This is a genomic window from Streptosporangium sp. NBC_01639, from assembly GCF_045209755.1.
Lineage (GTDB): Bacteria > Actinomycetota > Actinomycetes > Streptosporangiales > Streptosporangiaceae > Streptosporangium.
In genome coordinates this window covers 5316455-6239200 of sequence record NZ_CP109272.1, presented here as the reverse complement: position 1 = coordinate 6239200, position 922746 = coordinate 5316455, and the positions used below count along the sequence as shown (strand labels likewise).

At 69.3% G+C, this 922746-nt stretch carries 827 protein-coding genes, 10 tRNA genes, 3 rRNA genes, 6 pseudogenes and 1 riboswitch (2 of these 847 only partly in view); of the genes and pseudogenes, 389 read left to right on the top strand and 457 right to left on the bottom strand.

From position 1 onward, the window contains the following. Window positions 1-97: the 5' portion of a hypothetical protein gene (locus OHA77_RS28550; protein ID WP_406312489.1), read on the bottom strand. It extends 353 nt beyond the left edge of the window; the window shows 97 of its 450 coding nt (coding positions 1-97); the start codon lies at window positions 95-97; its stop codon lies beyond the left edge, outside the window. Beyond that, window positions 87-716: a MerR family transcriptional regulator gene (locus OHA77_RS28545; RefSeq protein ID WP_406312488.1), complete on the bottom strand. Its 630-nt coding sequence runs from the start codon at window positions 714-716 to the stop codon at window positions 87-89. The genes OHA77_RS28550 and OHA77_RS28545 overlap by 11 nt, the downstream gene beginning before the upstream one ends. A gap of 275 nt (window positions 717-991) precedes the next feature. Here OHA77_RS28545 and OHA77_RS28540 point away from each other — a divergent pair, with 275 nt between their 5' ends. Both OHA77_RS28540 and OHA77_RS28535 read left to right on the top strand, forming a co-directional pair. Beyond that, entirely contained in the window at window positions 992-1387 is a 396-nt protein-coding gene (locus OHA77_RS28540) for a hypothetical protein (RefSeq protein WP_406312487.1), read from the top strand. A 21-nt stretch (window positions 1388-1408) separates the two neighbouring features. After that, complete coding sequence (locus OHA77_RS28535) at window positions 1409-2776, top strand: hypothetical protein (RefSeq protein WP_406312486.1); 1368 nt, start codon at window positions 1409-1411, stop codon at window positions 2774-2776. On the opposite strand, the gene OHA77_RS28530 is transcribed toward OHA77_RS28535, so the two are convergent. From OHA77_RS28530 to OHA77_RS28490, 9 genes and pseudogenes are all read right to left on the bottom strand, one after another. Next, window positions 2701-2874 carry an arylamine N-acetyltransferase gene (locus OHA77_RS28530; protein ID WP_406312485.1) on the bottom strand — a complete coding sequence of 58 codons (174 nt, stop codon included), beginning with the start codon at window positions 2872-2874 and terminating at the stop codon, window positions 2701-2703. The genes OHA77_RS28535 and OHA77_RS28530 overlap by 76 nt on opposite strands. Window positions 2875-2988: 114 nt before the next feature. Next, entirely contained in the window at window positions 2989-4158 is a 1170-nt protein-coding gene (locus OHA77_RS28525; RefSeq protein ID WP_406312484.1) for an acyltransferase family protein, read from the bottom strand. Between the two features lie 513 nt (window positions 4159-4671). Next, a complete protein-coding gene (locus OHA77_RS28520; protein ID WP_406312483.1) occupies window positions 4672-5682 on the bottom strand; it encodes an alpha/beta hydrolase in 1011 nt (336 codons plus the stop codon). Window positions 5683-6009: 327 nt separating this feature from the next. After that, window positions 6010-6669: a peptide chain release factor H gene (prfH, locus tag OHA77_RS28515; protein ID WP_406312482.1), complete on the bottom strand. Its 660-nt coding sequence runs from the start codon at window positions 6667-6669 to the stop codon at window positions 6010-6012. Further along, on the bottom strand, window positions 6666-7856 hold the full coding sequence (locus OHA77_RS28510) for an RNA ligase RtcB family protein (protein ID WP_406312481.1): 1191 nt from the start codon (window positions 7854-7856) through the stop codon (window positions 6666-6668). The genes prfH and OHA77_RS28510 overlap by 4 nt, the downstream gene beginning before the upstream one ends. Before the next feature lie 429 nt (window positions 7857-8285). Beyond that, window positions 8286-8915: a hypothetical protein gene (locus OHA77_RS28505; protein WP_406312480.1), complete on the bottom strand. Its 630-nt coding sequence runs from the start codon at window positions 8913-8915 to the stop codon at window positions 8286-8288. A gap of 173 nt (window positions 8916-9088) precedes the next feature. After that, window positions 9089-11020 carry a hypothetical protein gene (locus OHA77_RS28500; protein WP_406312479.1) on the bottom strand — a complete coding sequence of 644 codons (1932 nt, stop codon included), beginning with the start codon at window positions 11018-11020 and terminating at the stop codon, window positions 9089-9091. Window positions 11021-11147: 127 nt separating this feature from the next. Beyond that, window positions 11148-12037, bottom strand: a pseudogene (locus OHA77_RS28495) (IS5 family transposase). 220 nt (window positions 12038-12257) lie between these two features. Beyond that, window positions 12258-12791, bottom strand: coding sequence for a Pycsar system effector family protein (locus tag OHA77_RS28490; RefSeq protein WP_406312478.1), 534 nt, complete (start codon window positions 12789-12791; stop codon window positions 12258-12260). An 868-nt stretch (window positions 12792-13659) separates the two neighbouring features. On the opposite strand from OHA77_RS28490, the gene OHA77_RS28485 reads away from it, so the two are divergent. Then, on the top strand, window positions 13660-15990 hold the full coding sequence (locus OHA77_RS28485; protein ID WP_406312477.1) for a DUF262 domain-containing protein: 2331 nt from the start codon (window positions 13660-13662) through the stop codon (window positions 15988-15990). 167 nt (window positions 15991-16157) lie between these two features. Here the strand turns inward: OHA77_RS28485 and OHA77_RS28480 are convergent. Then, window positions 16158-16240, bottom strand: a tRNA-Thr gene (locus tag OHA77_RS28480). A gap of 688 nt (window positions 16241-16928) precedes the next feature. Here OHA77_RS28480 and OHA77_RS28475 point away from each other — a divergent pair. Further along, complete coding sequence (locus OHA77_RS28475) at window positions 16929-17756, top strand: transposase family protein (protein ID WP_406311874.1); 828 nt, start codon at window positions 16929-16931, stop codon at window positions 17754-17756. Window positions 17757-19109: 1353 nt separating this feature from the next. Next, window positions 19110-19538, top strand: a complete 429-nt coding sequence (locus OHA77_RS28470; protein WP_406312476.1) for a hypothetical protein — start codon at window positions 19110-19112, stop codon at window positions 19536-19538. A gap of 193 nt (window positions 19539-19731) precedes the next feature. Here the strand turns inward: OHA77_RS28470 and OHA77_RS28465 are convergent, their stop codons facing one another. The 3 genes and pseudogenes from OHA77_RS28465 to OHA77_RS28455 form a co-directional block, all read right to left on the bottom strand. Continuing rightward, a complete protein-coding gene (locus OHA77_RS28465) occupies window positions 19732-20382 on the bottom strand; it encodes an HAD family hydrolase (protein WP_406312475.1) in 651 nt (216 codons plus the stop codon). A gap of 358 nt (window positions 20383-20740) precedes the next feature. Then, window positions 20741-21514, bottom strand: a pseudogene (locus OHA77_RS28460) (IS5 family transposase); the annotation flags it as partial. Window positions 21515-21769: 255 nt separating this feature from the next. Next, entirely contained in the window at window positions 21770-22681 is a 912-nt protein-coding gene (locus tag OHA77_RS28455; protein WP_406312474.1) for a hypothetical protein, read from the bottom strand. 301 nt (window positions 22682-22982) lie between these two features. On the opposite strand from OHA77_RS28455, the gene OHA77_RS28450 reads away from it, so the two are divergent. Beyond that, entirely contained in the window at window positions 22983-24416 is a 1434-nt protein-coding gene (locus tag OHA77_RS28450) for an aldehyde dehydrogenase (RefSeq protein WP_406312473.1), read from the top strand. Between the two features lie 210 nt (window positions 24417-24626). On the opposite strand, the gene OHA77_RS28445 is transcribed toward OHA77_RS28450, so the two are convergent. From OHA77_RS28445 to OHA77_RS28435, 3 genes are all read right to left on the bottom strand, one after another. Next, window positions 24627-25763: an acetate/propionate family kinase gene (locus OHA77_RS28445; RefSeq protein WP_406312472.1), complete on the bottom strand. Its 1137-nt coding sequence runs from the start codon at window positions 25761-25763 to the stop codon at window positions 24627-24629. A gap of 70 nt (window positions 25764-25833) precedes the next feature. Beyond that, on the bottom strand, window positions 25834-27879 hold the full coding sequence (gene pta, locus OHA77_RS28440) for a phosphate acetyltransferase (RefSeq protein ID WP_326825129.1): 2046 nt from the start codon (window positions 27877-27879) through the stop codon (window positions 25834-25836). Between the two features lie 80 nt (window positions 27880-27959). Beyond that, on the bottom strand, window positions 27960-28751 hold the full coding sequence (locus OHA77_RS28435) for an alpha/beta hydrolase (RefSeq protein ID WP_406312471.1): 792 nt from the start codon (window positions 28749-28751) through the stop codon (window positions 27960-27962). A 379-nt stretch (window positions 28752-29130) separates the two neighbouring features. On the opposite strand from OHA77_RS28435, the gene typA reads away from it, so the two are divergent. Next, on the top strand, window positions 29131-30984 hold the full coding sequence (typA, locus tag OHA77_RS28430; protein WP_406312470.1) for a translational GTPase TypA: 1854 nt from the start codon (window positions 29131-29133) through the stop codon (window positions 30982-30984). 96 nt (window positions 30985-31080) lie between these two features. On the opposite strand, the gene OHA77_RS28425 is transcribed toward typA, so the two are convergent. Continuing rightward, entirely contained in the window at window positions 31081-31671 is a 591-nt protein-coding gene (locus OHA77_RS28425; protein WP_406312468.1) for a hypothetical protein, read from the bottom strand. A gap of 239 nt (window positions 31672-31910) precedes the next feature. Between OHA77_RS28425 and OHA77_RS28420 the strand changes: the two genes are divergently transcribed. Continuing rightward, a complete protein-coding gene (locus OHA77_RS28420) occupies window positions 31911-32570 on the top strand; it encodes a superoxide dismutase family protein (protein WP_406312467.1) in 660 nt (219 codons plus the stop codon). Window positions 32571-32677: 107 nt separating this feature from the next. Here OHA77_RS28420 and OHA77_RS28415 read toward each other — a convergent pair whose 3' ends face one another. Next, on the bottom strand, window positions 32678-32848 hold the full coding sequence (locus OHA77_RS28415; protein WP_406312466.1) for a hypothetical protein: 171 nt from the start codon (window positions 32846-32848) through the stop codon (window positions 32678-32680). Window positions 32849-32884: 36 nt separating this feature from the next. On the opposite strand from OHA77_RS28415, the gene OHA77_RS28410 reads away from it, so the two are divergent. Continuing rightward, window positions 32885-33133 carry a DUF397 domain-containing protein gene (locus OHA77_RS28410; RefSeq protein ID WP_326825134.1) on the top strand — a complete coding sequence of 83 codons (249 nt, stop codon included), beginning with the start codon at window positions 32885-32887 and terminating at the stop codon, window positions 33131-33133. Between the two features lie 33 nt (window positions 33134-33166). Here the strand turns inward: OHA77_RS28410 and OHA77_RS28405 are convergent, their stop codons facing one another. From OHA77_RS28405 to OHA77_RS28395, 3 genes are all read right to left on the bottom strand, one after another. After that, window positions 33167-34030, bottom strand: a complete 864-nt coding sequence (locus tag OHA77_RS28405; protein ID WP_406312465.1) for a polysaccharide deacetylase family protein — start codon at window positions 34028-34030, stop codon at window positions 33167-33169. Between the two features lie 47 nt (window positions 34031-34077). Beyond that, complete coding sequence (locus OHA77_RS28400; RefSeq protein WP_326825136.1) at window positions 34078-34383, bottom strand: hypothetical protein; 306 nt, start codon at window positions 34381-34383, stop codon at window positions 34078-34080. Between the two features lie 141 nt (window positions 34384-34524). Then, window positions 34525-35100 carry a helix-turn-helix domain-containing protein gene (locus OHA77_RS28395; RefSeq protein ID WP_406312464.1) on the bottom strand — a complete coding sequence of 192 codons (576 nt, stop codon included), beginning with the start codon at window positions 35098-35100 and terminating at the stop codon, window positions 34525-34527. A gap of 85 nt (window positions 35101-35185) precedes the next feature. Between OHA77_RS28395 and OHA77_RS28390 the strand changes: the two genes are divergently transcribed. Continuing rightward, window positions 35186-36016 carry an EamA family transporter gene (locus OHA77_RS28390; RefSeq protein WP_406312463.1) on the top strand — a complete coding sequence of 277 codons (831 nt, stop codon included), beginning with the start codon at window positions 35186-35188 and terminating at the stop codon, window positions 36014-36016. A 40-nt stretch (window positions 36017-36056) separates the two neighbouring features. Here OHA77_RS28390 and OHA77_RS28385 read toward each other — a convergent pair whose 3' ends face one another. Both OHA77_RS28385 and OHA77_RS28380 read right to left on the bottom strand, forming a co-directional pair. Next, window positions 36057-36644 (bottom strand): sigma-70 family RNA polymerase sigma factor, encoded by a 588-nt coding sequence (locus OHA77_RS28385; protein ID WP_406319887.1) that lies wholly within the window; start codon window positions 36642-36644, stop codon window positions 36057-36059. Between the two features lie 926 nt (window positions 36645-37570). Further along, complete coding sequence (locus OHA77_RS28380) at window positions 37571-38581, bottom strand: ABC transporter substrate-binding protein (protein WP_406312462.1); 1011 nt, start codon at window positions 38579-38581, stop codon at window positions 37571-37573. 99 nt (window positions 38582-38680) lie between these two features. On the opposite strand from OHA77_RS28380, the gene OHA77_RS28375 reads away from it, so the two are divergent. The 4 genes from OHA77_RS28375 (at window position 38681) to OHA77_RS28360 (ending at window position 45082) form a co-directional block, all read left to right on the top strand. Next, window positions 38681-39733 (top strand): FecCD family ABC transporter permease, encoded by a 1053-nt coding sequence (locus tag OHA77_RS28375; RefSeq protein WP_406312461.1) that lies wholly within the window; start codon window positions 38681-38683, stop codon window positions 39731-39733. Beyond that, on the top strand, window positions 39730-40806 hold the full coding sequence (locus OHA77_RS28370; RefSeq protein WP_406312460.1) for a FecCD family ABC transporter permease: 1077 nt from the start codon (window positions 39730-39732) through the stop codon (window positions 40804-40806). The genes OHA77_RS28375 and OHA77_RS28370 overlap by 4 nt, the downstream gene beginning before the upstream one ends. Next, entirely contained in the window at window positions 40803-41585 is a 783-nt protein-coding gene (locus OHA77_RS28365) for an ABC transporter ATP-binding protein (RefSeq protein ID WP_406312459.1), read from the top strand. Before OHA77_RS28370 ends, OHA77_RS28365 begins: the two co-directional genes overlap by 4 nt. Before the next feature lie 314 nt (window positions 41586-41899). Next, window positions 41900-45082, top strand: a complete 3183-nt coding sequence (locus OHA77_RS28360; RefSeq protein WP_406312458.1) for a penicillin acylase family protein — start codon at window positions 41900-41902, stop codon at window positions 45080-45082. Between the two features lie 104 nt (window positions 45083-45186). On the opposite strand, the gene ftsY is transcribed toward OHA77_RS28360, so the two are convergent. Beyond that, window positions 45187-46368, bottom strand: a complete 1182-nt coding sequence (gene ftsY / locus OHA77_RS28355; protein ID WP_326825144.1) for a signal recognition particle-docking protein FtsY — start codon at window positions 46366-46368, stop codon at window positions 45187-45189. A gap of 46 nt (window positions 46369-46414) precedes the next feature. Further along, the gene (gene smc, locus OHA77_RS28350) at window positions 46415-50098 is read right to left on the bottom strand and encodes a chromosome segregation protein SMC (RefSeq protein WP_406312457.1); all 3684 of its coding nucleotides are present in this window, start codon (window positions 50096-50098) and stop codon (window positions 46415-46417) included. Window positions 50099-50269: 171 nt separating this feature from the next. Here smc and OHA77_RS28345 point away from each other — a divergent pair, with 171 nt between their 5' ends. After that, window positions 50270-51079 carry a hypothetical protein gene (locus tag OHA77_RS28345; RefSeq protein ID WP_406312456.1) on the top strand — a complete coding sequence of 270 codons (810 nt, stop codon included), beginning with the start codon at window positions 50270-50272 and terminating at the stop codon, window positions 51077-51079. Between the two features lie 117 nt (window positions 51080-51196). On the opposite strand, the gene OHA77_RS28340 is transcribed toward OHA77_RS28345, so the two are convergent. The 10 genes from OHA77_RS28340 to OHA77_RS28295 form a co-directional block, all read right to left on the bottom strand. Next, window positions 51197-51391 carry a hypothetical protein gene (locus OHA77_RS28340; RefSeq protein WP_326825147.1) on the bottom strand — a complete coding sequence of 65 codons (195 nt, stop codon included), beginning with the start codon at window positions 51389-51391 and terminating at the stop codon, window positions 51197-51199. A 188-nt stretch (window positions 51392-51579) separates the two neighbouring features. Continuing rightward, window positions 51580-51855: an acylphosphatase gene (locus tag OHA77_RS28335; protein ID WP_406312455.1), complete on the bottom strand. Its 276-nt coding sequence runs from the start codon at window positions 51853-51855 to the stop codon at window positions 51580-51582. Further along, entirely contained in the window at window positions 51852-52718 is an 867-nt protein-coding gene (mutM, locus tag OHA77_RS28330) for a bifunctional DNA-formamidopyrimidine glycosylase/DNA-(apurinic or apyrimidinic site) lyase (protein ID WP_406312454.1), read from the bottom strand. Before mutM ends, OHA77_RS28335 begins: the two co-directional genes overlap by 4 nt. A 20-nt stretch (window positions 52719-52738) precedes the next feature. After that, window positions 52739-53470, bottom strand: coding sequence for a ribonuclease III (gene rnc / locus OHA77_RS28325; RefSeq protein WP_326825150.1), 732 nt, complete (start codon window positions 53468-53470; stop codon window positions 52739-52741). A gap of 212 nt (window positions 53471-53682) precedes the next feature. Further along, entirely contained in the window at window positions 53683-53862 is a 180-nt protein-coding gene (gene rpmF / locus OHA77_RS28320) for a 50S ribosomal protein L32 (RefSeq protein WP_068926486.1), read from the bottom strand. 1 nt (window position 53863) lies between these two features. Continuing rightward, window positions 53864-54292 carry a YceD family protein gene (locus OHA77_RS28315; RefSeq protein ID WP_406312453.1) on the bottom strand — a complete coding sequence of 143 codons (429 nt, stop codon included), beginning with the start codon at window positions 54290-54292 and terminating at the stop codon, window positions 53864-53866. A gap of 192 nt (window positions 54293-54484) precedes the next feature. Further along, the gene (gene coaD, locus OHA77_RS28310; RefSeq protein WP_326825152.1) at window positions 54485-54961 is read right to left on the bottom strand and encodes a pantetheine-phosphate adenylyltransferase; all 477 of its coding nucleotides are present in this window, start codon (window positions 54959-54961) and stop codon (window positions 54485-54487) included. Between the two features lie 15 nt (window positions 54962-54976). Then, complete coding sequence (gene rsmD / locus OHA77_RS28305; RefSeq protein ID WP_406312452.1) at window positions 54977-55546, bottom strand: 16S rRNA (guanine(966)-N(2))-methyltransferase RsmD; 570 nt, start codon at window positions 55544-55546, stop codon at window positions 54977-54979. Between the two features lie 438 nt (window positions 55547-55984). After that, a complete protein-coding gene (gene recG, locus OHA77_RS28300; RefSeq protein ID WP_326825154.1) occupies window positions 55985-58156 on the bottom strand; it encodes an ATP-dependent DNA helicase RecG in 2172 nt (723 codons plus the stop codon). A 218-nt stretch (window positions 58157-58374) separates the two neighbouring features. Beyond that, entirely contained in the window at window positions 58375-59943 is a 1569-nt protein-coding gene (locus tag OHA77_RS28295; RefSeq protein ID WP_406312451.1) for a DAK2 domain-containing protein, read from the bottom strand. A 197-nt stretch (window positions 59944-60140) separates the two neighbouring features. On the opposite strand from OHA77_RS28295, the gene rpmB reads away from it, so the two are divergent. Beyond that, on the top strand, window positions 60141-60326 hold the full coding sequence (gene rpmB, locus OHA77_RS28290) for a 50S ribosomal protein L28 (protein WP_184753437.1): 186 nt from the start codon (window positions 60141-60143) through the stop codon (window positions 60324-60326). A 263-nt stretch (window positions 60327-60589) separates the two neighbouring features. Here rpmB and thiD read toward each other — a convergent pair whose 3' ends face one another. The 3 genes from thiD to OHA77_RS28275 form a co-directional block, all read right to left on the bottom strand. After that, window positions 60590-61387 carry a bifunctional hydroxymethylpyrimidine kinase/phosphomethylpyrimidine kinase gene (gene thiD / locus OHA77_RS28285; protein ID WP_406312450.1) on the bottom strand — a complete coding sequence of 266 codons (798 nt, stop codon included), beginning with the start codon at window positions 61385-61387 and terminating at the stop codon, window positions 60590-60592. Window positions 61388-61410: 23 nt separating this feature from the next. Further along, window positions 61411-62424 carry a hypothetical protein gene (locus OHA77_RS28280; protein ID WP_406312449.1) on the bottom strand — a complete coding sequence of 338 codons (1014 nt, stop codon included), beginning with the start codon at window positions 62422-62424 and terminating at the stop codon, window positions 61411-61413. 97 nt (window positions 62425-62521) lie between these two features. Continuing rightward, entirely contained in the window at window positions 62522-63427 is a 906-nt protein-coding gene (locus OHA77_RS28275; RefSeq protein WP_406319886.1) for a thiamine-phosphate kinase, read from the bottom strand. 102 nt (window positions 63428-63529) lie between these two features. On the opposite strand from OHA77_RS28275, the gene OHA77_RS28270 reads away from it, so the two are divergent. Beyond that, on the top strand, window positions 63530-63763 hold the full coding sequence (locus OHA77_RS28270) for an Lrp/AsnC family transcriptional regulator (RefSeq protein ID WP_306865049.1): 234 nt from the start codon (window positions 63530-63532) through the stop codon (window positions 63761-63763). A gap of 17 nt (window positions 63764-63780) precedes the next feature. After that, window positions 63781-64218, top strand: coding sequence for a DUF3515 domain-containing protein (locus OHA77_RS28265; RefSeq protein WP_326825159.1), 438 nt, complete (start codon window positions 63781-63783; stop codon window positions 64216-64218). Here OHA77_RS28265 and OHA77_RS28260 read toward each other — a convergent pair. From OHA77_RS28260 to OHA77_RS28250, 3 genes are all read right to left on the bottom strand, one after another. Continuing rightward, entirely contained in the window at window positions 64210-65319 is a 1110-nt protein-coding gene (locus tag OHA77_RS28260) for a D-alanine--D-alanine ligase family protein (protein ID WP_326825160.1), read from the bottom strand. The genes OHA77_RS28265 and OHA77_RS28260 overlap by 9 nt on opposite strands. 147 nt (window positions 65320-65466) lie before the next feature. Continuing rightward, the gene (locus tag OHA77_RS28255; protein WP_406312448.1) at window positions 65467-66477 is read right to left on the bottom strand and encodes an NAD(P)H-dependent glycerol-3-phosphate dehydrogenase; all 1011 of its coding nucleotides are present in this window, start codon (window positions 66475-66477) and stop codon (window positions 65467-65469) included. 20 nt (window positions 66478-66497) lie between these two features. Then, the gene (locus OHA77_RS28250) at window positions 66498-67211 is read right to left on the bottom strand and encodes a lysophospholipid acyltransferase family protein (protein WP_406312447.1); all 714 of its coding nucleotides are present in this window, start codon (window positions 67209-67211) and stop codon (window positions 66498-66500) included. A 78-nt stretch (window positions 67212-67289) separates the two neighbouring features. On the opposite strand from OHA77_RS28250, the gene cofC reads away from it, so the two are divergent. After that, entirely contained in the window at window positions 67290-67961 is a 672-nt protein-coding gene (gene cofC, locus OHA77_RS28245; protein ID WP_406312445.1) for a 2-phospho-L-lactate guanylyltransferase, read from the top strand. Between the two features lie 40 nt (window positions 67962-68001). Here the strand turns inward: cofC and OHA77_RS28240 are convergent, their stop codons facing one another. Further along, the gene (locus OHA77_RS28240; RefSeq protein ID WP_406312444.1) at window positions 68002-69459 is read right to left on the bottom strand and encodes an MFS transporter; all 1458 of its coding nucleotides are present in this window, start codon (window positions 69457-69459) and stop codon (window positions 68002-68004) included. A gap of 270 nt (window positions 69460-69729) precedes the next feature. On the opposite strand from OHA77_RS28240, the gene OHA77_RS28235 reads away from it, so the two are divergent. Then, the gene (locus tag OHA77_RS28235; RefSeq protein WP_406312443.1) at window positions 69730-70494 is read left to right on the top strand and encodes a TetR/AcrR family transcriptional regulator; all 765 of its coding nucleotides are present in this window, start codon (window positions 69730-69732) and stop codon (window positions 70492-70494) included. Here OHA77_RS28235 and OHA77_RS28230 read toward each other — a convergent pair. Together OHA77_RS28230 and OHA77_RS28225 are read right to left on the bottom strand one after the other, a co-directional pair. After that, window positions 70474-72414, bottom strand: coding sequence for a hypothetical protein (locus tag OHA77_RS28230; protein WP_406312442.1), 1941 nt, complete (start codon window positions 72412-72414; stop codon window positions 70474-70476). The genes OHA77_RS28235 and OHA77_RS28230 overlap by 21 nt on opposite strands. Next, the gene (locus OHA77_RS28225) at window positions 72399-73154 is read right to left on the bottom strand and encodes an ABC transporter ATP-binding protein (protein WP_406319885.1); all 756 of its coding nucleotides are present in this window, start codon (window positions 73152-73154) and stop codon (window positions 72399-72401) included. Before OHA77_RS28225 ends, OHA77_RS28230 begins: the two co-directional genes overlap by 16 nt. Before the next feature lie 329 nt (window positions 73155-73483). Here OHA77_RS28225 and OHA77_RS28220 point away from each other — a divergent pair, with 329 nt between their 5' ends. After that, on the top strand, window positions 73484-73693 hold the full coding sequence (locus tag OHA77_RS28220; protein ID WP_406312441.1) for a hypothetical protein: 210 nt from the start codon (window positions 73484-73486) through the stop codon (window positions 73691-73693). Between the two features lie 203 nt (window positions 73694-73896). On the opposite strand, the gene OHA77_RS28215 is transcribed toward OHA77_RS28220, so the two are convergent. The 4 genes from OHA77_RS28215 to leuC all read right to left on the bottom strand — a co-directional run bounded on the left by OHA77_RS28215 (window position 73897) and on the right by leuC (window position 76549). Further along, entirely contained in the window at window positions 73897-74196 is a 300-nt protein-coding gene (locus tag OHA77_RS28215) for an HU family DNA-binding protein (protein WP_326825168.1), read from the bottom strand. A 141-nt stretch (window positions 74197-74337) separates the two neighbouring features. Next, the gene (locus tag OHA77_RS28210; protein WP_326825169.1) at window positions 74338-74592 is read right to left on the bottom strand and encodes a hypothetical protein; all 255 of its coding nucleotides are present in this window, start codon (window positions 74590-74592) and stop codon (window positions 74338-74340) included. Next, on the bottom strand, window positions 74571-75158 hold the full coding sequence (leuD, locus tag OHA77_RS28205; RefSeq protein WP_326825170.1) for a 3-isopropylmalate dehydratase small subunit: 588 nt from the start codon (window positions 75156-75158) through the stop codon (window positions 74571-74573). The genes OHA77_RS28210 and leuD overlap by 22 nt, the downstream gene beginning before the upstream one ends. An 11-nt stretch (window positions 75159-75169) precedes the next feature. Then, window positions 75170-76549 (bottom strand): 3-isopropylmalate dehydratase large subunit, encoded by a 1380-nt coding sequence (gene leuC, locus OHA77_RS28200; protein ID WP_326825171.1) that lies wholly within the window; start codon window positions 76547-76549, stop codon window positions 75170-75172. A gap of 71 nt (window positions 76550-76620) precedes the next feature. Here leuC and OHA77_RS28195 point away from each other — a divergent pair, with 71 nt between their 5' ends. Together OHA77_RS28195 and OHA77_RS28190 are read left to right on the top strand one after the other, a co-directional pair. After that, window positions 76621-77337: an IclR family transcriptional regulator gene (locus OHA77_RS28195; RefSeq protein ID WP_326825172.1), complete on the top strand. Its 717-nt coding sequence runs from the start codon at window positions 76621-76623 to the stop codon at window positions 77335-77337. 51 nt (window positions 77338-77388) lie between these two features. Further along, the gene (locus tag OHA77_RS28190) at window positions 77389-79128 is read left to right on the top strand and encodes a hypothetical protein (RefSeq protein ID WP_406312440.1); all 1740 of its coding nucleotides are present in this window, start codon (window positions 77389-77391) and stop codon (window positions 79126-79128) included. Between the two features lie 295 nt (window positions 79129-79423). Here OHA77_RS28190 and OHA77_RS28185 read toward each other — a convergent pair. The 3 genes from OHA77_RS28185 to OHA77_RS28175 form a co-directional block, all read right to left on the bottom strand. Further along, a tRNA-Glu gene (locus OHA77_RS28185) sits at window positions 79424-79496 on the bottom strand. A gap of 14 nt (window positions 79497-79510) precedes the next feature. Continuing rightward, a tRNA-Glu gene (locus tag OHA77_RS28180) sits at window positions 79511-79586 on the bottom strand. 61 nt (window positions 79587-79647) lie between these two features. Then, window positions 79648-79719, bottom strand: a tRNA-Gln gene (locus OHA77_RS28175). Window positions 79720-79893: 174 nt separating this feature from the next. On the opposite strand from OHA77_RS28175, the gene OHA77_RS28170 reads away from it, so the two are divergent. Further along, window positions 79894-81870, top strand: a complete 1977-nt coding sequence (locus tag OHA77_RS28170) for a M3 family metallopeptidase (protein ID WP_406312439.1) — start codon at window positions 79894-79896, stop codon at window positions 81868-81870. A 135-nt stretch (window positions 81871-82005) separates the two neighbouring features. Here OHA77_RS28170 and OHA77_RS28165 read toward each other — a convergent pair whose 3' ends face one another. Further along, complete coding sequence (locus OHA77_RS28165; RefSeq protein ID WP_326825176.1) at window positions 82006-82542, bottom strand: PadR family transcriptional regulator; 537 nt, start codon at window positions 82540-82542, stop codon at window positions 82006-82008. A 55-nt stretch (window positions 82543-82597) separates the two neighbouring features. Between OHA77_RS28165 and OHA77_RS28160 the strand changes: the two genes are divergently transcribed. Continuing rightward, window positions 82598-83926: an MATE family efflux transporter gene (locus OHA77_RS28160; RefSeq protein WP_406312438.1), complete on the top strand. Its 1329-nt coding sequence runs from the start codon at window positions 82598-82600 to the stop codon at window positions 83924-83926. Here OHA77_RS28160 and gltX read toward each other — a convergent pair. Both gltX and OHA77_RS28150 read right to left on the bottom strand, forming a co-directional pair. Next, window positions 83840-85171, bottom strand: a complete 1332-nt coding sequence (gene gltX, locus OHA77_RS28155; RefSeq protein ID WP_406319884.1) for a glutamate--tRNA ligase — start codon at window positions 85169-85171, stop codon at window positions 83840-83842. The genes OHA77_RS28160 and gltX overlap by 87 nt on opposite strands. Before the next feature lie 28 nt (window positions 85172-85199). Beyond that, window positions 85200-85976, bottom strand: coding sequence for a fumarylacetoacetate hydrolase family protein (locus OHA77_RS28150; RefSeq protein ID WP_326825178.1), 777 nt, complete (start codon window positions 85974-85976; stop codon window positions 85200-85202). Between the two features lie 272 nt (window positions 85977-86248). Here OHA77_RS28150 and OHA77_RS28145 point away from each other — a divergent pair, with 272 nt between their 5' ends. From OHA77_RS28145 to OHA77_RS28115, 7 genes are all read left to right on the top strand, one after another. Continuing rightward, window positions 86249-86755 carry an Asp23/Gls24 family envelope stress response protein gene (locus OHA77_RS28145; protein ID WP_406312437.1) on the top strand — a complete coding sequence of 169 codons (507 nt, stop codon included), beginning with the start codon at window positions 86249-86251 and terminating at the stop codon, window positions 86753-86755. Further along, window positions 86752-87018: a hypothetical protein gene (locus OHA77_RS28140; protein WP_406312436.1), complete on the top strand. Its 267-nt coding sequence runs from the start codon at window positions 86752-86754 to the stop codon at window positions 87016-87018. Before OHA77_RS28145 ends, OHA77_RS28140 begins: the two co-directional genes overlap by 4 nt. Then, window positions 87015-87203 (top strand): hypothetical protein, encoded by a 189-nt coding sequence (locus tag OHA77_RS28135; RefSeq protein WP_326825181.1) that lies wholly within the window; start codon window positions 87015-87017, stop codon window positions 87201-87203. Before OHA77_RS28140 ends, OHA77_RS28135 begins: the two co-directional genes overlap by 4 nt. Beyond that, on the top strand, window positions 87200-87667 hold the full coding sequence (locus OHA77_RS28130; protein WP_326825182.1) for an Asp23/Gls24 family envelope stress response protein: 468 nt from the start codon (window positions 87200-87202) through the stop codon (window positions 87665-87667). Before OHA77_RS28135 ends, OHA77_RS28130 begins: the two co-directional genes overlap by 4 nt. After that, window positions 87664-88344 (top strand): DUF6286 domain-containing protein, encoded by a 681-nt coding sequence (locus OHA77_RS28125; RefSeq protein ID WP_406312435.1) that lies wholly within the window; start codon window positions 87664-87666, stop codon window positions 88342-88344. Before OHA77_RS28130 ends, OHA77_RS28125 begins: the two co-directional genes overlap by 4 nt. Window positions 88345-88349: 5 nt before the next feature. After that, window positions 88350-88934: a hypothetical protein gene (locus tag OHA77_RS28120; protein ID WP_406312434.1), complete on the top strand. Its 585-nt coding sequence runs from the start codon at window positions 88350-88352 to the stop codon at window positions 88932-88934. A 97-nt stretch (window positions 88935-89031) separates the two neighbouring features. Beyond that, on the top strand, window positions 89032-89382 hold the full coding sequence (locus OHA77_RS28115; RefSeq protein ID WP_406319883.1) for an antibiotic biosynthesis monooxygenase family protein: 351 nt from the start codon (window positions 89032-89034) through the stop codon (window positions 89380-89382). 21 nt (window positions 89383-89403) lie between these two features. On the opposite strand, the gene OHA77_RS28110 is transcribed toward OHA77_RS28115, so the two are convergent. Beyond that, window positions 89404-90000: a cyanamide hydratase gene (locus OHA77_RS28110; RefSeq protein WP_406312433.1), complete on the bottom strand. Its 597-nt coding sequence runs from the start codon at window positions 89998-90000 to the stop codon at window positions 89404-89406. A 213-nt stretch (window positions 90001-90213) separates the two neighbouring features. On the opposite strand from OHA77_RS28110, the gene OHA77_RS28105 reads away from it, so the two are divergent. Beyond that, entirely contained in the window at window positions 90214-90822 is a 609-nt protein-coding gene (locus OHA77_RS28105; RefSeq protein WP_406312432.1) for a cysteine hydrolase family protein, read from the top strand. 177 nt (window positions 90823-90999) lie between these two features. Continuing rightward, complete coding sequence (locus tag OHA77_RS28100; protein WP_406312431.1) at window positions 91000-92685, top strand: heparinase II/III family protein; 1686 nt, start codon at window positions 91000-91002, stop codon at window positions 92683-92685. Window positions 92686-92741: 56 nt separating this feature from the next. Here OHA77_RS28100 and cimA read toward each other — a convergent pair whose 3' ends face one another. Beyond that, window positions 92742-94319, bottom strand: coding sequence for a citramalate synthase (gene cimA, locus OHA77_RS28095; protein WP_406312430.1), 1578 nt, complete (start codon window positions 94317-94319; stop codon window positions 92742-92744). A 311-nt stretch (window positions 94320-94630) separates the two neighbouring features. Here cimA and OHA77_RS28090 point away from each other — a divergent pair, with 311 nt between their 5' ends. Then, on the top strand, window positions 94631-95284 hold the full coding sequence (locus OHA77_RS28090) for an O-methyltransferase (protein ID WP_326825192.1): 654 nt from the start codon (window positions 94631-94633) through the stop codon (window positions 95282-95284). 102 nt (window positions 95285-95386) lie between these two features. Further along, complete coding sequence (locus OHA77_RS28085; RefSeq protein ID WP_406312428.1) at window positions 95387-95974, top strand: Uma2 family endonuclease; 588 nt, start codon at window positions 95387-95389, stop codon at window positions 95972-95974. A 57-nt stretch (window positions 95975-96031) separates the two neighbouring features. On the opposite strand, the gene OHA77_RS28080 is transcribed toward OHA77_RS28085, so the two are convergent. Both OHA77_RS28080 and OHA77_RS28075 read right to left on the bottom strand, forming a co-directional pair. After that, entirely contained in the window at window positions 96032-97126 is a 1095-nt protein-coding gene (locus OHA77_RS28080; protein ID WP_406312427.1) for a branched-chain amino acid aminotransferase, read from the bottom strand. A 172-nt stretch (window positions 97127-97298) separates the two neighbouring features. Further along, a complete protein-coding gene (locus OHA77_RS28075; protein WP_406312426.1) occupies window positions 97299-98345 on the bottom strand; it encodes a 3-isopropylmalate dehydrogenase in 1047 nt (348 codons plus the stop codon). 142 nt (window positions 98346-98487) lie between these two features. Continuing rightward, a riboswitch (cyclic di-AMP (ydaO/yuaA leader) is annotated at window positions 98488-98718 on the top strand. Between the two features lie 2 nt (window positions 98719-98720). Here OHA77_RS28075 and OHA77_RS28070 point away from each other — a divergent pair. After that, the gene (locus tag OHA77_RS28070; RefSeq protein ID WP_406312425.1) at window positions 98721-99404 is read left to right on the top strand and encodes a C40 family peptidase; all 684 of its coding nucleotides are present in this window, start codon (window positions 98721-98723) and stop codon (window positions 99402-99404) included. A 71-nt stretch (window positions 99405-99475) separates the two neighbouring features. Here OHA77_RS28070 and OHA77_RS28065 read toward each other — a convergent pair whose 3' ends face one another. Together OHA77_RS28065 and OHA77_RS28060 are read right to left on the bottom strand one after the other, a co-directional pair. After that, a complete protein-coding gene (locus tag OHA77_RS28065) occupies window positions 99476-99916 on the bottom strand; it encodes a hypothetical protein (RefSeq protein WP_406312424.1) in 441 nt (146 codons plus the stop codon). Window positions 99917-100039: 123 nt separating this feature from the next. Beyond that, the gene (locus OHA77_RS28060) at window positions 100040-101689 is read right to left on the bottom strand and encodes a helix-turn-helix domain-containing protein (protein WP_406312423.1); all 1650 of its coding nucleotides are present in this window, start codon (window positions 101687-101689) and stop codon (window positions 100040-100042) included. A 215-nt stretch (window positions 101690-101904) separates the two neighbouring features. On the opposite strand from OHA77_RS28060, the gene OHA77_RS28055 reads away from it, so the two are divergent. From OHA77_RS28055 to OHA77_RS28045, 3 genes are all read left to right on the top strand, one after another. Then, on the top strand, window positions 101905-102165 hold the full coding sequence (locus OHA77_RS28055) for a hypothetical protein (RefSeq protein ID WP_406312422.1): 261 nt from the start codon (window positions 101905-101907) through the stop codon (window positions 102163-102165). Between the two features lie 142 nt (window positions 102166-102307). Continuing rightward, entirely contained in the window at window positions 102308-103159 is an 852-nt protein-coding gene (locus OHA77_RS28050; protein ID WP_406312421.1) for a helix-turn-helix domain-containing protein, read from the top strand. A gap of 119 nt (window positions 103160-103278) precedes the next feature. Further along, on the top strand, window positions 103279-103545 hold the full coding sequence (locus OHA77_RS28045) for a hypothetical protein (protein WP_406312420.1): 267 nt from the start codon (window positions 103279-103281) through the stop codon (window positions 103543-103545). Between the two features lie 129 nt (window positions 103546-103674). Here the strand turns inward: OHA77_RS28045 and OHA77_RS28040 are convergent, their stop codons facing one another. Beyond that, complete coding sequence (locus OHA77_RS28040) at window positions 103675-103797, bottom strand: hypothetical protein (protein ID WP_326825199.1); 123 nt, start codon at window positions 103795-103797, stop codon at window positions 103675-103677. Window positions 103798-104109: 312 nt separating this feature from the next. After that, the gene (gene serA, locus OHA77_RS28035) at window positions 104110-105699 is read right to left on the bottom strand and encodes a phosphoglycerate dehydrogenase (protein ID WP_406312419.1); all 1590 of its coding nucleotides are present in this window, start codon (window positions 105697-105699) and stop codon (window positions 104110-104112) included. A gap of 208 nt (window positions 105700-105907) precedes the next feature. On the opposite strand from serA, the gene OHA77_RS28030 reads away from it, so the two are divergent. Beyond that, a complete protein-coding gene (locus OHA77_RS28030; protein WP_326825201.1) occupies window positions 105908-106873 on the top strand; it encodes a hypothetical protein in 966 nt (321 codons plus the stop codon). Window positions 106874-106921: 48 nt separating this feature from the next. On the opposite strand, the gene OHA77_RS28025 is transcribed toward OHA77_RS28030, so the two are convergent. The 4 genes from OHA77_RS28025 to OHA77_RS28010 all read right to left on the bottom strand — a co-directional run bounded on the left by OHA77_RS28025 (window position 106922) and on the right by OHA77_RS28010 (window position 111711). After that, entirely contained in the window at window positions 106922-107458 is a 537-nt protein-coding gene (locus tag OHA77_RS28025; protein ID WP_406312418.1) for a hypothetical protein, read from the bottom strand. Between the two features lie 380 nt (window positions 107459-107838). Then, entirely contained in the window at window positions 107839-110430 is a 2592-nt protein-coding gene (locus OHA77_RS28020) for an FtsX-like permease family protein (RefSeq protein ID WP_406312417.1), read from the bottom strand. Continuing rightward, window positions 110427-111134: an ABC transporter ATP-binding protein gene (locus tag OHA77_RS28015; RefSeq protein ID WP_406312416.1), complete on the bottom strand. Its 708-nt coding sequence runs from the start codon at window positions 111132-111134 to the stop codon at window positions 110427-110429. The genes OHA77_RS28020 and OHA77_RS28015 overlap by 4 nt, the downstream gene beginning before the upstream one ends. A 49-nt stretch (window positions 111135-111183) precedes the next feature. Then, window positions 111184-111711 (bottom strand): PadR family transcriptional regulator, encoded by a 528-nt coding sequence (locus tag OHA77_RS28010; RefSeq protein WP_326825205.1) that lies wholly within the window; start codon window positions 111709-111711, stop codon window positions 111184-111186. An 88-nt stretch (window positions 111712-111799) separates the two neighbouring features. Between OHA77_RS28010 and OHA77_RS28005 the strand changes: the two genes are divergently transcribed. Next, window positions 111800-112345 carry an FHA domain-containing protein gene (locus OHA77_RS28005; RefSeq protein WP_406312415.1) on the top strand — a complete coding sequence of 182 codons (546 nt, stop codon included), beginning with the start codon at window positions 111800-111802 and terminating at the stop codon, window positions 112343-112345. Here the strand turns inward: OHA77_RS28005 and OHA77_RS28000 are convergent. Beyond that, on the bottom strand, window positions 112326-113669 hold the full coding sequence (locus OHA77_RS28000) for an MFS transporter (protein WP_406312414.1): 1344 nt from the start codon (window positions 113667-113669) through the stop codon (window positions 112326-112328). The genes OHA77_RS28005 and OHA77_RS28000 overlap by 20 nt on opposite strands. A gap of 122 nt (window positions 113670-113791) precedes the next feature. Here OHA77_RS28000 and dacB point away from each other — a divergent pair, with 122 nt between their 5' ends. Both dacB and OHA77_RS27990 read left to right on the top strand, forming a co-directional pair. Beyond that, on the top strand, window positions 113792-115342 hold the full coding sequence (gene dacB / locus OHA77_RS27995; RefSeq protein ID WP_406312412.1) for a D-alanyl-D-alanine carboxypeptidase/D-alanyl-D-alanine-endopeptidase: 1551 nt from the start codon (window positions 113792-113794) through the stop codon (window positions 115340-115342). Window positions 115343-115740: 398 nt separating this feature from the next. Next, window positions 115741-116592, top strand: a complete 852-nt coding sequence (locus OHA77_RS27990; RefSeq protein WP_406312411.1) for a CAP domain-containing protein — start codon at window positions 115741-115743, stop codon at window positions 116590-116592. A gap of 102 nt (window positions 116593-116694) precedes the next feature. Here OHA77_RS27990 and ilvC read toward each other — a convergent pair whose 3' ends face one another. From ilvC to OHA77_RS27965, 5 genes are all read right to left on the bottom strand, one after another. Continuing rightward, window positions 116695-117675, bottom strand: a complete 981-nt coding sequence (gene ilvC / locus OHA77_RS27985; protein WP_326826914.1) for a ketol-acid reductoisomerase — start codon at window positions 117673-117675, stop codon at window positions 116695-116697. Window positions 117676-117714: 39 nt separating this feature from the next. Beyond that, window positions 117715-118239 carry an acetolactate synthase small subunit gene (ilvN, locus tag OHA77_RS27980; protein WP_326825210.1) on the bottom strand — a complete coding sequence of 175 codons (525 nt, stop codon included), beginning with the start codon at window positions 118237-118239 and terminating at the stop codon, window positions 117715-117717. 52 nt (window positions 118240-118291) lie between these two features. Continuing rightward, a complete protein-coding gene (locus OHA77_RS27975; RefSeq protein ID WP_406312410.1) occupies window positions 118292-120034 on the bottom strand; it encodes an acetolactate synthase large subunit in 1743 nt (580 codons plus the stop codon). Window positions 120035-120275: 241 nt separating this feature from the next. After that, window positions 120276-122942 (bottom strand): putative bifunctional diguanylate cyclase/phosphodiesterase, encoded by a 2667-nt coding sequence (locus OHA77_RS27970; protein WP_406312409.1) that lies wholly within the window; start codon window positions 122940-122942, stop codon window positions 120276-120278. A gap of 258 nt (window positions 122943-123200) precedes the next feature. Next, a complete protein-coding gene (locus OHA77_RS27965) occupies window positions 123201-124109 on the bottom strand; it encodes a 2-hydroxyacid dehydrogenase (protein ID WP_406312408.1) in 909 nt (302 codons plus the stop codon). A 72-nt stretch (window positions 124110-124181) separates the two neighbouring features. On the opposite strand from OHA77_RS27965, the gene OHA77_RS27960 reads away from it, so the two are divergent. Beyond that, window positions 124182-125261 carry a PQQ-dependent sugar dehydrogenase gene (locus OHA77_RS27960; RefSeq protein WP_406312407.1) on the top strand — a complete coding sequence of 360 codons (1080 nt, stop codon included), beginning with the start codon at window positions 124182-124184 and terminating at the stop codon, window positions 125259-125261. Window positions 125262-125682: 421 nt separating this feature from the next. On the opposite strand, the gene OHA77_RS27955 is transcribed toward OHA77_RS27960, so the two are convergent. Then, window positions 125683-126519, bottom strand: coding sequence for an alpha/beta fold hydrolase (locus tag OHA77_RS27955; RefSeq protein ID WP_406312406.1), 837 nt, complete (start codon window positions 126517-126519; stop codon window positions 125683-125685). 139 nt (window positions 126520-126658) lie between these two features. On the opposite strand from OHA77_RS27955, the gene OHA77_RS27950 reads away from it, so the two are divergent. Continuing rightward, window positions 126659-127777, top strand: coding sequence for an IS630 family transposase (locus OHA77_RS27950; RefSeq protein ID WP_406311807.1), 1119 nt, complete (start codon window positions 126659-126661; stop codon window positions 127775-127777). Here OHA77_RS27950 and OHA77_RS27945 read toward each other — a convergent pair whose 3' ends face one another. From OHA77_RS27945 to OHA77_RS27935, 3 genes are read right to left on the bottom strand one after another with little or no spacing between them, the layout of a single operon-like run. Next, on the bottom strand, window positions 127778-128011 hold the full coding sequence (locus tag OHA77_RS27945; protein WP_406311808.1) for a hypothetical protein: 234 nt from the start codon (window positions 128009-128011) through the stop codon (window positions 127778-127780). A 50-nt stretch (window positions 128012-128061) separates the two neighbouring features. After that, the gene (locus OHA77_RS27940) at window positions 128062-128328 is read right to left on the bottom strand and encodes a hypothetical protein (RefSeq protein ID WP_406312405.1); all 267 of its coding nucleotides are present in this window, start codon (window positions 128326-128328) and stop codon (window positions 128062-128064) included. Next, window positions 128325-129401, bottom strand: a complete 1077-nt coding sequence (locus tag OHA77_RS27935; RefSeq protein WP_406312404.1) for a sigma-70 family RNA polymerase sigma factor — start codon at window positions 129399-129401, stop codon at window positions 128325-128327. The genes OHA77_RS27940 and OHA77_RS27935 overlap by 4 nt, the downstream gene beginning before the upstream one ends. 270 nt (window positions 129402-129671) lie before the next feature. On the opposite strand from OHA77_RS27935, the gene OHA77_RS27930 reads away from it, so the two are divergent. Then, a complete protein-coding gene (locus tag OHA77_RS27930; protein WP_406312403.1) occupies window positions 129672-130523 on the top strand; it encodes a glycerophosphodiester phosphodiesterase family protein in 852 nt (283 codons plus the stop codon). 522 nt (window positions 130524-131045) lie between these two features. Here OHA77_RS27930 and OHA77_RS27925 read toward each other — a convergent pair. The 3 genes from OHA77_RS27925 to OHA77_RS27915 form a co-directional block, all read right to left on the bottom strand. Next, a complete protein-coding gene (locus tag OHA77_RS27925) occupies window positions 131046-133112 on the bottom strand; it encodes a VanW family protein (RefSeq protein ID WP_406312402.1) in 2067 nt (688 codons plus the stop codon). 87 nt (window positions 133113-133199) lie between these two features. Next, the gene (locus OHA77_RS27920) at window positions 133200-133871 is read right to left on the bottom strand and encodes a response regulator (protein WP_406312401.1); all 672 of its coding nucleotides are present in this window, start codon (window positions 133869-133871) and stop codon (window positions 133200-133202) included. Next, the gene (locus OHA77_RS27915) at window positions 133868-135511 is read right to left on the bottom strand and encodes a sensor histidine kinase (protein ID WP_326825221.1); all 1644 of its coding nucleotides are present in this window, start codon (window positions 135509-135511) and stop codon (window positions 133868-133870) included. The genes OHA77_RS27920 and OHA77_RS27915 overlap by 4 nt, the downstream gene beginning before the upstream one ends. A 181-nt stretch (window positions 135512-135692) precedes the next feature. Between OHA77_RS27915 and OHA77_RS27910 the strand changes: the two genes are divergently transcribed. The 3 genes from OHA77_RS27910 to OHA77_RS27900 are packed head-to-tail and all read left to right on the top strand — an operon-like array spanning window position 135693 to window position 138718. Beyond that, window positions 135693-136658 carry a Bug family tripartite tricarboxylate transporter substrate binding protein gene (locus OHA77_RS27910; protein ID WP_406312400.1) on the top strand — a complete coding sequence of 322 codons (966 nt, stop codon included), beginning with the start codon at window positions 135693-135695 and terminating at the stop codon, window positions 136656-136658. Next, complete coding sequence (locus tag OHA77_RS27905; protein WP_406312399.1) at window positions 136658-137194, top strand: tripartite tricarboxylate transporter TctB family protein; 537 nt, start codon at window positions 136658-136660, stop codon at window positions 137192-137194. The genes OHA77_RS27910 and OHA77_RS27905 overlap by 1 nt, the downstream gene beginning before the upstream one ends. Further along, on the top strand, window positions 137195-138718 hold the full coding sequence (locus OHA77_RS27900) for a tripartite tricarboxylate transporter permease (protein ID WP_406312398.1): 1524 nt from the start codon (window positions 137195-137197) through the stop codon (window positions 138716-138718). Between the two features lie 120 nt (window positions 138719-138838). Here the strand turns inward: OHA77_RS27900 and gatB are convergent, their stop codons facing one another. The 8 genes from gatB to OHA77_RS27860 form a co-directional block, all read right to left on the bottom strand. Continuing rightward, window positions 138839-140326 (bottom strand): Asp-tRNA(Asn)/Glu-tRNA(Gln) amidotransferase subunit GatB, encoded by a 1488-nt coding sequence (gene gatB / locus OHA77_RS27895; RefSeq protein ID WP_326826915.1) that lies wholly within the window; start codon window positions 140324-140326, stop codon window positions 138839-138841. 17 nt (window positions 140327-140343) lie between these two features. Continuing rightward, window positions 140344-140922: a hypothetical protein gene (locus tag OHA77_RS27890; RefSeq protein WP_406312397.1), complete on the bottom strand. Its 579-nt coding sequence runs from the start codon at window positions 140920-140922 to the stop codon at window positions 140344-140346. Then, window positions 140919-142007: an AAA family ATPase gene (locus OHA77_RS27885; protein ID WP_326825226.1), complete on the bottom strand. Its 1089-nt coding sequence runs from the start codon at window positions 142005-142007 to the stop codon at window positions 140919-140921. The genes OHA77_RS27890 and OHA77_RS27885 overlap by 4 nt, the downstream gene beginning before the upstream one ends. Before the next feature lie 55 nt (window positions 142008-142062). Beyond that, window positions 142063-143553, bottom strand: coding sequence for an Asp-tRNA(Asn)/Glu-tRNA(Gln) amidotransferase subunit GatA (gene gatA, locus OHA77_RS27880; RefSeq protein ID WP_406312396.1), 1491 nt, complete (start codon window positions 143551-143553; stop codon window positions 142063-142065). Then, window positions 143550-143849 carry an Asp-tRNA(Asn)/Glu-tRNA(Gln) amidotransferase subunit GatC gene (gatC, locus tag OHA77_RS27875; RefSeq protein WP_400708132.1) on the bottom strand — a complete coding sequence of 100 codons (300 nt, stop codon included), beginning with the start codon at window positions 143847-143849 and terminating at the stop codon, window positions 143550-143552. The genes gatA and gatC overlap by 4 nt, the downstream gene beginning before the upstream one ends. A 197-nt stretch (window positions 143850-144046) precedes the next feature. After that, complete coding sequence (locus OHA77_RS27870; RefSeq protein WP_406312395.1) at window positions 144047-146128, bottom strand: putative bifunctional diguanylate cyclase/phosphodiesterase; 2082 nt, start codon at window positions 146126-146128, stop codon at window positions 144047-144049. Between the two features lie 128 nt (window positions 146129-146256). Next, a complete protein-coding gene (gene ligA, locus OHA77_RS27865) occupies window positions 146257-148446 on the bottom strand; it encodes an NAD-dependent DNA ligase LigA (protein WP_406312394.1) in 2190 nt (729 codons plus the stop codon). 143 nt (window positions 148447-148589) lie between these two features. Further along, window positions 148590-149594: a methionine synthase gene (locus OHA77_RS27860; RefSeq protein WP_406312393.1), complete on the bottom strand. Its 1005-nt coding sequence runs from the start codon at window positions 149592-149594 to the stop codon at window positions 148590-148592. Window positions 149595-149792: 198 nt separating this feature from the next. Between OHA77_RS27860 and OHA77_RS27855 the strand changes: the two genes are divergently transcribed. From OHA77_RS27855 to eccB, 4 genes are all read left to right on the top strand, one after another. Beyond that, complete coding sequence (locus OHA77_RS27855) at window positions 149793-150941, top strand: S8 family serine peptidase (RefSeq protein WP_406312392.1); 1149 nt, start codon at window positions 149793-149795, stop codon at window positions 150939-150941. 101 nt (window positions 150942-151042) lie between these two features. Beyond that, on the top strand, window positions 151043-153214 hold the full coding sequence (locus OHA77_RS27850; protein ID WP_406312391.1) for a serine/threonine protein kinase: 2172 nt from the start codon (window positions 151043-151045) through the stop codon (window positions 153212-153214). Window positions 153215-153462: 248 nt separating this feature from the next. Further along, window positions 153463-155688 (top strand): protein kinase domain-containing protein, encoded by a 2226-nt coding sequence (locus tag OHA77_RS27845; protein WP_406312390.1) that lies wholly within the window; start codon window positions 153463-153465, stop codon window positions 155686-155688. Window positions 155689-155769: 81 nt separating this feature from the next. After that, complete coding sequence (gene eccB, locus OHA77_RS27840) at window positions 155770-157215, top strand: type VII secretion protein EccB (RefSeq protein ID WP_406312389.1); 1446 nt, start codon at window positions 155770-155772, stop codon at window positions 157213-157215. 107 nt (window positions 157216-157322) lie between these two features. On the opposite strand, the gene OHA77_RS27835 is transcribed toward eccB, so the two are convergent. From OHA77_RS27835 to OHA77_RS27810, 6 genes are all read right to left on the bottom strand, one after another. Then, entirely contained in the window at window positions 157323-158039 is a 717-nt protein-coding gene (locus OHA77_RS27835) for a hypothetical protein (RefSeq protein ID WP_406312388.1), read from the bottom strand. Window positions 158040-158072: 33 nt separating this feature from the next. Next, entirely contained in the window at window positions 158073-159212 is a 1140-nt protein-coding gene (locus tag OHA77_RS27830; RefSeq protein ID WP_406312387.1) for a hypothetical protein, read from the bottom strand. A 142-nt stretch (window positions 159213-159354) separates the two neighbouring features. After that, entirely contained in the window at window positions 159355-160737 is a 1383-nt protein-coding gene (locus OHA77_RS27825) for a WXG100 family type VII secretion target (protein ID WP_406312386.1), read from the bottom strand. An 11-nt stretch (window positions 160738-160748) separates the two neighbouring features. Further along, the gene (locus OHA77_RS27820) at window positions 160749-161186 is read right to left on the bottom strand and encodes a hypothetical protein (protein WP_406312385.1); all 438 of its coding nucleotides are present in this window, start codon (window positions 161184-161186) and stop codon (window positions 160749-160751) included. Window positions 161187-161302: 116 nt separating this feature from the next. Next, window positions 161303-161641: a WXG100 family type VII secretion target gene (locus OHA77_RS27815; protein ID WP_326825240.1), complete on the bottom strand. Its 339-nt coding sequence runs from the start codon at window positions 161639-161641 to the stop codon at window positions 161303-161305. 10 nt (window positions 161642-161651) lie between these two features. Continuing rightward, the gene (locus OHA77_RS27810) at window positions 161652-162011 is read right to left on the bottom strand and encodes a WXG100 family type VII secretion target (protein WP_406312384.1); all 360 of its coding nucleotides are present in this window, start codon (window positions 162009-162011) and stop codon (window positions 161652-161654) included. A 357-nt stretch (window positions 162012-162368) separates the two neighbouring features. Between OHA77_RS27810 and OHA77_RS27805 the strand changes: the two genes are divergently transcribed. Both OHA77_RS27805 and OHA77_RS27800 read left to right on the top strand, forming a co-directional pair. After that, a complete protein-coding gene (locus tag OHA77_RS27805; protein ID WP_406312383.1) occupies window positions 162369-163844 on the top strand; it encodes a hypothetical protein in 1476 nt (491 codons plus the stop codon). An 11-nt stretch (window positions 163845-163855) separates the two neighbouring features. After that, window positions 163856-164755, top strand: coding sequence for a hypothetical protein (locus tag OHA77_RS27800; protein WP_406312382.1), 900 nt, complete (start codon window positions 163856-163858; stop codon window positions 164753-164755). Between the two features lie 78 nt (window positions 164756-164833). Here the strand turns inward: OHA77_RS27800 and OHA77_RS27795 are convergent, their stop codons facing one another. From OHA77_RS27795 to OHA77_RS27785, 3 genes are all read right to left on the bottom strand, one after another. Next, window positions 164834-165280: a YbaB/EbfC family nucleoid-associated protein gene (locus OHA77_RS27795; protein WP_406312381.1), complete on the bottom strand. Its 447-nt coding sequence runs from the start codon at window positions 165278-165280 to the stop codon at window positions 164834-164836. Between the two features lie 106 nt (window positions 165281-165386). Beyond that, a complete protein-coding gene (locus tag OHA77_RS27790; RefSeq protein WP_406312380.1) occupies window positions 165387-166166 on the bottom strand; it encodes a hypothetical protein in 780 nt (259 codons plus the stop codon). A gap of 92 nt (window positions 166167-166258) precedes the next feature. Further along, the gene (locus OHA77_RS27785; RefSeq protein ID WP_406312379.1) at window positions 166259-166606 is read right to left on the bottom strand and encodes a hypothetical protein; all 348 of its coding nucleotides are present in this window, start codon (window positions 166604-166606) and stop codon (window positions 166259-166261) included. A gap of 124 nt (window positions 166607-166730) precedes the next feature. Here OHA77_RS27785 and OHA77_RS27780 point away from each other — a divergent pair, with 124 nt between their 5' ends. After that, window positions 166731-167165, top strand: coding sequence for a YbaB/EbfC family nucleoid-associated protein (locus OHA77_RS27780; protein ID WP_406312378.1), 435 nt, complete (start codon window positions 166731-166733; stop codon window positions 167163-167165). A gap of 114 nt (window positions 167166-167279) precedes the next feature. Here the strand turns inward: OHA77_RS27780 and eccD are convergent, their stop codons facing one another. Next, entirely contained in the window at window positions 167280-168725 is a 1446-nt protein-coding gene (eccD, locus tag OHA77_RS27775) for a type VII secretion integral membrane protein EccD (RefSeq protein ID WP_326825248.1), read from the bottom strand. A gap of 146 nt (window positions 168726-168871) precedes the next feature. On the opposite strand from eccD, the gene eccCa reads away from it, so the two are divergent. Beyond that, window positions 168872-172864, top strand: a complete 3993-nt coding sequence (eccCa, locus tag OHA77_RS27770) for a type VII secretion protein EccCa (protein ID WP_406312377.1) — start codon at window positions 168872-168874, stop codon at window positions 172862-172864. Window positions 172865-173175: 311 nt separating this feature from the next. On the opposite strand, the gene OHA77_RS27765 is transcribed toward eccCa, so the two are convergent. The 4 genes from OHA77_RS27765 to OHA77_RS27750 form a co-directional block, all read right to left on the bottom strand. Next, window positions 173176-173493, bottom strand: coding sequence for a hypothetical protein (locus OHA77_RS27765; RefSeq protein WP_406312376.1), 318 nt, complete (start codon window positions 173491-173493; stop codon window positions 173176-173178). Beyond that, the gene (locus OHA77_RS27760) at window positions 173490-173894 is read right to left on the bottom strand and encodes a YbaB/EbfC family nucleoid-associated protein (RefSeq protein ID WP_406312374.1); all 405 of its coding nucleotides are present in this window, start codon (window positions 173892-173894) and stop codon (window positions 173490-173492) included. The genes OHA77_RS27765 and OHA77_RS27760 overlap by 4 nt, the downstream gene beginning before the upstream one ends. Before the next feature lie 221 nt (window positions 173895-174115). Further along, entirely contained in the window at window positions 174116-179701 is a 5586-nt protein-coding gene (locus tag OHA77_RS27755; RefSeq protein WP_406312373.1) for a hypothetical protein, read from the bottom strand. Window positions 179702-180280: 579 nt separating this feature from the next. Further along, window positions 180281-180469, bottom strand: coding sequence for a hypothetical protein (locus tag OHA77_RS27750; RefSeq protein WP_406312372.1), 189 nt, complete (start codon window positions 180467-180469; stop codon window positions 180281-180283). 203 nt (window positions 180470-180672) lie between these two features. On the opposite strand from OHA77_RS27750, the gene OHA77_RS27745 reads away from it, so the two are divergent. From OHA77_RS27745 to OHA77_RS27735, 3 genes are all read left to right on the top strand, one after another. Then, window positions 180673-180975, top strand: a complete 303-nt coding sequence (locus tag OHA77_RS27745; RefSeq protein WP_326825254.1) for a hypothetical protein — start codon at window positions 180673-180675, stop codon at window positions 180973-180975. 118 nt (window positions 180976-181093) lie between these two features. Next, window positions 181094-182173, top strand: coding sequence for a transglycosylase SLT domain-containing protein (locus OHA77_RS27740; protein ID WP_406312371.1), 1080 nt, complete (start codon window positions 181094-181096; stop codon window positions 182171-182173). A gap of 44 nt (window positions 182174-182217) precedes the next feature. Beyond that, a complete protein-coding gene (locus OHA77_RS27735; RefSeq protein ID WP_406312370.1) occupies window positions 182218-182859 on the top strand; it encodes an MBL fold metallo-hydrolase in 642 nt (213 codons plus the stop codon). 57 nt (window positions 182860-182916) lie between these two features. Here OHA77_RS27735 and mnmA read toward each other — a convergent pair whose 3' ends face one another. Both mnmA and OHA77_RS27725 read right to left on the bottom strand, forming a co-directional pair. Beyond that, on the bottom strand, window positions 182917-183987 hold the full coding sequence (gene mnmA, locus OHA77_RS27730; RefSeq protein ID WP_326825257.1) for a tRNA 2-thiouridine(34) synthase MnmA: 1071 nt from the start codon (window positions 183985-183987) through the stop codon (window positions 182917-182919). Between the two features lie 112 nt (window positions 183988-184099). Next, a complete protein-coding gene (locus OHA77_RS27725) occupies window positions 184100-185263 on the bottom strand; it encodes a cysteine desulfurase family protein (protein WP_406312369.1) in 1164 nt (387 codons plus the stop codon). A 113-nt stretch (window positions 185264-185376) separates the two neighbouring features. Here OHA77_RS27725 and OHA77_RS27720 point away from each other — a divergent pair, with 113 nt between their 5' ends. The 3 genes from OHA77_RS27720 (at window position 185377) to OHA77_RS27710 (ending at window position 188622) form a co-directional block, all read left to right on the top strand. Continuing rightward, on the top strand, window positions 185377-185883 hold the full coding sequence (locus OHA77_RS27720; protein WP_326825259.1) for a TetR/AcrR family transcriptional regulator: 507 nt from the start codon (window positions 185377-185379) through the stop codon (window positions 185881-185883). Between the two features lie 108 nt (window positions 185884-185991). Continuing rightward, window positions 185992-187185 (top strand): MFS transporter, encoded by a 1194-nt coding sequence (locus OHA77_RS27715; RefSeq protein ID WP_406312368.1) that lies wholly within the window; start codon window positions 185992-185994, stop codon window positions 187183-187185. Window positions 187186-187425: 240 nt separating this feature from the next. Then, window positions 187426-188622 carry an MFS transporter gene (locus tag OHA77_RS27710; protein WP_326825261.1) on the top strand — a complete coding sequence of 399 codons (1197 nt, stop codon included), beginning with the start codon at window positions 187426-187428 and terminating at the stop codon, window positions 188620-188622. 104 nt (window positions 188623-188726) lie between these two features. Here the strand turns inward: OHA77_RS27710 and OHA77_RS27705 are convergent, their stop codons facing one another. The 21 genes from OHA77_RS27705 to OHA77_RS27605 all read right to left on the bottom strand — a co-directional run bounded on the left by OHA77_RS27705 (window position 188727) and on the right by OHA77_RS27605 (window position 206885). Further along, window positions 188727-189056, bottom strand: coding sequence for a type II toxin-antitoxin system death-on-curing family toxin (locus OHA77_RS27705; RefSeq protein ID WP_406319882.1), 330 nt, complete (start codon window positions 189054-189056; stop codon window positions 188727-188729). Between the two features lie 41 nt (window positions 189057-189097). Next, window positions 189098-189301, bottom strand: a complete 204-nt coding sequence (locus OHA77_RS27700) for a CopG family transcriptional regulator (protein ID WP_326825116.1) — start codon at window positions 189299-189301, stop codon at window positions 189098-189100. A gap of 450 nt (window positions 189302-189751) precedes the next feature. Further along, window positions 189752-190051: a helix-turn-helix domain-containing protein gene (locus OHA77_RS27695; RefSeq protein WP_184755100.1), complete on the bottom strand. Its 300-nt coding sequence runs from the start codon at window positions 190049-190051 to the stop codon at window positions 189752-189754. Further along, a complete protein-coding gene (locus OHA77_RS27690; protein ID WP_406312367.1) occupies window positions 190048-190404 on the bottom strand; it encodes a type II toxin-antitoxin system RelE/ParE family toxin in 357 nt (118 codons plus the stop codon). The genes OHA77_RS27695 and OHA77_RS27690 overlap by 4 nt, the downstream gene beginning before the upstream one ends. Window positions 190405-190750: 346 nt before the next feature. Continuing rightward, a complete protein-coding gene (locus tag OHA77_RS27685; protein ID WP_406312366.1) occupies window positions 190751-191665 on the bottom strand; it encodes an LLM class flavin-dependent oxidoreductase in 915 nt (304 codons plus the stop codon). 90 nt (window positions 191666-191755) lie between these two features. Further along, window positions 191756-192046: a hypothetical protein gene (locus tag OHA77_RS27680; RefSeq protein WP_406312365.1), complete on the bottom strand. Its 291-nt coding sequence runs from the start codon at window positions 192044-192046 to the stop codon at window positions 191756-191758. 85 nt (window positions 192047-192131) lie between these two features. Beyond that, window positions 192132-192614, bottom strand: a complete 483-nt coding sequence (locus tag OHA77_RS27675) for a MarR family winged helix-turn-helix transcriptional regulator (RefSeq protein WP_406312364.1) — start codon at window positions 192612-192614, stop codon at window positions 192132-192134. Window positions 192615-192764: 150 nt separating this feature from the next. After that, window positions 192765-193010 (bottom strand): hypothetical protein, encoded by a 246-nt coding sequence (locus OHA77_RS27670; RefSeq protein WP_406312363.1) that lies wholly within the window; start codon window positions 193008-193010, stop codon window positions 192765-192767. A gap of 9 nt (window positions 193011-193019) precedes the next feature. Beyond that, entirely contained in the window at window positions 193020-193343 is a 324-nt protein-coding gene (locus OHA77_RS27665) for a DUF6247 family protein (RefSeq protein ID WP_406312362.1), read from the bottom strand. A 288-nt stretch (window positions 193344-193631) separates the two neighbouring features. Further along, the gene (locus OHA77_RS27660) at window positions 193632-193988 is read right to left on the bottom strand and encodes a hypothetical protein (protein ID WP_406312361.1); all 357 of its coding nucleotides are present in this window, start codon (window positions 193986-193988) and stop codon (window positions 193632-193634) included. After that, a complete protein-coding gene (locus OHA77_RS27655; protein ID WP_406312360.1) occupies window positions 193985-194455 on the bottom strand; it encodes a hypothetical protein in 471 nt (156 codons plus the stop codon). The genes OHA77_RS27660 and OHA77_RS27655 overlap by 4 nt, the downstream gene beginning before the upstream one ends. Before the next feature lie 148 nt (window positions 194456-194603). Then, window positions 194604-195557 carry an electron transfer flavoprotein subunit alpha/FixB family protein gene (locus OHA77_RS27650; RefSeq protein WP_406312359.1) on the bottom strand — a complete coding sequence of 318 codons (954 nt, stop codon included), beginning with the start codon at window positions 195555-195557 and terminating at the stop codon, window positions 194604-194606. An 18-nt stretch (window positions 195558-195575) separates the two neighbouring features. Next, entirely contained in the window at window positions 195576-196355 is a 780-nt protein-coding gene (locus tag OHA77_RS27645; protein ID WP_326825272.1) for an electron transfer flavoprotein subunit beta/FixA family protein, read from the bottom strand. Between the two features lie 325 nt (window positions 196356-196680). After that, window positions 196681-198012, bottom strand: coding sequence for a serine/threonine-protein kinase (locus tag OHA77_RS27640; RefSeq protein WP_406312358.1), 1332 nt, complete (start codon window positions 198010-198012; stop codon window positions 196681-196683). Window positions 198013-198070: 58 nt separating this feature from the next. Next, window positions 198071-200116 carry a protein kinase domain-containing protein gene (locus tag OHA77_RS27635; protein ID WP_406312357.1) on the bottom strand — a complete coding sequence of 682 codons (2046 nt, stop codon included), beginning with the start codon at window positions 200114-200116 and terminating at the stop codon, window positions 198071-198073. Then, the gene (locus OHA77_RS27630; protein ID WP_406312356.1) at window positions 200113-202125 is read right to left on the bottom strand and encodes a protein kinase domain-containing protein; all 2013 of its coding nucleotides are present in this window, start codon (window positions 202123-202125) and stop codon (window positions 200113-200115) included. The genes OHA77_RS27635 and OHA77_RS27630 overlap by 4 nt, the downstream gene beginning before the upstream one ends. Before the next feature lie 131 nt (window positions 202126-202256). Continuing rightward, window positions 202257-202778 carry a YbaK/EbsC family protein gene (locus tag OHA77_RS27625; RefSeq protein ID WP_406312355.1) on the bottom strand — a complete coding sequence of 174 codons (522 nt, stop codon included), beginning with the start codon at window positions 202776-202778 and terminating at the stop codon, window positions 202257-202259. A gap of 56 nt (window positions 202779-202834) precedes the next feature. Beyond that, window positions 202835-204394, bottom strand: coding sequence for a flavin monoamine oxidase family protein (locus tag OHA77_RS27620; protein ID WP_406312354.1), 1560 nt, complete (start codon window positions 204392-204394; stop codon window positions 202835-202837). A gap of 6 nt (window positions 204395-204400) precedes the next feature. Then, a complete protein-coding gene (locus OHA77_RS27615) occupies window positions 204401-205243 on the bottom strand; it encodes a M55 family metallopeptidase (protein WP_406312353.1) in 843 nt (280 codons plus the stop codon). Continuing rightward, window positions 205240-206463 carry a DUF6395 domain-containing protein gene (locus tag OHA77_RS27610; protein WP_406312352.1) on the bottom strand — a complete coding sequence of 408 codons (1224 nt, stop codon included), beginning with the start codon at window positions 206461-206463 and terminating at the stop codon, window positions 205240-205242. Before OHA77_RS27610 ends, OHA77_RS27615 begins: the two co-directional genes overlap by 4 nt. Beyond that, entirely contained in the window at window positions 206460-206885 is a 426-nt protein-coding gene (locus OHA77_RS27605) for a hypothetical protein (RefSeq protein ID WP_406312351.1), read from the bottom strand. The genes OHA77_RS27610 and OHA77_RS27605 overlap by 4 nt, the downstream gene beginning before the upstream one ends. A 104-nt stretch (window positions 206886-206989) precedes the next feature. Between OHA77_RS27605 and OHA77_RS27600 the strand changes: the two genes are divergently transcribed. Then, window positions 206990-207187: a hypothetical protein gene (locus OHA77_RS27600; RefSeq protein WP_406312349.1), complete on the top strand. Its 198-nt coding sequence runs from the start codon at window positions 206990-206992 to the stop codon at window positions 207185-207187. Here OHA77_RS27600 and OHA77_RS27595 read toward each other — a convergent pair. The 5 genes from OHA77_RS27595 to OHA77_RS27575 form a co-directional block, all read right to left on the bottom strand. Next, window positions 207174-207947: an enoyl-CoA hydratase/isomerase family protein gene (locus OHA77_RS27595; protein WP_406312348.1), complete on the bottom strand. Its 774-nt coding sequence runs from the start codon at window positions 207945-207947 to the stop codon at window positions 207174-207176. The two genes, OHA77_RS27600 and OHA77_RS27595, sit on opposite strands and share 14 nt — an antisense overlap. 47 nt (window positions 207948-207994) lie before the next feature. Further along, a complete protein-coding gene (locus OHA77_RS27590; protein ID WP_406312347.1) occupies window positions 207995-209104 on the bottom strand; it encodes a glycosyltransferase family 4 protein in 1110 nt (369 codons plus the stop codon). A 44-nt stretch (window positions 209105-209148) separates the two neighbouring features. Continuing rightward, window positions 209149-211284: a glycogen debranching N-terminal domain-containing protein gene (locus OHA77_RS27585; RefSeq protein ID WP_406312346.1), complete on the bottom strand. Its 2136-nt coding sequence runs from the start codon at window positions 211282-211284 to the stop codon at window positions 209149-209151. Between the two features lie 167 nt (window positions 211285-211451). Next, window positions 211452-211883, bottom strand: a complete 432-nt coding sequence (locus tag OHA77_RS27580; protein ID WP_406312345.1) for a TA system VapC family ribonuclease toxin — start codon at window positions 211881-211883, stop codon at window positions 211452-211454. Beyond that, window positions 211883-212113 (bottom strand): ribbon-helix-helix protein, CopG family, encoded by a 231-nt coding sequence (locus OHA77_RS27575; protein ID WP_406312344.1) that lies wholly within the window; start codon window positions 212111-212113, stop codon window positions 211883-211885. Before OHA77_RS27575 ends, OHA77_RS27580 begins: the two co-directional genes overlap by 1 nt. A gap of 283 nt (window positions 212114-212396) precedes the next feature. Here OHA77_RS27575 and OHA77_RS27570 point away from each other — a divergent pair, with 283 nt between their 5' ends. Further along, complete coding sequence (locus OHA77_RS27570) at window positions 212397-214331, top strand: N-acetylmuramoyl-L-alanine amidase (protein ID WP_406312343.1); 1935 nt, start codon at window positions 212397-212399, stop codon at window positions 214329-214331. A 121-nt stretch (window positions 214332-214452) separates the two neighbouring features. Here the strand turns inward: OHA77_RS27570 and glgP are convergent, their stop codons facing one another. Further along, window positions 214453-217035, bottom strand: coding sequence for an alpha-glucan family phosphorylase (glgP, locus tag OHA77_RS27565; RefSeq protein ID WP_406312341.1), 2583 nt, complete (start codon window positions 217033-217035; stop codon window positions 214453-214455). 352 nt (window positions 217036-217387) lie between these two features. Between glgP and OHA77_RS27560 the strand changes: the two genes are divergently transcribed. Genes OHA77_RS27560 through OHA77_RS27550 form a run of 3 tightly spaced genes read left to right on the top strand, consistent with a single transcriptional unit; the run spans window position 217388 to window position 222662 of the window. After that, complete coding sequence (locus OHA77_RS27560) at window positions 217388-219595, top strand: alpha-1,4-glucan--maltose-1-phosphate maltosyltransferase (protein WP_406312340.1); 2208 nt, start codon at window positions 217388-217390, stop codon at window positions 219593-219595. Between the two features lie 45 nt (window positions 219596-219640). Continuing rightward, window positions 219641-221344, top strand: coding sequence for a maltose alpha-D-glucosyltransferase (gene treS / locus OHA77_RS27555; RefSeq protein WP_326825288.1), 1704 nt, complete (start codon window positions 219641-219643; stop codon window positions 221342-221344). A gap of 4 nt (window positions 221345-221348) precedes the next feature. Continuing rightward, window positions 221349-222662 (top strand): maltokinase N-terminal cap-like domain-containing protein, encoded by a 1314-nt coding sequence (locus OHA77_RS27550; RefSeq protein ID WP_406312339.1) that lies wholly within the window; start codon window positions 221349-221351, stop codon window positions 222660-222662. A gap of 112 nt (window positions 222663-222774) precedes the next feature. Here OHA77_RS27550 and OHA77_RS27545 read toward each other — a convergent pair whose 3' ends face one another. After that, complete coding sequence (locus OHA77_RS27545; RefSeq protein ID WP_406312337.1) at window positions 222775-223683, bottom strand: MerR family transcriptional regulator; 909 nt, start codon at window positions 223681-223683, stop codon at window positions 222775-222777. A gap of 213 nt (window positions 223684-223896) precedes the next feature. Here OHA77_RS27545 and OHA77_RS27540 point away from each other — a divergent pair, with 213 nt between their 5' ends. Further along, a complete protein-coding gene (locus OHA77_RS27540) occupies window positions 223897-224394 on the top strand; it encodes a hypothetical protein (RefSeq protein ID WP_406312336.1) in 498 nt (165 codons plus the stop codon). A 33-nt stretch (window positions 224395-224427) separates the two neighbouring features. Here OHA77_RS27540 and OHA77_RS27535 read toward each other — a convergent pair whose 3' ends face one another. Beyond that, on the bottom strand, window positions 224428-224661 hold the full coding sequence (locus OHA77_RS27535; protein ID WP_406312334.1) for a hypothetical protein: 234 nt from the start codon (window positions 224659-224661) through the stop codon (window positions 224428-224430). A gap of 81 nt (window positions 224662-224742) precedes the next feature. Here OHA77_RS27535 and OHA77_RS27530 point away from each other — a divergent pair, with 81 nt between their 5' ends. The 3 genes from OHA77_RS27530 (at window position 224743) to OHA77_RS27520 (ending at window position 228172) form a co-directional block, all read left to right on the top strand. After that, on the top strand, window positions 224743-225438 hold the full coding sequence (locus OHA77_RS27530; RefSeq protein ID WP_406312333.1) for a ThuA domain-containing protein: 696 nt from the start codon (window positions 224743-224745) through the stop codon (window positions 225436-225438). A gap of 191 nt (window positions 225439-225629) precedes the next feature. Beyond that, window positions 225630-227204, top strand: a complete 1575-nt coding sequence (locus tag OHA77_RS27525; RefSeq protein ID WP_406312332.1) for a hypothetical protein — start codon at window positions 225630-225632, stop codon at window positions 227202-227204. Window positions 227205-227320: 116 nt separating this feature from the next. Then, window positions 227321-228172 carry an alpha/beta fold hydrolase gene (locus OHA77_RS27520; RefSeq protein WP_406312331.1) on the top strand — a complete coding sequence of 284 codons (852 nt, stop codon included), beginning with the start codon at window positions 227321-227323 and terminating at the stop codon, window positions 228170-228172. A gap of 81 nt (window positions 228173-228253) precedes the next feature. Here the strand turns inward: OHA77_RS27520 and OHA77_RS27515 are convergent, their stop codons facing one another. Then, on the bottom strand, window positions 228254-229030 hold the full coding sequence (locus tag OHA77_RS27515; RefSeq protein ID WP_406312330.1) for an NAD(P)H-dependent oxidoreductase: 777 nt from the start codon (window positions 229028-229030) through the stop codon (window positions 228254-228256). Window positions 229031-229160: 130 nt separating this feature from the next. On the opposite strand from OHA77_RS27515, the gene OHA77_RS27510 reads away from it, so the two are divergent. After that, complete coding sequence (locus tag OHA77_RS27510) at window positions 229161-230075, top strand: helix-turn-helix transcriptional regulator (protein WP_406312329.1); 915 nt, start codon at window positions 229161-229163, stop codon at window positions 230073-230075. A gap of 213 nt (window positions 230076-230288) precedes the next feature. Here the strand turns inward: OHA77_RS27510 and OHA77_RS27505 are convergent, their stop codons facing one another. Continuing rightward, window positions 230289-231164 carry a cyclase family protein gene (locus OHA77_RS27505; protein WP_406312328.1) on the bottom strand — a complete coding sequence of 292 codons (876 nt, stop codon included), beginning with the start codon at window positions 231162-231164 and terminating at the stop codon, window positions 230289-230291. Between the two features lie 115 nt (window positions 231165-231279). Beyond that, a complete protein-coding gene (locus OHA77_RS27500; protein ID WP_406312327.1) occupies window positions 231280-232890 on the bottom strand; it encodes an FAD-dependent monooxygenase in 1611 nt (536 codons plus the stop codon). A gap of 71 nt (window positions 232891-232961) precedes the next feature. On the opposite strand from OHA77_RS27500, the gene OHA77_RS27495 reads away from it, so the two are divergent. Continuing rightward, window positions 232962-233402 carry a MarR family winged helix-turn-helix transcriptional regulator gene (locus OHA77_RS27495; protein ID WP_406312326.1) on the top strand — a complete coding sequence of 147 codons (441 nt, stop codon included), beginning with the start codon at window positions 232962-232964 and terminating at the stop codon, window positions 233400-233402. 120 nt (window positions 233403-233522) lie between these two features. Here OHA77_RS27495 and OHA77_RS27490 read toward each other — a convergent pair whose 3' ends face one another. From OHA77_RS27490 to OHA77_RS27480, 3 genes are all read right to left on the bottom strand, one after another. Further along, window positions 233523-233864: a hypothetical protein gene (locus OHA77_RS27490; protein ID WP_406319973.1), complete on the bottom strand. Its 342-nt coding sequence runs from the start codon at window positions 233862-233864 to the stop codon at window positions 233523-233525. Window positions 233865-233999: 135 nt separating this feature from the next. Continuing rightward, window positions 234000-234212: a DUF397 domain-containing protein gene (locus OHA77_RS27485; protein WP_406312325.1), complete on the bottom strand. Its 213-nt coding sequence runs from the start codon at window positions 234210-234212 to the stop codon at window positions 234000-234002. Continuing rightward, window positions 234203-234994: a helix-turn-helix domain-containing protein gene (locus OHA77_RS27480; protein WP_406319881.1), complete on the bottom strand. Its 792-nt coding sequence runs from the start codon at window positions 234992-234994 to the stop codon at window positions 234203-234205. Before OHA77_RS27480 ends, OHA77_RS27485 begins: the two co-directional genes overlap by 10 nt. A gap of 514 nt (window positions 234995-235508) precedes the next feature. On the opposite strand from OHA77_RS27480, the gene OHA77_RS27475 reads away from it, so the two are divergent. Further along, window positions 235509-236000, top strand: coding sequence for a hypothetical protein (locus OHA77_RS27475; RefSeq protein ID WP_406312324.1), 492 nt, complete (start codon window positions 235509-235511; stop codon window positions 235998-236000). Further along, window positions 235997-236722, top strand: a complete 726-nt coding sequence (locus tag OHA77_RS27470) for an ATP-binding protein (protein WP_406312323.1) — start codon at window positions 235997-235999, stop codon at window positions 236720-236722. The genes OHA77_RS27475 and OHA77_RS27470 overlap by 4 nt, the downstream gene beginning before the upstream one ends. Window positions 236723-237239: 517 nt before the next feature. On the opposite strand, the gene OHA77_RS27465 is transcribed toward OHA77_RS27470, so the two are convergent. Further along, the gene (locus OHA77_RS27465; protein ID WP_406312322.1) at window positions 237240-237836 is read right to left on the bottom strand and encodes a TetR/AcrR family transcriptional regulator; all 597 of its coding nucleotides are present in this window, start codon (window positions 237834-237836) and stop codon (window positions 237240-237242) included. Window positions 237837-237926: 90 nt separating this feature from the next. Between OHA77_RS27465 and OHA77_RS27460 the strand changes: the two genes are divergently transcribed. Then, a complete protein-coding gene (locus OHA77_RS27460; RefSeq protein ID WP_406312321.1) occupies window positions 237927-238853 on the top strand; it encodes a TIGR03564 family F420-dependent LLM class oxidoreductase in 927 nt (308 codons plus the stop codon). Window positions 238854-239085: 232 nt separating this feature from the next. Here OHA77_RS27460 and OHA77_RS27455 read toward each other — a convergent pair whose 3' ends face one another. Together OHA77_RS27455 and OHA77_RS27450 are read right to left on the bottom strand one after the other, a co-directional pair. After that, entirely contained in the window at window positions 239086-239448 is a 363-nt protein-coding gene (locus tag OHA77_RS27455; protein ID WP_406312320.1) for a YbaB/EbfC family nucleoid-associated protein, read from the bottom strand. 4 nt (window positions 239449-239452) lie between these two features. Next, a complete protein-coding gene (locus OHA77_RS27450) occupies window positions 239453-239884 on the bottom strand; it encodes a YbaB/EbfC family nucleoid-associated protein (RefSeq protein WP_406312318.1) in 432 nt (143 codons plus the stop codon). A 101-nt stretch (window positions 239885-239985) separates the two neighbouring features. On the opposite strand from OHA77_RS27450, the gene OHA77_RS27445 reads away from it, so the two are divergent. Both OHA77_RS27445 and OHA77_RS27440 read left to right on the top strand, forming a co-directional pair. Next, window positions 239986-240294 carry a hypothetical protein gene (locus tag OHA77_RS27445; protein ID WP_406312317.1) on the top strand — a complete coding sequence of 103 codons (309 nt, stop codon included), beginning with the start codon at window positions 239986-239988 and terminating at the stop codon, window positions 240292-240294. Next, window positions 240291-241226 carry a hypothetical protein gene (locus OHA77_RS27440; RefSeq protein WP_406312316.1) on the top strand — a complete coding sequence of 312 codons (936 nt, stop codon included), beginning with the start codon at window positions 240291-240293 and terminating at the stop codon, window positions 241224-241226. Before OHA77_RS27445 ends, OHA77_RS27440 begins: the two co-directional genes overlap by 4 nt. Window positions 241227-241514: 288 nt before the next feature. On the opposite strand, the gene OHA77_RS27435 is transcribed toward OHA77_RS27440, so the two are convergent. Both OHA77_RS27435 and OHA77_RS27430 read right to left on the bottom strand, forming a co-directional pair. Then, window positions 241515-241964, bottom strand: coding sequence for a hypothetical protein (locus tag OHA77_RS27435; RefSeq protein ID WP_406312315.1), 450 nt, complete (start codon window positions 241962-241964; stop codon window positions 241515-241517). A 205-nt stretch (window positions 241965-242169) separates the two neighbouring features. Then, window positions 242170-243108: a hypothetical protein gene (locus OHA77_RS27430; protein WP_406312314.1), complete on the bottom strand. Its 939-nt coding sequence runs from the start codon at window positions 243106-243108 to the stop codon at window positions 242170-242172. A gap of 425 nt (window positions 243109-243533) precedes the next feature. Here OHA77_RS27430 and OHA77_RS27425 point away from each other — a divergent pair, with 425 nt between their 5' ends. After that, a complete protein-coding gene (locus OHA77_RS27425; protein WP_406312313.1) occupies window positions 243534-244208 on the top strand; it encodes a hypothetical protein in 675 nt (224 codons plus the stop codon). Next, a complete protein-coding gene (locus tag OHA77_RS27420) occupies window positions 244205-245527 on the top strand; it encodes a copper amine oxidase (protein WP_406312312.1) in 1323 nt (440 codons plus the stop codon). Before OHA77_RS27425 ends, OHA77_RS27420 begins: the two co-directional genes overlap by 4 nt. A gap of 46 nt (window positions 245528-245573) precedes the next feature. Here the strand turns inward: OHA77_RS27420 and OHA77_RS27415 are convergent, their stop codons facing one another. Continuing rightward, window positions 245574-246215: a DUF4328 domain-containing protein gene (locus OHA77_RS27415; RefSeq protein WP_406312311.1), complete on the bottom strand. Its 642-nt coding sequence runs from the start codon at window positions 246213-246215 to the stop codon at window positions 245574-245576. A 225-nt stretch (window positions 246216-246440) separates the two neighbouring features. Between OHA77_RS27415 and glgB the strand changes: the two genes are divergently transcribed. The 4 genes from glgB to sppA all read left to right on the top strand — a co-directional run bounded on the left by glgB (window position 246441) and on the right by sppA (window position 254474). Beyond that, on the top strand, window positions 246441-248783 hold the full coding sequence (gene glgB, locus OHA77_RS27410) for a 1,4-alpha-glucan branching protein GlgB (RefSeq protein WP_406312310.1): 2343 nt from the start codon (window positions 246441-246443) through the stop codon (window positions 248781-248783). 212 nt (window positions 248784-248995) lie between these two features. Next, window positions 248996-250603 (top strand): glycosyl hydrolase family 18 protein, encoded by a 1608-nt coding sequence (locus OHA77_RS27405; RefSeq protein ID WP_406312309.1) that lies wholly within the window; start codon window positions 248996-248998, stop codon window positions 250601-250603. Window positions 250604-250751: 148 nt separating this feature from the next. Further along, on the top strand, window positions 250752-252743 hold the full coding sequence (locus tag OHA77_RS27400; RefSeq protein ID WP_406312308.1) for a S8 family peptidase: 1992 nt from the start codon (window positions 250752-250754) through the stop codon (window positions 252741-252743). 30 nt (window positions 252744-252773) lie between these two features. Beyond that, the gene (sppA, locus tag OHA77_RS27395) at window positions 252774-254474 is read left to right on the top strand and encodes a signal peptide peptidase SppA (protein ID WP_406312307.1); all 1701 of its coding nucleotides are present in this window, start codon (window positions 252774-252776) and stop codon (window positions 254472-254474) included. 168 nt (window positions 254475-254642) lie between these two features. Here the strand turns inward: sppA and OHA77_RS27390 are convergent, their stop codons facing one another. From OHA77_RS27390 to OHA77_RS27365, 6 genes are all read right to left on the bottom strand, one after another. Beyond that, on the bottom strand, window positions 254643-255122 hold the full coding sequence (locus OHA77_RS27390; protein ID WP_326825328.1) for a flavin reductase family protein: 480 nt from the start codon (window positions 255120-255122) through the stop codon (window positions 254643-254645). Window positions 255123-255303: 181 nt separating this feature from the next. Next, window positions 255304-257550 (bottom strand): transglycosylase domain-containing protein, encoded by a 2247-nt coding sequence (locus OHA77_RS27385; RefSeq protein WP_406312306.1) that lies wholly within the window; start codon window positions 257548-257550, stop codon window positions 255304-255306. Between the two features lie 241 nt (window positions 257551-257791). Next, window positions 257792-258709, bottom strand: a complete 918-nt coding sequence (locus OHA77_RS27380) for an ABC transporter substrate-binding protein (RefSeq protein WP_406312305.1) — start codon at window positions 258707-258709, stop codon at window positions 257792-257794. A 37-nt stretch (window positions 258710-258746) separates the two neighbouring features. After that, window positions 258747-259418 (bottom strand): ABC transporter permease, encoded by a 672-nt coding sequence (locus tag OHA77_RS27375; protein WP_326825331.1) that lies wholly within the window; start codon window positions 259416-259418, stop codon window positions 258747-258749. Continuing rightward, window positions 259415-260077 (bottom strand): ABC transporter permease subunit, encoded by a 663-nt coding sequence (locus tag OHA77_RS27370; RefSeq protein ID WP_326825332.1) that lies wholly within the window; start codon window positions 260075-260077, stop codon window positions 259415-259417. The genes OHA77_RS27375 and OHA77_RS27370 overlap by 4 nt, the downstream gene beginning before the upstream one ends. Then, on the bottom strand, window positions 260070-261173 hold the full coding sequence (locus OHA77_RS27365; protein ID WP_406312304.1) for an ABC transporter ATP-binding protein: 1104 nt from the start codon (window positions 261171-261173) through the stop codon (window positions 260070-260072). The genes OHA77_RS27370 and OHA77_RS27365 overlap by 8 nt, the downstream gene beginning before the upstream one ends. A 291-nt stretch (window positions 261174-261464) precedes the next feature. Between OHA77_RS27365 and OHA77_RS27360 the strand changes: the two genes are divergently transcribed. The 3 genes from OHA77_RS27360 to OHA77_RS27350 all read left to right on the top strand — a co-directional run bounded on the left by OHA77_RS27360 (window position 261465) and on the right by OHA77_RS27350 (window position 265199). Beyond that, complete coding sequence (locus tag OHA77_RS27360) at window positions 261465-263318, top strand: hypothetical protein (RefSeq protein WP_406312303.1); 1854 nt, start codon at window positions 261465-261467, stop codon at window positions 263316-263318. A gap of 391 nt (window positions 263319-263709) precedes the next feature. Then, the gene (locus tag OHA77_RS27355; RefSeq protein WP_406312302.1) at window positions 263710-264270 is read left to right on the top strand and encodes an RNA polymerase sigma factor; all 561 of its coding nucleotides are present in this window, start codon (window positions 263710-263712) and stop codon (window positions 264268-264270) included. Next, complete coding sequence (locus OHA77_RS27350) at window positions 264267-265199, top strand: hypothetical protein (protein ID WP_406312301.1); 933 nt, start codon at window positions 264267-264269, stop codon at window positions 265197-265199. Before OHA77_RS27355 ends, OHA77_RS27350 begins: the two co-directional genes overlap by 4 nt. A 158-nt stretch (window positions 265200-265357) precedes the next feature. Here the strand turns inward: OHA77_RS27350 and OHA77_RS27345 are convergent, their stop codons facing one another. From OHA77_RS27345 to OHA77_RS27325, 5 genes are all read right to left on the bottom strand, one after another. Then, entirely contained in the window at window positions 265358-266530 is a 1173-nt protein-coding gene (locus tag OHA77_RS27345; RefSeq protein ID WP_406312300.1) for a lipid-transfer protein, read from the bottom strand. A 168-nt stretch (window positions 266531-266698) separates the two neighbouring features. Beyond that, the gene (locus OHA77_RS27340) at window positions 266699-267109 is read right to left on the bottom strand and encodes a MaoC/PaaZ C-terminal domain-containing protein (protein ID WP_406312299.1); all 411 of its coding nucleotides are present in this window, start codon (window positions 267107-267109) and stop codon (window positions 266699-266701) included. Then, the gene (locus tag OHA77_RS27335) at window positions 267109-268068 is read right to left on the bottom strand and encodes a bifunctional MaoC family dehydratase N-terminal/OB-fold nucleic acid binding domain-containing protein (RefSeq protein WP_406312298.1); all 960 of its coding nucleotides are present in this window, start codon (window positions 268066-268068) and stop codon (window positions 267109-267111) included. Before OHA77_RS27335 ends, OHA77_RS27340 begins: the two co-directional genes overlap by 1 nt. Continuing rightward, complete coding sequence (locus OHA77_RS27330) at window positions 268065-269219, bottom strand: acyl-CoA dehydrogenase family protein (RefSeq protein ID WP_406312297.1); 1155 nt, start codon at window positions 269217-269219, stop codon at window positions 268065-268067. Before OHA77_RS27330 ends, OHA77_RS27335 begins: the two co-directional genes overlap by 4 nt. Then, a complete protein-coding gene (locus tag OHA77_RS27325; RefSeq protein ID WP_406312296.1) occupies window positions 269219-270304 on the bottom strand; it encodes an acyl-CoA dehydrogenase family protein in 1086 nt (361 codons plus the stop codon). Before OHA77_RS27325 ends, OHA77_RS27330 begins: the two co-directional genes overlap by 1 nt. Window positions 270305-270585: 281 nt before the next feature. Here OHA77_RS27325 and OHA77_RS27320 point away from each other — a divergent pair, with 281 nt between their 5' ends. From OHA77_RS27320 to OHA77_RS27275, 10 genes are all read left to right on the top strand, one after another. After that, window positions 270586-271299, top strand: a complete 714-nt coding sequence (locus tag OHA77_RS27320) for a TetR family transcriptional regulator (protein WP_406312295.1) — start codon at window positions 270586-270588, stop codon at window positions 271297-271299. 128 nt (window positions 271300-271427) lie between these two features. After that, window positions 271428-272585, top strand: a complete 1158-nt coding sequence (locus OHA77_RS27315; protein WP_406312294.1) for a steroid 3-ketoacyl-CoA thiolase — start codon at window positions 271428-271430, stop codon at window positions 272583-272585. 131 nt (window positions 272586-272716) lie between these two features. Further along, on the top strand, window positions 272717-273736 hold the full coding sequence (locus OHA77_RS27310; protein ID WP_406312293.1) for an MBL fold metallo-hydrolase: 1020 nt from the start codon (window positions 272717-272719) through the stop codon (window positions 273734-273736). Between the two features lie 37 nt (window positions 273737-273773). Then, on the top strand, window positions 273774-274448 hold the full coding sequence (locus tag OHA77_RS27305; RefSeq protein ID WP_406312292.1) for a FadR/GntR family transcriptional regulator: 675 nt from the start codon (window positions 273774-273776) through the stop codon (window positions 274446-274448). Window positions 274449-274524: 76 nt separating this feature from the next. Next, window positions 274525-275523: an Lrp/AsnC family transcriptional regulator gene (locus OHA77_RS27300; RefSeq protein ID WP_406312291.1), complete on the top strand. Its 999-nt coding sequence runs from the start codon at window positions 274525-274527 to the stop codon at window positions 275521-275523. Between the two features lie 519 nt (window positions 275524-276042). Then, window positions 276043-276447: a GntR family transcriptional regulator gene (locus tag OHA77_RS27295; RefSeq protein ID WP_012891422.1), complete on the top strand. Its 405-nt coding sequence runs from the start codon at window positions 276043-276045 to the stop codon at window positions 276445-276447. After that, a complete protein-coding gene (locus OHA77_RS27290) occupies window positions 276444-277331 on the top strand; it encodes an ABC transporter ATP-binding protein (RefSeq protein WP_406312290.1) in 888 nt (295 codons plus the stop codon). The genes OHA77_RS27295 and OHA77_RS27290 overlap by 4 nt, the downstream gene beginning before the upstream one ends. Continuing rightward, a complete protein-coding gene (locus OHA77_RS27285; RefSeq protein ID WP_406312289.1) occupies window positions 277328-278371 on the top strand; it encodes an ABC transporter permease in 1044 nt (347 codons plus the stop codon). Before OHA77_RS27290 ends, OHA77_RS27285 begins: the two co-directional genes overlap by 4 nt. Then, window positions 278368-279786 (top strand): S41 family peptidase, encoded by a 1419-nt coding sequence (locus tag OHA77_RS27280; protein ID WP_406312288.1) that lies wholly within the window; start codon window positions 278368-278370, stop codon window positions 279784-279786. The genes OHA77_RS27285 and OHA77_RS27280 overlap by 4 nt, the downstream gene beginning before the upstream one ends. A gap of 12 nt (window positions 279787-279798) precedes the next feature. Continuing rightward, window positions 279799-280971, top strand: coding sequence for an alpha/beta hydrolase family protein (locus OHA77_RS27275; protein ID WP_406312287.1), 1173 nt, complete (start codon window positions 279799-279801; stop codon window positions 280969-280971). Between the two features lie 114 nt (window positions 280972-281085). Here the strand turns inward: OHA77_RS27275 and OHA77_RS27270 are convergent, their stop codons facing one another. Beyond that, window positions 281086-282423 (bottom strand): carotenoid oxygenase family protein, encoded by a 1338-nt coding sequence (locus OHA77_RS27270; protein WP_406312286.1) that lies wholly within the window; start codon window positions 282421-282423, stop codon window positions 281086-281088. Between the two features lie 77 nt (window positions 282424-282500). Between OHA77_RS27270 and OHA77_RS27265 the strand changes: the two genes are divergently transcribed. Next, complete coding sequence (locus OHA77_RS27265) at window positions 282501-283052, top strand: PadR family transcriptional regulator (RefSeq protein ID WP_406312285.1); 552 nt, start codon at window positions 282501-282503, stop codon at window positions 283050-283052. Window positions 283053-283079: 27 nt separating this feature from the next. Here OHA77_RS27265 and OHA77_RS27260 read toward each other — a convergent pair whose 3' ends face one another. The 3 genes from OHA77_RS27260 to OHA77_RS27250 form a co-directional block, all read right to left on the bottom strand. Beyond that, a complete protein-coding gene (locus tag OHA77_RS27260) occupies window positions 283080-284288 on the bottom strand; it encodes a zinc metalloprotease (RefSeq protein WP_406312284.1) in 1209 nt (402 codons plus the stop codon). Between the two features lie 12 nt (window positions 284289-284300). Then, complete coding sequence (locus tag OHA77_RS27255) at window positions 284301-284627, bottom strand: hypothetical protein (protein WP_406312283.1); 327 nt, start codon at window positions 284625-284627, stop codon at window positions 284301-284303. Window positions 284628-284871: 244 nt separating this feature from the next. Continuing rightward, window positions 284872-285282, bottom strand: a complete 411-nt coding sequence (locus OHA77_RS27250) for a cupin domain-containing protein (RefSeq protein ID WP_406312282.1) — start codon at window positions 285280-285282, stop codon at window positions 284872-284874. Between the two features lie 59 nt (window positions 285283-285341). On the opposite strand from OHA77_RS27250, the gene OHA77_RS27245 reads away from it, so the two are divergent. Next, window positions 285342-285812, top strand: a complete 471-nt coding sequence (locus tag OHA77_RS27245; protein WP_406312281.1) for a MarR family winged helix-turn-helix transcriptional regulator — start codon at window positions 285342-285344, stop codon at window positions 285810-285812. Between the two features lie 111 nt (window positions 285813-285923). On the opposite strand, the gene OHA77_RS27240 is transcribed toward OHA77_RS27245, so the two are convergent. Then, window positions 285924-286646, bottom strand: coding sequence for a TetR/AcrR family transcriptional regulator (locus OHA77_RS27240; protein ID WP_406312280.1), 723 nt, complete (start codon window positions 286644-286646; stop codon window positions 285924-285926). A gap of 91 nt (window positions 286647-286737) precedes the next feature. Between OHA77_RS27240 and OHA77_RS27235 the strand changes: the two genes are divergently transcribed. Then, a complete protein-coding gene (locus tag OHA77_RS27235) occupies window positions 286738-288129 on the top strand; it encodes an MFS transporter (RefSeq protein WP_406312279.1) in 1392 nt (463 codons plus the stop codon). A 67-nt stretch (window positions 288130-288196) separates the two neighbouring features. Here OHA77_RS27235 and OHA77_RS27230 read toward each other — a convergent pair whose 3' ends face one another. From OHA77_RS27230 to OHA77_RS27200, 7 genes are all read right to left on the bottom strand, one after another. Next, the gene (locus tag OHA77_RS27230; protein WP_406312277.1) at window positions 288197-289141 is read right to left on the bottom strand and encodes an aldo/keto reductase; all 945 of its coding nucleotides are present in this window, start codon (window positions 289139-289141) and stop codon (window positions 288197-288199) included. Between the two features lie 67 nt (window positions 289142-289208). Then, complete coding sequence (locus OHA77_RS27225) at window positions 289209-290219, bottom strand: ABC transporter permease (RefSeq protein ID WP_406312276.1); 1011 nt, start codon at window positions 290217-290219, stop codon at window positions 289209-289211. Further along, complete coding sequence (locus OHA77_RS27220; RefSeq protein ID WP_406312275.1) at window positions 290216-291712, bottom strand: sugar ABC transporter ATP-binding protein; 1497 nt, start codon at window positions 291710-291712, stop codon at window positions 290216-290218. Before OHA77_RS27220 ends, OHA77_RS27225 begins: the two co-directional genes overlap by 4 nt. Then, entirely contained in the window at window positions 291712-292764 is a 1053-nt protein-coding gene (locus tag OHA77_RS27215; RefSeq protein ID WP_406312274.1) for a sugar ABC transporter substrate-binding protein, read from the bottom strand. The genes OHA77_RS27220 and OHA77_RS27215 overlap by 1 nt, the downstream gene beginning before the upstream one ends. 106 nt (window positions 292765-292870) lie before the next feature. Next, complete coding sequence (locus tag OHA77_RS27210; protein ID WP_406312273.1) at window positions 292871-293617, bottom strand: SDR family NAD(P)-dependent oxidoreductase; 747 nt, start codon at window positions 293615-293617, stop codon at window positions 292871-292873. After that, window positions 293610-294905: an L-fuconate dehydratase gene (locus OHA77_RS27205; protein WP_326825367.1), complete on the bottom strand. Its 1296-nt coding sequence runs from the start codon at window positions 294903-294905 to the stop codon at window positions 293610-293612. The genes OHA77_RS27210 and OHA77_RS27205 overlap by 8 nt, the downstream gene beginning before the upstream one ends. Next, window positions 294902-295765, bottom strand: a complete 864-nt coding sequence (locus OHA77_RS27200; RefSeq protein WP_406312272.1) for a fumarylacetoacetate hydrolase family protein — start codon at window positions 295763-295765, stop codon at window positions 294902-294904. Before OHA77_RS27200 ends, OHA77_RS27205 begins: the two co-directional genes overlap by 4 nt. 429 nt (window positions 295766-296194) lie before the next feature. Here OHA77_RS27200 and OHA77_RS27195 point away from each other — a divergent pair, with 429 nt between their 5' ends. Together OHA77_RS27195 and OHA77_RS27190 are read left to right on the top strand one after the other, a co-directional pair. Beyond that, window positions 296195-298600 (top strand): glycosyl hydrolase family 95 catalytic domain-containing protein, encoded by a 2406-nt coding sequence (locus OHA77_RS27195; protein ID WP_406312271.1) that lies wholly within the window; start codon window positions 296195-296197, stop codon window positions 298598-298600. Window positions 298601-298832: 232 nt separating this feature from the next. After that, window positions 298833-300038, top strand: coding sequence for a cytochrome P450 (locus OHA77_RS27190; protein ID WP_406312270.1), 1206 nt, complete (start codon window positions 298833-298835; stop codon window positions 300036-300038). 48 nt (window positions 300039-300086) lie between these two features. Here the strand turns inward: OHA77_RS27190 and OHA77_RS27185 are convergent, their stop codons facing one another. Together OHA77_RS27185 and OHA77_RS27180 are read right to left on the bottom strand one after the other, a co-directional pair. Beyond that, entirely contained in the window at window positions 300087-302261 is a 2175-nt protein-coding gene (locus OHA77_RS27185) for a WD40 repeat domain-containing serine/threonine protein kinase (RefSeq protein WP_406312269.1), read from the bottom strand. 173 nt (window positions 302262-302434) lie between these two features. Continuing rightward, window positions 302435-302812: a winged helix-turn-helix transcriptional regulator gene (locus OHA77_RS27180; protein WP_406312268.1), complete on the bottom strand. Its 378-nt coding sequence runs from the start codon at window positions 302810-302812 to the stop codon at window positions 302435-302437. A gap of 102 nt (window positions 302813-302914) precedes the next feature. Between OHA77_RS27180 and OHA77_RS27175 the strand changes: the two genes are divergently transcribed. Further along, entirely contained in the window at window positions 302915-303550 is a 636-nt protein-coding gene (locus OHA77_RS27175; RefSeq protein ID WP_406312266.1) for an NAD(P)-dependent oxidoreductase, read from the top strand. A gap of 131 nt (window positions 303551-303681) precedes the next feature. Here the strand turns inward: OHA77_RS27175 and OHA77_RS27170 are convergent, their stop codons facing one another. The 3 genes from OHA77_RS27170 to OHA77_RS27160 all read right to left on the bottom strand — a co-directional run bounded on the left by OHA77_RS27170 (window position 303682) and on the right by OHA77_RS27160 (window position 306743). Further along, complete coding sequence (locus OHA77_RS27170; RefSeq protein ID WP_406312265.1) at window positions 303682-305271, bottom strand: ABC transporter permease; 1590 nt, start codon at window positions 305269-305271, stop codon at window positions 303682-303684. Then, on the bottom strand, window positions 305268-306176 hold the full coding sequence (locus OHA77_RS27165; protein WP_406312263.1) for an ATP-binding cassette domain-containing protein: 909 nt from the start codon (window positions 306174-306176) through the stop codon (window positions 305268-305270). Before OHA77_RS27165 ends, OHA77_RS27170 begins: the two co-directional genes overlap by 4 nt. Before the next feature lie 78 nt (window positions 306177-306254). Further along, window positions 306255-306743 (bottom strand): GbsR/MarR family transcriptional regulator, encoded by a 489-nt coding sequence (locus OHA77_RS27160; protein WP_406312262.1) that lies wholly within the window; start codon window positions 306741-306743, stop codon window positions 306255-306257. Window positions 306744-306943: 200 nt separating this feature from the next. Between OHA77_RS27160 and OHA77_RS27155 the strand changes: the two genes are divergently transcribed. Both OHA77_RS27155 and OHA77_RS27150 read left to right on the top strand, forming a co-directional pair. Further along, window positions 306944-307144, top strand: a complete 201-nt coding sequence (locus OHA77_RS27155) for a hypothetical protein (RefSeq protein WP_406312260.1) — start codon at window positions 306944-306946, stop codon at window positions 307142-307144. Between the two features lie 103 nt (window positions 307145-307247). Beyond that, window positions 307248-307556 carry a hypothetical protein gene (locus tag OHA77_RS27150; RefSeq protein WP_406312259.1) on the top strand — a complete coding sequence of 103 codons (309 nt, stop codon included), beginning with the start codon at window positions 307248-307250 and terminating at the stop codon, window positions 307554-307556. A gap of 85 nt (window positions 307557-307641) precedes the next feature. Here OHA77_RS27150 and OHA77_RS27145 read toward each other — a convergent pair whose 3' ends face one another. After that, a complete protein-coding gene (locus OHA77_RS27145; protein WP_406312258.1) occupies window positions 307642-308223 on the bottom strand; it encodes a DedA family protein in 582 nt (193 codons plus the stop codon). 328 nt (window positions 308224-308551) lie between these two features. On the opposite strand from OHA77_RS27145, the gene OHA77_RS27140 reads away from it, so the two are divergent. Further along, a complete protein-coding gene (locus OHA77_RS27140) occupies window positions 308552-309232 on the top strand; it encodes a TetR/AcrR family transcriptional regulator (protein ID WP_406312257.1) in 681 nt (226 codons plus the stop codon). 109 nt (window positions 309233-309341) lie between these two features. On the opposite strand, the gene OHA77_RS27135 is transcribed toward OHA77_RS27140, so the two are convergent. Beyond that, a complete protein-coding gene (locus OHA77_RS27135) occupies window positions 309342-310370 on the bottom strand; it encodes a GDP-mannose 4,6-dehydratase (protein ID WP_326825385.1) in 1029 nt (342 codons plus the stop codon). Window positions 310371-310649: 279 nt separating this feature from the next. Between OHA77_RS27135 and OHA77_RS27130 the strand changes: the two genes are divergently transcribed. From OHA77_RS27130 to OHA77_RS27120, 3 genes are all read left to right on the top strand, one after another. After that, window positions 310650-311894 (top strand): glycosyltransferase family 4 protein, encoded by a 1245-nt coding sequence (locus tag OHA77_RS27130; RefSeq protein WP_406312256.1) that lies wholly within the window; start codon window positions 310650-310652, stop codon window positions 311892-311894. A gap of 56 nt (window positions 311895-311950) precedes the next feature. Next, on the top strand, window positions 311951-312664 hold the full coding sequence (locus tag OHA77_RS27125; RefSeq protein WP_326825387.1) for a methyltransferase domain-containing protein: 714 nt from the start codon (window positions 311951-311953) through the stop codon (window positions 312662-312664). A gap of 106 nt (window positions 312665-312770) precedes the next feature. After that, complete coding sequence (locus OHA77_RS27120) at window positions 312771-313811, top strand: prenyltransferase (RefSeq protein WP_406319880.1); 1041 nt, start codon at window positions 312771-312773, stop codon at window positions 313809-313811. Between the two features lie 29 nt (window positions 313812-313840). On the opposite strand, the gene OHA77_RS27115 is transcribed toward OHA77_RS27120, so the two are convergent. The 5 genes from OHA77_RS27115 to OHA77_RS27095 all read right to left on the bottom strand — a co-directional run bounded on the left by OHA77_RS27115 (window position 313841) and on the right by OHA77_RS27095 (window position 323395). Further along, on the bottom strand, window positions 313841-317644 hold the full coding sequence (locus OHA77_RS27115; RefSeq protein WP_406312254.1) for a hypothetical protein: 3804 nt from the start codon (window positions 317642-317644) through the stop codon (window positions 313841-313843). A gap of 46 nt (window positions 317645-317690) precedes the next feature. Beyond that, window positions 317691-318506 carry a carbohydrate ABC transporter permease gene (locus tag OHA77_RS27110; protein WP_326825390.1) on the bottom strand — a complete coding sequence of 272 codons (816 nt, stop codon included), beginning with the start codon at window positions 318504-318506 and terminating at the stop codon, window positions 317691-317693. Beyond that, window positions 318503-319429, bottom strand: a complete 927-nt coding sequence (locus OHA77_RS27105; RefSeq protein WP_326825391.1) for a sugar ABC transporter permease — start codon at window positions 319427-319429, stop codon at window positions 318503-318505. The genes OHA77_RS27110 and OHA77_RS27105 overlap by 4 nt, the downstream gene beginning before the upstream one ends. A gap of 70 nt (window positions 319430-319499) precedes the next feature. Further along, window positions 319500-320804 (bottom strand): extracellular solute-binding protein, encoded by a 1305-nt coding sequence (locus tag OHA77_RS27100; protein ID WP_406312253.1) that lies wholly within the window; start codon window positions 320802-320804, stop codon window positions 319500-319502. Next, the gene (locus OHA77_RS27095) at window positions 320801-323395 is read right to left on the bottom strand and encodes a family 78 glycoside hydrolase catalytic domain (protein WP_406312252.1); all 2595 of its coding nucleotides are present in this window, start codon (window positions 323393-323395) and stop codon (window positions 320801-320803) included. The genes OHA77_RS27100 and OHA77_RS27095 overlap by 4 nt, the downstream gene beginning before the upstream one ends. 288 nt (window positions 323396-323683) lie before the next feature. Between OHA77_RS27095 and OHA77_RS27090 the strand changes: the two genes are divergently transcribed. The 3 genes from OHA77_RS27090 (at window position 323684) to OHA77_RS27080 (ending at window position 327227) form a co-directional block, all read left to right on the top strand. After that, window positions 323684-324469, top strand: a complete 786-nt coding sequence (locus tag OHA77_RS27090; protein WP_406312251.1) for a DeoR/GlpR family DNA-binding transcription regulator — start codon at window positions 323684-323686, stop codon at window positions 324467-324469. Window positions 324470-324650: 181 nt separating this feature from the next. Next, window positions 324651-326252: an alkaline phosphatase D family protein gene (locus OHA77_RS27085; protein WP_406312250.1), complete on the top strand. Its 1602-nt coding sequence runs from the start codon at window positions 324651-324653 to the stop codon at window positions 326250-326252. Window positions 326253-326267: 15 nt separating this feature from the next. Continuing rightward, entirely contained in the window at window positions 326268-327227 is a 960-nt protein-coding gene (locus OHA77_RS27080) for a discoidin domain-containing protein (protein ID WP_406312249.1), read from the top strand. A gap of 151 nt (window positions 327228-327378) precedes the next feature. Here the strand turns inward: OHA77_RS27080 and OHA77_RS27075 are convergent, their stop codons facing one another. Beyond that, window positions 327379-328593, bottom strand: a complete 1215-nt coding sequence (locus tag OHA77_RS27075; protein WP_406312248.1) for a CaiB/BaiF CoA transferase family protein — start codon at window positions 328591-328593, stop codon at window positions 327379-327381. A gap of 85 nt (window positions 328594-328678) precedes the next feature. After that, window positions 328679-329878: an acyl-CoA dehydrogenase family protein gene (locus OHA77_RS27070; RefSeq protein WP_406312247.1), complete on the bottom strand. Its 1200-nt coding sequence runs from the start codon at window positions 329876-329878 to the stop codon at window positions 328679-328681. Window positions 329879-330206: 328 nt separating this feature from the next. Between OHA77_RS27070 and OHA77_RS27065 the strand changes: the two genes are divergently transcribed. From OHA77_RS27065 to OHA77_RS27050, 4 genes are read left to right on the top strand one after another with little or no spacing between them, the layout of a single operon-like run. Next, window positions 330207-331946: a DUF1702 family protein gene (locus OHA77_RS27065; RefSeq protein ID WP_406312246.1), complete on the top strand. Its 1740-nt coding sequence runs from the start codon at window positions 330207-330209 to the stop codon at window positions 331944-331946. 17 nt (window positions 331947-331963) lie between these two features. Next, a complete protein-coding gene (locus tag OHA77_RS27060; RefSeq protein ID WP_406312245.1) occupies window positions 331964-334060 on the top strand; it encodes an FG-GAP-like repeat-containing protein in 2097 nt (698 codons plus the stop codon). Between the two features lie 2 nt (window positions 334061-334062). Next, window positions 334063-335070, top strand: a complete 1008-nt coding sequence (locus OHA77_RS27055) for an enediyne biosynthesis protein UnbU (protein WP_406312244.1) — start codon at window positions 334063-334065, stop codon at window positions 335068-335070. A gap of 30 nt (window positions 335071-335100) precedes the next feature. Beyond that, window positions 335101-338454 carry an SDR family NAD(P)-dependent oxidoreductase gene (locus OHA77_RS27050; protein WP_406312243.1) on the top strand — a complete coding sequence of 1118 codons (3354 nt, stop codon included), beginning with the start codon at window positions 335101-335103 and terminating at the stop codon, window positions 338452-338454. Window positions 338455-338469: 15 nt separating this feature from the next. On the opposite strand, the gene OHA77_RS27045 is transcribed toward OHA77_RS27050, so the two are convergent. Further along, on the bottom strand, window positions 338470-339117 hold the full coding sequence (locus tag OHA77_RS27045; protein WP_406312242.1) for a class I SAM-dependent methyltransferase: 648 nt from the start codon (window positions 339115-339117) through the stop codon (window positions 338470-338472). Window positions 339118-339194: 77 nt separating this feature from the next. Here OHA77_RS27045 and OHA77_RS27040 point away from each other — a divergent pair, with 77 nt between their 5' ends. Genes OHA77_RS27040 through OHA77_RS27030 form a run of 3 tightly spaced genes read left to right on the top strand, consistent with a single transcriptional unit; the run spans window position 339195 to window position 340959 of the window. Then, a complete protein-coding gene (locus OHA77_RS27040; protein WP_406312241.1) occupies window positions 339195-339659 on the top strand; it encodes a pyridoxamine 5'-phosphate oxidase family protein in 465 nt (154 codons plus the stop codon). Between the two features lie 9 nt (window positions 339660-339668). After that, window positions 339669-339863: a ferredoxin gene (locus OHA77_RS27035; protein WP_326825405.1), complete on the top strand. Its 195-nt coding sequence runs from the start codon at window positions 339669-339671 to the stop codon at window positions 339861-339863. Window positions 339864-339873: 10 nt separating this feature from the next. Continuing rightward, window positions 339874-340959, top strand: a complete 1086-nt coding sequence (locus tag OHA77_RS27030) for an alcohol dehydrogenase catalytic domain-containing protein (protein ID WP_406312240.1) — start codon at window positions 339874-339876, stop codon at window positions 340957-340959. A 67-nt stretch (window positions 340960-341026) separates the two neighbouring features. Here the strand turns inward: OHA77_RS27030 and OHA77_RS27025 are convergent, their stop codons facing one another. The 7 genes from OHA77_RS27025 to OHA77_RS26995 form a co-directional block, all read right to left on the bottom strand. Next, complete coding sequence (locus OHA77_RS27025; protein WP_326825407.1) at window positions 341027-342034, bottom strand: sugar phosphate isomerase/epimerase family protein; 1008 nt, start codon at window positions 342032-342034, stop codon at window positions 341027-341029. Further along, the gene (locus OHA77_RS27020) at window positions 342031-343218 is read right to left on the bottom strand and encodes a Gfo/Idh/MocA family protein (RefSeq protein ID WP_406312239.1); all 1188 of its coding nucleotides are present in this window, start codon (window positions 343216-343218) and stop codon (window positions 342031-342033) included. The genes OHA77_RS27025 and OHA77_RS27020 overlap by 4 nt, the downstream gene beginning before the upstream one ends. Next, complete coding sequence (locus OHA77_RS27015) at window positions 343218-344282, bottom strand: substrate-binding domain-containing protein (RefSeq protein WP_326825409.1); 1065 nt, start codon at window positions 344280-344282, stop codon at window positions 343218-343220. Before OHA77_RS27015 ends, OHA77_RS27020 begins: the two co-directional genes overlap by 1 nt. A gap of 33 nt (window positions 344283-344315) precedes the next feature. Next, complete coding sequence (locus OHA77_RS27010) at window positions 344316-345407, bottom strand: ABC transporter permease (protein WP_406312238.1); 1092 nt, start codon at window positions 345405-345407, stop codon at window positions 344316-344318. Beyond that, window positions 345404-346933 (bottom strand): sugar ABC transporter ATP-binding protein, encoded by a 1530-nt coding sequence (locus OHA77_RS27005; RefSeq protein WP_406312237.1) that lies wholly within the window; start codon window positions 346931-346933, stop codon window positions 345404-345406. Before OHA77_RS27005 ends, OHA77_RS27010 begins: the two co-directional genes overlap by 4 nt. A 503-nt stretch (window positions 346934-347436) precedes the next feature. After that, on the bottom strand, window positions 347437-348222 hold the full coding sequence (locus tag OHA77_RS27000) for an SDR family NAD(P)-dependent oxidoreductase (protein WP_406312236.1): 786 nt from the start codon (window positions 348220-348222) through the stop codon (window positions 347437-347439). 68 nt (window positions 348223-348290) lie between these two features. After that, window positions 348291-348962, bottom strand: a complete 672-nt coding sequence (locus OHA77_RS26995) for an FMN-dependent NADH-azoreductase (protein WP_406312234.1) — start codon at window positions 348960-348962, stop codon at window positions 348291-348293. 96 nt (window positions 348963-349058) lie between these two features. Here OHA77_RS26995 and OHA77_RS26990 point away from each other — a divergent pair, with 96 nt between their 5' ends. Continuing rightward, a complete protein-coding gene (locus OHA77_RS26990; RefSeq protein WP_406312233.1) occupies window positions 349059-349568 on the top strand; it encodes a MarR family winged helix-turn-helix transcriptional regulator in 510 nt (169 codons plus the stop codon). On the opposite strand, the gene OHA77_RS26985 is transcribed toward OHA77_RS26990, so the two are convergent. The 4 genes from OHA77_RS26985 to OHA77_RS26970 form a co-directional block, all read right to left on the bottom strand. Continuing rightward, a complete protein-coding gene (locus tag OHA77_RS26985; protein ID WP_406312232.1) occupies window positions 349485-349889 on the bottom strand; it encodes a hypothetical protein in 405 nt (134 codons plus the stop codon). The two genes, OHA77_RS26990 and OHA77_RS26985, sit on opposite strands and share 84 nt — an antisense overlap. Before the next feature lie 200 nt (window positions 349890-350089). Beyond that, window positions 350090-350536 carry a MarR family winged helix-turn-helix transcriptional regulator gene (locus OHA77_RS26980; protein ID WP_406312231.1) on the bottom strand — a complete coding sequence of 149 codons (447 nt, stop codon included), beginning with the start codon at window positions 350534-350536 and terminating at the stop codon, window positions 350090-350092. Between the two features lie 12 nt (window positions 350537-350548). Further along, complete coding sequence (locus OHA77_RS26975; protein WP_406312230.1) at window positions 350549-351949, bottom strand: MFS transporter; 1401 nt, start codon at window positions 351947-351949, stop codon at window positions 350549-350551. Window positions 351950-352002: 53 nt separating this feature from the next. Continuing rightward, window positions 352003-352845: an NAD(P)H-binding protein gene (locus tag OHA77_RS26970; RefSeq protein WP_406312229.1), complete on the bottom strand. Its 843-nt coding sequence runs from the start codon at window positions 352843-352845 to the stop codon at window positions 352003-352005. 99 nt (window positions 352846-352944) lie between these two features. Here OHA77_RS26970 and OHA77_RS26965 point away from each other — a divergent pair, with 99 nt between their 5' ends. Beyond that, window positions 352945-353442 carry a MarR family winged helix-turn-helix transcriptional regulator gene (locus OHA77_RS26965; RefSeq protein WP_406312227.1) on the top strand — a complete coding sequence of 166 codons (498 nt, stop codon included), beginning with the start codon at window positions 352945-352947 and terminating at the stop codon, window positions 353440-353442. A 106-nt stretch (window positions 353443-353548) separates the two neighbouring features. On the opposite strand, the gene OHA77_RS26960 is transcribed toward OHA77_RS26965, so the two are convergent. Continuing rightward, the gene (locus tag OHA77_RS26960) at window positions 353549-354151 is read right to left on the bottom strand and encodes a CGNR zinc finger domain-containing protein (RefSeq protein WP_406312226.1); all 603 of its coding nucleotides are present in this window, start codon (window positions 354149-354151) and stop codon (window positions 353549-353551) included. A 134-nt stretch (window positions 354152-354285) separates the two neighbouring features. On the opposite strand from OHA77_RS26960, the gene OHA77_RS26955 reads away from it, so the two are divergent. Together OHA77_RS26955 and OHA77_RS26950 are read left to right on the top strand one after the other, a co-directional pair. Continuing rightward, complete coding sequence (locus tag OHA77_RS26955) at window positions 354286-355029, top strand: phosphodiesterase (protein WP_406312225.1); 744 nt, start codon at window positions 354286-354288, stop codon at window positions 355027-355029. A gap of 137 nt (window positions 355030-355166) precedes the next feature. Continuing rightward, entirely contained in the window at window positions 355167-355787 is a 621-nt protein-coding gene (locus tag OHA77_RS26950) for a LysE family translocator (RefSeq protein ID WP_406312224.1), read from the top strand. 121 nt (window positions 355788-355908) lie between these two features. On the opposite strand, the gene OHA77_RS26945 is transcribed toward OHA77_RS26950, so the two are convergent. Further along, window positions 355909-356805 carry an SDR family oxidoreductase gene (locus OHA77_RS26945; protein WP_326825421.1) on the bottom strand — a complete coding sequence of 299 codons (897 nt, stop codon included), beginning with the start codon at window positions 356803-356805 and terminating at the stop codon, window positions 355909-355911. A gap of 218 nt (window positions 356806-357023) precedes the next feature. Here OHA77_RS26945 and OHA77_RS26940 point away from each other — a divergent pair, with 218 nt between their 5' ends. After that, entirely contained in the window at window positions 357024-358082 is a 1059-nt protein-coding gene (locus OHA77_RS26940) for a dihydrodipicolinate reductase (protein WP_406312223.1), read from the top strand. Between the two features lie 81 nt (window positions 358083-358163). Here the strand turns inward: OHA77_RS26940 and OHA77_RS26935 are convergent, their stop codons facing one another. From OHA77_RS26935 to OHA77_RS26910, 6 genes are all read right to left on the bottom strand, one after another. After that, window positions 358164-358670, bottom strand: a complete 507-nt coding sequence (locus OHA77_RS26935) for a flavin reductase family protein (RefSeq protein WP_326825423.1) — start codon at window positions 358668-358670, stop codon at window positions 358164-358166. 198 nt (window positions 358671-358868) lie between these two features. Then, on the bottom strand, window positions 358869-359390 hold the full coding sequence (locus OHA77_RS26930; RefSeq protein WP_406312222.1) for an NADPH-dependent FMN reductase: 522 nt from the start codon (window positions 359388-359390) through the stop codon (window positions 358869-358871). Continuing rightward, window positions 359387-360715, bottom strand: a complete 1329-nt coding sequence (locus tag OHA77_RS26925; RefSeq protein WP_406312220.1) for an LLM class flavin-dependent oxidoreductase — start codon at window positions 360713-360715, stop codon at window positions 359387-359389. Before OHA77_RS26925 ends, OHA77_RS26930 begins: the two co-directional genes overlap by 4 nt. Then, complete coding sequence (locus OHA77_RS26920) at window positions 360712-361740, bottom strand: ABC transporter permease subunit (RefSeq protein ID WP_406312219.1); 1029 nt, start codon at window positions 361738-361740, stop codon at window positions 360712-360714. Before OHA77_RS26920 ends, OHA77_RS26925 begins: the two co-directional genes overlap by 4 nt. After that, window positions 361733-362527, bottom strand: a complete 795-nt coding sequence (locus tag OHA77_RS26915; protein WP_406312218.1) for an ABC transporter ATP-binding protein — start codon at window positions 362525-362527, stop codon at window positions 361733-361735. The genes OHA77_RS26920 and OHA77_RS26915 overlap by 8 nt, the downstream gene beginning before the upstream one ends. Then, window positions 362524-363504, bottom strand: a complete 981-nt coding sequence (locus OHA77_RS26910) for an ABC transporter substrate-binding protein (protein WP_406312217.1) — start codon at window positions 363502-363504, stop codon at window positions 362524-362526. The genes OHA77_RS26915 and OHA77_RS26910 overlap by 4 nt, the downstream gene beginning before the upstream one ends. Before the next feature lie 339 nt (window positions 363505-363843). Between OHA77_RS26910 and OHA77_RS26905 the strand changes: the two genes are divergently transcribed. The 4 genes from OHA77_RS26905 (at window position 363844) to OHA77_RS26890 (ending at window position 376291) form a co-directional block, all read left to right on the top strand. Next, window positions 363844-364737 (top strand): glutathione S-transferase family protein, encoded by an 894-nt coding sequence (locus OHA77_RS26905; RefSeq protein WP_406312216.1) that lies wholly within the window; start codon window positions 363844-363846, stop codon window positions 364735-364737. A gap of 882 nt (window positions 364738-365619) precedes the next feature. Next, window positions 365620-374097 carry an RHS repeat-associated core domain-containing protein gene (locus tag OHA77_RS26900; RefSeq protein ID WP_406312215.1) on the top strand — a complete coding sequence of 2826 codons (8478 nt, stop codon included), beginning with the start codon at window positions 365620-365622 and terminating at the stop codon, window positions 374095-374097. Between the two features lie 209 nt (window positions 374098-374306). After that, window positions 374307-374780, top strand: a complete 474-nt coding sequence (locus OHA77_RS26895; protein WP_406312214.1) for a hypothetical protein — start codon at window positions 374307-374309, stop codon at window positions 374778-374780. Between the two features lie 206 nt (window positions 374781-374986). Continuing rightward, a complete protein-coding gene (locus tag OHA77_RS26890; RefSeq protein WP_406311517.1) occupies window positions 374987-376291 on the top strand; it encodes an ISAs1 family transposase in 1305 nt (434 codons plus the stop codon). A gap of 161 nt (window positions 376292-376452) precedes the next feature. Here OHA77_RS26890 and OHA77_RS26885 read toward each other — a convergent pair whose 3' ends face one another. From OHA77_RS26885 to OHA77_RS26865, 5 genes and pseudogenes are all read right to left on the bottom strand, one after another. Continuing rightward, on the bottom strand, window positions 376453-376638 hold the full coding sequence (locus OHA77_RS26885) for a helix-turn-helix domain-containing protein (RefSeq protein ID WP_406312213.1): 186 nt from the start codon (window positions 376636-376638) through the stop codon (window positions 376453-376455). A gap of 52 nt (window positions 376639-376690) precedes the next feature. Beyond that, window positions 376691-376921: pseudogene (locus OHA77_RS26880) on the bottom strand (recombinase family protein); the annotation flags it as partial. A gap of 190 nt (window positions 376922-377111) precedes the next feature. Further along, window positions 377112-378065 (bottom strand): tyrosine-type recombinase/integrase, encoded by a 954-nt coding sequence (locus tag OHA77_RS26875; protein WP_406312212.1) that lies wholly within the window; start codon window positions 378063-378065, stop codon window positions 377112-377114. 156 nt (window positions 378066-378221) lie between these two features. Then, window positions 378222-378539: a hypothetical protein gene (locus OHA77_RS26870; RefSeq protein WP_406312211.1), complete on the bottom strand. Its 318-nt coding sequence runs from the start codon at window positions 378537-378539 to the stop codon at window positions 378222-378224. 289 nt (window positions 378540-378828) lie between these two features. Next, window positions 378829-379209 (bottom strand): hypothetical protein, encoded by a 381-nt coding sequence (locus OHA77_RS26865; protein ID WP_406312210.1) that lies wholly within the window; start codon window positions 379207-379209, stop codon window positions 378829-378831. A 180-nt stretch (window positions 379210-379389) separates the two neighbouring features. Here OHA77_RS26865 and OHA77_RS26860 point away from each other — a divergent pair, with 180 nt between their 5' ends. Further along, a complete protein-coding gene (locus OHA77_RS26860; protein WP_406312209.1) occupies window positions 379390-380577 on the top strand; it encodes a hypothetical protein in 1188 nt (395 codons plus the stop codon). Between the two features lie 30 nt (window positions 380578-380607). Further along, window positions 380608-380916: a 4a-hydroxytetrahydrobiopterin dehydratase gene (locus OHA77_RS26855; RefSeq protein ID WP_406312208.1), complete on the top strand. Its 309-nt coding sequence runs from the start codon at window positions 380608-380610 to the stop codon at window positions 380914-380916. Between the two features lie 146 nt (window positions 380917-381062). Here the strand turns inward: OHA77_RS26855 and OHA77_RS26850 are convergent, their stop codons facing one another. After that, window positions 381063-382418 (bottom strand): carotenoid oxygenase family protein, encoded by a 1356-nt coding sequence (locus tag OHA77_RS26850; RefSeq protein ID WP_406312207.1) that lies wholly within the window; start codon window positions 382416-382418, stop codon window positions 381063-381065. A gap of 513 nt (window positions 382419-382931) precedes the next feature. Between OHA77_RS26850 and OHA77_RS26845 the strand changes: the two genes are divergently transcribed. The 3 genes from OHA77_RS26845 (at window position 382932) to OHA77_RS26835 (ending at window position 386876) form a co-directional block, all read left to right on the top strand. Further along, window positions 382932-383906 (top strand): hypothetical protein, encoded by a 975-nt coding sequence (locus OHA77_RS26845; RefSeq protein ID WP_406312206.1) that lies wholly within the window; start codon window positions 382932-382934, stop codon window positions 383904-383906. A gap of 179 nt (window positions 383907-384085) precedes the next feature. Next, on the top strand, window positions 384086-384634 hold the full coding sequence (locus OHA77_RS26840) for a TetR/AcrR family transcriptional regulator (protein WP_406312205.1): 549 nt from the start codon (window positions 384086-384088) through the stop codon (window positions 384632-384634). Window positions 384635-384713: 79 nt separating this feature from the next. After that, complete coding sequence (locus OHA77_RS26835; RefSeq protein WP_406312204.1) at window positions 384714-386876, top strand: MMPL family transporter; 2163 nt, start codon at window positions 384714-384716, stop codon at window positions 386874-386876. Here the strand turns inward: OHA77_RS26835 and OHA77_RS26830 are convergent. Beyond that, the gene (locus tag OHA77_RS26830; RefSeq protein ID WP_406312203.1) at window positions 386866-387111 is read right to left on the bottom strand and encodes a hypothetical protein; all 246 of its coding nucleotides are present in this window, start codon (window positions 387109-387111) and stop codon (window positions 386866-386868) included. The genes OHA77_RS26835 and OHA77_RS26830 overlap by 11 nt on opposite strands. 81 nt (window positions 387112-387192) lie before the next feature. Further along, window positions 387193-388503 carry an MFS transporter gene (locus OHA77_RS26825; RefSeq protein WP_406312202.1) on the bottom strand — a complete coding sequence of 437 codons (1311 nt, stop codon included), beginning with the start codon at window positions 388501-388503 and terminating at the stop codon, window positions 387193-387195. 183 nt (window positions 388504-388686) lie between these two features. On the opposite strand from OHA77_RS26825, the gene OHA77_RS26820 reads away from it, so the two are divergent. From OHA77_RS26820 to OHA77_RS26770, 11 genes are all read left to right on the top strand, one after another. After that, window positions 388687-391218 (top strand): glycoside hydrolase family 9 protein, encoded by a 2532-nt coding sequence (locus OHA77_RS26820; RefSeq protein WP_406312201.1) that lies wholly within the window; start codon window positions 388687-388689, stop codon window positions 391216-391218. A 246-nt stretch (window positions 391219-391464) separates the two neighbouring features. After that, on the top strand, window positions 391465-392007 hold the full coding sequence (locus OHA77_RS26815) for a GNAT family N-acetyltransferase (protein WP_406312200.1): 543 nt from the start codon (window positions 391465-391467) through the stop codon (window positions 392005-392007). A 178-nt stretch (window positions 392008-392185) separates the two neighbouring features. Further along, the gene (locus tag OHA77_RS26810; RefSeq protein WP_406312199.1) at window positions 392186-392806 is read left to right on the top strand and encodes a cyclodeaminase/cyclohydrolase family protein; all 621 of its coding nucleotides are present in this window, start codon (window positions 392186-392188) and stop codon (window positions 392804-392806) included. A gap of 34 nt (window positions 392807-392840) precedes the next feature. Beyond that, a complete protein-coding gene (locus tag OHA77_RS26805) occupies window positions 392841-393683 on the top strand; it encodes a bifunctional 5,10-methylenetetrahydrofolate dehydrogenase/5,10-methenyltetrahydrofolate cyclohydrolase (protein ID WP_406312198.1) in 843 nt (280 codons plus the stop codon). Between the two features lie 118 nt (window positions 393684-393801). Further along, a complete protein-coding gene (locus tag OHA77_RS26800; protein ID WP_326825449.1) occupies window positions 393802-394167 on the top strand; it encodes a type II toxin-antitoxin system RelE/ParE family toxin in 366 nt (121 codons plus the stop codon). Between the two features lie 5 nt (window positions 394168-394172). Next, a complete protein-coding gene (locus OHA77_RS26795; protein WP_326825450.1) occupies window positions 394173-394451 on the top strand; it encodes a helix-turn-helix domain-containing protein in 279 nt (92 codons plus the stop codon). 95 nt (window positions 394452-394546) lie between these two features. Then, entirely contained in the window at window positions 394547-395212 is a 666-nt protein-coding gene (locus OHA77_RS26790; protein ID WP_406312197.1) for a B3/4 domain-containing protein, read from the top strand. Between the two features lie 170 nt (window positions 395213-395382). Next, window positions 395383-399060, top strand: a complete 3678-nt coding sequence (locus OHA77_RS26785; RefSeq protein WP_326825452.1) for a multifunctional oxoglutarate decarboxylase/oxoglutarate dehydrogenase thiamine pyrophosphate-binding subunit/dihydrolipoyllysine-residue succinyltransferase subunit — start codon at window positions 395383-395385, stop codon at window positions 399058-399060. A gap of 66 nt (window positions 399061-399126) precedes the next feature. After that, the gene (locus OHA77_RS26780) at window positions 399127-399303 is read left to right on the top strand and encodes a DUF6104 family protein (protein WP_326825453.1); all 177 of its coding nucleotides are present in this window, start codon (window positions 399127-399129) and stop codon (window positions 399301-399303) included. Between the two features lie 69 nt (window positions 399304-399372). Then, complete coding sequence (locus tag OHA77_RS26775; protein WP_406312195.1) at window positions 399373-400170, top strand: DUF4097 family beta strand repeat-containing protein; 798 nt, start codon at window positions 399373-399375, stop codon at window positions 400168-400170. After that, on the top strand, window positions 400167-400898 hold the full coding sequence (locus OHA77_RS26770; protein ID WP_406312194.1) for a helix-turn-helix transcriptional regulator: 732 nt from the start codon (window positions 400167-400169) through the stop codon (window positions 400896-400898). The genes OHA77_RS26775 and OHA77_RS26770 overlap by 4 nt, the downstream gene beginning before the upstream one ends. Window positions 400899-401023: 125 nt before the next feature. Here OHA77_RS26770 and OHA77_RS26765 read toward each other — a convergent pair whose 3' ends face one another. After that, window positions 401024-401986 carry a zinc-binding dehydrogenase gene (locus tag OHA77_RS26765; protein WP_406312193.1) on the bottom strand — a complete coding sequence of 321 codons (963 nt, stop codon included), beginning with the start codon at window positions 401984-401986 and terminating at the stop codon, window positions 401024-401026. Between the two features lie 487 nt (window positions 401987-402473). Between OHA77_RS26765 and OHA77_RS26760 the strand changes: the two genes are divergently transcribed. The 4 genes from OHA77_RS26760 (at window position 402474) to OHA77_RS26745 (ending at window position 408967) form a co-directional block, all read left to right on the top strand. Then, a complete protein-coding gene (locus OHA77_RS26760) occupies window positions 402474-403589 on the top strand; it encodes a trypsin-like serine peptidase (protein WP_406312192.1) in 1116 nt (371 codons plus the stop codon). Window positions 403590-403905: 316 nt separating this feature from the next. Further along, window positions 403906-405462 (top strand): trypsin-like serine peptidase, encoded by a 1557-nt coding sequence (locus OHA77_RS26755; RefSeq protein ID WP_406312191.1) that lies wholly within the window; start codon window positions 403906-403908, stop codon window positions 405460-405462. A 207-nt stretch (window positions 405463-405669) separates the two neighbouring features. After that, window positions 405670-406848, top strand: coding sequence for a trypsin-like serine peptidase (locus OHA77_RS26750; RefSeq protein ID WP_406312190.1), 1179 nt, complete (start codon window positions 405670-405672; stop codon window positions 406846-406848). 601 nt (window positions 406849-407449) lie between these two features. Continuing rightward, window positions 407450-408967 carry a hypothetical protein gene (locus OHA77_RS26745; RefSeq protein ID WP_406312189.1) on the top strand — a complete coding sequence of 506 codons (1518 nt, stop codon included), beginning with the start codon at window positions 407450-407452 and terminating at the stop codon, window positions 408965-408967. A 162-nt stretch (window positions 408968-409129) separates the two neighbouring features. On the opposite strand, the gene OHA77_RS26740 is transcribed toward OHA77_RS26745, so the two are convergent. Both OHA77_RS26740 and OHA77_RS26735 read right to left on the bottom strand, forming a co-directional pair. Further along, window positions 409130-410488 carry a hypothetical protein gene (locus OHA77_RS26740; protein ID WP_406312188.1) on the bottom strand — a complete coding sequence of 453 codons (1359 nt, stop codon included), beginning with the start codon at window positions 410486-410488 and terminating at the stop codon, window positions 409130-409132. Between the two features lie 326 nt (window positions 410489-410814). Then, window positions 410815-412005: an NADP-dependent malic enzyme gene (locus tag OHA77_RS26735; protein WP_406312187.1), complete on the bottom strand. Its 1191-nt coding sequence runs from the start codon at window positions 412003-412005 to the stop codon at window positions 410815-410817. 200 nt (window positions 412006-412205) lie between these two features. Between OHA77_RS26735 and OHA77_RS26730 the strand changes: the two genes are divergently transcribed. After that, the gene (locus tag OHA77_RS26730; protein WP_406312186.1) at window positions 412206-412811 is read left to right on the top strand and encodes a CGNR zinc finger domain-containing protein; all 606 of its coding nucleotides are present in this window, start codon (window positions 412206-412208) and stop codon (window positions 412809-412811) included. Here the strand turns inward: OHA77_RS26730 and OHA77_RS26725 are convergent. Continuing rightward, a complete protein-coding gene (locus OHA77_RS26725) occupies window positions 412778-413083 on the bottom strand; it encodes a S24 family peptidase (protein WP_406312185.1) in 306 nt (101 codons plus the stop codon). The two genes, OHA77_RS26730 and OHA77_RS26725, sit on opposite strands and share 34 nt — an antisense overlap. An 88-nt stretch (window positions 413084-413171) precedes the next feature. Between OHA77_RS26725 and sodN the strand changes: the two genes are divergently transcribed. The 3 genes from sodN (at window position 413172) to OHA77_RS26710 (ending at window position 415064) form a co-directional block, all read left to right on the top strand. Next, window positions 413172-413573, top strand: coding sequence for a superoxide dismutase, Ni (gene sodN, locus OHA77_RS26720; protein ID WP_326825465.1), 402 nt, complete (start codon window positions 413172-413174; stop codon window positions 413571-413573). Window positions 413574-413841: 268 nt separating this feature from the next. Further along, the gene (locus tag OHA77_RS26715; protein WP_406312184.1) at window positions 413842-414267 is read left to right on the top strand and encodes an anti-sigma factor; all 426 of its coding nucleotides are present in this window, start codon (window positions 413842-413844) and stop codon (window positions 414265-414267) included. A gap of 17 nt (window positions 414268-414284) precedes the next feature. After that, window positions 414285-415064 (top strand): RNA polymerase sigma factor SigF, encoded by a 780-nt coding sequence (locus tag OHA77_RS26710; protein WP_221465310.1) that lies wholly within the window; start codon window positions 414285-414287, stop codon window positions 415062-415064. A 155-nt stretch (window positions 415065-415219) separates the two neighbouring features. Here the strand turns inward: OHA77_RS26710 and OHA77_RS26705 are convergent, their stop codons facing one another. Beyond that, on the bottom strand, window positions 415220-415603 hold the full coding sequence (locus OHA77_RS26705; RefSeq protein WP_406312183.1) for a hypothetical protein: 384 nt from the start codon (window positions 415601-415603) through the stop codon (window positions 415220-415222). A 92-nt stretch (window positions 415604-415695) separates the two neighbouring features. On the opposite strand from OHA77_RS26705, the gene OHA77_RS26700 reads away from it, so the two are divergent. Together OHA77_RS26700 and OHA77_RS26695 are read left to right on the top strand one after the other, a co-directional pair. Further along, window positions 415696-416646, top strand: a complete 951-nt coding sequence (locus OHA77_RS26700; RefSeq protein WP_326825467.1) for a diacylglycerol kinase family protein — start codon at window positions 415696-415698, stop codon at window positions 416644-416646. 280 nt (window positions 416647-416926) lie between these two features. Then, the gene (locus OHA77_RS26695; protein WP_326825468.1) at window positions 416927-417181 is read left to right on the top strand and encodes a WhiB family transcriptional regulator; all 255 of its coding nucleotides are present in this window, start codon (window positions 416927-416929) and stop codon (window positions 417179-417181) included. A 28-nt stretch (window positions 417182-417209) separates the two neighbouring features. Here OHA77_RS26695 and OHA77_RS26690 read toward each other — a convergent pair whose 3' ends face one another. Continuing rightward, a complete protein-coding gene (locus OHA77_RS26690; RefSeq protein WP_406312181.1) occupies window positions 417210-418673 on the bottom strand; it encodes a histidine kinase N-terminal domain-containing protein in 1464 nt (487 codons plus the stop codon). Between the two features lie 68 nt (window positions 418674-418741). On the opposite strand from OHA77_RS26690, the gene OHA77_RS26685 reads away from it, so the two are divergent. The 3 genes from OHA77_RS26685 (at window position 418742) to OHA77_RS26675 (ending at window position 421969) form a co-directional block, all read left to right on the top strand. Then, entirely contained in the window at window positions 418742-419419 is a 678-nt protein-coding gene (locus tag OHA77_RS26685; RefSeq protein WP_406312180.1) for a hypothetical protein, read from the top strand. Between the two features lie 76 nt (window positions 419420-419495). Further along, a complete protein-coding gene (locus OHA77_RS26680) occupies window positions 419496-420215 on the top strand; it encodes a GntR family transcriptional regulator (protein WP_406312179.1) in 720 nt (239 codons plus the stop codon). Window positions 420216-420316: 101 nt separating this feature from the next. After that, window positions 420317-421969 carry an acetolactate synthase gene (locus OHA77_RS26675; RefSeq protein WP_406312178.1) on the top strand — a complete coding sequence of 551 codons (1653 nt, stop codon included), beginning with the start codon at window positions 420317-420319 and terminating at the stop codon, window positions 421967-421969. A gap of 124 nt (window positions 421970-422093) precedes the next feature. Here OHA77_RS26675 and OHA77_RS26670 read toward each other — a convergent pair whose 3' ends face one another. Further along, complete coding sequence (locus OHA77_RS26670; protein ID WP_406312177.1) at window positions 422094-423617, bottom strand: serine/threonine protein kinase; 1524 nt, start codon at window positions 423615-423617, stop codon at window positions 422094-422096. 626 nt (window positions 423618-424243) lie between these two features. Between OHA77_RS26670 and OHA77_RS26665 the strand changes: the two genes are divergently transcribed. Then, window positions 424244-424624 (top strand): thioesterase family protein, encoded by a 381-nt coding sequence (locus tag OHA77_RS26665; protein ID WP_406312175.1) that lies wholly within the window; start codon window positions 424244-424246, stop codon window positions 424622-424624. Between the two features lie 45 nt (window positions 424625-424669). Here OHA77_RS26665 and OHA77_RS26660 read toward each other — a convergent pair whose 3' ends face one another. The 7 genes from OHA77_RS26660 to OHA77_RS26630 all read right to left on the bottom strand — a co-directional run bounded on the left by OHA77_RS26660 (window position 424670) and on the right by OHA77_RS26630 (window position 430012). Beyond that, window positions 424670-424882 carry a biotin/lipoyl-binding carrier protein gene (locus tag OHA77_RS26660; RefSeq protein WP_406319879.1) on the bottom strand — a complete coding sequence of 71 codons (213 nt, stop codon included), beginning with the start codon at window positions 424880-424882 and terminating at the stop codon, window positions 424670-424672. A 179-nt stretch (window positions 424883-425061) separates the two neighbouring features. After that, the gene (locus OHA77_RS26655) at window positions 425062-425157 is read right to left on the bottom strand and encodes a hypothetical protein (protein WP_406312174.1); all 96 of its coding nucleotides are present in this window, start codon (window positions 425155-425157) and stop codon (window positions 425062-425064) included. 38 nt (window positions 425158-425195) lie between these two features. Continuing rightward, entirely contained in the window at window positions 425196-426479 is a 1284-nt protein-coding gene (locus OHA77_RS26650) for an HD-GYP domain-containing protein (protein WP_406312173.1), read from the bottom strand. Window positions 426480-426593: 114 nt separating this feature from the next. Further along, window positions 426594-427940: an HD-GYP domain-containing protein gene (locus OHA77_RS26645; protein WP_406319878.1), complete on the bottom strand. Its 1347-nt coding sequence runs from the start codon at window positions 427938-427940 to the stop codon at window positions 426594-426596. A 207-nt stretch (window positions 427941-428147) separates the two neighbouring features. Next, window positions 428148-429092, bottom strand: coding sequence for an NAD-dependent epimerase/dehydratase family protein (locus OHA77_RS26640; RefSeq protein ID WP_326825476.1), 945 nt, complete (start codon window positions 429090-429092; stop codon window positions 428148-428150). A gap of 49 nt (window positions 429093-429141) precedes the next feature. After that, a complete protein-coding gene (gene rsrA / locus OHA77_RS26635) occupies window positions 429142-429408 on the bottom strand; it encodes a mycothiol system anti-sigma-R factor (protein WP_326825477.1) in 267 nt (88 codons plus the stop codon). 67 nt (window positions 429409-429475) lie between these two features. After that, complete coding sequence (locus OHA77_RS26630) at window positions 429476-430012, bottom strand: sigma-70 family RNA polymerase sigma factor (protein WP_231509598.1); 537 nt, start codon at window positions 430010-430012, stop codon at window positions 429476-429478. A 353-nt stretch (window positions 430013-430365) separates the two neighbouring features. Between OHA77_RS26630 and OHA77_RS26625 the strand changes: the two genes are divergently transcribed. Beyond that, entirely contained in the window at window positions 430366-431106 is a 741-nt protein-coding gene (locus OHA77_RS26625; RefSeq protein WP_406312172.1) for a class I SAM-dependent methyltransferase, read from the top strand. A 97-nt stretch (window positions 431107-431203) separates the two neighbouring features. Here OHA77_RS26625 and OHA77_RS26620 read toward each other — a convergent pair whose 3' ends face one another. Together OHA77_RS26620 and OHA77_RS26615 are read right to left on the bottom strand one after the other, a co-directional pair. Continuing rightward, window positions 431204-431536: a TraR/DksA C4-type zinc finger protein gene (locus OHA77_RS26620; RefSeq protein ID WP_326825479.1), complete on the bottom strand. Its 333-nt coding sequence runs from the start codon at window positions 431534-431536 to the stop codon at window positions 431204-431206. 178 nt (window positions 431537-431714) lie between these two features. Beyond that, complete coding sequence (locus OHA77_RS26615; RefSeq protein WP_326825480.1) at window positions 431715-432440, bottom strand: SOS response-associated peptidase; 726 nt, start codon at window positions 432438-432440, stop codon at window positions 431715-431717. A 95-nt stretch (window positions 432441-432535) separates the two neighbouring features. Between OHA77_RS26615 and aroA the strand changes: the two genes are divergently transcribed. Both aroA and rsgA read left to right on the top strand, forming a co-directional pair. Beyond that, window positions 432536-433813 carry a 3-phosphoshikimate 1-carboxyvinyltransferase gene (aroA, locus tag OHA77_RS26610; RefSeq protein ID WP_406312171.1) on the top strand — a complete coding sequence of 426 codons (1278 nt, stop codon included), beginning with the start codon at window positions 432536-432538 and terminating at the stop codon, window positions 433811-433813. 82 nt (window positions 433814-433895) lie between these two features. Further along, a complete protein-coding gene (rsgA, locus tag OHA77_RS26605; protein WP_406319877.1) occupies window positions 433896-434969 on the top strand; it encodes a ribosome small subunit-dependent GTPase A in 1074 nt (357 codons plus the stop codon). A 24-nt stretch (window positions 434970-434993) separates the two neighbouring features. On the opposite strand, the gene OHA77_RS26600 is transcribed toward rsgA, so the two are convergent. Beyond that, window positions 434994-435452 (bottom strand): DUF4442 domain-containing protein, encoded by a 459-nt coding sequence (locus tag OHA77_RS26600; protein WP_406312170.1) that lies wholly within the window; start codon window positions 435450-435452, stop codon window positions 434994-434996. 141 nt (window positions 435453-435593) lie between these two features. Here OHA77_RS26600 and hisN point away from each other — a divergent pair, with 141 nt between their 5' ends. From hisN to OHA77_RS26570, 6 genes are all read left to right on the top strand, one after another. Next, window positions 435594-436397: a histidinol-phosphatase gene (gene hisN, locus OHA77_RS26595; RefSeq protein WP_406312169.1), complete on the top strand. Its 804-nt coding sequence runs from the start codon at window positions 435594-435596 to the stop codon at window positions 436395-436397. A 344-nt stretch (window positions 436398-436741) separates the two neighbouring features. Beyond that, window positions 436742-437857: a phosphate ABC transporter substrate-binding protein PstS gene (gene pstS, locus OHA77_RS26590; RefSeq protein WP_326825484.1), complete on the top strand. Its 1116-nt coding sequence runs from the start codon at window positions 436742-436744 to the stop codon at window positions 437855-437857. A 4-nt stretch (window positions 437858-437861) separates the two neighbouring features. After that, entirely contained in the window at window positions 437862-438839 is a 978-nt protein-coding gene (gene pstC, locus OHA77_RS26585; RefSeq protein ID WP_406312168.1) for a phosphate ABC transporter permease subunit PstC, read from the top strand. Then, a complete protein-coding gene (pstA, locus tag OHA77_RS26580; RefSeq protein ID WP_406312167.1) occupies window positions 438836-439711 on the top strand; it encodes a phosphate ABC transporter permease PstA in 876 nt (291 codons plus the stop codon). The genes pstC and pstA overlap by 4 nt, the downstream gene beginning before the upstream one ends. 13 nt (window positions 439712-439724) lie before the next feature. Then, window positions 439725-440501, top strand: coding sequence for a phosphate ABC transporter ATP-binding protein PstB (pstB, locus tag OHA77_RS26575; protein WP_326825487.1), 777 nt, complete (start codon window positions 439725-439727; stop codon window positions 440499-440501). A gap of 23 nt (window positions 440502-440524) precedes the next feature. After that, entirely contained in the window at window positions 440525-441244 is a 720-nt protein-coding gene (locus OHA77_RS26570) for a response regulator transcription factor (RefSeq protein WP_326825488.1), read from the top strand. A gap of 165 nt (window positions 441245-441409) precedes the next feature. Here OHA77_RS26570 and OHA77_RS26565 read toward each other — a convergent pair whose 3' ends face one another. After that, window positions 441410-442297 carry a phenylalanine 4-monooxygenase gene (locus OHA77_RS26565; RefSeq protein ID WP_406312166.1) on the bottom strand — a complete coding sequence of 296 codons (888 nt, stop codon included), beginning with the start codon at window positions 442295-442297 and terminating at the stop codon, window positions 441410-441412. A 120-nt stretch (window positions 442298-442417) separates the two neighbouring features. Here OHA77_RS26565 and OHA77_RS26560 point away from each other — a divergent pair, with 120 nt between their 5' ends. Continuing rightward, the gene (locus OHA77_RS26560) at window positions 442418-442885 is read left to right on the top strand and encodes an Lrp/AsnC family transcriptional regulator (RefSeq protein WP_406312165.1); all 468 of its coding nucleotides are present in this window, start codon (window positions 442418-442420) and stop codon (window positions 442883-442885) included. 444 nt (window positions 442886-443329) lie between these two features. Here OHA77_RS26560 and OHA77_RS26555 read toward each other — a convergent pair whose 3' ends face one another. Then, the gene (locus tag OHA77_RS26555; protein WP_406312164.1) at window positions 443330-443908 is read right to left on the bottom strand and encodes a TetR/AcrR family transcriptional regulator; all 579 of its coding nucleotides are present in this window, start codon (window positions 443906-443908) and stop codon (window positions 443330-443332) included. A gap of 139 nt (window positions 443909-444047) precedes the next feature. Between OHA77_RS26555 and OHA77_RS26550 the strand changes: the two genes are divergently transcribed. From OHA77_RS26550 to OHA77_RS26540, 3 genes are all read left to right on the top strand, one after another. Further along, window positions 444048-444854: an SDR family NAD(P)-dependent oxidoreductase gene (locus OHA77_RS26550; RefSeq protein WP_406312163.1), complete on the top strand. Its 807-nt coding sequence runs from the start codon at window positions 444048-444050 to the stop codon at window positions 444852-444854. Then, entirely contained in the window at window positions 444851-445795 is a 945-nt protein-coding gene (locus tag OHA77_RS26545; protein WP_406312162.1) for a DMT family transporter, read from the top strand. Before OHA77_RS26550 ends, OHA77_RS26545 begins: the two co-directional genes overlap by 4 nt. 181 nt (window positions 445796-445976) lie before the next feature. Continuing rightward, on the top strand, window positions 445977-446345 hold the full coding sequence (locus tag OHA77_RS26540; RefSeq protein ID WP_406312161.1) for a recombinase family protein: 369 nt from the start codon (window positions 445977-445979) through the stop codon (window positions 446343-446345). 329 nt (window positions 446346-446674) lie between these two features. Here OHA77_RS26540 and rrf read toward each other — a convergent pair. From rrf to OHA77_RS26525, 3 genes are all read right to left on the bottom strand, one after another. Then, window positions 446675-446791, bottom strand: a 5S ribosomal RNA gene (gene rrf / locus OHA77_RS26535). A gap of 76 nt (window positions 446792-446867) precedes the next feature. Then, window positions 446868-449995 (bottom strand): 23S ribosomal RNA (locus OHA77_RS26530). Between the two features lie 411 nt (window positions 449996-450406). After that, window positions 450407-451927 (bottom strand): 16S ribosomal RNA (locus OHA77_RS26525). Together the 16S, 23S and 5S rRNA genes form the textbook arrangement of a ribosomal RNA operon. Before the next feature lie 635 nt (window positions 451928-452562). Here OHA77_RS26525 and OHA77_RS26520 point away from each other — a divergent pair. Next, the gene (locus tag OHA77_RS26520; protein WP_406312160.1) at window positions 452563-452964 is read left to right on the top strand and encodes a hypothetical protein; all 402 of its coding nucleotides are present in this window, start codon (window positions 452563-452565) and stop codon (window positions 452962-452964) included. A 75-nt stretch (window positions 452965-453039) separates the two neighbouring features. On the opposite strand, the gene OHA77_RS26515 is transcribed toward OHA77_RS26520, so the two are convergent. From OHA77_RS26515 to OHA77_RS26485, 7 genes are all read right to left on the bottom strand, one after another. Then, a complete protein-coding gene (locus OHA77_RS26515; protein ID WP_406312159.1) occupies window positions 453040-453468 on the bottom strand; it encodes a PH domain-containing protein in 429 nt (142 codons plus the stop codon). Between the two features lie 179 nt (window positions 453469-453647). Then, window positions 453648-453724, bottom strand: a tRNA-Met gene (locus OHA77_RS26510). 119 nt (window positions 453725-453843) lie between these two features. Continuing rightward, window positions 453844-453920, bottom strand: a tRNA-Met gene (locus OHA77_RS26505). A gap of 74 nt (window positions 453921-453994) precedes the next feature. Continuing rightward, window positions 453995-456916: a UPF0182 family protein gene (locus OHA77_RS26500; RefSeq protein ID WP_406312158.1), complete on the bottom strand. Its 2922-nt coding sequence runs from the start codon at window positions 456914-456916 to the stop codon at window positions 453995-453997. Between the two features lie 227 nt (window positions 456917-457143). Further along, window positions 457144-458190, bottom strand: coding sequence for a PDZ domain-containing protein (locus OHA77_RS26495; RefSeq protein WP_326825507.1), 1047 nt, complete (start codon window positions 458188-458190; stop codon window positions 457144-457146). An 83-nt stretch (window positions 458191-458273) separates the two neighbouring features. Further along, a complete protein-coding gene (locus OHA77_RS26490; protein WP_406312157.1) occupies window positions 458274-458699 on the bottom strand; it encodes a molybdenum cofactor biosynthesis protein MoaE in 426 nt (141 codons plus the stop codon). 157 nt (window positions 458700-458856) lie between these two features. Further along, window positions 458857-459930 (bottom strand): NAD-dependent epimerase/dehydratase family protein, encoded by a 1074-nt coding sequence (locus OHA77_RS26485; protein WP_406319876.1) that lies wholly within the window; start codon window positions 459928-459930, stop codon window positions 458857-458859. Between the two features lie 79 nt (window positions 459931-460009). On the opposite strand from OHA77_RS26485, the gene OHA77_RS26480 reads away from it, so the two are divergent. The 3 genes from OHA77_RS26480 to OHA77_RS26470 all read left to right on the top strand — a co-directional run bounded on the left by OHA77_RS26480 (window position 460010) and on the right by OHA77_RS26470 (window position 462958). Further along, entirely contained in the window at window positions 460010-461326 is a 1317-nt protein-coding gene (locus OHA77_RS26480; RefSeq protein WP_326825509.1) for a zinc-dependent metalloprotease, read from the top strand. Beyond that, a complete protein-coding gene (locus tag OHA77_RS26475; RefSeq protein WP_406312156.1) occupies window positions 461323-461868 on the top strand; it encodes an NUDIX hydrolase in 546 nt (181 codons plus the stop codon). Before OHA77_RS26480 ends, OHA77_RS26475 begins: the two co-directional genes overlap by 4 nt. 181 nt (window positions 461869-462049) lie before the next feature. After that, the gene (locus tag OHA77_RS26470) at window positions 462050-462958 is read left to right on the top strand and encodes an endonuclease/exonuclease/phosphatase family protein (RefSeq protein ID WP_406312155.1); all 909 of its coding nucleotides are present in this window, start codon (window positions 462050-462052) and stop codon (window positions 462956-462958) included. Window positions 462959-462996: 38 nt separating this feature from the next. Here OHA77_RS26470 and OHA77_RS26465 read toward each other — a convergent pair whose 3' ends face one another. The 3 genes from OHA77_RS26465 to OHA77_RS26455 form a co-directional block, all read right to left on the bottom strand. Further along, window positions 462997-463596 carry a DUF2064 domain-containing protein gene (locus tag OHA77_RS26465; RefSeq protein WP_326825513.1) on the bottom strand — a complete coding sequence of 200 codons (600 nt, stop codon included), beginning with the start codon at window positions 463594-463596 and terminating at the stop codon, window positions 462997-462999. After that, window positions 463593-464108, bottom strand: a complete 516-nt coding sequence (locus tag OHA77_RS26460; RefSeq protein WP_406312154.1) for a M48 family metallopeptidase — start codon at window positions 464106-464108, stop codon at window positions 463593-463595. Before OHA77_RS26460 ends, OHA77_RS26465 begins: the two co-directional genes overlap by 4 nt. A gap of 142 nt (window positions 464109-464250) precedes the next feature. Further along, on the bottom strand, window positions 464251-465036 hold the full coding sequence (locus OHA77_RS26455) for an enoyl-CoA hydratase/isomerase family protein (protein WP_406312153.1): 786 nt from the start codon (window positions 465034-465036) through the stop codon (window positions 464251-464253). Window positions 465037-465240: 204 nt separating this feature from the next. Here OHA77_RS26455 and OHA77_RS26450 point away from each other — a divergent pair, with 204 nt between their 5' ends. Both OHA77_RS26450 and OHA77_RS26445 read left to right on the top strand, forming a co-directional pair. Then, window positions 465241-466341 (top strand): ThiF family adenylyltransferase, encoded by a 1101-nt coding sequence (locus tag OHA77_RS26450; protein WP_326825516.1) that lies wholly within the window; start codon window positions 465241-465243, stop codon window positions 466339-466341. Between the two features lie 64 nt (window positions 466342-466405). After that, entirely contained in the window at window positions 466406-467743 is a 1338-nt protein-coding gene (locus OHA77_RS26445) for an AarF/UbiB family protein (protein WP_326825517.1), read from the top strand. Between the two features lie 324 nt (window positions 467744-468067). On the opposite strand, the gene OHA77_RS26440 is transcribed toward OHA77_RS26445, so the two are convergent. The 4 genes from OHA77_RS26440 to OHA77_RS26425 all read right to left on the bottom strand — a co-directional run bounded on the left by OHA77_RS26440 (window position 468068) and on the right by OHA77_RS26425 (window position 472043). Continuing rightward, entirely contained in the window at window positions 468068-468262 is a 195-nt protein-coding gene (locus tag OHA77_RS26440; protein ID WP_406312151.1) for a hypothetical protein, read from the bottom strand. A gap of 39 nt (window positions 468263-468301) precedes the next feature. Next, the gene (locus OHA77_RS26435; RefSeq protein WP_012894732.1) at window positions 468302-468571 is read right to left on the bottom strand and encodes a WhiB family transcriptional regulator; all 270 of its coding nucleotides are present in this window, start codon (window positions 468569-468571) and stop codon (window positions 468302-468304) included. Window positions 468572-469110: 539 nt separating this feature from the next. Continuing rightward, the gene (locus OHA77_RS26430) at window positions 469111-469977 is read right to left on the bottom strand and encodes an acyl-CoA thioesterase II (protein ID WP_326825520.1); all 867 of its coding nucleotides are present in this window, start codon (window positions 469975-469977) and stop codon (window positions 469111-469113) included. 11 nt (window positions 469978-469988) lie between these two features. Then, complete coding sequence (locus tag OHA77_RS26425; RefSeq protein WP_326825521.1) at window positions 469989-472043, bottom strand: ATP-dependent DNA helicase UvrD2; 2055 nt, start codon at window positions 472041-472043, stop codon at window positions 469989-469991. A gap of 226 nt (window positions 472044-472269) precedes the next feature. On the opposite strand from OHA77_RS26425, the gene OHA77_RS26420 reads away from it, so the two are divergent. Further along, window positions 472270-473307, top strand: a complete 1038-nt coding sequence (locus OHA77_RS26420) for an alpha/beta hydrolase (RefSeq protein WP_406312150.1) — start codon at window positions 472270-472272, stop codon at window positions 473305-473307. A 72-nt stretch (window positions 473308-473379) separates the two neighbouring features. Next, entirely contained in the window at window positions 473380-473616 is a 237-nt protein-coding gene (locus tag OHA77_RS26415; protein WP_326825523.1) for a mycoredoxin, read from the top strand. Here OHA77_RS26415 and nudC read toward each other — a convergent pair whose 3' ends face one another. Then, window positions 473617-474594, bottom strand: a complete 978-nt coding sequence (nudC, locus tag OHA77_RS26410; RefSeq protein ID WP_406312149.1) for an NAD(+) diphosphatase — start codon at window positions 474592-474594, stop codon at window positions 473617-473619. 378 nt (window positions 474595-474972) lie between these two features. Between nudC and OHA77_RS26405 the strand changes: the two genes are divergently transcribed. Together OHA77_RS26405 and OHA77_RS26400 are read left to right on the top strand one after the other, a co-directional pair. Then, window positions 474973-475335, top strand: coding sequence for a YciI family protein (locus OHA77_RS26405; RefSeq protein ID WP_406312148.1), 363 nt, complete (start codon window positions 474973-474975; stop codon window positions 475333-475335). 28 nt (window positions 475336-475363) lie between these two features. Continuing rightward, window positions 475364-476611, top strand: coding sequence for an RNA polymerase sigma factor (locus OHA77_RS26400; RefSeq protein ID WP_406312147.1), 1248 nt, complete (start codon window positions 475364-475366; stop codon window positions 476609-476611). Between the two features lie 81 nt (window positions 476612-476692). Here OHA77_RS26400 and OHA77_RS26395 read toward each other — a convergent pair whose 3' ends face one another. Next, window positions 476693-477259: a dihydrofolate reductase family protein gene (locus tag OHA77_RS26395; RefSeq protein ID WP_406312146.1), complete on the bottom strand. Its 567-nt coding sequence runs from the start codon at window positions 477257-477259 to the stop codon at window positions 476693-476695. Between the two features lie 414 nt (window positions 477260-477673). On the opposite strand from OHA77_RS26395, the gene OHA77_RS26390 reads away from it, so the two are divergent. The 3 genes from OHA77_RS26390 to OHA77_RS26380 are packed head-to-tail and all read left to right on the top strand — an operon-like array spanning window position 477674 to window position 482306. Further along, window positions 477674-478948, top strand: coding sequence for a siderophore biosynthesis protein (locus OHA77_RS26390; protein WP_406312145.1), 1275 nt, complete (start codon window positions 477674-477676; stop codon window positions 478946-478948). After that, the gene (locus OHA77_RS26385; protein WP_406312144.1) at window positions 478945-480648 is read left to right on the top strand and encodes an IucA/IucC family protein; all 1704 of its coding nucleotides are present in this window, start codon (window positions 478945-478947) and stop codon (window positions 480646-480648) included. Before OHA77_RS26390 ends, OHA77_RS26385 begins: the two co-directional genes overlap by 4 nt. After that, window positions 480645-482306 (top strand): IucA/IucC family protein, encoded by a 1662-nt coding sequence (locus tag OHA77_RS26380; protein WP_406312143.1) that lies wholly within the window; start codon window positions 480645-480647, stop codon window positions 482304-482306. Before OHA77_RS26385 ends, OHA77_RS26380 begins: the two co-directional genes overlap by 4 nt. Before the next feature lie 158 nt (window positions 482307-482464). Here OHA77_RS26380 and OHA77_RS26375 read toward each other — a convergent pair whose 3' ends face one another. Continuing rightward, complete coding sequence (locus tag OHA77_RS26375) at window positions 482465-483223, bottom strand: ATP-binding protein (RefSeq protein ID WP_406312142.1); 759 nt, start codon at window positions 483221-483223, stop codon at window positions 482465-482467. A gap of 639 nt (window positions 483224-483862) precedes the next feature. Between OHA77_RS26375 and OHA77_RS26370 the strand changes: the two genes are divergently transcribed. From OHA77_RS26370 to OHA77_RS26360, 3 genes are all read left to right on the top strand, one after another. Further along, window positions 483863-484738 carry a helix-turn-helix domain-containing protein gene (locus OHA77_RS26370; RefSeq protein ID WP_406312141.1) on the top strand — a complete coding sequence of 292 codons (876 nt, stop codon included), beginning with the start codon at window positions 483863-483865 and terminating at the stop codon, window positions 484736-484738. A 27-nt stretch (window positions 484739-484765) separates the two neighbouring features. Beyond that, window positions 484766-484969: a DUF397 domain-containing protein gene (locus OHA77_RS26365; protein ID WP_406312140.1), complete on the top strand. Its 204-nt coding sequence runs from the start codon at window positions 484766-484768 to the stop codon at window positions 484967-484969. Window positions 484970-485318: 349 nt separating this feature from the next. Then, window positions 485319-485471 (top strand): hypothetical protein, encoded by a 153-nt coding sequence (locus tag OHA77_RS26360; RefSeq protein WP_406312139.1) that lies wholly within the window; start codon window positions 485319-485321, stop codon window positions 485469-485471. Window positions 485472-485613: 142 nt separating this feature from the next. Here OHA77_RS26360 and OHA77_RS26355 read toward each other — a convergent pair whose 3' ends face one another. The 3 genes from OHA77_RS26355 to OHA77_RS26345 form a co-directional block, all read right to left on the bottom strand. Then, window positions 485614-486174 carry a hypothetical protein gene (locus OHA77_RS26355; protein WP_406312138.1) on the bottom strand — a complete coding sequence of 187 codons (561 nt, stop codon included), beginning with the start codon at window positions 486172-486174 and terminating at the stop codon, window positions 485614-485616. 23 nt (window positions 486175-486197) lie between these two features. After that, window positions 486198-486578 (bottom strand): hypothetical protein, encoded by a 381-nt coding sequence (locus tag OHA77_RS26350; protein WP_406312137.1) that lies wholly within the window; start codon window positions 486576-486578, stop codon window positions 486198-486200. Between the two features lie 133 nt (window positions 486579-486711). Then, on the bottom strand, window positions 486712-486936 hold the full coding sequence (locus OHA77_RS26345; RefSeq protein WP_406312136.1) for a hypothetical protein: 225 nt from the start codon (window positions 486934-486936) through the stop codon (window positions 486712-486714). A 339-nt stretch (window positions 486937-487275) separates the two neighbouring features. Here OHA77_RS26345 and OHA77_RS26340 point away from each other — a divergent pair, with 339 nt between their 5' ends. Beyond that, a complete protein-coding gene (locus OHA77_RS26340; RefSeq protein WP_406312135.1) occupies window positions 487276-488130 on the top strand; it encodes an alpha/beta fold hydrolase in 855 nt (284 codons plus the stop codon). Between the two features lie 28 nt (window positions 488131-488158). Here the strand turns inward: OHA77_RS26340 and OHA77_RS26335 are convergent, their stop codons facing one another. The 11 genes from OHA77_RS26335 to OHA77_RS26285 form a co-directional block, all read right to left on the bottom strand. Further along, window positions 488159-491659: a UvrD-helicase domain-containing protein gene (locus OHA77_RS26335; protein WP_406312134.1), complete on the bottom strand. Its 3501-nt coding sequence runs from the start codon at window positions 491657-491659 to the stop codon at window positions 488159-488161. A 136-nt stretch (window positions 491660-491795) separates the two neighbouring features. After that, the gene (locus OHA77_RS26330; RefSeq protein WP_406312133.1) at window positions 491796-494951 is read right to left on the bottom strand and encodes an ATP-dependent helicase; all 3156 of its coding nucleotides are present in this window, start codon (window positions 494949-494951) and stop codon (window positions 491796-491798) included. A 376-nt stretch (window positions 494952-495327) separates the two neighbouring features. Next, window positions 495328-498282, bottom strand: a complete 2955-nt coding sequence (locus OHA77_RS26325) for a CDP-glycerol glycerophosphotransferase family protein (RefSeq protein ID WP_406312131.1) — start codon at window positions 498280-498282, stop codon at window positions 495328-495330. Between the two features lie 8 nt (window positions 498283-498290). Continuing rightward, window positions 498291-498611, bottom strand: coding sequence for an MGMT family protein (locus tag OHA77_RS26320; protein WP_326825545.1), 321 nt, complete (start codon window positions 498609-498611; stop codon window positions 498291-498293). After that, a complete protein-coding gene (locus OHA77_RS26315) occupies window positions 498599-498967 on the bottom strand; it encodes a hypothetical protein (protein ID WP_326825546.1) in 369 nt (122 codons plus the stop codon). The genes OHA77_RS26320 and OHA77_RS26315 overlap by 13 nt, the downstream gene beginning before the upstream one ends. Before the next feature lie 126 nt (window positions 498968-499093). Then, a complete protein-coding gene (locus OHA77_RS26310) occupies window positions 499094-500326 on the bottom strand; it encodes a S8 family serine peptidase (protein WP_406312130.1) in 1233 nt (410 codons plus the stop codon). Next, entirely contained in the window at window positions 500320-501273 is a 954-nt protein-coding gene (locus tag OHA77_RS26305) for a hypothetical protein (protein WP_406312129.1), read from the bottom strand. Before OHA77_RS26305 ends, OHA77_RS26310 begins: the two co-directional genes overlap by 7 nt. A gap of 109 nt (window positions 501274-501382) precedes the next feature. Then, window positions 501383-502633: a S8 family serine peptidase gene (locus tag OHA77_RS26300; protein WP_406312128.1), complete on the bottom strand. Its 1251-nt coding sequence runs from the start codon at window positions 502631-502633 to the stop codon at window positions 501383-501385. After that, complete coding sequence (locus OHA77_RS26295; RefSeq protein ID WP_406312127.1) at window positions 502627-503361, bottom strand: hypothetical protein; 735 nt, start codon at window positions 503359-503361, stop codon at window positions 502627-502629. Before OHA77_RS26295 ends, OHA77_RS26300 begins: the two co-directional genes overlap by 7 nt. Window positions 503362-503526: 165 nt before the next feature. Further along, complete coding sequence (moeZ, locus tag OHA77_RS26290) at window positions 503527-504708, bottom strand: adenylyltransferase/sulfurtransferase MoeZ (RefSeq protein WP_406312126.1); 1182 nt, start codon at window positions 504706-504708, stop codon at window positions 503527-503529. 78 nt (window positions 504709-504786) lie between these two features. Then, entirely contained in the window at window positions 504787-505695 is a 909-nt protein-coding gene (locus tag OHA77_RS26285; RefSeq protein ID WP_406312124.1) for an alpha/beta fold hydrolase, read from the bottom strand. A gap of 298 nt (window positions 505696-505993) precedes the next feature. Here OHA77_RS26285 and OHA77_RS26280 point away from each other — a divergent pair, with 298 nt between their 5' ends. The 4 genes from OHA77_RS26280 (at window position 505994) to OHA77_RS26265 (ending at window position 509386) form a co-directional block, all read left to right on the top strand. Next, complete coding sequence (locus OHA77_RS26280) at window positions 505994-506359, top strand: hypothetical protein (RefSeq protein WP_406312123.1); 366 nt, start codon at window positions 505994-505996, stop codon at window positions 506357-506359. Window positions 506360-507043: 684 nt separating this feature from the next. Next, window positions 507044-507370, top strand: a complete 327-nt coding sequence (locus OHA77_RS26275) for a hypothetical protein (RefSeq protein WP_406312122.1) — start codon at window positions 507044-507046, stop codon at window positions 507368-507370. Window positions 507371-508044: 674 nt separating this feature from the next. After that, window positions 508045-508365 (top strand): hypothetical protein, encoded by a 321-nt coding sequence (locus OHA77_RS26270; RefSeq protein WP_406312121.1) that lies wholly within the window; start codon window positions 508045-508047, stop codon window positions 508363-508365. A gap of 658 nt (window positions 508366-509023) precedes the next feature. Beyond that, entirely contained in the window at window positions 509024-509386 is a 363-nt protein-coding gene (locus tag OHA77_RS26265; protein WP_406312120.1) for a hypothetical protein, read from the top strand. 314 nt (window positions 509387-509700) lie between these two features. Here the strand turns inward: OHA77_RS26265 and OHA77_RS26260 are convergent, their stop codons facing one another. Then, window positions 509701-510582: a Ku protein gene (locus OHA77_RS26260; protein WP_406312119.1), complete on the bottom strand. Its 882-nt coding sequence runs from the start codon at window positions 510580-510582 to the stop codon at window positions 509701-509703. Window positions 510583-510776: 194 nt separating this feature from the next. Between OHA77_RS26260 and OHA77_RS26255 the strand changes: the two genes are divergently transcribed. From OHA77_RS26255 to OHA77_RS26245, 3 genes are all read left to right on the top strand, one after another. Continuing rightward, window positions 510777-511070, top strand: coding sequence for a hypothetical protein (locus OHA77_RS26255; RefSeq protein WP_406312118.1), 294 nt, complete (start codon window positions 510777-510779; stop codon window positions 511068-511070). A gap of 69 nt (window positions 511071-511139) precedes the next feature. Then, window positions 511140-511769, top strand: coding sequence for a TetR/AcrR family transcriptional regulator (locus OHA77_RS26250; protein WP_326825559.1), 630 nt, complete (start codon window positions 511140-511142; stop codon window positions 511767-511769). Between the two features lie 99 nt (window positions 511770-511868). Then, complete coding sequence (locus OHA77_RS26245) at window positions 511869-512099, top strand: DUF3107 domain-containing protein (protein WP_326825560.1); 231 nt, start codon at window positions 511869-511871, stop codon at window positions 512097-512099. A 357-nt stretch (window positions 512100-512456) separates the two neighbouring features. Here OHA77_RS26245 and OHA77_RS26240 read toward each other — a convergent pair whose 3' ends face one another. Continuing rightward, window positions 512457-513107 carry a ferritin-like fold-containing protein gene (locus tag OHA77_RS26240; protein WP_406312117.1) on the bottom strand — a complete coding sequence of 217 codons (651 nt, stop codon included), beginning with the start codon at window positions 513105-513107 and terminating at the stop codon, window positions 512457-512459. Window positions 513108-513498: 391 nt separating this feature from the next. Here OHA77_RS26240 and OHA77_RS26235 point away from each other — a divergent pair, with 391 nt between their 5' ends. Then, window positions 513499-515394, top strand: coding sequence for a DEAD/DEAH box helicase (locus OHA77_RS26235; protein ID WP_406312116.1), 1896 nt, complete (start codon window positions 513499-513501; stop codon window positions 515392-515394). A gap of 99 nt (window positions 515395-515493) precedes the next feature. Further along, complete coding sequence (locus tag OHA77_RS26230; protein ID WP_406312115.1) at window positions 515494-516366, top strand: alpha/beta fold hydrolase; 873 nt, start codon at window positions 515494-515496, stop codon at window positions 516364-516366. 117 nt (window positions 516367-516483) lie between these two features. Here the strand turns inward: OHA77_RS26230 and OHA77_RS26225 are convergent, their stop codons facing one another. The 3 genes from OHA77_RS26225 to OHA77_RS26215 all read right to left on the bottom strand — a co-directional run bounded on the left by OHA77_RS26225 (window position 516484) and on the right by OHA77_RS26215 (window position 518852). Then, window positions 516484-517365 (bottom strand): RecB family exonuclease, encoded by an 882-nt coding sequence (locus OHA77_RS26225; RefSeq protein ID WP_406312114.1) that lies wholly within the window; start codon window positions 517363-517365, stop codon window positions 516484-516486. Window positions 517366-517371: 6 nt separating this feature from the next. Continuing rightward, window positions 517372-518088 (bottom strand): MBL fold metallo-hydrolase, encoded by a 717-nt coding sequence (locus tag OHA77_RS26220; protein WP_406312113.1) that lies wholly within the window; start codon window positions 518086-518088, stop codon window positions 517372-517374. A gap of 122 nt (window positions 518089-518210) precedes the next feature. Further along, window positions 518211-518852, bottom strand: coding sequence for a DUF6758 family protein (locus tag OHA77_RS26215; protein ID WP_326825566.1), 642 nt, complete (start codon window positions 518850-518852; stop codon window positions 518211-518213). An 89-nt stretch (window positions 518853-518941) separates the two neighbouring features. On the opposite strand from OHA77_RS26215, the gene OHA77_RS26210 reads away from it, so the two are divergent. Continuing rightward, entirely contained in the window at window positions 518942-519325 is a 384-nt protein-coding gene (locus tag OHA77_RS26210) for an NUDIX hydrolase (RefSeq protein ID WP_406312112.1), read from the top strand. Window positions 519326-519361: 36 nt separating this feature from the next. On the opposite strand, the gene OHA77_RS26205 is transcribed toward OHA77_RS26210, so the two are convergent. After that, the gene (locus tag OHA77_RS26205) at window positions 519362-522718 is read right to left on the bottom strand and encodes a hypothetical protein (RefSeq protein WP_406312111.1); all 3357 of its coding nucleotides are present in this window, start codon (window positions 522716-522718) and stop codon (window positions 519362-519364) included. 410 nt (window positions 522719-523128) lie between these two features. Between OHA77_RS26205 and OHA77_RS26200 the strand changes: the two genes are divergently transcribed. Beyond that, window positions 523129-523788, top strand: coding sequence for a hypothetical protein (locus tag OHA77_RS26200; RefSeq protein ID WP_406312110.1), 660 nt, complete (start codon window positions 523129-523131; stop codon window positions 523786-523788). Continuing rightward, the gene (locus OHA77_RS26195) at window positions 523788-524357 is read left to right on the top strand and encodes a DUF6529 family protein (protein ID WP_326825570.1); all 570 of its coding nucleotides are present in this window, start codon (window positions 523788-523790) and stop codon (window positions 524355-524357) included. Before OHA77_RS26200 ends, OHA77_RS26195 begins: the two co-directional genes overlap by 1 nt. Here the strand turns inward: OHA77_RS26195 and OHA77_RS26190 are convergent. Beyond that, a complete protein-coding gene (locus tag OHA77_RS26190) occupies window positions 524347-525288 on the bottom strand; it encodes a CoA ester lyase (RefSeq protein WP_326825571.1) in 942 nt (313 codons plus the stop codon). The two genes, OHA77_RS26195 and OHA77_RS26190, sit on opposite strands and share 11 nt — an antisense overlap. Window positions 525289-525447: 159 nt before the next feature. On the opposite strand from OHA77_RS26190, the gene OHA77_RS26185 reads away from it, so the two are divergent. Both OHA77_RS26185 and OHA77_RS26180 read left to right on the top strand, forming a co-directional pair. Further along, window positions 525448-526017 carry a biotin transporter BioY gene (locus OHA77_RS26185; RefSeq protein ID WP_406312108.1) on the top strand — a complete coding sequence of 190 codons (570 nt, stop codon included), beginning with the start codon at window positions 525448-525450 and terminating at the stop codon, window positions 526015-526017. A 64-nt stretch (window positions 526018-526081) separates the two neighbouring features. Continuing rightward, window positions 526082-526447, top strand: a complete 366-nt coding sequence (locus tag OHA77_RS26180; RefSeq protein WP_406312107.1) for a hypothetical protein — start codon at window positions 526082-526084, stop codon at window positions 526445-526447. Here OHA77_RS26180 and OHA77_RS26175 read toward each other — a convergent pair. Beyond that, window positions 526422-527366 carry an EamA family transporter gene (locus tag OHA77_RS26175; protein WP_406312106.1) on the bottom strand — a complete coding sequence of 315 codons (945 nt, stop codon included), beginning with the start codon at window positions 527364-527366 and terminating at the stop codon, window positions 526422-526424. The genes OHA77_RS26180 and OHA77_RS26175 overlap by 26 nt on opposite strands. A 92-nt stretch (window positions 527367-527458) precedes the next feature. Here OHA77_RS26175 and OHA77_RS26170 point away from each other — a divergent pair, with 92 nt between their 5' ends. From OHA77_RS26170 to OHA77_RS26160, 3 genes are all read left to right on the top strand, one after another. Then, on the top strand, window positions 527459-528739 hold the full coding sequence (locus OHA77_RS26170; protein ID WP_406312105.1) for a magnesium transporter MgtE N-terminal domain-containing protein: 1281 nt from the start codon (window positions 527459-527461) through the stop codon (window positions 528737-528739). Further along, on the top strand, window positions 528732-529220 hold the full coding sequence (locus tag OHA77_RS26165; RefSeq protein ID WP_326825575.1) for a DUF1003 domain-containing protein: 489 nt from the start codon (window positions 528732-528734) through the stop codon (window positions 529218-529220). Before OHA77_RS26170 ends, OHA77_RS26165 begins: the two co-directional genes overlap by 8 nt. A 417-nt stretch (window positions 529221-529637) precedes the next feature. Then, the gene (locus OHA77_RS26160) at window positions 529638-530780 is read left to right on the top strand and encodes a P-loop NTPase (RefSeq protein WP_326825576.1); all 1143 of its coding nucleotides are present in this window, start codon (window positions 529638-529640) and stop codon (window positions 530778-530780) included. A gap of 107 nt (window positions 530781-530887) precedes the next feature. Here the strand turns inward: OHA77_RS26160 and OHA77_RS26155 are convergent, their stop codons facing one another. From OHA77_RS26155 to sigE, 5 genes are all read right to left on the bottom strand, one after another. Next, window positions 530888-531259, bottom strand: coding sequence for a sec-independent translocase (locus tag OHA77_RS26155; protein WP_326825577.1), 372 nt, complete (start codon window positions 531257-531259; stop codon window positions 530888-530890). A 105-nt stretch (window positions 531260-531364) separates the two neighbouring features. Then, window positions 531365-532888, bottom strand: coding sequence for a S1C family serine protease (locus tag OHA77_RS26150; RefSeq protein ID WP_406312104.1), 1524 nt, complete (start codon window positions 532886-532888; stop codon window positions 531365-531367). A gap of 95 nt (window positions 532889-532983) precedes the next feature. Continuing rightward, window positions 532984-533973 carry a sigma-E factor regulatory protein RseB domain-containing protein gene (locus OHA77_RS26145; RefSeq protein WP_406312103.1) on the bottom strand — a complete coding sequence of 330 codons (990 nt, stop codon included), beginning with the start codon at window positions 533971-533973 and terminating at the stop codon, window positions 532984-532986. 35 nt (window positions 533974-534008) lie between these two features. After that, window positions 534009-534539, bottom strand: coding sequence for a zf-HC2 domain-containing protein (locus tag OHA77_RS26140; RefSeq protein WP_326825580.1), 531 nt, complete (start codon window positions 534537-534539; stop codon window positions 534009-534011). Window positions 534540-534591: 52 nt separating this feature from the next. Further along, window positions 534592-535155 carry an RNA polymerase sigma factor SigE gene (gene sigE, locus OHA77_RS26135; protein ID WP_326825581.1) on the bottom strand — a complete coding sequence of 188 codons (564 nt, stop codon included), beginning with the start codon at window positions 535153-535155 and terminating at the stop codon, window positions 534592-534594. 240 nt (window positions 535156-535395) lie between these two features. Here sigE and OHA77_RS26130 point away from each other — a divergent pair, with 240 nt between their 5' ends. Continuing rightward, window positions 535396-536046 carry an O-methyltransferase gene (locus tag OHA77_RS26130; protein ID WP_326825583.1) on the top strand — a complete coding sequence of 217 codons (651 nt, stop codon included), beginning with the start codon at window positions 535396-535398 and terminating at the stop codon, window positions 536044-536046. Here the strand turns inward: OHA77_RS26130 and OHA77_RS26125 are convergent. Together OHA77_RS26125 and OHA77_RS26120 are read right to left on the bottom strand one after the other, a co-directional pair. Next, a complete protein-coding gene (locus OHA77_RS26125) occupies window positions 536036-537520 on the bottom strand; it encodes a leucyl aminopeptidase family protein (protein WP_406312102.1) in 1485 nt (494 codons plus the stop codon). The two genes, OHA77_RS26130 and OHA77_RS26125, sit on opposite strands and share 11 nt — an antisense overlap. A 174-nt stretch (window positions 537521-537694) precedes the next feature. Further along, the gene (locus OHA77_RS26120) at window positions 537695-537862 is read right to left on the bottom strand and encodes a DUF3117 domain-containing protein (RefSeq protein WP_326825585.1); all 168 of its coding nucleotides are present in this window, start codon (window positions 537860-537862) and stop codon (window positions 537695-537697) included. Between the two features lie 189 nt (window positions 537863-538051). Here OHA77_RS26120 and OHA77_RS26115 point away from each other — a divergent pair, with 189 nt between their 5' ends. Together OHA77_RS26115 and OHA77_RS26110 are read left to right on the top strand one after the other, a co-directional pair. Beyond that, the gene (locus OHA77_RS26115) at window positions 538052-538834 is read left to right on the top strand and encodes a PaaX family transcriptional regulator C-terminal domain-containing protein (protein ID WP_406312101.1); all 783 of its coding nucleotides are present in this window, start codon (window positions 538052-538054) and stop codon (window positions 538832-538834) included. Between the two features lie 104 nt (window positions 538835-538938). Continuing rightward, window positions 538939-539721, top strand: a complete 783-nt coding sequence (locus tag OHA77_RS26110) for an enoyl-CoA hydratase-related protein (protein WP_326825588.1) — start codon at window positions 538939-538941, stop codon at window positions 539719-539721. Between the two features lie 3 nt (window positions 539722-539724). On the opposite strand, the gene OHA77_RS26105 is transcribed toward OHA77_RS26110, so the two are convergent. Together OHA77_RS26105 and OHA77_RS26100 are read right to left on the bottom strand one after the other, a co-directional pair. Further along, a complete protein-coding gene (locus tag OHA77_RS26105) occupies window positions 539725-540294 on the bottom strand; it encodes a DNA-3-methyladenine glycosylase I (RefSeq protein ID WP_406312100.1) in 570 nt (189 codons plus the stop codon). Then, window positions 540291-540806, bottom strand: a complete 516-nt coding sequence (locus OHA77_RS26100; protein ID WP_406312099.1) for a hypothetical protein — start codon at window positions 540804-540806, stop codon at window positions 540291-540293. Before OHA77_RS26100 ends, OHA77_RS26105 begins: the two co-directional genes overlap by 4 nt. Before the next feature lie 41 nt (window positions 540807-540847). On the opposite strand from OHA77_RS26100, the gene OHA77_RS26095 reads away from it, so the two are divergent. Then, window positions 540848-541147: a hypothetical protein gene (locus tag OHA77_RS26095; RefSeq protein ID WP_406312098.1), complete on the top strand. Its 300-nt coding sequence runs from the start codon at window positions 540848-540850 to the stop codon at window positions 541145-541147. Here OHA77_RS26095 and OHA77_RS26090 read toward each other — a convergent pair. The 3 genes from OHA77_RS26090 to dapE form a co-directional block, all read right to left on the bottom strand. After that, window positions 541124-541711 carry a TIGR00730 family Rossman fold protein gene (locus OHA77_RS26090; RefSeq protein ID WP_406312096.1) on the bottom strand — a complete coding sequence of 196 codons (588 nt, stop codon included), beginning with the start codon at window positions 541709-541711 and terminating at the stop codon, window positions 541124-541126. The two genes, OHA77_RS26095 and OHA77_RS26090, sit on opposite strands and share 24 nt — an antisense overlap. A 9-nt stretch (window positions 541712-541720) precedes the next feature. Further along, a complete protein-coding gene (locus OHA77_RS26085; RefSeq protein ID WP_406312095.1) occupies window positions 541721-542515 on the bottom strand; it encodes a TIGR00730 family Rossman fold protein in 795 nt (264 codons plus the stop codon). A 188-nt stretch (window positions 542516-542703) separates the two neighbouring features. Further along, window positions 542704-543765 (bottom strand): succinyl-diaminopimelate desuccinylase, encoded by a 1062-nt coding sequence (gene dapE, locus OHA77_RS26080; RefSeq protein WP_406312094.1) that lies wholly within the window; start codon window positions 543763-543765, stop codon window positions 542704-542706. A gap of 208 nt (window positions 543766-543973) precedes the next feature. On the opposite strand from dapE, the gene OHA77_RS26075 reads away from it, so the two are divergent. Continuing rightward, window positions 543974-544798: a hypothetical protein gene (locus tag OHA77_RS26075; RefSeq protein WP_406312093.1), complete on the top strand. Its 825-nt coding sequence runs from the start codon at window positions 543974-543976 to the stop codon at window positions 544796-544798. On the opposite strand, the gene OHA77_RS26070 is transcribed toward OHA77_RS26075, so the two are convergent. From OHA77_RS26070 to fdxA, 3 genes are all read right to left on the bottom strand, one after another. Beyond that, window positions 544795-545466 (bottom strand): DUF4178 domain-containing protein, encoded by a 672-nt coding sequence (locus OHA77_RS26070; RefSeq protein WP_406312092.1) that lies wholly within the window; start codon window positions 545464-545466, stop codon window positions 544795-544797. The genes OHA77_RS26075 and OHA77_RS26070 overlap by 4 nt on opposite strands. 11 nt (window positions 545467-545477) lie before the next feature. Further along, window positions 545478-546575, bottom strand: coding sequence for a succinyldiaminopimelate transaminase (gene dapC, locus OHA77_RS26065; RefSeq protein ID WP_406312090.1), 1098 nt, complete (start codon window positions 546573-546575; stop codon window positions 545478-545480). Between the two features lie 155 nt (window positions 546576-546730). Next, window positions 546731-547057: a ferredoxin gene (gene fdxA, locus OHA77_RS26060; RefSeq protein WP_326825598.1), complete on the bottom strand. Its 327-nt coding sequence runs from the start codon at window positions 547055-547057 to the stop codon at window positions 546731-546733. 428 nt (window positions 547058-547485) lie between these two features. On the opposite strand from fdxA, the gene OHA77_RS26055 reads away from it, so the two are divergent. The 6 genes from OHA77_RS26055 to cysS all read left to right on the top strand — a co-directional run bounded on the left by OHA77_RS26055 (window position 547486) and on the right by cysS (window position 556973). Beyond that, window positions 547486-548535 carry an ABC transporter substrate-binding protein gene (locus tag OHA77_RS26055; RefSeq protein WP_406312089.1) on the top strand — a complete coding sequence of 350 codons (1050 nt, stop codon included), beginning with the start codon at window positions 547486-547488 and terminating at the stop codon, window positions 548533-548535. 105 nt (window positions 548536-548640) lie between these two features. Further along, entirely contained in the window at window positions 548641-549417 is a 777-nt protein-coding gene (locus tag OHA77_RS26050; RefSeq protein WP_406312087.1) for a class I SAM-dependent methyltransferase, read from the top strand. 112 nt (window positions 549418-549529) lie between these two features. After that, the gene (locus tag OHA77_RS26045; protein ID WP_406312086.1) at window positions 549530-551614 is read left to right on the top strand and encodes a hypothetical protein; all 2085 of its coding nucleotides are present in this window, start codon (window positions 549530-549532) and stop codon (window positions 551612-551614) included. 3 nt (window positions 551615-551617) lie between these two features. Further along, window positions 551618-553675, top strand: a complete 2058-nt coding sequence (locus OHA77_RS26040) for a UvrD-helicase domain-containing protein (RefSeq protein ID WP_406312085.1) — start codon at window positions 551618-551620, stop codon at window positions 553673-553675. A gap of 49 nt (window positions 553676-553724) precedes the next feature. Further along, window positions 553725-555575 (top strand): sigma factor-like helix-turn-helix DNA-binding protein, encoded by a 1851-nt coding sequence (locus OHA77_RS26035; RefSeq protein WP_326825603.1) that lies wholly within the window; start codon window positions 553725-553727, stop codon window positions 555573-555575. Between the two features lie 15 nt (window positions 555576-555590). Then, the gene (gene cysS / locus OHA77_RS26030; RefSeq protein ID WP_406312084.1) at window positions 555591-556973 is read left to right on the top strand and encodes a cysteine--tRNA ligase; all 1383 of its coding nucleotides are present in this window, start codon (window positions 555591-555593) and stop codon (window positions 556971-556973) included. Between the two features lie 21 nt (window positions 556974-556994). On the opposite strand, the gene OHA77_RS26025 is transcribed toward cysS, so the two are convergent. Continuing rightward, complete coding sequence (locus tag OHA77_RS26025) at window positions 556995-557393, bottom strand: hypothetical protein (RefSeq protein ID WP_406312083.1); 399 nt, start codon at window positions 557391-557393, stop codon at window positions 556995-556997. Window positions 557394-557756: 363 nt separating this feature from the next. Between OHA77_RS26025 and OHA77_RS26020 the strand changes: the two genes are divergently transcribed. Further along, window positions 557757-558233, top strand: coding sequence for a GNAT family N-acetyltransferase (locus OHA77_RS26020; RefSeq protein WP_326825605.1), 477 nt, complete (start codon window positions 557757-557759; stop codon window positions 558231-558233). Between the two features lie 65 nt (window positions 558234-558298). On the opposite strand, the gene rraA is transcribed toward OHA77_RS26020, so the two are convergent. Then, entirely contained in the window at window positions 558299-558778 is a 480-nt protein-coding gene (gene rraA, locus OHA77_RS26015) for a ribonuclease E activity regulator RraA (protein WP_406312082.1), read from the bottom strand. Window positions 558779-558887: 109 nt separating this feature from the next. Between rraA and OHA77_RS26010 the strand changes: the two genes are divergently transcribed. Beyond that, window positions 558888-561428, top strand: coding sequence for a penicillin acylase family protein (locus OHA77_RS26010; RefSeq protein WP_406319875.1), 2541 nt, complete (start codon window positions 558888-558890; stop codon window positions 561426-561428). Here OHA77_RS26010 and OHA77_RS26005 read toward each other — a convergent pair. Together OHA77_RS26005 and OHA77_RS26000 are read right to left on the bottom strand one after the other, a co-directional pair. After that, window positions 561418-562389 (bottom strand): MBL fold metallo-hydrolase, encoded by a 972-nt coding sequence (locus OHA77_RS26005; RefSeq protein ID WP_406312081.1) that lies wholly within the window; start codon window positions 562387-562389, stop codon window positions 561418-561420. The two genes, OHA77_RS26010 and OHA77_RS26005, sit on opposite strands and share 11 nt — an antisense overlap. Window positions 562390-562461: 72 nt before the next feature. Beyond that, window positions 562462-562899 (bottom strand): hypothetical protein, encoded by a 438-nt coding sequence (locus tag OHA77_RS26000; RefSeq protein WP_406312080.1) that lies wholly within the window; start codon window positions 562897-562899, stop codon window positions 562462-562464. Between the two features lie 123 nt (window positions 562900-563022). On the opposite strand from OHA77_RS26000, the gene OHA77_RS25995 reads away from it, so the two are divergent. After that, window positions 563023-563649 carry a TetR/AcrR family transcriptional regulator gene (locus OHA77_RS25995; RefSeq protein WP_406312079.1) on the top strand — a complete coding sequence of 209 codons (627 nt, stop codon included), beginning with the start codon at window positions 563023-563025 and terminating at the stop codon, window positions 563647-563649. Window positions 563650-563788: 139 nt separating this feature from the next. After that, the gene (locus OHA77_RS25990; protein WP_326825609.1) at window positions 563789-564277 is read left to right on the top strand and encodes a cupin domain-containing protein; all 489 of its coding nucleotides are present in this window, start codon (window positions 563789-563791) and stop codon (window positions 564275-564277) included. A gap of 34 nt (window positions 564278-564311) precedes the next feature. On the opposite strand, the gene OHA77_RS25985 is transcribed toward OHA77_RS25990, so the two are convergent. Next, window positions 564312-564764, bottom strand: a complete 453-nt coding sequence (locus tag OHA77_RS25985) for a DUF6113 family protein (RefSeq protein WP_326825610.1) — start codon at window positions 564762-564764, stop codon at window positions 564312-564314. Between the two features lie 5 nt (window positions 564765-564769). Further along, window positions 564770-565675, bottom strand: coding sequence for an N-acetyl-1-D-myo-inositol-2-amino-2-deoxy-alpha-D-glucopyranoside deacetylase (gene mshB, locus OHA77_RS25980; protein ID WP_326825611.1), 906 nt, complete (start codon window positions 565673-565675; stop codon window positions 564770-564772). Window positions 565676-565837: 162 nt separating this feature from the next. On the opposite strand from mshB, the gene OHA77_RS25975 reads away from it, so the two are divergent. After that, on the top strand, window positions 565838-567898 hold the full coding sequence (locus OHA77_RS25975) for a prolyl oligopeptidase family serine peptidase (RefSeq protein ID WP_406312078.1): 2061 nt from the start codon (window positions 565838-565840) through the stop codon (window positions 567896-567898). Window positions 567899-567943: 45 nt separating this feature from the next. Here OHA77_RS25975 and OHA77_RS25970 read toward each other — a convergent pair whose 3' ends face one another. Then, entirely contained in the window at window positions 567944-569689 is a 1746-nt protein-coding gene (locus tag OHA77_RS25970; protein WP_406312077.1) for an ABC transporter ATP-binding protein, read from the bottom strand. Between the two features lie 67 nt (window positions 569690-569756). Further along, window positions 569757-571448, bottom strand: a complete 1692-nt coding sequence (locus tag OHA77_RS25965) for an ABC transporter transmembrane domain-containing protein (protein ID WP_406312076.1) — start codon at window positions 571446-571448, stop codon at window positions 569757-569759. 109 nt (window positions 571449-571557) lie between these two features. Here OHA77_RS25965 and OHA77_RS25960 point away from each other — a divergent pair, with 109 nt between their 5' ends. Further along, window positions 571558-571791 (top strand): RNA polymerase subunit sigma-70, encoded by a 234-nt coding sequence (locus OHA77_RS25960; RefSeq protein ID WP_184753850.1) that lies wholly within the window; start codon window positions 571558-571560, stop codon window positions 571789-571791. 2 nt (window positions 571792-571793) lie between these two features. Beyond that, window positions 571794-572372: a Clp protease N-terminal domain-containing protein gene (locus OHA77_RS25955; RefSeq protein WP_406312075.1), complete on the top strand. Its 579-nt coding sequence runs from the start codon at window positions 571794-571796 to the stop codon at window positions 572370-572372. An 89-nt stretch (window positions 572373-572461) separates the two neighbouring features. Here OHA77_RS25955 and OHA77_RS25950 read toward each other — a convergent pair whose 3' ends face one another. From OHA77_RS25950 to OHA77_RS25940, 3 genes are all read right to left on the bottom strand, one after another. Next, window positions 572462-573199, bottom strand: coding sequence for a succinate dehydrogenase/fumarate reductase iron-sulfur subunit (locus tag OHA77_RS25950; protein ID WP_326826922.1), 738 nt, complete (start codon window positions 573197-573199; stop codon window positions 572462-572464). 87 nt (window positions 573200-573286) lie between these two features. Next, window positions 573287-575209: a fumarate reductase/succinate dehydrogenase flavoprotein subunit gene (locus tag OHA77_RS25945; protein WP_406319874.1), complete on the bottom strand. Its 1923-nt coding sequence runs from the start codon at window positions 575207-575209 to the stop codon at window positions 573287-573289. A 2-nt stretch (window positions 575210-575211) separates the two neighbouring features. Beyond that, window positions 575212-575976 carry a succinate dehydrogenase cytochrome b subunit gene (locus OHA77_RS25940; protein ID WP_406312074.1) on the bottom strand — a complete coding sequence of 255 codons (765 nt, stop codon included), beginning with the start codon at window positions 575974-575976 and terminating at the stop codon, window positions 575212-575214. Window positions 575977-576173: 197 nt separating this feature from the next. Between OHA77_RS25940 and OHA77_RS25935 the strand changes: the two genes are divergently transcribed. The 7 genes from OHA77_RS25935 (at window position 576174) to OHA77_RS25905 (ending at window position 584293) form a co-directional block, all read left to right on the top strand. Continuing rightward, window positions 576174-577112 (top strand): LysR family transcriptional regulator, encoded by a 939-nt coding sequence (locus tag OHA77_RS25935; RefSeq protein WP_406312073.1) that lies wholly within the window; start codon window positions 576174-576176, stop codon window positions 577110-577112. 253 nt (window positions 577113-577365) lie between these two features. Then, window positions 577366-578520, top strand: a complete 1155-nt coding sequence (locus OHA77_RS25930; RefSeq protein ID WP_406312072.1) for a PP2C family protein-serine/threonine phosphatase — start codon at window positions 577366-577368, stop codon at window positions 578518-578520. Then, complete coding sequence (locus OHA77_RS25925; protein ID WP_406312071.1) at window positions 578517-580103, top strand: ATP-binding protein; 1587 nt, start codon at window positions 578517-578519, stop codon at window positions 580101-580103. Before OHA77_RS25930 ends, OHA77_RS25925 begins: the two co-directional genes overlap by 4 nt. Further along, window positions 580096-580545 carry a response regulator gene (locus OHA77_RS25920; protein ID WP_406312070.1) on the top strand — a complete coding sequence of 150 codons (450 nt, stop codon included), beginning with the start codon at window positions 580096-580098 and terminating at the stop codon, window positions 580543-580545. Before OHA77_RS25925 ends, OHA77_RS25920 begins: the two co-directional genes overlap by 8 nt. 295 nt (window positions 580546-580840) lie before the next feature. Then, window positions 580841-581626, top strand: coding sequence for a hypothetical protein (locus OHA77_RS25915; RefSeq protein ID WP_406312069.1), 786 nt, complete (start codon window positions 580841-580843; stop codon window positions 581624-581626). Between the two features lie 9 nt (window positions 581627-581635). Further along, a complete protein-coding gene (locus OHA77_RS25910) occupies window positions 581636-583528 on the top strand; it encodes a fumarate reductase/succinate dehydrogenase flavoprotein subunit (protein ID WP_406312068.1) in 1893 nt (630 codons plus the stop codon). A 3-nt stretch (window positions 583529-583531) separates the two neighbouring features. Next, on the top strand, window positions 583532-584293 hold the full coding sequence (locus OHA77_RS25905) for a succinate dehydrogenase/fumarate reductase iron-sulfur subunit (RefSeq protein WP_326825623.1): 762 nt from the start codon (window positions 583532-583534) through the stop codon (window positions 584291-584293). 89 nt (window positions 584294-584382) lie between these two features. On the opposite strand, the gene OHA77_RS25900 is transcribed toward OHA77_RS25905, so the two are convergent. The 11 genes from OHA77_RS25900 to OHA77_RS25850 all read right to left on the bottom strand — a co-directional run bounded on the left by OHA77_RS25900 (window position 584383) and on the right by OHA77_RS25850 (window position 601267). After that, window positions 584383-586320, bottom strand: a complete 1938-nt coding sequence (locus tag OHA77_RS25900; protein WP_406312067.1) for a hypothetical protein — start codon at window positions 586318-586320, stop codon at window positions 584383-584385. Between the two features lie 78 nt (window positions 586321-586398). Further along, complete coding sequence (locus OHA77_RS25895) at window positions 586399-587925, bottom strand: hypothetical protein (RefSeq protein WP_406312066.1); 1527 nt, start codon at window positions 587923-587925, stop codon at window positions 586399-586401. 163 nt (window positions 587926-588088) lie between these two features. Next, the gene (locus OHA77_RS25890; RefSeq protein ID WP_326825626.1) at window positions 588089-588487 is read right to left on the bottom strand and encodes a (deoxy)nucleoside triphosphate pyrophosphohydrolase; all 399 of its coding nucleotides are present in this window, start codon (window positions 588485-588487) and stop codon (window positions 588089-588091) included. A 14-nt stretch (window positions 588488-588501) separates the two neighbouring features. Next, window positions 588502-589590 carry a bifunctional lytic transglycosylase/C40 family peptidase gene (locus OHA77_RS25885; protein ID WP_326825627.1) on the bottom strand — a complete coding sequence of 363 codons (1089 nt, stop codon included), beginning with the start codon at window positions 589588-589590 and terminating at the stop codon, window positions 588502-588504. After that, entirely contained in the window at window positions 589587-590258 is a 672-nt protein-coding gene (locus tag OHA77_RS25880; RefSeq protein WP_406312065.1) for a hypothetical protein, read from the bottom strand. Before OHA77_RS25880 ends, OHA77_RS25885 begins: the two co-directional genes overlap by 4 nt. A gap of 2 nt (window positions 590259-590260) precedes the next feature. Next, complete coding sequence (locus OHA77_RS25875) at window positions 590261-592663, bottom strand: type IV secretion system protein (RefSeq protein ID WP_406312064.1); 2403 nt, start codon at window positions 592661-592663, stop codon at window positions 590261-590263. Beyond that, the gene (locus OHA77_RS25870; protein WP_326825630.1) at window positions 592660-595152 is read right to left on the bottom strand and encodes an ATP-binding protein; all 2493 of its coding nucleotides are present in this window, start codon (window positions 595150-595152) and stop codon (window positions 592660-592662) included. The genes OHA77_RS25875 and OHA77_RS25870 overlap by 4 nt, the downstream gene beginning before the upstream one ends. Before the next feature lie 100 nt (window positions 595153-595252). Beyond that, window positions 595253-597751, bottom strand: a complete 2499-nt coding sequence (locus OHA77_RS25865; RefSeq protein ID WP_406312062.1) for a TcpE family conjugal transfer membrane protein — start codon at window positions 597749-597751, stop codon at window positions 595253-595255. 46 nt (window positions 597752-597797) lie between these two features. After that, on the bottom strand, window positions 597798-598061 hold the full coding sequence (locus tag OHA77_RS25860) for a hypothetical protein (RefSeq protein ID WP_326826924.1): 264 nt from the start codon (window positions 598059-598061) through the stop codon (window positions 597798-597800). Between the two features lie 163 nt (window positions 598062-598224). Beyond that, window positions 598225-599046, bottom strand: a complete 822-nt coding sequence (locus OHA77_RS25855; protein WP_406312061.1) for a conjugal transfer protein — start codon at window positions 599044-599046, stop codon at window positions 598225-598227. Window positions 599047-599848: 802 nt separating this feature from the next. After that, window positions 599849-601267 carry an ATP-binding protein gene (locus OHA77_RS25850; RefSeq protein ID WP_406312060.1) on the bottom strand — a complete coding sequence of 473 codons (1419 nt, stop codon included), beginning with the start codon at window positions 601265-601267 and terminating at the stop codon, window positions 599849-599851. A 581-nt stretch (window positions 601268-601848) separates the two neighbouring features. Here OHA77_RS25850 and OHA77_RS25845 point away from each other — a divergent pair. Together OHA77_RS25845 and OHA77_RS25840 are read left to right on the top strand one after the other, a co-directional pair. Continuing rightward, on the top strand, window positions 601849-602079 hold the full coding sequence (locus OHA77_RS25845) for a CopG family transcriptional regulator (protein ID WP_406312059.1): 231 nt from the start codon (window positions 601849-601851) through the stop codon (window positions 602077-602079). Next, the gene (locus OHA77_RS25840) at window positions 602076-602483 is read left to right on the top strand and encodes a PIN domain-containing protein (RefSeq protein WP_406312058.1); all 408 of its coding nucleotides are present in this window, start codon (window positions 602076-602078) and stop codon (window positions 602481-602483) included. The genes OHA77_RS25845 and OHA77_RS25840 overlap by 4 nt, the downstream gene beginning before the upstream one ends. Window positions 602484-602640: 157 nt before the next feature. On the opposite strand, the gene ychF is transcribed toward OHA77_RS25840, so the two are convergent. Then, window positions 602641-603729: a redox-regulated ATPase YchF gene (gene ychF, locus OHA77_RS25835; RefSeq protein ID WP_406312056.1), complete on the bottom strand. Its 1089-nt coding sequence runs from the start codon at window positions 603727-603729 to the stop codon at window positions 602641-602643. Window positions 603730-604027: 298 nt separating this feature from the next. On the opposite strand from ychF, the gene OHA77_RS25830 reads away from it, so the two are divergent. Both OHA77_RS25830 and OHA77_RS25825 read left to right on the top strand, forming a co-directional pair. Continuing rightward, window positions 604028-605332: a DNA recombination protein RmuC gene (locus OHA77_RS25830; protein WP_406312055.1), complete on the top strand. Its 1305-nt coding sequence runs from the start codon at window positions 604028-604030 to the stop codon at window positions 605330-605332. Between the two features lie 133 nt (window positions 605333-605465). Then, window positions 605466-605987, top strand: a complete 522-nt coding sequence (locus tag OHA77_RS25825) for a DUF6542 domain-containing protein (protein WP_406312054.1) — start codon at window positions 605466-605468, stop codon at window positions 605985-605987. A 43-nt stretch (window positions 605988-606030) separates the two neighbouring features. On the opposite strand, the gene OHA77_RS25820 is transcribed toward OHA77_RS25825, so the two are convergent. Continuing rightward, window positions 606031-606999 (bottom strand): 4-hydroxy-3-methylbut-2-enyl diphosphate reductase, encoded by a 969-nt coding sequence (locus tag OHA77_RS25820; protein WP_406312053.1) that lies wholly within the window; start codon window positions 606997-606999, stop codon window positions 606031-606033. Window positions 607000-607107: 108 nt separating this feature from the next. Between OHA77_RS25820 and OHA77_RS25815 the strand changes: the two genes are divergently transcribed. Further along, a complete protein-coding gene (locus OHA77_RS25815) occupies window positions 607108-608172 on the top strand; it encodes a hypothetical protein (RefSeq protein ID WP_406312052.1) in 1065 nt (354 codons plus the stop codon). Between the two features lie 26 nt (window positions 608173-608198). Beyond that, window positions 608199-609407: an exodeoxyribonuclease VII large subunit gene (xseA, locus tag OHA77_RS25810; protein ID WP_406312051.1), complete on the top strand. Its 1209-nt coding sequence runs from the start codon at window positions 608199-608201 to the stop codon at window positions 609405-609407. Here xseA and OHA77_RS25805 read toward each other — a convergent pair. Continuing rightward, window positions 609385-609855: a GNAT family N-acetyltransferase gene (locus OHA77_RS25805; RefSeq protein ID WP_406312050.1), complete on the bottom strand. Its 471-nt coding sequence runs from the start codon at window positions 609853-609855 to the stop codon at window positions 609385-609387. The two genes, xseA and OHA77_RS25805, sit on opposite strands and share 23 nt — an antisense overlap. Before the next feature lie 100 nt (window positions 609856-609955). Here OHA77_RS25805 and OHA77_RS25800 point away from each other — a divergent pair, with 100 nt between their 5' ends. After that, window positions 609956-610195: an exodeoxyribonuclease VII small subunit gene (locus OHA77_RS25800; RefSeq protein WP_406312049.1), complete on the top strand. Its 240-nt coding sequence runs from the start codon at window positions 609956-609958 to the stop codon at window positions 610193-610195. Between the two features lie 44 nt (window positions 610196-610239). Here the strand turns inward: OHA77_RS25800 and OHA77_RS25795 are convergent, their stop codons facing one another. After that, window positions 610240-610773, bottom strand: coding sequence for a DUF4245 domain-containing protein (locus tag OHA77_RS25795; RefSeq protein ID WP_406312048.1), 534 nt, complete (start codon window positions 610771-610773; stop codon window positions 610240-610242). 39 nt (window positions 610774-610812) lie between these two features. Beyond that, entirely contained in the window at window positions 610813-611418 is a 606-nt protein-coding gene (locus OHA77_RS25790; protein WP_406312047.1) for a TetR/AcrR family transcriptional regulator, read from the bottom strand. A gap of 82 nt (window positions 611419-611500) precedes the next feature. Between OHA77_RS25790 and glpX the strand changes: the two genes are divergently transcribed. Further along, window positions 611501-612535, top strand: a complete 1035-nt coding sequence (glpX, locus tag OHA77_RS25785) for a class II fructose-bisphosphatase (RefSeq protein WP_326825646.1) — start codon at window positions 611501-611503, stop codon at window positions 612533-612535. 19 nt (window positions 612536-612554) lie between these two features. Here glpX and OHA77_RS25780 read toward each other — a convergent pair whose 3' ends face one another. Continuing rightward, window positions 612555-613157, bottom strand: coding sequence for a DUF1707 domain-containing protein (locus tag OHA77_RS25780; protein WP_406312046.1), 603 nt, complete (start codon window positions 613155-613157; stop codon window positions 612555-612557). A 104-nt stretch (window positions 613158-613261) separates the two neighbouring features. Here OHA77_RS25780 and OHA77_RS25775 point away from each other — a divergent pair, with 104 nt between their 5' ends. Beyond that, window positions 613262-614428, top strand: coding sequence for an MFS transporter (locus OHA77_RS25775; RefSeq protein ID WP_406312045.1), 1167 nt, complete (start codon window positions 613262-613264; stop codon window positions 614426-614428). A gap of 225 nt (window positions 614429-614653) precedes the next feature. Here the strand turns inward: OHA77_RS25775 and iolD are convergent, their stop codons facing one another. The 6 genes from iolD to OHA77_RS25745 form a co-directional block, all read right to left on the bottom strand. Beyond that, window positions 614654-616504, bottom strand: a complete 1851-nt coding sequence (gene iolD, locus OHA77_RS25770) for a 3D-(3,5/4)-trihydroxycyclohexane-1,2-dione acylhydrolase (decyclizing) (RefSeq protein WP_406312044.1) — start codon at window positions 616502-616504, stop codon at window positions 614654-614656. Between the two features lie 49 nt (window positions 616505-616553). Then, complete coding sequence (gene iolB / locus OHA77_RS25765) at window positions 616554-617375, bottom strand: 5-deoxy-glucuronate isomerase (protein ID WP_406312043.1); 822 nt, start codon at window positions 617373-617375, stop codon at window positions 616554-616556. Beyond that, the gene (locus tag OHA77_RS25760) at window positions 617372-618322 is read right to left on the bottom strand and encodes a deoxyribose-phosphate aldolase (RefSeq protein ID WP_406319873.1); all 951 of its coding nucleotides are present in this window, start codon (window positions 618320-618322) and stop codon (window positions 617372-617374) included. The genes iolB and OHA77_RS25760 overlap by 4 nt, the downstream gene beginning before the upstream one ends. 143 nt (window positions 618323-618465) lie before the next feature. Continuing rightward, complete coding sequence (gene iolC, locus OHA77_RS25755) at window positions 618466-619431, bottom strand: 5-dehydro-2-deoxygluconokinase (protein ID WP_406312041.1); 966 nt, start codon at window positions 619429-619431, stop codon at window positions 618466-618468. 48 nt (window positions 619432-619479) lie between these two features. Next, window positions 619480-620361, bottom strand: a complete 882-nt coding sequence (locus OHA77_RS25750) for a TIM barrel protein (RefSeq protein WP_406312040.1) — start codon at window positions 620359-620361, stop codon at window positions 619480-619482. A gap of 437 nt (window positions 620362-620798) precedes the next feature. Then, window positions 620799-622244, bottom strand: a complete 1446-nt coding sequence (locus tag OHA77_RS25745; protein WP_406312039.1) for a PLP-dependent aminotransferase family protein — start codon at window positions 622242-622244, stop codon at window positions 620799-620801. Between the two features lie 67 nt (window positions 622245-622311). Between OHA77_RS25745 and OHA77_RS25740 the strand changes: the two genes are divergently transcribed. From OHA77_RS25740 to OHA77_RS25695, 10 genes are all read left to right on the top strand, one after another. Continuing rightward, window positions 622312-623397 carry a DMT family transporter gene (locus OHA77_RS25740; protein ID WP_406312038.1) on the top strand — a complete coding sequence of 362 codons (1086 nt, stop codon included), beginning with the start codon at window positions 622312-622314 and terminating at the stop codon, window positions 623395-623397. A 357-nt stretch (window positions 623398-623754) separates the two neighbouring features. Continuing rightward, a complete protein-coding gene (locus OHA77_RS25735) occupies window positions 623755-625407 on the top strand; it encodes a fumarate hydratase (protein WP_406312037.1) in 1653 nt (550 codons plus the stop codon). Window positions 625408-625482: 75 nt separating this feature from the next. Then, on the top strand, window positions 625483-625899 hold the full coding sequence (locus tag OHA77_RS25730) for a TIGR03668 family PPOX class F420-dependent oxidoreductase (protein WP_406312036.1): 417 nt from the start codon (window positions 625483-625485) through the stop codon (window positions 625897-625899). A 242-nt stretch (window positions 625900-626141) separates the two neighbouring features. Then, window positions 626142-627275, top strand: a complete 1134-nt coding sequence (locus tag OHA77_RS25725) for a serine/threonine-protein kinase (protein ID WP_406312035.1) — start codon at window positions 626142-626144, stop codon at window positions 627273-627275. Window positions 627276-627310: 35 nt separating this feature from the next. Further along, on the top strand, window positions 627311-628867 hold the full coding sequence (locus OHA77_RS25720; protein WP_406312034.1) for a serine/threonine-protein kinase: 1557 nt from the start codon (window positions 627311-627313) through the stop codon (window positions 628865-628867). 36 nt (window positions 628868-628903) lie between these two features. Continuing rightward, the gene (locus OHA77_RS25715) at window positions 628904-630295 is read left to right on the top strand and encodes a class II fumarate hydratase (RefSeq protein WP_406312033.1); all 1392 of its coding nucleotides are present in this window, start codon (window positions 628904-628906) and stop codon (window positions 630293-630295) included. Between the two features lie 25 nt (window positions 630296-630320). Further along, window positions 630321-630707 carry a tautomerase family protein gene (locus OHA77_RS25710; protein WP_406312032.1) on the top strand — a complete coding sequence of 129 codons (387 nt, stop codon included), beginning with the start codon at window positions 630321-630323 and terminating at the stop codon, window positions 630705-630707. 128 nt (window positions 630708-630835) lie between these two features. Continuing rightward, window positions 630836-631582, top strand: a complete 747-nt coding sequence (locus OHA77_RS25705) for a 3-hydroxybutyrate dehydrogenase (protein WP_326825663.1) — start codon at window positions 630836-630838, stop codon at window positions 631580-631582. A 32-nt stretch (window positions 631583-631614) separates the two neighbouring features. Next, window positions 631615-633531, top strand: coding sequence for a helix-turn-helix domain-containing protein (locus OHA77_RS25700; RefSeq protein WP_406312031.1), 1917 nt, complete (start codon window positions 631615-631617; stop codon window positions 633529-633531). A 184-nt stretch (window positions 633532-633715) separates the two neighbouring features. Further along, entirely contained in the window at window positions 633716-635044 is a 1329-nt protein-coding gene (locus OHA77_RS25695) for an MFS transporter (RefSeq protein WP_406312030.1), read from the top strand. A gap of 274 nt (window positions 635045-635318) precedes the next feature. On the opposite strand, the gene OHA77_RS25690 is transcribed toward OHA77_RS25695, so the two are convergent. Continuing rightward, complete coding sequence (locus tag OHA77_RS25690; protein ID WP_406312029.1) at window positions 635319-636713, bottom strand: PLP-dependent aminotransferase family protein; 1395 nt, start codon at window positions 636711-636713, stop codon at window positions 635319-635321. Window positions 636714-636893: 180 nt separating this feature from the next. Between OHA77_RS25690 and OHA77_RS25685 the strand changes: the two genes are divergently transcribed. Further along, window positions 636894-637709, top strand: coding sequence for an SGNH/GDSL hydrolase family protein (locus OHA77_RS25685; protein WP_406312028.1), 816 nt, complete (start codon window positions 636894-636896; stop codon window positions 637707-637709). Between the two features lie 104 nt (window positions 637710-637813). Here the strand turns inward: OHA77_RS25685 and OHA77_RS25680 are convergent, their stop codons facing one another. The 3 genes from OHA77_RS25680 to OHA77_RS25670 all read right to left on the bottom strand — a co-directional run bounded on the left by OHA77_RS25680 (window position 637814) and on the right by OHA77_RS25670 (window position 642176). Next, window positions 637814-639181, bottom strand: coding sequence for an RNA-guided endonuclease InsQ/TnpB family protein (locus OHA77_RS25680; RefSeq protein ID WP_406319872.1), 1368 nt, complete (start codon window positions 639179-639181; stop codon window positions 637814-637816). A gap of 253 nt (window positions 639182-639434) precedes the next feature. Then, window positions 639435-641414: a glycosyltransferase family 2 protein gene (locus OHA77_RS25675; protein ID WP_406312027.1), complete on the bottom strand. Its 1980-nt coding sequence runs from the start codon at window positions 641412-641414 to the stop codon at window positions 639435-639437. A 60-nt stretch (window positions 641415-641474) separates the two neighbouring features. Next, on the bottom strand, window positions 641475-642176 hold the full coding sequence (locus tag OHA77_RS25670; protein WP_406312026.1) for a lytic transglycosylase domain-containing protein: 702 nt from the start codon (window positions 642174-642176) through the stop codon (window positions 641475-641477). Window positions 642177-642500: 324 nt separating this feature from the next. On the opposite strand from OHA77_RS25670, the gene OHA77_RS25665 reads away from it, so the two are divergent. The 3 genes from OHA77_RS25665 to OHA77_RS25655 are packed head-to-tail and all read left to right on the top strand — an operon-like array spanning window position 642501 to window position 645153. Continuing rightward, complete coding sequence (locus tag OHA77_RS25665; RefSeq protein WP_406312025.1) at window positions 642501-643175, top strand: response regulator; 675 nt, start codon at window positions 642501-642503, stop codon at window positions 643173-643175. Next, window positions 643172-644578: an ATP-binding protein gene (locus OHA77_RS25660; protein WP_326825671.1), complete on the top strand. Its 1407-nt coding sequence runs from the start codon at window positions 643172-643174 to the stop codon at window positions 644576-644578. Before OHA77_RS25665 ends, OHA77_RS25660 begins: the two co-directional genes overlap by 4 nt. Continuing rightward, entirely contained in the window at window positions 644575-645153 is a 579-nt protein-coding gene (locus tag OHA77_RS25655; protein WP_326825672.1) for a hypothetical protein, read from the top strand. The genes OHA77_RS25660 and OHA77_RS25655 overlap by 4 nt, the downstream gene beginning before the upstream one ends. Before the next feature lie 104 nt (window positions 645154-645257). On the opposite strand, the gene OHA77_RS25650 is transcribed toward OHA77_RS25655, so the two are convergent. From OHA77_RS25650 to OHA77_RS25605, 10 genes are all read right to left on the bottom strand, one after another. Further along, window positions 645258-646487, bottom strand: a complete 1230-nt coding sequence (locus tag OHA77_RS25650; protein WP_326826925.1) for a PhoH family protein — start codon at window positions 646485-646487, stop codon at window positions 645258-645260. A 336-nt stretch (window positions 646488-646823) separates the two neighbouring features. Continuing rightward, window positions 646824-647591, bottom strand: a complete 768-nt coding sequence (locus OHA77_RS25645) for an isoprenyl transferase (protein ID WP_326825673.1) — start codon at window positions 647589-647591, stop codon at window positions 646824-646826. 80 nt (window positions 647592-647671) lie between these two features. Next, window positions 647672-648151 carry a hypothetical protein gene (locus OHA77_RS25640; RefSeq protein WP_326825674.1) on the bottom strand — a complete coding sequence of 160 codons (480 nt, stop codon included), beginning with the start codon at window positions 648149-648151 and terminating at the stop codon, window positions 647672-647674. 262 nt (window positions 648152-648413) lie between these two features. Further along, window positions 648414-648683: a hypothetical protein gene (locus OHA77_RS25635; RefSeq protein ID WP_406312024.1), complete on the bottom strand. Its 270-nt coding sequence runs from the start codon at window positions 648681-648683 to the stop codon at window positions 648414-648416. A 48-nt stretch (window positions 648684-648731) separates the two neighbouring features. Further along, window positions 648732-649208 (bottom strand): hypothetical protein, encoded by a 477-nt coding sequence (locus tag OHA77_RS25630; protein WP_406312023.1) that lies wholly within the window; start codon window positions 649206-649208, stop codon window positions 648732-648734. After that, the gene (locus OHA77_RS25625) at window positions 649201-650013 is read right to left on the bottom strand and encodes a DUF692 family multinuclear iron-containing protein (protein ID WP_406312022.1); all 813 of its coding nucleotides are present in this window, start codon (window positions 650011-650013) and stop codon (window positions 649201-649203) included. The genes OHA77_RS25630 and OHA77_RS25625 overlap by 8 nt, the downstream gene beginning before the upstream one ends. 2 nt (window positions 650014-650015) lie before the next feature. Beyond that, a complete protein-coding gene (locus OHA77_RS25620) occupies window positions 650016-650144 on the bottom strand; it encodes a hypothetical protein (protein ID WP_406312021.1) in 129 nt (42 codons plus the stop codon). Window positions 650145-650180: 36 nt separating this feature from the next. Continuing rightward, window positions 650181-651170: a TIGR04222 domain-containing membrane protein gene (locus OHA77_RS25615; protein ID WP_406312020.1), complete on the bottom strand. Its 990-nt coding sequence runs from the start codon at window positions 651168-651170 to the stop codon at window positions 650181-650183. An 85-nt stretch (window positions 651171-651255) separates the two neighbouring features. Further along, window positions 651256-653055 carry a phosphoenolpyruvate carboxykinase (GTP) gene (locus OHA77_RS25610; RefSeq protein ID WP_406312019.1) on the bottom strand — a complete coding sequence of 600 codons (1800 nt, stop codon included), beginning with the start codon at window positions 653053-653055 and terminating at the stop codon, window positions 651256-651258. Between the two features lie 290 nt (window positions 653056-653345). Beyond that, window positions 653346-653873 carry a hypothetical protein gene (locus OHA77_RS25605; protein ID WP_406312018.1) on the bottom strand — a complete coding sequence of 176 codons (528 nt, stop codon included), beginning with the start codon at window positions 653871-653873 and terminating at the stop codon, window positions 653346-653348. A 115-nt stretch (window positions 653874-653988) separates the two neighbouring features. Here OHA77_RS25605 and OHA77_RS25600 point away from each other — a divergent pair, with 115 nt between their 5' ends. Then, window positions 653989-654588, top strand: coding sequence for a TetR family transcriptional regulator (locus OHA77_RS25600; RefSeq protein ID WP_406312017.1), 600 nt, complete (start codon window positions 653989-653991; stop codon window positions 654586-654588). Window positions 654589-654719: 131 nt separating this feature from the next. Here the strand turns inward: OHA77_RS25600 and OHA77_RS25595 are convergent, their stop codons facing one another. The 3 genes from OHA77_RS25595 to OHA77_RS25585 form a co-directional block, all read right to left on the bottom strand. Then, the gene (locus tag OHA77_RS25595; protein ID WP_406312016.1) at window positions 654720-655958 is read right to left on the bottom strand and encodes a C40 family peptidase; all 1239 of its coding nucleotides are present in this window, start codon (window positions 655956-655958) and stop codon (window positions 654720-654722) included. 212 nt (window positions 655959-656170) lie between these two features. Next, window positions 656171-656671 carry a transcription elongation factor GreA gene (gene greA, locus OHA77_RS25590; RefSeq protein WP_326825683.1) on the bottom strand — a complete coding sequence of 167 codons (501 nt, stop codon included), beginning with the start codon at window positions 656669-656671 and terminating at the stop codon, window positions 656171-656173. A 105-nt stretch (window positions 656672-656776) separates the two neighbouring features. Beyond that, window positions 656777-657205 carry a DUF4307 domain-containing protein gene (locus tag OHA77_RS25585; protein WP_406312014.1) on the bottom strand — a complete coding sequence of 143 codons (429 nt, stop codon included), beginning with the start codon at window positions 657203-657205 and terminating at the stop codon, window positions 656777-656779. A gap of 229 nt (window positions 657206-657434) precedes the next feature. Here OHA77_RS25585 and mca point away from each other — a divergent pair, with 229 nt between their 5' ends. Both mca and OHA77_RS25575 read left to right on the top strand, forming a co-directional pair. Next, on the top strand, window positions 657435-658319 hold the full coding sequence (gene mca / locus OHA77_RS25580) for a mycothiol conjugate amidase Mca (protein ID WP_326825685.1): 885 nt from the start codon (window positions 657435-657437) through the stop codon (window positions 658317-658319). A 34-nt stretch (window positions 658320-658353) separates the two neighbouring features. After that, complete coding sequence (locus OHA77_RS25575; RefSeq protein ID WP_326825686.1) at window positions 658354-658530, top strand: hypothetical protein; 177 nt, start codon at window positions 658354-658356, stop codon at window positions 658528-658530. A gap of 129 nt (window positions 658531-658659) precedes the next feature. Here the strand turns inward: OHA77_RS25575 and OHA77_RS25570 are convergent, their stop codons facing one another. The 3 genes from OHA77_RS25570 to OHA77_RS25560 form a co-directional block, all read right to left on the bottom strand. Beyond that, window positions 658660-659805, bottom strand: coding sequence for a hypothetical protein (locus OHA77_RS25570; protein WP_406312012.1), 1146 nt, complete (start codon window positions 659803-659805; stop codon window positions 658660-658662). Window positions 659806-659972: 167 nt separating this feature from the next. Beyond that, entirely contained in the window at window positions 659973-661466 is a 1494-nt protein-coding gene (locus OHA77_RS25565; RefSeq protein ID WP_406312011.1) for a hypothetical protein, read from the bottom strand. A 256-nt stretch (window positions 661467-661722) separates the two neighbouring features. Then, window positions 661723-662721: an Lrp/AsnC family transcriptional regulator gene (locus tag OHA77_RS25560; RefSeq protein WP_326825690.1), complete on the bottom strand. Its 999-nt coding sequence runs from the start codon at window positions 662719-662721 to the stop codon at window positions 661723-661725. 132 nt (window positions 662722-662853) lie between these two features. Between OHA77_RS25560 and OHA77_RS25555 the strand changes: the two genes are divergently transcribed. The 7 genes from OHA77_RS25555 (at window position 662854) to OHA77_RS25525 (ending at window position 671682) form a co-directional block, all read left to right on the top strand. Next, a complete protein-coding gene (locus OHA77_RS25555) occupies window positions 662854-664164 on the top strand; it encodes an MFS transporter (RefSeq protein WP_406312010.1) in 1311 nt (436 codons plus the stop codon). Then, the gene (locus tag OHA77_RS25550) at window positions 664161-665213 is read left to right on the top strand and encodes a dipeptidase (protein WP_406312009.1); all 1053 of its coding nucleotides are present in this window, start codon (window positions 664161-664163) and stop codon (window positions 665211-665213) included. The genes OHA77_RS25555 and OHA77_RS25550 overlap by 4 nt, the downstream gene beginning before the upstream one ends. Window positions 665214-665251: 38 nt before the next feature. Continuing rightward, window positions 665252-666439 (top strand): amidohydrolase, encoded by a 1188-nt coding sequence (locus tag OHA77_RS25545; protein WP_406312008.1) that lies wholly within the window; start codon window positions 665252-665254, stop codon window positions 666437-666439. A gap of 20 nt (window positions 666440-666459) precedes the next feature. Further along, on the top strand, window positions 666460-667707 hold the full coding sequence (locus OHA77_RS25540; protein ID WP_406312007.1) for an amidohydrolase: 1248 nt from the start codon (window positions 666460-666462) through the stop codon (window positions 667705-667707). Then, window positions 667704-668753 carry a ketopantoate reductase family protein gene (locus OHA77_RS25535; protein WP_406312006.1) on the top strand — a complete coding sequence of 350 codons (1050 nt, stop codon included), beginning with the start codon at window positions 667704-667706 and terminating at the stop codon, window positions 668751-668753. Before OHA77_RS25540 ends, OHA77_RS25535 begins: the two co-directional genes overlap by 4 nt. Next, window positions 668735-669529 carry an SDR family NAD(P)-dependent oxidoreductase gene (locus OHA77_RS25530; RefSeq protein ID WP_406312005.1) on the top strand — a complete coding sequence of 265 codons (795 nt, stop codon included), beginning with the start codon at window positions 668735-668737 and terminating at the stop codon, window positions 669527-669529. Before OHA77_RS25535 ends, OHA77_RS25530 begins: the two co-directional genes overlap by 19 nt. 158 nt (window positions 669530-669687) lie before the next feature. Then, a complete protein-coding gene (locus tag OHA77_RS25525) occupies window positions 669688-671682 on the top strand; it encodes a thioredoxin domain-containing protein (protein WP_406312004.1) in 1995 nt (664 codons plus the stop codon). A 131-nt stretch (window positions 671683-671813) separates the two neighbouring features. Here the strand turns inward: OHA77_RS25525 and OHA77_RS25520 are convergent, their stop codons facing one another. Next, window positions 671814-674012, bottom strand: coding sequence for a transglycosylase domain-containing protein (locus OHA77_RS25520; protein ID WP_406312003.1), 2199 nt, complete (start codon window positions 674010-674012; stop codon window positions 671814-671816). A 102-nt stretch (window positions 674013-674114) separates the two neighbouring features. Then, a complete protein-coding gene (locus tag OHA77_RS25515) occupies window positions 674115-674594 on the bottom strand; it encodes an Lrp/AsnC family transcriptional regulator (RefSeq protein ID WP_326825699.1) in 480 nt (159 codons plus the stop codon). Between the two features lie 102 nt (window positions 674595-674696). Here OHA77_RS25515 and hppD point away from each other — a divergent pair, with 102 nt between their 5' ends. The 3 genes from hppD (at window position 674697) to OHA77_RS25500 (ending at window position 677967) form a co-directional block, all read left to right on the top strand. Further along, the gene (hppD, locus tag OHA77_RS25510) at window positions 674697-675806 is read left to right on the top strand and encodes a 4-hydroxyphenylpyruvate dioxygenase (RefSeq protein WP_406312002.1); all 1110 of its coding nucleotides are present in this window, start codon (window positions 674697-674699) and stop codon (window positions 675804-675806) included. Window positions 675807-675894: 88 nt separating this feature from the next. After that, complete coding sequence (locus tag OHA77_RS25505) at window positions 675895-676428, top strand: RDD family protein (RefSeq protein WP_406312001.1); 534 nt, start codon at window positions 675895-675897, stop codon at window positions 676426-676428. Window positions 676429-676512: 84 nt separating this feature from the next. Continuing rightward, window positions 676513-677967, top strand: coding sequence for a M1 family metallopeptidase (locus tag OHA77_RS25500; RefSeq protein ID WP_406312000.1), 1455 nt, complete (start codon window positions 676513-676515; stop codon window positions 677965-677967). A gap of 64 nt (window positions 677968-678031) precedes the next feature. Here the strand turns inward: OHA77_RS25500 and ilvA are convergent, their stop codons facing one another. Continuing rightward, window positions 678032-679240, bottom strand: a complete 1209-nt coding sequence (gene ilvA, locus OHA77_RS25495; RefSeq protein ID WP_406311998.1) for a threonine ammonia-lyase — start codon at window positions 679238-679240, stop codon at window positions 678032-678034. An 84-nt stretch (window positions 679241-679324) separates the two neighbouring features. Here ilvA and OHA77_RS25490 point away from each other — a divergent pair, with 84 nt between their 5' ends. The 8 genes from OHA77_RS25490 to OHA77_RS25455 all read left to right on the top strand — a co-directional run bounded on the left by OHA77_RS25490 (window position 679325) and on the right by OHA77_RS25455 (window position 686545). Next, window positions 679325-679666, top strand: a complete 342-nt coding sequence (locus OHA77_RS25490; protein WP_184753930.1) for a PadR family transcriptional regulator — start codon at window positions 679325-679327, stop codon at window positions 679664-679666. Further along, the gene (locus OHA77_RS25485; RefSeq protein WP_406311996.1) at window positions 679663-680595 is read left to right on the top strand and encodes a hypothetical protein; all 933 of its coding nucleotides are present in this window, start codon (window positions 679663-679665) and stop codon (window positions 680593-680595) included. The genes OHA77_RS25490 and OHA77_RS25485 overlap by 4 nt, the downstream gene beginning before the upstream one ends. 99 nt (window positions 680596-680694) lie before the next feature. Continuing rightward, window positions 680695-681555: a hypothetical protein gene (locus OHA77_RS25480; RefSeq protein WP_406311995.1), complete on the top strand. Its 861-nt coding sequence runs from the start codon at window positions 680695-680697 to the stop codon at window positions 681553-681555. Between the two features lie 46 nt (window positions 681556-681601). Beyond that, window positions 681602-683383 carry a peptidoglycan-binding protein gene (locus OHA77_RS25475; RefSeq protein ID WP_406311994.1) on the top strand — a complete coding sequence of 594 codons (1782 nt, stop codon included), beginning with the start codon at window positions 681602-681604 and terminating at the stop codon, window positions 683381-683383. A 22-nt stretch (window positions 683384-683405) separates the two neighbouring features. Beyond that, window positions 683406-684179, top strand: a complete 774-nt coding sequence (locus OHA77_RS25470; RefSeq protein ID WP_406319871.1) for an ABC transporter ATP-binding protein — start codon at window positions 683406-683408, stop codon at window positions 684177-684179. 220 nt (window positions 684180-684399) lie between these two features. Further along, window positions 684400-685575: an ABC transporter permease gene (locus tag OHA77_RS25465; protein ID WP_406311993.1), complete on the top strand. Its 1176-nt coding sequence runs from the start codon at window positions 684400-684402 to the stop codon at window positions 685573-685575. Window positions 685576-685850: 275 nt separating this feature from the next. Then, window positions 685851-686228, top strand: coding sequence for a type II toxin-antitoxin system RelE/ParE family toxin (locus OHA77_RS25460; protein ID WP_406311992.1), 378 nt, complete (start codon window positions 685851-685853; stop codon window positions 686226-686228). Beyond that, window positions 686225-686545 (top strand): helix-turn-helix domain-containing protein, encoded by a 321-nt coding sequence (locus tag OHA77_RS25455; protein ID WP_406311991.1) that lies wholly within the window; start codon window positions 686225-686227, stop codon window positions 686543-686545. Before OHA77_RS25460 ends, OHA77_RS25455 begins: the two co-directional genes overlap by 4 nt. 73 nt (window positions 686546-686618) lie before the next feature. On the opposite strand, the gene OHA77_RS25450 is transcribed toward OHA77_RS25455, so the two are convergent. After that, window positions 686619-687734, bottom strand: coding sequence for an ROK family protein (locus OHA77_RS25450; protein ID WP_406311989.1), 1116 nt, complete (start codon window positions 687732-687734; stop codon window positions 686619-686621). After that, the gene (locus OHA77_RS25445) at window positions 687735-688934 is read right to left on the bottom strand and encodes an FIST N-terminal domain-containing protein (RefSeq protein ID WP_406311988.1); all 1200 of its coding nucleotides are present in this window, start codon (window positions 688932-688934) and stop codon (window positions 687735-687737) included. Window positions 688935-689087: 153 nt separating this feature from the next. Here OHA77_RS25445 and OHA77_RS25440 point away from each other — a divergent pair, with 153 nt between their 5' ends. Beyond that, entirely contained in the window at window positions 689088-690485 is a 1398-nt protein-coding gene (locus tag OHA77_RS25440; RefSeq protein WP_406311987.1) for a sigma 54-interacting transcriptional regulator, read from the top strand. Window positions 690486-690494: 9 nt separating this feature from the next. Next, window positions 690495-692480 (top strand): vWA domain-containing protein, encoded by a 1986-nt coding sequence (locus OHA77_RS25435; RefSeq protein ID WP_406311986.1) that lies wholly within the window; start codon window positions 690495-690497, stop codon window positions 692478-692480. 118 nt (window positions 692481-692598) lie between these two features. Here OHA77_RS25435 and OHA77_RS25430 read toward each other — a convergent pair whose 3' ends face one another. Beyond that, on the bottom strand, window positions 692599-693021 hold the full coding sequence (locus tag OHA77_RS25430) for a DUF6292 family protein (RefSeq protein ID WP_326825717.1): 423 nt from the start codon (window positions 693019-693021) through the stop codon (window positions 692599-692601). A 474-nt stretch (window positions 693022-693495) separates the two neighbouring features. Here OHA77_RS25430 and OHA77_RS25425 point away from each other — a divergent pair, with 474 nt between their 5' ends. Further along, entirely contained in the window at window positions 693496-693921 is a 426-nt protein-coding gene (locus tag OHA77_RS25425; protein ID WP_326825719.1) for a hypothetical protein, read from the top strand. A gap of 39 nt (window positions 693922-693960) precedes the next feature. On the opposite strand, the gene OHA77_RS25420 is transcribed toward OHA77_RS25425, so the two are convergent. Continuing rightward, window positions 693961-695100, bottom strand: coding sequence for a cystathionine gamma-synthase (locus OHA77_RS25420; protein WP_326825720.1), 1140 nt, complete (start codon window positions 695098-695100; stop codon window positions 693961-693963). A 131-nt stretch (window positions 695101-695231) separates the two neighbouring features. Between OHA77_RS25420 and OHA77_RS25415 the strand changes: the two genes are divergently transcribed. Then, window positions 695232-696434, top strand: coding sequence for a sensor histidine kinase (locus OHA77_RS25415; protein WP_406311985.1), 1203 nt, complete (start codon window positions 695232-695234; stop codon window positions 696432-696434). Between the two features lie 168 nt (window positions 696435-696602). On the opposite strand, the gene OHA77_RS25410 is transcribed toward OHA77_RS25415, so the two are convergent. The 3 genes from OHA77_RS25410 to OHA77_RS25400 all read right to left on the bottom strand — a co-directional run bounded on the left by OHA77_RS25410 (window position 696603) and on the right by OHA77_RS25400 (window position 700791). Then, a complete protein-coding gene (locus OHA77_RS25410) occupies window positions 696603-697862 on the bottom strand; it encodes a hypothetical protein (protein WP_406311984.1) in 1260 nt (419 codons plus the stop codon). Then, window positions 697859-698938: a TOMM precursor leader peptide-binding protein gene (locus OHA77_RS25405; RefSeq protein WP_406311983.1), complete on the bottom strand. Its 1080-nt coding sequence runs from the start codon at window positions 698936-698938 to the stop codon at window positions 697859-697861. Before OHA77_RS25405 ends, OHA77_RS25410 begins: the two co-directional genes overlap by 4 nt. Window positions 698939-699420: 482 nt before the next feature. After that, a complete protein-coding gene (locus OHA77_RS25400; protein ID WP_326825722.1) occupies window positions 699421-700791 on the bottom strand; it encodes a cystathionine beta-synthase in 1371 nt (456 codons plus the stop codon). Window positions 700792-700925: 134 nt separating this feature from the next. On the opposite strand from OHA77_RS25400, the gene OHA77_RS25395 reads away from it, so the two are divergent. From OHA77_RS25395 to OHA77_RS25385, 3 genes are all read left to right on the top strand, one after another. Next, window positions 700926-701900 carry an SGNH/GDSL hydrolase family protein gene (locus OHA77_RS25395; RefSeq protein ID WP_406311982.1) on the top strand — a complete coding sequence of 325 codons (975 nt, stop codon included), beginning with the start codon at window positions 700926-700928 and terminating at the stop codon, window positions 701898-701900. 53 nt (window positions 701901-701953) lie between these two features. Continuing rightward, window positions 701954-703303: a PQQ-binding-like beta-propeller repeat protein gene (locus tag OHA77_RS25390; protein WP_406311981.1), complete on the top strand. Its 1350-nt coding sequence runs from the start codon at window positions 701954-701956 to the stop codon at window positions 703301-703303. Between the two features lie 154 nt (window positions 703304-703457). Further along, on the top strand, window positions 703458-704678 hold the full coding sequence (locus OHA77_RS25385; RefSeq protein WP_406311980.1) for an acetyl-CoA C-acetyltransferase: 1221 nt from the start codon (window positions 703458-703460) through the stop codon (window positions 704676-704678). On the opposite strand, the gene OHA77_RS25380 is transcribed toward OHA77_RS25385, so the two are convergent. The 15 genes from OHA77_RS25380 to mfd all read right to left on the bottom strand — a co-directional run bounded on the left by OHA77_RS25380 (window position 704679) and on the right by mfd (window position 720994). Beyond that, complete coding sequence (locus OHA77_RS25380) at window positions 704679-705089, bottom strand: PPOX class F420-dependent oxidoreductase (protein WP_406311979.1); 411 nt, start codon at window positions 705087-705089, stop codon at window positions 704679-704681. It abuts the gene before it with no gap. 228 nt (window positions 705090-705317) lie between these two features. Next, the gene (locus tag OHA77_RS25375) at window positions 705318-705545 is read right to left on the bottom strand and encodes a DUF4287 domain-containing protein (protein ID WP_326826927.1); all 228 of its coding nucleotides are present in this window, start codon (window positions 705543-705545) and stop codon (window positions 705318-705320) included. Window positions 705546-705777: 232 nt separating this feature from the next. Further along, the gene (locus tag OHA77_RS25370) at window positions 705778-706560 is read right to left on the bottom strand and encodes a Bax inhibitor-1/YccA family protein (RefSeq protein WP_406311978.1); all 783 of its coding nucleotides are present in this window, start codon (window positions 706558-706560) and stop codon (window positions 705778-705780) included. 303 nt (window positions 706561-706863) lie between these two features. Continuing rightward, a tRNA-Leu gene (locus OHA77_RS25365) sits at window positions 706864-706936 on the bottom strand. A 160-nt stretch (window positions 706937-707096) separates the two neighbouring features. Beyond that, window positions 707097-707954: a PRC and DUF2382 domain-containing protein gene (locus OHA77_RS25360; RefSeq protein WP_406311977.1), complete on the bottom strand. Its 858-nt coding sequence runs from the start codon at window positions 707952-707954 to the stop codon at window positions 707097-707099. Between the two features lie 192 nt (window positions 707955-708146). Next, a complete protein-coding gene (locus OHA77_RS25355; protein WP_406311975.1) occupies window positions 708147-709463 on the bottom strand; it encodes an NAD(P)/FAD-dependent oxidoreductase in 1317 nt (438 codons plus the stop codon). Between the two features lie 169 nt (window positions 709464-709632). Further along, entirely contained in the window at window positions 709633-710430 is a 798-nt protein-coding gene (locus OHA77_RS25350; RefSeq protein WP_406311974.1) for a uracil-DNA glycosylase, read from the bottom strand. A gap of 160 nt (window positions 710431-710590) precedes the next feature. After that, window positions 710591-711916 carry a hypothetical protein gene (locus OHA77_RS25345; protein WP_406311972.1) on the bottom strand — a complete coding sequence of 442 codons (1326 nt, stop codon included), beginning with the start codon at window positions 711914-711916 and terminating at the stop codon, window positions 710591-710593. A gap of 230 nt (window positions 711917-712146) precedes the next feature. Then, window positions 712147-713106, bottom strand: coding sequence for a Ppx/GppA phosphatase family protein (locus OHA77_RS25340; RefSeq protein ID WP_326825732.1), 960 nt, complete (start codon window positions 713104-713106; stop codon window positions 712147-712149). Then, window positions 713103-713669, bottom strand: a complete 567-nt coding sequence (locus tag OHA77_RS25335) for a DUF501 domain-containing protein (RefSeq protein WP_406311971.1) — start codon at window positions 713667-713669, stop codon at window positions 713103-713105. The genes OHA77_RS25340 and OHA77_RS25335 overlap by 4 nt, the downstream gene beginning before the upstream one ends. Window positions 713670-713710: 41 nt before the next feature. Continuing rightward, on the bottom strand, window positions 713711-714118 hold the full coding sequence (locus OHA77_RS25330) for a septum formation initiator family protein (protein ID WP_326825734.1): 408 nt from the start codon (window positions 714116-714118) through the stop codon (window positions 713711-713713). A gap of 195 nt (window positions 714119-714313) precedes the next feature. Then, entirely contained in the window at window positions 714314-715591 is a 1278-nt protein-coding gene (eno, locus tag OHA77_RS25325; protein ID WP_326825735.1) for a phosphopyruvate hydratase, read from the bottom strand. Window positions 715592-715780: 189 nt separating this feature from the next. Next, entirely contained in the window at window positions 715781-716794 is a 1014-nt protein-coding gene (locus OHA77_RS25320) for a MazG family protein (RefSeq protein WP_406311970.1), read from the bottom strand. A gap of 9 nt (window positions 716795-716803) precedes the next feature. Continuing rightward, window positions 716804-717436: a SurA N-terminal domain-containing protein gene (locus OHA77_RS25315; protein ID WP_406311969.1), complete on the bottom strand. Its 633-nt coding sequence runs from the start codon at window positions 717434-717436 to the stop codon at window positions 716804-716806. 27 nt (window positions 717437-717463) lie between these two features. After that, entirely contained in the window at window positions 717464-720994 is a 3531-nt protein-coding gene (gene mfd / locus OHA77_RS25310) for a transcription-repair coupling factor (RefSeq protein ID WP_406319870.1), read from the bottom strand. A 169-nt stretch (window positions 720995-721163) separates the two neighbouring features. Between mfd and OHA77_RS25305 the strand changes: the two genes are divergently transcribed. From OHA77_RS25305 to OHA77_RS25295, 3 genes are all read left to right on the top strand, one after another. Beyond that, a complete protein-coding gene (locus tag OHA77_RS25305) occupies window positions 721164-721898 on the top strand; it encodes a class I SAM-dependent methyltransferase (protein WP_406311968.1) in 735 nt (244 codons plus the stop codon). Between the two features lie 79 nt (window positions 721899-721977). Then, a complete protein-coding gene (cysC, locus tag OHA77_RS25300) occupies window positions 721978-723207 on the top strand; it encodes an adenylyl-sulfate kinase (protein WP_406311967.1) in 1230 nt (409 codons plus the stop codon). A gap of 45 nt (window positions 723208-723252) precedes the next feature. Next, window positions 723253-724215 carry a sulfite exporter TauE/SafE family protein gene (locus tag OHA77_RS25295; protein ID WP_406311966.1) on the top strand — a complete coding sequence of 321 codons (963 nt, stop codon included), beginning with the start codon at window positions 723253-723255 and terminating at the stop codon, window positions 724213-724215. On the opposite strand, the gene OHA77_RS25290 is transcribed toward OHA77_RS25295, so the two are convergent. Beyond that, on the bottom strand, window positions 724099-725190 hold the full coding sequence (locus OHA77_RS25290) for a glycoside hydrolase family 26 protein (RefSeq protein ID WP_406311965.1): 1092 nt from the start codon (window positions 725188-725190) through the stop codon (window positions 724099-724101). The genes OHA77_RS25295 and OHA77_RS25290 overlap by 117 nt on opposite strands. Window positions 725191-725479: 289 nt before the next feature. Here OHA77_RS25290 and OHA77_RS25285 point away from each other — a divergent pair, with 289 nt between their 5' ends. From OHA77_RS25285 to OHA77_RS25260, 6 genes are read left to right on the top strand one after another with little or no spacing between them, the layout of a single operon-like run. Continuing rightward, window positions 725480-726628: a Wzz/FepE/Etk N-terminal domain-containing protein gene (locus tag OHA77_RS25285; protein ID WP_406311964.1), complete on the top strand. Its 1149-nt coding sequence runs from the start codon at window positions 725480-725482 to the stop codon at window positions 726626-726628. Continuing rightward, complete coding sequence (locus OHA77_RS25280; protein WP_406311963.1) at window positions 726625-727917, top strand: O-antigen ligase family protein; 1293 nt, start codon at window positions 726625-726627, stop codon at window positions 727915-727917. Before OHA77_RS25285 ends, OHA77_RS25280 begins: the two co-directional genes overlap by 4 nt. Further along, window positions 727914-728813, top strand: coding sequence for a hypothetical protein (locus OHA77_RS25275; protein ID WP_406311962.1), 900 nt, complete (start codon window positions 727914-727916; stop codon window positions 728811-728813). Before OHA77_RS25280 ends, OHA77_RS25275 begins: the two co-directional genes overlap by 4 nt. Beyond that, entirely contained in the window at window positions 728810-729667 is an 858-nt protein-coding gene (locus OHA77_RS25270) for a sulfotransferase domain-containing protein (RefSeq protein ID WP_406311961.1), read from the top strand. Before OHA77_RS25275 ends, OHA77_RS25270 begins: the two co-directional genes overlap by 4 nt. Then, window positions 729655-730950 (top strand): lipopolysaccharide biosynthesis protein, encoded by a 1296-nt coding sequence (locus tag OHA77_RS25265; RefSeq protein ID WP_406311960.1) that lies wholly within the window; start codon window positions 729655-729657, stop codon window positions 730948-730950. Before OHA77_RS25270 ends, OHA77_RS25265 begins: the two co-directional genes overlap by 13 nt. Further along, complete coding sequence (locus OHA77_RS25260) at window positions 730947-731849, top strand: sulfotransferase (protein WP_406311959.1); 903 nt, start codon at window positions 730947-730949, stop codon at window positions 731847-731849. Before OHA77_RS25265 ends, OHA77_RS25260 begins: the two co-directional genes overlap by 4 nt. A gap of 52 nt (window positions 731850-731901) precedes the next feature. Here the strand turns inward: OHA77_RS25260 and OHA77_RS25255 are convergent, their stop codons facing one another. From OHA77_RS25255 to OHA77_RS25225, 7 genes are all read right to left on the bottom strand, one after another. Continuing rightward, the gene (locus OHA77_RS25255; protein WP_406311958.1) at window positions 731902-732741 is read right to left on the bottom strand and encodes a WecB/TagA/CpsF family glycosyltransferase; all 840 of its coding nucleotides are present in this window, start codon (window positions 732739-732741) and stop codon (window positions 731902-731904) included. Next, the gene (locus tag OHA77_RS25250; RefSeq protein WP_406311957.1) at window positions 732741-733682 is read right to left on the bottom strand and encodes a glycosyltransferase family 2 protein; all 942 of its coding nucleotides are present in this window, start codon (window positions 733680-733682) and stop codon (window positions 732741-732743) included. Before OHA77_RS25250 ends, OHA77_RS25255 begins: the two co-directional genes overlap by 1 nt. Further along, window positions 733679-734641, bottom strand: a complete 963-nt coding sequence (locus OHA77_RS25245) for a sulfotransferase (protein ID WP_406311956.1) — start codon at window positions 734639-734641, stop codon at window positions 733679-733681. The genes OHA77_RS25250 and OHA77_RS25245 overlap by 4 nt, the downstream gene beginning before the upstream one ends. Before the next feature lie 308 nt (window positions 734642-734949). Further along, entirely contained in the window at window positions 734950-736212 is a 1263-nt protein-coding gene (cysN, locus tag OHA77_RS25240; protein ID WP_326825752.1) for a sulfate adenylyltransferase subunit CysN, read from the bottom strand. Next, a complete protein-coding gene (cysD, locus tag OHA77_RS25235; RefSeq protein ID WP_406311955.1) occupies window positions 736212-737126 on the bottom strand; it encodes a sulfate adenylyltransferase subunit CysD in 915 nt (304 codons plus the stop codon). Before cysD ends, cysN begins: the two co-directional genes overlap by 1 nt. A gap of 19 nt (window positions 737127-737145) precedes the next feature. Further along, window positions 737146-737913 carry a 3'(2'),5'-bisphosphate nucleotidase CysQ gene (locus OHA77_RS25230; protein WP_406311954.1) on the bottom strand — a complete coding sequence of 256 codons (768 nt, stop codon included), beginning with the start codon at window positions 737911-737913 and terminating at the stop codon, window positions 737146-737148. Then, the gene (locus OHA77_RS25225; RefSeq protein ID WP_406319869.1) at window positions 737913-739298 is read right to left on the bottom strand and encodes a sugar transferase; all 1386 of its coding nucleotides are present in this window, start codon (window positions 739296-739298) and stop codon (window positions 737913-737915) included. Before OHA77_RS25225 ends, OHA77_RS25230 begins: the two co-directional genes overlap by 1 nt. A gap of 156 nt (window positions 739299-739454) precedes the next feature. On the opposite strand from OHA77_RS25225, the gene OHA77_RS25220 reads away from it, so the two are divergent. Beyond that, the gene (locus OHA77_RS25220) at window positions 739455-740000 is read left to right on the top strand and encodes an exonuclease (RefSeq protein ID WP_326825755.1); all 546 of its coding nucleotides are present in this window, start codon (window positions 739455-739457) and stop codon (window positions 739998-740000) included. Window positions 740001-740049: 49 nt separating this feature from the next. On the opposite strand, the gene pth is transcribed toward OHA77_RS25220, so the two are convergent. The 5 genes from pth to OHA77_RS25195 form a co-directional block, all read right to left on the bottom strand. Continuing rightward, window positions 740050-740655 carry an aminoacyl-tRNA hydrolase gene (pth, locus tag OHA77_RS25215; RefSeq protein WP_326825756.1) on the bottom strand — a complete coding sequence of 202 codons (606 nt, stop codon included), beginning with the start codon at window positions 740653-740655 and terminating at the stop codon, window positions 740050-740052. 63 nt (window positions 740656-740718) lie between these two features. Next, complete coding sequence (locus OHA77_RS25210) at window positions 740719-741321, bottom strand: 50S ribosomal protein L25/general stress protein Ctc (protein ID WP_406311952.1); 603 nt, start codon at window positions 741319-741321, stop codon at window positions 740719-740721. Between the two features lie 149 nt (window positions 741322-741470). Then, window positions 741471-742448, bottom strand: a complete 978-nt coding sequence (locus tag OHA77_RS25205; RefSeq protein WP_326825758.1) for a ribose-phosphate diphosphokinase — start codon at window positions 742446-742448, stop codon at window positions 741471-741473. Next, entirely contained in the window at window positions 742445-743896 is a 1452-nt protein-coding gene (gene glmU / locus OHA77_RS25200; protein ID WP_406311951.1) for a bifunctional UDP-N-acetylglucosamine diphosphorylase/glucosamine-1-phosphate N-acetyltransferase GlmU, read from the bottom strand. Before glmU ends, OHA77_RS25205 begins: the two co-directional genes overlap by 4 nt. 163 nt (window positions 743897-744059) lie before the next feature. Next, window positions 744060-744134, bottom strand: a tRNA-Gln gene (locus OHA77_RS25195). Between the two features lie 324 nt (window positions 744135-744458). Here OHA77_RS25195 and OHA77_RS25190 point away from each other — a divergent pair. From OHA77_RS25190 to OHA77_RS25175, 4 genes are all read left to right on the top strand, one after another. Further along, the gene (locus OHA77_RS25190) at window positions 744459-745400 is read left to right on the top strand and encodes a fatty acid desaturase (RefSeq protein WP_326825760.1); all 942 of its coding nucleotides are present in this window, start codon (window positions 744459-744461) and stop codon (window positions 745398-745400) included. Between the two features lie 280 nt (window positions 745401-745680). Then, window positions 745681-746706 carry a TetR family transcriptional regulator gene (locus OHA77_RS25185; protein WP_406311950.1) on the top strand — a complete coding sequence of 342 codons (1026 nt, stop codon included), beginning with the start codon at window positions 745681-745683 and terminating at the stop codon, window positions 746704-746706. 34 nt (window positions 746707-746740) lie between these two features. Further along, window positions 746741-748804, top strand: coding sequence for an RNA degradosome polyphosphate kinase (locus OHA77_RS25180; protein ID WP_406311949.1), 2064 nt, complete (start codon window positions 746741-746743; stop codon window positions 748802-748804). Next, window positions 748797-749675 (top strand): NUDIX domain-containing protein, encoded by an 879-nt coding sequence (locus OHA77_RS25175; RefSeq protein ID WP_406311948.1) that lies wholly within the window; start codon window positions 748797-748799, stop codon window positions 749673-749675. Before OHA77_RS25180 ends, OHA77_RS25175 begins: the two co-directional genes overlap by 8 nt. A gap of 13 nt (window positions 749676-749688) precedes the next feature. On the opposite strand, the gene OHA77_RS25170 is transcribed toward OHA77_RS25175, so the two are convergent. Both OHA77_RS25170 and OHA77_RS25165 read right to left on the bottom strand, forming a co-directional pair. Then, window positions 749689-751167 carry a CHAD domain-containing protein gene (locus OHA77_RS25170; RefSeq protein WP_406311947.1) on the bottom strand — a complete coding sequence of 493 codons (1479 nt, stop codon included), beginning with the start codon at window positions 751165-751167 and terminating at the stop codon, window positions 749689-749691. A gap of 89 nt (window positions 751168-751256) precedes the next feature. Beyond that, window positions 751257-752009 carry a trans-aconitate 2-methyltransferase gene (locus tag OHA77_RS25165; protein ID WP_406311946.1) on the bottom strand — a complete coding sequence of 251 codons (753 nt, stop codon included), beginning with the start codon at window positions 752007-752009 and terminating at the stop codon, window positions 751257-751259. 69 nt (window positions 752010-752078) lie between these two features. Between OHA77_RS25165 and OHA77_RS25160 the strand changes: the two genes are divergently transcribed. After that, window positions 752079-752621, top strand: a complete 543-nt coding sequence (locus OHA77_RS25160; RefSeq protein WP_326825766.1) for a MarR family winged helix-turn-helix transcriptional regulator — start codon at window positions 752079-752081, stop codon at window positions 752619-752621. Window positions 752622-752652: 31 nt separating this feature from the next. Here OHA77_RS25160 and OHA77_RS25155 read toward each other — a convergent pair whose 3' ends face one another. The 3 genes from OHA77_RS25155 to rsmA form a co-directional block, all read right to left on the bottom strand. After that, a complete protein-coding gene (locus OHA77_RS25155) occupies window positions 752653-754458 on the bottom strand; it encodes an ABC-F family ATP-binding cassette domain-containing protein (RefSeq protein ID WP_406311945.1) in 1806 nt (601 codons plus the stop codon). A gap of 298 nt (window positions 754459-754756) precedes the next feature. Then, the gene (locus OHA77_RS25150; RefSeq protein WP_326825768.1) at window positions 754757-755659 is read right to left on the bottom strand and encodes a 4-(cytidine 5'-diphospho)-2-C-methyl-D-erythritol kinase; all 903 of its coding nucleotides are present in this window, start codon (window positions 755657-755659) and stop codon (window positions 754757-754759) included. A 94-nt stretch (window positions 755660-755753) separates the two neighbouring features. Next, a complete protein-coding gene (rsmA, locus tag OHA77_RS25145) occupies window positions 755754-756599 on the bottom strand; it encodes a 16S rRNA (adenine(1518)-N(6)/adenine(1519)-N(6))-dimethyltransferase RsmA (protein WP_406311944.1) in 846 nt (281 codons plus the stop codon). Between the two features lie 219 nt (window positions 756600-756818). On the opposite strand from rsmA, the gene OHA77_RS25140 reads away from it, so the two are divergent. Both OHA77_RS25140 and OHA77_RS25135 read left to right on the top strand, forming a co-directional pair. Beyond that, a complete protein-coding gene (locus OHA77_RS25140; RefSeq protein ID WP_406311943.1) occupies window positions 756819-758531 on the top strand; it encodes a serine/threonine-protein kinase in 1713 nt (570 codons plus the stop codon). Next, entirely contained in the window at window positions 758528-759901 is a 1374-nt protein-coding gene (locus OHA77_RS25135; protein WP_406311942.1) for a hypothetical protein, read from the top strand. The genes OHA77_RS25140 and OHA77_RS25135 overlap by 4 nt, the downstream gene beginning before the upstream one ends. A 115-nt stretch (window positions 759902-760016) precedes the next feature. Here OHA77_RS25135 and OHA77_RS25130 read toward each other — a convergent pair whose 3' ends face one another. The 3 genes from OHA77_RS25130 to OHA77_RS25120 form a co-directional block, all read right to left on the bottom strand. Continuing rightward, entirely contained in the window at window positions 760017-760877 is an 861-nt protein-coding gene (locus OHA77_RS25130; protein WP_406311941.1) for a TatD family hydrolase, read from the bottom strand. A gap of 103 nt (window positions 760878-760980) precedes the next feature. Further along, window positions 760981-762762: a methionine--tRNA ligase gene (gene metG, locus OHA77_RS25125; protein ID WP_406311940.1), complete on the bottom strand. Its 1782-nt coding sequence runs from the start codon at window positions 762760-762762 to the stop codon at window positions 760981-760983. A gap of 25 nt (window positions 762763-762787) precedes the next feature. After that, window positions 762788-764032 (bottom strand): glycosyltransferase family 2 protein, encoded by a 1245-nt coding sequence (locus OHA77_RS25120; RefSeq protein WP_326825774.1) that lies wholly within the window; start codon window positions 764030-764032, stop codon window positions 762788-762790. Window positions 764033-764132: 100 nt separating this feature from the next. On the opposite strand from OHA77_RS25120, the gene OHA77_RS25115 reads away from it, so the two are divergent. Then, window positions 764133-765668, top strand: a complete 1536-nt coding sequence (locus tag OHA77_RS25115) for a hypothetical protein (RefSeq protein WP_406311939.1) — start codon at window positions 764133-764135, stop codon at window positions 765666-765668. Here OHA77_RS25115 and OHA77_RS25110 read toward each other — a convergent pair. Both OHA77_RS25110 and rsmI read right to left on the bottom strand, forming a co-directional pair. Next, on the bottom strand, window positions 765616-767178 hold the full coding sequence (locus OHA77_RS25110) for a dolichyl-phosphate-mannose--protein mannosyltransferase (RefSeq protein WP_406311938.1): 1563 nt from the start codon (window positions 767176-767178) through the stop codon (window positions 765616-765618). The two genes, OHA77_RS25115 and OHA77_RS25110, sit on opposite strands and share 53 nt — an antisense overlap. 21 nt (window positions 767179-767199) lie before the next feature. Beyond that, window positions 767200-768054, bottom strand: coding sequence for a 16S rRNA (cytidine(1402)-2'-O)-methyltransferase (rsmI, locus tag OHA77_RS25105; RefSeq protein WP_406311937.1), 855 nt, complete (start codon window positions 768052-768054; stop codon window positions 767200-767202). Between the two features lie 217 nt (window positions 768055-768271). On the opposite strand from rsmI, the gene OHA77_RS25100 reads away from it, so the two are divergent. The 5 genes from OHA77_RS25100 to OHA77_RS25080 all read left to right on the top strand — a co-directional run bounded on the left by OHA77_RS25100 (window position 768272) and on the right by OHA77_RS25080 (window position 774649). Next, window positions 768272-769789, top strand: a complete 1518-nt coding sequence (locus tag OHA77_RS25100; RefSeq protein ID WP_406319868.1) for a dolichyl-phosphate-mannose--protein mannosyltransferase — start codon at window positions 768272-768274, stop codon at window positions 769787-769789. A gap of 112 nt (window positions 769790-769901) precedes the next feature. Then, window positions 769902-771116 (top strand): hypothetical protein, encoded by a 1215-nt coding sequence (locus OHA77_RS25095; protein WP_406311936.1) that lies wholly within the window; start codon window positions 769902-769904, stop codon window positions 771114-771116. A gap of 71 nt (window positions 771117-771187) precedes the next feature. Continuing rightward, the gene (locus OHA77_RS25090; protein WP_406311935.1) at window positions 771188-772405 is read left to right on the top strand and encodes an AI-2E family transporter; all 1218 of its coding nucleotides are present in this window, start codon (window positions 771188-771190) and stop codon (window positions 772403-772405) included. Window positions 772406-772537: 132 nt separating this feature from the next. Further along, a complete protein-coding gene (locus tag OHA77_RS25085; RefSeq protein WP_406311934.1) occupies window positions 772538-774052 on the top strand; it encodes an ArnT family glycosyltransferase in 1515 nt (504 codons plus the stop codon). Between the two features lie 87 nt (window positions 774053-774139). After that, window positions 774140-774649, top strand: coding sequence for a peptidase inhibitor family I36 protein (locus OHA77_RS25080; RefSeq protein WP_406311933.1), 510 nt, complete (start codon window positions 774140-774142; stop codon window positions 774647-774649). 81 nt (window positions 774650-774730) lie between these two features. Here OHA77_RS25080 and OHA77_RS25075 read toward each other — a convergent pair whose 3' ends face one another. Together OHA77_RS25075 and OHA77_RS25070 are read right to left on the bottom strand one after the other, a co-directional pair. Further along, window positions 774731-774877, bottom strand: coding sequence for a hypothetical protein (locus OHA77_RS25075; RefSeq protein ID WP_406311932.1), 147 nt, complete (start codon window positions 774875-774877; stop codon window positions 774731-774733). Between the two features lie 503 nt (window positions 774878-775380). Next, window positions 775381-776037, bottom strand: a complete 657-nt coding sequence (locus OHA77_RS25070; RefSeq protein WP_406311931.1) for a TetR/AcrR family transcriptional regulator — start codon at window positions 776035-776037, stop codon at window positions 775381-775383. A 79-nt stretch (window positions 776038-776116) separates the two neighbouring features. Here OHA77_RS25070 and OHA77_RS25065 point away from each other — a divergent pair, with 79 nt between their 5' ends. From OHA77_RS25065 to OHA77_RS25040, 6 genes are all read left to right on the top strand, one after another. Continuing rightward, window positions 776117-777325, top strand: coding sequence for a cytochrome P450 (locus tag OHA77_RS25065; protein ID WP_406311930.1), 1209 nt, complete (start codon window positions 776117-776119; stop codon window positions 777323-777325). A 13-nt stretch (window positions 777326-777338) separates the two neighbouring features. After that, complete coding sequence (locus OHA77_RS25060) at window positions 777339-777533, top strand: ferredoxin (protein WP_406311929.1); 195 nt, start codon at window positions 777339-777341, stop codon at window positions 777531-777533. A 272-nt stretch (window positions 777534-777805) separates the two neighbouring features. Continuing rightward, window positions 777806-778813 (top strand): NADP-dependent oxidoreductase, encoded by a 1008-nt coding sequence (locus OHA77_RS25055; protein WP_406311928.1) that lies wholly within the window; start codon window positions 777806-777808, stop codon window positions 778811-778813. A gap of 141 nt (window positions 778814-778954) precedes the next feature. Further along, window positions 778955-779770, top strand: a complete 816-nt coding sequence (locus tag OHA77_RS25050; protein ID WP_406311927.1) for an SDR family oxidoreductase — start codon at window positions 778955-778957, stop codon at window positions 779768-779770. Continuing rightward, window positions 779767-780156: a pyridoxamine 5'-phosphate oxidase family protein gene (locus OHA77_RS25045; RefSeq protein WP_406311926.1), complete on the top strand. Its 390-nt coding sequence runs from the start codon at window positions 779767-779769 to the stop codon at window positions 780154-780156. The genes OHA77_RS25050 and OHA77_RS25045 overlap by 4 nt, the downstream gene beginning before the upstream one ends. A 12-nt stretch (window positions 780157-780168) precedes the next feature. Next, a complete protein-coding gene (locus OHA77_RS25040) occupies window positions 780169-781032 on the top strand; it encodes a haloalkane dehalogenase (protein WP_406311925.1) in 864 nt (287 codons plus the stop codon). 146 nt (window positions 781033-781178) lie between these two features. Here OHA77_RS25040 and OHA77_RS25035 read toward each other — a convergent pair whose 3' ends face one another. Continuing rightward, window positions 781179-782666, bottom strand: coding sequence for a PLP-dependent aminotransferase family protein (locus OHA77_RS25035; protein WP_406311924.1), 1488 nt, complete (start codon window positions 782664-782666; stop codon window positions 781179-781181). Between the two features lie 62 nt (window positions 782667-782728). On the opposite strand from OHA77_RS25035, the gene OHA77_RS25030 reads away from it, so the two are divergent. From OHA77_RS25030 to OHA77_RS25015, 4 genes are all read left to right on the top strand, one after another. Further along, window positions 782729-783535: a YitT family protein gene (locus OHA77_RS25030; RefSeq protein ID WP_406311923.1), complete on the top strand. Its 807-nt coding sequence runs from the start codon at window positions 782729-782731 to the stop codon at window positions 783533-783535. 299 nt (window positions 783536-783834) lie between these two features. Then, a complete protein-coding gene (locus tag OHA77_RS25025) occupies window positions 783835-784092 on the top strand; it encodes a hypothetical protein (protein ID WP_406311922.1) in 258 nt (85 codons plus the stop codon). Window positions 784093-784372: 280 nt separating this feature from the next. Then, complete coding sequence (locus OHA77_RS25020; RefSeq protein ID WP_406311921.1) at window positions 784373-784522, top strand: hypothetical protein; 150 nt, start codon at window positions 784373-784375, stop codon at window positions 784520-784522. Between the two features lie 33 nt (window positions 784523-784555). Beyond that, window positions 784556-785149: a hypothetical protein gene (locus tag OHA77_RS25015; RefSeq protein WP_406311920.1), complete on the top strand. Its 594-nt coding sequence runs from the start codon at window positions 784556-784558 to the stop codon at window positions 785147-785149. A 321-nt stretch (window positions 785150-785470) separates the two neighbouring features. Here the strand turns inward: OHA77_RS25015 and OHA77_RS25010 are convergent, their stop codons facing one another. The 5 genes from OHA77_RS25010 to OHA77_RS24990 all read right to left on the bottom strand — a co-directional run bounded on the left by OHA77_RS25010 (window position 785471) and on the right by OHA77_RS24990 (window position 792502). Next, window positions 785471-786388, bottom strand: a complete 918-nt coding sequence (locus OHA77_RS25010) for a hypothetical protein (protein ID WP_406311919.1) — start codon at window positions 786386-786388, stop codon at window positions 785471-785473. Further along, window positions 786385-787425: a CU044_5270 family protein gene (locus tag OHA77_RS25005; RefSeq protein WP_406311918.1), complete on the bottom strand. Its 1041-nt coding sequence runs from the start codon at window positions 787423-787425 to the stop codon at window positions 786385-786387. Before OHA77_RS25005 ends, OHA77_RS25010 begins: the two co-directional genes overlap by 4 nt. After that, entirely contained in the window at window positions 787418-788023 is a 606-nt protein-coding gene (locus tag OHA77_RS25000; RefSeq protein WP_326825791.1) for an RNA polymerase sigma factor, read from the bottom strand. Before OHA77_RS25000 ends, OHA77_RS25005 begins: the two co-directional genes overlap by 8 nt. Before the next feature lie 116 nt (window positions 788024-788139). Continuing rightward, window positions 788140-791367 (bottom strand): S8 family serine peptidase, encoded by a 3228-nt coding sequence (locus OHA77_RS24995; RefSeq protein WP_406311917.1) that lies wholly within the window; start codon window positions 791365-791367, stop codon window positions 788140-788142. A 586-nt stretch (window positions 791368-791953) separates the two neighbouring features. After that, the gene (locus tag OHA77_RS24990) at window positions 791954-792502 is read right to left on the bottom strand and encodes a neutral zinc metallopeptidase (protein WP_406311916.1); all 549 of its coding nucleotides are present in this window, start codon (window positions 792500-792502) and stop codon (window positions 791954-791956) included. Window positions 792503-793101: 599 nt separating this feature from the next. On the opposite strand from OHA77_RS24990, the gene OHA77_RS24985 reads away from it, so the two are divergent. After that, window positions 793102-793653 (top strand): hypothetical protein, encoded by a 552-nt coding sequence (locus tag OHA77_RS24985; protein WP_406311915.1) that lies wholly within the window; start codon window positions 793102-793104, stop codon window positions 793651-793653. 397 nt (window positions 793654-794050) lie between these two features. On the opposite strand, the gene OHA77_RS24980 is transcribed toward OHA77_RS24985, so the two are convergent. Together OHA77_RS24980 and OHA77_RS24975 are read right to left on the bottom strand one after the other, a co-directional pair. Beyond that, window positions 794051-794599 carry a MerR family transcriptional regulator gene (locus OHA77_RS24980; protein ID WP_326825794.1) on the bottom strand — a complete coding sequence of 183 codons (549 nt, stop codon included), beginning with the start codon at window positions 794597-794599 and terminating at the stop codon, window positions 794051-794053. Window positions 794600-794609: 10 nt separating this feature from the next. Further along, window positions 794610-795470 carry an SDR family NAD(P)-dependent oxidoreductase gene (locus OHA77_RS24975; RefSeq protein WP_406311914.1) on the bottom strand — a complete coding sequence of 287 codons (861 nt, stop codon included), beginning with the start codon at window positions 795468-795470 and terminating at the stop codon, window positions 794610-794612. Window positions 795471-796401: 931 nt separating this feature from the next. On the opposite strand from OHA77_RS24975, the gene OHA77_RS24970 reads away from it, so the two are divergent. From OHA77_RS24970 to OHA77_RS24960, 3 genes are all read left to right on the top strand, one after another. After that, window positions 796402-797229, top strand: coding sequence for a transposase family protein (locus OHA77_RS24970; protein ID WP_406311874.1), 828 nt, complete (start codon window positions 796402-796404; stop codon window positions 797227-797229). A 74-nt stretch (window positions 797230-797303) separates the two neighbouring features. Beyond that, complete coding sequence (locus tag OHA77_RS24965) at window positions 797304-797708, top strand: YbaB/EbfC family nucleoid-associated protein (RefSeq protein ID WP_406311913.1); 405 nt, start codon at window positions 797304-797306, stop codon at window positions 797706-797708. Next, window positions 797705-798046 (top strand): hypothetical protein, encoded by a 342-nt coding sequence (locus tag OHA77_RS24960; protein WP_406311912.1) that lies wholly within the window; start codon window positions 797705-797707, stop codon window positions 798044-798046. Before OHA77_RS24965 ends, OHA77_RS24960 begins: the two co-directional genes overlap by 4 nt. 39 nt (window positions 798047-798085) lie before the next feature. On the opposite strand, the gene OHA77_RS24955 is transcribed toward OHA77_RS24960, so the two are convergent. The 5 genes from OHA77_RS24955 to OHA77_RS24935 all read right to left on the bottom strand — a co-directional run bounded on the left by OHA77_RS24955 (window position 798086) and on the right by OHA77_RS24935 (window position 802097). Beyond that, complete coding sequence (locus tag OHA77_RS24955; RefSeq protein WP_406311911.1) at window positions 798086-798649, bottom strand: type VII secretion system-associated protein; 564 nt, start codon at window positions 798647-798649, stop codon at window positions 798086-798088. Beyond that, window positions 798646-799719, bottom strand: a complete 1074-nt coding sequence (locus OHA77_RS24950) for a hypothetical protein (protein WP_406311910.1) — start codon at window positions 799717-799719, stop codon at window positions 798646-798648. Before OHA77_RS24950 ends, OHA77_RS24955 begins: the two co-directional genes overlap by 4 nt. 268 nt (window positions 799720-799987) lie before the next feature. Then, window positions 799988-800308, bottom strand: a complete 321-nt coding sequence (locus tag OHA77_RS24945; RefSeq protein ID WP_406311909.1) for a hypothetical protein — start codon at window positions 800306-800308, stop codon at window positions 799988-799990. Window positions 800309-800649: 341 nt separating this feature from the next. Then, a complete protein-coding gene (locus OHA77_RS24940; RefSeq protein WP_406311908.1) occupies window positions 800650-801681 on the bottom strand; it encodes a hypothetical protein in 1032 nt (343 codons plus the stop codon). An 83-nt stretch (window positions 801682-801764) separates the two neighbouring features. Further along, a complete protein-coding gene (locus OHA77_RS24935) occupies window positions 801765-802097 on the bottom strand; it encodes a hypothetical protein (protein ID WP_406311907.1) in 333 nt (110 codons plus the stop codon). 664 nt (window positions 802098-802761) lie between these two features. Between OHA77_RS24935 and OHA77_RS24930 the strand changes: the two genes are divergently transcribed. The 4 genes from OHA77_RS24930 (at window position 802762) to OHA77_RS24915 (ending at window position 806193) form a co-directional block, all read left to right on the top strand. Beyond that, window positions 802762-803589, top strand: a complete 828-nt coding sequence (locus OHA77_RS24930) for a hypothetical protein (protein ID WP_406311906.1) — start codon at window positions 802762-802764, stop codon at window positions 803587-803589. 73 nt (window positions 803590-803662) lie between these two features. Continuing rightward, window positions 803663-804037, top strand: coding sequence for a hypothetical protein (locus tag OHA77_RS24925; protein WP_406311905.1), 375 nt, complete (start codon window positions 803663-803665; stop codon window positions 804035-804037). Window positions 804038-804547: 510 nt separating this feature from the next. Then, the gene (locus OHA77_RS24920; RefSeq protein WP_406311904.1) at window positions 804548-805516 is read left to right on the top strand and encodes an ankyrin repeat domain-containing protein; all 969 of its coding nucleotides are present in this window, start codon (window positions 804548-804550) and stop codon (window positions 805514-805516) included. 83 nt (window positions 805517-805599) lie between these two features. Continuing rightward, window positions 805600-806193 (top strand): hypothetical protein, encoded by a 594-nt coding sequence (locus OHA77_RS24915; protein WP_406311903.1) that lies wholly within the window; start codon window positions 805600-805602, stop codon window positions 806191-806193. Window positions 806194-806390: 197 nt separating this feature from the next. On the opposite strand, the gene OHA77_RS24910 is transcribed toward OHA77_RS24915, so the two are convergent. The 7 genes from OHA77_RS24910 to galU all read right to left on the bottom strand — a co-directional run bounded on the left by OHA77_RS24910 (window position 806391) and on the right by galU (window position 811485). Then, window positions 806391-806464, bottom strand: a tRNA-Ala gene (locus tag OHA77_RS24910). 57 nt (window positions 806465-806521) lie between these two features. Then, entirely contained in the window at window positions 806522-807133 is a 612-nt protein-coding gene (locus OHA77_RS24905; RefSeq protein WP_406311902.1) for a hypothetical protein, read from the bottom strand. Between the two features lie 124 nt (window positions 807134-807257). After that, window positions 807258-807911, bottom strand: coding sequence for a GNAT family protein (locus OHA77_RS24900; protein ID WP_326826930.1), 654 nt, complete (start codon window positions 807909-807911; stop codon window positions 807258-807260). A gap of 252 nt (window positions 807912-808163) precedes the next feature. After that, the gene (locus tag OHA77_RS24895) at window positions 808164-808637 is read right to left on the bottom strand and encodes a molybdenum cofactor biosynthesis protein B (protein ID WP_406311901.1); all 474 of its coding nucleotides are present in this window, start codon (window positions 808635-808637) and stop codon (window positions 808164-808166) included. A 226-nt stretch (window positions 808638-808863) separates the two neighbouring features. Beyond that, complete coding sequence (gene moaC / locus OHA77_RS24890; protein ID WP_406311900.1) at window positions 808864-809337, bottom strand: cyclic pyranopterin monophosphate synthase MoaC; 474 nt, start codon at window positions 809335-809337, stop codon at window positions 808864-808866. A gap of 46 nt (window positions 809338-809383) precedes the next feature. Continuing rightward, window positions 809384-810571, bottom strand: a complete 1188-nt coding sequence (glp, locus tag OHA77_RS24885; RefSeq protein ID WP_326826931.1) for a gephyrin-like molybdotransferase Glp — start codon at window positions 810569-810571, stop codon at window positions 809384-809386. Window positions 810572-810585: 14 nt separating this feature from the next. Beyond that, window positions 810586-811485, bottom strand: coding sequence for a UTP--glucose-1-phosphate uridylyltransferase GalU (gene galU, locus OHA77_RS24880; RefSeq protein WP_326825807.1), 900 nt, complete (start codon window positions 811483-811485; stop codon window positions 810586-810588). A gap of 25 nt (window positions 811486-811510) precedes the next feature. On the opposite strand from galU, the gene OHA77_RS24875 reads away from it, so the two are divergent. The 3 genes and pseudogenes from OHA77_RS24875 to OHA77_RS24865 all read left to right on the top strand — a co-directional run. After that, window positions 811511-812092: a 5-formyltetrahydrofolate cyclo-ligase gene (locus OHA77_RS24875; RefSeq protein WP_406311899.1), complete on the top strand. Its 582-nt coding sequence runs from the start codon at window positions 811511-811513 to the stop codon at window positions 812090-812092. Window positions 812093-812142: 50 nt separating this feature from the next. Then, window positions 812143-813648, top strand: a complete 1506-nt coding sequence (locus OHA77_RS24870) for a potassium/proton antiporter (protein ID WP_406311898.1) — start codon at window positions 812143-812145, stop codon at window positions 813646-813648. Between the two features lie 10 nt (window positions 813649-813658). Then, window positions 813659-813850: pseudogene (locus OHA77_RS24865) on the top strand (FmdB family zinc ribbon protein); the annotation flags it as partial. A 62-nt stretch (window positions 813851-813912) separates the two neighbouring features. Here the strand turns inward: OHA77_RS24865 and OHA77_RS24860 are convergent. Beyond that, on the bottom strand, window positions 813913-814158 hold the full coding sequence (locus OHA77_RS24860; RefSeq protein WP_406319972.1) for a hypothetical protein: 246 nt from the start codon (window positions 814156-814158) through the stop codon (window positions 813913-813915). Between the two features lie 84 nt (window positions 814159-814242). On the opposite strand from OHA77_RS24860, the gene OHA77_RS24855 reads away from it, so the two are divergent. Both OHA77_RS24855 and OHA77_RS24850 read left to right on the top strand, forming a co-directional pair. Continuing rightward, a complete protein-coding gene (locus tag OHA77_RS24855) occupies window positions 814243-815052 on the top strand; it encodes an S-methyl-5'-thioadenosine phosphorylase (RefSeq protein WP_406311897.1) in 810 nt (269 codons plus the stop codon). Window positions 815053-815253: 201 nt separating this feature from the next. Then, window positions 815254-815859 (top strand): Flp pilus assembly protein CpaB, encoded by a 606-nt coding sequence (locus OHA77_RS24850; protein ID WP_406311896.1) that lies wholly within the window; start codon window positions 815254-815256, stop codon window positions 815857-815859. Between the two features lie 52 nt (window positions 815860-815911). On the opposite strand, the gene OHA77_RS24845 is transcribed toward OHA77_RS24850, so the two are convergent. Next, window positions 815912-816931: a D-alanyl-D-alanine carboxypeptidase family protein gene (locus OHA77_RS24845; protein ID WP_406311895.1), complete on the bottom strand. Its 1020-nt coding sequence runs from the start codon at window positions 816929-816931 to the stop codon at window positions 815912-815914. A gap of 990 nt (window positions 816932-817921) precedes the next feature. Between OHA77_RS24845 and OHA77_RS24840 the strand changes: the two genes are divergently transcribed. The 6 genes from OHA77_RS24840 (at window position 817922) to OHA77_RS24815 (ending at window position 821282) form a co-directional block, all read left to right on the top strand. Further along, window positions 817922-817994, top strand: a tRNA-Arg gene (locus tag OHA77_RS24840). A 251-nt stretch (window positions 817995-818245) separates the two neighbouring features. Then, window positions 818246-818899, top strand: a complete 654-nt coding sequence (locus tag OHA77_RS24835) for an HAD family hydrolase (protein ID WP_406311894.1) — start codon at window positions 818246-818248, stop codon at window positions 818897-818899. A 49-nt stretch (window positions 818900-818948) separates the two neighbouring features. Continuing rightward, the gene (locus OHA77_RS24830; protein WP_406311893.1) at window positions 818949-819293 is read left to right on the top strand and encodes a hypothetical protein; all 345 of its coding nucleotides are present in this window, start codon (window positions 818949-818951) and stop codon (window positions 819291-819293) included. Between the two features lie 79 nt (window positions 819294-819372). After that, window positions 819373-819849 carry an NUDIX hydrolase gene (locus tag OHA77_RS24825; RefSeq protein ID WP_406311892.1) on the top strand — a complete coding sequence of 159 codons (477 nt, stop codon included), beginning with the start codon at window positions 819373-819375 and terminating at the stop codon, window positions 819847-819849. 186 nt (window positions 819850-820035) lie between these two features. Continuing rightward, on the top strand, window positions 820036-820644 hold the full coding sequence (locus OHA77_RS24820; protein WP_406319867.1) for an RNA polymerase sigma factor: 609 nt from the start codon (window positions 820036-820038) through the stop codon (window positions 820642-820644). Beyond that, a complete protein-coding gene (locus tag OHA77_RS24815; RefSeq protein ID WP_406311891.1) occupies window positions 820641-821282 on the top strand; it encodes a hypothetical protein in 642 nt (213 codons plus the stop codon). Before OHA77_RS24820 ends, OHA77_RS24815 begins: the two co-directional genes overlap by 4 nt. Window positions 821283-821410: 128 nt before the next feature. Here OHA77_RS24815 and OHA77_RS24810 read toward each other — a convergent pair whose 3' ends face one another. From OHA77_RS24810 to OHA77_RS24800, 3 genes are all read right to left on the bottom strand, one after another. Next, window positions 821411-822445 carry a tyrosine-type recombinase/integrase gene (locus OHA77_RS24810; RefSeq protein WP_406311890.1) on the bottom strand — a complete coding sequence of 345 codons (1035 nt, stop codon included), beginning with the start codon at window positions 822443-822445 and terminating at the stop codon, window positions 821411-821413. 71 nt (window positions 822446-822516) lie between these two features. Further along, window positions 822517-822816: a hypothetical protein gene (locus tag OHA77_RS24805; RefSeq protein ID WP_406311889.1), complete on the bottom strand. Its 300-nt coding sequence runs from the start codon at window positions 822814-822816 to the stop codon at window positions 822517-822519. Window positions 822817-822820: 4 nt separating this feature from the next. Beyond that, on the bottom strand, window positions 822821-823057 hold the full coding sequence (locus OHA77_RS24800; RefSeq protein ID WP_406311888.1) for a hypothetical protein: 237 nt from the start codon (window positions 823055-823057) through the stop codon (window positions 822821-822823). A 77-nt stretch (window positions 823058-823134) separates the two neighbouring features. On the opposite strand from OHA77_RS24800, the gene OHA77_RS24795 reads away from it, so the two are divergent. The 9 genes from OHA77_RS24795 (at window position 823135) to OHA77_RS24755 (ending at window position 841971) form a co-directional block, all read left to right on the top strand. Continuing rightward, a complete protein-coding gene (locus OHA77_RS24795; protein ID WP_406311887.1) occupies window positions 823135-823572 on the top strand; it encodes a GntR family transcriptional regulator in 438 nt (145 codons plus the stop codon). A gap of 631 nt (window positions 823573-824203) precedes the next feature. Beyond that, window positions 824204-824794 carry a DUF1643 domain-containing protein gene (locus OHA77_RS24790; RefSeq protein WP_406311886.1) on the top strand — a complete coding sequence of 197 codons (591 nt, stop codon included), beginning with the start codon at window positions 824204-824206 and terminating at the stop codon, window positions 824792-824794. Between the two features lie 171 nt (window positions 824795-824965). Next, window positions 824966-825511 (top strand): DUF4365 domain-containing protein, encoded by a 546-nt coding sequence (locus tag OHA77_RS24785; RefSeq protein WP_406311885.1) that lies wholly within the window; start codon window positions 824966-824968, stop codon window positions 825509-825511. Window positions 825512-825531: 20 nt separating this feature from the next. Further along, window positions 825532-826692, top strand: a complete 1161-nt coding sequence (locus OHA77_RS24780) for a hypothetical protein (RefSeq protein ID WP_406311884.1) — start codon at window positions 825532-825534, stop codon at window positions 826690-826692. A gap of 87 nt (window positions 826693-826779) precedes the next feature. After that, complete coding sequence (locus OHA77_RS24775) at window positions 826780-830346, top strand: helicase-related protein (protein WP_406311883.1); 3567 nt, start codon at window positions 826780-826782, stop codon at window positions 830344-830346. Window positions 830347-830497: 151 nt separating this feature from the next. After that, window positions 830498-833293: a DUF1156 domain-containing protein gene (locus tag OHA77_RS24770; protein ID WP_406311881.1), complete on the top strand. Its 2796-nt coding sequence runs from the start codon at window positions 830498-830500 to the stop codon at window positions 833291-833293. 151 nt (window positions 833294-833444) lie between these two features. Continuing rightward, the gene (locus tag OHA77_RS24765; RefSeq protein ID WP_406311880.1) at window positions 833445-836897 is read left to right on the top strand and encodes a Swt1 family HEPN domain-containing protein; all 3453 of its coding nucleotides are present in this window, start codon (window positions 833445-833447) and stop codon (window positions 836895-836897) included. 610 nt (window positions 836898-837507) lie between these two features. Next, window positions 837508-840486, top strand: a complete 2979-nt coding sequence (locus OHA77_RS24760; protein WP_406311879.1) for a hypothetical protein — start codon at window positions 837508-837510, stop codon at window positions 840484-840486. A gap of 249 nt (window positions 840487-840735) precedes the next feature. Continuing rightward, window positions 840736-841971 (top strand): IS701 family transposase, encoded by a 1236-nt coding sequence (locus OHA77_RS24755; RefSeq protein WP_406311878.1) that lies wholly within the window; start codon window positions 840736-840738, stop codon window positions 841969-841971. A 148-nt stretch (window positions 841972-842119) separates the two neighbouring features. On the opposite strand, the gene OHA77_RS24750 is transcribed toward OHA77_RS24755, so the two are convergent. From OHA77_RS24750 to OHA77_RS24735, 4 genes are all read right to left on the bottom strand, one after another. Continuing rightward, a complete protein-coding gene (locus OHA77_RS24750) occupies window positions 842120-842251 on the bottom strand; it encodes a hypothetical protein (protein ID WP_406311877.1) in 132 nt (43 codons plus the stop codon). Window positions 842252-842423: 172 nt separating this feature from the next. Further along, on the bottom strand, window positions 842424-845087 hold the full coding sequence (locus tag OHA77_RS24745) for a hypothetical protein (RefSeq protein WP_406311876.1): 2664 nt from the start codon (window positions 845085-845087) through the stop codon (window positions 842424-842426). Next, window positions 845084-846742: a hypothetical protein gene (locus OHA77_RS24740; RefSeq protein ID WP_406311875.1), complete on the bottom strand. Its 1659-nt coding sequence runs from the start codon at window positions 846740-846742 to the stop codon at window positions 845084-845086. Before OHA77_RS24740 ends, OHA77_RS24745 begins: the two co-directional genes overlap by 4 nt. Before the next feature lie 511 nt (window positions 846743-847253). After that, window positions 847254-848081 (bottom strand): transposase family protein, encoded by an 828-nt coding sequence (locus OHA77_RS24735; RefSeq protein WP_406311874.1) that lies wholly within the window; start codon window positions 848079-848081, stop codon window positions 847254-847256. 754 nt (window positions 848082-848835) lie between these two features. On the opposite strand from OHA77_RS24735, the gene OHA77_RS24730 reads away from it, so the two are divergent. The 6 genes from OHA77_RS24730 (at window position 848836) to OHA77_RS24705 (ending at window position 853360) form a co-directional block, all read left to right on the top strand. Continuing rightward, window positions 848836-850116: an MFS transporter gene (locus tag OHA77_RS24730; protein WP_406311873.1), complete on the top strand. Its 1281-nt coding sequence runs from the start codon at window positions 848836-848838 to the stop codon at window positions 850114-850116. A gap of 98 nt (window positions 850117-850214) precedes the next feature. Continuing rightward, on the top strand, window positions 850215-850739 hold the full coding sequence (locus OHA77_RS24725) for a hypothetical protein (protein ID WP_406311872.1): 525 nt from the start codon (window positions 850215-850217) through the stop codon (window positions 850737-850739). Between the two features lie 33 nt (window positions 850740-850772). Continuing rightward, a complete protein-coding gene (locus tag OHA77_RS24720; RefSeq protein WP_406311871.1) occupies window positions 850773-851078 on the top strand; it encodes a hypothetical protein in 306 nt (101 codons plus the stop codon). Window positions 851079-851492: 414 nt separating this feature from the next. After that, complete coding sequence (locus tag OHA77_RS24715; protein WP_406311870.1) at window positions 851493-852146, top strand: HAD family hydrolase; 654 nt, start codon at window positions 851493-851495, stop codon at window positions 852144-852146. Window positions 852147-852270: 124 nt separating this feature from the next. Continuing rightward, window positions 852271-852540 (top strand): hypothetical protein, encoded by a 270-nt coding sequence (locus OHA77_RS24710; protein ID WP_406311869.1) that lies wholly within the window; start codon window positions 852271-852273, stop codon window positions 852538-852540. A 202-nt stretch (window positions 852541-852742) separates the two neighbouring features. Continuing rightward, window positions 852743-853360: an SMI1/KNR4 family protein gene (locus tag OHA77_RS24705; protein WP_406311868.1), complete on the top strand. Its 618-nt coding sequence runs from the start codon at window positions 852743-852745 to the stop codon at window positions 853358-853360. 142 nt (window positions 853361-853502) lie between these two features. Here the strand turns inward: OHA77_RS24705 and OHA77_RS24700 are convergent, their stop codons facing one another. Further along, window positions 853503-853850, bottom strand: coding sequence for a VOC family protein (locus tag OHA77_RS24700; protein ID WP_406311867.1), 348 nt, complete (start codon window positions 853848-853850; stop codon window positions 853503-853505). A gap of 208 nt (window positions 853851-854058) precedes the next feature. Here OHA77_RS24700 and OHA77_RS24695 point away from each other — a divergent pair, with 208 nt between their 5' ends. Beyond that, the gene (locus OHA77_RS24695) at window positions 854059-854232 is read left to right on the top strand and encodes a hypothetical protein (protein WP_406311866.1); all 174 of its coding nucleotides are present in this window, start codon (window positions 854059-854061) and stop codon (window positions 854230-854232) included. Window positions 854233-854237: 5 nt separating this feature from the next. Here the strand turns inward: OHA77_RS24695 and OHA77_RS24690 are convergent, their stop codons facing one another. Then, a complete protein-coding gene (locus OHA77_RS24690; RefSeq protein WP_406311865.1) occupies window positions 854238-854414 on the bottom strand; it encodes a hypothetical protein in 177 nt (58 codons plus the stop codon). After that, window positions 854411-854626 (bottom strand): hypothetical protein, encoded by a 216-nt coding sequence (locus OHA77_RS24685; protein WP_406311864.1) that lies wholly within the window; start codon window positions 854624-854626, stop codon window positions 854411-854413. Before OHA77_RS24685 ends, OHA77_RS24690 begins: the two co-directional genes overlap by 4 nt. 152 nt (window positions 854627-854778) lie before the next feature. Between OHA77_RS24685 and OHA77_RS24680 the strand changes: the two genes are divergently transcribed. From OHA77_RS24680 to OHA77_RS24670, 3 genes and pseudogenes are all read left to right on the top strand, one after another. Then, window positions 854779-855519 carry a helix-turn-helix domain-containing protein gene (locus OHA77_RS24680; RefSeq protein WP_406311862.1) on the top strand — a complete coding sequence of 247 codons (741 nt, stop codon included), beginning with the start codon at window positions 854779-854781 and terminating at the stop codon, window positions 855517-855519. A gap of 2 nt (window positions 855520-855521) precedes the next feature. Beyond that, window positions 855522-855985, top strand: a pseudogene (locus OHA77_RS24675) (NUDIX hydrolase). 337 nt (window positions 855986-856322) lie between these two features. After that, the gene (locus tag OHA77_RS24670; protein ID WP_406311861.1) at window positions 856323-857108 is read left to right on the top strand and encodes a hypothetical protein; all 786 of its coding nucleotides are present in this window, start codon (window positions 856323-856325) and stop codon (window positions 857106-857108) included. 34 nt (window positions 857109-857142) lie between these two features. Here the strand turns inward: OHA77_RS24670 and OHA77_RS24665 are convergent, their stop codons facing one another. Continuing rightward, on the bottom strand, window positions 857143-857334 hold the full coding sequence (locus OHA77_RS24665) for a hypothetical protein (protein ID WP_406311860.1): 192 nt from the start codon (window positions 857332-857334) through the stop codon (window positions 857143-857145). A 312-nt stretch (window positions 857335-857646) separates the two neighbouring features. After that, window positions 857647-859044 (bottom strand): PLP-dependent aminotransferase family protein, encoded by a 1398-nt coding sequence (locus OHA77_RS24660; RefSeq protein ID WP_406311859.1) that lies wholly within the window; start codon window positions 859042-859044, stop codon window positions 857647-857649. Between the two features lie 117 nt (window positions 859045-859161). On the opposite strand from OHA77_RS24660, the gene OHA77_RS24655 reads away from it, so the two are divergent. From OHA77_RS24655 to OHA77_RS24630, 6 genes are all read left to right on the top strand, one after another. After that, entirely contained in the window at window positions 859162-860100 is a 939-nt protein-coding gene (locus OHA77_RS24655) for an ornithine cyclodeaminase family protein (protein ID WP_406311858.1), read from the top strand. A gap of 41 nt (window positions 860101-860141) precedes the next feature. Next, entirely contained in the window at window positions 860142-861038 is an 897-nt protein-coding gene (locus OHA77_RS24650; protein WP_406311857.1) for a PhzF family phenazine biosynthesis protein, read from the top strand. 12 nt (window positions 861039-861050) lie between these two features. After that, a complete protein-coding gene (locus OHA77_RS24645) occupies window positions 861051-861725 on the top strand; it encodes a hypothetical protein (RefSeq protein WP_406311856.1) in 675 nt (224 codons plus the stop codon). A 265-nt stretch (window positions 861726-861990) separates the two neighbouring features. Next, entirely contained in the window at window positions 861991-862248 is a 258-nt protein-coding gene (locus OHA77_RS24640; RefSeq protein ID WP_406311855.1) for a tyrosine-type recombinase/integrase, read from the top strand. 129 nt (window positions 862249-862377) lie between these two features. Next, window positions 862378-862761 (top strand): hypothetical protein, encoded by a 384-nt coding sequence (locus OHA77_RS24635; protein WP_406311854.1) that lies wholly within the window; start codon window positions 862378-862380, stop codon window positions 862759-862761. Between the two features lie 33 nt (window positions 862762-862794). Further along, entirely contained in the window at window positions 862795-863466 is a 672-nt protein-coding gene (locus OHA77_RS24630; RefSeq protein ID WP_406311853.1) for a DNA alkylation repair protein, read from the top strand. 153 nt (window positions 863467-863619) lie between these two features. On the opposite strand, the gene OHA77_RS24625 is transcribed toward OHA77_RS24630, so the two are convergent. From OHA77_RS24625 to OHA77_RS24615, 3 genes are read right to left on the bottom strand one after another with little or no spacing between them, the layout of a single operon-like run. Continuing rightward, complete coding sequence (locus OHA77_RS24625) at window positions 863620-864084, bottom strand: VOC family protein (protein ID WP_406311852.1); 465 nt, start codon at window positions 864082-864084, stop codon at window positions 863620-863622. Continuing rightward, window positions 864081-864590, bottom strand: a complete 510-nt coding sequence (locus tag OHA77_RS24620) for an SRPBCC family protein (protein ID WP_406311851.1) — start codon at window positions 864588-864590, stop codon at window positions 864081-864083. The genes OHA77_RS24625 and OHA77_RS24620 overlap by 4 nt, the downstream gene beginning before the upstream one ends. Beyond that, window positions 864587-864943, bottom strand: a complete 357-nt coding sequence (locus OHA77_RS24615) for an ArsR/SmtB family transcription factor (protein WP_406311849.1) — start codon at window positions 864941-864943, stop codon at window positions 864587-864589. The genes OHA77_RS24620 and OHA77_RS24615 overlap by 4 nt, the downstream gene beginning before the upstream one ends. Before the next feature lie 104 nt (window positions 864944-865047). Here OHA77_RS24615 and OHA77_RS24610 point away from each other — a divergent pair. From OHA77_RS24610 to OHA77_RS24580, 7 genes and pseudogenes are all read left to right on the top strand, one after another. After that, a pseudogene (locus OHA77_RS24610) lies at window positions 865048-865209 on the top strand (NUDIX hydrolase); the annotation flags it as partial. A gap of 321 nt (window positions 865210-865530) precedes the next feature. Further along, a complete protein-coding gene (locus OHA77_RS24605; protein ID WP_406311848.1) occupies window positions 865531-866535 on the top strand; it encodes a zinc-binding alcohol dehydrogenase family protein in 1005 nt (334 codons plus the stop codon). 318 nt (window positions 866536-866853) lie between these two features. Continuing rightward, a complete protein-coding gene (locus tag OHA77_RS24600) occupies window positions 866854-867651 on the top strand; it encodes a S1C family serine protease (RefSeq protein ID WP_406311847.1) in 798 nt (265 codons plus the stop codon). Between the two features lie 27 nt (window positions 867652-867678). Continuing rightward, complete coding sequence (locus OHA77_RS24595; protein WP_326825865.1) at window positions 867679-868668, top strand: MoxR family ATPase; 990 nt, start codon at window positions 867679-867681, stop codon at window positions 868666-868668. A gap of 6 nt (window positions 868669-868674) precedes the next feature. Continuing rightward, window positions 868675-869559, top strand: coding sequence for a DUF58 domain-containing protein (locus OHA77_RS24590; RefSeq protein ID WP_406311846.1), 885 nt, complete (start codon window positions 868675-868677; stop codon window positions 869557-869559). 147 nt (window positions 869560-869706) lie between these two features. After that, window positions 869707-870657 carry a VWA domain-containing protein gene (locus tag OHA77_RS24585; protein ID WP_406311845.1) on the top strand — a complete coding sequence of 317 codons (951 nt, stop codon included), beginning with the start codon at window positions 869707-869709 and terminating at the stop codon, window positions 870655-870657. Then, a complete protein-coding gene (locus OHA77_RS24580) occupies window positions 870658-871713 on the top strand; it encodes a VWA domain-containing protein (protein WP_406311844.1) in 1056 nt (351 codons plus the stop codon). An 81-nt stretch (window positions 871714-871794) separates the two neighbouring features. On the opposite strand, the gene OHA77_RS24575 is transcribed toward OHA77_RS24580, so the two are convergent. Further along, window positions 871795-872838 (bottom strand): saccharopine dehydrogenase family protein, encoded by a 1044-nt coding sequence (locus tag OHA77_RS24575; protein WP_406311843.1) that lies wholly within the window; start codon window positions 872836-872838, stop codon window positions 871795-871797. A gap of 101 nt (window positions 872839-872939) precedes the next feature. Between OHA77_RS24575 and OHA77_RS24570 the strand changes: the two genes are divergently transcribed. Then, complete coding sequence (locus OHA77_RS24570) at window positions 872940-873887, top strand: helix-turn-helix domain-containing protein (protein WP_326825870.1); 948 nt, start codon at window positions 872940-872942, stop codon at window positions 873885-873887. Between the two features lie 195 nt (window positions 873888-874082). Here the strand turns inward: OHA77_RS24570 and OHA77_RS24565 are convergent, their stop codons facing one another. Continuing rightward, a complete protein-coding gene (locus OHA77_RS24565; protein WP_406311842.1) occupies window positions 874083-874946 on the bottom strand; it encodes an NAD(P)H-binding protein in 864 nt (287 codons plus the stop codon). A gap of 88 nt (window positions 874947-875034) precedes the next feature. On the opposite strand from OHA77_RS24565, the gene OHA77_RS24560 reads away from it, so the two are divergent. Further along, window positions 875035-875775, top strand: a complete 741-nt coding sequence (locus OHA77_RS24560) for a TetR/AcrR family transcriptional regulator (RefSeq protein ID WP_406311841.1) — start codon at window positions 875035-875037, stop codon at window positions 875773-875775. A 104-nt stretch (window positions 875776-875879) separates the two neighbouring features. Here OHA77_RS24560 and OHA77_RS24555 read toward each other — a convergent pair whose 3' ends face one another. The 8 genes from OHA77_RS24555 to OHA77_RS24520 form a co-directional block, all read right to left on the bottom strand. Continuing rightward, entirely contained in the window at window positions 875880-876185 is a 306-nt protein-coding gene (locus tag OHA77_RS24555; RefSeq protein WP_406311840.1) for a hypothetical protein, read from the bottom strand. 7 nt (window positions 876186-876192) lie between these two features. Beyond that, window positions 876193-877521, bottom strand: coding sequence for a High-affinity nickel-transporter (locus OHA77_RS24550; RefSeq protein ID WP_406311838.1), 1329 nt, complete (start codon window positions 877519-877521; stop codon window positions 876193-876195). Further along, window positions 877518-878819, bottom strand: a complete 1302-nt coding sequence (locus tag OHA77_RS24545; RefSeq protein ID WP_406311837.1) for a tetratricopeptide repeat protein — start codon at window positions 878817-878819, stop codon at window positions 877518-877520. The genes OHA77_RS24550 and OHA77_RS24545 overlap by 4 nt, the downstream gene beginning before the upstream one ends. 40 nt (window positions 878820-878859) lie before the next feature. After that, window positions 878860-880239: a DUF4331 domain-containing protein gene (locus tag OHA77_RS24540; RefSeq protein WP_406311836.1), complete on the bottom strand. Its 1380-nt coding sequence runs from the start codon at window positions 880237-880239 to the stop codon at window positions 878860-878862. A gap of 74 nt (window positions 880240-880313) precedes the next feature. Next, window positions 880314-880826 carry a hypothetical protein gene (locus tag OHA77_RS24535; protein ID WP_326825876.1) on the bottom strand — a complete coding sequence of 171 codons (513 nt, stop codon included), beginning with the start codon at window positions 880824-880826 and terminating at the stop codon, window positions 880314-880316. Between the two features lie 420 nt (window positions 880827-881246). Beyond that, window positions 881247-881915, bottom strand: a complete 669-nt coding sequence (locus tag OHA77_RS24530; protein ID WP_406311834.1) for a Mu transposase C-terminal domain-containing protein — start codon at window positions 881913-881915, stop codon at window positions 881247-881249. A gap of 22 nt (window positions 881916-881937) precedes the next feature. Next, on the bottom strand, window positions 881938-882720 hold the full coding sequence (locus OHA77_RS24525; RefSeq protein ID WP_406311833.1) for a MerR family transcriptional regulator: 783 nt from the start codon (window positions 882718-882720) through the stop codon (window positions 881938-881940). 146 nt (window positions 882721-882866) lie between these two features. Beyond that, window positions 882867-884444 (bottom strand): serine hydrolase domain-containing protein, encoded by a 1578-nt coding sequence (locus OHA77_RS24520; protein ID WP_406311832.1) that lies wholly within the window; start codon window positions 884442-884444, stop codon window positions 882867-882869. 136 nt (window positions 884445-884580) lie between these two features. Between OHA77_RS24520 and OHA77_RS24515 the strand changes: the two genes are divergently transcribed. Beyond that, on the top strand, window positions 884581-884835 hold the full coding sequence (locus tag OHA77_RS24515) for a recombinase family protein (protein WP_406311831.1): 255 nt from the start codon (window positions 884581-884583) through the stop codon (window positions 884833-884835). A gap of 115 nt (window positions 884836-884950) precedes the next feature. Here the strand turns inward: OHA77_RS24515 and OHA77_RS24510 are convergent, their stop codons facing one another. From OHA77_RS24510 to OHA77_RS24495, 4 genes are read right to left on the bottom strand one after another with little or no spacing between them, the layout of a single operon-like run. Next, complete coding sequence (locus OHA77_RS24510) at window positions 884951-886252, bottom strand: MFS transporter (RefSeq protein ID WP_406311830.1); 1302 nt, start codon at window positions 886250-886252, stop codon at window positions 884951-884953. 36 nt (window positions 886253-886288) lie between these two features. Further along, window positions 886289-887242: a threonine/serine dehydratase gene (locus OHA77_RS24505; protein ID WP_406311829.1), complete on the bottom strand. Its 954-nt coding sequence runs from the start codon at window positions 887240-887242 to the stop codon at window positions 886289-886291. Further along, on the bottom strand, window positions 887239-888069 hold the full coding sequence (locus OHA77_RS24500; protein ID WP_406311827.1) for a fumarylacetoacetate hydrolase family protein: 831 nt from the start codon (window positions 888067-888069) through the stop codon (window positions 887239-887241). Before OHA77_RS24500 ends, OHA77_RS24505 begins: the two co-directional genes overlap by 4 nt. After that, a complete protein-coding gene (locus OHA77_RS24495) occupies window positions 888066-888836 on the bottom strand; it encodes a hypothetical protein (RefSeq protein ID WP_406311826.1) in 771 nt (256 codons plus the stop codon). Before OHA77_RS24495 ends, OHA77_RS24500 begins: the two co-directional genes overlap by 4 nt. A gap of 121 nt (window positions 888837-888957) precedes the next feature. Between OHA77_RS24495 and OHA77_RS24490 the strand changes: the two genes are divergently transcribed. Continuing rightward, on the top strand, window positions 888958-889863 hold the full coding sequence (locus OHA77_RS24490; RefSeq protein WP_326825886.1) for a LysR family transcriptional regulator: 906 nt from the start codon (window positions 888958-888960) through the stop codon (window positions 889861-889863). A gap of 299 nt (window positions 889864-890162) precedes the next feature. On the opposite strand, the gene OHA77_RS24485 is transcribed toward OHA77_RS24490, so the two are convergent. Next, on the bottom strand, window positions 890163-890705 hold the full coding sequence (locus OHA77_RS24485) for a GNAT family N-acetyltransferase (RefSeq protein WP_406311825.1): 543 nt from the start codon (window positions 890703-890705) through the stop codon (window positions 890163-890165). A gap of 88 nt (window positions 890706-890793) precedes the next feature. Between OHA77_RS24485 and OHA77_RS24480 the strand changes: the two genes are divergently transcribed. Beyond that, entirely contained in the window at window positions 890794-891168 is a 375-nt protein-coding gene (locus OHA77_RS24480; RefSeq protein ID WP_406319866.1) for a DUF1214 domain-containing protein, read from the top strand. Window positions 891169-891458: 290 nt separating this feature from the next. On the opposite strand, the gene OHA77_RS24475 is transcribed toward OHA77_RS24480, so the two are convergent. Continuing rightward, complete coding sequence (locus tag OHA77_RS24475; RefSeq protein WP_326825889.1) at window positions 891459-892235, bottom strand: alpha/beta hydrolase; 777 nt, start codon at window positions 892233-892235, stop codon at window positions 891459-891461. Between the two features lie 131 nt (window positions 892236-892366). Here OHA77_RS24475 and OHA77_RS24470 point away from each other — a divergent pair, with 131 nt between their 5' ends. After that, the gene (locus OHA77_RS24470) at window positions 892367-892765 is read left to right on the top strand and encodes a winged helix-turn-helix transcriptional regulator (RefSeq protein WP_406311824.1); all 399 of its coding nucleotides are present in this window, start codon (window positions 892367-892369) and stop codon (window positions 892763-892765) included. A 302-nt stretch (window positions 892766-893067) separates the two neighbouring features. On the opposite strand, the gene OHA77_RS24465 is transcribed toward OHA77_RS24470, so the two are convergent. Further along, window positions 893068-893889 (bottom strand): helix-turn-helix domain-containing protein, encoded by an 822-nt coding sequence (locus OHA77_RS24465; RefSeq protein WP_326825891.1) that lies wholly within the window; start codon window positions 893887-893889, stop codon window positions 893068-893070. Window positions 893890-893966: 77 nt separating this feature from the next. Here OHA77_RS24465 and OHA77_RS24460 point away from each other — a divergent pair, with 77 nt between their 5' ends. Beyond that, complete coding sequence (locus OHA77_RS24460) at window positions 893967-894716, top strand: dienelactone hydrolase family protein (protein ID WP_406311823.1); 750 nt, start codon at window positions 893967-893969, stop codon at window positions 894714-894716. Between the two features lie 90 nt (window positions 894717-894806). Beyond that, complete coding sequence (locus tag OHA77_RS24455; RefSeq protein ID WP_406311822.1) at window positions 894807-895229, top strand: helix-turn-helix domain-containing protein; 423 nt, start codon at window positions 894807-894809, stop codon at window positions 895227-895229. A gap of 243 nt (window positions 895230-895472) precedes the next feature. Here the strand turns inward: OHA77_RS24455 and OHA77_RS24450 are convergent, their stop codons facing one another. The 4 genes from OHA77_RS24450 to OHA77_RS24435 are packed head-to-tail and all read right to left on the bottom strand — an operon-like array spanning window position 895473 to window position 900215. Continuing rightward, window positions 895473-896897: a mannitol dehydrogenase family protein gene (locus tag OHA77_RS24450; protein WP_406319865.1), complete on the bottom strand. Its 1425-nt coding sequence runs from the start codon at window positions 896895-896897 to the stop codon at window positions 895473-895475. Then, window positions 896894-898102 carry a D-mannonate dehydratase ManD gene (gene manD / locus OHA77_RS24445; RefSeq protein ID WP_406311821.1) on the bottom strand — a complete coding sequence of 403 codons (1209 nt, stop codon included), beginning with the start codon at window positions 898100-898102 and terminating at the stop codon, window positions 896894-896896. The genes OHA77_RS24450 and manD overlap by 4 nt, the downstream gene beginning before the upstream one ends. After that, window positions 898099-898872 carry a 6-phosphogluconolactonase gene (locus OHA77_RS24440; protein WP_406311820.1) on the bottom strand — a complete coding sequence of 258 codons (774 nt, stop codon included), beginning with the start codon at window positions 898870-898872 and terminating at the stop codon, window positions 898099-898101. Before OHA77_RS24440 ends, manD begins: the two co-directional genes overlap by 4 nt. Continuing rightward, window positions 898869-900215 carry an AGE family epimerase/isomerase gene (locus OHA77_RS24435; protein WP_406311819.1) on the bottom strand — a complete coding sequence of 449 codons (1347 nt, stop codon included), beginning with the start codon at window positions 900213-900215 and terminating at the stop codon, window positions 898869-898871. The genes OHA77_RS24440 and OHA77_RS24435 overlap by 4 nt, the downstream gene beginning before the upstream one ends. Before the next feature lie 102 nt (window positions 900216-900317). Here OHA77_RS24435 and OHA77_RS24430 point away from each other — a divergent pair, with 102 nt between their 5' ends. From OHA77_RS24430 to OHA77_RS24410, 5 genes are all read left to right on the top strand, one after another. Further along, window positions 900318-901307 (top strand): LacI family DNA-binding transcriptional regulator, encoded by a 990-nt coding sequence (locus OHA77_RS24430; RefSeq protein ID WP_326825897.1) that lies wholly within the window; start codon window positions 900318-900320, stop codon window positions 901305-901307. An 81-nt stretch (window positions 901308-901388) separates the two neighbouring features. Beyond that, the gene (locus OHA77_RS24425) at window positions 901389-902150 is read left to right on the top strand and encodes a sugar isomerase domain-containing protein (protein ID WP_326825898.1); all 762 of its coding nucleotides are present in this window, start codon (window positions 901389-901391) and stop codon (window positions 902148-902150) included. Continuing rightward, window positions 902141-903403 (top strand): neutral/alkaline non-lysosomal ceramidase N-terminal domain-containing protein, encoded by a 1263-nt coding sequence (locus tag OHA77_RS24420; protein ID WP_406311818.1) that lies wholly within the window; start codon window positions 902141-902143, stop codon window positions 903401-903403. The genes OHA77_RS24425 and OHA77_RS24420 overlap by 10 nt, the downstream gene beginning before the upstream one ends. Then, window positions 903400-904524 carry an N-acetylglucosamine-6-phosphate deacetylase gene (locus OHA77_RS24415; protein ID WP_406311817.1) on the top strand — a complete coding sequence of 375 codons (1125 nt, stop codon included), beginning with the start codon at window positions 903400-903402 and terminating at the stop codon, window positions 904522-904524. The genes OHA77_RS24420 and OHA77_RS24415 overlap by 4 nt, the downstream gene beginning before the upstream one ends. Before the next feature lie 110 nt (window positions 904525-904634). Continuing rightward, window positions 904635-906131 (top strand): sodium:solute symporter family protein, encoded by a 1497-nt coding sequence (locus OHA77_RS24410; RefSeq protein WP_406311816.1) that lies wholly within the window; start codon window positions 904635-904637, stop codon window positions 906129-906131. A gap of 57 nt (window positions 906132-906188) precedes the next feature. Here the strand turns inward: OHA77_RS24410 and OHA77_RS24405 are convergent, their stop codons facing one another. Beyond that, window positions 906189-907595 carry an FAD-dependent monooxygenase gene (locus OHA77_RS24405; protein ID WP_406311815.1) on the bottom strand — a complete coding sequence of 469 codons (1407 nt, stop codon included), beginning with the start codon at window positions 907593-907595 and terminating at the stop codon, window positions 906189-906191. Window positions 907596-907642: 47 nt separating this feature from the next. Between OHA77_RS24405 and OHA77_RS24400 the strand changes: the two genes are divergently transcribed. Beyond that, window positions 907643-907981 carry a winged helix-turn-helix transcriptional regulator gene (locus OHA77_RS24400; RefSeq protein ID WP_406311814.1) on the top strand — a complete coding sequence of 113 codons (339 nt, stop codon included), beginning with the start codon at window positions 907643-907645 and terminating at the stop codon, window positions 907979-907981. Here OHA77_RS24400 and OHA77_RS24395 read toward each other — a convergent pair. Continuing rightward, entirely contained in the window at window positions 907959-908954 is a 996-nt protein-coding gene (locus OHA77_RS24395; protein WP_406311813.1) for an NAD(P)-dependent alcohol dehydrogenase, read from the bottom strand. The two genes, OHA77_RS24400 and OHA77_RS24395, sit on opposite strands and share 23 nt — an antisense overlap. Before the next feature lie 128 nt (window positions 908955-909082). On the opposite strand from OHA77_RS24395, the gene OHA77_RS24390 reads away from it, so the two are divergent. Next, window positions 909083-909817: a TetR/AcrR family transcriptional regulator gene (locus OHA77_RS24390; RefSeq protein ID WP_406311811.1), complete on the top strand. Its 735-nt coding sequence runs from the start codon at window positions 909083-909085 to the stop codon at window positions 909815-909817. Between the two features lie 51 nt (window positions 909818-909868). Here the strand turns inward: OHA77_RS24390 and OHA77_RS24385 are convergent, their stop codons facing one another. Beyond that, the gene (locus OHA77_RS24385; protein WP_406311810.1) at window positions 909869-910909 is read right to left on the bottom strand and encodes an FUSC family protein; all 1041 of its coding nucleotides are present in this window, start codon (window positions 910907-910909) and stop codon (window positions 909869-909871) included. A 294-nt stretch (window positions 910910-911203) separates the two neighbouring features. Here OHA77_RS24385 and OHA77_RS24380 point away from each other — a divergent pair, with 294 nt between their 5' ends. After that, window positions 911204-911437 (top strand): hypothetical protein, encoded by a 234-nt coding sequence (locus tag OHA77_RS24380; protein WP_406311808.1) that lies wholly within the window; start codon window positions 911204-911206, stop codon window positions 911435-911437. On the opposite strand, the gene OHA77_RS24375 is transcribed toward OHA77_RS24380, so the two are convergent. The 4 genes from OHA77_RS24375 to OHA77_RS24360 all read right to left on the bottom strand — a co-directional run bounded on the left by OHA77_RS24375 (window position 911438) and on the right by OHA77_RS24360 (window position 914911). Beyond that, window positions 911438-912556 (bottom strand): IS630 family transposase, encoded by a 1119-nt coding sequence (locus tag OHA77_RS24375; protein WP_406311807.1) that lies wholly within the window; start codon window positions 912554-912556, stop codon window positions 911438-911440. Window positions 912557-912720: 164 nt separating this feature from the next. Then, window positions 912721-913044, bottom strand: coding sequence for a putative quinol monooxygenase (locus OHA77_RS24370; protein WP_326825907.1), 324 nt, complete (start codon window positions 913042-913044; stop codon window positions 912721-912723). A 345-nt stretch (window positions 913045-913389) separates the two neighbouring features. Continuing rightward, a complete protein-coding gene (locus tag OHA77_RS24365) occupies window positions 913390-914184 on the bottom strand; it encodes a neutral zinc metallopeptidase (RefSeq protein ID WP_406311806.1) in 795 nt (264 codons plus the stop codon). 178 nt (window positions 914185-914362) lie between these two features. After that, complete coding sequence (locus OHA77_RS24360) at window positions 914363-914911, bottom strand: hypothetical protein (protein WP_406311805.1); 549 nt, start codon at window positions 914909-914911, stop codon at window positions 914363-914365. A gap of 434 nt (window positions 914912-915345) precedes the next feature. Between OHA77_RS24360 and OHA77_RS24355 the strand changes: the two genes are divergently transcribed. The 6 genes from OHA77_RS24355 to OHA77_RS24330 all read left to right on the top strand — a co-directional run bounded on the left by OHA77_RS24355 (window position 915346) and on the right by OHA77_RS24330 (window position 921547). Continuing rightward, window positions 915346-916764, top strand: a complete 1419-nt coding sequence (locus OHA77_RS24355) for an FG-GAP-like repeat-containing protein (protein WP_406311804.1) — start codon at window positions 915346-915348, stop codon at window positions 916762-916764. 575 nt (window positions 916765-917339) lie between these two features. After that, on the top strand, window positions 917340-918794 hold the full coding sequence (locus tag OHA77_RS24350; RefSeq protein ID WP_406311803.1) for an ATP-binding protein: 1455 nt from the start codon (window positions 917340-917342) through the stop codon (window positions 918792-918794). 105 nt (window positions 918795-918899) lie between these two features. Further along, a complete protein-coding gene (locus OHA77_RS24345) occupies window positions 918900-919319 on the top strand; it encodes a roadblock/LC7 domain-containing protein (protein WP_326825912.1) in 420 nt (139 codons plus the stop codon). Continuing rightward, the gene (locus OHA77_RS24340; RefSeq protein WP_326825913.1) at window positions 919316-919675 is read left to right on the top strand and encodes a DUF742 domain-containing protein; all 360 of its coding nucleotides are present in this window, start codon (window positions 919316-919318) and stop codon (window positions 919673-919675) included. Before OHA77_RS24345 ends, OHA77_RS24340 begins: the two co-directional genes overlap by 4 nt. A 13-nt stretch (window positions 919676-919688) precedes the next feature. After that, window positions 919689-920264 (top strand): ATP/GTP-binding protein, encoded by a 576-nt coding sequence (locus tag OHA77_RS24335; RefSeq protein ID WP_326825914.1) that lies wholly within the window; start codon window positions 919689-919691, stop codon window positions 920262-920264. Next, window positions 920261-921547 (top strand): cytochrome P450, encoded by a 1287-nt coding sequence (locus tag OHA77_RS24330; protein WP_406311802.1) that lies wholly within the window; start codon window positions 920261-920263, stop codon window positions 921545-921547. Before OHA77_RS24335 ends, OHA77_RS24330 begins: the two co-directional genes overlap by 4 nt. Here the strand turns inward: OHA77_RS24330 and OHA77_RS24325 are convergent. Continuing rightward, a protein-coding gene (locus OHA77_RS24325; protein WP_406311800.1) for an acyltransferase family protein crosses the window boundary here: on the bottom strand, window positions 921531-922746 show its 3' portion. The gene runs 116 nt beyond the window's last position; the window shows 1216 of its 1332 coding nt (coding positions 117-1332); its start codon lies beyond the right edge, outside the window; its stop codon occupies window positions 921531-921533. The genes OHA77_RS24330 and OHA77_RS24325 overlap by 17 nt on opposite strands.

Sequence of the window (922746 nt, the reverse complement as noted above, 5' to 3'; positions counted from 1 at the left end):
AATCACCGACAAAGGCGACGAACGACCTGAGATCCGCCCCGCGCAAGGTCTCAGCGTGCTTCTCCGCGAGAACCGAGAGGTAGACCTCAGTCTTCACTGGCAGTCAGCTCCGAATTCTTGGAACTCCACTCCGCCCTGATCTCCCGCCACGGACGGCCCTCGCCCTGTTCCATCTGCCGAACACCGTCGGTCAGCTGATCGTTCTCCAGAAGCTCTCGGTCCTGCAGGCGCTGCCAGACCGCCTCGACCAGATTCCGGGTGCGGCCGGCCCGGCGTAGATCCTGGACGAGTGTTGCCACGGTATACAGACGCTCGGCTTCAAGCATCAGGCGGGGTCTTCCCCTGACCGGAACGAGCAGCCCTTCCTTGGCCCACGCGCGAACCGTCTTCTCGTCAACACCGAGAATCTTCGACGCGATCGTCGCCCGCACCGGCTCGGCGTGAGCGAGCAGATCCTGGACGACCTCCCGGACCGTGTCACGAGTGCCGGTCTCATGAGTCCTGGCAGCCACCCCGTCCAGCCGTTGTGCCTGCTCGAACAAGACCAGCGCCGCCCGCTCCTCGATCTCTTTCCTACGAGGAGCCTGCGCCGTGCCACCCGTCTCATGATCACTTTTCAGCGGGAGCGTCCGATGCTTTCGCTTCTTAGCCGCTCCCGGCGAAGACTTCCGGGGTCTGACATCAGTCATGAGGCTGGTTCTCCTTCCCCCTTTCATACTACTCCCTGTTTCAGGCCCAAAATCGGGAGTCAAGCTTTGATCTTTTGGCAAGACGGGTCGCCTGGCTTGACGTTGGTGCCGACCAGTGCATCATGTCCGCTTTTTGCGCGACATGGCCTTTTTTTCTGTACGTCATAGATCTGTTCCAGTAAGCTCCGTGATCAACCGGTTCCGTGGACGAGGGGTGTCGAGGCGTCCTGCGGGTCACCGGAAGGGGGCGAGGCGAGCCCGTACAGCTGCGCTCACCTCGGACGGTCGTGTGGAGGTGCACTGTGGCGGAGCCTCAAAAGGATCATGCCGAAGACAGCAGCTGGCTGGCGTCATGGCCGGGACTCGATCCCAAGCCGGACGAGATCGAGCACGAGCCCATCAAGCTCAGGAACCTCGCGATAGAGCTCCAGACCATGCTGACCCGCCTGCAGGGGAGCGAGACCGGTTCCCTCAGCGACGTGACCATGCGTACCACCGTCATGCCGTTGCCCACCGTGACCGAGGACTGGCCGGCGGGCAAGTTCCTCTTCGAGACCCTGGAGAACGGAAACAAGGAGTTCACCAAGGTGTACCAGGAGATCATCGACAAGCTCACGGCCGCCATCGCGCTGGTTCAGGCCGGGGCGGGCATCTATGACGGCGTCGGTCTCGCCAACGGCGGCAAAGAGCAGGTCTAGGCCCGTTGGAGGGGTGCCGACATGGATATTTCCAAAACGACGCATTTCATCAAGACCTCCTGCGTCGACTTCACCGTCAGGGGCAAACAGCCCGTGGCCAGGGTCAGGCAGATCGTTGAGGGCCTGGACGGCCATGCGGTCGAGAAGGCGGGAACCGCCTACCTGGACGCGTGCTCCCTGCTGGCCGAGTGCCGGAACGTGATCGAGGACGTCAGCAAGGCCATGGCCGAGTCCTGGGGGGACAAGGCCTCGGTCGAGGCCCAGACCGCGCTGCGGTACATCCACGCGACGGTCCGGGAGCTTTCCGGCAAGGGCAATGAGATGGGACGGCCCCTCGAGTCGCTCGGCAAGGTCATCCACGAGTACAAGAACACCGGCGACTCCTTCTGGGTCGACTCGTGGAATAACGGCGGTACCACCATGGACAACGACATAGTGGGCTGGTACGCCACCAAGAACCACGGCAAGGAGTGGGGAACGGAGAACGGGCTCGCGAAGCAACATCTCGAGGAGCTGACCGCAGAGGTCAAGAAGTGGACCGACCTGCTCCCCGACTCGCTGCGTAAGGAACTGCCCAAGATCGAGACGCCGACCGCCCCCGACTCCGACTACAAGACGCTGAAATACCCCACCGACGGCAACCCCTACAGCGGAAACAATCCCTACAGCGGGAACAACCCTTACGGCGGGAACGATCCTTACGGCGGGAACAACCCCTACGGCAGCGGGAACGCGTCCGATCCGAACGGGCCGGGCAGCATATCCGCGGGCGGCTACCCGACCGGGAACGGAAGCTCGGGTCCCTCCGGACAGCTTCCCTCCGGACAGGAGTATCCGGACGGAACGCAGGGGCCCAACGGATCGGGTGCGGCCGGCATCGATCCCAACGGGGGCGTGACCGATCCCTCCAAGGGCTTGACGGACCCCACCGCGGGCTTGACGGACCCCACGAAGGGCCTGACCGACCCGTCTGGAGGCGCGAACGACCTCGGCAAGGGGCTCGACGCCAACGACTCGCGGTCCACCGACCTCGCCGCGTTCAACCAGCCCACCCTGCCGGACAGCACGGCCAACCCGTATCAGAACGCCTCCACATCGAACCCCTACAACGCTTCCACCACCACCACGACGCCGTCCACGAGTTCCCCCACCACCTCGGGCAGCGGAACCAGCAGTGGAATCGGCGGCAGCGGCGGGCTGGTCAATCCCGCCGCCGCGCGAGCCGGGGCGGTGAACGGCATGAACGGCATGCCGATGATGCCCATGGGCGGAATGGGCGGCGGTGCGGGCCAGGAAGGGCAACCGAGGGAGACTCAGACCTGGCTGCACCAGGACGATGACGTGTGGTCCAGCGACGAGACAGGCGTCGTCAGCGACAAGATCGGATAGCACGCGCCGCCGGGCCGCCTATGAACGATCTTCTGCACTGCCGCGGCACCGATGCCCCTGGGTTTGCGAAGCCGGACGTCGATGTTCTCGAACGGCAACGTATCGACGTGCCGCCCGTGGAGCCCGCGCAGGGCGGTGACGGTCGGCCGCGCCGGTCGCGTACCTCCGGCGCGCCGGAGGTACGCTTCACGGTCCGGTCGTCGAGCGAGGGCTCATGAGGGGGCGTCAGGCGTCGAACCCTCATCCGCTCGAGCGTGATCGGCCCCGGCCCCGGCGCCGACGGCGGTTCCGGCCGGAACGGCGGCCGGCTGCTCCGATGCGGCGAGACGGTCGCGCCGCGGCCCGGCGAACCGCCGCATGATCGGGCGCTCGACCAGGGTGAACAGCATCCAGGAGAGCGCGAGCGTGAGGGCGAACAGCAGGACGACCACGCCCAGCGCGACCGGGGTCGACAGGCCTCGGCTCCCGCCCAGCCACTGGCGGCCGTACGTCAGCACCAACTGGTGCCACAGGTAGAGGGCGAAGGAGATCTCGCCGAGCCGGACCGCGACGCGTCCGGCCAGGCTGGTCGGCGGGTGGGGCCGGGCGGCGGCCGCGCCCGCCGCGATGACGAGGCCCAACGGCACCACCATGACGGCCGTCAGGGTGTAGACCCATGGGAACAGCGGCGCGAGCGCGTACGCCGCCACGGCCAGCGCGACCGAACCGCCGAGGTCCAGCGGCAGCCGCCGGCGGGTCATGACGATCCGCGCCAGAATCATCCCGAAGACGAAATCCAGCATCCGCACCGGCGGGAACTGGTAGATGAACCAGAAGTCGTAGGACGAGTTGGTCCCCATCGGAAGGAACGGCTCCCGCGGCAGCAGGCTCGACACCGCCGGGACAAGGAAGATCACAACGGCCACGCCGGCTGCCCATGCCCACAGCCGGTCGGGCCGGATCGCGCGGATCGGCCGGATCAGCAGAGGGAACGCGAGGTAGAACAGCATCTCGCAGGAGAGTGACCACGCGACGCCATTGAGGCTGGCCCGGATCTCGAGCTGGGGGAACCACGACTGCACCAGGAGCAGGTTGAGCAGCGCGTGCCCGCCGTCGACATGGACCCCCGCCGCCCAGGTCAGCAGCACGAAGGCGACGACCAGGGTGACCAGGTGATTGGGGTAGATCTTGAAGAAGCGCCGCCGCCAGAACCGGCGGGCCGGGCGCCCCGGGCGGTCCGACCAGGTGAGGACGAAGCCGCTGAGCACGAAGAAGAAACCGACACCCGTCCAGCCGGCCTGGGTGAAGACGGAAAGGAGGGTCTGCTGAGCGCCCTGGTCCGCGAAGAACTGCTGCATGGCGACGTGGAAGACGAAGACCATTGCCGCAGCGACGAAGCGCATCGTGGTCAGCGTCGGCAATTGTCGCGGTAGGGGCGGTGGGGAAGGCGGCGCTCCGGGAGGCTCATCGAAGGTTTTGGCCCTTACGATCATCAGAAGGCTCCTTACTTCATCCTGATCGTTATCGGAATCGTTCGGCCGACGGTCTCGCGGCCATTCTTCGGTGCTTCCGGAATCGCGTCCGCCGGTTTGACGCCCTTAGGGTGTCGCCCCTCGGCTCTGACGGCATCTTGTCAAGTGCTGAATTCACCGCCAGTTGGGAGCATGGCAATGCGGGAGATGCGCCGAGGCCGGTCGGCGGCGACCATACGGCGCGAGCGAATCAGCCGTGAAGGACATGTTCCGCACCGCTCTTCCTGCCGGCTTTCAGCACGATGCCGCAGCGGCCGTGCCAGGCGTGCGAGGTCCCCGTGCGGCGGGCGACATGCCGCCCGCCGCACTGCCGCGTACGACCGGGCGAGCGGCCGGCGTGTCCGCTGCCTCGGCCTGCTCGCCATGGGTGGTGTGCGGTGGGGTTCAGGAACGGCTTGCGGCGGCCCAGTGCTCGTCGACGAAGCGGCGGATCTCCCGGGCGTGGTCGCGGTCTTCGGGGGCTTGTCCGAGGAACACGCCGTGGCCGGCGGCTTCGAAGACGTGCAGTTCGGCGGGTACATCCGCGGCGCGCAGGGCTCGGTGCATGCGGATGGTGTCCGACAGCAGCAGGTCGCGGGTGCCGGACAGCAGGATGGTGGGCGGGAAGCCCTTGGTCAGGTCGCCGAACACCGGCGACAGGTACGGGTCGCGCAGGTCGTGACCGTCGGCGTAGAGCAGGATGGCCGGCATCAGACTCGCGGTGAGCACGATGTCGAGGCCGAGGTTGGTCTGCCAGGTGTCGCCTGACATGGTCAGGTCGGTGGCCGGGGTGCTGAGCATCGCCGCGGCCGGGAGCGGCAGACCCTCGTCACGGGCCCGCAGGATCAGCGCGGCGGCCAGGTTGCCGCCGGACGACACGCCGCCGATGATGATCTCCTCGGGGCGGTGCTCCTGCAGCAGTGCCCGGTAGGCGACCAGACAGTCGTCCAACGCCACGGGGAAGCGGTGGTCGGGCGGCATGCGGTAGTCGACCGACCACACTCGGGCCCCTACCAGGGCGGCGGTGGCGGCGGCGACGGCTCGGCACATCTGCCCGCCGCCCAGGGTCCAGGAACCGCCGTGAATGTCGAGATACACGCGCCGGTCATCGGACGAGACGCCTTCCGGGGTGACCTTGTAGACCGGGAAACCGCCGAGGTCGATCTCCTCGACGCCGTCCCCGCCGGAGGTCAACGCGGCGCCGAACAGCTCCAGCATCGCTTTCTGCTGTGCGGCGATCATCTCCCGCCAGCCGTCCACGTCGTCGATCGCGGGCAGCGGCGCGGCCGGCGGCCACTGATAGGGCGGTCCCACGATCCCTCGGGCCAGTACGGCCTGGGCCTCCGGGCTCACCGATGTGGGTACCGCGATGTCGCGGGCCGGCAGATGGAATGTCGGGCGCGCATCATCAGCCATGGTCGTTTCTCTCCTCGCCGTGATTATCGCTCGGGGATTCACCCCGAAATGGGGGCACCGACTTTCATGCAGCGATCAGCACCTTATCCGGCTGCCATTCATATCGGAGGGGGCTGAGGCATTTCGGGCGAGAATGCTTCCTGCGCGCGGTGCAGCGGGCGATCCACCTGAAGATCGCCAGACGGGCCTCACGGGCCGGGGCCCACCGTTCGACACCTCGCGAAGTCGCGCGCTTTCAGGGAATGGACAGGCACCCGGATCCCGGTTTCACTCTGCGGACTCGCACTGCGATTCTCCTTCCGCGGCAGGACATGGCCGGGTGGGCTGTCACGGTCGTCGGCGCGTCCGCTCCTGTGAAACCAGGTCCTGCTTCGGCGTTTCCGGACGTTCGACACGGATGGGGTCACCGCGTACGAGCTCATCGTGGACGCGCCGGCGGGCGGTGGTGACGGCGCGCCCCGCCGCTTCGTCGCCGTGCTCGATGCGCTGTCGCAGCAGCCGCATGGCGATACGGCGGTTGAGGCTGAACTGCCGCTCGGTGTCGACCACGACGACGATCCCCGAGGGCCGGTGGGTCGCCCGTACCGCCGTACTGGCCTTGTTCCGATGTTGACCGCCGGGGCCGCCGGTGCGGCAGGCGACGATGTCGACATCCGCTTCCGAGAACGTCGTGCGCGGGATGTCGACCTGGCACGGTCGGGCGATGACGTACCAGTTCTTCCGGCCGGTGCCGGCCCGGTACGGGCTGGGGGCCTGCCAGCACAGAGTCCCGGTCCACGAGGCGGCGAACGCCTCGGCGCCGGCACCCGAGATCTGGATCAGGACCGATCGGTAGGTGCCGGGCCGGTCACCGGGAACGGTCTCGGCCCGATGGGTCTCCACGTTCTGCCGGGTGGCGTCGGATTCCAGGCGGCGCAGCAGCCGGGCCAGCGCCCAGGCACACTCCTGCGGGCCACGCCCGGCCGACAGGAGCAGGTGGACGCTCATCGCCGGCCTCGCTTGCGGCGCTGGTCCCGCTGGGGTGCGGACCCGAGGTCGGGCGTCTTGTAGGTGACCAGAGGAACCGTGGTGGCCACGGGCGTGGCCAGGTCATGCTCGACGAGGTCGGCGATCACCTGCTCGATGCGCTTGTAGGCCGTCGGCGCCTCCTCGAAGAGCAGTTGGCGGTCGCCGCACACCACCAGCGACCCCACCGGCGTGCGGCGCAACTCCTCGACCGTGTGCTTGGCCCGGCCCCGGCGCAGGGCGTCCGCCCGCGACATCTTGCGGCCCGCGCCGTGCGCGACGGAATGGTTGGCGTCCGGCCCCGCGTGGGCGGCCACGAGGTAGGAGGGGGTGCCTCGCGTGCCGGCGATGAGCACGTCGCGGCCGTCACCCGGTGCCGCCCCCTTGCGGTGCAGGTAGACCCCGTCGCGGATCTCGACCAGGTTGTGGCACTGGTCGACGAGCGGCTCGGCGGGCTCGGCCCCCAGGGCATGGGCGACCCGGGCGGCCATCAGCCGCCGGTTGAGCGAGCCCCAGCGTACGGCGTCGTCATGCATCGCCAGGTAGGCAGCGGGATCAGGGGCGGGGCCCGCGCCGTGGACCGCGGTGTGCGCCCGCAGAATCCGTTCGCCCAGCCCTCGGGAACCGCTGTGGACGATGAGAACCAGGTCGCCGTCGGCGAGTCCGAGACGGCTCGCGTGGCCGGGCTCGAAGACGGTCCCGATCCGCGCCAGCTCGACGAAGTGGTTGCCCCGGCCGACCGTCCCGAGGCCCTCGACGTGACCGGCGGGGATATCGCCCTTCACAACGGCCCAGGCCGGGTCGTCGGCCTCCTGCTCGGGATCCAGCGCACGATCGAGATCGGGGAACCGGGCGGCGAGCCTCTCGGGTACGGCGCGCTTGAGCTTCATGGGGAACACGGCGATGCCGCAACCGATGTCGGAGCCCACCAGGAACGGGTACAACACGGTCGACGCCATGGCGGCGCCGATGGGGGCGCCCTTGCCGGGGTGCAGGTCCGGCATGGCGGCGACGTGCATCATGCCGTCGAGGGCGGCCACCTGCCGGCACTGCGCGAGGGCGTCGGACTCGATCCAGCTCGCGGGGGAGGCGAACACGGTGACGGTTGCCGACCCCATGGCCGCGGTGGACGGCAGCGGGGACTCCTGCGGGGAGTGTTGCTGAGACAAAAAGGCTCTTTTCCCTTAAAAGGGTATGGGCTGACGACGTTGCGCGGCGCGTCGGCGCCGTGGCATCTCGGAGTGGCGGGGTGCTGTCCGTCAGAGCGTCATGGACATCACGTTCCCTGAGCCCACCGCACGAGGCAACCGGTTTTCGGTCGTACGAGCCTGTATGCCTGCCGTTGAGACGGCTGGGATCAAGGAGCGGTCGGCACGCTTTTCAGAACATCGAGATCTGATCCGCCATGGCGACCGACCTGCAGTGATCTCTTAGAACACGTTCTGAGCTGAACTTTTGGCGTTCACTGGTTCTCATCGTTCCGTAGTGCTTCTCGCGCCCATGTGCCCTGGGTGTGCCCTGCCCTCGTAGATCCGGGTGGCCCTGGACGAGCGCATCAGCTGACCCGCCTTAGCCGGCGGAACTCCCACTGCCTGGGACTACGAAACGCCTCCGAGATACCTTCCGTTTCCCTGATCACTATCCGGTGTTGGCTCCGCAGCACCGTCACCAGACGTCGCGACTAGCCGATCCGCCAGTTCTGGACGCTCGTAGCCTCGGAAGACCTTGTCCAGCTGGTGAATCAGGAGTCGGCGGTGTTCCGGTCCCAGCTCCGCCAGGAAGAGCTCGACAAGCTCGGCCACGGACGTCTTCCCCGCCCCCGGCATGCTCGGCCGCGTGCCGTGGCCGTCGGAGACCAGGTTGATGGCCTTCTCGAACTCGTCCCCGTGTTTCACCAGCTCCATCAGCTTTTTCGGATCCGATTGGAGCCACCACAGCCGTGCGATGGAGCCATCCCGCAACATCGTGTCCCGCAGGGCCGTCAGCCGGGTGACCTCGGCCTGCTGCGCCATTCGATGCCGTTCGGTCTCCAGATCTCTCGCCATCTGCTCACGGGCGAACTCGACCGCCTCGGCCTCGACGCCGAGCACCGCACGTGCTCGGCGGAAATAGGGATGGGTCTCGACACGGCCCAGCGCCAGGTTGACCGCGCTCTCCGCCTCCTCCCGGTGGAGCACCGAGAACGGCGTGGCCGCCTGACAGGCGGCCACGATAAGTCTGTCACACACTGAGGTTTCGATATCGACGGGCAGTTCCGTTCCCCAGGGCAGGAGCCATGTGAGCGTGATTCGCGCCCGGAAGTCCCGGTTCTCCCGCTCGCTGCGTAGCACCTGCGCGAGCTCTGTATGGTGCGGGACGGAGTCACCCCGATGCCTGCGGGCCAGAAGCGTTTCCAGCCAGTCTAGGAATCCCACTCGGTCGTCTCCTCGACATCGTAGGCGTCCAGCAGTGAGATACCGGAGGTGAGCCTGTCCGCTTCACCGATCCGTCGCATCAGCTCGATACAGAGGCTCTCGCGGTCGACACCGTCCTCCGGGGCGGTGCGTGCCCAGTGCCAGATAAGGGGCGCGAGCACACCGACGTCTATGCTGGACCTACACGCCTTGGCTAAGACCTGGCAGATGACCTCGCCGTCGGCGACGCCCTGAGCGACCTCTTCCAGCCAGGCGACAGCCGCCGTCTTGGCCTCGTGGGAGCTCGCGGGGTCGCGAAGGCTCGCCCGCCATCCGCTGGCAAGATCGCCGATGAGCGTCTCCTCCCGCGTCGAGTGTGGCATCAGTACCAGACGTCCTTCGCCTGAGCGCAGGGCGGCCAGCTTCACGAAGGCACGCAAGCCGGTGCGTTGGACCTGTCCTGCGGTGCCAGTCCACTTCACGATCTCTGTCACGGTTGGAACGCGTAGTTGCGGACGAGTGACAAGCCCAGCCAGCGCGGTGAGCACTGCGTCTTTGACCCGTTCGGAGTCACGCCCGGCCAGATGCTTCAGACGAGTGAGTGCAATTCGGTCGAATACGTCGGCCATCGGACCGCCACAAACCGCCGCGACCACCAGATGAAGTGACTCCTGGTTCCCCTCCCGCGCCCAGACATACATCCTGCTGCGTACTGCGCGGCCGAGCTCGTCGCTCATCGCCGCGGCCGTCAGCATGTCGACTGCCCGCTTCGGATCTGTCCCCGACCACCCCTGGACTGTCTCCAAGACCAGATCGGTCAGGCCGTGGCGCATCGCCAGGCGCAGGAGTATGGCGGTGGGCTGATCCTCGCGTAATTTCGTGAGCCAAGTGGTCAGATGGCTCTGGAAATAAGGCCGATCCTCCCACACATGATCCAATACGGCCACACCGTATCTGGGACGGGTGAACTCCACCCGTCCTTTCACATATCGGGCATCGACATCCTGCAAATGATCACTTACGCCCGGACCGATCAGGCCTCGGCCAGGGGGATATGGAATGCCGACGGCCTTGCATAGCATGTCGGCCGCGTCGAAGACCTCCGCTACGGACGAGCCTTCCATCGTGGCGACCGACAGCAGGAGAGCACGCTGGTATCCCTGCTCCGGCCCTTTGGTTTTCGCAAACCAGCTGTCGAGCTCCTTTTCCCAATTGCAGTAGGCGGCAAGAACCTCCTGCGCTCCCTCCTGCGGCGTTCGGTGTCCTGACTCGCGCACGTGCTCGGCGAGCGTCACGGCGTCCTGCGAAGAAGCGCCGGTCAAAACACCGCTGATCCGATCGTCAGCCGCCCAGACCTGGGACTCTTCGCGCGAGCGCCACTGGGCCAAATGCGCGAGGAACACCTCGCGCGCGTTGCTTGCGCTCAGCTTGACGATTTCGGGTTCGACGGCGAGGTCGAGCGTCCTCAACTCACGCTCCGTGGCCAGTACAACGAGGTAGGAGCCAACCTCGCGCAAGCGCGCGATGTAATTCGCCAACTCCTTCCCTACTGTGGGGATCACCTCTGGGGCGCTCTCCTGAAGGTTCAGCAGGTAGGTCTTGTGCCCCTTGCCGTGCAGCGAAGCGTAGACATCCTCCTCGTCGATGACCAGCCACTCGGGGGTCATTCCAAGGTCGACTGCTATGTTCACCGCAGTGATGCGCCGGCCGTTCCCTGGTTCCGCGCATAAGATGACGGCTCCCCTCTCACGTGCCGCGGCGATGGCACGCGAGAGGGTGTCGCCACACGGCACGTAGATCGCCCGCATCCTGTCGACGTCTTCCGGGTTCAACCGTCGCGTGGTAATCAGTTTGCGTAGGTTGAAGTTGAAGTCGCCGTTGAAGGTGCCGCCTATGAAAGCTGCCTCTACCCGTTCTCGGAACTCGGCGTTTGGATACACGCTTAGCTTTCCCGGTAATTGAAGTCGCCGTGGAACGTTCCGCCGGTAAATGCCTGGCCGACCCGCTCATGGAAGACCGCCGAAGCGCCCGTAGCCTGCTCCCCTGTGCTAGGGCCTGTCCTGCGGATCATGAGAGCCAGTCCAGGGTGGCGATGAGCAGGATCTGGGAGCGGTAGATGAGGGCGCGTTTGGCGTAGCGGGAGGCCAGTGCGCGATAGCGCTTGAGCCGCGCGATCGCCCGCTCCACCACGTTGCGCCGCTTGTAGATCTCCGGGTTGAAGGCGTACGGCCGGCCGCCGTGTGAGCCGCGTTTCCTGCGGTGGGCCAACTGGTCCTTCTTCTCCGGGATGGTGGCGGCGATCCGCCTGCGGCGCAGGTAGCGGCGGGTGCTGCGGGCGCTGTAGGCCTTGTCGGCGATCACCCGAAACCGCCAGCCCCGGCGACGGGCGGTAGGGGCGGGCGCGATGACCTGGTCGATCAGCGGGATCAGCCGCGGGTTGTCACCTGCCTGGCCGGCGGTGAGGACGACGGCCAGTATTCGGCACCCGGCGTCCACCGCCACGTGCAGCTTGCTGGTCAGGCCGCCCCGGGAGCGGCCCAGCGCCTCCCCGTCGACGGCCGCCACCGTCGCTCCCGAGACGCCGATGGCGGCAGAGCCCCCTTTTTCCGGGCGCCAGCGGCATGCTGGTGCGCCCGGGTGACGGTGGAGTCGACCGACACCTCCCACAGTTCGGCCGCGTCGTCCTCCTCGGCGAGCTGGACGTTGTCCTTGACGTGCTGGAAGATCGCCTCCCAGGTGCCGTCCGCGGTCCACCTGCGCAGCCGCTCATGCAGGGTCTTCCACGGCCCGTACCGGTCGGGGACATCCCGCCACGGCGCACCGGTCCGGGCCTGCCACAAGATCCCGTTGATCACTTGCCGATGGTCACGCCACTGACCGCCCTGCCCGCCGCCTTCCGGCAAGACCGACTTGATCATCTCCCACTGCTGATCGGTGAGTTCCCCCCGATGAACCATGCCTTCAGCATGACCGACCAGGCCAAATGCTCTGACCGAAGATTCACAGGACAGGCCCTAGCACGTGACTGCCCTGTGCGCCCTGCCGCAGGAGCACGTCCCCGGCTTCGTACCGGCACGGCGTGCCACTCTCGATCAGAGAGTGCCAGACGGGCTGGGAGAAGGGCCGCATGATCCATGCGTACGTCGGGTACGCCGTTTTGGCAATCACACGAGCGTGTCAAAGGGCCAGTTGGATCACCGCCGAGCCGACCGTCGACCCGATAGAGATCAGAAGCAGCCAGAAGCCCCACCGGATGAGCAGGTACTTCCTGGTGACGATCACGCTGACTGCTCGGATCTGTTCGGCCAGACCGGTCAGATCGTCATTATCGTGGTTGCGCAGCGCGTTGGCGATTTCTACCGCGGAGCCGTACCGCCTGATGTCACCGAAGTAGGCGATACCGAGCGCGCGCTTTGTGATACGCGGGTATACCGCGCTCGCCAGGCAGACCAAGGCTGCGAGCGCGCATGCTGCCCCCACCCACCACAGCCATTGCAAACCTGCGTGCAACTTCAGCGGCGACCAGTTTCCCGCGAGCAGGCCACCGGCAACCGCGCCGATGCCTAGCCCCGCGACACCGAGAAGTACTTGCGCCTTCGTGTCTGCTCGATTGAGTTCTTCACGGGCTTCGGCGAACAGTTGGACACCATGAATACGCGCCTGCGCATCATGGTCCTGCGGCGGCGGTACAGACACGACCGCCCTGGTCATCCACCGGAACACCTGTGCCCCCTGGGTGAGTGAACCTTGAGTCATCCGGCTGTGGAGATGGCGAAGGGCATCGAAGACCGATTCATGACGAACGCTCTCAATACCCTTTGGGTGGCACTCTACGTGACGATCAACGGCTGGTGCCGAATACGGCTATTGCCGTTCTCGGACGCGCTACTCCTGCTCACCCACTGTGGTCGCTGAGTTGCGTACACCACCTCCGCAGACGCAACCAGTTGCGCCTTGCCCTCGTAGATCTGGGTGATCTCCGACCCCGGACCTGACTACCTGCGGCAATCACTCGATCATGTGGCTGAGCAAGCATTACGCTTGCGGACGCCTCACATCACCTCTCGCTGTTTCGACGCTCCCACGGAACAGCGACGGAACACGGCACCTCATCAGCTGGGCGGCCATGCCTGACCGGCCTGCAGATTCATCGGGTGCAGACGGCCCAGTTCCTCGAAGAGCTCCTGTTCACCGATTCACCGAGCTCGTATGGCGCGAACTCGTCGAGGTCCAACTGAGCGTAGGTCAAACCGCCGTACTGGTCTTCATCATGCTCCGTGTCATAGGCGATCACCGTCCCATCGGCGTAGGCCTCGACGTTGAGGCGCCCAGCAGATTCCAGACTTCTGTCAGTTTATGTAGCCGACTGTCCGGAATCTGCTGGACACCTCAACGGTCTTAAGCAGAGTGCCGGTTCGCAACAGCAGGCGCGTGGTCAGCTGCAGATGAATGGCATCAACGATTGTTTCTGAAGCAGTGTGCGTGCGGGAGTGACTCCTCAGAAGGTGTTAATCGTGGCGTCCGCCTGGGCACTTTCGTCTACCCTGTCGCGAGAGCGTGTCTGTGGGGAGGAACCGGAGTGGCGAAGACGTTCGAGAGTGGCGACATTCCACTGGCGGACCTACTCAACCAAGCACACCAGGGAGTACTGCAGCTACCCGATTTCCAGCGTGGGTGGGTCTGGGACGACGACCACATCGTAAGTCTGCTGGCCTCGGTCTCCCGCTCGTTCCCGATCGGCGCCGTGATGACGTTGGAGACTGGAAACGCTGACGTGCGATTCCAGCCCCGGCCACTTGAGGGAGTTCCGAGTTCGGCGACGAGCGCCCCGAGGTACCTGTTGCTCGATGGGCAGCAGCGCGCGACCTCGCTCTACCTGGCGCTCCGTTCCGGAGCACCGGTCCCAACCAGGGATACCCGGAAGAAGGACGTTGAGCGTTGGTACTTCGCCGACATCGATGCGTGCATCGACCCGGACGCAGACCGGAATGATGCCATCCTGTCGCTACCGGCGGACAAGCGACGGGTGAACGCCCGCGGCGACGTCGTGCTCGACGCCTCCACGACCGAGGCACAGGTGCGAGCTGGGAAGGCCGGCCTCTTTCCGCTCGGCATCGTGCTCGACCCGGCTGCCATCACCGATTGGCAGGTTGCCTATTTAATGGCGGGACCACCGCAGGAGCAGGTGAAGATCTGGAAGGGATTCCAGGAGACGCTGATCCTGCCGTTCCTCCATTACAGCGTTCCGCGGATCGCGCTTGATCAGAAGACGACCAAGGAGGCCGTCTGCCAGGTCTTCGAGAAGGTGAATACTGGCGGTGTCGAGCTGACGGTCTTTGAGCTGCTGACGGCGACGTACGCCGCTGAAAACTTCCGATTGCGCGACGACTGGGAGAGTCGGCAGGCGACCTGGGCGGACGAGCCGCTGCTCGTAGACCTGGACGCCACGACCTTCTTGCAGATCGTCACGCTGCTCTGGACTCGTAGCCGCTGGGAGGAGCGCACTCGGGAACGTGTTCGCGGTGACCGCGTCCCGGCGGTGTCGGCCAAGCGCCGCGACATGCTGTCGCTTCCACTGAGCGAGTACCGGCGCTGGGCCGGTGCCGTCACTGAGGTGCTGCAGGGGGTGGTGCGGTTCTTCCACGGTGAGCGCATCTTCTGTGCCCGTGACCTCCCGTACAGCACCCAGCTCGTTCCCTTGACGGCGATCCTCACGTTGCTTGGCGAGCTCGCGTTCACGCCGAAGCCGATCGCGAAGTTACGTCAGTGGTACTGGTGTGGGGTGTTCGGTGAGTTGTACGGCGGCACCACTGACACCCGCTTCGCCAACGACCTGCAGGACGTGCTCGCGTGGATTCAGGACGACGGCGAGGAACCGCGCACGGTCCGCGAGTCGCAGTTCCAGGCTGAACGGCTGCTGGGGTTGCGCACCCGCAACAGCGCCGCCTACAAGGGCCTCTACGCACTCGTAATGAAGCGGGGCGGTCGCGACTTCCGTACCGGTGAGACGATCGACGCGAAGGCGTACGCGGCCGACTCGATCGACATCCGTCACATCTTCCCGCAGAAATGGTGCGCAGCGAACGGCATTGACAGCGCGTACGCCAACTGCATCGTTAACAAGACCGCCATCGACGGGCAGACCTGGGGATATACGGGCGCGAGCGCGCCGAGCAAGTATCTGGCTGCGATCGAGATCGGCGTGCCGGTGGATCCGCAGGACCTGGACGCGATCCTCACCAGCCACGACATCGACCCGGTTGCACTTCGTCAGGACGACTTCGGCGCCGTCTTCGACGCGCGCTACGAACGACTGATCCGTCAGCTCGAGGATGCGACCGGCCGGCCAGTGAACCGGAGCGACGGTCAAGGTAGCCCATTCGCCGGGCAACGCGGCGGTGACGCGCTGGCACGCGATATCCAGTCACTGATCAAGACAGGGGAGAGCAAGGTCGTCGAGTTCAAGTCGACCGGCCGCAAGAACCTGGACACCGGGCAGAAGGATCGGGCGATGGAGTGGGCAGTGATCAAGACGATCGCCGGCTTCATGAATGGTCACGGGGGGACGCTGCTCGTCGGCGTCCGGGACGATGGGTCGGTGCTGGGTCTGGAGGAGGATTTGACTGTCTTCTTCAAGAAGAACACCGACGGCTGGGAGCAATGGCTGACCGAGCTGCTAATTCAGACCTTCGGGAAGGCCGTGACGGCCAACGTGACTGTCGTGTTCGGCGCCATTGACGAACGCACGATTGCCCGGATCGACGTCGCGCCTGCCTCAGGGCCGGTATATACAACCAGGACGAAGACCGGGGCGAAAGGAACAGTATTCCTCGTCCGGCTCAACAATACGACACACGAGTTCGACGGGCCCGAGGCATCCAAGTATCAGCATGACCGGTGGTTCAAATAGTTGTGGGCCGAAACGATACGTTCGAAGTTCATGATGGCGCCCTCTCATCAGTATCCACAACTGTTGCTGGTAGGAACCATAAGCAGATCGGCCTGTAGTCCACGGAGTCTAGTCGCGTAGTTAGACACGCAAAAGGCCCTCACGATCTTTGTAGGGGCCTTCTGACCTGGAGCCCCTTGGGGAATCGAACCCCAGACCCCTTCATTACGAGTGAACGGCGAAGCCATGGCAGGAAGCTTGGCGCGCTGGCCAGGCGTGCGTCGTTGTACTTATGTGCTATACAGCAGAGGCGAGAACGCCATATGTCCAGTGACAAGCGAACGTACCGCAGAGGCTGCCCAGGCCCGAGGAACGGAAGCCGCACGGCAGCAAAGACATCGCCTATGGAGAGTGACTTCCAGTACCCGTGGCCTACCTCGTGAGGGTGTCGGCGAGAGTCTGTGTCGCAGGGGCGTGTTGAATCGTTCGCCTACCTCGTTGGGCAGGGAGAACGGTGGCTAGAGCTGGATTAGGCCCCTGCGTAAAGGAAAATGTCATCCTGACTTCAGTCGTTCAGTGCGCGATTGTAGCGAAGTGATATGTTCCCCCGCATTCTCGTATGCTTTCCACGCTGCTCTAAGACGATCCAGTCATTGATCGTCCAGTTCGGTGTATTGAGTGATACTTTAAGGGGCATTCCAAATTTTTCATCCAACAACTCTCTGCAGACTTGTGGCGCTGTTCTGCCGTTAATCCACTCGAGTTGCAAGAGCACTTCATGTTTCATTCCGCCACTGAGGTGATCTCAGCAAGATCAATAGGGGCAGTTGCGATTCGATGCCTTCAAAGCGACGTCGGCAGACATGAATCGGGATGGATCGCGATGCCCCTGAAATAGGCGTGGAGCTTTCGGTAGAAGAGGTCTCACCACAAGCCGTCTTCAGTCCAGAAAGCCCCACGTGATCACCTATCGTGCCACGCTCGACGTCCCTCGGGAGCTGGTTTGCCACCTCTCCCTGCTCCTGGCGGCCGAGCGCCGCCGACTGGGCACCCGCGCGGGTTCTCGGGCGCTGACCTGCTTTGAGCAGGCGGTGATGGGGTTGCGCTGGTTTCGCGACCGCACCGACCGGGGCGCCCTCGGCCGTGACCACGGCGTCTCCCGCGCGACCGCCTACCGCTACATCGACGAGGTCATCGAGGTCCTGGCCGATCAGGCGCCCGACCTGCACCAGGCCTTGCGGCGCGCCGTCGATGAGGGCCTCACCCATCTGATCCTGGACGGCACCGTCATCGCCACCGACCGCTGCGCCGAGAAGACCATCAGCGTCAAAGGCGAACCCATCGACCTGTGGTACTCCGGAAAGGCCCGCCACCACGGCGGCAACATCCAGGCGCTGTCCGCGCCCTGCGGCCTGCCGCTGTGGGTCTCGGCCGTCGAACCCGGATCGGTGCACGACCTGACCGCCGCCCGCGCACACGTCCTGGGAGCGCTGTACAAAGCCGCCGCCGACGGCCTGCCCACCCTGGCCGATTCCGGCTACGACGGCGCCGGCATCGGCATCTTCACCCCGGTCAAACAACCCTCCGACGGCCGACCCCTCGACCTCGACACCCGTACCCGCAACGCGCTCCTGCGCGCCCTGCGCTGCCTGGGAGAACGCGGCTTCGCCCTGCTCACCCAACGCTGGCGCACCCTCCAGCGCATCACCGCCAGCCCCAGCAGAATCGGCGACATCATCAAAGCCGCGCTCGTTCTCACCCATTTCGAACACGGCTACCTGACATGAAAGTCGCTGAGATCACCTCACTGTCCCATACGTCAATCCATCTAGGCTTTTTGTCGCCTCCTGGTTCCGGATAGAAGACATGCACTCTGCGCATAATCCCGCTACAGAGGCGCGAACCTCCTATGCGGTTGATGCGAAAGAACTCGATAGCCTCAGCTTCATGCTTCGTTACTAAATCCGGCGACTCTCTGTGAATGTAGTAGGGACTTTGAACGAGGTCCTCTGCGATTCTCAACGCCTTGCGCCATTGTGATCGCATGATCGTCTCACGAGCACCGCGAAGACGTATACATGAGTTACTGCCAGGACGGTAGAGGCTCATGTGTCGCTCATGAATCTCACACCTTAAACCCGGTATGCCGAGTATATTGCCATCGTCTGCTGCTTGAGCGTGAGGGATGATTGCGGATAGAACGCCTGGGAGATCGTCCCTAGTTACAGCTACGGTTAGGCGCTCAGCTTCCGGCTGTACGTACGATATGAGGGCCAGATTGCTACGACTTGACTCCGGTACGTCGTTCGCAAAAGTGCTGGTTGACAACGTTTTACGCATGGCGAGCAAGAAATCCGTTTCCAGAATTTCTTGATCGAGAGAGTTTGCGTACGGTATTGAAATAGTGCGCGGGGAGCTTCCTTCAAGAGACTGAAGCACCGCACGAAACGGCTCTCCTGTGTATATAGCTCGCTTCCGCGCGATGTCGTGGATGTGAACGTACTTCATCGTCGTGGTGGCTTTCCCTGTGAGCAACGGTCGAGAATATCTGTGCTCCAACCCTGGAGGAGATTGATGATCGCCTTGAGGTCATCCCTCCGGCTCCCTATGAAGGGGAGGATTGCGAGAGCTGGAAGCATCGGCAGGACTACCAGAACGAGGGGAATGTGGGCGAAAACAGCAATAGCTGTACGTGCCCACGCCGCTGTGAGAATGGTCTGCGGCTGGAAGAGGTCAGGGAGCTGCGGATTGGCAACCATCGCACACCGATCAGGACTGCCCGGTCTCAGTCGCAATCAGGAACGACGGCCACGTGTAGCAACTCATGTCGGTTGTGGGCCTGACCGCCAGTGGATGACCGGGAGCACTAGCACAGGCAGGTGACCGAATGCACCCTGTCGGGATACTACCGCAGGCAACTGGACGTCGTACGACATTCCCGGAAGCGGCGCCGCAGCCCCGCCCATGACCTTCCACTTTTCAGGCGGACCAATCACCTTGGTCGGGTAGCGGAGACCGTGGTCAGAGGGTGGTGGACGGTAGCCGGAGTGAGTCCGCGTGTGGGGACGTTGCTGTCAGCGCTGCTGTCACCGCTCCGCCGAGACCTGCCAGATCGTTCCGGCCTGTAGGACCATGTCTTCATGTCAGTGATCGAGTTCGCCGGCGTGACCAAGGATAAGCATCTCGGTATCACGTCCAAGGGAGGGCTGTACGAGTTCCGGACCGAGGAGGGTGCCCACATCTACCTTCACGACACCGACTTCAGGCGCCTGACCTATGACCCCGGCAGGCCGCCGACGTTGGAGCTGGAGTTCGTCTACGACCCACAGTGGACTCCACCCGAACTGTCGAATACGCCTGTCGTGGTCTTCCGGTTTGAGGACGTCCGCCTCGTCGAGTGGCACGAGGACCAGGAGGGCCACGATTCCGTGAACGCTCACCCTGACGCTCCACTGGGGCAGGTCGAGCTGTTCGACTGGGACGGCACCAACCGGTTCACACTGGACACCTTCATACTGCGCTTGGTATTTCACGCGCCGCGAGCAGCGGTGACCATGCGCGCCAAGTAGAACTGGAACCTCACGGCTTTCCTGTTCAAACCCATATCCCTTCATGACGAGTGAACGGCGCGTCCCAGGTGAGCAGGCTGACGTCCTGGTCAAGCGGTAAATGCGGTTCGGTGGCGTGTGATCGTGTAAGGCGGTGTTGCTGTATGAGCTGCTGTACAGCACTCCCCCGCGGAACTACGGCCTGGCCGCTCGATCACCGCTCGGCGTGCAATATCTCCATCGCCTGAAGCACGTCAGTGACGACGTGATCCGCGTCGTGTTCGTGGCCCGGCCATGTTCCTCGGTCGATCCAGATCGTCCGTAGACCGGCTGCGCGTCCTCCGCCGGTGTCCGCAACGAGATGATCTCCGATCATCCATCCCCCGGCTATGAGCGTCACGCCGCAGCGCTCGGCGGCGATCTCGAACAAGCCAGTGTCGGGCTTGCGGACGCCCTCGACTCCGGACAGCGCGTAGGCGTCCACGGCCTCAGCCAGTCCCGTGCGTTGGATCTTGCCGAGCTGATTGTCCGCCGTCCCGTTGGTGACGATCGCCACCCACCAGCCCGACGCGCGTAGCCGAGACAGACCGTTCATCACCTCGGGCCGGCAGTGAACGAGGTGCGGTATGCGCCGACGGTAGCGACTCCACAGCTCGTCGACCGGCTCGGCCAAAGCGAAGTGCTCGCGTGCCTTGGTAAAGAAGACCTCACGATGCGGGTAGCCGACCCGGTCCAGAGCGATCAGCCAGCCAACCGCCTCACGCCCCAGGCCGTGCTCGCCGGCGAACTCCCCCGCCCACACCTGGAACGCCTCGTCCAGGTTGATGAGAGTGTTGTCCAAGTCGAAGAGCGCGAGGGGCTGCATGGCAACCCACCCTAATCAGGTCGCTTCCCTGAGCTTGCGGGGTGTGAGGATTTCTCCACGCAGTCATAAACAGGTCTTAGAGCCTGCTGACGAAGGCTTAAGCACTCGCGGGGATGGGGCCGTAGAGGGCTGGTCCGATCTTGTTGATGTAGCCCTGGTGTGACCATTGGGACAGCTGGACGCGGAAGCTGTTGATGTTCGCGATTCCGAGGATGGCGGCCAGTTCAGTTCCCTTCCAGGCCCGCCAGGGCTGGGCGGCCAGGAGTTCCAGGACCTTGCCGCGCCGGTCGGGACTGGACAGGTCCGCAAGCGGGGGCAGGTCGCTCCAGCGGCCATGAGGCGGTTGGCCTGCCAGTTCGCGGGTCAGACGGCGGGTCATCTGGTGCACGGTGGCCCACCAGATCAGGGCTTCGTGGTGGTCAGAGCGGCGTTCGTAGATCCGCACCAGCCGGCGGTAGCGGCCCAGCCAAGCGAATGTTCGTTCTACCACCCATCTGCGGGGCAGGACGACGAAGCCGCGCAAGTCGTCGGAGCGCTTGACGATCGTCACGACCAGGCCGAGGACCTGCCTGGCCCAGGCCTGCAGACGTCCGGCGTAGCCGCCGTCAGCCCACACCAGCGCGATGGTGGAGAACTTCTCCCGCAACAGGGCAAGCAGCCGGGGCGCGCCATCGCGGTCCTGGACCGACGCAGCGGTGACGATCACACACAGCAGCAGCCCGAGCGTGTCGACCGCGATATGCCGTTTCTGTCCCTTGATCTTCTTGCCCCCGTCATAACCGCAGGCCGCAGCCCCGACGGTCTCGGCGACCTTGACCGTCTGGGAGTCGATGCACCCGGCCGTCGGCAACTCGCCGCGTCCGGCCATGACCCGCAGGCGGCCGCGCAGCCGCCCGGCCAGCCGTTCGGGCAGGCCGCGCCCAGACCACCGCAGGAAGAACGCATACACCGCCTCATGCGGCGGGAAGTCAACCGGCAGGGCCCGCCACTCGATCCCGTATCGAACCAGGTAACCGATCGCGTCCAGCACCGCCCGCAGATCATGCACCATCGGCCTGCCCGTGGCCGCGACCAGCTCGGCCATCACCGCCCGCGCCTCGCCTTCCAGCACCGCCCACTCGGCATCGGTCAGATCCGACGGATATGACGGCTTGCGGCCATGACATCGGCACCCCGGTGAGGCGCAACCACTGGCGTCCGAGGACGCGGACGTGTAAACAGACAACCACGGGCTCCTGGCCGCCGAGATGCGTAGACAACACCTCAGCTACCAGGAGCCCGCTCCTGTCCGCGGGCCTATCACTCGAAGATGGCCTCGACCAGGGCATCCCTGGCCCCGGCCTCAGCGACCAAATCCTTTGTCAACAGGCTCTTACAGACCGGCGGCTCAGAACATCGAGATGTGGACGTGGTCCATGTGGTTGGCGGTGTTGCCGCCCCGGTTGGACATCAGCTTCCAGCCGGTACCGGTCCGGACGTCGTAGTACCTCTGCTGCCAGATGATGTACATGACCCCGATCCTGGGGCCGTTGGTGATGGCCCACTGGGCCAGGCGGTCTCCGCGCTCCTTCGCCTCGGTGGTCGGCAGCCGGCCGCCGGTGCTCATCATGAAGTCGCAGGCCCGGCCGCTGCCGTGGTCGCCCGGGTCGCCAGAGCGCAGGCAGCCGTAGCCGTAGGGCATCGGGAAGTTCTGCAGCACCAGGTTGCGCACAGTGACCGTGCGGGCGGTCAGGCCGTCGCTGCCGGAGGGGGTCTGGAACCCGTACTTGGCCAGCAGCCCCTCGATCCGGACCCGGTCCTTCTTGAGCTTGGCGATGTCGTTCTTGAGATTGACGATCTTCGCTTCGGTGGTCTTCTCCGCCGCCTTGGCCTTCTTGATCAGTCCCTGGATCCGGCTGAGCTGGACGGCGCGCTGGTCGGCCAGGTAGGACTTGATCGCCGCCTGGCGGAGGACGGAGTCGGCGTCGCCGTCGAAACTCAGCATGTTGGTGTCGTCCAGGGCGCCGTTCATGTAGCTGGTCTGCGCGAAGCGGATGATGTCGGCCTCCGCGGCGGCCAGCGCAGCCCTCAGGCTCTTGGCGTTGGCGGTGGCCTTGCCGGCCTGGACCCGGGTCTCCTCCAGGCTCTGCACCTGGCCTCGGTAGTCCTTGTTGAGCTGGCTCGCCTCGCGGGTGAGCTTGCGGAGCTCGACCTCGGGGTCGGGCTTGGCCGCGCGCTGCACGGCGGCGCCTGCCATGACCGGGGTCAGCAGCAGCAGAGCGGACACGGCGCCCAAGACGGCCGAGCGAGCCGATCTCACGCTTCGCTCACCTCCGGGGGCCCCTCATGGACGGAGCGAAACTATAGAAGACGATCTTTACTACCGCCACCGAAACGGGGGAACTCGTGCACCATTGACGAACTATCTACCGTTCTGTACCACCTTGGTCAATGCGACGGTGGAATCGCCGCCCGGCGCGCTCCCCCTTGTCACTGTTGACAGAACATGATTCGGTTTTAGCCGTGGCAGGCCTTGTGGAGCCCTTCAACGGGGACAAGACTGTCCAAGCAAGCGGTGGTTCGATTACCGACTCCGGCTCCCCATCAGGAGGCAACACATCATGCGCCAGTACGACACGCTGTTCATCGGGGGCGACTGGGTGGCGCCTGCAGGCACCGGGACCATCGACGTCGTCTCGCCCCACACCGAGGAGGTCGTCGGCCGCGTCCCGGACGGGACCCCCGCCGACATGGACCGCGCGGTGGCCGCCGCGCGCCAGGCGTTCGACCACGGCCCCTGGCCCCGGATGACGATGGCCGAGCGCGCCGCCGTCGTCGGCAGGCTCGCCGAGATCTACGCGACCCGGCAGGCCGAGATGGCGGAGATCATCACACTGGAGATGGGCTCCCCGATCACCTTCTCCAACCTGGCCCAGGCCCCCCAGCCACTCGGCATGCTGCAGTACTACGCCGAGCTCGGAAAGACGTTCGCCGTCGAGGAGGAGCGGCCGGGCACCTTCGGCCCGGTGACCGTCCGCCGCGAGCCGGTCGGCGTGGTCGCCGCCGTGGTCCCGTGGAACGTCCCCCAGTTCGTCATCATGATCAAGCTGGCCCCGGCCCTCGTCGCGGGCTGCACGATCGTGGTGAAGCCCGCACCCGAGACCCCGCTCGACTCCTATCTCCTGGCCGAGATGGTCAGGGAGGCGGGCATCCCGGACGGCGTCGTCAACATCGTCGCCGCGGGACGCGAGGCCGGCGAGCACCTGGTCTCCCACCCCGGCGTGGACAAGGTCGCCTTCACCGGCTCCACCGCGGCCGGCCGCCGTATCGCCGCGATCTGCGGCGAGCAGCTCAAGCGGTGCACCCTGGAGCTCGGCGGCAAGTCGGCCGCGATCATCCTGGACGACTGCGACCTGCCCTCGGCGATGGGCTTCCTGTCGATCGCCTCGCTGATGAACAACGGCCAGGCGTGCGTCGCCCAGACCCGCATCCTGGCCTCGCGCAACCGCTACGACGAGGTCGTGGACGCGGTCGCGGGGATGGTCCGGAGCATGCCGGTCGGCGACCCCGCCGACCCGGCGACCGGCATCGGCCCGCTCGTCGCCAGGCGGCAGCAGGAGCGCGTCGAGGGCTACATCAGGATCGGCATCGACGAGGGCGCCAAACCGGTCGTCGGCGGCCTGGACCGTCCCCACGACCGGGGCTGGTACGTGGCCCCGACCGTCTTCGCGGGGGCCACCAACGAGATGCGCATCGCGCGCGAGGAGATCTTCGGCCCGGTCCTGACCGTGATCCCCTACGAGGACGAGGCCGACGCGGTCCGGATCGCCAACGACAGCGACTACGGCCTGCACGGGACGGTGTGGACCGCCGACACCGGCCACGGCATGGAGATCGCCCGCCAGGTGCGCACCGGCTCCTACGGCGTCAACCTCCTGATGATCGAGAACAGCTCACCGTTCGGCGGCTTCAAGAGCAGCGGCCTCGGCCGTGAGCTCGGCCCCGAGGGCCTGTCGTCCTACCTGGAGTACAAGTCGATCGCCCGCCTGGGCTGAACCGGGCCAGGCCGGAACCCCCCGTCGTGCTTGTACGGCTCCGCGGAGCCGTACAAGCACGACGACGGACGGATGGCCCACCACGCCCCCGCGACGCTGGGCTACCGCCTGACTACTCGAAGTATGTCCCATGGACACCGCTACGCGATGGTTCGCGGCCCATGGACTTCTCCCAGTGGATTTCATCCATCCGCTGTAGGTAGACGCCGTTTATCCGCGATTGGTTCGCGAAATAACCTCAAGAGTTTGGCGGGCGATTTCCAGCTCCTCGTCCGTGGGGATCACCGCGACCCGCACGGCCGCGCCGTCGGTGGAGATCAGCCGGTCCCCGCGCCGGTTCCGCACCGGGTCGACGACGATGCCCAGCGCCTCCAGGCCGGCCAGCGCGGTCTCCCTGACCAGCGACGAGTTCTCGCCCACGCCTCCGGTGAACGCGATCACATCCACCGTGCCGAGCACGGCGTAGTAGGCGCCGACATACTTGCGCAGCCGGTGGCAGTAGACCGAGAAGGCGAGCCGGGCGTCCGGGTCTCCGGCGGCCAGCCGCTTCTCCACCGCCCGCATGTCGTTGTCTCCGCAGAGGCCCAGCATGCCGCCGCGCCGGTTGAGCAGCGTGTCGATCTCGTCCGGCGACATTCCGCCCGTCCGCCCCAGATAGAGCACCACCGCGGGATCCAGGTCGCCGCTACGGGTGCCCATGACGAGCCCCTCCAGCGGGGTCATGCCCATGGAGGTGTCCAGGCACCGCCCGGCCGACACCGCGGAGGCACTCGCCCCGTTGCCGAGGTGCAGCACGATCACGTTGCCCATCGGCCTGTCCACGGCGCGCGCGGCCTCGCGGGAGACGTAGGCGTGTGAGGTGCCGTGGAAGCCGTAGCGGCGGATGCTCAGCCGCTCGGCCAGCTCACGGTCGATCGCGTAGGTCGCGGCGGCCGGGGAGATCGTGGAGTGGAAGGCGGTGTCGAAGACCGCCACCTGCGGCAGGTCGGGACGGAGGCGCCGGGCGACCTCGATGCCCGCCAGGTTGGCCGGGTTGTGCAGGGGGGCGAGCGGAACGAGCTCCTCGATCTTTTTGATCACCTCCTCGGTGATCAGCGTGGGCTCGGTGAAGGTCGTGCCGCCGTGCACCACCCGGTGCCCGATCGCGGTCAGCTCGGGGGAGTCGAGCCCGAACCCCCCGTCGGCGAGCTCGGCCGCGACGGTCTTCAGCGCCGCCCCGTGGTCGGCCGCCGGGGAGCCGGCCTCGCCGATCCGGTCGACCATCCCGGACGCCAGCCGCTCCGCACCGGACAGCAGGCGGTACTTCACCGACGACGACCCGCTGTTGAGCACCAGTACGCGGCTCATCGAGCCTCCTCCGTCCGCGGGGTCGCCGGCCTGGGCGGACGGCCGGCGCCGCCCGGCGCTGACGGCTGGTTCACGAGCTGACCTCCTGGGCCTGGATGGCGGTGATGGCGACGGTGCTCACGATGTCGGTGACCAGTGCGCCCCGCGACAGGTCGTTGACCGGTCTGCGGAGCCCCTGCAGGACGGGCCCGATCGCCACGGCCCCGGCGGAGCGCTGCACGGCCTTGTAGGTGTTGTTGCCGGTGTTGAGATCCGGGAAGATCAGCACGGTCGCCCGGCCCGCGACCTTGGAGCCGGGCAGCTTGGCGGCGGCGACCCTGGCGTCCACCGCCGCGTCGTACTGGATGGGCCCCTCGACCAGCAGGTCCGGCGCCCGGTCCATGACCAGGGCGGTGGCGTCGCGGACCTTGTCCACGTCGGCGCCGCTGCCGGAGTGGCCGGTGGAGTACGACAGCATCGCGACCCGTGGTTCGATGCCGAACCGCTCCGCCGTGCGGGCGGAGGAGACGGCGATGTCGGCGAGCTGCTCGGCGTCGGGGTCGGGGTTGATCGCGCAGTCGCCGTAGACGAGCACCCGGTCGGCCAGGCACATGAAGAACACCGACGAGACGATCGAGGTCCCCGGGACCGTCTTGACGATCTGGAACGCGGGCAGGATCGTGGCGGCGGTGGTGTGCGCGGCACCGGAGACCATGCCGTGCACGGCTCCGCAGTGCAGCATCATCGTGCCGAAGAAGTTGACGTCGGTGACCACGTCCCTGGCCCGTTCGACGGTCATCCCCTTGTGCTCCCGCAGCGCGAAGTACTTCCGGGCGAAGGACTCGCGCAGCGGGGAGGTCAGCGGATCGACGACGGTCACCCCGGACAGGTCGAGGCCCAGGTCGGCGATCCGCCGGCGGACCACCTCCTCCCGGCCCAGCAGGGTGAGGTCCACGATGCCGCGCCGCAGGAGGATGTCGGCGGCCCGCAGGATCCGGTCCTCCTCCCCCTCCGGCAGCACGATGTGCCGCCGTGCGGCCCTGGCCCGCTCCAGCAGGGTGTGCTCGAACATCATCGGGGTGACCCGGTCGGAGCGGGCCAGCTCGATCCGGCCGGTCAGGCCGGCCGTGTCCACGTGCGCCTCGAAGTGGCCGAGGGCGGTCTCGGCCTTGCGCGGGTTGTCGGCGGTCAGCCGCCCCTCCAGCCCGCCCAGGGTGGTGGCCACGGTGAAGCTGTCCGCGGCGGCCGACAGCACCGGCATGCCGGGCGCCAGCCGGGCGGTGAGCGTCCTGACGGCCTCCGTGGGCTCCTCCCCCAGCGTCAGCACCACTCCGGACGGCCGCGCCGTACCGGCCGTCTCGGCCGCCACCGAGACGAGCAGCAGGTCCGCCCGGTCGCCCGGGGTGATCACCAGTGCGCCGTCGGCCAGGTGTTCCAGGAACACCGGGAGCGTGGCCCCGCCGAACACGAACCCGAGCACGTCCCGGCGCAGGCCCTCCTCGTCCCCCTGGAGCTGCCTGGCGTTCACCGCCCGCATCACCTGGCCGACGGTCGGCGCCGACAGCACCGGGTTCTCCGGGATGACGTACCAGGGCACCGGCAGGTCGAGCTCGACGACCGTCCCCTGCGGCGCCCGGTTGGCGACCACCGCCAGCACCGTGCTGCCCAGATCGGAGAAGACCTGGTAGCCGGTGCGCATCTCCATCGCGATCTCGTCGGCCTGCTCGCCGTACGCCCCCACCACCACGATCACCGGGGCGCCGAACTCGGCGGCCAGCCGGGCGTTGAAGGCCAGCTCGCGCGGGAGCTCGTCGGTGTCGAAGGAGCTGCCCAGCACCAGCAGCGCGTCGCACTCCTCCTCCAGCGTGTGGAACCTGGCCACCAGCCGGGCGACGAGCTCCTCGACGCCCAGCCGCGCGTAGATCTCCGCGGCGTCCTCGGCCGTGACCCCGATCGCCGAGGCCGCCAGGCGGTAGCGGGAGTTGAGCAGTTCGAGGGTGCGATCGTCCTCGTCACCGGTGATCGGCCGGAACACCCCGACCCGATCCACGTGCCGGGTGAGCAGCTCCATCAGGCCGAGTTCGACGATCTGCCTGCCGTCTCCACGCCCGAGACCCGCCACGTAAACGCTGCGCATGCGCACCACCACTCCTTGTTCCGACATCTCCCTCGTCACCCCTGATCGCCGGAGGTAAACACTTCCTGGTGATCGGAAGGTCAGGAGTTGGCACGCACCCATTCTCCGATGCGGCGGACCAGCCCCGGGGTGGCCGCCGACTCCGCGTGGCCGTACCCGGGTTCGACCCACAGCTCCTTCGGCTCCCGGGCGGCCTCGTAGATCTGGTACGCGTGGTCGAGCGGGAAGAAGCCGTCCGCGTCCCCGTGCACGACCAGCAGCGGGGTGGGCGCGATGTGCGCGGCCGCCTCGTAGGGCGCCGACGGCACCGGATCCCACACGCCCTTCCTGATCCGCGTCCTCTTGCCCACCCGCGCGGCCCAGCGGCCCAGCGGCTGCTCGATCGCCCAGTGCACCTGGCGCATCGGCCGGGTCCCCCGGTAGTACCACCGCGCGGGCGCGCTGACCGCCACCACCGCGTCCGGCCCGCCCCGTGGCCGGCCGTGCCCCTCCGCGGCCCCGGCCTGCCCGTGCCGGCCCGCGTGCCGTACGGCCACCGCCGCGCCCATCGAGAACCCGACGACGGCGACCCGGGTGTAGCCGATCGTCCGCGCGTGCCGTACCGCCGCGTCCAGATCGAGGATCTCCAGATCTCCCACGGTCGACTCCCCGCCGGAGCGGCCGTGTCCCCGGAAGTCGAACGAGACCACTCCGCCGAACCCGCTGAGCACATGGGTGATCCGCCGGGTGGGGCGCTCCCGCAGCGATCCGGTGAACCCGTGCGCCAGCACGATCCCCAGGTCATCCGCGCCGCGCGGCGGGGTGTGCGCGGCGTCGATCCGGATGCCGTCCTCGGTCGTGAACATGGCGGCGAACGATGGGGCCAGAGGCATGTCCCGAGCTTAGGACGGTCGCCGCCGCCCCACGGACCCGGCCGGGTGCCGGAGAGCGGGGACGGCGCCGGGTGGAAAACCCGTCGTTCCCGGTCACGGGCCCTCCGGACTGCGGGACTCGTCGTTCCCGGTCGCGGGCCCTTTCGGACTGTGGGACTCTCGGAAGGTCGGAGACGGCCCGTACGGAGGCCGGCGGAAGCGTGTTCCGGCAGTTCCGCTACCGAAGAATGTCCGCAAACCACGCGTCCGGCGAGTGGCCGCGAGGTGAATTGGCACGCTTCGTACGGTGGACGAGTGAGAGCGATTGCGCGGATCAACTAAAATGGTAGGGCCGCACAGTCCGCGGTCAGCCTCCACGATCACAGAGTGAGACTCCATCATGCCTTTGAACAGCCGCGACGACCTGCGGAACATCGCGATCATCGCGCACGTCGACCACGGCAAGACCACTCTCGTGGATGCCATGCTCTGGCAGTCCGGAGCCTTCCGGGCCAACCAGGACGTAGATGACCGCGTCATGGACTCCAACGACCTGGAACGCGAGAAGGGCATCACCATTCTCGCGAAGAACACCGCCGTCAAGCACGGCGACATGACCCTCAACATCATCGACACCCCCGGGCACGCCGACTTCGGCGGCGAGGTCGAGCGCGGCCTGTCGATGGTCGACGGCGTCGTGCTGCTGGTGGACGCCTCCGAGGGGCCCCTGCCGCAGACCCGGTTCGTGCTGCGCAAGGCGTTCGCCGCCAAGATGCCGGTCATCCTGTGCATCAACAAGGTGGACCGCCCCGACTCCCGGATCAAGGAGGTCGTGGACGAGGTCTACGAGCTCTTCATGGATCTGGACGCCACCGAGGAGCAGATCGACTTCCCGATCGTCTACGCCTCGGCCAAGGCCGGCCGCGCCTCGCTGAACCGCCCCGACGACGCGGGGATGCCCGACTCCGAGGACCTGGAGCCGCTGTTCCAGGTCATCAAGGACACGATCCCGGCTCCGGTCTACGACCCGTCGGCCTCGCTGCAGGCGCACGTCACCAACCTGGACGCCTCGTCCTACCTGGGCAGGATCGCGCTCTGCCGCGTCCACCAGGGCACCATCAAGAAGGGCCAGCAGGTCGCCTGGTGCCGCACCGACGGCACCATCCAGAAGGTGAAGATCACCGAGCTGCTGATGACCGAGGCGCTGGAGCGCAAGCCCGCCGAGCAGGCGGGCCCCGGCGACATCATCGCCATCGCCGGCATTCCGGACATCATGATCGGTGAGACCCTGGCCGACCCCGACGACCCGCGGCCGCTGCCGCTGATCACGGTGGACGAGCCGGCGATCTCGATGACCATCGGCACCAACACCTCGCCGATGGTCGGCAAGGTCAAGGGCTCCAAGGTCACCGCCCGCATGGTCAAGGACCGGCTTGAGAAGGAGCTGGTCGGCAACGTGTCGCTGCGCGTCCTGCCGACCGACCGTCCCGACGCCTGGGAGGTGCAGGGCCGTGGTGAGCTGGCGCTGGCCATCCTGGTCGAGCAGATGCGCCGCGAGGGCTACGAGCTGACCGTCGGCAAGCCGCAGGTGGTCACCAAGACCGTCGACGGCAAGGTGCACGAGCCGGTCGAGCGCGTGACCATCGACTGCCCCGAGGAATACCTCGGCGCGATCACCCAGCTCCTGGCCGTCCGCAAGGGCCGTATGGAGCACATGACCAACCACGGCACCGGCTGGATCCGGATGGAGTTCGTGGTCCCGGCCCGCGGCCTGATCGGCTTCCGGACCGAGTTCCTGACCGAGACCCGCGGCACCGGTCTGGTGCACCACGTCTTCGAGGCCTACGAGCCGTGGTTCGGCGAGCTGCGCACCCGTAACAACGGCTCGCTGGTCGCCGACCGCTCCGGTCCGGTCACCGCCTTCGCGATGACGAACCTGCAGGAGCGCGGCATCCTGTTCGTCTCGCCGACCACCGAGGTCTACGAGGGCATGATCGTCGGTGAGAACTCGCGCTCCGACGACATGGACGTGAACATCACCAAGGAGAAGAAGCTCACCAACATGCGCTCCTCCACGGCGGACGTGACGGAGACCCTGATCCCGCCGCGCCAGCTCTCGCTGGAGCAGGCGCTGGAGTTCATCCGCGAGGACGAGTGCGTGGAGATCACTCCGGAGACCGTGCGCATCCGCAAGGTCGTCCTGGACGCCGCGGCCCGCGGGCGCTCCGCGGCCCGGGCCAAGCGCGCCAACTGACCCTCCTCGGGGAGACCGTACGACGGAGGCGCCGGACCATGGGGTCCGGCGCCTCCTCCTGCCGACCCTCAGGCGGCCGGAACGGAGCAGGGACGGTCAGGGCAGACGGATACCGGAGATGATCTTGTCGAGCTCGGCGACGAGCGGCGTGCTGGCCATCACGGTGACGACGACCCCCTTCCGCTCGACCCAGCCGACGTACCGCCCGGCGCCGAGCGCACCGTCGCCCTCCTTTGTCAGCACCCGGCGACCACCGATCGTCGCGGTCTTCACGTCTCCGGTGAAGGTCCCGTAGGTCACGGGGAGGCGCTTCAGGTTCGCGAGCTTCTTGGCGTCCGGCCAGCACAGCACGCGCACCCACAGACTCCGCTGTTCGAGGTCGGCGTTCGCCCGATCGTCCCCCCACTGGTAGCCGTACTCGGTGACGCCCCCGTGCCTGCCGGCCACCACCCCGCCGTAGGTGAAGCCCTTGGGGATGTGGCCGACGCGTACACCCTTGACAGCGGTGGCACCCCTCGCGGGCTTGTCGACCTTGGAATCATAGGAACGCTTGATCTCCGCCTTGCTCGGAGTGGGGCAGGCGGCCTTGCTTCCGGTGGCCGCGTGGGCGGAGGGCGCGGCGAACAGCGTCGCGGCGGAGGCCACGGACAGGGCGGCAATCGTGAGCGTCTTCGTCATTGTGTTCATGTACGGATTTGATGCGGCGGACGGGACAGAAGTTCGCCCCCTTCCACCACTCGGGACATCGTCGCGGCCCGGCAGGATCACGACCGCCAGGACTGACGCTGCGGCAACACGGCGGCGGCCGTACGTTCACCCCTCCTGTCCAGGTGAAACAGCCGCCGTCCGATACTCGGAAGAGGAGAAACCATCCAGGCTCCCACATGACGGGGCCGCGAAACGTACGGGGGGATCTCATGCTTCCCATGCCTCACCTGGCATTGGCGATCGCGCTCAGCGCGGGTGTGGCCGGTGTCGGGGGCACCGCCGCGGCCACACCGACGCCGCCGCCCGCCCCGCCCGGCACGTCCGTGTCGCCCCCGCCCGAGCCGTCCGGCCCGCCGGAACCGTCCACGCCGCCGGGCCAGGCCGACTCGGCACGTGCCCTCATCAAGGACGTCCAGGGCAACGTCGTCGGCATGATGCGCGTCGACAGCAGGGACGGCAAGACCCGGATCAGGGTCGCCGTCAGGGGACTGCCACCGGGATTCCACGGCTTCCACATCCACAACAAGGGCGTCTGCGATCCCAAGTCGACCGATCCCGCCACCGGCAGCCCGTTCTTCAGCGCGGGCGTCCACCTCAACCCCGGCTCGGACTCGCACCCCGGCCACTCCGGTGACCTGCCGTCCCTCCTGGTCGGCAAGGACGGCGCCGGTAGGGCCACCGCCGTGACCGACCGTTTCCAGGTGCGGCAGCTCCTCACCGGGAACGGCACGTCCATCGTCATCCACGCCCGGCCGGACAATCAGGCCAACATTCCCGAACGCTACGGCGTCAACGGCTCGCCCGGCCCGGACGCCGAAACGCTCAAGACCGGCGACTCCGGTGCCCGTATCGCCTGCGGCGTGATCAGCGCGCAGTAGCAGCCCGGATCGGGAGGCCCGCGACCGACGCGTCATGACCGCGATCGCGGGCTTTCCTGAGCGTCCACGTCCGGTGGCCGCCGCCGGGATGAACGTATCGGTGCGGATCAGCGCATCGCGCCCAAGCAGATGAGATTTTCCGCCGCTTTGAAATGGTTACCGGGGTAGCGTATCCAGACACGGCCCTTCACGGACTTCACCACCGGCGGCATGCCGGCGATCGCGAAAACGGTCTGGCCATTCGAGGTCATCTCCGTCGAGACGTCACCGCCCAGCATGCCAACGGCCCTCAACGAGAGAATGGCAGAGGAGAGATGGACTCGAACGATCTCGCGTGGCGGAAATCGAGCCTCAGCGGCAGCAACGGCGGCGACTGCGTCGAGGTCGCCGCGCTCGAGGACACCTCCTACCGGCCGGTGCACAAGCAGGGCGCCACCCATGCCGTGCGCGACAGCAAAGACCCGTCCGGCCCCGTCCTCTACTTCGACCTGGTCGAGTGGAATTCCTTCATCGACCGCGTGAAGACATCTGAATTCCACCTTGCGCCGCTGACCGTTCCCTGACATTCGATTCCCGCGGGCAGGTCCCCCGGGTTTTCACGATCCGGTGTTCCTCAACCGGATGGATTCCCGGCGCTCGCCCGCGGTCCGCCGGTCGAGTTCGGTGTCTCCGAAATACTCCCTGCCCGGGGTGAGCGCCTTGCCGTACATCTCGGAAAGTGTCACGAACGTGTAGCCGGCGGCGGTGAGCCGCTCCAGCACCTGGGGAGCGGCCTCGACGGTGGTGGGGTGGATATCGTGCATGAGCACGACGGAGCCCCGCGCGGCGCGGCTCGCACGCTGGATGACGACCAGACTGTCGCGGTCGCGCCAGTCCATGGTGTCGAGGCTCCACAGGATCTGGGCGAGGCCCTTGCGGCGGGCCACCGCGGTGACGCGCTGGTTGGTCGCTCCGTACGGCGGGCGCATGAGGCTCATCCAGCGGCCGGTCGCGTGGTGGACGATCTGCTGGGTGCGGCTCAGCTCGCCCCTGACCCCGGCGTCCGACAGCGCGGTGAGCTGGGCGTGGCTCCAGGTGTGGTTGCCTATCTCGTGCCCTTCGCTCACCATCCGGCGGAGGGTGAGCGGGCCGTCCGCCGCCACCATCTGGCCGATCACGAAGAAGGTCGCCCTGGCGTGGTATTCGGCGAGGACGTCGAGCAGTCGCCCGGTGTACGGTCCCGGGCCGTCGTCATAGGTCAGGGCCACGCACCGGACCTTCCTGCAGTCGATGTGGCGCTCCGCCGGGGAGGCGGGATGCCCGTTCCCGGGCCACTGGGGCTGGATCGCGGTCAGCTTCTCGGCCAGCGCCCTGGGGTCGACCCGCGGAGGGGTGAGTGCGGGAGGGGCCGGCGGAACGTCCTGGGACCTCATCCGGGCGATGGGAGGGGCGCATCCGCCGAGAGCCAGGATCAGAGCCATCGGAACGATCCATAGCCGCATGCTTCCCCCAAGAAAGCAGCGCGGGGCTACGGATAATCCTCAGCCGCGTCACCCCGCAAGATCTTGGCCAGGTCCTCCCACCAGGATGGGACATCGCCCTGTAATTCGGTGTATCGACGCGCCACCCGAACGGCACATCCACCGGGATCCGTACCCAGATGCCGACGTTTTACCTGACCTTCCTGCCAACGGTAGAAACCGTCTCTGAAACGTATGACCAGCCCTATCCATACGGACAGGATTCCGTCGTCCCCCACCTCATGGACACCGGTCACGCCGAGCTCTTTCAGCTCGATGCGGAGCCGGTCTATCGCGGCCTGGGGCTCGCTCACCGGTCACCTCGTGTGTCAGATGGACGAGTGCGGCTGGGCACGTGTTCGCGGCCCGGCGGAGTCGACACGCCGATACGGAAGACCGAAAGCGACATAGTGTAATGATGCGGCTTCGGCTTGTGGTCGGAAAGCCGTTCAACACTATTGGTCGGGAGTCCCCTGAGGCTCCGTGACCACCATGGTGAAGCGCAGCGGCACGTCTCCGTGGTTGGCGTATCTGTGCGGCCGGTCGGCACTGAACACCACCGCGTCGTCCACCCGGACGACGTGGCTCGCGCCGTACACCGACAGGGTCAGCTCCCCGGCGAGGACGGTCAGCATCTCGCGGGTGCCCGGCGGGTGGGCGTCACCGTCATAGTGCTCGCCCGGGGCCTGACGCCAGTCCCACAGTTCCAGGATGGACGGCGAGTCGGTGCCGACCAGCAGCCGCGCGGAACTCGCCTCGCCGTGCGGGAAGGTGACGACGTCGGCGGCGTGGACGACCTGGACGACGGGGGTGTCGGAGACCTCCACCATCCGCGCGACCGTCACGCCGAGCGCGTCGGCGATGCGGGTGAGCGTGTTGATGCTGGGGTTGGTCCGCCCCTGCTCGACCTGGATGAGCATGCCCCGGCTCACCCCCGAGCGTGCGGCAAGCTCGTCGAGCGTCATCCGCCGGTGGGCCCGCTGGGCCCGGACGTTGCTGGCGACCGCCGCAGTGATCGTCTCTGGATCCATGAGTCCAGTCTAGTGAACTGGATTTGCAGTGGAGTGCCCTCCATCTGATGTACTAGGAGTTCAATCTATTGAACTGGGGTGAAGGATGAGCGCTGTGGTGCTGGCGACGGTCTGCGCGGTGGTGTACGGCACCGCGGACTTCTTCGGCGGCCTGGCCACCCGGCGCTCGCGGGTGCTGGCCGTGGTGGTGCTCGCTCAGACGGCCGGCCTGGCACTCGTGACCGCGCTTCTGCCGTTCCTGCCGGGGGCCCTCACCATACGAGGACTGGCCTGGGGGGTGGCGGCCGGATTGTCCGGCACTGTCGGGCTGGTGCTGTTCTACCGGGCGCTCGCCACCGGCGTGATGTCGGTGGTGGCGCCCATCACCGCGACCACCTCGGCCGCGCTGCCCGTGGTGTTCGGACTGGCCACCGGGGACCGGCCGGAACCGATGGCGCTGGGCGGCGTGGCACTCGCCCTGGCCGCCATCCTGCTGATCAGCCGCGACTCCTCACCTGCGGCGGCCGGCCGCGGCCCGGTCCTGGCCGCGCTCGCCGCGGGGGCGGGTTTCGGAGGCTTCTTCGTCCTGCTGTCGCAGGCTCCCGACGACAGCGGCATGTGGCCGCTGTTCGGCGCGCGGCTGGTTTCGATCACCGTCATCGCCCTGCTGGCCCTGGGCACCCGCCGCACGCTGCGGCCCGGTCCGGGCGCTCTGCACATCATCGTCGCCGCCGGGAGCCTCGACATGGTCGCCAACGTGCTCTTCATGCTCGCCCAGCAGCGCGGCATGCTGAGTCTCGTGGCCGTCGTGGTCTCCCTCTATCCGGCGAGCACCCTGCTGCTGGCCCGTCAGGTGCTGGGCGAGCGGCTCAACACGGTCCAACTGGTGGGAATCGGCTGCACGCTCGCCGCCGTGGCGCTGATAGCGGCGAGCTGAAGGACCCGGACACGTCCCGCGGGGCGGGAAGAGCGGGGAGTCAGGCGGCCTGCGGCTGCGCGGGGATCCGGAACCCGCCCTCTTCGACGGCGTAGTCCTCAAGCATGGTCCGGAGCTGACGGCGGCCCCGGTGCAGGCGGGACATGACCGTGCCGATGGGCGTGCCCATCCGCTCGGCGATCTCCTTGTAGGCGAAGCCCTCCACGTCGGCCAGGTAGACCGCGACCCGGAAGTCCTCGGGCAGGGAGCGCAGCGCGTTCATCACGGCACTGTCGGGAAGCTGCTCCAGAGCCTCGGTCTCGGCGGACTTGAGCCCGGAGGACATGTGGGACTCGGCGGCGGCGAGCTGCCAGTCCTCGACCTCCTCGGTGGCCGAGAGCTTGGGCGAACGCTGCTTCTTGCGGTAGTCGTTGATGAAGTTGTTGGTGAGGATGCGGTGCAGCCACGCCTTGAGGTTGGTGCCCTCACGGAACTGGTGGTAGGAGGCGAACGCCTTGGTGACGGTCTCCTGGACGAGGTCCTCGGCGTCGGCGGAGTTGCGGGTCAGACGCATCGCAGACGCGTAGAGCTGGTTGGTGACCGGCACGACGTCGCGCTCGAACCAGTCCTGGCGCTGCTCTTCGGTCATCGTGATCACGCGTTCCCCCTCGTACTGTTCCCCCCGTCACCGGCCGGCACAGGCATGACGTACCCTTCCCGACGGCTTATGGCATGCTCGCAGGCTCTCCGTAAAGGTGCCGTTAAGAGCGGTCATGGCTGGTCAGGGGGGCAGATGGTCGCTGAGCCGATGGCGGGTGCAACACGCCCCACAGCCAGACAAGTCTCATTAGCGTAACATCTCCCTCCAAAATTCACCGATCGTGTGTCCATCATCACATAACCCCAGCTAGCGGTAGCTTTGCGCCATGGAATCCATGGATCGACACGACCTCGGAACCCGCCCGTAGGTGGCCGAGGCCATCCGCCGAGTCGGGGCCGCCGCTCATCGGCGCTGCGACACTCATCTTCACGTCTTCCCGCTTCCCCCGCGGCGGGAGGTAAACCTCTATCCGAAGGACGAGTCCGGCCACCCGCCCGGTTCCCTCCCCGGCTCCCGTATCCAGGGCATCGACCGCCGAACGCGGACCGGACGGCGCCCCCACCCGGAGGAGCCGAGGTCCCTCCCCACCCGGCTCCAGCCTCGATCCCGTCAGGCGCCGTCCCGCTGCGCGTTCTTCCTGGCGATGGCGTCCACGACCTCGGAGACGTGGGGACCGCACACGGGGTCGAGGGAGCGACGGCCGGAGAACCAGGTGGTCTGGATCACGAAGTCGGCCGGATGTCCACATAGACACGTACCGGGAAATTCCGGGTCTGCCGGTAGGACCGCTGAGCGGTGAGTCACCATGGCCCTGACTTTAGTCCGCTTTGACCGGGTGCCTGAAAGAAGCGGGAAACTCGGCGCGGGATCCTCAACGGAGGGTCCCGCCACCTGCGCCGTCAGACCGCTTGCACGGCACAGGCGGCCGGGTCGGACACTCCTGGAGTGTCCCCGGCCGCCTGTGACCGGACGGGTCAGGCCGCCTTCGCCGGATCGACCTCGAAGGTGGTGGCGAGGTCGTCGAGGATGGCGTGGGCGCCCTGGATGCCGACGGCAGTCATCCAGGTGACGTCGGCCACGTCGTGCTTGGTGCCCTTGAGCTTGTCCCAGAGCGGGTTGGCCTCGAACTTCTTCTTGATCGGCTCGACCGCCGGGTCGGCGTAGGCCGCGACGAAGATGTGGTCGGCGTCGAGCTGGGAGATGTTCTCCTGGCTGATGTTCACGGCGATCGTCTCGGTGGTGGTCGGCTGCCCCTCGGGGCGGGGGAACCCGACGTCCTTCAGCACCAGGCCGGAGTAGGAGTTCTCCACGTAGAGGCGGACGGTCGGCTCACCGGCGAAGCGGACCACCGAGACGGTGGGCAGCGCGCCGTCCTTGGCCTTGATGGACGCCCCGATCGTGGCGGCACGGTCCTGATATGCCGTGATCTTCTGATCGGCGAGGTCCTCCTTGCCCAGGGCCTGCCCCACGAGCCGGAGGTTCTCCTTCCAGATGGCACCCGTGGTCTCGCTGAACACCGTCGGCGCGATCTGCGACAGCTTGTCGTACAGCGCCTCATGGCGGACCTTGGCAGAGACGATCAGGTCGGGCTTGAGCGCGATGATCTGCTCCAGGCTCGGCTGCTCCAGGGTGCCGACCGGCTTGGCCTCCTTGGCGTGGCCGAGGACCGGAGCCAGATAGTCGGGAAGCTTCTCATCGATCGCCCGGTAGGTGGTGAAGCCGACGACGTCGGTGTCCAGGGTCAGCACCGCGTCCACGAAGCTCTGGTCGAGGGCCACGACCCTCTTGGGCTGGGCCGGGATGCTCGTCTCGCCCATGGCGTGCTTCACCGTGCGGGGGAACGCCGTCGCGCCGCTCGCCGCCGGTGCGGCGGTCGTGTCACCGGCACCGGCCGCCGGGCTGGGAGTGCTCGACCCGCAGGCGGCGAGGCCGACGGCGAGTACGGCTCCCGCCACCCCGGCGGTCAGGGCGCGCAACGCTCTCATTTCAAGGATCCCCTTCAAAGTAAGGCCAACCTAATTTAGCTTAGCCATACCTAAACTGACATACTTATCCAGGATCCGGCAAATGAGGGAGGAAAACGGGTGAGCACCGCGGTAGCCACCGCGCGGCCATTGCCGCCCGGCAGGCCTCGAAAGTCCGGAAGGAAGCGCCTGGCCGTGCTGGCCGTGCTGCTCGGCGCCCTCCTGGTGACGATCGTACTGAGCTTTGCGATCGGTGCGAAGCCGGTCCCGCTGAACGACGTGTGGCACGCGCTGACCGGTCCGACAGGCACCGAGAACGACATCGTCATCAGGTCGCTGCGCATCCCCAGGACCGCCGTCGGCGTGCTGGCCGGGATCGCGCTCGGCGTCGCGGGCGCGCTCATGCAGGGCCACACCCGCAACCCGCTGGCCGATCCCGGGCTCCTCGGCGTCACCCAGGGCGCCGCGTTCGCGATGGTGCTCAGCATCATCGTGCTCGGCGTCACCAATCTGTACGGCTACATCTGGTTCGGCCTGGCCGGAGCGCTGGTCGCCAGCGTGGGGGTCTTCGCCCTCGGCATGGCCGGCGGGCGCGGCGCCCCCACCCCCGTGACGCTGGCCCTCGCGGGCACCGCGGTCAGTGCCTTCCTCTACGCCCTCACCTCGGCGCTGGTCCTGATGGATCAGCAGGCCATGGACGTCTTCCGCTTCTGGCAGTCGGGCTCGATCGCGGGGCGGGGCACCGACGTCGTCTGGCAGGTGCTTCCGTTCATCGCCGTCGGCCTGGTCCTGGCCATGGTCAACGCGCCCGGCCTCAACGCGCTCTCCCTCGGCGAGGACGTCGCCCGTTCCCTCGGTCAGAACGTCACCCTCACCCGGACCGTCGGCGTGACCGCGATCACGCTGCTCAGCGGGGCCTCCGTCGCGGCCTGCGGCGCGCTGGCCTTCCTCGGCCTGATGGTCCCGCACCTGGCCCGCCCGCTGTCCGGGCCGGATCACCGGTGGCTGCTGCCGTACTCCGGACTGATCGGCGCCGCCGCCCTGCTCGGCGCCGACGTGGTCGGCCGGATGGTCGCCCGTCCCGGCGAACTGGAGGTCGGTGTCGTGCTCGCCCTGCTCGGCGCGCCATTCTTCGTCGCCCTGGTCCGTCGCAGAAAGCCGATCCGCCTGTGACCTCTCCCTCCGTACGGCTCACGCACGAACGGCCGCTGCGGGCCGGCTCGGCCTCCTGGCTGCTGCGGGTGCGTTCCGTCGTCGTGGCGCTGATCCTGCTGGCCGCCGCGGTGCTGCTGATGGCACTCGGCATGCGCATCGGCGACATCCCGATGAGCGTCCCCGAGGTGTTCCAGGCGATCACCGGCGACGGCTCGAACCACTTCGTCGTGATGGAGCTCCGGCTCCCCCGCGCCCTGACCGGCGTCCTCGTCGGCGCGGCCCTCGCCCTGGCCGGCGCGATCACCCAGGCCATCGCCCGCAACCCACTGGCCAGTCCCGACATCCTCGGCGTCACCACCGGCTCCAGCGTGGCCGTGGTCGCGGCCATCGTGACCGCCGGAAGCACGGCGGGCGGGGCCAGCGGCACCCTGGCCTCCGTGGGCGTCCCCCTCACCGCCCTGCTGGGCGGCCTCATCGGGGCACTGGCCGTCTATCTGCTGGCCTGGCGCAAGGGACTGGACGGTTACCGCCTGGTGCTGGTCGGCATCGGTGTCTCGGCGGTGTTCACCAACGTCAAATACTGGCTGCTGACGATCGGGGACGTCACCGACAGCAGCCGGGCCATGGTCTGGATCAGTGGTTCGCTGAACGGCCGGGGCTGGGAGCACGTCGTCCCGGTCACGCTCGCACTCGCCGTGCTCGTCCCGCCCGCGCTGGTCGGCACCCGCTCGCTCGGCGCGCTGCGCTTCGGCGACGACACCGTGACCGGGCTGGGGATCCGGATGAACCTGGCCAGGGGCCTGATGATCCTCGCCGCCGTCCTGCTCGCAGCGGTGGCCACCGCCGCGGCCGGGCCCATCGCGTTCGTCGCCCTGGCGGCTCCGCAGATCGCGCTGCGGCTGGCCGGGGTGGCCCAGCCGCCGCTGGTCGTCTCGGCCCTCGCCGGAGCCGTGCTCACCGCCGCGGCCGACCTGATCGCACGGACCCTGTTCAGCCCCGCCGAACTGCCGGTGGGTGTGGTCACCGCGGTCCTCGGTGCTCCCTACCTGATCTATCTCCTGATCCGTGTACGCAGAAAGGGACGATCGTGAGACTACAGGCCGTCGACGTCAAGCTCGGCTACGGCGACCGCGTGATCGTCGAAGGGCTCGACCTCGGGATCGAGCCCGGGACGGTGACCACGATCATCGGGCCGAACGGGTGCGGCAAGTCCACCCTGCTGCGCGCGTTGGGACGATTGCTGCGGCCCTCGGGCGGCGAGGTGCTGCTGGACGGCAAGCGCATCGACAAGATGCCCACGAAAGAGGTCGCCAAGGTCCTGGGCGTGCTGCCGCAGGCGCCGACTGCCCCGGAAGGGCTGACCGTGGCCGACCTGGTGACCAGGGGACGGCATCCGCATCAGACGTGGTACCGGCAGTGGTCGTCCGACGACGAGGCCGCGGTCAATGAGGCGCTGTCCATGACCGGCCTGCTGGACCTGGCGGAGCGTCCGCTGGACGAGCTGTCCGGCGGGCAGCGCCAGCGGGCGTGGATCTCGATGGCCCTGGCCCAGGGCACCGACCTGCTGCTGCTCGACGAGCCGACGACCTTCCTCGACCTGGCCCACCAGGTCGAGGTCCTGGAACTGGTCCGCAGGCTCCACCGTGAGCACGGCCGTACCGTCGTCATGGTCCTGCACGACCTCAACCTGGCCGCCCGCTACGCCGACCGCCTGGTGGCCATGCGCGACGGCAGGATCATCGCCGCCGGACCGCCGCACGACGTGCTCACCGAGCCCCTCCTCGCGGAGGTCTTCGACCTCGACGCCAAGGTGATCGAGGACCCGGTGGCCGGGACTCCACTGGTCGTCCCGGTCGGCATCCGGCACTGACCGGTCGCGGGACCCCCACCCGCGTCACGGGAACCGACCTCCGTCACCGTCCGGGCACGGACTCGCCCGCGTCACGGGAACCGGCCTCCGTCACCCTCCAGGCACGAGACCCCACCCGCGTCATGGGAAGGGACGGCGCCGCCCCGTGGGAGGCGACGGACGCTCCCGCACCCGCCGGCGGCCCCGCAACCGGCGGCCTGACGCCGAGTCAGGACCGGATGCGGCGATTATCGCGGCGGCCCTTGATCCGCTGTTGGTCCGAGCGTATGTTCCTCCCAACATTCGAGTGCGCCTCATGTTTTGGGGGTTCTCACATGCACGCACGTCTCCGGCGGACGATCACAGCGGCCTCAGCGCTCGCGATCTTCGCGCTGGCATCCCCCGTCGTGCCCGCATCCGCAGCCACCTTCACCACCGACGACTACTGCCTGGGCCAGTGCGCCGACGTCATGACGCCCGGCGAGAACGGCAACGCGACCCTGGTCGAGATCCTCGCCAACCAGGCGGCGGGGACGAAGCCCCGCCACAGCGACGACCAGCTCGGCAAGTACGCCAATCTCATCTCCGGCTACACCGGCCTGACCGAGGACCAGATCACCACGTTCTTCAACGACAGCTCGTTCGGCGTGCCGGCGGGTCAGGTGGAGAGCACGACAAGCCCCCGGTCGGACGTGACGATCGTCCGCGACAGGGCCACCGGCGTCCCGCACATCACCGGGACCACCCGGGAAGGGACGATGTTCGGCGCCGGGTACGCCGGAGCACAGGACCGCCTGTGGGTGATGGACCTGATGCGGCACGTCGGCCGCGGCGAGCTGACGCCGTTCGCCGGCGGCGCGCCCGGCAACCGCGCGCTGGAGCAGAGCGTCTGGCGCAACTCCCCCTACACCGAGGCGGACCTGCAGGCACAGATCACCAGGCTCCGGGACTCCAGCCCGCGGGGGGCGCAGCTCTACGCCGACGTGCAGAACTACGTGAGCGGGATCAACGCCTACATCGACCGCTGCATGGCCGACCGGAACTGCCCCGGCGAGTACGTCCTGACCGGGCATCTCGACGCGATCACCAACGCCGGCGGACCCGAGGACTTCACCCTGACCGACCTGGTCTCGGTCTCCGGGGTGATCGGCGGCCTGTTCGGCGGCGGTGGCGGGGCGGAGATGCAGTCCGCGCTGGTACGGGTCGCGGCACGGGCCAAGTACGGCACGGCGGCCGGCGACCTGGCCTGGGCGGCTTTCCGGGCGCAGAACGACCCGGAGGCCACGCTCACCCTGCACGGCGGCCAGAGCTTCCCCTCCGGGAACGTGTCCGGCGCCACCGGGACGGTCCTCCCCGATCCGGCGACAGCGCCGGTGGACATCACCCAGAACGAGCGCGGATCGGCCACCACCTCGGTCTCGGCCACCAGGGGCGTGCTGGACGGCCTGCTCGTCGACAACTCCAAGCCCGGTATGTCCAACGCGGTGGTGGTCTCGGCGGCCGAGTCGGCCTCCGGGCACCCGGTCGCGGTGTTCGGTCCGCAGACGGGATACTTCGCCCCCCAGCTCCTCATGCTGGAGGAGCTCTCCGGCCCCGGTATCCGGGCGCGGGGCGCGGCCTTCTCCGGGCTCAACCTCTACGTGCTGCTCGGCCGGGGCACGGACTACGCCTGGAGCGCGACCTCCAGCGGCCAGGACATCACCGACACCTACGCCCTCCAACTGTGCGAGCCCGGCGGCGGCCCGGCGACCACGGCGTCGGAGCATTACCTCTACCACGGCACCTGCACGGCGATGGAGACGCTGAAGAAGACCAACACGTGGAAGCCCACCGTCGCCGACTCCACCGCCGCCGGTTCATACGACCTCGTGATAAAACGCACGAAGTACGGCCTGGTGAGCTGGCGCGGCACCGTCAACGGGCAGCCCACCGCCTTCGCCACCCTGCGGTCGACCTACCGGCACGAGGCCGACTCGGCCATCGGGTTCCAGATGTTCAACGAACCCGCCCAGATGGGTGACGCGGCGGCGTTCAGGAACGCGGCCGCAACCATCGGCTTCGCCTTCAACTGGTTTTACGTCAGCTCCTCCGACGCGGCCTACTTCATGTCGGGCAACACCCCGGTGAGATCCGCGGTGTCCGACCCGAACCTCCCGATGACGGCCGACGCGGCCCACGAGTGGGCGGGCTTCGACCCGGCCGCCAACACCGCGACCTACACCGCCCCCGCCACCCACCCGCAGTCGGCCGACCAGGACTACTACGTCAGCTGGAACAACAAGCAGGCCAAGGACTACGGCGCCGCGGACGGCAACTTCAGCTTCGGCCCGGTCCACCGCGCCGACCTGCTGGACGCCCCGGTCAAGGCGGCCCTGGCCGGACCCGGCAAACTCGACCGGGCGGGCACCGTGAAGATCATGGCCGAGGCCGCCACGACCGACCTGCGCGGCCGGAAGGTCCTGCCCGACCTGCTCCGAGTGATCAACAGCAGTGCGGTGACCGACCCCGCTCTCGCCTCGGCGGTCTCCAAACTGTCCGCCTGGGCGTCGTCGGGGGCCAGGAGGCGCGAAACCTCCCCGGGCAGCAAGGCCTACGCCGACGCCGACGCGATCCGCGCGTTCGACGCGTGGTGGCCGAAGCTCGTCCAGGCGCAGTTCAAGCCCGGCCTGGGTGACGGCCTCTACCAGTCTCTGGTCAACGCCATCCAGATCAACGAGTCCCCCTCCGGCCACCAGCAGGGCGACGTCTCCAGCCTGCCCGGCTCCGCGAACGAGGCCCAGGCGCACAAGGGCTCGTCGTTCCAGTACGGCTGGTGGGGCTACGTGAGCAAGGACATCCGGACTGTGCTCGGCGATCCGGTCTCCGGCCCGCTGCCCGTCAGGTACTGCGGGAACGGCACGGTGGCGGGCTGCCGTACGGTCCTGCTGAACAGCCTGTCGGCGGCGCTCACCGAACCCGCGACGACCACCTACCCGGCCGACGACGCGTGCTCGGCGGGCGACCAGTGGTGCGCCGACTCCATCCGGCACTCACCGCTCGGCGGGATCAAGCAGTCGCTGATCTCCTGGCAGAACCGGCCGACCTACCAGCAGGTCGTGTCCTTCCCCGCTCACCGGGGTGACACGATCACCAACTTCGCGGTCGGAGGCACGGCGAAGGCGTCCAGTTCGGAGTTCGTCCTTCTCTACCCGGCGGGCAAGGCCGTCGACGGGGATCCGACGACCCGCTGGTCGAGCGCGGCCGGCGACAACCAGTATCTCCAGGTCGACCTCGGGTCCGCCAGGACCGTGGCCCGGACCGTACTGCGCTGGGAGGCGGCCTACGGGTCGGCGTACTCGATCCAGACATCGTCCGACGGCTCCACCTGGAGCACCGTCTTCTCCACGACCACCGGGAACGGCGGTGTGGACAACATCACGTTCAACCCGGTCACCGCCCGCTACGTCCGCATGCAGGGCACCACGCGCGCGACCTCCTACGGCTACTCCCTCTACGAGATGGAGGTCTACTCCCGGTGAGCCGACCCGGAATGCCGGGACGCCCCTGACCGGAGGGACGTCCCGGCATTCCGCGAACTCAGGCCGGCTTCCGGGAGAAGACGGGTCCGGCTCCCGGGGTGGGCTCAGTCTCCGAGGAGCGCGTCGACGAAGACCTCGGGGTCGAACGGGGCCAGGTCGTCGGGGCCCTCGCCGAGACCGACCAGCTTGACCGGGACGCCCAGCTCCCGCTGGACGGAGATGATGATGCCGCCCTTGGCGGTGCCGTCGAGCTTGGTCAGGGCGATGCCGGTGATGTTGACGACCTCGGCGAACACCTGGGCCTGGCGCATGCCGTTCTGACCGGTGGTGGCGTCGAGGACGAGCAGGACCTCGTCCACCGTGGCCTTCTTCTCGATGACGCGCTTGACCTTGCCGAGCTCGTCCATCAGACCGGTCTTGGTGTGCAGCCGCCCGGCGGTGTCGACGATCACCACGTCGACCTTGTCCTGGATGCCCTTGGCGACGGCGTCGAAGGCGATCGAGGCGGGGTCGCCCCCCTCCGGACCGCGCACGACCTCGGCTCCGACCCGGTCTCCCCAGGTCTGCAGCTGGTCGGCGGCGGCGGCACGGAAGGTGTCGGCCGCGCCGAGCACGACCTTGTTGCCGTCACCGATCAGCGAACGGGCCAGCTTGCCGCTCGTGGTGGTCTTTCCCGTGCCGTTGACGCCGACCACCAGCACCACCGCCGGACGCTCACCGTGCGGCGAGACGTGCAGGGTGCGGTCCAGGTCCGCGCCGAGCTGGGTGAGCAGCTCCTCCTTGAGCAGCTGGCGCACCTCCTCGGGCGTCCGGCTACCCAGCACCTTCACGCGGGTGCGCAGATCCTCGACCATCGCCTGCGTGGGCGCGATGCCGACGTCGGCGGTGATCAGGGTCTCCTCGATCTCGTCCCAGGTGTCGTCGTCGAGACGATCCCGGGAGAGCAGGTCGAGAAGGCCCTTGCCCAGGGTGCTCTGCGACCTGGCCAGCCGGGCGCGGAGCCGTACCATCCGGCCGGCGGACGGCGGCGGGATCTCGATGACCGGGCCGGGGACGACCACCGGCTCGGCCGGCCGAGCCGGCGGAGGCGGCAGGGTGGTGGTCGCCGCGTCGTCGTCGGTCGCCCCCCGGGGAGGCGCCTCCTCCTTGGGGATCGGCCGCACCTCGGGCGGAGTCACCGGCGGCGGCGCCGTCCGGCCTCGCGGCCGCAGCAGCAGGAACATGCCGCCTGCCGCGAGCAGGGCGACGACGAGAACGATCGCGATTATGCCGAGATAGGCTTCCACAAGACCATAGTTTTCCAGACGGCCCAGGATGCTCCGACCCCCGGTGTCAGACCGGGTCGTGTTCCCTGAGGCGCTGGCTGATCACCTGCGTGACGCCGTCTCCCCGCATGGACACCCCGTACAGCGCGTCGGCGATCTCCATCGTGCGCTTCTGGTGGGTGATGATGATGATCTGCGACGTCTGCCGCAGCTCCTCGAACAGGGTCAGCAGACGCTGGGTGTTGGTGTCGTCCAGCGCGGCCTCGACCTCGTCCATGACGTAGAACGGCGAGGGCCGCGCCTTGAAGATGGCGACGAGGAAGGCGACGGCGGTCAGCGACCGTTCACCGCCGGACAGCAGCGACAGCCGCTTGACCTTCTTACCCGGCGGCCGGGCCTCGACCTCGACCCCGGTGGTCAGCATGTCCTCCGGGTCGGTGAGCAGCAGCCTGCCCTCACCGCCGGGGAACACCCGCGTGAAGATCGTCTCGAACTCGCGGGCCACATCGTGGTAGGCGGCGGTGAACACCTGCTCGACCCGGTCGTCGACCTCCTTCACCACGAGCAGGAGATCACGCCGGGTCTTCTTCAGGTCCTCCAGCTGCGAGGTGAGGAAGGCGTGCCGCTCCTCCAGCGCGGCGAACTCCTCCAGCGCCAGCGGGTTGACCTTGCCGAGCTGGGCCATCTGGCGGTCGGCCGCCTTGGCTCGCTTCTGCTGCTCGTCCCGGACGTAGGGCACCGGGTCGCCGTCCGCGGTGGAGACCGGCTGATCCGGGCCGTATTCGGCGATGAGGGTGTCGGACTCGACGCCGAACTCCTCCACCGCCCGGGTGTGGAGCTGCTCAAGGCGCATCCGCTGCTCGGTCCTGGCCACCTCGCTGCCGTGCGCCCGGTTGACCAGCTTGTCCAGCTCCCCGGAGAGCTCGCGCACCCGGAGCCGGACGGACTTGAGCGAGGCGTCGATCTGCCCGCGCGCCTGCTCGGCCTCGTCACGCTCGGCCGCGGCACCGGCCAGTGACACCTCCAGGGTGCGCAGCGTCAGCTCGGTCCCCCGGACCACCGCCTGGGCCACCTGTGCCTGCCTGCGCCGCCGCTCGCGCCGGTCGGCGGCCCGGGACCGCTCCTCACGCTCCCGCTCGGCCGCGCGCACCAGCTCGTCGGCTCTGCCCGCGAGGCTCTTGACCCGCTCCTCGGCCGTCCGTACGGCGAGCCGGGCCTCCATCTCCGACTGCCGGGCCGCGGAGCAGATCTCGGCGAGCTCGTCACGGATCTCGGTGGTCGGTTCGTCCTCGGCGTCTCCGGTGTCCTCCGCGGCGGCAAGCCGCTCCTCAAGCTCGGTGAGCCCGGCCGCGTCCCGGTCGCGTGCCTCCTGCGCCGCCCGGACCCCTCCGGCCAGCCGCTCGCACTCGTCCCGGGCCGCCTTGGCCGCGGCACCGAGCTGGGCGAGCCTCCTGGCCGCCGCGGCGACCTGCTGGTCGGCGTCCCGCTGCCGGGCCCTGACCTGGTCCAGAGCGGCCTGCGCGGCGTTGACCCCGGCCTGCGCGGTCTGCACGCCCGTCTGCGCCTCGGCCACCTTCGCCTGGGCGGACTCGACCGCGGCCTGCGCCTCCCCCTCGGCCTCGGCGGCCTCCTCCATCGCCGTCGCGGCCTGCTCGGCGGCCGACCTGGCCATGGTCAGATCGGCCGCCGCCTCGTCCAGCGCGGCCCGCATCTGCAGCGCCGACGTGCCACCGGCCGAACCGCCCTTGGCGGCGTAGGCGCCCAGCAGGTCACCGGAGCGGGTGACGGCCCGCAGCTCCGGCCGCTGGTCGACCGCCTTCCTGGCGGTCGGCAGATCGTCGACGACCAGCACGCCCGCCAGCAGGTGTGCGGTGGCGGCTCTCAGCTCGGCGGGGACGGTGACCAGGTCGACAGCCCATTCGGCGCCGGACACCGGCACCGGTCCCGACGGGCTCCGCCCGCCGTCGGCGGCGATGACCATGGTGGCCTGTCCGCCGTCGGCGCCCCGGAGAAAGTCGATGGCGTCCGCCGCGCTCTGCAGGGACTCCACGGCCACGGCCTCGGCCGCCGCGCCCAGCACGGTGGCGATGGCCACCTCGGCGCCCGGCCGGACGGTCAGCATGGTGGCCACCGGGCCCAGCACGCCGGCCAGATCGGCGGCGAGCAGCGTCGCACCGCCGTCCGCGCCCCTGGCCAGGCTCAGCTCCAGCGCCTCGAACCTGGCCTCCAGCGCGGCGACCTGGCGCTGTGCGTCCTGGTCTGCCTTGCGCGCCGTACCGAGAGCCGCCTTGGCGGCGCCGAGAGCCGAGTTCGGGACCGTGACGGCCGCCTTGGCCTCCTCCACCACGGCCCTGGCCGTCTCGACGGTCTGCCGGGCCGCTTCCACGGCCTCCAGGGAGATCTCCAGCTCCTCGGCGAGAGCGGGATCGGCCGCCGGGTCGGCCTGTTCCTGGCGGTCGTGCTCGGCCTGGGCGCGCTCGGCGCGCTGCTCGGCCTCCTCCAGAGAACGTGCCAGCCGGCCGATCTCCTCCTCTGCCGCCCCCGCGCGGCTGCGTACGGCTCCGACCTGCCCGCGGAGCCTGGCCAGACCCTCACGCCTGTCGGCGGCGGCTCTGGCCAGGGCGGCCAGCCGCCGCTCCTCGGCCGCCAGCGCGCCCTCGGTCTCGGTGCGCTCGGCCACCGCCCGGGCCAGTGACTCCTGTTCCTCGGCGAGCAGCTCGGCCAGGACCCGCTCCTGCTCGCGGACCTCCTCGGCCTCGCGCTCGAAGTCCTCCGGGTCGCGCCCGCGCCGCTCGACGGCGGTGTCGGTGGCGTTGCGGTGCCGCTCGGCGGCCAGCCCGGCCAGGCCCCGCAGGCGCTCACGCAGCGAGGAGAGCCGGAAGTAGGTCTCCTGGGCGGCGGCGAGACGCGGCTGCGCCTCGGCTTCGGCGGCCTCCAGCTCGGCCTCGGTGAGCTGCCCCTGCTCCAACTCGGTCTCCACCGCCGTACGGCGGGCGAGGACGGCCGCCTCGTCGGCGGTCTCTCGTTCCAGGGTGGTCCGCAGGGTCAGCACGTCGTCGGCGAGCAGCCGGAGCCGGGCATCGCGGAGGTCGGCCTGGATGACGGCGGCTCGGCGGGCGATCTCGGCCTGACGGCCCAGCGGCTTGAGCTGGCGGCGCAGCTCGGTGGCGAGGTCCTGGACCCGGGTCAGGTTGGCCTGCATCGCGTCGAGCTTCCGCAGCGCCTTCTCCTTGCGCTTGCGGTGCTTCAGGACGCCCGCCGCCTCCTCGATGAACGCGCGGCGTTCCTCGGGTCCGGCGTGGAGCACCTGGTCGAGCTGCCCCTGCCCGACGATGACGTGCATCTCGCGGCCGATACCGGAGTCGGACAGCAGCTCCTGGATGTCGAGCAGGCGGCAGACGTCGCCGTTGATGGCGTACTCGCTCTGCCCCGCCCGGAACATCAGGCGGCTGATCGTGACCTCGCTGTAGTCGATCGGGAGCGCGCCGTCGGTGTTGTCGATGGTGAGCGTGACCTCGGCACGGCCCAGCGGCGCCCGCGAGGAGGTCCCGGCGAAGATCACGTCTTCCATCTTGCCGCCGCGCAGCGACTTGGCGCTGTGCTCGCCCATCACCCAGGCCAGGGCGTCGACCACATTGGACTTGCCGGACCCGTTGGGGCCGACGACCGCGGTGATGCCCGGCTCGAAGCGGAGGGTGGTGGCCGAGGCGAAGGATTTGAAACCGCGCAGGGTGAGGGTCTTCAGGTACATACGGAAGGTCCCCCCTGCCGGTGTGTGGTGGCGACCGGGGCGCCGCACCGCGCGCCGCGGCCCGGGCGCCGGCGACGGGTGCCTTCCCTCGTCGCTCACCTGGCCTGCCCTGCCTGGGAAGACTACCGTTCTTCCCCCGCGCTCGCCTGTGCACCGCCTATGGTGCCCTCCATGAATGCGGAACGCGGCCAGGGTGAGGCTCCACCACCCCTTGGAGCGGGGAAGACTCCCCTCAAACGGCGCGCTTTTCTCATAGGCGGCGGACTGGCCACCCTGGGAGTCGGCGGCGTCGCGCTGGCGTCCGGCCCGGAGGGCGTCCGGGAGGCGTACGCAAAGATCGTCTGCGGTGCGATCCCCGAGCCGCCGGTGACGGCGCCGGGCATGCTCCAGCGCAGCAGGGTGAACGGCCGCCGGGTGGTCATCGGGCTGCCGCCGGACGCGCGGGGCGTGCTGTCCGTTGTGATCATGCTTCACGGCGCCACCGGGAACGCGCGCACCCCGTTCGACCGCTATGCGATCGCCCGCCATCTGGCCGCGAGCGGCGGGCACTTCGCGGTGGCCTCCATCGACGACTGGCCATCGGCGGACATCGCCGGGACGCTCCTTCCCTACCTGCGGGAATGCGGCCTGGACATCCGGCGGATCGGGATTCTGGGCTGGTCGTCGGGGGGCGCCGGAGCGCTCAAGCTGGCGGCGGAACTGGGCCCGGAACGGGTGTCGGCGGTCGCCGCGACCGCCCCTGCCGTCACCGCGGCGCGGGCGCCGTTGCAGGAGCTGGTGGACATCCCGATCTGGCTGGGCTCCGGCGAGCGCGACATGTGGGCTCCGCAGACGGAGACGATGTTGAAGGGCCTGAAGGCGCTGGGCGCCACGGCCGAAGGAGGGATCTCCGGCGGATGCCGGAATACGGCCTACCGCCGCCGGGTCCTGCCCGAGCAGCTGGCCTTCTTCTCGCGTCACATGGCAACGGCCCCGGCCTGAAGACCAGGACGGCTCCGCGAGGACCTGGCGACGTCGCGCACGAGGTCATGTGTGACCCTGGGTATGACAAGGGACGCCTCTAGAGGCGTCCCTGGACGGTGGTTGCGTCCCGGCCCTTTAGGTAAGGGCCGGCTCACGATCCTGCAGGCGGTTGAACGCTTCGTCACGGGTGTTGGCCGCGAGTTCGTCGTTCTGGGCCTGGAGCCGGGTAAGCTCTGCCTCAAGATCACGGATACGCTGCTGGAGACGGCGCATTTCCGAGACCATTCGAGGGTCAGGACCGCCGACGTGGCCGAGTAGAGCCTTCGCCATGGTTAAGGGTCCTCCACGCTGAGTGACCAGACTGGTTCGCGCACTTCTTGCCGCGGGAGGGGTGCGCGTGGTTCTTATCAAGAGTCGCACTGGTGAGGGAGACGGTCAAGTTGAACGCTCCACTCGGATGCACCTTCGGGCACTCCCAACGGTAAAATATACCTCATTTCAGGGGGTTAAAGGAACGGTTAGCGTTCCTCAAAACCCGAGATCCCCTCCTTGGCCTCGCTCCAGCGCTCCACGACCCCGTCGACACGGCCGGGCGCGCCACCGTTCCGGAGCAGTTCGAGCAGCCGGGCGCAGGACTCCCGCGAGCCCTCCGCCACAATCTCCACCCGCCGGTCAGGGGTGTTCCTGGCCCAGCCGACCAGGCCCAGCTCCAGCGCCCGCGCCCGCGTCCACCAGCGGAAACCCACGCCCTGCACGTGCCCCCGGACCCAGGCGGTCAGCCGGACGTCCGTCATGACACGGCCTTCCTCGGGCGGGGCTGGCAACGGGGGCAGCTGTAGGAGGAGCGGTTCATGAAGGACTCTCTGATGATCGGCGTGCCACATCTGGGGCAGGGTTCGTCCCGCCTGCCGTACACGGCGAGCGACCGGTCGAAGTAACCGCTCTCGCCGTTGACATTCACGTACAGACTGTCGAAGGATGTGCCGCCCTCCGACAGCGCCGCCGCCATCACCTCCCGGGCCGCGGTCAGCAGCTCGGTGATCCTGGGCCGGGTCAGCGCCCCGGTGGGCCGGGCACCGTGCAGGCGGGCCCGCCAGAGCGCCTCATCGGCGTAGATGTTGCCGACCCCGCTGATCAGCGACTGGTCGAGGAGGGCCCGCTTGACCTCGGTCTGCCGGGCCCGCAGACGGCGGCTGAACAGCTCCTCGTCGAAAAGCTCCTCGAAGGGATCGGCCGCGATGTGCGTGATCGGCTCCGGCACGGCTCGGCCGCCCGCGTGAGCCAGCGCCGTCACCAGCACGTGGCCGAAGGTCCGCTGGTCGACGAAGCGCAGCTCCGCGCCTCCGTCGGTGAAACCGATCCGGACCCGGAGGTGCTTCTCCATCGGCGAGCCGGGCTCCACCACCAGCAGCTGGCCGCTCATGCCCAGGTGGGCCAGGATCGCGTCGGAACCGTCCAGGGGCAGCCAGAGGTATTTACCCCGGCGCTCGGCGACACCGACCGTGCGGCCCGTCAACCGGGAGGAGAACTCCTCGGCTCCGGGGACGTGCCGCCGGACGGCCCGCGGGTGCAGGACCTCGGCATGGACGATGACCCGCCCGGACACCCAGCGCTCCAGGCCACGCCGTACGACCTCGACCTCGGGCAACTCGGGCATGCGGTCCCTCCTCGAAGGGGTCAGCCGGCTTCGCGCTTGTCCCGGCTCTGGCGGATGCGGTTCCAGGCCGCCTCGGCGGCCTGCTGTTCGGCTTCCTTCTTCGAGCGGCCCGAGCCGGAGCCGTAGTCCTCGCCGCCGAGACGGACGACGGCGGTGAAGGACTTGGCGTGGTCGGGTCCGCTCTCCCCGACGTGGTATTCGGGCACGCCGAGCGACTCCGCGGCGGTGAGCTCCTGCAGGGAGGTCTTCCAGTCGAGACCGGCGCCCAGCGAGGCCGAGCGGGTGATGAGCGGGTCGAAGAGCAGATGGACGACGCGGAACGCCTCGTCCAGGCCCCTGTTGACGTAGACCGAGCCGATGAGCGCCTCAAGGGTGTCGGCGAGGATCGAGGACTTGTCACGCCCCCCGGTGCCCTCCTCGCCCCGGCCGAGGCGTAGGAAGCGGCCCAGGTCCAGCGTACGGGCCACGTCGGCGAGAGCGCGCATGTTGACCACCGCGGCCCTGAGCTTGGCCAGCTGCCCCTCGGGCAGGTCGGGGTGGTTGCGGTAGAGGGTGTCGGTGACCACCAGGCCCAGCACCGAGTCGCCCAGGAACTCCAGGCGCTCGTTGGTGGGCAGGCCGCCGTTCTCGTAGGCGTAGGAGCGGTGGGTCATCGCCCGCTCCAGGATCGCGATGTCCAGCCGCACGGCCAGGAGCTGCTCCAGCTCGTCCCTGACAAGCTCGACGGCCACCGGCTTGACGCTCGTACCCATGTCTTCTCCTCGCACTTCTTTCGTCGAATGTGCGATGGCGAAGGGGAACACGAGAAGTGCCCGAAGATGTGGTGGGCGCCGGGAGGGTGCGGTCCTACCGCGAGACCCGGCGTCCACCACAGCCGCGGGCGGACCGCCATCGCATGGTGTGCAGACGGTGACGCCGACCGGGGCCAGAAGGACCCGGCCGGCATCCGTCAGTCAGAATGCGATCAGGCGGAGGGCTCGATCACCTGACGGCGGTTGTAAGTGCCGCAGGTCGGGCACGCCATGTGCGGCCGCTTCGGCGAGCGGCACTGGGGGCAGCTCACGAGCGAAACCGCGGCGGCCTTCCACTGCGACCTGCGGGAGCGGGTGTTGCTCCGCGACATCTTGCGCTTGGGGACAGCCACGTCAGCTCTCCTGATCGTTGTTATGTTCCGGAATCAGACCTTGCAACTTGGCCCAGCGAGCGTCGACCACCTCGTGCTTGTGACCAGGCTCGGCATCCGCCAGCCTGACCCCGCATTCCACGCAGAGACCGGTGCAGTCCTCACTGCAGACCGGACTCAGCGGCAGTGTGAGAACCACCGCGTCGCGGAACGTGGACTCGAGATCGAGAAGTTCACCGTCGAGGATCGAGTCACCCTCGGCGGCTTCGTCCGCCGAGTAGAAGAACAGCTCCTGGAAGCCGACCTCGGTCTCCGAGACCACCGGCTCCAGACAGCGTGCGCACTCCCCCCGCAACGGGGCTCGTGCCGTGCCCGTGACGAGCACACCTTCCATGACCGCCTCAAGCCGGATGTCCAGCTCGACATCGGCGTCTTTGGGGACGCCGATCATGTCAACGCCGATCTCCGCCGGTGCCGGGAGAGTGCGGGTCATCTGAAGCATCGACCCCGGTCGCCTGCCCAGGTCGTGGGTGGAGATGACCCAGGGGGCTCGAGGGTTGAGACTGTGCAGAGTCATTCCGCTCTCATCAGGCATGGCGAATAACCGCCGTTGTGCAAGGCCAAAACAAGAGAATACCAGTGCCTAGCCCCTGAGCCGTTCGACCAGGAGTTCCTGCACGAGGTCGGGGACCAGCCCGGCCACGTTCCCGCCGTATCGGGCGATCTCCTTGATACGGCTGGAGGACAGGAACGACACCTCCGGCCCGGTCGCCATGAACAGCGTCTCAACGCCCGACATCCGGTAGTTGAGCTGGGCCATCTGGAGCTCGTAGTCGAAGTCGCTGACGGCGCGCAGACCCTTCACGATGGCGGGGATCTCCTGCTGCCTGCAGTAGTCCACCAGCAGGCCGTGGAACTTGTCCACGCGCACATTGCCGTACTCCTTGGTCACGGTCTGGAGCATCTCGATGCGCTCCTCGACCGTGAACAGGCTTTTCTTCTCGATGTTGATCAGGACGGCCACGACGACCTCGTCATACTGCCGGGAGGCCCGGCCGATGATGTCCAGATGGCCGTTGGTAACGGGATCGAACGATCCCGGACAGACAACGCGACGCAAGGCGAACCCCCTGGTCTATGGATTCCCGGCGGCGCGACCGTACCAAACGGACGCTTCGCCGTAACGACGGACCCTCTCCTCTTCATATCCGGCGGGCCATATCAGGTCATTACCCCGGCTCTCCCGTTCCACCGCGACCAGCGCGTCCGGGGCCAGCCAGCCGTGGTCCCGGAGCTGCCCGAGCATCGCGTCCACCGCCTCGCCGGTCACCGCGTACGGCGGGTCGGCGAACACCAGGTCGTACGGCTCCGCCGCGTCCCGCCCCAGCACCCGCTCGACCCGGTCGGCGGCGAGCACGGCTCCGGGCAGCCCGAGGGAGTCGATGTTGGCTTTGATCGTCCTGGCCGCTCTGGCGTCGGACTCCACGAGCAGCGCGTGGACAGCGCCCCGCGAGAGCGCCTCCAGCCCGACCGCGCCGGAGCCGGCGTAGAGATCGAGAACCCTCGCCCCGTCCAGCGCCCCGAACAGCGATCCCACCGTGGAGAAGATCCCCTCCCTGGCCCGGTCACTCGTGGGACGGGTCCCCCGCCCCGGCGGCACGGCCAGCCGTCGTCCTCCTGCGCTTCCCGCGATGACTCGACTCACCCGTCCATTGTCCCAGCACCGATCAGGACGTCCGCCTTCGTGCCGATCGAGGCGGCTCCGCACCGGCCGGAACAACCGGCACAGGACCCCACCCCTCGGTGCGCGGCAGCACGGCGTGTCGCGGCGGATTACATAACCGCAGGTCAAAAGGGTCTGGGTAGGTGATCTAGGTCAAGAGTGGGCAAGGAGTGGCGACGAAAGCGCAAGGGTCGTTCCACCCACTCCCGACGCCTTGCATGATGAGTGCTGCGGCCTTCAAGTGACCCAGGGGGAGGCCGACCGGCGTGATCGTGAGCCCTTCCGCACGCCGGTGCTCTCGGCACCTGACCCGAGAGTGGGCCCAGGCGGGGACGGCATTCGGGGGGAGGCCGTCCCCGCAGCTGGGCATTCGCCCACGCGCGTTCTTTCGACACCCGTCTTCCCCGGGGTGTCGCGCCCTCAGGTCTTCTCGAGGTATTCCGCGCGCTCGTCGGCGAGGAGCCTGTCGATCTCCGTCCGGAGGACGGGATGATCCGCCAGCCCGGGATCCGCCTCCAGCATGGCCTCGGCGTCCAGGCGGGCCGCGTGGATGACGTCCTCGTCACGGAGGAGCTGGAGCATCTTCAGCGACGATCTGCGGCCCGACTGGGCCACCCCCAGCACATCGCCCTCACGGCGCTGCTCCAGGTCGACCCGGGACAGCTCGAAGCCGTCCAGCGTCGCCGCCACGGCGTCGAGCCGCTGGCGGGCCGGGGTGCCGCCCGGGGAGTCGGTCACCAGCAGGCACAGCCCCGGCAGGCCGCCCCGGCCGACCCGGCCCCGGAGCTGGTGGAGCTGGGAGACACCGAACCGGTCGGCGTCCATGATGACCATGACCGAGGAGTTGGGCACGTCCACGCCGACCTCGATGACCGTGGTGGCCACCAGGACGTCGATCTCACCCCGGGTGAAGGCCCGCATGACCGCGTCCTTCTCCTCCGGCGGCAGCTTGCCGTGGAGCACCGCCGTACGGAGTCCGCGCAGCGGCCCCTCCGACAGCATCTCGGCCACGTCCAGCACCGCCAGCGGCGGGCGCCGCTCGTCGTCGTCCTTCGACAGGTCGCCCTCGTCGCCCTCCAGGTCGCCGATGCGGGGGCAGACGATGTAGGCCTGCCGTCCGAGCTCGATCTCCTCACGCAGCCGCGTCCAGGTGCGGTCCAGGAAGTGCGGTTTCTCCGCGGCGGGCACCACGTGGGTGGTGATCGGCGCGCGGCCCGAGGGCAGCTGGGAGAGCGTGGAGACCGTGAGGTCGCCGAAGACCGTCATGGCGACCGTGCGCGGGATCGGGGTGGCGGTCATGACCAGCACGTGGGGACGGCCGCCCCCGGCCTTCTCCCGGAGCGCGTCCCGCTGCTCGACGCCGAACCGGTGCTGCTCGTCCACCACGACCAGGCCGAGATCGGCGAACTGGACGCGCTCCTGGAGCACCGCGTGGGTGCCGACCACGATCCCGGCCGTCCCCGAGGCCGCGTCGAGCATGGCCGAACGGCGGGCCGCCGCACCGAGCGACCCGGTCAGCAGGGCGACCGCGGTCCCGCCGAACATGCCTCCGGCGGCCAGGTCACCGAGCATCCCCGAGATCGACCGGTGGTGCTGCTGGGCGAGCACCTCGGTGGGCGCCAGCAGCACGGCCTGCCCTCCGGCGTCGACCACCTGGAGCATGGCCCGCAGCGCGACGACGGTCTTGCCCGCGCCGACCTCGCCCTGAAGCAGCCGGTGCATGGGATGGGCGAGGGCCAGATCGGCCGCGACCTCCTCCCCCACGCTCTGCTGCCCCTCGGTCAGCTGGAACGGCAGGCGCCCGTCGAAGTCGGCCAGCAGCCCGTCGCCGCGCGGGGGCCGGGGGGTGGCGGGCCAGGAGGCGGCGGCCATCCGCCGCTGCAGCAGCACGGCCTGGAGCAGGAACGCCTCGTCGAACTTGAGCCGCTTGCGCGCCCGCGTCACGTCGCCGTGATCACGTGGCCGGTGGATGGCGAGGAGGGCCTCGGCCAGGCCGGGAAGCCCGTGCCGGGCCCGCAGGCCGGCGGGGAGCGGATCGTCGAGGGCACCCATGGTGTCGAGGACGACCCCCAGGGCGCGGCGGATCGCCCAGGGCGTGACATCCTTGCCCGCGGGGTAGATCGGCACCAGCGCGGCGGCGAACTCCTCGGCTCCGGCTTCGGTCTCGTCGAACATCTCGAACTCGGGATGGGAGAGCTGCCACCGGCGCTTCTCGCCCTGGCCGAACGCGCCGACCCGGCCCGCGAACATCCCCCTGGCACCCGGCCGCAACCGCGATTCCGCGAGGTGGGACGTCCTGCCGAAGAAGGACAGATAGATCTTGCTGCGCCGGCCGTCGACGACCTCGACCTCCAGCCAGGTGCCGCCCTTGTTGCGCATCGGCTTGCGCATCGCCCTGGTGACCTCGCCCACCACGGTGACGTGCTCGTCGACCTGCAGGTCGTCGAGGTCGGTCAGCTCACCCCGCTCGGCGTAGCGCCGGGGGTAGTGCCGCAGCAGGTCACCGACGGTGCGCAGACCGAGGACGCTGTCCAGCAGCTTGGCCGTCTTGGGGTCCAGTGCCTTGGCCAGCGGCTCGTCGAAGCTCGTCACCCCAAGTTTCTACCGCGTCCGGACGACAGAATTCACGCGGCGCCCGCATCCGCCCGCCACCGGACACCGGCCGGCCGTACGGAGAACCCGCTCACCGGACACCGGCTGACCGTACGGAGAACCGCTCATCGCCCGCCGCCCGCCGTACGGAGAACCCGCTCGCCTCTGGCCACGGGGAAGCCTCCCCGGCCGCCCGCCGCCGTCCTGCCGCGCTCGGTTCACTCGACGCCGATGAGCAGCGGATAGCCGCCCTGGCCGCCCACGTAAAGGACGACCTCGACATCGGGCCGGGTCGCGGCCAGGTGGTCCCGTACGGCCGCGGCCAGCCCCTCCGGCGCGTTGACGCCTTCGAGCATGGTCACCAGCTCGCTGCTCGGCGACACCATGCGGCGGACGGTGTCCAGGGCGGTGCCCACCAGGTCCGTGCCGATCACCGCGGCGTCGCCGTCGATCACGCCCAGCACGTCTCCCGGCCCGGTCAGGCCCGCGCTCGTCATGACCTCGCGGTCGGCCACCCAGACATGCCCGTGGCGGGTGTGCGCCGCGGCGTCCGTCATGGCCACCACGTCGTCGTCGAAGCGCCGTAGCGGGTCGTGGACGGCCAGCGCCGCCAGGCCCTGCACGGAGGCCCTGGTGGGCAGCACGCTGACCGTCAGGCCCTCCTCCCGGGCGATCTCGGCGGCGGCGGCCGCGACCTCGCGGGCTCCGCCGTCGTTGGGCAGCACCACGACCTCCGAACCCGCCTCGCGGATCGCGGCGAGCACCGCCGCGAGGGGCGGGCCGGCGCCGGGCTCCCTGCGGACCACCACGGCGCCCGCCTGCTCGAACACGGTGGCCAGCGCGGGGCCGGCGGCCACGGCGACCACGCCCCTGCCCCGGGCCGCCGGATGGGTCCGGCCGGAGTCGGCCAGGTAGGTCACCCTGATCCGGTGGGGACGTCCCGCCCGGATGGCGGCCTCGATCGCCGCGCCCGCGTCGTCGGTGTGGACGTGCACGTTCCACAGGCCGTCACCGCCCACGATCACCAGGGAGTCGCCGAGCGCGTCCAGCTCCCGGCGCAGCACGCCGACCGCGGCCTCGTCGGCGTCCAGCAGATGCATGACCTCGTAGCCGGGGCCCTCCTCCGGCTCGGGGGCGGTGATCCGGCGGGCCGGTGCCGGGATGTCCGCCCGCCCGCCGTAGGAGTCGGTGACCACCGCGGCGAGGCTCTCCAGGATGAGCGCCAGTCCCGCTCCGCCCGCGTCGACGACGCCGCTGCGGGCGAGCACGTCGAGCTGGCCGGGGGTACGGCGGAGCGCGGAGCGCGCCTCCTCCGCGGCCCGCCCGGCGATCGAGGCGAGATCTCCCGGCAGGTCGCGCACGGCCCCGGCGACCGCGGTGAGCACACTGAGCACCGTGCCCTCGACCGGCCTGGCCACCGCGTCGCGGGCCAGCTCGGCCGCTCTGACCAGCCCGCGTCCGAGGTCGGCGCCGCGTCCCTCGGTCACCCTGAGCACCTCGGCGAGGCCGCGCAGCGCCTGGCTGACGATGACGCCGGAGTTGCCGCGGGCACCGAGCAGCGCCCCCTGCGCCAGGGTCTGCCAGGTGGTCGCGGCGTCGGCGTCGCCGGGCAGTCCGTCGAGCGCCTCGGCCGCGGAGAGCATGGTCAGGTGCAGGTTGGTGCCCGTGTCGCCGTCGGGCACGGGGAAGACGTTGAGCGCGTCGATCTCCTCACGCGCCCTCCCCAGGGACTCCGCGGCCAGCCGCGACCACCGGCGGATCGCGGACGGGTCGAGAACCTGCAGCATGCCTGCCCTCCGCCCTTCGGGGATGCGCTACGGTTGCTCCGGAGATTATCCCCGTTCGGCCAGTCATGGCGGCCCCGTGTTGGCATGCATGGCCGGACATCGGATACCCTCGTATGGCCAGCCGGTTGTCCCGGCGTGCCCGATGACCGCCGCTCATACGGCGGATCGAGCCTCTCGACTGATCTAAGGAGCGAACCGTGGCTTCCGTCTGCGACGTTTGCGCTAAGAAGCCGACCTTCGGCAACAACGTCTCCCACTCGCACCGCCGCACCCGCCGCCGCTGGAACCCCAACATCCAGACCGTGCGTGCAGTGGTGAACGGCGCGCCGAAGCGGCTGAACGTGTGCACCTCCTGCATCAAGGCCGGCAAGGTCACCCGCTAGTCAGACCTTCGCGCAGCCCGCCGCTCCCGCAGGGGAGCGGCGGGCTGTCGCTTTTCCCACGAACCGCCTTCCCGTGGACCGGCACCTTCGCTACGGACCACTTCCCACGGACCGGCGCCCCGCCCTCGGACCGCCTTCCCGTGGACCGGCACCTTCGCTACGGACCGCCTTCCCACCGACCGTCGCCTCGTCCGCGGACCGCCCGTCTTCACCCGTGGGCGAGGATCACCGGCACGGCCTGTTCCACGTGTCCCGGGCGACGATCACCCGCGCAGTCGCCAGGCGTGGTCCACCGGCCCGATCCCCCCGCCCAGCGGGAACCCGTGGGCGATCGCGCCCGTGACATACGCCTTGGCCTTCTCCACCGCGGCCGGGACGTCCTCGCCGAGCGCCAGGTAGGAGGCGATCGCCGAGGCGAGGGTGCAGCCGGTGCCGTGGGTGTGGCGGTTGTCGTGGCGCTCGGCGGTGAAGCGGAACTCCCGGCTGCCGTCGGTCAGCAGGTCCACCGGGGCTCCGGGCAGATGGCCGCCCTTGATCAGCGCCCAGGCGGGGCCGAGCTCCAGGATCGCGTCGGCGGCCCGGCGCAGGTCCCTCTCGTCCTCGACCTTCACCCCGGTCAGCTGGGACACCTCCCAGAGGTTGGGGGTGACCACGGTGGCCGTCCGCAGCAGGCGCGACTTCACCGTGTCCACCGCCTCGGGGGCGAGCAGCGCGTCACCGTGCTTGGAGACCCCCACCGGGTCCACCACGACCGGCGCGTCCACTCGGGCCAGCACCTCGGCGACCGTCTCCACCAGCACGGGCGAGGCCAGCATCCCGGTCTTGATCGCCTGCGCGCCGATGTCGCCGAGCACGGAGTCGAGCTGGGCGCGCACCGCCTCCGGGGACAGTTCCCAGTATCCCTGGACGCCCAGCGAGTTCTGCGCGGTCACCGCGGTGATCACGCTCATGCCGTGCACGCCCAGGGCCAGCATGGTTTTCAGGTCAGCCTGGATGCCCGCACCCCCACCGGAGTCGGAACCGGCGACGGTCAGCACGCGAGGAGGGGTTGAAACGGTCATGTCCCCATCCAACCAGCTCCACGTCAGACGACCGCGCACTCCGCCTGGGCGCTCTGGCAGGTCTGGGGCTGCTCGGCCCGGCCGTACGCGGTGAAGGTGAGGACCAGGTCCTCCCCCGCCTCCAGGTCGGCGGTCGGCTCCAGCACCAGGGTGGTGCCGTCCTGCGTCCAGCCGGCCCCGCTCACCGAGGCGACCTCCCCGCCGACCGGCAGGCTCAACGTCAGGCCGGCGAGCGTCTCGTCGGCCGTGACCACGAGCCTGGCGGTGTAGATCTCCTTCTTCTCCTTCACGACGCCGAACCCGACCCTGAGCGCCGCCGCTGCGGCGGCCGGGGCGGGCGAGGTCTCGGGGACGGCCGTCTGGGCGGGCGGGGTGGCCGGAGACTGGGTGGCGGTCGGGGCCGGTTCCTGCGTGCGGGTGCCGGTGACGAGCGACTTGTCGGTCGAACTCGGCTCGGACTCCGGGCTCTCGGTGCGCCGGGCCGGCTCGCTGCGCCGGGCGGTATGCGTGGCCTCCGGCGTCGGGGTGGGCTTCGCGGTGGCGGTACGGCCGGGCCGCCAGCGGGTGACCGAGGGGCTGGGAGTGGGGCTGGTCTTCTCCTTCTTCGCCGTCTTCTCGGGCTCGTCGGTCGGCACGGGCTGCTCGGCCGGATCGGCCTGCTCGGTGGAGGAGGGCTCCGTCCGTCCCGGCGTCTCCGCCAGGCAGCTGCCGGTCGGGCAGTCGGCGCTCGGCTCGGCCGCACCCATCATCTGGACGCCGGCCACGGTCCCGCCGAGCACCACGGCCATCGCCGCGACGGCCAGCACCACCGTCCTGACCCGTCCGCCGGGCCGGCGCTTCTCCTCGGGCCAGACCGGCTCGGACAGCTCGGTCGTGGCCGACCATCCCGACCCCAGGAAACCGGTCTGGGTCTCGGTGACCGCCGACTCCTCGGGCCGGAGCCGACGTCCGACCGACCTGTCGGAACGGTCGGGTTCGGGTCCACGTTTACCCCGGTTACGGGGGGCGTCTTCGCCATGTCCACCGTGACGGCCCATGGTGCCCCTTTCTCTAGGGAATATCGGCCGCCCATCTTCATACCAGTTCAGTAACCGTTTGTCGCAAATTTCACTGATGCCACATGGGTGGCAAACGTCACTTTCTGAAGTGGTCCCAGCCGCCGCGCTCCGGCGAACGGCCTCTGACCTGCACACCGTCGCCCTCGACCACCTGGCCGACCACCGTCCACTCGGGCGGGAGCCGTACTCCCTCCGGGAAGGTCGCGGCGAGGGCGTGGTCGTCCCCGCCGGAGAGCACCCACTCCAACGGGTCGGCCCCGAGCAGCCGGGCCGCCTCCTCCATGAGGGGAGGTACGGCGAACGCCTCCGGGGCGAGCATGATGCCGACCCCGCTCGCCCGCGCCACGTGTCCCAGGTCCTGCAGCAGGCCGTCACTGACGTCGAGCATGGAGGTCGCGCCGAGCGCCGCCGCCTGGGGACCGCGGGCGTAGGGCGGTTGCGGACGACGGTGGGCGTCGATCAGCTCCACCGGCTCCGTCCGGCCGCCGTGGAGCAGCGCGAGCCCGGCGGCTGCGTGCCCGAGCCGGCCGGTCACCGCCACCACGTCGCCCGGACGCGCCCCCGCGCGGGTGACCGGCGCCCGCCCGCCCAGGTCTCCCAGCGCGGTGACGGCGACCACCACCAGATCGCACCGGGTGACGTCGCCGCCCACCACGCTGGCGCCGACGAGGTCGCACTCGTCGCGGAAGCCGTCGGTGAGATCGTCCAGCCAGTCCGTGGCCGCCTCGGGGGGCAGACCGAGGCCGACCACGATGCCGGTGGGATCGGCGCCCATCGCCACGACGTCGGCCAGATTCTGCGCTGCGGCTTTTCGACCTATTTCGTAGCCACTGGACCAATCGCGACGAAAGTGCCTACCCTCGATCAGTAGGTCCGTTGTCACGACGACCCGTCCGTCAGGAGCGCTGACCAGTGCGGCGTCGTCTCCAGGCCCGAGTAATACGGCCCCGCCCTGAGGCAATCGTCCAGTGATACGTGCAATAACTCCGAATTCGCCGAGATCTCCGACTGCGATGACGCACCTCCCGTTCGTCACAGGGTACGGTGGCCCTTCGGCACTGATCCAATCGCCCGGGAGGACGTTATGGTGCAGGCCTACATCCTTATCCAGACCGAGGTCGGCAAGGCGGCGAACGTGGCCGGCGAGATCTCCGGGATCTCCGGTGTCACGCAGGCCGAGGACGTCACCGGCCCCTACGATGTGATCGTCCGCGCCGAGGCACGGAACGTGGATGAGCTAGGCAAACTTGTGGTGGCTCAGATTCAGGCGGTCGAGGGGATTACGCGTACCCTTACGTGTCCCATCGTCCATATTTGACCTTTCGGGATCCTACGATGTCACTCCGGTTCACTCGATGGACGGCCTGCGCCTGCGCCCTGCTGATCCTGGCGGGATGCGGTGGCACGGTCCGGGTGGATCCCCCCACCCCGGAGGGAGCGGCCGCCGCCGGGTGCGACGCACTCGGCGAGCGGCTCCCGCAGAAACTCGACGGCGCCTCCCGGGTGGAGAGCACTCCCGCGTCGCCGTACGTCGCGGTGTGGGGAGAAGGGGAGATCGCGCTGCGCTGCGGGGTGCCGCGACCGGCGACGATGACGGCCACGCAGCAGGTGCCCGAGATCAACGGGGTGGCGTGGTTCTCCGACCCCGCGAGACCGCTGCTGTTCACCGCCATCGGCCGGGAGGCCTACGTGGAGGTGACGATCTCCCGGCGGCACACCCCGGAGAACATCCTCGTCGACCTCGCGGCCCCCATCAAGGCGGCGCTACCGTAGGCCGGGCGAGCGCTGCAGCGCCAGCTGGATCAGCCGGTCGACCAGACCGGCGTAGGGCAGGCCGGTGGCCGCCCACAGCTGCGGCGCGACCGACATCGCGGTGAAGCCCGGCATCGTGTTGATCTCGTTGAGGATCAGACGGCCGTCGGGGGTGTAGAAGAAGTCGACCCGGGACAGGCCCTCGCAGCCCAGTGCCTCGAACGCACGCACGGCCATGGCCCGCAGGTTCTCGGCCACATCGGCGGGGATGTCGGCGGGCACGGACAGGGACATGTCGTCGCCGATGTATTTGGCCTCGAAGTTGAAGAACTCATGCCCGCCGTGGACCAGCACCTCACCGGGCAGGCTGGCCCGTGCGGCCTCGTCGCCCAGCGACTCCAGGACCGCGCACTCGATCTCGCGGCCCACGATCGCGGCCTCGACCAGCACCTTGGGGTCGTGCTCGCGGGCGGCCTCGACGGCCCGCTCCAGCTCCGCCAGGTCGTGTGCCTTGGAGATGCCCTGGCTCGACCCGGCGCGAGCCGGCTTGACGAAGACCGGCCAGCCGAGCTCCTGGACCTCCTTGAGGATCCGGTCGCGGTCGATCCGCCAGTCACGGTCCCGGATCACGACATACGGGCCGACGGGCAGGCCGGCGGCGGCGAGCACGATCTTCATGTAGGCCTTGTCCATGCCGACCGCGCTGGCCAGCACCCCGGAGCCGACGTAACGGACCCCTGCCATCTCCAGCAGACCCTGGATCGTTCCGTCCTCGGCGAACGGCCCGTGCATCACGGGGAAGACGACGTCCACCTGGCCGAGCTCGACCGGGATGCTGCCGGAGTCGTAGGCCACCAGCGAGCCGCCACCGGACGGCAGCGCCAGACCGGCGCCGTCGGTCTCGACGGACGGCAGCACGTCGTCCTCGATCGCATAGCGCTGGTCGCCGGAGGCGAGCACCCACCGCCCGTCCTGGGCGATCCCGATGGGGATCACTTCGTACTTGGATCGGTCGATGGCCTCCAGCACGCTTCCGGCTCCAAGGATGGAGACCGCGTGCTCGGAGTTACGGCCACCGAAGACGATTGCGACCCTCGGGCGGGTTCCGTGCTGCTCGCTCATGATGACCGAATCTACCCCCTCTGGGGGGTCAAGCCTCCTGTCAGACGCGCCTATCCGACCGTTTTGGGAAGGGAACCCGGGACGCCGGTCGCATCCCGCCCCCACACCGGCGGGGAGGTGCCATCCCGCCCCGGCGCGGGTGCCGGCTCACCCGCCGTACCGTTCCGGCCTGGGAGCCCGGGACATCAGCAGCGTCCCGGCCTCGCTGGGCGGCATCCCGTCATGGACGACGGCCACCACGACCTCGGTGATCGGCATCTCCACATCGTGCTTTCTGGCCAGCTCCAGCACCGACTCGCAGGACTTGACGCCCTCCGCGGTCTGTTTCGTCGCGGCGACGACCTCGGACAGGGTCATGCCCTGGCCGAGATTCTTACCGAACGTACGGTTCCGGGACAGCGGGGAGGTGCAGGTCGCTATGAGGTCGCCCATCCCGGCGAGCCCGGCGAAGGTGTGCGGATCCGCGCCGAGCACCTCGCCCAGCCGGGAGGTCTCGGCCAGCCCGCGCGTCATCAGCATCGCCCCGACGTTGTCGCCGAGCCCCATGCCGGCCGAGACACCGACCGCCAGGGCGATCACGTTCTTGACCGCTCCGCCGAGCTCCACACCCACCACGTCGGGGTTGGTGTAGGGGCGGAACCACGGCGGCAGGTGGCAGGCCTCCTGGAGGCGCTCCATGACCCGCTCGTCGGTGCAGGCGACCACGGTCGCGGCGGGCTGTCCCCGGATGATCTCGCCGACCAGGTTGGGACCCGACACCACGGCGACCTGCTCCTGCGGCACCTCGGCGACCTCGCAGATCACCTCGCTCATCCGCTTGGTGGTGCCCAGCTCGACCCCCTTCATCAGGCTGACCAGCACCGCGTCGGGCGGCAGGGCCGCCTTCCAGGCGATCAGGTTCGACCGCAGGGTCTGGGAGGGGACCGCGAGCACCACGAAGTCGGCGCCGTCGAGCGCCTCGGCGGGGTCGGTCGTGGCGCGCAACGTCTCGGGCAGCGTCGCACCAGGCAGGTAGTCGGGGTTCTCGTGGCGCCGGTCGATCGCCTCCACGACCTCCGGGCGCCGCCCCCACAGGGTCGTCCGGGTGCCCGCCCTCGCCATGATCATCGCGAAGGTGGTGCCCCACGATCCCGTGCCGAATACAGCCGCCTTAGTCATCTCATCACCGTATGCCGAATTCAGCGGTCAGCAGGTTTCCCGAACGGCGCATCGGGCGCCTCCTCCTCGCGCAGCTCGGCGAGCAGGGACGTGATGGCCGCCATGATGTCGGCGGTCGCATCACGCAGGACGTCGGCGCTGAGCTCCTGCCCCGTGTATTTCGACAGGTCGACCGGCGGCCCCGTCAGCACGCGGAAGGTCGTACGCGGGAGGAGCCGGGGCTTCTTGCTGCCGTAGGGGAGGATCTCCTGGGCTCCCCAGTGGGCCACCGGGATCACCGGCGCGCCGGTGGCCAGGGCCAGCCGCGCCGCACCCGTCCTGCCCTCCATCGGCCAGAACCGGGGATCGCGGGTGCAGGTGCCCTCGGGGTAGAACAGCACGCACGCCCCGTCGGCGATCCGCTCCTCCGACTCCTTGAGCGAGCGGGCGGCGTCGGCGCTTCCCCGGTAGACCGGGATGGCCATCAGCGACTTCACCATGTGCCCGATCACCGGCACCGAGAAGAGTCCCGACTTGGCCAGGATCGTCGGCCAGCGCCCGTTGGCGTAGAGGTAGTGCGACAGCAGGATGGGGTCCAGCCACGAGAGGTGGTTGGTCGCCAGGATGATCCCGCCGGACCCGGGCAGGCGGTCGGCCCGGCGCCAGTCCTTCTTGACCAGCAACCACGCGATCGGCTTGACGATCGTGACGGCCACGGTGACCCAGAATCGGGAAGGCCATCCAGGACGTCTCATGGGCTCCTCCAATTGAGCGGGATGCGCCACAAGTGTCCCGGTTGGCTCTGTGGGATGTCGAGGCGAGATGCTAAGGCTATGCCTGCATCGGAGAGCTCTGGCTGGACCCTCGTCGTCCCGGTCAAGACACTGGTCGCCGCCAAGACACGGCTCTCGGAGGCGGCCGGCCCGCACCGGGCGGAGCTGGCCGTGGCGATCGCCTGTGACACGGTCGAAGCCGCGCTGAGCTGTGCGCTCGTCACGCGGGTCGTGGTGGTGACGGGTGATCCGGTGGCGGCCGAGCCGCTCGACGGCGTGGGCGCCCATGTCGTCGGCGATCCGGCGGCGGGGCTGAACGCGGCGCTGCGGCACGGCGCCCAGGAGGCGGTACGACTGGCGCCCGGCGCCCCCGTCGGCGCCCTCCAGGCCGATCTGCCCGCTCTCCGCCCGGCGGAGCTGGCGCTCGTGCTCACCGCCGCCGCGGAGTTCGACCAGGCGTTCCTGCCCGACGCGACCGACGTCGGCACGACCTTCTACGGCGTACGGCCCGGCATCCCGTTCACCCCCGGGTTCGGTGGCCCGTCACGCGACCGCCACCTGCGGCGGGGCGCCAAGGAGATCTTCCTGGACGGGATCGACTCGGTCCGCCGGGACGTCGACACCCCCGATGACCTGCGGGCGGCCCTGGCCCTCGGCCTGGGACCGCGCACGCTGAAGATGGTCGCAACGATCAGAGGAGGGTCCCCCGCCGGAGGACCCCCCGCTCCGTGACCTCGGCGCTCGGTGGCCGGCCCGTCCGCGGCACCGCCGATCAGTGCCCCTCGATCGCCTCTTCACGCGCCTTCCGCGGCAGCAGGAAGGCGGTGACGAAGGTCAGCAGCAGCATTCCGGCCACCACCCACAGCACGACCCGCATCGCACCGGCGAGGTCGGGGTTCGGCCCGCCGGCCACCAGATCGAAGAAGACCGTGCCGAGCAGGGCGACGCCGAAGGCTCCGCCGAGTTGCTGGACGGCGGTCAGCGTGCCAGAGGCCGAACCGGTCTCGTGCTGCTCGACGCCGGCCAGCACGATGTCGAAGAACGGCGCCATCAGCAGGCCCATGCCGATGCCGGCGACCGCGAGGGCCGGGACGAACTGCCAGGCGGTCACCGTCGCCCCCGCCATGGTGATCGTCAGCAGGACGCCGAGCGTGCCGAGTGTCATGACGAGAACACCGCCCTGCAGGACCTTGCGGCCGAATCTCGCCACCGTCTGAGCCAGGCCGAAGCCGGCGACCATGCCCAGCGACCAGGGGATCATCACGAGACCGGCCTTGAGCGTGGAGTAGCCGAGGCCGATCTGAGTGTAGAGGTTGAACACCAACATGAAGCCGGACATCGCGGAGAAGAAGACCAGACCGGTCAGCAGGCCGCCGGTGAAGGCCCGCTTGCGGAACAGGCTCGGCACGACCAGCGGGTCACCGCCCGTGCGGCTCTTGCGGGATTCGAACCATCCGAAGCCCGCGAAGACCACGGCCGAGGCTCCCATCATGACGAAGGACCAGACCGGCCAGCCGTCCTCTCTGCCCTGCACGAGCGGGAAGACCAGGAGCAGCCCGGCCATGGAGGCCAGGATCACCCCGGGGACGTCGAGCCTGAGCGGGTGCGGCGAGCGCGACTCGGGCAGGAAGCGCAGTCCGGCGATGACGGCGGCCAGGCCGAGCGGCAGGTTGATCAGGAAGATCATTCGCCAGCCGGTGCCGAAGAAGTCGGCGTCGATCAGCCATCCGGCCAGGATCGGGCCGCCCACCGAGGACAGGCCCATGACGGGGCCGAACATGCCGAACGCCGCGCCCATCTCCTTCGGGGGGAACATCTCCTTGATCATGCCCAGTCCCTGCGGCAGCATCACCGCGCCGAACAGACCCTGCACAACGCGGGCGCCGACGAGCAGTTCGGGTGACTGGGCGATCGCGCAGAGCAGTGAGCCCACGGTGAATCCGGCCGCACCGATGAGGAACATCCGCCTGCGGCCGAAGATGTCCCCCAGCCGTCCGCCGGTGATCAGGCCCACGGCCATCGAGAGCGTGTAGGCGGCGCCGAGCCACTGGATCGTGGCGGCGGTGCCGCCGAGTTCGGCCTGGATGGTGGGCGAGGCGATGTTGGTGACCATCGCGTCGAGCAGGTCCATCACCTCGGCGGCCAGGATCACGGCCAGGGCGGCCCAGCGCCATCGGTAGGCGGGCGGTTCCGCCACCGGTCGAGCCGGAACCGTCACGTCTGCGGCCATGGGGGGACTCCTTGTCTGTCTGTCGAATGTCGTCGTGCCAGTGGGAAGGGCACGTGTTCCGAGATGCCACGCGGGGCGTTCGCCGGGAGACGCCCGGCATGGGAGAACGCCGTTCACCATACATGAACGCTGATACTTTGATGAACAGTGTTCTTCGATACGTTCAGCGTTCTCAAGATATGTCGCAACGAGCCCACAGACAAGATATGTCGCGAAAATGAGCAGCGTTCTCTTCGACGATCGGTGTTCAGCCGAAGTTACACTGGCGACATGAGTGACGAGCTGCCCGCGCTGCCCTGGGAGCGGACACGCCGGAGGACTCCCCCCGCGCGGATCCCGCTCACCCGTGACCGGATCGTCGACGCCGCCTACGTGGTGCTCGACCGCGAGGGATACGAGAAGCTGAGCATGCGCCAGGTCGCCGCCGAGCTCGGCGTGGCGGTCTCGGCTCTCTACGCCCACGTGCGCAGCAAGGACGAGCTGTTCGATCTGATGTACATCCGGACGTTCCGCGGATGGACCCTGCCCGATCCCGACCCCGCGCACTGGCCCGAGCAGATCATGGAGTTCGCCAAGGGCAGCCGGGCCCGGCTGCGGGAGCACCGCGACCTGGCCAGGATCTCCATGGGCTCCGTGCCGTTCGATCCCGAGGTGCTGCCGCAGCTGGACCGGCTCCTCGGCATCTTCCGGGCGGCGGGGCTCCCCGACCGGGTGGCGGGCGCCGCGGGAGACGTGATCTCCACTTTCATCGACGGCTTCGCCTACGAGGAGAGCATGTGGGACGACCGCCGCCGCGAGTCCGAGGAGGTCACCTGGAAGGAGCTCCAGTCCAGCCTGGAGCAGTATTTCAAGGACCTGCCGGCCGACCGCTTCCCCAACCTGGTCGCGCTCTCGGACTTCCTGCTCGACAAGTCCAACGACGACCGGTTCACCCTGGGCATGGAGATCATCATCCGCGGGCTGGCGTCCTTCGCCGCGGAGACCGGGGCCTCGAAGTCTTCCGACGCACCGGAATCAGGCGAGGGGCAGGGCTGAGACCGAGCCCTCCTTCGGCTCCTCGGCCCGCGCCGCCTCCGTACGGACCTTCAGCTCCGTCCTCGCCTTCTCCTTCGCCTTCCGGCTCTCGGCGAGGTACACCGCCAGCATGCCGCCGAAGCCCGCCAGACCGATCAGGATCATGCCCGCGATCACCGGCCACTGCCACGGATTCGGCATGTACAGCGCGAGAAACCACAGCCGGTCCGTCGAGCCGCTGAGCTTGATGCCGAGCGGCACCAGGCCCTGCGGGAACAGCCCGAGGATGCCGATGGCCATGCCGCCCCACATGAGGAACTGGTTCTTGGCCCCCATCGTCTCGAACACCGACGGCGCCTTCGCCGTCCCCAGGTCGTCGACGACGGCTCGTTGCCTGCCCGACCGCATCAGCTGCAGCAGGTCGGGGCCCTTCTCACGCAGCCGCCGCGCGGCCAGGGCACCGAACCACACATAGCAGACGACGCCGACCAGTAGACCGGTCGGCACGCTCGCCCACAGGAGCAGGGGCCGGTCGAGCAGCTGCCCCGCGAGGGCCACGCCGAGCGCGGGGAGGACGGCGGCCAGCGTGGGGAAGAACATCAGGAACGACTGGCCGGTGACGTCTCCGTGGTCCAGCGGCGAGTTCTTGCTCCTGTGCGGGTCCGGCCCCGGCACGAGACTCACGACGGAGATCCAGACCAGCAGGCCGGCACCGCCGCCGAGCGCGGCGAGATCGGCCGCCAGCGCCCACGGCACCAGGGAGAGGTCCCCGTGCAGGACCGAACCCGCGGCCGTCATCACGAGTGTCATGGGGCCGAACACCGTCAGCCAGGCGAGCTGCCGGGCCCGTACGTCGGCCTTCTCCTTGCCGGGCAGCATCAGCGTCATCCACAACGCGGTGCCGTCCTGCCCGTAGAGGTTCGCGCACGTCGCGGCACCCATCAGCGCGGTGGCCGCGCCGACGAACGGGAAGAACCCGGTGAAGTCGAGCATCAGCGGGAACAGCGCGGTGATGACCGCGTACGCGGCGGGCATCGCGATGTTCTGGGTGCGCAGCGGATCGCGCCACCACGTGCGCATCTCCTTGAGGTAGAGCGCGCCCAGATCACTGCGCGCGGCCCAGCCCCTCGGCGCCGCCCGCTCCGCCGAGGACCCGCGCACCACCGCGCGAGCGAGCCGCTGCGGTCCGAGCAGCCTCGTCCACACCAGGAACAGCACCACGACGAGGACGGCGAGCGCCACCAGCGGTCCGACGGTCCACCACCAGTCGCCGCGGCCTGCGGCCTCCACGGAGAGCAGGCCCCAGCTGAAGGGCAGCGACCGCAGGACCGTGGAGAGCCGGGGCGGGAACCCCTGCTCGAGCAGGACGTAGATCCCGATGAAGATGATCCAGGAGAACGAGGCCAGTGCGATCATCGCCGCGGTCACCGTCGCGGTGACGACGCCTCCGAAGCGGGACCTGGCCAGCGCGCCGAACAGCAGCGAGACCACCCGCGACAGCAGCACCACCAGCAGGAGCAGCAGGATCACCGCCGGGACCGAGACCACCACGGCCCTCAGGTTCAGCCGGGCGGCGAAGACGATCAGCGAGGTGAACGCGAGGAGTGTGACCGCCGTGGTGACGGCCACCATGGCGGAGGCGAGCAGGCCCAGGGCCAGGGTGCCGCGCGGTATCGGCTGGCGGTGGAAGTGCTGACCGTTGAGCGGAGGTTCACCGGCGAATGTCGGGCCGACCATCCAGCCCAGGGCCCACAGCGCGAAGGTCACCGCGAGCAGGTCCATCAGCATCCGCGGATGCGCGAAGTCGAAGAATGCCAGGACGACGGTGGCGATCGCCAGGCAGAGACCGACGGTCCCGCCCACGACGACCCACGCCGTCTTGCCGGCGGTCGCGGTGTTCCGCAGCACGGCGAGCTTCATCCGGATCAGGACACCAACCACGACAGTCCCTCCCCGCCGCCGATCTCGACGCCGACCAGGTCGACGAAGGTCTCCTCAAGCGAGCGGCCGCCGCGCACCTCGTCGAGCGGCCCCGCGGCCACGACCCGGCCCTTGGCCATCACCCCGACCGTGTCGCACAGCTGCTCGACCAGCGCCATGACGTGGCTGGAGATCAGCACCGAACCGCCGCCCGCGACGAACCGCTTGAGGATCTGCTTGATCGTGGCCGCGGAGACCGGGTCGACGGCCTCGAAGGGCTCGTCGAGCACCAGCAGCTTCGGTCCGTGCAGCAGCGCGGTGGCCAGGCCGATCTTCTTGCGCATGCCCGTGGAGTAGTCGACGACCAGGGTGCGCTCCGCCGGGCCGTCGAGCTCCATGACGGCGAGCAGCTCGCCGCTGCGCTGCGCGGCCTCGGCGGCGTCCAGACCGTGCAGCTGCCCCAGATAGGTGAGCAGTTCCCGTCCGGTGAGCCGCTCGGGCATCGCCAGCCCGTCGGGCAGCACCCCCATGAGCCTGCGGGCCCGCAACGGCTCCTTCCACACGTCGACGCCGTAGACCGAGGCGCGGCCCTCGTCCGGCCGCTGCAGCCCGACCGCCATGGACAGCATGGTGGTCTTCCCCGCACCGTTCGGCCCGACCAGCCCGTAGAAGGACCCCGGAGCGACCGTGAGGTCGGCGTGGTCCACCGCCGTGTGCTCGCCGAACTTCTTGTGCAGACCCACCAGGCGGAACGCCGCCACCTCATCCTCGCCGGACGCGGCGGTGGCCGCCTTCTGCTCCGCGGGCCGCGAGATTCCTGAGTGCACGCCGATTCCCTCGGTACCGGGCCCCGTGCGAGGAGGAGATGTCATGGTCCTCGACGCTAGGGTTCGCACCCGGCACGAGGAATGGGCGTATCCCCCGAGTGGGGGTGTACCTAGCTACACGGCCACTCGGCCCTCCTGGCTCTGCGGATCGTCACGAGGGCCCGGTCGCACCGCACACCGGCGTCTCCGCTCCGCCGTACGCGGAGGTGATCATGCCGGCCCTCCGCAGGGCGGACCTTTTCCGCAGGGGCTACGCTGGTCGGGTGCAGGCGACGGTGCGGACCTTTGACGCGGCGACCCGGTCGGGGTCGGTGTTTTTGGACGACGGGAGCGAGATCCCGTTCGACGCGGCGGCGTTCGACGCCGGACCGCTGCGGCTGCTTCGCTCAGGTCAGCGGGTGAACATCCTCGTGGCAGGCGAGCGGCTCACCTACATCACGCTCTCGACCTTCCCGCTCCCGGAACAGGCCTGACTCTCTTCCCGCACCCGGAGAGCGGGCCCGAGGTCTTCCGCGGCCGCGGGGCGGGTCCACCGGCACCCCCTGACGGGCCGGACCCCGGCATCCGGTGGGACGGGCCTCGCCCGCTCACCCATGCCAAGCCGGACGCCCGCTCATCCGCGAAGAGCCGGACGCCCGGACTCCCCGATGGGAATCCGGGCCGCCCATGTGAGGCCCTACTTTTTCTTCGAGGCCTTCTTTCCCTCCACGTTGACGAGCTCCTTGAAGTCGGAACCGGGCCGGAACTTCGGGCCCCAGCTCTCGGCGACCTTGATCTCGGCACCCGTCGAAGGGTTCCGTGCCGTGCGAGCCGGCTTGTGCACCATCTCGAAAGCACCGAAGCCGGTGATGGAGACCTTGTCCCCGCTGGCGACAGCCTTCTGGATGGCGTCGAGCACCGCGTTCACGGCCTCGGTGGCTGTCTTCTTGTCGCCTACCCGATCAGCGATCGCGTCGACGAGCTCTTTCTTGTTCATAAAGGTTGCTCCCCCTGTTACCGATGTCTGGGAGTGGGTCATGAGGCAGAAAACCCGTCTCACCCGATTTGTCACGGCACGGGGTCTCAACAGAGCGAGAAACCCCTTGCCGCTTGAAATTAGGGGACGGAGCCGTGCGACTCAATCACCTTCCGCAATGTTTCCAGCACTCGGCGTATCTGAAACCAGAGCATCAAGGTCGAGAAGGAATAAATCAAGACGCCCCGCTGCATGACTGAGGTCACGCTTGGCGACATCACAGATCGAAAGCAGGCGCTTGGTCAGACGTTCCCTCTGCGCAAGAGGCGCGCGCAGTGAACGGACGCGGCGATGCGCCTCGCGCAGTCGCCACGCCAACTCATTCTCCGAACGCGTCAGACGGTCGTCGGCAGCCATGACTGCCGTCCATTCTCGTATGTTTCGACGGCATCGGCATTGCGGAGGGTCAGCCCGATGTCGTCCAATCCCTCCAGCAGTCGCCAGCGGGTGTAGTCGTCGATCTCGAACGCGGCGATCTCGCCCGCCCAGCGAACCTGGCGCTCCCCCAGGTCAACGGTGATTTCCAGCGCGGGATCCGCGTCCACGGCCGCCTGGATCGCCTCCACCGTGGCGGCCGGAAGCACCACGGGCAGCAGTCCCATCTTGGTGGAATTATTACGGAAGATGTCGCCGAAACGGGCCGCGATCACGACGCGGAAGCCGTACTGCTGCAGCGCCCAGACCGCGTGCTCGCGTGAGGAACCGGTGCCGAAGTCGGGTCCGGAGACGAGGATCGAGGCGCCCTCGCGGACGGGGTCGTTCAGGACGAAGGCCGGGTCCTCGCGCCAGGCCGAGAACAGCCCCTTCTCGAATCCGGTCCGGCTGACCTGCTTGAGCCAGACCGCCGGGATGATCTGGTCGGTGTCCACGTTGCTGCGGCGCAGCGGCACGGCCCGGCCGGTGTGGGTGGTGAAAGCTTCCATGATCGGTTCTCCTAGGCCAGGTCGGCGGGCGCGGTCAGTTTGCCGGTGACGGCGGTCGCTGCGGCGACCTGCGGGGAGACCAGATGCGTACGGCCGCCCTTGCCCTGACGCCCCTCGAAGTTGCGGTTGGACGTCGAGGCGCTGCGCTCGCCGGGGGCGAGGGTGTCGGGGTTCATGCCCAGGCACATGGAACAGCCCGCCTCGCGCCATTCGGCGCCCGCAGCCTTGAACACCTCGTGCAGCCCCTCCTGCTCGGCCTGGAGCTTGACCAGCATCGAGCCGGGGACGATGAGCGTGCGGGTGACGACCTGACGGCCGCGCAGCACGTCGGCCACCGCCCGCAGGTCCTCCAGGCGCCCGTTGGTGCAGGAGCCGACGAAGACCGTGTCCACCGCGACCTCGCGGAGCGGGGTGCCCGCGGTCAGGCCCATGTACTCCAGCGCGCGCTCGGCGGCGGCCGGGTCGTCGGTGTCCTGCGGGGCGGGCACCGCGGCCCCCAGGGGAGCGCCCTGGCCCGGGTTCGTGCCCCAGGTGACGAACGGGGTCAGCGTCGTGGCGTCGATCTCCACGACCGTGTCGAAGACGGCGTCCTCGTCGGTCGTCAGCGACTTCCAGTATTCGACCGCGGCGTCCCAGTCGGCGCCGGACGGCGCGTGGGGGCGGCCCTTCAGGTAGGCGAACGTGGTCTCGTCCGGAGCGATCATGCCCGCCCGGGCGCCCGCCTCGATGGACATGTTGCAGACGGTCATCCGGCCCTCCATGGAGAGCTTGCGGATGGCCTCGCCGCGGTATTCGACGATGTAGCCCTGACCGCCCCCGGTGCCGATCCTGGCGATGACCGCCAGGATCAGGTCCTTCGCGGTGACCCCGGCCGGCAGGTCGCCGGAGACCTCGATGGCCATCGTCTTCGGACGGTAGGCGGGCAGGGTCTGGGTGGCCAGCACGTGCTCCACCTCGGAGGTGCCGATACCGAAGGCGATGCCTCCGAAGGCGCCGTGGGTGGAGGTGTGGGAATCGCCGCAGACGATCGTCATGCCCGGCTGGGTGAGGCCGAACTGCGGCCCGATGATGTGCACGACGCCCTGGCCCGCGTCACCCATGGGGTGCAACCGGATGCCGAACTCGGCGCAGTTCTTGCGCAGGGTCTCGACCTGGGTGCGGGACACGGGGTCCTTGATGGGACCGAGTACGGTCGGGACGTTGTGGTCCTCGGTGGCGATCGTGAGATCCGGCCTCCGGACGGGACGCCCCGCCAGGCGCAGGCCGTCGAACGCCTGCGGGCTGGTCACCTCGTGGATGAGGTGAAGGTCGATGTAGAGGAGATCGGGTTCTCCGTCGGCACGTCGCACGACGTGCTGCTCCCAGACCTTCTCCGCCAGCGTTCGGCCCATGTCGCCTCCTTGCGATCGGCTCTTCCACACCTCACTTGCTTTCTCATATGTCGAGACGGCAATATCGGTGTATGGACAACTCTAGCGGAGTCGGCGTACTCGACAAGGCCGTGCTCGTGCTCAATGCCCTCGAAGCCGGTCCGGCGTCCCTCGCACAGCTCGTCCAGGCCACCGGCCTGGCACGCCCCACCGCCCATCGGCTCGCCGTCGCGCTGGAACACCACCGCATCGTCTCCCGGGACACGCAGGGCCGGTTCGTACTGGGCCCGCGACTGTCGGAGCTGTCCACGGCCGCCGGGGAGGATCGGCTGCTGGCCGTCGCCTCGCCGGTGCTGGCCCAGCTCCGGGACCTGACCGGGGAGAGCGCACAACTTTACCGGCGGCAGGGTGACGAGCGGGTGTGCGTGGCGGCCGCCGAGCGGTCCAGCGGACTGCGCGACACCGTGCCGGTCGGCTCGGCCCTGCCGATGCTCGCCGGATCGGCGGCGCAGATCCTGCTGGCCTGGGAGGAGCCGGACCGGCTCCACCGCGGCCTGCGCGGGGCCAAGTTCACCGCGGCGACGCTGGCGAGCGTCCGGCGCAGGGGCTGGGCGCACAGCGTCGGCGAGCGCGAGCAGGGCGTGGCCAGCGTCTCGGCTCCGATCCGGGGCACGGGCGGCAAGGTGGTCGCCGCAGTCTCGGTCTCCGGACCGATCGAGCGCCTGACCAGGACTCCGGGCAGGATGCACGCCGCCCCCGTGGTCACCGCCGCAGAGCGGATCACCGAGTCGATGCGACGGGCCAACTGAACCATGCGATATGGGGAGGCGAGCACCCTTGCGGCCCCCTAGGCTGGGGAGGTGACAGATCGCATCGAGGCCGCTGCCGTTGAACTGCGTCCCCTGCTCCAAGAATTCATCCTCTGGGCGCGCGAGAACGCACCCGGCAGCGATTCCACCCTGGTCGGCCCGGTGGCCCTGTGGCACCGGCTGATCGCCTCAGACGACGTCGGCCGCTGGAGGCAGGACGATCTGCGCACCGTGCTGCTCGACCGCATGCCGCAGGTCGTGGAGGACCCGGACACCGCCGCCGACGGCATGGTGCCGTCGGTCCGCGCCTACCTCACCTTCCTGTCGGAGACCGACCGGCTGGTCAGGGGTTCCGCCTCGCTCAAGGATCTGCTCGCCGAGCTCGACGACCTGGAGGACGACTTCGTCGACGCGATGGAGGACCTCGTCGTCGATCAGGACGACGACGAGGAATACGACGACGAGGAGTCCGAGGGGCTGGGCGACTTCGAACCGTTCGCGGACGAGCTCGCCGAGCTGCCGACGATCCGGCTCCGCCCCGATGCCGAGCTTGCCGTGGCCACCCGGCGGGCGCCCCTGATCGCCAAGGCGCGCGACCTGGCGATCTGGGTCGGGTCCGAGCGGCAGGTGGGCGAGGCGAGCCTGCTCACCGACGCCGAGATCCTCCAAGCCCTGGCCGCTCTGGGACTGCCCGCGCCCGAGGACAGCGGCAAGCCGCTGTCCGACTCGGTGCCCGCGCTCTGGAACATCTGGAACCTCGCGATCGACCTGGACTTCCTCCAGCCCGAGGGCGAGGACACCGTCAGCGCCGACGCCGACACCGCCGACTGGCCCTTCGACGAGGACGACGACGCCCTGGACGTCTGGATGGCCGGTCTCCATTCGGTGGACTACGGCGATCCCGAGCTGGAGGACGAGGACGCCACGATCGCCCTGTCGGGGCTGACCCGGGCGCTGCTGGTCCGGGTGCTCCTGGCGACCGGCTCCAAGGCGCTGGACGAGCTCCGCACCGAGCTGGCGGAGGCCGTCGCCGAGTACGACGAGCAGGGTGCCGACGCCTGGACCGCGGCCACCGCGCAGTACGGCGACCCGCTCGCCCCGGTGCTCGACTGGCTGGCCGGCTACGGCATGGTCGAGGTCGAGCACGATCAGGTACGGCTGACCCCGCTCGGTATGGAGGGCGTGGTCCACCTGGCCGACGACGCCGACATCGAACTGGACGCCCGTCCCGCCATCGACGCGATGACGGCCCTGGACCTGCTCTCCTTCAGCGCGGAGCTGCCCGAGGAGGAGGCGGACGCCGAGTTCGCCGCCTGGATGGAGCTGCGCGAGCCCGACCAGGCCGCCAAGGAGCTGCTGGAGGCGGCGGCCGAGGACGACGCGGACGCCCTGGTCCGAGTCCAGGCGGCCAGCATGGTGGGCTCGCTGGGCGAGGCGGCCGTGCCCGCGTGGCAGGACGCCCTCGACGAGCCGTCCCTGCGCCCCTACGCGGCCACCCATCTGGCCCAGCTCGGCGTCGACGACGCTCCCCCGCCCACCCAGGCCGACACCCACTGGCTGATCCTCGACATGCTGACCATCTCCGCCGGTCTCGGCCGTCCGGAGTTCGTCAGCAGCCTGGACGACATCGGCAACGTGCCCAACCTGGTCAACCTGCTCGACGTGATCTGGAAGGTGCCGCACCCGCACCTGGAGGAGCTGCTGGAGGCGATCGGCAAGGCCCACCCGGACAAGCAGGTGGGCAAGGCCGCCAAGCGCGCCCTGTTCAAGGCCCGCTCCACGCACAACTGACGTCCTGCCGGCCGGGCCGGCCTGGAGCCGGTCCGGCCGGCAGGACGCCCACCGGCCCGCCGGACGTGCGGACAGGTGCTGCGCCGTCTGGTCGGTCAGCTCGCTCACGAGGATCGCCGCCCCGTACGGCACGACCGGTCCGTCGATCTTCTCCTCGCGCCCGCCGACCGGAAAAGTGATCGTCTTCAACCCTCATCGGACAGCAAGGGCATCCAATAAGGGAATGACTCCGGCAACCGGTCCGGAAAAGCAGAAAACCCCCGAAAGCAGATGCCTTCGAGGGGGTTCACCGATGTAGCCCCGACCGGATTCGAACCGGCGCTACCGCCTTGAGAGGGCGGCGTCCTAGGCCACTAGACGACGGAGCCTTGCGAAATGACAGTGGTAGTCCCGACCGGATTCGAACCGGCGTTACCGCCTTGAGAGGGCGGCGTCCTAGGCCACTAGACGACGGGACCATACACACTGTCGTCGGATCCGGGGGGCCGGATCCGCAGCACCCTCCAAGAGAGGGTGCAGCTGGGGTACCAGGACTCGAACCTAGAACAACTGAACCAGAATCAGCCGTGTTGCCAATTACACCATACCCCACCGCGCTTGACCCCCTTGCGGGGCTCGTTGGCGACTCCGAAAGAATAGCCCAGGTTGGGGGCCAAGACCAAAACGATTGGCGACGACCCGACCCGGGTGACGCCGGAGTGCGGCCGCGGGTCCGTTATGTAACGCTGCTAGCTGAGATCTATCCGCATGTGAGGAGCCTGTCCCTTGGCTGAGAACCCCTTCTTCGCCCCCAGCGCGCTGCCCTACGCGCTGCCGAACTTCGGTGAGATCCGGGAGGAGCACTACCTGCCCGCGTTCGAGCGCGGCATGGCCGACCAGCTGCGGGAGGTCGAGGCGATCGCCGGTGATCCCGCCCCGGCGACCTTCGCCAACACGATCGAGGCCCTGGAGCGCTCGGGCCAGATCCTGAAGCGGACCGCGACGGCCTTCTTCAGCATCGCCTCCTCCGACGCCACCGACGGCATCCGGAAGATCGAGACCGAGATCTCCCCCCGGCTGACCAAGCACGGCGACGCCATCCACCTCAACCGCGCCCTCTACCGGAGGATCAAGCAGGTCACCACCGAAACCCCGGAGGAGGCTTGGCTGCTGGAGAAGTACCGGGTGGACTTCGTCCGGGCCGGCGCCGACCTGTCCGAGTCCGAGCAGGAACGGCTGAAGGGGCTCAACGAGGAGCTGACCAGGATCGCCACCGCCTTCCCGCAGAACCTGCTGACGGCCTCCACCGCCTCGGCGCTGGTCGTCCAGGACGTCAAGGAGCTCGACGGTCTCTCTGCGAGCACGGTCAAGGCGATCGAGAAGGACGGCACCTACACCCTGCCGCTCCTCAACTTCACCAACCAGCCCGCCCTCGCCGAGCTGACCGACAGGCGGACCCGCCGGAGGCTGTACGAGCTGTCGGTGAACCGGGCGCCGGAGAACTTCGACCTGGCCGTCAAGCTGGCGACGCTCCGCGCCGAGCGGGCCGCCCTGCTCGGCTACCCCAACCACGCCGCCTACTCCGTCGCCGACCAGACGGCCAAGACCACCGAGGCGGTCGAGGAGATGCTCGGCAAGCTGGTGGGCCCGGCGATGGCCAACGCCCGCCGCGAGGCGGAGCTGTTGAGCGAGGAGGCCGGCTTCCCGATCGAGGCGTGGGACTGGTCCTTCTACGCGGAGAAGGTGCGCAAGGCCCGCTACGACTTCGACAGCTCCGAGCTGCGCCCCTACTTCGAGCTGGACCGGGTGCTGCGGGACGGTGTCTTCCACGCGGCCGGCGAGCTGTACGGGATCACCTTCACCGACCGGGACGATCTGGCCGGCTACCACCCGGACGTGCGGGTCTTCGAGGTGTTCAACGCGGACGGCTCAGCGCTGGGCCTGTTCCTGTTCGACCCCTACGCCCGGCCGACCAAGCGCGGCGGCGCGTGGATGAACAACCTGGTGGACCAGTCGCACCTGTTCGGCGACCTGCCCGTGGTGATGAACAACCTCAACATCACCAAGCCCGCCGAGGGCCCGACCCTGCTGACCTTCGACGAGGTCAACACCGCCTTCCACGAGTTCGGCCACGCTCTGCACGGCCTGTTCTCCGACGTCCGCTTCCCGCGGGTCTCCGGGACCGAGGTACCGCGCGACTTCGTGGAGTACCCCTCGCAGGTCAACGAGATGTGGGCCACCTGGCCCTCGGTGCTCGCCAACTTCGCCAAGCACCACGAGACCGGCGAGCCGGTGCCCGCGGAGCTCCTGGAGAAGATGAGGGCAGCCGAGAAGTTCAACCAGGGCTTCGCGACCGTGGAGTATCTCGCCGCGGCGCTGCTCGACTGGGCCTGGCACAAGCTGGCCGCCGGAGAGACGGTCGAGAACGCCGAGACGTTCGAGACGGCGGCCCTGGAGCGCGCCGGGATCGCCTTCGACCTGGTCCGCAGCCGTTACCGGACCAACTACTTCGCGCACATCTTCTCCGGCGGCCTGGGCAGCTACAGCGCGGGCTACTACTCCTACATCTGGAGCGAGGTGCTGGACGCCGAGAGCGTCGAGTGGTTCAAGGAGAACGGTGGCCTGCTGCGCGGCAACGGCGACCACTTCCGGTCCACCCTGCTGTCGGTCGGCGGCTCCAAGGACGCGCTGGAGGCGTTCCGCGACTTCCGCGGCCGCGACCCGCGCATCGAGCCGCTCCTGGAGCGCCGCGGCCTGGCCTGACGGCGCCACCGCACGTACGGCCCGCCCACCGGACGGGCCGTACGGCTCCACCCTCCGCGTGCCGCTTGACCGCGACGCTCCACGGCGTCGAGCTCGTCGAACATTCGTCACGCATTCGTGGAACGACCGTCGGGATCAGCGGCCGAGTTCGGCCAGCGCGGCCCTGAGCCACTCCTTCTCGGCCTCGCCGGTGGCTCGGGCGATCAGGAGCATGCCGCGGTGGAACGGATCGGGGACCTCCTCGGCCCGCAGCGGCCTGCCCCCTTCGTAGAAGAAGCTGGCGGGAGCCTCCAGGAAGTCGAGGCGACGGCGGAGCACCCGGGCCCGGTCGGTGCGGTCGGGGAGCTGCGACAGGAAGGTCAGCAGGCCGAAGAACCGGGTCTGGTCGCTGATGTCCAGGTCCGCGGGCTCGCGGAGCCGGCGCAGGAGCTCCGCCCGTCCCGCCTCGGTCAGGGTGAGGACCTGGCGGCGGGCGGCGCCCGCCCCCTCCTCCTCGTGCCGCTCCAGCAGCCGGGCCTTCTCCAGCCTGGCGATCGCCGGGTAGAGGGCTCCGTCGCTGACCGGACGGAGGTGGCCGCTCAGCTCCAGAATCCGGGTTTTGAGCTCGTAGCCGTGCATCGGTCCCGCCCCGAGAAGACCGAGGATCGACAGGGTCAGGTCGCCACTTGCCATGAAAGCATCGTAACGCTATACCTCTAAAAGAGATAAATCGAAACGAGGTATAACTGTGAAGCTGGTCCGCCTTGCCCTGCCCGTCTACGTGGAGTTGCTGACCGCCGTGGTCGCGGTCGGCCTGATCGACCTGCTCTGGGTCTCCGGCTTGGGCAGCCGGGCCGTGGCCGCGGTGACGGTCGCGACCACCGCCGAACACCTCGCCCTGGGCGTCATCCTCGCCGTCCAGACCGGGACCACCGTCCTGGTCGGCAGACGCGACGGCAGGGAGCCGATCCAGCCGGTGATCCGTACGGCGTGGCTGCTCTGGGCGGTGACAGCCCTGGTGGTGGCGGTCCCCGGCGTGCTGCTGCGTGAACCACTCGCCCGGCTCTTCACCGCCGACGCGGTGACGGCCGGCCTGACGGCCGACTTCTTCCTGGTCTCCTTCGCCGGGATCCCGGTCTTCTTCGCCCAGTCACTGGTGGACGGGATCTTCAAGGGACGCGGTGACACCACGACCCCGATGCGCACCGCCCTGCTCTGCAACGTGCTGGTGATCGGACTCGACCCGCTGTTCATCTACGGGTTCGGCTTCGGCGTCCAGGGAGCGGCGGCGGCGACCGTGCTGGCGCGGGCGGTCACCCTCGCCGTCGCGCTGATCCTCCTGGCACGACGGACGCCCCGCGACCGGACGGCACGGGCCAACCGCGTGGACGCGGTGGCCATCGTCCGCACCGGCCTGCCCATGTCCGGGGACTTCCTGGCCAGGTCCCTCGTCGGCATGGTCCTGGTGGAGGTGATCGGCGGGTTCGGCACCGTGGCACTGGCGGGCTACGGCATCGGGACGAAGATCATGCTGGCCGGGGTGATGGCCTTCTACGCCCTCCGCCAGGCCGCCATGGTCCTGACGGCCCGCTCAGGCGAACCGGGACCCGCCCTCCGGTACGGCCTGACCGCGGGCCTGGCCGTCGCCGTCGTGCTCAATGCCGTCGCCGTGCCCGTGGCCGGTCTGTTCACCGGCGACCCGGCGGTGGCCGCCGAGGCGGTGAGCTTCCTGCGCTGGATGACGCTCTATCTCGTCCCGTTCGGCGGGCTGATCTCCGTGGGCGGGGTGCTCCAGGCGAGCGGGAGGGGGAGCAGGCTGCTCACCGCCACTCTGGCGGGTTTCGCGATCCAGCTCCCTCTCGCCTACGTCCTCAGTGCCGTACTCGGTCCCACCGGCGTCTGGCTGGCGATGGCCACCGGCGCCGCGCTCACCCTCGCGCTCATCGGGGGCCCGGCCCTCCGGTCCCGGCCCCCGCGCGACGGTGCCGGCTCAGCCCTGGAGCCGGGTGAGGGCGGCGCGGATCCGGTCCATCGTGCGCTCCCGGCCGAGCACCTCGATCGACTCGAACAGCGGTAGGCCGACGGTCCGGCCGGTGACGGCCACCCGGACGGGCGCCTGGGCCTTGCCGAGCTTGAGGCCGTGCTCGGCCCCGACCTCCTCCAGTGCCGACTTGAGCGACTCCGGGTCCATGTCGACCTTCTCCAGGCGGCCGAGGTAACCGGTGAGAATCTCCGCGGCGGAGGTCTTCATGGCCTTGTCCCACGACGCCTGGTCGAAGACGGGCTCGTCCAAGAAGAGGAAGTCCACGTTCGCGGTGATCTCCGACAGGACCGCAATGCGGGTCTGGGCGAGCTCGGCGACCCTGGTGAAGGTCTCCCGGTCCCAGTCGGGCTCCAGCCACGGCTCGCAGCGGGCGACGAAGGTCGCGAGCGGCAGCGCCCGGATGTACTCGCCGTTGAAGGCGCGGAGCTTCTTCTCGTCGAAGAAGGCGTTGGAGGAGATGACGTTCTCCAGGCGGAACAGCGGGACCATCTCCGACCACGGCATGATCTCGCGGTCGCCGCCGGGGCCCCAGCCGAGCAGCATCAGGTAGTTGACCATCGCCTCCGGCAGGTAGCCCTCGTCGCGGTAGGACTCCAGGGCGACCTTGTCGCGGCGCTTGGACAGCTTCTTGCGCTGCTCGTTGACGATGACCGGGGTGTGCGCCCAGACGGGGGGCTGCGCGCCCAGCGCGGGCCACAGCAGCTCCTGGCGGGCGGCGTTGGGCATGTGCTCCTCGCCGCGGATCACGTGGGTGACCCGCTGCGTGATGTCGTCGACGGCGTTGGCCAAGACGTAGAGCGGGGACCCGTCGCTGCGCGCGACGACGAAGTCCTCCTGCGCGTCGTTGGGGAACTCCACCCTGCCCCTGATGACGTCGTCGACCACGGTGACGCCCTCGTCTGGGGTGCGGAAGCGCACCGCCCCACCGGTCAGGCCCCTGTCGCGGCAGAAGCCGTCGTAGCCCCGGTGCTCGGAACCGGTCCGCGCCTGGACCTGCTCGCGGGTGCAGTCGCAGTGGTAGGCCTTGCCGTCGGCGAGCAGCTTGGCGACGGCCTCGCGGTGCTGCGGCTCGTAGGCCGACTGGAAGTAGGGGCCCTCGAAGATCGGGTTGTCGCCGTCGATCCCGATCCAGGCGAGGGCCGAGAGGATGCCCTCGGTCCACTCGGGACGGTTGCGGGTGGCGTCGGTGTCCTCCACACGCAGGATGAACGTGCCGCCGGACTGCTCGGCCAGCGCCCAGTTGAACAGCGCCGCGCGGGCGCTGCCGACGTGGAACATGCCGGTGGGGGACGGAGCGAAACGAACCCTAGTCACGGGAGACCACCCGGTTGGTGAGAGTGCCGATTCCTTCGATGCCGACGCTGACCTCGTCGCCGACGTCCAGCGGGCCGACCCCGTCGGGCGTCCCGGTGAGGATGACGTCGCCGGGGATCAGGGTCATGACCGCGCTCACGTGGGCGATCAGCGTCGGGATGTCGTACATGAGCTTGGAGGTGCGGGAGCTCTGCTTGACCTCGCCGTTCACCGTCGTGGTGATGGCCAGGTCGGCCGGGTCGAGATCGGTCTGGATCCACGGGCCGAGCGGGCAGAACGTGTCGAAGCCCTTGGCGCGGGTGAACTGCACGTCCTTCTTCTGCAGGTCCCGGGCCGTGACGTCGTTGGCGCAGGTGTAACCGAACACGACCTCGTGGGCCCGCTCGGCGGGGACCTCCCGGCAGAGCCTGCCGATGACCACGGCCAGCTCACCCTCGAAGTCGACATGCCGGGTCAGCCCGGTCGGGTAGGCGATGGCCTCCCCCGAACCGATCACCGAGGTGGACGGCTTCAGGAAGACCAGCGGCTCGTCGGGGACCTCGCCGCCCATCTCACGGGCGTGGTCGGCGTAGTTCTTGCCGATCGCGACGACCTTGCTGGGCAGCATCGGCGCGACCAGTTTGACCTGCGAGAGCGAGTGACGCTCACCGGTGAGCTGGATCGGGCCGAACGGGTGCCCGGAGATCGCGGCGATGAACTCCTCGCCGGGTCCGCCCTCGACCACACCGAAACCGACACCGTCGCCTGTGGAGAACCTCGCTATACGCACACGACAAGGCTAACCGCGCGCGGAGTGCCGCCGGACCACCGCCCGGGTGCCGGGCCGGGGGCGCCGGGCACCACCGAGGACGTATCACATATCACTATATAAACCATCAAAGCACATACAAACCATACAAAAGTTATTAAACATATCAATCATGTACATACAGGATTTCCCCAGGAAAAGGTATGTGATGGTTGCTGTTCTTATGGGGGGTATGACGCCTTATAGGCAATATGGGGAAGCACACGATCTTCCCCCCGGGGGAAGGAACCGACGTGACCGAAGCCAACACGGTGAACACGCCGTCAAGGGGCGACGAGACATCGGTGCCGCGAGCTCGGCCCGGCACCGGCGGAAACCAGGGGAACCTGGTGACCTCCAAGGGAACCACGACCATCGACGGCGGAGTCGTCTCGAAGATCGCCGGAATGGCGGCCCGCGAGGTGTCCGGTGTCTACGACATGGGCGCCGGCACCGCACGGGCACTCGGCGCCGTCCGCGGCATGGTGGGCGGCGAGAAGAGCGTCACCCAGGGCGTGTCCGTCGAGGTTGGCGAGCGACAGGCGGCGGCCGACCTGGACCTGGTGGTCGAATACGGAGTGGCCATCCCCGACGTCGCCGCCGCCGTGCGCCGCAACGTGATCATGGCCGTCGAACGCATGACCGGGCTCGAGATGACCGAGGTCAACATCAAGGTCAACGATGTCCACATGCCCGGCCAGGAGAAGGAAGACGAAAAGGGGAAGGCCGAGGAACTCGAACAGGGTCCGCGCGTCCGGTGAGCGATCTCGCGCAGGAGATAGCCGACACCGTACGGCGATGCCCCGATGTCGCCGACCTGTCGAGCGGCCCGTTCGGCACCGTGGCGACATATCTGCCCGGCGAGAGGGTCTCCGGCGTCGCCGTCCGGGACGCCGACGTCGAGGTGTCCATCGTCGCCCAGTTGGGGCGGCCGCTGCCGGAGATCGCCGAAGAGGTGCGGACGGCGGTCGCCCCGCTGGTGGGCGACCGTCCGGTGAATGTCTATATCGGAGGTATTCGATGAACCAGTTCCCCGTATGGAGCGTCGCCGGCATGTTCGTCGGCATCATCCTGGGTCTCGCCGGAGCCTTCGGCGGTCTCGGCGCGTTTCTCCTGGTGCTCGTTCTGGGCGCCGTCGGACTCCTGGTCGGCCGCATCGTCGAAGGCGGCGAGATCGACCTGTCCCGGATGGGTGTGAAGCGCCGATGACCACCCCGGTCGAGCACCGCGCCGCGTCTCCCGAAGCGACCGCGGACACCCACGACCTCCCCGCCCAGCGGCCGGAGGGCGACTCCGCCATGGAGGCGGCCGGGCAGTCCATTCGGCCGGTGCGGCCCGCCGTACCGGCCGAGCGGCGGGGGAAGACCGACATCCCGGGGCGGGTGGTGTCACGTATCGCGGCCCGCGCGGCCGGAGAGGTCGCGGGGGTGCGAGAGGTCCGTGAACGGAAGCCGCTGGCCTTCGGGGGAGGCACCCACGCCGCCGTGGACGGAGAGCTCACGACGCTGCACCTGGACGTGTCCGTGGAGTATCCGACTCCGCTCCTGCAGGTCACCGAGGCGGTCCGGAGGCACGTCGCCGACCGGGTCCACATGCTCACCGGGCTGCACATCGGCCATATCGACATCGACGTGACCGACGTGCTGCCGCCCCAAGGAGAGGATCACGGATGACGGTCCCCGCCTCCTCGTCGCCGACCCCGGCCTCCGGTGCGCATCCCGCGCCGGAGAGCACGACCGCACCCGGCGCGGAGATCATGGAACGGCCCTCGCCCCCGTCCGCCGGAGTCCCCAGGAACCGGGCGGCGGACCGGGCGGCGAACCGGGCCTTCCGCCCGCGCCGGGTGGTCCCCGCTGTGATCACGGCCGCCCTGATGACCCTGCTCGGCGTCCTGGTCGCGGTGGAGGCGGTCTCCGCCCTGCTGGGCAGGTCGGTGCGCTGGATACCGTACGACCGGATCCTGGGCTGGGCGTCGTCGACGCCGTGGAACAGCCCGCAGGTGCTGCTGGGCGGGAGCGTGCTCACCGCCCTGGGCCTGCTCCTGGTGCTGCTCGCGCTGGTTCCGGGGCAGCCCCGGCTCATCCCGGCCAGAACCGGCGACCCCGACCTGATCATCGGCATGCAGCGCCGGGGCTTCACCCGTTCCCTGGCCCACGCCGCCCGGCAGGTGGAGGGGGTCGACCACGCCCGGGTGACGCTGCACGGCAGGACCGCGCAGGTGCGGGCGGACAGTTCCCTGCGGGACACCACCGGGCTGGCCGAGGCCGTCCGGCAGGCCGTCACCGGCCGGATCGCCGCGCTCTCTCCGGTCGACGACCATCCCGTACGGGTGAATGTGCGAGGACGGTGATCGCCATGGACAGGAAGACCCCGAGGGGCAACCGGCTGGGACTGCTGATCGTGGGACTGCTGCTGACGGTCCTCGGCGGCCTCGCCGTCGCCCGTGGCACGGGTGCCTTCTCCCGGATCGGAGGTCCGGCCGGGGAGCCGCTCGTCAACGGCCCGGTACGCGACACCTTCATCCGCTCCCCGTGGCTGTGGTGGGTGGTCGCCGGTGCCGGAGTCGTACTGGCCCTGCTCGGCCTGCGCTGGCTGCTGGTCCAGGGACGGCACTCCAGGCTGGGCGACATGCGCCTGGCGAGCGGCCCCGGCGGTTTCACCGACGTCCACACCGGTGGCGTGGCCGCCGCGATGGCCGCCGACGTCAGCGCGCACCCCGCGATCCTCGGCGCCAGCGCCGCGATGGTCGGCACGGACGCGCATCCGGCGGTACGGCTGCGCGTGGTGGCCGACGAGACCCTCCCCATGGAGGCGATCCGCGAGCAACTGGACGGGGTGGCCATCCCGCGCATGCGCCGGGCGTTGGAGACCGAGCACATCCCGGCCGTCGCCCAGGTGAGCCTGGAGGAACCGCCACGGAACCGCAGGACCGTCGCCTGACGGAGCGTTGACCGTAGAGTGGTCGGCGGAACCAACGCTTCGAGGAGACGATGTGCCTTCGGTCGTGAAGATAAATGCACTGACGGTTTCGGCGGAGATGCGCCAGGAGCTGGAGCGCCGATTCTCCGGGCGCGCCGGGATCGTGGAGTCGGCGGACGGGTTCGAGTGGTTCGAGCTGCTCCGCCCGGTGGACGGCACCGACCGGTATCTGGTCTACACCCGCTGGCGCTCCGAGGAGGACTTCAAGCGCTGGACCGACAGCCAGGCCTTCCAGAGGGGTCACGCCCAGGCCGGCGGACAGCAGGGGCCGGAGGGGCAGCAGGGTCACGGCCACGGCCAGGGACCCGCCGGGCAGGGTCACGGCCACGGCCAGGGACCCGCCGCCAGCGGGGCCGAACTCTGGTCGTTCGAGGTCGTCCAGAGCACCGGTCCGGCGTCCGGGTCCTGACCGTCGGGCGAGCGCGCCGGCTCAGCGGTCCAGCGCGTTCGCCTCGATCCGGCCGGCGAGGCCGTCACGGACGAACCTCGCCGCCAGGCTGTCCGGCTTGCGTCCCGCCTGGTCCCTGAAGCACGCGAGGAACTCCTCGCCGAATCCCAGCCGGGGGTGGCGCTCCAGCACCTCGGCCCGGAGCCCGGCGGGGAAGTCCTCCGGCCGCCGGCCGGAGACGTCCAGCGCGGTGGAGAGCTCCAGCAGGTGACCTTCGGGGTCCTGGGCGACGTCCACCTCGTCCCACATGTGGCGCACGATCACCTCCGAGGCGCGCACGCGCCGCTCGACCGGCCAGCCGGCCCCGGCGCCGAAGACCCACGCCAGGTGCCCACCGGCCTCCTCGAACGGCACGGTGTGGCTGTCGAACTCCTTGACCAGGCCGATGTCGTGCAGCATCGACGAGACGTACAGCAGCTCGGCGTCGAAGGCGATGCCGTTCATCGTCCCGTAGGCCGCCGCCCACAGGTAGGCCCGCACGGAGTGGTTCAGCAGGGCGGGCGGACAGTAGGCGGTGGCGACCTCCAGCGCGCCACGGGTGGCGGAGGTGTCGGGGATCACGATGTCGGCGAATCTCATGGGTCCACCCTGCCGTGGCGGGGAACGGCAGGCGAACGACGCCCTGTCCGCTCGTGCCCCGATGCGCCGCGAGGCCTTCGGCGGGCCCGCGTCGACGGACGTGGCGGTCCCCGTGCCCGGCTGATGAGCCGGAACTGGCGCGATCATCGTGCTGGATGGCCGGAATCGCTCTCCCGAGTACGGCCGGCGCCGGCGGACTGTCAGACTGGAGTAATGAAGCGAGCACTGATCGTTATCGATGTCCAGAACGAGTACTTCACCGGCAACCTGCCCATCATCCACCCTCCGCGCGAGGAGAGCCTGGCGGCCGTGCTGACCGCCATGGACACCGCACGCGAGCACGGTGTCCCGGTGATCCTGGTCCAGCACACCTCACCCGCCGGAGCTCCGCTGTTCGGCGCCGGCGGCCACTCGTGGGAGCTGCACAAGGAGGTGGGAAGCAGGCCGTACGACCACCTGCTGGAGAAGACGATGGCCTCGTCCTTCGCCGGGACGGATCTGGCCGGGTGGCTGGACACCCGGGGGATCGACACGCTGACCGTCGCCGGCTACATGACGCAGAACTGCGACGAGTCCACCGCCCGCGACGCCTACCACCGGGGCATGACCGTGGAGTTCCTGTCGGACGCGACCGGCACGCTCGCCCTGGCCAACCGGGCGGGCAGCGTGACGGCCGAGGAGCTGCACAACCACGTGCTGGTGGTGATGGACTCCAACTTCGCCTCGGTGGCCACCACCGCCGAGTGGGCCGCCGCCGTCAAGGCCGGAGAGCCCCTGCCCCGCCCCAGCATCTGGGCCAGCACGCGGGGGACGGGCGGATGAGGGAGCCGGGGGAGATCGCCGCGCACCGGTGCCGGTGATCTGATTCAGAGGGCGTCAAACGTCGGGTGCGCATCTAGTTGCTAACGATGTGCTGGAAGAGGTCCGTCCAACTTGACCGGTTTGATCGTATTCGGACAGCATGATCCGCCCTCTTCGTTCGGCCCGGAAGGAACTGGCGTGCGCCGCCGCACCGAAGCATTCGTCCTCTCGCTCATCCTCCTCGTGACCTGCGGCGCGGTGACCGGCGCGGCAGGAGCCGCGGCGCAGGTCAAACGCACGACCGAGTGTCAGGGCGACTGGTTACCGGCGACCCCGATATCTCCGGACATCATGAGCGGCGAGCTGGGGTTCCTGGACCTCGATCCGGTGAAGGTGGGCAAGAACGTCAACTGGCGTACCGACCCTTACCACAACCGCTCGTGGAGCATGGTGTTCCACTCCCTGCGCTGGATGGGCCGCCTGGTCGCCGACTACGAGACCACCGGGGAGGCCGCCTACCTGACCCGTGCCACCGAGATCGCCAAGGACTGGGTGACGGACAACCCCCGGCGCGGAGGTCCCAATGCCAGCCCCTACGCCTGGCAGGAGCACCCGATCGCGCTGCGGGCCCCCGCCCTGGTCTGCCTCAGCAAGCACGTCAACGCACCCTGGCTGTCCAGGAGCCTGGCCGAGCACGCCGCGATGCTGTCCGACCCGAAGCTGTACGAGAAGGGCCACAACCACGGCATCGACCAGGACATCGCACTGCTCGGCATCGGCTGCCGGTACGGCAACGGCACGTGGTCCGGGCTCGCCGTCAAGCGGCTGACCGAGACGGTGAAGCTCGACGTCGACTCCCAGGGCGCGCTGCGCGAGCAGGCCCCGCGCTACGCGATCTACGTCCATGAGCGGCTCAGCGTCGCCATGGACAGGATCAAGGCGTGCGGCCGGAAGGTGCCCGGCGAGATCACCCGGCGGTGGCAGTCGCTGGAGGACTTCATCTCCCACTCCACCCAGCCAGGCGGGTTCATGGTCCCGATCGGGGACGGCGGCGCGGACGTACGGCCGGTCGGGTACGACCACCCGAAGCAGACCGTGCGGGTGTTCGGCAACGGCTACGTCTACGGGCGCACCGCCTGGGAGAAGCCCGAGTCCGCGTTCTACTCCATCCGCTTCGGTCCCGGCCAGAAGTACCACGGCCACGAGGACCACCTCGGCGTGACCTACTACGCCCAGGGCCACGACGTCCTGGTCGACGTGGGCTTCCACTCCTACGAGAACACCGGCTACCGCCGCTGGACGATGTCCACCGAGGCGCACAACACGCCGGCCGTCGCCGGCGCCGCGTTCCGGGGCGGTACGGCCACCAAGCTGAGCAGATCCTCGATCGGGGACGACCGGCAGAGCTACCGGCTGACCGACAGGGCCTACGGCGTGCCCAGGACCCGTTCGGTGCTGGTCAACCACGAGCAGGACGTGATGGCCGTGCTGGACACCGTCCCCAAGGGTGCCAAGGTCACCAACCTCTGGCACCTCGCCTCCGAGCTGTCGGTCGTGTCCGACGGCGGCGGCCAGGTCGTCGTCAAGGACAAGGCGGGCTGGAAGGCGACGCTGGTCCAGGTGTCGATGCCCTCCTGCAAGCCCGTCAGCGGCCTGAAGGTGGTCCGTGGCCAGTCGAACCCCTACCAGGGCTGGGTCTCCCCCGCCTACCTGCAGAAGCAGCCCGCTCCCACGGTCGTCTCCCCCGCCTCCGCGGACCCGCTGCTCACCGTCGTGGTGCCCGGCACCGACAAGCCCTCGGTCTCCTGCTCCGGTGGCAAGGTGAAACTGGAGACCTCCACCGGCCCGGTCAGCTTCCGGGTCGGCGGCGCTGACCTCTCCTGAGCCCTCCTCGGAGCCCGCCCGGGGTACGGGCCGGCCGTACCCCGGGCGGGGGCGGATCAGCCGGCGGAGTGGCCCGCCTTGAGCAGCCCGTAGGTGACGGCCTGCTCAAGGGCCTGCCAGGAGGCCTCGATGATGTTCTCGTCGACGCCGACGGTGGTCCATGCACCGGTCGCGTCACTGGAGGTGAGGAGCACCCGGGTGACCGCGTCGGTGCCGTGGGTGCCCTCCAGGATCCGGACCTTGAAGTCGGTCAGCTCGACCTCGGCCAGCTCGGGGTAGAGCTGCTCCAGCCCCAGCCGGACGGCCCTGTCCAGGGCGTTGACCGGGCCGTTGCCCTCGCCGGTGGCCACGATGCGCTCGCCCTTGGCGTGCAGCTTGACGGTGGCCTCGCTGACCAGCTCGCCGCCACGGGTGCGCTCGACGATCACCCGCCATGACTCCACCTCGAAGTGGCGCCTGCGCTCGCCCGCCACGGTGTCGCGCAGCAGCAGCTCGAAGGAGGCGTCGGCGGCCTCGAAGGTGTGGCCCCTGGCCTCCAGGTCCTTGACCCGGTCCACCAGCTCGCGCGACGTCTCGGGAGAGAGCTCGTAACCCAGCTCGCGCCCCTTGAGCTCGACGGACGCGCGACCGGCCATGTCGGAGACGAGCATGCGCATGTCGTTGCCGACCTCGACCGGGTCGATGTGCTGGTAGAGGTTGGGGTCCACCTTGATGGCGCTGGCGTGCAGCCCCGCCTTGTGTGCGAAGGCGGAGACGCCCACGTAGGGGGCGTGCGAGTTCGGGGTGACGTTGGTGACCTCGGTGACCGCGTGCGCGATCCGGGTCATGTCGGCCAGCGCCTCCCGCGGGACGAGGTCGAAGCCCCGCTTGAGCTGGAGGTTGGCCACGACGGTGAACAGGTTGGCGTTGCCGGACCGCTCGCCGTACCCGTTGGCGCAGCCCTGCACGTGGGTGGCGCCCGCCTTCACCGCGGCCAGGGTGTTGGCCACCGCGCAGCCGGTGTCGTCGTGGCAGTGGATGCCGATCCGGGCGGAGGTCTGCACGGCCGCGTGGACGACCTCGGCGAGCTCGTCGGGGAGCATGCCGCCGTTGGTGTCGCACAGGGCGATGACCGAGGCGCCCGCTTCGGCGGCGGTGCGCAGGACCTCCAGCGCGTAGGCCGGGTTGGAGGCGTAGCCGTCGAAGAAGTGTTCGGCGTCGAGGAAGACCCGCTGCCCCTCCGCACGGAGGTGGGAGACCGTGTCGCGGATCATCGCGAGGTTCTCCTGGAGAGTCGTGCGGAGGGCCAGTTCCACGTGCCGGTCGTGACTCTTGGCGACAAGGGTCACGACCGGCGCGCCGGATTCGCGCAGGGCGGCCACCAACGGGTCGTCGGCTGCCTTCACTCCGGCTCGGCGGGTCGCGCCGAACGCGGCGAGCTGCGCGTGCTTCAGGTTGAGCTCTGTTTGAGCCCGTCTGAAGAACTCGGTGTCCTTCGGATTGGCGCCGGGCCAGCCCCCCTCGATGAAACCGACGCCAAGACCGTCCAGATGGCGTGCGACGGCCAGCTTGTCGGTCACCGTGAGGTTGAGACCCTCCTGCTGGGCGCCGTCACGCAGTGTGGTGTCGTACACATGGAAGCGGTCGTCGGCCATGTCAGTCTCCTTCGCGGGTTCGATGATTCGCCGCGCGCTCATCCGGCTCTGAGAAACAAAAAAACCCCTCACGGACGTGAGAGGTCTGCGCGCTGGCGGTGTCCCTTTTCAGCCAGCGCGCCTGCCGATAATGAGCAGACCGTAGAACATGATGCTTCGGAGTCTGCCATACGCCGACACCATTTGACACATCGATCTCAGGATCCGAGATGTACGGCCCGCCGGCCCGGCGCCGGACCGCTCCTTCACGGCCGCCGACACGGGGGCGGGTTCCCGCCCCGGGCCGGCGATCGATGAGGAGAATGGCGGCCATGAAAGCGACTTATCTCGACCCGGCCATCGGGCAGTACCTCAGCGCGCACACCACCCCGCCCGACGACGTCCTCGACGCGCTCGCCATGGAGACCCGCGAGGCCACCGGCGAGAGCGCGGGCATGCAGATCTCCCCCGACCAGGGGCGGTTCCTGACCATGATCACCCAGCTCGGCCGCGCACGGAACGTGGTGGAGGTGGGCACCTTCACCGGCTACTCCTCCATCTGCATCGCCCGGGGACTGCCCCCCGGCGGCAGGCTGAGCTGCTTCGACGTCAGCGAGGAGTGGACGGCGATCGCCCGGCGCTACTGGGAGAAGGCGGGGGTCGCCGACCGCATCGAACTGCGGGTCGGCCCCGCCGCCGAACGCCTGAAGGAGCTCGCGCCCGAACAGGCCGTGGACCTGGCGTTCATCGACGCCGACAAGATCGGCTACCCCGTCTACTACGAGGCCCTGCTGCCCCGCCTCGCCCCGGGCGGCCTGATCCTCGTCGACAACACCCTGTGGAGCGGGCGCGTCGCCGACCCCACCGCCGACGACGACAGCACCCGGGCCATCCGCGAGTTCAACGACATGGTCATGGCCGACGGCCGGGTGACCTCACTGATCCTGCCCATCGCCGACGGGCTCACCATGATTCGAAAGCACTGACGAGAACTTCCCCGAACCCCGGGCGGGCGGGAATCTTTGCGATTACTTTTAGTCGCGTGTCAAACACGTTGCGCCCACCCGCGCGGAGGGGAAGATGAACCCATGGGACTGCTCATGGACAGACAGGTCACCTACCAGATCAACGATCGAGCAGAGGTCGAACGGCTCTACCTGGAGCTCGTCGATCGATTCGAGAAGCATCGGATCGAGATCATCGACGGCCGGATCGTGGTGAGGGAGTTGCCCACGCTCACCCATGCTCGAATCGTCTACCGGTTGCTGCTCCAGCTCGTCTCGGTCGCCATCGAGCAGGGGTGGGAGCTCCTGCAGGAAACCAAGATCTTCCTGAACAGCCAGGCGGATCGCTATGAGCCTGATCTCATCGCCGTCCCGGCCACGGCACGTCAGTGGGATCCCAACCACGTGTACGCGGACGCCACCTTCCTGGTCGTCGAAGTGGTCTCTCCAAGCAGCATCCACGATGATCATTTCGTCAAGCCTCGGAACTGCGCCCGAGCGGGCGTTCCGCTCTATCTGGCCATCGACGCACTTGAGAACAGGGTCAGGCTGCTCAGTTGTCCAAGTGAGGCTGGATACACCGACGAGGTATCGGTGAAACTCGGTGATCCCCTCGATCTTCCGGCACCGTGGAATCTCACGATCGACACCGGCAAGCTGATCGAGGAGTAGGCCGTACGCACAGGGAAGCCCGGCCGGGTGGGAGGCCGGGCTTCTCTCGTGTGCCGGTCAGCAGATCTTGTGGACCCAGCTGTGCGCGTCGGGGCGGGAACCGTACTGGATGCCGACGAGCTCCTCGCGGATCCGGGCGGTGACGGGACCCTGGGTGCCGTCGCCGACCGTCCAGGCGCGGTCGGCGCCCTTGACCGAACCGACGGGGGACACGACCGCCGCGGTGCCGCAGGCGAAGACCTCGGTGAGCTCGCCGGACTCGCAGCCCGCCTGCCACTCCTCGATCGACAGGCGCCCCTCCTCGGCGGTCAGGCCCAGGTCGGCGGCGAGGGCGAGGATCGAGTCGCGGGTGATGCCGGGCAGGAGCGTGCCGGTGAGGGCCGGGGTGAGCAGACGGTCGCCGTAGACGAAGAACAGGTTCATCCCGCCCATCTCCTCGACATAGCGGTGCTCGTTCGCGTCGAGCCAGACCACCTGGGCGCAGCCCTGTTCGACGGCCTGGCGCTGGGCCACGAAGGCCGCCGCGTAGTTGCCGCCGCACTTGGCGAAGCCGGTGCCGCCCGGGGCCGCGCGGGTGTACTCGGTGGACAGCCAGACCGAGACGGCCTTTTCGGCGCCGAAGTAGGCGGCCGCCGGGGAGGCGATCACCATGTACCGATACTCCCTGGAGGGGTAGTTGACACCCAGCGCGGCCTGCGTGGCGATCATGAAGGGGCGCAGGTAGAGGCTATGGCCCGGGGCGGTGGGGACCCACTCGCGATCGGTCTGGACGAGGAGCTCCAGCGACTCGACGAACGTCTCCTCGGGCAGCTCCGGCATGGCCATCCGCTGCGCCGACAGGTTGAACCGGGCGGCGTTGGCGTACGGCCGGAAGGACGCGATCGCGCCGCCCTCCTGGCGGTAGGCCTTCAGTCCTTCGAAGAACTCCTGGGCGTAGTGGAAGACCGCGGTCGCCGGATCCAGGCTCAGTGGTCCGTACGGCATGAGCCGCGCGTCATGCCAGCCCTCGCCCTCGGTGTAGTCGATCGAGATCATGTGATCGGTGAAGGTCTGCCCGAAACCCGGGTTCGCCAGTACCTGCTCGCGCTCGGCTGCGGTGCGCGCGTGGTCGGAGGGCTGCACGTCGAAGCTGAGCTTCTGAGCGGTGGTCATGACGGAAATCCTTCTCTTTGTGATGGTCTGCCGTTGAGTCCATTCTGCAATGGACCGGCTAACGGGAAACTACTGCATTGATGTCGCAAACCGGCAGGGCCGGGACAGACGAAGACGCGCCTGGCGGCTCGAGAGCCGCCAGGCGCGTCTGAGGTGGAGGAAGGCGGCTCTCTCAGCCGGTTACTCGGGCGGCGATGTCGTCGCCGATCTCATCGGTGGTCCGCCCGGCCCGGCCGGCCAGCCGCTCGACCAGATCATCGGCCACCGCCTGCTCGACCCTGGCGGCCTCGCCGGACAGGCCGAGGTGGTCCAGGAGCATGGCGACGGACAGGACGGTCGCGGTCGGATCGGCCTTGCCCTGGCCCGCGATGTCGGGGGCACTGCCGTGCACCGGCTCGAACATGCTCGGCGCGGTGCGGTCGGGGTTGACGTTGCCGCTGGCCGCCAGGCCGATGCCGCCGGCGATGGCGGCGCCGATGTCGGTGAGGATGTCGCCGAACAGGTTGTCGGTGACGATCACGTCGAACCGCTCCGGCTGGCTGACGAAGAACATCGAGGCCGCGTCGACGTGGCAGTAGTCGGTCTCGACGTCGGGATATTCCAGGCTGACCCGGTCGAACGTGCGGGCCCAGAGGTCACCGGCGTAGGTGAGCACGTTGGTCTTGTGGACCAGCGTCAGCTTCCTGCGCGTCCGGCCGAGCGCCTTGTCGAAGGCGTAACGGACGACCCGTTCGACGCCGAAGGCCGTGTTCACCGAATCCTGGGTGGCGACCTCGTGCGCCGTGCCCCGGCGCAGCACGCCGCCGGCCCCGGCGTACGGCCCCTCGGTGCCCTCACGGACGACGATCATGTCGACGTCCTCGGGGCGGGCCTTGCCCAGCGGGGACTCGACCCCGGGGAAGAGCTTGACCGGGCGGAGATTGACGTAGTGGTCGAGCTCGAAGCGGATCTTGAGTAGCAGATCGCGCTCCAGGATGCCCGGGGGCACGCTGGGGTCGCCGATCGCGCCGAGCAGGATCGCGTCGTATCCCCGCAACTCGTCCAGGACCGTCTCGGAAAGGATCTCACCGGTCTTGTGGTAGCGCTTGGCGCCAAGATCGTAGGTGGTGGTCTCCACCTTCGCGCCGACCGCTTCGAGGACCTTCAGGCCCTCGGTGACGACCTCTGCTCCGATCCCGTCTCCGGGGATGACTGCCAGGCGAATGTTACGCGCGTCCATACCGGAACCCTACCGCCCCGTCTCGGTAGACGAACACCCATCTCACCCATCGGACAGTCTGCGCCCGCAAAACCCCCTGATCGTTTTGTCCGCTTTTGCGCGGTCTTGACCCTTTCGTGAAGTTTCGTTATGGTCCTCTGCATTCGAACCGATGCCTAATCCGTGCAGGTCGTCCCCCCTTTCGGTCTGCACGGAGCCGGGGAACCACTTCCGGGGTCCACGGCCGCCCGGGACATCGCTCCGCATGCCGGAGCCGTGTCTCAGGCCGCCTGCACGGGATCCCTTGGGGCGAATCAGCGCTTTTCTCGCGCCGTAGGGCGGCCTCCACGCCCGAGCCCGACAGCTAACCCGGCCGGCCTTATGGAAGGAACCATCTTGTCCGGCAAGATCTACCCCCGTGTCCTGCCCCTTTTCGTGGCCGGCGCCGCCGTGTTCGCGACCCCCTCCCTCGCCCTGGCGGACGCCCCCCTCCCCTCCCCCGAACCCGCCGCCGAGGCTCCGACGATCCCCGGCGCCAAGCCCGCGGCCGAGATCCCGATGCTCACCCCTCCCAAGCCCGCGACCGGGACGCAGACGCTCACCGGCGCCAAGCTGAAAGAGGCCCTCACCGCCAAGGCCCCGGTCCCCGCCTGGAAGAAGGCCGTGAAGTGGGCCCTGTCCAAACGTGGCACGCCGTACGTCTGGGGCGCCACCGGCCACGGCGGCTTCGACTGCTCCGGCCTGATGCTCCGTGCCTACGGCGCCGCCGGGATCAAGCTGCCCCGCGTCACCTACGACCAGTACGCGGCGTTCTCCAAGAAGGTCTCCTGGAAGAACCTCAAGCCCGGCGACCTGGTCTTCTTCCACGGTCTCGGCCATGTCGGCATGATCAGCAAGCCCGGCTACATGGTCCACGCCCCGCAGACCGGCGACGTGGTCAAGGAGGAGAAGCTCACCGCCTGGCGCCGTGACAGCTTCGCCGGCGCCGTCCGCCCCGACCGTGAGGGCGTCAAGCTCTCCATCGAGCAGGCCAAGCTCGCCGCCGCACCCGCCCCCACGACGCTCGCGGCCCAGTCCTGAGCAGTGGGGCGCCGCGTGAACGGGAGGCGAGGCACCCGGCGCATCGGGTGCCTCGCCTCCGTGTACTGCGGCTATTCCTTCTTCCACTCGCCGCATTTGACGTCGCCTGTGCGGTACTTGACGCACGCCCGGACACCGTATCCAGGATTGGACAGGTACTGGACCCCCGCGAAGTAGGTGCCGTCCCCTTGCGAGACCACCGTCTTCGGTCCGCAGATCCGCCCGTCGGTGCGCTCCAGGTAGATCTTCATTCCCTTCCACTTGGTCGTTACCGTGGCAGCGTTCTTGTCCGAGATACGCAGCTGTGAATGCTTCACCTTGGTCGATCCGAACGTAAAGCTGTAGGGAGAGCCGAAGGTGTAGGAGTAATCCGGATACCCCGGTCCTGATGCACACTTGCTCGCCGCGGCGAACTCTCGATCTTCTGTCATTTCAGCATGTGCCGCGGGCCCAACGGACAGTGCGACGACCGAAGCCAAAGCCGTGACAGCGGCCGACCTCCATCGGTTCATGCCAACCACCCCTTGCCGTGTTCGGCACCGCAGTTGCGATGCCTCCACCACCGTCTCCGGCGGTGGCCACGAGTGACAAGCGGTTCATCGTCCCGTGTCGTGGTGGGACATCCGTGCACGCGACTACCAGCCATTTCGTCCCGAGCGCGGGACGGCATCATCGGCCCGATAAGTGATCAGCAAGGGCGTCTCGGTCACCCGAATCGAGTCGCCTGGTCGCAGCGCTGCGGTCGTGCCGTCGATGCCGGTGAGTGATTCGGCACCGGGGCCCGCAGTGGTATCCGCCGTACCCGTATGGGTCCAGCGGACGATCAATCGGCGGTCCGTCTCGTCGATGAACTCACACTGCCACGCGTTGCCGGGCAATCCTGCGGGAGACCCCTGCCCGCAGCCGCGCAGCCGGGTCCCGACCAGCCACCGCTGGAGCGTCTCCACCGCGAGTCCCGCCCCGGTCGGCGGGGTCCCCTCCGCCTGCAGCACCAGCGGTAGCCGACCGGATCCCCAGTTGTAGAAATACATCCGCGCCAGGCCGAATTCTCTGCCGTAGAGCCCGGCGAGATAGAAACGCATCGCGTAGTCGACGGAGCGTCGCCGATCGAGCGAGCCCTGCAGGGGGATGTCATACGTGGTGCCCGTATTCCACAACGCAGGATGGACGCCGGCCGCGTGCATGGTGCTGTCAATCTCGGTGAGCAGCCGCACGAGCGTCTCCGGCGGGTCGGTGGCGTGGCGCTGGTGCAGCTTCACGCCGGCGGCGTCGCAGTGCTCATAGCCTCCCAGCTCGGCGAACCTGCGCAGGATGTCGCGCCCTTTGGCCTGCCACAGCTGTCCCATGGAGGGGCACACGATGACAGCGTCGGGGTCGGCGGAACGCACAATCGTCGCTGCCCTTCGCGTCATCTCCACCAGAGTGTCGACCGACCCAGAGTAGAACCTCGGGTCGGTGGCATAGGCCCACAACTCGTAGGCTTCCAGCCTGCCCCGATATCGCTCGACGAGAGCACGGACGAATCGGTCCCAGTCGGCTAGGTCGTCCGGCGGCGCGGTACGCGAACCATCAGGGTAGGCGCCTTTCGGCGAGTTCGGTGCTGCCCACTGCGGCGTACCGCCCAGCACGAACAGCGCGGGCAGGTCCGCGTGCCGCGCACCGTCGACCAGCCTGTCGAGCGTGGCCCAATCGAAACGGTCCCGCTGCGGCTGCAGGTTCGCCCATCGCGTGTGGCTGTCCCACAACCGCACGCTGCCAACCCTGAACGACGGCATCGCGCCGGTGGTGCTGTTCGTCGTCACGCCGAACAGCGCCGAGGGCACCGAATCCGGATCCGTCACCCAGGAGAGAGCGGCAATCGGTTCGGTGGACGCGACACCAGTCGTGTTCGGCGTGCTCGAATGGACCAGGAGGAACGTGAGTAGGACAAGCGCGGCGAGCGCCCCGACCGTCAACCGCCTGTGGCGCCGACCGGCGGCCTGTGGCCTGCTTGCCCTTATGGCGGGCGGGTCCTTCATCGGTCGCGACGGCTGCGGAGATTTCCCGGTCGAGCACCGCCACCGGAGTAGCAGGTCGTTCAGCTCCTGGCCGGAGGCGCCGCATGCCTGACCGATCTTCGCCACCAGTTGGTAGTCCGGCGGGTTGCCACGCCCGGTGCAGTAGCGATGCAGCGCGGAGCTACTGGTGTAGGTCCGCCGGGCCAACTCCGCATAGCTCAGGCCGCTGCGCTGCTTCAACTCCGACAAGAGCCCGGCAAGGTCATCCCGTTGCCGCTCCACGGCCATGCCGATGCCCCCCGTGGCTAGCGCCTCCGCGACAGGCTGCCACGATATGTCCCATCGTGAAGCCGAAACGGCGGACTAACTAATGTCCTGCGCCGTAAATCCTTCGGGTTGTGCGGCAGGGTCCACGGCTGGCTGATGGTCGCAGTCATCGTGCTGCTGAAGGTTCGACCCCTTCTGGTCGTGTCGCTCGATCCGGGTCCGCAGGTCCTCGAGGGATGAAGATCCACGACTGGTACTGCCAGGGCTTGAGTGCGTCGGCGGCCAGGATGCGGCGGACGGTGTCGACGTTCACTCCTTGGCTGATGCGACTGCGCTACGGAGGCTCAGCCCACCGCTGGGACTTTGCCATCTATTCGGCAGGCAAGGACAGCTATGAGGACCGGATCTGGTCCACCGGCAGCCCGCAAGAGGCCCTCGACCTTGTCTGCGACATCTACGCCACGAACACCTGGCCGCTGAGCCAGCCCGGCACATGATCAGCTTTCAGGTCAACCGCCGAGACTTCCAAAGTCGACCACTTAGCCGACATGGCGCAATGATTCGCAACATAACAAGATATTTCACAACTTCGGGCGTACCGTCGCAGCCAACACCCCCCAACAGTGACGAAGTGGCTCGATGGCAACCTCCACACGCATCGACGAGGCAAAAGGCATTCTCGCGGCGCGTCTGCGCGCGCTCCGCTCGGACGCCGGCCTGACCGGGCGGGCACTGGCCGCGCGGACCGGTCTGGACCACACGAAGATATCCAAGATCGAGAACGCCGTTCAGATGCCGAACCAGACGGACATCCGGGCGTGGTGCAGGGCGTGCGACGCCGACGAGCAGGTAGTCGATCTGATCGCGGCGGCCCAGAACATCGACGCCATGTACACGGAGTGGCGGCGTCTGGAGGAGACGGGACTCGGACGTGTGCAGCGTTCGTTCCAGCCTCTGTACGAGAAGACCAGCCGGTTCCGCGTGTGGCAGCACTCGGCGATCCCCGGCCTGCTCCAGACCGCCGGATACGCGCGGGGACATCTGCGGACCGTCATCGACTTCCGCAACATCCCGGACGACATCGACGCAGCGGTGGCCGCACGGCTGCGGCAGCAGGGCGTGTTGCGTGACGGCACCAAACGGTTCGCGTTCATCGTCGGTGAGCAGGCGCTCCGCACACCGCTGGTCGGGCCGGCGGAGATGATCACCCAGCTGGAGCGGCTCGCCGAACTGACGAGCGGCGTCGCGAACCTGTCGTTCGGGATCATTCCGGCGTCGGCGAAACCGTCGATGATGCCGCCGGAGAACTTCTGGATCTACGATGCCGCGCGGGTGCGCGTCGACACGGTGCCCGGCCAGATCCAGCACAAGGCGCCCTCGGACGTCGCCGTGTACGAGAAGGCGTTCGAGGCGCTGCACAGCACCGCGGTGTACGGCGAAGCCGCCCGCGCGGTGCTACGGACCGTGGCGAGCGGGTTCCGCGCAACATAACGCAACATCATTGATGCCGGCACGCCGGTTACCTAGCGTCGTTAGCGTGCTCTCGCCCCCCTTTCCCCCGGCTGGCCCGTCCCAGGACGGGATCATCCGAGTCCCGAGGATGGTCTGTCATGGCCGCCGGGCGTGACCCCGAGAAGATCGACGCGGCCGCCAGGATCCAGGCGGACGCGCCGGGCTGGCTGGTCATGTGGCGACCGTGGCGGCGGTGCTTCACCGCGTTCGAGTGCCGCGACCCGCGACAGGTCCGGATCGTCGAAGCCGGCACCGCCGACGAACTGCGCGATCTCATGCAGCACGTCGAAGTCGAACTCTGGCAGACCCTGCCCCCGGCCGAGTCGCCCGCCACGCGCGACCTGCCGCTGAGGTCCGCCAGGTAACAGCCCTGTGGCCCCGGGGCGAGGACTCGTTCTCGGAGGGGTGCTCTTCAGGGAGAGGGGAGCCTCCCGGGGCCACAGGCGCCACCACCGTCCCGCCGGGTCATGGGCGGGACTCGTCCTCTGAGAGGGTCACCGGGTGGGAGCGCCTCCGTTGTCCCGGCGGTCCAGCGCGGTCTGGAGGGCGTCGGCCGCCTCGTCCTCGGTCTCTTCGGGACGGTTCCAGGGATACATGTCGTACATGGCGATTCTCATCTCGGTCGCATGCGAGCAGGGAGATGGCCCGGACTCCGGTCGGGAGCCCGACCGGGCCTGAATGTCGCGGATCCGGGTCGCGGATCGGCGACGAGGCGTGGAACCGGCGAGCGCCGTGACACCGCGGCGGGCCGCCGGTCTGTCCTGTCAGACCCCGCCGCGGCAGGTAATGAGTACGAGAACCTGGCGCATTTCCTACCACGGTACCCGCTCATGGACATACGGTCTCGCCCACCGTACGCATTTCTCACATGCTGAGACGCGTACGGCTGCCGCCCCGGTCTGCGGGGCGGCAGCCGTACGGAGTGAAAGCTATTCGGCCAGGTCGACCGAGCGTCCGCTGTCGGCGCCGATCTCGGCACCGATCTGGTCGATCACGTCGGCCGGGATGCCGGTGTCGACGGTCAGCGCGATGAGGGCCTTGCCGCCCTTCGCGTCCCGGGCCACCTGCATCGAGGCGATGTTGATGCTGTGGTCGCCCAGGATGCGGCCGACGACGCCGACGACGCCGGGACGGTCGGTGTAGGAGAAGAACGACAGGTGGTCGGTCGGCTCGATCTCCATCTGGTAGCCGTTGACCTCAACGATCTTCGTGATCTGGCGCGGGCCCGACAGGGTGCCGGAGACCGAGACCGTACGGCCGTCGGCGAGGACGCCGCGGACCGTCACGACGTTGCGCCAGTCGGGGCTGTCCGAGCTGGTGATCAGCTCGACGGTCACGCCGCGGTCCTTGGCCAGGAGCGGGGCGTTGACGTAGGTGACGGAGTCCTCGACCACATCGGTGAAGATGCCCTTGAGCGCGGCCAGCTCCAGCACGCGGACGTCCTGGGAGGCGATCTCGCCGCGGACCTCGACGTCGAGCCTGGTGGCGACCTCGCCGGCCAGGGCGGTGAAGACCCGGCCGAGCTTCTCGGCCAGCGGCAGGCCCGGCTTGACGTCCTCGGCGACGACGCCGCCCTGGACGTTGACCGCGTCCGGCACGAACTCGCCGGCCAGGGCGAGCTTCACGCTGCGCGCGACCTGGGTGCCGGCCTTCTCCTGGGCCTCATGGGTGGAGGCGCCCAGGTGCGGGGTGACGACGACCTGGTCCAGCTCGAACAGCGGGCTGTCGGTGACGGGCTCCTTGGGGAAGACGTCGATGCCGGCGCCGGCGACGCGGCCTTCCTTGATCGCGGAGTAGAGGGCGTTCTCGTCGATGATGCCGCCGCGGGCGACGTTGATCAGGCGCACCGACGGCTTGACCGTGTGGAGCTCCTTGTCACCGATGAGCCCGATGGTCTCCTTGGACTTGGGCAGGTGCACGGTGATGAAGTCGGCCTCGCGCAGGGCCTCCTCCAGCGACACCAGGCGGACGCCCATCTGCGCGGCGCGGGCCGGCTGCAGGTAGGGGTCGTAGGCGATCAGCTCGACGCCGAACGGCTGCAGGCGCTGGGCGACCAGCTGCCCGATCTTGCCGAGGCCGAGGATGGCGACGACCTTCTCGTCGAGCTCGACGCCGGTGTACTTCGAGCGCTTCCACTCGCCGTCCTTGAGCGCGGCGTGCGCCTGGGCGACGTTGCGGGCCGAGGCGAGAATCAGCGCGACGGTGTGCTCGGCGGCGCTGGTGATGTTGGAGGTGGGCGCGTTGACGACCATGACGCCGGCCTTGGTGGCGGCCTCCACGTCCACGTTGTCCAGGCCGACGCCGGCGCGGGCGACGACCCGGAGCTTCGGCGCGGCGGCGATGGCCTCGGCGTCCACCTGCGTGGCGCTGCGCACGATGAGCGCGTCCACGTCGGCGAGAGCGGGCAGGAACTGGGCGCGGTCGGCGCCATCGGTGTGGCGGACTTCGAAGTCCGCGCCCAGGACCGCGAGACCGGCTTCCGAGAGTTCCTCTGCGACCAGTACGACGGGCTTGTTCACAGGCTGGATCCTTTGAGACGTGGAGGCTGCTGCACGGACCTCACGTAGTCTATCGGCGCTTGTGAATGCGTTCACGAGTGTCCCGCGATCCGAGACGGTTACCCGCCCCTGTCACAACTCATGCGTAGAAAATTCAAGTTGGTATTGATCCGGAGAAAACTTCACGATTACCCTCATAAGCCGTGGTCCCCTACCTATCGTTCCTCATATGAGCATCGGGAACCCCGCCCTCGGCGATGTGCTCGCACAGCACGGCGGCCCGCACCGGCTGCTGGCAGCGCTTGCCGAATGGGGACTCCTGGTTGCCGTGCGACCGGATCGCTCCGTCGTGCTGGGCACGACGCAGAGCGGTGATCGGGTGCTGCTCGGATACACCTCGGCGAGCACCTACGCACGGCACCGTGGCAGCCACTCGTTGTCGGCCTGCGACGCCGACACCATCCTCGACATCCAGCGCGTCACCGGTGTGCGGGAAATCGTGATCGACGCCGCGGGCCCGGCGGCCGCCGCCGTGCCCATCGAGGATCTCCAGCGCTATCTGCGCTCGACCCGCACCGGCCCCACGCCGGCGCTGTCGGGCACGACTCCGACGGCGTACGCGACCGGGGCCATGGCCACGGTCCCGCGCTCCCCGGCTCCTCCCGTGACCCGCCCTCCGGCTCCCCCGGTGGCGCGTCCCCCGGCTCCCCCCGTGGCGCGCCCCCCGGCTTCCCCCGTGGCACGCCCCCCGAGGACCCCGGACCCGGCCCCGGTGGCTCGGCGGAACTCGGGGCCGGCCGCGCCCGCCCAGCCGTGGATCCCCTCGCCCCGGCCCCATCTGTCGGGGCCGATGCAGATGGTGGACCCCGGCTACCGGCGGTGCGAGCACCCGATTCTGCCCGCGCTGCGCGTCGCGATCTCGCACCTGCTCGCCGACTACCCGCTCGTCCACCACGTGTGGATCTCCGAGTCCCGGACCTCCTCCGGCGCCCCGGGCATCATGCTGCACGTCAAGGTGCACATGTCGGCGGCCGAGGACGTGGTCAGGGACATCCACCGCGGTGTCCGGGCCCGGCTGCCGCAGCTCGCCTCCAGCGAGGCGCCGATCCTGATGGCCAGGGTCGCCGACGCGCACAGCGAGCAGCGGATGGTCGAGCTGGGCGCCCACGTGGTCTGCGCCGACGTCACCGACTGAGGACATCACCGGCCCGGGGTCGTCGTCCGCCGGACGACGGCCCCGGGCTTATTTGATCAAAGTGTTCGCGACGACGATGGCCAGGCCCAGCAGCATGTCGACGCACCCCACCTTCCAGGCGGCCGGCCAGGAGCCGCCGGAGGCCCTGGTGGCCCACATCCCCCAGCCGAACAGCGTGACCGCGTTGAACACCAGGACGACGCTGACGGCGGTGTACGGATCCCACCACCCCGCGTGGGCCACGAGGAGCACGCCCGCGGTCGGCAAGGTGGCCACCACTAGCGGCCACTCGGTCAGCACCGAACGCGCCGCGTGAACAAGGGGCTTGTCGCCGGTCACGGTGTGGTGGGCGAGCACGTGCGCGTACCCGTGGGCGACGGCTGCCACCAGCCCGGAGATCAGCACCCACAACGCGTCGTATCCGGGATTGGCAGGGGCCTGGTCCAGGGCGGCTGCCAAGCTGCTGGCCAGAACGGTGCCGTAGACGGCGCCGAACAGCAGCCTTTCGGACGGCTCGCGCCGCCGGATCCGGCCCAGCATGCCCGAGCGCCTGGGGGATCTGAGATGTTCGGTGCTGTCGGCCATCGTCTCGCTAGCTGCCGTGAACTGGGATACCACCACACCTACCAGCTCTCCCGCCCGGCCCGGCGTACCCTCGCCGTCGCCCGGCCGGAAGCTTCGCCTACCCCATCCGGCGGGTCAGCGTAGTCCTGGTCCTGGCGAACGCCATCGCGATCAGTGCCGCCAGCGGCAGGCCGATCCCCACGGCTGAGCGTGCTGCGCGCCCTGGCTCGCCCGATTCCGCGCCGGGAGATGCGCAGCGCTGCGAGGAGGGCGCTCATCGGACGCTCTCCGGAGTGGAGGTGGAACCAGAGGTGGGCAGGTCGAAACTCATCGTTGTGTCTCCTACGTTCGGGGAGGCTGCCGACGGGCTCACCGCTTCCTCGCGGGGCCGTGAACCGAGATCAGGTGTGGCGGCGGGTGAGCAGCATTTTCGTCCGGACGCACAGCGCCACCATCAGCGCCGCAAGCAGAGGCAGGCCAACCAGCACACTCGCCAGCGCGAGCCACGGCACGTCGACCTCGGAGGCGAACGAGCCGACCGGCCCACTGTTCACCCACACTCCCTCGACCCGACCTCCGGAGAACTTGCTGAGGTAGCCCACCACGCCGAAGACCAGCCCGATGAGCATCCCTCCCGCCACACCCAGACCGGAGACGAACGCGGCCTGACCCGCGACGAGGAGACGCTGGACGAGGCCCGTCGCCCCCACAGCCGCCAGCGTGGCCCTGTCGGGGCGGCTCTCCGCCGCGGCCAGCCCGGTCGCGGCGAACGTTCCTCCGAGAACCAGGACGGCCGCACCGAGGGCGAGGGCGAGCAGCATCGCGGCGCTGCCGTCCTGGAAACCCCGCTCGGTCCTGACATAGGCCGAGCGGCTGAGGGTCCGCACGGCGGCGTCCAGCCGTGCCTCCTGCTCCGGCGTCACACGCGGCGCGGCCGGATCGACGATGAGAGTGTCGTACCCGACGGTGAGGCCAAGCTGGGCCGCCAGCGAGACGGGCAGTATTGCGCTCACCAGCGGCTCACCCTGAGGGCGCCGGACGACGGCCGGCACCGAGTGCGAGGTGCGCTTCTGCAGCTCGGCCGTGAAGACGAGCATCCCGTCGCGCAGCACCCGCGGGTCGAACACGACCGCCTTACCGGCCGCGAGGGCGGCCTCCGCGACGGGGTCGGGGCCGCGCAGGAAATAGCGGGCCAGGTCGGTCCCGCCCACGAGCGGCTCCCGGAACCCCATGAAGGGTGTCGGGCAATCTCTCGTGCAGCCGGGTTGAACCACGATATTGACATGCGAGAAGCCGGGCTTGGCGAACTCTCCCGCCTCGATCAGCGGCACTCCCGGCAGGGCGGAGGCGGTGGCTCGTTTGATCTCGCGCCAGATCGCCGGGCTGGACCCGTTGGAGGTCACGACCGTGCTCCCCATCAGGTACTGAGGCTCGTACCTCGTCCCCCTCTGAGCGCTCTGACTGGAAATCACCACCGCCACACCTGCGAAGACCGCGGTCGCGGCGAGCACCGCGGCCACGGCAGGGGCCGTGCGGCCCCGGTTGCGCGCTGCGTCCCTGGCGGCCATCCGGAACGGCAGCGGCAGCCGCGTCGCCAGGCGCGCGGCGGCGCCGATCAGCCACGGCGTCAGCAGGACCAGCCCGAGTTGCCCGAGCACCGCGCCCGCCAGCAGGCTGACCTGGTACAGCCCGAAGCCCATACCCCGCCTCGGCAGGACGGGGCCGATGACGATGATCGCTATCGCTCCCGACAGCAGCACCAGGCCCAGCACCGGCAGGCCCCGGCGTTCCCTGGCCCGGCCCCGGCGACCGGCCAGCGCCTCCGCCACGTCCGCCCTCGACGCCTGGACCGCAGGGACGACCGCCGCGAGCAGGGCGCTCACCACCCCCAGGAGCACGACGATCGCGATCCGGCCGATGGGCACCTCGAAGGGGCCGTGCAGAGCGAGCGGCGTGACGGCCGCGCCGATCCCGATCCCGCCCGCAGCTCCGAGCAGGGAGGCCGCGAACCCGAGGGTGAGTCCGTCGGCGAGGACGACGCCGCGCAGGTGGCGGGGCGAACCGCCCTGCGCGGCGATCAGCGCGAGCTCGCGCTGGCGGCGCCGGATGCCGACGGCGAACGCCGGGCCGGCCAGGAGGACGACCTCCAGCCCGATGATGATGGCGCCCAGGGCCACCGTCGTGATGTCGGAACCGTCCACCGCCCCTTGGGGGACGGGGTCCTCCGGGCCGTTCCCCGAGGGCGGAGCATCGACCACCTCTCGCGAGAGGACCGCGACGCCGTGCCGGTTCATCTCGCGAACCCGTTGCCAGGAGACGGGGGCGGGAGTGTCGATGAGCCAGTTCGTGCTGACCTTCCTGCTCCCGTCGAACACGGTTCCCGGAAGCGCGACGATCTCCGGACGTTCGGGCTCGCGCTGGGGTTCGACGACGCCGACCACGGTGACGGCGGCGGCCGTACCGCTCACCGTGACGGTGCTTCCCTCCCGCAGCTCCGCGCCGGGACTCGCCGCGACCTCCCCCGCGACCCGCGGCAGGCGCCCGGACAGAAGCTTGTACATGCCCTTGGTGATCGGGTCGCGCAGGTCGATCTCCCGGAAGTCGTGCTCCCGGTAGCCCTTCGCCCCCTGGTAACCGGTCCAGGCTAGGCGCGAGGGGACAACCCGGCTACCCGGCCCGAAGAGGGTGAGAACCTCCTGCTCCGTCAGATTCCTGTACTGGACGCCACTGCCTCTCGCGTCGATCCGAATAGACCCGTCGGCGCTCTGCCTCACCGGTTTGCTGGAGGCCCTCTCCCGGACGTGGGCATCGGCCGCGCCGATGTTCCAGTCCAGCCCCTCCCTGGTGGTGACGTCCCCGGTGGCCTGCCATGTCACGCCGACAGTGAGCAAGAGCACCGGCAGACCGATCATGACCATGATGAGCGCGCTGCGCGCTCTGGCCTGCCCGATCCCCCGGCGAGAGATCCGAAGCGCGGCGAGGAGAGCGTTCATCGGGCACTCTCCAGGGGCGTGGCGGTGGAATCGGCGATCTCGCCGTCGCGCAGGAAGATCACCCGGTCGGCCCAGGCGGCGTAGCGGGGTTCGTGGGTGACGAGCAGTACGGTGGCCCCCGCGTCGCACCGGGCGCGCAGCAGTTGGAGGACGTCGTCGCCGGTCGGGGTGTCCAGGGCGCCGGTGGGTTCGTCGGCCAGGATCAGCCGCCGCTCGCCGACCAGGGCGCGGGCGATCGCCACCCGCTGGCGCTGGCCGCCGGAGATCTCGTCGGGGAAGCGGCCGGCGATGTCGGCCAGACCGACCTCGGCGAGGGCGTCCCCCGCCTCGCGGCGGGCCTGCCCGGCTCTGATTCCGTCCAGCTCGCGCGGGAGCATGACGTTCTCCGCCGCGGTCAGCGACGGGATCAGGTTGAGGTCCTGGAAGACGTAGCCGATGTGGCGGCGGCGGAGCCCGGCGAGCTCTCCGGCCGACATGCCGGACAGCGGTGTGCCCTCCACCACGACCTCACCCGAGGTGGGCCGGTCCAGCCCGCCGGCGAGGTTGAGCAGGGTGGACTTGCCCGACCCCGAAGGCCCCATCACCGCGACCAGCTCTCCGGCGGCGACGTCCAGGCTCACCTCACGCAGCGCCGGTACGGCCTGCGGCCCGTCTCCGTGTACGCGGCTCACGTCCGCGAGCCGTACGACCGGATCGAAACTCATCGAATCTCCTTGGGCGTGGAGACCCCGGGCTTCAGCCCTGGGAAGGAAGTCAACTCTGCTTCTCCTGTGTCTGGGGGGAGGCCGTGAGCACGGCCTCGCAGTGGTCGAGCCAGCGCTGTTCGGCCTCGGCCTGGAAGATCATCGAGTCGAGCACCAGCCGCTGCGCGGGACCCGCCGCGCTCGCCCGCTTGGCGCGGGTCAGCTCCTGCAGCGTGCGCATGGTCGTGGTGCGTTGGGCCTGGATGACGGGCCGCACGTCCGCGGACGCGGTGACCGCCAGCGCGAGCTTGATGACCAGCTCGTCCCGGGGCCGGTCGGACTGGGTGACGGGGGTGCTGAACCATCGCTCCAGCTCGGCCCGACCGGCCTCGGTGATCGTGTAGACGACCCGGCCCTGATCGTCCTGCTCGCCGGGGGCCACCAGGCCGTCACGTTCCAGGCGGGAGAGCGTCGTGTAGACCTGGCCGATGTTGAGCGGCCAGGTCGCCCCGGTGGACGCCTCGAACTCGGCCCGTAACTGGTAGCCGTAGCGGGGGCCCTGACTCAGCAGGGCGAGTAGGCCTTGTCGGATCGCCATAGATACTGAGTATGCATACTCAGTATGTCCTCCGCAAGAGATCCGCATATTCTGGACAGGCTCCGCCCCGGGGGCTGATACTCGGGGGATGAGCTCGCCCCCTCCCCCGTCCCGCGCGTCCGACGGGGACCGCGATCGTGCGATCAACGAGCTCCGCGACCGCGCCGTGGAGGGCCGGCTCTCACATGACACGTTCCTCGGCCGCGTCGACATGGCGCTGCGCGCCCGCAGTCAGGGCGAGCTCGACGACCTGATCGCCGACCTGCCGCCCCGGGGCCGGTTCCGCCGCGCGGTGACCGAGATCGTCTCCTCGGCCTCCGACTTCACCAAACGGGTGGAGTCGGCCTGGCGGCGCCCCCGGCTGCCCCGGCTCGCGCTGCCCGGCGACAGCCGCATCCGCTACGTGGTCGGCCGCGGTTCGGCCTGCGACCTGGTGCTGGCCGACCTGACCGTGTCCCGGGTGCACGCCGAGCTCCGGCGCGACGAGGACGGCTGGATCGTCATCGACCTCGGCTCGCTCAACGGCACCCGGCTGAACGACTGGCGCCTGGTCGGACCGGCGAAGGTCCGTCCGGGCGACGTCCTCTCCTTCGGCGACTGCATGTTCCTGGTGATCACTGCCCAGCTGATCTGAGCGTCTCCGCGTTCAGGGTGTAGCGCATCGTCAGCAGGACGCTGATCCCCGCCAGCAGCGCGGGCAGCAGCGTGGCCCCGTAGAGCGCGGCCGTGATCGCCGACTCGGGCTGGGCGACCGGGGTCGCGGGGTCGGACTCCACGAATCCGGTCGCGCCGAGCAGCCAGCCGAGCACCAGCGCGCCGAGCGCGAAGACCACGGTCTCGCAGGCCGTCCAGAGGCCGGTGAACACCCCGGCGCGGCGCTTGCCGGTGACCGTCGCGTCGTAGACGATCACGTCCGACAGCATGGAGAACTGCAGGAGCTGGAACCCGGCGTAGCCGACGCCGACGACGAGCACGCACGCGTGCGCGTACACCGACCCGAACTGCTCGGCGAACGCCATCCCGACCGTGCCCGCGGTGAACAGCGCCGCCCCGAGGATCATCGCCCCGCGCTTCTCGTAGCGCTTGGACAGCCAGACCCAGGCCGGCATCGTGACCAGCAGGGGACCGACGACGCACACGAAGAGCGTGGTGGTCGTGCCCGGGTCGCCCAGGACGTAGGTGGCGAAGTACGGCGCGCCCGCCAGCAGGATGCCCGCGGCGAACATCTGGGCGCAGCTCAGGCCGAGCAGCACCATGAACGGCCGGCTGGAGCGGGCCGCCGCGAACTGGGCCCGGATCGACGTCTCGGCCTCGACCCTGGCGACCATCGGGGCACGTGCCGTACCCGCGAAGGAGGCGAGCATGGACACCAGCAGCACGCCCCCGATGATCAGGCCCATCAGCCGGTAGCCGGAGGCCTCGGTGCCGGCGATCACCGGTGCGACGGCTCCCGACAGCAGGATCGCCAGGCCGACGAAGAACATCTTCCACTGCAGCAGCGACGAGCGCTCGTGGTAGTCGTCGGTCATCTCCGCGGCCATCGCCTTGTAGGGCACCTCGTAGAAGGCGTACGCCGTCGCGGTGAGGAAGTAGCAGACGGCGACGTACAGCGCGGCGGGCACGCCGGTGAGCGGCGGGCCGGCGAACGTCAGCGCGAACGTCACGGGCAGCGTGACCGCGCCGACGAGCATCCAGGGGCGGCGCGCGCCCAGCCGGGAGACCGTGCGGTCGGAGCGCTGTCCCACCCAGGGGTTGACGAACATGTCCCACAGCTTGGGCAGGAAGACCACGAGGCCGGCCAGCCACGCGGGGACCGCCAGCACGTTGGTCATGTAGAACAACAGCAGCAATCCCGGGACGGTGGAGAACGTCGCGGTGGAGACTGAGCCGACGCCGTAGCCGATGCGGACGCCGCGGGGCACGGTGACGACGGCGGGAGCGGGCTCCGATGTGACCATGCGCACATTCAATCGCAGCAAGCAACCGCTTGACAGGCCCGAAAGATACGAACATTTCCGTATTGTCGCCAGGCCTGCGATTCCTCATGATCTCCGCAGACACCTAGGCACAGGGAGAAACCGTGCGGTCCTCGCGACGAACCACCATCTCCGTATCCGCCCTCCTGCTCGCCGGTCTCGCCTGGAGCTCGGCCCCGGCGAGCGCACTCGAACCCACCTCCGGCGTCACCGACCTGGTCAAGGACATCGACCAGATCCTCAGCGACGCCCGGTTGGCCCCCGGTCGGACGGGGGTGGTGGTCAAGAGCGCCGCCTCCGGCGAGAAGCTCTACTCCCAGGATCCGGACAAGATCCTCACCCCCGCCTCCAACGCCAAGCTGGTGACCTCGGCCGCCGCGGTCGACTCCCTCGGCCTGGACTACCGTTTCACCACGAGCGTGCTGTCCACCGGTCGGCGCGCCGGCTCGGTCCTCACCGGGAACCTGTACCTCAAGGGCACCGGCGACCCGACCATGCTCGGCGCCGACTACGACGCGCTGGCCGCCCGGGTGGCCGCCTCGGGGATCAAGGTGGTCACCGGCAAGCTGGCCGCCGACGACACCTGGTTCGACTCGGTGCCCCTGGGCACCGACTGGGCCTGGGACGACGAGCCGTACTACTACTCGGCGCAGATCTCCGCACTGACCGCCTCGCCCGACACCGACTACGACGCCGGGACCGTCATCGTCTCGGTCTCCCCCGGAGACGCCGCCGGCAAGCCCGTCAAGGTCTCCACCACCCCCGAGACCGGCTACCTGAAGTTCGACAACCGGGCGACGACCGGGGCCGAGACCGACGTGACGATCGAGCGGCAGCACAGCACCAACACCGTGCTGATCACCGGGACCGTCGCGGAGAAGTACGACGACTGGGTCACCGTCGACGACCCCACCGGATACGCCACCTCGCTCTTCCGCAAGGCGCTGTCCAAGCACGGCGTGCGGGTGCTGGGCAGCACGGCCCGCGAGGCCGCTCCGGCGGGGGCGGCCACCGTGGCCTCGCACGATTCGATGCCGCTGAGCGAGCTGCTCATCCCGTTCATGAAGCTCAGCAACAACATGCACGCCGAGATCCTCACCAAGGCGATCGGCCGCAAGGTCTCCGGCGCGGGGACCTGGAGCGCCGGGCTCGCCGCCGTCACCTCCTTCGGCCAGGCCAACGGCATGCCGGCGCTGCGCATGCGGGACGGCTCCGGCCTGTCCCGGGTGGACGGCCTCACCCCCGACGGCATCACGAACCTGCTGACCGCGCTGCGCGCCAAGCCCTGGTTCTCCACCTGGTACGACGCGCTGCCGATCGCCGGCGACCCCGACCGGATGGTGGGCGGCACGCTGCGGAGCCGGATGCGCGGCACCCCGGCCGCCGGGAACGTCCGCGGCAAGACCGGCTCGCTGACCGGCGTCACGTCCCTGTCCGGCTACGTGACCAGCGCGGACAACGAACCCCTGGTCTTCTCCGTGATGCTCAACCAGTTCCTGTCCGCCTCCCCCAAGGACATCGAGGACAAGATCGCCATCCGGCTCGCCCAGTTCAGCCGGACCGCCCCCGCCGACGTCGCGACCGTCCAGCTCCGCCAGGTCCGGCAGGACTCCGCCGACGTCGAGTGCTCCTGGCTGAAGCCCGCCGAGTGCTGATCCACCGACCTGCTGACCGCTGACCTATCGACCCACCGACCCACCGACCCACCGACCCACCGACCCACCGACTCACCGACTCACCGACAGAAGAGAGTGCAGGACACGGCGGCGCCCCCGTGACGGTCATTCGTCGCGGGGGCGCCGCCGTGTCCCCCGGAAGCCGCCCCCCGATCTCCGCCGAACAGCCGGGAGCCGGCGATCCGTAAGGGGGTGCCGCCCGACACCGCTGGATTTTCCTGCCCGCCGGCGTGCGGCCGGGAGCGGTCCCAGACGCCTCTGGAGGCTCTTCGGTTTACCGGTAACTCAAAATTAATGTCTGAAATTTGATGACAAAGGGTATCCATCACCGGCAGAATGCGGGGCCATCCAGCGTCCCTTCCACTGGAGGAACCGATATGCGTAGACCGCTAGGGGTACTCGCGTGCCTCGGGAGCCTGGCGGCGCTCAGCACGCCGATCGCCACGGCCCAGGCCGCGACAGCGCCCCAGAGCGTGTGCGGCGTGTACGCGGCCGCTCCCCACGTCACATCCACGGGTAAGATCCAGGCGTCCGCCGCCCGACTCGGCTGCAAGGACACCGCCCTGGTCCGTGTCCGGATCAAGCGCGCCGAGGCCGGTCCCGACCCGATCGTCAGGAGCGCGTCCAAGAGAGGCGGCAACGGTCGGGTCACCGTCGCGCTGCGGTGCACGCCCGGCGTCTACTACACGGTCGTCACCGACTACCGCGGTCACTCCGGCACGTCCAAGGCGGCGCGGCTGTCCTGCTCCCCCGCCGGGACCCCCTCCCCCGTGCCCACCGCGACGGCCAAACCCACGGCGAAGCCCACCGCCACCCCCACCACACCCCCGCCCGCCAGCACGGTCGGCACGGCCGACGAGAACGAGGTCCTGCGGCTGGTCAACGCGGAGCGGGCGAAGGGCGGCTGCCAGCCCCTCAAGCACGACGCGCAGCTCCGCAAGGCCGCCTACGGCCACTCGGCCGACATGGCGGCCCAGAACTACTTCAGCCACACCTCCAAGGACGGCCGCAGCTTCATGGACCGCATCCGGGCGGCCGGCTTCACCGGCGGGTCACGCTGGGCGGAGAACATCGCCGTGGGACAGACGACCCCGGCCGCCGTGATGAGCTCCTGGATGAACAGCTCGGGTCACAAGGCCAACATCATGAACTGCAAGTACACCCTCATCGGTGTCGGCGTGGCCAAGAGCTCCAAGATCTACTGGACCCAGGACTTCGCCGCCAGATAGGCGCCGAGTCTCCCACCGGAAACAGCGGCGCCCCCGCGACGGTCATCCGTCGCGGGGGCGCCGCCGTTCACCCCGAAAACCGCCCCAGGGGCGGGATCCGTCCTACTTGAGCCAGCTCATCATCGGGCGCAGCTTGGCACCGGTCTTCTCGATCGGGTGCTCGGCCAGCTCCTCGCGGTAGGCGGTGAACTTCTTCTGGCCGCTGTCGAACTCGTCCACCAGCTCCTTGGCGAACTCGCCGGACTGGATCTCGGCGAGGATGCGCTGCATCTCCTTCTTGGTCTCCGGCGTCACGATGCGCGGGCCACGGGAGTAGCCGCCGTACTCGGCGGTGTCGGAGACCGACCAGTACATCTTGGAGACGCCGCCCTCGTACATCAGGTCGACGATCAGCTTCATCTCGTGGAGGCACTCGAAGTAGGCGACCTCGGGCTGGTAGCCGGCCTCGATCAGGGTCTCGAACCCGGCCTTGATCAGCTCGGACACGCCACCGCAGAGCACGGCCTGCTCACCGAAGAGGTCGGTCTCGGTCTCCTCGGTGAAGGTCGTCTTCAGCGCGCCGGCGCGGGTGCCGCCGATGCCCTTGGCGTAGGACAGCGCGAGGTCCCAGGCCGCGCCGCTGGCGTCCTTCTCGACGGCGACGAGACACGGCACGCCGCGGCCCGCGGTGTACTGGCGGCGGACGAGGTGACCGGGGCCCTTGGGGGCGACCATGGCCACGTCCACGCCCTCGGGCGCCTCGATGAGGCCGTAGCGGATGTTGAGGCCGTGGCCGAAGAAGAGGGCGTCGCCCTCGACGAGGTTCGGGGCCACGTGCTCGGCGTAGAGGTGACGCTGGATGTGGTCCGGCGCCAGGATCATCGTCAGATCGGCCTCTTCGACGGCCTCGGCGGGAGTGAGCACCCGCAGGCCGTCGGCCTCGGCCTTCTCCCGGCTCTTGGAACCTTCGGGCAGACCCACCCGGACGTCCACGCCGGAGTCACGCAGCGACAGCGCGTGGGCGTGTCCCTGGCTTCCGTATCCCAGGACGGCCACATGCCGGCCCTGGATGATCGACAGGTCGGCCTGGTCGTCGTAGAAGATCTCAGTCACTTGCTTAACCTTTCGGGTTTCTCGTACGGCTTACGCAGTCCGGTCCAGGGCCCGGAGAGAACGGTCGGTGATGGAACGGGCGCCGCGGCCGATGGCCACCATGCCCGACTGGACCAGCTCCTTGATGCCGAACGGCTCCAGGAGCTTGATGAAGGCCTGCAGCTTGTCCGGCGTCCCGGTGACTTCTATGGTCACCGCGTCAGAGGCGACGTCGACGCAGCGCGCGCGGAAGAGGTTGACCAGTTCCAGCACGCTGGAGCGGGTGTCGGCGTCGGCACGCACCTTGATCAGTGTGAGCTCGCGCTGCACGGCCTGCGCCGGGTCGAGCTCCACGATCTTCAGCACGTTGACCAGCTTGTTGAGCTGCTTGGTGACCTGTTCCAGCGGCAGCTCCTCGACGTTGACCACGATGGTCATCCGCGAGATGTCCTCGTGCTCGGTCGGCCCGACCGCCAGGGAGTCGATGTTGAACCCCCGGCGGCTGAACAGCGACGCGACGCGCGCGAGCACGCCGGGCTTGTTCTCCACCAGCACGGAGAGCGTGTGCCTGCTCATGCCTTCCTCCTCGCCTGGCGGCCACGCATGCCCGCCCGCCCGCTTCGATCACTCACAGCTGGTCCTCGCCGTCCCAGGCCGGCGCCATGTCGCGCGCGAACTTGATCTCGTCGTTGCTGGTCCCGGCCGCCACCATCGGCCAGACCATGGCGTCCTGGTGGACCACGAAGTCGATCACGACAGGCACGTCGTTGATCTCCATCGCCTTCTGGATGGTCGCGTCCACATCCTCGGGACGTTCGCACCGCAGGCCGACGCAGCCGTAGGCCTCGGCCAGCTTCACGAAGTCCGGGATCCGGCGGACCGTCTGCAGGTTGGTGTTGGAGTAACGCTGGTTGTAGAACAGCGTCTGCCACTGCCGGACCATACCGAGGTTACCGTTGTTGATGACGGCGACCTTGATCGGCACACCCTCGATGGTGCAGGTGGCGAGTTCCTGGTTGGTCATCTGGAAGCAACCGTCACCGTCGATGGCCCAGACGGTGGCGTCGGGGCGGCCCATCTTGGCACCCATGGCGGCCGGGAGCGCGAAGCCCATCGTGCCGGCCCCGCCGGAGTTGATGAAGCTGCCGGGGTTCTCGTAGCCGATGAACTGGGCGGCCCACATCTGGTGCTGGCCGACGCCCGCGGTGTAGACGGCGTCCGGTCCGACGATCGCACCCAGCCGCTCCATGACGTACTGGGGAGCGAGGGAACCGTCCTCGAACTCCTCGTAGCCCAGCGGATAGGTCGTCCGGTAGGCGTCGAGCTGGGTCCACCACTCGCGGTAGTCGCCCTCGCGGCCCTCGTTGCGCACCGCGACGATCAGCTCGGAGATGACCTCCTTGCAGTCGCCCACGATCGGGACGTCGGCCTGCCGGTTCTTGGAGATCTCCGCCGGGTCGATGTCCGCGTGGACGATCTTGGCATGCGGGGCGAAGGTGGAGAGCTGCCCGGTGACGCGGTCGTCGAAACGGACGCCGAGCCCGATGATCAGATCGCTGCGCTGCAGCGCACCGACCGCCGGCACCGAGCCGTGCATGCCGGGCATGCCCAGATGCTGGCGGTGGCTGTCGGGGAAGGTGCCGCGCGCCATCAGCGTGGTGACCACCGGGATGCCGGTCAGCTCGGCGAACTCCAGCAGCTCCGCGGCGGCCCCGGCCTTGTGCACGCCGCCGCCGACGTAGAGCACGGGCCGCCTGGCATCGGCGATCAGCTTGGCCGCCTCCCGGATCTGCTTGGAGTGCGGCCGGGTCACCGGCCGGTAGCCCGGCAACTGCATGACGACCGGCCACTGGAAGGTCGTCTTCGCCTGGAGCGTGTCCTTGGCGATGTCGACCAGCACCGGGCCCGGCCGTCCGGTCGAGGCGATGTGGAATGCCTCCACGATCGTCCTGGGGATGTCGTCCGGGTCGGTGACCAGGAAGTTGTGCTTGGTGATCGGCATGGTGATGCCGCAGATGTCGGCTTCCTGGAACGCATCGGTGCCGATGGCGTCACTGGCCACCTGGCCGGTGATCGCGACGATCGGGACCGAGTCCATGTAGGCGTCGGCGATCGGGGTGACCAGGTTGGTCGCACCCGGACCGCTGGTGGCCATGCAGACCCCGACCCGGCCCGTGGCCTGCGCGTAGCCCTGGGCCGCGTGCCCGGCGCCCTGCTCGTGCCGTACGAGCACGTGCCGGATCTTGGCCGAGTCGTAGAGAGGATCGTAGGCGGGGAGAATCGCGCCGCCCGGGATCCCGAACACGGTGTCGACCCCGACGTGCTCCAGTGCTCTGACGAGGGCCTGGGCACCTGTCATCTGTTCGGTCATCGGCTCGTTCCTTGTGGCTCAGCATGTTTGGCGGCATAAAAAATGCCCCATTCCACCGGAGACGGCGGAGCTGGGGCGGCGCGCAGGTCGAAGTGCTTCGCTATCGGCCTGCGCGCCGGCGAAGTACTACGAGAATCCCACTGTGATGCATGGCTCCACCATGACCGACAGACCCCGTCCACGTCAAATTCATGGGACGGGAGTCTCAATATCCGAGATGGCGATCAGGGTCGCGACGCCCTCAGACCCCGCTGTGCAGGCTGGAGAGAGTGGTGGTCATAAGACCGTCGATACCGCGAGCGGCCATCGGCCGGGCCACCAGGAAACCCTGACCCCGGGTGCAGCCCATCTCACGCAGCAGTGCGAGCTGCTCCGGGCGCTCGATGCCCTCGGCCACCACGACCAGCCCCAGGTCGTGTCCGAGCCGCACGATCGTGCGGGTCAGCAAGGTGAGCGTCTCGTCGCGGCCGAGCCCGGACACGAACGACGGATCAATCTTGATCATGTCCACCGGGAGCTGCCGCAGGAACGCCAGCGAGGCGTAACCGGTGCCGAAGTCGTCGATGGCCAGCCGTACCCCGAGCCTGCGCAGCTCCGAGAGCCGCGTGATGGTCTCGTCGGCGTCCTCGACCAGCATCTCCTCGATGACCTCAAGGGTCAGCGCGCCAGGCGGCAGGCCGCTCTCGGTCAGCGCCGACTCGACGGTCTCCACGAAGCGCGGCGCCATGATCTGCCGGGCCGACAGGTTGAGCGACAGCCCGATGTCCCAGGAGGACGCGCGCCATGCGGCCACCTCGCGGCAGGACTCACGCAGGATCCACTCACTCAGCGGAACGATCAGACCGGTGTCCTCGGCCGGACCGAGGAACTGCTCGGGTGGGACGAACGTGCTCCCCCGCCACCAGCGCACCAGCGCCTCGACGGCGGTGACACGCGACGTGGCCAGATCCACCACCGGCTGGTACTCGATGACGAACTGGTTCTCCAGCAGGGCCCGCTGCAGGTCGGCGGCGAGCTCCAGACGGCGCACCACATCGGCGTGCATGTGCGCGGCGAACACCTCGACCCGCCGTCCGCCGAGGTCCTTCGCCCTGGCCATCGCCACGTCCGCGTTCCGGATCAGATCCGCGGAGGACACGTCGTCCTCGGCGAAGGCCACCCCGACGCTCGCGGTCAGCGCGATGTCACGGTCGGCCACCCGGAACGGCTCGGAGGAGACCGTGCGGACCAGCCACTCGGCCAGATCCACCGCCGTCTGGGCGTCCACCCCGGCCTCCAGCAGCACCGCGAACTCGTCGCCGCCCCAGCGGGCCAGAGTGTCGTCGGCCCGTACGGCGGCCCGGAGCCTGCGGGCGGCCTGGCCGAGCAGGTAGTCACCGCTGGCGTGGCCGACCGAGTCGTTGACTGCCGTGAAGCCGTCGAGGTCCAGGAACACCACGACGGCGCTGCTCGCACCCGGACGGGCCAGCACCTCGCGGGTGCGCTCCTCGAAGTAGGCCCGGTTGGGCAGGCCGGTGATGCCGTCGTGGAAGGTCAGGTGGGCGACCTGGTTGCGCAGTGCCTCCTGGTCGCTGACGTCGCGGGTGGTGACCAGCAGCAGTTCCTCGCCGCGCACGTGGCGGGTGGCGACCGACTCGGTGGGCCGCCAGGTGCCGTCCGACGCCCGGACCCGGCAGGAGATCATGCAGGTGCCCGGCCCCTCGACCGGATCCTCGTCCAGGCTCATCGCACGGAGCGCCACCTGGATGCCGGGCACGTCCTCGGGGTGGATGTAATCGAAGATCGTTCCACCGACCAGCTCGTCGGGGCGGTATCCGTACGTGATCTCGACGCCCTCGCCGATCTCCCGGACCACGCCGTCCTGGTCGCACAGGAAGACCACGTCACCGGTGCTCTCCGCCAGATCCTGAAGCTGCCGCTCGCCGAGGTCCACCAGGCGCCGCATCCGGCTCGACTCCACCAAGGTCACGAACAGGCGGACCACGAGGACTCCGACGACCGACGCCGAGACGAGTGCCAGGACGCCGACCGGGCCCTGCACCCTGCCTCCGAGCACGCGGAAGAGCAGGACCGCGGTGGCCACGACGACGAGGATCAGCGGAACGGCGGCGATCAACGAGGAGGCGGTGTGACCGACGGACGGCTCCTCCTCGTCCTCCGGGTCCTGTGCGCGTGCCGTACGGGACCGCCATGGGATCACCGCGAGCACCAGGAAGGCCACCGGGACCGGCCACATCCCGATCGGCGACGGCGTGTCGCCGTTCACCCGGGCCAGCGCGGTGGCCGTCTCGGCCGCCGTGATGGCGGCCAGTACGGCCAGCGCCGCCAGGCCCGCCGGCCAGGCGGACCGCCGTACCGGCACCACCGCCGGGCCCACGGCGCACGCGAGGATCAGGCAGAGCAGCGGTGGGGCGATGGTGGCCGCGAAGGTGCCCGCGTCGTCGGCCTGACGATAGGCCGGACCGAGCAGGAGGACCCAGCCGATCACGAAGAGCGAGGCGGCGCACACGTACGAGTCTGCGAGATCACGCAGCAGCGCCCGCCGCCGGGCGGGCCGGGTGGCCGACAGGCCGGTGCCCACCGTGAGCATCGCCGTACCGACGAGAACGACCAGGTCGGCGAAGGTCACCGCGAAGGGCGTGCCGTCCGCGAGCGGTCGCACCCCGACCCCGACCAGCCAGGTGACCGAGCCACCGGCCAGCCAGCGCCAGGCCGGCGCCCTGCGCCGGTCGGTCCCTCGCAGGAGCGTGGTGAACAGCGACGCCGCCGCGAGGGCGGCGGCGACGACACCCGCGACCAGGCCGACGATCACGGCCGAGGCGCCGCTGAGAAGAGCGGCAACGAGCCCCACCGCGCCGGTTCCGGCGGCGATGGTCAGCGGTACCCGGGGGTCACGCCAGCGGATCAATGTCGTCTGCCCATCAGTGTCGGTTCGTCTCGCTTCCGCGACGGCACACGGTCAGTCTCTGCTCTCCAACCGGTGCCGGTGGTGACAACGCCGTAGTCGTCACCGATCTGATAACCACGCGAGTGATCGAGGTGGCAGAATTCACCGTACGTACTCCAGGTCACGAGGCAGCCACGTTCGGGATTCCTTTCCTGGTCGGTACGGATTCCAGTGGGTAAAGACCTGGTCAGCGGGGGTTCAGGGCGGCGCGGACGCCGATCAGTATGATCCGGTGATGATGTTTTTGAGTGGTTCGCCCGCCAGATAACGCAGAAGCTGGGAGCGGAGCAGCCGCAGCATTCGACGCCCGGACGCCGGGGTGCTGCCCGCCACGTGCGGGGTGATGAAGACCCCCGGTGCCGTCCACAGCGGATGCCCCGGAGGCAGCGGCTCGGGGTCGGTGACGTCGAGCGCCGCCAGGATCCGCCCCCTGCCCAACTCGGCGACGAGCGCGCCGGTGTCCACCACACCGCCTCTGGCGGCGTTCACCAGCAGGGCGCCGTCCTTCATCGCGGCCAGGAAGCCCGCGTCGACCAGCCCTGTGGTCGCGGGGGTGGACGAGACCAGCAGCACCACCACATCCGCCCCGGGCAGCAGCTCCGGCAGTTCGTCCTGGCCGTGCACACCTTCCCGCGCGGTCCTCGCCACCCGGACGACGTCCACCTCGAACCCGCCCAGCCGCCGCTCCAGCGCCTCACCGATCGAGCCGTAGCCGACGATCAGCACCGTGGAGTCGGCCAGCACACCCGTGTGGTGGTAGGTCCACTCGCCCTCCCGCTGCGCGGCGGCGAATCCCGGGAACTCCCGGAGCACGGCGATCATGGCGCCCACCGCCCACTCCGCGGTCCCCGCGTCGTGCACTCCCCGTGCGTTGCACAGCACCACGTCCTCGGGGAGGTGCGCCCGGTAGGCGTCCACCCCGGCCGTGACGGTCTGCAGCAGCCGGAGCCGGGACATCCGGCCGAGCAGTTCCGGGGTCCGTGCCACCGGCATCAACGGCGGGATCCAGACCTCGACCTCCGCCGCCCCGTCGGGGGCCGGTCCCGTGCCGTCGTAGACCACGCACTCCACATCGGGTAGGTCACTCAGGACATCGGCAGCGGCTTTGGAGGGGACCCAGATCTTCATGGCGACATTATCCAAGGGATCGTCCGGGAACCTCCTTCCACGGGGAACCGTAGAAACGGAGAAGGAGATTCCATGATTCAGATGACACGACTGACGTCCCTTTTCGCGGCGGCCCTGCTGGTGGCGGGATGCTCGGCGACACCGGCCGACACGGCGCGGGATCCCACTCCCGCCGCCACGGACACCGGCGCCCCCCTCGGCGAGCCGCGCACCGTGGTGAAGGATCTGGCCGTGCCCTGGGGAATCGCGTTCCTGCCCGACGGCGACGCCCTGGTGACCGAACGCGACACCGCCAGGCTGCTGCGGGTCACGGCCGCGGGAAAGGTCACCGAGATCGGCACGGTCGACGGCGTACGGCCCGACGGCGAGGGCGGCCTGCTGGGCGTGGCGATCTCTCCCGTTTTCACCGAGGACCACTACGTCTTCCTGTACTTCACCTCTGCCCATGACAACCGGATCGTGCGCTACCGCTACGACCGGGGTCTGACCGAAGCCACCGTGATCCTCGACGGCATCCCCAAAGGCTCGATCCACAACGGCGGCCGCCTGGCCTTCGGCCCCGACGGATACCTTTACGCCAGCACCGGTGAGACCGGGAACCGCGCCCTCGCCCAGGCCCTCGGCTCCCTGGCCGGAAAGATCCTCCGGATGACCGTCGACGGCAAGCCCGCCCCCGGAAACCCGTTTGCGAACGTGCTCTGGAGCTACGGCCACCGCAACGTCCAGGGCATGGCCTGGGACCCGTCCGGACGCATGTATGCCAGCGAGTTCGGGTCCAACTCGTTCGACGAGATCAACCTCGTCAGGAAGGGCGGCAACTACGGCTGGCCCGAGGTCGAGGGCGTCGGCGACGACCCGCGCTTCATCAACCCACTGATCACCTGGAGCACCGACCAGGCCTCTCCCTCCGGCATGGCCTACGCCGACGGTTCCCTCTGGGTGGGCGCACTGCGGGGCGGCAAGCTCTGGCAGGTTCCTCTCGACTCCGGCGGCAGGGCCGACACGCCCGTCGCCAGGTTCGACGGCCGCTACGGCAGGATCCGCGCGGTCGCCGTCGCCCGTGACGGCTCCCTGTGGTTCGGGACCAGCAACAAGGACGGCCGGGGCTCCCCCACTGCCGACGACGACCGCATTTTCACCGTGACCCCGTAGCTCGGTTGCGGGTGTTTCGGTGCGCGCTGCGGTGGGTGTTCTCTTGCGCTGCGGGGTTCACTGGCCGCGGGGTGTTTCCGGGGGTGGGTGGCCGTTCGCGCTGCGGTGGGTGGGTGTTCCGGCCGGCCGTCGCAGTCACCGTCTCGTTTTTCAGGCCTCCGGCCTGACGGGCGCGGTGGTTACGCTTTTTTATAAGCCGGCCGGAACACCCACCCACCTCCGCGCCAGACGGCCCCGCCGTACGGCGTGCAGACCGTAGCCGCTCACTCTCCGACCGCCCATGGATCTCACGGACGCTGAAGCAATCCGTACGGGACCGTTCAGGGCCGGTCGCCGTAGCTGACGCGTTCCTCTCCGACCAGTGCAGGGCCGAGCACCGCAGAGACAGGAGTCCGACCGGTGCAAGGAACCGATGCCCGGCTCAGCCGCGCAGAAATTCCACTAGTACGGGCACGAGCTTTTTAGGGGCCATAACCACGGCGCCGTGGTTGAGGCCGGGCAGGGTACGGAGTTCGGCATCGGGCAGGATGTCGGCGAGTGCTCGTGCGGCGTTGTGGAATCCGGCCGGGCTCTTGCCTCCGGTCAGCACCAGGGCGTGCGCTTTCGCGGCCGACCAGCGGTCTGCCTCCAGCGGCTTGCCCTGCTGGGTCTCGCCCATCACCGCGGCGTCGTAGGGCAGCGTGTGCGCCAGTGCCTTGAGGTTCGACCACACGCCCGGCATCAGCCGCATCATGGTCACCATGAATGCGGGCATGCCCTGGGCCTTGGTCATGAAGTATGTGACCGCGTCGCCGCGCCGGTCGGCCGCCAGCAGCGCGTCGAGATGCCGGGCATAGTCCTTGGGCGGGCCGAAACCGTCGTCGCTGATCACGAACGGCGGCTCGTAGAGCGCCAGTCTCTCGATGGTGAGCCCGGCCGCCGCAGCACGCAACGCCAGCACCGCCCCTGACGAACTCCCGAACACCGACGCCGAACCCCCGACATGGTCGATCAACGCTGCGATGTCCTCGACCTCGCGTTCGGTCGCGTAACCGGCGGCGTCGCCGCTGGTGCCCCGGCCACGCCGGTCGTAATTGATCACAGTGAAGTGCTCGGCGAGCAGGCCGGCCAGCTTACGGGCGTCGGAGCGGTCAGCCAGTGCCGAGGACACGAGGATGACCGCAGGACCGGCACCGAGCCGCTCGAACGTGATCTCGGTTCCGTCCCTGGAGATGACTGACGCGTTCACCGTGACCGCCTTTTCGCTGGTCGTAGACATGATTGTTCTCCGTTCTGGGCGTTATGTCGCGTTCTTTGCTCTATGACGGCGCCTAGTGCTGTGACCGGATTGGTTCGCCGGGTTGGTGGTCGGGGCGGTTGGATGTGCGGTGACGTCCGATCCGACCCGTGGAGGTGCGGTGGCCGAGCCTGTCCGTGTGCGCAGACTGACCGACCAGGAAGGGCAGAAGCTGCAGCAGATCGTGCGCCGGGGTAGCACCAGTTCGGTTCGCTACCGGCGGGCGATGATGCTGCTGGCCTCGGCCGGCGGGAACCGCGTCCCGGTCATCGCCCAGCTGGTGCAGGCGGACGAGGACACCGTCCGCGACGTGATCCACCGGTTCAACAAGATCGGCCTGGCCTGTCTGGACCCTCGCTGGGCGGGAGGCCGTCCCCGCCAGCTCACTCCTGACGACGAGGACTTCGTCGTCGCGACGGCCACCACCCGCCCGACCAAGCTCGGCCAGCCCTTCACCCGCTGGTCCATCCGCAAGCTCGTCATTTACCTGCACCGGGTCCATGGCCGCGTCATCCGGATCGGCCGCGAGGCGTTACGGTGCCTGCTGGCCCGCCGCGGCGTCACCTTCCAGCGCACGAAGACCTGGAAGGAGTCGCCCGACCCAGACCGTGACACCAAGCTCGACCGGATCGAGCACGTCCTGGACCGCTTCCCCGACCGCGTTTTCGCGTTCGACGAGTTCGGTCCGCTGGGAATCCGGCCGACCGGCGGCTCGGGGTGGGCAGCTGCCGGGCACCCTGAACGGCACCCCGCGACCTACCACCGCACCCACGGGGTCCGGTACTTCCACGGCTGCTACTCGGTCGGTGACGACACGCTCTGGGGCATCAACCGGCGAAAGAAGGGCGCCGGCAACACGCTGGCCGCCCTCAGGTCGATCCGGGCGGTCCGCCCAGACGGCGCCCCCATCTACGTGATCTTGGACAACCTGTCCGCGCACAAGGGCGAGAAGATCCGCGCCTGGGCCAAAAAGCACCAGGTCGAACTGTGCTTCACACCGACCTACGCGTCCTGGGCAAATCCGATCGAGGCGCACTTCGGGCCGCTGCGGCAGTTCACCATCGCCAACTCCAACCACCCCAACCACACGGTCCAGACCCGGGCTCTGCACGCCTACCTGCGCTGGCGCAACGCCAACGCCCGCCATCGAGATGTCCTGGCGGCCGAACGCCGCGAACGCGCCCGTGTCCGCAGCGAGAAGGGCGTCCGCTGGGGCGGACGAGCGCAGATGGCAGCCTGATCACTCGCTGACATCCAAGGTCGCGTGGTCCGCGACTCCCAGTTCAGACAGCACAGCCCAGAGCCGCTCCAGGACCGCGGTCGCGTCCGAGCCCTCCGCGATCTCAAGGTCAAGATGGCAACGACCCATGCCGCTGCCCGCGCCCGTGATCTCGCCGTCGAGCTCGAACGCCGCTTCCAATGCCTCCTCGACCTCATCACGGTCGATCGGCAGCCCCACGAAGACGATCTCCACAAACACCACGGTCCTCCGTCTCAACCCGGCGAACCATAGCGGTCACGGCACTAGCCGGAGAAGGAATCGGCCCTGTCACGACTTATCGCGACCAGGGTGACCGGCCCCGGTCCCGGGCTCCGCAGCACGCGCAGTGGCAGGCCTGCCAGACACAGCACCGCGCCGACGCCGAAGCGATGCCAGGTGCCGTCGATCGTCTCGAGTTCGACTTCCCCGCCCTGCACCCAGACGATCGCGTCGTGCCAGGCAGCCACGTCGTAGCCGCGGACCTCACCGCAGGCCAAGACCACCTCGCGCCGCCGGAACCCGGCGCTCATGACAGGACCAGGGGTAGGCCGAACGCGGCGAAGTAGCGCGGTTCAAACGACGTGATCGCAGTGATCCGGCCACCATCGATCCGCAGCACATCCAGCACCTGGCCGCGGAACTGTCCGGCCAGGTGCTGGGTCTCGTCCGCTGTGGGGTGTTCGACGTAGTGCGCCACCGCGGGCTGCAGATTCGCGCCGGTGACGACGCTGCGCCAGCGGCCGTGCGACCACTTCGAGCCGGTATCGAAAACCTGTCCGGTAAGAGTCAGCAGCGCACTCCGCCCGACCAGCCACGCCGGGTGCGGTGGCATCGTCATCTGTACGTCCTCGGCGAGCATGCCGGTGAGCGCGCCCAGATCGGCTCGCTGGTGCGCCTGGACATAGCGTCGCAACAGCGCGCGCTCGTCCGCGCTCGGCTCGGCCGGCGGCGCCCAGTCCTCGCGCCGCTGCGGAAGATGCTGCTTCAGCGTCGCCCGTGCCCGCTGCAACGCGCTCTTCACCGATGCCAGGCTGGTGTCCAGCAGCGCGGCCGTCTCGGCGGCCGACCAGCCCAGCACATCCCTGGTGATCAACACGGCCCGCTGCCGGGCAGGCAGGTGCTGGATCGCCACCAGGAAAGCGAGCTCGATCGTCTCCCGTGCGACCGCCGCCGACTCCGGCCCCTCGGCATTGTCGACGACCGGCCCCAACAGCCGATCCGGGACCGGCTGCAACCACGACACGTCAGCGGGCGGCCGCACCGGCGCGCCCGAATCGACCAGCGGCGGAACCTGGTAAGGGGCTGCCCGCCGCTTGTTCCGGTCGATCATGTCCAGGCATGCGTTCGTCGCGATCTTGTACAGCCAGGCCCGGAACGTCGACCGCCCCTCATAGGTCTCCCGGCGACGCCACGCCCGCAGGAACGTCTCCTGAACGATGTCCTCCGCATCGTCGTAGGAGCCGAGCATCCGGTAGCAGTGCACCCGTAGTTCCCACCGCAAAGGCTCGACAAGCGCTCCGAAGGCCCCCTCGTCACCGGCCACAGCGGCACTCAGCACCGCCTCGTCCTCCACCCGACCATCACTGCCTCGGTCCTCGACCACGGCTACCTCCACCTGCACCGAAACGTGCCAACGACCATAAGACGGCCACCACCACCAGAAGGAATCGGATCGCCCACAGCCTCAGAGGCCGTAGCGCCCACCCAAAAGGTGACACAGAGACTCTTGTCGGCATTGAGAGCCAAGGAATCGAATCGCCCACAGCCTCAGAGACCGTAGCGCCCACCCAAAAGGTGACACGGAGACTCTTGTCGGTATTGAGGGCCTTCTGAGAAGGTGATCCAAATTGCGAAGATCGAAAGGCTGCGACCCGTGACGATCTCCGTCATCTCATCAGCCGGAGGCTTCCGGCGATCCTCCGTTCAGGGCTCGCTCGCCGCACTCGCCGTCGGCGTACTCGCGGCTCTCGTTCCCGCCTCACCCGCCGCGGCCCTGCCCGCCTGCCCTCAGATCTTCGGCCATGGCGGCTATCCCAGCGGGGCCAAAGGTTCGGACACCTGGAATCGGGACAAGGTCCGACAGCCCAACCACCCGACCGGCATCCAGCAGCAGAAGAGCTGGGGCGCCGCCGGGGTGGAGGCCGATGTGCAGCTCACCAGGGACGGCACCAAGGCGGTGATGTGGCACAACACCTCGACCTGGGGTCTGGACGGGGTGAAGAGACCCATCACCGAGATCTGGTGGGCCACAGGCAGCGACAAGCTTCAGGGGCGGCACATCAACAGGGGTGTGTACGTCGGCGAGACCGTTTACACGCTCCGGGAATGGCTGGACTCCGCGAAGTCCAAGAACATGATCGCCCTCCTTGAGCTCAAACCGGAGGCCAGGCAGTCCCTGTTCAACAGTGATCCTGCGATCAAATCCCGCGCCTGGTCGGAGGTCCTCAGCCCGATCAAGGAAAGGTACGGATCTCAGGAAATCATGATCTACTCGCACGACGCCGCCATCTGGACCGAACTCCAGAACCGTGCCAGCGCCCAGGGCCTCTCAGCCGTACTCCACAACAGACCCACGTGGACAGACGCCCTCGCGTGGGAAGAGCCGCCCTCCGCGTGGACGGGGAACGTCTCCAAGTGGCAGCAGGTCCTCAACCAGGGACCCAAGCGCGTGGCCACGACCTACACCGACGACTACCGCAAATGGCTGACAGGAAAGTGCGGATAGGACACGCCCCCTCATCGGGCGCCCCGACCCTGGCACCGCTCGGATTCCGGCGGTGCTCAGCCCTGGCACCGGCCGGATTCCTGTCTCTGCGGTGCTCGGCCCTGCACTGGTCGGAGAGGAACGCGTCAGCTACGGCGACCGGCCCGAACGGTCCCGTACGGATTGCTTCAGCGTCAGCGAGATCCATGGGCGGCCGGAAAGCGAGCGGCTACGGTCCGCACGCCGTACGGCGAGGCAGCCTGGCGCGGAGGTGGGTGGGTGTTCCGGCCGGCTTATAAAAAACCGTAACCAGCGCGCCCGTCAGGCCGGAGGCCTGAAACACCGGACGGTGACTGCGACGGCCGGCCGGAACACCCACCCACCGCAGCGCGCACGGCGAAAACCGAACACCCACCCACCGCAGCGCATACGGCCACCCACCCCCGGAAACACCCCGCAGCCAGTGAACCCCGCAGCGCAAGAGAACACCCACCGCAGCGCGAACGGAAAACCCCGGAACAGCGTGAACAGCCAAGCCGGAAGTCACTCGTCCTGAGCGGGACCCGACGTGGAGGTGCATGTGAGATTGCTCTCGGGCTTGTAGACGGTCTTCTTCGTCTCCCGCTTGACCTCTTTGCCGTCCTGCTTGAAGATCCGGGTCACATCGATCGTGAACCCCTGCTGGCCGGTCATCGCGATGCAGGACGGACCGCTGTCGGTGGCGTTCTCGAACGGGGTGATGTCGTAACGCTGGGAGGAGATCGATTCAATGTCGTAGCGCTTGGTGCTCCAGAAGGCGACCGTGACCGAGGTGGCCGTGGAGGAGGTCTTCACCAGCACGCCGTACTTGGAGTCGTTCTTCCATCGGAAGTCCGGCTCAGGCCAGGAGACCGTGGACTCCCGGCCGGCCGGGTAGCGCGAGATGTAGAACTCGTGAGCCACGTGCTGGACATCCTCGAGTCCACCGAAGAAGACCGCGTTGTACATGGTGGTGACGTACTGGGAGATGCCGCCACCCACCGAGTCCATCAGCCGGCCGCCCTGGATCATGGGGGCCGGGACGAAGCCGCGGGCCGTGTCACGCTGACCGATCACGTCGTTGAGGGAGAAGGTCTCGCCGGGCTTGACCAGGTATCCGTCGAGGAGCTTGGCGATCGTACGGATGTTGGTCGCCCGGGGCACGCAGCAGTCGTACGTCGTGGTGAACTCGCTGATCTTCTCCTTGATCCCGAGCTTGCGCGCCTCGGCGTCGGAGACGCGGGGCTTGACGTTCGTGAGGGCGACCGGGATCGTCCGGTTGCCTCCCTCGGCGACCATCCGGCTCACGGCGTCGGCGAGCTTCTCTGCGTTGACACCCTTGCCGGGACGGCCGGGGATCAGCTCCGGCGTGACGCCGACGATCTGGAAGGTGGGTTCCCGAGGCGCCTGAGCGGGGTCGACGAGCTTGCTCTCCACGGTCGCGAGCGCGTTCTTGGCGTCGAACACCGGGACCATGGTGCCGGCACTTTCGGCCTCGAAGGACAGGTGGGCGGCGAGGGTCTCCACCGGGAGTTGGACCTGCCGGCCGTCGGAGGTCAGGGTGACCGGGCCGGACAGAGCCTCGGCGGCGTCGTCGGCGGCCTTTTCGACCGTCTCCTCCGTCACCTTGGGCTTGATCACCGAAACCGGCAGCTGGACCTCGGCACCGGTGCCGAGGAAGGCCTTCCTGAGGACCTCGGCTGTGGCCGTCTGCTCCAGCTCGCGGCCGTCACGAGGGGAGACCGCGACCGGCTTGGTGTCCTTGAAGGTGACCTCGCCTTCGCGGACCTTGAGGTCGATCTTCTTGGCGAGGGCCGTGACGGTGTCGTCCATGCGCCCGGAGTCGACGGAGATCTGAGGGGACAGCTCGGTGGTGCCGGTCAACGCCCGCCAGACGTCCGTCGGGGAGGGGAAGCCGCTGGACGCCTGACCGATGGTGGCGACGACGTCGAACTCCAGGCCGGCGTCCTCGGGATCGAGGGAGTATTTCCGGCCCGCGGCCAGGAGGGTCATCTCCTTGCCGGCTTTACCCGGCAGCCGATCCCGGAGCCTGTCCGCAGCCTCGGTCGCGGTCAGCCCGCCGATGTCGACGCCGTGGACCCGGGTGCCGGGCAGCATCTTGCCGGACATGACGATCGCCGGTATGGCATAGGCGAGGCCGGCCAGCAGGAGCAGGACGGTGACGACGAGGAGAAACCTGCGTCCCCGGCGAGGGGGAGGCTCCTCGAAGCGTGACAGGTCGGGCTGCTGGGGACCGCCGGACGCGGACAGGAGTTCGTCATGCTGCGAGGATCGCTCCGGCGGGGCGGCCATCTGCCACGGCTGGGGCGGGGATGCCGCGGGCGGCAGTCCGGCCGGGCCCTGGGCGGAACCGCCGAGCCGGCCGAAACCGGAGGGTGCCGCGGGCTGACCCGGCCCGGAGGAGCCGAAGATGTCGGGCGAGACTCCCGGGGGGAGTCGCGAGCCCCCCTTGGACTGCTCACCGGGAGATGCGTTGGGATCGCGGGCGCCCGGCCGGACCGGGCGTGAAGGAAGGGGAACCGCCGCGAACGGGTCCGTCGGTGGGTCTATCGACGCTCCGGCGTTCCGCACGGCCTCCGTCTCCTCCTGCTCCGCAGTTTTTACCTTTGTTAACCCTAAACCACGTTCATCAGTCAAGAACCGAAAAGCAGTAACGAATCAGCCCGTCCACCGGTAGCGGTGTTCGGGTCGGCCCGCCGTGCCGTACTTCGGCCGGAGTTCGGCCTGGCCCGTCGCGCAGAGATATTCCAGGTAGCGGCGGGCGCTGACCCGGGAGAGGCCGGTGAGCGCCGCCGCCTCGGCGGCCGACAGGTCGGTGCCGGTCTCTCTGAGCGCGTCGGCGACCAGGCCGCAGGTGGTGGCCGACAGCCCTTTGGGGAGCGGTGGCGGCCCTCCTCTGGCGTTGCCGAAAACCCGGTCCACCTCGTCCTGGCCGATCGTGGAGCCGATCGCGGCGAATCGCCTGCGGGTGTCGGCGTACTGTTCCAGGCGTTCGGTGAGCGCGCCGGCGGTGAACGGTTTGATCAGGTAGTTGACCGCGCCGCCGCGCATGGCCGCGCGGACCGTGGCGACGTCACGCGCGGCGGTGATCACCAGGACGTCCACCGGGTGGGAGACGCCCCTGAGCGTCGTGAGCACATCAAGGCCGGACATGTCCGGCAGGTAGATGTCGAGGAGCACCAGGTCGGGCCGGTGCTCGGCCACGGCGGCGACCGCCGCCCCACCGGTGTGCACGGCGTTGACCACGGTGAACCCGGGCACCCGGGCCACGTAGCCGCTGTGGATCCGGGCCACCATGAAGTCGTCGTCCACGACGAGTACGCGGATCACTCCGGCCTCCCCGTGGAAGCCGGTTCTTCTCGCGCCCCGTCCGTCGCGCCGCCCGGCCCGGCGTCGTCGCGCCGGGGCAGCAGGGCCGTGAAGACGGCGCCGTCCGCGTTGTGCACCCGCACCCAGCCGCCCCTGCGCGCACATGTCTGACGGGTCAGGGCCAGGCCGAGTCCGCGCGGACCCGCATGAGCGACCTTGGTGGTGAACCCCTCACGGAACACCTCCTCGGCCAGGCCCGGGGTGATCCCCGGCCCGGAGTCACCGACCCGGACATGCAGGCCGTCGGCCTCGGTGCGGACCGAGACCTCGACCGTGCCCCCGATCCCCTGGAGCGCGTCGAGGGCGTTGGCGACCAGGTTGCCGACCACCAGTACGGCGTCGCGGGGGTCGCCGAGCGTGTCCTCCTCCACCCGGGCGTCTTCGGCGAGCACCAGGGAGGCGCCCCGCTCGGCCGCTTCGGCGGACTTGGCCAGCAGCAGCGCGGCCAGTGTCGGGTCGGCGACCTTCTCCCGGATGCCGGACGCGTGCCGGCCGTATGCCTCGGAGGTCTGGGTGATGTAGTTGACGGCGGTCTCGTGCTCGCCGAGCTCCAGCAGCCCGACCACGGTGTGCATCCGGTTGGCGAACTCATGGGCCTGGGCGCGCAGCGCGTCGGTCGTGCTACTGGCCCGGTCGAGCTCACGCGCGAGCTCGACCAGCTCGGTGCGGTCGCGCAGGGTGACCACCCAGCCGCGTCGCTGCTCGCGGACCGCCACCGGGGTGCGGTTGAGCACCAGCACGCGGTCGCGGTGGAGCACCACCCGGTCGTCACCCGCGTCGACACCGTCCAGCACGTCCCGCATCCGTTCCGACAGGGGTATCTCGTGCAGGCCCCGGCCGACGTCGTGGACGGACAGCCCGATCAGGTCGCGGGCCGCGTCGTTGATCAGCGTCACCCTGCCCTGGAGGTCGAGGGCGAGCACCCCCTCCTTCACCCCGTGCAGCACCCCTTCGCGCTGTTCGAGCAGGGCCGCGATCTCCCGGGGCTCCAGTCCGAAGGTCTGGCGACGGACCCGCCGGGCGATCAGCCCGGTGGCCGCGGAGCCGGCGAGCAGTACGGCGAGCACGGTCCACAGCAGCGGCGGCAGCGCCGAGCCGAGCTCGTCGGCGACGGTGTCCTGGAGCACGCCGACCGAGGCCAGGCCGATGACCTGACCGGAAGGACCGAAGATCGGGGCCTTGCCGCGGACGGAGCGGCCGAGGGTGCCCGTCTGGATGCCGGTCCAGGTGTGGCCGCCGGCAAGGATCTCCGAACCGTCGGTGGACAGCCGTTTGCCGATCAGGGCCGTGTTGGGATGGGCGTAGCGGATCTGGTCCCGATTGGCGATCACCACGTAGTCGGCGCCGGTGGCCGCCTGCACTCCCACCGCGATCGGCTGCAGGATCCGCTCGGGACGGGTCTGCGCGAAGGCCTCGCGGACCTGGGGCAGTCCCGCGACGGACTCGGCGATCGCCAGCGCGCGCTGCTGGTACTGCCGGTCGAGCTGGCTGCGGGTGTGCTCTACCCAGACGCCCGCCGTACCTCCCACCGCGAGAAACACGATCACCGTCTGCAGCACGAACAGCTGGGTGCCGAGGGAGGCGTTGAGTATCCGTCGCACAAGTGAACTCCCAGGTCAGGCTGCTCATGAAAGCAGCCGGAGGTAACGGCGGGGTCGCGGTGGCCGTGGCCGACGTGACCAATACGACCGATACGACGGCAACCTCACAAAGGATCGACACGGCTGCCTGCGGCGCCCAGCATCCTCACCACGCTTTTCTTTCCGTTGTTTGGAGTTGACCATGCGCCTTCGGAGACTCGCCGCCCTGGCGGCCCTGTCCCTCGCCGCTCTCACCGCGTGCGGCTCGGGCTCGGGCTCGGGCGTCGGCACGCTGAAAATCATGGCTCCGGCGTCGCCCGGCGGAGGCTGGGACCAGACCTCCCGTACGGCGGAGCAGGCCTTCAAGTCGGCCGACCCGTCCCGCACGGTGGAGGTCTACAACGTCCCCGGTGCGGGCGGAACCATCGGCCTGGCCCAGCTCGCCGCCGCGAAGGGCAACGGCAACCTGCTGATGACCATGGGCCTGGTGATGGTGGGCGCGGTGGAGCAGAACAAGTCGAAGGTCACCCTGGCCGAGACCACGCCTGTCGCGAAGCTCACCGAGGAGTACGAGATCGTCGTGGTCCCGGCGGCCTCGCCGTACAGGACGCTGGCCGATCTGGTGGCGGCGTGGAAGGCCGATCCGGCGAAGATCGCGATCGCGGGCGGGTCGGCCGGGGGCACCGACCACATCGTGGCGGGTCTGATGGCCAAGGCCGCCGGGATCGATCCCGGGCGGGTCAACTACATCGCCCACTCGGGTGGCGGTGAGGCCCTCAACGCGCTGCTGGGCAACAAGGTCGCGCTGGGGATCTCCGGAATCGGCGAGTTCGCCGAACACGTGAAGTCCGGCAAGCTCCGGGCGCTCGGTGTGAGCTCGCCCGCCCGGGTCGACAGCGTGGACGCGCCCACCCTGAAGGAGGCGGGTCTGGACGTCGAACTGGCCAACTGGCGTGGGTTCGTGGCCCCGCCCGGCCTGGATGACACCGCCAAGAAGAACCTGACCGACCTGGTCACCAGGATGCACGACTCGCAGGCGTGGAAGGACGCGGTGGCCAAGAACGGCTGGATCGACTCCTTCCAGACCGGCCAGGAGTTCGCCGACTACCTCGCGGCCGAGCAGACCAAGGTCAAGACCATCATCGCGGAAATGGGACTCGTCTCCTGATGGACTCCACCGAAGAGCCGACCGGCGCCACCGACGGTGGCGCCGGTCCGGCGTACTCATGGCGGCGGCCGGAGCTCGCCCTGGCGCTGACCGTCCTCGGACTGGGCGTGTTCGTGATCGTGGGGACCGCCGACGTCCACGCCGCGGGCTCCGCGCTGGGGCTGGGTCCCCGGTTCTTCCCGGTCATCGTCGGTTCCGCGCTGCTGCTGATCGGGCTGTTCTATGCGATCGACGTGGTCCGGGGCGGACGCGGTGAGCCCGAGGAGAGCGAGGACGCCGACGCCGGCGCGCGGGCGGACTGGCGGACGGTCGCGCTGGTGAGCGTGATCTTCCTGGCCTTCGCCGGGCTGCTGGACCTGCTCGGCTGGATCATCGCGGGCGCACTGCTCTTCTTCGGCCTCTCGCTGGTGCTCGGGGCTACCCGGCGCCTGCACGCGGGGGTGATCGCGATCGTGCTGTCCACCGTCACCTACCTGGCGTTCGTCAAGGGACTGGGCGTGACGCTGCCCGCCGGGCTGCTGGCGGGGGTGATCTAGATGGAGTCGTTCCAGCTCCTGATGGACGGGTTCACGACCGCGCTGACCCCGGTCAACCTGCTCTACGCGCTGGTCGGCGTCACCCTCGGCACGCTGGTCGGCGTACTGCCCGGCATCGGCCCGGCCATGACCGTGGCCCTGCTGCTGCCGATCACCTTCACCGTCCCCCCGGCCAGCGCGTTCATCATGTTCGCCGGGATCTACTACGGCGGCATGTACGGCGGGTCGACCACCTCGATCCTGCTCAACACGCCCGGTGAGAGCTCCTCGATGATCACCGCGCTGGAGGGCAACCAGATGGCCAAGCGGGGGCGGGCCGCCCAGGCGCTGGCCACCGCCGCGATCGGCTCCTTCGTCGCGGGCACGATCGCCACCGGGCTGCTGGTCGTCGCGGCCCCGCTGGTGGTGGACTTCGCGATCTCGTTCGGCCCCGAGGACTACTTCGCGCTGGCCGTACTGGCCTTCACCGCGGTCTCGTCGGTGCTGTCTCGCTCGGTCGTGCGCGGGCTGGCCTCACTGGGAATCGGCCTGGTCATCGGGTTGATCGGCATCGACCAGCAGACGGGGCAGGCGCGGCTGACCCTGGGCATTCCGCAGTTGCTCGACGGCATCGACATCGTGATCGTCGCGGTCGGCCTGTTCGCGCTGGGTGAGGTGCTCTACGTGGCCTCCCGGCTGCGGCACGGCACACCGGAGGTCATCCCCGTCGGCCGGGCCTTCCTCGGCCGCTCCGACTGGTCGCGGTCCTGGCGGCCCTGGCTGCGCGGCACCGCCCTCGGCTTCCCGTTCGGGGCGCTGCCGGGCGGCGGAGCGGAGATCCCCACTTTCCTGTCGTACTCGATCGAGAAGCGCCTGGCCCGGGGAGTGGCCCGAGAGGAGTACGGCAAGGGCGCCATCGAAGGCGTCGCCGGTCCCGAGGCAGCCAACAACGCGTCGGCCGCGGGCACCCTCGTCCCGCTGCTCACCCTGGGCCTGCCCACGTCGGCGACGGCTGCGATCCTGCTGGCGGCATTCCAGCAGTACGGCCTGCAGCCCGGCCCGCAGCTGTTCGACCACAACCCGGCACTGGTCTGGGGCATGGTCGCCTCGCTGTTCGTCGGCAACGTCATGCTGCTGGTACTCAACCTGCCGCTGGCCCCGCTCTGGGCGCGGGTGCTGAACATCCCCCGCCCCTACCTCTACGCGGGCATCGTGCTGTTCGCCGCCCTGGGCGTCTACGCGCTCAACTCCTCCTGGGTGGAGCTGGTCATCCTCTACATCCTGGGCATGCTGGGCTTCGCGATGCGCCGCTTCGGGCTTCCGGTGGCGCCGGCCGTGATCGGCATGATCCTTGGTCCGATGGCCGAGATCCAGCTCCGCAGGGCCCTGGCGATCGGCGCGGGCGACGTGACCGTGCTGGTGCGGAGCCCGATCGCGGTGGCGCTGCTGGTGGTCTCCGTTCTGGTGCTGCTGGCCCCGGCGGCCAGGAGGCTGTTCACGCGTCCGTCGCGTGTCACCACCTCGGGACGGGAATCCGGGGAGTAGGACCGTTCTCCCTTCCTGGAAAGGACGCCTTTCCAGGAAGGGAGACACCGGCGGGCAGGCGTCACGTCGCAGAGGGCCGGCCCGGCGGCGGCGTGACCGCTCACCCCGCGACCCGTCGGACTACTCGGAGACGCCGAGCTTCTCCAGCAGCAGCTCACGCGCCCGGCCGGCGTCGGCCTTGCCCCGGCTGGCCTTCATGACACCGCCCACCAGCGCACCGACTGCGGCGATCTTGCCGCTGCGGACCTTCTCGGCCGCCGCGGCGTTCTCAGCCAGGACCTGGTCGATGATCGCCGTCAGCTCGCCCTCGTCGTTGACGATCTGCAGACCGCGCGCGGCCACCACCTCGTCCGGGGAGCCCTCGCCGTTCAGCACGCCCTCCAGCACCTGGCGGGCCAGCTTGTCGTTCAGTGCTCCCCCGGCGACCATCGCGCACACCCGGGCGATCTGGTCCGGGGTGATCCGCAGCTCGCTGAGCGGGACCGCGGCCTCGTTGGCCCGGCGGGCCAGCTCGCCCATCCACCACTTGCGGGCGTCCGCGGGCGGGGCCCCGGCGGCGACGGTCGCCTCGACCAGGCCGATGGCGTCGGCGTTGTGCATGGCCTCCATGTCGAGGTCGGAGACGCCCCACTCCTGCTGGAGCCGCTTGCGCCGGACGCTCGGCAGCTCCGGCAGGGCCGCCTTGAGCGAGGCCACCCACGCGGTGTCGGGAGCGATCGGCACCAGGTCGGGCTCGGGGAAGTAGCGGTAGTCCTGCGCCTCCTCCTTGGAGCGGCCCGAGGTGGTGGTGCCGGTGTTCTCGTGGAAGTGGCGGGTCTCCTGGAAGATCCGGCCACCGCCCGCCAGGATCGCGGCCTGGCGCTCGATCTCGCCGCGGACCGAGCGCTCGACGCTGCGCAGCGAGTTGACGTTCTTGGTCTCGGTGCGGGTGCCCCATTCGGAGGAGCCACGCGGCATGAGGGAGACGTTCACATCGAACCGCATGGAGCCCTCCTCCATGCGCACGTCCGAGACGCCGAGGCCGCGCATGACCTCGCGCAGCTCGGTGCCGTAGGCACGGGCGATCTCGGGAGCGAGCCGGTCGGTCCCCGGGATCGGCTTGGTGACGATCTCCACCAGCGGGATGCCCGCGCGGTTGTAGTCGACGATCGAGTAGTCGGCGCCGTGGATGCGGCCGGTCGCGCCACCCATGTGGGTGGACTTGCCGGTGTCCTCCTCCAGGTGGACCCGCTCGATCTCGATCCGCACCGTCCGGCCGTCCACCTCGACGTCAAGGTAGCCGTCGAAGCAGAGCGGCTCGTCGTACTGGCTGATCTGGTAGTTCTTCGGCATGTCCGGATAGAAGTAGTTCTTCCGGGCGAAGCGGCACCACTCGGCGATCGAGCAGTTGAGCGCCAGGCCGATCCGGATCGTCGACTCGATCGCCGCGACGTTGGCCGTCGGCAACGCGCCGGGCAGGGCCAGGCAGACCGGGCAGACGTGGGTGTTCGGCGGGGCGCCGAACGTCGTCGGGCAGCCGCAGAACATCTTCGACGCCGTACCCAGCTCGACATGCGTCTCCAGGCCGAGCACGGGCTCGAAGCGCTCCAGCGCCTCGTCGTACGGCATGAGCGTGTTGGTGGTGCTCACAGGTAACCAAGTCCCTTCAGTGCGTTCCTCGTCTCGGCGACCCAGTCGGCGTACGCGGGCACCTGGGCCAAGACCGCGAGATCGATGTTCCGTCCTATGTATTCGAAGTAGTCGCGGATCGGCTTTCCCCGCTGCGGAACGGTGGCGGCCAGGATTCCGGCCGGGTCGGTGATCCGCTCGACGTCACGGGGGCGGGCGGGCAGCAGGCCGAGCTCGCTCCCCTCCAGACCGGCCCACACCCCGCGGTCGGCGAGCAGCCAGGCCTCGGTCTCCCCCAGCCCGATCACCGGGACCAGGTAGTGCGAGTGGTAGCGGACCCCGTCCGCCTTGCCGCCCACTTTTCCGCGCTCCCGCAGGTCGTCGTGGGTGAAGAGCAGATGGCAGTCCGCCGCGAGCTCCTCCAGCGCCGTGACCATGTGCTCCCGGTCGCACGAGACGACCTCCGTCGCCTCGACGTCGACCGCGTAGGGCGACATCCAGGTGAGCTCGCGGAGCTGCCGGGAGATGACGATGCCGAGGAAGCCCTCGTCGGCCTCCCCCTCCGCGACCAGACCCGGGACCAGCGGACGGCTCATGCAGCCGCGCCCAGGTATTTGCGTACTTGCCGGGGTGAGACGAACGTGCCCGGCTCGCCGTCCGGCAGGATGGGCTTGGCGACGGTCACCCGTGAGACCCGGTCGTTGTCGGGGTCGACGCGGACCGCGGTGTCCAGGAAGGTCAGCGCGTCGGGATCGGTCTGGTAGATCTCGGCGACCACCACCGGAGAGTGGCTGGTGAGGATCACCTGCCGGAACGGTTTCACGCCACCGGGCTCGACGACGCGCTGCCGGATCCGGCGGATCAGCTCGCCGAGGCTGCCCGGGTGCACGCTGTTCTCGATCTCCTCCACCAGGAGGGTGCCCGGGTGATCCGGATCGTGCAGGGCGGCGAGCAGTCCGAGGGTCCGCAGGGTCCCGTCCGACAGCAGCGCGGCCGGCACCTTCCCCTGACCGTCGACGACCAGTTCGAAGGAGCACTCCTCACGGTCGACGCGGGGCAGCAGCTCGACCACGTCGGGAAGCACCCCGGCGAGGTCGACCCGGAGATCGACCAGCGCCGCCGATCCCGCCATCCGCCCGAGCACCGCGGCGAGGTTGGCGCCGTCCGCCGCGAGCGGGCCGCGGTCGGCCGGGGAGCACCGGCGGCGCATAGCGGCCGGCGACGGGACGTAACGGCGCCACGACTGGACCGTACGGCGAGGCGTGATCTCCGGTTCCGGATCCTCGACGATGAGCTCCAGCAGCTCCTCCGGGAGCGGTTGGACCGCATGGCTGACCACGGGCCCGCTGGACCTGGGAATCCTGAGCACCATCTCCGCGCCCACGTCGAACCGGATCGGCAGCAGCGCGCCGGGCTCCGGGGAGACCAGGGCCTCCACGGAGACGACGAACCCGGGGATCGGGGCTCCCCGCGCCACCCGGTGGAACTGCTCCCCGGGCAGGCCTCTGCGCGCGTCGAGCAGCCCGCCGGAGCCGGCGATCTCGTCCGCGACGAACGTGACGGCGTCGAACAGGTTCGACTTGCCGCTGGAGTTGGGACCGACCAGCGCGAGGAAGGGCGGCACGTCGAGGCCGAAGTTCAAGAAGGACTTGAACCCGTCGATCTCGATCCGAGTGATCATGCCGCCTTTCCCCCCTGTCGCCCTGTCGCTCTGTCGCTCTGTCGCCTTGAAGCCCTTAGAGCGCCGGGGCCTTGGACAGCAGGCTGCCGCCCCAGCGCCCTTCGAGGGCCTTCTCCACCGCGGCGCCGACCCGGTAGCAGCGGTCGTCGCCGAGCACCGGAGCCATGATCTGCAGACCGACCGGCAGGCCGTCCTCGTCGGCCAGGCCGCACGGCACGGAGATGGCCGCGTTGCCCGCCAGGTTGGTCGGGATGGTGCACAGGTCGGCGAGGTACATCGCCATCGGGTCGTCGGCGCGCTCGCCGATCGGGAACGCCGTGGTCGGCGTGGTCGGCGAGATGAGCACGTCCACCTGGTGGAAGGCCGCCTCGAAGTCACGTGCGATCAGCGTGCGGACCTTCTGCGCCTGGCCGTAGTAGGCGTCGTAGTAGCCGCTGGACAGCGCGTAGGTGCCGAGGATGATGCGCCGCTTGACCTCCGGGCCGAAGCCCGCGGCCCGGGTCAGCGCCATGACCTCCTCGGCGCTCCGCGTGCCGTCGTCGCCGACCCGCAGGCCGTACCGCATGGCGTCGAAGCGGGCCAGGTTGGACGAGGCCTCCGACGGGGCGATCAGGTAGTAGGCCGGGAGGGCCGTGGTGAACGACGGGCAGGAGACCTCGACGACCTTCGCGCCCAGGGACTCCAGCAGCTCGACGGTCTCGTGGAAGCGGGCGAGCACGCCCGCCTGGTATCCCTCGCCGCCGAACTCCTTGACCACGCCGATGCGCAGCCCGGCCACGTCAGCGTTGCGCGCCGCCTCGACGACCGAGGGCACCGGGGCGTCGATGGAGGTCGAGTCCATGACGTCGTGGCCGGAGAACGCCTCGTGCAGGAGCGCCGCGTCCATGACGTTGCGGGCGAAGGGGCCCGGCGTGTCCAGGGAGCTCGCGAAGGCGATCAGGCCGTAGCGGGACGAGCCGCCGTAGGTCGGCTTCATGCCGACGATGCCGGTGACGGCGGCGGGCTGGCGGATCGAGCCGCCGGTGTCGGTGCCGGTGGACAGCGGGGCCTGGTAGGCGGCGACCGCGGCGGAGGAGCCGCCGGAGGAACCGCCCGGGATCCGGCCCAGGTCCCACGGGTTGCGGGTGGGGCCGTAGGCCGAGTTCTCCGTGGAGGAGCCCATCGCGAACTCGTCGAGGTTGGTCTTGCCGAGGATCACCAGGCCGGCCTCGCGCAGGCGGCGGGTCACGGTGGCGTCGTACGGCGGGCGGTAGCCCTCAAGGATCTTGGAGCCGGCTGTGGTCGGCATGTCGACGGTGGTGAAGACGTCCTTGTGCGCGATCGGCACGCCGGCGAGCGGGCCGAGGTCCTCCCCCGCGGCCCGGCGTGCGTCGACCGCACGGGCCTGTCCGAGAGTCGTCTCCGCGTCGACGTGCAGGAAGGCGTTGATCTTCGGTTCGACGGCGGCGATCCGGTCGAGGTGGGCCTGGGCGACCTCGACGGCCGAGACCTCACCGCTTGCGACCAGCGCGCCAAGCTCGGCGGCGGACCTGTGGACGAGGCTCATGCTTCCTCCCCGAGGATGCGCGGAACGCGGAAACGGCCGTCCTCGACTGCCGGGGCGCCCGAGAGCGCCGCCTCAGGCGTCAGGCCGGGGCGTACCTCGTCGGGACGGTAGACGTTGGTGAGCGGGAGCGCGTGCGAGGACGGCGGGATGTCGTCGGCCGCCACCTCGGCGACGCGGGCGACCGCACCGATGATCACATCGAGCTGGGCGGCGAAGTGGTCGAGCTCCTCGTCGGCCAGCGCCAGCCGGGACAGCCGGGCGAGGTGAGCGACCTCGTCGCGGGTTATGGCGGACATGAGTCGTTGAACCCGTTTCGTGGAATGGCAATTGGACACTGTCATCTTAGGGCTCGTGACCTAACGTGCCTGACTCATTAACCGCCCGATAACCGCCCGGGGCCCGTGGCCGGGAGCGAGGCGCCCGCATCGGCGGGCCATCGGCGCGGAACCGCAGGTCTCCGGGCCCGTCCTCGGACCGGGGAGCGCGGGCTCCCTCAGGCCCGCTGGGAGTCGAGCACCTCGGCGGAGCTCAGGAGATAGAAGCCGGGCGTGGCCGGGGCGCGGTGTTTGCGGAGCCAGGCGGTGGCGTCGGCGGCGGACATGGGTTCGGCGAACAGCCAGCCCTGGGCGAGGTCGCATCCCATCCGGGTCAGGCGGGTGGCCACGTCGGCCGACTCGACGCCCTCGGCCACGGAGCGCAGGCCCAGGGAGCGGACCAGGTCGACGATGGAGCGGACGATCCGCTCGTCGTCCTTGGACTCGCCGATCCTGCGGACGAACGAGGAGTCGATCTTGACCTCGGAGACCGGCAGACGCTGCAGGCGGACCAGCGAGGAGTATCCGGTGCCGAAGTCGTCCAGCGCGAGCGGCACACCGAGTGAGGTCAGGGCGCGGACCGCGTCCGCGGTGTATGCCTGGTCGGTCATCAGGATGCGCTCGGTGACCTCGAGCTGGATGGCCTTGGGAGGCAGCCGGTATTGGGCGAGGCCCGCCTCCAGCCGGTCGGGCAGGGCGGAGTCGAGCAGATCCCGGGCGGAGATGTTCACCGACACCTGTTCGTGCAGACCGGTGTGCCACCAGTGGGCCGTCTGCTCCAGCGCCGCGTCGATGACGTACTGGGTGAGGTGCCGCATGAGATACGACTGCTCGGCCATCGGCACGAACTCTCCCGGAGAGATCATCCCCCGTTCGGGATGACGCCACCGCAGCAGTGCCTCCACCCCGCGCACCTGCCCGCTGGCCAGGTCGAACTTGGGCTGGTAGTGGAGCCGGAGCTCGGAGCGGTCGATGGCCCTGCGCAGGTCGCCGATGAGGTTGAGCCGTTCCGGGCTGTTGCGATCCTTGTCGGCGACGTAGATCTCGACACCGGTCCGCCCCTCCTTGGCCAGATACATCGCCACGTCGGCGCGTTGCATCAGCAGTTCGAAGTCCGGTGCGTGATCGGGGTGGAGGGCGATGCCGACCGAGGCGTCCAGGTCGAAGGTCATCCCCTCCAGACGGACCGGCTCGGTGAGGGCCACCCGCAGCCGCGCGGCCACCTCCCGGGCCGCGCCGTCGTCCCTGACCGAGGGCAGCAGCACCGCGAACTCGTCGCCGCCGAGCCGGGCCACCACGTCGCCCGGCCGCACGCTGTGGGTGAGCCGATGCGCCACGATCTGCAGCAGCCGGTCGCCCACCGGGTGGCCCAGCGTGTCGTTGACCTCCTTGAACCTGTCGAGATCGAGCAGCAGCAGGCCGACCCGCTCGCCCGTCCGCGCCTCGGCGAGCGCCTCCTGGGTGCTGAACACCAGCATCTTGCGGTTGGGCAGGCCGGTGAGGACGTCGTGCGTCGCCTGGTGGTCGCGGCGGAGCGACATGGTCGCGGTGATGTAGACGGCGGCCAGCGGCGCGATGAACAGCGGCACCAGCGCCGGGGAGTGGTTCATCACCACCACGACCAGCGGGGACATGCCGAGCAGGCCGGCGTAGACCAGGCTCTGGTGACCGATGGTGGTCCTGATCACCCGGCTGATCGACCGGCGTTCGTGCAGCGCCACGGCGCCGGAGACCAGCAGCCCCCGGACCACGAAGTAGGCGACGCCGGCCAGCCCGATGGCGAGCAGGTCGGGCCCCCTGGGCACCCAGGACGCGTCCGGCGCCGGACCGCCCCGGATCAGCGCGAGCACCACCCCGGCCGCGGAGCAGGCCAGGGTGGTCTGGGCGATGTTGAACATGACGCGATGCCACGCCTTGCGGGTGACGGCGCTGTTGACGATCATGCCGACCGCCTGCATCAGCACGGCGACCGGCAGGCCGTAGTGGAGCAGCGCGGCGAAGGTGAACATCGCCGACGGATAGGTGCCGCCCACCGTCACCGACGACGACAGCAGCACCGGCCGCAGGTCACCCAGCACGACGAGGACCGCCAGCATCCAGAACAGCGGGCTGTGCGCCAGGTCCGCCATCTCCGATGGGCTGATCCACCACTGGGCCAGGACGAGGGTGCTGAACCCGATCGTGATGACGGTGGCGAGATAGGCCCACAGGGGTGACCCGGCACGGGGTCCGGTGTCGCGTGTGTCATTTGGGTCGGCCATGAGTTACAAAACCCCCATTAGTTCACTATGGGAGAGTACGGCCTCTGGGCCACTTCGCGAAACCGGTTGGGCACGTTCCGTTACCGGTCATTTGAAACATTTGCGACACCGCACCCCTTGTCTCCTGACTATTCTTCCGGCTTGACCGCCACCTCGGCCGCCGCCTCCGGCCCTTGATCCAGGAGGACCCCCAGGCCGCTCTCGTCGAGGACCGGCACGCCGAGCTTGGCCGCCTTGTCGAGCTTGGACCCGGCGTTCTCCCCCGCCACCACGAAGGAGGTCTTCTTCGACACCGAGCCCGACACCTTGCCGCCCCTGCTCGCGAGCACCGCACCGGCCTCGTCGCGGGTGTAGGCGGCCAGCGTGCCGGTCACCACGAAGGTGAGCCCGGCCAGGATCTGCGGGAGCCGGTCGGCGGGCGCCTCGTCCTCCATCCGGACCCCGGCGGCCTTCCACCGGTCGACGATCTCCTTGTGCCAGCCGACCTGGAACCACTCGTGGATCGCGGCGGCCACCCGCGGGCCGACGCCCTCGACCGCGGCGAGCTCCTCCTCCGTGGCCGCCGCGATCGCGTCGATCGAGCGGAACTCGGCCGCGACGGCCTGAGCGGTGGGCGGCCCGACGTGCCGGATGGAGAGCGCGACCAGAATGCGCGCGACCGTCGTCTCCTCCTTGGTCTTGGCCCGCTCCAGCTCCTGGAGCATCTTCTCGGCGTTCCTGCTCAGCTCACCGCTCTGGTTGGCGAAGAAGGAGACGATCTTCGGCTCGCCCGTCTCCGGGTCGGTCCTGGGCAGCCCGGTGTCGGGGTCGCGGACCACCGAGCGGATCGGCAGCAGCCGCTCGGCGGTCAGCTCGAACAGGTCGGCCTCGGTGCGGACCAGCGGCTGCTGCGGGGGCAGCGGCTGGGTCAGCGCGGTGGCCGCCACATATCCCAGGCCCTCGACGTCGAAGGCCCTGCGCCCGGCCGCGAAGAAGATCCGCTCGCGGAGCTGGGCGGGGCACGCTCTGGTGTTGGGGCAACGCAGGTCGGCGTCGCCCTCCTTCTCGTAGGCCAGCTCGGTGCCGCACTCCGGGCAGTGTGTCGGCATCGTGAACTCCCGCTCGGTGCCGTCACGCAGCTCCTCGACCGGCTTGACGATCTCCGGGATCACGTCGCCCGCCTTGCGCAGCACCACGGTGTCGCCGATCCGCACGCCCTTGCGCTCGACTTCCGAGGCGTTGTGCAGGGTGGCGCGCTCGACCGTGGAACCGGCCACCACGATCGGCTCCATGACGCCGTACGGCGTGACCCGGCCGGTGCGGCCGACGCCCACCTGGATGTCGACGAGCCTGGTGTTGACCTCCTCGGGCGGGTATTTGTAGGCGATCGCCCAGCGCGGCGCCCGGCTGGTGGAGCCCAGGTTCCGCTGCAGCTCGACGCGGTCGACCTTGACCACGACGCCGTCGATCTCGTAGGCGGGGTCGTGGCGGTGCTCGCGGTAGAACTCGACGAAGCCGTCGATGCCGTCGAGGTCGTCGACGACCCGGTAGAGGTCGCTCACCGGCAGGCCGAACTCCCGCAGCCGCTCGTAGATCTGCGACTGGGTCGGCGGCAGCGGGACGCCCTCCCACGTGCCGACCCCGTGCACGAGCATCCGCAGCGGCCGCCGCGCGGTCTCCCGGGGGTCCTTCATCCGCAGCGAGCCCGCGGCGGCGTTGCGCGGGTTGGCGAACGGGGACTCGCCCTTCTCGACGAGCCGCTCGTTGAACCTCTCGAACCCCTCGACGGGCATGTAGACCTCGCCCCGCACCTCGACCAGGTCGGGCACGCCGTCGCCGGTCAGGCGGTGCGGCACGTCGGCGAGGGTGCGCACGTTGGCCGTCACGTCCTCACCGACGCGGCCGTCGCCGCGGGTCGCCCCCCGCACCAGGCGCCCCTTCTCGTAGACCAGCGCGATCGCCAGGCCGTCGATCTTCAGCTCACACAGGTAGGGGGCCGGGTCGCGCTCGGCCAGCCGCTCGGCCCGCGTCCGCCAGGCGGAGATCTCATCGGCGTTGAACGCGTTGTCCAGGCTCTCCATCCGCCGCAGATGCGCCACCGACGCGAAGTCACTGGTGATCGGCGCGCCGACCTTCTGCGTCGGCGAGTCAGGGGTGCGCAGGCTCGGGTGCTCCTGCTCCAGCCGCTGCAGCTCGCGCATCCACGTGTCGTACTGGGCATCGCTCGCGGTCGGCGCGTCGAGCACGTAGTAACGCCAGTTGGCCTCCTCGACCAGCTCGGTCAGCTCCGCGTGCCGCTCCAGCGCCGCCACCGGAACACCTTCGACCTCAGCAGCCATCGCCCAGCTCTCCCCTCGTCGATCCGACCAAGGGAAACGCTATCGCCGGGCACCGACATCGTGAGAAGTCCTTACCCGGAGGTGGGAAGCCTCTTCCTGAGCCCTGGAGCCCCGGAGGCCCGGAGCGGCCGGAGCCCTCCGGGTCACCGCTCGGGGTCGTCCCTCAGCACCAGGGCCGCCTCCCGGACCCTGGCCAGCGCGGCCCTGGCGTAGGCGGGCGAGGCCCCGGCCAGCCCGCAGGCGGGAGTGAGCACGACCTGCGAGGCCAGGGTATCGGCGGAGAATCCGAGCCGGCGCCAGAGCTCGACGGCCGGCCGGGCGACCACGCCGACGTCGGGCAGCCGGGAGTCCACCCCGGGCACGACACCGAGGAAGAGGGCCGTCCCGGCTTCGATCGACTCGCCGATCGCGTCCTCGTCCCGGCGCCTGAGCAGGGAGAGGTCGAGCGAGACGCCCCCGGCGCCCGCGGCGCGCAGGACGGCGAAGGGCACCTCCGGAGCACAGCAGTGGACGACCGTGAACGTGCCGGCGGGCAGCACCGAGCCGAGCCGCTCGGCCGCGATCGAGGCGTCGACGGCGGCGAGCCTCCCGAAACCGGACGCGGTCGGCACCCGGCCGGTGAGGACGCCCGGCAGTCCGGGCTCGTCGAGCTGCACCACGATCTCGGTGGCTCCGGGCACCCTCCGGCGTACGTCGGCGACGTGCGCGGCCAGCCCATCGGCGAAGGAGGCCATGAGATCGCGTACGGCTCCCGGGTCGGCGAGCGTCTTGTCGCCGTAACGCAGCTCGACCGCCCCGGCCAGCGTCCACGGCCCGCACACCTGGATCTTGAAGGGCCCCCGGTATCCCTGGACGGCCTCCTCCAGCGCGTCGAGGTCGCGCACGAGGTGGTCACGGGCCCGCTTGGCGTCGCGCCCCGGCCGGTCGGCGAACCGCCAGCCGGACGGCTGCACCTCCACCGGCAGCTCCACCAGCAGCGACGCGGTGCGCCCGATCATGTCGGCGCCCACCCCGCGTGCGGGCAGCTCCGGCAGGTACGGCAGCGCGGGCAGCTCGCCGAAGACGACCCTGACCGCCTCCGCGTGGTCTGTTCCCGGGTGCGACCCGACACCGGTCGCCGCCGCCTCACCCCACGGATATCCACTCATGTCCGCTGCTCCCCGCCACGCTCGTCGGGACATGGGCGATCGCCGCCGGACCCGCTGGCCCGCCCGCCTCGCCCATCCACGACAGCCAGCTTAGGACCGCGGACGCCGCGTCCGGCTGGGCGATCTCTCTCTCCCGTGACGGGAGTTGATCGAGTTGAGTATGGTTCTGTCCGGTATTCACCCGCCTTAGGGGGACGCATGGTGATCGGTCGGGCGCTCGTCGCGGTGTCGGTACTGGTGGCGGTCACGGCTCCGGCCGCGCCGGCGGCCGCGGAGCCCGAGAAGTGCCAGCCCGAACGCGGCACCGGGACCATCGCGGAGTCGTGGGGCCAGCGGCGCCTCAACCTGCCCGACGTATGGCAGCTGACCAGAGGTGCCGGGGTGACCGTCGCGGTCGTCGACAGCGGCCTGGACACCTCGCATCCCCAGCTGACGAAGGGCAGCACGGAAGACGTCACCGGCACCGGAGGACTCGACTGCTACGGCCACGGCACGGCGGTGGCCGGCATCATCGGCGCCGCCCCGGTGGCCGGCAGCCCCTTCGTCGGGGTGGCGCCGTCGGCGAAGCTGATCTCCGTCAAACACACCACCGGCCGCGAGGGAGACGTCGGCAAACTGGCCCAGGCCATCGTGAAGGCCGCCGAACTCGGCGCCGGTGTGATCAACGTGTCGGTCCAGGCGAGCGACCAGCCCGATCTGCGCACCGCGGTCAACTATGCGCTGGCCAAGGACGTCGTGGTGGTCGCCGCGGTCGGCAACGTCCAAAAGGACGACGACTCGCCCGCGCCCGCCTATCCGGCCTCCTACCCCGGGGTCCTGTCCGTCGGCTCGGCCGGCCCCGACGGGAGGCGGGCCGACTCCTCGAACCCGATCACGCCCGTCACCGTGCTGGCTCCGGGCGTGGACCTCACCAGCACCTGGCCCTTCCGGGTCTACAAGGACAAGCTGGAGGGCACCAGCTTCGCCTCGGCGTACGTGAGCGGGACCGTGGCGCTGGTCCGCTCCCGCCATCCGGCGCTGACCAACGAGGAGGTACGGCGGCGTGTCGAGCTCACCGCCGACGGCGGCTCGGGGACCGGAAGCGGCGCGGGCATGGTCAATCCGCTGCTGGCGGTCTCGGCGATCGTGCCCTCGGAGACGGTCGCGCTCGCGCCGCAGGAGCCCGCGCCGCTGCCGGCCGACGCGATCCGGCCCGCGCCGCCGAAGGACTCCCGGAGCATCTCGATCGCGACCTGGGTCGCCCTGCTCGCGCTGGCGGCGGCCATGGCGATAACGCTGGGTAGCATCGCGATTCCGATGGGGAGACGCCGCAGGTGGCAGCCGGGGCCTCTGGAGAACGGTTCGTGAAAGAGATGTGAAATCGGTGAACGAGAGGTCCGACATTTGCTTTGATATACGCGGATAAACCTATCAGTAGCTTTAACGGTAGTTGAGGTGGAAGGAATCCAATGGGGGATTTGAACCCATTACTGCCCGAGGATCCGGAACGCGTCGGCGTTCACATCCTCGTCGGGCGACTCAGCCAGGACCCTCAGCAGGCCGTGTACCTAGGTCACCTGCCCGACGAGGACACCCTCCGCGTCATCCGCGTGCTCGCCCCCCGCCCGGAGGCCACACCCCAGGCCCGCGAGCAGATCACCAACGGACTACACGCCGCCAAACGCGTCTCCGGCGCCCACACCGCCAAACTCATCGACGTCGGCTGGTTCGACGACGCCCCCTACATCGTCCGCGAACACGTCGAAGGCCGCACCCTCCGCGAAGCCGTCACCACCGACGGCCCACTGACCGGCGACGCCCTCGAACGCCTGGCCATCGGCACCCTCACCGCACTCACCGCCGTCCACCTGGCCGGCCTCACCCACGGCGCCCTCACCCCCGACACCGTGATCCTCGGCCCCGACGGACCCCGCGTCTGCGACATCGGCCTCAACCTCACCACCCCCGAACCCGACTACCGCGCCCCCGAACACCTCCACACCGAACTCAACCCCGGCAGCCCCCCCATCCCCGGCACCGGCACCGGCCGACCCGGCGACCTCTTCTCCTGGGCCGCCACCCTCGCCTACGCCGCCACCGGCCAACCCCCCTTCCAAAACCAGCCCACCCACGTCATCGAAGGCCCCGCCAACCTCACCGGAATCCCCCCGGAACTGGCCCCCCTCCTCATCGCCTGCCTCGACAAATGGCCCGCCCAACGCCCTGACACCAAAACCGCCATGCTCCGCCTCCTCGGCGAGGAATCGGCGATCCAGATCACCGGGGACGACGAGTGGCAGGACGAGGTGCTGGCGGCCGTACCGCAGCAGCCCGTCTCCGAGCAGCCCCATCCGACCGCGCCGTCCGGCTGGGGCGCACCGCCGCTCCCGCAGGACGCGCCCCCGGCACAGACGACGTTCGTGCTCCAGGGGGCGGCTCAGTCCGCCGACCGCCCGAAGAAGAAGGGCGGCGTCTCCCTGGTGCTGGCCGCCTGCGTCGGTGTGGTCGCCCTGCTGTCCGGGCTCGGCCTGTGGGCCGCCGGAAGCTACTCCTCCCTCGGCGACACGCAGCAGGCGGCGGCCAACGAAGCGGCCCCCCATGCGTCGCTGGGGCTGGTCGACCAGTCCCAGAACCCGACGCAGGGCAACGTGACCGGGAACGACAGCGGGAACGGGAACGGGCAGGGCATCGGGAGCGAACCGACCGAGAAGGTGACCGTACCCTGGGTCTCCACGGCCGATCCGGAGGTCCCGGACGTCGGCCCCATGCAGCTGGCCACGGAGACCCCGGCGGTCCCGGTCCCGTCGTTGACCTCGTTCGTCACCCCGCCGCCGATCCCGCCGACCATCGCGCCCACGGTGCCGAGCACCACTCCGGCCCCCACCGCGACGGCCACCACCCAGGCACCGGCCACTCCGGCGCCGACGGCGACGGTCACCGCGACCGCCACCGCGACGACGACGGTCGAGCCGACCCCGGTGCCGACCGCCACCCCGAGCGAGCCGCCGACCCCGGAACCGAGCGCGACCCCGGCTCCGCAGCCGAGCGAATCCGCCGCACCGGAACCGAGCGCGAGTGAGACGCAGCCGGCTCCGGCACCGACGGCCACCGCCAAGCCGACGGCCAAGCCGACCGCCACGGCCACCGCCAAGCCGACCGCCAAGCCGACGCCGACCCAGCCGACGGCCACGGCCAAGCCGAAGCCGACGGCCACGGCCAAGCCGACGCCCCCTTCGACCCCGCCGACCATCAAGCCGACCTTGACCGCCAAGCCGACGCCGAAGCCCTCCGCGTCGACCCCGCCGGCTTCGCGTCCCAACCCCTACAGCCCGCAGCAGGTCTGTGGTTCGGGCTACTCCGTGCAGCGGTCCGCCTCCTTCAGCGGCGGAACCACCTACCAGCTCTACAACAACTCCACCGGCTCCAACTGCGTGGTCACCATGAAGAGCGCCGGCGTGGGCACCGCCACCTCCGTCTTCGCCACCCTCGAAGTCCAGGGCGGCGGAACCAAGACCGACCGCGGCAACTACGAGTACTACGCCGGACCGGTCTACCTTCCCGCCAAGGGCAAGTGCGTCCGCTTCTCCGGCGGCGGACCGGCCGGCAGCACCGGCACCGCCTCCTGGGCCAACTGCGGATGACACCCGGTCAACATCTGAACAGGACCGGAACCCTCTCCTGACCTGACGGAATACCCCGATGAAGGCCCCCTCCCCCGACCGGGGAAGGGGCCTTCGCCATGGTCCGGGCAGCTTACGGACGAGGTCGGCGGGCGAGCCGGAGCGGAGTCGGCGTCCGAAACCGGAGATACGGATGTGACATCTTTGGTTAAATACTGCTAGTTGGACCGATGGTGACAGTTATCGGTAGTTGAGGTGGAAGGAATCCAATGGGGGATTTGAACCCATTACTGCCCGAGGATCCGGAACGCGTCGGCGTTCACATCCTCGTCGGGCGACTCAGCCAGGACCCTCAGCAGGCCGTGTACCTAGGTCACCTGCCCGACGAGGACACCCTCCGCGTCATCCGCGTGCTCGCCCCCCGCCCGGAGGCCACACCCCAGGCCCGCGAGCAGATCACCAACGGACTACACGCCGCCAAACGCGTCTCCGGCGCCCACACCGCCAAACTCATCGACGTCGGCTGGTTCGACGACGCCCCCTACATCGTCCGCGAACACGTCGAAGGCCGCACCCTCCGCGAAGCCGTCACCACCGACGGCCCACTGACCGGCGACGCCCTCGAACGCCTGGCCATCGGCACCCTCACCGCACTCACCGCCGTCCACCTGGCCGGCCTCACCCACGGCGCCCTCACCCCCGACACCGTGATCCTCGGCCCCGACGGACCCCGCGTCTGCGACATCGGCCTCAACCTCACCACCCCCGAACCCGACTACCGCGCCCCCGAACACCTCCACACCGAACTCAACCCCGGCAGCCCCCCCATCCCCGGCACCGGCACCGGCCGACCCGGCGACCTCTTCTCCTGGGCCGCCACCCTCGCCTACGCCGCCACCGGCCAACCCCCCTTCCAAAACCAGCCCACCCACGTCATCGAAGGCCCCGCCAACCTCACCGGAATCCCCCCGGAACTGGCCCCCCTCCTCATCGCCTGCCTCGACAAATGGCCCGCCCAACGCCCCGACACCAAAACCGCCATGCTCCGCCTCCTCGGCAAGGAGCCGACGGTCCAGACCGGCGGAGAGAATCGGGAGGGCCGTACGGCCGGCGCCGAGGCGGCACAGGACTCTCCGGACGGGACCGGACCCGCAGCGGGAACCGCTCCGCTCGCCGAGACCGAGGCCGGAACCGGGACCGTGACGCCACAGCCGGTGACGCCGCAGCCGATGACGGCGCCCGCCTGGGGCGCTCCGGCGCTGCCGGCCGATGCTCCTCCCGCGAACACCGCGCTACCGATGGACGGTCCTCCCGCGAACCCGGCGTCGCCGGCCGCGCCAGCCGGGAAACGGCCGAAGAGCGGTCGCTTCCTGCTCGTGCCCGCCGCCTGTGTCGGCGTGTTCGTCCTGCTGTCCGGGCTCGGAGTGTGGGTCGCCGGTAGCTCCACCTCGCTCGGCGACACGCAGCAGGCCGCGGCCAACGAGAAGATCATCGACGTCCTCTCAGCACCGGCGGTCCAGCAGCAGCGCGGGGATGCCCCCGTAGGCCCAGTAGACAAGGTGACCACGCCCGGAGGCACCACGGCCGATCCGCAGGTCCCGGACATCGGCCCCATGCAGCTGCCCAAGGAGAGCCCCGCGGTCCCGTCGCCGATCGCATCCGTCGCCCTGCCGCCGATCACGGTGCCCACCGGACCGGTGCCGACGATTCCGGTGCCGACGGCGCCGGCGCCCAGGAAACCGGGTACCGGAAAGTCCCCTGCGCCGACGGCCAAGTCCAAGAAGGCACCCAAGAGCACGGGGAGTCCCAAGTCCGGCCGTACGGCCAAGCCGACCGCCAAGCCGACCAGCCGGACGGGCAAGCCGACCGCCAGACCGACCAGCCGGCCGACCGCCAAACCCACTTCGACGCGGGCTCCCAAGACGGACCCGACGCAGAAGCCCTCGCAGGCTCCAAAGCCGACCAAGTCCGCGCAGCCCACCAAGTCCGCGCAGCCCACCAAACCGGCGCAGCCGACCAAGTCCGCGCAGCCCACCAAGTCGGCGAAGCCCAGCACCGCGCCGAAACCGACACCTAAACCGACACCGAAGCCGACGCCCAAGCCGACGCCCAAGCCGACACCTAAACCGACGCCGAAGCCGACACCGAAGCCGACACCACCGCCTTCGCGTCCCAACCCGTACAGCCCGCAGCAGGTCTGTGGTTCGGGCTACTCCGTGCAGCGGTCCGCCTCCTTCAGCGGCGGAACCACCTACCAGCTCTACAACAACTCCACCGGCTCCAACTGCGTGGTCACCATGAAGAGCGCCGGCGTGGGCACCGCCACCTCCGTCTTCGCCACCCTCGAAGTCCAGGGCGGCGGAACCAAGACCGACCGCGGCAACTACGAGTACTACGCCGGACCGGTCATCCTTCCCGCCAAGGGCAAGTGCGTCCGCTTCTCCGGCGGCGGACCGGCCGGCAGCACCAGCGCCGCCTGGGCCAACTGCGGATGACATCCCGGGCGCGGTGAGACCATTCCTTGATCACGCTTCTATGCTGATCGGTGACACCGCGCCCGGCGAAGTGGAGGTGAGATGCAGACCCGTCGCGATCTTTATCAGGCGTACAAGCTGATGACTCAGCGGATGGGCCTGGCCCTGCTCCAGGGGGAGCCGGACCTGGCGGAGTCACCGATGCGCAGACAGAACGTGGCGATGTTCGGCGGCATCCTGGTCGCGGTGCTGGTGGCCGCCGTCTTCGGCATATTGGGCCTGCTCCGTCCGGGCAACGCGACCGCCCTCACCGACCCGGGGACCGTGATCGTGGAGGAGGAGACAGGCGCCACCTTCGTCTACAGCGATCCGCAGAAGAAGATGATCCCCGTCACCAACGTGACCTCCGCCAGGCTGCTGCTGGGCGACCAGGAGGTGAAGGTGCGCACGGTCACCGCCGCCTCGCTCGCGAAGTACGCACGCGGCAAGCTGGTGGGCATTCAGGGCGCCCCCGAGTCGCTGCCCGCCCACGACCGCCTGATCCGCACCCCGTGGTCGGTGTGCGTCGCCGAGGGCGTGGACACCAACGGCGAGCGCAGGCCGTACACCTCGCTGATCGGCGGGTACGGCGTCGGCGGCACCCCGATCGGGCAGAATACGGCCATGGTCGTCCATGAGGGCGGGCAGGCCTGGCTGCTCTGGGCGGACCGGCGGTTGCGCGTGCCCGTCAGGGGTGTGCGGGCGCTGACCCAGGAACAGCCTCGCCAGGTCCCGGCGGCCTGGCTCAACGCGCTGCCCGAAGGACAGGCCTTCCAGAGCCCGTCGATCCCGGGTCTCGGCCGAGCGATGCGCGGGCCCGACGGCAGGAGGTCCGCGGTGGGCAGGGTCTACACCGTGCCGGCGGTGACCGGTGGACCGGTGAAGTGGTACGTCCTGCTCGCCGACGGCCTGGCGGACCTCACCCCGACGCAGGCCACCCTGCTGCTGGCGGACCCCGCCATCAAGAAGGCGTACGGCACCGCGGAGCCGCTGCCGGGCGAGCTGGCTCCTGCGACCGCGAACGGAGCGCGGCAGTCGGCCACCCGCCTGGACGGCAGCGGACTGCCCACGACCATGCCGAGGATCACCCCGTCGTCGCCGGCAAGCCCCCTCTGCGCCGTCTACTCCGACACGGAGCACGGCTCGACCCGGGCGTCGTTGACGGTCGGCAGCACCGCGCCGATCCCCCAGCCCCCCAAGGGGTGGTTCAACCAGAGCACGGTCGACCAGGTGACGCTCTCGCCCGGTTACGGCGCCCTGGTGGGGGTGCTGCCGGGGAACGGCAGGACGGACGCGGTGACGTCCCTCTACCTGATCGGCGACCAGGGGCGGCGGCACGCCATCCTGTCCGCGGATGTGCTGTCGCGTCTCGGCTACGCGGCGGAGGACATCGCCCCGCTTCCGGCGCAGCTCGTGCACCTGATCCCTGAGGGGCCCGCTCTCGACCCCGCGGCCGCTCTCAATCCCATCCAGGCCAACCCGGCTGCGACGACTCCCCCGCAGCGGTAGGCAGCCGGGTGTCCACCGCTTCCGCGGGCCTCGCTCTACGGGCATGGGGGCCCGCGTGGTGTGACGCCGGGAACGACGCCGCCCGTCGGCGGTGACAGCCTCGCGGCCTAGGCGATGACCTTCTTCCTCAAGCCGAACTCCTCGTCGTACTGCAGGCCCACCTGGGTGAAGTCGGGCTCCTTCTCCGGCATGGCCTTCATCCCCAGGAACAGATGCTTCTGGTCATACTGGAAGCCGTTGACCGCTGCGAGGACGGCCCCGGCGCCGGCGACGAGCGTCATCTTCTTATTGACGACGGCTTTGACGACGGCGTCGATCCGGTTGAGGACGGGATTGATCATAAGATTCACCGCCGCCCTGAACTGAGGAGAGGGGTAGCTGATGAGGTAGGCCGCCGCCATCATGCTCATCGCCGCGGCCACGGCGGCGGCGAAGTCGGCACCCACGTGGTAGGCGAACGCGGTCTGGTCAAGGGTGTCGGCTGCGCAGGTGCGATACTTATGGTCCTCGTCCAGCGCCGCAAGGAGTGCGTCCGCCGCGGCGTTGAAGGTCTCAGCGTCTTCGCCCTCCCAGTGCTCGTCCGCCTTGATCTTGTTCTTCAGGCTGGTTATCTCATTTCTGATGCGGTGGGCATCGGCCTCCGTGCCGCTCTTGCCCTCGCCCCGCCATTCCACCGCGCACTTCTTCATGCTGCCGGGGTTGGACACCATCAGGCCGATCGCCAGGGAGATGGTCAGCGCTTTCTTGCGTTTGAGGATCAGTGCCGCTCCGGCCGTCGTCGCCGCCGCCGCCGTGTATTTCCAGACGTCGATCTCATACTCCACGACGACTCCTCTCCGTCCCGCCACCCCGCCGCATCACGCCTCCTGGCCGAGCACCGGGACGGTCACGTCGATGTCGTCGTCCCAGTCGCTCTCGTCCCCGGTCAGCACAGAGGACGTTTCCTGGCCGCCCTGGTTGCCGGCGGGGGCGCCTCCCATCGGGGGCATCATGGGAGGCATCATCGAGCTGCCGTTCATGCCCGCCGCACGTGGGCCGGCCAGCGGAGAGGCACTGCCGCCGCTTCCCGATCCGCTGGGGATGGTGGTGCCGCGGGCCGTCGCGCCGGCTCCCGTGGACTCTCCCGGCGATGTTCCGGCGTCCGGAATCTTCACTTGAGGTGTCTCGGGCATCTGGGGCATCTGGGACGCCGCCGGGTTGTTCGGATCGACGCCGGCCAGGTCGGTCAACCTCGGATCCTTGGTGGCGAGGTCGCCCAGGTCTGGACTGGGCAACTTGGTGGCGGCGCCGTTCGCACCAAGGTCCGGGGTGTTGGGGATGTTCGGGTTGAGGGAGTTCGGGTTGAGGGAGCTCCCCAGATCATCATTCGTTCCCGGCATATCCGGCACGGTGTAGTTCGGGTCAGGCACCTTGAGGTTCCCCTGGTCCGAACCGGGCAGCGCGCCGAGATCCGAACCCGATGGCATATCTCCGAGATCGTAACCAGACGGCGAACCCCCACCGAGACCCGAACCCGGCGACATGCCTCCGAGATCGTAACCAGACGGCGAACCCCCACCGAGACCCGAGCCCGGCGTCGAACCCGACAAGATATCTCCGAGATCAGAACCTGTACCCGTTTTCTCACCCGTTTTGGCGCCGGACTTATCCGAAGCAGATTTCTTGCCACCGGATTCGGTCTTTTCCTGCCCCGTCTTGTCGGAGATCGAGCTTTTCTCGTCAGCCGTCTTGTTGTTCCGTTCCACCTGTGCAAGGGCCGTCTTCCATGACTCCAGCACAGACGCAGCGGCATCGAGGGCGTCGGCCGATCCCGCACAGGTGTTCTCGTAGGCGAGATCCAGCCCAATGCCAATAACACCGCATTTAGGAAACTGCAAACTGTTGTTGCGGGTTTTGTTGGCTTTTTCTCTTACGTCAGGGGCATACCCGCCGATGGAATCGCCCAGGCCCTTCACCTTGTCCTCGGTGAAGCTCACCTTGTCCGATTTCTGACCCATCTCACCCCTCCGTTTCACGCCTCCCAGGAGGATTCCCGGATCTCCGAGGCGTGATCACATCATTGACGCAGACCGGTCGGATCCCGTCGCCGCCCTGCCGATCGCCGCCGCCGACCAGGTCGGCGGCGGCGTCGCATGGGAGCTAGCAGAGCAGTGGAGGAGTGCCGTTCTGACCGCAGCCCCAGACGTCGTGGACCTCCTTGTGTCCGGGGCGGGACATGTCGTTCTGCTGTTCCCCGTCCGCCGGAGCGCCACCCATCCCCGACATGAAAGGCATCATCGGCGCACCGTTGCTCATCACGCCCCGCGACAGCACCGGAGAGGTCACTCCTCCCGCGCCAAACCCCGCTCCGGGGAAACTGGTGCCCGCTCCGGGCCCGCCCAGCACCGGCGAGACGTTCGGAACGCCGGTCGTGATGTGCGGAAGGTTGGTCGTCGGCCCGACAGTGTTGAGCGGTGACACAAGGTTCGGCGTCTGCGGGGTGTAACCCACCGTCTCGGTGCTCCGAGGATCGTGCCTCTCGTCCCCGCCGATCACCGGCGACACGGTGCCGTCGCCGTCCTTGCCGGTGCCGCCGTCCGAACCCGAACCACCGGATCCCTGGCCACCGGAACCGTCCGCACCAGCACCTTCCGCTCCGGAGCCGTCCGCCCCCGGGTCGGTCGAGCCAGGGCCGTTCGCTCCCGGGTCGTTCGCATCGGAGCCGTCCTGGCCGGAACCGTCGGACCCCACCGGGTCACCGGCGCCCGGACCGTTCGCCCCCGAACCGACGGAACCCGGCCCGTTCGCACCAGAGCCGTCCGAGCCCGTGCCACCCGTGCCGCTGCCTCGGGAGGAAGCCGCCCCACCCGATCCGTCGGATCCGGAGCCTTCCGGCCAGGGGGAGGAGCCGCTCCCGCCCGTGCCCTGCGGACCGGACCCGGGGGCGCCGCCCTGGTAGGCCGGGCCCCCGCCGTAGTCGACGTTCTTGTGCTCGGACGTTCCACCCGGTAGCGACACGGTCGGCAGCTCGTACGACACGTAAGGGGGGACCTGGATGCTGTAGATCTCGACGATCTTCTCGTTCAGCTCGCGCATCGCCTTGCGCGCCGTCTTGGTGTCCTCCGATTCCATCCCCGTGCCGGCGAGCTCGATGAGGTCGAGGCCGGGAGGGAGTCCGGCGACCTTCGCCCTGGCCTCGGGAAGGTAGGTCTCGCCGTACAGCCGGAGCGCGGTGGACATCATGTCCATCTTGGAGGACAGCTCGGTGCCGGTGGCGTGCAGCAGCTGCATCGCCTTCTGGACCTCGATGGCGGTGTCCCCGCCCCATACCCGCGCGAGCTCCTTGGCGACCCGCTGGATGGCGCCGCAGGCGAGATCGACCGTCGACGCCGCGTGCCCGTAGGCGAACCCCGCGTCGTTGACGGCGGCGGGCGCGGTGTCGTTCAACCACTTCTGGATCTGGCTCCTCGATGCGACGACCTCGCCCGCTTCGGGGACCGCGGCGCCAGATCGGATCAGCAGGAATTTCGATTCGCTACCCACAACGACCTTCCCTACGCCTTCGTGCTGTTCCCGCCGTTGTTCGCCTGGGCGGCCTTGCCATACTCGTCGGCGTTCGCGTGGATCGCCTTGACGACCTCTTCCAGCCGGGTGATGAACAGGTTGTACACGATCCCGAGGGCCCTGCCCCCGTTCTCACCTGAGGAGGAACCCACCGTCTGGACGAGCGCGCTCGCCGCCGGCCAGGCTCCCAACTCCGCCTCGGTCAGCAGGCGGTCCCCCTGAAGCCCTTCCTTTGACCCGGTGGTGTAGCCCTCCGAGTAGGCGGGTCCCTTCATCGACCCGATGTACTCTTCCAGCTCGCCCGCGAGCGTTCGCAGCTTGACGGGGTCGAACTCGGAGACGGGAGCGCCCCCGTCCAATCCGGGCCAGCGCGGGTCGATCGGAAGAGGCTCCGCCCCTCCGGACTCCATGGCGTCCTTGCTGGTCATGTTCCTCCTTCAGCGGGAAGCGGACCACGGGTCGTTCAGACGTGCCGGATACGAAAGATCTCGGCCACCGCATCCTGCGCGATGACCGAGAGAAAGACGATCATTCAATGACCGAGTCAGCCGGCGGACCAGATGGCCTTGTTCCTCGCCTCGGCCGCCCGGTAGTTCGCAGTGGCGATGCCGAGGGCCTTGGCGGCCTCGCTGAGCTGGCGCCCCATCTCCTGCTCGGCCTGGTCCCACTTGGCCCTGTGCTGCTCGAAGTATTCCGATGCTCCACCGGACCAGCTCTCCTCACCCAGAGTGTTCCTGAGCTGGGTGATGAGATTGTCGGTGACTGTGTCCATGGCCGTGACGACCTTGAGGAGCTCTCCCTCGACTCGCTCCATCTCCACGAAGTTGACCTTCGTGTAGTCGGCCGCGAAACCGCCCTTGGTGTAGTCGGTTGACTGGCTCATTCGGCTCCCCTTACCCGTTCCTCGAACCGTCTGCGTTGATCTGCGCGTCGACCGAGCCGGTGTTGATGAGCGCGTCGACGCGCCCCATACCCGACTGCACGTCCTGGTCGGCTGCGCTATAGACGACGACGTTCTGGCCCATCCGGTCGGCGATGTTCTCCAGATCGTTCCGAACAATCAGCATCTGCTTGTCCCAGGCGGTCATCGCCTGCAGGAACTTGGCCGACGCCGTTCCGAGCCACCCCGAAGCAGTCAGCTCCTGCGTGGTGACCGAAACTCCCCTACGCAGACCTTCGACATGCTGCGCGGCGTCAGCAACAAGCCCCGCCCCTGTTCTGATCTTATCGGGGCTAGCACCGTAAAATTCCACCGGTCACCTCCGTGACATGGGGCCGTCTATTCGTCGCGGTGCCATGCCCTCACGCCGGTCCGATGACCGTGGCATCGCACAGACGGACAGACGGGACTACAGCCGCGAACATCATCGAATGGCATGTTAGCGATCTACTGCCCCATAGATAACATGCATATATGTCACGGATATATAACGCTTTGATCTCTCTAAGAGAAACGCCCAGGTCGGAGGCTCGCCCCTAGGCAGTGGGCCCTGTGGCGCAAGAGCTCTGACCGATGCACGGAAGGTAGAGATTTCTACCTTTCTGTACGGCCTAGCATGGTTGGGCTACTCTTGGCGATCATTTGAAGGGCCGCGGGGTGGAGGCTGGGCTTGGCTGGCAATCTGGACATCGACAAGTTGCTCAACTGGGGCGACACTCCCTCCGATCTCCCCACCACCGGTCCGGTGGAGATCCACCATCCCGAGGTCGGTGAAGCCGGAGCCCCCTCCTCCTTCGCCGAAACATTCGAACCGGCCGTGTTCTCCACCCCTCAGGAGGACCAGGCGGTCGACGTCTTCGGCACGCAGTCCGGGGCGTCCGATCCTCCTGACGACGCGTCCCGGTCGCTTTCCGCCGACGCCGGAGACCTCCCGGATGACGGGGCCAAACATGAGGTCATCACCGACCCGTACGCTGCGGACCAGAACGGCCCGCGCAGCGAGGCGCAAGGATCGGATGACGGACAAGGCCCGGTCGACGACGCGCGGGACTCGGACGGCGTGCATGAGGTGGGCGGCGGCGAGGGGCCGGAAGACCTCGAACCCGGCCAGGTCGAGCCCGGCGAACCGGATGACGGGGCCAGCTCCGACAGCCCGGACAGCCCGGCCGATGAGATCTACCCTGACGATCCGAACGGTGATGTGACCGAGGACCCGAATCCTCCCGCCGAGGACGGCTCGGGCGACTCCGACGGGTCCGGGGATTCCGACGGCTCCGGGGAATCGGATGACCCGGCCACCCCCGAGACCCCGGGCGGCTCGGACGATCCCACGGATCCCACGGATCCAGGAGTCCCTGTCGATCCAACGGACCCGGAAGTCCCCGGCGACCCCACGGACCCGGACGACCCCACGGATCCCACAGACCCGGAAGTCCCTGTCGGTCCAACAGACCCGGAAGTCCCCGGCGACCCCACAGATCCGGATGACCCCACGGATCCCACAGATCCAGAAGTCCCCACAGACCCAGAGATTCCAGAGGTCCCGGACCCAGAGGCCACAGACCCAGGGGGCACGGATCTCCCTGCGGGTTCCGGCGGGGCCGGCGACGGTTCCGGCGACCCGTCGGTACCGGACGTTCCCACATCGTCCGGCGGCGGCGGTGGCATCCCGGGTGCGTCCGGTGGCGTCCCGAGCGCGACCGGTGGAACTCCCAATGGCGGCGACACAGCGGCACAGGAAAAGGCAGCGCAAGAGCAGGCGGCGCGAGAGCAAGCAGCGCAAGCGCAGGCGACTGCCGCTCAGCGGCGGGAACAGATCCTCACAGACGGCGGCGTGGAGGGTGGCTGGCGCAATGCCGATGTCGATTCGATGGACAAACTCGGAAATAAAGTAAAGGCCATCGCCGACGGCGGAGAGATGTCCAAAGTGGATAGCGGCGCCGAGGGGCTCGGCATGGGCTTCCCCGGGTTCGGCGTGATAGGCATGATGGGGCTCACGTCCGCACACCAATCTGCCCGCACCACTACCATTGAATACATCAAAGCCGCCCAAAAACAACTGGGCACAGCGTGGGTCGATCAGCTCAAGGGCGGGGCCAGCACCATAAGGGCGGCCGACGAAGCCAGCACCGTTAAAGAAAGCTGACAAGAACGCTCATGGATACTTACCAGGCTGGCTCCACCATGTATCTCACCGGTATGGCCTTGACCGGCGCCGCCATCAGAGTGGGAGGCCTCGGCAATCCTCTCTTCTCGCTCACAAGCAGAACTTCGCTGATGTGCATGGGCTCCTGCTATTCCAGTCCGAGCGACATCCAAGATGATGTACAGAGACGGGAAAAGCTGAACAAGGACGTCATCGACGTGAACACTGCGATCGACGCCGCCAGTTCGGCGGTGACCGAGGAGCAGTGGAAGAAGATGGGGAGAGAGGAGTTCGAGAGATCGAAGGCGTCGTTCAAGGAGGAGAACGATAAGTTCACGGAATACAACACGGACATGAGTCGTGCCCTGAACGGGATCGCCAACCTGTCGTTCGGGGGGGCGGTCGTCACCTTGGCGGGAGGTGGCGCGCTCCTTGGGTGCGCATTCGTGGTAAGAGCCAGCGCCGCCGGCGGACCAGTCACTCTGGTGATGGGCAGCAGCGCCGCCGCGTTGGCCTCCGCAAGAGTTCGGATGACCATGGCAAACATGCTGAGGAGAGGCGTGATGGCCTGGGGTGTGGGAGCAACAATTGTTTATATGATCGACAGTCAAATTTCATCGATGCTTCAGGGAAAGCTCAGCAAGACGGAGTCCACCGGTTCGGGCACCGCACCCGCGTTCGAGCAGGTCTTCATCGAAAACCTGAAGCAGCCGGTTTCGGGGCAGTCGCAGTCATCGGCTCTGGGAGAGTCGCAGTATCCGACCTCGGGTCAATCGCAATACACGAGCACCGGACAGTCGCAGTACCCCACCACGGGTCAATCGCAATACACGAGCACCGGACAGTCGCAGTACCCCACCACGGGTCAATCGCAATACACGACCACGGAGCAGCCATCCAAGAACGTGTAGCCGGGCCCCTCGCATCCCGTCCTGCAGACAGACCGGATTGCCAGATCGGAAGTTCACCGATGTGGCAATCCTCTGCGGCTACAGGTCGAGACGGCGGCGGATGCGGTCGAGCTCGCCCATCACGTCCTCGAACGTCCGGTTGTAGGCGGCCTCCGCGTCCTTGATCTGGTTGAGCGCCGCGTCCGGATCGTTGATGAATTTCATCGGGTTGTCCTCTTCACCGAACACCTCGCCCATGGCCTCGTTGACCTGCCTCTGCAGATCCTCAGTAGCGGCGGCGATGACCATCTTGATCTTCTCGGCGAGTTCGCTCGCGCCCAGCCGCAACGCCTTGGGATGGAGCACGAGCTCGCGGACCCCTTCAGCCGCGTACTCCACGGTGACCAGGCGGTCTTCGTCCTGCGCGTGCCCGACGAGCGTCCCCATGCTTTTCTGGAGCTCTTCCATCTGGGCGAACTGACTATCCGCCCCGTTCAGCAGCTTCTCAATGTCAATGTTGGCGAAATCGCCGAAACCAGCCGTCATCGACCGTTCTCCCCCTGCTCGGGCATCGCCGGCCCCATAAGTAACAACCGGCCACTTCCGGAGCAGGCTAACCGCACCGCCTGTTTCTTCGCAATCCAGGCACCGGCTACGGTTTCGGCTCGTCAACCTTGGGCGCGATCCAGTCGAAGTCCTGGTAGTCCTCCGGGAGCCGGCCCGGGGCGGGAGGCTGCTGGTAGGACGGATACTCACCGGAGTCGATGGTCGCCTGCTCGAAGTCCACCTTCGCGTCGCCGGACGGCATGATGTAGCCGAACTGGTGGTCCTTCTTCAGCATGGTCGACATGACGTCGCCGGCCGCCTTCAGGGCCGATCCCAGCGTCAGGGTCAGGACGGCGACCGCCCCGTTGGCCGCGGTCGCGACGAACTTCTCCAGCAGCATCCCCCAGAACGTGGTCTGCGGCATGAGCTGCATGCGCTTGGCGAAGACCAGCAGGGTGACCGTGGTGACGCCCAGCTCCGCGAGCCTCAGCCAGTAGCTCCGGTATCCGGCGGCCACCTCGTCGAGCATGCCCCCGATGTCGCCGAAGATGCCGCGCAGGACGCCGATCTCCCGGTGGAAGAGCCAGATGACCCGCTCGAACTCCTGCTGGTCCATCGCGATCCAGTTGGTCCGGGACGCCGCGACGATCTGCGGGAGAAGCTGTTTGATCCCGTCGTCCAGGCGGCCGGCGATGCCGTACTTCCAGTTGCTCGCCGCCTGTGCCATACCGGGCTCGTTGACGATCGCCGTACTCGCGATGACGATCGCCGGAGCGAGGTACAACGACCACTTGCCGACCTTCTTCAACGCCTCCAGCACCTTCGGGCCGATCGGCTCCGGCATCTGGGGAGGCGGCCCGAAGACCCCCTGCGGGGGCTGTGCCACACCGTAAGAAGAATTCCCATAAACCGACACATACGGATTCGGCACATGGGGCTGCGGTACCCCGCCGTAGGGAACGTTCCCATAACCCGACATCAGCGATACCGGACGATGCTGTGATCCTCGGCCGTCCGCCAGTTGCGCTCCGCGACGACGAGTGCCTGACACCAGCTGTCCACGGCCTTCTCCGCGTCGCCGAGCAGCGCGTCCGCGTCCCGGCAGATGCCCTCGTAGGCGCCGCTCATCAGCATTCCGCCCACGACCCCGAATCCGGGGGAGTCGACGTGCACCGTGCCGATCAGGCTCCGGACGAATTTCACCGTCCCCTTGAGCTCGTTCTCGACCCGGCTGCGCGTGTGGGAGATCGTCGCCGACGTGATGTGGATCTCCTGGCCGGCGGAGCCAGCGGGCGAAGAGGTGATGACGGCACCGGTTCTGTCCATAATCCGATCCTCACCGACGGCCCGCTCGGCTTCGAGTCCCACCAGGGGAACTTCGTGATCATTTAACCGTCCGGACAGCCGGTGATGGCTGCCGATTAACCCTGAGCGGGTGGCCTGACATGCTATGGAATCCAATGACCCAGAGTTCCGCCTCGACGAACTCGACCAGGTCGTACAGGACAGCGAACGCTCCCTGCGTGACCTCGCCGCCGCGATGACCGGTCTCGGTGAGGTCACCGGGTCGGGCGAGAGCCGCAGTGGCCTGGTCTCGGCGCGGGTCGGCGCCGACGGCCGGGTGACCGATGTGGCGATCGCCTCTCGGGGGATGCGGCTGGACAGCGACGCCCTGTCCAAGGAGGTGCTGGAGGCGGTGCAGGCCGCGCAGGACGCCCAAGGACGGCAGGCACGGGAACTGGTGGCCTCTCCGCTCGGCGGGGAGGACGCGGTCCGGACGATCCAGCGTCAGTTCGAGGAGATCCAGGAGTCCTTCGCCGCGGAGATGGGCGAGCGGATCAGCCGGTGGGAGCGGATGAAGAACCGCGACCACTGGGAGCGGTGACACCCACCGCCCCTCAGCCGGCCTTCCGCCCGCCACCCCTCAACCGGTCCCCCGCCCAGCGCGGCTCAGCCGGTCTCCCACCCACCGCGGCTCAGGTCCCCCGCCCACCGCGGCTCAACCGGCCAGGCCCCGCACCCAGGAGTAGACGTCCAGCACACCGAGGGCGAGTGGGAACAGCGAGATGATCAGCAGGAGTTCGACGATGTCCCCGGCACGCCCCCAGAACGGGGACGGCTTCCCCGTCTGCAGCCACAGGCCCATGCTCGCGGAGAGCGCCGCCACACACAGCAGTCCCATCAGCACGGCGATCGCGATGGCGCCTCCCACCCCGGCGGCCTGCATGATCGCGAACATCGCGAGACCGGCGAACCCGGCGATCGTCAGCCAGAGCCGCTGGCCGGCCCCCTGGAAGACGCGGATGCGCAGCAGGAGGACCAGCGACAGCACCAGCGCGTTGACCACGGCGATCCAGTGGCCGTCCAGCAGGAGGTATACCTCCGCCACCAGTGCCACCAACGCGATCCCGACGACCATCCCGGTCGAGTAGGCCCGCGCGTGCCCGGTGCGCTCCTTGATGTCGGCGCCGTCGACCTTCTGGTTGTCGCTGCGCAGTTCCTCGGCGCTGGTCGGCATGGCGGGCATCGGCAGGCCGGCGAGCCGGAACGACAGCATCGGGATCAGCGAGCTGAACCCCACCAGGATCGACAGGGCGACCGCCGCCACCCCGGCCGGAGGGGCGGCGGACACCATCACGATGGCGGCGCTCACCGCTCCGACCATCGCGGCGATGGCGGACCCGAGAAAGAGCGGCACACCGTCGGCGATCGCGATCATGCTGACGGTGGCCACGAGACCGACGGAGGCGAACCCGGCGAGCATGTGCGCCGAGCCGAGCCCGGCCAGGCTCCCGGTGCTCATCGGCGCGAGGAGGCCGGCCAGGAAGCCGTACGGCAGAGCCGCGTAACCGACCAGCGCACCCGCCGACGAGTCGCCCACCACCCGGGACATCAAGGTACCCGCGACGATCATGAGGAGGGCGAACACCCCTGCGATCACGGCGGACACCGACCACGGCGGTCCCGCCAGCACCAGCGCGGCCACTCCGGTGAGGAGGAACGCGACCGCCGTACCCACCCCGACCAGGCGGGTGTGCCGCGGGGTCCACTTGTCAGGCCCCTCCTTGACGCCCGAAGCGACGACATCGGGCACGTCGTCGTACAGGGTCGGGGGCAGTTCGGCCTCACGTGGCCGCAGATAGAGCACCTCGCCGTCGAGCACACCCAGAGCTCCCAGGCTCTGACCGAGATCGAACGGGGTGCCACCGAGCCGCTGGAGCACCCATCCCGGGCCCGACGCCGCCTCCCCGCCGACCTCTCCGACCGCGCGGAGCAGGCCGGGCAGGACGTGGGGCAGCGGAATATCCGCAGGCAGTGCCAGGTCGGCCTTCTTGCGCGGCGCCACGATGGTGACATGGCACAGCGGCGCCAACGGCGCGGCGAACTGGGCCAGCGCACCCTGCGGCATCGGCCCCTGAGCGGGCGTTTGAGCCAGCGACCTCACAGACGTACTCCCCGTCAACCACAAGCATCACGGACATCACCGACATCACGGATACGGTATCGGGGAGAGTGGGGCTCCCGCGCGACGGCCGCAGATAACCGTTTTCTGGTAGAAGTAGCGCAAACGATCAGGAAGGCGATTTCAGGGTGAGCATCGTCATCGTACGGCGCCCAGAGCGACGGCCGCCGCCCAAATCTCCTCGGGGCGAGATCCTGCTCGAGTCACCGCCGGAGGTCCCCGAGGTCCAGTCGCAGGGCTTCACCGCGGTGCTCACCTACCTGCCGATGGTCGCGGGCGCCGCCGCGATGGGCCTGATGTTCACCTCCAACGGGAACAGCAACCCGATCATGTACGTCTCGAGCGGCCTGTTCGCCATATCCATGCTGGGCATGAGCCTCGGCCAGATGGGCCGGCAGTCCGGCGAGCGCAAGCAGCAGCTGAACGGCCAGCGCCGCGACTACTTCCGCTACCTGTCCCAGATCCGCAAGAAGGTACGGCGGGCGGCGAGGCAGCAGCGCGAGGCTCTCGAGTGGAGCGGCCCCGCCCCAGACACGCTGTGGTGGGTCGCCATGAGCCAGCGGCTGTGGGAACGGAGGGCCCGCGACGAGGACTTCGGCACGGTACGGCTCGGCACCGGTGTCCAGAAACTCGCCATCCAGCTGATCCCCCCGGACTCCAAACCGGTCGAGGACCTGGACGCCCTGACGTCCGGGGCGCTGCGGAGATTCATCCGGGCACACTCGACGGTGTCCGGGCTGCCGGTGGCCGTGGCCCTGCACTCCTTCGCGCGGATCAACCTGACGGGCGATCCGCTGGCCGTACGCGAGCTCGTGCGCGCGATGATCGCCCAGATGACCGTGTTCCACTCCCCGGACGACATGCGGATCATGGTGTGTGCGAACAAGGAGTGGATGACCCAGTGGGATTGGGTCAAGTGGCTCCCCCACGCGCTGCATCCGGACGAGGTCGACGCCGCCGGCCCGGTGCGGCTGATGGCCGACAACCTCGCCCAGCTCGACCAGCTGCTCGGTCCGGAGCTGAAGGAGCGGGCCCGGTTCCGGCCCGGCGCCTCCGGCGACGCGCTGCCGTACCACGTGCTGATCATCGATGGCGGGCACGTGCCGCGCGACTCCCAGCTCGGCATGGACGCCATCGACGGCGTCACCGTGATCGACCTGTCCGGAGCGTCGGGGCCCATCGAGGAGAAGAACACGCTGCGGCTGGACATCCAGCCGGACGGCTTCTTCATGATCAAGATTGACCACGCGGGCAAGAAGACCTCGACCCGGCTGGGCGACCCCGACAAGCTGGACTTCCTGCGGGTGGAGGGCCTGGCCCGGCAGCTCGCCCCGCTGCGCGTGTCGACCGCGAAGGGAGGGGAGGCGCAGGACGTCCTGGCGATGAACACCTCCCTGACCGACCTGCTCGGCGTCGGTGACCCGGGCCGCCTTGACCCGGCGGCGACCTGGCGGCCCCGGGCGGGGCGCAACCGGCTCCGGGTGCCGATCGGTCTCGGCGTGGACGGCCGTCTGGTCGAACTCGACATCAAGGAGTCGGCGCAGGGCGGTATGGGGCCGCACGGCCTGGTCATCGGCGCCACGGGATCGGGCAAGAGCGAGCTGCTGCGGACCCTGGTACTCGGCCTGGCGATCACCCATTCGTCGGAGATCCTGAACTTCGTCCTGGTCGACTTCAAGGGCGGCGCCACCTTCCTCGGCCTCGACACCCTCTCCCACGTCTCGGCGGTCATCACCAACCTCGAAGACGAGCTGCCCCTGGTCGACCGCATGTACGACGCCCTGCACGGGGAGATGGTCCGCCGCCAGGAGCTGCTCCGCTCCGCCGGCAACTACGCCTCCCTGCGCGACTACGAGCGCGCCCGCGAACAGGGCGTCGACCTGCGGCCGATGCCCACGCTGTTCGTCGTGATCGACGAGTTCAGCGAGCTGCTCTCGGCCAAACCCGAGTTCATCGAACTGTTCGTGATGATCGGACGGCTCGGCCGCTCGCTCGGCGTCCACCTCCTGCTGGCCTCCCAACGCCTGGAGGAGGGACGGCTGCGCGGCCTGGACACCCACCTGTCCTACCGCGTCGGTCTGCGGACATTCTCCGCGATGGAGAGCCGGGTCGTGCTCGGCGTCGCCGACGCCTACGAGCTGCCGTCCGCCCCGGGCAACGGCTACCTCAAGTTCGACACCACCGGGATGACCCGGTTCAAAGCCGCCTATGTGTCCGGCGCCTACCAGGCGGATCCCCTCATGGCGGCGGCGGTGGACGGGCAGGGGCCGATCCGGCAGGTCGTGGAGTACAGTCCGGAGTTCTCCCCGGTCCCCGTGGCGGAGGAGCCGAAGAAGGAGCTGACGGCGGCGGAGGACGCGCCGGCCGACAGAGGGGCGCTCAGCATGCTGGACGTCGTGGTCAGCCGGTTGAACGAGCACGGACCGCCCGCCCACCGGATCTGGCTGCCGCCGCTGGGCGACGCCCCGACCCTCACCCACCTGCTTCCGCCCCTGTCGGCGACACCCGAGTTCGGCCTGAGCACGACCGGATGGGCGGGCCGGGGACAGCTGCACGCCGTCGTGGGCATCATCGACAAGCCGTTCGAGCAGCGGAGTGACCCGTTCTGGCTGGACCTGTCGGGAGCGACCGGACACGTCGGCGTCGCCGGGGGGACGCAGAGCGGCAAGAGCACGGTGCTCCGCACGCTGATCACCAGCATCGCGCTCACCCACACCCCACGCGAGGTGCAGTTCTACTGCCTGGACTTCGGCGGCGGCGCCCTCTCCTCGCTGGAGGGGCTGCCCCACGTGGGCGGGATCGCCAGCCGCCTCGACGGCGACCGCGTCCGCCGTACGGTCGCCGAGATCGCCACCCTGCTCCAGCAGCGGGAGCGCGACTTCACCGAACAGGGCATCGACTCGATCGTCACCTACCGGCAGCAGGTCGCCGACGGGACGATCCAGGGCGACCGGTTCGGTGACGTCTTCCTGGTGGTCGACGGCTGGCTGACCGTACGACAGGAGTTCGACTCGATCGAACCCGTGATCACCGACCTGGCCGCACGCGGGCTCGGCTACGGCATCCACGTCGTGGCGGCCACCAACAAGTGGTCGGAGTTCCGTCCCGGCATCCGCGACCTCTTCGGCAACCGGATCGAGCTGAAACTCGGAGACGCCTACGAATCCGAGGTCAACCGCAAGGCGTCGCTGGCCGTGCCCGAAGGCGTTCCGGGCCGGGGACTCACCCGGGAGGGTCTGCACTTCCTGTCGGCCCTGCCGCGGATCGACGGCGTCCAGAAGGCCGAGGACCTGTCAGCCGGGGTGCGCACGCTCGTCCACGCCGTCCGGGAAGCCTGGCAGGGAGCCCCCGCTCCCGCCGTACGGCTGCTGCCGGCCGTGCTGCCCGCCGAGACGTTGCCCGACGCGACGCAGAGCGGGCCGAACCGGATCCCGATCGGCATCGACGAGGCCAACCTGGCGCCCGTCATGATCGACTTCGAGGTCGACCCGCACTTCGTCGTGGTGGGCGACACCGAAAGCGGGAAGTCCAACATGCTGCGCCTCATCACCGAGGGCCTGGTCGCCCGGCACACGCCGCAGGAGGCCATGATGATCGTGATCGACTACCGGCGGGCACTGCTGGACTCCGCCGCCACCGAGCACCGCATCGGCTACGCCGCCTCCAGCGCGGCGGCGACCGACCTGATCCAGGACGTGCGCAGCGCACTGCTCAAACGGCTGCCTCCGGCGGATCTCACACCCGACCAGCTACGGGCCAGGAACTGGTGGCAGGGCTCGGACCTGTACATCGTCGTCGACGACTACGACCTGGTGGCGACCTCGTCGAACCCGCTCCAGCCGCTGGCCGAACTGCTGCCGCAGGCCCGCGACATCGGCCTGCACCTCGTCATGTCCCGGGCGATGGGCGGTATCGGCCGGGCCATGTTCGACCAGGTCATCCAGAAGGTCAAGGACATGGCCAGTCCCGCCATGATCCTGTCCGGCAACAAGGACGAGGGCTTCGTGTTCGGCAACGTACGCCCCCAGCCCTTCCCGCCGGGCCGGGGCATCTACGTGGACCGGAAGTACGGAGCGCGCCTGGTGCAGACCGCCCTCATGCCGCCCCCGGAGGTCGGCTGACGGATCTCCCACCGGTCCTCCCGCCTCCTGGCCGGAGGACCGGCGGAGCCCGTTGAGCGCGTGCCGGGCGGTGACGGGGTCCCCGTCGCCGCTGTGGTGACCGCGGGCGGCGATGCGGTGGTGCAGGTTCGTGTCCGGGCGGATCCCGTGCACCCGCAGGTGGTAGGTGACGGTGCCGGTGCCGGTCCACGCGCCGTCGGCGTGGAAGCTCAGCGGCACGACCTGCCCGCGTGACGGCTGCAGCCGGTCGACGTCCAGGCCATCGGCTTGAACCGGTCCAGGACGATGAACCAGCCGAAGCCCACGAACGATCAGACGTCAGCGGAGGAAAGAGAACTCGCCTGGTTGGCCGCCTCATACACCGCGGCATTCGCCCTCAACCGCTCTTGGACGTCGCCGATCTCCTCGATGTAAGCGTCGAAAGCGTCGAATATCTCCTGCTTGACGCGTGGGAGGTTCTTCTCCAGCTCCGCGCCGTACTGGTCGTCGCCCAGCGGACGGCCCTCTCGCAGAAACGCCTCATTCAGTGCGGCGTACTCCTCCCGGAGGAAGTCGCGCTCGTCACCGTAGTACTGGGCTCTGCGGCGCAGTCCCGCCCACTCCGCGTAATAACCGCCGGGCACCGTCACCGTCGGCTCTCCGACTCCCTGGACGGCAGCTCCACCGGCTGTGGCAGGAACGACTCGAAGCTCGCACCCTCTCCGAAGAGCTCCTCGTACGGCAGGCCGTCCGGCACGAAGGGGGCCATCAGCTCCTGCGTCCGAGCCGACACCTCACCCGTCGCCGCGCCGATCTGCTCCATGATCGACTGTGCGAGCTCCGACGCCGACAGCTTCCGGTAGACACGCGGATCAAGCTCGATGTTCTGCACCTGACCGCGCGGCCCCACCGTCACGGTCACCATCCGGTCCTCCGAACGGGCGGTCGCCACCAGCTCGTTCAGCTTGCCGTACGCATCACGGAGCTGCGCCGCCTGCCGGTTGTACTCGTCGGCCAGCTCATCGATGGCCAGCCGAAACTCATCACTCACCGCGATCACCCCTGATAAGCCGATAAGTCACAAAATTACCAATTACCTCACAGATACCAGCTATTTTCCAGCGGAGCGGACCTGGGCACCCGGGAATCCCTGTGACGCTCCTCGCACCCGGTCAACAGGCTCAGCGTGCAGCCCGCCTCCATGCCGTCTCCGGAGCCCGGACGCGTCCACCCGCGCTCCTCCGCCGCGGCGGCTCATTCGGCGAACGGCGTCTACGCCGACGGGCCCGGACGACGGCCGACGGCTTCCCCAGACTCCTCATTGCTCTCATTGGTCTCCGTGAGGACGGCGGCGGAGGGACCACTCCAGTTGATCAGCCCATCGATGCGATTCAGACCTGGGCGCACGGGCGGAGCGTCGTCCGGTACGGCGTGCGGCGGATTCGCCGCCGCGGCGGACTCGTCCCCCCTGCGGGTCGCCGGGCCGCCCTCAGGGCCAGGGGGACCCGACCAACTGCCGTCGGCCGGGAGGCTCACTCGCTCCGCGGTCTCGCCGTTCGGGCGTTTGATTCTCTCCCAACCATTGGGAATCGGGTCATCCGGCAGGAATATCTTCATCTCCCCGCGCCCGCCGAGGTCCAGCGAATCGCTGAAATTATCGCGGTTATGGGGTTGCATGCTCTCGGGTCCGCCATACCACAGCACATCAGTGGAGGCGATCACCGCCCGCCCGGTCCCCTGGGACAATTTCACCCCGAAAGACACTTTTCCTCCGCCCAAATTGCAGGAGTAAAGGAAGATCGCGTCGTTCGGCCGCAGGCCGGGCTCGTTCAGCAGCAGCGGTACAAATCTCCGGGGGGAAAGTCCCCGATGACCAATCCCGAGCCTCCCCCGGCCTCCATGAGCGAGCGGCTGGAATGCACCATCCACGGGGAGCAACCGGTCGGCTAGAGGTTTCAATCCCATGTCATGTTTGCTCCCCTGATCGCGATACCACACTCCCCCATTAATTTGTTCTCGATGCGCTTTGAAATGATGGGCGTTCTCTCCGGTGAGCTTCGGAGGAGCGTGTGCGACCTGGTTCTTCTCTGCAGCGGAAACGGCACGCTGACTTACCTCACCATGGGTCAGGAAGTAATGCCTGTTGCCATTCGGACTCTCGTGGATCGCGAGAACCCGGAACGGCGAGTCCGGACTGAAGACCACCTGATGCGGCCTGCCCGAGATATCCGAAACCGGGATGATGTCGTCGGAGCGGATGGTCAACCGTACGCTTCCCTGCATGTCCGGCAGGTAGCCAGGGTCATCGACCCCCTCGAGAAGTCCCTTGAAGGTGAAGGTGCGACCAGCGGCCAGATCGCCCGGCATCCAGTCCGCCGGCACGCGCACCTGGACGTGTCCCTCGCTGCGCGGCCGCGAAGCCAGCTCCAGCGCCGCTCGTTCCACCCAATCATGTGCCCTGGCCAGTTCCGCGGGGTCTCCCCGACCGGCCGCCGCCTCGTTCACCTGGCGGAGATTGTCACCCATCATCAGGCGGGGCAGCACATCACCGGGATTCACCGTTCGCGGGTCGCGCATGGACCACTGGAAGGGATTCCCACCGTGATCGCGACTCGCCTCGCGTACGGAGGCACCATCGGGGTCTCTTAACAGGGGGCGATCCCCATCGGCGTTGCGCGCGACGTGCCCGAACCGGTCCATGACATCGTCATGCCAGTCCAGCCAGTCCAGCCAGTGCTGCCAGTACACCTTCCTGCTTTTGATGTCTCTCCCGCCTTCGATGTCCAGCCTGCGTTTGAGCTCCGGCCTGAGTGCCTCCAACCGCTCCGCCACCGCGGCGACATCCACCTGACTCAGCGCGTTGCGGCCGAACGCGAAAGAAGTGGATCCTTTGCTCTGCTCACCCTGGAGTGGGGTGAGAAACTCCCGCGAGAGTGCCGGGTCCAGCGCGGACAGACGATCGGCGTCGATCGTAAGGCGGCGGGCACCGCCGCCGTCCGGACCCTCGGCCCAGGAGCCCTCTCTTGTGGTCAGCACCCTGTGCAGGGCAAGCGCCACCCGCTCGTCGGCCGTCGGGGAGGGGTGGGTGAAGTAGACGGCCGTCTCGCTCGCGCGGAAGACCCCGCCGCCCGCCTCGCCGACGGATCCGTGCGAAAGGAGCGCCGCCTCATGGTCATCGGCACCACGCGAATCGTTGTGCTCGAAGCGGAAAGCCTGGTGTCCGTCGTTGAAGGTGACGAGTTCCCGTGCTTTACCGTCCTCGCCCATGACCTGCTCGAAGCGGAAGATCCCCGTCGCGACGCTTCTGCCCAGAGCGCCATTGTCATAGCGCAGATAGAGAGTGTCACCGGAACGGCGACTCGGGACCTCCTTCAGCCCGAGGACGCGCCCGACCATCGCCGACGCCTCAACCTGGAGGGCTTGTCCTCCGGTGAAACGGACTGCGGACACCCCGTCGTTGAAGGTGACGATCTCCACCTCTCCGAGGTTGCCGCCTTTGATGACGCGAGTGTCGCGGATACCGGTGTTGACGCTGCGTTCCAGCCGCCCGCCGGGATCCAGGACAGCGGGATCGGGAGTGGCGGCCCGATCCGCTTGTCCGCCCTCGCTCAGGGACCTGACCTGCTGCCGGTCTCCGCCGGGAATCGGGGTGTCGGGCAGGAATATGCGCAGGTCTTCGCGCTCGGCGAGTCCCCGCGGACCAGTGTTCCCCTCAGCGGGGTGGACGGTTGTGGCACCGTGCCGCGTCTCGGGCACCCCCGCGGTAACGGTGACTACCACGTGCCCGGTCCGCTGGGCCAGTTCCTGTGCGAAAGCCGTCTGGCCCAGGCCCCCGTTGTCGTGGTGAAGGAAGATCGTCGTGTGGGGACGCAAGTGGGAATCGTTCAGCAGCAGCGGCGCGAACTCAGCGGCCGTGAGCTGCTTTCCACCGATGAGAACCCCGTTCTGGTCTCCATGGACGAGCACCTGGAACCCGCCGTACACCCGGCGGAGCGCGCCGGCCGCCGCCCACAGGTAATTTTCATGGGGGTTGCCGGAATCGAGGTACAAAATCCCTTTGTTGAAGGGTCGTCGATGCGATTTAAGGTGATCAGCGTTCTGCCGGGTGAGAACCGGAGGAGTGCTCGCGCTCCGGGCCCCCTCTACGGCGGAAGCGGCGCGCTGGCTTTCCCCGCCATGGGCCAGGAGGTAATGCGTGCCGCCGTTACCGTCCTCCTCGGCGAGCAGCCGGAACCGTGAGTCCGGGCCGAAGAGCACATGACGCGGCCTGCCCGAGATATTCGAAACCGGGATGATGTCGTCGGAGCGGATGGTCAACCGCACGCTCCGCTGCACGCTCTGCTCCATGTCCGGCAGGAAGAAAGGGTCATAGACCCCTTCGAGAAGTCCCTTGAAGATAAAGATGTGATCAGAGCCCGGATGGGTCAGATCACGAGAAATCCAGTCCGCCGGAACCCGCGCATGGACGATCCCCTCACCGCGCGGCCGCGAAGCCAGCGCCAGCGCCGCTCGTTCCACATAATCGTGTGCCCTGGCCACTTCCGCAGGGTCCCCCCGACCGGCCACCGCTTCGTTCACCTGGTGGAGATTGTCGCCCTCCAGCAGACGGGACAGCACCTGACCGGGATCCACCGTTCGCGGGTCACGCTCAGACCATCGAGGGACATTTCCACCGTGATCCGCACCGCGATCACGGCTTCCTTCGTCTACCGAGACACCGTCGCGGTCTCTCGGCAGGGGCCGATCACCGTCGGCATTCCGCTGGCCATGGGGGCCGGGCGGGCCGCCGGGATCGTGGTGCGCCTCCGCGCCGGGTCGAGCGGGTTGTCCATCCCCCCGACCATGTTGTCCATTCCCCCAGCCATGCGGATTGGGCGGGTTTTCTGCGGGGTTGTGGTGGTACATCACCGCGCCGTCCGGTAGCCCCGGGTAGCCATCCGGCCGAGGATTGCCCCTGACCGGCGGCCCGATCACCGTGTAGGGCCCTCCCGTCGCCCGGATGTCGGAGACCGTCGTGGTCTGCCTTTCGGGTACGGAAGGCTGCCCGGCCGACTCCCCCTCACGAGCGGGAGGTGCGGTGTCGGGCCCGGGGTGGGACGGTACCAAGCCGCCGTCGTGCCCGGCGGCGGGCACGACCGGCCCGCCCTGCTGGGCGGCCGTGTGCGGCACCGCCTGACTGCCTGAGCTGTCAGTTGCCCGAGGTGCGGGCTGGCCGCCGTGTCCTTCTGCCGTCTTGGGTGCAGTCTGACCGTTTTGCTCTCGCGCCGGCCGGGGTGGGGCCTGGCCGCTCTGCTCGGCGGGCGCGTGCGGCGTTGCCGCGCTCCCGGCCGCGGGCTCGTCGACCCCGGTACGCGCCGCAGGGGCGCCACCCTTCGCCGGACGGGCGGGCAAGACCTCATCGGCGGCAGCGGCGGCCTTCTCTCCCGGCGCGCCACGACCGGGCACCCCGTCGCCGCCTTCCGGCGCCACCCGCTCACCCGGCCTGCCGGCGCCCTCCGCACCGACCCTGCCCACCGGATGCGCGGGTGTGGCTTCACCGGCCGCTCCATGGGCGGGCGCAACCCCGTCGGCCCCCGGACGGGCGAGCACGACTCCCACGCCACGATCAGCACCCACCTGACCAGTCGAACCGCCGCTGTCGCGGGACGCCACAGCGTGATCACCGGCGGCGCCCCCCACGTCAAGCGCGGCCAAAGACGTCCGGTCCGACGACACCGGCGACCCCGGCCCCGGCGACTCCGGCCCCGGCGACTCCGGCGACACCGGCGGCGAACCCTCCGGCGGCGGTGTCGGGCCCCGCCCCTCAGGCACGCCACCGGACCTATCGCCGGACCCACCGCCATGCCCACCACCGCCACCGCCACCGTGCTCGCCGCCGGACCCGGGAGCGCCGGTGACCGCGTCCGGATGCACCGCGGTCGGCCCCACCCCCCCCAACACACCCGAGACGACGGAGTAAAACAGGTGCTCGGAGTCCAACTGCCCGTTCATCGCCAGCATCGGCACACTCGCCACGATGGCCGCCGTCCCACTCAGCGCCGCCTGCCCCGCCACCGTGTTCGGCGCCCCCGCCAGCAGGCCACGCACACTCCCGGCCCCGTCCTTGGCGACCACCCCGACCATGTCATCGGTCACCAACTTCGACGCACCGAACGTCATCCCACCAAACAGCAACCCGGTCAACGCCCCCGTGCCCGCCGACCACACCAGCGAGCCGCCATTGAACTCCTCCCGGTGCCCGGCCAGCCACTGCCCCCCCTGCACACCGGCATCCAACCCGCCCATGATCCCGCCGAACAACCCCATGTTCTTCAGCAGATGAGCCTTGATCATCTGGTTTTCCATCCGGGTGAACGCCAGCCTGCTCCAGATCAACGGCGTGACCCCGGGATTGGCCAGGGCGAAGATCCGCAACTTCGCGATCATCACAGCGGCCAAAAACGCCCCCACGATCATCATCCACTGGGTGTGATCGATATCGGTCGCGTGCCGCCGCGTCGCGGCCGCCTCCCGGCTCACCAGATCCTTCACATACGCCAACACCGCCACCGGATCCCCACCACCCGGCCCGCCACCCGGCCCGCCACCCGGCCCGGCCGCACCACCCGCCGACGCCACCAACCTGCCGAACAGCCGCGCGAACTCCTCCTTGGCCGCCCCGTCCCACGCCCCCGCCTCCAGCAGATGAGCCACCGCCGCACCCGACTCCAGCTGGAAACGCCCCAACGCCTCCGCCAACCCCTCCAACTCCGCCGCCTTAGCGGAGATCTGCGCGTAAGACCCCTCCGGGAACGCACCCCCCGCGATGAACGGCCAGAACGGCTTGATCAAATCCGGCACGAAAACATCCGGATCCATCAACGCCCCCCGCCCACAGGGCCCGAAACCCCAGCGCCCGCACCCGCAGCACCCGGGCCCCCAGCATCTGGGCCCCCGCCCCCCAACTTGCTCACCATGTCGCTCAACGCCAGCAACTGACGCTCGGCATAGGCCATACCGTCGAAAGAGCTCAAGAGGCAGCCTTCCTCGTCAGCCCGCCGCATCCCCGGACGCGACTCAGAGGGCGACCGAAGGGCGAGCGGCCCGGCATACAGGGTGAGTCTGAAAGTCCCGAACGATCACTTTCCATCCAGCTGGGCTGTGAACGCAAGCCGTAGGACCGTTCCAATCGCCATTCCCCCAAAACGGACCGTCACGATCCATGGTCAACTCAGGAGGCGGGACCGGTAGGGGGGCCATCGATCGGGTAGCCGGTGTCCCCTCGCCGAGCTGCGCCGCCTGCCGGTCGTACTCATCGCCGGCCGACCGAAAGTCGTCACTCACCGCGATCACCTCTAATAAGCCGAACAAGCCCCTGCGTCACAGAAACAGCAATTGACCCAGAATTATCAGGTGATATCCGCCAAAGCGAGCATAGAAGGGCAGAGCGGCCAAGGATCACATGTCTTGGTCGAAGTCGGCGGTCTCACGGCGCATCTGATCGAGGATCGCGAACTCCTCGGGAGTGAGATCGGCCGCGACGCTCAACCTCCCCGTCGAGGTCTCCAGCACGATGGGCGGCTTCGACGCATCGGGTGCGGAGACGACCGTGAAGACGGACGTGACCGGATCCATGTCTTCGCTCATGGCGGATCCTTGAAATAGAGAACGGACCGTACATCGTCCCATTCTTCCGGGTGGCGGACGACGGCCGCCGAGGACCACAGGTCCGGATTCCGGTCTGATCGACGCACCGGCCGGACTCCCCCGCCGCGGCCTCCCCCAGAAGATCTCTGTCCACTATCATCGGCTTTCATCGGCTTTGCGCCAAGCCGGAAGGGGGCAGCTGGGTGGCTGGTACAGATATCCACTTCGACGCGCTTGAGCAGTGCCGCACGACCACGAAGAAGCTGGCCGGGAAGTACGGCGACCTCGCCGACACGTACCCCGCCACGTCGACCGACTCCTCCATCTTCGGAAGGTTGACGGACTCCAGCTCGCTGGCCAGTGCCATCGACACGATCGAGAAGACGATCGACGATGAGCTGGGCCAGGTCAAGAGCAAACTCGAAGGCGTGGAGCGCGCGCTGGACACCGTGCAGGAGAACGTCCACCTTGCCAACAAGGCTTCCGGCGGGGAGGACGGCTCATGACGGCAGGCACCGTACCGCTGCTCACCAGAAGGATGGTGCCCCAGTGACCGACAGGGGTGGCGACAGGGAGCCGATCACTCCCACCGTTCCGGGCAGCTCGGAACTGCTCAACATCGCCATGAAGGTCAACGGCGACAAAACGTCGATCACCGCGATCGCCACCCGGTGGCGGGCCGCGGCGGGCAAGGTGAACGAACACGCCCGCGAGCTCGGTGGCGCGGTGAACGTGGTGGACGGCGCCTGGGAGGGTGAGTCGGCAGACGCGTTCGACACGTATATGCGCAAGTACGGCAAGGCCGGCGACGCGTTGCACGATGCGCTGTCACACTGCGCGCTCTCTCTCGACACCGCCGCTGGAACGCTCGCCACCGCCGAGACCAAAGTGAACAACCTCGTCGGCAACCTCGTCACCCAGTGGAACAACTACTGCGCCGACAATCCCAAGAAGACGGAAGCGGAGCTCGCGCCGGGGATCAAGGGGGCAGTCGACCAGGCCGTCAGCGATGCCCGCGTCCATCTCGCCGACGCCGACGAGGCCGTCTCCACGGCGGTGACCGATCTCAAGAAGCACATGGACGAGCGGTCGATCACCTTCAAGGACATTCCCGCGCCCGGTGACGAGAAGTTCGTCCCGGCGCCCGGGCGCACCGTCGTCTGGAAGCCGACCCCCCAGCCCGATCCGGGACGGACCACGCTCGCCGGTGCGAACGGCGGTGGCTCCGGCGGATACGGCGGATATAGCGGATACGGTTCCACCACTTCATCGGGTGGGACCGTGCCCCAGCCGAAAGAGAAGGTCGTGGATTGGATCAAGCAGGCAATCACGATCATCAAATCGGACGAAATGGCGGGCATCCTCAAAAAAAGAGGGATTGACGTCAGCGATCTAGACCCGAACGACCCGAAGGCCATCGATCGGATCTGGACGATCATCTATCACGAGTCCGGCGGGAACCCCAATGCCCAGAACAACGAGGACATCAACGCACGCAACGGCGTCCCGTCCCAGGGGCTGATGCAGACGATCCCGCCCACGTTCGACGCGAATGCCCTTCCCGGCTACAACAAGATCAAGGAACCGGTCGACAACATCATCGCCGGTGTCCTGTACACCTACAAACGCTACGGATCTCTCGCCGAACATCCCGGAATCTATTCCTTGGAGAATGTCCCCGGGGGCGGGTACAAGCCGTACTGACGGCCGGACGGGATCGGCCAAGGCGTCCCGGTTAGGCTGTGGTGATGAAACTAACCAAGTTCGGCCACGCGTGCGTCCGTCTGGAGAAGAGCGGCTCGATCCTGGTCGTCGACCCGGGCTCCTTCAGCGAGGAGTCCGCACTCGACGGAGCGCAGGCCGTCCTCATCACCCACGAGCACTTCGACCATGTGGATGCCGACCGGCTGCGCAGAGCCGCCGAGGCCAACCCGGCACTGGAGATCTGGACCAACGAGGCCGTGGCCGCCACACTGGCCGACGTCCCGGCGAAGATCCAGGTCGTACGGCACGGCGATGCCTTCGACACGGCGGGGTTCGGGGTGAAGGCCGTCGGCGAGTGGCACGCCCCCAACCACCCGGACCTGCCGATCGTGGGCAATGTCGGTTTCCTGGTGGACGAAGAGGTCTTCTACCCGGGCGACGCGCTCACCCCGCCCGGGGTCGAGGTCCCCACCCTCCTGGTGCCGACCAACGCGCCGTGGCTGAAGGCGTACGAGATGGTGGAATACCTGCGCCTGGTCCGGCCGGCCAGGGCCTTCTCCACCCATGACGGCCTGCTCAACGACATCGGTCTCGGCTTGATCGACTCGTGGCTGGGCATGGAGGCGGACAAGCAGAAGGCCGAGATGCGCCGGCTGAAGCCGGGCGAGTCGGTCACGCTGCCCTGAGAGCCGCCCCCGGGTAACCGCACCGGCCCGGCCCCGAGCGGCACCGCCGCGGCCTCCTCACGCCGCCGTGGCGATGGTGGCCGACCCGATCACGGTGTCGCCCAGGTAGAGCACGGCCGCCTGACCGGCCGCCACCCCGGTGGCGGGGGTGTCCAGCGTGATGTGGACCTCGTCACCGGAGAGCTGGGCGCGGCAGCCGTACACCTCGCCGTGGGCGCGGAGTTGGACCGTGCAGGCCAGCGGCTCGCGCGGCTCGGCGGCCGGGCCGTTCCAGACCGGCCGGGTGGCCACGATGGTGGTGACCTCCAGCGCCGAGCGGGGGCCGACCGTGACCGTGTTGGAGACGGGCTCGATGGACAGCACGTAGCGGGGGCGGCCGTCGGCGGCCGGGCGGTCGATGTGCAGGCCCTTGCGCTGGCCGACGGTGAAGCCGTACGCGCCCTCGTGCGCGCCGACGACCGCACCCGACTCGTCCACGATCGGGCCCTCGGCCGTGCCGAGGCGGTCGGCGAGGAAGCCGCGGGTGTCACCGTCGGCGATGAAGCAGATGTCGTGGCTGTCGGGCTTGTCGGCCACCATGAGCCCGCGCCGCGCGGCCTCCTCGCGGACCTGCGCCTTGGTGGAGTCGCCCAGCGGGAAGATCGCGTGCTTGAGCTGCTGCCTGGTCAGCACGCCGAGCACGTAGGACTGGTCCTTGCCCGCGTCGGGGCTGCGGCTCAGCACGCCGTCGGCGATCCGCGCGTGGTGCCCGGTGGCCACCGCGTCGAAGCCCAGCGCGAGGGCCCGGTCGAGGACCGCCTCGAACTTGATCTTCTCGTTGCAGCGCAGGCAGGGGTTGGGCGTGCGGCCCGCGGCGTACTCGCTGACGAAGTCCTCGACGACGTCGCGGTGGAACCGCTCGGCCATGTCCCAGATGTAGAAGGGGATGCCGATCACGTCGGCGGCCCGGCGGGCGTCTCGCGAGTCCTCGATCGTGCAGCATCCCCGGGCACCGGTCCGGTACGACTGGGGATTGGCCGAGAGCGCCAGATGCACGCCGGTCACGTCATGGCCCGCCTCGGCGATGCGGGCGGCCGCCACGGCGGAGTCGACGCCGCCGGACATGGCGGCAAGCACACGGAGTCTCATAACCCCTTGAGCCTACCCGCGTCGGCGGACGTCCGTCGTGCGGGAGATCCGGTGGCCGTGCGGTCCGTGCCGCTCCTCCGCTGACGGCCTTTCCCGGCACCGGGATCCGGCATCAGCTCAGGCCCGCGCGGCGGGCCCGCTCGACGACGAGGGCGATGACGCCGACCAGCCGGTCGACGTCGGCCGAGGTCGAGGTGTGGCCGAGGGTGAAGCGGAGGGAGCCCCGCGCCCGGACCGCGTCGGCGCCCATGGCGAGCAGGACGTGGGAGGGCTGGGCCACCCCCGCCGAGCACGCCGAACCCGTGGAGCACTCCACCCCCTTGGCGTCCAGCAGCATGAGCAGCGCGTCGCCCTCGCAGCCGGGGAAGGAGAAGTGGGCGTTGCCGGGAAGCCGGTTCACCGGGTCGCCGTTGAGGATCACATCGGGCACCGCCTGGCAGACCCGGCGGATCAGATCGTCGCGGAGGCCGGTCAGCCGGGCCGCCGTCTCGGCCTGACGGGACACCGCGATCCGCACCGCCGCCGCGAAGCCGGCGACCGCCGGGGCGTCGAGCGTGCCCGAGCGCACGTCGCGCTCCTGGCCTCCGCCGTGCAGCACCGGAACCGGGTCCACGCCCCGGGCGAGCAGCAGCGCGCCGACGCCCATCGGGCCGCCGACCTTGTGCCCGGAGATCGTCATCGCGTCGACGCCGGAACCGGCGAACCCCACCGGGAGCTGACCGACGGCCTGGACGGCATCGGTGTGGAAGGGGATGCCGTGGTCGCGGGCGATTCCGGCGAGCACCCGGACCGGCTGAACGGTGCCGACCTCGTTGTTGGCCCACATCACGCTGACCAGCGCGACACTGTCCGGGTCGCGCTCGATCGCGGCGCGGAGCGTCTGCGGGTGCACCCTGCCGAACTCGTCGACGGCGAGGCGCTCGACGGTCGCACCCTGGTGCTCCGCCAGCCAGTGCGCCGGGTCCAGCGCGCCATGGTGCTCCACCGCGCTGATCAGGATGCGGCTCGCGCCCTTCGCCCGGCGGGCCCAGTAGAGGCCCTTGATCGCCAGGTTGTCGGCTTCGGTGCCGCCGGCGGTGAAGACCACCTCGCTGGGCCGGGCGTCGAGTGCGTCCGCGATCGTCTCCCGCGACTCCTCCACCACCCGGCGGGTACGGCGGCCCGCCGCGTGCAGCGACGACGCGTTGCCGACCCGGCCGAGGTGGGCGGTCATCACCTCGATGGCCTCGGGAAGCATCGGCGTGGTCGCCGCATGATCGAGATAGGCGGACTCCACGACCGCACTCCCCTCCCAGCTCTGTTCTGCCTTCCAGGCAAGGGTATCCGTGCTCCCGGTGAACACCGTCACGGGTTTGACCGCTAAACCGTCCAGACGGTACAGTAATCGGCATGAGACGGGAGGAGTTGTTGGACGCGGCAGAGGATCTGCTCTGCGACCAGGGCTCCGCAGCGCTCACCCTCGCGGCCGTCGCCGAGCGCGCCGGATGCAGCAAGGGTGGCCTCCTTTACCACTTCGGCACCAAGGAAGCCCTGATCAAGGGCATGGTCGAGCGGCTCATCGAGGACTTCGACCAGCTCGTCGCCGCCCAGGGCCGCGGCACCTACACCAAGGACTATCTGGCCGCCACGTTCGCGGCCGTGCAGAGCGGCCGGCTGAGACGCTGGGCGGTGGTCACCGGGGCGTCCGGCAACCTCTACCTGCTCGCCCCGCTGCGCACCGCGATGGCCCGTTGGCACCGTGAGGGACTGGACACCGAGCCCGACCCCGTAGCCGCGCAGATCGTCCGTCTCGCCTGCGAGGGGCTGTGGGACGTGGCCAGCCACGACCCCGATCTCTACGACGACGCGCACTACGCCGCGTTGAAGCAGCGCCTGCTGGACCTGCTGCCCGCCTAGCCGGGATCACTTTCCGCACTGTCTGGTGGTCGCTTCCGCTTACGGAAGCGACCGGTTTATGTGTGCCCGTTTTCACGTGGCAGAAACATCATTGAAGGGACTTCAAGCATGACCCGCGACCTGAGGACGGCCCGCACCGGTGCGGTTCTCACATTCCTGCTCGCCGGACTTATGTGTGGATCGATGACCGTGCGCATCCCCGCGCTGTCCGACAAACTCGGCCTTTCCGAGGGGTCGGTCGGCGTCATCCTCCTCGTGTGGGGTCTGGGAGCGCTGGTCACCATGCAGTCGATGCGCGGCGTGATGACGCGCTTCGGCAGCCGGAGCATTCTGCGGGTCGGCGCCCCCCTGTGCGCGGCCGCTCTGACCCTGATGGCGTTCGCACCGACGTTCCCGACGCTGCTGGTGGCCGCCGGGCTCTTCGGCATGGCGTTCGGCGCGGTGGATATCGCGATGAACGCGCAGGGCTCGACGGTCGAGCGCGCCTATGGCCGCCCGCTGATGAACGGCATGCACGCGGGCTGGTGTGTGGGCGCGATCTCCGCGGGTCTGCTGGGCACCGCGGCCATCGCGGCGGGACTGTCGTTCACCGCCCACCTGACCCTGATCGCCCTGCTCTCCCTTCCCCTGCTGATCGCCATCAGCCGCACCTACCTGCCGGATCCGGCCCTCGCCGACGGCCACGAGACGGGTGCCCGGCGCCGGCGGATGCCCCCGGTCGTCTACCTGCTCGGCGTGATCGCGTTCTGCGCGTTCATGGTGGAAGGCACGGTCGCCGACTGGAACGGGCTCTACCTGCGTAACGTCCTCGGCGCTCCCGAGGCCGTGGCCGCACTGGGGTATCCGATCTTTGAGGTGGGCATGCTGCTCGGCCGCCTCACCGGTGACCGCGTCCGGGCCCGTTTCGGCGCCCGCGGCATGATCATCACCTCCGGGCTGGCCACCGCCGCCACCTTCAGCGTGGTCATCACGGCCTCGACGGCCCTGGTCGCCATCTCCGCCATGCTCTTCGTGGGCGTCGCGGTGGCCACGGTCTCCCCGATGGCGATGTCCCTGGCGGGCGACGCGGTCGACAACCCGGGCCCGGCCATCGCCCAGACCGGTGCGATGGGCTACGCCGGACTGCTGCTCGGCCCGGTGATCATCGGCTTCCTGTCGGACGTGGCCACACTCGGGACGGCACTCGGCATCGCCGTCGTGCTCGGGGTGCTGATCGCGCTGGTCGCCCGGTTCCTCCCCCGGCGCGGCGCGGCCTCCGCCCCGGCCGGGTCCTCGGAGCGCGAATTCTCCATGGCCGCCTGACCCGTCCCCGCGCCGGAAAGACCGGGCCGGTCAGACCGGTGCACGGCCCGGCCCCCCCGGCGGCCCCCGGCGGTGCTCCGGCGGTGCTCCGGCGCCCCCGGCGGCGCTCCGGCGGATCCCGCTCTCGCCTCTCCGACGGACGCGCACCGTTCCACCGCATCCCCAGCTGGCTCCATAGCTTCTTATCTCATCATTTAAGACAATTTGGCTCAAAAAATGAGATTCTTCTATGGTGTCTCCATGAGAACCCCCAACCGTTGGGCCATGCTGAGCCTGGGCGTGGCCGCGCAGGGTTCAGGCTGCGTGTTCATGTACGGGCTGCCGTTCCTCCTCCCCGCGCTGCAGGCGGAGCGGGGTCTGAGCCTGGCGCAGGCGGGAATCCTGGTGGGCGCGCCCAGCGCCGGGATGCTCTTCACCCTCATCGCCTGGGGCTGGATCGCGGACCGCTACGGCGAGCGGCTGGCCATGACCACCGGACTGGCCCTGGCGACGGTCTTCCTGGCGCTGGCCGCCCTGACCGGCACGCCGGCCGTACTGGCGATCATGCTGGCGCTCGCGGGAGCCGCCGGCGCGTCGGCGAACGCGGCCAGCGGCCGGGTCGTCCTGGGCTGGTTCCCCAAGGAGAGACGCGGCGTCGCCATGGGCTGGCGGCAGACCGCCCAGCCGCTCGGGGTCGCCGTCGCCGGGGCCGTCGTCCCACCCTCCGTCCACCTGTGGGGAGTGCGGGGCGCGCTGCTGGTCATGGCCGCCATCACCCTGGTCACCGCCGTGTCGGTCGGACTCCTGGTCGTCGACCCGCCGAGAGGCGACCGGGCCGCGGGCGAGCGTACGGCCTCGCCGTACCGCGACCCGGCCCTGTGGCGGATCCACGGCGCGAGCATGCTGCTGGTCGTACCCCAGTTCGTGACGGCCGGGTTCGCCCTCACCTATCTGGTCGCGGCGCGCCACTGGGAGGTGGCCTCGGCCTCCCAACTCGTCGCGGCGGCCCAGTTCGGCGGCGCGGCCGGGCGCCTGCTGTGCGGCAGGTGGTCGGACCGGGTGGGCAGCCGGGTCCGGCCGATGCGACAGCTCGCCCTGGTCAACGGCACGGTGATGGCCCTGCTGGCGACGGCCACGCAGATCGGTGCCGACGCCGCCACACCGCTGCTGATCGCGGCACTGATCATCTCCATGAGCGGCAACGGCCTGGCCTTCACCGCGGTCTCCGAACTGGCCGGGACCTCCTGGGCCGGCCGGGCGATGGGTGTCCAGAACACCGCCCAGAACCTCGTCTCCGCCGCCACCCCCGGAGTGGTCGGCGCCCTCATCACCGGAACCGGCTTCGCCACGGCGTTCGGGCTGGCCGGCGCCCTGGCACTCGCCGCCGCCCTCGCCACCCCGGGCCAGGCGGGGAGCAGCCCCGAGGTCCCCACGCCTCAGGTCGCGACCGGCAACTGAACCCCGGTGCCACCGACCCCGCAGTAGCCGTTCGGCACCTTGAACAGGCATTGCTGGTGGTAGCGGTGCGCTTCAGGCAGTAGATGGTGATCGTGCGTCGATCTTCAGTCACGAAGTTTGCGAAGTCGCTGCGCCAGGTCGGGGATGTCTTCCAGCTCGCCTGTGGTTACGGCGATGACGAGCCTTTCGGCTTCGTCCACGTCCCGGTACTCCAAGATCTCCCCGTTGTCCTCCAGAAAGACGACGGCCGCCGCCCAGGCGAGCCGCTTGTTACCGTCCACCAGCGGGTGCCCGATCAGAATGCTCTGCATCAGAGCCGCCGCCTTCTCCCACAGGTCCGGATAGGCGTCATCGCCGAAGACGGTGGTCTGCGGGCGCAGCACCGCTGCGTGCAGTTGGCCACCATCGCGGAGAAGGACCTCCGGCAGCACCACCTCGGCCAAGGCAAGAAGGTCCGAGGTGGTCGGATAGAGCGTCATCGAGCGAGCCGCTCAAGCAACTCCCGGTCCCGCTCAGCGACCTTCCGGCCCATCGCCTGGTAGCGTTCCCGCCTCCGTCGGGCGATGTATTCCTCGATGGCCACCACCATCGCCGAGTTGACGCTCTGCGCGTCACCGCCGGCGATCTGCTTGATCTGCTCGTACGTCTCATCCGGCAGCCGAAGCCGTGTCTCAGCCATACGACCGACGGTACCACTTTTTGGTACCACTTCTCGGTGACATGACGGGCCTTGAACCCCCATTCCTTCGAACCGGTCTTGCTTCAAGCGAAGTACCCATAGTGCAGCGTGGCGGACAGGGCTGCCCCAGGCCGGGCATGAGCCCCGGCGAGCACAGACCGAACGGAGCAGCTCCGCCTGCCCGTACTGGCCCCGACCCTCGGCCGGCTCGCCTTCGCCTGGATCGCTTGAGGGCGACGACAAAGTTGCACAGGCAGATGTCGCTCACACCCCGGAGGCGCGTGAGCTGCAATAGGAAAGTCGACGCTACTCCTCCCTCAGTACCAGACCCGTCTGACAGGCGTTCTACCCGGACGGGTCACCTAGCTTGCCGTTGGTGCCACCGACCCCGCAGTGCCCGTCAGGCTCTCAACAGCGTGACGGTGGTTTTCGGGTGTATTGGAGCTCAGCTCAAGCAGCGGGAGCCCGAGGCGTCAGACGGACCTCGACATCCGCATCCAAAGCACGCGCCAGGCGCTCCAGCACCGGCAACGTCGGGATCGTTCCGCCTGCCTCGAATCGCGCCACCGCCGACTGGGTCATGCCGGCCGCGCGCGCCAGGTCGTTCTGACTCCAGCCTCGCCCTTCACGCATCGCCCGGACCGTCTTACCCAGCTCGTAGGCGATACGTGTGGCCTCGTAGGCCTCAGCCGCACCTGGCTCGGCCATCCGGCGATCTCTGAGCTCTCGCCAGCTCCCTTGCCCGCTCATACCGCTTCTTCTCCCTCATCGACGGTGTGCGCCAGCTCAGTACAGCGACGCATGGCTCGCCGAGCCCGCTCAACCTCACGATCATCGCGCGTCCGCGTCTTGTGGAACACGGTCAAGAGCACGATCCGGCGGCCGGTCGCGATCCAGTAAGTGATTCGCACAGCGAACTCGTCGAGGTGAAAGCGGAGCTCGCGAAGCTTTCCGTCAAGTTGCTTCGTGTAGGGCTCCCCCAGCACAGGGCCCTCCGCCGCCAGCAGATCGACATAGAAAGCCACCCTCGCGAACGACGCCGCAGGCAGATCTTCGAGCCACTTCCGAACTTCTGGTTCCAGCTCTACGGTACCCCAGCTCATAGCGTTGATGCTATGAGCCGTACCTCTGTCGTACCTTGCTTTCGCCTCAACAGGCGCTCCACTCGGACGGGTCACCTAGCTTGACGCTGGTGCCACCGAGGCTGCAGTAGCAGGTATGTGCATACGACATGAAATGCTCACGGCACAGTCCGCAGTCGTTGCGCGTGTGCGGACAGTGCGGAACGGGATACGAGACCGGCCAGAGGTGGGGTACCGGTACCGCTCGGTCCTGCGGTCTTGCTGGAACGCGTCACCCGCCGGCATCCCCGGTTCGCTGCCCGCCGGGCATGGACCGCATGTCACCGGTGATCAGGATGACCAAGAACGGAGTGACGAGAGACCGACCTCAGCCGTTTTCCCTCGCGATCGCTTCGCGTACGGCCGGGACGATCTCCCCGGCCCAGCGGCCGAGGGTGCCGATGTCCTGGGCGCCGTGATCGGTCGAGAAGAGAATGAAGCCCGACGCGTCGTGCTCCAGCACGGCTCCGGTCAGTTCCTCGACCCACTGGCCGACCGAGCCGCCGATCCATCGGCCCTTGTGGTCACGGGTGGCGGGCAGTGGCCGGTCGGTGATGCGGCCGGGGAAGTTGTAGATCGTGCGAATCTCGCGCGGATCCCGGTTCACGACTGCCGCCGCCTCGTCGATGATCGGCCGCGAAGTCCGGTAGCGCTCGCTGAGCCAGTCCGCCGCGTGGCCGGGGATCCAGCCGTCGGCCACCCGGCCGGTGGCAGCCAGGGATTTCGGCCCGTTCGATCCCGTCCACACGGGAGGCGCGGCCACGGGAGCGGGCTCGATCTGGTGCACCTGGTAGTGGCGGCCCTGGTAGGTGACCGGCGATCCACCGCCCGACAGCTTCTTGACCAGGACGATCGCCTCCTCGAAGGCGTCCACCGCATCGGCCGGTGGCAGCCGGGGCACACCCATGTCGGCGATCCGGTCCCACAGCCCGCCCGCGCCCATGCCGAGCACGACGCGGCCGCCGGACAGCGCCGACAGCGACGTCGCGGTCCTGGCCAACATGGGAGCGGGCCGGGTCGGCAGGTTGGTGACATTGACGAGGCCGGCGATGTGCTGTGTACGTCCGAGGATGAAGCCGAGTGCGGCGTAGGCGTCCAGTCGTTCGCCGATGTAGGGATGGTCCGACAGCGAGAAGAGGTCGAGCCCGTCGCGGTCGGCCTGCTGAGCCATGCGCGTCAGCTCTGGCGCCTCGCCGATGCCGCTGTGCGCGCCGAAGCCGAAGACGACGTCGTGTCCGAACAAGGGTCTGCCTTTCCTCAGTGGTGTCCTGGTGTCTGGTGAGTGTGGCGGCCGAGCGTTCCGAGCCGCCGCGGAAAGCGCGATCCGTCGCCTTCAGGCGGAGCTGAACTGTTCGGTGAAGCGGCCGGGGAACAGGTCGGCCCCCTTGTACTGGACAACCGTCTCGGCCTGGACGCGGACCACCGTGCCCCGGGTCAGGAATTCGGCGTAGGGGAAGAACATGTTGCTCCCCCAGTCGGGCCGGGTCAGCGTCCGCAGCGATCCCGCCGTGTTGACGAACGCGTCCCCGGGATCGATGAGGACGACCTTTGTCTCGGCGACCAGCGCCTTGGCGAGTGCCGACCCTCCGTAACCGCCGCCGGCGACCGCCACTGTACGGCTCATGATGCGCACCCCGATCGACAAAAGAGATTGAGTTCGCGACACGAACCATATTAGTTCGTGTCGCGAACTGCAACCCGGGGCGATTTCAACGTTCGCGTTCCGGGGGTGCTCCCCCGCCGGGCTCCAGGAAGACCACGGGGACCTTGTTGTCCAGCACGACGCGGCCGAGCAGGTCGGCGAACGTGTCGCGGTCGGCGTCGGCGAGCCCCGTCGCCAGGTTCTCGATTCGCCCGCAGGCCTCTCCGTAGAACTCCTCCGCGAGCCCGTCCCCCTTCCTGGTGAGCGCGATCCGCACCGCACGCCAGTCCTGCGGATCCGGTATGCGTCGAACCAGGCCGTTGCGCTCGGTGCGGTCCACCAGGCCGGTGAGGCTCGACTTGGCCAGCCCCAGCATCGCACCCAGCTCGCTCATGCCGTACGGCTGCGCCATCAGTACGCACAGCAACCGCCCCTGCTGCGAGGTGAGGCCGTACTCTCTGGCGGACTCGGCGTACACGGCGTTCACCAGGAACGTGGACCGTACCAGCGCGGCCACCACGCCGATCCGTCCCTCGTCATGCTTTCCCACGCGTTCAGGGTAACATTCAAATGCTTTATAATTCGCAGGACGAACTACCATCATCGGTGGGCCACCGATGCCGCGATGACCGTAGGAATAGCAAGCCATGAATCCGGCTGATCAGGCCCTTGGCAAACCGCCGTGCGCGATCGACTGCTGTCAGCTAAGCCAGAGAACCCGTAGGACAACTACGCGCAGTTGGTCTTCGAGTATGAGATAAACGGCCAGGCCTTCTCGACAATCACCAAAGGCGTGCGCACGCATGTTCGCATCGGGACGTTTCCTGTTATAGGAGTCCCCGCTCCACGGATGGATCTCAAGCAGGTCGACGAGCGACGCGAACGATAGCAGCCCTTCCTTGGGAAGGGTTGCTATCCCCTCGGCCGCGCCGTCCTCGATCTCCACCGCATACATTTACAGCCCCAGCCGCGCCTTGGTCTCGGCCCAGGATCGGGCGGCCACGTTTTCGCCCCGGACCAGCCGATCCGCATGGTCGAGCATCGCGCGGTGGCCCGCGACGTCAGCCGACGACCAGGCGACTCGCCACCATCGCTCGACGAACGAGGTCACCGCCGTTAGGTCAAGGGTCTCCGTCGCCTCGGCCATGACAGCCCGGAACTCCCGGTCGAAATCTCCGACTTCTTCGGGAAGCAGAGCGGCCCGGATCGCACGCGGTGTCTTGTCCGGCGCGGGCAGAAAAGGCGCGACAGCCCTGTTCCCGTGTGGTTCTGCGGTCATCATGTCGGTCACCTCCTTCCGTCAGGCTAGAGGATCCTCCCGACACTTCACAGGCAACCCGGCAGGCCGATCGGCCACAACATCCATGACGCCTCTCGGAGCCACATGGCAGAAGCCTCCGGTCTTCGGCAAATCAACCATGATGGAAGACCCGCAGCCTCAGTCGTCTCGCTCGGACGGGTCACCTGGCTTGACGTGGGTGCCGCCGAGGCTGGGGTATCCATCGGAGCTCCGGAGGCCGCCGCGATCCGAGTGGGAGATCACCTGATCGGATTCCAGCCTTCGGCTTCAGACATCGGTGTCCTTCGGGTGACGAGGTGATGCGTAGACGACCCAGACAGTTCGGGTCGCGTCGTCGACGACATAGCGGACGCACCCGCCGCTGGTGACTTCGAATTCCCATTGCTCCAGTTCATGGCCATTGTGGCGATGAGTCGCGAGGTCGCCGCGTAAGCGATGTTGACGCTCATGATCAGCCCGTGAGCGTGGATCGGCGCGCAGTACCTCAAAACACCGGCGCGTGTTGGCCAAGGCGTGACGGCACAACTCCTCCCACCCCTTGACCGCGTCACTGCTACCGAACCGGATATCCCACTCGTCATCCGGAGGCGGGACCGTGACCCGATCACCACGCTTCGGACTCATCCTGAGACCTCCACCGGTCCGAAGTCACCGCTTGTGGCCTTGTCAGCCTGGGCGTAGCGCACAGGGTCGGCCTTGATCCGAGCGGTCGCCCGCCAGCCCGCGATGACTTTCTGGGTGGTGACGTCGACATCCAACTCCGCGGCGTCGGAGAGCGCCTCTACCAGTTCGAGGGTGAAGGCACGCAGTTCGGCGGAGGTGAGGTGGCGAACCCAGGGGAAGACCTCGGGCATGGCGATGACCAGAGCGCGGGCGGTCGGGTCGTGCTTGATGAGGGCGAGGAACAGACGGGATGCGGTAGCCAGTGTCTGCCCGCGCTGATCCTCGCGGTCGGCGGCGGTCAGGTAGAAATCGGGAGCGTCGCGGTGAGTGACGCGTACTCGACCGAGGCGCGCGGCGCGTTCGGCGACGGCTCGGGGGTTTCTCGACAGGTCCGAGAAGGTGACGGCGTCGGCGTTACTGGTGCTCACCCTGCCATCGTAAGTCAGAACACATTCTGATAGATGGTGAACCACTGGAGAGAATGCCCTGCCGTCGCCTGCCGTCGAAGCATCCGGGAATGGAGAACGGCGCCGCACGTCAGGTGCGGCGCCGTCTCCCTGTACGGCCGGTAGGGCCCTACTTGCGCTTGACGACCTCGTCGGTCAGCTGCGGGACGACCTGGTTCAGGTCACCCACCACACCGAAGTCGGCGAGCTCGAAGATCGGCGCCTCGGGGTCCTTGTTGATCGCGACGATCGTCTTGGCGGTCTGCATGCCGGCCCGGTGCTGGATGGCACCGGAGATGCCCGCCGCGATGTAGAGCTGCGGCGACACGGTCTTGCCGGTCTGGCCGACCTGGAACTGGTGCGGGTACCAGCCGGCGTCGGTGGCGGCGCGGGAGGCGCCCACTGCCGCGCCGAGCGAGTCGGCCAGCTTCTCGATGATCGAGAAGTTCTCCGCCGAACCCACGCCACGGCCGCCGGAGACCACGATGGCGGCCTCGGTGAGCTCAGGGCGGGCGCCCTTCTCCTCCTTGACGCGCTCCACGACCCTGGCGCCCTTGGCGGCCTCGGAGACGGTCACCGAGACCTGCTCCTCGGCACCGGCGCCCGCGGCGGCCTCGATCGGCGTCGCGTTGGGGCGGACCGCGACGATCGGGGTGCCCTTGGTCACCCGCGACTGGACGTTGACGCCGCCGCCGAAGATCGACTGCTCGGCGATCAGGCCGTCCTGGAGGCCCACGACGTCGGTGAGGACACCAGAGTCGATCTTGATGGCCAGCCGGCCCGCGATCTCCTTCGCCTCGGCCGTCGCGGCGACGAGCACCGCGGCCGGGGCCTTCTCGGAGACGAGCTGGGCCAGCAGCTCCGCCTTCGGCGCGACGACGTAGTCGGCGATGTCGGCGGAGTCGGCCAGGTAGATCTTCTCCGCGCCGTACTCGGCCAGCCTGGCCTTGGCGTCAGGAGAGTAGCCCGGCCCCGTCCACACGGCCGACGGCGTGCCCAGCTTGCGGGCGAGCGTCAGCAGCTCCAGCGTGACCTTCTTGACCTGGCCTTCGACGTGCTCGACCAGAACGAGAATCTCAGACATGTCAGCCAACCCCCGTTCTCAGACGAACTTCTTCGACGCGAGGTAGTCGGCGGTCTTCACGCCGCCGTCGCCCTCGTCCTTGACGACCGTGCCGGCCGCGCGCGGCGGGGCGACGGCGAAGTCGGCGACCTCGCTCCAGGAGTTGGCCAGGCCGACCTGGGCGGCGTCGATCTCGGCGTCGGCGAGGCCGAGCTTCTCGACCGGCTTCTTCTTCGCCGCCATGATGCCCTTGAAGGACGGGTAACGCGGGTCGTTGATCTTCTCGACCACGGAGACGACGGCGGGCAGCGATGCCTCCACCTTGTCGTAACCGTAGTCGGTGACGCGCTGGACGGCGATGGACGAGCCGTTCACCTCGACCTTGTTGGCAAAGGTGAGCTGCGGCACACCGAGACGCTCGGCCAGCATGGCGGCGAGGACGCCGGTGCGGGCGTCGGTCGACTCGGAGCCGAGCACGACCAGATCGAAACCGATCTTCTTGAGCGTCTGTGCCAGGGCGTAGGAGGTGCCCAGCGCGTCGGAGCCGTGCAGTGCGTCATCCACCAGGTGGACCGCCTTGTCGGCACCCATGGCCAGGGCCTTGCGAATGGTGTCACTGGCCTTGTCGGGGCCCATGGTGAGGACGGTCACCTCACCGCCGTGGGCCTCCTTCAGGCGCAGCGCCTCCTCGACCGCGTACTCACACAGTTCGTTGATGACGCCGTCGGCGGCATCGCGGTCGAGTGTCTTGTCATCGGACCTCAGCTTGCGCTCGGTCGCCGTATCGGGGACCTGCTTCACGCAGACGACGATGTTCATGGCCGGTGGCCGACCTCCCGTGTTCACGTGCGCCACCGCGTCGCTGCGGTTGGCGCCGGATGCTCGGTACGCACACGCGGGGCACGTGCGCGCGATGCCAAGACTGCCAGGTGCCCGAGGGCGGTATGACAGTGGGTGGCCCGGACGGAAACATACCCGCCCTGACTCCCGCCATCATGTTACCCATCGGTAGCTTAGGTGCAAACCACCAGGCTGTACGGCTCGCACCGGGCAGCCGGTGGCCCTCCCACCATACCGAACTATGTTCCGGAATTGGTGCGCGAATCCCCGCCCCCCGGCGAGCCGTCGGGAACACCGGAGGATCTCAGCTGGCTATCAGGATCGCCACCAGGACGAAAACCACCGTGCCGAGGGCCAGCGCGAGGGTGAGGGTGCTGAAGAACGCACCGAGGACGGCCCAGAGCACTACGGCGCCGGCGGCGCTGCCCAGGTCGACGATCATGCGCGGACGGTTCCGCCGGGCGAACAGGGCGATCGCCCCGTCGACGAGCGTCACCAGGCCGTAGCCGGTGAGCAGGAGCAGCGCCACCTCGGGAAGCGGCTCCCTGGCCGTGGCGGCCATCAGAGAGACGAGCAGACCGGTGCCGACGACCCAGCGGCGGTGCAGGACCACCCGGCGGCGCTCGCGGAGCTCCTCCGCCGAGAGCCTGCCGGACACCGGCCGCCGCCCGCGACGCCACTCACGGGTGGTGAGCTCCTGTACGGCGTTCCCCGCCCCTCCCGCCTCGTGCAGGGCGACGTCCTGGACCTCGGCGGGCTCCCGGCCTCCGACGGCCTCATGGACCCGGGTGGCGACCGGGGAGGGCCGGGGCCGGGGCCGCGGGATCACCGTGTGGGCGGCCGGGCCCGCGGCACCCAGACGGTCCAGCAGCTCGCCCGCGATGGGCCGGTCGGCCGGATCCCGCCGCAGGCACTCCTGGAGCACCGGATCCAGCCAGCCGGGCACCCCCTCCAGGTCGGGGGCCTGATGGACGACGCGGTAGCCCACCGCCGAGGCCGGACCCGTGCCGAACGGATGCCGGCCGGTGGCCGCATAGGCCAGCGTGGCGCCGAACGAGAAGAGGTCGGCCTCCGCCCCGGAACCAGTGCCCTCGATCACCTCGGGCGCCAGGTAGCCCGGTGTGCCGAGAATCACACCGGACACGGTGACCGAGACGGAGTCGAGCGCGCAGGCGATGCCGAAGTCGATCACGACCGGCTCGCCGTCGGTCAGGATCACGTTGGCGGGCTTCAGGTCGCGGTGCACGACCCCGGCCGCGTGCACCGCGGCCAGCGCCTCGGCCAGGCCGCGCGCCAGCCGTACGAGACCGTCGCCCTCGACCGGCCCGTCACCGGCGACCACCGCGCTGAGCGGACGGCCCTGCACGTATCGGGTGACCAGGTAGGGGCGATCGCCTTCCAGCGAGGCGTCCAGGACCTCGGCGACGTGCGGGCCCTCGACCCGCCGCATGGTCTCCACCTCTCGGGCCAGCCGCGCGAGGGCCGTCGCGTCGGCCGCGACCTGCGGGTGCAGGATCTTGACCGCCACCGTGTGCCCCTCGGGGTCCAGCGCCAGGTGGACCTCGCCGAACCCGCCCGCGCCCAGTGTCGACAGCAGGCGGTACGGGCCGAGGCGTGCACCGTCCGGCGCTCCCATGCGACTCCCTCCGGCGTGTCTCCCCCCATCGTGCCCTAGAGGGGCCGATCTCGCACGATCACCGTCCGAAGGTGAGGAACCCGAGGCCGAGGCTCCGCATCAGGTCCTTGACGAGACCGCCGACGAGGTCGATGACACCCATCTTGCCGTTCTCCACCTGGAGCTGCCACTGTCTGGTGAGTTGCTTCACCACGTCGCTCGGCTGGTCCCACGGGGTGAAGGACGCCTCCACTCCCAGGGTCGCCATCACCGCGAAGAACGCCAGCGTGCCCAGGATGATCGTGGTCACCATGGCCGCCCCGGGGCTGCGGATCACGCCGGTCAGCGTGCGGGCGACGGCCTTGCGCGGCTTTCCGCCGCCGGGCAGCACGAACAGCCCGGCCACGAACCCGCCCGCCGCGTAGGCGGCGGCCGGGTCGGTGTCCATCTTCACGCCGTAGGCCAGCACACCCCACACGCACATGCCGAACATCGCGGCCAGCGGGGCCGTCAGCAGCGTGGCGAGCACCGCCTTGATGAGCGCCCACGGGGTGCCGAGCACCGCCAGCAGCGGGTCGGTGGCGCTGTTGCCCCGCACCGAACGGCGCTGGGCCAGATCCCCGAAGAGGTATTCGCCGACCCGCAGGCAGGCCACCGCGACCAGCGCGAACGCGCTGACCATGACCGGCAGCACGCAGGCCAGCGCGACGACGATCGTCAGCAGCAGCAGCGCGGCCAGCGGGTGGCCGGTGCGGTAGCGCGGACGGTCCTGCGGCGGCTGGACGGCCGGCGGGGTATGGGGCCGGGGCTGGGTCGCCGGCGGGGCGTACGGCCGGGCCGGGCCGGTCGGCGGGGGCGGCGGGTAGCCGGCGACCCGCTGGTCGGCGTAGGGCGGCGGCGGTGCGCTCCTCGACTGCCGCGCCGAGGGCGATGCCGGGACATAGGGCGGGGGCGGGGTGGCCGGGACGTAGGGCGGCGGGGTCGTGGAGCGGGCCGGCTCGGCACGCGGCCTGCGTTCCCGCTCCCGCCGCTCAGGTCGGGCGTACTCCACCGGGGTCAGCAGGTCGGAGTAGCTTCCGTCCTGCGGCAGCGCCCGGGTGCCGCTCGGCGCGGGCTGCCCGGCCGGCGTGGACGGGGTCTGCCCGTCCAGGATCCTGGTGCCGTCGGCGTTGAGCTTGGCGCCGTCGATGTCGAGCACCCTGGTGCCGTCGGCGTTGAGCTTGGCGCCCTCGGTGTCGAGCACCTTCGTGCCCTCGGTGTTGAGCACCCTGGTGCCGCTGTCGGGGACGGCGGTGGCCGACGTCTCCTGGAAGACCGTCACCGAGGGGTCGAGGGCCCGCGCCATCCGGTACAGCGCCTGCGCGCTCGGCCGGGCGGCGGGGTCCACCGCCAGGGCCTGGCGCAGCCAGCCGCGCAGCCAGGCGGGCGCCAGGTCGATGTTGGCCCGCCCCTCCATGATGTTGAAGCAGACGACCTCGAAGCTGCCCGTGCCGAACGGCGGCTTGCCGGTCGCTCCGAAGAAGACCGTCGAGGCCAGCGCGTGCACGTCGGCGGCCTGGGTGATCTCGGTGTCCCGGATGATCTCCGGGGCGAGGTAGCCGGGTGTGCCGACGAACATGCCGGTCTGGGTCAGCCGGGTGGCGTTGACCAGGTGCGCGATGCCGAAGTCGATGACCAGCGGCTCGCCGTCGACGATCATCACGTTGGACGGCTTGAAGTCACGGTGGATGACGTCGGCGGCGTGGATCGCCACGAGCGCCGCGCACATGCCCCGGGCGAGGTTGATCACCTCTTCGGGCGAGAGCGGCCCGTCGGTGAGGACCGTCTCCTCCAGCGTGCGGCCCGGGGCGAAGCGGGTCACCACGTAGGGCTGCTTGCCGGACAGCTCGGCGTCGAGGACCTCGGCCACCTGCGGGCTGCGCACCCGCCGCATGGTCTCCACCTCACGGGTGAGCCGATCGCGGGCCTTCAGGTCGGCGGCCACGTGCGGGTGCAGGACCTTGACGGCCACCTCCCGCCCGTTCTCGTCGAGCCCCAGGTGGACGACCCCCATGCCGCCCTCGCCGATCTTTCTGAGCAGGCGGTACGGTCCCAGCCGCTCAGGCGCCTGCGTGTCCCCCGTCATCGCGCCGCCTTCCGTAGATCCGTCAGTTCCGTCACCACCGTCCCGACATCGACCGGCGCCCACAGCGCCTGCCGTGCCCCGCCTCTCACGGTGCCGATCGCAAGAAAGATCATGAGTACGGCCACCGCACCCAGCACCGAGACCATGATCATGGCCGCGCTGCGTGAAGGCAGCGATGATGCCAGCGTACGTCGCATCTGGCGGCTGGGGCCCTCCACGCCGGGTCCCGCGCAGACCGTCCAGAGCGCGACCGCCGCGCCCCAGCTCAGCGCGTTCGCGGCGGGCATCCTCCCGACGACCACGGTGAGCAGCAGTGTCACCGGCAGGCCGAGGATCAGCGCGTACGGCACGAGCGCGACGGTGATGCCCACCGACTTCAGCAGCGCGGACGGCTGGCTGAGCACCCGGAGCACGTCCGCGGCGGCCGCACCCGCCGGGCGGCGGGTGTTGAGCCTGGGCTGGGCGATGTCGGCGGCGCGGAGCAGGACCGCGACCGGGATCGCCACGACGGCGACGGCGACCGGCATCATCACGGCCGCGGCCGTCATGACGATCAGCATCATCGCGCTCGCGACGCCGTACGCCCTGGAGCGCTGCAGCGTGTGCCCCGGCCGCACACCGAGGTGCGGGGCCGCGGGCATCTGCGGCTGGGGCGGCTGCGGGTGCGCGTACGGGTAGGGCGGCGGCGCGGGCCGGACGGGTGGCGTCTGCTCGAACAGGGCCTGCTGCTGCGGGTACGGCGGCGGGGCCTGGCCGGGCTGGGGAAAGTTGTTGCGGACGTAGTCCTGCAGGTCCTGCGGGCGGACCCGCTGGGTGGGGACGTCGTCGCCGGCCATCGGGGCGGCGGCCTCCCGCCGGTCGGGAGGGGCGGCCTCCGGTCTGGCGGGAGGGGAGGGCCTGAACTGGTCGCCGGTGGAGAAACGGCCCCGGCTGGGGATGTCCTCCGGGCTGAGCACGCCGGTGGGCAGGTCGCGCGGGTCCTGCTGGGCCGCGGCCTGGCGCAGCTCCTCGGCCGTCACCCGGCGGGTGGGCGACGGGTCGGGGGGCTGCTCGCCGAGCAGTGAGACGTATTCGCGCGGCTGTGCCGCCGGGGCCGGGGGCCACGGCGAAGACTGCGGCGGGCCGCCCGGTCGGGAGGCCACCGGTGTCGGCATGTCGCCCGGATCGCCGAAGTGCGCGACCGTGGCGGTCTCGTCGGACACCCGGGGACGGCCCGGGCGGGGCAGCAGGCGCTCCACCTGGGCGGCCAACTCGGTGGCCTTGGGCCGCTTGGCCGGGTCGCGCTGCAGCGCGGCCCGCAGCACCGGCCGGAGCTCCGGCGGGACGGCGTCCACGTCCGCCTTGCCCGCGGTGATGTTGTAGAAGATCATTTCCAGCGTGCCCTTGCCGAAGGGCGGCTGGCCGGTGGCCGCGAAGATCAACGTGCCCGCCCAGGCGTGCACGTCCACCTCGGGGCCCGCCTCGTGGCCCTCGATGATCTCGGGGGCGAGATAGCCGGGCGTGCCGATGAACATGCCGGTCTGGGTGAGCCGGGTGGCGTCCACCGCCTGCGCGATGCCGAAGTCGATGAGGACGGGCTTGCCGTCCAGGATGAGGACGTTGCCCGGTTTGAGGTCGCGGTGGATCACTCCGACGGAGTGCACGGCGGCGAGCGCCGTCGCCACCCCGTACGCGACCTTCAGCAGCCCGGACAGCCCCATCGGGCCGTCCTGCTTGATCAGCTCGTCCAGTGGCTGGCCGGGGACGTATCGGGTCACGATGTAGGGCCGCAGACCGGTCACATCGGCGTCGAGCACCTCGGCGATGTGCTCGCTGCGGACCCGCCGCATGGTCTCCACCTCGCGCGAGAGCCGTCGGCGCGCGACATCGTCGCCGGCCACCTCGGCGCGCAGGACCTTCACGGCCACCTGCCGCCCCTGTGGGTCGACCGCGAGGTGGACGACACCCATACCGCCCTCACCGAGCCGCCGGAGCAGTCGGTAGGGGCCCAGTCGGTCGTCCTGATTCATGGCATGAAGAACCATACCGGCTTAAACACCGCCCATGAGATGAACCATCAGGCCATATTCTTCAACTGAACAACGTGTGCCAGAGCTCAACGGTTTCCCAAACACCGGCAACACTCAATCTCTTTTCGGCGTCAGTTGGCCAACCGGAGCACCTCGGCGGTTTTCAGGCCGGCGAGCACCGCACCCGGGACCGCCAGCTTGGAATGCCGGACGCCACTGCCGATCACGACCCCCGGATGGGCCGCCACGGCCTCGTCCACGAGCACCGGCCATCCCTCGGGCAGTCCCAGCGGAGTGATCCCGCCGTACTCCATCCCGGTCAGGCCGACCGCCTCCTGCTGCGGCGCGAAGGAGATCTTCCGCGCGTCCAGGTGCCGGCGGATCACCCCGTTGACGTCCGCCCTCGTCGTGGCGAGCACCATGCAGGCCGCGTAACGGACCTCCCCGGCCCGCTTGGCCGCCACGATCACGCAGTTGGCCGACTCCCCCGGCGCCACGCCGTAGCGCTCGCAGAACGCCGCCGTGTCCGCCAGCGCCGGGTCGATCTCCGCGACCTCGACCCCGTCGAGCCCGGCGACCGCCCGTGCCACCGGCTCCGCCAACAGGTCGGGCCGGCCGGCCGCCCCCACCCAGTCCAGTGTCCCGATCGCCATCGTCGCCCCCCTCGGATCATCCGTACCTGAGAGACTGTACGGCCCCCGCGGACGACTCAGGACGGCGTCCGGACAACCCGGCGGTGGAGTTCGGTGACGGCCTTCCTCGCCGACTCCATGGCGCCGGCCTGCCATGCGATCAGGTGGGTGAGCCAGTCGCCCGCGAAGTGGACCCGGCCCGCCGGGCGCTGCAGGAGGGTGAAGGCGCCCTGGTGGGAGGGCCAGGCGACCCAGCCGCCCTCGATGTGCGGCTGGCGGTGCCAGGCCATCGAGACGCTGGAGCGGAGCTCGCTGCGGTATTTCTCACCGTGGATCTTCTTGCCCTGGGTGAGCGCGCGGTTCAGCCGGTCGCGGTGGGACATCCCGCCGTACCGCACGGCGCCGTCCCCGGTGTTGTAATAGCCGACGACCAGGCCGCTCCTCGCGTGATAGCCGTAGGAGGGGTACCAGATGTGGGTGATGTCCAGGTCGGTCTCGGTGATCCCGCCGTAGATGCGGTCGTCGATCTCCCACCACCGCCTGCCGTACTCCAGGCCGATCTTGCCCGCGGCCACCGGGACGGGGGTGCGGAGCGCGGCGGTGACCGGGGTGCCCAGGTTGTGCGGGATACGGGCGAGCAGATGGGGCGGGAGGGTGGCGATGCAGTAGTCGGCGCGGAGCGTGCCGCCCCGGTGGGTCACCTCGACGCCGTCGGGCAGGTCCTTGATGCCGGTGACCGGGGCGCCCGTCTTGATCCGGTCGCGGCCGACCTCCCGCACCAGCGCGGTCACGATCGCGTCCATGCCGCCCACCGGCTGGAACATGGGCATGGCCTGCTCGTAGCCGAAGTCCATGGTGAGCGCCCGGCCCGTGCCGGCGGCGAGCACGTCGGTCAGGGAGGGCGGCGTGCCGGCGGAGACCCCGCCGGTGACCCCCGGGTAGGTCTCGAAGCCCCGGCGGGTGGAGCCCCGGTAGGTCAGGTCGGGTCCGAGGTCGCCGAAGCTCCGCAGGAACTCCGCGAGCCGGTCGCGGTCGTCCTTGGTCAGCCGCCGGTTCAGCGCGCCGGTGTGGGCCGCCTTGGCCAGCAGTTCCGCGATGTACCCGTAGGCGTCGGCGCGGGCCGTCCGCGCCCGCGCGGGCGCGGTCATACCGGCCGTGTAGAGGTAGGCCGAGGCGTTGTTGTTGACGAACGCCTCGATGGGCACGCCCAGTTCGCGGCAGTAGTCCAGGGTGACCATCCACTGCGCGATCCGTCCCGGTCCGGCGTTGAAGTAGGTCCCCTCCTCGAACTCCGCCGTCTGGGTCTCCCCGCCCGTCTCGGTCAGCCGGTCCCCGGCGCGCAGTGTGAGGTTCCTGCCGCCCACCCGGTCGGCCGCCTCCAGGACGGTGCAGTCGTATCCGGCCTTGCCCAGCTCGTAGGCACAGGTCAGACCGGCGACCCCGGCCCCGAGGATCACCACCTTGGCCGCGCCCCTGCCGTGCAGGGAGAAGTCGGAGGGCCGCGGCGGGACGAAGGCCTTCTCCTGGGAGTCGGGGGCCAGGCCGAGCGCCCCCATGGCCGCGAACATCGCCCCGGCGCCGCCCGCCGCGCCCACGCCGATCAGCAGTGCCCGGCGTGTCATCACAGAGTCGGTCATCGCGCGTCAGCCGTACCCGTGGCTGCCGCAGGCGATCTGGCCGCCGATGGTGGCGAAGAGGCCCATGAGACCCATGATCTGGGCGAAGTCGTCGGTGGTGAACTCGGTGTGGCGGGGTCCGGCCGACCGCACGCCGGGAATGAGCGCGCAGCCGGCGGCGATCGCGGTGGAGTTCCACTCGACGCCGAGGGTGAACGGCGGTTCGGGGGCGCAGAGGCGGAAGTCGGCGACCCGGTTGAGCGCACGGACGGTGGCCTGGTAGATCCGGGCCTGGGCGACGGCGGGCGGCAGGAGCTCGGCGGAGAACCGGTTGACGCCCGTCTTGACCGCGACGGTCTCGACGTCGCCGAGCAGTTCGCGGGCCTCCTCGCAGACGGCCTCGTCCCCGGTCACCAGGGCCACCGGCACGCCGAGCGACCCGGCGAACGACGCCACCAGGCGGGTCTCGCCGCAGACCTCGCCGTTGAGGTAGACGTTCTGGATCTCCTTGCCCATCCAGGTGTGGTTGAGGACGCCGTCCGGGACCCCGGCCCGCGCGTGGTATCCGGCGAAGCAGGCCGCCCGGTGGCTCCGGTCGAGTCCCTGTCCCATCCGCAGCGGCTTGCCCGGCCCCCGGATCAGCGTGGCCCGCTCGTCGAGCAGGTCGATCCTGAGGTTCTTGGTCGATCCGTGGGCGTCGTTGACGCGTACGGCCTCGGCCCCGGCGTCGAAGGCGCCCCGGATGACGGCGTTGGCGTCGGCGGTCATCAGCTCGCAGCCGCGCTCGTAGCCTCGGCCTCCGGCCTGCATCTCCTCCGGGTCGGTCAGACCCGTGACGCCCTCCATGTCCACCGAGACGTAAACCTTCACGACATCCCCCAGGTCTCGACGCGGCGCGCCTCGTCGTCACTCATGAAACCGATCTTCTCTGCGACGAAGTCACGGACCTGCTTGCGCCACGGCTCGGGGATCTCCTCGATCGCGGGCGGGTAGCAGCGGTCGAGCCAGGCCGTCGACGCCTCGGTCGCGCCCAGGAACGCCGCGGCTCTGCCGAAGAGCGTGTCCTCGATGCCGGGCACCCGTGCGCAGCCGTACTCGATCATCTCCTGGCCGCCGTACGGCGGGGGCTCCTGCCATTTTCGCGCGACCGGCCGGCCCGGAGCGACCGTGGTGCGCAGCGGGCGGCGTTCGACGGCGGCCTGGATGAGCTCCTTGTAGAGGCACTTCCCGCAGGTGCCGCAGGGGCCGTTCACGCCGCGCAGGCACCAGCGGACCTGCTCGCGCAGGTCCGACTCCAGGGCGAGGCGCATGGTGACGGCCTCGCTGACCCCGCCGACGGGGAGCACGATGTGCAGGCCGGCCGCGGCGAAGGCCCGGCCCCAGGCGCCGTCCGGGGACCACATCGGGTTGTCGGGGGTGTAGCGGAGCAGGTAGCGGTCGCCGCCCAGCCAGCGCGAGCCCAGCTCGTAGCCGAAGGCGAGGCCGCCCAGGTCGAGCTCGTCGGCCAGCAGCAGCGCCCCGGCGGCCACCGCGTGGTGCTCGGGGTAGCCGGGCCGGGGCTCGGCGAGGGTGAACTCCAGGTCGGAGCGGACGACGGTCAGCTCGCGGCCGGTCTTCTCGGCCAGCGAGGCCAGCACGTCGGCGCGGTAGTGGGTCCAGCGGTTCGGCACCCGCGGGTGGGAGACCCGTTGGAAGTGCACGAACGGCGCGTCGGGCAGCATCGCGGCCACGGCCGCGGAGTCGGCGCCGCCGCTGTAGGAGATCGCCAGCCTGCTGCCGGTGCGCACGACCTCGCCGACCGGTCCCGCCTCGACCCCCCAGCCCGCCTGGATCGCCGCGGCGAGCTCCGGCGAGATCGGCCGGTCGAAGGCGATCGCGCGCCGGGTCCACGGCGCGACGACGGTCCACGCGGCGAGCGCCGCCAGGTCGGGGTGGACCGCGCGCGGCTCGCGCGGCAGCTCGACCCGGAAGGAGTTCGTGGCCAGCTTCAGGGGCTGGCCGTCGGCGCAGAACCCGGTGATGGCGTCCTCCGGGTCCAGCCGGAAGACGAGATGCCACACGGCGCCGTCGGCCGTCCAGGTGGCCCTCATCCGGCGCTCCCCGGGAAGCGCACCAGGCTCACCGACGCCGGACTCCCGGAGGACGGACTGCCGGAGGACGGACTGCCGGAGGACGGGCTCGCGGAGGACACGCCTCCGGGGAGGCGGTCCACCGCCTGCCAGAGCATGACCTCGTTCTGGAGAACCCCATCCAGCGCGGTCGCCGTCTCCCGGGCCAGCCGATGGGCGTCGTCCCAGCGCTCCGCCCGGTCCTGGGCGACGCCGGACTTGGCCACCTGCGCCCGGAGCCGGTCGACCTCGGCCCGGAGCGCGGTCACCTCCCGGCCCAGTGTCTGAACCTCCCAGAGGGCATCCTTGATGTCCTGCCGGTGATCGGCGAGGGAGATGTACCGGGAGTCGAACCACCCACGCACCGCCCGCCGTAGCCGGGCGGGCACCAGAGCACGCTTCACCAACCGAACCATAATCCGGCACGATACCGGCAAAGCTTGATCTACCAGGACGGTCCTGTCACGGATTGATTCCAGCGGCCGCAAGAGAGCGGCATCGGTGGCCGGTGAACGCGGCCCGGACCCGCTCCGCGAAGGCGCCCACCGGCCCCGGCACCGTCGCCGGACCGCAGCTCAGCGGCCGGTGGAACATGGACCGGGCCTCCCTCTCGAAGGCCGCGCACCCGACCCCGGCGCCGCCTCCGAACCGGATCTCCCTCGAAGGCCGCACACCGACCTCCGGGCCGGAGCTCAGCGGCCGGTGAACGTGGCCTGAGCCTTCTCCGCGAAGGCGCGCATGCCGATCCCGGCGTCGTCGGTGGCGAACAGGGCCGCGAACTGGAGCCGCTCGATCTCCAGGCCGGTGGCCAGGTCCACCTCGAGGCCGCGGTCGACGGCCTGCTTGGCGGCGCGCAGGGCCAGCGCGGGACCGCCGACGAACCTGGCGGCGTAGGAGAGCGCCTCGTCGTAGACGTCGGTGTCGGGGACGACCCTGTCGACCAGCCCGATCTCCAGCGCCTCCGCGGCAGGGACGTGGCGGCCGGTGAAGATGAGGTCCTTGGCCCTGGCCGGGCCGACCAGCCGGGGCAGCCGCTGGGTGCCGCCCGCGCCGGGGATGATGCCGAGCAGGATCTCCGGCTGGCCGAACTTGGCCGACTCGCCGGCGATCCGGATGTCGGCGCAGAGCGCGAGCTCGCAGCCGCCGCCCAGGGCGTAACCGGTCACAGCGGCGATGACCGGCTTGCCGATTTGCGCGACGGCGGTGAAACAGTCCTGCAACGCCCCGGAGTGCACCGACATGTCGGCATAGGACATGCCGGCCATCTCCTTGATGTCGGCCCCTGCCGCGAAGACCCGCTCCCCGCCGTAGACGACCACGGCATGGACGCCGGTGTCGGCGTCCACCTGCCGGGCGCACTCCGCGATCTCCTCCTGCACCTGACGGTTGAGCGCGTTCATCTTGGGCCGGTCCAGCCTGATCGTCGCGATCCCCTTGGCCGTCTCCACCCGCACGAACTCGCCCATGACCGTCCCTCCGCCGAAAATGCCGTCCCCCCAACATAGGGCGCGCGTCAGTTGACGGGCAGTGCCAGATCCCTGGTTTCCCCAGGAGGCTCGACAAGCCCTCCGGTCAGCCGGCAGTAGATCCTCTCGTACTTCTCGCTCATCGCGTCGATGCCGAACCGGCGGGCGACGTGGGACCGGCACGCATGCGGGTCGATCATGTCCGCCCCCTCGATGGCCTCGGGGAGCTCGTCGGCACGGGCGCGGACGAAACCGGTGATCCCGTCCACGACCACCTCGGGCACGGCTCCCCGGCCGAGCGCGACCACGGGCGTCCCGCAGGCCATGGCCTCGATCATCACCATGCCGAACGGCTCCTCCCACAGGATCGGGAAGACCAGGCAGCGGGCCGCCGCCAGCAGCTCGCGCTTGCGGTCGGCGTCAGCCTCGCCGACGTACTCGGCGTCGGCGCCGAGCCGGGGCCGGACGTACTTCTCGAAGTAGTCGTGCTCCACCTGCTCGGTGAGCTTCCCGGCGAGCAGGATCCGCCGCCCGGCCGTCCGGGCGGCGTCGATGGCCAGGTGGGCGCCCTTGTCCTCGTTGAACCGGCCCAGCCACAGGACCCAGTCGTCCTTGTGCTCCCGGAAGGGGAAGGACTGGGTCTCGACGGCGTTGTGGACGACTCCGGCCCAGTTCAGCTTCGGGGCGAGCCGCCGCTGCGCCGTGGAGATGGCGACCATCGACACGGTTTCGGAGAGGACCCGGTAGTACGCGCCGAGCTCACCGTCCACCTCGCCGTGGCAGGTCACCAGGGTGGGCACGCGCCGGGTGGCCGCGGTCAGCGGTCCGGCCAGCGAGTGGTCGTGCACGATGTCGGCGTCGAGGTCGGCGATGATGTCCTGCGCCATGGCCGCGTGCAGCACCTCGGGCATCGCCTCGCCGATGCGCCCGGAGGGCGCCGGATCGTAGGTGCATAGGAAACGCGCGGGTGTCCCCGGCTTGCCCGCCCCGATCAGGGTGATGTCGTGCCCGCGCCGCGAGAGCCCGGCGACGAGTCCGGCCAGCATCGACTCGATGCCGCCATAGCCCAGGGGTGGCACGTCGTACCAGGGCGGCGCGATCATCACGATGCGCATCCCGCCGCCGCGCCACCCCTGAAGTTCTGTTGTGGAGATCATGCCCACCTCGCTTCCGGGCCCCTCGGCCCTCGGGAACCTCTGGATTAACCGATCAGGGTGTCGGGGGAGGTCCGGCAGTGAGCCGACATGGGTGGGCGCGGCTCGTTGCGCAGGGTCATGCCCTTGGGCAGCCCGGTGACGGACACCTTGCCGCCCTTGACGTCGATCGTGATCCGGGAGTCGGCGAAGGGGAGCGCGGTGATCCGTATGTCGTCCAGGCCGGTGGGGTCCAGCCAGACCTGGCCGTAGGGGACCCACGGGTCGAAACGGAGCAGGTTGCGGACCAGGTGGATGGGGGTCGCGGCGGCCCAGGCCTGCGGGGAGCAGGAGGTGGGATACGGCACCGGCATGGGGAACTGCGCCCGGTCGAACCCGCAGAACAGCTCCGGCAACCGCATGCCGAAGGCCTCGGCCGCGTCCAGCATGCCGTAGGCGATCCGCTGCGCCTCCTCGACGAAGCCGTAGCGCATCAGGCCGGCGACGGCGATGGAGTTGTCGTGCGGCCAGACCGAGCCGTTGTGGTAGCTCATCGGGTTGTAGGCGCCCATTCCGGCGGCCAGGGTGCGCATGCCGTACCCGGTGAACATCTCCGGAGACAGCAGGTGCCCGGCGACGGAGGCCGCCCGGTCCTTCTCGATGATGCCGGTCCACAGGCAGTGCCCCATGTTGGAGGCCAGGCTGTCGATGGGGCGGCCTCCGCCGTCGAGCCCGATGGCGTAATAACCCCGGTCCGGCAGCCAGAACCTCTCGTTGAACGCCTCCCGGATCCTGGTCGCGCGGCCGATCCAGTGGTCCTCCCGGTCCTGGTCGCCGGCCTCGTGCGCGAAGTGGGCACGCGCGTTGTAGGCGGCGTAGACGTAACCCTGGACCTCGGCCAGGGCGATGGGCGGGCGGGCCAGGGTGCCGTCGGCGAAGTTGACGCCGTCGAAGGAGTCCTTCCAGCCCTGGTTGACCAGGCCGTGGTCGGTCCTGCGGCGGTAGAAGAGGAAGGGGTCCGCGGATCTGGTGATCCAGTCGAGGGCGTCGTCGGCGTGCGGCAGGAGCTCCTCGACCTCCTTGCCGTGCAGGCCCCACCGCCGCAGCTCGCCCAGGAGCATCACGAACAGCGGGCTGGAGTCGACCGACCCGTAGTAGGCGAGGCCCCCGTGCGGTGAGACGCCGGCCTGCACCCCGAAGCGGAGCTCGTGCAGGATCTTGCCCGGCTCCTCCTCGGTGAGCGGGTCGTCGACCCTGCCCTGCAGCCGGGCCAGGCGCCGCAGGGTGCCGATCGCCAGCGACTGGTCCAGCGGCAGCGCCATCCAGGACGCCAGCAGCGAGTCGCGGCCGAACAGGGTCATGAACCACGGCGCCCCCGCGGCGATGCTGGGCGGTTCGTCGGGCTGGTCGGGATCGAACAGCCGCAGCGCCCCGAGGTCCTCCCTGGAGCGGTGCAGGATCTGGGCCAGCGCACGGTTGGAGGTGCTGACGGCCGGGCTGTGCCGCCGCCAGTCGGCGCGGCGCCGGACGGGCTCGGCGTGCTCCAGCGGATGGCGGGTGGAGAACCAGCCTGGCGTCTCCTCCCCCTCCAGGATCGGGTTGACCTGCAGGGTGACGGTCCAGTCGGCTCGGGCGGGAACGACGATCCGGAAGATGAGCATGCCGGGGACGGCGAACGGGGCGGGGTCGGCCAGTACCCGGGTGCCGCGTGACCGGAGGGCGGAGAAGATCATGAATCCTGACCGGTCGGGCGTCACCTCCACATCGGCCACATAGTGGACCCGGCCGCTTTTCACCTCGAACAGGTCGGCCATGTCGGAGCCGACGTACATGTCGAGCACGCATCCGGCCGGTTCGTCGGACAGGTTGCGCAGGGTCAGATCCTCCCGGAGGCCCGCGCCCACATAGCGGTCCCTGATCACCAGCAGGGTGCTCTCCACCCGCCCCGGCCGGGGAGCGGCCCGGCCGACGAACGTCGCGTGGTACGGCTCACCTGCGATCACGGTGAGCGGCTCGACCGGCGCCTCGTCCACCCGAAGCTCCCAGCGCGACACCAACCGGGTGTCGGCGTGGAAGATCCCCTGTGCTCCGCCCTGCACGATGTCGCCGTTGCCGGCGCACACGCAGAAGGACCCGTTCTCGACCAGGGTCACCGTGGTGTCGCCCAGGGTGCCGGGCTGACCTTCGAAAGTCCACCCGTCCAATGGCTTCTCCCGGTGTGAGTGGATGCCCCTGGAGAACTTCCCCCCTCACACGGAAGAGGAACGGCACATCAGCCGCTCACCGCAACGTTTTGCCTGATCAGAACGGTTATCACGCCTTCTCCCACCAAGAAGGACACGCGCGAGCCAGACTCTCTTCAGCCCGAAGGTCACCCGGCCGTGAGCGGATTGAACCAGTCCAGCTTCGGGAAACGGGCGAAGTCGGAGTCGGCAGAACAGACACCCATGCCATGCTCGATCGCAAGTGCGGCGAGATGAGCATCCGTGACCATGTTTCCCCTTAGGTCACCATCGACGAGAAGCTCGCGCAACACCTCGGCGTGCCGACTCGTCGGCACCGGAATCCATACGGCCTCAGCAGCCAGCCACTCTTCGACGAAGCTCCACGCCTCGCTTATCGCCAGCGGATTGGCCGACGCCCGTGGATGGGTCGAGATTCTCAGAAAGGCGGACAACGAGTTCCACGGCAGGCCGACACGGACCGGACCGTTGAGGGCAGTTTCCAGCCACGCTTTCGAGGCGCCGTGAAACGGGTTTCCGCTGTCCACCGCATAAAGCAGGACATTAGCGTCCACGATCATCAGCTGTGATCCAGGTCATCGAGCAGGTCGAGGGCCTCTGCCACATTCGACACATCCACCCGCAGCCCTATCGCCCGTGTCCGCTGCTGGAAGGGGCGGCGTTCAGGGCGGGCACGCATGCCCGCGCGGGCGAGCTCGTTGAGCGCTTCGCTGAGGCCGATATGCCTTTCATGCCTCAGCCGCTCGACTGCGGCGATCACATCCTCGTCAAGACGCACAGTCGTCCTCATTTCATGAGCCTGACATCAGGGATGCCTGCAATCAAGCATCAAGATGAGCCTCGACTCTACATCAAATGATTACTCTCCGTTTGCGATCGGGCGCTGTCGGCAACCGATCCTCCTGGTAGGTCTGACGCTCACCGGGACGGGCCAGGGGCGGCTCAACCTCGTCGACCCCGGATGGTGAAGGAATTCTTCGCTAACCGTCACAAATATGAAGAAACTTATTGACATCGCGATCTTAACTTCGCAGTCTGACTTGCACCGGATCCCCCAGCCGAGGAGCACCCCCATGCAACGATCCACGCCGCTCCGGATGGCGGTCGCCGCCGTCATGGCCGTCGGCGGCCTCGCCCTCATCCAGCCGGCGTCGGCCCAGGCGGCTCCCGACGACCGGCAGGCGGCCTTCACCCAGGCGGCCGAAACCTACGACGTGCCCGAGAGCGTCCTGCTCGGCGTGTCCTACCTGGAGTCCCGCTGGGACGCCAACGCGGGCCTGCCGAGCAACTCCGCCGGTTTCGGCCCCATGCACCTCACCGACGCCGCCGCGCTCAACACGGCGCCCGCCGCCGACCACCACGGTCAGGGCGAGGAGGATCCCCGCGGCGACGACAGCCGACCGCTCACGCTGCGCGAGCACCTGGCGGCGCCCGCCGCGATCCCCGCCTCCCTCCGGACGCTGGAGAAGGCCGCCGAACTCACCGGCGCGAGCCGCGAGGAACTGCGCGCGGACCCGGCCGCCAACATCCGCGGCGGCGCCGCGCTGCTGGCCGACTACCAGAAGCAGCTCGGCGCGCCGCTCAGCGCCGACCCGGCCGAGTGGTACGGCGCGGTGGCCCGCTACTCGGGCGCCGACGAGGCCGACGCGGCGAAGTTCTTCGCCGACGAGGTGTACGCCACGATCGAGTCCGGCGCCGAGCGGGTCACCGACGACGGGCAGAAAGTCGGCCTGAAGGCGGTGCCCGGCCTGAAGAAGATCGAGAAGTGGCTGGAGAGGCTCGGGCTGCACCCGGCCCGCCGCGACGGCGTCGAGTGCCCGCCCACGATCTCGTGCGAGTGGGTCCCGGCGCCCTACCAGGCCCTGCCGAACGACGACTACGGCAACCACGACCTGGCCGACCGGCCGCGGAGCCAGAAGGTCGAATACATCGTCATCCACGACATGGAGGGCTACTTCGACCCCTCCGTGCGGCTGGTCCAGGACCCCACCTACGTGAGCTGGCACTACTCGCTGCGGTCCAACGACGGCCACATCGCCCAGCACGTCAAGACCAAGGACGTCGCCTGGCACGCGGGCAACTGGTACATCAACTCCAAGTCCATCGGCCTTGAGCACGAGGGCTTCCTCGGCGAGGGCGCCGCCTGGTACACCGAGGCGATGTACCGCACCTCGGCCAGGCTGGTGCGTTACCTGGCCCTGCGGCACGGCGTCCCGCTGGACCGCGCGCACATCATCGGCCACGACAACGTGCCGGGCACCATTCCGAGCACCGTGCGGGGCATGCACGAGGACCCGGGCCCCTTCTGGGACTGGGCGCACTACTTCGAGCTGCTCGGCAGGCCGCTGCACGGCTCCGGCGGGCCCAAGGCGGAGTCGGTGATGATCCTGCCCGACTTCGACAAGAACCAGCCGTACTACTACGGCTGCGACCGCAAGAACCCGTCGGCCGACTGCGTGCCGCAGGGCTCGTCGTCGGTCTGGCTGCGCACCGAGCCGCGCGAGGACGCCCCGCTGGTCAAGGACATCGGCAAGCACCCGACCGGCGACTCGCTCTACAGCGTCTTCGACCACAGCGCCCGCGCCAACACCGGCCAGCGCTACGCCCTGGCCGACCGGCAGGGCGACTGGACGGCGATCTGGTATCTCGGCCAGAAGGCCTGGTTCCACAACCCGGCCGCCCAGCCCACCGCGGTCCCCTCGCGCGGCCTGGTGGTGACGCCCAAGCCCGGTCTCGCGAGCATCCCGGTGTACGGCAGGGCGTACCCGGAGGCGGAGGCCTACCCGGCGGGCGTGCCGTACCAGGCGGTCACCCCGCTGCAGTACACGTTCGCCGCGGGCCAGCGTTACACCCTCGGCCTCGCCGCCCAGAGTGAGTACTACCGGGCGGTGACCTTCGACGCGTCCCAGCACCTGGTGGTCCGCGGCAAGCTGAAGTACTACCAGATCCAGTTCGGCCACCGGGTGATGTTCGTCAACGCCGACGACGTCGTGGTGTCCGTCGCCTGATCCCGGAACGGCCCCGAGCGGGCCGGGGGAACCGGGCGTGCGCCCCGCTCCCCCGGCCCGCTCATCTCACAGCCCGACGGCCCCGGCCGGACGGGGTTTCTCACCCGTCCGGCCGCCCGCCTCAGCGCAGGGTGCCGTTGGTCATTCCCGCGGGTTCCTCCGGCACGGCGATCAGGCCGAGCTCGGAGGGCGCCGCCATCAGGGGATGGCTGGGGACGACCCGGACGGTGTAGCCGAAGGCTCCGGTGCGGTCCAGCGGGATGGTGCCGCCGAAGACGGCCTTGCCGTCGTCGCCGACCGTCTCCAGGGCGAGGTCCGCGTACGCCGGGCCGACCAGCTCGTCGTGCAGTCCGACCAGGCCGTAGGCGGCCTGGACCCGGATGTCGCCGGGCTCCAGCTCGCCCAGGGCGATGGTGGCCCGCAGCTCCAGCGCCGCCCCCACCTCGGGGGTGTCCGCCAGGTTGGAGGCCTCGACGTGTTCGACCCGGATCCCCGGCCACGCCTGGGAGACCTTCAGCCGCCACGCGGCGAAGGCCTTGGCCGGCTCGTACCCGTCCGCCAGCAGAGCCCGCGCGGACTCGGCCGCCGGGGTGTAGAGGCCGACCACGTAGTCGCGGAGCATCCGGCCGGCCAGCACCTTGGGACCGAGGGAGGTCAGGGTGTGCCGGACCATCTCCAGCCAGCGCAGCGGCAGGCCGTCGGAGGCGCGGTCGTAGAACCGGTCGGCCACCTCGTGGTCGATCAGGTCGTAGAGCGCGCCGGCCTCCAGCTCGTCACGGCGGTCGGGGTCGGTGACGCCGTCGGCGGTGGGGATGGCCCAGCCGTTGGTGCCGTCGTACCACTCGTCCCACCAGCCGTCGCGGATCGACAGGTTGAGCCCGCCATTCAGCGCGGCCTTCATCCCGGACGTGCCGCACGCCTCCAGCGGGCGCAGCGGGTTGTTCATCCATACGTCGCAGCCCTGGACGAGCAGCTGGCCCAGGGCCATGTCGTAGTCGGGCAGGAAGACGATGCGGTGCCGGACGCCCTCGGAGTCGGCGAACTTCACGATCTGCTGGATGAGCTTCTTGCCGCCCTCGTCGGCCGGGTGCGCCTTGCCCGCGATCACGATCTGGACCGGCTTGTCCGGGTCGAGCAGCAGCTCGCGGAGCCGGTCGGGGTCGCACAGCATCAGGGTGAGCCGCTTGTAGGAGGGGACCCGGCGGGCGAATCCGATGGTCAGCACGTTCGGGTCGAGGGCGTCGTCGATCCAGCCGAGCTCGGCCTTGGAGGCGCCCCGGTCGAGCCAGGAACGGCGCAGCCGCTCGCGGGCCCCCTCGACCAGCCGGGCCCGCAGCCGCCCGCGGATCTCCCAGATGTCGGCGTCGGAGATCTTGTTGACGCCCTCCCAGCCCTGGGCCCGCTCGACCAGCGTGGGCAGCTCGCGGCCGGCCAGCTCCATGATCTCGCGGCCGACCCAGGTGGGCGCGTGCACGCCGTTGGTGATCGAGCCGATCGGGATCTCGTCGAGGTCGAAGCCCGGCCACAGGCCTTGGAACATCTCCCGGCTGACCTCGCCGTGCAGCTCCGAGACGCCGTTGACCCGCTGGGCCAGCCGCATGCCCATGGCGGCCATGTTGAACTTGCCCGGCTCGTCCTCGGCGCCGAGTGCCAGGATGCGGTCCACCGGGACCGTCGGCCAGGCGTTGTCGCCGCCGAACTGGCGGGCGATCATGTCGCTCGGGAAGCGGTCGATGCCGGCGGGGACGGGGGTGTGGGTGGTGAAGACCGTCCCGGCGCGGACCGCCTCCAGAGCCTCGTCGAAGGAGAGCCTGCTCTCGGTGAGCTCGCGGATGCGCTCCAGCCCGAGGAAGCCCGCGTGGCCCTCGTTGGTGTGGAACACCTCGGGCTCGGGGTGGCCGCTGACCCGGGAGTAGGCCCGGATGGCGCGGACGCCGCCGACGCCGAGCAGCAGCTCCTGCATCAGCCGGTGGTCGGTGCCGCCGCCGTACAGGCGGTCGGTGACGTCCCGGGCGGCGTTGTCGTTCTCGGCCACGTCGGAGTCGAGCAGCAGCAGCGGCACCCGGCCCACCTGGGCCACCCAGACCTGGGCGTGCAGCGTGCGGTGCTCGGGCAGGGTGATGCCGACGCGCACCGGTGTGCCGTCCTCCTCCTTGAGGAGGGTCAGCGGCAGGCCGCCGGGATCGAGGGACGGGTAGTGCTCCAGCTGCCAGCCCTCCGGCGAGAGGGACTGGGTGAAGTAGCCGTGGCGGTACAGCAGGCCGACGGCCAGGATCGGCACGCCGAGGTCGCTGGCCGTCTTGAGATGGTCGCCGGCGAGGATGCCCAGGCCGCCGGAGTACTGCGGCAGGGCGGCGGCGATGCCGTACTCGGGCGAAAAGTAGGCGACGGCCCGTGGGGCGTCGGGAATCGTCTGATACCACCGCGGCGCGGTCATGTACTCACGGAGGTCGTCCGCCGCGTCGGCGACCCGCCGGAGGAACCGGCGGTCGGCGGCCAGCTCGCGCAGGCGCGCCGGGTCGACGGCGCCTAGCAGGGCGACCGGGTCGTGGCCTACACGCTCCCAGACGACCGGGTCGACCTCGGCGAAGAGATCAAGCGTCTCGGGATGCCACGACCAACGAAGATTGTGGACAAGCTCGCCGAGGGAGGCCAGCTCCGGAGGAAGGACGGTGCGGACGGTGAACCTGCGGATTGCTCTCACGCTGCCAGACCCTAGTTACTCAGCGCCACGAGGGCGACCCCAACACTCACGCGACTCCCCCTCACCGCTATCAATAGCCCCCAAACACCCCGAAGTCAGGTTGATCGTGGCCCAGTGCAACGCGCCGGGAGGAAGAGGTCCCGCATTCTTCCTCCGACAGGCATGAAGATGGACTATTAGGGCAACGCATCTATGGACTGCAGTGCTCTGCTCCCCGGACCCGGCCGTTCGCAGGGGGAGCGGGACGCCGACCCGCCCCCGGGGCCGATGGCGGGGTGTTTGAAAACGCGAAGATCTTTTTTGCCGACTTTCTCCGGCGGTACCGGGCGTGCCGTCGCTACCTTGAGACGCGATGATCGGACGAATCCCAATCCAGGACATCCAGCCCACGGTCGACTGCGGGCGCCGCCCCGCCAAGGCTGCCGCGGGCGAGACCTTCGAGATCGCCGCCACCGTGTTCCGGGAGGGACACGACGCGGTGGCCGCCGGAGCCGTTCTCATCGGTCCCGACGGCGTGCGCGGCCCGCTGCTGCGCATGAGTGAGCATGCTCCGGGCACCGACCGCTGGGGCGTCGAGGTGACGCTGCCCACCGAGGGCGACTGGCACTTCCGCGTCGAGGCGTGGAGCGACCCCATGGCCACCTGGTTCCATGACGCGGGCATCAAGATCCCACGCGACATGGACGCCGAGCTCATGTGCGAGGAGGGCGCCCGGCTCTTCGAACGCGCCGCCAGGGCCGTACGGCCCGCGGACTGCGGAGGTGTGCCCCGCAGACCCGCCGCCAGGCCCGGAGCCGCGGGCGGCGGGGCCGCGAAGGGCAGAACGGCGAACGGCAGGACGGCGAAGGGGGCGAAGACTCCGGGGAAGGCCGCCCGCGGCGTGACCCTGAGCACCGGGCGGGCCGAGGCGGCGGTGCTGGAGGCGGCCGCGGACGTCCATGTCTGCGGGCACCGGGCCGCGTTCCTGGCGGTGGCGGCCAAGCTGCGCGACCGGGATCTCGACCCGCGCGCCCGGTTCTCGATAGCCCAGCTTCCGGAGACGGCCGAGCTGCTGCACGCGCACCCGCTGCGCGACCTGGTGACGAAGTCGCCCCGGCGGATGATCCGGGTCGACCGGCGCAGGGCGCTGTTCGGATCGTGGTACGAGTTCTTCCCGCGCTCCGAGGGGGCGATCGTCGAACAGAGCACCGCCCCCAAGTCCGGAAATTTCACGACTGCTGCGAAGCGGCTGCCCGCGGTCGCCAAAATGGGCTTCGACGTCGTCTACCTGCCGCCGATCCACCCGATCGGCCGCAGTTTCCGCAAGGGCCGTAACAACACCCTGACGCCCGAGTCCTACGACCCCGGCTCCCCCTGGGCGATCGGCTCCGAGGAGGGCGGCCACGACGCCATCCACCCCGATCTCGGCAGCTTCGACGACTTCGACGCCTTCGTGGCCAGGACCCGCGAGCTCGGCATGGAGGTCGCCCTCGACTTCGCCCTGCAGTGCGCGCCCGACCACCCGTGGGTCAAGGAGCACCCGGAGTGGTTCAACATCCGCGCCGACGGCTCCATCGCCTACGCGGAGAACCCGCCGAAGAAGTATCAGGACATCTACCCACTGAACTTCGACAAGGATCCGGAGGGCATCTACGCCGAGGTCAAGCGGGTGGTCCGGCTCTGGATGGACCACGGCGTACGGATCTTCCGGGTGGACAACCCGCACACCAAGCCGGTGGCGTTCTGGGAGCGGCTGCTGGCCGACATCAACTCCACCGACCCGGACGTGCTGTTCCTGGCCGAGGCCTTCACCCGCCCGCCGATGATGCAGGCGCTGGCCAGGGTCGGTTTCCACCAGTCCTACACCTACTACACCTGGAAGAACTCCAGGCAGGAGGTCGAGGACTACCTGGGCGAGCTCTCCGGCGAGACGTCGCACTTCCTGCGCCCGAACGTATTCGTCAATACCCCCGATATTCTCCACGAATACCTCCAGCACGGGGGAGTCCCGGCATTTCGCATCAGAGCGGTCCTCGCGGCGATGGCGATGCCGACCTGGGGGGTATACGCCGGATATGAACTTGCGGAGAATGCCCCGGTTCGTCCGGGTAGTGAAGAATACCTAGATAGCGAGAAATATCAGTACAAACCTCGCGATTGGGCAGCAGCCGAACGTGAGGGCCTTAGCCTGGCTCCCTTCATCACGCAACTTAATTTGTTGCGAAGAGCACACCCGGCGCTCCAGGAACTGCGTAACCTACGGTTCCATAGCGTCGACCATCCGGACGTGGTCTGCTTCTCCAAGCGGCTGCCCGGCGCCCATGACACGGCCACACGACGGCACGGCATGGGCGACGTGGTTCTGACGGTCGTGAACCTTGATCCACACAACACCCATGAGGCCACGGTGTCCTTGGACATGCCGGCCCTCGGTCTCGACTGGCGTGCCGAGTTCGTCGTGGACGACGAACTGTCGGGCGAGTCGTATCGCTGGCGGCAGGACAACTACGTGCGCCTCGATCCCCATATCCACCCAGCGCACATCTTCACTTTGCGTGCCGCGACGGCGAACCAGCGGTGAGCCGGCCGGGTGCGCGATACCGGCAGAACAGCGGGGAGTCCACTGGTGAGTCAGCTACCTGAGCCCATTCCGAACACCTTCGACGAGGAGAAGCCGCGCGATCCCTACTGGTTCAAGCGCGCCGTTTTCTATGAGGTGCTCATCCGGGGATTCGCCGATTCCAACGGAGACGGCACCGGAGACATCCGCGGTCTCATCAACCGGCTGGACTATCTCCAGTGGCTGGGGGTGGACTGCCTCTGGCTGCTGCCCCTGTACGAGTCTCCGCTCCGCGACGGTGGTTACGACATCGCGGACTTCATGAAGATCCTTCCCGAGTTCGGGGATCTCGGGGACTTCGTGAAACTGGTGGACGAAGCGCACAAGCGGGGCATGCGCGTCATCGCCGACCTGGTGATGAACCACACCAGCGACCAGCACCCCTGGTTCCAGGCCTCCCGCCACGACCCCGAGGGGCCGTTCGGCGACTTCTACGTCTGGAGCGACTCCGACGAGAGGTACCAGGACGCCCGGGTCATCTTCATCGACACCGAGACGTCCAACTGGTCGCACGATCCGGTGCGGGGCCAGTACTACTGGCACAGGTTCTTCTCCCACCAGCCGGACCTCAACTACGAGAACCCGGATGTCCAGGACGCGATGCTGGAGGTGCTGCGGTTCTGGCTCGACCTCGGCATCGACGGCTTCCGGATGGACGCCATCCCCTACCTGTTCGAGCAGGACGGCACGAACTGCGAGAACCTGCCCAGGACTCACGAATACCTCAAGCGGGTCAGGGCCGAGGTCGACCGCCTCTACCCGGACAGGGTGCTGCTGGCCGAGGCCAACCAGTGGCCGGCCGACGTGGTCGAATACTTCGGCGACCCCGCGACCGGCGGCGACGAGTGCCACATGGCGTTCCACTTCCCGCTGATGCCGCGCATCTTCATGGCCGTCAGGCGGGAGTCCCGCTACCCGATCTCGGAGATCATGGCCCAGACGCCGAAGATCCCCGAGAACTGCCAGTGGGGCATCTTCCTGCGCAACCACGACGAGCTCACGCTTGAGATGGTGACCGACGACGAGCGCGACTACATGTACTCCGAGTACGCCAAGGATCCCCGGATGCGGGCCAACGTCGGCATCCGGCGGCGGCTGGCACCGCTGCTGGAGAACGACCGCAACCAGATCGAGCTGTTCACCGCGCTGCTGCTCTCCCTGCCCGGATCTCCCGTCCTCTACTACGGCGACGAGATCGGGATGGGCGACAACATCTGGCTGGGTGACCGCGACGGCGTCCGTACCCCGATGCAGTGGAGCCCCGACCGCAACGCCGGGTTCTCCGACTGCGACCCGGGGCGGCTGTATCTCCCGGTCATCATGGACCCGATCTACGGCTACCAGGCGATCAACGTCGAGGCGCAGCAGAAGAGCTCCGGTTCGCTGCTGCACTGGACCAAGCGGATGATCGACATCCGCAAGCGGCATCCGGTCTTCGGGCTGGGGGCGTTCACCGAGCTCAACTCCTCCAACCCGAGTGTCCTGGCCTACGTGCGCGAGCTGGGCGACGACCGCATCCTGTGCGTGAACAACCTCTCGCGGTTCCCGCAGCCGGTGGAGCTCGACCTGCGCCGGTTCGAGGGATCCGTCCCCGTCGAGACCATGGGCGGGGTTCCTTTCCCACCGATTGGTGAACTTCCGTATCTTTTGACGCTCCCTGGGCATGGGTTCTACTGGTTCACTCTGCCGCCCTCAAACCAGGAGGCGTAAAGCCGTGTTGACGGAGCTCCTTACCGGCTGGATCACCCATCAACGATGGTTCGCCGGTAAGGGGCGGCCGATAGACGAGCTCGTCGTCGACTCCGACATCGAGCTCGCCCACCGGCTCCGTCATCTGATCATCTCGGTCCATCAGGCCGGGACGCACGACCGCTACCAGCTCCTGCTCGGCACCGACGGAGACACCTCCGGCCGCTACAGCCACTCCCGGATCGGCGACGGCTGCTACGACGCCGCCTACGACCCCGACCTCACCGCCACCCTGCTCACCGGGATGGCCGAGGGCCGCGACCTCGGCCCGCTGCGTTTCCGCCACCTGGAGGGGGTGGAGATCGACACCTCCCTGCGCAGCCTGGTGCTCGGCGCCGAGCAGTCCAACACCTCCCTGGTGTACGGCGACACCTACATCTGCAAGCTGTTCCGCCGGCTGATCCCCGGCCTCAACCCCGAGCTGGAGATCGTCACCGCCCTGGCCCGGCACGGCTCCCAGCACATCGCGCAGCCGTACGGCTGGATCGAGACCGAGCTCGACGGCGCGCCCACCACGCTGGCGATGACCCAGGAGTTCCTCGCCACCGCCAACGACGGCTGGGCCCTGGCCCTGGCCAGCGTCCGCGACCTGTACGCCTCGCTCGACCCCTCCGCCTCCGACGCGGGCGGCGACTTCAGCTCCGAGGCCTACCGGCTCGGGGTGGCCACCGCCGAGGTCCACCACGAACTGGCCGCCGCGTTCCCCACCGACGTGATGGACGGGCAGGAGGTCAAACAGATGATGGAGGACCACCGCCGCCGCCTGGCCGCCGCGATCCGTGAGGTGCCCGAGCTCGCCGAGCACGCCCGGGTGGCCCAGGAGGCCTACCAGCGGGTCGCCGACGTGGTCTCCGAGATCCCGGTCCAGCGCGTCCACGGCGACTACCACCTCGGCCAGGTGATGCGCACGACCGGCGACTGGGTCGTCCTGGACTTCGAGGGCGAGCCCGGCCAGCCCCTCGACGAGCGCCGCGCCCTGTCCTCGCCGCTGCGGGATGTGGCCGGCATGCTGCGCTCGTTCGACTACGCCGCCCGCCACCTGCTGGCCGACCACCCCGACGCCGAGGAGCTGCGCCCCCGCGCCGTCGAGTGGGCCGAACTCAACCGCTCCTCCTTCCTGGCCGGCTACTCCGCTGGCGGCGGTCGCCTGCACGCCGAGGACGCCGTCCTGCTCCGCGCCCTGGAGCTGGTGAAGGCCGTCTACGAGGTCACCTACGAGGCCCGCAACCGCCCGACCTGGCTCCCCATCCCGCTGGCCGCCTTCCAGATGGGCCGCTGACGTCCTGCGGTGGTATGTCGTATGTTGGGACCCGGTCCGCCATCTCTCCTTACCACGGCGCACCACGACCGTCCCAGGACCGTCGTTTCCGGCGGCTTCCCGCTCCCGGGGCTCAGGCCGCCGTGGCGCGCAGCGCCGCGATGAACCACTCGAACGCCGGAGCGCTGGACGGGAACGGCGGCCGGCCATTGATGATCCCCATCAGCTGCCAGTAGCGCTCCACTCGCCGGTCGGTGAACGTCTCCAGCTGGTCGGCCAGCCGTACGCGCTCGTCGGCGGGGGTGGCGGCGTCGACGATCCGGCCGAGGACGGCCCCGCCCTCGGCGGAGTCCGGGGCGATCCCCGCCGCCACCGCGCCACCGGCGTGCTCCAGGACCGGTGCGGGGTCGTACGGCCGCTGCTCGGCCGGCTCCGCGCCCGTCACCGCCATCTGCCGCACACGCTGCTGGAACGCCTCGTCGGCGACGAGCTCGGCGAGCTCCACCCAGGCGTCCACCTGCTCGGTGGTGGGGTCGTCCGGCAGCTCCGCCGGCATCTGGCGCATCGACCGCGCGATGTGGGTCCCCGGCGCGTCGGGGGCGAGACCGGCGAAGGCCTGGTCGACGAAGTCGTCGATGACGCGCTGCCGCTCCTGTGCGGACAGCCGGGAAAGCTTGTGCATGAGTCTCATCTCCTCGGTGGTGCTTCCTCTGCGTGCGACCGACCGCAGCACCGCGCGCCGTAACTGGAGGATCCGGATCTCCGCGTCCAGGGCGTCGGCGTGTGCCCCGGCGAGGTCGGCGACGGTGCCCTTCCCGCGCAGCACCCGCCGGACCGTGTCCAGGTCCAGGCCCAGTTCGCGGAGCGTCCGAACCAGGTCCAGGCGGGCCGCCGCCTCGGCGTCGTAGAGCCGGTAACCGCCGGCCGAGCGACACGTCGGCGGAACGACGCCGATGTCGGACCAGAAACGGATGGTCCGCACCGGCAGGCCGGTGCGATGGGCGAGCTGTCCGATGGTGAACAGCTCGGTGCGGTCGTTCACGGGACCAGCTTCGACCTTCCAGCCACTGGAGACTCAAATTCATTATCGCGCGGAGTTCTACCGTCCGACGATTTCCCCATGGCGCCCGGTACCGGACAGGCCCGAGACTGGTCCCGATGCGCACGACGGCACCGGAGTCGGACCGAGACGGCGGAGGCGGCTCGACTCCTCCCCACGGCCGAAGCCCGGGGTCTCCACGCTCAAGGAGATTCGATGACGACCGAGCCCACCGGACCACCCCCGACGGTGCGGCGACCGGAGCTGGATGCGATCCGCACCCTTGTGGTGGTCGGACTGGTGTTCTTCCACTCGGCGCTGGTGTTCGACACGCGCGACGACTACTACGTCAAGAACGCCGACACCACCGAGGTGACCACGATCCTCGCCGGCCTCGGCGTGGTGTGGGCGATGCCGATGCTCTTCCTCATCGCCGGCCTGGGCTCGTGGTATTCGCTGCGCAGGCGCGGCCCCGCCGGATCCGCGACCGGCTGGCCAGCACGGCGGAGCGGCGCGGCGCGATACTGCTGCCTGCCGTCCCGGTCGCGGCGGTCAGCGCGCTGGCGGGCTTGGAGGAGGGGTTCGCCGCCTGGAGCCGCTGGGCGTACCTGCTCTTCTTCCTGTACGGCTTCGTGCTCGCGGCCGACGAGCGGTTCTTCTCGACCGCCGCCGCCCGGCGCCGGACACCGCGCGGGGTCCGGCGGACAGCCGTAACCAGGAGCGGGGCCGGGGGCGTCGGCTGTACGGCTATCTGGCCGCCGCCGCGCTGCCGCTGTACGTCCTGCACCAGCCGATCGTCGTCGCGGTCGCGTACGGCGTGGTCGGCTGGCATGCGCCGATCCCGGTCAAGTACGTCGTGATCGTCGCGGTCTCGCTCACGCTGACCGTGGCGGCGTACGACCTGCTGGTACGGCGCACCCGGGTGACCCGGTCCCTGTTCGGGATACGCGGGTAGGCGCCCCGGCCCGTGACACGATCCACCGGCCGCCGGCTCCCGGCCTTGTTCGGCAACGAACCTCGACTACTACGAAATTTCTTGAAATCGACTGAAAAGTAGGGCATATGACATCGAAGCAGGCACTCATCGTGCGGGGCGGCTGGGACGGCCACCAGCCCGTCGAGGCGACCGACCTGTTCATCCCCTTCCTTGAGAAGAACGGCTACTCCGTCCGCATCGAGGACTCACCCCGGATCTACGCCGACACCTCCGTCATGGGCGGTGTCGACCTCGTCGTGCAGTGCTTCTCGATGGGGTCGATCGAGCCGGACGCGCTCAGCGGGCTCCGGTCCGCCGTCGAGGCGGGCACGGGTTTCGCGGGCTGGCACGGCGGCATCACCGACGCCTTCCGCGACAACCCCGACTACCTCCAGCTGGTCGGGGGCCAGTTCGCCTGCCATCCGGGGAAGCCCGAGGCCGAGCGGACCGGTGAGCAGAGCGACAACTACGTGCCGCACCGGGTGAACATACTGCCTGCGGCGGCCGACCACCCGATCACCCGGGGGATCGAGGACTTCGACCTGGTCACCGAGCAGTACTGGGTGCTGGCCGACGACTACTGCGACGTGCTGGCCACCACCACCCAGGCGGTCCGCGACTTCGACCCGTGGCACCGGCCGGTCACCTCGCCGGCGGTCTGGACCCGGTCGTGGGGAGCGGGGAAGGTCTTCGTCTGCACCCCCGGACACCGGGTGGAGGTCCTGGAGGACCCCAACGTCCGGACCATCGTCGAGCGCGGTCTGCTGTGGGCCGGCCGGTGAGCACGGTCAGCGCACCCCTCGGAATCGGGATCGTAGGTTGTGGCCGCTCCTGCTGACACGCCGGTGTCGAACAGGACAGCGGGGGCGGCGTATCCGGGCTTTTCCCACGATGCCCACACCCTCTGTAACATAGGGAAACGTATCGACTACGCTAGGTGACCATGCATGAAGATCATGCTTGGCTGGCGAGCATGACACTGAACAGGGGTTTCATCGCGATCGCGATAGTGGTCGTGATCACCGGAGGGGTGGCGGGGTCGGGGTCCGCCATCGACGGTGCCGCCCGGAACGCCGTCCCGCGGGTCGCCACCCGAAGTACGGTCCCCCAGGTCGAGGCATACCTTGACGCCATCCGCCACGAGCCGGGGCGGCTCCGGGAGTTCGTGTCCGATCTCCCCAAGGGCGCCGACCTGCACGCGCACCTGTCGGGCGCCGTGTCCACCGAGTTCCTGCTCCGCTCCGCCGGACGCGACGGGCTGTGCGTCGACACCACCTCCTTCGCCGCGTCGGCGGCACCGTGCGGTACCGGCCGGCGACCGGCCAAGGACGCGACCACCGACACGCGCTTCGCCGACGAGGTCATGCGAGCGTGGTCGATGCGGGGGTTCACCCCGGGGACCGAATCGGGCCGCGACCACTTCTTCGCGGCGTTCGGCAAGTTCGAGGCCGCGAGCTCCCACAAGGGAGAGATGCTGGCCGCGTTCGCCTCCCAGGCCGCGGCCCAGCACGAGTTCGCGCTGGAGGTCATGCTGTCCCGCCAGTCGGCGGCGGTCCACAAGCTCGTCAAGAAGGTCGGGGCCGGCACCGACCTGGCGCAGCTGCGCAACCGGCTGCTCGCCGGCGGCGCGATGGCCAAGATCGTCAAAGCGGCGCGCACGGACGCCGACACGGACATCGCCCGGATGCGCACCGGTCTCCGCTGCGGCCGTACGGGCGCCGACCCCGGCTGCGAACTGCCGCTCCGTTTCATCTTGCAGGTCACCCGCACCTCCGCGCCCGAGGTCGTCTTCGGCCAGATGGTGCTGGGATTCGAGCTGGCCAAGGCCGACAAGCGCCATGTCGGCGTCAACCTCGTCGCCCCGGAGGACGACCCGGTCGCGCTGCGCGACTACCGGCTGCACATGCGCATGCTCGGTTACCTGCACAGCCTCTATCCCAAGGACCCCAAGGCCCACATCGCCCTGCACGCCGGTGAGCTCGTTCCCGGCCTGGCTCCGGCCGCGGACCTGCGGTTCCACATCCGCGACGCCGTGGAGACCGGCCACGCCGAACGCATCGGGCACGGCGTCGACGTCAGCGGCGAGGACGACCCGGACGGCCTGCTGACCGAGATGGCCCGCAAGCACGTGCTCGTCGAGATCGCCCTCACCAGCGACTGCCAGATCCTCCGGGTGTGCGGGGCCCGGCACCCGTTCGCGACATACCGCAAGGCGGGCGTGCCCGTCGCCCTCGTCACCGACGACGCGGGGATCGAACACACCGACATGACCGACGAGTACATCCGGGCGATCACCGACTACGGGCTGCACTACACCGACCTGAGGACCATGGCCAGGGCCGCGCTCGACCACAGTTTCCTGCAGGGCCGCAGCCTCTGGCGGGCGACCGACGACCACACACCGGCGCCGGAGTGCGCGGGCTCGCCCCTCGGCGGCGCCAAACCCGCCACGACCTGCCGCACGTTCCTGAAGGGCAGCGCGAAAGCCAGAGCCGAGTGGCGGCAGGAGGCCGCCTTCGCCACGTTCGAGACCCGTTACGACGGCTGACGGCGAACGGCACCCGGCGACCCTGTCCATCGGGTGATCCACCCCGGCGGAGACGGGCACCCGGGGTGCGGGAGTAGGAGGCCCACCTGCGGGGAGACTTACGCCGAGGAGGGGCGATGCCGAGCACATCGACGGTGGACGGGTTCCGGCTCCGCTACGACGTCGCGGGCGAGGGACCACCTGTCGTGCTGCTGCACGGGTGGCCCGGTGACCGGACCGACTACCGGCACGTGGTCCCCCTGCTCGCGTCCACCCACCAGCTCGTCGTACCCGACCTGCGCGGATTCGGGGAGTCCGACAAACACCTCGCCGACCCGTCGGAGCAGTACGGCGCCGCCGGGCAGGCGCGCAGCGTCGTCGGCCTCATCGAGGAGCTCCGGCTCGACCGGCCGGTGCTGGGCGGGTACGACATCGGAAGCCGGATCGCCCAGCAGGTCGCGCTGACCCGTCCCGACCTCGTCGGCGGCCTGGTCCTGTCTCCGCCCCTGCCGGGCATCGCCGAGCGGGTGTTCGGCGAACAGGCTCAGCGCGAGTTCTGGTACCAGGCGTTCCATCGGTTGCCGCTGGTCGAGCACCTGATCGACGGCAGGCCCGAGGCCGTACGCGCTTATCTGACACATTTCTGGTCACACTGGTCGGGTCCGGATTTCGAGCCCGACATCGACCACCTGGTCACCGACTACGCGGAGCCGGGGGCGTTCGCCGCCTCCATCGCCTGGTACCGCGCCGGCGCCGGGACCGTCGCCGCGTCGGCCGCCGAACGCCAGCCCGACCCGGCGCGTCGCGTCGCCACCCCGGCCATCGTGCTGTGGCCCGAGCACGACCCGCTCTTCCCCCGGGACTGGTCCGACCGGCTGACGGCCTTCTTCAGCGATGTCGAACTCCGGCCGGTCGACGGAGTCGGCCACTTCATCCCCCTGGAATGCCCCAGAGAATTCGCCGATGCCGTGACGGCGGCCGGCCCCTGACCCCGGTGGCGGGTTCGGAGGCTGTCGTGAACCTCGTCGGCGATCGCCGTCAGCTTTCCAGGAGTGGCAGGACCACGATCGTCATCGCCGGTCCGGGTCGGCGACGTGCAGAGCGAATCCGCTGGTGCCGGGAGATTCTCGACCCGGTACCAGCTCCGAACCGTCCTGGTATGTCAGGCCGGTGTAGTCGCCGCCGGACTCCGGGCGGTACGGGATCGGTTCGGTGGTGAAGGCGGTCGCGAGTCGTTGCCGGTACCGTTCGGCGATCTCGGTGTAGTGCTGGTCGTCCAGGTGGCCGGCACTGTGCTCGACGAACGGCGGCAGCACGTCGAACCCGGTGAAGGACAGCACGCCGTGGTTGATCGGGAACAGCAGGTCGTCGATGGGGCCGTTGACTCCCCGTTCGGTGTAGTGCCCGATCCTGCCGCCTACGGTGGTGGCGACCATGGCGCGTTTGCCGACGAACGGACCCGCACCGTAACGCGGTATCTTCGCGCCGTACGCGAAGTCGTAGGTGAACACCCGGTCGATCCATCCCTTGAGGATCGCGGGGGCGGTGAACCACCACAGCGGGAACTGCAGGATGACCAGGTCGGCGTCGAGCAACTTCTGCTGTTCGGCGCGGATGTCCTCGGTGAGCCGCCCGGATCGGTAGGCCTCTCCGGAGGCATGCATGAAATCCGGACCGGTGATGTCGTCGAAGTCGGTGAAGTCGGCCGCCGCCTGCCATTTCATGGCGTACAGGTCGGTGACCACGACATCGTGGCCGTCCGCGCGCAGGGCGCTGACGGCGAGGTCCTTCAGGGAGCCGGTCAGCGAGTTCGGGTCGGGGTGTGCGTAGACGATCAGTACGTTCATGCCGACGATCCTGCGCCCGCCGCCGGGCATCGGCCAGAGACCTCGTTGTCCACCGGACACGGGTTCCTAGGACTGGCAGGGCCACCATCGTCACGACCGGTCCGAGTGATCTATGGGCATACTGGGATGTATGGATGACCTCGGGGATCTCGGCGCATTCCTGCAGTCGCGTCGAGCGCACGTGCCGCCGGAATCGGTCGGCGTCATCGTCGGTGGCCGCCGACGGGTGGCCGGTCTGCGACGCGAGGAGCTGGCGCACCTGGCGGGCGTGAGCGTCGATTACTACACCCGGCTTGAGCAGGGCCGGGCGACACAACCGTCGGAGCAGGTGCTGGACGCACTGTCACGGGCGCTGCAACTCGACGACGTGGCCCGCGAGCACCTGCACAAGCTGGCCAGACGGCGCAACCGCCGGCCGCAGCCGACCAGCTATCCGGCCACGACGCGGCCGCACCTGCGGCAGCTCCTCGACACGATGTCGGAATATCCAGCGATGATCCTCAACCACCGCATTGACGTGCTGGCGTACAACCGGCTGGCCGGTCTGCTGTACTGCGATCTGGACCAGGTGCCGGTCGACGACCGCAATCTGGCCAGGATGATCTTTCTCGACGCCGACCGCTTCGACCTGTACGCCGATCGACCGTCGTGCACCGCCGACACCGTGGCCCACCTGCGCCACGCCGTCGGCGAGTTCCCCGATGACCCGGAGCTGGTCGCGCTCATCGGTGAGCTGTCCATCGGCAGCCGCCGGTTCAGCGAACTGTGGGCCGCCGCCGAGGTCAGCGTGCGCGGTCACGGATCGCAACGCCTTCGGCACCCGATGGTCGGCATGATCACGTTGCATCAGGAACGCTTCATGCTGCCGGACGGTTCCGGCCAGGAGCTGATCACCTTGATTCCCGAACCGGGCAGCATCGATGAGGACAATCTTCGACTGCTCGCCAACCTGGGCGCCGACGACACCGGCGCACCGCGGTCGCGGCCCTCAGTCGACCGGTTTGCTCTCCCCGACCGGATCTCGGACGGTGAGCCGTCCTTCTGACGTGTCCGGTGCAGATGGAGGCTGCAGCGCTGGCCGCGGGTGACCAGCGGGGCGAAAGATGTGCCTTCACGGAGCCGCCGACAAGCGTGCAGATCTACCTTGCGGATCCGACGGGCGGCGACTCGTCCGGACGACCTGTCGGGCGCAGAGTCTGTGTCAATGGACGGCCACGCACTCAGAGGGATCCGCGGTGGACCTGAGCTCGGTTCGCGATCAGAAGATCGCGATCGGATTGACCGCGAGCCCCGTGGTGCCCGTGATGCGAGGCGGCGCGAGAACGAGCATGAAGCTCCACCGCTGCAGGGAGGCGCACCGGTCGGCGAGGTCGTCGAGGTCGGCGGCGTCCACCAGCGGCAGACCGAGCCGTGCCAGTGCGACCTGATGCATCGGCATCGGGAAGCTCGGTGGGCGGGCGTCGCTGATGTCACCGATATAGAGGGCCGCACCGTGCTCGTCCAGCCAGTCGACGGCGCTGAGGTCCAGCCCTGGTACGGGCTGCGTCATGGGCTGGTTCACGTCCCAGCCACCGCGGACGACGATCGCGTCGCCTGGGTGCACCGACGTACCTGCTCGGTCGAGCGCCGCGTCGAGGTCTGTTCCGCTGACGCGGTAGTCCGCGTCGAGACTCCCGCCATCGGGGGCCAGGTCCAGGAGGACGCCCCGCGTGACGATGCCCCCAGCGGCGTGGTCAGCGGAGGCGTGACGTACCCCGGTTGGTGTGATGGCGTCCTGCAGCGGGACGCCGGGATAGACCTTGTCGCCGACAGGAATGTGAGAGAGCGCGTCGAAGTGCGTCAGTCCGGCGTTGTGCGTGTTGATGAGCAAGGAGTCCGTGAGGGCCATGGGTCGGGCTCCGTTGAAGTTCACGACCTGCATGACGGGTGCAGGCATCGTGGCGGGACTCCCAACGGGCGCGAGGCCGGTGGTGAGCGGTATGGGGGTAGTGGGACGCGCAAGGCTCACCGAGGTCGCGTCGTGTACTTCGGCCGCGGCGCGTGACCGTGCCGCGTCGTCGATGAGGTTCAGCGCACCGATCTCGTCGGTGTCACCCCAGCGTCCCCAGTTGAGGGGCAGATCGTTCTCGGTCATCCGAATCTCTTTCCTTGTGTCCGGGGGCTTCGCCGCAGCATCGTGCCGCGGCGGAGCCCCACCGAATCCACCTGCCCTGCGTGCTCCCTGCGACCCGGAGGGCGGTATCCGTTGATCACGCGCGTGCCGACTCCGGCGTGTGGAGGCTCGTCAGCCGGTTCAGGGCGGCGCGGAGGCTGGTGCCTCCGGTGCCACGGGCGCTGAGGTAGCCGTCGGGGCGGACGAGGATCCAGTCCCCGTCGGTCGCGGCCAGTGTGTCGTGGACCCGGCCGTCGGGGTCCCACACGCCGTGGTCGTCGTCCGGGCGCTCCCGGCTGATCGTCACGGTGCCCACCCAGGCCGGTAGCGCCCCGGTCTCGGCGGTGAGGTGATCCTGCCCGGTGGTGTCCTCGCTCCCGGTGAAGACGAGCAGGTGCCAGGCAGGCGACCTGAGTTCCGCCCGCAGGATTGTCCAGCCGGGTGACTGGGCGTCGGCAGCTGAGAGCTGTGTGAGTCGCTCGCCGGGTCGCGGACCCTCCCCCGGTTCGTCGCCGGCCACCGTCAGAGGGCTGTCAGGGTAGGAGATGGCCAGACCCGACATGTTCCGGATGAGCTGGCGCTGGAAGCCACGAGCGGTGTCCACGGAGTGCGTGGAGCCTTGGGTGTCGTGAGTCGTGTCGACCATGACGGTGTTCATGACCTCGCCGGTGGAGGCGAGCAGGGCCTGGCCGATGGGCACGCGCTCGGCGTCGTAGGTGTCGAGCAGCGTGGCATCGGCGTGGCCGTGAATGACCATGGCCAGCTTCCATGCCAGGTTGTACGCGTCCTGGATGCCGGTGTTGAGGCCCTGTCCGGACGCCGGGGAGTGGACATGGGCCGCGTCTCCCGAGACGAAGCACCGTCCGACGTGCATCGCGGGGACCGCGCGCTGCTGGATGGTGAACTTCGACGTCCAGCTGGGACTGTCCACGACGGTGTCGCGCCGCAGGGCCTGTGACAGCTTGGTGCTGAACTGGCGGGCGATCTGCTCGGGGTTCTCCGGCTGCCCTTCGCCGGTCGTGTCCAGCAGCCGCCACTTGCCCGGCTCGGGGAACGGGAACAGCATCAGCGTGCCGCCCGGCGGGAACAGCCAGTGCACGCCATCGATGTCCACATCGGTGTGCACGATCGCATCGGCGATCAGCCACGTGTGGGCGGGTTCACCCGTCAAGGGGAGCTGGAGGGTCTTGCGGACGGTCGAGTGTCCGCCGTCACAGCCCCACAGGTACCGTGCGCGCACGGTCTCCTTGGCCGCTCCGGCGCCGTCGCCGCTGCGCAGCACGGCCGTGACGGCGTCGTCGTCGTGCTGGAACGACTCCAGCCTCGTGTGCCACTCCACCGCGACCCCGGCCGACGCGGCATGTCCTCTAAGGACGCGTTCGATGATCACCTGATCGACGTTGAACATGTACGGGAAGCGCGTCGGCAGGCCGGCGAAGTTGAAATCGAGCCGATTCGAACGACCGTCCTGATGGATGACGAACGTGTTGATCCGCGTTCCGTGCGGCGCGATCTCGCCGAGAATCCCGAGTTGGTCGTAGATCTCCAGGCTCCGGGCATGGCAACCCAGCGCACGGCTGGTCGTCGCCGGGCCAGCCGCAGCATCCACCAAGCGAACCGACACCCCCGACCGTGCCAGCGCTGATGCCGCCATCAGCCCCACTGGACCGGCCCCTGCCACGAGGACGTCGACGTCATAGCCTGTCATGCAACCACGCTCCCTGCGTTAGCTTAGCTGACACAGGGACGACATCTCACGAGCGAGGAGACCCGCGAACCATGACGGCTGAAGATTCCTCGGAGGCATACCTGCCGCTGCCCGCACTCATGCAACGAGGCGTCAGATGGTTCTCCGACGAGCTCGTGGCGCGCCTGGACGCCGCGGGAGTGGCCCTCGTGACGCCGGCGCACACGACCGTGCTCGCGCACCTGAATCACGACACGTCCCTGAGCATCGCCGAACTGGCCCGCCGTGCCGGCGTCACCCGCCAGACGATGCACCGTGCCGTCACGCAGCTCATCGACGAAGGCCTCCTGACCAGCACACCGGGGCCCGGGTTTCCGCGCAGCACCCTCATCCGGCTGACCGATGCGGGCTGCCAGCGTCGTGACGTCGCCCTAGGAATTCTTCGTGACCTGGAACAAGTTCTCGGTAGCCAGCTGGGATCTACGACAGTGGCGGAGCTTCGCGACACCCTGACGCGAGCGTGGCCGCGCTGAAGGCTCGCCCACGCCTTCGACGTCACCTGGGACGACGCCCACCGCAGGCCGCGCAGCAGACGTTCTCCACGGAGCGCGACCCGCGAGATCCGTACCACCGGCCGCTCCAGCGCGACGTCCTCAGCGATCAGGACGCGGCCGTGCTGTTCCAGGCTGCCCGTTTGCAGTTCGACTTTGCGGGTGTGCCCGCTGACTACCTCGGCTCGGCGGGCGCCAGGAGTCGGCGAGCGCCCAGTGCGCGATGGCGTCACCGCTCCGGTCGGGCGGGCTGTAGGGGTAGGTGACGTGGTTGGCGACCTCCGCGAAGAACCGGGCCTGCTCGGCTTCGGTGCCGCCGGCCGAGGCCGGCAGCATCATCGCGCGCCGATAGCGCACCGAACTCGTGCTGCCCCGCCGTACGATCTGCTGCAGCTTCTGCCCCTCCTGGTCGGTCAGGCTGCGCACACGGACAGGCTCAGCCACCGCGCCTCCAGCGGTCGAATGGGCGTCACCGCACATCCAACCGCCACAACCGCCAAGCTATGCGGTCAGAGCACTAGCGTGTGATTCAAGGAAAGCCCCTGCGGCCAGGGGCTTTCCTTGCTTCCTGAGGTTGGGTTAGAAGTCGAACTCGCCCTTCTTGGCTCCGTCGACGAAGGCGTCCCAGACACTGGCGCTCACCACGAAGGGCGCCTGCTCGGGGGCCTCGGTGTCACGAAGACCGACCCGGCCACCCGACAGCGGAGCCACCTCAAGGCAGTCGCCCTGGTTGGACCCGCTCTTGGTGGCCTTGCGCCAGGCCGCGGTCTTCAGTTCCTCGTTCAGGTCCACAGCTTCTCCGCCTCTCTGATCAACGCGATGGACGCATGCCGAGGCTGCGCCTCAGCTCGCAGGGCGTCATATCTGCTCTGTATAACTTCGACATCTTCCAGGCGATTTGTCACGTGCCCGTTGGTCGCGGAATCGATGTAGACCGTGTCCGGGCTTCCGGGAAGCTGGGCGATCACGAAGCCGCCGAGGATTCCCGTCGTCATGCCCAGCTCCAGCGGGACGATCTGGATGCCGATCCGCGGGGACTCCACCGCCTCCGCGAGGCGTTCGAGCTGGCGACGCATGACCTCCCGGCCGCCGATGGGCCGATGCAGGACACCTTCGTCCAGCACCGCGCGGAACAGCGGCGGGTCGGCGCGGGTGAAGATCTCCTGCCGCTCCATGCGGGCGGCGACGGCCCGCTCCACCTGCCGCTCCGAGATGCCGGGCTCGCCACGGATGACCGCCCGTGCGTACTCCTCGGTCTGGAGAAGGCCCGGCACGACGAGCGGCTGCCAGGTGTGCAGGGCGCGCGCCTCCTGCTCGACGTCCAGCCAGCCCCGGAACCACCGGGGGCTGGCGTCCCGGGTGGCGTGCTCCCAGAGGCGGACGAGCTCTCCGCCCGCCTTCAGGGCGTCGTCGCAGCGCTGCGCGAAGTTACGGCTCGGCGTGCGCTCACCTCTCTCGATGAAGCCCAACAGGCTCCTGCTGAACTGTGTTATTTCAGCTAAGCATTCTTGCGTTAGATTGGCCGCTTTTCGGCGCCTGCATATTTCAGCACCGAAGAAGACCAGCGGCTTCATCGTGGGGTCAAACTCGGAAGATGCGGACATTTTTGCTCCGTCCGACGGGGGGACACCGTCCGGGCACACTGATGGCACAGCTCCGCTACAAACTGTCGCACTGATGTGCCTCGACTTCTACTGCACAACGTAGCCGGTCGGGAGCACTCTGTGAAAGGGCTTCGGCAGCCCGTTGGGCCACCGAACGGGCCCTCTCGTGACCGCCGACAAGACTCTTATAGAGCCCTCGCAAAAATCACGGTAAATGTCCGGATTAAAGGGACGAAAAATGGGCGACGGGGTCGTGGAAATGCGTGATCCACCGGGACGTACGCGTGGTGCGAAGCAACAGAGATGTCACCTGCGCGTCAGCCGTACGAACACTGACGAAAGCCACCGAGCGGTTCGAGCGCGCACCGAGAGGTGACGGGGCGGACACCCGGCACGCGCTCCGCAGATCCCACACGAAAACGGGGCCCGCCACGGCATCACAGGCCAGGCGAGCCCCTTGACCGGACACAGGAGGTCCGATCCGATGCACCACCATAAAGGTTTCCGCCCCATCCGGGTCCGCTGGCACGCAGATCGGCCGCCCATGCCGCTCGGCTGCCGCTGGTGCGGGCACCCGCCGTACGCCCACGAGGCCGCGAGCCTGCCGCACCGCACCCACCACGACTGGCACCAGCCCACCACCGCCCAGGTCCACGCCCGGATGTCCGTACGGCGCCGCCTCGGCCTGGGCGGCCGTCCACCGGCCGTGACACCGCCCCGCCCCGCCCACCCCGGCACCCCGCCGCACCGGCCCGAATCCCCACCCCGCCCGCCATACCGGCCCAGCCTCCCGCCGCCCGGCCCCGGCACCCCGCCACCGCACCGGCCCGAACCCCCGATCCTCTCCCCCGGCAGACACCGGCGGCTGGAACGGCCCGCGACCCCGGCCACCGGCCCGTATCGGCACGGCCGGCCACCCGGCACCCGGCCCCCGTCCGATGCGCGCGGGCCGTACGGGAAGGAGGTGACGGTGTGAACGGGGCATGGCGGAATGGGCGGCACCGGCGGGGGCTGCCCGCCATACAGGTCCGCCCGGCGGAATGGGATGTCGCCGACCGGGCGTCCGCCGAGCAGCTGGATCGGCTGGAACCCACCTGGGCCGTCTGGTACGGCGTGGGCGCGCGACGCTTCTACGCCGTCGCCGCCTGGCCCGCGCCCGGCCCCCTCCTCGTATGCGCCCGCACCACCGCCGAACTGCGCGACCTCATCCGCCAAGCCGAACAGGCGCCGGCCTCCAATGCCCTGAATGCTCGTCCCGCGCTCCGCCGACCGCAGCAGACACCCCTGGGAGCCCCGATGCCCGAGACCCCGGACGGCGCGCAGACCGTCTGCTGGCAACTGCCGCACGACCTGTCGGTCGTCGGCAAGGCCCGCGCTCTGGTGAACGAGACCCTCACCGCGTGGAAGCTGCCGGACCTCGCCGACGACGTGGTCCTGGTGGCCGGAGAGCTGCTCGCCAACGCGATCGGCTACGGCGAACCGGTGGTCGGACTCGCCCTGCGGACCGGAGACGGCGAACTCCGTGTCGAGGTCGGCGACCGCGGCCTCGATCTACCGCGCCGCCTCGACCTCGGCATCGAAGCCGTCCACGGCCGCGGCCTGGCCATCGTCGAAGCCCTCGCCGACGACTACGGCGTCACCCCGTTCCCCGACCGCCCCGGCAAGGCCGTCTGGGCCCGCTGGCGCCTCCCCCGCTGATGTCCCGGCCCGTCCGGCGAGCGTCCGCGCCCCGACGGGCTCGCCTCCGTGGCGGGAGCCCGACCGTCCTCAGGTGTATGAAGGGTCGGGGTCCGCCTGTTTCGTGTCGGCCTGAAGAAGTGCCATCAGTTGCCAGCTGTCGGTCGAAGGGTTCCTCGAATGCTCTTTTCCGTCGGGGTCGAGCCTTCGAGCCCTGTCACACGCGGCGTCGGACGACCCCCAGATCTCAGCGATTCAGCCGCCGTCGAAACGGAAGATGAAGATCTCGTTGTACGTGATGGATCTGCCGGTTGGCGGGCCGTCCGTCAGGGCGCGGTCGGCCACTCAGGCTCCCCATAGCCCATGAGCACTTGCAGCATGGAGGCCGGCAGGAAATTCCTCAGCTGCAGGATCCGCCGCTCAACCGAGAAGACCCTCGAACGCGCTTGCCGTCCGGCATGGGTGCAGCTCTTCTACAGGGACTGGTTCGCCCGGCTCACAGGGCCTCTACAGAAGAGCTGCACCTTCTTGCCGCGGATCATGACGGTGGGGGGTGGGGAACGCCGATGTTGATCAGAGCCAGGAGGCGGTCAAGGAGACCAGTGTCTGCGGGGGTCTGCTCGCTGGCCCAGGCGATGGCGTTGGCGAGCATGAGGAGGTCGGCTATGTCGAGCTGCGCAGGGGAGTTGCCGTGGTGTTGAGCGCGGCCAAGTAGGGCGGTTCCGGTGGCGTGGATCATGTGGTGGCAGGCGGCCAAGGCGGTGCTGGTCTCAGGGGTGGGCTGGGCGATCATCTGGGTCGCGACCAGACCCCGCATGGCGGTCGCGTGGCGGGCGATGGCACGTAGCCAAATGCGCAGCGCCTCGTCTGGGGACGGATGTTCCAGCAGTTCACGGCCTTGGGAGCAGAGGGCCTCGACGTCGCCGCCAATGATCGCGACCAGGAGGGCTTGCAGGTTGGGGAAGTGGCGGTAAAGCGTGCCAGGTCCGACGCCCGCCCGTTGGGCGATCTTGTTAAGTGAGGCATGGGGGCCTTGTTCGGTGAACACGGCCCGTGCCGCCTGGAGGAGCCGCTCACGGTTATCGCGGGCGTCGGCGCGCTGTGGACGACGACCGTCCCCAGGACTGCTCTTCATGGATGCCCCCGGGTTGATAAGCGGAGAAGTTCTCCGTACTCTAGCCGAACCTAAGCGGAGACATTCTCCGTATGTGAGAGGAGCGGCAGGATGAGGATCGGGTTGGCAGTTGGCGATCTGCGGGGACCGGTGACGGCTGCGGAGCTCGTCGGCCAGGTTCGCAGTGCCGCCGAACGCGGGTTGAGCGGCGCATGGGCGTCTCAGGCATTCGGTTGGGACGCTCTGACCGCCTTGGCGGTGGCTGGTGTCCAGGTGCCGGAGATCGAGCTGGGGACGGCGGTCGTGCCTGTTCCGCAGCGCCACCCCCTCGTCCTGGCCAGTCAGGCGCTGAGCGTCCAGGCGGCCACAGGCAACCGGCTCACCCTGGGCATCGGGGCGGGGATCTCGATGATGGTCACCGACATGTACGGCCTGCCCGCCGATCGCCCCGCCGCTCGGATGCGCGAGTACCTGTCGGTCCTGGGTCCGCTGCTGCGGGGCGAGGCGGTCTCCCACCAAGGCGAGACCCTGACGGCCGCGGGCCAGGTGGGTGTCGCGGGTACGACGCCGCCGCCGGTGCTGCTGGCCGCTCTGGCTCCTGCGATGCTGCGCCTGGCCGGAGAGCTCGCCGATGGGACCGTGACCTGGATGACCGGCCCCCGGACCCTGGCCGACCACATCGTGCCCTCGATCACCAAGGCCGCCGAGGCCGCGGGCCGCCCGTCGCCGCGCGTAGTCGCCGGGCTGCTGGTCAGCGTGACCGACGACGAACACGGTGTTCGCGGGCGGATCGCCGAACAGTTCGGTCTGGCCGGCCAGGTCCCTGAGTATCGGGCGGTCCTGGACCGGGAAGGGGCCGCCGGTCCCCAGGATGTCGTCATCGTGGGGGACGAAACCCAAGTCGAACGCCAACTTCGACGGCTTCAGGACGCAGGAGTGACCGACTTCTTCGCCGCACCCTTCGGCAGCCCGGATGAACAGGACCGCACCATCGAAGTGATCGCGGCCCTGGCCCAAACCAAGCGCCACCAGAGCTGACCCGGCACGGCCCGTGAGCTACCCGCAGACGGCGGCACCGCATCGGACTCGGTGATTGGCTGAGCTGGGTGGACAGGTTCCTACAGAAGAGTCACACCCGTCCGGCATGGATATCCATTTGAGGTCGCCGCCTCTTTCCGGTTCGCACGGATCGGGGATGCCACCCGGGATTGGGCCCTATGGCGGATATGAGCACACGATGCCTTCCTGGCTCCGTGAAACAGGAGGTCGTTCACCAGCGGGACTGTGAGATGCGATCGAGCGTGGCCCTGGCCTCAGCGGGGTCGAAGCCGTCCAGCGCCTCCCGCATCAGGTCATCCGCCTTCCGCCCGGCGTCTCGCTGCGCCTGCTGGACGGCCGACAGCACCTCCTCGGCCAGCGTCGCGCTGTCCAGCCGGAGGGACCGAGGTCCGAACGTGACGTCGAGCACCTTCCCGTCCGCGGCGACCTCCGCCCTGACCTGACCGGACGCCCCTTCGCCCACACCGACGATCTCGTCCATCCCGGCCTGTGCCCCTTCGAGCCATGCCACCATCGCATCGGCCTGGCGAGCGGTCTGTTCCAGGTCTTCGTCGGGGACGTAACCAGAGTCCATGGGATCAGGATTCACCCTTCAGGAGCTCACGGGCCACTTGCTCCACCCGTTCACGGACAAACGTCGCATCCAACGGCTCCGGCAGGGTCGCGGTGCCGTCCAGAGCCACGCCCACTATCTCTTGCGTCTGGCGCTCCGCGTCGGACTGGGCCTGCTGGAGCGCGGCCACCACCTCCTTGCCGAGGGCTGAACGGCCGAGCCGCATCACACGGGGATCGAACCGAACCTCGGTGATGCCGCCCCGCCCGTCGGAGGCGACCCGGATGAGGTCGTTCGCACCCCGGCCCTCCCCGACGACGCGGCGGACAGCCGCCTCCGCCTCCTGAAGCCTCCCCATCGCCTCCCTCGACTGCTTCAAGATCTGTTCGAGCAGCTCGTGGTCATCCTCGGGCCAAGGTGTCATTCGTCGGACTCCCAGCGGTTCAACGTCCGTCAAGCGGCCGGTCCGGTACGGGGCCGATGACCGAATCACGATGGTAGATCCTTAAATCGAGCGAAGGCGACCGATCCCGTGATGATCGCGTTAACGTTGGCGGCATGAGCGCAGAGCTGTACCTGGACCACAGCGGGGTGGAGGGGTCCTCCCGCGAGATCGCACTCCATGGCGAGGACTACCGGACGCACGCCGGCACAGGTCAGGGCCTGAGCGGTGACTCCTGGGGTGACACCAGCCTGATCCGTGGCTTCGTCGCCGAACTCGACGACTGCCCGTTGACCGAGGTACGGCAACGCCTCGCCGCGTTGGTCCTTCAGACCGGCGACGACCTGAACACCGCCGTCGGCCGCTCCCGGGACGCCGAGACCGCCAACTGGCAGGCCGCCCGGCGACTGGAGGAGCGGCCATGACGATCACCGAGCCGCACGGACTGCAGCCGATACTCAACGCCATGGGGGTAAGCGTCCCCCGCATCGACACGGACGGCATGCAGCGTGGCGGCGCCGAGCACGCCGGCCGGCAGGCCGGCACCGACCAGGCCGCCACCCACACCCTGGCCACGATCGACCGCACCATCGGATCGGCCGGGCAGAGCGGACCGGCCTACACCGGTGACGCCGCCGACGCCCTGGGCCGTCATTCCGCCCACACCCGAGAGCTCCTGGCCCAGACCAGTGCCGCCACCCAGCACATCCCCGCAGTGCTCAACGGCGCGGCCAAAGTGGTGACCAGCGCCCAGACCGCGGTCATCGCCATAGCCGTCTCCACCGCCGTGTCCGCCTATGTGAAATCCCTGTCCGGAGGCCCTCTCGGCCCCGCACAGGCGACCGCCGTAATCCTTCAAGGCCGCCAGAGAGCGGGACTGGTCCTGAACGAAGCCAGTCACGGCGCCAACACCACCATCGCCGGCATCTTCCGGCGGCTGGTGACCAAGCCGCTCCAGAACGTCCTGGAACGGCTGCGGTTCCCCTCCGGTGGGGGCCCGCTCCCGGCCACCGGCCCCACCATCTCCCGCACCGGTCCTGTCAGATTCGGCGGAAACATCCAGCCGAACCGCGGCCACACCCTGCAAATGAAGTGGGGTAAAAACAGGGGCGGAGATGGTGCGTCGAACACCCCTTCCAAAGAATTGCTGAATAGCGATCCCCTGGTAGGCAAAAATGGGAGTGCAAAAATAACGTCAAAGGTGGAGGGGCACGTTGACGATAACAACACGGCAGCGATCAGAGCGGCGAATGAGCGTGATGCCATAAAGGAAATGCCATTTCAAACTTCTAGGATGAAAGGTAGAGCAAATGAGCTCGATGAAGACGTCAAGAGCCGGCAGAGGGGACCGAATTGAGATCACCACGATGCCGGACGCCGACAATCCAGAACTTCGCTGGCCGAATTTCCGAGGCCGCCGTCTCAGATCTTTCGCGGCCATGAGCGCGATACCGCCCATGTGAAGTTGATTTCCCGGGGCCGGCGTCGCGGCACCCGTAGCATGCAAACGGCCCGGCCGGCGCCGGGTGTGACCCGTGACAACCCCTGGCGGGCCGGGGACGGGGACTTTCCTCCGGCGGGACGGTGGGCGGACGGGCTGCCCGCATGGAGACACCCCGCCCGCCTCACCGGCGGGCCGCGCGGCTCAGTTGATCCTGGTCATGGCGGAGTCGTAGCCTCCGCCGCCCGGATAGACCCAGGCGCCGGAGACGGTGCCGCCGTCGGCGCTGAAGGTGCCCCGGTAGTACGCCGGAGAACCCTTCTCGCCACCCCAGATGGTCAGGGTGTCGCCGTCGAGTTCGTAGACGTAGTCGAAGGTGTTGCCCTGGCTGTCGTAGAAGCGGGACTTGATGTCCTCGCCGGCCCTGTCCGCGCCGAAGGGCTTCTCCCGGCCGATCACTTCGAAGCCGGTGATGCGCCGGCCGTACTGTTCCAGCTCAATGTCCTGGATCAGGAAGAATCCTCCCTCCAGTCGGCGGAAGGTGACCGTGCCCTCCGCGCCGCCGCTCACACGCCAGGAGCCGATCAACCGTTCCAGCGCCTTGACCTGCTCGTCCGGCTGCGCGACCTGCATGTCCTCGGTGGTTTCCGGCATGGTGTTCCCTTTCTCGCGTTCCGTCATCGACGCCGCATTGCTGCGTTGTTGCCGATATGACAGCCAGGGTCGGGAAAAGGAATCGGTTGGCGGAAGCGACCCGTGTCACACACCGATCTCCGGAACACGGTCGTCAGGTGCGTTCCGATCAATGCCGCCGTGGCCCCGGGTGCGGCGGATGCGCCGGGGCCACGGCGGCGGCGGGTCAGCAGCGGACGAGTAGGCCCGTGATGGCGGAGCAGGTGGCGGAGGCGGTGTCGTTGGCAGGCTGGGGATCGGCCGGGGTGCTGTCGAGGCGGGCGGCCGTGACGGTGAGGTGGTTGCTGATGGTGAGGAGTTGGGTGTGCAGGCCCAGCGTCCTGGTCACCGAGCCGCCCGCGGGGAGGGCGCCGAGGTCACAGGTGGCGGTGCGGGCCGAGGTGTTGACGGTGCAGCCCGGAGCGCTCGGCTGGGCGAAGCCCTTCGGGTAGGTGAAGCGCAGGCGTGCCGCGGTCGCGGCGGCGGGGCCCTGGTTCTTGACGGTCGCGGTGAAGGTGGCGTAGAGGACGCCCAGGTTCTTGGGCGAGGCGTTCAGCGAGACGGCGAGGTCGGCCGCGGGCGGGATGGTGTTGATCGTCAGGTCGCCGAGGTCGGTGGGGACGGGCCCGTCGTCGAAGTTCTCGGTCAGGGTGGCGTGCAGCGGGACGGAACCGGACGCGGTGTTCTTGAAGGGGAGATAGACGACGGTGCGGTTCGTGTCGCCCGGGTCGAAGGAGCTCCAGCCGACGGTGACGGTGCGAGTCACGCCGTCGCCGGTGACGGTCTGCGTGTGGCCCTCCGGGTCGGGCGACCACCAGGAGAGGCTGCCCGCGTCGAGGCTGCTGTCGGCCTCCGGCGCGAAGGTGATCGTCAGCGAAGCCGCCCCGATCGCCCGGCCCGAGGTGTTGGTGTAGTTGAGGTCCAGCAGGGCCTCGTCGCCGGGGGCGACGGTCTTGGGCGCGGTGAGCGTGATGTGTCCGGGCTGCCCGATGGTGATCGTGGTGTCGTCGGCGGCGGCGGGCTGCGGGCCCGCCAGGCCGACGGCGGCCAGGAGCGCCAGCAGGACGCCCGACACCATGGATATCCGGCGGGTACGGCCTGGCGCGGTGCTTGTCGTCGAGGACACGTCTTCTCCTTGGTTCGGCGGAAACAGCCCGGTGGCCGCCGTGCGCGGAGCTCGCCGGTCCCGGTCCGGCACAGGGCCGGAGCGGATGGGTGAAATCGCTCCGTACATGACGACATGCAGAGTGTGACGAATCTTCGTGAAAGAGGAGGCGGTTCTGGCATTTCAGATGAGATCGGCATGATTTTTCTTCAGTCGGAGCGAGCCGCCGGCTGCCGTTCAGCCATCACCGGCTCGCCGTTCGACCGCCGCCGATTCGCCGTTCGACCGCAGCCGGCTCGTCGCACGGTCACCGCCGCCACCGGCCCACCGCACAGCCGCCTCCACCGCCGCAGTGGAATCCCACCGATTACCCGTTCGGGATGACCAATCGTTACGGCGCGACTACAATGCGCGATCATAGGTCAACAATCGGTAAAGAGGTGCTCGTGGGGCGACGGCAGATCATGATGGCGCTCGCAGGGGCGGGGGTGGCCGTCGCCGCCGGGGCGGCGTTCCTGCTGTCCGCCGGACAGGGGTCGCAGGCGGCCGGGGTCGCCCCGAGAGCACCCGCCCCCGGGGATCCGCTGACCGGCGCGGAGGTCGCGCGGGCGACCACCATCGCGTCGGCCACTCTGCGGGCGCACATGACCACCGGGCAGGTCGACCTGCTCTACGTCGAGCGTGACGACGACAAGGACGCCGAGCAGCGGCGGCGGGCCGACGCCTACCTGTACGACTACGCCGGCGACAAGCTGATCGTGCGGACCGTGGACCTCGCCCAGGGCAAGGTCGTGGAGGAGACCGCGACGCGGGGGGTGCAGCCGCCGCCCTCCCCCGCGGAGGAGGTCAGGGCCGCCGAGCTGCTGCTGGCCGACCCGTTGTACGGCAGGGGCGTGCGCGAGTCCTACACCAGGGCCTCCGGCGGCGGGCGGTTGCGGTCCGCCGCCGACCTGGGACTGCGGGGGCTGATCTTCGTCCCCGGTCAGGAGGGCGGGGGTGCGGCGTGCCGGACCCACCGGTGCGTGCGGCTGTTCGTCCGCCTCCCCGGTGCCACCTGGCTGGACACCAGCCGGATCGCCGTCGACCTGTCCGCCAAGAAGATCTACACCCTGGAGTGGTGACCGTGTTCCCGCGCCTGGCTCTCTCCCTGCTCTCCCTTTCTCTTTTCCCGCTCGTCGGCGCCCCCGCCACCGCGCACGCCACTCCTGCCGCGCGTCCCTCGGCCGCAGCCTCAGGACAGGCCCTCGCCCCGGTCTCAGGACAGGCCATCGCCCCGGTGCCCGCCGCGCGTCCTCTGCCCGTCCCGCCCGTACCCGCCGCACCGACGCCCGCCGGGCCGACGCAAGCCGGACGGGCGCCGGCCGTACGGGCACCGCAGGCTCCGTGCAGCGCGCCGTACCGGGTCGACAAGACCCTGCCGAACGGCGCACGCTGGCAGCTCTGCTGGGAGATGCGCACCGTCGAGGGGCTGACGCTCACCAAGGTCGTCTACACGCCCAAGGGCAGCCGCCCGGTCAGCGTGCTGCGCAGCACCGCACTGGCCCAGATCCACGTGCCCTACGACAGCGGCAATCCCCGCTACCACGACATCGGCGCCCTCGGCCAGGCCGCCGTCCCGTTGCAGGCCGCCGACTGCCCCGGGGGCGAGCGCCGGGGGCAGTACGTCTGCGTGACGACCCGGGCGCGCGGCCACGCCTATCTCAAGTCCGGCTTCGACGGGCCGAACAGCTCGGCGCAGGGCCGTGACCTGGTGGTGTTCGCCGCCTTCCAGGTGGGCTGGTACACCTACCTGGCCGAGTGGGCCTTCTCCGACGACGGGGCGATCACCCCCCGCGCGGGCGCGACCGGCTCGCTGGCGGGGACCACCACCGCGCCCGAGCACGGCTGGCCGATCGGCGTGGGCAGCACGGCCTTCGAGGAGAGCCACAGCCACAACATCTTCTGGCGCCTCGACTTCGACATCCAGGGCGAGGCGGGCGACGTCGTCGAGCAGTACGACTTCACCGGGTCCGGTACGGCCAAGCGGAGCCTGAAGCGGACGGCCTTCACCACCGAGACCAAGGCCGTCAACAGCCGGATGCGGTGGTGGCGGGTGCTGGACAGAGGGGTGCGCAACGCCGACGGGCACCCCGTCTCCTGGGAGATCAACAACTCCGACAGCGCGGAGTATCGCGGCCCGGCCGGCGAGACCTTCACCCGCGCCGACGTCTACGTCACCCAGTACCGCTCGTGTGAGCGCCTGGCCACCGTCAACCCGGCACCCGGCTGCGCCACGTCCGTCGACCGCTACGTCAACGGCGAGCGGCTCGCCGATCCCGTGCTCTGGGTCAACGTCGGCTTCCACCACGTCGCCCGCGACGAGGACGCCGACCCCATGCCGACCCACTGGCAGGGCTTCCGGATCACCCCCCGCGACGTCACGGCGAAGAACCCGTACTGACTCACGGGCAGGGCTTCCGCGACGTCACGGGATCACTTCCGTGACGTCACAGCGGAGGACCCGCGTCGACCCACGCGCGACGGCCCTCCTGATACCCGGTGATCCGCAGCACCACCAGGATCGCGAGGACCGCCGCGAGCAGTGTGGGGGCGAGGACGCAGAGCTCGAACCCGAGTGTGCCGCGAGAGAGGGCCCGCCCTCTCATCGCCATGAGCGCCCCGGAGAGCGGCGGCAGCACCCAGATCCCCAGCAGCCAGGACACCCACCAGGCCCAGACCAGCCAGGAGTGCGTCTCCCCGCCGATGTGCTCGCCGCGCACGCCGCCGGGCCTGGACGACACCCAGACGTCGTCCACGATCTGCTTGGGGATCCACCAGTTGACGACCGGGAGGAACCAGCCCAGCACGATGAGGACCCGGAACCAGCGGTGCCGGGCCTGGCTCAGCGTCTCGGCGTTCGCCCGTGCCCGGAAGAGCCAGGCAAGGAAGGCGGTCCCGCCGACGAGGTAGGCGAAGGGCCGCAGGAGGAGCAGCACGACCACCGGCAGATCATCCCAGCCGGTCAGGAAGCCGTCCTCGGACGCCCTGAGCAGCAGCACCTCGAGGCCTGGTCCACCGAGCGTCCAGACGGTGTCGGCGAGGGCGGCGACCCCCAGGGTCACCACCGCCGCGGTGGCGAACCCGCGCACGGGCCGCAGGGTACGGGGTGGTGGGGGGAAGGAATGCATCGCCGTCCTCTATGTGATCAATGGATCGGCGACAGTATTTCCGTAAGCGGCAAGGGCTGACAATCACGATTTCGCCGCTCGCTTCTCTGCACTTTTCACGACACGCATGGTGATAGTGGACAGGGGCATGGGATGGAGCGCCCGGATAGGGCAGGGTTAGGGGATACCGATCAACGGGAGTAATCCATGAACGCGCACTTGGACCTGGAGCGCCTCGCGGGTGGGGCACACCACGACCCGCACTCGATCCTGGGAGCACATTCCGGGCGGGGCGGCGTGACAGTCAGGGCGCTCCGGCCCCTGGCCAAGAAGGTCCAGGTCCTCGCGGACGGCCGGGAATACGACATGAAACATGTCGCCCACGGGGTGTTCGCGGTGACGATCCCCGACCTGGACAAGATCCCCGACTACCGCCTGCGGGTGACCTACCCCGGGGCGGAGCCGTACGAGACGGGGGACCCCTACCGGCACTGGCCCACGCTGGGTGAGGTGGATCTGCACCTGATCGGCGAGGGGCGCCACGAACGGCTGTGGGAGGTGCTCGGCGCGCGGGTGATGCGGCACGAGGACGTGGACGGCACGGCCTTCGCCGTGTGGGCGCCCAACGCGCGCGGCGTCCGGGTGATCGGCGACTTCAACCACTGGGACGGCACCGCGTACCCCATGCGCTCGCTCGGCAGCTCCGGCGTCTGGGAGCTCTTCATCCCCGCCCTGGGCGCGGGCGACCGTTACAAGTTCCAGGTTCTCGGCGCGGACGGGGTCTGGCGGGCGAAGGCCGATCCCATGGCCCGGCGGACCGAGGTCCCGCCCGCGACCGCGTCGGTGATCGAGCGCTCCTCCTACGACTGGCAGGACGACGCGTGGCTGCGGGAGCGCACGGACCACAACGCGCTGGGCCGGCCGATGAGCACCTACGAGGTGCATCTGGGCTCGTGGCGGCCGGGCCTGTCCTACCTGGAGCTGGCGGACCAGCTGGTCGACTACGTGGTGGACATGGGGTTCACGCACGTGGAGCTCATGCCGGTGGCCGAGCACCCGTTCGGCGGCTCCTGGGGCTACCAGGTGACGTCCTACTACGCGCCGACGGCCCGGTTCGGCAGCCCGGACGAGTTCCGTCACCTGGTGGACCGGCTGCACGGGGCGGGCATCGGCGTGGTGGTCGACTGGGTGCCCGCGCACTTCCCGATGGACGACTGGGCGCTGGCCAGGTTCGACGGGACGCCGCTGTACGAACACGCCGACCCGGCGCGGGGCGAGCATCCCGAATGGGGCACCTACATCTTCGACTTCGGCCGCCGGGAGGTGCGCAACTTCCTGGTCGCCAACGCGACGTACTGGCTGCGTGAGTTCCACATCGACGGGCTGCGGGTGGACGCGGTCGCCTCGATGCTCTATCTCGACTACTCGCGGCGTGAGGGCGAGTGGACGCCCAACGAGTACGGCGGGCGGGAGAACCTCGACGCGGTGGCGTTCCTGAAGGAGATGAACGCGGTCGCCTACCGGGACCAGCCGGGGATCGTCACGATCGCCGAGGAGTCGACCGCCTGGCCGGGGGTCTCCCGGCCGGTGCACCTGGGCGGGCTGGGCTTCGGTTTCAAGTGGAACATGGGCTGGATGCACGACACCCTGGCCTACCTCAAGCACGAGCCGGTCTTCCGGCAGTACCACCACCATCAGATGACGTTCTCCCTGATGTACGCCTACTCGGAGAACTTCGTGCTGCCGCTGTCGCACGACGAGGTGGTGCACGGCAAGGGGTCGCTGCTCGGCAAGATGCCGGGCGACGAGTGGCAGCGGTTCGCGAACCTGCGCGCGCTGTTCGCCTTCATGTGGGCCCACCCCGGCAAGCAGCTGCTGTTCATGGGCGGGGAGTTCGGCCAGGGTTCGGAGTGGTCGGAGGAGCGCGGGCTCGACTGGTGGGTGCTCGACTTCGACGGGCACAAGGGGGTCCAGCGGCTGGTCCGCGACCTCAACCGGGTCTACCGCGAGACTCCGGCCCTGTGGAGTCTCGACGCCTCTCCCGACGGTTTCCGCTGGATCGACGCCGACGACGCGGCGGGCAACGTGTTCTCCTTCATCCGGCGGGCCCCGGACGGCTCGGCAGTGGCCTGCGTGGTCAACTTCTCCGGTTCGCCGCACGAGGACTACCACCTCGGCCTGCCCTTCGGCGGCTCATGGGACGAGGCGATCAACACCGACGCCTACGACTACGCGGGCAGCGGCGTGGGCAACCTCGGCCTCGTGACGGCGGTGGAGGAGCCCCACCACGGCCTGCCGTACTCCGCTCGCCTGCGTGTCCCGCCGCTGGGCGCCGTCTGGCTCAGGCATGCCGGCGACAACGTCGTGGAGGTGCCCGTCACGGAGGTCGCGGCCGTCGAGGCGGAGGCGGAGCAGATCCTGGAGGACGCCGCCAACGGGGAGGCCGTGGACGGCACGGTGCCCGGTACTGCCGCGGAGGAGCCCCGGACGGTCGCGGAGGAGCCCGCCGCGGCCGTGCCGTCCCTGTCGCCCGTCAACCGGGCGGAGTAAGTTTTTCCACTCGGTTCCGCAGGGCTGCGGGCCGGTCACGCACCGCGTGACCGGCCCGTTTCGCATCCGGCGAAGGTACGGCGGGCGTACGGCCGGCCGGCGGCGCTCGGAAGACCATTGACCGCCCGGAAACGAGAATCTACTCTTTAGAAATTAATAGGAAACTTTCCTATGAATACGGGGGCTCGGCACTCTCTGACCTGGAGCGACCCTTGCGACGAATCACCATCGGCTCCCTGATCGCAGCCGCAGCGCTGCTCATCCCTTTGGGAATGAGCAGTGCCACAGCCGCCACTCCGGCCACCGCCGCCTACGCCACCGTCACCGACTGGGGCTCCGGCTTCGAGGGGAAGGTCACCGTGAAAGCGGGGACCAGCGCCCTGACGAGCTGGAAGGTCGAGTTCGATCTCCCCGCCGGCATCTCGATCCCCTCCGCGTGGGACGCCGACCTCACCAGGAGCGGCAGCCACTACACCTTCGTCAACAAGTCCTGGAACGGAGCGGTGGCGGCGGGAGCCTCCGTCAGCTTCGGCTTCAACGGCGCGCCCGGCGGGCTGACCGGGGTGCTGAACTGCACGCTCAACGGCGCCGCCTGCACCGGCGGCGGAAACCCCACACCGACGCCCACCCCGACCCCGACCGTCACCCCCACGGTCACTCCGACCCCCACCCCGACGCCGACCGTCACCCCGACCGGCGGCCCCTCGGGTAAGAAGGTCGTCGGCTACTTCACCGAGTGGGGCGTCTACGGCCGCAACTACCACGTGAAGAACCTGGTCACGAGCGGTTCGGCGGCGAAGCTGACGCACATCCTGTACGCCTTCGGCAACACCGCGGGCGGCCGGTGCGCGATCGGCGACTCCTACGCCGACTACGAGAAGGCCTACACCGCCGACCAGAGCGTCGACGGCGTGGCCGACACCTGGGACCAGCCGCTGCGCGGCAACTTCAACCAGCTCCGCAAGCTGAAGAAGGCCTACCCGAACCTCAAGGTGATCTGGTCCTTCGGCGGCTGGACCTGGTCGGGCGGCTTCACCCAGGCCGCGGCCAACCCCGCCGCGTTCGCCGACTCCTGCTACAACCTGGTGGAGGACCCGCGCTGGGCCGACGTCTTCGACGGCATCGACGTCGACTGGGAGTACCCCAACGCCTGCGGTCTCACCTGTGACAGCAGCGGCCCGAACGCGTTCAAGAACGTGATCTCGGCGCTGCGTGCCAAGTTCGGCGCCAACGCCCTGGTCACCGCGGCGATCACCGCCGACGGCTCCAGCGGCGGCAAGATCGATGTCGCCGACTACGCCGGCGCGGCCTCGAACCTCAACTGGTTCATGCCGATGACCTACGACTTCTTCGGCGCCTGGGACGCCACCGGCCCGACCGCTCCGCACTCCCCCCTCACCTCCTACACCGGCATCCCCAAGGCCGGCTTCAACTCCGACGCCGCGATCCAGAAGCTGAAGTCCAAGGGCATCCCCGCGAGCAAGCTGCTCCTCGGCATCGGCTTCTACGGCCGAGGCTGGGCCGGCGTGACGCAGGCGGCTCCGGGCGGCACCGCCACCGGCGCGGCCCCGGGCACCTACGAGGCCGGCATCGAGGACTACAAGGTCCTCAAGACCAAGTGCCCGGCCACCGGCACCGTCGGCGGCACCGCCTACGGCTTCTGCAACGGCCAGTGGTGGAGCTACGACACCCCCGCCACCATCGCCGGCAAGATGACCTACGCCAAGAACCAGGGGCTGGGCGGCGCGTTCTTCTGGGAGACCAGCGGCGACACCGCCAACGGTGAACTCATCAGTGCGATCGCAAACGGCCTCAACTAATATTTCGATCACTCGGCCCTCCGTGTGCGTCACGCCGCGGGGGGCCGAGCCGTTTGTGAAAAGATCCTGATAATCCGGATCAAGCTATTCACTCGCGACAAAAGGCTGCTTAGACTCCGAATCGCCCGTTTGATCCCCCGGAGGACGTGTGCGACTTCGAGCCCTCGTGGCCCTGGCGATCGTGTGCACGATCGCCCCCGGTGTTCCCGCGTCCGCCGACACCCCGTCCGCGCCTCCTCCGGCCGTCGCCCAGGACCCTCCAGCCTCCGTGACGACGCCGGCCCCCACCGAGCCACCGGCACCCGTGACGACGCCGCCGCCCACCGAGCCACCGGCACCGGCACCCAAGTTGGAACCCGGGCTCGCCGCCGACGGGGACGGCGCCCGGGTCATCGTCGAGGTGACCACCCCCGCGGAGGCCGTACCGGTCGCGGGCGAGGCGCGGGAACTGCCCGGTGCCGAGGTCGTCCTCCAGCCGCCGGACACCTCGTTCATCGTGGTCGACGGCACGGGCGAGTCCCTGGCCGCGCTGGCCGCCGACCCCCGGGTCGTCTCGGTCCGCCGGGACCGCACCTACTCCCCCGTCTCGCTGGCCTCGGGCCTGACCCTGATCGGTGCCGACCGGGCCCAGGCGGAGGGGACCACCGGCGAGGGCAAGATGATCGCGGTCATCGACACCGGGATCGACCGGGACCACCCCGCGCTGAACGGCAAGGTCGTCGAGGAGGCCTGTTTCTCCGCGACGGACGACGGTGCGAAATCGCTGTGCCCCGGCGGCGGAGAGACGCAGACCGGCCCGGGCTCCGCCGACGCGGAGACCCCCGCGTGCGTGAACGGCTCCGTCAACCTGTGCGACCACGGCACCCATGTGGCGGGCATCGCGCACGCCGTCGCGCCCGGCGCGGAGATCGCGGCCGTCCAGGTGTTCAGCCGCATCGACGACTGCGACGAGGGGGGAGCCTGCCTGAGCGCCTACGAGTCCACGATCCTGCTCGCCCTCGACCACGTCGCCAGGCTGAAGGACACCCACCCCGGCCTGGTCGCGGTGAACATGAGCCTCGGCGGCGGCCTCTACGACGGGGCGTGCGACGGCGAGGCCGAGGTCGGGCCGATGAAGGAGAAGATCGAAGCCCTCCGCGCCAAGGGCGTGGTGACCGTCGCCGCCGCCGGGAACGAGGGGTTCGCCGGGGCCGGCGCTCCGGGATGCGTCTCCAGCGCGGTGACCGTGGGGGCGACCGACGACGGCGACCGCATCCCCGAGTGGTCCAATCGCGGGTCCGTGCTCGACCTCTTCGCCCCGGGCGTCGAGATCGACTCCTCGGTACCGGGCGGAGCGACGGCGGTCTACAGCGGGACCTCGATGTCGACCCCGCACGTCACGGGCGCGCTGGCGGCGCTGGCCCAGAAGTCCCCGGGCGACGCCCCGGACGCACTCGTCGGCAAGCTCACCGCGGCGGGCCGTCCCGTCGTCTACGACGGGGTGACCACCCCCCGCCTCGACCTGTACGGCGCGCTCACCGGCCGTGCCCCCTCGCCACCCGCCACCCAGCAGCCCGGCTTGGACGACCCGGCTCCGGACCCGGACCCGAGCTCCGGCCCGTCGCCGGAGCCCGATCCGGCGGACACCCCGGCGCCGGCCGACCCCGCCCCGATCCCGCTGCCCACGGTGACGGTCACCGTGACCGTGACCGCCACCCCCGCCGCAACCGCCGCCGCGCCGGCCGTCTGCACCCGGGGCACGGCGAAGAAGACCCTGACCGCGGCCCGGTGGGCCACGGAGATGACCCGGGGCAAGGGGGAACTGACGGACGGGACGCTCGGCTGTTATCTGCGGCTGGTCGCGAAGGCCAGCAAGGTCTTCCCCGAGCTGACCCGCGCCGCCACGCCGGGTACGGCCTACCGGGTGCTGCGGCCCGCCGCGAAGACCAAGCTCACCGGGAAGATCAAGCTGGAGAGCGAACTGCTGGCCGCGTGGCTGAACTGGGCGCACGGCGGGGTCAACTTCACGGCGAAGATCAACGAGTCGACCACGGTCAGGCAGGCTCTCACCGCGGCGGAGCAGCAACGGCTGAAGAGCACTTACTCCTCTAAATACCTCACCATGCTGAAAAAACATGTGAACTCGCGACGTATCGCGTAAGCATGGGATGGGTCGCTTAGGGTGATATCCATGGATGCGACCAAGGTGATCATCGACGGCGTCGACCGGTTCCGGCAGCGGCGCACCGCTCCACTGGTTCTTGAACTCGACCTCACCGAGGGCCTGACCGAGGGTCCTCCGGCCGATCCGCTCAGCGCGCTGCTGGCCATGCGCAGGACGAGCCTGACCGACGTGCTGTCGGCGCTGAAGCGCGCCCGTACCGACCCCCGGGTCAAGGCGCTGATCGTCAAGATCGGCACCCGGCCGCTGGGACTGGCGATGGTGCAGGAGCTGCGCCAGGCCGTGGTCAGCCTCAGGGCCGCCGGCAAGCTCACGGTCGTCTTCGCCGAGACGTTCGGCGAGTTCGCCACCGGGACCATCCCCTACTACCTGGGCAGCGCGTTCGAACGCGTCTACCTCCAGCCGTCCGGCGACGTCGGGCTGACCGGCGTGGCGATGGAGCAGCGCTTCCTGCGCGGCGCGCTCGGCAAGCTCGGCGTCGAGCCCCAGATGGGCCAGCGGCACGAGTACAAGACCGCGGCCAACACCTTCACCCAGGACCACATGACCGACGCCCACCGCGAGTCGATGGGCCGGATCACCGAGTCGGTCACCGAGCAGGTCGTGGCGGGTGTCGCCGAGGGACGCGGGCTGGAGCCGGCCCGGGTCCGCGAGCTCGTCGACCAGGGCCCGTTCATCGGCGCCGAGGCCGTCGAGGCGGGGCTGGTGGACCGGCTGGCCTACCGGGACGAGGTCTACGACGAGGTCAAGCAGGCGGTCGGCGACGACTCGCTGCTGCTCTACGTGGGCCGTTACGGCAAGGGCCCGATCGCCAAGAAGCTCCCGCGCCCCGGCGAGCAGACCGTCGCGCTGGTCCACGGCCACGGCTCGATCCGGCTCGGCCGGAGCGGGCGCAGCCCGCTGGGCGGTGGCAGCTCGATGGGCTCCGACACCGTCTGCGCCGCGCTGCGCGCCGCCCGCCGCGACGAGCACGTGAAGGCCGTCGTCTTCCGGGTGGACAGTCCCGGCGGTTCCTACGTGGCCTCCGACGCCATCTGGCGCGAGGTCGTGCTCACCCGCCGGGCGGGCAAGCCGATCGTGGTCTCGATGGGCGACCTGGCCGCCTCCGGCGGCTACATGGTGTCGATGGCGGCGGACGCGATCGTGGCCCAACCGGGCACGCTCACCGGTTCCATCGGGGTGTTCGGCGGCAAGGCGGTCATCGGCGGGCTGCTGGAGAAGCTCGGCGTGACCTCCGAGACGGTCGGTGAGGGCGCCAACTCCGCGATGTTCTCCCCCACGAACGGCTTCTCCGAGGCGCAGTGGGCACGGATCAACGCCTGGCTCGACCGCGTCTACGACGACTTCGTGAACAAGGTGGCCGAGGGCCGCGGCCTGACCCGGGAACGCGCCCACGAGCTGGCCAAGGGCCGGGTCTGGACCGGCGCCGACGCCCAGGCGGGCGGGCTCGTCGACGAGCTCGGCGGCCTGGAGGACGCCCTCGCCCTGGCCCGGCGGAAGGCCGGCCTCGCCGCCGACTCCCCGGTGCGCGTCTACCCCAAGCTCAACCCGCTGGAGCGGCTGCGCCCGGCGGAGTCCAGCGAGGACAGGACCGCCGCCCTGGCCAGGGTCCGTCTGGAGGCCTGGGGTCCGCTCGCCCACCTGGCCACCGAGCTCGGTCTGCCGTCCTACGGCCCGCTCATGCTCCCCGGCTCCTGGACGATTCGCTAGGACCAATTGATCGACGCCGATAGCCCCATATAGGTTGATCCGCGCTGCCCACCCGGGCGGCGAAGTGCGCAATCGGGGGTCAATCGATTCTGGGCGCTCAAGCCTCTCTGACGCCGGGCCGGGCGGCGTTCCGCCGTGGCACCGGCGCTGCCGGCCGGTACCGCCGGGTCAGCCGACCGGGCGGTACCGGCCGCGGAGCCGTACGAGCGGGAGGACGCCCGGGTTGACGTAGCTCACGTCCAGCACCCGGGCGATGTAGAGGGTGTGGTCACCGGCCGGGACGACCTGGGTCGTCTCGGCCTCCAGGGCGGTCACGCCGCCGTCCACGACGAGCGCCTCGCTCAGTTCCCCCCGGTGGTGCGGGGTGCCCGCGAGCAGCAGCCGGGCACCGGGCCGGCCGGCGGTGGCGAACCGGCTGGCGATCGCCTTCTGCCCGGCGGACAGCACGCTGGCGGCCCAGCGGTCGCGGCGCAGCAGCAGCTCGTTGAGGTAGCCGGTGTTCTCCATGCTCACCATCACCAACTGGGGATCGAGCGAGACGGAGAGGAGGGTGCCGACCGTCGTCCCCACGTCTTCGCGCTCGTCCTTCACGGTGATGACCGTCACCGCGGTCGGCACCTGCGCCATGGCCTCGACGAACGCGTTCATCTCAATCCTCCAGCGTGCAGACCCCGGATATCGGTCCGGGGAGGAGTCGGACCGCCATCCTCCCGGAAACCGGGAGCCTCCCGGCTCCCGGGGGCGGCCGACACCGAGGGCGACCCGCCCGGCCGTCACCCCCGGTTCGTGCCCTCCCCGTCAACCCCGGTTCCGGCTGTCCCCGGTTCCGTCAGCCCCGCTTCCGGCCGTTGCCGTGACCCCGGCCGGGGCCCCGGTTCCAGTCGTTCACGTTGCGCCCGACGTCCTGGGGGCCGTTCTGGACCACCCGGCTTTCGGGTTCCACGCGCTTGGGGGAGCACGACTGGCCGCAGCCGCCGAAGCGGGCGGAGTCGATCGGGTGGAAGGAGGTGGCCTTGACGCCCTTCAGCGCCGCCATCATGGTGTCCTTCCAGATCGGGCCGGGAAGGCTGGCGCCGGCGACGATGCCGTAGTACGTGCCGCCGATGGTGACCCCGGTGAGCTTGTATTTCGTCGAGCCGCGGGGGTCGCCGATGCTCACCGCGCCGGCCAGGTCCGGGGTGAACCCGGCGAACCACGCGGTGGAGTATGCGTCCGTGGTGCCGGTCTTGCCCGCCGCGTCACGGCCGATGCCGCCCACCCCGCGCATGGTGCCCTTGGTGAACACGCCGGACAGGATGTCCGCTGTGGCGTCGGCGACCGCGGGGTCCAGCGCCTGCCGGCACTGCGGCGCGTAACGGGTCACCTTGCCGTTGCGGTCGGTGATCTGGGTGATGGCCATCGGCGCGCAGTACTTGCCGCGCGCGCCGATCGCGGCGTACGCGTTGGCCACCGTCACCGGGTCCATCTCGTTGATGCCGAGGGTGAAGGTCTCATACTCCTGCAGCGCCTGCCCGTCGGCCCGCTTGATGCCCAGCGACTTGGCGGTCTGCACCGTCTCGCACAGCCCCACCCGCTGCTCCAGGGAGACGAAGAAGGTGTTGACCGAGCCCCAGGTGCCGGTCTGCAGCGTCTTGAACCCGGGCGAGCCCTCGTCGTTGGTGACGGTGTGGGTCGGGTCGCCGATGTTCTCACCCTTGCAGTTCTTGAACGCCGCGTAGCCCGGGGCGGTGTAGCCGGCACCGGTGGTGATGCCGTCGCTGATCTTCATGCCCTTCTTCAACGCGGTGATCAGGGTGAAGGTCTTGAACGTCGAGCCCGCCTGGAACCCCGTGCCGCCGCCGTGCGCCGCGTCGGCCACCACGTTGTAGGACATCTCGTTTTTGGCCTTGCTCCCGCCGTACTTCCGGCTGGCCGCCATCGCCTTGATCGCGCCGGTGCCGGGCTGCACAAGCGCCTCGGAGGCCATCGCGTTGTCGGAGGCGTACACCCGCTTTTTGATCGCGCTGTCCGCCGCGGCCTGCATCTTCGGGTCCAGCGTCGTTTTGATCGTCAGCCCGCCGCGGTTGAGGAACCGGAGGCGGGCCGTCTCGGTCTTGCCGAACGCCGGGTTGCCGGAGATCTCGTTGCGCACGTAGAAGCAGAAGTAGGGGTACGGGCTGGACTCGCACCCGCCCGGCAGCGGCGTGCCCTTGTAACCGAGCTTCGCCTTCTTGGCCTTCGCGGCCTCCTCCGGGGTGATCTTTTTGAGCTCCGCCATCCGGTCGAGCACGACGTTGCGCCGGTCCAGCAGTCGCTCACGCTGCTTTTTGCCCAGGTCGGGATCGGTGCTGTTGGGAGCCTGCACGGCCGCCGCCAGGGTCGCCGCCTGCGCCAGGGTGAGCTTGGACGCCGGCACTCCGAAGAACCGTTTGGCCGCCGCCTGGACCCCGTTGGCCTTCGCCCCGAAGTAGGCGATGTTCAGATATTTCTCCAGGATCTGGTCCTTGGAGTACTTCTTTTCGACCGCCATCGCGTAGCGCAGCTCGTTGAGCTTGCGCCCGTAGCTGGCCTCCAGCGCCTTGTCCTTGTCCTTGTCAGTGTCAGCCGAGTTGAACAGCACCTGCTTGACGTACTGCTGGGTGATGCTGGAACCGCCCTGGCTCACCCCGCCCGAGGAGAGGTTCTTGGCCAGGGCCCGCATGGTCCCCTCAAGGTCGATGGCACCGTGCTCGTAGAACCGGTAGTCCTCGATCGCGACGATCGCCGTCTTCATCTCCTCGGAGACCTCGCCGAGCGGCACGACCTCGCGGTACTCGTCCCAGAACTGCGCGATCTGGTTACCCCTGGCGTCCAGGACCGTCGTCTTCTCGGCCAGCGGAGGCTCCTTGAGGTCCACCGGCCTGAGGTTCAGCTCGTCCGACGCGGAGACCACCACCGCTCCCGCTCCGCCCACGGCCGGCAGCGCGATGAGACCGGCCAGCACCCCCGCGGCCACTCCCACTCCGGCAAGTCGTGCGATCTTCCACCCGGCCGACGTGCCGGTTCCGGCCTGCTGCGACCTGACGGCAGTGAGCAGTTGTGCGACAGGCGCACGCATAACAGTCCTCCCCATAATCACCCCTTGGACCCGCCTTTAACCTATAGGCAAAGTGATGGGATATGACCTGTATGCGGAGTGGAGGCACCTTCCGGTCCGGCGACCCGCCGGCCGTCCCCGCGCCCGTCGGTCTCCGTCCGCCCGGCCGCTCGCGCACCCCGAACCGCCGCAGGCACCCCGGACACGGTACGGCCCGCGCACGGAGTCCGTGCGCGGGCCGCAGCCGATGGGACCGGAGGAGCTAGGCGAGGCCGTTCTTGGTCAGCCAGTCCTTGGCGACCACGGCGGCGTCGTCCTTGTCGACCGAGATGCGCTTCATCATGTCGACGAGGCCGGGGGTGTCGAGCTTCGCGGAGATCGCGTCCAGCGTGGTCTTCGCGGTGTCGTTCAGACCGGCCTTGTTGGCCAGCGGCACGATGTTCTCGGAACCGAAGGCGTTCTTGGTGTCCTGGAGCGACACCAGGCCGTTGAGGACGATCTTGGGGTCGGTGGTGAAGACGTTGCCGACCTGGACGGTGCCGTCCTTGATGGCGTCGGCGGTGGCGTCACCGGTCTTCTTCCACTCCTTGAACTCCAGGCCGTAGGTGTCCTTGAAGTTCTTCTCCTGCCGGGACTGGAACTCCGGCGGGCCGCCCACGGCGTAGTTCTTGGAGACCTTCACCAGATCCTCGATCGTGGTGAGGCCGTCCTTGGTGGCGGTCTCCTTGGTGACGGTCAGCGAGTTGTTGTCCTCGGCCGCGGCCGGCTCCAGGACCTCCAGCTCGGCCGGGAGCTTCTCCTTGAGCCCGGCGACGATCTCCTCCTTGGTCTTCGCCGTGGTCGTCTTGTCGACGAAGGCCAGGAGCGAGCCGGCATACTCCGGCAGAACCGTCAGGCCGCCGCTCTTGACCTGGTCGTAGAGCACCTCGCGACTGCCGATGTTGAGCTTCTTCTCAACCTGGACGCCCTTGGCCTCCAGGGCCTGGGCGTAGATCTCGGCGAGCAGGACGTTCTCCGGGAAGTTCGCCGACCCGACGACGACCTTGCCCGCCGGGGCCGCCGACCCTGAGGCCGCCGGACTCACGGACGCGCTGGTGAGCGGGTCGCCGCCGCCACCGCATGCGGTAAGAGTAAGCGCCGCGGACAGGAGGATCACCGCGGAGCCGAAAAGGCGCTTCATCGTGCTTTCCCTTCCAAAACAGGGGGTAATGAGGAGATTAGCGTATGGACTGGCGCTGGCTCACCCCCGCGGAGACCGTGAAACGCTGCACCAGCCCGAAACCCAGCTGGACGATCAGGGCCAGCAGCGCCACCAGCACGGCCCCTCCGATCGTCCGCGGGAAGTCCTTGGTCGCGAGACCGTCGACGATGTAACGTCCGAACCCACCCAGCCCAACATAGGCGGCCACCGCCGCCGTCGAGACCACCTGGATCGCGGCGATCCGCAGGCCGAGCAGGATCAGCGGCAGCGCGACCGGCACGAGCACCCGGCCGAGGACCTGGCCGCCGCGCAGGCCCATGCCGTACGCGGCGTCGCGCAGATCGGGGTCCACCCCGCGGATGCCCTCGTAGGTGTTGACCAGGATGGGCGGGATGGCGAGCGCCACCAGCGGGATCAGCACCGGGATGATGGTGCCGACGCCCATCAGCAGCACGATGAGCACGAGCAGGCCCAGCGTCGGCAAAGCGCGAGCGGCGTTGGCGCTCAGGATCGCGAACAGCGCACCCTTGCCCGTGTGGCCGATCCACAGTCCCAGGGGGAGCGCGATCAGCATGGCGAGCAGCAGGGAGAGCCCGGAGAACTCCAGGTGCTCCAGCAGCCGGGTGGGGATGCCGTCCGGGCCGGACCAGTTGGCGGAGTCGCCGAAGAAATCGATCAGCCAGTTCACGCGGACCCCCTTGCCCGAGACCACGGGGTGAGCAGCCGCTGCGCCAGCACGAGGAGCAGGTCGGCGACCGCCGCCAGCGCCACGACCAGCACGATGCCCACGATGATCGGGGTGTAGAACTGCCGCTGCCAGCCGTCGATGAACAGGTAGCCCAGTCCGCCCCTGCCGACCAGCGCGCCCACGCTGACCAGGCTGATGCTGGAGACCGCCGCCACCCGGAGCCCGGCCAGCACGACCGGGACCGCGATCGGCAGCTCCACCTGGAGCAGTCTGCGCAGCGGGGTGAAGCCCATGGCCACCGCGGACTGGCGCACGTGGTCGGGGACCGAGGTGAGCCCGTCGACGACGGCCGGGATCAGCACCGCCATGGCGTAGAAGGTGAGCGGGATCATGACGGTCGTCCGGGTGGCGAGACCGGTGATCGGGATGAGCACGATGAAGACGGCCAGCGAGGGCAGCGAGTAGATGACGTTCATCAGGCCGACGGTCGGCTGGTAGAGCCAGCGCCAGCGGACACCGGCCAGCCCGAGCGGGAGCGCGACGAGCAGCCCGATGACGATCGGCACCAGCGCCATGACGACGTGGTCCTCCAGCAGGCCCTGGATGGTGGGCCAGTTGCGCCCGATCCAGTCCCAGCGGACCAGGGGTTCCTCATGCACCGACGCCTCCGGCGACCTTGCCCAGCGCCTCGTCCAGCGCCTCACGGGTGACGACGCCCACGGCCACGTCGTCGCCGTCCACCGCGATCGCGCTCCCGGAGGGTGACAGCAGCGCCGCGTCCAGCGCGGCGCGCAGCGAGTCGCGGCCCTTGACGAACGTCCCGTACGGCGCGAGCGGCGCGTCCGCCAGCGTGCCCGACTCCGGCAGGTCCGCCACGGCGGCCCAGCCCAGCGGCCGGCCCTTGTCGTCCACCACGGCCAGCCAGGGGTCGGTCGTGCCCCGCACCGAGGAGACCTCGGCGGAGGCGGGCACGGTCAGGTCGGTGCGTAGCCGCAGCCCCTCGTCGGAGACGAACGACAGCCGCCGGATGCCCCGGTCCCGGCCGAGGAACTCGCGGACGAAGTCGTCGGCGGGCCGGGTCAGCAGCGTCGAGGGGTCGGCGAGCTGCGCCAGGTGCCCGCCGACCCGCAGCACGGCCACCCGGTCGCCGAGCTTGATGGCCTCGTCGATGTCGTGGGTGACGAACACGATCGTCTTGTTGAGCTCGGCCTGCAGCCGGAGCAGCTCCTCCTGCAGGCTCGTCCGCACGATCGGGTCCACCGCGCTGAACGGCTCGTCCATCAGCAGCACCGGCGGGTCGGCCGCCAGCGCGCGGGCCACGCCGACGCGCTGCTGCTGGCCGCCGGAGAGCTGGAAGGGGTAGCGGTCGGCCATCTTGAGGTCGAGGCCGACGCGTTCCAGCAGCTCCATCGCCCGGTCCCGGGCCTTCTTCTTGTCCCAGCCGAGCAGGTGGGGCACCGTCGCCACATTGTCGACGATCTTGCGGTGCGGAAAGAGCCCGGCCTGCTGAATGACGTAGCCGATACCTCTGCGCAACGTCGGCGGGTCGATGGTCTTCACATCCACGCCGTCGAGGAGGATCCGGCCCTCCGTGGCGTCGATCATCCTGTTGATCATCCGGAGGGAGGTCGTCTTGCCGCACCCCGAAGGGCCGACGAACACGGTTATCTCACCCGTGGGCACCTCAAGGCTGAGGTTGTCGACGGCGACGGTTCCGTCGGCGTAACGCTTGGTGACACCAGCAAATTCGATCATGTGCAACCTCTTGCTTCCCGGCAGGACTGCGGCTGCCGGCCACAACTGCCCCATGATTCAGCACGGGCCACCCTATTGCCGACATTCCCGATCTGTCTTCCTGCCTTCCGCAGAGGACCTCAGCCAAGCGCAACAACTATCGAATGGGCATTTAATCCTGCGGAGAACCTCAACAGATCGGCATGATTACCCATATCGTGGAGATTGACACCTCCAGTGCCACACGTATCACCGGGCCCCACGGCCCCGCTCTTCACCACGCTCGCCCGAACTCCCAGAGGAACCGGTCTCGTGCCCCAACCGCTCCTCGGTCAGCGCACGCGCGGCGAACTGATCGCCGAGCTCTACGACCGTCATGCCGCCGGACTGTTCGCATACTGTCACGACCAGCTCGGCGACCCCGGATCCGCCTGCGCCGCGCTGGCGGCCGTCCTCGACTCCGTCACCGAGGTGGAGCCCCCGCGTGCCGCGCTCTACGCGGCCGCCCGTCGTGAGATCTACCTGCGGGACGTCGTCTACGCCCCACCGGCCGCCGGCACCGACCCGGTCGCCGCCTTCGTCGAGCGGGTGCTGCGCGACCTGCGCCCGCACCAGCGCGAGGTGCTGTACCTGTCCGGCGTGTGCGAGATGGGCACCGCCGAGCTGTCCTGGGTGCTCGACGTGGCGGCCGACACCGCCGACGAGCTGACCGTGAGCGCCTGCCGCCGCTTCGCCCAGTCGCTGAACCTGGCGCTAGCCTCGGTCCAGGTGCCGGACCAGCTGGCCGACGTGTTCGGCGCCCTTCCCGTCGCCCCGGTCCGCGACGTGCTCGTCCGCGCCCCCTGGGCCGTCCCGCCCGCGGCCCTGCGCGCCGCCGCGCTGAGATCCCAGCCCGGTACGGCCCCCGCCCCGTCCTCCCCCGCCCTGCGGGTCAAGCCGCTGTGGCCGACGGCTCCGGCCTGGCCGCCGCCGCTCCCCGAGGCCGCCGACGACAGGCCCGCTCCCTCGGAGGACTTTCCCGACCCCTTCTCCTTCCGTGGCGTTCCCGCCGCCTTCGCCGCCCCGAACCCCGGCGAGGTCTCCGCACACGAGGCCACCACCGAACCGATGCCCAAGCTCAGGGACACCGTCCTGACGGCCCTGGACGACGTGGTCTCCCGGCCCCGGCGGCCGAGGCTCCAGCGGCCGCGACCGCGCGGCGCGGCGCCCCTGCCCGCCGCCCCGTCCGCGTCCCCGCTGTCCGCCCCGCTCCCGGCCGACGTGCTCGACGACCTCCCGTCGGAGAAAGCGTTCCGCCCCCTCACCCCCGAGGCGCGGGCGGCCCTGATCCACACCGACCGGCTGGTCGCCGCCGCGCCCCGCGAGGAGGCGGCCCCCGCCGCCTTCCGGGACGACCCCGCCGAGGCGCCCGAGCACCTCGCGGGATCGGCACCCGCGCCGGCCCACGATGGGACCGCCACCGCGCAACCGCCCCTGCCCGGCTGGCCGCTGCGGCTGGACGAGCTGGACGTCCGGGCCGACGTCGGCCCGGCCCTCGCCGCGGACCGGCCCGGAGCCGGGCGGGAACCGCACCCCGAACGGCCGGCGACCGGCCGGATGCCGTCCCCGGAGTGGCCGGACATCGAGCGGACGCCGTCCCTGGAATGGCCCGCTACCGAGCGGATGTCATCTCCGGGGTGGTCGGAAGCCGAGGGAATGCCGTCCCCGGAACGGCCGAAGGCCGAAGGGATGCCGTCCCCGGAGTGGCCGGACATCGAGCGGACGCCGTCCCTCGAATGGCCGGAGACCGAGCGGACGCCGTCCCCAGAGTGGCCCGAGGCCGGGGGGATGCCGTCCCCGGGGTGGCCGGACGTCGAGTGGGCGCCGTACGCCAAGCAGCCCAGGAAGGACACCAGGCGCCCCAAGCATGCCGCCCGGACCGACGCCCCACGACGGCCGGAGTCTGAGGCGGAGCCGGAGACGGACACGCCGGACGGGACCGGCGAGGCGGCCGACGCCGGGACGGCGCAGGTCAGCCGCCCGAGGCGGGCGGACAGGCGGGCCCGCCGGGAGCAGCGGCAGGCCGGGCGCGGCGAACGCCACCACGACTGGGTGTGGGAGCTGGTCGGCTTCCTCGTCTGCGTGGCGATCGCGATGATCGTCTTTTTCCTGATGCCGACCAGGTGACGGCGGAGGCCCGTCCAGGCCGTCAGAGCCGGCGCTCCCGGACGGCGGGCGTCGCCCTGGTACTCCTCCGACGACTGCTCCACCGTACGCCGCGCCCCGTCAAGCGACTGCTGCCGGCGTAGCAGCAGTGCCCAGCACGATGTCGGGGTCACCGGAGAGCCGCCATGGTGAGCGGAGACACGGGGAGCCTCCGGCACCCGTTCAGGCGGCGGTCCACCGTCGGCTGTCCCGAGCCGTCCAGCACTGCGGACTCGGCCTCGTCCTACCGGCGAGACCGGAGCAAGGGACATTTCCCAAGGTTTCGCTGATTGCGGAGAAATGATCCTGGCATCTTCGACATGAAGGGGTGCACACGACCCCATCACCGAGGAGGCCACCGTGGGAACCGCCCATGGGTGACGACCGAAGAATCCTGTTCGAGAGGGTCTATCTCGATACCTATGGACAGATCCTCGGCTACGCGATGCGCCGCTGCGACTCCCCGGAGGACGCGGCGGACGTGGTGGCCGAGACGTTCGAGATCGCGTGGCGGAAGGTCGACGACCTGCCGTCCGGCGAACAGGCCCGGCTCTGGCTGTACGGCGTGGCACGCAACGTCCTCGCCAACCATCGCCGGGGCCGGCTCCGCCGGCACACCCACCAGACGGCGCTGCGCGAGGACATCGCCGATCGCTACGCCCGGACGCCCTCGCCCGAAGAGCACGTGGAACTCGGCGCGATAGGCCATGTGTTCCGTGAGCTGTCCGACGACGACCGCGAGCTGCTGTCGCTCGTCGTCTGGGAGGGCCTGGACGCCGGGGAGATCGCACGCGTCCTGGGCGGCTCCCGCAACGCCGTACGCATCCGGCTGCACCGCGCCCGCAGGCGCTTCTCGCGCGGGCTGGCGGCGGCGGGCGTCGAATCCATTCCGATGGGCCGGGACCTGCGGCTCACCACGGGGAGGTCACTGTGAGAAACATCCATGAGCCGCTGGACCGGCTGGCCCGCGTCCGCGACGGCGAACTGACCGATCAGGCGTCCGCCGCGGGGGCGCGGGCACTGCTCGCCTCGATCGTCGCCGGCCCTGGCGCGACCACCACCGCCGTCACCGCACCGGCACCGTGGCGGCTGCGGATGCCGCGCCTGGCGGCCGGAGCGCTCGCGGCCGGCGTGCTCGTCACCGGCGTCATCGTCGGCCCCGGCGTGCTCGGCAGCGGAAGCGCCACGAGCTACGCGAACTCCGCCATCGACATCGAACGGGACGGCGACCAGTACGTGGCCCGCATCAAGGACCCGTTCGCCGACCACGCGAAGTACACCGAGGCGTTCCACGCGGTCGGCCTGGACATCGAACTCCGCCTGGTGCCCGCCTCGCCGACCGGAGTGGGGAGGTTCCTGAGCTTCATGTGGGGGAAATCCTCCGGTGCCGGACCGGCCCGCTCCACCTCGGGCGGCTCCTTGCCCACCCTGGCGTTCACCCCCCAGAGCTGCCGGCCGGATCAGGACGACTGCGGGATGACGGTGCGGGTCCCCGCCGACTACACCGGCAGTATGCGCCTCTCACTGGGGCGCCGGGCAGAGCCGGGAGAGGAGTACGAGAATCGCGAGTGGGCCACCGCGCCCGGCGAGATGTTCGACGGAGTGCGGCTGCAGGACGGCCGTCCGGTGGACGCCATGCTGGCCGAGGCCCGCAGGCGCGACCTGACCGTGGAGTTCAGCCGCATCCGGCCGGATGCCGAGCCCGGCGCCCTGTCCTTCGAGCCGCTCCCCGCGGACCAGGTCGGAGCCGACTGGACCGTCTGGCACGCCTGGCAGGTGAAGGCCGGCGTGATCCGATTGCTCGTGACGCCCGAGCGCCTGCCGGAGAACCCGTTCGAGAAGGGAGCGCACCTCCCCTCCTGACCTCACAGGCGGGTACGGCCGCCGCGCGCGGCAGCCGTCCAGGTTGAGCGCGCACCGCCGGACACGGCCCTCGCCCACCACACGGGCGGGAGCCGTACCACCGCCCCGGTCACCGGCGCGGCCGATCACCCGGCTCGCCGCGGGCACCGGGGCGGCCGTCACTCCGCCGACAGGACCAGGCCGCTGGTCGGGACGCCGGTGCCCGCGGTGACCAGGACGTTGCGGACGGCGGAGACCTGGTTCACCGAGGTGCCCCGGATCTGCCGGACGGCCTCGGCGATGCCGTTCATCCCGTGGATGTAGGCCTCGCCGAGCTGGCCGCCGTGCGGGTTGACCGGCAGATGGCCGTCGAGCTCGATGCCGCCGCCGGCCACGAGGTCACGCGCCTCGCCCCGGCCGCAGAAACCGAGCTCCTCCAGCTGGGTCAACACGAACGGGGTGAAGTGGTCGTACAGGATGGCGGTCTGGACGTCGGCGGGTCCGAGGCCGGACTGCTCCCAGAGCCGGCGGCCGACCACCCCCATCTCCGGCAGACCGGTCAGGTCGTCGCGGTAGTAGCTGGTCATCATCATCTGACCGGCCCCGGCGCCCTGGGCCGCGGCGGTGATCAGGGCCGGCGACCGGCGCAGGTCCCTGGCCCGCTCCGCCGAGGTGACCACCAGCGCCACCGCGCCGTCGCTCTCCTGGCAGCAGTCGAGCAGGTGCAGCGGTTCCACGATCCACTTGGACGCCTGGTGCTCCTCCAACGTGATCGGGCGGCCGTGGAACCACGCGGCGGGGTTGGCGGCCGCGTGCCGGCGCATCGCCACGGCCACCCTGCCGAAGTCCTCGGAGGTCGCACCGTAGGTGTGCATGTAGCGCCGGGCGAACATGGCGACCCAGCCCGCCGGGGTCATCAGCCCGTACGGCACGTGCCAGCTCATCTCCAGGCCCAGGGAGGACGGCTCCCCGCCGACCCGGGCGTCGGGCTGGCCGAACCTGCGCCCGGAACGCTCGTTGAACGCGCGGTAGCAGACCACGGTCTCGGCCGTCCCGGTGGCGACCGCCATCGCGGCGTGCAGCACGGTGCCGCACGCCGCGCCGCCGCCGTAGTGCACGCGGGAGAAGAACGTCAGGTCGCCGATGCCCACCTCGCGGGCGACGGCGATCTCCTCGTTGGTGTCCTGGGTGTAGGTCACCAGCCCGTCCACGTCCGAGGGGCTCAGCCCCGCGTCGTCCAGCGCCGCGGACACCGCCTCGGCCGCGAGCCGGAGCTCGGACCGTCCTGACTGCTTGGAGAACTCGGTCGCGCCGATGCCGGCGACGGCCGTACTCCCCGAAAAGGAGACCACGTCGGTGAGAGCCTTTCTACCGGGGACCGCGGAGGGGCCGCCCGCCGGACAAACCGCCGCCGGGGGGCGTCCACCGGCGGCCCGCCTGCTGGGGACCGTCTGCGGGGAAACGTCCTGCTGGAGACCGTCTACGGGAGACGTCTGCGGGGATCGCGGAGCGGACCGCGGTCAGTGGCCGGGGAGGACGAACCGGACGGTGCCGGAGGCGTGGTCGCCGAGGCTCACCCTGCCGCGGACCTCGACCGTGAACTCGCCGTCCTCGCACGCGGCCACGGTGCCGGTGAAGGTGAGCGTGTCCCCGGCGTAGGCGGGGGCGCCCAGTTTGACGTTGATGCCGCGGATCAGCGCTTCGGGGCCCGCCCAGTCGGTGACGTAGCGTTCGACGAGGCCCATCGTGGTCAGGATGTTGAGGAAGATGTCCTTCGAGCCCTGTGCGCGGGCGCCCTCGACGTCGTGGTGGACCGGGGTGAAGTCCATCGTGGCCAGCGCCGTCGAGACGATCACGGTGGGGCTGAGCTCGATCACGAGATCGGGGAGGAGGGATCCGACCTCCACCTGATCGTCGGTAAGTGTCCGCATCATGTCTCCCGGGGGGCCCACATCGGCAGGATCAGCTCGTCGTCCATCTGGCGGTAGGTCACACGCAACGGCATACCGATACCCACTTCTTCAAGCGGGCAGTCCACGACACCGCCCACGATCCGCACGCCTTCCGGCAACTCCACCACAGCGACCACAAAAGGCGCCTTCAGCCCCGGAACCGGGGGGTTGTGGTGCACGACGTAGCTGTAGAGCTCGCCCTCGCCACCGGAGACGACGTACGTCCGGTTGGCCGAACGGCACGACGGGCAGACCGGGCCCGGGGGGTGCCGGAGTTCGCCGCAGTCCGCGCATCTCTGGATCCGGAGCTCCCCCTTGGCGACACCTTCCCAGAAGAACGCCGTGTCTTCGTTGACGGCGGGCCGGAGCGGATACGGCTCGCGGACGCCGGAGGTGGTTTCCCGCTCCCGGGGATGAAATTTCAGTATCCGGAACAGCATGCGGGCCACCGGCTCGTCCCCGGAGTACCAGGTGATGTTCCAGGTGACGAAGTAGCCCTCGCCGAGCGCCGTCCGCTTCGGCCCGGAGAGCCCGGTGAACCGGGTGGCCGGGACCAGCCGTTCGCCGAGCCGCAGGTAGCGGTGGTAGGTCTGCTCGCAGTCGGTCGCGACCACGCCGGTGTAGCCGCCCGCGTCCAGTGTCCCGAGCACCTCGTCGATCGGGCTGCTCTCCTGCTTGTCCCTCCCGTCCACGCCGGGCATGTTCCAGACCTGGATCATCGCCGGAGGCGCCACGATCTCCCCGTGCACGCTGCCCGCCGCCGCCTCCGCGTCGGTGTAGACCGGGTTGGCGTCGCCCATCGCGGCGGTCCAGTGCCGGATCATCGGGAGGTTCACCGGGTCCGCCGCGGCGACGCCGCGCACCTCGCCGACCGCCACCTGCCGCTCCGCCAGGGCCGTCAGCAGGTCGTGGAGGCCGGGCCCGGCCGCCGCGCTCATCGGGGCGGCCTCGGCAGGTTCAGGCCGAGCATCGCGATGAGCTCGCGCTGGACCTCGTTGACGCCGCCGCCGAAGGTGAGCACGATCGCGCCCTTGACGCCGCGGTCGAGCCGGTCGACGAAGTCGGCCGTCGCCGGGTCGTCCGGGTCCCCGAAGCGGGCCAGGACCTCGCCGACGACCCTGCCGACCTCCTGCATCCGCTCCGAACCGTAGATCTTGGTCGCCGAGGCGTCCGGGGCGCCCAGCCAGCCCAGGTCCATGTTGGCCGCGACCTGCCAGTTCAGCAGTTCGTTGGTCCGGAAGCAGGCGTAGACCCGGGCGAGCGCCCGCCGCACGGCGGGCTCCTCGACCAGGCCGGTGTCGCGGGCCCAGCGCAGGAACCTGTCGTAGGTGTGGGCGATGTTGCCCGCCGGGCCCAGGGTGACCCGTTCGTGGTTGAGCTGGTTGACGATCAGGTCCCAGCCCTTGTTCTCCTCGCCCACCACCATGTCCACCGGCACGCGCACGTCGGCGTAGTAGGTGGAGTTGGTGTGGTGGCGGCCGTCCATGGTCATGATCGGGGTCCACGAGAAGCCGGGGTCGGCGCAGTCGACGATCATCATCGTGATGCCGCGGTGTTTCTTCGCGGCCGGGTCGGTGCGGGCGGCCAGCCAGATGTACTGGGCGTGGTGCGCACCGGTGGTGAAGATCTTCTGGCCGTTGACGACGTAGTGGTCGCCGTCGCGGACCGCGGCGGTGCGCAGGGACGCCAGGTCGGTGCCCGCTCCGGGCTCGCTGTAGCCGATCGCGAAGTGGCACTCCCCCGCCAGGATGCGCGGCAGGAAGAACTCCTTCTGCGCCGCGGTGCCGTACTGCATGAGGGTCGGGCCGACGGTCTGCACCGTGATGATCGGGTAGGGCACCTCGGCGCGGGCGATCTCGTTGGCGAAGATCTGCTGCTCCAGCGGCCCGTACCCGCCGCCGCCGTACTCCTTCGGCCAGCCCAGCCCGAGCTTGCCGTCCCGGCCGAGGGTGCGGCAGTGCTCCATGTAGACGTGGCCGAACGGGTCGGCGGAGATCTCCTCGCGGTCCTCGGCGGTCAGGCAGGACCGGAAGTACTCGCGCAGTCCGTCGCGGAGCCGCTTCTGCTCGGGGGTCAGGTCGATCAGCATCAGACGAGCGCTCCGATCGTGTCGAGCCGGGCCTCGACGCCGCCCAGCAGGTGGGCGTGGTGCTTGCCCCAGGCGAAGTAGCGGTGCAGCGGGTAGGTCACGTCCAGGCCGACCCCGCCGTGCAGGTGCTGGCAGGTGTAGAGCGCCGCGAGCGCCGAGTCCGTCACGGTGAGGGCGCCGACGGCCAGGTCGGCCTCGGCCTCCTCCGCCGGCCCCTCGGCCAGCCGCCACACCCCGGCCCACATGGCCACGTCCAGCGTCCGGCCGGCGATGTAGACGTCGGCGATCTGCACGGTCACCGCCTGGAACTCGGCCAGCGCCCGGTCGAACTGCCTGCGCGTCCTGATGTACTCCGTGGTCAGCGCGAGCGCCCCGGCCAGCACGCCGGAGGCGACGGCGACGGTCCCGGCCAGCGCCAGCCGGCGCAGCCCGCCGAACGCCTCGCCGTCCTGGCTCCCCAGCGGCTCGCCCGGGGAGCCGTCCAGCGTGAGCGTGGCGGCGGGCTCGCCGGTCGAGACGCGCAGGGGCCGCAAGCCCGCCGTCTCCGGGGCGACCAGGAACACGCCGACGCCGTCCTCGGTGGCGGCGGGGACGAGGACCTTCGACGCCTCGGCCGCGTACGGCACCGCGCCCGTCCGCCCGTCCAGCACCCATCCGCCGCCGTCCCTACGGGCGGTCACCGCGGGCGTGGCGCCGAGGGCGCGGCCGGGCTCACGCAGCGCGGAGGTCAGTACGGTCTCGCCCTCGGCCAGGGGTGCCAGCGCCTCGCGCTGCTCGCGGGAGCCGTACCGGGCGACGGCCAGCGCCGCGACCAGGCTCTGCTGGACGGGGACCGGGGCCACGTGCGCGCCGATCTCCCGTAGCACGACCGCCAGTTCGACCGGCCCGAACCCGGCGCCGCCCGCCTCCTCCGGGAGGCAGACGCCCAGCAGCCCGGCCTGGGCGAGGGCGCCCCACAGCTCCGCGTCGTACGGCGCGCCGCTCTTCTCATGGGCTTCGAGCCTGCTCCCTGTCACCTCCCGGCCGAGCAGCTCCACCGCGAGTTTGCGCAGGTCACTCTGTGTCTCATCAAGATTGAAGTCCACTAGCGCTCCAGAGGGTGCCGCCGGCGGTGCCGGATGAACTCGTCGATCTCGGTGATGCCGCCGGGTGCCGAGGTCCGCCCGTCCCGGACGCCGCGCTCCCGGCGATGATGCTCGGACCAGCCGTTCCGAAAAGTAGAACGGATTCTATTATTTGTCCATAGGCAACCGATCGCAATAAGCGGCGACACATCGCCGTAACGCATATGCCGTGAAAGGGCGGGTCATTTTTGTAACTGGCGGGTAACCCATCGGAGTATTCGGAAATCAGATAACGTGTTCTCATGCGTACCCCGCATCTGACCATCGAGGCGCCTCGCGCCTCGCGCCTCCCCGGCCCGCCGCCCCCCAGCGCCGCCGGACGGGCCACGACCAAGGGGGCACCCGGCGTGCAGAGCGAACCGGCGTCCTCGGGCGTCCGCACCAGGAGCCAGCACCAGCGGCGCAGGCGCATCGTCCAGGCCGCCGCCGCCCTGGCCTCGCGCGGCGGCGTCGAGGCCATGCAGATGCGCACCGTCGCCGAGCGCGCGGGAGTCGCCCTCGGCACCCTCTACCGCTACTTCCCCTCCAAGATGGATCTCGTCGTCGCCGTCGTCAGCGAGGAGCTCGACCTCCTGGAGAGCAGCATCGAGCGCCGCCCGCCCGGCGCCACCACGGCCCCGGGCCGGGCCGTCGACGTCCTGATGCGGGCCACCCGCGGCCTGATGCGCGAGCCCGAGCTCGCCGACGCGCTCATCCGCTCACTGATCATGGCCGAGGTGGACACCCCCTTCGGGGACCGCATGACGGGCCTGCTGCTGCGCGTCGCCGGGGACGAGCTCACCGCGGAGACCGCCACCGAGGAGCAGTTCGCCCTCGCCGGCTCGCTGGCCAGCGTCTGGGTGCACGAGCTGCTGGAGATGCTCCGCGGGCGCCGCACCTACGAACAGATCCAGCGCCGCATCGAGATCGCCGCCACCCGCCTGCTCGCCGATCTGCAGCCGCCCGCTCCGGCCTGAGACCTTCCGCCTGAAACTGGAACGCGTTACGGTCGCAGTCGGAAGGTGACCAGAGCGACGTTCTAGAGAAACGCGCCAAGGGACCGGCGCGCGGACGCCGGCTCCAAGCCGCCGGGCGAGGGGATCGTATGGGTGCAGTGATCGTCGAGGCCGTGAGAACCCCGATCGGCCGGCGCAACGGCCTGCTGGCGGGGCTGAAGCCGCAGGCCCTGCTCGCCGCGGCGCTGAACGGCCTGCTCGGCAGGGCGGGGATCGACCCGTCCGTCGTGGACCAGGTCTTCGCCGGATGCGTCACCCAGGCGGGCGAGCAGGGCGGGCACGTCGGACGGTACGCCTGGCTCTACGCCGGCCTGCCGTACCAGACGGGCGTGACCACGGTCGACGCCCAGTGCGGCTCCTCCCAGCAGGCCGTGCACCTGGTCGCGGCCCTCATCCAGGCGGGTGTCATCGACGTCGGCGTCGCCTGCGGCGTCGAGGTGATGAGCCGCGCACCGCTGGGCAGCAACGTGCTCCCGGCCAACCCCCGGCCCGACGACTGGACCGTCGACCTGCCCGACCAGTTCACCGCCGCCGAGCGGATCGCCCGCCGGCGCGGGCTGACCCGCGAGCGGCTCGACCGGTTCGGCGCCCGGTCACAGCGGCTGGCCGCCGAGGCATGGGCGCAGGGCCGGTTCGACCGGGAGATCGTCAAGGTCACCGCACCCGTCCTCGGCGAGGACGGGCAGCCGACCGGGGAGAGCCGGACCGTGCACACCGACCAGGGGCTGCGCGAGACGACCGTCGAAGGGCTGGCCAGGCTCAAGCCGGTGCTGGGCGACGGCACCCTGCACACCGCGGGCACCGCCTCCCAGATCTCCGACGGCGCGGCGGCCGTGCTGCTGATGAGCGAGGAGGCCGCCGCCCGGCACGGCCTGCGCCCCCGGGCCCGCATCCTCGCCCAGACCCTCGTCGGCGCCGAGCCGTACTACCACCTGGACGGACCGGTGGACGCGACCGCCAGGGTCCTGTCCGCCGCGGGCATGACCGTCGCGGACATCGACCTGTTCGAGGTGAACGAGGCGTTCGCCTCGATCGTCCTCTCCTGGGCGTCGGTGCACGGACCGGACATGGACCGGGTCAACACCGGCGGCGGTGCCATCGCCCTCGGCCACCCGGTCGGTGCGACCGGCTCCCGGCTGATCACCACCGCCCTGCACGAGTTGGAGAGATCCGACTCGTCCACCGCCCTGGTGACGATGTGCGCGGGCGGGGCGCTGGCCACGGCGACCGTCCTCGAACGGTTGTAGGAGTCCGTCCCGATAATGAGCAGCCGTCCTGGACAGCCGTGAAAACGGTCCCAGGACGGATGGAAGAACCGTCCCGGACGGCTGAGGAGCCGGTTCCGGGCGGTTGTGAGCAGGAATAAGGAGCACCACCCGTGAAGTCCCGCCGCAGGCCGTACAGCGAGCAGCGCCCGATCGACACCGGCGGCGGGGTGTGGAGCGTGCCCGTCCCGATCCCCGGCAGCCCGCTCGGCTACACCCTGGTCTACGCGATCGAGTCCCCCGCCGGGCCGGTGCTCGTCGACACGGGCTGGAACCATCCGGAGGCCTGGCTGGCGCTGCGGGACGGGCTGTCCTCCGTGGGCATGGACGTCCGCGACGTCCGGGGGGTCGTGGTCACCCACTTCCACCCCGACCACGCCGGGCTGGCCGGGCAGGTCCAGGAGGAGTCCGGGGCCTGGATCGCCATGCACGAGGCCGACATCGCGATGGTCAAACTGCTGCGCGGGTTCGGCTCCGAGGGGCACCGCGAGTTCCGGGCCGACATGCTGCGCCGTGCGGGCGCGGCCGTGGTCGAAGTGGAGGAGGCGTCGGCGCACCAGCCGAAGCCGCCCGCGCTGCCCGACCGGACGCTCCACGACGGCGACCTGATCGACCTGCCCGGCCGCAGGCTCCGTACGGTCTGGACCCCCGGCCACACCCCGGGCCACATCTGCCTGCACCTGGAGGACGCCGGCCGGATCTTCACCGGGGACCACGTACTGCCGGCGATCACCCCGCACATCGCCGTCTACCCCTACGACCGCGCCGACGTGGACCCGCTCAGCGACTTCCTGGAGTCGCTGGAGAAGGTGGCGGGCCTGGGCGACCTCGAAGCCCTGCCCGCCCATGAATGGATATTTCAGGATGTGGCAGCCAGGGCGACGGAGATCCACGCCCACCACGAGGAGAAGCTCGTACGGCTCGCCGCCCTGCTGGCCGAGGCCGGAGAACCTCTCACCATCTGGGAGACCGCCGCCCGGATGACCTGGAACCGTTCCTGGGAGGAGCTGTCGGCGATGCTGCGGGGCATGGCCGCCGGGGAGGCCGCGGCCCATCTGCGCACCCTGGAGGCCCGGGGCGTGATCCGCCGCACACCGGAGGTGGACCCGGTCCGCTTCGCCCTACACTCATAGACATCCGATGTATGAGGGACCCAGGGGATGGTGAAGCGTGGCGGTCACCGACGCCGCTATCGACAAGATCAAGCAGATGATCCTCTCGGGTGAGCTCTCCCCCGGCAGCAAGCTGCCGAAGGAGGCCGACCTCGCCGAACGGCTCGGCCTGTCCCGCAACTCCCTGCGGGAGGCCGTCCGGGCGCTGGCCCTGATCAACGTGCTGGACGTGCGCCAGGGCGACGGCACATACGTGACCAGCCTGGAGCCGCGGCTCCTGCTGGACGCGATGTCGTTCGTGGTGGACTTCCACCAGGACGCCACCGTGCTGCAGTTCTTCCAGGTCCGGCGGATCCTCGAACCGGCGGCGACCGCGATGGCCGCGTCGCGGATGACCGAGGCCCAGGTGGACGGGCTGCGCAGGATCCTCGCCGAGTTGCCCCCCGATCCGAGCGTGGAGCAGCTCGTCGCCAACGATCTGGAGTTCCACCAGCACATCGCGGCGGGATCGGGCAACGCGGTGCTGTGCTCCCTGATCGAGAGCCTGTCGGGCCCCACCACCCGGGCGCGGATCTGGCGGGGCCTGACCCAGGAGAACGCCCTGGAGAAGACCCGCGAGCAGCACGCCGCGATCTGCGACGCCATCGCCTCCGGACAGCCCGAGGTCGCCCGCGCCTGGGCGACGGTCCACATCGCCGGGGTGGAGGAGTGGCTGCGTAGCGCACTCGCCTGAAAACGCACATATCCGGAAAGATCATAAAGCCGTACGCTTGGGGCGGACCGATCCTGCGATCATGAGGATGAGCCCTATGCAGCCACTCGACGGAGTCGACCTGAGGGTGGTCGCCGCCCTGCAGGTGAACGGCCGGGCCACCTGGGACCGGATCGGCCGGGTGCTGAACGAGCCGACCCGCAGCGTGGCGCGGCGGGCCGCCCGGCTCCGGGAGTCGGGGATGCTCTCGGTGGTCGGACTGCTCGACGACCGGCGGCTGGGTTCGGCCGTGCTCCGGCTGCGCTGCCGCCCCGGCTCGGCGGTCGCCGTGGGCGCGGCTCTCGCCGAACTGCCGCAGACCCGGTCCGTCACGCTGGTCTCGGGGGCGGTGGACTGCGTGGCGGAGCTCGCGGTGGCCGACGACGCCCTGGAGGACCTGCTCCTCCTGGTCATCCCGGAGATCGACGGAGTGCTGGAGATCATCGCGTATCCGGCGCTGAAGTATTTCAGCACTCCCCTGGACTGGCATCTCAGCGTGCTCACCCGGCAGGAGGTCGAGGGGCTGCGCGAGCAGTGGACCTCGGCTCCGGGGCGCGCACAGCGCGCATCCGAGGCCCTCTCCGCCGAGGACGGACAGATCATCGCGGCGCTGGTCGGCGACGGCCGCGCCACCCACGCCGAGGTCGCGGCGGCCACCGGGACCAGTGAGTCGACGGCCCGCCGCCGCCTGGACTCGCTGCTGCGCCGGGGCACCCTGCGCATCCGCGCCGAGATCGAACCCGCCTACCTGGGGCTGCCGACCGAGGCCGTGCTCTGGATCCGGGTCGCCGAGAGCGAGGTGGAGGCCATCGGCCACACACTGGCCGGCCGGCCGGCGGTCAGGTGCGTCGTGGCGGTGGCGGGCGACCACCAGCTGGTCGCGCAGGTCGCCCTGCCCAGCCGGGCGGAGCTGTACGCGCTCCTGCGGGTGATCGGCGGGCTGCGGGGCATCCGGGCCATCGAGACGACCGTGATGCTCCGCTCGCTCAAGCGCGGTTTCATGATCAAGAAAGACGGCCGGGTGGAGCGCCGGGCCGGCCCGACCGGCTCCTCGTGACGCCGGGCAACGGGCCGTGCAGCACGGCGGGATAGGCATAGGCGGCAAGGACGCCCCCGTACGGCTCGACGGAGGACATCCCGCGGATGCCGCCGCCGTACTCCCCTGTGGCCGGGGCACGGGCGGGAGCTTTGCGGTCGGCGAGGAGGACCGGACCCCGGGTGCGGCCGCCGCGGAGACGGGGTAGGAGCCGGGCGGTGCCCGACTGCCGGCGTACCCAGTCGGTCGCGCCGCCCTTGGACAGGACCCTGCTGCGTTTGCCGTCCGGCTGGAGGTCGGCGATCCCGGCCGAGGGGGATCACATCGGCGGTGCCGGCGCTCATCATTTCCAGCCTTCTGCCCTGCCGCGGGAAATCCGGTATGCACTGCGGCAGCCCTTCGGCGCGGCAGCGGAAAGGTCTGCCCCGGCGTGGGGCTGAGGAGCGATGGACCGCTTCGGGCGCCGCCGGGCGAGGCCTGTACAGCGATCCTTATGATCCTTTAACATCTGGGATTCTAAAGTACTAGCAGGCTAGATAAATGGAGAAGCCAGTGATCGAGTTCCATCTGGACGGTAGGTCGGGTGTTTCGCCGTACCTGCAGCTGGTCCAGCAAGTACGGCATGCGCTGCGGCTCGGCGTGCTGCGCGAGGGCGACCAGATGCCGACTGTCAAGGAGGTCGTGGCGCACTTGGCGATCAACGCCAACACCGTCCTGAAGGCCTACCGGGAACTCGAGCACGAGGGTCTGGTCGCCGCCCGGCCGGGGGTGGGGACGTTCGTGACGGCGACGCTCACCAACGCCTCGCTGGCCGCGCACGGCCCGCTGCGGCTGGAACTGCAGCGCTGGCTGGCCAAGGCCCGCCGGGCCGGCCTCGACGACGAAAGCATCGAGGCCCTCTTCATGACCACCTTTCGGACCACCGCCCAGGAGGACATCGCGTGAACACCGTCTTACAGGCCCAGGGCCTGGGCAGGAAGTACGGCAAGCGCTGGGCGCTGCGCGAGTGCACCATCGACATCCCGGCGGGCCACGTCGTCGGGCTGGTGGGTCCCAACGGAGCCGGCAAGACCACGCTGCTGAAGCTGGCCAGCGGCCAGCTGGAACCGACGGCGGGCGGCATCACCGTGCTGGGCGGCCGGCCCGCCAGTGGCCCGGCGCAGTTGGCCAGGGTCGGGTTCGTCGCCCAGGACACCCCCGTCTACGCCGGGCTGACCGTCGCCGACCACCTGCGGCTGGGAGCGCGGCTCAACCCCCGCTGGGACGCCACCATGGCGCGGGACCGGATCGCGCGACTCGGTCTCGATCCCGCCCAGCGGGCAGGCAGGCTGTCGGGCGGCCAGCGTGCTCAGCTCGCCCTCACCCTGGGCCTGGCCAAGCGGCCCGAGCTGCTGATCCTGGACGAGCCGGTCGCCTCGCTCGACCCGCTCGCCCGCCGCGAGTTCCTGCAGGGCCTGATGGAGGCCACGGTCGAGCACGAGTTCAGCGTGATTCTCTCCTCCCACCTGATCTCCGACCTGGAACGGGTGTGCGACTTCCTGATCGTGCTCGTCGACTCGCGCGTCCAGGTGGCCGGGGAGGTCGACAAGCTGCTGGCCACCCACCACCGGCTCACCGGCCCGCGCCGCGACCCCGACCGGCTCCCCGCCGACCAGCACGTGGTCTCCGCGCGCCACACCGACCGGCAGAGCACCTACGTGATCCGTACCGACGCCCCGGTCCACGACCCCGCCTGGACGGTCACCCAGCTCAGTCTGGAGGACCTCGTCCTGGCCTACATGGACAAGCACACCACCGACCGGCGAGTGGCCCTGGAGGTACAGCGATGATCTGGCTGACCTGGCGCCAGTTCCGCGGTTCGGCCGCGATGATGGCCGCCCTGCTCGTCATCCTCGCCATCGCCCTGGCCCTGACCGGCCCCGGCTTGGCCTCCGACTACTCCGCCGGGATCGCAGCCTGCACCCAGGACAACACCTGCGACCGCTTCTACGACCGCTTCTTCGGCGGGCACGAGACCTCGTTCATGGCCCTGACTCTCGTCGTGCTGCTCCTGCCCGCGCTCGCCGGGCTCTTCTGGGGAGCACCGTTGATCACCCGCGAATTGGAGGCGGGCACGCACCTGATGGTGTGGAACCAGAGCATCACCCGCGGCCGCTGGCTGGCGGTCAAGCTCGGGCTCATGGGCTTGACCGCCATGGCCGTCACCGGCCTGTGCGGCCTCATGGTGACCTGGTGGTCCGACCCTCTGGACAGATCAGCCGCTGAGAACCTGGCCCTGATGGCTCCCCTGGTGTTCGGCGCGCGCGGCATCACCCCGATCGGATATGCGGCCTTCACCTTCGTCCTGGGCGTGACCGTGGGCATGCTGATGCGCCGCACGCTGCCCGCCATGGCCATCACCCTGGCCGTCTTCGCCGCGTTCCAGCTCGCCATGCCGCTGCTGGTCCGCCCCCACCTGATGCCCCCGATCACTGCGACCTTCGAGCTCGGCAAGGCGAACGTGGACGGCATAGGCATAAATCGGGACCGAGGCGGATATGTGGATATTCGCCTGAGGTCGGCCGTTCCCGGCCACGCGGGCGCCTGGGTCCTATCCGGCAGCCTGGTCGATCCGTCCGGCCGTACGCTGGGCACCGGCGGCGAAGCCGCCGCCCAGGTCTCCACGACATCGGGACCCTGCGCACCGTCGGCAGGCGCCGGGGACGGCTGCATGGTCGAGATCAACCGGCTCGGCTACCGGCAGCAGGCGACCTACCAGCCCCTTGAGCGCTTCTGGCCCTTCCAGTGGATCGAGACCGGGATCTACGCCCTGCTCACCCTCGGCCTCTCGTGGTTCTGCTTCTGGTGGATCCGCAGGCGCCTGTCATGACCATCAGCAGGATCGCGACCGCCGGGCTCGCCCTCGTCCTGGCGGCGGCCTGCACGGCACCGACGCCGCCGCGCAGCCAGGCGAGCACGGCAGCCGGTACGGCCTGCGCGCAGCCGCAGGGGCGCCCCGGGGCGGAGACGGCCACCACGATCGACGTCATCGAGCAGGCCTACTTCTGCATCCTCGGCAACTACTACAGCGGTGCCACGCTGGACGCCCGCGCGCTGCTGAGCGCCGGATTCGCCGCCCTGACCCAAGAGCTCAACCGCAGCGGGCGCGATGTGCCCGAGGCGGGCATGCCGGCGCTGACCGGCGACCACAAGACCGACTGGACCGCCTTCGAGGCCGCCTACCGCAAGACCACCGATCAGGTCCCCGGCCTCCGCGACAAGCTGGCCGTCGTCACCCTTGAGGCCATCGTGGCCGGCCTCGGCGACAACCACGCCCGCTGGACACACGACGTCAAGCGGCCGCCCGACTACTACGACGGCGACGGCTACGGCCTGGGTCTCCAGGCGAACGTCAACGGCCCGCAGGTGGACGGCAACCCCGGCGTCGCCCTCCCCCCGCTGTTCGTCACCACCGTGCAGGGCGGCGCGGCGCAGGCCGCCGGGCTGCGCCCGGGCGACATCATCGAATCGATCAACGGATCGGCGCCCTTCCTCGACGGGAAGGCCACTCCCGCGATCGCCGTCCTCTACCCGCAATATCCGCAAGCGCGTCCGGTCCGGCTGCGGCTCCTGCGGCAGAGCACCGGCCGTCGCTGGAGCGTGACGCTCAAGCCCGGCCTCTACCAGCGGGATCTGGCCGCCCTGCAAGTGGTGCGGTCGAAGCTGCTGGAAGACGGCATCGCCTATGTACGGCTGACCGGGTTCGCTTCCGACTCCGCCGACAGGGTTTTCAAGGCGATCTCCAGGCTGCGCACCGGCCGGACGCTGTCCGGCGTCGTGCTGGACCTGCGCGGCAACGGCGGCGGCAGCCCTGTGGAGGCGATCCGGCTGGTGAGCGCGTTCGGCCACGGCAAGGTCACCGCCTACCAGTGCACTGTGGACGGCAAGTGCGCGACATCGTGGACCGACGACACCGTCGAGCTGCTCAACCTACCGCTGACGGTGCTCACCGACCGTAGTTGCGCCTCGGCCTGCGAACACTTCAGCTCCGCGGTCAAGGACCTGCGCCTCGGCCGGCTGGTCGGCACCAGAACCGCCGGGGTCATCTCCGGCCCGGCGCAGCCGTACCTGCTCAGCAACAACACCACGCTGAGCTTTCCCGCCAGGCACCACCTGGGACCCAACCGCGAGGTGATCGACCGGATCGGCGTGCCGCCCGACCACCACGTGCCCCTGACCCCGAAGGACGCGGCCGCCGGGCGCGACCCCGCGCTGGCCAAGGCCCTGACCTTGCTGAACAAGTGAATGGACCTCGCGATGAGACAGATCCTGGCAGTCGCCGCGGGACTGGTCGTCCTGGCCGCGTCCGCCTGCTCCGCGCCCACGCCGCCCCGGACCGCCGCTCTGCCGGCCACACCGACCGGCCCCGCCACCCTGCCCGCCCCCACCGGCGCCTATCCGGTCGGCACCACCGCCCTGTATCTGAAAGACGCCTCCCGCCCCGACCCCTGGAACCTCGACGTCGACGCCAGAGAGCTCAAGGTCACCCTGTGGTATCCGACCAAGCAGCGGGACGGGAAGCGCGCGCCGTACATGACGCCGAAGGAATCGGAACTCGCCATGAGGCGCTACGGGATCGCGGACGTCCCGGACGACACGCTGAGCAAGACGCGCACGAACGCCATCGAAGACGCCGAACCCACGGGGCGGAGGCTTCCGCTGGTGGTGCTCTCCCCCGGCTTCACCAATCCGATGAGCACACTCACGTCCCTCGCCGAGGATCTGGCCAGCCGAGGGTATGTGGTGGCCGGGATCGACCACACCTACGAGAGCTACGCCACGGCCTTCCCCGACGGTCGGGTCGCCGAATGCCTCGCCTGCGACAGCGACACCGACCCCGGCTTCGGCACCGGAGTGGTCCAGGGCCGGGCGGCTGACGTCTCCTTCGTCCTCGACCAGCTCCCCTCGAAGTGGGACGGTTCCGACCGGATCGACCGCTCCAGAATCGCGATGGCCGGCCAGTCGATCGGCGGAGCCGGCTCCGTGGCAGCCATGCTGAGGGACTCCCGCGTGCGCGCCGGCATCGACATGGACGGCACCACCTACGCCCGCATCCCCAAGAGTGGGCTCTCCCGGCCGTTCATGTTCCTGGGTTCGCCGCAGCACGCCCCCAGCGGCGGCGACACCTCGTGGGAGCGCGACTGGAAGCTGCTGACCGGATGGAAGCGCTGGATCGTGCTGTCGGGCGCGGAACACCAGTCCTTCACCGACGGCCCGCTGCTGGCGGGCGCCCTCGGCATCAGCCCCGTCTCCGGTGTTCTGCCCGCGGCGCGCTCCGCCGAACTCACCCGCACCTACGTGGCGGCCTTCCTCGACCAGCACCTGAAGTCCAAGCGGCAGCCCCTCCTGGAGGGGCCGTCCTCGCGCCACCCCGAGGTCACGTTCTGCCCCGCGACCTGCGGCCCACCCACCGGCCGGCCGCGTTCCTGACCTCTCAGGTCAATACGGCCAGGGCGTCATGGTGATGTGGGAGATCGGAGCGAGGCAGCGCCGGTCGGCGCCACCGGCACTGTGACGGCGCCGAGGACTGGGCTCACCCGAGCGTTACGGTGCCGGCCTGTCGGCGATCCATGAGCCGTGGAAGCCCGCTGGGACGGCGCGTGGCAGGTCGACGGCCGCGACCGGTCGTGCGGCCAGGTCCGACGCGTCGAGCACCAGGAGCTGGGAGGCGCTGCCGTCGTGCCGGGTGGTGATGGACAGCAGCCAGCCGTCGTCTTCTCCGCGTGGACCGGAGGTGGCCGGTACGAAGACCGCCTCGCCGATGACGGTTCCCGGCTTGAGCCGGTGGCTGCTGGTGCCTCCGCTGGTGAGGTCGTATTTGACGATCGCGGAGTCGTCGCTGGTGTAGAGGTAGCGGGCGGCGCGGCCGATGCGGTCGTCGTCCAGTGTCGGGAACTCTATGGCGCGGTCGTCGAGCGCTTGTTCGGTGATGGTGCCGGCGGTGGGATCGAGGGTCCAGCGGTGCAGCCGTGCCGTACCGTCTGGAGCGGCGGCTGCGGCAGCGGCAGGGCCGGCCGGATCGGCGCCGCCGCCTGCCATGCGCCAGACGGCGGTGAAGTCGGCGGGGCTGTAGCGGACGGCGTGGAGCACGATGCGCCCGAAGGCGTCCTCGTGGGCGTTGCCGACATGGAAGACGTAGCAGGGTTCGATGTCGAACCAGCGCACCGGGGCGTCGGGCTGGTCGTGGCGCATGACTCCGAGCCGGGCACCGTAGGTGTCGTCCCATCGGTAGGGCATGGTCTTGCCGACCAGCTGCGGCTGGAAGGTGACCGGCAGGTCGAGCCAGACGACGTGGTGCTCGGTGATCGCGAAGTCATGCATCATGGTGCCGCCGGGGACCGTTACCTCGCGGCTGTGCACGAGTGCGCCTGAGGCGTCCAGGCGGTGGTAGGTCAGGTAGGGCGGGCGCACGCCGTAGCCGAAGAAGTGCAGGTCACCGGTCACGGGGTCCTGCTTGGGATGGGCGGTCATGGCGGTGGTCAGCCGTCCATGGAAGTCCAGGGCCCCGACGGTGTCGAGGTCGGGGGTGATCTGGTAGGGCAGGCCGTTCTCCACCAGCGCGAGAATGCGCCCTGCATGCTCGATCACATGGGTGTTGGCCGACACCGCCGTCAATTCACGGCCGCCGTCAGCTCTCACGTATGGCAGGCCGGCGAGTTTGCCGGTGCGGACCCAGCGATTGCGATACCACTCGGCGCGGCCGTCGCGCAGCCGGACGCCGTGCAGCATGCCGTGCCCGTTGAACCAGTGGCCGGGCCGCTCACCGGGCAGCGGGTTGGGGCCGTTGCGGAAGTAGCGGCCGGTCAGCTCTGGCGGCAGGGCGCCTGATACGGGCAGATCATAAGCGTCGATCTCATCGGGCACGGGGGCCATATAAGACATGTCATCTCCTTGGTGAGGTTCTCGAGTCTTCTCCTATCCAATTGGATATGTCAACCTGGAGAGGTAGAGTCGGGGTCATGGCACTGCGATACGCCCTGCTCGGTCTGCTGTCGGAGCGGCCTGCGAGCGGCTATGACCTGGCCAAGGTGTTCGAGGGAGAGCTGGGGAGTTATGCGTGGCAGGCCGGCTACAACCGGATCTATCCCGAGCTGGCACGCCTCGCCGACGAAGGGCTGATCGAACCCGCCGGCGAGGGTGCGCGAGGCCGTCGCGCCTATGCCCTCACCGATGCGGGGCGCAGCGAGTTGCGCGCCTGGCTGCTGGCGCCCCGCAAGGGTGGCGCGGTCCGCAACGAGCCGGTGCTGAGGCTGTTCCTGCTGTCCGCGCTCGAACCAGAAGACGCTCGCAGAGTACTGCGCGAGATCGCCGACAACAGCGAGATCCAGATCGCCGAGCTCGGCCACGCGATGGCGGCAGACACGCCGGTCTCACCCGACGGAAGTCTGCCTTTCGGCTGGCTCGCCGCCGGCTACGGACTACGCCAGTACCAGGCGTCCCGCGACTGGGCCGTATGGGCGCTCGGCGAGCTCGACAAAACAGAGTATCGACGCCCGGCACCGCCCCCCTGACTCCACACGCACACGGAGGACGGGCGCTCAGCCGAGCAGGGCGACGAGCTGCGTGTAGACGGCCGAGAGTTGCTGCCACCGCGCCGCGTCCCGGGCTTCAAGCCGTCCCTCGGCCGCGGCCGAGGAGTAGCCGGCCAGGACGGCACCGAGCTGCTGCACGACGACGATCAGTGGGTCGATCTCGGCCGCCGCCCGGCCGCCGAGCACGAACGGCACGGCGCCGTCGTCGGGGGGCTCTTCGACGAACTCTTCGGGGGGATTGCCGCCGCAGGGACCGGTGACCCCGATGCTCGACCGCGGGCCGTCGAGCGCCGCCTGCATCCGATCCACCTGTCCCCTGGTGAACATGAACATCGCCACGTCGTCCACGTAGTCCATGTAGTTCATGAACAGGTCGCCGCCGGGTCCGTTCTCGCACGAGACGTGCGGGAACGTCGGCGTCCCGAAATTGGGTCCGCCGGCGTTCGGCGTGTCCGCGACGAAGTCGGAGCCGGTGCACCCGGTCCCGTCGTCGCCCCAGATGTGGCGCAGATTGAGCCAGTGCCCGATCTCGTGGGTGGCGGTGCGCCCCAGATTGAACGGCGCGGTCGCCGTCCCCGTCGCACCGAACGCGCTGTGCAGGATCACGACGCCGTCGGTGGCCGCCGGGCCCCCGGGGAACTGCGCATAACCGAGCAGCGCCCGGCCCGCCGTGTCGCGGAGGTTGCCGCAGGTCCAGATGTTGAGATACCTGTCGGCGGGCCACGCGTCCGCGCCACCGGTGGAGGCGAACTTGACGTTGTCGGTGTCGGAGGTGAACGAGGAGTTCGAGGTCGAGGTACGGGTGATCCCGTTGGTCGGGTCGCCGTGCGGGTCGACGTCGGCCAGTTCGAAGGTGACCCGGGCATCACCGATCAGGGGGGCGAAGTCCGGGGGTGTCGACGACCGGTCGGGGTTCGTCGCGCGGAAGTCGGCGTTGAGCACCTCGATCTGGCTCCGGATCTGGTCGTCGGAGATGTCCTCCGCCGCTGTGCGATGGAGAACGTGGACCACGACCGGGATCCGCGTGCACCCGGTGCGCAGGACCGCCGCACCGAAGGCGAGCACCCGGCTCGTGCGGTTCTCGATCTCCGATCTCACGTCCGCGTAGCCCGGGACCGTACGGAGCAACCGCTCGTTGACCTCGTCGGTGGCACACACCCTGCGGGTGGGCATCTCGTTCTGCGGCGTCTCCTTGGTGCGTTCCTCGGGTGGCATGGGGGGCCTCCTCTACGCCTGGTGAACCGGCCGCAGATCCAGTCGCCGCCGGGTCACGGAAATGACTTCGTATCTCGCTGTCCATCCGGGACAGCGGATGTGCAGGACATCGCCCTGGAGTTGCCAGACGCCGTCACCGGTGGTGATGCCACGGTCGTCCGGGCCAGGCGATCCGGCTGTGGCGATGCCGTCCGGGCGCAGAGTGAACGTCTCCCGTCCTCGCGACGGAGGGAGGTCGTAGTCGACCGGGCGGAAGACCTGGATTCCTTCGGCATCCTCCTCGTGGGAGTGCGACCACGAACCGACGAGAGAGGAGGGATTCATACTCGACGCTGCCATGGCACCTCCCCGTTCGTGCTCGTCGTCGTCAACCCGCCGCATACATATGATCGGAGTTGATCAAGTTGTCGCTACCGGTGTTTTCCGGGCGGCTTCTGCTCCCTCCGGGTCGACGGCTTCTTCGTCTGATTCCGCCGTACGGCGGGCGGCTCACCGCCAGGGTTTTCGCCCCGGCGGCGAGCCGGCCCGCACAAGGCGGTGCCGGCCGCGCGGAAGCGTGGTGGTCCGAAGCCTCCGACGCCCCTCAGACGACCCAGGCCGGCAGGAGCTTGTCGCCGTCGGGGACGGCGCAGTGCGCCGAGACGCGGGTGTCGTCGACCACGTAGGCGCGCATGCTCGCGGGGGCGACGACGATGGCGGCGAAACCGGTCACCGGGTCCGAACCCAGGCGGCGCGGCACGTCGGCCGGGATGACGAGGGTGTCGCCCGGCCCGACGGTGAGCTTCTCACCGCCGAGGTCGACGGTCGCGCCGCCGTCCAGCACGGTCCACACCTGCTCGGCGTCGATGACGTGCGGCGGGCCCACCTGACCGGGGCCCATGTCGACGCGCCAGACGGCCTGTGCCGAGCCGCCCTGGGTCGGGGAGGCGAGCGTGGTCATGACGGCGTTGGGCGTCTCGGTCCGGCGGCTTTCCGCATGGCGGATGACAGTCATCGCGTGATCCTCTAAATTAGACAACGTGGTTGCCGAAATAGTGAACCAGGTTGTCTATCGTGTCAAGTGACCCACCGGGATTCGAGCTGCCGCTCCGGCTGTTCCTCGGCTTCCGCGTCCTCATCGACGAACTCCACGCCGAGCTGGCCAGGCAGGGCCATCCGGACATGCGGCCGATGCACGGCTTCGTCTTCCAGGCGATCGGCATCGACGGCACGACGGCGGCCGAGCTCGGCCGCCGCCTGGGGGTGTCCAAACAGGCGGCGGGCAAGACCGTCGACGCGCTGGAGCGGCTCGGCTACGTGGAGCGCGGCTCCGACCCGCACGACGCGCGGCGCAAAGTCGTACGGCTCACCGAGCACGGCGTCGACTCCCTGGTGCGCTCGGCCCGCATCTTCGACGACCTGCGGGCCCGCTGGGCCGAGACGCTCGGCGAGGAGCGGCTGCGCGCGCTGGAGGCCGACCTGCGCAAGGTCACCCCGCTGGACGTCTTCCCGCTCGACGTCCCCGGCTGGTTCGGCGGCCACTGACCGGCGGCCGCCCGAGGGCCTCCGCCACGCGAGCAGGCCCGGCCGGCTCCCACGCACCCAGGCCCGGCCGGCTCGGTCGGCGATCGTCGGCCGATGAGGGGCGACGCCCCTTCAGGCCGGGGCGGCCGATCTCTCCCCAAGCCCCAGGCTCCGGGTGAGATCACGCAGTTCGTCGAGGTAGACCCGGCCCGCGTCCCTCGTCTGGCCGCGCAGGTGGCCGTAGACCTCAAGGGCGACCAGACCGTGCATGCGGCCCCAGACGCGCAGCGCCAGCGCCACCGCCGCGGGAGGCAGGCCGGGGAACTCCGCACGGACCAGACCCGTCAGGATCGGATCGAAGTCGGTCCAGTCGTATCCGCCCGGCTGCCGGGCCACGGCCTGCGGCCAGGCCGCGGCCACCAGGCCGGTGAGACCCGCGCAGGCGCGGTGCGCGGCCTCGGCGGCGGCCCCGCCCTCCGGCGCCTGGTAGCCGGGGACCGGGTCCCCGTAGATGAGCCGGAAGCCCTCGGGATTGGCCAGGGCCCACTCCCGCAGCGTCTGCCCCCAGGCCAGGATCCGGCCCGCCGCGTCGTCGGCGGGCACGGCGTCGCGCGCCGCCTCCACCGTGTCGACCAGTGAGGTGTAGACGTCCGTGATCAGTGCGCTGACCAGCGTGTCACGTGTCTCGTAGTAACCGTAGATGGCTCCCGCGGTCATGCCCATCTCGCGGGCGATGGCCCGCAGCGTGATGGCGTCGGGCCCGCCCTCGGCCATCAGCCTGAGCGCGACCGTCTTGATCTCGGCGGCCGTCTCCGCTCGCAGGCGTTCTCTGCGGCTCGGTGTTGAGACTCCCATGGCCGACACTCTACAGGGTTGCGCTACCGAACGCCGTGTTCTAGCTTAACGCCGTGTAGTAAATATTCGGCATGCAGAGAAAGCTCGACACGTGAATGTGAAACGACTGATCCTCCTGGCGTTCTCCCAACTGATCGTCGCCCTCGACTACAACATCGTTTATGTCGCGCTCCCCGACATCGGGCGTGAGCTCGGTTTCTCCACCCAGAGCCTGCAATGGGTCGTCAGCGGCTACGCCATCGGGTTCGGCGGCTTCCTGCTGCTCGGTGGCCGTGCGGTCGACCGCCTCGGCGCGCGGCGTATGCTCGTCCTCGGCCTCGCGCTCTACGGCATCTCGTCGCTGGCCGGGGGGCTCGCCGCCGATCCTGGCCTGCTCGTGGCCGCCCGCGCGGTCCAGGGACTGGGCGGCGCGCTGCTCGCCCCCGCGACCCTGGCGCTGATCTACTCCGGCTTCGCCGAAGGGCCGGCGCGCAACCGGGCGCTGGGTGCCTGGGGAACCGCGGGCAGCGCCGGCCTGGCCGCCGGTGCGCTGCTCGGTGGTGTGCTCACCGCGACGTGGGGCTGGCAGTGGGTCTTCTACGTCAATGTCCCGCTGGTCCTCGTCGCGATCGTCGCGGCACTGCGGCTGCTGCCCCCCGACCCCGCACGCGGGCACGGCGGCTTCGACGCGCTGGGCGCGCTGCTGGCCACCGCCGGCTCGACGCTGATGGTGCTCGGCCTCGTCAGCGGCCCCGAGGCGGGCTGGACCAGCCTCCGCGGCCTGGGTTCCCTGGCCGCCGGGGTCGTCCTGATCGGCGCCTTCCTCATGGTCGAGGCCCGCGTCCGGGAACCACTCGCCCCGCCGCGTCTGCTCGGCAACCGCAACCTGGCCACCTCGATGCTGGTGATCCTGTTCTTCCAGAGCGCGCTCGGCGGCGGCTACTACCTGCTCACGATGTATCTGCAGCCCGTGCTCGGCTACAGCGCCCTGCAGGCCGGTCTGGCCTTCCTGCCGCTGACGCTGCTGTCCATGGTCGCCGCCGGCCGGCTCGCACCCGCCCTGTTGGGACGATGGGGAGTGCGGACCACCCTGATCGCCGGAATGCTGGGCAGCGGTGTCGGAATGGCCGCCCTCTACGCGGGCATGTCGGCGGACGGCTCCTTCTGGGCGCTCATGCCCGGCACCGTGATCTGGGGCCTGTCGGGCGGCTTCACCTTCGTCGCCATGTTCGCGGCGGCCGGGTCCGGCATCGCCCCGACAGAGCAGGGCGTCGCCTCGGGGCTGGCGACCACGGCCCAGCAGATCGGCGGGGCCATCGGCCTGGCCGTCATCATCGCGGTGGCCAACGCGGGCGAACCGGGAGCCGGCAGCCTGCGTACGGCCGGCTGGGTGGCGGCCGCGGCCTCCATCGCGGGCGCCCTCATCGCCCTCACCCTCAGGCGGCGGCCGACCGCCGCCGCGCAGGAGACGACCACCAGCTCCATGGAAGGGATCAACAGGTGAACCGCACCGACCTCGTACAGAAATACATCGAGATCTGGAACGAGAAGGACGCCGGCCGCCACCCTGTTCAGCCCGGGATCAGCTCCTCGGCCGCCAGTTCGGTCCAGAGGTCCTCGGGGACGGGCCGGGCGACCAGGGCGGCGTTGCGGGCGACCTCGGCGGCGGACCGGACGCCGACCACCACCGAGGCGACCGCCGGATGGCGGAGCGGGAAGGCCAGCGCCGCCTGGGGCAGGGTGACGCCATGGCGTTCGCACACGGCCGCGATGCGGCGGGCGCGGGCGAGCAGCGGCTCAGGGGCGGGGGCGTAGTCGTAGGTGCCCGACGGCTCGTGGGTGGCGAGCAGCCCGCTGTTGAACACCCCGGCGGCGAGCACCGAGACGCCCCGCTCCTGGCAGAGCGGCAGCAGCTCCTCCGCTCCCGACCGGTCGAGGAGGGTGTGGCGGCCGGCCAGCATGACCATGTCCACACCGGTCTCCCGGACGAACCGGGTGAGCATCTCCGCCTGGTTCATGCCGACCCCGACGGCCTTGACGACCCCCTGGTCGCGCAGCTCGGCCAGGGCCGGATACGCCTCGGACACGGCCTGTTCCCAGTGGTCGTCCGGGTCGTGGATGAGCACGATGTCGACCGTGTCGAGGCCGAGCCGGAGCAGGCTCTCCTCCAGCGACCGCCGTACGCCGTCACGGGAGAAGTCCCACACCCGGCGGAGGTCGGCCGGGACGTCGAACCCCTGGTCGTCCCGGCCGGCGGGGCCGCCGTCGGCCGCCGGCACGAGCAGGCGGCCGACCTTGGTGGACAGGGTGTAGGAGTCGCGGGGCCGCCCGGCCAGGGCGGCGCCGAGCCGCCGTTCCGACAGGCCGAGCCCGTAGTGGGGCGCGGTGTCGAAGTAGCGGAACCCGGCGTCGTAGGCGGCGTCCACCGTCGCCTTGGCCTCGTCGTCGCCCACGGCGGTGAACAGGTTGCCGATCGGGGCGGAGCCGAACCCGTAGGTGCTGAGGGGGAAGGTCATCGAATCTCCTTGAGCGTGGAGCCCTCGGGCTTCGGCCGTGGGGAGGAGGCCGGAGCAGCCGGAGCGGTCAGTCCTGTGCCTTGCCACCGGCGAGGCGACTGATCATCAGAGCGATCAGGATGATCGAACCGTAGACGAGCTGCTTCCACTCGCCGGGCACGCCCTTCAGCGTCAGGATGTTCTCGACGAGACCGATCACCAGGACACCGGTGAGCGCGCCGAGGATCGTGCCCTTGCCGCCGTCCATGCTGACCCCGCCGATGACCGCGGCGGCGAAGGCCATGAAGATCCAGCCGACCCCCTGGTTGGCGCTGATGCCGCCCAGTCGGCCGGTCTCCAGCACTCCGGCGAGCGCGGCGATCACGCCGCCGATGACGAAGACGGCCCACAGGACCCGCTCGACCCGGATGCCCGCCGCACGGGCGGCGTCGGCGTTGCCGCCGATGGCGTACAGCGCGCGGCCGGCCCGGAAGTAGCCGAGCGCGGCGATGGCCCCGGCGAAGAGCACGCCGGTGATCCAGATGGCCGCGGGGACGCCCAGCCAGGTGGCGCTGCCGAGGTAGAGGAACGACTCGGGCAGCGCGAACAGGCTCTTGCCCTGGGTCAGGCCGAGCTGGAGGCCGTGCACGACGATCATCATGGCCAGCGTGACGATGAAGGCCGAGAGCTGGAACCGCATGATCAGGAAGCCGTTGAAGGCGCCGACCAGCCCGCCGACCAGCAGGCAGAGCGGGATCGCCAGGATGCCGGGGAGCTCCAGGCCGAACCCGCCGGAGGCCACCGGGATGACCAGCATCACGCCGACGGCGGGTGCCATGCCGACCGTGGACTCCAGCGACAGGTCGAACTTGCCGGCGATGAGGATCAGCGCCTCGGCGAGCACCACCAGGGCCAGGGCCGACTGCTGCTGGAGCACGTTGGTCAGGTTGCCCGGGGTGAGGAAGACCGGGTCCACGAAGGACCCGGCGATCAGCAAGACGATGATCACCGGGACCAGGGTGAGGTCCCGGAAGCGCCCGAGCCGGATACGGCGGCCCGCCGGGACGGCCGTCGTGGGAGAGGTCTCTGTCGTGGTCATGAGTGGTCGATACCTTCCATCGCCGCCACCAGTTCGGGGTCGGTCCAGCCACGCGGCACGTCCTTCACGACGCGGCCGTGGAACATGACCAGGACCCGGTCACAGATCCGCAGGTCGTCAAGCTCGTCGGAGACCAGTACGGCCCCCGTCCCCCGGGCGGCCGCGTCCTCCACGGCACCGAGGAGCGCGTGCTTGGCCTTGACGTCCACCCCGGCGGTCGGGTCGATGACCACGAGGGCACGGGGATCGTCCGCCAGTGCCCTGGCCAGCACGACCTTCTGGGCGTTGCCGCCGGACAGGTCGGCCACCGGCTGGTCGGGACCGGTCGTCTTGATGTCCAGTTCGGCGATCATCCGGGCGCCGCGCTCGCGCCGTCGCGCCGGGGAGACCGTGCCGTACCGGCCGAGCTTGTGCGCGATCGGGATCGTGGCGTTCTCCGCGATCGAGAGCAGCGGGACGAAGCCCTCCCGGTGCCGGTCCTGGGGGACGAATCCGAGCCCGGCGGCGAGTGCCGAGGGCACGTCCCCCGGCCTGACCTCGGTGCCGTTGACGGTCACCGTGCCGGTGTCGGCTCTGCGGAGACCGACCAGGGTCTCGGCCAGCCCGACCTTGCCGCTGCTGCCCGACCCGGCCAGGCCGACGATCTCCCCCGACCGGACGGTCAGGTCCACGCCCTGGTAGCGGCCTTCGAGGCCGAGGCCCCGGGCGGCGAGGACGACGGGGGCCGCGGGGTCGGCCGTACGGGACCGGTATTCGTAGGCGGCGGTGGCCTCGCCGGTCATCGCGTCGACCAGCCGGTCGTGCGGCAGGTCGCCGACCGCGGCGGTGACGATGTGCCGGGCGTCCCGGAAGACCGAGACGCTCTGGCAGATCTCGTACACCTCCTCCAGGTGGTGCGAGATGAACATCATCGTCACGCCCTGCTCCCGCAGCGCGCGCATCCGGTCGAAGAGCCGCTGGATGGCCGGGCCGTCGAGCTGGGCGGTGGGTTCGTCCAGGATGATGAACCGGGCGCCGAACGACAGCGCCCTGGCGATCTCCAGAAGCTGGCGCTGCTCGACGCCGAGGTCCGCGGCGAGGCTGTCGGCGTCGACGTCCACGCCGTACTGCTCCAGCAGGTGCCTGGCCCGTGTGCGCAGGGCACGCCAGCTGATCGCGCCCCGGCCCGTCTGACGGTTCAGGAAGAGGTTCTCCGCGACGGTCAGCGCGGGGATGATCGTCGATCTCTGGTAGACGCACGCGACGCGCTGCCGCCAGGCGTCCCGGTCGGCCGTCGGCGGCGCGGGCTCCCCGGCGAAACGGACCTCGCCCTCGTCGGGGCGCTGCAGCCCGGTCAGGATGGACACCAGCGTGGACTTGCCCGCGCCGTTCCTGCCGACCAGCGCGTGCGTCTCTCCCTCCGTGATGGCGATCCCGGCACGGTTGAGCGCGGTGGTCGGTCCGAAGCGCTTGGTGATACCGAGCGCTTCGACCGCTTTAACAGGAGATGTCATCACTTGACCTGGTTGCCCCAGAGATTCTTGTCATCCACGTTCTCCTTGGTCACCAGCGGGGCGGGAAGCTGGTCCTCAAGGCCGTTCGGGAGCTGGATGATCGTGCTGTCGTGGTCGGTCGGGCCCGGCTGGAAGGTCTTGCCGTCGACCGCGGCCTTGGCGTAGAAGAGCGCGTACTTGGCGTACAGGTCGGCCGGCTGGGAGATCGTGGCGTCGATCTCGCCCTTGCGGATGGCCTCGAACTCCTGCGGGATGCCGTCGTTGGAGATCACGAAGACGTGCTTGGGGTCCTCCGGCGGCACGATCAGGCCCTTGGCCTTGAGCACCTGCAGGGTCGGGGCCAGGTGGACGCCTCCGGCGTGCATGTAGACGCCCTTGACGTCCGGGTGCTGCTGGAGGCGGGTCTGCAGCATGGACGCGGCCTTGGTGCCGTCCCACTCGGTCGGCTCCTCGAAGACCGTGATGCCGGGGAACTTCTCCTTCATGCACGCGCCGAACGCCTCGGCCCGGTCCCGGCCGTTGACGGACGACAGCGCGCCCATCAGCTCGACGACCTTGCCCTTGCCGCCCAGCTTCTCACCGAGGAACTCGCACGCCTGGGTGCCGTAGGCCTTGTTGTCGGCCCGCACGACCATGAAGACCTTGCCCTTGTCGGGACGGGTGTCCACCGAGACGACCGGGATGTTCTTGCTCTCCAGGGTCTGCAGCGTGGAGGCGATCGCGCCGGTGTCCTGCGGGGCCATGACGATCGCCTTCGCCCCCTGGCCGATCATCGCCTGGGTGTTGGCGACCAGCTTGGCCACGTCGTTCTGGGAGTTGCTCGGGGGCATCAGGTCGACGCCCAACTCTCCGGCGAGCTGGGGCACATACTTGCTGTAGGAGTTCCAGAAGTCGGAGTCGGCACGCGGGAAGTCGATCCCGACCTTGCCGCCCTCGGCTCCGGCGTCGGCGGGCGCGGCGGCGGTGCCGGCGCTCTCCGACGAGCCGCACGCCGAGAGGGTGCAGACGAGCGCGAGCAGTGCCACACCCGTTGCCGCAGTTCCACGTTTCATAACATTGCCTCGCTTCGAACCAAGTGGGGGGTGAACGTAAGGGTGGATCGGTGACTCCGTGCCCCGTTCGGCGCCGGGACGGCAGGCCTCGCCGTACCGGGCCGTGTCACGTGGCCGGCCGGAGCCTGAGTCCCTGCATGCCTCCGTCCACCGCCAGGACCGTGCCGGTGGTGGCGGCCGCGAGCGGACTCGCGAGGTAGGCGATCGCGGCCGCGACCTCCTCCGCGCTCACCAGGCGGCCCATCGGCTGGCGGCCCGCAAGGGCCGCCCGCTCGGCCGCCGGATCGGGCGCCGCGTCGAGCAGGCGCTGCACCCAGGGGGTGTCCGCGGTGCCGGGATTGACGCAGTTGACGCGGATGCCCTCCCGGACGTGGTCGGCGGCCATCGCCAGGGTAAGCGACTGGACGGCCCCCTTGGAGGCGCTGTAGAGCGCCCGCTGGGGCAGGCCCGCCGTGGCGGCGATCGAGCAGGTGTTGACGATCGCCGCGTTCGCCGAGAGCCGGAGGTACGGCAGGGCCGCCCGGGTCACCCGGACCAGGCCGAGGACGTTGACGTCCAGGACCCTGGACCACTCCTCGTCGGGGTTGTCCTCGACCGTCCCGGCCGCGCCGATCCCGGCGTTGTTCACCAGGATGTCGAGGCCGCCCAGCTGCCCGGCGGCCTGGTCGACCGCCGCACGGACCGCGTCCGCGTCGGTGACGTCGGCCTTGAGCGGGATGAACGGCTCGCCGGGCGGGGCGAGGTCCAGGCAGGCCACCGTCGCGCCGCGTTCGGCGAGCAGGGTGGCGGTGGCCAGGCCGATGCCCGACCCGCCTCCGGTGACCAGCGCGCGCAGGCCGTCGAACTCACGCATTGAGGGACCTCCAGACCGGACCGTCGGGGTAGGTGTGGTCGCTGATCGACGTGGGGTGCATGGCGGCGCCGGAGCCCGGCCGGCTCGGGGCGACGTAGGCGCCGTTCCTGATCACCACCGGGTCGGCGAAGTGCTCGTGCAGGTGGTCGACGTATTCGATCACCCTGTTCTCCGTCGAGGCGCTGACCGCGACGTAGTCGAACATCGCCAGGTGCTGGACCAGCTCGCACAGACCCACCCCGCCCGCGTGCGGGCAGACCGGGACGCCGAACTTGGCGGCCAGCAGCAGGATCGCGATGTTCTCGTTCACCCCCGCGACGCGGGCCGCGTCGATCTGCAGGTAGGAGATGGCCCCGGCCTGCAGGAGCTGCTTGAAGACCACGCGGTTCTGCACGTGCTCGCCGGTGGCGACCGGGATCGGCGCGATGCCCCGTGCGATGGCGGCGTGCCCGAGCACGTCGTCGGGGCTGGTCGGCTCCTCCACCCAGTGCGGCCGGAACTCCGCCAGGGCGTTCACCCAGGCGATGGCCGTGTCCACGTCCCAGCGCTGGTTGGCGTCGACGGCGATGGGGAAGTCCTCGCCGCAGGTGTCCCGCGCGATGCGCATCCGCCGCCGGTCGTCCTGAAGATCGGCGCCGACCTTCAGCTTGATCTGGGTGAAGCCGTCGGCCATCGCCTCCTTGCACAGCCGGCGCAGCTTCTCGTCGCTGTAACCGAGCCAGCCGGGCGAGGTGGTGTAGGCGGGGTAGCCGTGCTCCCTCAGCCGGGCGATCCGCTCCCTGCGGCCCGGCTCGGCGGCGCGCAGGATCTCCAGCGCCTCCTGCGGGGTGAGGGCGTCGCTGAGGTAGCGGAAGTCCACCAGCGCGACGAGCTCCTCGGACGGCATCTCGGCGAGCAGCAGCCAGAGCGGCTTGCCCTCCCGCCTGGCCCTGAGGTCCCAGAGCGCGTTGATCACGGCGGAGATCGCCATGTGCATGACGCCCTTCTCCGGGCCGAGCCAGCGGAGCTGGGAGTCGTGCACCATGTCCTTCCAGAGCGCGCCCAGGTCCTCGGCGTCCCGGCCGAGCACGTACGGCTCCAGCGCCCTGATGGCGGCGGTCTGCACCTCGTTACCGCGGCCGATGGTGAACGCGAACCCGTGGCCCTCGAACCCGTCGTCGGTGCGGAGCACCAGGTAGGCGGCCGAGTAGTCCGGGTCCGGGTTCATCGCGTCGGAGCCGTCGAGCTCAAGGGAGGTGGGGAAGCGGATGTCGTGGGTCTCCAGCGCGGTGATGCGGTAGCCGCTCATGCCTGCCCCACCGTCTGGCGTTGGCGGCCCAGACCGTCGATCTCCAGCTCCATGACCTGACCCGCGCGCAGGTACGGCGTGCCCGGCAGACCGAGCGCGACACCGGCCGGGGTGCCGGTGTTGATCACGTCACCGGGCTCCAGGACCATGAACCGGCTGAGGTAGCGGACGACCTCGGCGATCTGGAAGATCATGTTCTTGGTGTCGCCGTCCTGGTACGGCTCGCCGTCGACCCAGAGCCGCAGCCCGAGGGCCTGCGGGTCGGCGATCTCGTCGGCGGTGACCAGCCAGGGACCGAGCGGGTTGAACGTCTCGCAGGACTTGCCCTTGTCCCACTGGCCGCCGCGCTCCAGCTGGAACTCGCGCTCGGAGACGTCGTTGGAGATCGCGTATCCCGCGATCTTGGAGAGCGCCTCCTCGTGGGTCTCCACGTAGCGGGCCGTCTCGCCGATGACGACGGCCAGCTCGACCTCCCAGTCGGTCTTGACGCTGTCCCGGGGGATCAGGACCTCGTCGTAGGGACCGACGACCGTGTTGGGGGCCTTCATGAAGATGATCGGCTCGGCCGGGATCGCCGCGCCCGTCTCCTCCGCGTGGTCGCGGTAGTTGAGCCCGATGCACACGATCTTTCCGGGTCGGGCGATCGGCGCGCCGATCCGCAGCCCCTCCGTGTCCAGCGACGGCAGCTCGCCTCGCTCCAGCGCCTCGCGGACGCGCGCCACTCCCCCGGAGGCGAAGAAAGCTCCGTCGATCTCGGGCTCCGAGATTGCGCGGAGGTTACCGGCCCCGTCCATGACGGCCGGTCGCTCCTGGCCGACGGGCCCTACTCGCAGCAGCTTCACACCGCACCCTTCGCTCATACATCCGATGTATCCGTGCCGTGATGCTGAACGACGGCACACCCCCCTGTCAACCCCCTCCCCGGGGATACATCCGATCCGTTATCGAGACGAAACCGCAGATAGCAGCTCTATGACGCGTTATTCCTCGGCCCTCTCCCGCCAGTCATCGGATTACGTCTCGCTGCCGATCAGAGGCCCTGCCCATCTGATCTCCTGAACCGTGAAACCGCTCCACCGGTTTTTTGCGCACATACATCGGAGGTTGAGCCTTGTTACGAGGGGGTTTCGGTGCTATCTCCTTGAGGAAGGCCGGCCCTGTGATCGGAGGAATCCGTTGTCTCACCCCCCAGACGACGACTCGGCATCACCCTCCCGCTCCTCGCGGCATTCGCCGCCGGCATGGGGTTCCCTGATCGGAACGCCGCACGAGCAGCGCCGGGAACGGACATGACCTCCCCGCAGACACCCGATGACCTGACCCTCTGGTACGACCGACCCGCCGTCGACTGGGAGACCCAGGCGCTGCCGATCGGCAACGGCGCGCTGGGCGCCATGGTGTTCGGCGGGGTCGCGAGCGAGCAGATCCAGTTCAACGAGAAATCACTGTGGACCGGCGGCCCCGGCTCCGCCGGGTACGGCTCCGGCGACCGGACCTCCCCGCGGCCGGACGCGATCGCCGAGGTCCAGGCGGAGATCGACCGCGACGGGAAGATGTCTCCCGAGGCGGTGGCGGCCAAGCTGGGCCGCCCCAGGGTCGGGTTCGGGGCCTACCAGACCTTCGGCGACCTCTGGCTGGACGTGCCGGACGCCCCGGCGAGCCCGATCGGCTACCGGCGGGAGCTGAGTCTGCGCGAGGCGGTCGCGAGGGTCGGCTACACCGCGGAAGGGGTGACCTACTCCCGCGAGTACTTCGCCGGCCATCCCGACGGCGTCATCGTCGGACGGATCTCCGCCAGTGTGGCCGGCAACGTCTCCTTCACCCTCCGGACCTCCTCCCCCCGCTCCGACCGGCAGGTCTCGGTCGCGGACGGCCGCCTCACCGTCCGCGGCGCGCTCGCGGACAACGGCATGCGGTTCGAGGCGCAGATCCAGGTGGTCACGCGGGGCGGCAGCCGTACCGACGGGACCGACCGGGTCACCGTCACCGGCGCCGACAGCGCGATGTTCGTCCTCGCCGCGGGCACCGACTACGCCGGCGCCCGCCCCTCCTACCGGGGCCCCGATCCGCACGCCGCGGTGACCGCCGCCGTCGACACGGCGGTGGCCAAAGGTTTCGACCAGCTCAGGGCCGCCCACCGGGCCGACTACCGGAGGCTGTTCGACCGGGTGAGGCTGGACCTCGGCCAGCGGACTCCGGAGATCCCGACCGACCGGCTCCGCGCGGCCTACACCGGCGGCACCTCGGCCGACGACCGGGCGCTGGAGGCGATGTTCTTCGCCTACGGCCGCTACCTGCTCATCTCCTCCTCACGCGAGGAGTCGCTCCCGGCCAACCTGCAAGGAGTGTGGAACAACTCGACCAGCCCGCCCTGGTCGGCCGACTACCACCTCAACATCAACCTGCAGATGAACTACTGGCTCGCCGAGCAGACCAACCTCGCCGAGACGGCCGTCGCCTACGACCGCTACCTCACGGCCATGGTCGCGCCGGGTGAGCGGACCGCGCGGGAGATGTTCGGGTCACGCGGCTGGGTGGTGCACAACGAGACCAACCCCTTCGGCTTCACCGGCGTGCACGACTGGGCCACCGCCTTCTGGTTCCCCGAGGCCGCGGCGTGGACGACCCAGCAGATGTACGACCACTACCGTTTCAGCGGCGACCTCGTCTACCTGCGGAGGACCGCCTACCCGGTGATGAAGGGCGCGGCCGAGTTCTGGCTGGACAACCTGCACGTGGACCCGCGCGATGGCGGTCTCGTGGTCTCCCCCGGTTACTCGCCCGAGCACGGCGACTTCTCCGCCGGCGCCTCGATGTCCCAGCAGATCGTCTTCGACGTGCTGACCAACAGCCTGGAGGCGGCCAGGACGCTGAACGTCGACGCGGCCTTCCAAACCGAGGTGACGGCCGCGCTGGCCAGGCTCGACCGGGGGCTGCGGGTGGGCTCCTGGGGGCAGCTCCAGGAATGGAAGAGCGACTGGGACGACCCGGCGAACACCCACCGGCACGCCTCACACCTGTTCGCCCTGCATCCCGGGCGGCAGATCACCCCGGGCACGCCGGAGGCCGAGGCGGCCAGGGTCTCCCTCACCGCGCGCGGCGACGGCGGCACCGGCTGGAGCAAGGCCTGGAAGATCAATTTCTGGGCCCGGCTGCTGGACGGCGACCACGCCCACAGGATGCTCAGCGAGCAGCTCATGTCGTCCACGCTGGACAACCTCTGGGACACCCATCCTCCGTTCCAGATCGACGGCAACTTCGGCGCCGCCGCCGGGATGGCCGAGATGCTGCTGCAGAGCCGGCACGACACCGTCCAGGTGCTGCCCGCGCTGCCCGCGGCCTGGCCGGCCGGATCGGTCAGCGGCCTGCGCGCCTGGGGTGACGTGACCGTGGACGTGTCGTGGCGGGACGGCTCCGCCGACAAGATCACCCTGCACACGGGTGCCACCGGGCCCGTCAAGGTCCGCTCGGCCATGATCGGCGGGCACTGCCGGGTCCGTGACGAACGGGGGAACGAGGTGGCCGTCGCGCGTTCGGGTGAGACGCTGAGCTGGGATGCCCGCGCCGGACGGTCCTACACGATCGCGAACGAGATCGACCTGGCCACCTCGACCACGCTCCGTTCCTCGGCGTGGGAATCGACGTCGGCCTCACCGGGACCGCCCCCGGAACGCCTGCCGACCTCCGCCCCTTGACTCTTCGGCCGCCGCATAATAGAACACGTTTCGGAAAGCCTTCCGACCAAGCGCTTGATCAGCATGCTGTAGCCTCCGGGCGGCCGCGGCGGCCGGTCCGTCCGCTGCGGATGTGCCCGAGAGGCGCATGCCGTACCGGCGACCGGGTGAATCCACGGACCGCGTCCCCCTAGGCTGCACCGACATGAGCGCGTCACGAGGACGCCCGCACGGTTCGCGCAGGAGGAGACCAATGGACATCGATCTGGTCGACCAAGACCTCTACTGGCGGGACGGCGCTCCGCACGACCAGCTGGCCTGGCTGCGGGCCAACTCCCCCGTCCACCGGCACCAGGGCGACGCCGAGCGGGGATGGCCCGATTTCTGGGCGGTCACCAGGCACGCCGACGTGGTGCAGGTCTCCCGCAGTTCCGACCTGTTCTCCTCCAGCAGGAAACTGGCGCTGTTCAACGAGGTTCCCGAGGACCAGCGCGCCCTGCAGCGGCTGATGATGCTCAACCAGGACCCGCCGGAGCACACCCGGCGGCGTTCGCTGGTCAACCGGGGCTTCACCCCGCGCATGATGGGCGCCCTGGAGGGGCACATCCGTGACATCTGCCACGAACTGGTGGACGAGGCCAAGGGGCGTGGGTCGGTCGACTTCGTCCGGGACATCGCCGCCCCGCTCCCGCTGTACGTGATCTGCGAGCTGCTCGGCGCCCCCGTCGAGGACCGGGACAAGATCTTCAACTGGTCCAACCAGATGATCGGGGCCGAGGACCCGGACTACGCGGCCGACCCCGCCGAGGGCTCGAACGCCGCCATGGAGGTCTACGCCTACGCCAACGCCCTGGCCGCCGAGCGGCGGACGCGCCCCCGCGAGGACATCGTCACCAAGCTGATCATGCCCGACGCCGCGGGCGAGACTCTGACCGAGGAGGAGTTCGACCTGTTCGTGCTCCTGCTGGTGGTCGCGGGCAACGAGACCACCCGCAACGCGGCGTCCGGCGGCATGCTCGCCTTCTTCGAGCACCCCGAGCAGTGGCGGCGGCTGATCGCCGACCCCGCCCTCGCCCGCAGCGCGTCCGACGAGATCGTCCGCTGGGTCTCCCCGGTGAACCTCTTCCGCCGTACGGCCACCGCCGACACGACGATCGGCGGGCAGGAGGTGAAGGAGGACGACAAGATCGTGGTCTTCTACAGCTCCGCCAACCGCGACGAGGACGTGTTCGCCGACCCCGGCACCTTCGACATCGGCCGCGACCCCAACCCGCACATCGGTTTCGGCGGCGGCGGAGCCCACTTCTGCCTCGGCAACCACCTCGCCAAACTCGAACTGCGGGTGCTCTTCGAGGTGCTGGCCGAACGGCTGCCGAAGCTGACCCAGGCCGGTCCCGCCCGCCGCCTCCGCTCCAACTTCATCAACGGCATCAAGGACCTGCCGGTCACCCTCACCTGACGACCGGCGCTCCGGCCCGACCGGTCGCTCAGGAGCCAGGCGCCTCGCTCAGGAGCCAGCCTCCGGGGAGGGCGGAGCCAGGCTCCATACCCGCACCCCTGTCTCGTCGAAGCTGGCGGAGAGCAGGACCGGCTGCCCCTCCAGCCGTGTCACCAGCATCGACGTGATCCCGAAAGTAGGGGTGGCGAACACCCTGCCGATCTGCTCACGGGTGGCCAGATCCCACACCCGTATCCCGTCGTAGCCGCCGGAGACGACGACCGGCCGCCCCGCCAGCTCCGTCACCACCACCGACTCGACTCCCTCGGTGTGACCGGTGAACGGTCGGCCGAGCTGCTCGCGGGTGGCCAGGTCCCAGACCCACACCGTGCTGTCGTCGCCGCCGGCGGCGCCGGAGACGACGACCGGCCGCCCCTCGAACTCCGTCACCGCCACTGTCACGGTCACCGATGAGACCCCGTCGGCCTGACCGGTGAACGGCCGGCCGATCTGCTCACGGGTGGCCAGATCCCACACCCGCACCCCGTCGCCGCCGGCCGAGACCACGACCCGCCGCCCCGCCAGCTCCGTCACCACCACCGACTCGGCCGAGACGGTGTGCGCGGTGAACGGCCGGCCGACCGGCTCGCGGGTGGCCAGATCCCACACCCGCACCGCGTCGCCGCCGGCCGAGACCACGACCCGCCGCCCCGCCAGCTCCGTCACCACCACCGCCGTGATCCCGTCACGGTGCGCGGTGAACGGCCGGCCGACCGGCTCGCGAGTGGCCAGATCCCACACCCGCACCGTGCTGTCACCACCGCCGGAGACGACGACCGGCCGCCCGTCCAACTCCGTCACCGCAGCGTGGGAACCGCTGTTGTGGCCGGTGAACGGCCTGCCGAGTTGCTTGCGAGTGGCCAGGTCCCACACCCGCACCGCACGATCGTCGCCACCGCCACTGGAGATCACGACCTGCCGCCCCTCGAACTCGGTCACCGCCTCCACCGATGAGGCCGCGCCGATGTGACCGGTGAACGGTCTACCGACCGGTTTGCCGAGCGGAACGGCCTTCCGAGTCCGACCGGGTGACGGAACGGAGGAGTCGGGGAGACCCGTGGCGGATGGAGACGGTGACGATGGGGCGGAGGTCCCCGAGGTCCCGGAGGTCCTGGAGGGACTCGTGGACGGCGGGGCGGAGGTTCCAGGAGGGACCGTGGACGACGGGGCGGAGGTTCCAGGAGGCTCTGGTTGCCAGAGCCAGAAGGCTGCGGCGACCGGGATGAGGACGGTGACGGCCGCCCCGGCGGCGGCCAGGCGACGCCGGGCGGGACCACGCGGGATGCGGGACACCGGAGTCGGCGGAACAAGTTCACCTGAACCACCCGGTACCGCAGGCGGCGGGGCGGTGCCGTGCGGCCGGTGATCCACCGTGACGAACTCCTCACGGGTGAGGCCGGCGAGCAGGTCGGTTACGGTGGGCCGGGCGCCAGGATCCTTGGCCAGACAGGCGGCCAGCAGCGGGCGTATCCGCTCGGGCACTCCGGCGAGGTCGGGCTCACGATTGGAGACGGCGTACATCACCGCCGCCGCGACGTCACCGGGGAACGCCCGATGCCCGGTGGCGGCGAACACCATGGTGGCGGCCCAGCTGAACACGTCCGACGCCGCGCCGGCCTGATGGCCGTTGAGCTGTTCGGGAGACAGGTAGGCGGGGGTGCCCACCAGCCCCGATCGCGTGGTGGTGCCGTCCAGCACGCGGGCGATGCCGAAGTCGATGACCACGGGCCCCTCCGACCCCATGATCACATTGTCGGGTTTGAAGTCGCGGTGGACGATGCCGGCCCGGTGGATCGCGGCCAGTGCCGTCAGGGTGGCGACCGCGAGCCGGTCCAGGCCGCTGCCGGCTCGCGGCCCGTCAGCGATGACCAGCTCCTTCAGGGAAGGTCCGGGGATGTACTCGCTGACCAGGTAGGGCCGGTCGCCGACGATCCCCATGTCCAGGACTTGGGCGGTGCAGAACGCCGCGACCCGGCGGGTGATCTCCGCCTCGCGAAGGAACCGCTCGCGCACCTTGGGGTCGGTCGCCATCCGGATGTGCAGCACCTTGATCGCGACCTTGCGGTCCGAGGAATCGTGGCCGAGGTAGACCACACCCTGGCCCCCGTCACCCAGCACCCCGGCCACCCGGTAGGCGCCGATCCGTTCGGGGTCCCCCATGGCCGACGGGCCTGGACCGGACACCGCGCACCTCATCTCCAGGACCCCGCCGACGGGCGGCCGGGGCCGCTTTGATCCAATGAACGACGATAGGCGTCCCCCCGCCGCAGCAGAAGCCCCCGGTGGTCCGGGACCTTCCCGGGAGATCGGCCGTGTGGTCGCCGGACGAGCGGCCGTGCCCGGTTCCCGTACGAGGTCTAGCCGGTACGGTCGAGCGAGAGGGACTCCTCGCGTGCGTCGAGCAGTTCGTCCCAGTGCTGCTCCGCCCAGGCGCACATCGCGGCCATCGGTTCGAGCAGGCTGCGGCCGAGCGGGGTCAGCCCGTACTCGACCCGCCGCAGGGGATCGGCGTGGGCCGTACGGAGGACCAGGCCGTCGCGTTCGAGTGCCCGGAGCGACTGGGTGAGCACCTTCGCGGTGATGCCGCGCAGCGGAATCCGCAACTCGGAGAAACGACGGGGCCCGTGTTCGAGGCAGCGAATGATCATCCCTGCCCATTTGTCACCGATGCGGAACGGGGAGAGAGTCGACGGGCAGAGCGGATCGAACATGTCCGGATCAAGCGGCTGCGTCACACCTCCACCGTAGCCGGTATCCCGGCGGTAACCAGGTGCTCGGATAACGTCCCGGGCAACGGCCGGCGATCAGGTCCGGCCTCCGTGGCTGAGGTGGAACGCATGAAGGACATCATCGTTTTCGGGGCGGGCGGCAGGGCCGGGCGGGCGGCCGTCGAAGAGGCTCTCCGCCGCGGTCATCGGGTCACCGCGGTCGTGCGCGATCCGGCCGGGCACGGTGACCTGGCGGCGGACGGTGTACGGATCGCCGCCGGCGACGTCACCGACGCGACCGGCGTCGCCCGACTCGCCGAGGGCCACGACGCCGCGGTCAACGCCGCCGCCGACATCACCGCGCAGGCCGATGTCTTCTTCGCCGGCGCCGCCCGTGCGCTGCTTGACGGGCTGACCCAGGCCGGTGCGGGCCGGCTGGTGTCGGTCGGTCTGGCGTCGGTGCTGGAGACGGCGGCCGGGGCTCTCCTCATGGACACCCCCGGCTACCCGCAGGAGTACCGCTCCTTCTATCTGGGCCACGCCGCCGGAAACGACGTGCTGGGCGCCGCCACCACGTCGCTGGACTGGCTGATCCTCAGCCCGTCCGGCGACTTCCGCCATGACGGTGTCAGCACCGGCCGGTACCGGGCGGCTCCCGCCGAGGCGGACAGCCGCATCTCCTACCCCGACTTCGCGATCGCGCTGCTCGACGAGATCGACACCCCCGAGCACCACCGCACGCACCTGGGCGTCGAGGAGTACTGACACCCGAGGGGCTCCCCCGACGGCTTCGCTGGTCCCGCTGGTCGCCGCGGCCGCCTGCGCGGTGCCGGCCGGGGCCGGGGGTTCCCACCACCGCCCGCGTCCCAGGCCCCGGCGGTAAGGGGAGCGGCGCCTCAGAAGAGGTCGCGTCTGCGCAGGCGCAGGAGCGCGGCGCCGGTCAGCAGGGCGGTCAGCACGAGGATCACCACGGGCGGAGCGGCCACCGGCTGGGCGTCGGCGATGATGTTGGGGGTGTAGTGAAACGGCTCGAACCGGCTCCACCCCCACAGGCCGATGAGCGGGCCGAGAAGATCGCCGATCACGCAGACCAGTCCCCAGGCCGCCCAAGAGATCGCGACCGCCACCCGGGGCAGGACGCCGACGGCGAAGGTGGCGACGGCGCCGACGAGCCAGGCGGCGGGGACGTGGCCAAGAGCCGCGACGATGACCCGTGGCAGGTCACGCGCCAAGTCGCCGATGAGGAGCGAGTAGACCAGCCCGGTGACGGCCCCGCCGACGGCCAGCAGCCCGAGTGTGCCGAGCATCGCGATGACCAGGTGGCCCGCCGCCCATCGGATGCGGCCGACGGCGGTGGACAGGAACGCGTCGGCGCGGCCGGAGGTCTCCTCTGCGTGCAGCCGCAGCGTCGCCAGCACCGGGTAAAGGGCGCATGTGTAGCCGAGCAGCAGGACGATGATCCAGAGGTAGGCGTCGACCGGGTCGCCGGACGGACCTCCGTACCGCTGGATGAATCCGTCCAGGACCGAACCGGGCTGATCGGCCAGGCGCGGGGCGACGCCGCTGAGACCCGCGAAGACGGCGGCGATCGCGGCCAGTCCCGTTGCCCAGGCGGCCAGCAGGCCGCGTTGCAGGCGCCAGGCGAGGCTGAACGGCCCGCGCAGAGCGGAAGCGGTGGCCGGGCCCTGCCGTACGGGGAGGAGTCCGGCGCCGAGGTCGCGGCGGGTGGCCATTCGGTAGGCGGCCGCCAGCAGGACCGTGGCCGCCGCGGCGGAGACGGCGAGCAGCCACCACCGTTCGTCGCCGTATGCCCGTACCAGGTGGCTCCAGCCGAGCGGGGACAGCCAGACCAGCCAGGACTGCCCGGTGGCGTCTCCCAGGTATCGGACCAGGTAGGACACCCCGAGGACGGTGATCCCGATCCTGGTCGCGGTCCGCGCGCTCTCCGCCAACTGGGCGGCCAGCGCGGCGACCGCCGCGAACACCCAGCCGGCGGCGGCGATCGCGGCACCGTAGGCGATGGATCCGGTCGGCTCGACCCCCGACGCGACCAGTGCGCCCGCGGCGAGCAGCCCGGCGAGCAGGGAGGCGCCGGCCGCGGCCAGCAGGGCCGCGGCCGACGGCGCGTGGCGGCCGACCACTCCGGCGAGGAGCAGCTCATGGCGGCCGCTCTCCTCCTCGGCCCTGGTGTGCCGGATGACGATCGAGACGGCCATCCACGCGGCCAGCAGGTACGGCAGGCCGCCCCCGCGCCAGGCCGCCATCGCGCCGATGGACGGATCGGTCACCGGGCCGCCGAGCCCGAGGAAGACGGGGTTGTCCCTGATCACCTCGGCGTAGAGGCGCAACGCCTGGGGCGTCGGGAAGTAGCGGTGGATGTAGGAGATCATCCCCGCGGTCAGCAGGACGATGACGAGGACCCAGGTGGGGAAGGTGATCCGCTCTCTGCGCACCACCACGCGGAGCAGCATGCCGGTGCCGGTCATCGGGTCGCTCCCACCTCCTGCCCGGTCTGGTAGTGGCGAAGGAACAGCTCCTCCAGGCTGGGCGGCCGGCAGGTGAGGCTGTGCACACCGATCGCGGACAGCCGGGCCAGCAACGCGTCCAGCGCACCGGACTCGACCTGACAGCTCAGGCGGCCGTGGTCCACACGCAGGTCGTGCACGCCGGGCAGGCCGCCCTCCAGCTCCGGGGCGGGCCCGGCCAGCTCGGCGGTGATCGAGGTCCGGGCGAGGCGGCGCAGCCCGGTCAGAGTGCCGGACTCCACGTTCCGGCCCGCGCGGATGATGCTGACCCGGTCGCACAGCGCTTCGACCTCGGACAGAATGTGGCTGGACAGCAGGATGGTGCGGCCCGCCCGCTTCTCCTCCAGCATGCACGCGCTGAAGGCCGCCTCCATCAGCGGATCCAGCCCGGAGGTCGGCTCGTCGAGGATGAGCAGTTCGGTCTCCGAGGCCAACGCGGCCACCAGCGCGACCTTCTGCCGGTTGCCCTTGGAGTAGGTGCGGCTCTTCTTACCGGGGTCGAGTTCGAAGCGGTCCAGCAACTCGGCGCGGCGACGCGGGTTCAGCCCGCCGCGTGACCGTCCGAGCAGGTCGATCACCTCACCTCCGGTGAGGCCGGGCCACAGGGTCACGTCGCCCGGCACGTAGGCCAGGCGTCGGTGGAGTTCGGTGGCCTGCCGCCACGGGTCGCCGTCCCAGAGGCGCGCGCTGCCGGCGTCGGCACGGATCAGGCCGAGCAGAATGCGGATCGTGGTGGACTTTCCCGCGCCGTTGGGGCCCAGGAAGCCGTGGACCTCACCGGCACGGACGGACAGGTCGAGCCGGTCGAGGGCACGGTTCGCGCCGTAGGACTTGGTCAGTCCGGAGACTGTGATGACGTCGCTCATGAAGATCCTGTTTTTGAGGGATTGTCGGCGCCCGGCTCGGCGGCGAAACCTCCCCTGCCAGGTGGGCGCCCAAGGGATTCAGCCCTGGTCGATCTGCTTGAAGTGCTCGGTCAGCCAGGAGATGGAGGACTTCGCCGAACGGATGCGCCGCGTCTGGGCCTCGTTGTCCCAACCGAGCTTCAGTCCCTGTTCGACGAGGTCGTCGAAGGCGGCGAAGGCGGCCAGCTTCTGCCGGATGACCTTCTCCCAGGCGTCGTCCTCGATCTGGTAGTAGACAGTCCGCTCCCCCGGCTTGCGGAACTTGCGCACCAGCCGAATGGAGGTGAGCAGTTGCAGGTTGGTGGTGAGCGAGGCCCGGCTCGCCCCGATCGCCTCGGCGATGTCGCCGACGGTCTGCTCCGGCGGATCGGAGGCCATCAGCCAGCCGATGACGCGGCCGGTGATCGGGGCCAATCCCCATTCGGCGGAGACGAACGCGGCCACCTGCTCCACCCAGTTCAGAACGGTCTCGCGATGGGCGCTCCGCGGATCGTCCGGCATGGCGCTCTGCCGCATCATTGAAGTCACACACTCCTACTCTTGCCAGTTATTTCAGCCTAAACTGAAATAACTGGCGCGGCAAGAACCACACAGCCTCATCAAGATCTACTACGCTGAACGATTCCTTCGGATTCTCGTGATTTCCGACAGGAGTCCACACAATGAACCCATCCGGCTATGGGATCGAGAGTGGAGCTCTCGCGAGCGGCAGTCTTGGCATGAGGTCCGTGGACCAGGCGCTCCTGAATGCCGCGAACGCCCTGGAGATGAAGGCGGTGCTGCCGCAGGAGGCCCTCGGCCTGATCGGCATACCGTACGTACTCAAGTACAACAAGGAGCCGATCGAGCACGGGAACGACATGAGGGACGCGGTCCAGTCGGCCAAGGGCTTCTCCCACGTTCGACCAGGCGCCCAAGAACGCCGTTGAGGGCTGGAGCGACGCGGCCGCGACCGAACGGGAGATCTTCGGCCAGAACGTCACCGAACTCCGAGAAACGATCAAGTCGGCGTGGGAGGGGGAGGTCAAGGAGGTGGCCGACCGGAAACTCCTCGACTACGTCACCGCCGGCCTGGATCGCGGCGACAATGCCGAACGGCAGGAACGGCTCCTGGTCGGCCTGATCGAGCAACTCGAGCTCGTCCACAGGGCGGCCTACCTGCTCTCGTTGTCACTGGCAGTTCAGCTGCTGGGCTACGCCGTGCTCTCCTTCGTCCCAGGCGCCCGAGCGGTCGTCGAATTTCTCGGGGCGAGGCTGACCACGGCGGTCATCATCAGCACCGGTCTCGTGCTGGCCGTTTTCCAGGCGCTCGTCATCGGCAACCGGTACGTGAAGATCTGACCGCTGCCCTTGTCCGCGGCAGGCATACCCACCGGAAGGGATGGGAGCCTCATCAACCACGGGGTTTCCCCAGCCTCCGCGTGCCTCAGCCGACGGGGTGCGGACGCAGGCGGCGGATGACGGCGACGAGCACGGTCACGGCGGCGCCGCCCAGCGCGACCGCCATGATGATCTCCGTGGGGACGAGCCGGCCGCCGAGGTAGCCGATGAGGACGGCGGGCACGGCCCAGAGCGCCTCGGCGATCAGGGCCGCCGCGGCGTATCCCCGCCGGGGGAAGTTCTGCCGCCCGGCGGTGACGGCGGTGACGGTACGGCCGGCGGGGAGATAGCGGGCCACGATCAGGCTCAGGACGGTGTGCCGCGCGAACTGGCGCTGCCAGGCGGGGAGGTCCGGCCGACTGCCGCGGTCGCGGTGGGTCGCGAGGTGCGCGAGCTTGCGGGCGAGCCGGCGACCCAGCCGGTAACCGCCGAGGTCGCCGAGCCAGGCGCCGAGCGTTCCGGCGGCGATGAGGAGTACGGGAGCCAGTTTCCCCTGGGCGGCGAGGGCGCCACCGGCGATCATCAGGGTGCCGGTGGGAAGGATCGGGACGAACAGATCCAGTGCGGCCACCACCCAGACGACCAGATAGGTGGCCAGGGGCGCAGCCGGGAGCGCGATGTCGATCATGTAGATGTTCTTTCGATGAGCCGGGGGGCCGCGGCCTGATCGGCGGCTCCCCAGTGGAACTGTCCTTCTCGCCGGCCGACTTCGACACGACCGGCCTGCGCGTCGCGGGGGGACCGCAGGCCGGCTCCGAGGGCGCGCGGGTCTCCCTCGCCGATGCGCACCCGGAGGATGCCTGCGAATCTGTCGACCACAAACCTAGGGCATTTTGCGTAATGATTACACTAAATGTGTTCCGGACCACAGGAAGAAGGCCTCCGGCGTCGGCGGTCCACGGCGTAACCTGACAGCCGGGCACCCAACTCGGCGAACGAAAGGCAGGACACGTCGGATGGCATCGTCAGCGGCCGAGGTCCCCCGCAGGGGAAGGGGCCGCCCGGCGCGCCTCTCCCCGGAGCAGATCGTCACGGCCGCCGTGGACCTCCTGAAGCGCGAGCCGGACACCGCCCTGACCATCGGACGCGTCGCCACGGCCGTCGACTCCGCCCCGATGGCCCTCTACCGCTACTTTCCCGACCGCGACGCGCTCCTGCAGGCCATGGCCGACTTCGTCATGGCCGACATGCGAGTGGGCCGTCCCGCCGGTGACACCTGGCAGGAGCAGCTGCGCGCCTGGATGCACACCCTCCTGGCCAAGCTGCGGCACTACTCCCAGCTCCTGCCCTACATGGCCGCGACCCGGCGGCCCGTGGGGGTGCCGGGGCTGGCCACGCTCGCCACGATCCTGCGCCCGGCCCGCCTCAGCGACGAGGACCTCGCCCTGGCCCTCATGCTCATCGGCTCGACCACCGTCGGATACGCGGTGTACGAGTCACGCCGGTGCACGGGCGATCAGGTCGTGACCGCACTGCGCGACGCGCTGACCTCCTGCCCCGAGCGGGAGCAGGATCTCCTCGAAGGCGTGCTCCCGCAGCTGCCCTCCGCCTTCGCCCGGCTCCACGAGGTCGTCATCGACCAGACCGTCACCGCGATCGAGGCCCTCTCCCCGTCCGGGGCGCCCCCGGGACGGTGACGGCTCAAGGCCGGGAGGTGCGTCCTGTTCAAGGTCGGCTCAGGGCCAGGAGGGGCCTCCCGCTCCGGGTCGGCTCAGAGTCGGAAGGGGCGTCCTGCTCCGGGTCGGCTCAGGGCCAGGAGGAGTCCTGCTCCGGGTCGCCGCCCTCGGACAGGAGTTTGACGTCGGATTCGACCATCATCGCGACGAGCTCCTCGAAGGAGACCGTGGGCTCCCAGCCGAGCTGGGTGCGGGCCTTCTTCGGATCGGCGCAGAGCAGATCCACCTCGGCGGGGCGGTGCAGGGACTGGTCGCCGACCACGTACCGCTCCCAGTCGAGGCCGGCGGCGGCGAAGGCGGCCTCGACCAGCTCGCGGACGCTCTGCGTACGGCCGGTGCCGATCACGTAGTCCTCCGGCGTGTCCGCCTGGAGCATCAGGTGCATCGCACGGACGTAGTCGCCCGCGTAACCCCAGTCACGACGGGCCTCCAGGTTGCCCAGGCGCAGCTCGGAGGCCAGACCGAGCTTGATCCTGGCCACCCCGAGGGTCACCTTGCGGGTGACGAACTCGGCGCCCCGGCGCGGGGACTCGTGGTTGAACAGGATCCCCGACACCGCGTACATGCCGTAGGACTCGCGGTAGTTCTGGGTCAGGAAGTGGCCGTACGCCTTGGCCACGCCGTACGGCGAGCGGGGGTGGAACGGGGTGATCTCGGTCTGCGGGGTCTCGCGGACCTGGCCGAACATTTCCGATGATGAAGCCTGATAAAAGCGGATCTGTCCTGACCCTGCGGCCGTCCGCGAGGACGAGATACCCGAGCAGACCCGGATGGCCTCCAGCATGCGCAGCACGCCCATGCCCGTCACCTCGGCGGTGAGCTCGGCCTGCTCCCACGACATCGGGACGAACGAGATCGCGCCCAGGTTGTAGACCTCGTCCGGCTGGACCTTCTCCACGGCGGAGATCAACGAACCCTGGTCGAGAAGGTCGCCGCGGACGAGCCGGACGTCCTGCAGAAGCCTGCGCACCCGGGAGACCCGGGGGTTGGCCTGACCCCGGACCAGGCCCCACACCTCATAGCCCCGCTCCAGCAGGCACTCGGCCAGATAGGAACCGTCCTGCCCGGTGATACCGGTGATCAGTGCGCGCCTGGCCAACGCGTCCTCCTTGTTCGTCTGAGCGGATCTTGTACCACTGATTGGCGAATGTACCGCCATGCCCATGGATGGGCACCATGCCGGACAGGCTACGGCTAGAACGAGTTTCACCGAATAACGCTCGGTTAATCTAACTTCGCAGTTCGGAGCTGGTGAGACCCGCTCTGGTAGCAATTACACATCAGGTCCAAGAGGACTTCTGAATGGTAGGGTCCGATGTACTAAGGTCATCTTTCACGGTACCTGTCCCCTTCCGGACAGGTTGAGGAAGGGGTTGCCGTGCCAGATGCGGACTCACTGCGGGTCGCGCTGCTGTCCTACCGCAGCAAACCGACCTGTGGCGGCCAAGGCGTCTACCTACGTCACCTCAGCCGCGAACTGGTCGCCCTCGGACACCACGTCGAGGTCTTCTCCGGCCAGCCGTACCCCGAGCTCGACGAGGGCGTCATCCTCAACAAGGTCCCCAGCCTGGACCTGTACCGCGACGAGGATCCCTTCCGCACCCCCAAGCCGCACGAGTACCGCGACTGGATCGACTGCCTTGAGGTCGCGACCATGTGGACGGCCGGGTTCCCCGAGCCGCTGACCTTCACCCTGCGGGCCCACCGCGAACTGAAGAAGCGCGTCGGCGACTTCGACGTGGTGCAGGACAACCAGACCCTCGGCTACGGCCTGCTCGGCATCCAGAAGCTCTTCCCCGTCGTCGGCACCATCCACCACCCGATCAGCGTGGACCGGCGGATCGAGCTGAAGGCCGCGCCGCTGCGCAAGAAGTTCTCGCTCAGCAGGTGGTACGGCTTCGTCCGGATGCAGGCCAAGGTCGCGCCCCGGCTGAACCCCATCCTGACCGTCAGCGAGTCCTCCCTCGCCGACATCCACCGCGACTTCAACGTGCCCCAGGCCAACATGCGGCTCATCCCGCTCGGCGTGGACACCCGATACTTCCATCCGCGCCCGGAGATGCCCAAGCGGCCGGGTTCGATCGTCGCGGTCGCCAGCGCCGACTCCCCGATGAAGGGTGTCGCGACGCTGCTGCGGGCGGTGGCGAAGCTGGCCACCGAGCGCGACGTGAACCTGACCGTGGTCAGCAAGCCCACCCCCGGAGGCCCGACCGAGAAACTGGTCGCCGAACTCTCCCTGCGCGACCGGGTCAGGTTCGTGCACGGCATCTCCGACACCGAGCTGGGCGAGCTGATCGCCACCTCGGAGATCGCGGTCGTGCCCTCCCTCTACGAGGGCTTCTCGCTTCCGGCCGTCGAGCACATGGCCTGCGGCACCCCGCTGGTCGCCAGCCGTACCGGCGCGCTGCCCGAGGTGGTCGGCGACGCGGCCATCCAGGTGGCCCCCGGCGACCCCGAGGAGCTGGCCGCGGTCCTGCGCCGCCTGCACGACTCGCCCGAGGAACGGGCCGCGGTGGGCAGAAAGGGCTACGAGCGGGTCATGGCACGCTACACCTGGAACGTCGTCGCCCAGCGGACCGTGGAGGCCTACCACGAGGCCATCCGGGCCCGGCGCGCGAAGTAACCCCCGACCGTGCGAGGCGACCGGCCTCGAACCGATCACTTCAAGAGGAGCGGCGAGTGCTGACTGTCGACTTCGGCCGGTTGCCCGTGGGGCCCGGAACCCGAGTTCTGGACCTGGGCTGCGGCGGCGGACGGCACGCCTTCGAGGTGCTGCGCCGCGGCGCTGACGTCGTCGCCTTCGACATGGACGCCAAGGAGCTGGAGGACGTGGCGAGCATGTTCGTCGCCATGGACAAGGCCGGCGAGGTGCCCGCGGGCGCGACGGCCGAGACCGTGACCGGCGACGCGCTCGCGATGCCGTTCGAGGACGCGTCCTTCGACCGGGTGATCGCCGCCGAGGTGCTGGAGCACATCCCCGACGACATGGCCGCGATGCGGGAGATCTTCCGGGTGCTCAAGCCCGGCGGCCGGGCGGCCATCACGGTGCCGAGCTTCCTGCCCGAACGGATCTGCTGGGCGCTGGACGAGGCCTACCACACCGCCCCCGGCGGGCACGTCCGCATCTACACGCTGGCCGAGCTGAGCGCCAAGCTGAAGTCGGTCGGCCTGGAGATCGGCCCGCACCATCACGCCCACGGACTGCACGCGCCGTACTGGTGGATCAAGTGCGCGGTGGGTGTCAACAACGACGACCACCCGCTGGCCAAGGCGTACCACGAGGTCCTGGTCTGGGACATCATGAAGCGCCCGGCCGCCACCCGGATCGCCGAGGCGGTGCTGAACCCGCTCATCGGCAAGAGCGTGGTGCTCTACGTCCGGAAGCCCGCTTGACCTCGGGGGAGCCCGTGGACCGGGCGCGAACCCGACGCGGTGCGCGGAATGGTCCGCTGAGGGACGAAGCAGCCCGCGGAGCGAATGAGGAGCGGTGAGCGACCTGATGGACCGAGACCGGGTCGTCCAGACCGCGCAGAGCATCGCGGCGGTGCAGGAGCCCGACGGCGGCATCCCGTGGCCGGAGGGACACGTGGACGCCTGGAACCACGTCGAGTGCCTGATGGCGATGAGCGTGGCCGGGCTGGCCGGGCCGGTCCGCAGGGGCTACGACTGGCTGGTCCGGACGCAGCGCGCCGACGGCTCCTGGCCGATGAAGCTGGTCGGGGGCGAGGCCGTCGAACACGGCGGCGAGTCCAACCACGCCGCCTATGTCGCGGTCGGCGTCTGGCACGAGCTGCTGGTCACCGGGGACGAGGACTTCGCCCGCGAGATGTGGCCGGTCGTCCGCTCGGCGCTGGACTTCGTGGTCGGGCTGCAGACCGACCGGGGTGAGATCGTCTGGGAGCGGGCGGCCGACGGCGGTCCCGCCCGGTACGCCCTGCTGACCGGCTGCGCCTCGATCTACCAGGGGCTGCGCAGCGGGGTGCTGCTGGGTGATCGGCTGGGTGATCCGCAACCGGACTGGGAGCTCGCGGCCGACGACCTCGGCCACGTGCTCGCCTCGCACCCCGAGGCGTTCGCCGACAAGAGCCGCTTCTCGATGGACTGGTACTACCCGATCCTCGGCGGCGCGGTGCGCGGCCCGGCGGCCCAGTCGCGGCTGGCCGAGGAGTGGGACACGTTCGTGGAGCCGGGACTCGGCATCCGCTGCGTCTCCGACCAGCCGTGGGTGACCGGCGCCGAGTCGTGCGAGCTCGTGCTCGCGCTGGACGCCCTGGGCGAGCGGGACCGGGCGCTGAAGCTCTTCGCCGACATGCAGCACCTGCGGCACGAGGACGGGTCCTACTGGACCGGCTGGCAGTTCGTCAACGAGAAGTGGTTCCCGCACGAGCGCTCCGCCTACACCGCGGCCGCCGTCGTGCTGGCCGCCGACGCGCTGGCCGGGTACACCACCGCCGCGGGCCTCTTCCGCGACGCGGGCGCCTACGTCACGGACCGTCCCACGGCGGCCTGCGGCTGCAGCCACATCCCTTCACGGACCTGACCGGCGCCCGGCCGGCCTGCGCCGACCGCTCACCCCCCTGACCGGCGCTCCCGTTCTCCCGTCCGGAGGACCACGGGACCGAACAGGCCCGTGACCCGCTGGCCGGGGAAGACGAAATGGGTGGGGCTGACCGTGTCGAGGTAGGGGGCGAGGGTGCCCAGCACGAGGACCTCGACCGTGTTCTCCCCCTCGTCCAGGCACAGGTCGAAGGTGTACGGCCAGCAGACGCGCACCCCGGCCGGCCGCCCGTTCACGGTCACCTCCGCGGTGCCGCGCACCCGCCCCAGATCGAGTTCCGCCCGCCGGCGTTCCTCCGCGGGCCCCGAGGCGCCGGGCTCCGTGGATGCCACCGGCCTCGAGATGTCGGGCCCCGTGGACACCGCGGACTCGGAGGCGCCAGGCTCGGTGGGCGCCGCAGAGGCGGGGAGCCGGACGACGGTGCGGTAGCGGACACCGCCGCTGTATCCGGCCAGGCCCCGCGACTCCCAGTCGCCCAGCGTGATCCGTCCGGGTCCGCAGGCGAACCTGACCGGTCCGGCCAGGGCCGCACCGCCCTGGAAGCCGGGGCGGGTCGTGACCAGGAGCTCGGCCCGGCGGGCCGAGCCGTCGAGGACGGCGGGCAGGCCGGTCTCCACACCGTCGACGAGCACCCGGACCGGACCGTGGGCGTCGACGTCCATCAGCGTCGCCCCGGGCGGGACGTCCACCGCGAACCGCTCGACCCCCTCCGCCGCACCGGGTACCGCGAAGGTCGCGGGCAGGGCGGTGGCCCGGGAGTCGATCCAGCCGGCCCCGGGGAGGGGATGCGGGCGGGGGCGCAGGTGCAGCGCGGCCGGGTCACCGTGCTGGCGGCGCCGTACGGCGGGGCCGCTCGTCCAGCCGGGGCCGGAGACCGCCAGGCCGTCGGCCAGCACCGCCCCGTCCGACTCCACCCGGAGGGTGTTGGGCCCGGGACGCATCAGATGCGACACGTCGTAGCGGCGCACGCGCGGGATGTCGGCCTCCACGTACGGGTCGAACCCGCCCTGCCGCCCGGCCTCGGCGCCGTTCACCAGCACCAGGCAGGGGGCGGTGGAGGCGACCTGGAGGACGCCTTCCACACCGTCTCCGGCCTCCACCACCGTCTCCAGCACGGGACCGGTGATCCACTCGGGCCTGCACGCGGTCTCGGGGTCCGCGGTGAGGGACACGTGCGCCCGGAGCGTGAGGTCCTCGTCGGGGACGAGCCGGACTTCCAGCAGGTGCTCGCCGGGCGTGAGCGGGACCAGGCCGACGGCGAGGTATCCGGAGTCGTCGAGCGGCAGCTCCGTGCCGTCCACCCGGACCTCTTTCGCCGCCGCCGCCCCCACGACCAGCCACGCCTCCGGTGTGCCGGGGACCGTGACGCTCGTGCGGAACCAGACGGGCCGGCCCTCGGGGACGGGGCCGAAGTCGAGGAACTCCTCGGGGACGTGGCCCTTGGGACCGAGCGTGTCGCGGTGGATCGGATCCTTGTGCAGGCCGCGCGAGGTCGACCAGACCGCGGGCCGCCAGCCGCCGTCATCGGTCCGCAGGAGACCGTGCGGGCCGAACGTCACGTGGACGGGGTCGCCGGCCGGGGTCTCCAGCGTCCACCGCTCGACCGTCGCGGACGTGCCGAAGTCGCCCCAGGTGTCGTCCAGTGTCGGCACGAGCTCCATGTCCCACTCGTCGCCGAGGTCGATCTCCCGCCTGTACGGCGTGCGCAGCCCGGTGCCCGGCGCCGGCGTCCCGGGGGCCGTCCCCGATGCGGGGAACACCTCGGAGACCGTCCCCGGCGCGGGGAACAGGAGCAGGGCGGCGGGGCCGTCGTCGAAGGGGACGGTCACCTCGACGACGCCGTCGCCGTCGACCGTGTACGGGAGAGGGCGGGGCTCGCCGCCGAAGGGGCTCGCCAGCAGGGGCGTGCCCGTGACGTCGCGGACCCGGACCCGCATCTCCCGGCGGTAGCGGCCGGGATCGAAATCATAGGTCGCGTCCAGCCAGCCCAGTTCGACACCGCGCTCCTCCGGCCTGCCGACGCCGATCTCGCTCGCCATCGGGAAGGCGGCGGTCAGGAAGACCACGGTCGTGCCGTCCACCTCGCGCACCAGCGGCGGGACGGGGGCCTGCACCCGGGGGACGATCCCCGCCAGCGCCTCCCCGAGGTCCGCGGCCGACGCGACGAACCGGGCCGCGCCCCTTCCGGAACCCCGCTCGGGACCGCCGACCGGCCCCGCCGCGGAACGCCTTCCGGCAGGACCCCCCTCCTCGGAAGCCACCTCACCGGGGGCCGCCTCGAAGTGCCGGCGGAGCCGCGGGGAGTCCGGAAGCGCCTCGACCGCGACCAGCAGTCCGCCCGCCGCCACGAACCCGTCCAGGCGCTCGGCGGTCGCCTCGTCGATCACGGTGGCCGCCGGGAGGATGATCACCCCGTACGACTCGGTGGACACCTCCAGCCTGCCGCCGGTGACCACCGCGCGCTGGACGGACTCCTCGTCGATCACGTCCGCGTCGAGGCAGAGCCGATCGAGCGCTCCCGGCACGGTCTGGAACCAGGCCATGTCGCCCACGAGCTCCCGGTAGACCCGCTGCGCGCGCACAGCCGCGTCCCGCTCTCCGGTCCCGGGCCCCGCCGCGTCCCCCGTGCCGGAGTCGCGAGCCGTGCCGGTGGGTGCGGTGCCCGTCTGGGCGGTCGCCGTGGGGAACAGGACCGCGATGTCGCAGAGGTGGCGGCCCTGGGAGAGGACCGCGCACAGGCGGGTGACCGCGTCGGCGAAGACCCGGTGGTGCCGCCAGTACGGCTGGCGCCAGTCGGTCGACGGCGGCGCCCACTCCCACCAGCCGGCCCTCGTCGTGTAGTAGACCGCGTGCGGGTTGTAGAGGTTGGCCCCCGCCCGCAGCCAGGGCAGCAGCCAGTCGAACGTCTCCTCCAGCGTGCCGCCCCAGCCGCTGGAGTGGAACGCCTCGATCCACGTGCGCGGCCGGCCGTACAGGTGGGCGAGGGAGGAGTGCACCCGGGCGTCTCCGTGGTGGTCGGAGCCCGGCGCGCTGAACCAGCGGTGCGTGCGCGTGTAGTCGGCGTACAGCTCGACGCCCTCCACCGGATGTCCCGCGCGGGCCGGGTCCTGCTGGTCGCAGCCGTTGAGCAGGCCGTGCTCGGCGTGCCAGGCGGCCAGCGGCCGGAAGAACGCCTCCTCGGCGAGCTCGGCCCTGGTCCGCTGGTGGTCGCGCCAGGCGGAGGGACCGGCGTCCACGGAGAACGGGTAGCCGCGCCTGGCGAGGAACTCCTCGGCGAACGTCGCCGACCAGGTGGGTACCGTCGGCAGCTCGTCCTGGAACGATCCAGCGATCACGTTGCCGAACCGGTGGCCGAGCCGCCGGGCGAACTCGCCGTGCACCCGGTCGAACAGCACCTCGCACGCCGTACGGGACAGGTAGTCGAACCCGCGCGCCGACACGGAGCCGTCGGCGGCCAGCCACTGCCCGGCGAAGGCCGGGTTCTCCTGCACGAGGCGGGCCTGCAGGTCGGCGCCGGAGAAGCCCAGCTGGTCGTAGAACCACAGGCGGGCACCGAGCTGCAGGGCGTCCTCGCAGACCCCGTCCAGCAGCTCCCACCACGCCTCCGACAGGAACGGCGGGTCGTCGGCGTCGGCGCCGAACAGCGGGCCGGACGGGGCCAGGTTCAGGATGACCAGGTTGTGCACACCGCCCGCGACGAGGCGTTCCATCTGCCAGCGCAGCCGGTCCCTGCGCAGCGGCTCGCCGCTCCACCACCAGATCGCGGCGGGAGAGTGGCTGCGGGGCGGGTTCCGCAGCACGTCGAACACGTTCATTGCATACCTCCGGTGGGAGACCCCGGCCACCCGCCGGAGGTGGGCGTCAGCCCTTGAGACCGCTGGAGAAGCCCTTGATCACATATTTCTGCAGCACCAGGAAGACCGCCACGATCGGCAGCGCGCCCAGCACCAGCCCGGCGAAGACCAGGCCGTAGTCGGAGACGTACTGGCCGACGAAGGTGAACACGCTCACCGGGACCGTCTCGAAGCCGGAGCCGTTGAGGTAGAGCAGCGGCGTGAAGAAGTCGTTCCAGATGAAGACCGCGTTGAGGATCAGCACGGTGCCGGTGATCGGCCGCAGCAGCGGGAAGACGATCCTGGTGAAGGCGACCAGGTGCGAGGCGCCGTCGATCTGGGCGGCGCTCGCGTACTCGCGGGGCAGCGCCCGGATGAAGCCGGTGTAGAGGAAGACCGTGAACGGCAGCTGGATGCCCGTGTAGAACACGATCATGCCGGCATGCGTGCCGATCAGGCCCAGGTTGTCGACCAGCTCGTAGAGCGGGATCATCCCGAGCTGGAACGGCAGCACGATGCCGAGCAGGAACAGGACGTACAGCCCGTAGCCGAGCCGGGTGGCGGTCCGCGCCAGGAAATAGGCGGCGAACGAGCCGAGCCCGATCAGCGCGACCAGGCTGACCACCGTGATCACCGTGCTGTTCATCAGGGACGGGCCGAGCGCGGCCGCCGACCACGCCTCGGTGAAGTTGCCCGTGGTGGGCGGGTTCGGCAGCCCGAGCGGGGTCTGCGAGATCTGCCCGGGGTCCTTCAGCGACAGGGTGACCAGCGCGTAGACCGGGAAGAGGAACGCGACCGCCACCGCGATCATGACGATCTCCAGCAGGAAGGTCCTGGACTTCATTGAGCCACCTCCCGGGAGCGCAGGTAGTACATCTGGACGAGCGAAACCGCCGCGACGAACAGGGCGAGCACGAGTGCGACCGCCGTGCTGTAGCCGAACTTGCCGAAGACGAACGCCTGCTTGTACAGGACCGTCGACAGCGTCTCGGTGGCGTAGCCGGGACCGCCGCCGGTGGTCGCGAGCACCTGGTCGAACAGCTTCAGCCCGCCGATCGTGGAGAGCATCAGGTTGATCGTCAGAGCCGGGGCGAGCAGCGGCCAGGTGACGTAGCGGAACCGCTGGAACGTGCCCGCGCCGTCGATCATCGCGGCCTCGTGCAGCTCCACCGGAATGCCCTCCAGGCCGGCGAGGAAGATGACCATCGAGTAGCCGGCGTACTGCCACACGACCATGCCCGCGATCGACCACAGGGCGACCGACGGGTCACCCAGCCAGTCGACGTCCAGGCCGAGCAGGCCGTTCAGGCCCGCCGACGGATCGGGGTTGTAGATGTACTTCCACAGGAAGGCGACCATGACCGGGCTGACCACGACGGGCGCGAAGAAGATCACCCGGAGCAGCGCGCGGCTCTTCAGCTTGGCGTGCACGCCCAGTGCCAGCAGCAGGCCCACGCCGTTCTGCACGACCAGGATCGTCACGGTCAGCAGGAGCGTGTTCCCGATGGAGCCCATGGCCTGCTCGTCGCCGAGGATCGCCTTGAAGTTCGCCAGGCCGACGAAGGACTTGTCCTCGCCGATGCCGTTCCAGTCGGTGAAGGCGTAGAGCACTCCCACGATGCTCGGGTAGAGCACGACCGCCGCGTAGATCAGCAGCGCGGGGGCGGCGAACAGCCAGGGAGGGGAGAGCGCGGCCGCCGCGCGCCTGCCGGCCCGCGGTGTCCGCACCGCGGGCGGCGTCTCGACCGGCTGGGTCGTCAGGGTCACGGGGCCTCCCGCCCGCCCGGGACGGCAGGCAGCCTCGTCCGGCCCGGTTCTGTCATGGAGCGCGAGCCGTTCACTTGGCGTACGCCTCGTCCATCTTCTTCAATGCTTTGTCGATCGTGGTCTTCCCGGCCAGCAGGTCCTGGACGGCCGCCAAGTGGGTCGGCTGCACCTCGGCGTTGGGCCAGCGCTGGTCCATGAACGGCACCGCCCGGTCCTTGGTGAAGGGCAGGAACGACTCCAGGGCCGGGTCGATCGCGGAGTTCGCGTCCTGGGTCAGCGGGATCGCGGCGATCGCCTTGGACCAGCGGTTGATGTTCTCCTGCTTGCCGAGGAAGTCGATGAAAGCCTTGGCCTCCTCCGCGTGCTTGCCCTTGGCACTCGCGCCGAGCCCCACCACGACGCCCGCGGGGATCCACACCGAGGCGGCGTCGTCGGCGCCGGGCACCGGGAACATCGACAGGTCGTCGGGGTTCGTGGCGGCGTCCCGGAAGCCCGGCAGCACCGCCGACACCTGGATGGCCATCCCGGCCTTGCCGGACGCGACCATCGAGGTCTGCTGCTCGAAGGTGGTGCCGTTGGGCTTGTCGTTGAAGTAGCCGCGCTTCTGCAGCTCCAGGTACATCTCCATGGCGTCGCGCCAGCCGGACTGGGCGAAGCTCGCCTGCCCGGCGGCCTGCTTGTCGTCGAAGGTGGGGTCCTTGACGTAGACCGTCGAGGGCACGAGCGCGTAGGTGATGAGCTGGGTGACCCACGGGGTCTGCGCGCCCAGCGCGATCGGGATCTTGCCCGCCTTCTTCAGCTTCTCGCACACTTCGAGGAACTCGGTCCACGTGGTGGGCGGGGCGTCGATGCCCGCCTCCTGGAAGACCTTCTTGTTGTAGATGGCGCCGATGACCGTCGAGCCCGCCGAGTACATGAGGGTCTTGCCCTCGACCTGGAAGGCCGGCTTGAAGCCGGCCGGGATCGAGTTCGTCCACGCCTGGGCCGACAGGTCCGCGAGCAGCCCGGCCTCGGCGATCTGGGTCATCGACATCGCGCTGCCGCTGCCCGGATAGACGACGTGCAGGTCGGGGGCGTTGCCCGCGCCGAGCTGGGTGCGCAGCGAGGTCTGCACCTGGTCGGTGGGGGCGTACGAGGCCGTGATCGACACGCCTGCCTTGGCCTGCCGGTAGGCGGCGAGCAGCTCGTCCATCGGCGTCTTCTGGTCGGCGACGCCCACGAACTTCAGGTCGACCGCCGCGGCGCCGCCCGCGCCGGTGGCGCCACCCGACTTCGGCTGGGTGGAGCACCCTGCCGCCGCGGCCGCCACCGCCAGGCCGCCCATCATGCGGAAGAACTGGGCGCGGCTCATCTTCGCGTCGCGAAGGTCGGTCATGATTTCTCTCCTCGGACTAGCTCAAAAGTGTGTTCCCCCGAGGACACCCGGCGGGTGTCGCCTCCGGGCAGGTGCACCGTCGCGGTGGCCCCGGGCGGGACGAGCGCCCGGAGGTGGAAGCCTTCGCCGTCGTTCCGCCAGCTCACCGAGATGAGGCCGCGCGCCGACTCGTAGGAGGCGGAGGCCCGGCTCAGGTCGCCGGGGAGGGGACGGATCACCAGTTCCTCGAAGGCGATGGAGCCGGGTGCCTGGTCGATCCCGGCGACGCCGCTGTAGAGCCATTCGCCGATCGACCCGAACGCGTAGTGGTTGAAGGAGTTCATCGAGGCCGCCCCGACCCCGTCCCAGCGTTCCCAGACGGTGGTCGCGCCGTGCCGTACCTGGTAGAGCCACGACGGCGGGTCGGTACGGCGGAGCAGGGCGTGCGCGAGGTCGTCGCGGCCGTGCGCCGACAGCACCGGGCAGAGCAGGTTGACGCCGAGGAACCCGGTCAGCGGGCCTGACTCCTCGACCAGCGCGGCCAGCCGGGCGGCGGCGCCCCGGCTCTGCTCGGGGGTGAGCAGGTCGAACGCGAGCGCCAGGAGGTAGCCGGTCTGGGTGTCGCCCTCGACCAGGCCGCCGTCGCCGACGAACGCCGCGGCGAACGCCGCACGGATCCGGGCCGCCAGCTTCCCGAGGCGCTCCGCCTCGTCGTGCCGGCCGCGTACCCGGGCGGCCTCGGCGGTGAGTGCCGCGCTGCGGTGGAAGAACGCGGTGGCCAGCACCTCGCGCGGGGTGGCGGGGCCGGGGGCCAGCCAGTCGGCGAAGTGCGGGCCGGTCCGGTGCCGCCAGATCAGGTCGGGGTTGTTGCCCGCGACGAAGTCCACCCACCGGGCCATGGCGTCCACGTCGAGGAACCTGTCGTCGCCGTACACCCGGTAGAGGTGCCAGGGCACCAGCACCCCCGCGTCGGCCCAGCCCGGCGCGCCCTCGTCGGCCACCCCGCTGAGCAGCGGGGCGACGTTGGAGAACCCACCCTCGGATGACTGGGCGTCCAGCACATCCCGCATCCATTTACTGAAAAATCCGGAGACGTCGGCGTTGAAGCAGGCGGTGGGCAGGAACACCTGCGCGTCCGCGAGCCAGCCCAGCCGTTCGTCGCGCTGCGGGCAGTCGGTGGGGACGCTGACGAAGTTGCCGCGCTGGCCCCAGCCGATGTTCTCGTACAGCCGGTTGATCTCCGGGTCCGAGCACTCGAACGTGCCCACCGGCGGGGTGTCGCTGTGCAGGACGACCGCCCGGATGTCGTCGAGCCGGTCGAGTCCGCTCACCTCGGCGTAGCGGAAACCGTGGTAGGTGAAACGCGGCTCGAACACCTCCTCGGCCCCGCCCGCGGTGATCAGCACGTCGGTCGCGTCGGCGGTGCGCAGGTTGGCGGTGTGCAGGCGGTCCTCGCCGTCGAGCGTCTCGCCGTGCCGTACGGTCACCCGCCGGCCCGGCTCCTGGTCGCGTACGGTGAGCCGCACCCGGCCCGCGATGTTCTGCCCGAAGTCCACCAGGTGCACGCCCGGCCCGATGAGGGTGGACGAGACCGGCAGCAGCTCGCCGAGGGCGCGCACCGGCTCGTCGCGGGAGGCGACGAGGAGGGAGTGGTCGTCCCCGGTGACCACGGCGGGACGCCAGGAGGAGTCGTCGAAACCGGGCAGGTCCCAGCCCGCGGTCTCGGCGCGGGCGTCGTGGCACTCACCCTTGAGCAGGTCGCCGTAGCGGACCTCGCCGTGGCCGGTGCGCCAGCCGTCTCCGGTGGCGACGACCCGGGTGGAGCCGTCCTCGAAGGTCAGGTGAAGCTCCGCGATGAGCTCGGGGAAGCGGCCGTAGTGGTAGCCGGGACTCCGGGGCTCGAAGCCCACGAAGCCGCTCCACCAGCCGTCGGCGAGCGTCACGGCCAGCACGTTCTCGCCGTCGAGCAGGGCCGAGGTCACGTCGTGGACCTGGTACTGGATCCGCCTGCGGTAGTCGGTCCAGCCCGGGGCGAGCTCGGCGTCGCCGGCGCGGTGGCCGTTGACCCTGGCCTCGTACAGCCCCTTGGCGCTGATGAAGAGCCTGGCCCCGGTCACCGGGGCGGTGTTCTCGAAACTCGTGCGCAACTGGGGGCAGGGCAGCAGGCCGTGATGGCCGAGCGCCTGGTCGCCCTCCACCGGCGGGTCCATGTGGTCGACGGCCCTGGGGTCGTGCGCGATCCAGGACGCCCGCCAGACGTCCTGGCCGGTCTCGAACCACGACTCCGCACTGCCCTCGGTGCCGTCCTCCGCCCAGACCGTGACGCGCCAGACATACCTGGTGCGGGGAAGGAGCGGTGGCCCGCCGTAGACGGCGCCGATCGCGGCGGGGTCGGCGACCCGGCCGCTCGACCAGCCGCCCACTTCCAGCTCGTAGGCCACCGGGTCGTCGCCCACCCGTGCCGACGCGAGCCGCCACGACAGCAGCGGCCGGGGCTCGCCGACGCCGAGCGGCGTCTCCCGGTGCTCACAGCGCAGGCCGTACGGCGTGAGCCTGGCCGGAGCCGCCATCCGGACCGAGTCGGGGGCACGGTGGGCCGCGTTGCCGATCATGCACGCCTCCCACTACTTCTTTGTTAAATCTAACGACTTATCGTGTGATTTTGTGATTGATGGGTGGAGACTATGAGTTACCAGATCGGAGTGTCAAGGGTGGCCGGGAAGGGTGGGAGTCCACCGGAACCGGGCGCGTGCGAGCGCGCAGGGATTCCCGAGCCTCCACCGGTGACCCCGCACGGGCCGGGACGACCCCCGGCCCGGAGATCACGAGGCTCCGGCTCTTCAGTTTCCCGATCCGAGGACGCTACGATTCGCGATCAAAAACGACTTGGAGCTCCCCCGGTGAATTCGCGTCAGCACCCGGCCGGCGGCGCCGCTCGTCGTCAGGCGATGGCCGAGCGCGTCATGCGCCAGGGATCGGCCTCGGTCGCCGAGCTCGCCGAGGCCTTCGGCGTCAGTGTGATGACGGTCCACCGTGACCTGGACGAGCTCGAACGCCAGGGCATGGTCCGCAAGTTCAGGGGCGGGGCGACCGCGCAGGCGTCCAACGTCTTCGAGAGCAACATCGCCTACCGGCGCGCGGCCCACCAGGAGGAGAAGGAGGCGATCGCGCGGCACGTCGCCCGGCTCGTCGAACCCGGAATTTCGATCATGCTCGACGACTCCACGACCGCACTCGCGGTGGCCAGACGCCTCGGCGGAATCACCCCGCTGACCGTGGTCACCAACTTCCTGGAGGCCGTCAAGCTCCTCGCGGGAGCACCCGGCATCCGGCTGATGGCGCTCGGCGGGGAGTACCACCCCACGCACGACTCCTTCCTCGGCGTCTCCTGCGTGGACGCCGTCGAGGCGATGAACACCGACATGGTGGTCGTCTCCACCTCCGCGGTCTCCGACCGCTGCGCCTTCCACCAGGAGCAGGAGATCGTGGTGGTGAAGCAGGCGATGCTCCGCTCCGCCTCCCGCCGCGTGCTGGCGGTCGACCACTCCAAGCTGGACCGGGTGGCGCTGCACAGGGTGGCGCCGCTCGACGCCTTCGACCTGATCGTGGTCGACTCGCGCGCCCCCGCCGACGTCGTCCAGCGCCTGCGCGAGGGACACCGCAACGTCGAGATCGCCAAGCTCTGACAGCCCGTCTCCCGGGCGTGACCCCGGAGACGGGCGCGCGGAGGTGTCATCTTGATGACGTGCGGTGTCTGAGAAGTTCACTGTGAAATATAAAGACAGGTCTTGTTAAGAACGCATTTCTCTTGCTAAAAAGTGTGAGCTGCAGCAGATCATCCTCCCGCCAACCCCCCTTGGGAGACTCATGGACGACGATCGGCGGCTCGCTCGCGTGCTCAGCGACCCCTCACGTCGCAGCTTCTTCGGCCTCACCGGCGCCGCGATGGCGCTGGCCTTCACCACCAACCTCGCCGACCCCTGGACCGCGCGGTCCTCAGGGAAGGACGGCTACCCCTTCCAGCTCGGCGTCGCCTCCGGTGACCCGCTGCCCGACAGCGTGATCCTCTGGACCAGGCTCGCCGTACGGCCGCTCGAACCTCAGGGCGGCATGCCGTACGGGCGGATCAAGGTCGACTGGGAGATCTCCGAGGACCGGGCGTTCACCCGGCGGGCCAAACACGGCAGCGCGTGGGCCACCCCGGAGTACGGCCACTCGGTCCACGTGGACGTGCGCGGCCTCAAGCCGGGCCGCGAGTACTTCTACCGGTTCCGCACCGGCGGCGAGATCAGCCCCGTCGGCAGGACCAAGACCGCGCCGGCGGCCGGAAGCAGCCCCGAGCGCCTGCTGATGGCGTTCGCCTCGTGCGCCTCCTGGCAGGACGGGTTCTACACCGCCTACCGCCACCTGGCGAACGAGAACGCCGACGTGATCTTCCACCTGGGCGACTACATCTACGATTACGGGCTCGTCCCGAGCGGCGGGAACCGGAACACCCCGGTGCCCGACCAGTTCCGGGGGCAGTGCGACACCCTCGACCGCTACCGGATCCAGTACGGCCTCTACAAGAGCGACCCCGACCTGCAGGCCGCCCACCACTCCGCCCCGTGGATCGTCACCTGGGACGACCACGAGGTGCTCGACAACTGGGCCGGGCCCTACGGCCCCGGCGGGGAGGTCTCCCAGGAGGACTTCCTCGTCATGCGGGCGAACGCCTTCCGCGCCTATTGGGAGAACCTGCCGATCCGGCTGCCCCGGCCCGCGTTCGGCCCGGACGTGCGGATCCACCGCCGCTTCACGTTCGGCGACCTCGCCGAGTTCAACGTCCTGGACGCCCGGCAGTACCGCGACGACCAGGCGTGCGGCGACGGCCAGCAGTACGACTGCGAGGAGAGGCTCGACCCCTCCCGCACGGTGCTGGGCGCCAAGCAGGAGAAGTGGCTGCTCGACGGCCTGGGCGCCTCCCGCGCCCGGTGGAACGTCCTCGCCCAGCAGATGGTCATGTGCCAGCTCGACACCGACCCCGCGCCCGCGCAGCGGTTCAGCATGGACCTGTGGGACGGCTACCGGCCCGCCCGGGAGCGGGTGATCAACGGCATCGTCGAACGGAAGGTGAGCAACCCGGTCGTGCTCACCGGCGACATCCACAACAACCTCGCCGGAGAGCTCAAGACGAACTTCGACGACCCGTCCTCGCCGACCGTCGGCGTCGAGTTCGTCGGCACCTCAATCAGCAGCGGCGGCAACGGCAACGCCACGACCGGCCTGCCGGCCGGCGGCTCCGACCCGACGAACCCGCACATCAGGTTCTCCAGCTACCAGCGCGGCTACGTCGCCTGTGACATCACCAAGGCCCGCTGGCAGTCCGACTTCAAGGTCGTCCCCTACATCGACAAGGTCGGCGCCCCGCTGTCGACCCGTGGCAGCCTCGTGGCGCTGAACGGCGTCCCCGGCCTGCAGGCCCTCTGAAGGGAGGCACCGAACATGCGTCATCCACGTCTCACCGCCGCACTCGCCGTCGCCGCGGTGGCCGCGCTCGCCGGTCCCGCCGCCGCCGGGACGCCGGGACCGGGAACACCCGGACCCGAGCCGGCCGTACAGTCACCGGAGCCCGAGATCGGCGCTCCCGCCCGGGACCCCGGTGTCCGGGTCACCCGCGGAACCTCGAAGGGGACGGGCGAGCTGACCCCGGTCTCCGACACCGACCGGCTGATCGCGCCACTCGGGGTCGACCCCGCCTGCCCGGCCAAGCTGAAGATCGGCATGCGCAGCGACGCGAAGGAGCCCCGCTACGCGGACCTGTCCATCGAGGTCGACCAGCCGCTCACCGCCTCACGCCTCATGCTGTCGAGCTACCTGCCGCCCGGCTACGAGCTCGGCGCCAAACTGATGGTCGCCGTCCCGCCGACCACTCCCAAGGGCGAGTACGGCCTGCGGCTGAAGGCGGGCGAGAAGGAGCTGGCCGTGCCGATCTCCGTCGTCGACGTCGGCGAGCTGGACAACGGCGGCAACCTGGCGTTCCGCCGGCCGGTCACGGCGTCGTCGCAGCACACCAACGCCAACTATCCCGCGTGCAGCGTCGTCGACGGCGACCGCAGCTCCAACGGCTGGGGGGGCGGCAACGGCTGGAACGACGCCACCACCAGCGAATGGCCCGACACCATCGACGTCGCGCTCGGCGAGCCCCAGCAGATCTCCCGGGTCGACCTGTACACCATGGACACCGAGCGCTATCCGGCGTCCTCGGCGGGAGTGCGTGACTGGGACGTCCAGGTCAGGGTGGACGGTCAGTGGAGTACGGTCGCCCAGGTCCGCGGCAACACCGCCGGGATGGTCAGGTCGGACTTCACCTCCGTCACCACCGATGCCGTCCGCATCTCCGTACTCGCCTCGAACGGCGCCAACGACTACAGCCGGATCATGGAGATCGAGGCCTACCCCTGATCCCTGACCTCTGATCCCTGACCTCTGACCCTTGATCGGCACCGGGCCCGTGACCAGGCCCGGTGCCGGCCGCGGAGACCGCACCCGGTCTGCGGGTCACCACCACGGACCGATCAGCCGGGACGTCCGGCGGATCACCGCCACGGGCCGGTCAGCCGGGCCGTCCGGGAGCGTCGGCGTGCAGGGCGGCGAGCTGCTCCGGCGTGTAGCCGATCTCCGACAGCACCGAGTCGGTGTCCTCGCCCAGTTCGGGGCAGTGCCGGCGCACTCCACCGGAGCCGTCCGAGAGGCGCACCGGATTGCCGATGACCCGGTATGGGCCCTCGTGCGGGTGCCGCTGGACGTCGAGCATGTGGCCTTCGGACCAGTAGTCGTGCTCGCCCGCGTGGTCGAGGTTCATCACGGGGGCGAACGGGATGCTGTGCTCGCTGCAGAAAACCTCCCACTCGGCGGTGGTGCGCAGGGGGGTGTACCGGCCGATGGCCTCGTACAGCTCGCCCAACCGGTCCCGGAAACTCTCCGGGGTGAACCGTTCCATGACCTCCGGATGGCCGACGAAGGCGAAGAAGTCGGCCGCGTTCCCGTGGGTGTAGGGCAGGATGCAGGCCTGGCCGTCCTTGGTGGAGAAGGCCTCGTGACCGGGTTCGAGGGAACGGGGGAAGCCCACCGGGCCGGCCGGCGGCTCGAAGGCGCGACCGCCCAGATGCTCCACCAGGGTGAAGGCGAACATCGTGTCGGCCATCGGGACCTCGACCCGCTGCCCCCTGCCGGTGCGCTGCCGGCCGAGCAGCGCCGCGAGCACCGCGTAGACGATGGTCAGCCCGCACACCTTGTCCGCCAGCGTGGTGGGGACGTAGTAGGGCCTGCCGGTGACGCGGTTCATGAGGTCGACCATGCCGGAGGCGGCCTGGAGCGCCTCGTCGTAGGCGGCGTAGTCGGCGGCCTTCGAGTCCGTCCGGAAGCCCTGTGCGTTGCAGTACACCAGGCGCGGGTTGGCCTCGGCGAGGTCCTGGTAGGTCAGGCCGAGCTTGCGCAGTGCCCGCGGACGCATGTTCGTGACCAGGACGTCCGCGGTACTGATCAGGTCCAGGGCCGCCTGCCTGCCCGCCGGGGTCTTGAGGTCCAGCACCACGCTGCGCTTGTTGCGGTTGAGGTTCAGCGCGAGCGCGCCGATGCCGTCCGGGGTCCGCCGGTGCAGGCGCCGCATCACGTCTCCGGCCGGAGACTCGATCTTGATGACGTCGGCGCCCAGGTCGCCCAGGATCTGGCAGGCGTACGGGCCCATGATGACGGTGGCCAGGTCGATCACCCGGATGCCGTCCAGCGCGGGCGTCGCGCCGGACGAGGTGTCTGTCGTTGTGGTCATAGGTGTCACCCCTTGGGTCGGCTGTCACGGAGGACGTGCGGCCCGGTGGCCGGGCGCCGTGGTGCGGTGCGGTGCGGGGAGCCGCTCAGACGAAGGCGCTGAGCCCGGTGGCGGCGCGGCCGACGATGAGGGAGTTCATCTCGCGGGTGCCCTCATAGGAGTACAGCGCCTCGGCGTCGGCGAAGAACCGGGCGACGTTGTGCTCCAGCAGGATGCCGTTGCCGCCGAGGACCTCCCGTGCCCAGGCGACGGTCTCGCGCATCCGGCTGGTGCAGAACATCTTCGCCAGCGCGGCCTGGGCCTCGTTCAGCTCGCCCTGTTCGTGCAGCGCGGCCATCCGCGCCACCATCGCCTGTGAGGCGGTGATGTTCCCCAGCATCCGTGAGATCAGGTCCTGGATCAGCTGGAAGCCGCCGATGGGACGGCCGAACTGCTCACGCTCGACCGCATAGGCGCGGGCCGCCTCGTACGCGCCGATGGAGCAGCCGGTCGCGCTCCAGGCCACGCCGCCGCGCGTCACCTTCAACACCCTGGCGGTGTCCCGGAAGCCGTTGGCGTTCTGCAGCCGGTTCTCTTCGGGGACGCGGACGTGGTCGAGGATGATGTGCGCGTTCTGCACGCCGCGCAGCGAGATCTTGTCTTCGAGCTTGTCCGCGCTGAAGCCCGGAGCGCCCTTCTCCACCACGAATCCCTTGACCTGCTCGTCGGCCTCGTCCCGCGCCCAGACGACGACGAGGTCGGCGAAGGTGGCGTTGCCGATCCACTTCTTCTCACCGTCGAGGACCCAGGTGCCACCTTCGCGGTGGGCCGTGGTGGTCAGGCCGCGGGAGGCGCCGGAGCCGACCAGCGGCTCGGTCAGCGCGAAGGCGCCGATCTTCTCCCAGCGGACCATCTGCGGCAGCCAGCGTTCCTTCTGCTCCGGCGATCCGCACTCCCGGATGGAGCCCATGCCCAGGCCGCCGTGCACCCCGAAGAACGTGGCGAACGAGGGGTCGACGCGGGACATCTCCATGCCGATCAGGCCGGTCAGCAGGTAGCTGCGGGGGGCGACGCTCGGATCGTCGGCGTACGTGCCGGTGATGTTGAGTGCGCGGATCTCCTCCCTGAGCTGAAGCGGGCTCTCGGCACGGATCCACAGGTCGTTGGCGATCGGCTGGACCTCGTTGACCATGAACTCGCGGACCCGGTCGAGCGTCTTCCGCTCCTCGTCGGTCAGGAGATCCTTGATGTGGTAGAAATCGCCCTCCACGGCGGCCGGGTCGATCCTCTTCTGCCTGACGGACATGTTCGATCCCTTCCGGGTCGGGTGATGCGGTGGCCGGGCCGCACGATGACCGCCACCCGCGGACCGTGCGCAAGCGGCCCGCGAGGTTCCGGCGGTCACCGCCCGGTAGCTCGCGAGGTTCCGGCGGTCACCGCCCGGTATGCGGGCCTTCGGTCATTACTTCGCGTTACCCGGGCGCTTCCTGATCAGCCGGGGACATCCGGAACTTGGACAAACCTTGCCTCGTGCGGGGGAACGAACCAGCACAGTGCGGCCCTAGCGGTTTCTTTGCCAGGAACCCCCAACGCGGTGCTTGAAGGGCCGAATGCGGCTTACTACGTTCGGCCTTGTGAGCAATGCGGAGGGCACCCGGACAGTAGCTCAGAGCGATGGAGCCGAGCAGGGCACCGCGGAGACGTTCCCCGCCACGGACCAGGTCCCCGCGGAGAAGTTCCCTGATGCGGACCAGGTCCCTGCGGAGAGGTTCCCCGACGCGGGCCAGGGCACCGCGGAGAGGTTCCCCGATGCGGACCGGGTTCCCGTCAACGACGGGAACGGCTCGGAGGTGGGCCCCGACGCCGATGGGGTCTCCGACACGGAGATCACCGCCGAGATGGAGCGGGTCCCCTACCCGGAGGAGACCGGATCGGCGGACGTCCTCGTGGCGGGGAGGGTCTCCGGCACCCGTGGGGCCTCCAACGGGGGGAGAACCCCTGCCTCGGCGGCGGAGCCGGCCGCCTCCGCCGAGCGGACCGAGGTCCCGGACGCCCCTTCCCCCGAGCGATCCCCCGGCGCCGCCCCGGCCCCCGTTCCACCGACCGCCCCGGCCTCACCGACCGTCCAGGCCCCGGCTCCACCGACCGCCCACGCTTCACCGACCGTCCAGGCCCCGGCTCCACCAATCGCCCAAGCTTCACCGACCGTCCGGGCCCCAGCTCCGCCGGCCGCCCCGGCCCCGGCTTCCTCGGTCCCGCCGGTCACCACCGCCCCGGTCCCGGCTCCACCGGCTGTCCCGGCTCCGCCGCCCGCCCAAGCCTCACCGGCGGCCACCACCCCTGCCCCGGCCTTTTCGGTCCCGTCGGCCGCCACCGCCCCGGCCCCGTGGGTGGCTCCGGCCGTCCCGACCCCGGTGAGTCCGGCCGAACTGGAGCTGACCAGGCCCCGCGGCCTGCCCGGCCTGTTCTGGCAGGACCTCGCCCAGGTCGACTCCGGACCGCGCCGGTTCCGGCTGGGCCCGGCCCGCGAGCGGCTGGAGACCGCGAACCAGTCGTTCCTCACCGGCTTCAACGCGATGGTCGCCGGCGAGGTCGAGCGGATCGAGGACATCCACGAGGAGCTGCGCGGGGCCGCCTACGAGGGCGCGGGCATGGCCTGCGCCATACTCGACGTGCTCACGATCACCGGCGGCCGCCGGCTCAGGAGCCTGCTCAGCGGACCGGGCCTGCGCTACCCGCACATGGTCCACCTGGGCACCGGCTGGGCGTACGCCCGGCTGCGCATGCGCCCGATGTGGGGCATCCGCTCGGTCCACCCGCTGCTGCGCTGGCTGGCGTTCGACGGTTTCGGCTTCCACCAGGGCTTCTTCTCCACCGACCGGACGGTCGGACGGCAGCGTACGGCCGGGCTGATGGACCGGACCCGCCGGGCGATCTTCGATCAGGGGCTGGGCCGGATGCTCTGGTTCCACGAATGCGCGGGTGCGGACGACGTCGTCCGGCGCATCGCCGAATTCCCGCCGGGCCGCCGGGCCGACCTGTGGAGCGGTGTGGGCATGGCCGCCACGTACACGGGTGGGGCGGGCACCGCCGAGCTGGAACGGCTGATCGTGGCCGCCGCCGAGGACGGGTTCCGCGCCCACCTCGTCCAGGGCAGCGCGTTCGCCTGCGCCTGCCGGCTGATCTCCGGGATCGTGCCCGAGCACACGGCCGCCGCCACGCCCGTCCTGTGCGGGGTGGAGGTCGACGAGGCGGCGGCCTGGACCGACACCGCGCTCATCGCGCTGGGACACAACGCGCACAGCGGCGACCACTACCAGGCCTGGCGGGCGGGGATCAGAAAGGCATGGGCGCGGCGCAACCGCGACTCATGACCTCACAGGTGAGAGCGGTGTCGAGGATCCGCAGGTGCGCCGCGGGGGCGCTGGCCATGGCGGCCTGCGCCACCGGCTGGAGACTGACCGGGCCGCCCGGCGTCTCCGGGGCGGAGGGCGTCGCGGACTTCTCCTTCGTCGCCCGTCCCCTCGGCCCGGCCGACCAGCCGGGTGACCGGAGTCTCCGGCCGGTCGCGCCGGGCTACCGGGACGTCCGCGCGTGGGTGTCGTCGACGGGCGCGGGAGTGGCGTTGTTCGACGTCGACAACGCGGTGGTCTCCGACGACGTGTGCCTGGTCGACCCACGCCACGACACGGTGACCGTGCGTCCCGTACCGGACACGCCGCACGGCTACCGGCCGTTCACGCTGGCCGCTCCGGAGCGCGGGCCGTACGAGGCGCCGACGGGATGTCTGCCGGCCGATCTCGACCAGGACGGCTGGCAGGACCTGGTCGTCACCTACTGGGGCCGCTCCCCCTCGCTGTTCCTGCGTGTCCCCGGGGCCCCGCCGTCCGGCGCGGCCTTCCGGCACCGCGACCTGACGGCCCGGCCCGAGATCTGGAACACCAGCGCCGCCACGGCCGGCGACTTCGACGGCGACGGCCGTCTCGACCTGGTCTTCGGCAACTACTTCCCGGACGGCGCCCGAGTGCTGGACGGCTCCGGGGACCACGGCGGCATCGTGCTGCCCGACTCGCCGGCCGACGCCGGCAACGGCGGCGCCAACCGGCTCTACCGGGCGACGGGGCCGGCCCGGTTCGCCGAGGTCGAGGGGGTGTTCGACGGGATCGGCGGCCGGGGCTGGACGCTCGCGCTGGGCACCCAGGACCTGGACGGCGACGGGCGGCCCGACCTGTATGTGGCCGACGACTTCGGCCCGGACGAACTGCTGGTCAACGAGTCGACGGCCGGGAGGATCGGGTTCAGGCAGGCACGGGGCACCCGGCACCTGACCACGCCGAGGTCCGGCGTCGTCGGTCAGGACGCGTTCAAGGGCATGGGGGTCGGCTTCACCGACCTCAACGCCGACGGCACACCGGACATCCTTGTCAGCAACGTCACCGAGGACTACCGGGTGCACGAGGGCAACTTCGCCTTCGTCTCCCGGCCGGGTGGGTTCCACGACGGTCACGCGCCCTACGACGACCTCGGCGAGGAGTTGGGGCTGAGCCGGAGCGGCTGGTCCTGGGACGTCAAGGCCGCCGACTTCGACAACGACGGCACCGACGAGATCATGCACGCGTCCGGGTCCGTCAGGGGTGCCGCCGGCCGCTGGGCGCGGTCTCGGGAGACGGCGCCCGCCACCGACCTGATCCTCTCCCGGCCCGTGCTCTGGCCGGACGCCGGGGCCGGCCTGCCCGGCCGCGACACCAACAGTTTCTTCACCCGGACAGCCGACGGCCGCTACGTGGACGTGGCCAGGCGCGCCGGGGTGGGCGGCGACGCGGTCGGCCGCTCGTTCGCCGTCGGGGACGTGGACGACGACGGGAGGCTGGACTTCGCGGTCGCCAACCAGTGGTCCGCGTCGGTGTTCTATCGCAACGACGGCGCCACCGCGCCGTTCGTGGGCCTGCGGCTCCGCCTTCCCGCCGGATCCTGCGACGCGGCCGGCCCCGCCCCGGCGCTCCCGCCGACCGGCTCGCCCCCGTCCCGCTCCCACCTGTCGCGCCGCGCGCCGTCCGGCCACCCGGTGTCCCGGCGGGCTTCGGCGCTCGCCGCGCTGATCGCCCCCCTCCCGGGCCGGCCGCCCTCGCCGGCGTGGCCGAGGAAGGCGCTCCCCGCGCTCGTCGGCCCGCACCCGCTCCGCTCCTCCGCACGCCGCTCCGCCGTACCCGTCCCCGCTCTGACGCGTCCCGCCATCGGCGCCGTCGCCACGGTGCGCCTGCCCGGCGGGGGTGGCCTCAGCCGCCAGCTCTACCCGGCCAACGGGCACAACGGGGTCTCCGCGCCGGAGCTGCTGTTCGGCCTGGGGCCGGGCGCGCCGGACGGGCCGTTCCCGGTCGAGCTGGCCTGGCGTGACGCCTGCGGTGTCCCGCGCGTCGCGTCGGTGTCCGTGGGACCCGGCTGGCACCGGATCCTGCTGGCCGACGGCCGCGCGTCGGAGCTGGACTGACCATGGACGACGCCATGGATGACGCCATGGAGAGCCACGACCGGGCACTCCGCCGTTTCGCCGGGTCGATCACTTTCGTCACGGTGCTCGGGCACACCGTGCTCGACTTCGAACAGCCCTACCTGGCACCCGTCGTGGGCGCGGCCACCGGGGTGGCCACCGCGTTCGTGCTGGAGACCGTGGAGGCGTGGGCGTGGCGGCGTCCTCCCGGCTACCGGAGGGCGCGGTGCCGCCAGGCGGCCGGATTCTTCCTGCCGTCCTACGTCACCGGGCTGACCTGCGCGATGCTGCTGTACACCGGCACGCGCCCGATGCCGGTCGCGCTGGCCGTCCTGATCGGGGTCGGCAGCACGTACGTCCTGCGGGTCAGGGTTCCCGGTACGGCACGGCGCCGGGGCGGAGGGGCGCTTCGGGCGGCCCGGCCCTCGGGCGGGGCGGCGTCCGCCGGGACGCGCCCCCGGGACAGGTTCGCGGCGGAGGGACAGCCCGGAGAGCACTACCTGAACCCGTCGTGCCTCGGCGTCACCGCCGTGCTGCTGCTGTTCCCGTGGGCCGGCGTCGCACCGCCGTACCCGCTCGGGGGGCTCGTCCCGCCGGCCGTCCTGCTGCTGGGCTCGGTGGTGAACGCCCGGCTCGCCGGGAGGCTGCCGCTGGTCCTGAGCTGGGCGGGGGGATTCGCCCTGCTGGAGCTCGTCCGGGGCGGACCGGCCGGCGCCCTGCCGCCGATGACCGGCATGGCCTTCGTCCTCTACACCAACTACCTGGTCACCGATCCGGGCAGCACGCCGGCCCGGTCCCGCGGCCAGGTGGTGTTCGGCCTCGCCACGGCGGCGGTCTACGGTCTGCTGGCCCAGTTCGCCGTCGTCTTCGGGCTGTTTTTCGCCCTGTTGATCGTCTGCGTCGGCCGCGGCACGGGCCTGGCCCTGCTCGCCCGCGTCCGGCCGTCCACCGCCCCCGTTCCCGCCGACGCGCGTGACCTCTCCGGGGTCCCGGCGGGCGTCCAGCCATGATTCACCCGAACATCTGAAGGGGTGCGCCGAATGTCCGTCGCCATCGTGGGACTGGCCTGTACCTATCCCGACGCTCCCGATCCCGGAGCGCTGTGGGAGACGGTGATGTGGCGGCGGGCGTTCCGGCGTCCACCGGCCGACCGGCTGGACCCGGCCGACCGCGACTCCCCCGGCCGGGCGGCACTGATCGGGGGCGGGGAGCTCGACCGGACCGCATTCGACGTCTCCGCGCCGGTCCACGGCGGCACCGACCAGGTCCACCGGCTGACCCTGGACACCGCGTCCCGTGCCCTGGCCGACGCCGGCCTGCCCGGCGGGGAGGGGCTCGACCGGGACCGGGTCACCGTGGTCGTCGGCGCCACCGCGACCGGGGATACCGCCCGGCCCGCCACGATCGCCTCGCGCGTCTGCGCCCACTTCGACCTGCGCGGCGGTGGATACACGGTGGACGGCGGGTGCGCCTCGTCCCTGCTGGCGGTGATCACCGCCGGCCGGTCGCTGCTGGACGGCGACGCGGACTTCGCCCTGGCCGGCGGCGTGGATCTCGGCCTCGGCCCGTTCGAGCCGGTCGGACTCGCCGATGCGGGCGGGCGCGCGCGGGGCCACGGCGCCCGGCCGGACGGCCGCCTGCCGGGCGGGGGGTGCGGGATCGTCGCCCTGACGCGTACGGCCGACGCCCGCGCCGCCGGGCTGAGGATCTACGCGGAGATCGCCGGCTGGGGCGTGTCCTGCGACGGCAGGGGCGGCGACAGCACGCGCTCCGACGCCGACGGCCCGCTCCTGGCCCTGCACCGCGCCTACGCGCGGGCCGGTGTCTCCCCCGCCGAGGTCGCCCTGTTCGAGGGCACCGGCATCTCCGTGTGCGACACGGTCGAGCTCACCGCCCTCACCCGTCTCCTCTTCGACGCCGTACGGCAGGCCGGGCCCGACGCCCCGCAGCGGGCGGCGGCCGGACCCGGCGCCGTACGGCGCGCGGCGATCGGGTCCGTCACCGCCAACATCGGGCACACCGGGGCGGCGGCCGGGGTCGCGGGCCTGATCAAGGCCGCCATGGGCATCGCCTCCGGCGTGCTCCCGCCGACCACCGGCTGCGGAGAGCCGCACCGCCTGCTGACCGTCCCGGGCACGCCCCTGCGGGTGCCGGCCGTCGCCGAGCCGTGGCCCACCGGCCACCGCCACGCGGGGGTGAGCGCCATGGAGCCCGGCGGCGTCAACGCCCACCTCGTCCTCACCGCGTCCGCCCCGGTGGACGCGGGGGCCCACCATCTCGCGCTGGAGACCGTCCCGCACGGTGACGCCGCCGGCGGGCGGGCGGACGAGACGGCCCGGGAGGGGACGGACGCCGAGCCGGTGGCCGGGGTGGCGCGCTGGGTGAGGTGTTTCGCCGCGGACCCGGTGACCGGTGCGAGTGTCCCGCTCACCCTGGACGCGGCGGGCCCGCTCCCGGTGGGCCCCGCGGACGTGGTGCTGGTCAGCGGGGGCGGCGAGGGGATCGGGTTCGCCTGCGCCATGGCGCTGGCCGAGGCCGGCGGGTGCGGGCTGGCCCTGCTGGGGCGGGGGGAGCCGGAGCACGACGTGACCCTGGCGGGCAACCTGCGGGAGCTGTCCGGCAAGGAGATCCGGTACGGCTACGCGGCGGCGGAGGTGAGTGACGCCGAGGAGACGGCGCACGCCGTACAGGAGCTGGAGAGCACGCTGGGACCGGTCACCATGGTGATCCACGCGGCGGGTGCGGCGGAGCCGGACCGGTATGCCGGGAACGGGGAACGGCCCGGCGCGTCCAGGCTGATCAGCCTGGACAACCTGCTCGCCGTCACCGCGCCCCGGCGCGTCGTGACGTTCGGCTCGCCGGCCGCCCGGTACGGCGCGGAAGGCGATCCGGTGCGGGAGCGGGTCGCCGGGATCGGCGGGCTGAACGTCGACTGGCCGGTGTGGGCGGGAACGGACCCGCGGGAGCCGGCGGACGTGACCGGGCTCCCGGCCGGCGCCGACGGGACGGCCATCACGCCGCAGGAGGGGACGGAGCTGTTCCTCGCGCTGCTCAGGGCCGGTGACCTGCCGTCCGGAGTGGCCGTGCACGGCAGGCCCGACGGCCCTCCGGCCCCCTGTCCGGAGAGCGGCCGGTTCCTCGGCGAGGTGCGGGTGCACGTCCCGGGGGTGGAGCTGGTCGCCGACAGCCACCTGTCCCTCGGCAGCGACACCTACCTGGACGACCACCGGATCGACGGGCGGGCGGTGCTGCCCGCGGTGGTGGCGCTGGAGGCGATGGCCCAGGCCGCCGGGGCGCTGGCGGGGCGGCCGCTGGACGAGGCCGGGCAGATGACGTTCGACCGGCCGGTGGTCGTACCCGACCGGGGCGGCACCACGATCCGGGTGTGCGCGCTCCGGCGCGGGCAGTCGGTCGAGGCGGTGGTCCGCAGCGAGGAGACCGGTTTCCGCGTCGACCACTTCCGGGCGGTGTTCCCGGTGGAACCGGCCGACGAGACGCTGGCCGTACCGCAGCTGAGCCGGGACGGCTCCGAGCCGCTGGACGCCGGAGACCTGTACGGCGCGCTGTGCTTCCACACCGGGCGGTTTCAGCGGGTCAGGGAGCTCACCCTCGTCGAGGCGCGGGGGTGCCGGGGCGAGCTGAACGGCGACGACCCCGACGGCTGGTTCGCGGGCAGGCCGGTGCTGGGCAGTCCGGGACTGAGCGACGCCACGATCCACGCGCTGCAGGCGTGCGTGCCGCACCGGCGGCTGCTTCCGGTCGGCGGCGAGCGGCTGGTGGTCCGGCCGTCCCAGGGGGACGTGCGGCTGCACGCCGCCGAACGCCACCACGACGGGGGCGAATACGTCTGGGACGTCACCGCCACCGACGTGCGCGGGCGGCTGGTGGCGGCGTGGACCGGACTGCGGCTGCGGGACGTCGGCCCGCTCCCCCGGCGCGACCCGTGGCCGCCGAACCTGCTGGCCGTCTACCTGCAACGGGCCGCGGTCGCGCTGGGTCTCGATCCGGCGCTGCACGTGACCATGGACGGCGGGACGTCCCGCAGCCGGCTGGGCGATCTGGTGCTCGGCGTGAACGGTCCGGCGTACTGCTCCTGGACGCAGGTGGGCGGGGCGCGAGAACCGCTGGGAGCGGCGGCCGCGCCGCTGGTCGACGAGCTGCTGCCGGACTGCGGCGAGCCTGAGGAGACCGTGGCCGCCCGGATCTGGACGGCCGCCCGCTGCCTGTCCAAGGCGGGCCTGCCGCCGACGACGCCGGTCACGGTCGTGGACGGCCCGGAGGGCGGCTGGCTGCTGCTGCGGGCCGGGGCCGGCCTGGTCGCCTCGGTGGTGGTCCGGGTCAGGGGGGTGGACGAGCCCGTGGCGGTCTCGATCATGACCGGCGAGCGGCGTTGAGTCTCCGCCGGCCGGTCAGCCGATGCCGGGGCCGACCCGCTCCAGCACCCGCAGCGAGCCCTCCCGCCTGATCTCCCTGAACGCCCCGGAGGCGAGGACCCGCTGGTAGACGCGGTAAGGGGCCTGCCCTCCCGTCGCGGGGTCGGGGTAGATGTCGTGGAAGACCAGCGCGCCGCCCGGCATGACGTGCGGCGCCCATCCCTCGTAGTCCTTGGTCACCGGCTCGTCCGAGTGGCCGCCGTCGATGAAGAGCATGGCCAGCGGGGTGTTCCAGAGCCGTGCGACCTGCTCCGACCTGCCGACGATCGCGATGACCTCGTCCTCGAGCCCCGCGGAGGCGATGGTGGCGCGGAAGGTGGGCAGCGAGTCCATCTTGCCGAAGCGGGGATCCATCAGCGTGGGGTCGTGGTGCGCCCAGCCCGGCTGGATCTCCTCCGAGCCGCGGTGGTGGTCCACGGTCAGCACCACGGAACCGGCCTGCCTGGCCCCCGCCCCGAGGTAGACGGCGGACTTCCCGCAGTAGGTGCCGATCTCGCAGATCGGCCCGCGCGGGCCGTACGCGACCGCGGTCTCGAACAGCGCGAGACCCTCCTCGTGGGGCATGAAACCCTTGGCGTGCTGGGCCGCGTGCAGCAGGTCGGCGGGCATGGTCGGGGTGCTCATGCGGGCAGCCTATCCAGACCGAACAATATTCCGAACGACCCTTGCCCACCCCTATGCAACATGTTCTACTTTGCACCGTGAACCAGCGCGCCCGCATCGTGATGACCGAGGACGAGATCACCGCCTTCATCGGCGGATCACGCAAGCTCCAGCTCGGCACGGTCAACCCCGACGGAACGCCGCACCTGGTCACCATGTTCTACGGGCTGACCGAGGGCCGGATCTCGTTCTGGACGTACGGCAAGGCGCAGAAGGCCCTCAACATCCGGCGGGACGCCCGGGTGAGCTGCCTGATCGAGGCCGGGGAGGACTACTCCGAGCTGCGCGGCGTCCTGATGTACGGCACGGCACGGCGGATCGACGACTCCGAGGGGGTGCTGCGGGTCGGCATGGACGTCGCCCGCCGGATGGCGGGTATGCCCGACGCCGAGGAGCTCCTCACGGAGTACGTCGCCTACACCGGCCGCAAGCGGGTCGCTTTCGTGGTGGAGCCCGGTCGGGTGATCTCATGGGATCACCGTAAGCTCGCCACCACGGGATAGGAGGCCCACATGAAGATCAAAGTCGACTATCCGGTGTGCGAGGCCAACGCGGTCTGCATGGGACTCGCCCCGGAGGTCTTCGAGCTCGACGACGACGACCAGCTGCACGTGCTGCTGCCGGAACCGCCGCCGGAAATGATGGACCGCGTCCGGCACGCCGTGCGGTCCTGTCCCAAAGCCGCCCTCTCCCTTGAGGAGAACTAGGAGGACCCCCATGCGTGGTGCGCTTCTGCATGCCGTCGGCGACGACAAGCTCGACATCCGCGATGACTTCACCCTCGCGCCGACAGGTCCGACGGACGTCCGGGTCAAGATCAGGGCGACCGGCGTCTGCCACTCCGACCTGTCAGTGATCAGCGGCGTACTGCCCATGCCGCTCCCCGTCATCCCCGGGCACGAGGGCGCGGGTGAGGTCGTCGAGGTCGGCGACCACGTCACCTCGGTCCAGCCCGGCGACCATGTCATCCTCAACTGGACCCCGGCCTGCGGAAACTGCGCGAACTGCCTGGTGAACCAGCCCTACCTGTGCATGACCTACATGATGGACAGCTTCGTCAACGCCCGGTTCCGCTACGGCGGCGACACCCCGGCGTTCGGCATGGCCGGCTGCGGCACCTGGGCCGAGGAGATCGTCGTGCCCTGGCAGGGAGCGATCAAAGTCGACCCCGCGGTGCCCTACGAGGCGGCGGCGCTGATCGGCTGCGGCATCACCACCGGGGTCGGCGCGGCACTCAACACCGCCCGGGTGAAGGCCGGTTCGACTGTCGCGGTGGTCGGCGCCGGCGGCATCGGCCTGTCCATCATCCAGGGGGCCCGCATCTCCGGCGCGACCACGATCCTGGCGGTCGACCCGCTTGAGTCCAAGCACGCGCTGGCCAAGAAGGTCGGCGCCACCCACGCCGTCACCCCCGACCAGCTCAAGGACGCGATCGGGTCGCTGACCGGCGGCAGGGGGTTCGACTACGGCTTCGAGGCCGTCGGCAAGTCCGCCGCCATCATGACCGCCTGGCAGGCCACCCGCCGCGGCGGCGACATGATCGTGGTGGGCGCGGGCGCGATGGACGACATCGTCCCGCTGAGCGCCTTCAACCTGCTGTTCGAGGGCAAGAACATCCTGAGCTCGATGTACGGCGGGTCGGACGTCCGCCGCGACTTCCCGTTCTTCGCCGAGCTCTACAAGGCGGGCAAGCTCGACCTGGAGAGCATGATCAGCTCCCGCATCAGGCTCTCCGACCTCAACGACGCCGTGGCCGCGCTGAAGAGCGGCGAGGTCCTGCGCCAGATCGTCGTCATGGACTAGCCGCCCGCTTCCAGCCGGGGAGCCGGTCCGTCCCGCCGCGGTGGGACGGACCGGCTCCCGTCCGGTTTCAGTCCGAGGAGAAGGCGGCGTCGAAGGAGGCGGTCGGCGGGGTGATGGCGTTGAGCCTGCGGATCACGCCCAGTGCCTCGGGGGCGCCGTCCAGCCGGTCCATGCCGGCGTCCTCCCACTCGATCGAGATCGGCCCGGCGTAGCCGATGGAGTTCAGTGCCCGGAAGCAGTCCTCCCACGGCACGTCGCCGCGGCCGGTGGACACGAAGTCCCAGCCGCGCCGCAGGTCGGCCCAGGGCAGGTGGGAGGCCAGCCGGCCGCGGCGGCCGTCGCCGGTGCGGACCTTGGCGTCCTTGCAGTCGACGTGGTAGATCCGGTCGGCGAAGTCCAGGATGAACCCGACCGGGTCCAGCTCCTGCCAGACCATGTGGGACGGGTCCCAGTTCAGCCCGAACGCCGGCCGGTGCCCGATCGCCTCCAGGGTGCGCACCGTGGTGTGGTAGTCGTAGGCGATCTCGCTGGGGTGCACCTCGTGGGCGAAGCGGACCCCGACCTCGTCGAAGACGTCCAGGATCGGGTTCCACCGGTCGGCGAAGTCGGCGTAGCCGTCCTCGATCATCGACGGCGGCACCGGGGGGAACATCGCCACGGTGTGCCAGATGGAGGAGCCGGTGAAGCCGACCACGGTGTCCACGCCGAGCAGGGCGGCGGCGCGGGCGGTGTTCTTGATCTCTTCGGCGGCTGCCTGCCGTACCCGCTCGGGCTCGCCGTCGCCCCAGATACGGGCCGGCAGGATGGCCTGGTGGCGGGCGTCGATGGGGTGGTCGCAGACCGCCTGGCCGACCAGGTGGTTGGAGACGGCCCACACCTTGAGGTTGTGCTTGGCCAGCACCTCGCGTTTGCGGTCGACGTAGGAGTCGTCGGACAGGGCCTTGTCGACCTCGAAGTGGTCACCCCAGCAGGCGATCTCCAGGCCGTCGTAGCCCCACTCGGCGGCCAGCCGGCAGACCTCCTCGAACGGCAGGTCGGCCCACTGGCCGGTGAACAGCGTGATGGGTCGGGTCACGATTCCTCCACGGGGGTGAAACGGCTGCCGTCGGCGGCGCTGGCCTCGACCGCGGCCAGCACGCGCTGCACCCGCAGGCCGTCGGCGAACGACGGCGAGGGGGCGGTGCCGGCGGCGATCGCCTCGATGAAGTCCTTCACCTCGTGGGTGAAGGTGTGCTCGTAGCCGAGGCCGTGACCGGGCGGCCACCAGGCGGCGGCGTAGGGATGGTCGGCCTCGGTCACGATGACCCGCCGGAAACCGGCCTCGGCGGCGGGCAGGGTGTGGTCGTGGAACCACAGCTCGTTCATCGCCTCGAAGTCGAAGGCCAGGCTGCCGGCCGAGCCGTTGACCTCGATGCGCAGCGCGTTCTTGCGGCCGGTGGCGAACCGGGTCGCCTCGAACACCCCCACCGCGCCGCCGCTGAAGCGGGCGGTGAACAGCGCGGCGTCGTCGACGTCGACCGCGCCCGTCTCCGCGGTACGGCTGCCGCCGGACAGGCCCGAGGAGGCCTCGGCCAGCGGCCGCCGGGTGACGAAGGTCTCGGTCAGCGCCGAGACGCCGGTCAGCTGCTGGCCGGTGATGAACTGGGCGGTGTCGATGATGTGCGCGCCGATGTCGCCCAGCGCGCCGGAGCCCGCCTTGTCCTTCTGCAGCCGCCACACCAGCGGGAAGTCCGGGTCGGCGATCCAGTCCTGGAGATACTGGGCGCGGACGTGGTGCAGCCTGCCCAGGCGTCCTTCGGCGATCCACTGGCGGGCCAGCGCGAGGGCGGGCACCCGCCGGTAGTTGAAGGCGACCATGGCGTGCACGCCCCGGGACGCGGCGCGGTCGGCGGCCTTGGCCATCGCCTCGGCCTCGGCCACGGTGTTGGCCAGCGGCTTCTCGCAGATGACGTGCTTGCCTGCCTCCAGCGCGGCGATCGCGATCTCGGCGTGCGAGTCGCCCGGCGTGCAGATGTCGACCACCTGCACGTCGTCCCGGGCGATCAGCTCCCGCCAGTCGGTCTCGGCCGCCGCCCAGCCCAGGTCGCGCGCCGCCACGGCGGTGGCCTCCGCCGACCGCCCGCCCACGACCGCCATCACCGGCCGGTACGGCAGGTCGAAGAAGGCCGACACGCTGCGCCACGCCTGTGAGTGCACCCGTCCCATGAACGCGTATCCGACCATGCCGATCCCCAGTGTCGGCCTGTCGTCTGCCGCCATCAGGATTCGAATCCGAGCGGAAGGTACTCGGCGACGTTGTCCTTGGTGATGGTCTCCGACGCCAGCGTGATCGACTGCGGCACCTGCTTCTCCAGCAGGTCGCTCATCCCCTTGCCCTGCGCGACCAACCGCGCCAGCTTGATCGCCGAAGAGGCCATGGTAGGACTGTAGGTCACCGTGGCCTCCAGCACCCCGCTGCCGGACTGGATGTCGCGCATCGCGTTCGCCGACCCGGCCCCGCCGACCATGAAGAACTCGCTGCGCCCGGCCTCCTTGACCGCGGCCAGCACCCCGATCCCCTGGTCGTCGTCGTGGTTCCAGATCGCGTCGATCTTCTTGTGCGCCTGCAGCAGGTTGCTGGTCACCTTGGTGCCCGACTCCACGGTGAACTGCGCGTCCTGCTGCGCCGTCACCGTGAACCCGAACGTCTTGAGCGCGTCGGCGAACCCCTTGCTCCGGTCCTGGGTCAACGGCAGCGTCGCGATGCCCTGAATCTCCAGGATCACCGGGTCGGCCACCCCCTTGTCCTTCAGCTTCTTGCCGATGTAGGTACCCGCCGCCACGCCCATGCCGTAGTTGTCGCCGCCGATCCAGGTACGGTACGACAGCTTGTCGGGGAACACCCGGTCCAGGTTGATCACCGGGATGCCCGCATCGCTGGCCTGCCTGGCGATCTGGTTGAGCTGCTGGCCGTCGTTCGGCAAGATCACCAGGGCCGACACCTTCGCCGCGATCAGCGACTCCACCGCCGAGATCTGCGCGTTGATGTCGTTGGTCGGCTCGACCGGCTTGAACTCCACATCGGTGTACTGCTTGGCCGCGGCCTCGGCGTTCTTGGCGATCGCGGCGATCCAGCCATGGTCGGCCGCCGGGGCCGAGAACCCGATGACGACCTTCTCGCCGGGGGTGTCGTTACCGCCGGTCGGCGCCGGGGCCGGCGCCGAGGCCGCCGTGGTCGGCGAGGCGGCCGGCTCGTTGCTGGTGCAGGCGCTGACCAGCGCACCGGCACCGAGGACTGCTCCGCCGACAAGGAAACCCCGGCGGGCGAGCGGGTTGGCTGACATGTGTTTCTCCTCGCGGAATGGGGGGGGTGGGAATCAGGTCCGGAAAGTGAGGGAACGACGCTGCAGCAGCACGGCCACCACGATGATCAGCCCCTTGGCGATCAACTGGTCACTGGTGTTGAGCCCGTTGAGAATGAACAGATTCGTGATCACCGTGAAGATCAGCAGACCCAGGATCGAGCCGATGATCGAACCCCGTCCCCCGGTCAGCAACGTGCCACCGATGATCACCGCGGCGATCGCGTCCAGCTCGTACAGGTCCCCATGGGTGGACGATCCCGTCGTGGTCCGCGCCATGATCAGCACTGCCGCGATCCCGCAGCACAGCCCCGACAGCGCGTACAGCCACATCGTGTGCCTGCGCACGTCGATGCCGGCCAGCCGGGCCGCCTCGGGATTGCCGCCGACGGCGTAGGTGCGCCGGCCGAACGTGGTGCGGTTCAGCACCACCCATCCGGCCACCACCACCAGCGCGAACACGTACACCAGCAGCGGCAGGCCCAGCACCCGAGTGGTCGACAGCGCCACGATCGCCTCGTTGCCCTGCTGCACCAGCTGCGTGCGGCGGTCCGACATCCGCTGCGCCAGTCCCCGGGCGGCCACCAGCATCGCCAGCGTCGCGATGAACGGCACCATCCGCCCATAGGAGACCAGCAGGCCGTTGACCAGCCCCGCGCCCGCGCCGACCAGCACCGCGCACACGATCATGACCAGCGGACCGTAGGCCTGGGTGGCCAGCGTGGTCGCCCACACCGACGCCAGTGCCATCACCGCGCCCACCGACAGGTCGATCCCACCGCCGATGATCACGAATGTCGCACCCACCGTGATCACCCCGATCGTCGCCGCCAGCGCCAGGATGCTCACCAGGTTGGAGGTGCTGGCGAAGGTGTCGGGCACGGTCACCAGCCCGACCAGCGCCAGCAGCACCAGGGCCGCCACCAGTCCCAGATGCGGGATCTCGGCCAGCCTGGTCAGCGGACCGGCGCTCGCGACCGGCTTGTGCCCCGCCGCCCGGCCATGCTCCCCGGCCGGGGAGGCGCCCCCGATCCGGTCGCGCTCGCCGGCCGGGGGGTCCACGGCGTCCACCGGGGTCGCCGGAGCCCGGCCTTGCGGATCGGTCACAGCGCGCTCCCTTCCATGATCATGTCAAGCACTCGATGTTCGTCCAGGTCGCGGGCGTCTCCCTGGTGGATGACCGTCCCCTCGCGGATGACCAGGACCCGGTCGGCCAGCCCCAGCACCTCGGGCACCTCGCTGGAGACCAGCACCACCCCGATGCCCTCGTCGGCCAGCCCGCGGATCACCGCGTACAGCTCCGCGCGGGCGCCCACGTCGACACCCCGGGTGGGCTCGTCCAGCAGCAGCAGATTGCGGCCGTTGAGCAGCCAGCGCGCCAGCACGGCCTTCTGCTGGTTCCCCCCGGACAGCGTCCTGATCGGCCGGTCCGGATCGCCCGGCCGGATGTCCAGCCGCTCGACGAGGGCACGCGCGTCCTCGGCCTCACGACGCCGGTCCAGCCAGCCGAACCGGGAGTATCCGCCGAGGTTGGCCAGCGAGATGTTGCGGGTCACGCTCTGGTCCAGCAGCAACGCCTGCGCCTTGCGCTCTTCGGGGGCCAGGCCCATGCCCAGGCGCACGGTCTGGGCCGTGCCGCCGTGCCGTACCGGCCGTCCCTCCAGCACGACGGTCCCGGAGAACCGGCGCGCGCCGTAGATCGCCTCGATGATCTCCGAGCGGCCCGAACCGACCAGCCCGGCCAGCCCGACGATCTCCCCCGCCCGCACGCCGAAGGACACGTCGGCGAACACGCCCGGGACGGTGAGACCCTCGACGCGCAGCACCTCCTCGCCCGTCGCGGGGCCCTCGCGGCGGGGCGGGAAGACATGCTCGACGCTGCGGCCGGTCATCAGCGAGACCACCTCGGAGGTCGGGGTGTCGCGGGCCGGCAGGCCCACCGCCACCGTGCGGCCGTCCTTGAGCACCGTCACCCGGTCGCCGATCTGCCGGATCTCCTCCAGCCGGTGCGAGATGTAGATCACCGCCACCCCCTGGGCGGTCAGCTCCCGGATGATCCGGAACAGGTTGGCCACCTCGTCGTGGGCCAGCGCCGCCGACGGCTCGTCCATGATGATCAACCGGGTGTCGTGCGACAGCGCCCGTGCCATGCTGACCACCTGCTTGGCGGCCGGCGACAGCCGCCCCACCTCCGTGTTCGGCCGGATCTCCGGGTGCCCCAGCCGGGCCAGCAGCCCACGCGCCGCCCGGGCCGTCTGCCCCTGGTTGACGAACCCCAGCCGGGACGGCTCGTGACCCAGGAAGATGTTCTCGGCCACGCTCAGCCCGTCGACCAGGTCGAGCTCCTGGTAGATCGTGGAGATGCCCGACCGGATCGCGGAGATCGGGCTGCTCAGCCGGACCTGCTCGCCGTCCAGGGTGATGGTGCCCTCGTCCGGCTGGTGCGCCCCCGCGAGGACCTTGATCAGGGTCGACTTGCCCGCGCCGTTCTGGCCGAGCAGGCAGTGCACCTCTCCGGTACGGACGTCGAGATCGACGCCGTCCAGGGCACGCACACCGGGAAACTGCTTGACGATGCCCTTCATCAGCAACAGGGGACTGCCTTCGGACATGAGGCCTCGCTGGTTGGTCATGGTGCCGAAAAAAGTGGTCGCTGCCGCGCCGCGCCGGTCACGCCGACGCTGTCGCCGGGTTCCGACGGCACGATGGGCAGGTTGCCCGTCGCCGGGGGCGGCGACCGGCGGTAGACGACGCTTCTGATCTCCGTGACCTGGTCCGGTACGGCCACGGGTCCGTCGCGCACTCGGCACGCGACCGTGCCCGCTCCCGCAGGAGCCGGAGCGGCGCGGCCTGGTGGGGGTGCTCCGGCCGGGCGGAAATGCGCTTCACAACGCCTCCGTGTTCGGAGTTGGTTGTGCAGAAGCTAACCCCCTTCTGCTTGGCTTGTGAAGACCTTTTAGCCAACAGTTCGCCGACTTTTGCAGATTTCCGCAAAAGTCGGCGAACTCGACCGATCGGTTCAGCCGGGTGGGTCAGCTCCCCCGGGCGAGCTGACCCACCGCTGGTTGGTGCCGCCGTTGCCGCTCTACCGCAGCATGACGATCGCGTCGAAGTCCGCGTCGTCGAACACGGCCTGCTACCCGCCGATGTGCGGTGCGCGTGCGGCGGAGGAGCCGTCTCGGATCACTTCACCGGTGAGGTTGCCGTTGGCTCCCGAACCCAGGAAAACGATGATTTTGGCCACGTCGTCGGAGGTGGAGAGCCTGCGGCTCGGTGTGGCGGCGGCGAGCGCGTCGGTGACGAACCCCGGGACGTCCCGGCTGTCGGTCAGGGTGAAGCCGGGGGCCACGACATTGACCAGGACCCCGTCCCGGCCGCCGTTCCAGGCGAGGCTGCGGGCGAGCCCGTACAGGCCCGATTTGGCGGTCCCGTACGGCCCCGGCCCGGGCAGACCCTCCTCCGCGACGCTTGAGGAGATCAGCACGATGCGGCCCCAGCCCCTGGCGCGCATGCCGGGCAGGACCGCGCGGACCGACGCCGCGGTTCCGACCAGGTTGGCATTGATCATCGCCTCCCACTCCGCCAGGGGCACGTCCTCGAACCGGACGCCGGGATCCGGCGGGCCGTCACCACCCCAGCGGACCGCATTGGCGACGAGGACGTCGATCCCGCCCCAGCGTTCGACGACGGTCGCGGCGGCCTGGTCGATGGTCGGCAGGTCTTCGAGATCCAGCCGGACGACGTGTGCCTGCCCGCCCAAGGCCTCGACGTCCGCGGCCACCTTCTCGGCCTTGTCCGGGTTGTTCCGGTAGGTGATCGCCACCCGGGCGCCCTCCCGCCCGTAGGCGCGGGCGGTCGCGGCTCCGATTCCGGTCGACGCGCCGGTGACCAGGACCACGCGGTCCTTGAGTTCGGTGTCCATTGTGTGGTTGTCCTCTTGTCTTCGCTGATTGTCTTCGCCGATCGGGTACGGCTGGTGCGGGATGTACGTCAGGCGCGAGACGGCGTCTCGGCACGTGCCCGGGTGGCCAGGGCGTGCACCGCGTCGAGTGCCGCGGCTTGGGACGCCTCGTGCGTCTCGCGGAACTGAGCGAGGAAGGGCATGACCCTGGCGTGCGTGAGCTCGGTGTGGACGAACTCCACATCGTCCAATCCGAGCGAGGAGAAGAAGGCGCGCAGGTAAGGCTCCTGGAAGTCGAAGGACTCCCGGGGGGTGCCCGGCCCGTAGGCGCCGCCGCGCGCGCTCAGGATCACGGCCGACTTTCCCTGGAGCGGCAACCAGGGCAGGGCCACCCGGTCGATCCATGCCTTGAGCGCGGCGGGCACCGAGAAGTTGTACATGGGGGCACCGATGAGCAAGGTGTCCGCCGCGAGCAGCTGCTCCATCAGCGGGCGGGTGGCCGCCCAGGCCGTGGCCAGTTCGGAGCTGGTGCCGGCCACCTCGTCCATGGCCTCGATGGCGCGCACCCCGTTCAGGGAGGACTGGGTGGCGAGGTGGACACGGGCTTCGTCGACCGGCGCCACCGGTTCCGCGACCAGGTCGCGGTAGGTGTAGGTCCCTCCGGGGTTGGCCGCTTTCCAGTCGGCCGCGAAGCTCTCGCCGAGCTTGCGGGAGAGCGAGTCACTTCGTGCACTGGCGTCCAGGTGCAGCAGATGCGCCACGGAACTACCTCTCATTTCAGATGATCTGACATCGAAATCAATATAAAGCAAGATAGTTTCAAGTCAAGAAGATTTTCGCTTGCTATCATGACGGCCATGGCCACCTCTCCCGCACCCGAAAGCTCGCCCGACAGCCGGCTGCACGAGGACCTGCACTGGCTGTTCGCCCGGCTGAAGCAGGGCCTCGCCGGGGCGGAGGCCGCAGCGGTGCGGGAGCACGGCATGAACCTCTGGGGCTACACGGTGCTGATGGCAGTCGTCGAAGCTCCCGCCCGCACCCAGCTCGCCCTCGCCCAGGCCGTGTCGGTCGACAAGAGCAAACTGGTCGTCATCCTCGACGAGCTGGAAAGCGCTGGCCTGGTTCTCCGCCGGCCGGACCCCGCGGACCGCAGAGCCCGCATCATCGAGGTCACCCCTCAAGGAAGCCTTGCGCTCGAGGCCGCCCGCGGTGACATCAAGGCGATCGAGGACCGGCTGCTGACCGATCTCGACGCTCCGGTACGGGCGGCGCTGAGGAGCGCGCTACGGCATCTCGCCGGCGCACCCATCGTGCGAATCGAGGACGGACAGCCGTCCGAAACCGCCTGCGCCCCGCAGCAGGCCTGACCGCGCGTCCCCAGTGCCCAGCCGCTCGCCGGTCAGCCCGGCGGCCGAGCAGCCGGGGATCGAGGACCGGTCGCCGGTGAAGCTGTACGGGACCGGCAGCAGGCCCCGTACGAGCATGCGTGGCAGATCCGGGACTCGCTCGGGGACCGGGAGTTCACCGACATCGGGGCCGAGGTAGCCGATTTCATCGCCTCCCGGGTCCGCGAAGACCCGCGACTCGCGACGGGAGTTGTTCGACATGTTCGCGGTCTGCGGGTACCGGTTCGCGCCGAGGCATGCCGACATCTCCGGCACCCGGCTGCGGCGGGTCGACACCGCCATGCTGGAGGGCACCCCTACCAGGGCACCAAGCAGACCAACGGGTAGGGCTACTTCGACTTCTGGTCGAGCACATCAACTTTCATGGGTTTTACCCGTTCAACCGTCCTGATCTGGGCGGAAGGCCCCGCGAACTGCCCGACCCCAACGCCACCGACGAAAAGGATCAGCCCTCATGCGGCCTGTGGCGAGCGTGCTCACGATCAGCGTCGTGATGTGGGCGGCCTTCGATGTTCGGTTCCTGTCCGGCGGGCCTCGATGTTGTGGGTCATGCGCTCGAGGACGCTGACGGCCGTGAAGTACTCGTTCATGGATATGCCAGACATCGACAGCTCGCGAAACGCGTTGACGCGTTCGGCGACCTCGGCCAGACGCTGACGGCCGTCGGAGGTGAGGATGAGCCGGTCCGATGCGGGGCGGGTCGCCCAACCGTCGGCGAGCACGGTTTCGATGGCGGCGGTCAGGGTGGGGACATCGGCGTTGGCTGCGAGGGCCGATAGGACGTCGGTGTCCGAGACCTGAGGAGTGTCTTCGACGACGTTGAGGACTTGCCAGGCGATCCGGGTGAGGCCGAACTCGTTCAGCATGCCGTTCATGTGGCGGGTGAGGGCTTCGTCGGTGCGGTTGAGCCAGTAGCCGATGGGTTTCAAGATCGGTGCTCCTCAGTGACGCCGGGATCGGGCTTCGCGTGGCATGAGCCGGACGAGGCCGCAGCAGACGGACACACCGGCGGCGACGGCGGCCAGGCTGAGGGCGGTGCCGCCGGAGGTGTGGAGGTAGATGGTGGTGATGGCCGCGGCGCCGACGCTGTTGGCCAGTTGCTGGGTGGCCGACAACGAGCCGCTGGCACTGCCGGACTCCTTCGGGTCGATGCCACTCAAGGTGACCTCGTAGATGGTGCCGAAGCAGGTGCCCAGGCCCAGGCCGGTGACGAACACCGGCAGGATGAGCGCCCAGCCGGCCAGGCCGGATCCCTGGGTCTGCACCAGGGCGAGCAGTGCGAGGGTGCCGGTCAGGGTGAGGGCCAGGCCGATGAGGATCAGGGTGCGGCCCATCCGAGCGATGAGGTTGTGCACGGCGATCGAGGAGACGACGATGCCTGCCGCGATCGGCGCGAGGCCGAGAGATGCCTGCGTCGGCGTGCGGTGCAGCACGTCCTGCAGGAAGAGGGACAGCACGAACAGCAGGCCGGAGACCGCTGCGTTGAAAACCAGTCCGAGGATCAGGCCGGAGGTGAAGCCGCGGTCCTTCAGCAGTGAGGGCTCGATGAGTGGGCTGGCCGCGGCGCGCTGGCGCAGGCAGAACAGGGCGAAGAAGCCTGCGCCGACCGCCAGGGAGAGGATCGGGCGCAGCGTCCAGCCATGGCTGGAGCCGTCGACCAGGCCGTACAGGAGGCCGAGCATCGTGGCTGCGAGCAGGCCGGAGCCGAGGACGTCGACGGTGACCGCCCGGTCGCCGGTGTCATGGGGCAGGAGCCGGGCGGCCAGGCCGATCGCGAGGCCGCCGAGCGCGATGTTGATCAGGAACATGGAGCGCCAGCCGAGGCCGAACAGGTCGGCGTCGATCAGCGATCCGGCGAGGATGGGGCCGCCGACGGCGGACAGGCCCAGGGCGGGGACGAAGACGCCGAATGCTTTGCCGATCTCGTCGCGGGGGAATACCGCGCCGAGGATGCCGAAGCCCTGCGGGATCAGCAGGGCGCCGAAGGCTCCCTGAAGCAGCCGGAAGGCGACGATGGACGCGGAGTCGACGGCCAGGCCGCAGGCGATGGACGCGAGGGTGAAGCCGGTGATTCCGATCAGGAACAGGCGGCGGCGGCCGAACTTGTCGCCGAGCCGTCCGCCGACCACGAGTAGGACGCCCATGGCCAGGGAGTAGCTCGCGCCGAGCCACTGGACGAGGGCGTCCCCGCCGCGCAGGTCGGCGGCGATGGTCGGGGCGGCGATGTTGGTGATCGTCGCATCGAGAAGGTCGACGATTGCGGCGAAGAGGACGACGGCAAGGACGGCCCAGCGTCTGCGATCGGTGGAATGCGGCGGCACGGGAGCCACAAGGGTGGACATGGGGATGCCTTAAGGGGAGAAAGGGGCGCCGCCCGAACGGAGGACCGGCGGGGTCAGCGCTGGGTGAAGGCGGCGGCGTTCTCGCGTGCCCACTGCCGGAAGCTGCGGGCGGGCTTGCCGAGGAGGGTCTGGGTGGTGTCGGCGATGGCGGCGGGGCGAGCGGACGCGGCCGACCAGAGGGCGAGCAGGGAAGCGGCTATCGGGGCGGGCATGTACTGGCTCATCTGCTGCTCGGCCTCGGCGTGAGTGATCTTCACAACGGGGATGTCGCGCTCGAGGACCTCGGACAGAACGGCGAGCTGCTCGCGGAAGGTGAGCGACTGCGCGCCGGTGAGGGTGACCGAGCGGCCCTTGAGAGAGCCGCCGCTCAGGGCCTCGACGGCGATGTCCGCGAGATCGTCGGAGTGGATGGGCGCAAGGTCCGCGTCCGGGTAGGCGAGCTGGATCGGCAGGTTCTGGCCGATGAAGTAGGCCCAGCCCAGCGCGTTGCTGGCGAAGGCGTCCGGGCGCAGGAATGTGCAGGTGAGGTCGGAGGAGGCGAGGGCCTGCTCCACCTTGAGGCTGTGTGAGGCCAGCGGGTCGGTCTCGGCGCCGGGGTTGAGGACCGAGGCGGAGGACAGCAGGACGACGTGCTCGACGCCCGCAGCCTCGGCGGTCTTGATGAAGGCGTCGATGCCGTCGGGCTCGGGGTAGAGAAACACCTGGCCGACACCGCGGAGCGCGGCCTCGAAGGTCTCCGGGCGGTCGAGCCCGAGCTCGGCGACCTCGACGCCGACGGGGACGGTCAGTTCAGCGGGATCGGCGCTGGCGGCGCGGATGGAAACACCTGCGGAGTGGAGGCGGTGAACGATCGCTTGGCCGACCTTGCCGCGGGCACCGGTGATGAGAATGGTCATGGTCTTCTCCGTTCATGATGTTATGCATGTGCATGCTGTCATGCATGTATTTTCGCGTCAACACATGCCTTCAAAAGTTCACGGATATACGATGGGCACATGACGACGAACGAGCCGCGAACGGCCGACGAGCTGCTGGACGCCGTGGGTCCGGCGTTCTCCAAGCTGCGTCGCACCTCACTGCTGGAGGTCGAAAACCCGATCTCGGCCAAGGACCTGAGCCGGACCCTCGTGCTCAACATCGTCCTGGAGCACACCCAGGACTCCGGCAAGGAGGTCACCGTCGGGGCGGTGGCCGAACTCCTGGCCGTGGATCCTTCGGTGGCCAGCCGAATGGTCACCGACAACATCAAGGCCGGCTACCTGATCCGCGCCGCCTCCCAACAGGACGGCCGCCGCACCGTCCTGCAGCTCAGCCCCGAAGGCGCTGAGCTCATGGCCCGCTTCCGGCGCCACCAGCGCTCGGCGTTCGAATACATCACCACCGACTGGTCGGAACACGACCGCCTGGAGTTCGCCCGCCTGATGCTCAAGTACGTCGACTCCCTGGCCCACCTCCGCAACCGAGGTCTGGCCGAAGACGCGAAGGGCTCCTAGGCGGCTGGTGTCAAGCGGCCCTTCCGATCCGCGGCTCAGCCGTCGGCGCTGATTTCAGCCGGACGGTCCCAGGACCCCGCGTCGGCGGGCAGCCGCGCCAGGAGGGTCAGCCGACGTCCGCGGTGCGCTGACGGCGGTAGTGCCGGGCGGCCCTGGCGCGGTTGCCGCACGACGGTTTGCACCACTCCTGCAGACCGTGCTCCTTGACGAAGTACCGCACGCAGCGCGGCGCGGTGCAGGCCCGCAGCCGCTCGCGCTCCGGACCGGCCAGGAACTCGATGGCGGATCGGGCCAGGGCCGCCACGAGCCGCAGGCCCGAGTCGCGCTCCGCGGACAGCAGCCGGGCCGCGGGGAGCGCCTCTCCGGGCCAGTCGAGCTGCGGGGCGACCAACTCCCGGGCGGCGGCCGCGTTGAGGAGGGCCAGCGCCCGGTCCGCGGGCATCAGGCGGTGGGCGTCCGCCGGGCTGGCCGGCGCGGGGCTCACGACCCGGGCGAACAGTGCGCGTACGGCCTGCCGCAGCTCGACGATCTCGTCCATGAGCGCGTCGTCGGCCTCGAAGTCGCCGACGACGCCGCAGCCGGCCAGCAGGTCGGCGTGCTCTCCGAGCCAGCGGGTCGTGCCCTGGGCGGTGGCCAGGTCGTCGGCGACACCGCCGTCTCCGTCGTGGCGGATCGTGCTCGCCAGTTCCAGTGCCAGACGGCGCTCCATGTCCCCTCCTCCGCGCACCCGATCGTCAACCGTCACATTATCGTACTAACGGAGAAATAAAATTCTCCGTTATAGTGAGCCGCGACCACCACTCCGGCGGACGGCTTCCACCGCAGCAGAGGGACGGAGCAACGATGACGACACTGCTGGCACAGATCAGCGACCTGCACCTGGACGGCAGCGAGCGGGCGACCCGGCGCGCCACCCGCGTCATGGACTACCTGCGGGCACTGCCGCACCCCGTCGACGCACTCCTGGTCACCGGGGACATCGCCGACCACGGCACGGAGGCCGAGTACGAGGAGGCGGCCCGCCTCCTGTCCGCGTCCTTCCCCGTGCTCATCTGTCCCGGCAACCACGACGTGCGCCCGGCCTACCGCAAGACTCTGCTGGACGAACCGGCCGCCGACGGCCCGATCAACCGGGTGCACCAGGTCGCCGGCACCGCCATCCTGATGTGCGACTCCACCATTCCCGGCCGCGACGATGGACTCCTCGACGCCGAAACCCTGAACTGGATCAGCACCACGCTCGCCGGTCTCCCGGAGGACACTCCGGCGCTCATCGCCTTCCACCAGCCGCCGGTCGAGCTCCACCACCCGCTGCCCGACTCCATGAGGCTCCAGCAGCCCGAGGACCTCGCCGCCCTGATCGACGCGCACCCTCAGGTGGCCGCGGTCATCACCGGCCACGCCCACACCGCCGCCGCCTCCATGTTCGCCGGACGCCCCCTGATCGTCGGACCGGCGGTCACCTGGACCCTCCGCCTGCCCTGGGAGGGCGACCGTCCCGCGGACCGCGACCAGCCTCCCGGCCTCGCCTTCCACATCCTGGGCGAAGACCGCCGGCTGACCACCCACTACCGCGTCGTGCTCTGACCCATCGCCCGCACCGCCGCCTTGGCAGCGCCGCCTGTCCCTGGTCCATACCTGCACCGCCGCTCTGGCGGCGCCGCCCTCCCACACCCGACGCTCTGGCGGCGCTGCCATCCCCTGACCGCCGACCAGGAGGCACCGTGGTCTCTCTTTACCCCGTCGCCGCATTCCTGGTGGCGGTCTTCCCCCTGATCGCCACCCCCGGTGCCAGCCTGGCCCTGCTGACCCGCCAGGTCACCCGCGAGGGCCGCCGCCGGGCGGTGCCCGTGATCCTCGGCACGGTCACCGGCCTGTACGTGCACGCCGGGCTCGCCGTCGCCGGCCTGTCGGCCTTGATCATGCACTCCAGCCTGGCCTTCACCGTCGTCAAGCTCGCCGGCGCGGCCTACCTCATCGGCCTGGCCGGATGGACCTGGCGTTCGAGCACACCGCGGGCACCGGCCGTCCCCCGCCGGCACCTGCCGACCACCGCCGGATCCCCATACGTCCAGGCACTGCTCGGCAACGTTCTCAACCCGAAGGCCGCCTCCATCTACCTGACCCTGATCCCCCAGTTCATCGCTCCGCACCGGCCCGTCACCGGCCAGATCCTCACCTTCGCCACCGCCCACGCCCTCCTGATCACCGGGTGGCTGCTGGTCTGGACCGGCCTGATCGGCGGAGCGGAACGGATGCTGAGCACTCCCCGTTTCAAGACCGCCGTCACCAGGATCACCGCGGTCACCCTGCTCGCCCTGGGAATCCGGTCAGCCGTGGCTTAGGCGCGTCGGAATACGAGCACAACCGGCAGCGAGCAGCCGGCGACCTGTTATCAGGGACGCGACCCGCCTCACCGCGGGCCGGCCGCTCCGGGTGGCGGACCACCCGTCCGCGGTCATCCGGTCAGAGCATGGCCTTCATGGAGGCGGTCGCCTGCTGGCCGAGCGTGGTGGGGGTCAGATAGGGCTGCTCGGCCATGATGGCTTCCCAGTTGTCCCGGATGTCCTCCACGGTGTGATCGTCCTGCCGCCAGCCCGGTCCCTCGGCCACGAACACCCGGGCGATCCGGCCGGCACCGACGCTGAAGACCTCCCCACTGGCCTCACAGGCCTCGTGCGCCAGGAACGTCACCAGCGTGCTGACTCGCTCCGCGGTGAACCTGGCCTCGAACTCGGCCGGCAGCAGCGCCTCGGTCATCCGGGTCCAGGCGATCGGCGCGATCGCGTTGGCCTTGATCCCGGCCCTGGCACCCTCGAGGCCGAGCGTCTTGGTCAGGCCGACCAGCCCCATCTTCGCCGTCGAGTAGTTGGCCTGGCCGAAGTTGCCGAACAGCCCGGCGGGCGAGGAGGTGTTGACGATGCGGCCATAGCCCTGCTCCTTGAGGTAGGGGAAGGCGGCGTGACTGACCAGGAAGGAGCCGCGCACGTGGACGGCGAGGACCTGGTCGAACTCCTCGACGCTCATCTTGCCGAAGGACCTGTCACGCAGGATGCCGGCGTTGTTGACGACGACGTCCAGCCGCCCGAAGGCGTCGATCGCGGTCCGCACGATCGCCTTGGCGCCCTCCGGGGTGGCGACGTTGTCGGTGTTGGCGACCGCCTCGCCGCCGTTCTTGTTGATCAGCTCGACCACGTCGGCGGCCGGGCCGGTGGAGGCTCCCGTACCGTCCAGCGCTCCGCCCAGGTCGTTGACGACCACCTTGGCCCCGCGCTCGGCCAGCGACAACGCGTGCGAGCGGCCGAGACCGTGCCCGGCGCCGGTGATGACCGCGACCCTGCCGTCAAACCGCAGCTCTGACATCCGCACTCTCCCACGAGAACATAGTTCTGTTTTTCTTGAACAATAGCCTGCCGCCCCCCAAAGGACCATGAGTGGAGACGACAGGCTGTCGAATCGTCGCGGATAGTGATCGCACGTGTGAATTTCTGCTAAAGTTTCGCCCCCGAACAGGGCGAGGGTCAACGACGACACTCCTCCCAGCACGGCCCCGCCCCAAGTCCCCGGGCTGGAGGCAAAGCATGCCCTCTTCTCCGCCCCTCCGAGTGATCCAATGGGCTACCGGCGCCGTTGGCCGATACTCCCTGCGCGCGCTGATCACCCGGTCGGAGTTCGAACTCGCCGGAGTGCTCGTCTACGACCCGGACAAGGTCGGAAAGGACGCCGGAACGATCGTCGGGCTCCCCGAGACGGGCGTCGTCTGCACCGACGACGTCGAGACGATCCTCGCCACGGAGGCCGACTGCGTGCTGCACATGCCGCTGCCGGCGTCCTACTTCGGCGGTGACCATCCGAGCGACGTCGAGACGATCTGCGCCCTGCTCTCCTCGGGTAAGAACGTCGTCACCACCACCGGGTTCGTGTATCCGGAGTGCTACGGCCCCGCCCTGGTGGAACGCCTGGAGTCCGCCTGCCGGGCGGGCGGCACCTCGCTGCACGGCACCGGCATCAACCCCGGATTCATGAGCGACCTGCTCCCCCTCGCCCTGACCGGCCTGTCCAGCCGGATCGACCACGTCTACGTCCGGGAGTCCTCCGACTTCCGGGGGCACCCGTCCCGCCAGATCGTGGTCGACCTGTTCGGTTTCACCCTCTCGGCCAAGGACTACGCCGGCGCGGTCCGCCCGTTCCGCGCCTTCCAGCGCTCGCTGTTCGCCGAGAGTGTCCAGTTCGTGGCCGGAGCCCTCGACGTGACCCTCGACCAGGTCGAGGAGAGCGACGAGTTCGAGCTCGCGTCCGAGGAGTTCGAGATCGCCGCGGGCGTGGTCGGCGTCGACACCGTGTGCGCGTCCCACTGGACGTTCACCGGCCTCGTCCGCGGCCGTCCGTTCATGACCGTGGAGTGCGTCTACAAGGCCGACGCCACCAAGGTCCGGCGCTGGCCCGACCCCGGCTTCACCATCCACATCGAGGGTGTCCCCCAGATGACGCTCACCGTCGACGAGATGTCCCACGGCCTCGCGGGGGCCGCGAACCACGCCGTCAACTCGGTGGCCGCCCTCTGCGCCGCCCCGCCGGGCATCCGCACCCTTCTCGACCTCCCCCTCGCCACCGGCCGGGGCACCGTCCGCCTCGCCTGACCGGGGAGGCCTCGCCTGACCAGGGAGTGCGCACCGCTCCGATCGCCGTGTCCGTACGGCGGCGGAGCGGTCGGCACCGGATCAGGGATGCGGGGCGAAGCGGCCGAAGCGGCCCTGGTGGTAGAGGAGGGGACGGCCGCCGGGTTCGAGGTTGGTCTCGGTGACGAGGCCGACGACCAGGACGTGGTCGCCGATGTCGACGGTGGAGTGAGGGACGCAGATCAGCTGGGCGGACACGCCGCCCAGCAGGGGCACGCCCAGGGGGCCGGGGCGCCAGGAGGTGGGGGCGGCGAAGCGGTCGACGCCCTTGCGGGCGAAGCGGGAGGCCAGCTCGGCCTGGTCACTCGCCAGGACGTTCACCGCGAAGTGGTCCGCCCGGCGGAGCCAGGGCCAGGTGGTCGAGGACTGGTCGACGTAGAAGGAGATCAGCGGGGGCGCGAGACTGACCGAGGAGAACGAGGTGGCCGTCAGGCCGACCGGGACTCCCTCGGTCTGGGCGGTGACCACGACCACACCGGCGGCGTGGACGGCCAGCGCCTGCCGGAACCGCTCGGCGTCGACCGCCCGGCCGTGCAGGGTCTCGGTCATGACGCCTCATCCGAGGAAACGTGGAGGCGCAGCGACTCGCGGAAGCTCGGGACTCTCGTGGATTTTCGGGGTTCGTCGACCACCGCCAGGGCCCTGTGCCCCCCGGCTCCCTCGCTTCGCCTGATCACTTTTCCTCCTTCACGGCATGAAACACGCTTATGGTCGGCAACCTATTAATAACTCCAAATCTTCCCGATATCACGCCGAAGCTCCCTCTCTGAGGGCCGCGGCGACCTGGGGACCGACCCTGTCGGCCCAGCGGCCGAGGACGGTTTCGAGATCGCCGAGCTCTGCTTCCAGGACGGCCAGGCCCGGGGTGGGGACCGTGGCGCCCAGCTCGACCAGGAGCGGCCGGAAGTGCACCTCCACCGCCAGGGCGTGTCGCGCGTCACCCATCACCAGCAGCGGCAACGCGACGGTCGAGGCCAGCGCACCGCCCCGTATCCGGTCGAGGAAGACCTTGAGCAGACCGGTGTAGGTGCCCTTGTAGGTCGGGCTCGCCACCACCAGCACGCTCGCCTGGGTGACCAGCTCCAGCGCGGCCGCCACCTCGGACGACGGTTCCGGCGCCGGCAGTACGGGGGCGAGGGCGGCCAGGTCGACGACCTCGGACGGCCCCTCGTGGCCGATTCGCGCGGCGAGGGTCTGCGTGGCCTGGACGGCCACCTCATAGGTGCGCGACCCGGCTCGCGGGTTGCCCACAACTGTCACGATACTCATGAGGTCACCGACACCTTCTGCTCGAAACGTGATATCGGCCGCGCCAAGTTGTAGTTCTGGCGAAGCGTACGTCCTTCGTACTCAGTTCGAAATAGACCACGGACCTGCAACTCGGGCACGACATGATCGACGAAGTCCTCCAGGCCGCCCGGCAGGATCGGCGGCATGATGTTGAAGCCGTCGGCCGCGCCGCCGGTGAACCACTCCTGGATCTGGTCGGCGATCTGCTCGGGGGTGCCGGTGACCACCCGGTGGCCCCGGCCCCCGGCCAGGCGGTTGATCAGTTCCCGCAGGGTCAGCCGCTCGCGCCGGGCGAGATCGGTGACGAGCTTGGACCGGCTCTGCTGCCCCTCGGTCGCGTCCGGTAAATCCGGTAACGGCGCGTCCAGCGGGTGGTCCGACAGGTCCACCCCCAAGATGGTGGACAGCTGCCGCACGCCGTACTCGGGGATGATCAGCTCTTCGAGCTCCTTCTCCAGCCGGAGCGCCTCGCGCTCGGTGGAGCCGATGATCGGCGAGATGCCGGGGAGGATCAGCAGCTCGTCGTCACGCCTGCCGTACCGGCCGAGGCGGGACTTGAGGTCGGTGTAGAACTCCTTGCCCTCGGCGAGGGTCTGCTGGGCGGTGAACACGGCCTCAGCGAAGCGGGCCGCGAACTCCTTGCCGTCCTCGGACGATCCGGCCTGGACCAGCAGGGGGTGGCCCTGCGGCGGGCGGGAGGTGTTCAGCGGGCCGCGGACCCGGAAGTGGGGGCCGGTGTGGTCGAGGGTGTGGATCCTGTCGGTGTCGGCGTACCGCCCGGCGTGGCGGTCGCCGAGAATCGCCCCGTCCTCCCAGCTGTCCCAGAGCTTGGTGACGACCTCCAGGAACTCGGTGGCGCGGGCGTAGCGGTCCCGGTGCGCCGGGCGCTCGACCCCGAAGTTGTGCGCCTCGGCCTCGCCTGCGGAGGTGACGATGTTCCAGCCGGCCCGGCCGCCGCTGATGTGGTCCAGCGAGGCGAACTTGCGGGCCACGTGGAACGGTTCGTTGTAGGTGGTGGAGACGGTCGCGATGAGGCCGACGTGCTCGGTGACCGCGGCCAGCGCGGCCAGCAGCGTGAGCGGCTCCAGCCCGCCGAGCGCGTTGTGCCGGACGTTGTCCCCCAGGGCCAGGCCGTCGGCGAGGAAGACCGAGTCGAGCCGGCCGCGCTCGGCGGTCCTGGCGAGCTGCTGGTAGTGCCGGATGTCGCTGAGCCTGCTCGGGTTGGTACGCGGGTGCCGCCAGGCGGCCTCGTGGTGGCCCACGCCCATCAGGAATGCGTTCAGGTGCAGTTTCCGGGCGGTCATGAGGCGGCCCTCCACGTCGAGAAACGGCGCTCCAGACGGATGAGGAGCTGGTTGAAGAGCAACCCGAGAACGGAGATCGTGAGGATCCCGGCATACATGTCGGGCACCCGGAAGTTGAACTGGGCGTAGTTGATCAGGTAGCCGAGGCCGGCCTTGGCGCCGACCATCTCCGCAGCGACCAGCACGAGGATCGAGTAGGCACCGGCCAGCCGGACACCCGTGAAGATCGTGGGAACCGCGGCCGGGAGGATCACCTTCTGGAACAGCCGGACCGGGCGCAGTCCCATCGACCGGGCCGACTTGACCAGCAGCGGGTCCACGCCCTTCACCCCGGCGATCGTGTTGAGCAGGATCGGCCAGGCGCAGGCGTACAGGATGATGGAGATCTTGGAGGTCTCGCCGAGACCGAGGATCAGCACGAACACCGGGAGCAGCGCGAGCGCCGCGGTGTTGCGGAACAGTTCGAGCACCGGGTTGAGCAGGTCGGCCAGCGGCCCGTACCAGCCGATCAGCAGGCCGAGCGGGATGGCCGCGACGACCGCCAGGGCCAGGCCCGCCAGGGATCTGACCAGGCTGGCCTGGGTGTGGTCGAGCAGTTCGCCGGACAGGAGCAGGTCCCACCAGGCCGCCAGGACCTCCGACAGCGGCGTCAGGAAGGTGGGGTCCACCACTTCGAGGCGGGGCAGGATCTCCCAGAGCGCGGCGAGCACCCCCAGGGCGACGACGCGACGGCCCGCCGTCAGGGTCACGCGTGCCGAGCCGCGCAGCAGGCGGCGGCCCGTGCCCGGACCGGCGGCGGCCTCCCGTGCGGCTCCGGCGACCGCCGCGGCCAGGACCGGTGAGACCGGCCCGGCCGCGGCGCCGGTGGCGGGGACGTCCACGGCACCGGCGGCACCGGCGGTGGGAACGTCCACGGCGGTGTCCGCATCGGGAGCGGCCGGGACCGCCGGACCGGCGAGGTTCACAGCGGGGATCGCCGGGCCGGCGAGGTTCACGGCCGGGGCGCCGGCGGAGGCGCTAGCCAACGGAGATCGCCTCCTCGACCCTGGCCGCCGCGACCTCGGCGCGCAGCAGCGTCCACACCTCGTGGCGGTACTCGCCGAAGCGCGCGGCGGCGCGCAGGTCCCCCTCGCGGGAGTCGAACTCGACATCGACGACCTGCTTGATCCGGCCGGGACGGGACGTCATGACCGCGACCCGCTGGCCGAGGTACACGGCCTCGTCGATGCCGTGGGTGATGAACACGATCGTCTTGCCGGTCTTCTCCCAGATCCGCAGCAGCTCCTCCTGGAGCGACTCACGGGTCTGCGCGTCCAGCGCGGCGAACGGCTCGTCCATCAGCAGGACCTCCGGGTCGAAGGCGAGGCTGCGGGCGATGGCCACCCGCTGGCGCATGCCCCCGGAGAGTTCGTGCGGATACCGCTCCTCGAACCCGCGCAGCCCCACCAGGTCCAGATACTCCCTGGCCCGCTCGGCGCGCTCCCTCTTCGGTACGGCTTTCGCCTCCAGCCCGAACGCGACGTTGGCCAGTGCCGTACGCCAGGGGAACAGCGCGTACTGCTGGAAGACGATCCCCCGGTCCAGCCCGGGGCCGTCGACGGGCACCCCGTCCAGGAGGATGCGGCCACTGGTCGGCTCGGTCAGCCCGGCGAGCAGGTCGAGGAGGGTTGACTTGCCGCAGCCGCTCGGTCCGACCAGGGTGAGGAACTCGCCCGCCCGCACGTCGAGGCTGACGTCGTCGAGGGCGGTGAACGACCGCCCCGAGTCACGGACGCGGAACTTCTTGCCCACCCTCTGGATCTGGATCTTCATCGGGTACCTCCGAACGGGTTGTAGGCATTGGTGAAGAGATCCTCGGCCCTGACCTGGCCCTTCTTGATCTCGCCCTCGCGCTCCAGCCAGTCGATCCAGGTCTGGAACTCCTTGGAGTCGATCACGCCGCCCTTGTTGGCCACCCCACTGCTCTTCCAGAAGTCGATGGCGGTGGTGTCCTCGTTCCGCTTGCGCTCGGCGATGATCTGCTTCGCCTTGGCGACGACCTCCTCGCGGGAGTGGGTCTGCGTCCACTCGACGGCCCGGGCGAAGGCCTCGACGAACTTCTTGGTGGTGTTCGGGTTCTGCCTGATGAACTTCTCTGTCATGACGACGCTCCCGGCCGTAAAGGGACCGAACAGGTCGATGTCTTTGAAAAGCGAGTGGATCCCGCCCCGCTGCAGCGCCTTGTCGCGGAGGATGCCGCTCAGCGCGGCCACGTCGATCTGGCCCTGGCGGAGCGCCTGCTCGGTGTTGACCGGCGGCACGACGACCAGCTCCACCTGCTTGATCTCGTCGGGGGTCAGCCCGCCGCGCTTGAGATACTCCTTGAGCACCGCCTCCAGGTGCGCGCCCAGGGTGTTGACCCCGATCTTCTTGCCGATCAGGTCGCGCGGACCCTTGATCGGCGAGCCGTCGGGCACGAAGTAGCCGATGTAGCTGTCCTCGTCACTGCCGTAGTAGCCGATCACAGCCTTGATCGGAGCCTTGGCCGTGGCCAGCTTGACGATGGCGCCGTTGAACGCGCCGCCGAAGTCGGTCTGACCGGTCGCGGCGGCCTGGATGTCCTGCGGACCGGAGACCGTGTTGCCGATCCACTTGAGCTTGATGGGACCGAGGTAGCCGAGCTCCTCGGCGAACTCGGGGAAGGTGACGGCGCCGACGCTGCCCTGGTAGCGGAGCTCCAGGGTCTCGGGTTCACCGGGTTTGGCGGCGGCCTGCGCGCTGCAGGCGGCGAGAAGCCCTACCAGCAACACAGAAAGAGGGACATGTCTGGACTTGATCACGAGCGACGTCCTGAGAGATGGGTGAGGGACGGGGGGTCGGTTCGTGATCACGGACACTGGGCGCTAGACACCCGACAGAAGTCGACATGTGCGCACCGGCTCAGATAGAGGCCCATACCGGATAAGTTACGCACACCCTGGCACTAAGTCAATATTCCCTACTGGTTTTACATAGAATGATCGAACAGGCGCGGACGGCCGGCTCTCCATCCTCGGGGCCCCGCTCCCCACCTCGCTTCGATGCCACATCCCCCGATTGTGCGTCCTGAACCGAATCACATTCCAGCGTGGGTGGCGTACCGTCGAACGATGAAGCTGGGACGTGAGATCTCTGACGCCGGGCGCTTCGTCCGGCAGCCGAACCGGTTCACCGCGCGCATCGAGGCGGGTGGCGAGCATCCGCCCGAGCCGGGCCGCTATCAGCTCTACGCCTCCTACGCCTGCCCCTGGGCACACCGCTCGCTCATCGTGCGCGAACTGCTCGGCCTCCAGGACATCGTCGGCGTGACGATCGTGGACCCGATCAGGGACGACAAGGGCTGGCGCATCCCCGGAAACGACCCGGTCACCGGCGTGGAATACCTCTCGGAGCTCTATCTGGCCACCGACCCCGGCTACCAGGGCCGCTACACGGTCCCCTGCGTCTGGGACCGTACGGCCAAGCAACTGGTCACCAACGACTACCCGCAGATCACCCTCACTCTGGAGACCGCCTTCGCCCCCTGGCACGCCCAGGACGCGCCCGACCTCTACCCCGCCGAACTCCGCGACGAGATCGACGCGCTGAACGAGGTGATCTTCGAAGGGTTCAACAACGGCGTCTACCGGGCCGGGTTCGCCACCTCGCAGGAGGCCTACGACGAGGCGGTCACCGCGGTCTTCGACACCCTCGACCTCCTGGAGGAACGGCTCGCCACCCGCCGCTACCTGCACGGCGACATACTCACCGAGAGCGACGTCCGGCTCTACCCGACGCTCGCCAGGTTCGACGCGGTCTACCACTCCCACTTCAAGTGCGCGATCAGGCGCCTGGTCGACTACCCCGTCCTGTGGGCCTACGCCCGCGACCTGTACGCCATCCCGGCCTTCCGCAACACGACCGACTTCGACCACATCAAGCGCCACTACTTCATGACGCAGACGAACATCAACCCCACCCGGATCGTGCCCCGGGGCCCGGAGCTCGACTGGACGGCGAGCTGACGGGCCGCCCTCGGTGGTGATGACGATTCGCGCCTGATCGGTTGGGACTGTCGTCGTTTCAGGAGGACAGTCCCAACGGATCAAGAAAAGCTCCTGCTCTCCACTTGCCTGGGGCGTCAAGCCATGACCTACGGGCAGGTGCGCCAGGTGGAAGGCGTCCACGGCCAGGGGACGAAAGTGCTACCGCTGGAATGCCTTCCTCCACGACCGGCGATGATGTGCTCGAACTCCGCCAGGCCGTCCATCCACACGAGATCGATGCCGAGTCGGCCGAGAAACCGGTCGACTGCTGAGTCACGGTCACCAACACTGGAGGAGCGGCCGGATTCCCGGCCCCCTGTCGACGCCCTACAGGCGTGCCCGGTGCGCTCCGCTGAACGTGACCCTTGGCGCCTGGCGACGACCGCGACGAGATCCCCGCGCCCCTGGCCCGCCATGGCGTATTCATCCGGCTGTCTCATTCGCTCCAGGGTTCCCCTGCCGCGCGGGGAAGCTCATCCGATGGTCGCCATCACGGGTCAGTTGACGTGATCAGCGAAGAGGGCCAGGGCCCGTTCCCGGCGATACGACGGTCATAGCACCACCACTGTCGCCGTTCCGATGAGCAGAGCCAAGGCCTACAGGCGCCCCTGACTCAGGGGCTTCATATTCCGTTGATAAACACAAGCGCATAAGAAGTGATCCTTATCACTCCAAGATCGCGTTTGTCTTATTTGTTACTTATGCGGATCTTGTCATCCATGGGGGTGGATGTGTAATTTCTGATCGTTTGCTGATTGGCGTTCTCTGAACCGGAGGCTCTGGCTCTACCGGGGCTTGTGCGGGGTGGAGAAACGCGAAGGCGTTTGCCGTCGCGCTGAGTGGTCCGGAGGGTGACGGCGTATGCGCCGCAGTTTGTCATGGGCTCGTTCAATAGGTCGGAAGACCTGGACGACAGTTGCAGTTATTGCGGCGCTGATACCCGGACTGTTGTTGCTCCAGGCCATTCCTGTCACTGCTGCGGTACGGGCTGTCACATCAGTTCAAGGTGCCCCTGATTCGCCGAAACAGTTGACCGGTTCGGCCGAAGGCTTGCCGTCCTTGGTTTCAGCGGATGCGACAGGAACCGATTTTAAGTCGGTCAAGCGCGACCCGAAGCCTCCCAAAGACGCGCTGCCTTTGGAGCGCCGTCATAAGTTCACGGGCGAGCCCGCTAAGGGAGGCTTGAAGTCGCCTCCACCCCTTCCTGGCAAGAGATCCCGAGAAGGCAAGAAAGCCGCCGGCGAGGACGCGCCGCAGCCCGCTTCGGAAAGGTCTTCCTCTCTGGAGAATCCGTCACTCGCCGCGGCCCTTGCGTCCGGGCCGACGGTGTCAGACCTATGGGCAGCGCCGGGAACGTCGACGTCGTCAGGGTGGGTAACGTCGTCGTTGACGCCGCGCTTGTCTGCGACGGTGACCGATCCCGAGGGTCGGACGGTGGGGGTCAATGTCGAGATGCGACATGATCCGGCCGTGCCCGCGCAGGGTTCGGGGCTGATCTGGTCGGCCGGGACCGGGGCGGCTAACCCCTCAGGTTCGCAGGTGAGCGTGCAGGTCCCGTCGGGGAAGCTGTCGGATGGCTGGTCGGTGCAGTGGCGAATCCAAGGATGGGCCGCCGCGACCGGCTCACCAGCCGGAACATGGTCGGCATGGCAGTCACTGAAGGTGAACATCTCCAAGCCATCGGTGTCGAACCTGATGGCGACGCCGAGCGTGTCGTCGGTGACCTCGTCGTTGACGCCGAGTTTGTCTGCGAAGGTGACCGATCCTGATAGTCGGACGGTGGGGGTCAATGTCGAGATGCGACATGATCCGGCCGTGCCCGCGCAGGGTTCGGGGCTGATCTGGTCGGCCGGGACCGGGGCGGCTAACCCCTCAGGTTCGCAGGTGAGCGTGCAGGTCCCGTCGGGGACACTGTCGGATGGCTGGTCGGTGCAGTGGCGAATCCAAGGATGGGCCGCCGCGACCGGCTCACCAGCCGGAACATGGTCGGCATGGCAGTCACTGAAGGTGAACATCTCCAAGCCATCGGTGTCGAACCTGTGGGCGGCGCCGGGAACATCCTCGTCGGACGGCTGGACGGCGTGGTCGTTGACGCCGAGCTTGTATGCGAAAGTGGCCGATCCCGAGGGTCGGACGGTGGGGGTCAATGTCGAGATGCGACATGATCCGGCCGTGCCTACGCAGGGTTCGGGGCTGATCTGGTCAGCCGGGACCGGGGCGGCCAACCCCTCAGGTTCGCAGGTGAGCGTGCAAGTGCCATCGGGGACACTGTCGGATGGCTGGTCAGTGCAGTGGCGAATCCAAGGGCGGGCCGCCGCGACCGGCTCGGTGACCGGGCCGTGGTCGGAGTGGCAGTCACTGAAGATAGCGGTACTGCTGTGGCAGTGGGCCTCGCCGGAGGACAACACCCAGGTCGGTTCTCTGAAGCCGACGCTGTCGACCTACGCCGAATCCGGTGATCCCTCCCTGCCGGTGTCCTACTGGTTTCAGCTCTGCAAGGGCACCCCGGCAAAGTGGGACTGGTGCGAGAGTTCTCCGTCGTGGAGTGACTCATGGAGTTGGCAGGTACCCGCCGGCAAGCTGAAGTGGGGCGAAACCTACTCGTGGTATGCCCAAGCTTCCAGTAGCTCTTCAACTGTTACCTCGCCCTGGCGGACCTTCACCACCTCACCAGAGCAGGGCAACATCAACTCGCTGCTGGCATCCGGCACCAACGGGCGTGACTTCAACCAGGTGACCGGCAACTACACCCAGTCGGTCACCGATGCCACCGTCGCCACAGCCGGACTGCCGTTGTCGGTCAACCGCACCTACAACAGTCTCGACCCTCGCACCGATGGAGCGTTCGGTACGGGTTGGAGCACCCGCTGGGACATGCGCGTGCTACCCGAGCCGCACACCTCCACGCTGCTGGTCACCTATCCCGATGGCCGCCAGTTGCGCTTCGCGGCCAGGAGCGATGGCACCTACGCGCCGCCCCCCGGCACCTACGCCACCCTGGCTGATGTCACCGGCGGCTGGCGGCTCATGGACAAGTCCTCCACCTCCTACTGGTTCGACACCACCGGCCGGCTGACCAAGGTGAGTGACCGCCGGGGCCGCATCCAGGATCTGGCCTACGGCACGGACGGGAAACTGGCCAAGGTCACCGCGCCTGGTGGCCGGTCGCTGACCTTCACCTGGACCGGCGCCCACGTAACCACCGTATCCACCGATCCCATCGACGGCGCCCCGCTGACCTGGATCTACTCCTATGAGGGTGACGCCCTGACGAAGGTGTGCGCGCCAGGAGCGGGCACCGCCTGCACCGTCTACGCCTACACGGCCGCCTCGCGCTACCGCAGCGTGATCGCGAATGCCGCGCCCACCGGCTACTGGCGCCTGGGAGATGCGACCACCAAACTCGGCGACAAGGTGGCGAGCTCGGCCGACTGGAACATCGACGACGCCGACGCCAAGCTCGCCGGCGCCTCCTACAACGTCAGCAAGACCAGCCCCGGCGCACTGACCGGCAGCGGCGACGGCGCGATGCACTTCGCCGGCACCGCCAACTCCACCTACGTGCAACTGCCCTCCGGCGCGATCAACGGGCGCGGCAAGCTGCTGGCGGTCGAGGCCTGGTTCAAGACCACCGGCTCGGGCACCGTGGTCGGCTACCAGAACTCCCTGCAGAGCAAGTTCACCCCGGCCATCTACGTCGGCACCGACGGCAAGCTGCGCGGCCAGTTCGCCACCGGCACGATCAAACCGATCACCTCGGCCGCCGCGGTCAACAACGGCGCCTGGCACAACGTGGTGCTCTCCGGAGCGGAAAACACTCAGACCCTTTTCCTGGACGGGCAGATCGTCGGCACACTCAGCGGCGACATCACCCATTCGGATCAGGGCGAGACACGCGTCGGGTACGGCTACGCCTCCCCGTCCTGGCCCGCCACCGTCACCACCGCGGGCGCCTTCCCCTTCGCCGGGGACATCGATGAGGTAGCCGTCTACGACAAGCCTCTCGGCCTGGCGGAGGCGCAGATCCATTACGCCGCCCGGCTGGCGCAACCGCAGATGACGAAGGCGACCCTGCCCTCCGCCCGGATATGGACGTCCAACACTTTCGATCCTGACGGCGGGCGACTGCTCACCCACACCGACAACAACGCCGGCACCTGGAAACTCGGCTCCCTGCAGTACGCCCCGTACTATGGCGATGACGACGCCGCCGGCACCATGCACGCCACCGCCGTGGTCACCGACCCCAACGACGGCACCCTGACCTACGTCAGCGACGCCCAGCGCAACCACCGAGTCGTGTCCGAGACCGACCAGCTCAGCAAGACCACCAGCTACGGGTACGACATCGGCGGCAACGTCGCGAAAGTCATCGACCGCAACGGCAATTCGACCCAGCTGTCCTTCAACGATCGGGGCAACCTGATCTCGCAGACCACCTGCCGCGACGCGGACAGCTGCGACGCCACCTACTTCTCCTACTACGTCAATGAGAACGACCGGTTCGACCCACGCAATGATCAACTCACCGTGTCACGGGATGCCCGATCGTCCTCACCAACTGACGACACCTACGCCACCACAACCGAGTACACCTCCTACGGTGATGTGGCGAAGGTGACCACCCCGGCCACCTTGGACTTCCCCAACGGGCGATCGGCGGCCTCCACTTACACCGACGGCACCGAGCCCGCCGTCGGTGGCGGGATCACCCCAGCCGGACTGGTCAAGTCGCAGAAGAGCCCCAAGGGTGACGAGACGACTTACCGCTACAGCGCGGCCGGTGACCTGGCCGAGCAGACCAGCCCGTCTGGGCTGAAGGTCACGTTCGTCTACGACGCGCTGGGTCGGGTGACTTCCCGCACCGAGGTTTCCACGGCGAATCCCGACGGGGTGACTTCGACGTTCACCTATGACGGGGTCGGGCGACGGCTCACGCAGACCGGCGCCGGGGTGAAGAACGAGATCACCGGCGTCACCCACACCGCCAAGATCACCTCCACTTATGACGCGGACGGCAACGCGCTCACCACGACCGTGGCCGACCTGACTGGCGGCGATCCGGAGCGCACGACCATCTACACCTATGACGCCTTCGGCCGGGCGGAGACGGTGACTGACCCCGAGGGTGGTGTGGTCCGCTCCACCTGGGATGCCACCGGCGCTCAAACATCGACGACCGACCCGATGGGCGCGGTGCTCACCTACGGCTACACCAAGCGCGGCGAGCCGGCCACCGTGACGCTGAAGGACTGGACCGACAGCCCGGTCAGCCCGCAGGCACCCAAGGACGTGGTGCTGGAGTCGCGCTCCTACGACCCGGCGGGCCGGCTGGCCACCCAGGTCGACGCGATGGGGCGCAAAACCTCCTACACCTACTTCACCGACAACCGGCTCTCGCAGACGATCGCTGATGACGTCCGGCTGAATAGCTCCACCGCCACCCCGGACGATGTGGTGCTCCAGGACAACACCTACGATGCGGCTGGTCACCTCACCAAGCAGGTCACCGGCGGGGACAAGCAGGTCACCACCGAATACGTCTACGACGCCGCCGGGCAGATGAGCTCCACCACGTTCGATCCGGCCAAGCTCAAACGCAAGACCGCCTACGCCTACGACGCGGCCGGGAACATCACGAAAAAGGACATCACCGGCGCGGGCAGCACCCGGACCGAGTCCACGGCCTATGTCTACAACGCTTTGAACCTGGTGACGAAGCAGACCGTGGAGAACGGCGCCGACGACCTGGTCGCCACCAGCGTCTATGACGACCGCGGCCTGCCGATCGCGGTCACCGATCCGCGTGGCAACGCCTCCGGCGCAGTCGCCGAGGACTTCACCGCCACGATGCGCTACGACCTCGCGGGCCGGCTGGTGGAAAACAAGGCCCCGCAGGTGAAGATCGAAAAGAATGGGTCCGCCGCTGACGGGCGCCCCACGGTGAAGTACGGCTATGACACCTCCGGGCTGGCGACCCACACGGTCGACGCTGAAGGACGCACTCTCACTTCGGCGTTCGACAAGGCCGGACGCCTGACCTCGGCCATCTCGTCGTCCTACACCCCGCCGGGCGGCCCGCCGATCACGCCCAAGGTCAGTTTCGACTACGATGCGGCCGGCCGCCAGACGAAGGCCACCGACCCGCGCGGTTACGTCACCAGCGTCGAGTACGACGCGCTGGGGCGTCTGGTCCGGGTCACCGATCCCGGCCCTTCCGGTCCCGGGGGGATCTGGGTGGCCGAATACGACCTGCTGAGTGAGCAGCTCGCGGTGATCGACCCGACCGGGGCACGCAGCGAAGCCACCTACGACGACCTCGGCCGCACGATCACCGCCACGCAGATCGAGCGCAAGCCCACGACCGCGGTGCTCACCACCACGCTGACCTATGACAAGGCCGGCAACCTCATCAAGAGCGTCGCCCCCGGCAACAAGACCACCGGCTATGCGGTCAACGCCGCCGGACAGGTCACCACCATCACCGACCCGAACCTCAACGAATCCACCATCGGCTACGACTTCATGGGCCGGGAGGTGAAGGCCACCGATCCGCTGGGCGACGTCACCCAGGCCGAATACGACCTCGCTGGGCGCAAGATCACGGTTAAGGACTTCGACAAGACCGGTGGCATGGTTCGCACGTTCGGCTTCGGCTACGACCCGGCGGGCAACCCGATCAGCGCCACCTCCGGCGAGGGGTACGTCACTCAGCGAAAGTTCGACGCCGCCGGCCGGTTGGCCTCTTTGATCGAGCCGGTCTCCGCGGACAAGTCGATCACCTCGACGTTCGGCTACGACGCCACCGGCGCCCGCACCCGCCTCACCGACGGGCGCGGCAACGCCACCTGGACCACCTACAACACCCTGGGCCTGATCGAATCGGTCATCGAACCTTCCACCGCCGCCCACCCCGACGCCGCCGATCGCACCTGGACGTCCGTCTACGACGCCGCCGGCAATGCGACCGCCACCCTGCAGCCGGGCGGGGTGCGCACCGACCGGACCTTCGACCACCTGAACCAGGTGAGCAAGGAGACCGGCAGCGGCGCCTCGGTGGCCACCCCCGAGCGCACCTTCACCTACGACGACGCGGGCCGGGTGACCGCGATCGGCGACTACACCCTGGACTACAACGACCGCAGCCTGCTGACCAAGGTGTCCAAGGCCACCAACCAGGTCGCCGCCTACACCTACGACGATCTGGGCAACCCCACCCAGCGCATCGACCCGACCGGGACGGCCACCTACACCTACGACAACGCCAGCCGGCTGAAAACCGCCGGTGACCCGATGACGGGGCGGACCTGGACCTACGGCTACGACAACGCCGACCGGCTGACCAGCCAGACCTCCGCCAGCCCCGCAGGCTCTCAGATCTACACCTACGACGCCGTCGACCGGCTCGAATCTCACACGCTGAAGAACAGCACCGGCACCGAACTGTCGAAGATCGTCTATGGGTGGGACAAGGACGACAACCTCACCACCAAGACCACCACGGGCACCGCCGGGGCAGGCGCCAACGCCTACAGTTACGACCGCTCCGGGCGTCTGACCTCCTGGATCGCCCCCGGCGGTGCGGTCACCGACTACGCTTGGGACGACTCCGGTAACCGGACCAAGGTCGGCAGCGAGACGTTCATCTACGATGAGCGCAACCGGCTGATCTCCGGCGGCGGCACCGACTACACCTACACCCCCCGCGGCACCACCGCCACCGAAACCAAAGCCGGCACCACCCGCAATCTCGTCTTCGACGCCTTCGACCGGATGGTCTCCGACGGCGAGGCCTCCTACGGCTACGACGCGCTGGGCCGGATGACCTCGCGCACCAAGGGCGCCGACCAGCAGCGGTTCGTCTACTCCGGCCTAGAAAACGACATCGTCACCGTCACCGACGGCAGCGGCGGCATCCAAGCCAAGTACGGCCGCGATCCCTCCGGCGGCCTGCTCAGCCTGCAAGAAGGCGGCACTGCCGCGGTCGGCGTCATATCCGACCTACACGGGGACGTGGTCGCGACCTTCTCCGGCACCGCTCTGGTCGACTCGGTCGCCTACGACCCGTTCGGCAAGGTCACCCACCAGACGGGCACCAAGCGCTCCTTGGGCTATCAGGGTGAGTACACCGACCCGGACACCGGCAAGGTCAACATGCACGCCCGCTGGTACCAGCCCGGCATCGGCGCCTTCACCTCTCGTGACGACTGGGACCTCACCCTTAACCCCTCCGTCCGTGCCAACCGCTATACCTATGCCAACGCTAATCCGTTGACCAATCCCGATCCTTCTGGTCACGACCCCGCCTGCTGTCCGCAGGTAGGTGGTAACGGAGGCAAGGAGTGGAACATGATTGCCCTTCCTCCTGTGATCAAGTCGTTGTTGGAGTCTCGTGAAGATGCTTCTCTAGAAGACGCATTCCCCGTTGTCGCCTCCGGGTTCGCAAAGGGTGTCGTCCGACCGCCCGATCCCATGGCGACGGAAACGGAGAAGGAAAGGGAGCGGGCGAGGGCACGATGGGAGCAGGAGAACATGGACGGTGATGTCTATAAGAAAGAAAAGAGCGCTTGTTTCAACGAGATCGGTCTTGAAGGTTGCGCTCAGATTCAGCTGACCAGAGGGAACGTAAACTCACTCGTCGACAACAAGACCAAGAAGGGGTCGCAGGCGAGGAACGTACTCCGGCATTTCGTCGGAATAGTGATGGTCTCTCTTATTCTCAGCGTCAAAATAGCCGAAAAAATTGCGGAAATTCATGAAAGGTACAATGAAGAGAAGCTCGCATATCTGAGCGAGGACAAGAAGAGTAGAGGCAGAAAGGATAGCGCGATTGATAAAGAGGTCAACAAATTGGCCTTTGATTGGTTCAAGAAGAACAAGGAGCGGTTGCAAACCCTCCTTAGGAGGCACGGCGAGTCTCTAGTGATGCTCTACGTGTTCGATATCGCCAGGGCCAAGCTATGCGGGCGGAGAGTCGCTGGAGTGTATGTCGACTGTACACATGTCCAACCGAGTGGGTTGGATCCAGAGATGGATGGCGACATGACGTTCAGCAAGCCTGCGGGTGCGCCGAGTCGGTCTATGCAAGACAGCGCCCAGAAGAAACTGTTGAAACAGATAGAAATTGACTTCCAGTGTGCTACGGGTCCGTGCAGAGAGAGCTATAGGGGTCATTACGACCTCTGGCAGATCGAGGGCGCTTCAGATATTTGGAGCACTGGTTATGGAATACCGTGCGAGGTATGGAATCCTGGGAACTGTGACAGGCCGATGCGAAACTTTAAGCCCAGCGATCCGTCCTTTTCTCGGCTCGACCCGATCTGGTTGTCTGCTGCTTAACGGTCAGAACTGGTCGTTTGCGAGAGTTGGACATGTAAAGTTCGGTGAGGCCTGTCGAAGTCGGCCCCAGTGGTCAGGTGGTCGCCATAGCCGGAGGCGACCTGGCGGACACCTGACCATCACGAGTAGGCTAAATATTCTGCGATTAAGGGGAATATTTCGTGACGGAAATGTGGCGTTCGAAAAATCACACAGCGTTTCGTTTAGCCATGTCAACAATGGTTGTTATGTTTTCACCGCTTGTCGCAGCATGCAATTCAAAAGATGCAAGCGCGGATTTGAGGGAGTGCAAAGAAGAGATACTAATTCAATATGAGAACATGAAAAAAGAGGCCGTGGAGCTAATTCCCAAAAGTGCTCTCATTGAGCTGCAAGAATTCGATGACTGTGAATATCCGAATGGAAGTGGGTGGATGCAAGCCGATGTGAATCGATCGACTCCCATCAAGTCGATTCTGAATCCTTTCTATCTAAATGGGTGGTCTGGTCCCCCGATTGACAGGCTTGACGATAGAGGCGTTTCATGTCGAGACTGCTCCATAGAGATGACCAAAAAAGTAGCCAACGGTACAATCCATATACTGGTCGGTGATCCCCTTCCGGAATACGGAGAAAGCGAATCAGGGCGCATGTGGTCATTTGAGATCAGCTACCAAGGAACATATTCAGCGAAGCCTAGGTAGGTGTCAGGGTTCGTAGTCGCTTTCCGCCTGTGGTCATCTTTTTCGCCCTCAGGGCCCCGGCAAGTTGATGTTTTGAACGGATTCGTTCGTATTCGTCCAGCGGCGTAAGTAGGGGCGGGTAAGGAAATACCAAGCCCGCAACGACGGAAAGGCACGGCTCCCGAAGATCAGAGGTGTCTAAAGCCGCCTGATCGAATGAGGAAACCGTGCCTGTCGCGCCATCATCGCTGATCAACGCTGTCGGCTGCGAGCAAGTTGGGCAAACGGATACCGATTCTTCCGCCCGGCTGAAGCTCACCGACCGGTTCGCCCTGATTTCCGACCCACGCTCAGCGCGAGGGCGACGCCACTCGCTGGCCTCGATCCTGGCGATCGTGGCATGTGCCACCGTGGCGGTGGGCGGCGACTGCCTGACCGCGATCGAACAGTGGGCCGACAACGCCCCCCAGCAGGTCCTGGCCGACCTGCACATCTGGCGCGATCCATTCACCGGCCTGCACCAGCCGCCCAGCGAACGCACCATCCGCCGCGTCCTGGCCGGCTTGGACGGTGACGAACTCGACGCCTGCCTGGCAACCTTCCTCGGCCAGCCGCCCACCGTCGAACCGCACGAGCGCGCCCCAGCACCGGTGAGCCGGCGCACCGAGCGCGAAGCCCGCCGCGCCGCTCGCCGATCTCCCGCGCAGACGCCGGGCCTATTGCCGGCCTACGCCGTCGACGGCAAGCGCCTCAAAGGTGCCCACCACCCCGGCGGCGGCCGCGTTCACTTGATCAGCCTGGCCGCCCACCTCGACGCCACCGTCCACGCACAACGCCAGATCCCCGCCAAAAGCAGCGAGATCAGCGCCCTGGACGCGCTGCTGCGTCAGGCCACCGACACCGAACTGACCGGCGCTGTCATCACCGCCGACGCCCTGCACACCCAGCGCGCCTCCGCACGACTGCTGATCGACGACCATCACGCGCACTACGTCATGATCGTCAAAGCCAATCAGCCCACTCTGCGCGCCGCCGCCATCACCGCACTGACCGGCCCCGACGCCAACTTCATTACCGTCACCCACCGCGAGTTCGACCGCGGACACGGCCGCACCGAGCACCGCATCCTTCGCACAGCCCCGGCCGGCGACATCGATTTCCCCCATGCCGCTCAGGTCTTTCGCATCCTGCGCCATCGAGGTGGCCTGGACGGCATACGTCACAGCAAGGAAGTCTGCTACGGCATCACCGATCTGACTCCGCGGCAGGCCGGACCGGCCCAGCTCGCCGCCTACGTCCGCGGCCACTGGAAGGCCATCGAAAACGGCGTCCATCACGTCCGCGACGTCACCTTCGCCGAGGACGCCTGCCAAGCGCGGACCGCCACCTTGCCCCGCGCCTTGGCTGCTTTCCGCAACCTCGCCACCGGCACCCTACGCCGAGCGGGCCATGTCAATATCGCCCATGCCCGCCGCGATTACGGCTACGACCACCAGCGCGTCCTTGACCTGTTCAACCTCGGACCGAAGTGATCACACCGACCAAATCACAAACTTGCCGGGGCCCTGCCCTCGGCTACGCCCTTATCGCTTTCGATTGCCGGCCGGGTCGGCACTAGACAAGACCAGTCGTTGCCTTACGGCCCTCCGCTCCCGAAGGTGTCTACCCTTGAGAATTGTCGTTCTCGCTCGTCCTACTGCCGGTCGTCGTCTTCCAGGGCCCGATACAACGTGGACCGGCTCACCCCGAGGTGCTTGGCGACGGCGGTGATGGATTCCCCGCGCTCGCGGGGGGCGCGGGCGATGGCCAGGGTGTCGGCGTCCAGCGCAGAGAGCTGGCCGCCCTTGCGGCCCTGGGCGGCGGCGGCCAGGGCCGTCAAGGGTGCGTTCGCGGATCATCTCGCGTTCCATCTCCGCGACCATGAACAACAGCTTGTCGGCTATGGACTGCCCGGCCGGCCAGTGAACCCCGGCACAGATTCCAGACAGGATCTGAAGGTTTACTCCGCGGTAGGTGAGTTTGTCTTCGAGAAAGACCAGTAACTTCGTGATGGAGCGCGCCACCCGGTTGGGCTTGTAGATGACCAGGGTGTCGCCAGCGTGTATCCGCTCCAGCAGATTAGCCATCTTCAGCCGCTTCACCCGGGTGCTGGAGGTCTCCACGACCACCTCCCGGCACTGCGCCTCGGCCCAGGCGCTCAACTGCAGCCGGTGGCCCTGGACGCGGGTGGAGATTGCGCGTACCCCAGCGGATCACATCCAGCATGTCAGGGACAGCTGAGGCGACCTGGCCGGTTCGCCGTATCGGCCCGGCGCGGTAACAGTCCGGTAGTCGCCACCGACCACCGGATCATCAGTAGTCGAGGGCGCGGTCGATGAGGTCGGCGACCTCAGCAGGGGAGGCGCGGAAGTAGCGGGCGGTGGACTCGATGGAGGCCTGTCCGAGCAGGGCCTGGATCTGGGCGTGGTCGGCGCCGGCCTCGCGGAGCCGGGTGGCGTAGGTGTGGCGTAGCCGGTGCGGGCGAAGCCCGGGCAGGCCGGCGGCTTGGCCGGTCGCGCGCACCACGTCGGTGACGCCGTCGACCGTCAGTCGGCCGCGCTGGCCGCTCCACAGTCCCTCCCCGGTCGCCTCGGCGAGAGCGGGCTGGGTGACCAGCAGTTCGGTGCGGGCCAGCAGCCAGGCGGTGAGGCGTTCGCGGGCCGGGAGGGGCAGCGGCACGGTGCGGACCTCGTCGCCCTTACCGTGCAGGCGAGCGGTGCCGCTGCGCGCGGTGATGGGCACGTCGGCCACGGTCAGGCGCTGGCATTCCTCAGCGCGGGCGCCGGTGCTGAGCAGGAGCGCGATGAGGGCGTCGTCGCGGGGGCCGCGCCGGTCGGCGGCCCAGCGCACCGCGTTCTCCTGCGCCCGGGTCAGCGCGTCGGGGGCGCCGGGCTTGGGCACCCGAGCACGCTTGACGGCCAGCCGCAGGCCGGGGCCGTGTTCATACAGCAGCGTCACCGCCGCCAGCGCCTGGTTGACCGTCGCCGGAGAGGCCCCGCCGGCCAGCAGATGCCGGCGCCAGGCGGTGACCGCGGCCTCGGCGCCGACCAGGTCGACGAACGCGTCCGCGTGCGCGGCGGCATGGCCAGCCAGCCAGTCGCGGTAGGTGAGGGCCTGGCGGCGGTAGGCGGTGACGGTGTTGGCGGCCAGGGCGCACCGCTCCAGATGCGCGGTGAAGGCGGCGAGCGCGGCGGCAGATGCCGGGTCGGCGCCGGCGGGCCGGATCGGCACCACGTTGCCAGCGTGGTCGTCGGCGGTTGCGGTCATCTCCGGCACCCTGCTCTTCTTATCCGGGGAGTTTTTCCGGGGTTAGCCCCCGGCCCGGATGGATGCTATTCGGGGAGATCATATCCATGCTCCCCGGATAATGATATTTATCCGGGGAGTACGGATATCCCTGCCCGCATCCAGGCCATCCCGCTTTCACAGATCATGGTGTAGCCGCCGCCTGTCCTGAGCGTGTCGTGCCACGGTCACGATCCGGTCGAGTGCTGCCTCGATCGACAGGGTGACCTCGGTCCCGTCCGGCCAGTACCGCACCGGCCGATGACGGGGCGGGCACCGCGCGCAGGCGAGCAGCGGACGCCCCTCCTCATCCAGGGTGACGACCACGCCCTGGGCATGAATGAACGGCTCACCGGGCCTGAACGACGTGGCCAGTGCGGCGAGGTCCTCCAGCCAGGCCCGCCCGCACCGGACACACGCCACTCCCGCCCGCTGAGCCGGACTGAGACCCCTCACAAAACCGCCCTCGCACGCCGTTCCTGCTCATCGAGCTGCCGGCACAGGCCACCCGGGTCAGGAGCGTGGAGCGTCCGAGAGCAGGCGCAGCCCTGTTCCGGGCACGGGCCGGTCGCGTACCAGATGCCATGGGCCCACCAGATCGTCCAGATCGGGAACGCACGACTGACGTAGGCCGCGAGCGCACCGATCGGCGCCAAGGGTGGGTGCTCGCCCGTGGTCGGCGGCGCGACAGGCGCCGGGGAGACAGGAGCGTCCACGGGCGCGTCGCGCCGTTCCAGGGCCGCGCTCACGCCATGACCTCCCGCCGGTACGACTCGCACTGGAGCGGGGAGACGACATCGGGCGGGCGGACCCGGCCGTGGGCGACGGCAGCCGGCACCATCCGCGTGTGAGACCCCGGCCGGAGCGGGGCAACGGCGGGCGGGCGGGCCCGCAGTGGACGCACCGGCACCGCCGCAGGCATCGGACCGCACAGGCCGAGCCGCCGCCGAGCGGCCATCCGGGCGCACACCTGCCGGGGCGTGGGCTGCTCCCACAGATGGTCGCGGCGGTGCGGGAGGCTGTGCGCCTGGTGGGCGTAGGGGGCGTGACCGCACCACCGGCAGCCGAGCGGCAACGGCGGGGCTTCCGCTCCCCAGCGGACGCGGATGGTTCTAATCTTGCTCACAGGTCAGGACCTCTGTTCCTGATCAAGGGACCCGTACGGCGTGACCGCGCCTGCGGGTCCCGTTCTCTGTCACATCACCTCCCATCACAACGCTGCGTAACCCCTTCAGAACAGATGCGGTTGGGGGACACTGGGGGACGGCGGAGTGTCCCCTGACTTCTCGGTGGAGAGGCGCACGGCATGATCCGGAAGGTGCCCCCATGGGCCGCGCGGCTGCGCGAGGAGCGGCGTGAGCGCGGCTGGACCCAACGGGAGATGGCGAAACGGCTCGCCGACGCGGCGAGCGGCGACGTCCGCCTGCCCGAGCGCGACTCCCTGATCCGCAGGATCAAGGACTGGGAAGCCGGAAACCACCGGCCGAAAGACCCCTATCCCGTGCTGTACGCCCGTGTCTTCGGCCTGGACGAGGCCGACTTGTTCGAAGGAGGACACCGGGCAACTCCGGATGCGGTCGCCCACAGTTTTCCGGCCTCTCCGCACCGTCATGTCGCACCGGAGTTGGTGGACTACTTCCGCCTCCAGTTGCTGAGTCACTACGCCGCCGATGCCTTCCTCGGGCCTCGCCACCTGATAGCCACTGTCGCTGTTCAATACCAGTCCATAACCGAACTCGCAGGTCAGGCGGATGGTGAAGTGCAGCGTGAGCTGCTCCGCCTGGGTGCGGGCTTCGCCGCCTTCGCCGGCTGGCTGTGCCAGGACGCCGGGATGACCGGCCGGGCGGCGGTGTGGCTTAACGCGAACCTTGAGATGGCGCACCGCGCGCAGGATGTCCAGCTCGTCAGCCACGCCCTCACCAACAAGGCGATGCTGGCCGCCGACCTCGGTGACGCCGCCGCAGTGATCGGCCTCACGGCGGCGGCCCTGTCGGATCGCGGCAAGCTCATGCCGAAAACCCAGGTGCTCGCCCTCCAGCAGGGTGCTCATGGATACGCGCTGGCATCGGACCGTGCCCGCTGCGATGCCCTCTTGGACCAGGCCGCAGCGATCATCGATGACATCGACGACGATCACATGTGGGGAAATGCCTGCCGAACGCCCAACTACGTGGAGATCCAACGGGCCACCTGCTACGGCCGGCTCGGGCTTACCACCGACGCTGTCGTGCTCTGGGACCAAATTCTCCCGTCCATGCCGGTCACGGCACGACGCGACATCGGAGTCTTCCTGGCTCGGCAGTCCGCTGCTCTCGCGACGATTCCCGAGCCCGAGCGGGCAACGGACGCGGCCAGGAAGGCGATCGAACTGCTGCACCAGACCGGGTCGATCCGCCAGCGGGCTGAACTGGCCGCCGTATCGGCCCGTATGGGCGCTTGGGTGGATACTGCACAAGGTCGTGAAATGGCTGAGATGCTGGCGGGTGTCACGTAGTGATGGCCTTTGAGATGGGATGTGGTTGACGTGAGTCTTCGTGACCCTCTATCCGCCGAGGAGGTCGCTCGACGCCTGGAGTCGAGCGGCTGGTCCGGAGCCACTGAGCAGATCAGCACGACCTACAGGATCGACTACGACACCGCTATGCGCATCGTCGCGGAGATCGCACTTGCCGCCGTTGAGCTGGAACATCGGCCTGACATCGACATCCGGTGGGACTGTCTGCGAATCTCCATGACCACGCACACGGCGGGCGATGTCGTGACGGAGCTGGATTTCCTGCTTGCCGCTCGAATCGACGAAATCGCCGAAAAGCACGGAGCCGTAGCAGCCTGATGACTGCGAGAAGTCATGCAACGGCCTTCACGTCAACAGGTTCGCAGTCAACCTGTACTTGAGGCCTCCCCCGAAGCCGTTTCCCTGAAGATAAATTCCGGTTCTCAGGCGAGGCCTGATCGGGGACTCCGCACCCCTGACACAGGTCAGCGGCCGGGGAGCCAGTTGCCGTGGAAGCCCGTGGGGATGCGGACCGGCAGGCGCACCTCCGCCACCGGCCGGGCCGACAGGTCGGCGGCGTCCAGGATCGCCAGGTAACCGGTGCCACGGGAGCGGTCGTGGGCGAAGGTCATCAGGTATCCGTCGTCGTCCCCCGATGCTCCCCGCCGGGGGACGAAGACCGCCTCGCCGCAGGTGTGCCCGGCGGGCAGCCGATGCGCCTCGCGAGCCGCGCCGTCGGCGAAGTCGTACTTGTAGATCTCTGAGCGCTCCGGCTCTGCCTCCAGCGAGAAGCTGGTGACGTACCCGAAGCGGTTCCGCCGCCCGACCTCGGTGTCGGCGACCCGCGGATACTCGATCGCCGCGTCGTCCAGCGGCCGCTCGATGACCGTGCCCGTGGCCAGGTTCAGCCGCCATTCGTGCAGGTTGGGCAGGCCGCCGCCGAGGTCCTCGGGGCCGTCGCGCCACAGCGTCGGCACCCGGCAGCCGGTGACCGTGATCACGCCGTCCGCCTCCGAGGCGTTCATGGTGTGCCACACGTAGCACGGCTCGATTTCGAACCAGCGCACCGGCCCGCCGTCCCGGCGCATCACGCCGAACCGGGCACCGTGTCCGTCGTCCCACCGCCACGGCATCCCGCCGGCGGCGGCCATCGCCGGGTCGAAGACGACGGGCAGGTCCATGAAGACCGCGTGGTTTTCGGTGATGGCGAAGTCGTGCATCATCGTCGCCCTCGGGACCTCCACCACCTGCGCCTGGAGCAGTTCGCCGGTCGGCGCGGCGCGGTAGTAGGTGAGGTATGGCGGGCGCAGCCGGGAGCCGAAGAACAGCAGTTCACCGGTCCCGGGGCAGATCTTGGGATGGGCGGTCATCGGGGTGTGCAGCGCGCCGTCGAAGGTAAACGGCCCGACCGTCTCCAGCTCCGGCGTGATCTCGTAGGGAAAGCCTCCCTCCTCCAGGGCGAGCAGCCGGCCCGCATGGGAGACCAGGTGGGTGTTGGCGGTGGAGACCCGGTAGTCCACCTGCCCGGTGGCCTGGTCGAAGGCCAGGGCGAAGCGCGACTCGCCCGGGTGCTCGTACAGCGGGGTCCGTACGTACCGGTTGCGGTACCAGCGGGCCCGCCCGCCGTCCAGGGCCACCGCGTGGACCATGCCGTCGCCCGCGAAGTAGTGCGGCGACCAGCCGGTCCGCGGGTTGGGACCGTTGCGGAGATACACGCCGTTCAGCTCCTCGGGAACGGCCCCGACCACCTCGGCCGGTTCCAGCGTCATCTCCTCGGTGACCGGTGCGTTGTTCCCCGCCAGGTGGAGGAGGGGCGTGTCGGCGTTCTGCGCGGTCGTCATCTGCGGGTTCTCCCGTCGTTCGATCCGACCGCGCCAGGATGCCGGGAAGACTCTCGGAGAAACAGTCTTGTTCTTGCCGAGGCCGTCAGCCGCTCGGAGAACGTGCAGCATACGGCGGTGCGAAAAAGTCCGGCAGCGCCGGACGACCAGCCTCCCTGAACGTTTTCCCAGGCATTCGAGCATGGTGTGGTGTCAAGCTCCGACTACTGGACGAGGGTAAGCGCGACGGACTCGTTGTAGGTTCGGCGCGTTTTGAGCTTCGCCGTAGTCTTAGCGGTTCAATTCGGCGCAGTTAGTGACCAACGTGGCCGACGGCAAGTTCGGAACCAGCATCGGCCTTGATCCGTCTGACCCCAGGTGAAGACTCGGCGCGGTATAGGACAGTTCCTCCTGGCTCTGACGCTGCTCGCTGGCCCGGGAACCGCCTGCACATCACAGCAACCGTCCACCCCGTTCTCCGAGGTGCCGGCGCTCACACCGGTTCGCGACGTGTGGCCTGGGGCGCTCATTACGGTGCCTCGCAAGCTCAAGGACAGCCGCCTGGTGATGCCCACCGTGATGCTGGGAAAGGATGCGGTCCTTCTGACGACCCTTGAAGACCTTCCGGCGTTCCTGAGCTTCAACACCCGGACAGGACACCAACAGGTCCTGACCACAGCACCGAAGCGAACTTCATGCGAGGAGTGTTTCGAGGTCAAGCGCGCGGCCGTCAACGCGGAGCAGGTGGCCTGGCTGATCCAGGGCGGCAGAAGACCCGATGCGCGATACGACGAGCGCTACCTGGAACTGTGGACCATGCCCCGGACAGGCGGCCCCTTGAGGATGGTGACTCGGCTGCCGGTCGGTGGGGACGACTATTCCAAGGGCTTCCAGGTCATCGACGATCTCGCCATCTGGTGGGGCTTCGACGGCACCTGGTCTGTTCCCCTTACCGGCGGTGAACCCAAGCAAATCCTCCCCGAGGGAACCGTCCGCGTCACCTCGTGGCCCTGGGGCTACGACAGAGCACGAGAGAGTGTCATCAATCTGGTCACACGTCAGGAGAACAAGGCTCAGCATCTGGACGACATCGAGGAGCCGTACTGTGGACCCGTCTGGTGTGTCGGATGGATGACCGGTCAGCCCCATGAGGCCATGCAGGTCGTCATGCAGCACGTGGACGGCTCCAAGCGCACGACCGTCCCAGGATCCCCTCTTAGCCTGACGCCACCGATCCGGGACCGATTCACGCTTCTGCACCCGCTCACCGTCTCCGGTGACGGTTCCGGTACCCCCGTCGGAAACAGTCGGCTGTTCCAACTGTATGACCGCTGCACCGGACAGACCGCGTTACTCGGACCTGACCGCGCTCGAGCCGAAGCCACCTCAGGCGAGATCCATTACGGCGCGGCAACACCCGACATGTCAATGCTGTTCTGGAAGGACTCTGCCACGCGTTACACGGTCCTCGACGTCTCCCGTATCGCCGATTCGCCATGCGCAGGCTAGCGAGCTTCATCGATCCGTAGGCCGCGGCGCACGCCGCCGCCCCATATGTGCCCACTCTCGCCCGATCAGCCCGCGACACATGAGGTCTCGCGCCCTTCCAGCCTCGGTCGTGAGGAATGCCACAGCCGGTTCCTGTCCGATCGGTCAGAACTGTCCGATCGGTCAGTTATTGTGAGGGTATGGCCCGTCCTGCTTCCGCACTGCGCGGTCACATCCTGGACTCGGCGCTGGATCTGTTCGCCACGCGTGGCTACAAGGGCACCTCGCTGCACGACATCGCTCAGGTCGTGGGCTGTTCGAAGGCGTCCTTGCTCTACCACTTCGTCAGTAAGGACGCGATCCTCACCGAGCTGCTGACCCCGGCCGGCGAAGGACTGGCCGCGCTGGACGCCCAGCTCTCCGATCCGGAAGGGGCACCGGGCGCGGAGGCGGTCGTGACCGGTTTCGTCGATCTGGCCATGCGGTTCCGGCGCGAGGTCAAGGTCCTGTTCCAGGACATCCCCGAGCTCACCGGTCACCCGGCGCTGGGTGCCGTGCCCGCTGTCATAGCCCGGCTGATGGCTGCGATGGTGGACGGCTCAACCGAGCCCAGAGGCCTGGTCACCGCCTACATGGTCATCGGCGCGGTCTCCGTCACGTGCGCCAGCGACGTACCGGTGCCGGACGAGGACATGCGTGCCGAGCTGATCAGTGGCGCTTTACGCACGCTCGGCCGCGCACCTCACTGAATCACGCCTGGCCGCGCACCCCGCTGAATCACGCTCAGCCGCGAACCCCACTGAACTTCAAGGAAAGACATCCACTTTCATGGCTTCTGTGTTGTACCGGCTCGGCCGGTTCTCCTTCCGCCGTCGGGGACGTGTGCTCGCCGTCTGGCTGCTCATGCTCATCCTGCTCGCCGGGGCGGCCGCCGTCTTCAGGGGACCCACCAGCGACAGCTTCTCGATGCCCGGCACGGAGGCGCAGCGGGCACTCGACTCCCTGCATGAGCAGTTCCCTCAGGCCAGTGGAGCGACCGGCACCATCGTCCTTGCCGCGCCTGAAGGGCCGGGGCTGAACAAGGCCGCGGTCGCGGCCATCGTGCAGGAGGCCGCGCGGGTTCCCGGGGCGATCGCCGCCATCGATCCCTTCAAGGCCGGTTCGGTCACCCCCGATGGCCGCTACGCGCTGGTGCAGGTCCAGTTCGACACCGGCGCCGACGAGATCACCGCTGACCAGCGCGCGGCCTACGAGCGGGTGGGCGCCTCCGCGCAGGGGCTTCGGGTGGAGCACGGCGGTGAGGTGCTGAAGGCCGGAGTGGAGATCGGCTCCACCGAGGCGCTCGGCGTCCTGGTCGCCGCCGTGGTCCTCCTCGTCACCTTCGGCTCGCTGGTCGCCGCCGGGATGACGTTGCTGAACGCGCTGATCGGCGTTGCCGCCGGGATGGCCGGGCTGTTCGCCCTCAGCGGTGTGCTGGAGTTGACCAGCACCGCGCCGATCCTGGCGTTGATGCTGGGGTTGGCCGTGGGGATCGACTACTCGCTGTTCATCACCTTCCGCTACCGGCAGTACCTCACCGAAGGCGTGCCGGCGGAGGAGGCCGCGGGGCGGGCGATCGGGACCGCGGGTTCTGCCGTGGTCTTCGCCGGTGCCACCGTCGTGATCGCCCTGGCCGGTCTTTCCGTGGTCGGCATTCCCTTCCTGAGTGTCATGGGCCTGGCCGCGGCCGGCACCATCACCCTGGCCGTGCTGGTCGCCCTCACCCTGCTCCCGGCCATGCTCGGCTTCGCCGGCTCCCGCGTCCTGCCCCGCAAGCAGCGCGACGGGCGGGCGGCCGGCCCCGCGCACGAGGGTTTCGGATACCGCTGGGGCCGGATCGTCACCCGGCTGCGCGTCCCGATTCTGCTGGTCGGCGTGGTGGGGCTGGGCGCGCTGGCCCTGCCCGTCCAGGACATGCGCCTGTCGCTGCCCGACGCCGGCACCGCCGCCTCCGGCTCACCGGCCCGCGAGGCCTACGACCTGATCAGTGAGGGATTCGGGCCGGGCTTCAACGGCCGATTGGTCGCCGTCGTCTCCGGGGACGACGCCCAGGCCACCGGCACCGCCGCCAAGCAGGCCGCGCAGCTGATCAGCAGCACCGAAGGCGTGCTCGCCGTCTCCCCGCCGCAGCCCAATCAGAAGGGCACCACCCTGCTGATGACCATCGTTCCCAAGACCGGCCCCACCGACGCGGCCACCGAGCAGACCGTGCACTCCATCCGGGAGCGCCTGGCCGACATCGACGGTGCCACCGTCGCCCTGACCGGCGCCACCGCCGTCGGCATCGACGTGTCGGCCAAACTCGCCGATGCGATGCCCGTCTACCTGCTGCTCGTCGTCGGGCTGTCGATCCTGCTGCTGATGCTGGTCTTCCGCTCCCTGCTGGTGCCGATCAAGGCGGCGCTGGGCTTCCTGCTCACCGTCGGCGCCACGTTCGGCATCACCGTGGCCATCTTCCAGCAGGGACACCTGGCCGACCTGCTCGGCATCGATGTTCCGGGACCGCTGGTGAGCTTCCTGCCCATCCTGCTCATTGGAATCTTGTTCGGGCTGGCCATGGACTACGAGGTCTTCCTCGTCTCCCGGATGCGAGAGGACTTCGTGCACGGTGACAGCCCGCAGCAGGCCACCGTCAACGGCCTGGGCCACAACGCCCGCGTCGTCACCGCGGCCGCGCTGATCATGGCGGCCGTGTTCGGCGGATTCGTGTTCATGCACGATCCGATCATCAAGTCCATCGGCTTCGCGCTGGCCGTCGGCGTGCTCGTCGACGCCTTCATCGTCCGCCTGACCCTGGTGCCCGCCACGATGTTCCTGCTCGGCCGCGCGGCCTGGTGGCTGCCCCGCCCCGTCGACCGGATCCTGCCGAACCTCGACATCGAAGGCGAGACCCTGCACAGGAACCTGGCCGCCGAGCAGCGCGACGACGCCAGAGACACGATCAAGGTCTGACATCCGACCGGGTGGGCGAAGCGCACGACGGCTTCGCCCACAGCTCGGTCCGGGCGACTTCAGTCCCAATGATCGAGTCGCGGCGGTCGACGCAGGCCTGATTGCGGCGCCGCGCCTCGGTCACGGCTTCCTCGCCACCGGATTCCGCCACGATGCCACCGGACTCCGCCACGATGCCACCGGATCCCGCCACGATGCCGGCACGGACGTCGCTCCACTTGGGAAAGTTCGTCATCGGTCCTTCTCCTCCGCCTCGCCTTCACCTACCCGTATACAGCTCTTCGGCGCGGCGGAGCGCCGTTTTGCCGATCGAGCTCTACACAATCTCCGGGGCGACCCCGGCTCCGGAGCTCCCGGTGGCGCTCCCCACGGTCTCGCCCGCGAGCCCGCGCGGGTAGAGCAGCACGGTCAGCAGCAGGGCCACGGCGCCCGCCGTCCAGGCGGCGGCCGTACCGGCCTGTCCGGCCAGCCAGCCGATGCCGAGCGCGGCGACCATCCCGCCGAACTGGAGCTGGAGCGAGTCCACCGACATGAGCGTCGCGCGCTGGGCCGAGCCGACCCGGTGGTGCATCATCTCCGACCGGAGCAGGCTCACCACCGACAGGGCGGCGAACAGGACGACGTAGCCCGCCATCGCCGCGAGGATGCCCGGCCGTCCGGACAGCGCGACCGAGGCGGCGAGCCCGCCCAGGGCGGCGGCGGTGACCACGGTGGCGGCGATCGCGGCCCGCCGGGAGGTCCCCAGCAGCCTGGCGACAGCGGGAGCGACCGCGCTGCCCAGGCCGTTGCCCGCGAAGCCGAGGGCGGCGACGACGGCGTAGACGGTGCCGCCGGTCTCGGCCCGGCCGGTCAGCGCGGCCAGCCTTCCGGGGGTGAGCAGCTCGATGGCATTCAGGGCGATCCCGAACGCGAAGGCGACGAGGAGCAGCCTGCTGAGCGCCCGGTCGCGGAGCCCGAGCGCGAGGCCGGAGCGTACGGTCAGCGGCACGTCGCGCAGCACCGCGCCGAGTGTGGCACGCGGGCGCGGCGGCTCGGGCATCGCGACCAGCGCGGTCACCAGCAGTGTCACGGCCGCCACGACCGCGGCCAGCACCGGTACGGCCAGCGGCTCGACGAGGTCGTTCCGCGGTACGGCGAGCGGCACGAACCCACCGGCCAGCATGCCGACGCAGAGCGAGACCGAACCGGCCACCCCGCCCCGGGAGAGGCCGGGCTTGAGATCGGCGTCCGACCCCTCCACCGCGTGCAGCGCGTCCACGTACCAGGCCTGGGCGGGGCCGCTGGACAGCGCCCGCGCCGTGCCGTACAGCACCATGACGGCGACGAACTGCCAGACCTCCCGGGCGAAGGCGAACCAGGTCAGCGCGGCCGCGCTGAAGGCCGCCGCCGCGGCCAGCACCGCCCTGCGGCTCAGTACGTCGGCCAGGCCGCCGGTCGGCAGCTCCAGTGCGACGCAGACGAAGGAGTAGACCGCCATGACGAACCCGATCTCACCGATGCCGAGCCCGCGCGAGGTCATCAGCAGGACCATCGGGGCCATCGCCAGCGCGGAGGGTAGCCAGACCAGGAAGTTGACCAGGGCGTAGCGGCGGCGGATGGCGGGGGCGGTCAGCGGTTGAGGGGGCACCGACCCGATCATATGAAAATTTCATCGGACAAACCGGTCATTTACCCGGTCAGCCCGGAGCGCCGGAGGGCCGCTCATTGACGGCCGGGAAACGCGCTGGAAACATCGGCGCATCCCCGGGTGGGAGCGCTCCCACTCAGTCACCGACCCTGGTCACGCACCCCCTGCCCGAAGGAAACACCCTTGATCAGACCGCCCGCCTGGCTGGCCCTCACCGTGGCCGCCGCCCTGGTGACACTGACCCCCCTGCCCGCCACCGCCGCCGACGGCCCCGAACAGATCGTCAACGGCACCTTCGACACCGGCACGTCCCCCTGGTGGAGCACCGCCAACACCACGCTGCGACTGGACGACGGCCGGCTCTGCGCCGACATCCCCGGCGGCACGGTCAACCCGTGGGACGTCATCATCGGCCAGGACGGCATCCCGCTGGTCAAGGACGAGACCTACGCCTACTCCTTCTTCGGCGCCGCGACCCCCGGCCGCGTCGCCAAGGCCCTCATCCAGCTCCCCACCGACCCCTACACCCAGTATCTGTCGGCCAACCCCGAGCTCAGCGTCTCCGGCAACGACTACGACTACACCTTCACCTCTCCCGTGGACCTCCCCAACGCCCAGGTGGCGTTCCAACTCGGAGGCAGCGCCACCCCCTGGAGATTCTGCGTGGACGACATCTCGCTCAAGGGCGGCGCCGAACCCGACGTCTACACGCCGGACACCGGCCCGCGGGTCCGCGTGAACATGTCCGGCTACCTGCCCGAAGGCCCGAAGAACGCCACCCTCGTCACCGACGGGACCGAGGCCGTGGCCTGGAAGCTCAGGAAGGGCACGGAGGTCGTCGCAACCGGGACCACCACCCCCCGGGGCGTGGACGACAGCTCCGGCCAGAACGTGCACTCGATCGACTTCGGCTCCTTCACCACCCCCGGCACCGGCTACACACTGGAGGCCGACGGCGAGACCAGCCGCCCCTTCGACCTCGACGGCGGCTTCTACGAGCGGCTGCGGACCGACGCGCTGAAGTTCTACTACCCCCAGCGCAGCGGCATCGAGATCCTCGACAGCCTCCGCCCCGGGTACGGCAGGCCGGCCGGCCACCTGGGCGTCGCGCCGAACCAGGGCGACGTGAACGTGCCCTGCCAGCCGGGCGTCTGCGACTACTCCCTCGACGTCAGGGGCGGCTGGTACGACGCGGGCGACCACGGCAAGTACGTGGTCAACGGCGGCATCTCGGTCTACCAGATGATGTCCGCGTTCGAACGGGCCAAGACGGAGGGCACCTTCAAGGACGGGGAGCTGAACATCCCCGAGAGCGGCAACGGGGTGCCCGACATCCTGGACGAGGCCCGCTGGGAACAGGAGTTCCTGCTCAGCATGCAGGTCCCGGACGGCAGGCCGCTCGCCGGGATGGCCCACCACAAGATCCACGACGCCAACTGGACCGGCCTGCCGCTCCTACCCCACCTCGATCCGCAGCGGCGCGAGCTGCACCCGCCGTCCACCGCCGCCACCCTCAACCTGGCCGCCACCGCGGCCCAGGCGGCCCGGCTGTTCGGGCCCTACGACGCGGCGTTCGCCGAGCGCAACCTCTCCGCCGCCCGCAAGGCGTGGGCCGCCGCGAAGGCCGAGCCCGCCCGATACGCCCCGGTGACCGACGGTGTGGGCGGCGGCGCCTACGAGGACGGCAACGTGACCGACGAGTTCTACTGGGCGGCCGCCGAGCTCTACATCACCACCGGTGAGAAGGAGTTCAGAGACTACGTGCTCGCCTCCCCGCTGCACACGGCCGACATCTGGCAGGAGCGCGGCTTCAACTGGGGCAGCACCGCCCAGCTCGGCCGCCTCGACCTGGCCGCCGTGCCGAACGACCTGCCGGGCAGGGACGCCGTCCGGGCGTCGGTCCTGGCGGGCGCGGACAGATATCTGGCCATCCAGCGGGCCCAGCCGTACGGCATGCCGTACAGCCCGCCGGACTTCGAGTGGGGCTCCAACAGCCAGGTGCTGAACAACGCGATCGTGCTGGCCGTCGCGCACGACCTGAGCGGCGAGGCGAAATATCGCGACGGGGTGGTGGAGACGATGGACTACATCCTCGGCCGCAACGCGCTCAACCAGTCCTACGTGACCGGCTACGGCGAAGTCGCCTCCCGCAACCAGCACAGCCGCTGGTACTCCCACCAGCTCGACCCGGCGCTGCCCAACCCACCGCGCGGCACCCTGGCCGGCGGGGCGAACTCCGGCATCCAGGATCCGGTGGCCCAGGCCAAGCTCCGCGGCTGCGCGCCCCAGTTCTGCTACATCGACGACATCGAGTCGTGGTCCACCAACGAGCTGACCGTCAACTGGAACTCCCCGCTCGTCTGGGTCTCGGCGTTCATCGCCGGCACCACCCCCACGGTCCCCTGCGAGGTGACCTACACCCGGCACGGCGCGTGGCCCGACGGCTTCACCACCCAGGTCACCGTACGCAACACCGGCACCGAGGCGATCGACGGCTGGGCCCTGAAGTGGTCCTTCCTCGGCGGCCAGCGGGTCGACAAGGGCTGGAGCGCGTCCATCACCCAGCAGGGCGCGACCGTCACGGCCGGGAACCTGGACTGGAACAAGAAGATCAAGCCGGGCGGCTCGATCACCTTCGGCTTCAACGGCAAGAGCTCCCCCGGGGCCAACCCCGACCCTGAGCGGTTCCTCCTGAACGGAGCCGTCTGCCGGTAGTCGCGGATGGGCGGCCGTCCATCCGGGCGGCCGCCCATCCTTGGGGACGGGGACGCGGAACTTCGAAGGCTCTGCGGCACGGTTGTCCCGGCGGCTCCTTCCGCTCATCGGCCGAATCGATCTCCACATATAGTGCGATCCAAAAAGGTGTCCAGGTCTGTCGCCACAAACGGATCTTGGGCGCCTTCGCTGTGTCTGCGGGACCGGGTGCCTGAGGCAGCCCGGCCGAGGGGAGATCGATCGACGATGGAGTTGGGAACCGAGCGGCTGGTGTTGCGTCGCTGGCTCGAGGAGGACCTGGAACCGCTGGCCGCCATCGACGGAGATCCGGAGGTCATGCGCTTCATCGGTGATGGCTCGGTCCGCACCAGGGAGCAGACCGCGGCCGCGCTCACGTCCATGGAGCGGGGGTGGGACGAGCGTGGCTTCGGAATATTCGCCGTGGAGCTGCGCGAGACCGGGGAGCTGGTCGGTTGGGCGGGACTGGCGGTCCCCCACTTCCTGCCCGAGGTGCTGCCGGCTGTGGAGATCGGTTGGCGGCTGGGACGGCATTTCTGGGGCCGGGGTATAGCCACTGAGGCAGCCGGAGAGGCACTGCGCTTCGGATTCGCCGAGGCGGGCCTGGATCGGATCATCAGCATCTGCCACGTCGATCACCACGCGTCCGCCCGCGTTATGACGAAGCTGGGCATGTGCCAGGAGCGGGAGACGGTAGTCCCATCCCACGGGCAGCCGGTGCGAGTCCTGGCGATCACCCACAGTGAATTCAAGGTCATCCACGGCGGCTGATCTACGGGTCGATGCTCGGCGAAACACGGTTCCCGCACTTCGGACTTACTCGTCTACCTTCATGATCGGCGTTCGATCCGTTTCATCACCGTATTCCCAAGCCGGTCGCGGGCCGGATCACCCTGCCGTGGGAGGATTCCAAGGATGCGGTGATCCCACGACTGGAGGACGGGCGCTCATGCGCGACGAGAAGATCGGTGACTTCCTGGCCCGGCTCGCCGACCGCGTGCCGGCCCCGGGCGGCGGCGCGTCGGCGGCTCTGCACGCCGCGCAGGCCGCGGCGCTGCTGGGGATGGTCGCCCGTTACAGCACCGGCGAGAAGTACGCCGAGCACCGGGCGGTCATCGAGCGGATCATCACCGAGACCGACGAGTTGCGCGCCCTGGCGCTGCGGCTGGCCGAGGACGACGCGGCGGCGTTCACCGCCGTCACCGACGCCTACAAGCTCCCCCGGGACACCGACGCGGCCAAGGACGCCCGGTCGGCCGCCATCGCCACGGCGCTGATCGGTGCCGGCAGGCCGCCGGCCGAGGTCATCACGGTCGCCCGGACCGCCGTCGAGCTGGCCGAGGAGCTCCTGCCGATCGGCAACCGCAACGTCGTCACCGACATCGCCGCCGCCACCGAGGCCGCCCGCGCGGCGGCGACCACCGCCCGGGTGAACGTCGAGATCAACCTCGGCGGCATCAAGGACGAGCAGGTCCGCGCCGAGTTGGCCGCCGAGGCCGCCAATGTCGACGAGATCGCCGCCCGCGCCGAGCGGGTCACCGCGGCCGTCCGCAAGGAGATCAGCACGTGAGCACCACCAACCTGACCGGCAAGGAGATCGGCACGTGAGCGCCACGGTCCTGTCCGGCAAGGAGCCGGCCGCCGCGATCCGCACCGAGACCGCCGCCAGGGCCGCCGAGCTCACGGCGGCCGGAACGCCGCCCAGGCTCGCGGTCGTCGTCGCGACGGCGGACGAGTCCAGCGCCTGGTACGTCCGCTCGATCGCCAGGGCCGCGGAGAAGGCCGGCATCACCTGCGACGTCGTCGATCTCGGGCCTGGCGCCTCTTCCAGTGATATTCGTCACAAACTCGCCGCGCTCTCCGCCGACGAGAACGTGCACGGCGTCATCCTGCAGACGCCGCTGCCGGAGGGGGCCAAGCTGGAGGACCTGGCCTCGGCCATCGCCTTCGAGAAGGACGTCGACGGCGCCAACCCGCTCTCCCTGGGGCGGCTGGCCGCCGGGCTCCCGGCATTCGCCCCGGCGACCGCCGAGGCCGTGCTCACCATCCTGGACCACCACGGGGTCGAGCTGACCGGGCGGCACGTGGCGGTGATCGGCCGGTCCAACGTGGTCGGCAAGCCCGCCGCCCACCTGCTGCTGAACAGGAACGCCACCGTCACCGTCTGCCATTCGCGGACCAGGGACCTGGCCGCCGTCACCGCCGCCGCCGACGTGGTGGTGGCCGCCGTCGGCAGGCCCGGACTGGTCACCGCCGAGTATGTGCGGACCGGCGCCGTGGTGGTCGACGTCGGCACCAACCCGACCGAGGACGGCGGCCTGGTCGGCGACGTGGACGCCGCCTCGGTCGCGGAGAAGGCCGGGGCGCTGACCCCGGTGCCGGGTGGCGTCGGCCCGGTGACCACCGCACTGCTGCTGCGGCACACCGTGCAGGCCGCCACCCACTGACGACGCTGTGGGAGTTCCCTCACCAGGTCCGATGCCTCTCCGAAAAAAAGGGGTGATGCTCTGGCTGGTTTCGGGGTATCCCAGATTATATAATCGAGTGCATATAGCCTCACGACCTGTGAGGCTATATGTCATCGAGATCGAGCCTGAGATCCAGTCGTGGCTCGAGGCGCTGTCCGAGCGCGACTACGTGAAGGTCGAAGCACTGGCCGACCTGCTCGCGGAGCAGGCGGAGACCTTGAACGAGCCGTATTCCAGGCACCTTGGAGGCAAGCTGCGGGAGCTACGCCTTGCGCTCACCCATCGCGACGTCCGAATCACCTACTGGCTCGCCCCAGAACGTCGGGTCGTTCTCCTCACTTTTTTCTTCAAGACCCGCCGTAAAGAGACCGGCCAGATCGAGCGCGCCCGTCGAGCGCAGGTCGAATGTGAGACCCGCCACACGGCCACCTCACAGATCTACGACCGCATCTGGAAGGATTGACGACCATGGCTCACCGCACGTGGGAACGGACCGGTGCCGAACGGCGCGCCGAGGCCTACCAGGAAGCACGCGAGGCGCTGCTCCTCGGCCAGCAGGTCTACAGCCGCCGGGTGGAGCTCGGTCTTTCACAGGCAGAACTCGCTGAGCGGGCGGGAATGACCCAGCCTCAGGTGTCTCGCCTGGAAACCGGCGGAGTCACGCCCACCCTTGCGCTCCTGCGACGCCTGGCCGGAGCGTTGGACGCCGAACTGAGCGTCGTCTTCAAACCCCACGCGGCCGCCTGAGGCCGCGCCGACCGGTCTGCGGAGCACGGTCTCCGGTTCGCAACGGGCAGGGCACCTCCCGTCCCCGGGCGGGCTTCCGGCCTAAACTGAGGTATGTGATTGACGACATCTGGGTCGACCCCGCCGTCAGCGCGCTCAGACCGGACTTCGCGGTCCTGGTGATGGGCGTGTACGGCCTGCGCAACGGACCGACGGACGACAGGTCCCGGGCCTGGCTGGCCGGAGCCGCCAAGGAGGCGGTGAGCGCCGAGGACCCGAAGGTCGAGGCGTGGCGGGAGGCCTACCGGGCGTTCGGCGCGAAGCCGCAGCGGACCAGGCCGTCGGTTGACGCGCTGGTCAGGCGGATGCCGCTGCCGGAGATCAACCTGGTCGTCGACGCCTACAACTCGGTCAGCGTCAGGCACGGGCTCCCGATCGGCGGGGAGGACCTGGCCCACTACGAGGGCACCGCACGGCTGGTCCGCGCCGCAGGGGACGAACCGTTCGAGATCATCGAGAGGGGCGAGCCCGCCGTCGACCATCCCGAGATCGGCGAGGTGGTCTGGCGGGACGACCGGGGCGCCACCTGCCGGCGCTGGAACTGGCGCCAGTGCGTGCGCACCCGGATCACCGAGGAGACCACGGACGCGCTATTCCTGCTGGAGCGGCTCGCGCCCATGTCGCTGGCGGAACTGGAGACGGCGGGGAGCGAGCTGGCCGCGCTGCTCGAGGCCGTCACCCCCGGGGTCCGGATCGAATCACGGCTCGTGCACCATGGGTGAGCGAGTTCACACCCTCCGGACACACCCCCCGGGGGTGACCGTTCCAGGCTCTCCTGGGAGGATCGAGCCGCGGGCCTCGGTCAGACTGGCGCAGGTCCGAGTCCAGGCGAGTAGCCTTGGACAAGTTCTCTATCATCAACGCCGATCTGCGGAAGAGGGCGATTTCCGCCGTGTCGTCTGAGTCGTCGCGGACAAACCCGCTGGCAGCCTTTGGACAGAACGAATGGCTTGTCGACGAGCTGTACCAGAAATACCTTCAGGATCCCGAGTCCGTGGACCGTGCCTGGTGGAATTTCTTCGCTGATTACACCTCTGATTCCGGGTCCGGCAGAGCCGCACCCACGGGAGCGGCCCCTGCCGCGCCCGCCACCCCACCCCCCGCTGCGGCACCGGTGACCCCGGCCCCCGCACCGGCAAGCCCCGCGCCGAAGGCAGCGGCCCCCGCGGCCGCCCCGGCGGACAAGCCCAAGCAGGAGACGCAGTTGCCCGCCGGTGCCGAGGAAGTCCGACTCCGTGGAGCGGCCGCCAGGACGGCGGCCAACATGGAGGCCAGCCTCGTCGTTCCGACGGCGACCAGTGTCCGCGCGGTTCCGGCGAAGCTGCTCATCGACAACCGCATTGTGATCAACAACCACCTGTCGCGCGGACGCGGTGGCAAGGTGTCGTTCACGCACCTGATCGGTTACGCGGTCGTCAGGGCGCTCAAGTCCCTGCCGGAGATGAACCACTCCTATACCGAGGCCGATGGCAAGCCGGTGCTGGTCAAGCCCGAGCACGTCAACCTCGGCCTGGCCATCGACGTCGCGAAGAGCGACGGCACCCGGCAGCTCCTGGTGCCGTCGATCAAGTCGACCGAGGACATGGACTTCCGCCAGTTCTGGGTGGCGTACGAGGACGTCGTGCGCAAGGCCAGGTCGGGCAAGCTCGGCGTCGACGACTTCTCCGGCACCACGATCTCGCTGACCAACCCCGGCACGATCGGCACCGTCCACTCGGTGCCGCGTCTGATGCCGGGACAGGGCACGATCATCGGTGTCGGCGCGATGGAATACCCCGCCGAATACCAGGGCGCCTCTCCCGACACGCTCTCCCGCCTCGCGGTGAGCAAGGTCATGACGCTCACCAGCACCTACGACCACCGGATCATCCAGGGCGCCCAGTCGGGTGACTTCCTGCGTCAGATCCACCGGCTGCTGCTGGGCGAGGACGGCTTCTACGACGAGATCTTCGAGGCCCTCCGGATCCCCTACGAGCCGATCCGCTGGGTCCAGGACATCTCGACCACGCACGACGACGACGTGGCCAAGTCGGCCAGGGTCATCGAGCTGATCCACGCCTTCCGGGTCCGCGGCCATCTGATGGCCGACACCGACCCGCTGGAGTACAAGCAGCGCAAGCACCCCGACCTCGACATCAAGTCGCACGGGCTGACCCTGTGGGACCTGGAGCGCGAGTTCGCCACCGGCGGCTTCGGCGGCCGTCCCCTGATGAAGCTGCGCGAGATCCTCGGCGTGCTGCGTGACTCCTACTGCCGCACCATCGGCGTGGAGTACATGCACATGCAGAACCCCGAGGAGCGGGCCTGGATCCAGGCGCGGGTGGAGCGCCCGCACGCCAAGCCCGACCGCGAGGAGCAACTGCGCGTCCTGGAGCGGCTCAACACCGCCGAGGCGTTCGAGACGTTCCTGCAGACCAAATTCGTCGGTCAGAAGCGCTTCTCGCTGGAGGGCGGCGAGTCCCTGATCCCGCTGCTCGACTCGGTGCTCTCCGCGGCGGCCGAGGAGGACCTCGACGAGGCCGTCATCGGCATGGCCCACCGCGGCCGGCTGAACGTGCTGGCCAACATCGTGGGCAAGTCCTACGGCCAGATCTTCGGCGAGTTCGAGGGCAACATCGACCCGCGGAGCGCCCACGGCTCCGGGGACGTCAAATACCACCTGGGCGCCAGCGGTGACTTCGTGTCGCCCGACGGCAGCAAGCTCAAGGCCTCGGTCGTGGCCAACCCCTCCCACCTGGAGACGGTCGACCCGGTCCTGGAGGGCGTGGTCCGCGCCAAGCAGGACCTGCTGGAGCGCGGCGAGGAGGGCTTCAGCGTCCTGCCCGTGCTCGTCCACGGCGACGCGGCCTTCGCCGGCCAGGGCGTGGTGGCCGAGACGCTGAACCTGTCGCAACTGCGGGGCTACCGCACCGGCGGCAGCGTGCACATCGTGGTCAACAACCAGGTCGGCTTCACCACCTCGCCGGCCTCCTCACGCTCCAGCGTGTACGCGACCGACGTGGCCCGGATGATCCAGGCACCGATCTTCCACGTCAACGGGGACGACCCCGAGGCCGTGGTCCGGGTCGGCAAGCTGGCGTTCGAATACCGTCAGGCGTTCCGCAAGGACGTGGTGATCGACCTGATCTGCTACCGGCGCCGCGGCCACAACGAGGCCGACAACCCGAGCTTCACCCAGCCGCTGATGTACGACCTGATCGACGCCAAGCGGTCCACCCGCAAGCTCTACACCGAGGCGCTGATCGGCCGGGGCGACATCACGGTGGAGGAGGCCGAGAGCGCGCTCCGCGACTACCAGGCCAAGCTGGAGAACGCCTTCGCCGCGACCCGCGAGGTGGCCAAGGAGACGACCGGCGAGTTCACCCGGCCGATCGACGTGGACAACGTGCCCTGGTCGCACGAGGACACCCCGACGGGGATCTCCGAGGAGACCGTCAAGCGGATCGTGGAGACCCAGCTCAACCTGCCGGAGGGCTTCACCGTCCACCCGCGGCTGCTGCCGGTCATCCAGCGCCGCGGCCAGATGGTCGCCGAGGACCGCGTCGACTGGGGCATGGGCGAGACCCTCGCCTTCGGGTCGCTGCTGATCGACGGCCACCCGGTCCGGCTGGTCGGCCAGGACTCCCGGCGCGGCACCTTCGTCCAGCGGCACGCCGTGCTGGTGGACCGCATCACCGGCGAGGAGCACACCCCGCTCAAGACGTTCAACGAGGGCACCACGAAGTTCTACGTCTACGACTCGCTGCTCAGCGAGTACGCCGCGCTCGGCTTCGAGTACGGCTACAGCGTGGAGCGTCCCGACGCCCTGGTCGCCTGGGAGGCCCAGTTCGGTGACTTCGTCAACGGCGCCCAGTCCGTGATCGACGAGTACATCACCGCGGGCGAGCAGAAGTGGGGGCAGCGCTCCGGCGTCACCCTGCTGCTGCCGCACGGCTACGAGGGTCAGGGCCCCGACCACTCGTCGGCCCGCATCGAGCGCTTCCTGCAGATGTGCGCCTACGACAACATGACCGTGGCCCAGCCGACCCTGCCGGCCAACTACTTCCACCTGCTGCGCTGGCAGACGAAGTCGAACCGGCACCGTCCGCTGGTGGTGTTCACGCCCAAGTCGCTGCTCCGGCACAAGGCGGCGGTCTCGGCGGTCTCCGAGTTCACCTCCGGCTCGTTCCGGCCGGTGCTCGGTGACACCACGGTGAACCCGGCCGAGGTCCGCAAGATCGTGCTCTGCTCCGGCAAGATCTACTACGACCTGGCCGCGGCTCGCGACAAGCAGGGCCGTACCGACGTGGCGATCGTCCGCATGGAGCGCCTCTACCCGTTCCCGGCTAACCCGCTCGCCGCCGAGCTGGCACGTTACGGCGCCGGCGCCGAGCTGGTGTGGGCACAGGACGAGCCGCTCAACATGGGCCCGTGGCCGTTCCTGGCGTTGAAGCTGACGGAGAACCCGGACGCGTTCGGCGGACGCCGGATCTCGCGGGTCTCCCGCAAGGCCAACTCCTCCCCTGCGACCGGATCGCACTCGGCGCACGAGGCGGAACTGCAGCAGATGCTGGGAGAGATCTTCAACTAGGCACCACCCCGGAAGTCCCCCACAGGAACTCCTGTGGGGGACTTCCCCGTTACTGCGAGGAGAACGATGTACTTCACCGATCGGGGCATCGAGGAGCTGGTCGAGCGACGTGGTGAGGAGGAGGTCGGCATCACCTGGCTGGCCGAGCGGCTGCGCGAGTTCGTCGATCTGAACCCCGACTTCGAGGTCCCGGTGGAACGGCTGGCCACCTGGCTGGCCCGGCTGGACGACGAGGACGACTGACACAGACGCGATATATCTTGACCTTCTCGATAACGCGACATATCGTGTATCTACAAGGAGGTCACGAACATGCGGCAGTGGACCATCGAGAAACCCGAGCAGCTCACCTTCGAGGCCGTGAGCAAGCTCAACGTCCGGATCGTGGCGGGAAAGCTGGCGGTGCTGGCCAGCGACGGCCCGTCCACCCTTGACGTCGCCGACGTCGGCACGCCACCGCTGATCGTCACCCATGAGGACGACGGCACGCTCACCGTCACCTACAAGGACCTGACCTGGGAGGGCGTGCTCGGCTGGCTCCGTCCGGGCCAGCGGAGGGCGACGCTGACGCTGACCGTGCCGAAGGAATGCGCGGTCAACGTGGGCGTGGTCTCCGCCTCCGCCGTCGTCGCCGGTTTCGAGGGCCACACCTCGGTCAAGAGCGTCTCCGGTGAGATCGTGCTCGACGGGGTGAGCGGCGAGGTCCACGCCGACACCGTCTCCGGCGCCGTCGAGAGCCGGGGGCTGGTCGGCGACCTGTCCTTCAAGAGCATCTCGGGCGAGCTGACCGTGGCCCAGGGCACCCCGCGCCGGCTGCGGGCCACCACCGTCTCGGGCCGGATCACCGCTGATCTGGAGCTCCCACCGACCGGTCATGTGACGCTGAACAGCGCCTCCGGCGACATCATGCTCCGACTGCCGCACCGGGTCGAGACCGATGTCGCGATCCGCTCCACCTCCGGCAGGCTCGACACCGCCTTCACCGAGCTCAGCCGCTCCGACCAGCCCGGGGCCAAGTCGCTCACCGGCAGGATCGGCGGCGGTATGGCGTCCCTGTCGGCGATCACCATCTCGGCGGACGTCACACTACTGAAAGGAGAGCTGGCATGAGCCCGGTCTTCGGCCATGGGCGGCTCCGGCTCTATCTCCTCAAGCTGCTCGAAGAGAGCCCGCGCCACGGCTACGAGGTGATCCGGCTCCTCCAGGACAGATTCCTGGGCGTCTACTCGCCCTCGCCCGGCACCATCTACCCGCGCCTCGCCCGTCTGGAGGAGGAGGGCCTGGTCACCCACGAGGTCGTGGAGGGCAAGAAGGTCTTCACCATCACCGACCGGGGCCGTGACGAGCTGAACTCCCGGCTCGACGAGCTCTCCGACCTGGAGCAGGAGATCTCCGACTCCGTCCGCGACATCGCCCGCGAGGTCAAGGAGGACGTGCGCGACACGGTCAAGTCGCTGCGCGAGGAGCTCACCCAGATGGCGCGCAACGTGCGCCAGGGCGCCAGACAGGAACAGCGGCAGGCCAAGGAGGAGCACCGCGAGTCCTGGCGGGAGCAGAAGGCCGAGTGGCAGCGGCAGAAACAGGAATGGCAACGCCAGAAGCAGGAGTGGCAACGGCAGACCCACGAGTGGAAACATGAGTGGAAGCGCCTCTGGGCCGACGGCTTCACCGGGCACGGGTCACCCGACAGCAGCGCCCAGCTCGGGCAGATGCTGGCCGAGTTCGTAGAGGAGGTCCGCCAGGACGCGCGCGGGGCGCAGGTGACCGAGGAGACGCTGGCCACCGCGCAGGACGCGCTCTACGACGCCGCCCGCCGTATCCGCGAAGCCCTCCGGTGATCCTGCTGTACGGCCCGCGCCCGCCCCTGCTGCTGTCGGGATGCTCGGCCCGGCGGGCGCCCGGGTCAGCCCACGCCGGGTCAACCCACCCCGGCTCAGGCCACCCCGGCTCAGCCCGCTCCGGCTCAGGCCGCCCCGGTGAAGACGATCTTCCCGAACACGTCGCCCTCGTACAGGGCGGCGAACCCCTCGCGCGCCCCGGTCAGCGGGAGCGTCCGGTCGATCACCGGGCGGACACCGGTCTGCTCCATGAACCGGACCAGCCTGGCCAACTGGTCGCGAGTGCCCATGGTTGAGCCGACCACGGAGAGCTGCAGGAAGAAGACCCGGTTCAGGTCGGCGGGCGGCACGGCGCCGCTGGTCGCGCCGGAGACCACGATCCGGCCGCCCGGACGCAGCGACTTCAGCGAGTGGTCCCAGGTGGCCTGACCGACGGTCTCCATCACCGCGTCGACTCGCTCGGGCAGCCGGGCCCCGGTCTCGAAGACCTGGTCGGCGCCGAGGTCGAGGGCCCGCGCCCGCTTCTTCTCCGACCGGCTGGTGGCCCAGATCCGGTAGCCGCCCGCCCGGCCCAGGGCGATCAGCGCGGTGGCCACCCCGCCACCGGCCCCCTGGACCAGCACGGTCGAGCCCGGCTCCAGCTCCGCCTTGTCGAACAGCATCCGATAGGCGGTCAGCCACGCGGTGGGCAGGCAGGCCGCCTCCTCGAAACTCAGCGCGGCCGGCTTGGGCACCAGGTTGCGCCGGGGCACGGCCACCCGTTCGGCGAAGGTGCCGTCGTAAGTCTCCGACAGCAGGGAACGCCTGGGGTCCAGCGTCTCGTCGGCACCTTCGCCGATCACCGCGTGCACGATGACCTCGTTGCCGTCCTGGTCGACTCCGGCGGCGTCGCAGCCGAGCACGATCGGCAGCCGGTCCTGGCGGATGCCCACGCCTTTGAGCGTCCACAGGTCGTGATGGTTGAGCCCGGTGGCCCGCACCGTGACGGTGGTCCAGCCGTCGGGGACCTCGGGCTCGGGGTGCTCACCGAGCGTGAGTCCGGCGAGCGGGTTGTCGGGATCGGTCTGGGTGGCGGTTACGGCGAACATGGCCGCACCCTACGCCTCCCCCGCGTGCTGACGCCGTAGGAGCCGCCGCCCTGTTTCTGAGTGGCCCTTCCGCCGGACGGCCCCGCGGGCGGCGGCCGGTCGCCCGCGGGCCGGGCGCCGAGCGGCGCCGGCGCGGTGAGGAGTCCGAAAGTCCACAGGCATGCGAAAGCCCGGAGAGAACGCCGTTCGGTCCAATGACCGGAAGGTGTCGCAGTTATCCGAGGAACCGGTGGTAAGCACTGCTACCACTGTTGCCAGCCGTTGCCTGCGAGGTCGGCGAAGCCGCGCCAAAGCATGCTCTACCTGCGGAAATATCCATCCGTTAAATCATAACAATTGGTTATTCAAATAACAGGACGGCATCGGACGGAACCATTCCATATCCTTTCTCGTCAGTTAATCGCCGATATCTTGATCGATTCAGTAACGTTCCGATCGTTTTCCCGGCCAGGGATGTCCCGTCCCCGCCGAGAACGAAAGGAGCCCCATGAATTCCCGAGCACGGCGCCTCACGATCCCCCTCACCGGCGTTCTCATGATCGCCGGAGTGATCGGCGCCACCACCGGTGCCGACGCCGGCACCGCCCCCGACGACGTGGTCAGTTCGGCCGCTTCGGAGACCCCCGCCGAGGCCACCTCCTTCTGGTCGCCCGAGCGGATGCGCAAGGCCACCGACGTGACCGACGGCCTCGACCTCGGCGTCAAGGGCGGCACGGCCGCCACCACGACCGGCCCCGACGGCAAGGCCGGGGCGGTCGCGCCGACCGGAGCCGGGGGTGCCACGTCGGCCAAGGGCAAGCAGGTCAACCTGCCCAACACCGTCGGCCGGATCTTCTTCACCCTGCCCGGCGCCAACCCGCTGGCCCCGGCGAGCTGGAAGTACTGCTCCGGCAGCTCCATCCAGGGCAAGTACCGCAACCTGGTCGCCACCTCGGCGCACTGCGTCTACGACGTGAAGACCAACCAGTTCTACGACAACTGGGTCTTCATCCCGTCCTACTGGGACGGTGACCAGGCGTGGAACGGCAAGAACCCCTATGGCGTCTACGCCGCCAAGTGGTTCAACGCGCACGACGACTTCGTGGTGCGGGAGGACTACGACTACGACTACGCCTTCGTCAACGTCGGCTCCGGCTCCAAGGTGAGCTGGGAGAAGGGCGCAGGCGGCACGTGGAAGCCGATCGTCAAGAACGTCGGCCGGCTCGGTGACAACGTCGGCGGCCAGGGCTTCGCCTGGAACCAGAAGGTCAAGAGCGCGGTCTTCTCCTTCGGCTACCCGGCCGGCCCACACCCCGACGGGGACAAGCCCTTCACCGGCCGCACCATGAAGTGGTGCTACGGCACGACCGGCGCCATGCCGGCCGCCCCGAAGTACAACCTCCAGGAGCACATCGGCTTCAAGTGCGCCTTCACCTCTGGCGCGAGCGGCGGCCCCTGGCTGCTGAAGTACAAGAACTCCAGCCGGACCGGCTACCTCAACGGCGTCAACAGCGTCACGTGGGACACCGACAAGAACGACCGCTACGACAAGGTCTCCTCGCCGTACTTCAACGGCGACACCTACCGGGTCTACAAGGTCGCGGCCAACCGCTGGACCAAGTGACCGCACCCCATCGGCCGGCCGCCGGAACGTCCGGCCGGCCGGCCTGACGAGGGGTCCGGCCCTCCGCGGCCGGACCCCTCCGTTCCCACAGGTCAGGGCCGTCTACGGCAGACATACGGAGAACCGGCCGAACAGAGTCAGATCAGACGTTGATCTTGAAAGTTCGGTTCCATGGTTTTAGTAACGAAAACATAACGGTCCACTCGTATGCCCGATTTAGCGCCCTTTAACCGTTCTTTGCCTAGTACGGTCTCCACTTGTCTCTTTACGTATGCGTGGGCCGTCCCGAGCGGCCCGCGGCAAAGAAGGAGCTAGATTGAACTCCCGAGCCAAGCGCCTGGTCCTCCCTCTCGGTGGTGCCCTCGTGGCCACCACCATGATCGGCGCACCCCTCGCCGGCGTGGCTCAGGCCGCGCCCGCGCCCGACGTCAAGTCGTCGGCGCTCACCTCCTCCGGTAACGCGAAGGCCATCGCGGGCTACTGGAACTCCACCAAGCTCAAGTCGGCGAAGAGCTACGTCAGCGACTCCACCGTCTCCGCCAAGCTGTCGAAGACCGGCGCCGCCAAGGCCGCCGCCGACGGCAAGCCGGGTGTCGTCGCCCCGACCGGCGAGGGCGGCAAGTCCGCCGGCCAGTCCAAGAACCTGAACCTGCCGATCACCACGGGCAGGGTCTTCTTCGTCGACGGCAAGGGCCAGGAGCGCTACTGCTCCGGTACCTCGGTGCAGTCGAAGTACCGCAACCTGGTCGCCACCGCGGGCCACTGCGTCTACGACACCGACACGAACAAGCCGTTCGACAACTTCGTGTTCATCCCCGGTTACTACCAGGGCAAGGCTCCCTGGGGCATCTACGTCGGCGCCAAGGTCAACACCCACGACGACTTCACCGTCTACGAGGACTACGACTACGACTACGCCTTCGTCAACGTCTACGACGGCATCAAGCAGCAGGCCGAGAAGGAAGTCGACTACAAGACCTACAAGGCGCACGTCGACAAGGGCGGCGTGGGCCGCGAGGAGCCCAAGACCGTCGACCTCGAGACCTACGACAGGTGGACCCAGAAGGGCGGCCTCGGCAAGGTCGAGAACATCTCCTCCGACGACGAGGTCGGCCCGCAGTACAAGGGCGCCCTCGCCATCGCGTCCGAGGTCGACAAGTGGGCCTGGGAGAAGGTCACCGGCGACGCCTACGGCCTGAAGGACGACAAGGTCACCCTCAAGGGCAAGACGCTGGACCAGGACGACTGGCCCAAGAGCGGCTCCAAGCTGGAGTCCCGCGTCGAGCAGGTCACCAAGTCCGAGTACGACGACTACAAGGGCCTGGCCTACAAGAAGGTCGACGACAAGGGCAACTACACCCTCACCCACTACTACGTGGTGAAGTACATCAAGAAGACCGCGTCCGTGAAGTACGTGATCTTCCGTCACTACATCACCACCGTGGCCTCCGCCGGCCGTCTCGGCGACAACGTCGGCGGCCAGGGCTTCAGCTGGAACCAGAAGCTCGGCAAGAAGGTCTTCACCTTCGGCTACCCGACCGGGGCCCACCCCGACGGCGACCGCCCGTACTCCGGCCAGACCATGAAGTGGTGCTACGGCACGACCGCTGCCGCGCCCGTCGTCTCGGCCTTCAAGGCCGAGGAGCAGCAGGCGATCAAGTGCGCCTTCACCCCCGGCGCCAGCGGTGGCCCCTTCCTGCTGCAGTACAAGAGCAGCAAGCGGACCGGCTACCTCAACGGTGTCGTGAGCCTGACGCTCGACAGCGACAAGAACAACCGCTACGACCGGGTCACCACCCCGTACTTCAACGGTGACACCTACGGCATCTACAAGCACGCCGCCAACCTCTGGACCGGGAAGCTCCCCTCCTGAGGCACGGACGTCGTGAGCGCGGAGGGGTCCCCACCACGGGGGCCCCTCCCCGCTTTGACGGGGTACTTATGCCTTGTAGGACAGTCTTCATCGGATAACGGTGTAGAGCAGACTGACCAACTGAGCTGCCCAAAACCCAGTTGATCTGGAAAAATAACCTCCTGTATCCCCTGTTCACCTCCTGATCCCCCGAAGGAAGCGGCCCTCATGTCCCCCCGCGTACGGCGGTTCGCGACCACCCTCGGCGCCCTCGTCGCCAGTGGTGTGCTCGCGCTGTCCGCGTTCGCCGGAGCCGCCGGGGCCGACACCACCTACTTCTACGCGGCGCCCAACAGCATCACCTCCATCACGCTCACCAAGTCGAGCGCGGACATGAAGCGGATCGCGGAGTACTGGAGCCCGAGCAGGATCAAGGACGCACAGGACAACACACCGGCCATGCCCGGGGCCAAGCCCAGCAGCGGCAGTACCCCATCGACGCCCGCCTCGCCCACGCCCACGCCCACCGCCACTACCGCGGCCGCGGGCGGTGCGACCACGACCGCCGCCGTCACCCCCGCTCTGGCATACGGCAGCGCCGCCATGTCCTCGACGACCGTCCTGCCCACCCTCCCCCGGAAGACCCCGCCGACCGCCGGCAACTCCCCGATAACGGTCGGCAAGGTGTTCTTCAGCATCGGCGGCAAGGACTACTGGTGCTCCGCCTCGGCGGTGGCGTCCAAGAGCCGGAGCCTGGTCGCCACGGCCGGGCACTGCGCCTACGACGCCAAGCAAGGCAGGCACGCCGACCACTGGATCTTCATCCCGGGTTACGACAGAGGTGACACCCCGTACGGGATCTACGTCGGCCACTCGCTCAACCTGCACGAGGACTTCGTCGGCAAGGGCGACTACGACTACGACTACGCCTTCGTCAACGTGCACGACGGCTTCAAGTGGAAGCCGGGCAAGACCGCGGGCAGCTACGAGATGGAGCCCGTGGGCAGCCTGGAGGACAACGTCGGCGGGCAGGGCCTGGCGGTCAACCGCGGCATCAACCAGTCCACCCTCGCCTTCGGCTACCCCGCCGCACCCCAGATCGACGGCAGCCGGCCGTACGACGGCCAGAAGCTGAGGTCGTGCGTCGGACGCACCAAGCGAAGGACGGCACCCACCTACCTGGTGGAGAGGGGCATCGCGCTCAACTGCCAGTTCACCGGCGGAGCGAGCGGCGGCCCCTGGCTGGTCAACTACAACCCCGCCAACGGCCTGGGCTACCTCAACGGCGTCAACAGCTTCGCCTGGGACACCGACGTCGACCGGAAGTACGACCTGATCTCCTCGCCGTACTTCATCGCGTCCACCTACAACGTCTACCGGTGGGCGGACAGCCAGCAGGCGAAATGACCTCCTGAAGACCATCCGGCCCGAGACGAGGGCCGGACCCCTTTCTCTCACCCACGGGACCCGGCAGCCGCCGGGTCCCGTGCGCGTTTCCGGGGTCATGGCGGTGTGACGGGCCGCCCAGAGGAGCTGTCGGCCTCGCTCCGAGGCCGTTCCCTCAGTCGGGTCCGGGGATCTTCACCGGCCGAATGTGCGGCCCTTCAGAGGCGTACAGCCCCTGATTTCAGGGCCTTCTGGGGCCCTGGAGCCATAGCTCGGCGGCGGATCGTGCGCGTTAGACGTGGCTTCGGCCAGATCGGTGCCATTGATCTCGTGTGATCTGCGTCACATCATTGTGGTTACCGAACGTACCGGGGCACTCACACCACATCGGTCACATTTACAACAGCCTTACGCCCATCTGCGGAAACGCGGCCCTTCGCCGTCAACCGCGACAAGGGCTTCACGGTCGTTCAAACATCACGGAAGAGTCACGGCCGGGCGCATGGGGTTCTTACCCGCCAAAGCGGCTTCGATTCTCAAGATCCGCACTGTATGTTTCTGGCTATCCCTTTACTGACGCATGGGACGCAAGAAGCGTTCCACATCAGACCAAGGAGTTACCTTGAAGCGCATCCTCCTCCCCGCCGGTGGCGCCATCCTGGCCACCGGTCTGCTGGCCGCCGGTCTGGCCGGCACCGCCAACGCCAACCCCGACTGGGCGTCTGACACGCTGGCCAAGGACGCTCCGGCCGCCGTCGATGTCGCCAAGTTCTGGCTCGGCGTTAACGGTGCCACCAACAACCTGGCCAAGGCGACTCCCTACACCTGGGAGACCACCGCGGCTCCGGGCCTGAAGGCCGGTGGCGGTTACACCCCCGACGGCAAGCCCGGCTCCGTTCTCCCCACCGGGGAAGGCAAGACCACCACCTCCGTGGTGAAGAACATCAACCTGCCGCGCACCATCGGCAAGGTGTTCTTCGTCGACGCCGACTCCAAGCTGAAGTGGTGCTCCGCCACCTCGATCCAGTCGAAGTACCACAACCTGGTCGCCACGGCCGGCCACTGTGTCTACGACGACAAGAAGAACGCCAGCGTCATGGACAACTGGGTCTTCGTGCCCGCTTACTACCAGGGCAAGACCCCTTACGGCGTTTACGTCGGTAAGACGGCCTACACCCACTATGACTACAGCGTCTTCAACGACCGCGACCGCGACTACGCGTTCGTGACCGTGTACAACGGCATCCAGATCGGCGGCGGCAGCGCCAAGGAAGTCAAGAAGAGCGAGTACGACGCTTTCAGTGGCGCCAAGTTCACCAAGGACACGGCGATCTCCGAGGCTGAGTACAAGAAGACCGTTGACCTGAACGGTGGCGAGTCCGCCGACGCGTGGGCCAAGGCTGACACCATCAAGGACCCGGTCGGCCCGGACTACCCGGCGGCCGTGAAGGTTCTGCAGGAGGTCAGCAAGGACGCCTACGACAATGCCCCCACCGGGCAGAAGAACGGCGCCAAGGCTGAGGCCGCCAGCGGCAAGTCCGAGTTCGTCACCAAGGCGGAGTACGAGGCCTACACCGGCCCCGGCTACCGCAAGATTGACGCCAAGGGCAACTACACCATCACCAAGTACTTCGTGAAGTACTGGGTGAAGGAGACCCAGGTCAAGGGTTACTTCAAGACGACCTTCTACGTCGTCGACGGCTTCATCAAGGACACCGGTGCCCTGGGCAACGCTGTCGGTGGCCAGGGCTTCACCTGGAACCAGAAGACCGGCCAGACGGTCTTCGTCTTCGGTTACCCGGCGGACGCTCACCCCGACGGCAACAAGGCCTACACCGGCGTTACGCCGAAGTGGTGCTACGGCAAGACCACCGGCAAGGTGTACGTCTCCGCGGCCGAGAAGGTCGAGGAGCACGTTGGCCTCAAGTGCTCGATGACCCCGGGTGCCGACGGCGCTGCGTGGCTCGTCAAGTACAACAACAGCAAGCGTCTTGGCTACGTCAACGGCGTGACCAGCCTGTTCGGCGACCAGGACAAGAACGGTCGCTACGACCTCAGCACCTCCGCCTACTTCGATGGCGAGACCGCTGCGGTTTACAACCAGGCTGCTGCTGTGTGGTCCGGCTCGATCGTCAAGTAGTCTTGATGATCAGCTGAGTCCGGGGTCCAAACCCGAACTCACCCTGCTTCACCCGAAGGGCCCGGCTCGCGCCGGGCCCTTCGGCCTTTTGTCCGGGGCTTTCTCCCGCGTGCTCCTGGAACGTCAGATCTCCCGCAGGGCGTCAGCTCCTCCCGGAGAACATCAGGCGATGCTGAGCTCCCGGCTCCGCTCCTTCAGCTCCACCACGGCCGGCTCTCCCGCGAAGGGGTCCAGCCGCCGCCGCAGGTCCGCCACGTACGACTGGGTGCGGACCGACTGCAGGCCCCCCGCCAGATCCAGCGCCTGGCCTGCCGCCGCGCAGGCCCGCTCCAGCTCACCGCACTGGAGCAGCCCAGCCGAGAGCAGCGACAGGTTGAACATCCGCCCGCGGACATAGCGCCCGTCCATGTCCAGCGACCGCGTCGCATACCGTACGGCCCCCGGCCCGTCGCCCAGGTCGCGGAAGCAGTGCGCGAACTTGGCCGACAGGTAGGCCTCGTCGAAGTAGGCGATCCAGTCGGGCTCGTCGCCGCTCGCCCGCCGGTCGAAGGCCAGCTCCGCCTCGTGCAGGGAGTCCGCACAGGCGGCCCGGTCGTCCATCAGGGCGTGCGCGTGGCCCTCCAGCACGTGCGCCTCGGCCAGCAGCGCGAAGACGCCGGCCCGCCGGGCCGAGAGCTGGGCGGCCCTCGCCAGGTCGAGGGCGTGCGCGGGCTGTCCGATGTACAGGGCCTGGTGGCTCATCCCCGCGAGGATCTCCCCGCCGAACCCGTGGTCCTCCGCTCCCCTGGCCAGCCGGAGCGCCTGGATCAGGTAGCGCTGGGCCAGGCCGTGCTGCTCCAGGTCGTAGGCCATCCACCCGGCCAGCCGGGTCAGCTCGGCCGCCGCGGACGCCAGCAGCCTGCCGGTGTTCCCGCTGTAGGAGCCGTCACTGAGCAGCGGCGCGACCGCGGTGTCCAGATATTTCACCACCGCCGAGCGGACCCTGCCACCGCCGAACCTGTTGTCCAGCTCGCCGAAGGACCGGGTCACCTCCCGGATCGCGGCGATGTCGGCCGTCCCCACCCGCCGGGCGCCGCCCGCGGCGGGACGGCTCTCCAGGGGGAGGGTCAGCCAGCGCAGGGCACCGGTGGAGCCGGCCCCGACCGCGAAGGTCGAGTCGATCAGGAACCTGCGTCTCTCAACGTCTCCCCGCCACAGTGCCGTCACGGTCGCGATGCCCTCCTGCCATGTGTGGGTGAACTCCTGTCCGAGGTCGAGAGAGGTCGGGACGACCGGCAGGCCGAGGTCCTCCGAGCTGACCGACCTGCCGAGCCGGAGCGCGAAGATCTCTGCGAGCAGTCCGGGGACCGGATCTCTCGGCCGCTGGCCGCCGATCCAGCGGAGGACGGAACTGTGGTCGTACTTCAGGCCCGGGAGGCCCCGGGAGACACCGAGATCGTTGATCTTGCGGGACAGTCCCTTGTGGGTGAAACCCGCTTCGGCGATGAGCCGCTGGAGTAATCGGTTGGGTTCGCGTTTCATCGCATTCCTATCCGCTTTCCTCACCGTGAGAGTTGCCGGGGTGCCGGCCGTATGCCGTGCCCCGTGCGCCCGTATCCGCCCCTCGTTGCACACGCTTGCCCGGATAGGTGACGGAGAGCTTTGTTTATAGCACGATCCGTGACTGTTTTTTGGGTTTCCCGCAACACGACGAAGACGCCCCCACCCGGTCGGGCGGGGGCGTCTTCGCAGACGGGTCCGGAACTCTTCGCGGGCGGCCCCGGAAAGCGGGCGGCTCCGGAAAGCGAGCACTCCCAGAGTGCGGGCGGCCCCAGAAAACGAGCAGTCCCGGAAGCGGATACGGCGGGTCAGCGGCGGGCGACTCCGTCGACGCGGGCCTGCGCGGCGACCGCGGCGACGACCGCCGGGGCGACGCGCTCGTCGAACGGACTGGGGATCACGTAGTCGGCCGACAGGTCGTCGCCGACCACGGCGGCCAGCGCCTCGGCCGCGGCCACCTTCATGTTCTCGGTGATGGTGCTGGCGCGGACGTCGAGCGCCCCCCGGAAGACGCCGGGGAAGGCCAGCACGTTGTTGATCTGGTTCGGGAAGTCGGAACGGCCGGTCGCCACCACCCGGGCGTGCCTCCTGGCGATCTCCGGGTGCACCTCGGGCTCCGGGTTGGACAGCGCGAAGACGATGGAGCCGGACGCCATCGAGGCGATGGCCCGTTCCGAGACCGTGGAGCCCGACAGGCCGACGAACACGTCCGCCCCGGCCAGCGCCTCCTCGGTGGAACCTCGCAGGGCGGCCCGGTTGCTGTCGCGCGCCAGGGCCTCCTTGACCGGGTTGAGCCCGTCGCGGCCCTGGTAGATCAGGCCCTTGGAGTCGGAGATCGCGATGTCGCCGATGCCCGCGTTGAGCAGGATGCGGCTGACCGCGACGCCGGACGCGCCGGCGCCCGCCACCACGGCCCGCAGGTCGCCCAGCGAGCGGCCGGTCAGCCGGGCCGCGTTCCTGAGCGCCGCCAGCACCACGATCGCGGTGCCGTGCTGGTCGTCGTGGAAGACGGGGATGTCCAGGAGCTCGCGCAGCCGGTCCTCGACCTCGAAGCAGCGGGGCGCGCTGATGTCCTCCAGGTTGATGCCGCCGAAGGAGGGTGCGAGCCGTACGACCGTCTCGACCAGTGCGTCCACGTCGGTGCAGCCGAGGCAGATCGGCACCGCGTCGACCCCCGCGAACTCCTTGAACAGCAGCGCCTTGCCCTCCATGACGGGCATGGCGGCGGCGGGCCCGATGTCGCCGAGCCCGAGCACGGCGGTGCCGTCGGAGACGACGGCGACCACGTTGGACACCCAGGTGTAGTCGTTGACGAGCTCGGGCCGCTCGGCGATCGCGGTGCAGACCCGGGCCACCCCCGGGGTGTAGGCGAGCGCCAGGTCGGCGGCGTCGCGGACCGGGACGGTGGAGCGGACCTCCAGCTTGCCGCCGCGATGCAGGGCGAAGGCCGGATCCAGGTCGAGGGTTTCGGGCGAGACGGACGATGGTGTGACAGCCACAGCGACCCCTGTAGTTCAGTCAGGCAGACGGACGGTTCCTTAGACGCCGTCGCGGACGTGACCCGGCTTCGGTAGCCGCTCGGGGCTCGCTCGCTGAGAACGGTCGTCTGGCGGGGGCACGGGGGTCACCCGCTGGTCGATTGTGCCACATCGTGAGACTCCGGCCGATGACGGAGAGATGACAAGGCGGCTTAGTTTCAATGCGTGGTGCCGATCTCGCCGCCCGTGTAATACTCGGGGCTTCATTCATCACTTACATCGACGGGTCGCCGGTGGATCTGACCTCCTATGCCGAGCTGGCTGTACTGCTCATCAACAGCCCCGACCGGCTGACCGGCCTGGACGGGCTCCGTTCCCTCCTTGAGGAGGGGCGCCGCTACCGTCCCGGCTGCCGTATCACCCGGGGCGACCTCGACGCCCTGCGCGATCTGCGCGAGGAGCTCGTGACGGTGTTCGCGGCCGCGGCCGGCGGCGACGAGCAGGACGTGGTCGACCGGCTCAACTCGCTGCTGATCCAGCATCCGGTCCAGCCGCAGATCTCCGGCCACGACGGCGAGCGCTGGCACCTGCACCTCACCGAGGGCGGCCGGATGGCCGACCAGTACGCCGTGGGCGCGGTGATGGGCCTGGCCACCATCGTCACCGACCTCGGCGTGGACCGGCTCGGCCTCTGCCAGGCGCCGCCCTGCCGGCGGGCCTATCTCGACACCTCCTCCAACAGGTCCCGGCGCTACTGCTCCGAGCGGTGCGCCAGCCGGGCGAACGTGGCCGCCTACCGGGCCCGTAAGAAGGTCGGCGGCCAGTAGCGCAGCGCCACCCGGCCGACCAGCGCCGACGGGGGCAGGGCGCCGAAGTCCCAGCTGTCGCGGCGGCCGGGGGCCCGCTGGTTGTCACTCTCCAGCCACCAGCCGTCCGCCGCCTTCCAGGCGGCCCGCTTGACGATCAGCAGTGACGGGTCGGCCGGGAGCCGGGCGACGACCAGGTCCCCCGCCCGGATCGGGGCGCCGCGCCACACCCAGAGCCAGTCGCCGGGGCGCAGCGCGGGCAGCATCGAGTCCCCTTCGACACGGACTCTCACAGGGCGCAGCCCCCTCCCACACGGGTTTCGAAGACGAGTAAGGTCGTTACTGGACCAGCTGATCTCAGCATCAAGGAAGGACTTTCCGATGCTCGCACGACTTATGCGCCCCAAGCACATCGCGTCCGCGCACTGCGACCTGCCGTGTGGCGTGTACGACCCGGCTCAGGCCCGCATCGAGGCCGAGTCCGTGAAGGCCATCATGGAGAAGTACGCCGCGAACGAGGACCCGATCTTCCGTTCCCGCGCGCTCACCATCAAGGAAGAGCGGTCTGAGCTGGTCAAGCACCACCTGTGGGTGCTGTGGACCGACTACTTCAAGCCCCCGCACCTGGAGACCTACCCGCAGCTGCACCAGCTCTTCTGGGACGCCACGAAGCTGGCCGGCGCGGCGGGCGGCAAGGGGACGGTCGACGTCGCCAAGGCCGACGAGCTCCTGGGCAAGATCGACGAGATCTCCAAGATCTTCTGGGCGACCAAGGCCGCCTGAGCAGATCGTCGCGGAGGCGCGCCGCCGACCCCGGCCCGAGAAGGCCGAGGGTGGCGGCGGGCGGACGACGAGGCGGTGCACGCAGGTGCGGGCACCGTCGCGGGCCCCGTGAGGAGTGCCGCCGCACGGGGCCTGACCTGTTGAGATGTCCCATTGAGGTGTCTTAGTGGGTTCTTGAGGTGTTCAAATCGTCCGGATCGCGAGTCCAATTGGGCCAACCACCCTCTCGGGGCTGTAGGTTGCAGTCAGCGACTCTGCGAGGAGGAACGTGACCGAACACACCGAGACGCCGGCGGTTGATATGGGCGGGATCCGCGACGTGGTGACCGTCCGGCTGCCGGCCGCGAGTGCCTATCTTTCCGTGCTGCGTACGGCGACCGCCGGACTGGCCGCACGGCTGGACTTCACGCTTGACGAGATCGAGGATCTGCGGATCGCGGTCGACGAGGCGTGCGCGATGCTGTTGACCCAGGCTGTTCCCGGGACCGATCTGACGGCCGAGTTCGAGCTCAGCGGTCAGCTGATGCAGGTCCGGGTCGAGGTCAGCACGGTGGGCAGTAGCGCGCCCAAGCGCGACGACTTCGCGTGGATGGTGCTCACCGCCCTGGCTGACGATGTGGATGCCGTAACCGACTCCCCCGACCGCATGGCGATCGTGCTACGCAAGCGCCGAGGCGCAGCGAGGCCGGCGTGACGGAAAGGACTCGTGCCATGGCCGCCAGCGATCACGCGGTGCCCGACCGGGTGCGCGCGCGCCTGCTCTTCGCGGAACTGGCGGAGTTGACCCCCGACGACTCGAGGCGCCAGCGCATCCGTGACGAGCTCGTCGAGCTCCATCTCCCCTTGGTGGAATATCTCGCCCGACGGTTCCGCAACCGGGGCGAGTGGCTTGACGATCTCACCCAGGTCGCCACCATCGGCCTGATCAAGTCGATCGACCGCTTCGATCTGGGCCGGGGGGTCGAGTTCTCCACCTACGCCACCCCGACGATCGTGGGCGAGATCAAGCGGCACTTCCGCGACAAGGGCTGGGCGGTCCGCGTGCCGCGTCGTCTGCAGGAGCTCAAGCTCTCGCTCACCAAGGCGATCAGCGAGCTCTCCCAGCGCGAGGGGCGTGCGCCCACGGTCGGGGAGCTCGCGACGTTCCTCAAGATGACCGAGGAGGAGGTGCTCGAGGGGCTGGAGTCGGCCAACGCCTACTCGACGGTCTCCCTCGACGCGCCCGACTCCGGTGACGACGACGCGCCTGCGGTGGCCGACTCCCTGGGCATCGTGGACGACTCCCTGGAGGGCGTCGAATACCGCGAGTCGCTCAAACCGCTGCTCGAACGGCTGCCGCCGCGCGAGAAGCGGATCCTGCTGCTGCGGTTCTTCGGCAATATGACCCAGTCGCAGATCGCCACCGAGCTGGGCATCTCGCAGATGCATGTCTCCCGGCTGCTGGCCCGGACCCTCGCCCAGCTCCGTGAGGGGCTGACGGCGGAGGACTGAGCCAGGCCCTGTCCCGTGGTTCTCGTCATGGCGAGGATCCGGCCGGGTGGTGCGTCGCACGACGGAACGAGCAGCCGTGGCCCGCTGCGGCGACCGACGACGATGCGACGCACCGCCCGGCCGATCGCGACAGGGCAGGATCCGGGGGACGGGGCTCAGTCCCTGTCGCCGTAGAGCTGGTCCCCGTAGAGGATCTGGGTCGTCTGCGGGGAGAGCAGCGCGACCACGCCGACCACCGCCACGGCGATCAGCGGGATGCCGATGAGCTGCTGGCCGGACTGGATCAGCGTGATGGCGACCACGGCGGAGAAGATCTGCGCCAGCACGCCCGGACTCCGTGTCCACCGTTCGGACCGGAGCATCCCCCAGGCCACCCAGAGCAGGCCCGCGCCGACGAGGATCCCGAATCCGGCGACGAAGAGCGAGCTCAGCACATCGACGGGACGGCCGATCACCGTCTCGATGCCGACGTATCCGCCGAGCAACAGGCTGGTGACGCCTTCCAGCCCCAGGATGGCGGCGGCGACGGTGAGGGTCATCGGGCGATTCGACACATCCCAACCCTATCCCCGGGGCCCCTCGGTCGGGTTTCCCCAGTCCGGGGGGCGATATGGGCGGATACTCTGACGTCATGCGCGCGATGCTCCTGGTGAACCCCAAGGCGACGACGACCAACCGGCGGACGCGGGACGTGCTCATCGGGGCTCTCAGCGCCACCATGAGCATCACGGTCGAGGAGACCGCCTACCGCGGGCACGCGGCTCTGCTCTCGCGCAAGGCCCACGCCTCGGGATACGACGTGGTGGCCGTGCTCGGCGGCGACGGCACGATCAACGAGGCGGCGAACGGCCTGCTCGACGCGGAGGACGGCCGGGGCGGGGACGCGACGGGACGGCCGGCCCTGCTGGTGATCCCCGGCGGCAGCGCGAACGTCTTCGCGCGGGCGCTGGGGCTGCCGAACAGCACGGTCGAAGCGGTCGGCGCGGTGCTGGAGGCGATCCGCGACGGCCGGCGGCGGACCGTCGGACTGGGCCAGGCGCTATGGAATGACGAAAGCCGATACTTCACGTTCTGTAGTGGCCTGGGGTATGACGCCGAGGTGATCCGTGCGGTGGAGGGCATGCGCGGCACCGGCCGCAAGGCCACCCCCGCGCGCTATGTGAACACCGCGTTACACCACTATCTCTCGACCGACAAACGTCACGCCGCGATGACCGTCGAGGGACCGGGCGTGCCCCAGGCCGAGAACGTCTTCATGGCGATCATCTCCAACACCTCGCCCTGGACCTACGTGGGCTCCCGGCCGATCTGCCCGACCCCGTGGGCGAGCTTCGAGACCGGCCTTGACCTGCTGGGACTCCAGCGCCTGGGCGTGCCGTCGATGCTCCATCTCATGCCCCAGATCACCGGGGACCGCGACACCCTGCCCACCGGCCGCCACCTGGTGCAACTCCATGACGAGAAGGAGTTCACGCTGACCGCGGAACGCCCGGTGGCGTTCCAGCTCGACGGCGACTACCTGGGCGAAGTCGAGCGGGTGACCTTCCGATCTATCCCAGACGCGTTACAAGTTTTGGTCTAGCTCGTTACATGCGGTCATTGTGTGACGCATCCGACATGCATATCCGGCAAAACGTTCTCCCAAACCTCTTGCATGTACTGAGCGTGGCTGACAATCTCAACATTGACGTCGGAACGTAGGACCTTTGAGCGACCACCTCGCTCCAAGGTCGCCGGCGGTCAAGCGAACACGCCCCGAACCGAACAAGGCTCGGGCAGCTGTTCGCACTGGTTAGTGAAAGTCTTCACAAAGTGAGCCGACGGAGCCGCAGCAAGGGCTCCTCTTACGAAGGAGTGAACGCATGGACTGGCGCCACCGCGCTGCCTGCCGTGACGTGGACCCCGAGCTGTTCTTCCCGATCGGCAACACCGGCCCTGCCCTGATGCAGATCGAAGAGGCCAAGCAGGTCTGCCACACGTGCACCATCAGTGAAGCATGCCTGAAGTGGGCGCTGGAATCCGGGCAGGACGCCGGCGTCTGGGGCGGCCTGAGCGAGGACGAGCGCCGCGCCTACAAGCGCCGCACGGCCCGCGCCCGCACCCGCGCGAACGCCTGAACCACGCCGGACCCCTCCCCGGCCCGGTTCAGGCCGCGGGGAGGGGGATGCCGAGGGTGACCTCGGTGCCGCCACCCTGCCGGGGCTCGATGGCCAGCCGGCCGGACAGCTCCCCGACGACCAGGGTCCGCACGATCTGCAGCCCCAGGCTGGTGGACGACTCCAGGTCGAATCCCTCCGGCAGACCGGTCCCGTTGTCGGACACGATCACGTCGAGCCGGTCGGCCCCCCGCGAGACGATCACCTGAAGCCGGCCCGGCCGGTGGGCGAGCCCGTGCTGGACGGCATTCTGCAGCAGCTCGGTGAGGACCATCGCCAGCGGCGTCGCGATCTCCGAGCGCAGCACCCCGAACGACCCGACGCGGCGCGGCACGACCTGCGCCTCCGGCGCCGCCACTTCGCCCGTCATCGCGATCACGCGGTCGGCGATGTCGTCGAAGTCCACCTGCTCGTCGGGCGTGTGGGACAGCGTCTCGTGCACGATCGCGATCGACCCGACCCTGCGCACCGCCTCCTCCAGCGCCTCACGCCCCTCCGGCTGCCGCAGCCGCCGGGCCTGCAGCCGGAGCAGCGCCGCCACCGTCTGCAGGTTGTTCTTCACCCGGTGGTGGATCTCCCTGATCGTGGCGTCCTTGGTCATCAGCTCCCGCTCGCGGCGGCGCAGCTCCGTCACATCCCGGATGAGCACCAGCGCGCCGATCCGCCCGCCCCCGACGACCAGCGGGATCGCCCGCAGCTGCACGACGGTGCCACCCGACTCGACCTCGGTCTCCCGGGGCTCCCGGCCGCTGGCCACCATCATCAGGTTCTCGTTGATGGGCTCGTCGGAGTAGCAGAGAGTGGCGGTCGTACGGCCCAGCTCGGCGCCGACCAGATCCGCGTTGAGGCCAAGCCGCCGGTAGGCCGAAAGCGCGTTCGGCGAGGCATAAGTGACCCGGCCCGCGCGGTCCAGCCGGAGCAGGCCGTCGCCCACCCGTGGTGAACGGACCAGGATCGGCTCGGCGCCGGAGAACGGGAACCGCCCCTCGGCCACCATCTGGGCCAGGTCCGAGGCGCTCTGCAGGTAGGTGAGTTCGAGCCGGGACGGGGTGCGCGCCGAGGAGAGGTTCGTCGAACGCTGGATCACGCCGAGGAAGTGGTCGGCCCGCCGTACCGGGATGGTCTCCTCGCGCACCGGGACCCCGCTCGACCAGTCGGGGTCACCCTCCCGGCAGATCCGCCGCTCGTTCCAGGCCGTGTCGATGAGCGCCCGCTCTCCCTTGGCCGCGGTCATCCCGACGATGTCGTCGTGATAGACGGTCGGCCCCGTGGTGGGCCGCATCTGCGCGACGGCGATCCATCCCGTGCCCTTCCGGAGCGGGACCCAGAGGACGAGATCGGCGAACGACAGGTCGGCCAGGAGCTGCCAGTCGGAGACCAGCGAGTGCGTCCACTCGAGGTCGGCATCGTCGAGTGCGGTGTGGCGGATCGCCAGGTCACTTAGAGTCGGCACCCGTGCATCATGCGTTCTTTGCGGGTCCGAACGCGAATCGAGCGGGCCCGGCTGGCAAGATGCCCGCTATGGAGCAGACCCCAGACCCGCCGACTCGGTTCCGCACGGCCCCGAGCAGGCGTGAGGCGGCAGGTCCCAGGCGTGCCCGGCGCGTCCGGACGCCGGATGACGGCGGTCTGGTCGACCTGGCCTCCGACGACCGGCTCGGTTCGGCCGACCGGGGAGCGGTGCACCCGGCCGGCCAGGCGGCAGAGCCGGCCATTGTGATAACGATCACACTGCCTGCGCCTCCGAGCTCCCGGGGCGGGGCCGTACCGGGGGCTCCGGAGGCGATCGAAACGCCGACGGACACGGGCCGGTCGTCCATCTTCACCACCGGCCGGGCCCCCGGCGGCGCGGCCACGGCACTCGCCGCTGTGGATATCCTTCAGAACCAGCCCGAACTGCCCGGACACGTACGGACCAGAGCGAGGGAGTCGGCCTCGACGGCCCGCGAACTCGGCCTGGAGACCAACGATCCGGCGGGTGCGGTCGTCCCGATCGTCCTCGGCCCGCCCGAGACCGTGCCACGGGTCGCCCTCATCTGTGCGGAACGCGGAGTGCGCGACGGATACCTCCGGCCGCTCTCGGTGCCGGCCGGCCGCTCTTGCCCGCGGTTGACCGCACGGGCCAATCTGAGTTCCGATGATCCAGCGGTGGCCAGGGGTGCGCTCACCGCCGTGGCCGAGATGAAGGTGACCAATTGAGTGAGCGGACCAGGCAGGCCCAGAGGCGCGGCGTCTGCGTTCACGCCGTTTCCGAGCCGTTAGGCGAGGTGCCGTCGTGACGGACGACTCCCCCAGGATTCCCAAGTACTACGACGTCAAACGGAGCCTGCTCGCGCTGACCAAGTCCCTGTCGGCGGGCAGCGCGCTGCCCCCCGAACGGACACTGGCGGTCCGGTTCGAGACCTCGCGTACCACCGTGCGCCAGGCCCTGTCGGAGCTGGTGGTCGAGGGCCGGCTGGTGCGCATCCAGGGCAAGGGGACCTTCGTCGCGCAGCCCAAGGTCGCCCAGGTCCTCCAGCTGACCTCCTACACCGGCGACCTGCGGACCGTCGGCCTCGAACCCGACACCAAGATCCTCGACATCAGCTACGTCACCGCCGACGAACCCCTGGCCCGCCGGCTGGCGATCAACCCCGGCGGCCGGGTGCTCCGCATCCACCGGCTGCGCCTGGCCAACGGCGAGCCGATGTCGATCGACACCACCCATCTGTCGGCCCGGCGCTTCCCCCGGCTCCGGCGGGAGCTGGAGGTGCACTCCTCGCTGTATGAGACGCTGCACAACGCCTACAACGTACGGCTGACCGACGCCGAGGAGATCATCGAGACCGTGCTGGCGACGCCGTACGACGCGCAGGTGCTGAGCGTCGACGTCGGCCTGCCGATGCTGCTGCTCACCCGGCACGCATTCGACGCCGACGGCAACCCGGTGGAGTGGGCCCAGTCCCTCTACCGCGGCGACCGGTACAAGTTCGTCACCCGGCTGCACCGCCCCTGAGCCGGGTACCGCAATACGTGCCGAGCGCGTTAGGTGGGACGAATCTGGGCAGGGTGAAGAACCCCTGTCCGGCTAAGTGACTGACTGGTAGGTTGCGCGATATGGAGTCCCCGAAGCACGCAGGTGACATCGCCGTCGCCGTCTCCAAGGCCTATGGCATCGAGACCATGTTCACCCTGTCCGGCGGGCACGTCTTCCCGCTGTATGACGGGGCGGTCCACGAGGACATGCCCATCCTTGACGTGCGGCACGAGCAGAGCGCGGTCTTCGCCGCCGAGGCGACCGCCCGACTGACCCGCAGACCCGGCCTGGCCGTGCTCACCGCCGGCCCCGGCATCACCAACGGGGTCAGCGGCGTGGCCACCGCGCACTTCAACGGTTCCCCGGTCGTGATCCTGGGCGGCCGGGCGCCGCAGTCACGCTGGGGCTCGGGCGCCCTGCAGGAGCTCGACCATCCGCCGCTGTTCGCTCCCATCACCAAGTTGGCCTTCACCGGCTCCGGCGCCGACTCCGTCGCCGAGGACGTGGAGATGGCCTTCCGCACCGCCCTGGCCCCGCACCGCGGCCCGGTGTTCCTCGACTTCCACATGGACCACCTGTTCGCCCCCGCGCCCCCGCCGGACCACGCCACCGAGACGCTGACCCCCTCGCCGCTGGAGCCCGACTCCGACGCTCTCGCCGGGATCGCCCGGCTGCTCGCCGAGGCCGAGCGCCCGGTGCTGGTGCTGGGCTCGGACGTGTGGATGGACCGCGCCGAGGAGGTCGCCCGGTCCTTCGCCGAGGAGTTCCGCCTGCCGGTCATCCCCAACGGCCAGGGTCGCGGCATCCTGCCCGCCGGGCACGAGCTGCTGGTCACCCGGGCGCGCGGGCTCGCACTCACCCAGGCCGACCTGGTGATCGTCGCGGGCACCCCGATGGACTTCCGGCTCGGCTACGGCTGGTTCGGCGGCAAGGACGGCGCCCCGCTCGCCAAGGTCGTGCACCTGGCCGACGCGCCGTCGCAGCTCACCACGCACATCGAGCCCTCCGGCACCGCCGCCGGCGACCTGTCGCTGGTCTTCTGGGGGCTGGGTACGGCTTGCAACCAGGCCGGTGTGTCGCCCGCGACCTACGCGCCGTGGCTGTCGAAGCTGTCGGAGACCGCCGCGGCGGCCATCGCCGCCGACGCTGAACTGCTGGCCTCCGGCTCCGACCCGATCCACCCGATGCGGATCTACGGTGAGCTGGCCAAGGTCCTCGCCGAGGACGCCGTGGTGATCGGCGACGGCGGCGACTTCGTCTCCTACGCGGGCAAGTACGTCGAGCCCCAGCAGCCCGGCAACTGGCTCGACCCGGGCCCGTACGGCTGCCTGGGCACCGGCCTGGGCTACGCCATCGCCGCCCGGCTGGCCCGGCCCTCCTCCCAGGTGGTGCTGCTCCTCGGAGACGGCGCGGCCGGTTTCTCGCTGATGGACGTGGACACGCTCGTACGGCATCGCCTGCCGGTGGTGATGATCTGCGGCAACAACGGCATGTGGGGGCTGGAGAAGCACCCCATGCAGATGCTCTACGGCTATGACGTGGCCGCCGAGCTCCAGCCGCAGTGCCGCTACGACCAGGTGGTGACCGCGCTCGGCGGCGGCGGCGAGCTCGTCACCGACCCGTCGCAGATCGGCCCGGCGCTGCGCCGCGCGTTCGACTCCGGCGTGCCGTACATGGTCAACATCGCCACCGACCCCTCGGTCGCCTACCCCCGCACCACCACCGGCATCTGAAGGCCGCCGGCCGTATCCACCCCGTCCGGCGGAGTGCCGAACCGGTCGTTCTCCGCACGCCGCCGACCGCTGCCGGGGCCTTCCTGCCGGGACCGGTCTCCCGGCAGGCCGCGGGCCGGTCCCTTCAGGAACTGGGTGTCGGGGTGGGCGTCGGCGAGGAGGGCGGCGGGCACTTCTCGCTGCTGAGGATGATCTCCACCGGCTTCCTGGGGTCCTGCATGGCCCCGCCGGCCGGGCGCTGCTCGACCACCTTCACGCACTGCGAGTAGTCGATGTCGGCGCTCTCGACGGGCTTCGCCCTCAGGCCCGCCTTCTGGATCGCGTTCCTGGCCGCATCCGGTGTCATGTCGATGACGTTCGGCACCCGCTGCTTCTTCGGCGTCGGCGTGGGCGTCGGAGTCGGAGTCGGCGTGGGCTTCGGGGTGGGCGTCGGAGTCGGCGTGGGCGTCGGGGTCGGGGTCGCCTTCGGGGTGACGGGGCGCGGCGGTCTGGTGGCCGGCGTGCGGGTCGGCCTCGGCGATGTCCGTGGCTTGGTCACGGTGGGCGTCGGGGTCGGGGTCGCGCTCGGCGAGGGAGACGGCAGCGGAGTCTCCGTGGAGGCCGCCATCACGTTGATCGCCACGGTGACGAGACCGACGCACATCACACCGACCACGGCGGCCGCCGCCAGGAACCCGCCCCTGCGCCGCGGCTTCTTCGCGGCACGGCGGCCCCGCCCCTGCGCGACCGCCTCGGTGGCCGGGCCAGGCGACGGAGCCGTCGCGGGTGGCACGGCCCCCTGCCAGCCGGTCTGCCGTGCGACGTCGGCGGGCGAGGCGGGTGAGACCGGCGGCAGCGGCATCGGCCCGGTCTCCGGCCCGAGGCGCGCCGCCTGTCTCGCGGCGGTGCTCATCGCGGCGGCACTGGGGAAACGGCGGGCCGGGTCCTTGGACAGGGCACGTTCCACCAGCGCCCTGATCGCCGGCGGGATGTGCGGCGGCAGGGGCGGCGGCTCCTCGCGGATGTGCTTGAGCGCGATCGTGACCGGGGTGTCGCCGTCGAACGGCCGCTGTCCGGCCAGGCACTCGTAGGCCACCACGCCCAGGGCGTAGATGTCCACCGCGAAGGTGACCGGTGCGCCCTCGGCCTGCTCGGGCGCGCAGTAGGCGGCGGTGCCGAGCACCATGCCCGCGTCCGTCAGTCGGCTGGCCGCATCCGACCTGGCGATGCCGAAGTCGGTGAGCACGAGCGTGCCGTCGGCGCGGACCAGCAGGTTGCCGGGCTTGATGTCCCGGTGCACGATGCCCTGGTCATGCACCGCCTGCATGGCCGAGGCCGCCTGCGCGATGAGCTCCATCGCGGGACCGGGAGCGATGCTCCCCAGCCGTCCGAGCAGCCGGTCGAGCGGCTCCCCGTCGACGAACTTCATCACCAGGTATGCCGTCGCCCCCGCGCCGGGCACCTCGTGAATCCCGTAGTCGTAGACATCGACGACCCCGGGATGGTTGATCGTCGCCATCGCCCGGGCCTCGCCCTGGAAACGCACCAGGAAGCCCGGGGCGTCGGTACGGCCCGGAAGCAGCACCTTGACGGCGACGGTGCGCGCAAGGACGATGTCCTCACCTCGCCACACTTCGCCCATACCGCCGGCGCCGATGCGGGTATCCAAGCGATACCGCCCCGCCAGCGTCGTGCCTTGGGCCACCATGACTCCCCCGTAACCCTCTCCGTCCCGCCCCAGGGCTCTCCAACAAAGCGGATTTGTATCGCATCGACGTCACGGCGACGTAACGGACCCCTGCGAGTTGCCTGCCCCACGAACAAGACGCGTGCCGTAGCATCGCACAAAACTCAGTACTTTTAGGCGCACTCGTACAGGTTGCATCCCTTTGCGACAGGAGCGTCGGCGGTCACCGGTGATGTCATCCGCCACCGGACCGCCACACTGGTGGCGACCACGAGTCCGCGACCAAGCTCCGCCGTCCCGAGATCACTGAAGATGGGCATATAAAGCCTAAATCTACTGATAGTGGGGCGATGTTCCAGCCATCCGGACAACATTTCCCGTCACAGATCGGCACCGGATGTCAGCCGCTCAGCGGACCGTGCTCCACGCAGCGCGCCGACCGACCGCCGGAGTCAGCCGGACCACCATCATCCGGTGACGACAGCGAACACAGGAGGCCGGCGGCTCCATCGCCCGCGCGGCGAGACGGCCCGCGCGGGCGCCCCGGCCTGCCGAACGGCCGTGGTGATCGCGGTAGGAGGTCACCGGATCACCCTATGCTGGCGCCCATGACGCTCACTCCCGGCCTGCGTGCCCGACTCCTCATCATGGTCGAGCGGGGGGACACCGCGATGAAGATCGGCAGTGGGGACGTTCCCGTGCTGGCCACGCCTCGCCTGCTCGCCTTCGCCGAGCGGGCCACCGTCCAGGCCGTCACGGGAGCGCTGGACCCCGGACAGACGTCCGTGGGCACCAAGGTCGCCCTGGAGCATCTGGCGGCCAGCCCGGTCGGCACCCACGTCGAGATCACCGCCGAACTCACCGAGGTCGACGGTCGCCGTCTGGTCTTCGCCTTCACCGCCCATGACCGGCGCGCCACCGTCGCGACCGGCACGATCGAGCGCGTGGTCGTCGACCGCGAACGCTTTCTGACCCAGCTCTCCCGCTGACCGCCGACCGCTGACCGCTGACCGCTGACCGCCGAGCCCGGCCGGCTACTCGATGACGGCGATGAGGTCGCCCTCCTGGATGACGTCGCCCTCGACGACCTTGAGCTCCGCGATCACACCGTCATCCTCGACGATGACCGGGATCTCCATCTTCATCGACTCAAGGATGACCAAAGTGTCGCCCTCCGCAACGGTGTCGCCTTGAGCGACAAGGACTTGCCAGACATTAGCCACCATCTCGGCGCGTACTTCAGCCACCGGACACTCCCCCTCACTCGCTGTGATCCACACTGTGCCAGACCGGCCTGCCCCTGCCCTCATACGGGCATCGGGTTCGGTGTCGTGGGCATCGCCGACGAGCTCGGGGCGCTCCAGCCGCTCCACCCAGAAGTCGATCTTTCCCCTCACCCGCCCGTACGGCCGCCGCCGGCATGCGCTCACGCGGCTCCGGGTGGCTCCGGGGACGGTGTCTCCTCCACGACCGTCTGATGGCGGCGCCGTACGGAGCAGTCACGCTCGCCCAGCGCGACCACGGTGCCGTGCGAGGCCGGGGCCGGAGCGGGAAACCCGCTCAGAGCCGATAAGCCGGAGTTATCCTGTCGATGACGCGGGCCATGGCCCCGACGACCTCTTGATCATATTCCCCACCGGCGGAGAGACAGAGCCGTTCGAGAGCGGCCCCCGCACGGTCCCGGTCGGTGGAGCCGCCGATCAGATCGTCATAGGCATTGGTCACCTTGATGATCCGGCTGGCCAGCGGCGGCGTCTCGGCACAGGAATCGCACTGACGGCGGACGATCTCAGCCACCCGGTCCAGCACGCCGGTCTGCCGGATCACCTCGGCACCGAGCTCGGCGATCCGCCGGGCCTGCTCGGGGTCGGTGAGCACCGTGGCACCACCGGGGATCGGATCCCGCAGCGACAGCTGGCCGATGTCGTGCATGAGCGCGGCGTACTCCAGCTCCAGCAGCTCGGGCTCGGCCAGACCGAGTTCCCGTCCGACCGCGACCGCCAGGCGGCTCACCCGGCGCGAGTGCCCCGGCTCGACATAGCCGCCGACCTCTGTGACCCGGGACAACGCCCGGACCGTCTGGAGGTAGGTGGCCCTGATCCCCGCGTACTTCCGGAACGCGACCTGGGTGACCAGCAGCGGCGCGGCGAAGACCAGCAACGCCGCCATCCCCATGCTGTGCGAGGCGAGCGCGAGCAGGATGCCGGAGGCGGCGACGGCGGACCAGAGCGGCGCCGCCATCCGGACCTCATCGTGGAGCGCCACGCCGAACGCGGCCCGCACCTGCTCGGCCCGGAGCACCGCGGACAGCACCACGTCCACCAGTGCCAAGATCAGGATCAGCCCGGCCATCACGCCGAGCGCGGGCCACCAGCTCCCCTCGGCCCCCTTCGTCAGGCCGAACAGCGCCCCCGCCAGCGGCCGGTAGGCCACGGCCAGCAGCGCCCCGGTCAGCAGCCTGCGCGCCATCGCGTCCAGCCTGGGCGGGCGGCCCACCGCCAGGTGCGGCAACGCCCCCGCGGCCATGCCGACCGTCAGCACCGCGACGACCTGGAACGCCGAATGACGCACCGGGACGTCACCCATGTCCAGCAGCAGGGTGTAGCCCAGCGCGGCGGCCGCGCCGATCGGCGCCACCTCCCGGTTGCCCGGCATCGTGAGCCTGGCCAGCTCCCCCGCCGCGATCAGCGCGCCGAAGCCGATGGCGATCTCCGGGTCGAGCAGTCCGACCGCGACGGTGTGCGCCACTCCCGCCACCGCCAGCAGCCCCGTCGCGCAGATCAGCAGGAGCTGACCCGAGTCGAGCCGCTGGAACGCCCGCGTCGCGGTGACCGGGCGGCTCACCGCTCCGTACCCATGGTCGCGCCCGCCTTCTCACTCGCTCCGCTCGCCCGGCGGCTCACCGCTCCGTACCCATGGTCGCGCCCGCCTTCTCACTCGCTCCGCTCGCCCGGCGGCTCACCGCTCCGACACCACCTGGATGGGCATGGTCGGGTCGTCGTGGTCCTTGGTGGCGGTCTCCGCCATGCCTGCCGGAGGGGTGACGACCCTGCGCGGCGGCTCCCAGCCGTCACGGTCGACGGCCTTGATGAACGCCATGACCATCACCGGGTCGAACTGGGTGCCGGCCCCCTTGCGAAGCTCGGCCATGGCCACCGGCACCGGCCGGGCACCCCGGTAGGAACGGTCGGAGGTCATCGAGTCGAAGGCGTCGGCCACCGCGATGATCCGGGCGAACTCCGGCACCTCGTCCCCCGCCAGTCCCATCGGATACCCCTTGCCGTCCTGCCGCTCATGGTGGTGCATGATCCCGGCGAACGCCTCGTCCAGGAAGTCGATGCCACGCACGATCTCCAGCCCGCGCATCGGGTGGAGCTGGATGGCGGCGAACTCCTCCTCGGTGAGCGGGCCGTCCTTCTGCAGCACCTTGGTCGGCACCCCCAGCTTGCCCACGTCGTGCAGCATCCCCGCGTAGCGGATCGCCCGCAGCCGCTCGGGTCCCATGCCGATCTCCTGCGCGATCATGCCGGAGGCCAGCGAGACCCGGGTGCAGTGGCCGCGAGTGTAGTAGTCCTTGGTCTCCACGGCCTGGCAGAGCGCGGCGATCGTGGCGTCGTAGGACCGCTGCTGGGCGAGATACTGGCCGAAGGCCCAGCGGGCCACGAACAGCGGGAGCAGCACAAGCACCGCGGAGATCGAACTGACCGTGGCCCACAGTCCGGCGATCAGCAGCCCGAAGGTGGCATAGCCCAGGTAGGAGACCATGAACTGGGCCAGCCCGCGCAACGGCACCTGGTCGGCCTGGCCGGTGAGCGCGAGCACGATCGCGATCAGGAGGGAGTTGAGCGGGACGAAGACCGCCGCCGCACCCGCGAACGGCACGATCAGGTCGTTGAACCCGGCGATGGTCGGCAGGCCGACCCTTCCCCCCAGCCACTCGTAGGCCTGGCCGGCGACGTAACCGCAGACGGCGAACTGGGCGCCGTTGAACAGCCGCTTCACCGTCGGCAGGCCGGGACGCACGCTGAAGACGGCCGTCATGCCGACCAGCGCCGCCCCTTCGGGACCGACGAGCACCACCGCCGCGAGCACGGCCGAGAAGCTGACCGAAACAGCGGCCTGCTTGACGTTGAGCAGGGTCGGCACGGACTCGCACACCAGGAACAGCAGGGCCAGCACGAGCAGGTTGGACCCGTCAAGCTGCCCAAGACGGCCATTCACCAACACGCTGTTCCCGAGCAGCGCGAACGCGGCACCGATCACAGCGACAAGGTAGACCTTTGCAAACCACGGCAGTCCCCGCAAAGCGGCCACCCTTGGGTCTTACGGGCGCGTGCTCAGGTCCAGGAGATCCCAGGACGTGCCGGGTTGACCGTTTCCATCAACATGCGCTGCCTCCATGTCCTTTTCGCGACTCAGGCTACAGAAACGAGGCCGCCCCCGAGGTAAGGACCGGGAATCGCAAGCAAAGCGTAACCAATCCATCACCACAAGCCATCATGGGATCGCCGGTCAGCGAGCCGCCATCCGGACCCTCGCCCAGTCGACGGTGGCCTTCAGGCCGGTGGCCAGATCCGTCTGGGGGCGCCAGCCCAGCCCTTCGAGCGCGGGTGCCGGATCGACGGCCATCGCCGGGAGGTCCCCGGGACGGGCCTCGGCGCCGCCCGGCTCGTCGGCCGCGCCGGCGGCCGCCGCCACCAGGGCGTGGAGCTCGCGGTCGGTGGTCTCCACCCCGGTCCCCAGGTTGAACCTGCGGCCGCCGCCGACGTCTCCGCAGGCACGGGCGAAGCCGTCCACCACGTCGTCGACGAAGATGTAGTCACGGGTCTGGGTGCCGTCGCCGTACAGCACCGTGGGGGTGCCGTTGAGCAGGGCGTCGGTGAAGATGGCCACCACCCCCGCCTCGCCGTCGGGCGACTGGCGCGGGCCGTAGACGTTGGAGAGCACCAGCGTGGTGTAGTCGATGCCGTGCAGCGCCCTGAAGGCGGCCAGGTAGGTCTCCGCGCTGAGTTTGGAGGCCGCGTACGGCGAGCGCGGGTCGGTCGCCGCGTCTCCGGGGACGGGGATGACCTCAGGGACGCCGTACACGGCGACGGAGGAGGCGAAGACCACCTTGCGGGTGCCGCCGCTGTGGGCGGCGGTGAGGACGGATGCGGTGCCCTCGACGTTGAGCCGGGCGTCGTGGACGGGGTCGGCCACGCTCTTGCGCACGCTGATCTGCGCGGCGAGGTGGCAGATGACCTCGGGCCTCCACTCGGCGGCCAGACCGATCAGAGCGGGCTCGCGGATGTCCATCTCGTGCAGCCTGAACTGCGGGCTCTGTGCCGCCGCGACGAGATTGTCGCGGTCTCCGCCGGACAGGTCGTCCACGGCCATGACCTCGTGACCGTCCGCCAGCAGCCGGTCCACCAGGTTGGATCCGATGAATCCCGCCCCACCGGTGACGAGTATGCGCATGCTGCCCCCCAGCTCGTATGGCCATGACCGTACGAGAGATCCTAGGAGGTCAGCCGGTCAACTCGGAGCGGACCTGGTCGATCCTGCTGAGCACCTTGGCGCGCAGGTCGTCCGAGGCCCGGTCGCACCCGCAATGCTTGGCGACGAGCTGCTTGACAACCTGTTCCAGGCCGTACTCCTCCAGGCAGGGACCGCACTCGTCCAGGTGCTCGCGGATGTCGACGCAGTTGCCCGCGTCCAGCTCACCGTCGAGGTAGGTGTAGACCTTGTCCAGCACCTCGCGGCAGTCGGTGGAGTGCGGCTTTCCGCAGCTCATGCGATCACCCCGTCCCGGATCTCCGGAACGGCGCGCCCGCGCCCACGGTCGCCGCCGGCTCGCTCGCTCACTTCGCACCCTCCGCGGGAACCAGGCCACGCTCGCGGGCGTAGTCCTCGAGTTGCGTCCGCAACTGGCGGCGGCCACGGTGAAGTCGCGACATCACGGTCCCGATGGGGGTGCCCATGATGTCGGCGATCTCCTTGTACGGGAAGCCCTCGACGTCGGCGAGGTAGACGGCGATGCGGAACTCCTCGGGGAGCGCGGCCAGCGCCTGCTTCACGTCACTGTCGGGGAGGTGCTCAAGCGCCTCGATCTCCGCGGACTTCAGTCCGGCCGAGGTGTGCGACTCGGCCCTGGCGAGCTGCCAGTCCTCGATCTCCTCGGCACCCGACTGCTTGGGCTCCCGCTGCTTCTTGCGGTAGCTGTTGATGAAGGTGTTGGTCAGGATGCGGTACAGCCAGGCCTTGAGGTTGGTGCCCTCCTGGAACTGATGGAAGGACGCGAAGGCCTTGGCGAAGGTCTCCTGAAGGAGATCCTCCGCATCCGCTGGGTTCCGGGTCATCCGAAGCGCGGCAGAGTAGAGCTGGTCGAGATAGGGCATCACATCCCGCTCGAACCTCGTGCTCCGCTGCTCCAGAGTCTCCTCGTCTGTCGCAGGGACCGGACCCACCCCCTTAAGATCGCCGAAGCCCTGCTGTCGCGGGACTGCGTACTGAGCGGAGGATACCCGCTCATCAGGAAAGGTCCGATCACCGGGGCGGATGATGGGTTCGATCAACGCGAGCATCTGCTTGCCAACCTCCGGAAAGGATCGTGCGTTGTCCGCTTGCAACACGCTCGGCCGGCCATCTGTTCCCACAAGATAGAAGGTGACGAAGGACCCGGTACGGGGAAAAACATACGTACCGGCAGGTAGCTGTAGACCACCGGATACCCCGATGCCAGGAGCCGCTTGTGCTGCCCATCCCGGCCGAAGAGCTGAACGGCGCAGGAACTCTCGGGCCGTACTGGACCTTTTATCGCGCGGTCGCGGCCGAGCAGCTGAGCCGATGGCTGCCGGAGAGCCCTTCCACCGTCCTGGATCTGTCCGGCGGCAGGGGCAGCTGGTCGGTCCAGGCCGCCGGAGCGGGGCACCGGGTGCTGGAGGTGGTCGACTTCCGCCGCACCGTGGAAGGCCGGCCGCTGCCGCGCGACACCTCGAAGGTCCGCCAGGTCCGTGCCGACGATCTGCGCTTCCTCCCCGACCGCAGCGTCGACGCCGTGCTCGCCGAGGAGCGCGCGATGTCGGTGGAACTCATGGCCGAGTCCGCGATCGGCGACGTCGCCCGGGTGCTCCGCCCGGGTGGGCGGGCGCTGGTCTGCGTCGACTCCCTGGTGCTGGGGATGGCGATCCTCGCCGAGCAGAACTACTGGGCCCATCTGCGCCAGACCGGCGAGGTCATGCTCGTGCCCTGGCCGGACGGGAGCATCACCCGGTGCTTCAGCAGCGGTCAGCTCCGCGACCTGCTCACCGAGGCCGGCCTGGAGGTCGAGTGGATACGGCCTCGCACGGTGCTGTCGCCCTCCACGGTCGATCACGTGCTGGCCTCCGACTCGCGCGCGCTCACCTGGCTGGTCAACACCGAGCTGGAGGCCCACACCGGCGACGACGACACCGTGGGCATCCACCTGGTCGCGAGCGCCCGCCGCCGCTGATCCCCGGTGGCTCCCGCCGCACGGGCGGGCTCCACCGGGGCCGACGGCGGCAAAGCCCGAGGAAAAACAGGGAAAGGGCCGGGTAAAGCTTTCGAGGTCAGTGTCGGCGCTCGCGCTTCGACTGGCACTGCACGCAGCGGACGGCATCGGGGCGCGCTTCCAGCCTGCCCTCCGGCACGGGGCCTTCACAGTCGGCGCAGAGGCCGTAGAGCCCGTCGTCCAGCCGGCGGAGGGCCTCGATCACCGAGCGGCGGTGCCGGGCCGCCGCCTCCAGCACGGCCCGGTTGCGGTCCGCGTCCGTCAGGACCGATCCGGCGTCCGCCGCGGATCGGTCCTGCACCGCCTGGGGATCTCCTCGAAGGACACCGATGGACCGGTCGATCTCGGCCAGCATGTTCTCCAGGCGCACACGCGCGGTCGTGGGGTTCACGGATCCGCTCCTCCGCAAAGTGGGGGCGGCCTGTGAGGGGGTCCCCGGTTCTCCCGCCAGGCGCGAAGGGGATGGGTCTATGGGCGGTCCCCGTGCAGGGGTATCGCTTTTCTCAGCGGATGCCCACTTGGCGCTGGTTTTACACCGGTTACCGGGTGTTTTCGGTTACCGGGCGCTCTCAGAAGAGGGCCGGTTCGTCACCTTCCCCCTCCTTCATCGGCTCGACGAGCTCCGGGCCGTTGTTGCGCACCGAGTTCACCGCGGTGGAGACCGGATACGCCGTCAACCCGGTGGCGCCGGCGGGAACGAGGAAGCCGTGCGCGTCGGGGACCCCGGGGTCGAGCCACTCCGCCCAGCGGTCCCGCTCGATCAGCATCGGCATCCGGTCGTGGACCTTCCCGGCCTCGTCCAGGGCGGAGGTGGTGATGACCGCACAGGTCACCAGCCATGCGAGCGGGTCGTCGTCGGGACGGCCCCGGTCACGCCAGAACTCGTACAGCCCCGCCATGGCCATGACGCCGCCGTCGGCCGGCTGGATGAAGTAGGGCTGCTTCTTCGGCTTCTTTCCCGTCCCGGCAGCCTCCTGCACGGCCCACTCGAAGTAGCCGTCCGCAGGCAGCAGGCACCGGCGCTCGGCGAACGCCTTGCGGTAGGACGGCTTCTCCGCCACCGTCTCCACCCGCGCGTTGATCATCTTCGAGCCGATGGACGGGTCCTTCGCCCAGGAGGGCACCAGGCCCCAGCGGAGCACCTGGAGCTGCCGGACCGCCCGGCCCTCCGGGTTGGACTTCGGCACCCGGCTCATCACCGCGTAGACCGGTTTGGTCGGGGCGACGTTGTAGTCGGGCCCGAGCTCCTCCTCGGCGGCCCCGTCGACCTCGACCTCGAACTCCTCAAGCAACACCTGCTTGCTCCGAGCAGACGCGTATCTCCCGCACATATCACCACCCTGCCATGGCTCCGGGGGCTCAGGGGCATCGCCCCGGTAGGCTTTTGACCATGTCCGCTCCGCTGTGGCCCGCACCGACCGTGACCGACCCCGTCCGTGCGTCCGTTCTCCTGCCCGGCTCGAAGTCCGTGACCAACCGCGCACTGCTGCTCGCCGCCCTGGCCGACGGCCCCGGCACCGTACGGCGGGCGCTGCGCAGCCGGGACGCCGACCTGATGGTCGAGGCGCTGCGGGCGCTGGGCGCCACGATGGTCCCCTCGAACGAGAGCGCCTCCGGCGTCGACTGGGCGATCACACCCGGTCCGGTCACCGGCGGGACGCGGATCGACGTGGGGCTCGCGGGCACGGTGATGCGGTTCGTGCCGCCGATGGCGGCGCTGAGTGACGGCGCGGTGTCCTTCGACGGCGACCCGCACGCGCGCAAGCGCCCGATGGGCACGATCCTGGGCGCGCTGCGCGCCCTCGGCGCCGAGGTCTCGGGCGACGCGCTGCCGTTCACCGTCCGGGGCCCACTGACCGGCGGAGAGGTCACACTCGACGCCTCCGGATCCTCCCAGTTCCTCTCCGGCCTGCTGCTGACCGCGGCCCGGTTCGAGAAAGGGGTGACGGTACGGCACGTCGGCCCGCCGATCCCGTCGCAGCCGCACATCCGGATGACCGTTCAGATGCTGCGCGCGTTCGGCGTCCAGGTCGACGACACGGAGCCCGACGTCTGGCGGGTCGAGCCCGGCCCGATCCACGCCGGCGACTTCACCGTCGAGCCCGACCTGTCCAACGCGGCGCCGTTCCTCTCCGCCGCGATGGTCACCGGCGGCACGGTCACCGTCCCCGGCTGGCCCGCGGAGACGACCCAGCCGGGCGACCGGCTCCGGCACCTGCTCGCGGACATGGGTGCCTCCGTCCGGAGCACGCCGGCCGGGCTGGCGGTCACCGGGACGGGACGCATCACCGGCATCGAGGCGGACCTGCGCGACGTCGCCGAGCTGACCCCGACGATCGCCGCCCTCGCCGCCCTGGCCGACACCCCCAGCCGGATCGGCGGCGTCGCCCACATCCGCGGGCACGAGACCGACCGGCTGGCCGCGCTGGTCACCGAGATCAACGGCCTCGGCGGCGACGCGAACGAGACCGAGGACGGCCTGGAGATCCGGCCGCGCCCGCTCACCGGCGGGGTGTTCCACACCTACGACGACCACCGGATGGCCACCGCCGGCGCGGTGATCGGCCTCGCCGTTCCGGGGGTCGAGGTGGAGAACATCGCCACCACGGGTAAGACTCTTCCCGAGTTCGCCTCCATGTGGGCGGACATGCTGGATGGCGCACGGTGACGGGTTACCGGCCGGCGCACCTCGCGGACGCCCGATAAGTGGCAGACGACCGTTCGGACAAGGGCAGATCGAGGCGGAGAAGCTGAGAAAGCGCGAATACGACGAAGACGACGTCAGGGTCAGGCCGGGGAAGGGTTCCCGGCCCCGGACCCGTATCCGTCCCGCCCACGAGAACGCGGTCCAGGGGTTCGTGGTGGCGGTCGACCGGGGCCGCTACACATGCCTGGTGGAGTCGACGGGAGAGAAGGGCCGCCGCCGTAAGAAGGACCAGTTGGAGGGCGCCACGATGAGCGGCCGGGTCGTGGTGGCCATGAAGGCCCGCGAGCTGGGCCGCAAGGGGATCGTGGTGGGCGACCGGGTGGCCCTGGTGGGCGACGTGTCCGGCGCGTCCGACACGCTGGCCCGGGTCGTCCGGGTGGAGCCCCGCACCTCGATGCTCCGCCGTTCCGCGGACGACACCGACAACACCGACGGCATCGAACGGCCCGTGGTCGCCAACGCCGACCAGCTCGTGATCGTGACGGCCCTGGCCGACCCGCCACCGCGTCCTCGCATGATCGACCGGATGCTGGTGGCCGCCTTCGACGCCGACATCGAGCCGGTGCTCTGCCTCACCAAGTCCGACCTCGCCTCACCCGAGGAACTGCTCTCCCTCTACCGGCCCCTCGGCGTGCCGTACGTCGTGCTCCAGAAGGGCGGCACCCTGGAGGAGGTCAGAGAGTGCCTGAGCGGCAAGATCAGCGTGCTGGTCGGCCACTCAGGCGTGGGCAAGTCCACTCTGGTCAACGCCCTGGTCCCGGACGCCAACCGGGCCGTCTCCCATGTCAACGCGGTGACCGGGCGAGGCCGTCACACGTCCACCTCGGCCGTGGCGCTGGAGCTTCCCGAGGGCGGCTGGATCATCGACACTCCGGGCGTGCGCAGTTTCGGCCTGGCACACGTCTCGGTGGAGACCGTCCTGGCCGGCTTCCCCGACCTGATCGAGGGCACGGTCGGCTGTCCCAAGGGCTGCAGCCATCTCAGCGAGGAGTGCGCCCTGGACGCCTGGGTGACGGCCGGCCACGCCGACCCTGTCAGGCTCGTCTCCCTGCGCCGTCTGCTCGCCAGCCGCGACGGCGCCCCCGAGGACGGCCGCGAGAGCGCCTCCGACGGCTGAGGCTGCAGGCCGCTCCGACGGGGTTCACGCCGGGGCCGCAGGGCGGTTGGGCCGCAGGGTCCAGGCGACGGTCATCTCGGAGACCAGCGTGCCGTCGGCGGTCCTGATGGCGACGGCGACCTCGAACTCGGGGCGCTCCCCGGCGTCCAGCTTGGCCACGACCTCCGCGCGGGAGGCCTCCAGCCGGGCCTCGGCGACGACCTCGCCCATCGCGAGCTTCACGTAGCGGATCGCCGCACCGGCGGCCAGCGGGGTCGCCCGGGACAGCTGATCGCCGAAGGCCGACAGCATCGCGGCGCCCGAGGCGGACTCGGCGAGGCTGAACAGGGCCCCCGCGTGCGGGCCGCCCACGTGGTTGTGCAGGTCGGCGCGGTCGGGCATGCGCGCCACCGCGAACCCCGGCTCCACCTTGTCGAAGGAGATGTCCAGCGTCCGCGCGAAGGGAACGCTCTTCAGCATGAAGGCACCCACATCAAAAGTCATGCCCCGAATGCTACTCGCCAGTAACTACAGGGCGACAGGGGTTTTGCTCCCTATCCGGCCGGCTGATGTGACGCGACACAATTCCCCGGCTTGTTCCCCGCTCTCCTGTAACCCACCTCTGAGGCGATAGCGTTACCTCCCGTGACGGGTTACAACGACGACCTGCGTCTCGCGCACATCATGGCCGACGCCGCCGACGATCTGACCATGCGCCGGTTCAAGGCCGCCGACCTCCGGGTCGACACCAAACCGGACCTCACCCCGGTGAGCGACGCCGACCGAGCGGTCGAGGAGTCGATCCGGGGCACCCTCAGCCGGGCCCGCCCCCGGGACGCGGTGATCGGGGAGGAGTTCGGCAAGTCCGGCTACGGCGCGCGCTCGTGGGTGATCGACCCGATCGACGGCACCAAGAACTACGTACGCGGCGTCCCCGTCTGGGCCACACTCATCGCGCTGATGGACCAGGGCCGGGTCGTCGTCGGCCTGGTCTCGGCACCGGCGCTCGGCCGCCGCTGGTGGGCCGCCCGTGACACCGGCGCCTGGACCGGCAGGAGCCTGGCCAAGGCCACCCGATGCCAGGTCTCCTCCGTCAGCCGGCTGGAAGACGCCTCGTTCTCCTACTCCAGCTTCGGCGGCTGGGAAGAAGCCGGGAAGCTCGACGAGTTCCTCGACCTGAACCGGTCGGTCTGGCGCAGCCGCGCCTACGGCGACTTCTGGTCGCACATGCTGGTCGCCGAAGGCTCGGTCGACCTGTCGGCCGAGCCCGAGCTCTCCCCCTGGGACGTCGCGGCACTGACCGTGATCGTCGAGGAGGCGGGCGGCATCTGGACCGACCTGTCCGGGGTGCCCGACCTCGACGGGGGCAGCCTGGTGTGCACCAACGGCTCCCTGCACGGCGAGGTCCTCAAGCGGCTCGGCGGAGGCCCGCTCACCCTTCCGGTCTAGGACGTGTTCATACGGGTCCACGTCATGGCCGGAGGCCCACCGGGCGCCACCCCTATCGCGACCGCCCCGAAAGGTTCTTGACCCTCTCCTGAGCCGTCGTTCACTCCGTACGGACTCATGTCCGCCACAGGCTCCTGCCACCCGCGGCCGGCACCCCCCGCACGAACCCTCGTTCCCCTCGGCCTTCAGTGGGAGCCGCCTGCCGGAATCCCAAAACTCACCCAAGCCGATGCCACGACTCCGACCGTAGGCATTCATTTTCCGTTCACCTTCCCACCGGTTTTGAGTCATCTCGCCTCCCTAATGTCATGAACGTTGAAGGACTTAGTGGGAGGAACCCAACCGTGAAGTATGCAGGCCGGCTCGCCGCGGTCACCCTCGTCGGCGCGCTTTCGCTCGCTGCGTGCGGCACCGATGACAACAGCGCCACCACCGACGCCACCTCGGCCTCGGCTGCGGCGCCTTCCGCCGGATCGGACGCCGGTCTCAGCGGCACGATCAACGCTGCGGGCTCCTCGGCGCAGGCGAACGCCATCGACGAGTGGAAGAAGAGCTTTCAGCAGGCCAACTCGGGCGTGAGCGTCAACTACCAGCCCAGCGGTTCCGGCGCGGGTGTCCAGGCGTTCATCCAGGGAACGGTCGCCTTCGCGGGATCCGACTCGGCGCTCAAGGACGACAAGGGTGAGCCCGCCCAGGCGGACGCCCGTTGCAAGACCGGTAAGGCCATCAACATCCCGATGGTGACCGGCCCCGTGGCCGTCGTCTACAACCTCCCCGGCGTCGAGGGGCTGCAGCTCTCCCCCAAGACCATCGGCGGCATCTTCGACAGCAAGATCACCAAGTGGGACGACGCGGCCATCAAGGCCGACAACCCGGACGCCAAGCTCCCCTCGACCCCGATCCAGGCGTTCCACCGCTCGGACGAGTCAGGCACCAGCGACAACTTCACCAAGTTCCTGTCCAAGACCGCCGACTGGGCCTACGAGCCCGCCAAGGCATGGCCGGCCGAGGCCAAGGGCCAGGGCGCCAAGGGCTCCGACGGCATCGCGCAGTCCGTCAAGAGCGTCCCCGGCGCGATCAGCTACGTCGAGCTCTCCTACGCCGAGAACTCCAGCCTGACCAAGGCCAAGGTCGCCAACGGCTCCGGCGAGTTCGTGGAGCTGACCCCGGAGAGCGCGGCCAAGACGGTCGAGGCCGCCGAGGTCACGGGTCAGGGCAACGACCTCAAGCTGGACATCGACTACGCCACCAAGGCCGCCGGCGCCTACCCCATCGTCCTGGTGACCTACGAGATCACCTGCGAGAAAGGCCTGGCTCCCGCGGACGCCAAGCTGGTGAAGTCCTTCCTCACCTACACCGCCAGCGACGAAGGCCAGCAGGCGCTGACCGGCCTGGGCTACGCCCCGCTGCCGGCGACGGTGCTGGCCAAGGTCCGGACCGCCGTCGAAGCGATCTCCTGAATTCATGGTGACTCCCGTCCGTACCCGTGACGGCGGATCGGCTCTCAGCCGGTCCGCCTCTCGGCGCAGCCGAGGTGAAGTCCCCTTCCGCTACGCCTCCACAGCCGCCGGGATCCTCCTTTTGGCGATCATGGCGGCCATCGCGGTCTTCCTGGTCGTCGAAGCCGTCCCGGCCCTGCAGGCCAACAAGGGGAGCTTCTTCACCACCCGCACCTGGGAGCCGAACGGCAGCCAGGCCTTCGGCATCGGGGCCCTGGCGTTCGGCACTGTGATCAGTGCGCTCCTCGCGCTGATCATGGCGGTGCCGGTGGCCGTCGGGGTGGCGCTCTTCATCTCCCACTACGCGCCCCGGCGCCTGGCCGGAGTCCTGGGATACGTCATCGATCTGCTGGCCGCCGTCCCCAGCGTCGTCTACGGCCTGTGGGGTGTCGTCTTCCTCGTCCCGTTCATGCAGGGGCCTTCGGAGTTCCTCAACGAATACCTGGGCTTCATCCCCCTCTTCGGCGGGGACATCGTCACGGGCCGCTCCATGCTGACAGCCTCGATCGTGCTCGCGGTCATGATCCTGCCGATCATCGCGGCGATCTCCCGCGAAGTGTTCCTCCAGGTGCCCCGGGCACACGAGGAGGCGGCCCTGGCCCTCGGCGCGACCCGCTGGGAAGTGATCAGGACGGCGGTCCTGCCGTTCGGCCGTCCCGGCGTCATCAGCGCCTCCATGCTCGGCCTCGGCCGGGCCATGGGGGAGACCATCGCCGTCGCCCTCATCTTCCCGGCGACGTTCGGCATCAGCCTCCAGATCCTCACTCCCCAGGGCAACAGCATCGCCGCCAACATCGCCAACGGGTTCGGTGAGGCCACCCCCATCGGGCGCGGCGCACTGATCGCTTCGGGTCTCGTGCTGTTCATCATCACCCTGCTCGTGAACATGGGCGCCCGTCTCATCGTCGCCCGCCGCAAGGAGTTCTCCGGAGCCGCCGCATGACCGCGATCCAGCGCATCTCCACCGGCCGGCGGTTCAAGGACCGGCTCGTCCAGTCGCTCGTCTACCTGTCGTTCGCCATCGCCGTGGTGCCGCTGGTCGCGGTCCTCTGGATGGTGCTCAAGAACGGACTCGCGCGACTCGACCTGGAGTTTTTGACGCACTCCATGCGCAACGTCGGTGCCAGGGACGCGACCGGCGGCGCCTACCACGCCATTCTCGGCACCCTGGAGCAGGTCCTGCTGGCCTCGCTCATCTCGATCCCCATCGGTCTGCTCACCGCGATCTACCTCGTGGAGTACGGCCAGGGCGGTCGGCTGGGCCGCGCCATCAGCTTCTTCGTGGACGTTATGACCGGCATCCCCTCGGTCGTCGCCGGCCTGTTCGTCCTCGCCTTCTGGATCCTGGCGCTGGGCATGCCGTTCTCCGGTTTCGCCGGTGCCCTGGCGCTGTCGATCCTGATGATGCCGACGGTGGTCCGCTCCGCCGAGGAGATGCTCCGCCTGGTCCCGAACGACCTGCGGGAGGCCTCCTACGCGCTGGGCGTGCCGAAGTGGCGGACCATCACCAGGATCGTCCTGCCGACCTCCTTCACCGGCATCGCGACCGGCGTCATGCTCGCCATCGCGCGTGTCACCGGAGAGACGGCTCCGCTCCTGCTCACGGTCTTCTTCACCGACTCCATCAACAGCGACCCCTTCAACGGGCCGCAGATGGGGTTGCCGCTCTACGTCTTCGACCAGGCAGCCCGTCCGACGGACACCGCCATCGACCGCGCGTGGGCCGGAGCGCTCACGCTCATTCTGATCGTCATGCTGCTCAACCTGGCGGCGCGCCTCATCGGCTGGTGGCGCTCACCTGCCAGGAACCGATAGGAGGAATGTCGATATGAGCCAGCAGATCCAGGTCTCCGGCCTCGACGCGTACTACGGAAAACACAAGGCCATCGAGGACATCTCGATGACGATCGAGCCGCAGTCGATCACCGCCTTCATCGGTCCCTCCGGATGCGGTAAGTCGACCTTCCTCCGGACCCTGAACCGCATGCACGAGGTCATCCCCGGCGCACGCGTGGAGGGGAAGGTCCTGCTCGACGGCGAGGACCTGTACGCCGCCGACGTCGAGCCGGTGTCGGTACGCCGGATGATCGGCATGGTCTTCCAGCGCCCCAACCCGTTCCCCACGATGTCGATCTACGAGAACGTGGCGGCCGGCCTCCGCCTCAACGGCAGGCACTCCAAATCCACGGTCGACGGCATCGTCGAGGAGTCACTGAAGGGTTCCAACCTCTGGAACGAGGTCAAGGACCGTCTCAACAGGCCCGGTGCCGGCCTCTCCGGTGGCCAGCAGCAGCGTCTGTGCATCGCCAGGGCCATCGCGGTCAAGCCTGAGGTCCTCCTGATGGACGAGCCGTGCTCCGCCCTGGACCCCATCTCCACCCTGGCCATCGAGGATCTGATGGCCGAACTGAAGAGCCGGTTCACGATCATCATCGTGACGCACAACATGCAGCAGGCCGCGCGGGTGAGCGACCGCACCGCCTTCTTCAACCTGGCGGGACAGGGTCAGCCGGGCCGCGTCATCGAGATGGACGACACCTCGCGCATCTTCACCAACCCCAGCCAGCAGGCGACCGAGGACTACATCACCGGCCGCTTCGGATAAACCGACCGCATTGGAGGACCTGGGTGATCCAGCCGCAGTCGGCACCCGAGGTGAACGGGGACACTCGGACGGCGCCCCTGCTGCTGGTGGCCGACCCGGAGTCGCCCCTGGTCCAGGGCCTGGCCGACGCCCTCGAACGCGAGGGCGTCATGGTCATGGGCGTCACCGACGGCGCCCAGGCCCTGTTGCAGGCCGGAGCGCTCCGGCCTGACGTCGTGCTCGTCAGCGCCTCGCTGCCGGTCATCGGCGCGGTCGAGTTCATCCGAGCCGTACGGCTCACGCGGGCGGTCCCCGTCCTGCTCGGCGTGGGCGAGGGCCATGCCGAGCAGGCCGTCCAAGCACTCGCGGCCGGAGCCACCGCATGCGTGGCCCGGCCCTACCGGGTGCCCGAGCTCCTGCCGCTGATACACGCGGCGTTCTCCGACGAGGCCGGAATCCACCGGACACTTGTGGTCGGCAAGGTCGAGCTCGACGTGAACACCTACCAGGTGAGGGTCGCGGGTCATATCGTCCACCTGCCGCTGCGCGAGTTCGAACTGCTGCACTACCTGATGCGCAACGCCCACCGCACGGTCACCCGGGAGCAGATCATGCGGCATGTCTGGAACTCCACCGGCAGCACCTCGACCAACACGATCGCGGTGCACGTCAAGCGCCTGCGTGCCCGTCTCGGCGACAACGACGACCAGCTGATCCAGACCGTGCGCGGAGTGGGCTACCGGCTGGTCGACAAGACGTCCTGACCCGCCCGCCACGCTTCCGCCTGACCCGCCTGACCCGCCCGCCACGCTCTCCCGCCTGCTCCGGTGCCGCCGGAAACACCGGACTCCCACCCGACGCCGGCAATCGGGAACACCAGGCTTCCACCCGACGCCGGCAGTCAGCCCGGCGAGCGGGAACACCGGGCCCTAAGCGACGCCGGCGATCAGCCTGGCGATGCTCTCGTCGTCGCAGGTCGCCCAGAACCCCCCGACCACGTCTTCCAGATGCTCCAGCGACTCCGCCCTGAACAGGACGTTCTGGTATTTCGTGATGTCGTAGTGGGTCGTGCCCATGGCGGCGAGGTCCAGCGGCCGGATGTCCATGTGCCGGAACTCCTCGATCTCGCCGTAGGAGGACAGGATTCCCGCCCCGTACGCCCGCAGCTCATCCTGGTCGGTCATCACCCCGAACTCCAGCGTGAACCAGAAGACCTTCGAGACGAACTCCAGCGCCCGGTCACCTTCGACCCGCCGTGCTGCGTCCCCCGCCAGCCGGTAGAGCCGTGCGTACCGGTCGGAGGCGAGAGCGTTGGCGTGCCCGATCACCTCGTGGATCACGTCCGGCTCCGGCGTGTAGAGCGGCGTGGAGTGATGCCGGATGTACTGGGTGGAGTGGAAGAGGCCGTCCGCCAGCACTCCGTAGAAGTCCCGGAGAGGCACCAGCCCCGCGGCCGGAAGGTACCGGAACCCGGTCAGCGGCTGCAGCAGCTCGCCGACCTCCTGAAGCTGGGGGATCCGGTCGGCCGGCAGCCCCAGCCGTTCGGACGCGTCCAGATACTCCGCGGTCGCGTACTTGCGGTGCTTGATCGTCAGTTCACCGCTGACCAGGGCCCAGACCTCGTGTTCCTGACCGGTGTACTCAGCTGTGGGGATCGGGGTCCCGGGCACGTGCCCCACGGCGAGGGCGGCGATGTCGTTACGGCGGCGCCGGTAGACCGGATCGGCGAAGCCGGGGTGGCTCGTGGCCAGCTCGACCTCGACCGTGCCGTCGTCACGGGTCGCCACAGGTGCGAAGTACTGCGCTTCCTCGAACATGTATGAAATAACAGCAATTTCTGGAATCGTTGACAAGAGCGAGCAGTTCGACTGCGCGATCCGTGCACATTCGCACCGACAGCGCACCTACAGAGTGGTCATATCGCCTAATCTGATGCGGTGCCCATCGACGACCTGGACAGCCGACTCCTCCTGACCATGCGTGCTCACCCCCGCATCGGCCTCACCGAACTCGCCCGCCTGCTCGGTGTGGCCCGTGGCACCGTGCAGGCACGTGTGGAGAAGCTCACCGCGCGCGGCGTCATCGCCGACTTCGGCCCCACCGTCACCCCTGAGGGCATCGGTTACCCGATCCTGGCCTTCGTGTCCCTGCAGATCGCTCAGGGCCGTCTGGCCGAAGCCGTGCAGGCGCTCCAGGCCCTCCCTGAGATCCTGGAGGTGTACGGCACCAGCGGCCAGGCTGACCTGCTCTGCCGCGTGGTCGCTCGCAGCACACCGGAACTCCAGGAGATCATCACCCGTGTCCTGGCCTCGCCCGCGGTCCAGCGGACCGACACCACGATCGCCCTGTCGGTTCAGGTGCCCTTCCGTATCGAGCCTTTGCTGGATGCCGCCCCGGAGATCTGATCGACTTTCCCGGTCAGACGCACACGGCTTCCGCAGTTCCGAGTCCTGGACGATTTCCTGGGCAACGCGACCGACCTTCCGATCGCCGAGCACGCGACCGACAGTCCCGGCGCGACGTTGATCAAATTTTCGTTGTTCGACCTGGTCGGCAAGGCACTGACCGCTGCGGATGCGGGACCCGACCCGGGTCACCCTGGTGCGTGACGACACCCGACCGAGATCGCCGAGCGCCACCCGCAGGAGCATGCCGTAGGCGGCCGTCGTGGTCTCGGCATTGAACACGACGGTGCGCCCGCTCCTGGTGACGCCGGGCATGAGAGCGGCCAGATCAGCCGCGTGCGGCTGATGCACGTCGGCCTCGATACGGAGGCTGCGGTACCGGGGCCGGCGGGCTGGTGGCGTGCGACCGCATCGTCTGGGTGGCGTCGCGCTGCAGCTCTCGGCTCAGGCGCGCGGGCCGGCGCCGTGGAGCAGGGTGTCGATGATGCGGGCGGCGAGGGCGTCCGGGTCGGCGCCGTCCGCGTTGCCGTGCAGGGATTCCCCGATGAGCGCGTAGTAGACCCGGCGCACCCAGTCGAGGTCGGCTGCTTCGTCGATGAGCCTGTCGGCTTGGGCCCGCTTCAGCACGGCGGTGCAGCGGCGGGCGATGTCCTGCTGGAGGACGGCGGCCTCGCTGTCCGGGTCTGCCGGCAGCCCCAAGGCGAACGCCCAGGCGCTCTTGACCTGGAGCACGTTGGCGGTGATCCGGTGCATCGCCACCAGCGGTGGCGCGGTGTCCGGCCTGCCGTCGTCCACCGCCTGGGCGAGCTGGCGGGCTGCGGACGAGGCCAGCGCCTCGATCAACGCCTGTCGATTGGCGAACCGCCGGTGGATCGTCGTCCGGGCTACTCCCGCGGCTGCGGCGATCTGCTCCATGGATGCGCCGGGCTCTTCGGCGAGCACCTGCTCGGCCGCCTCCAGGATCGCGCGCACGCTGCGCTCCGCGTCCGCCCGCAATGACCGTGCCGCTGTCTCGCGCATCATGCCTCCCATTAGGCCAGTTATCCAGGTACACAATACATACTTGATGCGACCTCAGCTACATCTGCATCATGACTGTTGCGTTTTCTTGAATTACTAGTACGCTCTCCTCTCAGTTGCCATCGACTGAAGGAGAAAACTCGTGCACAGCACTGCCCTTATCACCGGAGCGTCGTCGGGCCTCGGCGCGGAGTTCGCCGCGCAACTCGCCGCTCACGGGCACGATGTGATCCTGGTGGCGCGGTCCGGCGACCGGCTTGCCACCCTCGCCGAGCGCCTTATCGCCGAGCACGGCGTCCGCGCCCATGTCCTGGTCCAGGACCTCGCCGAGCCGGACGCGGCCCGCCGCATCGCCGACCAGCTGGCCGCCCGCGGTCTGAGCGTCGATTTGCTGGTCAACAACGCCGGCTTCGGTACCTGCGGCCGCTTCGAGGAGATATCCGGGGCCCGCGACCACGACCAGCTGATGGTCAATGTCGTCGCGCTCGTCGACCTCACCCATGAACTGCTGCCCGGCATGCTGGAGCGCGGCCGCGGCTCGGTTGTCAACGTCGCTTCCAACGCCGCCTTCCAGCCTTCCCCGTACTTCGCCGTCTACGGTGCGGCCAAGGCCTTCGTGCTGAACTTCGGCCTCGCCCTGCGTCAGGAGTACCGCCGGCGCGGCATCCGCGTGCTCACCCTGTGCCCCGGCCCGGTCGAGACCGCCTTCTTCGACACCATCGGCACCCGCCGGGCGGCCGTCACCGGCTCCATGACCACTCCGGAGCCCGTCGTACGCGCCGCTCTGCGCGCGCTGGAGCGCGACCGCGGCTACATCGCCCCTGGACTCGGCAACGCCCTGACTGCACACCTGACCCCGCGCCGCCCCCGCACCCTGGTCGCCGCCATTGCCGAACGCATCACCCGCAAGGTCCTGGCCCCCTCGACGTTGCGGGAGCACGCCGCATGAGATCCTCCTCCGCCCCCGTCGGCGCGGCCTCGGCGATGCTGCTCGTCGGCACCTCGACTGCGGTCTCCGCCACCATCGCCGACTACCCGGTCTTCGCTGGACAGGCCCTGCGCTATGCGCTTGCCGCGGCGATCCTGCTCGCCGTCGTACGCCACCAGCGCCTGCCCCGCGTCCGTCTGACGCCACGTGACATCCTGCTCCTGATCGCGCTGGCCGCCACCGGCCTGGCCGGGTTCAACCTCTTCCTCGTCGAAGCCACCCGGCATGCCGGCCCCGCCATGATCGGCACCGTGATCGGAGCCGTCCCCCTCGTCCTCGCCCTCGTCGGGCCATTGATGGAACGCCGACGCCCTGCCCCCCGCACCGTCGGCGCCGCGCTCGTGGTCGCACTCGGCGCAGCTGTCGCCGCCGGCCTCGGCTCGGGTAGCCTGCCGGGCCTCCTGCTGTCCCTGGGCGCACTCGCCGGCGAGGTCGCCTTCTCCCTGCTCGCCATCCCCCTCTTGCCCAAACTCGGCCCCTTGAGGGTCGCCGCCTACCCCGCTGCTCTGTCCGTACCCATGCTGCTGGCCGCGGGCCTCGTCATGGACGGCACGGCATCCCTGCGGCTGCCCACACCCAGCGAAGCAGCCGCCTTCGGCTACCTCGGTGCGATCGTCACCGCAGCCGCCTTCTTCCTCTGGTACGACGCACTGCGCCGCCTCGGCGCCGACCGTGCGGGCCTCTTCGCCGGCCTCGTACCGGTAGGCGCACTGCTCACCACCATCGCACTCGGCCTCGGCCAGGCAGGCCCCGCCGACGTCACCGGTGCCCTGCTCGTCGCAGCAGGCGTCGTCGTCGGCCTGCGACAGCCCAGCCGCGGCAGCCGCGGACCACACCATCCCCAAGGTGCAATCGGTGAGCCGACAGCTGGTGGGTCACAGCGGCCACCACAGAATGCCTGATGTACGACCCAGATACGTGTCCAAGGAGCCCCACCGGTTGCACCCACCGGCATACCCGGCGGATCACAAGGTGGTCCGGCAGGCTCTGGCCTCGGCCGAGCGCTTCGCCACCGATTTCACCGAAGCTTTCAATGCGGCCCGACCTGGCACGGCAGACCTTCGGTGAACGAAGGTGGGGGGCGTGGCCCTCATCGGCCTGGTCCGGGTAAGCACCGACGAGCAGAACACCCGGTGGCAGCACGACGCCCTGGATTCGATCTGCCGGAAGGTCTTCGAGGAGAAGATCAGCGGCAAGCCGGCCGTCGACGACCGGCCCGGTCTGACCTCCGCCCTGGACTACCTGCGCATCGGCGACATGCTCTCCGTCCAGGAGGTCGACAGGCCAAGAGCCGCCACCAGCACCTGCCCAGCCTCGGCCGTTACGTGCGCCTGGGCGAGGAGACCTCCGCCAGCGTCCGCCGCTCCGCGGCGGACGCTGCGGCCTTGGCCGTGTCCGAACTCCGGCCTCTCATCGCTCACGGTCCACACCGTAAGCGAATCGCGACCCTAGCCATAAGGTCCGGAGTCATCGCAGGTCAGAGGCTAATTCGTTGGAAATTTCTTCGTCGCTACCGGGACCTCAGCACCTGGCGAAGTCGGCAGTGCCTCAACCCGCTTAACTTCACAGAACCCAAATTAACTTCACAGAGCTCAAATCAGCCAATGATTCTCGGCACCCGGGGACGAAGGTTCTCGAGCAGGAGAAACCCCGGGGAACGTGGCCGGCTCAGGAACGTGGCCGGGCCGGTAAACGTGACCGGGCCGGGGGAATGTGACGGGGCCCGGGGAAAACAGAAAAGGCCACCCCAACCGGGATGGCCTCAACTGCGACAAAAAATTGTCCGGCGGCGACCTACTCTCCCACACCGTCCCCGGTGCAGTACCATCGGCGCTGAAGAGCTTAACTTCCGGGTTCGGAATGTAACCGGGTGTTTCCCCTTCGCCATAACCGCCGTAACCCTATGAAACTGTCAAACACGAGAACGTGTCTGCTGTCTCAGAATTACATAGTGGACGCGAGCAAGAATGCTTTGTGGTCAAGTCCTCGGCCTATTAGTACCGGTCAGCTCCACACGTTACCGTGCTTCCACCTCCGGCCTATCAACCCAATCGTCTATTGGGAGCCTTACCCCCTCACAGGGTGGGAGACCTCATCTCAAGGCGAGCTTCCCGCTTAGATGCTTTCAGCGGTTATCCCTTCCGAACGTAGCCAACCAGCCGTGCTCCTGGCGGAACAACTGGCACACCAGAGGTTCGTCCGTCCCGGTCCTCTCGTACTAGGGACAGCTCCTTTCAAGTCTCCTGCGCGCGCAGCGGATAGGGACCGAACTGTCTCGCGACGTTCTAAACCCAGCTCGCGTACCGCTTTAATGGGCGAACAGCCCAACCCTTGGGACCTACTCCAGCCCCAGGATGCGACGAGCCGACATCGAGGTGCCAAACCATCCCGTCGATATGGACTCTTGGGGAAGATCAGCCTGTTATCCCCGGGGTACCTTTTAGCCGTTGAGCGACGGCGCTTCCACAAGCCACCGCCGGATCACTAGTCCCAGCTTTCGCTCCTGCTCGACCCGTCGGTCTCACAGTCAAGCTCCCTTGTGCACTTACACTCGACACCTGATTACCAACCAGGCTGAGGGAACCTTTGGGCGCCTCCGTTACTCTTTAGGAGGCAACCGCCCCAGTTAAACTACCCACCAGACACTGTCCCTGATCCGGATCACGGACCGAAGTTAGACGTTCAAAACGACCAGAGTGGTATTTCACCAATGACTCCACCACCACTAGCGTGACAGCTTCACCGTCTCCCACCTATCCTACACAAGACGTTCCAAACGCCAATGTCAAGCTATAGTGAAGGTCCCGGGGTCTTTCCGTCCTGCTGCGCGTAACGAGCATCTTTACTCGTAGTGCAATTTCGCCGGGTCTGCGGTTGAGACAGCGGGGAAGTCGTTACGCCATTCGTGCAGGTCGGAACTTACCCGACAAGGAATTTCGCTACCTTAGGATGGTTATAGTTACCACCGCCGTTTACTGGCGCTTAAGTTCTCAGCTTCGCCACACACGTGCGACTAACCGGTCCCCTTAACGTTCCAGCACCGGGCAGGCGTCAGTCCGTATACATCGTCTTACGACTTCGCACGGACCTGTGTTTTTAGTAAACAGTCGCTTCCCCCTGGCCTCTGCGACCCCCACCAGCTCACAGAGCAAGTCTGATCACCAGCGAAGGCCCCCTTCTCCCGAAGTTACGGGGGCAATTTGCCGAGTTCCTTAACCACAGTTCACCCGATCGCCTTAGTATTCTCTACCTGACCACCTGAGTCGGTTTGGGGTACGGGCCGCCACGGCACTCACTAGAGGCTTTTCTCGGCAGCATAGGATCACCCACTTCGCCACAATCGGCTCGGCATCACGTCTCAGGCTCAATGCGCCGCGGATTTACCTACGACACGCCCTACACGCTTACCCCAGGACTACCATCGCCTGGGCTGGACTACCTTCCTGCGTCACCCCATCGCTTACCTACTACCAGATCAGGCCAGGCGTTCACCCTCACCCCAAGCCCGAAGGCTTTAGGGGGGTTAAGGACCCTTAGTATCACTGGATTCAGTATTGGCGCACCATAGCGGGTACGGGAATATCAACCCGTTGTCCATCGACTACGCCTGTCGGCCTCGCCTTAGGTCCCGACTTACCCTGGGCGGATTAGCCTGGCCCAGGAACCCTTGGTCATCCGGCGCAGAAGTTTCTCACTTCTGATTCGCTACTCATGCCTGCATTCTCACTCGCACAGCCTCCACAACTAGATCACTCTGCTGCTTCGCCGGCTGCACGACGCTCCCCTACCCATCCACACACCTAGACAGACAAGCTGCCAAGCTAACGTGTGAATGCCACGACTTCGGCGGTGTACTTGAGCCCCGCTACATTGTCGGCGCGGAATCACTTGACCAGTGAGCTATTACGCACTCTTTCAAGGGTGGCTGCTTCTAAGCCAACCTCCTGGTTGTCACTGCGACTCCACATCCTTTCCCACTTAGCACACGCTTAGGGGCCTTAGTCGGTGGTCTGGGCTGTTTCCCTCTCGACTACGGAGCTTATCCCCCGCAGTCTCACTGCTACGCTCTCACTTACCGGCATTCGGAGTTTGGCTGACGTCAGTAACCTTGTCGGGCCCATTAGCCATCCAGTGCTCTACCTCCGGCAAGAAACACGTAACGCTGCACCTAAATGCATTTCGGGGAGAACCAGCTATCACGGAGTTTGATTGGCCTTTCACCCCTAAACACAGGTCATCCCCCAGGTTTTCAACCCTGGTGGGTTCGGTCCTCCACGCGGTCTTACCCGCGCTTCAACCTGCCCATGCCTAGATCACTCCGCTTCGGGTCTACAGCATGCGACTAACAACGCCCTATTCAGACTCGCTTTCGCTACGGCTACCCCACACGGGTTAACCTCGCCACACACCATAACTCGCAGGCTCATTCTTCAAAAGGCACGCAGTCACATCACAGACATCCGAAAACGTCTACGCTCCTACGGCTTGTAGGCACACGGTTTCAGGTACTATTTCACGACCCCTCACCGGGGCGCTTTTCACCTTTCCCTCACGGTACTTGTTCACTATCGGTCATCAGGGAGTATTTAGGCTTACCAGGTGGTCCTGGCAGATTCACACAGGATTTCTCGGGCCCCGTGCTACTTGGGATCCCCTCAAACAGTCGACAAGATTTCGCCTACCCGGCTCTCACGGTCTACGGCGCAACTTCCCAGAAACTTCGACTATCCCATCGATTTCTCACTGTCTACAGTCTCGGCAGAAACCATCAGAGGGTCCCACAACCCCGCACACGCAACGCCTGCCGGCTATCACACGCATACGGTTTAGCCTCTTCCGCTTTCGCTCACCACTACTCACGGAATCACTAATTTGTTTTCTCTTCCTACGGGTACTGAGATGTTTCACTTCCCCGCGTTACCACCAACCGCCCTATACATTCAGGCGGAGGCAACACCACATGACTGGTGCTAGGTTTCCCCATTCGGACATCCCCGGATCAAAGTCAGGTTGGCGACTCCCCGGGGCTTAACGCAGCCTCCCACGTCCTTCATCGGCTCCTGATGCCAAGGCATCCACCGTGTGCCCTAAAAAACTTGGCCACAAAGATGCTCGCGTCCACTATGCAAATCTCAAACAACAAACAGCAACCACACCCACCCCACCACCAACACCCGGCACCACAGCCGAGGAAAACCCTCAACCCTGGCCAAGCTGGTATGACAGGAGGCTGGTCCCGCACGAGGTCAAACAGACAGCAAGCCCGCCACAGCGGGCCCACCAATGTCCGTTTCCTCAGGACCCAACAGTGTGTCCGAACCCATCCGCGCCCCCCAGCCGGCGTTCCCACTCCCGTCCCCCGCGAAGGGTTCAGGCGGTACCAACCGACCCGGGCAGACCCAGATCATCCGATTAACCAGTGCTCCACTAATGAGCGCGCCGAGCGTGAGACATTCGCCCACGGACACGGCTGGACCACGAACCACCAGGTGGCCGCAGTCGATGCTCCTTAGAAAGGAGGTGATCCAGCCGCACCTTCCGGTACGGCTACCTTGTTACGACTTCGTCCCAATCGCCAGCCCCACCTTCGACCGCTCCCCCCAGCAAGCTGGTTGGGCCACGGGCTTCGGGTGTTGCCGACTTTCGTGACGTGACGGGCGGTGTGTACAAGGCCCGGGAACGTATTCACCGCAGCGTTGCTGATCTGCGATTACTAGCGACTCCGACTTCATGGGGTCGAGTTGCAGACCCCAATCCGAACTGAGACCGGCTTTTTGGGATTCGCTCCACCTTACGGTATCGCAGCCCTCTGTACCGGCCATTGTAGCATGTTTGCAGCCCAAGACATAAGGGGCATGATGACTTGACGTCATCCCCACCTTCCTCCGAGTTGACCCCGGCAGTCTCCAATGAGTCCCCACCACCCCGAAGAGCGTGCTGGCAACATTGAACAAGGGTTGCGCTCGTTGCGGGACTTAACCCAACATCTCACGACACGAGCTGACGACAGCCATGCACCACCTGTCACCCGATCCGAAGAGGCACCCATCTCTGAGTGTTTCCGGGCGATGTCAAGCCTTGGTAAGGTTCTTCGCGTTGCGTCGAATTAAGCAACATGCTCCGCCGCTTGTGCGGGCCCCCGTCAATTCCTTTGAGTTTTAGCCTTGCGGCCGTACTCCCCAGGCGGGGCGCTTAATGCGTTAGCTACGGCGCGGAAACCGTGGAAGGTCCCCACACCTAGCGCCCAACGTTTACAGCGTGGACTACCAGGGTATCTAATCCTGTTCGCTCCCCACGCTTTCGCTCCTCAGCGTCAGGTAAGGCCCAGAGAACCGCCTTCGCCACCGGTGTTCCTCCTGATATCTGCGCATTTCACCGCTACACCAGGAATTCCGTTCTCCCCTACCTACCTCTAGCCAGCCCGTATCGAATGCAGACCTGGAGTTAAGCCCCAAGCTTTCACACCCGACGTGACAAGCCACCTACGAGCTCTTTACGCCCAATAATTCCGGACAACGCTTGCGCCCTACGTATTACCGCGGCTGCTGGCACGTAGTTAGCCGGCGCTTCTTCTGCAGGTACACGTCAACTTCGTCCCTGCTGAAAGAGGTTTACAACCCGAAGGCCGTCATCCCCCACGCGGCGTCGCTGCGTCAGGCTTTCGCCCATTGCGCAATATTCCCCACTGCTGCCTCCCGTAGGAGTCTGGGCCGTGTCTCAGTCCCAGTGTGGCCGGTCGCCCTCTCAGGCCGGCTACCCGTCGTCGCCTTGGTAGGCCGTTACCCCACCAACAAGCTGATAGGCCGCGAGTCCATCCCCAACCGAAAAACTTTCCACCACCATCCCATGCGAGAAGTGGTCGTATCCGGTATTAGACCCAGTTTCCCGGGCTTATCCCAGAGTCAGGGGCAGGTTACTCACGTGTTACTCACCCGTTCGCCGCTCGAGTACCCCGAAGGGCCTTTCCGCTCGACTTGCATGTGTTAAGCACGCCGCCAGCGTTCGTCCTGAGCCAGGATCAAACTCTCCAAACAATGTTTGAGAAGTTCTCCCGGCTGAAAGCACCCGGCACCGAATGCCGGATGTTCAACCAAAGGAATCCGTCCTCCCACCAGAAGATGGGTGGGACGGGAGTTGTGCTTCATGCACTGGCTTTTAACACACTGTTGAGTTCTCAAGAAACGGACGCGTTCTCCGTCGCCGTGATCATGCGATCCGGCTTCAGGGCGTTCCATTCCGTGTCTCCATCCTAGCAGATCCGCCCGGTTCGTGTCAACTTGTCGCTTTCGCTAGAGTCGATCCGAACCCGCCGGATCCGTGAGGATCTCGACCTGCCCCGTTTCCGGAGCAACCCTTCTAACTTACTCCAACATCCCGTTCGTGTCCAATCGTACGGACGCGCCCGAATTGCCAGGTTTGGCTAAGAGGGGGTTGCTGGGCAGTTCGCCAACCTGGAAACCTTCTGGCTTCCGGGGCTTGTTGCTCGTTGCCCTGCAGGAAGAACAGTATCAGGACTCTCGTGTCACAGAGACAACTTGCCAACCATTCCCGAGCCTCACGCGTCCCAAACCGGACGGCGCAAGCAGCCATCAAGCCATCCGCAATCAGCTTTGGATACGAAGTAGGCACGAGGGTCAGGATCCTGACTCCACCGTGGAGGTGAGCAACCATGACCCGTTCGGAGTTCGACGACATCCGCGCGCACATTGACGCGGAGGCCGATCATCCCGGCGACCTGCTCAGGGTCGCCAGGGCTCTGCTGAGCGACCTTGAGGACGCACGGATGCGCGAGGCGACGCTCCGTTCTTACTACCTGCGACTTCTTACCGCGGCGCGGGCGACGGCCGCTGCCGAGGTGGCCGGCTATCCCGAGCCGCTCACCTTCCTCACCGATGAGCTCGCCAAGCGCGGCCAGCTCCCGGCGACCGAGGACGAGGTGAGCAGGATCCTGGCCGACGCACGGACCGCGGCCGCATTGCTGGCTCATCTGGAGGAGGCCCCGGCTGCGATCACCGGGACCGGGCCCCGCACCCGCAGGTGCGCGGGCACGAGCCGCAGCCTCCCCCGGTAGGACATTCCGCACCGGCACCGGGTCCAAGGCCACGGCGCGACACCTCCGGTCCGGTTCCTGATGGGGGGAAACAGGTCAGGAACCGGTCCGGAAGGCGTTCAGCTCGTCGGCGACCTGCTGACACGGCACACCGAGATCGAACTGGCTCAGGAGAAAAAGCGCCTCACCGGTGTCGATCTCCAGAACTCCGGTCCGTGAGGCGAATCGGGTCCGCGTGTCCACCCGGATCCGCTCGACGTCGCTCCACGGCACCCGTTCGGAACCGGCGAAACCCTTGACCACGACCAGCCCCGCACCGTCGGCGCTGAGCCGTACCGGAGCGAGGATGTCGCGCAGGGCCAGGCCGGCCAGCATCGCTGTCGCAGCACCCGCCAGGACCGTCCCACGCGGGTCACCGATGCTCACCACGGTCGCCACCGCGAAGACGACTGCTGCCGCGACCTTCAGGACGAGGAGATCGCGGCGCACACGCCAGCGCAGGACGGGCCCGGAGATGTCATCCACAGATGGCACGCTAACCGCTCCGCCGTGATGCGGGTACGGCGGAGCCGTGGTCCGGTCCCGATACGGCACGGGGCACGGGCGATCCGAGCGGCCCCGGACTTGGGAGATCGTCACCATGCACAAGCCGGCCTCGTAAATGTCGAAGGCCCGGATCTCTGAGAGATCCGGGCCTTCGGTTTTGGTAGCGGGGACAGGATTTGAACCTGCGACCTCTGGGTTATGAGCCCAGCGAGCTACCGAACTGCTCCACCCCGCGTCGGTGTGTGTCTGAAGACTACCCGGCTTTGGCGATGAAGAGCAAATTGATTGCGCGCCACAGAAAATGCGGATCAACGCAGAAGGCCCGGATCTCTGAGAGATCCGGGCCTTCGGTTTTGGTAGCGGGGACAGGATTTGAACCTGCGACCTCTGGGTTATGAGCCCAGCGAGCTACCGAACTGCTCCACCCCGCGTCGGTGTGTGTCTGAAGACTACCCGGCTTTGGCGGTGAAGGCGAATCAAATGGCTCGTTGGGCCTGTGAACTCCTTATGGAGTCGGTGACGGGGTCGGTGTCGCCGACGGGGTGGGACTGCCGGTGGGGGCCGGAGTAGGTGACTCCGAGGGAGCCGGGGTGGCCGTGGCCGTGGCTGTCGGGGCCGTGACCCCCTTCAGCTTCTCTAGCGCCTTCTGCAGCTCCTTCTGGGCGTCGCCGTACTCGGTCCAGTTGGGCGGGTTGGCCGTCAGTGCCTTCTGCGCCTTGTCGTACGCCTGCTGCGCCTCGGTGATCGCCTGGTTCAGCGCGGTACTGGGCTGGGCGGGCGTGTTCGGCTTGGTGACATCCGGCTTCGCCTGCTCGGTGCTCTCCCCGAAGACCTGTTTCAGGGCGGTGTCCAGCGTGTCGGCGGAGCCGACCTTGTCACCGTAGGAGACCAGGACCCGGCGGAGGATCGGATACGGCTCCTGGCCGGAGGCCGCGGCGATCTCCACGTAGACCGGTTCGACGTAGACCAGCCCGTTGGCGAACGGCAGAGTCAGCAGATTCCCGTAGCGGACCTTCGCCTGACCGAGGCCGAGCAGGTTGAGCTCACCGGAGAACTTGTTCTGGAAGTTGTTCTGCACCTGGCCGGGACCGGGGATCGTGGTGTTGGAGGGCATCCGCAGGATGCGGAGCTTTCCGTAGTCCGCCCCCGGGGTGGCGTCCACGGCCATGAACGCCGCCAGGTTGGGACCTTGGCGTGGCACGAACGTGGTGGTCAGCGAGAACGTCGGAGCCGTCGTGTCGGGCATCTTGACCGACAGGTAGTACGGCGGCTGCTTGACGTCACGTTCGCCCGACGACGGGTCGTTCGGGACGTTCCAGAAGTCCTGACCGCTGTAGAACGCGTTCGGATCCTCGATGTGGTAGCGGGACAGCACGTCGCGCTGGACCTTGAACAGCGCCTCCGGATAGCGCAGGTGCTGCTTGAGGCCGGCGTCCATCTCGCTCTGCGGCTTGATGATGCCGGGGAAGGCCTTGCGCCAGGTCTGCAGGATCGGGTCCTGCTCGTCCCAGGCGTAAAGACTGACGGTGCCGTCGTAGGCGTCGACCGTGGCCTTGACCGAGTTGCGCATGTAGTTGATCTGGTCACGCGGCTGCTGCACCACCAGGCGCGGGTCTGTGACGGTGTCCCGCGTCATCGCCTCCAGGCTCCGGCTGTCGGAGTAGGGGTAGGCGTTGGAGGTGGTGTAGGCGTCGGCGATCCAGACCACCCTGCCGTTGACGATGGCCGGGTAGGGGTTGTCGTCCAGGCTCAGGAACGGCGCGACCTTGGCGATGCGATCCAGCGGGTTGCGCTCATAGAGGATCTTCGACTTGTCGTTGATGTCACTCGACAGCAGCAGGTTCTTCTCACCGTACTTGGCCGCGTAGAGAACGCGGTTGAGGAACGAGCCGACCGGGACGCCGCCCTTGCCGGTGTAGGTGGTGTTCTGCTGGCCGGTGCCGCCGCTCTCCGGAAAGTCGAGCTCCTGATTCCTGTCACCGCCCACCACGACGTACTCGGGCGCGCCCGGAGACTCGCCGAAGTAGATCCGCGACTCCTTCAGCCCGGTCCGCTGCACCAGGGGGCCGGTCACCGGCATGTCCTTGGCGTCGAAGTTGGGCAGGCCCTGCGAGTCGACCTCGTTACCCGGTGCGGCCACGAAACCGTAACCGTGGGTGTAGACCAGGTGCCGGTTGATCCAGTTGTCCTGCTCGCGCGGCGGGCCGGTGAGCTCTCGCACGGCCACCACGGTGTCACGCAGCCTGCCCGAGTCGTCCGGGTAGCGGTCGACGTCGAGCGGGTCGTGGAAGTCGTAGTAGCCGCGAATACGCTGCTTCTGCTGGTAGGTCTTGGCGACCAGGTTGGGGTCGAGCAGCCGCACGCCCGAGATCGAACTGTCGGCGGTGACGTTGACCTTGCTGGCGTCACCCTGCGCCGTGTAGTCGATGACCTCGGACTTGTCGACGCCGTAGGCCTTTCTGGTGGCGTCGATGTTGCGCTTGATGTATGCCTGCTCCTTGCCCTGCTGGTTCGGCTTGACCTGGAACTGCTCGACCAGCGCCGGGTAGACCCCGCCGATCAGGATGGCTGAGAGCACCAGCAGGCCGAAGGAGACGCCGGGCAGCATGCCGCCGGGCCGTACGACTCCGGCGAAGAAGAGAGCGGCGCAGATCAGGGCGATGATCGCCAGGATCGTCTTGGCGGGCAGCACCGCGTTGACGTCGGTGTAGGAGGCGCCGAACGCGAACCCCCGGTCGGAGAAGACCAGGCCGTAGCGGTCGATCCAGTAGGCGACCGCCTTGAGCAGCACGAAGACGCCGAGCAGCACCGACAGGTGGACACGCGCGGCCCGGGAGGCGTGCACTCCCGGTGACTGGAGCCGGAAACCGCCGTACAGGTAGTGCACGAGCGCCGCCAGGATGGCCGACAGCACCACCGCGGTGAACAGGAAGTTCAGCACCATCCGCAGGAACGGGTAGGTGAACATGAAGAACGACACGTCCATGCCGAACAGCGCGTCGTTCTCCTTGAACGGCGTGGCGTTGACGAACTCCAGCCAGGTCTTCCACTGGCCGGAGAACGACGATCCCGCGAAGAGGGCGAGAACGGCGACGCCGATCAGGAAGAGTAGCTTGCGGTGCGGGTCGAGGGCCATCCGGTAGCGGTCGGCGCCGCTCGCGCCGCCGAACATGCCCGGCCCGAACATCGGCCGCGTCCGGTAGGCGAGCAGCATATTGCCGCCCACCAGGCCGACCATCAGCACGGCTCCCACGATGAAGAGCAGGATCTGCGTGACGATCACACCGGAGAAGACGGTCGTGTAGTCCACCGATTCGTACCAGAGGTAGTCGGTGAAGATGCCGGCGAAAAGGAAGAACAGCACAACGATCGCGACGATGGCGATCGCGACGGGAAGTAGCAGTCGTGGCCGGCGGGGCAAGCGCATTGCCCTACCGGCTCCGGGGGTCCGGAAGCTCAAGGCCAACCCCTTGTCGTAAGAGCACGGTCCGTGATTGGAAACCTACACCGGCAGGGGTTGGGTCGCGCTCAGCCACTTGGCCACGGTCCGGCCACAACCCCCAAGGGTCTCGTATCCACCAGAGTCAACGCGCGAGACACCGGATCCGTGCCCGGCGCGCGATCCGTGTTCCGGCTCGGCGGTCGCCCGCCCCGTCAGCCGGCCGAACAGCCCGGCGCGGTGCCGGAACCGGTGCGGACCACGTCGATCGCCTGTACGGCGTCGTGGAGGGTCTTCACCTTGATCAGCTTCAGCCCGTCGGGGGTCGCCCTGGCCGCCTCGGCGCAGTTGTCGGCCGGGGTGAGGAAGACCGTCGCCCCGGCTTTGCGGGCGCCGACCATCTTCTGCTGGATACCGCCGATCGGGCCGACCTCGCCCTCCGCCGTGATCGTCCCGGTCCCGGCGATCGCCTTGCCTCCGGTCATCGGGCCCGGGGTGAGCTTGTCCATGATGCCGAGGGAGAACATCATCCCCGCGCTCGGGCCGCCGACGTCACCGACGTTGATCTTCACCTTGAACGGGAACCTGTACTTGATCTGCATGGTGATGCCCACGATGGGCGTGCCGTCCTCGGCCGCCCTGGTCGGCACGGTCAGGGTGGTGCTCTGGCCGGCCCGCTTGACGGCGAAGGTGACCTTCTGGCCTGCCTTGTGCTTGCGGACGGCGCTGGAGACGGTCTCACGATCGATCACGCGCACCCCGTCGATCGAGACGATCTCGTCGCCGGCCCTGAACTTTCCGTCGGCCGGGAAGCCCTTCTGGACGGAGGCGACGCTCACGACGGCGGTGTAGGGGATCTTCAGCTCGGAGAGCGCGGCCGCGGTCGCGTCATCCTGGGAGTTGGTCATCTCCTGGATGTTCTGCTGATCGACCTCTTCCGCCGTACTCGTCGGCGGGAAGATCGTCTCTTCGGGCACGACGGCGACGGTCGGGTCGACCCAGCCCCTGAGCGCGCTGAACAGATCGATCCTGTTGCCCGGCCCACCCTGGTAGGCCACGGTCACGAGGCTGAGCTTGCCCGAGGTGGGGTAGGTCTCGCGCCCCTCGATGCTGATCACCGGCTCGCCCTTGACGTCTCCGATGGTGTTCTCGGTCGGCCCCGGGCTCAGGACGACGTACGGCACGGGCAGCACGGCGCCGACGACGCCGAGCAGGAGCGTGAGGAAGCCGGCCACCATCAGGGTCAGCGCTCGTCGGGACATGGGGGCAGCCTATGCCGTGTGGCCGGTCATGGAGATGCACGTACGCGCCGTCATGTTCCGAATCGTACGACTTGCGACTGAGCTCACTCGCAAGCCCCGACCCATTCGGCCGAACCATCCGCGAAATGCTGGTTCTTCCAGATCGGCACCTCGCTCTTGAGGTCGTCGATCAGCCGCCGGGAGGCTTCGAAGGCCTCGCCCCGATGAGGACTGGCGACCGCCACGATGACCGCGATGTCACCGAGTTCGAGGTCTCCGACCCGGTGCACGGCGGCCAGTGCGGTCACCGGGAAGTCCGCGGTGATCTTCTCGGCGACCCGGCGCAGCTCCTTCTCGGCGCCCGGATGGGCCGAGTAGGACAGCCGGGTGACGGGCTTGCCGTGGTCCTGGTCCCGCACGGTGCCGATGAAGATCGTCGTACCGCCCGCGGCATGGTCGCCGACGGCGTCGAGCACCTCGTCGACGGAGAGTGCGCTGTCGCGGATACCGAGCAACCGGATGACGTCCACGCCAGAAAGCGTACAGCCCTGGATACCGGGCCTTTCGCCCTCCACCGCGCACCGGCGGGGACCGCTCCGGAAGTCGGACCGCGGCCGGGTCCGTCCCGCCGGCACGTACTGTCTCCCCGGGAGAACGGTCTCCCGGGGACGGCGCGGCCCCGGAGCCTCACACCCGTCGTTTCTTGCGGGCGACGCGGACGATCGCGGCGGTGCCGAGGACCGCGACGGTCGCGCCGGCCGCGGTGATCGTCGCCTCCTTGCCGGACAGCCGGCGGCCGACGACCGTGTGCCTGCCCGCGCGCAGTTCCAGGAGCTGCTTGAACGCGGCCTCGTTGCTCCACAACGGCTTCCATCCGGCCTCGCGCAGCGCGGCGCAGTCGACCACCCACGGGTAGACGACGTAGTGCAGGTCGGTGGCCGGGGCCGGGGTGACGCCCAGCCGGTGCAGGCGCTGGGCGGTGCCGAAGGTCAGCCCGGCGGGCAGCTCGAACCGGCGCAGCCCGGAGAGCTCCTCCACCTGGTCCTGCTCCAGCCAGCCGTCGCTCCCGACGGCCACCACCCCGGAGACGGTGCCGAGCGCGGCCATCTCCAACGCCGAGACCAGGTCGTCCACATGGCAGAACTGCCAGCGGGGGCTGCAGCTCTTGACGCTGAGCAGCCTGGGCGACTCGAAGTGACGGGTGATCACGCTGTCCACGCCGGGGCCGACCACGGCGGCGGGGCGGACCACGGTCACCTCGAGGCCGGGATGGCTGCGCAGCGAACGCCGGACCAGCGCCTCGATCTCAAGGTGGTCACCGACCATTCCGGTGTCGGGTTCGGCGGCCACCGGAGAGTCCTCGGGCAGCGGAACGGCGTTGTCGGGCGCCGCGCCGTACACCATGGCGCTGGTGACCAGCACGACGCGGCGGACCCGGGCGGCGGCACTGGCGGTGAGCACCGTCTGGGCCGCGCGCAGGTTGTAGGCGCGCCGCTCTGCGGGGTCGGCGTCGAGTGTGTAGTCACCTCCCAGGTGAACGAGGACATCGATGTCGGAGATCCGGTTCGCCAAGAGCGGATCTCGGACATCGAGAACCCTCCAAGTGACGTCGGGCACATCGCCGCGCTGATCGTCGATGGCCACGACTCTGCGGAAAGCCGCAGACGAGGCGACTTTCACGAGGAATGCACGGCCGATACCCGAGGCCGCGCCGGTGACGGCGACGACCGGGGGCCGGAGGCGTTTCGAGGTAGGCACCAGGTCCTCACTTTGCACTGACCCGCCATGCGACGGATAACGTGGCGGATGTGGACTCCTCCATCCTGCACGAGGTAGAGCGGTGACTGACTTGCCAGGTCGGGAAAACGACCCCAACGAAAATCCGTTCGCCATGTTCGGCGACCCGGAGCAGATCGCGGCGGCGATGCGCCAGTTCGCCGACATGCTCTCCGCGCCACCGAGCTCCGGTCCCGTCAACTGGGACATGGCGAAGAACATCGCGCGGCACGTCGTGGCCGCCGAAGGTGATCCGAGCGTCATGGAAGGCGAGCGGCGTCAGATCGTGGACGCCCTCAATCTCGCCGACCTGTGGCTGAACGAGGCGACCGCGCTTCCGAGCGGGGTGGGCAGCCCGCAGGCGTGGAGCCGGTCGGAATGGATCGAGAAGACCGTTCCCGTCTGGCAGAAGCTCTGCGACCCGATCGCGGCCCGCATGGTCGAGACCATGAGCGGCACTCTCGGCGCCGCCGGCCTGCCCACCGAGGCCCAGGCCATGGCCGGGCCGCTGATGGGCATGATGAAGCAGATGGGCGGCATGATGGTCGGCCAGCAGATCGGCCAGGCCATCGGCTCGCTCGCCCGTGAGGTGATCGGTTCCTCCGACATCGGCCTTCCGCTGTCCGACGACGCGGCCCTGCTGCCCGGCGGCATCGCCGCGTTCAGCCAGGGGCTGGAGACGCCCGGCGAGGAGATCCGGCTCTATCTCGCCCTCCGCGAGGCGGCTCACCACCGGCTGTTCCAGCACGTGCCGTGGCTGCGCGCGCACCTGCTCGGCGCCGTGGAGGAGTATGCCCGGGGCATCACGGTGGACGTGTCCGCCCTGGAGGAGCAGCTGCGCGGGCTGGACATCAACAATCCCGAACAGCTCCAGCAGGCGCTGAGCGGCGGCAACCTCCTCAAGCCCGAGGAGACCGACCGGCAGAAAGCCGCTCTGAGCAGGCTGGAGACCATGCTCGCGCTGGTCGAGGGCTGGGTCGGCACGGTCGTGGACGGCGCCGCCGAGGGCAAGCTGCCCTCTGCCACCGCGCTGGCGGAGACGGTACGGCGCCGCAGGGCGACCGGCGGCCCCGCCGAGCAGACCTTCGCCACGCTCGTCGGACTCGAACTGCGTCCTCGCCGCCTGCGTGAGGCGGCGGCGCTGTGGCAGGCGCTGGAGGCCGACCGCGGGATCGACGGCCGGGACGCGGTCTGGGGCCACCCCGACCTGATGCCGACCGCCGACGACCTCGACGACCCCGACGGCTTCGTCCGGGGGGAGCCCCAGTTCGACCTGTCCGGCCTGGAGGCGTCCCTGCGGGAGTCCTCTGCCGAGGATGACGGCGAGGATGCCGGCAAGGACGACGGCGACGGCAAGGACGACAGGAACGACTCCGCGTGAGCCTGCGCGCGCACGCACAGAGTGTGCTCGCCGCCTGGGACGCGCCGACGGCGCAGGAGGAGCTCCTGCGCAAGGAGTTCCTGAGGCATGTGGAGACCCATGAGGACGCGATGTGGCGTGCCTGCGTACCGGGTCATCTGACGGCCACGACCGCGGTGCTCTCCCACGACGGCGAGCGGGTGCTGCTCACGCTGCACCCCAAGGCCGGGATGTGGCTGCCCATGGGAGGACACTGCGAGCCCGATGACGTCTCGCTCCATGCTGTGGCGCTGCGGGAGGCCACCGAGGAGTCCGGCATCTCCGGTCTGCGGCTGCTGCCCGGTCCGCTCGCCCTGGACCGCCATCGGGTGTGGTGTCACCCGCCGTACAGTCATCATCTGGACGTGGAGTACGGGGCCGTCGCTCCGGCCGGCGTCGAGGCCGTGATCAGTGACGAGTCGCTCGACCTGAGATGGTTCCCGGTGGAGGAGATCCCCGAGCTCTCCGACGAGGCGACCCGCCGTCTGGCACGTCGCGCACGGGACCTCATGCACTCTCTGTGACCGGACTGTTTATGCTCGTCACATCTCCCGCTGGATATCGTCCCGTTCACCGGTGCGACGAGCTGAGCGGGGAAACGTGGGCCTGGACATCACAGCCGACACGGGAGTGGGCGGTGCGGTCGTAACGCCGCCACGGCGACGACCGCGGTTCCCGCGGGTCTCCAGAGCTCTTCTCTGGGCGGTGGTCACCCCGTTCGCCGCCTGGGCCGTGGCCAGGGTGGGCGGGCTGGAGCGGGGGTCGCTGGCCACCCAGCTCATGACCGGCACGCCGTACGTGGCGGCGGCCTCGCTCATCCCCGTGCTCCTGGCCGCGCTGACCCGCAACCGCGTTGCCACGGGGGTCGCGCTGGTCACCACCGCGGCACTCGGCTTCAGCGTCCTTCCACGGGCCTTCGGCTCCGCGGAGGCCGCCTCCGGGACGCCGCTGCGGGTGCTGACCCTCAACGCGTTCTTCGGCCGGGCCGACCCCGAGGCCGTGATGGAACTGGTCAGGCGACTGAAGCCGGATGTGCTGAGCACCCAGGAGCTGACTCCGGGGCTGGTGGAGAAGCTGGACGCGGCCGGGCTCGGGGAGCTGATGCCGCACCGGCTGCTGGCCGCGGAGTGGAGTGCGCGCGGCAGCGGCCTGTACGCCAAGTATCCGCTGACCCCGCTGGAGAACCTGTTCCAACCGATCGGGCACAACATGCCTGCCGCCCTGATCAACCTTCCCGGCGTCAAACCCATCGAGTTCGTCGATGTGCACCCCTACCCGCCGCTGGGCGATCAGGTTCGCGAGTGGACGGCGGCGCTGGAGGCCTTTCCCCCGGCGGTGCCCGGAAGGATCCGCATCCTCGCCGGTGACTACAACGCCAGCCTCGACCATGCCGCGATGCGCCGCTTCCTCAGCCGGGGATACGTGGACTCGGCCGAGCAGGCCGGTCAGGGACTCACGCCCACCTGGCCCGCCAACAAGCGCGTTCCGCCGCTCATCACCATCGACCACGTGGTGGTGGACCAGCGGGTGAAGGTCGCCGGGGTCAGCGTCCACACCGTCCCCGGCACCGATCACCGGGGCGTCTTCGCCGACCTGCGGCTGCCCGGAGCCTGACGCCGCCCCCCGGTTCAGCGGTTCAGCGGTTCGGCGGTTCAGTTCGAGAGCAGCGCCCGTGTGCTGTCCCAGCCTTCGAGACCGGGATCCAGCCTGGCGATGTCGCCCGGCGTGCGCAGGCGGTGCCAGCCGGGGCCGGTGGCGACCGTCCGGGGGGCGGGCGCCGCGGCGCGCAGTGCCCGGACCGGGTCGTCGTCGTCGAAACCAACCTGGGCCCAGTCGGGACAGGGCAGGTGGGAGGCGATCGCCACGGCGCCGCCGTCGGCGGCCGGACAGACGGCCAACTGCGCTCTGCCGAGAGCCCGGAAGAGCTTGCCGATGAGCAGAGGAGGCAGATCGGGCGCGTCGCCGCTCAGCAGGACCGCCTGCTCGCCGTACGGCAGCGCCGCGAAGGCGGCCCGGACCAGGGCGGCTCCGGACAGGTCGGGGATCTCGACGACCGGGGTCCCCGGCCAGACAATCTCCTCCATTCCCGGCACGCTCGTCACCAGAACGGGGGTGACGAAGTCGAGGCCGGCGACGAGTTCGTAGGTGTCCTCGGCAACGGCGGCCAGAAACGCGGCGTCGTCGACTCCCGGTGGGGTCGCTCCCGCCATCGAGGACGTGACGACGACGGCCACCAGTCGTGCTTCCGTCAACATTCCTCCGCGTCGCCGTGGGCCGCCATGGAGAATCCCTCAAGGAACCCTCGCGCCCGCTCTGCCTTGGGATAGTGTTCCACCAATGCCCAGAAGCGGGGGCCGTGGCTGGGCACCAGCAGGTGCACGAGCTCATGCATGATCACATAGTCGACCACCCATGAGGGCATGCCGCGCAGCCTCGTGGAGATCCTGATGGTGCCGTGGTCAGGGGTGCACGAGCCCCAGCGATGCTGCTGGTTGTCCACCCACCGCACGCTGGACGGCATCGCTCTGCCGTCCAGATAACGCACCGACAGCTCACTGGCCCGCTCCAGCAGATCGTCGTCGGAGGGGCGTCTTCGCTGCTCCTTCGCCGCGAGCCGGTCGAGCATCCGCCGCACCCATTGCTCCTCATCGGTGCGGCTCAATCCTGCGGGGAGCAGCACGATCGTTTTCTCGCCGTCGCGGTACGCGGAAACCGTCCGCCGGCGACGAGAACTTCGACGGACCTCGACTGTCTCGGGGGGCACATATGAACGGTAGCCGAGAATAGCGAATTCACACCAGAGGGCAGAACACGTTCTGGCTGGTCAATCCCTGTTCGTAGATTGTTAAGCGAGACCGATCCGCTATGGGCGGCGGCTTATCGAAATAACCCGGATATCTGCTGTCTCAGGAGTTGCCGAATCGCGGGACCCGCCGTTCTCTCTGTGCCGACAGTCCTTCGATCATGTCGGGTGAGGTCATGGTCACCGGCTGGGCGAGAGACTCCCAGCGCAACGCGGCGTCGAGGTCGGCGTGCCCGCCACCGGCGAGGGCGACCTTGGTGAGCCGGGTGGCGATGGGCGCGTTGGCGGCGGTCCTGGACGCGATCTCCAGCACCTCGGTCATCAGGGACTCGCGAGGGAAGGCCCTGGTGACCAGCCCGGCCGTCGCCGCCTCGGCGCCGAGCATCGTCCGCCCGGTGAGCAGCATCTCCCGGGCCACCCCCACTCCGGCGACGCGGGGCAGCAGATAGGTGGCGGCCATTCCGGGATGCAGGCCGAGCGAGGTGAAGGGAGCCAGGAGCTTGGCCTCCTCGGCGGCGTAGACCAGGTCGCAGGCGAGGGCGAGGCACAGTCCCGCTCCGACGGCGGCGCCGTTGACCGCGGCGATGGTCGGCACCTCCAGGTCGGCGACCGCCAGCCAGGTCCGGTAGAAGGCGAGCATCCGGTCACGCAGCCCGGGCACGCCTTCGGCGCCACGTTCGGCGAGCCAGGACAGGTCCCCGCCGGAGCAGAACGCGCTCCCGGCCCCGGTGACCACCACGCACCGCACGCCACGATCCTCGTGCAGAGCGGCCATCGTCTGCCGCCACTGCTCGGTCATCCCGTCGGTCATCGCGTTGCGCCGATCCGGGCGGTTCAGGGTGAGCAGCACGACGCCGTCGTCCCGCCGGTCAACCACGAGCTCGTTCATGCCGGGAGCGTAGTGCACGGTTTCATACCGGGGGCATAGTGCACGGCGGGTTGTCCACAGGCGGTGTGAGAGTTGTCCACAGGCGGCGGGAAACCCGCTTGGGAGCGCACGGGGGCGTGACACGCTGACCGCCTTCAACGTCACGCCGACGCACCTCCTCGGAGGAGAGACGGCCGTGTTTCCTCCCCGTCCGAAGGAGCCCCGATGAGACCCCGTCTGAAGCCCGCCCTGCGCCGGGTCACGCGTGACGAGCGCACCCTGCAGTTCGGTCTGCACCCACGGCACGCGGTGGTGCTGGCCGATCTCGAACCCGAGGTCCGCCACTGGATCGAAGGGCTGGACGGCATGCGGCATCTTCCGGGGGTGCTGGCCGGCGCGGCCGACGCCGGGATCGGCGAGGACCGCGGCAAGGCCCTGCTCGACCTGCTGGTCAGCCGGGGTGTGGTGGACGACGCCGGGACACCGCCTGGCCCGCTGCGCGGACTCACCATGGCCGAGCAGGACCGGCTCCAACCGGATCTGGACGTGCTCTCCCTCTCCCCCGGCACGACGGACGGCGGCCTCGCGGCACTGGAGCGCAGGCGCGACGCCCAGGTTCGGGTGTACGGAGCGGGCCGGGTGGGCGCGCAGATCGTCACACTGCTCGCTGCCTCCGGGGTCGGCAGGCTGTGCGTCGTCGATCCCGGTACGGCCCGGCCCCGGGATGTCGTTCCCGGTGGACTGAGCTGGGCGGATGTAGGGAAGAGCCGGCAGGAGGGGGCGGTGGCGGCGGCCAGGGCCGTGGCGCCCTCGGTCAACGCGTGGACCGGTGACCGTGCCGCCCACATCGCCGACGGCGCCCGCAGGCCCGAGCTGGTGATCCTCGCTCCGGTGGAGCCGCTGGACGGCCTGCTGGTCGAGGAGCTCATCACCTGGAAGATCCCGCATCTCCTGGTGACCGCCTTCGAGGGGTGCGGAACGGTCGGTCCGATGGTGCTGCCTGGGCAGAGCACCTGCCTGCAGTGTCTAGATTTGATTCGACGCGACCGCGACCCTGGCTGGCCGGTCGTCAGCGCCCGTCTTGGCGGCTTCCCCGCAGGCGAAATCGCCTGCGGGACGGTGATGTCATCGCTGGTGGCGGCGGCAGCGGCCGGTCATGCGCTTGCTCTGGTCGACGGATGCACGACAAGTGTGACCAACGGAACAATAGATATTTTGCCTGATCTGAGATGGAGGAGGCGATCTTGGAGTGTCCATCCTCAATGTCGTTGCTTCCGAAACGACATGGGTTCGCTAACAATGGTCGCGTCGGCTACCTGCCGCTGATAGACACCACTCCGAAGGGAGGGAGCGGCGTCGCGCTGTACGGCGGGCACGCCGCAGACCAAAGGTGAGTGACCTTCCGCGCCGCGCCGTTGAGCGCTCCGCCAAACTGGCGGCCCTTCCAATCGGGTTCGCCGGCCGCACCGCCCTCGGGCTGGGAAAACGGATCGGTGGCAAGCCCGCAGAGATTGTCGCCCAGGAAATCCAGCAACGCACCGCCGAGCAGATCTTCAAGGTCCTGGGAGAGCTCAAGGGCGGAGCCATGAAGCTCGGCCAGGCGCTCTCCATCTTCGAGGCCGCCCTGCCCTCGGAGGTCGCCGGCCCCTACCGTGCGACGTTGACCAAACTGCAGGACGCCGCTCCACCACTGCCGGCCACGACCGTGCACAAGGTGCTCGTCGAGCAGTTGGGGGATGACTGGCGGGAAAACTTCCAGTCGTTCGAGGACAGGCCCGCCGCCGCCGCGTCGATCGGTCAGGTGCACAAGGCCGTCTGGCATGACGGCCGGACGGTCGCCGTCAAGATTCAGTATCCGGGGGCCGGCAAGGCGCTGCTGTCCGACTTCACCCAGTTGGCCAGGCTCGGCAAACTCTTCTCCGCGCTGCTGCCCGGCCTCGACATCAAGGCTGTGCTGGGTGAGCTGCGCCAGCGAGTGTCCGAGGAGCTCGACTATCTCCGTGAGGCCGAGGCCCAGCACGCCTTCGCGCTGGAGTTCAAGGACGACCCGGACTTCCTGATCCCGGACGTCATCGCCGCCAACGAGCAGGTGCTCGTCTCCGAATGGGTGGACGGCACCCCGCTTTCGCGGATCATCAGTGACGGTGCCAAGGAGGAGCGCGACCGCGCCGGCCTGCTTCTCGTCCGGTTCCTGTTCTCCTCTCCCGCGCGGGTGGGCATGCTCCACGCGGATCCTCACCCCGGAAACTTCCGGATCATGGAGGACGGGCGGCTCTGCGTGCTCGACTTCGGTGCCGTCAACCGGCTGCCCGACGGCTACCCACCGGCCTTCGGACAGCTCACCCGCATCTTCAACAACGGCGACATGGCGAACGTGGTCCAGGGCCTGCGCGACGAGGGTTTCATCCTCCCGCACATCGAGATCGACATGGAGGCGCTGCGGGCTTTCCTGGCCCCCTACGTCGAGCCGACCTCGGTGGAGGAGTTCACCTTCAGCCGGGAGTGGCTGCAGCGGCAGGCGGCCCAGGTCACCGATCTGCGCCCCGGCAACGTGGTGCGCCAGCTCAACCTGCCGGCCTCCTACGTGCTCATCCACCGGGTGCACGCGGCGGGCATAGGGGTGCTCTGCCAGCTCGGCGCCACCGCCCGCTTCCGCGAAGAGGTGGTCCGCTGGGTTCCCGGCTTCGCCGAGGATGACGCCGAGGATGACGAGGACCTCGCAAGCTGAGCCCCACGCCGGATCGGCCGCACCACCCGACCCCACTCGAACCGAACCGACCGCACCACCCGACGCGGCCGCCCCGGCCGACCACACCATCCAACGCAGCCGACCCGACCCGACCCCGATCAACCGCACCACCCGACGCGGCCGACCCGAGTCGAACGCCGAGCCGAGCCGAGCCGAGCCGAGCCGATGAGCACACCACACACCGGTCGGCGGACACGGCCGGAACAGCCGGAAGGGGTGACCCGTTCGAACGGGCCACCCCTCAGTGAGCTGTTCCTCCTACGCACCGGTCCTTACCGGACCCGCGCGCCGATCCCTGTCGGATCAGACGAAGCGCAGGAGCGCATGCCGGAGCCGGGTGGACGCGCGCTCCGCGTCGCGGCGGGCGCGCCGCAGACGCAGGACGTCCGTGGCCAGACGCTGCTCCTCCGCCTCACGGTGGAGCGTCTGTATTCGGTCGCGAACCAATTCTTCTTGCATAGATGACATGTCCAGGCTCCGGGTGCCGATGTGGGTCATTGGAAGTGGTCCTTTCGAAAACATTCGGATTGTGGTTGATCAGGCGGCGAGCGGGGTCTTGCGGGGACGTCCGCGCGGACGCTTCCGCGGTACGACGGCTCCCCGAAGGATGAGCTCTCCGCCCCAGACACCCCAGGGCTCCTCGCGCTCGAGTGCACGGGCCAGGCAGGCCTGCTGGATCGGGCAGCCCCCGCAGAGCGCCTTGGCGAACTCCACGTCTTCCGGGGACTCGGCGAACCAGAGGTCGGGGTCGGTACGACAGGGGATTGTGGCTTCGTCGATCAGGTCCATGACCGTCTGGGCCCCCATCTGCTTCACCTCTCTGTGTCAGGTATTGATCTTTGGTTACCTCTGGGTGGGGGTCAGGAATGACGCGGACAAACAAGAAGGCCGCGGATCCTGGTTGCGGATCCGCGGCCTGAAGGCTTTCTCTCGGTCAGGTTATGACCGGAGGTTGCCTCCAGGAGTACGGACCACGCAGTCCACCGTTTCGGGCGTGCTTGGTCGGTGCGTAGCCTCCGGCATCCGGTGCCGGCACGGCCGGGGAGCCCATCGCCGCGAAAGCGGCGTGGGCGGCCTCACGGCCGACGGGAATCTGGATGCGGGCAGACTGCTCCTGCTGTAGCTGAGCGGCTGCGCCAACCGTGAGGGTGGCCCGGCCGTCGCAAGGCAGGAGGGCGTTGCTGCGCGCGGAGATGAGCCCGAACTGGGCGGACATCAGAATGCTCTTCACAGCGGACTCACCTCCATCTTTGGATCGTCGGACAGGACCGTCCGACTTGCTTGACCATGACCCTAAACCCGGGCCCCAGGGACGGGCAACATATTTTCTACCTGCAGTTTTACATCTAACTCACACGGATCATGGCCTCCTGCACCACTGACACCGCCAGTTCGCCGGAACGGGTGAACATCTCGCCCCTGGCCAGCCCGCGCGCGGCTCCCGACCAGGGCGATTCCTGGGCATACAGCATCCAGTCGTCCACCCGGAAGGGACGGTGGAACCACATCGCGTGGTCGAGCGAGGCTCCGGAGACGTTGGAAGCGCCCCAGGCGAGGCCGTGGGTCAGCAGCACGGTGTCCACCAGGGTGAAGTCCGAGGCGTAGGCGGCCAGCACCACGTGCAGCAGCGGGTCGTCGGGCAGTTCGGTGTCGTAGCGGAACCAGACGTTCGTCTTCGAGCCGCGCAGCGCCGGGTCGAGGTGGGCCTCCCACGTCAGGGGGGTCACATACCTGGCGTCCACCGGGCGCGGCCTGCTCAGCCACTCCCGCCACGGCGAGTCCTCCCCCACGACCTCCAGGATCCGGTCCTGGAGCATGGGCAGGCTCTCCGGCTGGACCACCTCGGGGATGACCGCGGCCTGGTGCTCGACGCCTTCCTCCACGATGTGGAAGGAGGCCGACATGCTGAATATCACCTTGCCGTGCTGGATGGCCGAGATCCGCCGAGTGGTGAACGACCGGCCGTCCCGCACCCGCTCGACGTGGTAGACGATCGGGATCGCCGGGTCTCCCGGGCGGATGAAGTAGGCATGCAGCGAGTGGACGTGACGTTCCGGCGGCACCGTACGGCCCGCCGCCACCAGTGCCTGGGCGGCCACCTGGCCGCCGAACACCCGCTGTATGCGCTCCTCGGGGCTGCGGCCCCGGAAGATGTCAAGCTCGATCTGTTCCAGGTCGAGTAGGTTCAGCAACTCCTTGAGCGCCTCGTTCACACGTCCTCCGTCTAATCTGCGGCAGCACGACAGAGGGCGAACACCGCCTCGCCGTACCGCTCCAGTTTGACGCGTCCTATCCCGGTAATCGCCAGCAGGTCCTGTTCGGCGACCGGAGCCCGCTCGGCGATCGCCTGCAGGGTGACATCGGTGAAGATCACATAGGTGGGGACCTTGGCCTCCTTGGCGGCGCTCGTGCGCCACGCTTTCAGGCGCTCCAGCAGTGCCTCGTCGTAGTCGGCCGGGCAGCCGGTGCACCTGCCGAGCTTCTGCTCGGCGGCGGCGACAAGGGTCTTGGCGCAGATCCGGCAGTTCACCGGTGCGGCGAGCGTACGGCGGTCCTTGGCGGCGGGCACCGCGGCGCGGCGCGGCGCGGCCAGACGGCCCGTGAGGCCGTCGAGGAAGCGGGAGGGCTTCCTGGAGCGGCGCCCTCCCGGTGAGCGCGCCAGCGCCCACGACAGCGCCAGGTGGGCACGGGCCCGGGTGATGCCGACGTAGAGAAGGCGGCGCTCCTCCTCGATCTGGCCGGGCGTCTCGGCATAGATGATCGGCAGCATGCCGTCGGTCACGCCGACCAGGAAGACCGCGTCCCACTCCAGGCCCTTGGCGGCGTGCAGTGAGGCCAATGTCACACCCTCGACCGGCGGCGCCTGCTGCTCGCTGGCCCGGCGCTCCAGCTCTGTCACGAAGGCGCGCAGGTCCCCGCCCTTGGTGGCGAGGTCCTCGGCGAGGTCGGCCAGGGCCTTCAGCGACTCCCACTTCTCACGGGCCTTGCCGCCTCCGGGCGCCTGGGGGGTCAGGCCGATCCCGGCGAGGATGTGGTGGACGGTCGGGGCCAGCTCGTCGTCGTCGGCCGCCGAACGGGCGGCACCGCGCAGCAGCACGACGGCCTGACGGACCTCGGGGCGCTCGAAGAAACGGTCGGCGCCGCGCAGCAGGTAGGGGATGCCCAGCTGGGCGAAGGCCTGCTCGTAGGCCTCGGACTGGGCGTTGACCCGGAACAGCACGGCGATCTCGCGGGTCGGCACGCCTCCGTCCGCGAGCTTCTTCACCGCGCGGGCCACCCCTTCCGCCTCGGCCGACTCGTCGTCGTACTCGGCGAAGACGGGTTCGGGGCCGTCAGGACGCTGGGCGATCAGCGCGAGCCTGTGCGGGGTCCGGGCCGCGTCGAGGACCCGGTTGGCCAGGGAGACGACCTGGGGGGTGGACCGGTAGTCGCGGACCAGCTTGATCACGGCGGCGCCGGGATGCTCGACGGAGAAGCCTGTCAGGTAGTGGGGAGTGGCTCCGGTGAAGGAGTAGATCGTCTGGTTCGGGTCGCCGACCACGCAGAGATCGTCGCGCCCGCCGAGCCAGGTGTCGAGCAGCAGCTTCTGCAGCGGGTTGACGTCCTGATACTCGTCCACGACGAAGTAGCGGTACTGCTGGCGGATCTGGGAGGCCACCTCCCGGTGCTCGGTCATCACGGCGGCGGTGAGTTCGAGGATGGTCTCGAAGTCGACCAGATGCCGGTCGCGCCGGAGCGTCTCGTAGGCGTCGTAGAGGCGGAACACCTCTTCGGCGGGGACCGGCGGGATCCGCCCGGCCTTCGCCGCGGCCTCGGCGTAGTCCTCGGGACCGACCTGGGTGGCCTTGGCCCACTCGATCTCGGAGGCGATGTCGCGCAGCTCGGACCGGTCCGCGTTCCTGCGGATGACGCGGCAGGCGTCGATCAGCAGGGGGAGCTTCGACTCGATCACCTTGGGCGGGTCGCCGCCGATGACACGCGGCCAGAAATAGGTGAGCTGGCGCAGCGCGGCGGCGTGGAAGGTGCGTGCCTGCACTCCCGGCGTGCCGAGCTCCCGCAGCCGCTGCCTGAGCTCCCCCGCCGCGCGTGTGGTGAACGTCACGGCCAGCACGCTCTGGGGGTCGGCCACCCCGCTGCGTACGGCGTGCGCGATGCGATGGGTGATCGCCCGCGTCTTGCCGGTGCCGGCCCCCGCGAGCACGCAGACCGGACCGTGGAGGGCCTGCGCCACCTCGCGCTGTTCGGGATCCAGCCCCACCAGGACGTCGTCGGGCTCCATGGAGACTCCTTCGCGCTGTCAACGGGTCGGATGAGACATCCTCCCAGCCGGTGGCCAGGCATCGCTCATTCTGCCGCCGTGCCGCCGTCAACCTATGTGGTCCGTCGAAATGCGCAAACGGCCTGACATACCCCGCAGTTTCGCCAAGATGCAGAACGAGATGCATAAATGAGCCGGTTTACCCCACAATGGGGGCGAACTGTGGCTTGGGAGAAGGAAGATACTCGTGCGAACTGCGGTAACCGTGGGTGCGCTCGCCCTGGCGGCGTTGATGATCGGCCCCACCGCGGTACATGCGTCCTCGGCGGCGGACGCGGCCTCCGTACCCTCTCAGTCGGCTACCGGGGCGGCCGGGAAGGCCACGTACACCGCGAAGGCCGGGGCGGCCGGCAGCGGGAGGAAGGGCGATCCGACGCCCACCCCCACTCCCGTCCCCACCCCCGCTCCCACCCCGACACCGACGGAGACGGCGGCGGCGACCGACCCGCTGCTCCAGAGCGTCTCCGTCGACACCGTCGCCTACGGGCCGCACATCCGGCAGCGGATGGACGTCTGGTACCAGGGCGACGGCCGCGTGCGACCGGGCGTGTTCCTGATCCACGGCGGCTGGTGGTCGTCCGGGGACAAGAAGCAGATGACCGCGGTGACCCGGAGCTACGTCGAGCAGGGCTACACGGTCTTCAACATCAACTACCGCCTCTCCGGAGACGCGGCCTGGCCCGCCCAGCGCACCGACACCCTCGACGCCATCGCGACGGCGCGCAGGCACGCCCCCCTGTGGGCCTTCGACCCGGACAACTACGTGGTCGTCGGCTTCTCCGCCGGAGGTCACCTGTCCACCGCCGTCGGCACCTACGGGAGCGGTCTGCCCGGTCTGCGCGGCGTGGTCGGCATCTCTCCGGTGATCTCACCGATCACGGCCTACAACGAGGGGGCCGACACCCTCGACGTGAACAGCCGCAAGCTGCGTGAGTCGGCCATCCTCCTCGCTGGGGGCTGCGAGCCCGTCAAGTGCCCCAAAATCTGGAACAGCATGGAAGTGCCGCTGCACGCGAGCCGCGGTGACGCCCCCGTCCTGACCTTCCACTCCGAGGACGAGTTCGTGTCGGTCGAGCACAGCAACCGGCTCCAGGAGCGCCTGGCCAAGGCCGGCGTGAACATGACGGTGCGGACCGAGCCGGGGACCGAGCACAGCTCGCCGATGTACCGGCTGCCCGGCGTGGCCGAGACGGTGCACGCCTGGATAGCCGCCAGGCTCCGCTGACCGGCGGGAAGATGAACGGCTCTCACTTTGTTGCCATGAGCGCCGAACATCATCTGAGGGGATTTCCACGAAATGGCGCTGACTGTTTACACCACCACCTGGTGCGGCCCCTGCAAGCGGCTGAAGTCCCAGCTCACCCGGGAGGGCATCACCTACCGGGAGATCGACATCGAGCGGGATCCCGAGGCCGCGCAGTTCGTCATGAGCGTGAACAACGGCAACCAGGCCGTACCGACCGTGCTGTTCGAGGACGGGACGGCCGTGACCAATCCCTCGGTGATCGAGGTCAAGGCCCGTCTGGGCGTCTGATCACCAGTCTCCCACCAGCGGCCCGCCGTACCAGGTCTCGATCAGCCTGCGGGCGATCGAGACCTCGGAGGGCAGGCGCACCGCACCGCTCTCCAGCGCGGCCAGCAGCTCGGCGCGGCTGAACCAGTGCGCCTCGGCGATCTCCTCGGGGTCGAGGACGAACTCCGTCGTGGTGGCCCGCGCGAAGAAGCCGAGCATCAGGCTGCGCGGGAACGGCCAGGGCTGACTGCCCAGATAACGGGGGTCGGCGATGTGCACGCCGACCTCCTCCATCACCTCGCGGGCCACGGCGTGCTCCAGCGACTCGCCCGGCTCGACGAACCCGGCGAGCACCGACAGCCGCCCCTCGGGCCACTGCGGGCCGCGGGCCAGCAGGCACCGGTCCTCGTCGTCGTGAATCATCATGATCACCGCGGGGTCGACCCGGGGGAAGTGCTGGCTGCCGTCCTTGGGGCAGACCCGTACGTGCCCACCGGCCCGCACCTCGGTGCGGCTCCCGCAACGCGGGCAGAACTCGTGGGTGGAGTGCCACGCCTCCAGGGCGACCGCGTAGACCAGCAGCCCGGCGTCCAGGTCGTCCAGCAGCGGGCCGACCTGGCGGAGCCCGGCGGCGACGGGCCGGCCGTCCTGCAGCTCCGAGGGGGCGAGCGGGGCGACGAGCCGGTTGAACGCGTCTCCGTGGGAGACGCCCGCCAGCGGCGCCGACACGGCGAAGTAGACGACGCCCTCGGTGTCCACGCCGAGCAGGTAGCGCTCACCCTCGGGCGCCTCGGCCGTGGGGAGCAGGACCAGCGCGGTCTGCTCGCCGTTCCGGCGGACCAGTGCCTGCCCGTCGTCGACCACCACGACCCTGCTCGCACCGTCGGCCCATGCCCGCTTGAGCCACTCGGCATCGTTGCGGAGCATCGCCGAACGGTCGATCGCGCTGCGTGCGAGCAGCAGCGGTCCCAGTAGTCCCTCTTGTGCAGTGATATCCACGCTGTCCCCGCTTCCCAGACCGACTGGACATCCTACGCCGCAGAACAGAGCCGCTTTCCGGGTATCGCCATCTCGCCGGGACACCGCCGGACACGGCGTCCCGCGCGTACTGCGCATCACGATGGCGCAGCATCGTCACGACCGGGCGCCCTCGGTCCGGTGGAAGGAGTTGTGGGATACCCGCCCGGTCCGGTCGCGCAGGTAGAGCAGCAGGGCGGCCAGTGCGGCCGATGACGCGCATGGGCTTATGTCGACGGCTGCTACTTTGCTGATCCGGGCGCTGATCTGGTTAGATTCGTGTCGTTTTCAGAGGTCAGAGCCCCGTTCGCGGCTCCGACCGAAGCGGGACGGCGCGCGAGAGCGGGAGGACGGCCGAGCATGAAGTACGTCGCGATGATCTACGGGAACCAGGCCAAGTGGGACTCCTTCCCCGCTGAGGAGTGGACGGAGGCCGTGGCCAAGCAGGACGCGTTCAACCGCAGGTACCGGGAGACCGGCGAGCTCGTGGGCGCCTACGGGCTCGCGGACGCGGTCAACGCCCAGCTCGTGCGCCGCAAGGACGGCGCCGTGGCGGTGACCGACGGACCGTACCTGGAGACCAAGGAGTACATCGCCAGCTTCTACCTGCTCGACTGCGAGAGCCTGGAGCGCGCTCAGCAGATCGCGGCGGACATGCCCTTCGCCGATGTGGAGCCGGTCGAGCTGTGGCCGGTTCTGCACGAGTCCGCGGTGGACATGTGAGCGATGCCACGGGTCCGCAGGAGCGGATGTGAGCGTCGATCGTGACGCCGAGAACCTGCTGCGCGAGCTGGCGCCGCAGGTCCTCGGTGTGCTCGTGCGCCGGCATGGCGTCTTCGACGCGTGCGAGGACGCCGTCCAGGAGGCGCTGCTGGCCGCCGCGCTGCAGTGGCCGGTGGAGGGTACGCCGGAGAATCCGCGGGGCTGGCTGATCACCGTCGCGTCCCGCAAGCTGGTGGACCAGGTGCGCGGCGAGCAGGCGCGCAGGCGCCGCGAGGAGCGCATCGCCCTGGCCGCTCCGCAGGCCGCGCTGCGGAGCGGCGCCACCGATCAGAGCACCGACCGGGACGACTCGCTCGCGCTGCTGTTCCTGTGCTGCCATCCGGCGCTGTCGGCCCCCAGCCGCGTCGCGCTGACGCTGCGCGCGGTCGGCGGCCTGACCACCGCCCAGATCGCGGTGGCATTCCTGGTACCGGAGGCGACCATGGCCCAGCGCATCAGCCGGGCCAAGCAGACCATCAAGTCCTCCGGCACACCGCTCGGCATGCCGGAACCCGCCGACCGCGCCGAACGGCTGAGCGCGGTGCTGCACGTGCTGTATCTGATCTTCAATGAGGGTTACACCAGGACCGACGGCGCCGAGCTGACCGCGCCGGCACTGTCGGGCGAGGCGATCCGGCTTACCCGGATGCTGCGCCGCGCGCTGCCCGACGACGCCGAGGCCGCGGGGCTGCTGGCGCTGATGCTGCTCACCGACGCGCGCCGTCCCGCGCGGACGGGGTCCGACGGCGATCTGGTGCCGCTGGCCGAGCAGGACCGAGGGCGCTGGGACCGCCGACTCATCGCGGAGGGGGTCGACCTGATCAGCCGGACCCTGCCGCTGGGACGGGTCGGCCCTTATCAGCTCCAGGCGGCCATCGCCGCCGTGCACGACGAGGCCGAGCATGTCGACGCCACCGACTGGCCGCAGATCCTCACTCTGTACACCCTGCTGGAACAGGTCGAGCCGGGCCCGATGGTCACCCTCAACCGGGCCGTCGCCGTCGCCATGGTGGACGGTCCCGCCGCGGGGCTGGACGTGGTGACCGCCCTGGAGTCCGACAGGCGAATGGCACGCCACCACCGCCTGCTCGCCACCCGCGCCCACTTCCTGGAACTGCTCGGGAGACGCGAGGCGGCACTGGACGCCTACCGCGACGCCGCCCGACGCGCCGTCAGCGCACCGGAACGGCGCCACCTGACCACCCGCGCGGCCCGGCTCGCCGCCCAGGGAAACTGAACAGCCGGCCTGCGGCGAAGCTGCGGGCCGTCCGGCCGGTCAGGGGCTCCGGGGGGCGTTTCCCGGGTTGGCACACCAAGGTCAGCTCTGCGCGGCGGTGCGCCGGTGGCGGAGCAGGACGACCTCGGAGTCGAACGTCCGCGTTTCGGTGAGTTCGAGGCCGGTCCGATGGTCCTGCTGGAAGACCGGCTTGCCGCCGCCCAGGATCACCGGGTGGACGAAGATCTGGTACTCGTCGATCACGCCGTGCCGGGTGAGGTGGGAGGCCAGCGCCGACCCGCCGAACAGCAGCAGGGTGGCGCCGGACTCCTTGAGCGCGGTCAGTTCCCCGACGGCGTTCTCGCTGATCACGCGGGTGTTCCAGGCGGCCTTCTCCAGCGTCCGCGAGACCACGACCTTCGGCGCCGCGCGCCAGATCGGGGCGAAGGCCAGGTCGTGCTCGTGCTCGGAGTGCTCCTCGGCCTTGGGCCAGTAGGCCGACATCATGTCCCAGACCACCCGCCCGTAGAGGAACACCTTGTCGCCGGAGCTCAGCTCCTGCGAGTAGGCGGACAGTTCCGGGCCCATCCGCGGCCAGTCGAACTCGCCGTTGGGGCCCTCGATGAAACCGTCGAGGGACTGGTGCACGAAGTGGATGAGCTTGCCCATGATGATGTCCTGTCTTTGCGGATCTCTCGCGCCCTCGGGCACGTTGTCACCTGAGAGTCGGAGTCGGCGCCGGGCCCTCGACATCCGGCGGCGAAATTCTTCGAAAATCCTGCTGGACCGGCTACGACCGGGGTCGATCCGCTTCTTTGCAGAGTTCGGGTTCGCCTGGAGGCCGTCCCACAAAGGATGCTCCGGGAGGTCATCGCGGAATCCGGCGATGACCCAGGCCACCCAGGAGAGCGGGATCGACCGGTCTCACCGGCCGGCCGGAGCACTCGCCATGGGTCCAGCCCACGGGTAGGGCCTGGTGTCGCCACCGGGACTCCAATACGCGATGACACCGTCGCGGCGATCTCCGTCAGGCTAGGATGCTCAAGGTTAGGTTAGGCTTACCTGATATCGGGGGTCCCTGCATTGCGGCTGTACCTCACCGCGCTCCGGCCGACCGACTCGGTCACGGACGGTTTCCTCCCGGCGGCACACGCGCTGGGCTGCGACGTCACGATCCTGACCGACCAGCCGGAGCGCCACGTGGCCACGGGGGCCGAGGTGCTCCACTGCGACGTCCGCGACGCGCGGGCAGTGATCGACATCATTGCGCACCACCATCCGCCGGACGCGGTTTTCTCCAACTCCGACCACATCCAGGCGGAGACCGCTCTCGCCGCCGCCTATTTCGGCCTGCCCGGCAAGGACTGGAGAGCCTGCGTCTCCGCGAAGAACAAGGCGCTCACCCGGCGGCGGCTGGCGGCGGCCGGAGTCGAGACCGTCCGTTCCGTACGGCTGGCACCGGGTGACCCCATGCCGCCGGACCCGCCGTTCCCCGCGGTCGTCAAGCCCCGCGAAGGCGTGGCCAGCGAGGACGTCGTCCTGGTACGCGACGCCGGCGAACTCGCGGCGGCCGTGCGGGACGTCCGGAGCAGACGGCCGGACGAGACACTGGTCGTGGAGGAGTATCTCGACGGCCCCCTGCACACGCTGGAGACCCTCGGCGACGGGGAGGACGTCCGGGTGATCGGCGGCTTCCGGACGACCCTGGGGCCGCTGCCGTACTTCGTGGAGGAGCGGCTCGACTGGGCGCCCCCGCCCGCGCGCGAGCACGTGCTGCGGGCGCTGGACGCACTGGGGGTGGGCTTCGGGGCCTGCCACACGGAGTATGTGATGACTCCCGCGGGACCACGGATCATCGAGGTCAACTACCGGGTGATCGGCGACCACTGCGACTTCCTGCTCGGCGACCTGCTGGGAGTCCCGCTGTTCGAGCACATCCTCGGTGTCCACCTGGGAGCCGCACTGCCCGCGCTGGACGAGGGCGGCTCCCACCGGGCACCCGGGCCGCCCGGCCGGGACCGGGAGGAGCGCGACATCCCTCCGGAGGCGGGACACGACCCCGGAGTCGCTGTCTCCGCGGAGCCGGGACCAGGCCGGTCGAGCGGCCACGGGATCGTGCTGAGCCTGGTGGCGGACCGGCCCGGCACCGTGACGGCCTCTCCGGGCACGGTCGTACCGGCCGCCGGCGACCGGGTCCGGCTCTGGCACCGGCCGTTGCGTGCGGTAGGCGACCGAATCGCCCTGAGCCACACCAACCGCGACTATCTGGGCATCGTCCGCGCGATCGGCCCCGACCGGGCGGGCGTCGACGCGGCCGTGGCCGGCTTCACCGCCCGGCACCCCTGGGAGATCTCATGACCGGCGGGCAGGAACCGTACCTGGCCGCGCGGGTGTTGAACGCGCTGCTGCGCGAGGACTACGGCGGCCTGGCCGCACGGGTGACCCGGAGCAAGGACGGTGTCGCGCTGCTGCTGCCCGGCGGCCGCCGGGTACGGCTGACGCCGGGCTCGCTGTTCCAGGATTTCGTGGTGGCCCCGGAGGAGGCGCTCCGCCTCACCGAGGTCCTGCGCACCCTGCGGGAGATATCCGCCCCGGCCGACGCCGCCGGAGTCGAGGCGTTCACCCGCGAGTGCCACGAGGCGCTCCGCGCCCTGGATCTCCACGACGCCCACCGTGACGGGACACTCGCCCGGCTGGCCCGTGCCGCGTCCGCCCGCCCGGGTGGCGCCGCGCTCTCCCGTCCAGGTCAGGACGGCGCGACGAACCGGTCCGATCAGGACGGCACGGTCGCCGCGCGGTCCCGCATGCTGCTCGGCGCCGTGCGATACGAGACGCTGGCCGCCTTCGCCGACCATCCGGTCTATCCGACGGCCCGCTGCCGGGCCGGCCTTTCGGACGAGGAACTGACCGCCCACGCGCCGGAGTTCGCGCCCGCCTTCGAACTGCGCTGGGCGGCGGTGCCCCGGGAGCGGGTGACCGGGGCGGCCCTGCCGTACGCGCCGGAGTTCCCCTCGGCCGGGCTGCCCCGGGAGCTCGCCGGGACGCACGTGCTGTTCCCGGTGCATCCGCTGACGGTCGCGGAGGTCGGGAAGATCCCGTGGGTGGTGCTGGGGCCGGAGCCGTACCTGGAGGCCAGGCCCACGCTCTCGATGCGCACGGTCGTCCTCGACCGGGACACGCACCTGAAGCTGCCGCTGGCCACCAGCACGCTCGGGCTGCGCAACCGGCGGTCGATCAAGCCGGACACGCTGGCCGACGGGGCGCGGGCCGAGCGCCTGCTGCGCGGGATCCCCGTCCCCGGGGTGCTCATCGCCGACGAGCAGACCTACGGCCACGCCGGCCACGAGTATCTGGGCTGGCTCGTCCGCCGCCTCCCGGCGGGCGAGATCGTGCCGGTGGCCGCGCTGCCCGCCCCGCTGCCGGGTGGCGGGCAGGTCGTGGAGGAGATCGCCGGGAGATGGTACGGCGGGGACGTGACGCGGCTGCTCACCGAGTACCTGCGGCTGCTGTTCGGTCTCCACGTGCGGCTCTTCATCCGCTACGGCACGGCGCTGGAGGCCCACCAGCAGAACCTCGCGCTGGTGCTGGGGAACGGTCCCACCCGGCTGCTGACCAAGGACAACGACGGACTGCTGACCTCGCCCTCCCGGTTGCGCGCCGCCGGGCTGCCCGTGCCGGACTTCGCCGACGAGCGGATGTTCACCGACGACCCGCACGCGCTCGCCGACGTGTTCGTGACCATCACCCTGCATCTGGCCGCCGCGGCGGTGGTCTTCGGCGTGCTGCCGTCGCCGCAGGCCTCCCGGCTGGTCCGCGACGCGCTCGCCGAGGCGCTCGCCGAGTACGGGGACGACCCGATGGCCAGGCTGCTGCGGGCCAGGACCCTCGACGCCGCCAGGCTGGTCGGCAAATCAATGATCACTTCCGGGACCCTGGTGGACAAGGCACGCACCGGGGCGCGTGATGTGAACAAGTTCTACGGCACCAGCGGTCCCAACTACCTGTGCCGGCCTCCCACGACCATCCCGGCCGTGACCATGCGAAGGACGCCCCGTTGACCGGTCTCGCCATCGAATCTTCTCCAGCCGCCGTCGCCGAGGAGGCGTCGCTGGCGGCGCTGCTGCGCTGCTGCGTCAGGGAGGTGGCAGGCCCGCGCGGGCAGGTCTGGCACGCCGAGCCGTACGTGCTGTTGCGCGTCGCGGACACCCTGCTGCGGGCCAGGACATACGGCGGGCTCGCGCTGCGGTTCGCGGGCACGCCCGAATGGCTGGAACACGGTTCCTGGCAGCCCCTCTCCGCCGACCGGCTCGTCCGGCTGGTGGAGGCCGAGCTCGGTGGCGCCGGCCGTGACATGTCCGGGTCCGGGTCGGTGTCGGTGTCGGGGTCGGTGTCGGTGTCGGTGTCGGGGCCTAGGTCGGGGTCCGGGTCCGGGTCCGGCGAGGTCAACGGGGAGTTCGCGGCACAGGTCGGCGCAAGCCGGGACGCCATCGAGGCCCTGCTCTCGGCCCGGCAGGACACCCCGCCGCCGGCCGACCCCTGGCTGGCCTCCGAGCAGGGACTGGTCTTCGGGCATCCGTTCCACCCCAGCCCCAAGGCGCGCGACGGCGCCGGCTGGCTGCGCTACGCGCCCGAGGCGCACACGAGCTTCCCGCTCCGGCTGCTCGGGGTCCGCGACGACGTGCTGGCCGGGGCGGGCGACACCGGGCCGCTCGACCGGCTCGGCACCGCGCCGCGCGGTTACACACTGCTCCCCGCGCACCCGTGGCAGCTCGACCTGCTCGCGGCGGAGCTGGCCGTGCCGCTGGCCGACGGGCGGCTGATCGACCTGGGACACGGCGCCCGGATGGCGGTCCCCACCTCGTCGGTCCGTACGGTCTACGAACCCGGGATCGACCGGTGCCTGAAGTTCAGCCTGGATGTGCGGATCACCAACTGCGTCAGGAAGAACTCCTGGTACGAGCTGGCGGGTGCGGTCGAGCTGACCCGGCGCCTGGGACCGGTGTTCGAGGCGCTGACGGCCAGGTTCCCCGGCACCCGGTGGCTGCCCGAACCCGGCTACCGCTCCGCCGATCTGGGCACCCGGCTCCTGGAGGGACTGGGTGTGATCGTCCGTGCGAGCCCGTGGTCGGTCTGCCACCCGGGGGTGACCCCTTTGCTGAGCGGCGCGCTGGCCGTACCCGGCGACCTGCCGGCCGAGCCGCTGCGCTGGTGGCGGGCCTACGTGGAACACGTGGCGCTCCCGGTGCTCGACGCCTACCTGACCCACGGCGTGGTGCTGGAACCCCACCTGCAGAACGTCCTGGTCGGCGTGGACGCGACCGGGCTGCCGGTGGAGGCGATCTTCCGCGACATGGAGGGCACCAAGCTCGTGGCCGGCCGCCACGACCTGTCCGGCGTGCCGGAGCGGGTCGCCGAGGCCCTCACCTACGATCCGGCCGGCGGCTGGGACCGGGTGGTCTACTGCCTGATGGTCAACCATCTCGCCGAGATCGCGGCCTCCCTCGCCGGACCCGGGCCGATGCGGGAGCTGTGGGCGGCGGCGAGAGAGGTGCTGGCCGGGTACGCCGGCTCGATGGGATGGCCGCAGCCGCTGTCGGACCTGCTGGCCGGGGCACCGCTGCCCGCCAAGGCCAACCTCTCGGTCCGGTGGTCGCGCTCGGCCGACCGCGCGGCCGGATACGTGCCGGTGGCCAACCCCCTGGCGGTGCTCTCATGATCCCGGGCACCCCGGTCCCGAGCGCCTCGGCCATGAGCGGCCTGACCCCTTCCTGATGCACCCGAAATCCGGCTTCCACTACGGGTGAGCGGCCACACGCGTCCCGTGGAAACACCTGTGGCCGCTCACCCGGTGGCGGGAACGGTTGGCGGGCGGGATCAGACGCGGAGGCGGGAGCGTGGGAGCGGGTCCGCGCACTCGGCCGTGCGGGGCACGTCGGATCGGCCGCAGGGAAGCCGCCATGCGGCCCACACCGTCTTGCCGACCCTGTCGCGGACGGGGATGACGCCCCACTGGTCGGCGAGCGCCTCGACGATCGCGAGTCCTCGGCCGGAGGTCGCGTCCTGACCGAGGTCGAGCCGGTGGGGCCGTCCGAGACCGTGGTCGGTGACCCGCACGCAGACCCCCTCGGGCATGGCCCACAGCGACAGCCGGACCGGCGGCCCGCCGTACACCGCCGCGTTCGTCACCAGCTCGCTGACGACCAGCACCGCGTCGTCGACGAGATCGGACGGCAGCCTCCATGTGGTGAAGGTCTCGCGCACCATCCTGCGGGCCTCATGGGTGATCGCCGGATCGCAGGGGAGCTCCCAGCCCACGGTCCGGAGGCCGTCCGGGGTGCTTGCGATCATCGGGGCTCCTCGTCCGTGGCGGTGAAGTACGGCGGGCGGCGGCATCGCCGGCCCGGTCTCGCGGATCAGCTCGTGCAACTCCTCGGCGGTACGGGCCTCCACGACCTGCGGCTCCGGAACATGCGTGGTGGCGATGGCGTAGAACCGGCGCCCGCCCACGCCGTACATCACCGTCCAGCCCGCCTCGGCCTGATCGATCCGGGCGGCCTGCGACCGCTGATCGCGATCCCACTCCCGGCGAGCCACCTGGACGGCGGGCGATCCCCTTCGGTGCCGCCCCTTCACGCGGCCCTCCGGACATGGCGTTCGTGAGGGTACGGCTCGCGATATCTCGCGGGAAGCGGGCCCTCCGGGGGACGGCCCCGCCCGGACGGCCCGGTTGATCCGGCGATCGCCGTCTCCTCGAACCGGGAGTGAAGGCCCTGGCCAGACGCTCCCCTCGAGGAGGCATCGAAGGATGACATCCTCCCCGGCGGACCTACCGGCGCAGCCGAGGACATCCGCCGCGCGAAACCCAGCCGCCACCACTCCGCCAGCCGCGCCCGGAACTGGGCGTGGGTCGGCCGGTCGTAGTCGTGTCGCGGCCTGTGGGGAAGGCACCGGTCGTCGTGCGCGTACGGCGAGTGGCCACACCACCGGCAACCCAGCGGGGCGGGCGGGTGGGCGGCGTCGAAACGCATCCGGACGAGCCGGACCGCTCTTGTAAAGTTGACCATGGGATCGGACCTCCAGAGTCCGGTTCAAGGAGTCCGTCAGGTGTTCGTAGCACCCGGCGGACTCCGCTGCTTTGAGGGTTGGTCATGCCAAAGACGAGTGGCTATGGCGATGAATCACCCAGCCATGGAAACTATCTGTCATCATGCACGAGCAGAAAGTAACTTGCAATAGTGCATTTGAACGAATGCAGCTATGGAGGAGTCGAACATGCCCGAGGCCCGCGATGGCGTCCATGACCTGAGCCCAACTCTGCGGGCCCGCCGTCTGGCTGTGGAGCTGACCAGTCGTCGCGAGGCCGCCGGGTTGACTCGCGAGGAAGCCTCCCGCCGCCTGCAATGGTCTCCCTCCACCATCTTCCGCATCGAGACCGGCCGTTCCCGGCCTCAGCCTCGCAGCGTGCGAGAACTACTTGCTCTCTACGGCGTCACAGGCACCGAGCGCGACGGCCTCATCCAACTCGCCCGCGAAGCTCGACAGCCCGGCTGGTGGCACTCCTTCCGTGATGTGCTGCCGAACCCATACGAGGTCTACATCGGGCTCGAAGCCGCAGCCGCCTCGATACACAACTTTGAGTCCGTGGCCATACCTGGCCTGCTTCAGACGCCCGACTACGCCAGAGCTGTCATCAAAGGCGGGGCTCAGGAGCTCGGTCACGATGAAATCGAGCGGCTTGTGGAAGTCCGCCTCACCCGTCAGCAGATTCTCACCAAGCAAGATCGCCCTCGGCTATGGGTCGTGATCGACGAAGCCGTCATTCGCCGTGTCGTCGGCAGCCCGGTCGTCATGCGCGCCCAGTTGCACCACCTGGTTTCCGCCGCCGAAGAGAGCAAGACCACCTTGCAAGTCATACCGTTCAGCGCGGGTGCTCACGCGGGAACGAGTGGTTCGCTCGTCATTCTGGGATTCCCGGAGCCGACCGACCCTCATGTGGTGTACGTCGAGACTCTGACCGGGGACCTCTATCTGGAAAAGCACAGCGACGTTGCCGCCTATAGCATTGCATTTGAACGGTTGTGCGCTACGGCTCTGTCTCCGGACGACTCCATGGGCCTGACGAGAAGAGCAGCCGACAGTCTGAGCTAGAGCCCAAAGCAGAGAAGGAGCCGAGGGATGGACCAACCCGATCCCTCCTGTCTGGTCTGGCACAAGAGCTCCTCCAGCGGTCAGACCGGCAACTGCGTCGAGGTAGCGCACCTGCCCGAAGGGGGCCGGGCCGTACGGGACAGCAAGAACCCGGACGGGCCGATACTGTGCTTCTCCCCCGACGAGTGGCAGTCGTTCGTCGTCGGCGTGAAGGACGGCGAGTTCGGCTGACAGGGCGGGGCATTTCACCGAAAGCCTCCATGTCGCTGCCGTCGATCGTCGGCACCCCCGGATGTGACGCGGCCACCGGGCCGGCGATCAACGACTCCACCCGCCGATCGTTGATCGTTGATCGTTTTCAGGTCATACGCTGATCACATGAGGACTGGCATCGGGTCCTGAACGTCGCTGAACGCATCCAGCGAGGAGAGCCTCCACGAGGGCGCGACTTCGCCGACGTCTTGGCCGAGCGTGGATATCAGGTGCCGCGATAGCGGCCTACACGATCATCTTCATTGATCGGAGATGCCGGGCGCGGGCTCATGGCTTCGGGCGGAAGACCGCCTATGAGGTCGCGTTGGTGATCGACCCCGCGACGGGCCTGCTGCTCGCGAGGACGACGACCACGGTCGAGCTCACCGGCGGCCGTACCGCGAAGACCACCAGCTTCACGGCCTACCAGCAGACGGGCTGGACCGATGCCAAGCCGTCGCTGCCCGCCAAGCGCGATTGACCCCTCCGTCCCCGGCCCAGGCCCCATCCGCAGCACCGGGGCCGGGGCTCGCGCCCTGGCGATGGAAGGGTGATCACCCGCTGAGCCGCTGCCATTGCGCCCTGAACGGCCGCCGGCCCCGCACCCGCCCTCGTCGCCCTTCTCACCCCGTACGGCGGCCCGTCCTCCCGTGCGGCGGCCCGTCCTCTCCGGCCACGGGCAGGCCGATCAGATCCCGGTTCTCCCGGCCGGCGATCCGCGCACGGTCCCGGGACTCCTCCTGCGCGATGAGAACGCGCGCCCACCCTTTCAGCGCCTCACTCCACGCGCGTCGCGCCGAATCCACTTGGGCGGGAAGACTTCTGCTCCGGCGAATGCGGTCGTATTCCTTGGACAGGGCCTCGACCCGCCGATGTGCGTCATCAAGTGAAAGAGCAGAATGGCCGCCGCTCCCGGAAAGGACATCCATCCCGGAATCCGCAGCGGGGCGACCCCCGTCAAGCACCTCTTCCCGTACGGTCAGCGTCCTTACCCACTCCGCCAGCGCCCAGATCCACGCCTGCCGGGTCCGGGCCAATTCGGCCGGAGATCCGTTCCCCTCACCGAACGCCTGCTGCGCCTGACCATAACGGTCCTTGGCCCAACGCACCTCACGCCCGGCCTCCCGAAACGCCAGCCGGGCCTCCTCGCGCCGCCCCCATTCGTGTCCGCGCTCATCCCTCACAATGTGAGGCTACGAAAATAAATTCAGCCATTCAAGAGCAAAACGGAGTTTCGCCCTTGAGGCGGTTGCAAGGATCCGGGAAAGAAGCTCTGCCATTCGCCGGAACGAGAACCTCCGCTCGCGGTTCCCTCGCCGTGGCCGACGCCGTCCGATGGAATACGGCAGGCCTGTGCGGAACATATGCCGCCGCCGACCGGTCCGGCTCCGAGCACGACCAATGGCGCACCTTCGTCGGCGGCATCAAGAACGGCGAATTCGACTGCCCGGCCGGAGGGCCCCGAATCCACCAGGTCGGCGGCCCGATTGAGCTCGGTTGAAGTGACAGAGACCAGTTCGTAGACGCCGTCCGCCACGTCACGGAGAAAGTCTGCTTCGGCCTTGGCTCCAGCACGGCTGGAGAGCATATAGCCGATCTCCGTAAGGAGCGGTGCGGGGAGCAGAAGCGGACCGGGAAAGTTCTGAAGCAAGTCGACGCACTGCAGGTGTGGGCATCCTTACGGTTGGCGTTGGCCACTACGGGACCGGTGTCGACAACGATCACGCGGTTCGGTGCTCCCCATCCGACCAGGCGCTCCGGATGATTTCCTTGGCGCGTTCGCTGAGGTCGGATTCGCCATCGAAGATGGCAGTCGTGCGGAACCGGCGGCGGGGGCGTTCGTCGCGCTCCACCTCAGCCCACTGACGTAGCAGCTCTATGGCATCCGGAAGTCGGTCCTCCGGCACCGCGTCGAGCAGGCGGTGTGCCTCCTCGCGTACGGTCATGTGCTCAGTGTATGGTTCGGGACTTCTCTCATCCCAGTAGTCCACGGGATGCTCTATCGAGCGCGGAGAGATCAGGAGATCATCGGCCCGTCGTTCCCCTGAATCACAGAGGGCGTTCTCAAGCGTTTGCTCTGGAAATTTGCCCCGTCATCTGTTCTCCTCGGGGCGGGGATCAGCTCCAGGAGCCTGACCAGGCCGGCTCGTCGAGGACGATTGACCGGACGGACCATCTTGTTGAGGCGGATGAAGCGGAAGACTGCGTTCACCTAGTCCAGGAGACGACGGACAGGAGGCACAGGCCAGGCGGTAGGCGGCGAGAAAGGTTGAAATAGTAGGCGGATGTTCAGCGAGAGTCTCGTGGCCGTGTCCGGTCAGCCCGTCGTGGAGTTGTTCGTCGCGCGCGGCCAAGGACCTGCCGACCGCACGCTACTGGTGATCCACGGTGGTCCCGACTGGGACCACACCTATCTGCGCGAGCCGCTGGCGGAGCTCGCCGGCCGGCACCGGGTGGTCCTGCCGGACCTGCGCGGCTGCGGGCGTTCCACCCGTGGCCTCGCCGACGACCGGTACACCCCGGCCGAGGCCACCGATGATCTCGTCGCCCTGCTGGACGCGCTCGGCACGCCTCGGGCCGACGTGCTCGGGTTCTCCTACGGAGGCCTGATCGCCCAGCGTCTGGCCCTGGCCGCCCCCGAGCGCGTCCGGCGGCTGATCGTCGCCTCCAGCAGCGTCCTGCCGGTGCCTCCGGACGCCTTCGACGGCTGGCGCGAGCGTGCGGAACGACTCGCCCTGGAGGCCGCGGTGTGGTCGGATCCGGAACTGTCCGGCCCGGAACTCACCCGCGCGGCGGCTGTCGCCGCAGCCGAGGCGAACGTCTGGCGTCCGGAAGCGCTGCCCGCCTACCTGGACCGCCTTGCGGACGTCCGCTTCTCCGCCGAGTGGGCGCGCTCCTGGCGGGCCGGCACCCTGCCCAGCGCCCGTCACCGGGACGCGGCCCGGCGGCTCGCCGCTCTCGGCATCCCTCTGCTCCTGCTCCACGGCCGGCAGGACATGATCTTCCCCGTGGCTCTGGCCGAAGAGACCGCGAAGCTGATACCCGCCGCCCGCGCCGTGGTGATCGAGGAAGCGGGACACATGGCCCATGTCGACCAGCCCCGCGCGTGGCTCGACGCTGTCACCGGCTTCCTGTCCTGACGACTCGGCCGCCGGCCTCTCTTCCGGATCAGCCGAGGGCGGGGATCGACTCGATGAGCCTGATCAGGCCGCGCTCGTCGAGGAGGTCGACCGGCCTGACCGTCTCGTTGAGGCGGACGTAGTGGAAAGCCGCGCTCACCTGGTTGAGGGGGACGGCGGACAGGTGGGACCAGGCCAGACGGTAGGCGGCGAGCTGTACGGCGGCCGCCGCCTGGGCCTTCTTGCCTCTGGGGCGCCGGCCGGTCTTCCAGTCGACGACCTCGTAGCGGCCGTCGGAGATCTCGAAGACCGCGTCCATCCGGCCCCGGACCAGCCGGTCGGCGATCATCGTCTCGAAGGGGACCTCGACGTCCAGCGGTTCGCGGCCCGCCCACTCGCTCTCCTCGAAGCGGTCGCGCAGCTCGTCGAGTTGGACATCCGCCTCCTCGAAGTCGTCGGACGAGCCGGGCAGCTCGAACTCGTCGAGCAGCCGCTGCTGGCCCCAGCGGGACTCCAGCCAGCGGTGGAAGGAGGTGCCCCGGCGGGCCAGCGGGGTGGGCTTCTTGGGCACGGGCCGGCGGACCTGCCTGGCCAGGGCCTGGGGATCGGAGGCCAGGGTGACGAGGGAGGAGACGGTCAGATGGGTGGGCAGCTCCACCCGGCCGCCGCCGCGCCGGCGGTTCATCGCCCGTTCCCGCAGCAGCAGCTCGGTGTCGCGTTCCCACGCCTTCGCCCGCTCCCTGTCCCAGCCGCGCAGCTCGGCGAGGACCGGGGCGTGCTCGTCCCGCCGGCCGGGTCCGTGCTCGGAATCGGCCGGGACCTCCTCCTCATCCTCATAGCGGACGTCCTCGTCCTCGGGCGCGTCGGGGAAGGGGACCTCCTCGTCGTCCGGCGGGACCTCCGGGAAGGGGACGTGCTCCGACGGGATCTCAGAAGGGACCGGGCCGGGCGAACCCGTCCGGCCGGTGGCGGGGGCCGGTACGGCTCCCGTGAGCGCGGCGAGGGCGGCCTCGACCATGGTGGCGCCGTCGAGGACGGCTCCGTAGCGAAGACCGTCCGGGGTGACGGGCCAGGTGGCCTCGGCGGGTTCGGCCAGGAGCGGGTTGGTGGCACCCTGGTCGGCGGCGGGGACCCAGACGGCGGCCCGACCGCAGGTCTCGCGGATCTCCACCAGAAAGTCGGAGGGCTCCAGCGGCTTGGCCGCGCTGCCCCAGCGGTAGCCGGAGGCGATCAGGAGATAGTGGGCGCGGGTGACGGCCACATAGGCCAGCCGGCGCTCCTCCAGCAGGTCGCGCTCACGGCAGCGTTCGTCGAAGTCGGCCAGCTCCTCCTTGCTCAGCCCGCCCAGCCGGGGCAGGTCGGAGGCGTCGCCGCGGAGCGGGTAGGGCAACTTGCGCGGATTGTCCGTCCACTTGGGGCTCGTCGTCGGGCGGGCCGGAAACATGGTGCCGACGGTCAGGGTCCCAGCCTTGGACAGTGCCTGCGACATGCCGGGAATCACGACGACCGGCCACTCCAGGCCCTTGGAGGCGTGGACGGTCATCAGCTTGACGCTGTTGCTCTCCCCCACCCGCCCGGCGTCCAGGCCGTTCTCCTCCTCGTCCGCCGCTTTGAGGAACGCCAGGAACGCGCCCAGCGTCGGATCTTCGGAGTCACCCGCGAACCGGGCGGCGGCGTCCAGGAAGGCGTCCAGGTCGGCACGGGCGGCGAACGGGCCGACGGCGGTCCCGCGCGCCGCCACCTCGATGTCCAGACCGAGCCTGCGCTCGATCTCGCTGATCAGATCGGGCAGCGGCTGGCCGGCGTGGGCACGCAGGGTCCGCAGCTCCTGCGCCATGGCGAGCAGCCGTACCCGCGCCAGGGGGGAGAACAGGTCCTGCCACTGGGCGCGGTCGGGCAGCTCGTCGAGGGCGTCGACCAGGCTGCCGCGCTCCTCGGCCATGTCCGCCACCACCTGGTCCAGCGGGTCGGCCGCCGAGGCCCCGCCCTCCCGGGTCTCGCGGTTCAGCTCGCGCGCCCGCTCGCCCAGCTCCTTCAGGTCGGCCGGTCCGATCCGCCACCGGGGCCCGGACAGCAACCGGACCAGCGCGTCACCGGCGGTCGGGTCGTAGAGCACGCGCAGGGTGGAGACGATGTCGGAGACCTCCGGGACGGTCAGCAGGCCGCCCAGACCGACCACCTCCACCGGGATCCCCCGCTCCTCCAGCGCCCGGCGCAGCGCGGGGAACTGCGACCGCTTGCGGGCCAGGATCGCCACGTCGTGCGGTTGCAGGCACTGCGGTCCGCCCCAGGCGCTCTGCTTGGCCTTCCTGCGCTCGCCCTCGCCCCACGGCATGCCGTCGGGTGCGCTCTCGGCGCCCAGCAGCGTGGCGATCGAGCCGGCGATCCAGGCCGCCTCGTCGTCGGCGGTCTCGTGGAAGGCGGACACCACCCGGCCGCGCTCGACCCGGTTGCCGCCGGGCACCAGCACGGGCACCTCCCGCGCCTCCATCCGGAGCGGGAGCTGCACCCGGGCCGCGACGTCGAGCACGGCGTCGCCGTTGCGGAAGCTGACCGACAGTCGGCGGACCTGGGCGGGCTCCCCCGAGGCGGTCCTGAAGTCACGAGGGAACCGGGTGAGGTTGCCCGCGGAGGCACCACGCCAGCCGTAGATGGACTGGCAGGGGTCGCCCACGGCGGTCACCGGATGACCGCCGCCGAACAGCGAGCGGAGCAGCACGAGCTGGGCGTGGCTGGTGTCCTGGTACTCGTCGAGGAGGACGACGGCGAACCGGCCCCGCTCGATCTCACCGACCTCGGCGTGCTTGGCGGCGATCCGGGCGGCCAGCGCCATCTGGTCGCCGTGGTCGACGACCTCGCGGCTCCGCTTGAGCCGGTCGTAGGCCTCGACCAGAGGCAGCAACTGCTCCCTGGCCCGCTGGGTGGCCAGCGGCCTGCGCTGCGGCAGGGTCGGCGAACCGGGCAGCTCGGCGTACCGCTCGGCCAGCCAGGCGCCGACCTCCCGCACGTCCTGCGGACCGCGCAGATGCTCGGCCAGTTCCCCGGCCAGCTCCAGCACCGCCCGGGTGACGGTGGCCGGACCCCACTCGACCTGCTCCATGGGCCCGTCGTAGGCGCTGACCACCCGCCCGGCGAGCTGCCAGGAGACGGCGGGGCTGACCAGGCGCATGGTCGGCTCCAGCGCCTCCCGCAGGGCGTGGTCGGTGACCAGCCGGGACGCGTAGGCGTGGTAGGTCGAGATGGTCGGCTCGCCCTCCAGCAGCTCGGCGGAGACCTGCTCGGCCGCGACCAGGCCGTTGAGCCGCTCGCGGACCCGGACGGACAGCTCTCCGGCGGCCTTTCTGGTGAAGGTCAGGCCGAGCACCTGCTCGGGGCGGACGAGGCCGTTGGCCACCAGCCAGACGACCCGCCCGGCCATGGTCTCACTCTTGCCGGACCCGGCACCGGCGACCACCACCATCGGTTCGAGACCGGACTCGATCACCTCGGCCTGCTCGGGGGTGGGGGGCAGGATGCCCAGTTTGGCGGCGAGCTGGACCGGGTTCAGCACGGGGCGCCCCCGCAGACCGCACGGCCCGGCACGAAGGCATCCCCGCAGACCGTACGGGCCGGCACACGGGCCGACACAGCGGCATCCCCGCAGACCGTACGGCCCGGCACACGGACGCCCCCGCAGGCGCTGCGGCTCAGCACACCTGATCCCCGTTCTTGCTGACCGGGCAGCTCGCCCGCACGGCACAGGTGCGGCAGCCGTCGTTGACCTTGGCCTGGAAGAACGGCCCGGACATGCCGAGGGCCACCGTGTCGACCATGTCGCGGGCCCAGCCGGGCTCCGCGTCCTCGGACAGGGCCTGCTGGCTCTGTTCCTTGGCGTCCTTCTTGCCCGCGGCGTCGCCTACCTGGACCAGTGCCGCACCGCCGGGCTCGGTCATCCCGTGCCGCTCGAAGGCGCCCAGCAGCGCGGCGAGCTGGTAGACGCCGAGCTGGGGGTGGCGTTCGAGCTCGGCGTCCTTGGGGCCGTTCTTCCCGGTCTTGATGTCGATGATCACGGCTCTGCCGTCGGCGTCGCGCTCGACGCGGTCGACCCGTCCCTTGATCTGCACGCCCTCCGACACCATGGCCGTGAACGCCTCCTCAAGACCCATGAGCTCGCGGGGATTGTCCCGGTGCCAGCGGACGAACTTCGAGATCATCTGCTCGGCGACCTCACGCTGCCTGCGGTTGTACCAGACGCCGCCGAAGTCCAGCTCGTGCCAGATCTCGTCCAGGCGTTTGCCGAGGGTGTCCTCGGCGGGCATCCCGGTCGCGGCGAGCACGGCCAGCGCGTGGATGACGGTGCCCAGCCCCCGGGCCGCGTCGGTGCCGCTCGCGCCCACGGAGGTCTCCAGCAGCCAGCGCAGGCCGCACTTGGTGAAGTTCTCCACCGCCGAGGGCGAGACGCGCACGATGTCGTCGGGCCAGCTGAGCGGGCGGTCGTCGGAGATCGGCGTGAGGGCGTACCAGTCGCCTGGATGGGCGCCGGGCACCCCGGCGGCGGCGAGCCTGGCCAGGTGCTCGGCGGCGGCCTTGCGGAGCGCAGTGGGCCGGGTCGGATCGGAGACGGCCGAACGCAGGTCCGCCACCAGGGCGGACATGCTCAGCCAGCGGGAACGCTCGTCGACGACCGTCTCCTCGGTCGCCCCGGGCACCAGCTCGGTGAGGAACCGGGAAGGCCTCTCGTCACTGTCGTCACCCCCAACGGCGGTGACGATGAGCCTGCTCCTGGCCCTGGTCGCCGCCACGTAGAACAGGCGGCGCTCCTCGGCCAGCAGCTGGGAGGCCAGCGCCGCGGAGACGGCGGCCGGATTCTCGTGCTCGGAGCCCTCGGCTCTGGCGACCATGTCGTCGGTGCTCAGGATGGACCCGCGCAGCCGCAGGTCCGGCCAGGCCCCCTCCTGGACCCCGGCGGCGACGACGACGTCCCACTCCAAGCCCTTGGACCGGTGTGCGGTCAGGATCCGCACGGACTCGGTGTCGGGGGCGCGTTCGGCGAGGGAGTCACCGGGGATCTCCTGAGCGACCAGGTCGTCGACGAACACCTCGACCCCTGCGTGCGGCAACCGGTCGACGAACCTGGCCGCGTGGTCGAACAGCGCCACCACGGCGTCGAGGTCGCGGTCGGCCATGGTCCCCCTGACCCCGCCGCCGACGCTCGTCTCGGTCCACTTCCCGGCCAGCCCGGTCGCCTGCCAGACGGTCCAGAGCACGTCCTCGGCGGTGCCGCCCTGCCGTACGGCCTCGGCGGCGCCGGAGATGAGCCGGGCCAGCCGTTCGGCGGGCAGCGCGACGTGCGGCTCCACCCGGACCAGCTCCCGCGCGTCCTTCAGCGCCACGACCAGCAGCTCGCCCGACGAACGCGGCCCGGAGACGTCGCGCTCCGCGGAGTTGTCGACCAGGTCGCGTTCGTCGGGGTGCGTCATCGCCTCGTGCTCGGCGATCCGCAGGGCCCTGCGCAGCCGGCGCACGCCGATCATGTCGGTGCCGCCGAGCGCGCCGGTCAGCAGCTCCTCGGCCATCGCCTCGTCGAGGGTCTCCGGATGGAGTGCGACCTGGATGAGCCTGATCAGCGGTCGCACGCCCGGCTCCTGGAAGAGCGGCAGCTCGCCGCCGCCCACCACGACCGGCACCCCGGCCGTGACCAGTGCCCGGCGCAGCAACGGCACCTGACGGGTGGCCGAACGCACCAGCACCGCCATCCGCGACCAGGGGACCCCGTCCAGCAGGTGCGCCCGGCGCAGGGCGTCGGCCACCACCGCCGCCTCCTGCGTGGCCCCGTCGGTCACCACCACCCGGACCTCGCCGGGCTCGACGTCGGGCAGCGGCCGCAGGTCCCGGTGCGCGGCGCCGCCCGGGATCGCGGGCAGGCGGGCGGCGACGCGGCGGGAGGCCTTCAACAGCTCCGAACCACTGCGGCGGCAGACGCGCAGGGCGATGACGGGCGCCTTCTCGCCGTCGGCGCCGGGGAAGCTCTCCGGGAACCGCATGATCCCGCGCACGTCGGCGCCGCGGAACCCGTAGATCGACTGGTCGGGGTCGCCGACCGCGATGAGGTCGCGGCCCTCCCCGGCCAGCTGCTGGAGCAGGAACTCCTGGGCGGGGTCGGTGTCCTGGTATTCGTCGACGAAGACGACGTCGTAGGCGGACCGCTCGCGGAGCCGTACGTCGGGATCGGCGAGCAGGGCGCCGGCGGCGCGGATCAGCTCCGCGTAGTCGAGCACCGGCTCCAGATCCAGGTCGAACCTGGCCTGGTAGCGGTCCGCGAACCGGCCGGCGGCCGCCCAGTCGGCGCGGCCGTGCCGGCGGCCCAGCGCGACCAGCTCCTCACCGTCGAGACCGCGTTCGGCGGCACGGGCCAGGAAGTCGCGAAGCTCCTGGGCGAACCCGCGGGTCTTGAGCGCCTCGCGCATGTCGTCCGGCCACTGCGGGGCGCCGTCCTCCAGCTCACCGTGGAGCAGGCGGCGGATCTCCAGAAGCTGTTCGGGGCCGGTCAGCAGGCGGGGCGGCACGCCCCCGGCGAGCACGGCCTCACGGCGGAGCAGCGCGTAGGCGTAGCTGTGGAAGGTGAGTGCGAGGGGCGTCCGGGTGGTGCGGCGCATCCGGCCGGTGATGCGTTCGCGCAGCTCTTCGGCCGCCTTGCGGCTGAAGGTCAGGACGAGCACCCGTTCGGGATCCACTCCGCGGCGCTCGATCCGGTCCACCACGGTCTCCACGATCGTGGTGGTCTTGCCGGTGCCGGGCCCGGCCAGCACGAGCAGCGGACCACTCCCGTGGGCCACCACCGCCCGCTGGTGCTCGTCGAGCACAGGGGCAACAGCTCTCCCCGCATTCTCACGACGCACCAAACGCCAGCTCTGGCCACTCACAACTCGCCATTCCACCAGATCCCGGACGATGATCGTGCCGAGTCCGCGAGTGTCGCACCGCCGGTTCCCCGTCCGGCGGACCGGATGACCACGTCCGACCGGACGGCCTTGGGTGATCGCTGGATGATCGCTGGGAATGCCCGCCCAGCTCAGAGGGGCCGGACGGCGCCAGACACCGGGCGGCGGCCCGTTCCGGCCCGCGGTGCGGATCTCACCGGAGAGGTCCGCACAGTGACGCATGCCATTTCCGGACGGAACGGTCCGTCACCCGGAGCGGCGGCCCCTGCGGGAGGCGTTCCCGCAGGGGCCGGCGGGCTCAGCCGGAGAAGACGTGGTCGACCAGCCGGGCGGTCGCCTTGCCGTCGTCCCGGGGCGCGTAGCGGAGCCGGAACCGTTCGTAGCGCTCGGCGTGGGCGGCGGCCACCTCGTCGATGGTCCGTATCGCCTCGATCACCTCGGCTCCGGTGGACAGCAGCGGTCCGGGGGCCTCGGCGGCGAGGTCGAGGTAGAGGCCCCGCTTGGCGGAGTAGCGCTGCAGGTCATGGGTGAAGAACAGGATGGGACGGCCGGTGGCGGCGAAGTCGAACATGACGGAGGAGTAGTCGGTGATCAGCACATCAGCGACCAACAACAGATCCGCCATATCCGGATATGTCGTGACGTCGTGGCCGAGATTCCGCGGCACGTTGGGGGCCGCCTGCATCGAGTGTGCCCTGATCAGGAACTCGTGGCCAGGGCCGAGCACCCGGTGCGCCTCGGCCAGGTCCAGCCGCAGCGAAGCGTTCTTGCGGTCGTAGTCACGGAAGGTCGGCGCGTAGAGCACCACCTTCGCGCCCTCGGCCATGCCGAGCCGGTGGCGCACCCCGGCGGCCAGTTCCTCCCGGTCGGGGGCGGACAGCACGTCGTTGCGCGGGTAGCCGCTCTCCAGGACCTCGCCCTGGTAGCCGAACGCCTTACGCAGGATCGGGGTCGCCCACGGGCTCTGCGAGACCAGCAGGTCCCAGCCCCGCACCTCGACCGCCTGCCGGTGCCAGGCCGCCGGCTTCGGATCGCGGGACATGTGCGGCAGGTCGTTGCCCAGGCGCTTGAGCGGACTGCCGTGCCAGGTCTGCACGACCGTCTGGTCCTCCCGCGCCCGGAACCACGGTGGAAGGAAGCCGTTCGTCACCACGTAACGCGAACGTGCGAGCACCGCGTAGTGCTCGCGGCTGCCCGCGCGGACCACGGTCGGCCGGATGTCGGAGCCGTACCCGAGCTCCGCCGCCCCCGGAGGCACGAACGCCCCGTCCTTGACCACCCAGATGTGCTCGCGGCCGTCGCCGCGCCGTACGCGCTCCTCGTAGATCGCGCGGACGTTGCCCTCGTACTGCCGCCCGTCGTAGGCGACGTAGACGGTCGCGTCACTGAGCTCACGGGTCCGCTCGGCCGGATAGAACGTACGCCGCAGGGCGAACAGGCCGCCGGCGCCCCTCTCGTCGTCGGGCAGGTCCTCGGCGACGGTCAGCACGGGCACGTCGAACCGGGTGGAGACCAAGCGGTACCGGCGACCGTCGCGGACCTTCGGCTCCTCGTCCAGCGTGTCGAGGATGGCGTGGTCGACGCGGAGCTGCACGACCTCCCCGGAGGCCTCCCGGGCCGCCATGCTCCAGCTCCCGCTGCTCAGCGGGACGGCCTCCCCGAAGCGGGGCATCGCGGCGGGCGCGAACCGGACCGAGAAACGGTCGTCGGCACGCTCCATGGGCACGCTGTGGATCAGCCCGGTACGGTGCCGCAGCGTCAGCTCCACGGGCTCCGAGCCGGGGTAGGAACCGCCGAGGGTGAGCGTGCCGTCCTCGTCCCAGGTCGCCACGGAGACGACCGGGCGGATCCGGTTCGCGGAGACGATCACCCGGTCGCGCCGGTCGCCCAGCACGGTGATCTCCCGCTCACCGACGATCGAGCGGCTCTCCTCCGCCCGGCCGAGCATGACGGCGGCCGCGGGGTCGCCCTTGGGCTCGACCCAGAGCCTGCCGCCGTCGCGCTCCTGGAGCAGGGAGGGCACCGCGAGCGGCACGACGACCTCGGTGCCCCCCTCGACGGGGGTGAAATCGGCGGACATCCGGTGGCCGTCCAGCCGGGCGTGCCCCTTGCTCTGCCCCCTGCCGGGCAGGAACACCTTCAGCTCCAGCCGGTCGCCGTCGAGCCGCACCCGGGTCAGCTCGGCCCGGGTGGGCTGCAGCACGACCTGCAGGGCGCGGTCGGAGGTCCAGACCGGACGGACCCACCAGCCGCGGCCCAGATCCAGGCCGCGGGGGCGCTCGGTGCGGCCGCTGGAGGGCCCGCGAAGCAGGCCGGTGGCGCGGGCGCCCCGGCTCCAGATCACGATCTCGGCACGCCAGGTGGTGGTGTCGCGCACCACGGCCCGGCGGCGCAGCAGCCGCTTGCCGCCGCGAACGGCGAGCCGCACGGCGGAGCGCCAGCGCAGCGCCCACGGGCGCAGCTCAGCGGTGAATCCCGACCAGTCGTAGTTGCAGCCGGCCTCCTGTGCCCCGTAGGTGGCCTCCGGATGGAAGATCCTGCGGGTGCGCAGTCGCACCGGCGGCAGCCAGCGGGGGCCGCGCAGCACGACGGTGGCCCGGTTGAAGCGGGGGCCGCGGACCGAGAGCCCGGCCAGGTAGGCGTGGCCGCTGACCCGCAGCCGCCCGTCGGACCAGGAGATGTCCTCGACCTGGGTCATCGGGATCAGGTCGGCGGCACGCAGCCGGAACATGGCCTCCGGGAGCTCGTCCTGGAGCGGCAGGTCGGCATACCAGCGCAGCTTCCTGCGGACCCGCCTGGACGGCTCCGCGGCGGCCGTGGTGATCTTCTGCAGCGCGTCACCGTCGGCGAGGTCGTCCACCGCGCGGTGCTCGATCAGATGGAAGGCGATCCTGCGCGCCACCGGCAGTTCGCGCTTGACCCGCACGTCCACCCCGGCGAGGTAGGGCTGCAGGAGCGTCACGAACTCGCGGCGGCGGGCGGCACCACGCTTGACCGCCAGGTCCAGCCGGGTACCGAGCGGACCGGCGAGGGCGTTCGCATCGAGCCGACGACGCTCGGCCGGGGTCAGCCCTTCGGCCGTCACCGCCGTCATCATCGACTGGAGCGGTTCTCCCCGGTCACATAAATCTTGAACAGCCCGCAGACGCTCGGTGACGGGGTCGCCGGATCGCGCGGGAGTGACGCCGGTGGCCATGGGGAAGGCACCGCCTTTCGGACAGAAGCTGTCCTCGGCCATGTTAGTGCGCCGCAAGGAGCCGATTACTCCGTATTCGCTGGCAATCCATCCCATCGCGCTACCCGCATGTCGGCGCGGGCGCCCCTCAGCGGGGTCCGCTCCTGCCGCCATCTGGCCATGGTGCTCTGCTCGTGGCCGGGCGGAGGGGTCCCGTCCGCGTGCACGACACGCCACCAGGGCACGCCGCCGCCCCAGGTGGACATGACTCTGCCGACCTGGCGGGGACCTCCCTCGCCGAGATATTCGGCGATGTCGCCGTAGGACATCACCATGCCGGACGGGATGCGTTCGACCAGGTCGAGCACCCGTTCCGCGTACGGAGGCGGATGTCCTACCGGCTCCATACGGCCGGCCCGGCCGTGAGGATCTCGTCGAGTTTGCCGAACTCATAAGCCGTGGAGCCGTTCAGCTGCTCGACGAGGCCGCCCCGGATCGCATAGGACTCGCCGTCCTCACCGACCAGGCGCGCGCCGAGCAGCGCGGACACCCGTGCCAGCTGGGCCACCTGCCAGTCGGATCCGGGCGTGCCGGACAGCTTGCCGTTCCAGACGGCTATGGCATGCACCCCGTCGCCATGGCGGGCCAAGACCTCGCCCGCCTCCTGCGAACCGCGGAACTCGAACCCCGCCTGCCCCAGCACAGTCGCGAGTTCCGCGAAGGCGAGAGGCGCCGGGCGCTCCACACGCAACTCGTACCCCATGAGGGGCGACCCTAGCGAACATCCGACGGATCCCGGGCCGCGAGGACCGTCATCGGCCCCACCGCATCCGAACAGTGTCCAAAACGCGTTCCAATCGAATTCAAGTGGTCGCACGTCCCGGCGGACTCACCGGCGCGGCCCCGGCCATCCTGCCACGCGCCTCTCCGGCGCCGGTACGGCGTGCTGCGGGCGGCGGCTGAGCAACACCACGGCTCCGGTGAAGGCGAGCAGCCCACCGAACAGGCCCGCGCCGTACAGCCAGAGCCGGAACGGATCGGGGCCCGGTCTGGCGGGCTCCTGGGACTGGGAGCCCGCGCCGAAGTGCTTGCCGACGGGCGACGGCGCCTCCGTCGTACGGCTGATCAGCTCGCCCGCCCTGGTGAGCGCCGCACCGGCGTCGACGACGCCGAATCCGACATGGTCGTCGTATCCGGCGTCGGGTGCGGATCCGGCAGTGGAGGTGAGTGCCTGCGACACCAGACTCGGCGATATATCCGGATATTTAGCTTTTATGAGTGCGGCAACCCCCGCCACCAGCGCGGTCGCCGCACTGGTCCCCTCCGAGGTGCCGTGGTCGCCGCCCGGCGTCACCACCGGCACGCCCACGCCCGGCGCGGAGACCAGGACCGAGAGGTTGTCGCTGCTGAACGGGGCCGGCCGGCCCGTGGAGTCGACGGCGCCCACCCCGATGACCCCGGAGTATCCGGCGGGGAAGTTCCAGAAGGAGGTGGCGTTGTCGAGGGCGTAGTCGGAACCGCCGTCGTTTCCGACGGCCGCGACCAGCACCACGCCCCGCGACAGCGCGTAGGAGACCGCCTCGCGCTCGGCCCGGTGCGGCCCGTAGGCGCCCAGGGACATGCTGACGACCTTGGCCCCGTGGTCGGTGGCGTAGCGGATCGCGCGGGCCAGCGGGCTGTCGGCCCCCGTCCGCTGGTCCTTCTCCGGCAGGGTGGTCGGGTCTCCGTCGCGCGGCAGCAGGATCACGGGCAGCGAGAGGATCCGGGCCTCGGGCGCGATCCCGAGGAGGCCGCCGTCCCCCTTGCCCGCTCCGGCGATGAGCGAGGCCATCGCGGTGCCGTGCCCGGCCTCCGTGAGTCCGTCCGCCGAGGTCTCCGAGCCCATCACGGGCCCGGAGACGACCCGGCCGCGCAGCTCCGCGACGTCGTCGTCCACCCTGCCGTCCACCAGTGCCACGGTGACGCCCGCTCCCCTGGTGACCTGCCAGGCCCGCTCGACGTTCATCGCCTTCAGCACCCAGCTCTGGTCCTCACGCACGTCGGCGGCGCCGGCCGGAGCGGCGACCAGCACGGAGAGCGCGACCAGGACGCCCGCCGCCCATCCCCGCCGGAGCCTCAGCACACGTTTCCCTGGGTGCACTGCGGTACGGCGCTGGGCTCGTCCCCCAGCGCGCGGGCGATGCGTCCGGCGACCGCCTGCGCCGCCGGCCACAACTCGCTGTGCAGGATCTCCTCGTGGGGGATCGACTCCCGGGTACGGCCGTCGCTGTAACCGGCGGTGGAGAAGACGATGTAGGGCCCGATCGGGATCCAGCCGTTGCGCTGCCGCTGGGCGGCGCCGAACAGCCCGCTCGCCGTTCCGGGAAACGCCACGGGCCGCACCCCCACCCGGTTGTCCACGGGGAGTTGGGCGGTCGCGGCGATCCGCGCCTCCTCGTCCCGGAGCACCGCGATGCCCACGGTGATCACGAACGTGGACGACTGGTCCACATAGGTGGCCCGCAGCAGCGTACGGCAGCCGTACTGGGCGAGGACGGAGCCGGTCGAGGCGTCGACCCCGGCTCTGCAGGGGACCTCGGGAGCGAGGCCGATCCGCCGGGCGTACTGCTGGGTCCGGCCGAGGCCGATGTACTGCAGCTCGGTGGGGAAGACCATGTCGGTGGTCCAGTTGTGCCAGCGCCCGGCGATGTCGTCCTTGATGTAGCGGGCCTGCTCGGCGGAGGTCAGCGGCCGGGTCGCGGTCTCACGGAACAGCCCGGCCGCGCCGGCGAGCACGTCGCTCGCCCCGATCGCCAGGATGACGCCCATCAGGATGAGGAAGATCGCACGGAACCGGATCCCCTGTTCCAGGGTCGCCAGCTCCACGCGTTCGGCCGCCAGGCGGTCGTGGCCGGTGGCCGGCCAGGCCCGGACCCGCCGGGTGCCGCCGGGTGCGGGCGCGCCCCGGGCCTGGGCGCTCCTCGGCCGAGGCGGCGTCCGGGAACCGCGCGGCGGCCATCCCTCACGGGCAGGAGGCGCCGAGGCTTGCGGGCGCCGTCCCGGCTCCTGCGGCCGCCCGGGCTTCGACATACTCCGATGCTACGTCGCAGGACCTCGCCACCCCATCGCCGGAGGGTATTTGTGACGTCGCGTTCCGTGTGGGGCGCCCCTCGCGGCCACCGCGGCCGCGACCGTCCGGTCAGCGCACCGGAAGCGGGGGCTCGGCCGGGTCGTCCGCGGGTCCGTCCACGAGCCGGCCCGCGGACCACACCCGGCCGACGAGGACGACGATCACGGTCAGGGACGCGAACGCGCCGAACCCGGCGGCCACGGCCACCCCGCCGTAGAGGGTGATCTTGTGCCGGTCGCGGTGGACCACCTGCACCGGGATCGCTCCCCTGCCCAGCGGGCGGGCGGGGTCGTGGCCGGCGGCCCCCTGCGCGGTGAGGGTGTGGCGGGAGATCCTGGCCGCCTCGGCGAGGGCCCGGGGGGCGTTGACCACGCCGAAGCCCATACCGGTGTCGTAGCCCCCGGCCGGCCGCCGGACCGCCCCGGTGGTGAGCGCCTGCGCGACCAACGCGGGCGACATCTTTGGATATCTCGCTTTGATCAGTGCGGCGACTCCCGAGACGAGCGCGGTCGCCTGGGACGTACCGCGGCCGACCCAGTACGCGTCGCCGGGCCCCGCACCCAGGATGTCCACGCCGGGCGCGGCCACCAGGACGGAGGGGTTCCAGTTGGAGAACGAGGCCCTGCGCAGCCCGCGGTCCGCCGCGGCGACCGAGACCACCCCGGGGAAGGCCGCCGGGTAGGAGTAGGGGGCGTAGCCGGTGGAGTCGGGCTTGCCCGCCCCGTCGTTGCCCGCCGCCGCGACGAGCACGACGCCCCGCGAGATCGCGTAGCGGATCGCCGCCCGCTCCTCCTTGGTCGCCAGCTCCTTGGAGATCGACATGTTGATCACGTCCGCGCCCTGGTCCACGGCGTACCTGATGCCCTGGGCCACCACGTTCTCGAACCGCTCGGCGGTGTTGAACTCCCGGAACCCCGGTTCCTCGTCCTCCAGGATCACCCGGACCGACAGCACCCTCGCCTTGGGGGCGACGCCGACCACACCGTCCGCTCCCCGGGGCCCGTGCCCATGACCGGAGATGAGCGACGCCATGTAGGTCCCGTGCAACCGCAGAGGGGTGACTCCCGGCGGATTGGCCCCCGTGGTGAAGTCCTTGCCCACGGTCACCGAGCCTGCCAGGTCTCGGTGGCCGGGGTCCACGCCCGAGTCCAGCACCGCCACCGTCACGCCCCTGCCCTCGGAGATCCGCCAGGCACGGGGCAGGTCGAGGGTCCGCAGCACCTGGCGCTGGCTCCCCCGCACGTCGTCGGCGTGCGCGGCGGATACCGGCCCCAGCCCGATCAGGACCAGCACCATGGCGGCACCGGCCCACCTCAGCACCGCCACTCCTCGGAGAGGCAGTCGGGACGCATGGGCGTGGTCAGGTCGGCGAGGACCCGGTCGGCGATGTCACCGGCGAAGGCGAACATGGTCGGCCGCTGCTCCCCGACCGCCTTGCCGGGACGGCCGTCGGTCTGGCCGATCGTGGTCATCACCACGTACGGCCCGCCCTGCCGTACCAGACTGCTCTGCCGTCCCGCCGCGGTGAAGCGGTCGGTGACCGTGCCGGGGAAGGCCAGTGCCCGCAGGCCCGGGGAGGGACGGCCGCCCCTGGGCAGCGCCGCCCTGGCCTCGGCCGCGCCCGCCTCCCCCGGGAAGGCCGCCACGCCGACGGTGACGACGATGCCCTGGAGCGCGTCGATGTAGGTGGCGCGCAGGATGCCCCGGCAGCCCGCCCGCCGCAGCGCACCCGCCAGTTTGGTGTCCACGCCTCTGTCGCAGCGGGTCTCGGGCGAGATGCCCACCCGATGGGCACTCTCCTCGCCGCCCTGTTCGGCGGCGTAGCTGACGGCGTCGGGGAAGATCCGCCCCGCGGGCCACACCTGCCAGCGCAGGGCCATCTCGTCGACGGCGGCACGATCCAGCTCCGCCTGGCTGGGACCACGCGTCAGCTCCGCTCCGGCGGTGCTCGAAGCCACCCAGGCCATCGCCGCGCAGATCAAAGTCAACACGGACGCCGCGGCCAGCATCGGCCACGGTGGCCGTCGCTGACCTGGGGCTCCGTTCACGCCCTCGACCTTAATGCGGGGAGGAGGGTGTCATCTGCCGTTCCGTCTTGATCCGGCATATCGGAGATTCCCTCCCGACGGGGGACGACCGGCGCCCGCCCCGCGCGCCCAAACGACACGGCGCCCCGCGGAGCGGTGCTCCGCGGGGCGCCGGGCGGCAGACGGCTAGTAGGCCGGCAGGCTCGGGTCGACCGTCTTGATCCAGCTCAGCACGCCGCCGCCGAGGTGGACCGCGTCGGAGAAGCCGGCGTTCTTGACGATCGCCAGGACCTCCGCGGACCGGGCACCGGACTTGCAGTGGAGAACGATCCGCTTGTCCTGCGGGAGCTTCTCCAGCGCGGAGCCGTTGAGGAACTCGCCCTTGGGGATGAGCACCGCACCGGGGATGGAGACGATCTCGTACTCGTTCGGCTCGCGCACGTCGATGACGTAGATGTTCTCGTCGGCGTCCTGCAGGGACTTGAGCTCGGCCGCGGTGATCGTGGACCCGGAGGCCGCCTCCTGGGCCTCCTGGGAGACCGCGCCGCAGAACGCCTCGTAGTCCTCCAGGAGCTCGGTGACCGTCGGGTTCTTGCCGCAGAGCACGCACTCGGGGTCCTTGCGGACCTTGACCGTGCGGTAGTTCATCTCCAGGGCGTCGTAGATCATCAGACGGCCGACCAGCGGCTCCCCGATGCCGGTGAGAAGCTTGATGGCCTCGTTGACCTGGATGGAGCCGATCGACGCGCAGAGCACGCCGAGCACGCCGCCCTCGGCGCAGGAGGGGACCATGCCGGGGGGCGGGGGCTCGGGGTAGAGGCAGCGGTAGCAGGGGCCGTGTTCGGACCAGAAGACGCTGGCCTGGCCGTCGAAGCGGTAGATGGAGCCCCAGACGTACGGCTTGCCGAGGAGGACGGCCGCGTCGTTCACCATGTAGCGGGTGGCGAAGTTGTCGGTGCCGTCCACGATCAGGTCGTACTGAGAGAAGATCTCCATGACGTTGTCGGTGGTGAGCGCCGTGTTGTGGACGACCACGTCGACCAGCGGGTTGATCTCCCTGACGCTGGCCGCGGCGCTCTCCGCCTTGAGGCGGCCGACGTCCGACTGGCCGTGGATGACCTGACGCTGCAGGTTGGACTCGTCGACCACGTCGAAGTCGATGATCCCGAGCGTGCCCACGCCCGCGGCCGCGAGGTACAGCAGCGCGGGGGAGCCCAGACCGCCGGCGCCCACACAGAGCACCTTGGCGTTCTTCAGGCGCTTCTGCCCGGCCATGCCCACGTCGGGGATGATCAGGTGGCGCGAGTAACGGCGCACCTCGTCGACGGTCAGCTCGGCTGCCGGCTCTACCAGCGGTGGCAACGACACAGTTCTGCTCCCGTTTCAGGGGGTCTTGAGAGGGCGTGCTGAGCGCAGCACACACCACTCACAACCTAATGCGGTGCCTCAGTCATTCCCAATCGGGACGGAGGCAGTCTCGGCGATCAGGCTCCGCGCCTCCCGGGCGACTCTCCGGGGCAGCTCCATCTGCGCCACGTGCCCGGCGTCGGGCAGCAGCACCAGCCGCACCCGGGGGAACGTCCGCCCGGCCCGCGCGGCCATGCGCGGGTTGACGAGCCGGTCATGGCGGCCGTGGATGACCAGTGTGGGCGCGGTCACCGCGGCCGCCTGCCGCCACAGGTTCTCCTCGCCGCGCCGGAAGTACTCGGTGACGAGACCTCGCGCCGAGCCGACCAGTGCGGCCGCCGCGTACGGCAGGCCGTCCCTGCGGCGCAGTTCCTCGGCCGCCTCCCGGAGTCGCTCCGGATGGATCCGGCCGAGGTCGGCGTAGCACATGCCCAGCGTGGCGTTGAGCCTGCGCTCGGCGGGCAGGGCGCTCAACTGCGTCGCGGCCCACTCGCCCAGCCTCGGCACCGCCGACAGGGCCACCCGCGCCGGGCCGTACCTGGGGAGCAGGTCGGGCAGGGCCGGTGAGATGAGCGTGAGCGAGCGGACCAGCTCCGGACGGGTCGCGGCGACCCGTACGGACACCGCACCGCCCATGGAATTGCCGAACAGGTGAACCGGCCCCTCGGCGACCCGCTCGATGAGCGCGATGACGGTTCTGCAATAGGCGTCGACGGAATAGTCCCCGCCGGGATCCTCCGGTGAGTGTCCCGCTCCGGGCAGGTCGATCGCGTGACCGGTGACCATGTCGGACAGTTCGCCCATCAGATCGGTCCAGTTGGTCGCCGAGCCCGCGAGACCGTGCACGTATACGGCGGTCTCCCGGGCCCCGGGCGGGGTCGACCGCACGTGGATCCGCTGCTCTCCCAGACTGATCAGCTCACCCGGCCAGATCGGGATCGGCTCCATGCTCCCCACGTCCTTCCGTCCTCCCCTGCTCGCCTCCACTCCGACGATAGCCGCCCGCCGCAGGTCCGCCTACCAAAAACGACATTAAAGACATTTAGCAGCAAAACAATTAATAAGAGTCTAACATTGTCGATAAAGAGATAAGCTAAGAGTAAAAGCCGCCAATCTCCGTTTGTCCCCCAACGTGGGCGGAAATCAAGACTGCGAGGGATGGACCTTTATGGACCATCCAGGGCATTTTCCAATTACTCCGGAAAATGTCAGTGAGGGCAACCGATCCTTTCAAGGGGGAAACGCAATGCCCATGTTCAAGAGCGTCTTTGCAGGACTCGCGATCAGCACCGCGCTGGCCGGCGGAGTCGTCGGCCTCGGCGCGGCGACCACCATGACCGCCGCCAACGCGGCCGTGGCCCAGACCACCATCGTCGGCTTCCAGACCCACTGCGGCGGCGGCTGCGGCGGCGGCCATGACCGCCGCTACGAGCGCAGGCACTTCAGGCTGAGGATCTTCACCAACAACCGCAACCACAACGACGTCCGGGGCGACAACGACCAGGCGCAGGCTCAGCGGCAGTTCCAGTGGGACCGTCGCGAAGACGGCCGTAGGGGCGGAGGCGGAGGCGGGGGCGATGTCGCCGCTCCTCCCGTCGGTGGCGGCCTGTAGTCACCCAGCCGGGACCGCGCTCCAGTCGGGGCACGGCGCGTGGTCGGCACATCCGACCACCTGCGGGCCGGATCCACGGTCGCAATGAGCTCGGACCCATGGCGGGAGGGCCGGGCGCCCGCATTCTCCGCGACCGTCGTCATCCGCGAGAAGACGACGGTCGCGGAAAGAACGCGGGCGCCTCGGAAAAGGCCCAGGGAACCGGCGCTCAGCCGATGGTGAAACCGGTTGTCCACGGCATTTCGGATGGGGGCTTCGCGACTTCCAGAGCGCGGGGCCCCCATTCCATGGAGAGCACGGCCGACCGGCGAGCCACTCGTGCCCGACGGCCACCCCCGGGGAGACGTCATTCTCCCCTGCACCATTTCAGTCGGCAGGCTCCGGCCGGAATTCCACCCCTCCCGCGTCCTTGCCTGCCTTTTCCCTGCGACCCCGGCACCGGCAGTCGGAAGGGCCGTGGCATGAGCCTGAACCCCTCTATCGCGAGGGTACTACCCCTGCATGCCACCTTCCTGGTCGATAAAGAGATAGCCGGTATTAAAGGCAAAAAATCTCCGTTTATCGTCCGATATGACTGGAAATCAAGTCTCTGGGGGATGGACCGTTACGGACCATCCGCGACATTTCCCAGCCACTCTGGGAAATGTCAGCGAGGGCAACAAATCCTTTCAAGGGGGAAACACAATGCCCATGTTCAAGAGCGTCTTTGCAGGACTCGCGATCAGCACTGCACTGGCCGGCGGAATCGTCAGCCTCGGCGCGGCGACCACCATGACCACCGCCAACGCGGCCGTGGCCCAGACCACCATCGCGGGCTTCCAGACCTGCGGCGGCGGCTGCGGCGGCGGCTGGGGCGGCTGCGGCGGCTGCCGCCACGACCACCGTCGCGAGCACCACCGTTTCAGGCTGCGGATCCACACCAACAACGACAACCGCAACGTCGTCCGGGGCGACAACGACCAGGCGCAGGCTCAGCGGCAGTTCCAGTGGGACCGGGAAGGCGAGGACTGACCAGTCCGAACGCCAGCGTGTGGTCAAGACGTCTGACCACACACGACCGGCGCATGGTCGCGACGAACTCGAGCCCAGAGCGGAAAGACCGAGCGCCCGCGTCCGCTGAGACCGTCGCTTTCGACAGTAAGGCGGCGACCACACAGCGGACACGGACACCTGGGAATGGGCTCGAGAACCCGGCGCTCAGCCGAGGATGACACTGATCGTTCACGGCATTCCGGGTGGGGCTCCGCGGCTTTCGAAGCGCGGAGCCCCTACTCCACGGAAAGCGCGTTTAGCCACCGATGCATTCATGCCGAGCGGCATGCTTTTCCTTTACGAGAGGCCATCTCTCCACATCCTTTCTATGCCGCCCGGCGGGCTCGGCTGACATCTTCTCCCTACCGGCGCATTTTTCGCCGCGTCCTTTATCGACGGCTTAGACGTCGGCGCGCAGCGTGGCCGTCAGGCCGCCATGCGACCCTTCTTCCGCTGGGACGACCTCCCTAAAAAAACCTTCGCCATCGACAAAAATATGATCGAGACTAAAAGCCGCCAGCCCCCGTTTACTGTCCCACATCGAAGGAAATCAAGTCTAAGAGGGATGGACCGTTACGGTCCGTCCAGGGCATTTTCCAATCACTTTGGAAAATGTCAGTGAGGGCAACAAATCCTTTCAAGGGGGAAACACAATGCCCATGTTCAAGAGCGTCTTCGCGGGACTCGCAGTCAGCACCGCGCTGGCCGGCGGGATCATCAGCCTCGGCGCGGCGACCACCGCGACCGCCGCCAGCGCAAGCGTGGCCCAGACCACCGTCGTCGGCTTCCAGACCTGCGGCGGCGGCCACAGGCGCTGCTGCTGCGGCGGCCACGAGCACCGCTGCGACCGCCGTCACGAGCGCTTCAGGTTGCGGATCCACACCAACAACGACAACCAGAACTTCGTCCGGGGCGACAACGACCAGGCGCAGGCCGAGCGTCAGTTCCAGTTCAACCGGCAAGACGAGGACTGACCAGTCCGAACGCGGCACGTGGTCGAGTCGGCTGACCACGCGCGACCGGCGCACGGTCGCGACGAACTCCGGCCCAGGGCGGAAAGGCCGAGCGCCCGTGTCCACTGAGAACACCGTCGACCGCAAGAAGGCGGCGCAGGAGAACACGGGCACCTGGAAACAGGCTCACAATTCCGGAGGCAGCCGGCGGTGACACCGTTCACCGACGGCGCTCCGGGACGGGGCTCCGCGGCTTTCACAGCGTGGAGCCCCAACCCCCGGCAAACGCATTCCGCTGGCAGGCACCCACACTGTAAGACATATGTCCCCCCGACGGGAAAACCCTCCCCCTCGGCAGGATCCGCAGGCTTCGTTCCTCTCCGGCCGCCTTTCATCGTACCTTTCGTGCGCTTTTCTCCTCTTTGCGCCTCTGACCGTATTACGGCCGTCAGACGGGTCGGCGACCTCTCCCCTATCGAGAACCCCGGCGGAGCGACACCGCCGGGGATATCAGGCGTTGGCGGAAACTCACCCGATATTAAAATCTAGCAATCTCTGTTTATTGCCCGATATGGACGGAAATCAAATATGTGACGGATGGGCCACCGTGGACCATCTACGACATTTCCGGATAGTTATGAAATGTCGGGGGAGCACCATTTCCACAAGGGGGAAAGCAATGCCCACGATCAAGAGCGTCGTCGCAGGACTCGCGATCAGCACCGCCCTGGCCGGCGGAATCGTCGGCCTCGGCGCGGCGACCACCATGACCACCGCCAACGCGGCCGTGGCCCAGACCACCATCGCGGGCTTCCAAGCCCACTGCGGCGGCGGCTGCGGCTGGCGGCGCTGCGGCTGCGGCGGCGGCTGCCACCGGGGCTGCCACCACCGCCGCGAGCACTTCAGGGTGCGGGTCATCACCAACAACCACAACACCAACATCGTCAGGGGCAACAACGACCAGAGGCAGGCTCAGCGGCAGTTCCAGTGGGACCGCGAGGACGCCGCCGAGCGTGCCGCGCTCGCCGAGGGCGGTCTCTGACCTTCCAGCCGGATCACACCTTGAGCTGAGCGCGGTAGGTGGCCGAGACGTCCGGCCACGCGTGAGCGGACCACGGGCATGACGAGCTCCGGCCCATAGGCGGGAAGGGCCGGGCGCCCGTATATCCACCGCCGACCGCCACCATCCACGAGATGGCAACGGCCCGGCGAGCAATACGGGCATATCGCGGAAAGCGCATAATCCGCGCCTCGGTCAGGGTGACATCGGCTGTCAACCGTATTAAGGACGGGGGCTCCACGGCTTTCGAAGCGTGGAGCCCTCATTCCATCGGAAACCGATGACCCGACCGGCGCTCATGCCGGACGGCGCGACTTCCTTCCGCGGGAAACCGTCTTCTCCCCGGCGCCCTGATCACTCACCGGCTCGGCCGGCTCCTCGTCCCGGGCCGGCGTCCTCCTGCCGCTCCCTTTCTTCGCCGCCTCGACACTGGCCCGCAGCGCGGCCATCAGATCGGCCGGCGGGCCCTCGTCAACCGGAACCTCGGCGGGGACGACCTCCCTGCCTTCGATCTTCGCCTCGATGACCTCCTGGAGCGCCTCCCGGTAGGCGTCCTTGTAAATCGAGGGGTTGAAGTCCGCGACCATCGTCTCGATCAGCGACTCCGCCATCCGCGCCTCCTGGGGCCGGACATCGACCCCCTCCTCCAGAAACGCGAAGTCCGCGACACGCACCTCGTCCGGCCAGAGCATGGTCTCCAGCAGGAGCACCCCGTCCCGGACCCGGAGCGCCGCGAGCGACTCGCGCTGCCGCAGCGCGACCTTGACGACCGCCACCAGACCGGACCGCTCCAGCGTGTCGCGGAGCAGCACGTACGGTCTGACCCCGGCATCGTCCGGCTCCAGGTAGTAGGCCTTGTCGAGCATGATCGGATCGATCTGGTCCGCGGGGGTGAACTGGAGCACCTCGATCCTGCGCGAACTGGACAGCGGCAGGTCCTCGAAATCGTCGTCGGCGAGCACGACCATGTCACCGCTCGGGAGTTCGTAGCCCTTGGCCACGTCGGCGAACGGGACCTCCTCCTCGCACACCTGACAGACCCGCCGGAACCGGATCCGGCCCGCGTCCTCCCCGTGCACGAGATGGAAGGCGACGTCGCGACGCTCCGTCGCGCCGAACAGCCTGACCGGGATCGTGATCAGCCCGAACGAGACCGTGCCTTTCCAGATGCTCCGCATGGCATCTCCCTACCTTGGAGCTTCCACTGATTTTCGCACACGAGTTCGGAAGTGTTGTCGTACAGCCGGAAACACTTACCAACGAGGCAGGTACCCGTCATGGCGGATCCGATGCCGTGCCTTTTTCGGCAGGCGGGTCCGGACGCCGTACGCTTGGCGGTGTCCAGTGTTCGCAGGAGAACGGAGGCAGGGCGATGCCGGAGATGGGTACGCGCAGCGAAGAGCCCGACGACGCCCTCTCCGCGGAGATCGGCATCGAGACACCGGAGGCCGACGCGGCCGAACAGCACCGCCCGGTGCGTGAGGAGGCCTCCGACCGGCCCGGGGAGACCTCGGCCGAGACGCCGGAGGCCGACGCGGCCGAGCAGAGCCGGACGGTGAACGAGGACGGCCCGGAATGGCCCGACCACATCCCGCTTGAGGCCGACCCCGCGGACACCGCCGAGCAGAGCCGTACGGTGGAGACCGGCGAGGACGACTACCGCTGATACCAGCGGCCCGGGTTACCCACGCGTAGGATGACTCACGACAACAGGAGCACCCGCGAGGAGAACACTGTGACCGCTACCCCGGACGCCAAGCCCCGGGGCACCCGGCTGCCCCGGCTGGCCCGTCGCCGCCAGCTGCTCAGCGCGGCGCAGGAAGTCTTCGTGGAGAACGGCTACCACGCGGCGGCGATGGACGACATCGCCGAACGGGCCGGGGTGAGCAAGCCGGTGCTCTACCAGCACTTCCCCGGCAAGCAGGAGCTCTACCTGGCCCTGCTCGACCTGCACGTGGACGACATGATCGCTCGCTGCCGGGACGCCCTCGCCTCCACCACGGACAACAAGCAGCGGGTCCAGGCCGCGATCGGCGCCTTCTTCGACTTCGTCTCCAACCAGGGCGAGGCGTTCCGCCTGGTCTTCGAGTCCGACCTGCGCAACGTCGCCCCGGTCCGCCAGCGGATCGAGCGCAACCTGCGCGAGAGCGCCGAGATGATCAGCCAGGTCATCCAGGAGGACACCGGCTGCTCAAGCGACGAGGCCCGCCTGCTGGGCGTCGGCCTGGTCGGCATGGCCGAGGTCAGCGCCCGATACTGGATAAGCAGCAACGGCTCCATTCCCAAGGACGCCGCCACCCAGCTCATCGCCCGCCTGTCCTGGCGCGGCATCTCAGGCTTCCCCCGCACGACCGCCGACCACTGACGGATGGGCGGCGCCTGTTCGCTTGGCGCGATCAACCGGCGCGTCGCGCGCCCGATGGGGCGACCATGGGACGAGCAGCCCTCGTCGAAAGGGAGCACGATGGAAATCAAAATCGGTGTGCGCTCCGTGCACCGTGAGCTCGTAGTGGAGACCGATCTCTCGGCCGAACAGGTCGAGGAGGAGCTCGGCAAGGCGGTCTCCATGGACCGCGGCATCTTCGGCATCACCGACGTCAAGGGCCGCAGGGTCCTCGTCCCCATCTCGTCTCTCGGCTTCATCGAGATCGGCGAGGAGGAGGCCAGGACCGTCGGTTTCGGCGGCACCCTCTAGAAAATCCCGTACGGCCCGCGCCAGGTCGCCGATCCCCCGGCGGCCATGGCGCGGGTCGCGGGACGGCTCAGCCGCCGGAGCAGCCGTCCCGCTCGTCCAGCCCGCAACCGCGCGGGCGACGGGCCCGGCGGACGCGGTGCCGGCCCAGGCTGATGGCCGGGCAGTCCGCTCCGCCCCTGCGTAACACGGCGCGCGAGCTCCAGGGATTCGGCCCACATCTCGTCAAGGAACTGCCATAGCGGCGCGAGGCCCTCATATCTCGCACGGTACAGCCGTTCGGCGCTTCCACGCTGCTCTATTCGGCAGACCTGTCCCGCCACGCCTCCGGGAGGCGCCCACGAGGAACCGGACCACGCCTCAGGGGCCCGGGGTCAGCCCCATCGCCGCCATCCGCCTGCCGTGCGCCTCGGTCAGCCGGGTGAACATCCGGGTGATGTCCTCCCCCGCCGCATCCACCAGCAGCTTCGCGAGCTCCGGCCGGGCCGCCGCCACCTGCCGGCCCTGGCTCAGCGTCTCCCCCACCATCCGCCTGGCCCACAGCGCCAGCCGTCCACCCTGCGTGGGGTCTTCCTTGAGGGCCGCGAGCACCCGCTCCACCGCGAACTGCGACCGCCCCTCGTCCGCGAGCACCTCCTCGACGAGCTGCCGCGTCGCGGCGTCCACACGGGCGGCCGCCTCACGGTAGAAGTCAAGCGCGATCCCGGTGCCGATGTACGCCTTGACCAGAGCCTCCAGCCAGTCTCGCGGCGCGGTCTGAGTGTGCCAGTCGTCCAGCGGCCCGACGAAGGGAGCCATCGCCTCCTCCGGATCCACCTCGAGCGAGGCGAGCCGGTCGTGGAGCAGCCGGAAATGGGCGTATTCGGCAGCGGCCAGATCACCGAGCGCGGCCCGGTCGCCCAGCGACGGGGCGTGCCGGGTGGCATCCTCCGCGAGACGCAGGAAGGCTGTCAGCTCGGCATAGGCGAGCACACCGAGCAGGTCGGCGACGCCGGCCGGGGAATCACTCATACACGCAGCCTACGAGCTACCGGGTGCGGACATCCTCCGAGTTGACTCACCCGGCAATTGAGCAGGAATATCAAGAAATCGGTTCCGCGTTGTGGTATCGAGTACACTGCTCTGAGAAAGTGCGACCGCACTGTGTTAATCCGGGGGAATCTGCTCTCGGACGCCCCCGAAGTCGGTGTGACGCCGCAGCGGTCGTTGATGACATGAGAGGGCTGGCCCTTCCGCGAGGACCCGGCACGGGAAAGATTTCTGCCCGTGGTCCCGGCAGGACTGCCTTCAACGGAGATTTAGGCAGGCCAAGCTGACGACGTTCCGAGACCTCGGAGTAACACCGGAGATCGCCGATGCCCTTGAGACCGAGGGCATCATCGCGCCGTTCCCGATTCAGGAGATGGCACTCCCCCTGGCCCTCAACGGCCAGGACATCATCGGCCAGGCGCGCACCGGCACCGGCAAGACCTACGCCTTCGGCGTGGCGATGCTGCAGCGTGTCGGCAAGCCCCGGAAAAACCGCAAGAAGCCCCGCGGGCTGGTCGTCGTACCGACCCGCGAGCTGGCCGTACAGGTCACCGAAGACCTGGTGACGGCTGCCGGAAAGCTCGGCTCGCGGATTCTCACCGTGTACGGCGGGCGCGCCTACGAGCCCCAGATCGAGGCGCTCAAGCAGGGCGTCGACGTGATCGTCGGCACCCCGGGGCGCCTGCTCGACCTGGTCAAGCAGAAGCACCTCGACCTCGGCCAGATCGACATGCTCGTCCTCGACGAGGCCGACCGCATGCTCGACCTCGGCTTCCTGCCCGACATCGAGCGCATCATCAAGCTCATCCCGAACGAGCGGCAGACGATGCTGTTCTCGGCGACCCTGCCGGGCGAGATCGTCGCCCTGTCCCGGCGTTACCTCACCCGTCCCACCCACGTACGGGCTGAGAACAACGACGTCGAGGCCGAGGCGACACCGCAGACGACCCAGTTCGTCTGGCGCGTGCACCGGATGGACAAGGTCGAGATCGTGGGCCGCCTGCTCCAGTGCGAGGGGCGCGGACTCACGATGATCTTCTGTGAGACCAAACGCGCCTGCGACATGGTCGTCGAGCAGCTCAAGGAGCGTGGTTTCGCCGCCGCGGCCGTCCACGGAGACCTGGGACAGGGCCAGCGCGAGCAGGCTCTGCGGGCCTTCCGCAACGGCAAGATCGACGTCCTCGTCGCGACCGATGTCGCGGCGCGCGGCATCGACGTCGACGACGTCACGCACGTGGTCAACTACGACTGCCCGCAGGACGAGAAGGCCTACGTGCACCGGATCGGCCGCACCGGCCGGGCGGGCAAGACCGGCGTCGCGGTGACCTTCGTGGAGTGGGAGGACCTCACTCGCTGGAAGGTCATCAACAACGCGCTGTCGCTCGCCTTCGCCGAGCCGGTCGAGACCTACTCGACCTCCCCGCACGTCTTCAGCGACCTGGGCATCCCCGAGGGCACCAAGGGCGTGCTGCCGCGCGCCAACCGGTCCCGGGCGGGCCTGGCCGCAGAGGAGGTCGAGGACCTCGGTGAGACCGGGCGGATCCGCTCCCGCGGCCCCCGCCGGGGACGCGACGAGGAGCGGGACGAGCGCCGCGAACGTCCCGCCCGCGCACCCCGCGAGCGCCGCCGCACCCGCGGGGGCCAGCAGGGCGCCGACGGAGCCGGGACGGCCCAGCAGGTGGAGACCGTCCAGCCGATGGAGACGGTCACCGAGACGGCGCCCGTCGAAGAACCCAGACGCCGGCGCGGCCGCGCCGGCCGTAGAGCCGAGGAGACCCCGCTGCCCGCCGTGGCCGAGGGAGTCCAGAGCCCGATCACCGAGCTCGCCGAGGTGGAGGTGGACGTGACGTTCCGCAAGGACTCCATTACCGACCAGCCCGCCGAGACCGCGCCCCGCCGGGGCAGGACCCGGAAGGCCGGACTGAACCCCGAGGTGAGCCTCATCGGTGACACCGAGACCCAGCCTCTCCGGGAGCCCGTGGCGGACCGGACCGACGGACCGCGCCGCAGGCGGGAGCCGGTGGCCGAGGTTCCCCAGTGGGAGGACGAGTCCGTGACCGATCACCGGGACGACGAGCCCGCACCCCGGCCGCAGCCGGAGAAGATCATTCCGGCGAGCCCGTTCTCGGTGATCTTCCAGTCACCCGATCTGGCGACGGACGACGACGAGATCGCCCCGTCGGCGGCCTCGGAGCGGGCGCAGAGCCGCCGCCGCCCGCCGAACAGGGGTCAGCAACAGCAGCAGCGGGGCGGACGCCGCCCGAGCTAGCCGTAGCCGGTGAGGGGGGCGCGACCACGGGTGGCGTCCCCCTTTCCGCGTCATGAGACGCACAGAGTCATGTCACCAAGAGAGGTATCGTGGGGCCACGTGAGTACGCCGCGATTTCTGACCCTGCCTCCTGGCGTCCGATCCCGTCAGATCGACACGACGGTGGGTTCCTTCGCCGTGCTGGAGGCCCTGCCGATCAGTGGGGTCGCTGAGCGCTGGCCCGCCTTGCTGGTCCCCGGCCTCACGGGCAGCAAGGAGGATTTCATCGCGATCCTGCAGACGCTCGCCCAGTCGGGGCGCCGGGTCGTCGCCGTGGACATGCGCGGGCAGTTCGAGACGGACGGCCCCGAGGACGCCGGCGCCTACACCTGCGCGGCCCTCGGCAACGACATCGACGTCCTCGCGCAGACGATCGGCGGGGGTGAGCCCCTCCACCTGGTCGGGCACTCCTTCGGCGGCCTGGTCACCCGGGAGGCGGTCATCGACGGCCGCACCAAGTTCGCGTCCTACACGCTGATGAGCTCGGGCCCCACCGGGATCGTCGGCGTGCGCGAGCGGGCCGCCCGGACGATGCTCGCGGAGCTTCCCGGGTTCGGCCTGGAGCACATATGGCATGACCGGATGGAGCCGGAGGTTCTGGCCACCGGAGTGCCGGACGACATCATCGCGTTCCTGCGCAAGCGGATTTTCGCCAACTCCCCGACGGGCATGATCACGATGGCCGGGGAGGTGCTCTCCGCACCGGACCGGTGCGACGAGCTCACCCAGGTCGAGGTCCCCACCCTGGTCCTGTACGGCGAGCACGACGACGGCTGGCCACCGCGGACGCAGTCGGAGATGGCTGACCGGCTGAACGCCGAGTGCGTGGTGGTTCCCGGTGCCGCCCACTCCCCGGCGGTGGAGGCCCCGGAGACGACGGCCGCGGCGCTCGTCCGGTTCTGGAACGCGGCCGAGACACGGCCGCTGGTCTGAGACCACCCGACGGGCCCGGTGAGCGGTCCCGGCCGGGCCGACCCGTCGGTGGATCGGACCCACCGCCAGGCGCCCGCACCGTCAATGGACGAGGCCGTCCCAGGGCCGACGTCACCGTCAGTCGGCGAGGCCGTCCCAGCGGCGGCGGTCGCCCGAGGCGGCCTGGCCCTCCGGGCAGTGCCTGCGAAAGTCGCACCAGGAACAGAGCGGGCCGGTCCTGGGCGGGAAGTGCGCGTCGACCTCTTCGGGGACCTTCGGCGGGGTGCGGTCCGCGCTCCTGGTGCGCGCCGTACCGGACCAGGAGCGATAACGGTCTTCGGCCTCGGCGGCCTCGGTCGCGATCTCCTCGGCCCGGCTCAGGTGGCGGGCCAGGGACTCGTCGGTGTGCTCCCACTCCACGATCGAGCCGGTCGGCAGATGGTGGAGCTCGACCCGGTGACACCGACGGTGCAGCATCCGGCCGGAGGCGATGGCGTACACGGCCAGCGCGAGCGAGGAGCGGGCGTCATCGGCGGTGAGGGGACGACGGCCGGTCTTGTAGTCGACCACGACCAGTTCGTCGCCCCGCCGGTCGAGCCGGTCGACCCGGCCGGAGACGGCGATGACGGACGTCCTGGTGGCCACGGTCCGCTCGACGCCGACAGGCTCGTCGGAAGGATCGAGGCTCGCGACGTATCCGGCGGTCATCTCGCGGGCCCGGTCGCGCCAGGCCGCCGACTGCTCGGCGTCGCGGAATCCCTCGTTGATCCATCCCCTGGTGACCAGGGTGGCCGCCGTCACCGGCGTCCGCCGCTCGTAGGGTTCGCGCCACCAGCCGGCCAGGGCGTTGTGCACGCTCGCCCCGACGCTGTTGTGCGCCCAGGGCGGCCCCTTCTGCGGCGACGGCCGGTCGAGGTAGGTGAACCGGTGGCGCCGGGGGCAGTCCAGCCAGGTGTTCAGCCGCGACGGCGTGCAGGAGTACAGCCGCCGCGGCATGCCCTCAAGGGGGAGCTGGTCCACGGAGGACTACTCGTCGAGGAGCTTCAGGTTGATCTTGGCGGCCCGTGTCCCGTCGCTCAGCGGGGTCTCGGCCTTCTCGGTCACCTCGCCGCGGGTCAGGGAGCCCGACAGCCAGGCGTCGAACTGCGGCTCCAGAGCACCGATGGTGGTCTCCTCACCGTGCGCGGGCAGCACTCGGGTGCTGTGACGCAGGGTGAACAGCCGGCCGCCGATCGCGGTGAGCTGGTCGGCCAGCGCGGGGTACTCCCCGCCGATCTTGCCGGGCCCGTCGGCCTGCAGGGTCTTGCCGGTGAAGACCGCGTCGAGGGCCTCGCAATACAGCGAGACGCCGCCCTGGGAGATGCCGGGGGTGGACATGACCTCCAGCTCGGCGTCGGCGACGCCGAACACCCCCTCGTCCTCCATGTCGATGTCCGGCCAGGTGTCCGGCCAGGTCAGCCGCCACAGTGGCCGGTCCTTGGGATGGAGGGCGACCACGGCCTCGTCGCGTGCCGCCATCTCGATGGCCGCGCCCACGTGGTCGGGCAGGCCGTGGGTGCAGATGACGGCGAGCACCTCCCGATCGCCGACCTTCTCCAGGATCTTCTCCGCGTCACGCGCGGGATCGATGACGATGACCTCCTCGTCGTCACCCACGATCCAGGTGTTGTTCTCGACCTTGTGCTCGACGCCGTCGACATCGACGACGCCCTCGGTTACCACTCGTTCGATACGCGCTGTCACGCTTCCGAACTTTACTGCCTCGCTCACGCTCACGGCTCGGAGGTGGGTAACGGATAGCTTTCCTATTCGCCCTATTCGCCCGTCTGTTGGCTTCCCATTGCCTGACGCTGCCCAACGGCGTGTCAGATCTCCTCGCCGCCCAGCCGCGGGGAGAACGCGCCGAAGGGCAGATCGAAGGCCTGTCCCTGGTCCCGCAGGTCACGCAGGGCGAACTCGGTCAGGGTTATCAGGTAGCCGGCCTCCGCGGGCCAGACGACCACCCACAGCCAGTTGCCCAGCGCCTCACCGGCGTAGACCGCCCGGTCGGGAGCGGCCTCCACGCACCACAGCGCGGCCGGATGGCCGCTGACGTCGATCTTGGCGTGCGACGGCCCCTCGTCGAACCCGGCACCCGGGTCCGCGCCCTTCAGCCCGGCGAACCCGGCTCCCAGGCCCACGCCGGGCTCCTCGGCGATGATCAGCATGTCGGCCGGCCCGTAGGTCAGCGAGGGACCGGAGACCGCCACCACGGTGGCTCTGATGCCGCTGCGCTCGTCGCCGGCCTCGCCCAGTCCGGTGACCAGCCAGCCCTGGGGCAGTGGCCACGGCAACCAGGCGGGCACGAGTGCGTCGCGGCCGACCGCCTCCACGGCGGCGGCTGAGGGGCGTCTCGGCGGCTGCAGTGGCAGGACGTCACCGTGCGGACCACATCGCCAGGCACTTGACCAGGCGCCTGGCGGGCGGAGCGGGCCGAAACACCGCGGGCAGGTAGGCGCGGCTCTCACGCCTACCAACGGTGCTTCGTCAACGGCCGTCGCGTCAAGGGCACACCGCGTTATCCGGCCGTAATCTTTTCAACGTGCGCGTAAATTGTGTGGGAGCGATCATCCGTGACGGCTCCGGCCGGCTGCTCCTCATCCGCCGGGGCCACCCGCCCGGCGAGGGGCTCTGGTCGCTCCCCGGCGGCCGGATCGGACCGGGCGAGTCGGACTCCGACGCGGTGGTCCGCGAGGTCGCGGAGGAGACCGGCCTGACGGTCACGCCCGGCCGCCTGGCCGGTGCCGTCGAACGTCCGGGACCCGGCGGTGTCGTCTACGTGATCCGCGACTACCTGGCCGAGGTCTCCGGCGGCACGCTCTCCGCCGGAGACGACGCCGCGGACGCCCGGTGGTTCACCGAGGAGGAGCTCGTACGGCTGCCGCTCTCCCCCGGTCTGCTGGACGCCCTCACCGAATGGGCGGTCATCGCGCCTCCTTGAGCGTGGCAGCCCCCGCCCCTTCAGGGAGGGATGATGTCAACGAGCCGCCGTCAGGGTCGAGCGCCACAGCGTGAGGTGGTCGGCGTTGTAGGTGGTGGATCTGCCCAGGGCCACCACCTGGCCGCCGGAGATCGCGACCGCGCCGAGCCGCTGGGCGCCGTCGCCGCCCTGGGCAGGGGTGTGCGGCTGCCAGGAGAGCCCGTCCTCGGAGGTCCACGCCACGCTGTCGCCCTCGCCCGGACGTCCCTGCCAGCCGACCGCCACCACGCCCTCCGCGGTCGCGGCCAGGTCCTGTACGGCAGCCGTGCCCTCCGCCGGGATCCAGGAGAACTCCCAGGTCAAGCCGTTGTCGTCGGACACCGCGCCGAAGGCTCGGAGCCCGTCCCCGGTCTGCGCGGTGCCGGCGGCGACGATGTGCCCGCCGTACAGGACCACGTGCCGCAGTCCGGCCGACGTCGCTCCCGGGGGCAGAACCGGCTTGCGCGCGCTCCATTCGACCCCGTCGGCCGAGACCCAGACCACGCCGGTCTCCTGTGCTCCGCCGGTGCCGCCGACGGCCACGTAGCCGGACGAGGTGGCCGAGACGTCGTACAGCCGCACCCCGCCACTGGCGGGGAGCTTCTGAGCCCTGGTGTAGCGCTTCAGGTCGGACGAGAACCACAGGACGGGGACGGTCCCCGCCGGACCGCGGTCCTCACCGGCGATGACGTAACCGGACGGGCCGGCGGCGACCGCGTGGGGAGCGAGGAAGTAGTGCTCGGCGGCCGGGGTGAGCTGCTCCGGGGCCGACACCCCGCGCCAGGTGGTGCCGTCCTCCGAGGTGACGAGGAGAGGCGAGGTGGCGGAGGCGTTGAGCATGGTGCTGCCCACGGCCAGCCAGCCGGCCCGGCCGTGCGCGACGTCGCCGAGCGACTGCCGCCACGGACCGCCGAGGCTGCCTGCCGGACCACCGGTCCGCCAGTTCTCGCCGTCCGCGCTGGTCCAGATCCCCGCGTCGCCGGACGCCGCGCCCACGGCGACGAACAGGCCTCCCCCCGCGGCCACCCTGGCCGTCTCGCGGGCGGCTCTGGTGAGGCCGTCGATCCCGTTCAGGGGGACCGGGCGTGCCTTCTCCCCTCTGGCCGCGGTCATGAGGACCAGGCGGTTGTCCACGTCGGCGGCGCGTTCGTCGCCGCCGACCACGAGCGTGCCCCCGTCCGAGACGGCGAGCGCCCGCAGCGAGCCGGGCACCTGCCCGAGGTCGGTGGTCATCCGCCAGTCGTGGCCGTCCTCGCTGGTGTAGACGGAGTAGCGTTCGAAGCCCGACTCGGTGACGGCGGCCACCCCGTCCGGCGAGGAGGCCAGGCGCCTGACGCCCGAGCCGTCGGGGGCCAGCCCGCCGATGGTGCCGCACCGGGACCAGTCGTCGCCCTGGGGCGAGCAGTAGACGGCGACCTCGCCCTTGTCGCTGCGCTGCTGGGTCGGGACGAGCACGAAACCGTCGGCCACCACCGCCAGCGCGCCCGATTCGGGGCGGACGCCGGTCAGCACCGCGTCGGTCCGCAGCCAGGTCCTGCCTCCGTCGGCCGAGCGCAGGACCACGGACGAGGACCCGCTCCGGACCGGGTCGCCCAGCGCGACCACCGCGTCGCCCTTGGCCACGACCGCCGCCAGACCCCGGATCCGGTCCGGCGGATTGATCTCCCCGCTGTTCACCCTGGTCCAGTTCCGTCCGTCGGGCGAGATCCACGCGACGGCTCCGGCGGCTCCGTCCGGGAGGACGGTCGTGCCCACCGCCACGAAGCCCGAGGAGGTCCTGGCCAGGTCCATGATCTTGTCCCCGGCCGAGAACACCTCCAGCCCGCCGGGGTCCACCGCGTTCCAGCTGTAGCCGTCGGCGCTGGTCCAGAGGCCGTGACCGGTACCGAGGGGATCGTTGCCCGCGGCCAGCCATCGGCCCTCGCCGCCCGCCACCAGGCCCACGGTGGTCGGTCCCGCCTCGTAACCCGCCGGTCCCGTCACGTTGCCCAGCCGCCAGGTCCCACCCCCGTCCGGGGAGTACAGGAACAGCGGTCTGGGGACGGGGCTGGTGGTGTCGCTGCCGACGGCGACCATGGCGGAGCCCGCCGACGCCACGGCGTTGAGGACCTGGCTCGACCCGTCTCCGCCGAGGTCGGGCCGCGGCACGAAGTTCGCGTCCCCGGAGCGCACCTCGTCGCCGACCAGCCGGAGGCCGGTGGTGAACGGCCCGCTCACCCACTCCCACAGCACCAGTCCGCCGCCGACCGCACCGGTCAGGACCAGGACCATCAGGAACGGGATCACCAGGCCACGGCCGCGCCGGCGTCTGGTCGGGCTGGAACGACGCAGCGCCGAAGGGGCGGGCGCGGCCCGGTGGTGCCGCCCGCCGTTCGGTCCCCGCCTGCCGGGCGGGCCCTGGGCGACCAGCAGGTCCGGCCGGGCGGGCCGGCCTTCGGGCGGGCGCCCCACCCGCCGTACCGGCTCGAAGTCCTCCTGAGCCGGTACGGCGGCCGCGGACGCGGATTCGGGCGCGGAATCGGGTTCGGGCTCGGGTTCGGGTTCGGGTTCGGGTTCGGACGCGGCGAGGTCCTGCGGCCCTGCCCGGGTCTCGTCGTCGAGCCTGCGCGCCGGTCCGGAGACGGCGGTGGCGTCGGGCCACCACTCCTCCTGGCGCTCATCCGGTGTCCAGGGGCCGGGCGACGGTTCCCAGGGGCCGGGTGACTCCCGGGGCTCGCGCGGCGGCCCGGAGGCGACCAGCAGATCCGGCCGGGGCGCCTTCCTCGGCCCGCCGGGGGCGTCGGACCGCTCTCCCCGGCGCTCATCCGGCGTCCCGGGCCCACGGGCGTCCCAGGGCTCACCCGGTGTCCCGGGCTCGGGCTTCTCCCGGGGTGCGCGGGGCGGCCCGGAGGCGACCAGCAGATCCGGCCGGTCAGCCGTCCGCCTGCGAGACGACCGTTCGGGCGGGACGCTTCCGTCGCCGGGCTCGGGTAGCCGTCCATGCACGGGAGGACGGACGGACGGGTCGTCGGGCTCGGGGGGCCGTCCGTGCGCGGGAGGGCGGACGGACGGGTCGTCGGACGAGGAGGCGTAGGGCTGGGTGTGCGGGCGGCGGCGTTCGCCGCCCAGACCCTCGGGACGGGCCTGAGGGGGTTCGTTCCCGTCCGGGTCGGGCGAGGCGAACGGAGGGAGCATCCACGGGGAGGCCAGCGGGAGCCCCCGGACGCCGTCGTCGGAGGGCCCGGGAGGGGAGTGCTGGATCGTGGGCGGAGACTCCTGGGACTCCCGGGGCCCGTGGGACTCCGGGGACCCGGATGCGGGTGCCGGGTCGCCACGGACATCGCCGTCGTCCGCCGGCCACTCTCGCGAGCGCGGGTCGTGAGGGCCCGGGGCCACGCTCAGCACCTCCTGTAGGAAGCCCGGTTGCGCCCGGGGCCACACCCCGGATCGTTCCAGTCATCTCCGCGACACTCTGCCGCAACCCCCTATGGGAACGGCGAATCGCACGTGACCCTACTCCTACCCCGTTCCATCCAAACGATCACCTCCGGCGGCCGGGTGACCGAAGTTCGGCCGCACACCGTCCAGAGCAACACGGCGGAGCTCCGATGACGAGACCTCTCTAGTCAGATTTATCGATGCAACGCCGGAATTATCCCTATTTGCCCAAATATTTTCGCTGGCCCTGGCCGCGATGGGGTCCGGACCGTCCCATGGAAGTCCGTCTTTGTGTGGATTAGTTCACAGACACCCGCGCCCGGCAGGCGTACACCTGAGGCAGGAGACCACCACTCAGGGAGCAGACCATGAAACGGCTGGGGCCCGTCTACACACTGGCGGCCGGAGCGGCGACAGCCGTCGCACTCGGCGTGCTCAGCGCCGGCAGCACACCGGCGCCGCAGAACGTGAACGCGCGGGACGTCCCCTCCGTGGTCACCACGATCACCCCGGCTCCATCGGCCGCCCCCACCGCCACCAGGACCGCCCGGCCTACTCCCGAGAAGGCCGACTACGCCGGCCGGGTCAAGGGCAACGGCGGACTCATCGCCGTCTCGGTCCGCGACGGCAAGGCGATCGCCTACTTCTGCGACGGCAGGGCCGAAGCCTGGCTCCGGGGCCGGGCGACCGGCGACCGGGTCGTCCTGTCAGGGCCGGGAAACTCCTCCGTCACCGCCCGGCTGAGAGACGGCGGGGCCGCCGGAGAGTTGCGGTTCGGCGGCAGGCAGTGGGACTTCCGGGCGCCCACCGTGAAGAAGCCCTCCGGGCTCTACCGGGCGAGCGCGATCGTCCGCGGCGCGAAGGTGCGCGCCGGCTGGATCTACCTGGATGACGGCAGCCGGGTCGGGCTGACCCTCGTCGACGGCGAACCCGCCGACGTGGCCATCCCGGAGCCGGGCGCGAACGCGACCGTCGACGGCCAGGAGATCGACCCCCAGGACGTCGACGAGTTCATCGGAGGGTTTTGATGGATGACACACAGGTCTCGCGGATCCCGCAGGTCTCACCGCGGCGGAGCCTCACCCCGCTGCTCGTGCCGCTCGCCGTCGGCGCCCTGGTCGCGGTCGGCCTGGGCGTGTACGGACGGAGCCACGTCCCCACCGGCTACGCGATCGGCCCGGCCGGATTCTCCGGGCCGCTGGCCATGAAATCCTGGCTCACCACCGGCGCGTTCCTGCTGGCTCTGGTCCAGCTTCTCTCCGCCCTGGTGATGTGGGGCCGGATCACCCTGAACGTGCCGTGGATCGGCACCCTGCACCGCTGGTCGGGCCGGGCGGCGTTTTTGCTGACGGTTCCGGTGGCGTTCCACTGCCTGTACGCGCTGGGCGCCCAGTTCGACACGCCCCGGGTGATGGTCCACTCGCTGCTGGGCTGCTTCTTCTACGGTGTCTTCACCGCGAAGATGCTGGCGCTGCCCCGGCGGGGGCTGCCCGGCTGGGGCCTCCCGGTGCTCGGCGGGCTGACCTTCACCGCGCTGACCGGACTCTGGCTGACCTCGGCTCTGTGGTTCTTCACCGCGATCGGGATCACGCTGTAGGAGGAGTGAAGGCGGTGGTGCGCCCGAGCCCCGCCGCCCGGCCCTTGGCCGCCACCACCAGCGCCATCTTCCTGGACGCCTCGTCGATCATCTCGTCGCCGAGCATGACCGCGCCGCGCCTCTCGACCGTCGTGTAGTAGCCGTACGCGTCGAGGATCAGCTCGGCGTGGTCGTAGTCCTCCTGGGAGGGCGAGAACACCTCGTTGGCGGCCTCCACCTGGCTCGGGTGGAGCACCCACTTGCCGTCGAAGCCGAGCGCCGCAGCCCGGCGGGCCACCCGGCGGTAGCCGTCAAGGTCCTTGATCGCCAGGTACGGGCCGTCGATGGCCTGCAGGCCGTGCGTGCGGGCGGCCATCAGGATGCGCATCAGGATGTAGTGGTAGGCGTCGCCCTCGGTGTAGCCGGGGGGCTGCTCGCCGACCACCAGGGTCCGCATGTTGATCGAGGCCATGAAGTCGGCGGGGCCGAAGACCAGCGTCTCCAGCCGCGGCGACGAGCCGCCGATGGCGTCCACGTTGACCAGACCCCGGGCGTTCTCGATCTGGGCCTCGATGCCGATCCGGCCGACCGGGAGGCCGTTGGCCTTCTCGATCTGGGTGAGCAGCGTGTCGAGCCAGACCACCTGGACCGGGTCCTCCACCTTGGGCAGCATCAGGCAGTCGAGGAACTCCCCCGCGCCCTCCACGACCTCGATGACGTCCCGGTAGGTCCACTGCGTGCTCAGGTCGTTGACCCGCACGACCCTCGTCCTGCCCGACCAGTCGCCCTCGCGCAGGGCGGCCACGATGTTCTTGCGCGCCCCCTCCTTGGCGAGCGGGGCGACGGAGTCCTCCAGGTCGAGGAAGACCTCGTCGGCGGGCAGCCCCTGGGCCTTCTCCAGGAAGCGGGGGTTGCTGCCCGGCACCGCCAGGCACGAACGTCGCGAGCGCATGGGCACACGCTAGCGGCCGTTCCGCCCCTCGTGACAGGGCGGGCCGTGCTATGGCCCCTATACAAAGGGCCCGGCCTGTTCTTGGCACCGATCTCGTATGACTCTTGTCCTGGATGTCCTGAGAATAGAGAGCACGCATTGGTAAGGGAGATTTTTACGATGGCACACGCTTCCTCGGTGGCCCGGCCCGCCGTACTGTCCGACCTCATCCCCGGCTCCCGCGTCCGCGACGTCGCGCTCGTCGTCGGCGGCGCGGCCCTGACCGGCCTGGCCGCGCAGCTCACCTTCCCCATGTGGCCCGTCCCGGTCACCGGCCAGACCTTCGCGGTCGTGCTGGTCGGCGCGGCGCTCGGCATGAACCGCGCGGTGCTGAGCATGGCGCTCTACCTGCTCATCGGCGTCGCGGGCGTCCCGTGGTTCCAGGACGGCACCGCGGGCTTCGGCGGGGCCACCTTCGGCTACGTCATCGGCTTCATCGCCGCCGCGGCGCTCGTCGGCAAGCTCGCCGAGCGCGGCGGCGACCGTACCGTGCTGCGCACGGTCGGCACGATGGCCCTCGGCAACCTGACGATCTACGCCTTCGGCCTGCCGGTCCTCATGGCCGTCACCGGACTGGGCCTGGGCAAGGCGCTCGCCGCGGGCGTGATCCCCTTCCTGGCCGGCGACGCCCTCAAGATCGCGGTCGCGGCCGGTCTGCTGCCGGCGGCGTGGAAGCTCTCCCGCCGCTGACCCCTCGTGACATGTACGGCCTGCGCTCCCGTCCGACCGGGAGCGCAGGCCGTACATTCGTCTCATGGGAGTGATCGAAGAGGGCGCCAAGAAGTCGGGGGTCCTGTGGCTGTCGCTGGACCGGCCCCGGCTGGCCTGGCACGCGTGGCACGACGGGGCGATCTACGTGGTCACCGGCGGCGGCGAGCAGTCGCTGCCCGGCCTGGCCGAACGCGGCGAGGTCCAGGTGACCCTGCGGAGCAAGGACAACGGCGGGCGGCTGGTCGTCTTCGACGCCGCCGTCGAGGTGGTGGACCAAGCGGAGGCCGCCGAGGCGGTGGCCGCGCTGGCCAAGGAGCGGCTCAACGCCGTCGACGGCGCCACCCTGACCGAGCGCTGGGCCGCCCGGTCGCAGGTGGTACGGCTCACGCCACGGGAACCGGCTCCATGACCTCCGTCTTGGGGTGCGGCAGGACCGCCGTGGCCCGCTGGGCCAGGTAGGCGCCGGCCAGCACGACGAGGCCGCCGACGATCTGGAAGGCCCCGAGTCCCTCGCCCACCAGGATCCAGGCGACCACCGCCCCGGCGATGACCTCCAGCGAGGCCACCGTGGAGCCGATCGCGGCCGACAGGCGGCGGACCGCGGTGACTCCGAGGATGTAGGCGACGACCGTGGCGACCACGATCATCAAGATCGTAGCCACCCAGGCCGGCAGCGCGTAGCCGCCCTCGGGGGTCACGGTCCGGGTGAGCGCCGCCCACGGGATGTCCCAGGGCCGGGAGATCGGGGTGAGCACCGCCGCCGCACCCAGCAGGCCCCAGGCGATCAGGCCCAGCGGATCGACGTCGTCGCCGAAGCCGTCACTGAGCAGGAAGTATCCGGCGCAGCAGAGCGCCGCGCCGAAGGCGAGCAGCAGGCCGACCGGGTCCAGGGCCAGGCCCGACCAGACCTCGACCACGATGCCGAGCCCGACCACCGCGACCACGGCGCCGACGAAGGCCGCGCGCGGCAGCCGTACCCGGCGGACGAACCGCACCCAGAACACGACCAGCACCGGCGAGGTGAACTCGATCAGCAGGGTGACGCCCACCGGCAGCCGGGTGATCGCCGCGAAGTACAGTGCCTGCACGCCCGCCACCGCGACCAGCGCGTAGGCCAGGAAGAAGGGCAGCCGCGAGCGCGGGATGCGCAGCGCCCGGGGCCTGACGGCCGCGAGGACGCCGACGAGCAGCAGCCCGGCGCCGGCCATCCGCACCCAGACGGCCTCCAGCGGCACCAGCCCGGCGGCCGCCAGGTATTTGGCCATCGGCCCGGAGAAGGCGAAACACCAAGCCGACACGAACGCGATCAGCAGGCCGGCACGCCGCATGAGACACCATCCTGTAATTACCGTTTAAGCATTTTGATGCTGTCATGGTAGGACGGATCAGGGCAAGAGGGCGTCCGAAATGTGAGAGTGCCTTGAACCGGCGATCCCGTGACGACGCCTACTCTTCAAGAGTGAAGATCTTCATCGCGCGGCTCGCCGGGACCCCGGTCTTCGATCCGGCCGGCGACCAGATCGGGCGCGTGCGCGACGTGGTGGTGTCCATCGCCGGCACCGCGCCGCCGCGCGTGCACGGGCTGGTCGTCGAGGTCCAGCCCCGGCGCCGGGTGTTCCTGCCCATCACCCGGGTGCGGGGCATCGAGGTCGGGGCGGTCGTCTTCAGCGGCCAGATCAACGTGCGCCGGTTCGAGCAGCGGGCGACGGAGAACCTGGCCATCGGCGAGTTGCTCGATCTCGTGGTGGAGGTCGACGGTGAGCGGATGACGGTCCTGGACCTGGCCATGGAGGAGAACGGCCGCGCCGAGTGGCTGATCACCAAGGTGGCGGTGGTCGGAACCGGCGCGCGGCTGGGACTGCGGCGGCGCGGCCCGACCAAGATCGTGGACTGGTCCGAGGTCCGGGGCTTCGGCGCGGTGCAGAAGGACCAGGGAGCGGCCAACCTGCTGGTCGCCTTCGAGACCATGCGCGCCGCCGACCTGGCCAGCGCCCTGCACGAACTGCCGGACAAGCGGCGCGTGGAGGTGGCCGCGGCCCTCGACGACGTACGGCTGGCCGACGTGCTCGAAGAACTCCCCGAACGCGACCAGATCGGCATCATGAGCCGGCTGTCACCGGGCCGGGCCGCCGACGTGCTGGAGGAGATGAACCCCGACGACGCGGCCGATCTGCTGCAGGACCTGCCGGCCGAGCAGGCCGAGGCGCTGATGGCGCTGATGGAGCCGGAGGAGGCCGCGTCGGTGCGGCGGCTGCTGATCTACCCGGAGAACACCGCGGGCGGCATCATGACGAGCGAGCCGGTGGTGCTCCCGCCCAACGCCACCGTCGCCGAGGCGCTGGCGCACATCCGCCAGCGGGACGTCACCCCGACCGTGGCCGCGCAGGTCTACGTGGCGCGACAGCCCATCGAGACGCCCACCGGCCGCTACCTCGGCCTCGCCCATTTCCAGCGGCTGCTGCGTGAACCCCCCTCCGCCCTGCTCGGCGGCATCATGGACACCTCCATCGACCCGATCAAGCCCGATCTCACCCTGCGCCAGGTGACCTTCTACCTGGCCACCTACAACCTGATGGCGGTACCCGTGGTGGACGAGGTCGGCCGGCTGGTCGGCGCCGTCACCGTGGACGACGTGCTCGACCACCTTCTCCCCGAGGACTGGCGGGAACAGGACCACGGGGCGGGAGCCGACCATGACTGAACGGCTCGACCAGCCCAGGCAGCAGGGGCCGCGGCTGCGCCCGCACTACGATCCGGAGGCTTTCGGGCGGCTGTCGGAGCAGATAGCCCGGTTCCTCGGCACCGCCAGGTTCCTGGTCTACATGACCGTCTTCGTGGCGGTCTGGGGCCTGTGGAACGCCTTCGGGCCGGAGAGCCTGCGTTTCGACCCCTACCCGTTCATCTTCCTCACCCTGATCCTCTCGCTCCAGGCGTCCTACGCCGCGCCGCTGATCCTGCTGGCCCAGAACCGGCAGGACGACCGGGACCGGATCCAGAACGAGCTCGACCGCGCCGCGGCCGAACGGAACCAGGCCGACGTCGAGTATCTGACCCGGGAGATCGCGTCCCTGCGCATCGCCCTCGGCGAGGTGGCCACCCGCGACTACATCCGCTCGGAGCTCCAGCGCCTGCAGGAGGAGCTCCAGGAGGCGTACCCGCCGCCCGCGAGGGAGAGCCGTTAGCCGACGCTCTCCCCAGGTGGGGGGGAGCGCGGCCGGCATCGCCGCGCACCTGCGCGACCCGCCGGCGTCGAGGGTGTCCGGGAGCCGGGCGCGGACGCCGCGCAACCAGGTGGGGGGTGGCCGCGCTCGGCTCGCCCGCCATCGGAGTCACCGGGTAACCTTAGAACGTTGCACGCGCATCTACCCAGCGATCTGTCCGAATCCAGGGCCACAGCCGGATCCCGGAATTCCTCGCGGAGCCCCCTGGTTCCTACCAGGGGCCCGTGACTCCTCCGCTCTCCTGTGGGAGCGGCCTCTCGCTCGACCACATGGGCGCTGCGACGGACAAGCCCTGCCCGTAGAACGCCGGACACATAGACAAGGAGGGACGGCATCCTCCCGCCGCCGTAAAGGCGGCGGCCCGTTGCCGACACTTCGATGGCACCTACACCGGAACTGGTGACGGCCGCTCTGGCGACCGTCAACGACCCTGAGATCCGTCGGCCGATCACCGAACTCGACATGGTCAAGAGCGTCGACATCTCTCCCGACGGGTTGGTCCGCGTCGGGATCTTCCTCACGGTGTCGGGCTGTCCCATGAAGGACACCATCACCCGTGACGTCACCGCCGCGGTCTCCAAGATCGACGGGGTCAGCGGCGTCCAGGTCGAGATGGACGTGATGAGCACCGAGCAGCGCAAGACGCTGCAGACCAAGCTGCGCGGCGCCAAGGGCCCCGAGAAGGAGATCCCCTTCGCCCAGGCGGGCTCGCTGACCCGCGTCTTCGCGGTCGCGTCCGGCAAGGGCGGCGTGGGCAAGTCCTCCGTCACCGTCAACCTGGCCGCCGCGATGGCCGCCGGCGGTCTCAAGGTCGGTGTCGTGGACGCCGACATCTACGGCCACAGCATCCCCCGGATGCTCGGCGTCTCCGAACGCCCCACCAAGGTCGAGGACATGATCATGCCGCCGGTGGCGCATGACATCAAGGTCATCTCAGTCGGCATGTTCAAGCCGGAGGGCAACACCCCGGTCGTGTGGCGCGGCCCGATGCTGGACCGCGCGCTGCACCAGTTCCTCGCCGACGTCTACTGGGGCGACCTCGACGTCCTGCTGATGGACCTGCCCCCCGGCACCGGCGACATCGCGATCTCGGTGGCGCAGCGGATGCCGTCCGCGGAGATCCTCGTGGTGACCACCCCGCAGCAGGCCGCCGCCGAGGTGGCCGAACGCGCCGGGTCGATCGCGGTGCAGACCCACCAGCAGATCGCGGGCGTCATCGAGAACATGTCCTGGCTGCCCTGCCCGCACTGCGACGAGCGGATCTCCGTCTTCGGCGAGGGCGGCGGCCAGACCGTGGCCGACGCGCTCACCCGCACCCTCGGCGCCCGCGTGCCGCTCCTCGGCCAGGTGCCGATCGACATGCGGCTGCGCGAGGGCGGCGACGAGGGCAAGCCCCTCGTGCTCACCGACCCCGACGCCCCGGCCGCCGCCGAGCTGAGCCGTATCGCCGCGGGGCTGAGCAAGAAGTCGGGCAGCCTCAGGGGGATGCAGCTGGGCATCTCCCCCACCAGGGGCCGCTAGCCCGGCACGACGTACGACACCGGCGCCCTCCGCTGCGAGAGGGCGCCGGTGTCGTACGTACGGCGCTCAATGCCCCTGCCGGGCCCTACGACCGATCCTCGCCGGGCTCAGGTCGCCTCGGAGTCATAGGGCGGGATCTCGCCGTATCCGAGCTCACCGGCCGCCTCGGCCGCGTAGGAGTCGACGTAGGTCGGCGAGGTGGACACCGTGGCGGTCGAGGTGCGGTTCCAGTCGTCCTCCAGCTCACCGGTGAGGTGCTTGCGGACGAAGTTCTTCGGATTGAGGTCGGCCGGGTCGAAGTCGGCGAACTCGGGCCCCAGTCCGGCCTGCAGGTCGCTCTTGGCGTTGTTGGCCATCTGGCGGAGGTTGCGCAGCGTCTTGCCCGCCTGGGCGGCGGCCTGGGGAAGTTTCTCCGGGCCGAAGACGAGCAGGGCGATGACCACCAGCGCCACGATCTCAGGCCAGCCGAGTCCGAACACGGTGATCTCCTACCGGGACAACGCTAGGGAAGCTCCCCGGGCACGTACCCGGGCAACTTCCAGACTAATGCCCTCAACCTCAAGCACGCACCCGCGCACCATCGTTCAGGAGGGCTGGGGTGTGGGCTGCACGGCCGCCGCACCGACGGTCACGACGGCCGTCTTCTCCTGGCCGCCGCGCTGGAACTTGATCGTCAGCTTCTCGCCGGGAGCCTTGTTCCTGATCAGCGCGATCAGCTCGGTGCTGTCCTGCACCACCGTTCCGTCGATCTCCAGGATGACGTCACCGGGCTTCAGACCCGCCTTGTCGGCGGGGCCGTCGGGCTCGACCGGGCGGGTGCCCTGCTTGACCTCGCTGTCGATGCGGACACCGGTGCCCTGGTAGGTCTGGTCGAGGGTGACGCCGATCCGCGACTTCTTGGCGACACCGTTGGCGACCAGTTCCTCGGCGATCCGGCGCGCGTGGTTCACCGGGATGGCGAAGCCGAGACCGATGCTGCCGCTCTGGCCGCCGGCCGACCTGCCGAGCGTGGCGATCGCCGAGTTGACCCCGATGACCTCGCCGCCGGCGTTGACCAGCGGGCCGCCGGAGTTTCCGGGGTTGATGGCCGCGTCGGTCTGGATGGCGCTGAGCCAGGTGGTGTCGGAGCTGTTCTCCTCACCCGCCTGGACCGGGCGGTTGAGCGAGCTGACGATGCCGGAGGTGACGGTGCCGACGAGGCCGAGCGGGGAGCCGATGGCGACGACGGGGTCGCCCACGACCACGTTGTCGGAGTTGCCGAGACTGATCTCCGGGGCGCCGAAGGTCTCAGCGGGCTTGACCACCGCGAGGTCGGACTCGGGGTCACGGCCGATGATCTGGGCGGAGGTGGACTTGCGGTTGCTGAACTGGATCTGGATCTCACCGCCCGGCGCGGCGGCGGCGACCACGTGGTTGTTCGTCACCACATAGCCGCCCTTGATCAGGAAGCCGGAGCCGGTGGCCGCGCTGGTGCCGCCGTCGACGGCCAGCGAGACCACACTGGGCAGAACCTTGGCGGCCACCCCCGCGACGGAGTCCGGGGGCCGGGAGTTGGAGCCGCTCGGCGCCTTCCCCAGGCTGAAGGACGGATCCCGGCCCGAGGCGTCGGGCCGGGTGAGCAGATAGGTGCCGACGCTCCCCAGCGTCGAGGCCAGCAGCGCGACCAGCACGGCGACGATGACCATCGTGCTGGTACGCGGCCCCGGACGGGCCGGAACGGCCGCGCCCGCGCCCGCGAAGCCACCGGGAGGGGGCGCCCAGCCGGCGCCCATGCCGAACGCCTGGGTGGGCGGAGGAGGCGGACCGGCCGGCGGGCCGAAGACCGCGGTGTCCTGCCGCGCCCGGCCCGACGGGTCGCCCCAGCCGCCCTCGGCGGACTGACCGGTGCCTTCCGGCGGTACGGCCTGGCTCCACCGTCCCTGGCCCGGCGGATCCCCCAGCTGGCTCCAGCCGTCGTTCACCGGCGGCTCGCCGTGGGAGCCCGCCTCGTCGGCGGGCAGGAAGTGCGGGCGGGAGGACGGCGAGGGCCGGCCCACGTCGTCGGTGAAGTCCGACGGCGTACGCCCCTGGGCACCGTGCGCCTCGGGGGTGCGGATCTCGTCGGTCATTGAATATTCACCACTCCTTGCCTCATACGAGGCCGTTCACTGAGATGCCCCGGCAATCTTCCTCTGAACGGGATACGAGAGATGTAAAGCGTGCCTCACCCGAAGGGGTTGACCCAGGAAAGGAGACGGCTCGCCCCTCGGCCGAGCCGGGCCCACAGGCCGGGCGCGGGCTCATGTGGCAGGACCGCGACCGCTGCGTCGACCGTGTCGGCCGGCGCGTCCGCGAAGACGGTGTAGACATGGCCCCCACTCGCCCAGATCATCTCCTGCTCGGCTGAGTCCCGAATCCAGATCGTATGCCCGTTACGCAGCTCAGCATGCCAGCCACGGAGATACTCCTCATCAAGCATCCCAGACTGGACGAAAACGGACACGACTGACAGGCCATCCGAATATCCCAGATACAAGTATCCAGGAGATGTGTCGTGGACGGCGAACAACTCCAGGCTGCCGGGCAGCGACTCGGGAAAACGGCGGCCCAGGACACGCAGCCCGGACAGCTCACCGAGGTCGGACCCGCCGGGATCGGGCACCGGTGCGGAGGCCCTCCGCGCCGGGCCGAGAGCGAGATCGATGAAGGCTCCCGCGTGGACGACCCGGCCCCGGCCGTCGAGCAGCTCGCGGCGGAGCACCGGCCCCCCGGCCTCGTCCAGCCAGTAACGGGCGGCGACCGTGCCGTCCGCGCGCACGGCGTTCACCAGGCGGGCCCGCCGACCGCAGACACGCCCCTCACCGGCGGTCACCACCCGGTAGTTGCGGGCCAGCACCGCGAGCATGACCTCGGACGGGGCCCACATTCCGCCGGCGGGACTGCCGGGATCCACCAGTTGGACGAGACCCGACGGCTGGGCGTGCACGGTCATCCCCTCACCGGGGACGTTGCGGACCTCCAGCACCGAGGAGGAGGTGCCGGAACGGCCCCAGGTGGTGACGTACTGCGTGCCGGAGTATCCGCGGGTACGGCCGGCGACCGCCGCCTCGCGCAGCAGGCGCAGGCCGGTGTCCTCGCTCTCGGCATCCTCCGGCGGGGCGGCGTGCGCCGGACCGGCGGACACCGGACTGCCCACCACCAGCCCCAGCAGCATGACAGCGACTAGAAGGACGGTGGCGGGCAGCCTGATCACGGAGTGGGGGAGAAGGTCGGCGTCGCCGACCCCCCGTAAGGCGCGGTGTTCCTGTGCTGGTTGGCGAACATGTCGACCGGCGGCACGACACGCGGGCTGGGGTCGGAACCGCCCGCGACGAAGAGGGTGCCGATCGCCACGGCCGCGGAGGCGACTCCTACCGCGACGTAGCCCGCCCTCCTGGCCCGACCGGGCCTCCCGGCGCGACCGCGGGGCCGGTTGTCCGGCGGCGCGACGCTGTGCATGCTCGGGATCGGTGCCCCGCCGAACGTGCGCGGGGCCGGAAAGGGGCGCTCACGCGGGGGCAGCGGGCCACCCGGCTCGGCCATCCGGAGCAACGACATGGTCAGGTCGGCGGGCATCGCGGGCCCGTCCAGCGACCGCAACCGGCTCTTCAGCGCCCGCATGGCGTCGACCTCGGCCCGGCATTCGGCGCAGAAGGTCAGATGGGACAGAGCCCGGTCGCGCTCGTGGTGGTTCAGCTCACCGTCGACCAGTGCGGAAACGCGCTCTCCAAGATGACTCATGCCCACTCCTTGCCAAGCGGCTCGTCGTGACATTCGTCATGACTGTGGTTTCTCATACGAGTCCCTCCCCGCGGGTGATGGTCGGGGGGAGTTGGTCGCCGCGCGGCGCCCGGTGCTCCAGCGCCTCACGCAGCTGGGCCCGGCCGCGGTGGATGCGGCTGCGGACCGTGCCGAGCTTCACGCCCAGCGTGGCGGCGATCTCCTCGTAGGACAGCCCTTCGATGTCACACAGCACCACGGCCGCGCGGAACTCCGGCGCGAGCGCGTCGAGCGCCGCCTGGATGTCCGGCTCCAGATGGGTGTCGTCGTACACCTGGGCGGGAGAAGGCTCGCGTCCACGCAGCCGCTCGGCGGCGTCGTCGGCGAGTCCCTCGAACCTGATGCGCTGCTTGCGCCGCGCCATGTCGAGGAACAGGTTGGTGGTGATGCGATGCAGCCAGCCCTCGAAGGTGCCCGGCGTGTAGTTCGACAAGGATCTGAAGACCCGGACGAAGACCTCCTGGGTGAGGTCCTCGGCGTCGTGAACGTTGCCGGTCAGCCGATAGGCCAGCCGGTAGACGCGCGCCGAGTGATTCCTGACCACCTCGTCCCAGGTGGGAGGCGTCCAGTCAGGCATGGGAGCTCCTGTCTGGTGGTCGGACTCCTCCACCAGCACCCCTCTCTCCGGGACCACCGCTATCGCCATAGTGCCTGGTTTCGTCCCTTCGTGCGCACTCACTGTCTTCCGGACCGGCAAAGGCCGCTTAAACCGTGCAACGCACCGGGCGCGACATGAGTTCCCGATCGGGCCTGCCTCCCTTAGGCTGCGACCCAGTGCCTATATGACTGTGTACGGAGAAAGCGGGAGGAGAGGCCGATGGCAGAGACGCCGACAAGTCCGTTGGAGGCCACTCTGGCCTATGCCGAGGAATTCCACACGGAGGACGAGATTCTGCTCACCGCGCGTCAGCGCGGCGCGGAGGTGGGAGCGCCCCCGATCCTGCCCGGCGGCGGCGCCGCCCTCTGCTTCCTCGCCACGGCCATCAACGCCCGTGCGGTCGTGGAGATCGGCACCGGCTGCGGGGTGTCCGGGCTGTGGCTGCTCCGTGGCATGCGCCAGGATGGCACGCTGACCAGCGTGGACGTGGAGCCGGAGCACCAGCGCCTGGCACGGCAGAGCTTCGCCCAGGCCGGTTTCTCCGGTGGCCGGACCAGGCTGATCACCGGCCGGGCCCTGGACGTCCTGCCCCGCCTGTCCGACGGCGGCTACGATCTGGTCTTCTGCGACGGGGCGAAGCAGGAGTACGGCGACTACCTGGCCGAGGCCGTCCGCCTGCTGCGCCCGGGCGGCATCGTGGTCTTCGACAACGCCCTGGGCAACCGCAGGGTCGCCGACCCCGCGCAGCGCGACCCGGACACCGTCGCCGTGCGGGAGCTGGGCAAGCTGGTCCGTTCCGACGAACGGCTCCGGCCGCTGCTGATACCGCTGGGCGACGGCATCCTGGCCGCCGTCAAACTCACCGACTAGACAGCCAGTCGAGCAGCAGGCGCACGCCGTAACCGGTGGCGCCCTTGCTGAAGATGCCCTCGTCCGCGGTGCTGCGGCCGACCCCGGCGATGTCCAGGTGGGCCCACGGCCGCTTGCCGGTGAACTCGCGGAGGAACAGCGCCGCGGTGATGGAGCCCGCGCCGTAGGTCGACCCGGACTCGATGTTGGCCAGGTCGGCCACGGAGGACTCCAGTGCCGGCACGTAGTCGTCGATCAACGGCATCCGCCAGAGCCGCTCGCCGGTGCTCTCCCCCGCGCCGGTCAGCTCCGCGGCCAGGTCGTCGTCGGAGGCGAAGACGGCGCCGAGGTGCTTGCTCAGGGCGATGCTGATCGCTCCGGTCAGCGTGGCGATGTCGACCATGACGTCCGGGTCGAGCTCGGCGTCGGCGTAGGCCAGCGCGTCGGCCATCACCAGGCGGCCTTCGGCGTCGGTGTTGAGGACCTCGACGGTCCGCCCGCCGTACTGCGTGATCACGTCGGAGGGACGCTGGGCCGTACCGGAGAAGGAGTTCTCCGCGGTGGCGATCAGGCCGGTGACCCGGACCCGCACACCGAGTGCGGCCAGCGCACCCAGGACCGCGATCACGACCGCGCCGCCGGCCATGTCGGTCTTCATGAACTTCATGCCCTCGGTCGGCTTGAGGGACAGGCCACCGGTGTCGTAGGTGATCCCCTTGCCGACCAGGACGACATGACCGGTCGCCCCCTCGGGGGAGTAGGAGAGCTGGATCAGACGCGGCGGGTTCACCGACCCCTGGCCGACGGCCAGGATGCCGCCGAACCCGCCGGACCGCAGCTCCTCCTCGTCCCACACCTTCGCGGCGACCCCCTGCTCGGCGGCGCGCTCGGCGAGCCAGGCGGGAGTCTTCACCGAAGAGGGCATGTTGGCCAGGTCCCTGGCCAGCGCGACGGCCCCGGCGACCACCTCGCCCCTGGCGACCTCGGCCTCGGCGCCGTCGCCGACGAACTCGAGCACCGCCGCCGGCGGGGACTTCGGCTCGCCGATCCGGAAGGTGTAGGTGGCCAGCAGCGCGCCCTCCACGAACGCGGCCACCGGTCCCCCGGGCAGCACGATCCTGATCGCGTCCTTGCCCTTGCCCCGTCTGGCCACGGCCGCACCGGCCTTGCGCAGGGCCGTGGCCGAAGCGTCTCCGACCCCGTAGAGCAGCACCCGGCCGACGGCGTCGCCGTTCGCGACGGGAACCTCGACGATCTCTCCGGCCTCGCCCTTGGCCTCGTAGTGGGCCAGCAGCGCGCCGGCGGGCAGCGGCAGGTCGATCTCGGGGGCGAGGTCCGCCCCGAAGGGAACCGCGAGCAGCCGGGCGTCCGGGGCGGCCGGCAGGTCGGCGGACCCTTCACGATCCGGGCCGCCGGCGGCCCGCGAGGGCGTCACGGCGGACAGACCCTGCCCGTAGGACGCGCGCGGCAACAACAGATAAGGCGCTATGGGCATGTGAACTCCAGACATCGTTCGGGGAGAACACTGCGGCCCTGGCGCGAGCCGCCGTCAGGCGGTCCGGCGGCCAGGGCCGTGTTCATCGGTCGCGGTCGCGGCAGCCGCAGCGGATGTCGTGATCGTCACTACGACCAGACATGGCCGGCTCCGCCGCCGGATCTCAGATCGGGATCAGCCGACGACCTTCTTCAGTTCCTCGCCAAGAGCGGTCGCCTCGTCCGCCGAGAGTTCGACGACGAGCCGACCGCCACCCTCCAGAGGGACCCGCATGACGATTCCCCTGCCTTCTTTGACGACCTCCAGCGGACCATCACCGGTCCTCGGCTTCATAGCCGCCATGCGTGTATCCCTTCCTGCTTCGGGCTCCGGATCTCCGACTGACCCGAGGGTGACCGACGCATTCACGTCTTCTGTGATGTCCTATTATCCCGTCTCCGCGCTCGGAATGGGAACGATCAGCCCCAGCATCGACTCATCGGGCAATCAAGACCGTTGTCCGAGACCCTCCGGACGGCCAAACTTGTCCTCGTGAACGCCCGTGCCGCGCTCTTCGATCTGTATGGGGACCATCTGCGGTCCCGAGGCGGTCGCGCGTCCGTAGCCGCCCTGGTCCGCCTGCTCGCGCCGTTGGACATCGCCGCTCCCGCCGTCCGCACCGCCGTCTCGCGGATGGTACGGCAGGGCTGGCTGACCCCGGCCCGGCTCCCCCGGGGTCCGGGATACGAGGCCACTCCCAAGTGCGTACGCCGTCTCGACGAGACGGCGCTGAGAATTTACCGAGTTGGGACGATCACCTGGACGGGCCGGTGGCATGTGCTCGTGGTCGAGCCGGTGCGCGATCGGTCCCGGCGGGAACGGCTCCGGGCCGATCTCGCCTTCCTCGGCTACGCCCCGTTGTCGGAGACGACCTGGATAGGCCCGCGGGCCTCCCCCGAGCTCGGCGCCCTCCTGACCGGCGAGGACATCCGCGCCGACCGGTTCGACGCGGTGCTCGACGGCGACCCCCAGGCCCTGGTCGCCCGGACCTGGGACCTGGACGGCATCGGCGCGGCCTACGAGGACTGGCTGGCCCAGGCGGTGGACCTGGTCGGCGGGCTGCCCCGGGACGCCGCCGCCGACCGGGTGTTCGCCGTCCGGAGCAGGTTGCTGCACGGCTGGCGCAACTTCCTGTTCCGCGATCCCGGTCTCCCCGCCGAACTGCTGCCGCCGGGCTGGCCGGGCGAGAAGGCCAGGTCCTACTTCGAGCAGGAGGCCGCCCGCCTGCTCCCCGCCGCCGCCGCGTTCGTCGACCGCCACCTCGCCGCGCCGTAGGGACCCGGCGCCGAGGCTTTACCGTGGAACCGGGCGCGGCAACCGGGTGGTGGAGCCGGGCCGCGACACCCAGCCGTGCACCGAGCCGCAGAAGGAGCCTTCCGTTGAACGACGTTCTCTACTCCGTCGACGACGCCGTCGCCACCGTCGTCCTGGACCGGCCGGAGGCGATGAACTCGCTGACGGCGCGGACGAAGGCCGAACTGCTCGAAGCGCTCACCACCGCCGCGCAGGCCCCCGCCGTACGGGCGGTGCTGCTGACGGGATCGGGCCGGGCGTTCTGCGCCGGCCAGGACCTGAACGAGCACGCCGCCGCCCTGGAGGCGGGCCGCGGGCTGGACGACACCGTGCGCGCGCACTACAACCCGATCATCCGCACGATCACCGAGATGGGCAAGCCGGTCGTCGCGGCGGTGAACGGCGTCGCCGCGGGCGCGGGCGCCTCCCTGGCCTTCGCCTGTGACCTGCGGATCGCCGCCGACCGGGCGAAGTTCGCGATGGCCTTCACCGGCATCGGCCTGGCCCCGGACTCCGGCGCGTCCTGGACGCTCCAGCGTCTGGTCGGCCTGGCCCGCGCGAGCGAACTCCTGCTGCTCGGAGAGCCCTTCGACGCGGCCCGCGCGCTGGAGCTCGGGCTCGTCTCCAGGGTCGTCCCGGCCGACGAGCTGGCCGTCACGGCCCGTGCGCTGGCCGTACGGCTGGCACAGGGCCCCACGAGCGCCTACGCGGCCACCAAACGTGCTCTGGAGGCCGCCGCGAGCGGCTCCCTGGCCGACGCCCTGGCTCTGGAGGCCGACCTCCAGGACGCCTGCGCCAAGACCGCCGACCATCTGAACGCCACCCGGGCCTTCCTCCGCAAGGAGCGCCCCGTCTTCGAGGGCCGATAAGCGCTACCGCTCCGCCCGGCCGGCGGCGGCACGCACCCAGCAGTCGTCCAGGTGGTCGTTGACCAGGCCGATGGCCTGCATCAGCGCGTAGGCGGTGGTGGGGCCGACGAACCGGAAGCCGTGCGACCGGAGCTCCTTGGCGAGCGCCTTGGAGCCGGGGGTCTGGGCGGGCACGTCCGCCAGGGTCTTCGGCACGGGGGAGGCCGGGTCGGCGTGCCGCCAGACGAGGTCGGACAGGCCCACGTCGAGGGCGGCCCGGGCGTTGGCGACGGCGGCCTCGATCTTGGCCCGGTTGCGGACGATGCCCGCGTCGCCCAGCAGGCGGTCCACGTCGGCCTGGTCGAACGCCGCCACGGCCGGGATCGAGAACCCGGCGAAGGCGGCCCTGAAGTTCTCCCGCTTGCGCAGGATGGTGATCCAGGACAGGCCGGACTGGAAGGCCTCCAGGGTGAGCCGCTCGAACACGCGGTCGTCGCCCTCGACCCTGCGGCCCCACTCCTCGTCGTGGTAGGCGACGTAGTCGGGGGCCGAGCTCACCCAGCCGCAGCGGATCGGCGGCGCGGACCCGGTCACCGGGCCTGCTCCGGATCCGCCAGGCCCGGCCGCCCGCTCAGGCCCGGCCGCCCGCTCTCGGAGTCGTCCGCGTCGTGACCGTCGGGGGCGACGAGGGACGGGGGCGGCGCCTCGGACACCTCGGACAGCTCGGCGGGCTCCGCCGGCGGCTCGGGCTCGTGTTCGGTGCGGGGGGCGCCCAACGGGCCCGCGTGGATCTCCTGGCGGGCCTGGAGCCTGCCGGCCAGCAGCTCCGCCACCCGCTGCTCCAGGACCGCGATCCTGGTGTCCCGCTCGCTCAGCGCGTTCATGACCCGGTTCAGCGTCTCGTCCACGTTGTGCGTGTGATAGCCGACCAGGCTCACCGGGAGCTGCAGCGCCATGAAGTCGGCGGCGCCGAGCTGCCCGGCCTCGGGCAGGTTCAGCGGGGGGACGTCGGGGGCGAACTCCTTCAGCTCACCGCCCCAGCCCATGGCGACGACCACCACACCTGCGAGAATGGCTATGGCGGCGAGAACGAGTACGAACAGCACATACGAATCGTGCCACATCTCCCCTGATCTAAAATCGCGCCATGAGAGCTCTCGTGGTAATCGGACCCGGCGATCCGGGCGATCCCGGTTGGGCGGAGGCCCGCTCGATCGCCGAGATCGAGGAGCTCGTCCGTGCCGGGCGCACCGTCGCGGTCACGCCCGCCGCGCTCGCCGGAGACGGCGGGGAGGCCGCGGAGCTCGCCGTGGCGTCCGTCTGCGCCTGGGCCGGTGCCCGGGTCTTCCGCACCGACCGCCCCGGCCAGGTAAGGCAGGCGGTCGAGATGACCGAGTCCCTGGCCGGGCGACGCCCGCCCAGGCTAACCCGCCGTGGCCTCGCCTAGCTCCTCGGCGTTGGGCACCAGGTGCGGGGCCCTCTTCTCCAGGTGCCGGAACGCGTCCTCGACCGTGGTGGTCCAGGAGATCGCGTCGAAGACGTTCGGCCGGGTGAAACCGGCCTCGTGCATGTTCTCGACCAGGGTCTTCAGCGGGGTGTAGACGCCCCACGGATCCAGGAGCACCAGCGGCTTGTCGTGCAGGCCGAGCGTTCGCGCCGTCCAGATCTCGAACAGCTCCTCCAACGTCCCGATCCCGCCGGGCAGGACCAGGAAGGCGTCGGAGCGGGCGTCCATGAGGCCCTTGCGCTCACGCATGTCGGCGGCGACGACCAGCTCGTCGGACTCCTCGTCGGCGACCTCGATGTCCACCAGCGCCTGCGGGATCACCCCGATGGTCCGCCCTCCGCCCGCGCGTGTCGCCCGGGCCACCGCCCCCATGCAGGAGACCTTGGCCCCACCGCTGACCAGCGTGTGCCCGCGCCTTGCCAGCTCGGCGCCGACCTCCTCGGCCAGCCTCAGATACTTCTGGTCGATCTTCTGACTTGATGCCAGGAATACACATATGAACACCGGCAAACCCTATTGTGCGTCCGCCACCGCGCCACGGGCCGCCCTCCGCTCCTTCCCGGCCTGCCCCGATCTGTCCCGGTCCGCGTCGGTGATGATGCGCACGGCCTCGTCCACGTCGTCGGTGACATGGATGAGGTTCAGGTCCGGTGGGGAGATCTTGCCGCTGGACACCAGGGTGTTCTTGATCCAGTCGAGCAGCCCTCCCCAGAACTCCGTGCCCACCAGCACGACGGGGAAGGAGGTGACCTTGCGCGTCTGGACCAGGGTCAGCGCCTCGAACAGCTCGTCCATCGTGCCGAAGCCGCCCGGCAGCGCGACGAACCCGCAGGCGTACTTCACGAACATGGTCTTGCGGACGAAGAAGTAGCGGAACTCTATGCCGAGGTCCACGTATTCGTTCATGTGCTGCTCGAAGGGGAGCTCGATGCCCAGGCCGACGGAGACCCCGCCCGCCTCACGGGCACCCCTGTTGGCCGCCTCCATGCAACCCGGCCCGCCACCGGTGATCACGGCATAGCCCGCCGCGGAGAGTTTCCGGCCGAGTTGGATGCCCATTTCGTATTCGGGGGTGCCCTCGGGGGTGCGCGCGGACCCGAAAACGGTCACCGCCTGGGGCAGTTCGGCGAGCTGACCGAAGCCCTCCACGAACTCCGCCTGGATGCGCATCACCCGCCACGGATCCATGTGCAGCCAGTCGGCGGGGCCTCTGCGATCAAGAAGCCGCTGGTCATGGGTGGATTCGGAGACGAGGTCGCCGCGGACCACGGCACCTCCCTGACGGCGTTCCGGACGTGTCTTCTTCATGCCGTCACGCTAGCGCCGACTTTGGAAAAATCTTGGAAAATCTCCCGCAAAACACGGAACCGGATTTCGAGGAGCCCGCGTCTAACTGCCGAGGGTGCTGCTCGGGACTGAAAGTGGCTTTCCCCGCCAAATGGCCGGCGAGGAAAGCCACTTTCATTTGTGCCCGCTCTTCGGCGGCATCGCCCGGATCAGCCCAGCCAGTCCAGCATTCTGCGCTCGCAGTCGGCGATCTTCTCCAGTGAGACGTACTCCCCCTGTTGATGCGCGAGGTTGGGGTCGCCCGGGCCGTAGTTCACGGCCGGAATGCCGAGGCCGGAGAACAGCGACACATCGGTCCAGCCGAGTTTGGCCCTGGGCGTGCCGCCGACGGCCCGGGCGAAGGCCGCCGCCACCGGATGGGTCAGGCCGGGCCGCGCGGCGGCGGCCCCGTCGGTGAAGCGGACGTCGAACCCGTCGAACACCTCGCTCACGTGCGTCTGGGCGGCCTCCAGCGACAGGTCGGGGGCGAAGCGGTAGTTGACGGTCACCACGCACTCGTCGGGGATCACGTTGCCCGCCACGCCCCCGGCGATCGCCACCGCGTTCAGGCCCTCGTGGTACTCCAGTCCGTCCACCACCGGCTGCCTGGCCTGGTAGGCGTCCAGGATCGCGAGCACCGGCCGGGCCGCGTGGACGGCGTTGACCCCGAGCCAGGACCTGGCACTGTGCGCGCGCTTGCCCCGGGTGGTGATCTGGGCGCGGAGCGTGCCCTGGCAGCCGCCTTCGATGACGCCGTCGGTGGGCTCCATGAGCACCGCGAAGTCACCCGCGAGCAGCGCGGGGTGCCTGCGGCTGAGCCGGAGCAGGCCGTTGCGCTCGACCTCGATCTCCTCGCAGTCGTAGAAGACGTAGGTCACGTCCCGGCTCGGCGCCCGGAGCGCGGCGGCCAGCTTCAGCGCGACCGCCACGCCGGCCTTCATGTCCGAGGTGCCGCAGCCGTACAGCAGGCCGTCCTCGACCCGGCTGGGCAGGTTGCCGGCCACCGGGACGGTGTCGAGGTGACCGGCGATCACCACCCGCTCGCCGCGGCCGAGTCCGGTGCGGGCGAGGACGGCCTCACCGTCCCGGTGCACGCTCAGATGCGCCAGCGGCCGCAGCGCCTCCTCCACCATGTCGGCCAGGGCCTTCTCGCCGCCGCTGACCGACTCGACGTCCACGATCCGCGCGGTGAGCGCCCCGACGTCCTGTGTGAGATCCAGACGCGTACTCATGCCCGCGACCCTATCTCCGGCGGGTGGCCGGGCTCCCCGCTCCCCCTGCCGAGCGCGGAGAGGGGACTCCCGTTCACCGCTCCGGCGGGTGGCCGGACTTCCCCGCGGAGCTCGGGAGACGGCGGCGGAGACCGGCGGCTCCGGGCCGGGGTTCCATCGAGAATCCCTGGCGATTCCCGCCCTGCCCCGGACCGGTAGGTTCTTCAGGGTGCGACGGCGTTTCTCCAAAGGGACCATCGCGATCCTCGTGATCGTGACCGTGCTCGCGGTGGCCATCACCGTGGGTGTCTTCACCCTGCTCAACAGGGTCACGCCGTTCACCGGGACAGCGGAGGGCTGCAAGATCACCATCCCGGCCGACTCCCTGGACCTGGAGATCGAGCAGGCTCAGGTGGCCGCGGCCATCGCGGCGGTGGCCGCCCGCCGGAAGCTGCCCGAGCGGGCCGTCGTGATCGCCTACGCCACCGGCATCCAGGAGTCCAAGCTGCTCAATCTGCCCTTCGGCGACCGCGACTCGGTCGGGGTGTTCCAGCAGCGCCCCTCCCAGGGCTGGGGCACCCCCAAGCAGCTGATCGACCCGGTCTACGCCGCGGGGAAGTTCTTCTCCGCGCTGGTGAAGGTGAAGAACTACCGCAAGCTGCCACTTCACGTGGCGGCCCAGCGGGTGCAGCGCTCGGCCGACGGATCGGCCTACGCCCAGCACGAGGACGAGGCCAAGACCCTGGCCGCGGCCTTCACCGGACGGGTGCCCAAGGCCGTGCACTGCTGGTTCCCGGCTCCCACGGGCACGACTCCGCTGCCCGGCACCGCCGGGGCGAGGCAGGAGCTGGCCCGCGCGCTCGGCTCCGGGACCACGCTCAACGTCACCTCCCGCAAGCAGGGCTGGCTGATGTCGTCCTGGACGGTCGTCCACGCCCGGGAGTTCGGGCTGCGCCGGGTCGGCTACAGCGGCCAGTCCTGGACGTCGGCGGCCGGCGAGGACGGATGGCAGGCCGACCCCCGGGCCTCGGCGAGCCGCATCGACATCTCCTAGTCCTTCTTCTCGATCCTGATGGAGCCCGGGGGCAGCGACTGGGCGTAGGAGGAGGTCCAGGGCTGCCCCTGGAGCCGCTCGAAGGAGAGCAGGCGGCCGTCGGCGGCCCGGTAGTCGGCGAAGTCGAGCAGTCCCCGCTCGGGCATCGAGGTGACCCCCTCTGCGCGGAAGGCCGCGGTGCCGCGGTCCACCGGGAAGAACCCGACTCCCTCGACGCTCAGTGTGGTCTTGGCCGGGATCATGCCCTGGGTGGGCACCGGCGTCCAGAGGAGCACCTCAAGGTGGGACGGGTCACCCGGGTTCGGGCCGGGACGCGTCTCGATCGACAGCCACTGGTAGCGGCGGGTGCCGTCGTCGAGGAGGTACTCCGTCCAGTCGTTGCCCTGCCACGACAGGTACATGGCGCCCAGGACACGGGTCCGCACGCTCTGGCAGTAGATCGTGTCGCCCACCTTGATCGTGCGGGGGTCGGGGTAGTCGATGCCGACATGGCCCGCGCTCAGTGGGGGCGGCGGCTGAGCCACCTCGGCCGGTGGGAGGGGGATATCGCCGAGCTGCCCGGGGCTGCGCTGTTTCCTGTCCTGGCGGGTGGTCGCGTACAACGCGCCAAGCAGCAGGACGAGGGTCACTACGCCCAGTCCGAGTATCGCGGCGACCGCAGGGGTCATGGCGCGCGATCTTACTGGAGGCGGCGGACCGCCGCACTGATGCGTTCGTCACTCGCGGTCATGGCGATCCGGATGTACTCCCCACCGGCTTTTCCGTAGAAGTCGCCCGGCGCGACCAGGATGCCCCGGCGGGCGAGCCCCTGCACCTGCGTCCAGCAGTCCGTGCCGTCGGTGGCCCACAGGTACAGGCCCGCGGTGGAGTGTTCGATCTCCCAGCCGGCCGCCTCCAGGGCGGGGCGCAGCGCGGCCCTGCGGGCGGCGTACCGGGCACGCTGCTCCTCGGCGTGCCCGTCGTCGTCCAGCGCCACGGCCATCGCCGCCTGGACGGGTGCCGGCACGATCATGCCCGCGTGCTTGCGAACCTCCAGCAGCCGCTGGATCAGCACCGGGTCGCCCGCGACGAATCCGGCCCGGTAACCGGCGAGGTTGGAGCGCTTGGACAGCGAGTGCACGGCCAGCAGGCCCTCGTGCGAACCGCCGCACACGTCCGGGTGCAGGACCGAGACCGGCTGCTCCTCCCAGCCCAGCTCGATGTAGCACTCGTCGGAGGCCACGATCGCGCCGCGCTCGCGCGCCCACGAGACGACCTTGCGCAGATGCTCGGCGGGCAGGACCTTCCCGGTGGGGTTGGACGGGGAGTTCACCCAGACCAGCGGCACCTGCTCGGGCCCGAGCGCCAGCAGTCCGTCCGTGGCGTACGGCTGGGCGCCCGCGAGCCGGGCCCCGACGTCGTAGGTGGGGTAGGCGAGCTCGGGGAAGATCACCCGCTGACCGGAGCCGATGCCGAGGAGGGTCGGCAGCCAGGCCACGAACTCCTTGGAACCGATCAACGGCAGCACGTTCGCCGGGTCCAGGTCCACGCCGTGCCTGCGCCGCAGCCAACCGGCCGCCGCGCCGCGGAGGCGCTCGGTGCCGTAGGTGAGCGGGTAGCCGGGGCTGTCGGAGGCGTCCGCCAGTGCCTGCCGTACGACGGGCGGCACCGGGTCGACGGGGGTGCCGACGGAAAGGTCGACGATCCCGTCGGGATGCGACTGCGCCAGCTCCTTATACGGCGTGAGCCGATCCCATGGAAAGTCCGGCAGGCCGATCACAGCTCTCCCCGCTGACATGTCCCCGCCCGCGCCGAGAGGGGAAGACGACTTCTGGGTGGATCCGGGCGGGCAGGGGCGACTCCCTTGCGGCCCGCGCCGGTGGTCGACGACCGCCGGCCGATCCGGCCGGGCAGGGACGGCTCAGTGTGCCCCGCCTTGCCCGGCCGGCACCGCTAGTGGCTCTCGGCCTGCGGAGGCAGGGCCGAGACGACCGGGTGGTCCTTCTGGATCTTGCCGACCTTGGAGGCGCCGCCGGGCGACCCCAGGTCCTCGAAGAAGTCCACGTTGGCCTTGTAGTAGTCCTTCCACTGCTCGGGAAGGTCGTCTTCGTAGAAGATCGCTTCAACGGGGCAGACCGGTTCGCACGCACCGCAGTCCACGCACTCGTCGGGGTGGATGTAGAGCATGCGCTCGCCCTCGTAGATGCAATCGACGGGGCACTCCTCGATGCACGCCTTGTCCAGGACGTCCACGCAAGGCTGCGCGATGACGTAGGTCACCTCGGGCTCCTTCTTCTTTACGCACCTAGGGCACGACTTCGACCGCGGGTTGCTACGCCCTAGTATTGCCGTGCCCGCCAAATGTCTGAAACGGGAGGGGGCAAAAGACAGTGACCCCAGGCTTCGGTGCTCGCCTCAATGTCACCATAACCCCTTCTGACGTGGGCAAAAGAGTTACCACACGGCGACGGGTCCCAGAAGGGTTTCGCGACGCCGTGGGACGACTGGAATTCTGGCGGGACGGTCTGCTCGGGGTGCGCAAGCGTGACGGCACCCTGGTCGAGATCCCCCAGGCCACGCTCGCGGCGGCGAAGGTCGTCCCGGGCTGACCCGCCTGCTCACGCCACCGCCCTGCCGGGCGTAAGCCGTTCACCAAGAAAGGCCGCGCCTCCTCGACCCGCCTAACCGTCACGTAGAGTATTGAACGCGTGACCGTACGCATCAGTGCCGCCGCCGCCGTGATCCTCACCGCCACGATCGCCGGATGTGGCGCGCCGGCTACCGAGAACAGACAACTTCCGCCGGTCAAGCCCGGAGCCGCCTCCCTGCAGGAGGGGTTCTCGACGATGGAACGCCTCATCGAGACGGCTCGCAAGGAGGGCGCGCTCACCGTGATCGCGCTGCCGCGCGACTGGGTGAACTACGGCGAGATCATCGACACCTTCTCCGAAGAGTACGGAATCAAGGTCGAGCAACTCGAACCGGACGCGAGCAGCCGGCAGGAGATCGAGTCCGCGGCCCGGCTCAAGCCCGACGTGTTCGATCTGAGCCTGGAGGTCGCGGTGGCCAACGCCGCCTCCTTCGCCCCGTACAAGGTGCAGAACTGGCAGGACATCCCCGACAACCTCAAGGACTACCCCGGTCGCTGGTACGCCGGTTACGGGGGCTACATGTCCATCGGCTACGACCCGCGCAAGGTCGCGGCCCCGACCTCCTACGGCGACCTGCTCAAGCCCGGCTACAGCGTCTCGCTGCCCGGCGACCCGCGGCAGACCGCCGCGGCCTTCAACGGCGTGATGGCGGCGTCGCTCAGCGGCGGCAAGGCCGAGGCGAAGCGGGGCGTGGAGTTCTTCGACCGCCTGAAGAAGGCGGGCAACCTCGCGGCGTCGGCGCAGTCCGCCACGGTCGTCCTCGACTGGGACTACCAGAACGCCGAGCGGGCGGGCTGGAAGGTCGCCATCCCGGGCCGGACCGTGCTGAGTTCCTACTACGTCCAGGCCATCAACAAGAACGCCCCGCATCCGGCCGCCGCCCGGCTGTGGCAGGAGTTCCTGTTCTCCGACAAGGGGCAGAACCTGTTCCTCAAGGGCCACGCCCGCCCGGCCCGGATGGAGGCCCTGCAGATGCGCGGCACCCTGGACAAGGGCCTCGCCGCCGGGCTGCCCGCCACGAACGCCAGGCCCGTGATGCTGACCATTCCGGAGACCGACGCCGCCAAGGCCTACCTCCAGCGCGAATGGAGCAGGAAGGTCGGATAGAACTGAGGCTGCTGAGACTGATATGTCGCGACATCTCGGAGGCTCTAAAGTGTCTGAAGAGCACCGATAAGAGGCCGTGGCGTCTCAGAATGTGAGCTGATCGTCATGCGATACGACGCCCCCGGCCTGACGAGGTGGAACGCTCACGCCTACGACAGCGGCTTCGGATACGTCTCGGCGCACGGAGCACCCCTGGTCGACCTGCTCGACCCCCAGCCGGGGGAGCGCGTCGTGGACCTCGGCTGCGGCACCGGGATGCTGACCGCCGAGATCGTCTCCCGGGGAGCCCGCGTCCTGGGGATAGACGGTTCCGCGGCCATGATCGAGAAAGCTCGGGCACAGCACCCCGGGCTGGACTTCATCGTGGGTGACGGCCGCGACTTCACGGTCGCCCAGCCGTACGACGCGGTCTTCTCCAACGCGGCGCTGCACTGGATGGGCCGCGATCCGGACGCGGTGATAGCCAGGGTGCGCGAGGCGCTGACACCCGGCGGGCGGTTCGTGGCCGAGATGGGCGGCGCGGGCAACTGCGCCGCGCTCACGGCGGCGCTGTCCACCGCGTGGCGGGAACACGGACTACGCGAACCCGACCTGCCGTGGTACTTCCCGACCCCGGCCGAGTACGCCACGCGGCTGGAGAAGGGCGGATTCGTCGTCCGGCTGCTGGAGTACTTCGACCGGCCCACTCCCCTTGACGAATGCCCCAACGGGGCGGCGGACTGGGTGCGGATGTTCGCCGGGTCGCTGCTCCGGGAAGTGCCCGCAGACCTGGTCGAACCCCTGCTGAGACGGGTGAACGAGCTGGCCGCGCCGGCACTCCGCCGGGAGACCGGATGGATGGCCGACTACGTGCGGCTCCGGTTCGCGGCCGTACGCCGCTGACCAGACCCGATGCGCCGGGGCGATTTGCCAGACTAGGGTCTGTTCCACAAGTCTCGTTCCCCGGCGACATGGAGCGACTCAGGCGGCTTGAGGGGCTGGTGAAGGGGTAGCGATGAACTTCTGTCTGAGTGACCTCGTGCCGCCGCTGCGCTGGAGCGACGCGGCCGCGATCCCACTCCTGCGCGACCGGCCGGACCTCCCGGACGCCTGGTGGCGCAGTCTGCCGATGGCCCGGCTGCTCGCCGTGCTGAGCCCCGAGGAGCTGGCCGAGATCCTGACCCGGATCGCCATGGAGCACTGGCCGGCCGCCGCCGTGGGCGACGTGCTCCCCGCCCTCTACGTCCTGGATCCCGACGAGGCCGACGAACCCTGTACGGCCATCGCCCTCGACCGCACCGGCTCCTGGGCCGGCCTGCTCTCCCTCACCGGCCACGAACTGCGGGACCAGCCGTTCATCCAGCCGTTCCCCGTGCTGAACGTCCTGTTCGCCGCGGTCTTCCACCGGGTGGCCCACCTCGCCCCCGGCGCCGGTCTCCCCGCGGCCGCCGCCGGCTCCGGGTTTCCGGCCGGCCGGCCGGAGGCGGCCCCCGATGTCGTGCCTCCGGCCGCCGCGGAGGACGTGGCGGCGCCGCACCGGGCCGCATGGACGGCCGCCGAGGACGAGCCCGCGGCGGCCTGGGGCGGCGGCGCCGCGGACCGGCCGCCGGCGAACCGGGACGACTCCGTCGAGGCCTGGGGGGAGGCCGTCGCGGGGGACGGTGCCGGGCTTTCGGCCCCCGCCCCGGAAACCGGACCCGAGGCCGGCCCCGAGCCCGCACCCGGTTCCGGACCCGGAATCGCACCCGGGCTCGCAGCCGCACCCGTACCCGGGTCCGAGGACGACCGGGACGGCAGAGCCCCGTCCGCTCCGGCCGCACCGGAGAACGGACCCATGGCGGTGCCCGCCGCCGAGGAGCCGGCGCACGCCGCGGACGGCGAGGAGCGACGACCGGCGGCGAGCCTGCACGCGCTGCTGGACGGCGTTTTCGCCGATCTGGAGGACAAGAGCTGGGCCGTCGCGCAGAACAGGCTGTTCAGCGACGAACCGGCGACCGTGGAGGCGCTGGCCAAGCTCTTCGCGGTGACCCCCGACGTGATCCAGGACGTCGAGGACGATCTCCGCCGGCGGTTCGGGGCGTGGCTCGCCTCGCCGGAGGCGGCCCCGTACCGGGCGCACCTGGCCGAGATGAGGAAGGTCCTCGGCAAGGCGGCGCCCAAGGCCCGGCTGGTCGCGGCGGCCGACTGGCACGGTCGCGAACTCCACTCCCTCGACGTCCCCGCCTGGCAGGTCGTGCTGGCCGACCTCCCGGAGTACCACCTGGTCGACGAGTGGCTGGTGGAAGGCGACATCGTCGAGCTGCGCCACCACACCCGTGACGTGATCAGCGGCGCCAAGCCCCCACTGACCATGACCAAGGCCCTCGCCCTGGTCACCTCCCTCGGCATCCACCCCGAGGTCTCGAAGGAGTGGCTGGAGAACGTGCCCCAGCTCCGCATCCTGGGCGCCGGCCAGCGGGCGAACGGCGCGGCGACCAAGGCCCGGCCCAAGCCGAAGGCCGCCGAACGGCCCGAAAGGGCGGAGAGAGCCACCGACGGCGCCTCCGGCGGAGGAACCGAGGGCGGGCCAGGAAAGGCCCCGTACCGCCCTCTCAAGGACGTCTCGCTGACCCGGCGCTGCTTCCGGCAGCCGGACGGCCGGTGGTGGCTCCGGATCGACATCACCTCCGAGCACATCGAGGGCTCCGAGTGCCCGTTGCCCAGCGGGTTCGCCGCCTACCTCGGTATGGAGCCCGGCGACAGCCGTACGGTCAACAGCGCGGTGGGCGAGCTCATCCTGAACTGGCAGGAGCGGCCCGTCGTGGAGTCGCTCCGGACGCTCCTTTCCGACGTGGGCGCCAAGCAGGGGAGCCATCTGTTCCTGACCCTGTCCGACGAAGGGGTTCTCCGTGCCAGACACCTGCCGGCCGCGGGCAAGGGGGTCGAACCGACCGCGCACGCCCTGCGGCTGGTCGGCTACACCGCGCCAGGCGGCACCCCCGAGCAGGCCGCCCGGGTCATCGCCACGCGGGTCGGCATGGCAGGCCCGGTGAGCCCGCCCGACCTCCTCGTCCGGCTACGAGAACGCGGGGACCGCGATCTGCTGTCCCTGCTGGCCTAGCCGATGCCAAGGCTCGCGATCTCCCCGGAGTTCCCCATGGAACTCGGCACCCTGGACCAGCCGGTGCGCCGTGACGTCGTCGTCTCGGTTCGCCGGTTCATGCAGAACGTCGCGGGCGCACCGCCCCCGGAGCGGGTCCGGGGGGCCAGGGACCCCCGGATCGCCACCCTCAGGCTGGCCGACCGCCACCGCGGCGTCGTGGTCCGGCAGCGGGACGTCTACTGGCTGCTGACCGTGTTGCCGGACGCGGAGGCGTGGGCCTACGCGCAGCGGTACCGGTTCAGCGTCAACACGGCGCTGGGCGTCGTCGAGATGTGGGACGCCCTCGCACTGGAGCGGGTGGAGCCCTCGGTGCGCAGGGCGGCCGAGGCCTCCTCCGCGCGACTGTTCGCCGACACCTGCGACACCGACATGGCGGAGCTGGGCGTCGGCAGGAGGTTCCTGCCGCTGGTCCGGCAGATCACCGACGAGATGACGCTGGAGGCGCTGGAGCCGCTGCTGCCCCCGACCCAGTACGCGCCGCTGGTCGCACTGGCCAGAGGCGAGTCGATGGCCGGGGCCTGGCGGGAGCTGGACGCCTGCCGCGCGGTCGCCGCGACCCGGGAGCCGGTCGATCCCGAGGACTTCGCCGCCGCGCTGCTGCGCAGCCCGGACCGCGCCTTCTTCGTGGGCAGCCCGCGTGAGCTGAACCACGTGCTCGACGCGCCCGACTGGTGCCTGTTCCTGCACCCCGCGCAGCACCGGCTGGCCCGTTGGGAGTCCTACGAGCAGCCGATCCTGGTCACCGGCGGCGCGGGCACCGGCAAGACCCTCATCGCCCTTCACCGGTCGGCGTTCCTGGCGAAGCGCGCCACCGGCCGGGTCCTGCTCGTCACCTTCTCCCAGGGGCTGAGCACCGACCTCGCCGCCCGGCTCGACCTGCTGATCGAGGACGAGGCGGCGCGCAAGCGGGTCGAGGTCGGCAACGTCGACCGGCTGGCCCAGCGGATCGTCGCCGAGGCCGAGGGGCGTCCCCCCACACTGGTCGGCGCCGCCGAGCTGACCACGCTCTGGCAGGAGACGGAGAGCGACCACAGCCCGGCGTTCCTGCTGCGCGAGTGGGAACAGGTGGTGCTGGCGCAGAACCTCACGACCCTTGAGGAGTATCTGGGCGCCCCGCGTCCCGGCCGCGGCGTCGAGCTCACCGGCCCGGAGCGGACCGTGATCTGGCGGGCCGTCGAGCACGTCACCGGGCAGTTGCGCGAGCGCGGCAAGCGCACCCTGCTCCAGTTGGCGTCCGAGGCGGCCGCGCTGCTGGGCCAGACGACCGGGGACCTGCTGGAGGAGACGGCACCGGCGCAGGAGCCGTACCGGCACATCGTGGTGGACGAGGCGCAGGACCTGCACCCCGCGCAGTGGCGGCTGCTGCGCGCGGCCGTGCCGCACGCCCGCGACGACCTGTTCATCGTGGGCGACCCGCACCAGCGCATCTTCGACGCGCGGGTGGCGCTGTACTCCGTCGGGATCGAGGCGGTCCAGCGGCGGCTTCAGGTGTCGTACCGGCTCCCCCAGGAGATCCTCTCCTGGGGCGTCCGGCTGCGCGGCGGCGGACCCGCGGACGGACTGGTCGACGGGGCCCAGGAGCTGTACGGCTTCCGCGCCGTCCGGCACGGGCACCGGCCGATGGTCCGAGCTTACGATTCACCGGAGGAAGAACTGACCGGTCTGGTCACACAAGTGAGACAGTGGGTGGAGGAAGGCGTGCCGCCGCAGGAGATCGGGGTGGCCGCCAGGACCGCCGGCCTCGTGCGCGACGCCAGGTCCGCCCTGCGCGAGCTGGGGGTGAGAGTGACGACGTTGCACGGTATGAAAGGGCTGGAGTTCCGGCGGGTCGCCGTGTTCGGCGTGGCCGACGGCATCGTGCCACCCCCGGAATCCCTCACTCCCGCCGGCGAGGATCCCTCGGCCCGGGCACATGACCTCCAGCGCGAGCGCGGCCTGCTCTACGTGGCCTGCACCCGTGCCGGTGAGCTGCTCTACGTCTCCTACTCCGGGCGCGCCAGTCCGTTCCTCCCCACCTGATCACATACTCTGAACTGCGGATATATTCCCCTTTGCCGGTTGGACCTCAATGAACCTCAGCCTGAGCGACATCGTGCCACCCCTGCGCTGGACCTCTCCCGGCCAGGTGGCGCCGATCGCAACCGACCCCCGTCTCTCCGAGGCGTGGTGGCAGGCGCTTCCGCTCGACCGGGCCTGCTCCGCCATCGGGACCTCGGAGGTCGCCGGACATCTCGCCGATCTCGCCCTGGCGTGCTGGGGACATCTGATGCTCGGCGACATCCTGCCCCTGCTCAGGTTCGCCGATCCGGCTTCGAGCGTCCGCACGCCCGAGGGTCTCGGCCGCGAAGGAGTGCACAAGCTGTTCACCGTCGTGCTGGAACGGCTGCTCGAACCCGTCACCGAGGAGAGCGTCGCCCAGGTGCGGCCCTCCCGGCCGGACCGGCCGCTACCCGAGCTGATCGACGAGGTCTTCGCCGCCCTGGACGAGCGGCAGCGCACCATCGCCAGGGACCGCCTCTACGCCTCCCAGCGGGCCACGCTCGACGACCTGGCACAGCGGTTCTCGGTGACCAGGGAGCGCATCCGGCAGATCGAGCGTGACCTGCGCGACCATGTCGAGGCCTGGCTGGCGAGTGAGGACGCCGCACCGCTGATCGCCCACGTGTCCTGGCTGCGGGGCCGGCTCGGCTCCGCCGTACCGGCCGACGACCTGGCCGCGGCGGTGCCCTGGCACCGCACCGACATGACCGTGCTGGGCATCCCGGCCTGGCGGTTCGTGCGGACCCTGCTGACCGGATACGACCAGGTGGACGGCTGGCTGGTCGCGGGCGGCACCGACGAGCTGCGGGAGAAGACCCGGCAGCTGTTCACCGACGGGCCGCGCCCCCTGGAGGAGGCTGTCACGCTGGTCAGCCAGCTCGGCATCCGCGAGGACGTGGCCGAGCGGTGGCTCATCTCGGTGCCGCAGCTCCGGGTCTTCGAGGGGCACGTGGTGCCGTGGCCGCGCAGCGTCAACGACAAGACCGAGGCCGTGCTCGCGGTGGCCGGGCAGGCCCTGACGCCCGAGGAGATCCAGGAGCGCATCGGCGAGGACTACAGCCTCGTCGGCATCCGCAACCAGCTCACCGCCGACGACCGGTTCCTCCGGCTGGACCGGAACAAGTACGGGCTGTCCCGCTGGGGCGGCGAGCAGTACCTGGGCATCAGGGAGATGATCGCCCGGGAGATCGACCGATCCAACGGTGAGGCGTCGGTCAACACGATCGTGACGAACCTGACCGCGCGCTACGACGTGAGCGAGAGCTCGGTCCGCGCCTACGCGGGCGGGCCCGGCTTCGAGCGGACCCAGCGCGGATGGATCCGGGTGGCCGGGACCGAGCAGGCCGACTACCAGCCGCGCCGCGACGTCTCGGCGACACGCCGCTGCTTTCGCAGCCGCGACGGACGCTGGTGGCACCGGGTGGACATCAACGCCGAGCACCTCCGCGGGTCGGGCTCTCCGCTGCCGACCGGCTTCGCCGCGCACCTGGGCATGGCCCCCGGCGGTCAGCTGACCGCCGCCACCCCGTCGGGCGACGTGGTGATCAGCTGGCACAACCAGCCGACCATGGGCTCCATCCGCCCGATCCTGGTGGCGGCCAACGCCTCCGAAGGTGACCACGTCTTCCTGACGGTCTCCGACGGCGGCGAGCTCCTGACCCGCTACCTGCCCGCCTCGTCCCCGACTCTTCCGGCGCTGAACCGGGCCCTCTACCTGATCGGCTACACCGCCCCGGTCGCCTCCGAGGCCGAGGGGATCCGTCTGATCGGCGCCCGGATCGGCCTCGCCGACGGCTGCACCCGCGAGGAGGTCATCGCCCGGCTGCGCGACCGCGGCGACCGCGAGATCCTCGCTTTCCTGGAGGGTTCCGCGGGCTGAGAATAGGCTCGACGCATGTTGCGGCTGTATGACACGCGGAATCGCCAGGTCGAACCGGTCCTCCCCGAGGGGGCCCGGTCGATGCGGATGTACACCTGCGGTCCCACCGTCTATCGATATGCCCATATCGGAAATTTCAGGACATATATCCTTTCTGATCTGATCAGGCGGGTCAGCGAGCGCCGGCGGATCCGGGTGATCGCCTGCCGGAACATCACCGACGTCGGGCACCTGGTGGACGACGCCGAGATCGACCCGGAGGGTGCGGACAAGGTCCTGACCCAGGCCAGGGCCGAGGGACGGACCGGGCTGGAGATCGCGCGGTTCTACGAGGCGGCCTTCCTGTCCGACTCCGCCGTGCTGAACATCCGGCCACCCGAGCACTCCCCCCGGGCCACCGAGACGATCGACCTGATGATCGAGATGATCGCGAAGCTGATCGAGAAGGGGCACGCCTACCCGACCCCCGACGGATCCGTCTTCTTCGACGCGGCCTCCTTCCCGACCTACGGCGAGCTCTCCGGCAACCGGCTCGACCGGCTCAGGCCCGGCCACCGCGTGGCGGGCGTCGACCCCCGCAAGCGGTTCCACGCCGACTGGGCGCTGTGGAAGCCCGCGGATCGCGAGATGACCTGGGACACCCCCTGGGGCCGAGGCTTCCCCGGCTGGCACATCGAGTGCTCGGCCATGTCCCTGCGGTTCCTCGGCGAGCACATCGACCTGCACACCGGCGGGATCGACCTGCGCTTCCCGCACCACGAGGACGAGCGCGCCCAGTCCGACTCCGCCGCCGGGCACGAGGTGGTCAGGCACTGGGTCCACGGTGAGCACCTGCTCTTCGACGGGCGCAAGATGGCCAAGTCCACCGGCAACATGGTCCTGCTCGGCGACGTGGCGGACGCGGGCCTGGATCCGCTGGCCGTACGGCTGGCCCTGCTGGAGCACCGCCACCGCCAGCAGATGAACCTCACCTGGGACACGCTCCGCGCCGCCGACAAGACCCTGCGGCGCTGGCGCTCCCGCGTCGCCGGCTGGTCGGAGTCGCCGAGCGGCCCGATGCCCGCCGAGCGGGTCGCGGCGATCGAGGCCGCCTTCGACGACGACCTCGACACCCCGATGGCCCTGCGCCTGCTGCGCGAGCTGGAACGCGACGACGCGATCGCCCCCGGATCCCGCTTCGAGGCCTTCCTGCACCTGGACCAGGTCCTCGGCCTGGACCTGTCGATCGACATCGGCAGGAGCAGGAGCCTGCCGCCAGGCGCCGCCGAGCTGCTCCGGCAGCGGGACCGGGCACGCGACGCCCGCGACTGGGCCGCCTCCGACCGCCTCCGCGACGAGCTCGCCGCTCTGGGGGTGAAGATCGCCGACACCCCAGAAGGCCAGACCTGGGCGTGGTGACGGGCTATGCGGCGCCCGGACTCAGCAGTGGCCCACGGACGGGCTCGTGAAAACCTGATGCCTGTACGAGTCTCCCGGCACCACGATGTAGCCGCTGGCCGCCACGCACTTGCCGACGCCGTTGACCCTCACCGGCCCGGCGTAGTACAGGAAGGTGCCGGTGTCACCGTCGAAGTCGATGGAGTCGCAATAGGCCTCGCCCTTGCTGCTCAGCGGGCACGAGGCGATGCCGACGGACATCACCTTGCTCTTCCCCCACGTCGTCCCGGAGGACTGTAGTTCGGCGCAGTTGTTGGTGCCGTCCCAGTAGACGTTGAGCCAGGCCAGCGTGGTGCCGGCGCTGTTCTTCGCCGCCCGGGACTCGACCCGCGTACCCGAGCAACCCGAGGCGGCGGCAGAGGCCTGTGGGCTCAGCGTCACGGCGGATGCGGATATCAGACCGAGACTCATGGCGAGGGCGGCCACCGGCCGGGCGATCGTACGTAGGTAAGCATGGAAAAGTCCTTCTATATGGTCATCTGGTGCTCCGGATCACCTTAGGCAGAGCCGCTCGCAAGGATCACACCACCCCCAGGATCCCGCGGTGGGCCGTCGGCCGATCCGAACGCCCGTGCCCCGACCTCGGCGGACCGGTGAGTCTCGGACGATCCCGGACGACGACCCCGCGACGGGCCTGCCGACGACGCGCCGAATATGACGTCTCCAGCAGGGAATGGTCATGTTTCCGCAGGTCGTGGTAGCAGATCACGGCTAATGTCGGTGGCGGCCGGTAGCGTCCCGATCATGAGTGAGACTGGCGTTGTCGTACGGCCTGCCACGGTTGCGGACCTGGAAGGAGTCGTGGCCTGCAGTTCCGCGCTGTTCGCCGAGGACGCCGGGCTCCGTGACCCCACGGTGAACGTCGCCTGGCCCGCGGAGCGCGGTATGGCCCAGTTCCGGGACGCGCTCGGCGACCCCTACCGCCTGGTGATGGTCGCCGAGGACGCCGGCCTGATCATCGGTCACCTGACCGGCACGCTGTCCGGGCCCACCCCGATGCGGCCGGTCAAGGTGGCCACGCTGGGCAGCGTCTACGTACAGCCCGCGCACCGGGGGCAGAAGATCGGCGCCGGCCTGGTGGAGGAGTTCCGGGCCTGGGCCCGCCACCACGGGGCGCAGTACGCCGGGGTGACGTCGTACGCGAGCAACGAGGCCGCGGTGCGCTTCTACGAGCGCAACGGCTTCGCCATGCGGTCCGTGGTCCTGGAGACCGTGCTCTGACGTCCGCTCCTGCCCGGGGGACGGCGGCGACCGCCGTGCCCGGATGACCGGCGTCCCGCCTTCCCTCAGACGAGGGCGTGCGGGCTGACGACGATGCCGTCCTCGTCGCTGTAGAGCCACGCGCCGGGGACGAAGGTGACCTCGCCGAAGGTCACGGGGACGTCGAGGTCACCGGCGCCTTCCTTGGCGCTCTTGCGCGGGTTGGCACCCAGCGCCTTGATGCCCAGATCCAGTCCGCCGAGGGCCACGGTGTCGCGGACGGCTCCGTTGACCACGACGCCGGCCCAGCCGGATGAGACGGCGGAGGCGGCGATCAGGTCGCCCATCAGAGCGGTGCGCAGCGAACCCGCGCCGTCCACCACGAGCACGCGGCCCGCACCCGGCGTGGCCAGGACCTGCTTGACCAGGGCGTTGTCCTCCCGGCAGCGGATGGTCGCGATCGGCCCGGCGAAGCGGGCGCGCAGGCCGTATGCGCGGAACTGTGTCAGGCAGCTGTCGAGGACGTCGCCGTGGGCGTCGACAAGATCGGCGGTGGTGAACTCCATATGTCGCATTCTGACGGAGCGCGAACGGCCTTTCCCCTCCGAGGTGCTGCCAAACTTGTCGGAGCGCGTCGCATAGGAGGTCTTTGTGAGGTTCCGGCCGTATGCCTGGATGCCCAGGCCGCTCAAGTGGATCGCCCGGACGTTCACCGTCCTCGTGGTGCTTGCGGTGGTCCTCGCCGGGGTGGGTGTGTGGACGGTACGCGCCTCTTTTCCGCAGCTCTCGGGCGAGCTCAAAGTGAACGGCTTAAAAGGAAAAGTCACCGTATATCGCGATGAGTCGGGTATCCCGCATATCTATGCGGACTCCGCCGACGACCTGTTCCTCGCCCAGGGTTACGTGCACGCACAGGACCGGTTCTTCGAAATGGACTTCCGCCGGCACGTGACGGCCGGGCGGCTGTCGGAGATGTTCGGCTCGGCGACGCTCACCGAGGACAAGGTCATCCGGACCATGGGATGGCGCAAGGTGGCCGAGGCGGAGCTGCCGCTGCTCGGCGAGCAGACCCGGCGCTATCTGGACGCCTACGCCAAGGGCGTGAACTCCTGGATGGGCCAGCACAAGGGCTTCACCGCCAAGAGCCTGGAGTACGCGGTCCTCAAGCTCACCAACTTCGGCTACACGCCCGAGCCGTGGACCCCGGTGGACTCGCTCGCCTGGCTCAAGGCCATGGCCTGGGACCTGCGCTCCAACATGTCGGACGAGATCGGCCGGGCGCTCGCGGCGAGCAGGTTGCCCCGCGAGCGGGTCGAGCAGCTCTGGCCCGGCTACCCCTTCGACACCCACCAGCCGATCGTCACCAAGGGCTCGGTCGCCCGCGCCCGGTTCGACCAGGACCTCGAACCGGGCGACGACACCGGGCCGGGCACCGGCACCACGCGGCCGGACACGGCCGCGCTGACCCGGGCGTCCGAGGCCATGCGGGCGGTGCCGAGTCTGATGGGCGACCCCAAGGGGGGCAACGGCATCGGCTCGAACTCCTGGGTGGTCGGCGGCAGGAACACCACGTCGGGCAAGCCGCTGCTCGCCAACGACCCGCACCTGTCGGCCGGTATGCCCTCGGTCTGGTACCAGGCCGGACTGCACTGCCGTACCAAGAGCGCCCAGTGCCCGTTCGACGTCACCGGGTTCACCTTCTCCGGCGTGCCCGGGGTGGTCATCGGCCACAACGACGCGATCGCCTGGGGCTTCACCAACCTCGGCCCCGACGTCGCGGACCTGTATCTGGAGCGGGTGAAGGACGACTCCTACTCCTTCATGGGCGCCTGGAAGCCGCTCACCGTCAGGACCGAGACGATCAAGGTGGCCGGCGGCGACCCGGTCCGCCTCAAGGTCCGGGAGACCATGCACGGCCCGATCCTCTCCGACGTCATGGAGGATGTGAAGGACACGCTGCCCGGTACGGCCACGGCCTTCCGGGAACAGGCCGACGCGGTCGCGCTGAAGTGGACGGCCCTGGAGCCCGGCAGGACCGCCGACGCGATCTTCGCGCTCGACGCCGCGCAGGACTGGCAGCAGTTCCGGCTGGCCGCGAGCAAGTTCGACGTGCCCGCCCAGAACCTGATCTACGCCGACACCAAGGGCAACATCGGCTACCAGGCGCCGGGCCGAATCCCGGTGCGGTCCCGGGGCGACGGCACCTGGCCGGTACCGGGCTGGACCGGGGAGTACTCCTGGAAGTCCACCATCCCCTTCGACGAGCTGCCCAGCGTCTACAACCCGCCCGAGGGCTACATCGTGACCGCCAACAACGCGGTCATCGACCCCGGGCGCTACCCGCACCTGCTCACCAAGGACTGGGCGTACGGCTACCGCTCCCAGCGCATCCTGGAACGCGTCCAGAGCGCGCTGAAGGACGGCAAGGTGGACGCCGCGGCGATGAGCGCGATCCAGCAGGACACCCAGAACGGCTTCGCCCGGTCCCTGGTGCCCAAGCTGACGGACCTGAAGGTGGTCGGGCCCACCCGGGACGCCCGTGAGCTGCTCCGCGGCTGGGACTACTCGCAGGGCGCGGGGTCGAGCCCGGCGACGTACTTCAACTCCGTCTGGCGGCACCTGCTCATCGAGACCTTCAACGACGACCTGCCGGAGGGCGCCTGGCCGACCGGTGGCGACCGCTGGTTCGAGGTGGTCCGCGTCATGCTCGACAGCGCCGACGACCCGTTCTGGGACGATTCGCGGACCGAGGCGAAGGAGACCAGGGACGACATGCTGAGGCGGGCCATGGCCATGGCCTACGACGAGCTGAGCGCCCGCCTCGGCCCGGACCCCAAGTCCTGGCACTGGGGGGACCTCCATTCGCTGACGCTCACCAACCAGACCTTCGGCACCTCCGGGATCGCCCCGATCGAGTGGCTGTTCAACCGGGGCCCGTTCCCGGTGGGCGGCAGCGACGACGCGGTCAACGCCGCGGGCTGGGACGTCCAGAAGGACTACACGGTGGGCTGGCTGCCGTCCATGCGGATGGTCGTCGACCTGGCGGATCTGGACAGGTCCCAGTGGATCAACCTGACCGGCGCGTCGGGCCACGCCTTCCACGACAACTACGCCGACCAGGCCCCGCTGTGGGTGGACGGCAGGACCATTCCGATGCTCGCCGAGGAGGAGTCGGTGCGGAAGGCGGCCAGGAACACCCTGACCCTCAGACCCTGAGAACGCGGGACTCGCCGACGGCGAGGTCCCACAGGTCCGCGCGGGCCCGGCCGGATTCCGTCCAGGCCGCGCGGGCCCGCTCCACCGGCGCGAGCAGCCGCTCGCTCGACAGCACGAACGTGCCCCAGTGCATGGTCGCCATCCGCCGGGCCCCGACGTCGCCACACGCCCGTACGGCCTCCTCCGGGTCGACGTGCGAGACCTTCGTGAACCAGCGGGGATCGAACCCTCCGACCGGCATCAGCGCCAGGTCGACGCCGCCGGGATAGCGTTCCCCGATCCGGGCGAAGCGCTCGCCGTATCCGGAGTCCCCGGCGAAGTAGATCGTCTGCTCGCCGTCCCTGATCACCCAGCCGCCCCACAGGGACCTGCAGGTGTCCCGGACCGAGCGGCGGCTCCAGTGGTGGGCGGGCACGAAGTCGAAGGCGACCTCGCCGATCCTGGCGCTCTCCCACCAGTCGAGCTCGGTGACGTCGCGGAACCGCCTGCGGGTGAACCAGGACTTCAGGCCGGCCGGGACGAAGATCGGTGTCGTCCTGGGCAGCCGCCGCACGGTCGGCGCGTCCAGGTGGTCGTAGTGGTTGTGGCTGATCACCACGGCGTCCACCCGGGGCAGGTCCGCCCACGCGACGCCGGGCGGGGTGAGCCGCTGCCGGACGCCCGGGATCCTTCTCGCCCACACCGGATCGGTGAGCACCGTCAGCCCGCCGATCTGCAGGATGTAGGTCGCGTGGCCCACCCAGGTGACGACGGCCTCGGTCCCGGTCACCAGGGGCAGCCCGTCCCGATGGACCGGGATCTGGTCCGCGTCCCCGATGTCGGGCCGGAAGCCGCCGTGCCACGCCACCGACATGAGTTCGTGGAACACCGGGGGCGGGGACGTCAGCCGGTCCCGGAAATCGCGTGGCCAGGTCCGGTCGGGCATGCGTGGCGAGGTTGTGGGCTGGACTGTCTGCGCCATGAACGGTCCCCCTTCGGTAATGATCCGCTCTTCCCCGAAGATCGCCTGTTAAGCGGATTCATCCCTGCGGTGTCACTCTGCAGAGCCTGTGCTGTCCTTCCGTCGCCACCAGGGCGATTTAAAGGGGTAATTCCCGTCTTCCAGGTCCGCCAGTCGTTCGAAGACGTTCCATGAGGCCTGATGACCGCAGATCAGCATGGAGACGACCACCGCGACGACGTACAGCGGGAGCATCGGCAGGCCGACACAGGCCATGTACTGGGAGGCGTGCCGGCCCTCGTGCCGGAGCAGGCCGCCGGTCAGATACCCCTCCGGGTGCCGGGTCAGCACCACGTTTCCGACGGTGAAGGCGCCCGCGACGGGAAAGGGGATGCGGTAGCCGTGGGCGAGGATCAGCCCGTCGGGGCCCGCCGTCACCCGGGCCCGGCCGAGGCGTGCCACCAGCAGCCCCAGCGGCGTCGACAGGTTCACGTAGTTGAGCGTCCGCCGTACTCGATGCAAGCGCCGCATACCCGGATTGTGCGCCACCGGACCGGTCCGGTGGTAGCCCTCATTACGAAACACGAGTTGCGTAAATCGACGGGCGCGGTGTAGCGTCATTTACGCTACTCAAGTAGCGAAAAAGGAGGCAGCATGAGCGAGTCCCGGCGTGGACGGCCGCGCGACGCCGACGTCGACGAGCGCGTCCTGCGTGCGACCACCGACCTGCTCCTGACCCGCGGCTATGCGGGGCTGTCCGTCGACGAGGTGGCCGAGCGGGCCCAGGTCGCCAAGACCACGCTCTACCGGCGCTGGCCCACCAAGGACCACCTGGCCCTCGCGGTGGTGACCCGTCTGCAGGACGACGACGAGATCACCGACACCGGCGACATCCGCCGGGACCTGGCCGACTACCTGGAGAAGATCGCCGCCGGACTCAACCGCATGCGCGCGGCGGGCCGGCCGGCCGGGCAGCAGGACGACCCGTCCGCCGGGACCGTGGCCGAACTGGTCGCCGCAGCCGCCCGTCACGACGACATCGGACGGCTGGAGCGCGCCATGTACGCCCGCCGCAACGCCCTGGCGCGCCGGCTGCTCGAACGGGCCCGCGACCGCGGCGAGCTCCGCCCCGACCTCGACCTCGAAGCGCTGTTCGACCAGCTCGCCGGCGCCCTCTACTACCGCGTCCTGATCACCGGTGATCCCGTCGGCCGCGCCTATGCCGAACGCCTGGTCGCCTCGGCGCTCGCCGGCGCCCTGAGCCGGGAGGGCCCCCCATGAGGATCACCACCGGCCACGGCGGACCGGAGACCGCGTACGGCGTGCGCCGCGGCACCGCCACCCGGCCCGAGCACCACCCGGAGACGGCCGGCCCGGCCGTCTGAACCACCCGCCCCCTTCACGACCCCGGAGAACCATCATGTCGATCATCGCCCCGCAGGCCGCCGTCATCCACTCGGCGGACGCCGAGATCCTCAGCGATCCGTCCGCCACCGGCCGTCTCCTCCTGGACTCCAGCGCCACCGGCGGCGCACTGAGCAGCCTCCGCATGACGCTCGGCAAGGGTGCCGACGGCGCCGTGCCGCACCTGCACACCGCCTCCAGCGAGCTCTTCTACGTCCTGGGGGGCAGGCTGCAGGTGCTCGCCGGGACGGAGGTCCTCACCCTGGAAGAGGGCGACATGGCCGTCGTGCCCCCGCACCTGCACCACGCCTTCGCCGCCGCCCCGGGCTCCGGGGCCGACCTGCTCATCGTCATCACACCCGGGGTCGAGCGTTTCGAATACTTCCGGCTCCTGGGCCGGCTGCGCGCCGGCCAGGCCACCATCGACGACCTTCTCAACGCCCAGGACCGCTACGACAACCACTTCGTCGACGACACGCTGTGGAAGCGGCGGAACGAGCACTGACCGGGGTGTCCGGTGCCCCCGGCCGGGGAGCGCGTCAAGCAGACGGATCCGGCCGGGCCGGGCGGGAGTCGTACGAGCGCTGGGCGAGCAGCCATGCCCCGCCGTTGGACGGGGAGAGCAGGACGCCCACCAGGATGGCGACCAGACCGCCGTAGAGGTAGACGTAGCCCGACAGGTCGTTGGCGACGACCACGTCACCCTCCGCGCGGCCGCCCAGCCAGATCATCGTGATCGCCAGCCAGCCCAGTCCGGGGACCAGGGCGGGCAGTCTGCTCCCCATCGCCCGCCCGGCGCCGTAGTAGGCCGCGGCCAGCAGGACCACCCAGCCGATGGCCGAGATCGGGACGGACCCGAGATACCACGCGTGCTGGAAACCGCCGAGCACCCCTGCCAAGAGGCCGAACAGGAGAAGCACGGCGTACGCCGCAGCGGTGACCGCCGCCGGCGAGGGCCTCTCCACCACTGGGACCTGCTCTGTCACAACCATCGAGGTTAGTGGATGCCGGCGAAGAGGTCGGCTTCGCGCTTGTACGGCTCGCCGAGCCCCCCGGCCTCGGCCGGCGCCCCGGGCTCGGCGGGTCCGGGCACGCCGGAGTCAAGGATGAAGTGCTCCACGGCGAGCGCCTCCTGGCCGACGTTGTTGGACAGGGCGAACCAGGGCGGGTCCACGCTGATCTGGGTGGCGTGCGCCCGCATCGCGTCGAGTTTCCGGCCGACGTGGGCGCGGCCGTCTATTTCGGTGGTGATGTCCTCGTCGGCGCAGCCGAACGGCACGTCCTCGACGTCCTCGGTGAGGAACCGCACGCCGGCCTCGCGGATCGCCTCGGCCGTCCGGCGCATCGTGGACCTGGCCGTCGCGGTGAGGTAGAACTTGGCGATCCGCCACGGCTCCCCCGCACCGAACGCCGGGTCGGCGGCCAGTTCGAAGGCCCGCCGGGCGACGCGGTGTGCCTGGATGTGGTCGGGGTGGCCGTAGAAACCGTTCTCGTCGTAGGTGACGAGGACCTGGGGCCGCACCTCGCGGATCACCTTGACCAGCTCTCCGGCGGCCTCGTCCAGGTCGGCCTGCCAGAAGGCGTTGTCCCGGTGGTTGGAGGCGACGCCCATCATGCCGGAGTCGCGCCAGCGGCCCGGACCGCCGAGGAAGCGGTGGTCGGTGACGCCGAGAGCCGCGCAGGCCGCGGCGAGCTCGCCGATGCGGTGGCCGCCCAGCGCGTCGTCGCGGTCGGCGGCCAGATGGGCCAGCTCGGGCGGGATGACCTCGCCCTCCTCGCCGAGTGTGCAGGTCACCAGCGTGACGTGGGCGCCCTCCGCGGCGTATTTCGCCATGGTCGCCCCGCTGCCGATCGTCTCGTCGTCGGGGTGGGCGTGCACGAGCAGGAGGCGCCGGTCAGTCATGCTCCGAGGGTATCCGGGACTCCGAGCCGGCGGTGATGGGGAAGGCGCCCGCTTCCCTGAGCCCGGGGAGGTGCCGGGTGCCCGCGTCTCCCTGTTCCGTATCCCGGCCGAGCCGCCGTCCGGAACCGCGGGGTGAGGTGGGGAACTGGCAAGATGGCTGACATGAGTGAGAGTTTCCCTCGCCTGCATGCCAGGACCCGCCGCTTCACCCTCGGGGCGCCGCGCGGCTTCACCATCTCCCCGGACGGGGGGCGTGTCGTCTTCCTGCGGACGAAGGGCGGTTCCGACCCCGTCACCTGCCTGTGGGAGTACGACGTCGCCGGCGGCCGGGAGCGGCTGATCGCCGACCCGCGCGCCCTGGCCGTGGACGAGGACGACCTGCCACCCGAGGAGCGGGCGCGCCGCGAGCGCAGCCGGGAGCAGGCGGGCGGCATCGTCGGCTACAGCACCGACGCGGCGGTGACCACGGCGGCCTTCGCGCTCTCCGGTGGCCTCTACGTCGCCGACCTGAAGACCAGGAGCGTGCGAAAGCTCAAGACGGCCGGTCCGGTGATCGACCCGAGGGTCTCCCCGACCGGTGAGCACGTCGGCTACGTGACCGGCGGCGCCCTCCACGTCCAGGACCTTGAGGACGAGGTCGACCACGTGCTGGCCCGCCCCGAGTCGCCCGAGGTCACCTACGGCCTGGCCGAGTTCATCGCCGCCGAGGAGATGGACCGCATGCGGGGCTACTGGTGGTCCCCGTCCGGAGACGCGGTGCTGGCCGAGCGGGCCGACGTGTCGCCGGTCGGCAGATGGCACATCGCCGACCCGGCCAACCCCTCCCGACCCGCCGTCGAGCAGCGCTACCCCGCCGCGGGTACGGCGAACGCCGGGGTCGAGCTCTTCGTCCTGACCCTGGACGGCTCCCGCGTCCCGGTCCCCTTCGAGGACGAATACCTGGTCACCGCGGCCTGGAACGCCCATGCCCTGACGATCGTCACCATGGCGCGCGACCAGCGGACCATGCGCCTGCTGCGGATCGACCCCGCCACGGGCGAGTCCACGCTCGTCCGCGAGGACACCGACCCCGCCTGGGTGGACATCGTCACCGGAGTGCCCGGTCACCTGTCCGACGGCACCCTGGTCTGGGCCGCGAGCGCCGACGGAGGGCACCGCCTGATCATCGGCGACGAGCCCGTCACGCCGGCCACGCTCCAGGTCCGCGAGATCCTCGACATCGACGGCGATGCGGTGCTCTTCCGGGCCAGCGGCGAGCCCACCGAGATCGCCCTGTGGGCCTACAAGGACGGCCGGATCACCTTGGTCAGCCCAGCCGAGAGCGGCGTCTACAGCGGCCACACGGCCGGCGGCACGCTGGTGCTCACCGGCCAGACCCTCGGTCACGAGGGATCGGTGACCCGCGTGATCCACCACGGCAAGGCGCGCGGCCACATCGCCTCCCACGCCGAGCGGCACGGCCTGGACCTGCGGGTCTCACTGATCCGCGCGGGCGAGCGCGGCCTGTCCACCGCCGTGCTGTTCCCGTCGGGCCACGTGCCCGGCTCGGCCAGGCTGCCGGTCCTCATGGACCCCTACGGCGGGCCGCACGCCCAGCGCGTGCTGGCCGCCTCCGGCGCGTACCTGACCAGCCAGTGGTTCGCCGACCAGGGTTTCGCGGTGATCGTGGCCGACGGCCGCGGCACTCCGGGCCGCGGGCCGGAGTTCGAGCGGGCCGTCCTGCACGACCTGGCCACCCCGCCCCTGGAGGACCAGGTGGACGCCCTGCAGGGTGCCGCCGCGCAGTACCCCGACGACCTCGACCTCTCGCGGGTCGGCATCCGCGGCTGGTCCTTCGGTGGTTTCCTGGCCGCCCTGGCGGTGCTCCGCCGCCCGGACGTCTTCCACGCGGCCATCGCCGGGGCCCCGGTGACCGACTGGCGTCTCTACGACACCTGCTACACCGAGCGCTATCTCGGCCATCCCGACGAGGGCCACTACGAGTCGTCGTCCCTGTTCGCCGACGCCGAGAAGCTGGACCGCCCCCTGCTGCTGATCCACGGCCTGGCCGACGACAACGTGGTGGCCGCTCACACCCTCCGGCTGTCCTCGGCCCTGCTGGCCGCGGGCCGACCGCACAACGTCCTGCCGCTGTCCGGCGTCACCCACATGACCCCTCAGGAGGTCGTGGCCGAGAACCTGCTCCTGCTCCAGGTCGACTTCCTGCGGAAGTCCCTCGCCTGAGCCGCCCGGGGAGGAGGCGGGAGCCCCACCGGGGGGCTCCCGCCCTCAGTTCGCGGTGCCGTGCCAGCTGCTCCACAGTGCCGCGTAGGAGCCCTCGGCGGCGACGAGGTCGTCGTGCGAGCCGAGCTCGCTGATCCGGCCGTCCTCGACCACCGCGACCCGGTCGGCGTCGTGCGCCGTGTAGAGGCGGTGGGCGATGGCGATCACGGTGCGGCCGTCGAGCACGGCGGCCAGCGACCGCTCCAGGTTGCGCGCGGCCCGGGGGTCGATGAGCGAGGTGGCCTCGTCCAGGACCAGGGTGTGCGGATCGGCCAGGACCAGCCGGGCGAGGGCGAGCTGCTGCGCCTGAGCCGGCGAGACCGGCTCGCCGCCGGACCCGACCTGCGTGTCCAGGCCGGCGGGCAGGGCCTCCACCCACCCCCCGGCGTCCACGGCCGAGAGCGCCGCACGGACCTGGGCGTCGTCGGCCTCCGGACGGGCGATCAGCACGTTGTCGCGCAGGGTGCCCCGGAACACGTGGTGTTCCTGGGTCACCAGGGCGACGTGGCCGCGCAGGTCGTCCAGCGGGAGCTCGACGAGCGGGGTGCCGCCGACCGTGACCGCGCCGGTGCGCGGGCCGTGGATACCCGCGAGCAGGCGGCCCAGCGTGGACTTGCCCGCGCCGGACGGGCCGACCATGGCCAGCCGTTCCCCCGGCTTGACCACCAGGTCGATGCCGTGCAGCACGTCGTGGCCCTCGCGGTAGGCGTAGCGGACGTCGGCGGCCCGCAGCTCGTCCCCCTCGGGGAGCCCCGAACCGGCCTCGCGGTCGTCGGGCACCGCGGCGACGCCGAGCAGCCGGGCCATGGAGGCCCCGCCGACCTGGAGCTCGTCGACCCACATGAGCAGCCGGTCGAGCGGGTCGATGAGCTGCTGGACGTACAGCGTGGCCGCGGTCACCTGGGCCAGCGTGACCCAGTCCTCGATGTAGAAGGCGCCGCCGATGACCAGCGTGGCCACGATCGGGATCACGTAGCCGAGCTCGACCGCCGGGAACCAGACCGTGCGCAGCCCGAGGGTGTAGCGCTCGGCCGCCCACGACCGGGCGATGTCGGTGTCGGTACGGCGGTGCCGCCGGTCCTGCAGGCCCAGCGCCTCCACGGCGCGGGCGCCGGAGACCGTCTCGGCCAGGCCGTCGGTCATGTCCGCGTAGGCGGCGCTCTCGCGCAGGTAGCCGTCACGGGCCCGGTTGAGATACCACCGGGTGGATATCCACAGAATCGGTACGGCCAGCAGCGACGGCAGCACGAGCAGCGGCCCCACGAGCAGCAGCGCGCCGACGGTGATCACGCAGGTGACCAGCGCGATCATCGTCTCGGGCACGGCCCGCCGTACGGTGCGTGACAGCGAGTCCACGTCACGCGAGGTCCTGGTGATCAGGTCTCCCGAACCGGCGCGCTCCACCGTGGACAGCGGCAGGTCGAGCACCCGGGTGACGAACTCCTCCCGCAACTCGGCGAGGACCTTCTCACCGAGCGTGGAGGAGGCGTAGACGGCGAACCTGATCAGCACCGCCTGCGCGGCCAGGAAGCCGCCGATGCCCAGCGCCACCGCCGTGACGGCGACCCCGGTGCCGTCCTGGACCCCCTGGACCAGCCGGCCCAGCAGCCAGGGCACCGCCAGGCCCGCCACGGCGGCGAGGCCGTGCAGGCCGAGCGCGACGGTCAGGTCCCGGGGGTACTTCAGCGTGAGTCTGCGGGCGTACGCCCGGACCTGCGCCTCGTTGGCGACAGGAAGGATCTGCCTGCTCACGTGTCCGCCTCCTCCCGGCGCTCCGCGCCGGCCCTCACCTGCTCGCGACTTCCTGCCGTCCGCCCGTTCACCGGTCTTCCCCCCTGGTGACCACGGCGGTGTAGGCCGGCGCGGTGGCCAGTAGCTCCCGGTGTGTTCCCTGGGCGCGGACGACGCCGTCCTCGACGTAGACCACCCGGTCGGCGCGGTCGAGCACCAGCGGGCTGGTCGTGCAGACCAGCGTGGTCTTCCCCGCGCGGGCCTTGGCCAGCCGGTCGGCGATGCGCGCCTCGCTGTGGGCGTCCACCGCGCTGGTGGGCTCGATGAGGATGAGCACCTCGGGATCGGAGAGCAACGCCCTGACGAGCCGGAGCCGCTGCTGCTGGCCGCCGGAGAACTCCCGGCCCGACTCGGCGACACGCCCGTCGAGACCGTCGGGCAGCGCCTCGACGATGTCCTGCGCGCACGCGACGTACAGGGCGGCGGCGATGTCCTCGGCGGAGGCCGCTCCGGAGATGTCCAGCTCGTCCCTGAGCACGCCGGCGAACAGCTGCGCGGCGTTGTCGGCCACCAGGATCCGGCGGCGGACCTCGGCGATCGGCAGGGTGCCCAGCGGCACGTCGCCGAAGTCCACGTCGCCGTCGTGGTAACGGCCGAGCCGGTCGGCGATCGTGATGGCCTCCTCGGGGGCGGCCGCCGCGATGGCGGTGAACACGCCGGGGCGGATCGCGACCCCGGAGGCCACGTCGCGCAGCAGCCCGCCGCCGGAGTGGGCGGCGCCGCCGCGGACCTCCGGTTCGAGGGCGAGGATCCGCACCACCCGGCGGGCGGCGACGTGTCCCTTGGTCAGCTTGTCGGCCGCCTCGGTGAGCGTCCGCATGGGGGCGACCAGGAAGACCGCGTAGCCGTAGAAGGCGACGAGCTGACCGGCGGTGATCTCACCCTGGGTCGCGAAGGTCGCGCCCAGCCAGGTCACCCCGGCGATCAGCAGGCCGGGCAGCAGGATCTGCGCGCCCTCCAGCATCGACTCGACCGAGGCGACGCGCACGCCCGCGTGCCGTACCCGCTGGGACTCCTCGGCGTAGCGGTCGGCGAAGACCTGCTCGCCGCCGATGCCGCGCAGCACGCGCAGGCCGGCGACGATGTCGGCGCCGCGGGTGGACAGGTCGCCCTGGAGGTCGCGGTGGGCGTGCTGGCGCCGGTGCAGCGGCCGGAGCAGGGGGATGACGGCGAGGGCCATGACCGGCACGCCGATGAGCACCGTCAGGCCGAGCGGCAGTGAGGTCCTGATCAGGATGACGGTCACCGCGGCGATGGCGACGATCGCGCCGCTGCCGCGGAGCAGGATGTCCATCGCGTTGCCGATGTGGGCGATGTCGGAGTTGCCGACGCTGACCACCTCGCCGGTGGACATGCGCTTGGGCAGGGTCGCGCCCAGCCGGGTGGCGTGCCTGACGGTGACCTGGACGGTCCGGTAGGCGCCGCTCAGCCAGTTGTAGACGGCCATCCGGTGCCGGAGGATGCCAGCGGCCGCCTGCACGATCCCCAGGCCGAACAGCACCGTGCCCCAGGTGGCCAGGGCGGACATGTCCTTGGCCGTGATGGCGTCGATGCCCTGGCCCATCGCCGCGGGCACGAGCGCCATCGCGAGCCACCAGAGGGTGGCGTAGGTGATGCCGAGGAGCAGGGCACCCGCCTGCATGCGGGCGACCCAGCACAGGTAGCGGACCGGGCTGCGGGCATCGGGAACGCCGGGATCGGCGACAGGTAGGGAGCGCATGGCCTCTACAGGCTGGCAAACTCCGCCCTCACCAGGCAAATCATTTTCCGACCGGCGAGAGCGTCAATTTAGGTTGACACGAGCATGGTGTCAACCTAAATTGACATGCATGAGCGATACGGCACAGCTGGCCTCCGACGCCGGCAGCCGCGATCCCGCCGTGGGCCTGCGGGCCGTGCGGGCGCTGCGGATGCTGGTGGATCGGCTGGAGGCCCTTCAGGTGGAGAACGCCAGGGACCAGGGCTGGTCCTGGCAGGAGATCGCGCACTGCCTGGAAGTCACCCGGCAGGCGGTGCACAAGAAGTACGCGGGCGGCCGAGGTTTGCTGAGACGGGAGAAGTGATCATGTTCGAACGGTTCACGGACGAAGCCCGGCAGGCGGTGCAGCAGGCCCAGCAGAACGCCCGCCGGCTGAACCATCACTTCATCGGCACCGAGCACCTCCTGCTGGGCCTGCTCGACCAGCCGCAGACCATCGCGGCCGACGTCCTCGGAGGCTACGGCCTGAACCATGAGCGGGCCTACCAGGCCGTGGCGAGCCTCGTCCCGCGCTCACCGAAGGACGCGCTCGACGCGGACGCGCTGGAGACGATCGGCATCGACCTCTCCGCCATCAGGGAGAAGGTCGAGGCCGCCTTCGGCCCCGGCTCCCTGGACCGGCCCCCGCGGCGGGACCGCCGGGGCCGTTGGGCCAGCGGACGGCACATCCCCTTCTCCGCCCACGCGAAGAAGACCCTGGAGCTCTCCCTGCGGGAGGCCCTCGCCCTCAAGCACGGCTACATCGGCGACGGCCACATCCTGCTGGGAGTGCTCCGCGAGGGGCAGGGGCTTGGCTCACGCGTCATCGCCGACGCGGGCGTGGACGCAGCGGCCCTCCGCCAGGAGGTCGTCCGGCGGCTCGGCACCCGGCGGACGCCCGGATAGGCGCGTCGCCGGGCCCGGAAAACCGTCCGCCCCGGTGCCGGAGCACCGGGGCGACGCCGCGGGTGTGGACCGCAGGAACCACCGATGACCTACTTGGAGGCCTTGAGGTAGTCGCGGTTCATCTGGGCGATGGTGTCCAGCGGGATGCCCTTGGGGCAGACCGCGGTGCACTCGCCGGTGTTGGTGCAGCCGCCGAAGCCCTCGGCGTCCATCTGCTCGACCATGGCCTTGGCGCGGGAGTCACGCTCGGGCTGGCCCTGCGGGAGGAGGCTGAGGTGAGTGATCTTGGCGGCGGTGAAGAGAGAGGCCGAGCCGTTCGGGCAGGCCGCGACACACGCGCCGCAGCCGATGCAGGTGGCCGCGTCGAACGCCGCGTCGGCGTCGACCTTCTTGACCGGGAGACTGTGCGCGTCGGGGGCCGATCCGGCCGGAACGGAGACGAACCCGCCCGCCTGGATGATCCGGTCGAACGCCGAGCGGTCCACGACCAGGTCCTTCACCACCGGGAAGGGCGCGGCGCGCCACGGCTCGATGGTGATGACCGCGTTGTCCTCGAAGTGCCGCATGTGGAGCTGGCAGGTGGTGGTGGCCACCTGCTCGCCGTGCGCGACGCCGTTGATGACCATGCCGCACATGCCGCAGATGCCCTCGCGGCAGTCGTGGTCGAAGGCGACCGGGTCGTCGCCCTCCAGGATGAGACGCTCGTTGAGCACGTCGAGCATCTCCAGGAAGGACATGTCAGGGGACACGTCCTCGACGCGGTAGGTGACCATCCGCCCCTTGTCCTCGGGGCTCTTCTGGCGCCAGACCTTGAGAGTGAGGTTCATACCCATGGTTCGCTTACCGCTCCTCATTCGCTGCGCGGAAAACGTGCTTCGCGGCGCTTCCCACTCCGCTCACTGCGTCGGACGCACTCACTTGTAGCTCCGCTGGCTCATCTTGACGTAGTCGTAGTCGAGGTCTTCCTTGTGCAGGACCGGGCCCTGCTCGCCGTACTCCCAGGCCGCGACGTAGGCGAAGTGCTCGTCGTCGCGGAGGGCCTCGCCGTCGGCGTCCTGCGACTCGGCGCGGAAGTGACCGCCGCACGACTCGGTGCGGTGCAGCGCGTCGATGCACATCAACTCGGCCAGGTCGAAGAAGTCGGCCACCCGGCCGGCCCGCTCCAGCGCCTGGTTCAGCTCGTCGGCCTCGCCGGACACCTTCACGTTCTTCCAGAACTCCTCGCGGAGCTCCGGAATCCGCTCCAGCGCCTTGCGCAGCGACTCCTCGGTGCGCTCCATGCCGCAGTACTCCCACATGAGCTTGCCCAGCTCGCGGTGGTAGGAGTCGGCGGTGCGGGTGCCGTTGTTCGACAGCAGCCTGTCGATCTTCTCGCGGACCGCGATCTCGGCCTCGGCCACGGCCTCCTCGTCGATCTCCCCGTAGGGACCGTTCGCGAGGTAGTCGCCGATCGTGGTCGGCAGCACGAAGTAGCCGTCGGCCAGGCCCTGCATCAGCGCGGACGCGCCGAGCCGGTTGGCGCCGTGGTCGGAGAAGTTGGCCTCGCCGATCACGAACAGGCCGGGGATCGTGGACTGCAGGTCGTAGTCCACCCACAGGCCGCCCATCGTGTAGTGCACGGCGGGGTAGATGCGCATCGGCTGGGTGTAGGGGTCCTCGCCGGTGATGCGCTCGTACATCTCGAAGAGGTTGCCGTACTTCTTCTCCACCGCGTCGCGGCCGAGCCGCTTGATCGCGTCGGCGAAGTCGAGGTAGACGCCCAGGCCGCCGGGGCCGACGCCGCGACCTTCGTCGCAGACGTTCTTGGCGGCCCGGGAGGCGATGTCACGCGGGACCAGGTTGCCGAACGCCGGGTAGATGCGCTCCAGGTAGTAGTCGCGCTCGTCCTCGGGGATCTGCGAGACGGGACGGTCGTCGCCCGCCTTGACCGGCACCCACACGCGGCCGTCGTTGCGCAGGGACTCCGACATCAGGGTCAGCTTGGACTGGTACTCGCCGCTGACCGGGATGCAGGTCGGGTGGATCTGGGTGTAGCAGGGGTTGGCGAACATCGCGCCGCGCCGGTGCGCCCGCCAGATCGCCGTGGTGTTGCAGCCCTTGGCGTTGGTGGACAGGAAGAACACGTTGCCGTATCCGCCGCTGGCCAGCACGACCGCGTCGGCGAGGTGCCGCTCGATCTCGCCGGTGACCATGTCGCGGACGATGACGCCGCGCGCCCGGCCGTCGGAGATGATCAGGTCGAGCATCTCGTGGCGGGTGTGCATCTTCACGGTCCCGGCCGCGATCTGCCGCTCCAGGGCCTGGTAGGCGCCGAGCAGGAGCTGCTGGCCCGTCTGGCCCCGGGCGTAGAAGGTGCGGGAGACCTGTGCGCCGCCGAAGGAGCGGGTGTCGAGCAGGCCGCCGTACTCGCGGGCGAACGGCACGCCCTGCGCCACCGCCTGGTCGATGATGTTCACACTGACCTGGGCGAGCCGGTAGACGTTCGACTCGCGGGCGCGGAAGTCGCCGCCCTTGACGGTGTCGTAGAACAGCCGGTAGATCGAGTCGCCGTCGCCGCGGTAGTTCTTCGCGGCGTTGATGCCGCCCTGGGCCGCGATGGAGTGGGCGCGCCGGGGCGAGTCCTGGTAGCAGAACGACGTGACGTTGTAGCCCAGCTCGCCGAGCGTCGCGGCGGCCGAGCCGCCCGCGAGGCCGGTGCCGATGACGATGACATTGAGCTTGCGCTTGTTGGCCGGGTTGACCAGCTTCGCGCTGAACTTCCGCTTCTCCCAGCGGTCCTCGATCGGACCCTCGGGAGCCTTGGTGTCGCGGATCGGCTCGCCTTCGGTGTAACGCATCATCACTTGACCACTCCGATCATGACCGCGACGGGAACCGCGAGGAAGCCGAGGACCAGCACCGCGGAGAGCACGGCGGCGACGCTCCGCAGCGGGCGGTAGCTGCGGCCGCCGGCCAGGCCGAGCGTCTGGAACGCGCTCCACAGGCCGTGCCGCAGATGCAGGCCGACCATGACGACCGCGACCACGTAGAAGACCGTGACCCACCAGCGGGACGGGTCGAAGCCCTGCACCAGCTTCTGGTACGGCGTGCCGTCCCAGCCCGCCGGGTTGACCACGCCGAACGTGAGGTCCAGCAGGTGCCAGATGACGAACAGGAGGATGGTGAGGCCGCCGAAGCGCATGATGTGCACGGCATAGCCGCCTGCCTGGGACTTGCGCTTGGCCGCGTACTTCACCGGGCGGGCCTTGTGGGCCCGGCGGGCCAGGGAGATCGCCGACCACATGTGCAGCACGACCGACACGGCCAGCACGACCTCGACGATGCTCAGCAGGACCCGCCGCGGCAGGAGCGGCTCGCCCATGGTCCGCAGGAACTCGGCGTAGGCGTTGAAGGTCTCGGCACCGAAGAAGCTCTTGAGGTTCCCGACCATGTGGCCGATGAGGAAGAGCACCAGGATGGCGCCCGTGACGGCCATCACCGCCTTTTTCCCGTTGGATGAACCCAGTAACCCGTGGGGCTTCCCGGACCTCGTCGTCTTCGCGGTGGCGTCCGCAGGGGGCTTGACCCGCGCGGTGGCGGATCCGCGGTCAATCGTGGCAGTCACGTACGTGACGCTAGGTAGCGGGTTTTCCCTCCGTCCAAGTCATCAAAGATGTGGTTTCCATAGCCCTGGGCTATCACCTCTGCTGCCGGGCGTCTTCCCGCAGCGGGGACGCGGAACGGTGCGAGCAATCTCACATCTTCTCCCAGAACGGGGGCCGCCCCGGATCCGCCACCGGCACCGCCGTACGCTAAGGAAACGTGCAGTTCCAGCAACTCGCCTCCTTCGTGGCGGTCGCCGAGGCCCGGCATTTCACCCAGGCCGCCGAACAGATGCGCGTCGCCCAGCCGTCGCTCAGCAAGCAGATCAAGGCTCTGGAAGCCGATCTCGGCGCGCCGCTGTTCAGTCGCGCCCGCGGCAACGTCACCCTCACCCCCGCCGGGGAGGCCCTGCTCCCGCTGGCCCGGCGGATCCTGGCCGACGCCGAGACCGCGCGGCGCGAGGTCGGCGAGCTGGCGGGGCTCCGCCGCGGCCGGGTACGGCTGGGCGCCACCCCCTCGGTCTGCGCCGGGCTGATGGCCGACGCGCTGGCCCGTTTCCACCGGGGCTATCCCGGCATCGAACTGCTCGTCGAGGAGGGGGGCTCCCGCGACCTGGTCCGGGCCCTCGCCCGCGGTCAGCTCGACCTCGCACTGATCATCATGCCCCTGCAGAACGACGATCCCGCCCTGGTCACCGAGGAGATCCTGCGGGAGAACCTGGTCGTCGTCTCCCCTTCCCTCTCCCTCTCCCCCTCCCGCGGACGGTACGTACGGATACAGGAGCTGCGGGGACAGCCCATGGTGATGTTCCGGCGCGGCTACGACCTGCGGGAGGCCACTCTCAACGCCTGCCGCCAGGCCGGGTTCGAACCGAAGCTGGCCGTGGAGGGCGGGGAGATGGACGCCGTGCTCCGCTTCGTGGAAGCGGGACTCGGCATCGCCCTGGTCCCCTCGATGGTCCTGGACGGCCGCCCCGGCCTGACCGGGACGCCGCTGGCCCCTCCCGGGCTCCAGCGCACCATCGCCATCGCCCACCGCAAGGACGTCGAGCCCACCCGCGCCGCCCAGGCCTTCCGCGGCACGCTGCTGTCCTTCCTGTCCGAGGCCGCCCAGGACGGCAGCCTGCCCGAGGGTCTGGAATTGATCAGCGGGACGTGAGCGGGCCGTTTCCCGACAGACCTGCCGGGAAGAGCGCGGGCCGTTTCCCGACAGACCCACCGGGAAGAGCGCGGGCCGTACGAAACGGCCGGATTCCCGATGACCGCACCGGGGCGGGAGCACCGGCGCGTGCTCTCACCACGGATTGAGCCATCTTGGTGAAACTGAAAATGATCACTGTCCCATGAGTGGCGGCACCCCACTATTCTTCATAGCGTTAATACGTGCCCCCCGATCCCACGAAGAGGCGTCAGTGACCGCCGCTCCCCAAGAACCGCTCACGATCCTTCTCATCGAGGACGACGCGGGCGATGCCTTCCTCGTGGAGGAGCTGCTCGGTGAGGCCGACGACCCGCCGAAGATCATCTGGGTGCGCAGCCTGGCGGAGAGCAGGGAGCGGCTGACCTCGGACGTGCAGTGCGTGCTCGTGGACCTCTCGCTCCCGGACGCGACGGGCCTCGAAGCGCTCGAACAGGTGCTGTCCATGGCGCCGCACGCCGCCGTGCTCGTGCTGACCGGGCTGAACGACACCCATGTGGGCGCCGAGGCCGTGGCCGCGGGCGCACAGGACTTCCTGGTCAAGCAGGACGTGGAGACCAGGCTGCTGGCGCGGGCCATCCGTTACGCGATGGAGCGCAAGCGCGCCGACCTGGCCCAGCGCAAGCTCGTCGAGGTGGAGCTGCTCACCAAGGAGAACTCCCGTCTCGAACGCGGGCTGCTGCCGGTTCCGCTCCTGGAGCCGGGGCTTCTGGAGCACCAGGCCCGCTACCTGCCCGGCCGGCGGCGGGCACTGCTGGCCGGTGACTTCTGGGACACCGTGCAGAGCCCCGACGGCGCCGTGCACGTGGTGGTCGGCGACGTGTGCGGGCACGGTCCGGACGAGGCCGCGCTGGGGGTCGCGCTGCGGATCGCCTGGCGGACCCTGGTCCTGGCCGGGCACACCGGCAACGAACTGCTGCGCACCCTCGACTCGGTGCTCCGCCTCGAACGGAAGTCGGCGGAGATCTTCACCACGCTCTGCATCGTCACGATCGCCCCTGCGCTCGGCACCGCGCGCATGCACGTGGTCGGGCATCCGCCGCCGCTGCTGATCCGCGACGGCGTGGTCGGCGTGGTGCCCGGCACCCCCTCGGGACCGCCGCTCGGGATCTTCCAGGACGTGGACTGGTCGGAGATCGAGGTGCCGCTGGGCCGCGACTGGTCCCTGCTCCTCTACACCGACGGCCTGATCGAGGCGACCGTGGGCGGCGGTCCCGACCTGCTCGGCACCGAGGGCCTGCTCCGCCTCGTCGACGAACAGGGGGGGATCCACCTCGACCGGCTCATCGAGCGGGTGATCGAACTCAACCAGGACGACCTCAGCGACGACCTGGCGACCGTGCTCATCTCCCGCAGCGAGGACCGGTGAACGACAGCCCCCGTCCCCTCCCCCTCCCCGCCGCCGCCGCGGCGACAGGGCTCGGGAGACTCCGGGTGGGACAGTGGTTCCTGCTCGCGGGGGTGGCCGTCACGGTGATGTTCACGATCGCCGGCGCCCTGACGATCGCCTCGATCGAGGAGACCCGCAAGGCCAGGGTGGCCGTGGTGGACGTCGTCGACCCCGCGGCGCTGCGCACCCTGGAGATCTCCAACGCACTGACCTCACAGGAAGGCTCGGTGCGGACGTACGGCAGGACCAACGAGGAGACGTCCCTGCGGGACTACCGCGCGGCGGTCACCGCGGAGGCCCGCGCGCTGGCCGCGATCGACGGACTGGTGCCCCGGATGCCGGAGAACGAGGCGGTCGGCGCCGAGATCGCCCGGCTGAAGGCGGCGGGAGAGGCCTGGCGGCGCGACTACGCCGAGAAGCTCGTCGCCTCGGTGCCGGCCCTGAAGACCGAGGCCTCCAACCGGCAGAACGCGCCCGTCAACGCCGAGCGGTTCGCCGAGGTCCGCACGTCGCTCACCGCACTCCAGAACCATCTGAACCGGCTGCACGACGAGGGAAGCACCCGGTTGGAGGAGGGCTGGCGGGTTCTCTATCTCACGCTCGGCGGGGTCGCCGGCGTGCTGCTGCTGGCCGGGATCGGTTCGGTGCTCATCGTCCGCCACGCCGTGCTCCGTCCGGTGGCGGAGCTGAACGGCCAGGTCCGCGCGGTCGCCCAGGGAGACTTCGACCACAGTCTCAAGGTCGAGCGCCCCTCCGAGCTGGCCGAGCTGGCCGGTCATGTGGACGCCATGCGGCGCCGCATCCTCACCGAATGGCGGCGGGCCTCGGAGGCGCAGGGCAAGCTGGAGGAGCAGACGGCGGAGCTGCGGCGCTCCAACGGCGAGCTGGAGCAGTTCGCCTACGTCGCGAGCCACGACCTGCAGGAGCCGCTGCGCAAGGTGGCCAGCTTCACCCAGATGCTGGAGCAGCGCTACGGCGACCAGCTCGACGACCGCGCCAGGCAGTACATCGCCTTCGCGGTCGACGGCGCCAAGCGCATGCAGCTCCTGATCAACGACCTGCTCGACTTCTCCCGGGTCGGCAGGATCGGCGGCGAGCAGCGGCCGATCGACGCGGGCCTGCCCCTGCGTGCCGCGCTGAACAACCTCGCCGTGACGATCGAGGACTCCGGGGCGACGGTGACCCACGACGAGCTGCCCACCGTGCAGGGCAACCGGGCTCAGCTCACCCAGCTGTTCCAGAACCTCATCGGCAACGCGATCAAGTTCCGCTCGGAGGAGCCGCCGCGGATCCACATCGGGGTGCGGCGCGACGGGGACATGTGGGAGTTCTCCTGCGCCGACAACGGCATCGGCATCGAGAGCAAATACACTGACAGGATCTTCCTCATCTTCCAGCGCCTGCACGGACGTGACGTCTACACGGGCACCGGCATCGGGCTGGCACTGTGCAGGAAGATCGTCGAATACCACGGCGGCCGGATCTGGGTGGACGACGAGGAAACCGACAGACCCGGAACGACCTTCCGCTGGACCCTTCCCTCTGGAGACCCTGATGAATGACCTGCGCTGGATCGACGTGCTGCTGGTCGAGGACGACCCGGGCGACGTCCTGCTGACGCGGGAGGCGTTCGAGCTCAACAAGGTCCGGAACAAGCTGCACGTCGTCAACGACGGTGAGCAGGCCATGGCCTTCCTGCGCAAGGAGAACGAGTACGCCGACGCGCCCCGGCCCGACCTGATCCTGCTGGATCTCAACCTGCCCCGTAAGGACGGCCGGGAGGTGCTCCAGGACATCAAGGCCGACGACAAGCTCCGCGGGATCCCCGTGGTCGTGCTGACGACGTCGGAGTCGGAGGAGGACATCCTGCGCAGCTACAACCTGCACGCCAACGCCTACGTCTCCAAGCCGGTGGACTTCGACCAGTTCATCAGCGTGGTCCGGCGGATCGACGACTTCTTCGTCACCGTCGTCAAGCTGCCCAGCTCCGGCCAGCACTACTGACCCACCACCGCGCCCCCGTCTGCCGGGTTGACCGTGGATCTCCCCAGAGTCCGATTCGGCCCGGCAGACGTGACAGGTCTGTGACCTCCCCCTGGCAAACGTGACAGGAATCACATCCCGGCGGTTAAATTGTGAGTGACGCTCCTCACACAACCCCCGGGCTCCGGCGTAACGTGTCTCCACCAACATGCGCGCGCACGTGTGAGCCGGCGCGACCATGGCCCACTGCGCGGCACAACTGAAACGACCCGGACCCCCCGGCGAGCAGGGTCCGTGGGAGGTGGAGAGGTCTCCGATGACCCAGACAACGGCCGACAGCCCGGCCAGAAGACAGCGTGCGCAGATCAAGGAGCGCACCCTGCGGACCGATCCGTGGTGGCGGTATCCACTGATCACTTTCATCATCTTCATGGCGTTTCTCGTCTACGCCACGTGGGCGATCTTCGATAAGAGCTACTTCGTATCTCCGTATCACGCCCCGTTCGCGTCCCCGTGCCTGGCGACGAGTTGTCCGGAGGAGGCGCGCCTGTTCGGCTTCGCGCCGTTCGGCGACTGGTACAGCCTGCCGCCGGGCCTGCTCATCCTGGGCCTTCCCGCCGGCTTCCGCTTCACCTGCTACTACTACCGCAAGGCCTACTATCGGGGATTCTGGCTGTCGCCCCCGGCCTGCGCGGTGAACGAGCCGCACAGCAAGTACACCGGTGAGTCCCGCTTCCCGCTGATCCTGCAGAACGTCCACCGCTACTTCTTCTACGCGGCGATCGTGGTCGGTCTGATCCTCGCCATCGACGCGGTGAAGGCCCTCATCGACGAGCCGGCGGGGCTCGGGACCTGGATCCTCATCGTCAACGCCGTCCTCATCAACCTGTACACGCTGTCGTGCCACTCCTGCCGCCACATCACGGCCGGGCGCCTGAACCACTTCTCCAAGCACCCGGTCCGCTACCGGGCGTGGGGCTTCGTCTCGAAGCTCAACGCCAAGCACCAGGAGCTGGCGCTGATCTCGATGTTCTCCGTCATGGGTGCCGACCTCTACGTCCGCCTGGTCGCCAAGGGCATCATCAACTTCGCGTTCGCATAAGGATCAGCTGTGGAAATCGAGCGTCACGAATACGACGTCGTCGTCATCGGCGCCGGCGGGGCAGGACTGCGGGCGGCCATCGAGGCCCGCCAGCAGGGCAAGCGGACGGCCATCGTCTGCAAGTCGCTGTTCGGCAAGGCGCACACGGTCATGGCCGAAGGCGGTGCCGCCGCGGCCATGGGCAATGTCAACAGCGACGACAACTGGATGGTGCACTTCCGCGACACCATGCGCGGCGGCAAGTTCCTCAACAACTGGCGGATGGCCGAGCTGCACGCCAAGGAGGCACCGGACCGGGTCTGGGAGCTGGAGGCCTGGGGTGCACTGTTCGACCGCACCAAGGACGGCAAGATCAGCCAGCGTAACTTCGGCGGGCACGAATACCCCCGGCTGGCCCACGTCGGCGACCGTACCGGCCTGGAGCTGATCCGCACCCTGCAGCAGCGGGTGGTCGCCCTCCAGCAGGAGGACGAGAAGCTGCACGGCGACGGCGAGGCCTACATCAAGGTCTTCCAGGAATGTACGGTGACCCGCCTGCTCAAGGACGGAGACGCGGTCTCCGGCGCCTTCGGCTACTGGCGGGAGAACGGCAAGCTGATCCTCTTCGACGCCCCCGCGATCGTGCTGGCCACCGGCGGCATCGGCAAGTCATACGTGGTGACCTCCAACTCCTGGGAGTACACCGGCGACGGCCACGCGCTGGCGCTGCTGGCCGGGGCGAAGTTGATCAACATGGAGTTCATCCAGTTCCACCCCACCGGGATGGTCTGGCCGCCGTCGGTCCGCGGCATCCTCGTCACCGAGTCGGTCCGCGGTGACGGCGGGGTGCTGAAGAACTCCGAGGGCAGGCGGTTCATGTTCGACTACATCCCCGAGGTGTTCAAGGACAAGTACGCCACCTCCGAGGAGGAGGGCGACCGCTGGTACACCGACCAGGCCAACAACCGCCGTCCCCCGGAGCTGCTCCCCCGTGACGAGGTGGCGCGGGCCATCAACTCCGAGGTGAAGGCCGGCCGCGGATCCCCGCAGGGCGGCGTCTACCTGGACGTCTCCTCCCGGCTCCCGGCCGCCGAGATCGTCCGGCGGCTGCCGTCGATGCACCACCAGTTCAAGGAGCTGGCCGACGTCGACATCACCTCCGAGCCCATGCAGGTCGGTCCGACCTGCCACTACATCATGGGCGGCGTCGAGGTGGACGCCGACACCGGCGCGGCGGACGTCCCCGGCCTGTTCGCGGCCGGCGAGGTCTCCGGCGGGATGCACGGTTCCAACCGGCTCGGCGGCAACTCGCTGTCGGACCTGCTGGTGTTCGGCCGCCGGGCGGGTGCCGGAGCGGCCTCGTACGTGGACGGTCTCGCGGCCCGCCCGAAGATCTCCGAGGAGTCGGTGGAGACCGCGAGGCGCGAGGCGCTCGCCCCGCTGGACCGGGCGGGTGAGAACCCCTACGAGGTCCACCAGGAGCTCCAGCGGACGATGAACGAGCTGGTCGGCATCATCCGCAAGGCCGAGGAGGTCACCGAGGCGCTGGAGGCGGTGGAGAAGCTCAAGGAGCGGGCTCAGGGGGTCGGCGCGGCCGGCAGCCGGATCTACAACCCCGGCTGGCACCTCGCGCTGGACCTGCGCAACATGCTCCTGGTCTCCGAGTGCGTGGCCAAGGCGGCCCTGCTCCGCCAGGAGAGCCGCGGCGGTCACACCCGCGACGACTTCCCGGGCATGTCGCCCCAGTGGCGGCGCAGGATCCTGCTCTGCGGCCTGTCCCCGGACGGCTCCGGCGTCACCGTCAAGGAGCAGGTCCAGCCCACCATGCGTGCGGACCTGATCAAGCTGTTCGAACGGGACGAGCTGAAGAAGTACATCACCGAGGAAGAGCTGGCCGACTTCGACGCGTTGGTCAAGGAGTAGCCGATGAGTTACAAGGCGAAGTTCCGCGTGTGGCGGGGCGAGGGCGGCGAAGGCAAGCTTGAGGACTTCACCGTCGAGGTGAACGAGGGCGAGGTCGTCCTCGACATCATCCACAGGCTCCAGGCCACCCAGGCCCCCGACCTCGCGGTGCGGTGGAACTGCAAGGCCGGCAAGTGCGGCTCCTGTTCCATGGAGATCAACGGCAGGCCGAAGCTCGGCTGCATGACCCGGATGTCCACCTTCACGGAGGACGAGACGATCACCGTGACGCCCATGCGGACGTTCCCAGTGATCAAGGACCTGGTCACGGACGTGTCGTTCAACTACAAGAAGGCCCGGGAGATCCCGTCCTTCACCCCTCCGGCGGACGTCAAGCCGGGCGAATACCGCATGCAGCAGATCGATGTCGAGCGGTCCCAGGAGTTCCGCAAGTGCATCGAGTGCTTCATGTGCAACAACGTCTGCCACGTGATCCGCGACCACGAGGAGAACAAGACCAACTTCGCCGGGCCGCGCTTCCTCATGCGGATCGCCGAGTTGGACATGCACCCCTACGACGTGGCCGACCGCAAGGACGCGGCCCAGGAGGAGCACGGCCTGGGCTACTGCAACATCACCAAGTGCTGCACCGAGGTCTGCCCCGAACACATCAAGATCACTGACAACGCGCTGATCCCGATGAAGGAACGCGTGGTCGACCGTAAGTACGACCCGCTGGTCTGGCTCGGTAACAAGATCTTCAAGCGCTCCAGCTCGAAGAGCTGACCTGCACCGACAGCGCCGGCCCGCGTCCACGCGGCCGGCGCTGTCGGATGTCCTCCCGCCCCTCGGAAACTCTCCCGGGGGCGCGGCGGTCAGGTGGACCGGCGGAAGAGACCGCGCTTCTTCCTGCCCTTGTCCTGACCGCCCTCGTCCTGACCGCCCTCGTTCTGGCCCGGCAGGGGCTGGATCACCGTGTCGGCGCGCTCGGTACGCCCCTCGGCGGGAGCCTCCGGAGGGGCCGACAGGTCGGCGGAAGGTCCCTGCGCGGGGGCGTCGGCATACGAGAACTCCGGCGGGAGCGGCGCACCGGGGAAGTCGCCGGCCCCCTGCGGGCCGAGCGGGGCGTGCCCGGCAGGGGGCAGCGGACCCTGCGGATCCAGGGGCCCGTGCGCAGCGGGAAGCAGCGGACCCTGCGGATCCAGGGGCCCGTACTCGGCAGGAAGCAGCGGACTCTGCGAATCCAGGGGCCCGTGCGCAGCGGGAAGCAGCGGACCCTGCGGGCCGAAGGGCTCGAAGCCCTGCGGAGCGGGGAGAGAGGACTCGTGGCCGTGCGACGGCTGCGGATCGTCCTGGTGACGGGCCCCGCCCTGCGGCTCGGGCCTCCCGTGCAGGGCGTCGTCCGGCCAGCCGGGCTGGGAGAGGTCCCGGGGCTGGTCCCGCTCAGAGGAGAACGGCTCATGGGCGTGGCCGCGGACGTACGGCGGCTCCTGCGGGAAGGGCGCGCCGGGGAACTCACCGGCGTTCCCCGGGAGGGCGTCCTCGGGGCCGGGGGCCGGGGCGTCCGCGCTGTGGAACCAGGGCGATGTGCCTTCCGATCCCACCGGCGCAGCCTGCCCGTCGTATCCGTTGGTCGATGCGCCGTCCGGTCCTACCTGCCCGTGCTGCTCGCCGTAACCGTGGGCCGATGCGCCGTCCGGTCCCACCTGCCCGTGCTGCTCGCCGTACCCATAGGCCGATGCGCCGTCCGGTCCCACCTGCCCGTCGTATCCGTAGGCCGGCGGAACGCCGCCGTCATGGAAGGAGGCCGACGGACCCGGTTGCTCGCCGTACCCGTAGGGAGCCTGCTCGTAGCCCGGCTGCCCGTACATCTGGGGGTACTGCTCGGGCGGGTAGCCCTCCGGGTAGACGGTCGGGTACATCTGCATGGGAACGAGGCTGATTATCGGGGCGTAAGCCGTACTGCCCGGATAGCCGCCCCCGGGATAGCCGCCGGGCTGGAAGCCCTGCGCGGGCCCGTAGCCGGGGCCCGCCGGGTAGCCCATCGCACCCATGGCGTCGCCACGGTGCAGAGCCATGGCGCGGGGACCGGCACGGCGGACGGCCGCGGCGTGGGCCAGACGACGCAGTCTGCCTTCGAAGATCAGTACGGCGAACAGCACCAGCAGCACCAGGATCAGCGCCGGGATGGCGAGCTGGTTGCTCAGCGTGCTCCCGTCGAACTCGGAGCCCGCGTTACGGATCTCGTAGGGCACCGCCGCGGGAGTGGAGTCCTCGAACGTCGGGGTGTCGGTCGGGTCGGCCGAGGCGGTGGGGACCGCGGTCGGGGTCGACTCGGTGGCGGGGAACACCGGATCCGATTCCTCGGGTGTCGGCTCCACCGCGATCGGGGGAGGCGGATCGACGGCGGCGGTTGGCGGTGGGGCGGTCGTCGCCGGAGGGGCCGTCGTCGCCGGTGGGGTGGTCGTCGCCGGAGCCGTGGTCTTGGGGGGCTTCGGCGACGGAGAGACGGTGACCGTGGCGGTCACCGTCTTCTGCGGAGCCGTGGGCGCCGGCTCCTCGGGAGCCGGAGAATCCCCGGGATCCGCGGTGACCGTGACGGTGACGACCGGGTCGGGCTCCTCCGCCTCACACGGGCCCGCCGGGTCGACGTCACAGCCCGGGATCTCGGAGGGGTCGGCGGCGACCAGCCGGGTGGCTGCGTCCGCCGGTGCCGAGGCGGTGAGCGGCGCGGCGGCGAACACCACCACACCGCTCAGCCCCAAAGACATGACAACGGCGGAGATGGCCGCCGTACGCCGTGATCGCGTCACCGGTGCCCTCCGAGGATTCTCCATGCAGATCAAGTCAAGGAAAATACTAGTTGGGCAAAAGTAACAGCAAAGCGCTTTTTACAACACAGGTCGCGTCTCACGACGGCGTTGGACCCTCATCTGCAGCCAGAGCACCCCCAGCAGGCCTCCCACCGCGACGCCCACCACCGGAAGACCTCGCATGCCGGTCAGCATCGGTCCCGAGTCGGCAACCGGCGTGATCTCCTGGGTCGTTCCGTCCAGGTCCCGGGGCAGCGGCGCGCCCAGTGGCTGCGGGTCCGCCAGGGCTGGAGCGGCCGGCGCGGGCGGGGCCTGCGGCATCTGGAGGTTGGGGTCGTTCCATACCGGAGGCAGCTGCCCCGGCGCCTGAGGCATCTGCGCCTGCGGGAACGGCACCACCTGCTGCGGCAGCTGCGCCTGCGGAAAGGGCACCGCCTGAGGCGGCAGCTGACCCTGCGGGAACGGCACCATCTGCTGTGGCAGCTGCGCCTGCGGCGCCTGCGGGAAAGGCATCGCCTGCGGCGGCATTCGGAGCGCCTGTCCCGTCAACCGGGGCATCCGTCCCGTCTCGGCCAGTGTCCTCGCCCGTGCGGACGGCGGCTTCGCCAGGGCGGCCCGCACCCGCCCGCCCTGCGGCACCGGGACCCCCCTCTGCTGCCCGGCCTGGTCCACCGACCGCGGCGCGAGGGGCATTCCGTTCTCCCGCCCGGACACGCTTCCGACCGGCTCCGGCACGGCACCCGGCCCCCCGCTGCCCATGCCGTACGGCACGACGCCCGGATTCCCGGCCCCCGGGGCACCGGGAGCCTCCGGTTCCGCCTGCGGATCCACGTATATGGAGGCACTCCCCTCGGGCGTCGAGGGCTCTTCCAGGATCATCGGCATGCCCCTCTCCTTGGAGGGGTCCTTCGACCGCGGATCCGATGGCACGGCCCGCGCCCCCGGCTTCTCCACGGCCCGCGGCGCACGGGGTGCCTGCGGATTCGGTGGCGCGAGCGGCGCCGGCAGGTGCCGGGGAAGCTTCGCCGGATCCGCGAGCCCCTGGACGGACGACCTGCCCGGGACCGCCGGAACAGCGGCCTGCCCTGCCGCTCCGGCCACCGCGCCCGCCGCCGCCCCCGCGTTCTCCGCGGCGGCCCCCGGGGTCCACGGAGAGACGCCGGGAGCGGGCCGAGGCACGACGGAGTCGGCGACCTCGACGACCTCGGCCACCTTGGCGGCCGGCTCACCGACCGTGGTCCGCGCCGTGTGGGTGACCCACTCTCCCTCGCGGTTGCGCATCCGGGCCACCGCGGTCAGCTCGACGCCCCTGGCCGTCTTCGGCATGGCGAGCAGCACGTCCACGGAACTGCGTGTGGCGACGGTCCCCAGGGAGCACATCTGCGCCCCACCGCTGACCGGCGCCTGGGCTCCGTCCTCCTGAGGACATTCGACACTCTTGAGCGCTTCGGCGGGCGTGGTCACGACCGCCAGTCGCGCATCCGTGCCGGATCCCTCCAGCCACACCCGGAAACGGACCACCTCACTGGTCCGGACCCACTGCGACCAGAAATTGAGATCGTCGGCTCCGGCCACCTCGACAGGGGACGTAGTGGAATCATCCATCTCGGCCGCGTACACCGCCGGCCCCCCGCCCAGAATGAGCGCCCCTGTCCCCACGGCCGACACGACCTGGGCACACCGCCACCATCTGGCCACCGCACTTCTCCGATCCCCCGATACGGACGCACGTCAACAACACATCCAGTAATTGTTATGTTACACCGAGTTACGGTTCGACTTCACCCAGGTGCGTCTGTACGGCCCGAACCACCGGTAGATCGGCGGGCAACCAGCGGACTCCGTACAGCTCGTCCATGGCCAGCCACCGCAGTTCCAGGTGCTCCTTGGCCTCCGGCTCCCCATCGACGATCTCGGCCAGCCAGATCCTGAGCACGTAGCCGGCCGTCAGCGGCCAGTCGCCGCCGATCTGTTCTCCGATCTCGACCAGGACGCCGAGCTCCTCCTGGCACTCCCTGATCAGCGCGGTGCGATCGTCCTCACCCGGATCGACCTTCCCGCCGGGAAACTCCCAGCCACCGGCGAGTTCGGGTGGCTCGGCGCGCTGGGCGGCGAGCAGTCTGCCTCCGCCGTCGACGATGGCGGCTCCCACTACGACCTTGTCCATGGCATCCGATTCTGTCAGCCCTGCTCCCTCAATTTGAGTTGCTGGAGAACGTCGGGATTTCGCAGCGGCCGGGTGAACCCCACGATGCCGAGGCGATCCTGGTACGAGGTGACCTTGATCGGCCCGCACAGGCGGCACCTCGCCTCGACCATCTTGCCGGGCGAGACCACCATGCCCACGTGTCCGGGCCGGTCGGCGCCGGTGCCCGGACCGGAGTTGAAGAAGACCAGATCCCCCGCCTGCTCCTCGCCCGGCGTGATCTTCACTCCGAAGGGCCACTGGCCGAAGGTGGTGCGCGGAATGGTCAGGCCGACACTCCGGTAGGCCATGTAGATGATCCCCGAACAGTCGAAGGCGTCCGGTCCGGTGCCACCCCACAGGTAGGGCTTGCCACGCTGGGCCAGCGCGTACTCCAGGATCCCGGCGACCGTCTCGGTGGGCGCCGCCTCCACCAGAGGCTCGTCACAGGTGTCCTCCGCCTCGGGCGGGACACTGACCTCGCCGTCCTCGGCGTACTTCTTGGCGATCTCCATGACCTGGTCGACGTACCACCAGGCCCGGTTGTAGACGAACAGCGACCGCCGCACGTCCTCCGGCGCGCCGTTGCGCTTGAGCATCTTCGCCGCGCCCAGGATGGCGTCCGCCGGGTTGTAGACGTCTCCCCAGCCGTCGCCGTCACCGTCGGAGGCGTAGCCGTTGAACTGCGACGGAATCTTGATCTTCGCCTTGCCGCCCCAGGTGCTGATCAGGAACTGCATGGGCCCGGCGGCTCCCGCGTAGTTGGTGCCGCTCTGCACCCCCTGGAGCGTGGAGCGCCCGTGGTCGGTCTCCCGCTTGCCCACCCCGGCGAGCACGTTCCACTGCACGCCGACCTTCTCGGCGTTCTCGCGGTACAGCTTGAGATAGTCCGCGGGGATGTCCGACGCCGCCGTCTCGGACTGCTTCCCCGCGACGGTGAGGGCCTCGTCGCAGTCGGGCAGTTCGCCGCCGGTGATGGAGGGGAAGGTGCTCACCATCATCATCGGCGCCATCACCAGGGTGAACAGGCCCAGGGCCGCGACGGCGAGGACCAGACCGAGGTGGAGCTTTCTGTTGCCCGTCATCCGGTGCCGCCTGCCTGTGCGGACGGGTCGTCTCCGTCCTGGCCGTCGTCCGCCGGCTGCAGGTCGTGGACCCGCCAGTCGGCGCCGACCTTCACGAGCGTGACGGCGTAGTCCTCGACCCGCTCCTTCGCCCCGCTCTTCGCGGTGACGTTCTGGGTGCCGGTGACCACGAACACCACCGAGGTGTTCTGGATCTGCCGGATCTCCTTGACGCGCGCCGTACCGACGGAGACGACCTCGTCGGCGCGGTTGGCCTCGACGCTGCCCGGGGAGGTGACCGTGCGGAGCAGCACGTCGGCGAACTCGACGGTGGTGTACCCCCGGAGCCGGTCCCCGTAGGTCGCCGGATCCTCGTCGTAGCTGAAGGTGCCGTACTCGGCGGTGAACCTCTGGGCGTAGTCGGCGGCCGCGGACAGCTCCTTCTTGGTCATCGGCAGGTAGGAGTAGACGTCGAACGGCGCGTCGCTGGCCGTCGCCGACGGCCGGGGCGGCTCGACGCTCACCGGCGCCTTCGATCCGCTGACAGTACGGCTCACCCCCACCGGATCGGCGGGGGGCTGCTGCCCGTCATCGGAGTCCGGCCACATGGTCAGGTAGATCCCGACCAGGGCCAGCACCACGACCAGCACCCCGAAGACGACTCCCCGGCGACCGCCCCCTTCGACCATCGTCAGTCCTTGTCGGAGTTGGGCGTGCGGAGCCAGAAGGGCGTGGCCGCGTCATCGCCCCGTCCGCCCTGATCGGACCGGCTGGGCAGCCAGAGCGGAGGCGCCTCGGACGACCTGTCCGCACCGCCGCCGTTGTTGCGGGATCCACTCGACGAGCCGCCGAACAGGCTGCCCCCCGATCCCGACGCGCTCCGGGAACCACCGAATATGCTCCCCCCGGATCCGGAGGAGCCGCGAGAGCCACCGCCCCCGCCACCACCACCGCCACCGCTCCGCGAACCCGAACTGCTCCGCGAACCCGAACCCGAGCCCGAACTCCGTGAGCCGGAGTCCCAGCGTCGTGAGCCGCCACCGGAACCGAAGACGCTCCCGCCTGACCGGCCACCGCCCCCTGACGAGGACGCCGGCGGCCTGCCGCCCGAGGAAGGTGCCGGAGACGACCCGCTCGCCGAACCCGAGCCTCCCTGCGGGGTCCAGCCGCCGGACCGGCCGCCGAACCAGCCTCCATCGCCACTGCGGCCGGAACCGCCGGAACGGATCGGGGACGCGCCGGCCGCCGTGGCGCCGGAGAGGTTGAGCGGCGGTGCCGCACCGGCACGGGCCGTGGTGACCGGCCGGCCCGTCCCCTTGCGCCGCGCACCCGCCTGGGCATCGGTGTCCAGCGGCGCGGGCTGCGCGCCGGTCGGGACCCGGGCACCCGAGGGTGTCCCCGCCGTCCCCGGGGCGCCTTCCTCGGCTCCGCCGCGGACCTTGCCCTGGGCGACCGCGGCGGCCGCCGTCGCGACGGAGGCACCACTGGCGAGCGCCGCGGCCTGCAGGACGGGCTCCGCCTTGCGCATCCCCCAGCGGCCCATCCGGGCCGCCGCGACCGGCGGCAGCACTCCCGCCGCGCGCTGCAGGGTCGGCGCGGTGGTCGCGTCGCCCAGCATGCGGGTGGCGAGGGTGTGCCCGTCCATGGAGGCGAACAGGTGCTGGAACGGCCGCCGGTAGAAGAACACCGAGATCGTCAGCAGGGCCATGAACATGACCTGCATGCCCCAGGGCATCGCCGTGGAGATGATCAGTGCGTAGCCGTACACCAGGACGCCCAGGACGAGCGCCAGCACCGCCTGTCTGAGCAGGGTGCCGACCAGCATCTCCACCCAGCGCATCGCGATGATCCTGCCGGTCCCCGGATGCACCCCGATCAGCAGGAAGACCGGGGCGAGGATCAGCAGCAGCAGGAAGCCGACCTTGAGCACCAGCAGCGAGACCGCCACCAGGAAGATCAGCAACCCCGCGACCATCGCGGCCATCAGCGCCCCGATCGCGATGCCCAGCCGGTTTGTCCAATCCTTTCCCTGAAAGAGGAAGAAGACAGGCGTGTTCTCCAGCGGATTGGCGATCTCCTCCTCGTACCGTGCCTGATGGGCATTGGTGTTGAGGACCTGGGAGGATCGCAGCTCGGACGCGTCGGTCGCCTGGATGTCCAGCAGCTTGGAGGCGTACTTCTGCACGACCGGCGCGGTGGCGTCGGCGGTACCGAACTCACCCATCAGCCAGGGCTTGCACACCAGGGTGGACCAGAGCGCGTCGGCGTTCTGATCCACGCCCGGAACACCACTCTGGCCATAACCACCAGGCTTGACCTGGGGATTGGCGTCGCCTTTGGCCGGCAGGCAGGACACCCCACCCGCATTCGGCAGTCCGGAGAAGGCCGAGTTGACCACCTCGCCGGTCTTGTCCGTGACGATCTTCCCCAGCCCGGTGAAGTCGCCGGGACGGCTGAAGAACCAGACCGCGACGGTGACCGCGAGGACCATCCAGATGACGCCCTCGGCAGTCGTGGTCGCGCGCTTGCGGATGAGGCCGTACCAGGCCAGCCAGATGGCTCCGAGGATCACGATCGGCCGTAGGAAGGGCCAGTACATCGCGTTGGACAGGCTGACCACGATGTCGTCGACGACATCCTTGATCGAATCCAGCGGGCCCTCGGTCGCCGCCGCCTGGTAGGTCGTGATGGTCAGCCGGTCCAGGGCCTTGGCCCAGGAGAAGACCGTGTTGGCCATCATGTTGCCCATCACCGCGGCGACGTCGTCGCAGCCGAGCTGGTGGGTGTGCCAGAACTGGCCGCTCATGCCGTAGTTGGCGTAGTTGCCCTGCGCGGCCGGCGCGGCGGTCGGTGCCGGTGTCGGCACCGCCTGCGTCCCCGCCGCGGGCGCGTCCGGAGGCGGTGGTTTCAGCAGACCGTCCACCCCCGAGTCGACGATCTCGGGGGTCAGGTCCGGTGAGAGGTCGCAGGGGGCCGCCGCGACGGCTGTGGGTGTGCCCCCCGGCAGCAGCAGCGGCAGGGCGAGGAAGGCGGCCAGAGCCACCAACGCGACGGCGATCCGCCTGCGTAGTCGTCCCTTGCGGGAACCCTTCATGAACGTACCTCCAGCGCCGCGGCCCCGGGCCTACTGACTCTGTCGCCCCCGGAAGGATCATGCATGTTCCCGTCCGGCCTGTCATGGGTCGGATTCGTGTCGAGCCAGCGCAGCAGTTCGTCGGAGATGAGATCCACCCCGATCCGGCCGGCCCGCCCTTCCAGATCCCGGAAGACGCACTCGCCGTTGCCCAGCGAGCGCAGTACCGCCTTGTGCTCCTCGGAGGGCTCGACCCCGAGCAGCGCCATCACGTGCTCCACCTCGACCCGCTCGGTGGACCGGAACGCGAACACCGACGACAGACAGTTCGTGACCTGCTCGTTCAGCAGGTCTCCGGCGTTCTGCGAGACCAGGACCAGGGCGGTGTTGCGGGACCGGCCCATCCGGCTGACCTCGGGCACCAGCTTGGCGCCCTCCGGCGTCGAGGTGATGGCCCAGGCCTCGTCCAGGAAGATCGCCTTGGGCGTCCGCCGGTCCAGGCCGTTCATCAGGCCCCGGGCGAACTGGGCGACCAGGTAGAGCAGCGCCACCGACAGCCGTTGTTCGTAGGAGTAGTCGTCGCGCGCGGTGGAGGCGTCGGGAAGGGTCAGTCCGCCGAGGGTGAAGACCGTGGTCCAGCCCTCGGTGTCGATCTGGTCGCCGCCGGAGGGGTCGAAGCAGAGCCGGGCCAGGTGCATGTCCGACATCGAGCGGAGCACCGCGCCCAGGTTTTTCGAGGCGGCGTCCTCGGTCCGTTCCAGGAAGTCGACGACCTTGCCCAGCGAGGGGTTCTCCCCGTTGGAGATCGCCGCGACCGCCTGGATCATCGCCGACTCGCGCTCCTCTGACATGCGCGGGAGCAGCAGCCGCAGTGTCTCGCTGGCCATCGTCTTCTTGGCCGCGATGTCGTCTCCGAAGGAGAACGGGTCGAGCAGGCCCGGCGCGGCCGAGCCGAGCGGGATGATCCGCGCCTTCCTGCCGCGCCTCTGCAGCAACTGGACCAGGGATTCGGCGTCGCCCTTGGGGTCGATGACCGCGACCGTCACGCCGCGCAACGCCATCTGGTAGATCATCAACAGCGCCAGCGTGGTCTTGCCGCCGCCGGGCTCACCGGTGATCGCGATGGCCGTCGGCCGGTTTCGGGTGGCGGCCACCAGCGGGTCGAAGTGCACGATGCTCCGGGCCCGGCCCAGGGTCTCCCCGACGTACGGTCCCATCCAGCCGGCCTTGCCCTCGTCGATCCGGTCCCCCAGGTCCACGGTGGCGGTGGCCATGCCGCCCGCGATGGTGCGCAGCGGCTGCCGCTGGGCGTAGGCGTTGACCCGGACCCGCTCGCCCGGCAGCGCCTCGCAGAACAGCGAGAACTGGTCACCGGTGGAGTTGACGATGTCGATGCCCATGTCGCGGTAGTGCTCCACGACCGCCTCCACCCGCTGCACGCAGATCTCCTCGGTCGGCGCGGACACGATCAGCCGGTGCCAGCCGTACACGAAGGGCAGGCGCTCCTTGGTGATGCCGTGCTCCAGCATGCGGGCCGCGTCGATCTGCTCGGCCAGCGCCAGCGGCGCCTCCGCGCCCGCCTCCCGGATGTGGATGTCCATGTCACGGGCGTGGGCGAGCTTGCGCGCCACGTCCTTGCTGGCCTTGACCGGAGAGATCAGCCGCATCCTCGAACTGATCTCCACGGGGAAGGGCAGTTGGTCGGCGAAGTGCATCCACGGCTCCCCGTCGGGGAAGGGCATCATGTCCGGGAACCGGGCGAAGGACAGGTGCGCGACATAGGAGTCGCCGTGCGGCTGCTCGATCCGGAGCAGCGATCTGCCGTTGTGGAGCTGCCCCTCGACCAGGGACTCGATCTCGCCCTGCCCCCACCGCCGCTTGGGGCTGGCCGAGGCCGGCGGATCGCCGAGCGAGCCGGTCGCGGCGTGCTGGAAGAGCCAGGCGATCTCGGTGGAGGTGGCGTGCCGGGCGTACAGGGCACTCGCCGACAGCGCCCGGCCCAGCCGCTCGGCCTGCTCGGACCATTTGGTGATCTCCGCCTTGGGGACGTGGTCGTCCTCGATGCCCAGGGCCTTCTCGCTCCGCTGGTAGAAGCCGAAGAGCTGGGACAGGACGCCGGTGCCGAGCTGCCTGCCGCGCGCGCCGAGCCGTACGCCCAGGTAGACCTCCTTGCTCCAGAAGTCCTTCGCCCAGACGTGCCGGTACATCTCCTCCAGGTAGTCACGCCAGCCGGGACCCTCGTCGGAGGTCGCGTTCAGCGCCATCGCCCACTCGGCCGCCGGGTAGGTGCGGTGCGCCACCCGCAGGTGCACCTCCGCGTCCGGCATCCGGATCGTCGCCAGCGCGATCGTGATGTTGGTGGCCAGCGCCTCCCGCTCCTCGGACGTGATGAACTCGTAGCTGACGGTCGGCAACCGGAAATAGGCCCAGACCGACGAGTCGGTCAGCAGGATCCGGTCGTCGAAGTAGCGGACGGCGAGGCGGCTGCGTGCCCGCGAAGCGCGGCTCACACGACCTCCCTGACCGGCCGGATGGCCGGACCGCCACGACCGGCGGTGCGTTCCGCCACCTCGTCACGCCCGTTCACCACGTCTTCTCGCGCCCGGGGGATCACTGGGCCAACTCCTCCTCGTTGGATCGAACCGCCTGCGCCGCTCCGAAACCCGCCACCACGACTCCCGCCAGTGCCAGGTATGCCCGTCGGCCGGGTGCTCGCAGGTGGGACGGCTCCACCCGCTCCGCCCTGCCGGGGGCCAGCTCGTCCTCCCAGGGCACCCGCACGATCGCCCGGCACCGGCCCCGCGCCACCGCCTCGGCCTGTTCCACGTCGGCCATGCTGCGGCGGCTCACCCCGTTGACGACCATGATCGCGCGCCGCCGGAGGTCCGCGCAGCCATGTCCGTCAAGCCACTCGTAGGTCATCGCCACCGCGTCCGGTCCGTCATGACTGGCCGGGACCACCAGGACGAGCTGGTCGGCATAGGGCAGCACCCGCGCGGCCAGTGCCGCCGCCGGGTCCATGACGATCAGCTTGTAGTGCCGGTCCAGCATGTCCATGGTCTGGTTGAGCCGCCGGTCGGAGAAGAGCGTGCGGTCCGACAGCCGCTGCTCGGCACCGGAGTCGCTGTCGCCGGCGATGACCTCGAGGCCCGAGGCGCAGCGGCTGGTGTAGGCGCGCATGCTCAGGTAACCGTGGACGTTGTCGAGCCCGGCCAGCAGGGAGGTCAGGGTCTCGGGTGACTCGCCCTGGATCCGGCTGGACAGTGCGTGGATGCCGACGCCGGCGTCGACCGCGAGCACCCGGTCCTCCCGGTAGCGGGCGAGGGTGTGGCCGAGCATGAGCGCGGTCGTGGTCTGCCCGGCGCCGCCGGTGCACCCCAGCACCACCACCCGGCGGCTGCCGCCGAACACCGCCCTGGCCCGTGCCTCGTCGATCTCCGCTCCGTCCATACGGCCCGTGCCACCGGGTCCGATGACCACCTGGGCCAGCCGCCGCCAGCCGCCCGAGGAGTCGCGTCCGACGACCGACTCCACCCGGCGCACCCGGGCCTCCCCCTGGGGTGCCCTGGGCAGCGCCACCGCGGGCGTCACCGGATCGGCCTCGGCCTCGGCCCCCGAGGGGACCGCCCGGATCGAGACGGCCGGGGGCGTTCCCGCCGGCCGCTCCCGCGGTCGCGTCTCGGCGGTCCGCCCCACCGGCTGTTCCTCGCGGTAACGGGCCCAGGGATCCTCGTCCCTCTCGGCCTCCGCCGGGGCCTCATCCGGCTCCGCGCGGGGCGCGGCGGCCCGCCGCCCGGTCGGAGCCGGCCCGACGAACCGCGGTGCGGCGGGCGGCGGCGGTGCGGCGGACCCGGCTGCGGCCGGAGCAGAGCCGGTGACCGGAGCAGAGCCGGTGACCGGAGCAGGGCCGGAGTGTGCGGCCGTGTCCGGGGAGCTCTCGGAGCTGCCGGCGGCCCGGGATCTCTCGGCGAGCTCCGCTGTCCGGGGCCTCTGGGCGGGTCCGGCGCCCTGAGAGGTGTCGGCGGGTCCGGCAGTGCCGGGAAGGTCGGCGGGTCCGGCGGTAGACCGGGAGGGATCGGTGGATACGAGCCGGTCCCCACGTACGGGCCGCCCGGCAGCCGTCGGCCGTTCGATGGGCGTCGGCCGTTCGATGGGCACCGACCGCTCGATGGGCACCGGCCGCTCCGCGGGCGACCGGGCGGGCTGCACCGGAGCCGCGGTCCGCTCGGCCTCGGCCGAGGCGGCGAGTCTGCGCAGGCGCCGCAACGCCTCGGTGTCGATCGGAGCCGTCGGCACGACCGGCGCGCGGTCGGAAGCGGACGGGGTGCCCCGGTCGGATCCGGACGGAGAGAGCGGGACGGGCGGAGAGAGGGGGGCGGGCGGAGAGAGCGAGGCGGGCGGCACGGCGGGAGCAGGGTCGGCCGGGGCCTTGACCAGTGCACCGGAGGCCGCGGCGGATGGCGCGAAGAAGGACCGCTCGACCGGTGCCCCGGGAGCGGACGCGGTGGGTGCGGGGGTGCCGGACACTTCGGCGACGGCCTGTCCGAGGGCCGGCGCGGTGCCCCGGCGGGGGGCGGGAGCCGTACTCCGGGCACCCTGTTCACGGGCGGGCGGAACCGAGGCCGCTGCTGCGGCGGCGGCCACCGCGGGACGGACCTCGCGGGCGGACGCGGCGCGCTTGGCCTGGGCGTGCCGGGCCCTGCGTGAGGATTTGACGCGGACCGGTGCGGCCTGCCGCTGAGGAGCGGCCTGCCAGACCCGGCCGGTCAGGTTGATCTCCGAAGGCTCGGCGGTGGGGGCCATCCGGCACCAGGTGCGGGGCTCGCCGACGTAACGGACCTGCGACTGGAGAAGCTCGGTCAGCCTCTTGCTCTCGATCACCGGCCGGGTGGAGAGCCAGGTGACGATCCCGGGAGGCACGAGGTAGACCACGTGCCAGGGTGCGTCGAAAGGCAGGCCCAGCAGGTAGAGCAGCAGCGACCAGGGCGCCACCACACCCACGAAGACACCGATCCAGACAATCGGCAGCGGCATCGGCAGCCGTAGATCGTACAGCTTGTAGAGCCGCTTCTCGATCCGCCAGATGTTGGTATACGTGGGTAGGTCCACGCGCTCCTCCTCTCCGCCTCTCGTTCTCTGACCGCTGTGCGCGGGATCAACCCCCCGAGATGCCCAGCGCGCCCGCGATCGCCTTGGCCGTCACCTCGATGATGTTGGGCACGTAGAAGATCACTCCGATGGCCACCGCGAGGATGATGAACTGCACGAATCTGGTGATCTCACGCGTGAAGAGGAAGAAGAGCGCGACGACGGAGACGACGACGAGGAAGAGCGGGGCGAAGAACTTTCGGAGGAAGTCGGCCAGTCCTTCGGTGTTCACGCCCGCCGGAGGAGCGGTCGGCTGGGCAAGGTCGATCATGCTCAGCAGGATGGTCTTCAGGATCACTTCACGTCCTCCGTGCTCACGATCGCGCTCGGCGGGCGGGCACGGGCCCGACACACGCATGCCCGGACCCGCCCACCGCCGACTCGCTGATCAGGGGGATTCTGTTCACTGCCGGCCGGCATCGTTCGATCATGTGTTACCCCACAGACCGTTGTGCGCCGCGGATGTTCTTGACGAACCACTTGCCGCCCTGTTCGACCACGGTGAGCAGGTAGGCCTGCTCCAGCTTCCCGCTGGCGTCCCCGGGGTCGGCGGGTGTGGGACCGGCTGACGGGGTCGCGCCCGAGGGCACTCCCCACACGACCGTGGCCGTGACCTCGCGGGTGGCGCCGCCGACGAGGGGGACGGAGAGGCTCTTGAGCTGTATGAAGGTGAACGCGCCACCGAACCCCTCCAGGGTGACCCCGGCGGCGGCGTACTGCTGCAGGGACGCGGTGTCACTCAAGGCGTACGCCTTGAAGAAGTTGGCCAGCGGGGTGCGGAGCTCGGCCTCGGCGGCCTCGTCGCTCTCGCCCGCGGGCGCCGGGGGCAGGTTCGCCGGTGTGGGCGCCGGCAGGATGCCCGGTCGGCCGGAGACCACGAACCTGTCCGTCTGGCCGTCGTGGAACACCGGAACGGACAGCAGCTGGCGGCGGTCTCCCGACTGGAAAGCGAGGGTCACCACGGCGTTGTCCCTGTCGATGATCTCAGTGCCGTACGGCTGGACCGCACCGGCGGCCATCCGGCCGAGGCCGTCCCAGCCGAACTGCGGTTCGGCGCCTTCCGGCAGGTAGGGCGCGAGCCTGGCCGCTCTTTCCTGGGAGCGGATGGACTCGAAATTCAGATAGACGGCGGCGAACTGGCTGGCGAAAGAGGTCGCCCGGCTGACCGGGAATTCGGTGTCACTGGAAACGGCAGGCGTTCCGCCTGCGGTGTTCTGCCGGGTGAAACGCTCAAAAGGCGCACGGACCCCGTTCACTACGATGACTACTATTAGCGCCCAAAGCACAGCACGTCCGGTCCATACCAGCCAGCGTCCGCCCCCGCCGGACCATCGGCCCCGGGATGTCGCGTTCCGCCCGCGCGCCGGAGGGCCGTCGGAGCCGGAGTCATAGGACATGTCCGGGTATACCGACAGCTCAGGGTCGCCAGCGATCCGAGGATCACGCTGGGCCGTTGCCCTTCGAGCCATCATGCCTCCGCTTGCACCCATCCCCCGGTCGGCGCGGTGTCGTATTACTTCCGCCCCCGTTAACCATGGTCAAGCACTTACTCTAACCGCCCCGGCGATTGTTCCAGGAAAGCCACGCCTATGCTGCAGGCAACCTCCTGACTGAGCAAACCTGGTCTGGAACGCCCAGCGAACCGGTTACCTGGGCACATCACCAAGAAAGGACGTTATGCCTGGTCGGCGGGGAACCTGATTACCCAAACGCCACGCATTGCTGTCCAAACGGCACCGACACTGTCGCGACCTGCGCATTTACCGGTAATGCGTCACTCAGCGTCACCATAAGGGAGAACGGGCCCGGTCGTAGGACCGAGCCCGTTCTCCCTTACCGGGGATCGTCAGACGTTGAAGCGGAACTCCACCGCACGGGTTCGACCTGCGGAGATGCGGGGTCATCCCAGCGCGGGAGCCGCGACGGAGTACGAGAAGGCTCAAGATTGCCAACGCTGGACAGCAGCGCCGGCAAGGGGCCGAGGTCTGTGGACTTCTCCGCAACGTCTGCGGCCTGATCGCGCTCCCCGACTCCCGTGCCTCGCCTGCCGTCCGCCGCTCACAGCGGCCAGGCGGTCAGCAGATCGCCGGGACCGTAGGCGGCATCGAGCACCGGGCAGTCGACTCCGCTGCGTGAGACCGCCACGACCGGAACGGGATCGTCGGTGAGGACGGCCCGATGCCGATGGAGAGCGGCCAAGTCGTGCCGGTCGAAGGGTGACTGCTCCAGCCACTTGACGGAGCCGACGAAGAGCAGCTCCTTGGCGACGGGGGCGCGGTCCGCCCCCATGATGTCGATTTCGACGTCGTTGGTGCGGGTCCAGTAGCCGCCCACCGCGGGGGCCGCGGGGAGCCGGTCATCGGGCAGTATCCGCGCGAGCGCCTCGCGGATGAGCGGCTCGATCGCCCGGTCGCGCCAACTGGTCCAGCTCTCCCGGATCCGCGCCAAGGTCAGATCGCCCCGCCCCCGCTCGATCTCCTCCATGGACGGGCCGAGCAGGTGCAGCCAGAACCGCAGGTAGGGATCCGTCACCCGGTAGCGGCGATCCTTCGACGGGCGCAGCGATACGGGCAGCTCCGCCGCGACGATCCGCTTCTCCGTAAGCAGCTCCAGCGCTCGCTGCAGCGGCGTGGCCCCGATTCCGCCGGCCGCCCGGGCGATATTGGTGAAGGTCCGCTCGCCACTACCGATAGCCGCCAGCACCGTACGCGCCTGAGCCTGCGGGGGGAATTCGGCAGCCAGCGAGCGCTCGGCCGACACCAGCAGGGCCGAGACCGGGTCGCTCAGCGCCTCGCCGAGGAAGTCCCACAGTCCTGCACCTCGCGGCCACTCCGCGCAGATCAGCGGCAGCCCACCGGTGACCAGCGCGGCATCGAAGGCTTCCGCCGGATCCAGCCCGAGCATCCGCCCGACCTCAGCGGGATTCAGCGGCCCGAGCACCATCTCCCGGCCGCGCTGGTGGAAGGGTCGTCCGTAGCTGTTCAGCGCCTCCATCATCGACAGATCGGAGCCGATGAGGACCAGCAGCACTGGCTTGGTCTCCAGCACCCGATCCCAGGCCCGTTGCAACATCCCCTCAAAGCCGCCATCGGCGTCCATCAGGTATGGCACCTCGTCGATGACCAGCACGCTCACCTGGTCGGCGGGCAGCGCCGCAGCCAGCACATCCAACGCGGCATCCCAGCTCTCCGGCCGCGCGGCGGCCACCAGCCGTGCCAACGGCAGCGTCGATGCCTGGGCGTCCCTGGCCAGCCGTGCCAGATCCCCCCTAGGGGACGCACCGGTCGCCGCGTAGAACAAGAACGGGGCTCCGGAGCACTCCGCAAACCGCTCGACCAGTCGCGACTTGCCCACCCGGCGCCGCCCACGCAACATCACACACCGACCGGGCCGCTCTCCGCCAACCCCTGCCGCCACCTTCTGCAGCTCTCGCTCCAGCGTCGCCAGCTCCTGCCGACGACCTACAAAATCCGCCACGTCCGTCGACCTCCGACCTCCGCGCATGACACTAACGTTTATGTTAGTAACACTAATGTTAGCAGCACACCCGCCCCGCGTCTCGTCAGTTGTCGCTCAAAGTCACCAGTAGCGCACTCACAGAGCACACGTGGTGGGCAGCACCCACCGTCGGAAGTCCACGTCGACCGTCGAGGTGCCACGGGCAGCCCATCCCGGCACGATCCCAGCACGATAGGGATGAGCAGGGGTGATGACAGGTGACGACAGGTCAGGTTTCCCAGCGCGGGAAAAACCAGGGGCCCGGCTCCGCAGAATCGAACCCCTTCTGATCTGCATGTTGCCAGATCGACGACGCGATGGCACGTTACCCGCTAAACGTTGAAACGAACTCGACCACAAGGCTTTGACCTGCGGAAATGCAGGCGCATCCCAACACTGTCCCAGCACGGGAGCCGCGACGAGTACGAGAAGATCCAGAGCGCCAAGCCTACGCAGCAACGATGAGGCCACACAGCATCTGAACGCTGTAATAGTTCCTGTACTAATCTGGCATCATGAAGTCACCCCGCCCAGGCGGCACGGAGAATATCTCCGTCTCGATGCCTTCGGAACTCCTCGGTGCTCTGCGTACGCGCACCGGCAAACGCGGCATGTCCGCCTATGTGACCGCAGCGGTCCGGCATCAGCTGGCGATGGACGGTCTCGCCGAGATCGTGGCCGCCTACGAAGGCGAGCACGAACCGTTGAGCGAGGCCGAGGTCCAGGCCGCGCAGAACGAACTGTTCGGTGACGCACCGGCGCCGTGCGCGTCCGGCGACAGCGCTGCATGAAGGCGCCCGCTGCCAGGTCCCTGGTTCTGGACTCCCAGGCACTGTCGCTACTCCTGCGCAACGACCGCCAGATGATCACTCGGATCGAGGCCGCTCGGCGCGTAGGCGTGCCCGTCCTGGTGTCGGCCCTGACGGTGGTGGAGGCCGCCTATGGGAAGACGGATACCGCCCGGCTGCGCTGGGTGCTCTCCCGCCTTCAGGTCCAAAACGTCACCCCGGCGGACAGCCTCACTGCGGTGCGTCTGCTGAGCGACGCCGGCGGGCTGCACGGCCACAAGTACGCCATCGATGCTCTCGTCGCCGCGATGGCGCTCCGCTCCCCGGCGCCCGTGCTGGTGCTGACCTCGGACCGCGACGACTGGTCGAAACTGTGCGGCGACCGTGTACAGATCAAGGACGTCTGAGCTTGATGTTCGCCTTGTAGGCGAGGGCAGTACGGAAGGTCCGCATGCTCTGAGACGCGTGCTCGTCATGCCGCGAGCAAAGGGCCCGACCCCGAAGAGTCGGACCCTCTCTGACCTGCACGTTTGCGAGATCAACGACGTGATGGCACGTCACCCGCTACACGTTGAAGCGGAACTCCACGACGTCGCCGTCGCGCATCACGTAGTCCTTGCCCTCGATGCGGGCCTTGCCCGCCTGGCGGGCGGCGGCGATGGAACCGACCTCGACCAGCTCGTCGAAGGAGACGATCTCGGCCTTGATGAAGCCCCGCTGGAAGTCGGTGTGGATGACCCCGGCCGCCTCGGGAGCGGTGGCGCCCTTGCGGATCGTCCAGGCCCGGGTCTCCTTGGGACCGGCGGTCAGGTAGGTCTGCAGGCCGAGGGTCTCGAACCCGACATGGGCGAGCTGGGCGAGACCGGACTGCTCCTGGCCGACGGACTGCAGGAGCTCCAGCGCCTCGTCGTCGGGGAGCTCGACGAGCTCGGACTCGATCTTGGCGTCGAGGAAGACGGCCTCGGCCGGCGCGACGATCGCCGCCAGCCGGGCCCGCAGGTCCTCGTCCGTCAGCTCGTCGGCGTCGAGGTTGAACGCGTAGAGGAACGGCTTGGTGGTCAGCAGGTGCAGCTCGCGCAGGGCGGCCACGTCGATCCCGGCCCCCTTCGCTCCGGCGTACAGGGTGGTGCCGCCGTCGAGGAGCTTGACCGCCGCCTCCGCCGCCTCCAGCGTGGCCTTGCGGTCCTTGTTCGTCCTGGACTCCTTCTGGAGGCGCGGAATCGCCTTCTCCAGGGTCTGCAGGTCGGCGAGGATCAGCTCGGTATTGATCGTTTCGATGTCGCGCTCAGGGGCGACGTCACCGTCCACGTGGGTCACGTCCGGGTCGGTGAAGACCCGGATGACCTGGCAGATGGCATCGGTCTCACGGATGTTGGCCAGGAACTGGTTGCCCCGTCCCTGCCCCTCCGAGGCACCGCGGACCAGCCCGGCGATGTCGACGAACTCGACCTTCGCGGGCAGGATCTTCGCGGAATCGAAGATCTCGGCCAGCTTCTCCAGACGTGGGTCGGGAACGCCGACGATGCCCACGTTGGGCTCGATGGTGGCGAACGGGTAGTTCGCCGCCAGGGCGTTGGCGGTCTTCGTCAGCGCGTTGAAAAGCGTTGACTTGCCGACGTTGGGCAATCCGACGATGCCGATGCTCAGGCTCACGTCAGCCGAGTTTACGGGGAATCACACGGTGCTATCCGCCGAGGACGGGTCACAGGCCGGTAGAAATCACGCTCTGCCTGCCCGCGGACGGCGATCCGGCCGTCCGGGCAGCGGATCCGGGGACGGCCGTCCATGGGGGAACCGGACGCCCGGCGCCACCTTCCCCTAACGGTGCGCTTCCTTGGAAAACTCTGAGTGACGGGATATGTCACTGCAAGCCGTACGACGGCGGCCGGACCGCAAGGCGTGTCGGGAAGCCGGGAACGGCCGGGCCTGCGATCATTCCGTGGTGGACGTCATGGCACTCGTTTTCCAGCTCGCCGTGGGACTCGCCGCGGGACTCGCGATCGGATTCCTGCTGGGCCGGGCGCGTGCCGCCTCAGGGGCGACGGGCATGGAGGTGCGCCTGGCCGAGGCCGAGGCCCGGGCGAAGGTCGCCGAGGAGAAGGTCGCCTATGTCGAAGGACAGCTCGCCGAGCGGTTCCAGACCCTGTCGGCCCGCGCGCTCGACGTCAACAACCTGCGGTTCCTGGAGCTGGCCGAGACCCGGCTGGCCGCCAGCCGTACCGAGGCCGCCGGGGAGCTGGAGCAGCGCAAACAGGCCGTCGAGCACATGATCGAGCCGTTGAAGGACACCCTGGCCCGCGTCGAGACGCAGCTGCGCGACACCCAGACGGGCCAGCGGGCCGCCCACGCCGAGCTGGCCAAGCACATCGACGTCGTCCGCGAGAGCAACGACCAGCTCCGCGTCCAGACGACCGCGCTGGTGCGCGCCCTGCAGCGCCCGGAGGCCAGGGGCCGGTGGGGGGAGCTCCAGCTCCGCAGGGTCGCCGAGATCGCCGGCATGCAGCGCTACTGCGACTTCGACGAGCAGGCGAGCGCCACCACCGCCGACGGCGTGCTCCGGCCCGACATGGTCGTACGGCTGGCCGGCGGCAAGAACGTGGTGGTCGACTCCAAGGTCTCCCTGGCCGCCTACCTGGAGGCCGCCGAGTCCGACGACCCCGACCACCAGTCGGCCCGGCTCGACTCCCACGCCCGGCACGTGCGCGAGCACGTGGACCGGCTCGCCGCCAAGGCCTACTGGCAGGCGTTCAGTCCGGCACCGGAGTTCGTGGTGCTGTTCATTCCGGGCGAGGCGTTCCTGGCCCCGGCGCTGGAACGCGATCCCGCCCTGCTGGAGTACGCCATGCGGCGGCGGGTCCACATCGCCACGCCCACCACGCTGATCACCATGCTCCGCACCGCCCAGTACGCCTGGCAGCAGGCCGCGCTCAGCGAGAACGCCCGGGCGGTCTTCGAGCTGGGCAAGGAACTCTACGAGCGGCTGGGCACCATGGGACGGAACATGGAGTCGATGGGCCGGTCGCTGAGCAGGGCGGTGGAGTCCTACAACCGGACGGTCGGCTCCCTGGAGACCCGGGTGCTGGTGAGCGCGCGCAAGCTGAACGACCTGGGGCTGGTCGAGACCGAGCTGGACGGGCCCGCGACGGTCGAGGACCTGCCGCGCGCACTGACCTCGCCGGAACTGCTGGAAGAGGAGAGGTCAAGCTCCCCTCTGATATCCCGGCTCAACGGTAAATTGACCAACGACCTGCCCTAGAGGCTGTTCTCTTGGGGCGCCGACAGCCGGACACTGGAGGCGGAGCGGAGCGGGTTGGCGATGAGGGCCGAGGCCGAGGGGGGCGTCTGTGGACGAGCGAGGCGACGGGCAGCCGCTTGGCGGAGGTGGGCGCGTGAGTGAGCGCAGGCGCGGAGGCGGCATCCGGCTGACCGCCCGGGGGGCGATGACGTCGGTGCTGGCATTGTCCCTGGCGGGCGGTGTCCTGCAGGCGTTACTCGGTCCGCCCGCGCTGGCCGGGGTGGCGTTCGTGGCCGGCTGCGTGGTCGCGGTGTCGCTGGTGAACCGGCGGGACCTGCTCTCGCTGGTGGTGTCCCCACCGCTGATCTTCCTGCTGGCCACGCTGGTCGTCGAGGCGGTCCGGGCCCTGGGCTCGACCTCGCCGATCCAGGCGTTCAGCCTGGGCATGCTCACCACGCTGTCGGCCGGTGCCCCGTGGCTGTTCGGCGGCACGCTCGTGGTCCTGCTCGTCGCGTGGCGCCGCGGTCTCGCCCAGTGCGTACGTGATCTGCGCGAGGAGCTACGGGCGGCCGGCCCGGACATCCCCCGCCCGAGGAGCGGCGGCACCGACTACGCCCCCGAGCCCGAGGGCTATTTCGAGCCCAAGGTGTACGGCACTCCCCGCGAAGGGCAGTGAGGCCGTACGACGCCGTCCGGCGCCGTACGGCCGGGGAGCGAGGTCAGACGGTGGCGCGCAGGTCCTTGCGGAGCTCGTGCGGGAGGGCGAAGCGGACGCTCTCCTCGACGGACTCGACCTCCTCGACGTCATCGAACCCGTGCGCGGCGAGACGGGCCAGGACGTCGGCGACGAGCTCTTCGGGGACCGAGGCACCGCTCGTCACGCCGACCGTGGTGACACCGTCGAGCCACTCGTCCTTGATCAGCGAGGCGTCGTCGACCAGGTAGGAGGCGTCGGCCCCGTGGTCGAGGGCGACCTCGACCAGCCGCTTGGAGTTGGATGAGTTCTCCGAGCCGACGACGATGACGAGCTGGGCCTGGGCGGCGATCTCCTTCACCGCGACCTGGCGGTTCTGGGTGGCGTAGCAGATGTCGTCGCTCGGCGGGTCGATGAGGTGCGGGAAGCGCTCCTTGAGCCGGGTGACCGTCTCGACCGTCTCGTCCACCGACAGTGTGGTCTGCGACAGCCACACCAGCCGGCTGGGGTCCTTCACCTGGACGGAGCCGACCGAATCGAGGCCGTCGACGAGCTGGATGTGGTCGGGGGCCTCACCCGCGGTGCCCTCGACCTCCTCGTGGCCCTCATGGCCGATGAGCAGGATGTCGTAGTCCTGGGACGCGAAGCGCCTGGCCTCGTTGTGCACCTTCGTCACCAGCGGGCAGGTGGCGTCGATCGTCCTGAGGCTGCGCTGGGCGGCTTCCTGATGGACCGCCGGGGAGACTCCGTGGGCGGAGAAGACCACGATGGCGCCCTCGGGCACCTGCTCGGTCTCCTCGACGAAGATCGCTCCGCGCGCCTCCAGCGTCTTGACCACATGGGTGTTGTGGACGATCTGCTTGCGGACGTAGATCGGCGCGCCGTACTGCTCAAGGGCCTTCTCGACGGCCTGGACCGCTCGATCGACCCCCGCGCAGTAGCCACGGGGCTTAGCCACAAGTACGCGTCGGGTCGCGGGGGTCGTTGAAGTCATGTTCTTATGCTACGTGGAGTGTCCGCTGGGCCGCCCACGCGTCCTATGACCTCATACGGCACAGTCTTACCGGACCAGGTGCCCAATACAGACTCCCAGGGAGACGACATGGCAGTCCCCGACATCTTCCGAAATGTCACAAGAAATGTTAAAGAAGCGCTCTCCAGTCGCGAGGGATTCAAGGAGAAGGCCAAGGATCTGCCGCTGTACGTGCTGCAGTCCGCACTGAGCGGAGTGGGCCAGGTTCTGCTGATCGGCGACCGCATGCGGACCTCGGTCAAGCGCCTCGCCGGCCAGGACGAGAGCTCCGAGGAGTCCCGCCCGGAGAGCGAGAAGGCCGCCGCGAGCGTGGAGATCGAGGAGAAGCCGGTCCGCCGCGAGCCGGTCATCTTCGCTCCGCGCCCGGAGAGCGCCGCCGGCTCGGCCGCCGGGGGGACCACGTCCGAGGCCAACGGCTCCTCGTCCCGTCCGGAACCGGTCATCTTCGCCCCCACCAAGTCCAAGGTGACCGAGAACACCGAGAACAAGGTGACCGAGCCGGAGCCCGCGGCTCCCGAGGCGGAGGCGCCCAAGGAGCAGGAGGCACCGAAGCCCACCGGAACCGCTGAGACCGCCGAGACCTTAAAGGCCACCGAACCCGCCGGGACCGTCCGCTCTTCCGAGGCCGCCAAGACAGTCGAGGCAGCCGGATCCGCCAAGACCGAGACCACCGAGACCGCCGAGGCCCAGACCGCCGAAGCCGCCGAGACCGAGCCCACCAAGGCCAAGGCCAAGCCGAAGTCCCGGGCCAAGGCCGCCGAGACCGCCGAACCCGCCGAGGACGAGGCCTCCGAAACCGGGATCGAGCTCCCCGCCCCCGCGGCCGTACAGGTCGAGGTCACGGAGGTGAAGGTCGTCAAGGCCGCGGGAGCCGGCGCCGCGTCGGCGAAGGTCACCGAGACCAGGATCGCCGATCCCGCGATGGCCGAGCCGGTCCCCGAAGCGATCACCGTACCCACCGAGCCGATGCCCGGCTACGGCCAGCTGACGGTCGCGTCCCTGCGCGCCCGGATGCGCGGCAAGTCCGCCGGGCAGATCGGGGATCTCCTCGCCTACGAGCGAGCCACCACCGCCCGTCCCGAGGTCGTGCGGATGTACGAGAACCGGCTGGTCAAGCTGGAGTCTGCGGAATAGTCGCCATCGGCGCGTAGGCTCCCGCCATGAGCTCGAAGACCACTCCGGAACAGCCGCTCCCGGTCCGCACGGTGCTGCAGATGGTCGGCGGCTGGATCGGCAAACTCGGCACCGTCTGGGTGGAGGGGCAGATCACCGAGTTGACCGCCCGCGGCGGCACGGTGTTCCTGACGTTGCGTGACCCTGTGGCCAATGTGTCGGCCCGGGTCACCTGCCCCCGTGGCGTCTACGAGGCGACCGTCCCCCGGCCGGTGGACGGAGCCCGGGTCGTTATGCACCTGAAACCGGACTTCTGGGTAAATAAGGGGTCTTTCGCGTTCACCGCGCTGGAGATGCGACCGGTCGGCGTTGGAGAGCTGCTGGCCCGGCTGGAGCGACTCCGCCAGGTGCTCGCCGCCGAAGGGCTCTTCGGAGTCGACCGCAAGCGGCGGCTGCCGTTCCTGCCCGGCACCGTCGGGCTGATCTGCGGTCGTGACTCGGCCGCCGAACGCGACGTGCTGGAAAACTCGCGGCGCCGCTGGCCGGCGGTGCGGTTCAAGGTCGAGCCCGTGGCCGTGCAGGGGCCCTACGCGGTCGGCGAGGTCACCGAGGCCCTGCGCCGGTTCGACGCGGACGGAGAGGTCGACGTCATCGTGGTCGCACGGGGCGGCGGGTCGATGGAGGACCTGCTGCCCTTCTCCGACGAGGCGCTGGTCCGGGCGGTCGCCGCGTGCCGGACCCCGGTGGTCAGCGCGATCGGGCACGAGCAGGACAACCCGCTGCTCGACCTGGTCGCCGACGTCCGGGCGTCCACCCCCACCGACGCCGCCAAGAAGGTCGTCCCGGACGTCGGTGAGCAGCTCACGCTGGTGCGCCAACTCCGCGACCGGGGCCGCCGGGTCGCCGGTGGCTGGCTGGAGCGGGAGGCGGCATGGCTGACGGCGGTCCGCTCCCGCCCCTCCCTGGCCGACCCGGTCCGCGAGATCGAGCGCCGGGCCGAGCAGGCCGAGCAGCTCAGGGATCGGGCCAGGCGTTCGCTCACCGGCTCCCTGGACCGCGCCCAGGACTCCCTGGGGCATCTGAGAGCGCGCCTGGTCTCCCTCTCCCCCGCCGCCACCCTGGAACGCGGCTACGCGATCGTGCAGCGCCCCTCGGGCGACGTCGTACGGCTGGCGGGCGACGTCGCCCCCGGTGACGAGCTGACGATCCGGTTCTCCGACGACAGGGTGACGGTCAGGAGCGAGACCGCCACGTGAGCGACGGATAGCCGTCGTCGACGAAGCCGAGTTCCCGGTAGAGCGGCTCCGCCTCCGAGGTGGCGTGCAGGTCCACCCTGCGGACCTCGCCGTCCCGGTACCAGTCCAGGAGCGCGGACATGATGGCCCGGCCGTGTCCCTGGCGCCGGTGCGCGGGGTCGGTCGTCATGCCCTGGATGTAGCCGCAGCGGCCGTCGGGAAGGGTGGGGCCGGGGAAGCGGCCGAAGATGAGGCCGATCCCGCAGGCGGCCAGGCCGCCCGTGGGGGCGTCCACCACGTAGACGGCCGTGTCGGCGCTGCCCAGCCGTTCCTTGAGGCTGTCGGCGTAGGCTTCCTGCCAGTGCTCGTCGATGGGGTGGCTGCCGTCCTGGGCCATCCGGTCGGCCAGGATCTCACGCAGACGGACCAGTTCGGGGATGTCGTCGGGGGTCGCGGTGCGAACGCTCATCGACGGATTCTCCCAGTCCCGCGAGCTGCGAAGTCCGCCGGGGTGACCTCGGGTTCCCGACCGCCTGTCCGCGGCCTCCGTCGGGGAACGTCGCACTAGGGTGGTGGACGTGGCCGATGAGAAGACACCGTCGTACGAGCAGGCACGCGAGGAGCTGACCGAGGTGGTCCGCCGCCTGGAGGCGGGCGGGCTCACACTGGAGCAGTCGATCGAGCTCTGGGAGCGTGGCGAGAAGCTGGCGTCGCTGTGCGAGGAGTGGCTCCAGGGCGCCCGGGTGAAGCTGGCCGCCGCCATGGCGCAGCGCAGGCAGCCCGACCTCTCCGGCGACGCGCCCTTCTGACCGCCGGGGACCGCACGGCGCGCTGCGGCCGTACGGTGTGCCGGTCAGGAGGCCGTCTTCACCTGCTGCTTGAGCGACCCCGCCAGCGCCGACAGCTCGTCCCACTGGGCGGTCCCGGTGACGACGACCGTGACGTCGGGCAGGAGCCGGACGAGGGAGCGCTGGTCCTTGTCCTTGCGGAGGCGCTGTTCCCAGGTCACGCCGCCGACCTGGACGCTGCCGACGACCTCGCCGGTGTTGGCCATCCGGTTGGCGAACTCGGCCGCAGGCTTCTCGTCGCTCTGGGCGAGCATCGCGTGGGAGCGCTTGGCGGTGGCGAAACCGAGCCTCCAGCTCACCACGCCCTTCTCGTTGGTCACCCGGGAGCTCGTCGGAATCCAGCCGGCGGGCACCGGCTCGGGCGACCATGCCTGGTAGGGAGCGGTGTGGCGCATGTTGGCCACGTCGATCGAGTAGTCGACCTTGGGAATGTGCTCGGTCCTGCTCTGCGGCGTGACCAGCAGAAAGACGCCGACGCCGGCGAGGCAGACCAGCATCGCGACCGCGTAGCCGTAGAAACCCTGAGTGAACCGTTCCACGTCTGTCGACCCTAGTCGCTCGGGAGGGCGGTCCCGGCCTCAGGGGCGACGGATCTGCCCGATGATGGCCAGCACACCCTCGGCGAGGTCGCGGGAGGCGTCCTCGTCCTCGGACAGGGCGACCTCGGAGACGGCGGCGGCGAGCGCGCCGGTGAGGACCACGACCAGCGCGCCCTGGTCGTCCTCGAACAGGGTGGCGTTGCGCTTGGCCCACTGGCGCAGCCGGTCGCGCACGATGAGCTCGAAGCCGGGCGGCCCGTCCCCCCGCAGGAACAGCGCGGAGATCTCGCGCTCGGCGAGGCACCCCTCCAGGTAGGCGCGGGCGCCGGCGACGAACAGCCGCATCGGGTCCGTCTCGCCCTCGGCGCGGACCTCCTGGACCGCCTGTTTGGTCCGCTGCGTCTGCCGGGTCTGGAACTCGTCGAAGAGCGTCAGGTAGAGATCGGCCTTGCCGGAGAAGTGGTGGTAGAGGCTGCCGACACTCGCTCCGGCACGGGCGACCACGTCGGTGACCCCGGCCTCCGCGAAACCGCTCGCGACGAAGACCTCCCTCGCCGCAGTGAGGAGTGCGACGCGCGTGGCGGCACCCCGCTCGGAGGTCCGTGCGGTCACACCTGTCACCTCCCGGTCCATGTCGCTGCTCATGCTGGGCACATTATCCCCCGACACCCGGTAAGAGGGTGGCAACTACGATCGTTGCAGTAATCCAGGAGAGGGGCTCCTTGTCATGTCCGATCAGACATCCGTACCCGCCGCGCTCGCCACGGGCGCACACGCGCCCGACCGCAACCTCGCTCTCGAACTCGTCAGGGTGACCGAGGCCGCCGCGATGGCGGCGGCCCGCTGGGTCGGGCGCGGCGACAAGAACGGCGCCGACGGCGCCGCGGTGAACGCGATGCGCCAGTTGATCAACACGGTGTCGATGAGCGGTGTGGTGGTGATCGGCGAGGGGGAGAAGGACAACGCGCCGATGCTCTACAACGGCGAGCAGGTCGGGGATGGCAGCGGCGCCGCGTGCGACGTGGCCGTGGACCCGATCGACGGCACCCGGCTGACGGCGCTCGGCATGCCCAACGGCATCTCGGTCATCGCGGTCAGCGAGCGCGGCTCGATGTACGACCCGTCAGCGGTCTTCTACATGGACAAACTGGTCACCGGCCCCGAGGCCGCCGGGTCGGTGGACATCAACGCACCGGTGGCCGACAACATCGCCGCGGTGGCCCGGGCCAAGGGCGGCGAGCCCTCGGACGTGACCGTGGTCGTCCTCGACCGGCCGCGCCACGAGAAGCTCATCAGGGAGATCCGGGACACCGGCGCGCGGATCAGGCTCATCACCGACGGCGACGTGGCCGGAGCGATCATGGCCGCCCGCGCCGGCACCGGCGTGGATCTGATGCTGGGCGTCGGCGGCACGCCCGAGGGCATCATCGCGGCCTGCGCGCTCAAGTGCCTGGGCGGTGTCATCCAGGGCCGGCTGTGGCCGCAGGACGACGCCGAGCGCCGCCGGGCGCTGGACGCCGGCCTCGATCTGGACGCCACGCTGAGCACCGACGACCTGGTCAGATCGGACGACGTGTTCTTCGCGGCCACCGGCATCACCGACGGCGAGCTCATGCAGGGGGTCCGCTACCGGGGCGGTCACGCGGTCACCAGTTCCCTGGTCATGCGGGGCCGTTCCGGCACGATCCGCAAGATCGAGAGTGAGCACCAGCTCTGGAAGCTGCGCGCCTACAGCGCGATCAACTTCGACAGCGCGAGCTGACCGGCCGGGAATCACCCGTTCAGCGGCGGAACCAGGGCCGGCGGGGCCGCTTGGGCGACTTGGCGACGATGCTGCCCAGCGTGACGAGGCCGGTGATCTCGATGACCGGGCCGTCGGGCGAGGGCGGCACCTGGTTCTTCTTCCCGGCCATGAAGCCGGAGGCGGGCATCTCGATCCGGACGCCCTCGGGGACGATCAGCGTGAGGGTCCCGGCCATCACGGTGGCCTGGAGAGTCACGTGGCCGGACTGGAGCAGCGCCTCGCGCAGGTCGAGCGTGACGTTGGCGCAGATCGCGGTGGCGGAGAAGCGGGTGGGCACCACCCAGCGGCCCGAGCGCTCATCCGAGCCGAAGAAGGCCACGACCGGGCGGACGTCGGTCCGCAGCGGCTGAGCCTCGGGTGGGAGCAGGTCGGTGGTGAGTGCGCCGATCTCGCCCAGGGTGCGGGCACGGTACAGCGCTTCGAGCCGCTCCTCGTGCTCCTCGTGGTTCAGCCGGCCGTCGGCGAGCGCGTCGCCCAGCACGGCGGCCACCCGTTCCCGGTCGGTGTTGCCCGCCCGCAGGTCGCCGGGGCGCGGCTCGCCCGCCTGGTTGTGAACGGCCGGAGGCCGGGAGCTTTCCACCTTCCCGACCCTAACCGCTGCCGGGGCCCGTACACCATTGACCGCCGGGGGCGGCGCCCCTACCCTGACGGGAACTTGACTCCCCCTCATGTTCCGTGGAGACCATGGTGCCGACCCCCCGCGACAGGCAGGCACGAATGGCGACCTGGGCCGCCTTCTTCGTCCAGGGCATCTGCTTCGCCACCCTGCTCACCCACGTGATCGACCTGCAGCACAGGTTCGGGCTGAGCGACGGGGACCTCACTCTCGTCCTGCTGCTCGTGCCGGTGATCGCCGGCGTCGGAAGCGTCGTGGCCGGTCCGCTGGCCGCGAGGTACGGCAGCGGACCGGTCCTGCGGATCTCCCAGTTGGGGGTCTGCGGCGTCGTGGCCCTTTCCGGGTGGAACGACGGGCTCGCCGGGCTGTACTCGCTCAGCGCCGTGTTCGGCCTCTTCGTCGGGGCGGTGGACGCGGCGATGAACATGCAGGCCGTAGCCGTCGAGCGCCGCTACGGCATGAGCGTGCTGACCGGCTTCCACGCCGTGTGGAGTGTCGGTTCGATGCTGGGTGCCGGATTCAACACGGCCTTCAGCGCCCTCGGGACGGGCCTGGGCTGGTCGTTCACCGTCCCGGTGGCGATCGGCGCCGCGATCTCGGTCGTCCTGCTGCCCCGGCTCTACGGCCGGGACGAGGAGAAGGCGACGGCGCACGCCGCCGCGGCGGCCGGGGTGCCGTGGCGGCCGATCATCCCGCTCTGCCTGGCGATGGCCTTCCTCTACGTCGGCGACGCGGCGGTCTCCAACTACGGCACCGTCTACATGGAGAAGGCGCTGGGGGCGACCGGCTGGCTGGTGCCCTTCGCCTACCTCGTCTACCAGGCGGCCATGCTCGCCGTGCGGATCCCCGGCGACCTCGCGGTACGAAGGTACGGCCCGGCCCCGGTCGTCCGGGGGGGCGCGGTGCTCGCCGCCGTCGGCACGCTGGGCGTCGTCGTCGCCCCCGGCGCCCTGGTGGCGGTCCTGTCGTTCGGTCTGGTCGGCATCGGACTGTCCGTCATCGCGCCGCAGTCGTTCTCCGCGGCCGGCCGCCTCGGCGCCGGGGCCGAGACGGCGATCGCACGGGTCAACGTGTTCAACTACGTGGGCTTCCTCATCGGCGCGGCCGTGGTCGGCACCGTCAACGACACCGTGGACGTACGGACGGCGTTCATACCGGCCGCCGTCATGGTGGCCCTGATCGTGCCGCTGGCCCGGGGCTTCCAGCCCAAGCCGGAGGTCGCGGCCCGAGGATGACGGCGCCCGTTCCGACCGGTCTCCCCTTCTTCCGCCTTCTCCCGCCTTCTCACGGCAGGGAGAGGGTGCCACGGCCGGAGACCGGCGGCGGCCCCACCGGTCTCGCTCCTCCCCCGTCAGAGGCAGGGGCGCTGGTCTCGCTCCCCCGTCAGAGGCAGGGGCGCCGGGTCTGCTTGTCCCCGTCCTTGTCCCGTCAGAGGTAGGGGCGCCCGGCCTCCTCCCCCGTCAGAGGTAGGGGCGCTGGGCCTGCTTGGCCCGTTCGTAGCCGAGCCGGGCCCGCTGTGCCTCCGGCAGATCCGACACCTCGGCGATCGGCACGTCCCACCAGGCCGTGGTGTCGGCCCCCGGCCCCGGAACGGTCTCGACATGCACGACGGTGGTCCGGGCCGACCCGCGCGCCTTGGCCAGCGCCACCCGCAGGGACTCGGGACCGTCGGCACGCAGCACGTCCGCACCCAGACTGGCCGCGTTGGCCGCCAGGTCCACCGGCAGGAACCCGCCGTCCAACTCCCCCGAGGCGCCGCGCATCCGATACGCCGTCCCCAGCCGGCGGGCCCCGACCGACTCCGACAGGGCGCCGATGGAGGCGAAACCGTGGTTGTCGACCAGCACGACGACGAGTTTGACGCCCTCCTGCACGGCGGTGGCGATCTCCTGGGCCATCATCAGGTAGGAGCCGTCACCGACCAGCACGAAGACCTCCCGCTCCGGATCGGCCAGTTTCACCCCGAGTCCCGCGGCGATCTCATATCCCATGCAGGAGTAGCCGTACTCCACGTGATAGGTCCCCGGCCCGGCGGCCCGCCAGAGTTTGTGCAGGTCACCGGGGATCGACCCGGCCGCGTTGACCACCACGTCCGCCGGTCGGGCCACCTCGTTGACCATGCCCACCACCACCGGCTGGGTCAGCGTGTCTCCCGTGGTCAGCACCGAGACCTGCTCTTGCCAGTGGCGGGCCAGCTCCGTCGCCCGGGCACTCCAGCCGGGCTCGGCGCGCCAGTCACCGGCCCCCGGCGCCTCCAACGCCCGCAGCGCCTGGCGGGCGTCGGCGACGAGCGCCGCACCGGCGTGCTTGGCCGCGTCGAAGGCGGTGATGTTCACGTTCAAGAAGGCCGCCGAGCCGAACAGGGTCCGCGAGGCGGTGGTGAAGTCGCTGTAGCGGGTGCCCACCCCGATGACCAGGTCGGCCTCGCGGGCCAGGGCGTTGGCCGCGGTGCTGCCGGTGTGCCCGATCCCACCGACCGCGCACGGATGGTCGTACGGCACGGCGCCCTTGCCGGCCTGGGTCTCAGCCACCGGGATGCCGTGCCCGGCGGCGAAGGCGGCCAGCTCCGGTGCGGCCTGGCTGTAGATCACCCCGCCGCCGGCCACGATCAGCGGCCGCCGCGAGGCCCGCAGCAACTCGACCGCCCGCTCCAGCGCGGCCGGTTCGGGCACCGGGCGGGCCACGTGCCAGACCCGCCGGCGAAACAGTTCGTCGGGCCAGTCAGCGGCCTCGGCCTGCACGTCCTGGGGCAGGGCGAGGGTGACCGCACCGGTCTCGGCCGGATCGCTCAGCACCCGCATCGCGGCCAGCAGCGCCGAGGGCAGCTGTTCGGGGCGGTTGATCCGGTCGAAGAAGCGGCTGACCGGTCGCAGCGCGTCGTTGACGCTCACGTCGTAGGAACGGGGGTCTTCCAGCTCCTGCAGCACGGGGGTGGCGGCGCGGGTGGCGAAGAGGTCGCCGGGCAGCAGCAGCACCGGAATCCGGTTGATCGTGGCCAGCGCCGCGCCGGTGACCAGGTTGGTGGCGCCCGGCCCGATCGAAGTGGTGCACGCGAAGGCGGACAGCCGGTTGCGGGCCCGCGCGTAGCCGACCGCGGTGTGCACCATGGCCTGCTCGTTGCGGGCCAGGTAGTACGGCAGCGCGTCGGCGGTGCCGGCGCCCTGTTCGGCCAGGGCCTGACCGATGCCCGCCACGTTGCCGTGCCCGAAGATCCCGAAACAACCGGCGATCAGCCGCTGCTCGACACCGTCACGCTCGGTCCACTGCTGGGCGAGGAAGCGCACGAGCGCCTGGGCCACCGTCAGTCTCATCGAATCTCCTTGAGCGTGGCGACCCCCGGCTTCAGCCGTGGGGGCGAAGTCAACGCGGCGCCTTCGTCATGGGGAGGCGGGAGTCGACCGCCTGTTCGGTCCAGGAGGAGCGGATCCAGGCGTGCCGGGGGTCGTCGCAGAAGGCCATGGACCGCGTCGGAGCGGGTCCGGCCAGCACGTTGAGGTAGTAGAGGTCGTAGCCCGGGGCCGCCATCGAGGGGCCGTGGTAGCCGTGCGGGACGAGCACCACGTCGCCTCCCGACACCTCGGCCAGTGTGTCGTGGGTGCCGTAGACCCGCTGGTAGCCGGGGCCGCCCTCGAAGTAGTAGATCTCCTCCAGCACGGCCTCGTGCTCGGCGGCGGTGTCGTGCTTGTGCGGCGGGTAGGACGACCAGTTGCCGCCGGGGGTCAGCACCTCGACCGCGACGAGCTTGTCGCAGTCGAACGCGTCCGGGGCGCAGAAGTTGTTCACCTGGCGGCTGGCCTGGCCCGCGCCGCGCACCTCGACCGGGACCTCGCGCGCCGGGCCGTACCGGACGGGGAAGCTCCTGGTCGCCCGGGCCGCGGGGAACGCGAAACGGCCCGTGCCGGTGATCCGGACGGTCGCGCCGACGGGCAGGTAGGCGAAGTCGCTGACCGCCTGGAAGACCGAGGTCCGGCCGTGGAGCGTGAGCCGTACACCGTCGCACTCGACCGCGCACGAGCCCGACAGGGGCAGGACCAGCATCTCCTCGTCGCCCGTGGTGAACTCCACGCTCTCGCCGGACAGACAGAGCAGGCGGAGCCCGGCGTAGGTCCACCCGGCCGACTCCGGGGTGACCAGCAGCGCCCAGGGGGCCAGCGCCGTGCTTCCCGCGGGGATGAAGGTCATCGATTTTCCTCTCCCGATCCGTCGAGGTGTGACGCCTCGGCACCGTGTCTGCGCGCTCGCTCGCTCACTGTCACCTCCAGCATCGCCGCGGCGGTGTCGACGGCCGCGGCCACGTCGTCATCGGAGGGGTACAGCAATGCGCGGCCCACCACAAGGCCCCGCACGCCGGGGAGTCCGAGCGCGTCGCGCCAGGCGGCGTAGGTCTCCTGGGGCGCTCCGGTGGGATCACCCCCCAGGAGCAGGGTCGGCAGCGTCGTGGCGCGCATCACCCGCTCCATCTCCACGACCACCGGGATCTTCAGCCAGGTGTGCGCGGACGTCGCACCCAGCCCCTGCCCGACGTGCATGGAACGGATGACCCCCTCGGCGGACAGGTCGTGGGTGACCGTCCCGTTCACCCGTCGCGACCAGAACGGCTCGACCATCGCGACCAGGCTGTGCCCGGCCAGTTCGGTGATCGTCCGGGCACAGGTTTCCAGGGTGGTGGCGGTGGCGGGGTCATCCAGGCCGATCCGGCAGAGCATCTTGCCGCCGTCCAGGCCCATCCGGAGGATGGAGGCGGTGTCGTAGGCGGTGAAGCGGTCGTCGAACTCGAACGCCGCGCCGTGCACCCCGCCCCGGTTCATCGAGCCGATGACGAGCTTGTCCTCCAGCGCGCCGAGCAGTAGCAGGTCCTCGACGATGTCGGGGGTGGCGAGCAGCCCGTCCACGCCGGGCCGGGCCAGCGCCACGCACAGGCGCCGCAGCAGATCGACGCGGCTGCCCATGGCGAACGGCCGGTTCCCCGCGCCGAGCACGCCCCGGGCCGGATGGTCGGCCGCGATGATGAGGAGCTGTCCACGCTCCTTCAGGGGGCTGCCGCGCCGCCGTGCCGCGGCCGCCTCCGCGATCCGCCAGGGAGCGTGCGCGCGGATGTCGAGCAGGCCGCGGTAGTCGTCCTCGCTCATCCCCGCGGCGGCGTCCGGACGGACCCCGGTGCCCGTCTGTGCGGTCCCGGAGCCGTCCCGGGCGGTCCCGGAGCCGTCGCGGGCGGGCCGGGGATCCTCTCCGGAGACGGACCCCGTCCCGGCCGGCCGGGGACTGACCTCGCTCAACGCTCGCTCCCTCGCGTCCGGGCCGGTTGCTCCGTGCCGAGCACGGCTCTCACCTCTTCAGGGGTGGGCATCGCGGGCGCGCAGGCCAGTCGGCCCGCGACGATCGCGCCCGCCGCGTTGGCGAACCGCAACGTGTCCGCCAGCGGCCAGCCCGCCAGCAGCCCGTGGCAGAGCGCCCCGCCGAAGGCGTCCCCCGCGCCCAGCCCGTTGACCACCTCGACCGGCACCGGCGCCACCTCCACCGTCTCCTCCGGGGTCATGCCGAGAACCCCGGCACCGCCCCGCTTGACGATCGCCAGCTCCACACCGGCCTCCAGCAGCAACCGCCCCGCCTCGTACGGCTCCCGCGTGCCGGTGACGACCTCGACCTCGTCGAGGTTGCCGACCGCCACGGTGACCTGGCCGAGCGCCCGGCGCACCTGGGCACGGGCCGCCTCCATGCTCGGCCAGAACATCGGGCGGTAGTCCAGATCCAGCACCGTGTACGGCCTGCGTCCCCGCACCCGCCAGGCGGCGAAGTGCGCGCTCCTGGACGGCTCCTGCGACAGGCCGGTGACCGTGGCCCAGAACAGCCGGACTGCGGCGACGGCCGGGAGGTCGAGCTCCTCGGGAAAGATCTCCAGGTCGGGGGCCTTGGGAGAGCGGTAGAAGAAGAGCGGGAAGTCCTCCGGGGGCCGGATCTCGCAGAACGTCACCGGGGTGGGAAGGTGCGGCACGGCGGTGACGTAGCGGTCGTCGACACCGTAGGAGCGCAGCGCGTCGTGGACGAACAGGCCGAACGGGTCGGCCCCGGTACGGGTGATCACCGCGCTGGAGCGGCCCAGCCGCGAGGCGGCCACGGCCACATTGGTGGGACTGCCCCCCAGATACTTGCCGAAGGTCTCCACCTCCCGCAGCGACACCCCCACCTGCAGCGGATATACGTCCACCCCCACCCGTCCCATGGTCAGGACCTCGATCATCGCGTACCTCCAGCGTGGGGACCTCGGGCTTCGGTCGTGGAGCGGACGTCAGGCGGGACTCTCCCCGGGGGGCGCTCCGGCGAGTCCCTTCAGGTACGCCAGGCTCGCGCGGACGTTCTCCCTGGGGTCGGCGTCGTCCTCGGCGCCGAGGACGACGTCCTGCTCCATGACGTACCAGCCGTCGTATCCGGCGGCGGTCAGGCCCGTGACGATGCCGGAGACGTCCACGTCGCCCTGGCCGAGCGGGCGGTAGAGGCCCTTCTTGACCGCCTGGGTGTAGGTCAGCTCACCCGACCCGACCAGTGCGGCGAGTCCGGCGTCGACGTCCTTGAGGTGGACGTGCGCGATCCGCTCCGCGGCGCGGGCGACCAGCTCGCCGGGGTCCGTGCCGCCGATGAGCAGGTGGCCGGTGTCCAGGCAGAGCGGGACCGCGCTGCCGTCGAGCACTCGCTCCACCTCCGCGGGGTTCTCCACCATGGTCCCCACATGCGGGTGCAGGGTGACCGTGAGGCCGAACTCCTTGGCGTTCTTGAGGATCCGGGCCAGGTTGGCCGTCAGGGTCTTCCAGCCGCTCGTCTCCATGGGGGGTTTGGCGTCGTAGCTCTCGCCTCCGGTGGAGGCGGCCAGCACGATCACCTCCAGGCCGCCGTCCCGGAAGGCGCCCATCGCGGCGCGGACCTCCGGGAGCGGATCGTGGTGGGGGTCGTGCAGCACCACGGGGACGAACCCGCCGATCGCGCGCAGGCCGTACTCGGCGAGCATGGCGCGGCAGCGTGACGGTGAGGGCGGCAGGAACCCGGCGGGGCCCAGCTCGGTGGCGGTGAGGCCCAGTTCCCGCATCTCGGCGAGGACCCGTTCGCGGTCGAGCTGGGGTCCCCAGCCGGGGATCTCGCAGACGCCCCAGGAGATCGGTGCACCGGCCGTCTTCAACGGACCACCTCCATTGTGTGGACGGGACGTCCTCCGTGCCCGGAGAGCCCGGAGAGCCCGGAGGCCTCCGCGAGACTGGGCGCGGCCGGGACGTCCCCGACTGTGCAGGGACTCTCCGTCTCCCCGCGTGCCACCCCGGGAAACGTGCCGGTCCGGTCGGGCCGCTGCAGGCCGACACGCATGACGCCTCCGAAGGAGGAGGGAGATCGCGGCTGATCTCCGGTCTACCAGTTCTAAGCGAAGGAATCGAAGGTCGTCAAGAATTTGTCATGACATATGGATGAGTTATCAGCGGTTGAGAGCATCCCGCCGCCCCCGTTCTCCGGGTAGGGAAGGCCCATGCCGCCGCGTGACGGCGGCATGGGTGTGAGCCGGGCGGGCGACCGGCGGCGAAGCGGGAAGGGTGGGAGCTCCCCGGCTCCGGCCGTGGGAGGAGGTCAACCCCGCAGCGCATCCGCGAGAGCCCGGACGGCCTGGTCCGCGTAGTGGACGGGGAGACGGGCGAACCCGATGACCAGGGCGGGCGGCCCCGGGGAGCTGCGCATCGGGCCCACCGGCTCGGCGGCGAGGCCGCACGCCTGGGCCGTCTCGGACGTCGGCACCTCGTCCCAGCCGACGGGCAGTTCGGCGCACAGATGCAGTCCGGCGGAGACGCCGTGCACCGTGATCTCGGGAAGGTGGTCGGCCAGCGCCCGCACGAGGGCGTCGCGGCGGGCGCGGTACTGCCGGCGCATCCTCCTCAGATGACGGTCGTAGCCGCCGGACCCGATGAGGTGGGCCAGCGCGTACTGCTCCAGGACCGGCGAGCCCAGGTCCAGCTCGCTGCGGGCCAGCCGTACCGACTCGGCGATGCCGGGCGGGGCCACCACCCAGCCCAGCCGGAGTCCCGGGGCCAGGGACTTGCTCACGCTCCCCGTGAGGACCACCCGGTCGGGGGCGAGTCCCTGCAGGCAGCCCACCGGATCGCGGTCGAACCGGAACTCCGCGTCATAGTCGTCCTCAAGGATCGTCGCGCCGGTCCCGGCGGCCCACTCGATCAGCTCGGCGCGGCGGCGGGGGGAGAGGACCACGCCGGTGGGGTACTGATGGGCGGGGGTGAGCAGCACCGCTCCCGCCCCGGTCGCGGCCAGGGCATCGACGTCGACGCCCTCCCCGTCCACCGGGACCGCGACCAGGTCGGCTCCCGCTCCACGGAGCAGCGAGAGCTGGCGCAGGCTGGTCGGGTCCTCGACGGCCAGCCGGATCCGGCCGGAGGGGGGCACGGGGTGGGCGATCCGGTCGACGAACGAGTTCAGGTCGTGGCCGGCCCGGCCTTCGGGAAGCTGCCCGGCGAGCGCCCGGACCGTCAGGTTCAGCCCCTGGGCCACCCCGCCCACGATCACCAGGTCATCGGGACCGACCTCCGCCGCGCGGACCCTTCCCAGGTAGGCGGCCAGCTCCTCGCGTAGTCGGGGGACGCCGCCGGGATCCCCGTAGTCCAGTGCGTCGGCGGGCAGGGTGGCGAGCGCGTTCCTGATCGAGGCGAGCCACCGCCCGCGGGGGAAGGCACCCAGATCGGGAGAGGTGGAGCGGCGCCCGTAGTAGGGCTTGTCCGCATTTGTTAGGGGGTCACGGGTGTCCACCCCCAAGGGGCGGCTCACCGCCGGGGCCACGATGGTGCCCGCGCCGACCCGTGAGATCAGGAATCCCTCCGCGACGAGTTGCTCGTAGGCCTCCACGACCACGCCACGCGACAGCCCGAGGTCTCCGGCCAGCTCCCGGCTCGCGGGCAGCCGCTCCCCCGCCGCCAGCCTGCCCTGTCGTACGGCCTCTCTGAGCTCGCGGGCGATCTGTCCGGTTATCCCTCCTGCCGTCCGGTCGACGCTCAGATGCAGATCGGCCAATTGGTCCTCTTTTTCAGCGCTGCATTGGACCCAGGAGGGGAACCATGTCCTTCCTAGCATTGCCGACGTGAACGCCTACGCCAGCACCGCCGTCCCTCGAACGCGCACCCGGGACCTGACCCAGGCGGCAGGAGCCATGTTCCTGGCAGGCACTCTGGCGGGGGTGTCCGGTGTGATCCAGAGCTATCCGGTCTACGGCGGGCAGGCCCTCCGCTATCTGCTCGCCGCCGTCATCCTGCTCGCCACCGCCCAGGTCGCGGGCCTGCGGACGGTACGGCTCACGCCTCGCGAGGGCGTGCTGCTGGCAGGGCTGTCGCTGTTCGGACTGGTGATCTTCAACGTATGCGTGATCGAGGCCACCCGGCACGGTGGCCCCGCCCTGGTCGGCACGGTGCTCGGTACCGTGCCGCTGGCACTGGTCCTGCTCGGCGGCCGTCCCTCACGGCGCGCCCTCGGGGCGGCGGCGGTGGTGGTGGCCGGTGCCACGCTGACGGCCGGGCTGGGCGACGGCGACCTGCCGGGGCTGCTGTGGTCGCTGGGCGCGCTGTTCTGCGAACTCTGCTTCTCGCTGCTGGCCGTCCCGCTGCTGCCCAAACTGGGGGCGGTCCGCGTCTCGGCCTACTCGGCCGCGGTGGCCGTACCGCTGCTGACCGTCGCCGGTCTGTTCCTCGACGGCACCGCGATGCTGCGGGTGCCGACCTTTTCCGAGGCCCTGGGCCTCGGCTACCAGTCGGTGATCGTGACCACCGTGGCGTTCTTCCTCTGGTACGACGTGCTGCCCCGGATCGGTACCGGGACGGCGGGACTGTTCGCCGGGTTGATCCCGGTGAGCGCCATCGTCACCGGGGTGGTCCTCGGCCTGGGCGCACCCTCCGAGCCTGAGCTGCTCGGGGCCGTGCTGGTGGTCGCCGGAATCGCGATCGGTCTCAGCGGCGGCGGTTCGCCCCCGACTGCGGCAGGCTCGCCCGAGGCCGGGGGACGTCGACCTTCTCCGCGGAGTCACCGTGCTGGGAGACGCCCTGCTGGGAGACATCGTGCTGGGAGACATCCTGCTGGGAGACGTCAAGCTGCTGCTGGGGCAGGTTCACCGGAGGTTCCGGCCAGCTCACCGGCCACTGGGGCGTCCGCCCGTTACTCTCACCGATGTTCCTGAGCGTGATGGCGATCAACGATGCGGCGAGACCGGCGACGATGAGGAGCGCCACGATGGCAAGCATGACGATATTGCTGCTCATGACAGTGTTTCCGACGTTCATGACATCCTCCGGCTTCCACCGGGCACTCGGCCCGGTCTAGTTCCAGCTTCCTCTGTGTCTTCGGACAGGCGGGGAGAGAAAACGTCACAAACAGCTAATACTTACCTCAAATAGCCATTTTTCATCTCATATCATCTCAAAATCCACGGCATGAAGGGCGGCAGGGATGCCGCTCCGACCTCGGCGGCTCCTCACCGACGGGAGGCCGTACCCTCTAGGAGGACCGAAGGCCCCCGCACGGAGGATCGAAGACGATGCCCGAGTTCGACTACACCGACCTGCTCCCCATGGGACCGGATGAGACGCGATACCGCCTGGTCAGCGCCGAGGGGGTGCGCGTGGTCGAGGCCGCGGGCCGCAGGTTCCTGGAGGTCGGGCCCGAGGCGCTCCGGCTGCTGACCGAGACGGCGATCCACGACATCTCCCACTATCTCCGGTCCTCCCACCTCGCCCAGCTCCGCAAGATCATCGAAGACCCCGAGTCCAGCGGGAACGACCGCTTCGTCGCCCTCGACCTGCTGAAGAACGCCTCGATCTCGGCCGGCGGCGTGCTCCCGATGTGCCAGGACACCGGCACCGCGATCGTGATGGGCAAGCGCGGCCGCCACGTGCTCACCGACGGCGCCGACGCCGAGCACATCTCGCGCGGCGTCTACGACGCCTACACCAGGCTCAACCTCCGCTACTCCCAGATGGCCCCGATCACCATGTGGGAGGAGCGGAACACCGGGTCCAACCTTCCCGCGCAGATCGAGCTCTACGCGGAGGACCCCCACGGACACCCGGACGAGTACAAGCTGCTGTTCATGGCCAAGGGCGGCGGCAGCGCCAACAAGTCGTTCCTGTACCAGGAGACCAAGGCGGTCCTCAACGAGAAGCGGATGCTCCAGTTCCTGGAGGAGAAGATCCGCTCCCTCGGCACCGCCGCGTGCCCGCCGTACCACCTGGCGATCGTCGTCGGCGGCACCTCCGCCGAGTTCGCCCTGAAGACGGCCAAGTACGCCAGCGCACGCTACCTGGACGCCATCCCCACCGAGGGCTCCCCCAGCGGTCACGGCTTCCGCGACACCGAACTGGAGGCCAAGGTCTTCGAGCTCACCCAGAAGCTCGGCATCGGCGCGCAGTTCGGCGGCAAGTATTTCTGCCACGACGTCCGCGTCATCCGCCTCCCCCGCCACGGCGCCTCCTGCCCGGTCGCCATCGCGGTCTCCTGCAGCGCCGACCGCCAGGCCCTGGCCAAGATCACCTCCGAAGGGATCTTCCTGGAGCAGTTGGAGACCGACCCGGCGCGGTTCCTCCCGGAGACCACCGACGAGCACCTGTCGGACGACGTCGTGAGCATCGACCTCAACCGCCCGATGCCGGAGATCCTCGCCGAGCTCACCAAGTATCCGGTCAAGACCCGGCTGTCCCTGACCGGCCCCCTCGTCGTCGCCCGCGACATCGCGCACGCCAAGATCGGCGAGCTCCTCGACGCCGGCGGCGAGATGCCGCAGTACCTCAAGGACCACGCGGTCTACTACGCCGGCCCGGCCAAGACCCCCGAGGGCTACGCCTCCGGCTCCTTCGGACCCACCACCGCCGGCCGGATGGACTCCTACGTCGAACGCTTCCAGGCCGCGGGCGGCTCCATGGTCATGCTCGCCAAGGGCAACCGCTCCAAGCAGGTCACCGACGCCTGCGCGGCCCACGGCGGCTTCTACCTCGGTTCCATCGGCGGCCCCGCCGCCCGGCTCGCCCAGGACTGCATCAGGAAGGTCGAGGTCCTGGAGTACCCCGAGCTCGGGATGGAGGCCGTCTGGAAGATCGAGGTCGAGGACTTCCCCGCCTTCATCGTGGTGGACGACAAGGGCGAGGACTTCTTCATCGACGCCACCGGCCCGGTCCTGTCCATCGGCCGCCGCTGACCCCGCCGCCCCGCGAGGGCCCGGCTCGGGCCGGGCCTCCGCCTCCCGGAGCGTTTCCGCTGGTTGAATGGCCAGGTGGAGGAGGCACAGGCCCGTGAGAGGTTCCGGGACGCCCGGGTCGCCCGGCTGGCCACGGCGGACGTCCGCGGCACGCCGCACCTGGTGCCCGTCACCTTCGACGTGGACGGCGACACGGTCGCGTTCGCGATCGACCACAAGCCCAAGCGGACGACGGACCTGCGCCGCCTGCGCAACATCGCGGTCAACGACCGGGTGTGCCTGCTGGCCGACCACTACGACGACGACTGGTCGCGGCTGTGGTGGGTCCGCGCCGACGGCCGGGCCCGGATCGCCGAGGACGGCACGGTCCGGGAGCGGGCCCTCCGGCGCCTCACGGAGCGTTACCGGCAATATCGCGACCGCCCGCCCCGGGGCCCGGTGGTGCTGATCGCGGTGGAGTCGTGGACGGGCTGGTCCTACGCGGGCGGATAGGCCCGTCCGGCCTGCCTGCCTCGCACGACGGAGCACCCGAGGACGGCCGGCAGCGCGCCTGCCGCCTGCGGTACCGCACCGCGCGCCCCGACCACATCGAGAAGCTCTGGGGCCTCGTCAACCGGGCGGATGTCACGGAGCGTTTCTCAACAGTGACGAGCACGAAAATCTGACCGAAGAACGCAAGAAGTTTCGGCCCGGTCTCTACTGGTCGCATTACGCAAATCGGTAAGCTGCCTACCATGCGTGCGCCGTCCGGATACCTTCTTGCAGCGCGTTACCGGCTGTCAGAACCGGTCGGGCGTGGCGGCATGGGCACCGTCTGGCAGGCGTACGACGAGCTGCTGGGCCGTGAGGTGGCCGTCAAGGAGGTGCGGCTGCCCCTCGTCCTCGACGAGGAGCTGAGGGCGGAGCTGTGCGCCAGGACCGAGCGTGAGGGGCGGGCGACCGCGATGGTCGCCCATCCCTCGGTGATCACCGTGTTCGACGTCGTCACCGAGGACGAGCGCCCCTGGATCGTGATGGAGCTGCTCCGGGCCAGGTCCCTGGAGCAGCTCCTCCAGGAACGTGGCCCGTTGCCCCCGCGCCAGGTGGCGGAGATCGGGCGGCAGGTCCTGGGCGCGCTGCGGGCCGTGCACGCCAAGGGCATCCTGCACCGTGACGTCAAGCCCAGCAACGTCCTGGTGACCGATGACCGGGCGGTGCTCACCGACTTCGGCCTGGCCGCGCTGGAAGGCGACGTGTCGATCACCCAGGCGGGCATCGTGCTCGGCTCGGCCGGATACATCGCCCCCGAGCGCGTGCTGGGCGCCAAGGCCCACCCCTCCGGCGACCTGTGGTCGCTCGGTGCGACCCTCTACACCGCGGTCGAGGGCCGCGGCCTGCACGGACGCCGTACGGCCGCCGCCGCGCTGGCGGCCCTGACCAGCGGTGAGCCCATCCCGATGGAGAAGGCCGGGCCGTTGACCCCGGTGCTGCAGGGCCTGCTCAAGATCGACCCGAACGGCCGGCTCGACGCGGTGCGCGCCTCCCTGATGCTGGCCCGGGTGGCGGCCGGCGGATCGGCCGAGGAGCCGTTCGCCCGGAGCTCCGGCAAGACGGTCAGGACCACCGCGACGATCACCGTCCCCTCGTTCAACCGCCGCCCGACGCACCGGGGGACGCACCGGGTCGGTTCCGCGCCGTTCTCCGACCCGCTGCCCGAACCGACCCCGGTGCCGCATCCCCGGGGGCACCGGCGTCCGGCCGAGGGGACGCACCGCAAACCGGTGGACCGGCTCCCGGCTCAGCGCCCGTTGGTCCGGCTCATGACGCCTTTCATCCGGTTGGTGCTCCCGCGCCTGCTGTGGCCGAGAGAACTTCGTAAGCGTGGATAAAGCGTTATTCAAGGAAGGGTCGTTATCTTCTTCTCATGCCGGAACAGCACATGCGCGTGCTCGCTGACCGTTACGAGCTGATCGCACCGCTCGGCAGGGGCACCATGGGCACTGTTTGGCGTGCCTTCGACCGTGCCCTGGGCCGCGAGGTCGCGATCAAGGAAATCCGCCAGGAGTCCGGGCTCAGCGAGGCACAGCGCACCGAACTCCGCGAGCGCATGATCCGTGAGGGTCGTACGGCCGCCCGCATCAGCCACCCTTCCGTGGCCACCGTCCACGATGCGATCATCGAGAACGGCAGCCCCTGGATCATCATGGAGCTCGTCCAGGCGCGCTCCCTCGAGCAGGTGGTCGAGGAGGAGGGGCCGCTGCCGCCCCGGATGGTCGCCGAGATCGGCGTGGATCTTCTCGGGGCGCTGCGCGCCGCCCACGCCCAGGGCGTGCTGCACCGTGACGTCAAGCCCGGCAACGTGCTGATCACCGAGAACGGCCGGGTGGTGCTCACCGACTTCGGCATCGCCAAGGCCGAGGGCGACACCAGCCTCACCAAGACCGGCATGGTGATCGGCTCCCCGGGATACACCGCGCCCGAGCGGGCTCGCGGGGAGCACACCGGACCGGAGTCGGACCTCTGGTCGCTCGGGGCCACCCTGTACTTCGCGGTGGAGGGCCGGCCGGCCTACGAACGCTCCACGGTGTCGGAGACCCTCGCCGCGCTGATGACCGAGCGGGCCGACCCTCCGGTCCAGGCCGGGCCGCTCCGGCCCGTCCTGGAGCAGCTCCTGGAGCGGGACCACACGGTACGGCTGGCGCCCGCCCAGGCGGCGGCGATGCTCCGGGCCGTGGCCGAGACCCCCTCGACCGGCCCGGCATCGGCACCCGGCGCCCCACCGGCTCCCCGCCCCGCCGCGGCGCCCGCACCGGTCACCCGCACCGCCGTACCGCCCCGGCCGGCGGCGGCCTCCCCTGCCCACCCGGCCCCGCCGGCCCACCCGGCCCCGCCGGCCCACTCGGCCCCCCCGACCGCCGCGACGGCCCCGGTGAACCCCACCCCGGCGCCCGCGAGGGCGGACGCGCGTCCGGCGGACGAGGAGTTCGACGCCGACCGCACCATGATGGTCGTCCGCCCCAAGAGCGGTCTCCGTCTCCCGCCCGCGGGCCCGCCCCCCCAGGCCTTCGAACCCCCGGCGCCGCCGGCCTTCCCCGGGAGGGGCGGGCCCGCCGGATGGCCCGGCACCGCGCCCCAGACCCCCGCCACGGGCCCGGGACAGGGACCGCCCGCACCGCCGCCGCAGGGATTCCCCGACGCGGCACGGCCGGGCACGGAGGGCGCGCCGGGACGCGGGTTCGCCGGCCCCGCCGGGCCCTCCGGCGCGGAGCCCGTGTGGCCGGTGGGCCCGGCGGCCCCCAACCGCGGCCACGCGCAGTATCCGGGCCTGGGGACCGACCTGTTCGCGATCGCGGGGCAGGGCGGCAAGGGTGAGCAGACGACCACGCCGGCCAGGACCCGGGTGGGCGTGATCATCCTCATGGGCGTGGCGGCCGTGGCTCTGGTGGTCATCGTGATCCTGGCGTTCGCACTCTGGCGTTGAACCCCCCCTTTATCTCCAAGGACGCAGACTGGAGGCATGAGCGACTATCGGATCGAGCATGACTCGATGGGTGAGGTACGGGTTCCGGCCGACGCGAAGTGGCGGGCGCAGACCCAGCGGGCGGTGGAGAACTTCCCCATCTCCGGACGCGGGCTGGAGAGCCCCCACATCTCCGCCCTCGGCCTGATCAAGGCGATCGCCGCCGAGGTCAACGCCGGGCTCGGAGTGCTGGACAAGGAGCTGGCCCAGGCCATCGCCGAGGCCGCCACCGACGTCGCGGAGAACGAGTGGGACGACGAGTTCCCCATCGACCTGTTCCAGACCGGTTCCGGGACCTCCTCCAACATGAACGCCAACGAGGTGATCGCCACACTCGCGGAAGAGCGGCTGGGCCGTCCCGTCCATCCCAACGACCACGTGAACGCCTCGCAGTCCTCCAACGACGTCTTCCCCACCTCGATCCACGTCGCCGCCACAACCGAGGTGACCTACCACCTCATCCCGTCCCTGCGGCACCTGGCCACCGCGTTGCGGGAGAAGTCGCTTGAATTCGACCGGGTGGTCAAGGCGGGCAGGACCCACCTGATGGACGCCACCCCGGTCACGCTCGGCCAGGAGTTCGGCGGCTACGCCACCCAGATCGACAACTCCATCGCCCGGGTCCGCGGCTCGATCCCGCATCTCACCCAGCTTCCCCTGGGCGGCACGGCCGTGGGGACCGGCGTCAACACGCCGCCCGGCTTCGCCGCCCAGGTCATCGAGAAGCTCCGTGAGGCCACCGGGCTCCCGTTCTCCGAGGCTCCCGACCATTTCGAGGCCCAGGGTGCCAGGGACGCCATCGTGGAGCTGTCGGGCCAGCTCCGGACGGTCGCGGTCGCACTCAACAAGATCGCCAACGATCTCCGCTGGATGGGCTCGGGCCCGCGCACCGGGCTCGGCGAGATCAACCTGCCCGACCTCCAGCCCGGTTCGTCGATCATGCCCGGCAAGGTGAACCCGGTGATCCCCGAGGCCGTGTGCATGGTCGCCGCCCAGGTCATCGGGAACGACACGACGATCACCTTCGCCGGGGCCTCGGGCAACTTCGAGCTCAACGTGATGCTGCCGGTCATCGCCCGCAACGTGCTGGAGTCCATCCGGCTGCTCGCCAACGCCTCCCGGCTGCTCGCCGACCGTTGCGTCCACGACATCACGGCCAACGTCGACCGCCTGCGCGAGTACGCCGAGTCGTCCCCGTCGATCGTCACGCCGCTCAACCGGTACGTCGGCTACGAGGAGGCCGCCAAGATAGCCAAGCAGGCCCTGGCCGAGCGCAGGACCATCCGCGAGGTCGTCATCGAGCGCGGCCACGTCGCCAGAGGCACCATCACCGAGGCGCAGCTCGACGCCCTCCTCGACGTGCTGGCCATGACCCGGCCGCCGTCGTAGTCCGGAGAACTGAGAAGATCAATACATGACTCAGATCAAGTTCTACGGCCGCCGTGACATCTGGTCCGACCGGCGGCAGGAGATCTCCGACACCGTGCACGGCTGCCTGACCGAGGCATGGCGGCTGCCCGAGGACAAGAGGTTCCACCGGTTCCTGCTGCTGGACGCCGAGGACCTGGTCTGCCCGCAGCGGAGCGAGCGCTACCTGATCGTGGAGATCGTCTGCTTCGCGGGCCGCTCGCCCCAGGCCAAGCGCGACCTGATCCGCACCCTGTTCGCCCGGGCCCAGGAGCAACTCGACCTGACACCGGAGGATCTGGAGATCGTCATCCTGGAGTCGCCTCAGGTCAACTGGGGAATCCGCGGCCTTCCCGGTGACGAGCTGACGCTGACCTATCCGGTCGTCGTCTGACCATCGGCGCCCAGGCCGGCTCCCTGCCGGTGCCCGCAGCAGATCCGCCCCGTACACATAGCCGGTCTCAGGACTATGGGGGCTGGCGACATGGGCTGGGATTCGGCTGATTGCCTAGATTCGGCAGCATGAGTGACCTAACGGGGCGGCAGGCCGTGGTGACCGGCGCGGGCAGCGGGATCGGGCGTGCCTGCGCACAACGACTGGCCGCGGCCGGAGCACATGTGGTGGTGGTCGACATCGACGCCGAGGCGACCGCGAAGGTGGCCGCGGAGGTGGCCGGGACACCGGTGGTCGCCGACCTGTCCAGGCCGGACTTCGTGGACGCGCTGCCCGCCGAGGTGGACATCGTGGTGAACAACGCCGGATTCCAGCATGTGGCGCCGGTCGAGCGGTTCCCGCCGGAGGTCTTCTCGAAGATCCTCAAGGTCATGGTCGAGGCGCCGTTCCTGCTGGTACGGGCCGCCCTCCCGGGTATGTACGAGCGAGGCTGGGGACGGGTCGTCAACATCTCGTCGGTGCACGGCCTCCGGGCCTCGCCGTACAAGTCCGCGTACGTCACCGCCAAGCACGCGCTCGAAGGACTGTCGAAGGTCATCGCTCTGGAGGGCGCGCCGCACGGCGTCACCTCCAACTGCGTGAACCCCGCCTACGTCCGCACCCCGCTGGTGGAGGACCAGGTCGAGGCCCAGGCCGAGACCCACGGCATCGGCAGGGACGAGGTCGTCGAGCAGATCATGCTGGCCCCCGCCGCGATCAAACGCCTGATCGAGCCCGGGGAGGTCGCCGAGCTGGTCGCCTACCTGTGCGGCCCGCACAGCTCGTTCATCACGGGAACGTCCCTGCCCGTCGACGGCGGCTGGACGGCCCGCTGAACCGTGTCCCCGGTGCCCCCAGAATGGAAGACATGAGCGCAGGCGTCTTTCTCGAACTGCTGGCCAGAGAGGCGTCGGCGGTCGAATTCGAGGGGCCCATCCTGGCGGCCCGGGCCCGGGGGGCCGACGCGGCGACGCTGACCGAGCTGGAGGACGCCAAGCTCGCCGCGCTGAAGGTGCGGGCGCTGCTGCGGCGCAGGGCCAAGCGCGAGGCGGAGCTGTCGGCGCTGTTCGACACCGCCGGCGACCTGGCCGGGCTGCGCGACCTTGACGCCGTGCTGGAGGCCATCGTGCACCGGGCCCGGCAGCTTTTGGGCACCGACGCCGCCTACATGACGCTGCACGACCCCGAGCGCGGCGACACCCGGATGCGTGTGACGGACGGGTCGGTCTCGGCCAAGTTCCGCAACGTCCGGCTGCCGATGGGCGCCGGGCTGGGCGGGCTGGTGGCCCAGACCGCCACGCCGTACGCGACGGCCGACTACTTCGCCGACGAGCGGTTCCGCCGCGAGTTCGACATCGACGACGCGGTGCACGAGGAGGGCCTGGTCGCCATCCTGGGTGTGCCGCTCAAGCTGGGCGCGCGGGTCATCGGGGTGCTGTTCGCGTCCAACCGGAGCGTGCGGCCGTTCACCCAGGACGAGGTGGTGCTGCTCAGCTCACTGGCCGCGCACGCGGCGGTGGCCATCGACAACGCCCGGCTGCTGCAGGAGACCAGAAACGCCCTGGAGGAGCTCAGCGAGGCCAACCGGCAGGTGAACGCGCACAGCGAGGCCGTGGAGCGGGCCGCGTTCGCGCACGACCGGATGACCGGGCTGGTGCTGCGCGGCGGCGGAGTCGAGGACGTCGCCGCCGTGGTCACCGAGGTGCTCGGCGGCTCGCTGGTCGTGCTGGACGACAGCGGGCGGCCGATCGCCGGGGACGCGGCCAGGCTGGCCGAGGAGGAGGACACGGCGGGGCGGGAGGGCGGTCCGGCGAGGGGGCGCGGGACCGAGGCGACCGCGGCCATGATCGCGGACGCCGCGCAGACGTCCCGGGCGCTGGGCCGTACCGTCAGGAAGGGCAGTCTGCTGGTCGCCTCGGTGGATGTGGGGGCCGAACCGCTGTGCACCCTCGTGCTGCGGGCCGAAGGGCCGGTGGCCGACGCCGACCAGCGCATCCTCGAACGGGCCGCACTGGTCACCGCGCTGCTCCTGCTGTTCCGGCGCACGGTGGCCGAGGCGGAGGGCCGGGTCCGGGGTGAGCTGCTCGACGACCTGATCTCCCGTCCGGGTCTCGACGGCCTGGCCCAGCGGGCCCGGCGGGTCGGGGTGGATCTGGACACCGAGCACGTGGTCGTCGTGGTCCGCCACGGTGGCCGGCGCGAACGCGCCGCCTTCTGGGCCTCCTCCCAGGCCACGCTGAACCACGGGCTGGCGGCCCTGCGCGGGGACGAGGTGGTGCTGTTCCTTCCCGGCGACAAGCCCGGCCACCTGGCCAAACGGGTGGCGGCCGAGCTCAGCGTCTCGCTCGGCCATCCCGCCACCGCGGGTGCCTCCGGCCCGGTGCGGGGCCCGGCCGAGATCGGAGCCGCGCACCGCGAGGCACAGCGTTGCGCCGACGCGCTGCTGGCCCTGGGCCGGGCCGGGGAGGGCGCGAGCGCCGCCGAGCTGGGCTTCGTCGGGCTGCTCGTCGGCGACGGACGCGACATCGAGGCGTTCCTCGGCTCCGCGCTCGGCCCGGTGATCGACTACGACGCCCGCCGGGGCACCGCCCTGGTGCGCACCCTCACCTCCTACTTCGGCACGGGTGGCTCGCTCTCCCGTACCGCCGACGCCCTGCACATCCACGTGAACACCGTCACCCAGCGCCTGGACCGGATCGCCCAGCTCCTGGGCGCCGACTGGCAGGAGCCGGAGCGCGCCCTGGAGATCCAGCTCGCCCTGCGCCTGCACCGTCTCAGCCGCTGACTGCACCCGGCAGGTGACCGGCCGTACGGCGCCCTGCCGCCGGACGGTCCCACCTCTGCCCGGCGATCTGACGTATCCACATAGACCGGACGTCGGCTATGGCGAGTGGAGCCATAGGAGTGCCGCCGGTCACTACGTACCGTGAGCCGACATCCCCCAACAGCGATACCCATTGGTGAGTGAGATGTCAGAGAAAACACGGACCCCCATCGGCAGGATCGTCGCAGCCAGCCTGATCGGCACGACGATCGAGTGGTACGACTTCTTCCTGTACGGCTCCGCCGCCGCGCTGGTCTTCCCCGCGCTCTTCTTCCCCAAGTCGGATCCCCTCACCGGCACCCTGCTGGCCTTCCTCACCTACGCGATCGGCTTCATCGCCCGCCCACTGGGTGCGCTGGTCTTCGGCCACTACGGTGACCGGCTCGGCCGCAAGAAGCTCCTGGTGATCAGTCTGCTGCTGATGGGCGGCGCGACCTTCCTGATCGGCTGCCTGCCGACCCACGCGGCGATCGGCGCGGCCGCCCCGCTGCTGCTGACCCTGCTCCGGCTCGTCCAGGGCTTCGCGCTCGGCGGAGAATGGGGCGGCGCGGTGCTCATCGTCTCCGAGCACGGCAGCGCGGAACGGCGCGGGTTCTGGGCCTCCTGGCCGCAGTCCGGCGCGCCGGGCGGCAACCTGCTGGCCACCGCGGTCCTCGCGGTGCTGGCCGCCGTCCAGACCGACGAGGCCTTCCAGAGCTGGGGCTGGCGCATCCCGTTCCTGCTCTCCGGCGTCCTGGTGCTGCTCGGCCTGTGGATCCGGCTGTCCATCAGCGAGTCGCCGATCTTCCAGCAGGCCGTCGCCAACGCCGAGCCCGCCCCCAAGATGCCCATCGTGGAGGTCTTCCGCCACCACTGGCGGGACGTGCTCACCGCGATCGGCGCCCGCTTCGCGGAGAACGTCTCCTATTACGTGCTCACCGCGTTCGTCCTGGTCTACGCGACGGAGGCGGCCGGACTGGCGAAGGGGTTCGTGCTCAACGCGGTACTGATCGGATCGGCCGTCCACTTCTTCTCGATCCCGCTGTGGGGCGCGCTCTCCGACCGGCTCGGCCGCCGTCCGGTCTACCTGCTCGGCGCGGCCGGGGTGGGGGTGTGGGCCTTCGCGTTCTTCCCGCTGATCGACACCAGGAGCTTCGCCGCGGTCACCCTGGCGGTGACGGTCGGCCTGGTCCTGCACGGCGCGATGTACGGCCCGCAGGCGGCGTTCTTCTCCGAGCTGTTCGCCACGCGGATGCGCTACTCGGGTGTGTCGATCGGCGCGCAGCTCGCCTCGGTCGTCGCCGGCGGCCTGGCGCCGCTGATCGCGGTCGCCCTGCTGGGCGCCTACGACTCCGCCTTCCCCGTCATGCTCTACGTGGCCGGCGCGGCCGTGCTCACCCTGATCACCGTCTTCGTCTCCCGGGAGACCAGGGGTCGCGACCTCGCCGACCTCACCCGTGTCGCGGACACCGCCCCCGCCTCCAGGGAGTCCTGAACCCGGTCCGCCGGGCCCCGGCGGACGCAACCCCCGAGGGCTCCACGAGGACGTGCAGTTTTCCCAGCTCAACGGCTCCAAGATCGACCTATGGCCGCTTTTCCCCTACCTCGGCCGGACCCGGAGGCGGATCGTCAACCTCGGCGGTCCGAGGCGGACGAGTCCAGTTCGCCTGCTCGCCGGAGGTCCTCGGGGCGGCCTATGGCGCGGCGCGTCCGGATCAGGTCTTTTCGGGAGACGTAGTGAACTTCCAGGCCGCCCGGGCCGACCGCGCTCACGCGTTCTCGGCGTCGATGACCGACAGGAGCCGGGTGAGCCCGTCGTCGATCCGGTCGAGCGGGATGGCGCCGTAGCCGACGACCAGGCCGGGGCGAGACGGGTGTACGGCGAAGTCGGACAGGGGCATCAGGCCGATCCCGGCGTCGCGGGCCCGGCGGGCGACGTCGTGCCGGCCGGCGGGCAGGAAGCCGCTGGTGTGCAGTCCGGCGGCGGAGGTCACCAGGTCGAGCGAGCCGGCCAGGCGCTGGACGACGCGCTGGCGGCGAGCCTCGTACTCGGTTCGCATCCTGCGGATGTGGCGGGCCAGCAGCCCCTCGTCGATGAAACCGGCCAGCGCCGCCTGGCCGGGGATCGGGGTGGTCCAGTCGGTGACGTACTTGGCCGCGCCCAGGGCGGGTAGCAGCGCGGGCGGCGCGACGAGGAAGCCGAGCCGCAACGTCGGCAGCATGACTTTGGAGAATGAGCCGACGTAGAGCACCCGGCCGGACCTGTCCAGGTTCTGCAGCGGCTCGATGGGCCGCCCGCCGTATCTGAACTCGCTGTCGTAGTCGTCCTCGATCACGGCGGCGCCGCGTTCCTCGGCCCAGGCGAGCAGCGCCATCCTGCGGGCCAGCGACATCGGCATGCCCAGCGGGAACTGGTGGGAGGGGGTCACGTAGACCGCGCGGGCGTCGGCGGGCAGCGCGTCCACCACCAGGCCCTCGGCGTCGACCGGCACCGGCGTGACCCGCAGGCCCATCGACTCGAACAACCACCTCGGCGGCGGGTAGCCAGGATCCTCGACGGCCACCCGGTCACCGGGTTCGAGCAGCACCCGGCCGATCAGGTCGAGCGCCTGCTGCGCGCCCGAGGTGACGACGACGGTGTCGGGATCGGCGCGCACCGCGCGGGAGACGCCCACGTGCCTGGCGATGGCCGCGCGCAGCCCGGCGTGGCCGAGCGGGTCGCCGTACATGCCGCTGCCCACGGCCGAGCTGCGCAACTCGCGGGACACCAGCCGGCGCCACGCCTCGTAGGGGAACATCCGGACGTCGGGCAGGCCGGGTCGGAAGTCGTACCGGGGCTGCCGGTCCAGCCCGCCCGGTATGGGGATCCCCTGCCAGACGGCGCGCGGCCGAAGCCTGCCGTGGTCCATCCGGAGACTCGCGGGCGGCAGGGCCTCGGCGTGGACGAAGGTGCCGACACCGATCCGGCCCTCGACGAAGCCCTCGGCGGCCAGCCGGTCGTAGGCGGTGCTCACGGTGTTGCGCGAGACCAGGAGATCCCGGGCCAGCTCGCGGGTGGCGGGCAGCGGCTCACCGTGCCGTAGCCGTCCGTCGAGCACGGCGGCGCGGATCTGCTGGTAGATCTGGCCCGCCAGGTCGGTGCGTCCCTCCAAGCTCACGTGCACGAGGGCAAGTCTAGAGTGGCCCAATCGGTTCGATCGTTCCTGGCCCTGTGACAGGGCCGCTCTCGTTCCTAGGGTGAGCCGCATGGACATTCTCGAACGGCCAGGCGCTGGAGGTCCCCGACGGCGCACCGGTCTACCAGCGACTGGTCGCCCACCTCGGCGCGACCTGTGGTGGACCCCGTGACGGGCTTCGTCGCGCTCGGCGACAGCTTCACCGAAGGGGTCGGGGACCCGCTTCCCGACGGCACGTTCCGCGGTTGGGCGGACCTCGTGGCGGCGGAGCTCGGCTCATCGGGCTTCGGTTACGCGAACCTGGCCGTTCGGGGGCGCAGGTTCGACGACGTCGTCACCCGGCAGGTCGAGACGGCGCTCACGATGGGCCCCTCACTCGTCAGCATCGCCGCGGGCGGCAACGACGCGCTGTGGCGCGGCTTCGACGTGACCGCGATACACGACCGCTTCGACCGGGCGATCGCCCGTCTGCGCGCGTCGGGCGCCGACGTGCTGCTCTTCCGCTTCCCCGACATGAGCGTCAGGCTTCCGCTGCCCCGGCTGCTGCGGCCCCGCATCGTCGCGATGAACGACATGGTCACGCAGGTGGCCGAGCGGCGCGGGGCCTACCTGGCTGACCTGTTCGGCGACCGGGCGTTCGACGACCACGCGCTGTGGAGCGCCGATCGCCTGCACCTCAACTCTCTGGGCCACCGCCGGGCCGCCGACCAGGTACTGGCCGCGCTCGGCCGCGCCGCCCCTCCCGCGCCCCCCTGCGGTCCGCCCGCGACCAGAGCGGCACCGCTCGCCGACCTGCGCTGGACCGCGACGTACCTCGCCCCCTGGCTGCGCCGCCGCTTGACGGGCCGTTCCTCGGGCGACGGGATCCTCCCGAAGCGCCCCACGCTGACGGGCGGATTCGAGTCGCCGTCCGGCCCGCCCCCGGTTCGACGCCCGGCAGCAGTCGGCCCAGCAGCACGCGATTCATCTACAAAATCCCCATGAGGGGATAATCCTCCCTCTCGCCAACATGGTGGGATGCCCTCAAATCGGGTCAGTCTGGTTGCACAGCCTGAATGAGATCACGCCGGATCGGTATGTCCCTTCGGTCATCGGGTGCCCGAGCTCCTCGGGGTCCCGGACGGAGCCGACCGGTACGTGTACCGCAGGGCGTCAGCTCGGCAGTTGACGTCCTCCCCGGCCTGAAGGCCGGGGATTCCTTCCACGCCGCGACACGCGGCGCTCCGGTGGGTTCCTCCTTCATCGGCGTCTGCCACCGCGAGCGGTGGCCTTACGTCGCCTCCACGGGCGTTTAACGTCTCCGCCTCCCGCGGCGTCTCAGCGGCAGGTTTCCGTCCAGCGGCGACGATTCGTCGTCCTTCGGCCAGCACGTTGATCGCCGCGTTCACGTCCCGGTCGTGGGCAGCCCCACACCGGCAGATCCACGACCGGACGTTCAGCGGCATCGAGGTGGCGATGGTCTCGCACGCCGAGCACAGCTTCGACGACGGAAACCAACGGTCGATCTTCGCGAAGGTCCGCCCGTACCGGGCGGCCTTGTACTCCAGCATGGCCACGAACTGCGACCAGCCCGCGTCGTGGACGCTCTTGGCCAGTTTTGTACGGCCGAGGCCGGACACGGCAAGGTCTTCCACGTACACCGCTTGGTTGTCGCGGATGATCCGTGTGGAGAGCCTGTGTGCCCAGTTCCGGCGCGTGTCGGTCACCTTGGCGTGCGCCCTGGCGACCTTCATCCTGGCCTTCTTGCGGTTCGCCGAACCTTTCTCCTTGCGGCTCAGCGCCTTCTGCGCCTTGCGGAGCTTCTTGGCCGCCCGCCGCAGGAAGCGCGGGTTGTCGATCTTCTTGCCGTCGGAGGTGACCGCGAAGTGCGTCAGGCCCAGGTCAATGCCGACCTCGTCCGCGACCTCCGACAAGGGCTCATCGGTGGTCTCGACGACGAACGATGCGAAATACCGGCCTGCCGCGTCCTTGACCACCGTCACCGACGACGGCTCCGACGGCAGGTCGCGCGACCAACGGACCGGTACATCGCCGATCTTCGGCAGGCGCAGTTTCCCGCCCGCCGTGACGGCGAATCGAGCGTTCTTCGTGAACCGGATCGCCTGCCGGTTGTCCTTGCGGGAGCGGAACCGGGGTGATGCGATCTTGCGGCTCTTGCGCTTGCCGGACAGAGAGGCGAAGAAGTTGCGGTATGCGGTGTTGAGGTCGGCGAGCGCCTGCTGCAGCACCACGGCGGAGACATCGCCCAGCCATGCCCGCCCCGGGGTTTTCTTGGCGGCTGTGATGACCCGCTTGGACAGCTCGGCGTCGGAGACGTACGGCAGGCCGCTCTCGCGGGCTTGTTGTCGTGCGCGCAGCCCGTCGTTGAACACCACGCGGGCGCACCCGAACGCGTGGGCCAGCGCGTGGCGCTGGTCGGCGTCCGGGTAGACCCGGTAGTTGTAACGGAGCTGCACGGTAGGCATCGTACGCTCGTTCGGTAACTGAACGTATGGGAATCAGAGCTATCCGTGAACACATCGGCGACCGCGCCAACGCCGCCCACTACCTCGGCGAACCCACCATCGTCGAACGCAACGGCCAACCTTCCGCCGTCCTTGCCTCCTACCAATGGCGGGAACGGCAGCAAAGCCAGAGAGGCCAAGGCCCGGTCGCGCCCCAGCGGGCACTCTCGCGCGGGCCTTCACCCCCGGCCTGAAGGCCGGAGCACTAGCCCGCATTTAGGTAGCGTTGCTGCGCGCTCCGAACCAGCCGGACCGCGCGCCGGGCCCCGGGAATCCGCAGTGCGACGCGCTTGAACAGCGGGTGCCGGGGCTCGGCCGTTCCCGAGGCGGAACTGCGGATCTCCACCCGGCCGCGGCGGCTCATCCCGGCCTTGAAGCGGAGTTCGACCTCCTTGTCGTCCACCCGCAGGAACGGCACCCAGTCCCCCGGAAAGAGGGCGCCGTCACGCCGCGCCAGCCGGATGGGCACCTTGGCGACCAGCCGCCCGGGGTGCTGCCCGGGTACGCCCGGCTCGACCAGGGCGGGCGCGCAGACCTCGCGGTCCGCACGCACCGTGTGGCGGAGCACCAGTTCGGCGGGCGGTCCGCCGCTCGGCGGCACGTACGGCACGGGAACGACGACGAAGACGTGCTCGCGCTGCCGGGTGATCGTCGTCCCCGCCGAGACCAGGACGATCGACTCGGCGAACGAGCGGGGCTCCACGCAGATGCCCAGTTCGCCCCGGTCGGACCACCAGGGGATGACCAGCCGCTTGGAGTAGTCGGCCAGCACGCCGGTGCAGTTCAGCGGGGAGCCGGTCACCCGGGTGCGCACATGGTGGGCTCCGCCGTACATGCGCACGTGGATCTCCCACAGCCCCGGCGGCAGCGGGCGACCGAGTGCCGCGGAGGCGACGTCCAGCCGGGCCGTGCCCGTCACCTGCAGTCTGACCCCGTTGCGGTGGCGCGAGCGCATCATCGAGCAGGCCACCGGGAGGAAGTAGACCAGGCCGGTGTCCTCGTGCCTGACGTAGATCTCGAATCGGGCCCGTGCGGCGGCCTGTGAGACGTCGGCCAGCTCGGGGGTGAGGCGGAGCCCGTCGAGGGGCACGGGCGGCTCCCAGAGCAGTCCGTCCTCGCCGTAGGGCACGAAGCGCGTCGGGGACCCGTCGCCGCACACGATCTCCACGGTGAGCCCCATGATGAACGTGCCGTCCTCCCAGACGACGTTCCGGAGATCGGCCTGCAGCCGGGTGCCGCGCATCGCCTCGGCCAGCAGGACCAGCTGGTCGAGCCGGCCGGCGCGGAGCAGGGCGGCACGGGCGCGCAGGTGAACGGGGAGGTAGTGGTCGAGGCGCGGCGGGAAGCGCTGGACGACAAGCTCCCGCAGGGTCGTGAAGGTGGCCGCCCGTTCCTTGGCGGAGGCGGAGACGAACCGGCCGCCGCCGAGCCGGCGCAGCACCGAGGTGCGGAACCAGTGCGCGTACATCCGGTCGCGCTGGCGTCCCGCGGCGACCTCGACGTCGATGATGTCGAGCAGCTCCCGTAGCTCGGCGCCCCGGACGTAGGGGTTGGCCGACGGTTCGGGCCGCTCGGCGATGTGGCAGCAGACCTGGTCGGCCATGATGGCGATGACCTTGGCCCGCAGGTAGGCCCGGATGGCGAAGGCCTGCTCGGCCAGGTGCCCGCCGAGGTCGGGGAAGCTCAGCGCCTCGGCGTTCAGGAACGTCCTGCGGTAGAGCTTGTGCGGTGTGAGGAGCGAGAGCAGCCGGTCCCTGAAGATGTCGGCGCGCTCCCGGTTGCCCTCGAACACGGTCGAGGGCGGCCCCTGGTCGCTGACCAGGCGCCCGATGAGGATGTCGGCGTCCGTCTCCACCGCCCGCTCGTACATCCGCTCCAGCGCGACCCGCTCCAGGCGGTCCGTCTGCTCCATCAGGTACACGTACTCGCCCTTGGCGATCGCCATACCGATGTTGCGCGCCCGCGCCGGCGAGCCGTCCGGGCCCAGATGGAGCACCCGCACGTTCGGCCGGACCGCCGCGACGGAATCGAGGCGCTGCTGGATTCCGTCGTCCGACCCGTCGTCGGCGAAGATGACCTCGTACTCCTCCGAGGACATCGACTGCTCCAGCACCGAACGGATACACGCGTCGGCGGTATCACCGGGGTTGTGCACCGGCACCACCACGCTGACCTTCACATCCATACGGCCAAGCGTGCGATGCCCGGAGTCGGCCGGCCGCCAGACTTGCCGAGTCCTGGCGTCTCAGTACCAGCCCTTGGCCTGGGAATGGCCCCAGGCACCACATGGCGTGCCGTAGCGGCCCTTGATGTAACCGAGTCCCCACTCGATCTGGGTCGCCGCATTGACCTGCCAGTCATTGCCGGCGCTGGCCATCTTGTGCCCGGGGAGCGACTGGGGGATGCCGTAGGCCCCGCTGTAGCGGTTCATCGCCCGCTCATTCCAGCCGCTCTCCTTCATCCAGAGCTTCTCCAGGCAGCCCCACTGGTCGCTCCAGCCGCGCGCCTCGAGCATCTGCTTGCCCAGGGCCTTGTTGCCGGTCGGGTTGGCGGTGCCCGGCGGGAGTGCCTGCGGGTCGAATCCGCCGCCGCCGGGTGCCTCCTTGGGGATCACGATCGGGTCCAGCGCCTTGCGCTTGCCGCGCTGGGCCGCCAGCTTGTCGGCCTTGAGCTTCTGGGCCGCATGGGCCTTGAGGACGTCGGCCTCGGGGTCGGGTCCGAACGGGTCGCCGCCGAGCATCTTCGACAGCTCGTCCAGGCCGAGGGCCTGGGTCGGCGGAGCGGCGGCGTTCTGGATCGCGGTGTAGACGGTGAAGCCTCCGCCTCCCACCAGGACCACGGCCGTGGTGCCGAGGATGACGGCGCGCTTGGGGGTCAGCCAGCCCTGCTTCCTGGCCCTGGGCGGCTTGGCCGTACGGCGGGGGCGGGGAGCTGAGCGCTCCTTCAAGTGCGGCGGTCCTGAACTCACGACCTATGAGCTTGCCGTGGACAGGGGGGTGGTCCGCAACCTGAACGGAGGAGTTGATTGGTGTTCCCCGGCCCATCCGCCGAGTTTTTTACCGCCTACTGGCTGGTTACATGGACTTTCATGATATTTGTTGAGATGGATGTGACTTTCATCACATTGACATGAGAGGACCGCCCCGCGTGCCCCTGTGCCGAGGGGAGCTCCCCCTTCAGGCTTCCATCGCCCTATTCGGTTCTTGTCCGGCTCACGTCACAGTTTTGTGACGGAGTGGGCATTAACGGACATTGCCAGAATAATGTCCGCGTGGCCGGCATCCTCCTCGTTGAAGACGATCCCTCGGTCCGGACCGGACTCGCGCTGGCACTGTCCCGCCAAGGCCACTCCGTGACCTCCTACGACACCGGCGAGGAAGCACTCGCCCACATCCGGGACCGCCGACCCGAGATCGTCGTCCTGGACGTCATGCTCCCCGGAATCGACGGGGTCGAGGTGTGCCGCCGCATCCGCAAGCTGGACCAGCTGCCGGTGATACTGCTCACCGCCAGGGGCGACGACCTCGACGTGGTCGTGGGGCTGGAGGCGGGAGCGGACGACTACGTGATCAAGCCGGTCGAGCCGCGCGTGCTGGACGCCCGGATCCGCGCCGTCCTGCGCCGGGTGGAGTCGGTCGCCTCCGACCGCGTCACCTTCGGCGACCTGGTCATCGACCGGGGAGCGCTCAAGGTGTCACTGGCCGGGAGGGAGGTCCACCTGACCCCCACCGAGCTGCGGCTCCTGCTCGAGTTGGTCCGCCACCCCGGCCAGGTCCTCACCCGCAGATACCTGCTGCGGGCCGTCTGGGACCACACCCACATCGCCGACTCCCGGCTGGTGGACGCCTGCGTCCAGCGGGTCCGCGCCAAGATCGAATCGGTGCCCGCCGAACCCGATTTCATCCATACCGTCCGCGGGTTCGGCTACCGGTTCAGCCCTCCGTGAAGCGGGCCTACACCGGACTGCGCGGCCGTCTGGTCATCACCTTCACCCTGATCGCGGTGACGGCCTCGGCGCTGGTCGCGGGGATCGGCTACGAGCTCGTCAAACGCCGGGTGATCGACCTCGCGGAGAAGGTGGCGGTGAGCGAGGTGCGCGACACCCTGGAAGGGATCAGAGTGCCCATCGGCGCGCTCTGGCCGGGAGACAGCCCGCCGACCGACGCGCAGATCAGCACGTTGCAGAAGAGCCTGCGCCTGCGGAACGGCGGGGTGGTGGTCCGCTACGAGACCTACATCTACCCCGACGGCGAGTTCAGCATGAGCGACGTCCCCGCCGACCTCGACTCCGGCGCCACCCGGCGGATGGTGACCAAGCGGCAGACGATCGACGGGAGGATGTGGCTGATCATCGGTACCCCCGTATGGCGGATAGAGCCCATCCACACAGCCCAGCCCACCGGGATGACCGTCTTCGTGTTCGTCCCCCTCGCCGCCGAGGAACAGCTCCTGAGCGACCTGCGGCAGCCGCTGGCGGCGGCCGGGGCCATCATGCTGGTCATCGCGCTCGCCTTCGCCCTGGTGTCGGCCCAGCGGGTGCTGCTGCCCGTCCGGCGACTCGGTTCGGCGGCCCGGGCGCTCGGTGCCGGCCGCCTGGACACCCGCCTGCCGGTGCGCGGCCAGGACGAACTGGCCGAGCTCACCGCCACGTTCAACGACACCGCGGCCGCCCTGGAGCGGAGCGTGGCCGAACTGCGCTCGCTGGAGGCGATGTCCCGCCGGTTCGTCGCCGACGTCTCGCACGAGCTCAGGACCCCGCTGACCGCGATGACCGCGGTGACCGACATGCTCTCCGAAGAGGCCGACCGGCTGCCCCCGGAGCCGGCGACGGCCGTACGGCTGGTGCTGCGGGAGATCAAACGGTTGCGGACCCTGGTGGAGCAGCTCATCGAGGCGAGCCGGTTCGACTCGGGCACCGCCACGCTGCACGTGGACACGGTGAACGTCGCCGACGCGATCCAGGACTGCCTGGAGCTGCGCGGCTGGACGGAGCAGGTGCAGGTGAACGTGCCGCAGGGGCTGGCCTTCTCCGTCGACCCGCTGCGCTTCGACGTGATCCTGGCGAACCTGGTGGGCAACGCCCTGCGCCACGGCGAACCCCCCGTCGTGGTGACCGTCCACAGCACCCCGACCGGCATGGAGGTGAAGGTGCGCGACCACGGCAAGGGCATCCCGCCGAAGGACCTGCCCCATGTGTTCAACCGCTTCTACAAGGCCGGCGCCCGCGGCGACGGAAGCGGCCTCGGCCTCTCCATCGCACGGGCGAACGCCCGCCTGCACGGCGGCGGCATCTCGGTGCGCCCGCAGAGCCCGGGCACGCTCTTCACGGTTCGGTTGCCCTCGGCATGAGGCCGCACCGCAGGGCCGCGGCCGGCTTCGGCAGACGGCTCATGTGCCTGCTCACGGCCGCCCTGACCCTGTCCGGGTGCGGGATCGCCCCCACCGGCGTCCAGGACGAGGGCCGTCCACCGGTGATCAGCTACAGTCCCACGTGGGTGACGGTCTACCTGCTCCACGACGGCCGGCTGAAGCCCGTCAGCATCCCGGTGGCCTCCGACTCCGCCAAGAACATCGTCGCCACCCTGTTCCGGGCCGGGAAGGTGCCGCCGGAACCGGAGCTGAGCAGCGCGCTCAACTCCTTCAGCCATTACGACACCGAGACCACCCGATACTCGGACGTCCTCCAGCGCAACGAGCCCGGTGACAGTCTGGGGTACCGGCTGAACGTGCTCATCACGGGCGCGAACGAGCTCAGCCGGCAGGGACTCGCCCAGATCACCTGCACCATCAGGCAGAACAAGCAGGGGAGCATCTGGAGCGTCGAGGTCACCCGGCTGTTCCCGGGCCCTCCGAAGTCGCTCGGGGAGCACACCTGCTTCGAGTTCCGCGACCTCGCGGCCGAAGGTGTCCGGCTCCCCCCGTGAGGCTTCTTCCCGAGGTCTGTCCCCGTCAGCGGCCCTGACGGGGACAGATTCCGGCGGCTATCGAGGCACGGGCCGACCTTCCGGCTTCCAGACCGGAGGGGAGGTCAGATCGTGACGTCCTCCAGCATCTCGGTGACCAGGGCGGCGATCGGCGAGCGCTCCGAGCGGGTCAGGGTGACGTGCGCGAACAGCGGGTGGCCCTTGAGCTTCTCCACCACGGCCACCACCCCGTCGTGCCTGCCGACCCGGAGGTTGTCGCGCTGGGCGACGTCGTGGGTGAGCACGACCCGGGAGTTGGCCCCGATCCGGCTCAGCACCGTCAGGAGCACGCCCCGCTCCAGCGACTGCGCCTCGTCCACGATCACGAAGGCGTCGTGCAGGGATCGGCCGCGGATGTGGGTGAGCGGGAGGACCTCCAGCATGCCCCTGTCCATGACCTCCTCGATCACCTCGGGCGTGGTGACCGCGCCCAGGGTGTCGTAGACGGCCTGCGCCCACGGGCCCATCTTCTCGTTCTCGGAACCGGGCAGGTAGCCCAGGTCCTGACCGCCCACGGCGTACAGCGGGCGGAAGACGATGACCTTGCGGTGCTGGCGGCGCTCCAGGACGGCTTCCAGGCCCGCGCAGAGGGCCAGGGCGGACTTGCCGGTGCCCGCCCGGCCGCCCATCGACACGATGCCGACCTCGGGGTCCATCAGGAGGTCGAGCGCGATGCGCTGTTCGGCGGAACGGCCGTGCAGGCCGAACACCTCCCGGTCGCCGCGGACCAGCCGCACCGACTTGTCGGGCAGCACCCGGCCCAGCGCCGAACCGCGGCTGGACAGCAGCCGCAGGCCCGTGTGGGTGGGCAGGTCACGGGCGTCGGCCAGGTCGGCGGTGCCGTGCTCGAAGAGCGTCTCGACGTCTTCGTCGGTCACCTGGAGTTCGGCCATGCCGGTCCAGCCGGACTCGACCACCAGCTCGGCGCGGTATTCCTCCGCGGCGAGACCGATGGAGGCGGCCTTGACACGCAGCGGCAGGTCCTTGGAGACCAGCACCACGTCGCGCCCCTCCGCCGCGAGGGTCCGCGCCACGGTGAGGATGCGGGTGTCGTTGTCGCCGAGCCGGAAGCCGACGGGCAGGATCGATGGGTCACTGTGGTTGAGTTCGACCCGTAGGCTGCCCTCGCCTATCGGCATGGGCTCGTCCAGGCGCCCGTGTGTCACCCGCAGGTCGTCGAGGTACCTCAGCGCCTTGCGCGCGAAGTATCCGAGCTCTGGATGATGGCGTTTGCCCTCCAACTCGGTGATGACGACGATCGGGAGGACGACCTCGTGCTCGGCGAAGCGGCTCATCGCCGCTGGATCCGCCAGCAGTACCGAGGTGTCCAGGACGTACGTACGCCGGCTGGTGACCGGCGACGTGGGTGAGGACGAAGGGTTTGCCACGCGTTCTCCCCCGGGCGCCATGGGGGGCGCCCTGCCATGAGCTGGGATGCGGACCGGGCTCGGACCCCCCACTCGCGACCTGCCGAGGAGATACCGGTGCCCGGCCCTCCTTGGCAGTGATGACGCAAAGGCGGGCCCTCTCCGGAGTAGGCGGGCTGTGTCCGCCTACTTGTTACGGTACGTCCTGAATACCCAGCTTCCAAAGGGACATGCCTGTCCCAAAGGGGGTGTTCATGTGGTGTTTCAGTTTCCGTACCGTCGGTGCCGCGCGGCGTACGAACGGAGAGCCCGCAAGAAGTCGACCCTGCGGAAGTCAGGCCAGTAGGCCTCGCAGAAGTAGAACTCGGAGTGGGCGCTCTGCCAGAGCAGGAATCCGGAGAGACGCTGCTCTCCCGAGGTCCGGATGACGAGATCCGGGTCGGGCTGGCCGCGCGTGTAGAGATGCTCCGCGATGTGCTCCACATCGAGGACCTCGACCAGGTCTTCGATGCTCGCGCCCTTGCTGGCGTGCTCCTGGAGAAGGGAGCGCACCGCATCAGCGATCTCACGCCTTCCTCCATACCCAACAGCAACGTTCACAATCAAACCCGGACGGTGTGATGTTGCTTCTTTTGCATTTTTCAGGACATGAGCCGTGTGATCGGGCAGAAGATCAAGCGCGCCCATGGGCCTGATGTGCCATCCGTCGGCGACGAGCTCCTGGACCAGGTCCTCAATGATCTTCACCAGGAGGTCCAGCTCGTCCTTGGGCCGGTTGATGTTGTCGTTGGACAGCAGCCATACGGTGACGACCTCGACGCCCGCCTCGCGGCACCAGCCCAGGAGCTCGAAGATCTTGTCCGCGCCCTTGCGATGCCCCCGGCTGACGTCGTCGAGACCCATCGAGCGCGCCCAGCGCCGGTTGCCGTCCACGATGACGCCGACGTGCCTGGGAGCCATCTCCTTCTGACGGGACAGCTTCGTCTCCAGCCGTCGCTCGTACAGCCGGTAGACGAGATCGCGCACGCCCATTGGAGTCCCTCCCCCCAACGCCCACCGTCGAAGGGCGCTGACAGGCAATTATCGCCGCACTGAGGACCTCTCCGCCCCGTCTATCGGGTTCTGGTTGAGTTGCCTGACTTCTCCGGCGCCAGGCACTCCTCCGCCTCGGTGATGAGCGCCTCCACGAAAGCCGCCAGCTCAGCCGAGGTGAGAACGGCCCGCAGGCCCACTCCACCGCCGCCTCCCCAGGCCTCCACGAAAGCCCTTCTGGTCAGCCGCCACTCGCCTGCGGCTCCGCGCCGGGCGGGGGTCCAGATCGGGATGGTACGCAGTTGACATCGGAGTTCGCCCCCGCTGACGACCCCGTTCCTGGTCCGATAACGAAAGGCGAACAGTTCTTCCTCGTCGGGAAACCGGTCGTCGGGGTCGGACCACCGCGCGCCGTGGTCGGCGCGGGCCCTGGCGACACCCCGGGCGAGCCGGACGAGGAGCCAGCCGCACCGCTCCCCGACCGTTCCGTAGAGCGTGCCGTCACGGTGGAGTTCGAGCGTGACCTCGTACGGCAGGCCGACGCTGTCACAGCACGCCACCGGCGTAACGGTCAGATACGACCCATCAAGACAACGCAGTCCCCCCACCTCAGAGAGGGTATCCCCGGCACAGCCTGCTAAAACGTCCCTAACGCCAGCTCTGTCCGCGCCACCCGGACGGCCGGCCCCGTTGTCCGCACCCCGTCCTCGGCCCCGAAGCGGCACAGGGCGCGCGGAAAGCGGGCGACCGCACCGTCCGGGGGTCGAACCCAGCGAGGTCGGCGCGCCCGGGGGGCCGGCGGAGGCCCGCACGGGACAGGCCTCACTCACCGCCACCGCCGCCGTCGCCACCGCCGCCGCAACCGCCACCGTCGCCGCCGTCGTAACCGCCACCGCTGTAACCGCCGCCGTCATAGCCGTGGCCTGTCACCGATCGCGAAGTGCGCTTCTTCTTGCGGGCATCGAGGGAACGCCTCTGGGCACTGAGGGAACGCTTCGCCGGTCTCTCCGCGAACCTCAGCACCCTCAGCACGGTCAGGCTCGCCACCCCCAGCATGACGAGGGCGACCACGGCGATCAGAACAGGCATCATGTCAACCTCCGAAGTCCCGGTTGCCAACCCGGGAGTCTGCCAGACGGCTCACTCCCGGAACCCATCGGAACTCCCGGTACCGGTGGGACGGACGGCGCCCGCGAGAGATCTCAGGACCTTCGGGAACCGGGACCACCGACGGGGCACGGCGGGCGGCGCCGGCGCCGGCTCCGGTTGCAGGCGGCCCGCCTCCCGGAGCCGGTCGGCGAAGTCGCGGGCGTCGGCGCGTGATCCACCGGACGGCTTGGGACGGCCCCGCGCGTACTCCTCGAACTCCCGGGCGAAGTCGCCGCCGAGCAGCGCGACCAGATCCGGCCGGAGCCGGGCCACCGTCCCGCGCCGCTTGGAGATCAGGCTGGCGGCCTGGATCCGCAGCCGTTCCGCGTCGAACCCGGGCGGCGCCTCGCCTCCGGCGACCAGGGCGGCCAGCAGCCCCGCCTGGGCATCGGCCAGCGCCTCCCGGGCGCCTTCGCCGGGCCCGGTCCCGTCCTGGCTCCGCTCGGGCGGAACGTGGCGCTCAGACACGGGCCATCGCGCCGCGGATCCGGCCGAGTTCCGCGCCGAGCTCCGCGTCGCTGGGATAGTCGTCGTCCCATTCGAGCAGCACGCCGGGCGGGTCGACCCGGGCGCAGAGCTCGGACAGGATGTCCAGCACCGCGTCGGGGACGTGGGCGGTGTGGGTGTCGTGCCAGACGCCGTGCAGGGAGTGTCCACCGGCGACGTGCACGTAGGCGAGCTCGGACAGCGGCAGGCCGTCCAGCGCGGCGGTGGCCGACAGGCCCAGGTTGACCTGGTTGGTGTAGAGGTTGGCCACGTCGACCAGGAGCTTGACCCCGGTCATCTCCACCAGCTCGCCGAGGAACCGCGCCTCGGTCATCTCGTCCTCCGGCCAGCCGAACAGGGCCGCCACGTTCTCCAGGGCGAGGGGGACGGGAAGCGCCTCCTGTGCCCGCCGTACGTTCTCGGCGATCACCGACAGCGCGGCCCTGGTGCGCGGGACCGGGAGGAGGTGCCCGGCCTCCATGTCGCCCGCCCGCACGAAGGCCAGATGCTCGCTGACCAGCGGCGCGTCCAGTGCCCGCGCGCAGGCCGCCAGGTGCGCCAGCCTGGCGGAGTCCGGCGGCTCGGCGCCGCCCACGCCCAGCCCGACACCGTGCGGGATCACCGGCACGCCCCGGGATCGGAGCACCCGCAGCGACTCCGGGAGCCGGTCGGGGTGCACGTTCTCGGCGACGACCTCGACGAAGTCGACGCCGGGCAGGCGTTCCACCGTCAGGTCGATCTCCGGGCGCCAGCCGATCCCCACGCCCAGCGACACGGATCCGGACATCCTCACGCTCCCTTTCCGATCACCGGCACGGGCCGCTCGGGCACCGTCACGGCTCTCCGGGCCACCACACCCACCGCCGGGAACCGCTCGGACACCGTCACGGCCTCCTCGATCACGACTTCCCCGACCATGGCTTCCCGATCACGGTTTCCCCGGCCACGGACCGCTCAGCCGCCCCCGCCACCGCATCCGCCCCCGCCGCAGCTCGACCCGCCACCGCAGCTCGACCCGCCGCCCGAGTCACCGCCGCCCGAGTCGCCGCCGCCCCAGCCTCCGGAGCCGAAATCGCCGCCGCCGCCGAAGGAGGAGGAGGAGTCGCCCGAACCGGAGGAGCCGCCCCCGCAGGAGCCGGCGGCACAGCTCGTGGAGCTCTGCGAGGAGGTGTGCTTCAGCTCCTCCTCCAAGCCCGGGTCGCCGAGCTCGCCCAGACCGTACAGGGCGACCGGGACGCCGACCGCGAAGGCCAGATCCGGAGCCAGTGGGCGGGCGCCGCGCACATGGGTCTTACGGGCGGAGTCGAGCACGTCGTAGCCCGCCTTGGTGAGGACCCCGCGCAGCGCGCGCCGCTGCCCGAAGTAGCTGAACAGGCCGTTGGCCGCCGCGACGATCGCGGCCAGCACCGTCACCATGCCGAGGAACTCGGAGTCGGCAGCGGGCAGGACGAAGCCGACCAGGAAGACGACGGCGATCACGGTGAGGACCAGCAGCCGGTTCAGCAGCGACTTGGCCCTGGCGAGCGCGCCGTCGGGCACCAGCAGGCCCAGGTCCGTCAGGCGGTGCCGCAGACCGCTCATGGCCGGGCCGTCGGCCACCGTACGGCGGAGCTCCCCGGCCGAGCACGGACCGCCCCGGGCGTGGAGCGCGTCGAGAACGGCCTGCTCGATCGGCTCGGGAGACGACGGGGCGCCGCGTACGAGGCTGACCTGGCCGCCCCGCGACACCCGGACGCCCCCGCCCCTGGCGAGTATGCCGAGGGCGGTGTTGACCGTCCGCAGCGGGCCACCGGACAGGTAGGCGAGCTCGTAGGGGCTCAGCCCGCCTCCGCGACGGCCGGCCACGGCCGAGCGGACCCGGCGCTGCTCGCTGCGGACTCCCGTGGCCGTGGCGTTGACGGTGAAGACGAGAACAACGGCCACGACGAACAGTACGACTTCCATGTCCGCCTCCGGGAGAAAAGCGGGGCGTGTGCCCCGTTGTCATGTAGACGCACGGGGCAGCACGAAGGTTTCGCCCGGACCGTCTTTAGTTCAGACGCTCGACCAGCGCCTCGTACTCGTCCCAGAGTTCCTTGGGAAGGTGGTCGCCGAAGGTCTCGAAGAAGGCCGGGATCAGCGACGCCTCCTCCTTCCAGACCTCCTTGTCCACGCTCAGCAGCGTCCGCAGGTCGTCGGCGGAGATGTCGAGTCCCTCGGTGTGGAGTTCGGCGGGGAGCAGGCCGATCGGGGTCCGCACCGCCTCCGCCCTGCCGTTGAGACGATCGACGATCCACTTGAGGACGCGGCTGTTCTCGCCGAAGCCGGGCCAGATGAACGTACCCTCGGCGTTCTTGCGGAACCAGTTCACGTAGTAGATGCGCGGCAGCCGGACGTTCTCGCGCTGACCGATCTTGACCCAGTGGGCGAAGTAGTCGCCCATGTTGTAGCCGCAGAACGGCAGCATCGCGAACGGGTCGCGGCGCAGCTCGCCGACCTTGCCCTCGGCCGCGGCGGTCTTCTCCGAGGCGATGTTGGCTCCGGTGAAGACACCGTGCTGCCAGCTCAGCGTCTCGGTCACCAGGGGGACCGCGGTGGCGCGGCGTCCACCGAACAGGATCGCCGAGATCGGCACACCCTTGGGGTCCTGCCACTCGGGGGCGATCGTCGGGCACTGCGCGGCGGGCACCGTGAAACGGGCGTTGGGGTGCGCGGCGGGTTCCTCTCCGCCCGGGGTCCAGGGGCGGCCCTTCCAGTCGGTCAGGTGCGCCGGAGGCTCGTCGGTGAGTCCCTCCCACCACACGTCGCCGTCGTCGGTGAGAGCGACGTTGGTGAAGATGCTGTTGCCCCAGAGCGTCTTGACCGCATTGGCGTTGGTGGTCTCGCCGGTGCCGGGCGCCACGCCGAAGAAGCCGGCTTCGGGGTTGATGGCGTACAGGCGGCCGTCGGCCCCGAACCGCATCCAGGCGATGTCGTCGCCGACCGTCTCGACCTTCCAGCCCGGGATGGTCGGCTGGAGCATGGCCAGGTTGGTCTTGCCGCAGGCGCTGGGGAACGCCGCCGCGACGTAGCGGGTCTCCCCGGACGGCGGGGTGAGCTTGAGGATGAGCATGTGCTCGGCCAGCCAGCCCTCGTCGCGGGCCATCGTGCTGGCGATGCGCAGCGCGTAGCACTTCTTGCCGAGCAGCGCGTTGCCGCCGTAGCCCGACCCGTAGGACCAGATCTCCCGGGTCTCGGGGAAGTGGCTGATGTACTTGGTGGAGTTGCACGGCCACGGCACGTCGTCCTGACCGGGTTCGAGCGGGGCACCGACCGAGTGGACGGCCTTCACGTAGTCACGGCGCTCCTCGATGAGCCGGAGCGCCGCCTCACCCATGCGCGTCATGATCCGCATGGAGACGACCACGTACGGCGAGTCGGTGATCTCCACGCCGAGCTGGGAGATGTCGCCGCCCAGCGGGCCCATGCAGAACGGCACGACGTACATGGTGCGACCGCGCATGCTGCCCTTGAAGATCTTGCCGAAGGTACGGCGCATCTCGGCGGGGGCGATCCAGTTGTTGGTCGGCCCGGCGTCCTGCTCCCGCTCGGAGCAGATGTAGGTCCGGTCCTCGACGCGTGCGACGTCGCTCGGGTCCGAGGCGGCGTAGAAGCTGTTCTGACGTTTGGCCAGGCGCTTGAACGTTCCCTGCTCCACCAGCAGGTTCGTCAGGCGCGTCCATTCGGCCTCCGAACCGTCACACCATTCGATCCGGTCGGGCTGGGTCAGATCGGCGATCTCCTTGACCCATGCGTCGAGCTCCGCGTGGCTGGTCGGGCTGAGAGCGGTTACGTCTGCGATAACGGACACTGCTGGGCTCCTTACACTTCTCAGGGCCAAAACATCATTGACTGAAAAACCGCATTCAATCCAATTGGCTTAGACCAGTGAATGCGTTGCGGCCTGACGTCGCGACACCCTCGCTTCGCTCCCGCCGTCGGGCATGTGAGCTGGCAGAGGACATGACGTTCTGAAGCCCCTACCCAGAAGAAGAGGAGTTAAAGAAAGCCCTTTCGGCAGTGGTATAGGCCATTCACACAGGTCTAAACCAATCATTGAAGAGGTTCAGACCAATTTCTGGCTGTTTCCCCTGCCCAGCCTCAGGGGTTCACGTCCGGGCCCGAGGCTCGCACGCGGTCGACGTGCTGCAGCGCGTCCCGCAGATCGGCCAGCCAGGTGTCGGTGTGCCGGCCCACCAGACGGACGCACCAGGCCAGTGCGTCGCTCCGGCTGCGGGCCACTCCGGCGGCCACGAGAGTGTCGAGCACCCGCCGCTCCGACTGGCGGAGCCGGGTCATGACCGGCACGGACAGTGTGGTGAACATCACCGTCTCGTCGCCGACCGCGACCCCCCAGGAGACCTTCCGGCGGAAGCGGTGCTCCGCCTCCAGCGCGATCTCGATGCGACGCTCCCTGGTCTCCTCACGGAAACGCTCCACCCCGCCCTCCACGGCGGCGGCCCGTTCCACCTCGGAGACGTCGGCGGCGAGCGCGGGCGCCTGGAGCCTGCCGATCACCGCGATCTCCTCGCGATCCAGCACGATCTCCGGCTGCCCCTCGAACCACTCCGCGGGCAGCCGGCCGGAGAACCAGCCCCGGAGCTTCTTCGCTGCTTCGTCGTTTTCCATGTAATCAAGATTACATCGCTCTCGTCGGCGAACCAGGGCGAGGAGGGGGACAACCGGAATATGGACGGCGCCGTGGTGATTTTCCCGTGCGTGGGAGAACCACCAGAATCGGCCCATGAGCTCATCTCCGCGCGCTGAGGGACTGCGCGAACGCAAGAAGGCCAAGACCCGGCGGACGATCCAGGAACACGCCCTGCGGCTGTTCGCCGAGCAGGGGTACGAAGCCACGACGGTCGAGCAGATCGCCGAGGCCGCGGAGATCTCCCCCAGCACCTTCTTCCGCTACTTCCCCACCAAGGAGGACGTCGCCGTCCAGGACGCCTACGACCCCGCCCTGGCGGCGGCGCTGGCCGCGCAACCGGCGGACCTGACCCCGGTCGCCGCGGTCCGCGCCACCGTGAGCGCGGTCTTGGAGGGATTCCCCGAGGACGAGGAGTCGCAGGTCCTGACCCGCACCCGGCTGCAGCTCAAGCACACCGCGCTACGCGCCAGAGCCGTGGACAGCATGACGACCACGATCGGCATGCTCGCCGAGGGCATCGCCGAACGCCTCGGGCGCGACACCACCGACCCGCTGAGCCGCGCGACCGCCGGAGCCGTGGCGGGCGTGCTGCTCGCCGCCGTGTTCGCCTGGGCGGAAGCCGACGGCGCCAGACGCCTGGCCGACGTCACGGACGAGGCCCTCGGCCTCCTGGAGGCGGGCCTGCGCCCCTGAGCCTCCCGGACCGGGACCGCCGACCGCCCGCACCCTCGACCGCCCGCACCCCGGCTCCGGACCGCCGACCGCCCGCGCCTCATCCCGGCCCCGGACCGCCCGGGTTTCTTCCCTTCCCCGGTCCTGGAACGTCAGCGGACCCGGGCCGCCACGGCCGGACTGATCCGCACGACACCGGCGAGGTTGCGGGTGCTGACGGGACTGAACTTGACCACGTCCCCGGTCCTGGGCGCCTGCAGCATCTTGCCGTTGCCCCAGTAGATCGCCACATGGGAGACATAGCTGGGGTTGGTCGGGTCGTACCGCCAGAACAGCAGGTCACCGGGCTGGGCCTGAGAGAGCGGGATCTGCGGGCCCGAGACGAACTGCTGGTGCGTCACGCGAGGAACCTTGATCCCCGCCTGGGCGTAGGCCCACTGGACCAGGCCGGAGCAGTCGAAGGTGTCCGGCCCCTCCGCACCCCACACGTAGGGGCGGCCGAGCTTGCTGACCGCCGCGGTGAGGGCGACCTTGATCTGGGGAGCGGTCATGAAGGAGCCCGCCGCCCAGGTCGTGCGCCGAGGCGTCGACAGCACCGGGTTGATCGTGGCGATCTGGCTGCGCCGGGGCAGGATCCGCAGCAGGGCGCGGCGCAGCTTGGCCGAATCGACCTTCGGAGCGCTCACCACCAGTGCGTTGTTCTCGGGGATGCCCAGCGCACGTGCGGTCTGCCGGGAGACCACGGCGTCGATGGCGCCCATGCCCATCGTCGCGTAGGCGCCCACGCGCAGCACCTGCCCGGCCGTGGTGACGGACTTGCCCAGCGGCATGCCCCCGTCGTTGCCGAGGACGAAGGAGACGGCGATCTCGCCGGCGGAGACGTTGCGCCAGAGCCGGTCGGAACGCGCGGTCGGCTTGGGAGTGTAGGCGCGGAACGTCGAGGGGTTGACCCCCAGGGTCTGCACCCGCTTGCCGTCCATGCCCACCTCCGCGGCGTCGGCACGTTCCACCGCCCGCACCCCGGCGACCTGTGCGACCTTCGCGACCACGGCCGAGCTCAGCGGCTTGGCGGCGACGACGAAGAGGTGCGGCTGGTGGGTCGAGGTCAGCGGGGCCACCGGCTGCGGCGGGGTGTGCGTGGGCCCGGCCGCGGCCACGTCGCTCTGGATGCCCTGCCTGGCGACGGGCCTGCGCAGGGCGACCGTCTCCGCGGACCGCTCCGGCAATTGGGTGACCACCACCACTCCCGTGGCCAGCACCGCCACCAGGAGCAGCACGATGGCGGGGAACGCCTGCCGGAGCCGCCGGCCGTAGCGGATGCGCGGGCGGTAGGCGAGATCCTGCCGGGCCTCATGAATCAGACCGGAGACACGCGTCTGCCGATCCAGCATGAGATCCCCCCTTCCACCTGTTCGAGTCCAGCCCTAAGAGAGTGCCGTACGCCGCTCCGCAATGCACGCGAACCCGCCAAAACACTCTGTTAACCACGACACAGTCGCAAGCTGGACAACACGCCCCAGAAGGCGCCATAGCCAACAGGCCCACGAACACGGCGATCCGCCGGGATGAGAGCCCGGCGGATCGGTTGGTTCGTAAGGAGAGGTCAGTTACCGATGTACGGCACGGCCTCAAGGATCTCGACCGTGTTGGAGCGGCCGTTGGGCATCGTGTACGTCGCCTTTTCCCCGATCTTCTTACCGTTGATCGCCGCACCGAGCGGTGACTTGGGCGAGTAGACGTCGATCGGGGCGCCGCTCTCCTCGCGGGAGGCCAGCAGGAAGGCGACCTCTTCGTCGTCCCCCTCGAAGCGGACGGTGACGGTCATGCCGGGACCGACCACGCCCTCGGTGCGTGGCGCCTCACCCACCTTGGCGTTGTCGATGATCTGGTGGAGGTGGAAGATGCGGGCCTCCATCTTGCCCTGCTCGTCCTTGGCGGCGTGGTAGCCGCCGTTCTCCTTCAGGTCACCCTCTTCGCGGGCGTCCTCGATCTTCTTGGCGATGTCGACGCGCCCCGGCCCCGAGAGGTATTCGAACTCCGCCTTCAGGCGGTCGTACGCCTCCTGAGTGAGCCAGGTGACGCTCTCGTTGTGGGAGTCGGCCACGGGTTCTCCTTGGTTCCTCTATGGGGGCTTCGTACTTGGGTAGCTGACGTTCGAATTTCGAAAGGCTAACAAGTTAACGGCTCGAACGCTTCCCCAAATATCTCACTATACGAGATAGCAGTAGTGGACGTCGCCCGAAGTGGCCTGGGCACTGGTCTCTAGCCGCTCAGTAAGGCGGACATATCCCTCACCAGCCGGAATAGTGACCTCCCGACTCCCGACTTCCACGTGGGAGACGTCCATCGCCCGCAGCCGGCAGAGGGCGGCGCGATCAGACGGCTTGACCACCTCGAAGGTGATCTGCATAGAATCGCCGCGGCCGGGATCAAAAGCGATGACCTGGTTGATCACCTCGGTCTCCCCCTTGGACGCCCACATCACGTAACCCCAGCCCCCTGCGCACACGGCGCACAGGATCGCGATCACGATGTGGACGACGAAGCGCCCCCTGCGCTCCGGGCGGTCGGGGAAGTCGTCCGGGACGCCGAGGATCGGACCGTCCTTCCGGCCCTTCTCGGCCTCGCTGGTGGCCATGACGGAATCTCCCTGCACTACCTCGGCGTTATCCGAGACAATTGTCTCGTGCGGGGGCCTCGCCCTCGCGACCGCCATAAGAGAAACTAACCTCTCCCTGGAGCGACCCAGGCCAACCCGGGGAGCGGCGCGGCATCGGAGCGAGCCCCGGGACGGTACGGCCAAGCCGCACCTCCCCGGGGCGAGCAAGGATTTCAGCGCGACCTAATACAGAGGAGACCTCGATCACGTGAGTGCACCGCTGCGGCTGATGGCCGTTCACGCGCACCCTGACGACGAGTCGAGCAAGGGCGCCGCCACGATGGCGCGCTACGTCGCGGAAGGTGTGGAGGTGCTCGTCTGTACCCTCACCGGAGGCGAACGCGGCTCGATCCTGAACCCCAAGATGGACCGCCCCGAGATCCTGGAGAACATCGGCGAGGTCCGGCGTCTGGAGATGGAGCGCGCGAGGGAGATCCTCGGCGTACAGCAGCGCTTCATGGGGTTCGTCGACTCGGGCCTGCCCGAGGACGAGAGCGAGCCGCTGCCCGAAGGCTGCTTCGCCCTCCAGCCGATCGAGATCGCCTCGGCGCCGCTGGTGGCCGCCGTACGCGAGTTCCGGCCGCACGTCATCCTCACCTACGACGACGACGGCGGCTACCCGCACCCGGACCACATCATGACCAACCGTGTCTCGGTGGAGGCCTTCGAGGCCGCGGGTGACCCCGACCGCTATCCTGAGGCCGGCGAGCCCTGGCAGCCGCTCAAGCTCTACTACCAGATGGGCTTCACCAAGGAGAAGTTCGAGGCGCTGCACGAGGCGATGAACTCCCGCGGCATGGGCTCCCCCTACGCCGACTGGATCTCACGCTGGGAGGACCGCCCGCAGAAGTGGCCGGTGACCACCCGCGTCCCCTGCGGCGACTACTTCGAGGTCCGTGACGAGGCGCTGCTCGCCCACGCCACCCAGGTCGACCCCGACGGTTTCTGGTTCGTCTGCCCGCGTGAGCTGCAGCACGAGATCTGGCCGACCGAGGACTACCATCTGGCCCGTTCCCTCGTGGACACCGGGCTTCCCGAGGACGACCTGTTCATCGGCATCCACGCCGAAGAGGTGTCGCCCGCCTGCCACTGACACGACCATGGGGTGGCGGTGGCACACTTGAGGTGTGATTGCACTTGACACCTTCACCACAGGTGACGTCAGCCCGGGCCTCCTGGGGTTCCTCGTCGTCGCGGCGCTGGGGTTCGCGCTGTTCATGCTCGTGAAGTCGATGAAGAGGCAGATCTCCAAGATCGAGGTCCCCTCGGAGGCGGAGCTGAGGAAGCAGGGCCCCACCGCCTAGACGATCGTCCGGGTGGCCGTGGAAGCAGGCCGAGAGGTGTCCGCGTTCAGCCGGGGACGGCCGAGACGGACACCCTCGCGACCACACCGCAGGTGAGGACACCGGCGGTGCGTTCGGCCGTGCCCCGCGTCAGTCCTCCGACCAGGCCCGCTCCAGCGCCCTCGGCAGCCCCCAGCGGCCCAGCGGGGTGAGCACCTCGGTCTTGTCCACGATCCCCAGGCACGCCCAGAGAGGTGTGACGGAGCTGAAGAGCGTCTCCGCCGCCTCCAGATCGTCCGGCTCGTCCATCTGCACATCGATGTCCTCGGACTCGGCGATGAACCGGGCGATCCGCTCGGGCGAGGCCAGCACCCCCGGACCGCGTCTGGCCAGGGCCGCCACCACCGCCAGCCAGTCCGCGTGGTGGATCGCGCACAGCGAGGCCAGCACGGCGTCCTCGTGGCTGAGCTCGCCCTCCAGGTCGGAGAACCGCTCCGGGGTGTCGTCGTCATCGGGCAGGTCCGAGATGGGCCCGGCGATGCCCGCGGTGACGGTCAGCCAGAGCTCCTCGTCGTCGTCGGGCAGCGGAGCCCCGTCGTACCCGGCGCAGGCCCGCAGCACGTTGCCCGGATAGCCGGGGCCGGACAGCACCTCGCGCAGCCGTACGCACGCCGCATGCAGGTCTCCGACGGGCCGCTCGGGGTCGGGCAGGTCGGCCAGGATGCGCCGCAGCTCACTGAGCGCGAAGGCCTCCTCCTCGTCCCAGGCGGCGAACAGCTCCTCGTCCTGCTCGTCGCTGACCGCCATCCCGGGCACCCGGCCATCGGGCATCGGGCTGTTGAGCCAGCGCTCCTGCAACTCCTCATAGGCCTCCCTGGCCTGCTCGTCCCCCTGCGCGAGCGCGTCCGGATCGATCTCCCCGGCGGCGACCCGCTCCTCCAGGTAGGCGACCATCGCGTGGAACATCTCCTCGGAGATCGGGCCCCGCTCGTCCTCCTCCGGCCAGACGAAGAAGCTCCGGGTGAGCAGGAGGGGTTCGGTGCCGGTGGACTCCAGCCACCGTTGCACGTCCCCCACGGTCGCGGCGCCGGACTCGATGGCCCGCAACGTCGTCTTGGCGGACTCCCAGAAGGGCGGGGACAGCGGGTTTCCCGCCGCCATCAGGGCCCGGCGCAGGTCGGGAAGGGCGACCAGGGCCACCCCCGACGGCACCGCGAGCAGAGCACGGGCCACATCACGGCGGGTCAGCTCGGCGGCTGCCCGCCCGGCATGCACACAGACGAAGTCGAGATCCACGCCCAGTGAGCCTACGCCCGAAGCCGCGTGAACACACCTTCCCCCTCGGGACACGTTTGTCCTTGTCCGCGAGCACGGGCTCGGCGGGGACGGAGCCGGCCGTCCCGGAAACGCCTGACGTGACCGCGCGTGGCGCAGGCTCCCCCTCCGGGCGCCCTTCCCGCCGCTCAGCCGTCGTCGGCGCCCCGCGCCGGGGTACGGCGGTGGCGGAGGGCCCCCGCGAAGCCCAGCACGACGACGCAGAGGATGACGAGGTCGGCGGCCAGCGGAGCGACCCACGGGCGGTAGACCTCAAGGATCCACCGGGTCAGCGCGGTGGGCTGGAGCAGGAGGAAGCCGATGGCGCCGGGCAGGTAGATGAGGCTGGTCACGATCCCCCGCACGATCAGCAGACCGTCGAGACGACCGGCCGGCATGAGGGCCAGCAGGGGGAACAGCAGGGCGTCGTACCAGGGGTGCTGCACCGGCGAGGTGAGCAGCCAGCACAGGCACCACGCCAGCGCCGGCCGTACGGCGTCCAGGCCGGGCGGCCCCTCCGGGAGCCGCCAGCACAGCAGGAGGCCGATGAGGAAGGCGGCGCCGAGGGCGAGCTGTCCCTCCAGCGTGGACGACTCCGTGCCCAGCCCCAGCGCGTCGGTGATCACACGCCACGGGTCCGCCAGCGAGTGGGCGCCGATCTTGCCGACCAGGTTCCCGAAGGCCGCCGGGCTCTGCGTCACGTACACCGCGGCCAGGGTCGCGACCACGCCCGTGACCATCGCCAGGAACGTGGCCGCCGACCGGCGGGCCGCCCAGGCCAGGCCGGCTCCGGCGATGAGGAACGGCGCCTTGACGGCGGCCGCCGCGCCGAGCAGCGCCCCCGCCGCCAGGCCCGCCAGCACACCGCCGCCGCGCATCGCGAGGAGCGCGGCCACCAGGAAGAACGCGCCCAGGCCGTCGATGTGACCGCCCAGCACCACGTGCCAGAGCATCAGCGGGTTGAGGCTCCACAGCAGGTGGACGCGGACCCGCCGCGCGCGGTCCGGTCCGGCCAGCCGGTCGAGCATGAGCGCCGACAGCAGGAACGCCGTCCCGGTCATGGTCTTGAGCGCGAGTACGGTGCCGGCCATCGACTCACCGCCCAGCTGCGAGGCGGCCGACTGCGCCCAGGTGGCCAGCGGTCCGTACACCGAGGGAGCACCGCGCCAGGCGAGCGGAGCGAACTCGCCGACCGGGTCCGCCAGCTTGTGCAGCCACGCCGGGGTCACCAGGTACGGGTCCTGCCCCAGGGCGGCGATACGTCCGTAGACCGCGTAGTTGAGCACGTCCGTCGACCCCGCGGGCGGGACCAGTGTGAGGGCGAGGACGGCGGTCACCGTACCGGCGAGAAGGATCCCTCGCGCGGGAAGCCATCCCCGGCGCAGCGCGTACAGCCCGGCGCCCACGCCCAGCCCGCCGACGATGACGGCCACCCAGGTCAACCGGATCACCAACGCGTCGGAGGGGGCGGCCCGCAGGAACCAGGGCGGATCGCCGCCACCGATGTCGGGTACCGCCGCGGACGGCCCGAGGAGGGCGACGGCCAGCATGACCGCGACGGCGAACCCCATCGCGGCGAGCCCCGCACGCCCGGCGGCACGCGCGTGACGGTGACGCCCGGTGGCACGCGCCGGCTCCGTCATCGGAAGCCGTGAGACAGGTCGGATCCACCTCGGCACGCGCCGAACCTCCAAGGAGAGCTACCAGGATGATCTCAGCGTCGCAGCCGCACTGTGAGCAGAATCCGCTCCGCGACCGGTCTTCGCCGGGACGCGGGCAGACCACCGATTCCACGACGGAGCAGCCGCCACGGACGGCTTGGCACCGCATCGACACGACGGCGATCCAAGCGTAGATCATCCCGGCTGAGCCCCCACCGCCTGGAGCTCCGGCACCGGCTCATACCGTCGCGGGTACCGCCTCCGGGAACCACGGCCGGACGATCGAGGCCCGCTTCAAGGTCTGCAGCCCCATCGTCACGTCCACGTCGCGGATCCCCGGGATGCCTCCGAGAGTTCCGGTGAGAAACCGGTGCAGATCAGAATATTCAGCCACCGCCACCTCGCCACACATGGTGTGTTCGCCGGCCGTCGCGCAGAGCAGCAGCACCGCCGGATGCCGTGCCAGCTCCTCGGCCACGGCATCGACCCGACGCGGATCTATCCGGAGCCACAGAAACGCCGTCACGGGTAGACCCAGCATCTCCGGCTCGACGATCGTGCGGAGTCGCAACGCACCGGACCGGCACATGTTCTCCACCCGCCGGCGCGCGGTGCTCTCCATGATCCCCGCCCTGGCGGCAAGGTCCCGCCAGCGCATCCGGCCGTCCTCGGCGAGGGCGGCGACCAGCGTTTCGTCCACTTCGGAGAGCGGCGGCACGAGTTCGGTGGGCTGAGCCCGGTCCCAGCGATCGAAACGGTCGGCGCGCAGAGCCGCCACCGCCTCGGCGTCCAGCAGGCCGGGGTCCCAGCCCACCCCGGTGGTGAAGCGGCGCAACACGATCTCCGAGCTGCTGCCGATGACCCCGTCCAGCTCGGGCAGCCGGATCAGGGTGAGATCGAGCAGGTCGTTGCGGTCGGCGGCGACCAGTTCGACCAGGCAGTCGGCCACCCCGGAGACCAGGGAGACGAACCGTACGCTCGGCCACTCGGTGAGCGCGTTGGCCACCGACACCGATTTGCGAGGCTCGCACCGCACCCGCACGAACACGGGCACGCCGCGGCCGGTGGCCAGCACGTCCAGGGTGGCCGCGACGTGGACCCGCTCCGAGGAAAGGATCCGGGTCGCGCGCCGGGACACGGTCGCCTCCGAGGCGTTCACCGCCCTGGCCACCGCAGGCCAACCGGCCCGCGGATGGGCGATCAGAGCGGCGACAATCCGAAGATCAATCTCATCCATCCATGCAGTATCCATCATCTCATCCGCAGTAATCGCTTTATCCATGCAATTCGAGCGTGAACATTGCTCATTAACATACGCTGGCCACACTATGTGTCTTCAACGTCCGCCCCTTCTCCCGTGGAGCCACATATGACCTCCTCCACCACGGCCGACTCCGGCGCCCGGACTTCCAGCGGCACCGCGAACGCGCTGGTCGGCGGCACCGTCGGCAACTTCGTCGAGTGGTTCGACTGGTCGGTGTACGGGTTCTTCGCCCCCTACTTCGCCAGCCAGTTCTTCCCCGGTGGAGGCACCACGGCCACCCTGTCGACGCTGCTGGTGTTCGCGATCAGCTTCTTCATGCGGCCGGTCGGCGCGGCGGTGCTCGGCGTCTACGCGGACCGGCGCGGACGCCGGCACGGCATGACGCTCACCATCCTGCTGATGGCCGCAGGCAGTCTGCTCATCGCGTTGGCACCGACGTACGGCGCGGTGGGCTGGCTCGCCCCGGCGATCCTGATCGCCGGCCGGCTGCTGCAGGGTTTCTCCACCGGCGGCGAGTTCGGCACATCCGCCTCGTTCCTGGTCGAGTGGGCCAAGCCGGGACGCCGGGCGTTCGCCGGATCCTTCCAGCAGGTCTCGGTGGTGCTGGGCATCCTGTGCGCCTCGCTGAGCGCCACCGTGCTCACCCGGACGCTCGACGACGACGCCATGTCCTCCTGGGGCTGGCGGGTTCCGTTCGTCCTCGGAGCGGTGATCGGCCTGATCGGCATGTACATCCGGCGGCGCCTGACCGAACCGGAGGCGTTCCGCCGGCTGGAGCAGAGCGGCCGGCAGGAACAGCGGCCGCTGGGCGCGATGGCCGCAGGCCACCGGCGCGCCGCCTGGTTCGTGTTCGGCATCTCCATCGCCGGTTCTGTGATCACCTACATGTGGCTGACCTACCTGCCCACGTACGCGGTGCTCACCCAGCACGCGAAGGAGGCGGACGCGCAGCTGGCCAACACCATCGCGCTCGCCTTCTTCGTGGTGGTCCTGCCTTTCGCCGCGCTGTTGTCCGACAGGTTCGGGCGTCGGCCGACGATGCTGGTGTACGCGGGAGCGTTCGTGATCCTGCCGTTCCCCCTGCTGTCCATGCTGGACGGCAGCTTCGGCAGTGTGCTGCTCGTGTCGCTGGTCGGCATGGCGTTCCTGTCACTCAACCACTCGAACCTGGCCACGGTGTTCGCCGAGCTGTTCCCACCACAGGTCCGCACGATCGGCATCGCCCTGCCCTACGCCATCTCGAACGCGATCTTCGGCGGTACCGCGCCCAGCGTGATGCAGTTCTTCGGCTCCCGCGACAACCTCTGGGCGGTACCGCTCTACGTCAGCGTCTGCGCGCTGGTCACCGGCCTGTTCTTCTACTTCATGCGGGAAACCAAGACCGTGGACACCCACAATGTGGAGATGCGCGCATGATCCCGTACGCCGCGGACATCGACCGGCTGCCGCCGTACCCACTGGACCTGGACGACGGGCAGCGCGAACGGGTCGATCGGCTGCTGTCCGGAGTGGTGGTGTCGCTGCACGACCATCCGGTCCGGCTACCCGACCCGATCACCCCGGAGAGCTGGGCGGAGCACACCCGCGTGGGCACCGAGCACATCGGACACGCCGGTCTGAACGAATCCGGGTTGACCATCGTGCTGGCCAGTTCCCTGGTCGAACCCGACCAGGACCGGTTGCTGCGCTGGGCCGACCAGATGCGTGCCGGCCTCGCCGTCTCCACCACCGGGCCGAGGCTCCTGCCGGCGCTGGAGGATCTGGGCAGCATCGGCACCGACCTGGACGGCATCCCTGCCTTGTACGCGGCCGGGATCCGCTCCTCCGGGCTGGCCTACAACGCGGGCAATCCACTCGGCGGCGGCCTCGGACAGCCGGTCGACGAGGGGCTCACCCCGCTCGGCCGCCAGGCGGTGGGCGTGATGAACCAGCTCGGCATGCTGGTCGACCTGGCCCACGTCGGTGACCGCACCAGCATCGAGGCCGCCGCCGCCAGCAGCGAGCCGGTGGTGATCAGCCATGCCGGCGCGCGGGCCCGGTGGCCGAGCCCGCGGATGAAGCCGGACGATGTGCTGCGCGCGGTCGCCGCCACGTCAGGTGTGATCGGGGTGGAGGCCGCGCCGGGATCCACCCGGGTGGAGGGCAGGCTTGAGCATGATCTGGACGCGGTGATGGCGCACGTCGAGTACATCGCGGAGCTCGTCGGCGTGGACCACGTCGGGCTGGGCCCGGACACCTTCTTCGGGGACCACGCCGGGCTGTACGCGGCGGCCGGGTGGGCGCCGCAGCCGGTGCCCGGCCATGAGGGACTTCCGCTGCCCGACCACGTCGCCGGCATGGAGAACCCGGCTGAGGCACCGCGCAACGCGGCCGGCTGGCTGGTACGCCGGGGCTGGGCGGACGCCGACATCGCAAAGGTTCTCGGCGGAAATGCCGAACGCGTGCTCGGCACGGTGCTGCGTTGACTCACCACACGACGACGGACGACCTGGGAGGCACTCCTGTGAGCGGCGCCAGCGCCGAGATCCACGAGCGGATCGCGGAAGAGATCGGCAGACTGTCGGACGACCTGATCGGGCTGAGCCTCGACCTGCACGCCCACCCCGAGACGGCGATGAACGAGAAGTACGCGGCGGGCCGGCTGACCGAGATGCTGCACCGGGACTTCACGGTGGAGGAGGGGCTCGGTGGCCTGCCCACCGCGTTCCGGGGCACCGCGGGCAGCGGGGCGCCGGTGCTCGCGTTCCTCTGCGAGTACGACGCGCTGCCCGGCATCGGACACGGATGCGGGCACAACCTGATCGCCGCCGGCGGGATCGGCGCGGCGATCGCGCTCCGCCGTGCCGCGCCGGAACTACCCGGCACCGTGTCCTGTATCGGCACGCCCGGCGAGGAGGGCGCGGGCGGCAAGGTGCTGCTGCTGGAGGCCGGTGCGTTCGACGGCGTGGACGCCGCGTTGATGTTCCACCCGGGCGATACGACGATGCCGATCCGGCACGCCACCGCCACACGTCAACTCGTGCTGGAGTTCCATGGGGTGGCCGCACACGCCGCGGCCAGCGCCCAGGACGGACGCAGCGCGCTGGCCGCGGTGATCCAGTTCTTCACCGGGGTGGACGCGCTGCGTCAGTTCGTACCCGAGTCCAGCCGTCTGCACGGGATCATCACGCACGGCGGCGAGGCGCCCAACGTGGTGCCGGCCTACACCCGGGCCGAGTTCATGGTCCGAGCACTCACCGGTGACGTCGTGGACGACCTCGTCGGCCGGGTGGAGGCCATCGCCGCCGCAGCCGCCGCGGCGACCGGGACCACCGTGCAGATCAGCCGGGGACTGGGCTACTCCGAACGCAAGAACAACCACGTGATCGCCGGTCTGGTCGCCGGACATCTGCGCCGCCAGGGCGTGCGTGTCGAGCAGCCGGTGCTGCGCGGCGGCACGGGCTCCTCCGACATCGGCAACGTGAGCCTGGTGCTGCCAACCGTCCATCCCTACCTGCAGGTGATGGACTCCGGCACGCCGACCCACTCGCTGGCCATGACCGAGGCCGTCGCCCGGCCCCGGGCGCAGCAGGCCATGTTGCGAATGGCCACCGCGCTGGCCTGTGCCGGGGCCGATCTGCTCGCCGATCCGGAACTGTTCGACGCGGTGCGGGCGGAGTTCGCGACCCGCGGCCCGGACCTGCCGGCATGACGGGCCCATGGCCTTCGGACGTGACCGATGCGGCCGCCGTGCGCCGGGACCTGCACGCCCATCCCGAACTCGGCTTCACCGAGATCCGCACCGCCGCCCGGGTGGACACCGCGTTGCGCTCCCTCGGCTGGACCGTCCGTTCCGGATCCGAGGTGTTCGACGCGACCGGGCTGCCCGGCCTGCCAGAGGCATCGGTGCTGGAACACTCCGCCGGCCGCGCGCTGGCCGAGGGCGTGCCGGAGGAGCTGGTGGCACGGTTCTCCGGTGGTCACACCGCGGTGGTCGCGGACCTGCACGGCAACCGGCCCGGGCGGAGGGTCGCGTTGCGGTTCGACATGGACGCGCTGCCGATCACCGAGGCGTCCGCCGACGACCACCGGCCGCACCGGCAGGGGTTCGCCTCCGGCCACCCGGGGGTGATGCACGCCTGCGGTCACGACGGACACGTCGCGATCGGCCTCGCCCTGGCCGCGGCGCTGTCCACGCGTGACTTCCCCGGCTCCGTGCGGCTGCTGTTCCAGCCGGCCGAGGAGGGGGTGCGCGGGGCCCAGCCCATGGTGGCGGCGGGCGCCTGCGCGGACGTGGACGTGCTGCTCGCGATCCACCTCGCGTTCGGCCTGCCGAGTGGCCTGCTCGCGCCGGCGGCCACCGAGCTGATCGCCACGTCGAAGTACCTGGTCCGGTTCACCGGCCGTGAGGCACACGCCGCCAAGGCACCGGAGCAGGGACGCAACGCCCTGCTCGCCGCCGCGACGGCCACCTTGAACCTGCACGCGCTACCCCGCTTCGCCGGAGCCGTCACCCGGGTCAACGTCGGGCGGCTGCAGGCCGGGGTCGCGGCCAATGTGATCGCCGGTGCGGCCGAACTGGCGTACGAGACGCGCGCGGACACAGCCGAGGTGGCGGGCGAACTGGCACGGCGCGCCGAGCTCGTCGTGCGCGCGGCGGCGGAGATGCACGAGGTCGAGGTCGAGCTGATCCGCACCGGGTACGCCACCGCGGCCACGACGGACCCGGTTGTCGCGGCGGCGCTGACCTCGGCCGCCGGAGGACTGGCCGAGGTGTGCGCCACCCATCCGCTCGGCGCGAGCGACGACGCGAGCCTGCTGATGCGGGCGGTGCAGGAGTCGGGTGGTGTCGCGGGGTACGCCATCGTCGGATCGGACAGTCCGGGCCCGCCGCACTCCCCGCGGTTCGATGTGGACGAAGAGGTGCTGCCGGTGGCGGTGTCCTGGTTGGAGCGTGCTGTGCAAGGAGGACAGTGGTGAGCAGGTCCTACACCGTCGTCGGCGGCGGAGCCATCGGCGGCACGATCGCCTTTCACCTTGCCGGAGCCGGGCATCCGGTGCTGCTGGTCGACACCGACGCCGCGCATGTGGCGGCGGTGCGGGAGAAGGGCCTGACCATCCGCCGCCCGGACGGCACCGAACAGTGCCGACGGGTGCCGGCCCGCACGCCGGACGAGGTGGCGGGGCCACTGCACAACGTGGTGCTCGCGGTGAAGGCGAACGCCACCACGACGGCGGCGCGGTGGATCGCACCGAGGCTGGCCGCGGACGGGTCCGTGGTGAGCCTGCAGAACGGCCTGTGCGAACCGGAGATCGCAGCGGCCGTCGGATCCCGGCGGACCGTTTCCGCGTTCGTGAACCTGTTCGCCGACCTGGTCGAGCCGGGGGTGATCGCCGACGGCGGACCCGGCGCGCTGGTGGTCGGGGAACTCGACGGCACGATCAGCACGCGGGTACGGGAGTTCGTGGCCGATCTGCAGGCGTGGGGACCGGCGCTGGCGAGCGAGAACGTAGCCGGGTTCCTCTGGTCGAAACTCGCCTACGGCGTGGTCGCCGCAGCCAGTGCGACCGTCGACGACCCGATCTTCGACACCATCGATCGGCACCCCGAACTCACCGTCGCGCTGGCCAGGGAGGTCTACGCGATCGCCGCGGCGCAGGGGATCACACCGGAGTCGTTCGACGCCTGGCAGGCCGACGCGTTCGCCGTGGACACGCCGCCGGATCGCACGCGCACCGCGCTGGCCGAGTTCTGCGCCTGGCTGCGTACCCAGCCGAAGACCAAGACCGGTATCTGGCGGGACCTGGCGGTCCGGCATCGCCCGACCGAGGTGCCGGCCCAGTATGGCCCGGTGTTGCGACTGGCCGCCGAGCACGGCCTGAAGTGCCCCGGGATCGAGACGGTACTCGGGCTCATCGGTGAGCTCGAGACCGGCCGACGGTCGATGTCCCGGGAGAACATGGCCGAGCTCGAACGCACGGTCATCCACGGAGGAAGGGAAACCCAGTGCCACGACACGTACTGATCACCGGAGCCGCGGGCGGCCTCGGCGGCGCCATCGCCGAGCGGTTCGCCATGGCGGGTGACCGGATCACCGGGGTGGACACCAGGGAGGGGCCGCTGAGCGAGCGGCTCGGTGCGCTCGCGACGGCGTACGGTGTCGGCGTCGCCGCGATCACGGCGGACCTGAGCGTCCCGGCGGCGGGGGAGGTGGTCGATCGGGCGTGGGAACGGTCCGGCCCGGTGGACGTGCTGGTGAACGCGGCGGGCATCTGGCCGGCGACCCCGCTCATGGAAATGACCGCGCAGATGTGGGACCACGTGATGGGCGTCAACACCAGGGCTCCGATGCTGACCACGGTGGCGCTGGCCCGACTGGCCGTGGCGGAAGGGCGGTCGGCGAGTGTGGTGAACCTGGCCTCGGGCGCGGCGATCCGGGCCAGACCGGGCGCGGCACACTATTCGACCTCCAAGGCGGCTCTGGAGATGCTCACCCGCTCCTGCGCGGTGGAACTCGGCGCCGCGGGGATCCGGGTGAATGCCGTATCGCCTGGATTCGTGGCCGGCAGCAGCCAGGAGGTCAACCCGATCACCGAGGAGTACGCGGCGGCGGTGTCGGGCAACCCACTCGGCCGGGTCGGGCAGCCGGACGATGTGGCCGCCGCGGTGTTCTTCCTCGCCTCGGCCGAGGCCGCCTGGACCACCGGCGCGGTGTTGCGGGTGGACGGCGGCTCCTCGGCGGGCAACCCGGCGCTGCCGGTGCACTGGTCGGAGGCCACCGCGGCGCAGTCGCCGAGGTGACGCCGGTCCGCACACCGGGCCGTCCGGCCGCCGGCGCGCTCACCTCGCCGTCCCTCCCCCGGTTTGGTGTGGGAGGGACGGCACGGGTACAACCGTGACGTGCGCCCGCGCGCCTCGCGCGGGGGAGACACCGGCACCGCGTACACAGGAGGGTTTCCATGAACCGCTTGAAGGACGCGACGAGCCCCTATTTGCTGCAGCACGCGGACAACCCCGTCGACTGGTTCGCCTGGGGGGACGAGGCCTTCGCGGAGGCCCGGCGGCGGGACGTGCCGCTGCTGATCTCCGTCGGCTACTCGGCGTGCCACTGGTGCCACGTGATGGCGCACGAGTCGTTCGAGGACGGCGGCACCGCCGCGCTGATGAACGAGCGCTTCGTCAACGTGAAGGTGGACCGCGAGGAGCGGCCGGACGTGGACGCGGTCTACATGGCGGCCACCCAGGCCATGACCGGCCAGGGCGGATGGCCGATGACGGTCTTCGCCACCCCGCAGGGGCATCCCTTCTACACCGGGACCTACTTTCCCCGTGCCCAGTTCCAGCGGCTGCTGACCGGGGTGTCGAATGCCTGGAACGGCGACCGCGAGGCGGTGCTGGAGCAGGGCTCGAAGATCGTTGAGGCGCTGAACGAGCAGGCGGGGCTGCCCTCCGGCCCGCTGCCCGCGCAGGACACGCTGGCCCGTGCCGTACACACCCTGAACGGGTCCTTCGACCCGGTGCGCGGCGGGTTCGGCGGGGCGCCCAAGTTCCCGCCGTCGATGGTGCTGGAGTTCCTGCTGAGGTACGGCGCAGCCTCCCGGGCCGAGGAGCCCGGGGCGGACGCGGCGACGGCGATGACGATGGCCGCACGGACGCTGGAGGCCATGGCCAGGGGCGGGATCTACGACCAGCTCGGCGGCGGCTTCGCCCGTTACAGCGTGGACGCCGACTGGGTGGTGCCGCATTTCGAGAAGATGCTCTACGACAACGCGCTGCTGCTGCGGGTCTATACGCACTGGTGGCGCGCCACCGGCTCGGCTCTGGCCCGGCGGGTGGCCCTGGAGACGGCCTCCTTCCTGCTGGCCGAGCTGCGCACCCCCGAGGGCGGCTTCGCCTCGGCTCTGGACGCCGACAGCGAGGGCGTGGAGGGCAGGTTCTACGCCTGGACCCCTGAGGAGCTCCACGAGGTCCTGGGCGAGGAGGACGGCGCCTGGGCGGTGGACCTGTTCGAGGTGACGGGCACGTTCGAGCACGGCGCCTCGGTGCTGCAACTGCTGTCGGACCCGGAGGACCCCGAGCGGTTCGCCCGGGTCCGCGCCGCCCTGCTGGCCGCGCGGGCCCACCGGGTGCGGCCCGGCCGGGACGACAAGGTGGTGGCCGCCTGGAACGGCCTGGCCATCGCCGCCCTCGCCGAGACCGGGGCGCTGTTCGACCGCCCCGACCTGGTGGAGGCGGCGGGGGCGGCGGCCACGCTCCTGGAGGAGCTGCACATGGACGGCGACCGGCTGCTGCGCACGTCACGTGACGGCCGCGCGGGCACCAACGCCGGAGTCCTGGAGGACTACGCCGATCTGGCCGAGGGCCTGCTCACCCTGTACGGCGTGACCGGACAGGTGCGCTGGTTCCACCGGGCGGGGGCGCTGCTGGAGAGTGTGCTCGACCGGTTCGCCGACGGCTCCGGCGGGTTCTTCGACACCGCCGACGACTCCGAACGGCTGTTTCAGCGCCCGCGGGACCCCACCGACAACGCGACCCCGTCGGGGCAGTTCGCCGCCGCCGGGGCGCTGCTGTCGTACGCGGCCCTGACCGGCTCGGCCAGGCACCGGGAGGCGGCCGAGGCGGCGCTCGGCACGGTGACCGTACTGGCCGACAAGCACGCGCGGTTCGCGGGGTGGGGACTCGCGGTGGCCCAGGCCGCCGTCTCCGGGCCGATCGAGGCCGCGGTCGTGGGTCCTGCCGGCGACCCGGCCACCTCGGCCCTGCACAGGACCGCGCTGCTCTCCTCCGCTCCCGGTCTGGTCGTCGCCCTCGGCGAGCCCGGATCGGCCGAGGTCCCGCTGCTTTCGGGCCGGGGCCTGGTGGACGGGGTCCCGGCGGCCTACGTGTGCCGCGGGTTCGCCTGCCGGATGCCCGTCACCACTCCCGAGGCGCTCCGGGCCGAACTGACGTCCTGAGGACGCGCCGGGCCCGGTCGGGACGGCGGCCGGGTGCCCGTCGTCCCGGCCGGAGACGGATCGTCAGCCTCCCGCGGGTCCCCGGGAGAGACGGCGGCATGGTGGCCGCCGTCCCAGCCGGGGGCGGATCGTCAGCCTCCCGCGGGTCCCCGGGAGGCGCCGCCCTGAGGTCCGGGCCCGACGCTCGGCCCCCGTTGCAGGCCCTCCCCCGACGGCGGAGACTGGTCGTCGGGAGCGTTGTCCTCCGGGCCGGTCACGCCGTCACCGTCGTCGCCCAGGCCGCCGTCCTCGGGGCCCTCGCCCGTGCCGTCGCCGGGACCGTCCGGCCACGGATACCGGTCGGAGTCCGGGCCGGTCGTCTCGTCGGGGGGCGGCGTGGGCGTGCCGGAGTTCCAGCCGTCGCCGAAGTCGGGGTCGCCGGAACGGTAGCCGTCGTCGTAGTAGGGGGAGTAGCCGTAGTTGGACGGCTCGGCGAACTCCTTGACCGGCTTGCCGGCCATCGCCTCGGTCATGAAGGCGCGCCAGATCTGGGCCGGGTAGGTCCCGCCGTACAGGGCGCTGCCGTCCACGACCACCGGCTTGTTGTCGTCGCGGAACATGTCGACCGCGGTCGCCAGCTGCGGGGTGAACCCGGCGAACCACACGGCGGCCGACTTGTCGGTGGTGCCGGTCTTGCCGGCCACCGGACGGTCGTAGAGCCGGGCGGCCGACCCGGTGCCCCCCTCGACGACCTGGGTCAGCGCGTAGGTGGCGTCGATGGCGGCCTGCTCGGCGAAGGCCCGCTCCGCCGTTGACTTGATCTTGGTGATCTCCCCGGTGGCGTCGGTGACCGATCGGATCACGTGGGCGTCGCGGTGGACTCCTCCGGCGGCGAGCGTGGCGAAGCCGGAGGCGTTCTGCACGGCGCTGACGGACGCCACGCCCAGCGGCAGCGTGGCGGCGGACCGGTGCGGGGCGAGCTGGTCGGCGGGGATGCCGGACTTCTCCGCGGTGCGGACCACCTTGTTGAGGCCGACCTTCTGCCCGAGGTCCACGAACGCGGTGTTCACCGAACTCTGGGTGGCCTTGACCAGGTTGATCTCGCCGTAGGAGGTGCCCTCCGAGTTGGGGATCTCCGCGCCCGAGGTGACGTGCAGGGGGGAGTCGCCGTTCACCCGGGTGTCGAGGCCGAAGCCGTTGTCCAGGGCCGCAGCCAGCGTGTACGCCTTGAACGTGGAGCCGGCCTGCACCTTGGCCGAGAAGGAGTTGTCGAACTTGTTGGCGTCGTAGCTGGGGCCGCCATAGAAGGCGACGACCTCGCCGCTGCGGGGGTCCACGGCGGCCAGGCCGGTGCGGACCTTCTTGGAGGTGCCCTCGGGCAGGACCGAGGTGGCGGCCCGCTGGGCGGCGGCCATCAGGTTCTTGTCGAAGGTCGACACGATCTTCAGGCCGCCCTGGGTGATGTCCTCGTCGGTGTATCCCCTGCGCTTGAGCTCGGCCTCCACCTGGTCGAGCATGTAGCCTTCCTGCCCCTTGAGCGTGAAGATCCCCCGGGGCTTCCTGAGGGTGGGGAACGTGGTCGCGGCGGCCTGCTCGGAGGTGAGGGCTCCGGTCTGCACCATGCCGTCGATCACCGACCTCCAGCGCGACCTGGCGGCCTCCAGGTCGGTGCCCTGGGGGTCGGCGAACCGGGACGGCTGCTGGATCACCGCGGCGAGGTAGGCGCCCTCGGCGACGGTCAGCTTGGAGACGTCCTTGCGGAAGTAGGCGTCGGCCGCGGCCTGGACGCCGTCGGCCCCCCGGCCGAAGTAGATCGTGTTGAGGTACTGCTCCAGCACCCAGTCCTTGGACTCCGACTGGTCCACCTTCAGGGAGATCAGGACCTCCTTGAGCTTGCGGACGACGGAACGCTCCTGGCTGAGGCCGCTGTAGTAGTTGCGGACCATCTGCTGGGTGATGGTCGAGCCGCCCTGGAGCTGCCGGCCGCTGACCGTGGACCACATGGCGCGGAAGGTGCCCGTGACGGAGACGCCCTTGTCCTCGTAGAACGAGCGGTTCTCCGCGGCGATGACCGCGTCCCTGACCGGTTCGGGGACCTGCGCCAGAGCCACGCTCTTGCGGTTCACCCCCTGCCTGGCCAGCAGGGTCTTGCCGTCCCGGTAGTAGATCACCGAACCCTGCGCGGTGGCCCGGGGCTGCGTGCTGTCCGGGATGGGCGTCATGAACCACGCCACCGCGAGGAGGCCGACCATCGAGAGCACGGCGACGCCGAAGGCGACGAGCGTGATCCGCAGGAGCCTCCTCCTGCCGGATCCGCCCTTCCCCTCGCCGTTCCCGCCGACCTGTCGCACGCCCGAACCCCCATCCACTCCGCCTTCACCCCCCACGAGCTGCGCGGACCGTAAGGGTAAACGATGGATAACGGTGTCTGAACCCTGCTTGGGATAGTACGGCTAGCTCTTCCCATGGCGCGGTACATCGGCCACCAAAGGAAGAACCCGGTATGGCACGGGTGTGTCGAGCGCGATCACCGACGAGGTCCGCACCACCCCGTGAACGTCAACGATCAGGTCAATGACCCTCTGCAGATCGGCATTGCTTCGCGCCACCGCCCGGCAGAGCATGTCGTCGCCTCCGGTGATGGTGTGCACCTCCAGCACCTCGGGGATGGCGGCGAGCTGGTCGGCGACCGGATCGTGCCCGCTGACCTGGCGGATCTGCAGGGTGACGAACGCGGTCACGTCGTATCCGAGCGCCGCGGGATCGACGTCGGGACCGAATCCGGTGATCACCTTCCGGGCGGCCAGCCGGTCGAGGCGGGCCTGCACGGTCCCCCGGGCCACCCCGAGTCTTCGGGAGCATTCCAGCACCCCGAGCTTGGGCTCCCCCGCCAGCAGGGCGATGATCCGGGCGTCGAGTTGATCTATTGTCATGGTGTACAGAAACTCCGGTGAGGTGCGGGATCAGCTATACAGATTGTCCACCATCCCAAGCAACTGTTGCACAACCCGACCACAAAAATGGAAAGTGTCCGCATGAGCGACATTTTTCCGGTGAACGGGATGGACGCCGTGGTCTTCGCCGTGGGCAACGCCAAACAGACCGCCCACTACTACTCCACCGCGTTCGGCATGCGGCTGGTCGCCTACCGCGGCCCGGAGAACGGCAGCCGCGACGAGGTGGCCTACGTCCTCACCTCGGGCGGCGCCCGCTTCGAGTTCCGTGGCGCGGTACGGCCCGGCACGGGGGTCGCCCGCCATGTGGCCGAGCACGGCGACGGTGTGATCGACCTGGCCATCGAGGTCCCGGATGTGGAGGCCGCCTACACCCACGCGCTGGCCCGGGGCGCCACGGGTCTGGCCGAGCCGTACACGATGGAGGACGAGCACGGCAAGGTCGTGCTCGCGGCGATCGCCACCTACGGCGAGACCCGGCACACCCTGGTCGACCGGTCCAACTACAGCGGCCCGTACCTGCCCGGCTACGCCGCGGCGCAGCCTCTCGTCCCGGCCCCCGACGTACGCCACGGGCGGCTGTTCCAGGCCATCGACCACTGCGTCGGCAACGTGGAGCTCGGCAGGATGGACGAGTGGGTGGAGTTCTACAAGCGGGTCATGGGCTTCACCAACATGGCGGAGTTCATCGGCGACGACATCGCCACCGAATACTCGGCGCTGATGTCCAAGGTGGTCGCGGACGGCACCCGCAAGGTGAAGTTCCCGCTCAACGAGCCGGCGATCTCCAAGAAGAAGTCCCAGATCGACGAGTATCTGGAGTTCTACGGCGGCCCCGGCGTGCAGCACATCGCGCTGGCCACCAACGACATCATCAGCACCGTCGACCACATGCGCGCGGCCGGGGTGCAGTTCCTCGACACGCCCGACTCCTACTACGACGACCCGGAGCTGCGCTCCCGCATCGGCCAGGTCCGCGCACCGATCGAGGAGCTGAAGAAGCGCAGGATCCTGGTCGACCGGGACGAGGACGGCTACCTGCTGCAGATCTTCACCAAGCCGGTGCAGGACCGCCCGACGGTGTTCTTCGAGCTCATCGAGCGGCACGGCTCGCTCGGCTTCGGCAAGGGCAACTTCAAGGCGCTGTTCGAGGCGATCGAGCGCGAGCAGGACCTCAGAGGCAACCTCTGACCTCGCCCTTTTCTCAAGGCGGTCTTTTCACTGTGGGGGCAACCCGTACCAGTCCTTGGCTTTGCCAGGGTGAGTCTCGGGTGATCACATGCTCATGGGAACACCGCCGCCACCACCGCCGCCACCGGACGACCGGGGGCCGTTCCCCTGGTCGGCCCCGCCCCCCGGACGCCACGGCGGTGGCGGGCCGTCGCGCGCGGGACTCGGCGGGCGCTGGCGGCGCCTGTTCGCCGGCATCCTCGACATCATCATCGTGGGCGTCGTCTCTTCGCCCTTCACCTACCAGAGCTTCACCACCGTCTGGGATACCAGCAAGGACGTCTTCGTCCGGGTGCCCGTACAGCACACCTTCCTGGCCGCCCTGATCGGCTTCCTCTACTACTGGCTGCTCACCGCCTTCTGGAACGGGCAGACGCTGGGCAAGAAACTGTTCGGCCTGCGCGTGGTCGACCGCGGCTGGGGAAGGGTCGGGGTCGGACAGGCGGCGCTCCGCGAGGTGGTGGCATGGGTGCTGTACGCCACCTGCTGCCTGGGCTGGATCAACCTCGCGTTCATCCTGTTCACCAGGGACAAACAGGCCATCCACGACATCGCCGCCAGGACATTGGTCGTAGATACCTGATCCCCCCAGGTCACATACCCTGCTCGCGTAGTCTGCGGAGCAGGCGGCTCGGCACGGCCGGGCCCGGAAGGGGGACTTGAGGGCATGGCGTCCGGTCGGCGGGCTATCGCGGCAACCGCCACTTTTCTCGGCATACTCAGCACGGTCGCCTGCTCGGCGTCGAGTGGTGAGAGCGTCCCGCCGGGTTCCTCGGCGCCCACCAGGGCTCTGGACGGCGGCACGAAACAGGCGTCGGACAGGATAGGCGCCCCCGGAATCGGCGATCCCGACTTCCCCACCGACGGCAACGGCGGCTACGACGTCGATCACTACCGGCTGAAAATCGACTACGACCCCGCCACCAAGCACCTCTCCGGCGTGACCGGGATCGAGGCGACGGCCACCCACGGCCTGACCAGGTTCAACCTCGACCTGAGCGGGTTCGAGGTCAGCCGGATAACCGTGGACGGCGACACCGCGACGTTCGAGCGGGCCAGGGACGAGCTCACCGTGATCCCGGCCAAGCCGATCTCCGACGGCGCCGCCTTCAACGTCAGGGTCGTCTACGCCGGAGAGCCCAGACCGGTCAGGGGCTCCAGCAATCTCGGCACCTACGGGTTCATCCCGACCGAGGACGGCGCGTTCGTCGCGTGCCAGCCCAACGGCGCCAAGACCTGGTTCCCGGGCAACGACCACCCGGCGGACAAGGCCCGCTACGACTTCGAGATCACCGTCCCCGCGGGACTGACCGCGCTGGCCAACGGCGAGCTCGTCGGCGAGCCGAAGACCGCCGGCGGCAAGACGACCTTCGTCTGGCGGGAGAGCCACCCGATGGTCAGCTACCTGACCACCGCGACACTGGGCAAGTTCGAGCTGCGCCGGGGCACGACCGCCGCCGGGATCCCCAACCTGGCGGCCGTGGATCCGCGCTACCGCAACGCGCTCGACGGCCTCTACACGAAGTCGGGGCGGATCACCGACTACTGGAGCACCGTCTTCGGCCCCTACCCGTTCTCCTCCACCGGCGGCGTGATCGACAACTTCTCCGCGGGCTACGCGCTGGAGAACCAGACCAAGCCCCAGTACGGCGGGTTCGACCCGGAGGAGAGCACCATCGCCCACGAGCTGGCCCACCAGTGGTTCGGCGACAGCCTGAGCATCACCCGCTGGAAGGACCTCTGGCTCAACGAGGGCTTCGCGACCTACGCCGAGTGGCTGTGGACCGAGCACGAGGGCGGCATCACGGCGGAGAAGGCCTTCCGCGACCACTACGCGGCCGGTCCCGACGCCGCCATCTGGAAGTACGCGCCCGGCCGCGCCCGGCCGACGGACCTGTTCAACAACTCCGTCTACACCCGCGGCGGCATGACGCTGCACGCGCTCCGGCAGCGGATCGGCGACCCGGTGTTCTTCAAACTGCTGAAGACCTGGGTCGCCCAGCACAAGTACGGATATGTCACGACGGACGAGTTCGTGACGCTGGCCGAGAAGCTCTCCGGCAAGCAGCTCGACCCGCTCTTCGACGCCTGGCTGTTCACCGAGAAGAAGCCGGCCCTCTGACGAGGCCCTCCGGCGGCGGCGGACCCGGTCCGCGCCGCCGGAGCGGACCGGGAGCACGGACGGATCATCCCAGCATGAGCTTGTAGCCGTCCTTGCGGAGCGCGGCCAGCACCTCGTCGGAGTGGGCGGGGCCCTTGGTCTCCAGCTGAAGCTGGACCTCGACCTCGCCCAGATGCATGCCCAGCCGCTCGTGCACGATGTCGAACACGTTCGCGCCGAGCTCGGCCAGTTTGGTGAGCAGCGCCGCCATCGCGCCCGGACGGTCAGGCAGCGGCACCCGCAGGGTCAGGTAGCGTCCCGCCGCGGAGAGACCGTGCCGCAGGACCTTGGACAGCAGCAGCGGGTCGATGTTGCCGCCGGAGAGCACGGCCACCACGGGCGGCTCGAAGACGTGCGGATGGGCCAGGATCGCGGCCACCCCGGCCACGCCGGCGGGCTCGACGACCTGCTTGGCGCGTTCGAGGCAGAGCACCAGCGCCCGGGAGATCTCACTCTCGGTGACCGTGACGACGCTGTCGACCAGATAGTGGATCAGCTCGAAGGGCAGCTCCCCCGGCCGGCCCACCGCGATGCCGTCGGCCATCGTCGAGGCCAGCCGGACCGAGACCGGTTCCCCGGCCGCCAGCGAGGCCGGGTAGGCGGCGGCCCGCTCGGCCTGCACCCCGACGATCCGCACGCCCGGCCGGAGCGACTTGACCGCGAGCGCGACTCCGGCCGCCAGCCCGCCGCCGCCGAGCGACATCACGATCGTGCCGACCTCGGGGAGCTGCTCCAGGATCTCCAGCCCGATCGTGCCCTGCCCGGCGATGACGTCGGGATGGTCGAAGGGGTGGATGAACACCGCCCCGGTCCGCTCGGCGTGCTCTTTGGCCCTGGCCAGCGCGACGTCCACGGTGTGACCGGCGAAGACGACGTCGGCGCCGTAGGAGCGGGTGGCCGCCACCTTGGGCAGCGGCGCCCCCTCCGGCATGTAGACCGTCGAGGCGGCCCCGACCAGGCCCGAGCCGAGCGCCACGCCCTGCGCGTGGTTGCCCGCGCTGGCCGCCACCACGCCCCGCGCACGTTCCCGCGCGGTCAGCCCGGCGATCCTCACGTAGGCCCCGCGCACCTTGAACGACCCGGAACGCTGCAGGTTCTCGCACTTGAGGTGGACCGGCCCGCCGAGGAGGTCGGACAGCACGTGCGAGTGCAGCAGCGGCGTCCGAAGGGCCACGTCGGCGAGGAGTCCACGGGCGGTGACCACGTCGTCGTACGTCACCTGGGGGTCTGGCATGTATGCATCTTTTCATCCACGCGCGGTACGGCCGCAGCGGGACGGAGTTGACCATACTTCGACGCGCGAAGTATGGTCTTCCGCATGGCTAAAGGATCACCTGCGGTCAGTGAGCCGACCTACTTCATCCTCGCCTCGCTGCTCGACGGTCCGCTGCACGGGCACGGGATCATCAAGCAGACCCTGGAACTCTCGGAGAACAGGGTGCGACTGCCGGTCGGCACGCTCTACGGCGCGCTCGACCGGCTGGCGGCAGGCGGGCTGATCTCCGTGGATCGCGAGGAGGTCGTCGACGGCCGGCCGAGGCGGTATTTCCAGCTCACCGACCAGGGGCGGCACCTGGTGTCGGCCGAGGCCCTGCGCATGCAGCAGGCCGCCTCGGTCGTGACTAGCCGGATCCTGCGCCCCGGATCGGCGTTCTCGTGACCGTCGCGACGGAACACCGTGCCGCGACAGGGGTCGGCACAGGAGTTCTGGAACGGCGGTACCGGCGGCTGCTGCTGGGCTATCCCCGCGCCTACCGCGCCGGGTATGGCGGCGAACTCATCGCCACCCTGCTCGACACCGCCGAACCGGGGCGCACCCTGCCCTCGCTCCGCGAGTCCCTGGCGCTGGTCACCGGCGGGCTGCGGACAAGAGTGATCTACGCAACGGAGCGGCCCGCCTGGGTCGACGGGGTCCACCTCGGGGTCCTGGCCCTGTCGATCGCCCAACTGGCGATGCTGGTGCCGTACGCGACCACCGTCCCGCTCTGGACAGGGCTGTCGGCGCTCGCCGTCCTGCTGATCATGCGTGGCCGGGTACGGCTCGCGCTGCCGGTGGTGGTGCTGGTCGCGGTGAAGGTCTGTTCGATCACCCTCGGCCAGACCTGGCTGGACCGGACCCTGCTGCCCGTCGATCCCGACGGGTTCTGGGGCGGCGGGGCGCTCTACGGGGGTGGCGGCCCGGTGGCGCCGACGGCCGGCTACGCGGTGGTCGTCCTCGGCCTGCTGGTGCTGGCCGCCCGCGGGCGGCGGCTCGGCGGACGCTCCTGGTGCTGGCTGCCGGCGGCCCCGCTGCTCGCCGGCGCGGACCCCGCGGGGCTGGACTTCTCCACGGGCCCCGGACCACACGCCATGGCCAGGGCCGGCCTGGAGATCGGGGTGCTCCTGCTCGCCGTCTGGGCCGGTCACGTGGCGCACGACCCGCGCTGGGCGATGGCCGCCGGCGTCTACCTGACATCGGTGCTGGCGGTGTACGCCGAGAACCTCGGCGCCCACTCCGAGCGGGACCTGGCCCACCTGGCCGCGCTGATCCTTCTCACCGCACTCGCGGCGGTCATGCCGTACCGCGCGAAACGGCACGTCGTCCTCTAACTCCGGTAACTCCTCCTCGCGACAGGCGGCGCCACCGCCTCTCCCGAGCATGCCCGCACATCGAAACGGGGTCACCCAGTGTCACGAGTTCTCACCACCATGCCTGCAGTCGCCCTGGCGCTGGCCGTGCTGACCGGCTGCGGCGCGGAAGCGGCGCCGTCCGCCGCGCCCGCCACCGGGAAGGCGTCCACCACCGCCGATCCGCACGACAGGCGCCGCCAGGTGGAGGCGATGCGCGCCGACTGCATGAAGCAGAAGGGCTTCAAGTACATCCCGGACCTCGTCCTGCCGCCGGGGGGCAGGGATGCCGTCCTGCAGCAGAGCGGCGACTACGCGGCGATGCGCAAATACCGCGAGAAGTACGGCTTCGGGATCTTCTCCGTCTCCGTCTATTCCGAGGAAGACACCGACCAGCCCCTTCCCAATCCCAACATGGAGCTGTGGCCGTCGCTCTCCGCGACCCAGCGCAAGGCCTGGGACGCCGCTGACAACGTCTGCTACGCGGCGGTGTTCAAGAAGTTCACCGGCAAGACGGTCACCTCCCAACAAGACGTCTACGACCAGGTGGATGCCCTCGTTCTGAAGACCAGGAAGCGCCTGCTCGACGGCGATCCCCGGCTGGCCGAGCTGGCCGGGGACTTCGGCGACTGCCTCAAGGGCAAGGGCTACCCGGTGACCTCGCTCAGGCCCACGGCGCTGGAGGCCAGGGGCTGGGACACCTTCGACAAGCAGCGCACCACCGCAGTGGACAAGCACAGGGAGTCGGGGGCGGAGGGCATCGACGCCCTACTGCTGCCGCCCGACGCGGCACGCCCGTACCTGGCCAAGGAGATCAAGGCCGCGCTCGACGACCTGGAATGCGGCAAGGACTTCTACGCCGAGTTCCTTCCGATGGACAAGAAGGTCGAGGACGAGGTCTGGGACCAGTTCGGCCGGAAAGACGGGCTGCTGCCGTGGTGAGGCCGGCGCTCCGGGTGGATAAGCCGCGGTTCCCGGCAGGCGAGCCATGGTGACGTCAAGGCAGCGTGTGCTGAGCGGCATCGTGGCCGGGGTCGTCGTGATCGCCGGGGGCGGGTGGGCGGTCGGCACGCGGCTGCGCTCCCCCGCCGACGAGGCCGCGTCGCGCCGGCCGCCCAGACCCTCCCTGGTCACCTCTCCCGTCATACGGAAGAAGCTGACCAGCACGGTCGCCGTCAGCGGCACCCTGGCGTACGGCTCGCCGCTGCCCGTCAGCCTCGCCGGCGTGGTCGGCGGCACCGCCGAGAACCAGCGGGTCACCCGGGCTCCGCGCCCCGGGAAGATCGTCGAGGGTTCGGTGCTGATGGAGGTCAACGGCCGCCCGGTGTTCGCGCTGCGCGGCAAGGTCCCCATGCACCGGACCATGGCCCCGGGCACCACCGGCACCGACGTCAGGCAGCTCCAGACGGCGCTGCGCCGTCTCGGGTTCGGCGCGCCGTCCACCGGCGTCTTCGACTCCGCGACCGTCGCGGCCGTCCAGCACTGGTACGCCAAGCGGGGCTACGCGGCCCAGGAGCCCGACCTCACCGCCAAGCAGACCAGGGAGCAGCTGCGCCAGGCCGTGCAGACCGCCGAGGAGACCCTGCTCACCGACCGCAAGGCCCTCGACGCCGGACGTGACGTCAAGCCGCTGAAGCTCAAGCTCGACAACGCCCGCCAGGACCTGCGGGCCGCCGAGGACGCGTTGGAGGGAGAGGACGCCGCGGACCTCACCCCGGAGGAGACGCGGCAGCTGGAGACCCTGCGCCAGGCCGTACGGACCGCCGAGGAGGAGGTGCTGGCCGCCGAGCAGGCCCTCGCCGCGGCCAGGTCCTCATCGGCTCTCCCCACACCCAAGCCCGAGCAGGCCCCCGCCACGCCCAGGCCCGCGCCCGAGGCCGACACGCGGCTGCTGGAGATGAAGGCCTCCAATGCCCGGCAGAACCTGGAATCCGCGCACGCCGCCCTGGCGGCTTTCGGGGACGAGGCGGGCATGAGCAAGGAGAAACGCCGTGCGGAGCTGCGCAAGGCCGTACGGCTGGCCGAGGACGCCGTGGCCACCGCCGAGCAGGCGCTGCGCCAGGCCCGCCAGGACTCCCCGCTCCGGTTGAAGGTGGCCAACGGCGGCAGGAACGTGGCGAGCGCCAGGGCGATCCTGGCCGACTACCTGAAGACGTACGGCATCGGCATCCCACCCGGCGAGATCGCCTTCCTCCCCGCCCTCCCGGCCCGGCTGGACAAGGCGTCGGTGAAACCCGGCGACACCGTCGGCGACAAGGTCGCCACGGTGACCAGCTCGGCCTTCGCGGTGACCGGCTCGGTGGAGACCAAGGAGGCCAAGCTGCTGCGCAAAGGCATGAAGGCGACGCTGGAGACCACCGACGGCGCGACGTTCCGGGCCGTGCTGAGCGCGACCGGCGAAGCGGCCAAGCCCGCGGACGAGGAGAAGAAGGACAAGGATGCCGGGGCTGCCGACGACAAGCTGGGCTCGGTGCCGGTGCTGCTGACCCCGACCGTCACCAAGGGCCTGCGGGAGCTGGTCGGCGCGTCGGTCACCGTGAAGATCTCCGTCGGCGCCACCGGCGGCGCCGTACTCACCGTACCGGTGGCCGCGGTCGTCACCTCGGCAGACGGCCGGCCACGGGTCCAGGTGGAACTGCCCGGCGGCGACAAGGTCAAGGATGTCGAGGTCAAGACCGGTCTCACTGCCGACGGCGACGTCGAGGTGACACCGGTGCAGCCGGACGGGCTGAAAGAGGGCGACCGGGTGGTGGTGAGCGGCGATGCCTGACACCACCGCACCGGAGGCGGCGATGCCTGACGCCACCGCACCGGAGGGCAGCCGAACCGGACTGCCCGCCGTCATCCACCTGGACGGTGTCAGCCGGGTGTTCCCCACGGAGCCGCCCGTGCACGCCCTCTCCATGATCAGCCTGCGTGTTGGGCAGGGGGACTACATGGCCATCGTGGGCCCCTCGGGGTCCGGGAAGTCCACCCTGCTCAACACGTTGGGCCTGCTGGACCGGCCCACCTCGGGCTCCTACCTGCTGGACGGGATCGAGACGACCACGCTCAGGGACGGCGCCCGGACGAGACTGCGGGGACACAAGATCGGATTCGTCTACCAGTCCTTCCACCTGCTCCCCCACCGGACCGTGGCGGAGAACGTCATGCTCGCCGAGGTCTACGGCCGGAGCGGGCGGTCCGGCCGCAGGAGGGCGGAGAACGGACCGGCCGGTGTCCGGGCGGGTGCGGCCTTCGGTCGGCGGGGACGCCTTAGGCGCGCCGAGGAGGCGCTGGAGAAGGTCGGGATGACCCACCGCATCGGCTTCCAGCCCGGCCGGCTGTCCGGCGGCGAGCGCCAGCGGGTGGCCATCGCCCGTGCGCTGATGGGCGGACCGTCGCTGCTGCTGTGCGACGAACCCACCGGCAACCTCGACAGCCGGAACACCGAGGCGGTCCTCGACCTCTTCGACGGCCTCCGCGAGCAGGGCCTCACCATTCTGGTCATCACCCATGAGGACGCCGTGAGCTCCCGCGCCGGTCGCCGGGTCCGCATCAGCGACGGCGTCCTGACCGAGGAATGACCATGGCCCCCCATCCCGTCCCCACTCCTCGTCACCCTGTGGCCATGGTCCCCCACCCGGTCCTCGCTCCTCGTCACCCTGTGGCCATGAACCCCCACTCGGTCCTCGCTCCTCGTCACCCTGTGGCCATGAACCCCCACCCCGTCCCCGCCCCCCCTCGTCCCCTGACCATGAATCACCGCCCGGTCCCCGCCCCTCGTCTCCCCGGTGAGGAGTGACCATGGACCTCCGTGACCTCTGGGCCGAGGCCCTCGCCGGCATGCTCGCCCGCCCCGTCCGCTCCGCGCTGACCACCCTCGGCACCGTCCTCGGCATCACCACCCTGGTCATCACCCTGGGCATCGCCGCCACTGCGGGCAATCAGATCGTCGGCCGGTTCGACGAGCTCACCGCCACCGCGATCACCGTCGAGATCCCCGACAAGCCCGATCCGCTGGTCGCTTGGGACGCGCCCGCCTCTCTCACCCGGCTGCGCGGGGTCACCTCGGCCGCCGCGCTCGCCCAGACCGACAAGAGCTCCAACCTCCAGGTCACCTCCAACACCCTGGTGGACCCGACCCGGGTCACCGGCCAGACCCTGGCGGTGGTGGCCACCGGCCCCGAACTCCCCCAGGCGGTCCGCGGCCGGATGACCGGGGGCCGGTTCTTCGACGCCGGCCACATCACCCGCCGCGACCGCGTGGTGGTCCTCGGCGACCAGGCCGCCAGGATGCTCGGGATCACCCGGCTGGAGAGCGCCCCCGCCGTCTTCATCGGCGACCGCGCCTACACGGTGATCGGCATCCTCGGCGACCTGCGCCGCGAGCAGATCCTGTCCACCGCCGTGATCGTGCCGCCCACCGTCGGCGCCGACTTCGGCCTGAAGAACGTCACCCGCGTCCTGGTCAACACCACCCTCGGCGCCGCCGATCTGATCGCCGGTCAGGCCCCCGTCGCGTTGAGCCCGAACCATCCCGGCGAGCTGCAGGTGATCGCCCCGCCCAGTCCCAAGCGTGCCCGCGACGGCGTCCAGGACGACGTCAACGGCCTGTTCCTGATCCTCGGCCTGGTCTCCCTGGTGGTCGGCGCGGTTGGCATCGCCAACGTCACCCTGGTCACCGTGATGGAACGCGTCGCCGAGATCGGCCTGCGCCGCTCTCTGGGGGCCGCCCGCCGCCACGTCGCCGCCCAGTTCCTCCTGGAGTCCACGTTGATCGGCATGACGGGTGGGGTGGTCGGCGCCAGCCTCGGCCTGGTCGCGGTCGTCGCGATCTCGGCCGCCAAGGAGTGGACCCCCGTCCTCGACCTCCGCCTCGCCCTGGCGGCTCCGCTGGCCGGAGCAGTCGTCGGCCTCCTCGCGGGCCTCTATCCGGCGCTGCGAGCCGCCCGCATGGAACCCGTGGACGCCCTGCGCTGAGCCCGGCCGGATCCTGCCCGCCGTTGTGCCGGAGGCCGAGTTCCGCGCGGCCACCGTCCGCCGAGCCGTCGGACGGTGGCCGCGCGCATGCCGTACGAGGGGATGTCAACGGGACCGGTAGCGGTCGGCGGCGAGGATGCGGGCGGCACTATGCGAGTTCTGCTCGCCAACCCTTGATTCCCTGGGGCTGCCGCACTCATCTGGTTGCTCGTTTTCGCCTCAAGCAACACAGAGAAGTTTAGGATATTCTTAACTTCGACCAAGCTGGGAGCATCGTGGGCGACTGGGAGATCTTTTTCACCGACGAGGTCGGAGAATTCCTTGACACTCTTCATGAAATCGATCAAAAGTCACACAAGCTGGTTAATCAGGCCATTCTGATCTTGGAACGCAACGGACCCGCCGAAGGTCGGCCACTGGTGGACACCATCACGGGTTCCAAGATTTCCAATATGAAAGAACTCCGGCCAGGGTCCGTCGGCCGTAGCGAAATCAGAATCCTGTTCGTTTTCGATCCGTGGCGAGCAGCGATCTTGCTGATCGCGGGAGACAAGGCGGGCAACTGGGAACGCTGGTATCGAGAGGCGATCCCGAGAGCCGAACGGTTGTACGAGATCTACCTGGTGGATCGGCAGAAGGAGATGACACGGTGAGCAGCCATCACCGGTGGCGTGAGAGCGGCCATCTGGAGCTTGCGATCGAGACCGCGGGCGGGCCCGCACAGTTCGAGGCGGAGATCCAGCGCCTGCATGACGAGGGTCAGGCATGGCGCCTGGTTGAGATGCGCAAACGTCGTGGACTCACTCAGAACCAGGTTGCGGAGAGGATGGGCGTCTCGGTCGGCAGGGTGTCCCAGATCGAGAAGGGCGACGTGGCGACTCGGGAAGTCCTCGATCGATACGTCTCCGCGCTCGGAGGAACACTCAAGCTGATCGCCGACTTCGGCGACGAGCAACTCATGGTCAGCTGATCTTTCACCAGCCCGTCCGGCTGCCGACGCAGAGAGTACGGCCAGGCACAGCGGTCAAAGGCCGTGCGGAGGCTCAACGGGACCAATAGCGGTCGGCGGCGAGGATGAGGGCGGCGGCACCGGCCAGGCCGGCGTCCTGGCCCAGGGAGGCCGGGACGACCCGGACCCGCTGGGCGAACGCCATCCGGGTGTGCTCCCGCAGCGTCGCCTCCAGCGGATCGAACAGCAGCGGCCCGGCCTGGGAGAGGCCGCCTCCGATGGTGACGACGTCCAGGTCGCAGAGGTTGACGGCCGAGGCGATGGCCAGGCCCAGGGCCCGGCCGGCGCGGTCCATCGCGGCGAGGGCGATCGGGTCGCCCGCCTCGGCGTCCAGGGCGAGCTGCCGCCCGCTGGCCGCCGTCGCCTCGGCGTAGGCGGGCTCGGCGCCCGGATCCACAGCAGCCTTACCGGCACGGCTGGTCCCGCCCCCGGAGGACTCCGCCTCCTCACCGGAACGTCCGATCCCACCGCGGAAGAGCCGGGCGTCACCGCCGGACGGCACGGCCCCGGCGGCTCCCGGTTGCCAGCCCTGCTCCAGTGCCCAGGCGGCCAGACCCGGTCCCCGGGCGACCGCCTCCAGGCAGCCACGGCCACCGCAGCCGCAGGCGGGCCCGTCGGGGTCGACCACGACGTGCCCGATGTGCCCGGCGTTCCCGCTGCCGCCGTCGATCAGGCGGTCGCCCAGGATCAGCCCGCCGCCCACCCCCGTGGAGACGACCATGCCGAGCATGTTGGCACTGCCGCGTCCCGCGCCCAGCCAGTGTTCGGCGACGGCCAGGCAAACGGCGTCGTTGTGGATGCGCACCGGCACCCCGGGGAACCGCTCGGCGAGCCTCGCCCGCAGCGGGAAGCCACGCCATCCCGGCATGTTCAGGGGTGAGACGGCCCCCTCGGGCCAGGTCATCGGACCGCCGCAGCCGATCCCCACGCCGTCGACCACGCCGCCGGCCGTACGGTCCGCGACACCGTCGGCCACCGCGCCGTCCAGCAGGGAGTCGGTCAGCTCGCCGAGCGCCTTCCACAGGGTCTGCGCGTCGCCGCCCGGTGGGGTCGCCGCCCGGCGGGCCGCTCGGACGTTTCCGTCCGGATCCACCAGGGCGACCGCGAACTTTGTCCCGCCGATATCGACAGCAAGCACCAATCCGGACATTTATTGATCATAGGTGTGATCGGCGCCCGGGTGGGTGGAGAAGACCAGGACCGAGGCGGTGAAACCGTGCACGTGGTTCTGTCCGGCGACCGGGCCGACCTCACCGGCCGCGAAGAAGCCGGCCACGCTGATAGGGCCCAGTGTGTCGCGCACCGCGACCGCGTCGTGGTCGGCACTGCCGAACATCGCCGAACCCCGGCCGTTGCAGGAGAACAGCAGGGCGCCGTCCACCCGGCCGAACTCCTCGCGGTGGGCGTCGAGCAGCTCGTAGAGGTCCTCGTCGGCGGTGGCGGCGTCGCGGACCTGGAAGCGGACGGTCCGGCCGATCTCGACGACGTCGCCGATGGCCACGGCCTCCCGCTCGGGGTCGATGCCGAGCACCCCCCGGATCAGGAAGTCACCGCGTTCGTGCCGTTCGGCGTACTCGTTCATGGCGACGCCGATCTGCAGCCCCGAGGCGACCAGGTCCCGGTCGTCCTCGTCCAGCGCGCTGACGATCTCCTCCAGCCGGGCCAGCGCGGGCTGGCCGGCGAGTTCGAGAAGCAGGTTGTCCTCGACGGCGGTGACGGCCATCGTCGGGCCGATCGGACGGCACCCCTGGCTGACCACGGTGCTGATGTTGACGGGACCGCTGAGCAGCACGCCGACGGCCCCCTCGGTGTGGACCTCCCCGTCGGCGAACAGCCGCACCGCGCCCCGGCCCTGGATCGCGTTGGCCAGCCCGCCGATCAGCGGCAGGTCGCCCAGCACCTCCTGGGAGCGCTCGACGAAGCCCTCGGTGGGGAAACTGTAGGGATCGACGAACAGGATGGCCGCGTGGTCGTCGGAACTGCGCTCCGGCAGGCCGACGACCACGAAACGGTCATCGGTTCGCAGGGTGTCCAGTGCGAAGGTCGTCAGCCGGGCGCCGTCCAGGGTGGCGGCCCAGACGCTCACCGCGGGGCTGATCTCGACTCCCTGGCCGTCGCCGATCACCCCGGTGGCGCTGCAGCCGATCACCGCGGAGTCGGGGGCCATCTTCATCACGCGCAGTCCCGCACGGGAGACCTCGTCGGGGTCGTCCCCGCAGATGAAGAAACAGACCAGGTCAGGCGGTCCGGCAAGGCCGGACAGGGCCTGGCGCGTCGCGGTCTCGGCGGTGGTGATCAGGTCGGATCCCACCGCGAGCCCATCGGCGAAACGACCCGTCAAGAGCGCCACTCGCCTCGCCTCCCCTTCTTGTCCGAAACCTTGCCCTGGAGCGATTGTCCCCACTGCGGGGACAAGCACGCACATGGACCGTCACGCAATGGTCAGGATCCGAAACCTGGATAAGAGTGCCGGTTCCGGCCTCAGGGACGTAGGCTCGATCCCGTGCCTCATATCCCAGAGCCACGTACTCTGCGCGATCTTCGCGCGAGCGGCCATATCCACCGTGCGGTAAAGGCCGAGATCCGCGAGAATCTGCTGGCCCGTCTCCGGGCCGGCGAGCCGCGGTTCCCCGGCATCGTGGGCTTCGACGACACCGTCCTGCCCCATCTGGAACGAGCCCTGCTCGCCGGGCACGACCTGGTCCTGCTGGGCGAGCGCGGCCAGGGCAAGACCCGGCTCATCCGCACCGTCACCGGTCTGCTCGACGAGTGGACCCCGGTCGTCGACGGCTGCGAGATCAACGACCATCCCTACGCACCCTCGTGTGTCCGTTGCCGCCGCCTGGCGGACGAGACGGGCGAGGACCTGCCGATCTCCTGGAAGCACCGCGACGATCGGTACGGCGAGAAGCTCGCCACCCCCGACACCTCCGTCGGCGACCTGATCGGCGACATCGACCCGATCAAGATCGCAGAAGGACGCACGCTCGGCGATCCGGAGACCGTCCACTACGGCCTGGTCCCGCGGAGCAACCGGGGCGTCTTCTCCGTCAACGAGCTGCCCGACCTGGCCGAGCGGATCCAGGTGTCGCTGCTCAACGTGCTGGAGGAGCGCGACATCCAGGTCCGGGGCTACAACCTGCGGCTCCCCTTGGACATCCTGCTGATCGCCAGCGCCAACCCCGAGGACTACACCAACCGCGGCCGGATCATCACCCCGCTGAAGGACCGCTTCGGCGCCGAGATCCGCACCCACTACCCGCTCTCCATCGAGGCCGAGCTCACGCTCATCCGCCAGGAGGCGGCGCTCGACGAGGTGGGCGCCGATCTGCCCGACCACCTCGTCGAGGTGATCGCCCGCTTCACCCGGCTGGTCCGCGAGTCGACCGCGGTGGACGCCCGGTCCGGGGTGTCGGCCCGCTTCTCCATCGCCGCGGCCGAGACCGCGGCGGCCTCCGCCGTACGGCGTGCGGCCCTGACCGGTGAGGAGCACGCGGTCACCCGGGTGGCCGACCTGCCGGGCATCGTGCACACCCTGCGCGGCAAGGTGGAGTTCGAGGTCAGCGAGGAGGGCCGGGAGACCGAGGTCCTGGCCCACCTGCTCCGCCGGGCCACGGCTGAGACGTTCCGGGGCTCCCTCGGGGGCGCGGACCTGGCACCGCTGCTGGAGAGGTTCTCCGAGGGCGTCCAGGTCGAGTCGGGGGCCATGGTCCCCGCCGCCGAGCTGCTGCGCAGGGTCGGCCCGGTGCCCGGTCTGGCCAAGATCATGTCGAGGCTCGGCATCGGCGACGAGTCCCCCGGGCACGCCGCCGCCGCGCTGGAGTTCGCACTGGAGGGCCTCTACCTCCTGCGCCGCCTGTCCAAGGACGAGGTGGACGGCACGTCGGTCTACCGCACCTGAGGTGTCAGCATGAGCTATCGCTATGGCGAATACCGGGACGGGCCCGACCCGCTCGCCCCGCCGTACGACGTCCGTTCGGCGCTCGACCAGATGGGCGACGCCGTCCTGTCCGGCTCCAATCCCGGTCACGCCCTGCGCGATCTGCTCAAGCAGGGCCTGCCGGGCGCGGAGAACCGGCGCGGGCTGGACGACCTGCTCCGTGAGGTACGGCGGCGCCGGCGCGAGCTTCGCGAGCGGGGGCGGCTGGACGGAACGCTGGAGCGGGCCAGGGCCCTACTGGAGACGGCGCTCGACCAGGAACGGAACGAGCTCATGGGGGGTGCCGGGGGACCTCCCCCGGGCGAGCACGGTCCCGATCCGTCGGACGAGGAGACGCGAATGCGTCTTTCGGAGCTCGACGGCCTCCCGCAGGACACCGCGAGCGCGATCCAGGAGCTGAGCTCCTACGAGTGGCGCTCGGCCGCTGCCCGGCGGACCTTCGAGGAGCTGCGCGACCTGCTGCGCAGAGAGGTGCTCGACAGCCAGTTCCGCGGCATGAAGCAAGCTCTGGCCGATCCCGACCCCGCCGCCATGGAACGGGTCCGGGAGATGATGTCCGAGCTGAACGAGATGCTCGACCGGGATGCGCGGGGCGAACACACTCAGGATGATTTCAACCAGTTCATGTCGAAATATGGAGACATGTTCCCGGAATCTCCGCGGAATCTGGAGGAGCTGGTCGACACCCTCGCGCGCCGGGCCGCCGCCACCCAGCGGCTGCTCGCCTCGCTCACCCCCGGCCAGCGCGAGGAGCTCAACGCGCTGATCAACCAGACGCTGTCGGCGGCCGGGATGGAGGAGCAGATGCGCCGCCTGGGCGAGTCGCTCCAGGCCCGCCGCCCCGACCTCTCCTGGAACACCCCGGAGCGGCTGACCGGCGACGACCCGATGGGGATGGGCGACGCGGTGTCCGCGCTGGACGAGCTGGCCGACCTGACCCAGTTGGAGGCCGCGCTCCGCCAGGACTACCCCGGTGCCCGGCTGGACGACATCGACGAGGGGGCGATCCGCCGCGCGCTGGGCCGCTCGGCCGTCGACGACCTGAACGCGCTCCGGCAGATCGAGCGTGAGCTGGAGCAGCAGGGCTACCTCCGCCGCCAGCGCGGCAAGCTGGAACTCACCCCCAAGGCCGTCCGCCGTCTCGGCGAGACCGCCCTGCGCCGTGTCTTCGCCTCGCTCGAATCGGGCCGCCGCGGGGACCACGACCAGGTGGACGCGGGTGCCGCCGGAGAGCTCACCGGCGCCTCCCGGCCCTGGAGGTTCGGCGACGAACAGCCCATCGACGTGGTGCGCACGGTGGTCAACGGCGTACGGCGCGGCGGCGGCACCGGCGCGGTCGCCCTGTCGGTCGACGACTTCGAGGTGGCCGAGACCGAGAGGCGCACGGCCGCGGCGGTGTGCCTGCTGGTGGACCTGTCCTACTCGATGGCCCTGCGGGGCACCTGGGCGGCGGCCAAGCAGACCTCGATGGCCCTGCAGGCACTGGTCAGCTCGAAGTTCCCGCAGGACTCGGTGCAGATCATCGGCTTCTCCAACTACGCCCGCGTCCTCGCGCCCGACGAGCTCGCCGGGCTGGAATGGGACATGGTCCAGGGCACGAACCTGCACCACGCCCTGCTGATCGCGGGCCGCCACCTGGACCGCCACCCCGACTTCGAGCCGGTCGTGCTCGTGGTCACCGACGGTGAGCCGACCGCACACCTGCGGCGCAACGGTTCCGCGGCCTTCGAGTGGCCGCCCACCCAGGAGACGCTGGAGCTGACACTGGCCGAGGTGGACAAGATGACCCGGCGCCGGGCGACGCTCAACGTGTTCATGCTCGCCGAGGACGAGCGGCTGAAGGAGTTCGTGAACGAGGTCGCCCGGCGCAACGGCGGCCGGGTGTTCTCCTCCGGCGCCGACCGGCTGGGCGAGTATGTCGTCAGCGACTTCCTGCGAACCCGCCGGTCACGCTGACCGCGAACTCCCGATCACGCTGACCGCGGACCTCCCGGCCGCGGACCCGCGCACCATGCCGACCGGACCGGCCGGGGACGCGCGCACCGGACGCGCGCGCTGACCGCGGCCGCACCGCTCACGCGTCGACGTAGCCGAGGTAACCGCCGAGTGCACCGTCGAAGCCGTCGCGGTAGTGACGGTAGGAGCGGTAGCAGGGCCGCCAGGCCGTGCTGTTGCCGACGCCCGCCCGGGCGTCGGCGACGGCGGAGGGGACCCGCTCCGGGCGGAGCAGCAGGCCACCGCCGAGGTAGCGGGCGTCGGCGAGCACGGTGCAGGTGTCACGGCCGCCGGACACGTAACGGCCGCGGCGCCAACCGCTCTCCTCGTCCCATACCAGCGCGTCGCCGCCGTTCAGGAGGACCGTGACGGTGCGCGGGTCGCAGGGACCCTCCCACCAGTCGGCGGCCTCGGCGCCCAGCGCCTCGACGACACGGCTCACGTAGAGAGCCGGCTGCCTCAGCCACTCCTCGGTGTACGGCTCGACATGTTTCCCACCCACAGGGGCACTCCCTTGTGCCGTCGTGCACGACCTGGTTCACCGCTCGCCCGGCACGACCGCGGCATCACCGCCGACAGCCCCATCACACGGAAACGAGCCCGCCAGTGATCCTACTCACTCCACCGGTATGCTCAGGGCCGAAATGCGAAGATCTACCATCGCGCGGCCACCGGAATCCCGGACATCCGTAATGTGATGCCTTCGTGACAACCACTCCTCCGCCCCGGTCGTCTTTCTCATCGATGGCGTTGCCGTCGACGATCAGGCGAGGTGATCGAATGATCGCGATGATCCTCGTGGTGCTGATGCTCGTCACCTGCATCTGCTACGAGCTGTTTGTCGTCTCCTGCACCCGCGGTGGTACGCGGGGCGTTTCCCCACGGACCGGTCAGGGGCCGGCTCCGGGCCACTCGACAGCGGAAGAGGGCCGAGCCGTCCTACACGGTGAGGCCGGTGAAGACTAATGTCTGGCGCATGACAGACCTGCTGCTCTGGTTGCACATCGGTTTCGCGATCTTCACTCTTGGACCGGTCACCGCGGCCATCATGTCCACGCCCCGGTTCATCCGCAAAAAGGATGTCAACGTCCTGCGCTACCTGCACAAGACCACGCGCGTCTACGCCATCGCGGCGATCGGCGTGTTCCTCTTCGGCCTGTTGCTGGGCCGCGAGTTCCTGGGCAGGCCCTACCTGTCGATCTCCATGACGCTCTTCATCGTCACCGCGGTGCTGCTGGTCATCGTCGACCGCGACCAGCTCACCGCCATCCGAGTCCTCGGCAACGAGAACCCGGACGACGACGCGAAGCTGCAGACCGGACGGATCGCCACGCTCTCCGGCATCGTGGTCCTGATCTGGCTGGTCATCCTGGTGCTGATGGTCTGGGGCAACCCGGCCTGACCTTGACCGCTCACCGAGGCCGGCGGCGGACGACCGGCTCTACCCCAGCGCCTGGCTCAGGTCCAGGAGAAGGTCGTCGATCGACTCGATGCCGACAGACAGCCGGACCAGGTCGCCGGGGACCTCCAGCGGCGAACCCGCGGCGGAGGCGTGCGTCATGCGCCCGGGGTGCTCGATCAGCGACTCGACCCCGCCGAGCGACTCACCCAGCGTGAACAGTTTGGCCCGGTTGCAGATCTCGACCGCCTCCGCCTCCCCGCCGGCCACCCGGAAGGAGACCATGCCCCCGAAGCGCTTCATCTGCTTGGCCGCGACCTCGTGGCCGGGGTGCTCGGGCAGCCCCGGGTAGAGGACCGAGGTCACCTTCGGGTGGGCGAGCAGGAGGTCCACCACCCGCTCGGCGTTGTCACAGTGGCGGTCCATCCGCACGCCCAGGGTCTTGAGGCCGCGCAACGTCAGCCACGCGTCGAACGGCCCCGCCACCGCGCCCATCGCGTTCTGGTGGAAGGCGAGCTCCGCCCCCAGACCGGCGTCGGCCGTGACGAGCGCACCGCCGACCACGTCGGAGTGGCCGCCGACATACTTGGTAGTGGAGTGCACCACGATGTCCGCGCCCAGCGACAGCGGCTGCTGGAGATAGGGCGAGGCGAAGGTGTTGTCGACCACCAGCAGCGCGCCGTTGTCGTGCGCGAGCTCGGCCAGCGCCGCGATATCCGCGATGCCGAGCAGCGGGTTGGTGGGCGTCTCGACCCAGACGACCCTCGTCTTCTGGGTCATGGCCGACGCCACCGCGTTCAGGCTCCCCAGCGGCGCGGGGTCGTAGTGCAGGCCCCAGCGCGAGTGGACCTTGGAGAACAGCCGGTAGGTGCCGCCGTAGGCGTCGTTCGGGATGATGACGTGATCATCCGGCTTGCACACCGTACGGAGCACGGCGTCCTCGGCCGCGAGGCCGGAGGCGAAGGCCAGACCCCGGACACCGCCCTCGACGGCGGCCATGGCCTCCTCCAGCGCGGTTCTGGTCGGGTTGGCCGACCGGCTGTACTCATATCCGGCGCGCAGCCCGCCCACGCCGTCCTGCTTGTACGTCGACACCGCGTAGATCGGCGGAACAACGGCCCCGGTGTGAGGGTCGGGCTCCTGACCTGCGTGGATGGCGAGCGTCTCAAATCCTTCACTCATACGGCCCACGCTACCGGAGTCCGCTCCCGAGTCCCCGATCGCGGACCGGGGGCGAGAGACCGGTGCGGAGGCGGTCCGATCGGCCGAACGACTGATATGTCAGGTCGGCCATCAGGCCTAGGCTCGGTGCCGTGGGAGATACACATCGCGTCGTCTACTGGATCCAGCGGCTCAGCGAGTTCACCCTCATCGGCTGGCTCTCCCTGTTGCTCCTGATCGACCTCGCGGTGGCGCCGGGCGGTGACTGGACGATGTGGCTGAGGTCGCTGTGCGGCGCCGCCGGCGTGCTGGCCGTACTGTGGCGCCGCACCCGGCGGGTCAGCGGGTTCGCCGTCCTGCTGGCGCTCTCGTTCACCTGCACGCTGATCATCGAGATCACCGGCGCCACGGGAATGCCGGGACTGGCCGAGACGGGGTCGCTGCTGATCCTGACGATCGGTGGGCTGCGCTGGATCGAGCCGATCAGACGCGCCGCGCTGTTCTCCGCGGCGGCGATGATCGTGCTGGAGGCCGCGGCGGGACGCGTCACCCAGACCGGCACCTCCCTCGCCACCGGCTTCCTCGTCCTCTTCGGCTGGTCGGTCGCCGCCGCGATCGGCGCCTACCTCCGTTTCCAGCTGGAGCGCCGCAAGGAGGCGGTGAGCTCGGTACGGCGGGCCGAACGCCTGGAACTCGCCAGGGAGCTGCACGACCTGGTCGCCCACCACATCACCGGGATCGTCGTCCAGGCCCAGGCGGCCAGGGTCGTCGCCGAACGGCGGCCGGAGGCGGTGGTCCCTTCGCTGGAGGCGATCGCGGGCGCCGGCGCCGACGCGCTGACCTCGATGCGCCGTCTGGTGAGCGTGCTGCGGGCCGAGGACGATGCCGCCCGGTCTCCCGGCACCAGGCTCATGGACATGCGGGTCATGGTGGAGCGTTTCTCCGCCGGCGGCCCCCGGGTCGCCTTCGAGATCGGCCAGGGCGTCACCGACGAGACTCTGACGCCGGAGGTGATGACCACCCTGCACCGGGTCCTGCAGGAGTCACTGACCAACGTCCGCCGGCATGCCCCGGGCGCCGGATGGGTGGAGGCGGACCTCAGGCTGGTCGGCGACCACGACGGGTGGGCCTCGAACGGCGACCGGGACGCGCGCGGCCGGCCAGGCCCGACGAGGAGCGCGGTACGGCTGCGCGTGCGCAATCACGGTTCCGCGGCCGACATCAGGGTCTCCCGTCTGGGAGGCGGGTTCGGCCTGGTGGGCATGGCCGAGCGCGTCGAGGCGCTCGGCGGGCGACTCGTCGCCGGACCCACCCCGGAAGGCGTCTGGGAGGTGCTGGCGGAGTTTCTCGTCTGACCTTCCTGTCGCTGCTGACCTACTTCCGGCGGCGGCTGGCCCGCTCGGCCGATTCACGGCGGATCTTCAGTGATCTTCTAAGGCCTGCTTCATAAGTTGATCTTTATGTCACTTCTCGCCATGATGATCGCGGCGTGCGTGGGGATCCGATCCGCTCTATGACCATGGTCATTTCAAACGACCTACGCGGAACCAGTGGCGATGCCCCCGGACGAACATCGCCAGAAACAGCACTTGAATCCCGCCTTCGACCAAAACGAGCAGCGCGGCGTCGATCGCGGTGAGGACGGAAGCGCCATGGAATCCGCCCCATATCGCAGCGAGCGAGTGAGCCAGCACACTTATGATGATCGGGGCACCATAGAACGCGAAAACGGTCAGCGCAATGGCGCTCCCCAGACCAAGAGCGACCGCATAAATTCTGACAGCGCGCCGCTCGCGGGTGGCCAGATCGCTGGTGGGATCGACCGCCGGCGATCCCCGATGCCTTCGAATCGGATTGGTCGCCCTGACGAGCAGATAGCGGACGTAGCCGAGGCCGTCACCGAAAAGGTCCTTGCAATGGAGCAGGTCGCGTAGCACGAAATAGAGGTCGGTACGCATGTAGATCTGGGCTTGGAGAGGCAGGCTCAGGAGAGCGGTCAACGTGAACGCCCGGAGTATCGCCACGGTCATATCTGACATAGGTAGATACGCGACCAGAAGGAGCATCGTCGCGATGAGAAAAACATCGCAGACCATACCAGCCAAGTACACGCGGTACCGCTGACGCCGGGGCACGCCCCAAATCGCGGTGACGTCCGTCTGCACGACAAGGTAATGCAGTCTGGTGCTGAACCCTATTCGAGCGGGCGCGCCGAGCGACCGAGCAGCCGCAAGATGCATCATCTCGTGGATGGTGGCGAAGACGGAGAAGAAGGCCGTATTGACCAGTACCGAAAGCCCGACGTAGTCGCTCCAGAAGAAGTCCTGGTGCCGGGGAAAAAGATCGGCGTGCGTGAAGACCGTCAGCAACGCCGCTCCGACGACGGCGAGCCAGAGCAGCTTTGTCGGCTTCGCGAAGACCCATCGGACATGTCGCTCAGTCAAGCGGCCGAAGTGGCCGCCCGGGACTTCGGAATCCGGGGTGGACAGGGGCCGTCCATCGACATCGGACACGAAGGCGAGATCGACCAGAGACTCCACGAATCCGGCTGTATCCAACTCGACGTCATGCTCGGCGGCGATGGTGGCTTCGACGTCTCGGACCCGCCGCCCCTCGCCGAGCAGCCGGATCACCTCCCCGCATACCGACGGCAACTCAACGAACTCGCCGAGGTCGGGCCTGCCAACGATGATCGCGTCCGGGTCGTCGTCGTCGGGACGGAGCACGAGGTGGTGAAACCGTACGATGCTGTCGGCGCCGATCTCGGCCGCCTGAGCGCTCACCGCGTCTCCGGGCCGCAGGACGGGCACTCGTCGTCCCGCGGGACGTCGATGTGATACTGGTGATCCCAGACAGCGAGATTCCAGTGGAAAACCCTGCCGCGCGTCTGCGCCGGCAGGCCGCCAAGGTGGTACAGCACCTCCAGCGCACACAGGTGGCCGCTGATGTTCGCGCTGGCCGCGATCACCGCGTTCGGCCGAGCCTCGGTCAGCAGCCGCTCGAGCTCCTTTTCCTTGCGCCTGTCCTCCTGCCGGTCCAGGCAGGTCCAGCAGCCCGTGTCATGGGGAACGAAAGAACCTACGACGACCATCGGCCCGGTGTACAGGCTCATGAACCACGGGGTGTCGGTCCGCAGCGCCGCTTCGTTGGTCCACTCGACTATCTCCGGGTGCGGCTCGTCCGCGCAGAGGACGAACATGTCGCATCCGGCCATCAGCTCCGCGACATCATCCGGACCCGTTACCTTGGTCTCGCTTCCGCTGACCTGGACCGAACCGTTCATCGCCCGCAGCCGGGCCATCGCCTGGCTGATCTTGGGCTTGCCCAGATCCTCTTCGGCGTACAGGAGCTGACGGGTCAGGTTCGACTCCTCGACGCTGTCGAAGTCCGCAAGGTGGAGCGCCCCGATGCCGCTCGCCACCAGCCCTGACGCGACCGCTGACCCGGTGCCGCCCACGCCGAGCAAGCTGACCCTGGCGCCCTTGATCCTGGACTGGACCTCATACGGCGACGTACGCGGGGACGTATCGATCCAGCTGAAGAAATGCCGCGCCGACTCGTGGCGGGCGGCCTCCCGCCCGGTGAGATTCGCCGGCATCGGTGCTCCGGCATCCTCGACGAAGCCGCTCTCGATGAGATCGCTGATGACCTCGCGCACGTTGTCGTCGTCCACATCGGGGTGGGTCGTCGCGAAGTCGGCGCAGATCTCATCGATGGTCCGGGTGCCGTCCAGAAGGGTCAGAAGCTTGGCGATGCTGCCGTCTTCGTCGTCGGCTATCTCGGAGGCCACCCCGAATTGCGACAGGCCGATGATGATACGGCCCCCCGGGAGCGTGAACGGCTGGTGAACGCGCTTCATTTTAGGAATGCGCAACGCATCTCTCCTGTTTCCGCACACTTAAAAGTGGAGCCGACCAGACGAAAGTCTGGTCGGCTCCATATTCACGTGGATCAGCCGCTGGCCCCGCCACGATTAATGGTGGTCTCGATCTTCTCAAGCTTCCTGATCTTAATTTCGATCTTCTTCTTCTCGTTTTCTTCCTTCATGGCATTCCCTCGTTTTCCTGCGCCTTCCAGATTCGGTTTTGTACAGAAATAACTCACAAAACCGACCGGCGGGGTGGCAGTAAACCCACCGCCTCATTTCAGTCGAGATCATGACAGATAGGGACCAAACGGTCAAGGCACTTTTGCTCGATTATGTCAAGCCAGTATGCCGATGAGGCGTTCACCGAGGCCACCGGCATCATCGCCGTCTGGACTCGGAACGGGACCTACGACACCGGCCTCCAAGCCTCATCGGCGCCGACATCGTCTTACCTGCCTGCCGACCGGAGAGGTTCAGTGATTGGCGAGGAAGGCGAGCAGGTCCTGGCGAGTGAGCAGCCCGACGGGCTTGCCGTCCTCAAGGACGACGGCGGCGTCGGCCTTCTCCAGTGCCTCGACCGCGATGGAGACCGGCTCGCCCGCGCCGATGGTGGGCAGCGGCTGGGACATGTGGCCGGCCAGCGGGTCGTTCGGCCGCACCCGGCCCCGGTAGAGGGCGTCGAGCAGGTCGCGCTCCACGATCGAACCGACCACCTCGGCGGCCATGACCGGCGGCTCCTCCTTCATCACCGGAAGCTGCGACACGCCGTACTCCCGCATGATGGAGATGGCCGTGTCCACCGACTCGTGCGGGTGGGTGTGCACGAACTCCGGCATGCCGGAGGTCTTGCGGACCAGCACGTCCCTGACCAGGCCCTCGTCGCTGGAGGTGTTCAGGAACCCGTAGTCGGCCATCCACTCGTCATTGAAGATCTTCGACAGGTAGCCCCGGCCGCCGTCGGGCAGCAGCACCACGACCACGCCGTCCGGACCGGCCTGGGCGGCCACCCGCAGCGCCGCGACGGTCGCCATCCCGCAGGAACCGCCCACCAGCAGCGCCTCCTCGCGGGCCAGGCGCCGGGTCATGCCGAAGGAGTCCTTGTCGGAGACCGCGATGATCTCGTCGCAGATCGTGGTGTCGTAGGTGGCCGGCCAGATGTCCTCGCCGACGCCCTCCACCAGATACGGCCGCCCGGTGCCGCCGGAGTAGACCGAACCCTCCGGGTCAGCGCCGATGATCTTGACTCGGCCGCCGGAGACCTCCTTGAGGTAACGGCCGGTACCGCTGATCGTGCCGCCCGTGCCGACACCCGCCACGAAGTGGGTGATGCGGCCCTCGGTCTGCTCCCAGATCTCCGGGCCGGTGGAGTGGTAGTGGCTCTCCGGGTTCTGGACGTTGGAGTACTGGTCCGGCTTCCAGGCGTTCGGCGTCTCCCTGGCCAGCCGGTCGGAGACCGAGTAGTAGGAGTCCGGGTGGTCGGGAGAGACCGCCGTCGGGCAGACCACGACCTCGGCCCCGTAGGCGCGCAGCACCGAGACCTTGTCCTGGGCCACCTTGTCGGGCACGACGAACAGGCACTTGTAACCCCGCTGCTGGGCGACGATGGCCAGCCCGACCCCCGTGTTGCCCGACGTGGGCTCGACGATCGTGCCCCCGGGACGCAGCGCGCCCGATTTTTCGGCGGCGTCGATCATCCGCACCGCGATTCGGTCTTTCACCGAGCCGCCTGGATTGAAATACTCCACTTTGGCCAGCACCTGAGCCGGCACGCCCGCCGTCACGTTATGCAGTCGGATAAGTGGGGTATTGCCCATCAGCTCTACGAGCGAGTCGTGTACGCGCACCGAGTGATCACCTCGAAATACCAAAGCTTTGCCAGCTTGTTATGTTGAATGCCCGGGCCCGCCGGGGTGGCCACGACCCGGTTAGTTTCTCAAGGCAACGCTACCGCCGCGCCGTATTGAGGGAGCAACGCCACGTGAGCTGGACACCTGGAACGGCACGGACCGCCCGGCGCATCGCCGCCGCCGCGGCCGTGGGCGGAGGAGGGATCACCGCGCTGGGCGCGGCCGCCTACGGCCTGCTGCTGGCCGAGGCCATGCTGGCCCGCTGGATCGTCGGCCGCCCGCACGGCACGGAGGGGCCCGCTTCCGACGGGGTCTACGGCGCTTTCGACGGCGATCCGATCCGGATGGTCATGCTCGGCGACTCCATCTCGGTGGGCCTGGGCACCACCGACCCCGCCGAGACTCCGGGCGTGCTGATCGCCTCAAGTCTGGCCGTCGTCGCCGAACGGCCGGTGTGGCTGACCGTGGTCGGCAGGTCGGGGGCCGCCTCCGCCGAACTGGACGAGCAGGTGGACCGGGCGCTCGGCGCCGGACCCGAGATCGCGGTCATCTTCATCGGCGCCAACGACGTCACCACCCAGACCCCACCGGCGCAGGCCGTACGGCACCTGCAGAAGGCGGTACGGCGGCTGCGTGAGGCCGGGGCCGAGGTGGTCGTGGGCACCTGCCCCGACCTCGGCACGGTCCGGCCGATCGCGCAACCGCTGCGCTGGGTGACCCGGCGCTGGAGCCGTCAGCTCGCCGCCGCGCAGACGGTCGCCGTGGTCGAGGCGGGCGGACGGACGGTGGCCTTCGCGGACCTCCTTGGCGACGAATTCACCGCAAATCCGGGCGAAATGTTCGGACCGGATCGTTACCACCCATCTGTTCAAGGTTATCTACAGGTTGCTTACGCGGTGCTACCTTCTGTAGGCAGTGCGCTGGGACTGTGGCCCGAGCCTCGGCCTCAGCGCAGTGAGTCGATCTACCTCGCGGCGGCCATGGCCGCGGAGGAACCCGGCACCGAGGTCTCCGCGACCCGCGTCGCCGGCCGAGCGACCGGACCCCACGGACGGTGGGTGACGATGTTCCGCCGGAGGCCCGGAGCGCCGTCCGACGCTGCCTGAACACGGTTACCCTCCGCGGCGAAGCCGTTACGCCTCGCCCGCATTGGAGTGTAATGCCCGTCATCCGGACTCACGCGAAACCGGTTCTGGTGCTCGCCGGAGCCCTGGCCCTGGCCGGCTGCTCCGGCACCGAAGCGGCCACGCCGACCTCCCCCACCTGGCACAATCCCGGAGTGAACGCGGTCAGCCGCATCGCCGCCGCCGACGGTGTCGCCATGACGACCTCGGCGAAACCCGACGGCACGCTGGAGACGGTGGCTCTCGACCTCGCCTCGGGCAGGAAGCTGTGGGCCCATCCCGCGACCATGGCGGGCCGCCTGCCGGGCATGGGTATCCCGGCCCCGGCGATCATCGAGACCGGCGGGGGGCAGAGCGTCGCGGTGGCGCTCGACCCCGCCAGGAAAGGCCGGTGGAACGCCACGCTCATCGCCCGCGACGCGAGGACCGGAGCGCAGAAGTGGACCCGCCCGGTGCACTCCACGTTCGGGCCCCAGAAGTGCGGGGCGTTCGTGTGCCTGTCCGAACAGACCGCCCTGGCCACGGCACGGGTCGTCGTGCTCGACCCCACCACCGGCAGGCCGATGTGGAAGCTCCCCGGCATCGCCGAGGTGGAGTGGTCCGACGCCTCCCGTGTCGTGTTCCTGCGCCTGGCCAAGCACCCGGTCCTGGAGTCGTACGACCTGAAGACCGGGAAGCCCGGGTGGCGCCTGCCCATCGAGCAGGCCCTCGGCGTCGGGGTGGACATGTCGGGCGGCTGGTCGTTCGGCGCGACCGCCGACAACCTCACCGGCTATGTCGCCCCCTACACCAACCCCAAGACGGAGAAGACGTCCGCCTTCGGCCTCTTCTCTGTCAGGCTCGCCGACGGCAGGGTCAACTGGCTTCGCCCGTCGGTGGTGCGGGTCTACCCCAGCGGCAGTCCGGGCTTCGCCCCGGTGGTCCGCCCGGTCGACCAGCAGGGCCAGTACGGCGGCTTCGCCCGGCTGGACGCCGAGAGCGGCCGGGTCCTCGGCCAGATCCCGGCCACCCAGGTCCCCGACTCGGGCTGGTGGCTCGCCTTCCCGGCCCGGATGGAGAAGGTCGGCTTCCTCAAGCACGACAAGCCCGGCAGCGCCTTCGACCTGGCCACCGGCCGTAGCACCGAGATCAAAAAGGAGCGGGGCTGGTCCTTCTGCGTCACCGACCCCAAGCCGCTGGCGCTCAAGGGCCAGAATCCGGGTTTCTACCCGGTGGCCTCGCTGTGCGAGTACGACCTGGCCGGCGGTAGGAAACTGACCGGCTCCACCGCCCCGCCCGCCTGGTTCACCGGCAGCCAGGACGGCTGGCGGACGTGGCGCGACGAGCAGGGCGGCCTGCACGGGATCAAGGACGGCACCGGCACCTCTCCGGGCATGTACGGCTGATCCGCCTCCGCCCCGTGACAGGAGCCCCGCCGCCGGGTGGGACTCCTGTGCATGCCGTACAAAGTTCTGTTTGACCCCGCCCCGGGGCGTGGCATCTGGGCTACCGCGCGGTAACCTCCGCAGAAGGACCGACGAACGAACCCAGGAGGGCCACATGCCAGAGGCAGTCATCGTCGCAACCGCGCGCTCGCCGATCGGACGCGCCTTCAAGGGGTCTCTCAAGGACATCCGGCCCGACGACCTGACCGCACAAATGATCAAAGCCGCGCTGGCCAAAGTCCCCCAACTCGACCCGGCCGGCATCGACGACCTGATGCTGGGCTGCGGACTGCCGGGCGGCGAGCAGGGATTCAACATGGCCCGCGTGGTCGCCACGCTGCTCGGGCTGGACGGCGTGCCCGGCACCACCGTCACCCGTTATTGTTCGTCCTCGCTGCAGACCACCCGGATGGCCATGCACGCGATCCGGGCGGGCGAGGGCGACGTGTTCGTCTCGGCGGGTGTGGAGTGCGTCTCCCGCTTCGCCAAGGGCAGCTCCGACTCGCTGCCCGACACGCAGAACGGGCTGTTCGCCGAGGCCGCCGGCCGTTCGGCCGCGGCCGCCGCGGGCGGTGGCGGGGTCTGGCACGACCCGCGCGAGGACGGCGCGCTACCCGATGTCTACGTCGCGATGGGCCAGACCGCCGAGAACGTCGCCGGCCTGAGGGGCGTGTCCCGTCAGGAGCAGGACGAGTTCGGGGTCCGGTCCCAGAACCTGGCCGAGAAGGCGATCGCCAACGGCTTCTGGGAGAGCGACATCACCCCCGTCACCCTGCCCGACGGGACTGTGGTCAGCAAGGACGACGGTCCGCGCGCGGGCACCACCTACGAGGCGGTCTCCCAGCTCAAGCCGGTCTTCCGCCCCGACGGAACGGTCACCGCCGGCAACTGCTGCGCGCTGAACGACGGCGCCGCGGCGGTGATCGTGATGAGTGACACCAGAGCCGCCGAACTGGGCATCACCCCCCTCGCCCGGATCGTCTCCACCGGCGTGACCGGTCTGTCCCCCGAGATCATGGGCCTGGGGCCGGTCGAGGCGTCCAGGCAGGCCCTGGCCAGGGCGGGCATGTCCATCGGCGACGTGGACCTCGTCGAGATCAACGAGGCCTTCGCCGCCCAGGTCATCCCGTCCTATCAGGAACTCGGCATCGAGCTCGACCGGCTCAACGTCAACGGCGGCGCCATCGCGGTGGGCCACCCGTTCGGCATGACCGGTGCCCGGATCACCTCCACCCTGGTCAACAGCCTCCGGTTCCACGACCGGTCGATCGGCCTGGAGACCATGTGCGTGGGCGGCGGCCAGGGCATGGCCATGGTCCTGGAGCGCCTCGGTTAGTCAGCCGTGGACGTCGGGACCGGCACGGGTGAGCTCGATCCGCAGCACCACCCGCCGGTCCCGCTCCATGGCCGCCCGGTAGTCGTCCCAGTCGGGGTGCTCACCGGAGATGTCGCGATAGTAGGTCACCAGCGCCTCCATCGCCTCCGGCAGCGAGACGACCGTCGCGGTGCCCTCGATCTGGATCCACTCGCCGTAGAAGGCGTCGGTCGTCACACAGAGCGCAGCCCGGGGGTCCCTGCGGAGATTGCGCACCTTGACGGCGGTCTCCCGGGTGCTGACGATCGCGTGCCCCTCGGCATCCAGCCCGACCGTGACCGGTGACAGCTGCGCCCGGCCGTCGGCGTGCCAGGTCAGCAGGACCGCGCGATGGTTGTCGCGGATGAAGTTACGTGCCTTGTCGAGATCCATGGCCCCATCATGACCGCGGAGAGCGGGTCTCCGCGCACGAAGGCCCCGTGAAGACAGGTCGAGATCCAGACCATCATGCGACCGCAGAGAGCGGGTCTCCGCGTACGTAGGCCCCGTGAAGACAGGTCGAGAGCTCCAGACCCCATCATGCGACCGCGGAGAGCGGGTCTCCGCGTACGTAGGCCCGCGTCGCCGTACGGGACGCGGGCCTACGCGAAGATGGACGAATTACAGGTAACGGCTACGGCGGTGGCGTTCGTGCTCGTGCACGATGGCGGCCGCGTAACCGTGGGTCAGCCCGTGCTCGTCGGCGAGCCAGTTGGCACGCTCGTCACAGCGCAGGAAAGACGGGCCGTTGTCGATGGCTTGAAACCACTCTGGGAGAGCGCGTCCGGTGATGTCCGGGACTCTTGCGATCAGTTTGTTCTGCGTCTCCAGTGAGTGGTTCAACGACATGGGCACCTCCACGGATAGGGCTCCTTTGCTCGACAGTGCATCACGAATCCGCAGATAGCAAGCCCTCACTAGCTGGTCATCGGTGATTGTTCGTCGCTCATCGGTCGCTTCTCGTTCATGTGCGTTCCGGCTTCTCGCTTCTGGGCGTTCCCACCCCGCACAGGAAGAAACCCCCGCCGGAGCTCTCTCCGTCGAGGGTTTCGTCACGCGGCCGGACGTCGCCGGCTCCCGGCTAGTCGCTGCTGGAGAAGTAGCTCAGCAGGCGCAGGATCTCCAGGTAGATCCAGACCAGGGTGACCGTCAGGCCGAAGGCCATCAGCCAGGAGTACTTCTCCGGGGCACCGGTCCGCACGCCCTGCTCGACCGAGTCGAAGTCGAGCAGCAGGAAGAAGCAGCCGATCAGGATCGCGGCGATGCTGAACACGTAGGCCAGGGCACCACCGGAGCGGATGCCGATGCCGTCCTGGATGAAGAAGGTCGCCACCCAGTTGACGAGCATGAGGCCCATCAGGCCCAGGCCCGCCGCCACCACGAACTTGGTGAACTTGGGCGTGACCCGGATGATGCGCAGCGAGTAGACCGTCAGCATGGCCGCGAAGGCCAGCGCCGTGCCGACCACCGCCTGGAAGACGATGCCGCTGTACAGGTCGTTGTACCTGTGGCTGATCACGCCGATGGCCACGCCGTAGGCGACCGCGTAACCGAGGATCAGCACCGGGTTCGTGCTCTGCTTGAACGAGACGATCAGGCCGAGCACCAGGCCGACGATCACGCCGACGAGCAGGGCGGCCGTGCCGAGATTGAGCGCCCAGGCCACCGCCGCGGAGACGACCAGCGTGCCCAACGTGATGAAACCGCGCACCACCACGTCGTCGATCGTCATGGTCCGCTGCGCGGGGGGTGCGTACGACGGGCTGTCGTACATGCCCTGAAGCTGCTCAGGGGTGGGGGTCGGCGATCCCCAGGCCTGGTGACCCTTGGACTGCCGGCTGAATACGGGGTTCTTGCTCTCCATCGCTGCCTCCACGCTGCGACCTACGCGATCAGCGTATTCGATCGGTTGTCACACGGCCGTATCGTGTTGATATCCATGTCCATCCGGTTCATGCGGCCGTACGGCTACCGCCGATGGATCAAACGAACGGTCCTCCCCCCGGATTCCCGCCCTCCGCATCGGTTTCACCGTCCGCTCGCGGGAGCCGCGACCTCGGACCCGCCGTCCGCGAGCGGTCGACGGCACGCGGGCAGGCGAACGGCGAGAAATGACGGTGATCGCATTTCCTCTGGTCACCGGCATGACTCAACAGATCACCATCAGTGCCCCCGGAGGGACTCGAACCCTCACTCGAACCCTTTTAAGGGGTTTGCCTCTGCCATTGGGCTACGGGGGCGCCGCAATCATACGTAACGGACCACTCATCCGAGGAGCACAACTTCGTATCATGCGTCACACGGACTGGTGACCGACGCCTCCGCACCCGGGCCGAAACGCCACTGCCCCGGCGCCGGCAGGCCCGAGACAGTGATGGATGCGGGAACCGCGCGTGACGGTCAGCGGCCGCGATCGGGGTCGCCGACGTCGCCCTCCGTCTCGATGCGCTCCTTGCGCACCTGACCGGAGACGGTCTCCTCCTCACTGACCTGTTCCTTGGTCAGCCGCACCCGTTCGACCGGGACGGTCTCGGTGTCCACGACCGGGCGCTCCTCGTGCAGGATCACCTCGTGCTCGGCCTCGGTGATCTCCGGCCCGTTCAGCGCCGCGTCCCGGTTGGCGTCGGTGATCGGCTCGCGTTCGAGGCGCGCCTCTTCATGGGTTGTCGGTACGGTGACCTGCTCCTCTTCGGTGACCACGTACTTGCGCAGTCGCGCCCGGCCCGTCTCGTGAGACTCCTTACCGATCCGGAGGTGCTCCTCCGAGCGGGTCATCGCGTCGTCCTGACCGGCCGTCGTGCCGCCCCGACTCGTCTCCGCTCCGCCGGGACGGCCCATCAGGTCGTCGCCGCGCCCTTCCCGGACCTCGCGCTCCCGTTGGCCGCCGGAGTGCGCCCAGCCGCCCTCGCCGGGCTCGTTCGCCCGCGCCCAGGCCCCTTCCCAGGCGATCTCGTAGTAGCGGTAGAGCTCCCGTTCCTCATCCGCCGACAGATGGCCCCCGTCGTCGACGTCGACATTGGGAGCGTTCTTGATACGGCTCTTGTCGTAACCCGCCTCCACATGGTCCTCGACCAGGTTGGAGCTCTGTACCGGCACGAAGGTCTCCTTCATGCCGAAGAGTCCGGTCCGTACGCACAGCCATTCGGGCTGGCCCGTGGCGTCGTCGAGGTAGACGTGCTTGACCTCGCCGACCTTCTCTCCGTCGACGTCGTACAGCGGGTGATCGATCACCATGGGAATCTGCTCTTGCGTGATCATCGGGTTTCTCTCTTTCTCGTCTCCGTCGGTCCCGGGATGCCCTACCACGGAGCACGGAAAGGAAATCGGATTTAACACCCAAAAAGCCTAATAACCACCCAAATGAATACCTGAGCTATTCCCCGCCGGAGTCATCCGACGGTCGGACTCCGCCAAGGACCGAGCGGCCTCTCATCCAGGGACGCCGGAGACTCAGGTCGTCGCCGCCTTGCGGAACTCCGTACGCGGCGCCTCGATCTCTCCGAGCGAGACGGTCTCCCTCTTGAAGAACAGCGCCAGGGTCCAGTCCGCCATCACACGGACCTTGCGGTTGAGGGTGGGCACCCGCGACAGGTGGTAGGTGCGGTGCATGAACCACGCGGGCAGCCCGCGAAGCTTCACCCCGTAGACGTTGGCGACGCCCTTGTGCAGACCCAGACCGGCGACCGACCCGACGTACTTGTGGCGGTAGTCGACCAGTTCCTCCCCGTGGAGGTGACGGGTGATGTTGTCGGCGAGGACCTTCGCCTGCCGTACGGCGTGCTGGGCGTTGGGCGCGCAGTACTGGCCCGGGTTGGTCACGTCGGGCACCCCGGCCACGTCTCCGGCCGAGAAGGCGTCCTTGACCCCGGCCACGGTCAGGCGGGCGGTCGCCTTGATCCGGCCGCGCTCGTCCAGCGGCAGGTCACCGGCGTTGACGACCGGGCTGGGCTTCACCCCGGCGGTCCACACGATGGTCGCCGACTCGAACTCGTCTCCGTCGGAGAGCTTGACCAGGCCCCCTTCGCAGGAATTCAGCCGGGTGCCCATCTTGACCTCCATGCCGCGCTCGCGGAGCTGCTCGGCGGTCCACTTGCCCATCTCGGGGCCGACCTCGGGAAGGATGCGGTCGGTCGCCTCGACGAGAACCCAGCGCATGTCCTCGCGGGAGACGTTGCGGTAGTAGCGGACGGCGTCGACGGCCATGTCCTCCAGCTCGGCGAGCGCCTCGACACCCGCGAAGCCGCCGCCGACCACGACGAACGTCAGCGCCCTGCGGCGCAGGGCCTCGTCGCCGTCGGACTCGGCCCGGTCAAGGAGTTCGAGCACCCGGTTGCGGAGCGCGATCGACTCGCCGACCGTCTTGAAGCCGATCGCGGCGTCGGCGAGGCCGGGGATGGGGAGCGTCCGGGAGACCGAACCGGCCGCCATGACCACGATGTCGTAGTCGATCTCATGGGGCGTGCCGACATTGGGCGCGAAAGTGACCGACTTGGCCGCGTGGTTGACCTTGGAGACCTTGCCGTTGAGGATCGTCGCCTTCTTCAGCACCCGGCGGAGCGGGACGACCACGTGCCGGGGCGAGAGGTTTCCCGCCGCGGCCTCGGGCAGGAACGGCTGGTAGGTCATGTGGGATTCGGGAGTGAGGACGGTGATGTGCACGCTGCCGTCGCGCAGTTCCTTGCGGAGCGTGTGCTGCAGACGCAGCACGGTGTAGAGACCGACGTAGCCCCCACCGACGACCACGATGTGCTTGGAGTTGCGGTTCACTTCGGCGCCATCCTTAGGTTCACGGCTTGTGAAAGCTTTCACAAGCATACGTCGGTCCACCGTTTCGCGCCACGCCCCCCTTGGTCAAATCATGGATTTTTTGACCAGGACGAGATATTGATCTACATTCTCCTAAGAAATTTGGCAAATATTCTCTTTGTGATCGAGTTCACAAGCCACGTAAGGCGTTCGCCCTGGTGAACAGCGCGTCAAGCATCCCGGCCGTCACCCGGCCGGTGAAAGTGTTCTGCTGGCTCGGGTGGTAGCAGCCCAGAAGATGCACCGGAGTTCCGTCACGGGAGATCTCCACCTCGGCGCCGTGCCCGAAGGGCGGCCTCGGGCGCGGCAGGTCGTATCCGGCGTCCCTCAGCGCGGGCCAGACCGCCTGCCAGGCGTAGCCCCCCAGGGCGACCACCACCCGCACACTCCCGGCGACCAGCGCGATCTCCCGGGTCAGCCACGGAAAGCAGGCGGCTCGCTCCGCCGGCTCGGGCTTGTTGGCGGGCGGGGCGCAACGGACGGCGGCCACCATGCGCGCGCCGATGAGCCGCTGCCCGTCGCCCGCGTGGACGCTGGTCTCCTGCGCGGCCAGGCCCGTCCGGTGCAGCGAGGCGAACAGCCAGTCCCCGCTCCGGTCTCCGGTGAAGATGCGACCGGTGCGGTTGCCGCCGTGCGCGGCCGGCGCCAGCCCCACGATGAGGACCTCCGGCTGCTCCTCCCCCCACCCGGCGATGGGCCGCCCCCAGTAGGTCTCCTCGGCGAAGGCCCGCCGTCTGACCGTCGCGACCTCCTCGCGCCACTCCACCAGACGCGGACAGGCCCGGCAGACCGACTGCCGGGCCGTGAGTTCGGCGAGCGTACGGCTCGCGCCCGCGAGCTCGGCCACCTCCGCGGGATCGTGCGCGACGGGGGTGTCCGGCCGGGCGGGGTCGTCCGGCCAGCCGGATCCGGGAGGAACATGACTCATGACCTCGATGGTGCCCGATCGGCGGCGGTTCATCGGCCCGGGAGGCCGTCCGACCCCGGCAGCGCGGGAAAGCGAAAGAGCGGCGCCCGCTGGATGCGGGCACCGCTCTTTCGTGTCTCTTCAGCCGAGATCAGGCGTCAGCCGCCGTCCCCGGCCCTTTTCAGGCCTTGCAGACGGCCGCGTAGTTCACCACGTCCGAGCCGGCGCCGTCGATCGCCAGCTTGACGCTGCCGCCCTTCAGGCCGTCCGAGTCGCTGGTGAACGAGACGGACTGGCTGCCCGCCGACGCGAAGTCGAGGGCGGCGGTCTTGACGACCGTGCCGTTGACGGACCAGGTGTACTTGATCTTGATCGGGCCGGTGGCGTAGATGCTGCCGGTGCCGGTGATCGAGGCCTTCGGGCAGGTGGCCGCGGTCTGGGTGGCCGACGTGCCGCTCTCGACCCATGCCTTCGCAGCCGGGGGAGCCACCTTGCAGGTGACCTTGCCCTCGACGGTGCCGCTGGTCGGGCCACCGAGGATCTCGATCGCCCGCTTGCTGGTCCCGGAGGCCGAGGCGCTCCAGGAGTCGCTCACGGTGCGGGACTGGTAGCCGTGGCCGCTGAAGTAGACGTCCTGCCAGCTGCCCGCGGAACCGTCACGGATCCAGCGGTACTTCACGTGGCCGCTGCCGTACGAAGCGCTGATCGTGCCGGTGAAGGTGCGGGCGACCGGGCAGTCACCCTCGTAGTTCGCCGGGGCGTCGACGGAGGCCGAGACCTTCGGCGACGAGTCCCTGCACTCGATCCTGAAGTAGGAACGACCGGAGGAGGACTTGACCGGGCTGAGAATCTGCAGCTGCGCCCAGCCCCGGTAGTCGTCACGCGGCCTGATCGTGTGGTAGACCCTGCGCGAACCGTCGACGCGGACGGCGTCGCGGTCGACGACGTGACCGTTGACGACCCACTGGTAGCGCACCCAGCGGTGGCTGGAGGAGGTGATGCGGCCGATCAGCGTCGCCGAGCAGTTGTTCTCGTCGACCCAGATCTGAGCACCGACGTGGCCGGTGTTGACGACCTGCTTGCCGCCGTCGCCCTCGTCGCCGCCACAGGAGACCGTGAAGTAACCCTTGGCGGAGGTCTTCTTGCGCGGCGCCAGGACCTCGACCGCCTGCCAGCCCTTGGTGTCACCGCCCTTGAAGGTCGACGACTCCTTGACAGTGGCGTTCTTGACGCCCTTGCCCTTGAGGGTGAACGTCTTGACCTTGCTCTTGGTGCCGTTGCCACGGAGCCAGCGGTAGGCGACCGTGGTCTTGCTCGCGTAGGTCTTCACCTTGATGTTCGACGAGAAGGTCACCTTGGTGGGGCACTCGTCGGACTTCGCGGGGGAGGCCTTGGTCTTGCTGACCGAGACCACGGGCCTCGGCGTGGAGTGGGAGGAAGATGCCTTCCCCGCCTGGGTGGAGCTACTGGCCGCCGCTGCGGGCGAGGCCAGAAGCCCTGCCGCCATGGTTGCCAGCATGGCCGCGCTGGCTCCTGCGGCGGCTAGCTTTCGAGCTAGTCCGGACATGAGGGGATGCTCCGTTTCGTTAGGAACGAAAGTGCGCTCCGGAGACGGTTGCCGCCCCGACACCAGCTGTGCCGGGCCCCACGGCAAAGCCTCACTAAAGCTTCTTTACCTAACCATAAAACGGAATGATCCCTCAATACTCCTTAAGTATAGGAAATGTCCAGATGCTGTCAGGGTTTAGATGCCAACCAGGCGATTCCATCCAAAATGTCGTGTTCACTGACGACAACTTCTGTGAAGCCGTACCGCTCGACGATCCGGTTCAGAATCAGGGCGCCGGCACCGATCACGTCGACCCGGCCGGGGTGCATGACGGGAATGGCCGCCCGCTCGTCATGGGACATCTCCAGCAGACGCCGGGAAATCTCACGGGTCCGAGCTGCCGGAATTCGTGAGTGGTGGATTTTATGCGGGTCATATTCCGGCAGATCAAGCGCCATTCCCGCAACGGTGGTGACCGAGCCCGCGAGGCCCACCAAGGTGAGCGCCCGCTCCACCGGCACCTCCTGGGCGACCCGGTCGAGCGCCTCGTCGATGTCGGCGAGCACGGCCTCGACCACCTCGGCGGCCGGCGGGGTGCCCGCGTCGCGCAGGTGCCGCTCGGTCAGCCGGACACAGCCGATGTCCACCGACAATGCGGCCTCCACGTGCGTGGAGCCGAGCACGAACTCGGTGGAGCCGCCGCCGATGTCGACCACCAGGTACGGCGGGCGGGTGCCCTCGGGAGTGGGCAGGCCGGTCTCGGGCGAGAGCCGTACGAGATCGCGGGTGGCCCCGGCGAACGACAGCTCCGCCTCCTCGGCACCCGTGATCACTTCGGGCTCCACACCGAAGATCTCACGCACGCCGTCCACGAAGTCCTGCCGGTTGGCGGCGTCCCTGGTGGCGCTGGTGGCCACCACGCGGACCGTGGAGACGCCGTGCTGGGTGATGAGCTTGGCGTAGCCGCGCATCGCGGCGAACGTGCGCTCCAGGGCCTCGGGGGCCAGCCTGCCGGTCCTGTCCACCCCCTGGCCGAGCCGGACGATCTCCATCCGCCGCTCGACGTCGGTCAGGGCGTCGGCGTGGATGTCCCCGATGAGCAGGCGGACGGAATTGGTGCCACAGTCGATGGCGGCGACGCGGGTCACGGGGTCTCCTCTTGGGTGCTCGCGGTCCTGGCCGCCCTGTCGGTGGTCTCGGCTGCCCCGGCCTCGTCCACGGCGCAGCAGGGCCCGTCCGCCCACCACTCGCCGAGCGCGTCGAGGGCCTCCCGGCCGAACGGGTTGCTCCCGGGGACCGCGAGCTCGTGGCCGACCAGGGCGTGCAGGCACTTGACCCGGACCGGCATGCCTCCGGTGCTCTGCATGTCCCTCGGCAGCGGCTCCAGGCCGTCCTCGGCAGCGGCCTTGTCACGGCGCGCGACGTAGTCGTCGTGGGCGGCCTGGTAGGCCCGGGCCAGCTCCGGCTCCTCGGCGAGCCTGGCCTGCATGGCCCGCATCATCCCGGAGGTCTCCAGCGTGCCGATCGCCGAGGCGGCCCGTGGGCAGGTCAGATAGAACAGAGTCGGGAAGGGCGACCCGTCGGGGAGCCGGGGTGCGGTCTCCACCACATCGGGCAGCCCGCACGGGCAGCGGTGCGCCACCCGCCGCAGTCCTCGCGGCGTCCGGCCGAGCTGCCGCTCCACCGCCGCCACATCGCGATCATCCACCATCCGTGACACTCCCTGAGAACACGAGGACCAGGGTATCGGGGTCACCCCGCAGGCTTGGCCACCTTCTGGCCCTTCCCGGTGTCGGCCGCCTCGACCGACTCCCAGAGCGTCTGGTACCACGGCGGCCCGGCGACCTTCTTCTCCCCCGCGGTGCCCTTGCCCTCGGCGGGTTTCTCCCCCATGACGACGTAGCACTTGTGCCCGGGATCGCAGTAGAAGAGCCGTTCCCTGGCCTGCCGCTTGATGTAACCGGGGTCCTGGAGCTGCTTGCGCCGGTCGTCCAGGGCCTTGATGGCCTCAAGCTCCCTGGTCTGCTGCTGCTGGAGCTGGGAGATGTGGCGGCGCTGCGCGATGTACTCCCGGACCGGGTAGGCGAGGCTCATGGCGTTCGCGCACACCACGATCGCGAGAATCGCGGCCCGTCCCGTCAACTGCGGCCGTTTCGCCATGCGCCTCTCCCCGTCCGTACTCTCCGCCATGCCGCGCCCGCCGGCGCGGGCACCGTCTCCGGCGGCCCCCCGCACCGGGGCCGGGACTCCGCCGGACGGACCGCCCCGGGTCCCCACCGGGACGCCGGCACCGGAGGGCCCTCCCACGGTACGGCTCGCGCCCGGCCAAATCGGGCGCAAGCCGTAGGTGTGAAACTACCGCTGGAACCGGGGGAACGCCGCGCGACCCGCGTAGCGGGCGGCGTCGTCGAGAAGCTCCTCGATACGGAGCAGCTGGTTGTACTTGGCCACCCGGTCGGAGCGGGCCGGGGCGCCGGTCTTGATCTGGCCGCAGTTGACGGCCACGGCGAGGTCGGCGATCGTGGTGTCCTCGGTCTCGCCGGAGCGGTGGCTCATCATGCAGCGGTAGCCGTTGCGGTGCGCCAGGTCCACGGCGTCGAGGGTCTCGGTCAGGGTGCCGATCTGGTTGACCTTGACCAGCAGCGCGTTGGCGGTGCCCTCGGCGATGCCGCGGGACAGCCGCTCGGGGTTGGTCACGAACAGGTCGTCGCCGACGAGCTGGACCTTGTCGCCCAGTGCCTTGGTGATGGCGTTCCAGCCCTCCCAGTCGCTCTCGTCCAGCGGGTCCTCGATGGAGACCAGCGGGTAGCTCGCGACCAGGTCCTCGTAGAAGGCGATCAGCTCGGTGGCCGACAGGCCCTTGCCGTCGATGGTGTAGACGCCGTCCGAGTGGAACTCCGAGGCGGCCACGTCGAGCGCCAGCCCGACGTCCTCGCCGGGCACGTAGCCGGCCTTCTCGATCGCGACCAGGATCAGGTCCAGCGCGTCGCGGTTGGACGGCAGGTTCGGCGCGAAGCCGCCCTCGTCACCCAGGCCGGTGGCGTAGCCCTTCTCCTTCAGCACGGCCTTGAGCGCGTGGTAGACCTCAGTCCCCATCCGCACGGCCTCGCGGAACGACTCCGCGCCGATCGGCGCGATCATGAACTCCTGGATGTCCACGTTGGTGTCGGCGTGCGCGCCACCGTTGAGGATGTTCATCATCGGAACCGGCAGCACGTGCGCGTTCGGCCCGCCGAGGTAGCGGAACAGCGGCAGCTCGACGCTCTCGGCGGCGGCCTTGGCCACGGCCAGGGAGACGCCCAGAATGGCGTTGGCGCCCAGCCGTGCCTTGTTCGGCGTGCCGTCCAGGTCGATCATGACCTGGTCGATGCTGCGCTGCTCGGTGGCGTCGAACCCGATGATCTCGTCGGCGATCTCGTCGGTCACGCCGAGGACGGCCTTCTCGACGCCCTTGCCGCCGTAGCGCTCGTCGCCGTCACGCAGCTCCACGGCCTCGAACTGGCCGGTGGACGCACCGCTCGGCACGGCGGCGCGGGCCTCGCTGCCGTCGTCCAGCAGGATGTCGACCTCGACCGTCGGGTTGCCCCTGGAGTCAAGGATCTCGCGGGCGATGACGCCCTCGATGGAAGCCACGAAGCGCTCCTAAAGTCGCAGGACAGTTTGCCTCAGAAGCCTACCGAGGCCTACTTGCCGGTACGGCGACCGCCATACCCGGACGGGCCGGCCGCGCCGCGGGACACGTCCCCCTCGGGACACGCCGCCCGGGAACACCGCCCGGGAACGCGCCCCTCTCAGCGCACACCGCCCGGCAACTTACCGCTCTCAGGACGCCCCGTTCCGGGGACCGCCGCCCGCCTCCCAGGCGCGAACCCGGTCGCGGTAGGCGCGGGCGGCGGCGCGCAGCTCGGCCTCCGGGTCGAGGCCGGCCGCGTGCGCCTGCCGTACGAGATCGAAGAGCCGCGGGCCCAGGCCCTCGGCGGGCTCGGTGGAGCCGGGGAGGTCGGCGGAGCCGGGGAGGGCGGAGCGGCCCGGGAGGAGGCCGGCAGGGGCTCCGGCGCGCTCGGCGCGGCGCAGGAGCTGGGCGGTCAGGGACAGCGCGGGCTGGCCCATCGGGACGCCGTCCAGGACGGATCCCGCGTCGCCGTCGTTCTTGGCCGCGCGCTCGGCCGCCTTGATGGTCTCCCAGTTGTCGCTGACCTCCTCGGCGCCCTCCACCCGGGTGTCCGCGAAGACGTGCGGGTGGCGGCGGACGAGCTTGGCGACGATCCCCTCGGCCACGTCGTCGATGTCGAACCCGCCGGAGCGCTCGTGGGCGACCCGCGCGTGGAAGGCCACCTGCAGGAGCAGGTCGCCCAGCTCCTCGCGCAGGGCGGTGTGGTCGCCCTCCTCGATGGTCTCCAGCACCTCGTAGGCCTCTTCGAGGAGGTACGGCGCCAGCGACTCGTGGGTCTGCCCGGCGTCCCAGGGGCAGTTCACCCGGAGGCGGTCCATCACCGCGACCAGATCGAGCAGCCGGGCCCCCGGCAGGTCGTACGAGCCCGGCACCACCTCGATCACCGGCGGGTCGTCGAGCGCCACCGCCGCGTAGCCGATGGAGCGCATCAGGGCCTCGTCGGCCTCCAGCCACACGACGGTCCCGCCGCCCGCTTCCCGCACCAGCCCCGCCGGGTCCGGCGGGGCGACCTCGACGGCGATCCCGGCGTCCGCGAGGTAGGGCAGGTGCGGGTGGTCCGCCGACGCGGTGCGCACCGGACCCTCCTGGAGGACCTGCCAGGCGCGGTGACTGAGCAGCCCCGGGGCGACCCGGGGCGAGGTGGTGACGACGATCAGGGGCATGCCCCGAGGCTACTGCTGCGGCGCGGCCTCGGCCTGAGCGGCGGGGGCCTTGCCGAAGCGGTCGTTGGTGAGGAAGATGCGCGGCTGCTGCTGGCTCGGCTGCGCGTTGAACGTGCCGTAGCGGGGGTTCCAGGAGATCTTCACGGCCTGGACGTCCTTGCTCGCCAGCTGCGAACCCCGCTGCAGGGCGGCCTGGTCGGTGCCTCCGCCGTACTTGGCCGCGAGCTTGCTGGCCAGCAGGCTCGCCTTGGCATAGGCGCGCATCTGCGACGGCGGCACGGCCTGCTGGAGCATCTGCTGTTCGTACTGCGCCTGACCGCCGGCGGTCGAGATCAGCTGGTCGACCTCCCCGTCGGTCGCCGTGACGCCCTTGCGCTCGGCCGCGATGGTGAGCTGCTTGGCGGTGGCGGTCTGGTACAGCACGAGCTGCGGGAGGCTGCCGTAGGACTGCAGCTGCGCCGCGGAACCGCCGGCCTTGGCCAGCGCGGCCTCCAGCTCCCGCACGTCACCGTCCAGCTGGCTGGAGCTGATCCGCTGCCCGCCCACGACGGCGGCGGCCCCGGCCTGCGTCGGAGAGCAGGCGGTCAGCGCGACACCCGCGGCGGCGACCGCCAGGATGACACGCACTCGAGTCGACTTCACATCGGGTCCCTTCACGACAGACGCCGCTTACTTTACCGGCATGTTCTCAAGGAACATCGCCTCGACCAGGTCACCGCACCACCTGAGCAGATCCAGGTCGCGCAGCGGCTGGCCGCCGAGAGGCCTGGTCTTGGGAACGGGCACCAGCAACGTACCGCTCGCCTGCTTCAGCAGCGCCTTCGGGTACAGCCGCTGGAGTCTGACCTGCTGGGAGTCCCGGAGCTCCACCGGGGCGAACCTGATGTTCGGGCCCTGCAGGGTGACGTCGGTCAGACCGGCCAGGCGGGCGCGGATCCGGAACCGGGCGACCTCCAGCAGGTTCTCCACCTCCTGGGGCGGCCTGCCGTACCGGTCGACGAGCTCGTCGCGCACCTCGGCGACCTGGACGTCGGAGCCGATGGCGGCGATCCGCTTGTAGGCCTCCAGGCGCAGCCGCTCGGAGGTCACGTAGTCGTGCGGGATGTGCGCGTTGATCGGCAGCTCGACCTTGACGTCCGGCCGTTCCTCCTCCACCGGGCCGCCGGACAGCTTGGCCTTCTGCTCCTGCACCGCCTCCGCCATCATGCGCACGTAGAGGTCGAAGCCGACGCCCGCGATGAAACCGGACTGCTCGGCACCCAGGATGTTGCCCGCGCCGCGGATCTCCAGGTCCTTCATCGCGACGTACATGCCCGCGCCCATCTCGGTGTGCTGGGAGATGGTGGCCAGGCGCTCGTGGGCCGTCTCGGTGAGCGGCTTCTCCGGCGGGTAAAGGAAGTACGCGTAGCCGCGCTCGCGGCCCCGGCCGACCCGGCCGCGGAGCTGGTGGAGCTGGGAGAGGCCGTAGTTGTCGGCCCGGTCGACGATCAGCGTGTTGGCGTTGGGCACGTCGAGGCCGGACTCGACGATCGTGGTGCAGACGAGAACGTCGAAGTCACGCTCCCAGAACCCCACCATGATCTTCTCGAGCTGGTGCTCCTGCATCTGGCCGTGTGCGACCGCGATCCTGGCTTCGGGCACGAGTTCGTGCAGCATGGTCGCGACCTTGTTGATGCTGGCCACCCGGTTGTGGACGAAGAAGACCTGGCCGTCGCGCATCAGCTCGCGCCGGATCGCGGCGCCGATCTGCTTGTTGTCGTAGGGGCCGACGAAGGTGAGGATCGGGTGGCGTTCCTCCGGCGGGGTGAGGATCGTCGACATCTCGCGGATGCCGGTGATCCCCATCTCCAGCGTGCGCGGGATCGGCGTGGCGGACATGGCCAGCACGTCGACCTGCGTGCGCAGGTGCTTCATGGCCTCCTTGTGCTCGACGCCGAACCGCTGCTCCTCGTCGATGATGATCAGGCCCAGCTCCTTGAACCTGATCTCCGGCGAGAACAGCCGGTGCGTGCCGATCACCACGTCCACCGAACCGTCGCGCATGCCCTCCATCGTCGCCTTGACCTCGCCGTCGCTCTGGAAGCGCGACATCGGCCGCACGTTCAGCGGGAACCCGGAGAACCGCTCGGCGAAGGTGGACAGGTGCTGCTGGACCAGCAGCGTGGTCGGCACCAGGACCGCCACCTGCTTGCCGTCCTGCACGGCCTTGAAGGCGGCCCGCACCGCGATCTCGGTCTTGCCGTAGCCGACGTCGCCGCAGATCAGCCGGTCCATCGGGATCGGGCGCTCCATGTCGCGCTTGACCTCGTCGATCGCCTCAAGCTGGTCGCCGGTCTCGGCGTAGGGGAAGGCGTCCTCCATCTCCCGCTGCCAGGGGGTGTCGGGACCGAACGCGTGTCCCGGCGAGGCCATCCGGGCGGAGTAGAGGCGGATCAGCTCCCCGGCGATCTCCTTGACCGCCTTCTTCGCCTTGGTCTTGGCCTTGGCCCAGTCGGCGCCGCCCATCCGGTTGAGCGTGGGCGACTCGCCGCCGACGTAGCGGGTGACCTCGTCGAGCTGGTCGGTCGGCACGTAGAGCCGGTCGCCCTTGGCGTACTCGATCACCAGGTATTCGCGGGTGGCGCCCTGCACGGTCCGCTGCACCATCTCGACGTAGCGGCCCACGCCGTGCTGCTCGTGCACCACGTGGTCGCCGACCTTGAGCTGGAGCGGGTCGACCATGTTGCGCCGCTTGGAGGGCAGCCGCCGCATGTCCTTGGTGGACGCCTTCTGCCCGACCAGGTCCAGGTGGGTCAGTACGGCCAGGCCGGGGGTGACGAAGCCGTGCTCGATCAGGCCCGTGCCGACGTGGACGACCTTCGCGTCCGGCACCCCGTCGAGGGTCCGTTCCAGCCGGGCCGGCAGGTCCACGCCCTTGAGCAGTTCCACCATCCGCTCGGCGGGTCCGTGGCCCTCGCTGAGCAGCACGACGACCTTGTGCTCGTCCAGCCAGCCCTTGATGTCGCCCAGCGCCCGCTGGGTGTCGCCCCGGTACGCCTCCGCCTCCTGCGCCGAAAGGACCAGCCCGTCGCCGAGGTCGTCGCCGCCGAACGGCGCGATCGACCACCAGGGCTGGCCGAGCTCGCGCGCGTGCTCGCGGATGTCGTCCAACGTCCGGAACGCCGCCGCCCCCAGGTCGATCGGCGCCTCCCCGCCGGAGGCCGCGTTGATCCAGGACGCCTCCAGGAACTCCTGGCTGGTGCGCACCAGCTCGTCGGCACGGCCGCGGATACGCTCCGGATCGCACACGAACACCGCCGCCCGCTCCGGCAGGTGGTCCACCAGCAGGTCCATCTCCCCGGCGAGCACCGGCGCGAACGCCTCCATGCCCTCCATGGGGACACCCTCGGCGAGCTGGTCGAGGATCTCGGCCAGCGCGGGGTGCTGTCCGGCGAGCTCCCGGGCCCGCTCCCTGACGTCCGCCGTCAGCAGCAGCTCGCGGCAGGGGGCCGCGAACAGCCCCTCCTCCGCCACCTCCAGCGACCGCTGGTCGGCGACCTTGAACCAGCGGATCTCCTCGACGCTGTCACCCCAGAACTCCAGCCGCAGCGGGTGCTCCTCGGTGGGCGGGAACACGTCCAGCAGACCGCCCCTGACCGCCACCTCGCCGCGTTTCTCCACCATGTCGACCCGGTTGTAGCCGTTCTCCACGAGCCGGTGGACGACGTTTTCGAGGTCGGCGTCCTGGCCGGCGCGCAGCCGTACCGGCTGCAGGTCGCCCAGGCCGCGCACGATCGGCTGGAGCACCGCCCGGACCGGCGCGACGATCACCCGCAGCGGGCCGGCGGCGGCGTCCCCCTCGACCGGGTGGGCCAGTCTGCGCAGGACGGCGAGCCGCTGGCCCACCGTGTCTCCGCGCGGCGACAGGCGCTCGTGCGGCAGCGTCTCCCACGCGGGGAAGACCGCGACCGTACCCGGGTCGAGAAAGCCGGTGAGCGCCGCGGCGAGATCCTCGGCCTCGCGCCCGGTGGCGGTCACCGCCAGCACGGTCCGCCCCCCGTTTGAGGCCCCTTCCCTCGCCAGCGCGGCGACGGTGAACGGCCGCAGTGCGGGCGGCGCGATCAGCGACACGTCGGAGGAGTCTCCCCCTCGGACGTCCTCAAGAGCGGAGGCCAGTTTCGGCTCCGCGACGACAAGGTCCAGCAGTCCGGAAAGGCTCATCAGTTCGCCCACAGCCCCACGATGGCAACACGACAGGCCCCCGGCCGTCAGGGCACGGGGGTTCGCTTCCAGGTTACTGGTCTCGGCGACCGGCCTTCCGCAGAGAGGCCGCTCCCGGTGCGAGAGGAAATGCACGATGAATCGTGTTGAGATGACTACTCTTAGTAACATGTCAGAGGTACGGTCGGTCGTCGCGCGAGACGACATATTCAGTCGGCGGATCCGCGAGCAGTGGACAGGGCAGTCAGGTCGGCGGCTCGACGCCCTGATCGCCGGGTGCGGGTGGCCCGAGCCGCTGCAGCTGGAGCTGGACGAGATGGAGGCGCGGGTCACCGGGATCGACGAGGACCGGCCGGTGCTGCGGGCCAGCACGTCCGCCCGCAAGGACCTGGACTCCTGGTCGCTGGGAGACCTGCGCTCGGTGCCGGTGCCGCCGAGGGCGTTCGACATCGTCTACGTGTCGTTCCTGCTGGAGCGGATCGAGCATCCCGAGCTGGTGCTCGACCGGCTGCTCACCGGCCTGCGGCCGGGCGGGCTGCTGCTGCTTCAGATGCGTGACAGGACCTCCGCCTACGGGACGTACGACCGGCTGATGCCCTCGGCGCTACGACGGCTGCTGTGGCGCAGGTTCGCCCCGGCCGGCGCCGTGGGGCCCCTGCCTCCTTGCTACGGGCAGATAACCTCGCGGGAGGGGATGCACTCCTTCTGCCTGACCCGCGGGCTCATGGTGACCGACGACGCCTCCGCCACCAGCGGACCGGCGCTGCGCGGCCCGCTGGGCGGGCTGGTCCGCACCGCCTGCTCGCTGCTGGAGACCCTGTCCAGGGGGCGGTGGCCCGCCTCTCGCGATGAGATCATCATGGTGATCCGCAAGCCCCAGAGCCACTTCGCCCGGCTGATCTGAGGGGCGGCCGGCTGGTGTCCGGGAAGCGGAGTGGGTAAGGTGGCGAAATCCGACTAATTCGATCGGGATTGTGGAGCTGATGACGGCGCCTTTCGACTGGACCCCCGACGCCCATGAGCTGGCCGATCTGGAGCTGCTGCTCTCCGGTGCCTTCCAGCCGCTGACCGGCTTTCTGAGCTCGGCGGACACGCACGCGGTGGAGGATCACGGCACGCTGGCCGACGGCACGCCGTGGCCCGCTCCCGTGTCGCTCACCCTGCCGGACGACCATCCCGCCGTCCCCGGCGACCGGATCACGCTACGCGACCCCGAGGGCGCCGCCCTGGCCGTGCTGACCGTCACCGAGCGCGCCGACGGTTCCGCCGCCGGGCCGGTGGAGGCGCTGGACGCGCCCGAGCACGGGCCGTTCGCCCGATTGCGCCGCACCCCCGCCGAGATCCGCAAGGAGTTCGCCGGCCGGGAGGTGCTGGCGGTCACCATGCGCGGACCGCTGGACGACCTGGAGGAGATCAGGGCGACCGCCGAGGAGTTGGACGCGGCCGTCCTGCTGCTCCCGCTGGCCTTCGGCGAAGGCGGGCCCGCGGTGGTCCGCGCCGCTCTGACGGCCCGCGACCGGCTGCCCGAGGGCACGCTCGTGGCCGTGGTGCCACTCGCGCCCCGGCAGGAGCCCAGCATCGACCTGGAGCTGCGCGAGCACGTGGCCGAGGCGTACGGCGCGACGGAGCACCTGGCCGGCCCCGAGCCCGTGACGCTTCCCGGGCCTCCGCACCGGCGGGGGCTGGTGGTCTTCTTCACCGGCCTGTCGGGTTCCGGCAAGTCCACGGTGGCACGAGGACTGCGGGACGCGCTGCTGGAGCGCGGCAGCCGTACGGTCACCTATCTGGACGGCGACGTGGTCCGCCACCTGCTGTCGGCGGGGCTGAGCTTCTCCAAACAGGACCGCGACCTGAACATCCGCCGGATCGGGTTCGTCGCCGCCGAGGCCGCCAGGCACGGCGGGCTGGCGATCTGCGCGCCCATAGCGCCCTACGCCGCCACCCGCGACGAGGTCCGCGCGATGGTCGAGGCCGTCGGCGCCGACTTCCTGCTGGTCCACGTGGCCACCCCGCTCGCCGAGTGCGAGCGCCGCGACCGCAAGGGACTCTACGCCAAGGCCAGGGCCGGGCTCATCCCCGAGTTCACCGGCATTTCCGACCCCTACGAGGAGCCCGACGACGCGGATCTGGTCGTCGACACCACGTCGATCAGTGTGGAGCGGGCCGTCCATCAGGTGCTGGACCCGTTGATCCAGGGAGGGTGGGTCCGTTGAGGACGCGGACACGCGTGGCGAACCAGAGGGAGGGGTGACCGGCCGGTGGCCATCGACCTGCCCCTCGCCATCGGCTCGTTCCTCGTCGCGATCGTCGTCGGTCTGACCGGCATGGGCGGCGGCGCGCTGATGACGCCGATGATGATGCTGTTCTTCAACGTGCCGCCCCTGGCGGCCGTCTCCAGCGACCTCGTCGCCTCCGCCGTGATGAAGCCGATCGGCGGGGTCGTCCACATGCGGCGGGGCACGGTCAACCTGCGGCTGGTCGGCTGGCTGTGCGCGGGATCGGTGCCCGCGGCATTCTGCGGCGTCCTCGTGGCCCGGTCCTTCGGAGACGGCGAGCAGGTCCAGCAGACGATCAAGTACGCCCTGGGCGGCGCACTGCTGCTGGCCGTCGCGGGGCTGGTCGCCAAGGCCTGGCTCTCGCGGCACGAGGATCGCGCGGGGAAGGTCTCGGCGGACCTCGGCGAGATCGTCGTGCGCGCATTTCCGACCTTACTGGTCGGTATGATCGGTGGCCTGGTCGTCGGGATCTCGTCCGTGGGCTCGGGATCACTGATCATCGTGGCGCTGCTCGCGCTCTACCCCGCGCTGAAGGCCAACCAGCTCGTCGGCACCGACCTCGTCCAGGCCGTCCCCCTGGTCGTGTCGGCCGCCCTCGGCCACCTGCTCTTCGGCGACTTTCAGCTCGACGTCACCACCTCGCTGCTGGCCGGTTCGATTCCCGGCGTCTACCTGGGCGCGCGGATCTCGGCCCGGGCGCCCGGCGGGATCATCCGGGCGCTGCTCGCGGTGGTGCTGCTGGCGTCCGCCCTGAAGCTTCTCGACGTGGGAAACGCGGCCACGCTCTGGATCCTGGCCGCCGCCGTGGCGGCCGGAGCCACCGGGTGGTCACTGCTCGGGCACCGCACCCGCCCGGAGGGCGGAGTCACGGGCGAGGTCGGAGAAGGTCCGCAGGCCGCCGGGAGTGGTGTCGAACCGGGTGTCCCCCCGGGGCGCACGCGGTGAGTCGAAGTAGACCAGTGCCTTGATCTGCGGATAGAGCCGCATCTCCCGGCGGACCGAGGAGAAGAACGACTCCTTGAACCCGGGCTCGGCACGGCGCTCGAACACGCCCCACTCGGCGATCATGATGGGCTTCGTCGGGAAGCGCGACTGCATCCACCGGTAGAACCCGGGCCAGCCGGCGAACTCCTCACGGGTCTTGTTGACCAGCCCGTCGAAGCTGCGCACCCTGTCGTCGGCATAGGGGTCCATGGCCACCCAGTCGACCACGTCGTCACCGGGGTAGAGCCTCTCGAACCACGGCTCGGCCGCCCAGTTGGGCGCACCCATGTAGGTCATGACCGTGACCGCGTTCGTCACGCCCCGCTGCCTCAGCCGCAGCACCACGTGCCGGAACATCGCGGAGTAGTCCTCAGCGGTCATCCCCGAACCCGGCCTCTCCCGCACGTCGTTCTCCGGCTCGTGGTGCACGGTCAGGAAGAACCTCTCGGGAAAGCTCCCGCGGACGTGGTCGGCCAGCCGGTCGATCCGCCGGTCGATCGCACCACCGGCGATCTCCGCCCAGGTGTGGTCGAAGGACGGCTTCCAGTTGACCAGCAGCAGCCTGCGACCGGCGGGATCACGCGCGATCGCCCGCTCCTCGGCGGTCGGGAAGAGCTCCGAACCCCGGTGGTAGACGTGCATGATGTCGGCGGGGCGGCCCATCCGCTCCTCGGCCCGCTCCAGCGCCCGCCCGGGACGCCTCCCGGTGAAAACCTCCGGAGCGACCCCCCACCACACCCCGCACGAGGGGACGAGCCTGACGGTGACCTCGCAGTCGGGCGCCGACGGGCGGATGCCCAGCAGCGCGTCGACCCGGGCCGCGACGCGCTCCGGCGGCTCCCCGGCGGCCTCCGGCGGGTGAGCGCACCCGGCCGCGCCGAGGGCAAGGAGAAGACCCGCGACGCCAATTTTCGACTTGCGTGACAATATCCCCAAAAAGGGACCTATCCCATGCAACGGTTCCTCACAGCTGCTTCGCGTGCGCGTTTCCCGACTTTACCCGCAGCACACCCTCCCATCCTCCGGACGTGCCGTGTCGCGGACTTCGCCGGTCCACACCGCCTCTCATTCAAGAGCGGGAGGAAATATCGGATAAACGCTAGTTATCGCACCGTGATCGGCATCACCGGCATGAAGAAAATCCTGCGTATCGAGTCGGAGAAATGGCCACCCGACCTATAGTTTCCAGGGTCCTGAAGCATCGACACCGCCCGAAAGGGACCTCATGAGCCTGCCGCCGGATGCCCCCGTCCGCCGCTCCGGCGGGGATCTGGCGGACTACATGTCCTTTCTCCGCCGCAGATGGCCGACCCTCCTGGTCTTCCTCCTGGCCGGATCGGCCGGCGGAGCCGCCCTGTTCGGGCTCACCCCGCCCGCCTACACCGCCTCCGCCCAGGTGCTGGTGGCCGCGACCGGCCTCCCCGAGCAGACCAACCAGGTGACCAGCCGGCAGCGCGAGGCGCTCAACCTCGACACCGAGGTGCAGATCGCCCAGTCCGCGACGGTCGCCAAGAAGGTCAAGGCCGCGCTCAAGCGCACGCCGGGGCCCGTCGAGGTGTCCGTGCCGCCCAACACCTCGATCCTGCAGATCTCCTACACGGCCGCCGACCCGCACGCCGCGGCCACCGGTGCCGACGCCTACGCCCAGGCCTATCTCGACAACCGGCGCGAGTCCGCCACGCAGGCACTGGACGCACAGCTCACGACGCTTCTCACCAAACTGAAACAGGTCAATGCCAGCCTGGTCACCGTGGTGGACTCGCTCCCCACGCTGGCACGGGGCACCACCGGGCGGACCATCGCCCTGCAGCGGCAGAACGTCCTCAGCCGACAGGTCTACCAACTCACCGTCAGATACGACGCGCTCAAGACCATCGCCGTCACCCCCGGGTCGGTGATCAGCGACGCGGTCGCACCGGCCAGGCCCGGCTCCCCCAGCGCCCCCCTCCATCTCGGCAGCGGCCTCATGCTCGGGCTGCTCGCCGGGGTCGGCGTCGCCTGGGGCCGCGACCGCCTGGACACCCGGATCCGTGCGGGCTCCGACATCAAGCGCCTGACCGGTCTCGACATCGTCGGCGCCCGGGAGATCAAGGAGTTGACGGGCACGGGGAGCGCCGTACTGCTGGTCAGCGTGCCGGGCACGTCCTCGCGGGACGTGACGCAGGCCGTACGGCAGCTCAACGAGCGCGGCATCCCGGTGCTCGGCGCGGTCGTCACCCCGCCGGGCAGGGCGCCTGCCACCTCCACCCCCCGCGACTCCGGCCCGTCCTCCGGCTCCCGCGGCTCCGGCCCGTCCTCGGCGAGGAGGGGCTCCGCCCGGAACCGGCGCGCACCGGGCCCGCCTCCGACCGACACCCTGGTCTTCCCTTCATGAGAGGCCTGCATCGGGCGGCCTGGCCGATCGCCGCGCTGCTGGTGGGATACCCGCTCTGGTGGGTTCTGGGTTTCGGCGGGCTGTCGGTGATCGTGCTGGCGGTGCCGATGGGGCTGATCCTCCTGCGCCGGAGGCCGATCAGGGCGCCACGGGGGTTCGGGCTCTGGCTGCTGCTGCTGGCCGGCTACCTGGTCAGCGCCCTCATGCTCGACGAGATGCCCCCGGGCACCTACGGCGAGCTCGGCGCCGGACGGGTGATCGGCTACGTGATGCGCCTGCTCCTCTACCTCTCATTGATGATCATGGTGCTCTACCTGGGCAACCTGACCGAGCAGGAGCTGCCGCAGCTCACCCTGGTGCGCATGCTCGGCACACTGTTCGTCACGACCGTCGTGGGCGGCCTGCTCGGCGTGATCGCCCCGCACGCCGACTTCACCTCACCGGTCGAGCGGATCCTGCCCGGGTGGGTCAGCGGCAACCCCTTCGTCCGCAACCTGATCCACCCCACCACCGCCCAGGTGCAGAAGGTCCTCGGCCACGCCTCCCCACGCCCGGAGGCCCCGTTCGAGTGGGCCAACGCCTGGGGCAGCAACATCTCGGTGCTGCTCATCTGGTTCGTGGTCGGCTGGTGGGTGTACGGCGGGCCGCGCAGGCGCCTGGCCGTGGCCCCGCTGATCGCCCTGGCCGCCATCCCGATCGTCTACTCCCTCAACCGCGGCCTCTGGATCGGCCTGGGTGTCGCCACCGCCTACCTGTTCCTGCGGCTGGGGTCGAGGGCCCGCGTCGTGGTCTGCTCGGCCACCGCCTGCGGGGCGCTGGTGTTCTTCCTCAGCCCGTTGCAGGCGATGGTGGCCCAGCGGCTGGACAGCCCGCACAGCAACGACATCCGCGCCTTCACCGTGTCGGCGACCGTCGCCGCCGCGAGCACCTCCCCGATCATCGGCTACGGCAACACCCGCAACGCGACGGGCAACCACCGCACGGTCACCACCGGGAAGACCGACTGGTGTGACACCTGCGGCCATCCCCCGCTGGGCAGCGACGGCCAGATCTGGCATCTGCTGATCACCCAGGGGTTCGTCGGAGCCGCGCTCTACGTGGCGTTCTTCACCGGGGCCGTCCGCCGCCACTGGCGCGACCGGAGCCCGATCGGGCTGGCCGGAGTCCTGGTGATGATCCTGACCCTGCTCTACATGTTCGTCTACGACGGGCTGGTCACGCCGCTCAGCCTGTATCTGATCTCGTTCGCACTGCTCTGGAGGAACTCCGTGGCGGGCAGGACCACATGAACGACGCCCGTGTCCGGCTGCGCTATCTCGGCGAGACCCTCGGCCTGCTGTTCCCCGGTCCCGGCGAGGACCGGCCCTACAGCGTGCTCCCCCATCCCCTTCTCCCCCGCAGGCTGGTCCCCCGCGTCTGGTGGCACCCCGGCGGGAAGACCGTTGTCCCGGTGGGGGAGGACACGATCGAGACCTATCTCAGCGAGGTGCTGAGCGCTCCGGTCAGGGTCGTGCTGCACATCCGGCCCGCCCTGCGGGTCAACCGCAAACCGATCCTGGAGGCCCACACCCCGGACGGGCTGGCCGCCTTCGTGAAGATCGGCGACACCGACCGGGTCCGCGAACTCATCGCGAACGAGGCACGGGCCCTTCACCTGCTCGCCGGTGCGCCGCTGAAGACCGTCGTCCCGCCGTCCGTGCTGCACCACGGATCCTGGCACGGCCTGTCGGTGCTGGCGCTCGGCCCGCTCCCCGTACGGCGCGGCCGGATCCCCGGTGACCTGCTCGTCGACGCCGTCGACGAGATCAGCCGGATCCCCGACCATGGGTCCGCCTGGCACGGTGACTTCTCCCCGTGGAACATCGCGCGCGGCGCGGACGGGCGGCTGCTGGTCTGGGACTGGGAGCGGTTCGCCACCGGGGTGCCGCACGGCTTCGACGCCGTCCACCACTTCTTCCAGCGTGCCCTGCGCCGCACCGACCCGGCGACCGCCGCGCGGGCCTGCCTGGCGCAGGCCCTGCCCGTCCTGGCCCCGTTCGGGCTGTCGGCCGCGGAGGCCAGGCTGACCGCCGTCCGTTACCTGATCACGCTGGCGGACCGGCACGCGGCCGACGGCCACACGCCGTTCGGGCCGCCCGAGCGCTGGCTCAACCCCGTCGTCGACTTCCAGGAGACACTTACGTGAAGCCCAGGCTGAAGCGTTCCGTCCACGTCCTCTCGCGGACCACCGGACGCCTCACCGCCCAGAGCCGGGTGCTGCCCTCCTTCCTGATCGTCGGGGCTCAGCGCTCCGGCACCACCTCCCTCTACCGGGCGCTGGCCCAGCACCCGCTGATCCTCAAGCCGGTGCTGCACAAGGGCGTGCACTACTTCGACGTGGCCTACGACCGGGGCCTTCTCTGGTATCGCGCGCACTTCCCGCTACGGGTCACGGCCGCCCGGCTGGCACGCCGGTACGGCTGCCGGCCCCAGACCTTCGAGTCGTCGCCCTACTACCTGTTCCACCCGCTCGCCTGTCCCCGGATCGCCTGGGACCTGCCCGGCGTGAAGATGATCGTGCTGGTCCGCGACCCGGTGGAACGGGCCTTCTCGGCGCACGCCCACGAGCTGGCGCGGGGCTTCGAGACCGAACCCTCCTTCCCCAGGGCCGTGGAGCTGGAGGAGGGCAGGCTGGCCGGGGCGGTGGCGGGGCTGCGCGCCTCCCCCTACTCGCTGCACCACTCCCACCGCCACCACGCCTACCTGGCCAGGGGCCGCTACGCCGAGCAGCTCACCCCGCTGGAGCCGCTGATCGGCCGGGATCGGCTGCTCGTCCTGGACAGCGGGCGCTTCTTCACCGAGCCGGAGGTCGTCTACGACCGGGTGCTGGAGTTTCTCGGGCTGCCGCACATCGGCGATCCGGTGTTCGAGCGGCACAACGCCCGGCCCCGGCCCGCGCCGATGCCCGAGTCGCTGCGCCGGGAACTGACCGACCACTTCGCGGAGTCCGACGCCCTGCTGACCTCGTGGCTCGGCGCGGAGCCGACATGGCGGCGCTGACCTCCGCCCGGCTGCCCCGTCTGAACGGGACGGCGCGGGGCGGGCTGGCCGGGCTGGTGGGGGCCGGCATCGGCGCCGCCGCGCAGTTCGGGGTGGTCGTGCTGGTCACCCGGGGAGCCGGGCAGGAGACCGCGGGCATCTTCTTCGCGGCGACCGCGCTCTGCCTGATGGCCGGGGGGATCCTGCGGATGGACGCCGGCAACGGACTGGTCTATTTCATCGCCCGGTCCCGGCCGTTCGGATACCGCTGCACCCGCGGCTACGTCCGCGCGGCGCTCGTCCCCGTCGCGACCCTCTCACTGCTCGCCGGGGCGGTGGCCGCCGCGACCGCGCCCGACCCCGCGGTCCGGGTGCTGGCGGCGGCGCTGCCGGTGATGACCTGTGCGGACATCGCGGTGGCCGCGACCCGCGGACTCGGTGCGATGCGGCCGACCGTGCTGCTGAGCGGCATACTCCAGCCGACGGCCCAGCTCGTGCTGGTCGGCGCCGTGGTGCTGGCGGATGCGGAGTCGGTGCCGTTGCTCGCGGCGGCCTGGGCGCTGCCGTCCCTGCCGGTCCTGGTGCTGTCGGTGCTCTGGCTGCGCGGCCGGCTGCCGGACACGCCCTATCTGCCGGGCACCGCCCACGACTTCTGGCGTTATACCTGGCCCCGGTCGCTGGCCGCCGCGATCCAGGCGGTGTTCCAGCGGCTGGACATCGTGGTGGTGGCGGTGCTGGCCGGGCCGGTCGAGGCGGCGGTGTACACCGCCGCGACCCGGTTCAAGGTCGTCGGCCAGCTCGTCAACCAGGGCCTGACCCAGGCTGTGCAGCCGAGGCTGGTGCGCGCGCTGGCCGAGGGTGACCTGGCGCGCGCCGGTGAGCTGTATCAGTCGGCCACCGGCTGGCTGGTCCTGCTGACCTGGCCGATCTGGCTGGGCTACGCCGTGCTCGCACCGTGGCTGCTCGGCCTGTTCGGCGGTGGTTACGCCTCCGGCGTCCCGGTGGCGCTCGTGCTGGCCGTGACGATGATGCTGGCCACTGCCTGCGGGATGGCCGACGTGGTGCTGACCGCCGCCGGGCACACCGGTGCCAGCCTGGCCAACCTGGTCGCCGCCATCGCGGTGACCGTGGCGCTGGACGTGACGCTGGTCCCCGGCTGCGGGGCGCTCGGCGCCGCCCTCGGCTGGGCCGGTGGCACACTGGTCAAGAACCTGCTCCCCCTGTGGCTGATCCACCGCCGTCACGGGCTGCACCCCTTCGGCGTGCACAGCCGGGCCGTCCTGGCGTCGTGGCGGGCGCGATGACGCCCGTCCTGGTGACCGGACTGCCGAGGAGCGGCACGAGCTGGACGGGCAAGATGCTCACGGCGAGCGGTGAGCTGGTCTACGTCAACGAGCCGCTGAACCCGCAGCGCCCGCCGGGGCGCTCCCCCGGGGTGCTCAACGCCCTGGTGGCCCACCGTTTCCAGTACATCTGCCCGGACAACGACGGAGCCTGGCTGCCCGCCTTCACCGACACGGTCGCGCTGCGCTACCGGTTCACCGCCGAACTGCGCCGCAACCGCTCGCCGTACGACCTGGCGCGGATGGTCCGGTACGGCACCGCGTTCACCTTCGGCCGGCTGGCCGGGCGCCGGGCGCTGCTGGACGATCCGTTCGCGCTGTTCTCGGCCGGCTGGTTCGCCGAGCGGCTGGGCTGCCGGGTGGTCATCCTGCTGCGCGACCCCGTGTCGTTCGTCGGGAGCTGGCAGCGGCTCGGCTGGACGATCTACTTCCACGAACTGCTCGAACAGCCCCTGCTCCTCCGCGACCACCCGCACCTTGAGGAGCTCCGCTCGCTGGTGGGCTGCCAGGACCGCCTCGCCAAGGCCGTCGCACTGTGGCGGGCGGCCAGAACGGTCGCCGTCGACCTGGCCGCCCGGCATCCGGGAATCCTGCTGGTCCGCTACGAGGACCTGGCCTCCGCCCCGCAGCACGGCTTCCGCCGCCTGTACGAGTGGGCGGGCCTGACCTGGTCCGCCCGCGCCGAGGCACGCATCTCCCGCGCGTGTACGGCAGCCGCCACCACAGCCGGCGGCTTCACCTGGAGCGGTCTGTCCCGTACCGCCTACCGGCCGATGGACTCCCGCCAGGCCCTGGCCACGGCGGCCGGTCGGCTGACCGCCGAGGAGATCCACCGGGTCAGGGAACTGGCCACCCGGTAGGGGAGGCGGCTCGCGGTGCACCGTCGCCGGTCATCGGCCGGCCCCGCGGGGGTCAGGAGAACAGCCGGCGGAACAGGCAGGCGGTGAGCAGCCAGAGCGCGAACGGCAAGTCGTGGAGCAGGTAGCGGCGGGCCAGTCGGCCCGGCTCGTTGAGCAGTCGGAAGAACCATTCCAGGCCTGCCCGCTGCATCCACGTGGGTGCCCGGCGCACCGCTCCGGCCGCGAAGGAGATGGCCGAGCCGCAGCCGACGAACCAGGTGCCGGGCAGGTCCTTGCGGAGCATCGCGATGAGCCGGTCCTGTTTGGGGAAGCCGAGGCCGACGAAGACCAGCCGGGGACCGGCGGCCACCACCGCGTCCCTGACCTCCTGGCAGCTCTCGGGGCTGGCCTCGAACCCGTACGGCGGGGTGTCCGTTCCGGCGACGAGCAGCCCGGGGTAACGGTCGATCAGCCGGTCGGCCGCCGCCCCGGCCACCCCCGGCGGACCGCCGAGCAGGTAGATCGGATAGCGGTAGAAGGTGGCGGCCTCCGTCAGGGACCAGATCAGGTCGGCACCGGCGACCCGGCCGGGCAGGGGGGTGCCGAGCAGCTTCGCCGCCCACACCAGCGGCATGCCGTCGGCCACCACCAGGTCGGCGCCTTCGATGATCTTGCGTACCTCGGGGTCGCGGGAGGCGGCCCAGCTGATGTCGACGTTCGGAGTGACCAGGTGGCCGCCGTCACCCCGCTTCAGCGTTTCGACCACGTGGTCGACGACCTCGCCCTCGGTCATCGGGTCGATCGCGAGACCGGCCACGCGCACCCTGCGGCGCATGCGCCTGCGGGTGGCCCTGTCCGGTCGCGGCCGCTGGTGCGGGACGCTCAACGCCTCCTGGATGGCCCGCAGCGCCATCAGATGCCGCGCCCACGGTGATGCAGCGTGCTGAGCACGGCCTGGGCCGACACCAGACCGGCCGCCACGGCGAGCGCGATGGGCGCGCGGGGTTCGCCGTGCCGTGCGGTGAAGGCCCGCCAGGCCCAGCGGGCCGCCTCCCGTCGCCGGCCGAGGGCGGCGTGGTGGAAGGCGAGCTGACCGTAGACCCGCGCCGCGCCGCGCGGATCCACGGCCAGATCAGGGTGCCGGGCGAGCATCCACTCCAGCCCGGCGATCCGGTCGGCCCACCGGGTCGCGTACAGGGACGCACCCCAGCGGACGCGCACCAGAGGACGGTCGACATGCACGATCGGGTGACGCGCGGCGGCGCGCAACGCCAGGTCCCAGTCCTCGTTCTGACCACCCGGCGCGCTCTCGTCGACCCAGAACGCGCCGCGCCGGAACAGGAACGTCGAGGAGTGCACCATCACCATGCGTGAACGCAGCAGGTGGGCCCGGGTGACCAGATCGGTCCCGGCCAACCGGGCCACCCGGCGCGAGCCGTACTCGACCTCGATGGCGGCACTGGCGAACCCCGCGCCCGGAACCGCCGCCAGCGCGGCGACCTGCGCGGCGACCTTGCCGGGCAGCCACTGGTCGTCGTCGTCGCAGAAGGCCACCAGGTCGGTGCCGAGCGCCGCGATACCGGTGTTTCGGGCCCCCGGCAGACCGGGAGAGAGCCGGTTCGCCACCACCCGGACGCTGCGTGAGATCGTCTTCTCCCGCTGTGTCTCCGGTGACCTGCTGGCCAGCAGGTCGGCCAGTCGGTCGGTGACCGAATCCGGGTCGCCGCCGTCCACGACGATCACGATCTCCATCGATCCGGAGTGCTCCTGGCTGAGCGCGGCACACGTGGCCGAGCGCAACTGGTCCGGCCGACGTCCTCGCGTGGGGATGACCACGCCCACCGATTGACTCACGCCAGTCTCCCGAGATATCCGTACTTGTTCATGAGTGGCCAGGTCAGTGCGGTGACCAGGCGTTGGTGCCGGGCCGAGGCGGCGGTGCGCCAGCCGTCGTCCGGGGTCAGGCCGATCCGGCCGACCGTGAAGCGCATGGGGTTGCCCGAGGCCGTGTGGGCCATCGAGAGCTCGGCCTCGCGATCGGCCAGGAAGTCGAAGCGGGGCCGGAGACCGATCCTGGCGACCAGCCGTCTGAGTGTGCCGGCGGGAGTCTCCAGGAGATCTTCGTAGCGGATCCGGGTGACGGAGACGCCTCTGCGTGCCAGGAGTTCGAGGCTGAGGTTCTGGGCCAGCCAGTGCATCGAGGTGCGGGCCGGTGACCATCGGGTCATCGGCCGGCCGTCCTCGGGGCGCGCGACCCGCCTGCCCCAGGAGTGCGCGACCGCGCGGGGGTCACGGACGACGTGCACGACGTGCACGTCGACTCCGGCGGCCGCCAGGCAGAAGGCCAGGGAGGCGTGCTTGCTGGAGTCGATCACGATCGGGCAGCCGGCCGCCTCTCCTGCGGCGTCGTACAGGCGGCGGTGGGCGGCGACGTACTCTCCGAGTCCGCTCAGGCCGGGGGACGGCCAGGCGGCGAGGGAGCCCGCCTGCCCGTCGCTGAGGAGCTGGGCCAGGGTGGGGATGCGCCGGGTGCGGTCCACCCGCTGCCTGAGCGTGAGCATCCGGTGGGCCAGCCCCTCGGACCAGCCGCCGAACGCGCGCTCGCCGACCTTACGCCAGAACGGGCACGCCCCGAACGGCCGGCCGCACCCGCAGGCCTCATCCGCCAGCACGCCTCTCGTCCAGAGGTGGACGACCTCCCCGAGCGGTGCGATGCCGGGCACCTCGCCGAGGAGGCGCTCCAGCAGCGTGGTGCCGCTGCGGCCGAGGCCGCCCACGAAGACGACCCGGGTTGGGGAGGGAGTATCAGACACAGGCACGAATCCTTACCCGATGGATACGGAACGTGCCGACAGTAGCGCGGAGAGTTACCAAGCGGTCAACGAACAGGCAAAGGATCTACCTGGGGATGCCACGGTCCGTATCGCACACCGGCCCCCTCCGCCACGCCCGTGCTGCGGGTGCGGTGGAGGGGGCCGGCGTGCGGTGCGACGGAAAGCCGGGGCCGGGGAGGGCCGGTGTGCGGTGCGACGAGAGCCGGGGCCGGGCGGAGCACGGTGCGGCGAGAGCCGGGGCCGGGCGGCGGTGCCGGCCGGAGCACGGTGCGCGCCCGGCGAGGACCCTACTTCGCGTCGACGATCATCCCGGCGCCCACGGTGTTGCTGGTGGACTCGTCCACCAGGATGAAGCCACCGGTCAGGCGGTTTCTCGCGTAGTCGTCCACGAACAGCGGCTGGGTGACCCGGAGCGAGACCCGTCCGATCTCGTTCAGGCCGAGCGACGGGGCCTCCTCGTCGCGGTGCAGGGTGTTGACGTCCAGCCGGTAGTGCAGGTCGCGGACCAGGGCGCGGGCCGTGCGGGTGGTGTGCTTGATGGTCAGCTTGGTGCGCGGGCCCAGCTTGCTGGCGTCGGTCATCCAGCAGACCATCGCCTCCAGTTCCTGGGCGACGTGCGGCTGGTTGTTCGGGCGGCAGATCATGTCGCCGCGCGAGATGTCGATGTCGTCCGCCAACCGGAGAGTCACCGACATCGGCGCGAACGCCTCCTCCACCGGCCCGTCGAAGGTGTCGATCGACGCGATCCTGGTGACCAGGCCGGAGGGCAGGTGCATGACCTCGTCACCCGGCTTGAGCACGCCGCCGGCGACCTGTCCGGCGTAGCCCCGGTAGTCGTGGAAGGCCGGGTCCGTGGCCCGCTGCGGACGGATGACGTACTGCACGGGGAAGCGCACGTCGACCAGGTTCCGGTCGGAGGCGATGTGCACGTGCTCCAGGTGGTGCAGCAGGGAGGAGCCGTTGTACCAGGGCATGTTCTCCGAACGCGAGACCACGTTGTCGCCGTGCAGCGCCGAGATCGGGATGAACGTCAGGTCGGGCGCGTTCAACTTCGCCGCGAACGAGCTGAACTCCTCACGGATCTCCTCGAACCGCTCCTGGGAGTAGTCGACGAGGTCCATCTTGTTCACGGCCAGCACCAGGTGCGGCACCCGCAGCAGCGTGGTCAGGAAGGCGTGTCGCCGTGACTGCTCCAGCACGCCCTTGCGCGCGTCGATCAGCACGATCGCCAGGTCGGCCGTGGAGGCGCCGGTGACCATGTTCCGGGTGTACTGGATGTGCCCGGGGGTGTCGGCGATGATGAACTTGCGCTTGGGGGTGGCGAAGTAGCGGTAGGCCACATCGATCGTGATGCCCTGCTCGCGCTCGGCCCGCAGGCCGTCGGTGAGCAGCGACAGGTCGGTGTACTCGGTGCCTCGGTCACGGGAGGTGCGCTCGACGGCCTCAAGCTGATCTTCGAAGATCGCCTTGGAGTCGAAGAGCAGCCGCCCGATGAGGGTCGACTTTCCGTCGTCGACGCTTCCCGCCGTGGCAAAGCGAAGAATATCCATCAGAAGTAGCCTTCCCTCTTGCGGTCTTCCATCGAGGCCTCGGAGGCGCGGTCATCGGCACGGGTGGCGCCGCGCTCGGTGATCCGGGTGACGGCGATCTCGTCGATAATCTCCTCGACCGTCACGGCGGCGGACTGGACGGCGCCGGTGCAGGTCACGTCGCCGACCGTGCGGTAACGGACCATCGCGTCGAAGAGCGGCTCGTCCTCGTCGCGGACGATGAAATCGCTGTCGGCCAGCAGCATGCCGTCCCTCTCGAACACCTTGCGCGTGTGCGCGAAGTAGATCGACGGGATCTCGATGCCCTCCCGGCGGATGTAGTCCCAGATGTCGAGCTCGGTCCAGTTGGACAGCGGGAACACCCGGATGTGCTCACCCTTGTGGATCCTGGCGTTGTAGAGGTTCCACAGCTCGGGGCGCTGGCTCTTCGGATCCCACTGGCCGAACTCGTCGCGGAAGGAGAACACCCGCTCCTTGGCGCGGGCCTTCTCCTCGTCGCGGCGGGCACCGCCGAACACCGCGTCGTACTCGTTGTCCTCGATCGCGTCCAGCAGGGTGGTGGTCTGCAGGCGGTTGCGGGAGGCCCTGCGGCCGGTCTCCTCGGTCACCCGGCCGGCGTCGATGGACTCCTGCACGCTGGCCACGACCAGGCGGGCGCCCAGCTCCTCGGCACGGCGGTCACGGAACTCGATGACCTCGGGAAAGTTGTGCCCGGTGTCGACGTGCATCAGCGGGAAGGGGATCGGCGCGGGCCAGAAGGCCTTCTCCGCGATGCGGAGCATGACGATCGAGTCCTTGCCGCCGGAGAAGAGCAGACACGGACGCTCGAACTCGGCCGCCACCTCACGCATGATGTGAACGGCCTCTGCCTCGAGGACATCGAGCTGCGACGTTGTGTAGTCGCTCTGGAGCATCAGACTCTCCTAGCGGGGATTATCGGTGCAGATCCCGGATTCCAGCGAGCAACGTTGGTGCCAGTCCCGGTAGGGAAACAAGAATATCCGGCAGTGAGGGGTCCCCTTGGTTGTAGACCAGGGGGGAGCCGTCGACGCGGCTGGCGTGGGCACCCGCGGCGAGGGCCACGGCCACCGGCGCGGCGGAGTCCCATTCGTACTGGCCACCGGCGTGCACGTAGGCCTCGACCTCTCCGGTGAGCACCGCGGAGATCTTGGCGCCCGCCGATCCGATCGGGACCAGGTCGGCGCCGGCGAGCCGGGCCAGCTCCTGGACGAACTCCGGCGGCCGGGTCCGGCTGACCGCGATCCGCGGCCTGGCGTCCGGCCGGAACGCGGGAAGCACGGGAGGTTGCGAGGTCGACAGCGTCCGGCCCTGGGCAGGCAGCGCGACCGCTCCCGCGGTCAGCTCACCCCGCTCCCAGAGCGCCACGTGGACCGCCCAGTCGCTCCGGCCCTCCTCGGCGAACTCACGGGTGCCGTCCAGCGGATCGACGATCCAGACGCGCTCGGCCCGCAGCCGGCGAGGGTCGAGGCGCTCCTCCCCGGTCGCCTCCTCCGACAGCACGCTGTCAGCCGGGCGCGACCGCGCCAGAGCCTCCATCAGGAACAGGTGCGCGGACGCGTCACCCTCCTTGCGGAGTCCGGAGGGGTCGGCGAACCCCTCCTTCTCCCGCAGGGCCAGCAGCCTCTCGCCGGCCTCCGCTGCCAGGTCCGTGGCGAGAACATGATCGTCACGAATCATCATCAGTACGCTCCAGATCCTCGTGCGACAGCCGACCAAGTCTTCCACAGGATCTGCAGGTCCAGCGTGAGAGACCAATTCTCGACATAACGCAGATCCAGCCGGACGGATTCCTCCCAGGACAGGTCGGATCGGCCGCTCACCTGCCAAAGGCCGGTCATCCCCGGCTTGACCAACAGCCTGCGCCGGACGTCGTCTCCGTACCGGGCGACCTCGTCCGGTAGTGGCGGCCGGGGTCCGACCAGCGACATATGTCCGAGCACCACATTGATCAGTTGGGGCAGTTCGTCCAGGGAGTGGCGGCGGAGGCGGGCTCCCAGCGGGGTCACCCGCGGATCTTTCCTAATCTTGAACAACACGCTCTGCCCGTCCCCGGTGAGGTCGATCCGCTGCCGCTCGGCGTCGACGCCCATGGTGCGGAACTTGTAGATGGTGAATTCGGCGCCGCCCCGGCCCACCCGTCTCTGGCGGAAGAACGCGGGCCCCGGACCCGACATCCGTACGGCCGCCGCCAGACCGGCGAGGAGGGGCAGCAGGGCGACCAGCAGCAGCCCGGCCCCGATCCGGTCGAAGAGGTTCTTGACCACCTGGCGCATGCCCGTGATCTCGGGATGCTCCACGTGCAGCAGCGGTAGCCCGGCCACCGGGCGGATCGTGATCCGAGGGCCGGCGACCTCCATGAGCGCCGGCGCCACGACGAGGTCGGTGTCGGTCTTCTCCAGCCTCCAGGCCAGCCGCCGCAGCGCCACCCCGTCCATCTCCGGGCAGGCCAGCACGGCCACGGTGTCCGCCGTGACCTGCCCGACCACGAGTGCGACGTCGGAGAGACCTCCCAGGACGGGAACGCCCTCCACGTCGCCCAGGCCGTCGCGCGGCATGCAGACCCCGACGATCTCCATGCCGTGGTGGCGCTCCCGGCGGAAGCGGCGGATCAACTCGGCGGTCGCGGACCGGTGACCCACCGCCAGCACCCGCCGCATGCAGTCGCCCCGCGCCCGCCTCCGGTGCAGCCGGCAGCGCAGGCCGTAGCGCGCCAGGAGGGTGAGCGCCGTCGACAGCGGGATCGCCAGCACCACGTAACCGCGGGCCACGTCGGTCTTGGTGACATAGGCACCGATGGCGGCGGCCGCGGTGAGCGTGAACCCGCACTGGAGGATCCGCTGGAACTCCTCCGGTCCCAGGCCGAACAGGCGGGGCTCGTAGGCACGGTTCAACGCGACCGCGCAGACCCAGAGGAGGGGGAGCGCGGCGCTCACCATTACATAGGGAGCGACATACGGAGTAATCTCGCCGAAGCGGACGGAGAGTGCGAGGAAGCCGGCGAGAGCCGCGGAGCCGATGTCGGCGACGACCACCCGTGCTCGATATCCGCGCACCCAGCCCGGCATGCGGAGGCGAGGCGTCGTCGCGGATCTCGGTATCGCCTGGACGACGGTCACGTCGCGCACGCGCTCTCCCTGCGTAACCAATCATCAACGGACAGTGACCGAATGCTAGCGGGGAGTGGAAGGGCCGGAGGGTTGAAGACCGAAACGTACATCTCTGTGGATATTGAGGCTGATGGCCCGATCCCCGGGCCGTATTCGATGGTCAGCTTCGGCATGGCCGTGGCGGGGCGGATGACCGGGAAGGTCTTCGAACCGGTCGATCCGCAGCTGCACACCTTCTACGCCGAGCTCAAGCCGATCAGTGACGACCACGTGCCCGAGGCGCTCGCCGTCAGCGGGCTGGACCGGGAGGCACTGATCCGCGACGGCCTGGAGCCGGTCGACGCGATGAGGGGCGCCACCGCGTGGATCCGCGAGGTGTGCGCCGCCGGCACCCCGGTGCTGGCGGCCTACCCGCTCTCCTACGACTGGATGTGGATGTACTGGTACTTCATGCGCTTCGGCGGTGTCTCACCATTCGGGCACTCACGCTGCATCGACATCAAGACGCTCTACGCCGCCAAAGCGGGTGTGCCGATCGGCTGGGCCACCAAACGGCAGATGCCCAAGCACCTGCGCTCCGCACGGCCGCACACCCACAACGCGCTCGACGACGCGATCGAGCAGGCCGAACTGCTGCAGAACCTGATGGCCTTCGGCTGATCCCGGGGTCCGGGCGACGCCGTACGGCGCGGCCCGGCCGGTGCTCGCGCTACCGGGGCGGGCCGGAGACGTTCAGGTCGCCGGCGTGGAAGGCGTTCTGGGTCGCCTCAAGACCTGAGGTGATCAGTGACTCCACCACGTCGGCGGCCCGGTCGACCAGGAACGGCAGGTCCTTGCGCTCGACGGTGACGAAGTCCCGCAGGACGTAGGACGCGGCGTCCATCCGGCCGGGCGGACGGCCGATGCCGAAGCGCACCCGCAGGTAGTCCTTGGTGGCGAGCGACTTGGTGATCGACTTCAGCCCGTTGTGGCCGTTGTCGCCGCCGCCCAGCTTGGCCCGGAGCGCGCCGTAGGGGATGTCCAGCTCGTCGTGGACCGCGATCACGCGCGCCGGGTCCACCTTGTAGAAGTCGGCCAGCGCCTTGACCGGCCCGCCCGAGAGGTTCATGAAGGACAGCGGCTTGGCCAGCACCGCGGGGGCGCCCGCCAGGCGGCCCTCCAGCACCTCGGCCCGCGACCTGTGTGCCTTGAACCGTCCGCCGGACCGTGCGGCGAGCTCGTCGAGCACCATGAAACCCGCGTTGTGCCGGTTACCGGCGTACTCCGGCCCGGGGTTCCCCAGGCCCACGACCAACCAGCGGTCCACGGTCGGCATCCCTTCATATGCGCGTCAGGGCAGCCCGGTTTCGAGCTGCCCTGACAGGTGTAGCAGAGAAAACTACTCGGCGGACTCGCCCTCGGGAGCCTCGGCGGTCTCGGCGGCCTCGCCCTCGGCGGCCTCGGGCTCGCCGGTCGGGGTCGCGGTGACGTGCAGCACCAGTGTCTCCGGGTCGGCGATCAGGCTGGTGCCCTCGGGCAGCTTCAGCTCACCGGCGGTGAACTGGGTGCCGATCTCCATGCCCTCGACGTCGACCTCGACACCCGTCGGGATGTGGGTGGCCTCGGACTCGACCGAGATGGAGACGAGCTGCTGGTCGAGGATGCCGTCGGCCACCTCGCCCACCACGGTGACGGGGATGTCGATGGTGACCTTCTCACCGCTCTTGACGAGGAGGAGGTCGACGTGCTCGAGGAAGCCCCTGATCGGGTCGCGCTGGACGCCCTTGGGCAGCGCCAGCTCGGTGGCCGCGCCCTGGAGGCGGATCAGCACGTTCGGCGTGCGCAGGGCGAGCAGGAGCTCGTGGCCCGGGAGGATCAGGTGCTGGGGGTCCGTGCCATGCCCGTAGAGAACGGCGGGCACCTTGTCCTCGCGACGGATCTTGCGGGCGGCACCCTTGCCGAACTCGCTGCGGGGCTCGGCGTTGATGAGTACTTCGGGCATGACGGATCTCCTAGGGATCTTCGACGGAGCGGGATGGTGCGTTCCCCCTCACCCGCCCTAGCGGAAGGCGTTACGAACGCACGCAATCTGTATAGCCTAGCGGATGTTTTCCAGGGGCCCGCCCGGCCGGCTCGGCCGCCGGCAGACGGTCAGCTGTCGCCTTCGAACAGACTGGTCACCGAGCCGTCGCTGAAGACCTCGTTGATCGCACGGGCGATCATCGGAGCGATGGACAGCACCGTGAGCTTGTCGAACCTCTTCTCCTCCGCGAGCGGCAGGGTGTTGGTGACGATCACTTCGGAGATCTTGGAGTTCTTCAGGCGGTCCACCGCCGGGTCGGAGAACACCGCGTGCGTGGCGGCCACGAGCACGTTGGCGGCACCCTGCTCGTACAGCGCGTCGGCCGCCTTGCAGATCGTTCCGGCGGTGTCGATCATGTCGTCGATCAGCACGCAGGTGCGGCCACGGACCTTGCCGACGACCTCGCTCACCTTCACCTGGTTGGCGACCTCAAGGTCGCGGCGCTTGTGGATGAAGGCCAGCGGGGTGCCCAGCGTGTCGGCCCAGCGCTCCGAGAGCCGCACCCGGCCGGTGTCGGGCGAGACGACCGTGGTCGTCTCCAGGTCGAGCTTGTCCTTGAGGTAGTCGACCAGCACCGGCATGGCGAACAGGTGGTCCACCGGGCCGTCGAAGAAGCCCTGGATCTGGGAGGTGTGCAGGTCGATCGACATCAGCCGGTCGGCGCCCGCGGTCTTGAACATGTCGGCCATCAGCCGGGCGGTGATGGGCTCACGGCCCCGGCTCTTCTTGTCCTGGCGGGCGTAGCCGAAGAACGGCATGATCACGGTGATCCGTTTGGCGGAGGCGCGCTTGAGCGCGTCCACCATGATCAGCTGCTCCATGATCCACTGGTTGATGGGCTCGGTGTGGCTCTGGATGACGAACGCGTCGGAGCCCCGGACCGACTCCGGGTAGCGGGCGTAGATCTCGCCGCTGGCGAAGTCGCGGAGCGTGGTGGGGGTGATGTCCATTCCGAGGTGGCTGGCCACCTCCTCGGCGAGCTCCGGATGCGCCCGTCCGGAGAAGAACATGAGGTTCTTCTCACCGGTCAGCTTGATGCCACTCACGACTTGCTCCCCTGCTGGTTCCCGGCCTCGGCGGCCTTCAGCGCCGCGTCGGCCGACTTGGTGCCCGCGCGCCTGCGCACGACCCACCCTTCAATGTTGCGCTGCCGCCCGCGGGCCACGCCGATCGCCCCCGCGGGGACGTCGCTGTCGATGACCGAGCCCGCGGCGGTGTATGCGCCGTCGCCGATGTTCACCGGCGCGACGAGCATGGTGTCGCACCCGACGAAGGCGCGTTCGCCCACCGTCGTCCGGTGCTTGTTGACGCCGTCGTAGTTGACGAAGATCGCCGAAGCGCCGATGTTCGCTCCGGCGCCGATCGTCGCGTCGCCCACGTAGGACAGGTGAGGAACCTTGGCACCCTCGCCCACCTGGGCGTTCTTCATCTCGACGTAGGTGCCCGCCTTGGCCTTGCGGGCGAGCACAGTGCCCGGCCGCAGGTAGGCGTAGGGGCCCACCAGTGCCTCGGGGCCGATCTCGGCCTCGACGCAGACGGCGTTGCGGACCACCGCGCCCTCGCCGACGACCGTGTCGGTCAGCGTGCAGGCCGGTCCGATCTCGGCTCCCTCCGCGACGGCCGTACGGCCGTGCAGCTGGGTGCCCGGGTGGATCACCACGTCCTGTTCCAGGGTCACGTCCACGTCCACCCAGGTGCTGGCCGGGTCGATCACCGTGACCCCCGCGCGCATGTGGGTCTCCAGCAGCCGGGAGTTCAGCACCGTGCGGGCGAACGCGAGCTGCACCCGGTCGTTGACGCCCTCCACCTCGACGTAGTCGGCGGCGACGTGCGCGCCGACCCGGTGGCCGTCCTCCCGCAGGATGGACAGGACGTCGGTGAGATATTCCTCGCCCTGGACGTTGGCGGTGGACACCCGCTTGACCGCGTCGGCCAGCAGCGCTCCGTCGAACGCGTAGACGCCGGAGTTCATCTCCCGGACCGCCCGCTGCTCGGGGCTGGCGTCCTTCTCCTCGACGATCTCCAGGACCGCTCCCGTGGTGTCACGGATGATGCGGCCGTAGCCGTACGGGTCGGGGACCTCGGCGGTCAGCACGGTGACGGCGTTGCGGTCCTGTTCGTGCCGCTCCAGCAGGGTGGCCAGGGTGTCGGCCCGCAGCAGCGGCGTGTCCCCGTAGGTGACCAGGACGGTGCCGTCGATGGTCCCGGCCGTTTCGAGCACGATTCTGACCGCGTGGCCGGTCCCCCGTTGCTCAGCCTGCACGACGACCTGGGCATCCGGGCTGGTCCGCGCCAGATGGGCGTGGACCCGCTCTCGTTCGTGCCCTATGACAACAATGAGCCGCTCGGGTCTGAGACCTCGAGCGGCGGTGAGCATGTGGTCGACCAGGGTACGGCCGCACAGCTCGTGCAGGATTTTCGGTGTTTTCGACTTCATCCGGGTGCCCTCGCCTGCGGCAAGGACGATGACGGCGGCCGGGCACGGCACACTCACGGACGAGGCTCCCTCGGCATCGCGGCTGAGACATGAAAGGGCGGGACACCAGACATCCACCACCAGGGCAACATCCGGTAACCCACTCGACAACGTGAGGATACCTTCCCCGCCGGGAACCCTCCCAGCCGACCAGCCCAGTCAATAAAACGGACAGAAGCGATGGCTCCGGCACCAGGACTCGAACCTGGACAACAAGGACCAAAACCTTGCGGGCTGCCAATTACCCAATGCCGGACCGACATGGCGGTTCGGACAGGATCCGACCACCTGGCCCCCCTACGATACCGAGCCCTCGGCGTCGAACGCGCCTCGTTTTGCGTCATCGTCGGCCATGAAGGGGGCCAACTGGGGTAACGACCTCACAGACCTGGTACCGAGCGCACCGTTTAGCAGGTCAGACGGGTGGTAGACAAGACATGAAACCACTATTGGTTCCCTCTGCGAGAGTCACCTTCCCCATATTAAACAGTTGGGGATTCCTAACTTACGATGGCGTAGGTTACGGTGGCGTAGCCAGACAAAAGCCCGTTGCCCTTCTCCGAGCTACGCGAGGTAGCGCATGACCGTCGTCGCAGAACGTCCTGGTCCTGGCCCCAAACCCGAAGCCGATCCCGAGCGGAAGACCCGGACTGAGATCATCACCTTCGGCGTGGTGGTGGCCGCGCCGCTGATCGCCCTGCTCACCGCCATCCCATTCGCCTGGGGGTGGGGGCTGGGCTGGAGCGACATCGTCATCGCCGGCGTCCTCTACGTGATCACCGGCCTGGGCGTGACCGTCGGCCTGCACCGCCACTTCACCCACGGATCCTTCAAGGCCAAGCGCCCGCTGAAGATCGTGCTGGGTGTCGCGGGCAGCCTGGCGATGGAGATGTCGGTGCTGGACTGGGTGGCCACCCATCGCAAGCACCACAAGTTCTCCGACAAGGAGGGTGATCCGCACTCGCCGTGGCGGTTCGGGACCGGGTTCCGCGCCGTGACCAAGGGCCTGCTCTGGGCCCACATGGGCTGGCTGTTCGAGGCGGACCGGGCCAACCGCGAGAAATACGCTCCGGACCTGGTCAAGGATCCCGACATCGTCAAGCTGCACAAGCTCTTCCCGGTGCTGGCGATCACCACGATGGTGCTCCCCGCGGTGCTGGGCGGCCTGTTCACGATGTCCTGGTGGGGCATGGCGACCGGCTTCTTCTGGGGCACGCTGGTCCGGATCGGCCTGCTGCACCACGTGACCTGGTCGATCAACTCCATCTGCCACGTTTTCGGCGAAGAGGTCTTCGAGTCCCGCGACAAGTCCCGCAACGTCTGGTGGCTGGCCATCCCCTCGTTCGGCGAGTCCTGGCACAACCTGCACCACTCCGACCCGACCTGCGCCCGGCACGGCGCGCTCCGGGGCCAGATCGACCTCAGCGCGGGTGTGATCCGCTGGTTCGAGAAGGCGGGCTGGGCCCATGACGTCCGCTGGCCGACCCCCGAGCGACTGGCGGCGAAGCGCATTGCCGCCTGACGGCCCAGCAATCACCGCCCCGGCGGCCCGAAACACACCACCGCCACCTGACGGCCCAGCAATCACCGCCCCGGCGGCCCGGAACACACCACCGCCGCCCGACGGCCCGACAGCGTCCGCCCCGGCGGCCCGGAACACACCACCGCCGCCCGACGGCCCGACAGCGTCCGCCCCGGCGGCCCGGAACACACCACCGCCACCCGACAGCCCGACAACCACCGCCCCGGCGGCCGGAGCCACGGTTCCCGCCTCACGACCGCAGGACGTCATTATTAGAACCGTGAGCGAACCTCGACGACGTATGTCAGGCAAGGAACGCCGGGAGCAGCTGATCCAGATCAGCAGGACCCTGTTCGCGGAGAAAGGATTCGACGGGACGTCGGTTGAAGAGATCGCCGCGAGCGCCAACGTCTCCAAACCGGTGGTCTACGAGCATTTCGGCGGCAAGGAAGGCGTCTACGCGGTCGTCGTCGACCGGGAGATGCAGAAGCTGCTGGCCATGGTGACGGAGGCGCTGTCGGCCTCGCACTCATTGATCAAGCTGGAGCGGGCCGCCCTGGCCCTGCTCGCCTACGTGGAGGAGAACAGCGAGGGCTTCCGCATCCTGGTCCGCGACTCGCACGCGGCCTCGGGGACGGGCACGTTCGCCAGCCTGATCAATGACATCGCCAGCCAGGTCGAAGACGTGATGGTCGACGAGTTCGCCGGACGGGGCTACGACCCGAAACTGGCGCCGATGTACGCGCAGATGCTCGTGGGCATGGTGGCGCTGACCGGCCAGTGGTGGCTGGACGTCCGCAGACCTCCACGCGAGGAGGTGGCCGCGCACCTGGTCAACCTGGCGTGGAACGGCCTCGTCGGGCTGGACCCGCGTCCCCGGCTGACCGCCTCCTCCCGCGGCATGGAGCAGCGCCGGGCGCAACTGCCGCCACGCCCGACCGACAAGGAACTGCGGGAGATGGGCAAGGCCCGCGAACGGGAGCTCAAGGAGCAGGAGAAGATCCGCGAGCGGGAGCGGCGCGAGGCCGAGAAGCTGGCGAAGGAGCAGGAGAAGGCGCGGCTCCAGGACCGGCGGGACGCCGAGAAGGCCCGTGAACGGGAGCTCAAGGAGCAGGAGCGGCTGTTCAAGGAGCAGGAGAAGGCCCGCGAGCGGGAGTTCAAGGAGCAGGAGAAGATCCGGCAGCGGGAGACCAGGGCCGCCGAACGGGAGGCCGTACGGCAGGTCAAGCTCCCCGGGCGCACGGACGAGACGGAGCCCGACGGTGATCCAGCGGATAAGCAACAACGACCGTTGCGACGAAATTAACGTTAAGTTCAACTAAAGCGGGCATTCTGCTCATATGTCCGCAGAACCCGCACTAGCCGCCGACGAAGGACCACCTCTTCCGCAGGAACGCTTCCTCAATCGCGAGGAGAGCTGGCTGCAGTTCAACCAGCGGGTTCTGGAGCTGGCGGAGGACTCCTCCCTCCCCCTGCTGGAAAGGGTCCGGTTTCTGGCGATCTTCGCCAGCAACCTGGACGAGTTCTTCCGGGTGCGCGTGGCCGGCCTCAAACGGCGGATGGCCACCGGACTGCTCCTGCGGACCAAGAGCGGGCTGAAACCCCGCGAGGAGCTGGCCCGGATCGCCGCCATCGCCGACGACCTCGCGCAGCGGCACTCGGCCTGCTTCCACGACCGGCTCTGGCCCCAACTGGCGGCCGAGGGCATCCAGATCATGCGCTGGGAGCATCTGGGCCGGGACGAGCGGACCGAGATGCGCAAGCTGTTCCGGGAACGGATCCGGCCGGTGCTGACACCGCTGGCCGTCGATCCCGCCCATCCTTTTCCTTATATTTCCGGTTTGTCGCTCAACCTGGCCGTCACCGTCCGCAACCCCGTGACCGGTCACACGGTGTTCGCCCGGGTGAAGGTGCCAAGCCAGCTCCCCCGTTTCGTGGCGGCGTCCAAGGATCGCTTCGTCCCGCTCGAAGAAGTCATCGCCGCGCACCTCGGTCAGCTCTTCAAGGGCATGGAGATCGTCGAGCACCACGTCTTCCGGGTGACCCGCAACGAGGACCTGGACGTGGACGAGGACGTCACCGAGAACCTCATGCAGGCCCTGGAGCGGGAACTCCTCAAGCGCCGGTTCGGCCCGCCGGTCCGGTTGGAGGTCGAGGACACCATCACCCCCGCGGTGCTCGACCTGCTGGTGGACGAGCTGGGAGTGGCCGAACACGAGATCTACCGGCTGCCCGGCCCGCTGGACCTGACCGGGCTGCACGCCATCGCCGACCTCGACCGGGGCGAGCTGAACTTCCGTCCCTTCGTGCCCGCGGAGGTCATCCACGTCGAGGACGACTTCTTCGCGGTGCTCCGCGAGCGGGACGTGCTGCTGCACCACCCGTACGACTCGTTCTCCACGAGCGTGCAGCGGTTCATCGAGCAGGCGGCGGCCGACCCGAGCGTGCTGGCCATCAAGCAGACGCTCTACCGGACCAGTGGCGACTCGCCCATCGTGGACGCGCTGGTCGACGCGGCCGAGGCGGGCAAGCAGGTCGTCGTGGTGGTGGAGATCAAGGCACGGTTCGACGAGCGCGCCAACATCACCTGGGCGCGCAAGCTGGAGCGTGCCGGCTGCCACGTGGTCTACGGGGTGATGGGGCTGAAGACCCACTGCAAGCTGGCCCTCGTCGTACGGCAGGAGCCCTCCGGCGAGCTCCGTAACTACTGCCACATCGGCACCGGCAACTACAACCCCAAGACCGCCCGCGTCTACGAGGACCTGGGGCTGCTCACCGCCGATCCACTGGTCGGCGAGGACGTCACCGACCTCTTCATCCACCTCACCGGATACTCCAACCACTCGGCCTACCGGCGGCTGCTCGTCGCCCCGCACTCGATGCGCGGCGGGCTGCTGGCCAGGATCGAGCGGGAGATCGCCCACCAGCGGGCGGGCCGCCCGGCCGGTATCAGGATAAAGACCAACTCCCTGGTGGACGAGCCGGTCATCGACGCGCTCTACCGGGCCTCGACGGCGGGCGTCCCGGTGAACCTGTTGGTGCGCGGAGTGTGCACGCTGCGGCCGGGCGTTCCGGGGCTGTCGGAGAACATCCGCGTCAGGAGCGTGCTGGGCCGGTTCCTCGAACATTCGCGGATCTACGAGTTCGGCCGGGGACGCAGGCCGGAGATCTGGATCGGCAGCGCCGACCTGATGCGCCGCAACCTGGACCGCCGGGTCGAGGCACTGGTCAAGGTCGCCAGCCAGCAGCAGCGGATCTACCTCAGTGGCCTCCTCGACCGGGCGATGTCGGAGGAGACCTCCACCTGGTGGCTCAACTCGGACGGAACCTGGACCCGGCACCGGGGCGAGGACCTGCAGACCCATCTGGTCGCCACCCGGCGATGGAGGACGATCGATGACTGAGCCCGACGTCCATCCGACCGACATGATCCGCGCCGCCGGGGCGGTGGTGTGGCGGGGCACGGAGTCGGCACCGGAGGTCGCACTCGTTCACCGGCCGAAGTACGACGACTGGACCTTCCCCAAGGGGAAGCTGAAGCCCGGCGAGCACGTCATCGCCGGGGCGCTGCGGGAGGTGGCCGAGGAGACGGGGATCACCGCGCTGCTCGGCCGGTCGCTGCCGCCGATCCACTACCTGAAGGGCAGACGGCTCAAGCGCGTCGACTACTGGACCGCCCGGGTGGCTTCCGGGCGGCGGTACACCGCGGTGGACGAGGTCGACAAGGTCGTCTGGCTGCCGGTGAAGGAGGCCAGGCGGCGGCTGACCTACGAGTGGGACGCCGGACTGCTCCGCGCGCTCACCGCGGTCCCCCTGCGGACCACGCCGCTCATCCTCGTCCGGCACGGGGTGGCCGGATCGCGCCAGGAGTGGGAGGGCGACGACGACGAGCGGCCGCTCGACGAGGCCGGCCGGATGCAGGCCGAGGTGCTGGCGGACGTGCTGTCCGGCTACCACCCCACGGAGCTGCTCAGCTCTCCCAGCAGGCGGTGCGTGCAGACGCTGGAACCGTACGCCGAACGGACCGGGCTGGAGATCCGCCGCGAGCGCCTCCTGTCGGAGACCCATTACGACCCCCGCGCCTCCCTGCGCCTGGTCACCGGGGCCATGGCCGCGGAGAGGCCCATGGTGATCTGCAGCCACGGCAAGGTCCTGCCCGAGCTGATCGCCGGACTCTGCGACCGGCCGGGAGACGCGCAGCTGCGCAAGGGCGCGTTCATGGTGCTGCACCGCGCCGGAGGCAGGATCGTGGGCATGGACCGCTATCTCACCTGAGTGAGCCGGCGGCTCACAGGAGCTTGGCGACGGCCTTCGTGGTCTTGGACCAGAGACGCGGGAACTCCTCGAAGGCGCGCTCGGCGGCGGCCCGTTCCAGTCCGGTCAGCACACCGTAGGTGAAGGTGTCCTCCCCGAGCCGCCGGGCGGCCTCGGCCTCGGCCCCGAGCCGTCCCTGGGCGACGACGCCGTCCAGGTGAGCGCCCAGCATCTCCTGTACGGCCTCCGCCCGCCCGGCGAGCTTCCTCATCCCAAGCGCCTCGGCGGTGTAGCGGGCCCGCTTGGCCGCCTTGCGCACGTCGTGCATGGCGGGCTCGCGTGCAACGGGGTCGCCGGCCGCCTGAGCCCTGGCGTAGGCCCTGAGGACCCGCCGCCAGCTCTTGGCGACGACGGTGTCCAGCGTGCCGGCGGGTCTGCCCGCCGCCTTGGTGAACGTGGGTCCGCCCGTCAGGTCGTCGAGGGAGTCGAGCAGGGCGAAGTAGCGTTCCCCGCCGAGCATCTCCCTGACCCGGTCGTAGGCCTCGTGCTCGGCGTCGAGCAGGTCGGAGCTGAGGCGCGCCCTGACCGGGCCCACGATCAGCTCGCCGTCCAGGCTGTCGAGCCTGCGGGTGAAGCGTTCCCGGACGACTTCCAGGTCACGTACTTCGCCGAGGATCCGGCCGAGCCACTTGAGCTCCTCCTGGAGGTGCCCGGTGCCCTCGACGATCGAGGCGAACGACTTCAGCGCGCTGCGGAGCCGGCGGCTGGCGACGCGCATCTGGTGCACGGCGTCCTCCTCGGCCCGCCGTACCTGGGGATCCTGCGCGAGCAGCGCGTCCACCTGGGCGGAGAGATAGCTCATGACCACCTCTCCGGCGGAGCCCGGCCTGGTGGCGGCGCGCGGCGGCCGGGGGACGGGCGCGGCGGTGTCGAGCAGCCGGGCGAGTTTGCTGGCGGAGTCCGCCGGAGCCGCTCCGGCCTTGACCAGCCGCTTGCCGACCTTGCGGAGCAGTTTCCCGTCGCCTTCGACCAGCTCCGCCTCGACCTCACGCCAGCGCTCGACGTGCGGTTCGGCGCCGAGCACGGTGCCCTTGACCTGGTCGTCGGCGATCTCCACCAGCCGTACGCCCGCGCCGTTGACCAGTGTGGTCACCCCACGGCGGGTCTGGAGTTCGGCGATCGGCACCAGGGGGACGCCCCGGGTGTAGGCGAGCACGAGCTCCGCCAGCTCAGCTGGGACGATCTTGGTGCTCCTGGTCAGGGGGTGGGTGATCTCCTGCCGGACGCCCTTGGCCTTGGGCAGCTTGAGGTGCCAGCCCGCGTCGGTCCCGCCTCTGCGCCGCCGCAGGGTGACCCCCCGCGCGGCGAGTCTCAGATCGGGTGTGTCGTAGTAGAGCGCGACAAGCTGGTAGGTCCTGGGGCCCACCACGTCGGTCACTCCCGGCAGACCGGTCAGATCGGGGAGTTCGTAGTCCACCGGTACGTCGAACTTGTCCTCGATCTCTATCGCCACAGGCCATCCCCTGTTTGCCGAGGTAAATACTTATTTCCAGCAGTATTTAATAATGCCCGGTTGTCAGTCGGGAAACTCTGGACGACCGATCAATTCTGGGCCACCACGAATATCCGGCGGAACGGGAAGACCGTTCCGTACGGCCGCCGCGGATAGGCCTCGTTCAGCAGGGCGGCGCAGTCACCGAGGAACGCCTCCGCCTCGTCGGGGGCCAGCCGGTCGAGCATGGGACGCAGGGCCGTACCGGTGATCCACCGGAGCACGGCGTCCGCACCGGGAAGCACGTGCAGGTAGGTGGTCTCCCAGGCGTCCACCCGGCAGCCCAGCGCGGTGAGCAGGTCGAGATAGCCGGCCGGGTCGTCGACCGGGGACTCCCTGGCCAGATCACCGAGCCGGTCGCGCCATCGCGTCCGGCACAGCTCGCGGACCAGTGTGTGGCTGGGAGCGTCGAAGTTACCCGGGACCTGGAAGGCGAGCCAGCCTCCGGGTGCCAGTGCCCCGGCCCAGCGCGGCAGGATCTCCCGGTGCTCGGGCACCCACTGCAGCACCGCGTTGGACACGAGCACGTCCACCGGACGTTCGGGACGCCACCGCACGACGTCCTCGACGGAGAAGGTCAGCCGCTCCCCCGCCGGAGCCTTCCCGATCATCGCGGGCGAGGAGTCGAAGCCGTGGACGTCGGCGTCCGGCCAGCGCCGGGCGAGTTCGGCGGTGAGTTCGCCGCTGCCGCAGCCCGCGTCGACCACGTGACCGGGACGCTCGGCGGATATCCTGGCGACAAGATCGAAGAAGGGCCGGGCGCGCTCGCCCGCGTAGCGGCCGTAGACGACAGGGTCCCACATATCTCTCGACATAAAGATACTTGATATCGACAAAGATATCTCGATGTCAAGAGAGATACACTCTGCCGTATGACCCTGCACCACGCGGACCACGACGCCGACCGCCCCGCGGACGAGGTCGATCGCCTGGTCGCCGCCTGGCACCAGGAGCGGCCCGACCTGGACGTGGAGCCGCTCCAGGTGCTCAGCCGGGTCTCCCGGCTCGCCCGGCACCTGGACCGTGCCCGCCGGGCGTCCTTCGCCGAACACGGTCTGGAGACCTGGGAGTTCGACGTGCTCACCGCGCTGCGCAGGGCCGGCGAGCCGTACGAACTGAGCCCCGGAGCCCTGCTGCGCGCGACCCTGGTGACGTCCGGGACGATGACCAACCGGATCGACCGCCTCGCCGCCACCGAGCTGGTCCGCAGGCGCCCCGACCCCGAGGACCGGCGCGGAGTCCTGGTGTCTCTCACCGAGGCCGGGCGGACCCGGGTGGACAGCGCCTTCGCGGACCTGCTCCGCCGCGAGCGCGAACTGCTGGCAGGTCTCGGAAAACATGAACAGCAGGCCCTGTCGGACCTGCTGCGCACGCTACTCGTCCCTTTTGACGCCACCGACACCGGAGCGCACTGAGCACTATGCCCGGCCGGAGCGGGATAAACGTTCACTCGCCAAGACGGTCGGCCACCTCCAGCCATTCGGCCTCGACGGTGTCCTTCTCGGTGATGATGTCCTTGAGCTCCGCGTCGAGAGTGGCCAGCCGGCCGTAGTCGGCGGCGGCGTCGGCCATCGAGGCGTGGAGCTTGGCCTCGCGGCTGCTCAACTTGTCGAGTTGGCGCTCCAGGCGGGAGAGCTCCTTGCGGAGCTCACGCTCCTCCTTGGCCGACGGTCCCGCCTCGGCCGCCTGCTGCGGGGCCGGCCCGGCGGCCGCGGAAGCCGGGGCGCCGGAGGCCGCCCGGGCCGACAGCGCCGCCCCCGAGGCACGCCGCGCCAGGTATTCGTCCACACCCCCCGGGAGCATGGACAGCTTGCCGTCGCCGAGCAGCGCGACGGTCCGGTCGGAGACCCGCTCCAGGAAGTAGCGGTCATGGCTGACCAGGATCAGCGTGCCGGGCCAGCCGTCGAGCAGGTCCTCCAGCTCGTTCAGCGTCTCGATGTCGAGGTCGTTGGTCGGCTCGTCGAGCAGCAGCACGTTCGGGTCGTCCATCAGCAGGCGCAGCAGCTGCAGCCGGCGCCGCTCGCCGCCGGACAGGTCGCCGACGACCTTCCACTGGGCGTCGCCCTTGAAACCGAGGCGCTCCAGGAGCTGGGAGGCGGTCCACTCCTTCTTGCCGACCTGGATGAACTTGCGGATCTCCTCGACGGTCTCCAGCACCCGGCGGGTGGGATCGAGCTCGCCCAGCTCCTGCGACAGGTGCGCCAGGCGGACCGTCCGGCCCCGCACCACCCTGCCGGAGTCGGGCTGGACCGTGTCGGCGAGCAGCCGGAGCACCGAGGACTTGCCCGAGCCGTTCACCCCGATCAGGCCGATCCGGTCCCCCGGGCCGAACTGCCAGGTGGAGTGGTCCAGGACCAGCGGGCCCTGTCCGGGGCCACCGGCGTGCAGGGTGACGTCCTCAAGATCGTAGACCGTACGGCCCAGCCTGGCGGCGGCGAACTTGACCAGCTCGACGCTCTCCCGGGCCGGGGGCTCGTCGGCGATCAGCGCCTGGGCCGCGTCGATGCGGAACTTGGGCTTGGAGGTGCGCGCGGGCGGGCCCCGGCGGAGCCAGGCGATCTCCTTGCGCATGAGGTTCTGCCGGCGCGCCTCGGAGGCGGCGGCGACCCGGGCCCGCTCGGCCTTGGCCAGCACGTAGGCGGCGTATCCGCCCTCGTAGCGCTCGACCGCGCCGTCCACGACCTCCCAGGTCCTGGTGGAGACCGCGTCCAGGAACCACCGGTCGTGCGTGACGACCAGCAGAGCGGTCTTCCGGCCTGACAGGTGCCTGGCGAGCCAGTCGATCGCCTCGATGTCGAGGTGGTTGGTGGGCTCGTCGAGGATGATCAGGTCGTGCTCGCCGATGAGCAGCCTGGCGAGCGCCGTACGGCGCCGCTCGCCACCCGACAGGCTGGCGGCCAGGGCGGTGAGGTCGATGTCGCCGAGCAGGTTGGCGAGGATCTCACGGATGCCCGCCTCACCCGCCCACTCGTGCTCGGGCCGGTCGCCCAGGACGATCTCCTGCACCGACAGCGCCGGATCGAGGTCGTCACCCTGCGACAGGGTCGCCACGTGGAGACCCCGGTTGTGGGTGACCCGCCCGCCATTGGGCTTGAGATCACCGGCGATCACCGAAATAAGTGTGGTTTTCCCGCCGCCGTTGCGGCCGACCACCCCGATGCGGTCACCCGACTCGATACCGAGGGAGACGTCGCGCAGCAGCGGCTTTGGACCGTAGGAGTGGGAGACCGACTCAAGGTTGACCAGATTCATCTAAATTCTTTCAGCGTGGAGACCCTGGATTTTAGCCCCGGGGAGGAAACGCGGCGCGGTCCGGTTGAGGAGGTTCGGCTCACCCGGCGGTGCCGACCACACCGCTGGACCTACCGCCGGGCCGGCGGGATGTGAAGCCTGTGCAGGCCACGTAAGACCGTTGGGCGGTTCCCCGTCCCCCACCTTGACCGGAACGGCCGTCGCCGGCGAAGCAGGAGGATCCGACCCGCGAGGGTGGGAACCCCCGGCTTCAGCTGCGGGGATGAAGCCAACGCCCTACAAGGGTATCCGCTCCGCCCTAAACAACCGTCGGGCCGGGAACGGGGCCGTAGGCGGTGATGACGTCGCGGGCCACGCCCGTAGCCCTGAGGGACAGGGCCACCTCCTCGGCGTGGGCCTCCGACTCGGCGAGGAAGGCGCAGGTGGGACCGGAGCCGGAGACGAGGGCGCCGAGGGCGCCGTGCTCGCGCCCGGCGTCCAGGGTGCGGGCCAGGGAGCGGCGGAGCATCACGGCGGCGGGCTGCAGGTCGTTGGCCAGCTCGGCACCCAGCGCCTTGGCGTCTCCCCGGCGGAGCGCGGCCAGCAGCGGCTCCGCCGCCCGGGGCCAGGCGACCGGCTCGCCGAGAGCCTCACGCATGCGGTCGCACTCGGCGTAGACCTTGGCGGTGGACAGGCCGCCGTCGGCCAGGGCGAACACCCAGTGGAACCTGCCGCCGACCTCCAGCGGGGTGAGCCGCTCCCCCCTGCCGGTGCCGACGGCCGTACCGCCGAGCAGCGCGAACGGGACGTCGCTGCCGAGGTCGGCGGCGATCTCCAGCAGGTCCTCGGTCGGCAGGCCGAGGCCCCACAGCTCGTTGCAAGCGACCAGCGCGGCGGCGGCGTCGGCGCTGCCACCGGCCATGCCGCCCGCCACCGGGATCGCCTTGCGGATGACCAGGTTCACGCCGTAGGACCGGCCCGCGTGCCCGGCCAGCGCGAGGGCGGCCCGGATGGCGAGGTTGTCGTCGTCGTCGGGCACCTGGTCGGCGCCCTCGCCCTCGACCCGGACGCTCATCCCGGTCTCCGCGGTGGCCGTCACCTCGTCGAAGATCGACACCGCGTGGAAGACGTTCACCAGGTCGTGGTAGCCGTCGTCCCGCAGCGGGCCGACGGCGAGCTGCAGGTTGACCTTGGCCGGCACCCGGACGGTCACGGAGTTCATGCGCGCCTCACCCCTCGCTTGCTGGTCACGGTCCCCGATCGTAACGGGGTCTCCCGCCGCCCCGGTGCGAGACGGCCTCCGCCTGGGCCGCGCCCTACGCCCGGTGCTCGGCGATCCGCGCGAAATCCTCGACGGTGAGCTGCTCGCCGCGCTCCGAAGGGTCGATTCCGGCCGCGCGGAGCGCCTGCTCGGCGGCGGCGGCCGTACCGGCCCAGGAGGCCAGGGCGGCGCGCAGGGTCTTGCGCCGCTGGGCGAAGGCGGCGTCGACGACGGCGAAGACGTCCTCGCGGGCGGCCCTGGTCGAAGGGGGCTCCCGGCGGGTCATCGCGACGAGGCCGGAGTCGACGTTGGGGATCGGCCAGAAGACCGTACGGCCGACGGGACCGGCCCGGCGGACGTCGGCGTACCAGGCGGCCTTGACCGAGGGGATGCCGTAGACCTTGGAACCCGGCCCGGCGGCCAGCCGGTCGGCGACTTCGGACTGGACCATGACCAGGATGGTGCGCAGCGACGGCAGGGTCTCCAGCAGGTGCAACACCACCGGAACGGACACGTTGTAGGGCAGGTTAGCGACCAGCGCGGTCGGCTTCTCCTGCGGCAGATCATCCGGCAGGACCCGCATGGCGTCGGCGAGCACGACGGTGAGACGGTCGGCGAACTCCGGGGCGCGCTCGGCGACGGTCAGCGGAAGCTGGGCGGCCAGGACCGGGTCGATCTCCACCGCCACCACGCCGCGGGCCTCGGGGAGCAGCGCGAGGGTGAGCGAGCCCAGCCCCGGTCCGACCTCGATGACCACGTCGTCCGGCCGCAGCCCGGCGACCCGGACGATCCGGCGGACCGTGCCGCCGTCGATCACGAAGTTCTGGCCGAGCTTCTTCGTCGGACGGATATCCAGCTTCTCCGCCAAATTACGTATCTCCACCGGCCCCAGAAGGCTCATGCTGGTTCCCCACCCGGCAGGACGCCGCCTACCGGGCCGCTGTGCCCACGGAATCGTTCGCTGCGCTCACTCACGGATCCACTCTCCACGTCATCCGACAAGTTTCGCGCATCGAACACACTGGGACGACGCGCTATGGACATGGGAGGCCTCGTTGTGGATAACGTTGCCGTACGGGGGCTTGTCAGTATGGGAGGGAATCGACCCCGTGATGAGGACGTGAACCAGCCTGGTGCCGAGGAGTTACGCCCCGGCGATCCGGAGCAGGTCGGGGGATACCGGCTGCTCGGACGGCTCGGCGAGGGCGGCATGGGCACCGTCTATCTCGCACTGGCCCCGACCGGGCGGCAGGTGGCCCTCAAGATGGTCAAGGCGGAGTTCGCGATCGAGGACGGGTTCGCCGCCCGGTTCCACGCGGAGGTGGAGAACGCCCGGCGGGTGGCCTCCTTCTGCACCGCCCAGGTGCTCGACAACGGCAACGGCGAGGACGGCCGGCCGTACATGGTCACCGAGTACATCGCGGGTACACCGCTGTCCCGTCAGATCACCCAGCACGGCGCACTCGAACCCGGGCCCCTGCACGGTGTGGCCCTGGGAGTCGCCGCCGCGCTGGCCGCCATCCACGTCGCCGGCCTGGTCCACCGCGACCTCAAGCCCGCCAACGTGATCCTGTCCCTCTCCGGCCCCCGTGTGATCGACTTCGGCATCGCCCGGGCGCTCGACGCGACTCACAGCTTCACCCAGTCGGGCGAGGTGCTCGGCAGCCCCGGCTGGTGGGCTCCCGAGCAGGTGCGCGGCCTGGAGATCACCCCGGCGGCCGACGTCTTCGCCTGGGGCTGCCTGATCGCCTACGCGGGCAACGGCCGCCACCCGTACGGCCGGGGCAACCTGCTCACCATGGCCACCCGGCTGCTGAACAGCCCACCCGACCTGGGCGCGCTCCCCGCACCGCTCGACGACCTGGTGCGCCGGGCCACCACGATGGACCCCGCCCGGCGACCCACCGCGCAGGATCTGCTGATCGCGCTGGTCGGCGGCGGGATAGCGGCACCGGCCGAGGCGGGCCCGGCCGAAACGGGCCCGGTGCCGGTGGATCCGCCCACCCTGATCGCCTCCGACGTGCTCAGCCGGTCATGGCAGGCGCCGGCCAACGTGGAGACCGACTCCACCCAGACCCTGAGCACGCCGGCCGGAGGCGCCCTCCCGGCCGCCCCGGAGCGGGCCGATACGGCCACCGCCCCGCCGGATGCCTCGTCCGCCACGGCTCCCGGCCGGTTCCCCTCCTCACCCGGCACGACTCCCGCCCCGCTCCCCATCCCACCCGGCATGGCTCCTGCCCCGCCCCATGCTCCGTCCGCCCCGCCCCACGCCCCGTCCGCCGCGGCCGGCGCCGGGGAGCGGCCGGTCCGGCGCCGGTGGCTGCTCGTCGGGGCGGCTGTGGCGGCGGCGCTGGCCGTCACGGCCGCCGTACTGGTCAACGCGAGCGGCGGAGGCGGACAGGCGGCACCACCCGCGGCCCTCGCCACCGCGGGTGCGGGTCTCGCCACGGGCGTCACCGACGTGGGCCGGCGGATCGCGACCGGCTCCTTCATCGCGGATCCGCAACTGATCATCCCCCAGGCCCCCCGGTGCAACCTGACCGGTTACCAGGGTGCCGTCCCGGCGCGCGGCCGGTTCTGCGTGATCCGGTGGACCCTGCTCAACGCGGCGGGCACGGCTTCCCCGCTCAGCCGCACCCCGCTCACCCTGGTGGACGACCGCGGCGCGGTCCACAGCCCCGAGCCGGTCTCGACGGACCTGCCGGCCACCCTGGCCCCCGGCGGCAAGGTGGACGGAGTCCTCGTCTACGACCTGCCCCCGGTCCGCAGGCCGCTGAAACTGACCGGCCGTGTGATCGAAGGGGGAAAGGAGATCGAGGTGAGGCTCTCATGAGACTCCTGACGTCTCTGCTGGTCGCAGCCGTGCTTCCGATGTCTCCTGCCCTTCCCGGGTGGACCGCCGGCTCCGCCGACTGCTCCACGGCGAGCGGGAACGACTTCGACGGAGACGGCACGGACGACGTGGCGGTCGGCGACCCGTCCGCCGACCTCGCCGGAGCCGGCGGTGCCGGAGCCGTACACGTGCTGTCCGGCCGGGGTACGGGCGGGACGGTCGTGAGCGCACCCGAACCCGGCGCGGGCGACGGTTTCGGGTGGTCGGTGCGGCTGACCCACCTGGACGCCGACCGTTGCGCGGACCTGCTGATCGGTGCGCCGTACGCGGACGTGGCGGGAGAACGGGACGCGGGCGCGGTCTACGCCGTGTACGGCGGGGCACAGCGGCGGACGGTCCGTGTGGTCGCTCCCCGGCCGGAGTCCGACGCCCATTTCGGCTGGTCCCTGGCCGCCGATGGGACGCTGGTGGCGGTCGGCGCGCCGTACGAGGACGCGGACGGGGTCACCGACGCGGGATCGGTCTACCTGTTCCAAGCCGGCGGGCTCGGCGGCGCCAGGCGGATCTCCCAGGACAGCGAGGGGGTCTCCGGCAACAGCGAGACCGGCGACATGTTCGGCTGGTCGGTGGCGATCGGCAGGCTGGGGGGTGCCGCCGGGGAAGCGGATCTCGCGGTCGGCGCGCCGTACGAGAACGACGACGGGGCGGGACGGCAGGACGGCGCGGGGAAGACCGACTCGGGATCGATCGCCGTGCTCTTCGATGTGCGCAGCTCCCAGGGGCGATACACCGGCAGGAAGTGGGATCTGCACGAGATCGTCGACACCGACGCGGGCGACCGGTTCGGCTACGCGATGGCCTACGCCCAGGAGGGGGACGTGGGCTATCTGGCGGTGAGCGCGCCGCTCGGCGACGGCGGACGGGTGAAGGACTCCGGGCTGGTCACGCTCTTCCAGGCGTCCGGCACCGCGGAGATCACCCTTGCGCGCACCTTCGACCAGGGCACGGAGGGCGCGCCGGGAGAGGGCTACGGCTTCTCGCTGGCACTCACCGCGGAGGGGGGTGTCCGGCTGGCCGTGGGTGTCCCGTTCGACGGGCCGGACCAGCGCGGTGGCGTACAGGTGATCCCGTTGGGGAACCCCGGCCAGGCTGGGCCGGTCGCCTGGGGCCGGGCCGGCGACCACGTCGGCTGGGCGGTGGGGTTCAGCGGGAACCGCCTGGTGGCCGGCGCGCCGGACCAGGGCGCTTCGGGGGCGGTGACGCTGCTGGGCCGCAACGACGCCACCGGGATCCGGCTCGCGCCCGGAGCCGGCCAGGTGCCCGTCATCGACGGTGGCGGCCCGGCCGACTTCGGCGCGGCGGTGGGCTGAGCTCCTGCGGCGGCCTGAGCCATCGCACCGGACGGCACACGAGATGACCTGAGCGGCCGGCACCGGGCCGGGCGGGCGCGCCCCCAGGGACCTCGGCGCAGCGGGACACGGCGGGTCACCAGGGGCCGAAGACGGTCTCCCCGTTCGCGTTGACGGCCGCGGCGAGCTCGGCCGCCTCCATCCCCTTGACCTCGGCCAGGCAGCGCAGCGTCAGCGGGATGAGATAGGGCGCGTTGGGCTTGCCCCGGTGCGGGGTCGGCGGGAGGTAGGGGGCGTCCGTCTCGACGAGCATCAGCTCGGTGGGCGCGACCGCCGCCGCCTCGCGGAGGTAGGCGGCGTTCTTGTAGGTGACCGGACCGGAGAAGGACATGAAGTAACCGGCCGCCACGCACTTCCCGGCCATCTCCGCGTCGCCGGAGAAGCTGTGGAAGACCACGACCTCCGGGGCGCCCTGGTCGGCCAGCACGCGCAGCACGTCGTCGTGGGCCTCGCGATCGTGGATCACCAGAGCCTTGCCGGTCCGCTTGGCGATCTCGATGTGCGCCCGGAAACTGGCGTGCTGGTCGTCCTTGGACGCCCAGTCCCGGTAGTAGTCGAGACCGGTCTCCCCCACCGCCCTGACATGGGGGAGCCGGGCCAGCTCCTCGATCTCGGCGAGGACCTCCGGCGTCGAGGCGTGCGCCTCGTTGGGGTGGATCGCCACCCCGGCGTAGACGTCGGTGTGCAGCTCCGCCGTGTCGGCGTTCCAGCGTGAGGACGGCAGGTCGTAGCCGATCGTGACGAGCCGGGTCACCCCGACCGCGCGGGCCTCCCGGAGGATCCCCTCGACGCTCGCCCGGGCCGCCTGGGCGGCCTGGGCGACGGGGTCTCCCGAGGACGCCTGGCGGTTCCCCACCATGATGTCCAGATGGCAGTGGCTGTCGAACACCTCGGTGGCCAGAGGTTCGGGGGCGGCGGGAAGCTTCGTCGTGCTCACACCGCCCAACCTACCGAGCCGCCGGTACGGCTCCGCCACCGTCCCGCCCCGGCGGGATCGGCGGGCGCCGGCCGTACCGGCCGGATGTCACCCGTTCAGCCGTTCACCCGTTCAGCCGGGCGAGCTCCTCCTCGACGATCTTCGAGTCGAGCTTAGGAAAAAGGGGGGTCGGCGGGGCGAGCGGGGTGCCGGCCTTGATCGGGGTGGACTCCCAGCGCGCGGCGCCCTCGTAGGAGCCGGTGATGATCGGGTAGGTCCGCCCGTCGTCGTCGGTGACCTCGTGGATCTCCGGCATGCCCGACCAGACGCCGGTGCCGCCGAGCATCGCGTAGATCTTGTTGGAAGAATTCGGCAGGACCGGGGTGAGCAGGGTCTTGGCGTCGTCGACGATCTGCAGGGCCACGTGCAGGATGGTGGCGACCCGCTCGGGGTTGTCCTTGATCTTCCAGGGCTCCTGCTCGGCCAGATACTTGTTGGCCTCGCGGATGACCTCGAAGGCCTCGTTCGTGGCGTTCTTGAACCGGCAGTGCTCCAGCTCGGCGGCGGCCTTGGGGAAGGCGGCGCGGCTGCGCTCCAGCATCGCCCGGTCGGCGTCGGTGAGGTCGCCCAGCGCGGGGATGACGCCGAAGTTCTTGGCGGCCATCGAGATCGAGCGGTTGACCAGGTTGCCCCAGGCCGCCACCAGCTCGCCGTTGTTGCGGTTGAGGAACTCCGACCAGGTGAAGTCGGTGTCCTGGGTCTCCGGTCCGGCCACCGCGATGTAGTAGCGCAGCGCGTCGGCGTCGTAGCGCTCCAGGAAGTCGCGCACGTAGATGACGACCTGCCGCGAGGAGGAGAACTTGCGCCCCTCCATGGTCAGGAACTCGCTGGAGACGACCTCGGAGGGCAGGTTCAGTGCGCCGAGGGAGCCCGGGTCGCCGTCGCGGGCGCCCTTGCCGTTGTAGCCGAGCAGCAGCGCCGGCCAGATCTCGGCGTGGAAGACGATGTTGTCCTTGCCCATGAAGTAGTAGCTGAGGGCCTCGGGGTCCTGCCACCACCGCCGCCAGGCGTCCGGGTCGCCGGAGCGGCGGGCCCACTCGATGGAGGCGCTGAGGTAGCCGACGACGGCGTCGAACCAGACGTAGAGCCGCTTGTTGGGCTGGTCGCGCCAGCCGTCCAGCGGGATCGGCACGCCCCAGTCGAGGTCCCGGCTCATCGCGCGGGGCTGCAGGTCACCGAGCATGTTGAGGGCGAACTTCAGCACATTGGTCCGCCACTCGCCCTGCTTGGACTCAAGCCAGGACGCCAGCACCTCGCCGAACGCGGGCAGGTCGAGCATGAAGTGCTCGGTCTCCACGAAGTCGGGCGTCTCGCCGTTGATCCTGCTGACCGGGTTGATCAACTGGATCGGGTCGAGCTGGTTGCCGCAGTTGTCGCACTGGTCGCCGCGGGCGCCGTCGTAGCCGCAGATCGGGCAGGTGCCCTCGATGTATCGGTCGGGCAGGGTGCGGCCGGTGGACGGGGAGATCGCGCCCATCGTGGTCTTGGGGAAGATGTAACCGTTGTCGTACAGACCTTTGAAGATCTCCTGAACGACGGCGTAGTGGTTCTCCGTCGTGGTCCGGGTGAACAGGTCGTAGGAGAGCCCCAGGGCCTGGAGATCCTCGACGATCACCCGGTTGTAACGGTCGGCGAGCTCGCGGGCGGTCACACCCTCGTTGTCGGCCTGCACCTGGATCGGCGTGCCGTGCTCGTCGGTCCCGCTCACCATCAGGACCTTGTTGCCCGCCATCCGCTGGTAGCGGCTGAAGATGTCGGACGGCACGCCGAATCCGGAGACGTGCCCGATGTGGCGGGGGCCGTTGGCGTAGGGCCACGCGACGGCGGTCAGGATGTGCTGGGACATGAGGACAAGCCTAAGGGACGCGGGCTCAGGCCTTGGTGCTCTCCCGGTTTACGGTCTCCTCGCCTTCCCGGGTCACGGCTTCGGCGGCCTCCTCCGCGGCGGAGGCGGCCACGTCGATGGGCGTCTCCTTGGTGCGGCGGATGCCCAGGATGCTGATGAACAGCGACGCGAAGATGGTCTGGAAGCTCACGATCAACGCGGTGGCCGAGGGCACGACCAGGCGCAGCGACTCCGACGGGATCAGCGTGCCGAAGCTGCGCGTCTGCCAGTGGGCCAGCGAGGCGACCAGGCCGCCGAGACCGGCCAGGGCCAGCAGGCCGCCGGCCACCAGGCCCTTCTCCAGGGTGACGATGTCGACGAGTTTGCGCACCCGCCTGTCCTCCGGCAGGAAGCCCTCCTCCGCCGCGTACACCTTGGTGAACACGGCGAACAGCACCGCCTGGAAGCCGATCACCAGCGCGGCCGAGGCACCGACCAGGGTGTCGACGTCGAAGGCGAGCTTGCCGATGTAGACCGGGCCGAAGGTGAGGGCGGCGCCCCCGACGAGGCCGATGGTCATCAGGATCAGGCCGGGGATGAAGAACAGCCAGCGCGGGCTGTAGAGCATCAGGAAGCGCAGGTGGCGCCAGCCGTCACGCCAGGAACGCAGGTGCGGCGGGCGGGACCGGCCGTCGGGCGACAGCGTGGTGGGCACCTCGCGCACGTCCAGGCCGGACAGCGTCGAGCGCACCACCATCTCGCTGGCGAACTCCATGCCGCCGGTCTGCAGGCCGAGCTTGAGGATGGAGTCGCGCCGGAAGCCCCGCAGGCCGCAGTGGAAGTCACCGATGGCGCTCGGGAAGAACAGGCGGCCGACGAAGGAGAGGACCGGGTTGCCGAGGTAGCGGTGGAGCGGGGGCATGGCGCCCGGCGCGATGCCGCCCCTGAACCGGTTGCCCATCACCAGGTCGGCACCGTCGCGCAACTGCTCGACGAACGGCAGCAGCGCGGTGAAGTCGTAGGAGTCGTCGGCGTCGCCCATGATGACGTATCGGCCGCGCGCCGCCCGGATGCCGCCCATGAGCGCGTTTCCGTAGCCCTTGGCGTCCACGTGCACGACCCGGGCGCCGGCGTTTCGCGCCAGCTGCTGCGAGCCGTCGGTGCTGCCGTTGTCGGCGATCAGCACCTCTCCGTCTATCCCGTGTTCCCGCATGCAGGCCAGTGCCTTGCGTACGCAGGTCTCCACGGTCTCCGCCTCATTCAAGCAAGGCATCACCACGGTCAGTTCCACGTCTCAACCCCTCATTACGGCACAGACCAATCTCATCATGATGCCCTCTGCCGCCTACTGCGCGGGTCAACTCCGCGAAACGCCTGGCATCCTGTATTGCATGGTGACCGTCGCCGAACGAGCACACATGGACACGCCCCCGACGGACTGGGCCGCGCGTCTGTGGGCTTTCCTGCGCCGTCACCACCTCTTCGCGGCCGTGCTCTCGCTGGCCTTCGTGCTGCGTGTGGTCACCATGCTCGGGTACGGCCCGGCACTGTGGTTCAACGACTCCTTCGAATACGTCTCGGGGGCGATCAACCCCGGAAGACCCAGTGCCCTGCGCCCGAACGGTTACTCCTTCTGGCTCCTGCTGCTGCGCCCCTTCCACAGTTTCGGTCTGGTCGCCTTCACCCAGCACCTGATGGGCCTGTCCATCGCGGTGCTGGTCTACGCACTGCTGCGCAGGAGGTTCGGTCTGCCCGGCTGGGGGGCGACCCTGGCCACAGTACCGGTCCTGTTCGACGCCTACCAGCTTCAGCTCGAACACCTGGTCATGTCCGACACGATGTTCATGCTGCTGGTGGTGGGCGTCATCACGCTGGTGCTCTGGCACCCGAAGATGTCGTGGCGGCTCGGCGCGGTGATCGGCCTGCTGCTCGCCCTGACCGCGCTCACCCGTTCGATCGGGCTGCCGATCCTCGTGCTGGTCGTGGTCTACCTGCTGATCAAACGGACCGGCTGGAAGCCGATCGCGGCCATGGTCACGGCGTGCGCCCTCCCGGTGGTCGGCTACATGGCCTGGTTCGCCTCGACGTACGGCAACTTCGCGATGACCAACAGCGACGGCGCGATCCTCTACATGCGGACCGCGCTGTTCGCCGACTGCCAGAAGATGGGGGTCGACCCCCGCAAGGAGCTGGAGCTCGCGCTGCTGTGCATCAGCGCCCCGCCGGACCGGCGCGGCCTCTCCGGGCAGAGTTTCCTCTGGTGGGCCAGCGGGACCTCCGGCCAGCGCTTCCACGCGTTCGGGACGGGCAGCACGTTCACCCCCCAGGTGAACCAGACCGCCGGGACGTTCGCCAAGCGGGCCATCCTGGCCCAGCCCGGCGACTACCTGGCCAGGGTCGGCCTCGACTTCCTGCGCGGCTTCCATTGGGGACGGTCGCAGTTCCCCGACGCCAAGACCTACCTGCAGTACGAGTTCCCCTTCGAGGACAGGGTGCTGCCGGCCTGGTCCTCCTACAAGGGCACCAGCGACGGCGACGCGCGCAAGTACGACCCCGGTCTGCCGATCGCGAAGATCGACGGTACGCCGAAGGTGATCGGCACCCGGCTCCACGAACCGTGGGCCACCTTCATGCAGGACTACCAGCGGGTCGTCCGGCTGCCGGGCACCGTGATCGGCGTCCTGCTCCTGGTCGGCCTGGCCGGGGTGGTGGCACGCTGGCGCACGCTGGGCGGTCCGGTGCTCCTGCCGTGGCTGGCGGCCTTCGGCCTCCTCCTGGCCCCGGCCGCGACCGCCGAGTTCGACTACCGCTACCTGCTGCCCGCCGTGCCCCTGGCCTGTCTCGCCGCCGCGATCTCCCTGCGCCGGGGATTCGTCAGACCCAGCGCGCCAGCAGCATCCGCGCCCACCACTGGGCGTGCGGAATGACCTCGCCGACGAGCACCGGGTAGAGCCACCCGAAGTTGATCAGCGCGAGGATCATGAAGGCCCCGGCGAACGCGGCCCCGACCGCCCGGCGGTTGGGCACGGCCTCCGTCTTCCCGATGATCAGTCCGGCGGCCAGGGTCAGCGCGAGGATCATGAAGGGGACCATGGGGATCGCGTAGAACAGATACATGGTCCGGTCGTCGGCGACGGCGTAGTAGAACCAGGGCAGCCAGCCGGCGGCGTAGCTCAGCAGCACGGCTCCGGCCCGCCAGTCGCGGGTGGCGACGTACCAGGCGACCATCGCGATGAGCGCGGCCAGCCCGCCGTACCAGATGACCGGGGTGCCGACCCCGAGCACCTCCTGGGCGCACTTCTCCGCCCCGCACCCGCCCGTGGGCGTTCCCCAGAAGAACGCCACCGGGCGGAGCAGCAGCGGCCAGCTCCACGGCTCTGACTGATAGGGGTGCGAGGAGACCAGGCCGGTGTGGAAGCCGAGGACCTGCACCTGGTAGGAGAGCCAGGAGCGCAGCGAGTCGAAGACGAAGTAGGCGGGCCCCTGGGAGGTCGCCCGCTCCCAGTTGCGCCCCCAGCCGAGTGCGGAGACGAACCAGCCGGTCCACGAGATCAGATAGGTGATCGCCGGGACCAGCGCCACGGCAGAGAGCGCGGTGGGCAGGTCTTTGCTGAGCGTCCCGCTGTAGGGCCTGCGCAGCCCGACGGCGCGACGGGCCCCGGCGTCCCAGACCAGGGACATCACCGCGAAGGCGAGCAGGAAGAAGACCCCCGACCACTTGACCGCGCAGGCCGCGCCCAGACAGGCGCCGGCCGCGAGCCGCCACGGCCGCAGGCCCAGCCACGGGCCGTGCTCGCTCAGCGGCGAGGTCTCGTACCAGTCGACGAGCCGGCCGCGTGCCCGGTCGCGGTCGACCACCAGGCAGGCGAACCCGGCCAGCACGAAGAACATCAGGAAGATGTCCAGCAGCGCGGTCCGCGACAGCACGAAGTGCAGTCCCTCGATCGACAGCAGCAGGCCCGCCAGGCAGCCCAGCAGCGTGGAGCGGGTCATCCGGCGGGCGAGCCGGGCCAGGATCAGGATCGACAGCACCCCGACCACGGCCCCGGCGAACCGCCAGCCGAACGGGTTCATCCCGAAGAGCTGCTCACCGATCCCGATCATCCACTTGCCCAGCGGCGGATGGGCCACGTACAGCGGGCAGGGGTCGGCGCCGGGCGGAGCGCACGCGACCCAGATGTCGGTGTCTCCCGCGAGAAGCCTGCGGTCGGCGATCGGGTTCTCGGTGTTGCCGACCGAGGCCCGTTCCACGCCATAGGTGGTCAGTGCGAACGCGTCCTTGACGTAGAACGTCTCGTCGAACATGACCGCGTGCGGCCGGCCCAGGCCGGTGAACCGCAGGATCGCGCCGAAGCCGGCGACCAGCAGCGGCCCCAGCCACCCCCACAGGACGCTGCCCGGTATGGGGGGCACCAGCCGGCTCCGCATTAATCCCATTTAGGGAATTATGGAGATAAATCAGCCTCGATGGACGGCATCATAAAGATCCCGCCTGGGAATTCCCGCCACCTTGGCCACGTCGACGATCGCCTGCTTCTTCGGCACCCCGGTCTCCTGGCGGCGGGCCACCTCGGCGACCAGGTCCTCCATGACCGGCGGCAGGGCCTCCGGGACGTGTCCGGCGACGACCACGGTGATCTCTCCCTTGACCCCCTTGGCCGCCCACTCGGCCAGCTCGCCCAGACCGCCCCGCCGTACCTCCTCGTAGGTCTTGGTGAGCTCCCGGCAGACCGCTGTCGGGCGGTCGGCGCCGAACGCCTCCGCCATCGCCTCCAGCGCGACCTGCAGCCGGTGCGGAGCCTCGAAGAACACCATCGTGCGTTCCTCCCCGGCCAGGGCGTCCAGCCTGCGGCCCCGCTCGCCCGGCTTGCGGGGCAGGAAACCCTCGAAGCAGAACCGGTCGCTCGGCAGGCCGGAGACGGCCAGTGCGGTGGTGACCGCGGACGGACCCGGCAGCGAGGTGACCGTGATGCCGGCCTCGACGGCCAGATGGGTCAGGCGGTACCCGGGGTCGGAGACGCCGGGCATCCCGGCGTCGGTGATGATCAGGACGGTCCTGCCGTCCTGCAGGGCCGCGAGGAGCTCGGCGGCCCGCCCGGCCTCGTTGGCGTCGTAGTAGGAGACGACCCTGCCGGTGATCTCCGCGCCCAGTTCGCCGGCCAGGCGGCGCAGCCGGCGGGTGTCCTCGGCCGCGACCACGTCGGCGGTCTCCAACGCCTCCCGCAACCGGGGTGAGGCGTCACCCACCTGTCCGATCGGAGCCCCCGCGAGCACCAGCCTGCCGTTGTCCGTCACGGACCCATCCTCCCTCATCGCGATGAGGTCCCGTCCCCGCGCATGGCACCCGCCCTCCAGGGGGATGTTCCCCTAATTAGGCATGTAGGCGGAGTTTCTTGGGTTGCCCGGTTGGAGGGGCCCGTACGATGTCCGGGTGGCCGTGACCGACTTCACCAACCAGGATTTCGACCAGCCGGAGCCCAAGCCGGACGGCGGATCCCCGGGTTCCGTGCGTGATCGGCTGGTGCCGCCGATGCCAGGCAGCATCCTGTGGGGATGGCTGGGACCGCTGCTGGTCGCCGGGTTCGGCGCGATCCTGCGGTTCGTCGACCTGGGCCGGCCGCGCGCGGTCATGTTCGACGAGACGTACTACGCCAAGGACGCGTGGGCGCTGATCAAGTTCGGCGCCGAACGGGCCGTCCAAAAGGACGCCGACAAGCTGCTGATGCAGAACAGCAGCGACATCTGGCAGCAGTGCGCACCCGCCGAGCTCTCCAAGTGCGCCTCCTACGTCGTCCATCCGCCGCTGGGCAAGTGGATGATCGGGATCGGTGAGCAGCTCTTCGGGATGAACCCGTTCGGCTGGCGGTTCGCCGGGGCCGTGGTCGGGGTGCTGTCGATCCTGATCCTGGCCCGGCTCGCCCGCCGGATGACCCGCTCCACGCTGCTGGGCTGCCTGGCGGGCCTGCTGCTGTCGATCGAGGGACTGCACTTCGTGCTGTCGCGGACCGCGCTGCTGGACATCTTCCTGATGTTCTTCGTGCTGGCCGGGTTCGCCTGCCTGGTGGTCGACCGCGACCGGGCACGCGGCCGGCTCGTCGACTGGTACGAGACCTCGCCGCTGAGCGAGCACGGCCCGTGGCTGGGCCTGCGGCCGTGGCGGCTCGCGGCCGGCGCCTGTCTGGGCGCGGCCTGCGCGGTCAAGTGGTCGGGGGTCTTCTTCCTGCTCGCCTTCGCGGTGATGTCCCTGGTCTGGGACGCCGGGGCCCGTCGCGCCGTCGGGCTGCGCAGGCCCTACAGCGGGACACTCAGCAAAGACCTGCCCACCCTGCTGGGCAGCCTGGGCCTGGTCCCGGCGGCCGTCTACGTGGCCTCCTGGACCGGCTGGTTCGTCTCCGCCTCCGGCTGGGGGCGCAACTGGGAGCGGGCGACCTCCCAGGGCCCCGCCTACTTCGTCTTCGACTCGATCCGGTCGTGGCTGGACTACCACTTCCAGGTCCTCGGCTTCCACACCGGCCTGGCGACCCCGCACAGCTACCAGTCCGATCCGTGGAGCTGGCCGCTGCTGCTGCGCCCGGTGGCGTTCTTCTACGAGACTCCTAAAACCGGATGCGGAACGACGGGCTGCTCACAGGCGGTGCTCGGGGTCGGCACCCCGGTCATCTGGTACGGCGGGCTGGCCGCGCTCATCGCGATGGTCGCCTGGTACGTCGCCACCCGCGACTGGCGGGCCGGAGCGGTGCTGGTGGGTTACGCGGCCGGCTGGCTGCCCTGGTTCTACTACGCGATCGCCGACGACCGGACCATGTTCCTGTTCTACGCGATCCCCATGGTCCCCTTCATGATCCTCGCGCTGACCCTGGCCGCCGGACTGATCATCGGACCGGTGGGCGCCCCATCACGGCGCCGTATCGTCGGCGCCTCGGTCGTGGGCGCCTTCACGCTGCTGGCGCTGATCAACTTCTGGTGGCTCTACCCGGTGCTCACCGCCGAGATCATCCCCTACGCGGAGTGGCACGCGCGCATGATGTTCAAAAAGGGATGGATCTGACCGTCCATACATATGAGCTGCTTAGAGCTGATTCCATAGGGTAGGGGACGTGCAGGAGCCATTACGTCACGTTCATCGTCAGAGCAGGCCCGGATACGGCAGACTTCGAAACATGCCTGCACCGGACGTGGCCGCGCTCCTCTCCGAGCTGGAGCGATCCGAGCCCCACGACGCCGAGCACGCCCGGAGCGCCATCGACTGGCTGACCGGTGGCGAACCCCTGGAAACCATCACCGAGCTCAACATGTGCGAGTTCCTCTGGTACACACTGCCGACCAAGATCGCCGGTGACCGCCCCGCGATCGCCCGCGCGCTGGGCAGCCTGCTGCGGCTGGGTGGCATGGAGCGCTACGCCGCGCTCTGCTCGTCCTCGACGACCGCGCAGATCCTGCGGACCTACACCCGTTCGGGCGAGGACGCCGGGGCGGCCGCCTACCAGAGCGCCCTGGACGCCACCGGGGTGCTCCCGCCTGACGTGCCCGAACTGCGGTGGAGCTCGATCATGGGCCCGGAGGAGCTGGGCGCGCACGGGGCCTGCTCCGCCGCCCTGGAGCTCGCCATCGTCTCCGGGGAGCTCACCTCGGACTCATCCGAACGGCAGGCGCTGACCCGCCACTGGCTGACGACGCCCCGCGCCGAGCTGGGCGGGGACAACTGGCTCCACCGGGTCCAGGGCGAGCGGCTGAACCGCTGGGTGCTGGGCCGGGGCGCCGCCTGGCGCGAGCTCGCCCAGCCCTTCGAGGTGCGCCTGCACGCCCCGATCCCGGCCCCGGCCGAGGATCATCTCGACGCGCTGCGGTGGCTGCTGGAGCTGGGCCGCCGGCCGGGCGGCATCCCGCTGACCCAGCGGCACAACCTGGCCCGCGCCGTGCTCGCGGAGAGCACCTGGAGCGCCGCGGAGCTGGCGGCGGTCCGCGAGGTGGCCCAGGGACCGATGGGCGCACTGCGCCGTGCCGGCAGACGGCTGGTGACCACTCCGGCCGGGGAACGCCTGCTGCAGGACCACGACCAGCTCTGGGAGGCCGCGGCGGCGGCCCTGCTGGCTCCCGAGGCCGGGGAGCACGGCTTCCGGGCCTCGGCCCGGGAGGTGGCGCTGATGCTGCTGGCCGACGGCTCGCCCGCCGACCATGACCGCGTCGCCGCGGTGATCGCCTGCGAGGAGTGGCAGATCTCCGAGGTGGACGCCTCACTGGCCGAGCTGGGACGGCGTCTGGACGCCTTCGCCCTCCGGCGGGCGGGCACACTCACCCCGGCGGGCCGGTCGGCCGCCCTGGCCGCGCTGCGGAGCCACGCACTGCGGCCCCGGCGGTATGTCAGCATGAGCTGAGTTCCCCGGGGGGTGACGCCCGCCACTCCCCCGAGCGGACTAATCCTTCCCGCAGCGGGCAGTGGCCGTCCGTGTCCGAGTCAATCTCCCGTGACCGTGCCGAACCGGCCACCTCCGTCCCCACCACCGGCGAGCACCCGGCGGAACCGGTGCTCACCTCTGCCGGGCCGATGCCCCCGGCCGACGCTCCCGTGGTCGGCCCGACGCGCCGGGCCTCCGTCGACGCGCCCTCCGACGATCTTCCCTTCGGCCGGCCCGGGCAGTCGATGCGCAACCACCCGTTCGTGTTCGGTTTCACCGCCGCACTCGGGGTGCTCACCGCCTGGTGGCTGGTTCAGGCCGTGGTGAGCGCGAGTTCGGTGCTGATTCTGATCATCGTCTCGCTCTTCCTCGCCATCGGCCTGAACCCGGCCGTCGAGGCGCTGCAGAAGCGCGGGCTCGCCCGCATGGTCGCGATCACCGTGGTCTTCCTGGGGGTCATCGCCGTCTTCGCCGGCTTCGGCCTGGCCGTGGTCCCACCGCTCACCACGCAGTCCACCGACTTCATGGCCAAGCTCCCCCAGTACGTCCAGGAGCTGCAGAACAACCCGATGATCCGCGACCTGGACCAGCGCTTCCAGCTTCTGGACAAGATCCAGCAGTACGTGACCAGCGGCGACTTCGGCAGCCAGATGTTCGGCGGCGTCCTCGGCTTCGGTCAGGTGCTCATCGGGGCGGTCTTCAACGCGCTGACGGTCCTGGTCCTGACGCTCTACTTCCTGGGCTCGCTGAACTCCCTCAAGAAGATGGCCTACCGCCTGGTGCCGAAGTCGCGCAGGACCCGCACCAGCCTGCTCGGCGACCAGATCATCGACAGCATCGGCGGCTACGTCGCCGGCAACCTGATCATCTCGCTGATCGCCGGCGTGACGACCTTCTTCTTCCTGTTCTTCATGAAGGTCCCCTACGCCCTGGCGCTGGCCCTCATCGTGGCCTTGACCGACCTCATCCCGATGGTCGGCGCCTTCATCGGCGCGGGGGTCGCCTCCCTGGTGGGGTTCTTCGTCTCGCCGACCGTCGGCATCATCTGCCTGGTCTTCTTCACCGTCTACCAGCAGATCGAGAACTACTGGATCGCGCCGAGCGTGATGAAGAGCTCGGTGGACGTCCCACCGCTCGCCACGATCGTCGGCGCCCTGCTCGGCGGTGCCCTGCTCGGCGTGCTGGGCGCCCTGCTCGGCATCCCGCTGGTCGCGGCCGTCCTGCTCATCGTCCGCGAGGTGGTCATGCCCCGGCAGGAACGGGCCTGACCGGCAGGGATACGGCGGGGCGCCTGCTCTGCCCGGCATAACACCATATCTCCGGCTATTCAAGATCGGCGGCATCGTTTAGGGGTCGGCTAGGGGTGGGAGGCACCGAAGCTAAGGGGGTCTCCTGAAGAGATGGCGCAAACTCGCACCATCTCCCTACCGGAGAGAGTCGGTCGCATCGACGGGCTCTCCACATTCGCCTGGCGCCCCGTCACGGTGGTCGCCCTCGTCTTCTTCTCGATACTGCTCGCCTTCAGCCCCTGGTACGGCTACTACAAGGACGAACTGTACTTCCGCATGATCGGTGAGCATCCCGACTGGGGATACGTCGATCAGCCTCCTCTGACACCGCTGCTCGCCAGGGCGGCCGTGCTGCTTCTCGGCGACACCGTCACGGCCGTGCGCGTGCCCGCGGCGCTGGGCGCCGCGGCACTGGTCGTGCTCGTCGCCCTGATCGCGAGGGAACTGGGCGGAGGCCGTACGGCCCAGCTCCTCGCCGCGGTGGCGATCACCACCGCCTCCTCCACCGTGGTGGGCGGGCACAGCCTGCTCACCACCAGCTTCGACGCCCCGCTGTGGGCGGCGGCGATCCTCTTCGTCCTCCGGGCCCTGCTGCGCGGGGACCGGAAATGGTGGATCGCCGCCGGTGCGGCGATCGGGATCGCGACCTACAACAAGCACCTGATCGCGCTGCTGGTCGTCGGACTGGCCGTCGGGCTGGCCGTCGCCGGGCCGAGGCGCCTGTTCCGTGACCCCCGCCTGTGGGCCGGAGTCCTCGCCGCGGTGGCGATCGCCGTACCGAACCTGCTCTACCAGATCACCAACGACTGGCCGCAGGCGACGATGGCCGCGGCGCTGAGCGACGACCGGGGCGCGGAGATGCGCGCCATGTTCGTACCCATGCAGGTCCTGCTGCTCGGACCGGTGGGCGGGGTGTTCGCCGTGGCGGGCTGGGTCCGGCTCTGGCGGGACCGGCGGGTGCGTTCCCTGGCGATCGCCTACCCGGTGGCCGCCGCCATGGTCCTGCTGATGGGCGGCCGGTTCGACTACGCGGCGGGACTGCTCATCCTGCTGCTCGCCGCGGGCTGCGTGAGCGTGACCGCGTGGATGGCGGACCGTGGGACGCGGCGCCGGCTCGCCGTCGGCGGACTGGTGTTCAACGGCGTCTACTGCGCCGTGTTCAACCTGCCGCTGATCCCCGCGACGATGCTGGCGCAGACACCGATCCCCGCGTTCAACGAGGTCACCGCCGACCAGATCGGCTGGCCCGAGTTCGCCGCCCAGGTCACGGAGGTGGTGCGCGGGCTGCCCGCCGGGGACCGGGCGGGTGCCGTGCTGCTCGCCGGCGGCATCGGCGAGGCCGGCATGCTCGACCGGGAGGCGGACCGCGGCGTCCTGCCCCCTGTCTACAGCGGCCACAACCACCTGCATCGCTACGGCCCGCCTCCGGACCGGGCCACCGCCGTCATCGCCGTCAGGGTGCCGCTCGAACTGCTGAACACCCAGTTCGGCACATGCTCCGAGGCGGCACGCCTGGACAACGGCCTCGGCGTCCAGAACGAGCGGCAGGGCCTGCCGGTCTTCGTGTGCCGTGGCCTCAAGGAGCCGTGGAGCACGGCGTGGCCGCGCTTCCAGCTCTACGGGTGACCGCGGACCGGAAGCCCGGGGGCAGCGATATCGCCGACGGGGGCGGGCAACCGAGTCAACGGCGGGTCGGTATCCGTACTTCCCGACGTGTTGAAATCGGCGGCGGTTATCCCTTCCCTCAGCAAGATCAGGCCAGGTATGTTTGTGCCGTCATCGAAGGAAAGTTTCACCAATGGAGGAACATTGGGAAAGAAGCTTCAGATGCTGGCACTACCGATCGCGGCCGTTGCGCTGGCCACCCTGACGAGCGTTCCCGCCCAGGCGGCCGATGGCTACAACCGATGCCATGACGACCACTACTGTCTGTTCTCCGGCCTCGACGGCACGGGCGACATCATCGAGATCCAGAGCGATACGCCGGACCTCGCCGCACTCAACATGGCCGGCCGGGCCAAGTCGGACTGGAACCGCACGGATTCCTACATCCACCTTTACTCCGAAGCCGACTACGGCGGCTGCTCCGCGCTGACCACCCCCGGTGGGAAGGGCAATTTCTTCAGCACATACCGCGACTTCTTCAATTCCGTCCGCATCGGCGGTCCGAACGGCCCGTCCTGCCTCACCTTCTCGGGTTCGCGGGCCGACTCACACGGCTGACGAGGACCCAGGCGGCCAGGCATCGCCCAGCAGCGCATCGGCGATGCCCGGCCCGCCACCGGAGCGGCGGGCCGGGGGTGCTCAGTCCTTGGTGCGGCGGCCGTGGGAGGCCGCCTCGTACCGGTCGATCGCCTGGCCCAGCCGGGCCAGCTTCTCGGTGTAGGCGACGGGGTAGACACCGGGCTCGGTGACCGGTCGGCGTGGGCTGGTAGTCGTAGGTGTCCTCAAGCTTGATCTCGCCCTTGTCCACCAGCCGTAGCACCCCGAAGTTGACCATCAGCTTCAGCACGGAGGCCGGGTAGGGAAGCATGAAGTCGATGGGCGCGTTCTCCCGGCCCGGCACCACGTCGATGGGTTCCCTTGCCCTGGTTGGCGTACCATCCGGCGTCGTCCCACTGCCGCCATCGCACCTGGGTCGTGTGGAAGTTCCGGTCCACCGGCACGACGATCCCGCGCGGATACCGCGGGCTCATCAACACCGTCTTTTGCGCCAGGTCGAATACGCCGCCCTCCGTCGCGGGCGGATCCTGCCCATCCCAGCCGCTCAGCCCTCGTCGCATCGGCTTACCGCGGCCGTCCAGTAGGAGTCCGCACAGGCAGGTGATCTCCGCGACCCGCCGGCCGACGCCGGCCGGCGCGCTTCGCGCCAGACACCCGTGGCGAGAGGCCGGACGCGTTGCGGACCAGGCAGCCGAAGTCCACAACAAGCAATCGGAGAAATATTCTCCGATTCAATCGGCAAGGCGACGGCTCAGTGCCTCGGCGCCCATGGCCTCCCCGAGGGACGGAGCCCACGGGTGGTTGCGCATACCGACGAGGATCAGCTCCAACGTACGATCGCGGAAGTCACCGGCCAGGTCCGGGGAGAGGGTGGGCAGCCCGCGGATGAGCAGGCTGACGACGCCCAGCACGTCTCCCGTGCCGACGTCACGGCGCATCGTCCCCTCCCGGTGGGCGTCCGTCACGATCCCGTCGAGCACGTCCATCAACCTGGCGCGTCCCTGCTGGATCTCCGGATTCGCGGTCATCCGATCGGCCTGCGCCCTGGCCATCGAGCCGAGAAGGTCCAGCCGGAGCCCGGCGCAACCGCGCATGAAGCGGCTCAGCGCGTCCCAGGAACTGGATTCCTCCGCCCGAGCCGCGTCCGCCAGGGCGATCATCCGCTGAAGCCCGTCCTCGACCACCGCCTGGAACAGGCTGTCGCGATCGGGAAAGTGCCGGTACAGCGTGCCCGGCCCCAGGCCGGCCTGCTTGGCGACCTCGTCCATCGTCGCGCCGGCGCCCTGCTCGGTGAAGATCCTCCGGGCCGTATCGATGATCAGTTCGCGGTTGCGCCGGGCGTCCACCCGGAGCCGGCCCGACGTGCCCATGCGCTCCCCCTCTCCCATCGTCGCTTGACCTTGGCCACTCGGGAAGGATAACGTCCGCAAAAGAGGAGATAATTTCTCCGTTTTTGCAGGAGGTTTCATGACGGAGATCACTACCGATCTGCCCGGATTCCCGATGCCGAGGACGTGCCCGCCGGCGCCGCCACCGGAGTACGCGCAGTTGCGCGCCGACGGCCCGGTGTCCGAGGTCGTACTGCCCGACGGCCGGGCCACCTGGGTGATCACCGGGTACCACCTCGTACGCGAGTTCCTCACCGATCCCAGAGCCAGTAAGGACAGCTCGCATCCTGGTTACCCCAGCCCGGCTCCCGGGTTCCGGGAGGCGACTCGCGGGCTGGCGAAGGGGTTCGTCTTCCAGGACCCGCCGGAACACACCAGGCACCGCCGTATGGTGGCGGGCGAGTTCGCGGTGAAGCCGGTCAAGCGCATGCGCGCGAACATCCAGCGGATCGTGGACGAGCGCATCGAGGCTCTGCTGGTGGGAGATCGCCCGGTGGATCTGGTGCGGGCCCTTTCGCTGCCGGTGCCGTCGCTGGTGATCTGCGAACTGCTCGGCGTGCCGTACTCCGACCGGGATTTCTTCCACACCCGTACGGCCGTCGCCGTCTCCCGCTCCACCGCGCCGCAGGAACGGGTGAGCGTCCTGACCGAACTGCGCGAGTACCTGGCGGAGCTGGTCGAGGCCAAGGAGGGCGAGCCCGGCGACGACCTGATCAGCCGCCTCATCGCAAAGTACCGGCAGGCCGGCGAGTACGACCGCGAGCGCATCGTGGTCACCGCCACGATGCTGCTGGTCGCCGGGCACGAGACGACCGCCAACATGATCTCGCTGGGCACGGTCGCCCTGCTGGAAAACCCCGACCGGCTGGCCGAACTCCAGGCCGATCCGGCGGTCGTGCCCCGGGCGGTCGAGGAACTGCTGCGCTACTTCAGCATCGCCGACGTCGGCACGGCCCGGGTGGCCACCGCGGACATCGAACTCGGCGACGTGGTCATCCGCGAGGGCGACGGAGTGATCGCGCTCGGCGCCGCCGCCAACCACGATCCCGCCGTCTTCGAACGGCCCGGCGATCTGGACTTCCACCGCGGCGGCGGGCCGCACCTGGCCTTCGGCTACGGGATCCACCAGTGCCTCGGGCAGAACCTCGCCAGATTGGAGCTGGAGATCGTCTTCAGCACGTTGTTCTCCCGGATCCCCGGCCTGCGGCTGGTGACGGCGGCGAGCGAGTTGCCGTACAAGGACGAGGCCAACATCTACGGCGTCCACGAAGTCCCGGTCACATGGTGAGGAGGGGGCAGCGATGCGTGTGACGATCGAAGAGGGCAGGTGCATCGGCGCGGGGCAGTGCGTCCTGGCCGCAGCGCGGGTCTTCGACCAGCGCGAGGAGGACGGCGTGGTCGTCCTGCTCGATCCGGCGCCGCCGGACGAGGAGTCGGCGGCGGTACGGGAGGCGGCGGCACTCTGTCCCGCGCTGGCCATCGAAGTGGAGAGCTAGCGGCATGCGCACGGTGCCCTTCGCGGGCGCGTCCGCGGCGGGACCGGCAACAGCCGAAGCACTCCGCGGTGCGCGCTTCGACGACACGGCACACCACGGTGAGCTTCGGCGGCACGGCACGGTGAGCTTCAGTGACACGACACGGTGGGCTTCGGCGGCACGGCACACCACGGTGAAAAAAGGACATGAGGTGCCGCCCTCGAACCACGCTCGCGCACCGTCGTCGTAGCTGCGCGCAACCGTCATCGACAACCTGTGAAAGGACAAGCAACATGCGAGCCTTGGTAGCAAGGAACTACGGCCCGGCGGACACGCTCCGCATGGCGGACGTTCCCGTTCCCGAACCGGGCCCCGGCCAGATCCAGGTGCGTGTGAAAGCGGCCTCGCTCAATCCCGCCGACCTGATGCTGACCAGCGGTGTCGTCCGGGAGGCCTTCGAGACGACGTTCCCCTTCATACCGGGGTCGGACTTCGCCGGGACGGTGACGGAACTCGGGCCGGGCATCGACGGCTTCGCGGTGGGAGACGAGGTCTTCGGTTTCGGCTCCCCGCCGTCCTACACCGCCCGGTTCAAGGTCCTCTCCCTCACCTCGGGTGCCCTCGCGGAGTACGCGACGTTCCAGGCCGACGGGCCGTTCGTCGTCCGGCGACCGGACGGGCTCAGCCCCGAACTGGCGGCCTCGCTGGCGAGCACCGGGCTGACAGCCGCCGCGGCACTGCAGGACGGAGCGTTCCAGCCGGGAGAGAAGATACTGGTCATCGGCGCGACAGGCGGGATCGGCAGCATCCTCGTGCCCTTGCTGGCCAGGGAGAAGAAAGCCGAGGTGATCGCCACGACGATTCCCGAGTACGAAAGCCACATCGCAGGCCTGGGAGCCGCGGAGTCCATCGACTACCTGGCGCACGACGTCGTCGCCGAAACGCTGCGCCGCCATCCGGAAGGGGTGGACGCGATCGTCAACACGGCCCTTCACGGAGATCGGTTGATCGAGACGGGCCGGGCCCTCCGGCCGGGAGGCCGCCTGCTGAGCACGACCCCCGGCACTCCCGGCCACGATGCCTTCGGCCGCGACGACATCACCGTCACCGTGGTCAACGGACCGCCGAGCGTCACACCTGAGACCCTCCCGACGCTCGCCGCCCGAGCGCTGGACGGCACGGTGCCCGACATGATCAGCCGGTGGTACGGATTCGACGAGGCGGACCGGGCGTATCGCGACTTCGCCACCGCGCACCACACCCGCGGAAAATTCGTGATCTCGATGTGCGACGGGCTATGAGCCATCGATGATCGGACCCGGTCGGCCGCCTCGTTTGCCCCTCTTTTCAAGTTAGTCACCTGACTCACTATGGACATCGACGATCGAGTCAGCTATGGTCATTCTCAAGTAAGTCAACTAACTCACTTGAGGGGCAATTCCATGATCGTAGTAACGGGTGCCACCGGGAACGTCGGCCGCGAGCTGGTCCGGCTGCTCGCCGCGGCAGGCGAGCAGGTGACCGCGGTCTCCCGGCAGCCCGCCCCGCTACCGGAGGGCGTCCGGCACAGCCAGGCCGACCTGGCCGAGCCCGCAAGCCTGCGGAGCGCGCTGGAGGGAGCCCGCGCCCTGTTCCTGCTGGTCGCCGGAGAGGACCCGCAGGCCATCCTCGACCAGGCCGAGGCCGCCGGTGTGCGACGGGTCGTCCTGCTCTCCTCCCAGGGCGCGGGGACCCGGCCGCAGACCTATCGCCACCCCGCCGCCTTCGAGGAGGCGGTGCGCCGGTCCGGCCTGGACTGGACGATCCTGCGGCCGGGCGGCTTCGACTCCAACGCCTACGCCTGGGCCGAAACGATCCGCTCACAGCGTGCGGCTGCCGCGCCGTTCGGCGATGTCGGGCTGCCGACGATCGACCCGGCCGACATCGCCGAGGTCGCGGCCGTCGTCCTGCGTCAGGCGGGCCACGCCGGCCACACCTATGAACTCACCGGCCCCGCCCCGGTCACTCCGCGGGAGCGGGCCGAGGCGATCGGTGCCGCGCTGGGCGCACCGGTGCGGTTCGACGAGCAGACCCGCGAGGAGGCCCGGGCTCAGATGCTGCAGTTCATGCCCGAACCGGTCGTGGACGGCACCCTGTCCATCCTGGGCGAGCCGACCGCCGCCGAGCAGAAGGTGAGCCCCGACGTCGAGCGACTCCTCGGCCGCGCGCCGCGCGCCTTCGCCGACTGGGCCGCGCGCAACGTCGCGGCCTTCAGATGAGCGTGCTGCCCGGTCCGGTCGAGACCTTCCTGGCCGGGCCGCACCTGGCCACCTTGACCACCATCCGGCCCGACGGCTCGCCGCACGTGGCGCCGGTGCGCTTCACCTGGGACGGCGCCGCAGGCCTGGCCCGCGTCCTGACACGGGCCCCCTCGCGCAAGGCCCGGAACCTGACCGCCCGACCCGGTGGCCGCGTCGCGCTCTGCCAGGTGGAGGGATTCCGCTGGGTCACCCTCGAAGGCACCGCCACCGTCTGCGCCGACCCGGCGCGGGTGGCCGAAGGAGCACGGCGCTACGCCCAGCGCTACGGGTCCCCACCGCCCAACCCCCCCGACCGGGTCATGGTCGAGATCGCGGTGGACCGCGTGATGAACCTCAATTTCTGAAAAGGACCTGCCATGCCCATCCAGCACGTACTCGACTCCACGGTCTTCTACCGGGATCTCGGCGCAGGCACGCCGATGGTCTTCCTGCACGGCAACCCGACCTCCTCGCACCTGTGGCGGCACATCCTGCCCGCCGTCGGCGACCCGGGGCGCCGCCTGGCCCCCGACCTGATCGGCATGGGCGAATCAGGCAAACCGCCCATCGACTACACCTTCGCCGACCAGGCGCGATACCTGGACGCCTGGTTCGACGCGCTCGACCTGGACCAGGTGGTGCTGGTCGGGCATGACTGGGGTGGCGCCCTGGCCTTCGACTGGGCCGCCCGCCACCCCGGACGGGTGCGCGGCCTCGCCTTCACCGAGACCATCGTCAAGCCGATGACCTGGGAGGAGTTCCCCGAGGGCGGCCGCCCGATGTTCCAGGCGATCAAGACGGAGGGGGTCGGCGAGGCCATGATCCTGGACGACAACGCCTTCATCGAGCAGGCGCTGCCCGGTACCGTCGCCACCCCCCTCAGCCAGGACGACTTCGACGTCTACCGCCGGCCCTACCCCACCAGAGACAGTCGCCTGCCGCTGCTGCAGTGGCCGAGGTCGATGCCGCTGGGCGGGGAACCCGCCGACGTCGTGGCCAGGATCGAGGCGTACGACGCCTGGCTGGCGACCAGCGTGGACGTGCCCAAACTGCTGATCACGTTCGAACCCGGGCCCGGGAGCATGATGGGCCCCGAACTCGTCGACTGGTGCGCGGCGAACATGGCCGGCCTCGAGATCAGGCACCACGACGCGATCGCCGGGCACCACACCCCGGAGGACCAGCCTCACGCGATCGCCACGGCCGTCGCGGAGTGGGCGGACAAGCACCGCCTCCGTTGACCGGAGCGATCTCCCCGAATGGACCCGGCGGGCGGCGAGCTGCCGGTGGGGCCGGGGCGAGCGCTCGGGGAGGCAGGGGCCGAACGGCTGACCCACCTCAACCGGCCTCTTCTGGGTGCGGTGTTCGCACCGGCGGCGGGATGCTCTCAGGCGACCCAGTGCCGTCGTCGGGTATCGGACGAGGGTGGGGGTCCGTCCGCGAGGGCGGTGGCCATCCGGCGCACGGCCTCGCGCAGGGTGTCCGGAGGCGTTGTGTAGGGGATGCGGAGGCGCTGTTCGAAAATGCCCGGGTCGGTGGCGAAGTAGGCGCCGCTCTCGATCCGCACCCCGTAGTCCATTGCCCGCTCGGCCAGGGCCGCGGCGATGGGCTCGCCCAGATCGACCCAGAGCGACAGCCCGCCGGACGGCAGTTGCCAGGTCCACTGCGGGATGTGCTCGGCCAAGGCGGTGGCCAGGGCCGCGCGCTGCTCGCGCATCCGTTCCAGTCGGGGCGGCAGCAGTTCCCCGGTCCGGGCCAGCAGGGTGAGGGCCAGGAGCTGGTCCAGGACCGAACCGCCCATGTCGGTGGCGACCCGCTGGCCGGCGAGTTCGGTGACGAGCCGCGCCGGGGCGCGCAGCCAGCCGATACGCAGCCCCGCCCAGTGGGTCTTGCTCATCGAGCCGATGGTGATGACCTGGCTGGTTCCGCTGGGGGTGGCGTGGGAGGCGAGGGGCGGCGGGGCCGGGGTGTCGAGGGCGAGGTCGGCCAGGGTCTCGTCGATGACCAGCCAGATACCGGAGCGTTGCGCGGCACGCAGGAGGCGGACCCGCTCCTGATCGGGCATGAGGCAACCGGTTGGGTTGTGGAAGTCGGGGATCAGGTAAGCCAGTCGGGGTACCACCTGGCACAAGGTCGATTCGATGATCTCGATATCCCAGCCGGTATCGGTCACCGGGACCGACACGGTGCGCAGCCGGGCGCGACGCATGGCCTCCAGAGCGTTCGGGTAGGACGGATTCTCGACCATGACCCGGTCGCCGGGGCGGCACAGCAGCCCCAGGACCAGCGTGAGTGCGTGCTGAGCGCCGGAGGTCACCAGGATCTGTTCGGGCACGGTGGCCAGGCCTCGCCGGGTGAAACGCTCGGCGACGGCGGCGCGCAGTTCTGGAAGACCGTAGGGGTGGTAGCCGGGAGTGTGGGCGTGCTCGGCCAGTCGGGGGGTGATCTGAGCGAGAGCGTCGGTGAGCGTCTGCTCTGGCAGTCCGGGAGCCGCCCTGGCCAGATCGATCGCGGTGTCCTGGGCTCCGAGGAGCCGGGTGAGGCCGTTCGGCCTACGGCCTTCCGGCAGGTCCGTCCAGGTGCCGGAGCCCTGGCGGCTGTGTGCGAACCCTCGCTCCCGCAGCAGGTCGTATACGGCGGTGACGGTGGCCCTACTGATGTTCAGGGCGGTGGCCAGTTCCCGCTCGGCGGGGAGCCTGACGTGTAACGCGATCCGTCCGTCCAGGATCAGCGCGCTGACCGCCTGAGCCAGGTGGCGGTAGGCGGGCCGTGCCCCGGCCAGGTCGGGCAGCATGGCGGCGAGCTGTCGGCTGCCCAGCGCCCGGTCGCCGCGTTCCATCCCCTCCAGGGGCTGAAGTGGGCTCGAATCTGCCATACCAACCATTCTCATGAAATTGGCCATGTTACCTCGGCCAATCACTCTACAGAATCGCCTCATTGGTCTTGAAGGAGGACAAGCACCCGATGGAGGCGAGCGGTATGGAGCAAGAGATCACCGACAGCGACGAACGTGGACTCAAGCGCCGTCGGGTGGCACGCGTCGCGGCTCCACCGGTGTCCCGTCGCCCGTCGCTGCCACCACTCACCTACGTCCGTCTCGGCGAGCGTCCGCTGCGACGCCTTCCCCAATTGTTCATCGGCCTCGCCCTGTACGGGTTCAGCCTGTCGGTCATGGTCCGGGCCGCGCTGGGCGTCAACCCCTGGAGCGTCCTGTATGAGGGGCTGGAGCACCACACCCCCCTGAGCTTCGGCACGATCAGTGCAGTCCTCGGTGTTCTCGTGCTGTTGCTGTGGATCCCCCTCAAGCAGGCGCCCACGTTCGGCACCGTCGCGAACATCGTCGTCCTGGCGTGCTCGTCCGACTTCGGTCTCCTGCTCATCCCGCAGAACCTCGGGCTCCCCGCACGGATCGGCCTGCTCGTCGGCGGGATCCTTCTCAACGGACTGTCCGTCGCCGTCTACGTCGGCGCACGCTTCGGCCCCGGGCCCCGGGACGGCTTGATGACCGGCGCGTCCACCGCAACCGGGCGCTCCATCCGGCTCATCCGCACCTTGATCGAGATCACTGTGCTGGCCGTGGGCTGGCTGCTCGGCGGTACCGTAGGCGCCGGCACCGTGCTGTACGCACTGACGGTCGGCCCGATCACCCAGTTCTTCATGCCCTGGTTCGCCTACAGCAGCCTCGCGGAACGCGTTGGCGACACGGTGCCGTCCGAGGAGGGGAAGCCGGCTGCGACGATCTGAGTCTGAGATCGACGTGGGGGCGGCGGGGAAGCCGTTCAACAGCGTCGCCTTGGGTGCCGGGCAGCCGCCATCGACGATCACGCATCGCGATGTGATCCTCCCCTCGCGCTGTGAAGATCTGGCCTGAGAAGGCGGACGGGGCTTGGCCGAGATGTCACTCGCCGGTCCCGCCTGGCCCTCGGCACGGGGTCGCCGAGGGCCCTCCGCTCTCGGGATCGCCGATACCGCCGTAGGACACAACCGTGTCACCACCAAGTAATAACTTATCGTGCCATTGTTGCCACATAGCGCAACAATTCATGAAGGCGGACAGCTCGACGGGGAGCTTCGACGACTACCAGAGGCAGAGCGCACGGCGGGCAGATGACCAGGTCAGGCGCATGCAGAAGTCACTCAACGACATGACCCGGGAAAAGCACAACCGCGAAAGGAGCGAGGCCGCTCACAAATTCGCGAACGAAAAGTGGACTGCTACAGACGTACTCGTCGCGATCGTGATCACCATCGTCTTCATCGCCTTCGTCGCACACATGATGGCCACGTATCGGCACCCGTAGGTTTTAATCGACCCTCAGCGGGGGGCGAACTCCAGTCGGCCACGTTGTAATCATCGGAGTGGTCGCCGGTGCAGACAATGGACCGGCTCGTTCCAGATGGCTGATCTTCACAAGTGGGTCCGCTGATTTTTTCGCTGACTCCGCTCAATCGTCCATGGACCGACGTGGCCATGACCGCCAGATGACGCCCTCCCGTAGACCGCCGCGGCATCGGCCCGAGTCTGCCGGCCTCGTACGCCATGATCGGTAGTTATATATCCCGTACGTTCCGAGGAGTGCCATGGTCGTCAACGACGGATCCGGGTGGTTGGGCATCGGCGGGAACGCCTGGACGGACCTCGGCCTGATCCGCGCCCGACTCGACGCGGGCGCGGACCCGAACTCGGGCGCGGACTTCCACGTACGGCCGTTGCAGGGCTGGTGGCACTGACCGAGCAGCCCACGCTGAGGACACAATGATCATGTGATCGATCGCTACCGCAGTCTCTTCAACCATTATCAGTGGCTGGAGGACGCGCTCTGCTGGACTGTGGTGCAACCCCTCGACGAAGAGATCACGGTGGACGATCTCCTGCGACGGCTGAACGGAGGCCGAGATCCCGAGAAGCACACCGTGGCGTATCCCATGGAAGAGGCTTACGAGGAGACCCGGCCCGTGCTCTTCGTCTTCGAGGGCCAAGGAGTCTGGGGGTTCCTTGAGCTCGCCTACGGCTTCGCCACACCCGATCACATCCTCACCGAGCTCAGCGAGAAGTCACGCGTGTGGATGACGACCTGGCACTTCAACGGGGGATACACGATCCTCTACGCGGCCGACGGCGAGATCAGCGCGTGGATGCGCGACTTCATCTTCGCCGAGCACGCCATCGAGAGCGGCGATCCGAACATCCTGGCCGACTTCCGCGCCATGCTCGACAGCCTCGATCCGGAGGATTACCGCGGCAAGCGCAGCGCGGCGTTCGCCTTCATCGAGGCGGCCACCGGCATGAGCCTCGAGAGCGCGTGGCTGGACGTGGAAGAGGCACCCGTCGTCATCCTCGACAACTCCGATGCCTGACTCAGTCGCCGTCCGACACCCTCGCCGCGGTGCGACGGCTCAGCCCCGCCAAGGACGTCCGCCGACCTTTGGCTGACTCCGACCCCGGAGACCTCAGCGGACGCCACACCGCGCGACCTCGATCGCTGACCGTCCAACGCCACCTGACCGGCAGAAGGCCCGATTCCAAATCGGAACCGGGCCTTCTGTCCTGTGCAGGTTCACGAATGAGGCCGACCTGGAGTGGAGAGAGAAAAATCGCTTCCCGGAATTCGCCCGCGAGGGCGATGGCGAGGCCGGCGGCGGTCACCGTGACGCTGGCGCCAGGACTGCGGCGAAAGGTCAGCTGGCGCCTGGAACGGCGGGCTTGTCGTTCGTCCAACCGGCCCTGAACGTCTGCACGCCGGACTTGCCGAGCAGCGCCTTGCCGCCGACCTTCGTGTCGGTGTACTCGGCCAGCAGCGTCATGGCCTCGGTGTCCACCAGGAGTTGCTGCTTGAGCACCGAGCCCTTGCTGGCGGGGACGGGCAGGGCCAGCTTCCGGCCGGATCGGCCCAGCGGATCCTTGGCCCGGCCGAGGTCGCTGACGCCCTTGGCCGTCTTCAGCACCTGGTAGGCGGCGGCCCTGACCTTGTCCGGCGCCGGGTTCAGGTACAGCAGCCCGCTCGCCCGCTCGGCCACGTACCGGTCGAGGTTGACCAGCCAGTCCTCCTTCCTGGAGTTCGGACTGGTGGACTTGGCCTCCTCCGCGGCCCAATCGATCCAGGCGTTGACGTCCGCGAGGAGGTACTTCCTGAGCGCCTCGGCATCCGTGGGCAGCGACTGGAGCTGCTGGTAGGTCACATACCTCTTGCTCACGTAGCTCGTGCCCACGAAGAACCTGTTAGCCGGCCCCTCGTCCGCCCTGATGGAGCCCTTGTCCGGTTTGACGGACAGGCGGATCTTCATGCCTTCCGTTCGGTAGTCCCACGTGGTCGGCGAACCGTCGGCGCGCCAGGCCGCCTCGTCCTTAGCGGTCGCGGGCTTGGCGCCCAGCTTCCGGAAGCCGGACCAGCTCTTGCCCTTGAGCGACGACCACTCGGTGCTGACGCTGCGCTCGGTCAGGTAGTAGCCGCTGCCGACCGGGTGGGGATGGGTCGTGGTGAAGGTCGTCTCGACCCGCCAGTACGCCCCCTTCGGCGCGTCGGCGGACGCGGGAACGGCGGCCGTACCAGCGAAGATCAGCCCAGCGGTAACGGCAACGGCAAGGGTGAATCTCATTTCTGCTCCTTCAACGGGTTGTCGTCCGCCCAGCGGCTGTCCTGGATCGAGGTGTACGTCAGGAGCAGGCCGTCCGCGGCGGAACGGGTCTCGATGGAAAGCGGTCTGCCGGAGGCGGGGTCGATCACCAGCCGGGTCCTGGTCGCCCCCGCGTAGTTCGGTGGGGCGAACTCCCCGGACTCGTACTCGACCGCCTGCCCGGTACGGCCCAGCGCGTCGGTCACCTGCCCGACGGCGGTGACCCCGGGCATCGAGGCGAGCAGCCGGTAGGCGGCGGCCCTGGTCTCGCTCGTCACCGGCGCGAAGACCAGCAGCCGCGCCGCGGTGTCGATGGTCGTGCGGTCGTCGGCGTCGAAGAGCGCCTTGAGCCCCTCGGGGGTGTCGGGCACCTCGCTCATCTTGGTCAGCGGCTTGCCCGCCATGAGGATGCGGAAGTCCCAGTCCTCGGTCGACCAGGTCCGCTGCTCGTCAGGCTCAGCCCGTAGGGCACCGGAGTGTCCCTTCTCTGTGGGCTTGTCATATGTCCATGACGTCGGTGAACCGTCGGCGCGCCAGGCCGCCTCGTCCTGGGGCGTCGCGGGCTTGATCCCCTGAGGGGTCTGGCGGTACCAGGTGCGTCCTTCGAGATCCGCGGGGAGCCAGATCTCGATCGACTCGCTCTCGCGCAGCACGTATCGGCCGCCGGGCTCGTGGAACTGCATGCCGTGGACCTCCGTGCTGCCCCACCACGCGCCCTCGTCGGGCATCGAGGCCACCGAGGCCGCCGCGACCAGCAGGAACCGCTTGCCGTCCGCCTGAGCGACCGTGCCAGAGGTGGGAGGCGCCGTGGGAAGCACCGTCGGCGCGATCACGAAGGCCGCCGCGGCCGCGACCCCCGCCAGGCCGAGCCCCAACGAGCCCCACCTGACGGCTCTGCGGCTCTGCCGTACCCGCTCCTGAGCGAACGCGGCAGCCAGCCGCTCGCGCCCGGCCCGCTCGACTTCGGGCGACAGCGACGGCGCGGGCAGCAGCTCCCGCACCGCCCGGTAATCATCCATCAGTGCCTCCATGCAAGGGGTTGATGCCGCCCAGGGCGGCACGGAGCTTCCTGCGCACCCGCGACAGGCGGGATCCGACGGTGCCGTACGGGATGTCCAGCGCCTTGGCCACCTCTTCATGACTCAGCTCGCCCAGCGCGCTCAGCAGCAGCACGTCCCTGTCGCCGTCGGGCAGGGCGCGCAGCTCGGCCGCGAGCCGCCCCTGTGCGCTCGCGGCGTCGATGCGGGTGACCACGCGTTCCTCATGGCTGTGCTCCGCGCCGTGCTGCACGGTGGCGCTGCGCTGCAGAGCAGCCAGCCGCCTGGTCTCGGTACGCCGGTGCAGCGAGATCAGGTTGGTGGCGAAGCCGTACAGCCACGGACGGACCTCACCGCGCTCGGGATCGAACGTCTCGCGCTTCCTGAACGCGGCGAGGAACACCTCCGCGGTGAGATCGTCGGCGGCCTGCCGGTCGAGCCGCCGTCCCAGGTACGCGTGGATCTCGCTCACATACCGGTCGTAGATCTCCCCGAACCGCTCGGGTCTTCGGCGCGACAACGCCAGCAGGGCCGCGTCGCTGATCGCCTCCGTTGGATCGGTGAGATCCGGAGCGGTCATATTGGCAGTCACACCCCTTACTCAACCGATGGGGCATTCTGCTTTCACACCGCCGCTGGGCCCCCGTTCTCGGACCCCCGTCACCCTGCAGATGAGGGAGCCTGCCAGGTGCGCTGTCAGCTTGTCGCGGAGGCGATCCGGTAGGCGCGGATCACGGTCTGCTCGACGGCGTTGCCGGACAGGTCGGTCGACTTGGCTCGCAGCGACACGAACCCGTCACCGTTCGGGTGCCGCAGCACGACCTCCGAATGCCGGACCTCGGCCTTCGCCCAGGTGGCCCCGTCATCGTAGGAGACCTCCACGGACAGGTCCCGTGAGCGGCCCGCCGCGCTGCCAGGCAGCGAACGCACGCTGACCGGCACAGTGAAGGAACGACCCGCCGGTGCGGTGTTCCGCGCGTCGAGCTCGGGAGCGAAGCTCACCACGGACACCGGCAGCCGGGTGAGGGCGTCTGTGCCGTCGGAGCGGAACGTCCAGGACGTGGACACGCGCGTGGACAGGGTCGCCGGAGCTCCCCGCTCCGCCTCGGCGACCAGCCGGTACTCCGCCCGCCCCGCGGGTACGGAGAAATCTGCGCTCAGGGACGGCGCCTCACCTGCGAGCACGCCGTTGCGGTAGAGGGCGGTGTGCTCGGTGGCTCGCGAGGAGTAGCCGAGCGAGCCCCGCCCGTCGCCGAACATCCACAGCTCGGCCGAGATGACGTCGCCGGTACGGCTGACACTGTCGCCGATCTGGTCCCCAGACGGCAGCGAGGGACCGAACACACCCCGGTTCCACCGCTCAGTGGTGACCCGGCCCGCCCGGTAGTGCGTGAACCCGGATTCGAACTGGTTGACCCGCCCGTCGGTGCCGTACTCCCACAGCAGGTGCTGCCAGCGCACGCCGCCGTCGGTGTTGACGTGTTCCGTTTGCACCGAGGTGGTGGTGAGCGAGGTCGCGGCGAGGTAGGAGGGGATGCTGCCGTCGCGTGGCCAGGCCTGGCTGGCCACCTCGGCCTGCGCGTCGGGCAGGTGGCCGGAGTAGTCCCTGCGTACGGTCGCCAGGTCCTTCGGGTCCACCGACCGTTTGAAGCCGGTCACCACGCGCCCCGGCTGGAACCAGGCCGCCCGGTAGGTGTCCGTACCAGCCGTCCAGTGCCCCGCCACCTGGGTCAGCAGGCCGTCGTAGTCGCGGTCGGGGCCGAGCTGGGCGGTGAATTTCCGGTCGAACCCCCTGCCGACCCACCCCCTGCTCGACGGGCCATCGGCCGTCTGCCGCTGGTAGACGACCTGGGCGAGCACCGGCGTCGCACCGGCGCGCGGCGGCTTCACCTCAAGCGGCCTGCCGAGCCGGGCATCGGCTTCGACCGTCCGCGCCCGGTCGAGCACCAGCTCGGGCTGGACGAGCAGGGTGATGCCCGCGTCGTCCAGGACGACGGTGTCCACCTGCCACCTGCCCTTCGGCAACCGCGTGGTGAAGTCACTCTGCCCGCCGAACACCACGATCGGCGGCTGCTCGGCGTCCAGCCGCCTGATCGACATCTCGAAGTCGCCGGTGGGGGCGCCGGCCCGATTGGTGTGGCGCACGGTCAGGTCGTAACTCTCGGCCTCCTTCTCCACACCGACCGGTGTGCTCACGCTCACACCGCCGGGTCCCGTGGCCACGACATAGCCGTCCAGCAGCCCGTCGGGCACATCGGCACGGGTGTCGGCGACGACCGTCGCCTCGGCCTGCCCGCCGGCGGGCACGGTGAGCGTGGTCGGGCTCACCATGAAGACCGCACTCGCCCTGATCTGCAAGGCGAGCGTGACCGGCGTGGTGAGAGAGTTGCGGTAGACCAGCTTCTTGGCGACCGGCTGGTCGTCGTCGTGCGGCCACGCCTGCATGCCGAACCCCAGCCCGGGCGGCTGCGCCGTCACCGCCTGCGCCGTCGCGCGGTCCGCGTTCACCCGGCCCGCTCCCTGGGCGAAGACGCCGCTCCCCGGCTGCGGCTCGGCTGAGGCCATCAGCGCGGCCTTCAACAGGTCGCCCTTCCACTCCGGGTGCTGCCCGGCCAGCAGCGCCGCGGTTCCCGTCACGTGCGGCGTCGCCATCGAGGTGCCGGATTTGGCAACGTATGAGCCGGTTCCGGAACTGTCCTTCCCCCGCGCGGCCGTGATATCCACGCCGGGGGCGGTGATATCCGGTTTGAGCCCGCCGTCGCCCAGCCTGGGCCCCGTGTTGGAGAAAGCGGCCAGCTCATCCGACTTGTCGACTGCGCCCACGGCCAGGGCGGCGTCCGCCGTGGCCGGGGTGCTGACCCCGCGCTCTCTACCCTCGTTGCCCGCGGCGACCACGAAGAGGGTGCCGTACTGGTCACTGAGGGCCCCGACCGCCTGCTCCAGCGGGTCCTCATCCGGCGTGTCCGAACCGCCGAGGCTCATGTTCACGACCCGGGCGCCCTGTTCCGCCGCCCACTGCATGCCGGCCAGGATCGCCGAGTCGCTGCAGAAGCTCGACGCGCACACCCTGCCGTCCAGCAGTGTGACACCCGCGGCCACGCCGCGGTAGCGCCCGCCGGACGCCGCGCCGCTCCCGGCGATGATCGAGGCCACGTGGGTGCCGTGCCCGACCAGATCCCGCTCGTCGGACTCGTCCGTGAAGTCCTTCCTGCCGCTCACCTTGCCCACCAGGTCGGGATGGGTGGTGTCGATCCCGGTGTCCAGCACCGCGACCTTGACCCCTTCCCCGGTGAAGCCCCTGGCCCAGGCCGCGGGCGCGCCGATCTGCGGGACGCTGGTATCCAGCGACACCTCCCGGAACCCGTCCAGCCACACCTTGGCCTTCCCGTCCCGCAAGAGCCCCGCTCCCCCGGCCTTCTCCTGCCCTCCGGTGAGGTCCTTCCAGAAACGGGAGGCGTTCGCCCGCTCCTCCCGCACCGCGAACCCACCGACCGCGGCGAGCGCCGTACCCTCCGAGGCTCCGGCCAGCGTCCGGGGCTGGGCGGCCCCGGTGACGATGAGTGGGAGGTCTTTCCGCCGATCGTCGTAGCCGTACTCCAGCAAGGTGGTCACATCGAACAGCCGCGAGTCCAGCCGTCCGGCCTTCACCAGCGGCATCGCGTCACTCGGGACGACGCGCAGCCGCCCGCCGCTCTCGTCGGTGATGAAGGTAGCCTCCTTCCTCCCCTCACCGGCCTCGATCACCGCGCCGCGCTCCCCGGTGACGGTGACACGGTCACCGCTGATCAGCGTGACGGTCCGCGGGACGGAGTCATGAGGCTGCGGTCCGGTAGACGGAGATGCGGCGATAGCCGGTAGGGGGGCAAGCAGGGCGGCGGCGAGCAGTAATGCCCCAGCCGCTCCCGCTCTCTTTCTCATGCGCATGGAGGCTCCAGGTCGGCAGAAAGTGGATCACCACATATCTGCCGCTCCGGAAATTCCTTTCACGCCATGCTCACGGAGCCTCGCCGGCCGGCTCCCGCGACGAACGATCGTCGGCTGTGGGGTCCCTCCGGTCACCGGCTTGGCGTCCCCGACCATGATGTCGCCGGCCTACGGCGGCCCCATGGGACATGGAGCGCGAACAGCGCGGCGTCCACGACACCCTGCTCGTCGATGGCACCCTGAACTGCCCGCTCATCCCCAACCTGCACCACCGCCCGAAACCCAGCCCGTCCGCCACAGTCATCCCGCGGCCTGCGAACCGCCCTGCCAGCAGGTTCAGGACCCTTGAAACGACAAGATCCCGCCTGATCGCTGAGATCAGACGGGATCCCGTCAACTTCAGACCAGCCGTTTCAAGGACGGCTCCTGGTGGAGATGAGGGGATTCAAACCCCTGACTCCTTCGATGCGAAGTCATTTCACCAGGGCCTGATCCTTGGCCCATGCGCTGCCCGAACTGCGGGGGCGGTCCCTCGTCGTCCGTGATCGTCCGGCCCGTCCATGGCCGTTGTCACCCAGTCGGTCACTCAGGCGACGCGGGACGCCGGCGCGGTCCAGGTGTTGCACGCGGCCGGGGAGGCAGCGGCGAATCCCTTCTGCAGCCAGGCAACCCGGTTCTTCCCGGTGCCATGGCTGCGTTCCTTGTTGACCTTCTCATCGCCACTGCGCCGATAGATGTCCACAACGTCTTTCCAGTCCTCGTCCTGATACTCCTGCGAGGCCCAGATGCTGCCCATGAACGCCGCCCCCAGGCAGTCGGCCTGCAACTCCGAGCGCCGGCTCTGTGCCAGCATTTGGGCTTTGGTGTAGGCCACGGTTGTCAGGCCAGTGAGGTTCTGAACGTGGTGGGCATACTCATGCGCGATCAGGTGCAGCGCCAGCGGATCGGCCGGATGCTCGATAGCGTAGTCGTCGATCAGGATCACCAACTGTCGCTCGTCGGTGCAGTAGCGGCCAGTGACGTTCGCGCCCCAGGCCGACCCGCACGCACGGCTGGGTCTGGTCATGAACCGAATCGTCGGTTTCTTGAACGGCAGGCGGGCCTTCTTCAGCTGCGCGGACCACGAAGCGTTCAAGCAGTTCAGCATCACGGTCAGGTGCTTTTTGGCGGCGGTGACGCTGCCAGAGCCCTCCGGCCAAAAGGCATCTGGTTCTCACGGTGCCGACCCGCTGGCGATTACCTTGGCGCCCAGCGTCTGGGCATCCGGCTCAAGTGGCTGCCATCAGAGCCTCCATCAATCTCGGACAGGTTCACCGGCACGTTGATTGCCTGACTGCACACAAGACTGTGAGCGATTCTCAGTCCGCATGAATCACGGCCTACGGAAACACCGCAGTCACCGGGAAGACTACGCAACCCGTTCCATTCTCCCAGGTCGCACCCGTCCTGGTCGAAACCGGTTCGAGGCCGACCCGCCTCCGGTTCCCGGCTCACGCAGATCAGCAAATCACCGCGTGAAGCCCTTGTGCAGGGATTGTGAAGATTTCACCAATAACTCCTGAAGACACATTCTGGGACCTACCCTTCTTGTCATATGGCTGACAACAAGGGGCTTCACTCACTCCCGATTTCCAGCGCCACGCGCCCTCCTTTTGAGACCGAGAAAAGATGACACAAGCTCCCCAGGCGCCTGCTCGTTCCCCGGCTGGGCTCACCGCGATTATTCGCCTCGCCATGGTCGTTGTGCTGGGAGTTTCGCTCGCCGGTTGCTCAGCTGTCGCCCACGTGACCGGCCTGGACTGTATCGGTGATCCAGCGGACGGCGATTGGGGGGAGCAGGCCCAGCAGGAGTCTGTCCTGTACAGCTCTCCGGCCGGCACCGCTCCGGACGGCAGCGCCAGGAATGAGGGAACTTATGTCTCACCAGCCTGTATGGACGACAACCGCATCGCGGAGGTGGGACGGATTTACAAGTTCACCGGCTCACCACTTGCGATCTCCGCCCACTACAAGAAGGAGGCACAGGCCACCGGATGGCGTCTGACCGAGGACGGGACCGAAAATCTTGTCCATCGTTCCGGTTCAACGGATAAGTGGCCATCCGACTCGTGCTTTTTGAAGAATCTCGGCAACTTCACTGCGGACTTCCAACTCATGTTCGACTACTGGTCCTTAGATGTGGATAATGATCCGGCCGCCAAGAAGTACTGGGTCGAGATCTCATTTTCTCCTACCGGGGGAAACTGCCAGAGCATTCCAAGGGCCGAACGAACCCGGCATGGCTAGCCATGCGTCTGTGCCATCCCGCACGCTTGCCCCGTCCTGATCACCTCGGGACCGGAGTGCCCCCACACAGCTCATCGCATGCGGAGCCTGCACGCGCGCGCCCCACGGCGACGATCTGACCGGTCTCCTGCTCCTCTTGGAGGGTTGGAATTCATGAGCGGGAAGAGCTCGTCCCTGTGCCTCAGGGACTCGTAGTCACTCAGTTGGCCACCCGGCAACGCAGAAGGCCGCTCCCGATCTCTCGGAAACGGCCTCTGACCTTGTGGGGAGTTCACGAGTGCAGTTGAGCTTGAAGATTGTTTCCCGGCGGGGAAGTGATCGTTTCCCGCAGGGGCTGCGGCCGGAGATCAGAGGGAGGCCGGACTACCGCTAACAGCCCGGCGAGCGTCGGCGTCCCTCACTCTGCCGGGAGTGCCCGTCGCAGCGGCTCGTCCGGCAGCGCCGTGCGGTCGGTACCGGTGGTGGTGCCGAGGTCCTGAACGTCCGGCCCGGTCGAGCCTCCGTACGTGGCGATCTTGTATTCGACCGCTGTGAGGGAAAGGGTCAGCTCACGGATCCGGCGGCGGATGGTGTCGCGATGTTCGACCAGCACATCGAGCCGCTCGGGCACCGTGTGCGCTCCGGAGTCGACGAGCGAGATGTAGTGCTGCAGGTCACGCATCGGCATACCGGACAGCCGCATCCGGGTGAGGAACACCAGGCGCCGAACCGCTTCGGCGTCGTAGACGCGATGACCATTACCGTCGCGGGCCACCTCGACCAGCCCGGCCCGCTCGTAGTAACGCAGCGTGTGAGGCGAGATGTCGAGGAGGTCGGCAACCTCGGCGATCGTCATCGTCTCGGGCAGATCGGCCAGGTCGGCGAGGCGGTAGATCGCCTCGACCGACAGCGGACCGTCGTCCCCAAGCGCTTCGAGCGCCTTGGTCATCAGATCGTCGGTGGCCATGACCACGAGCCTAGACGGGCCGTACCGATGCGGAGACACCCTCGAAGTCGGCGCTGCGGGCGGTCTCGGCCCACTGCTCGACCTCGTCCAGGCCGCGCCGGTAGGCGCGCGAGATACGCTCGACCGCCTCGCGCCCGAGCGGCAGCCGCAGCGGCACCTCGTCGCCGTGCGCGAGGGACACGATGATCTCGGCCGCCCGCACCGGGTCACCTTCCTGGCGGCCGTCGGTCCCGGCCATGTCCGCGCGGACGTTGGCGAGCAGGTCACGGTAGGTCGCGGACGGCTCGACGAACTCGAGCACGTCGCCCCCGTTGAAGCCGGTCCTGAACCGGCTGGGCTCGACGAGCATCACCCGGATCCCGAACGGCGCGACCTCCCCGGCCAGGGCCTCGGACCAGCCTTCGAGGGCGAACTTCGACGCGGAGTACGCCGACACACCGGGGAACGACGTCCGCCCACCCTGGCTGCTCATCTGCACGATCGTCCCGGTGCCCCGCTCACGCATCGTGGGCAGCGCCGCCCGGACGAGTGCGGCGGGGCCGAACAGGTGCAGATCCATCAACTCGCGCAACTGCGCGTCGCTGACCTCCTCGACCGCTCCGACCACGGCCCGGCCCGCGTTGTTGACCAGCACATCGAGCTGACCGAAGCGGTCGAGGGTGTCGCGCACGAGGTCCGCGGCCGCGGTGATGTCCCGGGCATCGAACTTCGCGATCAGGCAGTTGTCCGAGTACTTGGCCTCCAGATCGGCCACACTCTCGGGCCGGCGCACCGCCGCCACCACGTGGTCGCCCACCGCGAGCGCCGACTCCGCCAGGGCGCGCCCGAAACCGCGGGACGCGCCGGTGATGATCCAGGTCTGTGTCGTCATGACGGGGACGCTATGCGTTCGAGCGCGCTCGAACGCAAAACCGACGCGACCACCAAAACGGAAGATCGTGGCCGGAAGCGCAAAGGACCGTGGACCGCCACCTGCCCGGTCCGTGCTTGAGGGTGAGTCTGCCTCTGTTCTTGCCCTGGACGGGCAGTCGCTCGCTTATACCGGCCCTCACGGCCGATCCTTGCGCTGGATGGTTTGACGCATAGATGCACTCGCCGCAGCCTCACTGTTGAGGAGAGGTTGCGAGACGCCTGTTCTCGACTGACCCGTCTGGATCTCACCCTCTCTAGTGACTGCCAGTGCTTTGTCGTTTACATCGTGGAGTCGCAGGACTGCATGGCGTGAATGCAACGCATGGGGGTAACTGCTTCTCTTCAGGGAGACGATGGTGACGCCGCTGCTGGAACGCTTGGCCCGGGCCGAGAGGTCCGTACATGCGGCAGGTGGATGAGCTGCGAACACGGCTGACTGAAGCCGAAGAACAGGTCCGGCGGTTGTCCGGGGTGTTCACGAGTCACCCCGACCTGCGACGAGGGTGACGTCATGGAGATCGCTTCCCGCGAACAGACTGATCGTTTCCCAGCCTTATTGTTTGGCGTGACAGAGCGCCTGGCTTCGTCGCAGAGAGGGCGAGTCGATTCAGATGTCCCGTGCCGACGAGATGGATCCCCGGTAGTACCGGCGAATTTCGACGGACATGCAGGTCAGAGCCGCCACGAGGACTTCGGGCGCTTGCTGGGGGAACAGCTGGGCTGCATTGAGGTGATCTCAGCAAGATCAATAGGGGCAGTTGCGATTCGATGCCTTCAAAGCGACGTCGGCAGACATGAATCGGGATGGATCGCGATGCCCCTGAAATAGGCGTGGAGCTTTCGGTAGAAGAGGTCTCACCACAAGCCGTCTTCAGTCCAGAAAGCCCCACGTGATCACCTATCGTGCCACGCTCGACGTCCCTCGGGAGCTGGTTTGCCACCTCTCCCTGCTCCTGGCGGCCGAGCGCCGCCGACTGGGCACCCGCGCGGGTTCTCGGGCGCTGACCTGCTTTGAGCAGGCGGTGATGGGGTTGCGCTGGTTTCGCGACCGCACCGACCGGGGCGCCCTCGGCCGTGACCACGGCGTCTCCCGCGCGACCGCCTACCGCTACATCGACGAGGTCATCGAGGTCCTGGCCGATCAGGCGCCCGACCTGCACCAGGCCTTGCGGCGCGCCGTCGATGAGGGCCTCACCCATCTGATCCTGGACGGCACCGTCATCGCCACCGACCGCTGCGCCGAGAAGACCATCAGCGTCAAAGGCGAACCCATCGACCTGTGGTACTCCGGAAAGGCCCGCCACCACGGCGGCAACATCCAGGCGCTGTCCGCGCCCTGCGGCCTGCCGCTGTGGGTCTCGGCCGTCGAACCCGGATCGGTGCACGACCTGACCGCCGCCCGCGCACACGTCCTGGGAGCGCTGTACAAAGCCGCCGCCGACGGCCTGCCCACCCTGGCCGATTCCGGCTACGACGGCGCCGGCATCGGCATCTTCACCCCGGTCAAACAACCCTCCGACGGCCGACCCCTCGACCTCGACACCCGTACCCGCAACGCGCTCCTGCGCGCCCTGCGCTGCCTGGGAGAACGCGGCTTCGCCCTGCTCACCCAACGCTGGCGCACCCTCCAGCGCATCACCGCCAGCCCCAGCAGAATCGGCGACATCATCAAAGCCGCGCTCGTTCTCACCCATTTCGAACACGGCTACCTGACATGAAAGTCGCTGAGATCACCTCATTGAACGCGGTCAGTGGGATGGTGCACTGCTGCGGGCGTGCGATAAAGGTGACTATGCACGAGAACGGGCAGCGCATCGGCGAGATGCTGGCAGCGGCCGTCCAAGCACTCGCGCGGACGGCGGAGCCGCGCGCGTACGCCGCCGTCCAGGGCAGCGGCGAAGCGGCGGGCGGGCAGGTGCGGGCCGTCGCCGGGCAGGACGGGCGGTTGCACGAGCTGCACCTCAACCCCCGGGTCATGCGGATGGCATCGGAGAACCTTGCACGGGAGATCCTCCTGGCGGTCAACGCCGCGCTGGACGACCTGCGGGCGGGCGTTCCGGGGCTGGAGGCGGCCGAGCTGACGGATCCACAGGAGCTCGCCAAGACACTGAGCGGCGTGCACGCCGACGTGATGCGGCAGATGGACGAGTTCGCCGACGGAGTCGAGCTGGTCGTGCGGCGGCTGGAGGAGCGGTGAGCGGGCACTTCGACCAGGGGATAGATGTCTCCCACGCTGACCTGCGCGGTACCGGCGCGGGGCTGGGTGAGGCCGGCACGACCTGGCTGGAGGCGGTGGGAGCGTTGCGCGCCCATCTCGAAGGTGAGGGCGACCCCTGGGGCGAGGAGGCCGGGAGCATGGTCAAGGCCGGCTACCTCGCGGTCACCCGGAGAGCGCTGGAGGTGTACGAGGAGTTGGGAAAGCGGCAGGTGACCTCGGGCGACGACGTGCACATCATGGAGGCGAACTACCGGGACGCGGAGCAGCGCAACCTGGAGGACGCCGCACGGAACAGATCGGCCATCGAGCGGCTGTGACGGCCGGGGCCGCCGGGAGCTGGTCGGCTGGGAGAAGCGTCAGCGGCGAAGCTGGTCGGGGGCGAGGAGCACGCCCGCCGGCCCTTCGGGGTTGACGGCGACGCCGACGTCCGGCGGCAGCAGCGCGACCAGGTCGCGGCCGCGCAGGCGCTGCCAGCCCGTGGCACCGTCCGGCAGGGCGTGCGGCAGGTTGGCCTGGGCCGTGTAGGCGAACGCCGCCCGGCCCCCGCCCGTGTCGAACACCGGCACGCCGCCGCCTGGGCCGGCGGCCACGATCACCTCCGCCTCCAGCAGCAGCAGGACGAGGTCGCGGTCGCCGGCGTAGCCGGCCGAGGCGAGTTGCACGACACGGTCGAGCGGATCGGTGGGCTCGGGGTGGCCCAGCGCCACCGGCGAGGGCCGGTAGCCGAGGTTGCGACGAAACTCGCCAGTGATCTCGCCGCGCCCGTCGACCTGCCAGGCTCCGACGATGCCGTACGGCGGGACTTCGCCCTCGGGGTCGAAGAACGGATCGACCGCATACATCCAGGAGTCCGGGCGCAGCCGTGCCTGCCGCCGCAGCTCGTCGGTGACCGGTGGCGGGTGCGGCGGGGCGTCGTTCACGGCGATCCTCCTGACGGTACTCCCGGATGGCCGGGGTAGGGGTTGTAGTGCGGGTTGGGGATGAAGTTCTCCGGCGTCCTGGGCACCCCCTGCGGCCAGGCACCGGAGATGTACCTCCGGTGCACGCCACCGGGGAAGGCGATCTCGCGCTCGTGGGACAGATGGGCGGCGTCCCGTACGGTCTCCTGGACGTCGATCCCGCCGGGGGCGTCCACCTCGTAGACGTGGCGGCGCGGGAACGCGCCGTCGATGTTCCCGCGGGTGCTGGTCCCGACGAAGGCGGACGGCCTGGCCTTGTGCACGTAGTCGTACAAATTGGTCATCGACGGGTCGCGCGGATGAAGGCCATGTTCGAAGACCACGTCCGGAGACCTGTCCGAGGCGCGGTACAGCGGCTCGCGATCACGGCGCCAGATGGGGTATGGCGTGATGCTCTTGACGTCGACGCTCTTGTCGGCCGCCGCTTCGAGGTAGTTGTCGGGGCCGCGCACGGGCGTCGGCGGACGCTTGCCGGGCGGGAACGCGCCGGCCCCCACCTTGCCTGGCGGCTTGCGCAGCAGCGCGGAGGCGCGATCGAACAAGCGCAGCGCGCTGCGTTCCAGCAGGTCGACCATCTTGTGGAGGAGCTCCCGTGCGGCCGTACGAGCGCCGCCCATGGCGGCGGGAACGGCCGCCAGCGAGGCGCCGGCCGTGGGCCCCGCGGCCGCGGCCAGCTGCGACAGGTTCAGGGCTAGCCGGACAAGGACGACGATCAGCGCCACCTTGACGGCGAGCACGATCACGGCCGAGAGCTGCAGCGCACCGCCGATGAGCAGCGCGGCGGTGATCGCATCACCGGAGCGGCCCGAGGTGTCGCGCCAATCGCCGCCGAACGCCCGGACCCCTTCACCATCGTTGCGCGCGGTGGTCCGGGCGGCGTGCGTGGCGGCGGTCGAGGAGACGCGCACCGCCGTCGCAGCGAAGGAGATCCACTGGGTCCCGGCCTCATGCAGCTTGACCTCGTCGATCAGCGGCCACGAGACGACGAGGTTGAGCAGCGTGGCGAGCTCGGGCGGCGGCTGCAGCGCCATGATGCCCTCCTCGCCACGGGTCCCTACGCGTGGTCACTCGAAGCGATCATTGTATTGGGGTGTTCACGAATGTGGTTGAGCAGCCATGATGACGCCCACGGAAAAATCGCCTCCCAGGGTGCTCTTGATCGTTTCCCAGCTGAGCATTCGGGGTTCAGCGTGCTGCGTCGGGCATGCGGACCGTTATGCAGGGATGCGCTTGCTCCAGCCACTCACTGGTCAGCTTTGCTCCTGTGGTGTGGTCGATTACCGCGAGCCAGCCGGCTTTTCAGTCGTAGTCCTCGTCACGCTCCTCGAACTCGACGAAGAAGTCTGTCATCTCCTGCGGCTCAGGCCATTGGCCGATGCCGGGATGGTCTTCCGGACTCCCGGGGAAGAACGCGTCGATCGTCAGGATGAGCTCGCCTCCGGCTGCGAAACTCAACTGATTGTGGCTGTTGACGTCCAACCAGGCGCTGTAGGCCAGTGCCCCCTGGCTGAGCCGCTGGAGTACGGCGGGGCTTGATCCAAGGTAGTCGATCTCCAAAAGCATGGCGGCGGAGCCGCACCAATCGACGAGCACGGGATAGTCCTCGTCGTAGGGGAGCATGACCTTGTCGCAACACCCAGCCCGGAGCCGGCGTCGCCATGCCCAGCGACGCGAACTCGGACCTCCACCAGCGGCCTGACATCGCCCGGGCCTTCCCGGACACCTGCTCCGCAGCTCCCAAACTAGGACGAACCCAATTCGGAAACCCCTGAAACGACAAGATCCCGCCTGATCGCGATGATCAAACGGGATCCCGTCAACTTCAGTCCAGCCGTTTCAAGAACGGCCCCCGGTGAGGCGTTCACGAATGGGCCTGGCCTGCGATGGAAGAGCCACCGGGGAGATCGCTTCCCAGATCTAGAGTGATCGTTTCCCGGTTCGCAATGCACCAATGATAAAAGTCAAGGACGGTAGTGAGGATTGTCCATATAGTCCCCGAACTTCTCCGTCGCGGCGTCGTAGGGACGTGCTCCTCTGATGAATCGCCCTTCGATTCCCCCGGGAAACGCCACCTCCTGCTGGTGCCCGGTACGAAGGGCGCTGCCCATGGTCTCGACGATGTCGATCCCGCCCGGCGCGTCCACGTCATAGAGATATCTCATAGGGAATATGTCCATCGGGTTGTCCAATCGGCTGGTGCCGACGAATGCCGACTCCTCGAACCGCAGATGAGATTCCAGATCGGTGTTGCCGGGGCTGCGCGGATGGAAGCCCGTACCGAAGACCTCGTCGGGGTGGCGGTCGTCGGCGCGTCTGAGGATGAGCCGGTCAGTGCGCCACACCGGGGCGGGGGTGATCGCCTTGACTGTGATGTTCCGGTTGGCCGCCGCCCTCAGCGGATCCGGGCTGCCGAACCGCATCCGCAGCTGATTGGGGATTTTGGCGTCGAGGATACGGCGGAGGCGGGCCTCAACGCCTCGGATCAGAGCCTTGCCGAAGAATCGTTCGAGTTCCCGGTGGAAGACAGCCACGGAGCGCTGAGCGAATACTCGCGAGCCGGCTATGGCCGTACGCGCCTGAACAACGGCCATACCGGCGGTGATGGTGGCCGCCACGGCGGCCCACACCAGGATGGTGGCCACGATGCCGGCTACGGCTATGAGGGCGATTTTGAGGGCCTCGACGAGGGTGGCCGCCGCATCGTGGCTGTCAGCCAGGGCGTGCAGGGTGGTGGCAAGGCTGGGCAGATGTCCGGAATCGTCGCCGTCGCTGTGGTAATCGGCCCAGAAGGAGGCGAGCGCGTCGATGTGATCGCCGACGTTGTTCGCGGCGACCAACCGGATGGCGTCGTGCGCGTCCTGGATAACGTCAGCGGTGAGCGCGGTGGCACAAGATCGGTAAGCGGCGGCGGTCGTGCGCAGCCCATCTTCGTTCTCGGTGGGCCACGGTACACCCACCATCCCGAACGCGACCTCCAACTCGGTCGGAAGCATCATCGCCATCCGGTCGGCCCCCGCCCGCTAACCACGTCACTTTGCCGTCGTACTTTTCACCGGCTCCATCCGAGATGAACAGCTCACACCGAGCGATACCGCGTGGAGGGATCCAGATTCTGATCGATTGCCTGGATAGCGGCGAGCTCGGTGGCACGCCCCTGGTCGGACATCTCTTGGATACCCACACCGACCTCATGGAGATTGGAGTGAAGGTGATCGCACGCCTGGCTGAGCCTCTCGTTGATCTGGTCCATGACCATGCCGATGACGCCGATCCCCCACGACGAGCGTTCACCGCCCACGACAGCTTTCAGCAACGCATCCGTGTGCTGCCCGAACAGATCGACCGGCTCTTGCATGCGCAGTACGGCACTGGTCAACGACACCTGATCGACCTCCAGTTCGCGCCTCATCATCCAATCCCCCCATACAGCTCATATCGTGACAAAGACATAGGCTATGCTCGATACGGCCCCTGAGAAAATCGAGTGGGCGGGCCCTGGAAACGGAGCGGTCGCAAAGCTGACACCGCGCCCCGGTCCGAAGTCCTCTGAAGTCAAGCCAAAAGGCGTAGCCGACCGTGGCGGCGATCGCTTGGACGACGGCGGCAGCCGGATGGCCGGACAGGTCCGCGTGGGGCCGGTTCTCCGGGTCATCAGCCAACTCCCGGGGAGAGCGGGAACGCCCGCGTCCTCCGACCATGACAAAGCGCTCCTTTCAGTGGATGTCGTCGCTCTTCATAACGGCAGGTTGTTCTGCCGCTATGGATGGGTGTGACCCTCGACGCGGAAACCTCAGCAACGATCACCGGCTACCGGCCGCAACAGGCCCCGCCGGAATGAGAACAGATCGCTGGGCACATGCGGATGTTGGTCGCCGCCGGCGTCGACCGCTCCTCTACCGGGTGCAGCGGCTGCTCACCGCGACCACCCGGCTGGCCGTGTGATGTCACCGCTCCGGCCTGCCGGATGACCCGGAGATGTGGTTGCGGCATGAGACGATCGACCGTTCGTCCTGACCGGCTGCACCGACCTGGCGCCGAGTTCGGCGCAGACCTACCGCAGCCGGCTGCGGCACATGCGTGCCACGCTGGCATGGCTGGAACGCAGCGAACAAGCACCGCCACCGATGACAGCCCCCAAGAAGGTCAGCCCGCCGTATTCGCCGGCCCAGCTCGGCCGCCTGCGCGGCTGGGCCGAACGCCTGCCCGGCCAGGTCAGAGGCGACGCGCTGGCGTTGATGGCGCTCGCCGTCGGTTGCGGTCTGACCTCTGGGGAAATGGCCGCCGTCCGAACCGGGCACCTGCGTCGCCTGGACTCCGGCGCGACCGTGGTCACCGTCCCCGGCACCGAGCGGTTGATCGTCTGCCGCGCCGCCTGGGAGGACATCCTGACCAAGCCACAGACCGGCCCGGCGGCGCCTTCGTCTTCCGGCCCGGGCGCGCCGCCCGGCAACGAGCCGCCCACCCTGCGGCCAAACCCCGCGTCCGGCCCCACCCCCGACCACAAGACCGGCGAACTGCCGAAAATCTGTCACCGACACACCATCCACCCTGCACCCCGGCGACCTCGGCCGCCTCGACAAGTTCCGCCAGGACCTGCCCTACCTCAGCCTTTCGTGGCGGGGGACGTACTCCGCTGCCAGGGTGAACACCCATGCCGCCTCGGTGCCTATGGAGAACGCAGCGCCGGCGTTGTACCGCAGCCGGAAGTGGATCAGCGGGGGATCACAGCGACGCGCTCGCTGTCGGACAGCGCGGAGACCGCCCACAGTTTGCCGAGCTGGTCCGTGAGCAGGACTACCGCCGCCGGCATGAGCATCACGCCGTACGGTCGGCTTGAACCCCGCTCCAACCGCATCATCACGGCCTCCGTACAGAGCGATATCCGAATCAAGATTCCCTGAGACTAACCGGAGCCCCTCCTGATGCGTTTTGTCCACTTTTCCAGGCGAAGGTCATCATCTGTACGCTCTACGCGTGACCACTGAGCCCCCGCGCGCCACCACGCCGCTACGCACCCCTGGCGTGAGCAGCTGGCCGAAACGAATCGCCTGGGGCATTCTCACGCTGTTCCTGGCCGCGTTCGCCGTTTTCGAGAGCCAAAAGTACGGCCTGCCAACCACGGCCGCGGCGCTGGTGTTCTTCGTGGTACCCGACCTGACGCGGCTCGCCGGCATCCGTGCGCCCGGCATGCTCTACCAGGCTGTGAACCGCGTGTGGTTCCCACTCGTGGTGTTGGTCGGCTACGCCATCGGGCCGATCGTGTGGCCGCCGCTCTTCACGGCCGGCCTCGGCTGGCTCACCCGCATCGCCTTGGATCGGACGCTCGGGCGCGGTCTCACCTCCACCTGACCGCCGCCCCGCCTCCAGGCGGTCCTCCACCAGCGGCCTGACACCACCCGAGCCTTCCGAGACACCCACCCCACAGGACCCAAACCAGGACGAACCCGGTTCGGAAACCCCTGAAACGACAAGATCCCGCCTGATCGCGATGATCAGACGGGATCCCGTCAACTTCAGTCCAGCCGTTTCAAGAACGGCCTCTGGTGGAGATGAGGGGATTCGAACCCCTGACCCCTTCGATGCGAACCCCGGTGGGACACACCGTTTCCGATCAACGGATGCCATCCGGTGTTGTCAGGTGCCGTGATGATGACGTCCGTTGATCCCGGCTGCGCTCTCGTGTCAGCGGGTCCGCTGACTTTTCGCTGACTCTGCCCAGCCTCTCGCCGGCCGACATGACCACGATCACCAGAGGATGTGGCCCCCTCCTGGACCGGCTGTGGCCGCGACCTGAATCTGTCGGCCTCGTACGCCATGATCGGCGGTCATACATCCCTTACATCCCCTCAAGGAGCGGCCATGGTCGTCAACGATAGATCCGGATGGTCCAGCATCGGCTGGGACGGCTGGACGAACCTCAGCCTGGTCCGTGCCCGGCTCGACGCGGGAGCCGACCCGAACTCAGGGACGTCCTTCCATGGACGGCCACTTCATGAGGCAGCCGAGCGCGGTTCACCCGAGGTGGTCACGGAACTGGCCCAGCGCGTCGACGACGTCGACGCGGAGCACGAAGGTCGTACCGCACTCTGGCTCGCCGTTTTCAACAACCGCCCCGACAACGCCCGCGCACTTATCGCTGCCGGAGCAAACCCGTGGCGGCCGATGATGAACGGCTGGTCTCCGGGACGGCTCAGCCTGGCCACTCCCACCCCCGATCTGTTCACTCTTCCCGATGGGAAGGCTGGCCTGTCCGCCACTGAGGCCGCCGCCGTGGCAGAGGCCAGACGCCTGATCGCCGCGTTGGGGCGCTTCGACGACGACGGCCACAGCCTCGCCTGCGTAGCTGGCATTACCGCTGCCGAGGCGATGCGGCGCCTAGAGGCCGTACCGGTTGATGACGCCGACGTTGAAGAGATCATGGAGGATCCCTGGGCGGATCTCGACGCCAGTTTGTCCGTCATCGGTGTCACCGACGTGCCCGGCGGATGCGTCGTCTTTCAGCCGTGTGGATACGCCGCGTCCAACCCCGGCGTCATAGAACGCCTGTCGGTCGGCACCGTCTGCTACGGGCTGTTCGCCAATCCCAAGAGCGGCAACCAGGGGGCCATCGCCCATGATGGCGCCATCGAGGAATGGGACACCCACCCCGGCGGCGGCAGCGTCTACTCCGAAGAATCCGCAGAGGAGATCCTCGCCACCTACCTCTACCACCACCAGGCCGAGGCCTACTGCTTCGCCGGAGCAGGCCTTCGGCCGACTGACGCCCGATCGATCAACGGCCAGGCCGACATGTGGCTCAAGCTGCCTGAACAAGACTGGTGGAGTTAACCAGAGATACGGCGAGAAAGCTCGATTCTGCTATCTGGAGTCGGGCCTTCATCCTGCGGCTCGACCTCCGCCACAATGATCATGTGATCAACTACTACCGCGATTTCTTCGAGCGGCATCAGTGGCTGGAGGACGGACTCTCCTGGACCGTCGTGCAACCCCTCAACGAAGAGATCACAGTGGACGACCTCCTGCGACGACTGAACGGAGGCCGCGCCCCTGAGCAGCGCGTCATGGAGTACCCCGGGGAAGAGGCCGGGGAGGAGGACCGCCCCGTCCTCCTCGTCTCCGAGGGAGAAGGAACCTGGGGTTTCCTCGAACTCGCCTATGGCTTCGGTCTGTCCGACCGCGTCCTGATCGAGCTCAGCAGGGAATCACGCGTGTGGATGGTGACCTGGCACTTCAAGGGGGGATACACGATCCTTTATGCGGCCGGCGGCGAAATCCGGGCGCGGATGCGCAACTTCATCTTCACCGAACACAGGGTGGAGAACGGTGATCCAAGCATCCTGGCCGACTTCCGCGCCATGCTAGCCACCCTCGACCCGGAGGACTACCGCGGCAAGCGCAGCGCGGCGTTCGCCTTCATCGAGGCGGCCACTGGCATGGGGTTCGAGAGCGACTGGCCGGATGTGGAGAACGCCCCCGTCGTCATCCTCGACAACCTTGACGTCTGACCCGGTCGTCGGCTGATCTCCTCGTCACAACGCGGCGGCCCACCCGCTCCGAAGACGTCTGCTGACTTTTCGCTGACTCCGCCCCCGGAACCCTCAACGGACGCCACCCCGCTCGGCCCTGGCCACTGACGACCTGCATGTCATCTGAACAGCGAAAAGGCCCGGTTCCATGATCTGGAATCGGGCCTTTCGTCTTGTGGAGATGAGGGGATTCGAACCCCTGACCCCTTCGATGCGAACGAAGTGCGCTACCGGACTGCGCTACATCCCCAAGACGTGCACTAGATTAGCAAACTTCCGGGCGCGCTCGCGCCATCCGGCGCACTGATCAGTCGCCGACCGCGCGGCGGGGAGGCTCGGCGTACTGGTCGAAGAGCTCGTCGCGGTGCGCGTCCAGATCGATGATCTCCGCCACCGGCTGCTGAGCCTCCTGCTCGGCGGCCCTCCGGCGGGCCCGCCTGGCACGTTCCGCGCGGGCCTGAGCGGCGGCTGTGCGCTGCTCGGCGTCGATCTGCACTGAGACCCGCAGGACCGCCAGATAGGACCCCAGAAGCACCAAAGAAGGCGAAACGCCCCACCAGGGGATCACCTTGACGGCAGCCGTCACCACCGAGGCGATGACCAGCAGCGTGCACCAGAGGGTCAACCGTCTGCGCTTGGCCACCTGTCCCGCCCGGCGACGCCGCTCTGCGCGACGATATCCGGACGGTGAAAGTCTCGAATCGGGCTCGACCGAATCCACTATTTCGGGCAGGATGTCGGAGCGGGCGACGATCTGGGTGTCGGCGGCCTCGTCCTCGATCGGCTGCTCGTCCTGGAGAGGCGGCTCGGCGTCGTTGTACGTCTCGACAGAGGCGGGCCGATCCCTGCGCAACCACATGGGAACGAGGACGCACAACCACATCACGACAATGGCCAGATACAGAAGAGCACTGCTCACGGACACCTCCGGGCAGCATAAGAACGCCTGTGGTCTCTTGGCGTCCTCAATGTGCTCACGTCACGCACCGTAAGACCGCGTGTCACTATTTGACGAGTATTCAGTGCGGTGTGTCGCGAGATCTTCAAACCTCTTCATGGGGAGGGCCACCATGGGCCGCCGATTCCCGGCTCCTCCGCCACCGCACGAGTAAACCCCTGGGTGCGTCTTCGACCGTGAGGGCATAACAAATGTGGTCACGCCAAGCACCGTCGATGTGCAGATGCCGTCTTCTGACGCCTTCTTCCCTGAAACCCAGCTTTTCAACCACCCTGCGGCTGGCGTGGTTCTCCGGCCTGATGTTGGCCTCCACCCGGTGCAGTCCGGCGGTGAAGAAGCAGTGGTCGACCGCCATGGCCACCGCGGTGGGAATGATGCCCCGACCGGCCAGTGCGCCGTCCACCCAGTATCCGATCTGGGCCGATCTGGCCGAGCCCCAGACGATGGCCCCGACGGTGAGCTGCCCGGCGAAGGCGCCCTCGTAGGTGACGACCCAGGGCAGCGCGAGCGCCTGCCTGGCCTCCCTGCGGAGGGTGCCCGTCATCGAGATGTAGGGGCCGAGCCCCGTCCTGAACAGGGGGGTCTCGGGATTGCTCGGCTCCCAGGGCCGGAGCCAGTTGGCGTTGCGCAGCCGTGATTCCCGCCAGACACGCACGTCCCGCAGGCGCAACGGCCGAAGTCCCACCGGGCCTTCCGTCAGGGTCACCGGCCAGCCACGAAGTCGATCCACGCTCTCCATCATCTCCCGAAGACATACCGGCGTGCCATGGAGTCCTCCGGGAGATCGGGAAGAGCGAGTCCCCATGAGACAGGATGATCTGTCAGGGCTGACGCCATCGCCATACTCACCACGGCGACCCCGGAACCGTCCGGATAGGTCGGCACAGCGACCTCCCATGAGAAGGGCGATCCGTCAGAGCTCACGCCACCGCCGTACTCACCGCGGCGCCCCCCCATGTGAAAGGGCGGTCCACGGAACCGTCCAGGTGGGTCAGCGCGGGTGGTCTCCCCCGTGGATCTGGTCCACGGCGTGCCGCAGGACGGGCAGGAGTACGGCCATGCCGTCGCGGACCCCGCCGGAGGAGCCCGGCAGGTTGACGACCAGGCTGCCGCCCGCCTGACCGGCCAGCCCACGGGACAGGATCGAGGTGGGCACCCGGTCGCGGTCCGCCTGACGGATGGCCTCGGCGATACCGGGGATCTCCCGGTCGAGCACCCGGCCGGTCATCTCCGGCGTGAGGTCGGCCGGGGTCAGTCCGGTGCCGCCGGTGGTGACGATCACGTCGTAGCCCTCGGCCACTCCGGCCCGGAGCGCCGCCTCGACCGGGTCGCCGTCGGGGACCACCTGGGGGCCGTCCACGGCGCACCCGGCCTCCCGGAGGAGCTCGGCCAGAAGTTTCCCTGATTTATCCTCGTATATCCCCGCAGCGGCCCGGTTGGACGCCGTGATCACCAGAGCTCTCATCCCAATCCTCCAGCATGACGACCCCGAGCTTCGGCTCTGGGGAGGAAGTCGGTCTCACCTGCCACGGCGGGACGGAGCACCGCGTGCGTCGCTGCCCCTGGCACCGGCCGCCCCAGATCCGGAACCGTCCGGATCAGGTCCCGGCGCTGTCCGAGCCAGGTCCCGGCACCGTCCGGGCCAAGCCCCCGGCACCGACGACCCTCCCTGCCCGGTCCGGGCCCCGCAGTCACGCCTGCCGGGTCCAGACCCCGGTCTTCCCGCCGGTCTTCTCCTCGACCCGGACATCGGTGATCACCGCTGCCGGATCCACCGCCTTGACCATGTCGATCAGCGCGAGCGCGGCGACGGTGACCGAGGTCAGCGCCTCCATCTCGACGCCGGTCCGGTCCGCCGTCCTGACCCGCGCGGCGATCTCCACGCCGTCGTCGACCACAGCCAGCTCGACCTTCACGCCGTGCAGCGCGATCGGATGGCAGAGCGGGATCAGATCAGGGGTCCGCTTGGCGCCCATGATGCCGGCGATCCGCGCGGTGCCGATCGCGTCCCCCTTGGGGATGTCCCCCGACCGCAGCAGGGCCACGGCCTCGGCCGACAGCAGCACCTTGCCGGTGGCGGCGGCCGTACGGACGGAGACGTCCTTGGCGGAGACGTCCACCATGCGCGCCGCGCCGGTCTCGTCGATGTGCGTGAACCCACTCATACGGCCCCCATGTCCTCGGAATGCACGGTCCCGGCTTGTCCGCCGCTCACAGCCGGATGACCTCCACGGTCGCGCCCTCCGGCAGCTCGGTGACGTCTTCGGGCACCACGATCAGGGCGTTGGCCGAGGCCAGGGCGGCGAGTTGGTGCGAGCCCTGGCCGCGCACGGGGGCCACCGAACCGTCGTCGGCCAGTATCGCCCGCAGGTAGGACCGCCTGCCTCCGGGCGAGCGGAGCGGTGCGGCGGTCACGGCCCGCACGGTCGGGGTGGGGCCGGCGGGCAGGCCGCGCATCTTCCGCAGCGCCGGCCGGACGAACACCATGAACGACACGAAGGACGACACCGGGTTGCCCGGCAGCGCGAAGACCGGGATCTGGTCCTCACCCACCACGCCGAATCCCTGGGGCATGCCCGGCTGCATGGCGACGCGGTCGAAACGGACCGTGCCGAGCGGGGCGAGCGCCTCCTTGACCGGTTCGTAGGCGCCCATCGAGACGCCACCGCTGGTGATCACGACATCGGCCCGCAGGAGCTGGGCGTCGAGCTGGTCGAGGAAGAGCCGGGCGTCGTCGGCCACGACTCCGGCCCGGTATCCCTCGCTCCCGGCCTCGCGGACGGCGGCGACCAGGGTGTAGCTGTTGGACTCCCAGATCTGGCCGGGGGCCAGGGGCGTGCCCGGCTCGGCCAGCTCGGCTCCGGTGGAGATCACCACGACTCTCGGCCGGGGCCGCACCAGCACCCGGCGGCGGCCGGCACCGGCCAGGACGCCCAGCTGCGCCGGTCCGATCAGGGTGCCCGCCGGCAGCACGACCTCACCGGGGACCACGTCCTCGCCGGCCCGGCGGATCGCGTTGCCCTCCGGTGCCGATCGCTCGATCGTGACCTGCTCCGTGCCGCCGTCGGTCCACTCGACCGGGACCACGGCGTCGGCGCCCTCGGGCATCGGGGCGCCGGTCATGATCCGCGCGACCGTGCCGGGGCCGACGGTGAGCCGCCCCCCGCCGCCGGCCGCGATGTCGCCGACCACCGGGAGCGTCACCGGGACCCGGCCGACGTCCTGGGCCCGTACGGCGTAGCCGTCCATGGCCGAGTTGTCGAACGGCGGCAGCGCGACCGGGGAGACGATCTCCTCGGCCAGGGTGGTGCCCAGCGCGTGCTCCACGTCGAGCTCCAGCGGGGCGAGCACCCGGACGGTGCGCAGGATGTCCGCCAGGTGCTCGTCGACCGATCGCATCGGGCTCGTAGCGCTCATCGCGAGGCCAGGAATTCCTTCAGCCAGGGCATGAACTCCGGCGCCAGGTCCGGACGGTCCGCCGCGAACTGCACCACCGTGCGCAGGTAGTCGAGCTTGTTGCCGGTGTCGTAGCGGCGACCGCGGAACAGCACGCCGTGGACCGGCCCGCCCTCGTCGCCGCCGCGGCCGGCCAGGGTGCGCAGCGCGTCGGTCAGCTGGATCTCGTTGCCGCGGCCCGGCGGGGTGTTCTCCAGGACCTCGAACACGGCCGGGTCGATCACGTAGCGGCCGATGATGGCCCAGTTGGACGGGGCGTCCTCGGCGGAGGGCTTCTCCACCAGATCGGTCACCCGGACCACGTCGTCCTCGGCGGTGGGCTCGATCGCGGCGCAGCCGTACAGGGAGACCTGCTCCTTGGGCACCTCCATCAGCGCGATGACGCTGCCGCCGTGGGTGCGACGGACCTCGATCATGCGCTTGAGGAGCTCGTCGCGGTAGTCGATCAGGTCGTCGCCGAGCAGGCAGGCGAACGGGTGGTCGCCCACGTGCTGCTTGGCGCAGAGCACGGCGTGGCCGAGCCCGCGCGGCTCACCCTGCCGCACGTAGTGCAGGGTCGCCAGGTCGGCGGGCTCGCGCACCTGGGAGAGCCGCTCGTCGTCCCCCTTGGCCTCCAGGACGTCCTCAAGCTCGATCGCCCGGTCGAAGTGGTCCTCGATGGAACGCTTGTTCTTTCCGGTGACCATCAGGACGTCGAGCAGACCGGCGGAGACGGCCTCCTCGACGACATACTGGATCGCGGGCTTGTCGACGATCGGCAGCATCTCCTTGGGAGTGGCCTTGGTCGCCGGAAGGAATCGGGTGCCCAACCCCGCGGCGGGAACGACAGCTTTGGTCACAGGATGGAAGTCGGCCATAACTGAAACAATAGTGGAGGGACCTGTGGACAAGCTGAAGCTGCGTGCCGAGATCGAGGCCGTGCGCGCCTCGCTCCCGGAAAACGAGCGGCACTCGGCTTCCGTGCGGACGAGGGAGTCGCTGCTGGACCGGCCCTGGGTCCAGATGGCCGGGCTCGTCGCGTGCTACTGGTCGACCGGCACCGAGCCTGAGACCCACGGACTCGTCTTCGCGCTCTGGAAACACGGCGCCACCGTGATCCTCCCGGTGCTCCGCGACGACAATGATCTCGACTGGGCGGTCTACGACGGACCCGACACCCTCGCACCGGGCCGCTTCGGGATCATGGAGCCGGTGGACACCCGGCGCGGCGTCGACGCGATCAGGACCGCGGCCCTGGTCATCGTGCCCGCACTGGCGGTCGACCGGTCCACCGGCGTACGGCTCGGCCGCGGCGGCGGCTCCTACGACCGGGCGCTGGCACGGGTCGGCCCGAACGTGCCGACGGTCGCCCTGCTGCACGAGGGCGAGTTGCGGGAAGGCGTTCCCGCCGAACCCCATGACCTGCCGGTCCGTTACGCGGCCCTGCCGAGCGGGATCGTCCGCGTCGTCGCCGGACGTTCTTGACGACTGGCCGAATGCGACACAATGGTCCCCGGAGTTAGAGAGGGGGCCAGATGGGATGGGATGTCTGGCTGCTTCTGGGGGCCGCGATCGTCATCGCGGCCATCCTGGCGGTGCGGGTCGCCCATCGGAGCGGGCTGCCGAGCCTCCTCATCTTCCTGGGCTTCGGCCTGGTCATCGGCGAATCCGGCTTCGGGGTCCAGTTCGAGAACCCTGAGCTCGCCCAGCAGGTGGGACTGATCGCGCTGGCGATCATCCTCGCCGAGGGCGGCCTGACCACCAACTGGAACCACGTCAGACGCTCGGTCCCGACCGCGCTGGTGCTGGCCACCGTCGGCGTCGGGGTGAGCATCGCAGCCGTCGCGGTGCCGGTGTACGTCCTGCTTGACATGGACTGGCGGACCTCCCTGCTGCTCGGCGCGATCCTCGCCTCCACCGACGCCGCGGCCGTCTTCTCCGTCCTGCGCCGCCTCCCCCTGCCTCCGCGCCTGGCGGGCATCCTGGAGGCCGAGTCCGGTCTCAACGACGCCCCCACCGTCATCGCCGTGATGCTGCTGAGCGCCGCCGCCTCGCCCACCCTGGGGCACGCGCTGCTGCTGGTCCTCTTCGAGCTGGTGGTGGGCGCGGTCGTCGGCCTGGCCGTCGGGCCGCTGGGCGTCTACGCGCTGCGCCGCATCGCGCTGCCGGTCTCCGGCCTCTACCCGATCGCGGTGCTCGCGCTGGCGTTCACCGCCTACGCCGGAGCCGTGCTCCTGCACGGCAGCGGCTTCCTCGCGGTCTACCTGACCGCCCTGGTGATGGGCAACTCCCGGATGCCGCACCGGAGTGCCACCCGGGGATTCGCCGAGGGCGTGGCCTGGCTGGCCCAGATCGGCCTGTTCGTCATGCTCGGCATCCTGGCCAGCCCGTCGGAGATGCCGTCGGCGATCGTCCCGGGCCTGGTGGCCGGACTGATCCTGGTCCTGGTGGCCCGGCCGCTGTCGATCGTCGTCTCGGGGTTCCTGGTACGGCTGGCGAGGGTCGACCGCCTCCGCTGGCAGGAGCAGGCGTTCCTGTCCTGGGCGGGGCTGCGCGGGGCGGTGCCCATCGTGCTCGCCACCATCCCCTGGGCCGCGACCTCGGTCGCCGACCACACCGCCAAACTCGTGTTCAACGAGGTCTTCGTCATCGTCGGCGTCTACACCCTGCTGCAAGGGCCGACGCTGCCCTTCGTGGCGACGCTGCTCGGGCTCTCCACTCCCGACGAGGCCCGCGACCTGGAGGTGGAGTCGGCGCCGCTGGAGGAGCTCAACGCCGACCTGCTGCAGATCAGGGTGCCGCCGACCTCCAAGCTGCAGGGCGTGGAGATCTTCGAGCTGCGACTGCCCTCCGACGCCCAGGTAACGCTGATCGTCAGGGACGGCCGGACGTTCGTGCCCACCGACTCCACCAGGATCAGAATCGACGACCAGCTCCTGGTCGTGACCACTGCGGCCTGCAGGGATCCGGTCGAAAGACGGATACGGGCGATCAGCCGCAGGGGCAAACTCGCCGGCTGGTTCGGCGAGCGGGGCACCTGAGCCGGATGGAATGCGACGGCTCCGACTCGCGTTTATGCCTGTCGGCTGCGTACCATTAGCAGTCGCGTCACTAGAGTGCCAATCGGCGCGGATCAACGAGGAGGAGCGCGTGCCCACCTACCAGTACGCCTGTAGTGAATGCGGCAACGAGTTCGACATCGTCCAGAAGTTCTCCGACGATGCGCTCACCGAGTGTCCGAAGTGCGCCGGCAGCCTCCGCAAGGTGTTCTCCGCGGTCGGCATCGTCTTCAAGGGCTCGGGCTTCTACCGCACCGACAGCCGTTCCTCCTCCACCAGCACGGTGAGCTCCGGCAGCACCAGCGCGACCTCGACCGCGTCCTCGTCGGGCTCCGACTCGTCCTCCGGGTCGTCGTCCTCCGGCTCGTCGACGGAGTCCGCGGCCTCGAAGCCGTCGAAGAGCACGAGCAGCCCGGCGGCCGCGGCCTCCTGAGGCCATCTGGCCTGGGGCGGTTCCCGCCGCAGGCCCGCGGACCCGGTGCGGTTGTCCACAGGGCGGGGCCGCGTTGGACCGTGTTGTCCACAGGACGGCCCCGACCTCTCCACACGGCCGACTGTGGCGCTAATCTCTGCGCCATGGTCACTCGCGCAGACATCGGGGTCATCGGCGGCTCGGGCTTCTACTCCCTGCTCGACGACGCCACGGAGGTCGAGGTCACCACTCCGTACGGCCTGCCCAGCGACGTCGTCACCGTCGGCAGGATCGGGTCGCGTTCGGTGGCGTTCCTCCCCCGGCACGGCCGCGACCACCGCTTCTCACCCCACCGCATCCCCTATCGCGCCAACCTGTGGGCCCTGCGCTCCCTCGGCGTCCGCCAGGTGCTGGCCCCCAGCGCCGTCGGCTCGCTCCGCCCCGAGATCGGCCCCGGCACCCTGGTCGTCCCCGACCAGTTCGTCGACCGCACCTCCGGCCGGGTGCAGACCTACTACGACAACGGCGGTGTCGTGCACGTCGCCTTCGCCGACCCCTACTGCCCCACCGGCCGCGCGGCGGCCGCCTCCACCGCCCGGTCCTCCCAGTGGGAGCTCGTCGACGGCGGCACCCTGGTGGTCATCGAAGGTCCCCGCTTCTCCACCCGCGCCGAGTCCCGCTGGTTCACCGCCAACGGCTGGTCGATCGTCGGCATGACCGGTTTCCCCGAGGCCGTCCTCGCCCGCGAGCTGGCCCTCTGCTACACCTCGCTCTCGCTGGTCACCGACCACGACGCCGGAGTCGAGGCCGGCGAGGGGGTCACCCACGAGGAGGTCCTCGCCTTCTTCGGCACCAACATCGCCCGTATGCGCTCCCTCGTCACCGACGTCGTCACCGCCCTGCCCGAGGAGCGCACCTGCGCCTGCGGCAACGCCCTGGACGGCCTCAAGCTCCCCTTCGACCTCCCCGAATAGCACCTTCCCCACGCCTACGACACACCACCCTGAACGGCTCCAGCCGTCCTCCCACGTAGCCCCTCGCGCCCGCGACACCGCCCTGAACGGCCTCAAGCTCCTTTTCGTCTTCCCCGAACAGCACCTCCACCGCTCCGCCGTACGGCGAAGCACCCCGTCACGGGCTCCGCGCCGGCCCGGCTCTCCCCGATGGAGTCAGTCATGCGCGCCTTCCGCCGTTTTCTCGGCCGCCGCCATCGCGTCCTCGCCGCCGTCGCCGCCGCCCTGGCGACGGTGTGCGCCCTCATCGGCCTGCGGCCGGACACCGCGTCGGTCACCGTTCTCGCCGCGGCCCGCGACCTCCCCAGCGGCACGCTGGACGCCGCCGACATGAAGGCGGTCGCCCTGCGACCCGACACGGTGCCCGACGGGGCCGTACGGCCCGGCACACCGGTCACCGGAAGGGTGCTGACCGGCCCCATGCGCCGAGGGGAGCCGCTGACGGACACCCGGCTGCTCGGCCCCAGCCTGCTCGCCGCCCATGGTCCGGGAACAGTCGCCACCCCGGTCCGCGTCGCCGATCCGGAGACCGCACGGCTGCTCTCCCCCGGCGATGTCGTGGACGTTCTCGCCGCCTCCTCAACCTGGGAGGACGCCGCTCCCGCCCGGACCGTGGCCGAAGACGTCACCGTCCTCACCACCCCGGACGGGGAGCAGGACAGGGGCGCGCTCATCGTGCTGGCCACCACTTCCGACCAGGCCGTCAAACTCGCCTCGGCTCAGGCGGGCGGACACCTGTCGATCACGATCAACCCCCGCGGGGGCTGACCGGCAGCGGCACCGGTCTTCCGGCCGCCGGGCCGCCCCGTGAGACGGCGGTCTACAGCAAGGAGCCCAGCTTCGGGTCATACTCCCAGTGCCAGGGCTCGAACGGGCTGACGTAGGCCCACTGGGGATGGAACCAGCCGAACTTCTTGGAGTTGGTCTCCAGCCAGTTGAACTGGGGTGACCGGAACCGCTCCACACCACCGCAAAGGTCGACGGCGAGCCCCAGTCCGTGGTTGCTCCGACCCGGGATGGCGGCGAAACCGGGACGGCGGTAGTAGACCGACTGCTGCTCGGCCAGGTTCCGGTAGCTGTCGGTTACGCACATGGCGGTGCCGAACTGTCTCTTGTAGGCCTCGTTGAGGCTGATGAACGCGAGAGCCGCGTCTCCCCGCAGCTCTTTGCCTCGCTGCTGGAGCGGGCACAGGTAGGCCTTCGGGATCAGTCCGTTGGCGAACTCGTTCGCCGACATCGCCTTGGTCGGGGCGCAGCCCGCCGCGGGCTGCCCGCCCTTGTCGACCTTCACCCCCAGCTTCACCAGAGCCTGCGACAGCGATTTCACCACCTTCTCCGACCGCACCCTGAGCGTCTGGATCTCGGCGCCCATCTGCGCCTCCGACAGGAGGGTGCCCGCCCGCAGCTCCTGTGCCTCGGCGGCCAGCCGCTCACGTTCGGCATGCAGCTTGCCGCTGTCCTCGAGGAACCGCTCCCGCTCGGCCACGAGCTGGGAGACGTCGGACATGGCCCGCAGGGTCGACACGTCGGCATTACCGGACAGGAGGCCGGCCAGGTCACTACCCGTGGACTGCTGGTAGAGCCGCCCGGCGATGTCCGACAGCGGCTGCCGTACCAGGGCGAAGGCTCTGTCGGCGACCTGCAGTTCGCGCAGCTTCGCGGTGAGCTGCTTCTGCGAGGCCTGGATCTTGGCCCGCCGCTGCTCCAGCGCCTTGGTCGCGCCCTCAAGATCCTTGGACGCCTTCTCCGCCTCACGGCGCAGTTCGGTGAGGTTCACGGGGTCACGACGGAGCTCCGCGAGTCTCACGGACTCGGGGGCGGCGACGGACCTGACTTCCATCGGCGCCCGCTCTGCGGCAGCGGCCCCCGGCAAGAGGGTAGTCATGGTCGCGACAACGGCGATCAGACCCGCTGATCGACGAGGTGGCACGTTCGACCCCTCCGTTTGCGAACTCGTGACCTGGGTCAGGCACGCACGCTACTACAGCTCGCTGAGTCTCCGAGCCAGACTCCCCCCAGCCGATATGCGTCGAACACCCCATTTGGCGATCCGATCCTCAGCTTTCCCTCCCCCCCCGATCCCGGCAGACCTTCCACAACCAGGTCTCCTGCCATTCCTTCGGACAGGTGAACGTCAGCACTCGCAGATGCTTCGGTGACATCTGACTCACCCGGGGGATCTCAGACAGCTTGGGCGCCCGCGCCCGCATTCCGAGCTGCCTGGACGTCCGCGCCCGCACCCCGGAGGTATGCGTCCCCGTCCCGGGCGGTCCGGGCGTCCTCGCCCGCGCGCCGTGCGTTCGCATCCCAGGCAGCCGGGGCATGGCCTTCCGCACGATGCCGGGGACGTCAAGGGGGACGGCGTCCGCCGTGGAGCGGCGCACGTCCATCCCGCCTCGCGACGCGACGATCTCGTACGTCCGGCCGGAGGAGGGGGGAGGCACCCATCTCGGCTCGAAAGCCGTATCCAAGGCCGGCTCCAGTATCGCCGGCCGTACGACGTTCCCGGCGGGCCTCTCCATGGCAGCGGCCTCCCGCATGCCCTCGTCGTATCCGCCGAGCTCAGCCGCCAGAAGGCCACCTGCCAGAAGCGCAGGCGCCAGCATCGCCCCACACAGCACCAGAGGCCGCAGCGCGCGACGCCCCCGAATCCGCTTCCGTCGCCGTTCGTTCACGGGTGGTGACGATAGCCATCCTTGACCTGGGATCCTCGCCTACTTGTCTCCCCTTTACCGCTGCTCAGTGAAGTGCTGACCTATCGTTCGGCAGCCACCCACCCTCCGCCCGCGCATCCACTCGTCATTTTCGCTACTCTTAGATCTGGCCCCTTGCCTCCGTAGCTCAGGGGATAGAGCACCGCTCTCCTAAAGCGGGTGTCGCATGTTCGAATCATGCCGGGGGCACTCTCTTGACCAGCGATCATGTCCTTGACCTGGGCGTTCACGTCTTCCCTCCATCCGGCTCTGCGCAGCCGTGTGCCACCGTGGGCAGTCGTATGTCAGCGGCTGTGGGATATGCGTGGGATGGATCTCGGAGCGTTTCCGCAGGTCGTCTCTCCTCTGAGTAGGCCGCGGCCACCGATCCCACAGCACCCGGCCGCCGGCCGGAGCACGGGTCTGTAAAGCGAAGCCGGCCCCGCCTAGGATCGGGCATCGTGCAGCGATTGGCGCTCTTCGACTTGGACAACACGCTCATCGACCTGGACGCCGCCTTCCTGCTATGGGCGGAGGAGTTCGCCGAGGAGCGTCGACTCGGCCGGAGGGCCGTCGACTATCTGGTCAAGCTGGACCGTAACGGCCTTCCCCACCGCGAGCTGTTCTTCACCAAGGTCTGCGAGCGGTTCAAGCTGTCGGTTCCGGCAGCGGAGCTGTGGGCCGCGTATCGCCGTCGGATGCCGCATCTTGTCGAGTGTCGTCCCGAGGTCATCGCCGCACTGGCAGAGCTACGCGCGTCCGGATGGCGGGTCGGGATCGTCACCAACGGGACAGCGGACAACCAGCTCGGCAAGATCCAGCGGACGGGCCTGGCCGATGCCGTCGACGGCTACGCACTCTCGGGCGTCGAGGGCATCCGCAAACCCGACGTCGGCCTGTTCGAGATCGCCGCCAAGCGATGCGGTATGAGTTTCACCGGCGGGGGCTGGATGGTCGGCGACCACCCCGTCGCGGACATCGGCGGAGGACACGCGGCCGGCCTGCGAACGGTCTGGATCGACCGCGGAACCCGGGCCGGTCATGGGCGCCCCCCGGACCACGTGGTCACCGACGTGATCCACGCGATGGACATCCTGCGCGCCGCCGATGAATGATCTCCCAGAGAGCTACCGAACACCCGGTGAGACGCAGAGAGGCTCTGCCATGAGCAGCGAAGCCCCAGAGATGCAGGCCAACTTCGGCGCATCCGGCCCTGGGTACCGAAAGGCTGCGGTGGCTCTGATGAGTACGGGTCTCTCCATCCTTGCGCTGTTTGCGATGCTCCTCAGCTTCATACCGACTAGTTACGACTGGGATCCAGAAATGCCCGAGTTCAGCGATCCGGACTCGGTGCTCTTCGCCCTCCTCTTCTCAGGGTTTGGCTTGTACATCGCCACAATGGTGCTTCTGATTCTGCGGCGGCACAGGGTGACTTGGATCGCCTACCTCGTTTTTGCAGCACTGAACGGGTACAGGTTCGTCACGCTCGCACTGCACTTCCAAGGATGACTACCCATGAAGAAAGCCTCGACCTACCTAAGCGGCTTCAAAACATCCGCGCCGGTACGACGCCGGTAGAGTCCCGAGCATGGGCCGCCGGATCGACTTCTACGATGACCCCGCCGCGCCCAGGCCCAACAGCCTGGTTCCCTCGGTGAACGTCGTGGTCACCAACGAGGCGGGCGAGATCCTGATGATCCGCCGCAGCGACAATGGCAACTGGGCCGTTCCCGGTGGTGCGATCGACCTCGGCGAGTCCCTGCCCGAGGCGGCGATCCGCGAGACTCTGGAGGAGACCGGGATCAGGTGTGAGATCACCGGCCTGATCGGCACCTATACCGACCCTCGGCATGTCATCCTCTACACCTCCAACGGCGAGGCTCGTCAGGAGTTCTCCATCGTGCTCACCGGTCGTGCCGTCGAGGGTGAGCCGACACCGAGCGATGAATCCCGCGAAGTCCGCTGGGTGCCACGCGAGGAGGTCGAGACGCTGGCGGTGGACCGGTCAATGCGGCTGCGGATTGGCCACTTCCTGGCGGGCAGGGCTGTGCCGCACATCGGCTGATACCGCTGTCGGATCTTTGTGGTCATCGACGCCCCAGGATGTTGACCACGCGGCCATTCGGGTCGCGGACGAAGAACCGGCGGACTTCCCACTGCTCGTTCTGCAAGTTGTAACCGTCCCTACCGCCGGACTTCTTTGTGCTTTTGGGAACCCAGGTAGCGCTGTGGACAGTCCCTGTGTGTGGATATGTCGATACGTGCCCGGATACGTGACGGGGATACAGAGGCGTTCGAGCAGCTCTTCGATGAGTTCGCCCGATCGGTGTACGGCCATGCCTTCCGACTGACGGGAAACTGGTCGACCGCCGAGGACGTGACATCCCTGACCTTCCTGGAGGCCTGGCGGCTGCGGCACCGCATCGACGCCGATGGCGGCTCCCTACGGCCGTGGTTGCTGGGCATCGCCACCAACGTCGCGCGCAATACCCGGCGGGCCGCTCGCCGATACGACGACGCCCTGACCCGGATGCCCAGAAGCGAGGAGGTCCCGGACCTCGCCGACGAGGTGGTGGGGCGCATCGGCGACGCCGAGCGACTGGCTGCGGTCCGGCGGGTCTACGGCAGGCTGCGCCGCCAGGAGCAGGAGGTGTTCGCGTTGGTCGTCGGGACGGGCCTCGGCTACATCGAGGCGGCCGAGGCGCTCGGCATCTCGGTGGGCACGGTCCGGTCCCGGCTGTCTCGGGCGCGAAGGAAACTGGAGAAGTTTGCGGCTGAAGGGGAACCGCTCCGGCCGTCACGACAGGTAAGAGGTGGCCGCGATACCGCGGTCCGGTTCACAAGGGAGGAGTACCGATGAACGCAAGCGAGCGAGAAGAGCTGGCCCGGCTACTGCCGTTTCAGGTGGAGCCCGAACTCCCGCGGGACCGGCACCGACACCTCAAGGAGTTCGTGATGACCGAGATTCATCAGGACGCTCAGCCGGCCAAGCCGAAACGGCGGCTGCTGCGCCCTGCCGTCCTGGCCCCGGTGCTGGCCGCCGCCGCTGCCGTAGCGATCGCCGCCCCGCTGGCTCTGGGCGGCGGCGCGGCCTACGCCGTCTCCCAGAATGACGACGGCACCATCCTCATCACCATCAACGAGGCCAAGAACCCCAAAAGCCTGCAGGCAGACCTGAAGGGCATGGGGCTCAATGCGATCGTGGACTACGTTCCTATGGGCAAGCAGTGCAGCCCGCAGCCTCGCAGCCAGAACTTCCTGTCCAAGGAAGAGGCTTCCCTCAGCGTCTCGTCGCCACCTGAGAACTGGGGGCGAGGCTTCACGATCGACCCCAAGGTCGTCAAGGACGACCAGGTCGCGGTGCTGGAGTTCAGCGTCTCCGAGCATCAGGGTGGGGTGGTCGCCGCCATCCGGGCGCGCGTCTCCACCGGGCCCGTGGCCGACTGCGAGCTGGTCGACGGCCCCGGGGCCCCACTCGGCTCGCCCGAGGGCAACTGACCAATCCCTTCAGAGAGTGCGGCAGGCCGTTAGGCCATCCCCACGGGGGCGCCTGCCGCACCTTGACGAAGCCCTCAATGAAGAAGGCCCCGGCTTGTGCCGGGGCCCGAGACGAGCATCTATGTCGATCACCCATCGAGAGCGCTACTGATCTTCCCGTTCATCCGTTCCTGCTGCCCTTCCATACACTTGGCGTACACCCGGTGGAGGACCTCCACACTGTGCCCGGCTCGCTTGGCCACCTCGGTGGCCGGTACACCCGCGTTGTGCCAGAGGGATAAGGCGGCGTGTCGCAGGTCGTAGGGTCGGGCGGCGAGCGGTGACCTCACCTGCTCATTGGTGAAGACGAGCGCTCGCGCTTCCTGCCAGACGTAGGAGCATGCGGAACTGGAGTAGGAACCTCCCTTGGTCGTCCGGAAGAGCCGGCCGTCGTCCTCGGTGCCGTAAGCGTCGATGTGCTCACGGAGGATGGCGACCAGGACAGACGGGATGGGGATCTCTCTGGTTTCCTTCTTCGCCCGGTGCTTGAGGCTGCGCGATTCGTGGGTCTCCCCCGAGTCAGTCCACCTCTTATTCGCCTGCGGCCGTGCCCTCTCCAGGATGATCTGACCCCATCCCGATTCGGGCAGGGTGCAGTTCTTCAGACGAAGGTCCGCTGCTTCCTCCGGCCGTAGACCCGCATAGTAGATGCAGGCGAACAGGGCCTTGAGCCAGAACGCGACCGCGGCCGGGATCAGATCCAGCCGCCACCAGGTCCCGCACTCCTGGCACCGGGCACCGTCCGGAAGAGGGCGCTGATAGGTCCACTCGACATCCTCGTGAGGGCAACCACCCTGGTTGTCGTAGCTACGCGCGCACCGTTCAGCCGTGATGGACGGCTCATCCACCGTCACGATGAGCGGCGTGCCTCCCGGACCGCGCCCGCAGTGCGAACACACCACCGGCAACGACCATCGGCTGAGCCGTTCTTCGATGCGCCGCTGTTCATCGGCCAACCGGATGAGCTCCGTGGAGGTATGCGCTACCAGGTAGCGGGTGAGTCCGGCGAGCACCTCATGCTGAGCCAGCGCCCGCTCAGGGGAGCGGCGCGCGTAGAAGACGCCCCGGCCGCTCATCTCCGTCTGCCACCCGTCGATCACCGGCCCGTCATCCGCTGGCACCATGTGCAGATGGTCGAAGAGCATCCGGACATGGTTTCCCTCCTCCCTCGTCGAGGGCGTCGCCGGGCAGGTGTTCACCGGGCGAAGCCCCGCAGGATCGCGTCCCACAGGCTCATCCCCTCGGCCGTCCGAAGCCACGGACTCTCCCACACCGTGATCGTGCCGCTCTTCCGGTAGTGCCTGCGGACAAAGACCAGGCCACTGGTCGCGCACAGTTCATAGACGACCGTCCGGCACTCGCAGGTGTGCTCCCGGACCCGGACCCGATCGACACGAGGAAGCGGCGCCTGCCAGGCCACCTGCTCACAACCGGCCTGAGCCGCGGCCAGGTGGATGCCGTGGTAGGGCGCAAGCAGCGATTGCGAGGTGGCCATGGCCTCACTCCGAGAACGTGGCAGGGGCGAACCGGGAGCCGATCTCGCACTGCTCGTGCAACTGGGCGAGGAGTTCGGCGGCGTTATCACCGCTGACCGTCTCGGCCATGCCCGCACTCAGCTCTTCCTCGCTCAACGAGGCGCCCCGTCGGGTGGCGTACCAACCCTCGGGTCCGGTTGAGTTCTTCCCGCGCCAGATCACCCAGTTGGGGTATTCGGTCGCCAATTCCTGAAGCGTCATAGGCCCAGCCCATCAAGAGGTAGTCACGTCTTGTCGAATGTAGCTACATACGTACGTAGGCGCAATGGGGGGCTCGTATGCTGCTACATAGCTTCGGTGCCATGGTCATCGACCCCAGCGCCGACCGTCCGGTCTACAAGCAGCTCGCCGACTTGATCCGGGCACGCATCGAAGAAGGGGAGTTCCGCCCTGGACAGCGACTCCCTGCGGAGAGCGACTATGTCGCCGAGTTCGGCATCTCCCGCGACTCGGTACGCCGCGCCATGGCCGTACTCAGGGGAGAGGGACTGATCGTGACCGAGCTCAGAGGCTCACGAGTCCGCGACGCGGGCGAGGCCGTCACCGTCCAGATAACCCCAGGCACCCAAGTAACAGCCCGCATGCCGACCGAGCCCGAGCGCAAGCAACTCGGCGTAGCCGAAGGCGTGCCCATCCTCGTGATCACCGAGCCAGACAAAGAGACCCGCCTGCTTCCCGCAGACAGGACCGTCCTCAAGGCCGGCGACGAAGAGTAAGACCAAGACGCTCACACGGGCATCGGCCTTCAAGCGTCAAGCCTCGTCCGAGACCCCACCTCAAGCACAGGCGCACATTCGCCCAGTTCAGCCAGTCCAAGGCTGGATTGGATGAGAACTTTCCATACGTCTTTAAAGGCGATCCGCCTGCGGCGTCTCGCCGCGCGTCGGGCGGTCGCTGGCCGCGCTGCGGCTCTTCGGCCGGTCGCGGCCAGCATCACCCACGCGCTAAGAGCCAGCAGGTGGCATCTCTAGCGCAGGAGAGTTTTCGACAGTCCGGATGATCTGTCCGTAAGGCTGCCGCGTGGCTTCCGTTCCTCGGGCCTGGCGGCCCTGCGGTACAGATCCACTTGCCACCGAATCACGAAACGGATCCCTGGCCAAGGGTGTCATAACGCTGAAGCATTGCTTGAACGGCTCAGCGGGCTGCAACAGACCCGGCGGAGCCCTCGCGATGAGGAGTCCGGGCCTGCTTTGAGCCTTCGCTTACAACAGAGTCTGAGTCTCCGGGCTCGACTCTGACCAAGTCCCCCATCTCTGAATCATGCGATACTGCCCGGTGTCTTGCGCAGAGCTTTGTGTGTCATGACCTGCCTGATCAGGCCTTCTAGGAAACTTCGCAAGACGACATGTGGGAAGGAGCGGAGTGATACCGGGGAAGCAGCGACCCGGCCGATGTGAGTCAAGCTCCATCACCTCAGGCCAAGAGCGACTCTTATGCGCCATTCTGTTAAATCCCGCGCTTCGGCCGGTAGAGAAGACCATCACATATCACAACGTTCGATCAGCGCTCCCGCTAGTAAGCTGCACCAAGCTGGTCATCGCGAACCTGCTGAACGTCGCTACCAAGGATGCCCCGGAGCTGAATCGGGCCGCCGTAGGCCAGCAGGAAACGGCGAAAGCCAGAGAGTTGATCTCTGAGGCACTGCGACAGGCTGATGAGGTTCTGTTGGCTTGGGGTATGGGTGGCATGGCTGGCGACGTACGCATCGCGCTCCAGGGGCAGACGGTTTGGCTCTTCGAGGCTTTGCAGCAACACGATCTAAGTCACGTGTGGACTGTCACCGGCAGGCCACGCCACCCGTCTCGCTGGCGGCAGTACGTTGGCCCGGAGAAGCAGAGAGTGACCGGAAGTTGCTTCGAGGAACGCTTGGGTAAGGTCCTCACCATGACGTCGCTGGACAGTGAGGCGGGTCGCAACCTCTTCGACCGCGCGTTCTGACCCTGTTTCGGAGAGGTACAGGCCTGGCAAAGTCTTGTTGAAGATCGACAGGCCTATTACGATTCCGAGTCAGGGGATCACCTGCGACTCCCCGCATTCGCGTGGTGGAGATAGAGCCTCTGACCTTCCGCCGCGTTTTGCCGGACTTGGGTGAAGCGGAGAGCGGCGCGGATGGTGTTGAGTCAGGAGCAACATCTGGGGCGCTATGGCGAGGCCTTCGTCACGGCAATCGCCGAATCGGCAGGGCTCACTGTGCGAAATACGAGTGCCGCTGACTTCTACCTGGTCGATCTTGAGATCGGCTATCCCGGCCCTCGGGGAAGCATGCTGACGCCTAAGCTCCAGATCCAGGTGAAGTGCACGCAGAAGGCGGATGTCACCGAAACGCTGGTGAAGCACGGAATCAAGGCCAGGTACTACGACAAACTCGTCAACCCGTGCCATGCGTTCGGCAACCCCATCTTCCTGGTGGTAGTGGTCGCACCGCAGAATGTCGGAGAGTGGGCCGACGTAAGCAAGGAGCGCCTCATCCTGAAGGAGGCTGCCTACTGGACGTGCCTACACGGGAAGCCCTCCAGCGACCTAGCGGCTGAGTCCAAGAAGACAGTCATCTGGCAACGGGACAAGGAGCACCTGCTTCGCAGAGAATCTCTACTGACCATGTTTGACCACGCTGAGCGGATGCAGCGCAGCGAAGAGGGGGTGTTCGAACTATGACCTCTCCTCGGCATTCCGACTTGTCCGGAACCAATCTCAGCCCGGAACTGGTCCGCATCTATCTCCGGTCACACAGCTGGCAACGTACAGAGGAACTCCCCCGAACCGAGGTTTGGCGCACGACGATCGACGGCGAGCCTGCCGAAGTCGTCGTCCCCAGAAACCCTCGACTCCTCGACTTCGACAAGCTGGTACGCCAACTGCTGGAGACTTTGGAGATCTTCGAAGAACGCGATGCCAACCAAATCTTGCTCGACATGAACACCGCAGTGGTCGACCGCCACTATGCCAGGCTCCAGCCCGCCAACCTCCCTTCGGGAGCACTCCCTCTACCTGAGGGCATCAAAGCGTACGCGAGTTTCCGGGATCTTTTTCTGAGCGCCGTCTATCGCGCCACCTTGGTGCAGACCGGTGAGCCTCATAAGCCAGTCGAGCCTTCTAGGAAACCTGATCGCATCTACGACTTTCTCCGTGCTATCCGGCTCGTCGTTCCAGTCGCGGGCAGTTACGTGCTGACCGCCGAAGTGCCCGTTGCGGGGGCCGATCCCGAGCAAATGGTGCTCGGAGTCGATGGCAGGGTAGGTGGAATGCCCCAACCCCGGCGAGTGTCGGCCGCTGTACAAGAGGGCACCGCAGCGGCCTGGCAAGCGGCACAGGCTTACCTACAGCAGGGTTCGCGAGATCCCGCAGTCTTCGAAGAGCATGCTGCCGCCACTTGGGGACTGACCGCTAACCTGTGCGAATCACTGGTAGCGCTGTCCTCGGAGGGGCGAATCCCATTCAGCCTTCGGGTGGCATGGGCCACGACCCTGGAGCATGACCTTCCTACTGAGCCTCTGGAGTTCGACGCTCCGGTGATCGAGGCCTTGCAGGCAGGTGCCCAATTCCTCCGGCATCGGTACGGCGAGCAGGAGGTGCTCTTCCGTGGGACGGTTGTCAAGCTGGAACGGGTAGCTATCAGCGGTCCAGGTACAGCCGTCCTGCTGATTGGACCAGAAGCTGAGCCCACCAGGAAGCGCCGACGAGCCTACATCGATCTTGACCAAGAGCGCTATGCGCAGGCCATCGAAGCACACCGGGAAGGGAAGGAGGTTCTGGTTCAGGGCAATCTGGAATACCGACAGGGGCGGTGGCGGCTGGTTCAAGTCCAGAGTTTCCAAGTCGAAGAGACGTCCGACTGAGCCCTCCTTTCGCATCGTGACCCTATTGGGCAGGAATGGTGGAGATTGGCGAGAGCACCGTGACTAGGTTAAGAAAGAGGGCTTCCTGTGGACGATGGGGACAACGTCATGGGAGTGCGTCTGGAGCAATTAGCTCCCGGCTCGCTTATATCAGGCGTCGTGCCCGACCTCGCTGTAACGATCATTCGAGCGGATTGGCGCGGCAGCAATGCAGTTGAGCTGGTCTACAAGGACGATTCCGGAGCCTATGACACGGTCATCCTCTATCGGGAGCACGAAACTACTCTCCGGCTAGCCAGCCCGTTGATCAGCCATACCTTCGATGGGGATCCGCAGGCGCTCCGGCTGGCTGCCGAGGCGCTGCGTCTGAGGATGGCGGGGCTATTTGATCCTATGCTGGCGGTCGCCACCTCCGAGGTGGAGCCTCTACCGCATCAGCTCAGGGCCGTATACGGCGAGCTGCTGCCCCGATCCCCACTTCGTTTCCTACTGGCGGACGACCCGGGCGCGGGCAAAACCATCATGGCCGGCCTCTATATCAAGGAGTTGCTGCTCCGCGGGGATCTGGAACGATGCCTCATCGTCGCCCCCGGCTCCCTGGTTGACCAATGGCAGGCCGAACTGCTGGAGAAGTTCGACCTGCACTTCGAAGTGTTCACGCGAGGGCTGGCTGAGTCCGGCGCTGGAGGGTTAGACCGTCACCCCCGGCTCATCGCCCGGATGGATCAGTTGTCCCGGTCAACGGACCTCCAGGAAACGGTCAGACAGACAGACTGGGACCTGGTCGTGGTCGATGAAGCCCATCGGATGGCGGCTCACTGGTATGGCGGGGAGCTCAAGACGACCCGGCGTTACCAACTCGGACAGCTCCTCGAACAATGCGCCCGACACCTGCTGCTCATGACGGCCACCCCACACGCAGGCAAGGAGGAGGACTTTCAACTCTTTCTGGCGCTGCTGGACGCCGACCGGTTCGAGGGCCGATACCGGCAAGGGGCACACGAGGTCGACTACGACGGGCTCATACGCCGGATGCTCAAGGAGGAACTACTGACCTTCGAGGGCAAACCACTGTTCCCTGAGCGACGGGCGTACACCGTTCCCTATCCGCTCTCGCCGCTGGAACAAGAATTGTACGACGCCGTCACCGCCTATGTCCGCCTGGAGATGAACCGCGCTGACCGCCTCAGGCAGTCAGGAGATTCCCGACGGGGCAATACGGTCGGCTTCGCCCTCACGGTGCTCCAACGCCGACTCGCCTCCAGCCCGGAGGCCATCCTCAGATCACTTCAGCGCCGCCGGGGACGGTTGGAACTGCGCAAGCAGGAACTTCTGACAGGCCGCTCTCAGCCGCGAGGCAGCCGTTCTTTCGACGCTGTCTTCGGACAGGGCGGGCTACGCGGTGATGATGCGGACGTCGAAGCGCGACTGGATGACCTCGACGGGGAGGAACTGGAAGCCCTGGAGGAAGAGGTGCTGGACGCGTCCACTGCCGCCCGAACAGTAGAAGAACTGGAAGCGGAGCTTAACAGCCTGGACGACCTGGTAGAACTGGCCACCCGCGTTCACCGCTCCGGAGAGGACCGCAAATGGGCGGAGCTGAACCAGCTGCTTCAGAACCAGGCAGAGATCCGCGACAGCAATGGTCTACCCAGAAAGATCATCATCTTTACGGAGCATCGCGATACTCTCACCTACCTCGTCGGCCGGATCCAGGGCCTCCTCGGCCACGCGGAAGCCGTCCAAGCCATCCACGGCGGGGTCAGCCGGACAGCGCGCCGCCGCGTTCGCGAGCTCTTCACCCATGACCGCGACGTGCGTGTGTTGATCGCCACTGACGCCGCCGGCGAGGGCCTCAACCTACAAGCGGCGCACCTGATGGTCAACTACGACCTGCCGTGGAACCCCAACCGGATTGAGCAGCGGTTCGGCCGGATCCATCGCATCGGTCAGCAAGAGGTCTGCCATCTGTGGAACCTGGTGGCCGAAGGTACCCGGGAAGGGGCCGTTTTCCAGCGTCTCTTGGAGAAGATCGAACAGCAGCGCGAGGCCTACCGGGGACGGGTCTTCGACGTACTGGGCGAAGCATTTGAGGAACAACCCCTGCGCCAACTGCTGCTGGAAGCCATTCGGTACGGCGACCAGCCGGAGGTGAAGGCTCGCCTGGACCAGATCATCGACCACACCGTGGGCGAAGGCCTAGAGGAGTTGCTTGCCGCGCATGCGCTGCATCGTGAGGTGCTCGGCGAGCGAGACGTGGCCGAGACTCGCATCCAGTTGGAGGAGGCGCGAGCCCGGCGGCTGCAACCACACTATGTGGAGTCCTTCTTCCGCGAGGCATTCCAGCAGCTGGGCGGGCGGCTCTCCGAGAAGGAGCAGGGACGCTACGAGATCAGTAATGTGCCTGCACTAATCAGAGCGCATGACCGGCTGAATGGTCGTGGTGCTCCGGTGCTGCGACGCTACAACCGCGTGACCTTCGACCGGTCACGGCTCCGGGTTCCCGAACGGCCGGACGCGGCGTTGCTCGCCCCAGGCCACCCGTTGGTGGACAGCGTGGTCAATCTGATCACCGAGCGGCATGCCCATACGCTTCGAGCAGGCAGTGTATTGATTGACAGGGCCGAGCTCAGTGAGATCCCTCGCTTACTGGTCGCCTTGACACAGCAGTTGATCGATGGACATCGACGACCTCGAACCATCGACAAGCGGTTCGACTTCGTGGAACTGCGTCCCGATGGGACGGTCACGCCCGGTGGGCCTGCGCCCTACCTGGACTACGAGCCCGCTACTCCGGCTGAGGCAGAGACAGTGGCCAAGCTGGTCAACCAATTAATCACCGAGCCCTGGCTGGCGAACGGCTTCGAGGAGGCCGCTCTGGCGTGGGCGACGGAGCACGCCGGCCCTGAATATCTCCGGGAAGTTACAGCTCGGGTACGGCCTCGTCTATATCGCACCCGTCAGCAGGTCACCCAGCGACTCACCCAGGAGATCAACTATTGGGACGCACGCTACCTGGAACTCTTGGATGGCGAAGAGATTGGCCGTAGGCAGCGGCTGCGGCCGGAGACCGCCCAGCGGCGCGCACGGGAGCTGGAAGAACGTCTGGACCGGCGCCTGCGCGAGCTGGACCTGGACGAGCAGCTCCGGCTGAGACCTCCTCAGATCTCTGGGGGTGCGCTGATCCTTCCCCAAGGGTTGCTTAATCGGGTACTTGAGACCACTGAAGTGGATCGTGCCACCGCGGTCCGCGACCAGGCAGCGATCAGGGCAGTGGAAAGGCGAGCAGTGGAAGCCGTGATGGCTGCTGAACGCAGCCTTGGCCGCAGCCCTGAGGAGATGCCGCCCAACCACAAGGGTTTCGACCTCCGTTCCTGGAGCGCCGACCGCGGGGAGCTCTTTAATTTGGAGGTGAAGGGTCGGACCGCAGACGCGGACGACTTCACCATCACCAGGAACGAGGTGCTGCATGCCAAGAACACTGGGGAGCGATACAGGCTGGCGCTGGTCCGGGTGTCACACCTAGGGCCGCAGTACGACGAGGTTCGATACCTCACCGAGCCGTTCACGGAGACCAACACGGACGACTTCAACGTCACCAAGTTCGTCTTCCACTGGGACAGGATGTGGGCCAAGGGGGGGTCTCCCAGGTGATCGCCCGTTGCACTGACCGGGTACGGCTCCCGTGAACACGTGGCAAGTTGTCGGTGCCAGCGCCTACCCTGATCTATAAGGCCACCCCCGGAGCATGAAGCGGCTCCGGTGTCATTCGCACCAGCACTTCTGCCGAAAGCCGAGCCCACGTATGCCCGCCACCCCCAAGCGCAAACTGATCGAGGTCTCCTTGCCACTGGAGATCATCAACAAGGAGTCCGCGCGGGAAAACTACATCTACAAGGGCAATCCGTCTGGCGTTCACAAGTGGTGGGCCCAACGTCCGTTGGCTACTTGCCGGGCAGTCCTTTTCGCACAGCTCGTTGATGATCCTTCTGCGCACCCCGACCAGTTCCGGACCGAGGAGGCACAGGAAACCGAACGACAGAGGCTATTCCGGCTGATCGAGCGGCTCGTGGTCTGGGAGAACGCCATGGATCAGACGCTGTTGCAGGAGGTATACCAGGAGATTCTCAAGTCCACCGGCGGAAATCCGCCTGCAATCCTGGACCCGTTTGCTGGCGGTGGCTCTATTCCTCTCGAAGCCCAGAGGTTGGGCCTGGAATCTCACGCTTCTGATCTCAACCCTGTAGCTGTTCTCATCAACAAGGCCTTGATTGAGATCCCTCCTAAGTGGGCGGGCCAGCCGCCAGTCTTCCCCGGCGCAGCCGAAGAGAAGATGGGCGAGTGGCCCAAGGCGACCGGACTCGCCGAAGATGTCTACCGGTACGGCCAGTGGATGCGTGACGAGGCAGAGAAAAAGATCGGAAAGCACTACCCGAAGGCCGTGTCGGATAACGGCAGCGAAGCCAACGCCATCGCCTGGATTTGGGCACGCACGGTGACCTGCCCTAATCCCGCTTGCGGCATCCGCATGCCGCTCACCAAGTCTTGGTGGCTCGGCAAGAAGAAGGGCAAGGAAGCATACGTTGTCCCCCTCGTCCAAAACGGACAAGTGTCTTTCAGCATTGGTCACGATGTCAAGAAGGCGCCCATCAAGGACAACGATGGAACCATCCGTCGGACCGGCGCCATCTGCATCGGCTGCGGCGATGTCGCACCCTTGACCTATGTACGAGCCGAGGGCAAGGCCCGCAGAATCGGCCAGCAGCTTATGGCCATCGCCGCTGAAGGCGACCACCGCCGCATTTACCTGCCACCCAGTATGGCGCACGAAGAAGCCGCGAAGGTCGAGCAGCCAGAGGATGCGCCCGACACCGAACTACCGGAGGCGGCTCTCGGTTTTCGTGTGCAGGGGTATGGTATGACCCACCACGCTGACCTGTTCACCAACCGTCAGCTCCTCGCGCTCACTACCTTCAGCGGTCTAGTCCGTGAGGCCCATGAGCAGGTGCGGAAGGACGCCTTCTTGGCAGGCCTCCCCCAAGGGAAGCCTCTGGAACAGGGCGGATCTGGTGCCGAAGCCTATGCGGATGCAATTGCAACCTACTTGGCTTTTGTAGTTAGTAAGTTTGCTGATTACAACTGTGCCCTAGCCGTATGGTATCCACAAGAAGATCGCCCCAAGAATCTATTTGCGCGGCAAGCGATCCCATTCGTATGGGATTTTCCCGAAATTGCAATATTTGCAGAACTCGGTGGATCATGGAATGGCTGCCTTCGAGTCATGCGTGATTCCATAAAGGGAATTCCCGCCGCTGGCAAACCAGCGACGGTCCGCCAAGCGAATGCCTCTACGCGCACATACGGCAGGGGCATCGTTATTAGCACGGATCCGCCCTACTATGACAATATAGGGTATGCGGATCTTTCGGATTTCTTCTATGTTTGGCTGAGATCTTCTCTTCGAGACATATATCCGGATATTCTTGGCATGATGCTTACCCCAAAAGCAGAAGAACTGGTGGCCGAACAGTTCCGCCATGGTGGAAAAAAAGAAGCGGAAACGTTCTTCGAGAACGGCTTCGAGGAAGTCTTCTCACGGATTCGCAGTGGATATATCGACGACTTCCCGATTAGCGTTTTCTATGCTTTTAAGCAAAGCGAATCGGACGCTGAGGGTAGCGCTTCCACTGGCTGGGAGACGCTGCTGACAGGGATGCTCCGCTCTGGTTGGATGGTCACCGGCACATGGCCGATCAGAACAGAGAGATCGGGGCGAACCCGCCACATCGACAGCAATGCACTTGCCTCGTCAATCGTCCTGGCGTGTCGTCCCCGCCCGGAAGATGCGGGAACAATTAGTCGGAAGGCCTTCCTGGATCTGCTGAGGGAAGAGCTACCGGTTTCACTCAATGAGTTGCAGCAAGGGGCCATCGCACCCGTGGACCTCGCGCAGGCGGCGATTGGGCCAGGCATGGCCGCATTCTCCCGGTACGCGGCGGTCATCGAGGCGGACGGCACGCCGATGACGGTCCGTAGCGCACTTAAGCTGATCAACCAGATCTTGGACGAGGTGCTCTCAGAGCAGGAGAATGACTTCGACGCGGAGACTCGGTTCTGCGTGAAGTGGTTCATGCTGTACGGCTGGAACGACGCAGACTCGGGCACCGCCGACACTTTGTCGCGCGCCATGAATACCACAACAACCGCGGTTGAACGCGGTGGAGTGTTCCGGGCCCGGGCAGGTCGCGCGCGGCTGTTGCCCTTTGAGGAGCTGTCTGGTGACTGGGATCCAGTGGCCGACGATCGGATCAGCCTGTGGGAGGTCGTGCTCCGGATGGCGAAGACCTTGGCCGAGGTGGGCGGTACAGAAACGGCACGGCTGATGGCCGCTGCGCGGCAGCGAGTGGATCTGGACACAGCGCAGGAACTGGCCTATCTCCTGTTCAGCCTCTGCGAGAAGCGAGGGCTGACTCAGGACGCGATCCTGTTCAATGGGCTCGGCCAATCCTGGTTCGACCTCAACTCCACCTCTCTTAAGCTCGCGGCCACGATGCCCAAGCCGGTGCAAGGCCAGTTCGACTTCACCGAGCTGAGTGGCTAATTCAGGCGGAGCGACCTGTGGAAACCCTGTGGGGGAGGCTGGCGACTCCCCTGCGGAAGAGTCGACGTTCTCATATACGTGAGATACGTCACTTTCAAGGGATTTCTTCTGGGACCATTGGGATAGATGCGGACGAAGGCGAGGGGTAGCGTTGGCTCCGACCAGCAACAAGGCGAGAGTGCAGCAAGGGTTCGACCTGTTGGCGGAGGCTCTGGAGCCTTTCATTGATGAGGTGATGTCTGCCGCCGCCCAACCGCCTGGCGCTGACTGGATGAAGCTCCTCGAAGCACAGGACGCGGCGGAGTTCGGTACCAACCACGTCTACGCCAAGAACGACCCCCAGGTGCAGCTCCACATGATCACTGAAGAGTGGCGGGCCGGATTCAAGGACCGACTCTCCCGCGCCGACCAGTCCATCGCCTCCCTGCTTCGGGACCAGCGCAACCGGCTCGCGCATAACCAAGCCTTCAGCGCCGAGGACACCACCCATGTGCTCGATCTGATCGAACGCCTGCTGACTGCGGTCAACGACGTCGAGCGTGCGGCAGTCGTGCGGAAACTGCGTCGAGACCACGACCGCGCACAGTACGAGGCCGAGACCCGTAAGGCGGTCAAGGACACCCACGCCTTCCCTGGCGTTGCCGCGGAGCTGGCTGGGCGCACGCTCAAGCCCTGGCGGCAGGTGATCCAGCCACATGAAGACGTACGCACCGGCAAGTTCGTCATGGCCAAGTTCGCGGCCGACCTCTATGAGGTGGCGGAGGGCACGGGGGATGACGACTACTCCAATCCCATCGCCTTCTTTCAGCGCACCTACCTCACCGTGGGCTTGAAGGACTTGCTGATCAACGCCGCCAAGCGGTTCGCCGGCGATTCGAGCGCGGAACCGGTCATCAACCTGCAGACCAACTTCGGTGGCGGTAAGACCCACTCGATGCTCGCCCTCCACCACCTGGCTTCGGGCCACCCCCTGGCCGACTTCCCGCAGGAAGTTCAGGACCTGCTGAGCGAGATCGAGCTCCCCCCGCAGCCGATCAAGCGGGTCGCTCTGGTCGGAACCGAGATCAGCGCGAAGACGGGCGTCAGCTACCACGATGAGCAGGGCTCTGTACGAGTCCGGACCTTGTGGGGTCAGCTCGCCTGGCAGCTTGGCGGCCGGGCCGCCTATGAGCAGGTGCGGCTCGACGACGAGGCGGGTACCAATCCCGGTGCCAAGCTGCGTGAGCTGATCAGCGAGCACGCGCCCTGCCTAATCCTGATCGACGAGTGGGTTGCCTACGCGCGGGAACTGTTCGCCAAGGACGATCTCGACGGTGGAACGTTCGAGACGCAGTTCGGGTTCGCACAGGCGCTGACGGCCGCTGTAAAGAGCGTCCCCGGCGCGATCCTGGTCATCTCGATCCCGGCCTCGGAGGACCTGGCACACAAGGAGATCGAGGAAGACGATCAGGGGGTTAACGACACCGAGGTCGGAGGCCTGCATGGCCGACAGGCGCTGATCCGGCTCCAGCGGATCGTTGGTCGCACAGATTACAATTGGCAACCCGCCTCGTCCGACGAGACCTTCGAGATCGTGCGGCGCCGCCTCTTCGAGGAGCCGGACGCACAAAGCCGGGCCGATATCTCGGTGATCGCCCGCGCCTTTGTGGATTATTACCGCGCCAACGGTGGAGAGTTCCCTCGTGACTGTTCCGAAGTGGCCTACGAGAGGCGAATCTCCGCCTGCTATCCGATTCACCCAGAACTGTTCGACCGGCTCTACAAGGACTGGTCCGCCTTGGACCGGTTCCAGCTCACCCGTGGCGTACTGCGCGTGATGAGCAGGGTGGTGCACGCCCTGTGGAGCAAACCCAACGACGCTGACCCACTGATCATGCCGGGCTCGCTGCCGCTCGATGTGGCCAGCGTGTCTGCCGAAATTACGGGCTATCTCGGCGATCCCTCCTGGCGAATGATCGTCAAGACGGATGTCGACGGCGACACCTCGGTACCGGTGCAGATCGATGAGATGCGGAGCACCTTCGGTGGCCGGTCCCTTACCAGGCGGCTCGCCCGGACCATCTTCTTTGGGTCTGCGCCTTCAGCGCCGGCGGAGCGGACACGGGGAATCGAGCGCCAGTACGTGTGGCTCGGCACCGCCGTACCGGGTGACACTCTGGGAAACTTCGGATCCGCGCTGGATCTACTGGCTCAGCGCGCAACCTACTTCTACCCCGAGTCGGGTAGTTACCGCTACAACACTGCGCCTTCCATCACCAAGAAGGCACAGGACCACGCCGAACGACTGCGCAACGAACCCGAAGTGGTCTGGGAGGAGCTAGTCAAGCGGCTTAAGGTCCAGGAAGCGACCCCCAGCCCGATCAGGTTGCAAGCCGCGCCCCTCGACAGCAACGCCGTACCCGACTATGAAGAGGTCCGGCTGATCCTGCTGCATCCGCGGTACGCGCACGGCCAACGCGAGTCCGACTCGGCGGCTCAGCAGTTCGTCGCGGAGTGCCTCAGGCAGCGTGGCTCCGCTCAGCGAGTCAACGTCAACCAACTGCTGTTTCTGGCCCCAGACAAGAAGCGGCTGGCGGAGCTGGATGACGCGGTCCGGTATTACCTAGCTTGGAAGGACGTGGTGGCCAGGAAGGGGCCTGAGGAGCTGAACCTCAACCCCCAGCAGGCGAACATGGCCGAGGCCCAGTGCAAGGACTTTAACCACATCGTGGACCTGCGGGTCTCCGCCGCGTACATCTGGGTGCTGTATCCCAAGCAGCAGGAGGCCAACCGGCCGTACAAGGTGGACGCGTCCACCAAGGCCGAGGGCAGCGAGCCGAATCTGGGCAAACGAGTGTACGAGGTGCTGCGCCGCAAGGACGAGCTCCTGGACCAGGGCCGGTACGGTTCCTATCCCGTTCGGATGCACCTGGATGGTCCGCTGCGGACAGTCTGGGAGAAGGGGCACGTTGAGACCAGGACTCTCTGGGACTTCTACCGCAAGTACCCCTACCTCGATCGACTGCGCGATCGCTCAGTCCTGGAGGCCGCCTTGCAGTCTGCGATGGACCAGGTCTTGTGGGAAACTCAGGCGTTCGCGCTGGCCGACGGGTATGACGAGGCGTCCAGGCTCTATGTCGGCCTGGCGATCCCTCCGGGGGACACGTTCGGGATTCCCACGGACAGCACCCTGATTGTCCGGCCGGATGTCGCTGAGAAGCAGCGCCGCCGTGAACGGGAACTCGCAGACCTTGAGCGAGATCGGGATCGGGCGACGCCGGAGAACGAGACCGGCGATACCCCCTCGGGGGAGTCTTCGGGAACCTCCGGTGACAAGCAGGATGGCGCCGAGGAACAGCCCGAACCAGAGCCGGAAGTGAAGGTAGTACAGAACTATCGCTTCTTCGGAAAGTTCCCCGTGGACCCGTCGCGAGCCAGCCGTGACTTTGGGAAGGTCGCGCAGGAGGTGTTGCAGCATCTCCAGTCTCTACCAGGCGCGGCCTTGACCATCAAGGTAGAAATTGAGGCTACCCACCCCGAGGGCTACCCCGACGACAAAGTCCGCACGGTAACCGAGAATGCCCGCACTCTGAAGTTCGAGGACTACGGCTTCGAGAACGAGTGACGCGCATCCTATGAGGTGCCACAACCTCGCCAACGGAGGTGGAGGCAGTCCCACCACATGGGCGGTGACGATGACAAGGTTCGGGCGTTGGAAGCCTTTTGGCGGAGCCCGGTCCTGACCAGTACAAGGAAATGAAAAATCGCATGCTCAAAGACCGGGCAATCCCCTGAACTGCGGAGACATTGTTATGCGGCGATGGCCTCGCCTGGTCTGGCCATGGTGGCTGCTCAGCCAGTCAAGATTCGTTGTTCGTAGTCGATCGGGAATAACCCGTCGGAGCAGCGGGCCGGCTGTTAGCCAGTTTGTCCTGCCTGGTCAGCTACCGAGGTTTCCTGTGCTTCGCGGGTGACCAGGCAGAGGGGGCCATCTGTGCCGCCACCGCGTCTCAGGAGACAACGCATGATCCCAACAAACGCCCAGCGTCGGAAAAGATGGTGAGAAATATCTCAAAAATGCCACTTGCGCGACTATTCGCCCAGAATGGGCGATTAAGGCATTTAAGCTAGACAACACACCTGTTGCATGACAAATATTGACAAAGGTCGACTCGTCGAGGCCCTGTTGGACCCTTATTCGGGGAAGGCTGTCCCGAATCATTTATGCTGTCTATATGAGTTATGAAGAGCGGCTAGACGACGAGCTTGAACCCGACGTTCTCACTTTGGATTTGCCTTCTCGGTCGCTAGCGAGTCAATCTTTCCACCCCTGGTTCGGGATCCGCTCCCATGCTCACGCCACAGCTGCAGTAGCATTCACCCTCACCTCTGCCGAAGATCAGGATGCCGTCCTACGTACTGCGATCACGCAGCATGATCAAAATGCAGTGCGTGAAGCGCTGCTCACTAACTTGAGCAAGTCAAGGTCCGGCACACCCCACGTTGTGGCTCTTTGTGGCGGAGTGGGAACGGCGGCCGCTACAGCATCGGCACTTGGGTGTACCTCAACTAACGTCGAGGAACATGTCGTACCACACCTCATGTGTCGTTTGCTCTACATGAATTCGCTAACTGTAGATGCATCAGCATTAGAAGCTCGGCGCTGGGCCGAAGACGGTCAACGCCAAAGGGCGCATCGGGTGAGCGGAAGCGGATGGCGCGGACTTAGCGTAGAGCTGCGCGCTGCCGTTGAGAAAATCATCGCGTCTATTGAGACGAAGCTGGAATGGAAAACTCAAGACAATTTAGTTGTGAAGGTGTGGGCTCGATGCTGGTCATGTACTTCGTGCGGATTGTCTATTCCCCTCCTTTCGCAGCCAATACTATCTCACTCTTCGTTAAACCCGAGTAGGCGCGATTCGAAGACAGTCGTACAGCTGCACGTCGCCGGGGAGGATTGTCGTATAGTTATCACAACAGGTGAAGACGACACTGATGCCAAGCCCAACGTTCGCCGCAACGAACTCCTATGCCCGCGATGCGCGGCAACAACGCCATTAGTGCGCCTTGCCTACGCGAATACGCTGTTCCCCCTGGCTGAGGGACGCAGCCAGCTTGACAGCACTCTGCTTTCCTGGTCTAACACGCCAGCAGAGACTCCAGCTGCAATGGGGAAGACGGAAACCAGCGGGACCACAGAAATTTCAAAGGTAAAGATAGAGCAAAAATCGCCTTATGAAACAATTCTCGACCCTGATGCCGTGTGGTGCGAGGTCGCCGGTAAAGAGATTACTTCCGCAGAAGCGCTGTTGCCTTCTCAGCGCAAATATATATCAGCCGCTCTCACAGCCATAGCAGAACTAGAGCAGCAACTCGCTGATCGTCATCTAAGCCGCTCGCAAAAAGAAACTGTCATCATAGGTGTTTCACTGCTTTTAACTTCACATGTTCTAAAAGTAAGCACCATGGCGACCTGGGAACCTCGGCGGGGGGTCGTTACATCACCACTCAATCGAGCCATTTGGTCTGTTCCTGCGATGTTCCCAGAGGCTGGCCCATCTCTTATTCGGCGATGGTGGTTAAGCGGACTCGAGCAGATGATAAAGCAACTAGGACCAGCGTCTATACAGTTAAGCAATCCAGTTGATTGCAGGTTGGCAGACCCCTCGTCTACAGGCTTACCATCAGAGTGTGCAGATGCTGTCATATGGGATCCACCATACTATGACAGCACCAACCATATCGCATTAGCGCGGCCTTGGAATTTGACGCTCTCTGCCACACCAATCGCCGTACTAGCAAGTCCTATTTTATCTTCCAGAGGAGATTCTGCAGATAGCACATCAGTCGGTGGGTCACGGTTCAATAATGACCGTTATGTTGCTACGCTAAAGTCTCAGGCTGATGAGGCTCGTCGCTTGTTGCATCCCCTCGGAAAGATCGGCGTATTTTGGTATGCCCGTAACTCCAATGACTTACAAGACTTCCTCAACATAATTGCTGGTTCTGGACTTGAGCTGCAACGAGTAGTAAAGCTCAACGATCGGAATCATGAAAATGACATAAGATATCAAGAAGGCGGTAACGCCGCCGTCACCCACCTGCTGCTACTGCGACCCGTTCATGCAACTGCACGTGGCTCTCGCTCACAGGTCGATGCGGGGCGTGTGCTCGAACTGGCTGACGTGGGAGCACCATCACTTTATGAGGGTCTGGCGCGGCTGCTGTTTGGGCAGTGGGATGCAGGGGAGATATCTCGGCATCTACAACCGCTAACGAAAAAGACATCTTTGTCGGCCGTCGCAGACTACGTCGCTTCGCATCCGAGGCCAGAAGATCTTCTGCTAGAACTCGGCCGGCCTGCATTGCTGCGCATGCTCCAAGAGCTAGGAGATGATGAAGTAGCCATTAAAAGCGCAGATAGCCGTATGGTTCCACATGCCATTCTGCGGCTATTGGGGTTTAGCATTTACCAACCAGCCATGTTTACCATCTCCGGAGCGCTTCATGAAGGCCGAGCAGCTGTTTCCCGTCTAAAACTTAGCCAAGACCTCGAACAGGCGGCAGGGTCTTTCTCGATCATCACAACCGAGGTCGAACGGATCTTAAGGTACGCGTCAGTTACGTGGGCGAAAGCAGCCTACGGAGAGGATTGGGAGAAGCTCATTGCTGCCGTAGTCAAGGTTTCATCGAGTAAGGAGTACCGCAACCTGAACAGCATGTCTTTCGGAGATTGGAAATCCGCGTTTTGCGCGATACCAGGCTGGTTACGCGATGAGTCGCATTGCGATGGGATCTTTGTCGCAATTGCTGAAGCTATAAAAAGAGAGAAATCCACTCGGGAGCTCAGTGATCTAGTTCGCATTCGGAATAGCGTTGGTCATGGCCACGCCAGTCTACTGACACTTCCAACACCAGAAATCGTCGATCAAATGAATGCCGTTTCCATGCGAGCATTAAAGGCACTAGGAGCACTAAACGAAGCCCGTGCCTTACCAATGACTCTTCAACCGGAAGAAGAGCGTCGAGACAGGTATGGCCGTAGATCACTGAGATTGATTGATGTCGACCGTTCTGCGATTGAGATATTCGTTTCTATGGAAACTGATATGTCTCAGCCGATTGTCTACGTACCTTCCGGCATCGGCCTGCGCAGCGCCACTCCGATCCTTATGACGACGCAGGATATTGAGACTGCAGCCGGAATTGTCTAGTTTTCCAGGTCATCGATCTGCATGTACACCAATCGGAAACATCCCTTTCCAAGCAATGGACGGTGAGCCGCTGTGCGGTTTTTGCCGTCGAAGGCGTAGCAGCCCTCTCACAGGTGCGGGACATGCACGGGATGATCATGTAAGCGCTGTGGACAACAAAGAGTGTTCTCGCAGTTCAACCTAGTAGGACTTTGTTAGTTCGAGATTGTTTGGCATCATTCTCGGGTGACTCCGGCTGAGTTGGCTGATATGCGCGGTCGTCTTGAGGATTTCGCGGGCGAGGTGTTCACCTCGTTTGCCCGGCGTGAGCAGCGCTCCAACGGCGGGCTGTACCTGCGGGGGCTGATGCTGGACGGCCGGCGCAAGTCGATGGTGCCGATGGCCGAGCGACTGCAGGTGGATCACCAACGGCTGCAGCAGTTCATCACCTCCTCAACCTGGGATTATGTCGCGGTGCGGCGGCGCCTGGCGCAGCGGGCGATCACGGTGGTGGCGCCCGAGGCGTGGGTGCTGGACGACACCGGGCACGTCAAGGACGGCGACGCCTCACCAGCAGTGGCCCGGCAATACACCGGGACGGCGGGCAAGGTGACCAACTGCCAGGTCGCGGTCAGCGTGCACGCGGTCACCGACACCTGCTCAGCGGCACTGGACTGGCGGCTGTTTTTACCCGAGCAATGGGACGACGCGCTGAGCGGCGACCAGACCGAGGCCGAGCAGGTCGCGGCCCGGCGCCGACGGTGTGCCATCCCCGACCGGGTGCGTCACCGCACCAAGTGGCAGCTCGCCCTGGACATGCTCGATGAGCTGGCCACCTGGGGTCAGGTGCCGCCGCTGGTGGTGGCCGATGCCGGGTATGGGGACGTGACCGCGCTGCGGCTGGGCCTCACCGAGCGCGCCGTGGCCTACGTGGTCGCGGTCAAGGGCGCGACCAGCGCCTATGCCGCCGGCGTGGTGCCGCAAACCGTGCCGTATTCGGGCAACGGGCGCCGCCCGGTGGCCAAATACCGCACCAAACCCTCCAGCCTGCGCGAGCTGGCCCTGGCCGCCGGACGCGCCGGCCTGCACCGGATCACCTGGCGCCACGGCAGCAAACACACCATGGGCAACCCGACCGCGAAAATGCGCTCCCGCTTCCTCGCACTACGGGTCCGGCCCGCCAACCACGACATCCCCCGCCACGATGACGGGCACCTGCCCGAGTGCTGGCTGCTGGCCGAATGGCCACCGGGTGAGAGCGAGCCCACCGACTACTGGCTGTCCACCCTGCCCGCCGACATCCGGCTGCGGGACCTGGTCCGGCTGGCCAAGATCCGCTGGCGGATCGAGCACGACTACCGCGAACTCAAAACTGGGCTGGGCCTGACCCACTTTGAGGGCCGCTCTTTCACCGGCTGGCATCGTCACGTCACCCTGGTCAGCGCCGCCCACCTGTTCCTCACCGAACTGCGGTTGACCAGCCCAAAAGCGGCTGGGGCGGCCTGACCCTCTACAAGATCCTCCACCAGCTCCAGGTGTTACTGGCCACCTGGACAGGCCGATGCCCCACCTGTCATCAGCGACCACCATGACGAACTAACAAAGTCCTACTAGGTAAGCCAAGAGTAGAGCCACCGCTCTCCTACAGCGGGTGTCACACGTGGCCGCGGAATTTGATGGCCCGGTCGTCGAAGTCGTCACGAAGGTAGCCGAGATCGGCGGGCCTGAGGCGGATCTGGGGGCGTTCATCTATCCACCAGATCTCGAAGTTGGTCACCGTTGTCACGGAGGAGACGCCACGGCGCCAGTCCTCGACCCTACATGTCAATGGCTTGGGCCCAGCGATAAGGTCGAGGTTCGCTCTAACGTCAATCCTCTCGACCGCGGTCCATGGCCGTTAGCGAACAACCCACTTCTCGACGGTACGCTCGCGTTCGTTCGTCTCGGTCTCGACGGAGCTATGCGAACAGGTCTGCCAGCACACCGACGGCCATGTTGATTTGATCGAGGAAATGGTCGCTGACTGGTTCTGTTGACTCAATGAATCGCTGGCCACGGCCGGGAAGAACAGCGATTTTCTTACCGTCGATGATGGAGAGCCGCCAACTACCGTCGGTGGCGTAGACCACGATGCCGCGGCAGCGCCGGTATTGGCGCGTCGCGGCGAGAAGGCGCGGTAGTCGTGGGTCGAAGAGTGGATCCGTGATGCCCTGCACGTCGAGGCGGACCTCGATGGCCGCGGCGCCGGGTGGCGCTTTGAGGGTGAGGTCTTCGAGGGTCAGTTCCGCCGCTGTGCGGGTGCACCAGAGGTCGTCATCGATGTACGTGGCGGCGTCCACGAGCTGTTGATTGATTTCGGTGCAAGTGACGATATGTCCGGTGATGGTGCTGAGGTACCTGGCGGTTTCGTCCGTCGGGTCGAGCAGGTCGTGGTTGAGCGCGGCGATGATGAGCGGTTGCGCTTGCACTATTCGTTCCCGGTGGGCAGGACCTGGGCGTACGGTCAGCCAACTCAATGCCGCAGCTGCTTCCGGGAGCCACGCGGGTAACCGTCGTTGGGCATTCGCTCGGGTATTTTGATCGACTTGGTTCAGCCAGCCGGCGTGGATACCATCTCCCGCGAATACGCCGAGCCATTGCAGCCACAGGTCATCGAGGTCGTCCTCGGTCAACGCAACGTGGTCGGGGGTCCGGGCGGCGGCGAGGTTGAGCTTGGCCAAGGCGCCGACGATCATTGTGAAGTTGCCGGCCGGTGCGAGGGGTTCAACCCACACCAGACGTGGGTCGGTTTGCGCGTCGGCCCAGCGCCGCAGGAGGTTGCGGGCGCGTACCCGAACGCGGGCGGCGAGTTGCCACCGCCGTGGCTTCGCATCCTCCTCTGCTTCTCGTTTCCCATCCTCGGCGTCGATGGGCTCATCGAGGAGCCGCTCGAGAAGTGAATGCCCAGTTCGTCCGGTGGCGGCTTCGGATGGAGTCCGAGCACGCAGCGCATCGAGCAGTTCGATGATTGGTTCACTGCCGTCGAGGGTGTCACTCCACATTCGGCCGTATCGGCTAGCGCGTGGGTCACGTCCGAGTTGCTCGCGTTCGAGGCGTCCCCACAGGTCGTCGCCGCTCTGCTCGGTCTCCTCGTCGGCGGCAAGACTACCGGCTGAGGCGGGCGTCACCTTCTCGCTGACCTCCATCACCAGGTTGCGGTGCAACCAGGCCAGCACCTGGCCGAGTGGGGTGTCGAGGTCACCGGCGGTAAGGCCGTCCGGCAGGTCGTTGCCGGGTCGTGCCGTGTCGGTGAGCGCGGCTGAAAGGGCGCTTGTGTTGTCCACGACGACCTGATTGGACAGGATCGAACCGTCGGCATCGATCAAGCGGACGAGTCGCCCAGCCAGCGGACCGGCGGTAACGGCCTTGCCGGTGGGATCGAGGGTGAGCGGTTGTCGCTGAGTCAGGTCATCAAGCAGCCAATCGGGCTCGGCGGTTGGTTCGCTGGCCACCCTCACCCGTCCGCTGTCCTCGGCGGCTGCGGAGATCAGACGTACAGCAGGCGCTGCCTGTTCTGGTTCGGGCCGGAACGACCATGATTTGAGTTGATCGAGGTCGACGCCAATGGCTGTGGTCTCTGGTGGCGTGAAAATCGCTCGGATCTCGTCGGCGGTGAGCTTGGTGAGAACGGCGACCTCGACGTTGCCGCCCCGTCCCACGGTGCGGGTCAACGCGGCTCGGGACAGGTTCGCTGATCCGGACAGGAGCCATCCCTGGGAACCAGCGATGGCCCCGACGAGTTTGGCGTGCACGAACTCGTCCGGTTGGTACATGAGTACGTCGGCGGTGGTACCGCCGACGTACAGCTGATCCTTGAGCCGGTCGCCGTTGACGCTGGTGTCGCTTGTCAGGAATATCCGAACGTGGCGAGGGCGCAGGTCGGCAAGCAGGCGCCCGACAGCCTCTGCATCATCGTCGTAATACGGCGCGCTGAGCAGCAGCTCGTCGATACCCGACGGTGCCTGTTCGGCGAGGATCGTCTTGAGCTGGGCAGCGAGGGAGGTGTCCAGGTTGTGGAGCATGGGTGATGCGACTGCTGGCGTACCGGCCGGCTTGGTCGCGAGCCGCGCCTCGAGATCGAGCAGTCGTTGGGCAAGGACCGTGTCGTCGACGAGACCGACAACGCGGCGCACCCACGTTCGCCAAGAAGCGATGGCGGCGTCGCCGATGGGCGTTCCGGATCGGAAGCTGGTGAACACCTCCCGGCCCCGGTCGAGCCCGGTCATCGACAGGTTTCCCGAGCCGACCAGCAACGTCACCCTGGTCCCGGCCACCGCAAGGTATGTCTTGGGATGGAACGCCTGACCACTCGGCCGTACGCCGCGGAGCAGCCAGCGCCGGTTCACAGCGGCGAGGGCGTCGACGGCGTCAGCGGGCAGGCGGTCAAGGCTGGCGGTAAGCCTGCGGTGGTCCGCCAGGACGACAACGTTAAGTGGAGGTTCTCCCAGCCGCGGCAGCAGAAACTCGTTGAATAACGAAAGGTCCACGCTATACGTCGTGGCCCACAACGCCGACGCGGCGCCGGTGAACAGTTCGTCGACCGGATGGCTTCGTTCTACCGAAGGGGCAACCGGGTCGGTCATCGAAGCACCTCGTTAACGAAGGCGATACCCCGATCGGTCAGCGTCGACTGCTCTGGTTCGTCACCTTCCCATAGGCCAAGGTCCCAGGTAAGCCAGCGCAACGCATCCGCGCGGATCGCGGCGAGCGGGAACCGCTCGATGCCATGGTCATAGAACCGCAGTAGCCCTTCCTCCCAGCGGAAACGGAAGGTGAAGTCAGGCAGCTTGGAGTAGGCGATGCGTTCATGCACCGGGATGATGAATCGCGACACGAGCCACCACAGCGTCTCACCGATGGACGGTTGACGGTCGAGATGCTCGCGCGCCCCAGTCAGAACCTCGGATATCGACGGTTGCCACACCGATCTCACTCCGGACGCCTTGACCCAGCCTGGGTCGGCGCGGCCGTTCGTACGGCGGGCGAGTTCGAGCAGCACCACGACGGCGGAGGTGGCGGTGTCGAGTCCAGCGGTCAGCCGCCGCAGCGTGTCTAGCGACGCCGCGGCAACGTTCACGCCCTCGCCGTCCCGGTCAGTCACAATCAACGACGCGGCATCGAGCGCAGCGGCAACTTCAGCCGTTGAGTAGCCGACAGCCCACGCGGGTGGACCTTCAACCATGTTCGAGGCCACTTCGCGTACCTCGGCGTGGGTGAGCCCCCGACCGACCTCGCGGCTGCGGGTCAACCCGGCGCGACAGAACTGCGACCATACCGAACAGATAAGTTCCTGCCAGACGTCCTTGGCGATCAGCGCCGCCCATTGACCGGCGACGAGAGCGTGCCCTTCGCTACGCGACTGGGGATATGACCATAACGCGTCCCGATATGCCCTGCCGGACCACGGCACGTTCGGATCGGTGGCTACGAGATTGAGGTAATGCCCTACGCTCCGCCGTCGCTGTACGGCACCGGCATCCGGCGTGGCGCCGGCGCTTGGTTCCGCCTTGGCGCTGTCGGGGGCGGCAGGTGGATCGCTGGCGAAGATGGCGTCGTGCACAGCGTTACGCTCGCCCGGTCGCTCACGAAGCCGGCACAGGCAAGCGACCGCAGCGTATTCGTCAACCACCGCCGCTGGTAGCGGGTCGCTGGTCCACATGGCGCGCTGGTAGTACTCGGTGGTTTCGACAGCGCTCCGAAATTCCGCCGCAAGTCGTTGGGCCCGTTCGGTATCGCGCAGGACGTCAATCGGGATTGGTTGTTCGCCGAGCATCGTCCCGGCTCGCGCTACGACCCCCAATTCGGTCATCGGTGAGCGGTAGTACAGGCCGTAACCGCCGAAGCCGCTCTCGACGGATTCCCCGCGAGCGAAGGGCCCCGAACGCCGTGCGAGGTCGCTCAGCCTTCGCGCGCCTACCGGGCTCGAGCCACAGTCGTTCGGGCAGCGCTGCACTGCCAGGCCGAGATCCCACTCGCGACGAAGGATGAACATCGACAGCGACTTGTTGTCCGCCGGTAGGCGTCTGCGTCTGTACTCATCCAGCAGGAAGGCGTGGAACGCGAAGTACCGCGCCCGTCGCGACAGTTCCAAGATTCCCGGCAAGAGCAGCGGCATCAGGCGATCCTGGGTCGTCGTCTGCAAGCCGAGCGGGTCGCGACCTTCACTCTCACGTAGGGACGGCGCGATCCAGCGAGGCGTTGGCGCCTGGTCCGCGATAGCTTCGGACGCTGCCGTCATGTCCTCACTCCGGGCACTCCTCAGGTGACTCGTTCGTGGAGAACACCATGCTTGCTGTGCGTGAGCGAACTCGATCGAACGGATTCGCCACAGGACCCTGCTCGCTTTCGTTCGCCGTTCTGACACCTTATGACCAGGTATAGCCGTGACCCTCGACGACACACAGGGCTTTGTTAACGCCACCGAGCCTCGCAGGAGACGCTGTGCAGATACAGCAATCGTACGATCTAGCAAGAAGATCAGGTTCAGAATGGAATGTTCGACCGTCAGATGAAGCTGCAGCACACCCCGACCACTTATTTCGCAGCCTAAGTTCGACCTCAATAAACGCGGGACATCTGTGGGATGATCATGAAATTCGCTCGGTCGATCTAGCGTTTTCAGGCAGGTCAGAGCAGCTGAACGGGCGGAATGAAGCGCGCTCTCCTAAAGCGGGTGTCGCATGTTCGAATCATGCCGGGGGCACTCTTCTGACCAGCGAAAACACCCAGTGAGGTGATCTCAGCGACTTTCATGTCAGGTAGCCGTGTTCGAAATGGGTGAGAACGAGCGCGGCTTTGATGATGTCGCCGATTCTGCTGGGGCTGGCGGTGATGCGCTGGAGGGTGCGCCAGCGTTGGGTGAGCAGGGCGAAGCCGCGTTCTCCCAGGCAGCGCAGGGCGCGCAGGAGCGCGTTGCGGGTACGGGTGTCGAGGTCGAGGGGTCGGCCGTCGGAGGGTTGTTTGACCGGGGTGAAGATGCCGATGCCGGCGCCGTCGTAGCCGGAATCGGCCAGGGTGGGCAGGCCGTCGGCGGCGGCTTTGTACAGCGCTCCCAGGACGTGTGCGCGGGCGGCGGTCAGGTCGTGCACCGATCCGGGTTCGACGGCCGAGACCCACAGCGGCAGGCCGCAGGGCGCGGACAGCGCCTGGATGTTGCCGCCGTGGTGGCGGGCCTTTCCGGAGTACCACAGGTCGATGGGTTCGCCTTTGACGCTGATGGTCTTCTCGGCGCAGCGGTCGGTGGCGATGACGGTGCCGTCCAGGATCAGATGGGTGAGGCCCTCATCGACGGCGCGCCGCAAGGCCTGGTGCAGGTCGGGCGCCTGATCGGCCAGGACCTCGATGACCTCGTCGATGTAGCGGTAGGCGGTCGCGCGGGAGACGCCGTGGTCACGGCCGAGGGCGCCCCGGTCGGTGCGGTCGCGAAACCAGCGCAACCCCATCACCGCCTGCTCAAAGCAGGTCAGCGCCCGAGAACCCGCGCGGGTGCCCAGTCGGCGGCGCTCGGCCGCCAGGAGCAGGGAGAGGTGGCAAACCAGCTCCCGAGGGACGTCGAGCGTGGCACGATAGGTGATCACGTGGGGCTTTCTGGACTGAAGACGGCTTGTGGTGAGACCTCTTCTACCGAAAGCTCCACGCCTATTTCAGGGGCATCGCGATCCATCCCGATTCATGTCTGCCGACGTCGCTTTGAAGGCATCGAATCGCAACTGCCCCTATTGATCTTGCTGAGATCACCTCAGTGGCCTGGGCATTCGCTTTTCGCTCCTCGAAGGTCGCAAGCAGCTCGATGCCACTGCAGGCAGCTGATGTCAGAGATCACGGAGCATGCACGTGATGATCTTGATGGCGTTTACCCAGGTCGGGCCGGGAAGTCGAAGAGTGCGCAAGCTGTTCACCCCCTCTCATTGGTACTGCATCCGCCCTAGAACCCAGCCGCCGATAGACGGTCAGGATTCAGACATCGTTGACATAGCTGGCTGATCACGTCCAACGGACGGGCTACGCCGATCACGGTGGATGCGACGGGGTCGATACCGCCGAACTCGCCGACAGAGGCTTCTCCCCATGGGGGATCTCTCAGGCGCCTGACACGCCGCTGGACATTACATCGAGACCCAATTTCACCCTCCTGCGCTACTTCGCCCTCGGCGATACCACTCACTCCGCCTATAAAGCCCAGGGAAGCGTAGTTCGCTTCTACAGCATCTGGCAGAACAGGTGGACACAGACGGGCCGATGACCGCCAGGCACCGGCCACGATCGTGGCCGCGTTCAGCAGATCTTCCCGGCGGTTTGCGATGCTAGGACGATCATGGAAATGATATTCGGATGACCTCCCCCGGCTCATTACGATCGCGGCGGTTCCTGATCTTCAGCCTCGCCGCCGCCGCTCTCACCGCCTCCTTTATGCTCACCGAGCCGACCCTGCCGCGAAGTGGACCGGAGCCGCGGATAGACCGTCTTGACGTGATCACCCTCAACGAAGCCGCAGGGGCTCTCGTGTCCATCCTGTTGGGACTGCCACTCGGGGTGCTAATTGACCGGGTGCGGCGCCGCCGATCGATCATGGTGATGATGGCCCTGTTGGGAGCGGTGGCGGTGGCTTCTGTCACGGTGGCCGACGGTCTAGGCGCGACCAGCAGGCCGCACATCATCGCGGTAATGACAGTGATGACCGCCCTGGCAGTGGTGGCACCGGCCATCCAGGACGCCTACCTGCCGTCCTTGGTCGGGCGTGAGCGCCTGGTTCCGGCGAACGCCTTGCTGTCGGTATTGCCGCAGATCCTCCTTCTTTCTCTGATGCCGGTGCTGTCCTTACTGGATGAGGACGCATTCGCGTTTCTGGTCGTCGTCGGCGTGGCGATGGCCGTGGCGGCGTTGCTGTTTCGCAGCGTCGACGCTGCCGAGGAGCCACCGCCGCCCAGAGTGGGCCTGTGTCGGGAGATGGCGGAGGGGATCCGCTTTACTGTGAAGCACCCGGTGCTGCGAGCGATCATCCTGTACCTGGTCGTGTCGGCACTGCTCGCAGAACTCGTCGACGAGGCGACGGACGAGGCATTGAGCATGGCGTTGGACTCGGCGGCGACAGAGGCACCACTGGAGTTCTACCAGTGGTCGGTCATGGTGCCGCTCTACGGCGCGCCTTTGCTGGGGGCGCTGCTGGCCGTGCTGCTCTGCCGAAGGTTCGGCGCCTTCCGGCTGGCCTGGTCGGCCGTGCTGGTGAGCCAGCCGTTCACCCTGCTGCTCGCACTGTCCGGCACGGACCAAGGGGGGCTTTGGTACGCAGTCGGAAGATTCGTCCCGTTGACTGGAACGATCGTCGTCGCCATCGCCCTGCTCAGCCACCGTCAGGCGATCACGCCCGACCGGTTGCTCGGCCGGGTGGGCGGCTTGTTGTTCGTACTCACCGGCCTGGCTGGCAGCCTGGGAGACCTACTGGAAACACCCGCCGAATGGCTCGCCGGGATCGGCGGCTCCACACCCGCGCCGCTGACCCTGCTCCCCGGCCTGGCCTTGGCCACCGTGGCCACGCTCGCCGCCGTCGTCCCACTGCTGAGAGCCCGACACCTTGCGACCGGCCCCGTCTCGGAGACCACGGCCGCACAATGACAACTCCGGCCCTTCAGCATGAGCGAGAAAGGATGAAAAACCTGTAGGAAATCCTCACAGAATGATCTTTCAGGGCATCGCGACGGTACGGTGTGCCGATGGGGGACATCTACGAACTCGTGCTGTCGGTGGACGTTCGTGCCGACGTCACCGACGAGGAGCTCGCCGAGTTGCGGTGGCATGTGGGGCAAGGGCCACGTCCTGAGCGGCTGCCGATCGGTACTGACAGATATGTGGAAACCTATCCACTCGGTGACCCCGACGACCCCGATTGCGAGTGGGAAGACGCGGAGGCGGAGCCCGTGTTTGCGCAGCGAGGCGCTGCTCGGCGCGTGGGGGGCGCGCTCGTCGCCGAGTTGGTCGCGCGAGAGCGATCGGACGGCTGGGCACTGACGGTACGCCAAGAACTCCATCCCGACGATTTCTACCGGCTCCGGACACTGCTGGACTGGCTCGGCCGGTGCTCGGTCGACGCACCTACCAGCGGTGTCGAATCCTTCGTCGGCTACCTGCGCTTCCACGAGAGCGCTGAGATCACACCCCTTGTTCTCCTGAACGGGCGGATTCGCGTGCCGAAGGACATCGAATCGCATACCCCGCACTGGGAGGACGCCACGTTGTAACCGGTTCGGCCCGTGACACGTCGGAGGAGACAAGTGATCAAGAAGGATCCGCTGAGATTCGGGCCCGGACGAGCATGGTGCTACTGGCTGATGTTCGTTCTGAGCGTCGCTTTGGTGCTCACAGCCGGAGTCCATCTGGCCAACCGCGACGACCTGGAGAAGACGGGTCGACCGGTCACCACGCCAGCCGGAAAAGACGACACGTCGAACGCGACGATCATCGACAAAGACCAGCGCATCGAGGTTGACGAGAACAGCCCGTTTTGGCCGTTCATCGAGGAGCTTCGAAGCGCCTCCCCTCGAAGCGATTCCACGGCTACGGATTCCAGGCAGGAGTGATCGGGCCGACTGCGAGCGACTGCCGGCCCCGGAGAGGTTATGGAATGATCATGTTCCGAGTGATTGTTGATCGAGAGATTTTCCCAGGTCAGAGCAGGTACCTTGCCGGATGAGTGATCGCTCTCATAAAGCGGGTGTCGCAGGTTCGAATCACGCCCGGGGCACTCTTCTGACCAGCAATCACGCCCTTGACCTGGGTGTTCGCTTCCGTCCTCCTTCCGGTCCTACGCAGCCGTGTGCCACCGCGGGCAGCCGTATGTCAGCGGCTGTGGGATGTGCATGGGATGGATCTTGGAGTGTTTCCGCAGGTCACCTCTCCTCTGAGTGGGCCGTAGTCACCGATCCCACAGCACCGGCCGGCGGCCGGGGCACGGGCCTGCAGGGCGAAGTCGGCTCCGCCTAGGATCGGGCATCGTGCAGCGATTGGCGCTTTTCGACTTGGACAACACCCTCATCGACCTGGACGCCGCCTTCCTGCTGTGGGCTCATGAGTTCGCGGAAGAGCATCGACTCAGCCGGAAGGCCGTCGACCACCTGGTCAAGCTGGACCGCAACGGCCTGCCCCACCGCGAGCTGTTCTTCACCAAGGTGCGCGAGCGGTTCAAGCTGTCCGCTTCGGCAACGGAGCTGTGGGCCGCGTACCGCCGGCGGATGCCGCACCTTGTCGAGTGTCGTCCCGAGGTCATCGCCGCACTGACAGAGCTACGCGCGTCCGGATGGCGGGTCGGGATCGTCACCAACGGGACAGCGGACAACCAGCTCGGCAAGATCCAGCGGACGGGCCTGGCCGATGCCGTCGACGGCTACGCACTCTCGGGCGTCGAGGGCATCCGCAAGCCCGACGTCGGCCTGTTCGAGATCGCCGCCAAGCGGTGCGGCACGGATCTCACCGGCGGGGGCTGGATGGTCGGCGACCACCCCGTCGCGGACATCGGCGGAGGGCACGCGGCCGGCCTGCACACGATCTGGATCAACCGCGGCAGCCGGCCCGATCATGAGTACTCCCCGGATCACACGGTCACCGATGTCATCCACGCCATGGACATCTTGCGCAACACCGGTGAATGACTTTTCAGCCAGACACCGGACACTCGGTGGAATACAGAAAGGCTCTGCCATGAGCAGTGACTTCCCAGAGGGGCGGCTTGCCCCTGCCGGGTTCGGCCACGGGTGCCGAAAGGTTGCGGTGGCCATGGTGAGCACGGGAATCTCCATCCTCGCGCTGTTCATGACGCTCATCAGCTTCCTGCCGACCAACTACGACTGGGATCCGGAGATGCCGGCCTTCAGCGATCCGGACAGGGTTTTCTTTGCCTTCTACTCCTCGGGGATCAGTCTGTTCCTCGCCACAGTCGTGCTTGTGATCCTGCGGAAGCACAAGTCGGCCCGGATCGCCTACCTCGTTTTCGCAGTGCTGAACGGGTACCGGTTCATCGAGGTCGCGCCGCACTTCCAGGGATGATTCCTTCCCTACGAAAGCCTCGGTCCGGGTGAGAGCCCAGACGAGCCTCCCTGATGAGCCGACCGGCTCGACGAGACGGGCCAGCGCACGGAACCGGCCGCCCTCACCACGACCTCAGCCATTGAGGCTCGCTACCCGGCAGGAGCCGGCCTGCCGTACATCAGCTGAATCCTCTTGATCACATTGCCGTACGGTATGACCCATGAGCGTCGTCCAGGTCCCCGGCAGCATGCGCTATCCCTGGCTCGGCCTGCTGCGGCACGTGGGGCCGATAGCCATTGAGCGTGTGTACGGGGATGACCCCGAACACCTGGCGGCTGAAGCTCGCGCTCAAAACTGGTTGGGCTCACCTGGGATCACCGAGTCCGAGCTCGTGCAGCACGAGCAGCGTCTCGGTGTCCGCCTGCCGCCGAGTTACCGGGAATTCCTCCAGGTCACCAACGGCTGGGACGAGGACGGTATCGCCTGCGGCCAGTTGCTGCCGCTTGCCGGGATCGGCTGGCTTCGTGACCTCGACCCGCATCTGGCCGACATGTGGTCGTCCCCGGCGGACGAGAAGCTCCTGAGCGTGCCCGATGAGGACTACTTCGTCTACGGGGAAGATCAGGACACGGTCCATTTTCGAGGAGAGTACGTACCGGACACCCTCCAGATCGGCGAATACGATGCCGGTACGTACCTCCTCAACCCTCATATCAAGACCTCGGACGGTGAGTGGGAGGCCTGGTATATCGCACCCTGGCTGCCCAGGGCCGAACGCTGCCGCTCCTTCTGGGATCTCATGAACAGCCGGTTGCGGGAGTACGCAGAGGCTCCATAGGGGTGACGCGGTCCGGCTCCGCCGTACGAAGAGGTCGGGACGCCGACGATGGACCGGTCGCCGCGAGTGCGGATCGGTCACCATCTGACCGGCCGGGCGGTGCCCCACATCGGCTGCTACCGCTGTCACCGAACCTCTGCGGTCAGCGGTGTCCCAGGACGTTGACCACGCGGCCGTTCGGGTCGCGGACGAAGAACCGGCGGACGCCCCACTCCTCGTCCTGCAACGGATGCACGATCTCGGCACCGCCGGCACACATGGCCGCATAGGCGGCGTCCACGTCATCCACCTCGATGCTCATGTCCGGGGTGATGGGTGCCGTCTTGTCACCGGTCATGATGCTGATCTGCGCCGTGGGAGCGGACGGGGAGGCGAGGGTCACGATCCAGCCGTGGTTCATGACCTCCTCCAAGCCCAGCATGCCGTAGAACTTCGAGCTTTCTTCCAGGGCTTCAGAGTGGATGTTGGGGACGATCCGACGGGCGGACATCGGCGGCTCCTGCAGCAGACGAGGGACGTGAGGCTGATCCTTCTCCTCAGGATGGCGCATATGTTCCGGAATCAGATACCGAGGGGAGTGCTGATCCTCAAGCGCTGATCCTCAAGCGCTGGCCACCGCGAGGACCAGCTGATCGGCCGGATCGGGAACCACGACCTGTGCCTGTTGACGCAGCCCGGCGAGGAAGCCGGCGGCCGGGATGCTCCGGGCCGAAGAGCCGGTGGTCGGCCGGCAGGGTAAGGGCGTCTTCGTCCGCGACGACGCCGCCCCGGTCCCGCCGGCCTCTGATGAGCTCACCGAGATCCGCACCGCGCTGCGGGACCTGTCGGAGCGGCTCGCCCGGGTCGAGTCGATGTTGGCCGACCGCGAGTAGCGTGGTCATCCCCGGGCGTGGCAGCCGGTGACCTTTCGGGCCAGTCCCGCCGTGCGGCTCGGGGGAACATCGGCCAGGCGCATCCGCCGGTCCTCCTGGCGCATCCCGACCAGGACGAGCAGGTAGCCGACGAGTACGGTCGCACCGAGCACGAGGCCGATGATCAGCGGGATCGCGGTCACGTCCAGCTCACCCCCGACTCGGCGAAGCAGAGCGGACAGTCGGCCGGCCACCGGCTCGCCCCGCGTTGCTCGGTGACCCTGCGCCCGACCTCGTGCCGCCGCATCCAGTGCTCCCGCGCCCAGCACGTGCGGCAGAGGAGGTGTCCCTCCTCGAACGCCGCGCCGCACGCGCAGGCGGGAGTCTCGTCGAGCACCCGAAAGTCGTTGATCACTGTCGTCTCTCCTCTCGGTCGTTTGCCGGTGCTGGCTTGCGATACCGAGAGTGCGCCGATCAAAGGGGACGAGATCACTACAGGACGGGACATGTTCAGGACGTCCGGTCTACGATTGCCACGTCCCTGGACGTCCCCTCTGGGCAGGTGGCATGACGAACGAGCGACTGCGTGCGGCCCTTCTCGAACGCGGGGCATCGGTGGCCGAACTGGCCGAGGCGATTGCGGTCGACCCGAAAACGGTCGAGCGGTGGATCACCAAGGACCGCACGCCGTACCGAAAACACCGGTACGCAGTGGCTTCGTTCCTGAAAACGGATGAGAAGTACCTGTGGCCCGAGGCACTGACGCCTCAGCAAGTGGCCGCCGCGTCCGAGAGCGAGATCGTCACCGTCCACCCGCATCGCTGGGCCGTTCCCAGGGACGCCTGGGGACATCTGTTCACACAAGCCGAACGAGAGATCGGCGTGCTGGTTTACAGCGGCATCTTCATCGCTCAGGACACCGGCATCATGCGGACGTTCGCAGAGAAGGCCAAAGCCGGTGTGCGGGTGCGCATCCTGCTCGGTGACCCGGACGCGCTTGAGGTCGCCCAGAGCGGGGCCGACGAAGGCGCCGGTGAGGGCATGGCCGCACAGACCCGAATGGCCCTGACGCTCTACCGCCCGCTACGGCAGATCGACGGCATCGAGATACGGCTGCACCACACGATCCTGTACAACTCCATCTACCGCGGAGACGACCGGCTTCTCGTCAACACCCACATCTACGGCAAGTTCGCCGCCGACGCTCCGGTCATGCACCTGCGTAAGGTGCTGGGTGGAGACATGGTCTCGACCTACCTGGAGAGTTTCGAAAACGTCTGGGCCGGCGCGACCCCCCTTGGGTCCTGATCGTGGCCTGCCGCATCGATTTCCACGACGACCCGAACGCCCCCGCGCCCAGCAGCCTGGTGCCATCCGTGAACGTCGTGGTCACCAACGAGGCGGGCGACATTCTGACGATCCGCCGACCGGACATGACAACTGGGCCGTGCCCCGCGGCGCGATCGACCTCGGTGAGTCTCTGCCGGAGGCGGCCGTCCGGGAGACGCTGGAGGAGACCGGCATCACCGGCCTCGTCGGCTCCGATACCGACCCGCGGCACGTGTTCCTCTACACCAGCGACGGCGAGGACCGCCAGGAGTTCTCCATCGTGCTCACCGGCCTGGCCGTCTCTGGGGAACCGACGCCGAGTGACGAGTCCCGCGAAGTCCGCTGGGTGCCTCACGGCCAGGTCGACACCCTGCCGATGGACCGATCGATGCGGCTGCGGATCAGGCACTTCCTCGACGGTACGGCGCTGCCGCACATCGGTTAGGTTTTGCCTGAGTCAACATCGTTGCGTGCCCGAGGAACCGCTAAACGAGTAGTTCCGAATACGTTCAACGAACGACTGACCACCCCGTTCGGCGAGGTGGTCAGAAAACGTTCTACAGGCTGATCCATCACATGACCGATGTGCGGAGATACCCATCGAACCGGTCGAGCAGAATCGACGTCTCAGTGTTGTGAAGCATCGCTATGTGCTCGGCGCCGCTCTGGCCGCGATCGCGATATGTGCGGCAGCCGTACTGATCTCACGATCGATGAGCGGATCACCGCCCATACCGGCCTCGTGCCCGGAACGATGGGGTAGTGACAGATCTGGTGGTTGGGTGCCTGCTGCCGCCGAGGTCGACGGGGTCGAGGAGTCACTCGTGCCCGGCGAGCCGGCCAAGGCGATGATATGCGCCTATCCCGAGGACAACGCGCGCCCGGGGAGCGAGCGGCTTGCCGGGTCTCGAACCTTGACGGGCGAAGCCAGGACGATGGCTCGCGACCTCGGCTATCTTCCGGTCACCACAGAGGACCGCGGCGGCCCGTGCACACTGATGGACGGGCCGGTGACGAACTATCTCATTCGGTTCGCCTACCCCAACGGTGAAGCGCTGTGGGTGGGCAGCGCCGAGGAGGTCAACGCCTGCGTCACGACGACGAACGGCACGGTCGGCAGCAACTCGTATGTCGGGCGGAGCATCACCGCCGCCTACCAGACGGGAACGTGGAAGCCCGTACGGCCGGACGACCCCTGCCGAGGATCCGCCGGGCGCCGGGGCCAGAACGAGCGAATGGTGCCCGGCGAGCCGGTCTCGGTCCTGGTGTGCAGAAATGACCCGTACGGCAAGCGGTCTCCCCGGCTGGAGCACGGTAGGCAGGTGGCTGAAGCCCTGGCTGTGGCGCTGAACTCCTTGGACACCTGGCCGAGTGAGCACGGATGCCAAAGGATCGAAGGCGTGGATGACAGCGAGTTCCAGCTCTTGTTCAGCTATCCGGACGGACCGCCCGCGGATGTCCGGGTCTCGACGGGCTGCGACCCCGGCATCGACAACGGACTGCTCCAGGCGGCCTTCAACGACCCCGTCCGCGATCAGGTGGTGCGACTCGCCCCGCCGGCCCAATGACCGAGAATGACGCAGTGCCCGGCAAGGCAGACGGCTACGAGGCGAAACTCAACGTGATCTGTACAGCTCGCACGGCCGAGGTGATGCACGGGGCCGCGTTGGCGATCGACCGGCTGACCAGGTGCTCGAGGCCGTAGCGGGAGTGGATTTCCATGAGTCGGGCGTCGACGTCCAGAGGGAGGCTGTCCGGGCTGGTGGTCATGTCGCCGTAGGTCAGCGCCTCCACCGGTTCGGGGCGTTCCTGGTCGAACTCCTGAGCAAGTCGCGTTCGGTAGCTTCGTAGATCGCGCAGGAATGGTGGGCGGCCAGCCGGGCAGGCTTGTCATCAGCCTGATGGATGTCGCGCAGGTAGCGGGCACCGTCGAGCGGATGGAATCCGGTGTCCACCGATTCGGGTGGACAGCCGATGCCATGCAGTCAAGCCGAGGCGGTCAGCAGGTCGGATTCCCCCCCCCCGAGGATCAGTGCCGAGAACTACTGCGAATTTGTGCAGACGTGGGATTTCGTATCGGTGGCAGATCGAGGATCCCTCCTGTGCTCAGGCGCGAGTAACCGATCTCCGGCGTGCCTTCTCGGTCGTCACCTCCTCAAGCGCCCGGCTCAGCCTGCGGACTGCCTCTGGACGCATACTGGGTGGAATGTCTAGCGGGAGACGCAGACGGCGGTGCACCAGGCGGTCGGGGCTGAAGCGCGCCGCATCGACGAGTCGCAGACCGTGGCGGCTCGCGGTCGCCACGAGATCCGAGCTCGTCACGTCCGGGGGCAGGCGGCACCACAGACTGGGACCGCTGGCGTCCGGCGGCACCTGCAGTGAAGGAGCGGCTGCGGCCAGGAACGCCGTGAGCGTGGCGGCGGCCTCGGAGAGGTGTCGGCGGCGCACCTTGAGAAGAGCGGGATAGTCCTTGAGGAGGAGGGTTGCGGCGATCTGCTCGAGCATCGGGGTTCCCAGGTCGGATCTGCTCTTCTCGGACGCGAGCCGATGTGCCGTTGCCCGGTCCGTGCGTGCCCAGCCCACCCGCAGACCTCCCCAGACGGTCTTGCTGAGGGAGCCGATGCGTACGATCTGGGCGGACCGGTGAAACCGGAGGATCGCCCCGTCCGAGGGCGGGGCGAGATCGGTGAGGGTGTCGTCCATCAAGATCAGTGCCCGTGTTGTCCGGATCGCCTGGCGAAGCGCTTCACGCTGCGTCGCATCCATCGAGTGCCCGGTCGGATTGTGCAGCCCGGGCATGAGGTAGGCGAGGCTCACCCTGGGGTTCCGCAACCCTGCGAGCAACGCCGGGAGGGACCATTCGCCGTCGACCGCGACCGCCTCGAACCGTGCGTTGCGGGCACGGAACGCATCAAGAGCGCCGGGGTAGGTCGGAGACTCGATCAGCACCCGGTCGAGCGCATTGAGGCTCGTTCGGATCACCAGGTTCATAGCTTGTTGTGCGCCTGTGGTGATGCATATCTGGTCGGCATCCGTGTCCAAGCCCTGGCTGGAGTAGAGATGGGCGATTGCGACGCGGAGTTCCGCCAGTCCTGCGGCGCTGTAGCCCGTACCGGTGAACGCCAGCCGGTCGAGTGCGGCATGAAAGGCAGCGTGCACTTCTGGTGGCGGCGCTGAGGGAGCCGCCGCAGACCAATCGATCTCCTGCCGGGATCGTTCTGACAAGACGGGAGCCGTCCAGGGCGCCATGGACTCAAGTGCGGCATCCGGAGGGAGCCGCACGACGGTGCCGGAGCCATGGCGTGTGGCCAGGAATCCGCGATCCCGCAGATGGGCCAGTGCGCAGACGACAGTTGCGCGGCTGATCTGCAGGTCGTGCGCCAGCGGCCGCTCGGCGGGCAGCCGGGTGCCGGTGGGCAGACGCCCGTCGAGGATGAGGCCCGCCAGGCGGTCAGCCAAACCTTCGGCGAGCCCGGCCGGCGAGCGCCACGAACCCAGCAGCATGACGAGGTTTGATGAGGAGATTCGCATCCGACCAGTCCACTATCTCGCAAGTGGCATGTCCAGTGGCGGCTGAGCGGTGACATGGTGAGGACGTCACAGACAGCGGAGGAGGCAGCGGTGCGGGTCATCACGTCGGAACAGGTCAAGGCCGCCCTGGAGCTGGTGGACTTCGTGGAGCCGATGGGCCGTGCCTTGGCCGCCTACAGCCGGGGTGACGTGCTCGCCGCACCGATGTCGCTGTTCGAGGTACCCGGCGGGGAAACGCACATCAAGGCCGCCGTGCTGCGCGGCGGGAGGCGCTGGTCCGTCAAAGTCGTCACCAACGTGCCTGCCAACGCCGCTCGCGGTCTCCCTGCCGCGCACGCCACCGTCACGTTGTTCGATGTGGAGTCCGGACAGCCTGTCGTGATCATTCAGGACGACGGCGGTAGGCTGACCGGCTGGCGTACCGCAGCGGTCGGGGCCATCTCAGCGCAGCTACTGGCACCGCCCACGCGCACTTTGCTGGTCGCGGGGACCGGGCAGCAGGCGCGGCTGCAGGTGCAGGCGTTCGCCTCGGTCCAGGAGTTCTCGAGATTGCTGATCTGGGGGCGCAGCACGGAGCGGGTCGGTCGTATGGCTGCGGAACTCCGCATGATGCTGCCGCGAGTCGACGTCGTGGCCGTGTCCGACTTGGCGCAGGCTGTGGCCGAGGCGCAATCGGTGATCACGGCGACGGCGAGCACCGAACCGTTCCTCAGGGGTGAATGGCTGCGTCCGGGCCACCATGTGACTGCCCTCGGCGCCGACGACCTGGTCAAGCGGGAGCTGGACGCCACCGCGTTCGCTCGGGCGGACAGAGTCTACGTCGACTCGATTGCCCAGAACTTGGAGGTCGGGGAGCTTCGCGGTGCCGTCGGCGCCGGAGCTCTGGACGCGGGGAGCCTGGTCGAGCTCGGCACGCTGTGGATGAATCCGGTCCGCAGGAAGCCGGACGAGATCACGATCGCCAAACTGACGGGCATCGGAGTTCAGGACCTCGCCGCTGCGGAGGTCGTACTCGAGCGCGTCCCGTAGAAGCTGTTCACGTTCCACTGCCAGATTGGATGGATATTGCGGTGAGTACTGAATCCTTCGGCTACCGTCTCGCGGACGTCTTCGCCGAGCGCCGATATGAGGGCAATGGCGTCGCGGTTTTCGTTGACCCGCCACGGCTGTCGCAATCGCAACTGATGCGGGTCACCACCGAGGTGCGGCAGTTCGAATCGGCCTACCTGTGGCCGACACCGGATCCAACCACCTTCGAGACCAGGATCTTCGTGGTGGACAGGGAGCTCGAGTTCGCCGGCCATCCGGTTCTCGGAGCGGCTGCCGTCCTTCATGAACGGCATGGCGCCGCCGCCCACGAACAACAATGGACGTTGCGCCTGGGCGCGCGGGCCGTATCCGTACGCAGCCTCCCGGACGGGAGGGGCGGGTACGACGTCTCCATGGAGCAGGGCGCTCCCACATTCGGCCCCGTGATGGACGACCATTATCGATCGCGGGTGGCGCAGGCCCTGAGTCTGGAGCCGGATGACCTGGTTCCCGAGCTTCCTGTGCGATGGGTCAGTACGGGCCTGCGGTATCTCATCGTTCCCGTCCGCCCCGACGCGTTGGCGCGAGCGCGAATCGGCACGGCCACCTTCGGTGAGATGCTCGCCGAAGCAGGCGCCCTGCTCTGTTACGTCCTGGATCCGGAAAACCGGGAGGGCCGCAACTGGGTCAACGACGGAAGCATCGAGGACATCGCCACCGGGAGCGCGTCCGGACCAGCAGCATCCTACCTGGCCTGTCACCGGCTGGCCGACATGAACAAGACGGTCGAGCTGGCCCAAGGCCGTTTCTTGAACCGGCCCAGCATTATGCGTGTCGACCTGACGGGCGAGGCGGACAGGATCGATGGAGTCAGGCTGAGCGGCCATGTCTGCCTCACCGGAACAGGCACCATGGATGGCCCTCCGGCCTTGAAATAGGAGATTCGATTCATGCAGGGCGAGACGACTGACCCACTACACCGGTTCTTCGGGACTGCGGTGGCTCTGGTGGTCGCCGAGAACGGCGTGTGGGAACAGGCCGACAGGTTTCCCCTCGGAGACGTGTCAGGCGTGGACGCGGTATGGCATCGGCTGGACCGTGCCGGCGAGGACGTCGCGATCGAAGTCGGTTTCGACACCGATGCCTTTGTCGGTCTGCGGCTGCGCCCTGCCGAACGCAGCCGGGCGAAGGAGCTGGTGACAACTCTTCTCACTCAACCAGCGGGTGTTCCTCGGACTGTCGGCGGGATCATGAGCATGGTCGACCGGCTCGCTGCGAGGCGTTTCGCACACGTCAAGGCCGATCACGCAGAATTAGGGGTCCTCGATCGTTGGCAGAGCCTGGGCCACATCACGTTCGATCTCCCGCTCGTGGATGTGAATCCGCTCCGGTTGGACCCGGCCGGATTCGACCTCCACGACGCCCCGGCGCCGATCATGCTCGAGATCGTTTTCGGGCCGAGGGCAGACGGCTGGATCGCCGCCCGGGTGTCGACTCAAAGGGGCCCGCACATGCACAAGTTTGATGCGCTCAGATTCCGCGCCTTTGCAGAAGCTGTTTGCATGAGCTTACCGATGCCACATCCCGGCGAGTGTGCGCCACGGGATTCTCACGGCGGGAAATGATCAGGGGATCGGCTCCCGGGGCACCGACGAAACCGCCTTCACCTAGGCTGACAGATTCTATAGATAGAGCCCGTTCCACGCTATATAAGATCATCTTCCAGCCGATGCTCATTGTGGTCGATACAGGTCCTGCGCGCCCCGGGCACCATTACCTGGGACCTGTCGACAGTGCCGTCCCTCGGCAACGTAGTCGACGCCCACAGCCACCCAGCGTTCGGTATGCCGGAGGGTCTCGATCATGCGGCCTCGGCGGCTGCCCAGACCGATGAGCGACCCGGAGGTGGAAGCGTTACTGTCGGGCCTGAAGGAACTGCGCGACCTGGCGATGCTGCTGCTCATGCTGGACGGCGGACTCCGCCCGGGTGAGGTGTTATCGCTGCGCCTGGAGGACATCTCCTACGGCCCTCGCCGCGTCACGATCCGCGAACGCGATGTCTTACCCCTTATATGCGCACTCCTGGTGGTGAGTTCGTCCACAGGCGTGGCGAACACAGCCCAGACCTCCCCTCCTGCTCCCTTATAGAAGATGACAGGACCGCGTCCACCAGCACGGCTTCCACGGTCACGCTGATCACCGGAGACCGGGTCGCTGTGGACGGGCGAGGTCGCGGCGGCTCTGGCCGTCGGCACGTCGAATCGCGACCTCTTCGATGTGACCACACTGATCGCCGCCGGATACGACAAGGCCGACCTACTCTCGCTCGTCGTGACGTACCGCAACCAGCCCGCCGAGAAGAGGCTCCGGTCAGCGGCGGCAAATGCCGCGACGGTGGTGCAGGACCTGCCTCTGGTCAACGGCCTGGCCGTACGCGCCGGCGGAGAGCAGCGCGCCGCTTTCTGGCGGGAGCTCTCGGCGCTGACCCGAAGTGCCCAGGTCCCGCAAGTGTGGCTGGATTGGTTGAACAAGCCGTTGCTCGTGGACAGCATCAAACAGGTGGGCGCCCCCGCGGCCTGGGATCGTGGACACACATGGGCTTCACCCTGCTCCGTAGACTCACCCGAGCACCAACCTAATGTCTTTTCAGACACCCGCTAGGCTGCATTTCGCACGTGATGACAGGAGTCTGAGGTGGCCGAGACGATGGTGGCCGAGGTGATGGCCGAGCTGGCCGAGCTGGAGGACCCGAAGGCACGCGAGGTGAACGAGAGACACGGTGACGATCACGGTGTGAACCTCAGCAAGCTGCGCGCGCTCGCGAAGCGGCTGAAGACGCAGCAGGAACTCGCGTGCCGGCTCTGGGAGACGGATGACACCGCGGCGAGACTGCTGGCGATCCTGATCTGCCGCCCGAAGGCGTTCGAGCGTGACGAGTTGGACGTCATGGTGCGTGAGGCGCGCACACCCAAGGTGCACGACTGGCTCGTGAACTACGTGGTGAAGAAGAACCCGCACTCCGAAGAGCTGCGCCTGGCCTGGTCCGCCGATCCGGATCCGGTGGTCGCGAGTGCCGGCTGGGCGCTGACCACCGAACGCGTGCCGAAGAAGCCCGAGGGCCTCGACCTCGCAGGACTGCTCGACGTCATCGAGGCGGAGATGAAAGACGCCCCGGATCGCCTGCAGTGGGCGATGAACCACTGCCTGGCTCAGATCGGGATCGAGCACGCCGAGTACCGTGCCCGGGCGATCGACATCGGTGAGCGCCTGGAGGTGCTCAAGGACTACCCGACTTCCCCGGGCTGCACGTCTCCGTTCGCGCCCATCTGGATCACCGAGATGGTGCGCCGACAGCACGATGAGTAGGAAGGTTCGCGCTCACACTCGTGCCGTCAAGCATCATCCGACACCAAAACGTCAAGCATCAAGTGAGACTCGGCAGCCGCTTCCCAATATCGAACGTGACCCTCCCCTCGTACTGTGGAGATCTGGCCCACCTGGAAAGCTTCAAAAGCGTCCTCAGACGCGCCAGGGCATGTGCTGGAGAGTCCAGGTGTTGCCGTCCGGGTCGGCGAAGTGAGCGTAGTAGACACCGCCCAGGTCCTCGACCGGACCCACGTCCGCGCCGCGTTCGAGGAGCGCCGCACGGGCCTCCTCGATGTCACTCACTACCAGGTGCAGGCCGCGCAACGTGCCGACCGGCATGTCGAGGGACGGGATGCCCTCGGTCAGGGTGATCGAGCAGGCCGAGCCCGGCGGGGTGAGCTGGACGATTCGAACCCCGTCCGAGGGCCGCACGTCGACGTCCACGTGAAAACCGAGGCGGTCGGCATAGAAGGCCTTGGCCCGGTCGATGTCCGTGACGGGCACCGGGACGAGCTCGAGGAGAAGCGCGCCGGGACGGACGGGCGGTCCAGTGAGGCCGGCCGGGATATCGGCGATGTCGGCCGGGATTTCAGTCTGCGTGGGCTGGGTGTCGGTCATTGCAGCTCGCCTTCCAAGGTCGTCTCTGTGAGCATCTCGGCGAGACGGTCGTACGCCTCGCCTGCGCCGCGTTTCATGGGGGTACGGAGCACGCTGTCGCGGACCTCCCGCGAGGGGTAGCGCACCGTGGTGGTCATCGCGGTCCGGCCGTCCCTCTCGTCGAAGACGGTGGTGACGATGGCCTCACCTGCGTCCCAGCCGTCATGGACCTCACTCTGGACCAGCCGGCCGGGCGCGTCGACCTCGTGGAACACCCCGCCGTAGCCCATCTCGGCACCGTCCGGCCCGCTCGACACGAAGCGCCAGGCACCGCCCGGACGCAGGTCGACCTCACAGACGACGAGGTGCCAGCCGCGCGCGCCGTGCCACCGCCGGAGCAGCTCGGGCCGGGTGAACGCGTCGAAGACGAGCCGGCGGGATGCGGTGAACGTCCTGGTGAGCACGAGGTCGGTGTCGGACAGTGCCCGTACCGTCAGACCTTCGGTCTGCTCCTGCCGCGACATCATGGGCTCTCCCGTTCGACGGCGTTCGGTCCGCCGGGCTCGAGTTCGCCGAGCAGATCGTCCAGCCTCTGATAGCTCTCCTCCCAGTAGGAGCGGTAGTCCGCCAGCCAATCCATGGCGTCCTTGAGCGGGCCGGCCTCCAACCGGCGGGGTCTGCGCTGCGCGTCGCGTCCACGGGAGATCAGTCCGGCCCGCTCCAGCACCCGCAGGTGCTTGGAGATGCCCGGTTGGCTCATCGCAAACGGCGCGGCCAATTCGGTCACCGTGGCATCGCCCTCCATCAGCCGGGCCAGAATCGCTCGCCGGGTCGGGTCGGCCAGCGCGGCGAACGTTGCGTCGAGAACGTCGGCAGCCATATTGATTACCCTTCGGTTCTATAACTAAGTGGTTTTGTATCGTGCCGGGTTCGGCCCTGTCAAGGACTTCGGACTCGGTGCCCACGCCGGTGGGGTCCTGCCCCATGGCCCGCCGGATCGACTTCTACGACGGCCCCGAGGCACCCACAACCAACGGCCTTGTCCCCTCGGTGAACGTCGTGGTCACCAACGGCGCCGGAGACATTGCGATGATCCGCCGCTCCGACAACGACACCTGGGCCGTCCCCGGCGGCGCGATAGACCTCCCGCCCGGTTCGGAGGACGGAAAGCATGATCAATAAAGTATCGCCTCGGCCAACCACACCCTCAACGCAATCATGCACAGAGTCGTTAACCCCTGTGGGCTCCAGAAATCTCGGTGAGAAGCAACAGAACCCGTGGGAGTTTGGAAGGCAGCGCCGCCGGCACCTGCGGTGCGTCGGCGAGGAACTGATGGAATCCTCGCCGAGGCGGTACGGCTCCGCCCCGGCGACACTGCCGGCGTGATACAGGCTTCTGGTCGATCGACATCTTTCGGGAACAACCGATGGGAATACCAGGGATCCGCGCCTGGTTGCCAAGGCAACATGATCACGGGAGGGCACGTCATGCAGGCGGTCGGATTCGACGAGAACGGCGGGCCGGAAGTCCTGCGGAGCGTAGCGGTGCCGGCCCCGCAAGCAGGTCCGGGAGAGGTCCTGGTCCGGGTGGCCTACGCGGGAGTGAACTACGCCGAGGTACAGCACCGCCTCGGCGACTTCGGCCCGCCGGACCTGCTCGACATCCCCGGCATGGAAGCCTCTGGGCATGTCGCCGCGCTTGGCGAGGGCGTCAGCGGATTCGTCGTCGGGGACCCTGTCGCCGCGTACCTGCCCGACGGCGGAGGCTACGCCGAGTTCGCCGTCGCCCCGGCCCGCTTCGTCTTTTCGCTGCGCACCCCTATGGGCGAGATCGACCTGCGGACCGCCGGCGGGGCGGCACTCGTGCTGCCCACGGCGTACGGAATCCTCGCCGAGGCGGTACGGCTCCGCCCCGGCGACACCGTCCTGATCCATGCGGCGGCCGGCGGCGTGGGCTCCGTCGCCGCCCAGATCGCGCGTGCCCTCGGCGCAGGCGCCGTATACGGCACCGTCGGCAACGACGACAAGGCCGTCTACGCCAAGCGCTTCGGCTACGACGCGGTCTTCCAGCGCGACGGTTTCCCCGACGCGGTGCGCGACACGACCGGCGGGCGGGGCGTGGACGTGGTCCTCGACCCGATAGGCGGCCCCACGCGAATCGCCAGCCTGGAGGTCCTCGCTCCCTTCGGCCGCATCGCCGTCTACGGTGAAGCCGCCCGCCACCCTGACCTGAACCTGCCGGTCCTCCCCCTGTGGAAGCACAATCGAGCTCTGACCGGCTACAACATCGGCGATGTCAGCCGCCGCGCCCCCGACCTCCTGCGCGCCCATGCTCTGGCGGCTCTGGAACTCGTTGCCTCGGGAGCCGTACGCATCGACGTCACCGATGTCCTTCCGCTGGCCGCCGCGGCACAGGCGCACGAGCGGATGCAGGCGGGACGCAACCAGGGAAAGACCCTGCTGCGAACGTAGTTGCGCACCATTGCGTATGACACCTCTACGGCGCCGCACTCTGGTGTGCCACGCGGTTTCCGGACAGCTGCTCCACGGTTGACACTCCAGCCGTAGATCGGGATGAGTTGCGGACAGTCCCGGTCGTGCAGCGGGTCCGGCGTATCGACCAGCGGTCGGCGCCGCTCTCCTCGTCTCCGTGCTACGCGCGTGGGACCGCGGGAGCGGTTCTCAGGGAGTTCTCAGGCCGATTTTGTAGCACTTTTGGCTGAGATTTATGAGTATGGGGCAATGGAGCGCGTGCCGCAGGAGGCCGATGCGGCCGAGGCTCAAGGAGCCGTGGCTGGGCGGACCCGGCGGTTCGTCGTCGGGGGTGGCGCACTTGTCGTCGTGGCGCTGCTTGCGTACTGGCTGGGAAGCAGTGGTGGGAACGGCGAAGAGGCCGCGCCCAGGCCGAGCGCGACGCCGACGCCCGGTGCGACACTCACGGTGCCCGACGTCTTCAAGAGGGTCGGGCCGTCGGTGGTGGTCATCCAGGTCGGGAAGTCGCTCGGCACCGGGGTGATCGCGGCCGAAGACGGGACGATTCTGACGGCGCACCACGTCGTCGAAGGCACGTCGAACAGAGGCACGTCGAACAGAAGCTCGTCGGACGAAAGTGCTGAGGACGTCACCGTGACGTTCGCCGACGGTACCAGGACGAAGGCCGTTGTCACGTCGTCGAATCCCAAACGCGACGTCGCGACCCTCAAGCCCGCGAAGCTGCCGGAGATCGTCGTCCCGGCGACGCTCGGCGGCGCCGCGACCGTGGGCGCGCCGGTCGTGGCGATCGGCAATCCGCTGGGCCTGGCCTACAGCGTCTCCACCGGCGTCGTGTCGGGCCTGAACCGGACCGCCGACCGGACCGCCGAAGACGGCGACCTGAACGGGCTCATCCAGTTCGACGCCTCTGTGAACCCGGGCAGTTCCGGCGGTCCCCTCCTGGACGCTCGCGGCCTGGTCATCGGGATCGTCGTCTCGATCGCCGACCCGGGAGGCGACGAGGCGTTCGCCGGCATCGCGTTCGCGGTGCCGATCGGTGCGGCCCTGGGCGGCGGTGATGGCGACGGGCCGCCGGGCGACGGGCCCCAGATCTGACCGAAGCGTCACGAGAAGGAAGACCCTATGACCTCGACCAAGTCCTCCGAGTCGGCCCATCCGCTCGAACATGTGCTGTTCGAGGTCAAACGTACGATCGTCGGGCAGGACGTCCTGCTGGAGCGCATGGCCGTCGCGTTGGTCGCCGACGGCCACCTGCTCGTCGAGGGCGTGCCGGGCCTGGCCAAGACGCTCGCGGTGAGGTCGCTGGCCGCCGCGATCGCCGGGAGTTTCCAGCGCGTCCAGTTCACCCCCGACCTGGTGCCGGCCGACCTGGTGGGCACGCGGGTCTACCACCAGCACTCCGGGGAGTTCAGAACCGAGCTCGGCCCGGTGTTCGCGAACCTGCTGCTGGCCGACGAGATCAACCGCGCACCCGCCAAGGTGCAGAGCGCCCTGCTGGAAGTGATGCAGGAGCACCAGGTGACGATCGGCCGTGAGACGTTCCGGGTGCCCGAGCCGTTCCTGGTCATGGCGACGGAGAACCCGATCGAGTCGGAGGGCACCTACCCGCTGCCCGAAGCGCAGGTCGACCGTTTCATGATGAAGGTGGTCGTCGACTATCCGACGCAAGCCGAAGAACAGGCGATCGTCGCACGAGCGCTGCGTCCGCCCGAGCCGCCGCAGCCGATGGTGACGGCCGAGGACCTGATCGCGATGCGGGCCCGCGCCCAGCAGGTGTACGTCGATCCGGCGATCGTCGACTACGCGGTACGACTGGTCGCCGTGACGCGGTCCCCTGCGACGGCCGGGCTCGGCGAGCTGGAACGGTATGTCACCTACGGAGCGAGCCCGCGGGCGTCCATCGCGCTCGTCACGGGCGCCCGAGCGCTGGCGTTCCTGCGCGGCCGCGACTACGTCCTGCCGCACGACCTGTCCGAGCTCGCGCTCGACGTGCTGCGCCACCGCCTCGTGCTGTCCTACGAGGCCCTCGCGGACGACGTCGACGCCGACACGATCATCACCAGGGTGCTCGGGGCCGTCCGGGCGCCCGACGTCGTCCTGCAGAACCGCTGAGCTGCCATGGCCACCGCCCCCGAGAGGCTCCTGCTCCGCCTGGAGTGGAAGGTCGTCCGCAGGCTCGACGGCCGGCTCCAGGGCGCCCACCGCACCGCGCACCGCGGCTCCGGGATCGACTTCACCGGGTTACGCGCCTACGGCGACGGCGACGACGCCCGGCACATCGACTGGAACGTGACCGCACGGCTGGACGAGCCGTACCTGCGAATGTTCACCGAGGACCGCGAGCTGACGGTGTGGCTCGTCCTCGACCGGTCGGCGTCGATGGCGGCCGGCCGGCCGGGGCGCGGCAAGCACGACGTACTCGCCGAGCTCGCACTCGTCCTCGCTCGGCTGTTCGGCCGGGGCGGTAACCGCGTCGGCGCCCTGCTGTTCGACACCGGGACGCCGCGCGTCGTGCCGCCCGGCACCTCCCGGCGGCACGCGCTGCGGATCGGCGCCGAGCTGGAACGCACTGCCAAGGCGCGCGGCGGCACCACCACCGACCTGGCGGAGATGCTCGACGCGGCCGGACGGCTCGCGCGCCGCCGCGCACTCATCGTCGTGCTGTCGGACTTCATCGGCGACGGTGACTGGGAGCGCTCGCTCCAGCGCCTGGCCCGGCGGCACGAGGTGGTCGCCTTGCGGATCGTGGACACGGCCGACGACGTGCTGCCCGAAGCCGGGCTGATCGTGGTCGAGGACGCCGAGACCGGCGAGCAGCTCGTCGTCGACTCCGCCGACCCGTTGTTGCGGGTGCGCTTCCGCGCCGCCGTCGACGCCCGCGAGGCCCGGCTCAAGGCGGGCATGCTCCGGGCCGGGGTGCCCGTCCACCGCATCGACACCGACCGCGATCTGGCCGAGGCGCTCGTCGAGGTCGTCGCCCGGACCCGGGACCGATCGCCATGACCGAGCCTGCCGAAGTCATCCACCGACACATGAGGCCGATCGCCATGACCGAGCCTGCCGAAGCCGTCGCCCGAACCCGGGACCGGTCGCCATGACCGAGCGTGCCGAAGCCGTCGACCGACACATGAGGCCGGCGAAGGAGGCCTCATGACCCTGTCCTCCTCGCTCCTCCTGGTCGTCGGGCTGCTCGTCACGGCGGCGCTCGCCTGGGCGGCCGTCGTCTCGGCGCGCCGCCGGACGGCCGCCCTCACCGCAGCCGGGGTCGCCGTGCCGGGCGGCCGCCGGGCGTATCTCGGAATCGGTCTGACGATCGCCGGCGTCGGGGTACTCGCGATCGCCACCGCCGGACCGGCGGCCATGGTGCCGGTCCCGCGGACCGCGGGCACCGTCATCCTCGCCATCGACGTCTCCAACAGCATGGGTGCCGACGACGTCGCGCCCACCCGGCTGGCGGCCGCGCAGCGGGCGGCCCGCGCGTTCGTGGCGGCGCAGCCCGACAGCGTCGACATCGGGGTCGTCGCGTTCGAGCGGGGTGCGCTCACCACCGCACGGCCCGACGCCGACCACTCCGTCGCGCTCAAGGCCATCGACCGGCTGAAGATCACCGGCGGCACCTCGCTGGGGACGGCCGTCACGGCCTCCCTGTCGGCGATCACCGGCAAGCAGGTGGCCGTCGGCCACGACGGCACCGCGCCCGACATCGGCTACTGGCCGTCGGCGACGATCGTGATGTTCTCCGACGGCCAGAACCAGGGCGCGGACGTCGAACAGGCCGCCGCCGTGGCCCAGGGGGCGGGCGTCCACATCCACACCGTCGGGGTCGGCACCACGGCCGGGGCGACGGTGCAGGTCGACGGCTACCGTCTGCAGACCTCCCTCGAGGAGGACACCCTCACCTTGATCGCGCAGACCACCGGCGGCGCCTACCACCCCGCCTCCGACACTGCGCGGCTCGACGGGATCGCCGACACGATCGACCTGCGGCTCACCGTCTCCGACGAACCGCTGCCCCTCGCCAGCGGGCTGATCGGGCTCGCCCTCGCACTGCTCACCGCGGGCGCGGCGCTCACCGTGCTCCGGTCTGGACGGGTGATCTGAATGTCGTTCTCATGGCCGTGGGCGCTGCTGTCCCTCCTGGTCATCCCGCTGATCTTCGCCATCCGCGAGTGGACGCGGCGCCGCCGCCGGCGGGCCGCCGTGCGCGTCACCTCGATCGCGCTCGTCCGCAGCGCCCTGCCCGGCCGTACGCGCTGGACGCGGAAGATCCCCGCGGCACTGTTCATCGCCGGACTCGCGCTGCTCGCGGTCGGGGCCGCGCGACCGCAGGCGTCGGTCCCGGTGCCGCAGACGTCGGCGACGATCCTGCTCGCGCTCGACACCTCCGGCTCCATGTGCTCGACGGACGTCGACCCCAACCGCATCACCACCGCGAAGAAAGCCGCCGCCGAATTCATCGAGTCGCAGCGGGGCGGGCCGCGTATCGGCCTGGTCACCTTCGCGGGCACCGCGGGTCTGCTCGTCCCACCCACCGACGACACCGACTCGCTGATCGAGGCACTGGACGGCCTCGCCGTGTCCCGCGGCACCGCGATCGGGCAGGCCGTGCTCACCTCGATCGACGCGATCGCGGAGGTCGACCCGTCGGTCGCCGCGACCGGGGCGAACCCCGCCGGCGGCGGGTCAGGCTACGCCGGGGCCGCGATCGTCGTGCTCACCGACGGCGCCAACACCCAGGGCGTCGATCCGCAGATCGCCGCCCGGGAGGCGGCCCTGCGCCGCGTCCGCGTCTTCACCATCGGCTTCGGCACCACGAACCCGGCCCCGATGGTCTGCGACAACTCACAGTTCGACGGCCGCGGCTTCAGCGGCTGGGGCGGCTTCGGCGGCCGCGGCGGATTCGACAGGGGCCGCAACCCCCGCACCATCGACGAGCCCGCGCTCAAACAGATAGCCCAGACCACCGGCGGCTCCTATCACCGCGCCGAGAACGCCGACCAGCTCCAGAGCGCCCTCGACGCCCTCCCCGGCAGCTTCACCGTCGTCCGCCGACAGGTCGACACAGCCGCCGCCTTCGCCGCCGGCGGTGGCATCCTCATCACTGCGGCCCTGTCCCTCTCCCTCTGGTGGAATCGCCCCCGGACCCCGGCCCGCTGACACCTACCTGTGGCCGCTACGCCTCAGCGGTCCCCGCCGGTACGGGCCGCCGTTCAGTGGATCCCGGCACGGGCAGCCCGGTCAGCCGCGGGTGTCGAGCGGGGCGTGCAGCGAGAGGTGCGCGGACAGGGCGCGGAGGAAGTCCGGGGCGTCGAAGGCCGCGCCCGCGGAGGCCACGCCGGTGGTCCTGGTCCGGCCGGTGAGGATGCGGTCGACGGCCTCCACCGCGAGCGGCGCGCTGATGGCGTAGATGTCCTGACCGGCGGCGGACACGCGGCGTTCCGTGCCGCCCGAGCGGACGAGGACGTCGACGACGAAGGTCTGCGCGGAGCGGCCGCGCTCGTCGACGGCGGTCGGTGCCGAGGCGTCAGGAGCGGCCAGGTCCGCGGCCGCCTTGGCGGTCATATAGGTGCGCACCTCCGGGATGTCCAGGTGGCTGGGAACGGTGACGACGTCGGCCATGGTGAACTCTCCGATGACGCTCTGGGGGCCGAGCGGAGCCGGGAACGGCCACTCCAGGGTCGGCAGAGCGTCATCGTGGTACTCCAGCCGTCCGCCGGTGAAGCGGACCCGGCGGCCACCTCGTCGCTGCCCCGAGACCGTGCCCGAAGCGAGCGTTCCGTCGGTGGGGTGCCAACTGCTCAGGCCGTAGGCGATGTGTGCCTCGTCCGCCGCCGTCCAGTCACCCATCGCGGTGGCGACCAACAGGTCGCCGAGGCCGCCGTAGAAGGCCATCGCCGGGACCACCACGGTGCCCGCGGCGCGGGCGCGCTCCCCGAAGTGCGCGAACGTGTCGACGTTCGCCTCGATCTCGGCCGCCACGTCGACATACGGAATGCCGGCGCGCAGCGCCGCCTCGACCAGCGGGCCGGCGGTCGAGGCGAAGGGTCCGGCGCAGTTGATCACGGCGGTCGCGCCGTTCAACGCGCGGTCGAGCGAGGCCGGGTCGTCGACCGACGCCTGCCGCGCCTCAAGTCCGGGGTGGGCCTCCACCAGTGCCACCAGCTTGTCCTGGTCGCGGCCGAGGAGTAGCGGGACGTATCCGCGCTCGCGCAACTCCGCGACCACGAACCGTCCGGTGTGCCCGTAGGCGCCGTACACCGCCACGTTCCGACCTGATTGCATGACTGCTCCCACGTGCTCAAAGTGTTCCACTGCGGAAATCCTGTCCCTTTTGACCTATCGGTGCCAGCGTCTGGAATGACACGACCCGTACAATTTCCGACATGAGTTCTGTCCCGCGCTCCGTCGCGGTCGCCGCCACCGACGGGATGCTGCACTTCGAGCTGGCCCTGGCCTACGAGGTCTTCGGCTCCGCCCCGGCCGCCGTACCAGGCCCCTGGTACGACGTCAGGGTGTGCGGCACGCACGCCGTCCGGGTCGGCCGGTTCCTGCTGGAGCCGGACTGCGGGCTCGACCGGCTGGCGCACGCCGACACCGTGATCGTCCCCGCCCTGGCGGACGTCGACGAGGACCCGCCGGCTGAGCTGGTCGAGGCGGTGCGCGTGGCTCACGAGTCGGGCGCGCGGGTGGTCTCCCTGTGCACGGGCGTGTTCGTGCTCGCCGCCGCCGGTCTGCTGGACGGGCTGCGCGCCACCACACACTGGGCTCACACCGAGGCACTGGCCGCGCGTCATCCCCAGGTGGAGGTCGACCCGGACGTGCTCTACGTCGACAACGGCAGCGTGCTCACGTCCGCGGGCAAGGCCGCAGCGATGGACCTGTGCCTGCACCTGGTCCGCCGCGACCACGGCTCGGCGGTCGCCAACGTGGTCGCCCGCCGCCTGGTCGTGCCGCCTCACCGGGCCGGCGGCCAGGCCCAGTTCGTCGCCACACCGGTGCCCGCCCAGGACGGACATCCCCTGGCCGAGCTGCTCACCTGGGTGATGCGGCGGCTGGACCAGCCGCTCACCGTGGAAGACCTGGCCCGCCAGGCGAACATGAGCTCGCGCCACCTGGCCCGCCACTTCCGCTCGGTAGCCGGCACCACCCCGCTGCAGTGGCTGCTGACGCAGCGGATCCGCCGCGCGCAGGAGCTGCTGGAGACCACGGACGACAGCGTCGACACCATCGCCTCGGCCGCGGGCATGGGCACGGCGACGACGCTGCGCCGCCATTTCCACCGCACGATCGGCGTACCGCCGGACGCCTACCGCCGCACGTTCCGACCATGAGGCCGCGGAGCGTCCGACCGCCGTCCGGGTGCGGCTCGTCACCTTCACCGAGGGCCGGTACGTGCAGGAACCGCACCGCGGACCGTACGCCGAAGAGCCGAAAACCCTTGCCAGGAGGGAGCGCTACGTCCGTTCATGCCGAGATGAGTGCAAGGTGGCCGCCCCATAGGGCGGCCACCTTGAAAGGAGGAGGGTTCACGGCTGGGTGGTGAGTTCCTCCAGCATCGAACGGACCGGCGTGGCTGTGCGCTGGAGGAGATTCTCAAGCTCCGGTCCGGTGGTGGAGAACTCCCCGCGGCGTGCTGCGTGGAACATGCCGAGCAGCATGTTCGCCCGATCCGCGGGTGCACCGTGTTCGATCACTGTGGCCGCCCACTCGGCGTCGTCGGCGACGACGCGGCGGATGGTGCGTCCGGTGAGTTCGGTGACGATGCCGGCGATGTCCGCAAGGTCGAGCGTGTCCGGTGCGGTCAGTGGCGGGGTCGGACCATCGAACCGGCCCTCGTCGGCGAGGATGATCGCTGCCGCTTCGGCGAGGTCGGCGTGCGTGGTCCAGGAGACGGGCCCGTCGGCCGGCGCGACGAGTTCGCCGGTCTCGAGCGCCCGGCCGAGTAGGTGCCCGATGGTGCCGGCGTAGAACCCGTTCCGCAGCGCCGTGAACGGTATGCCCGTCTTCGACAGGTAGCGTTCGGTGGCGGCGTGGTCGGGCATCGGTGCGAAGACCGAATCCTCGGCGGCGCCCTGGTGGCTGGTGTAGAGGATGCGCTCGGCGCCGGCATCGCGAGCGGCGTCGATCGCCGCGACGTGCCGGGCAACCGCCGCCTGACCCGTCTGGTCGGCCGAGACGATGAGCACCTGCGTTGCGCCCTCGAACGCATCGGCGAGGGAGCTGGGGTCGGTGAAGTCGCCACGTCGCACGCGTACCCCGCGTGCGACCAGGTCGCCGGCGAGGTCGGTGTCGCGGACGCTCACGCCGACCTGGTCCGCCGAGACCCGATCGAGCAGCCGATCAACGATCTGGGAGCCGAGTCGGCCGGTACCACCGGTAATGATGATCATGATCTGCCCTCTTCTGCTAACGCTGGAATGACATACATGCTACCAACGTTAACAACGCGGATAGCAATGATGCGTTATCGTTGGAAGCATGGGAGAGGTGAGGCCGGACAGCGCCGGCAGGCACAAGACGCGAGCCAACATCGTGGAGTGTGCGGCGCGACTCCTGCGCGAGCAGGGCGCAAGCGCGGTCACCACCCGCGCGGTCGCTCAGGCGGCCGGTATGCAGGCGCCGACCATCTATCGGTTCTTCGAGGACAAGGATGCGCTGCTCGACGCTGTCGCCGAACATGTCTTCGCCACCTACGTCGCAGGGAAGTCCCTCGTCGAGGACAGCGGCGACCCGGTTGCAGACCTACGGGCGGGGTGGGACACCCATATCGGCTTCGGTCTCGCCAACGCAGCGCTGTTCGGTCTCCTCACCGATCCCGGCCGCGGGGCTCGTTCGCCGGCAGCGACCGCCGGCCTGGAGGTTCTGCGCGCCCGAGTGCACCGCGTTGCGGCAATCGGCCGGCTTCGGGTTCCGGAAAGGCGCGCCGTCGAACTCATCCACGCCGCCGGCACCGGCGCCGTGCTCACCTTGCTCGCCATCCCGCTGGAACACCGGGACCTCGACCTCGCCGACGCGATGTACGAGGCGGTGATGCGCTCGATCCTCACCGACGTGCCGACGCTTCCCGCGGACAGCGCGACCGCGGCCGCTGTCGCGTTCCGGGCCGTCGCACCGAAGCTGACAATGCTCACCGACGCCGAGCGCGCCCTGCTGTCGGAGTGGCTGGATCGAGTCGGCGACGGCCCGACCACCCCCGGTGCCTCAGCCGGCCCCGATTGAGATCGCGATCAGATGCCGTCCAAGATGGACCGCATCCACGAACGGATCGTTCCGTCTGGATGGCACGCTCGTTCGGATCGAGCGCGCCGCCGGGGAAGTAGCCGTCACCGCGTCGTCCGGCGCGGCGCGCGGCCGCGCCCCATCACGAAGTCGCCGATCCGCATCCCGAGCACTTCGCCCAGACGCATCCCCATCTCCACCAGCAGCGCGAACAGCATCCGATCTCGCACATCGCCCCGCCGTTCACCGGCGCTGTCGTCGAAGACAGCGCAGCCATCGAGGATCGCCCGAACCTGCTGTGGCAGGAGTGTGGGCGGGCGATCCCGACGCCGTGAACGCCGAACTCGAACCAGAGACGGCTCGGGGCCATCGAACATCGACGCCGTGGCGGCTGGGTTCCCCGAGCGCATGTGGTGTTCATACGAGGGCGGCCACTGCGCGCAGCGTGACACCCGTGCCCACGAGCAGGACGAGCGTGGCGGTCATGGCGGCGCTGTACGGGCGCAACCGCTGTATCCGCCCTGCCAGAGTGAGGTCGCCCAGCCTGCGCAGGACGAGCGCTGTGCTCAGTAGCGTTATCGCCATGCCGAGTCCGTAGCACACCACGGTCAGGACACCGAATGCGGTGCGTCCAAGTGCCACCGCACCGAGCAGGACCACCAGGGCGGACGGGCTGGGCACCAGCCCACCGGCTACCGCCAGCGCCACGACCCCACCCGACCGCCTCTCGTGCCCGTGCCCATGTCCGTGCCCATGTCCGTGTCCGTGTCCGTGGTGGGGCCGGTTACGGAAGGCGGAGCGGAGCAGGCCGGCGCCGATCACGGCGATGAGGAGCCCGCTGGCCACGCCGAGCCAGCCCAGCACCACCTCACCGGTGATCGCGCTGGCGACCGTGATCAGCATCCCCAGGATCAGCACGCCCGCCGTGTGGGTGGTGGTGACCGTGGCCGCGACGGTGACGGCGTCCCGCAGCCTACCTCGCCGTCCGGCGAGGTAGGCGGCCATAACGGTCTTGCCGTGGCCGGGCATCGCCGCGTGCACGGCCCCCAGCACCAGCGACAGGAGCAGGGCCAGCAGCCCGAGTGGCACAGTCAGCCGATCGGCGCCGATCAGTGTGTCGAGCCGGTCGGCCAGCAGGCTGGTGTGGCGGGTGATGGCGTCCATGCCCGGCACGCCCGCCGGCGCGGTGGGGCCACCGTCGCCCGGCTCCACCGTCAGGCGCGCCCGGCGTACGTCGAGCGGTGAGCTGAGCAGATCGGCGGGGTAGTCGCGTAGCTCGCCGGACACGCTGTCCGCAGGGACGGTGGAGTCGCGCAGGCGCACGCCGTACCCCCTGGCCGTGATCTCCCGCCAGCCCATGGCGTCGCCGTGGTAGGTGTTGGCGAAGGTGAGGGCGAGCGGCCGGTCGACACGCAGGGACGCGGTCAGACGGCACGTGAGCCTGCTGGTGCGCAGTCCGGCGGCGCCCGGCTGGTAGACGAAAGAGGCGGTGGTGACACGCCAGGTCAGCGGCCGTCCCCCGGCCTGCGAGCGGACGGCGTCACGCAGTTCGGCGCAGGCGCGAGAGGCGTGGACGTCCGCAGGACCGGTCGGCGGCTGTTGCAGGGTGGGGATCTCGGCGAGGTCCACGATGGCGAGGTGCTCGATCCTGTCGCGGTGGATCGTCAGCCCGTCGTAGTGGTTGATGCTGAAGTTGCCCAGTGGATGCGCGGCCAGCACCATGGCGGCGGCGATTGCCGCGATCATGGCGTCTCTGCCAGCAAAGCCCGAGCCCGCGTTGCCCCGGCCGGTGAGAAGTGCGGGTTGATGGACATCGCCCTGGTGAGGTGGGCGCGAGCGGCGGCGGTGTGCCCGAGCGCGTGCTCGATCTCGCCCCGGTGGTAGGCGAACAGTGCGTTGCGCCCGCCGAGCGCGTCGGCGCGGGCGGTATAGGCGGCGGCCTCGGCATGGTGGCCGGCTTGGTGCAGTGCCCAGCCGAGCGCGTCGGCGACCTCGACGCTTTGGCGTCGTTTCCATTCCGCTCGCAGGTGCCGGACCGCGGTGTCCGCGTCGCCGTGGTTCGCCTCGAATGTGCCCATGGCCAGGTTGTCGGTGTCTCCGTTCGCGGCCAGCAGCTTGTGCTGGGCGGTGAAGACGGCGTACTGCCGCCTGGCTCCGTCTCCGTCGCCGAGGTGCTGGAGCAGCTCCCCGTACTCGATGACGAACGACGGGGAGCGGGCGACGGCGGTGGCGTAGTCGCGCAGGGCCTGGCCGGTGTGGCCGAGCGCGGCCTCCGCGCGGGCCTTGCCCGCGCGTGCGGGCGCGTGTTCGGGGTCGGCGGCCAGTGCCTGGGTGTAGGCGGTGAGTGCGGTGCGAGGGTCGCCGTTGTTCCAGGCGAGCTCGCCGAGTTGCCATTCGCAGAAGGCGTACTCGGCGGGGTCGCCGGAGATCACGCAGGCGCGGTGCAGGAGGTCGCGGGCAGGGCCGGGCCTGCCGTGCAGGTGTTCCAGGCGGGCGGCTCTGGTGAAGGAGGCGAGGTCGGGGTGGCCGTCGAGCATGCGGCGCAGCGTGGTCTCGGCCTGTTCGTAGTGGCCGAGTTCGAGGTGGGCGTCGGTGAGCACGCCGTACAGGGCCCAGCGGAACGGCGCGGCCTTGCGGGCGCGTTCGGCCCAGCGGAGCGCGCCGGCGAAGTCGTGCCGAGCGTTGGCCAGGGCGCCCATGCCGATCGTGGCGTCGATGTACGGCTCCCCGTCGCCGGTCGGCTGGCGTAGTGAACGTTCGAACGCGCCTTGGGCCCTTTGGTAGTAGGCGGGATCTGTGGTGCGGCGGGCCTGCTCCAGGTACATGTTGCCGAGGCTCGCCCAGACCGCCGCGTCGTCAGGGTGACGGCGCAGGCGCAGCTGGGCGGCCTCGATCGATTCGGCCAGGTCGTACGGTGACCAGCCTGCCGGGACGGGAGGCGGCTCGTCCCGGCGCAGGCGTCCTCCGGGGGCGTACAGAGTCAGTAGGACGCATCCCAGCAGCACGCATCCCAGCAGGGGCAGCAATCGCCGTACGCGACTCATCTGATCGGATGTCCTCGGTGGCGGTTCAGCCGGTGGTGGGTCAACCGGCGGCGGTGACGGGCAGCGCCAGGTAGGGGAAGCTGCCGGTGATGGGCTTGAGCAGGAACGCGGGGTTGTCCTCGGCGATGAGGCCCGGCGCGCCCCGGCCCGCGGGTTCGCCCAGGAGCATCCGCAGGTTGACGGTCACGACGTCGTCGATGAGGCGGCGACCATTGGGGTAGCCCTGGGCGTCGCCTTTGAGGATGCCGTACTTGTCGGGTGCGGCGGCGAGGGGTGTGCTCATGTTGAGCCGCAGTTCTTCCGCCTTGGCGATGCGCGGGGCGTCCTGATTGAGCAGGTGGGAGTTGAGGTCCTGCTTGATCGGCCCGTCCGTCCGCGCGGTGAGACCGGTGAGGTAGATCTGCTCCAGGTCCTTGCGCGGGACCGGTGGAGCCGTGACGCCGGCCTGTTGGGCGACGACCTCGGCCTGGTCGGAATCGAGCGTGGCCGGTACGACGAGGTTGCCGCTCTCGTCCCCGTCCGGTCGCAGGGCGTTGAAGTGATCGCGCTCCTTGAGCGGGATGATCACTTCGTTGAAGTTGGGGTTACCCAGCCGGGAGACCTGCTTGTAGTCGGCCGAGCCGGAGCCGAGCAGGCCGCTCGATTTGCGGGAGGCGGTGGTCCAGACGCCGATGACCGGGTTGCGGACCGGGTCGCCGCCGAGCGCCAGCTCCGACTTGGGAAGTTGCAGGGCCAGGGAGCTGACGTTCATCGGTACGCCGGTCTTGACCGGGAAGAACGGGAGCCCGAACCTGAGCAGGTTGACGGCGTGGTTGTCGGAGTAGAACGGGTCGGCGGCGGTGCCGGTGAACACCTTGCCCCCGCCGGGCAGGTCGACGACGGCCTTGCGGCGCAGCGCCGGGTAGTCGGGAGTGGCCAGGGCGCCCATGTCGGTGGGGGCGGCGTACCCGTTGCGGACCAGGGTCTCCGACTTGCCGTCGCGCAGCCTGGTCAGCGTGTAGCTCTGCTCGACCAGAGAGTCCAGCGGGCCGGCCGTATGCTCGCGCTTGCGGGCGAAGGAGGGCACCGGCAGGCCCTTGTTGGCGAAGGTCCATCGGTAGGTGACGGCGGCCTTGCCGGTGCCGGTGTTGTCGATGTGCACCTCATAGCGGGCGTCGGTGTCGAACTGGTACGGCTTGTGCGGCACCTGGAAAGGGATGTAGTCGGCCACGATCGTGACCGTGTCCTGCCGTTCCGGGCTGGTGAAGGCGTACAGGTCGGTGGCGTCGATCTGCTTGTTGAGGGTGGTGGCGGGGGCGTCCCAATGGCTGGTCGCCGTGCTCGGACGCATCGTGGGACCGAGGAGCACCGTGGCCGTCAGAACGGCGACGGAGGCGCCGGCGATCCACGTCCACCGGCTCCGAGCGCTGGTCAGTTGCATCTGTCTCTCGATTCGCGAGTACCGGGCCGTGCCCGCGGACACGGCCCGGTGAAGCTCAGGTCAGGGGGCGTCGCCTACGGCACGTACTGGACGACCGCGTCGAGGTTCGCCAGGTAGTCGCCCTCCTTCAGCGGGATGCCGGTCACGTCCTTGACCGTCCGGCTGAGGTACGCGCTGGTGTAGAAGGGCCAGCGCTTGGGCCCGATCCCGCCTTCGAGCAGACGGGGTGTGGGCACGTTCGGGGCGAACTCGTGCAGCTTGTACGTGGCCACAAGCTGCTCGCCCTGAGACTTCCCGTCGATCTCCACCTGGGCGTGTGCCCCGTCGGGGCGCAGGTAGATGTCATGGATGGCGGCCGTGTGCCCGCTCTTGACGTCATTGAAGACGAAGCCGCCGGGATAGTAGACGCCACCGCATGGATCGATGTGATCCTGCTTCCATCCGATGGGCATGTAGATGCCCTTGTTACCGGGCTTGGCCTCAATGGGGGCGATGCCCTTCACCTGTACGCCGCGCTCGTCGAGGAGTCGGACGATGTCGGTGCCGAAGTCGAAGTTCGCGTGTCCCTTCGGGCCGAAGTACGGCAATTGGAAACAAGAAGCGCTGGGCGGCTGAATGGACGGAGCTCCGGGGATCGGCGGGAATGGGCCCGCCTGGGCGGCGGATACCGGCGCAGCCGCGAATATCACGGCGCCGATCACGAGTGTTCGACCGATTCGAACAAGAGCATGCACAGTTATCGACCTTCCGTCGAAAGGAGATTCAGAAGTGACTCTGACCTGCGATTACATGCTCAAAGTAGTGATCATATGACGCTCTGTAAAGCGAGGCTCCAAGAGCCTGCAGAAAATTTCGCATCCTGAATGCAAGCTCCGCCGGTATATGGCCGGGATTCTCCGGAGCTATTTGGCCGGATGCTCTGAGTACTTGACGACAAGAGTGTGGCCCCGCCGTGGCGGGGCCATTGGTTGTCGCGGTGTGGTGGGTCGCGGGTTCGAGGCGGGGCCTCACATGACTCCGGTCGACGGTGCGACCGAGCCGGCCACACAGCAGGGAGATCTCCTTGTCGAGTTTGTCCGGCGTGCTGTGCATCTTGGGGGTGTACATGACGGCGCGGACGGCCAGGACGTCGTCGGCCTCGGGCGCAGCGGCCGATCCATGCCCATTGAGGTGCGGGGCGAGTTGGTCCCAGCGGGTGTAGGCGCGGGCGGATAGCGTTTGAGTCGCGGTCCGTCACCAGGGGTAGGGGTGTCGCCTTCGTTCAGGGGGTTGCTCGCGGGGGCGACCTGGTCGGGGGTGGTCCACCGGCGCAGCGCGGTCGTGGCCGGGTAAGCGGCGGGCAGCGGTTCGTTGTGCAGGGCCAGCAGGGTGTCGACGACGGTACTGCGGGTGGTGAGCTGGCCGCGCAGGTGTTTGCGGCGGGCGTTGCGCGCGGCGGTGATCTCTTTCAGGCCGATAGTCTCACCGGACAGTTCGGGGCAGATCGCCCGGCATAGGAACGTGCCGTCGGTGCCGTCCGGCTGGCGCAGGTAGACGCGGATCTCGGTGATGTCGCGGGGGTCGTAGCGGATGGTGACCTGTTCGCCGACGTAGTCGGCCAGGACCGGGTCCTGTAGCGCAGGGCGAGGAACTGGATGCCGTCGGTGTGAACCTTGCGGGGCTTGGCGACGGTGCACAATGGACCAGGGCGCGGCGTGGTCAGTGGGTGTTTGGTCTGGGGATGTGGATGCCGGCGGCGCGGAGCTTGGTCTCGACGAGCGTGACTCCACGGGCCGCGGCCGATCCCTGCTCTTCGCCGTGGAGGGCGATCAGTTCGTACCGGGTCGCGGCCTCGGTGCGGGCCTGCAGACCGGTCATGATCTTCAGCAGTGCGGGGTTGGCGAGGAAGTGGTCGGCCATGGCGGTGGCGAGCTCGGCGATGCGGGGGTCGTCCGGTTCCCAGGCCGTGGCTTCGGTTGCGCGCTTGATCAAGGCGACGAACCGGGTGTCATCGAGGGCGTGCTCGAAATGGGTGAGGTAGTCGTCGAAGCCTTCCGGGACCAGGGCCTTGGCCAGCACCCAGCCCTCCCTGGTGGCCGCCACATCGTCCGCGGGGAATCCGAGGCCGGACATCCGCTCCAGCAGCGCCACCGCGCGGTCGCCCAGCAGAGCCCGGTCGCCGTCGGCGAGCCGATGCAGCGTGTCACGCCGCACGATCAACTCCTCGATCCGTTCGGTCAGCTGCCGCTCGACGTCGGCGAGCGCAGCGGCGAACAGCGCGGCATCGGCGTCGAGCAGGGGCCCGATCTCGGCCAGCGGCACCCCGGCGGCGGCCAGCGTCCGGACCTGCACCAGCCGCAGCAGATCGGCCGATCCGTACCGCCGGTAGCCGGAGCTGTCGCGTTCCGGCTCCTTGACCAGGCCCAGCTTGTGGTAGTGCCGCACCGTCTTCACCGTGACGCCGACGAATGCCGCCGCCTGCCCGATCGTGACTCCGTTCATCTGCACAATCCTGCCTTGTGCTCGAGCTCGACGACTACGCACACCATGAACGGGACCACGCCGAGCTCGGTGTGGTCCCGGTCCGCGTCTTTTCTGGTGTACGACCGGAAGGGGGCGGCGCATGGTGGCGTACGGGGCACAGGTGCTCAGTCCGTCGGCTGAGCCGGCTCGGCCGATCCGGCCTGCCCACCGCAGAACACCTCGTTGACGAGCCTTTGCTGGGCCTTCTGGAACGCTGCTGCGATGGACATGTCGGCATCGTCCACGCAGTTCAGCGCGGCGGTCAGGGTCGTGCCGCCGTCGGGTGTGCTGTACATCAGCGCCGCGTGGCCCACGGCGGCGCCGTTGTGGGAGATGAGGGTGCCGCCGCCGTCGGTGGTCACCACGAACACGCCCAGGCCGTAGTCCATGTTCGGGATGCCCGTCGGGTGCGGGGCGCACATCTCGGCCAGCAGCGGAGCCGGCAGCAGCTTGCCACCCACCAACGCGGAGATGAACGTGTGCAGATCCCGGGTGGTCGAGATCATGTCACCACCGGTGGAGATCCAGGACGGGTTCTGGCGGGTGATGTCGACCGTCTGCTGCCGGCCGTCCTCCTCATAGCGGTAGTAGGCGTGGGCGTGCGGCTCGGGGATCTCCGGCGAGGCGTCCGGCACCACGGTGCCGGTCAGGCCGAGCGGCCCCAGGATCAGCCGCTGCATCTCCTCGGCGTAGGTGCGGCCGGTGACCTTCTCGATCAGCAGCCTGGCCAGCACGTAGTTGGTGTTGGCATAGCTCCAGCCCGTCCCCGGCTCGAACCGCGCCGGCTTGGACAATGCCAGCTCCACCAGCTCCTGCGGCCGGTAGGTCTTCAACCGGTTGTCCAGCCACTCCGTGCCCGCGGGGCCGTAGGGCATGGAGATCCCCGGCGCGAACGTCCCGTCGTCGTAGACCTCGCCGGTGAAGTTGAACACCCCGCTGGTGTGCTGCAGCAGCATCCGCACCGTGATCCGCTCGTCCAGCCCGAACTCGGGCAGGTAGTCCGCCGCCGGGATGTCCAGCCCGATCCTGCCCTCGGCCACCAGCTGCAGCACCAGGGTCGCGGTGAAGGTCTTGGTGTTGCTGCCGATCCGGACATGCCCGTCGATCGGCGGCTTGGCGGCCCCGCCCAGCTCGGCCACCCCGGCGCTGCCGGCCCACTCGCCCCGCTCATCGTGCACCCGCAGCGACACCCCGGTGAAACCGGAATCGACGATCTCCTCGATCGCCTTCTGCAACTCCGGGCGATCCTGCCCGGCAGCAGCCGCCGACGCGGCCCCGCTGTCCCCAGTGGCCACCCCGGCGGCGTCGAGGGCGGCGGTGATCTTGCGGGCCATCTCGGCCATGGCGGGGCTGGGCTGGCCATGACGGATCTGAGCGGTTTCGATGGCGAGCAGGACGGTGCTGCGGAAGTTGTCGGCCTCTGCCGGAGCCTGCTTCTCGAGCAGGGTCACCGCTGCGGTCAGGGTCGGTAGCACCTGGTCGGCGAGCGCGGCGACGGACTTGCTGTCCAGTTTGATGCTCTTTGACCTGTCGCCGAGCACGTGCCCGATCAGGCCGGTCGCCGACGCCAGGGCGATGCTGCCGTCGGTGGCGATCTTTTGCGGCTTGCCTCCGGCGGCACCGGCAGCGGCAACCAACGAGACCGCGCCGTATGCGGCGGTCCGCAGGGTGCTCTTGTCCTGGTCGGAAAGGATGATGGACATGATGGTTTGCTCCTTGGAATCTGTTATGTCCGGTCGGCGTCGCGCCGCTGCGACGAGCTTGCACCCTGACCCGAGGTCAACCTCAACCGTGATCTAGCCCACAGCCACTTTCCGTGGTGTTCCGGGCGCTGTCCCGGTGACGGAGGGCCATGCGGGACAATCACCGGCCACGGACGGCCAACGATGGGTCGGATACGCCCGCTGCTCCACCAACGAGCAGGACGTCATCGTGCAGACCCAGCAACTGCGCGCCCTCGACGTCGAGACAGACCGGGTCTACATCGACTGCGGCTTCTCCGGCACCACCCGGACCAACCGCGCCGATCGGAGTTGCCGCCATCCACCGATGTCGGTGGATGCGATAGTGCGCGAGGTGTCGAAGAGTCGATAGGTTGACGACGCTCTGCTGGGCGGTGTTCCAGGTGATGGTGAAGGCGGGATCGGTGTTGAGGCTGGGCATGGCGGCCCAGGAGGCGCTGGACACGGTCAGGCGACGGGGAGCCGGCTCACCGGTTCACCTCCCCGGCGGGGAGACGATGGATGATCACTATGCTGATGGCCAGGAGAACAATGGCGGCGATGAAGCCGCTCGCCGCATTCCCGGTCAGGTCCTTCGTCCAGGCGAGCGCATAGGTGGCGACGAATCCACCCAGATTGCCGATCGACGAGATGAGCGCCATTCCCGCCGCGGCAGCGGCTCCCTGGAGGAAGACACCGGGCAGGCACCAGAAGACGGGGTAACTGGCGACGATCCCGATGTTGGCCAGGGTGATCGCCAGCGTGACGAACAGCACCGAACCGTCGGTCGCGATGGCCGCCGCCAGCCCGGCGATGGCCAGGGCGAACGGCACGATGATGTGCCAGCGGCGCTCCCGAGACCGGTCCGACAGGAACCCGTTCATCAGCAGGGCCACGATGCCGCACGCGCTGGGGATCGCCGTCAGCCAGCCGATGACGTTGGGGCCGCTCGCTCCCGCCTCCTGCAGGATGGTCGGCAGCCAGAAGCTGATCGTGTAGGTGGCGGTCAGGAAGCTGAAGGCGACCAACCCCAGTCGCCACACGCGACCTGACCTGAACGCGGCGCCGATATCGTGCCCCTGAGTGGGAAGCTCGTCCCGGTCAGCCTCAAGCACCGTTTCCAGCCGCTCTTTCTCGGCTTCGGAGAGCCAGCCGGCTGTCCGTATGCTGGAGGAGAGCGTGAGCGGAAGCAGCAACCCGAGCAGGACGGCGGGCGCGGCTTCGAGAAGGAACAGCCACTGCCACCCCATCCAGCCGTTGGTTCCGTCGAACCACGACATGATCCATCCCGACAAGGGCCCTCCCAGCAGCGAGGCGGCGGGCAGGCCGATTAGGAAGAACCCGATGATGCGAGCGCGCCGCCGCGAGGGATACCACTGAGTGAGATAGAGCAGTACGCCCGGAACGAAGCCCGCCTCCGCCACGCCGAGCAGGAACCTGAGCAGGTAGAACTGCCAGGCGTCGGTCACGAACGCCGTGAGACCGGACAGGATCCCCCAAGTGATCATGATTCTGGCCAGCCACCAGCGGGCGCCGACCTTCTGCAGGATGATGTTGCTCGGTACCTCGAACACGATGTAGGCCACGAAGAACAGGCCGCCTCCGAGGCCGTAGACGAGCTCGTTGAATCCGAGCGCGTCGAGCATCTTCAACTTGGCGAGCCCGAGATTGATGCGATCGAGGTAGGCGAACAGATAGCCGAGAAAGATCAGGGGGACGATCCGCATCGAGACTCTGCGGAAGAGCGCGGCGGTTGCCGCGGGCGAGACGGAGACGGAGGCAGGGGGCATGGAGGGCCTCTCAGGGGACAGCGGACGAAGGCCGGCTCAGGGGGTCAGCAGACGGGGATCGGTGTTTCCGCCGCACACCAGCACGCCGACGCGCTCACCGGGGCGAGGCCGGTAGGCGCCGCTGAGCAGGGCGGCCAGCGCGGTGGCGCCGCCGGCCTCCGCCGGGAGCCGAAGGGCCCGCCACAGCGCGGCCTGGGTGTGGACGATGTCGCCGTCGTCGACCAGGACGACGTGCGAGACGGCTTGCGAGCAGATTCGGTGAACGAGATCTCCGACGTTGCGCGGGCCCAGCGAGTCGGCGGCGACGGAGTCGACGGCGACGTCCACGGGACCTCCGGCTTCGAGCGCCGCGTGCAGGGCACGGGAGCCGCGGGGTTCGACTCCCACGACGTTGACGTGGTCGCCGTGCCACCACGAGGCGAGCCCCGAGATCAGCCCGCCGCCGCCCACAGCGACCAGGACGGTGTCGAGTCCGGGCGTCTGCTCGTCCCACTCCAGGGCGATGGTGCCCTGGCCGGCGACCGTCGCGGGCACGCCGAAGGGGTGCACTTCGTGCGCGCCGGAGTCGTGCACGTGGTCCGCGCAGACCCGTTGGGCCTCGTCGTAGTCGCCGCCGGTCACGATCACGTGGTCGGTCAGCTCTTTGATGGCGGCCAGTTTCAAGGGGCTCACCGTGGCCGGCACGAAGATCGTCGCGTGGAGGCCGAGGCGGCGGGCCGCGTACGCGACGGCGATGCCGTGGTTGCCGCCCGAGGCCGCCGCGACCCCGGCCTCGCCGATGCCGTCGAGTACGGACAGGATGTTGTTGAAGGCGCCGCGCGGTTTGAAGGAGCCGGTGTGCTGCAGCAGCTCCAGTTTCAGGTTCAGGTGCGCGTCGGTCGCAAGACCCACGTCGTCCCCGCGGATCTGGATGACCGGCGTCCGGCGGGTGTGGCCGGAGATCCGCGCCCAGGCCGCCCGGATGTCCGCGGCGGCGACTGGAAGGCTCATCGGACGACCTGCCGCTGGTGTCCGAGACCGTCGATGTCCAGGCGCATGACGTCGCCGGGCCGCAGATAGCGGCCATGCGCCATCCCGACCCCCGCGGGCGTGCCGGTCGTCACGACGTCCCCCGGCTCCAGCACCATGAACCGCGAGATGTAGGAGATCAGGAAAACCGGTGGAAAGATCATTTCCGCGGTGCTGCTCTTCTGCATGAGGTCTCCGTTGAGGGTCAGCGACATCGCGAGCGCGGACACATCGCTCAGCTCCTCGGTGGTGACGAGCCAGGGGCCCAGCGGGCCGAACGTCGGCGCGCTCTTGCCCTTCAGCCACTGGCCGGTGCCGCCCATCTGCCAATGACGCTCGGAGACGTCGTTGCAGATGCAGTAGCCGGCGATGGCCCGCTCCGCCTCGGCCTCGTCCGCGCGATAGACGCGCTCACCGATGACGATGGCCAGTTCGAGCTCCCAGTCGACCTGGGCAGCGCCGTCCGGGATGAACACATCGTCGTACGGACCGGTGAGGGCGCCAGCTGCCTTGCTGAACAGGACGGGCTCCGCGGGGACGTCCATGCCCGTCTCCTGGGCGTGGTCGCGGTAGTTCAGTCCCACGGCGATGAAATTACGGGTGCCCGCGACGGGCGGTGCGAGTCGCGCCTCGGCCGGGACCAACGGCAGCGATTCCTCGTCGAGGGCGGCAAGGCGTGAGATCCCAGCCCGCCCCAGCGCCTCACCCGCGAGATCGGGGATGTGTCCGGACAGGTCTCTGAGCCGGCCCGAGGCGTCAATGAGGCCAGGCTTGGGCGCCGATCCCGACCAGTGGCGAACGAGTTTCATCCGGCGATCCCCCCGGAGCCGGCGAGGTATTCGGCGCCCACCGAGCGGCAGTCCATCTCGTACTCCAGATCGACCACAGGCGGACGGTGCGGGTGCCAGGTCACGCTGTCCGTGCAGCGCAGAGGGGCCATCACCGCACCTGCCAGCAGCCGCTGGACGTCGTGGATCGTGTAGACCTGGACGACTCGCGGAGGATGGCCGGACACGCCCAGCCCGTCCATCCGGCTCTTCAGCGCGGCCGTCACGAACCGCACCTTGGCCAGCAGGCCGTCGGCGGAGACGTCCTGATAGGCGACCATGTGATCCCGGTACTCGCCGAGCCCTTCGGGAGACTCCGCGCTTCCCGACACCACGTACTGCACGGTGCCGGCCTGCGCCGGTACGGTGAACGCGAACGCGTGAGCGCTCGGTTCCAGCACCGGATCGACGGTCGGGCAGACGTTGCTGCGCGCCACCGGATTGGCGCCGCTGGTTCCGATCACGCCCCACTCGTCCAGCAAGGCGATGTACTCAGCGTTGAACGCGGTGAACGACGACTCCGTGAACGGCCGGGGTGACCGCAACTCCCACGAGCACAGGGCGGTCAGCGGCCTGCCCGCACCGCCGATGATCCTTTCTGCCGCGCCGAAGGCGGCACGGAGCGGCACGGGTGCCGGGAACTGGACACGGACGATCCCGTACGCGGGGTCCGCCACGACGCCCGCTGAGTACTGCCCAACCCCTGGCAGGTACCGGTAACCGGATCCCGCGCCGGCTGCATACACCATTTTCGGTCCTCTCTTTTCCACGGAATGAGCGTCCCATTCGCGAAGAGAGAGGGCAATTATCCGATTTTGCAGCCTTCGTGCTAATTTTTCGCATGCACCAAGGTGAGCGGGGGAGGCCGACATGCTCGAGACCCCGGCGATGCGTTACTTCCGTGAAGTGGCACGCACCGGCTCCATCGCCCGTGCCGCAGACAGCCTGTTCATCGCGCCCAGCGCCATCAGCCGGCAGTTGCGCCTACTGGAGGAGCATCTCGGTGTCGAGGTGTTCACCCGCGGGTCCAAGGGCATGGTGCTCACCGCTTCGGGTGAGCTCCTGCTCGGGTTCGCCGACCAGCAGCTCACCACGGCCGCACAACTGCTCGTGGAGCTGACCTCAGGGTGTCACAAGACCACTGGTCAGGTCACGGTGGCGACGGTCGAGGCGCCGCTCATCAGCTTCGTTCCCCAAGCGTTGGCCGAGGTCGCCTCCACCCACCCGGACATCGTGGTGAACGTCGTAGCGGCGGGGTCCAACGATGTGGCGGCCCTCGTCGCCGAGAACCGGGCCGACCTGGGCCTGGTGTTCGGCCCGGTCCCACGCTCGGACGTGGCGGAACTGGTGGCCCACCCCTTGCCGCTGTTCGTCATGGTCGCGCCCGGCCATCCGTTGTCGGCCCGGCCGCGGTGCGATCTGACCGACCTCCTCGACGTACGGCTCGCGCTCCCGGACAAGTCCTTCGGCATCCGCCAGGAGGTCGAGCGCGCCGCCGCCGAACACCACGTCCGGCTGAGCGTTGCCTACGAGACCAACTCGCTGGCCCTCCTGCGCGAGCTCGCCGTCCGAACAGGGGTGGCGATCTTCATGCCGATCGAAGGCGCCCGCCCCGAACTGGACGCAGGGCTGCTCACCACGGTCGCCATCGACGACCGGCGGCTCACGAGCACCCGCATCACTCTGATCAGCAGGCTGGCGGCAAGCGGTTCCCCGGCACTGACAGTGGTGCGCGACGCCTTGACAGTCGCGATGCGCGGTTCGTCGCGACGATAGCGGCAAGAACGATGGCTCGGCGGTCGACCATCGGCAAGCCGGACCTCCCACGTAGAGGGCATGCGTTCACGTCTGCGGCGGATGGTGACTGATGGATGGCTGCGCCCGGACGTGGGTGTCACCGCGCCCGTACCCGCCCAAGCAGCTCGGCTGGCTGCGGGCTGACTTCCGGCGAGCCGGCCGCCGTCCGCACCGAACATCTGCGTTCACGAGTACGGCTGAGCTGATGTTCACGAGGGCAAGATCGCTCCCTGTGGAATGGCTGATTGTTTCCCAGGTCGCTGGTGGACTGCGCGACCTCAGAGGTTCCGCAGGAGCATCAGGACTTCGTCACGATCATCTCCGGGGCCAAAGCGGAGCGCGCCGGGCCAGCGACCGATCTCCTCCCAGCCAAGGGAGACGTAGAATTTCTCCAGTCCGGCCCCGCCGCGGGCTTCCAGGCGTAGGTGTTCCAGGCCGAGTTCATCGCGGGCTACCTCGCGGACCTTGGCCATCAATGCCTTGCCGTATCCCCGGCCGCGGTGGTCAGGGTGGGTCTGAACTCGTTGGACCGCGCCCCAGTGCGGGACCAACGGGTCAGTGTAGCGGTGCAGATGAAGCCAGCCTGCCACCCGGTCATCCACGGTCGCGACGATCAATCGGCTGTATTTCGCATCAAGCCCGGCGATCAGTCGGTCGGCGACCGGGATGACCTCCAACTCTGTGACCGGTGGGAAGGCGAAGCCGACTGCGCCTCCGGTGTTCGCGACCGCTGTCCAGCAGGCGATCAGTTCGCTGCGGAGGTCGGGCCTTATGCCATGCGGGCTAATGATCTGCAGGAAATGGGGCGAGTTACTGCTCATGGGGCTAGTCTTCCAGTCCTCGCCCCATACGGGAGCAGCGCTTTCGTCGGACCCTCGGACTATCCCGCCGAAGGGCAGTTGACCAGTACTGACCACCGACCTCGGTGAGCACACTGCGCTGACCGCTGATCGCTCCTACAGCCTGCGCTTCACCCGCGAGAACCTGCCGCCCGCGAAGTTCTTCTGGTCCATCACCATGTACAACCTGCCCGACCGGCACCTGGCCGCCAACCCCATCGGCCGCTACTCCATCGGCGATCGCACACCCGGCCTCCACTACGCCGAGGACGGCTCGTTGACCCTCACCGTCCAAGCCGACGAACCCACCGACCCGACCCAGCACGCCAACTGGCTGCCCACCCCCGAAGACGGCCCCTTCACCGTCATCTACCGCCTCTACGGCCCCGACCCCGCCACCATCAACGGGACCTGGACCTTCCCCACCATCCAGCCAACCACCTGATCCCCGGCCGGAGGGGCGGCAAACGACGCTGAAGGTCATCCGCCTGGACCGGCTGTCGCGTTGTTCATCGAGACGCGTGCGGAAGAAGGGAGATGAGGTCGCGGGTCATGGATGAATAGCCGGTGGTCAGGCTGTTTCGCCTGGGTGGGTCTTGGCTCGGCCTGGCCCAAACCCGCGCCCGCACTGAACAGCGCAGCACGGGTTGATAATCAATCTGCGCGCCCATCGCCGCACGGAAGCCTGGAGGTGGGCGCTGTCATTCTCACCGACGTTGGGCCGCGAAGGGGCTATCACGGCCTGAGATGTGAGGCCCTGTCCTCGGCCAGGAACGGCAGTACATGGGGGAGCACATCGGCGGATCTGTCCCAGCCGCCCTTATGGTCAGCGGCCGGCAGGGAGAAGAAACCCGCGCTGGCGCGTTCGGCGAACGCCCGCATCGGGTCGTGCCAGGGATCGGCCGTGCCCGCGTACATCAAGATGGGCACCCCGCAGGCCGCCAACTCGGTGGCCAAGCCGGGCTCGCGTGAGAACGCATCGTAATTGGCGCGGAAGGCGCCCAGGTCCCCGGCGTCGACCAGGACGGCCTGATACGGATCAGCCAAAGCCCCCTGCTTAACGATCTCGTAGGCATCGATGTCGGCGGGCAAACCGAGCTCCCGAATCGCCTGGTCGACCGCGGAGCGAAAGCCGTTGATGGGATCGTAGGCGCCGGCGACCAGCCGGGTCAGGCGTTCGGGCGCGTGCGCCGCGACCGCATAGCCGGTCATGGCGCCCAGCGAATAGCCCCAGAACGCGGCCCGGTCAGCGCCGACATCGTCGAGCACGGCGGTGACGTAGTCGACCCGATGCTGCAAGGAATATGCCTCGATCTCGCGCGGTGCGTCGCTTGCGCCCAGTCCCAGCGGATCGATGGCGATCACCGTGTGGGCGGCGGTCAGGGCCGGGGTGTATCCGCTGTGGGCCCAGTGCGCGCCGTCCTGGAGCATGCCCGGATGCAGCACGACCGGCGGGCCGTCCCCGAACACCTCGTAGGAGATCTTGAAACCATGGCTGCGTGCGGTGGGCACGTGTCGCTCCTTGTCCTCAAGCAAGAGTCGCTGAGCAAACGACGGATGAAGGGCCTTTGCCCAGGAACGTTACGACTTGTAACAGGCTTTATCCTTCAGGATCATCGGACCGTCCGGAAGGAGGCACTTTCTTGTCGCAACGGAACACCGCGGTAACAGACCAGCTCACAGCCCCCACCGATGCGTCCTCGCCCGAGGACTGCCCACTGCCTGAGGTCCTGGCCCTGATCGGGAACAAGTGGAGCGCTCAGGTACTGGTCCAACTGGGTGAGGGCCCGCACCGGTTCACTCAACTGGAACGGGCGATCGAGGGCATCAGCCGGCGGATGCTGACAGTGAGCCTGCGCAACCTGGAACGCAACGGGCTGATCACCCGCACCGTCTACCCCGACTCCCCACCCCGGGTGGAATACGCCACCACAGCTCTGGTCGAGGACATACGCGCTCCACTGGAGGCTCTCGCGGCATGGGCCCGCCACGCCGGCCCCGTCATCGCCGCAGCCCGCCACGCCTACGACAATTGCCATTAACCCCTCGCCCGGTGGGCACGACCGCACCGGCTCCGCCGTAACCGCGCAGCAGCATCGGGGCTCGCCGCCTTCCCCGTCGTCGATCCTCCATGACGTCGGGATCTTCGGATCGAATTTGCTAGGCCAGGTGGGGTCGGAAGAGTCGTTCGCCGCCCGTGCTTAAGATCGCGTACTGGGGCCAGAGAACCTAAGTGGTCAGCTCCGGAAGTCTTTCGGGGGTTGACTTGAGCACTCGTCGTGTGGAGTCGCGGGCCGGTAGCGGAGCGGACGTGCAACCGGCGTCTGTGTGAGGTGAGGCTCATCTACAACAGCTGGGAGATCCAAGCCTGGAGCTGGTCGGCAGCGTTGAAAGTAACCAGTTTCTGCTCGGGATTGTCGGCGAGTTGGAGCACGACGTGCTCCAACTCGATCTCCCCGAGGGCGGGATGGCGTAGCCGCTTGGTGCCCGAGCTCAGGGGTACGACCCTGTGCTGTGGCCACCACTCTCTTACCTCGGGGCTCGCCGCGTGCAGGCGCTCGAGCAGCGTACTGAAGCCGGGATCGCCAGGGTGCCGTGCCGCGGCACTGCGAAATCGGCCGAGCAGTGCGGATGCTTCGGCCGGCCAGTCGACCATCACCTGGCGGGCGCCTGGGTCGGTGAACATCCACCAGAGCAGGTTGCGGGCTTCCGGCGGCCGGGAGGGCCAGTCGGTCCACAATGCGCGGGCGGCCCGGTTGGAGGCCAGCACGTCCCAGCACCGGCCGGTGACATAGGCCGGGCACGGGTCGAGCCGGTCGACGAGCGAGACGACGGCAGGTGAAAGCGTTTCAGCGACGGAGGGTGTTTCGGCGGGTGGGGCTCCGTGGATGAGTTCGTGGATATGGCTGCGCTCGGCGGCGTCGAGCAGCAGGGCCGCCGAGAGCGCGTCGAGCACCTGGCGTGAGGGGCGCATTTCGCGGCCCTGTTCCAGGTAGGTGTAGTACGTCGAGGAAATGGCGGCGAGTTGGGCCACCTCTTCCCGGCGCAGGCCGCGGGTGCGGCGGCGAGCCCCCGTGGGCAGACCGACATCGGCGGGCTGGAGCCGCTCGCGGCGGGAGCGGAGCAGCTCTCCCAGCTCCCTGGCCCTGATCGTGGACTGAGGCATCCTGGTACTTCCATTACTAGGAAAAACATCCTGTGGATACCAGTTTAGGATGTGGCTACGTTGGCGCCATGAACGTCATGAACACAAACGTCGGCATGACCGGGCCGTACGCTATCCGCACCGAACACGTCGACATCCCGGTGGGCGGCAGGCCGCCGATGGCGGCCTACATCGCCCGGCCAACGGCTCCCGGCCCGTTCCCGGGCGTCCTGGTGGGCATGGAGCTCTTCGGCGTCGATGCCGGTGTCCGCGACGTCTGCGACCAACTCGCGGGGCTCGGGTTCGTGGCCCTCGCTCCGGATTTCCACCACCGGACCGCCCCCGGCAGCGAACTGCCCCGCGACCCCGCGGGGCGGGAGCGAGGCTTCGAACTGCTGGGGCTGATGACGCGCGCCACGGTTCTCAGCGACGTGCGCGCCGCCATCGACCACCTTCACACGGTCGGTAGCAAACGCGTCAGCATGGTCGGGCTGAGCCTGGGCGGTCACATCGCCTACCTCGCGGCCACCGAGTTCCACCTCGCCGCGGTAGTCGTCTTCTACGGCGGCTGGTTGCCGACCACCGACATCCCGATCAGCCGGCCCGAACCGACACTGTCACTGACCCCAAAGATCACCGGGCGTGTCCTCTTCCTCGTCGGCGAGGTAGACCACGTCGTCCCGCCCGAACAGCAACGCGAGATCACAGACGCACTGCGCGAAGCTGGCATACGTCACGAGATGGTCGTCTACCCCGGTGTTGGGCACGGCTTCCTCCATGCCGATCCGACCACGGCATCCGACGCGTGGCGTCGCGTCCACACGCTGCTGACCAGCGTCGAAGGCTAGCCACAGAGGTTTTTAGGGCGGTGTCGCGTGCGGGAAGCCGGCCCTGTTGCTCAGGCTCACCGCCCCCGAAAGATGGGCCGCCCTCCTTCCATGCCCGTGTGCTCCGCCGTGCCCGTGGAGCTGGCCGCTGCCGAGCGCCACCGGCTCAAGAAGATGGCCTACGGCCACAAGACCCCGTACCAAGCACGCCAGCGGGCGACGATCGTGCTCCTGGCCGCGCGAGGCCGCGGCAACGCCCGGGTCGCCGCCGAAACCCGCCTGCACGTGGACACCGTGCGCCGCTGGCGCGGCCGATTCGCGGCCGGCCGGGTGCCCGCCCTGGCCGACCGCAAGCGGTCGGGGCGGCCACCGACATTCACCACGCTACAGATCGCCGAAGTCAAGGCGCTGGCCTGCCAGTTGCCGTTCCAGTGGAAGTGCACCACCACCGACCTGGACGATCTGCTGGCCAGACTCGACCGGCACACACTCACCGACCGACCGGAAGAATCCTCCACCGCACTCGCAGCATGATCAACCCCCGAAGGACTTCCGGAGCCGACCACTAAGTGTTCCCTTGGGGCCAGAAGACTCGTTCGAAGCCACCCTCGTCCGTGCACTCCGCGCCTGGCCGCATAGCTCCGCAGAATCCCGGCCATTTACCGCTGGAACTTACAGCGTGGCCAGACGATCGCACTGTCCTGTATTGGTGGCGCTATCGCAACACCGGATTCTGGCGCCCAGGACATGCGACAGATCCGGCACACCGGAATCCGATCACGACGGACCGGCCGCGAACGCGCGGAGGGCGGCGGGGGCGCCGTCGGCGTCGAGCCGCTCCAGGCAGTCCGTGACCAGCTCGCGGAAGACCCGGTGCTCCCGGAGGTCGGCGCCGAAGATCTCCTCGATCGCCAGCAGGCGTTTCACGGTCACCGCGGCGGAGGCGGTCTCGTCGCCGCGCAGCCGGTCGGCCAGCGGGTCGTCCAGCTCGCGTGCCGTGGTGACGTGCCGCATCCACCCGGCCACGACCAGCGCGATCCATCGGGGCTCGTGCCCGCCGGCCAGCCGGTCGCGCGCCGGGTCGAGCAGGCGCTGCGGCAGCTTCTGCGAGCCGTCCGCCGCGATCTGCGCGACGCGGTGCCGCAGGCCGGGATTGGCGAACCTGGTCAGCAGCGACTCCTTGTACCCCGCGAGGTCGAACCCGTCCAGTCCGTCCAAGGTGGGCGAGAGGTCGTCGTCCATCAGCCGGCGGAGGAACCCGGTGAACGCGGGATCGCCCACGGCCTCGGACACGTGCGCCGCGCCCGACAGGTAGGCGATGGCCGAATGGCCGCCGTTGAGCAGGCGCAGCTTCATGCGCTCGTACGGCCGGACGTCGTCCACCAGGAGGGCGCCTGCCCTGTCCCAGGCCGGCCGGTCCCCGGCGAAGGAATCCTCGATCACCCACTGCGTGAACGGCTCGGTGGCGACCGCGCCCAGGTCGGTCACGCCGAGCCTGACGGCCATGTCGTCCAGGTCGGCCTGGGTGGTCGCGGGGACGATCCGGTCCACCATGGTGGCGGGGAACCTGACGTTCTCCTCCACCCACTGGAGCAGCCGCGGCTCGCACAGCTCTGCCACGAGTCCGGCGAGGGTCGCGCCATTGTCGGGGAGGTTGTCGCAGGAGACGACGGTGAGCGGGCCCGCGTCCGCGGCGGCACGGGCGCGCAGCCCGGCGACGAGCCGCCCGATCATGGTGGACGGCCCGGCGACGAGCTGCCCGGATGCGGTGGACGGCCCGGCGACGAGCCGCCCCGCCGCGGTGGGCGGCCCGCCGGGCAGCGGGTCGCGGCGGTACCCCTTCTCCGTGATGGTCAGCGTGACGACCGCGGTCTCCGGTGCGGCCAGCCGTGCGGCGAGGTCGTCACCGGGGGCGAGCACCTCGCGCACGGATCCGACCACGCGGACCTCGTCGCCGGCGCGCACGCCGTACAGGCAGTCCTGGGGGCGGAGCCGGTCGACCACATCGGTGCTGCGCTGGCTGGCTCCGCAGATGCCCCAGCGGTCGTCGCCGGTCGCGGCCATGGCGCGCTCGGTGTAGACGGCCTGGTGGGCACGGTGGAAGGCGCCGATGCCCAGGTGCACGACGCCGGTGACGCGCGGCTCCGCGAGCGGGCGCGCGGCGGGCGCGACCCTGGACAGGGTGGCGCGGCTGAGCCTCACCAATTGTGCATGCTCCCGTCCGTCAGCCGGTTGACCGGCAGGTAGGCCGGTTCGTAGGGGTAGCGGGCGGCCAGCTTCTCGTCGATGTCGACGCCGAGGCCGGGCTCCTCGCTCGGGTGGAGGTAGCCGTCGGCGAAGTGGTACCCGTGTGGGAACACCTCGTCGGTGGCCTCGGTGTGCCGCATGTACTCCTGGAGGCCGAAGTTGGGGACGGCGATGTCCAGGTGGAGCGCGGCCGACATGCAGACGGGGGAGAGATCGGTGGCGCCGTGCGAGCCGGTGCGCACGTGGTAGAGCGCGGCGAGGTCGAAGATCCGCCGCAGGTGGGTGATCCCGCCCGCGTGGACGACCGTGGCCCGGATGAAGTCAATGAGCTGCTCGCGGATCAGCTGCTCGCAGTCCCAGATCGAGTTGAACACCTCGCCGACCGCGATCGGTGCCGTGGTGTGCTGCCTGATCAGCCGGAACCCCTCCTGGAGCTCGGCGGGCACCGGGTCCTCCAGCCAGTACGGCGCATACTCCTCCAGCCGGGAACCGAGCCTGCCGGCCTCGATCGGGGTGAGCCGGTGGTGGATGTCGTGCAGGACGTGCAGGTCGTAGCCGAAGCGGTCGCGGACCGCGGCGAACAGCTCGGGCACGACGCGCAGGTAGCGCTCGGTCGACCAGACGGCCTCGCTCGGCAGCTTCGCGTCGGCGGGCTCGTAGAACATCTTGTCCTTGCTGACCCCGTAGGTCGCGTCGAGACCGGGGACGCCGCACTGCACGCGGACCGCGCGGTAGCCGAGATCGACGTACTTCGCGACCTCGTCGAGCACCTCGGGGATCGTCTCGCCGTTGGCGTGGCCGTACACCGTGACGCCCTCACGCGAGCGCCCGCCGAGCAGCTGGTAGACGGGCAGCCCGGCGACCTTGCCCTTGATGTCCCACAGCGCGGTGTCGACGGCCGCGATCGCGGTCATCGTGACCGGGCCGCGCCGCCAGTACGCGCCGCGGTAGAGGTACTGCCAGGTGTCCTCGATGCGTGCGGGGTCGCGGCCGATGAGCAGCGGGCAGACGTGGTCGCGCAGGTAGGACGCGACCGCGAGCTCCCGGCCGTTGAGCGTCGCGTCGCCGATGCCGGTGACCCCGTCCGAGGTGGTGATCTTCAGGGTGACGAAGTTCCTGCCCGGGCTGGTGACGATGACCTTGGCGTCGGTGATTATCACTGGTAGGCCTCCAGATCGGCGAAGAGCGTGCAGTCCGGGTGGGTGCGCAGGATGGAGGCGGGGCAGCTCTCGGCGACCGGTCCGTCGAGCGCTGCGGCGAGCGCGGCCTTCTTGTTCGCGCCGGGCACGGTGGCGACCAGCGTGCGTCCGGCCATCAGCGCGGGCACGGTCAGCGTGATCGCCCGCTCGGGCACCTCCGCGAGTGTGGCGAAACACCCGTCGCTGACCTGCTGCCGCCGGCAGGCGTCGTCGAGCTCGACGACCTTGACCGCGAGGGGGTCGGCGAAGTCGGCCACCGGCGGATCGTTGAACGCCAGGTGGCCGTTGTCGCCGATGCCCAGGCAGACCAGGTCGATCGGGCCGCGGCCGAGGAGCTCGGCGTAGCGCGCGCTCTCCGCCTCCGGGTCGTCGCCCGGTTCGATCACGTGGACCGCGCCCGGCCGTACGGCGTTCCAGAGCTCGTGGTGGAGGAAGCGGCCGAACCGCTGGGGCGCGTCCGCGGGCAGGCCGATGTACTCGTCCATGTGGAAGACGACGACCCTGGACCAGTCGATCCCCTCGGCCGCGCGCAGACCGGCCAGCGTCTCCCGCTGCGAGGGCGCGGCCGCGAAGACCACCCTGGCCTCGTTGCGATCGGCGAGCGCCGTGCGCAACGCGGCGGCTGCGGCATGCGCCGCCGCGGCGCCTGACTCCGCCCTGTCGCTGAATATCCGGACGTCGAGGCGTCCGGCCACCCGCTTGGTCACGGGGTCCGTGTTCGTGGCTGTCACGACTGGTCTCCCTGAGCGCCGAGTTCGACGATTTGCATGAGGTTCCTGGCGATGTGGTACGGGTCCTTGACCGGCAGGGCGACGACCTCGTCGAGTGGAGCCCCGGCCCGGTCCCTGATCTGGATCCACTCCTCGCCGTCTGTTCGGCCGGGGAACGTGCCGAGCGTGTAGTCCCAGATCCGGTCGAACCAGCCGGCCGCCTCTCGGTCGCCGTAGCGCTCGGCCGCCAGCCGGGTGGCGTAGGCGGCTTCCGTGTGGACCCACCACAGCTTGGTCGACCAGGTCCGCCTGACCAGGTCTTCGTACGGCCCGCCGTACGGCCGGCCGGAGACGCCGACGTAGCGGAACAGCCCGCCGTGCTCGTCGTCCCACCCGGCCTCGCACAGTGCGGAGACGCTGGCGACCAGGTCGCCGTGGTCGCCGGTCTCGCCGAGCAGGTGGCCCGCCTCCAGCGCCATCCAGATCCCCTCCAACGCGTGGCCGGGGGTGCGGTGCCTGGCCAGGATCGTGTCCCGCTTGTCGGGATCGGCCACGAACGTCTCGGTGAACAGGCCGCTGTCCTCCCGGTGCGCGACCATGGCGCGGCGCGCGGCGCGCAGCTCGTCCGCATAAGGGAGGGCGTTTCCGGACCGCGGGGCCGTTGTTCTCCGGGCGGACGCGGCCTGGTGCACGCCTGTCCGGTCGGACGCGGTCTGGTGCGCGCCCGCCTGGGCGAGCACCGCCTGGTGTGCGCGTGCCTGGTCGAGCCTGGCGTTGAGGACGATCATGCGGGCGCCGAACCCCGAGCAGCCGGGCGGCAGCGGGTACGGCGGGGTCGGGGGGTCGCCCGCCTCCACGTCGTCCGCGATCCGCTGGACGATCACATCGATCGTGGGGAGGTGGTCGGGCGAGCCGGTGTATCTAGTGAGCTCGGCGAGCCCCATGGCGACGAAGGCGTCCGCGAAGATGCTGCGCTCGGTGGGCAGCGGCCTGCCCTTCTCGTCGAGCGCGGTTTCGCCCCGCTCATCCAGGACGTAGGCGCACCGGCCGTCAGGCCGCACGGCGTGGTCGAGGAGGAAGGACGCGCCGCGTTCCGCGTGCCGGATGAGTGTGCCGGCGTCGAAGCGCGGCCCGTCCGGCGAGAGCAGGCCGCGGTCGGCGAGCCGGGCGGCGCGGGCGAGCAGCCAGACGAAACGCCCCTGCGACCAGGTGAACTTGTTCGTGGACAGCCGGCGTCGGCCGCGGTTGTCGAAGCAGGTGAAGAACCCGCCGTGCTCGGTGTCGATACCGTTCTCAAGCCAGAACGGGAGGATGACGTCTTCGAGTTGCCTGCGGGCGATCCGCTCGGGCTGCTCGGAACCCATGCCGTCCTTTCCGTAGCGGGATAATGAAAGCGATTGCATGGATTCTTGCTTCGCTAGAGTACTCCGGTCAAGCCGGGTCGAGTCAATGCTGAGGAGCGCGGTGTGAGTAAGCCGACGATCTACTCCATCGCCCAGCGGTGCGGCGTCTCCGCCGCGACCGTGTCGCGGGCCTTCAACCGCCCGGAGCTGGTCAGCGCGCCGGTCAGGGACCAGATCATGGCCGCCGCCCGCGAGCTCGGCTACCAGCCGAGCTCGGCCGCGCGCGGCCTGGTCACGGGCCGGGCCGAGATGATCGGGCTGATCGTCCCCGACATCACCAACCCGTTCTTCCCGCTGCTCGTGCGGGCGATCCAGCGTACGGCGGAGCGGATGGGGAGCTCGGTCATGCTGGTCGACGCGGAGGAGAGCGCGGCGGCGGAGGTGCGGCACGTCGCCCAGCTCCGCAGCAGGGTGGACGGGGTGATCGTGGCCTCGCCGCGCTCGTCGTCGGCGGCGCTGCGCGAGGCCGCGAGGGGACTCCCCTGTGTGCTGCTCAACCGCCCGCTGCGCGACCTCTCCTCGGTGGTCTGCGACAACACCAGCGCGCTCTTCGACGCGGGCGACCATCTCCACAAGCACGGTCACCGCTCGTTCGCGCTGCTCGCCGGGCCGAGTGCGTCGTGGGCCGCGGCCCGGCGCTCACAGGCGATCCGCAGGTGGGCGCGGGGCCGCGGGGTCGAGCTCACCGAGCTCGGCCCGTTTCGCGCGACGTTCAAGGGCGGCAGGCAGGCCGGTGCCGCGCTGCTCGGGACCGGCGCCACCGCCGCCTTCGCCTTCGACGACCTCACCGCGTGCGGGGTGCTCGCCGAGCTGGCCGGGCGCGGCGTCTCGGTGCCCGGGGAGCGCAGCGTCGTCGGCTGCGACGACGTGCTTCTGGCGAGGACCGTGACGCCGAGCCTGACCACGGTGACCGCGCCGATGGACGACCTCGGCGCCACCGCGGTCCAGGTCCTGACCAGGCAGATCGAGACGCCGGGCGGCGCGCCGGAGCACGTCAGACTGCCCGGCGTCTTCATCGCGCGCGACTCCACTGGGCCACGGTCCGCCTCTTGACCGAGATTCGGTCATGGTTTTAAATGCCTGCAATCGCTTTCATCGGTCATGAGGAGCCTGCAGGTGCAAAACGGACGGCACATGTCACTCATGCGGACGTACGCCGAGCAGGTCATGGGCCTGATCGGCAGGATCGAAACCGAGGAGGCCGACGCCGTCGGAGCGGCGGCGAAACTCATCGCCGACCACATCACCCGGCACGGGGCGGACCGGCTGATCTACGTCTACGGCCCGGGAGGGCACTCGAACCTCGCCGCGCAGGAGGTGTTCTTCCGCGCCGGGGGCCTGGTCAACGTCAGCGCGATCCTCGACGAGGGCACGCTGCTGTCCGGCGGCGCGCTGCGCTCGATGGCGATCGAACGCACCCCCGGTTACGGCCGCATCGTCATCGAGGACAACCGGATCGGCGCGGGCGACCTGCTCATCCTGGTCAACGCCTACGGCATCAACGCCGCACTCATCGACGCCGCGCTGACCGCCCGCGAGCACGGCGTCACCGTCATCGGCGTCTCCTCCAGGGAGCACGCCGAGCGGACCGCGCCCGGCCACCCGGCCAGGCACCCCACCAAGCAGAACCTGCACGACCTCGTCGACCTGCACATCGACACGAAGGTGCCGATCGGCGACGCCGTAATCGAGATCGAGGGGGTCCCCGAGCGGGTCGGCGCGATCTCGACGTTCGCCAACGCCTACACGCTCAACTGCGTCATGGCCGCGGCGATCGCCGAGCTGGCCGAGCGCGGCACGGTTCCCGACATCTGGCGCAGCGGAAACGCGCCGGGCGGCGACGAGCGCAACGGGCTCTTCCTCGACCGCTTCCGCGGGCGGATCCGATGGCTGTGATCAGGGAGGGAGAGCGGCTGCTCGCCGGAGCCGCGGTCGCCGACATCACGCCGCGGATCGGCGGCTCGCTCGCCGGTTACGCCGCCCGGGGCTCCGCGTCCACCGCGGTGCACGACCCGCTGCTGGCCACCGCCGTGGCGGTCTCCGACGGCGCGACCACGTCCGTCGTGATCTCCGCCGACCTCATCGCGCTCGACCCGGACACCACCCGGCGGATCGCCGGCGACCTGCACGAGCGCACCGGGATCCCGGCGGACCGGGTGGCCGTGGCGGTGACGCACACGCACGCGGGGCCCGCGGTGACCAGGGGCGGCATCGGCGGCGTCGCCGACCCGGGATACGTCGAGGAGGCCTGCGCGCGGATCGTCGGCGCCGGCGCCGCCGCGCTCGACGCGCTGGCGCCTGCCGTACTCCGCCGTGGCTGCGGCACGCTCCACGGCGTCGCGCACAACCGGCGCGGCGGGACCCTCACCGACCCCGCGGTCCCCGTCGTACGGCTGGAGCGCGAGGACGGCGAGCCCATCGCCACCGTGTTCTCCCACGCCTGCCACCCGGTGACGCTCGGCCCTGACAACCTTCGGCTCACCGCGGACTGGCCCGGCTACGCGCGGCGGCACCTGGAGTCCAGGATCGGCGGCGTGGCCGTGTTCCTCCAGGGCTGCTGCGGCCAGCTCAACACCGGGCACACCGCGCTCGACAGCCTGCGCGGCACCGGGCCACGGCCGGACAGGACCTTCGAGGCCGCGGCACGGATCGGGACCCTGGTGGGCGAGGCCGCGCTCGGCGCCGGCACCGAACCGGTCGCGGGACCGGTGTCGGTGGCCGCCACGTGTGTCGAACTGCCGCTCGGCGACCCTCTCACCCCCGATGAGCTGCGCGCGATCGCGGACGAACCCGACGGGATGTGGACGGCGTGGGCGCTCGCCCAACTGGCCGACCCCGGGCCGGCCGCGGTCGAGGTCCAGGTCGCCGTGCATCGGTGGGGCGGCGTGCCGCTGGTCTTCCTGCCCTGCGAGCCCTTCGTCGAGTTCGCCGTGGAACTGCGTGCCGCACTCGGCGATCCCGGGCTGCTCGTCGCCGGTTACACGGGCGGGGTGCCCGGCTACCTGCCCTATCCGGAGACGCACTACGACGCGGGCGGCTACGAGATCCGCGAGGCCCACCGGGCCTACGGGCTGCGTGCCGCGTTCACACCCGACGCCGGCCGGCTGGTCATGGCCGCCGCCAGGGCACTCGCCGGGGAGGCAGGATGACGGTCGAAGGGCGGCTCGCGGACGGGCGTCCGGTCCGCGTCGAGCTGGACGGACCGCGGATCGCCGCGGTCACCGAGGTCCGGGACGCACCCGACGCGCTCATCCTCCCGGGCCTGGTGGACATCCAGGTCAACGGGTACGGCGGGGGCGACTTCAACGCGGACGACCTCTCGACCGGCGACGTGGTCGAGCTGGTACGCGAGCTGTGGAAGCGCGGCACCACGACGCTGTGCCCCACGGTCATCACGGCGCCGGAAGAAAAGATCACCAGAAATCTGCGGGTGATCGCGGCGGCGCGCGAGGCCGATCCGCTGGTCAGGCATGCCGTTCCCGCTCTGCACGTGGAGGGCCCCTACCTGGCGCCCGAGGACGGGCCGCGGGGCGCGCACGATGCCGATCACCTGCGCGATCCCGACATCGCCGAGTTCGGGCGCTGGCAGGAGGCGAGCGGCGGGCTGGTGAAGATCGTCACGTTGGCCCCTGAGCGGGCAGGCGCCGTCGACTACATCGCCGAACTCTCCCGCCGGAACGTCGTCGCGTCCATCGGGCACACCGCGGCGGCGCCCGCCGACATCGAGGCGGCCGTGCGGGCGGGGGCGCGGCTCTCCACTCACCTGGGCAACGGCGCGCACGCGGTGATCCGCAGGCATCCCAACTACATCTGGACGCAGCTCGCCGAGGACCGGCTCGCCGCGACGTTCATCGCGGACGGGCACCACCTGCCCGCTGACACGTTCACCGCGATGCTCCGGGCCAAGGGGACCGGCCGCGCGCTGCTGGTCAGCGACTCCGTCGCACTGGCCGGCTGCGCTCCGGGCGACTACACGACCCCGGTCGGCGGCCGAATCACGGTGCGCGAGGACGGCCGGGTGACGCTGCCCGGCGGTGAACTGCTCGCCGGTTCCGGAAGCTCGCTGATCGAGTGCCTCGCCTGGACGGTCACCCGTACCGAGGTCGAACTCGGCACCGCGGTGGGCCTGGCCGCGACGAACCCGGCCCGGCTGCTCGGAACCGGTCGCGGCCGCATCGAACCCGGCGCGCCCGCCGACCTGATCGTCACCACCCCCGACCTGTCCGTCCTGCACACCTTTGTGAACGGCGTGCCCGTGCACAGCGCCTGACCCGCACCGCTCCCCGACCCCGACCCCTCCGTCCTGCACACCTTGTGAACGGCGTACCCGTGCACAGCGCCTGACCTGCACCGCTCCCCACCCCCGACTTGGGAGATCTCATGGGTTTTCTCGACTGGCTAGTGATCTGCGGCTACTTCGTGGTGATGCTCGCGATCGGCGTCTGGGCGAAGTCCCGCATCCACGACGCCAAGGACTTCTTCACCGCCGGAGGCAAGATGCCCTGGTGGCTGTCCGGTATCTCCCACCACATGTCGGGTTACAGCTCAGCGGTCTTCGTCGGCTACGCGGCCATCGCCTACACCGCCGGTTTCACCCTGTACGTCTGGTGGGCGATCGGCATCACGTTTGCGATGCTGGTCGGGTCGTTCCTGTTCGCGCCGCGCTGGCCACGGCTGCGGCAGCGGCTCGGGATCATCTCGCCGCTGGAGTATCTCGCGACCCGCTACAACGTGCCGGCGCAGCAGGTGCTCGCGTGGAGCGGCACCGCGCTCAAGGTCTTCGACGTGGGCGCCAAGTGGGCGGCGACCGCGCTGCTGCTCCAGGTGTTCGCGGGCGTGCCGATCGCCTGGGGCGTGCTGCTCACCGGAGGGGTCACGCTGATCTACTCGACGATCGGCGGGCTGTGGGCTGACGCGCTCACCGACCTCGGCCAGTTCATCATCCAGTTCGTCGCGGGGATCACGCTGTTCGTCGCGGTGCTCGCCAAACTCGGTGGCGTTTCCGGGATCTGGACGCTGTGGGACCGGCTTCCCGAAGGACACGGCCAGCCGTTCAACGACAAGTACACCGTGGGCTTCATCATGGTCTACCTGCTGATCAACACGCTCTCCTACAACGGCGGGACCTGGAACCTCGCCCAGCGTTTCATCGCGGCGCCGACCGGGGACTCGGCCAGGCGCGCCGCGCTGTTCTCCGCGAGCCTCTACCTCTTCTGGCCGCTCGTGCTGTTCTTCCCGATGTGGGCCGCGCCGGTCCTGCTCCCCAACCTGGCCGAGCCCGACCAGTCCTACGCGCTGCTGACCCAGCAACTGCTGCCCAGCGGGCTCATCGGCCTCGTGCTCGCCGGGATGTTCGCACACACGATGGCGATGACGTCCTCCGACGCCAACGCGATCTCCTCGGTGGTGATCAGGGACATCATCCCCGCGGTGTGGAAGCGGGCCCACCAGCTGTCGTCCAAGTCCGAACTGCTGGCCGGCCGGGTCTCCACCTCCCTGTTCATCGCGCTGTCGATGGGCATCGCGCTCAGCGTGGACAGCTTCGGCGGCGTGCTGGGCCTGCTGATCCTCTGGTTCGGCGCGCTGGTCGGCCCGATCGCCATCCCGATGCTGCTCGGCATGCTGCCGGTGTTCCGCCGCTGCGGTCCCGCGGCCGCGATCGGATCCTGGGCGACCGGGCTGGTGGTCTTCGCGCTCCTGAAGTACGTCTTTCCCGGTCAGGGCCAGACCGTGGAGGTGGCCGCCCCGGTCCTGTCCGCGCTGGTGGTGTTCGTGCTCGTCGGCCTCGTCGCTCCGGTACGCAACGCCGAGGCCGACGCGCTGATCGACTCGCTGAACACCGAGCAGCCCGAGGCCGCGCAGACAGGGAACGGTTGATCCCCGGCTGCGCGGGGACGACCATGACCGGACCGGGAACACCGACGGGAGAGTCGCTCAGGCTTTCTGGCGGCCGGCCCACTGGGACAGGGCGGCGGTCAGGGACCCGGCGTCCGAACCCGCCCAGCAGACGTAGCCGTCGGGGCGCACCAGCACAGCCTCGACGCCGAGTTCGCGCGCGGTCCCGACGTAGCCGACCCGGTCCGACCATGGGGCGACGGCCGTACGCAGGCGATCTGTGGCGGCGAGCAGCACCGCACGGCCGGCTCGCAGATCAAGGCCGGGCATAAGCCCGCCGACCAGCGGATGCGGCTCTCCCGGCAGGGGGTGGCGGATGTCCAGCCCCGAGATCATGCCCGCGACGACCTTGTTGGCCTCCGGCACCCGCAGCAGTTCCTCGACGATGCCGCGCAGCGCCAGATTCTCCTCGTCGGGCACGAGCAGCACCGCCTGGGCGCGGGTGTTGGCCAGCACCCGCGCAGCCACGGGGTGCCGCTCGACATGGTAGGTGTCCAGCAGCCCGTCCGCGGCCCAGCCGTTGACCTCGGCGGCCAGCTTCCAGCCCAGGTTGAAGGCATCCTGGAGGCCGAGATTGAGCCCCTGACCGCCCATCGGCGAGTGGATGTGCGCGGCGTCTCCGGCGAGCAGCACCCGCCCGTGCCGGTAGTGCGTGACCTGCCGCGAGGCGTCGGTGAAACGTGAGGCCCACCGGATCCCGGTGAGGCTCACCTCCGGTCCGAACGAGGCGGCCAGTGCCCTGCCCACCTCCTCGGGGGTGATCGGCGCGTCCCTGGGCAGGCCCTGCTGCTCGGGGCCGTAGAAGAGGAAGCGGTGCACGCCGTCACCGAGCGGCGCCAGGTAACCCTTGCCGGTGGCGGAGGGGGTCATGTCGGGCAGGCTCCACGACGTGGTGGCGGACCCGGTGAGGGTCAGATCCGCCACTGCCATACGCAACCGCCCGTCCAGGCCGGGGAACCCGATCCCCGACAGCTCGCGCACCGCGCTCCGCGCTCCGTCGCCGCCCACGAGGTAGCGGCCGTGCAGCCGTAGCGGGCCGGCGGTGGTGCTGACGCCGTCGCCGTCCTGGGTGAGTGCGGTCAGTTCGAGCCCGCGCAGCACCTTGACCCCCAGCTCCGCGGCCCTGGCTTCGAGTAGCGCCTCAACCCGTGTCTGCGGGATGCCGACCATGTACGGATGCCGGGTGTCCCAGGCGCCGAAGTCCAGTCGCAGCCCGGCGAAGTGGCCGCCAGCCACCAGCTGGACCGCCTGGTCCATGAGCGGATCGAGCAGGCCGCGCAGCTCCAGCACCTCGGCCGTGCGCGGCTGCAGGCCGAGCGCCTTGGACTGGCCGCTGCGCGAGGGCAGCCGCTCCACCACGACCGCGGACACCCCGGCCAGGCCAAGCTCGGTGGCGAGCATGAGGCCGGTGGGACCGGCTCCGACAATGATCACATCGACGTTCATGCCGGGACGGTAACTCGCCCGGTATCCCTTACTGCAACGATAGGAACGTGACGCAGCCGCTGGATTCCGAGATGTTCGCGCACTGTGCGCCGGTCCGGCCGCCGATCAGGATCGGCGGCAAGTGGACGGCGAAGATCGTGGTCTGCCTGACGGACGCCCCGCGGAGGTTCTCCGAGCTGGAGGCCGTCCTGCCGGGCATCACGCCCAAGGTGCTCACCGAGTCGCTGCGCGCGATGGAGCGCGACGGCCTGGTCACCCGCACCGCCTTCGACGAGCATCCGCCGCGGGTCGAGTACGCGCTGACCCCGCTCGGCCGCACCCTGCTCAGGCCCATCGCGGTCGCCTGTCAATGGACCCGGATGTTCATCCGCGAGCGGCTACCGTGATGACGACCTTCGCGCGCGCGTGCTCTCCTTCGAGGTATCGGATCGCGTCGGGCACCTCCCGCAACGGGTAGGTCCGGTCGATGACCGGGGTGATCTTTCCGGCTTCGGCGAGGTCGCTGAGCTCCGCCAGGTTCTCCCTGCCCGGCTTCGCGTCGAGGGTGAGCAGTCGGTAGCGGACGAAGCGGGACACCAGTTGCCCCCTCATGATGAGACCGGCCGGCCCGATGAGGCTGCCGCCCTCGAACACGCCGCCACCGGACAGGATGAGCGTCCCCGTGGGGGTCAGGGCCCGCCGGTGGTCGGCCAGCGAACGATTGCCCACCAGGTCGAACACGACGTCGTAGCGCCGGCCGTCACGGGTGAAGTCGTCGCGGGTGTAGTCGATGACGTGGTCCGCGCCGAGCGAGCGGACCAGGTCCACGTTTCTCGTGCTGCACACGCCGGTCACCTCCGCGCCGAACGATTTGGCGAGCTGCACGGTGAACGTTCCCACGCCGCCGGAGGCGCCGTTGACCAGGATCCGCTGTCCCGGCTGCGTCCGCGCCTGGTCACGCAGGCCCATGAGGGCGGTGATGCCCGCCAGCGGCATCGCGGCCGCCTGCTCCATCGTCAGGTTGACCGGCTTCGACGCCACCATGTCGTCGGGGACACACACATACTCGGCGAATGCTCCGTTGGCGTGGCCGAGATCGCCGTAGACCTCGTCACCGGGACGGAACCGTTTCACCTGCGCGCCGACCGCTTCCACCCGGCCGGCGAAGTCCCTGCCCCGGATCCTCGCCTTGGGCCGGCCGAGCCCGAACGTCAGGCGCGACATGCGCGGGTCGCCCCGCATCACGTGCCAGTCGTACGCGTTGAGTGCGGCCGCGTGGACCCGCACCAACACCTCGTTGTCGGCGGCCACCGGCGTGTCCACCTCCCTGAGCTCCAGTACGTCGGGCGGGCCGTACCGGTCCTGGACGATCGCCTTCATCGGGTCTCCTCTGCGTGATTCCCCCGACCTAGGTGTACGGCGTACACCTTCTAGGAAGAACGGTAGGTGTACCTCGTACACCTGTCAAGGGCGATATCGTTCAACAACTGGTCGAAGGGAGGCGGTCGATGGTGACGGACCAGGCGGACACTCTGCGTCGAGTCCCCCTGAGCAGGGATCGGGTGCTGCGCGCCGCCGTCGCACTTGCCGACGGCACCGGTATCGAGTCGCTCAGCATGCGCAATCTCGCCCAGGAGTTGGGCGTCGTGCCGATGGCCCTCTACAAGCATGTGGCCAACAAGGAAGAGCTCCTGGACGGCATGGTCGACGTCGTCGTCGGCGAGATCGGCCCCCCGGTCCTCGGCACCGACTGGAAGAGCGCGGTACGGCAGCGGATCCTCTCGGCGCGGCAGGCGCTCCTGGGTCACCCCTGGGCGTCTCGGGTGATCGAGTCGCGAACCACCCCCACGCCGGTGATGCTGACGTACCTGGACTCGCTGATCGGCATGTTCCGGACCGGTGGCCTCTCCGCCGATCTCACCCATCATGTGATGCACGCCATGGGCAGCCGGGTGCTGGGGTTCACCCAGGAGATGTTCGACGACTCCCCGAGCGGTGACCCCTCCCAGAGCGTCGATCCGGACGTGCAGGCGGCCATGTTCCGCGAGATGGCGACGAAGTATCCCTACGTCACGGAGATGGCCATGGCCGCGGCCCACGAGGACGAGTCGATCGTGGGCCAGGGTTGCGACGATCAGTTCGAGTTCGAGTTCGCGCTGGATCTCCTCCTGGACGGATTCGAAAGACTCCAGCAGCAGGGCTGGACGTCCGCGGACCAGTCCCGAGGTGACGGCGGCGCGTGACCGTCGCGATCGACCGGCTCACGGGTCTGGCGAGCCTTCGGCTGTTCGGTCTCAGCCGTGCGTGCTCTCGTCGCTCGGCTCGTTCAGCGGGGTCAGCGCGGCCGAGGCCGCGTCGTGGTCCATCCCGGTCGCCTCAAGCAGATCGACGGCGATGGAGCGCAGCTGCGCGATGATGACGTTCGCGGAGAAGCCCAGGTTCTTGGGCCGCTCCCGCGCGGCGACGGCGAGCAGCGCCTGCCTGGCCAGCATCGGTTCGCGCCCGGCCCCCAGTTCGAGCTGGAGCAGCAGCGCCGCCTCCGAGACCTCGCGCAGCAACTCGGCCAGCGCGGCCGGGGGCGGGCTGGCCTCACCCAGCGCCGCGAGCGTACGGCGGACCAGCACCCGTGCGTTGCGCAGCGCCAGGTCCACCGGTACGGCGGCGGTCTCGTACCTGGTCAGTCTGGCCCGGTGATGCCAGCGCAGCGGCGAGATCATGATGATCTCCTTGCTGTTCTCCAGAGCCGCCTCGAACTCCTCGACCGCCGTCTGGGTCCTGCGTCCGCCCTCCAGTGCCTCGGCGGCCAGGTCCATATCGCCCTTCTCGATCGCCTCCGCCGCCTGCTCCAGCACGGTGGAGAAGGCGTCGAGCACACCGGACAGATGCTTGCCCGCGATGGTGAGCGGGCTGGCCGGCAGCAACGCGACCGCGGCGATGCCGATGACGCCGCCGGTGAGCGCGTCAGCCATCCGGTCCAGCCCGCCGACGTCCTCGCCCGGCACCAGCATGGCGACCAGCACCGCGGACGACCCGACCTGCGACACGAACAGCTCCCCGCTGTTCAGCAGCCCCGCGACGGACATGGCCAGCGCGATCACCAGCGCCATCTGCCAGGGACCCGAGCCGATCCAGGACACCAGCAGATCGCCGATGCCCACACCCAGGCTGACGCCGACCACCAGCTCGGCCACCCTGCGCAGCCGCCGCCCGGCCCCCACACCCACGCAGGTCATCACAGAGATGGGCGCGAAGAGGGGGTGGGCGTGGCCGAGCAGATGAACGGCGACGATCCAGGCCAGTGCGGCGCCCACGGCGCACTGCGCGATCGAGGGCACAATCGGGCCAAACGTGCCCAGCCGTTTCCTAACTTGATCACTGAGCCACGTTCGCACCCCTCCACCCTGGCGGATCTTTATGACATTGGGATCACATTTGCCCTGAATTCTTCTAATTCGGCCTATTCAGCGAAGGCCACCGAGATCCGCACCGACGCCGGGGCCGTGGCCGTGGCCAGCGCGCGGGCACTCGTCGCAGCACCGCATCGCACCGGTGGCCAGGCCCAGTACCTCGACCGTCTAGTGCCGTGACCGCTATGGTTCGCCGGGTTGAGACGGAGGACCGTGGTGTTTGTGGAGATCGTCTTCGTGGGGCTGCCGATCGACCGTGATGAGGTCGAGGAGGCATTGGAAGCGGCGTTCGAGCTCGACGGCGAGATCACGGGCGCGGGCAGCGGCATGGGTCGTTGCCATCTTGACCTTGAGATCGCGGAGGGCTCGGACGCGACCGCGGTCCTGGAGCGGCTCTGGGCTGTGCTGTCTGAACTGGGAGTCGCGGACCACGCGACCTTGGATGTCAGCGAGTGATCAGGCTGCCATCTGCGCTCGTCCGCCCCAGCGGACGCCCTTCTCGCTGCGGACACGGGCGCGTTCGCGGCGTTCGGCCGCCAGGACATCTCGATGGCGGGCGTTGGCGTTGCGCCAGCGCAGGTAGGCGTGCAGAGCCCGGGTCTGGACCGTGTGGTTGGGGTGGTTGGAGTTGGCGATGGTGAACTGCCGCAGCGGCCCGAAGTGCGCCTCGATCGGATTTGCCCAGGACGCGTAGGTCGGTGTGAAGCACAGTTCGACCTGGTGCTTTTTGGCCCAGGCGCGGATCTTCTCGCCCTTGTGCGCGGACAGGTTGTCCAAGATCACGTAGATGGGGGCGCCGTCTGGGCGGACCGCCCGGATCGACCTGAGGGCGGCCAGCGTGTTGCCGGCGCCCTTCTTTCGCCGGTTGATGCCCCAGAGCGTGTCGTCACCGACCGAGTAGCAGCCGTGGAAGTACCGGACCCCGTGGGTGCGGTGGTAGGTCGCGGGGTGCCGTTCAGGGTGCCCGGCAGCTGCCCACCCCGAGCCGCCGGTCGGCCGGATTCCCAGCGGACCGAACTCGTCGAACGCGAAAACGCGGTCGGGGAAGCGGTCCAGGACGTGCTCGATCCGGTCGAGCTTGGTGTCACGGTCTGGGTCGGGCGACTCCTTCCAGGTCTTCGTGCGCTGGAAGGTGACGCCGCGGCGGGCCAGCAGGCACCGTAACGCCTCGCGGCCGATCCGGATGACGCGGCCATGGACCCGGTGCAGGTAAATGACGAGCTTGCGGATGGACCAGCGGGTGAAGGGCTGGCCGAGCTTGGTCGGGCGGGTGGTGGCCGTCGCGACGACGAAGTCCTCGTCGTCAGGAGTGAGCTGGCGGGGACGGCCTCCCGCCCAGCGAGGGTCCAGACAGGCCAGGCCGATCTTGTTGAACCGGTGGATCACGTCGCGGACGGTGTCCTCGTCCGCCTGCACCAGCTGGGCGATGACCGGGACGCGGTTCCCGCCGGCCGAGGCCAGCAGCATCATCGCCCGCCGGTAGCGAACCGAACTGGTGCTACCCCGGCGCACGATCTGCTGCAGCTTCTGCCCTTCCTGGTCGGTCAGTCTGCGCACACGGACAGGCTCGGCCACCGCACCTCCACGGGTCGGATCGGACGTCACCGCACATCCAACCGCCCCGACCACCAACCCGGCGAACCAATCCGGTCACAGCACTAGCCCTGCCCCCACAGGCCGGCGCGCTCGACGAACTGTGCGCGTGGGCATTGCACCACCGCGACGAACCGCTCACCGTCCTAGGCCGGCGTGAGTTCCGCCATCTGCGACCAGCCCTCGCCGGGCACCTCGACGTTGATGATCTCCGGCGTCTTCGCGATCACTTCGGGCATCCACGCCATGGCGGTCGTGAAGTGCTCGGAGCTCACGTGGGCCTCACCCGCCGCCGATGAGGCGAACGCCTCAAGCAGGACGAACTGGTGGGGCGTCTCGACGCTCCTGGACCATTCGAAGAAGACGTTCCCCGGCTCCTGCCGAGTGGCCCGGGTGAAGTCGTCAACGAGCGAGAGCCACTCCTCACTCCGCTCGGGACGTACGGTGAACTTGACGGCGATGAAGATCATAAGTTGGTCTCTTTCGCTGTGCCGAAGGGTGCGTGCTCTCCGCGTACGGGTGCCGCGCGGGACAGGCACGCGACGCCCTGACCACGATAAACGAGAGCCCGGTCAGGCCGGCCACAGCGGCGACCTGGGAGCCGGTCCAGCCAGCCGCACCGGGAGCAGTCCCACCATGAGTACGGGCACCTCACCGCGTACCCGAGGAGGCCTTGTCTCATCACGCGTTGAACTCACGGAGGTGCGGCCGGCCCCGTACATCGGATGGTCCGCCCAGGTCGGGTACGGCCCCACGGAGCGGGAGCCGTACCGGCGAACAGGAGAGCGGCGGATACCGGATTCCGCTCCGACGGATTACGCGACCTTGCCAGCCGGGGCGGTCCAGGTGTTGCACGACTTGGGGTTGCCGGTGGAGTAGCCCCGGCTGACCCAGTAGGCCAGGCTGGAGCCCTGGCCGAACATGCCGACCTTGCCCTTGTCCCCACCGGCCTTCGCCAAGGACACCAGACGTCCGGCCTCCTTGGAGGGGTAGCCGAGAGCAGACCACAGGCTCTTGGCGGTCACTCCGCTCATGCACTGCGCCTGCGTGTTGTAGCGGCGAAGCTGCTCGGACATCTCAGCGCCGTCGTCGGCGTGCAGAGCGTTGTAGCCCTCCGCGATATCGACCAGGTTCAGCACGTGCTCGCCGTATGCCGAGCTCAGCTGCGCGAAAATCTGAACGTCGTCGGACGCCTTGAGCCAGTCGGGACGGATCTGCACGATGAAGTTGGCGCCTCTTCCGCAGTAGAAGGCCGCTGACTTGTCCGCTTTCAACACCCTCCCTCGGCAATCCATGTCGTACTGGGTCGTTATCTCCATCCGGGGCGGCAGGTACGATAGGCCGGCTTCTTTGAGGTAGGGCCCCCAGGTGTCGTTCATACAGGCGACGACCGCGTTTACGTGTTTCTTGACCGAGGCCAGGGTCTTCCCCTTGGCGGGTTTCTTCGCGCACTTCGCGGCAGGGAGTTTGCCTGCGGCATAGAGGGAGTTGTTGGTCAAATCCGGGGCGTCCTTGACCGGATATGCGAAGGCATCGGTTGTGCCCGCTACGAGCAGAACGGACGCACCGACCGACACCATGATCATGCGAATCTTCATGGTGATGGACATTAGAGTATGTGTCTACATTTAGCAGGCTAATTTCACATGTCCGCTCCCTTCCACTCCACGGAGGGCCAACCCAACGGTGTCGCCACCGGGTCGCCCGGAGAGGCTCTGCCGCCGGCGACGTCTCGACAGGACCGCGCCCGATATCGCTCGCACCTCCTACGCCGGTCTCGCCGGACTGTCATCTCGGCAGGAGCACCAGAACGGCGCGGGTGGAGCCCGCCTCGGCCAGTCGCAGCCGGACGTCGTTGACGCGGCCCGGACTGTCGGCGGTCAGCGACAGCTCTCCTTCGTCCCGGCAGCGATCGTTGGTGCAGGCGCTTTTGACGCTGACGTTCTCTCCTTCGACCTGAAATCCGCCCGAGGAGCCTTCGAGAGCCAGCCTGATCTCCCCTCCCCCGAGGGACTTGACGGTGATCGCATCCACCCCGAATCTGGCGTCGATCTTCAGCCGATCACCCGGCCGGACCTCCACTTCACAGTCGGCGTCCTTGCACGCGGCAAGATCGGTCCCGTTGGACGCTTTCGGCGACGCCGGGGAGGTGGACGCCTCCGGCGGCTTCGGCGAGGTCTGCGCCGTCCCCTGTGTCGATGCCGGGTTGCCCGGCTCAGTGGCGGTGCGCTGCGCCGGCGCCTCGCCCGAGCCACAGCCGGCGAGCAATGCGCCCACCGTGACGGCGGCGGACCAAACTCGACCGACGCGGGCAGGCGTTATCAATCTGGTCCGCATGATATCTTTCCTGGTTTACGGGACAAGGTCTGCTGTTACCGGCAATACATCAGACCATCCGACGGCGGATCCGTTCCCTTGTCGTACGGCCCTTTCATCTGATTGCATCTTGCCATCGGACGGGTTTCTTTCTCCTATCCCATGGCCCCGGCGAGTTGGTGATTCGACCGGTTTCGTCTCTGGGTCTGATCTATTTGGACGGATATCCGCAGCCAGGGGCTCCTTCCTGGAAGGACGTCCGCCATGGAGGACACGGGGAAGAACAAGCCCTGTTCTCGCTACTCATCAAGCCCGGTGAAATCCGTAAATGTCTCCTCATTCCAGCGCCGCTTGCCTGCCCGCCCTCCTCGACCTGGCCCCCTATGCCCACGGCTGCCGGTCCGGCGGTTTCCTGGACCCGTGGAGACATCTGTGATGAGGTGCGGGTGATGGCCATGGGCAGATTTGCACCTTTTCTCCTTGCAACGGTCACGGCGCTGGCCGCGGTGACCGCCTGCGCCACGTCGGACCCCACCGCGGGCGGCGCCACTCCGGCCCCCTCGACCGCCGTCCCGGGCCGGAGCACCCCGGCGGGCACCGCTCTCCCGGCGACGCCTTCGGCGGACGGGCGCAAGCCCCTCCGGTGGGACGGTGGGGCGCACGACTACAACGGCGACGGCTACGCCGACCTGACCGTCGGCCTGCCGGAGGGTACGGCCGGCGGCGTCGAGGAGGCCGGCCGCGTGGAGGCGGTGTACGGCTCACCCGGGGGTGTGCCGACCCGAGACCGGCGGATCATCAGCCGGGGCTCCGCGGCCGTGCGGGGCGAGAGATTCGGTGCCACCCTGGCCTCCGGTGACTTCGACCGCGACGGCTACGCCGACCTCGCGATCGGCGCACCGGGCAAGGGCGGGCGCACCGGTTCCGTGGTGATCGCCTTCGGGGCCGGACGGGGCCTCTCGGGCGAGACCGCGACACTCGGAAAACCCCCGTCCACCAAAGGGTTCGGCGCCGGCCTGGCCGTCGGGGACTTCGACCGGGACGGTTACCACGACCTGGCGGTGGCGTCCTTCAGCACGGTGTGGGTGACCTACGGACACGATGGGGTCCGGGCCGGGAGGGCGGAGTGGAAGCCCGTCCTCCCGGAGACCGCCGACGTCGGCCCGCTCGCGGCCGGTGACGTCACCGGCGACGGGTTCGCCGACCTCGCCGTCGTCTACTCGGAGGACGATCCGGCCGACGAGGGCACCGGTGTGGTGTTCCGGGGTTCGCGGACCGGACTGTCCGGCCGGGTGGAGGGGACCTTTCCCGGCTGGGGCGTGGGTGCTGTGGCCGTCGGCGATGTCGACGGTGACGGCCACGGCGATGTGATCGCGGGTAACTCCCACGCCGACGCCGAGGATCCGGGAGGCCAGCTCTACATCAGCCGCGGTTCCGCCACCGGCTTGGCCGGCGAGCACACGCTCTGGACGCGGGGCTCCCCCGGCATGCCGCCGGGAAGGCCCGAAGCCGTCGATGGTTTCGGGGACGCCGTCGCCGCCGGTGACGTCAACGGCGACGGGTACGCGGACGTCGCCGTCGGGGCCGGCGGGCAGGTGGGCGCGGCCTTCCTGCTGTACGGCGGCCGGGACGGGCTGTCGGCGAAGGGCGCCCAGGTGTTCGGCCCGGAGTCCGCCGGTCTGCCCGCCGAGTCGGCCCAGGAGTTCGGCCGGGAGGTGGCCCTGACGGATCTCGACGGGGACGGCAGGGCCGAGCTCGCCGTCTCCGCGGGTGGCGGCGGCGGTATGACCGTGCTCTCGCCCGGCGGGAAGGGTGCCGGCACGCGGCTCACTCCGGAGCGGCCGGACGAGAGCCTCAGCGGCCCGCTGAACTGACGGAAAGCCACTGCGACACGTGCGTACCGGATCAAAGCGGTGATCGCCCTCTGACCGGACTCCACGGAAAAGGTCAGGCCGCGCCGCTGAGGGCTACATCCGGCATGTCCATCGTTTTCGGCCCTGTGCCGTGCGGCGTGAGGAGCTCGCCGAGTCCGTCGGGCGCTGGTCACATGGGTGGGTCGCACGTCGGCGGGTGAGCCGCTCCCGGAGAGCAGAGCGCGGCAGCCGTGTCACACGATTCCCTCGGCTACCACCAGTCCGGGTTGTCACCAAGCACGTCAGTGCCCAATGATTGATCCCCTTGGTAGCGAACTGCCGGATTTGACAATGGATCTTGCTGCATGTGGAGTATGCCCGATGAGATGGCTCTCAGCCACCCTGCATCGATCGGAACGGGGGTGTCCTCCGAAGTGTGGACGCCGAGCCCGGTCCGTCCGGCAGCGCCAGGCCGCAGCCATACAGCCCGGCCTCTGTCGAACCCGGGTCGGCTCACCCTCCGCCATCGACCGCCGACGAGGAACTGATTGATGTCAGCACACATTCCTATTCGCCGTCAGGTAGGGCGCCCGCCGATGGGTCAGGCCCTGCTCCTGCCGGCGGCTGTTGTGATCATCGCCGGGGGCGCGTGTCTGTGGGCGGTGTCCGGGGCACCGGTCACCGACCGGACACCCGTGGCGTGGTACCTCGGGATCGCGGCCGTCCTGCTGTGCCTCGCTGTCACGGCCGCGGCATACGGCATGCAGCAAGCACGTCATTTCCGCGACCGTTTCGCGGCGATGGACGCGGAAATCGCTCGGCTGGCCGACGACACACTGCCCGCTCTGGTGAAGCGGTTGCGCGACGGGGCGTCGGCGGACACCGCACTCGCCGAGATACCGAAGCCCGCCGACAGAAACCACCAGCGCATCCTGTGGACACTGGCGCAGGAGGTCGGCAAGGGAGACCGCATGCGCGCGGCCGCGATGTCGGCCTGCGCGAACGCCGCGGGCCGAGTTCAGGCGCTGGCGACCAGCATGCTCGCCGACCTGCGCGAGATGGAGGATCGGCACGATGAGGAAGTCCTTGGTGATCTGCTGAAACTGGACCACAGCACCGCGCAGGCGGGCCGGCTGGCGGACAGTATCGCCGTACTGACCGGCGCGCGCTCCGGACGACGCTGGACCAAGCCGATCGTGATGGAGAGCATCCTGCGTGGCGCGGTGGGTCGCATCAGCGCCTACCAGCGGGTGCGGGTGCACTCGGCCAGCACCGCCGCGATCGCCGGATACGCCGCCGAGGGCGTCATGCACGCCCTCGCCGAGTTGATGGACAACGCCACCAGCTTCTCGCCTCCGTCGGAGGAGGTGCACGTGTACGTGGAAGAGGTGAGCGTGGGCATCGTGATCACCATCGAGGACTGCGGTCTCATCATGAGCGCCGCCGCGCTGAGCCGCGCCCAGAAGGCCGTCTCGTCCGAGCCGCTGGACCTGACGACGCTGTCCGGTACCCGCCTGGGTCTGGCGGTGGTGGGCTGTCTGGCCCGCAAGCACGGCCTGACCGTCTCCTTCAGGCCGTCCTCGCGCGGAGGAACCGGAGTGGTGGTCATGATCCCGCCGCAGTTGATCACGCAGTCCGCGCGGGCCCCCAGGCCGGACGAGCCACGCCCGGCAGGTGTTTTCACCCAGCGCCCCGCGCGCCACGCGGTCGCCGCGTCCGAGGCCGCCGTGCCCGAGGCCGCCGTGCCCGAAGCGGCCGTGCCTGCCGTACCTGCCGCAGCTGCCAGGCCCGTCGCACCCGTCGCACCCGCCAGGGCGGCCGCGCCCGCTGCGGGCGACGAACTGTACGAGCTGCCCAAGCGCCGTCGCGGGCAGACCCTCGCGGCGACGTCCCCCACCCCGTCGGCGACCCCGCCCGCGGCCCCGCCGACGGCGAAACCCACGCAGCACTCCTCCGATCCCGGGGCGAGATTCAGAGCCTTCCGTCAGGCCAGCCGGGGAAGTGGGACCGGCAGCGGTGCCTCATCACCCCCGGAAGACGACACACGATGACCGCTACCTCGGTCCTCCCCGCCGGACCGGACAGGACAAACAACAGATTGGAGGGTGGGGCCGTCCTCCGGGCACCCATGCCCGGAACACCGCCCTGGAATCCCGATGAGAACCTCAACCCCTGACCTCGCCTGGCTGCTGGAGAACCTCCTGGAGAGGACGCCGCAGACCCGGTACGCCCTGGTGCTGTCGAAGGACGGCCTCAAGCTCTCCCATACCTACGGACTGACCGTGGACCGGGCCGATCAGCTGGCGGCCATCGCCTCAGGCATCCAGAGCCTGTCCCATGGCGCGTCCATCGAGTTCGGCGACGGCACCGGCGGCCTGCGGCAGTCCATGACGGAGTTCCACGGTGGGCTGCTGTTCATCGTGGAAGCGGGGGAAGGAGCCCATCTCGCCGTCGTGGCGACCGATGACGCCGACCCCGGCGTCATCGGGCACAACATGAACGAGCTGGTCGAGCAGATCGGCGAGTATCTGACCGCCCCACCGCGTGCGTCTCAGCAGGGCAACCGGCCGCTATGACCTCACGGCGAGTCGATCGCGAGAATCCGGACCGGTTGTACACCGTCACCGGAGGGCGCAGCCGCGCGGACGAGAACGCCATGGACATGGTCACGCTGATCGTGAGCGAATGTGATCCGACACCGGGCCTGCAGTCCGAACACTTCAAGATCTTGCAGATGTGCCGCCACCCGATGGCGGTCGTGGAGATCTCCTCAGAGCTGGGTCTGCCGGTGAGCGTCGTACGGATCCTGCTGTGCGACCTGCTCGACACCGGGCGCATCACCGCCCGTCACCCGCCTTCGGCTCTCCCCAAGGCCCAACTGCCCGACCCCGAAATCCTGAAGCAGGTGCTTGTTGGACTTCAAAAGCTCTGAGCAACCCGCCCACATGCCGCTACGGAGCACCGCGAGCACCGGGCTGAAGATCGTGGTCGTCGGTGGGTTCGGCGTCGGTAAGACGACCATGGTCCGCTCTGTCAGCGAGATCCGCCCGCTGAGCACCGAAGAGACCATGACACGGGCGGGCGTCGGGATCGACGACGCGAGTGGCGTGGAGGCCAAGACCACGACCACGGTGGCCTTCGACTTCGGCCGTATCAGCCTGAACGAGCAGATGGTGCTGTACCTGTTCGGAGCTCCGGGCCAGGAACGGTTCTGGTTTCTGTGGGACCGGCTGTTCTCGGGGACTCTGGGGGCGGTCGTCCTGGTGGACACCCGCCGCCTGGCCGACTCCTGGTATGCCATCGACCGCCTCGAACACCATGGGATGCCGTTCATCGTCGCCCGCAACAACTTCGGCGAACCGGTGCATCCGCTGGAACAGGTACGGGAGGCGCTCTCCCTCTCCGACGACGTTCCGCTGATCGACTGCGACGCCCGCCAGCGTGAATCCAGCAAAGCCGTGCTGATCTCCCTCGTCAACCATCTCTACGCTCTGTCCTCTGCCCGGGAGGGCACGCCATGACGAACGCCTACCACTCGCCCGACTCGACCCCGTGGTTTCCCAACCCCCCGGCGCCTGCGGGGTATCCCCCCCACCCGGGGGCGGTGGCGTTGTACGGACCCCACTTCCACCAGGATCCGGCCCGGCTGTACCGGGAGATGCGGCAGCAGCACGGGCCGGTCGTCCCGATCCTGCTCGAAGGCGACGTGCCCGCCTGGTTCGTGATCGGGTACCGCGAGCTCCGCCACGTCCTCAGCAATCCCCAGCTTTTCAGCCGCGACTCCCGTCGCTGGAACGCCTGGGACCGCATCCCGCCCGACTGGCCCCTGATGGCGTACGTCGGCTACCAGCCGTCCATGCTGTTCACCGAGGGAGCCGAGCACCAGCGGCGGGCCGGAGCCGTCAGTTCCGCCCTCACCGCCGTCGATCAGTTCGAGTTGAGAAACCAGTGCGAGCGGATCGCCGACAGCCTGATCGACGCGTTCACCGGCAGCGGCAGAGCCGACCTGATGGCCCACTACGCCCATCCGATGCCCCTGCTGGTCATCGCCGCGATGTTCGGTCTGCCCAACTCCGAGGCTCCGGGCCTGGTGGTGGATGTGAGCGCGACGGTGAACGGCGGCGCGCAGGCCATGGAGGCGTACCAGCGGGTTCAGGCCACGATGCAGCGGTTGCTGGACAGCAAGCGCGAGCGCCCCGGCCCGGACATCCCCTCACGTCTGCTGGCGCACCCCACGGGGCCCACCGACGAGGAGATCATCCAGGACCTGATCGTGGTGATGACCGCGGGTCAGGACACCACCGCCAACTGGATCGGGAACACTCTGCGGCTGATGCTGACCGACGAACGGTTCGCGGTGACCCTGTCGGGTGGCCGCCGCAGTATCGGCCAGGCGCTGAACGAGGTGCTGTGGGAGGACTCCCCCAGCCAGAGCAGCATAGGTCGTTGGGCGACTCAGGACACCCAGCTGGGCGGGCAGCGCATCCGGGCCGGCGACGGGCTCATCATCGGCATGGCCGCCGCGAACGCCGATCCGCAGGTGCGGCCGGACTCCTACGGCGGCTCCGCCGGGAACCACGCGCACATGGCCTTCGGTCACGGTGAGCACGGCTGCCCGCACCCGGCCCCGGAGATCGCCGAGGTCATCGCCCACACCGCCGTCGAGGTGCTTTTGGACCGGCTCCCGGATGTGATGCTGGCGGTGCCCGCCGAAACGCTCGTATGGCGGTCGTCCGTGCAGATGCGCGGCCTGGCCGCCCTGCCGATCGAGTTCACCCCCGGGTACGTCACCGGGAGGGGCTAGCCGGGCCGTGCCGCTCGTGTTCTCGGGCGGCACGGGCGAGACGGCGTCCGAGGAGCTGGGCGGGGCTCTCGACGAAGCGGTGGCTCAGCGCGGCGCAGCCGACCACGGCCGCGAAGAACGCCGTCTCCCAGGCCAGCCGCTCCGGCAGCGGGATGTTCGCGGGATCCATGGTCAGTCCCCTGACGACCTGCAGGACCAGGGGGTGCAGCAGGTAGACGGAGTAGCTCACCAGGCCGAGCCAGACGAGGAAGGGCGGGATCGTACGGCGGCGCAGGGCGAGGCCGGCGGCGAACGTCAGCCAGGCCGCGACGACGGCGGTGGACCAGCTCCAGACGAACGCCTGCTGTTCGGCCTCCGGCATGCCCCATCCCGGCCCGAGCGCCACCGCCGCGACGACGGAGAGGACGGGTACCAGGCAGATCGTCCAGCGTGATCTCCTCCGCCCGGCGGGCGACCGCTCCATCCGGTAGAGCGCGGTCCCGGCGAACATGGTGGCCAGGATCATCAGGCTCTGCCATGCGCCCACCCTGCTGTTGAGGGTGAGGACGACGAGTGCGAGGACCGCGATGACGGCGGCGCCGTACCGGCGGATGCCGCGGTCCGCGCTGAGCACCGCCGCGAATCCGGCGAGGAGCGCGACGGCCGTGATCCACACCACCCCCTGCCCGAGGGTGTCGGACAGCCAGCCCGCGGGCACGAAGATCCCGGCTATCAGCGCGCAGACCGCGAGCGTCAGCGCGGCACGGGTGCTGGCCCGGTGGACACCGCCCACGAACATCGCGGTCACGAGCAGATAGAACACCATCTCGTAGGAGAGGGTCCAGAAGACGTTGACGACGCTGGGCGTCCCGAGCAGGTCCTGCAGCATCGTCAGGTGCGCGACGGCGAAGGACACCGGCTGCTCGGTGGCCTGGTCGGGCAGGGTGGCGTAGACCCCGACGGCGCCGAACGCGGTGCCGACCGCCGCCGCCAGTCCCCACAGGGGGTAGAGCCGGAAGAACCGGGTGATCCAGAACCCCCGGACGCTGCCCCGGTGTTCCAGCGAGATCGGCACGACGTAGCCGCTCGCCAGGAAGAACACCAGCACGCCGTACTGCCCGAAGTCGAACCACGGGCTGATCGACCCGCGGATCTCGGGCAGCAGGGCGTCCAGCGAGTGCTCGAAGACGACGACCAGCGCGGCGAAGCCGCGTAAGGCG

Excerpts from the sequence above, each read along its gene's own strand:
- OHA77_RS28545 (WP_406312488.1), bottom strand. The coding sequence starts at position 716 with ATGAAAGGGGGAAGGAGAACCAGCCTCATGACTGATGTCAGACCCCGG.
- OHA77_RS28535 (WP_406312486.1), top strand. The coding sequence starts at position 1,409 with ATGGATATTTCCAAAACGACGCATTTCATCAAGACCTCCTGCGTCGAC.
- OHA77_RS28525 (WP_406312484.1), bottom strand. The coding sequence starts at position 4,158 with ATGCGCTTCGTCGCTGCGGCAATGGTCTTCGTCTTCCACGTCGCCATG.
- OHA77_RS28520 (WP_406312483.1), bottom strand. The coding sequence starts at position 5,682 with ATGGCTGATGATGCGCGCCCGACATTCCATCTGCCGGCCCGCGACATC.
- prfH (WP_406312482.1), bottom strand. The coding sequence starts at position 6,669 with ATGAGCGTCCACCTGCTCCTGTCGGCCGGGCGTGGCCCGCAGGAGTGT.
- OHA77_RS28490 (WP_406312478.1), bottom strand. The coding sequence starts at position 12,791 with ATGACCAGGGCGGTCGTGTCTGTACCGCCGCCGCAGGACCATGATGCG.
- OHA77_RS28470 (WP_406312476.1), top strand. The coding sequence starts at position 19,110 with ATGTCAGTGATCGAGTTCGCCGGCGTGACCAAGGATAAGCATCTCGGT.
- OHA77_RS28465 (WP_406312475.1), bottom strand. The coding sequence starts at position 20,382 with ATGCAGCCCCTCGCGCTCTTCGACTTGGACAACACTCTCATCAACCTG.
- OHA77_RS28450 (WP_406312473.1), top strand. The coding sequence starts at position 22,983 with ATGCGCCAGTACGACACGCTGTTCATCGGGGGCGACTGGGTGGCGCCT.
- OHA77_RS28445 (WP_406312472.1), bottom strand. The coding sequence starts at position 25,763 with ATGAGCCGCGTACTGGTGCTCAACAGCGGGTCGTCGTCGGTGAAGTAC.
- pta (WP_326825129.1), bottom strand. The coding sequence starts at position 27,879 with ATGCGCAGCGTTTACGTGGCGGGTCTCGGGCGTGGAGACGGCAGGCAG.
- OHA77_RS28435 (WP_406312471.1), bottom strand. The coding sequence starts at position 28,751 with ATGCCTCTGGCCCCATCGTTCGCCGCCATGTTCACGACCGAGGACGGC.
- typA (WP_406312470.1), top strand. The coding sequence starts at position 29,131 with ATGCCTTTGAACAGCCGCGACGACCTGCGGAACATCGCGATCATCGCG.
- OHA77_RS28425 (WP_406312468.1), bottom strand. The coding sequence starts at position 31,671 with ATGAACACAATGACGAAGACGCTCACGATTGCCGCCCTGTCCGTGGCC.
- OHA77_RS28420 (WP_406312467.1), top strand. The coding sequence starts at position 31,911 with ATGCCTCACCTGGCATTGGCGATCGCGCTCAGCGCGGGTGTGGCCGGT.
- OHA77_RS28415 (WP_406312466.1), bottom strand. The coding sequence starts at position 32,848 with ATGCTGGGCGGTGACGTCTCGACGGAGATGACCTCGAATGGCCAGACC.
- OHA77_RS28410 (WP_326825134.1), top strand. The coding sequence starts at position 32,885 with ATGGACTCGAACGATCTCGCGTGGCGGAAATCGAGCCTCAGCGGCAGC.
- OHA77_RS28405 (WP_406312465.1), bottom strand. The coding sequence starts at position 34,030 with ATGGCTCTGATCCTGGCTCTCGGCGGATGCGCCCCTCCCATCGCCCGG.
- OHA77_RS28395 (WP_406312464.1), bottom strand. The coding sequence starts at position 35,100 with ATGGATCCAGAGACGATCACTGCGGCGGTCGCCAGCAACGTCCGGGCC.
- OHA77_RS28390 (WP_406312463.1), top strand. The coding sequence starts at position 35,186 with ATGAGCGCTGTGGTGCTGGCGACGGTCTGCGCGGTGGTGTACGGCACC.
- OHA77_RS28385 (WP_406319887.1), bottom strand. The coding sequence starts at position 36,644 with ATGACCGAAGAGCAGCGCCAGGACTGGTTCGAGCGCGACGTCGTGCCG.
- OHA77_RS28380 (WP_406312462.1), bottom strand. The coding sequence starts at position 38,581 with ATGAGAGCGTTGCGCGCCCTGACCGCCGGGGTGGCGGGAGCCGTACTC.
- OHA77_RS28360 (WP_406312458.1), top strand. The coding sequence starts at position 41,900 with ATGCACGCACGTCTCCGGCGGACGATCACAGCGGCCTCAGCGCTCGCG.
- smc (WP_406312457.1), bottom strand. The coding sequence starts at position 50,098 with ATGTACCTGAAGACCCTCACCCTGCGCGGTTTCAAATCCTTCGCCTCG.
- OHA77_RS28345 (WP_406312456.1), top strand. The coding sequence starts at position 50,270 with ATGAATGCGGAACGCGGCCAGGGTGAGGCTCCACCACCCCTTGGAGCG.
- OHA77_RS28340 (WP_326825147.1), bottom strand. The coding sequence starts at position 51,391 with ATGGCGAAGGCTCTACTCGGCCACGTCGGCGGTCCTGACCCTCGAATG.
- OHA77_RS28335 (WP_406312455.1), bottom strand. The coding sequence starts at position 51,855 with ATGACGGACGTCCGGCTGACCGCCTGGGTCCGGGGGCACGTGCAGGGC.
- mutM (WP_406312454.1), bottom strand. The coding sequence starts at position 52,718 with ATGCCCGAGTTGCCCGAGGTCGAGGTCGTACGGCGTGGCCTGGAGCGC.
- rnc (WP_326825150.1), bottom strand. The coding sequence starts at position 53,470 with ATGGGTACGAGCGTCAAGCCGGTGGCCGTCGAGCTTGTCAGGGACGAG.
- OHA77_RS28315 (WP_406312453.1), bottom strand. The coding sequence starts at position 54,292 with ATGATCGGCGTCCCCAAAGACGCCGATGTCGAGCTGGACATCCGGCTT.
- OHA77_RS28295 (WP_406312451.1), bottom strand. The coding sequence starts at position 59,943 with ATGCTGCAGGTTCTCGACCCGTCCGCGATCCGCCGGTGGTCGCGGCTG.
- thiD (WP_406312450.1), bottom strand. The coding sequence starts at position 61,387 with ATGACCGTTTCAACCCCTCCTCGCGTGCTGACCGTCGCCGGTTCCGAC.
- OHA77_RS28280 (WP_406312449.1), bottom strand. The coding sequence starts at position 62,424 with ATGGGCCGTCACGGTGGACATGGCGAAGACGCCCCCCGTAACCGGGGT.
- OHA77_RS28270 (WP_306865049.1), top strand. The coding sequence starts at position 63,530 with ATGGTGCAGGCCTACATCCTTATCCAGACCGAGGTCGGCAAGGCGGCG.
- OHA77_RS28265 (WP_326825159.1), top strand. The coding sequence starts at position 63,781 with ATGTCACTCCGGTTCACTCGATGGACGGCCTGCGCCTGCGCCCTGCTG.
- OHA77_RS28260 (WP_326825160.1), bottom strand. The coding sequence starts at position 65,319 with ATGAGCGAGCAGCACGGAACCCGCCCGAGGGTCGCAATCGTCTTCGGT.
- OHA77_RS28255 (WP_406312448.1), bottom strand. The coding sequence starts at position 66,477 with ATGACTAAGGCGGCTGTATTCGGCACGGGATCGTGGGGCACCACCTTC.
- OHA77_RS28250 (WP_406312447.1), bottom strand. The coding sequence starts at position 67,211 with ATGAGACGTCCTGGATGGCCTTCCCGATTCTGGGTCACCGTGGCCGTC.
- cofC (WP_406312445.1), top strand. The coding sequence starts at position 67,290 with ATGCCTGCATCGGAGAGCTCTGGCTGGACCCTCGTCGTCCCGGTCAAG.
- OHA77_RS28240 (WP_406312444.1), bottom strand. The coding sequence starts at position 69,459 with ATGGCCGCAGACGTGACGGTTCCGGCTCGACCGGTGGCGGAACCGCCC.
- OHA77_RS28235 (WP_406312443.1), top strand. The coding sequence starts at position 69,730 with ATGAGTGACGAGCTGCCCGCGCTGCCCTGGGAGCGGACACGCCGGAGG.
- OHA77_RS28215 (WP_326825168.1), bottom strand. The coding sequence starts at position 74,196 with ATGAACAAGAAAGAGCTCGTCGACGCGATCGCTGATCGGGTAGGCGAC.
- OHA77_RS28210 (WP_326825169.1), bottom strand. The coding sequence starts at position 74,592 with ATGGCTGCCGACGACCGTCTGACGCGTTCGGAGAATGAGTTGGCGTGG.
- leuD (WP_326825170.1), bottom strand. The coding sequence starts at position 75,158 with ATGGAAGCTTTCACCACCCACACCGGCCGGGCCGTGCCGCTGCGCCGC.
- leuC (WP_326825171.1), bottom strand. The coding sequence starts at position 76,549 with ATGGGCCGAACGCTGGCGGAGAAGGTCTGGGAGCAGCACGTCGTGCGA.
- OHA77_RS28195 (WP_326825172.1), top strand. The coding sequence starts at position 76,621 with ATGGACAACTCTAGCGGAGTCGGCGTACTCGACAAGGCCGTGCTCGTG.
- OHA77_RS28165 (WP_326825176.1), bottom strand. The coding sequence starts at position 82,542 with ATGGCAAGTGGCGACCTGACCCTGTCGATCCTCGGTCTTCTCGGGGCG.
- gltX (WP_406319884.1), bottom strand. The coding sequence starts at position 85,171 with ATGTTCCACGTCGGCAGCGCCCGCGCGGCGCTGTTCAACTGGGCGCTG.
- OHA77_RS28135 (WP_326825181.1), top strand. The coding sequence starts at position 87,015 with ATGAACCAGTTCCCCGTATGGAGCGTCGCCGGCATGTTCGTCGGCATC.
- OHA77_RS28130 (WP_326825182.1), top strand. The coding sequence starts at position 87,200 with ATGACCACCCCGGTCGAGCACCGCGCCGCGTCTCCCGAAGCGACCGCG.
- OHA77_RS28125 (WP_406312435.1), top strand. The coding sequence starts at position 87,664 with ATGACGGTCCCCGCCTCCTCGTCGCCGACCCCGGCCTCCGGTGCGCAT.
- OHA77_RS28120 (WP_406312434.1), top strand. The coding sequence starts at position 88,350 with ATGGACAGGAAGACCCCGAGGGGCAACCGGCTGGGACTGCTGATCGTG.
- OHA77_RS28115 (WP_406319883.1), top strand. The coding sequence starts at position 89,032 with ATGCGCCAGGAGCTGGAGCGCCGATTCTCCGGGCGCGCCGGGATCGTG.
- OHA77_RS28110 (WP_406312433.1), bottom strand. The coding sequence starts at position 90,000 with ATGAGATTCGCCGACATCGTGATCCCCGACACCTCCGCCACCCGTGGC.
- OHA77_RS28105 (WP_406312432.1), top strand. The coding sequence starts at position 90,214 with ATGAAGCGAGCACTGATCGTTATCGATGTCCAGAACGAGTACTTCACC.
- cimA (WP_406312430.1), bottom strand. The coding sequence starts at position 94,319 with ATGGCCGACGACCGCTTCCATGTGTACGACACCACACTGCGTGACGGC.
- OHA77_RS28090 (WP_326825192.1), top strand. The coding sequence starts at position 94,631 with ATGAAAGCGACTTATCTCGACCCGGCCATCGGGCAGTACCTCAGCGCG.
- OHA77_RS28085 (WP_406312428.1), top strand. The coding sequence starts at position 95,387 with ATGGGACTGCTCATGGACAGACAGGTCACCTACCAGATCAACGATCGA.
- OHA77_RS28080 (WP_406312427.1), bottom strand. The coding sequence starts at position 97,126 with ATGACCACCGCTCAGAAGCTCAGCTTCGACGTGCAGCCCTCCGACCAC.
- OHA77_RS28075 (WP_406312426.1), bottom strand. The coding sequence starts at position 98,345 with ATGGACGCGCGTAACATTCGCCTGGCAGTCATCCCCGGAGACGGGATC.
- OHA77_RS28065 (WP_406312424.1), bottom strand. The coding sequence starts at position 99,916 with ATGAACCGATGGAGGTCGGCCGCTGTCACGGCTTTGGCTTCGGTCGTC.
- OHA77_RS28060 (WP_406312423.1), bottom strand. The coding sequence starts at position 101,689 with ATGGCCGTGGAGCGGCAACGGGATGACCTTGCCGGGCTCTTGTCGGAG.
- OHA77_RS28055 (WP_406312422.1), top strand. The coding sequence starts at position 101,905 with ATGAAGATCCACGACTGGTACTGCCAGGGCTTGAGTGCGTCGGCGGCC.
- OHA77_RS28050 (WP_406312421.1), top strand. The coding sequence starts at position 102,308 with ATGGCAACCTCCACACGCATCGACGAGGCAAAAGGCATTCTCGCGGCG.
- OHA77_RS28045 (WP_406312420.1), top strand. The coding sequence starts at position 103,279 with ATGGCCGCCGGGCGTGACCCCGAGAAGATCGACGCGGCCGCCAGGATC.
- OHA77_RS28040 (WP_326825199.1), bottom strand. The coding sequence starts at position 103,797 with ATGAGAATCGCCATGTACGACATGTATCCCTGGAACCGTCCCGAAGAG.
- OHA77_RS28030 (WP_326825201.1), top strand. The coding sequence starts at position 105,908 with ATGAGCATCGGGAACCCCGCCCTCGGCGATGTGCTCGCACAGCACGGC.
- OHA77_RS28025 (WP_406312418.1), bottom strand. The coding sequence starts at position 107,458 with ATGGCCGACAGCACCGAACATCTCAGATCCCCCAGGCGCTCGGGCATG.
- OHA77_RS28020 (WP_406312417.1), bottom strand. The coding sequence starts at position 110,430 with ATGAACGCTCTCCTCGCCGCGCTTCGGATCTCTCGCCGGGGGATCGGG.
- OHA77_RS28015 (WP_406312416.1), bottom strand. The coding sequence starts at position 111,134 with ATGAGTTTCGATCCGGTCGTACGGCTCGCGGACGTGAGCCGCGTACAC.
- OHA77_RS28010 (WP_326825205.1), bottom strand. The coding sequence starts at position 111,711 with ATGGCGATCCGACAAGGCCTACTCGCCCTGCTGAGTCAGGGCCCCCGC.
- OHA77_RS28005 (WP_406312415.1), top strand. The coding sequence starts at position 111,800 with ATGAGCTCGCCCCCTCCCCCGTCCCGCGCGTCCGACGGGGACCGCGAT.
- OHA77_RS28000 (WP_406312414.1), bottom strand. The coding sequence starts at position 113,669 with ATGGTCACATCGGAGCCCGCTCCCGCCGTCGTCACCGTGCCCCGCGGC.
- OHA77_RS27990 (WP_406312411.1), top strand. The coding sequence starts at position 115,741 with ATGCGTAGACCGCTAGGGGTACTCGCGTGCCTCGGGAGCCTGGCGGCG.
- ilvN (WP_326825210.1), bottom strand. The coding sequence starts at position 118,239 with ATGAGCAGGCACACGCTCTCCGTGCTGGTGGAGAACAAGCCCGGCGTG.
- OHA77_RS27975 (WP_406312410.1), bottom strand. The coding sequence starts at position 120,034 with ATGACCGAACAGATGACAGGTGCCCAGGCCCTCGTCAGAGCACTGGAG.
- OHA77_RS27965 (WP_406312408.1), bottom strand. The coding sequence starts at position 124,109 with ATGAAGATCTGGGTCCCCTCCAAAGCCGCTGCCGATGTCCTGAGTGAC.
- OHA77_RS27960 (WP_406312407.1), top strand. The coding sequence starts at position 124,182 with ATGATTCAGATGACACGACTGACGTCCCTTTTCGCGGCGGCCCTGCTG.
- OHA77_RS27955 (WP_406312406.1), bottom strand. The coding sequence starts at position 126,519 with ATGTCTACGACCAGCGAAAAGGCGGTCACGGTGAACGCGTCAGTCATC.
- OHA77_RS27940 (WP_406312405.1), bottom strand. The coding sequence starts at position 128,328 with ATGAGCGCCGGGTTCCGGCGGCGCGAGGTGGTCTTGGCCTGCGGTGAG.
- OHA77_RS27910 (WP_406312400.1), top strand. The coding sequence starts at position 135,693 with ATGCGCCTTCGGAGACTCGCCGCCCTGGCGGCCCTGTCCCTCGCCGCT.
- OHA77_RS27905 (WP_406312399.1), top strand. The coding sequence starts at position 136,658 with ATGGACTCCACCGAAGAGCCGACCGGCGCCACCGACGGTGGCGCCGGT.
- OHA77_RS27900 (WP_406312398.1), top strand. The coding sequence starts at position 137,195 with ATGGAGTCGTTCCAGCTCCTGATGGACGGGTTCACGACCGCGCTGACC.
- gatB (WP_326826915.1), bottom strand. The coding sequence starts at position 140,326 with ATGCCGTACGACGAGGCGCTGGAGCGCTTCGAGCCCGTGCTCGGCCTG.
- OHA77_RS27890 (WP_406312397.1), bottom strand. The coding sequence starts at position 140,922 with ATGAGCCGTCCGCTGGTCCCGGGTCTGGTCGCGGAGGGGGAGGCCGAC.
- OHA77_RS27885 (WP_326825226.1), bottom strand. The coding sequence starts at position 142,007 with ATGATCACTCGGATCGAGATCGACGGGTTCAAGTCCTTCTTGAACTTC.
- gatA (WP_406312396.1), bottom strand. The coding sequence starts at position 143,553 with ATGAGCCTCGTCCACAGGTCCGCCGCCGAGCTTGGCGCGCTGGTCGCA.
- gatC (WP_400708132.1), bottom strand. The coding sequence starts at position 143,849 with ATGTCCGCCATAACCCGCGACGAGGTCGCTCACCTCGCCCGGCTGTCC.
- OHA77_RS27870 (WP_406312395.1), bottom strand. The coding sequence starts at position 146,128 with ATGGCCGACCCAAATGACACACGCGACACCGGACCCCGTGCCGGGTCA.
- ligA (WP_406312394.1), bottom strand. The coding sequence starts at position 148,446 with ATGGCTGCTGAGGTCGAAGGTGTTCCGGTGGCGGCGCTGGAGCGGCAC.
- OHA77_RS27860 (WP_406312393.1), bottom strand. The coding sequence starts at position 149,594 with ATGAGTGGATATCCGTGGGGTGAGGCGGCGGCGACCGGTGTCGGGTCG.
- OHA77_RS27855 (WP_406312392.1), top strand. The coding sequence starts at position 149,793 with ATGGTGATCGGTCGGGCGCTCGTCGCGGTGTCGGTACTGGTGGCGGTC.
- OHA77_RS27850 (WP_406312391.1), top strand. The coding sequence starts at position 151,043 with ATGGGGGATTTGAACCCATTACTGCCCGAGGATCCGGAACGCGTCGGC.
- OHA77_RS27845 (WP_406312390.1), top strand. The coding sequence starts at position 153,463 with ATGGGGGATTTGAACCCATTACTGCCCGAGGATCCGGAACGCGTCGGC.
- eccB (WP_406312389.1), top strand. The coding sequence starts at position 155,770 with ATGCAGACCCGTCGCGATCTTTATCAGGCGTACAAGCTGATGACTCAG.
- OHA77_RS27830 (WP_406312387.1), bottom strand. The coding sequence starts at position 159,212 with ATGGGTCAGAAATCGGACAAGGTGAGCTTCACCGAGGACAAGGTGAAG.
- OHA77_RS27820 (WP_406312385.1), bottom strand. The coding sequence starts at position 161,186 with ATGACCAGCAAGGACGCCATGGAGTCCGGAGGGGCGGAGCCTCTTCCG.
- OHA77_RS27815 (WP_326825240.1), bottom strand. The coding sequence starts at position 161,641 with ATGAGCCAGTCAACCGACTACACCAAGGGCGGTTTCGCGGCCGACTAC.
- OHA77_RS27800 (WP_406312382.1), top strand. The coding sequence starts at position 163,856 with ATGGATACTTACCAGGCTGGCTCCACCATGTATCTCACCGGTATGGCC.
- OHA77_RS27795 (WP_406312381.1), bottom strand. The coding sequence starts at position 165,280 with ATGACGGCTGGTTTCGGCGATTTCGCCAACATTGACATTGAGAAGCTG.
- OHA77_RS27785 (WP_406312379.1), bottom strand. The coding sequence starts at position 166,606 with ATGGACAGAACCGGTGCCGTCATCACCTCTTCGCCCGCTGGCTCCGCC.
- OHA77_RS27780 (WP_406312378.1), top strand. The coding sequence starts at position 166,731 with ATGGAATCCAATGACCCAGAGTTCCGCCTCGACGAACTCGACCAGGTC.
- OHA77_RS27755 (WP_406312373.1), bottom strand. The coding sequence starts at position 179,701 with ATGGATCCGGATGTTTTCGTGCCGGATTTGATCAAGCCGTTCTGGCCG.
- OHA77_RS27750 (WP_406312372.1), bottom strand. The coding sequence starts at position 180,469 with ATGAGCGAAGACATGGATCCGGTCACGTCCGTCTTCACGGTCGTCTCC.
- OHA77_RS27740 (WP_406312371.1), top strand. The coding sequence starts at position 181,094 with ATGAAGGTCAACGGCGACAAAACGTCGATCACCGCGATCGCCACCCGG.
- OHA77_RS27735 (WP_406312370.1), top strand. The coding sequence starts at position 182,218 with ATGAAACTAACCAAGTTCGGCCACGCGTGCGTCCGTCTGGAGAAGAGC.
- mnmA (WP_326825257.1), bottom strand. The coding sequence starts at position 183,987 with ATGAGACTCCGTGTGCTTGCCGCCATGTCCGGCGGCGTCGACTCCGCC.
- OHA77_RS27720 (WP_326825259.1), top strand. The coding sequence starts at position 185,377 with ATGAGACGGGAGGAGTTGTTGGACGCGGCAGAGGATCTGCTCTGCGAC.
- OHA77_RS27715 (WP_406312368.1), top strand. The coding sequence starts at position 185,992 with ATGACCCGCGACCTGAGGACGGCCCGCACCGGTGCGGTTCTCACATTC.
- OHA77_RS27710 (WP_326825261.1), top strand. The coding sequence starts at position 187,426 with ATGAGAACCCCCAACCGTTGGGCCATGCTGAGCCTGGGCGTGGCCGCG.
- OHA77_RS27700 (WP_326825116.1), bottom strand. The coding sequence starts at position 189,301 with ATGGCTGAGACACGGCTTCGGCTGCCGGATGAGACGTACGAGCAGATC.
- OHA77_RS27695 (WP_184755100.1), bottom strand. The coding sequence starts at position 190,051 with ATGAGCGGGCAAGGGAGCTGGCGAGAGCTCAGAGATCGCCGGATGGCC.
- OHA77_RS27690 (WP_406312367.1), bottom strand. The coding sequence starts at position 190,404 with ATGAGCTGGGGTACCGTAGAGCTGGAACCAGAAGTTCGGAAGTGGCTC.
- OHA77_RS27680 (WP_406312365.1), bottom strand. The coding sequence starts at position 192,046 with ATGAGCCGTACAGTGGCGGTCGCCGGCGGCGGTTACGGAGGGTCGGCA.
- OHA77_RS27665 (WP_406312362.1), bottom strand. The coding sequence starts at position 193,343 with ATGACCGCAGAACCACACGGGAACAGGGCTGTCGCGCCTTTTCTGCCC.
- OHA77_RS27660 (WP_406312361.1), bottom strand. The coding sequence starts at position 193,988 with ATGAGTCCGAAGCGTGGTGATCGGGTCACGGTCCCGCCTCCGGATGAC.
- OHA77_RS27650 (WP_406312359.1), bottom strand. The coding sequence starts at position 195,557 with ATGTCTGAGATTCTCGTTCTGGTCGAGCACGTCGAAGGCCAGGTCAAG.
- OHA77_RS27645 (WP_326825272.1), bottom strand. The coding sequence starts at position 196,355 with ATGAACATCGTCGTCTGCGTGAAGCAGGTCCCCGATACGGCGACCGAG.
- OHA77_RS27640 (WP_406312358.1), bottom strand. The coding sequence starts at position 198,012 with ATGGGAGCGCCGGACGGTGCACGCCTCGGCCCGTACCGCCTGCTGTCG.
- OHA77_RS27635 (WP_406312357.1), bottom strand. The coding sequence starts at position 200,116 with ATGACGGGGGACACGCAGGCGCCTGAGCGGCTGGGACCGTACCGCCTG.
- OHA77_RS27630 (WP_406312356.1), bottom strand. The coding sequence starts at position 202,125 with ATGAATCAGGACGACCGACTGGGCCCCTACCGACTGCTCCGGCGGCTC.
- OHA77_RS27625 (WP_406312355.1), bottom strand. The coding sequence starts at position 202,778 with ATGGCGATCGGGACACTGGACTGGGTGGGGGCGGCCGGCCGGCCCGAC.
- OHA77_RS27620 (WP_406312354.1), bottom strand. The coding sequence starts at position 204,394 with ATGACCGACTCTGTGATGACACGCCGGGCACTGCTGATCGGCGTGGGC.
- OHA77_RS27610 (WP_406312352.1), bottom strand. The coding sequence starts at position 206,463 with ATGAGGGCCACCTGGACGGCCGACGGCGCCGTGTGGCATCTCGTCTTC.
- OHA77_RS27595 (WP_406312348.1), bottom strand. The coding sequence starts at position 207,947 with ATGGGCGAGTTCGTGCGGGTGGAGACGGCCAAGGGGATCGCGACGATC.
- OHA77_RS27590 (WP_406312347.1), bottom strand. The coding sequence starts at position 209,104 with ATGATCTCCACAACAGAACTTCAGGGGTGGCGCGGCGGCGGGATGCGC.
- OHA77_RS27580 (WP_406312345.1), bottom strand. The coding sequence starts at position 211,883 with ATGATCGTGGACGCTAATGTCCTGCTTTATGCGGTGGACAGCGGAAAC.
- OHA77_RS27575 (WP_406312344.1), bottom strand. The coding sequence starts at position 212,113 with ATGAGGACGACTGTGCGTCTTGACGAGGATGTGATCGCCGCAGTCGAG.
- OHA77_RS27570 (WP_406312343.1), top strand. The coding sequence starts at position 212,397 with ATGCAACGATCCACGCCGCTCCGGATGGCGGTCGCCGCCGTCATGGCC.
- OHA77_RS27560 (WP_406312340.1), top strand. The coding sequence starts at position 217,388 with ATGATCGGACGAATCCCAATCCAGGACATCCAGCCCACGGTCGACTGC.
- OHA77_RS27540 (WP_406312336.1), top strand. The coding sequence starts at position 223,897 with ATGACGACCGAGCCCACCGGACCACCCCCGACGGTGCGGCGACCGGAG.
- OHA77_RS27530 (WP_406312333.1), top strand. The coding sequence starts at position 224,743 with ATGACATCGAAGCAGGCACTCATCGTGCGGGGCGGCTGGGACGGCCAC.
- OHA77_RS27525 (WP_406312332.1), top strand. The coding sequence starts at position 225,630 with ATGACACTGAACAGGGGTTTCATCGCGATCGCGATAGTGGTCGTGATC.
- OHA77_RS27520 (WP_406312331.1), top strand. The coding sequence starts at position 227,321 with ATGCCGAGCACATCGACGGTGGACGGGTTCCGGCTCCGCTACGACGTC.
- OHA77_RS27515 (WP_406312330.1), bottom strand. The coding sequence starts at position 229,030 with ATGAACGTACTGATCGTCTACGCACACCCCGACCCGAACTCGCTGACC.
- OHA77_RS27510 (WP_406312329.1), top strand. The coding sequence starts at position 229,161 with ATGGATGACCTCGGGGATCTCGGCGCATTCCTGCAGTCGCGTCGAGCG.
- OHA77_RS27505 (WP_406312328.1), bottom strand. The coding sequence starts at position 231,164 with ATGACCGAGAACGATCTGCCCCTCAACTGGGGACGCTGGGGTGACACC.
- OHA77_RS27500 (WP_406312327.1), bottom strand. The coding sequence starts at position 232,890 with ATGACAGGCTATGACGTCGACGTCCTCGTGGCAGGGGCCGGTCCAGTG.
- OHA77_RS27495 (WP_406312326.1), top strand. The coding sequence starts at position 232,962 with ATGACGGCTGAAGATTCCTCGGAGGCATACCTGCCGCTGCCCGCACTC.
- OHA77_RS27480 (WP_406319881.1), bottom strand. The coding sequence starts at position 234,994 with ATGAAGCCGCTGGTCTTCTTCGGTGCTGAAATATGCAGGCGCCGAAAA.
- OHA77_RS27475 (WP_406312324.1), top strand. The coding sequence starts at position 235,509 with ATGCACCACCATAAAGGTTTCCGCCCCATCCGGGTCCGCTGGCACGCA.
- OHA77_RS27465 (WP_406312322.1), bottom strand. The coding sequence starts at position 237,836 with ATGAAGAGCAGTCCTGGGGACGGTCGTCGTCCACAGCGCGCCGACGCC.
- OHA77_RS27460 (WP_406312321.1), top strand. The coding sequence starts at position 237,927 with ATGAGGATCGGGTTGGCAGTTGGCGATCTGCGGGGACCGGTGACGGCT.
- OHA77_RS27455 (WP_406312320.1), bottom strand. The coding sequence starts at position 239,448 with ATGGACTCTGGTTACGTCCCCGACGAAGACCTGGAACAGACCGCTCGC.
- OHA77_RS27445 (WP_406312317.1), top strand. The coding sequence starts at position 239,986 with ATGAGCGCAGAGCTGTACCTGGACCACAGCGGGGTGGAGGGGTCCTCC.
- OHA77_RS27440 (WP_406312316.1), top strand. The coding sequence starts at position 240,291 with ATGACGATCACCGAGCCGCACGGACTGCAGCCGATACTCAACGCCATG.
- OHA77_RS27435 (WP_406312315.1), bottom strand. The coding sequence starts at position 241,964 with ATGCCGGAAACCACCGAGGACATGCAGGTCGCGCAGCCGGACGAGCAG.
- glgB (WP_406312310.1), top strand. The coding sequence starts at position 246,441 with ATGAACGCGCACTTGGACCTGGAGCGCCTCGCGGGTGGGGCACACCAC.
- sppA (WP_406312307.1), top strand. The coding sequence starts at position 252,774 with ATGGATGCGACCAAGGTGATCATCGACGGCGTCGACCGGTTCCGGCAG.
- OHA77_RS27390 (WP_326825328.1), bottom strand. The coding sequence starts at position 255,122 with ATGAACGCGTTCGTCGAGGCCATGGCGCAGGTGCCGACCGCGGTGACG.
- OHA77_RS27385 (WP_406312306.1), bottom strand. The coding sequence starts at position 257,550 with ATGCGTGCGCCTGTCGCACAACTGCTCACTGCCGTCAGGTCGCAGCAG.
- OHA77_RS27380 (WP_406312305.1), bottom strand. The coding sequence starts at position 258,709 with ATGAAGCGCCTTTTCGGCTCCGCGGTGATCCTCCTGTCCGCGGCGCTT.
- OHA77_RS27365 (WP_406312304.1), bottom strand. The coding sequence starts at position 261,173 with ATGATCGAATTTGCTGGTGTCACCAAGCGTTACGCCGACGGAACCGTC.
- OHA77_RS27355 (WP_406312302.1), top strand. The coding sequence starts at position 263,710 with ATGGGTGACGACCGAAGAATCCTGTTCGAGAGGGTCTATCTCGATACC.
- OHA77_RS27340 (WP_406312299.1), bottom strand. The coding sequence starts at position 267,109 with ATGCGGACACTTACCGACGATCAGGTGGAGGTCGGATCCCTCCTCCCC.
- OHA77_RS27335 (WP_406312298.1), bottom strand. The coding sequence starts at position 268,068 with ATGAGCGCGGCGGCCGGGCCCGGCCTCCACGACCTGCTGACGGCCCTG.
- OHA77_RS27330 (WP_406312297.1), bottom strand. The coding sequence starts at position 269,219 with ATGCTGATCGACCTGACCCCCGAGCAGAAGCGGCTCCGCGACGGACTG.
- OHA77_RS27320 (WP_406312295.1), top strand. The coding sequence starts at position 270,586 with ATGCGTACCCCGCATCTGACCATCGAGGCGCCTCGCGCCTCGCGCCTC.
- OHA77_RS27315 (WP_406312294.1), top strand. The coding sequence starts at position 271,428 with ATGGGTGCAGTGATCGTCGAGGCCGTGAGAACCCCGATCGGCCGGCGC.
- OHA77_RS27300 (WP_406312291.1), top strand. The coding sequence starts at position 274,525 with ATGCAGCCACTCGACGGAGTCGACCTGAGGGTGGTCGCCGCCCTGCAG.
- OHA77_RS27295 (WP_012891422.1), top strand. The coding sequence starts at position 276,043 with ATGGAGAAGCCAGTGATCGAGTTCCATCTGGACGGTAGGTCGGGTGTT.
- OHA77_RS27285 (WP_406312289.1), top strand. The coding sequence starts at position 277,328 with ATGATCTGGCTGACCTGGCGCCAGTTCCGCGGTTCGGCCGCGATGATG.
- OHA77_RS27280 (WP_406312288.1), top strand. The coding sequence starts at position 278,368 with ATGACCATCAGCAGGATCGCGACCGCCGGGCTCGCCCTCGTCCTGGCG.
- OHA77_RS27275 (WP_406312287.1), top strand. The coding sequence starts at position 279,799 with ATGAGACAGATCCTGGCAGTCGCCGCGGGACTGGTCGTCCTGGCCGCG.
- OHA77_RS27270 (WP_406312286.1), bottom strand. The coding sequence starts at position 282,423 with ATGTCTTATATGGCCCCCGTGCCCGATGAGATCGACGCTTATGATCTG.
- OHA77_RS27265 (WP_406312285.1), top strand. The coding sequence starts at position 282,501 with ATGGCACTGCGATACGCCCTGCTCGGTCTGCTGTCGGAGCGGCCTGCG.
- OHA77_RS27260 (WP_406312284.1), bottom strand. The coding sequence starts at position 284,288 with ATGCCACCCGAGGAACGCACCAAGGAGACGCCGCAGAACGAGATGCCC.
- OHA77_RS27255 (WP_406312283.1), bottom strand. The coding sequence starts at position 284,627 with ATGGCAGCGTCGAGTATGAATCCCTCCTCTCTCGTCGGTTCGTGGTCG.
- OHA77_RS27250 (WP_406312282.1), bottom strand. The coding sequence starts at position 285,282 with ATGACTGTCATCCGCCATGCGGAAAGCCGCCGGACCGAGACGCCCAAC.
- OHA77_RS27240 (WP_406312280.1), bottom strand. The coding sequence starts at position 286,646 with ATGGGAGTCTCAACACCGAGCCGCAGAGAACGCCTGCGAGCGGAGACG.
- OHA77_RS27230 (WP_406312277.1), bottom strand. The coding sequence starts at position 289,141 with ATGACCTTCCCCCTCAGCACCTACGGGTTCGGCTCCGCCCCGATCGGC.
- OHA77_RS27225 (WP_406312276.1), bottom strand. The coding sequence starts at position 290,219 with ATGACCACGACAGAGACCTCTCCCACGACGGCCGTCCCGGCGGGCCGC.
- OHA77_RS27220 (WP_406312275.1), bottom strand. The coding sequence starts at position 291,712 with ATGACATCTCCTGTTAAAGCGGTCGAAGCGCTCGGTATCACCAAGCGC.
- OHA77_RS27215 (WP_406312274.1), bottom strand. The coding sequence starts at position 292,764 with ATGAAACGTGGAACTGCGGCAACGGGTGTGGCACTGCTCGCGCTCGTC.
- OHA77_RS27210 (WP_406312273.1), bottom strand. The coding sequence starts at position 293,617 with ATGCGTGAGTTCGACGGCCTGCGCGCGCTGGTCACCGGAGGCGGGTCG.
- OHA77_RS27205 (WP_326825367.1), bottom strand. The coding sequence starts at position 294,905 with ATGAGCGGCTACCGCATCACCGCGCTGGAGACCCACGACATCCGCTTC.
- OHA77_RS27200 (WP_406312272.1), bottom strand. The coding sequence starts at position 295,765 with ATGAGCGAAGGGTGCGGTGTGAAGCTGCTGCGAGTAGGGCCCGTCGGC.
- OHA77_RS27195 (WP_406312271.1), top strand. The coding sequence starts at position 296,195 with ATGACCTCCCCGCAGACACCCGATGACCTGACCCTCTGGTACGACCGA.
- OHA77_RS27190 (WP_406312270.1), top strand. The coding sequence starts at position 298,833 with ATGGACATCGATCTGGTCGACCAAGACCTCTACTGGCGGGACGGCGCT.
- OHA77_RS27175 (WP_406312266.1), top strand. The coding sequence starts at position 302,915 with ATGAAGGACATCATCGTTTTCGGGGCGGGCGGCAGGGCCGGGCGGGCG.
- OHA77_RS27170 (WP_406312265.1), bottom strand. The coding sequence starts at position 305,271 with ATGACCGGCACCGGCATGCTGCTCCGCGTGGTGGTGCGCAGAGAGCGG.
- OHA77_RS27165 (WP_406312263.1), bottom strand. The coding sequence starts at position 306,176 with ATGAGCGACGTCATCACAGTCTCCGGACTGACCAAGTCCTACGGCGCG.
- OHA77_RS27145 (WP_406312258.1), bottom strand. The coding sequence starts at position 308,223 with ATGATCGACATCGCGCTCCCGGCTGCGCCCCTGGCCACCTATCTGGTC.
- OHA77_RS27140 (WP_406312257.1), top strand. The coding sequence starts at position 308,552 with ATGGCATCGTCAGCGGCCGAGGTCCCCCGCAGGGGAAGGGGCCGCCCG.
- OHA77_RS27120 (WP_406319880.1), top strand. The coding sequence starts at position 312,771 with ATGGACCGAGACCGGGTCGTCCAGACCGCGCAGAGCATCGCGGCGGTG.
- OHA77_RS27115 (WP_406312254.1), bottom strand. The coding sequence starts at position 317,644 with ATGAACGTGTTCGACGTGCTGCGGAACCCGCCCCGCAGCCACTCTCCC.
- OHA77_RS27110 (WP_326825390.1), bottom strand. The coding sequence starts at position 318,506 with ATGAAGTCCAGGACCTTCCTGCTGGAGATCGTCATGATCGCGGTGGCG.
- OHA77_RS27100 (WP_406312253.1), bottom strand. The coding sequence starts at position 320,804 with ATGACCGACCTTCGCGACGCGAAGATGAGCCGCGCCCAGTTCTTCCGC.
- OHA77_RS27095 (WP_406312252.1), bottom strand. The coding sequence starts at position 323,395 with ATGATCGGCAACGCGGCCCACCGTGCCCCCGACTCGGTCCGGATGGCG.
- OHA77_RS27085 (WP_406312250.1), top strand. The coding sequence starts at position 324,651 with ATGGACGACGATCGGCGGCTCGCTCGCGTGCTCAGCGACCCCTCACGT.
- OHA77_RS27080 (WP_406312249.1), top strand. The coding sequence starts at position 326,268 with ATGCGTCATCCACGTCTCACCGCCGCACTCGCCGTCGCCGCGGTGGCC.
- OHA77_RS27075 (WP_406312248.1), bottom strand. The coding sequence starts at position 328,593 with ATGACCACAACGACAGACACCTCGTCCGGCGCGACGCCCGCGCTGGAC.
- OHA77_RS27070 (WP_406312247.1), bottom strand. The coding sequence starts at position 329,878 with ATGTCCGTCAGGCAGAAGAGGATCGACCCGGCCGCCGTGGAGGGCGAT.
- OHA77_RS27055 (WP_406312244.1), top strand. The coding sequence starts at position 334,063 with ATGGACGACGCCATGGATGACGCCATGGAGAGCCACGACCGGGCACTC.
- OHA77_RS27050 (WP_406312243.1), top strand. The coding sequence starts at position 335,101 with ATGTCCGTCGCCATCGTGGGACTGGCCTGTACCTATCCCGACGCTCCC.
- OHA77_RS27045 (WP_406312242.1), bottom strand. The coding sequence starts at position 339,117 with ATGAGCACCCCGACCATGCCCGCCGACCTGCTGCACGCGGCCCAGCAC.
- OHA77_RS27035 (WP_326825405.1), top strand. The coding sequence starts at position 339,669 with ATGAAGATCAAAGTCGACTATCCGGTGTGCGAGGCCAACGCGGTCTGC.
- OHA77_RS27030 (WP_406312240.1), top strand. The coding sequence starts at position 339,874 with ATGCGTGGTGCGCTTCTGCATGCCGTCGGCGACGACAAGCTCGACATC.
- OHA77_RS27020 (WP_406312239.1), bottom strand. The coding sequence starts at position 343,218 with ATGGCGGCAGACGACAGGCCGACACTGGGGATCGGCATGGTCGGATAC.
- OHA77_RS27015 (WP_326825409.1), bottom strand. The coding sequence starts at position 344,282 with ATGTCAGCCAACCCGCTCGCCCGCCGGGGTTTCCTTGTCGGCGGAGCA.
- OHA77_RS27005 (WP_406312237.1), bottom strand. The coding sequence starts at position 346,933 with ATGACCAACCAGCGAGGCCTCATGTCCGAAGGCAGTCCCCTGTTGCTG.
- OHA77_RS27000 (WP_406312236.1), bottom strand. The coding sequence starts at position 348,222 with ATGGACACCGAACTCAAGGACCGCGTGGTCCTGGTCACCGGCGCGTCG.
- OHA77_RS26990 (WP_406312233.1), top strand. The coding sequence starts at position 349,059 with ATGGCCACCTCTCCCGCACCCGAAAGCTCGCCCGACAGCCGGCTGCAC.
- OHA77_RS26985 (WP_406312232.1), bottom strand. The coding sequence starts at position 349,889 with ATGGCGGTGTCGACCCGCCGCAGCCGGGTGCCGGAGATGTCGGCATGC.
- OHA77_RS26975 (WP_406312230.1), bottom strand. The coding sequence starts at position 351,949 with ATGTCCACCCTTGTGGCTCCCGTGCCGCCGCATTCCACCGATCGCAGA.
- OHA77_RS26970 (WP_406312229.1), bottom strand. The coding sequence starts at position 352,845 with ATGACCATTCTCATCACCGGTGCCCGCGGCAAGGTCGGCCAAGCGATC.
- OHA77_RS26965 (WP_406312227.1), top strand. The coding sequence starts at position 352,945 with ATGACGACGAACGAGCCGCGAACGGCCGACGAGCTGCTGGACGCCGTG.
- OHA77_RS26960 (WP_406312226.1), bottom strand. The coding sequence starts at position 354,151 with ATGGAGCGCCGTCTGGCACTGGAACTGGCGAGCACGATCCGCCACGAC.
- OHA77_RS26955 (WP_406312225.1), top strand. The coding sequence starts at position 354,286 with ATGACGACACTGCTGGCACAGATCAGCGACCTGCACCTGGACGGCAGC.
- OHA77_RS26945 (WP_326825421.1), bottom strand. The coding sequence starts at position 356,805 with ATGTCAGAGCTGCGGTTTGACGGCAGGGTCGCGGTCATCACCGGCGCC.
- OHA77_RS26940 (WP_406312223.1), top strand. The coding sequence starts at position 357,024 with ATGCCCTCTTCTCCGCCCCTCCGAGTGATCCAATGGGCTACCGGCGCC.
- OHA77_RS26935 (WP_326825423.1), bottom strand. The coding sequence starts at position 358,670 with ATGACCGAGACCCTGCACGGCCGGGCGGTCGACGCCGAGCGGTTCCGG.
- OHA77_RS26930 (WP_406312222.1), bottom strand. The coding sequence starts at position 359,390 with ATGAGTATCGTGACAGTTGTGGGCAACCCGCGAGCCGGGTCGCGCACC.
- OHA77_RS26925 (WP_406312220.1), bottom strand. The coding sequence starts at position 360,715 with ATGACCGCCCGGAAACTGCACCTGAACGCATTCCTGATGGGCGTGGGC.
- OHA77_RS26915 (WP_406312218.1), bottom strand. The coding sequence starts at position 362,527 with ATGAAGATCCAGATCCAGAGGGTGGGCAAGAAGTTCCGCGTCCGTGAC.
- OHA77_RS26905 (WP_406312216.1), top strand. The coding sequence starts at position 363,844 with ATGAAGCTGGGACGTGAGATCTCTGACGCCGGGCGCTTCGTCCGGCAG.
- OHA77_RS26900 (WP_406312215.1), top strand. The coding sequence starts at position 365,620 with ATGCGCCGCAGTTTGTCATGGGCTCGTTCAATAGGTCGGAAGACCTGG.
- OHA77_RS26895 (WP_406312214.1), top strand. The coding sequence starts at position 374,307 with ATGTCAACAATGGTTGTTATGTTTTCACCGCTTGTCGCAGCATGCAAT.
- OHA77_RS26875 (WP_406312212.1), bottom strand. The coding sequence starts at position 378,065 with ATGACCGCAACCGCCGACGACCACGCTGGCAACGTGGTGCCGATCCGG.
- OHA77_RS26860 (WP_406312209.1), top strand. The coding sequence starts at position 379,390 with ATGATCCGGAAGGTGCCCCCATGGGCCGCGCGGCTGCGCGAGGAGCGG.
- OHA77_RS26850 (WP_406312207.1), bottom strand. The coding sequence starts at position 382,418 with ATGACGACCGCGCAGAACGCCGACACGCCCCTCCTCCACCTGGCGGGG.
- OHA77_RS26840 (WP_406312205.1), top strand. The coding sequence starts at position 384,086 with ATGGCCCGTCCTGCTTCCGCACTGCGCGGTCACATCCTGGACTCGGCG.
- OHA77_RS26835 (WP_406312204.1), top strand. The coding sequence starts at position 384,714 with ATGGCTTCTGTGTTGTACCGGCTCGGCCGGTTCTCCTTCCGCCGTCGG.
- OHA77_RS26830 (WP_406312203.1), bottom strand. The coding sequence starts at position 387,111 with ATGACGAACTTTCCCAAGTGGAGCGACGTCCGTGCCGGCATCGTGGCG.
- OHA77_RS26815 (WP_406312200.1), top strand. The coding sequence starts at position 391,465 with ATGGAGTTGGGAACCGAGCGGCTGGTGTTGCGTCGCTGGCTCGAGGAG.
- OHA77_RS26810 (WP_406312199.1), top strand. The coding sequence starts at position 392,186 with ATGCGCGACGAGAAGATCGGTGACTTCCTGGCCCGGCTCGCCGACCGC.
- OHA77_RS26795 (WP_326825450.1), top strand. The coding sequence starts at position 394,173 with ATGGCTCACCGCACGTGGGAACGGACCGGTGCCGAACGGCGCGCCGAG.
- OHA77_RS26780 (WP_326825453.1), top strand. The coding sequence starts at position 399,127 with ATGTACTTCACCGATCGGGGCATCGAGGAGCTGGTCGAGCGACGTGGT.
- OHA77_RS26775 (WP_406312195.1), top strand. The coding sequence starts at position 399,373 with ATGCGGCAGTGGACCATCGAGAAACCCGAGCAGCTCACCTTCGAGGCC.
- OHA77_RS26770 (WP_406312194.1), top strand. The coding sequence starts at position 400,167 with ATGAGCCCGGTCTTCGGCCATGGGCGGCTCCGGCTCTATCTCCTCAAG.
- OHA77_RS26765 (WP_406312193.1), bottom strand. The coding sequence starts at position 401,986 with ATGTTCGCCGTAACCGCCACCCAGACCGATCCCGACAACCCGCTCGCC.
- OHA77_RS26760 (WP_406312192.1), top strand. The coding sequence starts at position 402,474 with ATGAATTCCCGAGCACGGCGCCTCACGATCCCCCTCACCGGCGTTCTC.
- OHA77_RS26750 (WP_406312190.1), top strand. The coding sequence starts at position 405,670 with ATGTCCCCCCGCGTACGGCGGTTCGCGACCACCCTCGGCGCCCTCGTC.
- OHA77_RS26740 (WP_406312188.1), bottom strand. The coding sequence starts at position 410,488 with ATGAAACGCGAACCCAACCGATTACTCCAGCGGCTCATCGCCGAAGCG.
- OHA77_RS26730 (WP_406312186.1), top strand. The coding sequence starts at position 412,206 with ATGCGTGGTGCCGATCTCGCCGCCCGTGTAATACTCGGGGCTTCATTC.
- sodN (WP_326825465.1), top strand. The coding sequence starts at position 413,172 with ATGCTCGCACGACTTATGCGCCCCAAGCACATCGCGTCCGCGCACTGC.
- OHA77_RS26710 (WP_221465310.1), top strand. The coding sequence starts at position 414,285 with ATGGCCGCCAGCGATCACGCGGTGCCCGACCGGGTGCGCGCGCGCCTG.
- OHA77_RS26705 (WP_406312183.1), bottom strand. The coding sequence starts at position 415,603 with ATGACCCTCACCGTCGCCGCCGCCATCCTGGGGCTGGAAGGCGTCACC.
- OHA77_RS26700 (WP_326825467.1), top strand. The coding sequence starts at position 415,696 with ATGCGCGCGATGCTCCTGGTGAACCCCAAGGCGACGACGACCAACCGG.
- OHA77_RS26695 (WP_326825468.1), top strand. The coding sequence starts at position 416,927 with ATGGACTGGCGCCACCGCGCTGCCTGCCGTGACGTGGACCCCGAGCTG.
- OHA77_RS26685 (WP_406312180.1), top strand. The coding sequence starts at position 418,742 with ATGGAGCAGACCCCAGACCCGCCGACTCGGTTCCGCACGGCCCCGAGC.
- OHA77_RS26675 (WP_406312178.1), top strand. The coding sequence starts at position 420,317 with ATGGAGTCCCCGAAGCACGCAGGTGACATCGCCGTCGCCGTCTCCAAG.
- OHA77_RS26665 (WP_406312175.1), top strand. The coding sequence starts at position 424,244 with ATGACGCTCACTCCCGGCCTGCGTGCCCGACTCCTCATCATGGTCGAG.
- OHA77_RS26640 (WP_326825476.1), bottom strand. The coding sequence starts at position 429,092 with ATGCGCATACTCGTCACCGGTGGGGCGGGATTCATCGGATCCAACCTG.
- rsrA (WP_326825477.1), bottom strand. The coding sequence starts at position 429,408 with ATGAGCTGCGGAAAGCCGCACTCCACCGACTGCCGCGAGGTGCTGGAC.
- OHA77_RS26630 (WP_231509598.1), bottom strand. The coding sequence starts at position 430,012 with ATGCCCTATCTCGACCAGCTCTACTCTGCCGCGCTTCGGATGACCCGG.
- aroA (WP_406312171.1), top strand. The coding sequence starts at position 432,536 with ATGTCCGCTCCGCTGTGGCCCGCACCGACCGTGACCGACCCCGTCCGT.
- OHA77_RS26600 (WP_406312170.1), bottom strand. The coding sequence starts at position 435,452 with ATGACTTTTGATGTGGGTGCCTTCATGCTGAAGAGCGTTCCCTTCGCG.
- pstC (WP_406312168.1), top strand. The coding sequence starts at position 437,862 with ATGGTGACTCCCGTCCGTACCCGTGACGGCGGATCGGCTCTCAGCCGG.
- pstA (WP_406312167.1), top strand. The coding sequence starts at position 438,836 with ATGACCGCGATCCAGCGCATCTCCACCGGCCGGCGGTTCAAGGACCGG.
- pstB (WP_326825487.1), top strand. The coding sequence starts at position 439,725 with ATGAGCCAGCAGATCCAGGTCTCCGGCCTCGACGCGTACTACGGAAAA.
- OHA77_RS26565 (WP_406312166.1), bottom strand. The coding sequence starts at position 442,297 with ATGTTCGAGGAAGCGCAGTACTTCGCACCTGTGGCGACCCGTGACGAC.
- OHA77_RS26555 (WP_406312164.1), bottom strand. The coding sequence starts at position 443,908 with ATGATGCGCGAGACAGCGGCACGGTCATTGCGGGCGGACGCGGAGCGC.
- OHA77_RS26545 (WP_406312162.1), top strand. The coding sequence starts at position 444,851 with ATGAGATCCTCCTCCGCCCCCGTCGGCGCGGCCTCGGCGATGCTGCTC.
- OHA77_RS26520 (WP_406312160.1), top strand. The coding sequence starts at position 452,563 with ATGACCCGTTCGGAGTTCGACGACATCCGCGCGCACATTGACGCGGAG.
- OHA77_RS26500 (WP_406312158.1), bottom strand. The coding sequence starts at position 456,916 with ATGCGCTTGCCCCGCCGGCCACGACTGCTACTTCCCGTCGCGATCGCC.
- OHA77_RS26495 (WP_326825507.1), bottom strand. The coding sequence starts at position 458,190 with ATGTCCCGACGAGCGCTGACCCTGATGGTGGCCGGCTTCCTCACGCTC.
- OHA77_RS26455 (WP_406312153.1), bottom strand. The coding sequence starts at position 465,036 with ATGAACGAGCTCGTGGTTGACCGGCGGGACGACGGCGTCGTGCTGCTC.
- OHA77_RS26450 (WP_326825516.1), top strand. The coding sequence starts at position 465,241 with ATGAGACCCCGTCTGAAGCCCGCCCTGCGCCGGGTCACGCGTGACGAG.
- OHA77_RS26440 (WP_406312151.1), bottom strand. The coding sequence starts at position 468,262 with ATGACCCACATCGGCACCCGGAGCCTGGACATGTCATCTATGCAAGAA.
- OHA77_RS26435 (WP_012894732.1), bottom strand. The coding sequence starts at position 468,571 with ATGGGGGCCCAGACGGTCATGGACCTGATCGACGAAGCCACAATCCCC.
- OHA77_RS26425 (WP_326825521.1), bottom strand. The coding sequence starts at position 472,043 with ATGGAGCCCGACGACGTCCTGGTGGGGCTGGATCCCGAACAGCGCGAG.
- OHA77_RS26415 (WP_326825523.1), top strand. The coding sequence starts at position 473,380 with ATGGCGCTGACTGTTTACACCACCACCTGGTGCGGCCCCTGCAAGCGG.
- OHA77_RS26405 (WP_406312148.1), top strand. The coding sequence starts at position 474,973 with ATGAAGTACGTCGCGATGATCTACGGGAACCAGGCCAAGTGGGACTCC.
- OHA77_RS26395 (WP_406312146.1), bottom strand. The coding sequence starts at position 477,259 with ATGGGCAAGCTCATCCACTTCGTGCACCAGTCCCTCGACGGTTTCATC.
- OHA77_RS26385 (WP_406312144.1), top strand. The coding sequence starts at position 478,945 with ATGACCGGCGGGCAGGAACCGTACCTGGCCGCGCGGGTGTTGAACGCG.
- OHA77_RS26370 (WP_406312141.1), top strand. The coding sequence starts at position 483,863 with ATGCCCGAGGCCCGCGATGGCGTCCATGACCTGAGCCCAACTCTGCGG.
- OHA77_RS26365 (WP_406312140.1), top strand. The coding sequence starts at position 484,766 with ATGGACCAACCCGATCCCTCCTGTCTGGTCTGGCACAAGAGCTCCTCC.
- OHA77_RS26350 (WP_406312137.1), bottom strand. The coding sequence starts at position 486,578 with ATGCTCTCCAGCCGTGCTGGAGCCAAGGCCGAAGCAGACTTTCTCCGT.
- OHA77_RS26345 (WP_406312136.1), bottom strand. The coding sequence starts at position 486,936 with ATGACCGTACGCGAGGAGGCACACCGCCTGCTCGACGCGGTGCCGGAG.
- OHA77_RS26340 (WP_406312135.1), top strand. The coding sequence starts at position 487,276 with ATGTTCAGCGAGAGTCTCGTGGCCGTGTCCGGTCAGCCCGTCGTGGAG.
- OHA77_RS26320 (WP_326825545.1), bottom strand. The coding sequence starts at position 498,611 with ATGGAGCCGGTAGGACATCCGCCTCCGTACGCGGAACGGGTGCTCGAC.
- OHA77_RS26315 (WP_326825546.1), bottom strand. The coding sequence starts at position 498,967 with ATGGGGTACGAGTTGCGTGTGGAGCGCCCGGCGCCTCTCGCCTTCGCG.
- OHA77_RS26305 (WP_406312129.1), bottom strand. The coding sequence starts at position 501,273 with ATGTCGAAGCCCGGGCGGCCGCAGGAGCCGGGACGGCGCCCGCAAGCC.
- OHA77_RS26285 (WP_406312124.1), bottom strand. The coding sequence starts at position 505,695 with ATGGAGCCGATCCCGATCTGGCCGGGTGAGCTGATCAGTCTGGGAGAG.
- OHA77_RS26280 (WP_406312123.1), top strand. The coding sequence starts at position 505,994 with ATGCCCATGTTCAAGAGCGTCTTTGCAGGACTCGCGATCAGCACCGCG.
- OHA77_RS26275 (WP_406312122.1), top strand. The coding sequence starts at position 507,044 with ATGCCCATGTTCAAGAGCGTCTTTGCAGGACTCGCGATCAGCACTGCA.
- OHA77_RS26270 (WP_406312121.1), top strand. The coding sequence starts at position 508,045 with ATGCCCATGTTCAAGAGCGTCTTCGCGGGACTCGCAGTCAGCACCGCG.
- OHA77_RS26265 (WP_406312120.1), top strand. The coding sequence starts at position 509,024 with ATGCCCACGATCAAGAGCGTCGTCGCAGGACTCGCGATCAGCACCGCC.
- OHA77_RS26260 (WP_406312119.1), bottom strand. The coding sequence starts at position 510,582 with ATGCGGAGCATCTGGAAAGGCACGGTCTCGTTCGGGCTGATCACGATC.
- OHA77_RS26255 (WP_406312118.1), top strand. The coding sequence starts at position 510,777 with ATGCCGGAGATGGGTACGCGCAGCGAAGAGCCCGACGACGCCCTCTCC.
- OHA77_RS26245 (WP_326825560.1), top strand. The coding sequence starts at position 511,869 with ATGGAAATCAAAATCGGTGTGCGCTCCGTGCACCGTGAGCTCGTAGTG.
- OHA77_RS26240 (WP_406312117.1), bottom strand. The coding sequence starts at position 513,107 with ATGAGTGATTCCCCGGCCGGCGTCGCCGACCTGCTCGGTGTGCTCGCC.
- OHA77_RS26235 (WP_406312116.1), top strand. The coding sequence starts at position 513,499 with ATGGCACTCCCCCTGGCCCTCAACGGCCAGGACATCATCGGCCAGGCG.
- OHA77_RS26200 (WP_406312110.1), top strand. The coding sequence starts at position 523,129 with ATGAAACGGCTGGGGCCCGTCTACACACTGGCGGCCGGAGCGGCGACA.
- OHA77_RS26195 (WP_326825570.1), top strand. The coding sequence starts at position 523,788 with ATGGATGACACACAGGTCTCGCGGATCCCGCAGGTCTCACCGCGGCGG.
- OHA77_RS26190 (WP_326825571.1), bottom strand. The coding sequence starts at position 525,288 with ATGCGCTCGCGACGTTCGTGCCTGGCGGTGCCGGGCAGCAACCCCCGC.
- OHA77_RS26185 (WP_406312108.1), top strand. The coding sequence starts at position 525,448 with ATGGCACACGCTTCCTCGGTGGCCCGGCCCGCCGTACTGTCCGACCTC.
- OHA77_RS26180 (WP_406312107.1), top strand. The coding sequence starts at position 526,082 with ATGGGAGTGATCGAAGAGGGCGCCAAGAAGTCGGGGGTCCTGTGGCTG.
- OHA77_RS26175 (WP_406312106.1), bottom strand. The coding sequence starts at position 527,366 with ATGCGGCGTGCCGGCCTGCTGATCGCGTTCGTGTCGGCTTGGTGTTTC.
- OHA77_RS26165 (WP_326825575.1), top strand. The coding sequence starts at position 528,732 with ATGACTGAACGGCTCGACCAGCCCAGGCAGCAGGGGCCGCGGCTGCGC.
- OHA77_RS26160 (WP_326825576.1), top strand. The coding sequence starts at position 529,638 with ATGGCACCTACACCGGAACTGGTGACGGCCGCTCTGGCGACCGTCAAC.
- OHA77_RS26150 (WP_406312104.1), bottom strand. The coding sequence starts at position 532,888 with ATGACCGACGAGATCCGCACCCCCGAGGCGCACGGTGCCCAGGGGCGT.
- OHA77_RS26145 (WP_406312103.1), bottom strand. The coding sequence starts at position 533,973 with ATGCTGCTGGGGCTGGTGGTGGGCAGTCCGGTGTCCGCCGGTCCGGCG.
- OHA77_RS26140 (WP_326825580.1), bottom strand. The coding sequence starts at position 534,539 with ATGAGTCATCTTGGAGAGCGCGTTTCCGCACTGGTCGACGGTGAGCTG.
- sigE (WP_326825581.1), bottom strand. The coding sequence starts at position 535,155 with ATGCCTGACTGGACGCCTCCCACCTGGGACGAGGTGGTCAGGAATCAC.
- OHA77_RS26130 (WP_326825583.1), top strand. The coding sequence starts at position 535,396 with ATGGCAGAGACGCCGACAAGTCCGTTGGAGGCCACTCTGGCCTATGCC.
- OHA77_RS26125 (WP_406312102.1), bottom strand. The coding sequence starts at position 537,520 with ATGCCCATAGCGCCTTATCTGTTGTTGCCGCGCGCGTCCTACGGGCAG.
- OHA77_RS26120 (WP_326825585.1), bottom strand. The coding sequence starts at position 537,862 with ATGGCGGCTATGAAGCCGAGGACCGGTGATGGTCCGCTGGAGGTCGTC.
- OHA77_RS26095 (WP_406312098.1), top strand. The coding sequence starts at position 540,848 with ATGAGAGCTCTCGTGGTAATCGGACCCGGCGATCCGGGCGATCCCGGT.
- OHA77_RS26085 (WP_406312095.1), bottom strand. The coding sequence starts at position 542,515 with ATGAAGAAGACACGTCCGGAACGCCGTCAGGGAGGTGCCGTGGTCCGC.
- dapE (WP_406312094.1), bottom strand. The coding sequence starts at position 543,765 with ATGAGTACGCGTCTGGATCTCACACAGGACGTCGGGGCGCTCACCGCG.
- OHA77_RS26070 (WP_406312092.1), bottom strand. The coding sequence starts at position 545,466 with ATGACCCCTGCGGTCGCCGCGATACTCGGACTGGGCGTAGTGACCCTC.
- dapC (WP_406312090.1), bottom strand. The coding sequence starts at position 546,575 with ATGTCAGCGGGGAGAGCTGTGATCGGCCTGCCGGACTTTCCATGGGAT.
- OHA77_RS26050 (WP_406312087.1), top strand. The coding sequence starts at position 548,641 with ATGCGATACGACGCCCCCGGCCTGACGAGGTGGAACGCTCACGCCTAC.
- OHA77_RS26045 (WP_406312086.1), top strand. The coding sequence starts at position 549,530 with ATGAACTTCTGTCTGAGTGACCTCGTGCCGCCGCTGCGCTGGAGCGAC.
- OHA77_RS26040 (WP_406312085.1), top strand. The coding sequence starts at position 551,618 with ATGCCAAGGCTCGCGATCTCCCCGGAGTTCCCCATGGAACTCGGCACC.
- OHA77_RS26035 (WP_326825603.1), top strand. The coding sequence starts at position 553,725 with ATGAACCTCAGCCTGAGCGACATCGTGCCACCCCTGCGCTGGACCTCT.
- cysS (WP_406312084.1), top strand. The coding sequence starts at position 555,591 with ATGTTGCGGCTGTATGACACGCGGAATCGCCAGGTCGAACCGGTCCTC.
- OHA77_RS26020 (WP_326825605.1), top strand. The coding sequence starts at position 557,757 with ATGAGTGAGACTGGCGTTGTCGTACGGCCTGCCACGGTTGCGGACCTG.
- rraA (WP_406312082.1), bottom strand. The coding sequence starts at position 558,778 with ATGGAGTTCACCACCGCCGATCTTGTCGACGCCCACGGCGACGTCCTC.
- OHA77_RS26010 (WP_406319875.1), top strand. The coding sequence starts at position 558,888 with ATGCCCAGGCCGCTCAAGTGGATCGCCCGGACGTTCACCGTCCTCGTG.
- OHA77_RS26005 (WP_406312081.1), bottom strand. The coding sequence starts at position 562,389 with ATGGCGCAGACAGTCCAGCCCACAACCTCGCCACGCATGCCCGACCGG.
- OHA77_RS26000 (WP_406312080.1), bottom strand. The coding sequence starts at position 562,899 with ATGCGGCGCTTGCATCGAGTACGGCGGACGCTCAACTACGTGAACCTG.
- OHA77_RS25995 (WP_406312079.1), top strand. The coding sequence starts at position 563,023 with ATGAGCGAGTCCCGGCGTGGACGGCCGCGCGACGCCGACGTCGACGAG.
- OHA77_RS25990 (WP_326825609.1), top strand. The coding sequence starts at position 563,789 with ATGTCGATCATCGCCCCGCAGGCCGCCGTCATCCACTCGGCGGACGCC.
- OHA77_RS25985 (WP_326825610.1), bottom strand. The coding sequence starts at position 564,764 with ATGGTTGTGACAGAGCAGGTCCCAGTGGTGGAGAGGCCCTCGCCGGCG.
- mshB (WP_326825611.1), bottom strand. The coding sequence starts at position 565,675 with ATGACTGACCGGCGCCTCCTGCTCGTGCACGCCCACCCCGACGACGAG.
- OHA77_RS25975 (WP_406312078.1), top strand. The coding sequence starts at position 565,838 with ATGAGTGAGAGTTTCCCTCGCCTGCATGCCAGGACCCGCCGCTTCACC.
- OHA77_RS25965 (WP_406312076.1), bottom strand. The coding sequence starts at position 571,448 with ATGCGCTCCCTACCTGTCGCCGATCCCGGCGTTCCCGATGCCCGCAGC.
- OHA77_RS25960 (WP_184753850.1), top strand. The coding sequence starts at position 571,558 with ATGAGCGATACGGCACAGCTGGCCTCCGACGCCGGCAGCCGCGATCCC.
- OHA77_RS25955 (WP_406312075.1), top strand. The coding sequence starts at position 571,794 with ATGTTCGAACGGTTCACGGACGAAGCCCGGCAGGCGGTGCAGCAGGCC.
- OHA77_RS25950 (WP_326826922.1), bottom strand. The coding sequence starts at position 573,199 with ATGAACCTCACTCTCAAGGTCTGGCGCCAGAAGAGCCCCGAGGACAAG.
- OHA77_RS25945 (WP_406319874.1), bottom strand. The coding sequence starts at position 575,209 with ATGCGTTACACCGAAGGCGAGCCGATCCGCGACACCAAGGCTCCCGAG.
- OHA77_RS25920 (WP_406312070.1), top strand. The coding sequence starts at position 580,096 with ATGAATGACCTGCGCTGGATCGACGTGCTGCTGGTCGAGGACGACCCG.
- OHA77_RS25915 (WP_406312069.1), top strand. The coding sequence starts at position 580,841 with ATGACCCAGACAACGGCCGACAGCCCGGCCAGAAGACAGCGTGCGCAG.
- OHA77_RS25905 (WP_326825623.1), top strand. The coding sequence starts at position 583,532 with ATGAGTTACAAGGCGAAGTTCCGCGTGTGGCGGGGCGAGGGCGGCGAA.
- OHA77_RS25895 (WP_406312066.1), bottom strand. The coding sequence starts at position 587,925 with ATGGATGATTCCACTACGTCCCCTGTCGAGGTGGCCGGAGCCGACGAT.
- OHA77_RS25890 (WP_326825626.1), bottom strand. The coding sequence starts at position 588,487 with ATGGACAAGGTCGTAGTGGGAGCCGCCATCGTCGACGGCGGAGGCAGA.
- OHA77_RS25885 (WP_326825627.1), bottom strand. The coding sequence starts at position 589,590 with ATGACGGGCAACAGAAAGCTCCACCTCGGTCTGGTCCTCGCCGTCGCG.
- OHA77_RS25880 (WP_406312065.1), bottom strand. The coding sequence starts at position 590,258 with ATGGTCGAAGGGGGCGGTCGCCGGGGAGTCGTCTTCGGGGTGCTGGTC.
- OHA77_RS25875 (WP_406312064.1), bottom strand. The coding sequence starts at position 592,663 with ATGAAGGGTTCCCGCAAGGGACGACTACGCAGGCGGATCGCCGTCGCG.
- OHA77_RS25860 (WP_326826924.1), bottom strand. The coding sequence starts at position 598,061 with ATGATCGACCTTGCCCAGCCGACCGCTCCTCCGGCGGGCGTGAACACC.
- OHA77_RS25845 (WP_406312059.1), top strand. The coding sequence starts at position 601,849 with ATGCCTTCGGAACTCCTCGGTGCTCTGCGTACGCGCACCGGCAAACGC.
- OHA77_RS25840 (WP_406312058.1), top strand. The coding sequence starts at position 602,076 with ATGAAGGCGCCCGCTGCCAGGTCCCTGGTTCTGGACTCCCAGGCACTG.
- OHA77_RS25830 (WP_406312055.1), top strand. The coding sequence starts at position 604,028 with ATGGCACTCGTTTTCCAGCTCGCCGTGGGACTCGCCGCGGGACTCGCG.
- OHA77_RS25820 (WP_406312053.1), bottom strand. The coding sequence starts at position 606,999 with ATGACTTCAACGACCCCCGCGACCCGACGCGTACTTGTGGCTAAGCCC.
- OHA77_RS25815 (WP_406312052.1), top strand. The coding sequence starts at position 607,108 with ATGGCAGTCCCCGACATCTTCCGAAATGTCACAAGAAATGTTAAAGAA.
- xseA (WP_406312051.1), top strand. The coding sequence starts at position 608,199 with ATGAGCTCGAAGACCACTCCGGAACAGCCGCTCCCGGTCCGCACGGTG.
- OHA77_RS25805 (WP_406312050.1), bottom strand. The coding sequence starts at position 609,855 with ATGAGCGTTCGCACCGCGACCCCCGACGACATCCCCGAACTGGTCCGT.
- OHA77_RS25790 (WP_406312047.1), bottom strand. The coding sequence starts at position 611,418 with ATGAGCAGCGACATGGACCGGGAGGTGACAGGTGTGACCGCACGGACC.
- glpX (WP_326825646.1), top strand. The coding sequence starts at position 611,501 with ATGTCCGATCAGACATCCGTACCCGCCGCGCTCGCCACGGGCGCACAC.
- OHA77_RS25775 (WP_406312045.1), top strand. The coding sequence starts at position 613,262 with ATGGTGCCGACCCCCCGCGACAGGCAGGCACGAATGGCGACCTGGGCC.
- iolD (WP_406312044.1), bottom strand. The coding sequence starts at position 616,504 with ATGAGACTGACGGTGGCCCAGGCGCTCGTGCGCTTCCTCGCCCAGCAG.
- iolB (WP_406312043.1), bottom strand. The coding sequence starts at position 617,375 with ATGACCTTCATCCCCGCGGGAAGCACGGCGCTGGCCCCCTGGGCGCTG.
- OHA77_RS25760 (WP_406319873.1), bottom strand. The coding sequence starts at position 618,322 with ATGAGCGAGGACGACTACCGCGGCCTGCTCGACATCCGCGCGCACGCT.
- iolC (WP_406312041.1), bottom strand. The coding sequence starts at position 619,431 with ATGATCGAGGTCCTGACCATGGGACGGGTGGGGGTGGACGTATATCCG.
- OHA77_RS25735 (WP_406312037.1), top strand. The coding sequence starts at position 623,755 with ATGCCCGAGTTCGACTACACCGACCTGCTCCCCATGGGACCGGATGAG.
- OHA77_RS25725 (WP_406312035.1), top strand. The coding sequence starts at position 626,142 with ATGCGTGCGCCGTCCGGATACCTTCTTGCAGCGCGTTACCGGCTGTCA.
- OHA77_RS25720 (WP_406312034.1), top strand. The coding sequence starts at position 627,311 with ATGCCGGAACAGCACATGCGCGTGCTCGCTGACCGTTACGAGCTGATC.
- OHA77_RS25715 (WP_406312033.1), top strand. The coding sequence starts at position 628,904 with ATGAGCGACTATCGGATCGAGCATGACTCGATGGGTGAGGTACGGGTT.
- OHA77_RS25710 (WP_406312032.1), top strand. The coding sequence starts at position 630,321 with ATGACTCAGATCAAGTTCTACGGCCGCCGTGACATCTGGTCCGACCGG.
- OHA77_RS25705 (WP_326825663.1), top strand. The coding sequence starts at position 630,836 with ATGAGTGACCTAACGGGGCGGCAGGCCGTGGTGACCGGCGCGGGCAGC.
- OHA77_RS25700 (WP_406312031.1), top strand. The coding sequence starts at position 631,615 with ATGAGCGCAGGCGTCTTTCTCGAACTGCTGGCCAGAGAGGCGTCGGCG.
- OHA77_RS25695 (WP_406312030.1), top strand. The coding sequence starts at position 633,716 with ATGTCAGAGAAAACACGGACCCCCATCGGCAGGATCGTCGCAGCCAGC.
- OHA77_RS25675 (WP_406312027.1), bottom strand. The coding sequence starts at position 641,414 with ATGGATGTGAAGGTCAGCGTGGTGGTGCCGGTGCACAACCCCGGTGAT.
- OHA77_RS25655 (WP_326825672.1), top strand. The coding sequence starts at position 644,575 with ATGAGGCCGCACCGCAGGGCCGCGGCCGGCTTCGGCAGACGGCTCATG.
- OHA77_RS25650 (WP_326826925.1), bottom strand. The coding sequence starts at position 646,487 with ATGAGCCGCTTCGCCGAGCACGAGGTCGTCCTCCCGATCGTCGTCATC.
- OHA77_RS25645 (WP_326825673.1), bottom strand. The coding sequence starts at position 647,591 with ATGGGCGTGCGCGATCTCGTCTACCGGCTGTACGAGCGACGGCTGGAG.
- OHA77_RS25635 (WP_406312024.1), bottom strand. The coding sequence starts at position 648,683 with ATGATGCCTGTTCTGATCGCCGTGGTCGCCCTCGTCATGCTGGGGGTG.
- OHA77_RS25625 (WP_406312022.1), bottom strand. The coding sequence starts at position 650,013 with ATGTCCGGATCCGTGTCGCTGGGCGTGGGGATCGGCTGGCGCCCGGAG.
- OHA77_RS25620 (WP_406312021.1), bottom strand. The coding sequence starts at position 650,144 with ATGGTCGGGGAAGTCGTGATCGAGGAGGCCGTGACGGTGTCCGAGCGG.
- OHA77_RS25615 (WP_406312020.1), bottom strand. The coding sequence starts at position 651,170 with ATGGAAGTCGTACTGTTCGTCGTGGCCGTTGTTCTCGTCTTCACCGTC.
- OHA77_RS25605 (WP_406312018.1), bottom strand. The coding sequence starts at position 653,873 with ATGGAAAACGACGAAGCAGCGAAGAAGCTCCGGGGCTGGTTCTCCGGC.
- OHA77_RS25600 (WP_406312017.1), top strand. The coding sequence starts at position 653,989 with ATGAGCTCATCTCCGCGCGCTGAGGGACTGCGCGAACGCAAGAAGGCC.
- OHA77_RS25595 (WP_406312016.1), bottom strand. The coding sequence starts at position 655,958 with ATGCTGGATCGGCAGACGCGTGTCTCCGGTCTGATTCATGAGGCCCGG.
- OHA77_RS25585 (WP_406312014.1), bottom strand. The coding sequence starts at position 657,205 with ATGGCCACCAGCGAGGCCGAGAAGGGCCGGAAGGACGGTCCGATCCTC.
- OHA77_RS25565 (WP_406312011.1), bottom strand. The coding sequence starts at position 661,466 with ATGACGGAGCCGGCGCGTGCCACCGGGCGTCACCGTCACGCGCGTGCC.
- OHA77_RS25560 (WP_326825690.1), bottom strand. The coding sequence starts at position 662,721 with ATGGATGAGATTGATCTTCGGATTGTCGCCGCTCTGATCGCCCATCCG.
- OHA77_RS25555 (WP_406312010.1), top strand. The coding sequence starts at position 662,854 with ATGACCTCCTCCACCACGGCCGACTCCGGCGCCCGGACTTCCAGCGGC.
- OHA77_RS25550 (WP_406312009.1), top strand. The coding sequence starts at position 664,161 with ATGATCCCGTACGCCGCGGACATCGACCGGCTGCCGCCGTACCCACTG.
- OHA77_RS25525 (WP_406312004.1), top strand. The coding sequence starts at position 669,688 with ATGAACCGCTTGAAGGACGCGACGAGCCCCTATTTGCTGCAGCACGCG.
- OHA77_RS25515 (WP_326825699.1), bottom strand. The coding sequence starts at position 674,594 with ATGACAATAGATCAACTCGACGCCCGGATCATCGCCCTGCTGGCGGGG.
- hppD (WP_406312002.1), top strand. The coding sequence starts at position 674,697 with ATGAGCGACATTTTTCCGGTGAACGGGATGGACGCCGTGGTCTTCGCC.
- OHA77_RS25505 (WP_406312001.1), top strand. The coding sequence starts at position 675,895 with ATGCTCATGGGAACACCGCCGCCACCACCGCCGCCACCGGACGACCGG.
- OHA77_RS25500 (WP_406312000.1), top strand. The coding sequence starts at position 676,513 with ATGGCGTCCGGTCGGCGGGCTATCGCGGCAACCGCCACTTTTCTCGGC.
- ilvA (WP_406311998.1), bottom strand. The coding sequence starts at position 679,240 with ATGCCAGACCCCCAGGTGACGTACGACGACGTGGTCACCGCCCGTGGA.
- OHA77_RS25490 (WP_184753930.1), top strand. The coding sequence starts at position 679,325 with ATGGCTAAAGGATCACCTGCGGTCAGTGAGCCGACCTACTTCATCCTC.
- OHA77_RS25480 (WP_406311995.1), top strand. The coding sequence starts at position 680,695 with ATGCCTGCAGTCGCCCTGGCGCTGGCCGTGCTGACCGGCTGCGGCGCG.
- OHA77_RS25475 (WP_406311994.1), top strand. The coding sequence starts at position 681,602 with ATGGTGACGTCAAGGCAGCGTGTGCTGAGCGGCATCGTGGCCGGGGTC.
- OHA77_RS25470 (WP_406319871.1), top strand. The coding sequence starts at position 683,406 with ATGCCTGACGCCACCGCACCGGAGGGCAGCCGAACCGGACTGCCCGCC.
- OHA77_RS25465 (WP_406311993.1), top strand. The coding sequence starts at position 684,400 with ATGGACCTCCGTGACCTCTGGGCCGAGGCCCTCGCCGGCATGCTCGCC.
- OHA77_RS25450 (WP_406311989.1), bottom strand. The coding sequence starts at position 687,734 with ATGTCCGGATTGGTGCTTGCTGTCGATATCGGCGGGACAAAGTTCGCG.
- OHA77_RS25435 (WP_406311986.1), top strand. The coding sequence starts at position 690,495 with ATGAGCTATCGCTATGGCGAATACCGGGACGGGCCCGACCCGCTCGCC.
- OHA77_RS25425 (WP_326825719.1), top strand. The coding sequence starts at position 693,496 with ATGACAGACCTGCTGCTCTGGTTGCACATCGGTTTCGCGATCTTCACT.
- OHA77_RS25420 (WP_326825720.1), bottom strand. The coding sequence starts at position 695,100 with ATGAGTGAAGGATTTGAGACGCTCGCCATCCACGCAGGTCAGGAGCCC.
- OHA77_RS25405 (WP_406311983.1), bottom strand. The coding sequence starts at position 698,938 with ATGAAGCGCGTTCACCAGCCGTTCACGCTCCCGGGGGGCCGTATCATC.
- OHA77_RS25390 (WP_406311981.1), top strand. The coding sequence starts at position 701,954 with ATGCCCGTCATCCGGACTCACGCGAAACCGGTTCTGGTGCTCGCCGGA.
- OHA77_RS25385 (WP_406311980.1), top strand. The coding sequence starts at position 703,458 with ATGCCAGAGGCAGTCATCGTCGCAACCGCGCGCTCGCCGATCGGACGC.
- OHA77_RS25380 (WP_406311979.1), bottom strand. The coding sequence starts at position 705,089 with ATGGATCTCGACAAGGCACGTAACTTCATCCGCGACAACCATCGCGCG.
- OHA77_RS25375 (WP_326826927.1), bottom strand. The coding sequence starts at position 705,545 with ATGTCGTTGAACCACTCACTGGAGACGCAGAACAAACTGATCGCAAGA.
- OHA77_RS25370 (WP_406311978.1), bottom strand. The coding sequence starts at position 706,560 with ATGGAGAGCAAGAACCCCGTATTCAGCCGGCAGTCCAAGGGTCACCAG.
- OHA77_RS25360 (WP_406311977.1), bottom strand. The coding sequence starts at position 707,954 with ATGATCACGCAAGAGCAGATTCCCATGGTGATCGATCACCCGCTGTAC.
- OHA77_RS25350 (WP_406311974.1), bottom strand. The coding sequence starts at position 710,430 with ATGAGTCATGTTCCTCCCGGATCCGGCTGGCCGGACGACCCCGCCCGG.
- OHA77_RS25345 (WP_406311972.1), bottom strand. The coding sequence starts at position 711,916 with ATGGCGGCAGGGCTTCTGGCCTCGCCCGCAGCGGCGGCCAGTAGCTCC.
- OHA77_RS25335 (WP_406311971.1), bottom strand. The coding sequence starts at position 713,669 with ATGGTGGATGATCGCGATGTGGCGGCGGTGGAGCGGCAGCTCGGCCGG.
- OHA77_RS25330 (WP_326825734.1), bottom strand. The coding sequence starts at position 714,118 with ATGGCGAAACGGCCGCAGTTGACGGGACGGGCCGCGATTCTCGCGATC.
- OHA77_RS25320 (WP_406311970.1), bottom strand. The coding sequence starts at position 716,794 with ATGCCCCTGATCGTCGTCACCACCTCGCCCCGGGTCGCCCCGGGGCTG.
- mfd (WP_406319870.1), bottom strand. The coding sequence starts at position 720,994 with ATGAGCCTTTCCGGACTGCTGGACCTTGTCGTCGCGGAGCCGAAACTG.
- OHA77_RS25305 (WP_406311968.1), top strand. The coding sequence starts at position 721,164 with ATGTCAGAGGTACGGTCGGTCGTCGCGCGAGACGACATATTCAGTCGG.
- cysC (WP_406311967.1), top strand. The coding sequence starts at position 721,978 with ATGACGGCGCCTTTCGACTGGACCCCCGACGCCCATGAGCTGGCCGAT.
- OHA77_RS25285 (WP_406311964.1), top strand. The coding sequence starts at position 725,480 with ATGAGCCTGCCGCCGGATGCCCCCGTCCGCCGCTCCGGCGGGGATCTG.
- OHA77_RS25280 (WP_406311963.1), top strand. The coding sequence starts at position 726,625 with ATGAGAGGCCTGCATCGGGCGGCCTGGCCGATCGCCGCGCTGCTGGTG.
- OHA77_RS25275 (WP_406311962.1), top strand. The coding sequence starts at position 727,914 with ATGAACGACGCCCGTGTCCGGCTGCGCTATCTCGGCGAGACCCTCGGC.
- OHA77_RS25265 (WP_406311960.1), top strand. The coding sequence starts at position 729,655 with ATGGCGGCGCTGACCTCCGCCCGGCTGCCCCGTCTGAACGGGACGGCG.
- OHA77_RS25260 (WP_406311959.1), top strand. The coding sequence starts at position 730,947 with ATGACGCCCGTCCTGGTGACCGGACTGCCGAGGAGCGGCACGAGCTGG.
- OHA77_RS25255 (WP_406311958.1), bottom strand. The coding sequence starts at position 732,741 with ATGGCGCTGCGGGCCATCCAGGAGGCGTTGAGCGTCCCGCACCAGCGG.
- cysN (WP_326825752.1), bottom strand. The coding sequence starts at position 736,212 with ATGGATATTCTTCGCTTTGCCACGGCGGGAAGCGTCGACGACGGAAAG.
- cysD (WP_406311955.1), bottom strand. The coding sequence starts at position 737,126 with ATGCTCCAGAGCGACTACACAACGTCGCAGCTCGATGTCCTCGAGGCA.
- OHA77_RS25230 (WP_406311954.1), bottom strand. The coding sequence starts at position 737,913 with ATGATGATTCGTGACGATCATGTTCTCGCCACGGACCTGGCAGCGGAG.
- OHA77_RS25225 (WP_406319869.1), bottom strand. The coding sequence starts at position 739,298 with ATGCCGGGCTGGGTGCGCGGATATCGAGCACGGGTGGTCGTCGCCGAC.
- pth (WP_326825756.1), bottom strand. The coding sequence starts at position 740,655 with ATGCCGACCGTGGACCGCTGGTTGGTCGTGGGCCTGGGGAACCCCGGG.
- OHA77_RS25210 (WP_406311952.1), bottom strand. The coding sequence starts at position 741,321 with ATGCCCGAAGTACTCATCAACGCCGAGCCCCGCAGCGAGTTCGGCAAG.
- OHA77_RS25190 (WP_326825760.1), top strand. The coding sequence starts at position 744,459 with ATGACCGTCGTCGCAGAACGTCCTGGTCCTGGCCCCAAACCCGAAGCC.
- OHA77_RS25180 (WP_406311949.1), top strand. The coding sequence starts at position 746,741 with ATGTCCGCAGAACCCGCACTAGCCGCCGACGAAGGACCACCTCTTCCG.
- OHA77_RS25175 (WP_406311948.1), top strand. The coding sequence starts at position 748,797 with ATGACTGAGCCCGACGTCCATCCGACCGACATGATCCGCGCCGCCGGG.
- OHA77_RS25165 (WP_406311946.1), bottom strand. The coding sequence starts at position 752,009 with ATGTGGGACCCTGTCGTCTACGGCCGCTACGCGGGCGAGCGCGCCCGG.
- OHA77_RS25160 (WP_326825766.1), top strand. The coding sequence starts at position 752,079 with ATGACCCTGCACCACGCGGACCACGACGCCGACCGCCCCGCGGACGAG.
- OHA77_RS25155 (WP_406311945.1), bottom strand. The coding sequence starts at position 754,458 with ATGAATCTGGTCAACCTTGAGTCGGTCTCCCACTCCTACGGTCCAAAG.
- OHA77_RS25150 (WP_326825768.1), bottom strand. The coding sequence starts at position 755,659 with ATGAACTCCGTGACCGTCCGGGTGCCGGCCAAGGTCAACCTGCAGCTC.
- rsmA (WP_406311944.1), bottom strand. The coding sequence starts at position 756,599 with ATGAGCCTTCTGGGGCCGGTGGAGATACGTAATTTGGCGGAGAAGCTG.
- OHA77_RS25135 (WP_406311942.1), top strand. The coding sequence starts at position 758,528 with ATGAGACTCCTGACGTCTCTGCTGGTCGCAGCCGTGCTTCCGATGTCT.
- metG (WP_406311940.1), bottom strand. The coding sequence starts at position 762,762 with ATGTCCCAGCACATCCTGACCGCCGTCGCGTGGCCCTACGCCAACGGC.
- OHA77_RS25115 (WP_406311939.1), top strand. The coding sequence starts at position 764,133 with ATGGTGACCGTCGCCGAACGAGCACACATGGACACGCCCCCGACGGAC.
- OHA77_RS25110 (WP_406311938.1), bottom strand. The coding sequence starts at position 767,178 with ATGGGATTAATGCGGAGCCGGCTGGTGCCCCCCATACCGGGCAGCGTC.
- rsmI (WP_406311937.1), bottom strand. The coding sequence starts at position 768,054 with ATGAGGGAGGATGGGTCCGTGACGGACAACGGCAGGCTGGTGCTCGCG.
- OHA77_RS25100 (WP_406319868.1), top strand. The coding sequence starts at position 768,272 with ATGCCAGGCAGCATCCTGTGGGGATGGCTGGGACCGCTGCTGGTCGCC.
- OHA77_RS25095 (WP_406311936.1), top strand. The coding sequence starts at position 769,902 with ATGCCTGCACCGGACGTGGCCGCGCTCCTCTCCGAGCTGGAGCGATCC.
- OHA77_RS25085 (WP_406311934.1), top strand. The coding sequence starts at position 772,538 with ATGGCGCAAACTCGCACCATCTCCCTACCGGAGAGAGTCGGTCGCATC.
- OHA77_RS25070 (WP_406311931.1), bottom strand. The coding sequence starts at position 776,037 with ATGGGAGAGGGGGAGCGCATGGGCACGTCGGGCCGGCTCCGGGTGGAC.
- OHA77_RS25065 (WP_406311930.1), top strand. The coding sequence starts at position 776,117 with ATGACGGAGATCACTACCGATCTGCCCGGATTCCCGATGCCGAGGACG.
- OHA77_RS25060 (WP_406311929.1), top strand. The coding sequence starts at position 777,339 with ATGCGTGTGACGATCGAAGAGGGCAGGTGCATCGGCGCGGGGCAGTGC.
- OHA77_RS25055 (WP_406311928.1), top strand. The coding sequence starts at position 777,806 with ATGCGAGCCTTGGTAGCAAGGAACTACGGCCCGGCGGACACGCTCCGC.
- OHA77_RS25050 (WP_406311927.1), top strand. The coding sequence starts at position 778,955 with ATGATCGTAGTAACGGGTGCCACCGGGAACGTCGGCCGCGAGCTGGTC.
- OHA77_RS25045 (WP_406311926.1), top strand. The coding sequence starts at position 779,767 with ATGAGCGTGCTGCCCGGTCCGGTCGAGACCTTCCTGGCCGGGCCGCAC.
- OHA77_RS25040 (WP_406311925.1), top strand. The coding sequence starts at position 780,169 with ATGCCCATCCAGCACGTACTCGACTCCACGGTCTTCTACCGGGATCTC.
- OHA77_RS25035 (WP_406311924.1), bottom strand. The coding sequence starts at position 782,666 with ATGGCAGATTCGAGCCCACTTCAGCCCCTGGAGGGGATGGAACGCGGC.
- OHA77_RS25025 (WP_406311922.1), top strand. The coding sequence starts at position 783,835 with ATGAAGGCGGACAGCTCGACGGGGAGCTTCGACGACTACCAGAGGCAG.
- OHA77_RS25020 (WP_406311921.1), top strand. The coding sequence starts at position 784,373 with ATGGTCGTCAACGACGGATCCGGGTGGTTGGGCATCGGCGGGAACGCC.
- OHA77_RS25010 (WP_406311919.1), bottom strand. The coding sequence starts at position 786,388 with ATGAGATTCACCCTTGCCGTTGCCGTTACCGCTGGGCTGATCTTCGCT.
- OHA77_RS25005 (WP_406311918.1), bottom strand. The coding sequence starts at position 787,425 with ATGGATGATTACCGGGCGGTGCGGGAGCTGCTGCCCGCGCCGTCGCTG.
- OHA77_RS25000 (WP_326825791.1), bottom strand. The coding sequence starts at position 788,023 with ATGACCGCTCCGGATCTCACCGATCCAACGGAGGCGATCAGCGACGCG.
- OHA77_RS24995 (WP_406311917.1), bottom strand. The coding sequence starts at position 791,367 with ATGCGCATGAGAAAGAGAGCGGGAGCGGCTGGGGCATTACTGCTCGCC.
- OHA77_RS24985 (WP_406311915.1), top strand. The coding sequence starts at position 793,102 with ATGGTCGTTGTGCTGGGAGTTTCGCTCGCCGGTTGCTCAGCTGTCGCC.
- OHA77_RS24980 (WP_326825794.1), bottom strand. The coding sequence starts at position 794,599 with ATGGCCACCGACGATCTGATGACCAAGGCGCTCGAAGCGCTTGGGGAC.
- OHA77_RS24975 (WP_406311914.1), bottom strand. The coding sequence starts at position 795,470 with ATGACGACACAGACCTGGATCATCACCGGCGCGTCCCGCGGTTTCGGG.
- OHA77_RS24965 (WP_406311913.1), top strand. The coding sequence starts at position 797,304 with ATGCACGAGAACGGGCAGCGCATCGGCGAGATGCTGGCAGCGGCCGTC.
- OHA77_RS24950 (WP_406311910.1), bottom strand. The coding sequence starts at position 799,719 with ATGGCGCTGCAGCCGCCGCCCGAGCTCGCCACGCTGCTCAACCTCGTC.
- OHA77_RS24945 (WP_406311909.1), bottom strand. The coding sequence starts at position 800,308 with ATGCTCCCCTACGACGAGGACTATCCCGTGCTCGTCGATTGGTGCGGC.
- OHA77_RS24940 (WP_406311908.1), bottom strand. The coding sequence starts at position 801,681 with ATGCTTCCGACCGAGTTGGAGGTCGCGTTCGGGATGGTGGGTGTACCG.
- OHA77_RS24935 (WP_406311907.1), bottom strand. The coding sequence starts at position 802,097 with ATGAGGCGCGAACTGGAGGTCGATCAGGTGTCGTTGACCAGTGCCGTA.
- OHA77_RS24930 (WP_406311906.1), top strand. The coding sequence starts at position 802,762 with ATGCGTGCCACGCTGGCATGGCTGGAACGCAGCGAACAAGCACCGCCA.
- OHA77_RS24920 (WP_406311904.1), top strand. The coding sequence starts at position 804,548 with ATGGTCGTCAACGATAGATCCGGATGGTCCAGCATCGGCTGGGACGGC.
- OHA77_RS24900 (WP_326826930.1), bottom strand. The coding sequence starts at position 807,911 with ATGGAGAGCGTGGATCGACTTCGTGGCTGGCCGGTGACCCTGACGGAA.
- OHA77_RS24895 (WP_406311901.1), bottom strand. The coding sequence starts at position 808,637 with ATGAGAGCTCTGGTGATCACGGCGTCCAACCGGGCCGCTGCGGGGATA.
- moaC (WP_406311900.1), bottom strand. The coding sequence starts at position 809,337 with ATGAGTGGGTTCACGCACATCGACGAGACCGGCGCGGCGCGCATGGTG.
- glp (WP_326826931.1), bottom strand. The coding sequence starts at position 810,571 with ATGCGATCGGTCGACGAGCACCTGGCGGACATCCTGCGCACCGTCCGG.
- galU (WP_326825807.1), bottom strand. The coding sequence starts at position 811,485 with ATGGCCGACTTCCATCCTGTGACCAAAGCTGTCGTTCCCGCCGCGGGG.
- OHA77_RS24870 (WP_406311898.1), top strand. The coding sequence starts at position 812,143 with ATGGGATGGGATGTCTGGCTGCTTCTGGGGGCCGCGATCGTCATCGCG.
- OHA77_RS24855 (WP_406311897.1), top strand. The coding sequence starts at position 814,243 with ATGGTCACTCGCGCAGACATCGGGGTCATCGGCGGCTCGGGCTTCTAC.
- OHA77_RS24850 (WP_406311896.1), top strand. The coding sequence starts at position 815,254 with ATGCGCGCCTTCCGCCGTTTTCTCGGCCGCCGCCATCGCGTCCTCGCC.
- OHA77_RS24845 (WP_406311895.1), bottom strand. The coding sequence starts at position 816,931 with ATGGAAGTCAGGTCCGTCGCCGCCCCCGAGTCCGTGAGACTCGCGGAG.
- OHA77_RS24830 (WP_406311893.1), top strand. The coding sequence starts at position 818,949 with ATGAGCAGCGAAGCCCCAGAGATGCAGGCCAACTTCGGCGCATCCGGC.
- OHA77_RS24825 (WP_406311892.1), top strand. The coding sequence starts at position 819,373 with ATGGGCCGCCGGATCGACTTCTACGATGACCCCGCCGCGCCCAGGCCC.
- OHA77_RS24820 (WP_406319867.1), top strand. The coding sequence starts at position 820,036 with ATGTCGATACGTGCCCGGATACGTGACGGGGATACAGAGGCGTTCGAG.
- OHA77_RS24815 (WP_406311891.1), top strand. The coding sequence starts at position 820,641 with ATGAACGCAAGCGAGCGAGAAGAGCTGGCCCGGCTACTGCCGTTTCAG.
- OHA77_RS24810 (WP_406311890.1), bottom strand. The coding sequence starts at position 822,445 with ATGGTGCCAGCGGATGACGGGCCGGTGATCGACGGGTGGCAGACGGAG.
- OHA77_RS24805 (WP_406311889.1), bottom strand. The coding sequence starts at position 822,816 with ATGGCCACCTCGCAATCGCTGCTTGCGCCCTACCACGGCATCCACCTG.
- OHA77_RS24800 (WP_406311888.1), bottom strand. The coding sequence starts at position 823,057 with ATGACGCTTCAGGAATTGGCGACCGAATACCCCAACTGGGTGATCTGG.
- OHA77_RS24795 (WP_406311887.1), top strand. The coding sequence starts at position 823,135 with ATGCTGCTACATAGCTTCGGTGCCATGGTCATCGACCCCAGCGCCGAC.
- OHA77_RS24785 (WP_406311885.1), top strand. The coding sequence starts at position 824,966 with ATGGTGTTGAGTCAGGAGCAACATCTGGGGCGCTATGGCGAGGCCTTC.
- OHA77_RS24770 (WP_406311881.1), top strand. The coding sequence starts at position 830,498 with ATGCCCGCCACCCCCAAGCGCAAACTGATCGAGGTCTCCTTGCCACTG.
- OHA77_RS24760 (WP_406311879.1), top strand. The coding sequence starts at position 837,508 with ATGAGTTATGAAGAGCGGCTAGACGACGAGCTTGAACCCGACGTTCTC.
- OHA77_RS24755 (WP_406311878.1), top strand. The coding sequence starts at position 840,736 with ATGCGCGGTCGTCTTGAGGATTTCGCGGGCGAGGTGTTCACCTCGTTT.
- OHA77_RS24745 (WP_406311876.1), bottom strand. The coding sequence starts at position 845,087 with ATGACCGACCCGGTTGCCCCTTCGGTAGAACGAAGCCATCCGGTCGAC.
- OHA77_RS24740 (WP_406311875.1), bottom strand. The coding sequence starts at position 846,742 with ATGACGGCAGCGTCCGAAGCTATCGCGGACCAGGCGCCAACGCCTCGC.
- OHA77_RS24730 (WP_406311873.1), top strand. The coding sequence starts at position 848,836 with ATGACCTCCCCCGGCTCATTACGATCGCGGCGGTTCCTGATCTTCAGC.
- OHA77_RS24725 (WP_406311872.1), top strand. The coding sequence starts at position 850,215 with ATGGGGGACATCTACGAACTCGTGCTGTCGGTGGACGTTCGTGCCGAC.
- OHA77_RS24710 (WP_406311869.1), top strand. The coding sequence starts at position 852,271 with ATGGTGAGCACGGGAATCTCCATCCTCGCGCTGTTCATGACGCTCATC.
- OHA77_RS24705 (WP_406311868.1), top strand. The coding sequence starts at position 852,743 with ATGAGCGTCGTCCAGGTCCCCGGCAGCATGCGCTATCCCTGGCTCGGC.
- OHA77_RS24700 (WP_406311867.1), bottom strand. The coding sequence starts at position 853,850 with ATGTCCGCCCGTCGGATCGTCCCCAACATCCACTCTGAAGCCCTGGAA.
- OHA77_RS24695 (WP_406311866.1), top strand. The coding sequence starts at position 854,059 with ATGCTCCGGGCCGAAGAGCCGGTGGTCGGCCGGCAGGGTAAGGGCGTC.
- OHA77_RS24680 (WP_406311862.1), top strand. The coding sequence starts at position 854,779 with ATGACGAACGAGCGACTGCGTGCGGCCCTTCTCGAACGCGGGGCATCG.
- OHA77_RS24660 (WP_406311859.1), bottom strand. The coding sequence starts at position 859,044 with ATGCTGCTGGGTTCGTGGCGCTCGCCGGCCGGGCTCGCCGAAGGTTTG.
- OHA77_RS24645 (WP_406311856.1), top strand. The coding sequence starts at position 861,051 with ATGCAGGGCGAGACGACTGACCCACTACACCGGTTCTTCGGGACTGCG.
- OHA77_RS24640 (WP_406311855.1), top strand. The coding sequence starts at position 861,991 with ATGAGCGACCCGGAGGTGGAAGCGTTACTGTCGGGCCTGAAGGAACTG.
- OHA77_RS24625 (WP_406311852.1), bottom strand. The coding sequence starts at position 864,084 with ATGACCGACACCCAGCCCACGCAGACTGAAATCCCGGCCGACATCGCC.
- OHA77_RS24620 (WP_406311851.1), bottom strand. The coding sequence starts at position 864,590 with ATGATGTCGCGGCAGGAGCAGACCGAAGGTCTGACGGTACGGGCACTG.
- OHA77_RS24615 (WP_406311849.1), bottom strand. The coding sequence starts at position 864,943 with ATGGCTGCCGACGTTCTCGACGCAACGTTCGCCGCGCTGGCCGACCCG.
- OHA77_RS24605 (WP_406311848.1), top strand. The coding sequence starts at position 865,531 with ATGATCACGGGAGGGCACGTCATGCAGGCGGTCGGATTCGACGAGAAC.
- OHA77_RS24595 (WP_326825865.1), top strand. The coding sequence starts at position 867,679 with ATGACCTCGACCAAGTCCTCCGAGTCGGCCCATCCGCTCGAACATGTG.
- OHA77_RS24590 (WP_406311846.1), top strand. The coding sequence starts at position 868,675 with ATGGCCACCGCCCCCGAGAGGCTCCTGCTCCGCCTGGAGTGGAAGGTC.
- OHA77_RS24585 (WP_406311845.1), top strand. The coding sequence starts at position 869,707 with ATGACCCTGTCCTCCTCGCTCCTCCTGGTCGTCGGGCTGCTCGTCACG.
- OHA77_RS24580 (WP_406311844.1), top strand. The coding sequence starts at position 870,658 with ATGTCGTTCTCATGGCCGTGGGCGCTGCTGTCCCTCCTGGTCATCCCG.
- OHA77_RS24575 (WP_406311843.1), bottom strand. The coding sequence starts at position 872,838 with ATGCAATCAGGTCGGAACGTGGCGGTGTACGGCGCCTACGGGCACACC.
- OHA77_RS24570 (WP_326825870.1), top strand. The coding sequence starts at position 872,940 with ATGAGTTCTGTCCCGCGCTCCGTCGCGGTCGCCGCCACCGACGGGATG.
- OHA77_RS24565 (WP_406311842.1), bottom strand. The coding sequence starts at position 874,946 with ATGATCATCATTACCGGTGGTACCGGCCGACTCGGCTCCCAGATCGTT.
- OHA77_RS24560 (WP_406311841.1), top strand. The coding sequence starts at position 875,035 with ATGGGAGAGGTGAGGCCGGACAGCGCCGGCAGGCACAAGACGCGAGCC.
- OHA77_RS24555 (WP_406311840.1), bottom strand. The coding sequence starts at position 876,185 with ATGCGCTCGGGGAACCCAGCCGCCACGGCGTCGATGTTCGATGGCCCC.
- OHA77_RS24550 (WP_406311838.1), bottom strand. The coding sequence starts at position 877,521 with ATGATCGCGGCAATCGCCGCCGCCATGGTGCTGGCCGCGCATCCACTG.
- OHA77_RS24545 (WP_406311837.1), bottom strand. The coding sequence starts at position 878,819 with ATGAGTCGCGTACGGCGATTGCTGCCCCTGCTGGGATGCGTGCTGCTG.
- OHA77_RS24540 (WP_406311836.1), bottom strand. The coding sequence starts at position 880,239 with ATGCAACTGACCAGCGCTCGGAGCCGGTGGACGTGGATCGCCGGCGCC.
- OHA77_RS24525 (WP_406311833.1), bottom strand. The coding sequence starts at position 882,720 with ATGAACGGAGTCACGATCGGGCAGGCGGCGGCATTCGTCGGCGTCACG.
- OHA77_RS24520 (WP_406311832.1), bottom strand. The coding sequence starts at position 884,444 with ATGTCCATCATCCTTTCCGACCAGGACAAGAGCACCCTGCGGACCGCC.
- OHA77_RS24510 (WP_406311830.1), bottom strand. The coding sequence starts at position 886,252 with ATGCCCCCTGCCTCCGTCTCCGTCTCGCCCGCGGCAACCGCCGCGCTC.
- OHA77_RS24505 (WP_406311829.1), bottom strand. The coding sequence starts at position 887,242 with ATGAGCCTTCCAGTCGCCGCCGCGGACATCCGGGCGGCCTGGGCGCGG.
- OHA77_RS24500 (WP_406311827.1), bottom strand. The coding sequence starts at position 888,069 with ATGAAACTCGTTCGCCACTGGTCGGGATCGGCGCCCAAGCCTGGCCTC.
- OHA77_RS24495 (WP_406311826.1), bottom strand. The coding sequence starts at position 888,836 with ATGGTGTATGCAGCCGGCGCGGGATCCGGTTACCGGTACCTGCCAGGG.
- OHA77_RS24490 (WP_326825886.1), top strand. The coding sequence starts at position 888,958 with ATGCTCGAGACCCCGGCGATGCGTTACTTCCGTGAAGTGGCACGCACC.
- OHA77_RS24485 (WP_406311825.1), bottom strand. The coding sequence starts at position 890,705 with ATGAGCAGTAACTCGCCCCATTTCCTGCAGATCATTAGCCCGCATGGC.
- OHA77_RS24465 (WP_326825891.1), bottom strand. The coding sequence starts at position 893,889 with ATGCCTCAGTCCACGATCAGGGCCAGGGAGCTGGGAGAGCTGCTCCGC.
- OHA77_RS24460 (WP_406311823.1), top strand. The coding sequence starts at position 893,967 with ATGAACACAAACGTCGGCATGACCGGGCCGTACGCTATCCGCACCGAA.
- OHA77_RS24455 (WP_406311822.1), top strand. The coding sequence starts at position 894,807 with ATGCCCGTGTGCTCCGCCGTGCCCGTGGAGCTGGCCGCTGCCGAGCGC.
- OHA77_RS24435 (WP_406311819.1), bottom strand. The coding sequence starts at position 900,215 with ATGGGTTCCGAGCAGCCCGAGCGGATCGCCCGCAGGCAACTCGAAGAC.
- OHA77_RS24425 (WP_326825898.1), top strand. The coding sequence starts at position 901,389 with ATGTCACTCATGCGGACGTACGCCGAGCAGGTCATGGGCCTGATCGGC.
- OHA77_RS24420 (WP_406311818.1), top strand. The coding sequence starts at position 902,141 with ATGGCTGTGATCAGGGAGGGAGAGCGGCTGCTCGCCGGAGCCGCGGTC.
- OHA77_RS24415 (WP_406311817.1), top strand. The coding sequence starts at position 903,400 with ATGACGGTCGAAGGGCGGCTCGCGGACGGGCGTCCGGTCCGCGTCGAG.
- OHA77_RS24410 (WP_406311816.1), top strand. The coding sequence starts at position 904,635 with ATGGGTTTTCTCGACTGGCTAGTGATCTGCGGCTACTTCGTGGTGATG.
- OHA77_RS24405 (WP_406311815.1), bottom strand. The coding sequence starts at position 907,595 with ATGAACGTCGATGTGATCATTGTCGGAGCCGGTCCCACCGGCCTCATG.
- OHA77_RS24395 (WP_406311813.1), bottom strand. The coding sequence starts at position 908,954 with ATGAAGGCGATCGTCCAGGACCGGTACGGCCCGCCCGACGTACTGGAG.
- OHA77_RS24390 (WP_406311811.1), top strand. The coding sequence starts at position 909,083 with ATGGTGACGGACCAGGCGGACACTCTGCGTCGAGTCCCCCTGAGCAGG.
- OHA77_RS24370 (WP_326825907.1), bottom strand. The coding sequence starts at position 913,044 with ATGATCTTCATCGCCGTCAAGTTCACCGTACGTCCCGAGCGGAGTGAG.
- OHA77_RS24365 (WP_406311806.1), bottom strand. The coding sequence starts at position 914,184 with ATGTCCATCACCATGAAGATTCGCATGATCATGGTGTCGGTCGGTGCG.
- OHA77_RS24360 (WP_406311805.1), bottom strand. The coding sequence starts at position 914,911 with ATGCGGACCAGATTGATAACGCCTGCCCGCGTCGGTCGAGTTTGGTCC.
- OHA77_RS24355 (WP_406311804.1), top strand. The coding sequence starts at position 915,346 with ATGGGCAGATTTGCACCTTTTCTCCTTGCAACGGTCACGGCGCTGGCC.
- OHA77_RS24350 (WP_406311803.1), top strand. The coding sequence starts at position 917,340 with ATGGGTCAGGCCCTGCTCCTGCCGGCGGCTGTTGTGATCATCGCCGGG.
- OHA77_RS24345 (WP_326825912.1), top strand. The coding sequence starts at position 918,900 with ATGAGAACCTCAACCCCTGACCTCGCCTGGCTGCTGGAGAACCTCCTG.
- OHA77_RS24340 (WP_326825913.1), top strand. The coding sequence starts at position 919,316 with ATGACCTCACGGCGAGTCGATCGCGAGAATCCGGACCGGTTGTACACC.
- OHA77_RS24335 (WP_326825914.1), top strand. The coding sequence starts at position 919,689 with ATGCCGCTACGGAGCACCGCGAGCACCGGGCTGAAGATCGTGGTCGTC.
- OHA77_RS24330 (WP_406311802.1), top strand. The coding sequence starts at position 920,261 with ATGACGAACGCCTACCACTCGCCCGACTCGACCCCGTGGTTTCCCAAC.